Raw genomic sequence first — 834,839 nt, forward strand, 5'->3', positions numbered from 1 at the left:
CCAGATTTTTATCAAAACGCGACAGAATAAATTTAGTCAGATCTTAACCCTAAACCCTCAACAATGGTCGCAAAAAGAAGGCTTCTTAAAGCTATTGTCAAAATTTTATAATCAGACCTCTTATGTTATTGATCGTAGGGTTCGGCGAAATGACGATGGTTTCAATTTGAATCCGTTTAAGGATGGTGGAGACGATCAATTGGGGTTGACCTTGAATTTTAGAAATGCGTTGTTCTTCAACAGAGGGAAACAGCAGTATACGACTAGCTATACATTTGTTTCAACATCGAATGACAACTTATTATCGGTTGGGCTTCAGTCTTCAGAATTACAGAGTCATCAGTTGAAATTCAACCATAAAATATGGGAAAGTTGGTTGTTGAACTTCAACGGTGCCTTAGGCATTAATGAAAGCACCTCGCAGAACTTTCCAGGCAGAAATTTCAAATTGGATACGTATGAGTTTCAACCAAAAGTGTCGTATTTGTTGAATCCGCAAACAAGGTTTGACGCTTTTTATCAGTTTGGCAACAAGAATAACGCTTTGGGAGCGGAAGAATCCTTGGATCAACAAAAAGCCGGCCTGGCCTTTGCGTATGCGAATGCTGCGAAAATCTCAATTAATGGGGAATTCACCTTTATTCAAAATGAATTTTCAGGAAGTGCCTTTTCGCCAGTGGCCTATCAGATGTTGGAAGGTTTGCAGCCAGGTACAAATTTTACCTGGCAACTATTATTTCAAAAACGAATTACGAAGTATTTAGATGCCAACCTTTCCTATTTCGGAAGGAAGAGCGAAACCAGTAAGGCGGTTCATACAGGTAGTGTTCAGCTACGGGCATTCTTTTAAAATAAAAAAGCTCCCTAGAAAGGGAGCTTTTCAATTAGAAGATTCAAAAATATTATTGAACAATAATCTTCTCAACTTTTCCGAATTGGCTGTTTCCAACACGTACTAGGTACACGCCGCTGCTTACATACGACATATCTAAAGTATAGTTGAACGATCCGTTTTCTAGATCCTTACGATAGAAAACCAACTGTTGTCCCAATACATTATGAACGGTAACTTCTAGCTTGTCGATATCGCTTTGGGTCGTCAATGAAATATCAAAAATCTTTTGATCTGAACTTGAAATAATCAATTCACTGTCAGCCAAAGCATTTTCATTCACACCTAATTCTTCCACGATATTCACGCGATAATCTTCTGTTTCACCAAAAGTTGTCTCATCACAAGCATCTTCTGGCACTGCAGCGTTCCAGTTTGTTTTGGCACGCATTAAGTGTTCACCAAGAGTTGCTCCTGCAGGGATTACCGCATCGAATGTTTCGGTGTAGTTTCCACCGGCTTGACCGTTGGCAATTTCGTAATTATCTACAATCTTCTCATCGCTCGTAAATACGAAATCGTCGTTAAAGTCGATCCAAACCGTTACAAACTGGTCTCCATATTCGGTAGTTACAGTACATGGTACAGTAGTATCCTGTTGAAGGTCTGTAATCAGGTTTGTGAAGTCACCATAACCATCAGGCTCGCAATCTGAAGTGTTGCTGATAGTACCCAATTCAAATAAACGGATACCGTCACCTAGCGTACAGTCACTTTGAGGTTGACAGTTTGAATTCACTACAGTTTTGGTAGCCTCATCGTTTGTTTCATCAGAATCGCCTGCTAAATCTGTATATGCGGCGAAGTTATACGTTCCAAACGCCGATAAATCGGCTGTTTGGGTGAAGGTATAATCAACATCTGAGTTCCCTTCCAATGGACCTGCAACAGTTTCGGTAACTGGCGTTCCATCGTTAATGGTATAGCTTACATCGAAATCACTTTGAGGTTCACCTCCATAGTTATTGATGGTTACTGTAACCGTTTCAGAAGCCGTTAAGTTTTCACCTGAACTAGGAGAAAGGATACTGCTAACACCAATATCATTAGGTTCAAGGTAGGTAACCTCTTTGGTTGTGCTATCGTTTGTATTGTCTTCATCTGCTCCATAATCGGTTGATGAAGTAATAGAATACGTTTGACCTACTGTTGAAAGATCTGCTGTTGCTGTAAATGTATACGTAGCTGTTTCAGCAGAGTTAATGGTTCCTGTGAAGGTTTCAGTCACTACAGGACCACCGTCAACTTGATAAGTAACATCAAAGTTTGAAGCTGGATTCTGCCCATAGTTGAAAATGGTAATTTCTACTGTTTCAGCAGCACTTAGTGTACCTGTAACAGGTTGATCGATACTTACCACTCCAACATCATCGTTGAAATTTGGTGCAATTTGGAAAACTCCAACGACATCCTTACGACCACTGTTCATATATTCATTAATGAACCAGAATTCTTTGTCGTTTACTGGATCAAGGTCGATTTTGCTATAATCTCCGTAACGTAAACCTGGAATATTTGCATTACCTGAAGCAATAAGCTCTTCACCTACTGTCATGGTTCCTAGTGGATCGGCAGCATAGCGGCCTGTGTAATAAGAACTAACTCTAAAATCGGTTGGATTAGGCGTATCTGGACCAGCCATTCCTGAGTATCCCATACCGATATTTCCTTGAAGGTCCATCATCATACTTGCATGCCATGCATGTTTTCCATCAGGGGAAGTATAGGTTCCTTCCTGATAAATGCTCCATGGTTGTCCATCGCCAGCCTGACGAAGTTCTAACCAACGAACACCTGCGCGTTCTCCAGAAGTAGCATCTGTGTCTACAACAAAGTTGAAAACTGCAGAGTTATGGCTACCAAATTTTCTAAATTGTGCTTGGTTCATGATAGTTGCCTGTAGTGCATCAATCGGAATACCACCACCAGGCTGTGTCAAGTTTGAAAAGCTACCACCGTCGAAGACAGAAATAAATTCTGTCGTAACCAATTCTGTTGGACTAGAAACGGTAGAGTTTGATGGCGTATCCCAATCTACATCGATCGTCCATAGTTTCACATGATCTTCAGAAACACCACTCCATGCATCATCCTGTAGATAAACAATTGGAGCAGCTCCAGGAGCTGGGTGATTATCGTCTGTAATGTTTAGAGCTTGTGGGCTGTAAAATCCGTTTGTAGCAATTCCGGGTAGATCGAAAGTCAACACCTGAGCGGAAGGGTCTCCCGCTAGGAAAGCATCACGTTCCAACGCATACACTCGGTTGCTAGCGTTTGAAGTATTATCAGTAATATAATACCCATCGCTCCAAACAGATAGTTTTTGATAGTCATTGATAGTATTAATGGTATATGTATACCAACCATCATTTATTGGGTCTGGCCCATCGGAAACGGCCACTTGAGCACCACCTCCAAGGAAAGTGATAACCCATCGTTCCGCGAGGTTATCGTATGATACCGTCAAATCGCAACATCCTCCGCTAGGGAAAATTGCCGTTGGAGCGGTTTGAGGCACCAATTGGTTACCAGATTTATCATAAATTGTGAAACCAGTATTAAAAACTACAAATACATGGTCTGGTCCTACTGCCAATGAAGGGTCTGTAGGTTGTGAGTTTGACGCTGCAGCATCAAAAACAAGGGATGGTGATTTCGCTTGATACGCCTTTTCCAATTGATGTGGATTTGAGGCAAAGAAATCGTTTTCGGTTTGTTGATCTTTTCCAGGAACAACTACGTTTCTTGAGGAACGACCATCTTGCATTTCTGCTTTTTTGGTGGTTGCCGGAGGTAAATTCGTTCTGGAAGCAATTGATGGCACATGTTGGAAGTTGTCTACCGTCCCGATCTCTATGGGCTTATGCTGATCGGTTTCTTGAGCAGAAACTCCCAAAATCATGGCAAAGAGAAAAATAAAAGTAGAAAATCTAATTTTCATGAATGTTGGGTTTAAAATTAAAAGCCCTAAAAATAATGGATTGAAGAGCATTTAACAAGGCTTTTAGGAACTATTGACATTTATTAACTTATCGAAATTTAAACATGGAATACTAATGGTTGTCGAGCTCCAATGTAAGTGTTTGTCGAAGAATGATTTAAGTCATATAGATACTTGTTTTTATAAAATTACAAATAAATAGCCCGGCCAGATTGGCCGGGCTATTAACATCTAAACTATTTATCATTGTTATCTAACAATAATCTTTGAAGATTTTTGGAGCTCTCCTTCTCCTAATGAAACTAGATACGTTCCAGATGCCACATATGACATATCTAAATTGTAAGTATAACGGCCACCTTCATTAACAAGGTAATTAGAGGTTAGCAATTTACCATTAATATCATATACGGCTAAATGTAACTTGTCGTCATAAATAGTTCGTAATTGAATATCGAAATGCTTGTTATCGGCAGAAGAGATAATAAGTTCTGCGTTTTCAATTTGAAGATCTGCAATAGAGAGTTCTTCCTCATTTCGAACATTTTCTCCATAAATATCATTTTCTGAAAAAGCATCTGTACCCAAAGATGTACGGGTTTCTATTCTATAGGTTTGAAGCCCTGATAAATCTGCGGTTTCAGAGAATGTATATGTATCAACAGCACCCGGTGCCAATGAACCAGTATAGGTTTCTTCCACCAATGCTCCGCCATCTATAGAATAGCTTACCGGAATATTGCTCTGTGTAGCCGTACCGTAATTTTGGATTTCGACTGTGATTTCCTCAGCATCCGTTAGTTCACCTGTATTGGGTGTTAAATTTATAATTGCTACATCATTCGCTTCTGGAACAGCATGTTCGAATACGCCCACTACGTCACGACGTGTAGGATCGAAGTATTCTGCAATATGCCAAAACGTTTGGTCGTTAGTAGGATCTATACTCAAATGTACATAATCGGCCACTCGAGTCGTTGGGCTATTTCCACCCTGAGCAATTAGTTCTTCAGCAATAGTCATATCCCCAAGTGGATCATCAGCCAATCGCCCCGTATAACGAATAGAAAGACTTTCGGTACTGCTTAGACTACTATATCCAATCCCGATATTTCCGAAGATGTCCATTGCCATACTTCCTGAAAAAGCATGTCTTCCATCAGGAGCGGTATAGGTACCTTCTTGATGGATTGTCCATGGTTCTCCCTGCTCGGTCTGACGAAGTTCGTACCAACGAATTCCCGCTAATTCTCCACCAGTAGGATCGGTGTCAACTACAAAGTTCAATAATGCTGAATTATAACCATCAAACATTCTAAACTGTGCTTGATTCATTACCGTCGCTTGAAGTGCATCGATATCAGGTCCTGCAGGCTGATCTAAATTCGCGAAAGATCCGAAATCGAACACACTAATGAAATCGGTTGTCGGAATAATCTGTGCTGGGTTTGAAATTGTGGAATTACTCGGCGTATCCCAATCGACATTAATGGTCCAAATCTTTAAATGATCCTCGGAAACTCCGCCCCAAGCGTCATCCTGAAGATACACAAGTGGAAAGTTTCCTATTTCTGGCTCAGAACCTCCTGTTGCATTGAAGCCGTGTGGGCTATAGAATCCGTTAGTAGCAATTCCTGGAAGCGGGAATGCTAAAAATTGTGCCGGCTCACCTTTTGCCATTTTTTCGCGTTCGACAGCGAATACACGGTTCGAGGAGCCGATATTAGCTGTTACGTAGTACGCATCTGACCAAAGTGCAAATTTTGTATAATCTGGAAAAGCGCCTGTTCCAAAACCAGTGGTGTATACATACCATCCATCATTTACAGGATCTGGCCCTTGACAAACCGCGACGTTAAATCCGTTTGGATTGTTGTCGAATTCTGTGATTACAAAACGTCCTCTTGGTTCTCCTGGTTCATTTTCGATATAGGGGTCGAAGAAAATAATTGGGTCTCCGATAGCATTTCCTGGAAAAATGGTAGCAAGCGACGCTTCACCAGTTAATGGCGTTCCTGTTTTATCAAAAATTCGGAAAGCAGAATTCCAGCCGCCGATAAAATGATTCGGCCCTGCTGCTCCTGTCGGATCTGAAGGGGTTGCTTGAGAAATATCTGCTTCGAATGTTAATATTGGTGCTTTCCCAGTTCTGAAGGGAGGGTCTGTCTGAAGCGCACCATCGATACCACTAGAGCCTTTCCCTGGGACGATAGTATTACCTATTTTTCGTTTTGGCTTACCTTCCATCGGAGTATTATCTGCTTCAATAAAAGTGCCGTTTCGCATTTGTTCAGCAATACTAGGAACCACGTGCGGTGGTGCCATCAGCCCAGCATCTGTCGGACCTAAATTACTCGCATCTTGAGCAAAAGCAAAAGATCCTGCCATCATAAGAATGGCTGTGATTACGTAATTAATTTTCATTAGAAATAGTTTAGTTAATTTTTATTAAAGAGGGATAAAAATAAAACTTTAAAGTTCTCTTAACAATTATTAAGAGCTAAATTTCAGGAATTAACAAAATAGAAACGCCCACAGGATTAATAGGGTAATAGCCTGAGATAGAAAAAAAGCGGACCACTAGGGTCCGCTCTAAATTTATGAATGGAAAACAAATTGTTATTTTACCACAATTTTAGCTGATTGATACGTTTTACTTGCTTCATCTCCTATTTTAATTAGGTAAACTCCAGATGAAACATACGACATATCTAAATCGTAAACATAGCGATCTCCATCTTTCGATAGATTATTAAAGGCTAATGTTTGACCTAACATATTATAAACAGCTATAGACGCTGTACCATCGAAAGATGTTACTAACGAAATTTCAAACTGATTGTTTGGCAGTGAGGTAACAATTAATTCTCCTTCGGAAATCGTTGGATCCGGAGTAGATAGCACTCCCTCAATTACCACGGTATAATCCTGAACTTCTCCAAAAGCAAAATCGCTACAAGGATTGTTAATGTCGCCATCGGCAGAAGTATCAATCGCCTTCGCTCTCAAAACGTGAGAACCTAAAGCAGCCCCCACCGGAATTGTAAGAGTGAAATCCTCTAAAACACCTGCCTCCTGGAAGAATTCACCAGCAATAAGTTGTTCAGAAGCATCAAAAGTACCATTATCATCGAAGTCGATCCAAACAGAAAGCGCTTCAACGCCAGGTCCACCAGACCAATTCTGCTGTGCCTGTAAAGTATAGACATTCGAACCGCTTTCGTTGCTCAATTGTGTTGACAGATCTGTTCTATCAGAATATCCTTGAGGACTTCCCGCAGGCTCTGTATTACAACCACTTCCTCCGTCATCTGCATCAATAGTATTGAGGACAAACTTCTTTATACCATCAACATTACATCCTTGAGTAGCAGTAGGGATACAATAAATTAAACCATTCGTAACATCTTTGGTAGTTGCATCGTTGGTCGGATTAGAATCGCCAGGAAGATTGGTACGTGCCTCTATTGTATATGTCTGCCCGGCTGTAGATAAATCTGCAGTGGTAGAGAAAAGGTATGGTACCATTTCACCCGCGGCGATCGTTCCGCTATAAGTTTCCACAACAGGTGTCCCTGCATCAATTGTATATTGAACTTCGGGATCTGTAACATCATTACTACCAAAATTTCGTATCATAATGCTAACATCTTCTGCAGCAGTTAATGGCCCATCTACTGGTGTAGTAATTTCAGTAACCCCTATATCATCTGGTTGCGGCGGTGTAAGTGAAAAATTGGCCACCACATCACGACGTGTTGGATCAAATACCTCAGCGACGTGCCAGAATGAATCATCTACAGGGTCTACTGTTAAATGAGTATAATCTGCCAGTCGGTTAGACGGATTGTTACCTGTACTCTGGAAAATAAGTTCCTCAGAAACCGTCATAACGTTAAGCGGATCGCTAGCGAAACGTCCCGTATAATAAATGGCAACACGCTCAGTACTCGTTACCGTTGTATAGCCCATACCAATATCTCCATTGCTGTTCATGGCCATACTACCAGAAAATGCATTTTTATTGTTAACCGGTGAAACATAGGTTCCTTCTTGATGAATAGTCCAAGGTTGTCCATCTGCTGTTTGACGCAGCTCATACCACCGAATACCAGCTAACTCACCACCACCTGTATCCGTATCGATTACAAAGTTGAACACGGCGGAGTTATAAGTGCCAAAACGACGATATTGTGCTTGGTTCATAATAGTCGCCTGCAAGGCATCTTGATCGGGTCCAGCGGGTTGGGGTAAATTACTAAAGCTTCCACCATCGAATACCCCTATAAAATCTTCGGTAGTAATTTCCTGAGCCGCTGAAATCGTAGAATTCGCAATATTACTCCAATCTACTTCAGCGTTCCATATCTTAAGATGGTCATCACTTACTCCAGCCCAAGCATCATCTTGCATATAAACGATTGGTACAGGTGTGCCAGCAGGTGCTAACTGATCGTCTGTGGTATGAAAAGCCTGTGGGCTATAAAAACCAAATGTTGAGATTCCTGGTAATGGGAAGCCTACAAACTGCGCAGGGTCTCCGTTCAACATTTCATTTCGCTCCACGGCAAATACACGGTCACCATTCGCTCCATTATTTACATTGGCCGTAACCATATAAACATCTCCAAATACAGAAAATTTTGTGTAATCTGGAAATGCCCCAGTTCCGAAGCCAGTGGTATAGACATGCCATCCATCATTAACGGGGTCTGATCCTTGACAAACCGCAACGTTAAATCCGTTCGGATTATTATCGAATTCTGTGACTACGAAACGATCTGCTTCTGCATCATAAAAAACAATTGGGTCACCAATTGCATTTCCTGGAAACAGCGTTGCAAGAGAGGCTGCTGGCGTTAGCGGATTTCCATTTTTGTCGAATATTCGAAATGCGGTATTCCATGCCGCAACGTAATGGTTTGGGCCTGCCGCTCCCGTCGGATCTGAAGGGGTAGCCGTATTAGTCGTCGATAAAAAAGTTAGTGTTGGCGGCTGAACACGCTGCAATTCAGTTGCTTGCTGCTCCTGAAGTTTTTCGTCAATTTGACCTTCCTTTGGGAATCCTTTACCCGGCACCACTCTATTCCCGTGGCGGCCTTTAGGATGACCCATCTTATCGCTTGAGTCTTCCGCAAGCTTAAGGGTTCCATTTTGAATTTGTTCTGCAATACTAGGTACATAAACTGGACCCTCTAAGGTTCCACTTGATGTCGGTCCAAATTTATCTTGAGCCGAAAGTGATAAAGCGCCTAGAAAAAGCAGTGTTACTAAGTAATACTTCAACTTCATAGTAATTGATTTAAGTTAATTTCTTAAGGGAAACATAAAAATACAAGCAATTACTAAGAAAACAATGCGATATTTAAAGATTTTTATCACAACAAACCATTGACACCCAATATTTTTAAAAAGATTTGAACCCTAAAACAACCTCTCTTGACTTTCGCTGTTTTTGTTAAAATTCAGTAAATAAACAACACTTAAATGGCATATAATTTGTAATTTCAATCTTGAAAAACCATATCTTATGTTAGCAAAAGTTATATACCTATGCAGTTTCTTATTAATATTTGCCTGCAATAGCACTAAAAACATGAATGATTCTGAAACTTCCAGCGAGTCCGATTCAGTACAAATGACGGAAGACGGATATAGCAAAGCAACCATCATGGCAAACCGCTCCTCTGAGGGCTGTCCCTATATCATGGAAGTTGAAGGTTTATCCTATAAAATAGACCCTATCAATCTCGATGCTTCCTATAAGAAAGATGCAATGAAGGTATGGATAAAATTTACTGGCCTACGAATGGCAAATCGCTGTGAGGATGCCAATCCTGTAAGAATCGATGAAATCCAAACACGTTAAGCGATTTTTATGTCGTTAACCAAGACTGAAACGAAATGCTTTTCCGTAATCGCTGCGGAAGATCTTCTATAGCGATGCGCTCCTGTTCCATTGTATCCCTGTCTCGTAATGTTACCGTTCGATCTTCTTTGGTTTGATGATCCACTGTAATACAATACGGTGTACCAGCTGCATCCTGACGTCTATAACGACGTCCTACGGCATCCTTTTCATCATATAGCACGTTATAATCCCATTTCAGAAGCTCGACGATTTCCTCGGCTATCTCTGGAAGTCCGTCTTTCTTTAACAATGGAAAAATGGCTGCCTTTACGGGAGCTAAAATAGATGGTATCTTCATAACCGTACGCGTATTCCCATCTTCTAAGGTTTCTTCCTGTAGGGCATTGCTTAAAACCGCCAAGAACATTCGGTCTAACCCGATGGATGTTTCCACCACATAAGGAACGTAGCTTTCCTTTAATTCCGGATCGAAGAACTGCAGTTTCTTCCCTGAATGCTCTTCATGCGCTTTTAAGTCGAAGTCGGTTCTAGAGTGAATTCCCTCCAATTCCTTGAATCCAAACGGAAAATTAAATTCAATATCAGCTGCAGCGTTTGCGTAATGCGCTAACTTTTCATGGTCGTGGAAGCGATAATTCTCTTCACCCAACCCCAAAGAAAGGTGCCATTTTAAACGTGTTTCTTTCCAGTATTCGTACCACTTCAACTCCTCGCCAGGACGCACGAAAAATTGCATTTCCATCTGCTCGAATTCGCGCATGCGGAATATGAATTGACGTGCCACAATCTCATTACGGAAGGCCTTTCCTGTCTGGGCAATCCCGAAAGGAATTTTCATACGCCCAGTCTTTTGGACATTTAGAAAATTTACGAAAATCCCCTGGGCCGTTTCTGGACGTAAGTAAAGTTGTGTAGCACTATCGGCAGAGGCACCCAATTTGGTGCCAAACATAAGATTGAACTGTCGAACATCGGTCCACTCGCGACTACCACTGATAGGATCGGCAATTTCCAACTCCTCGATCAAAGCTTTCACATCTGCTAAATCTTCTGCTTCCAAAGAGCGCGCCATTCGTTGGAGAATTTCCTTTTGTTCGGTGCGGTATCGGACTACCCGTGGATGGGTAGTCACAAACTGTTCTTCATCAAAATCATCCCCAAAGCGCTTTTTGGCCTTTGCGATTTCCTTCTGTGCCTTTTGCTCAAGCTTTTCGGCATACTCCTCAATCAACACATCGGCACGGTATCGCTTTTTAGAATCCTTATTATCAATTAACGGATCATTAAAGGCATCGACGTGGCCAGAAGCTTTCCAAGTAGTAGGATGCATCAGGATAGAGGCATCAAGGCCTACAATATTTTGATGCATATACACCATACTTCGCCACCAATACTCACGGATGTTTTTCTTCAGTTCTACTCCATTCTGACCATAATCGTATACAGCACTAAGGCCATCATAGATTTCACTGGAGCCAAAAATATACCCATACTCCTTTGCATGGGATATCACATTCTTAAAATGATCGTCGTTGTTTGCCATAGGCACAAAAATAAAAAACCGCCACAACTTAAGCTGTAGCGGTTTTGGTTTTTTTAATTAGATTTTTATCGCAACTCCATTGTAGTTGTTGCTACTTGCGTACCGCCATCGAATACATTAATTATATAACGGCCTTCAATTAAATTATTTTCGGTTGCATCCACAAAAACACATACGTCCAATTCTTCATTTTCATAGAATACCGTTGTTTTCTTACTATAACTTAAGACCCCGTTTTCAAATTCGGTGGCCTCTTTCACACCCAATAGATTATTCTTCGGATTGATAACCTGTACGTAGATATCGCGATCGCCAGCTTTAGCAATTGGATTTGGTGCCAAGGTGAAGCAAGCGCGTAATTTATCGGCTCTGCTAGCCCGGCGCGTATCTACCACCTTTCCGCTGTTTCGAACAATTACTGCATCACCTTTTAAATCGATTGCATTTACAATAGATCCCTTTTTAATGGTTTCCGCCATTTCGGTATTTTGTTCGTTTACAGAGTCGACCACTTTACGTGTTTCCGTTAATACGGTAGTAGTACTATCACGCTCTATTGCTAAGCGCTCATTAACTGCTATTAAGCTATCCGCTCGTTTAAAAAGCATTTTTCGCTCTTCCTTCAAGCGCCCAATTTCTGCTCTATACCGATCTATCAATGCTGCATTTGCTTTTGCATCCTTTACCGAGTCTAATAACACCTCGATTCGTTCTCGCGCAGCCAAAAGATCTTTGTCTTTTAACTCGTTTTCTTGAATTACTTCATCATAATTTGCAATGAGCTCCTCGAGTTCATTTTCAATAGTTTCTTTCTGCTGCTCTAGGTTGCTTACCGTATCCTTACTATCGTTATACAGGGTTACGGTGTATACTGCTAAGGCAATTAACAATACCGATAACACCCCAATCAGGACCTTAAACTTTGTGCCGTTATTTTCCTCGCTCATAGTTGTTTAGGATAAATTGTTTTGAATATGCTAAATTAGTAAGTCGGTGAATAGCTTTTGTTTACAAAATGGTAAAAGTTTTTAAAAAATGTTAAATATACTATTTCCCAAGATATGCATAGGATGTTCCGAGCTGTTGGTGGGTAGGGAAGAAACCCTTTGCGCTAGCTGCCGAAATGCGTTATCATTAAGCTGTCACCATCGGCGCGATGATGAAGCCTTTAAACGTATCTTCTACGGAAGAATTCCATTACAAAATGCTACCGCATTGCTTCAGTTTCAAAAAAAAGGACTCACACAGCTCTTGCTTCATAAGTTGAAATATAAAAATCAAGAAAAGCTAAGTGCATTCTTTGGCGCCTGGCTAGGAGCCGAACTTTCAGAAATACCATCGTACCAAAATATCGATATGGTTATTCCTGTTCCCCTTCACAAAAAGCGGCTTCGTAAGCGTGGCTACAATCAAGTCACTGGGTTTGGAAAAGAAATTGCCAAAGCGCTACACACATCTTATCGAGATGACATTTTAGTAAAGAAGCGAAAAAACAACTCGCAGGTTTTCAAAAAGCGAAGTATGCGTTTTCAAGCAACACCCGTATTTTCTGTTGTTAACATATCTGAATTAGAGGACAAACATATATTGCTGGTAGACGATATTGTTACCACCGGAGCCACCTTGGAGAACTGCGCCCAACAATTGTTGCTATCGCCTACCACCCAACTTAGTGTAGCCACCATGGCCATTGCGTAGAAAGATTCTTTATTTTTGTCGGCATGAAGTTTCGTTTCCTATATACGATTGTCGGCCTATTATTAGTACTGTCCTTTGGTCGCTGTGCCAAAAGGGGAACTCCTACAGGAGGGATTCGCGACTCCATTCCCCCGATCATCGTTCGGAGTAATCCTGATAACTACACTACCAATTTCGATGCAGAGGAAGTTCGTATTACTTTCGACGAATTCATTAAACTTAAGAACCTTCAGCAAAATTTGATTATTTCTCCTCCGATGGAGAATTCACCTGAAATAACACCACTTACCACATCAAAATCGATTCGTATTCGATTTTTGGATACCCTGCGCGAAAATACCACCTACAGTATTAATTTTGGGGAAAGCATTGTAGATAACAATGAGGAAAATCCTTTTGAATATTATAAGTATGTATTTTCCACTGGAGACTATATTGATAGCTTAAAACTATCTGGAAAGGTTCGGGACGCACTCTTACCAAATCCTGAGATACCCGTTACCGTCATGCTTTACGAAAGGAATCAAGCTTTCAACGACTCAACGATTTTTAATGAAAAGCCTACTTACATCACCACCACTACCGATAGTTTGGGATCTTTTGAACTTACCAATTTAAAAGAAGGCGATTATTTGCTTTTAGCATTGAAAGAACAAAATAGTGACTATATCTTTCAACCGAAATCTGACAAAATCGCATTTGTTGAAGAAACCGTTACCTTACCTACAGATAGCAGCTATACACTTCAATTATTTAAGGAAATTCCAGACTACAAGGCTACCACTCCACGGCATCTGACCAAAAATCATATTGTGTTCGGATTCGAAAATTCGCAGCAAGCCACTTCACTTGAAGTTCTGAGTGAAGTTCCCGATACCTTCACCGCTGCTTCGTATTGGGATCGCGAAAAGGACACGCTTCATTATTGGTTTACTCCAGAAATCACAAAGGATTCGCTGGTATTCCTAGCATCCAATAATGAACAAACAGACACCTTAGTAACCCGAATTCGTGAATTGTTTAGCGATTCCCTAAAAATTGATGCCTTAAATGCTGGGCTAATGGTCCCAAAAGACACCTTTCGTTTACAGGCAAACACACCCATTACGGCAATAGATAATAGTAAAATTCAAATTTTAGTAAGCGATAGCATTCCTGTAAATACGTCTTCTCGAATCGATAACCAGTATAATATCATTGAAATAGCTTTTCGGAAAGAGTATGAAAAACAGTATAATGTAACTATTTTGCCTGAAGCTTTTACCGACTTCTTCGGCAAGTCGAACGACACACTCACCTATAAGATTCGCACACAAGCTGTTTCCGAATATGGAACGCTTACCCTGAACCTTACCAACACACAATCGTTTCCGCTACTCGTGCAATTGGTAAATTCGAAATTTAAGGTAGTTGCAGAAAAATATAGAGAAGAGAACACCCCCATACTTTTTGAAAATATTTCCCCTGGAAATTATTACGTCCGCCTTATCTACGACACCAACCAAAACAAACGATGGGATGCCGGCCGTTTCTTAAGCCGGACACAGCCAGAAAAAGTAGTATACTATCCTACGGTATTGGAAATTCGTGCGAATTGGAGTTTAAATGAAACGTTTAATCTAAATGAAAAGCGTCTCGGTCCTGTAGAAACCGCAACTGATCCCGAAGAGTAGCGATATGCTGCTTTTGAAGGGTGACAGTTTCGATGAATTCGCCTTCCCAATTTTTGGATATTCGTTCGCCTAACACATCGTACACCGCCGAATGACCTACATATTCATGGTCGTTTCCATCCTTACCAACACGATTTACTCCGATGCAGTAACTCATATTCTCGATGGCTCTAGCTTTCAACAGTGCATCCCAAGCGACCACACGCTTTGCTGGCCAATTAGCAACATAGAGCAATAGGTCGTAATCGTCCGTGTTTCGTGCCCACACCGGAAACCGAAGGTCATAGCAAACCAAAGGACAAATCTTCCACCCTTTATAATTGACTATTACACGTTTTTCGCCTGCACTATAGACCTTATGTTCACCCGCCAATGTGAAGGTGTGTTTTTTGTCATATGTTGAAAAAGATCCATCTGGAAACACAAAATAGAGCCTATTATAAAAATTTCCATCATCTTCAACAATTACACTTCCCGTTACCGCACAGTTAAATTCCTTCGCCTGTTGTTGCATCCACTTCATACTGGGTCCTTCTGTCGGTTCTGCCAATGCTTCTGCATGCATGGAAAACCCAGTTGGAAACATTTCCGGCAGTATGATAAGGTCGGTCTGCTCCTGAAGAGATGCTAGCGCCTTTGAAAACATCGTACGGTTTGCTTCAGGATTTTCCCAATGCAATTCTTTTTGAAGTAAGGTAACCGAAAGCTTTTCAGACATACAATCGTATCATTTTTTGGATTCGAGCAGCGACACAATATTTGAGAACCCCCTCATTTTCGCATGATCTGCAGCTGTGTTACCGCTATCGTCCGCTATGGAAGCATTTGCATGATGTTTTAACAACAAAGAGATGATATCCTCTTTGCCGAAGGTGGCCGCAAAAATTAGTGCAGTACTACCATTAAAATTTGTCTTATCAGGATTTGCGCCATGCTTCAATAATAGCGAGGCAAGGCCTTCGTGCCCCTTGAAAGAAACGCCCATCAAGGCGGTATTCCCAGAGGCATCTTGCGCATCGATATCCTGTGGATATTGAATGATGATTTCTGAAAGCCTTTCAAAGCCAAAATAACTGGCTAGCAATAAGGGCGTGAAACCTCTTTCATCGGTTTCCGATGCCAACGAAGGATTTTCGTCTAAAAGGCTGGTAACTTGCTTTTCATCGTTTTCACGAATGGCCGCAAAAAGTTCTTTTTTCATGTTTTAAAAGTAAGAAACTATCGGTAGAAAAAGGCCTCTTTTATCGTTCATTTAAGAATCCTATCGCTATATTTCTCGAAGAATAGCCGCTGCTTTTTTCAGGGTCTTTTCTTCTTTGGCGAAGCAAATACGCAATTGATTAAAATCCTGTTGGTTTTTGTTGAAGACCGAAGTAGGAATTGTCGCGATATTGAACTCTTTCGTAAGTCGTTCTGCAAATTCGGTATCCTTTTCTTCTGTGATGTCGCTATAGTTCAACAATTGAAAGTACGTTCCTTCGGAAGGTGTAAAGGAAAACCTTGATCCTTTAAGTTCCTGTAAGAAAAAATCACGTTTTTGTTGATAGAGTTTTGGCAATTCCTCGTAGTGTGAAGGTTGCTGCAAATAGGTCGCCAACGCCTTTTGAATAGGATGATTCACCGAAAACACATTAAACTGATGTACTTTTCGGAACTCTTCCATTAACGGCTTTGGCGCTAGGCAATATCCCATTTTCCAACCGGTATTATGAAAGGTCTTCCCAAACGAGGCAGTAATGAACGTACGTTTCGATAAGGCTTCAAAACGCGCCGCACTGTAATGCTGTCTGCCATCGAAGACGATGTGTTCGTAGACCTCATCGCTAAGGATTAGCAGATCGTGCTTTTCAGCTAGAGCTTCCAACTGTTTCATGTCTTCTTCCGACCAAACCGCCCCTGAAGGATTGTGAGGCGTATTTATAATTATCATTTTGGTTTTGGAATTAATGCTGTCTTCAACCTTGTTCCAATCAGGTCGATAGGCAGGTGGTTGCAGCTGAATGGGTTTCGGAATGCCGCCGAACAACGTTATGGTTGGCTCATAACAATCGTAAGCAGGTGCAAATAAAATCACCTCATCGCCCTTCTGTATCGAGGCAGCCAGGGCGGTAAAAATAGCTTGGGTTGCCCCTGCCGTTACCGTTATTTCATGGCCTGGATCATATCTTTTCTCATGAAGGGTATTCGTTTTATCTGAAATAGCCTGGCGAAGGCCTTTATCGCCCGGCATGGGTGCATACTGATTATGGCCAGCTTTCATTTGGTCTGCCACCAACTGGATTAATTCGGCGTCGCTTTCAAAGTCGGGAAACCCTTGCGATAAATTCAGCGCTCCGGTTTCGTGCGCCATTTTGCTCATAACGCTGAAAATACTATCGGTACTATTTGGAAGTTTGCTTTGTATCATAGCATGTCAATATAAAAAAAGCAATGCAGTTTTTAAAAAGTATAAAATAAGCTGAAATTCAGTATATTAGTATATTATTGCTCCCCCCAAATCTGACGGACGATGAAACTGTTAGCGTTTTTCATCCCTTTATTGGTATTTCTCCAATTCAAAGGAGCACAACCAGAAGCTACTGGCGGCAATGCAAATGTTTCCCTTCCCCAGGATTCTTATACAGAAGAATCCTTTCAGCGTTTAATTGATTCTTCCCGCACCCTACAGTTATCCGGCTCGTTTCAGGAGGCCTTAGATCTAGATGTCCTGATTTTGGATGAAGCGCTAGCAAGCCAAAATCCGTTATGGATTCATAAAGGATATCGTCGTATCGCCCATGATTATCTAGCGAACGATAATTTTGAACAGGCTCGTGAAGTCTTGGACAAATCGATGAAATATGCCAAACTTGCCAACAACACTTCGGCTAAAGGCTATGCTTGGCTAGATTATGGAAATTTCTTCATGCTAAAAGGCGCTTTAGAAAAAGGATTACAGAACACTGAAACGGCATTGCGGTTATTTGAAACAATAGAGGACTCGACCGCTCAGGCACAAGCACATGTAGCATTATTATCGATTGCTTCGGAGAAAGACAATCTTAACGATATGTATTTCCATCTCTTTCGCGCAAAACGGCTACATGAAAACGCTGCACCCGATGCACTGAAGGTTACATTAGATCAAAAGGCAGCAGATTATTATTATCGCCGTGGCGATTTGGAATCTTCTTTTAGCTATATGAAACTGGCTATCGAAACTGCCGAACAATTAGGTTTTTCAACATTGCTTCAACCGCTGTACGATACATACGGAAATAGGCTCTACGAAGCAGGCAGATTTCAGCAAGCTTATGATATTCTCCGGCAACATGAAAGACTGAAAGACAAACTATTCGAGCAGCAACGTCAGAAAATTAATCCCAACTTTTCAAATGAATTTCAATTAGCGGAATATAAGGAAGATATCGAAGCTGCCGAAACCCGAAGCAGATTACAGGCCGAAATTGTAGAGAATAAAAGTCGCCTTAATAATTTTCTATTTATGGTTTCCGGTTGCTTTTTGATCCTGCTGATCTTTTTATTGGTCTTGGTCAGGAATCGTAAGCGACTTATCCGCGAGTTAAAATTGCGAAACGCCAAATACCTTATAGCGAAGGAGCGTTCCGAAAAATTAGCAAAAACGAAGAGCAATTTCTTTTCAACAGTAAGTCACGAACTTCGAACCCCTTTATATGGAGTGATCGGGTTGAGCAGCATTCTCTTAGAAGACAAGAACCTTCAACAAGAGCATAAAGAAGATTTGGAATCCTTAAAGTTTTCTGCCGATTATCTATTGGCCTTGATAAACGATGTGCTTCAGATAAATAAAATAGATTCCAACAATGTTGAAGATGAGGATACCGTATTTGTACTACGAAACTTAATTCATTCTATCGCATCTTCCTTCGAATATATGCGACAGCAAAACAGGAACCTGTTTCACTTTCATATTGATGAAAGCATTCCTGCCCAGTTAAAGGGAAATGCCGTACGACTTTCACAAATTCTGATGAATCTTATCGGAAATGCCTGCAAGTTCACCGAAAAAGGTGATATCTACATCACAGTAGAAGTTTTGCGCCTTCAAGATGAAACTGTCGATCTTCAATTTTCGATTAAAGACACTGGTATCGGAATTTCAAAAGACAAACATCAGCATATTTTTGAGGAATTTTCTCAAGTTGATTCGCACAAATACACCTATCAAGGAACAGGCCTCGGATTACCAATTACACGAAAATTACTCTATCTATCGGGCTCGGAATTGAAACTAGAAAGTGAGCTTGGGAAAGGTGCAACGTTTTCATTCGATTTGACTTATGCAATAGTTTCGGAGGAGGAAATGAAGGCACATCATACTGAGATAGATGTTAGCAGCTTACGCGGAAAAACAGTATTAGTGGTGGAAGACAATAGAATTAACCAGACTGTTACCCGCAAACTACTTGAAAAATACGAAATGCAATGCCGGTTTGCCGAAAATGGCCGTGAAGCAGTAGCGCGTATGCAACAGCATTCCTATGATATTGTTTTAATGGATATCAATATGCCTGTAATGAACGGTATTGAAGCCACGAAGGAAATTCGGAAATTCGACACCACTACCCCTATCATTGCATTAACTGCAGTTGAAGTTGCCGAAATGCGAAAGGATATTTACGATAGTGGCATGGAAGATATTATCGTGAAGCCTTATGATCCTAAAAAATTTGTTCAAAAAATATTAAATCACCTTCGGAAAAACCCGAGTTCTATCCCTGAATCTTCTACTTCGGAAGAATAAACTAGTCACCATTTTGAATTCTGTAAAATTTAGGTTACCCTATTGTTTCGGGGAAGTTTCTTATTTTTGATACTTATTTTATACCATGCAACTATCGCAGATTGAACGTGTCGAAACAATCGACAAAAAAACATTTCTACAAGAGTATTTCAAGCCTCAAAAACCTGTCATCATCGAACGCTTTATCGAAGATTGGCCCGCCTATGAAAAATGGGATTTGGAATATATGCGAAAGATGGCTGGCGACAAGACAGTTCCGCTATACGACGATAGGCCGGTTACCCACGAGGAAGGCTTTAATCAGCCGCATGCCGAGATGAAAATGACGGAGTATATCGATCTGCTTCAGAAAGAGCCGACACGGTATCGTATTTTTCTTTGGAACGTATTAAAAGAAGTCCCAGAGCTTCAGAATGACTATAATTGGCCCGACTTTGGATTGAAACTTTTAAAAGGACTACCGATGTTGTTTTTCGGAGGCGAGGATAGTTATACCTTTATGCATTACGATATCGATTTGGCCAATATTTTTCACTTTCACTTTCATGGAAAGAAAAGGGTTATTCTATTTGACCAAAAGCAGAACGATTACCTCTATAAAATCCCGCACTCCTTAATCGTCCGTGAGGATATTGATTTCAACGATCCCGATTATGATAAATGGCCTGCCCTAAAGAAAGCCAAGGGGTTTGTGGGTGAATTGGAGCATGGCCAAGTATTATACATGCCGGAAGGCTATTGGCACTATATGCGTTACCTAACGCCAGGATTTTCCATGAGTCTTCGCGCTATACCTAGAAATCCAAAAAACCTAGCAAAAGCCGTTTACAATATAGTAGTAATGCGTCATTACGACAATCTTATGCGAAGGCTTCGCGGTCAGGAGTGGATCGACCAAAAGAATGAACGGGCTATTCGGCGCACACATAAGAAACTTGACCTCTTAACATAGACTTAATGTTAAATCTACATTAACAAAACACTGTTAATCAGTTAATTGTAGGTTTAATGTTACCTTAATGTTATGTAATTCTTTCGTGAATGTAAATTTTGTGTTATCTTTGGGGTGTACCCAATAAAAAGAAGATGATTATGAAAGCATTATTTATGGTAGCCGCATTGATATTTTCTGTATCAACCGTAATGGCTCAAGAAATTAAAGACACCTATGAGGTAAAGGGCGATGTTATTGAAGCAACTCTTTATCATGATAACGGAGTAGTAGCGCAAACAGGCTTCTACACAAAGGAAAACAAACTGCACGGCGAATGGATTAGTTATGACAATGAAGGAAATAAGACGGCCGTTGCTCAGTATGACAATGGAAAGAAAGTTGGCACTTGGATGTTTTACCAAGGAGAAACCAAAAAAGAAGTTACGTATAGCGATTCTAAAATCGCCGAGGTTACAACATGGAAAGTAAGCGATACGCGTGTTGTAAGTAATAAATAAGCTTTCTACCCAATAGAAAAAAACCCCGCGATTTCTCGCGGGGTTTTTTAGTGGCTTATATTCAAATAAATTAGTTATTCGTCCAACCTGCTCCCCAAGTAGCATAGTCAGTTCCAGTACCATTGCCGATTCCTGAAAGGAAGTCAGCTTGGTCGAAAGTATAACCAGTATCGTTTTTCACCAATACATCAACACTGTTGAAAGTTACATCAACTGCCTGAAGCACACCATCAAGAACACCTTGTCCTGTTGGGTTATCTCCTGTATCACCGTCTAGATCGAAACCTTCATTGAACGTATTGATTACAACGTTGCTGAAGATACCCTGAGTACCTGCACGTAGACGAATTGCTTCACTATCGGAAGCAGTTCCAGCATCACCAACGATTGTTACGTTCGTTACGTTAGGAGCAGAGAAGTATCCACCTTCATTAGAGAAATCAGTGTTGTACCCATCACATTCGAATGCTTTGTCATGGCTTGATCTGTGTTCGATATAAATATCAGTCAAGTTACCAGTATATCCTTCAGTCCAGTCGATTGAGTCATCTTCTGAACCTATAACCGATAAGTGGCTAGCGTTTACCGTTCCACCGAAGAATTCGAAACCATCATCAGAACCGATAAACACTTGTACATAATCGATTTCAGTCTCGTCACCTACAGCATAAAGTGATACACCGTTCAATTCTGAGTTCCCATCGATTGCACCACCTGCGTATTCAACACGAACATATTGCAGGCTTCCTGAATCATCGGACGGGTTGTTTCCACCGTATGAAAGACCTCCAACCTCAGTTGTAGAAGTATCTTCAGAACCATCCTCAGTTGAGTTGATTGGAGCATTTCCACAAATAATTAAACCTCCCCAGTCTCCAGTTCCAGGAGTAGATGCATTAGAGGTAAAAACAATAGGGTTGCTAGCATTTCCGTTGGCTACGATTCGAGCACCTTGTTGGATAGCGATATACGCATTAACCCCTACTGGCTGAGCCGCAACACGTGTTCCTGGAGCTACATTTAAAGTAGTACCTTCCGCCATAAGAACTGGACCTGTAACGATATAGTTTACACCAGCTTCTAAGTTTAGGCTTTCGGTATACACACCGCTCAAGAATACGTCTCCATCGCCGTCTCCACCGTTACCACCACTGTTGTTATTGGTAGTGTTAACACTATTATCTGTAATAATAATGTCTGCGGTGTCATCGCTTTCACATGCTGTGAAAAGCAAGGCACAAAGGCCTATAGTAAATAAAAATTTGGTTTTCATCATTTTTAAAGTTTAGAGTAAGTAATAAGCTTTTTTTGTTATAGTTTATATTTAAGGGTTAATCCTATGTTGATACCACGTTGGAACTCCAACAATGTCACATCGCCATCGGCGTTTACCAATCCGTAAGGCTCTAACAGTGGGCTTTCTTCCGCACCGGTATTTTCACGAATAAGGGTAACGTCTGGATTCAGGATATTTTTTACGCTAAGGTTAGCTTCAAAGTGCTCACCGATTTCATTTCGAAGAATGAAGTTTAAGGAAGGCACCGCTTTTTCAACGATATTACCCAAATCGCCGCTTCCTAAAGCATAAATACGATCAGAGAAATAAGAAACAGTAGCGGTTGCTTTCGGCTTGTAGCTTCCAAAAGTTGGACTAAAGTTTACATCTGCATTTGCGATAAATTCTGAAGCTCCTTGAAGTTCAGATTCGGTTCGGTCGCCAAAAGAAGTACCAAAGGTGAATCCATCTGCAGTTGAGATTGTCTTAAGATCCTGATTGGTGTTGTTATAGGCGAAGTTACCTCCAATAGAGAACAATGGGTTATCGTCTGCGTCCATCACAATATTCTTACGGAATTCTAATTCCGCTCCAAATACTTCAGCTTGATCTCCCGTTCGGAAAAAACGTTGTGTTCCCGTAGCATCTGTTGCTACTACTCGGTTAACCGGATCCTTAATAGTCTTCGCAAAAACACCAACCGCAATTAGTTCACTCGAACTTGGGAACCACTCATATTTAAGGTCAACATTTAGAATTTCAGAATAGGCAACCCCGGTTCCATCGGCTTTCCCCAACAAGTCTGGGTTACCGCCCACACGCTGTGTTACGCCTTCATACACGAAGTTTGCAACTTCCTTAAATTCTGGATAGGATGCTGTCTGACTTCCTGCCAAACGAATATTCATATCATCGTTAATTCCATACTTAATACTCAAGCTTGGAAACAATAGATTTTCCTGAACACTACGGAATCCTGTATCGGTTGGTACGGGGTTAATAACGTCATACACCACTTCCTGCGTCCAGTTTTCAAGTCGAAGCCCCGGCACGAAAAGGAATTTACCAACCGCAATATCTGCAGTTACCAATCCAGCATGAATGTCTAAGTTTCCTGTATAAGTATTCTCATATGGTTGCGGACGGTTGGTTAAAGGAATATATTGATCCAATCCTAGTGGCTGTCTTGCCACCTGAAGATTCCAAAGACCCGAACCATTAGGGATATTGATATTGGTTACGTCAAAGAAATCGTTTAGGTTATTCGGGTTGGTAACAGGATTTGCTTCCTTATCCAGGATTTCGTACCCATATCGCCAGTTGTTGAAGCGACGTTCTTTGGTTCTACCATTATATCCGAAGGTAAGATTTACCGCTTCAGAAATCTTATAGTTTAAGTTTAGATAGCTATTTAATTCATCGTCTTCAATACTCTGGAAATAGCGTTGATTATCGAAGGCTATGTTATCGTAGAAGATAGCATTTGTGTTAGGGTCGTCGTCTAAAAAGAATTGGTAGTTTTCAAGAGAAATACGTTTTCTGTCTGGTTCGTCGGCAAAAACTTTATTGAAGCCTACACCCCAATCCAATAGCCATTTATCATCTTCAAACTTGTGGGTACCATTCAATTGGTTTACAAAAATCATATCTTGGTTGAACTGAACGTTCATTTGGTAAAAACCACCATCAACACCTTCACCACTAAATCCGTCACGGTTGAAGCCTAATCCTTCATTTCCGTAATATCCAACTTGATCTGTTGAAGTATTGGAGAACAATGATGTGAACTTCAGCTTATGACCATCCTTATGGTTATAGATAATAGATCCTAGTGCCGACGTATTTGTGTCGTAATTGTACCAATCTACATTATTGAAACGAAGCTTTACGTCGTTGGTGAAGTCTACCGCTGGTCCTTCAAGAAATTCGTATCCATTTCCGAAGATAGCCGTTCCAAAGAAACTCAAGCGTTGGTTATCGTCGATATTAAAAGAGTAACCTCCTTCGATACTTCCATTGAAACCAACATTTCCTTCGGCTTTTTGAGGATCAACCCCATGCGATAAGATAACAGCAAAGGGATCGTTATCATATCGATTATAAAATCCGAAGTAACTTGGTCCTTCACTTCTTACGAAATCCTCTCCGATAGCATTTGTATTGAATCCGGAGTTGACAGAAACCGCAAAATATCCCGGACCATTATATTCCTTTGAAGTAATGTTTACATTTCCTGCGCTAAAATCGCCATAGAAATAACTATTGTAAGCTTTACTTACCGACACGTTTTCAATTACCTCACTAGGAAAAAGATCCAAATTGATGTTCTTCTTATTAACATCGTTAGAGGGAAGTGACAATCCATTCATAGTGGTATTCTGATAGCGATCGCCCAGACCTCGCACAAATACGTCGCTGCTTCCTTGTTGCTGCGATATCCCTGAAATTTGGGCAACAGCGGCAGCGGCATCGTCAACTCCTTTTCGCGATAACTCTTCGGCACCGATACTTTGAATAATAGTGGTCGCTTTCTTTTGCTCTAACAAGAGTGCTACTTCACTATCTCGTTTTGTCGTAGTTGTAATAACAACCTCATCCAGTGCAGCAGCGCTTGCTCCCAATGGGACATTCACGGTTGTAACCTTATTTGGTTCCACCGTTACATTATCAATCTCTGTAGTTTCATATCCAACGAAGCTAAACACCAGCGTATAGGTTCCAGGAGCGACGTTTTGAAGTTCATACAAACCATCAAAATCGGAAGTGGTACCTTTGGAAGTACCTTTTATTAAAACATTGGCAAATGGCAGTGGCTCATCGCCGCCTACATCTTTATCTGTAAGCTTTCCGACAATTGAACCTGTATCTTGAGCAGATAATACTGCTGTAAAACCGATGAAGAATAATATAAGTAGTTTTTTCATTTCCTTGTTAGAATTTCTTGGCGCAAAGAAACCGCCACTATGTAAACACCGTGTTAATTGCAGATTAAAGATTTGTCATAGTAAGGTTACCGAAATGTTAACACCCCGCCAATGCTGAAAACTTGGCTAAGAATGGTCAAAAATGCTATCTTGCAACGTAAATTTTTTAAGCTATGATGCAATGGGAACAGCTATTATCCTTGAAACGGATGGGCGATACCAAAAAACGCTTGCGAAGCGAGCAGGATGAAACAAGGCTAGGCTTCGAGGTAGATTACGATCGAATTATTTTCTCTGCACCGTTCCGAAGCCTACAGGATAAAACTCAGGTAATTCCATTGTCCAAAACATCATTTGTACACACACGCCTTACCCATAGCTTAGAAGTTTCTGTTGTGGGACGATCGCTCGGGCGGCAGGTTGGAAAAGCATTAGTTCAAAAACACCCTCACCTTCAATCTACCTACGGATATCGCTTCAATGATTTCGGTGCTATAGTTGCTGCGGCAGCATTGGCACATGATATTGGTAATCCACCTTTTGGTCATAGTGGTGAAAAAGCTATTGGCGATTATTTCAAGAACGGAAAGGGACAACGGTTTAAAGAGCAATTCTCTGATAAGGAATATGAAGATCTTGTATCGTTTGAAGGAAATGCGAACGGGTTTCGAATACTCACACAATCGAAACATGGGGTAACGGGCGGGCTTCGATTGTCGTATGCCACTCTTGGGGCATTTATGAAATATCCGAAGGAATCGCTTCCCAAGAAACCTTCCGCACATATTGCAGATAAAAAGTTTGGACTCTTTCAAAACGATGTTTTCTTTTTCCAGGAGGTTGCAACAGAACTCGGATTGCCTTCAAGAGGATCAAACGGGCAAGTTGCCTACGCAAGACATCCTTTAACGTATTTAGTTGAAGCCGCCGACGATATATGCTATACCATTATCGATTTTGAAGATGGTATCAATTTGGGATTGATTGAAGAAGATGTAGCCTTGGAGTATTTGCTTCAGCTGGTGAAAAACAAGTTAAAAACAGACACTTATAATAAGCTTAGCAGGACTTCCGATCGATTGGCGTATCTCCGATCATTGGCTATTAACACGTTAATCGCGGAAGCAGCACAAATTTTCATCCAATATGAAAAGGACATTTTAAATGGCATTTTCGCTACTGCCCTATTAGAAAAATCCAATTTTAAGGCACAGATCGACGACATTATAAAGATTAGTATTGAAAAAGTGTATCAGAGCACTGAAGTCGTAGACAAGGAAATTGTGGGGTACCGTATTTTATCGACCCTTCTAGATGCTTACACCTTGGCATCGGAACATCGTTGGCATGGTAATGAAAGTCATTATGACCGCTTGTTGCTAAAAGCTTTTCCCGAAATTGACAACCAAGCAACTACGTTATATGAAACGATAATGGAATGTTGCCAGTTCGTTTCACGATTGACTGATGGAAAAGTGCTACAATTGTATCGAAAAATACAAGGATCGCTTTAAAGCACGCTGATTTTAAAGGTTTTGCCTTTATTAATAGTATATGCCTTCAAAATTTAGTAATTTTAAAGGCTATTATAAACTAGTGTATTTCATTTAAAATTTGTCTATGAAAAAATTACTTTACGCTTTTATCCTTTTATTTGCGATGCATGCGACTGGACAGGACTATGAGGGAATCATTTCCTCATACCTGAACGACAATCGTTCGCAATTGCAGTTGCAAACCGAGGATATTTCCGATATCACCGTAAACTCCGACGCTTATTCCAAAAGCATGGATGTTACCAATGTATATGCTTCCCAGCAATATCAAGGCATTTCGATTTTCAATGCTGTTGGTAGTTTTGCTGTTAAGAATAATACTGTTGTGTACAGCAATATCAATAACTTTAAAAAAAATATTGCTACTAAAACCAACAGTACCAATCCATCGATTACGGCCGAAGTTGCCATCACAAAAGCAGCACAATCCTTAGGGCTAGCAAATCCTACAAATATTTCATTGTTAGAATCAATAGGGTCAAACAATTACGTTTACTCCAATGGTGCTATTTCAAGAAATGATATTCCTGTACAATTGGTATATACGACAGTAGGTGATGAATTAAGATTAGCGTGGGATTTAAGTATTTTCCTAACCGACATGAGTCATTATTACAGTGTCCGCATTGATGCCATGACAGGCGATATGCTCGATATTGCCGACTGGATTCATAATTGTAGTTTCGGCACAGCGCCACATTCTGGTCATAATAATCCCGAAAGTATTTTAATCGGCGATAGAAATCGAAATCAAGAAGGAGCTATCACAAATGGAGGTGCCTCTTATCGTGTTTTTCCTCATCCTTTCGAAAACCCAGATGAGACTGATGACCAATTGGTGGTGAGCCCTGAAAATCTTACTGCTTCACCATTCGGATGGCATGATACTAATGGCGCAACGGGTGCTGAATTCACATATACTCGAGGAAATAATGTAGATGCTCATGATGATATTGAAGGCGACAACAATATTGAACAAGGACCAGATGGTGGCTCAACATTGGAATTTGACTTCCCTTATGATTTGCCACAAGAACCCATAAACCACTTAGATGCTTCTATTGTAAACTTATTTTATTGGAATAACATTGCACATGATATTTCATATTTATACGGATTTGATGAGGCCAGTGGAAATTTCCAACAAAACAACTACGGCAATGGCGGAAGTCAAGGCGACTATGTATTTGCACAGGCTCAGGATGGTGCAGGAACTAATAATGCCGTGTTCGGCTCTCCTCCAGATGGAGATAATGGCGTAATGCAAATGTATTTATGGTCTGCTCCAGGCGATGTACTGGGAACTCTATTAACCATTAATAGCGGACCGTTAGCTGGTCAATATCTTGCTTTCGATTCTAATTTTAATGGTACAGAATTACCAACAACGCCTATTACCGAAGATTTAGCATTAATGGAGGATGATGATGCCGGCGCCTCCACAGATCCATACGATGGGTGTGATAATATTACAAATCCAGCAGATCTTAACGGAAAAATTGCCGTGGTGCGGAGAGGTGAATGCAACTTTACCGACAAGGTATCTTCTGCAGAAGCTGCAGGCGCAGTGGCAGTAATCGTTGTAAATAATACTCCAGGAGATCCTATACCCATGGGTGGAGCAGGCTCTGGAATTGGAATTCCTGCAGTAATGATTTACCAAGGACCAGGAGAAGATATAATTGCTTCTTTATTAGATGGCGATACTATCAATGCAACTTTAGTTGACGATGGCTCTGCGAGCGATCCATTTCAGAGAGATGGTGATTTAGATGCCGAAATTATCGTTCACGAGTACACTCACGGTATTTCTAATCGATTAACCGGTGGACGACTTTTAGCAGGTTGCTTACAAACATGTACGCAGCAAAGTGGTGGGAATTGTACTCGTTTCTCAGAGCAAATGGGAGAAGGATGGAGCGATTGGTTCGGAATGATGTTTACTATGCAGGCCAGTGATAATGCGGAGGATTTAAGAGGATTTGCCACATATTCCGTTGGACAAGGTGCAGCAGGGAATGGCCTACGTCCATATCCTTACACTACAGATACTACCTACAGTCCTCTTACCTATGGAGATATTGATAATGCGACGCTTTCCGTACCACACGGTGTAGGTTCTGTTTGGGCATCGATGCTTTGGGATCTTACATGGGCTCTCATTGATGAGTACGGATTCGATCCTGATATCTACAATGGTACGGGAGGAAATAATATTGCAATACAATTAGTAATGGATGGCATGAAGTTACAACCTTGTCAACCTGGTTTCGAAGATGGTCGTGACGCCATTTTAGAAGCGGATGAGTTACTTAACGGTGGTGCAAATAGATGTTTAATATGGGAAGTGTTTGCTGCGCGTGGATTAGGTGTTGATGCAGATCAGGGAAGTCCATTAGACCGGACGGATGGAACTGAAGGTTTCGAAATTCCTGAGGGAGAAAACTGTACACTTTCTGCGGATGATCGTTCTTCTTACGATAACAACTTTAGAGTATATCCAAATCCATCAAATGGAATTATTAATATTAAGTCGGTATTAGAAGTTGGTCAGGCAACCGTTTCTATCTATGATATGAATGGTCGTTCCGTTTACTCGGAAGTTCTAGACCTTAATCAAGTTGTTCAAATAAACGCTGGTAATTTATCAGCTGGGGTTTATGTTGTTCAAATTGATGGAACAAATTATACGCATACAGCGAAATTGCTAATGCGCTAATTGTATAATTTATTATGAAAAGAGAAAGCCGCTTTGTTCAAGCGGCTTTTTTTATTGTAGCAAGGCCATAATTTCTTGCTTTATTTTTTCTGAAGAAATTCCTGCCCAATCTTGTAGCTCCTGAACTGTTCCATGTTGTGGAAAAAGATCCGGAATTCCTAACACTCTAATAAAGCCCCTATATTTTTGGTCAACGCTATGTGCCTGAATTGCTTCCCCTACACCACCTTTTTTCACACCGTCTTCAACCGTAATTACCTTTTCAAAATTTTTGAATATCATATTCAGCATATCAGTATCCAAAGGTTTCACCGAAACCAAATCGAAATGAGCAACTCTATCACGGAACACTTCCCCCAATAAGCTTTCTTCTACATTCTTTTTCATGGTGCCAACAGAGATGATGGCTAATTCGGTTCCTTCTTTCAACTTTTGAATTTTTCCTATATCTATCTTGGAAAAAGGCAACTGCCAATCAACATTCCATCCTCGGCCCCGTGGATAGCGAATTGCTATCGGACCTTCGGTATAGTCCTGAACCGTATATAACATATTCCGAAGGGCAATTTCATCTCCTGGTGCAATGATTCTTAGATTGGGAATACCACGTAAAAATGCTATGTCGAAAATTCCGTGATGCGTAGCCCCATCGGCTCCTACCAATCCTGCTCTGTCCAAGCAAAATATAACCGGCAACTTCTGAAGGCAAACGTCATGGATTACTTGATCGTAAGCGCGCTGTAAAAAAGTTGAATAAATCGCACAATACACTCGATAACCTTGAGTGGCCATTCCAGCAGCCAGCGTAACCGCATGTTGTTCTGCAATGCCCACATCGAAGGCTCGCTTGGGAAAAGCCTCCATCATGTATTTTAGGGAACTTCCCGTAGGCATGGCGGGTGTAATACCAATTATCCTTTCATTCTTCTGCGCCAATTCCACCAAGGTCTTTCCAAACACATCTTGAAACTTCGGTGGCTGTTTTTCATTAGACTTCGGAAGAAGATCGCCTGTTTTTGCATCAAATCTTCCCGGAGCATGATAAGTGATTTGTTGTTCTTCAGCCTGCTTCAACCCTTTCCCTTTTTTAGTGATAACATGCAATACTTTAGGCCCATCTGTCTTCTTGAGTTTCGATAGCACATCGATCAGCTTATGAATGTCGTGGCCATCTATTGGTCCGGTATAGTCAAATTGCAAGGCTTCAAAGATATTTTCAGAATTCGGAACGTTTTCAACTGAGGTCTTTGACAAATATTCCTTTAGTGCTCCGACACTGGGGTCGATGCCAATGGCATTATCGTTTAAAATGACCAAAAGATTGGTACTGCTCACTCCCGCATGGTTCAAAGCTTCAAAAGCCATTCCGCTGGCAATAGATGCGTCGCCTACTACAGCAATGTGTTGCCTTTCTGTATTTCCCTGTAGCCGCGAAGCAATTGCCATTCCCAACGCAGCCGATATAGATGTACTGCTATGACCTGTTCCGAAAGTATCGTAGATAGATTCCTCGCGTTTGGGAAAACCACTTATGCCGTTCCATTGCCGATTGGTATGAAAAATATCCCTTCGCCCTGTCAGAATTTTATGGCCATAGGCTTGATGCCCTACATCCCATACCAACAAATCGTCAGGTGTGTTAAATACATAATGCAAGGCTAGGGTAAGTTCCACTACTCCTAAACTCGCCCCAAGATGACCTTCTTTGGTTGCGACAATATTAATGATGAAATCACGTAACTCCTTTGCCAATTCAGGTAACTGCTCGGCCGGGACCTTTCGCAGGTCTTTCGGATCGTGAATACTATCTAAAATCTTCTGTTGCACGCCGTAAAGATACTGTTTCAAAATCGTATTTTTGAGACTTCAAAGACTGAACTACTACCAATGATAAAGCCCTTTGATGATAACTATTTTATGAAACGTGCCTTGCAGGAAGCCGAGATCGCTTTCGAGAAGGGCGAGGTTCCTGTAGGAGCGGTGGTAGTAATCAATAATCAAATTATTGCAAGAGCGCATAATTTGACCGAAACCTTGAATGACGTTACGGCACACGCCGAAATGCAAGCTATCACGGCTGCTGCTAATTACCTAGGCGGAAAATATCTTCAAGATTGCACCTTGTATGTTACGCTCGAACCTTGCCAAATGTGTGCAGGTGCCTTATTTTGGAGTCAGATTTCTAAAATCGTGTATGGTGCACGCGATGAACAGCGCGGATGCATTGTAATGGGAACCTCCCTTCACCCTAAAACAAAAATGACAGGTGGTGTAATGGCCGAGGAGGCCTCGCAACTAGTGAAGCGATTCTTTATTGAACGTCGAAATCTTAATTAGCATCCTTCACTTTATGACATAAAAAATCCCCCAAGATTGGGGGATGGTTCTTTCTGATGGTTAGTAGTATATATACACTAGTGAATTACCCGAACTTGGGCAGCCACCATTCCTTTGCGACCTTCTTCTTCAACATATTCTACCTTATCACCTTCATTAAGGGCTTCCCCATTTAATCCGGTAACATGAACAAATATGTCCTTACCAGTTTCATCATTAGTGATAAAACCGTACCCTTTAGATTCATTAAAAAACTTAACTGTTCCTTCCATTGTAAATAAAAAAATAAATTAATAATGGGTAAAGGTACGGTATTTATTGGCTGAAATGTTAAAAAAGTGTAAAAAAATTTTGGAAGCGCCTGACCTATAAATCCTTTTCCTTGTTGTGGTTACGCATTTTATCAAGATTTTCCTTGGTCAACATATAGTCTTTGAAATTACGTTTTCGCCATCGGTGGTAGATAAATAAAGGCATCCAAACAAAAAATAATACAGCTATGGAAGCGCCAATACACAATTCGCCAGTAGAATAATCTTCAGCTCTTATATAAAAGCCAAATATGGCAGTTCCAACTATCAATAGAAATAAAATAATCAATACTGTTCTCATTGTCGTGTAAAATCAACTAGTTTCCGTCGGTATGCTGTCAATAATTTCGATTTGGAAATAAAGCCATGGTACCTTCCTTCTTTGATAACGGGTAGGTTCCAAGCACCGCTTTTTTCAAATTTTGCCATAATTTCATTCATGCTGTCTTGATTGTAAAATAGCAATGCTGGAGCATTTTCCATCAATTCCTTCGCCGTTATCTTATCGTATAGACTGGAATCGAACATTATCTTTCGTAAATCATTCAGAAAAATAACCCCTAGAAATTTATTTTCTTCATTTACTACAGGATACAAATTCCTATTCGAATTAGCGACTGCATGGGTTAATATGTCACCTAAAGGCATATCGGGGGGAACTGTCACAAAGTTATGCTCGATGATTTTATCGAACTCCAATAGCAACAATGCATTTCTATCGCGGTCGTAGGTTAACAAAGCATCCCTCATGGCCAATTCCCGGGTAAAGATACTGTGTTCCATAGTATTTTTTGAAATCATAAAGCTGATGGCTACCGTAATCATCAGCGGAACAAAAAGCGCATAGCCACCCGTAATTTCAGCAATTAGAAAAATAGCGGTTAAGGGGGCATTCACAACGCCCGCCATCAATCCTGCCATCCCGACCAAGGTGAAGTTTACTTCCGATACTTCAAAACCAAGACCGAGATTGTTCAGTACTTTTGCAAATACATTCCCTAAGGCACTTCCCATCACCATCGTAGGAATGATAACACCCCCTACCCCACCCGCGGCAAACGTAGTGGTCATGGCAATCGCCTTAAATATGGTGAAGCCTATCAACAGTGCGATTACAACCCATATTGAATCGGAATAGTCATCAAATGGAGTACTCCCCAATGCTTTTAAATGATTCCCTTCAAGCAAAGCTGTGGTGAAACTGATCCCTTCCCCGTAAAGCGGGGGAATAAAGTAGAGCAAGGCACCTATAGCAACACCTCCGACCATTAGTTTGGCTAACGGCGACTTCAACCGTTCGAAAATATCGTAAATGGCAAAGTAGCTTCTGGTGAAGTAGATGGATGCGATCCCCGTTCCCAATCCTAACGCAACATAAAACAAAGTATCGGAAATATGAAAGGATTTCAATACGGTAGCACTAAACAAAACCTCTTCACCTAAAAAGAAATAAGACGTTAACACAGAAGAAATGGAGGCTATCAATAATGGTAATAACGACGCAAATGTAAGGTCTAAGCTAAATACTTCCACAGCAAATACCACCGCCGCAATGGGCGATTTAAACATTGAGGCCATAGCGCCAGACGTTGCACAAGCAATTAAAAGTGTTCTTGTTTTCTTATCGACATGCAGAAAGCGCCCTAAATTAGAACTAAGAGAAGCCCCAGAGGTTATGGCAGGACCAAGTAACCCAACAGAACCACCAAATCCTACTGTTAACGGTGCTAAAATCAATGTACGATATAAGAGTCGAATGGAAACCAAGCCTTTTTGCCTGAATAGGGAATACAACAGCATTGGAATGGATCGCTTTATAAAATCTGGGGTTTCTGGTCGAAGCGGTTTTACGAATAAATATTTCTTCAACAGAAAAACAATGGCTAACCCAACAATAGGAATAACAAAATACAATCCATGTCGGGTTTCCAATACCACATGCTCGACAAAAGATTGAAGGGAAAATGTGATATTTTTTAGGGTTACCGCTAAAATACCCGCCAGCAACCCTACAATTGCACTAAGAAAAAAGACAAAGTTCTTTTGTGAAATATGGCGATAGCGCCACTTCAAAAATTTCGACACTATGGGTGCGGTATTCGCCATACGATAAAGATACCGATTAACTCAAAACCATTACACTGTATTTCGATTACGGTTGTGCCGTAACCTTCAAATGAAGCTCTTCCAACTGCTCTTCATCCAAAACAGCAGGCGCATCGATCATAACGTCGCGACCAGCGTTATTCTTCGGAAATGCGATAAAATCGCGAATCGTTTCCTGTCCGCCCAAAATAGCCACCAATCTATCCAAACCAAAAGCGATTCCCCCGTGCGGTGGCGCTCCGTATTGAAAGGCATCCATTAAAAAGCCAAACTGCGCTTTTGCCTCTTCCTTCGTGAACCCTAGATAATCGAACATTTTCGATTGAATTTCCTTATCGAAAATACGAATGGAACCACCACCAATTTCGTTTCCGTTTAGTACCAAATCGTAGGCATTCGCCTTAACGGCACCCGGATCGTTTTTTAACAACTCCATCTGACCCGGTTTTGGAGAGGTGAACGGGTGGTGCATGGCATGATATCGCTCGGTTTCCTCATCCCATTCCAATAAGGGAAAGTCGATAACCCAGAGCGGTGCAAATTCGTCAGATTTACGGAGACCAAGACGTGTAGCCATTTCCATTCTGAGCGCACTAAGTTGCGCTCTGGTTTGCGAAGCATCGCCAGAAAGCACACAGATTAAATCGCCTGCTTTGGCGCCGGTTTTTTTAGCCCATTTTGCTAGGTCTTCTTCATCGTAAAATTTGTCGACAGAAGATTTATACGAACCATCATCATTACAACGAACATAGACCATTCCCTTTGCTCCCACTTGAGGGCGTTTCACCCAATCGATCAGTTTATCGATATCCTTCCGACTGTATTCGTTTCCGCCAGGGATTGCAATTCCAACCACTAATTCGGCGCTGTTGAAAACATTGAAATCCTTGTGTTGGGCGACTTCATTCAATTCGCCGAACTCCATTCCGAAGCGAATGTCTGGCTTATCGTTTCCGTATTTCCGCATGGCTTCATCATACGTCATACGCGGAAATTCATCGACCGTAACACCGTTGATTTCCTTTAGAAGATGACGCGTAAGTCCTTCAAAGGTTTGCAGAATATCTTCTTGTTCTACAAACGCCATCTCGCAGTCGATTTGCGTAAACTCCGGTTGACGGTCGGCGCGTAGGTCTTCATCGCGGAAACACTTCACAATCTGGAAGTATTTGTCCATTCCACCCACCATCAACAATTGTTTAAAGGTTTGGGGTGACTGTGGAAGCGCATAAAACTGCCCTTCATTCATACGAGAAGGTACTATAAAGTCGCGAGCTCCTTCGGGTGTCGACTTAATAAGGTATGGTGTTTCCACTTCGATGAAATCCTTATCGGAAAGGTAGTTTCGAACGGCCATGGTAACTTTATGGCGAAACATTAGGTTATTTCGAACAGGGGCTCGACGGATATCCAGATAGCGATACTTCATTCGAAGATCCTCACCACCATCGGTTTCCTTTTCAATAGTGAAGGGAGGGGTAAGGGAAGCATTCAAGACTTCAATTTCAGAAACGAGAATTTCAATATCGCCGGTATTCATGTTGGGGTTTTTACTTTCCCGTTCGATAACGTCACCTTTCACCTGAATGACGAATTCGCGACCTAATCCTGAAGCGATTTCCATGACATCCTTAGACGTACGTTCTTCATCAAAAATAAGCTGCGTGATACCGTAGCGATCGCGTAAATCGACCCAAATCATAAATCCTTTGTCTCGAATTTTCTGTACCCATCCTGAAAGGGTTACGGTTTCACCGATATTTTCGGCTCTCAATTCACCATTGGTATGCGTTCTGTACCCCATAATTTTCTAGTGTTTAGTGGCTTTTGCAACGGGCGCAAAGATAGTAAGTTCCACGGGCAAAAGAAATGGTTTGAAATAAAAAGCGCCCCGATGGGAGCGCTTTTTCACTTTATGCATTCTTTTGTTCTAGCTTTTTCTGCTTTCGCTTTTCCTTCTTATTGGCAAACTTCACTTTTGCTCGGTTCACCAAATAGAACATTACAGGTACCACCACTAACGTAAGGAACGTCGCGAAGATCAATCCGAAGATTACCGTCCATGCCAATGGCCCCCAGAAAATCACGTTGTCACCTCCGATATAGATCGCAGGGTCGTAATCGGTAAACAAGCCGAAGAAGTCGATATTCAATCCAACGGCTAATGGAATCAATCCGAGTACGGTTGTGATAGCGGTAAGCAGTACCGGACGTAGACGCGATTTTCCTCCAGCTACGATTACTTCAAAGTATTGCTTTTTCGTAAGTAAACTATCGTACTCCATTTCTAAATCCTGTTTCTTTCTATCGATCAGGATCTGGGTATAATCTATAAGTACAATGGCGTTATTCACCACAATACCCGCTAAAGAAATAATTCCCATCATGGTCATGATGATTACGAAGTCCATTCCGAAAATTACCAATCCGAGGAATACTCCTACCAAACTCAAGACAATCGCCATTAAAATTATCAATGGCTTAGAAAGCGAGTTAAACTGTGCCACCAAAATGAGCAGAATTCCTCCCATCGCATAGAACAACGCCAACAATAGGAAACTCATATTTTCGGCTTGTTCTTCCTGTTCGCCTGTAAAGGAATACGAAATATCATCCGGCATCTCATAATTTTTGAGCTCCGACTTCAACTGATTTACGATTTCCGTTGGGTTATACCCACCCAAAACATTTGAATACAGCGTAATAACTCGTTTTAAATCCTTTCGCTTAATCGAACTAAAGGAAGCAGTGTTTTTCTTTTCAATAAGTGAGGAAATCGGAACTTGAATAAGCTGCCCCTGATTATTCCTAAAGGTAACCGGTTGGTTGAAAAGCGCGCTCTCGTCATATCGATATTCATCAGCAAAGCGAACATTTATTTCATAATCGTCGTCGCCTTCTTTGTAGGTTGAAATCTCTTCCCCATAAATAGCGCGTCGAATGGTTTGCCCAACAGCAGCGGTAGAAACTCCTAATCGCCCTGCCTTTTCGCGGTCTACCCGAATATCGAGTTCGCGTTTTGCCTTATTCACATCAATCTTCAGCTCCTCAATACCCGCAACCCCGAGGTTCTCGATATAATCGCGCATATCTTCAGCTTGGCGAAGCATTTCCTCATAATCTTCACCTTTCAATTCAATATTGATTGGATAGCCAACAGGAGGTCCTGCTGCGTCTTTTTCAACGATAACCGAAGCACCGGGGAAGCCTTTCACTGCATCGCGCACCTCAGCCAAAACCGTACTACTTTTCACTCCACGCCGATCCTGAAACTCACGCATGGATAGGGTAACTTTTCCTTTATGAGGCATTTCATTCGACTGTCCGCCGTCGGTCTGCGGGTTTCCAGCGCCTTCGCCTACCTGACTAATAGCCGATTCGACCATAAAATTGTAGCCATCTTCATCTTCATACTTCTCGATAGCCTTATAAATACGCTGCTCGATTTTCTTAGTGAGCTCGTTTGTTTTTTCAATATCCGTTCCCTGTGGATATTCGATATACGTGATAATTTGATTCGGTTCATTCTCTGGAAAGAACAATACATTAGGTTGGGCCACTCCCACTAAAACAAAAGACAGGAATAACATTCCTATGGTTCCAAAGAAAAACAGATATGCCTTTCTTCCTCGAAGTGCATACTTAAGCGTTCTTTCATAAAGGTTTTCCAACTTTTTAAGGGCCGTAAACTGAAAGTAATCGACTGCCCTAGAAAGGAAGTATTTATATACCCATAACATGATGGCTGAAAGAATGGCAAGGTTTCCAAACCCTCGTAGCCCAGCGACATCGAGAGAGAAACCAGCCACCAATAGGATAGCACCCACACCTGCAAGGATCAAGCTCCACCGTACCAGTTTTCGCTTCGTTAAGGATTCTTCCTCTGTTTGCATGAAACGAGAGGTTAGCATGGAATTGATAATTAATGCTACGAAAAGTGATGAACCTAGTACCACTGAAAGCGTAATCGGGAAGAATATCATAAACTTACCGATAAGTCCAGGCCATAACCCTAATGGGAAGAAAGCGGCCAAGGTCGTGGCTGTTGAAGCGATAATCGGCCAAGCGATTTCACCCATTCCTTGTTTGGCTGCCTTGTTTCGCGGCATACCTTCACTCATTAAGGTATATACGTTTTCTACTACTACAATTCCGTTATCCACCAGCATTCCAAGCCCCATCACCAAGCCGAACAACACCATAGTATTTAAGGTGAAGCCAAAACTCGATAGGATAAAGAGCGACATCAGCATCGATAAGGGGATTGCGAAACCAACGAATAGTGAGTTTCGAAATCCTAGGAAAAACATCAACACCAAGACTACCAAAATAACTCCAAAGATGATGTTATTCACCAAGTCGTCTACTTGATTTTGCGTTTTTATGGACTGGTCGTTCGATAGTGAAATATGCAAGCCCTCTGGTAAGTATTCTTCTTGCTCCACTTCAATAATTTCCTTGATCTGCTCTACGGCTTCGATCATATTCTTTCCGGCGCGTTTCTTCACATCAAGCATCACCACGGGTTCGCCATATTCTCGCGCGAAGGTGGTCGCATCTTTTTCCTTAAAGTTGATATCGGCAATATCTTTCAGAAAAATAATACCTCCATCGCGTTTCACGACGACGTTTTGCAGTTCCTGGGGATCATCGATTTCACCGATAATACGGATGTTCTTTTGCACACCATTACTGATCACATTTCCACCAGAAATAGTATTATTTTCGCCACGAACGGCATTCACGATATCGGTAAAGCTCACTTTTGAAGCCGTCATTTTATAAATGTCGACCGCAATCTCAACCTCCATATCCTCAGCTCCACGAATGGAAGCTTCCTTTATCTGCGGAAGCAATTCAATCTTATCCTGAAGATATTCGGCATAATCCTTCAACTGTTGCGTTGGATAATCGCCCGTAAGGTTAATGTTGAGAATTGGTTGTTCTTCGGAAAGGTTTAGATCGAAGACGTTCGGTTCCACCTTTGCGCCATTGTCCATCGTAGGCCAAGTAGTTTCGGCCTTTACCAAATCGACTTTATCCTTCACGCGCTGCTTTGCGGTCGGGATTTCGATATCTTCTTCAAACTCTACAATTACTATCGAATAATCCTGAAGTGTGGTAGAGGTAATTTCCTTTACTCCACCAATATCACTGAATTCTTCCTCCAACGGTTCGGTGATAAACTTTTCAACATCCTCTGCAGAGTTTCCTGGATTCACAGAACTTACATAGATCTTGGTTTCCACAATCTCTGGAAAGGATTCCCGAGGCATGGTATAATAGGCGAAAGCTCCCAAGAACATAATGATGGCGATAATTACATACACCGTCATCTTGTTATCGATGGCCCACGAGGATATTTTAAATTCTTTATAGGGATTCTTGCTCATCTCGTCCGCTTTTACTGATTTTGATAGCTAACCAACTGACCGTCGCGTAAGGATTTTGCACCTTCTACAATAACGGTATCGCCAGCTTTGATTCCACTTTTTACTTCAATTTGATTGCCGTAGTTCAAGCCCGTTTCTAAAATAACACGCTTTGCCGTTCCGGTACTGTCTGTTTTAGGAACATATAAATAGGCGATAGACTCTCCACGTGAGTTTTCCTGGAGGATATTCTCTGGAATGGTTATAGCGTCTTCCTGTGTATAGTCGTTCACCTTCACCGTAGCGATCATATTAGGTTTCACCAAGCCGTCCTTATTTGGAATTTCGATTTCAACATCGAAGGTTCGGTTGTCGGGATTGATATAATTTCCAACCTGACGAACCTTTCCGTCGAATTCCTCCCCAATGGCTGATAGGCGCACTTTCACCTCGGTACCTTTGTTGACGCTTTTCAAATAATTCTCTGGGATACTCGCCTTCACATACATATCGCTTAGGTTCACGATGCGAAGCACTTGCGATTGACCCGCACTTACTACCTGACCTTCTTCTGCGATTACATTATCCACTTCGCCACTAAAAGGCGCTTTAATGGTAGTTTTTGCTAATTGAGAACGTATTTGCTGAGCCGCTTTTTCAGCTGCTTCAAAATTAGTCTGCGCTTGAAGGTATTGGATTTCGGAGCCAATTTTCTGTTCCCACAACCGCTTTTGGCGCTCATAAGTCGTTTTAGCCAATGCTACCTGCGATTCCTGTTGGGCTAACTGACTTGAAAGGCCGCCGTCGTCGATTTTCGCCAAGATTTGCCCTTTACGAACCTTTTGCCCTTCATCTACATACACGTTCGTTAAAACGCCTGAGTATTCTGGAAAAAGAACGATGTTCTGGTCGGTTTCCACATCGCCCTGAACTTCTACAAAGTGCTTGAATAGTGTGTCCTGTACGGTTTCAACAGTGACTAATTGTGCAGCGCGTTTGTTTTCTTTCTTTTGAATATAGGTTGTTAGCTTATCCAATTCTTCGTTCAGCTGCTGCTGCTGTTCGTTGAGTTCGGCCCGTCTTTGTTTGATTGCCGAAAGGTCTCCCTGCTCGATCAAGCTATCGACAGAAGCGTTGTTGCCGCCATCGCCACAGGCTACCAATACTAGTGCGATGCTGAAAAAGGTTAAAAAGTATTTCATTACTGTTAGATTTTTGTTTCGGTTGATCATCTATGATTAATATCTATCTCTAAGGGTTTCCGATTCTATTCGCAAATCAGGTGTGTTCAGTAAGGTTTCCAACGCTGCTTTCCCGTTGATTACATCCAGCATGCTTTGAAAATACTGCTGTTGGGCATTGTATAATTGGGTTTGCGCCTGACGTAAATCGAAACTAGTGGAAATTCCTTCGGAAAACTTCGTCTGGTTTTTACGTTCGATACGTTCTGCCAAGGCTAAATTTTCCTTCGCATTTTCATATTTTTCAATAGCGAATTTGTAGTCGCTACGTGCTCTTGTAACATCTAGGCGCACATTTTGAACGGTTTGTTCCAAATCGGTTTCAGCTTGATCCAAGGCAATCTTTGCCCGTTGTGTTCGTGCACTTCGTTGAAGACTGCTGAAAATCGGAATACTCATATTCACCCCGAGCACGGACGATTGAAACCATTCTTGGTTATCGTTTAAGAAAGTGAAGGAATCGCTATTCCCCTGTGCCGCATAATTCAAAAAGCCTGATATGGTAGGAAGCGCCTTGCTCTTTTCCAGTTTTAATTCCAAATCGCGTTGCCTTGTTAGGTTATAAGCAATTTTATAATCGACGTTTTCTTCAATTGTTAAGGAATCTTCCAAAAATTCCAACGAAATATTTTGTTCCGCCAGATTATCCAAATCCTGTGTTAGCGTCACCGGTATATCGACAGTTAGTCCGAGCGCTACTTTAAACATTTGTCGGGCGATTATCTCGCTACGACGGGCATTGCTGAGTTGAGTTTCAATATCGAGCAAAGTAATTTCGAGTTGTTCGACACTCTCTTCTTCCGTTAGGCCATTCTCGAAAATCTTACGTGTTTCAAAGAGGTTATCCTCTAAATTCGCTTTGTTCTTTTCAAAGATGGCGACTAATTCTTCAGCCAACAGCACACTTCCGTAGGCATTAATGACGCCTTTTCGAACCTCTAAACGCGTTTTTTCATTGGAGTTTTCAGAAAAATCGAGAAACGCCTGGGCTGCTTGCAGTCCGACCAAATAACTTCCATCAAAAATCAATTGGTTTAAAGTAGCCACTGCATTCATATTCTGCTGGGTTCCAAAAACGACAGGCACAAAGGTTCCCGGAGGTCCTCCCGTAATTTCCGCGGGAAGCAGGGTTACGGGTTGTTTCAGGTTGTTTCGATACGAAATATCGGCGCTAATCTGCGGCAACCCCGTTGCCGTGGTTTCCCACTTCTGCTTTAGGGCCTTTGCAATATCGCGTCTGGCATTGATAGCTGTAAAGCTACTATCCAATGCGAATTCGACAGCTTCTTCAATCGTAAACGCGTACTGCTGCTGTTGCTGTGTTTGCGCCTGGGCGCTCGATAGGATAAAAAGCAAACTGATAACAGTTAGGATTCTAGTCATCGTGGTGAGTCTTTATGAATTTTTCCAATGTTTTTAGGCCTTCTTTGGTTACGATACCGCGAAGGTGGTATTCTAGATATTCTTCCATAAGTTCATGCTTCGGAAACAGTTCTAACGGGAATAAGGTATCGTCCTTGATACCATTGATCCCCATGAAATATACTCTTGACACAAACTCCACATTCAAGTCGTCGCGATACACCCCTTTTTCAATTCCCTTTTCAATATTCTGAACAGTACATTCGTGCATTTTTTCGAATTGCATGCCACGTAACATTTCGAATATATCGGGATAATATTTTTGTAATTGATATTGAGGAGAAGAGCGTTCATTTTTCAATTGGGTCAGTGCAAATTTCTTAATTTCGTAGAGTTCTTCAATGGGATTGTCGTATTGTTCTCGAATATGATCAATGCCACAGGTAATACTATGGTAAACACTAAGAACTGCCTCTTTCACCAGTTCCGTCTTATTCTTAAAATGGGCATATATCGTCTTTTTCGATATTCCCATAGCTTCCGCTATATCATCCATGGTTACGCTCTTAAAACCATAGTGGATAAACATGTCGGCCGCTTTTTGTGCAATCTTCTCTTTCATAATGGAGCGCAAATATACTATCAGGAAACTTACAATACAAAAAAAGTTTCCTAAGTTTTACAATTATTTAACAATGGGGTTCTTTATTTTAAGGTTGCGATTTGGTGGCAAGGTTGAAGTTCTTGTATTTTAGCGCAAAAATTGCCGATGGAACACCTATCCAAATATAGCGATGCGCTTCGAAAGCGATTGGAAGAAACAGTTGCGGTTCAGGAACCCGAACAACTGTACGAGCCTATTCGATATATTTTGAAATTGGGTGGAAAGCGACTACGACCAACCTTGACCCTATTAAGTTGTGATTTTTTTTCAGATGAATATGAAAAGGCCATGAATGCCGCTTTGGCCGTTGAACTATTTCACAACTTTTCGTTGATTCATGACGATATTATGGATGAGGCGCCCTTGCGAAGAGGAAAGGAAACCGTTCATGAACGCTGGGACCTCAACACCGGAATTCTTTCTGGCGATGCCATGTTGATATTAGCCTATCAGCTATTTGAATATTACGAACCTGCACTCTTTCAACAATTGGCTATTCTCTTCAGCAAAACAGCTATCCAAGTATGCGAGGGACAGCAATACGATATCGATTTTGAGAATCGTGATGATGTTACCCTTCTAGAATACTTGAAAATGATCGAATACAAAACGGCTGTCCTTATTGGTGCTGCCATGAAAATGGGAGCAATTGTAGCGGGCGCTTCCGAGAGCTGCAAAAAGAACATCTATGCTTTCGGTTTGAATTTGGGTATGGCATTTCAATTACAAGACGATTATCTGGATGCTTTCGGCGATCCTAAAACCTTCGGAAAACAAGTAGGTGGTGATATTATTTCAAATAAAAAAACCTATTTATACTTAAAAGCGTACGAAAATAGCAATCAGATGCAGGCCGATGAGCTCGACGGTTTATATAGCATTCACCCAAAAGATCCCAGCGACAAAATCGCTTCGGTAAAAATGATATTTCAGCATTCTGGAGCGGCAAAAGCCATTCAACAAGAAATAGAAACCTACACTGAAAAAGCAAATGAAGTATTGGAGGCTATCAATATTTCACCAGAAAACAAGCAAAAACTTAGGGAGTTCGGTGATTGGTTGATGAAGCGGAATGTGTAGTCTAAAAATAAACTCTTACAAACGGCCCCCAAGCACTAGCGTAGATATCATCTTCCTGCTTAAATAATACATTATATCGTGCCCCGACCGTTACAGTGCCGGTCCGAAATCCGGCACCGATGAAAAGCGCAGTATTCCAAAAATCATTTTCTTCCGTAACATCTAAGAACTCACTTTCTTGATTTACCCGCAATTGCTCCAGCTCGGCTGATAACTGAATTTCCCGAATAGGGTTAAAAAGCGTAATAATACTTCCACCATACATTGTAGACCGAAATGTGTCATCGGATTGATAGCTAAACAGCAACCCTGGACCAACGCTGAAATACGGATTTACATCATAAATAGCACTAGGCGCAATGGAACCCATAAAAAAACCATTTCCAAAAGCAAGCCCTAGTCCACCTCCAAATCGCACATTTTGCCAAAAATTTGTGGTTGACTGCTCCTGAGTTGCCTTTTGGGATTGGCAGGTAAAAACAACCACAAGTGTCAGAAAAAGAAATAAGCTGTAGGTGAGGCGTTTCATTTGGAAATATTTAAGAGTTTCGTACTATAAATATACAAACTGCGCTTCCGTTAGTTTCGGGATTTGTTGTAAATTTGCACTGTTTTATCAATATAGAACTTCTGTATCCCAATTATGGATAAATATTCTTTTCTAAACGCGGTGCATCCTTCGTACATCGCAGAACTTTACGATAAATATTTACAATTTCCTGATAGCGTAGAGCCAAGTTGGCGTGCTTTCTTCCAAGGATTCGACTTTGGAATTGAGAACGGCTCGCTTGAGGCACTTGGAATCGAAAATGGCGAATTAGAAGGCGCTATTCCCGAAAACTTCACCAAGGAATTTCAGGTTATTCAACTTATCGACGGCTACCGAACAAGAGGGCATTTGTTTACGAAAACAAACCCAGTTCGCGAACGCCGAAAGTACGCTCCTACATTAGAAATTGAAAATTTCGGACTTTCTCAAGAGGATTTAGATACTAAATTTCAAGCCGGCGAAGTTCTAGGGATTGGCGAAAGCACCCTGCAGGAGATATTGGACCACTTAAATAGTATTTACTGCGATAGCATTGGGATTGAGTATATGTACATTCGAAATCCCGACGAAATACAATGGATTCAGCGTAAACTGAATATTAACGATAATCAGCCGAAGTTCACCGCAGAACAGAAAAAACACATCCTGAAAAAACTTAACGAAGCGGTTGCTTTTGAAAGTTTTCTTCACACCAAATACGTCGGACAAAAACGGTTTTCATTGGAAGGTGGCGAAAGCCTGATTCCTGCACTTGATGCCTTAATTGAGAATGCAGCCGATCAAGGGGTTCAGGAATTTGTGATGGGTATGGCTCACCGTGGTCGTTTGAGTACGTTAACGAACATCTTCGGGAAAAGTGCCCAGGCCATTTTCAGTGAATTCGACGGAAAAGATTACGAGCAGGATATTTTTGATGGTGATGTAAAATATCACTTGGGATGGACGTGTAAACGAAAAACCGATTCGGGTAAGGAGATCAACCTTAATATTGCTCCAAACCCTTCACACCTTGAAACCGTTGGAGCAGTCGTTGAAGGTATCGCACGAGCAAAACAAGACGATCATCATAAAGAAAACCCTAGTAACGTTCTGCCAATTATCGTACATGGCGATGCCGCAATTGCCGGACAGGGAATTGCGTACGAAATTGTACAAATGGCACAACTTGATGGCTACAAAACTGGCGGAACCATTCACATTGTGGTTAACAATCAAGTAGGATTTACCACAAATTATTTGGATGGTCGTTCTAGTACCTACTGTACCGATGTTGGTAAAGTCACGCTTTCACCAGTACTTCATGTAAATGCCGATGATGCCGAAGCCGTCGTACATGCCATGCTCTTCGCACTGGATTTCAGAATGCAGTTTGAACGCGACGTCTTTATCGATTTACTTGGGTATCGTAAATATGGTCATAATGAAGGTGACGAACCGCGTTTCACCCAACCAAAATTATACAAGGCAATTTCAAAGCATCAAAATCCACGCGATATTTATGCTGAAAAACTCTATAAAGAAGGTGTAATTGAGGAAGGACATACTGAAAAGCTTGAAAAAGAATATAAAGCCAAGCTAGAAGAAGACTTGGAAGATTCTCGAAAGCAGGAAAAAACGAAGATTACGGCTATCATGCAGGAAGAATGGGAGGGCTTTACCTATGCTGAAGAAGATACCATGATGCAAGATGTAGATACCAAAGTTGATATGGATACGCTCTCGGAAGTTGCCAAAGCAATCACCCAACTTCCAGAGGACAAAAAATTCATGCGGAAAGTCTCTAAGCTTATAAATACGCGTAATAAAATGTTCTTTGAAGAGAATAAGCTCGATTGGGCAATGGGTGAATTATTAGCGTATGGAACGTTATTGGAAGAGGGCCACGACGTACGAATTACGGGACAAGATGTAGAGCGCGGAACGTTTTCACACCGACATGCCGTCATCAAAACGGAACAGAATGAAGAAGAAATCGTACTTCATAATCATATCACCGAAAAGCAAGGGCATTTTTACATTTATAACTCCCTGCTTTCGGAATACGGGGTCGTCGGCTTCGACTATGGGTATGCCATGGCAAGCCCAAGTACCCTAACAATTTGGGAAGCTCAGTTCGGCGATTTTAGCAATGGCGCCCAGATTATGATCGACCAGTACATTTCGGCAGCAGAGGATAAGTGGAAATTGCAGAACGGATTGGTCATGCTATTGCCGCATGGCTACGAAGGGCAAGGTGCCGAGCACTCCTCTGCACGTATGGAACGCTACCTTCAACTTTGTGCAAAGGATAATATGTTTGTAGCCGACTGTACAACACCCGCAAACTTCTACCACTTGTTACGTAGACAGATGAAGGTGAATTATAGGAAACCCCTCATAGTTTTCACTCCAAAAAGTCTACTCCGTCATCCAAAAGTTGTTTCCACCAAGGAAGAATTGGCTACTGGAAGCTTCCAGATGGTCATTGACGATGAAAGTGCGAAAGTTTCAAAAATCAAAACCTTGGTGTTTGTAACCGGAAAGTTTTATTACGATCTTTTAGAGATGCGCGAGGAAAATGAGCGCGATGATGTTGCGTTGGTTCGAGTAGAGCAACTTTTCCCTCTTCCGACTGAGAAGATGAAAGAGATTATGAAAAAATATAAAAATGCCAAGGATGTGGTTTGGGCCCAAGAAGAACCTAGAAATATGGGGGCTTGGTCGCATATCTTGATGCATTTTGACGAGGCACGTAACTTTAGAGTCTGTAGCCGAAGAATGTATGCCGCACCAGCGGCTGGTAGCGCAGTACGCTCGAAGAAACGACACCAACGCGTGATGGAAAGCGTATTCGACAGTAGTATTAACGAACAAGATTGACAATAGTTAGCGTACAAAGCTTTATAAGAAATAGAAAATCAAAAAAACTATGGCATTAGAGATGAAAGTCCCTTCACCGGGAGAATCCATTACCGAAGTAGAAATAGCAGAATGGCTGGTTGAAGATGGCGACTATGTTGAAAAAGACCAAGCGATTGCTGAAGTAGATAGCGATAAAGCAACTTTGGAGCTTCCTGCTGAAGCGAGCGGTATCATTACCCTTAAAGCCGAGGAAGGCGATGTAATTGGTGTGGGTGAAGTAGTTTGCCTTATCGATACCGAGGCTGAAAAGCCAGGCGGTGACGATACCAAAGAAACCGACACGTATGAAGATGCTGGCGACGAGAAAGGCGATGGCAACTCAGGTCCAGACTTAGACAAACAAAGCGCTGAAACCAAAGACGATAATAAAAAAGCCGATCAAAAAGATGAGAAGCCAAAGCAAGATAAAACCTATGCTACCGGCACCCCATCTCCTGCTGCCAAGAAAATAATGGACGAAAAGGGCGTGAAAGCGAAGGATGTAAAAGGCAGTGGTCGTGACGGACGAATTACCAAAGATGATGCGGTAAAGGCAAAACCTTCTATGGGAAGTCCGGGTAAAGGAAATCGTGGGTCGGAGCGCAAGAAACTTTCGATGTTGCGTCGTAAGGTAGCCGAGCGCTTGGTATCTGCCAAAAATGAAACCGCCATGTTAACAACTTTCAACGAAGTTGACATGAGCGCTATTTTCGAATTGCGCAAGCAGTACAAAGAACAATTTAAGGAGAAACATGGCGTTGGCTTAGGCTTTATGTCATTCTTCACCTTAGCGGTAGTTCGCGCCTTGGATTTATACCCTGATGTGAATTCGATGATCGACGGCGACTATAAAATTACGTATGATTATAAGGATATCTCCATTGCGGTTTCCGGACCAAAAGGATTGATGGTACCCGTTATCCGAAATGCTGAAAACCTGAGTTTTAGAGGCGTGGAAAGCGAAGTGAAGCGTTTAGCAATTCGTGCACGCGAAGGCGAAATTACCGTAGATGAAATGACCGGCGGAACGTTCACTATTTCAAATGGTGGTGTTTTTGGAAGCATGCTTTCAACCCCAATTATCAATCCGCCACAATCGGGAATCCTAGGGATGCACAATATTGTAGAACGCCCTATTGCGAAGGATGGCGCAATCGCTATCGCTCCTATTATGTATGTGGCACTATCGTACGATCATAGAATTATTGACGGACGTGAATCTGTAGGGTTTCTAGTAGCCATAAAAGAAGCACTGGAAAGTCCAACAGAATTATTGATGGATAATGATCCTGATAAGGCCTTGGAACTTTAACGATAACTTCAACAACAAAAAACCCGGCCAAAAAGCCGGGTTTTTTAATTTAGATAGTTAGTTGAAAACGTATCAAAACTTAAAAATTACGAAACAAAATAGTTTATTATGTTTAGCACAACGATGGCGACAACAGCAATGACTAAAATAGTCACAATCCAGTTTTTACGCTTTTCGCTTTTCTCCTTATCGCTCTCGTACGCCATAATTTTTTTCACTCTGTAAAAGTCAGATTTTTTTTACAGTTAAAAAATACGTAGATACACGTAATTTCGGATAAATTTAACGTTTAGAGCAGTTTATCGTGGTTTTCTTTTGCCCAAATAAGAAGACTGTTCGTCTTGGGTTCTAAGTTCAACTTGTTGATAATATTACTTCTGTGCTTTTCGACAGTTCGGTGTGAAATGAAAAGAAGTGACGCGATTTCCTTATTGGTTTTATCGTCGGCAATCAATTTTAGAATTTTCTTTTCAGATGGGGTTAAGCTGTTAAGATTAGAATCGGAAACAAAGATATTTCCGAGTTGTTCACGGATCTTGGGACTGAAATATGGCTCTCCGTCCGCTACATTGTGCAGGCAGGTTTCAATTTCCTCTAAAGCAAACTCCTTCAATACATATCCGAAGATATTTAGCTCCTGCGCCTTCATATAAAGTTCCTTTTCCTTATGAAGGGTAATCAATACGATTTTTGTGGTGATATTGTTTTCCTTGCACTTTTTCGCTATTTCAAGCCCCGACATATAGGGCATTTGAATATCCAAAATAGCAATTTCGGGATGCTCTTTTTCAATTAAACTAAAAGCATCGTTCCCATTATGGGCGCTTCCGATAATATTATACTCTTTTTCTAGTAAAAAGTCGTTTAAACCTTTTAAGAGAAGTGGATGGTCGTCTGCTGTAATAATCGATTGCTGCTTCATACTGGAAATTGAAATACCAAGGTGGTTCCGCTTCCCTTAGTGGATTTCACCTTCATTTGTCCGTTTAAGAACTTGGTGCGCTCCATTAACGTTTTAAGTCCTAGGGATTTCACATTTTGTAATTTAGCATTAAAATCGAAACCTACCCCATTATCCTTTATCGAAATTAACACATTTCCGCGAATTTTCTTCACTAAAACCTTCGTTGCTTCCGCATTTGCGTGTTTTATGATATTATTTAAACTCTCCTGAACGATACGGTAAATGTTTACTTCCTGTTCTTTGCTAAAGAGCCCATCGATATTTTCAATTTGGGATGAAACGAACAAACTGGTATTCTCATCAATTTGCGTAAGCGAATGTTCGATTGCTTTTGTAATTCCCATTTCCTGTAGCTGAAACGGGTGAAGATCGCGAGAAATCGTTCGAACCTCCTCTATAGCGGTATCTACCATAGACATGGTGGTTTCATCGCCATTCGCAACAATCTTATTTTTGATGAGCAACAACCGCTGTCCGAGTCCATCGTGTAAATCCTTACTGATTCTTCTTCGCTCTTGTTCTTGGGAAACTAAAAGCTCCTGACTAAACTTCTCCTGCAAATATTTATTGATACGAAGATGCCGCTGGTTTCTATACAGCAAGATAAGCCCAAAGGTTAGCACTAACGCCAAACTAGAGAAAAACACTATTTTTTTGAAGGATTCATTATCCTTTTCCAGTAGTTGAATATTGGTGTTCTTCTCCATCAATTCCTTCTCCTTCTTTTCGATTTCGTATAAGGATTGATAGTACGCCAATGAATTTGCCGCTGCTTTGTTATAGATAGAATCGCGAAGATCTAGATAGGCGTTTTTGTTTTCCAGACTTTTTTTGAAATTGCCACGATCCGCATAAATACCAGATAACAGTAAATGGGCATTCATTACCTCATCTTCATGGCCCACGTTTTCTGCATAGCGTAATTTCTCTTTTCCATGCTCCAAAGCTTTATTTAAAGATCCGATGGCCTGAAAATAACGTGCTTTTGCACCGTGGTAATTGCTAAGCGACGTGGGTTCGTAAGGAATTTTTGGCGCCCAAGCATCTAGCATTCTTATATGATCGCGCGCTTTTTGAAATTGATAGGCTTTGGTGTAATATTCGGCATACTTCGAATGGATGTTAACTCTGTTAACGTAGTCGGTTTCATCAGGATCTGTTTCATCCAATAAGTCCAATGCCATGCCCAAATACCGAAGCTCTTTATCGGTTGCACCTATTTTCGCATAATCTAATGCCTGGTTATAGTATTCTGTTACGAGGTAGCGCTGATTCTCAAGGTTTTTCAGGGTTTCGATTAACTTTTGCCGCTCTTTCTCAGCCTTTTCATAAAAACCACTTCTGCTGAACATGGTAATGATTCCCTGTCGTGCGGTGGTCATGTATTGATAATCCTTTAAATCTTCATAGATACGATAGGCAATTTCAAATTTTTCGCTTGCCTTTACGAACCTACCTAAATTGGAATTTGCCCTACCGCTAAACAAATAGGCGTCGGCTCTATGTACCGAATCGTTCACGGCAAAATTATCCAAGGCCTTATCGAAGTCTTCAATGGCAAGCTTTAAATCTATTTTTTCATTTGCGCGTCCGCGTTTCAGATATAAGCCACCTAACAAAAAACTATCCTTGATCTTATATTTATGTGCTAAGACACCATCTATAATCCGAACAGCTTTAATAGGGTCGTTTTCATAAGAGGATAGTGGTGCTTGAAGATTCATTGCTTTTTTGGCCGCCCACTCGATGCTGTCAATGGATTTTGCCATTTCAATATACTCGATACTGTAGGGTATAAAAACATCATACTCTCCCGCATAAAAACTTTTATCTAACAGAGAATCAATTACCTGAAGTTTTGTAAGTGTATCTTGCGACGCCTTTACCTTCTCCACTAGAGGCGCATTCTGCTGTGCTTCAGCAAGAACTGAAAGCAGCAGAAAAAAAAGGGAAAAAACGAAACATGATTTCTTCATAGAATGGCTCGGTCAAGCATGGGCTAAAATAGCCAAAAAATATGGTTACATAAAAAAGCTTTCGGCACCTTTTTTTATTTGAGGTATAAGCAATTACGGCCATAATCGATAACGGCGCGGCATTTTTTGAGAAGGTCACCTCCAATGATTCCGTTTACTGGTGTTTCTTCTGCTTCCGTGAGGGCATGATTGACATGTGAAAGGTCAAAGAGGACAAACTCCATTTTTCGGGTTTTCCAATCGTTCACCTGAAACGAATTGTTATGTGTAACCTTAGTATTCATATTGATAGCACCGGCACCGGCAGCTTTAATCTCACTATCGTGTGTTATCATTTCAAAATAATCGGCGGCGTCCATACCCACACAACTCGTTGAAGCACCTGTATCTAGTATAAACGATCCTTTGATGTCATTTATTTTCGCTTCAAATTTATAATGTCCAGTCACCAATTTTTTAAGGGGAATTCGGTAAAACCCTTTTTCTTCCAAAAAAGCACGTAGTTGCATTCTAATTTTTAGGTAAAGATAGCCAACTAATTTGAGTAGCTTTGCAGCTATGTTAACCGATACCCATACCCATCTTTACAGCGACGCCTTTGACAACGACCGAGAAGCCATGATTGAACGGGCGATTGCGGCCGGTGTAGCGCGTTTTTTCATCCCAGCCATCGATTCTTCCTACACCGAGGCTATGTACCGATTGGAAAAACAATTCCCAAATCGTATGTACTTGATGATGGGCCTTCACCCGACTTCAGTCAAGGACAATTTCGAAGAGGAACTAGCTCATGTTGAGGCGGAATTTGAAAAGCGTGATTTTTATGCGGTAGGTGAAATAGGCATCGACCTTCATTGGGACACTTCAACCTTAGCCATTCAGCAGCAGGCATTCAAACGGCAAATCCAATTGGCGAAGCGAAAGAAGCTTCCTATTGTCATTCACTGTAGAAAAGCATTCGAAGAAATCTTCGACGTATTGGAAACCGAAGCAGGCGACGATCTTTTTGGAATATTTCATTGTTTCACCGGAACACGTGAAGACGCCGAAAGAGCGCTTAGCTATAACATGAAATTAGGTATCGGGGGTGTTGTAACGTTCAAAAACGGCAAAATTGATAAGTTTCTTGATGAAGTTCCGATTTCAGAAATTGTACTCGAAACGGATGCTCCCTATCTAGCGCCAACTCCCTATCGCGGAAAGCGCAACGAAAGTGTATATATTACGGAAGTATGTAAGAAAGTTGCCGCTATCTATAATCTAAGTGAAGAAGAGGTAGCGCGAATTACCACGGAAAATTCAAAAGAAGTGTTCGGAATTTAAACGATTTCTATATGGCGAATACAGAGGCTAATATCTTACTAATCTATACCGGCGGAACCATTGGTATGATTAAGGATTTTGAAACAGGAGCATTAAAAAGCTTCAATTTTGACGATTTGCTGAAACATATTCCCGAATTGAAATTACTGGATTGCACCATTGAAACGACCAGTTTTGAACATCCCATCGATAGCTCCAATATGAATGCAAGGTATTGGGTGCAATTGGCAACTATTATTGAAGAGAAATATCAGGATTTCGACGGGTTTGTAGTATTGCACGGAAGCGATACGATGTCGTATACCGCATCGGCTTTGAGCTTTATGTTAGAGAATTTAACGAAACCTGTAATTTTTACTGGATCACAGCTTCCTATTGGTGACTTGCGTACCGATGCAAAGGAAAACTTGATTACCTCGATACAGTTGGCTGCATTACGTGAAAAGGGCCGTTCGAAGATTGCGGAGGTCTGTCTTTATTTTGAATACAAATTATATCGCGCCAACCGTACCACTAAAATCAATGCCGAGCATTTTGAAGCCTTTGCCTCCCTGAATTATCCTCCTTTAGCGGAAAGTGGCGTGCATCTTTACATTAACGATGACGCGCTGTACAGACCAAATCGCAGAAAACGATTTAAAGTTCATAAAAGCATGGCCTCGAACATCGTATTACTTAAAATGTTCCCGGGTATTGATATTGAAACCGTTAATCATATTTTATCCTATCCCCAGATAAAAGGGCTGATTATCGAAACCTACGGTAGTGGCAATGCTACTAACGAAGCATGGTTTATTGAGGCCCTTGAGCGACTGACCAAAAATAATATCCCTGTAATCAATGTTACGCAATGCTCTGGGGGCAGTGTCGTAATGGGATTGTACGAAACTAGCGTCCCATTAAAGAAGATCGGCGTTATTTCTGGAAAGGACATTACCACCGAGGCCGCGCTGGCAAAGTTGATGTATCTATTGGGGCAACATTTATCGCCGCATAGTTTTAAAACTATTTTTGAGACATCCCTACGTGGTGAAATGATTTAAATTTCCCGTTAAAAGTTTTATTGGAAGCTATTTTTTTTGTTATTTGCCACTCCTTTTAAAAATGCCTAATTCAGGTATATAATAGAGAGGTGGCCGAGCGGTCGAAGGCGCACGCCTGGAACGCGTGTATACGGTAACCCCGTATCGAGGGTTCGAATCCCTTCCTCTCTGCAAGATTAGTTATATTGTGGTGCTTCCGGCCACAGGTCGGAAGCCTAACTTTCTTTAACAATTTTATAACATGGCAGCTGGCTTTGGGATACCCTCGAATACAGCTTCCATGCAGCTAAATTCAATGCTTGCGAAAAATTTAAATATTGTAGAATACCATATTATTTTTATATCTTTAAACCTTTAACTAAAAACAAACTTTAAGACGATAGCAATGAGAAAACTATTTTCAATTTTGGCAATCGCCGCAATGGCCTTTGCGGGAACCATGAATGCAAACGCAAACGCCAATCAAAGCATGCCCAGTAATGTGCAGAGTCTAACGACGGCCGCTACCGTAACCTTTATTCAAGATGAAGAGGAAGCCGCTACCGATGACGAACCGCAAGGTTGGCACCAAGCCCTAAAACAACGCTTTATAGAAGGTGGCCCTGTATTTATGGGGATTGTACTTCTATGTCTTATCTTAGGATTGGCCATCGCAATTGAAAGAATTATTTATTTAAATCTTTCTACTACCAATACTCAAAAATTAGCTGACAACGTTCAGGACGCTTTGAATAGCGGAGGTATTGAAGCTGCTAAGGAAGTATGCCGAAATACAAAAGGACCTGTTGCTTCTATTTACTACCAGGGACTAGATCGTGCTGATGAAAGCATCGAAGCTGCTGAAAAAGCTGTAGTTGCTTATGGTGGTGTTCAAATGGGACAGCTAGAGAAAAATGTTTCTTGGGTATCGTTATTTATCGCCTTGGCTCCTATGCTTGGTTTCATGGGTACGGTAATCGGTATGATTGTTGCCTTTGATAAAATTCAAGCGGCTGGTGATATGAACCCATCATTGGTAGCAGGAGGTATTAAAGTAGCACTTCTTACAACCGTATTCGGTCTTATTGTTGCTATTATCCTTCAGATTTTCTACAACTATATCGTAGCAAAAATCGATAGTATCGTTAACAGCATGGAAGATGCATCTATCACACTTATCGATATGCTTGTAGATTATAAAAACCGGAAGTAACCTTAAAAACCAAGACCGTAATGGCATTACATAAAATTATAAGAATAGTAGCATGGCTTCTTGGAATAGCAGGTATTGTAACTCTTGCACTTATTATTTCAACTGGCGATGAGGCTATCAAAGCAGGCGAGGATGGCGTTGTAAATCCAATGACCTACGTCGCTTATATAACAGCTGCCTTAGTACTTGCATTTACAATAGTATTTGTATTGAAAGGAATTTTCAGCGGAGATTTAAAGAAAACACTTCTAGCAATCGGATCTTTCATAGTCATAGTGGCTATCGCCTATGGCTTATCGAATGGAGTAGAAACACAAATGCGTGATGGTGAAATGCTATCCGCTAGTGGTTCCCGATGGGTAGGCACCGGTTTACATACCTTTTACATCTTAGCCATATTGGCTATTGGTGCAATGGTATACAGCGGTGTAGTGAAAATGACAACTAGACGATAATATGGCAAGAAGAACAGCACCCGAGGTAAATGCTGGCTCCATGGCCGATATTGCCTTTTTGCTTCTCATCTTTTTCCTGGTTACTACAACTATCGAAAAGGATAAGGGAATCGCAAGGCAATTACCGCCAAAGGAAGACCTGCAGGATCCTCCCATTATAAAGCAAAAGAACCTCTTTATTGTAAGAGTGAACAAAGACGACCAATTATTGGTGGAAGACGAACTAATGGAGCTGGAAGATCTTCGTGAAGCCGCTATCGAGTTTTTAGATAATGGTGGCGCTCCACAGGGCAGCCCAGAGTATTGTAATTTCTGTCAGGGAGGACCTGATGGTGTCAGAAGTTCTGATTCCTCAGATAATCCTGAAAAAGCAGTTATTTCAGTGCAAAACGACCGATTAACATCGTATAAGATGTATATATCCGTTCAGAACGAATTGGTAGCAGCCTATAACTTCCTACGTAACCGAGAATCACAACGATTATTCGGTTGGAAATTTACGGAAGTAAAAGCAGCTATCGATGAAGGTAACTTCAATGGTAATGAAGACGATGCGCAAGAGAAACTCGAGCGTATTCAGGAAATGTTCCCACTTAAGTTATCGGAAGCGGAACCAAAAGGATCTGGAACCAATTAAAGCATAAACAATATGTCAAAATTTAAGAAAAAGAAAAGTGGGGATCTACCTGCCATTTCAACGGCTTCCCTACCGGATATTGTCTTCATGCTACTATTCTTCTTTATGGTTGTAACCGTATTGCGAGATAGCAACCTATTGGTTCAAAACACCCTTCCAAAGGCAGACCAATTGGAAAAGCTGAAGAAAGATCGTTCGGTATATATTTATGCAGGGAAACCGAGCTCTCGCTATCAAGATAAATATGGAAACCAAGGTAAAATTCAGATCGGGGATAAATTCACCGATATTACCAATGTCAAGTTTGCCTTAACAGAAGCCCGTGAAGGGCTTCGACCTGAGCTTCAGGATAAGGTAATGGTTGCCTTAAAAGTTGATGAGGAAACCAATACTGGTTTGGTATCCGATATCAAGCAAGAACTGCGGGATTTAAATATGTTGAAAATTATCTATATTACTTCTCCTGGAAATCCAGTAGAGAATTAATTAGATTTTATAGAATAACTGAAACGCCCTTTTTTTAAGGGCGTTTTTTTATGGATTACAGAGCAAAACGGTATCTTTAAATTTCAATGAATTCGTCCTTTCTTATCATATGCTTTTCACTTTTCAGCTTCGCTTCCTGGAGTCAAAACCAATTGCTCACAGCCGAAGATTCGTTGGGCTATAAATATCGAGAAGATCAATTTTATATAGGCATTACCTATAATATTCCTACCAATGTTCCATCGGGCGTAAATGCCCGAGGGCTTTCAGGAGGCATTCATTTCGGTTATTTACGCGATATGCCTCTCAACGAACGTCGTAATGTAGCATTGGCAGTTGGTGTAGGAATGACACTGGATCAGTATGGGCAGAATCTGTTTATTGGTGAAACCGAAGATGAGGAGACCATTTTCACCATTCTTACCAACGAAATCAACTTCGATCAAAATCGCTTTAGCACCGCAGCTGTTGAAGTCCCGCTAGAGTTCAGATGGCGTAGTTCTACGGCAACCACCTATCAGTTTTGGCGTATTTATGCGGGGGTACGAGCGGGATATACGTATTGGTACCGCTCCTATTTTCAACAACCCGGTAATGCGGTTAGTCAGACCGATATCCCAGAATTCAATCAGTTTCGTATGCGTGCTACTTTGAGTTTTGGTTACGGAAGCATTAACTTCTTTGCCTCCTACAGTCTTCAACCCTTCTTTGAAAATGCCGTTACAACCGATGGGCAAAACATCGATTTGCGCACCTTTCGTGCTGGCCTTATCTTTTATCTTTTATAGCCAAAAGTTTACCAATATCAATTGCGGAATCAATCCTATAAAGAAGCCTAATACCAATTCTATATTCGAATGGCTTTCGGTATGCAGTCGCGAGGATGCTACCCATCCATTAAAAAAGAAGAAAATACTAATCCACGCCAAGGTATTCACCTTAAAATGAATACTCAAAACTATTAGAAACATAGTTACTCCGGCTACTCCCATTTGATGTAGACTCACCTTTACCCGAAACAATACCAATAACAAAGCAGTAAGTGAAGAGAAGAGAATTCCTAAAAAGAAGTAATATAATTCGGGACTATCGTACGGATCGAAAACGGTTTTCAATATCACCCATATTAGAATACTTTGAAGCAATAGCGGCATCCTTCTTTCTTTGACATCCTCCAGATGCATAGAGGAAATTATCCGTAGATTTCGCAACAAGAAAAATAGGACTAGCGGTATTAAAAGCGTTAGGATTACCACTACGAATACCTTTGACTTCTCCAATTCGGGTTCTATGAAGCGTGGCGTTACTACATAATAGAGTAGCGTACCGATAATGGGCATCAAAAGTGGGTGTAGGATGTAGGCTCCAATTCTGAGGAATTGCGACATCAGATTTCTTTTCTAAGGCGAGCCACGGGAATATCAAGTTGTTCCCTGTACTTCGCAACAGTTCGTCTGGCAATGGGATATCCTTTCTCTTTCAAAACCTTCGCCAACTTATCGTCGGTTAGCGGCTTTCGCTTATCTTCATCGCGGACAGTAATCTCTAAGATTTTTTTAATTTCCCTAGTAGATACGTCTTCGCCTTGATCATTCTTCATACTCTCACTGAAAAATTCTTTTATCAGTTTCGTACCGTACGGCGTATCCACATACTTACTATTCGCCACACGCGAAACCGTCGAAATATCCATATCGATCTTATCGGCAATATCCTTTAAGATCATTGGTTTCAACTTACGTTCGTCGCCCGTCATAAAATAGTCTTCCTGATGATGCATAATCGCATTCATCGTTACGAATAGCGTTTGCTGTCGTTGCTTAATGGCTTCAATAAACCATTTCGCCGCATCGAGCTTCTGCTTGATAAACATAATAGCATCTTTTTGCTTCTTGCTTTTCTCCTTCGACTCTTTGTACCCTTTCAACATATTGGTATAATCTCTGGAAACATGAAGCTCTGGTGCATTTCGTCCGTTAAGGGTTAGGTCTAATTCGCCATCTGTAATACGTATGGTGAAATCGGGCACCACATGCTCTACGATCCGCGTATTGCTGGAATAAGAACCACCAGGCTTGGGATTTAAACCTTCTACTTCATGAATGGCATCGCGAAGTTGATCTTCGGTGATATCGAATTTCTGAAGTAATTTTTTATAATGTTTCTTGATAAATTGGTCGAACCCATTTTCTAGGATATCAATCGCCAAACTAACCGAGGGAGTATCCTCTCTTCGCTTTAACTGAATAAGCAAACACTCCTGAAGATCGCGGGCACCAACTCCTGCGGGATCCAAATCTTGAACCACTTGCAGTACCTTTTCTACCGTCTCTTCATCGGTATATACATTTTGGGTGAAGGCGAGATCGTCTACGATATCCTGAACTTCCCTTCGAATGTAGCCGCTTTCATCGACACTTCCCACTAGAAACTTCGCAATCTCAAGCTCGTCATCATCCAATCGATACGTGTTTAACTGTTGAAGGAGATGTTGGTTAAAAGACTTTCCTGAAGCATAGGGAATTTGCTTATCATCATCGTCTGCACTATAGTTGTTCGAAGATAATTTATAGCTAGGAATTTCATCATCACTTAAATAATCGTCTACATTTATTTCCTCCGCTTCAATGGTTTCATTCCCTTCATCATACTCATCTTCATATTCGCTGGAAAACTCATCTTCATACTCCGGCTCGTCCTTTCCGCCTTCCAACGCAGGATTCTCCTCCATTTCCTGAGAGATACGCTGCTCGAATGCCTGGGTCGGCAATTGGATCAGTTTCATTAACTGTATCTGCTGTGGTGATAACTTTTGAGATAATTTATATTTAAGCTGTTGTTTTAGCATACGGTTGGTTCTGCATCATAAAGTTATGAAAATCCTCTGTACATACATCGTGCCAGGGGACGTTTTAAGACTATCTTATGAGAAATGACGGGCGATAGCGAAGTAAAATGGGGCTATAATGATTCAGGTAAGTCGGGATAGGTATCGATATAGGCTAAAATATCATGAACGCAGCTATTAAGGTTCTTCTTCACCTCATGCTCCCAGAATCGGAAAATACGATATCCCTTTTGCTGTAGCATATGATTCACTTCACGATCGCGCTGCATATTCCGTTCAATCTTAGGAATCCAAAAGCGCCTATTCTTCTTAATGGTATCTTTTCGTTCATCCCAATTATAGCCGTGCCAAAAAGAACCATCTACGAAGATAGCCAGTTTGTATTTTTGGATGGAAATATCAGGCTTCCCTGGAAGCACCTTGGAATCGACACGGTAGCGAAGTCCCTTTGCCCATAATGCTTTTCGAAGCAATAATTCGGGTTTTGTGTTTCGCCCCCTAATCTTGCTCATAATTTTAGAGCGGTTCTTGGTAGTATAAAAACCTTCCTCTTCGCTAAAGCGGGGTACCTTTATGGGTTCTTCATCATACATTTTCAAATGAAAAAATACGCAATATCGCAGAGAAGTTCTCCCAAGACCATGTTAAGACCCCAATTCAGTAGTAGGATCCCAGAAGATGGTGTCGAAATTTTGAACGGTATTATCCTTCACTTCAATGCCTTCACTTTCCAACAGTTGTTGCATCAAATTCGTTCCTTGAAAGTGATGTTTTCCAGAAAGCATCCCGTTTCGATTTACTACGCGATGGGCTGGCACCTCATCGTTGTTTGCACTAGCGTTCATCGCCCAACCCACCATTCTAGCACTACCAGCTGCTCCCAAATAGCGTGCAATGGCTCCGTAACTCGTTACCCGACCGTACGGAATCTGCTTCGCTACTTCGTGTACTTTCTTAAAAAAACCTTCAGAGGCCATACCCCATGTCTTGTAAAATCTTGATCAATGTTATAACTGATATTGCCGCTGTAATTCCGCCTATGATAAAGTTCATATTTACGTTCAGTCGCTTACGGTCCTCCTTCTTTCTAAAAAACTGAATGTAGATGAAAAGTGTGGCGAAGGTGCCCAAACCAGATCCTAGAACAGCTGCCCAAAGTCCAGGCTGTTCAAATGTGAACCAACCGAAGCCAGCGAAAGTAATACTGATATAGACCCAATATGGAAGTGGCAACAAGTTTAGAAAAGCAATAAACATTCCTGAGAAAAAACGAGCTGCTTTTGTAGCCTGCATATCTTTTGGAACATTGCGCCTGGTATCTTTTGCGATGAAAAAGAAGTAGATAGTCAAACAAATAAAAATACCGAGTGCCACCTTTTGAAGCATATCGACATATTCAGGATGTCGATCTAGGTAGCGAGCGGCGATTAAAGCAACGAATGTTTGAATGATGACAGTAGTGCAAACACCTAAAGAGAACATCAGCGCCTTTCTACGCCCTTCTTTCATGCTAATCTTGGCTGCGTACATGTTCAACAAGCCTGGGGGAATAACCCCAATCATTGCTGCTACGAAGCCGATGAATAGATTTGAGACGCTCGCCATTGCGGATTTTCTAAGACCAATATAAGGATTTAAACTATCTTAGGTTGAATCGCGTATAGGTGATTTTCTTTCCCTCCTCTAAATATTGTTTTTCATAAAAGGTTTGAATCTCTCGAACGGCCTCTGGCGAATGTGGATTGCCATACACATCATGGTGTGCATATTCAATTTCGTATCCCATGCCTTGAAGTAATCCTAGGGTATAACCGTGCATAAATTCACTATCGGTTTTTAAGTGAATAGCTCCTTCTGGTTTTAAAATAGCCTTATAGCGATCTAAAAACTCTGGATTGGTCAATCGATGCTTGGTCCGTTTGTACTTTATTTGCGGATCCGGGAAGGTAATCCAAATGGCATCGACTTCATTTTTAGCAAAGCAATGTTCAATCAATTCAATTTGAATCCGAAGAAAACCAACATTTGTAAGTCCTTCCTCTAATGCTGTTTTAGCGCCTCTCCAAAAGCGAGCTCCTTTAATATCAATTCCCAAAAAGTTATTTTCAGGGTATTTGCGCGCTAGGTTCACCGAATACTCACCTTTTCCGCATCCTAACTCCAACACGATGGGATTTTCGTTCTTAAAGAATTTCTTCTGCCAATTCCCCTTCAATTGAAGTGCATCCTTAAATACTTCTTCGCGCGTCGGCTGGACTACATTCTTGAAGGTTTCATTTTCCCTAAAACGTTTTAATTTATTTTTGCTTCCCACAGTTCCCTAATCGTGATTTAATGTATTGATAAACTTTTGCAAAAGTACCAAAATTAGTGCAGCGTATTTTATCCGTATCTTTGTTTTATGGGTGCCCAGAAAACAATCCTCGTAGCCCCTCTGAACTGGGGTTTGGGGCATGCTACCCGATGTATCCCCATTATTAAAGCCCTGCAAAATGAAGGCTATGGCATCCGTTTGGCTTCCGACGGCGCAGCTTTATCATTGTTGAAGAAAGAATTCCCTACACTCCCTATTTATGAAATGCCATCCTATGATATCACCTATCCTCAAAGGGCTGAATGGTTTAAACTGAAGCTGCTCTTACAACTCCCCAAGGTGTGGAGTGCCGTCAAAAAAGAACGGAAAATGGTCGGAGAATGGATCAAGAATGGCGAAATTGACGGTATCATTAGTGATAACCGGCTTGGCGTCTCACATTCCGCTGTCCCATCCGCTTACATAACACATCAGTGCAGGGTTATCTCGGGAACAACTACCGCTATAAGTAGTTGGCTCCATAATCGATTTATTTCCAAATTCGATGAATGTTGGATCCCAGATTACGAAGGCCCTTTTACTTTGAGTGGTTCCATGGGACATCATGCAAAACTGTCAATTCCAAAAAAATATATCGGTCCGTTAAGCCGGTTTCAGCAACAAGCGCTTCATAAAAAATACGATGTACTTTGTCTAGTTTCAGGTCCTGAGCCACAGCGGACCCAATTCGAACAAAAATTACGGGAGACCTTCGCTTCTTCACCTAAAAAAATAGTACTCGTTCAAGGGGTTATGGAAGAAGAGCAGCGGTGGATAAAAAAAGGGAATATGTTTATTGTGAACTACATGACTTCCTCAGAATTGGAAAAAATGTTTAACAGCAGTGATGTTGTGGTTGCCCGCTCTGGTTATAGCACAATCATGGATATTGCTGCCTTAAGGAAAAAAGCCTATTTGGTCCCTACCCCTGGACAATATGAACAATTATATTTGGCCCGCCGATTAAAGGATAAGGGGATTTTCCCTTCTTGTCAGCAGTCTCATTTTACTGAAGACAAGCTACAGGAATTACCACTATTTAAAGGAATGGATAATATTGAGGAACCATTACCGCTAGCTAGGTTGTTTCGCCTTTTCGAGGGTAAAGGAAAACTCTGAACCAATTCCAAACTGACTTTCCACGTAGATTTTTTCGTTATGCGCTTCTAGGATGTGCTTTACAATGGCGAGTCCAAGTCCGCTACCGCCCTCTTTTCGTGAACCGCTTTTATCGACGCGATAGAACCGTTCGAAAAGTCTTGGAATGTTCTTTTCCTCGATTCCTTCACCATTATCAGTCACACGCACAATGACCTTGTTTTTAATAAGATCTTCGATGCTCACTTCGGTTGTACCACCTTTTTTGCCATATTTAATGGAATTGACAATAAGATTGGTAAGCACCTGTTGAATTCGTTCGCGATCGGCCTCGACGAAGATGCTATCGGAGTATTCTATATCGAAGGTGAGGGTAATTTTTTTCTTCGAAGCCTTCATTTCGAGCAGATCGAACACATTTTGTACTAATTCGATGATATTGAAGCGCTCTTTCTTCAGGTTAAGGTCGCCCACTTCCAACTTGGTTATCATATCGAGGTCCTTAACGATATAAATAAGTCGCTCCACGCCCTTACTTGCCCGTTGTAAATATTTTTTACGCACATTTTTATCGTCCAGTGCACCATCCAAAAGTGTGAGAATATAGCCTTGAACCGTAAAAAGCGGGGTTTTCAGTTCATGGGAAACATTTCCCATAAACTCTTTTCTGTAGTTTTCGCGAATCTTAAGGCTTTCGATCTCCAGCTTTTTGTTTTCGGCAAAGCGCTCTACTTCACGCGTGAGGCTTGCCATATCGGTGGTAATGTTCTGTCGGTTGAAGGTCGAGGCGTCTAGTAAGCGAACGTTATCATAGATTTTCTGTACTCTTCGATAGATAAACTTCTCAACCCTACGCTGAATTACGATAAAGGAAAAGATATAGCAGATCAGAAATACCAACGGAACATAAAGGTATGCTTGATAATCGATTACGAAAAGAAAACCGATGAACAGTGCCGTCACAAACAGCGACACATAGGCCGAAGTAAAGGCCGCAAAGCGATATGTCCGTTTAAAGTATTTGGCCAAGGCGAGTTTCGTTTAAGCTCGTAAAAGCGATAGTGCTAAACTACAAATTTATAGCCGACTCCCTTTACGGTCTTAAACTTTTCATTGCCAATTTTTTCGCGCAGCTTTCGAATATGGACGTCAATTGTTCTACCTCCGACAACGACCTCATTCCCCCAAACATTATCCAAAATATCCTCGCGTGTAAATACTTTGCCAGGTTTTGAGGCTAATAAGGCTAGCAGCTCAAATTCTTTTCGCGGTAGCACCATTTCTTCGCTACCCAATTTGATTTTATATTCTTCGCGGTTGATTACGAGATTTCCAAGCTTAATTTTATCGACTTGCTCTTCCTCATCCTTCAACCGGCGTAACAACGCCTTCACCTTACTGATGAGCACTTTTGGGCGAATGGGTTTGGTAATATAATCGTCGGCACCTGCATCGAAACCAGCCACCTGCGAATAATCCTCGCCACGTGCCGTTAAAAAAGTAATGACGGTTTGTGATAGTTCGGGAATCTTTCGGAGTTTTTCACACGCTTCGATACCATCCATTTCAGGCATCATTACATCGAGTATAATGAGGTGTGGAGTATGTTTTCTAGCTTTTTTTATGGCTTCTGAACCGTTTTCAGCAGTAATTACATCATACCCTTCAGTAGAAAGATTGTAACCTACAATTTCTAAAATATCGGGTTCATCGTCAACTAGGAGAATACGCGTATTTTTTTTCTTCATAACCTCTAAAACTGATTAACGTGTTAAAGATAGCATTTCTTCATTTGTATAGCTTAGGTGGGCTTGAATTGTTAACGATTGCATAACATAAAACCTACACGGCTAAAGACGACGTCGCCATCGTATTATCTTAACGTTATACTAATCTTAAAAGCTACGGTCCATAGCTCACTCACTCATATAAATATGTATATTTGCACCACTAAATTTTATAATTAAAAATGATGAAAAAAATTACATTTCTTGTAACGATGTTACTTTCTGGTATCATGATGGGACAGGTGGTAATCAACGAGCTTGATGCTGACCAAACCAGTACCGATACGGGAGAATTTATTGAATTAAAATCAGACAACCCAAATCAATCCTTAGATGGTTTCGTTGTCGTATTGTATAACGGTAGCGATGACCAAAGTTATGCTGCGTACGATCTTGACGGTTTTACCACCGATGCTAATGGATTCTTATTGTTAGCAAACGATGGTTTTCCAGGACAGGATATTTCTTTAGGCGCAGATAACGGTTTACAGAACGGTGCTGACGCTGTGGCAATTTATCAAGCAGACGCAACTGATTTCCCAGAAGATACTCCAGTTACCGACGTAAACCTTATCGATGCTATCGTATATGGTACAGGTGATGCAGACGATCCTGAATTGCTTGCTGGTCTAAACCAAACTATTCAGTATGATGAAGATGCAAATGGAAACAAAGACACAGAATCTATCCAACGTGATGATACCGATGGTTTCTGTGTTGGACTTCCAACTCCAGATGCTGAAAATATAGATTGTAATGCTGTTTGTCCGTTAAGCGTAGCAGTTGAAAGCGTTACGTGTGATGCTGAAACAACTGGAACTGATACATATACAACTGTTTTGAGCTTCACAGGTGGTAACACTGAAACATATACGATTACAGCTACTGAAGGAACTATTGGTGGTGACGATCCATCATCTGTAGCATCTGGTGTTATTACTATCACTGGCGTTGATGAAGGAACTGATTTCGATTATGAAATTACAAGTGCTCTTTGCAACATTACGAATACAATTGTAGCTCCAACATGCGAGCCTGCTACCGAAGTTGGTTCTATCGCTGCACTACGTGCTGGAACAATCGGTGAAAGCTATACTTTAACAAGCGAAGCTATTCTTACATTCCAACGTATGGAGCGCAACCAAAAGTGGATCGAAGATGCTACTGCTGCTATCTTAATCGATGACGCTGCAGGAACCATTACTACTTCGTATGCTATTGGAGACGGGATCTCAGGAATTTCAGGTCAGTTAGGAGAATTTGGAGGCGTACTTCAATTCGTTCCGGATGCAGATCCAGGAGCTGCTACCTCTACTGGAAACGCAGTAAATCCTCAAGTATTGGATATCGATACATATGTTAACAATTTTGAAGACTATGAATCTGAATTAATCGCATTTGCAAATGTTGCGTATCCAATCGCTGACGGTACGGTTACTTATGAAGAAGATATGAATTATGACGTTACCGGCGCGACTGGGACTGTAATTCACAGAACGAACTTTGACAGTAACGATTGCGACTACATCGGTGCTGTAATTCCTCAAGGAAATCTAGAAGGAATTATTGCCTTGGCTGGTGAGTTTAATGGAACCCCTCAGGTATACGTTCGAAACTCAACTGATATCGACGTAAGTCTTGCTGTTGGGAACAATAGCCTAGATACTTTTGCCATCTTCCCTAATCCTACAAACGGTAACACTATCAATATCGTTTCACAAAATACAGGAGAAAAGCAAGTAGTTATCTTCGACGTTCTTGGAAAGCGAGTAATGGAAGCTACTATCAACGAGCAAATGAATGTTAGCGCGTTGAACAGCGGTGTGTACATTGTAAAGATTTCGCAAGGAAACGCAACTGTAACAAAGAAATTAGTTGTGAAGTAAGCTACTTCCAATATAATTCTATAAGCCCTTGCACCTCGCAAGGGCTTTTTTATTTCTATTTTTGAGGTATGAATACGGAGCTTCCCTTTTCACCTGCAGCGATTTTTGAGATAGATTCTTCTGAAGCCTTTGAATCCAAAGCGCTACAGGTTTTTTACTATCAATATGAAGCGGTTTCAGTCTACCGACAATTTTGTGATTTACTGAAAAAAACTCCTGCTTCGGTAAATGCGCTGGACGAAATCCCGTTTCTACCTATCGAATTCTTTAAATCGCATACCATCCTTTCAGAAAATGCTACAGTAGACATCACCTTCAGTAGTAGTGGTACAACTGGACAGCAAACCAGCAAACATCATGTAGCCGACCTTCAACTTTATGAAAAATCTTTCACCAAAGGGTTCGAACATTTCTTCGGTCCAGTAGATGACCTAACGATATTAGCGCTTTTACCATCGTACCTCGAACGTGAGGGCTCCTCCCTGATTTATATGGTGGACGCGCTGCTTCAGCAAAGCAAAAGTGCCGAAAGCAATTTTTACCTCAACGATACCGATACGCTAATCGACACTCTCCTAAGCCTTGAAACAACAGGAAGAAAAACGTTATTGTTAGGCGTTTCTTTCGCACTATTGGATTTGGTTGAAAAGCATTCGCTTTCCCTTCAACATACGAAGGTGATGGAGACCGGGGGAATGAAAGGCAGACGAAAGGAACTGATTCGCGAAGCGCTTCACCAAGAATTGAAAAAGGGATTCACTGTCGATAAGGTTTATGGTGAATATGGAATGACCGAATTGCTTTCGCAGGCCTATTCGATGGGAGACGGCCGTTTTTCATGTCCGCCGTGGATGAAAATACTAATTCGCAATACTGAAGACCCCTTTCAACTTCTCACTAATAAAACTGGAGGCATTAATGTAATCGATTTGGCGAATATTCATTCCTGCAGCTTTATCGCTACCCAAGACTTAGGAAAAGCTTATCAAAATGGCACTTTTGAAGTGTTAGGCCGCTTCGACAATAGCGATGTTAGAGGTTGTAATTTGTTGGTATTATAATCTTTAAAATTTAACGTTTTTTAACGCTAAACCCTGTAAGTAACAGTAGGTTACACCGTCTTACTAAACACCTGAAAAACCCCCGATATCTTCAGGGTAGATTTTTCATAATTGGTTGGTTAGTTAGTGTTGAAAGCTCCTCAAACGAGGGGCTTTCTCCTTTATACTACCTTGATGATATAGTAATTTTTCTTACCACGCTGTAACAATATAAACTGCCCATTGATAAGATCTTTTTCGGTAATGCTATAATCTTCCGTTACTTTCTCTTTGTTTACCGAAATGGAGTTCTGCTTCAAGGCACGACGGGCTTCCCCATTCGATGCTAGGAAATTTGTCTCAGCAGATAGGGCAGCAATCATATCCAAGCCATCTTTCAATCGATTGGAAGCTATTTCCGCCTGCGGCACTCCTTCAAATACATCCAAAAATGTTTGCTCATTCAAGGTTTTCAGGTCTTCGGACGTCGATTTTCCAAAAAGAATATCAGATGCTTTTTGAGCATTTTCAACCGCTTCAGCACCGTGAACCGTTGTTGTAACTTCTTCAGCCAATCGTTTCTGAAGCAGCCTTGCATGCGGTGCTTCCTGATGTTCAGAGACGAGTGCTTCAATAGTTTCGCGATCTAAGAAGGTAAAAATCTTGATATATTTTTCAGCATCCTCGTCACTTGAGTTCAACCAATACTGATAGAATTTATATGGCGAGGTTCGATTTGCATCCAACCAAACATTTCCACCTTCACTTTTACCAAACTTGCTACCATCGCTTTTCGTAATAAGCGGACAGGTAAGCGCGAAGCCTTTTCCGTTTCCGATACGTCGAATAAGCTCCGTTCCCGTGGTAATATTTCCCCATTGGTCGCTTCCCCCCATTTGCAAGGTACACTCATGGTTGTTATACAGATGAAGAAAATCATATCCCTGCACCAATTGATAGGTAAACTCGGTAAAGCTCATTCCATCATTGCTATCGCCGGTCAATCGACTTTTCACAGAATCCTTTGCCATCATGTAATTGACGGTGATGTGCTTTCCTACGTCTCGGATAAATCCTAAAAAGGAAAACTCCTTCATCCAATCGTAATTATTCACCATCACCGCTTCATTATCGGCACCCGATGAAAAATCCAAAAATTGGGACAATTGATTTTTAACGCACTCTTGGTTATGCCGAAGGGTTTCCTCATCCAATAAATTGCGCTCCGATGACTTTCCAGACGGATCGCCGATCATTCCGGTAGCACCCCCTACCAAGGCGTATGGTTTATGGCCGCTTCGTTGGAAAAAAGATAATAACATAATCGGAACGAGGTTTCCGATATGGAGTGAATCCGCCGTTGGATCGAAGCCAACATAAGCCGAACGCATCTGTTCCATCAAGTGTTCTTCGGTTCCAGGCATCGCATCGTGAACCATACCACGCCATTGTAATTCCTCCACAAAGTTTTTTACTTCCAAGACTGCAATTTTTAAAGGGTTTGGGCAAAGATAGCGTGCTCTTTTAAAATTGAAAAGAATAGTTCAAAAAACCCTATTTTTACGGATATGATTGTAGTTACTGGCGGTACTGGCTTAGTGGGAAGTCACTTGCTGTATTCCCTAATTCAAAAACACGGAAAGGTACGTGCGCTACACCGAAAGGATAGCGATCTAGAAGCCGTTCGAAAGGTTTTCTCCTATTATTCTGAAAACGCCAATCTTCTATTTGATAAAATTGAATGGATACCTGCTAATATTCTCGATATTCCAGCTTTAACAGAAGCATTGGACGGTGCTACCTATGTATATCATGCTGCTGCGTATGTAAGTTTCGATCCAAGCAATTACAAAAAACTAAAAAAAGCGAATGTTGAAGGCACCGCGAATATCGTCAATATTTGTCTAGAGAAAGGTGTGAAGAAACTCTGTTATGTCAGTTCCGTGGCCACTCTGGGCGCTGCTATTGAAGGGGCGCTAATAACTGAGGAAACGCACTGGAATCCAGAAGAAAAAAATAGCGTGTACGCTATTACAAAATACGGGGCCGAAATGGAGGTATGGCGCGGAACCCAAGAAGGACTTCCAGCGGTAATCGTAAATCCGGGGGTGATTTTGGGTGAAGGGTTTTGGCATTCTAGCAGTGGCGTTATCGTAAAAATGGCCTCAAAAGGTATCTCACGATATCCCTCTGGTAGTGTTGGTATCGTAGATGTGAAAGATGTGGTTCGGGTTATGACGAGGCTAATGGAAAGCGACATTGTAAACAACAGTTATATTCTGGTTGCTGAGAATATGTCGTATAAAAAACTACTCACAAAACTTTCAAAAGCATTAGGACAGTCACCGCCTAAAAGGCAAATACCTTATTGGTTACTATCGCTAGTATCAACCTTGGATGGTGTTTCGGCTTTCCTTTTCGGCACTAAGAGAAGACTACCCAAAGCTACCGTACGATCTCTTTATACGAAAAGTTTTTATGATGCTTCTAAAAGCAAAACCGATGTAGACTTTGAGTATACTCCAGTAGGTTCAACTATTGAAAGGGTTGCTGCTCAGTTTTTAGAAGAATCGACTTCCTGAGCCTGCGCTGGTGGCACAAGACGAGGTTTGTTCGTAGTTGTATCCAGTTCCTCAGACACTTCGTTGACGCTATCTTTATTTTTTCCTCGATAATTTCTAATTAAGGAATCAATTTCAACCTTTTGGGTATTCAACCGCTCATGCACTTCATCGAACATCGCTTCATAGATATCTAATTGTGAAGAATAATATCTATTGCTTTCATCATATTGAATACTATCTATAGAAAAGCGTCTGTAAAGGATGGAGTCTAACTGAATTCCATACGCACGAATGGCCCGATTATCGACACTCCTCGCCGCATTGCTTAAATAAGATTCCACATAAATATCAATCATCTTCTCCCTTGGGATAAGATTTTCAGGCTTTTCGGGCCTTTCAATATTCTGGCATCCTATAGCAAATAGCGCACTTCCCAAAAAAAGAATTACTCGAGTCATCTATCGATTAAAAGTTAGGCGTTCTCCTCTACTTCGAATCGGAAATTTACCATTCTCATAGGCCAAATTCCCATTAATAAAGGTATGGGTAATCCTTGAGGCAAAAGTTGTGCCTTCAAAAGGTGACCAGCCGCATTTAAACAAAATATTCCCTTCATTAACCGTCCATGGACTCTGTGGATCTATTAAGACTAAATCGGCCTTATAGCCTTTTCGGATATAACCTCTGTCCTTAATTTCAAACAAAATAGCAGGGTTATGAGCGGTCTTTTGAACAAGGGTTTCCATGGAAATCTTTCCTTTTTTATGCATTTCCATCAAGGCAGGTAACGCATGCTGTACTAACGGTCCGCCCGAAGGTGCTTTCGTGTACGGATTGTTTTTCTCTTCCTTGGTATGCGGTGCGTGGTCGGTGGCAATCACATCGATACGATCGTCGTTAAGAGCTTTCCAAAGCCCCTCGCGATCCTTTTCGGCCTTTACTGCAGGATTCCATTTTATACGACTTCCTTTCTTTTCATAGTCTTTGTCTGTAAACCATAGATGATGAATGCAAACCTCTGCGGTAATTTTCTTTTCTGAAAGTGGAATTTTATTGGTGAATAGCTTCGTCTCTTTTGCCGTAGAGAGGTGAAAAACATGGAGACGCGCTCCTGTTTTCTTCGCTAATTCGATGGCTTTTGAAGAAGAGATGTAACAGGCATCTTCACTTCTGATGATAGGGTGAAGCGACATCGGAATATCGTCGCCATATTCTTCCGTATATTTTTTCAGATTCTTTCGAATCGTGTCTTCATCTTCGCAATGTGCTGAAATAAGCAGCTTCGTTTTACTGAAGATGTTTTCGATTGTTTTTGGATCATCGACCAGCATATTTCCGGTAGAAGAGCCCAAGAAAAGCTTTAGACCAGCAACCTTTTGGGGATCTACTTTTAAGATTTCATCCAGATTGTCGTTAGTGCCTCCAAACATGAAGCTATAGTTTGCCCAGGACGTTTTTTTAGCGATCGCAAATTTGTCTTCCAACAACTCGATAGTAGTTGCTTGTGGAACGGTATTCGGCATTTCGATAAACGAAGTAATACCCCCTGCAACCGCTGCTTTCGATTCGGTTTCTATAGTGGCTTTGTGGGTAAGTCCCGGCTCCCTAAAATGAACCTGATCGTCGATCATTCCAGGGATTAAATACTGACCATCGGCATCAATTACCTTCGTGTCGGCCGATTTCACACTTATATTCTCTGCAATTTCAGCGATTCTGTCGCCTTCAATACAGACATCACCCCTAAATTGGGTGCCTTCATTTACAATCATTGCATTTTTGATTAATATCGTCATCTAATCAAATTTCATTAAAATTATTTTTTCCAAAGATACTTTTCAGCTTCATCTTTAGTACTCCAAAAATAGCTTCCGAAATAATACCGCCGCTCATTTTGGATTCTCCTCTTGTTCTATCGGTAAAGATTACGGGGACTTCGGTGATTTTAAAGTTGGCTAAATACGCTTTGAACTTCATTTCAATCTGAAACGCATAGCCTACGAATTGTATTTTGTCAAGATTGATTTTTTCTAGCACCTTCCTCCTATAACATACAAAACCGGCAGTTGTATCATAAATATCCATTCCGGTAATAAGCCGAACATACTTGGATGCTACCCATGACATCAAGACTCGGCTCATAGGCCAATTTACAACATTCACACCTTTCACATAGCGCGACCCGATACTCATATCAGCCTCGTCTCGATGACAAGCATTAAACAACCGGATAAGATCGTTAGGATTATGCGAAAAATCGGCATCCATTTCAAAAACATAGTCATACTCTCTTGCCAATGCCCACTTGAAACCAGCGATATACGCCGTTCCCAACCCTGCCTTTTCTTTTCTATTCAGAAGGAAAAGCGTATCCTTATATTCGGTCTGCAGATTGCGAACCGTCTCTGCTGTGCCATCGGGAGAGTTATCGTCTACGACTAAGATATCGAAGCTGCGTTGTAAGGCAAAAACATTCCGCAATAATCGCGCAATGTTCTCATTTTCATTATAAGTGGGTATTACCACGACTGCCTTAGGCATAAACGCTCTTTTTGCGCAAATGTACCGCTTTTTTGCTCAATTTCGCGAGCAGAACCTATTCGAAAAATTGGCTTTATCTGCACAAATTATACCTGTATCTTTGTTGCAAAACCCAAGGCGTGCAGTACCTTCCAAGACAAGTAGAATCGCAAGATAGCATCATATTACTCTGCATGATGTTCTTTTTGCTTTTGGTAGTCGCCAAATTGTTTTATCCAAGACGGTTCCAAGAGTTTATTGCGTTGGCAGTAAATGATAAATATTTTTTGGTTCAGGGACGTGACGACAATTTATGGCATCCCTTCAACATACTATTGTTTCTGGCCCAATGGATATCGGTCTCTCTGTTTCTATATTTAATCGTTAGTAAATGGGCACCGGAACGTGTAGCAACATCTCCTTATGTACTGCTTCAAATAGCCACAGCTTATGCCGTATTTGTAATGGTAAAGGCGCTATTGGAAAAGATTATTGGCGATGTGTTTTCCATATCCAATATTATTAATCGATATCTCTATCAAAAACTGACCTTACGAAGTCTGATTGCCATTTTCTTATTTATAGGAAATCTTATTTTCTATTTTATTTGGTCACCAACAGTAACCGGAATTGTTCTTTTTTCAGCAACCACCCTAGTGCTGTTGGGTATTTCGCTGTTTTACAGTTATAAAGGAAATAGTAATATGATTTCCAACAATTTGTTTTATTTTATTTTGTATCTTTGCGCACTTGAAATTTCACCGTACCTCATCCTCTATAAAGTAGTGATTTAGAACGTATGGTGATGCCTAAAACCATGATGTATGAAAGTGAAAACTATTTTAGTTTCCCAACCCGAACCGAAGGTGGAAAACTCTCCTTATTTTGACTTAATTGAAAGACAAAAGGTAAAAATAGATTTCATACCCTTTATTCATGTCGAAGGGGTTTCAAGTAAGGAAGTAAGAACTCAAAAAGTCGATTTATCGAAGCATACGGCTATCATTCTCACCAGCCGAAATGCAGTAGATCATTTCTTCCGAATCGCCAAGGAAATGCGTTTTAACGTACCAGACTCGATGAAGTATTTTTGTCAGAGTGAAGCTGTGGCGTATTACCTCCAAAAATACGTCGTATACCGTAAGCGAAAGATATACGTAGGAAAGCGAACTTTTCAGGAATTGATTCCACTTATAAAAAAGTATAAAAACGAAAAGTTCCTATTGCCTTCCTCCGATAAGTTAAAGCCTATCGTACCTGAGTTACTTGATGAACTAAAAATTGAATGGAAGCAAGCAGTTTTTTATAGAACGGTTGTAAGCGACCTTTCCGACTTACGGGATGTGTATTATGACATTTTAGTGTTTTTTAGTCCGAGTGGTATCATCTCCTTATTGGAGAATTTCCCAGATTTCAAGCAAAACGATACACGCATAGCGGTATTTGGAAACACGACCGTAAAGGCTGCGACCGATAACGGATTGCGAGTGGACATTAAGGCACCTACGCCAGAAAATCCTTCTATGACTATGGCGTTGGAAAACTACATCAAACAGGTGAATAAGAAGTAGTTTCTTTTCTTAACTTAATAGCATAAAAAAAGCGGGCTGATAATCAGCCCGCTTTTTTTTATAAGTATTTAACTTTGATTATCCTTCCAAGGGAGCACCCGACATAATTTCGTCGTTCGCGTATTCTTCAAATTTCTTGAAGTTATCCTTGAATGAAGAAGCCAATTCCTTCGCCTGAATATCGTAGGCTTTTTTGTTTTTCCACGTTTCTTTCGGGTTCAATACTTCCGAAGGCACATTAGGAACCGACTGTGGTACGTTCAGTCCAAAAATCGGATGCTGTTCATAATTAGCATCTTCCAATTCGCCATTCAATGCAGCTGTAATCATAGCCCGCGTATACTTCAGTTTCATTCTGCTTCCTATACCGTGCGGACCACCTGTCCAACCCGTGTTTATCAACCATACATTTACACCAGATGCTTTCATCTTGGCACTTAACATTTCAGCGTATTTCGTTGGATGAAGCGGCATAAAAGGCGCTCCAAAGCACGCTGAGAAACTCGGTACGGGCTCGTCAATTCCTGCTTCTGTCCCAGCTACCTTCGCCGTATAACCACTGATAAAATGGTAGGCTGCCTGTCCTGGTGTTAGCTTTGAAATAGGAGGCAACACACCAAAAGCATCGGCAGTTAGGAAAAAGATGTTCTTAGGATTTTTTCCTATTGAAGGTTGCTGAATATTATTGATATGGTATATAGGATAGCTAACTCTGGTATTTTGTGTAATACTGGTATCGGCAAAATCTACTTCCCCATTTTCATCCATGATGACATTCTCTAGAATAGCACCAGGTTTAATAGCATTGTAGATATCTGGTTCATTTTCTTCTGAAAGGTTGATGACTTTTGCATAACAACCTCCTTCAAAGTTGAAGATCGTGTCTTCTGCAGTCCAACCGTGCTCATCGTCACCGATTAATTTACGATTAGGATCGGCGGAAAGTGTCGTTTTTCCCGTTCCTGAAAGTCCAAAAAAGATCGCGGTTTCACCATCCTCGCCAACATTTGCCGAGCAGTGCATTGGCAAGGTATTCTTATCTACCGGTAGTATAAAGTTCAATGCAGAGAAAATTCCCTTTTTTATTTCACCTGTATATCCCGTTCCACCGATAAGTGCAATTTTTTTGGCAAAGTTTAGAATTGCAAAATTATGTTTGCGCGTTCCATCTACTTCAGGATCGGCCATAAAGCCGGGTGCATTCACCACTAGCCATTCTGGATCGAACCCCTCCAATTCCTCTTCCGCGGGTCGTAAAAACATATTATGGGCAAACATATTGCTCCATGGATATTCATTAATTACACGAATGTTCAAACGGTAATTATCGTCGGCACAGGCATAACTGTCCCGTACGTAAATTTCTTTTTCCGATAAATAATCGGTTACCTTGTCATACAAATCATCGAACATTTTTGTGGGGAAAGGAATGTTGATGTTGCCCCACCATACCTTATCACGGGTAATATCGTCCTTTACAATAAAGCGGTCCTTGGGGGAACGACCGGTAAACTCGCCGGTATTCACCGCTAAAGCGCCACTGGAAGCTTCTTTGCCCTGGCCCTTTTGGATAGTTTCATTGTGGAGTTCTTGTGAGGAGAGTTGGTATTTTGCTTTCGCGTTTTTGATTCCGTATTTTTCTAACGAAATCGTTTTCGTAGTTTGGTTACTATCTACCATAACGTAGTTTAATTGTTGTGGACTGCAAAAATAAGAATTCTGAAACAGAAAGCCCTTAAAGCAAAGTCGTTTTGTTTTTACTTTAACGAATACAAGCCCCAAGCTAGCCGAAACCAGCCTATTATTAAGAGGCTACCTCCTATTGGGGTAATGGGGCCTAAGAATGAAACGGTAAAGGAGACTACATCCTGAAGTGCTAAAAGATAAATTGAACCAGAAAATAAGAGCACTCCTAGCAGAAATAATCGAAATACCCATTTTTGGGTTGCTTCTGAGATACCGGTAACCATTCCCAAAAACAATAAGGCGAAAACATGGTACATCTGATAACGAACGCCCGTTTCAAAACTGCTAACGGCAGTATCGTCTACCAGTTTTTTTAGTCCGTGTGCTCCAAAGGCGCCAATTATGACAGTAATCGCTCCTAAAATTGCTGCCGTGACGAGTATTTTTTTCTGAATTTGAGTCATAGGTTCCAAAGGCATTTTAGTATTTTCGTTTTCATAACAAACGACTACAAAATTACTAAATTCCATACATGCGAAATATTTTAATAATCGGCGCTGGGCGTTCGGCTAGTAGCTTGATTCACTATTTATTAGACAAGTCCGAAGCAGAAGAATTATTTCTAACCATCGGCGACATCAATCTTCAAAATGCACAAAAACTGAGTGGCGATCATCCCAATTCGAGAGCTATTATGCTCGATATCTTTAATGATCCGGAACGAAGGGAGGCTGTCGAAGCAGCCGACTTGGTAATTAGTATGTTACCAGCTCGATACCACATTAACGTGGCAAAAGATTGCTTGGAGTTCGGAAAGCATATGGTAACCGCTTCGTATGTAAGCGATGAAATGCAATCGTTGAATGCCAAGGCAACTTCCAAAGGACTGGTGTTTATGAATGAAATCGGCCTAGACCCTGGTATCGATCACATGAGTGCTATGCAAGTTATTGATAGAATTCGCGATAACGGTGGAAAAATGTTGTTGTTTGAATCCTTTACAGGTGGCTTGGTCGCTCCTGAAAGCGATGACAATCTCTGGCATTATAAATTTACTTGGAATCCACGAAATGTTGTCGTGGCTGGACAGGGAGGCGCTGCGGAATTCATTCAGGAAGGAACCTATAAATACATTCCCTACCATCGTTTGTTCAGAAGAACGGAATTTTTGGAAATTGAAGGACACGGTCGTTTTGAAGGCTACGCAAACCGAAATTCCTTAAAATATCGAAGCATTTATGGCTTGGAAGATGTTTTGACTTTATACCGTGGAACGATTCGTCGCGTAGGGTTCAGCAAAGCATGGAATATGTTTGTACAGCTTGGAATGACAGATGATGGCTACACTATCCCGGATTCTGAAAACTTAAGCTATCGCGAATTTGTAAATCTGTTTCTCCCCTATTCACCTACCGATTCGGTTGAACTCAAGATGCGCCATAACCTAAAGATCGACCAGGACGATTTGATGTGGGGGAAATTGGAAGAGCTCGATATCTTCAACCCAAACAAAAAAATCGGCATCAAGGATGCCACGCCTGCGCAAGCCCTTCAAAAAATTCTGGAGGACAAATGGACCTTGCAACCCGATGATAAGGACATGATTGTGATGTATCACAAATTTGGATACGAACTCGATGGTAAGAAAAAACAAATCGATAGCAATATGGTCATTATCGGAGAAGACCAAACACATACTGCGATGGCAAAAACCGTTGGACTTCCTGTTGCCATGGCTGCTTTAAAGATTTTAAATGAAGAAATTACGACCCCTGGGGTTCAGATTCCTATTTCGAAAGAAGTGTACGAGCCCATACTTGAAGAATTAAAGGGTCACGGTATTTCGTTTAAGGAGCATTTCACCGAATACCTGGGTTATAATCCTGATAATGTGCAGGGGTAAAACAATAAAAAAATGTCACGCTTCGACAGGCTCAGCGTGACATTTTCTATATTCTATTCAATAATTAATCTCTTCCGCCCAAAAAGATACTGACGAAATATAAAAGCGTCGCCAATGAACCAAGCGCGGCAACTACGTACGTACGTGCTGCCCATTTTAAGGCATCTTTGGCGCCGTCATGTTCTTGTTGGGTGACCATATTTTCTCTTTCTAACCAGGCTAATGCACGTTTACTGGCATCGAACTCCACTGGTAAAGTAATAAAGGCGAAAGCCGTCGTAACAGCGAATAGCAGGATTCCGATCAAGAAAATCGTATTTCCGATAGCACTTCCGGTGGCGAACAAAATAAGTCCCGCCATGATCACAAAGTTTGATAGCTTACTGGCCACACCTACCGCCGGTACGATGGCAGATCGCATTTTCAACCAACTGTAAGCCGTAGCATGCTGTACCGCGTGTCCAACCTCGTGGGCCGCTACCGCAGCCGCTGCAGCATTTCGCTCCATGTAGACAGGTTCACTTAGGTTGACGGTCTTTTTTGCCGGATTATAATGGTCGGTTAATTGACCTTGGGTCGAAATGACCTGCACATCGGTAATACCGTTGTCAGCTAACATTTTTTCAGCGATTTCCTTACCGCTCATTCCATTTTGCAAGTGTACTTTCGAGTACTTCTTAAACTTACTTTTCAACTTGTTGCTCACATACATGCTCACCAAAAAGATGATACCTGCGAGTATATAATATCCAATCATTTAATTATTTTTTTTATTTAGGTCTCGACTGCCTGTCCGCTTTCAGGTGGACGGTCGACTTCTATATTGAAGATCCAAAACAGTCATAAATTTTCAAACTAAAGATAGCAAACCCCGTGCAAGTTTTTTAATCGCCCGCCATTTTTGAGAAATTATTAAGAATTTAGTTGACTGAAGACTCTTTCTTATCCGACGATATTCACGATTTTACCTGGTACTACGATTACTCTTTTAGGCGTTCTGCCTTCCAAGTATTGTTCTGTTTTTTCGTGTGCCATTACGGCAGCTTCGATATCATCCTTGCTCATATCCAATGGTAATTCCATCGTAAAGCGCATTTTCCCGTTAAAGGAAATTGGATATTCCTTACTGCTTTCCACCAAATGCTTTTCTTCAAACTTCGGAAATGCCACTTTAGAAATACTGCCATTATGGCCCAACTTCTCCCAAAGCTCCTCGGCAATATGCGGAGCATAGGGTGATATGAGGATAGCCAAGGGTTCTAAAATTTCACGCTGATTACAATTCTGGGCTGAAAGTTCGTTCACTGCAATCATAAAAGTTGAAACAGAAGTATTGAAACTGAAGTTCTCGATATCTTCTTCTACCTTTTTAATCGTTTTATGAAGCGTTTTTAAACTTTCTTTATCTGCCGCGTCATCTGAAACCTGAAAGCTTCCGTTTTCACCACCGTGGTACAATTTCCACAGTTTTTTCAGAAAACTATGCACGCCCGTTATCCCAGCAGTATTCCATGGTTTCGCCTGTTCGATAGGTCCGAGGAACATTTCATACATACGAAGGGTATCAGCACCATATTGTTCGCAGATATCATCAGGATTTACGACGTTATACTTCGACTTCGACATTTTTTCGACTTCGCGAGTCACTTTGAAGGTCCCATCCTTTTCGGTAATGAATTCAGCATTGCTAAATTCTGAACGCCACTTTTTAAAACCCTCAATATCAAGCTCATTATTATTAATAACGTAAGATATATCTGAATAGCTATGTACCTGATTATTCATATTGATGTCTCTCACATTCTTTCTTTCCTTTATTCTTTTTAAATTCATTTGAATATAAGAAAAAGCGTCTTCAAATTCTTGAACCCCTGGTTTACTGAATTTATTATTTGCTTTTTCTGCCAAACTACTTGATACGAAAACTTCAAAAGGCTCTGTAGAAGAATTTTCATCTCGAACTACAGCTGAAACTTTTTGAACAAAGGCACTTTCACCCAAAATCATTCCTTGGTTGATCAGCTTCTTAAATGGTTCATCAACCGGAAGCACCTTTCGATCGTACAAGAATTTAGTCCAAAAGCGACTGTACAACAAGTGACCGGTAGCGTGTTCGCTTCCACCCAAATACAGATCGACATTCTGCCAGTACCGTAAGGCTTCTTCACCTGCTAACTGCTCTTCATTGTTAGGATCCATATAACGGAACAGATAACAGCTACTTCCCGCCCAACCCGGCATAGTATTCAACTCCAACGGAAACACCTTTTCATCATCTATCTTGCTATTCTCGACCACTTCATTCTTTTCGGTATCCCACGCCCATTTGTCGGCGCGGCCCAATGGTGGCTGACCGTCTTCCGTAGGAAGATAGGCCGAAACCTCGGGTAAGGTCAATGGAAGGTGCTTCGCATCGATCAATTGCGGCAATCCGTTTTTATAATAGACCGGGAAGGGTTCACCCCAATAACGCTGACGCGAAAACACGGCATCCCGTAGACGGTAATTAATTTTTCCTTTTCCAGCACCTTGTTGCTCCAAGGCTTCAATGGCTTTATTAACGGCTTCGTTATAGGATAGTCCGTTGAGGAAATCGCTATTCATTAACGGTGTGCTATCCTTATCAGCATAGGCTTCCTCGGAAATATCAACACCTTCAAAAATATCGGGAATCGGAATATCGAAATGCCTTGCAAAATCATGGTCACGCTGATCACCTGCCGGAACGGCCATTACAGCACCTGTTCCGTAGCTTGCCAACACGTAATCGCCAATCCAAATCGGAATCGGTTCCTTGGTGAAGGGATGTTCGGCGTAGGCGCCGGTAAACTCCCCTGAAATGGTCTTTACATCGGCCATACGCTCGCGCTCACTTCGCTTGGCGGTAGCCTCGACATAGGCTTCAATTTTTTCCTTTTGGGCATCGGTGGTAATTTTAGAAACCAGCGGATGTTCGGGCGCCAGGGTCATAAAGCTAACTCCGAAAATGGTATCGGGCCTTGTGGTAAACACTTCGATTGATGCATCATAATCCTTTACGTTGAAAGTGACGCTCGCGCCTTCGCTTCTACCGATCCAGTTGGTTTGGGAGTCCTTCAACGGCTGGGGCCAGTCGATTTTATCAAGTCCGTCCAACAAGCGTTGCGCATAAGCCGTAATGCGCATGCTCCATTGCTTCATCTTTTTACGAACCACAGGATGGCCGCCACGTTCGGAAACGCCATTTACAATTTCATCATTCGCCAAAACCGTTCCGAGGGCTGGACACCAGTTCACCTCTGTTTCAGCTAGATAAGTAAGTCTATATTGTAAAAGTATTTGTTGTTTTTCCTCTTCTGAAAAGCCGTTCCATTCTTCCGAAGAAAAATCAGATACTTCAGCATCGCAAGCGGCATTCACCGATGTATTGCCTTCCGAAGAAAAAATGGAAATCAATTCTGAAATCGGTCGCGCTTTATCGGCATTGTAATCGTACCAACTTTCGAAAAGCTGCATAAAAATCCATTGCGTCCACCGGTAATACTTCGGACTGCTTGTTCGCACCTCACGGTTCCAATCGAATGAAAATCCAATCGTATCCAGCTGCTGACGATAGCGCGCAATATTTTCCTTGGTCGTTTTTCGCGGATGCTGACCGGTTTGAATGGCATATTGCTCGGCTGGCAGCCCAAAGCTGTCGTATCCCATCGGGTGAAGCACATTAAACCCTTTGTGACGTTTGTATCGTGCATAGATGTCGCTAGCGATATATCCCAACGGGTGACCAACGTGAAGGCCTGCTCCCGAAGGATAGGGGAACATGTCTAACACATAATATTTCGGTTTTTCGCTTTCGTTCTGGGCAGCGAAGGTATTGTGCTCGGCCCAGTACTGTTGCCACTTCTTTTCTATGGAATTGAATTCGTATTTGCTCATGGGTGCCATTTGAAAGCGCAAATTTACAGCTATTGTGTGAAAGGGGAAAGGGAATTGGTTGTCAGTCGGTAGTCGGGAGTTTCGAAGAAGCAGAGAAACAAAGTATAAAAGATGCAAAGGAGCAAAAGGATATAGAATTAAGAATTATGAGTTATGAGTTGCAAAGGAGTAGAGAGACAAAGTATCAAAGAAGCAAAGAGTTAAGAGTATTGATGCGAAGCTATGAATAACCTTTGACTTCTACCGACAATTGACCAATGACTATCGACTATTATGAGTTCAGAGTTGCAAAGGAGCAGAGAAACAAAGTATCAAAGAGTATTGACGCTAATCTAAATTCAACAAATAACTATTAACCCCCTACAGCCAAAGGCCAACTGCCAACAGACTTGCTATTTGTGATTTGTGATTTGTGATTTGTGATTTAAGCTATAACAAATACAACTCGTTTAAAATAATCACCCCACCCGCTACGTTTCGAATAGGAATTGTATTTTTACGCATCAAATAATCCTTTATGGCCTCATCTTTTGAAAAGTATCAAAAACGCCGGTTGATCTCCTCGTATTTTTCGGTGGTGATCAGTATTTCGCTAGTCCTATTCCTGTTAGGATTACTCGGATTATTGGTGTTGAATACCAAAAAAGTGGCCGATCATTTTAAAGAGAAAATCGCATTGACGGTCTACTTAAAAGATACCGCCAAGCAAGTTGAAATCGAACAATTACAGCAAAGTCTAGCATTAGCAGAATACACAAAAACCGCAACTTTTATCAGTAAGGAACAGGCCGCCGAAGAGCATAGCGAAACTATAGGTGAAAACTTTATGGAGTTTTTGGGTGAAAACCCGCTTCAGAATAGCATCGATGTCTATTTGCTAGCCGATTATGTCTCTCCTGCCCAATTGGAGGAAATTACCAATGAAATTATGACCAAGGGCTTTGTTGATGAAGTGGTGTACGATAAACCCTTAATTGCCTTGTTGAACGACAACGTAAAAAAAATAAGCCTTTGGGTGCTCATCATCAGTAGTGTCTTTTTATTTATTGCCGTTTTACTCATAAACAGCTCCATCCGACTATCGGTGTATGCCAAACGATTTACCATCAAAACCATGCAGATGGTAGGCGCTACCAAGCGCTTTATTCGAAAGCCTTTTATCTGGAAGAGTATGAAGTTGGGAATGATTGGTGCCGTGGTTGCCCTAATTGGAATGGGACTGGTATTGTATTACTTGAACAAAAGTTTCCCCGAACTTCAACTATTGGAAGATCAACTATTACTCATCGGTTTGTTTGTTGGCGTATTCTTGATTGGAATTTTAATCTCTTGGTTAAGTACCTTTTTCGCTACTCAGCGCTTTCTCAACCTTCGTACCGACGAATTATACTATTAAACCCGTATCTTTGACCACAAAATAGCGCATTATGGGCGAACAGAAACGTAGAGAAGAAGCCAAAGAGAACCAGACGTTTATCTTCGAACGAAAGAACTATATCTTTATGCTTATCGGTATTGCCTTTATCGCATTGGGCTTCATTTTGATGATGGGAGGCGGAAGTGATGACCCAAATGTATTCAACCCAGAAATTTATAGCTGGCGACGTATTCGTTTAGCACCTGCCCTTATCTTGATTGGCTTCGGAATTGAGGTCTATGCTATTTTATTGAATCCCCATAAGAACAATTCATGAGTAGTTGGGACGCCATTTTATTGGGCATCATCCAAGGTTTCACTGAATTTCTTCCTGTGTCATCAAGCGGTCACTTAGAGTTGGGAAAAGCAATTCTTGGCGATACTTCTGTACCTGAAGAAAGTTTACTATTCACCGTCGTGCTTCACTTTGCAACCGCTTTGAGCACAATAGTGGTATTCCGAAAGGATATTGTTACCATCATTGGTGGTCTGCTTCAATTTAAGTGGAACGAGGAAACGCAATTCGTGTTTAAAATTGGGATTTCCATGCTTCCCGCAGCTATTATCGGTCTTCTATTTGAAGAACAATTGGAAGCCTTATTCGGGGGCGATGTCGCCTTTGTAGGAGCGATGCTTATCATTACCGCTATTCTTCTGTTCCTAGCCGACAGAAGTCGAAACACAGGAAAGCCCGTAACCTATTTTGATGCCTTTATTATAGGAGTTTCACAAGCAGTTGCCATGTTACCGGGTATTTCACGAAGCGGCGCTACCATTTCAACCTCCGTATTGTTAGGAAACGATAAGGGAAAAGCAGCACGTTTTTCGTTTTTGATGGTTGTTCCGCTAATCTTTGGAAAAATTGCAAAAGACATTCTTAGCGGTGATCTTTCTACCGAATCGACCAACTTCACTGTTTTAAGCTTAGGCTTTATCGCTGCCTTTATCTGTGGCCTAATTGCCTGTACATGGATGATTTCCCTGGTGAAGAAAAGCAAGCTTCGCTATTTCTCGATTTATTGCATAATTGTTGGACTTCTGGCGATCATCCTTAGTTTTGTGTAAATGGATGTAGAAGACTACAAAAACGGTCAGGTAATCTTAATCGACAAGCCCTTGGATTGGACTTCCTTTCAAGTGGTGAACAAAGTGAGATGGCTGATCAAAAAGAAGTTTGACCTGAAGAAAATCAAGGTCGGTCATGCCGGAACCCTAGATCCTCTTGCAACTGGATTACTGATTCTTTGTACGGGAAAATTCACCAAAAAAATTGAAACCTTCCAAGCACAGGAAAAAGAATATACCGGAACGATTACCTTGGGCGCTACGACGCCCAGCTACGACCTCGAAACGGAAATAGATGAGGAGTTCGATATTTCGGATATTTCAAAAGCTGACATTCATGAGGCTACCAAGCAGTTTTTAGGTGAAATAAAACAAAAACCACCTGTTTTTTCTGCGGTGAAGAAAGATGGCAAACGCCTGTACGAGTACGCCCGAAAAGGCAAAGAGGTAGAAGTTCCCACACGCATCGTGACGATTTCGGAATTCGAGATTACTGATATTGATGGTGCCGATGTTTTCTTTCGAGTGAAGTGTAGCAAAGGGACTTATATCCGTTCGTTAGCACATGATTTTGGTAAGGCATTGAATAACGGCGCGCATCTTTCAGCATTGCGACGGACAAAAATTGGCGATTTTTCAGTTGAAGACGCTACCACTATTGAAGTATTGGAACGTGAACTTCAGCGTTAAACCCACTACAAGATTTCGTTAAAAACACCCTGCAAACGTGTATTTTAGCCCAAAAATTCAGTTATTAGCATCGTGAATTTCAATTATTCATATCGCGCCTTCTTAATTACCAGTCTTCTTTTTGGTATTCTTTTCCTCGGACTATACAGTTTGAAGTTAGGCTCTGTCGACGTACCAGAGGAACCGAAATATGATGTTGAATACATCGCTGAAGAACTTCAACCAACACCTAAAGAAGAAATTGAAATGCCCGAAATGGCTCGGGTTGAAACCAATCGTGCCTACAACGAAGCGGAACGCTATATCTCCAATTTAGAAAGCCAGCGCGAAACTCCCGAAGAAACCACGGAAGAAAAGCTAAAGGCAATCGATGATGCCATTTCTTCTTCTAATAATTGGAATCCGCTAGGAAAAAATACAGCGAAACGAGAAAAACAAGAAGAAAAAAACAACGCTGCTAAGATGCCTGCAGCAGAAACTACAGCAGCCAAAGGAGCAAACCGGAATACTACTATCAGCTACCGATTGGTGGGACGGTCGGCTTTGGACTTGCCCAATCCCGTGTATACCTGTGAAGGTTTTGGAAAGGTTGTCATAAATATCAAAGTCGACGAACGTGGAAGAGTCATCAGCACCGATTATAACGAAAGCGCCTCTACCACTACCAATGGGTGTTTGATCGACAGCGCAAAGGAGTATGCTGTTCAGGCTATTTTTTCGACTAAAGCTGGGAAAAAACAACAGTTGGGAACCATTTCTTACAATTTTCCAGGACAGTATTAGTAGCAGAAGATTAATAGTTAATAGGATATCTTTAATAATCTACACCTCTCTAAACCTGCCCTCAAGTGGAGACTTTAAAGTTTCGTATCTTTTGAGAAAAAATTTATTATGGGTAAAATCCGGTGTTCATGGTGTGGCGACGATCCTTTGTACATAGCCTATCACGATAAGGAATGGGGCGTTCCGGTTCGGGACGATGCTACCTTATTCGAGTTTTTGGTGTTGGAAACCTTTCAAGCAGGTTTAAGTTGGATTACCATTCTTCGGAAACGGGAGAATTTTAGAAAGGCTTTCGATGATTTCAACTACAAAAAAATTGCTGGATATAGTGAAGACAAGCTTTCAGAATTGCTTCAAAATGAAGGTATCATTCGAAACAAGTTGAAGGTAAAATCCACCGTTACCAACGCGCAAAATTTCATGAAAATTCAAGAAGAATTTGGAAGTTTTAGCGCTTATATTTGGTCCTTTGTTGAAGGCAAACCGATTCAAAATTCGTTTGAGAGTATGAAAGAAGTGCCAGCAAATACTAAAGTCAGCGATGCCATAAGCAAGGATATGAAGAAGCGCGGTTTCAAATTTGTCGGAAGTACCGTAATTTATGCCCACATGCAAGCCACTGGTATGGTAAACGATCATATAACTGATTGTTTTCGCTACGAAGAAGTAAAAAAATTAACATGAAACAATTCATTATTCTTAGCATAATGCTGTTACCGATTCTCCTGCTCTCACAAGAAAAACAGGAAAAGGAAGAACGCGTAAAGGAACAGGATTTCCCTGTAGCAGCACTTTTATTTTTGGATACTGATTCTAATGACTATCGAAGACTTCGCTATTATTATGAAACCGATGGCGAACTTGAAAGCTACGAGGCGAAGTTTAAAAAGGATGGCGAATGGTTTAGTGTGGAGTTTAATACAGAAGGTCAACTTCAGGATATTGAAGTTACTACCGATTGGGAAGACCTTCCCAAATCCTTTCAGCAAAGCCTCGAAAACTATATGCAATCGAATTACGAGCGTTGGAAATTCGAGAAATTTCAACGTCAATTTTTACCACAAGAAAACAATACTGATTTATTGAAAAGTGTCCTTAGCAATCCATTGACCGTTTCACCTTTCAACATCGAGTTAATTGTGGCCACTAAAAACGATGGAAAACTTCAAAAATTCGAATTGTTGTTTACTTCCGAAGGACAATTTCTACAAAAACGAAAAGTGATACGTCGCTCCTATGGATTCCTATTATTCTAAACATTTTTATTGGGTTTTGGCGGTAACCTTCCTTCCTTTCCTGGCAATGGCTCAGGGCACTGCAGTCCTGTGGGAACCAGAGGCAGAACTCGACCTTGACCTCAGCAATCGTTGGTCGATGAACTTCGGAACCGATTACCGAGTAGGACTATCGGAACAACTCGGAGAAGCAGGGATTCAATATGTTCCTATCCATTTATCTTTTTCACAGAATACCACGTATGAAATAGGGTTCTATGGAAAGGTGAGTGCAGGTATTATGTACCGGTTTAATACTATTGGTCCGGTTGATGAAGCCAATGAATTGCGGACGCTTCAGCAATATAGTTACGGCAAGCAATACAACAGTATCCGCCTGGTACATAGAGTGCGAAGTGAACAGCGCATCAAAAGTACGGGAACGGCACATCGATTCCGCTATCGGCTATCGATTGATTTACCCTTGAACGGGGAACAATTGAATGCCAAGGAATTTTACTTTGCCGCAAGTGTGGAGAGTTTGTTGACAGTAGCTTCCAGAGACACACCTGAATGGGATCAGCGCATTACGGCAGGACTCGGACGTGAGCTTACAAGTAAGACACGGCTGCAACTTGACGTACAATATCGCTTCGATGACTACTTCAACGCAGGAGGTCAACGCGTCTTCTTTACGACCGGAGTGCAGTATTCGCTTTAATCAATTTCTGAAATAGAAGCGACTGTTTCTTTGGACCGGGAAGCTTTTAAGGCTTTCAACGTTTGTTTATACCGATATTGTAAGGTTTTATCGGTAACCTCTTCCGAAGCAAACAGTTTTTCGAACCATTTCTTGGCTTTGGCATATTCACTTTTGAAGTAATAAGCATTTGCCAATTCCTTGTAAATAAATGGAGTTCCATATCCTTCCTCTTCTACTTGTTCATAGACTTTTACCACGTCAACATGTTTATTGACATCGGTTTTGGAAATCGTAGTTTCTTGTGCAGAAATCGTCAGGGAGGCGAAGCCGAAACCGACTAACGCGAGGGCTTTTAGGGATTTCATAAATAGGGAATAAGGGGTTACAGCATGCTAATGTAAGAATTTTCTTGTTAATAATTGAAATTCAAACTCTTAAATGTTGCAACGGGTTTGTTACTTCTTCAAAAAAACAAAACCCGCGACAAAAATCTATCACGAGTTCTGTTAAAATTTAACCAAAAATGGATTACTTCACTAAAAGCTTTTTGGTTACAGATCCAAAGTTTCCTTTAAAAGTTACAAATAAAGTCCCTTGCCATGCGGCGTTCAAGGTAAGTGTTAGCGTTCCATTTGCTTCAACCTTTTCAGTAAAGAGTTGCTGACCTAAAATTGAATGCAGCGTAACTTCCAAAGGACCTTCTATATTGCCCAATTCAAAACGTACAACATCGGTTGCAGGATTTGGATACGGTCCAACGATATTTTGTGCGGCCCAATCGGAAGTTGCAAGTGATGCCACATTTATGGTCCAATACCCATCAGGAGCCACAATAGGTCGCGTCAAACTTTTTCCGGAATTGGCCTCTGCCCAAATGTAATATTCAACATCAACTTCCTCTGAGGGAAGGGTAAGGTCTGCTGTCCACATATCATCTCCTGCCGCGCTCATTGCAACTTCAGTATACTCCGTAGCACCTGTTTCACGCCAAAAAAGACTTGCTTGTGAAACTCCGCTGTTATGTCTAATCATTGCTTCTACGGGAATTGTGCTACCTGCATTGCCTTCCTCGATATCGTCATGAACAATCCATAATGGGTCGGCTACCCCAACCGTATGCGTTATACAGTGAATAGCGCCCAAGGAACCAATAAGAGGCTCTTCCGATTCATCCACGTCGATTCCAACAATATTATATCCTGGCAGCAATTCCTGTAGCTGTGCGATAGCTGGCCCATCTACCTCCGGACGGTAAATAGGTAATAATACTGTTCCGTTTACAAAAGTCATATTTGTATAGGTTCGATACCATCCTCCATTATCAGGATAGTTTCCGGAAGTGCTCGGTGGTGCCGGAATACGTTCAATTTGATACGGTTTCCCAAAAGCAGATTGAAAATTATCCAACACATACTGTATGTTTTCTTCAATTTGTGGCCCATCGGCAACGCCCTCGGGATATTCACTTACCAATAGTGTTTCTTCATCCAACAATTTCATGTGCATATCGATATGGTGAATTCCATCAAACGGAAGCGTTTCCATTTTGATGTAACGATCTAGCCCCATGTAGGCATTCATAATAGCATCGACTTCTACTTCAGTTTTGGAACTAACACCATACGGGTTTCCAGCTTCATTTTCTTCCAACACCAATTCTGAGGCAAAACCAGTTCCTAATCCATCGCTCATATAATTACCCCCAGTATTCACAAGATCATTTGTACCCGAATCCGTGCTGTAAAAAGGGATTCCAATATAACTTGCAATCGCAGATGGGATAACATCGTCGTCGGGACGTGGACGGTTGTAAATCCAATCTGTTATGGCACGCTGGCCTATATCGTTCTGATAAATGGTATTGGGACCATAATCGCGAATCCAAATGCTATTCGTTTCCTCATCCATAAAAATCACATTATCTAGGGAAACGCCATTCGAAGTTAGGTAATTAGAAACATTCGTTTCGTTCTCCGTAATTACGATAACCTTACACTCTTCCACACCTGCTGCAACTATTTGTCGTAAAATATTAGGATATCCTGGATTCCAACTTACCATAAGGTATTCGATTTCCTCCCACTCAGCTGCCGCCCGAACCGGCATGGATGGTGGTGGCGTTAAACGTGTACTGGTAAATTGATACTCTGAAACCAAGCCTTTTTCGGCGATGGTCATCCCCTTTGGCAAAACTTGAGGTTCTTGTGCCTGAAGGGCAAAAACGTTTACTAAAAAAACGAAAACTAGGGAATAGCGTAGGTATTGCATCATATTTCAAATTTGAGTCACGAAGATACAGTATTTCAACAAATCGCTGAAACTATAGCAATGCATTAACATTCAATGAATTGCATAAATTCCGCTCTTGGTATTTCCTTGGCGCCAAATCGTTCTAAATGTTGCGTATATACTTGACAGTCGATTAGTTTATAGCCTCGATTCAAAAGTTTTTCTACCCAAAAGCAAAAGCCGACCTTGGACGCATCGCTTACTTTTGTAAACATACTTTCACCACAAAAAATCTTTTTCTCAGGTAAATCGATGCCATACAATCCACCTACTAATTCATCATCTTTCCAAACTTCAATAGAAACCGCTATCCCTTTTTGGTGAAGAATTTCATATGCTGAAACCATCTCAGCGGTAATCCAAGTACCTTTTTGTCCTTTTCGCGTGATTTTGGCACATTGTTGAATTACTTCCGAAAAATTTTGATTGACTGTTATTTTGAAAACTCCGGAGCGAATTGTTTTCTGAAGTGTTTTTGAAATGTGAAGTTCATTTGGAACCAATACCATACGAGGGTCTGGACTCCACCAAAGGATTGGCTGGCCCTCTTCATACCATGGAAAGATGCCTGAATTGTAAGCTAATTTCAACCGTTCGAGCGACAAATCCCCACCAATAGCCAATAGGCCTTCTGCTGAAGCCGAGCGAACGGGTGGAAACCAAAGGTCATCATTCAATAGTACCATACATTACCAAAGTAATAAACCTGTGATAAATACCACAATCCCGATACACATCAGCAATAAGGTATACGGTAAAATCTCTCGTGCCTTTAGTTTTGTAATCCCTAATAATGGTAAGGCCCAGAAGGGTTGTAGCATGTTTGTAATCTGATCGCCATAGGCTAGTGCCATTATCATTTTAGGGATGGAAACGCCCAGTTTTAAGGCCGATTCGATGACGATTGGTCCTTGTACAGCCCATTGGCCACCACCACTTGGCACGAAGATATTTACCAAGCCTGCACTGAAAAAGGTAAAGATCGGCAAGGTAGTTTCTGTAGCTACCGAAACAAAGAAATCGGAAATCTGCACCACCATTCCACTTTCTCGCATGATTCCCATAATTCCAAAATACAAAGGAAATTGTATCAAAATGCCACTGGCTCCTGAGATTGCTTCCTCCACAGCTCGAAGGTAACTGGCAAAACTTCCATGAAGCAGTAGCCCCAAACCAAGCATAAAGAAATTCAACATATTTGGCGTAATTATGAAATTTGAAATATTATCGAAATACTGATACCCAAAGGCGACGAGTATCAACAATCCGAAAAACACCCCAACCCACTTAGAACGGTCGATTCGCTCGGCACCCTTTGCAGGTTGTTCTTCTTCAACTTCACCTGAATACAGCGGTAAATTGACGGGCGTAGTTGAAACCTTCTTCCCCATTAAAAAGAGAAAGCTAGGCAACAGCACCAATAAAATTCCAAAAAGCAACAGATTAAAACCGCTAAATATCGTTTCCGAAGAGGGAATTACCACCGGCAATTGCGCCACTAGTGAAGTATCCATTCCCTGCATCAGACTTGCCAAATGACCTGTTTCCGCAACTTTCAACGGAGCCGAGCCACTCATCCCGCCATGCCAAATCATCAATCCCACATAGCCGGCCGCACCCACTAAGGGATAGTTGATATTAAAATTACGCACCTGAGCTGCTTCCGCTACTTTTCGCGCCATAATGGCTCCGAAAATAAGTCCGAGTCCCCAATTAAAAAACGACACCAACATCGTGGTAACGCTCACCAACAATACAGCGTTGGAAGTATTCGAAACCCCTTTGGTTAAGGTATTGATAAGCCTTGTCATCGGTTTGCTAAGCACCAAAATATGGCCCAATACCAAAATCAGCATCATTTGATAGGCGAAGACCAACAGATCGTTATTCCAGATTCCGTTTTCCCACCATGAAAGTATGGCCAAGGCATGATTTTCTTCAGCTGGAGCGTCGGTAAAAAATAAGGCCAGTAACATGGTCACCAACGTAAGAATTACGGCAATGGCAAATGGAGAAGGTAAAAATCTTCGAAAGAGGGTTTCGATGGTCTGGGTGATCTTCATACAGCTAAAATAGAAAAAGCCTGTAGCATACTGCCACAGGCTTTCAAAAATAACTTTTTTGCATCCTTAGAACGGAAGGTCGTCGTGATCTTCTTCGTTGAAATCGTTCGCTGGCTCAAATGCATCGGCAGGCGGTACCGGTGGCATATCGTTGGAAACCGATTGGTCTATATTCTCGATCCGCCATCCTTGAATAGAGTTGAAATATTTAGTCTCTCCTTGCGGATTGGTCCATTCGCGTCCTCTAAGGTTAATTTGTATCTTCACATTCTGACCTACCTGAAAATTATTGAGCAAGTCTGTCTTGTCCTGCACAAATTCGATCATTAGGTGTTGTGGGTATTGTTCTTCTGTGGTTATGACCACTTCACGCTTACGGAATCCATTATTTCCGTAGGTTTTGGTCTCATCTATCATCTTGATTTTTCCCTGTACTTCCATGTTTCGCTGTCTATTATTTTAAAAGGGTTGAAATATACTAACTCGTATTGGCTCCCCCAACTGAGGGCCTATTATTTTATTCACAATTCTTTGGCAAGCAACAATTTCCATGCGTGTGAAATATTTCCCTCGCACAATAATTCTTGGGCTCTCGTATGAAGTTCTTCATCGCTCCCGGAAGCCATCACATACTGTTCGGTCTCTGAAGCGCTGTCGATAAAATGCTGGATCTCATCCCTTGTCGGAAGTCGTTCCACATTCCCTAACATCCCTAAATCGTTTCCGGTAAGCACCGAACTGTTTCGAATGGAGGCTGGCAACGCATCGATGCCCATCCCTAAGCTTCGCAACGGCTTGGGCACTTCAAACATACCGTCTTTGGCACGGCTATACCAATTTCCTCCCATTCGGGCAACGGCATCCAATTTTGCGGGATCGATAGTTCCCTTTTCATCTAAAATTGCTTCATCTATGTGCAACTTCACCACTTCGCAGATAACTAAATTTCCTGCACCACCTTCTTCACCCAAAGCGATGACCTCGTTCACCTTGCATTCAAACTGTGCGGGCGATTCTTTTACGCGTGGAGGTGTAACGACGTCCGATTTAACTTCCGTAAAACCAGCCTTGATAAATTCGTTTACACCTTTCGGATATTCGGTGGAGGAAAGCGACATCTGTTGTACCATGCTATGGGTAACAATATTGATAACGACCTCCTTGGTTTCCAAAACATTCTCCAAAGTATGCTTGGTGGTATTATCACGCACCCTACGTGCAGGTGAAAAAACCATGATAGGTGGATTCGCACTAAAGACATTGAAAAAACTATAGGGCGAAAGGTTTACGTTCCCTTCACCATCAACTGTACTGGCAAAGCAAATTGGCCGTGGTGCCACCGCTCCCAGCAAGTAACCATGCAGTTTTGGAGTGGGCAATTCTCTTGGATCCATTGTTTTCATATACACAAAGGTACCCAAACTAGCTGCCTCAAAAAAACGCGAAAAGGCAATAATTTCAGGAAAATTCCTTTAACTGTTATTAGTAGCAAAATGCTACATTTGACAAAAACACCTTCCTTTATGTTTAATAGATTGGCCTTTACCCGCTGGTTTTTTATTATTTCGGCCCTCGTTATCATTACGCTGATTATTTGGAACAGCTTTGCATTTTTCAATCAGTTGAAGGAGGACGAACGCAGCAAGATGAAGGTTTGGGCCGCAGCACAAGAAGAGTTGCAAAAGCTAAGCACTGCTGAAAATGCAGTGAGCGAGACCGCCTCGGCTGTCATTCAAAGTAATAATACCACTCCTATGATAAGTTATAGTCACCTTTCCGGCGACTATAACACTCGAAATATTCCAGATCAACAGATAGATACTCCTGAAAAACTACAGCAACTTATCGAACAGTTTACGACCGAATACAAGCCTATTGAAGTGCGGTATGAGGACGAATTACTTCAAACAATCTATTACGGAAATTCAGGCTTGATCAACAAATTGAAGTATTACCCTGCCGTTCTGATCCTAATTATTCTACTCATTTTTCTAGCGATTTACCTATTCTACCAAACTTCCAAAAGTGCAGAACAGAATAAACTTTGGGCCGGAATGGCAAAGGAAACCGCCCATCAAATCGGAACACCTTTATCATCGTTGGTGGGTTGGACTGAAATCTTGAAAAATGAGAAGGTCGATCCTGAGTATATAGTTGAAATGGAGAAAGACATCGATCGGCTTAAGACGATTACCGAACGTTTTTCGAAAGTGGGAAGTATTCCAGAACTGAAGCGAAAAGATCTAGTTGCTGAAACCAAAGCTGCGGTGGGTTATTTACAACGACGCAGCAGTAAACTGATTCGTTTTGAGCTTTTGCTCCCCGACGAACCCATTTATGTAGATTTAAACTCACAACTGTTAGGGTGGACAATTGAAAATCTGGTTAAGAACGGTATCGATGCCATGAAAGGAAAGGGCAGTATAACAGTAGCCATAGAGCAAACGTCGAAAAAGGCGCTCCTGAGGGTTAGTGATACTGGAAAAGGAATTTCCAAGAGGCATTATAAAAAGGTGTTTGCCCCCGGATATACCACCAAAAAACGCGGCTGGGGATTAGGGCTTTCGTTGGCAAAACGTATCATTGAAACCTATCATAATGGTCGTATCGGAGTATTAAAAAGCACGGTAGGGGAAGGAACGACAATTGAAATCCAATTACGAAAAAGCGATGGCTAAGGAAGTTGAGCATATTTTATTGAAAGCGGAATTAAACAACAACTGTCCTGAATGCTTCGCGACGGATGGATTGGAATTGACCTTTATGCAGAAAGAAAAACTGACGAAATGGTACCGAAAAGCTTCGCCAGAAATTGGCGAACAATTGATTTGCCATACATGTGGGACAACCCTGTACCCTATCCGGTGGACAGAAGATATTGAGCGCGTGTATCAATACCATAAGAAGCGGCTTCGACCCTTATCCTCGAAAATGCGGTTGCGGCTCTTTTCAAAGAAATAAACAAATTATGAAGGGGTTTCAATTAAAATCGACTATCGACTATATGTCCTATTGGAAAGACTATCCAAAAAATGCTCAAAAGCGGCTACAGCAGCTACGTAAAATAATTATTGAAACTGCCGAAAAATCGGAAGTGGTAGATACCATAGAGGAAACCCTAAAATGGGGCGAAGTAAGCTATGTAACTAAAAAAGGAAGTACGATCCGTCTCGATTGGAAGCAAAAAAACCCAGATAAAGTGGCGCTCTATTTTAATTGCAACACCAAACTCATTCCTACTTTTCGGATGGTGTTTCCAAAAACCTTCGATTATGAAGGTAGCAGAGCGATTGTATTATCCATGGACAAATCATTACCAAAAAAGGAGCTTAAAAGTTGTGTAAAAACGGCTTTGCAATATCATAAGGTGAAGCATCTTACCGATTTGGGGATGAACTAATCACCTAACTATATTACTTTATTATCTAAAAAATGGTCTCATGGGAAATCTCACTATACATCTAGCCAAGCACCTACGTGACATTCACTTCGGGGGCAATTGGACCGATGTAAACCTAAAAGACACGCTGGCTAATGTTTCAATTGAAGAAGCGCAGCAACAAGTAAACTCCTGCAATTCGATTCTTACGTTGGTGTATCATATGCAGTATTATATTGAAAAGATAACGCCTGTTTTCGAAGGAAGAGCGCTGCAAGCAAGCGACAAGGAGAGTTTCACCCATCCTACGATTATGTCAGAGGAAGAATGGAAAGCATTTCAAAGTACCATTTGGAAACGGGTTGAAACATTAGCAAATCATATTGAAGTTTTACCCGAAGCGGCATTATGGAAAGACTTCACCAATGCGAAATACGGTAATTATTATCGGAACATTCAAGGTATCATCGAACATTCCCACTATCACCTAGGCCAGATTGTACTTTTGAAAAAGATACTACGTTCGTAGCTTACTGAAGCTTTTGCCGAATCTCGGCCGCCAATTCCGCCATTTCATCATCCGTCATGGAAACCTTGGAGGAAAAATCCATATCATCCATACTGTTCAGTGGAATGAGATGTACATGAACATGTGGCACTTCCAATCCGATAACCGCCATTCCCACGCGATTACAGTCAACTGTTTTTTCAAGTGCCTTCGCCACTCTTCTGCTAAACTGCATGAGCTGTAGATACATATGTTCACCAAGGTCGAAAAGTTTATCTACCTCTTCCTTCGGAACACAAAGGGCATGCCCTTTCGCATTTGGGTTAATATCTAAAAAAGCGATGAAATTTTCGTCTTCCGCTACTTTATGGCAGGGAATATCACCATTTATAATTTTTGTAAAAATCGATGCCATACTTATTCGCGTGTTATTTCGAGTATTTCAAATTCCATCGTACCATTCGGTACTTTTATTTCAGCCGTATCGCCTACTTGCTTTCCAAGCAACCCTTTCCCGATCGGAGAATCGACCGAAATCTTACCGCTTTTTAAATCGGCTTCACTTTGGGCTACCAGTTTATATTTCATTTTTGCCCCGTTCGTTTTATTCTTAATAGTAACTGTGCTGTGCACCAAGACCTTTGAAGTATCTAACTGCGATTCGTCTATTAATCTGGCATTGGCCAAAACCTCTTCCAGTTTCGAAATACGCATTTCCAATAATCCCTGTGCTTCCTTAGCGGCGTCATATTCGGCATTCTCACTCAAATCGCCTTTATCTCGGGCTTCGGCTATCGCTTGGGAAGCCTTCGGACGCTCTACGTCCTTTAATTGATTTAATTCATCCCGAAGTTTCTTCAATCCTTCAGCAGTGTAATACGATACTTTGCTCATATCATCATCATTTTAATATACAAAAAGCACGTCCGACAACTGTGGGACGCACTAGCTCTTTCTTCCAACATCGTTGGGAATTAAAAAAATCCCATGCGGGACGGGATTTTTTATCTAATACAAATATACTAAAAAATTAGTTCTCGCGTATTTATAGTAGTTTTACACCCAAAATTTTGGCCATGAAAAAAGCTGCCCTGCTATTCCTATTTTGCGCACTACTATCGTGTAAAAACGACGATGACAATTTAAATGATAATCCGTATTTAACACAGCCCTTAATCAGTTTGGATCTAAACCTAAATTTACCGCAATACGATGCGCTCAATTTCCCAAGCAGCACGGTAGTGATTACAAGCCAAGGCATTCGCGGTATCATCGTATATAATGTGAACAACAGCCAATATCTTGCGTGGGAGTTATCAGATCCGAACCACATTCCCAACGATTGCTCTGCCATGGAAGTTGAATTTCCGTTTGCGGAATGTACCTGCGACGACGACAATCGATACGATATTACGACTGGACAACACGTCGATAATCCTGACTTATATCCTATGCAATTCTATCGCGCCGAACGTGTTGGGAACATAGTTCGGATTACTAATTAAAACTTGATCGTTGCCCCAATCAAATAATTGATGGTTGCCTGTGGATAGTAGCCAGCTCCTTCAAAAGTGGTTACGTTTCCTTCTCCATCTACATCGTCGAAGGTAAAGAAATAGCCATTCGACACATATTCTTCATTAAATACGTTGTTCAATAAGCCACTAAAAAGAATTTCATCTACCAACGGAGCAGTATCCCACCGATATACTACATTTAAATCTGTTACGGTAAAGCTATCCAAGATGGACGCTTCACTGTCGATATTACCCATATATTGTTCGCCTACGAACTTTGTAAGCAAGGCCGCTTCGAAGTTTCGGAACGGACGAAACGCCAACGCACTTGCCGCTACAATTTCAGGGGAATAGGAAATATTGGTATTTCCAAGACTCACCAATTCGCCATCGCGAGAAGTAACGAAATCCTTATTTTTATTGGTGCTCAACGCAATATTGGGTCGCCAGCTTAATGTTTCGGTAAAAGAAATATCCGCGTCGATTTCAATCCCCAATCGGTAGCTTTCACCACTAGTAGCACGAATAGGCGACCCCACATCGTCAATGGCTCCTGTTAAGACCAATTGGTTCGTGTAATCCATGTAATAGAGATTGGTATTCACCTTTGCTTTTTCTGAAGCGAAACGCCAGCCCAATTCATAATCGTCCAAGCGCTCGGCCGAAAAGATATCCTGTTCAAAATCGCTTCGTCTTGGTTCGCGATGCGCTCTTCCGAAAGACGCATAAAACTGGTTACTTTCATTCAAACGATACGTCAATCCCGCTTTTGGATTAAAAAACTCATATTTCTCTCGATCATTCAGTTCGATTAAATCGGAAGTAGTTCCCCTTGCTTCATAGTTTACAAAACGTCCCTGTAAATCTAAATACGCACTCCATTGGTCATCGATACGGTAGGTAGCCTTTGAAAAGACGGTAACTTCAGCTTTGTCACCGATTCCGAAGTAGTATCGGTCGCGGATTTCACTTCCACCCGCATTCTGGGCCCAAATAACTTCCCCATAGTGATCGCCATCATAGAAACTGTAGAATGCTCCTCCCGAAACATCAAATTGATTGTCTTTATAGTTCACATTCGCATTTACAGCGTAAAAGTCATTATCCAACCACCTACGGCGAATCAAATCGGTGGTATTGATCACTTCACCTCCTAGCTCTATCGGTTCAAAACCATAATAATCGAAGTCTTCATCTTCACGATATTGTTCGAAGTATCCTCTTCCGTAGGTATAATTCAACGAAACATTGCTACTCCAAAAGCGATTATATTTCTGGTTCCACACCACTTGAAAATGGTCCTGTGCATAATTATCGACTTCATTGTCATAAAATCTTACATTACCCTCTTCGTCAGTATAAAGGCCAGCAGGGTTAAAACGGCGATCTTCTTCCAAGGTTTCAGCATCGATTCCAAAGTATGCCTGATAGGTTTCTTCCCTACCACCAAAGGTTAACGCTTTTATGAGTGTATTCCCTTCCATATAGGCCGCTTGAAGAAAGTAAGACTTCAAATCCGACGTAGCACGATCGATATAGCCATCACTCTGAATGTTCGATAAACGGCCGGAAACTTCAAATTTATCGTTAATCAATCCCGTGCTAAAGCGAACATTATGCTTATGGGTGTTATACGAGCCAAAGGAATTGGTAAGTTCGCCAAAAGCTTCTTCCGAAACCTCATCGGTCAAGATATTCAAACTGGCACCAAAGGCACCGCTACCATTCGTGGAGGTTCCAACCCCTCGCTGTAGCTGAAGGTTTTGAACAGAGGACGCAAAATCGGGTAAATTCACCCAAAAGGTTCCCTGGCTTTCGGCATCGTTGTACGGAATTCCATTTAAGGTTACGTTTACACGCGAGGCATCGCTACCGCGCACCCGAATGTAGGTATAGCCCACCCCGGCACCAGCGTCACTTGTGGTAACGACTGACGGCAAATAATTTAATAAAATAGGTAAATCCTGTCCCAAATTGCGTTTCTCGATGGTTTCCCGATCGAGATTGCTGTGGGTAATGGGCGAGTCGGCATCTACACGGACTGCCTTGATAAGTACTTCCTCCAATGCTTCCACATCGGTAGAGTCTTGTTGTTGTTGCGCGTCTGGTTCTTGCGCATGGGCTGCTACTAAAGTTAATATTAGCGCAGCCGAAATAAATAACGATTTCATTCGTAAAGGTTTATACGAATAAAAGGGGTCATTATTCTCGGTTACTAAAAATGATTTGAACTGAAAAAGAGTCTTTTTCAGCTGTCCCTAAACAGCATTACCTGTTCTAGGTTCCATGGGTATAATCTCAGCTTTTCTAAATGTTGAAATCTGAATTCAGCATGGCAAAAGTGTACTTCTGCATTCTAAATTCTACATTCTAAATTTAAATAGGCACCCCTTTGAGATGTGCGCGCAAAGGTAACCAACAATATCACCTTACAAAAAGCCTTACTTCTATTTTTTTTACGAAAACCTTAATAGTTCGACCCTCTTCAACTGTGTATTTTTGAATATGGCGACGTTTAAAAATAGATTTACGCTAAAGGTAATCGCCAGCTATGTGGTGCTGGCCGCCATCGCTATGGGCGTAGGCTATGTATTGTATCAGGAATATCAACGCCTGAGTACTGCCGACACCAATACGATGAATGAGGAACGTTATTTCGAAACTGGTTCGCTTATCAATTTGGTGTATGAAACAGATAGTTTTTCGCGCCTTGCCTTGCTTACCTTGGAAGAAGACGATTTCGAGCAATATGTTTCGCTTCAGGATTCTTTACAACAGCAATTAGAACGGTTGAAGGAGTTATTGGTTTCTGATATTCAAGCGCAACAATTGGATAGTGTGCAGGAATTGTTGGTGGAGAAAAGAAGTAATATTGAACAGCTACGAGTGTTGAAGATTACCAATCGAGGGAATACTACCTTAGATGATTTATTGGAAGAATTCAAAAAATTGGACAATACCTTGGGTCGGCTTTCGGTTGAAACCTTCGTGCAAAATCCAGCACGGCTCAGCAATCGCGAACGCGCCTACTTTCAATCCTTGGTGGAACTGATAAACCGAAACAATCAAGCCGATACGGTTCAGGTAGATGCTACCGTAGTCGATTCCATGCTTACGGCTTCCCGTTATATCGTCAACCAAGCGAAACAAGCCGATTCGCGGGCACGTCGGTCGTTAGAGGAAAAAGAAAGTCAACTTATCGAAAATGACCTTCAACTGTCGGAGCAGTTACGAAGTTTGATTACCCAAATCGAGGCAGAAATCGTGGCTCAAAATGAATCCTTAGCATCTTCTCAAAAGGCTTCACAGGAGAAGACAGCTACGTTTTTAAAAATTGCGGCAATTATCAGTTTTCTGGTCGTTATTTTCTTCACTTATATTGTTTTAAGTGATTTCTTCCGCGCCGAACGATATAAAGAATCGCTCGCGGAGGAGAAAACCTATGCCGAATCGCTGTTGAAAAGCCGCGAACAGCTTATGGCAACAGTTAGTCACGACCTCAAAACACCCTTAAACACCATTGTAGGTTATAGCGAATTATTAGAACAGGGAAACCTCGACAAACGCAACAAACACTACGTTGGTCAGATCAGCGACAGCAGTCATTATATTACAAAATTGGTAAACGACCTTCTAGACTTCTCCAAATTGGAAGCCGGAAAACTGACGGTCGATGCTATCCCCTTTTCACTGGAAAATATGCTTCGGAAAATAGGCGAAGCCCATCAGGAACTGTTTAAGGAAAGTTCGGTCGCACTTCAGCTAAATATTTCAGAAGAAATTAAGGGCAACACCTATAAAAGCGATCCACTTCGGCTACAGCAAATTTTGAACAACCTGGTCGGGAATGCCTTTAAGTTTACCGAAACGGGAACAATTTCCCTTTCAGCAACAGTTGAAGCACTTGTAAAAGAAGAGGCTCACACCATTCAGATCTCCGTAAGCGATACCGGTCCAGGGATTCCGAGGGAGCGATTAGAGGATATTTTTAAGGAATTTACACAGATTGAGGATGAAAATAGCGTTAAAAAGGAAGGATACGGACTTGGGCTTGCCATTTCGAAAAAACTAGCAACGTTGTTGGGAGGATCATTAACCGTACAAAGTGAAGTCGGAAAAGGCACAACATTTTTGCTGCTCGTCACCTTACCCTTAACCGAGAATGGCATCGCACAACCTTCCCCTTCGAAATTGGCATCTGCCACCACCTTGAAAGCTATGATTTTTGACGATGACACTGCCATGTTGGACATGCTACAACGCTTGAATGAACAACTGAATATCAGCATAGAAACCTGTTCGGATGGTTCGAAATTCGATTTTGAAAAAGTGTCGAATCTGGATTTTATACTGACCGACATTCAGATGCCTGCGATGAGTGGGTATGAGGTGTTGGGTGAAGTGAAGAAGTGGGCAGACATTCCCGTGATAGCTATGACCGGCAATAGAAGTAATAACCGAACCCATTATCTGGAAAAAGGCTTTGCCGAAGTTTTGGAAAAACCCTTTGGGAAAGCACGCTATGTTGAAGCGCTTGAAACAGTATTAGGCGTTTCTTTCGCTCCCCACGATCCAGAAAAAGCTATTGCAGAAACAGAATCAACTACTCTTTTCGACTTAACCTTGTTGCTCAGTTATATGGGTGATGAAGCAGCGGTCCAACCAATTTTAAAAACCTTTATTTCAGAAGCCAAGCACGATTATAAAAATTTGGAAGCATCGGTCACAGCCGAAAAAATTGATGAAGCGAAACAGCATGCCCATAAAATGCTTACCATGACCCGACAGTTACAAGCAATACAGGTTGTCGAACAGTTGGAAGCCATCGAAGATGCGGAAACATCGGATATTGAATTTTATAAAAATCAAACCCAGAAACTCAAAAGGTCACTAGAAGAGCTCTTTTCAGCACTTGAACGGAATATGGACGAAATGTCTTAAGTGTCAATTTCGTATTGGGCAATTTTGTTGTAAAGTGTTTTTCGGGTAATGTTTAGCAATCTAGCTGCTTTCGATTTGTTGAAGTCGGCTTCCTTTAGGGCGTTTTCAATCAGTTTCTTTTCGTTGCTTTCCTTTGAAAAATCTTTTTGGATTGAAGATTTGGTATCGGAAAGCACTTCCTTTGGAATCGCTTCCAAGGATATCGTGTCGCCTTGGGTAAGCAAGACCGATCGCTTGATAACGTTGCGAAATTCGCGAAGATTCCCCGGCCATCGATAGCGCTCAAAAGCAGTTTTTACCTCTGGTGACAGACCGATTACATTTTTATCTAACGACGCATTCGCTTCATTTAAAAAATGCTCGGTAAATAGAAAAAGATCTTCTTGCCGTTCGCGTAGCGAAGGAATATGGACCGAAAATTCATTTAAACGGTGATATAGATCTTCACGAAATTCACCTTCCTCAACAGCTTTCAGTAAATCTTCATTAGTAGCTGAAAGAATGCGAACATCGACACTGATTTCCTTATTGCTTCCTACCGGTTTAATTTTTCGTTCTTGCAACGCACGAAGCAATTGTACCTGGTTTTCATAATTCAAGTTGCCTACCTCATCGAGAAATAAGGTTCCTCCATCGGCTGCTTCAAAGTGACCTATCTTATCGTTTACGGCTCCGGTGAAGCTTCCCTTAACATGACCAAAAAACTCACTGGCTGCAATTTCCTTGGGAATGGCACCACAATCCACCGCTATAAAAGGTTGTAGGGAACGCTTGCTAAACTGATGGATGGCCTTTGCCGCTACTTCCTTCCCCGTTCCGCTTTCCCCCTGAATAAGCACGCACATATCGGTAGGACCGACCAATTCCAAATACTGATTAAACTTTTTAGAGGCTTCACTAATACCTACTACAAAATCCTTTTTTACAGGCTTTGTTGAAGATACTGTCGTCTTTTCTGTTTCAGGTGGTGCGGAAGAAGCCGTGGATTTCTCAAAATCTTTCTGCAAGGCTTCTTCAATAACCATCAATAATTCCTCTGGTCGAAACGGTTTTGAAATATAGTCGATTGCTCCCTTTTTGATAGCTTCCACAGCCGTGGTCACATCGGCATGACCTGTCATTAGAATAACCGGTAGGTGTGGCGTTTCAGATTTACAGAAATCGAGGAGTTCAAGTCCGGAGCCATCGGGAAGTTTTAAATCGGTTATCAACGTGTCAAAAGAGTCTTCCTGAAGTAGTTTTTTGGCGTTTTCGGCATCCATAGCCGTTACCAATTCGTAGCCCTTGCGTTCGAGGTACGTGACTAGCATGGTACGAAACGCGACATCATCTTCAACAATTAAAAACTTCTGGGCCATGGCAATAGTGGTGAAGCACAAAAATACGGACTCATAGCCCCAACCCACTTTAAAATTTTCATAAAAAAAAGGGCGCCAATTGGCACCCTTCTTCCGAAGTATTAAATCAAAAATTACCGCAGCTTACTGCTTCTTCAACCACTCGCCTTTAGCGTTGGCATATACTGTTTTTTCGCCCATTTTTTCAGTGGCTAGGACAAGTTTATATTCTCCTTTTTCGTTTTTGTAAGCTTTCGATACTGTTGCTCCTTCAAAATCTTTTCCAACGGATTCCAATACTGGTTGTGGAAGTTCTGAAGCTTTGATTTCCTTGAAATCCTGAATGTCTTGCAATTCAGTGATTGCTTGATCTACTGTTTCGGCTTCTTGCTCTTGGGGAGTTGCTTGCGCAATTTTATCTTGAGCGTTTACTGCGGTTAGTGATCCTACTACTAGTGCGGATGCAAAAATTAACTTTTTCATAGTTTTCTTATTTTTTAAAATTTCTAATTAGGTTTGTTACTAATTGCTTAGATATAAGAAAAGAAAGTGCCAACACTTACGAAAGCCCCTAATAAACACATAATTAACTGTATTTTAGTGTTTTATGTCTTGTGATATATTCTAGGGATATCTAGAAATGTGTTACTTTTTAGGAAACAGTGTGTAACTATTACACAGAAGTTGGTGTTTATCGATCTAATTTGGGAGGCTTTCGATCTTTCTTTTTCATCGCTTGCTTCTTTTTCTCCCGTAAACGCTTCTCGATGGCCCGTCGTGGCTTTTTCGTTTTCTTCCGTTTCTTTTTGGGTTGAAGATGGTGTGAAATAAAATTGACAAGACGTTCGATAACCAGGGTTTTGTTGCGATGTTGACTACGGGTTTCCGAACACTCCATGTGAAGAGTACCGTCTGAGTCCAATTTATTCGATAAGCGGTGAAGCAACCGTTCCTTCTCTTTATCGCTAAGTGCTTGTGAAGTTTTAATATTGAAGGCTACCTTCACCTTTGAAGCCGTCTTATTGGCGTGTTGCCCACCTGGACCACCGCTTTTGACGGCTGTAAAATCGAATTCGGTAAGGAGTAAATCGGTATTCAAAACTTAGAGGTTGGGTTGGTGTTCACGATTCAATAGGTCATTTACCGTTTTAACCGGATTAAAGGTTTGAAGGGGTACTTCAACAAAAATAGTATTCCAGTATGCCATGCCACCATTCCACAGTCCCGGAAGTTCCATAGCCTTTAGTGGTTTTCCATTAAGCGACTTCTGACTGATAAAGCCCGCTTTGTTGTTTACGAAGTCCTCAAGATCGTATTTCTTTCCGGTATGGTCACGAACCCCACAAACAATATCAACCGGATTAAAATGCGTGGCTGTTTGAACTGTATTTTGTTGTGTTGCATTATCTAAATCGATTTGTGCTGTTTCCACTATCTGAAGGGTCGTACTACCATCAGAATCGATAACCCAAAAGGGGCCGCCACCGGGAGCACCGGTATTTTTTACCACTCCACAGACACGAATCGGTCTGTGTAGTTTTTTATAGAGCTCCTTTGGGGTATCGGGAATATCCTTACAATTAAGTTCGTTCCATAAAAATGCTTTTATATCGTTAATGGTTTCCTTGGAGACGGTACTTTCAGAAAGTGCCTTTAAATAGGTGAAGGTCTGTTGCTGCACTGAAAGAAGTTTACCCCCCAACATTTTTTTATAATGTGCGATATCCTCAACATACGGTTCTGCTACCACATTATCGATATTTTTGATAAACACCACGTCGGCGTCAACTTCATTCAAATTTTTAATCAATGCTCCATGACCACCGGGACGAAAAACCAAGTTGCCTTCTTCATCACGAAATGGTTCGTTCGTTGGAGTTGCAGCAATGGTATCGGTTGCCTTCTCCTGAAAGGAATAAGAGATATGAAATTCCGTTTTAGTTTTTTTCTCGACCCTATTTTTAATGTCATGAAACTCCTTTCGAAAGGCATTCAAATGCTCTTCAGAAAAAGTAAAATGTAAAAATGCCTTCCCTCTCGCAGCAGCATAGAACGCCGCTTCATATAATTGCTCCTCAAAAGCAGTAGCACTATATTTGGTGTATTTGTGAAAAGGAACCAAGCCTTTGGGCTTATCGGCATACTTTAGGCCTTTATCGGTTAATAAAGCCTTTGCATAATAAATAGCACGGGGGCCTTTCTGACTATTTTTATAGTCATCGTATTGCTGACGGATAACCCTTCTGACTTCATTGGTAAAGGGAAAATGCTTTAAGGAATCGAAAAAGGTCTTAGCTGCTTTGTTATCGGTTCGTTTACAATACTGCGCAAAGCTTTCATCCTCTGGATCGTATTCCGATAAAAACGTATGTAAAAATCGAAACATACGCGTGGCTGCTCCAGAGGCGGGTACAAATTTTACAAGTTCAAGTGTATCTTTCTTTTTTTCATATAACGAAACCAGTTTTTCTTCTTCTTTCTGCGATAGATGGGTAATTCCATTATCGATAGTAGCCGCTGTTATCACATGAGTAAAGGGTATTCCCTTTTCAAAGGTCTTTAGTTGTTGCTCGACCTGTAAGCGGCTAGAGCCGTGTTCTTCAATCTGTTTTAGGTCTTGGTCTGTTAGCATAGTTTGTTACCTCAATAATGTGTCGATGACCTGGGAAGCAGTTTGCATCCTGGCTTTTATTGTTCCTTTTAGAATGGTGTAGGGAAGTGAATAGTGCGACAACTCCTCTTCAAAAATACGAAACATTTCGACTCTATCATTAGGTCGATCCCTTAAAATATCAGGTGTCCAAGGCACATCGATATCAGTAAGAAAATAATGATGGTAATAATGATTTTCGACGGCTTCCAAAAGGTAGGACGGACAGCCTTCGTCATAGTAATAATTTGTGTACACCTTTAGCTCTCGAAGGTTGGTATCGCAAAACAAAAGTTTATCCGCTTTCAGTGTCTGCTTATTTTCTGCTTTCATCTGACCTTCCGCTATTGGCAGAATGTCTGTCCGACGGATGGTTTCTCCCTTCGCCTCCCACTTTTGCTCTAAATAGCTTCGCATAAATTCGGGTACCCAATTGGTATTATATTTTTCCGCCAGGGCTTCGGCCAAGGTGGTTTTTCCAGTAGATTCGGGCCCAAACAGCACTATTTTCAGGATGGTGCTAGGTCGTTGCGTAAGTTTTTCTTCCATGCTTTATATCCGTAAATAGCGATTATCGTAAATAATGCGTATTGAAAGGCTGTAAATAACAATCCTTTGTAAATGTAGAGCGGCACCGAAATCAGATCGCCAATAATCCAATACACCCAATTCTCCAACTTTTTTCGAGCCATGAGCCACATGCCAACGAAAAAGATGGCTGTGGTAATTGTATCGACATAAGCCGTCCAACTATCCCATTTATCAAATATTTGATATATCCCAAAAACGAAGAGGATGGTGGCGACAAATAATAATACCGATGTTCGTTTCTCCTTGGTGGTGGTTGTAGTAATGGGAGTAAAATGAACAGCATCAACTTTTCGGGTCCAAACATACCAACCGTAAATACTCATAGCAAAATAATACCCGTTTATGAGCATATCGCCCAACAGCCCATACACCGATAGAATGTATACAAATATGGCTGTACTGATTATTCCCGTTGGATACACCAAAATATTGTCCTGCTTGGAATACCAAACGCTTAGGAACCCGAACAGAACCCCTATCAGTTCAAGAATGATTAGATAGGTCGGGATACCATCGTACTGACTAAAAAACCAATCAAAAATGAGGCTCATAGTCGCTTCTATCGCTTTTTACAATTTTCATATACAGCAAGCCTCTATCTACGGCTTCGAGTGCTGATTTCATATGTGGCACTAGCACTTTCATTACTTCATCATAAGAGCCATATACCTGTGTGCTCAGCGGATTTTCCTTTACGGTAAGTCCAGAACCACGTAATTCCTTTATAAAATTGATGATGGCCGGTTCGTAATCATCTTGAATCGGCGTTAGGGTTAATTCAACTGAAATATCCATATATCTTCTGCTAATTTCTTCAAAGGTACTATTATAATTTCGTTGCTCAAGAGCTGCAACAGAAGCTAAAATGGCGCTGTTTTTGCAAGTACTTTCCCGAACCAAATCATTATCTTTAGCGCATGCGTATTCTGATAGCTGTATTTTTTATTTTTTTGGTGAATGCCTCGGCTTTGTCTCAAAATGAGGCCTTAGCCAAAAACTATTTTGAACAAGGTGAATATGAAAAAGCCTTGAGCATTTATGAAAAGCTTTACGAAGATACCCCAGGTCGTTTGGACTTCTTTCTTTCCCTTATTGAAAGTCATCAACAACTCGAACAATTTGAAGAAGCCGAAGCATTGTTGAAGTCGAAGTTACAAGGCGTTCGCCCAAATCCACAACTCTGGGTGCAGTTGGGTTATAACCATTCGCTTCAGCAACAAGATAGTCTGGCAAAACAATCCTACCAAAAAGCCATTGTAGCCGCAGAAGAAAATCCAAATTATGCCTATACCGTCGGAAGGGCTTTTTCCGATTATAGTTTATTGGAGGAGGCCGTTTCAGTATACACTAAGGCGATGCAAGCCGATCCTAGCAAGGACTATAATATCCAATTGGCACGACTATATGGTGAACAAGGACAATTGGATAAAATGTTTTCCAGCTATATCGATTTGATGCAGAGCAACCCTTCCTATCGTGCGGTAGCGCAACGGAATTTCAGTAGTTATATCACTGAAGACCCGCTAAACGAGGCCAATGAAGTACTTCGAAGAACGTTGCTTCAGCAACTACAGAACAATCCACAGTTGTTATACAATCAATTATTGAGTTGGTTGTTTGTTCAACAAAAAGAATATCGAAAAGCTTTCGCCCAAGAAAAAGCGATTTATAAAAGAAGTGAAGAGGAAACCCTTCGTGGCGTACTCGATCTTGCCCTCATTGCCATTTCGGAAGAAGCCTATGAGGATGCTGAAGAATTCGTTCAGTTTCTGATCGACAATAGTTATTCTCCTGAAGCAAAATTGCAGGGACATCAATATATGATGACCATTGCACTGAAAACGACACCACCCGAAGACTACCCAAAGCTCGAAAAAAGATTTGAGGAGTTATTGAATGAATACGGTCGCAATGCCAGCACCTATAAACTGCAAACCGACTATAACGAGTTTTTGGCCTTCAAGGCGGGAAAAAAGGAGCAGGCCATTCAAAATTTAAAGGATTTGTTGGCTACCAACCTCAACTCCTATCGCGAGGCCCATGTTAAAATGACCTTGGCTGATATTTTGGTATTTGATGAAAAGTTCAATCAGGCGCTTATTTATTATTCACAGATTCAAAGTAAGTTGGAAGGGAACGTCTTGGCGCAGGAAGCACGGTTTAAAGTGGCCAAAACCAGTTATTATAAAGGTGATTTTGAATGGGCGCAGGTACAATTGGACGTGCTGCGAAAATCGGCTTCCCAACTCATTGCCAACGATGCAATGCAACTAAGTTTGATGATTCGCGATAATTCTTTGGAAGACTCAACCCAAACCGCCCTAAAGAAATATGCGCGAGCCGACTTGTTAGCGCTTCAGAACAAAAATGAAGAGGCTATTACCTTATTAGACGATATCCTCATACAGAATAAAGGCGAGAAGATTGAGGACGAAGCGCTGTTAAAGCAAGCCAAGATTTATGAAGCCGTAAGCGATTATGAAAATGCCGAAGCCAACTATTTAAAGCTAATCGAGTTTTATAAAGATGATATTTTGGCCGATGATGCGTTTTTCTTGTTGGCAAAGCTGTACGAAGAAAAACTGGGGCTTCCCGAAAAGGCCAAAGAATATTACGAACAGATTATATTTTCCTACGCCGACAGTATCTATTTCGTTCAAGCCCGAAAACGCTATCGTTCGCTTCGTGGCGATGCGATTGAGTAGGGCTCGAAATTCTTCACTATATTGTCGCTATAAATTTTCGGTATGCGTGGTTTCAAAAAAATTGACTGGCTCAACCATTTTCTTGAGTTTATCGTAGTCATCATCGGAATCCTGTTGGCATTTCAACTAAACACCTGTTCAGAAGAAAAGGAACAGGCGAAGTTAATAGACCGTCACATTACTAATATCACAGAAGAGACGCGGTTCAACAAAACGAATCTAGAAAAAACCATAGCTGAGTCAAAACAACTGAAACAGACGGTGGATTCAATAATGACACTACTGGATTCGGATGGCCCACTATGGAATATCAATATGCTTAGCTTACAGGCACTTCGCCTAAACTATGCCTATTACAAACAAAATGCATATAATAGCTTAAAACAATCTGGAGACATTCGATTTATAGACGATTTGAACTTGCGCGACGACATTATCACACTCTATGAGTATTTCAATTGGGCAAGAGCTCTAGACGACGCCACCCGCGATACGTATCTGGATAATTTTCAACCGTATGTAATGAACAATTTCGACATGCGCCGCGCTACCCTTCAGGATCGAGAAAAATACCATAATCAGGTTTATAAGAATATCCTGACAAGCTATAGCTATATGATGCAATTTCGCTTACAGCGACAAGAAGAATTGCTGCAACGTATGACCGATTTTATTGAAAAGCACGGAAAGAATTCCTACTAAATAAAAAGAAGAAAAAACTATGTATATCTATAACGTAACGATTAATGTTGATGAAAGTGTTCACGACCAATGGCTTCTTTGGATGAAGGAAGAGCACATTCCTGCAATGTTGGATACGGGGAAGTTTAAAAAAGCCCTAATGACCAAGGTACAAGTGGAGGAAGAAATGGGTGGTATCACCTATTCCGTTCAATACAGAACCGATAGCAAGGCTACTCTTGAAAAATATTATCAAGAGGATGCGGATGAAATGCGTTCGCAGAGTGCCGCCTTTGAAGGAAAGTTCGTGGCCTTTAGAACCGAATTGGAAGTTATATGTGAACAATAAAAAAAGCCCGTCCGTTTCAGTGAAACTTGGGGCTTAATTCGAATGACATTGCTTGCTCCTCATCAAGAATGCCATACATTACTGATTGACAGCTAATATAGAAGTTAAATAAGTAATTTCTTACAAGAATTTGACGTAATTCAGTTTTAATCGATTAACTGCACGATTTGACGTTATTTTCTGATAATTAGCCGCTTATAACTTCCCCCTTCTTTCAGTACCTTTACTTTCAAAAGCATCACTTTATGTCAAAAAAGGTTCGCGCCAAAAAACATCTTGGTCAACATTTCCTTCACGATGAAAACATAGCGGAAAAAATTAGCGATACGCTTACGCTTGAAGGGTATAAACACATCATGGAAATCGGTCCCGGCATGGGTGTGCTTACCAAATATCTGATTCAAAAAGGTATGCCGGTAACCGCATTGGACGTAGATACGGAATCTATCGCTTATTTAGAAAAAGAGCTTCCGGCCATCAACCTCACCATCGAGGAAGCCGATTTCCTAAAAATCGATCTTTCTGATTTCTTCAATGGAGAACCCTTTGCCGTTACGGGTAATTTCCCCTACAACATCTCCTCCCAAATCGTATTTAAGGCCTTGGAAAATCGCGAGCGAATTCCTGAATTCACGGGTATGTTTCAAAAGGAAGTCGCCCAACGCATTTGTGAAACAGAGGGTTCAAAAACATATGGAATTCTTTCTGTATTAGTGCAAGCATTTTATGAAGCTGAATATTTATTTACGGTGAAGCCAGGTGTTTTTTCACCCCCTCCAAAAGTGGATAGCGGTGTCCTTCGCTTACGGCGGAAAGAAAATTATTTGCTTCCCTGTGATGAAGCTTTATTCTTTAAAGTGGTAAAAACAGGCTTTCAACAACGACGAAAAACGTTAAGGAATAGTTTAAAATCCTTCGAACTCTCCGATAAACTGAAAGAAGATACTATCTTTGGGCAACGCCCGGAACAACTATCGGTGGCGCAATTTATATCGCTCACCCAAAAGATAGAACAGCATGCCCTTTCAACTGACAAATGATTTTATCGAGCAAATAGAGCAGCTCATCACCAATCGTGATGGGAATGCCCTACGGGAAACCTTTGCCGAAATTCACTTCGCCGATGTGGCTGAAATTCTAGAAGAACTGAACTTCGAGGACGCCACCTATTTGGTGAAACTACTCGACAGTCAGACCACTAGTGAAGCGCTCATGGAGCTGGATGAAGACTTCCGTGAACGTATCCTGAGCAATCTTTCTCCGGAAGAAATCGCACAAGAGCTACAGGAAATGGATACCGATGATGCGGTAGACGTAATGGGCGAATTGGATGAAGAGGTGCAACAACAGGTAATCGGAAGCATTCAGGATACCGAGCATGCCGCCGATATCGTCGAAATGTTGAAGTACGACGAAGATACGGCCGGAGCCCTGATGGCGAAAGAATTAGTACGGGTAAAGGAAACTTGGACGGTTGCCGGCTGTGTTCGGGAAATGCGACGACAAGCTGAAAACGTGACGCGGGTTCATTCTATCTATGTTACCGATAAAGAAGGAAAACTGATCGGTCGGCTTTCACTAAAGGACTTGCTTACCGCAGCTGAAAAAACTAAGATAAGTGAAGTATTTATACCAAAAGTGGATTATGTTACCGTTCATACCGACAATGAAGAGGTAGCCCGTATCATGCAGAAGTACGATCTAGAAGCGATTCCTGTGGTAGATGAAGATGGTGTGCTGGTCGGACGTATTACCATCGACGATATTGTAGATTTTATCAAGGAAGAAGCCGAACGCGATTATCAGATGGCAGCCGGTATTTCTGAAGATGTTGAAGCGGATGATAGCATCTTTCAACTCACACGAGCACGTTTACCTTGGTTGGTACTCGGACTTTTCGGGGGATTGGGAAGCGTGTACATCATGCAAGGTTTTGATGAAGCACTCGCCAGCTTTCCGATTTTGTTCTTTTTTACGCCACTTATCGCTGCGATGGCAGGAAATGTGGGCGTACAATCCAGTGCGATTATCGTTCAGGGATTGGCAAACGACTCCCTACGTGGAAGCCTTTTCAATCGATTGATGAAAGAGGTTGGACTTGGTATGATTAATGGCTTAGCATTAGGATTTTTAGTGATTATTTTCGGTTTGGTCGTAGGCCAAGACCAAATGGTTAGCCTCACCATTGCAATTTCATTGCTGTCTGTCATTATCGTAGCCGCTCTGATTGGGACTTTTGTCCCCATTATTCTCGACAAACGCGGGATCGATCCCGCCATTGCTACCGGTCCTTTTATTACCACGAGCAACGATATCTTTGGAATCTTTCTGTTTTTCTACATCTCCAAATTAATGCTAGGGTTTTGATGATGATTTTTTCTGAAAAACTTGTAGTACCCAGTTCTGCCATCGATGAGAACGGACACGTTAATAACATCACCTATCTACAATGGTGTATCGATTTAGCTGAAAAGCATTGGTTTGCAAAAGCCCCAAAGGAATACACCGAAAACTATTTTTGGGTAGTGTTGAACCACTTCATCGAATACAAAAACCCTAGTTTTGAAGGTGAAGAACTGTTACTTGAAACCTGGGTAACCTCCGCCGAGGGCGTTAAGAGCGAACGGAACTATAAAATTTCCAGACCTTCAGACGGAAAAGTAATGGTAAATGCCAAAACCCTTTGGTGCTATGTCGAATTCGAATCGCAGAAGCCGTCACGGATTCCTACCGAAATTCAAGAATTATTCTTATAAGCAATAGGATATCAACAGTTTCACCCCTTATTCCTGTTGACAAAAACTCTTCATTTGCACCATTTCAACTTTCTAAAATGGTTACTTTTAATAGTGTTAAACTAGATTTTTCTTTACCGTGACCATACTTCACCTAGATAACAATCATCCCATTCTTCAGCAACGCCTTAAAGAAGCTGGTTTTACCAATGTTGAAGATTACACTTCTTCAAAAGAAGAAATTCAGAAAACCATTTCGAAATACGAAGGCATCATTATTCGAAGTCGCTTTAAAATCGATAAGGAATTTTTGGATGCCGCAAAGAAGTTGACATTTATTGGCCGTGTTGGGGCTGGACTAGAAAGTATCGACACCGTTTATGCCGAACGAAAGGGAATACAACTGTTCTCCGCTCCTGAAGGCAATCGCAATGCCGTAGGTGAACACGCTTTGGGTATGCTCCTATCTTTATTTAACAAGTTGAATAGCGCCGACAAGCAGGTAAAAAGCGGTCAATGGAATCGCGAGGAAAACCGAGGTACCGAGCTCGACGGAAAAACGGTTGGTATTATCGGATATGGAAATATGGGGAAGGCCTTCGCCAAAAAATTGAAAGGATTCGATTGTACGGTCCTTTGTTATGATATTAAAGAGGACGTTGGCGACCGAAACGGAACCCAGGTTTCGTTGAAAACGCTTCAGGAAATGGCCGATGTGGTCAGTTTGCATACCCCTTGGACGCCATTAACCGATAAAATGGTGAATAGCGATTTTATAAATGCTTTTTCAAAACCCTTTTGGTTTCTGAATACGGCTAGAGGAAGAAGTGTGGTTACGGCCGATTTGGTTTCAGCGTTGAAGGAAGGAAAGATTCTGGGTGCCGGTCTCGATGTGCTCGAATATGAGAAACTCTCCTTCGAATCGCTGTTTTCTGAAGAAATGCCTCCTGCATTTCAAGAATTGCTTGTTATGGAAAATGTCCTTCTTAGTCCACATGTGGCCGGTTGGACGATGGAAAGCAAGATAAAATTGGCAGAGACCATTGCCGAGAAAATTCTGGATACCTTTGGGGCATCATGAAAAAGACAATTTTCGTCTTCGGCATCCTTATCATAGCCCTGCTAAGCCTATTTCAGCTTAGTTCCTATTCCATAATGGCAGGCGATTTGTCTTCAGAAGTCTTCATTGCGATCACCGCCATTATCTTTTTGATACTAGGTTTTTGGCTTCAAAAAAGAAGAAAGGAGCGAACGATTCAACCCAAACCAGCACCTATCGATTCGGAAAAAATTAGCGAGTTGGGCATTACCGACCGCGAGCATGAAATTTTAGTAAAACTTTCAGAAGGACTCTCGAATAAGGAAATTGGCGAAACACTGTTTATTTCTGAAAGTACGGTTAAAACACATCTTTCCAACCTCTATTCTAAGTTAAATGTAAAACGGAGAACTCAAGCCCTACAGCAAGCAAAAAAGTTGCATATTTTGTAATTCCCACCTTCGTATGATGCGGTTTGGTACTTTCGTATGATAGGAAAATCAACCCATTCCGCTACTTTTGTTTGAAACAAATTGATTAAGACTATGAAACATACAGTAGTAAGATATGGGGTATACTCGCTGGTATTGGCAGCGATTCTTTTTCTGTTAGCCCTCACCTTAGGCGACGGTTTATCGTATCGTACTCAAGAAATTCTCGGGTATGCTACGATGACGGTTTCCTTACTTTTTGTCTTCTTCGGAATAAAACATTATCGTGATGAAGTAAGCGGAGGAACAGTTTCCTTTTGGAAAGCCTTTTCAATCGGAATCCTGATTTCTATGTTTGCAGGTATTGGGTTTGGGATCATCGACTATATTTATACAACCGTTATTAACCCAGATTTTATGATGGAATACGAAACTGCCATGCTGGCCGATATGAAAACAGAACTTTCTGCCGAAGAATTTGAAAAGCAAAAAGTTATACTTCAACAACAGATGAAAGCGTATGGTGGTTCTGGCTTTATGGCGGCTTTAATGTTCATTACCGTTGTATTAATCGGAATCATTATATCATTGCTTTCAGCAGTAATCCTTCAGAAAAAAGAACACTAATATGCAATACGACGTAGAAACAGTACAGGAATATCTAGACCAGATTCCGGAAGAACGTAAAGATTCGGTTCAGAAACTCAGAAAAACGGTCCAAGACAACCTTCCAAAAGGCTTTGAGGAAGGCATTCAGTACAAAATGATTGGCTTTTACGTGCCACACTCGAAGTATCCCGATGGGTACCACTGCGATCCAAAAGAACCGTTACCATTTGTTAGCATTGCTTCACAGAAAAATTTCATAGCTTTATATCATAGCGGTTTATATTCATTTCCAGATCTTTACGATTGGTTTGTGTCCGAATACCCCAAACACTGTAAGTATAAATTAGACATGGGAAAAAGCTGTGTCCGATTCAAGCGTGTGGATGATATTCCCTATAATCTGATTGGCGAACTATGCCAAAAAGTTACTGTCGACGAATGGATAGAGCGCTATGAGAATGCAATAAAGAAAAAATAAAATACGATGAACTTTCGATGGATTCTATTTGTATGGTGTTTGATCTGTTCAAACGGACTCAAGGCCCAAGAACTGTATTATGTAACAGAGGATAATAATTTTTACAGACTCGATCTTCAGGACTATTCATCAACCTTCCTATACGATATGGAAATAACCGGTATTGGGACGGTAGTGGACATAGCTTTCGATACGCAGGGAAACCTTTTCGCCATTACCAACTTTGATTTAATCCTACAAATAGATTTAGACAATCAGTCCTACGAAATTTTCTACACTGTCACTACACCCGGCACATTTCCAGGATTAGTAGCCAATGCCCAAGATGAACTGTTCTTCGGCGCTTGGTTTAGCGAGAAGCTTTACAAATTCAATCCCATAGACGAAACCGTCGAAGAATTGATTGAAGGCGTTCCCACTCCTGGAGATTTCACTTTCTATAAGGGAAATTTATTATTTCCGAATGCTAACGACAATTCTTTGGGAAGTTATAACGGTTCCGATATAAGTTTTGTGGGCTGTGCGCAAGGCCCATTGTTTTCGTTGGTGAATGTATTCACCGATTGCGACAATAACGAAATTTATGGTATCGACGACCAGAACAATCTGTATCGGTATGATGTTGGCACCAATGCACAAGAGCTTTTGACACAAGTAGATGCTCCGGGTATTATTTACGGTGCAGCTACAATGTCCGAAGCCTTTGCTTCCGATTGTCCGTTGGTGGAATTAAATCAGGTGAATTGCAGTTTAGGAACTGAAGCTATTAACAGCTATGACATTTCCGTTTATCCAAATCCTACCACTTCTGAAATATTTTTTCAACCCACTACTATTCCAGTAACAAAAGTAGTGTTGCGCGACCTTCAAGGAAGATTGATAATAGAAGACGTGGATGCGAAGAACAGTGTATCCCTGTCAACCTTAACATCGGGAATCTATTTTATGGAACTCTACATTCAAGATTTACCAAAACCTTTCATCCAAAAAATCATAAAACAATAAGCATGAAAAAACGAGTGACTGGCCTAGGCGGCTTTTTCTTTAAAACTGAAGATCCAAAGAAAATCAAGAATTGGTATCATAATCATTTAGGGCTTAACACCGATGATTATGGCTGTACCTTTTGGTGGAAGGATGAAGAAGGTAACAAATGTAGTACACAATGGAGTCCATTTCCGAAGGATACGAAGTATTTTCAACCCAGTGAAAAGCAATTTATGATGAATTTCCGGGTAGAAAATTTAAAGGAATTACTTGTAGTGTTGAAAGAGGAAGGCGTGACAGTCGTAGGTGAAATGGAAGAATATGAATATGGAAAATTCGGTTGGATTATTGACCCTGAAGGCAACAAAATCGAACTTTGGGAACCTGTAGACAGCGCTTTTCTGTAACCTGAGATGTTTTGGTTTTAAGATTTGTTTTATCTTAGTCGTCTAACCAAAAACCAATCCAATGCAAGACAATACAAACGAAGGCTACGATAGCACTAAAAAACGAATGGACGACACTTCCGATTCGTTTGAAAAAGAAGCCAAAAGTACTGCCAACGAATTCAAGGAAGGCTGGAATCAAGCCACCCATGGTGGTGAGAATAAGAAAATATTGGCTGGAATCTTGGCAATTGTATTAGGAGCTCTTGGCGTTCACAAATTTATCTTGGGCTATAATAAGGAAGGCATCATCTTATTGGTTGTTACGCTTATCGGTATTGTAACCTCCTGTTTTTTTGTAGGCGTTTTCCTTTATATGGCTACCGGAATTATTGGTCTTATTGAAGGTATCATCTATCTTACAAAAAGCGATGAAGAATTCTACCAAACGTATCAGGTTGGGCAAAAACCTTGGTTTTAAATAGGTTTTGGCGCATTTCGTGACGAATAGCTTTCTATAAAATGCTACATTTATAGAAAGCTATTTTTATGAAACCAGATTTTTCAAAGTTAAAAGCCCTCTACATAAATTGCACGTTAAAGAAATCACCAAGACAAAGTCACACTCGCGGGTTAATCGATGTATCCGCAACCATACTCGAAAATGAACATGTCGAATATGATGTAATTCGCTTGGTCGATCATATCATAGCTCCAGGCGTCTATCCTGATATGACCGAGCATGGTATCGACAAGGATGAATGGCCAACGCTTTGGAAAAAAGTACAGGCAGCAGATATTTTAATCATCGGAACCCCCATTTGGTTAGGTGAACGCTCTTCCGAAGCAACCAAACTTATCGAGCGTCTTTATGCTATGAGCGGAATGCAAAACGAAAAAGGACAGTATATCTTTTATGGCAAAGTCGGTGGCTGTATTGTAACGGGTAATGAAGATGGCGTAAAGCATTGTTCGATGGGGATCTTATATGCGCTACAGCATGTAGGATATAGCATTCCGCCTCAGGCCGATTGCGGCTGGATTGGCGAGATTGGACCTGGTCCGAGCTATTTAGATGAAGAAAGCGGTGCTAAAAACAATGCGTTTACCAATCGGAATACCACTTTTATGACCTATAATCTGCTTCACTTAGCGAAGCTTTTAAAGGAAAATAACTATTACCCTTCGTATGGTAATTCACGTTCGGCATGGGACGATGGCACGCGTTGGAATTTTGAAAATCCCGAATATCGCTGATTTTTAGCGGTCTCTTAAGACTTTAGCCGCTGTATTTATAAATTCTTTGGCTTTAATTCATAGCGTCTCTTACTATCTTATTAGTCAACTAATAAAGAAACTATGATATGAGCTCTAAGAAAAAGAATTTTGCACGCTTTGGATTGGCTACCAAAGGAATTGTTTATTTCATCATCGGGGGATTAACAGCCTTTGCTGCTTTTGGAGGCGGCGGACAAAAAGCTGGAAGCGATACCGCACTCGATTTTATCGCACAACAAGATTTTGGAAAAATACTATTGGTCCTAACCGGTTTAGGCTTATTGGGTTACCTTTTTTGGCGCTGGTACCAAGCCTTTGCAGATCCAAAAGGAGTAGGAACCGATACCAAGGGTATGGTAAAAAGAGTCAGCTATTTTGGTAGTGGTTTGTTTTACGGAGCACTTGCATATTCCGCAATTTCCCGGGGAACGGGCGGCAGTTCTTCATCGGGAAATAATAGTATGCTATCAAAAGCCTTAAATTCTGACTATGCTGTTACAATTGCGATAATTATTGGATTAGTATTACTCGGAAAAGCGATTTATGAAATATATCAAGCCTATTCTGGCAAATTCCGAGAGGAAGTAGACGAAGCCGATATTCCTCAGGAAGCGCATTCACTAATTATTAAATCAGGTAAGGTCGGATTAACATCACGTGGAATTATAGCGGGTATTATGGCCTTTTTGATGTTCCGGACGGCATTTAGTGGTGGCGCAGAAAAAGTGAGTAAAACCGATGCCTTCAGCTTTCTTCAAAATGAATTCGGAACGGTTGTGATGGGAATTATCGCAGCAGGCCTTGTTGCCTATGGTGTCTTTATGATTGTAAAAGCGAAATATAGCAGTTTGGCAGTATCATAATTACTCCTCTTCCTTACCGCCATTGGCGTATTTCTTTTCAAGCTCTGCCTGAAATTCCTCCATTACGGGTTTAACAGTACTTTCAGGCAAGTCGGCGATGCGTATATACATCAAGCCATCTACGGCATTGTTGAAAAGTGGATCTACATTGAAGGCTACTACCTTTGCATTCTGCTTTATGTACTTTTTGATGAGTACGGGAAGACGTAGGGATCCCGGTTCCACCTCATCGATTAGCTTATCAAATTTATTTAGGTCTGCTTCGGTTTCATCGAAGATGAAGTCCTTATCGGCATCCTTCAACTTTACCTTATATTCCTTTTTAGGATTGATGTATTGGGCAACATAGGGATCGTAATAATTCGATTTCATGAATTCTATCATCAAACTCTTACTGAAATCGGAGAATTTGTTGCTGATACTTACACCTCCAATCAAATAACGGTGTTCTGGATACCGCAATGTGGTATGTACGATTCCTTTCCAAAGGAGAAATAATGGCATCGGACGTTGTTGATATTCCGCGATAATAAAAGCACGTCCCATTTCGATACTCTTGCTCATCATAGGGTACAATTCGGGCTCAAAACGAAACAAATCCTGAAGGTAAAAACCATCGATGCCAAAGCGTTCAAAAATTTCCTTTCCAAGTCCCATACGATAGGCACCGGCAATTTTTTTCGCTTCATTATCCCATAAAAACATATGGCGATAATAGGTGTCGAACTTATCCAAATCGACCGACTCGTTCGTACCTTCACCAACTTCCCGGAAGGTTATCTCTCGCAAACGACCGATTTCCTGAAGGATATTCGGAATGTTCTCCGGATGTGCCAAGAACACTTCATAATTTTTACTTATCAGAAGTCGTTTCTCGTTTTCCCTAAGGGCTTCCACTTCATCTTCCATGGCTTCCACTGGAACCGCTCCAGCAATTTTTTTAGGTGCTTTTGGAATTTTCAGTGATTTGGGTAGCGTATCAATAAGTTTTTTCTTTTCAAATGGATTCGCTAGAACATACGTTTTTCTACGTAGAATATTGGTGAAATCGTCTAACGATTCATGTTCTTTTTGGTCGGCTACCGTAATCGGATTTCCAATTCTTACTTTGATAACCCGCTCTTTTTGGGTCAATAATTCTGAAGGCAACTTCGCCGTTCGAAGCACATCGCTCAACTTTGCCAGGCGATAGAACAGTTTGCTATTTTTTGCATGAAAATATATAGGAACAACAGGCACCTCGGCCTTCTTCACCAACTTCATGGCAGCTGGTTCCCATGGCCTGTCCACCACCAATTTGCCATCGCGATAGGTTGAAACTTCACCCGCTGGAAAAATCCCTAATGGTTTGCCCTCCCCTAAATGTGCCAATGCTTGTTTGAATCCCATAATGCTACTTTTGGCATCCTTTCGATCTTCAAAAGGATTCACCGGCATTACATACGGCTTTAACGGTTCGATTCGGTGTAACAGGAAATTTGCTATAATCTTAAAATCGGGTCGCTTTTCAAGTAACAACTTCAACAATAAAATACCATCAATCCCTCCTAGCGGATGGTTGCTTATGGTAATAAAAGGACCTGTTTTGGGAATTCGCCTTAAGTCCTCTTCTGGAATCTCAAACTTGATTTCAAACTCTTCCAACAAAGCATTGATAAAGGGAAGTTTTTCCAAATGCTTATTCCGATCGTAAATGTCATTCAAAGTCGAAATATTGAGCACTTTCATGAGTGTCCACCCTAAAGAAGTACCCAGAAAACCGAATTTATCGACCTTAATGGCCTTGGCAACTTCTTTAGCATTAACGAGTCCCATGTATTGGTTGGATTATTGGTTTGTTGAACGTGGCGTCTTCACAAATATAGGGAAACAAACGACTATTCTTTAACAATTAATTGGACGGTTTCGCGGCTTTCCTGCTTTAACAAGACTTCTTTTCCTTTCATCAACGTCTTAATTTCTGTCGGACTTGCATGGCGAACGGTATATAGGGTAACGCCCTCATTCCATTTCACCGCAAACGTGGAGCGGAGTTTTGTGAGCAACTGCTCTAGACGGTCGAACCTATTATCAACACAAACGGAAAAGCTGATGGCCGAGTTTTGGATAAGCTCCACTTTCATTCGGTATTGGTGCAACCATTTAAAGACATCACCGATGTTATCTTCCATCATAAAGCTAAAATCCAATGATGATAACGACAACAACACTTGATTTTTCTTCAAAATATAACACGGAATTTTAGGTCTCAGCGTAACGCCTTTTCCAACACAGGTTCCGGTTGCAGTAGGATTCTCGAAAGATCGCACATATAGCGGAATTTCCTTTCGCTGTAAGGGTTGAAGCGTTTTGGGGTGAATTACCGATGCTCCGTAAAATGCCAGTTCGATAGCTTCCCTGTAGGAAATATGCTCCAATAACTGTGTTTCGGTGAAGTACCTCGGATCAGCATTTAACACACCGGGTACATCCTTCCAAATAGTTACGCTATCGGCATCCAAACAATAGGCGAAGATTGCTGCAGTGTAATCACTTCCCTCTCGGCCTAGTGTAGTGGTGAAACTGTTCTTATGTTCTGCACCCAAAAAGCCTTGGGTTATAGTTATTCCTTTTTGTGAAACAGTGGCAGCAATATTGGTATGGGTAGTGTCCCAATCAACCTTTGCGTCCCTGTATTCGGAGTCGGTTACGATACAATCGCGCACATCTAACCAAGTATTGGAAATATCATTTTCCCTTAAAAAGATTGAAACGATGGTGCTGGAAAGCAACTCGCCATAAGACACTACCTGATCGTATACAAACGAATGGTTTTTCGACTTGGTAGTGCGAAGAAACCGTTTCATATCGTCGAACATCGTTGCTATCTCCTTAAAAATGGGATGCGAGCGATTTTCGAAAAGTTGATCTAATATAGAAAAATGATATTCATACACGGAAGCCATCGCTGCTTCGCTATCGGTTTTGTCGTCAAAATGATCGCGAACCACTACCTCCAAAGCATTGGTCATTTTCCCCATAGCGGAAATAACTACCAACAAATCTGGCTCCTGACAACTTTTTAAAACGGCTGCAACATTACGGACACCGGCAGCATCCTTCGTAGAAGCACCTCCGAACTTAAATACTTTCATCTGAAAAAATAATCTAGCAATTCATGAATTAGAGGTTCTCCACAAACTTGCGGATACCATCTTCGTCCATTTGTACGGTATACCATTGCTTCTGAAGCGCTGCACCAGTACTTTCGTAGAATTTGATCGCATTTTTGTTCCAATCGAGTACTATCCATTCTACTCGTTTCACACCGTGTTCCGCTCCTGCCTTAATAACTTCACTGTATAGGGCGATTCCAAGACCCTTTCCACGATACTCCTTTTTCACCATCAAGTCTTCCAAGTGAAGTGTTTTTCCCTTCCACGTACTAAATCGAAAATAGACCAAGGCCATTCCCACTACTTCCCCGCTTTCGGTTTCAGCAATAAAACAATCGAAAAGGGGTTCGTCGCCGAAGCCACCCTCTTCTAGTTCTTCCACGGAAATCTCTACCTCATGTTCGGCTTTTTCATAATCTGCAAGTTCTTTAATGAGGTGAAGAACAGCAGGCATGTCCTCTTTGGTACTTTTTCGAATCGTAAACTCCATCTTTTTAGTTTTAAATGAAAAATGCTTTGTACAAAAATATCGATATTTGTGCCGATTATACATCGATACCCACAAAAATGGCAAACACAAACAAAACCTTAGGCGAATTTATCATTGAAAATCAAGAGGAATTTAGATATTCCTCGGGAGAATTGTCCCGACTCATCAATTCCATCCGATTAGCCGCCAAGGTTGTAAATCATGAAGTGAACAAGGCAGGCTTGGTCGACATCCTAGGAGCCGCTGGTGAAACCAACATCCAAGGTGAAGACCAGCAAAAATTGGATGTCTATGCCAATGAAGCCTTCATCAAGACACTTACCAATCGCGAAATTGTTTGTGGTATTGCCAGTGAAGAGGAAGACGATTTCATCACCATTAAAGGTCGAAATGAAAAAAACGATAATAAATATATCGTTTTGATCGACCCCTTGGATGGTTCTTCCAATATCGACGTCAATGTTTCCGTAGGAACCATATTTTCTATCTATAGGAGGGTTACCCCATCTGGAACTCCAGTAACGATAGACGATTTTCTTCAACAAGGCAACCGACAGGTAGCAGCAGGTTATATCGTGTATGGAACCTCAACCATGATCGTTTATACCACAGGCCATGGCGTAAATGGCTTCACCCTAAACCCAGCCATCGGAACGTATTATCTGTCACATCCAAACATGAAATTTCCAGAAGATGGCCGTATCTATTCGGTGAATGAAGGAAACTATGTGCATTTCCCACAGGGCATTAAGGACTACATCAAATATTGCCAAAAAGAAGAGGGCGATCGTCCCTATACTTCGCGCTATATCGGGTCGTTGGTATCCGATTTTCACCGAAATATGATTAAAGGAGGTATCTATATCTATCCGAATACCGCAAAAGATCCGAATGGGAAGTTGCGCTTGTTATACGAATGCAATCCGATGGCCTTTTTAGCTGAACAGGCAGGCGGAAAAGCCAGTAACGGATTTGAAAGAATATTAGATATTCAACCTACCGAGCTACACCAACGCATTCCCTTTATCTGTGGAAGCAAGAACATGGTGCTAAAAGCCGAGGAATTTATGCAAAACGCATAAAAAAAGGCTTCTCGAAAGAAGAGAAGCCTATAATTTCTTTATTGGAATCGAATTAGCCGCGCTTGTTCAACAAATAGCGGTAATCTTCAAAATCCAATCCACCCTCGTAAATATCGATGGAACGTTCGATGAGTGTTTTTGCCAATTCAGCCGTATACCCCAATCCTATGGCGTACCGCTCGATCAAGAATCTTTCGTGATCATCGATTTCATGATCGGCAAAGATCATTTCAAACAAATCGTGCATACGCTCCAATCGCTTATCAGCAGAATTTGGAGGATTGATAGGATATTTCTTTGGATCTTTTAAGACCGCTTTATATTCCGACTCATCAACGCCCAATTTTTGGGCAAAGCGCTTCAACAAACGCTCTTCTTCTTCATTTATTTCGCCATCAATAGATGCGATATTGGCGATAGAAGCAAAATGACTCAAATTTCTTGAGTGCTCTCCGGATTCAAACAGATCGGTAAATGACATAATATTGATTTAGGCTACAAATATAGGCCTTGCTGAAAAAATTTCCGAAGAATCCTGTTGTTTCTTTTATGTCGAAAATCATTTTTTACATCCCAAGTTCGCGACCACTAAACTTTTCTTAATCCCTTAGGAGTTGCCTTGCAATCCCTTATTTTTATACTGCTACTGAATCAGCATTATGGCAAACCCCCTATTGGTATTTAATAATAAAGGAATTTACTGTGAACAGGCCGATGTCTACATCGATGCCTGGCGACCTGTTGATAAGTGCATCGTGACACACGGCCATGCGGATCATAGTCGCTGGGGCCATAAACAATACATTACACAGCATAACAACGTTCCGATTATCAAGCACCGTTTGGGCGATATTGAAGTTTCCGGTAAGGATTGGGGTGAAACCTTTACGATTAACGGGGTAACCTTTAGCCTGCATCCTGCAGGACATATCGTAGCTTCCTCTCAAGTTCGGGTCGAATATAAAGGTGAAGTTTGGGTCTTTACGGGCGATTATAAAACGGAAGATGATGGTATAGCCGAACCCTATGAACCAGTAAAATGCCACACGTTTATTACCGAATGTACCTTCGGTCTTCCGGCCTTCAAATGGGTGCCACAGGCTGAAGTGTTCTCCGACATTAATACATGGTGGGCCCAGAATAAAAGTGAAGGTAAAACCTCGGTGCTTTTTGGCTATAGCTTGGGAAAAGCCCAACGCTTACTGAAACACTTAGATACTTCCATAGGAAAAATTTACACCCATGGTGCCGTAGAGAACATGACAAACGTTCTACGTGAAAATTACGACTTCCCAGAAACCACGCGAATCACACGTGAAGTATCCAAACAAGACATTGCAGGCCATTTGATGGTGGCGCCACCAAGCGCTCATGGTGGTACTTGGATTCGCAAAATGGTTCCCTACGTGACGGCTAGTGCCAGTGGCTGGATGACCTTTCGTGGAGCGCGAAGAAGACGTGCCATAGACCGTGGTTTTGTATTAAGCGACCACGCCGATTGGGATGGGTTGTTAGATTCCATTAAAGCTACTGGGTGCGAAAAAGTGATTACCACACATGGATATACGGATATCTTTTCACGCTATTTACGGGAAGAATTAGGCTACGATGCCCGAACGGAAAAGACTCAATACGAAGAGGAAAATTCAGAAAGTTCTAAAGCTGAATCGGATGACTAAAAGGAATAATAATAATGAGTCAACTATTGCTAGGGAGGGGATGTCAAAATTTGCCAGCCTCATAAAAACCATCGACAGTACTAACAAAACGAACGTTAAAGTACAGGCATTAGCAGACTACTTCAAAACGGCAGAAGATGATGACAAACTTTGGACCATTGCCATTCTTTCCCATCGTCGTCCGAAACGCCCCGTAAATACAACTTTACTTCGTGAATGGGCTACCGAATTGAGCGGCATTCCGCTATGGCTCTTCGAAGAAAGTTATCATATCGTAGGCGATTTGGCTGAAACGATTGCGTTAATCTTACCAAAAACCGAATCTACCAGCAAAAAATCACTTTCGGAATACATTTCAGAAATAATCGAACTCCGAACACTTCCTGAAAATGAGAAAAAAGCATACCTACACGATAATTGGTTGAAACTAGATTATTACGAGCGATTTGTCTTCAACAAAATTATTACGGGTAGCTTTCGAATCGGGGTGAGTCAAAAACTGATGACCCGTGCGTTGGCAAAAGCGACCGATATCGATGAGGATATCTTAGCATATAAAATGATGGGCGACTGGACCCCCGAAAAAACCACCTATAACAAGCTCATTTTAGAGGAAAATGAAGAAGACTACCTCAGCAAACCCTATCCATTCTATCTGGCATATGCGGTGGAGGATGATTTTCAAGAGGAATTGGATGACATTTCAAACTGGAGCTTCGAACATAAATGGGATGGAATTCGAGCGCAAGTTATTGTACGAAATGATGAGGTCTTCGTTTGGTCGCGTGGTGAAGAGCTGGTTACCGACAAATACCCTGAATTTCAACGTTTTTTAAAAGAAATACCTAATGGAACTGTGCTCGATGGTGAAATTCTACCGTTTGTGGATGGCGAAATCGCAAATTTTCGGGAGTTACAGACACGCATCGGCCGAAAAAACCTGACGAAAAAATTATTGGAAAAAACGCCTGTTATTCTAACGGCTTATGATTTGTTGGAGTGGAAAGGTGAAGATATACGCGAAAAGCCGTTTTCAGAGCGAAGAGAGATTTTAGATGCACTCATTAGCAACTGTCCTTGCGATGAAATAGGCTTGTATTTAAGTGAAACCATGACTTTCAATTCTTGGGAAGCTGCTGCTGCTGAACGCGATCTTTCACGTGAAAAACGAAGTGAAGGCTTAATGCTGAAACGCCATGATTCTCCCTACCTAGTCGGACGAAAAAAAGGCGATTGGTGGAAGTGGAAGGTCGATCCTTTCACTATCGACGCCGTGCTTACCTATGCGATGCGTGGTCACGGTCGACGTGCCAACCTCTATACCGATTACACCTTCGGACTATGGGACGGAGAAGAATTAGTGACGTTTGCAAAGGCCTATTCCGGATTAACCGATAAGGAGTTTCGTCAGATTGACGCCTGGATCAAGAAAAATACATTAGAACGCTTCGGACCTGTACGAAGTGTAACACCCCATCACGTTTTCGAAATCGCTTTCGAGGGAATTGCCGAAAGTAGCAGACATAAAAGTGGCGTAGCGACCCGTTTTCCCAGAATGGTACGTTGGCGAAAGGATAAACCGATCGAAGAAGCGAACACCTTAGATGATCTTAAAGCGTTAATACCAAAATAATTTACCTACTACTCTCCTCTTGGCGAGTAGGGGTTTCCTGATACACAGGACGGGGGGACGGAGCAGGACGGGATGATAAAACTAGGTTGATATTGTGAAATTAGAAATCAGATAGATTATAAAAAATATAAATTTCCACCCTTCCGTCAGCCATTGGCTGACACCTTCCCTACTAGGGAAGGAGCTATATCCGGCCGCCTTTGCTCCCCTCCTGGCGAGGAGGGGTGTCCTGCCACGCAGGACGGGGTGGTCGAATAAGAAATAACTAACTTTAATAGGTGAAAAGAAGAATCCATAATCGAAAATATCTTGAACCGTATCGTAAGAATCTCAGAAATAACCTTACATCGGCCGAGGCCTTTCTATGGAACCATCTAAAGCAGTCGAAACTGGAAGGCCGAAAGTTTAGACGTCAACACAGCATTGAAAATTATATCGTTGATTTTTATTGTCCTTCAGAAAAGTTAATCATCGAATTAGACGGAGCGATTCACCTTAATTATACAGCGGCAGAAAAAGATCAAATCCGGCAAGAGCGACTAGAATTATTAGGCTTCAAAGTGCTACGGTTTGAGAATAAAATGGTTTTCGATTTTCTACCTTCAGTCCTTCAAGAAATCCAAGAAAATTTCACCCCAAATCCTACGTCTAACCAATGACCCAAACCGAACTTCTCGAGAAAGCCGAAACCTGGTTTGCCGACCAAGGCTGGAAATCTTTTCCATTTCAGCGAAAAACATGGAAGGCATTCTTACAAGGGAAGCACGGATTATTGAATGCGCCGACCGGTAGCGGTAAAACATATGCGCTCTGGATTCCGATTGTATTACAATACATCAAAGACAATCCCGAGTATAAGACCAAGCACGAAAAAGGATTAAAGGCTATTTGGATTACTCCGCTCCGCGCGCTATCAGTTGAAATTCAACAAGCTGCCCAACGCTTCGCGGATGAACTTGAAACGGGTCTAACCGTCGGCATTCGTACTGGAGACACCCCTCAAAAAGAGCGGGCGAAACAAAAGCGGAGCATGCCCGATTTGTTGGTTACCACCCCTGAAAGTTTAATGCTTCTCTTAGCCTCCAAAGGCTATAAAAAAATGTTTAAATCGCTTACTGCAGTGGTAGTAGACGAATGGCACGAACTCTTGGGAAGCAAACGCGGCGTACAAATGGAATTGGGGCTATCGCGACTCAAAACCATCAGTCCAGAGCTTCGTATCTGGGGTATTTCAGCTACCATTGGAAATCTGGAACAGGCGCAGGATGTATTGTTGGGAATGGACCCAGCCTTTCGTGAAAATTCTGTCTTGATTCGCGCCAAGCGGAAGCGAAAAATCAAGGTACAGTCTATTATTCCCAAAACCATGGAGAAGTTTCCATGGCGAGGACACCTTGGGCTGCATCTGTTGGATGAAATTATTCCCATCATCAAGAAGAGTAAGACAACTTTAGTCTTCACAAATACCCGCGGGCAGGCGGAGATTTGGTTTCAAAAAATATTGGATCGCTACCCAGAATTCGCCGGCGAAATTGCCATGCACCATGGAAGTATCGTTAAGGACACCCGTCTTTGGGTAGAACAGGCCATTCGAAATGAAACCTTAAAAGCGGTGGTAGCCACCTCAAGTTTGGATTTGGGGGTCGATTTCTCTCCAGTGGAAACGATTATCCAAATCGGCGGACCGAAAGGAATTGCAAAGTTTTTGCAACGTGCTGGACGAAGTAATCACCGACCGGGAGAAGCCTCTGTCATTTACTTTTTACCGACCCATGCCCTGGAATTGGTGGAAGCTTCCGCCCTAAAAAGAGCGGTTAAGGAAGAAGTGATGGAAGATCGTATTCCCTATCTCTTAAGCTTTGATGTGCTGATTCAGTATTTGGTAACCTTGGCGGTGAGTGAAGGCTTCAAACCTTCTAACATATTTCCTGAAATTCAAAATACGTTTTGCTTTCAAGGCATTACGGAGGACCAATGGCAATGGTGTTTAAATTTCATCACGTTGGGAAGTCAAAGCCTTCAAAGTTATGATGAATACAAGCGCGTTGAGGTTTCTTCGGAAGGCATCTTCAAAGTTGAAAGTCGAAAAATTGCCATGATGCATCGACTTTCCATTGGTACCATCGTAAGCGATTCGATGCTTTTGGTGAAATACGTCAGTGGTGGATTTATCGGAACCATTGAAGAGTATTTCGTTGGCAAGATGAAACCAGGCGACACTTTCGTATTTGCAGGACGAACCTTAGAGTTGGTCCGATTGCGAAATATGGTCGCCCAAGTTCGAAGATCGAAGAAAAAATCTTCAAAAATAGTGAGTTTTATGGGTGGGCGAATGACGCTCTCTTCACAAATGAGTGCAATTTTACGTGAAGAATTGCAAAGCGGTGGCGAATACAAACAAAACACCCCAGAATTGAAAGCACTTCACGAACTTTTTCACCGGCAGGAACAGGAAAGTATCGTACCCGCAGAGAATGAATTCCTGATTGAAACCTTCAAAACCCGTGAAGGATACCACGCATTGTTTTATCCTTTTGAAGGCCGCTTTGTTCATGAGGCGATGAGCAGTTTATTGGCATATCGCATTAGTTTACTTCAACCCATCACCTTTTCGCTAGCGTATAACGATTATGGCTTTGAACTCTTAAGCGATAAGCCGTTAGACATTCAACAGGTGGTTGATAACAATCTATTCACTACCGATTACCTATTCGATGATCTTCAAAAAAGCTTGAATAGTACTGAACTCGCTCGCAGAAAATTTCGAGATATTGCGGTTATTAGCGGAATGGTGTTTCAGGGATATCCGAACAAAATGGCAAAAACCAAACACCTTCAAAGCAGCAGTCAGTTACTATTCGATGTCTTTCGCGATTACGAACCCGATAATTTACTGTACCAGCAAGCCTTTCGAGAGACCTTTGAACACCAGCTTGAGGAAGGTCGATTACGGATGGCATTGGAACGTATCGCTACCCAGGAAATCGTTTGGAAGCAATGTGAAAAGTATACGCCTTTTAGCTTCCCCATTATAACCGATAGAATGCGCGAGAAGCTCTCTTCAGAAAAATTAAAGGATCGAATCAAACGAATGACCTTGCAAGGTGAAAAATAAAATCAGACCCGCAGGGCTTTGCTGAAAGTGAGACCCGCAGGGTTTAGAATACCCTGTGGGTCTAAAACTAAAGAAGATTCTCTGGGTCTAAAATTTTCCCGACCTTTGCAGTTCTTCGGCGATGCAACAGATTTCAATACACAATAACGAATTCCTTCTTCATCCAACGGGTACTGCCTATTGGAAGGATCAAGATATGCTATTAGTGGCCGATGTACACTTGGGGAAGGTTTCCCATTTCCGAAAACACGGTTCCGCTATTCCTGCACATGTTGCCTATCAAAATTTGGAGAAATTGACGGATGTCGTAAACGAACTTTCCCCTAAAACAGTCTGCTTTTTAGGCGATTTGTTTCATAGTGAATTGAATCAGGAATGGGACGATTTCACGAAATGGGCCGAATATACCGCAGCAACTATTATTTTAGTGGCAGGCAATCACGACATCATTGCACCAGATAAGTATTTGGCGCTGGGAATTCAGGTTGTTCCCTCTCTGGATATCGATGGGTTTTCCCTTACACATCACCCCATCGAACAAGAAAACTATTTCAACATTGCCGGCCATATTCATCCTGGGGTGCGATTGCAAGGATTAGCAAGACAAAGCGTGAAACTGCCATGCTTCTTCAAAAGTGAAAAGCAGCTTATTTTACCCGCTTTCGGAACTTTCACTGGAAAATATATCCTTAAACCTACCGAAACCGATGAAGTGTATGCCCTGGTGGAAGGGGAAGTGCTGCTGCTTCGTTAAGGAAATTGAAAAGCTTTTTGAAAACGGGTGCGCAATGGGTATCTTTAAAAGATGATGAAAAAAACCCTTCAGCTTGCGAATATTATCGCCTTTATCGCCACTATAATCGTGAATTATGCTTCCAATACAGGAGCCATCAATAACACTACTATCGGAGAAGTTTCCGCTAGCATGCAAAATTTATTTACGCCCGCTGGCTATGCATTTTCTATTTGGGGCGTTATTTATTTGTTATTGCTCGGCTTTATTATCTACCAAAGTCGGAGTCTTTTTACCAAGGTCCGTGACGATGCCTTCATTTTGAAAACGGGTTGGTGGTTTGTGCTCTCCTGCACCGCAAACATCCTTTGGGTCTTGTTTTGGCTGTATGGTTATTTCAGTTATTCCATCTTAGCAATTTTCGTCCTCCTTTTCTCATTGATAATGATCGTGATGCGAAACCGAATGGAGCTTTGGGACGGTCCTATATCTGTAATCGCATTTCTTTGGTGGCCGTTCGTGTTTTATAGCGGATGGGTAACCGTTGCCAGTATTGCTAATGTTTCGGCCTATTTAACCAGTATCGATTGGGACGGTTGGGGAATTTCTGAACCCACTTGGGCAATCATTATGCTGTTGGTTGCAGGAGTAATCAATCTTATCATTACTTGGACGCGTAATATGCGTGAATTTGCGCTCGTAGGTGTTTGGGCGGTTGTTGCCATCGCCGTTGCTAATTGGAATGAATATCAATCGGTTGCCTATACGGCCATTTTCGTAGCGGCAATACTATTTGTAAGCAGTAGTATTCATGCGTTCAAAAATAGAGATACCGCTCCGCATCTTAAATTGAAAGAGTTTTTAGAAAAAGATAGTAGATGATGTTTAGGATGTATGCCTTCTCGACTGCGCTCGAAGTGAAACGCTAAGCGTGGCTGAGATTCTTAAAGTCACACCATCCCCTTGATATCATTCCCCCAAGTCGGATAGGCGAAAATCATGGCTTTTAAGTGTTGGCACTCCAATTTTCCACACATCGCCAATACAAATAAATTGATCATTTCCCCTGCTTGGGATGAAATAATATGAGCGCCCAGAATTAGGTTGGTTTCCTTTTCCACTAACGTCTTATAGGCATACGTCTTTTCATTGATACGCTTGGCATTATACCAATCGGGAACACTTTTATATTCTATGGTGAAATGATACCCTTTACGCCTTGCTTCATCCTCCGTTAAGCCAATTGAGGCTAGCTGTGGAAGTGTAAAGACTACTGAAGGCACGGGCGGAAAGTTCATTTTATTCTTATTGCCCTTCCGTATGTTTTGTGAAACGATTCGGGCCTCTTGAGATGACGTAGGCGTTAACGGTAAACTTCCACTCGCCGATACATCGCCACAGGCATAAACCGAGGGATTCGTCGTATTTTGAAGATATTCATTCACGGAAACACCTGCTTTTTCAAATGCTACATTTCCTTTCTCCAAATCGAGCATATCGATAGAGGGCACTCGTCCAGCGGTATTGAACACTATTGCAGCGTCTACTGTTTCGGTCTTCCCATCCTTTTCAAACGAGACCCGATAATTCTTTTGAAGTTTTTCCACCGCCGAAACCTTCGCATTAAAGTGAAAGTCAATCCCCAATGCCTCTGAAGCTTCCGTGAGGTGGGAAACAACATCATGATCGAAAGGTGCCAAAGGTCGGTCGTCTGCTTCCACTACTGTGACTTTCGCTCCGCAGCGAGCCGCGATATGGGCAAATTCCATCCCGATATAGCCTGCGCCGACAAAAACGATACTTTTTGGCAATTCTTCAAGATCCAAGAAATCATCGCTTACCTTCAAGTATTCGCGACCGAGAATGGGCAATTCCATTGGTTTTTGACCTGTCGCAATCACAATTTTTTTTGCTTTAACCGTCTTTCCTTCCACCGAAAGGGTATTTTCATCCAAAAACTGTGGCGACTGATGGTACATCTCAATTCCTGCTTCCTTTAAATCACGTTCAGTAGCAGCTGGTACCGCTTCGGTAAACGTATTTTTAAAAGCTTGTAACTCCTCCCAATTGATTTCTGGTATTTCAGAAATTCCTTTTCCCTTCAATTCCTGAGCCCGTTGCCATGCTTCGGTTACGCCTACCAACACTTTCTTTGGGTCGCAGCCGCGATTAGCACAGGTTCCTCCAAATTCACGGTTATCGGCAATCGCTACTCGCATACCTTCGGCAGCGCAGTCGTAAGCGACACTTTTTCCGGCAGTTCCCGTTCCAATCACGAAAACATCAAACGATTCTATTCCCATATTTATATTGTTTTGACGATACCACCTTCCGCTCTAATACTTGCTCCGTTTGTAGCGGATGATAACGGACTGGCGAAATATACGATGGTATTGGCTACCTCTTCAGGTGTGGTAAACCGTTGAATAATCGATGTCGGCCTTCCCTCTGAAAAGAATTCCTCTTCTGCCTTTTCCTTGTCTTCTTCACTTTCAATATCCATCATATCCTTTACTCCGTTAGAAAGCGTTGGTCCCGGTAAAATTGAATTGACACGAACCTCTGTACCTTCGGTCAGTTCTGCAACCCCTCTGGCGACAGCTAACTGCGCCGTTTTGGTCATCCCATAATGAATCATTTCCGTGGGAATATTAAGTGCACTTTCAGAAGAGATAAATAAAACACGACCCCAATCCTGCTTCATCATTTTGGGCAGCAAGGCTCGTGTGAGTCGAACGCCACTTAAGACGTTTACTTCATATAATTCCTTCCATTCATCATCTGGAATATCGAAAAAATCCTTGTTTTCAAAAATGCCTACGTTGTTGATAAGGATATCGATGCTTCCTAATTTTTCAATCAGCGAATCGATTTCAGAAACGTTGGCAAAATCGCATGGTATTCCCGAAAAATCACCATTGGGAACTTCTTCTTTCAACTTTGAAAGCGCTTCATTTACTGAATCGTTACTTCTACCATTAATTATTACGGTGGCACCTTCTTCACCTAAGAGCTTCGCCGTAGCAAAACCAATACCTTTGGTCGATCCAGAGATAAAAGCTCTTTTATCCTTCAGTTGTAAATTCATTTGTCGTATTCTTTTTATTGATATCGAGTGCAATCGCATTCGAGTGTAAATTCTTAATCAGTAGGAATATGAAAATAGCATACACCATCTGGGTTCCAACAGCGCCCCAATCTTCACGAATACCAGATCCCAGAATAAGAAAAGCGATAAAAATGCCTAATCCTGCTGCTACTTTCCGTGTTTTCAGTCCCAAAAACAGTAAAAAGCCCAATATCACTTCAACAAAAGGAATCAAATAGGCAAATCCCAACGCAATAACTGTAGGTAACAAGGTTCCTTCAAAAGAACCTGCCACTCCTTCGGCAAACTGCGATAATTTGGGTAATCGTACGGCGCCATGAATAAAAAAATTAATTCCAATCGTAATTCTCGCAATGAAAAACGCGAGTTCATCATTCGTCAACTGCTGCATTCTTACTGTTTTCATCTAAATGTAACCAAGCCGCCTTCGATAGTCTGTTATTAAAATGATAAAGTTTAAAAAAGGCGTTTCACTACGTCCGGAAGATTTTATCTTTGCCGCCGATGAGCAAAACATTTGTGTCTACACTCTTCTCACAGTCCGCCCCAACAGCGGAACTGCAGAAAACTATTGTCGAAAATGAAGGAAACGCGCCTACCATCCATCTTTCCGGATTGGTCGGATCGTCGGTTTCACTGGTGTTGGCGGAGATTTTCAAAAATTCTGAACTTCCCTTTCTCTTTATTTTGAACGATAAGGAAGAAGCTGCATATCACTTAAACGACCTTGAAAATTTGTTGGGTGAAGACAACGTGCTGTTCTACCCTGGAAGTTACCGTAGACCCTACCAGATTGAAGAGACCGACAATGCAAATGTGTTGTTGCGAAGTGAAGTGTTGAACCGTATCAATTCGCGTCGAAAACCCGCTTGTATCGTTACCTATCCTGAAGCGCTGTTCGAAAAGGTAGTTACCCGAAAAGAGTTAGAAAAGAATACGCTAAAGTTGAAGGTTGGGGAGGAAGTAACCATCGATTTTGTAAATGAAGTTTTATTCGAATACAAATTCAAACGCACCGATTTTGTAACCGAACCAGGAGAATTCTCTGTTCGTGGCGGTATTCTGGATGTGTTTAGTTTTAGTCACGACGAGCCTTATAGAATCGAGTTTTTCGGCGATGAAGTGGACAGTATCCGAACCTTTGATGTGGAAACGCAGCTATCAGACCAGCAGTTGAAGAAAATTTCCATCATGCCAAATGTGGATGCCGCGTCGTCGGTGGAAACGCGCATGAGCTTTTTGAAGTATATCGCCCAAAAGACAGTGGTATTCCTAAAGAATGAAGAATTGCTCAGTAGCAGTATCGACAAGCTTTTCAAAAAAGCGATGGAAGCCTTCAACCAAGCATCCGGAGAAGTAAAGCGGGCAACACCACTCGAATTATTCTGTACTTCAGAAGAGTTAAAGGAACAGTTGGGTGAGTTTAGCACAGTATATCTGCAAAAGGACGCCTCGACTGCCAGTCCGTCCGACAGGCGGGCGCTCGGCGAGACAAAAAGGGTGTCTTTCAACACAAAACCACAACCTTCTTTCAACAAGCAGTTCAACTTGCTTATCGATAACCTGAATGAAAATGCTGAAGACGGCTACCGCAATTATATTTTCTGTAGTAGCGAACAACAGGCAAAACGATTTCACGATATTTTTGAAGATGCCGAACAGCATGTTTCACAGTTTGAAACCATCGTTTTTCCACTCTATCGAGGGTTTATCGACGATGACCAGAAAATTGTTTGCTATACCGATCACCAAATCTTTGAGCGCTACCATAAATTTCAACTGAAAAATGGCTACGCAAAGAAGCAAGCCATTACACTAAAGGAACTGACAAATCTAGAGGTTGGCGATTACGTAACCCATATCGATCATGGAATTGGAAAATTTGGCGGACTTCAAAAAATTGACGTAGAAGGAAAGCAACAGGAAGCAATCAAACTTATTTACGGTGAACGCGATATTCTGTACCTCAGCATCCATTCACTTCACAAAATCACCAAATACAATGGTAAGGAAGGGAAAGAACCGAAAATCTACAAACTTGGAAGCGCCGCTTGGAAAAAACTGAAGCAAAAGACCAAAAAGCGCGTCAAGGAAATTGCCTTCAACCTTATTGAACTCTATGCAAAACGTCGCTTAAAGAAAGGCTTCGCCTACGACCCCGATAGTTATTTGCAACATGAATTGGAATCGAGCTTTATGTTCGAGGATACGCCCGACCAAAGTTCGGCCACCGAAGATGTAAAACGCGATATGGAAAGTCAACAGCCGATGGACCGACTGGTTTGTGGCGATGTAGGCTTCGGAAAAACGGAAGTGGCGGTTCGTGCTGCGTTCAAGGCGGTCGATAATGGCAAACAAGTAGCGATATTGGTGCCCACTACTATTTTAGCCTTTCAACATTATAAAACCTTTAGTGAACGACTGTCCGAAATGCCCGTGAAAGTCGATTACCTTAATCGCTTCCGTTCGGCAAAGCAACGTCGGGAAGTATTGGATGGATTGAAGGACGGAACTTTGGATATCGTTATCGGTACCCATCAACTGACCAATAAATCGGTTTCGTTTAAAGATTTGGGCTTATTGATTATCGATGAAGAACAAAAATTCGGGGTTGCAGTAAAAGATAAGTTGAAGACTATCAAGGAAAATGTGGATACCCTAACGCTTACGGCAACGCCTATTCCGAGAACTTTACAATTTAGTTTAATGGCAGCGCGCGATTTAAGTGTTATTACTACGCCGCCACCGAACCGATATCCGGTAGAAACCCACGTGATTCGTTTTTCAGAGGAAACCATGCGCGATGCGATTCGTTATGAGATTTCTCGAGGCGGACAGGTATTCTTCGTCCATAACCGTATTGAAAACATCAAGGAAGTAGCGGGCATGTTGCAACGCCTGCTTCCGGATGCTAAAATTGGTATTGGTCACGGGCAAATGGAAGGAAAAAAACTGGAGCAATTGATGCTCGGATTCATGAATAACGAGTTCGATATCTTGGTATCGACTACCATTATTGAAAGTGGGTTGGATGTTCCGAATGCCAATACGATCTTTATCAACAATGCGAATAATTTTGGGTTGAGTGATTTGCACCAGATGCGTGGACGTGTAGGACGAAGCAACAAAAAGGCGTTCTGCTATTTTATTACGCCTCCCTATTCTGCTATGACTGAAGAAGCACGGAAACGGATTACCGCTTTGGAACAATTCACCGAATTGGGTAGCGGCCTCAACATCGCGATGAAAGATTTGGAGATTCGTGGTGCAGGTGATTTACTTGGTGGCGAACAAAGTGGCTTTATCAATGAAATCGGTTTTGAGACCTATCAGAAGATTTTGACGGAGGCCATCGACGAGTTGAAGGAAAAGGAATTCAAAGATCTTTACGCTGGTACCGAACACGAAAAGAAAACGTATTTACGGGAAACAGTCATTGATACCGATTTTGAGTTATTGTTCCCAGACGATTACGTGAACAACATCACCGAACGCTTGAACCTCTACCAAAAGTTGAATGGCTTAAAGACTGAAGAGGATCTACAAGCCTTTGAAAAAGAACTAATCGATCGTTTTGGAGAGTTGCCTGCTGAAGCCGAGGATTTGTTGAACAGCGTCCGCATCAAGTGGATTGCCATCAATATGGGATTGGAACGAGTAGTGATGAAAAAGAAAAAGCTGGTCGGATACTTCATCAGCGATCAGGAAAGCGGTTTCTATCAAAGTCCCGCTTTCACACAAGTATTGCAGTATGTTCAAAGTTACCCAAACAAAGTCACTATGAAAGAAAAGAAAACCCGAAACGGACTTCGACTGCTACTTACCTTCGACGCGATTACCAATGTCGATAAAGCATTAAAGGCGTTGGAACCTTTTCAGAAGTGATAAAACGCATTTGGAAAATGCTCTATTTGCTCAGTTTTCTCGTTTTTCAATACCGCAATGATATCAAAACGAACTTCCACGTCTAAACCGTTTGCGATAATGTATTCGTTAGCCGCCTTCACCAAAAGCTTGATTTTTGCCGGGGTGACAAAACTTTGGGGGTCGCCGAAATAGGAACTATTTCTCGTTTTCACTTCAACCATAACCACCACATCAATTTCACGTTGGGCAATAATGTCGATTTCCGCTTTTTGAAACCGAAAGTTACGTTCCAAGATTTCATAGCCTTCTCGAAGCAGAAATTGTACGGCTAATTTTTCACCCAACGCTCCCAATTCGTTATGAGATGCCATTTCAGAAGAAATTATGCTGGGGAATCTAAAAAGTCAAGGACACCGAGTTCTCGGTTACAGCTAAGGTACCATTTCTTCCCAAGATAAGCGCTCTATTGTCTTCAATATGACCCGCAGGAAAATTGAAACAAACGGGGTAATCGTATGCCGAGACCGCTTCCCTGATAATTTCTTCAGCCGTTTTTCCGAAGGGAATGGTATTGTCGTTCATATTGTTCATACCGCCCACAATCAATCCCCTCAAATTTTTTAGCATGCCGTTTCGCTTTAGGTTTTGCATCATGCGGTCGATATGGTATAAGTATTCATCTAAATCTTCAATAAAGAGAATCTTTCCATCGGTTTTGGGAGATGATGAACTACCGATAAGCGAATAAAGTACCGATAAATTTCCACCAATAAGTTCTCCTTCAGCTTCGCCTATTCGATTTTTGTTTTTTTCTTCAACGGTATAGGAAATAGAATATGGCTCATCGAAAAGCACCTTTTTTATACTAGCTAGGGTTTCTTTCGTTTTATGCTCCAACCCTAATGCAATTTGGGCGTGCAATGATTCAACACCCAAACCTTGAATATGGCAATGCAAAGCCGTAATATCGCTATAGCCAATAATCCATTTTGGATTATTTAGAAAGGAAGAAAAATCCAAGCTATCCAAAATGCGAACGGTTCCGTAACCGCCTTTGGCACACCAAATCGCTTTAACTTGAGGATGATCTAACATTTGTTGAAGATCTTTAGATCGAATTTCATCACTACCAGCAAATTGATTTTCTACCGGTCCGATAGAGGAACCTATTAAAATCCTTAGTCCGAGATTTTCCAGAAAGTCTATCGCATTAGAAAGTTCCTTTTCCTGAACCGAACGAGCCGTAGCAACCATTGCCACGGTATCGCCAGCTTGTAACTTGGGAGGTGTAACCATACAGTTGTTTTAGACGTCTAAAAATAAATAATTAAACCTTTGCGTTATAATCGTATCCAATACTTAAGCTAACTATTTTAAATTCAGTATTTTTAGTCTTTAGCCTCTGAAAACCATGCCTATGGAAACTAGTACAAACCTTTCCTGCAACACCTCAACCTTAGCACCTTATATTCCTGACACCGACAATCCCTGGAGCACCCAAAAGGTGGAACACACCTATAGAAGATTGGGGTTTGGAGCATCGCAAGACGATGTAGACGCCGCCTTGGCCTTATCGCCTTCCGATTTCATCGATCAATTGGTCGATACCGCTACCACTCTGCCTACTACACCTACACCGACTTGGGGATATTGGGCAGTTAGCGACTTCAACGATTTTGAAACAGAGAACAACCAGTTTGTTTTTGATTTTCGCATTCTTGCAGGAAATGAAACCCTTACTCAAAATGTAAGGGGCCGACTTGCCAGTTTTTGGTCGAACCATTTTGTAACGGAATTGGAAACCTATTTTTATGCGCCCTATCTTTTTCAGTATTACAGCAAGCTTCAGGAATTTTCCGTAGGAAATTTTCGCGAATTCGTTCGGGAAATCGGCCTAACGCCTGCCATGCTTCTGTATTTGAATGGGTTTGAAAATACCAATTTCAACCCCAATGAAAATTATGCTCGCGAACTGTTTGAGCTTTTTACTTTAGGTGAAGGCAACGGCTACACCGAAACCGATATTACGGAAACCGCTCGAGCGCTTACAGGTTATAATCATTGGGCAGAGCCAGGTGCTCCTATCACTTTTGATACCTCTACCTTTGACGATGGCAATAAGACAATCTTTGGGCAAACTGGAAATTGGAATTATAATGACGTAATCGATATCCTGTTTCAAGAACGCGGAGCGCAAGTTGCCTTTTTTATATGTGAAAAGTTATATCGCTTCTTTGTGAGTCCCTCTGTCGATGCCGACATCGAGCAAAACATCATTCAACCTTTGGCAGATACACTTCTTGCTAATGATTTTGAAATGGTTCCCATGCTGAAGCAATTGTTCAAAAGCGAACATTTTTTCGACGAAAAAGCCTTGGGCGTAATCGTGAAAAGTCCATTTGATGTCATCTTCAACTATATCAATGAGACCGGTTTCTTTTACGACAATACGGTCATGGAATCGGTGTTATATTATGCAGGCTTGATGGGACAGGAAATTTTTGATCCGCCCGATGTTTCAGGTTGGCAGCGCGATGAAACATGGATTAATACTTCAACCCTTACGGGACGATGGCAATTGATGGAAATCTATCACTTTTACCTCTTCGACCAAGGACTTGAAAACAATTTCCGAGATTTTGCTATCGACCTTACCAACAATAGTAACGACCCAGCCTATATTACTCAGGTTATCGTAGACTATTTGACGAGTAAGGGATTATGGACCGTTACCGATTATGATACCGCTACCGATATTTTTAAATGGGAAGTACCCCAAAATTATTATGACGAAGGACTCTGGAACCTGAATTGGGATTCTGCTCCATATCAGGTATTGCTGTTGCTGAATCATATCGCTAGAATGCCCGAATTTCAACTTAAATAAAGTGCTATGTGTAACGACCACCATTTTTCACCCAACAAAGCTAAACACGAAAAACACCATGATCGTGAACATACGCTCTGGAACCGACGATCTTTCCTTCAAGCCCTAGGTCTTGCAGGAACCGGAAGTATCATGTTGGCAGGAAGCAATATTACGGCAAATAGACCTTCACCGCTTTCGGTGGCGCTCTCGCAAAGCGAAAACGACCGAATTTTGGTCATTATTCGTCTAAAAGGTGGAAATGATGGGCTAAATACCATAGTTCCTATCTACGATTATGCTACCTATGCTAACTTACGACCTACGATTCGCCATCAAGAAAATGAGTTGATAAATCTAGATGCTGATTTTGGGATTCCTGATTATTTGACCGCTATGGAAACCATGTGGGGCGATGGAAAGATGAAGGTAGTGCACGGCGTAGGTTATCCGGAACAGAATCTTTCCCATTTTCGATCATCCGATATTTGGGCCTCGGCAGCCGATACCTACTTTGAACCAACCGGATGGTGGGGACGCTATTTTGAAGAGTTGTATCCAGATTATATCATCAATCCGCCTGAAACGCCGCCAGCAGTTCAAATAGGAAGTATTGGAAACCTCACCTTTGAAGGTACCGAATCCAGTTACGCTTTTGCGGTTGCAAATCCAGCGCAGCTTGCCAATGTAGCCGAGAATGGTACTATTCACGATGTTACGAACCTTCCAGAATGTGTGTACGGCGATAAACTGCTTTTTATGCGGGCCACCGCCAACACAACTTTTACCTATGCGGGTGTTATTAGCGATGCCTACGATTCGGCCACAAACGATGTTCCCTACTCCAATGCCGATCTTGCACAGCAATTGGCAATAGTCGCTAGAATGATTAAAGGTGGTTTAGGCACAAAAGTTTATATGGTTACCTTGGATGGTTTCGATACCCATGCGAATCAGTTAGCAGACCACCAAACATTGTTGACCGACCTTTCAGAATCGATAAATCATTTCTTTAACGATTTGGCTACTGCTGGCTATGATGATAAGGTTTTGGCCATGACAATTTCAGAGTTTGGAAGAAGGCCTTACGAGAATGGTTCTGATGGTACCGATCACGGGGCAGCTTCTCCCGTAATGCTGTTTGGGGAAGGATTGAATGGTAGTGGTTTCGTTGGCGAGCACCCCGATTTGAATGAATGGGATAACAATGATAATCTTATTCCTTCAACCGATTTCAGAAATGTTTACGCTTCGGTGCTCACGGATTGGTTCTGCTTAGATGCTTCAGTCATTGAAGATATGCTACTCAGTGACAGTTATGATGCGCTGCCTACCGGCATGTCGTGTGCGCCGCTTTCAAATGAATTATTTGGTACGGTTTCTAGATTCAAACATGTTCCTTTTTATCGCAACGAGAACTCCTATATCGAACTCACCTTACAAAACGGTGCTTTCGTGGAAGTGAAGCTTTTCGATATCATGGGCCGCGAGATCGGAATGCTGAAAAACGAATTGCTTTCGGCCGGTACCCACACCATTAATGTAAAAACGAGTGTGGGCACAAAACTTTCGTATGGCCATTATGTATATCAAATCAAAACAGGTGGTCAGCGCTACAGCAATAAAATCGTGATTCGTTAAAACTAATTGCTCTTTAGAAACGACACAGCTCTTTTTTCGGAATAATAGCGTGCATTGGTTTCATGAAACCCAACATGTCCGCCATATTTTGCATACTCAAAATATAGGCTTGAAGATTTCTCCGCTAAGGTGAAGGGGTAACTTTCTTCTGAAAGGAAAGAATCATTTTCTGCGTTCAATAGTAGGACAGGAATTGAAATATGCGGCAAAAATTGCCCAGAACTGCTTTTATCATAATAATCCGAAGCATCGGTAAAGCCATGCGCCGGTGCCGTATACAGATTATCGAAATCCAAGAGTGAACGAATTTGTTTTAGTTCAGCTTTTGTCATTTCCTCGGGGAAGTGATTCATTTTCTGCTTGTATTTCTTTCGCAGGTTTAGCAGAAAAGTAGATCGATAAATGATATTATGGAACGCCTCCAGTTGCTCCAATGTTTCTTTTAAATCTAAGGGCGTGGAAATCGCAACCGCTCGCTTGATTTCCTTAGGTACATCTCTTCGTTCTCCCAGATATTTCAACACCATATTCCCGCCTAGGCTAAATCCTATCAATCCAATAGAATCGTATGTATCCTTTCCCAAAAGATAGGTTATCACCGCTTCCAGATCTTCTGTTTTTCCCGCGTTATAGGATTCGTATCTAGTATTTGTTTCACCGCTACATCCTCTAAAATTGAACGCGCATGCATCCCAACCTGCCTCAACCAATGCCTTTGCTTGTCCCCGCATGTAGGTGCGCTGCGCATTACCCTCCAATCCGTGCAATAGAATCGCAATTTTTGTTGAAGGTTTATTGGAATACGAAAAATCGAGGTCCAAAAAATCGCCATCGGGTAAGGTTACTCGTTCCCGATGTTGCTCGACCTCAGGCTTCGGACGCAGTTTTGCGGAATATATGGTAGAAAAATGACCTGATTTAAATAATCCTTTTGGTCGATATGTAGATTGAATTAGTGGCATAGAAAACTTCAAAAGCCAAAATTATGTAAAAGGATTGGATACTTAGATACCGATTGGTATCTTTGTTGTATGCGAGATGCTGAAGCGACAAAAAATACCATTTTAGAGGAGAGTGCAAACCTCTTCAACACCCAAGGGTACAAGGCTACGTCGTTAAGTGATATCACTAAGGCGACAGGCTTTACCAAAGGAGCGATTTATCGTCATTTCAACAATAAGCAGGAGTTGGAAACGGCAGCGCTCAGTAGGTTATCGACTATTATGTTTGAAGAATTAGGGGCATCAATACGAGCCGCTAATACCTTCCGCGAAAAATTTGAAGCCGTGTTTTCCTATTTTGAAAACTATATGCATTCGCCTTTATATGAAGGGGGTTGCCCGCTAATGAACGTAGCGGTTGAAGCCGACGACAGCAATCCAATCTTACGCAGACAAGCCATGGTTATTTTAAAGGAGTTACGGCAGTCGGTAACCAAGCTTATCGAAAATGGAATTAAGAATGGTCAAGTGCTTCAGGATGTCGATAGTGCCTATTTTACAACTATCATCATCGGTTCCTTGGAAGGCGGTATTATGATGAGCCGTTTGGAACAAAATGAAAGCGCCATTCGACAGTCTGTTCAGCATTTAAGAAGCGTAGTCGATTCTATTTCAATAGAAAAAAGAAGTGAGATTGTATGAAGAAGATGATACCAAAAATATTAGGAAGCTATTTGAACCTTACCGCTCCGCTGTTTCCCAAGTTAAGTCGTGAGCATGCGTTCAAAATATTGTGTTATGTGAAGCGAACACCGCTATCGGAAGCCGGCAAACAATTTGTTGAAACAGCCGACACCCAGTTTCTGGAAGTACCAGATAGTCCCGTAGCCTTACATTCCTGGGGGCATGGCCCAAAAAATATTTTATTTCTGCATGGGTGGAAAAGCCACTCCAAACGCTGGCAACCCTATCTAGCAGAACTAAATCCAGAGGAATATACCCTTTACTCCATCGATGCACCGGCACATGGATTTTCACCTGGAAACCAATTAAACTTGGAAATGTATCGACAGGCAGTTGCATTGGCACTTGAGGAAATCGGAAGTATCGATTGCCTTATCGCGCATTCCTTGGGAAGTCTGGTAACGGCCTATACCTATCTAGAAAATCCTGAAATTGATGTAAAACGCTATGTTATCATGGGTGCACCTGAAGGAATGCAGTCTATTTTCGATTATTTTCAGGATTTACTGAGTCTTTCCGATAGAACTATGACAAACCTTCACAAAAAGATCGAACCTATTTTAAAGCTTCCTGCGGAAGCAATAACGATGAAAAATTTCTTTGAAATCGTTCAGGCTCCTACACTCGTAATTCATGAAAAGAGTGATATGGTAACGCCTTTTGCCCCAATTCAACAAGCCGTTCAAAACCAAGAAAATATTGAAACCTTCTTTACCGAGGGGCAAGACCATAATTTGACAGAAGAAGAAACCTTAACCAAAATATTCGACTACCTTACGTCGACCAAAATAAAAGAAAGCTATGTATCTGAAAGAATTTGAAATCCGATGGGACGATGTAGATGCCAATCGACATTTACACAATAGTGCCTATATCGATTATATGAGCCATACCCGAATGAGCTTTTTTAGCGATAAAGGCTTCGGACAACGACATTTGGCCGAAATGAACCTCGGGCCGGTAGCCCTGTATGAGCGTATGTATTACTTCAAGGAAGTATTTCCAGGAGCACCCATTCGTGTTTCCATCGAATTGAAAGGGCTGTCGGAAGAAGGTACCTTTTTCGAGTTTCGCCATAACTTCTACGACCAAAATGGTAAAAATGTGGGTCGCTGTGAAATGCTAGGCGCTTGGATCGATTTAAAAAAGCGCAAGCTAGTGCCACTTCCAGAAGAACTATTCGATTTTCTGGATCATATAGAGAAAACGGACGATTTTAAAACCTTGACAAAGGAAGATACCCGCAGACACGGGCAATTCCCAGAAGATCTATCGGAATAAGCCTTATTCTTCCGAATCGTAGAAAAACTGTTCCTTCACGATTTTACCGTCCTTCACTTGGTAGATGCCTATTTCAGCCATCTGACTACGCTGACCGCTAGGTTTATGGGTAGTATCCATTTCATGACGAACGCTAAACCAGTTATCGGCTACGATAGGACTGCTGGTCTTAGTGCTATGTACTTCGAAATTCTCTTCCCACCATTCCCCTTTTTTGGCCAGTTCGTCCATCCCGTTTGCAACGGGATTTTCTCCTCCCGGCTCAATACTGACGATATTCGGACTATACAATTCTTGGTAACAGCGTGCTTCTTGTCCGCTATTACACCATTCTACTAAGTTGTTGGCAATTTCTTGAGTTGTCATCTGATTGATTTTCAACTAAAAGTACGTAAAAAATCAATTCGATTTATAACAGAAGTATGATGAAAAGGTTAGGGTTTTTGTTGAAAGGTATAGCCTAAGATTTCCGTAAGCTGAACCGAATTCACCTCTTTGAATTTTTGGTCGGATCGCTCCGAACGGTATTGCGGTGGTTCGAGTGAAAGTTTCCTTGCCTTTTCGGTATAATAATCTTCTTTTGTTGGGTGAAGGGGGTGTACGGCATTGAAAATATGCCCGAAGGCATCTTTCATAATAATTGCCGTTAAAATATTCAAGCAGTCTTCCCGGTGAATAAGATTAACAGGAGCCTCGCCATTGGCCAAATCGGTCCGTCCTGCTAAAAATCGAACCGGCTGACGGCTTCCGCCGACCAAACCACCAAAGCGTACCACCGATGTTTCAAAAGCTTCCGCACGGAAAAAATCTTGCTCTACCTGAAGCAACTGTCGACCGTTTTCGGCCTCGGGCTGCGGGTTGTCCTTTTCAGTGACGCTTCCTTGGGCATCGCCATATACCGATGTGCTACTGATAAGAATAACTTTTGAAACACCCGCTTTTTCAATAGCTGAGCGATAGTGCGTCATCTTTTTCACAAAATCGGTACCTGAATTATGCCGTAATCCCGGGGGAATCATTATGATAAGAATATCGACATCTTCAAGAACGGCTCTCACTTCCCCTTCAACACCCTGCTCGGTAATCAAAAGTTTATACGCTACTATTCCTTTTTGTTGAAATTGCGCGGCTTTTTGGTTGCTACTAACCGAACCCTTCACTTTAAATCCTAATGTATTCAACCGACTATAAAGTGGCTTTCCCAACCATCCCAGTCCGGTAATTGAAATTGTGTTACTCATCTATTTTTCTTTCTTCCGAAGCGTATACGGAATCGTTTTGAATTAGTTGAAAGGAATCGGGGTTAAATTCTTCCTTCACCACAATGGCATCGGTAATGATAAACGGTTTTGGCATCATATCCTTAGGTCGCTTATTGATGCTAAACTGCGAATGATCCAATAAATCGAAAGAATAGGATAGCGTAGTGAAGGTCACGCCTGTTTCTGAAGCCGTAGAATACCTAACTTCTAGAGAATCGCGATCATCCATCCAATACCGCAATAACATATTGCTTTGTCTGCTACCAATGGCATATCCAGAACTATCGATAGGAACGGTTTTCCCATTAAATTGAAGCGTATTGAACTGAACTGAGGCATCGGCATACAAATTCAACTGATTGATCTTGCGTTCAGGGTAAAACGTAAGCTGAACGTTTCTTCGTCGGTTTACGATGGTATCCCGTTGTACTTTTAAAGACACCCCTTCAACCATTTTGATGGGAGCTTCAGCAGCATAGGTATATTGGGTATTATACTTACTTCCCGAAGCAGCCGTCACGTATTTTGATGCTTCCTCGGGTGCTTCACCCAAATAGCCTTTCGTCCAATCATCCAATAATTCATCGTAGGTAAGCCAATACGCTTTGCCTTCTGTTTCATCTAAATAGTACAACAAACTGTTAGGCTTTTGTCGTGTATCGTCGAAATCGCTATTAGCATGGGCTCCGATTAAAAAACCGATGGCTGCAATCAGACAGCCCGCTGCCAAGAATTTCTTCCATTGATAAGCTCCTAAGACAGGCAGCAACAATCCAAATAATAATACCGTAAACACTGCACTGATAAAAACATGGTCGGATCCCAATCCCACAGGGAAAAATTGAATCAATGGTGAAAAGATAAAAATGGCTGGCGCTGAAAGCAAGGCTAACAACAATAGATTTGGTCGATCCTGTTTTATGATAATCCAAAAAATGAGTAGTGCAAAATATACCGGAATAATAAAGTACGCGGCTCCTTTCAGAAAAAGAAAAACAGCCGTATTCACCAATAACCAAAGTACCAAAGGCGCCACGAATAATCCCGCCAATTGATGCTTCCGACCCCATTTTCGATATAACAAAAACATAATTGCATTGGTAAGCAGCACGAAGAAGGCGACATAAGAATGTCCGTTGTATTTAAAGCCATGTTGGACCTCAACGTATTGTGGGTAGAGATTTGTAATGAGCTCCCACCCAAAAAACGCCACTACCCCAGAGAGTATCAATCCAACCAACAAAATCAGAAATCCTTTTCCAACGTCTCGTCCTCGAATTTTTTCCTTTTGATAGCCATAATAGAAAATGATAAAAAACAACACTACTCCAACCAACAGCATTGGAAGAATATAGAGGAAAGGATAGTACACCATTCCGATGAAAGGCATATTGGTGTACACATAGTCTTGATCCGCCTTCAACTTTTTAAGGCTGGAATTCGAGAAATAATCTAACAATGCCATTAAGTAACTTCCTTGATGCGCCAATGTTTCGACATCCAGATTTTCTACGGTATCGTTGGCGGTATGGTAGTCGAAATGATCGTCGATAAAAGCAAAAAAGAAGCTATCGATATCGCCATCTTCACGAAAAACCGTAGAATCGGTATCGTTCGGCAGCATTTTGTAAACGCTATACATCAGGGAGGAAGCCACAGGGTAGGGAACATCGGCTTTGCTAAAAGCTTTGATCAGGTTTTTATTACCACCGTTGGTTTCCAAAATCATATTGCTGGGGCCACCACTTCCCCGGGCTTCAAAATTCAAAACAATTCCGACATTCTTTGCCCAACGATGTTCATTTACAAACAATCGGGCGCCATCGAGACCGATTTCCTCCGCATCCGAAAAGAGCACGATAATATCGTTCTCTGGGGTTTTTCCGCTTGCCTTGTAGGCGCGAAGGCTTTCTAAAATGGTTACGATGCCACTTCCGGCATCGCTGGCTCCTGGGGAAGGGACCAAGGCACTGTCATAATGCGACAGGAGCAATAAGGCACGTGAGTTTTCACTTCCTTCCCAACGCGCCACGATATTCACGGGCTTATCTAACCCTCGGGCATTCGGCCTATACACAAACCCTTCCTGGGTTTCAACTTCGAAGCCGAGGGCTTTCAGTTCATCGACTAATACGTCACGAACGCGGTCGTGTTCATCACTACCGTGATAATGCGGCTTGACAGCAATCTTTTCGAGCATTGAAAAAGCCCTCTCGGTAGAGAATGATTCTTCCGAAACATCTGAATCATCAACATTATGAGGCATCAACAATCGAAAGCTTAAGAAAATCAATAGTAATACAAGCAGAAAAGAGAGAAGCGGAAAGCGATTTTTCATTTGATCTTATTGTAGTTTTTAAATGTACAACTTTTTTGTCCGAAGTGGGTGCGTGAAACCTATATCAGGAAATTTCAGTATCTTTCTATAAACCAAAAACCTAACAGTATGGGCATTAAAAATTACATTGGAAAAAGGGCAAAGCCGAAGAAGGGCTCGACCGAAAATATTAAGGTCTCCGATTATATGAGTCGAAACCTAACCACCTTTCGCCCCGAGCAGACGGTCTTGGAAGTGATGAATACTTTAATTAAAAAGAAGATTTCTGGCGGACCCGTGGTGAATGGAAAAAATGAACTGGTTGGCATCATCAGTGAAGGCGACTGTATGAAACAGATCAGTAACAGTCGGTATTACAATCAGCCGATGGAAGATGTTCGGGTGGAAGATCACATGGTTAAGGAAGTTGAAACCATCGATGGCGAGATGAATGTCTTCGATGCCGCCGATAAGTTCCTAACCGCTAGACGACGCCGTTTCCCCATCGTCGAGAATGGAAAGTTGGTTGGGTTAATCAGTCAGAAGGATGTCTTGAAAGCTGCGCTACAATTGAAAGGGCACAGCTGGAAATAGTTTATAGGGTAAGTTCCGTTTTCACTAATAAATACCAATCCCCTTCCAACGGTAAATACCCTTGATCGTATACATAGTAATATACCGTTCCCGTTTTGGTAACGTATTGACTCGTAAAAAAAGAGAAATTAAAACCATGCTTTTGCAGCGTGGTTTTTTTGACCTTGGTCTTTTCTTTGGTATTAAGGGTTTCGAGAATCCTGTAATTCTTTCGCAGACGGTTGTTGATATTTCGGACAAGATTTTTATTGTCCTTGTTCAAGGCATTATTGAACGCGTTGCGGCAAGCATCGCTACAAAACTTTTTATCGGCTCTGCCGATTACTCTTTCGCCGCATTCTTCGCATTGTCTAGCCATGGCTTGTCATAATCAACATGACCCCAATTCTCGCCACTTTTGATTCTATAGAGCTGCATTTCGGAGATTCCGAACTGCTTTGCAATCATGCGCATGCGCGTCTTTCGATTGGGATCAAAAATTTTCTGCTTAATGAGCTTTACACGACCTGCGGTTAGCTTTGAATACTTTGGGTTTTTCAATGCCTTTTTCTTCGCTGCGATTACCGCTGGATTCTTTTTATTATGCTCGGTTAGCTCCTTTCGGTCCACATACATGAGGTTTTCAACCTTATTGTTTTTCTTGTCAAAATCCTTGTGGATGACATAAGGTTTATCTTCTTGTGGTTCCAAAAAGAGTTCTGCAACGGATCTGTGGATATAGATCAAATCCGTTTTGCCGTTTTCCTTAATAGTCGAAAAAACCTCGTAACCACTTAACGTATATGGATTTAGCAATTCACCTTCCGGATCATATTTATATCGCTTTACGCGACCATAATTTGAGATTTCGTAAATCTCATTACTACGCCAAGTGGGTTTGGAGAGTGATTTCCAAACTTCACCTTTCAAATTAATTATCATAAAACTGGGGAGTTTGGGGTAAAGATAGAAAATACAATCTAAACAACACCAATTATTCTGCTCTTGTATCCTGTTTTTTAGACACTTCGCTATTTATGTGGAAGCGATAGACAGCTTCAATTTTAACAAAAATACTACCGTTCATTTCTGGGTTAAGTCGCTGTCTTTCATCACCAAAACTAAATGCCGATAGCCCTAAGTCAATTTTTTCACCCGTTGCGTACACTTCATAGTTACTACTCGAATACCCTGCTTTGGCCCGTAATAACAAGCTTTTCTGTAAAGTATTGAACTGAAGGTAAGCCGAAAAATCCAAGGAACTGAAATCGACATACGTATCCGAATCTTCTTCTTCACCATACAATCGAAAACTTCTTCCGATTCCGAAGTAATCCACACCAACCGTCGTGCTTCCCAAACAATAATTGATATTTGCCGAAATAGGCAAAGAGAGGTCCATTTCGAACCTATTGTTCGGACTTTTATAATACGCACCGACGATTGGAGTGGAAAATAGCCCAAAAGCTTCTTCCGAAGCATATAGCCCAAAACGATATAGCAACTGTTCGCTTTTCTTCATTTTCAGCAAACCAAAACCACCGAAATAGATATCTTCTCCTTCAATTCTTTGGTAGTCGGAAGCCGCCTTCGGCAATAAAACGAGGGTGGTGCTCCACTTTTCCGACCAAGTAGAAGCCAATCCAACTTTCAATGTCGTACTATATAAGTTTGTATAATCCGCATCAGGGAAGAGTTGTAAATTATTTCTACTAAAAGACACCCCGGTAATCGCAGCATGATTATCGTTCAACACCACAGGAACGGTTATGTCGGCATCAAAAAATCGAACGTAGGTGCTTTCGGAAGTCCCTTCAAAACTATTATTGAAGGTTTGCCCATAGCCAATGGTAGCTAAATCGACATAGTCTTGTGAAAAGACCAAAAACGGAAAAATGCCAACTAGGGCGAAGAGGATATGTTTCAAAAATATCGGTTTTCGGCTAAAGATAGGTAATTAATAGAAGTATGTCGCTACCTCCTGTTTTATAGCAACAAAGCCTTATAATTGGCTGCGTTTCAGTATGGTTATTTTCAGCAAAATTGCGTACTTTCGCGCCAATCTTTGTAACAAGATATTGAATAATTGAAACCGTAAGGCGATGAGTACCAAATTTAAGGAATACAAGGGATTGGATCTCCCACAACTCGGAAAGGATATACGCAACTTTTGGAAAGAAGAGAACATCTTCGAAAAGAGTATTGAAATTCGTGAGGACAAGACGCCTTTTGTGTTCTTTGAAGGACCGCCTTCAGCAAACGGACTACCGGGTATTCACCACGTGATGGCGCGTACCATCAAGGATATTTTTTGTCGCTATAAAACCCAGAAAGGGTTTAAGGTAGAACGAAAAGCAGGATGGGATACCCACGGCCTGCCCATAGAATTAGGGGTTGAAAAGGAACTCGGCATCACCAAGGAAGATATCGGTAAAAAGATTTCTGTTGAAGCCTATAATGAAGCGTGCCGAAAAGCGGTCATGCGCTATACCGATGTATGGAATCGACTTACGGAAGATTATGGCTATTGGGTTGATATGGACGATCCCTACATCACCTACAAGTCGAAATACATGGAAACGGTTTGGTGGCTGTTGAAAGAGGTTTACAATAAAGGGCTGATGTATAAAGGCTATACCATTCAGCCATACTCTCCTAAAGCTGGAACGGGACTAAGCTCACACGAGCTAAACCAACCGGGCACCTATCAGGATGTTACCGATACTACGGCCGTTGCCCAATTTAAGGCAATTGCTGATACACTTCCCGATTTTCTTGCCGAAGAAAGCAACACCATCTATTTTTTGGCATGGACGACCACGCCATGGACCTTACCGAGTAATACGGCATTGACGGTTGGTCCGAAGATCGATTATGTATTGGTGAAAAGCTTCAATCAATATACTTTCGAACCGATTAATGTAATACTTGCCAAAAGTTTGGTTGAAAAACAATTTGGCGGGAAGTACGATAAAAAAGACAATGAAGAAGCCCTTGACGGCTACAAGCAGGGCGATAAAAAAATTCCTTATTATATCGTAAAAGAATTTAAGGGAAGCGATTTGGTTGGTATTCGATACGAACAACTATTACCATACGCCAAGCCGTATGGCAACCCAGAAAACGCTTTCCGCGTTATTGCGGGCGATTTCGTTACGACGGAAGATGGTACCGGAATTGTACACACCGCTCCAACCTTTGGTGCCGACGATGCCAAAGTAGCGAAGGAGGCGACACCAGAAGTCCCACCACTGTTGGTAAAAGATGAAAACGACAACTTAGTGCCTTTGGTCAACTTGCAAGGAAAGTTCCGACCAGAAATGGATGAGTTGGCTGGGAAGTATGTAAAAAATGAATACTATGCCGATGGCGAAGCACCCGAGAAATCTGTAGATGTTGAAATCGTCATAAAACTAAAGGAGGAAAACAAGGCCTTCCATGTTGAAAAATACGTTCACAGTTATCCAAATTGCTGGCGAACCGATAAGCCTATCTTGTATTATCCATTGGACTCATGGTTTATTAAGGCCACCGATTTTAAGGATCGCATGTTCGAATTGAATCAAACCATAAACTGGAAGCCTGCAGCTACGGGTGAAGGTCGCTTCGGAAATTGGCTTGCCAATGCCAACGACTGGAACCTTTCACGTTCGCGGTATTGGGGAATTCCACTTCCCATCTGGCGTACCGAAGACGGGAAAGAGGAAAAATGTATCGGCAGCGTTGAAGAGTTAAAGGCTGAAATGCAGAAAGCGGTTGAAGCCGGCGTAATGGAGAAAGACATTTTTGCGGATTTCAAAGTAGGTGATTTTTCAGAAGAGAATTATGAAACGGTCGATCTTCACAAAAATATTGTAGACGATATTATCCTGGTTTCCGATGGCGGTAAACCGATGAAGCGCGAAGCCGACCTTATCGATGTTTGGTTCGACAGTGGCAGTATGCCTTATGCCCAATGGCATTACCCCTTCGAGAATAAGGAAAAAGTTGAAAATACGTGGCGTAAAGCCGATTTTATCGCGGAAGGTGTCGATCAAACCCGTGGATGGTTCTATACCCTTCACGCCATTGCGACGATGATTTTTGATGATGTCGCGTATAAAAATGTCGTGAGTAACGGCTTGGTCTTGGATAAAAACGGCCAAAAGATGTCGAAACGATTGGGCAATGCTGTCGATCCCTTTGAAACCTTGGAAACCTATGGCCCGGATGCTACACGCTGGTATATGATTAGCAATGCGAATCCTTGGGACAATTTGAAATTTGACAGCGATGGAATTTCAGAAGTACGCAATAAGTTCTTCGGAACGCTTTACAATACCTATAGTTTCTTCAGCTTGTATGCGAATTTGGACGATTTCAATTATAGTGAAAAAGACATTGCTTTCGAGAAACGTCCAGAAATCGACAGATGGATTCTTTCAGAATTACATACGCTTATCAAAAAAGTGGATGCTTTTTACGCCGATTATGAGCCAACGAAGGCAACGCGCGCCATTTCAGAATTCGTACAGGAAAACCTCAGCAACTGGTTTGTTCGTCTGAGCAGAAGAAGATATTGGAAGGGAAGCTATAACGATGATAAGATATCGGCCTATCAAACCCTTTTTAGCTGTTTGGAAACCGTGGCACGACTGAGCGCTCCTGTAGCGCCCTTCTTTATGGATCGTTTGTATCAGGATTTGATGAAAGGAGTTGTAAAAGAAGAAAAAGAATCGGTTCACTTAAGCGACTTTCCTGTGGCGAATGAAGCATTTATCGACAAAACCTTGGAACGAAAAATGCAACGTGCACAAACAATAAGTAGTTTGGTCCTCTCGTTACGTCAGAAAGAGAAGATAAAGGTTCGTCAGCCGCTCCAAAAAATTATGATTCCAGTGTTGAATGATGACACACGTAAAGAAATTGAAGCGGTAGCCGATTTGATTAAATCGGAGGTTAATGTGAAGGAGATTGAGCTAATAGATGAAGGTTCCGGTATTTTGGTGAAGCAGATCAAGCCTGATTTTGCCAAATTGGGACCCCGTTTTGGAAAAGAGATGAAGCAGGTAGCAGGCACGATTGCTAGATTCGGTCAGGAAGAAATCGCTACCTTGGAAAAAGATGGGGAAATATCAGTTTCCATTAACGGAAAAAACGTTACATTGAGCCTCGATGACGTATTGATTAGTTCCCAGGATGTTGAAGGTTGGTTAGTTGCCAATACTGGCGGCGTAACGGTTGCTTTAGATGTTACCGTGACTCCAGAATTGAAAAAAGAAGGAATTGCAAGAGAGCTTGTCAATCGAATTCAAAACTTACGAAAAGACTCTGGGTTTGAAGTAACCGATCGCGTAGAAGTAACGCTTCAGGAAGATGCCGAATTGAAACCAGCGGTTACCGAAAACCTAACCTATATTAAAGAAGAAACATTAACGGCGATACTGAAGTTTGAAGACGCCGTACAAAACGGAACAGAAATTGCGTTTGACGGTATCGAGACCAAATTGAATATCAAAAAACATTAAGAATTAGTATTATGGCAGAAGATGTAAAAAACCGGTATAGCGATAAGGAACTGGAGGAATTCAGAACCCTTATCCAAGAAAAGATTGACAAGGCGAAGGCACAATTGGAATTGATTAAAAGTGCCTATAAAAATGACAGTAATAACGGAACCGATGACACCTCACCTACTTTTAAAGCTTTCGATGAAGGAAGTGAAGTTATGAGTAAGGAGGCGAATTCGCAATTGGCCATTCGTCAGGAGAAGTTTATCCGCGACCTTAAGAATGCTATTATCCGTATCGAGAACAAGACCTATGGAGTGTGTCGCGTAACTGGCAAATTGATCAATCCAGATCGTTTGCGCTTGGTTCCGCATGCTACGTTGAGCATCGAGGCTAAGAATATGCAAAAATAAATCTTCGCGCATCTCGCGAGATACAATCTTTGAATGAAATAGCCCCAATACCCTTGGGGCTTTGTTATGCTTAGAAACATTTTTCTTTATTTCTGTTTTATTGCACCCCTTATAGGTACTGCCCAGAAAGTTCTTCAAAAGGAATGGGATAGTCATGCTTATAAAGCAATAGAGATTGTATCGGACCAACTTTTTAGTGTGAAGGTAACCAATGGTGAAACGACCAAAATCAAGCTTTCGACCTATATCGCTGGTGAAACTTCAGAAAATGCTGTGGTACAGGTTTCAGATACATTGCTGAACCCTTCAGATACCAGAAAGACACTTCACATCACAACGGGATTCCCTAGTTTCTTTCACCCAAAGAACGATAAACTAGCTGCTCATAAAGTATTGGCGATGGAGATGGTATTGGAGGTCCCGAAAAAATATACTGTTCGTATTCAATCTAAAAAAGCGAATGTTTTGGCAACCGGCCACTATTCTAATTTCTCAACGTCGTTGGAAGAAGGACGCTGTGAACTACTGGATTTTTCAGGTAATGCGGAATTACAAAGCCTTACGGGAACGATTGAGGTCGTGGCCGAACAACGGGTTTCTGGCGAAGCTGTTTCAGAATATGGTGACGTTATTAATGAATTAAACAATAAAGGTCGCTGGCGAATTACAGCCGAAAGTCGCTTCGGAAATATTCACCTACGGTATACAGAATAATATGATTATTTTTGCGCGTCGCCTATTGAAAAATCGGTGCGCACTTTCAAAACTATTGCTGCATGAAATTGAATAAAGCCATTCTTCTGATCATCTTGGTCCTCTTAATCGACCAGATTTCAAAGATTTATATCAAGACCCATTTTGTATTGGGTGAGGAAGTCGAGGTGTTCGAATGGTTCCGTATCCTATTTGTGGAAAATGAAGGAATGGCCTGGGGCGCCAAAATCCCTGGGGAATACGGGAAATTAGCATTAACATTGTTCAGACTTGTAGCCATAGTGGGAATCGGGTATTGGCTTTGGGATTCCGTCCGAAAGCATGCTTCTCGCGTACTAATTGTTTCTATTGCCTTGATTTTCGCAGGTGCGATGGGGAATATCATCGATTCCGTTTTTTACGGAATTATCTTTGAGGACAGCCATCACCAAGTAGCGGCAATGTTCCCAGAAGCTGGTGGTTATGGCACGCTGTTTCACGGGAAGGTAGTCGACATGCTCTATTTTCCGCTGTGGAAAGGCTATTTGCCTGAATGGATTCCTTTTTGGGGAGGCGATTATTTCACTTTCTTTGAACCCGTCTTCAATATTGCGGATACTTCCATAAGCGTAGGGGTAGCATTATTGCTTATCTTCCACAAGAAGGCATTCCCTAGCGATAAAAAATCTGAAGACTAAGCACTTACCCTTTTAAAAAACAGGTTTTCAAATTGCATCAGATTAAGCGGCTTGATAAGGTAGTCGCTTACCAAACCATACGATTTCGCTTTATCGATTTCTGAAGCATCGTCGGATGAGCTTACTATATATAGCGATCCGGGTAATTCTGAGGCTGTTGTTACTTGAGAAAAGTTCTGTAAGAAATCCCAGCCGTTCATAACGGGCATATTAAGGTCGAGTAATATTAGCTCGGGAAAAACGGAAGCATCGCGATCTTCGTATAGTGCGGAAAAGTAGTCTAACGCTTCTTTGCCATTTCTAAAGATGAGGAGCTTTTCGCATAGTTTTTTAAGTTCTACAACCTTTTTGACCAGGTTTACATATACGTTATCGTCGTCGATAACGCATGCAAGCTTAACAGGAGGAGTCGTCATAAATTTTTGAGTTAGTAATATGTTGGTTAGTTAAAATTTTATTGTGAAGGTGGAACCTTTTTGAGGTTCGCTTTCCACCATTATCGTTCCTTTTAAAATCTCTATTTGGTTTTTAGTGATGAATAGGCCAACTCCTACAGCCTCTTCGTGGTCATGAAAGGTTTGATACATATTAAAAATTCGGTCGCCATATTTTTCAAGATCGATTCCGAGTCCATTGTCTTGCACTTTCAAAAATCTATCTTCACCTTCTGTATAGGTGAAAATGTTGATGGAGGGCACTCGATCTGGATGTTTATATTTTATGGCATTGGTAATGAGGTTCAAGAGAATGCTTTCCATATAGGCGGGGACATACGCTATTTCCTCTAGCTCAGAAAAATCGTAATAAATCTGAGCTTCACTTTTTATTATTTTTCTATTCAGGGAATGTAATACTTCTTGTAATATTTCTTCAAAACGGACTGTTTTTCTGCCATCTGTAGCTTTATTTTGAACAGAGGCTACTTCACTTAAATGACTAATAGTAGCATTCAGACCTTTTGAAATGTCATAGATACTTTGCATTAACTCTGCTTCTTCCTTTTCATCCTCAATCGACTTCAACAATTCTAATGTAAGTTGAAGATTACTGGCATGCGAGCGTAAATTGTGTGAAACAATGTGGGCAAAGTTGATAAGCCGTTTATTCTGCGATTCAACCAGTGAAAGTGAATTCTGAAGATCAAGTTGCTTCACCTTTTCAGCATTCATATCCTGAAACACCCCTCGAATACCGATTACTTCCTTTTTCTCATTAAAGATAGGATTGCCCGTAGCGCGTGCCCAAAATAGCTTTTGGTCGTAGGAAAGCATTTTCACGGTAGTACTAAAAGGGGTTCCGGTTGCGCATTGATTGTAAAGTTCAAACACTCTTTCGTGTTCTTCTGGGGCATAAAAACGCAAACCATCGTTAAGGGAAGGACGAAAGTTTTCAGGAACTTTCAAGATACGACGTCCCTCTTCATCCAAATAACTTTTCTTCGCCAAAAAATCGACCTTCCAACTACCCGCGGCGGTCAATTGGGCAAGTTCTTTATAATAAAAGTCGGAAAATGGGTCTTCCAATGCCGATTTCTTCATTCCTCTTTTGAGAATACTGCTATTGTTTCCTTTCACTGACAGTTGCATATACCACAAGTATTGGGACTCAAAAGATAGGGATTTTTTTCGATTGCATACTTAGATATTGGGCGCCAAGTAAATAAATGGGTCGAATGGCAGATTTCTTGCCACCCAAAACAATACGACAAGAATGGCAAAAGCTTTCACAAAACTGTTCTTATAAAATATAGAAACGCGATGTTTTGTATCCTTTACGTAATTATAAATGCGAAGTCCCAGTGCGTAAAGCAAAATAGGCAATGTAAGAAGTAAAAGCGCATTCATTTGGAAGGCTTGCCAGAATTCGCCATGAAGCAGCAGGTGAATGGCGCGTTGCGACCCACAGCCAGGACAATGTAAGCCTGTTAGACTATGAAAGGGACAGGAAGGAAAAAAAGAATACTCGAGTGGATTGAAGACCGAAAATAGCACCAGAAAGGCAACAGCCATCAATCCACCGACGAATATCCATATGGCCTTTTTAGTAACCACCACTCATAATGCCTCCTGCAACACCTATTCCAATAAGGATAAAATAAATCACCCAAACAGCAATGGCAGCCACGGCACTCCAAATAGCCCACTTTTTGGCTTCTTCAGATGCTTTCTGTGCTTCGTCGTAATGACCGGCAGCATAGTGCTCATTCACTTTTGTTGATTTTATAATTGAAACAATTCCAAGTGGCAAGCAACATAGTACCGTACTTAGAATGGCCCAAACCAAATGGTTATCGGGCTTTGGAGGTTGATTGGATAGATTTTCCATGGTTGATTGGTTTTTAGTTGATGGCTAAGATAGGATAGTATTTCTAAAAATGAAAGACTTTCTCGGGTGTGATGCAACTATGCAAGGGAACATCGGTACTCTCAAAGAAGATATTTTTCTCTGGCGGAAAAAAAGAAAGCCCTATAAATCTAGCATCCCTTTTACACTTTGAAAGGAAGCGGTCGTAGAAACCTTTTCCATAACCAATGCGATTGCCTTGCTCATCGTAGGCCAACAATGGAACAAAAATGACATCCAGTTGTTCTGCCGGTACCTCTATACCTGAAACCGGTTCTGGAATGCCCATATCGGTTATGGCAATTTTGGTGTTATCCTGAAGTAGGATATGGTCCATCTCACGATCTTCAAAACGTGCTTTCGGCACGACAATACTCTTATCCTTTCCGTGAAGAATCTGAAGCAAGTATTCGGTATTGACTTCTTTTTTGTTTGAAATGGGAAGAAATATATGATAATACTCCTTTTCCCAAAGGGGAAGGGTTAGCGCTTGGTTCGCTATTTTCAAGCTCAGTTCTTCTACTTCGTCATCGCTTAACGAGGCTCTTCGCATACGGTATTCTTTCCGAAGTGTCCGCTTATCCATTTGTCGCAGTTTCAGTTGAAATATGAAAAATCGCATCACCTTGGTGAACAATTGGTGCCTGATTCACATTTATAATATACCCTTCATTGGGTGCGATAACTTTATGGCGCATCGTGCCATACGGATCGGTGATGGTAGCCAAAAACTCTCCCTTTTCTACATGCTTGTTACAAGGTATCTTCACGTGAAGCAACCCGCTTCGCTGCGCACGGATCCATCGACTTTTTTCAATTACGACAGTTTCCGAAGTAGTTTCAGGCACTTCAAACTTACGTCGTAACATATCCAAATGATTCAAGATGCGCATGACACCCTCAACGCCGTGGGTTACAATGTCTTTATGACTTTCCAGTGACTTCCCACCTTCGTATAATAACACTGGAATGTTCTTTTGGTCGCAGGTGGCGCGATAGGAGTTTTTGATAAGGGATGAATAGACCGTGAACGGACTGTTGAAGATTTTTGCCAATTCCAAGGAACCTTCATCGTTCGGCTTTACCCGAACCTGGGGCGCATTAAAGCGACTAGCACCTCCCGTATGGAAATCGAGGCAATAGTCGGCATGCGGCAAAATACTTTTGGTGAAATGATAGGCTACGCGACTCGCTAAAGAGCCCGTTTTGGTTCCTGGAAACTTACGGTTCAGGTCCTTTCCATCAGGAAATTCGCGTTGGGTATTTAAAAATCCGAATATGTTAAGAATAGGGATGCAGATGATGGTTCCAATCTTGGGTCGATTGATTTTCTTGGCAATCAGTTGTCGAACGATTTCAACCCCATTAATTTCATCGCCATGAATCCCAGCCGTGATTAAAACTGTAGGTCCGGGCTTTTTGGCTCTTTCAATAATTACAGGAATTTCAACCTTGGTCGATGTATACAGCTTCGCAATGCTGAAATCGATTACCTTGCGTTCGCCAGGACCGATTTTTTGGTCGAGTATGATTAAATCTTCCTGTTCCGAAGCCATATGCTAAACGTTTTTCTCGATATACTTTATTATAATGGTTGCAATATCCTTCCCAGTTGCCTTTTCGATACCTTCCAAACCTGGTGAAGAATTCACTTCCAACACCAATGGGCCGCGGTCGCTTTGTAACATATCCACTCCCGCAATATCCAAGCCTAAAGCCTTGGCGGCTTTAATGGCTGCTATTTCCTCTTCATCGGAAAGCTGAATAACGGTTGCCGAACCACCCCTATGTAAATTCGAACGGAATTCACCATCTACTGCTTGTCGCTTCATCGCTCCGACGACATGACCATTAACAACGAACGCCCTAATATCTGCTCCTTTTGCTTCTTTTATATACTCTTGCACAATAACGCGGGCTTGCAGATTATTAAAGGCTTCGATTACCGATTCGGCTGCCTTTTTGGTTTCTGCTAAAATAACCCCTAAACCTTGCGTCCCTTCCAATAATTTGATGATGACTGGTGCACCACCTGCCTGCTCCACGATTTCCTTTACGTTTCGGGAATAATTTGTGAAAACAGTTTTTGGCATTCCAAGACCGGACCTGGATAAAATCTGGAGGCTTCGCAATTTATCACGAGAACGGACCAATGCCATCGATTCGGTGGTAGAAAACACTCGCATCATTTCAAACTGACGAACTACTGCCGTTCCATAAAAGGTTACCGAGGCACCGATTCTCGGAATAACGGCATCGGTCGGACTCAGCACTTTTCCCCTGTAATAGATACATGGGTTTTTCTTTTCGATAACAATATCGCATTTGGTATGGTTAATAACTTCCACCTCATGCTTGCGCTTCTTGGCAGCTTCAACCAGTCGTTTGGTTGAATATAGATTGGCATTTGCCGATAATATCTTGATGTTCATTATGCTTGTTTGCTTTTCATTTTATAGGATAGGTTCGTTCGGTTGCTATCCACCACAAATTTTTTGGTCAAGAAGTTTCGACCCAAAAGTACGGGGAATTTCATTGCTTTTCGATCGGTTAAGGTCAAGAAAATAGGATAGGTAGTATCGAACAATACGATTTCAGTTTCAATACGATACCGTTGTTCTACCTGTCCATTGCTACTTTTTACTTCCTTTTGATCAAAGTTTTCAAAAACAAATTCCTTTTGATGGTATAGTGGATGTTCGGGATCGAGGAAGCGACATTTCAGCAAATCATCTTCAATTTCCATGTCGTGACAATGAATAGAGGAGGTAAAAGCGCCCGTATCGACTTTAATGTCAATATTTTCCAATCCTAATACAGGAAAATCGGCTTTATCTATACGTCCGATTACAGGTTTTTTGTCTTTCATATTTCTTAAGATAGCAAAATCGGTTGCCAACCGGAAAAAGTAGAAATGTGTTTAGGAAAACTTTAAGACCCACGCGGTTTGTTGCGTTCAATATAGCCAATAATACTTTTGGAAACACTTCTTCCCGTAGTGGTTTCAATACCCTCCAAACCGGGAGTAGAATTTACTTCCAAAACCAATGGGCCACGTTCCGATTGCAATATATCTACACCGCATACTCCGAGTTTTAACGCCTTGGCCGCTCGAATAGCACTTCGTTCTTCATCGTGGCTTAGTTTAATTTCTGAAGAAGAACCACCGCGATGGAGATTAGACCGAAAATCGCCATCCTTGCTCTGCCGTTTCATCGCTGCTACCACAACACCATCTACAACAATAGCTCGTATATCGCAGCCGTTGCTTTCTTCAATATATTCCTGTATCACGAAACGCTGTCGACCTGTCAATAAAGTTTCGATAATGGGTAACGCTTTTTCGCGACTTTCAGCTAGAATGACACCGTGGCCGTGCGTACCCTCCAATACTTTTATGATGATAGGGCCAGACGGAAAGCGCTTTAATTGTAATTCATAATCGCTATAATCTACCAATGCCGTATTCGGAACCGCAACGTTTGCCGCCGCCAATACCTGAAACGAATGCCATTTATCGCGCGATTGCAAAATGCCATGTGCCTTTACCGTCGAAAACACGTCCATACTTTGAAAATGCCTAACGACATTAGCGCCATAAAATGTATGGGAAGCTCCAATTCTAGGGATAACCGCATGAAGATCGTCCACTACCTCATCCCGAAAATATAACTTTGGTTCCCCCTGCTCGACTGCTAGGGTGCAATGTTGCGGATCTAGCACTTCCATATTGTGGTTTCGCGCTTCCCCAGCTTTCAGCAAGCTTTGGGTTGAGTATAAGGAATAGCCCCGCGAGAGAATGGCGATGTTCATACTAAATTATTAGAAACACGAATGTAACGTAAATTTGGGGTGACTACAACCATGAGCCTCTTGGAAGAAATTATTTTTCACTATCCCTTGGAAGAAATAATGAAATAGAATGGAATACTGCTTCATCTAAATGCCCCATTTTGGATCTATCTTCTGTAATCAGATGAATGTGAAGGTAAGAGTCGTGATGGGTAAATATGCCTTGATGTTCGGTTGAAAAAAAGCCGAGCATCGTTACTTTTTTATTCTGAAGTTTATAGTTTGTTTGCCCTTGATGTGCTTCGGCAGGTGACGATACGGTGGTTCCCTTCGGAAGATTTTGGACGTGTATGGTTGCTGAAGTAACCGTTCCCTTCACCAAAAAGGGAAAAGGTCTATCGTTATCTTGGGAAACTTGATCGATAAATTTCTCTAATTGTTGAAGTGTTTGAACCGTGTCGGGAATTTTTACTTCTTCCCAATCGGAAATATACGAATGCACAAAAAAGGGCGCGGAAGCTTCTTCTGAAATTGAAACGGTCATGGTTGAATCTGATGTTACCTTGGAAACATAGGTTTCACTATCCAAGATCATGATCTCGCCCCTTAAATAACTCGACGGTCCCAGTCCGTACAATCCCTTTTTAGGTTGAAGTGTATCGAAGGCAATCGCAGGTCCCAATTTGCCTTTCCACATCACATCTTTCATGGCAGCGGTAGCAACGACCTCATAGGAACTTTTTTCGGCACCTTCTTTTTCTTTTGAATTACATGCCGATAGTAAAAAAAATATCAGACAACCATAAGTGAGTATATATTTCATCTTTATTCTGTTGCACGGTTTAGTTGAAACAAAAGTAATTCTTTGTCATCATTCGGAAGGTAAACAAGTCCCTTCAAAGTGAAACCAAGTTTTCCGAGCAAGCGTTGCGAGGCCCTGTTTTCTTCTGACGTATAAGCGTTCAAAACCGCAATATTGAAATTTGTAAAAGCAGCTTGTTTTAATCTATTGGCAGCTTCATACGCATAGCCTTTTCCTTCAAATTGAGGTAAAAAGGCATACCCAATATCGACGCCTTCAACACCTTCCCGATCGTACAGGCCACAAGTTCCTATTTTAACGCCATCGGTTTTTCGAATCACAGTATTATTGGCATAGCCCAGGCGCTTCAATTGTGGAAGCATTCGTTCTTCGATATAGCGTTTCGCGTCGTCTTCACTTTTAAGATTTCGATCTCCTATATACTGTAACCATTTAGGTGAATTCAATAGTTCAAAGATAAAGCTGGCGTCTTCTGTTGAAGTAGGTCGAAGCCATAAACGTTCGGTTTCAAATGTTTTGTAAGTCATTACTTTAATCAGTATATAAATCCTTAAAATTCGTCAAATTTTTTAAAAATGGTTTATCGGTCATGTTTGTTCCCTTTCCAAATTTCTTAAAAACAAATTGGGAACGCGGTATTTAGTTAGTCTTGTTCCTTGTCTTTATTATATTTCGTCGGTCCCAATTTGTAGATAAGCCAACCGAATCCGACCACCAAATGAACTACGATTAGAATGATGATTATTTTAGTTATAAGTGACATGAGTGTGTTATTTTTCAGAAAAGTAGCACTGAAATACCTATTTAAACAGGAGAAATGTCATACTTGTTTAATTTTAATTGAAATCGATTCATCCCTCTGTTCATAGCACTTCCCGCCATTTTTAAACAATTACAAACGTTTACAAATAACTTCAAACGAAAGTAAATGATTCCCAACCGATTAAAGCTTTTCCGCCGTCGCATCTTTGCCCTGTCGGATGATCTCATTCGATTTTGATCTTAACTGTTTAACCTGCCTGTTGTCATACAGGCCTAAAAAATCAAAAATTATGAACGCATTAAGAAACAAAGTACAGTTAATTGGACGCTTAGGGCAAGACCCAGAAATTGTAACCTTTAAGGATGGTAACAAAATGGCCAAATTCACCTTGGCTACAGACGACAGCTACAAGGACAAGAACGGCGAGAAGGTGGAACGCGCTTATTGGCATAATGTAATTGTACGTGGCGGTCTTACGAACGTGGTAGAAAACTATGTCACCAAAGGACAAGAAATTGCCGTTGAAGGCAAACTCACGAATCGCTCGTATGAGGACAAGGATGGCAACAAGCGCTACATCACCGAAATTCTTTGTAATGAGCTGTTGATGTTGAGTAAATAAGTGAGTATCATTTATAAATAGATAAAGCCTGGCCATTGCGCCGGGCTTTATTTTTTATATCCCACAAATTGAAAGATTCTCAAACCGTTCTTTCCGTTCCCACTCTGGAAGATCGAAGCTGGGACACCGTTTACAGCGCTTGTGCTCACCCTTTTTAAGGTATTTATCGCAACATTTCTTCTTAAGTCCCTTCTTCTCCTTCTTTTTCTTTCCCATCTACATTTCCCAATATATATCCATCAGAAAAACAAATCCTGTGCCAATCGGTACGTATTAGCGTGTGCCTCTACGATAATTTTTAATTCTTTAGAATAGCCTCCGCCCATACTTACTTGAACCGGCAACTTTCTATCACGAAGGGTTTCCAGCACAAACCGATCGCGCTCCTTGCAGCCTTCAACAGTACACGCCAATCGTCCCAACTTATCGGTTTCTAAAATATCAACGCCGCTTAAATAAAATACGAATTCTGGCTTCACTCTCTCAATGAGGTTGGGCAAGGTATCTTTTAATTTCTGAAGGTATTCTTCATCTCCAATGCCATCCGCCAACCCAATATCCAAATCGCTTTTTTCTTTTTTAAAGGGATAGTTTCCCGCCCCGTGCATGCTGAAGGTATATACAGACGGATCGTTTTCAAAAATCTTTGCGGTGCCATTCCCCTGATGAACATCCAAATCGATGATCAAGATTTGGGAAGCTAACGTATTCCTTTGTAAGTGTCGTGCCGCCACGGCTTGGTCGTTAAAGATGCAAAACCCTTCCCCATGACCGGCATACGCATGATGCGTTCCGCCCGCGATGTTCATGGCAATACCGTATTCCAGAGCATAATGACAGCCGTCGATGGTGCCTTGGGTGATGATGTGTTCTCGCTTCACCAACCCCTCCGATAGCGGAAAGCCTATTTTTCTTGCAGCACGTCTTTCAACCGAAAGGTTTCGTAGGTTTTCAACATATTCAGTATCATGTACAGCCAAAATATCTTCATCGGAAGGCATGTTGGGAGCAAAGAAATTATCTTCAGCACACGTTCCCTCATATAGCAGCTGCTGTGGAATCAGCTCATATTTCTCCATCGGAAACCGATGTCCTTCCGGTAAGGAATGTTTGTAGATAGGGCTGTGGGCTATTTTGAGCAATAATTACATTTTATACAAATAATAGTTCTTTTCTTTCTTATCAAAATACCCAAAATAGAGTTTATCTTGATGGAAGAATACATCTTCCGCTGTATCGTATTTTACCTCTTTTTTAAATTCTTTAATCCTTTCAAAAATATTGGCTTCTTCTTCTTTCTCAACATAATTATAATCCAAATCGAATCTTGTATTGAAGAAAGTTGATTTTGTGCTGTTATAAGAAGTATACGAATACCACACTGGATTGTAGGTAGGTATTGAGATGTTTCCGGCCGATACATTTGTATAAGTGCCCGCTCCACCAGGCATCATCATCATACCACCTCCACTTTGCACATTCTTATAACCCCCGATTGTAAAATAATATTCTCCATTATCCAAGTAACCCGTAACCCCAATTTTGCCCGAGGTCACCTTACGCAAAAACTTCGATGTTTCTTCCATTTCTCTTCTATTTACAAAGGGCAAAGCAGTTCTTCCTTCTTGTATTATGGGTGAATTTTTAATAGCAATAGGTTCATCCCTATCGATATAATACTCCTTGAAAACCGAACCATCAAAATCTTTAATTTGAATAACCATTTCATCCCTACTACTCCCCAATTGTATAATACGATCATCAAGAATAAATGAGTTAAAAGTTTCTAAGTCGTCCTTTTTCCCTTTGGGATAATCATATACCTTGGTTGTAAGCGTTAAAGAATTTAAATCTATAATGTGAAGACTAGTTTTCAATTCATCATCATTTTCCAATGTTAAATATAAAACGTCATCCTTTTGATAAAGTTTATTGGCATTTGCCGTCTGTTCAATTGCATTTGGAACCCGGTTCTCAATTTTTGTGACGTTAGATGATGCACTTCCAAATAAACCAACGGTAAAAAACCCACTATTCAATAGTTTTTGATCCTTTTGATCCACTTCAATCGGAAAACTTTTTACCACAGAAAACGTATTAGCTGCATCTAATTTTCGTAGCACAAACTTGTTTTCTTTAGTGGCAGTGATTAAATACAGATCATTATTGAACTGAAATGTTTCTAAGAATTTCTCTTTTCCAAAATCAAACTTCAATTCTTCGATAGAGGAGGACTTTGAATCGAAGTCAAAGGTTTGTACAGCATATTTTCTTTTATTATTGGTTGCCGCAACAACACGGTAGCTATTTCCTTTTACGCTATACCCAATTATATCCTTATACTTTCTGCGTATAACCTCCGACTCTAAAGATCCCTTTTTATTAAAATCTGAATCAAATAAATTTCCATGTGCCTCTCTGTTTTGCATAAGTACTAATGCGAGGTCTCCATTTTCTTCATTGGAAAAAGAGTAGCCTTCGCTATTTCCGTTCTCTGCATTATTTATTGTAAAAGCAAGAACTTCTTTTTGCGCATGTACTGTGATGCAAATTATTAAAAAGGACAATAAGGATATAAAGTGTTTCATTTTATAGACTAATAAGGGATTTTGTTTTGTGATTTTAATTTATCGCCGCTCCATTCTCAATATCCTCCCCATCAGGATTGACAAATCGAAGTTTTCCATCCGCTGTCTCGGTCATTAAAATCATTCCTTGGCTTTCAACGCCACGAAGTTTTCTTGGCGCTAGGTTTACAAGGACGGTTACTTTTTTACCGATAATTTCCTCTGGTGAAAAGCTTTCCGCAATTCCAGAAACAATAGTCCGGGTATCGATACCCGTATCGACCTTCAACACCAATAGGCGATCGGCCTTCGGCATTTTTTCGGCTTCTATAATGGTTCCGATACGCATATCGAGTTTGGTGAAATCGTCGAATTGAATGGTTTCCTTCTGCGGAACAATATTTTTCGCTATCTCCTTTTCTGCGGCGTTATCCATTTTAGTCTTTTTTAGTTTTTCCAATTGTTGTGAAATCGTCTCGTCTTCAATTTTACTGAAGAGCAAATCGGCCTTATTGATGGTATGGCCGGGAGGGAGTAAACTTACATCCCCTCCGACAGCACTTCCCTCCAGCGAAGGTGCTGCCACCTCCCCTTCAGAAGGGGAGGAACTAGTAATCGTATTCCAAGATAAGTTGTTGAAGGCATCGGAGTCGATGTTCAAAATCTGTTTTAGCTTAGTTGACGTAAACGGTAAAAACGGTTCACTTAAGACCGCTAAGGCTGTTGCTATCTGAAGTGCCGTAAACATCACAGTCTTCGTCCGTTCCTCATCGGTTTTGATGGTTTTCCACGGCTCTTCATCGGCTAAGTATTTGTTTCCTAATCGCGCAACATTCATCAGTTGTTGTTGGGCTTCGCGGAAGCGATACCGCTCAATACTACTAGCGATTACATCGGGATAGGCAGCCAGTTCCTTCAACGTTTGTACATCGATTCCAGCAAAATTTCCTGGAGTCGGTATTTCCCCATCATAATATTTATGGGTAAGCACGACCACGCGATTGATGAAGTTTCCGAAAATCGCCACCAGTTCATTATTGTTTCGCGCCTGAAAATCGGCCCACGTAAAATCATTATCCTTGGTTTCAGGAGCATTGGCCGTTAACACATAGCGCAACACATCCTGTTGGTTTGGAAACTCCTTCAAATATTCATGCAACCAAACTGCCCAATTTTTAGAAGTAGAGATTTTATTTCCCTCTAAATTCATGAACTCGTTGGCAGGCACATTGTCCGGTAGTACATAACTTCCTTCTGCCTTCAACATGCTTGGAAAAATGATACAGTGAAAAACAATATTATCCTTTCCGATAAAATGGAGCAATTTGGTGTCCTCATCCTTCCAATACTGTTCCCAATCCTTTCCTTCACGCTCAGCCCATTCCTTGGTCGAGGAGATATAACCTATCGGCGCATCGAACCAAACATACAGCACTTTCCCTTCGGCTCCTTCAACAGGGACGGGGATTCCCCAATCTAAATCGCGGGTTACCGCTCTCGGACGTAAGCCATCATCGATCCAGCTTTTGCACTGGCCGTATACATTCAATTTCCAATCTTTTTTATGGTCCTTCAGTATCCATTCCTTCAAAAACCCTTCATACTGATCCAACGGTAAAAACCAATGCTTGGTTTCTTTCAACACAGGAACATCACCGGTAATCGTACTCTTAGGATCTATTAGGTCAGTAGCATTGTGCGACGTTCCACAGCGTTCGCACTGATCGCCATAACTTTCTTCATATCCACATTTCGGACAGGTACCCACTACAAAACGATCCGCCAAAAACTGTTGGGCTTCCTCGTCATATAGTTGTTCGGTTACCTGTTCGGTAAAATGCCCTTCTTCATACATCTTCCTGAAAAAGTTTGAAGCCGTTTCGTGGTGTACAGGTGAAGAGGTACGTGAATAATTATCGAACGAAATTCCGAATTCCTCGAATGAATCCTTGATAAGGGTATGATACTTATCGATGATTTCCTGAGGGGAAACGCCCTCTTTCTTGGCGCGCATTGGAATGGCGACACCGTGTTCATCGCTGCCGCAGATAAAAGCGACATCCCGTTGTTGAAGCCGTTGATAACGCGCATAAATATCGGCGGGTACATACACGCCGGCCAAATGACCGATATGAATGGGTCCGTTCGTATACGGCAACGCTGCCGTAATGGTATATTGTGAAGGATTGGTTTTCATAAATTGTTTTGAAAGCTACAAAAATAGGGAAATTCGTCGCGTTTCCATTGTCATCTTATGGTGGATTAAAGGCATTTCAAATTTCGTATCTTTGCCATTCGAATCGAAGGCGCTATGCGCCTTTTCTAAATACTATCTATGATTCAATCCATGACCGGGTACGGCAAAAGTGTTTTGGAATTGCCAAACAAAAAAATCACCATCGAAATTCGCTCGCTAAACAGCAAGAATTTGGATGTGAACGCGAGAGTTCCTTCGGCCTATCGCGAAAAGGAATTAGACCTTCGGAAACAGATTTCTAATTCACTCCATCGCGGAAAAGTAGATTTCAATCTTTATATGGAATTTACGGGCGATTCGACCCCGACGGTTATCAATGAAGGTGCTGTAACAAGCTATATGAAGCAATTGGCGAAGATTCAGGATGGTCACCCCGTAGAATTGATGAAGATGGCGGTTCGTTTTCCCGATGCCTTGACGACGGAACGCGAGGAAATTGATGATGCAGAGTTTGAAAAAATTTCCAAGGCAGTTGATGACGCCCTTACCTCCATCAATGAATATAGAAGTGATGAAGGAAAAGCATTAGAAGCCGACTTCAAAAAGAGAGTCACAAATATCTCTTCACTTTTGGAAAAGGTAAGCGATATGGATTCCGATAGGATTGAAGATGTAAAGGAACGTCTTACGAAAGCCGTTAGCGATTTGAAGGAGTCGGTAGACGAGAACCGTTTCGAGCAGGAATTGGTGTATTATCTTGAAAAATACGACATTACCGAGGAAAAAGTCCGCTTGAAAAACCACCTTTCCTATTTTTCTGAAACCATGGAATCGCCAAAAAGCAACGGAAAAAAACTTGGTTTTATTTCTCAGGAAATCGGTCGTGAAATCAATACCATTGGTAGCAAGGCCAATTATGCTCCCATGCAGCAATTGGTTGTTCAGATGAAGGATGAATTGGAGAAAATTAAGGAGCAAGCCTTAAACGTATTGTAATGAAGGAGGGAAAATTATTTGTCTTTTCGGCCCCTTCCGGAAGTGGGAAAACCACCATCGTTCGGCATTTATTGGAGCAGGAACGCTTGAACCTGGAGTTCTCTATTTCTTGTACTTCCAGAGAACCACGCGGCGGCGAAGAGCATGGAAAAGATTACTATTTCATCAGTCTAAAGGATTTTAAACAGCATATCAAAAATGGCGATTTTCTTGAATGGGAAGAAGTATATCGCGATAATTTCTATGGTACGCTGAAGACTGAAGTGGAGCGCATTTGGGCGAAAGGAAAAAACGTGATTTTCGATATAGATGTGGCCGGTGGCTTGCGAATCAAGAAAAAATTTCCCGACCATACGCTGGCGGTGTTTGTAAAACCTCCGAGCGTTGATGAACTAAAGCGAAGATTGAAGAAACGACAGACCGAAAGCGACGAGCGTATCAATATGCGAATCGCGAAGGCTTCGGTTGAATTGGCCACGGCGCCACAATTCGATGTTATCATCAAAAATCACGATTTGCAAACAGCTTTGGCCGAGGCCGAAGAGTTAGTCGAAAACTTCATCAAAAACGGTCACAGTAGCGAAGAAGAATAGTATGCAGAAGAAAATCGGACTCTTTTTCGGAACCTTCAACCCTATTCATGTTGGTCATCTTACCATTGCCAACCATATGGCGGAGTACAGCGATTTAGATGAAATTTGGATGGTCGTTACACCCCACAATCCACACAAGAAAAAGAAAACCCTTTTAGAAGACCATCATCGATTGGCGATGGTTCGTATTGCCGTTGAGGATTATCCAAAACTAAAGGCGAGCAATATCGAATTCGATTTACCGCAACCGAACTATACAGTTAACACGCTAGCACACTTAGAGGAAAAATATCCGGAGCAACAGTTTTGTTTGATTATGGGGGAAGATAATTTGAAGAACCTTCACAAATGGAAGAACTATGAAGTGTTGGTAAATCGATATCCTTTATATGTCTATCCTAGGATATCCGAAGGCACCGTGCAACCACAGTTTAAGGAAAATGTGAGTATCACGAGGGTTGAGGCGCCCATCATGGAATTAAGCTCTACTTTCATCCGAAACGGTATCGCGGAAGGAAAAAATATCCGTCCCATGCTTCCTTGCGAGGTTTGGAAATATTTGGACGAGATGAACTTCTACAAATAAAAACCGCCCCACATCTGGCTTAACTTACTCCAGCGGGGGCGGTTTCAACTAACCAACCAAAAAATCGTTTATGCTTTTATGAGATTTTCAATCTCTTTGGCAACCTCGGCGTTGGATTTCCTCAGTTTACCTTCGTTGTTTTTATATTGAATAAAACCTCTTCCTCTAAAACGATATAAGGTTCCACTCGTGTTGTGAAATAACTCTATCGTGTTGTCATTCATAACGTAGAGTTCAAAATATTCATTGCCCAGATAATCATAATCCAATGTTAAATGTTTCAGGTAGGGCTCTCCGGCAATATCATCCACTTCATAAATACCACTATAATCCCAATACAGATAGTCAATATTCGTGCCATTGCCATCTCGTGAACTTCTGAAGTTACCATCCCCTTGCGCCGGTAAAAACTGAAGGAAATTCTCATAATCGAATTCATTTAACGCACCGTATTCACTCGTATAGATTTTTTCCCATGCTACGTATTCCTGTAGGAAATAATGAAGGTTTTCATAGAACAATTTATCATAGTCGAAGGTACTGCGCTGATATCCTACCAAAATATAGCGAAGCTTTTTGGACGGATAATAGAGTTCAATCGTAGTGTCGTTCAATTGCGTAACAATAAAGCGATGAAAGCCATCAATGTCGTGCGATATTTCAAGTACATCTTCGTAGGCATCGTAATACCCAACATCAATTCCAAAACCATACCCTTGATCGCCAATACCTACAAGGTTGTTATTCGCATGCAAAGTGCCGTTTCGAAATGACATGGTAAAGGCTTTTTGAACAAATGGAATGTAGCCATTTCCCGAAGACTGGTTGATGTCTACATACCATAATTCGTATGAAGACAATAGCTGACGCAACGTCAAGGTAGGAGTAGTATCAACATATTCGTCCTCTACAATTACTTCGGTATAACAAGAGGACAGCATAAAAAATGCAACAAACGGAATCAAAAATAGTTTTACAGTCTTCATAACGTCCGATTTTAGGGGTTACTGTAGTTAAGAAAACGAAAAACGTGCCACTTTTACAATAAGCTGAATATCAAATATTTAAAATTAGTAATTTAGGTTAATAGCTTTGACTTCCCTTAGTAATTCAATCTTCCGGCTTCTTCCCCTTAATATTTATGTATTTTTGATAGTGTTGAAATAATCTTTATGGAAGACAAACCAAAATTTGCGGTTTTCGGAGGCGGTAGCTGGGCTACAGCTATCGTAAAAATGCTATGTGAAAATCTAGAGGAAGTCGGTTGGTATATGCGAAGCGTATACGCGGTTGAACACATCAAAAAACAGGACCATAACCCGAATTACCTAAGCTCTGTCGAATTTAAGGTGAACCAACTGAAGCTCAGCAACGATATTGATGAGATGATCAACTATGCCGACTATTGTATTTTTGCGATTCCTTCGGCTTTTGTTGAAAAAGAACTTCAGAAAATATCCGTTTCCTTAGATGATAAAATCATCTTTTCTGCGATTAAGGGTATTGTACCTGAAAGCAGTTTAATCGTAGGGGATCATTTCAACACGCATTATGGTGTGCCTTTTCATAACATCGGCGTTATTTCCGGACCTTGTCACGCCGAAGAGGTCGCTCTAGAACGCTTGTCCTACCTTACCATTGCCTGTGCTGATGAAGATAAGGCAAAGTGCGTGGCCAAGCATCTTAGCAGCGATTATATTAAATGTACGACGAGTGATGATATCATCGGAACCGAATATGCTGCCATGTTGAAGAATATTTATGCTATCGCTGCCGGTATCGCACATGGGCTTGGTTATGGCGATAATTTCCAAAGCGTTTTGATGAGCAATGCCATTCGTGAAATGAAGCGTTATGTGAAGAAGGTGCATAAAATGAAGCGAAACATCAACGATTCCGCTTACCTAGGCGATTTATTGGTAACGGGCTACTCTGTTTTTAGTCGCAATAGAATGTTCGGTAATATGATCGGGAAAGGCTATACCGTAAAAAGCGCCCAGATGGAAATGAGCATGGTTGCGGAAGGCTATTATGCTACGAAAAGCGCTTATGAACTAAACAAGGCCAAAGGCAAGAAAAAGGCTAAAACACCTATCATTAATGCTGTGTACGATGTTTTGTATGATGGCAAAGACGCTAAAAAGATATTCCAGAAATTGACTGAAAAGTTAGATTAACGGGCAAGCACTCCTTCCTTTTCCATAACGGGAAGCGTAACCGCATTATCTTCAATAGCTGCGTTTGCGGGAATTTCAAATCGCTTATCGAATAGTTTTCCTTCCAAAAAGTAGGTTACGGTGAAGTAATTCGGAAGTTTCAGTACATTTACCTCCAAAAATTCAATCTTAGCAAAGCCTTTCGCAGGTAAGGTGGAAAGCGTTCGACGCATTGGGGCGGTCATTTTGGAATCATCGTACGCTTGAGAAACGATGATAACGGTTTCCAAAGGTTCCGAATTATTATTGATGATGTAAGCATTCCATTCATCAACCTTGAACTCTTCGTTGAATTCCTGAACTGCTGCAACATACACTTCCTTTACTTCAGGAATTTCGATATCCTTACGCATCTTAGTCGGTCTTCTTTTTCCACATAATCCAAACCCCTAGCAAGGCAAAGGCACAAATTACGAGAAAGATACTTCCGATAACGATTTCAAAAACGGCCACCACAAAAGTTAGATAACCCACAACCAACAGCGCCAATACTAAAAGCGCAATAATTAAATACTTTTTCATAATACGCTTTTAAACTGATCTAAGAATCGAATATCGTTTTCGCTTAACATTCGAATGTCCGGAATTTGATGCAATAGCAGTGCAATACGATCGATACCCATTCCAAAGGCGAAGCCAGAATATTCCTCGGGATCGATATCACAATTTTTCAATACATTGGGATCTACCATTCCACAGCCCATGATTTCAAGCCAGCCGGTACCCTTCGTCATTTTATAGTCGGTTTCCGTTTCCAACCCCCAGTATACATCTACTTCAGCACTTGGCTCCGTGAAGGGGAAATAGGACGGACGCAATCGGATCTTCGATTTTCCGAACATTTCAGTAGTAAAATATTGTAGGGTTTGCTTTAAATCGGCAAAACTCACGCCTTTGTCCACATACAATCCTTCCACTTGGTGAAAGAAGCAGTGCGAACGCGCTGAAATGGCTTCATTTCTATAAACACGCCCAGGTGAAATTGTACGGATAGGCGGTTTGTTATTCTCCATATACCGAACCTGAACCGTACTGGTATGAGTCCGCAATAAAAGATCAGGATCCTTTTGAACGAAAAAGGTATCTTGCATATCGCGTGCCGGGTGATACTCCGGAAGGTTAAGGGCCGTAAAGTTATGCCAGTCGTCTTCGATCTCTGGGCCTTCAGATACATTGAAACCGATGCGCGAAAAAATCTCTACAATCTTATTTCGAACTAAGGAAATCGGGTGACGCGACCCTAACGGAATCGGTTCTCCTGGTCTTGACAAATCGCCATACACACCTTTAGCTGTTTCCTTATCCTCTAAGGCTTGCTTCAACGTATCGACTTTTTCCTGAGCCGTTTGTTTCAGGGTATTCACCGCTTGGCCAAAATCCTTTTTCTGCTCGTTTGGAACGTTTTTAAATTCCGCGAAGAAGTTATTTAAAATACCCTTCTTCCCCAGATATTGAATACGGAATTGTTCCACTTCTTCTTTGGAAGTAGCCGTAAAGGCTTCCACCTTCGCAATATGGTCCTTGATCTTTTGTATCATAGCCTAAAACATTCAGGTGGGCAAAATTACGCATTTTCTTTTGAAAGCATTAGGCCGTATCGGTCTTTTGGAAAGCCAATCGTTCATCATCCAAAAACAAGTAACGCATCAAGAAAAAGACAGAAACCGCTCCGAACGAATGCCATAACCAATGGGTGCCCATCGGCAAAATGTCAAACTCATTATCTAGGGTTCTACAGCTTAGCGCCAAGGCAAATGCGACTACCGCCCACAGTATGTTCTGAGCGAATTTCCATTGATTTTGGTAACTGTAAATAATCAACGGCAATAGAAGCGCGACGGTTGTTGCTAAATACCCAATTGAAATCGTCGTTCCAGGAATCTGACGAACACCGTAGACAAATACTAAAATTCCTAAAGTGAACAACAGGCCTTTGGCTGTTGTATTGACTGACTTAAAAATAAAGTAGACTGAAACGGAAAATGTTAGCAATACAATCGGCACCCAGTCCAATAATAACCATATTTCCGCACTTCTAGTGGCGTGATAAATCGTTCCACCAACGAAGCATATAAATAGCACCGGTAAGGTATACGCTAAAAACTGATGTTTTTTATAATCGCGATATACTTTGAAGGCGAAGTAGAGGAAAATCGCTAAAAATAGAAAGTTGCTAAAGGTATTAAAGGGTTCTACTGGAAATCTGCCTTCCACCGTTTCCTTATAAATAGGACCACTGTCGCCAGGAAACTGCTGTAATAAATGGAAGGGTATCATTTACAGGATGACTTCTTTTTCTAGAAAGTAATGGACAATAGCTTCTTTCATCAATACGGACTGCTCTCCTGCCTTTAAAGGAGGTAGTTGCTCCAACATTTTATAATGCGGCCAGCCCTCTTCATCGATATAATCGAATTCGTAATACCCAAAAGGTTCCAGCAAACGGCAGATAGCGATATGCATCAAATTTACTTTATCATCCTTTCGGAAACGTCGGTGCAGTTGACCCAGTTCTTGAACTCCAATCAAGTAGATGATACCATCTAAATCCAATTCCTCTCCGTCGGCGAAGCGATTACTTAAAAAACGGACCAATTCGTCCCATCGTTGCCGCAACTGTTCATCTCTAGCCATGCAACAAAAATAGTTGTTCTAGTTCAATAAAACCATCCTTTCAACGATTGTAGTATCTTTATGCCAAAAGCATCGCAATGACCACCATCGACATTATACTTGGCGTGATTTTACTAATCGCATTCTATTTTGGATATAAGAAAGGACTTTTTGTAACCCTGGCATCTTTAATAGGACTCATCGCAGGTGTTTATGGCGCTATTCATTTTTCCCATATTGTTGGCAACTGGCTTTCGGAACGCTATGATTGGAGCATACAAACCACCAACATTGTTGCTTTTGCCGTTACCTTTCTCATCATTGTATTCGTAATATCGTTAGCAGGTAAATTCTTAACCAAGGTAGCCGATTTCGCTGCTCTAGGATTGGTGAACAAACTTCTAGGAGGCGTTTTCAGCATGCTGAAATATGCATTTATCGTAAGTGTTGTTTTTATGTTGGTCGATGCTTCCGATAGTTATCGAATGGTTTCGATGGAAGAACGGGAAACTTCAGTGCTCTATCCGCCAGTCGCTTCCTTGGCACCCTTAGTATTACCTCAAATTTTGGAAGAGGTAGACGATTTCAGAAACGATCCGCCTGAGGTGTTGGAAGAATACAAGCAATCGGATAACGATTCGCTTCCAAGTGAAGCAAGTGATAGTATCGGTGAAGAGTAATCACTCATAAAACGTACTGAAACTAAAAAAGCCTGGCGATATACCAGGCTTTTTTAGTAATGGAATACATCAAATTAGCGATCTATCCGTAACTCATCCTTTTTCTTTCTTTTGAAAAATTCAGCATAGCTTTGTGGATTTTTTTCCTCTCCACGTTCCGAAATCAAGGTTACATCGATATTTCTATCCTTCGCCTTGATTCTGAAATCATCAAAAACTTCGATAACATCATTATCCAAAAAGCGTGTTTTGGTCGTATCGATTTCCAACAACGTATTTTCTTCAAGCTTATCCAATTCCTTGATAATGGCACCTTTGTTAATAAAGGTAACTTCTTCAGCTAAGGTCATCTTAACAACGTCAACGTTATTTTCCTCCGACTTACGAATGTGAAGGAAGTGGCTGTTTTGGTAGTTTTTGATCAGTACTACCACAATTCCAACAGCTAGTCCAAGGCTAATACCGATTAGTAAATCGCCAAATACAATACCGATGATGGTAATAAAGAACGGAACATATTGTTTCCATCCCTTTTGGATCATTTCCTTGAATAAGGAAGGTTTTGCCAATTTATATCCTACCAAAAATAGGATTGCTGCCAATACTGAAAGTGGAATTAAGTTTAGAACAGTTGGAATAAGAATTACTGAAATCAGTAACAAGAATCCGTGCATGATCGCAGAGGCTTTTGTTTGTCCGCCCGACTGAATATTCGCCGAACTCCGTACAATTACCTGTGTTACTGGCAGCCCGCCGATTAAACCGGAAAGCATGTTACCAGTTCCCTGTGCGAACAGCTCTCTATTTGTTGGGGTAGTCCTTTTATGTGGATCGAGTTTATCTGTTGCTTCCACACAAAGTAATGTTTCCAAACTTGCTACCAATGCGATTGTGAAGGCAGTTACCCAAACCTGTGGATTTCCGATGATACTAAAATTTGGAAATGTAAACTGCCCTAAAAAAGAATCGACATCATCCGGCACCGGCACGGCGACCAAATGATCTTTCGAAATGGCGAGACTCTCGGAATCTTGCGTCAACAAGTAGAAAATAATACCTGCAGCAACAGCTACCAGCGGCCCTTGAATTAATTTAAAGATTTTGTATTTCTTGCTGAGTACTGCTTCCCATAAAATTAGGATAGCCATACCGATAATAGCAATTACGGTAGCTCCTGGGCTGATATTTCCAAAAATATTTCCAAGTTCAGAAAAGGTATTCTCTCCATCTACCTGTAAAAAGGCCCAATCGCCTTCAGGATCGGCATCGTAACCAAAGAAGTGAGGAATTTGCTTTAGGATAATGATAATTCCAATCCCGGTAAGCATTCCCTTAATTACAGAATTTGGAAAATAGTACCCAATAATTCCGGCTCGTAATACTCCAAACAGAATTTGAATAGCACCTCCCAATACCACGGCTACCAAAAAGTTTTCCCAACTTCCGAGTGTCGCTAAAGCGGCCAATACAATTGCTGTTAGACCGGCTGCTGGACCACTAACCCCTAAGCTAGAACCACTAATAGCTCCTACTACAATACCTCCGACAATACCGGCGATTAAACCAGAAAAAAGAGGCGCCCCACTTGCCAAGGCGATTCCCAAACACAAGGGAATAGCCACGAAAAATACGACTACCGAAGCAGGAAAGTCATTTTTAAAATTTTTGAACATATGTTACGTTTTTAAAATTCCTTTTATGTTTGGTTTAGTTATAGAATGTTACGCTTCCATCGGAAACGTCGTACATAGCGCCGACGATCTTAATCTCGCCGTTATCTTCCATTTCTTTTAGCAATGGACTCTGGCTACGCATGTTTTCCAATGTTTTCTCTACGTTCTTCTTTGAAACTGCATTTACGAAATCGAGGTTAGACGATGTTCGCTTATCCGCTTCTTTTGGTTCTTTCACGGCTTCAACTGCTGGTTTTATTTTGCTCACCAATGCAGTGATGTTTCCAAGCTCTACATCGTCGCAAGCGCCTTTCACTGCACCGCATGCCGTATGGCCCATTACCACAACCAATTTTGAGCCTGCTACCTTACAGGCGTACTCGATACTTCCTAATACGTCTTCATTGACGAAGTTTCCAGCAACCCGAGCGCTAAAAATATCACCAATCCCTTGGTCGAATACGATTTCAGCGGGCACGCGAGAATCGATACAACTCAATACCGCGGCGAACGGATATTGACCTCCTGTTGTTTCCTTTACCTGTTGGTTCAAGTCGCGGTCTGCTTGCTTCTTGCTAAGAAACCGTTGGTTTCCTTCTTTTAGACGTTCAATTCCTGCGCTAGGCGATATAGCCGATTGCGCTTGTTTGTCAAGTGCTTTCATAGTAAAATTTTAATAGTTAAAATGTATAACATTCCCCCGAAAGAGGAACTTGATATATAGTAAAATGAGAAGATAGCAGCCAATAGGACGCTATCGAATAAAATTCTTAGGATAGAAAAAATTCAGGAGGCGGAGAATGGGTTTCTGAGTATACCCACTGCCAAGTAGCGTTATAATAAAACCCTTCCTTTGCATCCAAATCCTCGGCAAATACTGCCGCAAAGGCATCTTCCGATTGCGAGTCTTTCTGCTTGGGCTCCACTTTATAGCTATCGGACGTTTCTTCTTCAGTCATTGAAAAGTAGGTGTTTACATCAACTTGAAGCTTTGCAAGCGTAAGCACGGCAGGTGCTGCTAGAAAGCTGCTGAAAATCACCAAAAAGAATATACTTTTCAATCGCATAGATCAGAAATTCCTGAAAAATTCAAAATTACGTTTTCAGTATGACAATCCTGTTAAGAGAATCTTAAAACCTAAAGGCGTTTCACGTCTGAAACGGGCATCCATCCATCTTTACCGTCCACTAATGAAATCCGAATCCAGTTTCCTTCCGACTCCAAAATTTGAACTTTTGTGCCTTCATGTAGTAAAAATGATGTGGAACTTCCCAAGTTCGGCTCGCTTTTAATTTCTGCTTCTTCTGCAAAGACAATCGCAGGAGTGTCTGAAGTCGTATCGCCATACACCGTATACGCCATACTAATCGCTACAATCGCAATTATTACTGAAACCAAAGAAGATGTAAAGAACAATCGTTTGCGACCGCTAGAGGCCGAAAACCAATACAGCAAAAAGAGTAAGGCAAATAGAAAAGTCATTATTACGGTAGCTATTGCCCAACCATTGAAGGTCATGATGCCTGAAATATTCTGGTACCATCTAGAAAAGACTGACTGTGGCAACGGTTCGATAGCATCGATACGCGCGTTTTCAGCAAAGGCTAAGTTGTTCCTTATATCGCTATCGTTTGGTGCCAATTGTAAGGCTTTTTCATAATAATAGATACTCGGCCCGATGTTATTCAACTTGTAATGTGCATTTCCTAGGTTATAGTATACTTCGGAAGAATGCTGGCCGTCATCCAAAATTTGCATCCAAGCATTTATGGCTTCTTGATACTGTCCATCCCGATAGCGTTCCTTGCCTTGTTCGAAGAAGGCTTGGTTTTGCGCAACTCCGAGGGTAAGACTTACTAGCGCCAAAACGAAAGCTAGAGCTGTCTTACGATATGATGTTCCAAAATGTTTCACTATACTGTTCATAGCTTACCTTTTGAATTGTTTATCTATTTCCGAAACTACCGTAGCGGCTTTATTATAATCTTCTTTCATGGTTTCTGAAGAAGCGGGTGTATACCTTGCAAATTCGCAACTCTTCAACAGACCGATAAATTTGTCGATCGTAGCTTTGTCTACATTGTTTTCGGCTAGCAGACTTTCAATTCGCTCTTTGCTGAACTCACTAGTTACGATATCCAGTTTTGCCTTCAAATAATTGTGAAGCGCCCGTTCCAAGGCATCATAAAAGGCTACTTTGTCTCCTAAGTTCCGCTTGGCTTCACTTAAATACTTTTTCGCCAATTTGTTGGCACGGCGTAAACGGTTTCCTTCCACATCGGCTAAACGTTCCTTGCGTTTTTTTCCGACAAACATCAAAATTGGAATCAATAAAAGGGGTGCTCCTACCAGCGACCAAAATAAGGTAGACTGAAAGAAACTATCTTGTTCAACCGAGGATAAGGAAGTGCTCGTTTTTATATACTTAAACTGATCTTCAGAAAGTGTCACGGGTTGCTTGGCGGTATTTTCATCGTTTGCTGAAGCGACCGGCGTAACAGGACCTTGCTCAACATTGATTACGATTTCATTTGAAGTCTTCGTTTTGTACGTTTCCGTCATCGGATCGAAAAAGGAAAACGTCAACGGTCGAATAGGATACTTCCCTTTGAATTGTGGTACTACCGTGTAGGTCTCTGTAATATCGCCTTCCATTCCCGAACGCGTCGTACGAACATTTTCGGAACGTTCTGGCTCATACACTTCAAGTGAGCTTGGTAGTTTTACCGAAGGCGGATCGAAGAGTTTCAAGTTTCCATTTCCTGAAACCGATACTTGAAGCTCCAGCGATTCCGTTGCATCCAACGTCTCTTTCGATGTTTTCACTTCAAAATCGAAATCGCCAACAGCACCAGCAAAATCGTCGGGGCGACCTTCCAGCGGTAATGGTTTCACATTAATCGTTCGTTTTCCTGCGGAAATCGTTTTATTTACTCGAGTCGTTAAGCGTCTTCCAAAGAAATCGCGACGATTGGATGGCACATCGATAGGAACATCTAACGTTAGCGGCTCAATTTCAAGTTCTCCTGTTTTCTGCGGATATAGTACGGTGGTACGAAGAATTACATAGCGATAGCTTTCACCTTTATACGTGCCATCATATACCTTATAATTTCCTCTTGTATCGATATTCTGACTCCAGAAATCGGCATACTTTGGTGAATCCAATTCGCGCCACTGACTGGTAATACTAACGTCGCGCGAAACATACATTTTGTAGGTTACCGTAATCGCCTCATTTAAATACGGATTGGTTTTGCTAATCTCAGCAACCAGATGCACGTTTTCACTTGCTACATAATCGGCATTGTTGCCATCTTGGGGCTTTTCTACCGCTTGGGTTACGGTCACTTTAATGGGTAAGCTCTTATACGTTTCTCCTTCAATCTCGATGGTTGCCTGCCCGATGGTAAAGGAGCCCTGTGCTTGGGGTGCTAGAAAATAGCTATAGGTCTTACTGTAGCTTCGCTTTCCATTGATATAGGAATTGCTGATGGCCTGGTTGGGACCGCCCACCACGCGAAACCCGTCAAAGTCCGGCGGATTGAAGTTATCGCCATCCTTGTTCATTTCAAAATCGATGCGCAGTCGCTCGTTAACTCCGAGCCGTTCTTTACTGACTTTCGCATCGAAGGTTACCTGTGCAAATCCCGAAAACCCGAGAAATAGCACAAGTATCAAAGAAAGAATTGATTTCAGCTTCATCATCGTTACCAATCTTTGTTCGACTTCACTTTTGCGCCTTTTTGTTTTTTAGCGTTGATTTTATCCTGAACTTTTTTCTCTTCATTATTCATCGCCTCTAACAGGCTCTTCACCTGCTGGGGAGATAGTTTTCCTGGAACAGGCTGTTGGGGCTGCTGCTGTTTGTCGCCTTCACCTTTGTTTTGATCTTTCGGCTGCCCTTGATCGTCTTCTTCATCGCCTTGCTTATTCTTGTCCTTCTGATCGCCTTCATCTTTGTTTTCCTTATCATCCCCTTGATCACCTTGGTTGTTATCCCCTTGGTTATCCTTATTTTCCTGATCTTTATTCTGATCTTGCTGATCTTTGTTGTCGTCGCCACCGCCACCTTGGGGAGGATTCTTTTCAAGCATTTCCTTTGCTAACGCCAAGTTATAGCGGGTTTCTTCATCGGTTGGGTTATTGCGAAGCGCATTTTTATACGCTTCCACCGCTTCCTGGTATTTTTTGTTGTTCATAAAGCCATTGCCGAGATTGTGGTAGGCTTTATGCTTTTCGGCCTTTGATTGTGCTACGGAAGCAGCCTGCTTAAAACGCTGGATGGCTTCATCGTTTTGGGCGCGGTTGTAATACGCCGTTCCAAGGTTATATTTTAACGTTTCACTCTTCGGATTTAAGGCAATAGCCTTTCGATAATCGGCTTCTGCCATCGGGAATTGTTCCTCGCGCAAGGCTTCTTGTGCTTCACGAGCGAATACATCGGCTTGCTTTAGCACTTTCTGTTGTTCCTTATCGAGTTCCTGCCCCCAAACTTGAGTAATTCCCAAGCATAGAACAAGCATCCATACACTTTTAAGAAAACCCGTTTTATTTATATCTGAGATCTTCATGCTACATACTTCAAATTACGACCGTTTATCACGTTCGCCGAAAAGGTTCAATCGTTTTACCCATTCGGTTTTTCGTTCCAATAGGAATACATCCAATACAAGCAAAAACAATGCCCCGCCTAAAAACCACTGAAATTGGTCTTTAAAATCGGTAAATTGTTTCGCTTCAAATTCCTTTTTATCCATTCCATTGAGGATAGCTGTCACATTGTCAACCACTTCCTGTGTATTGCTGCCATCGATATACTCACCATTGGCTTCTTCGGCAATTTCCTGAAGGGTTTCTTTTCCAAGCCGTGTGATGACCTGCTCGTTATTTTCGTCCCTTTTATAATATTGAAGAATACCGTTTCGCTTGATCGGAATCGGCCCTCCTTGTTCGGTCCCTACCCCAATTGTATAAATTTTAATGCCTTTTTCTGCAGCCTGTTCTGCTATTGAAGCCACATTGCCTTCATGGTCTTCTCCATCTGAAACAATGAAAAGTACTCTATTTACTTGTTCTTCATCGTTGTAATAGGTTTCCGCCATCTGAATGGCTTCGGTAATTGCCGTTCCTTGGCTGGAGACCATATCGGTATTCATACTCGTCAAGAAAAGCTTCGCCGAACCGAAATCGGTTGTAATAGGGACCTGTGGAAACGCACTTCCGGCGTAGCCGATAATCCCAATCCGATCGCCTGCAAGGCTATTGATTATTTGCGATACCAATTGCTTCGACTTTTCCAGTCGGTTGGGAGCGATATCTTCTGCCAACATACTTTTGGAAACATCCAAGGCGAAGACCACATCTACACCTTCGCGTTTTACGGTTTCAATCTTGGTTCCGATTTTGGGATTGACCAAGGCAAAACTCAAGCAAAAAATGGCTAAACAAAGGATAATAATTTTTAGCGTTGCTTTAAATACCGAACGGTTTGGTGCGAGCTTCTTCAACAATGGCCGATCGGAGAATCGCTTTTGAGCCTTTCGCTGCCATAGCAATACCGCAAAAAACAACAACAGCACCACTGGAATCGCCAGCAATACGTAAAAATAGATCGGTTGTTCTAATTGGTACATCTTATCTTTTCTTTATACAAATCCTTTGAATACGGTGTAGCGCAACAGTAGCTCCAGCCCTAATAATCCGAGCCCTAAAAATACCCACCAACGGAATTGCTCTTCGTAGTTGGTATAGCGAAATTCTTCGATATCGGTTCTTTCAAGCTTGTTGATTTCATCATAGATCTCATTCAACTTGGTTGTACTGGTGGCTCTAAAATATTGGCCTCCGGTGGTTTGTGCAATTTCCTCCAACAAGGTTTCATCTATTTCAACCTGAATACTATTATATTGAAACGTGCCATCTTGTTTTAATCCGATAGGCGACATGGCCATGCCGTTTGTTCCCAGTCCAATGGTATAAACCTTAATTCCAAATTCTACCGCGAGTTCACTGGCGATCTTCGGATCGATAAACCCACTGTTGTTCACTCCGTCGGTAAGCAGGATGATGACCTTACTCTTCGCCTTGCTTTCCTTTAATCTATTCACCGAGGTGGCCAATCCCATGCCAATAGCCGTTCCACCTTCAATAATCGTATTATACTTAATGCTTTTTAAAGACGACAACACGATGCTTTTGTCGCTGGTAAGGGGTGTTTTGGTGTAGCTTTCCCCTGCATATTCCACCAGTCCAATTCGGTCGTTCGGACGGTTATTGATAAATCGTCCAGCCACATTCTTCAACGCTTCCAATCGATTCGGCTTTAAGTCTCGTGCCAACATGCTAGCCGAGACATCAATTGCCATAACAATATCGATACCCTTGGTAGTTTTAGTCCGTGTGGTTTCATCAACATTACGCGGACGTGCAATGGCAACGATAAAGGCGGTAATAGCAAGCAAGCGAAGAATAAATAAAATCGGTTTCAGTCGTGCCAACCAGTTATTTTTGGTTTTAAACCCTTTGATGCTCGATATGGAAAGCGAAGCCGATTGCTGTTTTCGTTTCCAGAAATACCAGCCCATAAGCAATGGAAGCACCAAAAGCAGCCAAAAGAACTCGGGATGTACAAATTCGAACTGTTGCATCACTGAGTAACGGTTTGAGAGGAAGCCGGAACTTCCAGTTCAACTGAATTGAGGATACGCTCTTGAATGCCTTCAGCGTATTTACCATCGTCTTGATATACCAATAGTATTTGTTGTAGATAGCCCGGCTGTGCAAAAAGCAATAATTCGTAGTGACTATCGACATTTAATATTTTATCCTCGGAAACCTTGACATTCAGTTTTCCGAAGGCTTTTAGACCCGTAATCCCTTTTTGGGTTTCGAAGGCTTCGCGCTTTACCAACAGATTTGTTGCTCCGCGCTCTTCAAGTGTTTCCAAAGCGACATCCATCGCCTGTTCGAGTCCTACCTTTTGTTCCACTTGAAGTGATACCGTGCTTACCGAAATATAGAACGGTTCGGTTAGTGCTCCTGTTTCGAAAGTAGTACCCTTTCCGGTAGAATCAACCTTACGCACCAAAATTTCAGGAGTTTCGATAATAATCTGTGGACTGCCGTATTCACTTTTGTACCAACGACCTTCGGCCAACTCGCGCATTTCGTTTCCGAATACTTTATCACGCAGATTATCGAAGCCCGTCAGACTTCCATAAATGGCTCCAGCCAGCACAATAGCTACCAATACACCAACTCCAGCATAGATCCATTTTCTGCGTTGTCGCTTTCGTCGTTGTGCTTCTTGATATTCCAAATCGGCCTGCAGTTCTTCTTCCGTTGGTTCTGGAATGGCTTCTTCGGTTTCATTGATAATTTCCTCGATGCTTTTTCGATCGCTGATGGCTTGCCCTTCAGCTTGTTCCATTTTTGCGAACTTCACCAAGTCGGCGCGACGTAGAATTTCCTCTAGTTTTCGAAGGGTGTTGGTGTCGAAATCGAAATGACCAGCGTCCTTATGCATTTGCAGGCGGGAAATCAATTCACCGGTAGTAGCTTCCAACGCAATATCATCTACTTCACGGTCTAGGTAACGTTTCACGATTTCCGTAAGGTGTGAATAATATTCCTTCGATTTCCGTTCTTTCAGATACGGTGAATTGTCTAATTCATGAAGCGCTGTAATGGCTTCTTCATATGGTGGCAACTGCTGTTCTGCTTCTTCCTTTCGTTTCTTTCTTCTGAAATACCAAAACAAACCTGCGCCTATAATGAGCAAAGGCACCAACCACAGTAGCAATGCGATCCAATTGAAGGGAGGACGTTTAACTTCCATCGCTGGCTTAATGTCGAACATCCTCTGCTGTGTCGTATCCACAGGAACGTTTCGAACTTCAACCTGAAACGAATCGGTAACCAACGCTTTATCGTTATACATGACCCGCTGTGGCGGAATGGTATAGCTTCCGGAGTCGAATTGGGTCAGGCCATATTTCTTGATTAATCGATACTTCGCTTGTTCGAAGGTGGTGTCTATTTTATACGATTCGATGACCTCTAAGGGTGAAAAGGTCTGTCCGTCGGGAAAGACGATCAGATCTGTGGAATCGGCTACGACTTCCATGCTATATCGAATTTCTTCTCCTATGCGAATCGTGGTAGTGTCTAAAGAAGCAGTAACTTGCTGTGCAACTGAAGTTGTGTGAATTGCGCATAAAGCAACGATGAAAACCATGAGCTTCAGGTGAAGCAATCGGCTCCATTTCATAAATACTCTTTTATGTCGGTTTTGCACCATCTTACGCTCTTCGTTTAAAATATCCCAATAGCTTTTTCACGTAGCTTTCATCTACTCGGCAACTCAAGGCGCCCGCACCGCTTTTAGTGAAGCTCTCTTGAAAATAGTCCACTCGACCGCGATAGTACTTGTGGTATTCCTGTCGAACTTTTTTAGAACCCGTATTCACAAGCATTCGTTCACCCGTTTCTTCATCCCGCATCTGCACCATCCCGATATTCGGCATTTCGGCTTCACGTTTGTCGTACACTCGAATTCCGGTAACATCATGTTTGTTCGCCACAATTTTTAAAGTATCACGATAGTCATCAGCGATAAAGTCGGATAGGACGAAAAGAATCGCTTTTTTCTTAATCACGTTCGTCATATAGCGCAAGGCCTGTGCTACGTCCGTTTTTTTGCTTTGCGGTTCAAACTCCAGTAATTCACGAATAATTCGGAGTACGTGCGATTTTCCTTTTTTGGGTGGAATGAAGAGTTCAATTTCATCGGAAAAAAGGATCAATCCGATTTTGTCGTTATTCTGAAGTGCTGAAAATGCTAGCGTTGCAGCAATTTCCGTAATGATTTCATTCTTGAACTGGGCATCGGTACCGAAAAATTCCGAACCGCTGATATCGGCCATCAACATCATGGTCAGTTCCCGTTCCTCCTCAAATACCTTCACAAACGGTTCATTGTAACGAGCCGTAACGTTCCAATCGATATTTCGGACATCGTCGCCAAACTGATATTGACGTACTTCACTGAAGGTCATTCCACGTCCTTTGAACGTACTATGGTACTCGCCCCCAAACACATGATCGCTCAAGCGTCGGGTCTTGATCTCGATTTTTCGAACTTTTTTGAGTAACTCCTTGGTATCCATTCTTTTGTAGTCGATAGTCGTTTTTCAGTGGTCGTTGGCGTTCTTCAATAAATAAAACAACGGTGTACTGCTTAGGTAATGGTCCAGTGATTACGGTACTTCGATTACATTCACAATTTTGTTGATGATGTCTTCTGAAGAAATGTTCTCGGCTTCCGCTTCGTAGGTAATACCGATACGGTGACGCAACACATCGTGTACCACAGCGCGAACATCTTCTGGCACCACATACCCACGTCTTTTTATGAAGGCGTAGCATTTTGAAGCCAAGGCTAGGTTAATACTTCCCCTTGGCGAAGTTCCAAAACCGATTAAAGGCTTTAAGTCTTCAAGTTTATGTTGCTCTGGATTTCGCGTAGCGAAGATGATATCGAGTATGTATTTTTCGATTTTTTCGTCCATATACACTTCACGAACCGCGTTTTGTGCGCGCAGAATCTGATCGATCGTGACAACTGGATTCACCTGTTCAAAACCACCTTTAAGGTTTTGGCGCATGATAAGTTGTTCTTCCGAAAGCTGTGGATAATTGATAACCGTCTTCAACATAAAACGGTCTACCTGTGCTTCAGGTAATGGATAGGTTCCTTCTTGTTCGATTGGGTTTTGGGTTGCCATTACTAAGAAAGGCTTATCGAGTTTAAAGGTTTCTTCTCCAATGGTAACCTGCTTTTCCTGCATCGCCTCGAGCAAGGCCGACTGTACTTTCGCAGGCGCTCGGTTAATCTCATCGGCCAATACGAAATTTGCAAAAATAGGTCCTTTCTTAATGCTGAAATCGTTCACCTTCATATTGTAGATAAGGGTTCCGATAACATCCGCAGGAAGAAGGTCGGGCGTAAACTGGATTCGACTGAAACTTCCGTGTACCGCTTTTGATAGAGTATTAATGGCAAGGGTTTTTGCCAGACCAGGTACTCCTTCCAGTAGAATATGGCCCTGTCCTAACAAGCCAATCAACAATCGTTCGACCATTTTTTTCTGGCCTACGATTACTTTGTTCATTTCCATCGTCAAGATATCGACGAAGGCACTTTCCTTTTCAATTTTTTCATTCAAGGCACCGATGTCCAATTTGGAATCTGTTTGCTCCATAACACAATTATTTTCAGTATAACTAGCGGGATTTTCAACCGTGCAAATTGGGTATTTATACGAGAAAATCCTGTTAAATATAGGTTAAATTAGCCATCGTAAAGACGAGGCCATTTTCAAAACGTTTCAATAAAGCAAAGCTTCAAGAAGACAATTGCTATTGCCAGAACGATGGCAAAAATAAAATTTTTATAATTTCTTCTATAATGTTCTTGAAAACAGGTTTTCACAATAAAAAAAAGGATCGCAAGCGCGACCCTTTCCTTCACTATTTACTAACTAAATCTTATTTATCGAAATTGACAGTACCGAGTGCTGTGACTTCACCAATTGCAATTTCGACATCATTAAAAACTTCAATATTATCTGGAGCACCATATTCATTTTTTGTTATGATGGAAACTGTATACGTTCCTTTTTCAAAGCCATTAATGAAAAATTCGCCATTCGACTCTATAGTTCCAGTGACTGTTTCTGAACCATTCGTTGCCTTTATTTGAACATCGGCTGCCGGTTTTTCCGTAATCACGCTTCCTAAGATGGCCCCATCTGAAGGTGCTTCTTCCTTTTCAACTAACTCAAAATCTTTGGTACCATCAGTAGCTTCCGAATGATTTACCATGGCTATATCCTGTGCGCCAATGTCATTCGTATTTTCTTCTACCATTGAGGTTACCACTGCAGCCGGCAGTCCGATGAACAATAAGTATAATGAAATCTTCCAGATCATAATTTTCGTTATTTGTTTGATTCAAATTTACGGACAGATAGAAGGCAAACCATATTGCTTAACATTGATTAACAGCAGCTTTAACCAGCGATTAACTTAAAAACTTTAACAACAAAATCATTTCGGGGAATACAAAAAAAGCGGACGATTGTCCGCTTTTTAATTTCGAAAATTTTTTCTACCCTATAGCTCCAATTCAATCGTTTCGAGCGTCGTTTCGGCATTCGCATTTACCTCAACATCTGGAATTGTAATCGGAGGAAGATTTACTTCCTCTGCAATATTAATCGTTACATCATAGGTTCCAACGGGTAATGCCATTAGCGTAAATGTACCATCCGTATTCGTATACGAAGTTGCTTCGAAGGTCCCGTTTGTTGCAGTAACACTAGTTTGTACCACTCCTGCAGGTAAAATGATCCCGGTGATGCTACCCGTTCCTATAACTTGTTCGGCACGGATAACGGGTTTTAATGTATAACCACCGTTTCCTTGTTCTACGATAGAAGCATCTACATCGAAATCCAACACGACATCATAAACTTCTTCGTATTCTAGGTCCATATCTACGTTTACTTTCAACCCAGATTGTTGTGCACTAGGGGTCGCTAATGGATAGGTTTCGCCATCGACCACTATAGTGTTATCACCGCCTAAGATTAAACGAATTTGTTTGATGTTTCCAGCTTCCACTTCTCCATCAAATAATTCGGCCGTAACGCCACCCGTAAGTTCTAGCAGGTTATAGATACCAGCATTCACATTTCCAACGGAAATTTCATTCTCGTCGTCGCCATACTTCACTACAACATCTTCCACATCTACATACACCGCTTCATAGTCGCCAGGGGCATCCACCATTTGAACTGATAGCTGCGCCGTTCCATTGTTAGGATTATCATTTGGGTTCGAATCATCATCGCTACAAGAGTACACTACTACAGCCAAAAGCATTATTAACGCGAGATTTGTTACATTCTTAATCATATCAAGTATTTTTAGGTTTGCGATTTCAAACTTAGAAGCATGACAGCCTTGAAATTTGTTTCTTAACAGGAATTAACGCACATTTTAACGCACCTTAACGATATTCATTTTACTTAAAAACCACTTATGACAAAAACAGCATTCATTACGGGAGCTACTTCGGGAATAGGAAAAGCCACGGCAACACTCTTTGCTGAAAAAGGACTTCGACTCATTCTTTGTGGCCGTCGTGGAGAACGATTACAAAAGTTACAAGAAGCACTCTCACAACTGACGGACGTATATACATTATCATTCGATGTTCGGGATAAAGAAGCTGTCTTTTCCCAAATCGAAAATTTACCTGAAGCTTTCAATACTATTGATATCCTGATAAACAATGCCGGAAATGCCCATGGGCTGGACTCGATTCAAGATGGTGATACCAATGACTGGGATGCGATGTTGGATATTAATGTGAAGGGATTACTATATGTTAGTAAGGCGGTTTTGCCATCCATGTTGAAAAGGGAAAAGGGGCATATCCTACATATCGGATCGACGGCAGGGAAGGAAGTGTATCCTAAAGGAAATGTGTATTGTGCCAGCAAACATGCTGTGGACGCGCTAAATGAAGGGATGCGGTTAGACCTCAACGGAACGGGCATTAAGGTAAGTGCCGTCAATCCCGGCTTGGTACAGACGGAATTCAGTGAAGTTCGTTTTAAAGGGGATTCCAAAAGAGCGGAAAAGGTATATGAAGGGTATACTCCATTAAAACCTGAGGATGTAGCCGAAGTGATTTGGTTTACCGTTTCGCGTCCGCCACACGTTGTTCTCGCTGATGTAACTATGATGTGCTTAGACCAGGCATCGTCGACGGTGGTTAATAAGAATTGAAATTATTACTTATTTTCATTGTTATTTTTTATTTGAAGTATAAAAGACAATTAGGTAAGGATGGTTACCGAAGAAACAACTTATTAAACACCCCTCTACACCTGGCCATAGTCAGGTGTTTCTCCCCTCGAAGGGAGATATAAAATATCAACTAAATAGTGAATCAATATTCATGATCAACAAACGCCTTCTTATCAAAAACTTACTCGCGCATAACGATGAGAGTAGTTTCTATGACAAGAAGCGCAAGATCGATTTGGGTAGTAAGGAAGGAAAGGCGAAATTCCTAAAACATATCTGTGCGCTCAGCAATAGCAATCCGAAAAATAACAGCTTTATCGTGATTGGGGTTGAAGATGAAACAAATGAGATTAATGGAGTTGACTTTTTCGATGATAGCAAGATTCAGAATTTGGTGAACGCGTATCTTACCAACCCCCCTATTATCTCGTATGAAAATGTGATGTTTCCACACCTGCCCGCCGATAAGGTGGTTGGGCTTGTAACGATTCGTCCGAATGGGAAAATCACTTCCCTCCGCAAAAATATCTGGAAATATTGGGGTGGTTCTATCTTCTTGCGCGACGGCAGTATTTCGATGCCAAAAGATTTCGATATTGAAATTAGGGATGTCAATTCTGAAATCGTAAAATCGATTGAAAATCGAGCCAAGAATAATATTGAACATACCCTTGATGGGGTCATCGACTTTTTAAACAACCGTCACGATGAACTCGAATCGCATTATAAGGTTTTTAAGGAGCAGTTTGTGGTATGTTGGGCAGGCATTAAAAAGCAGGTAAAGGACAAGTCGTATTATTCGCGAGTGGACATTGAATTGATCAACGAACAGGTTCGTTTGTTTTATTCTGCTTTGGATGAAGTACGGATCGAGGTAACCGACGATTACTTCAAAACCGTTGAATATGTGAGTCTCGGTCTTACCGAACCGCAAAAATATTACCCGTTGGAAGAGGTTATTATTCACTTCCGCGAAAACGGTTCCTATATTATCGATTCAAAATTGATTTTTGAACCTCCTCGTTTTGATAAAAAATCGCTTCATCATATCTTTAACAGTAATAATGCGCTGATTGAAAAGTTGAAAAAAGATATTCCGCTTCACTCTTCAGAAGAAAAAGACCTTCGAAACCTTCCAGAAACCTATCTTATCTGTTATTTGAATGGTTTTGAAAAGGCGTTGGAAAAATTATACGACTCAAAAGTCTATCTAAAAAATGTGAACGGAGAGGTATACCAGGCCTATAAGGAAGCCACTCGAATTTTAAGGAAGGTGAGGTACAATTAAATTCACTACATTTAAAGTATCAACAATTTTGCTTTATGAAGATTTCACTATTCGCTATCATTTTTTCAATAGGATTTATATATCAAATGTCTTCGCAATGTGAAGTTGACCCTTATATTCAATCTGAATATAATTTGGGCGCGATTTTTTTAGCGATGCGGGAAATCTTGAGCGACCCCGCAGATCCGGATTATGATAACCCCTATCTTCCCGAAAGTAGAATTACTCCTTATTTGGAAAAGCTTTCAGCTATTTATGAAAACCCTGAGAACAGTGAAACCATCGATTCGCTTTTCAATGAATTCAAAATTAAGGTAAACCAAGAATATAATTTTCCAATTGGCTATAAACAAATTGTGTTTAGTGTTGCTACAGATTTGCCTTGGGTTGAAGATTTTAAAAATACGGGGGTTTCAGGAATACCGGAATTGGATGATTTAATGATGGAATATCAATTCTCGTTAGAGAGTTTTTTAGACTTGAGCGTATGTGAGTGTACCCATTTTCATATTGAAACGGATATCGCATTTTTAAATCTTTATGCTTTATTAGATGATTTTGAAGCAGTGGAAGATATAGATATTGTTGAGGTATCATTAGAAGATGCATTTGAAGCACGTACCAATTATGAGGGTATCCCGTTTTTGCTGAACGGTTGGGAATTAGAAGTTGCCGATATTCAAGTACAGGATAATATTTATCAATTCTCTGTCTATTCGGGAGATTGTTTAGCAGGCTGTATGTATCAAAAATCGTGGTATATTGAAGTATCGGAAGACTGTAATACAGTTACGTTGCTTTCCTCCCCAAGGTACGACGTATCCAATTTGGAGGTCTACCCCAATCCAGCCGGAAACCAATTGTATATTAAAGGAATTCCGCATTCGCATAATGTTTCTGCTACCATATTTTCTATCCAAGGTCAAGTCATTAAAACAATCCAAAATATAAGCAATGGCCTATCACTTTCAGATATAGCCGCTGGCGTATATTTCGTCAAACTAGAAATTGAAAACCAAAGTATCATTAAGAAAATTATTAAACAGTAACCAATGGGTATTTTCGACAAAATAAAAGAGAAGCTAAGTCATGAGTTTATCGATATAATCGAATGGCTCGACTATACCGACGACACCATTTGTCATCGGTTTGAGCGCTACCAAAATGAAATAAAGAACAATGCTAAACTCATCGTTCGTGAGGGACAAACCGCTGTGTTCTTAAATGAAGGTCAGTTGGCCGATGTCTTTGGGCCTGGAACGTATACACTCAATACCAAAAACCTTCCCATACTAACAACCCTAAAAGGTTGGAAGTACGGTTTTGATAGTCCATTTAAGGCGGAAGTGTATTTTGTGAATACCCACCTCTTCACCGATGAAAAGTGGGGTACTAAAAATCCGATTACGCTAAACGATGAGCGTTTCGGCTTAGTTGAAATCCGTGCCTTTGGAACGTATGCCTTTAAGATTAGTGATCCTGGAAAATTTATTATCGATATCGTAGGAACGGATAACAATTTCACCAATTATGAAATTAATGAGCACCTAAAAAGTTTGATCGCTACCCGTTTCACCGATACCGTTGGAGAGGCCAATCTTCCAATCGAATTGTACGCCGCGAACACCACGGAATTGTCCGATACCTGTCGCGAAGTGATGAAGCCGGAATTTCAGACAGTGGGAATTTCTCTGGAGAAATTCTATATTGAAAACGTTTCGATGCCGGAAGATTTGAAGAAGGAGATCTTCGAGTATAGCCGAATCGATAAATTGGATTTGGACAAACTGACCAAATTCAAAACCGCTAAAGCAATCGAAGCCGCCGCCCAAAATGAAGGTGGCACCGCAGGTGCAGGCATGGGAATGGGAATGGGCTTTGTGCTTGCCCAACAAATGGGCGGTATGATGCAACCTCAAATGCAGCAACAGCAGGCGATGCCGCAACAGCAAGCAGTTGGCGGACCACCACCCGTACCTCAAGCCGTACAATATTATTATGCGGTGGATGGGAACCAACGCGGACCGGTAGGCTTCGAACAACTTCGATCGCTGTTCGCCGGACGAACCGTAAATAAGGATACGCTCGTTTGGAAAGCAGGGATGCAAAGTTGGCAACCGCTACAAGAAGTAGAGGAACTAAAAGCCTTTTTAGGGGGTAATACCCCACCACCGTTACCGAATTCGTAATGTATTTACAATTAAACCTCACAGGTTTCAAAAACCTGTGAGGTTTCTTTCTACACCAACTTGGAAACTCCTGCTTCAAAAAAAACCGAACTCAAAAAATCCTGCGTCAATTGCGGGGCGGAACTGAAATATGCGCCTGGCACCACGGAATTGGAATGCGAATATTGTGGCTACACCCAAGAAATTCCAAAATCGGAAAGCAGTTTTGAAGAGCTGGAGCTTAAGCCATATCTCCAAGAATTAGGAAGACAATCGCATAGCGAAGAAATCATGATGCTGCAATGTAAAAATTGTGGTGCGAATCAGCATATCGAAGAAAACTATAAATCCTTGCATTGCGTCTATTGTGGTTCTCCACTTATTGTTGAAGATGCCCAAAAAGAATCATGGATTTTGCCAGGTGCGGTCTTACCCTTCAAAATTGATCAACAAGAGGCACATCAGATCTTTAAAAAATGGGTTAAGGGACTTTGGTTTGCGCCAAACGACCTTAAGAAAGCAGCGCTCGATCCGCAGTATACCAAAGGACTGTATGCGCCGTATTGGACCTTCGATGCGCAACTATATGCCGATTATACCGGTCAGCGTGGCGATTATTACTACGTCACCAAAACCGTCGGAAGTGGAAAAAATAGACGAACGGTTCGGGAGCGAAGAACGCGATGGACACCTGCATTTGGAAGTGTTTCGGGATTTGTAGATGATACATTGGTAAAAGCTTCCAAACAGCGCTCGGGTATCATTCCTTCAAAAGTGGCGCGGTGGAATCTTCAGGACCTAAAGCCTTTCAGCAGCGATTATCTCGCAGGGTTTGTCACCGAAAAATATACCATCACCCTTCAAGATGGGCATTTTGCTGCCACCGAACAGGCAAAACAGATTGCCGATGGTTGGGCACGACGTGATATTGGAGGCGATACGCAGCGCGTGACTTCCCTCGACATGAAACTTTCGGAAGAAACCTTCAAACATATCTTGCTCCCAGTATATATCAGCGCTTATAAATACAAGGGCAAACGTTACAATTTCTTCGTGAATGGACAAAGTGGTGTGCTTTCAGGAAAACGTCCGTATTCGTTCTGGAAAATATTCTTCACCGTATTGGGGGTATTGGCAGCCATTGCGGTTATTGTACTGTTACTAAACCGTTAAAGACCAGCGGAAACTTCAAATTATTTTGTTTCTTTTTTGAAGAAGAATTTTCGGTTTATGAGAACATTGGTAATAGGAGACATACACGGCGGACTACGCGGATTGAAACAGGTTTTTGAAAAAATGAACCTCAATGATGACGACCGCTTCATTTTTGTAGGCGATTATGTGGATGGTTGGAGTGAAAATGCCGAAACGGTTTCCTATTTAATAGAATTCTCCGAAACATATGAATGCATCTTTATTCGTGGGAATCATGATGAACTGGTCTACAAGTACCTGAAACATGGCGATAACAATCCCGTTTGGCTACAACACGGAGGCGAACTGACCCGTGAAAGCTACGACCGACTGTCTTCCGAAGAAAAAGAGCGACATATTCGCTGGTATGAAAATTTGATGAATTATTATATCGATGAAGATAATAGACTGTACTTACATGCCGGTTTCACCAACCAACATGGGCCACAGAATGAATACTACCCAAATATGGTGTATTGGGACCGAACCTTATGGGAAATGGTCTGTGCACTAAACCCTGATATTGCTAAAGATGATGATAAATATCCCAAGCGTTTATTGCTTTTCAACGAAGTGTTTATAGGCCACACACCCGTTACGCGTATTGGTCACGAAAAACCAGCAAATTTTGCAAACGTTTGGAATGTCGATACTGGTGCCGCTTTTAAAGGCGCTGTTTCTGTGATGGATGTAGAGACCAAGGAAGTGTGGCAAAGTGATCCGGTGCATACCTTATATCCTGACGAAAACGGTCGGAATTAAAAAGAAAAGACCCGCAGGGTTTCAAAAACCCTGTGGGTCTAAATAGTTATTGAATTTCGATTTATAAATCGAACTTAATACCCTGAGCCAACGGTAATTCAGTCGTATAATTAATCGTATTGGTTTGTCGACGCATATAGATTTTCCAAGCATCGCTTCCGCTTTCACGTCCGCCGCCGGTATCTTTTTCACCACCGAAGGCTCCACCAATTTCAGCACCAGAAGTTCCAATGTTTACATTTGCGATTCCACAGTCGCTTCCACCATGGCTCAAGAACTGCTCGGCTTCACGTAAATTATTCGTCATAATAGCTGAAGACAATCCTTGCTTTACACCATTTTGGATTTCGATGGCATTTCCAACGTCGCCGCTATACTTCAACAAATAGAGAATGGGTGCGAACGTTTCATGCTGTACAATTTGCATGTCATTTTTGGCTTCTGCGATAGCAGGTTTCACATAACAGCCACTTTCGTAGCCTTCACCTTCTAATACGCCACCTTCAACTATGACATTTCCACCTTGTTCCTTCACACTCTTTAAAGCATCTTGGTACATCTTCACCGCATCGGTATCGATAAGGGGTCCGACGTGGTTGTTTTCATCCAACGGATTTCCAATCTTAATTTGCTTATAGGCATCGGTTACGGCATCCTTCACCTTATCGTAAATATCTTCGTGTACAATCAATCGACGTGTAGAGGTACATCGCTGTCCGCAGGTTCCAACCGCGCCAAACACAGCTCCGATTACCGTCATTTTAATATCGGCATCGGGCGTAACGATGATGGCATTGTTTCCACCAAGTTCCAATAATGTTTTTCCAAGTCGTTCCCCTACTGTTTTTGCTACGATTTTCCCCATTCGGGTTGAACCGGTCGCAGAAATCAATGGAATTCTTGAATCGGTCGTCATATATTCACCCACACGGTAATCGCCATTGATCAAACAGGAGATTCCTTCTGGAAGTCCGTTTTCAGCAAACACACGTGCTGCGATTTTCTGACAGGCAATTCCGGTAAGTGGTGTTTTTTCTGAAGGTTTCCAGATACAAACATCGCCACATACCCACGCCAAAGCTGTATTCCAGCTCCAAACAGCTACTGGGAAGTTAAAGGCTGAGATAATCCCAACCACACCAAGTGGATGGTATTGTTCGTACATGCGGTGACCAGGACGTTCGCTGTGCATGGTTAGTCCGTGCAACTGACGAGAAAGACCTACGGCAAAATCGCAGATATCGATCATTTCCTGAACCTCGCCCAACCCTTCTTGGTAGCTTTTTCCCATTTCGTAGGAAACCAACTTCCCGAGCGGTTCTTTTAATCGGCGTAGCTCTTCATTAAACTGACGTACGATTTCACCACGCTGTGGAGCGGGAAGGGTACGCCACTTTTTAAAGGCTTCGGTAGCAGTAGTGATTACCTTTTCATAATCGTCTTTTGTAGTCGTGGTAACACTGGCAATCTTTTCACCATCTACGGGGGATATCGAATCGATGGCATCGCCACCTGCGAACCAATCGGTTCCGGTAGATGTTCCTTTATTGGTATCTTCAATACCTAATTGTTGCAACGCTTCCTCAATTCCAAAGCGCATTGTGGTTGCTGTACTCATAGTATTTTTTTGCTTTTTTGTTGCAGAATGAAATAGAACTGCGAAGGTACGGAATACCCCTAAGAATTAGAAATGAAAATAGAAGGTTGAAAATGAACCGTTTTCAGTGAATTTTAGTCGCTTGTGAAACGCTCATCGGTTTCCATCACTTCCCCACAATTATCGCAGGTGCGAAGTTCTTCAGAATTATAGAATTTTTTGAAATGGGGTAAAAAGTCTTTTTCGATATCTTCCAATTCAAAATAGACTTCATACAATTTATGGTTGCAATTTTCGCAAAACCAAAGGAGGCCGTCTGTGTAGCCTTCACCCGCACGTTTGCGCTCTACTACCAAGCCGATACTGTTTTCACCGCGCATGGGAGAATGTGGGACTTTGGCAGGATGTAGGTACATATCGCCAGGACCTAACTCCATTACTTTCTTTTCGCCATCTTCTTGAATGGCGACCTTTATGTGGCCTTCCAACTGGTAGAAGAGTTCTTCGGTTTCATTATAGTGATAATCCTTTCGAGCGTTTGGACCGGCCACGATCATGACGATATAATCGTCTGCCTCGGTATAAAGGTTTTTATTTCCTACCGGGGGTTTTAGTTTTTCCCGATTTTTTTCGATCCACTCGTTTAAGTTGAAAGGTTTCTGAATAGCCATAGCCGTATTATTATGGAGTTTCCATAAAAATACGGCAAATGCTTAAAACCGAAAAACGATTTGCGTAATTTACTTCTTATAGAAAAGTTGTGTGAAGTAGTAGCGACTGTCATCTTCGCTTTGCAATACACCAAACCCTAAATGTGTGAAGTCGCCTTCAATGTTTTTACGGTGATCTGGGCTGTTTAACCAAGCGGTTACTACTGCTTCGGCGGTTTGATAGCCGTAGGCAACATTTTCACTTACTCGAATAGCACCACGATCTTTCATGGCCTCTTTGCGCGTTTGAAAATTGTCATGATTGATGTCTTCAATAGAAATCATATACTTCGTATGATCTACCGCATAGGCAGAAGCATACTGCTGATCTCTTTTCAACGTCGAAAGACCTTGAGAAGTACGATGTGCGTTTACTAGGTCAAGAATCTCGTTGGCCATTGTCCAATCGGTTTCTTGGGCTAAATTGACATCAATTGTGTAATGAACGGTTTCTTCAACAACCGCTTCGTCTTTGGAGCACGATGCTACAGTAAATAGCAATACCATAGCAAGTAGGCTAGTTTTAATAAGTTTCATAAGTACGGGGGCATCAAATTTGGGGCATGATGCTGATTCAAATATAAAATAATTCTTACAAAAAACAACACTTAATCGAAATTAATGTGCATTTCATCGATGTTTTAAAGAAAATTGTATAAAATTTTCCTACAAATAATTGAAGCTGAACGCCCACAAACAGGGCATTTTGTGCTATCTTCGTGTATCAGAAATAATTAGTAAGACATGTTTAGAATTTTAACATTTATAACAGCCTTAACCCTACTTTTTGGTTGCCAGGAAACTCAAAAATCAACAGAAAATCAAGATAGTAGGTCGAATGAAAAACCAGAAGCACCCATCCAACAGGAATTTGCAATCGTTATCCACGGTGGTGCCGGTACCATCAAAAAGGAGCATATGAGCGATTCGCTGGAAACCGTTTACAACGCCAAACTTAAAGAGGCGATTACTACGGGTCATGACATTCTAAAAAACGGTGGAACTGCTTTGGAGGCCGTCACTGCAACGATCAACGTGATGGAGGACTCACCCCTGTTCAACGCTGGAAAAGGAGCTGTCTTCACCAATGAAGAAACCAACGAAATGGATGCTAGTATCATGGAAGGCGAATCATTAAATGCTGGAGCCGTTGCTGGGGTGACGCGTATCAAAAATCCTATAAATTTGGCGCTTGCCGTGATGGAAGACAGTCCACACGTGATGCTTAGCGGAAAAGGTGCTGAAACCTTCGCAAAAGGACAAGGGTTTGAACTCGTTGATCCATCCTATTTTTATACCGAAAATCGCTTCCAATCCTTACAGCGGATTAAGGAAAAGGAAAAGACAGAATTAGATCACGACGCAAAGGTTTCGGCTAGTTTCGATCCTTCTGCGAAAGACTATAAATTTGGAACCGTTGGTTGTGTGGCTTTAGACAAAAATGGCAATTTGGCAGCGGGTACCTCTACAGGAGGTATGACCAACAAACGATGGAACCGAATTGGCGATTCGCCCATAATTGGCGCAGGAACCTATGCTAATAATGCCACCTGCGGTGTTTCTTCAACGGGTTGGGGTGAATATTTCATTAGAGGAATGGTAGCGCACGATATTTCAGCAATGATAGAATATGGCGGCAAAACGCTTCAGGAGGCTTCGCAAACGGTAATTCAGGAAAAACTTTCAGCCTTAGGAGGCGATGGTGGTATCGTAGCATTAGACAAATACGGAAACGTTTCCATGGAATTCAATACGGAAGGCATGTACCGCGCCTATATGAACGACAAAGGTGAGCTAACCATCAAAATGTATAAGGACTAGTGACGGCTATCATCCAAAAGCTGAAATCGCAGCCTATTTCACTCTACAGCGTGTACGTAGTCGTATATCTTTCGGTTGGGTTTATAATGAACTATATCGGCATCACCTTCGAAATAGCGCGTTTCGAAAATTGGTGGCAAGTGGTCACCTGTTACGGACTTTACATGATTCCTGTTTCCGTTTGGTTATTGGGAAAACCCGTTTTTCGTCAATATGCGTATGGTTTGGTAGCCATGGGACTATTGGAATTCAGCGGTTATGCGCTTCAAACTTCTTACGTATATCCCAATAATATTTTAGTTGAATGGTTCGGCCCCTATACTTTTGCCTTGGTTATGGCTATGTTTTTCGCTGCTTATTTTCCGATTGGAAACTGGGTGGTAGAACGCATTCACGATCGACTCTTCCCAAATTCGTATTAAGTGAAACCGAAGCTTCCCTATTACGCCATTATTTTCACCAGTCTTCAAACCAAAAACATCGAAGGCTATAGTGAAATGGCTGCGACCATGGAGGAGCTAGCAAAGCAACAACCTGGCTATATCGGAATGGATTCGGCCAAAAGTGAATTAGGCATCACGGTTAGCTATTGGGATAGTTTAGATTCCATTAAACATTGGAAAGCCCACCTGGATCATCAAATTGCACAAGAAAAAGGTCGCAGGCAATGGTACAAATGGTATAACGTAAGGATTTGTAAAGTGGAACGCGAATATGAATTTTCTGTACCTTACTCTTTTCCCTTCCCTTCCCGTAACCGTTTGTAGAATTTATAGCCGAGCATTAATAGAATTGAAAATAGGATAATTCCCACCACGCCATAAATCCAGTTAATGGCATGCCGAAGCATCACCAAAAAGACCACTGCAAAAAGGATAATCGTAGCGCCTTCATTAAACAGTCGCATAAAATTGGACGAATGCTTCACCTCATCGCGCTGCAATTGTTTGAAGATTTGGTGGCATTTTAGATGGTAGAGTATCAATAAGAAAACGAAGCCCAATTTCACTTGCATCCAAGCATCGGTCAGATAAAAAGTGCGTTCCAAAATAAGCCATATGGCAAACCCGATAGCCAAGACTGCTGAAGGCCAAGTTATGATATACCATAGTCGCTTTGCCATTAGCTTCAGTTGGGTTCCCAAAATTTCCTTTTCGGGAGAAGGTTTTTCGGAAGCTTCAATTTGGTATACAAAGAGGCGAACGATGTAAAAAAGCCCTGCAAACCAAGTAATAACAAAGATTAGGTGTAGCGCCTTGACATAATTGTATTCCATCGTTTCAAAAGTACAAAATAAAAAACCTGTTTGTCTTTAGCACAAATAGTTTTATATATCAAAATACTTTTCTGGTCTATCTTTCGGTTCAAGAATTACCGCCTAAAAAATCTAATTCTACTACTTCATAATTCATCGAAAGTACCGTTACCAAAAATCTTTGGACACTATATAGCTAATTATTATTCTAGGGATAAAGAAAAACTACCATCTGTTATCTCTACGGTATCCTCATTGGTTGGATCGCCATATTGCCCTATAAAATTAAATGTTCCTTCAATAATCCCATTTACGGCATCGTAATTAGTAATTATGAATGTTCCACTGATAGCTCTATAACTCTCGTCTTCGTAACTACCTGGTGTATATATTGCTGAAACATATCCTTGAAGTTCAGATCCAGGTGCTCCGAAATTATAGGTGCCCTCCGAAATTGATACAGGAAATCTTATTGAAAAGTTTGGGTTCCCATTGTTGTTTATGATTGCAGGGACAAAATGATATATTGCGCTCCCTTCTCTAAAGTAAATTCTAGCGATTGGAACTACCGTCAGCGAATTGCCATTTATTTCCATGCTTAATGAATTACTGCTATTATTACCTAATTGTATCGTAAACGTACCATTTGTTATCGCTATGGTTGTATCCAGTTCTCCATTATCAATTTCGAGTATAGTATTAAAGAAACCCTCGATAATTCTTTCTTGAAGATTGTTGTTTGTTATGGTTAGTGTCCCACTAACAGGCGAAAAGCTTTGATAATCCCCCTCATCCAAATCCAATATATGAATGCCCACCCCAATACCATTTTCAGAATTCCCAAAATTATAGGTGCCTTCAGAAATGTCTTGAGGAAAAGACATTCCAAAATCCATTTCTTCGCCTCCCATTGAAAAAAAGGAATTAAAATAAACGTAAGGATCTTGAATATTTCGATGTACAACATCAGCGTTAAAAGGAGTTCCGTCTATAACACTTTTGAAAAGTTCTAATCCAAGCGAAACTTGGCTAAATGAACCATCGGTTACCTCTATTATTTCCGTTATTCCTTGATTGTTTAGGTCTTCCCTAATAGCCACAAAGCGAAACAGACCCGTTACCGTTTTATTTTCCAAATCTAGGTCGGTTATTGTCAGCTTCCCACTTCCGCCATATACATCAGATTCGAATGGATCACTATCGTTTACTGTAAGAGTAGCGCGCCCATTTACCGAATTATCCAATCCGAGTTCATAAGTGCCTTCCGCTACGGCATGTACACTAATCGAAATCCGTCTGCCTGTATCTTCATCTAAGGCTGTAATTGTAAATCGGGTTTGAGAAAGGGAAGCGGAGGTAGTAGTCGCGGACGATGAAAAATTCTCACCATTTATCATGGCAACCATTTCTCCTTGCTGGGCAACGGTGGGACCAGAATCATCTTCTGTGCAACATATTACCGAGAAAGCAGCAAGTACTAGGTAAAATAATCTAGCTATTTTTTTCATTTGAATTATTTAAACCTTATAAATATAGTAGAATTTTTATTCTCAAGCCGTTATAACTCTAAATCACTCGAATTACTAATTATAATCCGGTTATCATCACCTCATTTTTCCTCCTCAACGAATAGATAGTTCAAACGTTTATTAATAAAGCCCTTGTTGAAGGCGGTAACTTCCTCTGAAATCAGCCGATTAAATCTTTCCAGTTCGTCCTCTATTTTTCGTGTTAGTTCATTCTTCACCTGAATATCCTGATCAGTTGGTGGGAAATCGTCCATACTCACCAAACTATTTAAATGCGCGAGTTTGTTGGTCAGTCGAATCGGAAAGTTCAACGGATCCTGACCACTGCGGTTTTTAGTTTGATAGAGTGCTTTTTCGATGGTGGATAAGGAATCTGATAGTTTCTCGGCTTTTTCAACCAAATCGGCCACCGCTTCATTGTTCTTATACTGCTCTTGAAATGCTTGAAGTTGGCCATTGATGTTTCGAATCTTTTTGATGCTTTTATGGGCTTTATCGACTGTTTCATTGATGTCTGATATAAAATCATATTGCTGTTGCATTTCTGCTACGCTCGCTTCCGCATTTTCCTCTGGCAAAATAGTGAAGGTTTGCACCAATTCTTCACCTTCTACTTCTAAAACGACCTTATAGTTTCCGGGTACTGCCTGCGGCGCTTCGGTACTTGCCCACCACAGAATCATACCGTCTAGTCGCTCGGCACCTTCCCCGCGCATATCCCATGTATGGTAATTAGCACCTTTCTTCACTTCTAGTTTTTTGTCTTTTTTCCCTTTGGTTGAAAAGGTCTGAATCGTATCATTCTGCATCGTAACATAACTCAAGCGAATGGTTTCACCTTCCTTGGGCTCTTCTTTAAGGTTGAAATAGGTCATAACGCCGCTAGGGTGATTCGTTCCTGAAGTAAGCGAACCTTCCCTGCTACCACCGCCCATTCGGTAGGTGTCTTTGGGTTGAAACAGATAGTTCTCATTTTTCGAAGCGTTTGCCAATTGGTGAAGTACGCTGAGGTCATCAATAATCCAAAGGCTTCTCCCTTGGGTAGCGACAATCAAGTTGTTTTGCTTGATAGCTAAGTCGGTAATTGGTACAATAGGAAGATTAAGTTGAAATGGTTTCCAACTTGCACCATCGTTAAACGAAATGTACATGCCTGTTTCCGTTCCGGCGTACAACAGTCCTTTTTGTTTCGGATCTTCACGAAGCACACGGGTGAAGTGTTCGCTTTCGATTCCATCAGTAATCTTCTTCCAGGTTTTTCCGTAATCTGACGTTTTATACAAATACGGCGCAAAATCGCCTAGTTTATAACGTGTTCCTGCAATGTAAGCCGTTCCAGCATCGAATGCTGAAGGTTCTATACTATTGATCATTACCCATTCCGGCATTCCCTTGGGCGTTACATCTTCCCAGCTCTCGCCACCGTTTCGGGATATATGAACCAATCCATCGTCGCTTCCAGTCCACAGTAAACCAGGCGTTATCGGACTTTCAGCTGCGGCGAAAATGGTATTGTAATATTCCACTGAAGTATTGTCTTGCGTTATCGGTCCTCCCGATGATTTCTGCATCTCTGGAACATCTCGCGTTAAGTCTGGACTTATGGTCTCCCAGCTTTGCCCTTCATTGGTAGTCATGTGTAAATGATTGGAAGCTGTATAAAGTTTATCGGGATCATGGGGTGAAAAGAATATCGGGAAATTCCATTGAAAACGATACTTCATCGCTTCCGCACCATGCCCCATCGGATTATCGGGCCAAACCGAAATACTTCTGATGGTATTTTGCTCATGGTTATAGCGCGTTAGAAATCCGTCATAACTTCCTCCATACACTATCTCCGGATTTTCGGGATCTACCGCGATGTGTGCACTTTCGCCACCAGCGGTTGATTCCCAATCGTCTTCATCTATGTTCCAGTTTTCCGTTCTATGTGGAATACGTACCGTGCTATTATCCTGTTGGGCTGCATAAATACGATATGGAAAGGCATTATCGGTCGTAACCCTATAAAATTGTGAGGTGGGTTGGTTGTGATAGGTACTCCATGTTTCACCTCCGTCATAGGTCACTTGTGCCCCACCATCATCACCGATAATCATACGATCCGGATTTTCGGGAGCAATCCATAAATCGTGATGATCACCATGCGGCGCATTATAGGTGTCATAGGTTTTCCCTCCATCCGTGCTTTTATGGTAGCGAACATTCAACACATAGACGATGTCTTCATCCTCGGTATCTGCGTAAATTCGGGTGTAATACCAAGCCCGTTGACGAAGTTTCCGTTCGTCGTTCACCTGAATCCAGGTTTCACCACCATCATCGCTTCGATATACACCTCCATCGTCCTTATGTTCCACGATGGCCCACACACGTTCGCTGTTTACTGGTGAAACGGTAACGCCAATTATTCCTAAGGTATCTTTCGGAAATCCTTTATTTAGTGAGATTTCCGTCCAAGTTTCCCCGCTATCGGTACTTTTCCAAAGTGCGGAACCTTTGCCTCCGCTGCTTAGACTGTACGGTGTTCTTCGCACGTTCCAAGTGGAGGCATACAGAATTCTCGGATTATTGGGATCCATCACCAAATCGACGGCACCGGCATTTTCATTTGAAAATAATTTACGCTCCCATGTTTTTCCACCATCGGTGCTTTTGTAGACGCCGCGTTCCTTTGTTGGTTTATAAATATTGCCCAACACCGCTGCATAAACCGTATTGTAATCGTTTGGATGAACCGCAATTCTAGGAATATGTCGACTTTTTTCCAATCCTGCTGGCTGCCATGTTTTTCCAGCATCTTCGGTACGCCACATGCCATAGCCGGAGGAAACGTTTCCACGAACCGTCTTTTCACCTCCTCCTACATAAATTACATTTGGATCGCTTTCAGCTACTTCAATACTTCCAATACTTCCACCGAAATATCCATCCGAAATATTCTCCCATGTTCGTCCACCATTTAGTGTTTTCCAAACCCCACCGCCAGTAGCGCCAAAATAAAACAGATTTGGCTTATTCGGAACACCCGTAACGGCTGCACTTCTTCCACCACGAAACGGACCGATAAGCCGGTATTCCAAGGCGTCGTAGAGGGTTTCGTCATAGGTCTGGGCATACAAGGTGTCGGAACTAATGCTAAAACAAATTAAGAGTAATGATAATATAGAAAAACGGTTCATAAAGAAGGTATTTACGAAAGTAACGGTTAAATATACTTAAAAATGAAATGGTCTAGCGGAGTGTTTTTCGAACTTCTCTATTTAAATAATACCCTGTGACTACCGTAGACAATATATCTGCAATCGGGAAGGAGTACCAAACACCGTACACGCCGAAAAAACTAGGAAGAATAAGAATTAAAGGAATCAGGAAAAAGCCCTGTTTGGTTAAACTTAGTAAAAGTGCCGGGATGGCTTTTCCAATTGCCTGAAAATAGGAGGCCCCTATCAACTGCACCGCAATTACTGGTGTTGCGGCAAACACCCACCGTAAGGCATCTGGGGTACGCTCTAACAAGGTTTGGTTATTCGCCATAGTTTCGGCATCCAATCCCTCTCGACTACTAATAAAGACGGAAACGATTTCCGAAGGAAACAACATGATGAGAATAAAGATGAGAATTGCCAATCCACCCGCATACTTTATGGAGGTATTGATAGTTTCCCGAACCCGCTGATACTTTTCCGCTCCATAATTAAAGCCTGCAATAGGAAGGAATCCCTGGTTTACCCCGATTACCGGAAATAGTGCAAAAACCAACATACGATTAATAATCCCGTAACTCGCCACGTCCATGGCATCACCCGTACTAATAAGTACATTATTGATTAAAATAGTAAATATGCTTATCACTCCTTGACGCGCTAAGGTAACCGAACTCAAGCTGCTGATTTCACCAACGATTTTTTTCCGAAGTTTTAAGCAGTGATACGTAACACGAAGTTCACTTTTAAAAATGAAAAACCAGACGATAAAGGCGAAACAAATGGCGTAACTAACAAAGGTTGCCCATGCAGCCCCATACATTCCAAAGTCGAATACCTTTATAAGTACCCAGTCCATTACAATATTACCAATAGCCGGCAACATCATGGCATACATCGCAAACTTCGGCTTGCCTTCCGCACGAATGACGTTGTTTCCCATCATACACATGGCGAGCATAACAATTCCATACAGAACGATACGATAGTATAAAAGTGCTAAATCGATAAAAGATTCATCGGCTCCAAAGAATTTTATCAAATCGTTTTGGAAAATCAAACCGATGACAGCCAACAAACCTGATGTAAGAAATGTTAAGGTAATTTGATTACCAAAGACTTTCACTGCTTTCGAATCGTTGCCAGCACCCAATGCCCTGGAAAGAACAGAACTTCCTCCAATACCTACGGCCAAACCAATCGCTCCTATAAAAAAGGTAATAGGAATAACGACCGTAATGGCTGAAATAGCCAACGGACCAATCCATCGACCCACAAACACGGTATCAACGATCATGTTCAGCGACATGACCAAGATTCCGATAGAAGCTGGAACCGCCTGCTGAACGAGCAGTTTCGAAATTGGTTCGGTGCCTAAGCTGGCAGAGCGACTTTGTTTTGCCATTAGGCGATAGCTTTATCTGTATCTATGATACGCCATTCTTCAATATAATCAGCAAGCAATCGAGCGAAATCATCCCGATCATTTAAACATGGGATGGTCGTAAACTCTTTCCCTCCACTTTCATGGAAAATCTCCTCTCCTTCCATGGCGATTTCTTCCAACGTTTCCAAGCAGTCGCTGACAAAAGCAGGCGTAACAATCACCATTTTTTCGATGCCTGTTTTTCCGAGTCGTTCGATGGTGCGGTCGGTATACGGCTGTAACCATGGGTCGAAGCCCAATCGCGATTGAAAGGAAGTGGAGTAGGTATTGTCTTTTAGTTGAAGCTTTTCAGCTACCAATCGAGTGGTTTCATAGCACTGGTGACGATAACAAAATTGATGCGCGGGTGAATCGGTCACACAACATTGTTCATTTATCTTACAATGACCATTGGTTACATCGCTTTTACGAATATGCCGTTCTGGAACTCCATGATAGCTAAACAACAAATGATCATACTCTAAGCCTTCAAGTTTTTCAGCCATACTCTTTGCCAAAACTTCAATATAATCCTTGCGATGATAAAAGGCGGGAAGTGATGTTGTTTTCAGATTCGGAAAAAATTCTTCCTTCAATTCCTCCACCTTCACATTAATCGTTTCGGTCGTGGCCATAGCAAACTGAGGATATAAGGGAACTACGAGCATATCCTCAACACCTTGATCGATCAGCTCCTGCATCCCTTTCTTCAACGTCATGCTTCCATACCGCATGGCAAGTCCTACGGGAATCGTTACTTTCTGCTGTACTTTTTCCTGTAACCGCTCTGAGATTACAATTAGCGGCGAACCTTCATCCCACCAAATTTTTTGATAGGCAGCGGCCGATTTCTTTGGCCTTGTATTCAATACAATACCACGTACAATAAAACTGCGAAGCCAAAAGGGGACATCGATAACGCGTGGATCCATCAGGAATTCATCCAAGTATTTCTTGACATCCTTCGGATTGGTGCTATCGGGTGAACCAAGGTTGACGAGCAGAACTCCTTTTTTCATAGCTATTTCATTTCATTTTTGCGTAGACCTGCTGGGTTTCAAAAACCCGGCAGGTCTTTGAAGGCAAAAATACCGCTTTCCAAAGGAAGGGTAAAACAGCCACATGAAGTTATCATCAATTTAGGTATAGAGGCAAGCTATTTAGAAAGTGCCATCAAGTACTTTTTGGGGGTCGTGCCATATTTCTTTTTAAAAGCAGCAATAAAATGACTCGCCGTGCTGTAGCCTACTTTTAGTCCGACCTCATTCACATTATGGTCGCCTGTAGCCAATAACTGTCTTGCCACTTCCATTTTATAATCGAACAAAAAACTAAACACACTATCGCCATATACCTGCTTAAAACCTTCCTTCAATTTGTTTAAGGGCAATTGAATCTCTTCAGAAAGTTCCTGCAAAGTCGGGGGTTCGGCCATTCTAGCAATTATGATATCCTTAGCGCGCTTCAATTTGGCAACATTTTCCTCATCGGCGAGATACGGACATTGCTCTACGTCTACTTCACCTGTTTTATTGAAGTACAAACTCAACAACTCGTACGCCTTCGCCTGATAGTACAATGGTTTCACCATAGGGTGAAGATTGAAGTTCATCATTTGGTTCAACACAATCGCCATAGAAGGTGAAATAGCCGAATCCTTATAGTATTTCCGGCCTTTGTTTTCATCCTTTAAGAAAGTGATGAAATCTGCTTCGGTTGAAAAAAGCCTATGAAACTTTTCAATAGAGATCAAAAGCGAAACAGCCCAGGATTTTGGAAATAAGGTAAGGTTCAAAGGCAGCTCTTTCTCCGGATTGTATAATAACAAAGCGCTTTCCTCAGAAATGGGCAGTGCATAGTTTCCTTCATTAAATACGAAATTAGCAGACCCCTTTATGCAATAATGAAATTGTAGATAGGAAGCGCTTATCTCGCGCTTAAAAACTTGGTTCTCAGCACTGTCATTGTTAAATTTTAATACGTGAAACCCTTCAGAGACAACCAATTCCTCATAATAACCTTCAGCGACATTTTTTTCCTCCATGCGATAAAAATTCTTTGGGTTTATTTAGAATAATTCTAAACTAACACCCATTACTTCCATTCGTAGCCCTCAAAAATAGGGTGTTTTTATGACAAATGTCATTTTTATAGCCAATTTTACGGGTTTCGATACAATTCGTACCGCAAGCGTTATTTTTTAAAATAGATAGCCGTTACATTTGCGCCGTTAGGTATGACATCTGTGAACAATTCAAATAACTATTCTTTACAAGGGAATTTTTATGTTATCGGCTTGAACTACAAAAAGGCCGATGCACAAATACGTGGTCATTTTAGCGTCGATGCTTCAGCCCAAGAGCTAATCTTACTGCAAGCAAAGGCGGATGGTTTCGACTCCCTATCTATTATCTCTACCTGCAATCGTACCGAATTGTACGGCTTTGCCGAGCATCCATATCAGCTTATCAAATTGTTATGCGAATTCACGAAAGGAACGGTAGAAGAGTTCGAAAACGTATCCTATATCTATAAAAATAGAGAAGCGGTTTCCCACCTTTTCCGTGTTGGAACCGGTTTGGATAGTCAGATTTTAGGCGATTTTGAAATTATCAGTCAGTTACGAAACAGTTTCCGACAGTCCAAAAAGATTGGTTTATTAAACGCATTTATGGAACGCTTGGCCAATGCGGTCATTCAGGCCAGCAAGCGGATCAAAAATGAAACGGATATTTCCAGTGGAGCCACTTCGGTAAGTTTTGCTGCCGTTCAATACATTATGGCGCATGTTCCCTATGTTTCAAAGAAGAACATTCTGCTTTTTGGAACAGGAAAAATTGGTCGCAATACTTGTGAAAACCTCATCAAGCACACCCAGAACAAACATATTACCCTTATAAACCGTACCAAGGAACGCGCTGAGAAGGTGGCAGGTAAATTCAACTTGATCGTAAAGGACTATTCTGATATTCAAAGTGAAATTGCTCAAACCGATGTGTTGATCGTCGCCACCGGCGCACAACAGCCTACGATTTCAAAGGAATTATTATATCTGAAAAAGCCATTGCTTATTTTAGACCTATCTATTCCGAAGAATGTATCGGATGATGTGAAGGAATACGAACACGTTAGCTTGGTTCATTTAGATGAATTATCGGCAGTGACCAATCAGACCCTCTCGCAACGGGCCGAGCATCTTCCAATGGCAAAGGAGATTATCGCTGAAATTGAAGAAGAATTCAACACTTGGGCACAACACCGAAAGTTTGTACCAACCGTGAAGGCCTTAAAATCGAAACTTTCCGAAATTAAGGAAGGCGAAATCGATTATCACCGTAAAAAATTATCCGACTTCAACGAAGATCAGGCGGAAATCATTAGCAACCGCATTATTCAAAAAATTACGACCCAGGTTGTCAATCACCTGAAACAGGCCAACGGCAGCACCGAACTTCATTTAGAGATGTTGGAAAAAATGTTTCAATTAGAAACAGAAAAAAGTGAATAAAACTATCCGAATCGGCACTCGCGATAGCCAATTAGCGCTATGGCAAGCCAAAACCGTTCAATCCCAATTAGAAAATCACGGCTACAAAACCAAACTGGTTCCTGTAAAATCAACGGGCGATTTGGTATTGGACACACCTTTATATGAAATGGGCATCACGGGAATTTTCACCAAAACCCTCGATGTGGCCATGATTAAAGGTGACGTGGATATTGCCGTACATAGTATGAAGGATGTCCCTACGATGCTTCCCAAAGGAATTATTCAAACGGCGGTTTTAGAACGTGCCGCCACCGACGACATCTTAGCAACCAAAGGTGACATAGACTACGAAAAACCATGTACCATCGCGACGGGTAGCCTGCGGAGGAAAGCACAGTGGTTGCATCGCTATCCACATCACTCCGTTGTGGATTTAAGAGGAAATGTAAATACCCGACTTCAAAAATTACAGGATAACGATTGGCAGGGCGCCATTTTTGCCAAAGCAGGACTTGAAAGAATCGATGTACTTCCCGACACGTATGAAGCATTGGATTGGATGATTCCCGCCCCAGCACAAGGGGCTATGGTAGTGGTTGCGATGGAAAATGATACGTTTTCTGTTGAAGCCACGCAAAAGCTGAATGATTTAAAGACCGATATCTGTACGAAAATCGAACGCGATTTCTTACGAACCCTAGAGGGTGGTTGTACCGCTCCAATCGGTGCTTTGGCTGAAGTAGTGGGCAATTCTATTCAGTTTAGAGGTTGTTTGTTTTCATTGGACGGACAAACGAAGTTGGAGGCTGCAAAGGAGATTTCGATACCGAACCCGCAGGGTCTCGAGCACCCTGTGCGTTTAAGCGCTGGAAAAGATGCTGCTTTAGAACTATTGGAAAATGGTGGAGCGGAATTGATGGCCTCCATCAAAAGCGAAATGAACAAATAATCATGAAATCGGTTCTTTCTACTAAAAAACTAACCATCGCCCAGAAGGAATTGTTGCTCAATTCGGGACTGACCTTAGTAGAATATGATGCTATTGGCATAGAGCTGACAGATTTCGAAATGCCTTCCAATGTTACAAATGCCATTTTTAGCAGTCAGAATGCAGTGCGCGCGTTTTTACGTCACCCAAAACGATTAATATCCGAACTAACTCTTTTTTGTGTGGGACCCAAAACAGCCGCAACATTAGAGGACAATGGCTATTCTGTGTCAAAAATTGCCGAAAACAGTTCAAATTTGGCAGATTTCATTATAAAAAACCATAAAAATGATGCATTTCATTATTTCTGTGGAAATAAACGTCGCGACGAATTACCTTCGGCCCTTAAAAATGAAAATATTCGGTTTAAGGAAATAGAAACGTATAAAACGGTCATCCAAAACCGACGCTTTACCCGTACCTTTGATGCCATACTGTTTTATAGTCCGAGTGGTGTTGAAAGTTACGTTTCAGCCAACCTAGACCCACCGGGTGTTGAAAACCCAGCGGGTCTGCCAACCGCCATCTGTATCGGTCCGACCACCGCTTCAGCAGCAGAAAACTATTTTGGGAATGTGATTACTGCCAATAGCACTTCCGTAGAAAGTGTGATTGCGAAAGCAGCGAAATTTTTTAATAGCCAATAACCATATGATAAAAAACGATTTATTCTTACGAGCCCTAAAAGGTGAAACCGTTGAACGCCCACCCGTCTGGATGATGCGACAAGCAGGTCGGTACCTTCCAGAGTTTATGGAAATAAAGGCGAAATATGATTTCTTCACCCGTTGTCAAACCCCAGAATTAGCAAGTGAAATCACTGTTCAGCCTATCCGACGTTATGGTATGGATGCGGCGATTTTATTTAGTGATATTTTGGTGATTCCACAGGCGATGAACATCGACGTTCAAATGAAACCAGGCGTGGGCCCTTGGTTACCGGATCCTATTCGCAAGAAAGAAGATTTGGATCGCGTAATCGTTCCTGATATTCAGGATACATTGGGTTATGTGATGGATGCCATTGAAATGACAAAGGAAAAGTTGAATGATGAAATCCCACTTATCGGTTTCGCAGGCAGTCCATGGACCATCCTTTGTTATTGTGTGCAAGGACAAGGCTCGAAAAATTTCGATAAAGCGAAGCAGTTTTGCTTCACACAACCACAGGCTGCGCATGAGTTATTACAGAAGATTACCGATACCACCATTCTATATTTAAAGGAAAAGGTAGCCGCGGGCGTGAATGCCGTTCAGGTATTTGACAGTTGGGGAGGTATGCTATCGCCTACCGATTATCAAGAATTTAGTTGGAAATATATTCAACAAATAATTGATGCATTAAAAGATGAAGCTCCCGTAATTGCTTTTGGTAAAGGCTGTTGGTTTGCTTTGGAAGAAATGTCGAAAAGCGGTGCTGCTGCATTGGGTGTAGATTGGACGTGCTCGCCTCAAACCGCTAGAAAACTAACGGGTGGCAACATTACCCTTCAAGGGAACTTTGATCCTACACGTTTGTTTAGTCCGCCCAAGGAAATAAAACGAATGGTTACTGAAATGATCGATGCCTTCGGAAAGGATAAGTATATCGTGAACTTAGGGCATGGTATTTTACCTAATATTCCAATAGAAAATGCTGGCGCGTTCATTGAAGCCGTAAAGGAATACAAAGCGAACTCGTGAATCTTTGGGCACGCATTCGAAGTTTAAGCATCGGACAGCTTTGGCAGCTGTCCGTATTGTTTTTGAAGCATCCGTTATATATTTTTCCCACACTCCGTGCAACTAAACGCACCTTTGAAATCTGTCAAAACCTGTATGGGGATACGCATCATAAGAGCAACCGTGCCAATTCGTTTCGACATGCGCTATGGAATATATTAATCTGCCAAAAAACGTTCAAAATTTCCAAAAATGAGCAAAAAGCTGTCGTTTTTACCCAAAAAGTGACCGATTTATATGAAAAAGTAACTCAAAATGAAGTATTGGATGAAGCGATGGATCTGCACAATAATGAAATTGGAAGACGTCAGTTTTTAAAGAATTTCACTCAAAATGAAGCAGAAACGGTCGATTTACTTAAAAAAATGGCTAAAAATGCTCAAAAAGTATCAACAGTTACAGAAATGAAGAAATTTCGGGATAAATTGGTGTTTATTTCGAAAGAGTAAGCTATTTAATATCATTTTTAATGATAAAATCGATTTTTAATAGTATAAAAGCCTATGGCGGAACATTCAAACTGATTTCCAGACTTGGGTTATGGAAATACTTCGGCGTTCCCATGGCGATTAGCTTCCTTACCGCAGTATTAATAGGTTTTGCAACCTGGGGATGGAACGATAATATCGGTGGCTTCATCGTACGAATTTGGCTGTGGGAATGGGGCGCAGAAACCTTTCGAACGATTGGAAATGTACTCGGCGGACTTATCATCATCGCACTCGGATTGATTTTATATAAACACATTGTCATGGCGTTGAGTGCTCCATTTATGAGTCCCGTTTCTGAAAAGATTGAAGCTTATTTATCTGGTGAAAATCATTCACATCGCGAGACTACGAATATTTCGCAACTCTGGCGTGGCATTCGGATAAATGTTCGAAATCTATTGATGGAATTACTCTTAACGATTCCAATTTTGCTGCTTAGTTTAATTCCGATTGTGAATATTTTTACTTCGGTTCTGCTGTTTTTGGTACAAGCATACTATGCTGGATTTGGAAACATGGATTACACCTTGGAACGTCACTTCACCTACCGTGAAAGCGTTACTTTTGTAAAGAACCATCGTGGCACTGCCATCGCCAATGGAATTGTTTTTATGGCGATGCTATTAATTCCCGTAATTGGAATAATACTCGTCCTTCCGCTTTCTGTAACGGCAGCAAGTACGGAGACGTTGAAGTTGTTGAAAGACCCGCTGGGTCTAGAGCACCCTGCGGGTCTAAAAAAATAATATCATGGATATGTAAGGAAGACCCACAGGGTCTCAAGTACCCTGTGGGTCTATGAAGAAATAGCAATGCTATGTATTTAGAAAAACTGGAAAAAGACAAATATTATCATATCTACAATAGAGGTATCAACAAGGCAACTATTTTCAGTACGGATGCCAATAAATCCTATTTCCTAAAGCTTTATGGGAAATATATTGGTGAAAAAGTCTCAACTATCGCCTTTTGTCTGCTGGACAATCATTTTCACTTTTTAATAAAAGTGAATGAGGAAGGCGAATCGCTTTCCCGGGCATTTTCAAACTTCTTCAACGCATACGCGAAAGCTTATAATAAGCAAGAAAATAGAGTTGGGAGTTTGTTTCAACGAAATTTCAAAAGGAAAAAAGTTTCGGAAGAAGCCTACTTTCGTAAACTATTCATTTATATACATACTAATCCAGTTGAAAACATCCAAAAGTATCATTATTCCTCATTCCATTATTATCTAGGAGAAAAACAACCCTCTAATTTCAAACTAGAGAAAGAATATGCCCTTAAACTTTTTGATACTATTGAAAATATGAAATACAGTCACGAAAAAGCGAAACAAGACGATGATTTCACAGCTGTAGACCCACCGGGTTTTGAAAACCCAGCGGGTCTCAAAAACAAATTCGTCACCTACATACGAACCCTACAAGACACCATTACCCAAACCCTCGAAGAAATTGACGGCACTGCCCGTTTTCAGGAAGACCTTTGGGAACGTGCCGAAGGTGGTGGCGGCCGCACACGCGTCATCGAAAATGGAGCGGTATTCGAAAAAGGTGGTGTGAATATTTCCGAAGTGCACGGCGAACTTCCCGAAAGTATGCAGCAGTATTTCGGAGTGAAAGATGCTGATTTCTTTGCCTGTGGACTTAGTTTGGTGTTGCATCCTAAAAATCCGTTTGTTCCTACCGTACACGCCAATTGGCGCTATTTTGAAATGTATGATAAGAGTGGTGAAATCGTAGACCAATGGTTTGGTGGCGGACAGGATCTTACCCCCTATTATCTAGTTGAAGAAGACGCCAAGCATTTCCATTCGGTTTGTAAAAAAGCCTGTGATACACATGACAAGGATTTCTATCCGCTTTATAAGGAAAAGTGCGATACTTATTTCTGGAATGCCCATAGAGATGAAGCTCGAGGGATAGGTGGTTTATTTTTTGATTATTTAAAGGAAACCGAAGACAAAAGCATGCAGGATTGGTACGATTTCGTCACTGAAGTTGGCGATAGCTTTTTGGAGGCCTATGTACCTATAGTTGAAAAGAGAAAGAAATTAACCTATACTGAAGCGAATCGCGACTGGCAGGAAATTCGACGCGGTCGCTACGTGGAATTCAACCTCGTTCACGACAAGGGTACCCTTTTCGGCTTAAAGACCAACGGCCGTATTGAAAGTATATTAATGAGTCTTCCGCCTCACGTGCAATGGCGTTACGATCATCATCCAGAACCAGGAACCGAAGAAGCTAAACTGCTAGAAGTATTAAAAAATCCTAAAGAATGGGCATAATCGCTCAAATTCCTGCTTCGGCCGTCTAAAAACCTTATTTTTACAGCTTTAATTGCTACTAGTTCAAACATGAATAAAATCAAGATTATCAACAAATCGGAGCATCCGTTGCCTAGCTATGAAACGATAGCTTCCGCTGGGATGGATCTTCGGGCACAGGTATCGGAACCTTCAACCCTAAAACCACTCCAACGAGCCATTGTAAAAACCGGGCTTTTTATCGAACTCCCCATCGGTTATGAAGCACAGGTACGTCCGCGTAGCGGATTGGCAGCAAAAAAAGGAATTACCGTTCTAAATAGCCCAGGAACCATCGATGCCGATTATCGCGGTGAAATTGGTGTTATTTTGGTGAATCTTTCCAATGATGACTTCACAATTGAAAATGGTGAACGCATTGCTCAATTGGTGATTGCCAAGCATGAGCGCGCCGTTTGGGAAGAAGTAGACGAACTGGGTGAAACCTCACGAGGTGCCGGCGGTTTCGGAAGTACCGGAACAAAGTAAAACAAACCAAAAAAAAGAAAAAGATGAGAATTATTGTCCCAATGGCAGGTCGCGGCAGCAGACTTCGTCCACATACGCTTACCGTTCCTAAACCCCTTATTCCCGTCGCAGGGAAACCGATTGTACATCGATTGGTTACTGAAATTGCCAATATTTTGGAAGATGATATCGATGAGATCGCATTTATTTTAGGCGATCCAGCGTTTTTTGGCGACGATATCGTGGAAAGTCTTCAGGAATTAGCGAAGTCATTGAATGCAAAAGCTAGTATTTATCGTCAGTTAGAGCCCAAAGGAACCGGTCACGCCATTATGTGCGCCGAACCGTCCTTATCTGGACCCGCGGTTATTGCCTATGCCGATACCTTAATAAAAGCTGATTTCAATCTTGATAAAGAGGCCGATAGTGTTATTTGGACCAAAAAGGTGAAGCATCCAGAAGCCTATGGCGTGGTTAAATTGAATGATAAAGATGAAATCGTTGAGTTGGTTGAAAAGCCGCAGCAATTCGTAAGCGACCAAGCCGTTATTGGAATCTATTATTTTAAGGATGTTGACGTATTGAAAAAGGAACTTCAATATGTATTGGATAATGATATCATTCATGGAGGTGAATACCAGATTAATGACGGTATAAAACGTATGATGGCCGACGGAAGAATCTTTAAAACCGGTACGGTCGACGAATGGATGGACTGTGGAAATAAGGAAGTGACAGTCGAGACCAATAAAAAGATGTTGGATTTCCTATCGGAAGATGGGGAAGCGTTGGTTTCAACAAAAATCACCACTGAAAATTCAAAAATTATTGAGCCTTGTTTTATCGCAGACGGTGTAACACTGAAAAATAGTACCGTTGGGCCGCATGTTTCAATAGGGAAAGGCACAATAATTGAGGAAAGTAGCGTTAGCAATAGTATCATCCAGACAAATGCAACGGTAAAAAATGCGACCTTGGAGAATGCCATGATCGGAAATCATGCTACCTTCGATGGAAACTTTACCAATGTTAGCATTGGTGATTATAGCGAATTGAAGTAATAGTATTCAAATCTATATAAATGGAATAGCTCCTTCGCTTATAAAGGCCTACCTGCCGGGGAGGTGGGTTCTTCACTAAGTGAAAAACTCGGAGGGGAAGTAAAGGCAAATAAATAACCGCGAACAGCTCCTCACCCTGATAGGGGGAGGTGAATTTTTCGAAACGAAAAATTCGGATTGTAACTTAGAAATGAATTAAATAGACCTAACAGCTCCTCCCCTTTTGAAGGCCTGCCTGCCGGACAGGCGGGGGAGGTGGGTTTTTCACTAAGTGAAAAACTCGGAGGGGATGTAATATGAAGCAAAAAGCAACAAATATTCGGTTACTAAGCATCGGAATTCTTTTTTCCGTCACCACGCTCTTTGCCCAAACCCCAGAAGAACAACCTACCGACGATCTTGGAAATGTTAGCGATGCCTTTCAAGAGAATTTCTTTGAAGCCCTTAAACAAAAGGGCATCGAAAACTATGAATTAGCGTTAACTGCGCTTCGCAAAGCGGAAAAAGCAGCCGATGGCGATTCAGAATTGGAGGCAGTCGTTGCTTTCGAACGTGGAAAAAACTTAACGGAATTAAAACAATACGAGGAAGCGGAAGCGAGTTTTCAATCGGTATTGGACAAGGAAGGGGAACGTTTGGATGTGTTAGAAGCAATGTACGATCTCTACTACTTGGAAAGCGATTACGACAAAGCCATTCCATTGGTGCAAAAATTGATGGAGTTCGATGATGATTATAAGGAAGACCTTGCCAATCTCTATGCGCGAAACGAGCAATACGAAAAGGCCCTTCAAGTCCTAGACGAGTTAGATGAAACCTGGGGCGAAAGTGATTATCGCAATGCGCTACGAACGCAAATTTATCGCACCACTGGTAATGAGGAAGGCGCCATTCAACAATTAGAAGAACGACTCGCCGAAAATCCCAAAAGCGAACAGGATTACCTGAATCTAATTTATATGTATAGCGAACAAGGGAATTCGGAGAAAGCATTTCAAACCGCGAAAGAACTGTTGGTAAATCGCCCTGGTTCAAAGCAAGTACATGTTTCTTTGTATAAGTTTTATTTAGCTGAAAACAATATCGAAAAAGCCCTTTCTTCCATGGAAACGGTTTTTTCCGCAGAAAGTATTCCAACGCCGCAAAAGCATAAAGTGTTGGGCGATTTCATCGAATTTGTGAATGCAAATCCAGAATACCAGCCCCAATTGGAAAAAGCGGTTACGTATTTCGATACGGAAGAGGATGGTAAAATATTTGAACAGTTAGGCGATTTTTACGTCAGCCAAAATAAAAAGGAAAAAGCCCTACCATTTTACCAACAAGGATTGGAACGCGATGCCGATAATTTCAGTTTGTTGAAGAATACGATTCTGCTCTTGATCGATTTTGAAAAGTATGAAGAAGCAGAGGCCAAAAGTAGTGAAGGTTTGGATATTTTCCCCGCGCAACCGTTGCTGTACTTGCTGAACGGCGTTTCAAATATCGGTCTTAACAACCCCGATGCTGCCATTTCAAAATTGGAGGAAGGACTATCCTACTTATTCGATGACCCAAAGATGGAGCGCGATTTCTATCAACAACTATCAGAAGCCTACACCCTAAAAGGGGATAGCAATAAAGCAACCGAATTTAAAAACAAAGCCCAAAATCTTACAATTTCCAATTAACTATATGAAAGGAACCTGCATTGCCCTACTCTTGTCGCTCTTTTTACTTTCCGCTTGTGGTGGAGCCAAAGGCGTTGATGGTAATTCTATGAAAACCCTCTCGGCCGAGAAGGTAATCGATTATCATGATGCAGCGATGCCAGATTTCGAGACTTTAGCAGCCCGAATGCAAGTAGTATACGCCGACGATGACAGTCAGCAAAGTATTACGGTTAGCCTTCGTATGGAAAAAGACAAAACAATTTGGATTAAGGCTTCCATTCTTGGAATTACCATGGCCAAGGCACTTATCACCCCTACTTCGGTGCAATACTATGAATCGGTTGGCGGTACGTATTTCAATGGCGATTTTGCTTTGTTGAGTGAATGGTTGAATACCGACATTACTTTTGAAAAAGCGCAAGCCATCCTGTTAGGACAATCACTTTTCGCCCTAGATGGGAAAACCTATAAAAGCGAGGTCGTACAGATGAAGCATCAGTTACAGCCGAAACAGCAACCCATGGATTTTATACATTCATTATTGTTATATCCCAACTTTAAGATAGCTGCCGAAAGCCTCTCGCAACCTTCACAAAATAGATTGCTTACCCTTCGCTATGACGAATATCAACAATTGGAAGGTGGTTTCTACCCTACCTCCGTTCATTTACAGACAGCTGAAGGTGACGACAAAACAACCATCGACCTTACCTATAAAAAAATTGATGTGAATGCCTCGGTAGGATTCCCTTTCAACATTCCGAATGGGTACGACGAAATTCGACTTAAATGAAACTATCCTTAAAATATCGCTTCCTTCTAGTACTCGCACTTTGTGGTAGTATGGCTGTTTTTGGTCAGAGTGACAAGCAAAAGCAATTGGAAGAAAAACGGCAAGCTCTGCTTCAGGAAATCAAGCAGATCAATTCACTCCTTTTTAAAACGCGAAAGCAGGAAAAATCCGTTTTGACAGAAGTTGAAGATCTTGACCAGCGCATCAAAGCCACGGAGAATTTGATTCGGGTAACCAATCAACAAGCGAACTTATTAACGCGTGAAATAAACGGGAATCTCAACAAAATCGATCAGCTTCGTGACGAATTAGCGGAGCTGAAAAAGGATTATGCGGCTATGATCCGAAAATCATATAAAAGCAAGTCGCAACAAAGCCGGGTTATGTTTTTGCTTTCTTCTGAATCGTTTCTTCAGGCATACAAACGGCTTCAGTATATGAAGCAATATGCCAATCATCGTAAAAAACAAGGAGAAAGCATTCAACAAAAAACAGAGGAACTTCGTCAATTGAACGAAGAATTACTTCAACAGAAATCGAAAAAGGAATCCTTGATCGCTGAAAACCGGAAAACCAAAACGCAACTTGACCAAGAAAAAAAGAACCAACAACAGCTAATTGCTTCCCTTAAAAAAGATGAAGGAAAGTTTGCTACCCAAATTCGAAACAAACAAAAGGAAGCCGATGCCATCGACCGTCAGATTGAAGCGCTCATTCGAGCCGCCATTGCTAAATCGAATGAAGTCACTGGCAACACGCGTTCCGAACGAACCTCAACCTTCGCGCTAAACGCAGAGGCCAAGGAATTAGCAGCCAATTTTACGAGTAATAAAGGAAAATTACCGTGGCCGATTACAAAAGGTGGGGTAGTGATTAAAAGCTACGGAAAACAACGGCATCCACAACTTCCCAATGTAACAACCTTCAATAGTGGTGTAGAAATCGCCACGGAAAGCGGTGCCCAAGCAAGAGCGGTTTTTAACGGAGTTGTACTTGAGATCCAACAATTAAAAGGAGCCAATAAGGCGGTGTATATTCAGCATGGAGATTATATAACCGTATACAACAACCTAACCGATATTTTGGTGAAGAAGGGCGATAAGGTAACTACAAAACAGGCCTTGGGAACGGTTGTTAGTAACCGTACCTCAGGAAAGACCATCGTTAAATTCTTGATTTATAAAAACACCTCGCGTATGAATCCAGCCGATTGGATTTATCAGATGTAGGTTATTCGCTGAAAAGTGCTTTTAATTCGGTAGCATCTTTCGCCGCCATTTTTCCAGCTAATACCAAGCTCAGTTGTCGTCGACGCAACGCCGCATCGTAACGCTCCTGTTCGAGGTCGGTTTCAGGTTTCAATTCTGGAACGGGAACGGGAATTCCCATTTCATCAACCGCCACAAACGTATAAATACCTTCATTCGCCTTACTACGTCGACCACTTTCGCGATCTTCAATCCACACGTCCATATACACTTCCATAGAACTTTTAAAAGCTCTGGAAACAGCAGCTTCAACGGTTACCACACTTCCAGACGGAATCATTTTGTTGAAGGCTACGTGGTTTACGGAAGCGGTTACCACGATTCTTCTACTATGGCGTCTAGCAGCGATACTCGCAGCACGATCCATACGCGCCAACAATTCACCTCCAAACATATTTCCGATAGGATTTGTTTCCCCAGGAAGTACGATGTCGGTAATAACAGTTCTTGAATCAGCGGGCGATTTGGTTTCCATTTGCAAAATTTTTGGCAAAGGTACGGTGTCTTTTACCGATTAACGCTAAAGAAAAGATAAAATAAAGGTTATTTTGAGAGGTCTTTCACCAACAACCAAGCGTCTTTATTTTCTGTTTGCTTGATCTGACGTAAGGTGCGAAGCGCTTCCAATCGGTCTTCGTGACTACTGTACACAACTTGGTGTAATCCGTAGCGATTTTCACCTATCAATTTTGCTTTAAAGCCTTTCTCTTGAAGTTGGGATTGCTTCTTTTTGGCATTTTCAGCAACGCGAAACGCACCGGCTACGATATGATAGCGGCCTTGCTCCTTTTCAACCGTTATGGTAAGGGCAGGAAGCGGATTTTCCATGATGAAGGTCGCCTCTTGAATCTGTTTTTCGACCATGGTATTGGCCTTTTCACGCTCAGCCAAATTATAGGCTTCTACATTATTCTCATACAGCTTCATACCACCAAAGCCAGCTAGCGTAACGGCTAATAGTCCGATAGCGGCATACTTCAAATAAGGTTTGGATTCCCGTTTTTCGGGAGTGATGTATACCGGTGCCTTTTCTTCGATAGCTTCCGCTTGTTTCTTATATACTTCACGTGAAATAGGGAGCGAAACAAAAGGCGCCAATCCAAAAGAGGTTGCACTAAAGGTCTCATCGGTATGCGGCTTAAACTGAAGCGAGCGTTCTTCATTCAACTTAAAGGTTCCCAAATTGGGAAAGATAATAGGAGTTCCTTCGGAGAGTTTTAGCGAAAGATCGCCAACTGCATTTCGAATTTTTTGAAGTGCCAATTCGTAGCTGCAAGATTCAGCAGTAGCGATATAATTTGCCAATAAACCATCGTTGGTCTGCAACTGCCGATTAAAGGAAAGGGACTTTCCTGGTGGGTGCCACGTATGGCTTTCACCATCAATTTGAGCAGGCTTATAATGGGTTAGAAATGCTCCAAAACCCGGAACGATTACGCACTCATAGCGATAGAGTAAATCTTTGACGTGATTGGCTAGCTGCATGAAACAAACATAGATTTTTTTTTGTTAGCAGTCAATGCTGAAGGGTTTCATTTATCAACAAACTTATTTATCGTATTTTTGAAAGGACTTCCCCGGCGCATGTTTTCGTTTCATGCTTTCCGAACAAGAACTATTATATACACTTGCTCTACAGCGCATTCCGAACCTAGGTGATATTTCAGCAAAGAAGCTACTCCGCCATTTTGGTACTGCGGAAGGTATTTTTAAAGCGAAGAAAAGAGAACTTCTAAAAATTGATGGTATTGGTAGCCTAAAACTGAAATCGCTTTTTAACGCGCAATATCTTGATGAAGCCGAAGCGGAACTCCACTTCATTCAAAAAGAAAAGCTTCAATTTAGTTACTATCAGGATTCAAGCTATCCCGAACATTTAAAGCATTGTTTGGATGGGCCAATTCTCTTTTTTCATAAGGGAAACATCGACATCAAAAACAAGAAACTGCTGAGCATCGTTGGAACGCGAAAAGCTACCTCGGCCGGTATCGATTTCACCAAAAAACTGATTGAAGCCTTGGCACCGCTTGATATCGTTATTGTTTCTGGCTTTGCCTACGGTATTGATATTACCGCACACAAAGCTGCTATAGACCATAACCTTCAAACCATCGCCTGTTTGGCGCATGGCATGAATCAGATCTATCCAAAATCGCATAAAAAATACGTTCAGAAAATGGTGGAGCACGGCGGATTTATAACCGAATTTTGGAGCGATGATACTTTTGATAGGAACAATTTCCTGAGACGAAATAGAATTATCGCAGGTATTTCCCAAGCTACGGTCGTCATCGAATCGGCTGAAAAAGGCGGAAGTTTGGTCACTGCAGACATTGCACATTCCTACAACCGTGACGTATTCGCTGTTCCTGGCAGAACTACCGACAGTCAAAGTGTAGGCTGCAACACGTTGATAAAAATCCAAAAAGCGCAGCTGATCACTAGTGCCGCCGATATTTTGTTTCATTTGGGCTGGGAAGCCAAGAAACCTTCCCCTACAAATCAAATTTCCTTGTTTGTCGAACTTACCGAGCAAGAGCAGAAGGTCTACGACTTCCTAAAGGAAAAAGGAAAGGAGGAGATCGATACCATTTCACTTTCGTGTGATTTACCCACCTTCGTCTTAGCGCCCCTATTATTGAGTTTAGAACTAAAAGGAGTGGTACGGCCCTTGCCTGGAAAACAATTTGAGACGCTTTAATAGCCTACTTTTTCCCGAACACGCTGCAATACTTCGTCGGCGGTTTGCTTTGCTTTTTGCGCACCCACCTGAAGTGCTTCCTCTACTTTTTCAGGATTCTCTATAAAATGAATATAGCGCTCACGCTCCTTTTCGAAACGTTTGGTGATAGCTTCATACAAAGCCTGCTTCGCATGGCCGTAGCCGTATCCGCCAGCTTCATAGTTTTTACGCATCTCAGTGGTTTCTTCTTCTGAAGCAATGATCTTATATAAGGCGAAAACGTTACAGGTGTCAGGATTTTTTGGTTCCTCTAGTGGAGTGCTATCGGTTTCAATACCCATGATCTGTTTCCGAAGCTTTTTATCTGGTAGAAAAATATTGATGATGTTGTTTTTCGATTTGCTCATTTTTTCTCCATCCGTACCCGGAATCCATTGGGTATTTTCCTGAAGTTTTGCTTCTGGAAGGACAAAAGTGTCACCCATCTTTGCATGAAAACGAGCGGCTACGTCGCGCGTCATTTCAATATGTTGCAATTGGTCTTTTCCTACGGGAATAAATTCCGCATCGTACAATAAAATATCCGCTGCCATTAGCATGGGATAGGTAAAAAGTCCTGCGTTTACATCTTCCAACCGATCGGCTTTATCCTTAAATGAATGTGCAAGCGTTAACCGTTGATAGGGGAAAAAGCAACTAAGATACCAAGACAATTCAGTAACCTGTGGGATATCACTCTGTCGATAAAAAACGGTTTTCGTTATGTCCAATCCAAACGCCAACCAAGTCGAAGCCGTACTCAAGGTATTGTTTCGCAAGGTTTCAGCATCCTTAATCTGGGTAAGGGAATGCATATCGGCAATAAACAAATAAGATTCATTCTTCGGATCGTTTGCCATTTCGATAGCAGGAATAATGGCTCCCAAGATATTTCCTAAATGTGGAGTTCCGGTACTTTGAATGCCGGTCAGGATTCTGGACATAACACTAGAATTTTCAGCAAAGGTACTTTTTTTCAAATTTTGGTAGCCTACAAATCCTTACTTTTGGGGGCGATGATCGTTTTGCGCTACATTTTTGCTACCCTATATCGAATATGGTTTTACATATTGATTGCAGTGCCCATCATTATAATGTTCCCTATACTTATTATTAGCATTCTACGGGAATCGTGGTATCCCTTTTTCTTTCGCTTGGCAAGAATCTGGGCCAAGGTAATTCTCTTTGGAATGGGTTTTCTTCCTATTGTTCATCGTAAAACAAAATACGAAAAAGGCAAGAGTTATATGTTTGTAGCCAATCATACCTCAATGACCGACATTATGCTAATGCTATATGTTACTCGAAATCCATTTGTGTTTGTGGGGAAGAAAGAATTGGCCAAAATTCCGGTTTTTGGTTTCTTCTATAAGCGAACATGCATTTTGGTTGATCGTAAAAATCCTAAGAGCCGACGCGACGTTTTTATAAGTGCCCAGCGAAAACTTGAACAAGGCCTAAGTGTTTGTATTTTTCCTGAAGGCGGTGTCCCAGACGATTTATCGGTTATATTGGATGAATTCAAGGACGGTGCGTTTCGTTTGGCAATCGAGCATCAGATTCCGATTGCACCGATGACGTTTTACGATAACAAAAAGCGTTTTTCGTATTCTTTTTTTACGGGGACTCCCGGTAAGATGCGGGTTACAATTCATGAAACCATACCTACAGAAACGCTAGAGGTTGAAGACAAGCGACAATTGAAGCAACAGACACGGGAGGTTATTCTAAAAAATTTAGAGAGAGGTCTATAACAAAAAAACCGTCCTATGGCGTGGGACGGTTTTCCTGAATCTTGTTTGGCGTTACCCAAACGAACCAACTAAAAAACTAACCTAAAACGATAAGCTAAATCCGCTATACACACCTAAATAATAAGGTCTGTGACGTACCGAGTTATCGGTATACGGATTGAGCTGATACTTAAACATAGGCTCAATATTAAACTTAAACGTATTACTAAATCTATAGCTAAGACCAACACCTGCGTTGGTCGCAAAACTTACAGAATTCAAATTATTGGCTTCTCCAAGAACGGAACTAAATCCGCCATCTTCCACCGAAATTTCATTATCGCCCAAGAACAACGTGCTCATTCCTCCAATAAGGTGCACCCCAAAGTGTTTGTTTACCACTGCATATTTCAACTCCAACGGAACCTCATAGTATCGAATGTTCTGGAATAACTCCGCATTCCCCCCAGTTGATTTAGGTGTAACATTCGCAAAATCGCCACTTTGGTTAGCCATACTTAAAGCTCCCTTGTCGACTGGAATAATAACATCTCCAGTCTGTCTTGAACCGTAATCGATAGTTGTGGAAGAAAACGCTACAGGCCCCGTACCGAGATCAATTTCGCCAGTGGAATACCCTAATTCTACATTATTGATACCGGTCCGAACACTCAATCGATCGCTAATGTTGTAAGCAACTTGAACACCATAGCTGATGTTTACTTCACCCGTTTTGGAATTGTCGGCAAACATAGGGTCGATAGAAGATCCTTCACCGAAAGAACTGTAATACACGGGGGCAACATTTGGTGCTACTTCCCAGCGCTTGTTAGGTTTGTTCGACTTGGCAACTGCATCCTCGGTGTTCTTAGATTCTTCAATTGCATCGAAAATAGACTGCTTTTCAGATTCTTTCTTGGCGTCCGTCTCGGTTTCAGCAACGGCAGTTTCTACCTCGGTATTTTCACTGTTGGCTGCTTTTTCCTTTGGAAGTTGTGAATTTGGGTTGTTATCTTTTGTATTAGTGGTTTTTGTATCTGTAGCGGCAATAGTTTCTTTCGCATTTTCTATCTGATTCATCCCAAAGGTTTTATCCTTTTCACCTTTCTGGACCGTACGATTATCAGTTTGTGCCACGGAAGTGTTTTGCGAAGCGTTTTGAGCCTTTTTCCTTTCAGTAGAAGTTGAAACAGGTCTCGTCGTTTCCGAAGCGACTGCTTCATTATTGATGGAGGATTCATTCTCAGTTGTGTTTTCCGCATCCTTTTCTTCGGAAGCAACACCTTCTGAAGAATCTTTCTTTGAAGACGCCGGCTCGGTGACATTATCCTGTTTCTGTTCAACGGCATCCTGCTGCACTTCTTCAACTGAATCTGTATCCGACAAGGGTGAAGAAGTATCGTCCCACACCAATTTATCGCCAATCAAAAAGATAAGGGCGATAAGCGCAGCAACACCAGCGGCTTTCCACCATAGCGGAATCACCTTTCGGTCTTTCCTCTCAGCATCCAACTGCTGTTGGATATTGTTCCAGACCTCAGGCGATGGCTCCGGGGCATGGCCCTCGAAACCTTGCTTAAATACTTCGTCTATGTTTCTATTATCTTTCATATAGCGTTTCCTTTCGGAAACTAATTTTATGCATCTTTCTGTTGATAGGCTTCAATCTTCTCCTTTAATATGCTTCGCGCACGCGCTAGGTTAGATTTAGACGTGCCATCGCTAATTCCTAACAATTCGGCGATCTCTTTATGTGTATAGCCATCCAAAACATACATGGAAAACACTAATCGGTATCGCTCCGGAAGCTCTTGGATAATCTGTAACAAGAATTTCAACGGAACGTTATCAGTTTCAACGATTACCTCTTCTGGCTGTTCTAATTGTGCTTCATCCTTAATATCGTACACTTTCTGTTTGCGATATTTTTGAAGCACGGTGTTTACGGTGACCCGTTTTAGCCAACCTTCGAAGGAACCTTTTCCGGTATACTGACCTATCTTTTTAAAAATGGTAATGAACGCATCCTGGAGGTTGTCCTCGGCTTCCGTTTTGTTGGGTGAGTACCGCAAACAAATGGAAAATAACACTCCCGAAAACTGTTGGTACAATTGTGCCTGTGCTTTCCGGTCCTGCTCCTTGCATCGCTGTATTAGCTCCTCTAGGGTCATGTAGTGCCGTGATGGTTAATGGATTGCGTTACTTAATTGGTGCAATATCCTAAAAATAATCAGGCCCTACACAAGGTAGATGCCTGATTTTGAAAAGGGTTGCGTAGCAAATGTACTTATTCGCTAATTTCTTTGATGGATTCCTTGATTTTCTGCTCTAATTCCTCCATTAATTCGGGATTATCGAGCAAAAGTGTTTTTACGGCATCGCGCCCCTGACCTAGCTTTGTATCGTCATAGCTATACCACGATCCGCTTTTTTGAACGATGCCAAATTCTGCTCCCAAATCGATTACTTCACCCACCTTACTGATTCCGGTACCATACATAATATCGAATTCAGCGGTCTTAAACGGGGGTGCCACTTTGTTCTTAACGATCTTCACCCGCGTTTTATTACCACGGACTTCACTATTGGAATCTTTGATTTGAGTAGAACGACGAATATCAAGTCGAACAGAACAATAGAATTTCAGTGCGTTACCTCCGGTAGTCGTTTCCGGGTTTCCGAACATCACTCCGATTTTTTCACGTAACTGGTTGATGAATATCACCGTACAATTAGTCTTGCTAATAGAAGCTGTTAACTTTCGAAGTGCTTGCGACATCAATCGAGCATGTAATCCCATTTTACTATCGCCCATTTCGCCTTCAATCTCGCTTTTTGGTGTCAAGGCCGCTACGGAGTCGATAACGATAATGTCTATCGCACCACTTCGAATCAAATTATCAGTAATTTCAAGGGCTTGTTCCCCATTATCGGGTTGAGAGATAATCAGGTTTTCAATATCAACACCCAATTTTTGCGCATAGTAGCGGTCAAACGCATGTTCCGCATCGATAAAGGCAGCAATACCTCCCTTTCGCTGTGCCTCGGCAATAGCATGAAGGGTTAAGGTCGTTTTACCTGAAGATTCCGGTCCGTAAATTTCAACGATTCGACCTCTTGGATAACCGCCTACTCCTAAGGCAACATCCAGTCCGAGTGAACCGGTTGGAATAACCTCTACATCCTGAACGGCGCTATCGCCCATTTTCATTACGGTACCCTTTCCGTAGGTTTTATCTAATTTATCTAACGTCAGCTTTAATGCCTTCAGTTTTGCATCCTGTTCTTTGCTCATTTTTAGTCTGTTTTTCTTGAATTTTGGTAGTAGGCTAAGGTACTATTTCTTTGGGTTTACAACAATTGGAAAGTATGGTAAGTTTTGGATTTTATCCACAATACCACCTTTCTATTATTTCAATCAAAAATGCTTGACAAACAGCTCCTTTCTATTGAAAGTTACGATAAAGTAATTAATTTGAGAGTAAGAAATTAGAAGAGTATGTCGTAATTCACCAATTCGAGGAAAAATAGTACTTTTGCCGAACATTAAAACAACTATTCTTTTTCACTAAAACGTAGTATAGCATGCAACTGTACAACAAAATGAGTGCAAAGGAAAGGGCCGCCATGCTGGAAGAAGCCGGCGAAGATCGATTAACCCTTTCTTTTTATCAATATGCCAAGATCGGCAATCCTACTTTATTTCGAAATCACCTTTTTGTGGCTTGGGACGAATTGGACGTTCTCGGACGTATCTATGTTGCCCATGAAGGTATCAACGCACAACTTTCAGTGCCTGCCAAGAATTTCAAGAAATTCAAGAAGTTTTTGGATGGTATCTATTTCCTGAAAGGTGTTCGCCTGAACATCGCAATCGAGCAGGACATGATGTCGTTCCTTAAATTAAAAATCAAGGTCCGTTCAAAGATTTTAGCCGACGGCTTAAACGACGATACTTTCGATGTTACCAACAAAGGGGTTCATGTAAATGCCGAAGCCTTCAACAAATTGCTGGACGATCCGAACACGATCTTGGTCGATATGCGTAACCACTATGAAAGTGAAATCGGTCATTTTCAGGGAGCTATCACACCCGATGTAGATACTTTCCGTGATTCCTTGGATATTATTGAAGAAGACCTAAAAGATCACAAGGAAGACAAAAACCTTGTAATGTATTGTACGGGTGGTATTCGCTGTGAAAAAGCCAGTGCCTACTATAAGCACAAAGGGTTCAAAAAAGTATTTCAATTGGAAGGTGGTATTATTGAATATGCCCGTCAGGTGAAAGATCAGGAACTTGAAAACAAATTCCTGGGGAAGAACTTTGTCTTCGACCATCGACGCGGAGAGCGCATTTCTGATGAAATTATTTCGAAATGCCATCAATGTGGAAAACCTTGCGATACACATGTGAATTGTGCTAACGAGGCTTGCCATCTTTTATTTATTCAATGTGAAGAATGTGCTGCAAAAATGGAAAATTGCTGTAGCGATGACTGTGTGGAGGTAATTCATCTTCCCTATGAGGAACAGAAAAAACTACGTCGCGGAACGCATAACAGCAACAAGATTTTTAAAAAAGGCCGGTCTGAGAAATTAAAATTCAAGAATTAACTTTCCGAATTCTGAAATCATCATTCTTCATTCATCATTAATTATTGGTATCTTTACCATAGAAATCAATCATTGTTTAATCTTCGTCCCTTTTTCACCTTAAAAAGGGCTATATATATAAAATATGGGCTGTACCAGCTGTGCTAGTGGCGCCGACGGACAGCCAAAAGGCTGCAAGAACAACGGGACCTGCGGTACTGATGGCTGTAACAAATTAACGGTATTCGACTGGCTTTCCAATATGGCGCTTCCCGCGAATGTAGCACCGTTCAAAGCTGTGGAAGTGCGTTTCAAAAACGGTCGTAAGGAATTTTTCCAGAATGCGGAAAATCTTACGCTTTCTATCGGCGATACGATCGCTACCGAAGCATCGCCAGGTCACGATATTGGGGTGGTAACCCTAACAGGCGAACTGGTTCGGGTTCAAATGAAGAAAAAGAAAATACGTAAATCGGTGGAAGAACTTCCAAAAATCTACCGAAAAGCAAGTCAACGCGATATCGATATTTGGCAGAAATGCCGCGATAAGGAACAAGAGGTTCAAAAGCGGTCGCGCGAAATTGCTATGCGACTCGGACTTCAAATGAAAATTAGCGATATCGAGTATCAGGGCGATGGCTCCAAGGCAATTTTCTATTATACAGCCGACGATCGCGTAGATTTTCGACAACTAATAAAAGACCTTGCACGTGCTTTCAATACCCGTATTGAAATGAAGCAAGTTGGCTTCCGTCAGGAAGCGGCCCGTTTAGGGGGTATCGGTTCCTGTGGAAGAGAACTATGCTGTTCTACTTGGTTAACCGATTTCCGTTCGGTGTCTACCTCAGCGGCGCGCTATCAACAGCTTTCGCTAAATCCACTGAAATTAGCGGGACAATGTGGAAAGTTGAAATGTTGTCTCAATTATGAATTGGATACGTATTTGGAAGCACTAAAAGAGTTTCCAAAAACAGATATTAAGCTGAAGACGGATAAAGGTCTCGCTATTTGTCAAAAAATCGACATTTTCAAAGGGCTGTTGTGGTATAGCTACGTTGATGATGGTATGAACTGGCACCAGCTTTCGGCGGCCAATGCCAATAAGATCATCGCAATGAACAAGGATGGCAAAAAAGTTGCCAGCCTTGAAATGTTTGTTGATGATAGTCCGCAGGCGTCCACCGAATTGTTTAGCGATGTGGTCGGACAGGATAGTTTGACGCGCTTCGATACGCCAAAGAAAAACAAGCGAAAAAAACGACGTAACAAAAAAGGCAGAGGGCCTCGTAATAAGAACCGCAACCGAAAATCGAATAAGAATGCCTAGAGCGCTTTTGGTATTATTTTTGGGAATTCTAGTAACCGCCTGCGAACCTGATGGAGTAGCGAGTGGTACGAAAGCCATCGATGGAGCTTGGAGTAAAGATGAAATAGTAGAGTTTAAGGTTCCCCGATTGGATTCCGTTCAACCCTATGATGTTTTTTTAACGTTGCGAAATAACAATGATTACCCCTTCAATAATATCTTTTTAATCGTGGCGATGGAATTTCCCCATGGAAAGGTGGTCGCCGATACCTTGGAATATCGAATGGCAGCGCCCGATGGAAAATGGTTGGGAACGGGAATCGGTTCTGTGAAGGAGAGTAAGCTTTGGTATAAGGAAAATGTACGTTTTGCGGAAGAAGGCGATTATATCCTTCGCATCTCACAAGCGGTGCGCAATAACGGTCAGGTCCAAGGCGTTACAGAATTGAAGGGAATTACCGACGTTGGCTATCAAATTGAAAAAGCCTCACAATAAATTGCTATGGCGACAAAAAAGAAAAAAAAGACTACTAAAAAAGACAATGGGGTTTCCAAACATATCCGAACCTTTTGGAAATTGTTTGGCGCTTTCGTACTGTTAATCATCCTATTGTTTCTGTTGGCCTCTTGGGGTGTCTTCGGAAGCCTTCCGGATGAAACCAGCCTCGAGAACCCTGAAAAAAACCTAGCGACTGAAATTATTTCCAGCAATGGTGAAGTGTTGGGAAAATTCTATCGTGAAAACCGTACCCCAGTCACGTTTGAAGAACTTCCTGATCACCTGGTGAATGCACTTATCGCTACCGAAGATGCTCGTTTTTACGATCATTCAGGCATCGATGCCAAAGGAACCGTTCGTGCCGCAGTGTTTTTAGGAACCCGCGGTGGCGCCAGTACCATTTCGCAACAGTTGGCGAAACTGTTTTTTACCGAACAGGTGTCGCGTAACAAATTAGCACGTGGTCTTCAAAAAATCAAGGAATGGATTATCGCCACACGACTGGAACGTCGGTATACCAAGGAGGAAATTATTACCATGTACTTCAACGAGTATGATTTCCTAAACCAAGCAGTCGGAATCGAGTCGGCAGCCAATATTTATTTTGATAAGAATCCTTCAGATCTTACGACTGCCGAAAGCGCAATGTTGGTTGGAATGTTTAAGAACAGTTCACTTTACAATCCGCTTCGCAATAAAGAAGGCGTCAGAAACAGACGAAATGTGGTCTTGGCCCAAATGGCGAAATACGATTATATCACCGATGAGGTTAAGGATTCGCTTCAAGCGCTTCCGCTGGGCGTTACCTACACCCCACAAGGTCATAATGAAGGTATTGCGACGTATTTCCGTGAATATGTTCGGAATTACATGGCAGAGTGGATTGAGGAGAACCCGAAAAGCGATGGTTCCAAATGGAATATTTACAGCGATGGGTTGAAAGTCTATACGACCATCGATTCGAAAATGCAGGAATATGCCGAAGAAGCGGTCGATGAACATATGCGTAATCTTCAAAAGGAATTCGACAAACGGAACGAGGATAACAAAACGGCTCCTTTTCGGGACATAACTTCCGAAGAAATGAATAGCATCATGAATTCAGCCATGCGTCGAAGCGATCGTTGGCGCGAAATGAAGCGACAGGATAAATCTGAGGAGGAAATCATCGCAAGCTTTAAGAAAAAAACCGATATGCGCATCTTCACTTGGGGCGGCGTGAAGGATACGGTAATGACTCCGATGGATTCCATTCGCTACTACAAAAAATTCTTACGGGCATCGATGATGAGTATGACGCCTCAAACGGGTGAAGTTAAAGCCTGGGTTGGCGGTATCGACTATAAGCACTTCAAATATGATATGGTGAAGACCGGACAACGGCAAATTGGATCTACTTTCAAACCATTCGTATATGCCACGGCTATCGATCAAATGCATATGTCGCCCTGCGATACCCTTCCCGATACGCCTTATACGATCGAGGCAGGCAAATATGGACTTCTAAAACCATGGACACCTAGCAATTCTGGAAAAACAAAAGGTGGAATGCTATCGCTTAAGCAAGCCCTTGCGCAATCCATCAATACCATAACAGCGCGTTTGATAGACCGTGTTGGACCAAAACCCGTAATCGATTTGGTTAGCAAAATGGGCGTTGATGCATCCGATATTCCGGAGGCACCGTCGATTGCCCTAGGAACACCAGATGTTACCTTATATGAAATGGTAGGGGCTTACAGCGTTTTTGCAAATGAAGGCGTATACGTTAAACCAACGCTTATTCAGCGTATTGAGGACAAAAACGGTACGATTTTGTATCAAAATGTTCCTGAAACCAAGGATGTTATAAGCGATGAAACAGCCTATGTTACGGTGAAGCTTATGGAAGGTGTAGTCGCTTCAGGTTCGGGTAGTCGCCTTCGCGGTACTTGGCGTGGCGGTCATATGTATGAAGAGGTTATTACCGGCTATCCCTACGACTTCAAGAATCCGATTGCTGGCAAAACCGGTACGACACAGAATAACAGTGATGGTTGGTTTATGGGCATGGTCCCAAATCTTGTTACGGGAGTTTGGGTTGGTGGTGAAGACCGATCGGTTCACTTCAACAGTACGAGCTACGGACAAGGGGCTACGATGGCATTGCCAATTTGGGCGGTGTATATGAAGAAATGTTATGCCAACGAAGAGTTGAATGTTTCTAAGGAAGAATTTAAGCGTCCGAAGAAAATTTCAATTATAACCGATTGTTCAGAGTATAAGCCAGAGAATACGGGTGAAGAGGAAATACCTGAGGAATTCGATTTTTAAACGATATTGAAGTATAAAAAACCTGCCCAGTAGCCTATTGGGCAGGTTTTTTTATAGCCCTATTTTTCGTACTTTTCAGAAAAAATAAGATAGATGATTACAAAGACAGTTCCGAATGTTGAAGCTGCCTGTGAAGGGGTTGAAGATAACATGACCTTAATGTTGGGAGGTTTTGGGTTATGTGGTATTCCAGAGAACGCGATTTCACAATTGGTGAAACTAAACGTTAAAGATGTGACCTGTATTTCAAACAATGCTGGAGTTGATGATTTTGGTCTGGGATTACTGCTTCAAAAGAAACAAATCAAAAAGATGATTTCTTCCTATGTGGGGGAAAATGCAGAATTCGAACGGCAAATGCTAAGTGGCGAATTGGAAGTGGAACTTATTCCACAGGGAACCTTGGCACAACGCTGCCGAGCAGCCCAAAGTGGTATTCCTGCTTTTTACACACCCGCTGGTTATGGAACGGAAGTAGGCGAAGGAAAGGAATCGCGAGAGTTTGATGGTAAGATGCACCTATTGGAGCATGCCTTTGAAGCCGATTTTGCCTTTGTAAAAGCTTGGAAGGGCGATACCGCTGGAAATCTCATCTTTAAGGGAACGGCTCGTAATTTTAATCCGAATATGTGCGGTGCCGCAAATATAACGGTGGCTGAGGTGGAAGAACTAGTGCCTGCCGGCGAACTGGATCCGAATGATATCCATATTCCGGGGATCTTCGTACAGCGCATCTTTAAAGGCGAACGTTATGAGAAACGAATTGAACAACGAACGGTACGAGCTAAATAATTTGAAGATGTAGCAAGGTGAACGGAATGAAGAGTATGTCTGGTTGAGCGAAGTCGAAACCTACATAATATTCTAAGAGTTCTCGAATGCCTGGCCCTCCGGCAAGCGAGCAATCGAACCAACATGGCAAAATTTTTTAAGAATTAACTAATTAACCAATGGCCTTAAGTAAAGAACAAATTGCACAACGCATTGCAAAGGAAGTGAAGGATGGATACTATGTGAATCTAGGTATCGGTATACCCACACTGGTAGCAAACTTTGTGCGCGACGATATAGAAGTAGAATTCCAAAGTGAAAATGGCATCTTGGGAATGGGTCCTTTTCCTTTTGAAGGTGAAGAGGACGCCGACCTCATTAATGCGGGGAAGCAAACCATTACCGCGCTTCCTGGCGCTTCCTTTTTCGACTCAGCGACAAGCTTTTCCATGATTCGTGGTCAGCATGTAGATTTAACCATTCTAGGAGCGATGGAAGTCGCCCAAAATGGAAATATTGCCAATTGGAAAATCCCTGGAAAGATGGTGAAAGGTATGGGCGGCGCCATGGATTTGGTCGCTAGTGCCGAAAGAATTATCGTAGCCATGATGCATACCAATCGTGCTGGCGAATCGAAATTGCTGAAGGAATGTTCACTCCCACTTACTGGCGTTGAATGTGTCACAAAGATTGTCACCAATTTGGCCGTTCTTGAAATAAAGGATAATGCCTTTCATCTTATGGAACGAGCACCAGGCGTTTCGGTAGATGAAATCAAAGAAGCAACGGATGGTGACTTGGTTATAAATGGCGACATTCCCGAAATGGTGTTATAAAAGCATTACTATCCATAAATTAAACTATATAGCTGATGTTCATACATCGGCTTTTTTTATGTCTTATTGTAGGAAAATACTGTGAATAATTTGTTAATTGTTAAAATTTTATGCATTTAATCGAATTAATATGTTTTTAATCCGATTTATTGGAACATCTTTTTCATATTAGCAGTCCCAAATGAAACCAACTTACTTATGAAACATTTACTACGTTCTGTCCACAATACACTACACCTACTGAAAAACGTATTGTATGTGGCTAAAAAAGTGTTTTTGTTGATGTAATCCTACTACCCCCGCGTAGGAGGAAGAGTACATTACCCCCGAATCTTTCATGATTCACATAATTCCCCTGTTCTTTGTGAGGTTAGAACAGGGGTTTTTTATATCCCATTGGGAATGGCGCTGATAAGCTTCTTGGTGTAAGGGCTATTTGGATTTTCATAGATCTCATCGGCATCACCCAACTCCTCGATGCGACCTTGGTTCATGACCAATAATTGGTCCGACATATACTTCACTACCGCCAAATCGTGTGAAATGAAGATGTAGGTGAAGCCAAAATCCTTCTTTAACTCGTTCAATAAGTTCAATACTTGTGCTTGTACTGAAATGTCCAAAGCCGAAACCGATTCATCACAAACAATCAATTTCGGTTCCATAGCAATGGTTCTGGCAATGCCCACACGCTGTCGTTGTCCGCCAGATAATTCATGTGGATAACGGTTAAAAAAGCTCTTATCCAATCCGACCCGTTCCAGCAACTCGAGCACCTTTTGTTTTCGTTCTTTTTTTGAATTCCCAATACCGTGCACCTTCATCGGTTCTATGATAGCTTCACCGATAATAATTCTTGGATTGAGAGAGGAATACGGGTCCTGAAAGATTAACTGTATCTCTTTCCGAAGGGATCTAATTTCACTCGACTTCAATGTGGTTAGATCTTTCCCTTTATAGCGAATAGTTCCCGCAGTAGCCGTTTCTAATTGTAAAATGGTTTTTCCGAGCGTCGATTTTCCGCAGCCGCTCTCTCCAACAAGTCCTAGTGTTTCTCCTTCAAAAACCGCAAAACTAACATCATTCACCGCTTTTACCGTTTCTTTCTTTGAAAACAAACCGGCATTCGAATAGTATTCTTTTGAAACATTGATGACCTCCAATAACGGGGGCTTCGTATACAATTCGCGGTGACGCTTCGCTCGTTGTTGCGCGGTAACCTCAGACGCCTGAAAGCTACCCTCTGAAAGAGCAGCAATGGTTGGTAATGTTTTCAATCGTTTTCCTAACGTTGGTCGCGAAGCTAACAGTGCTTTGGTATATTCAGCTTTTGGATGCTTGAAAATATTCTGTACGGTATCCTCTTCAACCTTATCGCCTCTATACATCACCATAACTCGATCGGCAATTTCCGAGACCAGGTTCAAATCGTGCGAGATAAACAGCATGCTCATATTGGTTTCCTGTTGTAACTCCTTCAACAGTTGAAGAATTTCCTTTTGAACGGTAACGTCCAAGGCTGTGGTCGGTTCATCGGCTATTAATAATTTCGGCTTACAGGCGATGGCCATAGCAATCATTACGCGCTGCATTTGTCCCCCGCTGATTTGATGCGGATAACTTTTGAAGAGTTGCTTCGGACGTGGCAATTTCACCTTTTCAAAAAGGGAGAGTGTTTCTTTCTTCGCTTCCGATTTCGATAATTTCTTATGCCATTGAAGAATTTCAGCCACTTGATACCCACATTTCAATGAAGGATTTAAAGCGCTCATAGGTTCCTGAAAGATCATGGCGATATCATTTCCTCGAATCGTTCGATATTCTTTTTCAGGAGCTTGAAGAAGATCTTTGGAATCGAAGACGATTTCACCTTCAATATGAGCGGTTTTCTTCGGAAGCAGTCCCATAACTGCCAAAGAGGTGACCGATTTTCCCGAACCCGATTCTCCGACAATCCCTAAGATTTCATTTTTTGCTACAGTGAAGGAAACAGTATGAATCACTTCAACACGAGCATTTTTTTTTCCGAAGGAAATAGATACATCATTCACAGAAAGTAGCGGCTTGTTAGGCATGCTTCAAAGATACATTTAATCTTGATGAAACAGTATTATCACAAACGCTACCGTATAAAAGATAGTGTTGTTAATAACTATTTCGTTCAAACATCGAAAAAATTTTTAAATACGCAATTTTTTTCATTGTTTCGTATCGTTTTGTCAATATAAAAAGCTCTTCTCTGCGTTATTAGCAGTTTTATAGGCAAAATATTAGAATTCACTATTTATTAATTTAAACAAACCTGACAGTATGAAAATTACTTCTACCCTCAGAAGGTCGTTTATGCTCGGTGCTTTTGGAGTTGCCTCCTTTGTTGGTTTTTCGCAAACCGCACAGGAACAACAGCAAATCACTAGTCGCTACGACCAATCGAATCTGACTCGGCTACAGAACGAATTAACAGCCCAACAACAACAGCGCAAGCAACAGGCGCTTAACGAAGCCCAACAACGCGGCTTACAAACTACCGTCATACTTCCCGATGGCGGCTTTGCCGAACTGCAATATATTGCAGAGGATGGCAGCCCAATTTATTATCGAACGTTTAACGTAGATGCTGCAGAGAGCACACGTACCGACTATTTAAATAGTGGCGGCGGATTAGGCCTATCTCTTGACGGTCAGAATATGACTGCTTATGTATGGGATGGTGGCCACGCCCGCATTACCCACCAAGAATATGATGGCCCTGGTGGAAGCAATCGTGTTACCGTAGAAGATGCCTCTTCCGAAGGGGGTACACAATTAAATTACCATGCTGCTCACGTAACGGGAACGATTACCGCATCTGGAGTGCAGGCGCAAGCCAAAGGTATGGCGCCGCAATCTCGTGTTCGCGGTTATATGTGGAACAATGACAAATCGGAAGCCACTGCTGCCGCTTCCAGTGGTATGCTCTTATCGAACCATAGCTATGGATATCGTAGCGACTTGGTTCCTGATTATTATTTTGGAGCTTATATCACCGAATCACGCGATTGGGATCAAATTATGTACAACGCTCCCTACTACCTAATGGTCGTGGCTGGAGGAAATGACGGTAATAGCAATTATAACGGTGCTCCACTCGATGGGAATTCAGCCTACGATAAACTTACAGGACATTCCACTTCCAAGAACAACTTGGTGGTTGCAAATGCTCAAGATGCCAATATTGATGGCAACGGTAACTTAATTAGCGTGAACATCAGTAGTAGCAGTAGCGAAGGACCAACAGATGATTATCGAATCAAGCCTGATATAACAGGTAATGGTTCTGGTGTATATTCCACGTACGAATCTAGCAACTCTGCCTACGGTACTATTTCTGGTACTTCCATGGCTTCCCCAAACGTTACAGGAACATTATTACTGTTACAACAACATCATAACGACCTTAACGGTAGCTATATGAGAGCAGCTACGTTAAAAGGACTTGCCCTTCACACTGCCGATGATGCTGGACCAACGGGTCCCGATGCTGTATATGGCTGGGGATTGTTAAACGCGAAGCGTGCTGCTGAAGCCATTAGCGATGAAGGCACCTATTCACAAATTGATGAATTGACACTTTCGCCAGGACAGACCTACTCTATTCAGGTAGATGCCGATGGCGTGAACGATTTAATCGCTTCAATTTCTTGGACCGATCCTGCAGGAACCGCTACTACGGCAACCAATAGCAATACGGCCCGTCTGGTAAACGATTTGGATCTTCGTGTTTCTCAGGGAGGAACAACGTACTTTCCATATCGATTAACAGGGGTTACTACAAATGGGTTGGGCGACAACGATCGCGATCCTTTTGAGAGAGTTGCCGTGTCTGGTGCTTCTGGAACCTACACCGTAACAGTAACGCATAAAGGTTCGCTAACCAATGGAAGTCAGAATTATAGCCTAATTTTAACTGGAATTATTGCCGGTGGTGCTACCTGTACCGCTGTTACGCCTGGAAATGTAAATGTTTCAGGTGTTGGTTCAGATTCCGCCATCCTAAACTATGATGCAGTTTCTGGAGCTACGTACGATGTTCGCTATCGCGAAAGTGGTACCAGTTCTTGGACGGTTCAAAATGCAGTGGGTACATCCAGTACGATTAACGGCCTTACCCCTGAAACTAGCTACCAAGCGCAAGTGCGTAGTAAGTGTTCGGATGGATCGACCTCCAATTATTCTTCTTCGGTAAACTTTACCACTACGGAAGTACAATTGGTGTATTGCGATTCGCAAGGAAACAATGTGAACGATGAATACATCAGTCGGGTTCAATTGGAGAGCATCGATAACTCAAGCGGATCTGGAAATGGATATTCAGATTTTACGAATATCAGTACCGATCTTGCTCAGGGAGATTCCGTAACGATTACGGTAACTCCTACCTGGACCGGAACAGTTTATGCTGAAGGATATGCCGTATGGGTTGATTATAACCAAGATGGCGATTTTGATGATAGCGGCGAACAAGTTTGGACGCAATCGGCAACGACAGCGACCCCTGTTAGCGGAAGCTTTACCGTTTCATCTTCGGCTACAGCTGGAAATACGCGGATGCGTGTGTCGATGAAGTACAACGGTATTCCGACCGCTTGTGAAACCTTCACCTATGGTGAAGTTGAGGATTATACCGTAAACATTACAGGAGCAGGTGCCGATACCCAAGCACCTAGTACTCCAACAAACCTTTCCGCTTCAAACATTACCCAAACCACTGTCGATTTATCATGGAATGCCTCCACCGATAATGTAGGTGTTACGGGATACGATGTCTATCAAGATGGAAGTAACATTGGAACTGTGACGGGTACTTCAACACAGGTAACAGGGCTTACTGCCGATACTTCTTACTCCTTTACGGTTCGCGCGCGTGATGCTGCCGGAAATGTTTCAGGCGATAGTAATACAGCAAATGTTACGACCGATCCTGTTCCGGATACGCAAGCACCAACAGCTCCAGCTAGCTTGGTAGCTTCAAATATTACACAAACAACTGTCGATCTTTCCTGGAATGCGTCTTCAGATAATGTGGGTGTAACAGGTTATGAAGTTTTCCAAGGTGGTGCGAGTATCGGCACTACCGCGAATACGTCTGCTACCGTTACTGGGTTGACGGCTGGAACAAACTATTCGTTTTATGTTCGAGCGTTTGATGAAGCAGGAAACAATTCCGCTGCAAGTAATACCGTAAACGTAACTACTGAATCTGCCGGAGGTGGTGGAAGTGGCTGTACTGGGGGTGTTGCATTACCATACGGCGAAAGCTTTGAAAGCTCCTTTGGTGGATGGACGCAGTCTTCGGCCGATGATATCAATTGGACCCGCGATGCTAATGGTACGCCATCCAGCGGAACAGGACCTTCTAGTGCCGTAAATGGATCCTTCTATATTTATGTAGAAGCTTCCGGTAATGGAACTGGTTACCCAAATAAGCAAGCCATTATTACATCTCCGTGTTTCGACCTTAGTGGTGAAGCAGCAGCGTCCTTCAGCTTTAACTATCATATGTATGGAGCAAGCAATATGGGAAGTATTGCCGTTGAAGCCAGCGACGATAATGGTGCTTCTTGGGCAACCCTTTGGAGTGAAACTGGTAACCAAGGAAACCAATGGTTAAGCCAGTCGATTGACCTTGCTGCCTATGTCGGCGGAAATGTTCAACTTCGATTTAACCGAATTACGGGTAATACATGGCAAGCAGATATTGCTATTGATAACGTAAGTGTTTCTGCCGGTGGCGGTGGAGGAACCAATCCACCAACAGGCTATTGCGCTTCCAATGGTAACAATACCAACGATGAATACATTCAACGTGTACAAATTGGAAGTATCGACAATAGCACGGGTGCTTCTCCAGGTGGCTACGGTGATTATACTAACCTTTCGACCAACTTGAGTGGTACGAATACCATTACCATTACTCCTGAATGGACAGGTACTGTTTATAATGAAGGCTATGCCGTTTGGGTTGACTGGAACCGTGATGGTGATTTCAGTGATAGTGGTGAATTGGTTTTCTCACGTTCGGCGACATCTGCGACATCTGTTTCTGGAAGCTTTACGATTCCTGCAGGAGCATCACTGGGAGCGACCGTTATGCGCGTTTCAATGAAGTATAACGATATTCCTGACCCATGTGAAAGTTTCCAATGGGGTGAAGTAGAGGACTATGTTGTCGTAATTGGCGCTGGTACTAACAGTAGCAATAGCGAAGGCGACAATCCGATTACCTATGGTTCTGATGGAAATGGCAATGGAACATTGGCTATCTATCCTAACCCAGTGAAAGGAAACACTTTGAATATTAAAGTGCTTCAGGCGAAGCCTACCGATTATACCTTGTATAATATGTTAGGACAAGTAGTAGCCAAAGGAGCCTTTACCGAAACCTTGGATGTTTCGCAACTCCCTAGCGGCGCTTACATGCTTGAAATAAATGGCGATCAGAAATTTGTAGAGCGATTTATAAAAGAGTAGTGAAACACTGCTAACCAACCAATGAAGCCCCGTTTTGTTTGGAACGGGGCTTTTTTTATAAGGTAATCACCTCATTTTCCTCTAACAACGTTTCATTGCGAAGACGAAGAAATATCTGGGCAACCGTTAACGTATCCTTTTCGCAATATTCGATAATACGATCGATATCTTTATTTTCATAATACACATTTCTTACATCACTACCATCGATATCATCCTTGGGTGAAGGAATGCCTAACACATGCGCCATCAATTTCAACGAAGTGAAGGTCTTGAAATCGCCAAACTTCCAAAGTTCCAAGGTGTCGAGATGCGGGACTTCCCATGGTTTTTTTCCAAAAAGGTTCAATTTGAAGGGAAGGGATATTCCGTGAATAATCATTCGCCTTGCGATATAGGGAAAGTCAAACTCTTTTCCATTGTGGGCACATAATAAATGATGCGGCCTGTTGAAATGTGTTTCCAACAATACTTTGAAGTCTTTCAGGATTTTTACCTCATCGCCATGGAAAGAAGTCAATCGAAATTGCCGAACATCACCCTTCATCGTAAAATACCCCACTGAAATACAGATAATCTTACCGAACTCGGCCCAAATACCTGCACGTTCGTAAAAATCTTCAGGCATTATTTCATCCTTACGTTGATACGCTGTTTTTTGTGCGTATAGCTCTTGGGTTAATTCATTTAGTTCTGAAAAATGTTGGTGTTGGGGTACGGTTTCGATATCCAAGAAGAGGATATTATCTAACTTAAGTCGTCTTAACATAAAAATGGATCGAAATAGCGCTGGGGTGTTTTGTAAAGTTACAAATTAATTCGTATTGCTGTTTCTTCCCGTAATTTCGTTATTATTTAGCCTTTAATTTGGTCTAAAAATTCATTTCGTCTATAGCGTGAAACTGGGATTTGCTGGGTTCCTACAATGACGTAACCTTCTTTCAAATATTTTGAAATATAATTTAAATTGACCATATGAGATTTATGGACTTGAAAGAAGTCTTTGCCTTCAAATAATTTGACGAAATGACCGATATTTTGTGAACTAAGAATCGGCTTACGATCTTTTATGAAAATTTTAGTATAGCCATCAACTCCTTCACATCTTATGATGTGATTTAGCTCCAAAAACTCTAGACCTTCTTGAGTAGGAATTATTACTTTTCTGTCTTGGAATCTAGTTATTCGAAAATTATCAAGCAACTGTTGATTTCTATATTTTGCGTTTTTTTCTTCAATATTATCTAAGGCTTTACCAACAGTATCAATAAGCTCATCATTATCAATTGGTTTTACCAAATACCCTATAGCGCAATGCTGTATGGCTTCTATTGCATACTCATCAAACCCGGTAGCGAAAATTATTTCAAACGCTATGCGATCGAGTTGTTGAAGCATTTCAAATCCGTTCATCTCTGGCATTGCGACATCCAAAAAAACTAGATCAACCTCATTATTTTTTAAATAGGAAATTGCATTTTGTGGATTCTGAAATGTTTTCACCACTTTAATTTCCTTACAAAAGCGTTTAATTTTATGCTCCAAACTGGCGAGCGCCTTAGGCTCATCGTCAACTAATATCGTGTTTATTTTCATGAATCGTAATTAAGGTAACTATTACCCGGGTTCCCGATTTCCCATAGGTTTTAAGGTCCTCTATTGAATATGTGATGTTCCAGTCGTTGTTCTGTTGAAGCAATGTTAAACGTTCCTGCAACACCTCGGTACTATTGGATCGGTTTTTTCTGGTTCCATATTGTTGCATTTCTTTCGCCTTTTCAAGACCAATCCCATTATCTTGAATCGTTACCTTCAGTACATCCTTGTCGGGTTGGACAAATCGGATTTCAACTTTACCGGGACCGGATTTATGAAATATTCCGTGATTAATCGCATTCTCAATTATTGGCTGTAAAAGCATAGAGGGTATTGTAATAGTTTGAAGGTCGATAGTATCATCAATATAGATGGAATAGTTTAGTTTCTCTTCAAAGCGCAATTTTTCAATTTCCAAATAGTTGGTTATTAGCGCCACCTCTTCTGATAAGAGCAACGTTTGTTTCCTGGAAAATTCAAAAAACTGACGGATAAGTTTAGAAAAACGAGAGAGGTATTTTTCAGACAAGGCTACTTCATTTCGTTGTACAAAGTATTGAATCGCATTTAGGGAATTATGGACAAAATGTGGATTCATTTGTGACCGTAACGCTTGCAATTCCAAAGTTACCAATCGCTTCGCCCGCTCCGATTTTCGTTGTTCCCGACTTTTCGCAATATTATAGAGGTAAAAACCCGTAGTTCCTAGCAGTAATAAGGCTATGCAAATTCCAATTGTTTTTGCAAGGTCCGTTTGCCACCATTGCGGTATAATAGTAAGATATATACTTTTCGAATTCCAATTTTCATGCTGATCTATAGCTTTAACCTCTAAGGCATACTGTCCTGGTGCGAGTGAAGGAAAGGTTATTGTCTTAGAATGTGTTTTTTCGAATTCATTTTGGCTTGGAAGTAAACGATAGGAATAGTGTATGTTTTGTTGATTCGAGAAATTTATGGCCCCAAAAGATACCGATATATTAGAATGATTAGTAGATAGATACTGCAATGTATCTTTTGCTTCTTTAAAGTATAGCACTGGTTTTTTTGTATGAGCCGTACTTTTAAGGTCAATCGCTGATAGTCCTAAATCGGTTGCAGCGAACAATGTACTATCCTTGAGTGCCAAATCATTGATATTCCTATCTAACAATCCATCTGCTTGATAATAGGAGTGCACAATTTTAGATTTATTGGGTGAAGGATCAATTTTAAGTACTTTCACTCCTTTTTGGGTCGCCAACCATAAGAAGTTGCCCTTCAGCACCATATTGTTAACTGAAAGTCCTTGCGTAGCTGGAATACTATATAATTCTCCCCCTTCCAATACCTCAACACCAAATCCGTCGGTACCTAAATAAAGTTGGGTGTTTCGTTGAACGGATGAAAGGTATGGAATAGGCCTATTCTTATTGGCCTCCGAAATTTTAGAAACGGTATCGTCTTTTATTAAGTGGAGGCCATCGCTAGCCAAAATTAAAATACTATCATATACTACAGAAAATCTTACCCCTCCCTTCATTTTTTTAAGAGCCTGATATTTACCTGATGATTTTACAGTGCCCATTGCAATTAAATCATGAGTTAAAATATATTTCTTCTGATTGTTCGTTACAAAATCATGCATCGCTAATTTCGAGTCAGGAGATGATCTATAGAATTGCTTTTCTTCTTCAAAAACGAATTCTCTTGGAATAGGGTGCCGTTCGGCGTTACTACCTTCGGCTGCGAGCAAATAAAGGCCGTGTTCTTTGGTTTTTCGAATGTTATAAATATTGCCTTGGCCAATCAGCATTGTCGGTCTAAATGCACCTTTATCGTAATAATGGAGTGGCTCATTAAGTATTCCTGCATATAGGGTGTCGTCGAATATTTCAAGTTTCTGGACTTTTTTGTTTTGAAAATAGTACTTCGTATTCAAAATGTTTGAGGGAATCAATTGTACACCATTCGATAGACTGGCCATCCAAAGGTTACCATCTCGGTCTAGTATGGCGCGGTTATATTTTGATAGTGAAGGGAAATAAATTGTTGTATGCAATGTGAAGTCATGCCCATACACTTGAATACTGTCACCATTCTTCCATTGAATTTGACTGTCATTTGCCCAAACGAACTGTTTATGTCGGTTCAGTTTTCCCTTATAGGGTATGATACGGGTATTTGCTGTCTTTAAATTGACCAGTAGGAGTGATTCTTCTTGAATTCTCCAATAGGTATTGCCATACACCCCGAATGGATATTGAATGATTTTTCCGCTACTTGAAAAATTTTCAATCTTAATTTCATGATTTTTGACCGGTTGGCGATTCTCAGATATCGTATAAATTGAAAATCCAGACGTCTCTCTTTTAAGGATAAGCGTATCGCTAATAAAAAAAGCATCATCGTCATCGACCCCAAGCAGTCCATCAGTATGGTTGCTTTTCCATATTTGGTTTCTTAAAAAATGGGAGGTGCCTGAAATATAGTTTACAGTAGTATCTAAAACTGCCAATCCTCCAGGGCTAATGGTTTTATTATGCTCTATAGGAAAGCTATAAATACTATCATTTTCAATATATCCTTGACGATTGCTTTTTGCGGCATACCATATTTTACCATCAGGGGTGCTTTCAAGTTTCCACGTATCGTTATTGGGCAGTCCTTGCTGTACGGTAAAGGTAGAAAAGGAATCACCGTCATATTTAGTGATTCCTTTACTAGTGGCCATCCAGATAAATCCATCCTTATCTTGAACGATATCGTACACAGTATTGGATGGCAATCCATTTGTGGTAGAATAATAATACTGTTGTTGTCCATATACCATCATTGAAACCAGCAAGAACATCAATTTACCAAAATGCAGCATTTAGGAAAAGTAATTAAAAATTGGGAGCCGCTATATGTGAATGCTCTAAATTTATGCAATCAGATGCCAGTATGTCCTCCATAAAAATCAAACAATTATCATAACTATTTACATATACATGTTCTTCACGATAGCATCTTAAACAGCTTAAGGCTTCCACATTGAATACATATTCAGTTCCATTTAATTATTCAATAAGTAGTTTTAAAACTTGGCTTGGTCCTTCACCTAAAATCCGAACAAAATATACACCTGCCGAAAGCTTATGAACATTTATTTTACCATTGGAATATGGGCCTTTTTGTATTTCCCTACCTTCCATAGAATAGATAATATACGAGGTGATCTCCGATTCACTCTGTATGCTAACATAATTTGAAGCAGGGTTTGGATACAATACGATACTTGTTCTCGGATTTTCCTGATGGTCTGTACTCAACCCCACGCTTGTTCCCGTTCCTCTACAGCCGCAATCTTGGTCATAGTAGAAAAATTCTTGGTTACAAGGATTGTAACTAATAGCAATAGGACAGTCGGGGTTAACAAACGAAACAATACGTGTAATAATCCAATCACAGGCCATTATAGAATTGCTGCCTGGATCATCAGAAAAGCCAAATTGGTTTATCACCCCAGCAGTATTGACATCGGGTAATGTACCATTGGTAACGGCACCATTGTTCTCATGAAAATACATTCTTGCCCCACCAAATGTTGGGCCCGGCAACAAGGGGTCGCTAATAAATACATCTAGATCTCCATCGCAATCGGCATCGTATATTTCAGGGGTGTGATAGCTGCCACTATTATCTGGCAAAAAGGGGTTGGTAATGGTAGCTCCGTTATAGTTTTGTGACCCTGTTAGACCAAAATAAGGTGCAGTGCTGCTATTTAAATTTTCAAAGTAAGCAGTACCGTTAAGAGAACCTGTTTGATTACTAATCAAAATATCATGCAATCCGTCATTGTTCAGGTCTCCAACCGCTATTAAATCTTCTTCACTAAAACTATAGTCAGTGACGCCATTCACAAAAAGGGGCGCTGTGCTTGGGAATGTACCATTCCCATTATTTATAAACAACCATATTCCGGCTGTTCCCGCATTGTTAACTCCAGAAACTAGAATGTCGTTGAATCCATCACCTGTCCAATCTATTAATCGATAGCTATAAGAGTAAAAGTCAGGACCAAATGCGCTATACCCAGGAACACTATATGAGGGGGTGGTGCCAGGCCCTGCAATGTTTTCTAATATAAATAACTCGTCATTGGTTTTAGTATAAAGTATGTCTATGTCGCCATCATTGTCTACATCTCCATACTCCTTATCTTTTCCTGAGAAAGGATTTGTATTGAGTTCATTTTTAACCGTTGTAGAAAGCAGTGTAGGAGTAGCATTTGTAAAAGGGTCGAGTTGTAAGCATGCGGCCGTGTTGCTAAAGGTACCTGATGCGAAAGTTGGCAATCCTAATCTGGAGAGTGTACCTCCTGCGAGAACAATTGCGTTATTCGAAAAAGTAGCTGGATAAGTGGAGATATTTGTAATTTGAGCTAATCGATTCGTATTCATTTCAGCAGCATAAATACTCGATCCGTCTGGAGCTAGTTGTAAGGCACCGCCCCTGGCTCCCAAATTCGATCCTAATTGAATAGGAGCGGGTATGGATGAGATAGTACTTATATCATATTGCCATACTCTTTTCAAGAAGTAATCGGTAACAAATAAATAATTATCGTTAGGGGAGAATTCAATACCATAGGCACCTCCTGTGGTATCCGTAAGCGCACTAATGAAAGATGTGACAGTTCCCGAAGTAGGATTGAATGAATACAGATCAATTTCCCTACTGCAATACAATTGTGCAACAGCCAAAACAGTTCCGGCATTATTGAATTTAATTTGCCCACAATCATTGCCATCAGTACTACATTGCGTACCGTTCGGAGCAGGAGCATTGGCCTGGCTGGAAACAAATACATTTGGCGAACTAGAAACCCCTGAACAAGTTACACCCCAGGTATATAGCTCTGCAAAAGCTGTTGAAGAGTTTTCCTTAGTTGAAGTTACCCAAACATCCTGTCCATTTGAATGTAACGTTGCTGCAATTTTTTCAGAAGCCCCAGCAAGGAGTAAAGTTTCGGAGCCCTGGACTACGTCGCCTAAACCACCATTAAGACACATATCCACTTCATAATAATACAATCCGGGTGAATTCAGACGAGCACCAGCCGTAAAAATGTAATATAAATCTGGGTTACACGGATTGGCCACTACTAATGAGGAATGGGTACTGCTTGAATCTCCTTTAAGCCCTGTGCCATTTGGCATTACATTCGTTGTTCTATCGTAAACCGTTTGTCCATCGGTATAGAATAGTAAATTTCCGCCGGCATCCGCCACCGAGGAACAACCTTCCCCAGTATTTAGATTCCCAGTCGAAACTGTTAGTGGAGTAGAATTGAAATTTATATAAGTATTCTGCCCAAAAAACCAATGATTTTTTTCGTTTTGGGAATTGAGAATCGTTGTGCTAAATAATAGAATGCTAAATAAAAGAAGTTTGCTTTTCATCACTGACAGTCATTTGGTTAGAGTTTTTTCAAATGTGTTGATTTGAAAAGTGCTAAACAAGATTGAATTCATCAACAGACAAGTTGAAGCAAGTACTGGGTAATTTTAACACATAAACGGTGTCGTGCACTCACAAGTAAGAAGTTTCCGAGAAAAATCTATCCAAAAACCCTAGTCGAGTTTATATTTCTCAAGCATAGCATAGGTTTCGGCTATGTAGGTATAAAAATCGGAAGAAAAAGTACTCCCTTTTATTTTTTCGCCGCGATGATGTCCTAAACGAACGATTATTAAATCGTCTTCAGGGATGGTTATTACGTACTGCCCTAAAATTCCACGCATAACGAAGATTTCCTTCTCCATAAAATCGCTTAACCAGAAGCCATATCCGTATTGTGGACTTTCCTCAAAACGAGGTTTGATGCTCTTGGTTACAAACGTGGAGTCCAACAGTTGTTTTCCATTCCAATTACCATGATCCTTATACAATTTTCCAAAACGAGCAAAATCGCGAGCGTTGCTACCGATACAGCAATACGCCTTCACCAGTTTATGGTCGGCATCATCTACTTGCCAAATAGCTTCATTAGCAGCGCCCATCGGTTTCCAAAAGCTTTCCGATAAATAATCTGACAGCGGTTTCCCAACAGCTTTTTGAACCACCATGGCTAACAATTGTGTATTTCCACTAAGGTATTTAAATTTCTCTCCCGGTGTTTCTGTCACCTTCAACCCTAACATTGTTTCTGCAAGATCATCATCATAATAAGCACGTGCCGTAATACCGAACGGATTGGTGTAGGATTCATCCCAATTTAAACCACTCGCCATGGAGGATAAATCGCCAACGGATAGCCGGTCATCAAATTCTGGAAAGAAATCGGCGACTGGTTGCTCGAGGCTTTCAATATGTCCTTCTTGAACGGCCTTTCCAAGTAAGACAGAAACAATACTCTTCGCCATCGAAAACGAATTTGTTTTGGAATTGGCATCGAAGCCATCGTAGTATTCTTCAAACCAGACGCTATCGTTCTTAATAATCAAAAAGGCAATAGTGCCTAACTGATCGTTTGTTTCAGCCAACGCAGCAGTGACATTAGCTTTGTTATAGTCTTTATGCTTCGGCCACGGTTTCGGATTCGCGGCATTTGCGATGGTATCGGTTTCAAAATATTCAAAATCATCGATAAAGGCCGTGGTATGACCAGTCAGGTAAACAACTCGAATGCCTTTCCAGATATAGTTGTAGTCTAAAAGGTAAGAGAGAAGCACTGCTAGCAGTACAATTCCTAAAATCCAGCTAAAAAACTTTTTCATATGTATGAATCAAATAAAGTTCCTTGCATAACGGGGCTTTCATGCTCCAACAACCATTTCTTTCGGTGTAAACCACCCGCATAGCCGGTTAGGGAGCCATCGCTTCCAATGATACGGTGACAAGGAATGACAATTGCAATCGGGTTTTTACCATTGGCCGAAGCTGCCGCCCGTATCACTTTGGGGTCGCCCAATCGATTGGCTATTTCCTGATAGGAAACTGTTTTCCCATAGGAAACATTTTTCAATTCATTCCATACTTTTTGCTGAAAGGAAGTTCCTTTCGGTGCTAATGGCAAATTGAAGTTTTTCCGCCTACCATCGAAATAGGCTTCCAATTGTTGTATTGCAGTCTCCATCACATCATTCGAGGAATGCTCCTCGCCGGGCTTTTCAACAAATTGAATCGTTCTAATCGCCGCATCTTCAACAACTATTTTCAATATTCCGACGGGTGATTTTATGTATGAAATAGGCATATTCAAATGTACTTGAAATAGACTTTGATTCCACTTTTAATCAAATTTTAGGTGAAATATTTGATAATTAGAAGTTTATAACTAGTTTTACAGGCCCCAATTTTGACAACTAACCTATGAATGTAAAATCTCTCCTACCGATTTTATGTTTGTTTTACAGCTTCACTGCGTGGTCGCAGGACCCAACCACCGCACAAGTGGACAGTCTAGAAGTGCTGCTTAAACAAGCAAAAAAACATTATTACGATTACGATTATGGTGAAGCCATTCGGGACTGTTCCAAGATTCTGGAATTGGCAGAAAAAAATGGTCTAACGTATTATTCCTTTCGTGGGTACAACGAGCTAGGGCTTATCCATTATTCGGTGAAGGATACTGCCAAAGGACGATTTTACTATGAAAAAGCATTACAGGAAGCAGAAAGAAGCCAAGTAGATAGTCTATTGTCATGGGCCTATAACGATTTGGCCAATGTGTATTCAGAGGATATCCGAAATCAGGCAAAAGTTATCGCGATGTACGAAAAAGCCATCGCTATTAACAAACGTATTACCGACGATGATTATGAGAACCTCGTTCAATACATCAACCTTGCTTGGACCTATTTAGACGCAAAAAAACCAAAGAAGGCAGAATCCTATTTGGTTAGGGCTAAAGCACTTTCAAAACAAAAAAAACAACACGAGCTTTTAACGCTTAACCTAGACATTCTTTTTGCACGCTTCTACTATTATTCCTTCGATACTGCTGAAAAAGTTATTGAAGCATTCAAGAAAGCCGCTGAAACCGCGGTAGAAAAAAACTATTTAGAACAAGCTTCTACAGCTTACAAATACCTAGCAAAAGCTTATGAGCGCGATAGTAAGTTTGTTGCCGCCAACCAAAGTTTGCGAAAACAGGCTGAAATCGATAACCAATTACACCAGATTGAAAAGGAAACCCAATTATTGGAAGCCAGTGCCAAGTTCGATTTAGAACGGTATGAAGATGATTTGGCCGCCGCAGAAAGGGAAAAGGAATACGCAGCTGCTTTGGTCGATAAAACCGAATGGGCCACTAAAATCTTTATCGTTGCCTCTCTGGTTTTCCTTACGGCACTTATCCTTATCGTCATTTTAGCACGCAATAGAAAGCAATACATCAAACAGCTGCATGAGAAAAACGAACAGCTAACTGCTGCTAAAGTGAAGGCAGAGGAGCTTTCAAAATTGAAAACCCAATTTTTTTCCACCATTAGTCATGAGATTCGTACGCCTTTGTATGGTGTTATCGGACTCTCCTCTATTTTGTTGGAAGATCGCTCCTTATCGTCACATAGAGAAGAATTGACATCCCTCAAATTTTCGGCCGATTATCTCCTAGCGCTGATCAATGATGTATTATTGATGAACAAAATGGAATCGGGCAGTATCGAACTGGAAGAGAACCCTTTTTCACTCCGAACCCTAATTTCAAACATTACAAAATCGTTCGCTTTTGGTTTGGAACAAAATCATAACACGCTAGAGGTATCTGTAAGTGAAAATGTCCCTGACAAACTACTAGGCGATTCCATCCGATTGTCGCAAATATTGATGAATTTGGTCGGAAATGCGGTCAAATTCAATGAAAATGGTACCATTTGGATCGAAATTGAAAGTATTGGCGATGCCTCCGGTCGAGGTATACCCATTCAGTTTAGTGTGAAGGATGATGGCGTTGGTATTCCTGAAGACAAACAAGAAGCCATTTTTGAAGAATTCTCCCAAGGGGAAAGTCAGAACCTAAACTATCAAGGAACCGGCCTTGGACTACCGATTGTCAAAAAATTATTGGCCTTGTATAAAAGCTCGATTGCGTTGGAAAGTACCCCGGGAAAAGGTTCAACGTTCCGGTTTACCCTTCACTTAAAACAAGACCCGAATTATCAGCATACGATTTCAGAACAACTAGAAAATTCCGTTCGACCCTTGCATACCGAAGAAGGTGCACATATCTTGATTGTGGACGATAATAAAATCAATCAAAAAATCACGCAAAAAATCTTGGAATCGAAAGGGTTTACCTGTAGTTTGGCGGATGACGGAGCTATCGCAATCGATCTTTGTAAAAGCTATAACTATAATTTAATCCTTATGGATATCCATATGCCGGAAATTAATGGCTTGGATGCCACGAAAACAATTCGAAAATTCAATCAGACCACACCAATTGTTGCCCTAACAGCTGTTGAGGCAAATGAAATTAGAAATGAAATCGAATTGGTAGGAATGAACGATATCATTTTGAAACCGTATGATGTCTCGCAATTCTTAAATACGATTCTACGCAACCTTAATCGACTTCACACGACAAAAGCTATTTAGTTTTCAGGTGAAGAGCTGGTGTCGTCTTCTTCTGAAGTCTTTTTTACCTTAGCTTCGGGCTCTTGAAGTTTTATGCCCATACGTTTTGCGCGTCGCTCCCAGTTTTTACGGGCCTGCTTCTGCATATCCTCGATGGCATCGCTTTCGTCCATGATCTCCAACCCGAGAAGGGTCTCAATAATATCTTCCATGGTGACGATTCCCGTGGTGTTTCCAAATTCATCTACTACCAGTGCAATATGCGCTCGCTGATTGATAAACGTATCAAATAAGCTAGGAATTGGGGTGTTATCCTCGACAACGAAGATTTCACGTTTTAGGTCACTTAGCTGCTTTTCGCCACGATCTTCAACAATTTCCTCTAAAATATCATCGCGAAGCACGAAACCCGTAATATTATTCTGTTTCTCTTTATAAATTGGAATCCGCGAAAAGCGAAGATTTTTATGTTCTTCATGAAATTGAGTCAGCACCATTTCTTCGTCTTCACTCGTTACCACGGCATACGGCGTCATCACGTTTTTAGCCGTAACCGATTTAAAAATCAGTAGGTTTTTAATAACGGCGCTTTCACTTTCCTCGAAAACCCCTTCTTCCTCGGCGGCATCGGTAATCGCAATAAATTCTTCACGGCTCATCGTACTTACATGCGCACTTTTCCCTATCAATTTGGTGGTAAGCATCAAAAGCCATAGGATTCCAGTATACTTCAACGGAAAGATAATAATCTTTAAAAAGCGGGCGGTAAAGTTGCCTAGCGACTTCCAATAAGTAGCGCCGATGGTCTTCGGAATGATTTCAGAAACAATTAAAATCAAAACCGTCATAATAGCCGAAACAATTCCCACCATACCTCCGGAGGGCCATACTTTTTCGGCCTGAACCCCTACTAATATTGCACCTACGGTATGGGCAATAGTGTTAAGGGTAAGGATAGCGATTAACGGCCGATCGATATCTTTTTTGAAATTGGCTAAGGTAAGGGCATAGCTTTTCCCTTCCTGCCGCTTCATTTTAATATATGTTGGTGTAAAACTTAACAGCGCTGCTTCCAGAACTGAACATAGAAATGAAAAGAAAATGGAAATAAGCGCATAGAGTATCAGTAAGGTCATGCCGACGATAAAAGTTTCGACTAAATTAAAGATTTTAGTAAGAATACCATCAAAAGGGTTTGTTAATAGCAAAAAAGGGAGCATTTTATTTGCTCCCTTTGTTTTATGACACCTTGAGTTTATTCACCATCTTTTGCCATTCCTGGGCCCGATGCAAACAAACCTTCGCATCGATAAAGGGCGTGTCCTCTTCCCTTTCGTTGTATAGCAGTAGTTCATGATGCTCTTTTGGATTGTCTACATCCAGCTGAATGCATTCAATCTCGTTAGGTTTCGCATTTCGAACTGAGATTTCACAATTTTGAAGCTGCGTAAGATCCACCAACTTGAAATCGCTTTTTTTGTTCGAAACATTATTGTTGAAGAGCAATTGCTTTTTCTCTGCATCCAATCCCAGCGCAACATTTCCGATGATTTCAAGATTTGAGAACGTAAGCTGTTGCCCGTTTCCAAAGGATTTCATCCGTTTTAGGGTTTTCCGTTCGCTGCTAGAACCGTTTATAATTATATATATGATGGGAAGAAAGAATAATAAGGCGATTCCCAAGCCGATAAACATTGAATAGGTATCCATTGTCGTGATTTTTTAAGTTGAAATAATGAAATAGGGGATATCCGTTCCTAAAAGGGGATATCAAAAAACTAAAATGTCACGAAAGGAATTACCAAAAGGCGTGAAAGGGATACATACGAACCATCAGTCGATGTTGAATATCAAAGGCTCGACGTAACGAATAAGAATGGGTTGCCTCCTTTGAAGCAATCTTTGAAAGACGTATAGTTGTGAAGGAAACATTCGAAAACGGCAAAGGCTCAAACTCCAAACCTTCCGAAAGCTGCGGAGCCACTTCTTCAACTACCGCAACTGCCGTGAAATGCTGCTGCGAACTAAATTGGTCTTCATCGCTACTAGGAACTTTTGAAACCGGTAGTGCCCAACTGCTCTGAAAGACCGTAAGGGCAACGACCAGGATCGAAAAGAAAACCTTGAATGTTTGTGTTTGCTTCACCTAGCAAATGTAAGTGGGAATTACGATATGTGATGCTAAAAAAAGAATAATTTTCTACCAACCCGAATATGGTGGCGGTTCAATGCCGTTGAGGTTTAGGTAAACGATCAACTGCCCACGATGGTGGGTAACATGGTCCTGCAGTAGGTTTAAAATTTGAAGCTTACTTTTTGCACCGGCAAAGAAATCGACCGTTTTTAAAAATTCGGTTTCAGGTGTTTGCTGAAGTATGGTTGAAACACTATCGAACGAATCTTTAAGTTGGGAAATCAATATTTTTTTTGAAACCGTCTTTTCTGAAGTTTCTCTTTTATATTCTTTTTGGGTGAAGTAGGTGGTGCTTAACCATTCCATATTTCCCTTTATGTGAAGTAGTTGTTCCTGAAACGTCATTTGCCGTTCCGTTGGCTTAAAACTGAAGTGTTCTTCGGGCATAGCTTCCACAATGGCGATAAGATATTCCTTGGAGTGTTCCCACTTCTCTAAAAAAGCTTCTTTTACTGAAGCTTGCTGCGCAATGGCGACCATCGGTAGTAAAAACAAACAAAACAATGCCTTTTTCATAGGGTTACATGATTAGCTTCACCACATCCTTTGCAAAATAGCTGGCAATAATATCAGCACCTGCCCTTTTGATGGCGGTTACCTGCTCCATCATCACCGCATTATGGTCGAGCCATCCTTTTTCTGCTGCGGCCTTCAACATTGCATATTCACCACTAACCTGATACACCGCTACGGGCACATCAACCGCATTACGCACATCGCGGACAATATCTAAATAACAAAGGCCTGGCTTCACCATTACGATATCGGCGCCTTCCTGTACATCCATAAGTGTTTCACGAATGGCTTCCTTCCGATTGGCAGGGTCCATTTGGTAGGTTTGCTTATCCTTTGGAATATCCTGCTGATCGACCGGAGCACTGTCCAACGCATCGCGAAACGGACCATAAAAAGCAGACGCATACTTCGCGCTATAGCTCATAATTCCCGTATCATGGAAACCTTCATCCTCCAAAAGGCTTCGAATTTCAAAAATACGTCCGTCCATCATATCGCTGGGCGCTACGAAATCGGCCCCGGCCTTTGCGTGAGAAAGCGCCATTTCAGCAAGAATGGCATTGGTATCGTCGTTTACGATACTGCCTTCGGACACTATTCCGTCATGCCCATACACCGAATACGGGTCTAGGGCCACATCGGTCATAATCAGCATTTCAGGTACGGTTTCCTTCACTGTTTTGATAGCACGTTGCATCAACCCTTCAGTGTTTAAGGCTTCTGTTCCACTATTGTCCTTTAGGTTATCCGGTACTTTCACAAATAATAACACCGACTTCAATCCAAGGCTCCATAATTCCTTCACCTCTTTCTTCAGCAAATCCAAACTGTAGCGATAGTAGTTCGGCATGGAAGTGATTTCTTCCTTCACTCCAGAACCTTCCACTACAAAAAGTGGTACTAGAAAATCGTTGGGTGAAATATGGGTTTGTCGCACCAAGCTTCTAATGGCATCTGATTGTCGTAGTCTTCTATTTCGTCGTAGTGGATACATGTAGCTATTTTTTGAAGCATTATCGGCGTCGCAGTATTGATTGCAACGTCTTTCGTTCGCCTCGATATATGATATACAAAAATACCAATAATAACGGTGCTCCGAAGATAAGTCGACTATCAAAAGCATAAAATGATAACGCTGCGAACCCTATGGCCAATAATAGGTAGCCACCAATTGTTGCAATTTTGTACGGCACCGCATAATACCGTTGGCCATAAAAGTAGGAGAGCAGCATCATACTTCCGTAGGCTGCCAATGTTGCAATCGCTGAACCCAAGTAGCTTAAGATCGGAATTAGCAGAAAGTTTAGTCCGAGTGTTATCATGGCACCCACAACGGAAATAATCGCTCCGAAATGTGTCCGATCCGTGATCTTGTACCAGACCGATAGGTTATGGTAGATTCCCAGACAAAGATTGGCAAGAAGAATTATCGGAACGATGGAAAGCGCCTCCCAATACGCACTATCGGGTATTAGTATTTGTTTGAAAACATCAATAAATACAATTACGGTAAGAAGGATAAGGCTTCCAAAAATGCTGAAGTACTTGGTAATGGTTGCATAGGTTTGCTTGGCATTTTCGCTTCCGGCATGATTGAAAAAGAAGGGCTCTATTCCCAATCGAAATGCGGTGGCAAAAAGCGTCATAAAAACCCCTAATTTATAACAGGCCGCATACACTCCAACTTCCGATTCGGCGATGTGTGGTGGAAGTAAATATTTCAATAGTATTTTGTCAAACGCTTCATTGATTGAAAAGGCGATTCCCGCAATCAAAATCGGCATGGCATATCGTAGCATTCCTTTCCATAGTTTGGCATGAAAACCGATCCCAATTTTTTGATAAATGGGTAAGAGCATCAACAATGTTAGGCCGCTTGCAATGATGTTGGCGATGAATACATAAGCAACCTTTTGCTCGTTTAACCAAATGGAGCTCCAAAACGAATCGGGATTGGCTTCTGCCAGATGGGGCAACCAAAGAAAGAAAAATAGGTTGAACCCAAGATTGATGATGACATTCAATATTTTAATGATGGCATAGCGCATCGGTCGCTCATGAATCCGAAACCAAGCGAAAGGGATCACCGCCAAGGCGTCCAATGCCAAAATGATAAGACCATAGAGCACATATTCCGGCCGAAAGTCGAGCCATGCACCAATATTTTCAGAAAAAGGAAGTGTGAGTGCAAGAAACAGAATGGTTGTAACAAGCAGTGAAAATAAGGCTGTCTTTTGTACCGCAGCTTCCTCACCTGGATGTTTGTTTACGAATCGGAAAAAGGCAGTCTCCATTCCGTAGGAAAGCAGCACATTCCCTAAAATCAAAAACGCCATCAAAGACGCATAAACGCCGTATTGGGATGTTCCAAGTACAGAAACATACAAGGGCACTAAAATGATGCCTAACGCACGTGGCAATACGGTTGCCAGGCCATATATGGCTGTTTGTTTGAATAGTTTTTGGAAAATGCTCAAGCGAGATAATTTTTCGCTTCAAAAATAAGGATAATATTTCCTAGTTATCGTCTTTCGGCGCACCAGGATATGCCAAGGTTTCCTTTCGCTCTAGGGAAGCGACTTTATAATAGTGTTGCGTACCATTTTGGGTGAAAGAAATAACGGCTTGGTTATCCTCCAATTCGAAAGGAACTTTTTGTGGTGGGGTGTTCTGCGACTCTTTCACGGAATCGGCGTCCATTACCATATCCGACTTCGAATTCTTTTTGAAATGTGCTTCATAACGAATGCGATGTCTCGGTGACGTATTTAACGGTTGTGCCTTACCCTGAAAGTAAAGTTGCTGAAATACCACACCTTCTTCCACAGAAGCAAAGGTGATGTATACATCGGTTCCCGAACCACCTTCCGGAACACCTGCTACCCAATTCTGATAGTAGGCTTCACCGATTTCAAAAGGTGGATTTGACGTGAGTTCCATAGTGTTCTGACTGCTACCACAATTGGAAAAGCTAAGTAATACTAAGCTGATAAGTACAATGGTAATTTTATTTCGAAACATAACATTCTTTTTAGTGAAGATACATAAATTATATTCGATATGCGACGCCAAGAAATCCTGTTGGACCTTGAGCTGCGGTTACATTTAAGGTCACATTCTTTGCATCGAAATAAGGAATAAGCATACGGAACGACCAGTTCTCATTAAAATGATATTGGCCTCCAACCCCAATTGTGAAAATTGTCAAAGCACTGTTTTGGATTTGGTTTCGAGTGAAATCCTCAAATCCGAAGCCATAGCCCAGTTGTACAAATACATCGAACCGTTCTTTATTAAATGCATAATATTGAAGCGTTGGAATAATCCCATAACCGTTAGCGGTGACATCGTTATCATTTTTAAATACTGTGTTGTTAGAGGTGAAAAAACTGATTCCAGCTGAAAACTTGTTGGCAACAAAAAATTCTGAAGTCAATAAGCCAATGGCGCCAAGATTATTGGATCCTATAGTAGTGACAAGTGGCGCAGCCTGAACCGAAAGGGTAATATCACCTTTAGCATTTTGAGCGATTAGACTAGTGAATGAAAATGCAGTAATGCAAATGGCTGTTAAGAGATATTTCATATTTGAAAATGTTAGTTAGTGTGAAAGCTATAACAAAAAGCATTCCCAATTAAAAAAGCCTTTGAGGATTTCTCCCAAAAGGCTTTTTATACTTAAATAATATGGTTGTATTATCCTGCCAAGGCTTCGGCACCACCAACGATCTCTAGGATCTCTCCGGTAATGGCTGCCTGACGGGCTTTGTTGTATTCCAATGTAAGATCGGCTTTCAATTCCGCGGCGTTATCGGTTGCTTTGTGCATGGCGGTCATACGCGCACCATGTTCAGAGGCAACACTATCGCGAATCGCTTTAAACAATTGTGTTTTTAAGCTTTTTGGAATCAATTCCTTAACGATTTCAGCCTTATTTGGTTCAAAAATGTAATCGGCAGTAGCGTTTTGCACTTCTGTCTCGTCCATTTTCGGTGGCATAATCGGAAGAAACTGTTCGTTCATCACGATTTGTGTAGCGGCATTTTTAAACTTGTTGTATAACAATACGATCTTATCGTAAGAACCGTCATCAAATTTCTCCATCAACATTTCAGCGATAGCTGATACCGCATCAAACTGAAGATCGTCATAAATATCACTTTCATTTGCGATAACGTTTCCGCTTCGCTTCAACAAGTCGTTTGCCTTCTTTCCGATGGCAACATAATGCACCTCTTTTCCTGCAAAGGTTTCATTTGCCGTGCGTCGAGCTTCCTTGATGATATTACTATTAAAAGCTCCAGCCAATCCGCGGTTAGAGGTAATGGCTACGACAAGTACTTTGTTTACTTCGCGTTGCTCTGCAAACTTACTACCGCTATCGGCATCCAAGGTTGCGCTTAAGTTTTGAAGTAGTTCGGTAAGCTTATCGGCATACGGACGCATTGCAGTAATGGCATCCTGCGCCTTCTTCAACTTAGCAGCAGACACCATTTTCATGGCACTGGTAATCTGCATGGTTGATCCAACCGATGTGATTCTACTTCGTATTTCCTTTAAATTCGCCATCTTTTCAAGTTATGAGTTACGAGTTAAGAGTTAAGAATTCTTAATTATTGAAACAAGAATTCTAATTAACTCATCACACTTCTCTTTCAAATTGTCAGGAACCTCTCGACAAGTGGCCTCTATTAAGTCTAGCCAATATGCTGTTTCATCAGCTTCTTTTAGAGCAATTCCAAATTTATTTTTAAAATCTTTGGTGCTAACACCTCTTTGAGCTTCTCTTACATTAGCTCCGATGCTTGTACCACTTCTAATTAATTGTTTTGCTAGCTCAAATTCCTTATTCTCTTTCAGTATCCTAGCAAATTCAACTATTTTAACTGCGAATTCAAAGCTTTTGATCCGGATTGGACTGTTTTTCAAATCTCCCATCACTCATCACTCTGAACTCACAACTCTGAACTTATTTATATTTCGCTGAAAGATCTTTCGCTACTGCGGTTAGGGTATCGGTAACCTCATCGGTTAGTTTCCCAGCTTTCAACGTGTCTAGGGTGTCGCGATGCTTCGCATTCAACAATTCAAGATAATCTCTCTCAAATTCACGTACTTTCTCAACAGGTACGTCACGCAACAAGTTTTTAGAACCAGCATAAATAATGGCTACCTGATCTTCAACCGTAAATGGATCGTTTTGTGCCTGCTTAAGGATTTCAACGTTACGCTTCCCTTTTTCAATTACGTTCATCGTCGCTGCATCAAGGTCGGAACCGAATTTCGCAAACGCTTCCAATTCACGGAACTGCGCCTGGTCAAGCTTCAAGGTACCGGCAACTTTCTTCATCGACTTAATCTGCGCCGAACCACCTACACGAGATACCGAGATACCTACGTTAATCGCTGGACGAACACCAGAGTTAAACAAATCACTTTCCAAGAAAATCTGACCATCTGTAATCGAAATTACGTTGGTTGGAATATACGCGGAAACGTCACCTGCCTGTGTTTCAATAATCGGAAGGGCCGTAAGCGATCCTCCACCTTTCACAATACCTTTCAACGATTCTGGAAGGTCGTTCATCTTCGCTGCAATCTGGTCATCATTGATCACTTTTGCAGAACGCTCTAGTAAGCGAGAGTGAAGGTAGAAAACGTCACCTGGATATGCCTCACGTCCCGGTGGACGACGAAGCAACAGGGATACCTCACGATAGGCAACCGCTTGCTTAGAAAGGTCATCATATACGATTAATGCTGGACGTCCTGTATCACGGAAGTACTCACCAATAGCTGCTCCTGCGAAAGGCGCATATACCTGCATCGGTGCTGGATCACTGGCATTTGCCGCTACAATAGTCGTATAAGCCAATGCTCCGTTTTCTTCCAATACACGTGCGATGTTTGCTACGGTAGAGGCTTTCTGACCGATTGCAACGTAGATACAATAAACAGGCTCGCCTGCATCATAAAATTCTTTTTGGTTCAAAATGGTATCGATACAGACCGTTGTTTTACCCGTCTGACGGTCACCAATTACCAATTCCCGTTGGCCTCGACCTACTGGGATCATGGCATCGATAGACTTGATACCTGTTTGAAGTGGCTCATTTACCGGCTGACGGTAAATTACACCTGGTGCTTTACGCTCCAATGGCATTTCGTAGGTTTCACCTGCAATTGCTCCTTTACCATCGATAGGCTGTCCAAGAGTGTTAACCACACGTCCAGTAATTCCTTCACCTACCTTGATAGAGGCAATACGCTGTGTACGTTTTACGGTAGCACCTTCTAGGATTTCCTTTGAAGGTCCAAGTAATACAACCCCTACGTTATCTTCTTCCAAGTTAAGAACGATTCCTTCAAGGCCGTTCTCAAATTCTACCAATTCACCGTATTGTGCATTGGCCAAACCGTATACACGGGCAATACCGTCACCTACGGTCAACACGGTTCCTACTTCATCAAGTGAAGCGGATGCTTCAAAACCTGAAAGTTGTTCCTTTAAAATTGCTGAAACTTCAGCTGGTTTTACTTCTGCCATTTTTATTTAGGTTTGAGGTGTGCGGCTTTCGCCTTCACCCTAATTTAATGTGAATTCTCGTTTAATTCTATTCAACTTGTTTGCGATGCTAGCGTTATACTGTAAATCGCCAACACGCAGGATGAATCCACCGATGATGGATGCATCGACTGTATTATGAAGCGTAACGTTATCGCTTCCCGTCAATTCCTTTACTTTCGCTAAAACTTTCTTCTCGATATCGGAAGAAATAGGCACCGCGGTAACGACTTTTGCTACCTGAACGCCTTGGGCTTCATTGTATAGGTTAATGTAGCTTTTTGCTACTTCTCCGAGCAGGGCGGTACGTTCGTTCTTCACTAACAATTGAATCAAATTCTTAGTGGTATCGCTCTGGTTGCTGAAAATTTTCAACAAGGCCTGCTTTTTGTCGTCAGCCTTAATAATCGGGCTGTTCAACACATTGCGAAGCTCCTTGCTTTCTTCCAGTGTACCATGGATAGATTGCATATCGCCAAACAGCAAGTTTTCGGAATTCGATTCCGCTGCTTGCTGTAAAACTGCTTTCGCATATCTTTGTGCTGCTCTATTACTCATGGAATGCTTAGTTTAATTTGGCATCGTCCAACATGGAGTCTACCAATTGCAATTGCTCTTTCTCTGAAGAAAGTTCTTTCTTTACGACCTTCTCTGCAATTTGAACTGAAAGTTCGGCAACATGGCTTTTCAATTCTGCCATGGCCGCTTTCTTTTCGCTTTCGATAGCAGATTGCGCCTGTGTGATCATTTTATTCGCTTCCGCTTGTGCTTCTTCCTTGGCATCGGCAATCATTTTTGCCTTTACCTCGCGAGCTTCCTTCATCATCGTATCGCGCTCGGCACGTGCTTCTTTCAGCAACTTATCGTTGTCTGCCTGAAGGTTCTCCATCTCGCGACGCGCATCCTCTGCAGAGGCCAATGCATCCTTAATGCCTTGTTCGCGTTCGTTAACAGCGTTTAGGATGGGTCTCCATGCATACTTCCGTAGTAAGAAAAGCAACAACAGAAATAAGATAATTTGCCAGATAAACAAGCCAAAAGAAAAGTCGTTTACTAATTTTTCCATATCTATTAAATGAGTCCTTCTGGAATAAGGACGTTTATGCTTTGTTTAATTTTAACCTGCCGAGCCGAAACCCGGCAGGCTGTTTTGTAGCCGTTCGAAACAACCAACCGTTGCAACGAACGTCCGTTAGGATAGGTTATCCAGCGAAAATCGCGGCGAAACCAATACCTTCAATAAGGGCAGCAGCAATAAGCATGGCAGTTTGAATCTTACCGTATGCTTCAGGCTGACGAGCGATAGCTTCCATCGCTTTTCCACCGATCATACCGATACCGATACCAGCACCGATAACCGCTAAACCTGCTCCAATAATAGTTGGGATTTCCATAAAAAAATATTTAAAAATTAAACATTCAATAATTTGTTCTTACAAGTGCGATACTTCTCCTTCGTGCTCTTCTGCATGGTCGTGCGACTCGCTAGCGAAACCGAAATATAGGGCCGCCAACATGGTGAAGATATACGCTTGTAAGAGTGCCACCAATACCTCGATTAGGGAGATGGCAAAGGAAAGGCCGAACGATAACGGACCGCCGATCCAGCTTTTGAAAATAAATATCAGTCCGATCAAACTCATCAATACCACGTGACCCGCTGTCATGTTCGCATACAAACGAATCAAAAGGGCGAATGGCTTAATGAACATTCCCAAAATTTCAATTGGGACCAAAATGATATAGATAAAAATCTTACCGATCCAAGGCATTCCGTCGCCTAATGGATCAAAAATGTGTTTCCAGTAATCCTTGGTTCCAGTAAAATTGGTCAGTAGGAATACCAAGATCGCCAAGGCAGTGGTTACGGCAATGTTTCCGGTAACGTTCACCCCTAGTGGCGTAAGCCCAAACATATTCAAAAACCAAATAAAGAAAAAGATGGTTAATAGGAAGGGCATGTATCGTTTGTATTTCTCTTCACCGATATTCGCAATCGCAATATCGTCGCGGATATAGATTACGATAGGTTCAAAGAAACGACCGATTCCTGAGGCGATGCCTTCATTCTTACGATAGCTACTTGCTAGACCTCGGAATAAAAGCAACAATAGGATTCCCGTTACAATCATCATCACAACACTTTTGGTGATGGAAAAGTCTAACGGACGTGCGTTTGTAGGATGGTCGGGATGCTCAGGGTCATAGTTAAGTGTTCCTGATGCATCAGTTCTGTATATTTTACTGTGATAAAGCGTGTAGTAATTTCCGTTGGATTCTACCACTTCTTCTCCGTGATGAAATTCTGAAGACATAAAGGTATGCAACCCATCGTCCCAAATAATCACGGGAAGCGGAAAGCCTACGTGATGTTTTTCGCCGTCATCACCTGTATAAGAGAATAGATTGAAATCATGCGAATCCTGCAGGTGATGGTCTATATATTCCTTGATTTCGGTCTTTGTATCCTTTTTACCTTCTCCCTCGGGAGCTTCCTTAACGGTTGCCATCGCCGAAAATGTCATCGTAAAGGCAAAAAGGGCTAGTAATGTCTTGAGAGTCTTTCCTTGCATACCGAACATTGTAATAGTGTCCTTAAAAATCGGTGCAAAAATACGGTTATTCCCCTAAACCCAAAAACAAATTTCCCTGTTTTTTTAGACGGATTTTAAATCCCCTCTTCTGTCTTTTCTGAAGGGTCATACGATTGATTGTTAAGCTGTTTCGAAAGGAAGGTTACTTCCACGATCAAACACATGGCATAGGGCACGAAAAAAGTAACGAATTCGATGGTTTCCATGGTGTCATCGGCATTGTATGATGGATAGAAAAGCAGAAAGAAAAGCAGAAATTTTACACCGCTTCCTATCATAAAGATAAAGCCTGTTTGTGCCGAGGTACTAGACAACCGATATTGTAGTACCCCTACTAACAGTATTCCGAACACCACATTTACGATATACGCCAGCACTATTTTATGCTGAAATAAGGGTAATTCTAATAAAAACAATACGGTAAGGTGAACGCCAAAAGTAACGGCTAACACCAAAAGCATGATGCCTGAAAAGCGAATCGTTTGCTGCATCCTATTTATTCAAGCGATTGGTTTGCTGTACCACGAGGAAAAGTGAAATTCCGACACCCAATAAAGTGCCTACGATGACGAAGCCTTTATCGCCATCGTTATATTCGACGTCCAACCACTGCCCTCCTCTTACAAAAAGATAAATGATGACGCCCATTTCGATTGCGATGGCCGAAAGTACCGCCCAACGTTTCAGATTGTTGCCGTTATTGGCCATTACTTAAGTGGCTCGGCGGCCTTTTTAGCCCGTTGCTGACGGTCGAAGTGCGTTCCCTTAGAGGCCTCTTTTTCGACTGCAGTATCTGTGTTTTTAGGAAGGCTTTTCTCTGAACCTTTCATACGGCAAGATGCATTGAAGGTTGCACCCGGTTCGACGGCTAATTTACCGACGACCACTTCACCGTTAATGTTGGCAGTTGACTTCAATGTTAGTGTGCCCGAAATATCAAGCGTACCCTCAAAAGTGCCTTCTACATCTGCATTTTCGCAGGTTAAGGTACCATTGATCTTGCCCGTTTTACCCAGCACTACTTTTGAAGGTGTTTTTACATTACCTTCAATAGCACCATCAATTCGAAAAAAACCTTTAGAGGAAATATCGCCCTTAATAAAAGTTCCTTCGCTGATACGGTTCTGACCGGATCCGGTCGCTTCTTGTTCTGCTCTGTCTTTTTTGTCTGAAAACATAACGCGCTTATTTTTGGGGATTGTCAACTTCTTCCGTAGTCGATTCGCGATTTAAATAGTCCTCAAGGTTTTTATGCACTTGAATGATTTTGTAATTCTCGGAAGAAATCTCGAAAAATGGTTTGTTGATCTTGTATTTCTTGTTATCCTTCAACACCTCAGCGAAACCGCGTCCGCCCATTTTGGTGTTGAGGCCGTGAATTACTACCAACCTAGTTGAAGGATCGTAATAATCCACCGAAGTGCTCATATTGGTATAATTATAATCTGCAATGGCTTCATCCAACTTCTCCTTTAAGGCCTGCGCTTCCGCCTCATTTTCGATAGTGAAACGATAGGCTACGTTCCACTTCTCGCTCGCTTCATTTGGAATAAACTCCTTTTGCGCTAACTGTGGAAGGTTCTGCGCATAAATTTCCTCTGCCTGCTTCCCTTCTTTCGAACTTGGATAATTTAAGGCGACATAGTTTAACGCCTCCTTATAGGCTTCAAACCCTTTTTGGCGACCCAAGGCCGTTGCTTTTAGCATTTCGAACTTAGGCACCATGTCGGTACCATTATATAAGGTAATGTACTCATCACTTTTTGAGATTACCTTTTCGTACTCGGCTGCTTCGAATTTCTTGTACAACTGATTGTATTTATATTCAGGACTCGATTCATCATTCGCTAGAGCCGTATTCGGATTTCGAAGAATTTCCGCATAACGGGAATCGGCATGATTGGTCAGAATATCATTTTTATATTTCTCTGCCAAGGTAGGCTTATTGGTTTCTTCATAAATCTTGAACAGATTATATTTTGAAGGCAACACCAATCGTTCCTCTGGATTGAAGGTCAACAGTTTTTCCAAACGGTTGCTCGCCAATTCCGGTTCCTTGAATTTTTCCTTGTAGATAAGTCCGAGTTGGTAATACGCAAAGTTTCGATCTTTCGCCAGACTATCGATGACCGTTTGCTCGGTTGGAATTTTTTCCAAATATGTATCTGGGTTGAAGCGTGCATCTTCCGAAATAGGAACGCTTACCACTTCTTCTTCAGCTTCATCAATGCTAATGGTTTTCTTGCTGGAGCGACGCCAATTGTCTTCCAGCTTTCTATTACCCCATATATTCTTGAACTCCTGGAGTCCGTATGCAACGGTCGTAGGATTATAAAAATAGAAAGCTCCGCCTGGTTTATTCCTACCGCTGCTCTCCTTGGTATAGAACTCCTTATTTGCAATTGCTTGCTCCTCTTTTGCTTGAGCAATGGAATCTTCGATAGCCTGTTGGCGAAGTTCGTTAGTATATTCAACAAAATAAGCGCGTCGGTCGGCTTCACTCATTGCGGTAAGGCGAAGAATACTGTCATTTTTTATAGCTATATCCTCATATTTGATAACATCGTCTAAGTTTTCACGCTTTTTGGTGATGCGACGGTGCTCTCTCGTGTTTTCCGGAGTATTCATCAGGGTGCTGTCGTAGTATGCCCCTGCGTCCTTATACTCGGCATTGTCGAAATAAATTTCCGCTAAGGTCTTATAGTTTCGAGCCTGCAAGGTCTGATCGTTGGTAAAGGCAGCAATCGACTTGTTGTAATAGGTGATGGCCGTATCGATATTTTTGGTGTTTCGATAATACTCCCCAATCTGATTGTAGATTTTATCCAAAAACGGGCGGTTTTCACGATTTTCCTCCAATTCGCGAAGCAATTCCAAGAAAGCTACCTTGTCCTCATTATCGTAATCGAAATTTCGTGCTTTGGCGATATACGCATTAATCATGTACACGCGTGGCGACTTACGATTCAGTTCAATTACCTCATCAAACGCCATATTCGCACTATCGCGCAGTTCCAATCGATTGTATAATTGCCCTTTAATATACAGGTAGCGCCCTTTCAGTTCGTTGTCTTGAGCGTTCTCGGATGCCATTTTCATATATGGCAACGCCTCTGGCAAGGAATCGAGATTGATATAGGCCTGTGCCATGATAGCAGCAGCATCGGCGATAACTTCATCCTCTAGTTCTTCCTGTTCCTTTTCAAAAATTTCCTGAAGGTTTTCAAGCGCCACTTCCTCATTTCTCAATCGAATGTATGACTTCGCCTTCCAGATTTTCGCATTGTTGATATTGTTACTGGTAGGATAACGATCCAAAATAAAGTTGAAGGCATCTAATGCAGGAATAAAGCGTTGACTGTAATAGCGGGCTTTTCCTAAGAGCATGTAGGACTCATCGATCTGAGGATTATATTCCTTTCCATCGACATACACCGAATGCTTTTGGATGGCTTTGGCTGCTTTCTCTTCCGCACGATCAAACTTAGGATTACCTGAAGTACCAGGTGTTTGCGATGCCTCGTCGAGCTGGATACGCTCCACGGGCAGAATTTCCCAAAAATTATCGCGATAGGTTTGGGCCAATTCCTGTTTTCCTTCCTGAAAGGCAACTTGGCCGTTATACAATGCATTATATTCGGCGGTAACCGCGTGATAGTTGCGGCTCATAAAGGTGTTCTTTTTCCGTGAACACGCGGCAATGGCACCAACCACCAAAACGAAAAGTATACTTCTGTAAAAAACCTTCAATGTATTCTGAATTTTTGCTGTGCTATAGTAACTAAAAACCTGAGGTTTTAGTATGTATTGTCTAGATTAATGTGGTAAAAATAAGGTTCTTTTTGGGATTAGCGTGGAATTGCTTCTGAATTTACCTATAGAACAGGTTTGTAATGGAATAGAATTCGGAATAACAATGCTTCAAAAGAGCGGGAATCCTTATTTTTGCGACAAAAATTGAGCATATGTCCAAGTTCTATCCGCTTACCGTTTCGGATATCAAGCGCGAAACGCCTAATGCTGTTTCCATTTCCTTTGAAATACCCGAAAACCTACAAGACGAATTTCAGTTTAAGGCCGGTCAGTATATCACTATCAAACATGAGCTAAATGGCGAAGAGGTGCGTAGAGCGTATTCAATTTGCTGTGCTCCAAATACTGGTTCGCTGAAGGTTGGGGTGAAGAAGGTCGCAACCGGCACCTTTTCCGTATTTGCCAATGAAACCTTGCAGGTAGGCGACACGCTTCAAGTGATGCCTCCACAAGGACATTTTGTAATAGAACCCAATACTTCAACAAAAAGAGACTATGCCTTTTTTGCTGCGGGAAGCGGTATTACGCCCGTGCTTTCACTCATTACCACTATCCTAGAGAGCGAAACACAATCCAGGGTAGTATTGGCATACGGCAACCGAAACTTAGAAGAAACCATGTTTCATTCCGAATTGCTTCAACTATTGGAACAATACAGTGATCGATTCTATATTGAATTCATTTACAGTCGAAAGCAGGAAGGTAAGGCCATGTTCGGACGTATCGAGCGAAGTACAGTAAACTATTTGTTGAAGAACAAGTTTGGCGACCGGAAATTTGATGCTTTTTATCTTTGTGGCCCCGAACCGATGATCGACACTGTATCCTCGGTATTAAAGGAAAGTGGCTATAATGAAAAGCAAATCTTTTTCGAACTGTTTACAACTTCGGAAGAAGGACTTTTAACCGAAACCCATGATGGTATGACGCAAGTGACCGTAATTTTAGATGAAGAAACCGAAACGTTCAGTATGTCGCAAGAGACATCCGTATTGGAAGCAGCAATGAAAGCCGATTTAGATCCGCCCTATTCCTGCCAAGGTGGTATTTGCAGTACCTGTATCGCTCGGTTGAAGGAGGGGAAGGTAGAAATGCGCAAAAACCAAATCTTAACCGACGAGGAATTGGCCGAAGGCTTTATCCTTACGTGTCAGTCGCATCCTTCGACACCTACTATTATAGTGGACTATGACGATGTTTAGCAGAAGATAGGCTTCGACAAGCCTGCCTGCCGGCAGGCAGGCTCAGCCTGACACGTTTAGCCCATTTATTAAAGTAATTCCTTAATCTTTGAAAGGACTGTTTCTACGGAAATCGTTTCCATGGCTTTTTCATACCCTTGCGGCAGCTTATTTCCATAGACAGAAGTAGGGATTAACGGGAATTTCTTTCGATTGGCCAACAACTGATTTTCTTCAGGTTGATCAAAAGGCACGAAACCTGCGTAAGGATGGGTAACGCCCCAGAGCGTTAGTACCGGAATACCATACATAGCTGCTAAGTGGCCGTTTCCACTATCCATTGCCACCATAAGGTCGAGGTTTGAAATAAGCGCTAATTCTTCTTCAAAGGTGAGCTTATGCGCCATGTTCTGCACATTCTCCAAGCCTTTTGCCATAGTATCGAGTTTTTTTACCTCTTCTTCTCCGCCACCAAAGAGAAAAACGATGTATTCGTTCGAAGTATTTAGTTTTCGCACCACTTCCTCCATCATGAAAAAGGGATACTCTTTCCCTGAAAAGGCAGCAAATGGCGCAATACCAATAGCTTTTCGAGCCTCTTTCCCAATTAAGCTCTTCAGTCTTGGAGTGAGCGGCTGACGCGCAGGAAAAGAATGTTCATCTAATTCTATGGGCAGTCCCAATGCTTCAAAAACGTCGGCATAGCGCTGATGCGTGGTTTTTAACGGTTGAATATCCGCCCCTTGGGCTTGGGTAAGCGCACGTTTATCGGTTCGTCCCTTATCGATAGTTTCAACCGTAATACCGTTTAGCATAAAATAGCCGCTCAGCAATTTTGATCGGATGACATTATGAAGGTCGGCAACGGCCTGAATATTTCGGCTTTTCAATTCCTTCCCTAGTGAAAGGAGTCCGAAACCTTTATGTTTCCCGTACACCTCAGCTTCCACAAAATCGGTACGGGGTAAATCCTTGAAAAAGGGCTTAAAAAGTTTTTTGGATACGACGGTAAGCTTCAATTTTGGATAGGTTTCCTGAAGCACGCGTAGTACAGGTACCGTCATTGCTACATCTCCCATAGCAGAGAGTCTAATTACGGCAATATGTGAGTAATCGGCCATAGTGGCGCGAGGCTTATTTTTTGTCGCCGCGAAGAACAGGATTCAATTCTTGATCGTTGTACATCTTCATTTGTCTGTACACCTTCATATACTTTCTTCCGTGTGCGATATCTTCCAATAATTGATTGATAGCAGTACTTAAGTCAACACGCTGCTCCAATAACACATCCAATTTCGCTTTGCACTTCATTTGATGTTCTTGGGTAGCATCGGTTCGATTTGCTTCTTCATCCATATGATAGATTTTCAACGCTAAGATAGAGAGGCGGTCGATCCCCCATGCTGGACTTTCGGTATTGATAGTAGCGTCGGGCTTCACTTGAACATCCTTAAACTTATCGAGGAAATAGCTGTCGATATATTCTACCGTATCGGTACGGTCCTGATTGGAAGCGTCGATTTTCCGTTTTAGTTCCAAGGCTTCAACAGGATTGATATTGGGGTCACGAATCAAATCCTCATAGTGCCATTGTACCGTATCGATCCAACATTTGCGATATAATAAGTGCTCTAAAAGTTCTTCTTTTTTATTGTAGGGATTTTCGAATGGCTGATCGACACGATCTAGTTCGTGATACTTTTCAATAGCCTGTTGAAATATTTTGTTCGCAGAGTCGGTAAACATGGATTCTTTTTTTGCAAAGGTACCATATTTTCAGCGGAGATAGCATCGTAATATTTGAAAGCGTGCAACCTACAACCACCAAACAGTTATGGGCATCAAGAGCAGAAACCATACTATCGCTTCACGAATGAAGCCTTCGGGAATTCGTTCGATGTAGTTGGCGGTAATTACAGCCAGAAAAGGCATGGTGAAAAATAATTCTGCTCCCGTTTTTTCTGGCGCTGCCATCGCTGTGGCCAAAGCGATCACCAGTCCGCCCAACATCATAAAGGCATTGGGTTTTTCCTTCTTTGAAACATTAGCAATAACGAAAATATACCGAATACCCGTCCAGATTAATAATCCGAGTAACACTGCAGCCGGAATCAGCAAGCTGGAATCGTTATATGACGAAAAATTAAATCCGACAGCTTCCGGCCAATGTAAAAACCATAACAGTCGATCCTCGGCAAGGGCATACCAAGCGGTAGCCATCATAAAAATTGAAAAGAAGCCGATAAAGGGGATAAAGTAATCCTTTGCTGTGGTAAACGGACTTCGGATGATTTTAAAAAACAATAGGATCATAAATAGAATAGCGCCGAAATGAAATAAGGAGGCTACCGAAATCCAAAGGGCCGTATCGAATAGTTTTTTCTTTACGTCCTTCCCTGAGAAAACGCTAATCATGCGTCGGAAGGCTAATAATAGGAAAAGGACCGAAAATAATATACGGTTTGAATTAAAAATGGCGGGGACCGCCACCACAAAACAACAAAAGAGAAAAATGGCATAGGAGTTTGAAAAAGTAAGATGGTTCTTCCGTATGATGAAATCCAATACCAACACCATAAAGATACAAAGACCTATTGCCAATAGGTATTGAGGAATATTACCGATAGTGAACCACGCTGATTGCAACGGGATTGCACCAAAAAAATAGCCAACAATCAGAAATGCTCCCAAAAAGATGAAATGGATCGGTTTCGATTTTTCAAAAAAGTTTGCGAGCATTAGCCGGTATTTTTTCTATTTTTGCGCTATAAAGATACCTATATGGAGTGGAAAGATATATTTTACGGCATTCAAGATTTATTTGAAGACTTTCTTTTTATCCCTTACGATGCATTGCGTAGTTGGGAATTGGACAGCTGGTGGGGCGCCAACATCATGAGTTGGTTGTTTATGATCATCGGTTTTGTAGCCTTTGTATACTGGATGCGTAAGTTGAAGGATTTCAACGATAATAACGAAGAAGATCGCAGTCAGACCTCACATTCTTTCTTGGGATAATTACAGGTCGAACCCTAGATCTTTACGATAATACATCCTATCGAACGAGATTTTCTCTACGTTTCGGTAGGATTTTTTTAGTGCTTTTTCGTAATCGTCGCCAAAGGAGGTTACCGCTAAAACACGACCCCCACTCGTAACTGTTTTCCCTTCTTTCAAAGTAGTTCCGGCATGGAATACGATAACATCCTCTTCCATGGTATCCAATCCAGAAATTTCCTTGCCTTTTTCATAGCTCTCCGGATATCCTCCCGATACAGCCATTACCGTGGTTGCCGCTCTTGGGTCTATTTCAACTTCGACGGAGGCCAATTGTTGCTGGAAGGTCTTTTCAAGCAACACACCTAAATCACTTTTAATTCGTGGCAACACGACTTCGGTTTCAGGATCGCCCATACGCACATTGTATTCGATTACGTAGGGATCGTCATTTACCTTAATCAGTCCAATAAACACAAAGCCTTTATAGTCGATTTCCTCCTCTTTCAAACCACGGACGGTAGGTTTTACGATACGGTCTTCAATCTTCTTCATAAACGCTTCATCAACAAAAGGAACAGGTGAAATAGCGCCCATTCCGCCCGTATTCAATCCTGTGTCGCCTTCACCAATACGCTTATAATCCTTTGCAGTGGGTAGGATTTTGTATGAGTTCCCATCGGTTAGCACGAATACGCTGAGTTCGATACCATCCAAGAATTCTTCGATGACAACAGTTGCACTGGCATCGCCAAATTTGCCGCTTAGCATATTTTCAAGTTCTTGTTTGGCCTCTTCCAGATCATCGATAATCAATACTCCTTTTCCTGCTGCCAATCCATCCGCTTTTAACACATAGGGAGATTCTAAGGTTTCAAGAAATTCCTTTCCTGCTTCGATAGAATCTTCTTTAAAGCTTTCGTAGGCCGCCGTAGGAATGTCATAAAGCGCCATAAACTCTTTTGCTCGCTCCTTGCTGCCTTCGAGTAAGGCACCGCGTTTGGAAGGGCCGATAATGGCTACTTTATTCAGCTCGCTATCTTGTTTGAAGAAATCTACAATTCCATCCACCAATGGATTTTCAGGTCCAACCACCACCATTCCGATTTCATTTTCGAGCACACAGTTTTTTATAGCATCGAAATCGGTTACGGAAAGGGAAATATTGGTGGCGATTTTCGAAGTACCTGCATTTCCAGGTGCTACGAATAGTGAATCGCAGCGCTCGCTTTGGGCAAGTTTCCATGCAAAGGTATGTTCGCGGCCACCGGAGCCAAGGACTAGAATATTCATAATGGGAGGTTTTCTTTTTGCTTCACCAAAAATAATTGTTTGTACCTTGAAGCCCTAATTATTTATCGGTGAATTTGTTCGAGCTCACATTACGGTTTAAAGGTTTTCCCATAGGGAAGGCGAAGGCCCGTTTACGGGAAATTCAGCAGGTAGCAGAAGCCGACCGAGAACTCTTTCAACAGAAGTTGCGAGAAGATATTGTTCGGTATCACCAACGTGAGAATTCTTTTTATAAGGCATTTTCGAAAGATACGAATCCCGAAACCTGGGAGTCGCTTCCCATTATGACCAAAAAAAAGTTACAGCAACCCCTTGGCAATCGATTATCGCATGGTTTCAACGCAAAGAATGCCTATATCAACAAAACCTCGGGTTCTAGCGGCCATCCCTTTATTTTTGCAAAGGATCATTTCTGCCATGCGATGAGCTGGGCCGTTTTTATCGATCGCTATCGTTGGTATGGTTTGGATATGAATCGTGATTTACAGGCGCGGTTTTACGGTATTCCCTTGGATAAAAAAGGCTATTGGAAAGAGCGTTTAAAAGACCGATTGGGAAAGCGGTATCGATTTCCCGTTTTTGACCTATCGGAAGAAAAGCTTCAAGAGTTTGTCGGCCATTTTAAAAGGAAACCGTTTGTTTACCTAAATGGGTATACGAGTTCTATTGTTCTCTTTGGAAAATTTCTGAAAGAAAGGGGTATTGTACTAAAAACCGTTTGCCCTACCTTAAAGCTGTGTATTGTGACCAGCGAAATGTTATTTAAAGAAGATGAAAAGCTGTTAGAGGCAGTGTTAGGCGTTCCTGTGGTGAATGAATACGGTGCTAGTGAAGTGGGGATGATAGCATTTCGCAATAGTGAAGGTGAATTCCTGATTAACCATGACGATCTGTTTGTTGAAGTAGTCGATGAACAGGGAAAAACCGTCCCTAATGGCGAATCTGGCAGAATTGTTATTACCTCGCTTTTTAACCGAGCCCATCCGATGATTCGGTATGAAATTGGCGATATGGGAGTGTTAGCTGAAGAAAGCACTAGTTCGCGCCCTATCCTTTCAAAACTTATTGGAAGAACAAACGATATGGCTAGGTTACCAGACGGTAAGACAGTTCCTGGGCTAACATTTTTTTATGTCACTAAAAGTGTAATTGAGGACGATGGAAATGTAAAGGAGTTTGTGGTGGAACAACATGAAACGGCTCGCTTCGTGGTGTTGTATGTTTCTGAAACGGTAATCTCTTCGGAAAAGGAGCAACAGATAAAAAACGCCTTCGCAACATACGTGGGAGATCATCTTCGGATAGACTTTCAGAAAGTAACCATAATGGATCGGTCGAATCGCGGTAAGTTAAAGCAATTCATTTCGAAATTATAAGCGCTCGAATTGTTTGGGGCGCTCTATGAAGTATTCCCAAAAAAACCGTAACAAATATGCTGTTGATTTAAGTGTGCTAAAGCCTAGAAAGGAACGGTAGAACTGATAGTTATACGGAATGAGCTTCCACTTATTCGTACTCATAGAATCCCTTCTTAATCGGTAATACGCCAAATCTTCCTGCAATCCCAGTGCTGGATTTCCACTTCGTTCGATAGCTGTAAGCCAAACGGCCCAATCTTGGCGTTTTCGAAGGTTCGGTGCCAAGATTTTTCCTAATTTATCAGCATTATACATGCCTGTTAGGTTTCCAATATAGTTATTGGTCAGTTGCTTTTGATAGGTAAGTGTTGGAAGTGCCTTCACTCGTTTCAAAAACGATTTCCCCATTTCATCCATGTGGAGGTAGTTTGTGAATGAAACCATGCAGGCTTTCTCTTGCATAAATGAAAGTTGTTTCGCCAATTTTTCTGGATGCCATAGATCGTCGGCATCCAGAAAGGCAATAAAACTGCCATTAGCCATTTCGGTGGCTTTGTTGCGACAATAGGCAGCTCCTCTATTTTCAGTTTCAGTATGAAGTCGAATACGCGAATCTTCAGCAGCAAGCTTGGTTACAATAGCGTTGGATGCATCGGTGGAGGCATCATCTACGATACATGCTTCCCAATGTTTATAGGTTTGGCTTTGAAGGCTTTGGATAGTTGCCTCAATAAAGTGTTCAGCGTTATATAAGGGCGTAATAACTGATATTACAGGAGTGGCCTTCATCAGTATGCCTTTTTGTCCCCACGAAGTGCGTTATAAGCCGTTTGGAATACAATTTTTATATCTAAAAAAAGTGACCAATTCTCCAAATAGAAGATATCGTACTTCACGCGATTAATAATATCTGTTTCCGTTTCCACTTCACCTCTATATCCACTAACCTGTGCTAATCCTGTGATGCCTGGTTTGATAAAGTGACGAACCATAAATTTGTCAACCCTTCCTGCATACATATGGGTATGGCTAACCATGTGTGGACGAGGACCGACTACAGACATTTCACCTTTTAATACATTAATAAACTGTGGCATCTCGTCGATACTTGTCTTTCGTAGAATACGCCCTACTCTAGTAATCCGTTCATCACCTCTGCGAACTTGGTGAATATGTGCTTCAGGGTTTGGGCGCATAGAACGAAATTTATAGCAGAAAAACTCTTTATAATCCAGTCCGTTTCGCTTTTGCTTGAAAAATACAGGGCCTTTCGATTCTAATTTTATGATGATAGCCAACAATGGTGTTAACCAAGATAATAACCCAATAATTACCAATAGGGATAAAGTTACATCGAAACTTCTTTTAACGAACTTATTGAAGGGTTCGTCCATCGGAATTTTCCGAAGCGAAAGTATCGGCAAAACGCCGTAATAGGTAAAATCCAATTTTTTGCTATAGATCTCCTTATTATCCGGCAGGAATTTAAGCACTTTGAGGTTATTGTCGACATAATCGATAAGCTTTATTAGGTCTCGATTGTTGACTTCTGCTACGGAAGAATAAATTTCATCGATCGGATGTGCTTTAATGAATCGGATGCATTCATCTATAGAGACCTTATTAGGTCCTGTTAAATCGAATGTCCTCTTTAAGTGATAGCCGTATTCTGGATTATCGGAAAAAAACTTTCGGAGTTGGTCCGTTTTTTTATTAAGGCCTATAATAACTACATTTCTACGATTTCCCCCCATAAGCCCTCGATACTTCTTCAATAAAAAATAAACCGTGAACTTTATAATGGAAACCGCTATCATAACTATGATGATGTACCTTAGAATTGCCCATGGTAAGCGTTCAATGGTATTAAAGACTCCGAAAAATGCAAAAACAATTAAGGTGAATATGACAAATTGCTTAACAATAAGCGACATAATCTTAGCCACATGTGTAAAGCGATATATTTCGTAAAAATCAGATTTTAGGGAAAGAATAATCCATCCCGTGGTAATAAAGATGATATAATTCAGAAACTGAAGAGGTTCTTCGAAAAAATAGAAAGCAAAACCATGAATGATTCCTAAATCTACCAAATAGGAAAGCGGTCGTAAAAATCCCGAATATCGCCCACTTTTAAAAATCATTCGTACTATCTGATATGTTTTGAAAAATCTTTATGCTCACTTTTTTCCAATTCTTCTTTAGAAAGTGATTGGAAGTATTTATAGGTTTCTTCCATACCTTTCTCCCTAGAAACCTTGGGTTCCCAACCCATTACTTTTTTAGCAAGGTCGATATTGGGTTGTCGTTGTAAAGGATCATCTTTTGGAAGCGGTTTGAAGATAATCTTCTGATCGGTTCCGGTAAGTTTGATTATCTCTTTCGCAAAATCCAGTATTGAAATCTCATCTGGGTTTCCAATATTTACGGGATTGGAATAATCGCTCATTAACAAGCGGAACAATCCCTCCACCTGATCGTCGACATAGCAAAATGAGCGTGTCTGACTACCATCGCCAAAAACGGTGAGGTCTTCACCTCGGAGCGCTTGTCCTATGAATGCCGGAATTACACGACCATCGTTCAGGCGCATTCTAGGCCCATAGGTATTAAATATTCGCGCAATTCTCGTTTCCAATCCGTGAAAACGGTGATAGGCCATGGTCATACTTTCTTGAAATCGCTTTGCTTCATCATAAACACCTCTTGGTCCGATCGTATTAACATTACCGTAGTAATCCTCACTCTGCGGATGAACTAAAGGATCGCCATATACTTCAGAAGTAGAAGCAATTAAAATTCTAGCCTTTTTCTCTTTTGCAAGGCCTAATAAATTATGGGTGCCTAGAGAACCTACTTTCAAGGTTTGAATTGGGATTTTCAAATAATCGATGGGACTGGCTGGTGAAGCAAAATGTAAGATATAGTCGATGTTGCCAGCAACGTGTACAAATTTTGTTACATCGTGGTGATAGAAATGAAAGTCTTCTCGCTCGAAAAGATGTTGAATGTTCTTTAAATCCCCTGTAATCAAATTGTCCATGGCGATAACCTCGAAACCTTCATTCAAAAAGCGATCGCATAAATGCGATCCAAGGAAGCCAGCACCTCCTGTAATTAAAACCCTTTTTTTCATACTTTTTCTACTTTTTTCCTTCCGATGGAAACATATGTAAACCCTTCTTGGTCCATCTCATCAATATCATACAGATTTCTCCCGTCAAACACAACGGGATGATTCAAAAGCTCTTTTACCTTCGTTAGGTTTGGAGTTCGAAAAATACTCCACTCCGTACAGATTAAAAGTGCATCTGCATCTTCTAAGGCATCGTACATTGAATCGGCATAATACAGGACATCCCCAAATCTCTTTTCAATATTCTCCATGGCTTCGGGATCAAAAACCTTTAGCACGGCCCCTTTTTCAAGTAAGCCCTCCATCATGTCGATTGAGGGAGCTTCTCGAATATCATCCGTTTCAGGCTTAAAAGCCAACCCCCATACGGCAATTGTCTTATTAGAAAGGTCTTCCTTAAAGTAAGTAGAGATTTTTGGAAGAAGAATTGTTTTTTGCTCCGAATTAACTTGAATTACGGAATTGAGAATTTCAAAGGTATAGGAAACATCCTTGCCTGCCTTCTGAAGTGCTTTCACATCTTTTGGGAAACAAGATCCTCCGTATCCTATTCCAGGGAATAGGAATCGCTTTCCAATACGACTATCTGTTCCCATTCCAACGCGCACTTTATCTACATCGGCCCCAACTTTTTCGCAGTAGTTTGCGATTTCATTCATGAAGGTAATTTTGGTGGCCAAAAATGAGTTAGCTGCATATTTAGTGAGTTCCGCCGATTTTTCGTCCATGATCAAAATTGGATTTCCAGATCGCACATAAGGATTATAGAGCTTCTCCATAAGTTGGATAGCTTTTTTGCTACTCGAACCAATAACGATTCGCTCGGGTTTTAGAAAATCGTCGACTGCAAATCCTTCTCGAAGGAATTCAGGATTTGAAACCACGTCGAAGTCGCATTTCGCATGGGCGGCAATAACCTCTCTAACTTTATCGGCCGTTCCTACGGGAACAGTACTTTTATCGACAATCACCTTATAGCTTTCAATATTTTTACCGATATCGTGAGCAACTTTCAAAACGTATGAAAGATCTGCGCTTCCATCTTCACCTTCTGGAGTAGGAAGTGCCAGAAATAGTATTTCACCATGTTTTAGTCCCTCTTCAAAAGAAGTCGAAAAGGATAGGCGATTCGCCTTAATATTTCGATCGAATAGAACATCCAAATGAGGCTCATAGATGGGAACGATTCCCTTTCTCATTTTATCCACTTTTTCTTCGTCTATATCTATGCAGACTACCTCATTACCAGTTTCCGCAAGACAGGTGCCTGTAACTAAGCCAACATATCCAGTTCCTATAACTGTAATTTTCATGTCAAATTTTTGAATTATTGATTGGCAAATGTACGATTTACCGACCTTTTATTTTAATATTTATGGAATCGTATAATGCCAGCGCTATTATCATGATATACCCCACATAATAAGATCCAATCTGCCTATGAAATAAGTTTTCAAACATCAAAAAAACCATGAAGGTCAATAAGAGCGTCGTGGGATAAAAAAAGGCTCTGTTTCGAAAGAGCGCCGTAAGTAAAAACAATAGAAATAATAACGACCCAACTAATCCAAATGTCAAATAAATGTCTAAATACTGATTATGCGTATTGTATCGCTTTTCAACGAATAAAGCCTTTTTATCTGGTGGTGAAATAGTATCTTCATAGCACGCTACTAATTGGTTACTTGTCGCTTCAACCCCTAATCCAAATACCGATATTCCGTTGCTTTTGGCGATTTCGAGACCACAGCTCCAAGTAATTGTTCTAAGGCCCCATGTAAATGTATTTTGAAGGAATGTTGGATTCTCATTCTCTTGAGATGTTGGCGCCCTAGGTCCTTCCATGGCTTTCGTTAAGCCTGTGAGATAGACAGTTAAAACTATAATACCCATCGTTATAAGAATACCTCCTAACAACCATCGCTTCGGACTTTTATAGAGCAATCCAAACAAGAGAACCACAAAAAGGGTGACCAATGCGATTTTGGACACCACTAGCAACAAAAAAAGAAGGTTCAGAAAGATATTTGCTAAATGATATTTATTTTTTGGTTGAAACGATTTCTCTATAGATTTGAAAGAAATCAGAATACTTATCACGCAAATTAACCCTAAGTACAATCTATCGATGAGCAACGCTTCAATAAGCTTAGGAAAACTCATGGCCTCTATACCTCCACTTGTATTTATAACTATTGTGATATTAATGAGGGAAAACAAAATTGACCCTAATGCAGAGAAAATAATTCCATTTTCCACTTTTTCTGTATCTCTTACCGGTATATATAGTACGACAAGCCCAAGTACAATAAGTATCTTTTTTATAATGTTGAAATCTGCCATAAATTGATCCTTCATTATGGCATTTAGCAGTAAAAACACTACGAAGGCTACAAAAAGAAAGAACTGCGGCGTTTTGATTTTTTGGAAATCCGATTTTTGGACCACAAATGGGAATGTAGCGGCCATACCAATCATAAGCATATTTGGCAACGCACGAATGTAGTTGTCGAAAGGAAGGATTAAATACAGTAGTAAAAAGGCGTAGGGGTATATAGAAGAGAGAATGATTTTCATAGAAACAAGCTACTGCAGCTGATAGCTGGAAAGGTATGAAATATCCACATAAAACTTATGGTTTCTTGTTTTTTTGTATTTCCTCTAGATAGATTTTTTCCAGATTACCAATCGTATTTTCAATGTTGAATTCACTATTGAAACGTTGCAAAGAGGCATTTTCGAAACGTGTTCGGATACCCTCATCTTGCAATAAAGTCATTACCATATCTGAAAATGCATTCACATCTTCATTATGTATAACAAAGCCATTATAATCATCGCGGATTAAGTCACGATTTCCATCAGCATCCGTTACGACGCATGCCTTTCCTAGGGCTAGCGCTTCAATAATGGAGTATGGCAATCCTTCGTAGCGGGCGGTAGAGATATAAAGTTGTGATGCATGAATAATATGGAAGATATCCTGTCGGTCTGTCCATTCCAACAACGTAATATTGTTTTCCAGTCCTAAGGCATCAATCTTTGAGGTAACGCTTTCCAAGTTTGGAGCGTGAAAACCGACTCCCATGAGGACAAGATGTATACTCGGCTTTTTTTGCCGAAGTTTATCCATTACATCTATCATTAACTCTATGTTCTTTTGAAAAGAAGGCCGGCCGACAGAGCAGATGTATTCATCGGGCCATGTTTTTTCGATGGAAAGATCGGAGGCATGCTTTATCGGATTAATAGCGTTGTTAAAAAGGTATAGCCGTTCAGGTTTATACCCTACTTCATTTTTAGCTCTGTTTAATTCCGAGTTCGAACTGGCTAATATTGCATTGTTAAATCGGGAAAGACCTTTTTCAACCTGTAAGAACAGCGATCGTTTTATCCTATTTTGAGTACTAAGAAAAGAATATGCTTGTGGTGTATGAACCACTGGGATCTTTAGTTGCGCCCCAACAATTTTGGCAATTACGCCTCCTTTTGCGCTATGGGCATGAATCAGGTCCGGGTTTTCCTTTTTTACGTATGCTGCTACTTTCGAAATTGCCTTGACATCATGTAGAGGATTAACATCTCGAAAAATAGGCGCTTGATAGGCTTTAACACCTATTCCATTATTGTCCAAAAATGGCTTATCAGTATCATTGGTGCCATGAATTACGACCGATTCAAAAGCATCAGGATTTATATTTCCTAAAATAAGACGAAGCGAGACCTCTACACCACCTACCGCGTGTAAGATATGGACAATTTTAGTTTTCAAAATTGAATTTATTGATTGAAAGCAAAGATAAAAAACACCAAGCCTTTACAGACTAATTTTTCGGTAATTGATGTATGCCTTTCAAAACTTATCGAAAAACGGCTTGGTTGCTTATAAATCATTGTGAAGAAATCGTTCTACGGAAAGCTCGACTACAATGTCAGGTTTTAATTCGTCGACCATTTCTTGATTGTATTCATCCCGAAGAAAGATAGCCTCCTTGAAATGATAGGAAAAGAACTCGGAAAGAGGATGACTATATGAATCGCCGAAAAAAAGTATTCTTTTGTTTATACCATTTTCATTGGTATTACGAATAGCGAGCGGTGGTAGATTGCTTACATCCTCTTTTGTAAACATAATCGATTTATTCCTGAGTTCATACAAAGGCCGCTTCTCATGATATCCAGAGATGGAATCGACACCAAGAAGCCGTGTTAAATCTCCGAATCTTTGGTGGACATACCGAATATTGAACTGATTTTGTCGTAACGGTTCAATCCCGATTTCGGGATATGTTTCAAAAAAATGAACATAGGTATGGTAAGCTCCTGTATTATTCCAATGCGAATCCAATTTCAGATATAAATCTACCGAATCTTTAAGTTTTAGCAGATTTTCCTTCGGGTTGAAGAAAGCTATCCCTCTTTTGTCTAAAGCCCTTTCTATTTGTTCTGCCAATGACATACGATCAAGGATGCCGTCATGCATGGCGTCATTCATAAATTCGCTGTATATCTCATGTTTGTTAGGAAAATATCCGTAATAATATGCAATACCTTTATCGGCAAGTGCTTTTTTTCGTCTCACGATTGAATCTGCAAACCGGTTCAATTCTTTTTCACCCAATGTTTCTTTATGGACATAACTATTGTAGGCATCTTTTGTATTCAGAAAAAGAAAACCGTCTTTTCCATATTGAACCTTACTCGGATTGACTGATACTTTAAAAACTTCGGACTTAAGTAGGGAGTTAAGTTTTATTACATAATTACGGAAAGGAAAGTGGTCATTATAATACGCTTCAAATTCCTGGGAATACGTTTTATTGAAGGCGAAGTCGGGCGCCTCTGCTAAAATTCTGTTTTCTTTTGTTTTTCCTTCTTTCTTCAATACCAAAAATAGTACTGAAGGAACTATTAGAATGGAAGCGAAGATTCCAATAAAAAAATTTTGAATATTATCTTGTGTTACCATTCTTAGAATCTAAAATAAATAAAGGGGTTATAATTAGATTGCACTACCTCTAAAGCACTATATAGCAATAGACCTAAATGAAAAGAATAGCTAACCATACTTCGTACCTCTACGCGAGCCACTTTTTTTTGTAAATAATCAATGATTTTTTCTCTAATGGGAAAAGAAAAGAGTACCCCTGTAAGCAATATTAGTATTGAATAATTATTTATATAAAACAATGGATAACTATTGGCACCTTCACCCCCTGTAACCATTATTCCTAAAAAGTCTATGGCATACGACAGATTCTCTGCTCTAAAGAACACCCATCCGACGATTACTACCAGTAATAAATAGATATTTCGCAACCACTGAAATCCGTTTGGCAATGATATCGAATAGTTTCTCTCGAGTAACAAAAATATGCCGTGAAACAATCCCCAAACGATAAAACTCCAACTGGCTCCATGCCACAATCCAGTTATAAAAAAAACTAGTATCAAATTTGCGTATAGACGCATTTTTGAAACCCTATTCCCACCAAGAGGAATATAAAGATAGTCACGAAACCAAGTTGAAAGGGAGACATGCCATCGTCGCCAAAATTCTTGAATCGATTTCGATTTATAGGGATGCAAAAAGTTTTCTTTTATATGAAAACCGAACATTCGCCCTAACCCTATAGCCATATCGGAATATCCGGAAAAGTCGAAATAAATTTGAATTGTATAACAGAGTATTCCAACCCACGCCACTTTCATGCCTATTTCTTCTGTGGGCAAACCGAATACCGTATCGGCTATCAATGCAGCGGTATTGGCAATTACGACTTTTTTCGTTAAACCACGGATAAATTTCAGAATACCACTTACAAATAATTGTCTGCTAACGGTTCTACCTATAATTTCCTTATGAATATTTTCATATCGAACAATTGGTCCCGCAATTAGTTGGGGGAAAAGTGAAATATATAACCCCAGCCTAATGAGATTTTTTTGTGCAGGAACGGTTTTTCGATATACATCAATGAGGTATGAAATACTTTGAAATGTGTAGAATGATATACCTATTGGCAGTATAATGGATCCTTCAGTGATTGTGGCCTCTAATCCTATTATGGTTAAATTTTCTGCTATAAAATAGGCATACTTAAAGTAGATGAGAATTCCAAGATTAGCTATTATGCCTAAACTTAACGCTACTCTTGGTTTCATTTTGTTACTTCCATATATAAGACGGCCAAATACGTAATTCATGATAATTGAACCAATCATCAAAAAAACCAACATAGCCTCTCCCCAAGCATAAAATATCAGGCTGCTTATACAGAGAAAAATATTCTTTGCGGCAGTATTTTTCAACAAATTATACCCTATTAGTACAATAGGTAAGAACGCAAATAAGAACAGAAGTGAATTAAATAGCAAGCAACTCTTTTTTAAGTTTAAGGCGAAAGGACAAAAACATTATAAAACTACAAAAATAAAAGATGCCTTGTTGTAGTTCGAGGTAGCTTTCCGTCACCATAGAAAGTGCCATTACCAAGGTTATAAGCAGTGCAATTATATCTTTACTTTGAATGGATTTATAAATAAAAAATAAGAATACGGCACCTAGCCATAGTAGACCAAACATACCGTATTGTAGCATAACAGATAGGTATTGCGAATGGGCATTAAACGATTTATCCATATTGTATCCACGTTCCTTATAAACACTCGTAAGCTCGCTTTTTTCGGTACCCGCGCCATACCCAATTAGTGGTCTTTTTTGTACAAGGTATAGCGATGAAGACCACATTTTCTCCCGAAGGCTTATATTATGATATTCTTCTCCTATTTCGGAAACCTGGTCACCAGTAGTAATCCCTATCTTTTCAAGCGTGTCGAATAGTTTATCCCGAGCATAGCGACTTTGCTGAACAAATATAAATGCTAGTGCTAGCCCTACTAGGAAAATAAGCAATGAACGTAGGGTAAGAAACGATTTATAGTTCATCAAGAAATAAACACTTATTATCAACCCGAAAACGAGTAAACCGAGACGTACGCCAAAAAGAACAATTACTGTAAGAAACAGGAATGCAACGAATACCTTTACGTTTTTGTTAAAATTTCCAAATAGCACCAAGACTAATCCTGTATTAAGATACATGGCATCCTCGGGCATGTATTTATGGTACATTGAAGTCTGCACAAAATTATACCAATGACTAATTTCGTAATTAGCGATATAATTGTATCCTAACGAAATTAGGGATATGATACAGAATAAGATTAGGGAGCCAATGAAAATCTTTTGCGCTCGCAATAAAAGTTTCGCGCTAGGATTAACGAGCAAAAAAGCAATTGGTATCAAAAAAAATACGACAAGTTTCCCTATTTTTTTTTGGCTTTCATCCAATTGAGTAGAGTACAATAAGCTAATAAGCGCAAGTACAAAAAAGACCGTTAGAAAGAGACTGCCAGGATTCTTCGCAAAATGTTTAAAAAAGCTTGATTTTGTTGAAAAGAGCAACCCAAACAATAGCACTATCGCTAAGGCTATTGGAGCAAATATATCCAAGAATGGCAATACTGCAAAAAATAGCAAAAAGCTATACTCAGGAAGTTTGACTAGGAATGGGTTGGTGGTTCGTATCATTTTTCTTTTTTCTGTAATACACATAGAAACCATATACTAGCAAAAAGGCTAGGGTGAAATATAGTTTATAGAAATACCCCATTACAAAAGCATAAAGAATCCAATTAAAAAACTGATAGATAATTACGGAGATCACCCATCCTTTATGTATCATAAATTCTTTTAGTATCCACCCCATGAGTGCTAGAAAAACAATAGTCAAAAAAGTATGGAAGACTAGTGCTAGGGAAACCGGAAAAATTTTAAACAGAATTCCGGGATATGCATTAGTAAAATTATACCCTCCTTTTTGATTGGCATATAATACCATGTTCCTATCTTTAGCAAATTCGTCCATCATTAATCGCATACCGTATAATAAATCTGCAGGGTTAAATGATTTTGGTTCTTCATTTGATGCTACATAGCGATCGGTTGCACCCCATAAGAGATGGCCTTGTAGCCCAAAAATACGGTATAGCATAGCCTCATTGGGGTTGTATATCTTAATGTTGGCAAAAGGGTGCGTATCGTCGTACTTCTTATAGGTTACCGCATACATAATTCCAATTAGCGATGCCCCAACCAACATTAATACTACAAAGTAGCGTTTTACGTAGCTCTTTATATTACCGCGGTAGTAAAAGACTATTGGTAGCAGAAAGGAGAATGTTCCTTGCACTATCGGAGAAAATTTTTGGCCAATCATAAAGTTGTAACCGTAAAAAACCAATAGCATGAATAGGGAAAATTTCTTATAGCGCGTAAATAATATCCCCAGCGCAAAGGGAACAAACATGGCGGTATTTCCAAAAATACTATTAAGGAAGGGTAATTTTGAAGTAGACCAATAGTTAAAGCGATTGATGGTAGGATTGGTTAATGGAATTGGGGATAACAATGCGTTTAAGACTAATAATGCCATTGGAATAACTACCATTAAGATGAGAAGCGTATACTCAATGTTATGTCCCTTGTAATTTAATTTAACTACTGGAATTTTATACTTATTAAAGGTTTTGAAGGAAAGTGCAATCAGAATGAATGTGATAATAAAATATGACACACAAAGGATGGTAGCTCCTGTAAAAAAACTGAAACGCCCCTGTTCATTGATATAGACTCCCTCTTCTATGTAGATTAGGGAAGGAATAATGCTAAAGGCTTGAAAAAACAAAAGTCCATACAGAAATGATAACAGAAAGCTTTTCTTCACATAGTAGTAGGTGAAGTATATAAATAGGAATGCAAATATTAAATTGACGAATAAACCCATCTCTAATTTACGTTTTCCGACATAAAACTAAAGTTCAATTTTTTAAATAACGGTATCAATTCGTCGTTTTTCAAAGGATTGACAATAAATTGTACCTGCGATAAATTCTTTTCATAAAGTCGCGCACGAATATTAATAAGTGTGCTAGAGTCGAAGGCCGCAACGTACTTAGAACGCAGCGTTTCAAAATAAAGTGTTTCGGAGGTCATGGGCGTTCTCACTATTTCAAAAACCTTATCTGTCAATACAGAAGTAAAAAATGATTTAGGCAGCTGCTTTCCATTTCGGTGTGGTTTGTAGTATATCGTATTGAGTTCTGGATAAAATTCCTGTTTCCGTAACGTCTCAAGATAGGTTTTCAATGCTCTTTCAAAAAAAGCTTGTCCTAAAAGGTTTCCATACGATTCTTGACCAATTATATATAACGTATCGGAAAAATGCGCTACGGATATTTTCTCTACCGGAAGCTGTTCCGCATTCCTATCGATAAATGCAAATTCTGGAAAAGTAATATATTGCTTTTTCACATGATCATACCCCGCTCCAGACGAATGCCCAATATATCGTTTAAAATTTATTCCATAAAGCCGTGCTATGGCTTGCTTTAAAAAAAATTTAATAGAAGATATATTTTGAAGTGAGTGGTCGTAATAATTCAGAGTACCGTCCTCTACCACTATCGCTTTTCTTTCAGTGCCGAAACTAAAGAAAAGAAAATTACTCAACACATCTTCAATGTAAGAAGTATAGACGGTAACCGGCTCTGATTTCAGATCTGATATTTCTCCTATCATACCTTTATAGATTCGAATCTTATTTTTGATAGCTTCCACCTGATTAAGCTTAGATTTCGCCGTATTATTGAAAGAACAGGAAGCATTTACTATTCTGTCCCACATTGTTTCATCATAAGATACATCTGCACCCGCCATTAAAACGTAGGTGCCTTGTTCAATAAGCTCATGTCGAAGTAAGGTTTCGAAATTATTTACGTGGTGCTGTCCTAATGCTACAAAAATATGGTTCATGTTCAAATAGGTTGTTTAACGGCTCTTTTCCGTAACGCAAAGATGGCAATTCCCGTTACCAAAAATGCAATTCCAGCTCCAGTAATTCCGAAAAAATAACACAATGAATAAGTTGCGATTAGATTGATTCCACTGCCAATCAGAACGATTTCCAACAATTTTTTCTCACGATGTTTAATATAAAGATAGGAATGGTATAATAAAGATATATTCATTAAAAATGTTGCGATGTTCAATAAAACAATCAAATGCCAATACTCCATAAAGGAAGGTTTATTTTGCCACAGTAATACGGGATAGATAGCAATTAGTACTACGGCAAAGGCAATACCGGAATGAAGTACCAATAATCTTTTAAAGCGTTTTAACTTCCCTTCAAATTGAGTCGTTGTTGAACTTTCTATCAAATCTGGTAATTCGTAAGAAACTACAATAGTACTTACATAGATACCTATAACCATTGAAATGTTTGAGTAGAAAGAAAAAATACCGGCAGAAGCCTCTCCCAATAATCCTTCTACTATATAACGATTGGAATATTCTATTACTTTCAATGCAATCGTTGCCACATAGAAAATCATACTCACCTTTAATCCCTTCCACAACCAATCCTTTTTAAACGCTAAATTTGAAAACTCATTGAGAATTGCCTTTCCAAATATTAGGGCGGTTAACAGAATTGTTCCCACATTGAAGTACGCCCAGATTCCTAGGATATCGCCTAGGGATACCTGTTTTTTAAAAAATAGTATTAAGATAAGTACCATCGACGTCCAACCAGCTACTCGAATAAATAATAATGTATTGGCCGCCAAAACCTTTTTGAATGCTAACGATAATCTATATAACTCTTGATTAAAATGCTCTGTTATACATATCGTAAGGAGATAACCAGTGTATTGTGAAAAATAGTCGGTATTCTTAAAGGTAAAGTATCCTAGAAGGACGAAGATGAGGTACACCCCAAGGTAAAAACCAAAAGCGGTAAAAACCTTTGCTGAAGTATTTTCTTTTTTTAATAGAATATCCCGAATCGAAAAATTATAGAAATCGAAGCCTAATACAAAAATTGAAACTGTGATTGTAGTGGTGATAAGGGAATAAATTCCGTAGGTGCTTTCTATAAAATACTTTGAAAGATAGGTAAAGATCAAAAACTTTGCCCCCATGGCCGACATTCGAAAGAATAGCGAGCTAGCCTTATTAAGGGAAAGCGCCTGTTGTCGTGGTTGCATATGTTTTAGTGAATAATTTTTAACCCTATCTTAGAGCTTCTTTATCGTTTCTTCCAATAACCCATTTTCATCTAATATCCATTCCACAAATTCACGAAACACACCTTCGCCGCCTTTTTTAGCTAAAACGTGCTTAACGATTGACTGTATATATTTAGGGGCTGAGGCGGGTGATGCTGAGACACCCACTTTTTTCAACACTTCAATATCATTTAAATCATCGCCTATATAGGCAACATCATCTAATCGAATATTTAATTCGTCACAAATTGATTGTACTACTTGTAATTTGTTAGAAATTCCCTGAAACAAATAATCAACTTTGAGTTTGGCACCTCTGCGCGCTACGATTTCAGTTTTTTCGCCTGTAATAATACCTGTTGGAATATTGTGAAGTCGGCAAAAGAGAATTCCCGCACTATCATAAGTGTGGAACTTCTTCAATTCATTTCCCTGTTGGTCGTAATACATTCCTCCATCCGTCCAAACTCCGTCGATATCTGTTAAAACCAATTTTGGCAATGTTGGGCTACTATTTGACATACTTTGGATAGATTATTTCGTTTTTGGGAATAGCATTGGTTACCGTTTTACCTATAAGTTCAGATCTATCTATCCATTTTACTCCGTCGCCTGGACTTAAGAGGTGAATATCTTCTTCAGCAATAATGTCGCCAGGTGAAAGGTCCCTCTTTGTAGCTACGGAGCGTTCTAATTTTGTGCGTGCAGCTGCTACCCCCGGTTCTATGAACATTTCCTCTTTGCCCATCCATCGCTCGGCAATTCGGATATCGCGAACCATTCTTCGAACTCCCTCTGGCCCTAATGAACCTGCTTGGTCAGTTCCCTTCATACTACGATCGATGGTAACATGTTTCTCTACAATTTCAGCCCCCATTCCTATCGCTACTACTGGAGCAGAAATTCCAATGGTATGGTCGGAAAAACCGATAGTATAATCTGGATAATGCTTTTTAAGATAGGGTATCGTTTTTAAATTGAGATGATCGGGGTGCGTAGGATATTCTGAAACACAATGTAAGATTGAAATATTATGATGCCGCTTTGTAATTGTTTCTAGGGCTTCATCTAATTCTTTCTTGCTTGCCATCCCTGTCGATAGTATGATAGGAATTTCGGTTTCGGAGATCGCTTCTAATAGAGGAATATTTGTTAAGTCTCGACTTGCTACCTTCAAGAAATCGGGCTCAAAATATTTTAATAAGCTGGTACATCCTGGAGAACAAAGCGTTTCAACAAACTCCAATCCTAAACTCTTTGCATGCTTATATATCTCGAAATGCTCTTGATCCGACAACTCTAAATAGGCCCTGTGTTCTCCATATGTCTTTCCGAAACTATTTGGTGAATTATACGGATTGTTCATTTGACTGGCAGAAAGCTCTTCGTTCAAATCTCTTTTGGTAAGCTTTACTGCATTCATCGGATTTAAATCCAAATTGAATAAATTTTCCTGTACGGGTTTTGTAACCAGTTCTGTTATAAGCTTGGCGATATCGACAGAACCATTATGATTTTGTCCAATTTCTCCAATAATATAGGTTTCTTTCTTCATTTTAAATTTTTCTGCATTTCAAGATTCATAGTTCTTCTCCATTTTGGATACTTTGCAATCATTTCCACCAAGGGTTTGGTTTGAATAGGAATATTTTCTTTTTGGATTTCAGCATAGATTTCCTTCATCAAGTTGAAATCGTTAGCGGTATCTACAGTTAATCTTATATTGGAATGTTGCTCCACTTCGGGGTCAATTACTTCATAATGTATTTTAAATTCCTCAGGATGGGTATAGATAAAATTAGTAACATGTTCCCGATAAAGGGTATCATCCGTTTTTCGCCAAACGCACTTCAATGTTTCTTTCGTAACCGCTTCACCCCAAAATCCATATCCTGTTTTAATAGTTGGCAACCCATCACTAGTGGCATAACACCAATAGTCTACTGCTGCCAATTCGGAAGCCTTTATCATAAGTTCTAACCGCTGCATATCGAGCAATGGATTGTCGGCGCATATACGAATTACGTTATCGATGTCAAATGCTTCAGCGGCATTAATAAAACGATCCAAAACATCGTTTTCCGATCCACGATACAACATAACACCTTTTGATTCTGCTATATCAGCGATAGCGGTATCGTTTTCATTGGTCGTAGTAGCAACGATTATTGGGACGGACTCGAAATATGAAATCATGCGCTCGAGCAGCAATTCAAAAATACCTTTACCCTCATACAGCGGTCGTGTCATCTTTTGAGGCAAACGAGTAGACCCATTTCTCACTTGCATAATTATGCCACTCTTATTTACCATAATCAGTGTTTTTCGGCGATCGATTTCATTCCTTTGTATACATATCGCGCGAAGAAAACCATTGAGAAAAGAAATAGTAGCAGAATAGGAATTTTAATCTTATTGCTCAAACGAAAAGCTTCCGTATCAATCACATTATAATTAGCACTAACGACCTTAATAACAGCATCTTGGTCACGCTTCATTTTCTCCAGCTTCAATAATTGGTCTAGGAACTCTTGTTTGCGCGATAGCAACATGTCTAATCTACCATCATTTACATTAATCAATTGATCTACACCCGTACTTTCTCTAGTAGTAGCATTCACGATAGAATCTATTTGAGCCAATAGCTTTTCGTTTTCCACTATCTGTAGTTCAGTATTTTGTTGATATGCTTCTTTATACCGAATAAAATGATCGTTTTTGTTTAAATAATCAAATATTTTATTTGTAATAATATCTGATTTTTGACCAATAATCGTGAAGTTAAGTTTATGATACTTATAATTTTTACTTGTAGGAATACCTTCTAGAAATTCTTCTAGTTCCTGGTTCTGATATAAAATTCTAAAGGCCTCGATATATTCCTCAGATTTTGATAGAAAGTTGTATATATCAGGAATGGGTTCTGCTTCAATAGCTAAAAGGTCTCTGAAGTTTTGACCCATAATATCTTTTAGAAAAACCGAATCGTTTAGTATTATTTTACTGTTTAACTCATCGATAGATTCATAGAGATAATCAACGCTTTCAAAATTGGGGATAACAATAATAGTATTGTTATAGACATTTCTTTTACTTACATCTAAATAATACCCTACTCCAAACCCGATAATTAGAATCGCTACGCTTAGAATCCAATATTTTTTGAAAAATGCTATCACCAAAAAGATAGCTACTACGATACTCTTAAAAAAGTCGCCTACTTTTCGAAAGAGATATCCCAAGTCTACTTCCTCACTTGGATTATGTTCTGTATTATTCATACATATTTTATTTAAGGTCTTTATTCAATTTTTATAGTACTTGCAATACCGTTTGTAAAGCATCCTTCCAATCAACCATTTTAATTGAAAGCGCGTTTTGTATCTTTTCACAATTCAAGACACTGTAAACGGGCCGTTGCGCAAATGTAGGATAATGGTCGGTTTTATTTAACAAAATTTTATCTATTTGTCCAGTCGTTTCAAATATGGACTTAGCAAAGTCAAACCACGTGGCTTCCCCTTCATTACTATAGTGATACGTTCCATATCCATGGTCGTTGCTATCAATCGTTAGAAGTATTGCCTTCGCTAAATCGTTTGCATTCGTCGGGCATCCTGTTTGTTCTGTAGTGATGGTTAATTCCTTTTTTTCAGCCCCTAATCGTAACATCGATTTGAGAAAGTTATGACCGTATTGCGAATACAGCCATGACGTCCGAAAAATATAATGGCTCGGACAAGAGGCCCTCACATGCTCTTCACCCTGTAACTTAGAAGCCCCATAAATATTAATAGGTGCTGTCGCATCGCTCTCGCGATACGGACTTCCCTTTTTTCCATCAAAAACATAGTCAGTGGAAATATGAATCATGGTAACGTCATGTTCATTACAGGCATCGGCTACATTTCGCGCACCATCGGCATTCACTGAAAAAGCTACATCAGATTGCTTTTCCGCTTCTTCAACATTCGTATACGCTGCCGTATTGATACAATAATCGAAGTCATGAGTTTTGAAGTAAGCCTCTACTTCAGCGTATTTCGTAATATCCAATCCCGAACGGTCTTGAAAAACCATCATAAAGTTGGGAAACTCGGAAGCCGCATCACGAATACACGTGGCTAACTGACCCGATGCTCCTGTCACCAAAATTCGTTTCATTGTATCGCTTCCCGGAAAGTAGGTAATTGCAAGTCTTTTTTAGATAATTGTAACGTCTCATGTGGAAGATGCCAATCGAGCGATAAGGTTGCGTCATTATAAATAATTCCTCGCTCCGATTCCTTGTCGTAGTAGTTGTCACATTTATAAGCAAAAATCGATTCCTTGCTCAAGGTAACAAAGCCATGCGCAAATCCTTTAGGTACAAAAAGCTGTTCATGCTTTTCATCGTCAAGTATGATGGAGAAATGCTTACCGAAACTTTCACTTTCCTTTCGTACATCTACCACGATATCCAAAACTTTACCTTTTATTACACGTACCAACTTAGCTTGCGCCATTTCACCTACTTGAAAATGCAGCCCTCGCAACACACCATAGCCAGAAACCGACTGATTGTCCTGAACAAAATCAACATCCAAACCAGTAGCCTCCTTAAAGCGATTATGATTATAGGATTCGAAAAAAATACCGCGATCGTCTTCAAAAACCCGTGGCCTTACTATAAAACAGTCTTTTAGTGAAGTATCTATTCGTTCTAACATTAATCCAATTGCATTAAATGGGTCCCGTAGCCGCTTTTCAGTAAGGGTTTCGCCAATTTCCGTAGTTGCTGTTTTGAGATATAACCCATTTCGTAGGCCGCTTCTTCGATGGCGCCAATCTTAAGGCCTTGACGCTCCTCAATAACCTCCACAAACTGTGCTGCTTGCATCAGAGAGGCAAAGGTTCCGGTGTCTAGCCATGCCGTGCCTTTATCTAGAATACTCACGTGTAACTTCCCTCGTTTTAAGTATTCGTTGTTTACATCAGTTATTTCGAGTTCACCTCGAGCACTGGGTTTAATATTCGCAGCGATATCGACTACGTTATTATCGTAAAAGTAAATTCCTGGTACCGCGTAATTCGATTTGGGTTTTTTCGGCTTTTCCTCTATAGACAGTGCTTTGCCTTCTTCATCAAACGCTACCACACCATATCGTTCTGGGTCGTGAACATGGTAGGCATAGATAATGCCTCCATCAGGATCGTTATTCGATTGTAGCAATTCCTTTAACCCGCTTCCATAGAAAATATTGTCGCCCAAAATAAGCGCTACTTTATCGTTTCCTATAAAATCCTTTCCAATAATGAATGCTTCGGCCAAGCCATTGGGTTCTGCCTGTTCGGCATACTGAAATGAACAACCATAGCGCGATCCATCGCCGAGCAATTTTTCAAATAAGGGAAGATCCTCTGGGGTTGAAATAATTAAGATATCCTGAATCCCAGCATGCATCAAGGTTGAAAGCGGATAATAGATCATCGGTTTGTCATACACCGGCATCAATTGCTTGCTCACCGCCAAGGTTAAGGGGTGAAGTCGTGTGCCTGATCCGCCTGCTAAAATGATTCCTTTCATAATCGATCTTGGTTTTCCAAATACCATGTTACCGTCTTCCGAATACCACTCTCAAAGTTTTCCTCGGCCTTCCAGCCTAATTCCTGTTCAATCTTAGAAGCATCTATTGCATACCTGAAATCGTGTCCGGGACGATCCTTTACAAACGTAATCTGTTCTTTATACGATTGCTTCTTCGGTTTCAATTCATCCAAAAGCTCGCAAATCGTGTGAGCAATATACAGGTTTTCACGTTCATTACGACCGCCAACATTATAGGTTTCACCTACAATTCCCTTATCTAACGCCAGGTGAATACCACGGCAATGATCCTTCACATACAACCAATCGCGTACATTCTTTCCATCGCCATAAATAGGAATAGGTTCTCCTGAAATGGCTTTTCGGATAATGGTTGGAATCAGTTTTTCTTTATGTTGAAAAGGTCCGTAGTTGTTACTACAGTTCGTTGTTACCACCGGTAGCCCGTAGGTGTGAAAATAGCTTCTAACCAAAAAATCGGAAGATGCTTTTGAAGCACTGTACGGACTGTTGGGTGCGTATGGAGTCTTTTCGGTGAAAAGTCCTGTTTCTCCTAACGTTCCATATACCTCATCGGTTGAAATATGCAGAAAACGAGCATTTTTAAAGCTTTCCTTACTTTCATGTGGACCTTCCATCCAAGTACGATAGCCTTGTTGAAGTAGTGTGAAGGTTCCAACAATATTGGTCTCTACAAAGGCTTTCGGACCCGTAATACTATTATCGACATGGCTCTCGGCTGCAAAGTGGACTACTTTGTTGAATTGATGCTCCTCAAAAAGCGATTTCACCAATGCTTCATCACAGATATCGCCCTCGATAAAATGAAATCTTTTTTCGTTGGAAACCGCTTTCAAATTATCCAAATTTCCGGCATACGTCAACTTATCCAATACAAAAACCTCGGCATCGGTATTCTGTAGGAAGTAAATGACAAAGTTGGACCCAATAAATCCTGCCCCTCCGGTAATCAGTATATTATCGTTTTTCAAAATATTTTTTTAGATTATCCTAAAATCTGTTTTAACAGTTTTTGAGTGATTTTATAGGTCGGTTTCACGCCACTTGTACCCAATCCACCCGATGCTAATGTGCTACCCGTTTCCAATGGATTATCGGAAGCATAATATGCATATCGAACCTTCACATCCTTATTGATACTACCTCTAATTTCCGCGGCGGCCTGAATTGCTTTTTGGTAGTGCGCGCCTTCCATTTCCAATCCGATGACATTCCAGGTCGATTTGTGGAAAAATCGCAGCAAATCTCTGTTTTGAAGCGATGTTCCCAATACGGTAATCATGGTTCCTTCACAGATATTTAAATCGTCCTTTTCGAAATCCGCTTTCTTCAACTCGTTCTCGAATGGATAATTATCGGCGGTTCCTTCAAAAACATGGGCACTCGGAATCATCACATCGCCCTTTCCCCCTTCTAAAATACCTGCTTTTCCCATGATGGATACCGAATGTACATTCATCATCTGCTTTTGATCGTGAGCATCTCTATAGGGTTTCAACAATTCGTCCATCGTTTCGTAGGCCTGTTCACCAAAAGCATAGTCCATTACTACCAAAACCGGCGCTTCATTCTTTTCGCCCACAGTATTTCCTGTAAGATTTTTAATCACTTCCGCAGGAAATTTTGCACCATCAAAAACTTGAACATTGATATTTGTGCCACTTTCATCGGCTATGTAGATCATTCCATTGTCTAAAGCCAGTTTTTGCACTTTGTTTCGCAGCGCTCCATTTCCCGTGTTGCTTAGAGCTTCGAACAGTTCCATTTCCGACTTCTTCTTATGTTGTTTCCCCAAGGCATGTTGGGCAAAAAGTGTATTCATCACACTATGCATATTTGCACTAATGATGTGAAGTGGTCGTTGCAAAAGGCCATGCCCCGCCATTACCCCTTTAATATTACGTGCCCAGCGTTCCCCGTGAATATGGTGTCCTAGCCGTTCCCGAAGCACTGGGCTGAAAGTGATTATCCGTTTATCGTTATTGACAGCTTCAGCTATCGCAAGCTTTCCTAAATGATAGATGATGTTAAGGAAGCGGTGTGGATTCTTATCGGTTGCGAACTTTGAATATACAGCATTCACCTCTTCGAACGTTCGCCCTAAGAAGTTAGCCGTATGAGTTAAGGCGATTTCCTTCTCCTTTTGCGTCAATTTATCAATATTGGCAACAGCTGCTTCCAACTTTATCCAATCGCGAATAACAGAACCCTTTTCATTGATAAGTACCTGTTTCATTATTTTATGCGATTCGATAAAGAGAAACGTGAGGTGGGTAAGGATGTCGTAGATTTCAGAACGGCCGCGAGTGACCTCTATATTCATCTGTTCTGCATCAATACGGTAGCAATTTCGCCGTCTTTTCGAGGGAATGATGGCTTCAAAATGTGAATTCTTGTATCCTTCATCGCTAGTAAGGTTGATGTAGCGACATTCTTCGATTCCATTCGGCAAACGATCGATTACGTATAGCAATCCTTGAAGTTCAATCTTATCTTCAGATACGGATCCATAAATTTCTGGACGTAGCGTTAATAAAGCTTCCCGTAAGGTTTCTCCCGAAACACCCATCGGTTTATAGAAGCCACGGATAAATAAATGTCGCATGGTAATATACATGCGCTCGATAGCATTAGTGCTCTCCTGTGCCCGTGTTCGTTTATGGGAATGGTATACTAAACTCATGAATGCAAAGATACATTTATTTGAAGCGGTTCGATATTATCGAAGTTTTAAGAGTCCCTCTGCTATTTTACGGTCGTTAGAGAGACGCGGCACCTTATTTTGACCTCCTAATTTGCCTTGCGATTTCATATATTTTTGAAATGAATTTTTTGGAAGGGACGTTACTTTCAATGGCTGTAATATCTTCCCATCGATCAAATCGAAGTAATAGGAATTTTGCTGTTGCATCTCTTTGTCCAAGGTTTCAGAAACAGCTTTCATATCGGTAGGCACGCGCTCAAATTCTACTAACCATTCATGATAGGGCAATTCTCCTACGGTAGGGGATGTTTGGGGTGCTACAGTAAATTCTGAAATGGAAAAGTCGTGTTTTTCAAGCGCTTTTTGCATGGCGGCTTCTACTTCCTTTCCGATAACGTGTTCGCCAAAAGCTGAAATAAAGTGCTTAATTCTACCGGAAACGATTACTCTGTAGGGTGAAAGCGACGTAAATTGGACAGTATCGCCCACGTTGTATCCCCAAAGTCCAGCATCGGTAGAGATAATCATTACATAGTTGACTCCAATTTCAACATCTCCGATCGTAAGGCGTTTTGGTGTGGTGTCAAAAAATTCGTCTGCTTTAATAAACTCGTAAAAAATCCCTGAATTCAGTAATAGTAGCATTCCATTAGCGTCTTGTTTATCCTGAAAGGCGAAAAACCCTTCACTGGCGGGAAACAGCTCTATACTCGGTACTTTTCGTCCGATAAGGTTTTCAAATTTGGCACGATAGGGTTCAAAATTGACACCGCCATAGATGAACAGTTCAAAATTGGGAAAAAGATCACCCACAGCCTTTCCGGTAGTCGCTTTTAAGCGTTCGAAGTACATCTGCACCCAAGATGGAATCCCGCTTATGACCGTCATATTTTCATCTTTCGTTTCCGAAACGATGGCATCAACCTTAGCTTCCCAATCCGCGATACAATTGGTTTCCCAACTCGGCATTCTGTTTCGCTGTAGATAGCTAGGCACATAATGGGCTACAATACCTGATAAGCGTCCTGTCTTGATGCCGTTCTTTTCGCCCATTTCGGGACTGCCCTGAAGAAAGATCATTTTACCATCCACAAAATCGGCGTTCCCCGTTTCATTGATGTAACATAGAATAGCATTACGAGCAGCGCGAACATGATGCGGCATCGAATCTTTTGTAAGCGGTATATACTTGGCACCGCTTGTCGTTCCTGAAGTCTTGGCAAAATAAAGCGGTTTTCCCGGCCAGAGAATATCAGATTGCCCTCCAACCACTTTCATGATATAAGATTTCAGTTCCTCGTAGTCACGAACAGGAACTTTTTCCGCAAAATCGGCATAGGTTTTAATAGTTGAAAAGTCGTGATCCTTTCCGAATTCAGTGTATTTCGCTTTTTCAATGAGGGTTCTAAAAACCTTCTGTTGTGTTTTCTCAGGACTGCTGGCCCAACGATTGATTCGGTTAACGACGGCCTTGGCGAATATTTTAGCGGCTATTGACTTCGTGCTCATATTTAGTCGAAATCGATAAAGTTAGTTGGATTTAAGGGGTAACCGTCGCGCCAAAGCTCGAAATGAAGATGAGGTCCTGTACTCAATTCGCCTGTATTTCCAGTGGTGGCGATTACTTCACCCGCTTTGACCAACTCGCCCTGTTCTTTCGAAAGCTTTGAATTGTGCTTATAAACGGATAATAGGTTGTTACTATGTTCCAAAATTAGAACATAGCCCGTATCGGGAGTCCATCCCGCAAATACCACGGTACCATCGGCAGTGGCTTTTACAGGCGCATCCTTGATAGTTACGATATCGACGGCAAAATGCTTCTGGCGGGCGTCATATCCATCGCTGATATTTCCCTTTACAGGGGGAAACAACACTAAATCGGCTGGAGGTTCCGTGACTAACGGATTATACTTTTCTTCTTGTGCAACACGTTCCCGAAGTAAGGAATCTTGACTAGACGGTTCAAAATCGACAGGGGGGATAGAGCGGTTGGCCTCTTCAAGTATAGAATCTTTATTGAAATCGACCGTTTTAACGTCGCCTGTGAGCACTTTTCGTATCGAAGCAAGGTATTGTTCATTTACGTTAAGTTTCTGCTGTAGCGAGTCTGCTTTAAAGGTTAAATCGGTGGCACGCTTCTTCAAACGTGTAGAGGAATAGCCAGGAATATATTCTCGGAGTGGCGTGAAGGCGATAAGCAGGGTAGTGCCTGCAATTAGGAGCACTGCAGAAATAACTGTAAAAACAAAGACGTTTAAACGGTTTAACTTAAAAGAAAATCGTTCTTCGAAGGTATCTTCATTTAAAACAACCAAGCGATACTTGTGCAATAGTTTCCGCTTGATTTTTCTACTACGTTTTTCTTTTTCCGCCATCGTTTTTGCTTCGAAATACAAATATACAGGAATCCATTTCCCGTTGTAGCTAAACTTAACTCGAAAACGTTTTATCTAAGGAATTCTTGTTACCTTTGCCCCATAAATTATTTCAGCATGAACACGCTATTTATATTACCCTTAGCTATTGGCCCTTGGCAGATTGTATTGATTGTATTGGTAGTACTGCTATTATTTGGTGGCCGAAAAATTCCTGAACTCATGCGTGGGTTAGGAAGTGGGATCAAAGAGTTTAAGGATGCATCGAAAGATGAATCAAACGATAACAACAAAATTGAGGACAATAAATAGTCCTTTTTTAGAGTAGTAAATATGAAAAACGCCCGCTGTGACAGCGGGCGTTTTTGTTTCGTATAATTTGCGTTCTAATCGATCTGTGCCGACTTCAATATAGATTCCAATTCAAATTGTAAATCTCTTTTTTCAACAGAAGGAGCATAGGTGAAGCCTTCTAAAATTAGATAGCGATCGTTCTTCTCGTCGCGAACCGCATAGTTCACAAAAGGTCCTGCCATCCATTGTCCTTTTACTTCCCATGTTCCCTTGGTTTCATAAGCAAACTTATCATCGATAGTTGTGGTGAATAAATACGGAGCATACGCTGCCTCTGTGATGAATCGACCGTCATCTTCAACCGGAAGCAAACCGCCACCGATAGAGTCTCGCACTCTAATAATATCGCCAATTACCGCGCTATCCTTACCAATGGTATTTAAGGGTACTTCATAGACAAGGACATTGGTAGTCCCACTTTCTAATCGCTTCCGTAGCCAATAAAAATCTTCTCCCGAATGAGCTACTTTATATGCGGAAGGAACACTTAAGCGAACTCCAAAATAGTCTCGTAACGAATCTAATTTCATGGCTGAGATCTTCGTACGCTTCTGACGTTCCTTTATTTCAGACATCTTAAGCGATTCGATCATTTTTTCTTGCTTCATTTCAATAAGCTCGACAATATCTTCCTCTGTTTCCCCCGTGATAATAACACCTGTTTGGGGTCTAGCATATTCGTTCTTCGCAATTTTAACCGCATTTTTATCTCCTTTCTGAACCAACAGGAAAATTCTATTGTTTCGTGCAAAGCCAGTAAAAACTGATGGATCCATCTGATTCATGGAAAAGAGCGGTTCATCTTGTGGCAACCCGTCCGTGGGTGCCGCAAAGTATTCACGAATCGATTCGCCCACAGGCCCTTCCCAAAGCTCGTTGGATACCACTACCTGTAAATGATTGATATTTCCGACCGATTCAGGTTTGTAGGTCGTCTTCTTTCCGCTACCTTCATCGCAGGCTGTTAAGAATACTATTGAAATGAGAAATAGATAAAGAGGTTTCATAGGTTGGAGTTGATTTATCCTTTTTGGATCTTAAGTTTCATACCTGGTTTTAGCGATGTACCACTAATACCGTTCCATTTTTTCAAATTACTTACTGTAACACCCGGAAATTTTTGTGAAATACTCCACAGCGAATCCCCTTGCTTTACCGTATATAATCGTACATCGTCTGAGACCTTCTCGGTCTTTGCCTGCGAATTGTTACGCGCGATTGGCTTCCGTGGGTGAATCGTTAAACGTTGTCCTATTCGCAAGTTGTTGCTTCTAAGTCCGTTCCACCGCTTGATCTGACTAACGGTGACACCATATTTTTCAGCAATTTTACCGAGATAATCGCCGCTTCTAACACGATATCTAATCCGGTCGGGGTGCTCGAAAAGTTCTGGCAAAGGCTTTTCTCGTTCTGCTAGTTCATTCTTTGCATATTCATATATTGCTTCTTCATGACTTACGAAAACACCAACGGCGTCAATCGGCAATCGCAGCACGTATTCTTCATCTTCAATTTTTGGAATAATACCCAATCGATATGAGGGGTTCAGGTATTCCAATTCCGCTTTATCTAGATTGGTCACTTTAGAAATCTGATCGAACGTAATCATTTCCTTCACATGAATCGTATCGGTAGCAATAAATGGATATTTCGGACCATGACTCTTGAAACCGTGCTCTTCAGCATATTCAAAAATATACATGGTGGCTAAGAAGGCGGGTACATATCCTGCTGTTTCACGTGGAAGAAATTTTCGAATATTCCAATAATTTTTCTTCCCACCGGATCGTCGGATAGCCTTCGAAACATTCCCGGGACCACTGTTGTAGGCCGCTAAGGCCAAATCCCAATCGCCAAGACTGCTATAAAGGCTTTTTAAGTATTTTGAAGCGGCTTCTGTAGCCATAATGGGATCGGTACGTTCATCGACATAGGAATTCACGTCCAAGCCAAATATTTTTCCTGTACTAAACATAAATTGCCAAAGGCCGGTGGCACCGACTCGAGAGACGGCTCTCGGATCCAAAGCAGATTCAACTACGGCCAAATATTTCATTTCTAAAGGAAGGCCATGTTTGTCCAATTGCTCTTCAAACATCGGGAAGTAGTAATCGCTTAGCGCCATAAGACGGGCCATGGTTTCTCTGCGATTTTTGAGATATCCCTTAATGACACTTTCCAATGAAGGATTGTACTCCACATTAAAAGGTGTTCGGGCATTCAAGGCTTGTAAGCGCTGTTTTAGCACCTCTGTCGATAATTCATCATATTCGACGTCTTCAAAAGATTGGGATTGCACCATTCCGTACATTTCTTCAAATCGGCCAGAAGCGTACAATTGTGAAAGCCATAAGCTATCGATAGCTCTTGCGTGCGCCATGTCTTCCAAAGAAAAAATGGTGGTGTCTTTTAACTGTGTCGCTACAACTGTTTGGGGTAATTCAGATGCTATGGGTGTTACGGGTATACTATCTACAACCTGAATTGTTTTCTTGGTAAGAGTGTCCTTTTTCTTTGTCTTTTGGGCAAAGATGGGGATACTTATTGCTAAAGTAAGGGCACATGCCAGTAGGTTCTTCATGGTCTCAACACATATGAGATTATTATTAAATGCCTAAAATAGTGAAAATTGATTAGGCAGTATATATTCTGAAACGCAAGTGCGCAATAATTATTCCATCAACGCTTTTATACCTGGTAATGTTTTACCTTCCAACATTTCAAGCATCGCGCCACCACCCGTAGAAACATAGCTTACCTTATCGGTAAAATTAAATTTTTTCACGGCAGCAACGGAATCGCCTCCTCCTACCAATGAAAATGCACCGTTTGCCGTAGCTTCTGCAATAGCATTTCCGATGGCAATGGTTCCTTGGGCAAAGGGCTCCATTTCGAAAACGCCAGCAGGTCCGTTCCACAAAATAGTATTGGATTCCTTGATAACCCTAGCAAAATATTCATTGGTCCTTGGCCCGGTATCGAGCCCCATCCAGCCTTCTGGAATGGCATCGGCAGCACTATCGTCGGTAGTGGCAAATTCAGAAAAACTATCCGCAATAATCGCGTCGACGGGTAGATGGACTTCAACACCTTTCTTTTTAGCCATTTCAAGAATTTCCAACGCGAGTTCCTGCTTGTCGTCCTCTACTAAGGATCCGCCAACAGAACCTCCTTGGGCTTTTATAAACGTAAATGCCATTCCCCCACCGATAATGAGATGGTCGATAGGATCTAAGATGCTTTCCAGCACTGTTATTTTGGATGATACCTTTGCGCCACCAATAATTGCAGTAACAGGTGACTGGCCATCGGTAAGTACTTTTTTGACATTTTCAATTTCTGAAGCCAACAATAAGCCAAAACATTTATTTTCAGGGAAAAACTCAGCGATAACGGCTGTTGAGGCATGAGCTCTATGAGCCGTTCCAAAGGCATCGTTTACATAGTAATCGCCTAACTTCGAAAGTTTTTCGGCAAAAGCCTTATCGCCCCGTTTCTCTTCTTCATGATAACGTAAATTTTCCAATAGCAAGATTTCACCAGGTTGAAGCGATGCTACCTTTTCCTCCACTGTTTCTCCTACACAATCGTTAACAAAGTGAACCTGAACACCCAATATTTCCGTTGCAGCGTCCACTACGTGTTGCAAAGAAAACTCGTCTTCCCGGTCTTTGGGTCGTCCTAAATGCGACATCAAGATACAGCAGCCATCGTCTTCTAGGATGTTGATGATTGTTGGTTTGGCCGCTTCAATTCGAGTGGTATCGGTTACCTCCATGTCATCGTTCAACGGCACGTTAAAATCCACTCGAATCAATACTTTTTTTCCCTTGAAATTTATATCGGATACTGTTTTCATGTATGCTTGTTTAAGTTACAAATATAGGCTTTTTAGAAGCGGACGCAGAATCAAAAAAACTGTAGTTTTGCGTATGGATTTTTCAGATATTATCGGTCATAAGCATTTGGTTTCCCATTTGGAAACAACCATTGCCCAAGGTCGTATTCCCCATGCACAATTATTTATCGGTAGCACCGGAACGGGAATTCTACCCATGGCCCTTGCCTATGCCTGTAGTATTTTGAGTGAAGGTCATCAGAAGGACAGTTCAAAAACGCAAGAAGTCCGAAAACGCGTAGCGACCTTATCGCATCCTGATCTACATTTCGCCTTTCCCGTTAATAAAACAGAAACCGTCAAGGATAAAAAACCGGTTTCCTCCATGTTTATGGATGAATGGCGTGCCTTTGTTGCAACCAATCCGTATGCAACTTCTTTTGAATGGCTACAGCAATTGGGAATTGAAAACAAACAAGGTATCATGAGGGTTGAAGAAGCCTCTGAAATACTCAAAAAACTATCTTTAAAATCTTTTGAAGGTGGGTATAAGGTAATGATCATTTGGATGCCTGAAACCATGCACCGAGACGGCCTGAATAAAATTTTAAAATTGGTGGAAGAGCCGCCTGCGAAGACCGTTTTATTGTTTCTTACTGAAAATGAAGAGCAATTATTGACAACTATTCAATCGCGTTGCCAGAAATTAAATTTTCCCCCATTAGCGGAGGAAGATATCGCGCAAGCACTTATACATACAAAAGGCATTGCCGAAAACGAAGCTAAAAAATTTGCCCACAGAGCTGACGGTAATTTTAATAGAGCCTTGCATTTAGTTGCCGAAGATGGTGAAGACGTATTGTTTGAAGCCTGGTTTATTGAGTGGGTTCGAGCAGCATTTAGGGCGAAGGGAAATATTCAGGTATTAAATGAATTACTTCAATGGAGCGAAAAAATGGCAGGCACCGGAAGGGAAACCCAAAAAAAGTTTCTTGGTTATTGCGTTGAAACATTCCGTCAAGCATTATTGCTTCAATACGGTGCTCCACAGCTAACGTATTTTGAAGCTAAAGATTCCAAATTCTCTTTGGAAAAATTCGCTCCTTTCGTGCATCATAATAATATTTTTGAAATTGTGAAAGCACTTGAGGATACTTCATACCACATCGAACGGAACGGTAATGCTAAAATTTTATTTACCGATTTGTCGATTTCCCTTACGCGATTAATTCACACAAAACAGTGATATTATTATTTTTTATTGACCCTACCTGCAAAGATAAATTTTAACTATTACAAAGAAGCTGTTTTGGGGCTGTTTAAGAGGGTTTAATGGAAATGGACGGTGAGTTAGAGGCGAATTAGACGAAAACAACTTAATGCGGCTTATTTCGGCTTAATGTGACTTCTTAAAGACATAAATCAAGGAGGAATACTCTTTTGACTGCCATGCGGCTACATTTGACCGTAATCCTATCCAAAACGCCTTTAATGAAAACCAATTTCCAGTTTTATACTTTTCAGAAAGTAGACTGACATAAAACGAATCGAAAATCATGGGCTTTGTTTTGATAAGCTGAAATTTTTTTGCAAACAATTTTTTAAGGCTTTTTCTAGAAAAATGATGAAGGTGTCTAGGAACATCGTAAGCGGCCCAAAATTCTTTATAATATTTTGCATCGTAACTTCTGAAATTCGGAACGGCTACTATCAAAATACCATCTGGCTTCAAGAGCGCATAAAGTTTTTCAATTTGCGATTCTAAATTTGGGAGATGTTCCAATACATGCCACAATGTAATAACGTCAAATTTCTGATTCTCGATATTTTCCACATCATCTATAAGTCGTAATGACTTTTTCTCAGCTAATTGTCTCGCGTTTATATTCGGTTCGACCCCCGAAACGTTCCATCCCCTATTTCGAGCTTCCACCAAAAAATCGCCAGTCCCAGCTCCAATATCCAATATGTTTTTTGAGGATGATTTATTGTACGAATCAATCAGTTTGCACTTCGATTTTAGTGAATACTTTTTCACCAAATTGTATAGAAAAGAGTTAATACCTTTTTTTGAATCGGTATGCGATATGTATTCATCGCTCTTATAATAGTCACCTAACCTTTTTTCTTCTGGTTGCGGAAAAGTAATCAACATCTCATATTCCGGATCATATAAAAGCTCGAAAGATTCTCCGGAAACCAGAAAATCTTTCGTTTTTAAATAAGATTGTAATGACTCTTTTTCTATCATAGATTGGATAGTGTTCCACGTGGAACACTTCAAAATTTATCGGCCCATATAAACCAACATCACTGAGATATCATTTGGTGAAACTCCACTTATACGCGAAGCCTGTGAAACGGTTGCCGGACGGATTTCCTTTAGCTTTTCACGCGCTTCGAAAGAAAGCGACTTTAATTTTGAGTAATCAAAATTCTCGGGAATCTTTATCCCTTCCAGACGGTTCAACTTATCTGCATTATTCTTTTCCTTTTCGATATATCCAGAATATTTAATCTGAATCTCCGCTTGTTGCAACACTTCACTATCCAACTTTTGCTCCTGAATATACGCTTCCACATCAGGAATTTTGCGCATATCCTTCATGTCGATTTCGGGACGTTTAAACATTTTAAACATCTTATCGCTTTGAGAAACCTCCGCAGAATCCTTCTTCATTAAAATTGGATTGGCAACTTCAGGTGCCACACTGGTTTCCTTGAAAAATTCTACAAGGGCCTTTGAATCCTTTTGCTTTTCCTCCATACGTCGCATCCGTTTTTCGGAGGCTAGACCAATATCAAATGCTTTTGGTGTTAATCGCAAATCTGCATTATCCTGTCGTAATAGCGTTCTATATTCTGCACGTGATGTAAACATTCTATACGGCTCCTCCGTTCCCTTCGTAATTAAGTCATCAATCAAAACACCGATATAGGCTTCGTTTCTTTTTAAAATCAACGGCTCTTTCTCCTGAATTTTTAAACTGGCATTAATACCCGCCATCAATCCTTGCGAAGCAGCTTCCTCATAGCCTGTAGTACCATTAATTTGTCCAGCAAAATACAAACCGTCCACCAATTTAGTTTCCAACGTATGCTTCAATTGCGTAGGCGGAAAATAATCGTATTCAATGGCGTAGCCAGGACGGAAAAACTTCACATTCTGAAAACCATCACATTCTTTTAGTGCTTTAAATTGCACATCCTCTGGTAACGAAGTTGAAAAGCCATTTACGTAATATTCGACCGTATCCCAGCCCTCAGGTTCCACAAATAATTGGTGACGATCCTTATCCGCAAAACGATTAATCTTATCCTCAATGGAAGGACAATAACGCGGTCCAACACTTTGAATAGCTCCGTTAAACATCGGGGAACGATCAAACCCTTCCTTCAATAATTCATGCACCACCGAACTTGTATGGGACATATGACATGAACGTTGATTTGTAAGCGGCTTCGTTTCATCGGAAAAAGAAAACTTTTCCGGATCCTCATCGCCTGGCTGTGGAATCATCTTCGAAAAATCTAATGAACGACCATCCACTCGCGGCGGTGTTCCTGTCTTCATTCTACCGGAATCAAATCCAAGATTCACCAAATCGGCCGTAATCCCTGTCGCTGCTTTTTCACCAGCACGACCTCCTCCTAATTGCTTTTCACCTATATGAATCAACCCATTTAGAAAGGTTCCGTTTGTCAAAATAACTGTCCGCGCCCTTACGGTCAATCCCAGGGAAGTCTTTACACCTACAATTTTATTATTCTCTACAAGTATACCGGACACCATTTCCTGATAGAAATCCAAATTAGGCGTCCTCTCCAACATCAAACGCCACATTTCGGAAAAGCGCATTCGGTCGCTCTGTACCCTAGGGCTCCACATAGCGGGCCCCTTAGATTTATTCAACATTTTGAATTGGATAGCCGTCCTATCCGAAATGATACCACTATAACCACCCATAGCATCTATCTCACGAACAATCTGTCCTTTTGCTATTCCGCCCATAGCGGGATTACACGACATTTGTCCGATATTCTGTAAATTCATGGTAATTAATAGGGTTTTCGAACCCATATTTGCTGCGGCAGCCGCGGCCTCTGAACCAGCGTGACCAGCGCCAACAACAATAACATCATATTCCTTTTCAAACATACATTCAACTTAATGTTCCACGTGGAACAATTTACTTCTTCTTCATCTAAAATTTAAGCGTGCAAATATACTAAATAACTCATAATCAACAAGTTAAACATTATATAAATCTGAATATCAAGAGTTTAGGATAGAAATTTCTTCAAATAACGGTCCTCTAATGCTCGCATTTGTTCTTTTTCCTCTTTTGACGCATCTTCATGTTCGCATAAATGAAGTATTCCATGAATCATAACGCGACGCAGCTCAGCATCAAATGTCACCTTAAACGTTTCAGCATTCTCCTTTACTCTATCCACACTGATATAAATTTCACCATGCAATTCCTTTCCTAAAGAATAATCGAAAGTTATAATATCCGTATACGTATCGTGGTTGAGGAACTTTTCATTCAACTGTAGAAGATAATCGTCATCACAAAAAACATAGGTTAGGCCGCCTACCTGAAAGCCTTCTTCTTTAATCGTATTCGTTATCCACTTCACGAATGTGTCCTCATGCTGAAGATGAAAGTCGGTTTCGCTATAAAACTCAATCATTATCCTGTTTGAAATACGTTTGCACCTTCTGTTTAAATTGAGGCGTCAAAGGTAAAGCCTCACGATTCAAAATTTCGGTAGTATTGAAATATTTTTTAATGGTTTCATATGAAGGCTGCACTGTATTGATATAACGCTTTCGGTTGGTTTCAGATTCGCGCCGACTTTCCTGCCCCTGTTCAAAATCGGCTTCCTCCAATTTCAACAATTCATATTTTAGGTTCAACATTTGTTGAAGCGTTCGTTCATTGAAGCCTTTATCTAACAATTGCTGTTCAACCGATTCCATTTTCTTAAGTAAATCACCCCCACGCCCTTGAAGACCTTCCTTACTCAATCGATCTTGAAGTTGCTGTCGAAGTTGTTGTTGTTCCTTATAAATTTCATATAACTCACCGTTTAAATCTTCACCATTTTCACCATCCTGCTCACCATTACCTTTACCATTCTGACCAGATCCACTTTGGCCCTCACCAGACCGGCCATTTTCGCCATCCTGACCTTGCCCATCACCACCGTCGCCCTGCTGACCTTGTTGTCCTTCGCCTTGTTGACCACTACTGCCATTCTTCTTACCCATACCTTCTTCCATCTTCTTTTGCAGACTTTCTTGCTTTTCAATAATATCGGGCAATTGGAATCCTCTTCCTTGCCCCTGCCCTTGTCCCTGACCTTGGCCTTGACCCTGTCCAGAACCGGACGCCTGCATCTGCATCTGGTTTTGCATGCTCTTCAATAATTCGCTTAACAAAATCGCCAATTCATTCGCACCAGTAACACTGTATTGTTGATTCGCGATTCCCTGACGCATCTGATTCTCTGCAAGTCGTTCTAAGGACTTATCGATATTATACTGTACCTCGGTAAGGGCTTCGTTTATCGGAGCGCTAATCATCGGCTGTCGCAATGATAGGGCAAACAAGCTATCGTCTACGTGCTCAAAGTTTTGCTTTAATTCATTCTGAACTTTTAATCGTTTACCAAAAATCGGATTCCCATATTCCGTTTCTTTGAATTCTTCCATCAAATCTTCCTGTTCAAAAGAAAAAACCACCAGATTATCTAATATTTGACGTAGCATATCGACATCTTCATCTAAGGTTTCCATTTGGCCCTGCATCATTTGGGCTTGCATCTTTTTGCCCATCTGTTTCATTTTCTCGCCAGCCTTCTTCTGATTTTGTTTCGCCCCCTGTTTGTCCTGCTGCCCTAATTTTTGAGTGGCCTCCTGCTGCTCCTGTTTCACTTGCTCTTCACCCTTAGCATCCTTAGGGATATCCATAGGGTTCTTCAGCCCTTCATTTTCCTTTTGGAGTTGTTCCATCTCCTCTTGGTACTCCTCAAACTTCTTATTTAGCTCTTCTTGTTTCTCTTGCGTATTTTCATCCTCTGGCGACTCGGAAAGTTTTTCCTGTTCCTCGCCCATCTTATAGAGCTCGTCGGCCAACTTTTCGGCTTTCTTAGTAACGTAATAGCGCTTTGTGAGTTCGACTAATTGCTCTAGATTCTTTTCTTGATTCTTGTTTCGTTTTGAAAGATTCTCGAGTTTTTCCGTCAATTCTTCCTTTTGAATTTTTTCCTGAAGCTTTTGAAGTTCGTCTAATAGCTTTTCATTTTCCTCCAACTTTTGCTCATTCTCCTCCAAGCGTTCTTCCAATTGTTCTTTGAACGGATCCTTTTCTTCATTCTCGGGTTGAAATTTTTCCAAATTCTCCTTCATTTCCTTGGAGAACTTCTTCATCATTTCTTCCTGTTGCTGCTGTCGTTTGATGAAGTTTTCAAGTTTTTTCTTATCGTTCCAATTCAATTCCTTCTTTTCCTTTTGGGTTTTGGATAACTCCTGAAGCGTTTGTTGCTGTTTTTTCATTTCTTCCAAGGTCTTGTCCATTCCCTGAACCGTATTTTCCTGCTCCTTCAACTGCTCTTTTTCCAATTCTGAAGCAGTCAGGTTTCGAAAGGAAAAAACACTGCTTTTACTTGACTTTCCATTACGTAAACCATCGTTATCAAACACTTCGAAGTAATATTCATACACGACACCTTCTTCAAGTGGCAAGTCGGCAGGAAAGGCATACGTAAACTGGTCGACCGTTCCAGAACCAATAGTCAAGTTCTTTGAAGCCGCATTTTCGCGATTTTCAATGGGATAGTATACCAATCGCAACTTGCTCAATCCGTAATCGTCGCTTACCTGTCCTAAATGATACATCGCCTGAACAGCGGTACTATCCTTTTTCGATTGTACTTCAATCTTTGGATACGCATCCTTTATCACCTTGATATCGAACGCCAGATTTTCATACTCGCGTAATGCTTTATTGGAAGTCGTAATAGCATAGGGCAAAGAGGAAAATACGCGCTGTTGTAAATCGAAGGCATTTTCACCACCTGAAAAATTAAAAGTGCTATCCTGAGTGACCAATTGCACCTGCTCGGTATTTTTGGTTTTCACCTTCCATTGAATACGTGTACCTTCTGGAACCGTAGCATTTCCAGTACTTTGAAGCGTTTCATCCCGTTTTTGCGTATAGCTGGGATAGTCTAACACCATTTCAAAATTTTGAAGTGAAGGGGTTTTTATTACAGTAAGATTATAGGGACGTGACGTGACTTTTGGTCCTAACAATTGAAACGAAATATCTTCCATCGGCTGAGAAAACGTATACCGAAACTGTCCTGGCGCGGTTTGTTCCAAATAATATTGTTCTTCCCCGTACTGAATCTGGACATTCTCGGGCAACACAGTCCCTTGTGTTTGTACTTCAATGGTGAAGGGTTGATTTTCGATTGCCTGAAGACTATCATTGCGAACTACGAAAGAAAACGGTGCCGGTGGTTCATACGCAGTCTCGTAATTGACCACTCGTTCGTAACTGGTGGAAAACAAATCCTTTCCCCCCAACAAGCTGAATAGAATATATAGCACAACAGGAATGGCCGCATACTTCAGATACCGAAGGTTTGTCTTGAAGTTAATGGCAGATTGAAACGGAATGGGTTGCAGTTCGCCTGCTTTTTGGTCGATACTGGCCGCTAGAAGTTCACTTTCCCTTCTATTCCGATTTAGTTGAATAACGTTCAACAGCTTATCGCTTACTTCGGGGAAATGATTTCCGATAATATGTGATGCCTTTTCATGATCGATTCCTTTTTGAAGTTTGAAAAGCTTCAACAGTGGAAAAGCGATAAATCGTGCAAACAAAAGCAATTCGACTCCAATAAACAGCCAAAATAGAATCGTTCGTCCGGTGGTACTCAGCCAAAGAAAATGTTCAATTAATAAGGTTGCGAGAAAGTAGAGCAGCCCAATAGAAAAAAAGAGGATCACACCCTTGATTAATTCATTGGTGTAAAACTTTCGAATAAAGTGCTCCAGCTTGCGCTGAATTATATGGTATGTGCTCATACGGAGGCCAATCTCGGGTTATTTTCAGAACTTATAAAATTACAAATTATTATCTTGTTCTGTATAAACCCATAGCGCTCAAAAACCAGTCCAAAGTCACTGCCCATGAAAGACTTAAAATATCTTGCCGCCTATTCCATTCCTCTAATGGTATTAATTGGGTTAACACTCCGTGGTCCTTTGGCGTTCCTTACCCCAGTATTTGCTTTTGTATTCGTGCCCTTATTAGAGGTGTTATTGCCGATCCATTCCGGAAATTTAAATGAAGCAGAAGTAGCCGAAAAGTCGAAAAATCCGCTGTTTGACGCAATGCTGTACTTCAACCTGCCAATTGTATTTGGTGCGATTGGTTGGTTTTTATGGAGTGTTGCTCATATAGATTATTCAACTTCAGAATTGATAGGATTTGTCCTTTCCTTAGGCGTAATGTTAGGCAGCAACGGTATTAACGTTGCACACGAATTGGGTCACCGAAAAACGCGCTGGGAGAAAACACTAGGAAAAATATTATTGTTACCCGCACTTTACATGCATTTTTACATCGAGCATAACTTCGGCCATCATCAGCATGCTGCAACAGAGGAAGATCCTGCGACTGCCGCATTCAATCAGACGGTATATTCGTTTTGGATTACTTCAACCTTTCGCCAATATAAAAATGCATGGCGCATTCAACAACAGCTATTAAAAGTTGATAACACTAGCTTTTTCAGCATTCAGAACGATATGTTGTGGTACAGTGTATCACAATTAATATATCTCGGGGCCATCTTATGGATGTTTGGTGTAGTAGGGTTGTTGTTGGCTTTAGGAATTGCCATTGTGGGTGTTCTTCAACTTGAGACTGTTAACTACATTGAGCATTATGGGTTACTTCGACAAAAACGAAAAAGTGGTCGGTACGAACGTGTCCGCGAAATTCACTCTTGGAATAGCAATCATATTTTAGGACGGGTAATGCTATATGAACTGACTCGCCATAGCGATCATCATTATCGGGCACATAAAAAATATCAGCTATTGGACTGTCATGAAAGCAGTCCGCAGATGCCTTTTGGCTATCCCACTTCCATGGTCCTCTCGCTGTTTCCACCCCTGTGGTTTGCCATCATGAACAAGCGGATTCCCATCGAAATGCGCAAATAGAATTGTACCTTTGCAGGGCAACTAAAAATGGCTTTGCACTATGTCTGACAAAATTCGTGTACGATTCGCTCCCAGCCCAACCGGACCCTTGCATATTGGAGGGGTTCGAACGGCCTTGTTCAACTATCTTTTTGCTAAAAAACTAGGCGGTGATTTTATTCTTCGGATAGAAGATACCGACCAGAACCGATATGTGGAAGGAGCGGAAGATTATATCGTAGAAGCGCTTGACTGGTTGCAGATACCGTTCGATGAAGGCCCTGGGAAAGAAGGCGATGTCGGACCCTATCGTCAGAGTGAGCGCAAACATCTTTATCGAGAGTATGCCGATATGCTATTGGCATCTGGGAATGCGTATTATGCGTTCGATACTGCTGAAGCGTTGGAAAAACTTCGAAACGACTATGAAGCCAAGGGTGAAACCTTTAGTTACGATGCCAAGAATCGGGATTCGTTAAACAATTCCCTTGGCCTATCAGAGGATGAAATACAACAGAAATTGGATGCGGGTGAAGACTATGTGATTCGTTTTAAAATACCGGCCGGCGAAAGCTTGCAATTCCGCGATATGATTCGTGGTGGCATGCAAATCGATACCTCCATTCTGGATGACAAGGTGCTGTTTAAGAGCGATGGAATGCCTACCTATCACTTAGCCAATATTGTAGATGACCATTTGATGGCCATTACACATGTTATTCGTGGTGAAGAATGGTTGCCTTCCCTTGCGCTGCACATGCTATTGTACCGAGCGTTCGATTGGCAAGCTCCAAAATTTGCCCACTTACCGCTTATTTTGAAACCAGTTGGTAAAGGGAAATTGAGCAAACGCGATGGAGATAAAATGGGCTTTCCTGTCTTTCCTTTGGAATGGAAAACCGAAGATGGAAGCATCTATAACGGCTACAGAGAAGATGGATATTTACCGGAAGCCGTCGTCAATATGTTGGCCTTTTTGGGCTGGAATCCTGGAACGGAACAAGAGTTGTTTTCGTTAGAAGAATTGGTTAACGCTTTTTCTTTGGAACGCGTGAATAAAGCAGGCGCTCGATTCGATCCTGAAAAGACAAAGTGGTTTCAGCACCACTACTTACAAGAAATGGATGAAGGAGTCTTGACGGCCCAATTTAAAAAATATGTGGAGGCTAAAGGGTTTTCTACTGAAAATATGGAAGTAGGCGTACTCGTTTCTTTGCTGAAGGAGCGCGCTACTTTTATGGAAGACCTTTGGGAGCAAGGACACTTCTTCTTTGAAGCACCCACAAATTACGATGAAAAAGCAGCCAAAAAAGCGTTTAAGGACGATACTGCTGATATTCTAGCAAATGTGCGAGATATCGTGGAAAAAGTAGAAGATTTCTCTGCTGCGGAGCTATCAAAACAGGTAAAGGGCTGGATTGCCGATCAGGAAATCGGATTTGGAAAGGTGATGATGCCCCTTCGATTATCGTTAGTAGGTGAAATGAAAGGTCCGGATGTATTCGAGATTATGGCGCTTTTAGGAAAAAAGGAAGCAATTAACCGAATTCAGTCAGCTATCAACGTTATTAAGTCCTAAAAATAGAAGACAGCTGATACTGTAAGCAAACTGGCATGTCCTTCAAAATCGACGTCCTCTGATAATTCTTTATCGTTAAGACCCTTGAGGGTATTGGTTACACCGTATTGGTAATGCGCGCCCAATCTAAAATCTTCGAACCCGGCGGTGATGCCACCTAGTACATGAAAATTTACTTGGCTGATATCCTCAATTTCACTTGCGTTCAAGGTAGTATAGCCATCGATGATATACTCATCATAGCGATCGCTATCCAACTTCATCTTACCATTCACCTGAAGAATAGGCCCCACTTCAATACTCAAGTGATGCTTAATGATATTGATACTGGGGAGAAAATTTAATTGCACCCCTTGAATCGTATACCCCATTTTTTGAGAATCGGTTCCCACAAGATTATTTCCTGCGATGGAAAGCTTATGATTGTAGAAATTGATACCGTAAATGAGATCGAAATTGCCACGGAATGATCCGCGTGTTGTAAACCCAACCATAAATCCTGTTCCAGCCTCTGTTTTCAGCTCATCAGATTGGATGTCGAAAAAGGTAACGCCTCCATTTATTCCCAATCGATTGTACTCATCAAAGTTTCGTTGGGAGAAAACAGTTAGGCTGATTAAAGAGAATAATGTAACGAAAAATAGGTTTCTTGGACATATCATAGTGACGTAATAACGGTTCAAAAATACCTTTATTTTCGTATCTTCAACTGTTTTTAATCCTTAATCGCAACTTATCATGGGAGGTCTATTATTACTGATTCCATTTATTATCCTCGGATTCATCATCTTGATTTCTGGGGTATTCACGGTTCGTCAACAAACAGCAGCTATTATCGAGCGCTTTGGAAAATTCCAAAGTATCCGTCAATCGGGACTTCATTTTAAGATTCCGGTCTTCGACCGAATCCCTGGTCGCATCAACTTAAAAATTCAGCAATTGGATGTACTTGTAGAGACCAAAACAAAAGATGATGTGTTTGTACGATTGAAGATTTCCGTTCAGTTTCAAGTAATTCGAACCAAGATTTATGATGCCTTCTACAAGCTTCAAAGTCCGCAGGACCAAATTACCAGCTATGTGTTCGATGTAGTTCGTGCCGAGGTGCCGAAGATGAAATTGGATGATGTTTTTGAACGCAAGGATGACATCGCGATTGCGGTAAAAGCTGAATTGAACGATGCCATGTTGGAATATGGATATGACATTATTAAAACGCTTGTAACCGATATCGATCCTGATGTCCAGGTGAAGGCTGCCATGAACCGAATTAATGCCTCAGAACGTGAAAAAGTGGCGGCTGAATATGAAGCCGAGGCCGAACGTATTAAGATCGTAGCAAAGGCTCGGGCAGAGGCGGAAAGCAAGCGATTACAAGGACAGGGTATTGCCGATCAACGACGCGAGATTGCGCGTGGGTTGGAGGAAAGCGTGGATGTTTTGAACAATGTCGGCATTAATTCGCAAGAAGCTTCTGCATTGATTGTTGTAACGCAACATTATGATACATTACAAAGCATCGGGGAAGAAACCGATACAAATTTGATTTTGTTACCGAATTCACCTCAAGCTGGAAGCGATATGTTGAACAACATGATTGCATCGTTTGTAGCCAGCAACAAGATTGGTGAAGAAATGCGTAAGAAAAATGAGGCGAACAAACTTGGATCTAGTTCAAAACGCTCAAGTAGAAGAAAATCTTCATCTAGCGAAGATGATACGGATGTAACGTTTTAATCAAATCAGCTTTACACCTGAAATAAAAAAACGCCCGAATATAATTCTACTCGGGCGTTTTGTTTGGTTGGTAGCCGTATTTAGTCGTGAATGTCTTCTTTTTTAACTTTCTTCATCCCGATAAGCTTATCGACTGCTTTCAAGATAAACGCTTTTTTCGCAATAGAACCGATGATATTAGTCACAATTCCTAACGGACTAAGCGTTTCCTTCGTTTCATTCAACGTCAGTTTCACTTCTTCCTTATTGATTTGCGATTGCAGTTTTAAATAACGAAGATCGCGATCTATTTCATCAAAATTGGTATAGATTCTCATACTTCTGGATTTTCATGTTTCTGAATAACGGTTTCCGTTGCTTGCTCTTTCGGAGAATGTTCATCGTCATCGTCGAATACCTGCTTAGAAAACTTGATAAGCATATACTTTTCAATTTCCTTTCGTCCGAAAATTAATATGAGCAATAATACAACAAAGTAAAAACCTGCCACGATAAAATATCCTGCGGCTCTATTATCCATCGCCTCACCAATCCAAATGGCTACACCAATTGATAAAAAGGCAAGAACCATAAGTATAATACTTCCAATCACTAATAAATTTACCAGTGATATGGCGCCTTTCATAGAGGATTTAAAAAGGCGGAGTTTATAATACTCCGCCATGTTCTCTATATACTCTTGAGTCTTATCTGTGGCTTTTTGAATGTTCTCTGTAAGACTTCCAAATGCCATCTTATGAAGTTACTTTTTTCGCTTGTGTTTTTACTTGTGCTTCTTTTGTTTCTTTTTGAAGCTTAGCATTTTGCTTGCGAAGTGCTTCTAGCTTATCTTCCATTGCCAATAAGATATCATCAGCTTTATAGCTAGCAGAAGAAAGTGTTTCTTCTAACTTTGTTTCAAAGTTTAAACGCGCTTTTTGAGCTTTTTCATTAAGGTTGCTAGACGTCTCTTGAACCTGTTTGTTCAATTTCTTACGAGCTTTCTTAGCTTCCTTATCTAATTTAGCACGTGTTGTTGAACCTTTATCGGGAGCATAAAGAATTCCGATTCCTGCTCCGATTGCAGCACCTGTAAGTAGTGCTAATAATGTTTGTCCTGTGTTAGATGCCATGTTCAATATGGTTTTAGTTGTTAATTTCTGTTTGTCCTACAAAGTTAGTTTGAAAGCCTTCTTTTCGCTGTTAATAACCGGTTAATAGTTGATTTCCAAGCTATAAAATTATCTTAAAACGAAAATTGTTTTGCCAAATTCCCTTAAATAAAAAGGAAGGCCAATTAGCCTTCCCCCTATTAGTTGTTTTAAAGTGAATTGTTAGTCCTTCAACTTCGCCCAGGAATCGCGAAGCGGAACGGTTCTGTTGAAGATTACCGCTTCTGGTGAAGATTCTTTATCGATCACAAAATATCCTAACCGTTGAAACTGAACATTATCGCCTTCCTTCAAGTCTTTCACACTTGGTTCGGCTGCCGCACGAACAATTTGAAGGGAGTTCGGATTCAGGAATTCCATAAAATCCTTTTCCTTATCCCCATCGGGCGCTGGAACCGTAAACAATCGATCGTATAGTCGAACTTCCGCAGGAACGGCATGGGGTACAGAAACCCAATGTAATGTTCCTTTCACCTTACGCTGCGAAGCTTCGGTACCGCTTCCGCTTTTACTTTCAGGATCGTAGGTACACTGAATTTCAGTTATGTTCCCTTCACTGTCTTTAGTACAGCTTTCGGCCTTTATGATGTATGCATTTTTCAGGCGTACTTCCTTTCCGATTTTCAACCGGAAAAACTTGCGATTCGCCTCTTCACGAAAATCCTCCTTTTCAATATAAAGTTCTCTTGAAAAAGGTACTTCGCGATAGCCGGCGCTTTCATCTTCCTGATTATTTTCAGCCTCTAACCATTCCTCTTTCCCTTCAGGATAATTTGTTATGACCACTTTCACTGGATCCAGCACTGCCATGATCCTAGGTGCTTTTTTATTCAGATCTTCCCGAACATTGAATTCCAAATGGGAAACGTCAATCATATTCTCGCGTTTTCCAACACCAATGCTATCGGCAAAATTTCGAATGCTGTCGGGTGTGTACCCTCTTCTTCTTAAACCAGAAATAGTCGGCATTCGAGGATCGTCCCATCCGGTCACGACGCCTTCTTCCACCAACTTGGCCAATTTTCGTTTACTCACAACGGTATGGCTCAAGTTTCTGCGGGCAAACTCACGCTGTTTTGGACGTAATTTTTTATCGTCGTATAGTTGGTCTAAAAACCAATCATATAATTCACGATGTGGCAAAAACTCTAAGGTACATAGCGAATGGCTTACTTGTTCCAAATAATCGCTTTGTCCATGCGCCCAATCGTACATAGGATAGATTTTCCAATTACTTCCCGTACGGTGGTGTGCTTTGTTCACCACACGATACATCACTGGGTCTCGCATGAGCATGTTTCCTGAAGCCATGTCTATCTTGGCGCGCAATACATGTTCCCCTTCCTTCACTTCGCCATTCTTCATCTTTTCGAAAAGGGCGAGACTTTCTTCTACCGGTCTGTTTCGGAACGGACTTTCAATACCGGGTTCATTTGGCGTTCCTTTCTGTTCGGCAATTAAGATAGACGTCTGGGAATCCACATACGCCTTCCCATCTTTAATTAGCTGTACGGCCCAATCGTATAACTGTTGAAAATAGTCGGATGCGTAGCATTCTTCTGCCCATTCAAATCCGAGCCATTCGATGTCGCGCTTTATGGCATCTACGAATTCTTGTTCCTCCTTAGTAGGATTGGTATCGTCGAAACGAAGATTTACGGGTGCTTTATAGCGTTCGCCTAAACCGAAATTCAGGCAAATGGAAGAGGCATGACCGATATGCAAATACCCATTCGGTTCGGGTGGAAATCGAAATTTTAATTCCTCTTGTTTATAGCCTGCCTTTAGGTCGTCTTCAACAATATGTTCTATAAAATGTAAGGGTGCTTCTTCTTTTGCCATAGTGTTTTAAATAAGCGCAAATTTATCAAAAATAATACGGGAATTTCAGTGTAAAGCTACTGAAAACAAATCAATAGTGATGTGAATGTATGTGGCATTTCCATTATGGATAATCGACAGATGATTTCAAACCTTAAACCGTTCAAAAAGATTACAGTATCTTCGCAAAAAAAATACATAGTGTCTATCATAAAGCTTAAAAACATTCGGATTTTTGCCAATCATGGATGTTTAACAGAAGAAGAAAAAATAGGAAGCGATTATCTGGTGAATATCAAGGTATCCGCCGATTTATCGAAAGCTGCCAATACAGATAGTCTTTCCGATACCGTCGATTATGTTCACTTGAATAAAATCGTAAAACGTGAAATGGCCATTCGCTCCAAACTACTGGAACACGTAGGCCAACGCATTATCGATGCTGTTTTTGATGAAATCGATTTGGTGAAGGAGGTTCAGGTAACGGTAGCGAAGGTGAATCCACCGATTGGAGGAGATGTTGCCGAAGTAAGCGTTACAATGAGTGGAAAACGCTAAAAAGCGCTTCTTTTTTCCATTTTTATAGCATAAAACTTTATATTTGCCGTCTGCAAAGGGCATCGTGGCCGAGTGGCTAGGCAGAGGTCTGCAAAACCTTGTACAGCGGTTCGAATCCGCTCGATGCCTCTAAGATAATCCTCATGGGTTTAAAAACCTGTGAGGATTTTTTATATCTTGGGAATGTGACAAAAACTCTTTACTTTTTATTAATCTTGATTCCCTTTATCGGGTTTGGTCAGGATGAATCATTTGCTGGAACGTACGAAAGACATGTGGAGACTCCAGAGGGATCTATACTTCATTATACCTTAGAGCTTACTACCGATGGTAGCTTTACCTTTCACTTTTATCGAAACGTAAACACCGCGCCAAAGGAAGAAAACTACTACGGACGTGGCCGTTGGCAGGTAGATGATTATAAAACCATCTCATTTTACCAGGATTCAGAACGCGATTTCAATGAAAAACATACCAAAAAGTTTACTGGTGGAAAAGCGCGTAGTAATCGAAAGTCGCCTCGCTACAAAGGCCCACGGGAAGAAACCGAAACGCTGCGGTTGTTTGGAGGAGACATTATAGAACAGGGATTGGAATTGACGAAAGTCTCGGAATAGCAATATTGAAACCTCAGAGGTTTTTTTACTTACTCGGTTGGTTCTTCAACAGGCGGAATAGGTTTTTCTACCTTATGGCCTGGTTGCGGTATTCGTTCCAAACTCTCTTGAAACTGCTGTGGAAAAATGCCTTCCACCAATAGCAACACCCCAAATCCCGCAATCAATATACTAATCCATTTCTTCGTTTTTATTACGAATCGTGGTGTCATTCTACTTTTCAATCGCTTGGCAAGTGCTATTTTTAGCAAATCGGTACAGAAAAATACCACCAACACCGTAGTTAGGAATAAATAGACGCCATTTTCAGAGGTTGTGAGCGCATTTGCCATAATAATGGTACCAATCCATCCGGCGAGCACTCCGAAGTTCACAAAATTCAACAGAAAGCCTTTTAGAAATAGATTTCCAAGCTTCTTTTTCACTTCAACAGCATAATGTTCCCGAACAATCTTAAAAAAGGAACGATTGGTTCTTATATAAGAAATAACACCGTACGCTATCAACACCACACCGCCGAAAATCAATAAACTAGGATCGCCCTTCACTCTTTCGAGTAAGGCACTGGTACTGAAATAAGCTACTAAAATGAAGATAATATCCGCGAAGATCGCCCCCAGATCGAAGAACAAACCGGCTTTAAAACCTTTGGTGATGCTCGTTTCAATAAGGGTAAAAAAAACAGGTCCTACAGCAAACGCCAATAGAAACCCATAAAAGGCAGCATATCCGATACCGTCAAACATAGAAACGTAAAAATACGAATTCCCTGCTTACCCTTCAACCTCAGATCGACTTCCAATCATCGTAAAGTCCAAATGCTTGCGAACTAAATCGGCATTCTTCACGCGTACATACACTTCATCGCCTAATGTATATTTCGTATGAGTCCGCTGACCGACCACCGCATATTCCTCTTTATCAAATACATAATGGTCGTCGCTAAGATCGCTAAGTCTGACCATACCTTCACATTTGTTACTGATGATTTCAACATAGATTCCCCATTCGGTTACTCCAGAAATCACTCCTATAAATTCTTGGTCTTTATGATCCATCATATATTTCACCTGCATATACTTCACACTGTCGCGTTCCGCATTGGCAGCTAAATTCTCCATTTCACTACTATGGGCACATTTTTCCTCATAGTTTTCCTGATTGGCAGATTTACCACCATCGAGATATTTTTGTAGCAATCGATGCACCATTACATCGGGATATCGTCGGATGGGGGAAGTGAAATGCGTATAATAATTGAACGCCAAACCGTAGTGACCGATATTATGCGTGGTATAAATCGCTTTGCTCATACTTCGTATGGCAAGGGTATCGATCAGGTTTTGTTCTTTCTTTCCTTCCACATCTTTCAACAACTTATTCAGGCTTTTGGATGTAGAATTCCGATCGCGGGTATCCATTTTGTACCCAAAACGCTTAATAATATTTTCAAGCGCTGCGATTTTTTCATCATCCGGTTCGTCATGAACCCGATATACAAATGTTTTTTCCTTTTCTCCTTTCTTCGTTTTACCGATGAATTCGGCCACACTCCTATTTGCCAACAACATAAATTCCTCGATCAGCTTATTGGCATCCTTACTTTCCTTGAAGTAAACACCTTCCGGTTCGTTTTGCTCGTCCAATTTAAACTTCACTTCCACCTTATCGAAGGAAATAGCGCCGTGGCGCATCCTGTTCTTTCGAAGAATTTTAGCCAAGCGATCCATTTCCAAAACGGCTTCAGCAATTTTAGGGTCTACTTGATATTGCTTGCCCGTAAGTGAAATTTTAGCTGGAATTTCGTGTGGACTTGCTTTCGGATTTTCAATAATGTGTTGCGCTTCTTCATAGGCAAAACGCGCATCGCTATAGGTTACCGTTCTTCCAAACCATTGTTTTTGAACACGGGCCTTATCATCAATTTGAAAAACGGCAGAGAAGGTATATTTTTCTTCATTCGGACGAAGTGAACAGGCCTGATTGGAAAGAATCTCTGGTAACATCGGTACCACCCGATCGACCAAATACACAGAAGTGGCACGTTCGTAAGCTTCGTCATCCAAAATATTTCCTGGGGTAACGTAATGTGAAACATCCGCTATATGAACGCCTATTTCGTAATTGCCGTTTTCCATTTCCCGAAATGAAAGTGCATCGTCAAAATCCTTCGCATCCTTGGGATCGATAGTGAAGGTAAGTACATCGCGCATATCGCGTCGCTTCTTTATTTCCTTTTCCTGAATGCTGGTATCGATTTTATTCGCGTAATCTTCTACTTCCTTTGGAAATTCATACGGCAACCCGTATTGTGCCAAAATGGAATGTATCTCGGTATGGTGTTCGCCTGGGCTTCCCAGCACTTTTTTCACGCTTCCGATAGGCGAATCGGCACCTGCTGGCCAATCCTTTATTTCAACCAACACTTTTTCACCGCTTTTCGCTTCGCCAATATTTCCGATAGGTACGAAAATATCGGTGTACATATTGTAGTCCTTACATTCAACAAAGGCAAAGGTTTTATGGATATCGATAACCCCAACAAACTCGGTTCGCTTTCGCTGTAAGATATTGGTTACCTCACCTTCTGTCTTTCCTTTCTTTCTTCGCTTAAAGACATATACTTCGACAATATCGCCATTCAGGGCTTTGTTCAAATTTCGATTGGAAACAAAGATATCATCCTCCAATCCGTCTACTATGACATAGCCTTGACCGCGACTGGTAAGATCCATTTTTCCGGTAAAATAATCCTTTGATGGAACAATGGTATAGGTTCCCTTCTTAGGCTCTTCAATTTTACCACTTTCCTTGAGCTTCTTTAATTTTTTGGTAATCTGATTGCGACTGTTGGCATCGTCGACACCTAATTGATGAGCAATCTGTTTGTAGTTTTGCGGTTGCTTGGAATGCTTCCGAAGGATAGATAAAATCTTGTTGGTTAGGCCTTGTATTTGGGTATTTTTCTTTTTTCTCTTAAATCGTTTGGACATACATTGTTCTTATTACGCGCAAATGTAGTGTTTATAAAAGAATGCAGTAGTACGATTGGCAAACTTTTAGTACCTTGTTATAGGCTCGTAACCTACTCATTTCATTGTGATAACATACCCATAAATGGAGCATTTTAAAACCATTGCTATTTTTACTTTTCCAAGCGAGTACGCCGTTCTTCGACTGCTCTTGGAACAGCATGAGCTTCGTTTTGTGTTTCAGAATGAAACGATGATTGGCGTCCTTCCCTTTCATAGCAACGCCTTCGGCGGCATCAGACTCCGCGTACACCAGGACGACATCGAACAGGCGCAGAAACTGATCGACAGTTTGAACAATTCCGATCCACTTCGAATTGTTTAAACCATCCTTTCAACAGTTGTCAACATATATATAATCATCTTTCTTTTTTTATAAATTTTTTTAAATCTAAATGATGTCTATTATAGGTTGTTGAAAACCGTGAAAACTTTTCAGCGTTTTTTTTTGGATTTTGAGTTAGTAATAGTTGTTTGCAGTTTGTTAACATTCTCTTAATATTGAAAGCTACTGAGAATGATGCTTTTTCTACTTTTCTTCAACAGTTGTCAACAACATAAATTGACACCTTTTTTTTGATAAATTGACGTTCACTTCCCTGTTGAAAGTTTCAACATTGAGTCTGAAAACTCACTAAGAAATTCACCGGATATTTTATGGAATCTTCTTTAAAAATTTCCATATGAAGAATTGCCACCTTATTTCCAAATTTTTTTCTTGGAAAGAAATTAACACCTATCAACAGCCTTGTTAACTATTTTGAAACATCCTTTTCATTCGTGTATAAGTTGAACTACCCTTGTTTATTTCACCCTAACAAATACCTATCTTTGTAGAAAACCATTCTTATGAAACTATCCATCGGAAACGATCACGCCGGTACCGACTATAAAAATGCTATTGTCGAATATCTAGAAAGTGAAGGCCACGAAGTAACCAATCATGGAACCGATAGCTCCGACAGCGTCGATTACCCAGATTTTGTACATCCAGTAGCAGAAGATGTTGAAAATGGTACTGTTGATTTTGGTATTATTATCTGCGGAAGCGGAAATGGTGCTAACATGACTGCGAACAAACATCAAAAAGTACGATCGGCCTTGTGTTGGTCAAAAGAAGTTACAGCTTTGGCGCGTGAACATAATGACGCAAATGTATTGAGCATTCCAGCACGCTTCACCAGCGAACCTCAAGCTATTGAAATGGTCAAAACCTTTTTAGACACTGCTTTTGAGGGTGGTCGTCATGAGAGAAGGGTGAATAAAATTGCCTGCTCTTAATTTATGGAACACTCCCATGATCATTCACACGCCCATGATTTGAAAGGTCGGAATTTATTGATTTCGATTTTTCTGAATGTGGGCATCACCGTGGCGCAGGTAATTGGGGGATTGATATCAGGAAGTCTCTCGTTGCTTTCGGATGCGCTTCATAATTTTAACGATGTCCTTTCCTTGATCGTCAGTTATATTGCTGATAAATATTCTAAAAAGGAAGCTTCCTACGATAAAACCTTTGGCTACAAAAGGGCCGAGATTATTGCTGCTTTTGTAAATGCCGCCACTTTGTTGATCGTTGCGGTATATCTCATTTATGAAGCAATCGAGCGTTTTTTCAATCCACACGAAATCGAAAGCGGACTAGTTATTTGGTTAGCCTTGTTGGGTATTTTATTTAATGGATTTAGTGTATTGCTACTTCATAAATCGTCTAAGGAGAATATGAACATGCGATCGGCTTATCTTCACCTAATGACCGATATGGCAGCTTCGGTAGCGGTATTAGTAGGAGGTATTTTGATGCTGTATTTTGGTTGGTTTTGGGTAGACAGTGTCCTTACTGTTCTTATTGCTTTGTATCTTTTGATCATGGGCTTTGGTTTGTTGAAGAGTTCCTTCAATGTTTTAATGTTGTTCACTCCCGAGGAGATTAAACTGACGAAACTTCGGGATGTGGTGACTAAAAAACATCCGAAAATCAAGAATATTCATCATATCCACATATGGCAATTAAATGAAGAGGAAACACATTTGGAAGCACATATCGATTTTCATGAAGATATAAAGCTATCGGAATTTGATGCTATCTTGCATAGTGTTGAAGCCCAATTGCACGATGAATTTGGAATCAACCATGTAAATATTCAGCCAGAATATCGAAAGGATGATGATAAGGATATAATCGTTCAGGATTAATATGGAAATAGTTGTAAAAACATTCGATCAATTAGGAACAGACGAGCTGTACGATTTACTGCAGTTACGAAGTGAAGTATTTGTAGTAGAACAGGATTGCGTGTACCAAGATATCGATGGAAAGGATCGAAAGGCGCTACACGTTATCGGAACCAAGGAAGGAAAAGTAGTCGGCTACACCCGTTGTTTTGCTCCAGGCGATTATTTTGAAGAAGCCGCCATAGGAAGAGTTGTGGTGAAAATGAGTGAACGGAAATACGGCTACGGACACAATATCATGAAGGCTTCCATGCAGGCCATAAAAAAATACTACGGGACCGAAACAATTAAGCTTTCGGCCCAGCAGTATCTTTCAAAGTTTTACGAAGCACATGGCTTTCAAAAGGTTGGGGAAGGATACCTAGAAGATGGTATTCCCCACATTGCCATGGTTACAACTTAATAAAATTCTTCTCTAAGTTTATGTCCGCCAACATTTCACGCGTAAACTTATAATGGCCACGACGTGTAATAATTTTGAAGCGATGGTTTCGCATACGGGTCAACGCATCCAAAAACTTCCACTTAGATTTTAAAAGTTTCGGTTTTTCCGACTTTAAACTTACTTCGAAGTAATGTTTAATCCCGGCGCGCTCTGCCACGATATCAGGCGTTATCGAAATGTCGCTTCCTTTTTTGTTATACGATTTTGGGGTTTCATACCCTTCTACATCCGCCTTGATGTTTTCAAAGCCTTTCTTCTCTAAATAGGCTACGGATTCCTCTAAAACTGCTGTGCTTTCCTGTTTGTCTACTTGTACCATAACCAATAATATATAAAAAGTAACGGAAACAATGTTTTAAAGATTTGTTAAGATGTAATTTATATGATGTAAAACCCATTTCACTTTCCGAATTAAAAGAATAGGAACTTATGGAAATACATATATTACAAACACCCCTCTTTCATCTGCTCCCGTTTCCCGAACGGGACAAGCTCTCAAGGGAAGAAGAATAATAACCCTTCCCTTTGAAGGGAAGGCTAGGATGGGATGTTTTTTGTCTTTAAATTATAGTACTACAGATAAGCTATAACAAAAATAGGAAATCTACTTCGACTTCGATTTAACCGTTTTGTTGAAGGGAATGCCAAGCTGAACCCATAAATTTTCATCGTCGGTATGATCGGCCAAATCGACGCCATATTGAATTTTTTTAACATCCTCATACACGAAGGTTCCAAACAACCGATCCCAGATACTGAACATATTTCCATAGTTGCTATCGGTCCACGGCAGTTCGTAATGATGGTGAAATTTATGCATGTTAGGAGTGACGATGACATAACTCAATCCCTTATCCAATGCCAACGGAAGTGAAATATTCGCATGAGTCCAATAGGTGAAAAGGACGCTAAGAATTCGATAAAAAAGGTAAAAGGCAATCGGCATACCCATAATCACCACCGCGAGGATTGCGAAGGTTTCGCGAAGGACGAAGTCTAATGGGTGGTGACGTGTACCCGAAGTAACATCTACATTTTTATCACTATGGTGCACAATGTGAAGTCGCCACAACGGCGGCACTTTGTGAAGCAAATAGTGAACACCGTATTGTGCGATAAAATCCAATACGAGTAAGGAAAGCAACAATTCAACCCAAAGTGGCGCTTCAAAAAGATGTAGTAGTCCGAATTGCGTATCGTTCAACCATAGAAATACACCAGCTGTTAACAAACCAAACACCGCATTGATGATCATTACAAATACCAATAAACTAAGATTGACCTTTGCATGTTTCCATTTCTTATACTTCAGGGTTACTAGTGAATAATAGCCTTCCAATATCCAAAAAATAGCCAATACAAACACCACCCAACCGGCTTTCATCCATATGGGCATGGTTTCAAAAAAGTTGAGGAAGGCCTCCATTTTTGGTTTATTTCAAGATTTTACTGTAGCGATTCGAATCTTTCAACACAGATACTGCTTCCAAAATTTCAGGGTTGTGGGTGGTTTGATAGTCGTACAGACCGTCACGGTAGAAATAACGCTTCAATATTTCATCGGATAAAAGTGACTTAATCTTCACCTTTTCTTCTAGAATGCGTTTCTCTTTAGCGGTGTCTAAGGAAGCCATCAGTTGCTTGTAGCTACCTTGAATATCATCCTTTAAATCGTCATTTTCCGCTTTGCGAAGCGCTTCCTCCAATGCTTCTTCTGTTTCAGTTTCATATTCAAAGCCTTGCTGCTTTAAAAATTTCATAAAATCCTGAAAGTCGGCATCGGTCACTTCAAAATTCTCCCAAGAATCGTGGGTATGATTGTAGTAATATTTTGTAGCATAATCGAAAATAGCCTGATCCTTCAACAGGGCCGTAATAATCGGACTAAATTCAGCGGTTTCCAATTCGATATCCGGTAAGATTCCACCTCCGTCATATACCGTTCTCCCACCTTTGGTTTTAAAGGAATTGTATTCCTTCGCGTCTACACGAATAGGGTCTCCATTTTCATCTCGATTCCAATAGTCCAACGCCTGAATGCAACGTCCGCTTGGCGTATAGTAACGTGAAATGGTTACTTTCAGCTGCGTACCATAGGTCAATTTTTTAGGTCGCTGTACCAAGCCTTTTCCGAAGCTTCGAGCCCCTACAACCACAGCGCGATCCAAATCCTGAAGTCCACCGGAAACAATTTCACTGGCGGAAGCACTTCTTCCATTTATTAACACCACCAACGGAATTTCGGTATCGACGGGATCGTTTCGAGTGCGATAGGTTTTATTGTATTTTTCAACAGCCGATTTCGTTGTCGTAATCACTTCGCCTTTTGGCACGAAAAGGTTCACAATATTGATCGCTTCATTTAACAATCCACCTGGATTTCCACGTAAATCCAAAATAAGCTTATCGGCTCCTTGCGATTTAAGGTCTTCTAAGGCTGCCTTGGTTTCCTTGGTCGTTTTATGGTTGAACTTGCTTAGTACGATATAGCCAATATTATCATCCATCAACTTATAATACGGTACCGCATTCACATCTACCGCATCGCGCGTAATGGTTGCCGTATTCGTTTTCCCCTGACGTAGGTAGGTAACCTGTACGGTAGATCCTGGTGCTCCTTTTAGCAGTTCTCCTGCATCGTTTTCAAAATCGGCAATAGCTACGTTATCTATTTTAATCAGTTCGTCGCCCGCCTTTAATCCAGCTTTATCGGCAGGATAATCTTTATAGGGTTCGATAATAATGATCTTATCTTTTTCAGTTCGCGCCGAAGCACCGATTCCGGTATACACACCAGAATTGTTAATACGTGCATCTTCCACCTGCTGTTCATTCCAATACACCGTGTAGGGATCGAGATCGGCCAACATACCCTTAATTGCTTTATCCATGAGTTGTGAAGGCGTGGTTTCATCCACATAATTCATGTTCAGCTCCTTATAAAGCGTGGTGAAGATTTCAATCTGTTTAGCGATTTCAAAGAAATCGTTTTTAAAGGCCGTTGTCGTAAAAAAAATGGCAACAGCTATAATGGGAAGGAGAATTCTCTTTTTCATACTCAAGTTTCTATTGAAGCGAACGAAACAAACGTTCTTATATTATTGTTTCTTTTTGCGGCGCACAAACCAACGTACCACCAAAATAATGATAAAGGCGATAACGAACAAAGGCCATAAGTATAGCAGTCCGAGGAAGAATACCGAAACACCGTCCCAGCCACCTTTAAGGGCGTTCACTATTTTTTGGCCATAGGAAACGGTCACACCGGTTTCAGACGTTTCCTTATAGAATTCGATGGAAACGGTACTTATCGAAACACGATCCTGAAGGTACTGCAGGCGACCTTGTTTCGCTTCTATTTCTTCACGAATGGTTGCCAGTTCACGCTCAATTTCGAGCATTTCCTTGACGTTTTTAGCTTGTTTCAGTAATTCTAAATAGCGGTTTTCAAGTTCGCGTTTGGCTTTAAGACGCGCTTGGAGGTCGACAAATTCTTCGGTTACATCCTGGCGCGAGATATCTCTTCTATCGAAGTATTCGACACCTTCGGAAATACCGTCTATAAATTTTTGGAAGTTAGCTGTTGGAATACGAACCGTCATATTTCGGTATATCCGATTATAGCTTTTCCCTGCGTTGTCGTTGGCTACGAATCCTTCATATTGTTGTGTAAGTTGAAGAATGCGCGCATGTGTTTCCTCAGGTTTTTGGGTTGAAAAAGCGAGGTTAGCGGTTTTAATGATTTTCTGTTCCTGAACTTCTTTTGAAGCCGTGTATTCGGGTGTCAATTGTTCTCGAGCTATTTCTACTTCTTCAGTTAGGTAATCACCTTCAGCTTGCTCAAATGACGCATCGGAACTTGGTCCCTCTGCACAGGCTAGGGCGAATAAAAACAATAGAGCGCTAATGGTTTTCATTTTGCAGTCGTTTTAAAAGGGAATGCATGGCACGTTCGAGGGTTTCGTAATCGTGTTTCTTATTCCCGAGGTGTGTAAAGAACAACGCAAATTTCAGACCGTTATTGACAGCAAGCGTATGTTTTTGAAGTCGATACGCCTCCCGTAACTGCCTTTTTATTCGATTTCTATCTACGGCCAGTTTAAAATTTCGCTTGGGAACCGAGAATCCCGCTTGGTGGTTTTCCAATGTTTCAACAGGAAGATAGGTCACGCGAATGGGGAATTTTTTGAAGGTACGTCCTTCCACAAACAGACGGTCGATAATTTTTTTCGACTTCAATTTTTCTTCTTTTGGAAAGGAATGCTTCATAGGGTAAAGATAAAAAGAAAGACCTCGCTATTGGCTAGGAGGTCTTTCAACTTTTTTGATGGGAAAAATTATTCTGAATCCATTCCCCAGCTATTATTTTCTGGATTGATGTCGGCCATTCTATTAGTGGCATCGATCATCATGGTTTTTACGGTTTTGCCATTTGAAATCTCAAAATCGTAGGTTGGGTATGCCCAGGCCCAATCGGGTAGCACTGTCCATTTCATGTTTGGATATGGATTTGCTTTTTCAGCTCTTGCCATCTGCAACGGCATATGGAAAATTTCCTCCGAACCGTCTTCATAGGTTACATACAAATCGATTGGCATTGGCATGAGTCCGATACGCTCTAAGGTAATCGTAGTGGTATTTCCGGCGGTCTCAATACCCTTAATACCATAATCGATAGTGTTGGTGGTTTGGGTGAAATCGGTTAGGTACCAATCCAATTCAAAACCTGAAACCTTTTCCGCTACACGAATAAAATCGTTTGGTGTTGGGTGTTTGAAGGCCCACTCATCGAAATAACGATTGAGCGTTTTCTGAAGGTTTTCTTCTCCGATAACATACCCAAGTTGAGCCATAAACACGGCACCTTTGCTGTAGGCACTAATCCCGTAATTACGATTTGTGGCATAACGATCGGCATGGGTTGAAAGCGGCTGCTCCTGTCCACTCGTTGCTAAATAATTATAGCCTCGATACGAACCGCTAAACGGGTTTGGACTATTTTCATCCATTACCTCATTCATCGCTCTCGCAGAGATATAACTTGTAAAGCCTTCATCCATCCACTCATGTTTTGCTTCATTGGTAGCCAAAAGGAATTGGAACCAACTATGTGCGAGTTCGTGTGCTGTAACACCGACAAGGCTTCCAAATTTACGCTCTCCGGTAATTAAGGTACACATACCATATTCCATTCCGCCATCACCACCTTGAATCACGGAGTATTGCTTATAAGGATATTCCCCGATGTGTTCGTTGAAGAACTTCATCAGCTCTGCTGTTTTGGGTTGAAGGTTTTTCCAGTTTTCAATGATTTCTGGATTGTTTTTATAAAGAAAATGAAGGGTTACACCATTCGGTCCCTCATAGGTATCATGAATGTATTCATCATCGGCTGCCCAAGTGAAGTCATGTACATTTGGCGCTTTAAAGTGCCAGGTATACTTTCCGTTCTTTGGCTTCATATTTTTTAGCCCTTTGGGTCCGTAACCATGACCTACTTCCTCAGGGTTTTGAAGATAACCGGTACCCCCAACAGTATAATCGGCATCGATGGTCAATTTCACATCAAAATCGCCCCACACGCTATGGAATTCTCGTCCGATATACGGGTCGGCATGCCATCCTTGAAAATCGTATTCGGCCATTTTAGGATACCATTGTGTCATGGAAAGCGCTACCCCTTCTTCGTTATTGCGTCCACTACGTCTAATTTGAACAGGAACCTGTGCTTCCCATTCCATTTTAAACGTACTGCTTTCGCCTGGTTGAATCGGTTTGTTTAATGTCACTTCCAATACGGTACCGACCACTTCATATTCCAGTTTTTTTCCATCTTGGGTTAACTTTGATGGTTTGATGTATCCGATTTCAGAAGGTGAAAGTTTTGAAATGCGATCGCCTACGCGTCCGTCAGGATCGGCGATTGTTTTGGATCGTACGTCCATTTCACTTCCAGGTTGAAAAGCGTTGAAGTAAAGGTGATAAAAAACGCGGTCGAGTGTTTCCGGCGAATTATTTGTATATACTAGTTTTTGTTTTCCATCGTATTGGTAGGTTTCAACATCCATATCGATTTCCATCTCATAATCGACTTTCTGCTGCCAATACGAAGTATTGTTCTGGGCAACCATGGTAGTGGTTACCATAAGTGCCAAAAGAGTTTTAAGTACGTAATTCATAACCATTTCAGTTAAAAAAAGACCCGCCAAAAGGCAGGTCTTAAGAATTTAATATGTTTTTTAGTTTGCGCGCGACATCTTATCGGCCATGATCAATGCGTTGTATAGATTGACCATTTTTCCAGATTTCGAAACCTCGCCAAAAGGTTCTGTATTCGATTCGTCACCACCCAAAATAACGGTGTTTTTAGACGATAAACCAGAATCCATGATAATTTGCTTCACTTGAGGTGCCGAAAGATTTGGATATAGGGAACGAATGGTTGCTGCAACACCTGCAACTGCAGGAGAAGCCATAGACGTTCCTTGTAAGAATTCGTATGTGTCTAGGGGCGTAGTTGCCCAAATTTTCACACCCGGAGCGAACACGTCTACATTTGTTTTTCCATAATTGGAAAAGGAGGCTACCATTTCACTTCCGTAATCGTAGCTAAGGGCTCCGACGGTAAGAAAGTTATCTGAAATTTCAGCGCCAGTTCCCGATTGGTCGTTTGGATATACTTCACTTTCATCCAAATTAAGACCATCATTTCCTGCAGCGTTTACGATTAAAACATCTTTATCGGCTGCGTATCGAATGGCATCGCGAACCCATTCTGGATGTGGACTATAGTATTTTCCGAAGCTAGTATTTAAAACTTTAGCTCCATTATCAACCGCGTAGCGAATGGCAAGTGCGATATCCTTATCGTACTCATCGCCATCAGGTACGGCACGAAGCACCATAATTTCAACATTTTGGGCAACACCATCGATTCCGATACCATTATTGCGTTCTCCTGCAATAATACCGGCGACGTGGGTACCGTGACGCGCGTCTTCCTTCTTCACATCTGGTCCATCCACATCGTTATTTCCATAGTCGGTATCGGTGATATCATCTGGATCGTCACCTAAAACACTTCTAAAGTCTTTTTCAACATTGAAGTGTGTTGCCATACGACCTTCGAAGTATTCGATTCCACCCTCCAATTCTTCGATAACGCCGGGAACCGTGTCGGCGAAGTTCAACATTTGAGTAAGCATAGCGATTTGCTGTTGTTCTGCAGCCGTTGGATTTTCGATAGCCGCTAGTTCTTCAGCGTTATAATCTTCTTTTCCAAGTTTTGCACTCATGGCTTCATGTGCTGGTTTCAACTGAGCGATAATTTGCTCGTAACGAGCCTTATTACCCATGGCTTGTTGCTTTTCTTTTTCATACTCAGCCATCGCTTTTTGATACATTTCGAACTCTTCACGATTGGCAGCGCTGATGGAAGCTTCACTTTTGCCTTCATATTTAGGACCTAATTTCTTGATATAGCGAACAAACTCCATGTTTTCACCTACAATATCACCTAAAAAGTTCCATCCGTGGATATCATCTACATAGCCATTGTTATCATCATCTATATTGTTATTTGGAATCTCATCTTCATTTGTCCAAATAACATTTTTTAAATCTTCGTGTTCGATATCGACACCACTATCGATAACACCTACGATTACTGTCTGTCCCTTACGTGAGTTAAGAATTTCATTGTATGCTTTATCGGTACTCATACCTGGAATGGTATCCGTCATTAGGTCGGCAGCCGCCCAGCGCTCATATTGCGAATCGTTTAAGGGTGCCGTTTTTAATGGAACCGAATCGATATTTTCAATTGGCGTTGAAACAATTGGGGCTACGGAAGAGCCGCAACCAGCTAGTAAAACTGCAGCTGAAACTGCTAGAAAAGAAGTTTTTAAATAATTCATTTGTCGTTATTGATTAAATAATTCATCGAAGGTGAACACTTCATCTAAGCGAACCCCTTTATCTGTGTGTTTAACGGTAATTATATGATTGTGTGCGTCATGCTCTAAAAACAGATAGTATCCTTCATCGGCTGCGGTATTTAGAAATTTTTCCTTTTCCGGAAGCGTTAAAAGAGGACGTGTATCGTATCCAATCACAAACGGCAGCGGTAAATGTCCAGCCGTTGGAAGTAAATCGGCCATAAAGACCAATTTTTTACCTTGATAGTTAAGATGCGGGATCATTTGTTTATCGGTGTGACCATCTACAAACAAGATGCCGAAATCTAGAGGATTGATTTTTAAAAAATCATCATTAGGCGTATCGACAAATTTTAGCTGACCACTTTCCTCCATCGGGAGAATATTTTCCTTAAGAAAAGATGCTTTCTCTCTTCGGTTAGGTTCAGTAGCCCATTGCCAATGGTCCTTATTGCTCCAATAAGTTGCATTTTTGAAGGTGGTTTCGTAGCCTGTTCGGTCTTTATTCCATTGTACACTTCCGCCGCAATGGTCGAAGTGAAGGTGCGTCATAAAAACATCGGTAACATCATCGGGGTGAAATCCTTTCTTCTTTAAAGAACTTTCTAAGTCGTAATCGCCCCAACGATAGTAATAACCAAAGAACTTTTCGCTTTGCTTGTTTCCCATTCCCGTATCGATAAGAATTAGGCGATCGCCTTCTTCGATAAGCAGACAGCGCGCTGCCATATCGATCATATTGTTTTCATCGGCGGGATTGGTGCGCGACCATAAGGATTTGGGCACCACTCCAAACATTGCACCGCCATCTAACTTAAAATTTCCGGATTCGATAGGATATAATGTCATAGGTGTCGCAAATTACTAAAACTGCCCCATTTTTCGATACGTCTTAAGGGATTATTATGAAAAGCAATCATACGCATACCAGCGTATTAGTTTCTAGGTTGCGGTAAATGTTACACCGAAGTACCATAGATTTTGTTTCTGTTCTGGAACTGAAGGGCTCTTTCGATTTTGTTACTTATTTTTGAGGGAATCTAAATGTTTATATTTAACCAAACTTATTTTTCATGTTAGAACTGGCAGGGATTATCGTACTTGGTATTTTGGCGCAATGGGTAGCCTGGAAATTTAAAATCCCCGCCATTCTTCCGCTAATATTAATAGGTTTATTTGTTGGGCCTATTTCAACGTTACTTTCTGAAGATGGAAGTCAATGGATACAACCTATCTGGAATGGCGAAAAAGGATTGTTTCCCGGGGAAGGCCTTTTCTATTTTGTGTCGCTCGCTATTGGAATTATCCTTTTTGAAGGTGGACTAACACTACGAAGGGGTGAAATTTCCAAGGTAGGTCCAGTAATTGGAAAGCTTATCAGCCTTGGTTCGGCCGTAACCTTCATAGGAGCTGGTGTAGCCGCACATTACGTATTTGGATTAGATTGGCGTATTTCATTCTTGTTTGCTGCATTGATTATTGTAACCGGACCAACGGTCATAACGCCGATTCTTCGAAATATTCCGCTGAAGAAAGATGTTTCCGCCGTTTTGAAGTGGGAAGGTATCCTTATCGATCCTATCGGAGCTTTGGTAGCGGTATTGGTTTTCGAGTTTATCAGTGTAGAGGGCGATGCCGGTTTCACAAAGCAAGCGCTAGTTGAGTTCGGAAAGATTTTACTTATTGGGTTTTCCTTCGGAATAGCTGGAGGATACGCCTTGTATATCGCCATCAAGAAAAAATGGATTCCGCATTACCTTTTAAATGTAGTGGCGCTTTCTGTAGTCTTACTGATTTTTGTTGAAAGCGACCTCTTCGCCCATGAATCGGGACTGTTATCGGTAGTGGTTATGGGAATGTTTTTGGGAAATAGCGATCTGCCGAACTTAAAGGAATTGTTGTATTTCAAGGAATCCTTAAGTGTACTGCTTATTTCGATACTCTTTATTCTATTGGCGGCCAATATAGACTTACAGGACTTACTATTGGTCTATAATTGGAAGACGGCCATTTTGTTGGCCATTATCATTTTCTTCTTGCGGCCGTTGGGTGTCTTTTTAAGTACGGTAGGATCGACGTTGAAGACCAATGAAAAAATGTTTATCAGTTGGGTCGGACCTAGAGGTATCGTGGCAGCAGGTATCGCCTCTCTTTTTGGTACCAAATTGGTCAATCAAGGTGTTCCCGGAGCCGAATATATCACACCTCTTGTATTTGTTGTGGTATTGGTAACGGTATTGTTAAATGCCACCACGGCACGCTACTTTGCATCAATTGTTGGAGTTTTCTTGAAGTCGTCAGAAGGAATAGTAGTCATTGGCGCTTCAAAAGTTTCTAGATTGATCGGTACGTATCTGGAAAAAAATGGTCGCCATGTGGTATTGGTCGATACCAATCGTCTCAATATTGAAAAAGCAAAGGAACTTGGGCTTGAAGCTATTAATGCGAATATTTTCTCTGACGATTTAACCGACAATATCGAACTGAATGATGTTGGGTTCTTGTTGGCGATGACAGGAAACGATGAAATCAATAAGCAAGCCTTGACGCGTTTTGGTGATAGTTTGGGTGAAAATGGCTCCTATCGACTGATGAACAATCAAGAAATGAAAATTAAGGATAATGTCACGAATAAAAACTTGATCTCAAAAACCCACGATTACATAAAATTGACGGAAGTGGCACGCGAGTTTCCTTCCATACAGGAAATTTCGGTAGATACGCAGGAGAAGTTTCTGAAGCTATTGGGACATATTCAAAATGAATACAATGCCGTACCGCTGTTTTTAAAAGACGATACGAATGAAATATTTTTTATCGATAATCCAACGACCATGGAAGTTTCAGAAGGTTGTCAGTTAGTATACCTAGGTAAGCCAATCGACTTTGAAGATGTTGTTACAGCTACCAACGATACTGAAGAAGACATCGAATAATACGAAACATCAATCCTTTCCGTTAGTTCAATATGAAACTTCGATTTTTATCTTTCTGTATAGTAGTTGTTACAATCCTGTTTTCCTGTAGTGATGAGGAGAGTAGAAGCTGTACCTTTTGTAGCTCGGACCAAACCCCAGAATTCGAATTATGCCGTGAAGGAAACGGAAATGCCTCTGTGAATGGTGAGGATACCGGAACCGATTACGATGTGTACTTATCTGATCTTCAAGAGTCTGGTGTTAGTTGCGAGAATTAGTAACACTTTAGCATAAAATTAATCTATCGATATTTTTAATATTTTACATTAAATATGCATATTTGAAACTTTAACCGTAAAAATTTCAAGTATGAAGAATTTATTTTTTGTGTTTCTTTTAGTTCTTTCAGTTTCATTTACTGCATGTTCAGGAGATGACGATTCGAATGAGCCGAACTGTGAAGCACTTGCACAAGCCTCCGCTGATGCGGCTCAAGCATTTGGAGACGATCCTTCCACCGAAAATTGTGAGGAGTATCGCACTTCTCTTCAAGCAGCCTTGGACGCAGGGTGTTTCGAAGGTCAGAATGAAGCGCAAATTCAAGCAACACTTGATGCATTAGATTGTAGCAACTAATACCGTTGAAATAATAATGAGAAAAGGGAAGCGTATTTTACGCTTCCCTTTTTATTTTGATATTGGTATATGGTTTAACTTTTAGTCGTTCAGCTTTAGAACTGCCATAAAGGCTTCTTGTGGAATTTCAACATTTCCTACGGCACGCATTCGCTTCTTACCTTTTTTCTGTTTTTCAAGGAGCTTACGCTTACGGGAAATATCTCCACCGTAACATTTCGCCGTAACGTCTTTTCTCAAGGCTTTTACCGTTTCACGGGCAATAATTTTTGAACCAATGGCAGCTTGAATCGGGATATCGAACTGCTGACGCGGAATCAATTCTTTCAACTTTTCACACATCTTTTTTCCAATATCATAAGCGTTATCTCGGTGAAGCAGTGCCGATAATGCATCGACCGTATTTCCATTCAACAGTACATCTACTTTCACCAAATGCGATTCGCGCATTCCGATAGGAGAATAATCGAAGGAGGCGTAACCTCGTGAAACCGTTTTTAACCGATCATAAAAATCGAATACGATTTCCGCTAGCGGAAGATCGAAAGCTAATTCGACTCTTTCAGTAGTCAGATAAGTTTGATTTTTAATTTCCCCGCGCTTTTCAATACAAAGTGACATTACAGGTCCCACAAAATCTGACTTTGTAATAATGGTAGCATTGATATAGGGCTCTTCAACTCTATTCAACATGGAAGGCTCTGGTAAATCTGAAGGATTATTCACCAATATAACTTCATCGGGTTCGCTGTTTAGATAGGCGTGGTACGAAACGTTGGGAACGGTCGTAATCACGGTCATATCGAATTCGCGTTCCAATCGTTCCTGAATAATCTCTAAATGAAGCATTCCTAAGAAACCACAACGGAAACCGAAACCAAGTGCGGCAGAACTTTCTGGTTGAAATACCAAGGAAGCGTCATTAAGCTGAAGCTTTTCCATCGAGGCTCGCAGCTCTTCATAATCTTCGGTGTCTACTGGATAGATACCCGCAAATACCATAGGTTTTACGTCCTCGAAACCAGCAATCATATTGGTGGTAGGATTTTTGGCATCGGTAATGGTATCTCCCACTTTTACTTCACGCGCATCCTTGATGCCGGTAATAAGGTAGCCCACATCACCTGTTTTTATAACATCCTTTGGCTGCTGTTTTAACTTTAGCGTTCCTACCTCGTCGGCGTCATAACCTTTATTGGTAGCCATAAACTTAACGTGCTGCCCTTTGCGTATTTCTCCGTTCAAAACCCTAAAATAGGTTTCAACTCCTCGAAAAGGGTTGTATACCGAGTCGAAGATAAGGGCTTGTAGTGGTTCATCGGGATTTCCTTTTGGAGCAGGAATACGTTCGATGATGGCTTTCAGAATATCTTCGATTCCAAGCCCTGTTTTAGCGCTCGCAGGGATAACCTCTTCAGCATCGCAACCTAATAAATCGACTATATCATCGGTTACCTCTTCAGGATTTGCTGACGGGAGGTCAACTTTATTCAATACAGGAATAATTTCTAAGTCGTTTTCCAGCGCCAAGTATAAGTTTGAAATGGTCTGTGCCTGAATACTCTGCGCCGCATCTACTACTAATAAAGCGCCTTCACAAGCAGCAATACTGCGCGATACTTCATAGGAAAAGTCTACGTGTCCTGGGGTATCAATAAGGTTTAAGGTGTACGTTTCGCCTTCATAAACATAATTCATCTGTATAGCATGACTTTTAATCGTAATACCACGTTCACGCTCGAGATCCATGCTATCTAACAACTGTTCCTTTTTTTCACGGGCGGTTACCGTTGCTGTTGCATCAAGCAATCGATCGGCCAAGGTACTTTTACCGTGGTCGATATGGGCGATAATACAAAAATTTCGAATATTCTTCATAGTAACTTTTTCTACTCTAAACGGAGCAGTGTCCTTCTTTCAAAAATCCATCTTCCGTTCCGTCAATCCTCAATAATTTAGGTGGTTGACTTCCGTTGCAAATATAGCGTAAATAAATGCGATTGTATTATTTGTAAGTGATGATGGTTATATAATTTTTAGTATAAGCGAAAAATTCTACATATTTGTACAACGCTTTGAAATAAAGTGTATGTTTTTCGCTCCCCAATGCCGTTTGTAATAAACCTAACGTCCCCATGCGAAGATATCTTTTGCTTCTCGTCGTTGCCTTTATGGGCATATCCTCGTTTTCACAGGAATACGAAGTCTTTGGGGTGGTACATAAATCGGATGAAAATCCTCTTCCATTTGCATCTATACTAGTATATAAAGAAAACGAATCTGAACCATTTTTAGGTGTTACAACTGATGAGGAGGGGCAATTTGTGTTACAAGGCTTGCAGCAAGGAATTTATAAAATCGTATTTAGATATTTAGGCTTTCGTTCAGTTGAAAGGGATGTTTCGGTTCCTGAAACCTTGGATTTAGGCAGTATAGTTTTAAAAGAGGAGATTAAGAATCTTGATGAAACGGTCGTAAATGTTCGTCAGCCTAAAGTCAGGAAAGAGGCGGGCCGATTGGTTTTTGAAGTAGAAAACTCTTCGTTTTCAACGGGAAATACCTTCGACCTTTTGAAAAAAACACCAGGTGTACTTGTTATCGGCGAAAATATCCGGATTAAAAATAGACCCACTACAATTTACATTAATGGACGCCGTGTATACCTTTCTCCAAATGAAACAAATTCATTCTTACGAAATTTAGATGCCGCTATTATCAAATCGGTTGAGGTAATAACAAACCCTTCTGCTCAGTACGATTCGGATGCCAATACGATTCTTAATATCAATACCACCAAAGCATTAAGTCCAGGGTATAAGGGAGCTGTAAACGGAACCTATGAGCAAGGTATATTCCCGAAATATCAGTTCGGCACCAGCCACTTCTATAAGAACAATTGGCTTAACTTGTATGGAAGTTATAGCTTCAGTCCAAGAAAAGAGCAGAAAAAGGATGAGAATTACATTCGCTTTTTCAATCCTGACGGCACAACTAAAAGTTTTTGGGAAAGTGATTTTACGAGAATCACCCATAGCGATACCCACCAAGCGAATGCGTCTGCAGAATTTATGCTCGACGAGTCTAATTCCTTAGGGCTTTCAGCCTCTTTAGTATATGCTCCAGACAACACATTCGATAATTTTCAACGAAATGAGATATTCAGCGCCTCTAGAGAATTAGATTCGCTATTTCTCACAAATAGCGACGTACAAAAGGAACTCCAAAACCTTAACCTTCAAGCATCTTACCATCTCGATATTGGAGATAAGGGGGCGGCAATAGACGTTACAACCCAATATGTGGATTATTTTCACTCACAAGACCAACAATTGATGAGTGACTACTTTTCGCCAGATGGAACTTTTTTAAATCAAATTCGTTTTCATACCAATGCCGAACAGAATACACAGATTTTGACCGCCAAGGTAGATGGTGAAGTTTCCTTTTGGGGTGGGTCATTTATGGCCGGTTTAAAATATTCCGATATCGATACCGACAGTGGGCTCCGATTTTTCGATAATGCAAATAATAGTGAAGTCTTTGTGCCAATGCTTTCAGATGTATTTTTGTATTCTGAAAATATTGCAGCAGGTTACTTTACATTTGAAAAATCATGGTCCAAATGGGCCTTATCTCTTGGGCTACGCGGAGAATACACCGATATCGAGGGAGATTCGCAGGCATTAGGGGTGGTCAATACCCAACAATATTTTGAATTGTTTCCAACCCTTTCAGCTACATACAAAGCTGGTGACGACCACACTTTGGGAGCAGCCTACAAAAGATCTATTGAGCGTCCAAGATATGAAAGCTTAAACCCGTTTCGCTATTTCTTGAATGAGAACAACTTTAATCAGGGAAATCCCAATTTACTACCTTCCTTTGAGGATAAAATTAGTTTGAGCTATGGGTTTAAAAACAAATTTTTTATAGATGCCTATTTTCAAAAAATAGACAACGCATTGGAGTTGCTTACTTTTCAGGATAATGACGACATGAATTTACGGCAATTACATGCTAACTCCATTCAATTTCAGCAGTATAGTCTCGATTTTCAATATGTTTCCTATGTAACGAATTGGTGGTATTTAAGTGCTGTAACCTCTTTATTTCACCTAGAAAGTGAATTCTTCGCGCTGGAAAGTACTCCGTTAACGTATACGAACGAAACCTTTGGGTTTTATGGTCAATTATTTAGTAGACTAACACTTTCTAAGGATCGCAGTTGGACCTCCGACCTCTCGACAGTATATATTTCAAATTTTATCAGTGGCGCCACAGAATATAAGAATCAGTTTAACCTTTCATTCTCGGTTCGAAAATCGCTATGGAACGATCGAGGTAGTATTACCATAGGGGTCGATGATATTTTTAACACGAATAATGTCAGGGTACGTTCTCAATACTTTAATCAAGATAATTCCTATTTTGCCAGACCGGAGTCTCGCTTATTTAGAGTTGGCTTCACCTATTCCTTCGGAAATACTAGTTTAGAGAACACCAATCCAAACGTAAGTTCAGAAGAAGAAAATCGATTAAAATAATAGTAAAATGTGCAACCTACTTACTCCCAATTCAAAACAACTCAAATTTATATCATGAAAAAATTACTATTACTATTTTTAGTGACTTCATCTTCACTTATTACTTCTTGTTCGAACGATGATGACGCTAAGGAACAAACAACTACTCAAGCAACCTTACTCTTAAGAACAGCGCAGCAAGAACCTGTGGACGGTATTGTTGTATATGCATACGATGAAGATACGTGGCAGCTACTTGGAGATGATCCGATGTTTGCTGTTGGACAAGCCGCCTCCAATTCAGAGGGACAAGCAATTTTTGAAAGTTTGGACTATCCTACCGTTTTTAACGATATTAATAATTTTCAGAATACCTTCCGCTTTTCAGCACATTATCAGATTAACGGAAATCCAACCACGAAAGTGAAAGCAATAACTATTTCACAGGGCGACGATATTACTGAAACAATCATTTTGGATTAAGTTAGAAGCACATTTTACAAAGGGATACCCTTCTTGATAGTACAAGAGGGGTATTTTATTTCATACTAGGAATTAACACCGTAGAAATTTATTTAATTTTGCAGCATGGCGAAAATTGGATCAATAGATGTAGGAGCGTTTCCACTGTTGCTTGCTCCCATGGAGGATGTAAGCGACCCACCATTCCGTGCCCTATGTAAGGAACAAGGAGCCGATGTGGTGTATACCGAGTTTATCTCTTCGGAAGGACTTATTCGTGATGCTGCTAAAAGCGTCATGAAATTAGATATTTACGAAAAGGAACGACCTGTAGGCATTCAAATTTTCGGCGCAAACCTCGAATCGATGCTACAAAGTGTTGAAATCGTTGAAGCCAGCGGACCCGATATCATCGATATTAATTTTGGTTGTCCGGTGAAGAAGGTCGTCAGTAAAGGAGCCGGTGCCGGTATTTTAAAGGATATCGACCTAATGGTTTCCCTTACGGAAGCAATGGTAAAGCATACCAAATTACCCGTAACTGTAAAGACACGATTGGGCTGGGACCACGATAGTATTAAGATTGTAGAAGTAGCGGAAAGATTACAGGACGTAGGTTGCCAGGCAATTTCGATCCATGGAAGGACAAGGGCGCAGATGTATAAAGGTGATGCCGACTGGCGACCGATAGCTGAAGTAAAGAATAATCAGCGGATGCATATTCCCGTCTTTGGAAATGGCGACGTAAATACACCGGAACGTGCGGTGGAAATGCGTGACGAATATGGATTGGATGGCGCTATGATCGGACGAGCGAGTATTGGATATCCATGGTTTTTTAAAGAAGTGAAGCATTTTATAAAAACCGGAAAGCACCTTCCGCCACCTACCATGCAGGAAAGAGTGGATGCCGCTAGACGTCACCTTCAAATGTCGATCGACTGGAAAGGTGAAAAACTAGGCGTTTTGGAAACCCGACGCCATTATACCAACTATTTCAAAGGAATTCCACACTTTAAGGAGTATCGCATGAAGATGGTAACCAGCGATGATAGTGCTGATGTGTTTGCGGCCTTCGATGAGGTGTTGGAAAAATTTGGCGACCATCAATTCGCCTAAATCTATCGTATTAACTTTTTACGAACTCTACTAGACGCAATTTTTGAAGCGATGAAACCAAGAACGGTAATCGTTCCAAAAACAATTAAAACATTTGTGGCTTTTAATTTTACAGGATAAGGCAAGGAAGCGGTAATGTTCACGAATTCGAACTGAAGTTGTGCAAGCACCAATAATACCCCAATAAAAATTCCTAACACCCCACCCAAGGTAGTCATCAATGTTCCTTGAAGTAAAAAGATTCTTCGTATCTCGGGTAAAGTAGCCCCCAGATTGTATAGTGTTTTTATGTTCTTTCGCTTATCTAGAATCATCATAATGATAGATCCGATTACGTTGAAAAGCGCGATAATTAATACTAATGTGAAAATAAGATATACCGCAATATTTTCGGTATTCAACATTTTATAGAGTGCGTCATTTTGCTGAATCCGATTTAAAATTTCAATATTCGAGCCTAAGACCTTTTGAAGAGAGTTGCGGACATCATTTTCATCGGCACCTGCTTCCAGCTTAATGGAAACCGAAGAGTATTCGTTCTCTTCTAAGTTCAACAAATCGCGAGCGAGGTCAATTTCACTAAAGACATATTTTCCGTTTAAGTCTTCATTTACATCATAAATACCCGAAACCACCACATTTTGTTTGCTGAAGGCACTGGAAAGATCGGTTGCTAATATTTGCCCTTTACCAGGCTTTGGCACATACAGTTCCAAAAATGAATTATAATCCTGCATGCCCAAAGAAAGTTTGGCTGCAATATTATACCCCACGAACACTTCGTTTTTATCCTCGGCAAACCAACGACCGGCAAATAAAATACTATCGGAGGGATTCACATCATTGTAGCGATCATCCACTCCTTTTATAAAAGCAATATGGCTCTTTCCGTTGTACTGAAGAAAAACGCGCTCTTCAATAACTTTGGAATAAGCAACTATTCCGTCAATGTCGGCAAGATTCGATACCTGTTCCTCGCTTAATGATAGTGTTTTTCCCGATTGTGGCAGTACCTTTAAATCGCTATCGAAGACATTGGTAAATTGTAAGCTGAAATCCTTCAATCCAGAGAAACCGGATAAAACCACAAATAGTGCAAGTGCTCCTACAATAACACCCAACGCGGCGATGCTCGCAATAATATTAATGGCATTATTGGAGCTTTTGGTAAAAAGATACCGCTTGGCGATGTAGAGCGGAAAGTTCACCCTTAGGACTTTTTACGTTTGTCCAATAAGTCCGGATTGTCGATTGGGTTTTCCCCTTTTTTTACCGCTTTTTCGATGTTTTCGATGTACTCCATCGTATCATCGTTGTAAAAAATAAGGTCTGGCATCTTTCGTAATTGATGCTTCGTAAGCTGTGCGACCTCATGTTTAATCTTTGGAGTCAATTCTTTGAGCTCCTTGATAAGATCGTTTGCTTTTTGTGGAGGGAAAACGCTAACGTACGCCTTCGCAATCGACAGATCGGCAGTTACGGTTACCTTCGAGACTGTCAAAATTGTATTCAACTGCCCCGAGGATCGCAACAATTCCTGCAATACTTTGGCCAAATCGTTTTGTAAAACGCCTGCGATTTTCTTCTGTCTGTTACTTTCTGTCATATTGCAAAAATAGCATAATCCTATTTGTTATTTTTGAAACCGATAAAAAGAGTCGATACTATGTTAGATAAAATTGAACATCTTGGCATTGCCGTTACCGATATTGAAGCGGCAAATAAAGTATATACTGCGCTTTTAGGAGTTGAACCCTATAAGGAAGAAGTGGTTGAAAGCGAAGCGGTAACCACCTCTTTTTTCAAGTGTGGTGAAAGCAAAATAGAATTGCTGCAAGCGCAAAACCCCGATAGTGCGATCGCGAAATTCATAGAAAAAAGAGGAGAGGGAATCCATCATGTCGCTTTTTCCGTAACTAATATTGAAGCAGAGATCCAGCGATTGGAGAAAGAAGGGTTTCAAATATTGAATAAAATCCCAAAAAGAGGTGCCGATAACAAATTGGTAGCCTTCCTTCACCCAAAGTCATCCCACGGGGTGTTAGTCGAGCTTTGCCAGGAAATCGATGCAGGATAAGGCCTTGCCATAATTTAAGGTATTTTGTTTGCAGTATGTTTAAAACGTTTTACATTTGCAAACCGTCGGTCCCATAGCTCAGCTGGTTAGAGCACCTGACTCATAATCAGGGGGTCCTTGGTTCGAGCCCAAGTGGGACCACAAATATTTTTGAAGTATATTGCTTCGAATATTTTTTGACATGAAAGAAGTGGAGGGTAATTTTTAAAGTTCGTGAATCCCTTGATTTATATACTAAATTTTGGATTTTCACGTTTTTAATTGTTTGATAAAGAATAGTTTTCTTTGCTGTTAAAAAAAATTTAGTACATTAGCCACTTAATTATGCGACCCCAAATCGTAACATTAATAACCTTCGCACTCATTTTATTAAATGGTGCCACGTCTATGGGACAGTCTATGACAGACAATCAGTCCGGCCCCCCGCCACCTGATAGTCAGCGACTACCCCCACAAGGCCCTATTGACGATTTTATTCTTCCCGCCTTGTTCTTCGGAATTGTTTTAGGTATTTACTTTCTGTATAAAAACAGAAAAACTATAAATATCCGCTCATAAGGCGCTGCACGTATTTTCCAATTACATCAAATTCAAGATTAACAGTATCTCCTACACTTAAGTGTTTGAAATTCGTGTGCTCATAGGTATACGGAATAATCGCAACGCTAAACTCTCCATCCTTTGATCCAACTACCGTAAGACTAACACCGTTTACGGTAATAGAACCTTTTTCAACCGTAATGTTTTGCTTACTGCCTTTATAGATGAACGTAAATACCCAGCTCCCATCTTCCTCACGAATCTGCTTGCACGTAGCGACCTGGTCTACATGACCCTGTACCAAATGGCCGTCCAAACGCGCCCCATATTGCATGGCACGCTCTAAGTTAATAAGATCTCCTATATTCAGTCTTCCTAAATTCGATTTTTCCAGGGTTTCTTTAATGGCGGTAACCGTATAGGATGTGTCCTGTTGCGACGTAACGGTAAGGCAAACACCATTGTGCGAAACACTCTGGTCTATTTTCAATTCGCCAGCCATTTCACTACTAATGGTGAAATGTACATTGCTGCCTTCCTCTTCGCATTTGACTATCCTTCCAACAGCTTCAATTATTCCTGTAAACATGCTTATTTTGGTTACATTTGTGAAGCAAAAATAACCATTTAAAGACTATCGTAATGGGTAAGAAGGAAAGAACTATCGTCGGCATATCGGTAGGAGATCTAAACGGTATCGGAGGGGAAATCATCCTCAAGACATTTTCCGATACACGAATGTTGGATTTCTGTACGCCTATCATTTTTGCCTCCGTAAAATTGATGTCGCACTACAAGAAAGTTCTTAACCTTAATGTCAGCCTCCACGGTATCGATAGTCTCGATAAAATAGCCCATAAAAAAGTAAATGTCATCAATAGCTGGAAAGATCAGGTGGAGGTTTCCTTGGGCAAAGAAGATCCATCGCTTGGTAAATACGCTATTCAATCGTTTAAGGAAGCGGTAGAAGCTCTTAAAAACAAAAATATTGATGTCCTTGTCACAGCACCTATCCATAAATCGAATGTACAATCAGAATCCTTCAGTTTCCCTGGTCATACCGATTACTTGGCAAAGGAACTAAAGGGCGATAGTATGATGCTTATGATTTCGCGCGGACTAAAAGTGGGACTGCTCACCGATCATGTGGCTGTAAAAGACGTCGTTAAGAATATTACGCCTGAACTGATCGAAAAAAAACTAAATAGCCTTAACAATACCCTCAAACAGGACTTCGGTGTTCGCAAGCCTAAAATAGCAGTGCTGGGGATCAACCCTCACACCGGCGATAACGGGGTCATTGGCGATGAAGATGATACCGTGATGCGTCCAACGCTCGATAACTTACGAGACAAAGGAATGCTCGTGTTTGGTCCCTACGCCGCCGATAGTTTTTTCGGCTCCGGAAACCATGAAAATTTTGATGCCATTATCGCTTCCTACCACGACCAGGGACTTATTCCTTTTAAAACATTGGCATTTGGACGCGGGGTTAATTTTACTTCAGGATTGAATCGTGTACGTACCTCACCAGATCACGGAACCGCCTTCGATATTGCGGGAAAGAATAAAGCTAATTATGAATCGTTTAAAGAAGCGGTTTTCAGTGCCATTGCAATTTATAAGAAACGAAAGGAATACCGAAAACTGACCAAGAATCCGTTGGAAACCAATCAGAAAAGGCCAAATTCAAAAAAGAAAGGCTAAACCATTTTGGAATAAAATAATTTTTTATCTTTGCACCCGCCTTTCGATAAAGGAAGGTATGGGAAATTGGTGTGAGCATGAAGGAATTGAAAGAATTTACTATCCCCTTCGTGGGATTGAAAATTGGGGAGCACCGGTTCGATTACACAGTGAAATCCCCGTTCTTTGAACATTTTGAGTATGACGAGTTCAATGATGCCGATGTTTCGGTTGAACTATTATTGGTGAAGAAAGCCACGCTTCTGGAAATGGAGCTTAGTTTCGACGGAACGGTAAACGTGAACTGCGACCTAACAAATGAACCCTACGATCAGCCTATTGAAGGTACCTATCGTTTTGTGGTGAAGTTTGGTGAAGAAAACGGTAACGAGGATGAAGATATTATCATCTTACCACACGGCAGTCATGAAGTGAACTTTCAGCAACAGCTGTATGAATCTATCGTATTGGCCATTCCAGCCAAAAAAGTACACCCAGGGGTGGAAGATGGTTCCTTACAGAGCGACATACTGAAAAAACTAGAAGAATTAACACCCAAGTCGAATGACGAAAAAAGTTCTGACGACTCGGATGAAACAGATCCCAGATGGGACAAATTGAAAAACTTATTAACGGATAAATAACGATAGAGATGGCACATCCTAAAAGAAAAACCTCGAAAACAAGAAGGGACAAAAGGAGAACTCATTACAAAGCAACGGCTCCTACCATCGCTAAGGACCCTACCACGGGTGAAGCGCATTTGTTCCACCGTGCCCATTGGCATGAAGGAAAACTTTATTACCGCGGACAGGTAGTAGTAGATGCTACCGAAGAAGTGGAAGCATAGTATTTCTTAGAGAAACGATATTCAACTCTCACATTTTAGCAATGTGGGAGTTTTTTTATTTTTTTAACGCTTCAAATTGGCAAAAACGGAGTGTTTTCAACCTTTTTTTGTCGAAATTTTAGTAATTTTCATTTCCTTTGGGGCGTCGAAACGTCCACATTGAATATAATACGTTTTTATGAGTAAAATCACAGCAGCTATTACCGCTGTCGGGGGATATGTTCCAGACTATGTTCTTACCAATAAGAAGCTGGAGGAAATGGTCGATACCAATGATGAATGGATTACTACCCGAACCGGAATTAAAGAGCGCAGGATTTTAAAGGATTCAGATAAAGGAACATCTTATTTGGCTATTCAAGCTGCTAAGGAGTGTCTTAAAAAGAACAATACAGATCCAAAGGATATCGACCTTGTCATAATGTCCACAGCGACACCCGATATGCCCGTTGCGGCCACTGGCGTTTATGTTGCCTCCCAGATTGGAGCCATAAACGCTTTTTCATATGACCTTGTGGCTGCCTGTTCAAGTTTCCTATACGGGATGTCTACAGCAGCCAGCTATATCGAATCCGGTCGCTACAAAAAAGTATTGCTGATCGGTGCCGATAAAATGTCATCCATTATCGATTACGAAGACCGTGCTACCTGTATCATTTTTGGTGATGGAGGTGGAGCAGTATTGTTTGAACCTTCGGAAGAAGGCTATGGCGTACAGGACGAATTTTTGCGTTCCGATGGAATCGGTCGCCAAAGCTTAAAGATTGATGCCGGCGGTTCGTTGATGCCTGCCTCTGCTGAAACAGTTGCAAATAAGCAACACTTTGTATTTCAAGATGGAAAAACGGTCTTTAAGTTTGCCGTTTCCAATATGGCCGATGTTAGCGCCAAGATCATGCAACGCAATAACTTGTCTGCAGACGATGTAAATTGGTTAGTACCACATCAGGCGAACAAAAGAATTATCGATGCTACGGCCAAACGTATGGGCCTAGACGACGAAAAAGTTATGATGAATATTCATAAATATGGTAATACGACTTCAGCTACCCTGCCCCTTTGCTTGGTCGATTACGAATCCAAATTAAAAAAAGGGGACAACCTCGTATTCGCTTCCTTTGGAGGCGGATTTACATGGGGCGCCGTGTATGTAACATGGGCCTACGATTCAAAATAAATTCTAAGAAAACAGAAAACCGATCAATATGGAATTAAAGGAAATTCAAAACCTGATTAAATTCGTGGCGAAGTCCGGTGCCAGCGAAGTAAAGTTGGAAATGGATGATGTAAAAATCACCATCCGAACAGGTTCAGACGATAAGAAAGGCGAAACTACGTATATCCAACAAGTTCCCGCCATGCAAGCTGCTCAACCTGCCGCCGCACCACAACAACCGGCTGCACAGCCCGAGTCTAAACCAACCACTACGGAAAGTGCTGGAACCTCTGAAAGCGATGATTCCAAGTATATAACCGTGAAATCGCCCATCATTGGAACGTTCTACCGCAAACCTGCGCCAGAAAAGCCAGTGTTTATTGAAGTAGGCGATACCGTGAAGGAAGGTGACGTACTTTGTGTGATCGAAGCGATGAAACTCTTCAACGAAATTGAAAGCGAAGTATCCGGTAAGATCGTAAAGGTTTTGGTAGACGATGCTTCTCCAGTAGAATTCGACCAACCGCTGTTCTTGGTAGACCCTTCTTAAGTACTACCCTTTAACGCGAAAGCCGAAGGAATGTGTGAAGCATTCCTCGGAAATACTAATCGTTAAGATAGAAAGCTATGTTTAAAAAGATATTGATTGCCAATAGGGGAGAAATCGCACTTCGCGTTATTCGAACCTGCCGCGAGATGGGAATTAAGACTGTTGCGGTCTATTCCAAAGCAGATGAAGAAAGCCTCCACGTGCGTTTTGCCGATGAGGCTGTTTGTATTGGGCCTGCCCCAAGTAGTGAAAGCTATTTAAAAATGGCGAATATTATCGCCGCTGCTGAGATTACCAACGCCGATGCTATTCACCCGGGATATGGATTTCTTTCAGAGAATGCGAAATTCTCGAAAATATGTGAAGAACATAATATCAAATTTATAGGGGCCTCACCCGAAATGATCGAAAAGATGGGCGATAAGGCCACTGCAAAAGCCACTATGAAGGCTGCAGGGGTTCCTTGTGTACCAGGAAGCGAAGGCGTAATCCCCGATTTCGAAACATGTAAGAAAGTTGCGAAGGAAACAGGCTATCCTGTTATGCTAAAAGCTAGCGCCGGTGGCGGTGGTAAAGGAATGCGTGCCGTTTGGAAAGAAGAAGACCTTGAAGATGCCTGGGAATCGGCTCGTAAGGAAAGTAAAGCAGCCTTCGGAAACGACGATATGTATATGGAAAAGCTTATCGAAGAGCCTCGCCATATCGAAATCCAAATCGTTGGCGATAGCACAGGAAAAGCGTGTCACCTTAGTGAACGCGATTGCTCCATTCAGCGTCGACACCAGAAATTGACAGAAGAAACCCCAAGTCCGTTTATGACGAAAAAACTTCGTAAGGATATGGGTGAAGCGGCTGTTCAAGCTGCCGAATATATTAAATATGAAGGTGCCGGTACCGTTGAATTCTTAGTCGACAAACACCGCAACTTCTACTTTATGGAAATGAATACCCGTATTCAGGTGGAGCACCCGATTACGGAACAGGTAATCGATTTCGATTTGATCCGCGAACAGATTTTAGTGGCTGCGGGCGTACCGATTTCAGGAAAGAACTATACGCCAAACCTTCATTCTATCGAATGTCGAATCAATGCAGAAGATCCGTATAACAACTTCCGTCCGTCGCCAGGGAAGATTACAGTCTTACATGCTCCGGGAGGTCACGGCGTTCGCTTGGATACGCATGTGTACGCAGGATACAGTATTCCGCCAAACTATGACTCGATGATTGCTAAATTGATTACCACGGCACAAACACGTGATGAGGCTATCAATAAAATGAAGCGTGCATTAGATGAATTCGTAATCGAAGGAATCAAAACAACAATTCCGTTTCACCGTCAGTTGATGGACGATCCAGCATATGTAAAAGGCGATTATACCACTGCGTTTATGAATACCTTTCAAATGCAAGAACCAGAAGAAGAGTAATTAGTCTTCCTAAATCTTATAAAAAGCACCAAGATTGAGCAGATTCCTGTGAAATTGGTGCTTTTTCTTTATACTTTTCTACCTATGAACCTATCTTTTTGGGAACGACAAACCTGGTTACACGAAATCGACTACGCTATTGTTGGCAGCGGTATCGTGGGCCTAAATTGTGCGCTAGAACTTCGTAAACAACATCCGAACGCTAAGATTGTAATTTTTGAAAGAGGAATACTACCCAGCGGTGCCAGTACGAAAAATGCAGGTTTCGCCTGCTTTGGAAGTGTTTCGGAAATGCTGGATGACCTCAATTCGCATTCAGAGGAGGAAGTCATAGCATTGGTGAAGGAGCGCGTTTCGGGTCTTCAATTACTTCGGAATACCCTGGGCGATACAACTATCGATTACCAATGTCATGGTGGGTATGAAGTATTTTTGAAGAAGGATGCCACTTTGTTCGAGCAATGCAAACACCAAATGCCATATATCAATGAATTGATGAAGGAGGTGTTTGAAGATAAAGAACCTATCTTTTCATTGAAGAAAGATGATTTTGGTTTTCAGAATACACATGATCAATTGCTTTTTAATCGATTGGAAGGACAATTGGATACAGGGAAGATGATGCGCGCTTTGTTGAAGAAAGCTTCAGAAAATGATATTCTTATTTTGAATAGTTGTGAAGTTACCCGACTTCAACCCGTGGAAGGCACATTAACGATAAACGATACGGAAACCCTTCACCCCAAAAAAATATGCATTGCGACCAACGGTTTTGCAAAGCAGTTGTTTTCAGAAGAAGTGAAACCAGCGAGAGCACAGGTACTCATTAGCAAACCGATTCCCAATTTGGCAATCAAGGGAACATTTCACCTAGATAAAGGGTACTACTATTTCCGAAATATCGGCGATCGATTGTTATTTGGTGGAGGTCGAAATCTTGACTATAAAGGTGAAGAAACCACCGAAATGGCGCTAACTGAAACCATTCAACAGCAATTGGAACAGCTGTTGAAACATACGATACTACCGGAAATTCCGTTTGAAATAGAGCAACGCTGGAGCGGAATTATGGGAGTTGGCGACCAAAAGAAACCCATCCTAAAACAACTAGCACCCACCGTGTATTGTGGGGTGCGATTGGGAGGCATGGGCGTTGCCATCGGATCGGCAGTGGGAAAGAAATTAGCTGAATTGACCTCACCCTAATCAAACCAACATGCTAAAAAGGCTTTTCAAATTTTTATTTAAAACACTTTTATGGTTTTTATTATTGACGGTGTTATGGGTTATTGCCTACACCTTTGTACCCGTTCCCTACACTCCCTTGATGGCCATTAGAAGTTTTCAGGCCGAATCGGATCAATTTGAGACCAAACACGATTGGGTACCGCTTTCGGAAATATCGGTCAACCTTCAAAAAGCAGTGATTGCAGCCGAGGACCAGCAGTTTATTTCGCATGATGGCTTTGACTATAAAGCGATTGAAAAAGCCTACGCGGCGAATAGAAAAGGGAAGCGATTGCGAGGCGGAAGTACGATTTCACAACAAACCGCGAAGAACGTATTCCTCTGGCCTGAAAGAAGTTGGCTTCGAAAAGGATTGGAAGCCTATTTTACCGTTTTAATTGAATTTTTTTGGAGCAAGGAACGGATTCTGGAAGTATATTTGAACAGTATTGAAATGGGAAATGGAGTGTATGGAGCAGCGGCTGCTGCAAACCATTGGTTTGGGAAATCGGCCGCCAACCTTACCGCTTACGAAGCAGCCGCCATAGCAGCAATTTTGCCTAATCCAAGGAATTATAAAGCAGCGCCGGCGTCCACCTATATTCAACAACGAAAAAATTGGATTGTGAAACAAATGAATAATTACGGCGTCTTGCGGTTTACCAAAGAAGACGAAAAAGAATGAAAGCGAAAGAATTAAAATCAGCCTTATTACAAAAGTGCCAGGAAGCACTCGAAAAACGATACCACACTGTTAAGTCGCACATTAAGGATATCGAGGAATCCCTGTTGGAAGAATCGAAGAACACCTCTGGCGATAAGCATGAAACGGGCCGAGCCATGCTTCAAATTGAGCGGGAAAATGCTGGAAAACAACTTCAGGAAATCGAACGGGAACGAGATTTTTTAAAGCGCATCGATATCAATACCAATTCCGATTATGCACGTTTGGGTAGCTTGGCGCATACCGATAAGGCTACTTACTTTATCAGTAGTTCTATAGGTGCCGTACCCATTGGAAACACTACCTATTATTGCGTCGCATATTCCTCCCCTATAGGACAATTACTTTCTGGAAAGAAAAAAGGCGATTCCTTTAGCTTTCAAGATAAATCGTTCACTATTTCTTCCATACGATAACAATACTACTAAAGTCTTATTAAAGCCTGCGTTAAAGGCCGTTAAGGTGGATGCCAAAACCATGTGTTTCGGGTATTTTGAAAAAAAATAAATGAAAAATACAATGGAAAGAGTACTGGTTGTCGGTGCCAATGGAACCACCGGAAAGCAAATCGTAGATATTTTAGATCGCTATAGAAATTATCGTCCCGTGGCGATGGTTCGGCGAAAAGAACAAGAAAAGCAATTTACCGATCGAAACATCGAAACGCGATTGGCCGATCTTGAAAAGAATGTTAGCCATACGGTAACGGAAATCGATAAAATCGTATTTGCCGCAGGATCTGGAGGTGATACTTCAGAGGAAAAAACCGTTGCGGTCGACCAAAATGGAGCGATGAAATTAATCGATTTAGCAAGTATTGCTGGCATTAAGAAATTTGTAATGTTAAGTGCAATGGGTGCAGATAATCCTGAGCAAAATGAAGAATTACAGCATTATCTCGAGGCGAAAAAGAATGCCGATAATCATTTGCGCAATAGCGACATGGCGTATACGATTATTCGTCCTGGGATGCTAACAGATGATGAACGTACGGGAAGTATAAAGCTTTCGAAAAACCTGAATGAAAAAGGAAAAATAACCCGTGCCGATACTGCGGAAACATTGGTAGCAGCCCTTCACGATGATACATTACCTAATCAAACTGTAGAGATTTTGAATGGTGATACCGATATTGAAGAAGCGGTGAAATCGGTCGATTAATTCGTTGGTAGATATTGTTTGGGAATTGGATTTGCTTCCGATTCACCCACCCAATAAATATTGACAATCCACCAACGGTAATTGTCATATAACAATTGAATACTATTGATGCCCCTTGCAAAAGGGGTTTCTTCATTTTGGGAATTATAGGATTCGTACGTACTAAAGACATGCGTTAACGACCCAAATGTTTGTACTTCTCTATGAATTTCCTTTTCGAAAAAGCCGTTGGCTTGCAGATAAACACCTGCTTTCTCAATATACTCTTCGGGTGACCAATAATTAACATTAAAACTCTTTTCTTGATTCATGCCGGTAGGAATTAATTTGGCATTCTCTGTAAATAGATATTGAAAAAGTGCCCAATCTCGTTCTTCACCTTTTTCACCCGAAATAACACTATATAATGTTTCAATGGTGCTATCCAAGGTCTGAACCTTGTTGAAATATTTAGGAGTTTCCTGTGCTTGGCTAAAGGATATGAAGAACAGTAATGCGATTGCTGAAATAAATGTTTTCATACTTATGATTTTATTGAAAGATAAACTTTTTCTCCCTTTTTTAATAGTGAAGTGTGGTTGAAGAATACTTCCGAATTCTCAAATTTCGCTTGAATTAGATAATGCGTGCCTTTAAAATAACAATGTTGTACAATTACTTGCAAATCTGTATTTGAAGTACTCACCGATAATTGATGCGGTAATAGAATTTCAACTGCTCCATCTGGGGTTGAAAGTTTAGTGACCTCTCCAAAAAAACCGGCTTGATGTTCATTTTCTAATGTATTGAAAAGGGTAGAAGGTGAATCGTAGCGTTCCCCATATCCATTACGAAGCATCAAAATAGTATCGGCAAACATCAAGGCTTCCTCAGCGTCGTGGGTAGCCGTTATGCAACTAATATTGTTTTGTTTTAAGTAGTGAAACAATCTTCGTCTTAGGTCATTCTTCCGAAAGGTATCAATACTGCTGAAGGGTTCGTCCAATAATAGTATTTTCGGTGTTTTGGCCAATGCCTTCGCCAAGGCTACACCCTGCTTCTGTCCGCCGCTTAAGCTTTTCACCTTCGTTTTGCGATAGTCCTCCAAATCGACAACGGCTAACAACTCTGAAATAATGTTGTTTTCTTCCTCGGGATGATTGCGTGTGAGATGCTCAGCGATATTCTCTTCAACCGTAGTATAGGGCATCACATTTAACTCCTGGGCGACCAACTTCATAAAGTCTTCACCAGGTATAAGCGTGTTGTCAGGACCTAACAGTGGTTTTCCTTCGAAAATTATGTTACCTTTTTCCAACGGAAGTAAGCCATAGATAAGATGCAAGAGTGTCGACTTCCCGCAGCCGCTTTCACCCAACACAACCAAATGATCCCCTTGCTTCACCGAAAACTGTATATCGGTCAATACATTGGTGTCGTTCTTTGGATACGAAAAGGATGCAATGGATACTTCTAACATACTTATAAAAAAAGGTTGTCCAACACTACTTAGCACAGGACAACCTCCATATTTTTTGAATTCTGATTATTCTTTCACTTTACTGTTTACCTCGTCAGGCAATACTTCGTACCCCATGTTATATAAGGTGAAGGAGAAAATATCGGCATACTGCTCGATTGTTTTTGAAACTGGGGTTCCAGCACCGTGACCGGCTTCTGTTTCAATACGGATGAGTACAGGATCATCGCCTGCCTGCTTATCCTGAAGCTCGGCAGCATATTTGAAACTATGTGCAGGAACTACACGGTCATCATGATCGCCAGTGGTAATCAAGGTTGCAGGATATTGCGTATCCGCTTTTACATTATGTAGCGGTGAATATCCTTTTAAATAGTCAAACATTTCCTTACTGTCTTCCGCAGTACCATAGTCGTACGCCCAACCAGCACCTGCTGTAAACGTATGGTAGCGTAGCATATCCAACACCCCAACGGCTGGCAAGGCCACCGACATCAAATCGGGTCGTTGCGTCATGGTAGCGCCTACCAATAACCCTCCATTAGAACCGCCACGTACCGCTAAGTATTCGCGAGAGGTGTAGTTATTATCGATTAGGTATTCAGCTGCAGCAATAAAGTCGTCGAATACATTCTGCTTCTGCATCTTGGTTCCGGCTTTATGCCACTGCTTTCCGTATTCGCCACCCCCTCGAAGGTTTGGAACGGCATACACACCGCCTTGTTCCATCCATACCGCATTGGCGATGCTAAAAGAAGGGGTCAGGCTAATGTTGAAACCGCCATAGCCATAGAGAATTGTTGGGTTCTTGCCATTTAGTTCAATTCCTTTTTTATGGGTGATGATCATCGGTACTTTCGTTCCATCCTTGGAGGTATAAAATACCTGCTTGCTTTCATAGTTTTCAGGATTAAAGTCTATTTCAGGTTTGCGATATAATTCGCTTTTGCCCGATTCCACATTGTATTTATAGATGCTTCCAGGGGTTTTATAGTTGGTATAGCTATAATACAGTTCCTTTTCTTCTTTCTTGCTTCCGAAGCCACCAACACTACCCACACCTGGCAGTTCCACATCGCGCACGAGTTTTCCTTCATAATCGTACTGCTTCACCTTACTAACCGCATCTTCCATATATTCTGTAAAGAAATAGCCACCACCTGTTGAAGGCGTCAATACATTTTCGGTTTCAGGAATAAAATCCTCCCAATTTTCAGGAGTTGGATTAGCGGCATCTACCGTCACAATTTTTTTGTTCGGAGCGTTCAAATTTGTCACTAAAAAGAGTTTACTCCCTTCATTTTCGATAATATAGGTATCGCTATCGGTATGATCGAGGATGGTAACAAACTTACTATCAGGTTTATTTAGATCTTTAAGGAAAAGCTTATTCCCAGAAGTGGAGGTACTTGCCGTTACGAAAAGGTAGCGGTTGTCCTCGGTCACACCGCCATTTACATAGCGGTGCTTTTCAGCTTCGGTTCCACCAAAAACCAACTTATCTTCTTTTTGGGAAGTACCTAGTTTGTGATAATACAGTTTATGCTGATCGGTTTTAGCGGAAAGTTCACTTCCTTTTGGCTTATCGTAGCTGGAGTAGTAAAAGCCATCGTTTTCTTTCCACGAAAGGCCACTAAACTTGATATCGACCAAGGTATCTTCCACAATTTCCTTGTTTTCGATATTCATTACCAATACCTTTCGCCAGTCGCTCCCGCCTTCAGAAATACTATAGGCAGCCATTTTTCCATTGTCCGAAAAGCTTAAGCCTCCCAAGGAGATTGTTCCATCTTCGGAAAAGGTATTCGGATCTAAAAACACCTCAGCATTTTCGGGTCCTTCTTCGGTTTTGTAGCGATAGATGACATATTGATTTTGGAGCCCATCATTTTTATAGAAGTAAGAGTAGTCGCCTTCCTTAAACGGAGCACCAACTTTTTCATAGTTCCATAGCGTTGAAAGTCGCTCCTTCAGCTTATCGCGAAACGGGATGTTTTCCAAATAGCCAAAGGTGACCTTATTCTGGCGTTGTACCCAATCAGCTGTTTCTTCACTCATATCGTCTTCTAACCAACGATAGGGGTCTTGTACTTCGGTGCCGAAATAGGTATCGACCGTATCAACTTTTTTTGTTTCGGGGTAAGTTACCGCCATGCTGTCTTGTGGTTGCTTTTCTTCCTTACAGCCAACAAATGCCACTGCAAGTAGAATGGTAGTTAAAGTATATTTCATAGTTTCTGAAAATGAGGCATTAAAAGTACAAAATAGTTAGTAGTGTACTGTTAGAAATTTGTTACAACCCAAGACTGTTATTTTGCCTTAATATTGAAACAAGGGACGATAAGCCTTCCAATACTTATAGATAAGAATTACATTAATAACAGCGATAACCAACGCGCCTGCAATGTCTGAAAGGTCCAAAAACAGGTGAAACAGTAAAATGTTGAAGGCGATGGGAGCTAGTAAAATCAATGCGAAGGGTACCCATTTGTTAAAAATTAGCAGCAAACCAATAAAGGTTTCGAGTATTCCAACGACATATAAAACATAGCCGGTAGCTTGTAACGAAGACATAAATTGTTCGGCATCGGGGGGAAATTGAGGCATTTCCATAAAACCGATAAATTTATTGAGGCCAAAGACGAGGAGGGCTAATCCCAAGACAATACGTAAAATCTTAGTAAAAGTGGAGTTCATAAGCGGTTGGTTTAGTGTTACAACATAAATATAGCGAAAAATCTTGTTTTCCGACTACAAGTCGCTGAGGTTGAAACCTTCCCCTATTTCTATACCAACTTTTTATCGATAAGATATTCCGCGATCTGAATAGCATTGGTGGCTGCTCCCTTTCGAAGGTTGTCGCTTACGATCCACATATTTAAAGTGTTTGGCTGTGTTTCATCGCGGCGGATGCGTCCGACAAACACATCATCCTTTCCATGCGCATATATAGGCATAGGATACGTGTTTGTATCAGGATTATCCTGAACGGTAATGCCCGGGGTTTCATGAAGTAGTCGACGAACTTCTGTTAGGTCGAAATCGTTTTTAAACTCAACATTTACCGATTCGCTATGACCGCCAGCGGTCGGGATTCGAACAGCGGTTGCGGTGACTGAGAAACTTCGGTCGTCTAATATTTTTTGGGGTTCGCGGGCTAGTTTCATCTCTTCCTTGGTGTATCCATTCTCTTCAAATACATCGCAATGTGGAAGCGCATTTTTATGAATGGGATACGGATAGGCCATTTCGCCCTTTTCGCCTTTCATTTCATTTTCCAATTGCTGAACGGCTTTATTTCCCGTGCCAGAAACCGATTGATAGGTAGATACCACCACGCGTTTTATTTTATATTTCTGGTGAAGGGGTGCCAAGGCCATTACAAGCTGTATAGTCGAACAGTTTGGGTTGGCTATGATTTTATCTTCGGAAGTGAGGAGGTGTGCGTTAATTTCGGGAACGATCAGCTTTTTGGTTTCATCCATACGCCACGCTGAAGAATTGTCGATAACGGTCGTTCCTACGGCTGAAAACTTCGGCGCCCATTCCAAGGAAGTGCTTCCGCCTGCAGAAAAGATGGCGATATTTGGTTTCTTCGCAATGGCATCTTCCATCGAAATGATAGGGTATTCTTTTTCTTTAAAGAGAAGTGTTTTTCCAATCGATTTTTCGGAAGCGACCAGTAACAATTCATTCATGGGAAAATTTCGAGCTTCAAGTAGCTCTAACATTACCGATCCTACCATTCCGGTAGCGCCTACCACTGCAATTTTCATAGCATATATTTTTGAAGTTCAAAAATACGAGTTTGTTTGGGTTCTACTATTGAAGGACTAGCAAAAAAAAAGACCCTCCTTCGCTTTGGCTAAGGAGGGTTTAGTTACTAAAATACTACACAGTGTAGCGGTTCTCCCTTCGTGGGAACGTAAACTCTTATTTATTCTGCTTTTTCAACTCATCACGAATTTCGATAAGCAATTCCTCTTGGGTAGGACCTTTTGGCTTTTCTGGAGCTGGCTCTTTCGGCTTTTTCGTTTTATTGTAAGCCTTTACGATAATAAACAATACAAAGCCTACAATGACCAAATTGATAAGGGCATTGATCCATTTTCCATACATGATGGCGTTTTCGGGTTCAACGACTTCACCATCGGCGCCCACGACGGCTTCGTCAAGTACGATTTTCATATCGGCGAAATCCATACCACCTGCAAAATGCCCAACAATAGGCATCATGATATCATTTGTAAATCCGGAGACTACCATTCCGATGGCGCCCGCTAAAATGACGGCAACGGCGAGGTCGATAACGTTACCGGTCATGATAAATTCTTTAAATTCCTTTAGCATGTTGATTGGTTTAGTGAGTTACTAAAAACGAAAGTAGTAAAAATGGAAATAGTTTCCGAGAAAAATTCTATCTAAGGATGTCTATTTTCGGCAAATGACCCGTTTGATGCGCTGTGATACTGAAGTAATTAGCTCATATGAAATGGTGCCAGCTCCTTCTGCCAATTCATTCGCACGAGGATTTTCACCAAAAATAGTTACCACATCACCTTCTTTACAGCCAATGTCGGTAACATCTACCATAATCATGTCCATACAGGTATTGCCCAAAATCGGAGCCCGTTTGCCGTTGATGGTCACCCAACCATTTCCATTACCATAAATTCGCGCCATCCCATCGGCATGACCTAAGGGAAGGGTTGCCGAACGCATATCACGATCGGCAATATGACCGCGATTGTATCCAATGGATTCGCCTTTCTTCACCTTATGAATTTGTGAAATAACCGTCTTCAACGTTCCTACCGGGCGTAATTTTTTATCTGTTTCAGGAATATTTCCAAAACCATACAGTCCGATGCCCGTACGTACCATATCGTATTGTGCTTCGGGATAGTTAATAACGCCTGAGGTATTCAGTGTATGACGTAGGGGCGTATATCCTAAGTTTTCAATAAGGCGTTCAGAGCTTTCCTTAAAAAACTTCAATTGCTTTTCGGTAAATCGCTTTTCCTCTAAATCTTCACTAGCAGCCAAGTGTGAAAAAATAGATTTCACGGTAACCGCTTCACTTTTTGCCACTGTTTCCGAAATATAGTCGATATCGGTATCGATAAAACCCAAACGGTTCAGGCCAGTATTCAATTTAATATGAATGGGGTAAGCCTTAAAATTCTTTTCTTCACAAAAAGCAATAAAACTTTCCAACATGGTTCTGGAATAGATTGCCGGTTCCATACAACGCGCCGTAATCGTTTGGAAGGTAGGCGGAAGTGGGTGTAGTACCAAAATAGGGGTTTGAATTCCCGCGTCACGTAACACCTCACCTTCATACGGATAAGCAACGGCAAGATAGCCTACTCCTAAATTGACTAACTCTTTAGCGATTGCCGTACTATCGCTTCCGTAGGCAAAGGCTTTCACCACCCCCATCATCTTAGTTCCTTCATCTAAATGCGATTTTAGGTAGCGGTAGTTGTGCGCAAGGGCGTTTAAATCGATTTCCAAGGTGGTTTCACCAAAAGGGCAAGTATTCATTATGCCTGTTTTTTTGAGGGCAATTCTTCAGGATCCTGTACATCCATTTTTTTTACTTTTTCACGTAGCACCGCCTTATAATATGCGGCTCTGCTCAACGGTTCATATTCTTCGGTTTCCCCAAGTAATACCAAATCGTCGCTTTGTGCTTTTCGGTAGCTAAAATGCGCCAAATTTCCTGTGCGGGTACAGACCGCATGCACTTTGGTGACGTATTCGGCGGTTGCCATAAGAGCAGGCATGGGACCGAAGGGGTTTCCACGAAAATCCATATCCAAGCCCGCAACGATAACACGCATACCACGATTGGCAAGGTCGTTACAGACTTTTACGATTTCATCATCAAAAAACTGAGCTTCATCTATGCCTATAACATCGCAATCATCGGCCAAAATGGGGATATTGGCAGCGGCAGGAACCGGAGTAGAGCGAATTTCATTGCTGTCGTGCGATACTACTTTGTCTTCTTCGTAACGCGTATCGATAGCAGGCGTGAAAATCTCCACGCGCTGACGCGCAAACTGGGCGCGTTTCAGTCGGCGAATGAGCTCTTCGGTCTTACCCGAGAACATCGATCCGCAGATGACTTCAATCCATCCGAATTGTTCTTTTTGGTTAACGGTATTTTCGAGAAACATAGTAGGGCATTAGAATAAAAGGCAAACACTTGACGTTTCCATATAGGATGCGTAAATTTAACAAAACAAAAACGTAGCAGGAACGATACCCATAGAAAAGTTATGAAGAAGAAACTTCTTTCCGAAATTCAACAACTCGCACAACAATTACAGCAGCAATCGGTCAATCAAAATGTAACAAAACTGAAGGAAACCACAGCACGATTACATGAAAAATTGGTGGTGTTGGAATACCTTGAAAAGCAGATTACGGAAGAACAGGCTGAAGACCTACAGCAATCCTTCGATTCCAAAAGCTATCGGGAAGAGCATTGGTTCAAGGATCCAGAACCAGTACCGCAACCGGAACATGAACACGATCTGGTCGAGCCGTTAATGGAAAAAATCAAGGATTTGGTTGCCCAAATGCCAGAGGAATCGCAGCGGGTAGATGATCTGTTGGATGAAATTCTTCCTAAGAATCCATCAAAAGAAACGCCGACAGCAAAGCAGCAACAGCCAACAAAACATACGAAAAACGACATTGAGGAATTTGCTACTACCTATCAAACAATGCCAACCTTTGAGCGGAAGCAAAACACCCCTTCAAAACAGGAATCTTCAGAAAAAGAAGAGAAAAAGGAGTCAGCACAACCGACCAAGGTAGCCGAACGCGCCCATGAGCATCAACCGAAAAAGAAGTCGCTCAACGATTCAGCAAAAAGAGGGCTACAGATTGGCTTGAACGATCGACTGGCGTATATCAAGCATTTGTTCGATGGAAATGCCGACGATTATACCCGTGTGCTATCACAAATCAATACAAAGGACAGCTATAGCGAAGCCGAAACCTTCATCAAAGCACAGGTAAAGCCCGATTATAATCATTGGTTGGAAAAGGATGAATACGTCGACCGCTTTATGGGAGCCATCGAAAAAAGCTTTCAGTAGAAATCATGGGAAAATTATATGTGGTTCCTACGCCGATTGGTAATCTTCAGGATATGACCTTTCGTGCTGTTGAAGTGTTGAAGGAAGTGGATGTGATTCTTGCTGAAGATACACGTAACAGCGGTAAATTGCTGAAGCACTTCGAAATAGACACTCCCATGCTGTCCCATCACGCCCATAACGAGCATAAAACGGTAACCAAAATAGTAGAACGGTTGAAGGCGGGTGAAACCTTCGCCTTAATCAGTGATGCAGGTACACCGGCAATTAGTGATCCTGGTTTTTTGTTGACACGCGCTTGTGTGGAAGCTACTATTGAAGTGGAGTGCCTACCTGGGGCAACCGCATTTGTTCCGGCGCTGGTGAATAGTGGCTTGCCGAATGACAAATTTGTGTTTGAAGGTTTTTTACCGGTGAAGAAAGGGCGTCAGACGCGACTTACACTTTTAGCCGAAGAAGAGCGAACCATCATTTTCTACGAATCGCCCCATAAACTGTTGAAGACTTTGTCGCATTTTGAAGAATTCTTCGGAAGTGATCGAAAGATTTCCGTTTCCCGTGAAATCAGTAAACTACATGAAGAAACCGTAAGAGGAACTGTTGCTGAAGTAAAAGAGCATTTCGAAGCCCATGCGCCTAGAGGAGAGTTTGTGATGGTAGTGGAAGGGAAGAAATAATGAAACAACTGCTCTCCGAGATTCGTGATTGTACACTTTGTGAGAAACATCTCCCTTTAGGGCCAAGACCCATCATTGAAGCCTCCAAAAATTCCAAAATACTATTAATCAGCCAAGCGCCTGGACGGGTGGTACATGAATCGGGTGTAGCTTGGAAGGACCAAAGTGGAAAAAAGCTTCGGGAATGGTTGGGCGTAGATGAAGACACCTTTTACGATACGGAAAACTTTGCGATACTACCGATGGGGTTTTGTTATCCTGGTAAGGGAAAAACAGGCGATTTACCGCCACGACCTGAATGCGCACCGACCTGGCATGAGTTCGTGCTATCAAAATTAAAAAATGTAGAATTAAAAATTTTGATTGGTGCGTATTCCAATTCCTACTATTTGGATAACACGCATAAAAATCTCACCGAACGAGTGCGTCATTTTGAGACGTATTTGCCAGAATATTGGCCGTTACCACATCCCTCGCCTGTAAATCGATTTTGGCGTAGTAAAAACCCTTGGTTTGAACAGGAAGTGGTTCCAATACTTCAAAAAAGGATTCAGGAATTTATAGGTTAGCAGCGAGCATTTGAAACACGTGCTTATTTAAAAAAATTTATACGTATTATTTGAATTCTCTTATATTTGTATCAAATATGAGTGATGAACAGAAAATTGACATTGACAATCGAACAGGAGATTATCGAGAAAGCGAAACAGTATGCCAAGGATAAAAACCGGAGTCTTTCTGATATAATCGAGAATTATCTGAAAATGCTTACCAAAGAAGAACAAACCGACGGAAGAAAAGAAACCCTAAGCCCAATTGTTGCATCGCTGAGAGGCTCATTCAAAACATCCAAAAAGTTTGATTACAAAAAGGAACTCAGAAAGAGGGTCGAGGAAAAATACTCATAAATGGACCATGTATTTATAGACACCGATGTCATCTTGGATTTCTTTTTTGATAGAGTTCCTTTCGCTGAATTTGCAGCACAAGTGCTCAACAACTGTGAGGAGAAAAAGATAAGCGGATTTACGACACCTGTGGTTATCTCCAATGTATATTATATGCTGAGAAAAGTGGGAAAGCACGATATGGTGATTGAGAAGATCAAACAACTACTGACCATAATTGATATCACTTCCATGGATAAAAAAGTTGTCTTGAATGCATTGAATTCTAAATTTAAGGATTTTGAAGATGCACTTCAGAACTATTCGGCGGTAGAGAATGGATCGATTGACCTTATTTTAACGCGGAATATTAAGGATTATAAGAAAAGTAAACTTGCCGTAATGACACCTGAGACCTATTTGAAAATAAATGCCAATGGCTAACAACGTATAACGTATATATTATGAGTGATAGTCAAACAATTGAAAAGTTATACTCTACTTTAAAATCTCATTATTTAAAAATCAACAAATTTTAAATATGCTTCCCCTTATTCCAACCATGTTTTCCAAGGTATTTTTCACCGCTTTCCACCGCACCGTCTTCAATCGATGTTCCCATCGAATCGTTCCAGCGATTTAAATACCCAAAAAGCGAGATAACCCCCAACATTTCGACGATTTCACCTTCATTCCAATGCTCATGCAATCGTTTTTGGATATCTTCATTCACCGCATTCGGTACTTGACTGGCGGCAAGCGAAAAATCCAAGGCAGCGCGCTCGGCTTCACTAAAAGCATCATGGGTACGATATTCCCAGATATTATCGAGCTTTTCCTGTTCCGCTCCATAGCGCTCCGCAGCGCGAATGGCATGGGCCTGACAATACCGACAGCCCGTCGCATTACTGCTTACCCAGGCAATCATTCGCTTTAATGCTGAAGTCACTCGACCTTCATTGGCCATGACGGCCTTATTCAAATTGATAAACGCTTTGCTAATAGCAGGTCTGCGCTGCATGGTAAGGACACTGTTCGGACAAAAACCTAGCGTTTCATTGAAGAATTCGGCCAATTCCTTGGTTTCGGTATCGTGATCGGGAGGTAGAGGTGTTACTAAAGGCATAGGTATCGTTTTAGGTAACGATAAAAATAGCCAAAAAGAAGTAGCTTACATTATTCTCGTATCAGTTTCATAGTAGTTCCGGAAACATTCAAAAAATAGAGACCGGAGGCGAATGATGAGAGATCTAGCTGCTTTTTATTATTCTGAAAAACCCCCGTAGCTAAAAGCCTTCCGTTGCTATCCGTAAGTGAATAGATCAGATGCGAACGATCTTCTGATTCAATATGGAATATTCCACTAGACGGGTTTGGAAAAACTGTAAGTGAAGCAATACTATTCTCGGTTACTTCTAAAGGATTGTTGTTATATCGGGACAAAATAAATTCTGTTTGACCTTCATACCAAATTGTATTTCCGACGACTAAGAACTTTCCTGAATTTGTCAACATAGCATTATAATTCCCCAAGACTCCCGGAACGCCCGCAAATTGAAAGCTATTATCGATGGTTCCGTCACTAAAAAAACGACGGTAGAAAGGATAGGCGCCACCTTCCCAATCTACATCACCACTATTGGCAATAAACCGCTGGTTCCCTTGGACTACTGTAGCGGTATAGCCGTCCAAAACGCCATTTGTTCCAAAGCTAGCATCAAGGGTGCCGGAGCTATCGAACTTAAGCGTCTTTCTCACCATATTTTCAATATCCACATCCCAGTAGGAACATGAGACTAAAAATGTTTCGTCAAGAAAGGCTGGAGCTGAACAATAATTTTCCTGATTAACATCAATTTCCGTCTGACCATCGACACCGAATGATGTGTCCGGACTTCCATCGACAAGAAATTTTGCCAAATGCCATGATGTGCTTTCAGTTGTTTCGTGCTTATACGTTACGAAAAACGTTCCGTTTGTTAACGCCTCAATCCTTGCAGGGTACACATTTCCTGTATCGGTTAACGTTAGCGTTATCATTCCATTATCTCCGAAATCGAGGTCTGTATCACCGTTTGGCAAGAATCGTTTAACATTAATGAAAGTGTTGGGCGTGCTTGTAGTATAGATATAATCATTTTCATCTACTTTCAGAAAAATCTCATTCGTTACCGATAGAAATCCATCGACTCCAAAGGCAGTATCTAAGGTGCCATTTGGAAGTAGCCTCCCTATCTTTTGATTATTAGGGTTACCCCCAAAAACCAGTTTTCCGTTGCTTTGAAAAAAGAGCTTTTCAAAACTCGAATTAAACTCATTAATCAAAAACCCATCATCTCCAAAAGTGAAATCATAACTACCGTCTTCAACAAACATAAGTATGAAATGATCGGGATCGCTTGCATTAAAATTTACTCCAGAAACAGCAATTCTTCCATCTGGGGATGTTGCTGCGGAATAGAAAAATTCGTCATCAGGTGATAGTGTGGTATATAAAAATCCATTGTTCGCGAAAGTCGTATCATAACTTCCATCTTGCGCATATGCGAACCCCAATACCATAAAACAAGCAAAACACTCAAGTACTATCTTTTTCATCCTTATTATTTTAAAGCAACAAACTACAGGCGTTACTGCTAAAGGTACGTAATTATTAATAATAGAGTATCTACTAACGGCTACTTATAAAATAAAAGCAGCCTTCAGTTAATTCCGAAGGCCACTTTCAGCTAACACAAAAAAACTACTTACTTACAAAATAGGACTCGGTCCCAAATATTTGGGTGTTGTTGTTCGCCGTTCGTAAGGTTCAGCTCGGCGTTTAAGCGAACTTCAAATGCACAATTAGGCAAATTGCTTACATCATCAGCATCTACAATAGCATCATTCCCCGTATACTGTACTTGGCCATAGGCCTCTTCCCCTGGCGTCGGAAACTGGATCGGTTCAAAGTTGTGGGGACCGCCTTGACCGCTCATCGTTAACCATACACTACCTAAATTCGGATTGGCAGCCGTATAATTTACGCGTAATGAGTTTGTGATATTTGCACAGCTTCCACCATTGACCAATTCCTGAATGTCGAGGGTTGCGATTCCCAGTTCGTTGCTAGTGGCGCCTGGCGCCCACGTCCCACCTTGAGGTACGTTTTGGTACACGGTGTTAAAAATAGCCAAGGGTCTGGAGAATCCAGCGGCTACTTCACTGGCTGGATTGCCAACCTCTCTTTTTCGCATGCGTACGGCGAAATATCTGTTCTGTTCTAAAGGAGCCGAACTAGTACCTGGAACCAAGCCCGATTTATCCACATTTCCACCAGCAAGGTTTCGAGAAATCAATCGAATGAGTGCTCCGTTAAAGAAAATATCGAAGCCGGGACCATTGTACTGCGGCACTTGCAGCCAATTATTATTGAAATTGACACCAATTTGTCCCGCTGTTGGATGAATCGCATAGGTTTCATGCTCAATCGTTGGAAACAATTGCGTAATGCGTTCAGCAATTATGGTTGGTGCAATATCACCAGGCGCTACATCTGTCCATGATCCAATAGTGGAAACGTCGGTTGTGGGATCGGACACTTCAGCATATTGAAATTTATATTCCACTGGGTTACCATTCAGTTTTTGGGAAAGCGAGCCTCTCAATTCCAAGTTACTATAGAAGGCTTGTTCATTTAGATCGGCATTACTTTTTCCAGTGGTTCTACCCGTGGCTGGATCGATGTTCAAGACAGGATGGTACTTCCGGGCATATCCAATTTGATAAAAGGCTGCCGGCGGATCTAAGGTCGTTTCTGGCGCATCGTCTAAGCATAGGTGAACGCAGAGACAGTTTCCAACATTTTTTCGACTTGGTTTTTGGGCTTCGGAAGGTGATTCGGCATAGAATTCCTCTCCACCCACAGCAAATTTGAAATAGATATCCGGTCCGTTATCAAAACTGAATACCGGTGTGGTTTCAATATTGATGTAGGGTGAAAGGAACGTCTTTTTAAAATCGATAGAGCGATAATAAATACAGAATCGTCCCTGCGCATTAGTAACGGCACTTCCCAAACGGTCATCGGTGATGATGTCGTCGTCCATGGCAATAACCTCTATACCGACCAACGGTTGTTGCGACTCGCAGTTTAGCACCGTTCCGCAAATCACCCAAATATCGAGGCGTTGCAGAATGTAACACCAGATACGTCTAAGTATGGTTTGGTTATATGTAGCAATAAGTCCATCGTTGGTTTCCTTCCATTTGGGATGAACAATATCGATTAATACTTCAAAAGGTTTGAAGTTATTAGGCGTATCAGTATTTCCTTGTCCATAATCGACTACTTCTTTATAGAATAATACCAAGGCAATAGCACCGCCATCATAGTCTTTCCGGTCGCCATCGATTTCAAATTCGTAGTTGCCGTTACGATCGGTAGTGATTTCAGTTAAAAGCTGGCTTTTTCGAGCCTTAATGTCCTTTTCTTCATAAACCTTGGCCAATTCCTTGGGTTGCGCAGCGGTAAAAGCAGTCGCTGCGTTTTGGTCGTTTTCAATACGATACACGCGTAGCGTTGTATTTCGTAGCGGTTGCCGATGCCCATCGCAAATGTTGGCATAAAGCGTTCCTGTTACTGTGTACTTCATGTTGTTGGGTTTTAATTGTTGCGTTTCTGAATGGCTAAAGTACTATGGGCATATCGTAAAATACATAAGTAATAAACTGTAAATCAAACTATTGAACAACTGTTTTTAATAAGTGAAATGCTTTTTTGTTGAAAGTTGAATGCCCCTATTGGAAACGGGGCAGATACATTTTATTTTTGTACTTTTAAAAAGCACTTCCCGCTGTAAACCTTCCATTTCTTGGTATTCGTAATAATGATCTTTCAGGGTTTTTCTGAAGGAATGCTAAGATTGAAAAAGGTTGAAATCTCATAATTATGCGCTGGACCTTACGACCAAAACCTTCCGAAGACACCGTACAACAACTTGAAACCTCCCTAGGAGTACCTAAACTCGTAGCTACCTTATTGGCCCAACGCGGTATTGACTCCTTTGAAGAAGCAAAGGATTTTTTTAGACCTTCGCTCGAAAAGCTACATAATCCTTTTCTGATGAAGGATATGGATAAGGCCGTATCCCGTATAGAACAGGCCATTGAAAAGGATGAGAACATTTTGGTGTATGGCGACTATGATGTTGACGGAACCACTAGTGTCGCGCTAATGAGCTCCTATCTGCGAAGTTTTTATCCCAATGTGGCGACCTATATTCCCGATCGCTATGCCGAAGGTTATGGAGTGTCATTTCAAGGAATTGATTTTGCTGAAGACAATGGCTTTAGTTTGATTATTGCACTGGATTGTGGCGTAAAAGCCATCGATAAGGTTGCCTATGCAAAGGAAAAAGGAATCGATTTTATTATTTGCGATCACCACCGTCCCGGAAAAGAACTCCCTGATGCTATTGCGGTTTTGGATCCGAAACGTGAAGACTGCGACTATCTGTACAAAGAGCTTTGTGGATGTGGCGTTGGGTTTAAATTGATTCAGGCGCTGGCTTCTAAAAGGGGTCAGCAGATGGAAGATTTGGTACTGTATCTCGATTTAGTGGCGACGGCTATTGGGGCCGATATCGTTCCGATTACGGGTGAAAACAGAATCCTTGCCTATCACGGACTTCGAGTGCTGAATTCCAATCCAAGAACAGGATTCAAGGCTATTTTGAATCAGGTGAAAAAGGAAACCCTCACCATTACCGATGTCGTATTTATCATTGCGCCACGAATAAACGCGGCAGGGCGAATGAAGCATGGCAATCACGCCGTATCCTTGCTTACCGAAACAGATGTTGAAAAAGCAGCCGAATGGGCTGAAGAGATTGAACAATATAATACCGACAGAAGGGATGCCGATAAAATGATTACCCAAGAAGCCTTAGACCAAATTGTTGAAAATAAAGAAGAAGAGCGAATGAGTACAGTGGTGTATCACGAAACCTGGCATAAAGGTGTTATCGGGATTGTGGCCTCTCGTCTCACGGAAACCTATTACCGTCCGACCTTGGTGTTTACCAAAAGTGGCGATAAGCTGGCCGCTTCGGCAAGATCGGTGAAAGGCTTCGATGTGTATGAAGCCTTGGAAGGCTGCGCCGAGCATATCGAGCAGTTCGGAGGTCATACCTATGCCGCTGGACTGACCATGCTAGAAAAGGATTATGAAAACTTCAAAAATGCCTTTGAGAAGATTGTTTCAGAAACCATCAATCCGAAATTGTTAACACCTGAATTAATGATCGATGCCGAGCTGGAACTTTCGGAAGTTACCCCAAAACTTTATCGTATCCTGAAACAATTTGCGCCTTTCGGACCTGGAAATCACCGTCCCGTTTTTATGGCCCAAAATGTTCGCGATACCGGTTGGGGAAAATGCGTGGGAGAAGATAAAACGCATTTACGACTCACCCTTCAAAAAGGGAACTCGTTACCTTTTGCCGCCATCGGTTTCAATATGGCAGATAAGGAAGAAATTGCGTGTTCGGGAAAACCGTTTAAGGCAGCCTTCAACATCGATGAAAATGAATGGCAAGGAAATGTTTCGCTTCAGCTTCGGTTGAAGGATGTACGTGAATAATGAAATTTACTCCTCAAAGGTCTTCAACTGAAAAGATTTTCCATCAAAAACGCCATAGGTATATTGGTGAATCCAATCGCCTAGGTTGAAATAGGTACTGTTTTCACCTACTTGGATTTCCATGGGAAGGTGACGATGACCAAAAACAAAATAATCGAAATGTTCTTTCTCCAGTTTTCGCTTAGCATAAAGCGCTAACCATTCGTTTTCTTCACCTAAAAACTCCTTATCCTCTTCACCTGAAATCAACTTGTTCTTCACCGAAAGATATTGTGCAATCCGTACTCCTATGTCAGGATGTGCCCAACGAAACAACCATTTAAAAAAAGGATTGGTAAACACTTTTTTCATGCTTTTATAGCCTTTATCGCCAGGGCCTTTTCCATCACCATGGCCGATAAAAAACTTCGTATCGTTAAAGACAAAGGTTTTGGGTTCATGGTACACGGGAATGTTCAATTCGGTTTTAAAATAATCGTTCATCCATAGGTCGTGGTTACCGACAAAGAAGTGAATGGGGATTCCGCTATCGCTCAGTTCGGCAAGTTTTCCCAATACCCGTACAAAACCTTTAGGAACCACCTTTTTATATTCAAACCAAAAATCGAACAAATCGCCTAAGAGGAAAATAGCAGCGGCATCATCCTTTACCGTATCGAGCCAACGGACAAACTTTTTCTCCCGGGGAAGGCTTTCTTCGGCCGTGGGGGCGCCAAGGTGATTGTCGCTCGAGAAATAAATCTTTTTTCCTTCGGGAAGTTGCATAGGGTAAAGATAGCTAAAAATACAAGCGGAAGAAGTGCTTAGCCGTTATCGCTGGCAAACCATTCGGCATAACTACTGGCAGTTTCCTGAAGTTTTAGGGAATGAAGCGTAATGGTTTTCGGTAACCTGGCCTTGATTTTTTCGGCAAAATCGATGACCATCATTTCACTGGTAGGTTGGTAATCGACCAACAACACACTATGGCCACGATCCTTCAATTCATTCGCCAATTCAACATGGGGTGTGTTTTTGTTGAAGACGGTTGCATGATCGAATACATCAACGATTTCTTCCTTTACGATTTTCTTCAGATCGCCAAAATCGATTACCATCCCATACTTCACATTATCCGTATCTGAAATAGGAGTACCGATAACCGTTACCGAAAGCTTATAGCTGTGACCATGTACATTTCGGCATTTTCCATCGTAGCCATACAGGGCATGCCCGGTTTCAAAAGAAAACATTTTTGTGATACGAATCTTGCTCATACGGTTGTTTCAGGCCACAAAGATACAAGAAATGCAACGGATGAAAATTTTTCAAAAAGTAAAAAAACTTCGAAGTATATTTGCGCGCTTTTTAATAAAATGAATGAATACACAGGAGCTTTTTGAACAAGTGGATTTTGTTGAAAATCCGTTGTTTGAGAATATTATTGATGACCTAACGACGTCACAATACAGCATTGTCGATACCTTTTTCGAACAGGATGAGGTGTTGCAACTTCGAGAGGCACTGTTACAGCGACAAAGCGATTCGGCGTTTAAGAAAGCTGCTATTGGAAATAGGGTGAATGAAGAAATTGATCGCTCCATTCGCGGTGATTATATTTTTTGGTTGCGGGACGATAGTTTGAAGCCGGATGAAACGCTCTTTTTTGAAAGAATCAATGCTTTCGTCAGCTACCTGAATCGTACCTGCTTTATGGGCATCATGCATAAGGAGTTTCACTATGCTATTTATCCAAAAGGCACTTTTTATAAGCGGCATATCGATACATTTCAGAACGATGACCGAAGAAAATTATCGATTGTATTCTATTTGAACGATACCGATTGGACCACTGAAAATGGCGGACAGTTGGTGTTATATCCTGATGGTAAACCTGAAATATCCGTAGTTCCCATTCCCGGTCGCATGGTCATTTTTGAAAGTCAGATTTTGGAACATGAAGTTCTTGAAGTGAAGCAGGGCGAACGCCTTAGTATTACTGGCTGGCTAAAAACCCGTGGCGATTTTATGGGCTAACCGCTAATGGAGCATATTTTTTCCGGAATTTAATGAGAAGTGCCACTCCGCGATAACCAATCCATACCAATAGAGCGAGCCAAATACCCTGTAAGCCCCAACCTAGAATTTTTGAGGCGTAGAGTACAGGAATAAATCCGAATAGCGTAGCGCCAAGTAATACGTTTCGAAGGAATTTCATTTCTCCCAAGCCCTTAAAAACGGCATCCAAGGTGAAACCTAGGGCATTCAAGGGTTGACATACCAAGACTAGATAAAACATACCGTAGAACACATTCAGTACTTCGGGGTCTTTATTAAACATTCTTCCGATAGGTTGATAAAGTATAACACCAAGGACAATTAGTCCGAGTGCAACGAAAGCGTTATAGGTGCTTACTTTTTTGACGAGTTTTTTAAGGGTGACAAAATCTCGTGCGCCCAACAGTTTTCCACTCAAAATATTCCCAGCAGCACCGTAACCATCAAGAAAGAAGGCCGTAAAAAACCAAATATTGATAGCGATGGCATGTGCCGCGATGTACTCTTTTCCTAAGCCGGTTGCTTCACGAACAGCAAGAAGTAATGCAGCATTTAAGGCAAGCGTTCGGACAAATAGATGAAGGCTCATAGAAACCAGCCGTTTTATTTCAGGGTGAAGCGGAAAGGTCAAGCGAAGCGTGACCGTTGTTTTCTTCACCAAAAACCCAAAAGCCATCAATGCCATGACGCTTTGCGCAATTAAACTAGCATATGCAGCCCCTTTTAGGTTCATAGGCTCCCACCAGCCTTCAACGCCATACACCAGCATAAAGTCCAACAGAATGTTTAATCCAGCACCAATAGCGGCAATGACCATAGGCCAAAAGGTGTTTTGAAGGCCACGGAATAATCCAAAAATAGCAAAGGTGAACAGCGTTAATGGGAAGCCCCACACCCGAATGTTATAGTAATCAATACTAAATTGAAGGATGGTGCCTTCGGCGTTTAGCAGTCGGAAGATTTCTTCAATAAAAAAGTAAGTGCCCAGTAGTACAACCACACCGGCGGCAACATTGAAATAGATGGCCTGTGCTGGAAAACTATCTAGATCTTTCAGTTTCCCTGCCCCAAGATTCTGCGAAACGATGGCGGAAATAGCGCTACGTGTTTGTCCGAGTATCCAAATCAGCATCGATAAAAACGATCCAACGATTCCTACGGCCGCCAAGGATTCGGTACCGTATTCAGGAATGTTTCCCACCACGGCCGAATCGGTAATAGACAAGACAGGTTCTGCAATTCCCGCGATAATAGCAGGAATGGCTAATTGCTGTATGCGTGAAAAGGAAATATTTGTTGCCATAACGAGCAGGCAAAAATACGGATAACTGAGAGGTAAATTAGAGGGGTAAGCATAGCTTTTCCAAATAGCGACGTAATCCGAACCTATCTCGCTAAAGAATCAGTTCGTAACAATAGAAAGCGTGGTCGCTTTGGCGCGGGAAATAAACGGTTCCTGTGGGTCGATATCCCCTGGCTTTATAGAATTTTTGATTGCGTGTGTTTTGACTGAATGTGTCTAACCGCACTGAGATGCCGCCGTTCTCTTTTACAAAGGCTTCAGCAAAATCCATGAGTGTTTTTGCATGGCCTTTATGTTGAAATTGTGGGTGAATGGCGAGCCGATGGATGTAATAGTTATTACCATCTTTCGTTAGCCAGTTGATAGTATCATATTCCGAATCCTTATGGGTTGAAATGACGATACAGCCAATGATGGTATTCTCCTCCAAAAGAAGGTATAATTCGTTTCGTTCCACATCCTTTAGCAATGCTTCCCTTGAAGGATAGTGTTCGTCCCATTGATAAATACCTCTGGCAATCATATCGTTGGCACAGGCTTGGGTAAGTGTTAGTATTTTCTCAATTTCCGAGGGTTTGGCGTGTCGTATCATTAATATGCCCTACTTTTGCTTCAAAAATAAACAAACTGTTCCCATGAAAAATATTTTGGTACCGGTAGGTTCATCCGAAAATGCAGTCTCTAATCTTCAATATGCAATCGACTTGGCCCAGGAAATGGATGCCAATGTATATGTCGTTTCGGTTTTTCAGGAAATGAGTAAGGTTGGGGGGATGACGAAAGTGAATAAGATTCTGAAAGAGGATACCGAAAATCGTTTGGATGAAGTATTGGCGCAGGTAGATAAAAAGGACGTAACGGTGGTGGCACATCCTATAAAAGGAGGAATCGTTGAAGGAATCGAGCGCTTTAACAAGCATATTCCTGTCGATTTGGTGGTATTATCGCCACGCAGCAACAGTATTCGAGAAGAAGTGTATTTGGGCAATACCTCTGGAAAGTTGATGAAAACAACCAATATTCCAATTTTGGTCGTACCGGAGGGGATGAAATTTTCGCAACCGGCGACCATGTTGATGGCCTTTAAGAACGGTATTTTCAAAAAGAAAAAAACCTTGGAGCCCGTAATGCAATTCAGAAAGCATTTTGGAACCGAAATAAATGTGCTTCACGTCGAAACCCCTGAAAGTACCGAAGGGATGCTAGAAGTAAGTGAACGACTTCAGGACATTCAGAATAAATATCTACGGACCGAAAACGCAACCACTTTTCAGGCGGTATTGGAGCATTTTCAGAGTCATAATCCTGATATGTTGTGTGTTGTGCGACGAAAACGTGGGTTCTTCAAAAAGTTATGGGAGAAGAATGTAGTGTTGAAGAAAGAATTTCATACCACCAAGCCGTTGTTGGTATTGCAAGTGCAGGATTAAAAAAAAGCAAGACCCATTTCAGAATCTTGCTTTATCAGTGGAGCATATCGGAGTTCCTTCGACTGTTATCCTTCGCCAAGCTCAGGACAGCCGCTCAGGATAAACCCCGCCTGAACGGACGGGCAGGTTCTCCTCTGAAGCGTCATATCAAAAAAAGCAAGACCCATTTCAGAATCTTGCCTTATCAGTGGAGCATATCGGAGTTCCTTCGACTGTTATCCTTCGCCGAGCTCAGGACAGCCGCTCAGGACAAACCCCGCCTGAACGGACGGCAGGTTCTCCTCTGAAGCGTCATATCAAAAAAAGCAAGACTCTGTTCAGAATCCTGCTTTATCTGTGGAGCATATCGGAGTCGAACCGATGACCTTTTGGCTGCCAGCCAAACGCTCTAGCCAGCTGAGCTAATGCCCCGTCAACTGAGAAGGCGAAAATAATCAATTTTTTAGACGTACGCTATAAAAAAAGCCCGTGATACTATCACGAGCTCTTATTAATTAATTGGGAGATTTAGTAACATACTTCAAACATCATGGCCCAGTTATTTCCACCAATTGGAATACCTTGTCCCCAAGCGGTCTCTGAACCACCAGAAGAATTGCTCACTACTGCGTGTGCCGCTACGTAAGCACATTCGCCTTCATTTAGATTATCGGTTGTATAGGTAACCGTAGTTACTCCATTGTGAGTTCCTTTATATTCAAAATGTCCATTTTTAGGATTTCCACTACCCGTGGTAGGCAAATCGCTTAATTGCCCTACAAATAGATGGGTTTCGTCAATTACCCAATCTCCAATAGTTTCATAGGTAACCTCAACAGTTCCGTCCACTATACTAACGGTTACCGTACCCGCCTCTGTGTGCTGGCCCGCCATAAGCGGTGTTTCGTATAATACCTCATCACCTCCAGGTTGTTCTGTTATAAGGTTTAATTCTTGGATATCTTCAATTGTGGCTTCTTGGTCTGGGGAACAACCGATAAGGAAAAGGCTAAAAAGCAACAGCGTAATAATTGATTTCATAAGTAGATTTTTGGGAGTTAGCCTACTAATGTAGGAAAAATATTACATTTAATCGAAGAATATTAACACTTTATCGATATTTTGTTGAAAGACTTATTGTTTTAAAAAGGAAATGGAGTAATGAATAACTTCTTCAATGGCCTTTGAAATTTTTGTATCATTCCAAGGATGTTTGGTATTGAAAACATGGTTGGCATCCTCCACCAACATCAATTTGCTGTTAGGATTCCATCTGTGAAGTGCTTTTGCTTCCGATTGATCAACAGTGGGATCATCTTTTCCATGAATGATAAGTTGTGGAATTTTGAGGTTTTCAACGGCACGACGAATCGTCAATCGTTTTTCATTCGCTTCAAAATCTTTGTAGAATTGAAAGTGATGTGGCATCTGTTGTTTAGTACGACCGTTTTGGACGTATTTCACACCCGATTCTTTCCATTCCTGAAATTCTTCAGAACCAATGTTAAACCGAACCTTATAATCGCTAACGCCCGCCCAAGTGATCACTTTGTGAATGTCTTCATTTTCTTCAGCTTTGATCAGTACTATCCCACCGCCTCGGCTATGTCCGATTAACGAAATCTTCTCCATATCTATCGAGATCGGGAGCTCGTTTGCTGATACGCTATCAAGAACACGTTGCAAATCCTCTAATTCGAGACTATAATTATTTTCAGCGAACGCCTCTAAATCTGGAAAATCGATGGGTTCTTCCACCGTTCCACCATTATGTGAAAAATTGAATTTTAGAAATACAAAACCAGCCTCAGCAAAAGCTTCAGCGACTAAATGCCATGCCCCCCAATCCTTAAAGCCTTTATAGCCGTGACAAAAAATGACCAAGGGTTGAGGATTCTCTTTTTCAGTATAATAAAGGTCATATACAATCGGTTTTTTGCCATCGTGTTGCAGTACGGAATTCAATTCTTTTTTTATCATACAATTTCTTTTTCGGTGAAGGGAAGATTGGGATTCATTATCTCTTCAATTAGTTGAAATAAGATTTGCTCGAAGTCGGAGAATACATCGGTGTCGATTGTCGTATTTTTAGTCCTGCTTCTCAGTGAAGATTTTGTGGCGAAGGGAAGGAAACCGCTTCCAAGGTTTTTAAAAGAAATAACGCCTGCTTCAACCTCGGGGCTTGGTGCGATATCGTGTAGGACATACGCATACGCCAGTACCTGAAACGCTTTGCTGTATTTATAGTCTTCTTTCAACAATTCCCAGTCATGGATTTCCACTTCACCTTGAGAAACCGATCCCGTTTTATAATCGATGATACGTTTTTTACCGTCAAATTCATCGATACGGTCTACTTTACCCTTCAACCGCACGGGGAAGTCTAGTGAAGGGATATCGAGTGCAATGTCAAGGTTGCTTTCTACTGAAATGAGTCGAATGGAGTGTCCTTTTCGAAGTAAATCAATTTCACTATGAATAAAGTTTTCAATATAACGTTTGGCTACTTCGAAGATGATAAGATTCTTCCCTTTGTTGAAAGTTCCTTCCTTGAACGTATTTTGAAACTGATGTATAACCTCTTTTTCAATTTTATTGAAAAGCCCTTTTAATAGCGATTCGGTAAGTTCCGTTTTTTCAAATTGCTTGTACAATTGCTCTAGCGTGTCGTGGATGATCGTGCCCAATGTATTGGCAGCAACCGTTTCTTCGACCTCAACATTTTCCGAAACACGAAGGACACGCTCGTAATAGAAATCGATTGGATTCCGAATGTATGCGGTTAGGGCGGAAGGAGAGAAGCCTTTGGCGGCAATTTCCTTTAACCGTTCGATTACCTTAGGCGTTTTCTGAATAATTTTCAGTTCCGTATCTGGAATTTCAACCGTTGGCGCCACCACCGTATGTTGAAGATTGTGTGCTGGGGGATGATTGATTTCAAGTTGTAATAGGAATCGACTTTTCTCGCCTATGGAAACACCTTCCGAATAATTACTATAGAGGCACGTTACTTTTTTAGCACGATGTAGCATATGGTAAAAATGGTAGGCATAAATCGCGTCCTTTTCGGTATAGAGTGGTAATTCAAAGGTTTGTTTTAAATCGTAGGTAATAAAAGACGCATTCGACTTTCCTGTGGGAAGAATACCTTCATTTACCGAGGTTATGATAATGTTTTCGAAATCGAGCACCCGCGTTTCCAAGACACCCATGATCTGTAATCCATCGTAAGCATCTCCTTGCAGATCCAGACTAGTAGTTTGCGCCATTTCAATGAACAGTTGCTGAAGCTGTTTTATATTCTCGATGTGCTGATAGTTGGAGTTTAATGAAATGAGTTTTTCAAAAATTTTATAAAGCTCATATAGTACGATTCGCGTGATACGATCTCCACCTATTCTATCTTTTAGTGCAAACACTAGTGATTGGTAATTTGCTAATGCTTGTTTGGGTGATGACTCTTTTTGAAATAGAAGTGTTAGGAATTTATGGTCTTCTTGATTTGCCATTGAATACAACTCCTGAAGCGTTAGATGCGTTTTATTGTTGTGAACAATGGTATGCTGAATGGTCTCCGCACTATTTAGAAGCTTGTTGCCCATCGGATGTTGTAATATTGATAAGATATCTTTATAGTAAAAGGAATCTTCAGGCAGCGCATGAAGATGCAGTACCATTTCAAAAAAGACGTAGGCAGGAAAACCTCCGATAGGAACTCCCATTGTTACATTCACTGATGGAATGTTCTCCGGCAAAGAATGGAGAAGTGGTAGGAGTAATGCTTCGTCTCCTAGAACGATTGCAGTTTTCGAGAGTTCCTTTGTTGGGATTCCTTCCAATAATGAACCTATATATTTGGCTTGTCCGATATTTTTTGGAACCTCGACCAATGAAATATCTTTCGGTTTAGTATAGTGGTTCTCGATACCTTCAAAGGAATGTTGCTCATAATACTTCCAGTTCTTTCGATAGTTCCGAAGGAAATAGGAGGCGCTATGTGAAAAGTCCTGCATAAAGTATTCGTCTGTATCCCAATATACTTCTGCGTTGCCGTAATTCAGCAAGGTTTGAAAAATATGCTGCTCTGCTTTATTCAGCGCGTTGAAACCTATAAAGACATGTGGTGTTTCCTTGTTTCTTATTGAATAAGTATCGACGGCTTCTGCAGCTTTTCGATAAACTAATCCTTGATACCCAAACCCGTTATCTGTCAAATTTTTCTTAAGTACACTATATGTTTTATGAAGGTTATCGAAAAAGGCGAGATAGTTTTCGATAAGAGGTGTAGGTTCTTCATCCATGGTCCAACGCTCCAATGCCTTAATATTTCTGAGATAACTGAAGAATTTTTCTTGTGGCACTAAGTGCCTATCTATTTCGTTGAAATCGTTCAGTAGGGTGGTACCCCAATTGCTAAAACTTTCAAAGGCTTCTTTTTCTTCTTTCGAATCAGTTTGAAGATAGGCTTCATAGGCGTGAAAAAGAAGTTCTAGGTTGGGAAGTATGCTAAGACCTGAAAGTGTCTCGATGAATTCTTCAATACTGATAATTGTAGGGGCAAATGTAGTTTGATGCTGCGCTCTTTTGAGGTACTGTTTTAAAAAGCCACCAGCGCGTTTACTGGGAAGAATTAACACCAAATCGCCAAGCGAGGAATGCTTTTGTTGAAGTTTGGCTATGGTTTCCTCGAGGAATGTTTGCATTCCCTAAAAATAAAAAACGCCCTTGAATTTCAAGGGCGTTTTCTCAACTATTACGTTCGTGATTTACTGATCTTTTTTCAAAGAAATTTCAACACGACGGTTTTGTTGTCTTCCGGCAGCTGTATTGTTAGTAGCTACTGGTCTTTCTTCACCATATCCTTCAGAAGTCAAGCGGTTTGCTGGAATTCCGATAGTGGTCAAATAGTTCATTACAGAAGCAGCTCTTTCTTTAGAAAGCTTCATGTTATAAGAATCACTACCACGGCTATCCGTGTGACCTTCAATATGGAATGTAGTGTTAGGATATTCTTTCATGATATCAGCAATATTCTGAAGTGCCTCGTAAGACTCTTGACGAATTGAAGCTTTATCATAGTCGAACAAGATTGTCTTAGAGTACTCATTCAATTGGTTGATAACCTCAACAGTTACTTCAGGACATCCGTTGTTTGCAACAGTTCCAGCTACGTCAGGACATTGGTCGTCTTTGTCAAGTACACCGTCTCCATCGCTATCTGGCCATGGGCAACCGTTGTTTGCAGCAGGTCCAGCTTCGTTTGGACACTCATCTTCAGCATCAGTGATACCATCACCGTCAGCATCTGGACAACCATTCAATGCAGCTACACCAGCAACAGTAGGACACTCATCCTGAGGATCAGCAATGCCGTCACCGTCAGTATCAGGACATCCGTTAAACTCAGCAGTACCTGGAGTTTGAGGACATGCGTCATTACGATCTTCGATGCCATCACCATCGGTATCAGGACATCCATTAAACTCAGGAAGACCTGGTGTTTCTGGACATTCATCGTCTTGATCGTAGATACCATCACCGTCAGTATCTTTACCACCGAATTTAAATACAACACCGGCAGAGTGTTGGAAATGACGGATGCCATAAGAATCTTCGAAAGAGTGCTTATAAGTAGTCTGTAAGTTAACAGCTATATTTTCAGCCAACCAAATACGTAGACTTGCAAGACCGTTAGCAGTTCCAAATCCGATATCATCTACCCAAGTATAACCACCACCTATACCAAGAGATGGATCAAACCAGCCACCAGGCCCGTTAATTAAGTCACGGAAACTGTATTTGATTTCACCATCGGCTGCATAGTAAGAAAGATCGTCAACTTGCGCATCACCTAATTGATCAATTCTATTAATTGTACCTACTGCATTGAAAGTGAATCCGCTTCCAATATAGCGACCGATAGCAATTTTAGAAACTGAAGGAAGGATATTCCAGTGATCGTTTACGTTATAAAATTCTTCAAAGTAGTCGCCCCTAACTTGTAGGTTTTCTCCCCCTTGCATAATTCGAAGTGGTAATCTACCATCCTCCGTACCGGCTGGGAAAACGTCAACAGCGTTGACACCAACCTCAAAAGCCCAAGGGTTGTTTTCGTCTTGTGCATTCGCCACACCAACCGCTAAGAACAGGATTGCAATGGCCAATAAACTGTTAAGATGTTTCATATTCGATTGTTTAATTTTTAAGTGTTAATTAGAGCAAAAGTAAGTTGTTAAAATAAATAAACAAAGTCAAATCTATTAAAATTTTCCCAAACAGACAGCGCTTATCGCCTAAATTATCAAGGTTTTCAGTCTATCACGCTTAACTTTTTGCCCACTTTTATAAAGGCCTCAATGGCCTTATCTAAATGTTCTTTTTCATGTGCTGCGGAAAGCTGAACTCGAATACGTGCTTTCCCTTTTGGAACTACGGGATAGAAAAACCCTATAACATATATGCCCTCTTCCAATAACATATCTGCCATATCCTGAGAGAGTTTCGCGTCATAAAGCATTACGGGTACAATGGCAGAATCGCCATCAATGATGTCAAACCCGGCTTCATCCATCTTAGCCTTAAAATATCGTGTATTTTCCATTACCTTATCGCGTAATGCAGTATCGTTTTCCAACATGTCGAATACCTTAATAGAAGCACCAACGATCGCTGGAGCAAGAGAGTTAGAAAAAAGATAGGGGCGTGACCGCTGACGAAGCATTTCAATTATTTCCTTTTTACCAGTCGTATATCCTCCCATGGCACCTCCAAGGGCTTTTCCTAATGTTCCGGTTATAATGTCGATACGTCCCATTACGCCCTTTTCCTCTAGCGTGCCGCGTCCTGTCTCGCCTATAAAGCCTGTTGCGTGACATTCATCAATCATAACCAAAGCATCATGCTTATCTGCCAAGTCGCATATTTTATCCAAAGGCGCTACTAATCCGTCCATTGAGAAAACACCATCAGTTACAATCACCTTAAACCTAGCTCCTTCTTCATTAGCAGCGATAAGCTGCTTTTCCAAATCGTCCATATTTCCATTCTGATAGCGATAACGCCCCGCTTTGCATAAACGAACCCCATCAATAATGGAGGCGTGGTTCAGTGAATCGGAAATAATAGCATCCTCTTTCGTAAGCAATGGTTCAAAAACGCCACCATTCGCATCGAAACAGGCTGCATACAAAATAGTATCCTCTGTCTGATAGAAATCGGCTATTTTTTGTTCCAGTTCCTTATGAATATCCTGTGTTCCACAAATGAATCGAACCGAGGACATTCCAAATCCATGTGAGTCCAAGGTGTCTTTCGCGGCTTGAATTACATCTGGATGTGATGAAAGTCCTAAATAATTATTAGCGCAAAAATTAATAACTTCCTCACCGGTCGATATTTTGATGACCGCATCTTGTGGTGACGTAATAATCCTTTCTTTTTTGAAGAGACCATTGTCTTTAATTTCTTCTAATTCTTGTTGTAAATGTTGTTGTATTTTTCCGTACATCTTCGGTAATTTTTGTTAGTTTTCTTGTAGTGTGATTGAAGCTTCTTTACAATACAGCAAAATTTTTCTTTTTACGTGATACCCCATTTCCGAAAGTGCTTCAGCATACAAAGCTATTTGTCGGTTATGTGAAGCCTGGGGATCTCCTGTTTTATAATCGATTAGCGTTACCGTATTTCCTGAATGAATATTTATCCGGTCGGGACGTAATATATCACCACTTGCCGATAGTATATCACGTTCACATAACACCTCATCTTCACCTGTAAATAATGGAGCAAGATCTGGATGCGACACGATCGCGTTTGCTGTTTTTGAAAGAGCTTCTCGAGTTTCTTTTGGAAAAATACCCCTTTTTTCCAGCATAGCCAATTCTTTATCGACATCTTTCGATTCCTTAATAGTCGCCATAAAATCGTGCAAATAATTACCAGCAACAATCGATTTCTGTACTTCACTGTCCCACAGCAAGGCATCGGTTGCCACCAAGCTTAGGTTATGTTGTTGGGGGGAAACGCTATTATATAGGGGTATAAGTGAAGTAATGGCCGATTTATTTGCTTCCGTTATTTTTCTCGGCTGAAAAGAACCATATGCGTAAACTGATTCTTCTTTCCGCCATCTTCCATCTTTGGATAAAAAGCTGGCTAACAAATCGGGAAACGATTTGGGCATCCCCAAATTCTTTTCATTGGGTTTTTGCGTGAAAATATATAATTGATCAACAGCACGTGTCAATGTAACATATAACAAATTGATCTGATCCATCTCTAAGGTACTTCGCTTTTGCTCATACAGTACTTCACCTACTTCACCGAAATGTGCCACATCCTTATTAAAGTTGATCTGTAATTCTTTAAAACCGAATTCCTTTTTGTCTAATGGATACCAGATCTTCCCCTTTCGCTCATTGTATAAGTCTGTATCGGCAAAAGGATATAACACAATTGGAAATTCTAGTCCCTTTGCCTTATGAATGGTCATAAGCTGCACTGCATCCAAACTTGAAGAAGTGGCGATGCTGGCCTTTTCCTTTTTTTCTTCCCAATACTCTAAAAAGGCTTGTTTGGAAGCTTGTGGTTGTTGCTCAAAATCGTGAACCAGATCCATAAAACCGAAAAGATAGGCGTTTGAGGTTCCCGAGAGACCGACATTCCTAATAATATATTCGAAGGTTTCATATAAGGAGAACTGATGAATTTTTTCTGGTGAAATGGCAATGCCTAATTCTTCAAAAGTCGTCGTAGGCGATTGGCTTCTATCGAAAAAGGATAGTAGAAAATCGTGTTGTGACGCTTCAGGTTGAAGTTGTTCATAAAGAAAATCCAAGAAGCGAAGTAAGGCTACTTGATCCTTATCGTTTAGGCTCCACTGTAAAGCAGCCATCAGTCCCTGCACAATAGGAGAGGCAGAAAGCAATAACGTGTCTGGTGAAACTACCGGAGTTCCTTCCGTTGCTAATACTTCACCAATAGCGGCCCCATCCTTTTTCTTTCGTGTAATAATGCAAATATCCCGTTTCGAATAGCCTGCATCCAAGACCTTGGCTATTGTCTTCAGAATACGCGCTGCATATTCTTCCGTTTGGATGTCTTTAGTATCATTTTCAATGAAATTCAGTTCCACATAACCGTCTTTCAATGTATTGGATAGCTGACGGTTCCCTTCAATATATAATTGCGTATGCAGATCACTGGCAAAGACCTCTGAGGCGTACGTAAAAAGCGAATTGTTAAAATGCACAATCTCTTCCCGACTTCGCCAATTTCTGTCCAATTGCTTCACCTCCTTTGAAATCGGAAACGGGTTATGGTCGCCATATAGCGCCATGAACTGCTCTGGCCAACCACCGCGCCAACGATAAATGGACTGTTTAGCGTCGCCAACCAATAACAGCGAACCGGTCTGTCCAGCTGGATACTGCTGTGTAAGGGCGTTTCCTATCAGCGGTACCAAATTGTCCCATTGCATTTTTGAAGTATCCTGATGCTCATCGATAAAAAAATGCCGGTACTTTTCACCCATACGTTCATAGATAAATGGTGCGGGTTGATTTTTAATCTCCTTATGTATTAAGGTGTTGAAATCGGAAATCGGTAATAGGTTGCGTTCTTCCTTGATAGCATCGAACTCCTGTTGCACGAGCTGAATGACCGACAGTGGAATCAAGTTTTTTAATAGTGAACCGTATAGCTCGTATTTCCTGACGCGCTGCTGAATATCAAGATATTGTTGCAGAAGAAACGGATGCAACCCATCGATAGCGGCTGCTGTTGAAGCATCGGTATCTTTTTTATATAGGTTTTTCGAGCTGTCCTCTAGTTGCGATTGAAGCGTATTGGTATAAAGCCCTTTTAATTCTTTTGCCTGAACCTTTCGAAAGTGGTTGGGAAGCGTCTGACGAGGAAAGGCCGTTTCGTCAATCCCTTCGATTGAAATCTTATGAAGGGTTTCAGTCGCTAGTTGAACTATTTCAGCTTCTAATGCTTTTGATTGTTTTTGAAGTTTCGTTTTAAGTGAAAGAAAGTCACTAAGCTTATGTGCTCGTAGCGTTTCGATATGGCTGCGCTCGTTTTCATCTACAAGTAAATGTGCAGCTTCGGAAATATCACGTGAAATATCCCAGGATTTATCATCATCGGTTTTTTCCAACGCATATTGCAACAATACGTTGGTAATATCCGAATCTTCACCTGCCTTGCTTATCAACGCATCGGTTGCTTCCCGTAAAAGTAAATCTGTATCTAATGAAACTTCAAAATTGGAAGAGAGTTTCAGGTCGCGTGCGAATGTTCTAAGTAGTTGGTGGTTGAAGCGATCGATTGTTTCAACACTGAAATGTGAATAATGATGTAATAGGTGCTTCAGTATAGCTTGTGCTCGTTGTTGAAGGGTTTCGGGAGCCTCCCCCAATTCTGACGCAAGCGTAACCAACATCGGGTGTTTTTCGTTTTCGTTCGACACTGAAGCGAAATCGACTAATGTTGAAATGATACGCGCCTTCATTTCACCTACGGCTTTATTTGTGAATGTGATGGCCAAAAGGTATTTATAGTAACTCGGTTGTGACGAGCGAAGGATAGTACCTAGATATTCCTTTACAAGCGTATAGGTCTTGCCACTTCCTGCAGAAGCATTATATATGGTAAAAGGAATAGATTGCTGCACGCTAGTTTTTTCATAAAAGTACCAAAATACAGTCGCTTAGCAATTCATCATTGAAATTATCTATGAATGAATAAAAATCTTATAAATTTTATAACAGTAAATGGAGTGGGTATTGGCTATTTTTGAAGTAGTTAAACTGAAATAAAAACCAAAAAAACATAATAGATATGGCTTTTGAACTACCGAAATTACCCTACGCGCATGACGCGCTTGAACCGCACATCGATGAGCGAACCATGAAAATTCACCATGGTAAACATCATCAGGGGTATACCGATAAATTAAATAACGCAATCGAAGGAACCGATTTAGAAGGAAAGACTATTGAAAATATCCTATCAAATTTGGATATGGATAATACAGCTGTTCGAAATAATGGTGGAGGATTTTACAATCACCGTCTGTTTTGGGAAGTAATGACACCAAATGGTGGTGGAGAGCCTTCTGGCGACTTAGCTACGGCAATTAATAGTGCTTTCGGAAGTTATGCTGACTTCAAAGAGAAGTTTTCAACTGCTGCTAAAGGACAATTTGGATCTGGATGGGCGTGGCTTTGCGTTCATGATGGAGGTAAAGTTGAAGTATGCTCAACCCCAAATCAAGATAACCCATTAATGCCAGGTGTAGGATGTGGAGGAACACCAATTTTAGGAATAGATGTGTGGGAACATGCATACTATCTAAATTATCAAAACAAACGTCCAGATTATGTAAGTGCCTTCTTTGAGGTCATTAATTGGGATGAAGTATCGAAGCGATACGAGCAAAACAAATAATTTTCCCTACACTATTTAAATTAAAACCCGCTGATCAATCAGCGGGTTTTTCATTTTGATACCCTGTTCACATTTTAAAAACAGTACCCATAAAATCCTTATATCCACCCGTTGCACGAACGTTATATTGGAATTAATGTCCATGCGCCCGACTACCGCCTGCCTGTCGGCAGATAGGGCAGGCGGGCACTAGTTGCGCATGCGCTTGAATGCAGTTAGCGATGTGGGTAATAAAAAGGTTTGTATTTCTAAGGGGATTTCGAACGACTCACCACACTAAATTTTCAATAGTAAATGGGCAATCGGTCAAACGAGCGTTCAAGGGGGAGGGAAATGGTTCTCTATTTTCGGCAGTGTCTCAAAAAAGCTCACCACCCCGTTTTATTTGGGGAAATGCCTGCCTGCCGTAGGCACGGAAAAAAGGCGGAAGAGTGTTCGGGAGAGAGAGGATGAACGGTTTACTTTTCATAGCGTTGTCTTGAAGAACTCACCACACTAAATTTTCCACACTAAATGGGCAATCAGTAAACGGGCGTTCAAAGGTGAGAGAAACGGTTCGCTATTCTCGGCGGTGCCTTGAAGAACTCACCATATTAAATTTTCCATACTAAATGGGTAATCGGTAAACGAGCGTTCAAGGGAGAGGGAAACGGTTCGCTATTTTCGGCAGTGCCTCAAAAAGCGCACCACCCCGTTTGATTTGGGACGAATAAAAAAAGGCGAACGAGAGTTCACCTTTTTTTGCCCCAAATCTACCATGAACTTAACCTACTTATGCTATGGTATGGTTCAAATATAGAACAAGGATTTGATGATGTGCTAAACTTTTAGATGAATAACAATAATATTCGTTGAAAAACGCTATATATTTTGTCAAATACATATTTTTGAGATGATTTATAAACACGGATATATTTGGGAATAACTATAATTTAGCACTTTGTAATGTTACCTAAATGTAAATTTAACGTTAAGCAACGGTAAATTTTGTATCTTTGGTCATTACAACTCATTAAATGAATGAATTATGAAGAGAGATGAGCAGGTATATGAACTCAAAATAAAGTATACACCTATTCGCGCGAACGGGAAGAATCCTATTCGCAATAAAGTACGTAAAAAAACGAAGCGACTGTATGTTATAAGCACTCCCGATACAATTCAAGATAAAATCAAGGAATTGGAGTTTTCTTTTGAAAACTATGAACGCTGGGAGCGAAAATCAATAATCAGCCAGTGGTACCATAGTTTGAAGAACTTCGGAAAGCGATGTAACCGTACCTATTATACTGTATTACGCTCATAGTCATTGTGTAACGTAAAAGTAGTAAGAGGAGTTTCCGGTTTAAGGAAACTCTTTTCTTTTTCATAGTCTATATGCTCACCTGCTGCTAGGGTAAAAGTCAACTGTCCTAATGCTAAGATTGAATCAAGTCCATGCGCATTTAGTGCGTATGGACTTGAATGTGGTTCACTGTTCTAGACACTATCTCGAAAAGCTCACCACACTAAATTTTCCATACTAAATGGGCAATCGGTCAAACGAGCGTTGAAAGGTGTAGAGAAACGGTTCGCAATTCTCGACGCTGTCTCAAAAAGCTCACCACCCCGTATGATTTGGGAAATGCCTGCCTGTCGTAGGCATGGAAAAAGGGTGGACGAGTGTTCAAGGGGAAAGAAACGGTTCGCAATTCTCGACGCTGTCTCGAAAAGCTCACCACCCCATTTGATTTGGGGAAGATGCCTGCCTGCCGTAGGCATGGAAAAAAGATGGACTAGCGTTCGGAATAAAGGATAAACGGTTCACTGTTCTCGACGCTGTCTCGAAAAGCTCACCACCCCATGTGATTTTGGTCAAATGAAAAAAGGTGAACGAGTGTTCACCTTTTTTGCCCCAAATCTTACCATGAACTTAACCTACTTATGCTATGGTATGGTTCAAATATAGACGATATTTCGAAACGATTTTAAGGCTTTTCCTACTTTTAGACCAAGTGAAAAATAAAATCGTTCAAAAGCTTAAATGTTAAGGTTATTAAGAAAAATTTAACAAAATTTAATAAGCTCGCTCTGGATTTCCTTCGAAGAAATGTACGTAAGCCCGGTTTACCACTTTCTTACCGCCATTTGTTGGATAATCTCCAGTAAAGTACCAATCCCCTAAGTTTTTCGGGCACGCCTCATGAAGATCGTCAACCGTTTGGAAAATCAACTTTACTTTTGCATTAATACCTTGACCGCCGATAATTTCAGCAATTTTATCCGAAATCTCCTGATCGCTGAAAGGTGCATATAATTCCTTTACGTGATTGACGCGATCGCCTTCGGTTTTAGCAATTTCAGCTTTTGCCCTATGATATATTTCTTCGACAATATCGTAAGTACCTCTGTCTTTATGAAGTGCCAAGGCTGCTTGGAAGGCTACCAAATCCTCCAGCCGCGCCATATCGATTCCGTAGCAGTCGGGATAGCGAATTTGAGGAGCAGAGGATACCACTACGATTTGCTTCGGATTAAGACGATCCAACATTTTCAATATACTTTTCTTCAATGTTGTACCGCGAACAATACTATCATCAATAATTACCAAATTATCGCCAGGCTTCACCACACCATAGGTAACATCATAAACGTGCGCTACTAAATCGTCGCGACTACTATCTTCGGTAATAAAGGTGCGAAGCTTTACATCCTTAATCGCGATCTTTTCGGTTCTAATTTTATGTTCCTGAATCTGAAGCAATCGCTCGTTGGTAAGATTGCCTTCTTCCTTCAGAATGGCTTCATTTTTCTGCTTATTCAGCTCGTTTTGCGCAGCATCTAGCATTCCATAGAAGGAGGTTTCAGCAGTATTCGGAATAAAACTGAAAACGGTATTCTCTGTATCATAATCAATTGCCTTCAGCACGCGCGGCATTACCAATCGACCTAATTCTTTCCGCTCCTGATAAATTTCAGCATCGTTCCCGCGAGAGAAGTAGATTCGCTCGAACGAACAAGACTTGCGCTCCAATTCTTTTTGAATGCGTTTATGCGAGACATTGCCATCCTTCTGAATAATCAACGCATGACCCGGTTTAACCTCTTTGATTTCTTCAAAGGGAACATCAAAAACCGTTTGAATTGCAGGACGTTCCGATGCTACCACTACTATTTCATCATCTTTATAGAAATAGGCGGGTCGAATTCCTGCTGGATCGCGAAGTACAAAGGCATCTCCATGGCCAAGTAGTCCCGCCATGGCATACCCGCCATCCCAATCGCGTGCCGATTTCTTCAATATCTTAGAGACACTCAAATGCTCCACGATATAAGGAGAAGCTTCGCGCTTATTCATTCCTGCCTTCTTCGCTTTCTTATAAAGTTTACGCACCCCTTCATCCAGAAAGTGCCCAATTTTTTCCATTACCGTTATGGTATCAGCCTTTTCCTTGGGGTGCATGCCCAAGTCGATCAAATTGTTGAACTGCTCGGTCGTATTGGTCATATTAAAGTTCCCGGCAATGATCAAGTTCCGGTGCATCCAATTATTTTGACGAAGGAAAGGGTGGACGTTTTCAACAGAATTGATACCGAAGGTTCCGTAGCGAACGTGTCCCAAAAACAATTCGCCGATATAAGGGATGTTCTTCTTCTGAGCCGCAACATCGTCCTTGTATTCTGGATGTTCCTGAAAAGTCTGATTGATACGTTCGTTTATCTGCGCGAAAATATCCTGTATGGGTTGCGATTTATTAGAGCGTACGCGACTGATGTACCGTTCGCCTGGATCGACATCCAGTTTAATACTGGCAAAACCAGCACCATCCTGTCCACGGTTGTGCTGTTTCTCCATCATTAGGTACATTTTATTCACGCCATAAAAGGCCGTTCCATACTTTTCTTTATAGTATTCCAACGGCTTTAATAATCGGACCATGGCTATGCCACATTCATGTTTTAGTGCGTCGCTCATAATGAAAACGTTCCATCAAAAACGCCCCGACTAAGCAGGGCGAAAGGTTATGTAATTTCTATATCAAATTGTGTTAAGTCTTGGAATTGCTTCAAGCGCCGCTGAATCTCCTTTTTGGAAACATTTAGCAGTCGCTCCGTGCCGAATTTTTCAACACAGAAAGAAGCTAGGGCAGAACCGTAAATTATCGCATTCTTCATATTCTCGAAACTGTAGTCGCCTGTCTTCGCCAAATATCCGGTGAAGCCACCCGCAAAGGTATCGCCGGCACCTGTAGGGTCAAAGACTTCTTCCAACGGAAGGGCAGGAGCAAAAAATACTTCTTCTTCATGAAACAATAAGGCGCCATGTTCGCCTTTCTTAATGACCACATAATCAGGACCCATTTCCATGATTTCCTTAGCCGCTACTACTAAGGAGTACTCTCCTGTAAGCTGACGTGCTTCCTCATCATTAATAGTTACTACATTTACTTTCGAAATGACCTGTTTTAGTTCTGAAAGAGTGTTATCCATCCAAAAATTCATCGTATCTAATACGATAAGCTTCGGATTATTCATTTGTTCAATAACACCTATTTGGACCATAGGGTGAAGGTTTCCGAGCATGACTACTTCCGCATCGGCGTAATCAGAAGGTACTTTTGGGTTGAAATGTTCCAAGACATTTAATTCTGTTGCCAATGTATCCCTCGAGTTCATATCGTTGTGATACTTCCCGCTCCAAAAGAAGGTTTTCCCCTCTTCAACTATTTCAAGACCTTCTATGTCAAGGCCATTGTTTTCTAGCATGGCGATATAATCTTCTGGAAAATCGCCACCTACAATTGAAACGATAGCACCGTCTGCGTTGAATTTGGAAGCTGCCAAGCCAATATAGGTTGCGGCACCGCCCAAAATCTTATCGGTTTTACCAAAAGGGGTTTCAATAGCATCGAAAGCAACGGTTCCAACGATAACAAGTTTACTCATAGTAGGGTGTTAGAATGAGGGTGCAAATTTATGGAAAATAAATGGTATTAAAAGTGTCTTTAACAGCGCCTTTGGGCAGTAATGTTGCTATATCCTATTTCCTTCCAAAATCGGCAGGAATTTCTCCCCATGCCTTCGTTTCCCATTTAACAACAGTGGTGGTGTAGGTATGGGTCTTAAGCCATTGCTCGGCGCGGTCGACCAATTCGAAAATCGCTTTATTACGTTGGGTGCGTTTCAATTTAGTGTTGCATTTCTTCTTACGAACCCATCCCATGGCTATGCGTGAATCGCTATATAGAATCCGATCGCTCTTTTGCTTTTTTAAGAAAGCCAAACCGTGAACCAAGGCTAAAAACTCGCCAATATTATTGGTACCCTGTTGAAACGGTCCTTGGTGAAAAAGCTGCTTACCCGTTTGGGTATCGACCCCTCGATATTCAACTTTTCCTGGATTTCCACTACTGGCCGCGTCTACCGCAATGCTGAAAAGATTAGGCTCTCCAATCTTCGCACGCTGTGCTGCGGTAAGGGATTTCCCCTTTCTTTTGGAAGTCGATTTACCCTTGTAATCCTTATACTCCTTATTGTACGCTATCTTAGCTTCCTTTAAACTATCAAAACTCTTGTACTGCGCTCCTGAAACACCAGCGATAGCTTTCTTACATTCTGCCCATGTGTTGAATATCCCTGTCGGATTTCCAAACCATACCACATAATATTTTTGTTTTTTCTTAGCCATCCTTAGAAGTGTTTTGGTCTCTATCCTTTGAAGGAGGGTGGATGTCATCCTTGCGTGTGTGGGAATCGCTTCCCGAATGATCCAACAATAATTTTTCAATTATTTGTGGAAGATATTCATACTCCAACTCATGCACTTTCTGTGCCACTGTATCAGGGGTGTCTTTAGGTGAAAGGGACACTTTTTTCTGTGCAATGATAGCGCCTTCATCATAGGCTTCATTTACATAATGGATGGTGATTCCCGTTTCAGCTTCCTTATTTTCTACAACCGCTTTATGAACGTGTTTTCCATACATCCCTTTTCCCCCAAACTTAGGAAGTAAGGCAGGGTGAAGATTGATGACTTTATAAGGAAAGGCATTCAACAGTTTCGTTGGAAATATCCATAGAAATCCTGCGAGTACAATAAGATCAGGATTAATTTTCTGTAACGTCTTCAACACAAAATCAGTATCATATAATTGCTCTCTATTGAAGCATAAGGTTTTGATATTGTGTTTTTTAGCCTTTTCAAGTACCTTGGCACGTGGCTTGTTTGTGAGCACCATAGAAACCTCTACAATTTTGGACTGTTTGAAATATTGAATGATATTTTCAGCATTCGAACCGGTTCCGGATGCAAAGATTACAATTCGCTTCTCCATGTTGAGATTGAGAGGTTTTAGGAAGTAGTATAAAATAAATCACAAAAGTAAGGCAATAACAGGTTACTTCCCCTAAAAATTTGTTACATTGGTAAGCACATTTCAGTGCTAAAATGATGTTTTAAATTAAAAAATTTTATTTTTGCCACTTAATTAAATTCTAAAAAACTAAGATTATGTCAGACATTGCATCAAGAGTAAAAGCAATTATCGTGGACAAATTAGGCGTTGACGAAAACGAAGTTGTTAACGAGGCGAGCTTCACCAATGACCTTGGGGCCGACTCCCTTGATACCGTTGAGCTTATCATGGAATTCGAAAAAGAATTCGATATCCAAATTCCAGACGATCAAGCTGAAAATATTGCAACCGTAGGTCAAGCTATTTCCTACATCGAAGAAGCAAAAAAATAAAGCTACCCTTTATGAGTCTTAAGCGAGTTGTAGTTACTGGTCTTGGTGCCCTAACCCCCATTGGAAATACACTTCCCGAATATTGGGAAGGATTGAAAAATGGCAAAAGTGGCTGTGCACCTATTACCTATTTCGATACTGAAAAGTTCAAGACTAAATTCGCTTGCGAACTAAAGAATTATAACCCACAAGATCATTTTGACAGGAAAGAGGCCCGGAAACTGGACCGCTTTGCGCAATACGCCCTAGTTTCTTCTGATGAAGCCATTGCAGATGCAGGCATTAATCTGGATGAAGTAGACAAGTTTCGTGTTGGCGTTATTTGGGGTGCCGGAATCGGTGGCTTGGAGACCTTTCAAAATGAAGTGATCAATTTTGCAGAAGGGGATGGAACACCACGTTTCAACCCCTTCTTTATTCCTAAAATGATCGCAGATATCGCCCCTGGTAATATCTCGATCAAACATGGATTTATGGGCCTGAACTATACAACCGTTTCGGCCTGTGCCTCCTCTGCCAACGCTATGATCGATGCGCTTAACTATATTCGGTTAGGCCATTGCGATGTGATTGTAACAGGAGGAAGTGAAGCTGCCGTTACCCAGGCGGGAATGGGAGGCTTTAATGCCATGCATGCCCTTTCAACAAGGAATGATAGTCCTGAAACTGCTTCCCGACCTTTCGACGCTACACGCGATGGATTTGTGTTGGGTGAAGGTGCTGGAGCCTTAATTCTTGAAGAATACGAACACGCAAAGAAGCGTGGGGCTAAAATTTATGCAGAGGTTGTGGGTGGTGGAATGTCAAGTGACGCCCACCATATGACGGCACCGCATCCTGATGGAATTGGCGTGGAACGCGTGATGCTTAATTGCCTGAACGATGCCAATATGAAACCAGAGGATGTAGATGCTATCAACACGCACGGTACCTCAACACCTTTGGGCGATGTTGCCGAACTAAAGGCTATTACCAGCGTATTCGGGGAACATGCCAAAGATATTAATATCAACTCCACTAAGTCGATGACGGGTCACTTACTCGGAGCAGCTGGAGCCATCGAGGCTATTGCTTCCATTTTAGCGATGGAGAACAGTATGGTACCTCCAACGATTAACCACACGACGGTCGATGAGAACATCGATTCTTCCCTAAACCTTACCTTAAACAAGGCACAAGCTCGGGAAATTAAAGTAGCCATGAGCAATACCTTCGGGTTCGGAGGTCATAATGCCTGCGTGCTCTTTAAAAAATTAGAGGAATAACCCATGTAAATGGCATCTATTAAAGACATATTTCATCCTCGTTCCCATTCGGACGGGGATTTTTTTATGGCAATGCGAAGGATTCTTGGTTTTAAACCCAAGGACATCACGATTTATGAAGAGGCCTTCACCCATCGTTCCATGAATGAAAAGGACAAGAAAGGCATTCCACAGAACTATGAACGCTTAGAATTCTTGGGAGATGCCATGTTGGGTTCAGTCATTGCCGCACACCTTTTTAACGAAGTGCCCGATGGCGATGAAGGCTATCTAACCAAGATGAGAAGTAAGGTGGTGAGTCGGGAGCATTTAAATGAATTGGGCCGTGACTTAAATTTGATCAGTTTTCTAAAAACTTCAATTCCACTAACTCAGTTTGGAGGAAATATACATGGAAACGTTTTTGAAGCCTTGATCGGAGCGATTTATCTCGACCGTGGCTTCAAATATTGTGAGAAATTCATTCATAAACGTGTCATTCAGCCTTATGTGGATATCGAGCGATTGGAAGGAAAAGTCATCAGTTACAAAAGTCTCTTTATCGAATGGTGCCAAAAGAATAAAACCTCCTTTAAGTTCGATACTTTCGAAGACACAGGTGCCGATGAGGTAAAACACTTCGGTGTACGATTGTTGCTTTCGGGTGAAACAGTGGCGCGAGCACGAGCTACTTCGAAGAAAAAGGCGGAAGAAAGAGCTGCAAAACGAGCATATTACAAGTTTCAACAAGAAATAGATACGGAAAACGCCTAATACTTTTCAACCGAAAACGTTTTCGGTTTTATTTTTCATACAGAAATAACCCAAGCCTATAGGGGTTCTGCCACACAATCCGTATTTTTAGATGGAATAAGAATAGGTATGGGCTTACATAAACTGGTGCTGGATGATGATTTAGGTGAAACCTTTTCCTTGGTTGCTATCCACTGTAGTGTAGAAGCATATAAAATGGGCTTTCTGCTAAACAAATTCGCAAACCTGAACCTCACTAGAAGTCGATTGGACCTCGACTTTTCCAAAGATGGACTTGAAGTGATGTTTCCCTTGTTTCAATTTTACGACAGCAACCGATACATTCAGTACCATCTGGTAGCCAATATCTGTCAGTCCGTCACCGCCCGATTAGCGGCAAGTGGAGGCTTGTTTTCAGAGGAACGATCAGAACAGCAACAATTGCATTATTTGATGCCGGATTTCAAGAAAGTGGATTATTTTCTAAAGCTTTCTTCCGATGGAGATATGGTTCCCTTACGGAAACTGCTCTTGGAGATAAATGAAATACCTGCCGTTATATCGGCTTACCAAATTCAAGCAGAAAATTTAAAATACAAACAGAACTTAATCTTCGAATAGATGCCAGTACAAAAAAGAACCAAAATAGTAGCCACTTTAGGCCCTTCTACTTCAAAAAAAGCGGTCTTGCGCGATATGATAAAAGCAGGGGTCGATGTTTTTAGGGTTAATTTTTCCCATGCTGATTATGAGGATGTGAAGGAACGCATTAAAATGATTCGTGATTTAAGTGAAGAAATGGGGTATACGCCTGCTATTCTTGCCGATCTTCAAGGTCCGAAATTGCGCGTTGGCATGATGAAAGAGGAAGTAGTGGTAAGCAAAGGCGATAAAATTCAGTTTTGTACGGGAACCGAGTTTGAAGGCACTGCTGAAAGGGTCTATATGAACTACGACCAATTCCCGAAAGATGTGAACCCAGGTGAACGCATCCTCCTAGACGACGGTAAACTCATCTTTGAAGTACTCGAAACCAACAAAAAGGATACCGTTACAACCAAGGTTGTGCAAGGTGGTCCGCTGCGCTCGAAAAAGGGAGTTAATCTTCCGAACACCAATATTTCCTTACCAGCCTTAACACCAAAAGATAAAAAGGATGCCATTTTTGCTGTTAGCCAAGAAGTAGATTGGATAGCTCTATCATTTGTTCGACATGCAGGCGATTTAAAGGAATTACAGGCCATCATCGAAGCCCATAGCGAGTATAAAATTCCAATTATCGCCAAGATCGAAAAGCCAGAAGCGGTTAAGAATATCGACAAGATTGTAGCCTATTGCGATGGATTGATGGTAGCACGTGGCGATTTGGGTGTGGAAGTGCCCCCAGAAGAAGTTCCCTTAATCCAAAAGGAATTAGTGCTTACCGCCAAGCGCGCCAGAATTCCCGTTATTATTGCTACTCAGATGATGGAAACCATGATTCAATCGCTTACGCCAACGCGTGCCGAAGTGAATGACGTAGCCAATAGTGTCATGGATGGAGCTGATGCGGTAATGCTGAGCGGCGAGACTTCGGTTGGAAAATATCCGGTAGAAGTCATACGGACGATGGCCAATATATGCAAACGGGTAGAAAATTCAGCTCTGATTACAGTGCCCCATCATCCACCGCATGTTCGTACCAATCGTTATATCACCAAATCGGTTTGTTATCACGCTGCTATCATGGCCAATGAAATTGAAGCCAAAGCAATTTGTACACTCACCAACAGTGGATATACGGCGTTTCAAATTTCAGCATGGCGACCCGATGCTCATATTTTGGCCTTTACTTCCAACAAACGTATTCTGGCACGCCTGAATCTACTCTGGGGTGTGAAAGCGTTTCACTATGACAAATATGTTAGTACCGATGAAACGGTAGATGACGTTAACAAAATAGCTAGAAACCGTGGCTATGTAAAAAAAGGTGACTATCTCGTGAACCTTGCAGCCATGCCTATTGCCGATAAGGGAATGGTGAATACGTTACGGGTTTCGTTGGTGAAATAATCAAACTTTAATTCTCTCCGACTGCTAACACTTTTGAATTCTTTCGATGTAATGATAGTTATTAACCAAAACAATCATTATGAATCGAAATGTATATCTCTTATGTATGCTGCTGCTAATCAGCTTGGTTAGCATTGCACAAACTGCAACATTTATAGGAGGAGGATCCGACAATAAGTGGCGGACAGCACAGAACTGGGATACTGGAACCATTCCTGGGCCTTCTACAGATGTTATCCTTCCTGCGGGTTCCAGTTCTGAAATTTTCGGCTTTGTTACCACGCTTCAAGTTAATTCGATTACTATACAGGGAGATGCCCTGTTAACCGTTTCTGGGCTTTGGGGTATAAATGAAGCCTCAACCGTCGGTTCAAATGCAACGATTAACTGGAATGCGGGAACATTACATGGTCCTGGGACCCTACTTAACGAGGGTACTATTGCCCATGCAACGGTAAGTACGAAAACGGTTGAGGAAACTGCGACCATTCAAAACGAAGGCGATTATATACTCCCTGGCTCTTCTGGCGACTTTTTGATTGAAGGTTTATTCGAAAATACAGTAGATGGTACGCTCTTGGCTTCAGGTAACCCAAGACTTATTAACTCCACAACGTTCAACGGTATTTTTCTGAATTTTGGCCGTATTGAAACGACAACAGGCCTTAGTTTACTTATTACATTCGAAAATGAAGAAGGAATATTTGACATCCAATCTGGGACATGTATTATCAACGATCCGGATTCAAAATTGAATGGAGGTGAATATACGATTGCTGCCGGGGCTGAAATGCAATGGATTGGAGGGACAACCGAATTGTCGGGAACCCTTTCTGGAACCCTTATGGGACCCCTAAATTGGTTTGGGAATGTGATTGTACCCACCACTGCAATTATAAATTTTGATGGTGACGAAACCCTTCACTGGAAAGACAATACCCTTGGAGGCGGAGGAACCTTATTCCTTGATAGCCCACTGGCGCTTGACAATGGTACCGATGGCATTATTGAAACTACTACGTTAGAAAACCGAAGTGTAATTGAATTGAATAGTATGTTGCAAATAATAGATGGGACACTTTTAAATACTACTGAAGGAATTATAAACTTTAATACAAGCTCAAGTGTGAGCACCTCTGGTTCGGCAGCAACCCGCGAACTAGTGAATGAAGGACTTATTCTTAAGAATTCCTCTGGAATTACACCCATAAACAGCGTAACCTTTGAAAATGGAGGAACCCTGGATATCGCTGAAGGGACGGTTTCGGTTAATTCAACTCTAGGTTTTCAAAATAGACCGGAAGGAACTGTGAAAGGAACGGGAGCCCTTACCATTACCGCCAATACGCCCATGAGCAACGAAGGCACCTTCGCACCCGGTGCTTCGCCAGGAATATTAACCTTTAATGGCGATTTCGATAGTGAAGCTTCTGCAGTACTCCAGGTAGAGTTGGACGGACTTGAGCAAGGGGATGATTACGACTTACTTGAAATTACTGGTAATGCTGATTTCCAAGGAACTGTTGACGTACTTCTCGGTTTTGAGCCAGAAATTGATGATGAATTTATTGTGGCTACCACTACAGGTACCATAACGAATTGTGATTTACCTTCCACCGTTACAGGAAATTTCAACAATCTGGAGTATACCTTTACGGTGGAATGTAGAAATGATAATGAAGTGGTATTGACTGCCGAATCCTTCATTTTAGGAAATGCGGAAAATGAATTTTCAAATAGTGTTGAAGTTTATCCTAACCCAACATCAGATTGGCTTCATGTTACTTCCAAGAAGGGTGATGCCATCGATTCTATTTCAGTATTCAGTATTGAAGGAAAGCTTTTGAAAAATCAAACGTATTCATCTTCGATGGAAACTGTCAATATCAATATGCAAGCCCTTCCGAGTGGCATCTATTTTGTAACCATTTCTTCAAAAGAGAAACAAAGCACCAAACGCTTTATAAAGCAATAACAAAAAAACCCCTGCCAACAGCTACGGCAGGGGTTTTTTGCTTTTTCAAAGAAATCTATTCGGTCTTTTCTGTTTTTTCAAGAACCATGCTATCATCATTTTGTTGAATGGTGATAATATATGAATAGCCCTTCGCTTGGTAATCGTATTCAATTTTTTCTAAAGCGTCGTTGGTACGAAATACTTTTAAATCGCTAGTAGTAACATCCTTTGGTTTCTTCGTGTCGGCAACCGTTTCTTCTGGAGATCCCTTTGGTTCCGGAAAGGCAAAATGCTTTGGGATACCGTACAATTCCGTAGCGATAAAAAAGGCTTCATGCCAGCTCTTGGTCGGTAATTTCAAAGTCGAAGTATTCGTAGGGCTACTCGCTGTACCGCCGTTACTTTCAGAATACTCGACTTTTGAAAACTGCGCTTTCAATTCTTCAGCATATACCTTTGGTTTAATATCTTCCTCGGGCGGAAAAAACTTCGATAAATACCCATTAAAAGCGTAGCCAGTCTTATGGTTGAATTCCACTTCGTGCATGCCGCCTTTAATTCCGGCTACCGTCATGGTTTCCTTGGTTTCAGGGGTAACGATTTTCACTTTCGTACCATACGGCATAACGGCTAGTTTTTCACTGTTCAAATTACCGTGTTCTCGTAAACTCAAGCCACTGGGAGCCGTTACATATAAAAACTCGACCGTTTCCGTAGTTTCCTTTTCAACTACGGCCATGTCGTTTTCGGTGGATTGAACTTCGGTTTTTGATTTGTCGTCGTTGCAGGCGAAGAATGCTGTGGCAGCGACGGCTAAGACTAATACTCGGATTACTTTTCTCATGATGATAGCGTTTTAGGTTATTAATAAAATAAAGAAAAGTAACAGTGTGCCATAAGGTTTACGAATAGTTTAATACTTTGGAAATGTTGAAAAGCTAGAACTGCAACTTCAATTGTACATCGATACTATCATCGGCATCGGGCTGTTCTTTCTTTTCTTCGTTGTTTAGGTTCGATAAAGAAATTCCCAATAATCGAACCGATTCTTTCATTTTTTGCTGAAATAACAAATCTTTAACGTGTTCCATCAATAATTCTTTGCTAGAAATATAAAATGGTAACGTTTTGCTACGCGTTTGTTGTGTGAAATCGCTATACTTTATTTTTAGCGTGATGGTTCTTCCGGCCACCTTACTCTTTTGAAGTCGGCGTTCAACCTCTTCAGCGATATCCTGCAATCTCTCGAGCATAAAGATTTCTGATGAAATGTTCTCGGAGAAGGTTCGTTCAGCGGCCAACGATTTGCGGGTGCGTTCGGGCTTTACTTTGCTATGGTGAATGCCGCGCACAATGTTGAAGTAATGGGCGCCGCTTTTTCCGAAGTGTTCTTCAAGAAATTCAAGCGATTTTCCTTTCAGATCGGCACCGGTGAAGATGCCATGCCGATACATTTTTTCCTTGGTTACTTTTCCAACGCCATAGAATTTTTTGATATCCAATTCCTCTAAAAACGTTTGAACTTCCTCGGGTGGTACCGTTTTCTGTCCATTCGGTTTGTTGATATCGCTCGCCACTTTTGCAATAAACTTGTTGATGCTTATGCCTGCGGAAGCATTCAACCCCGTTCTTTTCTTAATTTCAGCACGAATTTCTTGGGCGATTAAAGTAGCGCTAGGATTCCCTTTTTTATTTTCGGTTACGTCTAGATAGGCTTCATCTAACGATAATGGTTCCACCAAATCGGTATATTCAAAAAAGACCTTTCGAATCTGCGCTGAAATCTCTCGATATCTGTCGAAGCGTGTTTTTACAAAGATGAGGTCGGGACAAAGCTTCTGTGCTAATCGACCGCTCATAGCCGATCGAACCCCGAATTTTCGTGCCTCATAACTAGCCGCGGAAACCACGCCCCGAGTGCTTCCACCCCCAACAGCGATGGGTTTTCCTACCAATTCAGGATTATCCAATTGTTCAACTGAGGCGTAAAACGCGTCCATATCGACATGAATAATCTTTCGGATGGGAATCGATTCCGGCATAGTACAAAATTACTACCTTTAAGCATAGGAAAAGAAAGTCGAATTCGTTTCAATTCAATTTAAAATGTCAAAAACCGCAATTCTCTTAGGAGCCACCGGACTAACCGGCTCGTATCTTCTTGAGCGACTGCTAAAAGATCCCGATTGCAGCAACATTATCATCTTTGGGAGATCTTCGGTGAACGTTTCCGACCCTAAGATTGAAGAGCATCTTATCGATATGTTCGAATTGGAGCAGCATGGTGAAACCTTTAAGGGTGATGTTGTGTTTTGTTGTATTGGAACCACAAAGGCCAAAACGCCCGATACGGAAACCTACCGAAAAATAGATTATGGCATTCCTGTAACCGCTGCCAAGCTTTCAAAAAAGAATGGGATCGAAAGGTTTATAGTGGTTTCAGCCCTTGGCGCTGATGTTGATAGTAGAATTTTCTATAATAAGGTGAAAGGCGAAATGGAACGCGACGTGCTTCAGCAAAACATTTCAAACACCTATATTCTGCAACCTTCATTAATTGGAGGAGAACGCGAAGAAAAACGAACGGGGGAGCGTATCGCAAAGTTTTTTGCGGGATTATTCGATTTCCTAATTCCGAAGAAATACAAAATGATTCACCCAAACAACATTGCGAATGCTATGCACTATTTGGCGAAAAACAACTTCGCCGAAAAAAGGGTATCTTCGGCTGATCTTCGCGATTTAGCGAAAAAACCATCCTAATTTGAACCGTTTTGCAGGAAATTGAGCGTAAATTTTTAGTGTTGAATACCGATTTTAAGGAACAGGCTTTTGCCTCTCGTCGGATTACCCAAGGCTTTCTAAATACCGATCCTGAACGGACAGTTCGGGTTCGAGTCAAGGGAAATGAAGGGTTTATCACGGTGAAAGGTATTGGAAACAAGTCGGGAACGACGCGTTTTGAATGGGAAAAGCAAATTACGGTCAAGGAAGCTAAAGCCTTGTTGGAGCTATGTGAAACGGAAATTATTGACAAAACCCGGTATGAAGTGAAGGCCGGAAACCATATTTTTGAGGTAGATGAATTTCATGGTGAAAATGAAGGCTTATTCGTAGCAGAAGTAGAGCTCTCAAAAGAAGATGAAACCATCGTTTCGCCAGATTGGTTGGGGGAAGAAGTAACTGGCGATTCAAAATATTACAACGCCCAATTAAGCAAAAAACCCTATTCCAAATGGAATGGGAGCAAGTAACTAATACCAAAACAATATGAAATACCTAATCCTTGTGTGCATAGGCAGTTTGATGTTCTTCGGAAGTTGTGAAGAGCGAATAAATTCGGGAGAAGCTACCTCTTCAACAACGAATATCGAGAGCACTGAAATAATGTCAACATCAGCTTCGGTAGAGGCTCAGAAAAAAGAATTGATGGACAGGGGCTATCAAATTTTCGATTATGTGGATGAAGCCTCAGGCGACACTATTTTAATGCAGCAATATTTTATCGCTTTTTTAAAACGTGGCACCCATCGCTCGCAAAACAAACAGGAAACCGACAGTCTCCAAAAGCTACATCTTGCACATCTCGGACGGATGTATGAAGAAGGCTATGCCGATATTTCGGGACCGTTTGGAGATGATGGTGATATACGTGGCATTACCATCTACAACGTTCCCACACAGAAAATGGCCGATAGTTTGGCCAATATGGACCCGATGGTGAAAGCAGGTAGGCTAGAGATTGAAATACATCCCTGGTGGGCCGCAAAAGGTTTTCCATTGCGTTGATTACGGAATGCTAATTTTATGGGGATGTGTGGCAATACCCCGCAAATTGTATATTATTAAGTGATTCAATAGTTCTTTTTTGGGATATTTTTCCTTTAAATCCCTCGACACAAGAACAGTGTCCATTTTAGAAAGGTACAGTTCACAAAAGAGATCAAGGTTTACTTCGGCGCGTATTTCACCATCTTTTTGCGCTTCTTCCAATAGGCCTTTTATCATATGGAATACAATTTCTTTCCGCTTTTCTTCATATTGACAATGCGCTTCGTGGTGATATTTTTTCATTTCGTGGAAAAAGGCGGGATCGTATTTTACCATTTGTTGAATTCCGTACCGATAGATAAGTACAAATTTTTCTAGGGCCGAAATATCCTTTTCAAGAATTCGATTTATTTTTTCAAAATGTCTATTGAAAATGAATTCTACGGTTTTGGCAAGTAATTCTTTTTTGCTTCTGAAATGTTGGTAAAGTGTCTTTTTTGAAATTTTCAGCGTTTCGCAAATATCCTCCACAGAAACACTTTTTGTTCCATAAAGCCGAAACTGTTCCTCGGCTGTTTCAATAATATGCTCTTTTACATCAATCATTATTCTTATTGCCAACCACCACCTAGTGCCAAGTATAGATTTACAACAGATTGCAGTTGATTGTTTTGTGCCGAAACTAATCCCAAACTCGAATTTAGGGCATTTTCGCGAGCCGTCAACACTTCCAGATAATTGGCAAGTCCGTTATCAAGCAGTTCTTCGGAATAATCGGTGGCGATGCTCAAGGCTTCGTATTCTTTTTGTCGTACTTCAATTTTTTCGGAAGCCGCCTCATACGAATATAAGGCATCGGAGACTTCCTTTGAAGCTGTTAAAAACGTCTGACGAAAATTGAGTCGTGCCTGTTCCTGTTGCGCTTGCGAAACTTCGTACTGTGTTTTAATCTGCCTACGGTTGAAAATAGGTTGCGCAAGGCCCCCTACAATCGTGGCAAAAAGTGAATTTGTGTCGAACAATTCTGTAATGTCCAAACTCTGTAATCCTCCGGTAGCTGTGAGCGTAAGCGAAGGATAGAAGTTGCTTCGGGCAACATTTGTCAATTCAAAAGTATTGATCAAATTGTATTCTGCAGCGATTATATCGGGACGATTTCGCAACAATTGAACCGGAACGCCTATAGGCAATTCACTGGTTATGATTTGTGCTTCCAACGTGCCGCGAGTAATTGTACCAAGCTCTGGCTCTTTTCCTAACAGAATGGACATGGTATTCTCCAAAATTTTTATGTCACGCTTTAAGTCGATTACCAATACCTGTGCGGTGTATAATTGTGCTTCAGTCTGTTTTACGGCTACTTCTGTTACCACACCGGCATCTTTTAATGCTTCTGTGGTTTCCAAACTGTTTTCTCGGTTTTCCACGGTTTCTTCCGTTACCCGAAGCTGTTCATCGAGTGCCAAGAGGTTGTAATATGCGGAAGCGATATCGGCAATCAACCTTGATTTTACGGCTTGGTGTGCAGCTACACTTTGTAAATAGGCAGCCTGTGTTGCACGTTTGTTACTTCGTATTTTGCCCCAAATATCGGCTTCCCAAGAAAGATTGGCACTTAGTTCATATTGATCAATAGAAGAAAACAATCCCCCAAATTGACTGTTTGACGACAATTCCTGATGTGTATATTGGGCGTTCGCGTTCACTGTTGGGAAATAGCCCACCTTGCCTTGTTTTGCATACGCTTCTGCGGCGATTATTTGCTGAAGCGCGACACGAATGTCGATGTTGTTTTCAAGGCCTTCTTCAATGTACTGTTTCAATTGCACATCAGTAAATAAATCTCGCCAAGAAACATCGGCCAAGGTTAAACTATCCTGTGGGAGATTGTCGGTGCGGTAATTGGCCTCATTCACAATTTCGGGACGCGAATATTCCTTTGCTACAAAGCAAGATTGCAGGCTAATTGCGACTATAGTGAATAAAATATATTTGAAATATCTTTTCATATCTATCAAAATATGCTTTTAGTTTTGAGTTTCTGCTTCTTTTGGAGTGCCTGAAATTTTATCCTGCAGCCATTGGAAGAAGATGTATAAAATAGGAATGACAAATACCCCTAGAATTGTACCTACCAATAAGCCTCCTACGGCTCCCGTACCAATGGCATTGTTTCCACGGGCACCGATTCCACTTGCGAAAACGAGCGGCAAAAGACCGATGATAAATGCAAAAGACGTCATTAAAATAGGCCGCAGACGAACTTTGGCACCTTCAAAAGCGGCTTCCATTCTTGAATAACCGGCCCTACGCCTTTGTAAGGCAAATTCCACAATCAAAATGGCATTTTTTGCTAATAGACCAATCAACATAATTAAGGCGATTTGGAAATAGATATTATTTTCCAATCCGGCGAATTTTGTGGTCATATACGCACCCATCACTCCAACAGGAAGTGATAGCAATACCGAAAGAGGGATTAAATAACTTTCATACTGAGCAGCCAGAATGAAATACACAAACAAAATACTCAACAAGAAAATAAAAGTGGTTTGATTACCGGCATTGATTTCCTCACGCGTCAATCCTGAATAGTCGATGGAGTAGTTTTGTGGCAAAGCAGTTTCGCTTACCTCTTGCACTGCCGTAATCGCATCTCCAGAAGAATACCCAGGAGCAGCGGCACCATTCACACTAGCGGAATTAAACAAGTTGAATCGCGTTACGGATTGGGGACCGTAAACACGTTCCAAAGTGATGAATTCGGTTATAGGCGCCATCGTTCCGTCGCCACTTCGCACGTATAGCGAATTCAAATCATCGGTTGTTGCACGGTCTTCTGGGAGAGCCTGCACATATACACGGTATTGTTTCCCGAAACGGGAGAAATCGGCCGCATAAATACTACCGATATATCCTTGCAATGTAGAAAGAATCGAGCTTACAGAAATTCCGGATTCTTTCGTCTTTGGAATGTTCACATCAATTTGGTACTGAGGATAATTTACATTGAATGATGTATTTGCATATTGAATTTCGGGACGTTGCATCAATGTCTGCAGATATTGTTGCGTTACTTCGTTCAAGTCGTTGAAACTACCGCCCGATCGATCCAATACTTCCAAATTGAAACCAGACGAAGCACTGAACCCAGGGATAGAGGGAGGTGAAAAGAAAAGCACATTCGCATCTGCAATGGTTGCACCCAGCCCAAAGAATTTTTGTGTTATGGCTTCTACCGATTTTGAATCGTCTTCACGTTCGCTCCAATTTTCCAATTTAGCAAATCCTAAAGCATAGTTGCTTCCTTGTCCATTCAAAATACTGAAACCATTGACTAAGGTAACGTTTTCAACACCTGGAACGTTTCGGAGCTTTAATTCCAGTTCCTTGGTAACTCCTACGGTACGATCCAAGGCCGCACCGGCAGGCAATTCAACATTAATGAAAACAATTCCGCGGTCTTCATCGGGAACGAATCCGGTAGGGGTTGTTTGTGAAGCCCAGAAAATGCCAACTGTTGCTAGAATTAAAACTAAAACCGTAATCCATTTGTGTTTGTAGAGAAACCCAAGAGACCTTACATAGCGGTTGGTAGCAGCTTTAAACCCGACATTGAATCCATCAAAAAATCTTCGAAGAAAATTTTTCTTTTTTTCTTTTTTGGTATGAGGTTTCAGAAAAAGGGCACTCATCGCTGGGCTGAGCGTTAAGGCATTTATTGCTGAAATGCCTATTGCGACCATTAGGGTTACACCAAATTGTTCATAAAAAACACCCGTGGGCCCTTGTATAAAGGTTACAGGAATAAATACCGCGCCCATTACCAAGGTAATGGAAATGATGGCACCCGTAATTTCGTCCATGGCGGAACGAGTAGCCGTAAGTGCGTTATTGGCGCCTTTTTCAAGTTTTGCGTGAACAGCTTCCACTACCACAATAGCATCATCTACTACAATACCGATGGCCAATACCAATGCGAAAAGTGTCAAGAGATTTATGGTATATCCAAATAAGTTAAGAAAAAAGAAAGTACCGATTATAGAAACCGGAACCGCAATGGCCGGAATCAAGGTCGATCTAAAGTCTTGAAGGAATAAAAATACCACTATAAATACCAAAAGGAAGGCTTCTACAAGGGTATAGAGTACGGTATCGATAGAGGCATTTAAAAATTCGTTGGTGTCGAAGTTTACTACATGCTTCACTCCTTTTGGAAAATTTTGGGAAAGCTCTTCAAATTTTTCATGTACTTCTTCAATGATTTCCTGTGCATTCGAGCCGGCGGTTTGGTAAATTGCCATATTTACCGCAGGGCTGCCGTTGGAAACGGAAACCACATTATATCCTTCCGCATCCAATTCAATGTCCGCGACATCCTTTAGTGTAAGATATTCTCCGTTGCCTAAGGCTTTTATCACAATATCTTCGTATTGGCTTTCTTCTTTATAACGTCCGGGATAGGTGAGGACATATTCAAAAGATTTGGCATTGTTTTGCCCCAAAGCTCCAGCAGCCGCTTCACGGCTTTGTTCATTAATGGCAGCGGTAACGTCAGTTGGAACTAGGTTGTATGCAGCTAATTTTTCAGGTTTTAGCCAAATACGCATGGCATAGGTTTTCGTGCCGAAAATCCGTACATCTCCCACCCCATCAATCCGTTTTAATTCTGGAAGGACATTAATATTTAGATAATTCTGAATGTAAGTGGCATCGTATTCATCGTTTTCAGATAAAACTGTGAGGAACATTAAGGCGCTTGTTTGCTGCTTTTGTGTAATTACTCCAGATTGTGTTACTTCAATAGGAAGCAGGGGGTTAGCCCGAGCAACACGATTTTGAACATTCACGGCAGCGATATCTGGATCCATTTCCTGATCAAAAAACACTTGAATGGTGGCGCGGCCGCTATTACTAGCCGTAGAGGTAAGATAGGTCATCCCCTCCACACCGTTTATTTGCTCTTCAATAGGGATAATTACACTCTCCAATACTGTTTGAGCATTTGCCCCTGGATAGTTGGCAGTTACTTGCACAGTGGGCGGGGCAATATCTGGATATTGGGTGGTAGGAAGCGTAGTAATGCCTAATACTCCCAAAATAACCAGTACGATGGAAACCACCGTAGAAAGTACCGGTCGTTCAATGAATACTTTTAACATAGTTCTTTATTTAAATGCCTGTTGTAAACTATTTGTGATGCTATCAAAAGAAGCGGGTTGTGGTACAATGGGTGTGTTGTTACGCAACTTTCCCACACCCTTTACAATAATTTTGTCTCCTTCTTGAATGCCTGATTGCACAATAATTAAATTATTGGCCCTGTCGATTACTTCAATAGGAGTGGCAACGGCAATGCTATCGCCCTGTACTCTATAGGTATAAATTTTGCCCTGCTGATCGTAGGTTGAAAATTCTGGAATTACAGTCGCATCTTCATATACGGTGGGAATTTTAATTTTCCCACTGTAACCATTAGAAAGTAAACGCTCTGGGTTGGGAAAAACAGCTCGAAATGATACTGTTCCTGTACCTACATTTACTTGTGAATTAATAGTTTCAATCGTGCCTTCATGCGGATAGGTTTCTCCATTGGCCAAAACCAATTCCACCTTTGGGAGGTTCTTAATTTTTGCATCCAAGCTTTCCCCTTCTGTATTTTGAATAAAATCCAGATATTCCTTTTCATTTAATGAAAAATACACATACACTTTACTAATATCAGAAACTGTCGTCAACGGCGTTTGCGAAGTTGGACTAACCAAAGCCCCCTCGCGAAGCGGGATTGCCCCCACATATCCATCTACAGGGCTTTTAATATTGGCATACCCAATATTTGCTGAAATACTGTTATAAGCGCTTCTTGCTTGTTCAAGTTGCGCTTTTGCAGTTTCTAATTGAACAGCACTAATTATATTTTTTTCTACCAAAGGCTTTAATTTGTCCACTTCCACTTGTGCAGCATTCACATTTGCTTTCGCAGCTGCGGCGTCTTGGCTTAAAGACTGGGTTTCCAGTTTAAAAAGCAATTGACCTTTGCGCACTTTTTGGCCTTCATCTACCAATACATCAGAAATGTATCCTGACACTTTCGCCCTAATTTCACTATTTACAATGCCTTCAATACTGGCAGGATAGGATTCATAGGCAGTCACTGTTTTTGTGGGAACCGTTACCACGGGAAAAGGTATTTTTTGTGGGCCCGTAGCAGCTTGTTCATTTTTTGAATCGCCACAGCTAGAGACTATAAGTGCCAAGCTGGATAAAGATATTAATATTGATTTTTTCATGTTCGGAAGGAGTTTAAGAAGTGTGATTTTTTTCAAATTCAGTTATCTTATCAATGGTTTCTTTCAAGTTTTGTTTTTGATTTTCTAAATAATCCAAGAATATATTCCCAATAGATTTGTTCTTTTTGAATTTATCTAGGTTATGCTCTTTGTTGAAACGGTCTATTTTTTTAATCACCTCAACTTTCTTGGTAACCTTGCGCAATTCATCTTCTAGCGAACCACGCAGATTGTGGTGGCCGTTGCGATAGTAACGTTTTCGCTCTCCAGATTTGGTATAGTACTCCAAATATCTGAGTTGGATAAGTAGGTTGAGACTTGTGGAAACCGAACTTTTGCTCGCTTGGGTTATCTGCATAATTTCATCAAAAGAATATCCTTCTTCTTTTGAGAGTAACGCAGTGGCAAAAATACGTGCCGCCAAAGGAGGTAGGTTCCCATATACTTCAAAATGAAGTCCTGTTTCCTCAATCAACTTCTTTTTTTCTTCGGAACAAATCGCCATAATTTTTTTTTAAACGGTACAAAAGTATATTTGGTTCGGAACATACCGAACCAATAAAATCTTAAATCATTGTTAATTTTTTTGTTTAGAGTTCGGATGTAGCTTGAACCCTAACCGTCTGTTGAAGTCGATTTCCTTCAGAATCAACTACTGTCAACACATGCGGACCGGGTTTGGGAAGAAGTGCGATTTCATGAAAAGTGGTTGTCGTATTAAGGAAGGTATCGTCCCAATACCAATACACAGAAGTTTCTGTATTTCGATGTGCTAGCTGGAAGATGGTTTCTTGGATATTTTCCTCAAAATTCTTTGCCAAAAGAATTGTTTCATTTTGCTTGGGAAAGATAAACTCCATCACTTTTTCTCCCTCCTTCAAACAATCACTCCGGTAGGGAGGAAGAGGCTTGTATTCAGGGTGAAGCGGAGCATAGTAATATTCCATAACTGGCGGAAGACTAAACCAGGATCGTTGTTTCATTTCTGCTAGGGAATAGCAAGAGGAATTCACGCGATACCCACCTGCAGTATCTGTAAAAACGGTATTATGGTAGGGACATGGTGCTGTTCGAATTCCTTTCTTCGGAATAAATTCTGAAATGGTTTCAATACAAGAAACACCAGCCAAATGACCACTTTCAGTACAAACCTTAGTTTCTACTAATTCATCGTAAGGCGTCGCAAACCAATCGGAAGCAGGCAGGGTTTGAAACACATCGAAAAGCACAGGGGCCGCTGCTTGGATGCCTGTTAGACCAGGGCGACCTTCACCATCGGCATTTCCCACCCACACGCCCACGGCATATCTCGCGGTGACGCCCACCGCCCATGCATCCTTAAATCCGAAGCTAGTTCCAGTTTTCCATGCTATGGGCTGCGAACTGCTAAAAAACTGCCAGTTTTCTTCTCCTTGCGGTCTATGAACTTCCCGTAAGGCTTCAAAGGTTTTGTAAATGGCGCCGGCATCAACAACGGGAGGAATTGTACTTTTTTCTTCTGAAAAAACATGATTATCTAACCTATAATGTGGTTTGTGAAAGTCGTCTTTTCTATACTCACTGGAAGTTTTGTTGAAATAATTTAACGTTGAAGCCATGCCGGCATAAGCCGAAGTGATTTCCCAGAGGGAGCTTTCCGCACCTCCTAAAATCATGGACAGTCCATAATGATTGGCCGGTTTGTCTATTTGCTGAAATTGCAGTTTTTCCAATTGCCTATGGAAGCGCTGTAAACCGTATTCGCGAAGCATACGGACCGCCGGAACATTCAGGGAACGCGATAAAGCTTCACTCGCTGGAACTGCTCCGTGATAGCGTTGATCGAAATTTTCTGGGCTATAGCCATTAATAACGGTAGGGACGTCGGCAACAAGCATATCCGGCAATAATTCACCACTATCCATCAACGAAGCAAAGAGGAATGGTTTTAAGACGCTTCCAGTGCTTCGCGGCTTATCGATGATATCCACAAACGGGTTGTTGTCTTTTGAAGTAGGGGCATTTCCGATATAGGCCAACACCTCCTTGGTTTCAACATCCAACACCAGCACCGCCATATTATGGATTTCGTTTTGCTTCAATTGCGAATGATGTTCGAACACCAAACGGTTTACCTTTTCCTGCAACTGCAAATCGATGGTACTCTTCAAACGTTGCCCGTTATATTCCTTTCGGACCTTTTCAGTGAAATGATACGCCATATCGGGTAACGGAACAGGTGTTCCGGGAAGTCGCTCGTCCAATGCCAACTCATAGGTATCTTCAGCAATGATTCCCTTTTCGAAAAGCTTCAACAATAAGGCATCCCGTTTTTTTCGGAAGATTGTTTCATTCTTCCCTGGATAGACGAGCGCGGGAGCATTCGGCAACACGGCCAAAGCAGCCGACTGTCCCCAACTGAGTTCGTTCGCGGGAATTCCAAAGTAGCGCCAAGCAGCGGTTTCCAACCCCACCACATTGCCACCAAAGGGCGCTTGTGAAGCATACAGCTGTAAAATTTCTTCCTTCGAATAACCTGCTTCCAAACGTGTAGCCTGAAATAGTTCGATTGCCTTTTCCCAATAGGTTCTATTTTCCTTTCGAGACAGACGAATGACTTGCTGCGTTAAAGTACTGCCACCACGACGTGTATCGGTGGTCATGTTTTGCCATAGGGCTTTGGTCATCGATACGGGATTAAATCCAGGATGCTGATAGAAGTATTCATCTTCAAAATAAAGCAAGCACTGCTCGAAACGGTACGGCACCGAATCGATTTTAGGAAACCGCCACTGACCGTCATCGGCAATTCGTGCTCCTAACAATTCGCCAGTTCTGCTTTCAACTACTGTGGAAGTAGGCGTGGTGAAAAGAGGCGATGGCAAACAGAACAACCAAAGCAATAGCAATAGCAAACCGCCACCAACCCAAAACCGGTATCGGTAGGTGAAGGAAGCGATATGTTCCATTGCTTTTTTCATTTTTACTGCTGAACCGTTATCCACTTCCCTTTGTTTCGGGCGTAATAGGTGTTATCGTACATGGCATCCACTTGTGCACCCGGCAAATAATAGGTGCCGAGATAGGAAGCATTCAGCTTGGCGGTAAAAGTCTTTGATTTTTTAGCCCTTAAATCGAAATAATACTGAACCCTATCGTCGCGAATATCCTTGTATCGTGCGTTTCCTTCCGCACCACCGCCCAATTCGGTGAAACTGGTGTTTACGATTTCCCAACCACTCGGGAAAATTTGGGTAAGGGCAACATTGTCGATATAACTGCCGCTTGTATTTGTAACAGTAATCTCAGCATTGATTTCGGTTCCCTGACGAAGGGTTGAAACGTCCATCGTTTTACCTTCCCCATCGAAATAACGAACCCGTAATTCAAGATTTCGTGCTTCGACCAACTCTTCTCCGAGAGGCAGTTTCCCTTGTTGCGATAGGGTAACGTATACGGTATTATCCTTTTTATTGGTGACTTCAACAGTATTGTTGCCCATTTGAATACCCAACTCCCGCAATGCAATGGCACGATCGGTTTTTAATTCTTCTGTTTTACCATTCTTTCGAAAGGTAACCGTCATTGCCTTACCACCATTTTTATTCACCATCCGTGCCATGGCCATCAAGCCGTAAGCGGTTTCTTGAGTGCTAAACCAACGTTGGGAGGAAAGTTCCTTCGCAAGTGAAAGCGCTAACTCACGCTGTTCAGGATCTTCCAAAATGACCATGGTTTCCAAGGCCATCGCTTTGTTCCGGAAAGGCGAGCCATAGGTATAGCGTTGATAGGGCTTTGGTTCGAAATAGATGTTTGCGGAAGAAGCTAAATCTTTGGCGACCGATGCTTTTCCTGCCAATGCATACGCAGCTGCCAAACGCCATTTCGCTTCGTTGTTAATATACTTTGATTCACGCAAGCGGTTCATTGCCGCTAGTTCGGGTTGACCCGCCAATGCCAAGGTGTAAAGGCGATAGGCTTGGGTATGACTGCTGTTATAAGACGTCTGACTGTTTCGCCATTCGCGGGCTGCTTTTTTCTGATACTGCAACCAATTGCTCAGGAAGGTAATCGGAAGAGCATAGCCTTTCTCTTTGGCTTCCAGCATAAAATGTCCAACATAGCTCGTACTCCAATCATCAACATATCGTTCGCCGGGCCAATAACTCATACCGCCGGATGTGTTTTGATAATTGCCCAATTTACGGATCGCCGCTTCCACATTTTTCTGAATCTCTTGTTTCTTATCATAGGTAATGTCGAAGACATCTGCCAAATACAGTTGCGGAAATGCTGCTGAAGTAGTTTGCTCCACACAGCCATGTGGATAGCGAATTAAGTATTCCATCCGTTTGTTGAAGTTCATCGGTGGCAAGGTTGAAAACTCCAAGCTGGCCGAGTTTGTTCCAGCCACGCCAAAGGTCTCAAAAGTGATCGTTTCCGATCCATTCTCCGTAAGCGTATAAGTTTTGGTACGTTGGGTGATGGGGTTTGGATTTTCCACGTCGATCTCCAATGCGTAGCGAGCGGTTTCACCACTTCCCGAAGCCATGACCTCAATGGTTTGGATGTCTTCACTTGGTAGTACTTCAAATTCAAAATTGACGATTTTTTCACCTATTTCGGAAAAGGAAATCGACTTGGTGGTGCCTTCCAAAGGTTTCAGGGCATCGCTCACTTTTAGATTGATTGAAGCATTCTTCACCTTCGATTCCATAGCAAAGACCGTTACTGGAATGGTAACCTTTTCACCGGGTGAAAGCTTTCGCGGAACCGAAGCCAATACCATTAGGGGTTTTCGAACAGGCGTTGTTTCTTCAACAGCACCATAGGCACCATCAGAGGCATTTCCAGCGACCACCATCGTCCGAACCGAACCGATATAGTTTGGCATTTGAATACGATGGGTAGCTTTTTTACCAGCATCTAGTTGAAAAGGGCCTAAATATTTCACCACGGGCTTAAAACGATCAGCTTTTTTGTTCTTTGCACCAGCCGCAGCATCGCCACCACCAATAGCGTAGATATTCGAAACACTTCCCGAATGCGCTCCGATAACATCATCAAAAATATCGAATGTCTTTACGCCCAACGCTTCACGGCTGTAGAAGGCTTCATGAATTTTAGGGGTTTGGAAACGTGTTAAATCGAGTAAGCCTTCATCTACTACCGCCAATGTATAGGTCATGGTGCGATTGTTTTTTTCTGAAACTGTTACTTTGAAAGATTCTTCTGGCTTCAACACGGTTGGCATATCGATAGTGGGGTGAAGGATGGTTTTCGGATTTTCTACCTTCAACGGAATAACACCGTACAATCGAATGGGATGATCGTTCATCGTTTGTTCGTGTGGTTGAAGCAATGAGATATTCACATAAATATTCGGTGCCATATCCTCCGTCAGTCGAACAGCTGCTTTTGTTTCTCCTTTGTTGGTTTCAATCCAATGCGTTGCCAACACTTCGGTACCATTTTCAATACTGATCAACGCACGTCCGTTACTGCTGGAAGGAAATGTGATAAAGGCCTCTTCACCTACTTTGTACGACTCCTTATCGGCTGAAAACACTAACATTTTCGAACTTTCCGCATCGCCATCGGTAGGCGCTTTCCACCAATTTCGATAGAAGTACGTCACCCGTCCCGTAGCATGCCCAGATGACTCGTCGACGACGCGAATTAGATAGCGACCGCCTTCTTCCTCGGGTATGTTGAGATTGAAGCTTCCTTTTCCTTGGGCATTGGTCGTGACGGTAATATTTTGAACCGGTCGATGCACGGTTGCGTTTTCATAGCGGCTTAGGTTATCCCTTCCACGATTCCACCACCAACGCCATTCGATTTTGAAAATTTTTACCTGTAGGGTCCGGTTAGCTGCTGCTTTTCCTTTTTCATCTACCGACACCACATCGAATTCGGTGTTTTGGTCGGTGTTGTACGAGCCATAGCGATGGGGTTCTGGAGAGCGTAGGCCAACAAAATGCGAATAGGGAGCTAAGTTCTTTGAAAACACATCTAGTGAAAAATCGCCTCCGCCTTCATACACCTTTGTCAAAAAGGTTGCCTGCAACATGCCCGGTGCTTTGTCGCTTAGTTGAAGTTGCTTCGAGAAGTCCAAGTTTCCGTCCGAAGATAGTTGCTGTTCCAATATTGGCAATTCCACTTCATCGAAGGTGCGAACCGGATCGGTGAAGTCGTATTTTGGCCAATCCTTAAAAGCGGTTTGGGTGCTTCGAAGGGTGACGTCCATTTCCATTTTAAGGTTCCGGGCTGGTGCGCCATGTAGCCACGTAGAAGAAGCATTTCCGGCAATCGGTTTTTTTGAGGAAAGCACTTCGTCATCAAAGTTCAGCTTAATTTTTAATCGATTTGGCTTTACGGTCGCGACGCGAAGCGTTTTGGTAAACTGCACGCCGCCTACCGAAACGGTTGCTAGGTAATTTCCCGTTGGTGAATTTTGGGTTGTTTTTAAAGGGAAATAGTAAAAATTGTTCTTGACTTGTGGTCCACTTTTCAAGACTTGCTTTTCGAGTAATTTGCCACGGGGATCGGTTAGGTGAAGCGTAACCGGATGGTTTTTGGGAAGCGGATTCGCCTTGTCGTTCAATACGAATGTAAGGTGAATGCTATCGCCGGGGCGATGCACGCCGCGTTCGGTATACAGAAAGCCTTTTAGTCCTTTTTGAAGTTCTTTTCCTGAGACGTCAAATTTGCTGAGCGAAAGGGCATTTCCATCGGCTAGTTTTGCATACGCATAGTTATCGCCTTTTTGCGCTACAGCAAACGATACGGTCTTTTCACTATCATAGAGCGTCATCCCTTCCGAATCGGTCGTAACCGTTTCAATAAGTTGTTGCTGATAGTTGTAGAGGCGAATCTTGGTGCCCCTTTCCGGCTTTGCCGAAAGCAGATTGGTGGTTGCAAAATGATAGCTGTTGTTCTTACCCTTTTTAACGATTAACCCAAGGTCGCTTCCCAATACATTGGTGGTGACAAAACGTTCTTGATTGTAGTAGGCCGGATGACAAGGATTGCCCTCTTCTTCCCAGTTATAGGTGTAATTTCGCCAGTTATAAAGCTCATTGTCCCAATATCGTTCTTCGCGTTCCTCCGCGGTGCCGTCGGCTTCACTTGAAGCCAATATTTCTTTTATGGAAGTTTCATTGCCACCACAGTCGTAAGCAATATATTCAGGTTTAAAGCTGAACTCAACCTGATACAGCGCGCCCGGTTCGGTTTTGAAGAATTCGGATAGGTTCAGACCATAGCCTTTCCAATCGCCATTGGTCTCTACCATGGCCTCGGATAAATCGATGGTTTTTTTGGCCACTCTTCGTCCGACGCGTTTCACATTATACCAATCGCTGTTGTTCAGGTCGGCACCCTGTAAAAACTGAAGCATATTATTTTCATAAATACGCACTACGCGAACGTCGACCGCCTTCAAATTGACTGCCTCGAAATAGATGGGCGTATTTTTGGAGTCAGGCAGAATCGTTCCCTTTGATAACAATCGAACGGCAGGTTTCATAGGTTCGAAGGAAATTAATTCACTGAACTCTTTCTTCAACCCAAATCCTTCAGCACTTTTTATGCTTTCAAATAATGTAAGTCGAACTTCACCTGAAATCCGATTTGAGGGATACACAAACAATACATTTCCATTTACTTCAAAGCGGAGGTCTTCTGTATTTTCCAGCGTTACCAGTCCGTTAAAATCCTGATCGGCCTGAAGTGGATCAGAAAAATTGATGGAGAGCGACGCCTGCGGACTATGGGTCGCGTTGAGATCGACCACCTTGAAATTGTCCCGTCCAGGAATCGGAAAGGTAGTTTCGCCCTTATTTTCTGAAGAAATAGGATCGCCGTTCCATTTCAGCTGAATCTCGGAATCTTCAACCTTTCGTTGAATGCTATCGATTGTAAATCCAAAATATCGAGCGTAGCCTTCTTCCGTTTCCATTGTAAGTGAAAGGTCTTCTCCATTTTGCGTTACCGAAAGCAATTTTTTGGCGTTTTCGAGGGAAATAAGATCGCTGGTCTCGATACTTCCGGTTACATATTGCCATTGCTTGCTGTACGATTGGAGGTTATCGAGTTGCACTTTGAAGGCTGGCGTGATGGTTTTAAACCGAAAGGTGTATGCACGGAATTCCTTTTCAACCGATTCGTAGAGTTTCTTTAGTTGAAGGGTGACGGTATATTCGGTGTCCGGTTGAAGGTATTCCTTTGGTTGAAAGAGCAGGGTGGTCGCATTTTCTACGACAAGCATTCCCTCGGTTTTCGGATGGATGTCGATATATTCTGAAGGAAGTTCTTGTGCTATTTCATATTGTAAAAGCGGTTGTGCCAAATCGATTCGGATGGGGTCGGCAATGCTCTTTATACCATAGGTATGGTGGGTGATGTAGTCTTTAAATTTGAAGAGGTTGTCGGTATCGTCTGTATCGGGCGAGTTGTCGCAGGAGGTGAAAAAAATGACGGTTAGCAGCAGGAAAAAACGGAACGTGGCTTTCATACGTTGATGGTTTTGAACATTATTAAAATTACTTAGAATGTTGGGAACCGCAACGACAAAATCGATTGAAGATCGAAATTTATCGCACGTACGTTGGGAGAGAGATGTGCTAGTATAACGGACATGTTCAGAATATTCGTATTTGTGCTTCTTAGTTTTAGCAAGAGTTTAACAGCTAGGGAGACAAGGGTCAAGGGCGGAAGAAATCAAAATATAAAAATGCTTTGGCGCAATAATTGCTATCTTTCTTCAAAAATTACACGTGGCCTTTTATACCAAGTCTCTTCGTAACAGGATTTTCTTCTCCATGATTTTATTGGTGTTGTTGGCCTCTATTCTTATTGCGGCTGTAACGGTATATCAATATCGGGAGGAAGCAAAGGATTATCATCGCGAGCGTTTACAGCGAAAGGAAGCCGCTATTCGGGAGAATATTCAGTATGTACTCGAAAAGACGACCTATCCGGTTGAAACTGGTAAAATTCCCCTCATATTTAAGGATGAAATCTATAAGATTAAGGAAATCCATAACCTTGAATTATACCTATACGATTTGGATGGTAATTTGTTGAAGTCGTCCAAAGCAAGCTTCATCAGGGATTCCACCATCCAAAAAATGCCGGACTATGCTTTACAGGCTATTCGCACGGCTCAAGACAAACGTTTCGTGGAAAAATTTGAAGAGGCCGGCCAAGATTATCAGTCGTCGTATTCCTATATCACCGACAATTATTTCAAGCCGTTGGCGATTCTGAATCTACCGTATATCGAGGACGATGATTTCATCAACAAAGAGATGAATGAATACCTTTCGCGTTTGGGAGCAGCCTATTTAGTGATGCTTATCGTGGCTATTGTATTGGCGTATTTCCTTTCAAAATATATTACGCGCTCCTTAAACGAGATTAGCGATAAGATTAATGAAACAAGACTCGATAAGAAAAATAAGCGCATCTATATTCAGAATACCACCGAGGAAATTGCGACAGTGGTAACTGCTTACAATAGTATGATCGACAAGCTAGAGAATAGTGCCGCAAAACTGGCGGCCAGTGAACGGGAAGCGGCGTGGCGCGAAATGGCGAAACAGGTGGCGCATGAAATCAAGAATCCGTTGACGCCTATGCGACTTACGGTACAGAGTTTTGAACGGAAGTTCGATAGAAACGATCCCGAGGTGGAAAGCAAATTGCGCGAGTACAGCAACACGCTTATTCAGCAAATCGATACCATGAGCAGTATTGCATCAGCCTTTTCAAATTATGCGAAAATGCCTGCGCAGCAAGATGAAACCTTGAATGTGGTAAAGATTACGAAATTGGCGTTGGACATTTTTAATGAATCGTATATCTATTTTCATTCTGAAGAGGATGAGATTATCGCCAAATTCGATCGTACACAATTGATACGTGTTATAACGAACCTTGTAAAAAACAGTATCCAAGCTATTGAACAGGCTGAAACTCCCGATCCACGGGTTGAAGTTTCTGTCGTGTCGGAATCGAAAATGGTTGCAGTCCTAGTGGCCGATAACGGTATCGGTATTGCAGAAGAGAATCTTGAAAAAGTCTTCGAACCTAAGTTTACGACAAAGTCTAGTGGTATGGGATTAGGGCTAGCGATGGTCAAAAATATTGTTGAAACCTATGGCGGTAGTATTAGCGTGAGCTCCGCAGCCGACAAAGGAACAGTCTTCACGGTACGCTTTCCAAAGTAGTTTCTGCCTTTAAATGCGTATTTTTGTAGCCAAAAGAAAAATTGAAACACTATGAGCTACAGCAACCTACTGTATAAAACAAATGATGGACTTGCTACGATTACCATCAATCGACCAAAAAAATTAAATGCTTTAAACCAGGAAACCATCGCTGAACTTCATAAGGCGTTCAAAAAAGCGGACGATGACGATGCGGTGAAAGTGATCATCGTTACCGGTTCTGGGGAAAAAGCTTTTGTTGCTGGAGCGGATATCAGCGAATTTGCCGATTATTCGGTGTCACAAGGACAAGAACTGTCCGCGAAAGGGCATGCCACACTCTTCGATTTTGTGGAACATCTATCTACTCCCGTTATCGCAGCCGTAAATGGTTTTGCCTTAGGTGGCGGACTGGAGTTAGCCATGGCAGCCCATTTCCGTACGGCAAGCGATACTGCCAAAATGGGATTACCTGAAGTATCCTTAGGCGTTATACCAGGCTATGGTGGAACCCAACGACTTCCAGAATTGGTAGGAAAGGGCCGTGCGATGGAAATGATCATGACGGCGGGAATGATTGATGCTACCCAAGCGCTACAGTACGGCTTGGTAAATCATGTAACCGAACTTGGCGAACTCATGGAGTTTACCGAAAAGATTGCCCGAAAAATAATGAAGAATTCTTCCGTTGCCATTGCTTCAGCAATCAATGCCATAAATGCTGGTTTCGAAGAAGGTGAAAACGGTTATGAAACCGAAATTACTGAGTTCGGGAAGTGTTTTGGGACGGCCGATTTTAAGGAAGGTACCAGTGCATTTTTAGAGAAACGGAAAGCTAATTTTCCTGGGCAATAATTGCTATTAGAATATTTTCAGGACATTGCGGAAGGACTTTAGTTTTGGTATTATCGCCTTACAATGCCTATTTTACAGGCTTTAAAAAATAATCGAAATTTAAAATGAAGTACACAATTCTGCTACTTATCTCGATAATTAGCACTGGTTTTCTATATGCACAAGAACCATCTATTATTCAAAGCAAAGTTTTTGAAGATGAGCATAAAACAACACTGCTTTTCGCTGAAGAAACTGTTAATGACAAGATCGTGGTTGTCCGAAACTTTCTATCACGTTATTCCAGACCTTTAGGATATTATGTGGAAACCTATGACAAGAATCTTGAACTTATCTCTAGAGGTGTTATTGAGGTAGATAAAAGCGATTTGCAAAAAATGTATTTGCGTGACGGCAAAATAGTTCTAATCGACTTTAGATACCTTAGAAAAGAAAAAAGTTATGCCTTTTATGCCATAACATCGCCTATTGATAATATCAGCTTTTCCGAAACCAAACTTCTCGAAGTAGATCGTTCACGAATAGATAAATACGACCATTTCGGGATTCGGAAAGAACCAGAATATAATATTCACGACTCTTTCTCCTTCGGAAGTGTAGTGGTGTCTGAAAACAAGCAGTATGTAGGTGTTAATCTATTTGTAAAAGAAGAGAAATCCAATTTATTGGAGATGTCGATTTTCAACGTAGACTTTAAGAACTTACATTCTCATACGTTGAATGTTACCAATGAAGATAGCTCTAGAAGCATTCCGGTATCAATTTCTAAATTTCATGAAGTGGAGATAGACGATCAAGGAAATGCTTTTGTCCTTACAAAAAGCTATAAAAAGGTGTTCGGCAGAGAAAGGAAAAATGACCTTCCGGATTATTCTTATAAATTGATCAAAGCTTCACCGGTTGGAAAAGCGGATATCCGTTTAGAATTAGAAGAAAAATTTGTGGCTCATATGAGTCTGGCAATTAAAAACGATCAAATTTTCTGTGTTGGTCTATATGCTGAAGACACCTCAAATAGCTTTAATCTGACGGGAAAGACCGGGATTATAAGATATGATTTGGATGCGAAATCATTTGAGATTATAAATAGCTCTACCACAAAATTCTCTTCAGATTTGATGGAAGATATCGCGCCAAAAAATAGAGATGTAGGAGGCAAAATAATCAATGCTATTACCGGTAGGGATAGTATGGATAAAGCGGGCGTATATGGTTATATCCCTAGGGATTTGACTGTTCTTTCAAACAATGATATTGTAATCGAATTGGAGCAATTCTTCATTACAATCGGAGATCGGAACATGTCTTTTTCCTGTTTTTACGGAGATATCATCTTATTACGATTAGGGAGCGATGGCGCCTTAACTATGGCAAGAGGTATCAAAAAATCAACGGCAACAAGCGATTGGGATGAAGTGCCATTAAATTCATTTGCGGGACTTCATAGGCCAGATGAGCATCACTTATTCTTTAACGCTAAAAGCGAAGAGCAGTTAGACGCTGGAAGAGTTGAATATGTGGACAATGATGATTTGGCACGTATTTATCATACTATAATTACAAAAGACGGAATAAAAAGTACGAATGCAATCTTTAATTCCTACATAAGGAATTGGAATTTTGAGTTTCATTTTGCAAAACAATTGAACAACAATACCCTATTAGTTGAAACCTCTAAGAATGGTTTCCCTCAATTATTCAAAATAATACTGGAATAATTCCAGATTAAAAAGGAAATAATCCTAATAAATGAATACCTTTGATCTTTCTTCAAAGGTATTTTTTATGTCCAATTCCCTTAAAGGCCGCGGAGCGCAGCAGCGTATTCATAATAGGTTTGATTCGCTTTCGCATGAGTTGCGGGACGATTTTTTGAATTACTGCGAAGCCGAGGGCGAAGAAGCGGATACTAACAAAACAAACTACTTAGAAGTATTTCCTAAGACCTTCGTGAATAAAGTGACGAGTCCCGACGTGGGAATGGGGTATTCTGCCAATCCATATCAAGGTTGCGAGCATGGTTGTGTGTATTGCTATGCCCGAAACAGTCATGAATATTGGGGGTATGGTGCCGGACTCGATTTTGAAAGGAATATTTTGGTGAAGAAAAACGCACCGGAATTATTGGAGGCGAAATTACGTTCGAAAAGTTGGGAAGGCGATACTATTGTGTTTTCTGGTAATACCGATTGCTATCAACCTATTGAGCGGAAACTTCAAATAACCCGAAAATGCTTGGAGGTAATGTTGAAGTGGAAGCATCCCACAGGTATCATCACAAAAAATGCGCTGGTACTTCGCGATTTGGATGTATTGAAGGAATTGGCACATTTGAATTGTGCAGCAGTGAATCTTTCCATCACTTCCCTTTCAGAGAAAACCCGGCGCTTACTCGAACCCAGAACCGCAACCATAAAACAACGGCTAAAGGCTGTTGAAACATTGTCGAGTAATGGCATCCCCGTTCGGGTGATGATGGCGCCAATAATTCCCTCGCTCAACAGCCACGAGATTTTGCCTTTGGTGAAGACCGTTGCCGATGCCGGTGCGCAGGATGTTAGCTTCACGGTGGTTCGATTAAACGGACAAATAGCAGAAATTTTTAGGGATTGGGCGTATAAAACCATTCCCGATCGCGCCGAGCGCATTCTGAATCAGATTGCGGAATGTCATGGTGGAAAGTTGTACGATAGTGAGTGGGGAAGACGTATAAAGGGTTCTGGAACCCTTGCCGAACAGCTGCATGAAACCATGGCGGTAGCCAAACGGAAGTACTTTTCAAAAATAGAAGGCTTTTCCATGAATACATCGCATTACCTTCAATTAAAAAATCCACAGATGAAGCTGTTTTAGTCACCGTTCACCGTTCCATTCCCCATAAAATTGTTCGAGATAGGTTTCCATAAAGGCATGCCGTTGTTCTGCCAGCCTTCTGCCTGTTTCGGTATTCATCCGATCTTTCAACAACATTAATTTTTCATAGAAATGATTGATCGTAGGAGCAGTCGATTTTTTATATTCTGAAGGCGTCATATCCAATTTGGGTGAAATGGAAGGATCGTACAGTTTTCGATTTTTATAGCCACCATAATTAAAGGTCCGTGCAATGCCAATGGCACCAAGCGCATCCAATCGATCGGCATCCTGAACGATTTCCAGTTCCTTCGATTGAAACGTACTTTCTTGATTTCCTCCCTTAAAGGAAACATAGCGAATGATATTTTCGATATGTTGAATGCTTGCTTCTGAAACATTCTCCGCCTCCAGAAAATGTCTGGCTTTTCTGGGGCCAACACTTTCGTGGCCTTCATAAAATTTACTGTCAGCGATGTCGTGAAGCAAGGCGCCAAGCAAGACGATGGCTTCATCAGCTTGCTCCTCCTGAAGAATACGTTTCGCATTTTTAAACACACGTTCGATGTGAAACCAATCATGCCCGCCTTCAGCAGTAGCCAATGCATCCTTTACAAAATTGATGGTATTTTCAATAAGGGAAGAATGCTTCATAATTAATTGAGGTCGATATGCGATTTTACCGTCGCTTCTACTTCGTTGATAAGGGCATCGGGTTCATATTCTGAAACCTTGAGCGAAGGATGTACGATAAAGATGAGGTGCGTTCCGATAGGAATGGGGAACATGCCAAAACGTTGCAATCGCCATGAGTGACTAATACTTACCGGCAAAACATGGGCATCGGGAGCGTTTTTAAATAAGGTCAGCAGCCCTTTTCGCTTAAAGGGTTTCGGTACGCCGTCGCGACTGCGTGTTCCTTCGGGAAAAATGACAACACTTCGTTTATGTTCCTGAATATACCGACCAATTTTTTGGATCTGTTGGGTTGCCTGTTGCGGGTTTTTACGGTCAATTAATACAGAACCACCATATTTCAGGTTATAGGAAATGGTTGGGATCTTTTTGCCCAATTCAATTTTTGAAATGAATTTAGGATGATACTTTCGAAGAAACCAAATGATGGGTGGAATGTCCCACATGCTTTGATGATTGCTTGCAATAATGATTGGAACATTGTTCGGAATGCTACTATGAACCCGAACATCGTAGGTAGTTCCTAGAACATGTAAGCTTCTAACAATAAGCAGATTAAACCAGTCGACACTATTTTTATGGGCTTGATAGCCGAAAACGCGTAAGCAAATACGTTGAATAGGATCAAAAAGCAGCAAGAAGAATCCGAAAAGGATATAAAATATCACCGAAAGCGGATAGCTCAATATTTTGGAAACGGTTTTCACAGTATATCAAAAGTAAAAAACCGTTCCCTAATTTCTAGGAAACGGTTCTGCTATTATTTATTTCGTTGGCCGACTAGCAATATTCGTCGTATGCCGCTTTCAGATTTTCGGAAATGGCTTCGGCCGGACGTCCCTCGATATGGTGACGTTCCAACATATGCACCAATTCGCCATCCTTGAACAATGCCATGGAAGGAGAGCTTGGTGGAAATGGTACCATTTGTGAACGTGCGGCATCTACAGCTTCACGGTCAACACCAGCAAAAACCGTCACTAGATTAGAAGGCGTTTTTGCATTCTGAAGGCTCATTCTTGCGCCTGGACGCGCATTTGCTGCAGCACAACCACAAACCGAGTTTACCACGACTAAGGTTGTTCCTTCTTTCTTTAAAGCTTCGTTTACATCGTCTGCTGTGAATAATTCTGAAAAACCGATGCTGGTTAAATCTTCACGCATTGGCTTTACTAATTCTGGTGGATACATAGCGTTATTTTTTATAATCGTTGTTGCAAATTTTTCTGATGCAAAGATACATATTTTAAAAACCAATAGGGTTGAAATCTCCTAAATACCAATTCCTAAGCAATCGGGAAATCGATATGGTTTTAGGGCGGTTTCAAGGAATCGCTTTATGTATATTTGCAGCAGTTTTTAAAAAAGGATACTATTTCAGAATGATTCGTTGGATTGGAGCTATAGTCGGATTTATGTACGGTCGCTTTTTCGGAGCGGTGGTCGGTTTCTTCTTGGGAAGTGTTCTCGACAATTTATTGGGCTCGAGACGAGGTAGTAGTTTTGGTGGAATGTTTCAACAGCAGCAATCGCAACGTGTGTCTCCAGCCGACTTCGAACTGAACCTACTCTCTTTGGCTTCTTTGGTTATTAAGGCCGATGGAAAGGTGAATGAAACCGAGCTTAACTATGTTCGGCAGTATTTTGTACAAGCCTATGGAAGGGAGCGGGCCAATGCCACGTTCAGGACGTTTAATGAAGTCATCAAAAAACGGGAAATAAACCTTGCCCGTATCTGTACCTATTTACGGCAACGGATGCGGTATGAATCGCGACTTCAGGTACTTCACTTCTTATTTAGTATTGCGAATGCCGATGGCCATGTAAGCGATCCTGAAGTGCGAAAAATTCGTGAAATTACTGGTTTTCTTCAAGTTAATGCGCGCGATTTTGAAAGCATTAAGGCGATGTTCTTCAAAAATCCTGACAGTGCCTACAAAATTTTGGAAATTGAACGTACGGCAACCGATTCTGAAGTAAAGGCCGCCTATCGAAAAATGGTAAAAAAATACCATCCGGATAAATTGCAGCATATGGATGAAGCCTATCGAAATGGGGCGGAAGAAAAGTTCCGAAAAGTTCAGGAAGCGTATGAACAGCTTCAAAAGGAGCGAAGATTCTAGGAAATAAGCTGCTCGAGAATATCCCCTACAAAATAGGCTACTACGGCTGCGATTGCTCCTAAGAGCAGGGTTTCGGCTATACTTTTCAGCATCTTTGATTGGGTAACCTTCGCCTTCAAAATACCGATACATAAAAATCCGATACCAGTTAGAACCGAAGTCCAAAGGAAAAGATCGAGCTGCAATTCGGAAAAATAATCCCACACATATAATAGGAGTGGTAATAACCCTATCAAAATAAAGGAAACATAAGTGCTAAACCCAATCCAGAAGGGTGATCGCTCTTCTTCAACCATATTCAATTCTTCTTTCATCATAACAGAGACCCAGCGGTCGCGATCTGCCGTGATGGTATCGACCACTTGTTGAAGTAATTCACCTTCAAACCCTTTCGCCGCATAGATTTCCTCGATTTCTTCCCGTTCTTTTTCCGGTAGGTTATCGACTTCCCAATATTCAATCTTTTTATGCTTTTCGTAACTGTCCTGCTGGGTTTTGGCGGATAAGTACGCACCAATCGACATCGATAAGCCGTCGGCTAATAGGTTTGCAAAACCGAGGATAATTATGATAGCGCTATCCAGCCCAGCTCCCACGGCACCTGCAACGACGGCAAAGGTGGTAACACTACCATCGATACCGCCGTATACAAATTCACCCAAATAATTCTCAAATCTTTTAGATAAGGAAAAAGACTTATGCAAGGTTGGCTCATGATGTTCCATTGCATAAAAATACACAGAAAAATCTATCATATTTAGGCAAGGCTAAAAAAATAATAATGGTTTGTATAAAAATAATTTTACCTTTGCCCTATGAATTCGTTAGCGGAAGAAAACTATTTAAAGGCGATTTACCATTTGCAGCGGGAGTTAAATGGTGATGTAAGCACAAATGCCATTGCCGATAGGATGGAGACAAAGCCTTCATCGGTCACCGATATGGTTCAAAAGTTGGGTGAAAAAGGACTGGTTTCCTACAAACGGTATAAAGGCACAACCCTTACAGATCAAGGGCAAAAGATAGCTGCCAATGTCATTCGAAAACACCGTCTGTGGGAGGTGTTTTTGGTTGAAAAACTCAAATTTCACTGGGATCAGGTGCACGATATTGCAGAGCAATTGGAGCATGTGCATTCCGAGGAATTGATCTCTCGCTTGGATAATTTTCTGGGCAACCCCGATTTCGATCCACATGGCGATCCTATCCCCGATAAACACGGGAAGATGAAGCGAACCGAGAAAAAATTGCTTTCCGAGCTTCAGAAAAACCAACAGGGCGTTTGTGTAGGGGTCAAGGAGTCGAGCGGCGAATTCCTTCAGTATTTAGACAAAAAGCAAATCAGTATCGGGACCAAAATCCGAGTTCTTGGAAAAGAATTTTTCGACGGTTCCATGGTGATTTTGGTCGGAAAGGATCAATTCTTTATTTCAAAAAAAATTGCAGAAAACTTATATGTACAAACCAGCTAACTTTTACCGAAGCTTATTTACGCTTTTAGGAACCTTCTTTTTCTTTGCTGAAAACAGCAAGGCTCAAGAAAATGATGATAGTATCGAGATGGTTACCGATAGGCCCGATGCTACAGAATCGGCATCCATAGTGCCGAAAGGGTTCCTTCAAGTTGAAACCGGTGGCTTTTATGAAAGTTTTGAAGAGAACGAATTTAGAACAGAAATATGGGGCTATAACACTACCCTCCTTCGCTATGGAGTGTTCGATAACCTCGAACTGCGTCTGGGGTGGAGCTTTGAAGAAACGCGCTTTTCTTCAAACGGCATGGAAGCCCCGAATGTACTTAGTGGATTTTCACCGCTTTTGGCGGGTGCAAAGGTGGCTATTGCTGAAGAGGACGGTTGGCTTCCGCAGATTGCGTTACTCGGGCATTTGTATCTTCCTTTCACCGCTTCCGACGATTATCGACCTGAAACCACTGGAACCGATTTTCGCTTTGCGTTTGCACACACCCTATCCGAAAAATCGAGTATCGGATATAATATCGGAGCCCAATGGTTCGAAGGGGTTGAAGGCGTCGCTTACATCTACACGCTGTCGTATGGGTACAGTGTTACCGAGAGGCTTGGGCTATATGCAGAGGTTTACGGAGATTTTCCCGAAAATGGAAAGGCAAATCATCTATGGGATGCCGGGGCCACCTATGCCATTAAAAACAACATTCAACTCGATGCTACTGTGGGTAGCAGCATCACAGAAGGACAAGATATTCTGCTAAGTGCAGGTATCAGTTTTAGACTTCCAAAGTAATTAGAAAATGAAAAAAATAACGATACTCTTACTCCTATTTACCATTTTCACCGGTTGTAAGAATGATACTTCCAAGGGTGAAAAACTGAACGTCGTCACCACCACGACCATGATCACCGATTTGGTCAAAAATATCGGTGGCGATGCCATTACGGTGAACGGATTAATGGGTGCTGGTGTAGATCCGCACCTGTATAAAGCAAGTGAAGGCGATGTGAACAAATTGTATCAGGCGGATGTGGTATTCTACAACGGACTTCATCTAGAAGGGAAGTTGGTAGAAGTATTCGAGAAAATGGAGAATTCAGGGAAGCGCCAAGTCCCTTTGGCAGAAGGATTGGATAAAAAGGGATTGATTGGCTCCGAATATTTTGCTTCTAGCTACGATCCGCACGTTTGGTTCAATATTGAATATTTCAAATTTTTTGCTGAAGAAACGGCGCGCGTTCTTTCGGAGGAGGCGCCAGAGCATGAGGAATTGTTTCAACAGAATAAAGAAGCGTACCTAAAGTCGCTAAATGAACTGGAAACTGAAATTACTAGCATTATTGAAGCCCTTCCGAAGGAAAAACGAATCTTGGTCACTGCCCATGATGCCTTCAACTATTTTGGTCAGGCGTACGATTTTGAAGTAGTAGGATTACAGGGTTTATCGACAGCGACTGAAGCTGGCGTTCAAGACGTTCAAAAAATGTCCGATTTCATTATTGAAAATGATATTAACGCCATTTTCGTAGAAAGTTCGGTTCCGAGGCGAACGATAGAAGCGCTTCAGGAAGCGGTGCTTTCAAAAAACCATGAAGTTCGAATCGGTGGTTCACTGTATAGCGATGCCCTTGGGAATCCCGATACTGAGGAAGGAACCTATATAGGGATGTTTCGCTATAACGTGAAAACCATCGTAACTGCACTGAAATGAAAGAGCAACAACCAGCCATACAGGTAGATGACCTCACCGTAGCCTATAATTATAAGCCGGTCTTATGGGATATCGACCTTACGGTACCGGAAGGGGTACTAATGGCAATCGTTGGGCCAAATGGTGCAGGAAAATCAACCCTGATCAAAGCCATTCTAGGAATTATTGACCCCATTGCGGGTAGTGTTGCTATTTATGGAAAACCCTACAAAGAGCAACGGAAACTGGTTGGATACGTACCGCAAAAGGGAAGTGTCGATTGGGACTTCCCCACGACCGCCGTCGATGTAGTGTTGATGGGAACCTATGGAAAACTGGGATGGATAAAACGACCTGGAAAAAAGGAAAAAAAGGAAGCTTTAGAAGCTTTGGAAAAAGTGGGAATGCTTTCTTTTAAAAACAGACAGATTAGTCAGTTGAGTGGCGGTCAGCAGCAACGCGTTTTCTTAGCAAGAGCCTTGGTTCAGGATGCAGCCATCTATTTTATGGATGAACCGTTTCAGGGCGTGGATGCCACTACTGAAATCGCAATCATCAATATTTTAAAGGAATTGCGCAAAGCGGGTAAGACAGTAGTCGTTGTGCATCACGATTTACAGACCGTTCCGGAATATTTCGATTGGGTCACTTTTTTGAATGTTAAGAAAATAGCCACGGGGCCAGTGAAGGATATTTTCAACGACGATAACCTCACGAAAACGTATGGGATTAATTATAAAGTGGCCATTAACAAATAACAAGAGTCAAATAGCAAATTCCAAAAAAGCTTATAGCCAATAGAATAATGACCATTCAAGAATATTTCGAGCTCGTCTTCACCGACTACACCTTGCGTACTATTACGTTGGGAACGGCGGTATTGGGAGCGATTTGTGGGATGTTGGGTAGTTTTGCGGTGTTGCGAAAGCAGAGTTTGTTGGGCGATGCGATTTCACATGCGGCCCTACCCGGTATTGCAATTGCTTTTTTGCTTACCGGAACCAAGGATAGTAATCTACTATTGATTGGCGCTTTGGTCAGTGGTCTGGTGGGAACCTATTGGATTCGGGGGATGATTTCAAAAACACACCTAAAGACGGATACCGCTTTGGGACTGATACTTTCCATCTTCTTTGGCTTCGGAATGCTGTTGCTCACTTTTATACAGAAGCAGCCCAATGCAAATCAGGCGGGGTTAGATAAATACCTTTTCGGTCAAGCCGCGACCTTGGTTGAAAGCGACGTGAGGCTGATGGTTATCGTTACGGCTATTTCGCTATTCATTTTACTGCTATTTTGGAAAGAGTTTAAAATACTATTGTTCGATGCGGAGTTTACCCAGACCTTGGGCTTCAACACCAAATTCATCGACATTCTTATTACCTTTTTTATTGTTTTGGCTATTGTGCTAGGGCTTCAAACCGTCGGAGTTGTATTGATGAGTGCCATGTTATTGGCACCGGCAGCTGCTGCGCGTCAGTGGACAAACAGCCTGGCGATGATGATTTTGCTTGCCGCTATTTTTGGAGCCTTTTCAGGAGTGGTGGGAACGGCAATAAGTGCAAGTCAGGATAATTTATCTACGGGACCGGTCATCGTTTTGGTCGCCGCGGTTTTTGTATTCTTTTCATTTGTGTTTTCACCTGGACGAGGCTTGCTGTTTCGCGAAATTCGGTTTCGACAGAATAGAAGGGATTTGGAGTTGAAGAAGACCTTGCAATTTATGTATAGCATTGCGAAGAATCATAAGGATATTTCACATCCGCATACAGTTCGTATCTTAAATGATTTTCGAGGCTTTACGAGAGGAACGCTTCGCAAATTGGAAAAGAAGAATTGGATTGAAATTCACGGCCAAAATTGGTCACTTACGACCAAAGGCTACGAAACCGCTGAAAATTTATATAACCAACAGAAGCCCCATGACTGAGCCACAAATTGAAATACAACTCATCGCCGCCGTGGTCGCTATTGCTTGTGCTATTCCAGGCGTATTCTTAGTACTTCGAAAAATGGCCTTGATCAGCGATGCTATCAGTCACTCGATTTTGCCAGGAATCGTTATCGGTTTTTTTATTACGCACGATCTAAATTCACCTTTATTAATCATATTGGCAGCTATTACGGGAATCTTGACGGTGGTGCTGGTGGAAGCAATCCAAAGTACAGGCTTGGTAAAGGAAGATACGGCCATTGGATTGGTATTTCCAGCTTTGTTCAGTGTTGGCGTGATCTTAATTGCGAAGAACGCTAACGATGTTCATTTGGATGTGGATGCGGTTTTGCTGGGTGAATTGGCCTTTGCACCTTTTGACCGATTACTGATTGACGGTATCGATTTTGGTCCGAAATCGCTTTGGGTGATGGGGGTCGTTCTGCTTATTAGCCTAGTCTTATTGTTTCTATTCTTCAAAGAACTGAAGGTAAGTACGTTCGACGCAGGTTTGTCTTCAGCATTAGGTATTTCACCTATCATTATGCATTACGGTTTGATGTCGGTTTCATCGATAACTATCGTTGGAGCTTTCGAAGCAGTTGGCGCTATTTTGGTCGTCGCGCTAATGATTGCACCTGCGGCAACAGCCTATTTATTGACGGAAGATTTGAAAAAAATGTTGGGGCTTTCGGTACTCTTCGGAGTAGTGGCAGCAATTTTGGGCTATTGGTCCGCACACTGGTTAGATGCTTCCATTTCGGGTTCTATGACGACTGTTCTTGGTATCATATTTCTATTGACCTACCTCTTTGCGCCACGCAAGGGATTGATTTCAGTATTGTACCGACAACGTCAACAACGGACGGAGGTTTCGTTAATAACGTTTTTGCTTCACCTAAACAATCACCAGGAAAAGGAAGAACGTCATATTAATCACCTGCAGGAACATATCAATTGGCAACGGGTACGCAGTAAAACGGTGGTCGATTTAGCCGAACGCAACAATATGATAACCATTGAAGAAGGAGTGGTTTCCCTTACTAAAAAGGGGTTGGAATTTACAGAACTAGCGCTAGAATATATTATTACCAACCGCGATGAGAAAATCGAACATATGAAAGACGATTTTTTTCTATTTCGAGGATGATTTCAGCAAAAGCCGTCATCTATTCGTATTTTGGCACTATATTTTCCTAAGCATATATAAAATTGAATTATGAAAGCTATTCTTTTCGTCTTTGCTCTATTCTTGCCATTCGTTGGTTTTTCCCAAGAAGAACAACCGATTACACCTCCTAAAATTGCCGTAAAAATTCCGTTGGGCAAAACAGTGGCTTTTGAAGGCGTCGCGATAACATTCAAAGAAGTGCTGGAAGATTCCCGCTGTCCTGAAAATGCTACTTGTGTATGGGAAGGTCGCGTTCGAGCCTTGGTTTCGATAGAGGAAGAAGGTGAAGAAGCAATTGAACAAGTTGTTATTTTTGGAAAAACGAAGTCAGGGGAAGAAAAGAATCACAAACTATATTCAAAAGGGAAAAGCGTTTTGAAAGCGATGAAAATCGATCCGTATCCTGTGATGGGGGTTTCCAAAGAAGATATTACTTATACGCTCTATGTATACATTGAAAGCATTGGTTAGTGACAACCACAATCACTTTTTCCACATTTGGTTTTACCGCCATCCAAAGTTCCGATAGGGGTGGTTTTGCGACTATCCACAATAGGATCGTAGATGAATTTCTTCAACAGAAATCCAACAGCCAAAGCAAAGGTTATAAACACTAAAATCGTTTGCATACTTCTTAATTTACGGTTACTTCAACATTTACAGTCTCATCAAATTCAAGTTTGTTTACCAATACATGGTACGTAATATTTGGAGCTATTTCGGTATCATCGGTCACAACGGTTACCGTTAGCGCAATACTTTCATCTTCACAATCTTGAATCATTTCATATGAAATACTGGCTACGCCATTCCCCAAAGCCTTCTTCCCAATGATTAAATCATAAGTATCAAAATCGATTTCAGGAGTACAACTTCCCGTTATCAAGGTATCAAACGTTTCCTGAGTCGAGATGATGGTAAAGTCCTCTTCTAAATCGATGTTCATTTGGAAGGGTGTATTTGTACAGCCATACTCTGCTTCCAAAGATGTAAATGCAAGTTCTATGTCGGTGCATTCCTCATCTTCCTTACAATTTGTAAGAAGTAAAAACAGGCTGCTTAATAATATGATTGACAATTTTTTCATCTTTCTTAAAGATACTAAATCATTTTAGGAATTGGTAGGCTGCCAAGGCTACTATATATGCAATTCCGCTCATCACAAACAATTGCCACATAGGCCATTTCCAACTATTGGTTTCTTTTTTTACAATCGCCAACGTACTCATACATTGCATGGCAAATGCATAAAACAATAACAGCGATACACCACTTGCAAAATTAAACAATGGCGTGCCTAAAACCGGATTGGTTTCGGCGGCCATTCTGTTTTTAATGGTTTCTTCCTCTTCACTACCCACGCTGTATATCGTAGCCAACGTTCCGACAAATACTTCGCGTGCTGCAAAAGAGCTTACAATAGCGATTCCTATTTTCCAATCGTAGCCCAATGGACGAACCGCTGGTTCAATCGCTTTTCCCATATAGCCTATATAGGAATTTTCCAATTTAAAGGAAGCTACTTTATTCTCGAATTCTGCTTCGGTAAGGGTTTCACCGGCCGTCTCGGTTCGTACGATTTCCTCGGCATTGTTGAAATCACCTGGCCCATACGATGCCAACACCCACAGTATAATAGATATGGCTAAAATGATCTTTCCGGCACCGACCACAAACGATTTCGTCTTCTCTACTACCGTAATCAGCACATTTTTGAAAAGCGGAACCTTATAATGAGGCATTTCGATAACGAAAAAGGTTTTGCTCCTTATCTTCATATATTTATCTAAGAGCCATGCAGAACCAATGGCGGCAGCAAAGCCCAGCATATACATAAACATCAAGGTAAGTCCCTGGAGGCTGAAAATTCCTAAAATTTCTTGTTCGGGAATCACCAGCGCGATGATAATCAGGTACACCGGTAGTCGGGCCGAACAGGTGGTAAAGGGAGTGACCAAAATCGTGATAAGCCGTTCTTTCCAGCTTTCGATATTTCGTGTCGCCATGATAGCAGGAATAGCACAGGCCGTTCCAGAAACCAAGGGCACGACGCTTTTTCCACTTAATCCGAAGCGTCGCATCACGCGATCCATCAGGAATACCACACGACTCATATAACCGCTTTCTTCCAATATTGAAATGAATAGGAACAGAAACGCGATCTGTGGAATAAAAATGACAATTCCACCCAATCCTGGAATGATTCCTTCAGCGATCAAATTGGTGAAGTCGCCCGGAGGCATCACATTTTTGGTCCATTCACTTAAAGAAGCAAAGGTGCTGTCTATAAAGTCCATCGGATAGCTACTCCAATCGAATATCGCCTGAAAAATGAGCAACAGAATTCCGAAGAAAATGACATACCCCCAAACCTTATGCATTAGGATACGGTCTAGTCGGCTCTGGAAGTCCTTCGCATTAGCCGTATCTATGGTAAGGGTCTCCTTCAATATGTTATTGATGAATTGATACCGCGCAATTGTTTCCTTCTGTTGAAGCCGTTTTAGATTGCTTTCACTCTCGGTCTGAAAACTGGCCACGCCCTTCAATTCATTTCGATCTAATTTTCCGAAATTGACGTCTTGGGTAATCACCAACCAAAGTTTATAAAGGTCCTGCTTGGGGAAAGCCGTTCGCAGTCGGTCGAAGTATTCCGGAGCAATGGAGGAAGCATTTAAACACGGCTTGGTTGAAAGCAAGTTGTAATCGGTAATCAACTCTTTCAAATAGCCGAAACCTTCATTTTTTCTAGAACTGACCAACGCAATTTTGGTCTCCAATTGTTTTTCGAGGGCTTCAATATCCAACGATATTGCCTTTCGCTTCATTCTATCGGCCATATTGATTGCTAGAACCGTAGGAATTCCCAAATCTTTTATTTGGGTGAAAAGGAGTAGATTTCGCTTTAAGTTCTCTACATCGGCGACTACCACTGCTACATCGGGATAATCCTTGTCGTTTTTGTTCAGCAGCAATTCTATGACCACATTTTCATCTACCGAAGAAGCATTCAAGCTATAGGTTCCAGGAAGATCGATAATATGGGCTTTCAGGCCACGATCCAGTTTGCAAACGCCTTGTTTCTTTTCAACCGTAATCCCAGGATAATTTCCAACCTTTTGGTTTAAACCAGTCAGACGGTTAAATACTGAGGTTTTACCGGTATTGGGATTTCCAATAAGGGCTACGTTAATCTGTCGGGCCATTTAGAGAAGTTCTATTTCGATATTGGCCGCAGTTTCCTTGCGAATGGCCAAGTGACTACCATTAATATTTATGTACAACGGATCCTGAAAGGGAGCGGTCTGCACCAACGCCACTTCATTTCCGGGCAAACAGCCCATCTCGAGAAGCTTCAGGGGAACGACTTCCACCGAAAATTCCTTGATAATGGCGCGTTGGCCTTTCTTAAGAGTCGCTATGGTAGGCATTGTGTTTATTTAGATTGATTTTAAACAATGCAAATGTAAGGGAAATTGCGCAGCTAGGAAAGGAAATCGGCACTTGCCAATAGTTTTAACACAGCAAGCTGATTATTATCACCTTATTCGGAAGCTTTCAATGTTTTAATATCGCGAAGAATCTGTTCAATCGACTCAGGATCTGTTCCGTCATAAAACCCGCGAATGCGTTTCTTTTTATCGACTAACACGAAGTTTTCGGTATGTACCAAATCGTATTTGTTGTAGGGAACATCCTTGGCAGCCAGATACGATTTTCGGGCTAGATCGTAGATCTGTTTTTTATCGCCTGTGACCAAATTCCATTTAGAATCATTTACGCCTTTTTCAATGGCATAACGCTTTAACTGAGCAACGGTGTCTATTTCGGGCGTTACGCTATGGGAAAGCAACAAAACGTCCTCATCGCCTTCAAGCTTCACCTGTAGTTTCGACATATGGTCGGTCATAACAGGACAGATGGTCTGACAAGTAGTGAAAAAGAAATCGGCGACATATATTTTTCCCTCGTAATTCTTTTCCGTAATCGTATCACCATTTTGGTTCACCAGTGAAAAATCGGATATGGTGTGGTATTTTTTAACGTATTGAACGGTGGTATCGACCAATTCAGAATTTACCTCTGAAGGTTGAAAAATGGGTAATTTTTTCTGTGGACTGAAAAACGTACTATCAGTATCGTAGATTTGATAAATGATGGTAACGATAATGGCAGAAAGCACCAATAGTACGACGCCAAAGAATTTATATTTGGCAAAAAATCGAAGCATCTCTCTTTTTACTACAAAAATAGCATGTTCCAGTCCAAATAGGAAGCCTTCGGTGTTAAAACAGATGGTTTAAATGGCAACCCAATAACCCTATTTTTTTTAGAGGGAGGAATAGGTTACTTTTGTGCCTCAATTTCAGAATATACTATGAGTCCATTCGCCGTTAAGGCCATACAGCTTTTATTGAGTTTGTCCCTACTGATCGTACTGCACGAGTTAGGGCATTTTATCCCTGCGAAATTATTCAAGACGCGGGTCGAAAAATTCTTTTTGTTTTTTGATGTGAAATTTGCCCTCTTCAAAAAGAAGATAGGGGAGACCGTTTATGGAATTGGTTGGTTGCCCTTGGGTGGCTATGTGAAGATTGCCGGAATGATCGACGAGAGCATGGATAAGGAACAGATGGCAAAACCGCCACAACCTTGGGAGTTTAGAAGCAAACCGGCTTGGCAACGGTTGATTATCATGGTCGGTGGAGTTACGGTGAATATTATCGTTGGAATTATCATCTACATCGGAATTTTCTATTATAACGGAAATACGGTTTTTTCGAGTGAAGACTTGCCAAATGGGTTTGCCGTTGCAGAGGAATTTCAGGAATATGGCTTTCGTGATGGCGACCAGATAGCGGCCGTAAATGGTGAGGAATTTCCGAACGTATTGCTTATCAACAAGCATTTATTTCTTCGTGATGTCAACTCTATTACGGTGAACCATAGCGACGGTTCTACCGAAACCATCGATATGCCAGAAGATATTGGAAGCTATATGTTCGATAACGATGTTATCCAGCCGTTTCAACCTATTAGGGTAGCGGTAATGGATACGGTTGTACCCGACTATCCAGCCTACGAAGCAGGCTTCAGAAGTGGCGATAAAATTGTTTCTATCGATGGGAAACCCATTCAATATTGGCATGAATTCAAGCGAACTGTAACGCAGGATACGACAGCTACCTATTCGTTTGTGGTGGAAAGAGACGGAACGATGGATACCCTAAGTGTTAGTCCGAACAAGGATGGTATAATCGGCGTAAACAACTTTGCTCGTGAACTAGGCGATGGTACACAAAAGCGCTATTCTTTTGGTGAAAGCATTACAGGTGGAATTTCTTACGGGTATAATGTACTCAAGGATTATGTAGCCCAATTTAAATATGTCTTTACAACTAAGGGCGCAACGCAAGTAGGTGGTTTTGGAGCAATAGGAAGTCTATTCCCCGATACTTGGAACTGGTTGAATTTCTGGGAAACGACGGCGCTTATTTCAATTATTTTGGCCTTTATGAATATATTGCCAATCCCTGCGTTGGATGGCGGTCATGTAATGTTCTTGTTATATGAAATGGTTTCAGGTCGTAAACCCGGTGAAAAATTTATGGAATATGCCCAAATGGTCGGCTTCTTCTTGCTAATCGCCTTGGTATTGTTCGCCAACGGAAACGATATCTATCGCTGGCTTTTTGAATAAGAACATTGAAGTGTAGTTGCTGAGTTAATCTATCCTTCTCTGTCACCCTGAGCTTGTCGAAGGGTCGAAGTCACCTTGGTATTGTTAGCTAAAAAAACCATAACCATTAAAACAAAAAAGCTTCAATTTTAGTTGAAGCTTTTTTTATTGATGACATTTTGAAAGTATCTCGATGATGGATAGTAAAGGGTCTTTTTGAAGTTACATTAAAACTGCTTTTCAATGCTTTGGACCATTTTTATTCAATTTATAACCTAATAAATCAATCATTTTATGAGATTACTTTTATTCTTTCTAACTGTATTTGTTGCTGTCACAGGCCTTTCGCAACAAGAATACACCTATTCTTCCAATAGTTTTTTCGTGAAGCTGAAGCCTGAATTTAATGAACGTGGGCTATCACCTGAAGCCAAATTCTCAACCAACCAATTCCGAACCATCCTGGAGGGTGTGGAAACAGAATCGATACGTTTAACAGGTAATCGCAAAAATGAGGATACCTATGTTTTTTACTTGAAGGAGGGGCAAGATCTTTCAACCGTTATCGATAAAATGAAAAATACCGATCGCTTTGAATATGTTGAACAAAATGTAGTGGGAATAGGTGGCGGACAAAAATTTGAAGTTCCAATTTCCATGAGTACGATCCCGAACGACGCTTTGTTTGGTCGACAGTGGGGTATGTACAACGATGGAACGTTCACGCTTTCGGATGCAGAAGAAGGAGTCGACATCGATATGGAGAATGCGTGGGATATCGAAACAGGTAGTAGCGATTTGGTAATCGCCGTATTGGATTCTGGCGTGAAATACGACCACCCCGAGCTAGCCGGAAGACTTTGGACAAATGAAGATGAGGTGATGGACGGCACCGATACCGATGGTAACGGATATATAGATGACGTGAATGGATGGAACTTTGCATACGGTACCAATGATGGAACGGATGATGTAGGCCATGGCACAAACATTATTGGATTGCTGGCAAGCAATAGCGATAATGGAACGGCTTACGCTGGAATCAACTGGAGCTGTAAGGTAATGAACGTTAAAATGCTGAATTCAGACAACGCATATTTGAGCGGTGCCTGGGCAGTAGATGCCATTTATTATGCTGTCGATAATGGTGCTGATATCATCAATATGTCGTGGGGTGGTGGTGCCTTTACACCCTTACAGGAGGCAATACAGTATGCAGCTTCCAATGGAGTGGTTTTAACGGCCTGTATGATGAATTTCGATAATGACACGCCGTTCTATCCCGCCGCGTACCCAGAAACAATAGCGGTAGGTGCTATCGACCCTGACGGCGATCGGTCCTCGCCTTTCTTTTGGAGTGCTACCAGTGGCAGTAACTACGGGCCTCATATCGATTTAATAGCGCCAGGGAACTATACCTACAATATTACACATACTTCAAATTCAAATTATAATGTTTATTGGGGTGGAACATCGCAAGCCGCTCCACACGCAGCCGGCGTCGCATCTTTACTATTGGCACAGAATCCATCCTTAACACCTTCCCAAGTTCGTGATGCTCTCAATAACACAGCCGATGATGAAACTGGAGATCCTTCCGAGGATACAGCAGGCTTCGATATTTACTATGGAAATGGTCGGTTGAATGCCTTTAAGGCATTGCAAGAGGTGTTGTCCACCCCGAGATATAATACATCAGATGTTACCGTATACCCTAATCCGGTAGCTACCTCAGGAAGAGTCTTTATTTATGATGATACGTTTAAGATAAAGGAAGTAAGTGTGACGGGACTGTTAGGAAATGAAATACTAAAAGCAGATGTGGTAGTGCAGGGAAATACATCTTACTTTGAAACGAATAATCTTTCGGCAGGACTTTATCTGCTAACCTTTTTAGATGCTGAAGGAAGCCGCATAGGCACTCAAAAGCTATTGGTTTCAAACTAGAGAAAAACGCGCCTTTTACTAAATTGGAATCAAGGTCGCAAAAAGTGTGTTTTTTGTTTTGGTGAAATCAAAAATTAGGTATATTTGCACCCGCCTACGCAATCATTAGGTTGTTTTGGCGGGTGTTTTCTTCGGAAAAACATTGTTTAAAAGACATAATCCTCCATAGCTCAGTTGGTTAGAGCACCTGACTGTTAATCAGGGTGTCGCTGGTTCGAGTCCAGCTGGAGGAGCGAAGCGACGACAGAGCCTCTTACGAAAGTGAGAGGCTTTTTTTCTTAGAAAAAATTGGACGAGAACCTGCCCGCCCGCAAAGGCGGGGTCTGTGCCGCACGAGATGCGGGAAGTCCAGCGAGACAATGAATGTGCTTTATGGAGTACTTAATTCGTAAGGCGAAGTGCTGACAGCGCTATCCAACACAAGAGGTCTTCATATTTAGAAGATTCTTAACACCGCTTCCCATCAAAAAGTAGTAATATGTTCAAAACTACTAATGTGAAGAAATTTCTGATACTTACTGGCTTAACGGTAACAATTGTCGGTCTTTCCGTCTGGTTCTTTTATTCCTTTAAGGCGAAGAACGAACACGACGCCAAACTTCAAACCTATTCCATAGAACAAAAATGGGAGCTTCCATCTGTCCTAGCCGAAGTATCCGGTCTTGCCTGGTATAAGGAGAATGTCATTATCTGTATTCAAGATGAAGAAGGGGTGCTTTTCTTCTACAATATTGAAACTTCCAAAATTGAAAAAGAAGTATCCTTCGCGGGCAGTGGCGATTATGAAGGACTTACGTTATTCGGTGATACGGTCTTCGTAACAACAAGCGATGGCGATATCTATGAAATTACCAATTTTACAGAAGCGGAACCTACTGTAAAACAATACGATACTCCTTTTTTCAAAAACAGCGATATCGAAAGCGTCGCGGCAGATAATAAGAACAATAGGCTTCTCCTAATTCCAAAAGGGAAAAGTCTACTAAAACAAGAAGAATATAAAGGGATTTATGCATTCGATGTTACGACCAAGAAAATGGATACGGTGCCGATTGTAAAACTCTACTTCAACGACCCTATTTTTGAGGATATTGACTTACTTGATGATGTACATTATCTCACGCCCTCGGAAATAGGCGTTCATCCCGAAACCAGAGAGCTGTACCTTTTAGAAACAGGGAGCCCTAAACTAATAGAGCTTACCAAGGATGGTGAATTTAAAAGAATTCATCACCTGAGTAGGGAAGATTTCTCACAACCGGAAGGACTTACCTTTTCACCCGATGGCACGATGTATATCTCTAATGAAGGCTCCGATGGTCCGCCCAATATTTTGAAAGTGCGTTTAAAAGAACCTACAGTTGATGAGTAAGCAAGACAACAAAAAATCCGATAAAAATCGCTTGCCCTTATACTTGTCAGGAGCCTTAATAATCGGACTTGTGGCGAGTTACTTTATCTTTCCATCGGTATCCGATTTTTTCGATGAAGCCTGGCAAGTGCTTACCAGTGGCGACGAACAACGGGTAAATGAATGGATAAGCGGATTTGGTTGGTTAGGTCCTATCGTTTTAGTACTAGCAATGGTCGCCCAAATGTTTCTAATCATTGTCCCCACCGTCGTGTTGATGGTGGTTTCCATCCTAGCATACGGTCCTATCTGGGGTAGTTTACTAGTGTTGGTGGCTGTTTTTGCAGCTTCTTCCGTGGGGTATGCCATAGGTAATTATTTCGGTGAAGCCCTAATAGAAAATGTAATCGGTCGGAAAACAGAATCAAAAATTGAGGATTTTCTGGAAAACTATGGCTTTTGGGCTATTGTAATTACTAGAATCAATCCATTTCTTTCGAACGATGCCATTAGTTTTGTAGCTGGTATTCTCGGGATGGGCTATTGGCGTTTTATCGCCGCCACCTTGGTTGGGATTGCTCCCCTGACATTCCTTATCGCGATTTTGGGTGAAACAACCGATAGCCTAAAAAACGGTCTGCTGTGGGGCTCTGGAATTAGTCTAGTTATTTTCTTGGCCTATGTGTATTGGGATAAAAAACGAAAGAAGTAATTTTAGTTTCCTTTAGGTCTCGTACCTGCTTGCCGGAAGGCAGGGTTCAATAAAATAGTTACAAACTACTTTGGCCCTATAGTTCAAGGGATAGAACGAAAGTTTCCTAAACTTTAAATCCAGGTTCGAGTCCTGGTAGGGTCACGAAGTGAGCGTGCCAGGCGAGAAGCCTGTGCCGAGCCCGTCGAGGTGAGTCCTGGTAGGGTCACGAAGTGAGCGTGCCAGGCGAGAAGCCCGTGCTATATTCAGATTTTCAGTCCTTTACCCCGTCTTCAATTAAATTTCATTTTCTATCTTTAGCATAGCAAACCAAAATCTTCAAGGGTATGGCGATACAAACCTATGAGGTCGGAACGACCTCTAACCCGATAAAAGTACAAGTGGAAGTTGGTATCGATGCCATCGCCCACACAACTATCTACATCATCAAGGGAAGTGATTGGAACCATGTCGTAGACTCGCTCGACGATGCCAACGGCGATGTTCCGCTTACACCCATTTCAACGGCGGTCGACTTGGTCGGAAAAACACTTTACGTTCAGATCACCCTAAATTTTGAAAATATCGATCCGCCAAATCGTGAGGCAGCTCTCGAAAATATGGTATTGTATTACACACTTACCGGTGGTCCCAATGGAGCAAGGGCATTTTCAAAAGTCGACAATACGTCAGTTGAAGATGGTTTTGAAATGGTGTATCTAGACAAACGAATCAAATTGATATGAGATATTTCATCGTCATCTTCCTAAGTATATTCACTATTACATCCGCTCAGACCGAATTCTCGTTGGAGGACTTGGAAATGCCGGAATCGCCTGCTTTTGTTTTGCTGGATGAAGCGCCGTCTATAATTACAAGACCTAATTCAAGTCAGGCACTTGCCCTTCATATACTACAGAATTTTGAAGGGTCGCTCTTTAACGATATCGCCGTCTCTTTTACGCCGTATTGGTTTATCAAGGATAAAGACAAAAATCCGCTTCGCTATTACGGTATCACTGCTGAAGGTGAACAAAATCCTTTTTCAAAACTGAATAAAGTAACCATTTCAGCAGCCTACAATAAAACGGACGATAGCATTACCAATGTAGCCCTAGGTGCACGCGTTACTTTGTTTGAACTAAAACGTCAATCGGATGTACTAGATTTGCAGACCGCCCATAACGAAGCAGTTGCCTACACAAAAATAGTGTCGAACCTTCGCATTGCCTTTCAACAGGAATCAGGAATGATACCGGGAGAGGATGGTTTCGATGAAGCATTTGCAGCCTATAAAACGGAAAAACTTCAAAATTTTGAACGCGATAGTATCACTATTTTGGATGTCCTACACCGAAAGCCCATGCTTGCCATAGATGCAGCTGTTGGCTATAACCACCGGTTTTCCGGCGATACGTTCAACAATGGTGAAACTGCACGTTTTGGGGCTTGGACTACCGCAGTCTTTTCCTCCTATTTAAATCCTTCCGCTTCCAAGAATTACCTAAATATTTATGCCTTTGCGAGATACCTTCATGATGAAACCTTGATGTCACCATTGCTAAACGATAATGAAGAGATCGAATCCTTCGATCTTGGCATTAAAGCCGAATTTGAATTCGAACGACTCACTTTTGGGTATGAATACATCAGTCGAAGTGGCGATGGCGATACGTATCGCTCGGCAGGTAACATCGGCTATCGGCTCTCCGATGCTTTATACCTTTCCGGAACTTTCGGGAATAATTTTGGTGAAACAGATGATCTAATCACCCTCTTCGGTATCCGTTGGGGCTTTTCAACCGATGGGCAACAGCTTCCGTTAGAAGATACCCTTCAGAACTAATCGTTTCGCTTCTTTAGGTTTTTGATGATTTCAGCCGTCATATCCGCCAACGAATATTCATGTTGCCATCCCCAATCGTTTCGTGCTTCAGAATCGTCGATACTACTCGGCCAGCTATCCGCGATTTCCTGTCGGAAATCGGGTTCATATTCAATAGAAAAATCAGGAATATGCACTTTGATGCTTTCTGCAATTTCCTCTGGAGCAAAGCTCATCGCACTGAGGTTATAGGCGCTGCGCACTTTAATTTTTTCAGCTGGCGCGTCCATTAAATCGACCGTCGCCCGAATAGCATCATCCATAAACATCATGGGTAAGGCTGTGCCTTCTTTCAAAAATGATACATAACGACCATGCTTTAAGGCCTTATGATAAATATCCACGGCATAATCGGTCGTACCACCACCTGGAGGCGTTTTATAACTAATCAACCCAGGATACCGTAAACTTCGAACATCTACGCCATACTTGCGATGGTAGTATTCGCACCAACGCTCACCAGTTTGTTTGCTTATACCATATACCGTAGTCGGTTCCATGATGGTTTGTTGAGGCGTATCATGTTTTGGGGTGCTAGGGCCAAATACAGCGATGCTGCTGGGCCAAAACAATTTTTCTATTTTTCCTTCTTTTGCTAGCTTCAGAACATTGAAAAGTGATGTCATATTTAGATTCCACGCTTTCATAGGGAACTTCTCCCCGGTAGCGGATAGCATGGCGGCCATCATATAGACATCGGTAATTTCGTATCGAATAACCACGTCTTCGATAGCCTCGGCATCCATGGCATCTACGATTTCAAAAGGTCCTGCTACCATCAAGTCATCGTCGCCTTCACGAATATCGCTTGCAATCACTTTGTGGGAACCATATTTATCTCGTAAATAACTACACAATTCGGTGCCTATTTGACCGCTGGCACCTATAATCAATATTCTTTTTTTCATAGCATTGGTAAAAGGGCGATAAAGATACTAATTCTATCATGCACTCCTTCAATATTGCTTCAGCATTGTAGTAGAAGCCTTATATTTGTAGTGTTCAAGGACGCAAGCATGAAAATACTCTTTATTGTCTCACTTTTATTCCTGGGAATACTCGTTTCTTGTGACGATCAGAATGAAACGGTCTCACAGGAAGCTACGGATATTGAAACACAGGAAATGAGTTTTACTACCGAAGCGTATTCCTTGCCAAAAGTTTCACCCTCCGTTCAGGAGTTAACCAGCGAATGGGGAGCGTTTGAAGATTTTGAAGCGGAAGTAAAGCGACTCCGAAATCCGACCCTCGCCGAACTAAGGGAAGAAAGCGACCGTTTGCTAACGCGAACCGATTCCCTTCAAAAGAAAATACCCGATACCTTATTTACCAAGCCCGTAGAAGCACGCGTTAGAGTCACCTTCACACGTGCAAAATTGTTGTATCAGGAAGCCTATAGAATTCCGCCAGATTCCGCTGCGGTACAAAATGCATTAAAGGAGATGTTCGATGCTGCCAGCCATTTAATCACTCAACTGAACGAAAAAATTCAAAAGGACGCTATAGATTTACAACGGGTTGAAAGTGAACAGGAAGAGATTAAAAAACAACGCAGAAAGCGCGATTCAATCCTTCAATTGGAAATACAGGATAATTCTGGTGGTTAACATGTAACATTTTCAATTTAAAAAGACTTATTAATACCTATTATACTAAACTAAAAACGATGAAACGAACACTTATTACAGCCGCATTTTCTTTTGGGGCCTTTGTTTTTGCTGTTTCCAGTTGTGGCGACAAAGACAAGGACATGGCGAAGGCCGAGAAAGAGGAGCGCGGTATTATTCTGTCCAATATGGACACCACAGTTGCACCAAGTGAAGATTTCTATTCGTACGTGAATGGAAATTGGATGAAGAACACTGAAATTCCTGAAGATGAAACCCGTTGGGGCGGCTTTAACGTGCTGCGGAAAACTACTGCAAAAGATGTATTGAACATCATGAATGCCGCTAAGGAAAGCGGAAAGTATGCAGACGATACGGATCAGGCGAAAGCATTGATGATCTTCGAATCGGAACTGGATACCGTTGCGCGGAATGAAGCGGGCATCAAGCCACTTCAGCCAGCATTGGATAAAATTGAGAGTATTTCTTCAGTAGAAGACTTCCAAAAAGTAATGACCGAAGATGCAGTTGAAATTTCACAGCCGTTTTTCGGAATAGCAGCCTTTTCAAATCCGAACAATAGTGCGATGAACGTCGCGTATATCACACCCGGTGGACTTGGACTGCCAGATCGTGATTACTATTTGAACGAGGATCCGAAATCAGTCGAAATTCGCGAAGAGTACGTAAACCACATTACACGAATGCTTCAGTCTTTGGGCGATTCGGAAGAAGAAGCACGTCAGCAAGCTGAAACCATCCTTGCCTTCGAAACGAAATTGGCCGAGCCTCGACTAGACAAGGTGGCCAGTCGCGATTTCAGAAACTTCAACAATCCGCGTTCTATGCAGGAGATCCAAAAAATGGTGCCTGCTATTTCTTGGGAAAAGGCTTTCGACGACCTTGGTGTTGAAAAGGAATTGGATACCGTAATGGCCATGCAGCCAAAATACATGAAGGAAGCACAAGATATCATGAGCAAAGGTGATATCGAAACCTGGAAAACCGTAATGCGTTGGCAGACCTTGAACGATGCAGCTGGAATGCTTTCTACTGAAATCGAAAAAGCAAATTGGGATTTCTACAGTAAATACCTTAATGGACTTGAAAAGCAAAAACCTGCCGATGAGCGTGCCTTGCAAACCGTAAACCGTAGTGTTGGTGAAGCCGTTGGACAGTTGTATGTAGATGAAATGTTTCCTCCCGAGGCAAAAGCAAAGGCGGAGAATATGATCGCTAATATTATTGACGCCTATAAAACGCGTATCCAAAACTTAGAATGGATGAGCGATAGCACGAAGACTAAAGCCATCCAAAAACTGGATAAGTTTACGGTTAAGATTGGCTATCCTGATAAATGGGAAGATTTTTCAGAATTAGGCGTGAAGTCGGGAAATAGCTATTATGAAAACATGATGGCGGTTAACGAATGGCAGCTTAAGGATAACCTTTCAAAAATCAACGAGCCGGTAGATCGTACCGAATGGGGCATGTCGCCACAAACGGTGAATGCTTATTTCAATCCGTTCAATAACGAAATCGTATTCCCAGCGGCTATTCTTCAACCACCATTCTACGATTACAAAGCTGATGAAGCCGTAAATTACGGTGGAATTGGAGCGGTAATTGGCCATGAAATTTCTCATGCCTTCGATGATAGCGGTTCTCGATTCGATTCTGACGGTAACCTTGTAAACTGGTGGAGCGACAAAGACTTGGAGGAATTTACCAAGCGTGGTGAAAAATTAGCTGAACAATACAGCAATATTGAAGTATTGGATAGCGTATTCATCAACGGTAAATTTACGTTGGGTGAAAACATCGGTGACCTTGGCGGCTTATTAGGAGCCTACGATGGTCTGCAGCGTTACTATGAAGAAAATGGACGTCCTGGAGAAATCGACGGATTAACGCCAGAACAGCGTTTCTTTATGAGCTGGGCAACCGTTTGGAGAACCAAGCAGCGTGATGAAGCGCTTCGCGAACAGATCAAAACCGATCCACACTCGCCAGGTCGTTACCGTGCTACGCAGCCTTTGGTCAATATCGATGCCTTCTATGAAGCATTTGATATTAAAGAAGGCGATCCTATGTACGTAGCTCCTGAAGACCGCGTACGTATTTGGTAAAAATCATGTAAATGAAAGGAAGAACCCACAGTGTTTACTGTGGGTTTTTTTGTATCCGTTTTCCACGAGGCTTCCGGGTGGAAAGAAAAACCCCAGTGAAAATCAAGGCTGCCGCTACGATGCGTAAGGGCGTCAGTTTATCGGCGCCAGCCAAAATCGCGATGAAGGCGGCCAACACCGGCTGCAAATAGATAAAGGCTCCAATGGTGGACGGACTAAGCTGTTTTAACGCATAAATATTGAAGAGATAGGTCAAAAAGGTGGTTCCAATCACTACAAAGGCCAACTGCCACACCGATGAATAGGAAAGCGATGCCCAATTCACCTCAGAAAATTGTGCAAATCCGACGGGCAGATTGATCAGCAAAGCGAATAGAAAGAAAAACTTCATCAACGTAATCGAACTGTATTTTGCGACGAGAGGCTTCACGATGATTAGGTATATAGAATAAGAAGCCGCATTCACGATAAACAGTAAATTTCCCAATGGAATGTTCGGTGCATTGGGTTGTTCCTGTATTCCAAAGAGAATCAAAACTAGGGCACCTGCCAAACCAATGGCTATTCCCAAGGCCTTGCGAACCGTAATTCTTTCTTTTAGAAAGAAAGCAGAAAGTACCAAAAGCAATACGGGCGATAATGTAATTACAACCGAACTGTTTATGGGAGTACTTAGCTGCAAGCCTTTAAAAAACATATTCATGTTCAATACCATACCGAAGATGGCACAGGCTACGATTCGAAGCCAATCCTTTTTGTCAACTTTTTCTGAAGGAAGGAAAAGCGAAATGAGCCAAAACAAAATAGCGGCTCCTCCTACCCGCAATAAAATAAAGCCAAACGGTCCGATGACATCTGGCATCAGGCCTTTGGCGATGGTATGATTGGCACCGTAAATAGCACTAGCGGCAAATGCTGCGAGTAAGGCCCATGCCCGTTGCCCCATGAGTTAGTTCGTTAAGGATTTTTTAGCGGCTTCGACCGTTTTTTTGCTATTTCCGATAAAGATTTCATCGTTGTTTACAATAACCGGTCGCTTTAAAAAAGTATAATGTTCCATCAGTAAATTCTTGAAATCCTCTTCCAACAATTCCTGATCTTTCAAGTTTCGTTCACGATATAAACGCGCTCTTTTGCTAAACAAGGCTTCATAGCTTCCTGATAAATTTTGCAATTCCTCTAATTCTTCACCCGAAATACCTTGCTCCTTGATATCCTGTTTTATAAAGGCATCGCCTAGTTCCAACTCATTCATAATGCGTTTGCAGGTATCGCACGTGCTTAAATAATATACTTTTTTCATGGTGAAATATTTAAGGGATTATTGATAGAAAGGGTTGCACTTCTGAAATTGGAATCTGTATTTCTATAGCACCTTCGGCATAGCTGGCAATATCGTAGGCGTTATAATGCAAAATGACATTATTTTTGGTGAAACCGATACTTTGTGGTAATTGAAAGGTGTCGTTTTCAAACCAAAATCCAGTGCTGTTTATACTTGCATCGGAAGGAATATCCTTTTCTTTTCTGAAGTATTCTTCTGCTACGCTAATGAAGCCAGCTTCATCTTCTAGCAGCGCTTCATTTGAAAGCAAAGTGCCTTCTGCTACATCGAAATTAGCAAATTGTACGGAGCCATATCCATGGGCGCCACCCGTGAATTTATATTGCTGTAGTTCTAAGCAAATCATATTTTCTGTATGCACTAAAGGTTCCACTGAAATTTCAGCAACATATTCAGCTGTAATATCGGGATAGTCATGCTTATGATCGCGATATGCTAAAACAAATTCTTCGGCTGCCTTTTCAATGGTAGTGGCGCGTGGATTGCTTTCTTCACCCAAAAACAACGATGCGATAATAAAATCCTGTATGCGCGTGTTGATGGCTTTATCTAGTTCGGTGTTTCCTTCGGCTTTTACAGCATTAATTGTGATTTCAGAACAAGGGTCATCGGTACAGATACCTAATTCGCTTTCCGTGAACTGCTCCTCTTGAAAGCTAATTTCAGGTGCGTCCGAACAGGCTGTAATTATGAGCAGTAGAAGAAAAACAAAACGAAGATTCATCGTCATGGTATGCGTATCGTTTTTAGGGGTTTCTGAAGTGAAACCGCTACCTTTGTGCTCAAAAGTAACAAGAATCGAAACGGCCTGTTCCAAAAATTATGGTAAAAGGCCGAAAAAATTGCAAATTCCTATGAAATTCAACACAAAAGCAATACATGGTGGTCAGCATGATATAGACCCAGCCTATGGTAGCGTAATGCCACCGATTTATCAAACAAGCACCTATAGCCAAAGTACTCCTGGTGGACATAAGGGATTCGAATATTCCCGTAGCGGAAATCCAACACGTGCCGCTTTGGAGCGTGCCTTAGCCAGTATTGAAAACGGCGAATTCGGACTTGCCTTCGGAAGTGGACTTGCGGCTATCGATGCTGTGATGAAATTGTTGAAACCGGGGGATGAAGTGGTTTCAACAAACGATTTATACGGAGGTACCTACCGTTTGTTTAGTACCATCTTTAAGGATTTCGGTATAAAGTTTCACTTCATCGGAATGGAAAATGCCGAAAATATTGAAGAGTATGTAAATGATAATACCAAACTCATCTGGGTAGAAACACCCACCAATCCGATGATGAACATTATCGATATCGAGGCATGCGCCAAGATTGCCAAAAAACACGATGTCCTATTGGCGGTCGATAATACTTTTGCGACGCCCTACCTACAACAGCCTTTAGATATGGGTGCCGATATTGTGATGCACTCTGCCACTAAATATTTGGGCGGTCATAGCGATGTGGTAATGGGCTCTTTGGTAGTGAAAGAGAAAAGCCTTGCCGAACGTTTGCTTTTTATCCAAAATGCGTCGGGAGCGGTCTGCGGTCCGCAGGATAGCTTTTTAGTACTTCGTGGCCTGAAAACATTGCATGTTCGTATGCAACGTCATTGCGAAAACGGAAAAATGGTTGCCGAGTACCTCAACAATCACCCTAAGATTGAAAAGGTTTATTGGCCAGGCCTTAGTTCACATCCAAACCATGATATTGCCAAGAAGCAGATGAAGGATTTCGGTGGAATGGTATCCTTTACTACAAAAGGAAACAACTACAAGGATGCGATTGCCATTGTCGAGCGATTGAAGGTATTCACTTTGGCGGAAAGCTTAGGAGGTGTTGAAAGCCTCGCGGGTCATCCGGCAAGTATGACGCATGCTAGTATTCCTAAGGAAGAACGTGAAAAAACGGGCGTTGTTGATAGTTTGATCCGATTGAGTGTCGGAATCGAGGACGGCGACGACCTAATAGAGGATTTAAAGCAAGCCATTGGCTAGTGAACAGTCAAAAAAAGAAAAGGCGGGAAATCCCCGCCTTTTTTAATGCTTTCATCTGGTTTTTAATCTAGATAATAGATGTAACCGATATTTAACCAGTACATCCAGTCGTTTGCTTTATTCTCAGGAACAGGAACTTCGCCATTATTGTCCAAACTAGGGTTTAGACCATCTACCCAATCGCTAAAATAGTATTGCCAGCGGCTGTCCAACATCAAATCGCTAAGAGGTGTTAGTTTATAGCGAATACCAACGCTCATGACGATCGACCACGTTGAATCCGGTTCCTGTTGGAAGGCATTCTCGTATTTTTGAGGTGTGGAAATAGGACTATTAAGATTTCCCAATTCCGAGTATACTTCAGGGTCATAGCTTACCCAATGGATACCAAAACTTGCAAAGGGTGCAATTTTGTAGGACCCTGCATCGAAGTCACGAATACTCAAGGGGAAATATTCCAATTGCGAACCAATATCGAAAACGGTAGTAGAACCTTTCATCGCTCGAAGCTGTTCGGCAAAATACGAGGTTTTATCAGGCGCCACCCATTCACCAAAATGTTCAAGACTGGTTTTATGGAAGTCGATTTCATTTCGAACCTTGAAGTGGTCGTTAAAGTAGGTATCACGAGTGTAGCAATTACAATCGGCGCGATAGGAGAAGTTTAGGTAATGAACAATTCCTACCCCAAAGCCCACATTTCCTTTATTAGTATCGAAGTCGTTTCGCTGCCCAAAATCAGAATATAAGGCAACGGGCCCAGTGATTATACCCAACTCGTGGGAGAATCCAAATTGACCGTAACTGTCTTTACCAGAAAGCAAAAGGAGGCAAAATACCATGAACAATAATCTGGTATTCATCGTATAACAGGTTTAGTTTGAGACAAAGCAAATATATGAAAACATATGAAACGCGGAAATATTAGCTTCATATTTCGCTTATTTATAAAAAATTAACGTCCATATCAGCCTATAACAATTATATTTGCACCCTAGTAACGAAAACGTTTTCATAAAAGTATTTGAAAGCTGCTAAATTCGTTGAATTACATAGTATTTTAGAAACATAATACGTTTTAAATCATAGTTTTACGTAGCCCTTTAACAGGGGCGCAAAAGTTTTGAACAGATGAAGCAAAGTATTAAAGATTTTATTGCTGAAGTAGAAAAAAATAATCCTAACGAGCCTGAATTTATGCAGGCGGTAACCGAAGTTGCCGAGACCGTTATCCCGTTTATCGAAAAGAATGAACGCTACCAAAACAAAATGTTATTGGAGCGAATGGTAGAACCGGAACGAACGATCTTGTTTCGTGTGCCATGGACCGATGATGAAGGAAATATTCAAGTGAATAAAGGATATCGTGTCGAGTTTAACTCTGCTATTGGGCCGTACAAAGGAGGATTGCGTTTTCACCCATCGGTTAACCTAAGCATCCTGAAATTTTTAGGGTTTGAACAAGTTTTTAAAAACAGCCTTACAACGCTTCCTATGGGTGGTGGTAAAGGAGGTTCTAACTTCAACCCAAAGGGAAAAAGCGACAATGAAATCATGCGTTTCTGTCAAAGCTTTATGACCGAACTGGCTAAGCATATAGGTCCTGATACCGATGTTCCTGCAGGTGATATTGGTGTTGGTGGACGCGAAATCGGATATATGTTCGGACAGTACAAGCGTCTGCGAAATGAATTTACCGGTGTACTTACCGGAAAGGGACTTTCTTACGGTGGCTCCTTGATCCGTCCTGAAGCTACAGGCTACGGAAATGTGTACTTTGCTAAAAACATGTTGGAAACACAAGGTGAAAGTTTCAAGGGAAAAACGATTGTTATTTCCGGTTCTGGAAACGTCGCCCAATATGCCGCTGAAAAAGCTACCGAGCTCGGTGGTAAAGTGGTTACTATGTCTGACTCTTCTGGTTATATATATGACGAAGAAGGCATCAATCAAGAGAAATTGGCCTTTATCATGGAGTTGAAGAATGAAAAGAGAGGCCGTATTAAGGAATATGTAGATAAGTACCCATCTGCGAAGTATCATGAAGGCGATCGTCCATGGGGCGAAAAATGTGATATTGCACTTCCTTGTGCCACTCAGAATGAGTTGAATGGGGAGGAAGCAAAAACACTGGTAGACAATGGATGTATGTGTGTGGGTGAAGGTGCCAATATGCCCTGTACTCCAGAAGCGATTGAAGTATTCCATAAAGCAAAAATTCTTTTCTCTCCAGGAAAAGCTTCCAACGCAGGTGGCGTGGCAACCTCTGGTTTAGAGATGTCGCAAAACTCCCTTCGTTTAAGCTGGACCGCGAAAGAAGTAGACGAAAAGCTTCACGGTATTATGAATGATATCCATGCCGCATGTGTTAAATATGGAAAAGATGGCGATGGATATGTAGACTACGTAAAAGGAGCTAACATTGCAGGCTTCGTAAAAGTAGCCGACGCAATGCTAGCACAAGGCGTGGTGTAAACGTCATTTTTTAAAGTTATATGAAAGACTGTTTCACATTTCTGAAGCAGTCTTTTTTATGGGCTTTCGGCAATAAATGTACCTTTGTGTGGTTATATTTTTCAATAAGTACGATTTGTATGAAATACATCTTTGGAATCTTTCTTTTTGCCATGTCGCTTTCAGTTGCTTCACAAAACTTTGAAGATAGTTGGACAGGTCATTTTTCGTACAATTCAGTGAGAAGTATAACGCAGGGAGACGACAGAGTATATGCCGCGAGTGAGAATGCGATCTTCAGTTACGACCTTTCCACACAAGAAATTGAAACTTTTTCATCGGTTACAGGGCTCGCAGGTGAAACGATTTCGACCATTTATTACAGTTCAAATTTCGATCTTTTATTGGTAGGATATGAAAGTGGCCTCATGCAGGTAATTGTTGAAGGAGAAGAAGATGTCCTGAATGTGGTGGATATTTTAGAAAAACAAAACATTCCACCCGATAAAAAGTTGATCAACCATTTCTATGAAAACGAAGACATCGTCTATATTTCAACAGATTATGGAATTTCTGAATACAATCTAGCTACGTTGGAATTCGGGGATACTTTTTTCATCGGACCCCTTGGAACTCAGATTGAAATCGCACAATCAACCATTAACCCTCCCTTCATTTATGCTGCTAGTAAATCGCAGGGAATTTTTCAGGCATCTACGATAGATGTGGATCTAATCGATTACCAAAACTGGACAAACCCTATTGGTGGAGGGTTTGTGGGGATACAGACCGTTGGAACACAAGTCTACGCCGCTCGTAATAACAGCGATGTTATTAGGGTAGCCTCGCAAGGGAGCGCTACAACAGTAGGTAATGTAGGGAGCCCGATTCAGGATTTTACGGCTACCAATTCGCTTTTAACAATTACGACCGCTACCAATATTAGAAGTTACGCCGATGATTTTTCCCTTCAGGCTTCCGTTTTTAATATCCCGGAATTTGACTATCAACTACAGTCGGGAATTGCCTTTGATGGTTCTTTTTATACAGGAACTGAAACCTTAGGCTTATTTATTATTCCCTTTGGAAGTAACCAACCTGAACAAATTCTACCCAATGGCCCATTATTTAACCGAGGCTTTACAATAGATGCTTCTCCCGGACAATTGTGGCTTGCGTATGGTGAAGTTACCGTAAGCTTTAATCCCACTCCCTTAACAAGAAGAGGAATAAGTAATCTCAGGGAAGGGGAATGGACCAATATACCATATGAAGATTTAATCGAAAATGTCGGGAATAAACCCGTTACCGATATTGTCAATATTGCTATTAACCCGAGCAATAGTAACGAAACCTTTATGAGCTCCTATCAATACGGGTTGCTTCAAATTGAGGACCAAACCCCAATTACGCTATTTGATGAAACAAATAGTCCGTTAGAAGAGGCTTTTGTTGGAAATGATAACGCCGGAATTCGATTGTACGGGTTAGCTTTTGACAATCAAGGAAATTTGTGGACGGTTCAATCGCGAACGAATGAAGCACTTATACGAAGGTCGCCAGAAGGACAGTTTCAGATTTTCGACATTGAGCAAATTAACCCTACCGATAATCAGGCGCTTACAGAAGTTGCCATAAGTAGGGAAGGCTATGTTTTTATAGGAACTAATGCAAAAGGCTTATCTGCTTTCAATCCAAGTAATAACAGCCTAAATACTATTGGAGAAGGGGAAGGGGAAGGGAATTTACCAAGTATTGATGTACGTGCGCTAGCCTTCGATAATAACAATCGACTTTGGATTGGAACATTGGAAGGTTTACGAGTTTTATTCAATGTAGGAGGCTTTTTTGAAGAGGATGCCGATGTAGAAGCACAGGCCATCATTATTTTGGAGGACGACGTAGCCCAAGAATTGTTATTTCAACAGTCGATTACCGATATTGAAGTAGACGGCTCCAACAATAAATGGATTTCAACGGCTACCTCAGGAGTTTTCTACCTTTCTTCCAACGGACAGGAAACCTTACTTCGGTTTACAGAAGACAATAGCCCGCTTCCTTCTAACAACGTTCAAGATATCGCCATCGATGATTTCACCGGTACGGTATATTTTGCCACAATTAATGGCCTCGTGGCCTATAATGGAACCTCGACAGCGCCAAGGGAAAACCTAGAGAATGTGTATGCTTTTCCCAATCCTGTAAGACCTAATTACGAAGGAAGTGTTACCATCGATGGACTTATGGCAAATAGTAATGTAAAAATTACAGACATAGAAGGAAACTTGGTTTTTGAGGAAACCAGTGAAGGAGGTAGTATTTTATGGGATACTACTGCATTTGGACGGTATAAGGTGCGATCAGGTGTCTATTTGGTGATGGTTACTTCTGAAGATGCATTCGAAACCACCGTCGCTAAAATCATGATTGTTCGATAATGATCGTTACGACACAGGCTATTGTTTTATCCAAACTGAAATATGGCGAGGCAGACCTGATTACCACTTGCCTTACTGAAAGCGATGGTGTTAAAACCTATTTACTTCGTGGCATCCTAAAGTCGAAGAAAGGAAAGTTGCGTAGCTCTTATTTTCAGCCGCTAACCCAACTCGAACTAATTGCCCAACATAAAAACAAAGGCAGCTTGGAATACATTCGCGAAGCGAAAGTTCTATATCCTTACAAAACACTGCATACAGATATTATAAAATCGACCTTAGTCATGTTTCTTTCTGAAGTGTTGAAAAACAGCATACAGGAGGAAATGCCGAACCCAACATTGTTTCAATATTTGAAATATGCCTTGGTATGGTTAGATGAGCATAATAAAATTGCCAACTTTCACAATCTCTTCTTGTTGAAGTTGTCACAATATTTAGGGTTCTCGCCAGATCCTTCAAACATCGAAGCTCCTTTCTTCAATTTGGAAGAAGGAAGCTTTCAGGAGCAGGACAGTCTTCAACCTTGCTATTCCGGAGAACGGGTGGAAGCCTTTAAAAAGCTTTTTCAATTATCGTTCGATGACCTTCATACCATCTCTATTCCGAAGAAAACAAGGACGGATATGCTTATCATGCTGTTGGAATACTATCAATTACACCTTCAAGGCTTCAAGCAACCCAAATCGCTTGAAGTGCTGCAGCAATTATTCGAATAACCTATGCTATCTTTTAACTAATGTACCTGAGCCAAAATGTGGCAGGTCGTTGTGCATCCGGCTTAATGATATCCTTTACAGATTTTTAATGCCAGTTCAGGCCTTTTTTCAACCCAAACTGGCATCGTAAATCTAGAAATTAATCGTTACCTTTCCTCGGATAAAAAATGGAGTTCCTGGTGTAAAATGAATCTCTTCTACAGGTTCGTCTTCAAATGAAAGTTGACTTTCCGTTGCAAATTGAGTTTCATTCCATTCCGTATCGAACAGGTTTTCGATGATAAACCCAAAGGTTACATTATCCCATGTATAATTTACATTCATATCGGTAACAAAATATCCCTCAGCCACAATACTATTATCCTCATTTGCAGGTCGGTCCTTGATGTAACGATAGTTTACTCCGCCAGAAAAATTGGAGAGGTTGTTCAATGTTACTCCTCCCGTGGAGGTGAAGTCTGGCGCTAATGGAATATAATCCTCTCCTTCTGGAGCTTCGGTACTTCGTGCATGCGTGTAGGTAAGATCATTATAAAGATACAGCCAATCAAAGGCTTCATACCGCAATCCAAAATCAACGCCTAAACGACGTGTCTTGCCGCTAGGCTCTACTATGCCAGCATCGCCTACATACACGAATTCTTGCTCTAGGAATAAATACCAGAGGGCTGTATTTGCAATCAATCGGTCGGTAATTTTATAAATACCACCTACATCGGCTCCGTAGGCCGCGGGTAAAATATCCTCCCCTTCATTCGCTACTACTACTCGAGTATCGTTGCTATGAAAGCCAATACCTGTTTTGGCGAATAGTTGTAAATCGCGATTTGGGCTATAGATAACGTTCAACTTCGGACTCGCAAAAAGCTTGCTTTCACTCCGATTGTCATATTCTTCTGGCAGTTTGTCTTCGTAATCGAATTTAAAGTAATCTAAGCGTAGCCCTGGGTTTACCTTAACATTCCCAAAGTCGAATTCAGTATTTAAAAACCCAAAGGCATTGATCTGGTCTACGTTCCCCAACGCCAATCGCTCTAGGATTTCATCGCGATTTTTGCTACGTGATAATTCAACACCATTGGCATCGTCATACCGAAAGCCACCCCCGGAGGTATACTCAAAATCGAAAGCATCTGCAGTAGTTTTTTTCGAATAAGCCGATCGGAAGCCAAACAAGTTTCGATCTTCCCGTTGTACAATTTGATCGCCATTTATGGGGTCTTCCAAAAAGAAGGTGAAATTTGAAAACAACTCAAAGTCATAATGCGAATAATACGCGGTTGTTTCCAATTTGCTATCTGGTGAAAGTGTTTTTCGGTGGTTGATGACCAAATTCGTTCTACTGGTAGTACCACCCTCAGTATCATCGATGGCGCCGAAACGGCTAATAAATCCAGTATCAACGGCCCGCTGTGGAATTTGTCCAGAAGCATCCCACTTGCTTTGAAAGTGCCCTGCCGTAACACTCATTTGTTGATTACCAGGCAATTCAAAATTATATTTCCCCATTAGATTAACACGATTGAAATTTTGCGGCGATTCAAACGGACCGTCGAAGGTATTCAGGGAAGCCGCTACATATGCATTACTGTTTTCGTTATCTAGAAGGTTGAACATCCCCACAGTTCGAAAGGAATCGAAATCGCCATATTCAACTGAAATAGAGCTATTCCGTAAGCGCTCCTTTCGCTTGAATGCGACATATCCTGCAGTGGTAAAATCGCCACGTTCGGCATAATAAGGACCTTTTCCAAATTCTATATTCTCAATGGTTTCTGGAATGATAAAGTGCAAGTCGCTATACCCTTGTCCGTGGGCATGCGAGACCATATTTACGGGCATATTATCGACCGATAGATTGATATCAGTTCCGTGGTCGATATCAAATCCGCGAAGAAAAATTTGCTCTGCTTTTCCACCTCCTGCATGCTGACCGATGATTAACCCGGGTACTTTCCGAAGAATCTCTTGAGAGGACTTCACTGGGTTTGTCTTGATGTCTACTTCAGTTATCTTACTTAAGGTGTTCACCTCAGGAGTAATAACGATTTGCTCTAAGCTTAACTCCGCCGGAGCAAGTGTAATTTCTATCGTTGATTCAAATGATTCTTCCGAAAGGGGAAGAATGACCGTTTCATATCCTAAATGCGAGATATAAAGTGTGTCGTTTTCCGAAGAGTTGGTTATGATAAATACGCCTTCGGCATTCGTATGGCTATGGGCCCCAGAATTTTTATTGAAAATAGCCACGTTTTCGATTGGGGTATTATTTTGGGTACGGATAATGCCTTCCACACTTTGAGCATGGATACTAATAGCGCATAATCCGAACATCCATAAAAGTAAAGTTTTCATGTTTTCATGGTTTTGGATTGATAGAAGAAGGGAGTTTCCCTTCGGTCGATATGATCAAACCATGAATCGGGGAGGAGGAACGGGGGTAGAACGATAGTGTTCATACCCTACCTCGTAGTAGTGCGAGGCAACGTGAAGATAAAAAGTAAATGATTCGGGTAAGTACTGCTTAAATTGAAGTAGATGCTTGTCGAATTCGAGTTTCGTTAGGTGTTTTGGTGAATCCTGCGTTTCATTTTCTCCTAATAAGGTGGAGAGGAATTGTAATACTTTATGATCGTGCGAATGTGAAATGTCATGCTCGTGATCATGCTCGTGATCTGAAGACGTTTTCGAAATAGTATGCGAAATGCTGTGAAATAAGGACGTTATCGGGGCATGGAGGGGGGCGAAAAGGTATAGTACCGTTAGCACTACTACTAACTGCTTCGTTGGAAAAAATGCTATTCGTTGTTCTTGCATACTATTTACACTACCATAAGTACGTATAAATCTAACTTTAGGTTTGAAATAGCGGTTGCTTTAACCCTACCTTAACATATTTTTCGTATGTTTTGAAGGCGTGAAAAAAGCCCACAACCGCTATCTTTGAATCATGGCCCAAGCTTCCGTACCACTTCAAATTTCAACCCTCCCAAATTCTCCCGGAGTGTATCAATACTATGATAAAAACGGGAAGCTATTATATGTTGGCAAAGCAAAAAACTTGAAAAAAAGGGTTTCTTCCTATTTCAACAAAACCCACGATAACGCCCGAACCCGATTATTGGTAAGGAAAATTAGGGACATCAAGCATATCGTGGTCGCCAATGAAACCGACGCTTTACTACTCGAGAATAACCTGATAAAAAAATACCAGCCTCGCTATAATGTGATGTTGAAGGACGACAAATCTTATCCTTGGATTTGTATTAAAAATGAACGCTTCCCACGTGTTTTTCCAACGCGACGTGTTATAAAGGATGGTTCGGAATATTACGGTCCTTATACCAGCATGAAAACGGTGCATACCTTGTTGGATTTGATTCGAGGTCTGTACCCACTGCGGACCTGTAACTACGATCTTTCAGAAGAGAAAATCCGAAATGGGAAATATAAGGTCTGTTTGGAATACCACCTTCATAACTGTGCCGGTCCGTGTGAAGGAATGCAAGCAGAAAGAGACTATCAAGAAAATATTGATGCTATTCGGAATATTATTAAAGGAAATTTCAAGGACTCGCTTTCGCGCTTCAAAAAACAAATGAAGCAACATGCGGCCGACCTTCAATTCGAGGATGCCCAACGCATCAAGGAAAAGATTGATGTACTGGAGAATTATCAGTCGAAAAGCACCGTTGTCAATCCGAAGATCAACAATGTGGATGTGTTCTCCATCGTTTCGGATGAAAGCTATGGCTATGTAAACTTTCTTCAGATTTCCTTCGGAAGCATCATTCGTTCGCACACCTTGGAGATCAAAAAGAAACTTCAGGAATCGGATAAGGAACTGTTGAAACTTGCGGTAGTTGAATTACGGCAGCGTTTCAATTCACAATCAAAGGAAATTTATCTTCCCTTCAAAATTGAAGTAGAGGAAGGGTTGAAGGTACATGTACCCAAACTAGGCGATAAAAAGAAGATTTTAGACCTTTCGCTTCGCAATGCGAAATACTATCGCATGGAGCGCTTCAAACAGGCGAAGATTGTCGATCCTGATCGACATGAAAACAGAATTATGGCGCAGATGAAGAAGGACCTTCGTCTTTCCGAGGAACCACGTCATATTGAATGCTTCGATAACAGTAATATCCAAGGAACCAATCCAGTTGCCGCCTGCGTGGTGTTTAAAAATGGGAAACCGAGTAAAAAGGACTATCGTAAATACAATATAAAGACTGTGGAAGGCCCAGACGATTTTGCAAGTATGGAAGAGGTGGTCTACCGTCGGTATAAAAGATTGTTGAATGAAGAGCAACCTTTGCCGCAACTTATCATCATAGATGGTGGAAAGGGACAACTGTCTTCTGCGTTGAAAAGTTTGGAGCGGTTGGAACTTAGAGGGAAAATCGCCATTGTTGGAATTGCCAAGCGTTTGGAAGAGTTGTTTTATCCAGATGATCCTGTTCCCTTGTATTTGGATAAGAAAAGTGAGACCTTGAAGATTATTCAGCAACTGCGAAATGAAGCCCATCGTTTTGGCATTACCTTCCATCGCGATAAGCGAAGCAAGCAAGCATTGAATACCGCATTGGAAACCATTCCTGGAATTGGCGAAAAAACGGTCGTTCAGTTGTTGAAGCATTTCAAAAGTACCAAACGAATCGAAAAAGCCAGTTTCGATGATTTGGCAAATGTCATCGGAGCTAGCCGAGCGAAAAAGATAATTACGTATTTTCAGAAGTAGAATAGAAGTGGAGGAGTCGATATGGCTATGAGTGTATAAGTGAAGCGTTAACAAACTAAAACATGAAAAAGTTTGGCTTTGAGAAGTTAAAGGTTTGGCAGAAATCTCGGAATTTGTCATATGAAGTATATACTATAACAGCTACTTTTCCAGAGGAAGAAAAGTTCGGATTGATAAGTCAGATGCGAAGAGCAGCTATTTCTATCTCTTCCAACATCGCTGAAGGAGTTAGTCGCAAATCTAAGAAAGAAGCAGCACGGTTTAGCGAAATAGCATATGGATCTGCAATGGAGCTAGTAAGTCAAAGTATCCTATCTTTAGATTTGGAATATATATCGAAAGAGGAATATGTGCTGTTAAGAAACAATATTTCAGAAATAACAGCGATGATACATGCCTTACGAAAATCACAACTAAAATAATAACCTTTAGACTCATAGACTCATAGACTGAATGAAATATTCCCTTCTAATAGTATTTCTTATGGTATCCAACCTTTTGGTGGCCCAATACCCCTCCCAAGACCAAGACGTGAAGGTGGGGCTGGTGCTCAGTGGTGGCGGTGCCAAGGGGTTGGCGCATATCGGCGCCTTGGAAATATTGGAAGAAGCCGGCGTTCGTATCGATTATATTGGCGGAACGAGTATGGGAGCGATAATCGGTGGGTTATACGCTTCAGGCTATTCGGCCAAGCAATTGGACTCTATTTTCAATGAGACAGATTTTACTACGCTGATTCAGGATGATATTCCGCGTAGCGCAAAAACCTTTTACGAGAAGGATGAATCGGAGAAATACGCTATTACACTTCCGTTCGATAGTTTCAAGATCGGGTTTCCCTCAGGGCTTTCCAAAGGGCAGAATGTATATAATCTTATTTCCAGACTTACGCTACATGTAAGTGACGTGGATGATTTCAGCAAATTACCAATTCCGTTCTTTTGTGTGGCTACGAATGTAGAATCGGGCAAGGAAGTGATTCTAAACGAGGGATATTTACCAAGAGCCATTACAGCGAGTGGTGCCCTGCCAAGTCTCTTTTCACCAGTAGCTATTAACGATACGATTTATATTGATGGTGGGGTGGTGAACAACTATCCCATAGATGAGGTTCGAGCTTTGGGTGCCGATATTGTAATTGGTGTGGATGTTCAAGATAGTTTGAAAACACGCGAAAGCTTGGAATCTGCATTCGATGTTTTAGTACAGGTGAATAATTACAGAACCATCGAGGATATGGTTGAAAAAAGAAAACGTACCGATATCTACATAAATCCGAATATCAAGGACTTCTCGGTGGTTTCTTTCGATGAAGGGAAGAAGATCATTGAATCTGGTAGGGAAGAGGCTCGTAGCGTATTAGATAAACTAAGAAGTATCGCATCGCAACAAAAGCAGGTGGATCGTCCGGATGTTGACTTTTTTCAGAAAAACAAAATCTACGTTAGTACTGTTGAGATTAATGGAAATGAAAAGTATACACGATCCTATGTGTTGGGGAAATTGAAATTGAAAACACCGGCCGAAATTTCAAATAAGCGTTTCTATGAAGGCGTAAACAATCTTTCTGCCACTGGAAACTTCCAAGATATCAATTATCGTTTAATGCAATTGGAGGATGGCACCTACAAGATTGTATTCAATCTAAGGGAAAACGACTCACAAATGACATTGCGTCTTGGAGCACATTACGACGATCTCTATCGAACAGCAGCCCTTATGAACGTCACTCGAAAGCGTGTCTTTACCAACAATGATATCGTTTCATTCGACTTTGTAGTTGGCGATAATATTCGGTATGATTTCAATTATTATATCGATAAGGGTTTTTATTGGAGTATTGGGTTACGCTCGCGATTCTTGTTCTTCGATAAGGATATTGCTGTCGACCTGATCAGTGATGAACTAGGCTTTTCGAACCAAACACAACTAAATGAAATAGAACTCGAATATGGCGATCTGACCAACCAATTGTATGTTGAAACCCTCTTCAGAAGAAACTTTTTGTTGGGAATTGGAGCCGAGCATAAATGGCTGAGGTTAGTGTCTGAAACCATCGGGATTGATGAAGATGAAAACCCCAGGACTGTTTTTGAAAACACCAATTATTTCAGCACCTACGGCTACTTGCGCTACGACACCTTCGACAACTCGTTTTTTCCAAAAAGTGGAATATTTTTCGATGGCGATTTTCACCTATATCTTTTTGCTGAAGGTTCCAATACGGATTTTGACCAATTCTCGATAGCACGGGCGAAAGCTGCTTATGCCCAATCGATAACATCCAAACTTTCTGCCGTCGTCGCTACACAAGGAGGCTTTACCATTGGAAACGATGCTACGCGAACATTGGATTTCTTTTTGGGTGGCTATGGCTATCGGAAGACCAACAACATTATGCCATTTTTCGGCTATGAGGCATTGAGCCTACGAGGGAATACCTATCTTAAATCTTCCCTGACATTCGATTACGAAATTTTCCGTAATAACCACGTGAACATAGCTGCTAATATTGCGAACATCGGCGACGATTTATTTGAAACGGGTCAATGGATAGATGGTATCGATTATTCCGGTTTTGCACTTGGCTATGGTATGGAAACATTCCTAGGTCCCTTAGAGTTGAAATACTCCTACTCTCCTGAACGTGATGAAGGCGAATGGTTCGTCACCGCAGGCTTCCGGTTTTAGCATTCCCTTACATAAATACCCGCCAAATTTTTACGATATTTGTGTAACAAACTCAGCTATTTATGCCTTTTTATCATAAGCTCGGGGAAATTCCCCATAAACGTCATACACAATTCCGAAAGCCGGATGGTAGCTTGTATTACGAACAACTATTCGGAACGATTGGCTTCGATGGTATGTCCTGCAATATGTACCACGTCCATCGTCCTACACAGGTGAAGGAGATTAGAAACCAATATAGCGTCGCTCCTAAAATTGCAAAGGCGAATAACATTCAATCGTATCGCTTTAAAGGTTTCGAGGTAGCGCCGGAAAAGGACTATCTTGAAAGTCGTAAAACGGTACTTACCAACAGCGATTGCAGCATAATTTTAGCAGCTCCGCAAGCGTCGCAAGACGACTATTTCTATAAAAATACCGATGCCGATGAAATGATTTTTGTGCATGAAGGCTCCGGAACGCTTCGGACCCATCTCGGAAATCTAAAATTTGAATATGGCGACTACTTGATTATTCCTCGGGGAATGATTTATAAAATGAAATTTGATACGAAGGATAATCGCTTGTTTATCGTGGAATCGCGTAGGCCGATTTACACTCCCAAGCGCTATCGTAACTGGTTCGGACAATTGTTGGAGCATTCTCCCTTTTGTGAACGCGATATTCGTCGACCAGAAGAGTTGGAAACCCATGATGAAAAAGGCGAGTTTCTAATAAAAGTGAAGAAAAAGGACGAGATTTTTGATATGATCTATGCTACCCATCCTTTCGATGTGGTTGGCTATGATGGTTACAATTATCCATACGCGTTTTCTATCCACGATTTTGAACCGATAACGGGACGGGTACATCAACCACCACCGGTACACCAAACGTTTGAAACCGATGCTTTTGTAGTCTGTAGTTTTGTGCCAAGAATTTATGACTATCATCCCGAAAGTATTCCAGCACCTTACAATCATAGTAATATCGATAGCGATGAAGTATTGTATTATGTGGATGGCGATTTCATGAGCCGAAACGATATCGATAAAGGACATATTTCCTTGCACCCAGCGGGGATACCGCATGGTCCGCATCCCGGTGCTACCGAAAGAAGTATCGGAAAGGTAAAAACCGACGAATTAGCTGTGATGGTGGATACGTTTAAACCACTACAAGTAACAGAAGACGCATTAAAACTGGCCGACGGCGATTATTATCGATCGTGGTTAGAGAATGAAGACTAAAAGAATTTATAAGAAACGACAACTTTATTAATAGAATAGAAAAATGAGTACAGATACCACTTCACAAAAACTAAAAAAGGTCGTGCCACAAGCGGAAGATTTTCTTCCTATTTTAGGTACCGACTTTGTCGAATTATATGTAGGAAATGCAAAACAAGCAGCCTACTACTACCAAACAGCTTGGGGCTTTCAACCCGTAGCTTATAGTGGCTTGGAAACAGGCAATAAGAACAGTGTTTCCTATGTGCTTCAACAAGGGAAAATTCGTTTAGTCCTTACCTCTGCGATGGGAGAGGGTGGCGATATTAATCGCCATATCGAAAAACACGGCGATGGTGTTAAAGTTGTAGCACTTTGGGTCGATGATGCTACCAAAAGTTTCGAGGAAACCACCAAGCGTGGCGCAGAACCCTATATGGAACCAACCACTCGTGAAGATAAAAATGGTAAGGTGGTGCTGTCGGGTATTCATACGTATGGTGAAACGGTTCACATATTTGTAGAGCGAAATGCATATGACGGTCCTTTTTTGCCGGGGTATCAACCCATCACGAAATCGTACAGGCCAGAACCGCTTGGGTTGAAGTATATCGACCATATGGTTGGGAATGTAGGATGGAACGAAATGAACAAATGGGTGGAATTCTATGCGAAGGTTATGGGCTTTGCGCAGTTGGTTTCTTTCGATGATAAAGATATTTCCACCGAATACACCGCCTTGATGAGTAAGGTGATGAGCAATGGAAATGGACGCATTAAATTTCCGATAAATGAACCTGCGGAAGGACGAAAAAAATCACAAATTGAAGAATACATCGACTTTTATAACGGTGCAGGTGTTCAGCACATCGCTGTTGCTACCGATAATATCATTGAAACCGTTACCCAGTTGCGCGATCGCGGTGTAGAATTCTTATATGTTCCAGACACCTATTACGATACCGTATTGGATCGTGTAGGTGAAATTGACGAGGATTTGGAGCCGTTAAAGGAATTAGGGGTCTTGATTGACCGTGATGATGAAGGCTATTTGCTTCAGATTTTTACCAAACCGGTGTTGGATAGACCCACCATGTTTTTTGAAATTATCCAGCGAAAAGGGGCGCAATCCTTTGGGAAAGGAAACTTTAAAGCACTTTTTGAAGCTATTGAACGCGAACAAGAATCGCGCGGAACATTGTAAATTTAATTTTTTGAAAATGAGAACTCCATCGGTTATCGGTGGAGTTTTTTTATTTTTGGAATAGATGTTGTAACCCTATTTCCAAAATCATGTCCCAATAGTATGAAACGCCTACTTCTTTTATCTCTTTTGTTACTATCCTTTTACGGGTTTGCTCAGGAGCGTGCCTATGGCGATGGCGAATGGTTTAAATTTAGGGTTCATTACGGCTTTGTAACAGCCGGATATGCTACTCTTGAGGTAGATAACACTAGTTTAAACGGGGTTCCTGTATTTCACGTAAAAGGGGAGGGCCGAACGGTCGGATTATCAAAATTATTTTTTGATGTTGAAGATTATTATCAATCGTATATCGATCAGGATACGGATTTACCCCATCGGTTTATTCGAAAAATCGATGAAGGTGGCCATACCAAGGATATTCAGATAGACTTCGATCATTCCACTGGGATTGCACTCGTGAATAATATTAAGCATGATAAGGTCGATGCAGTTTCGTTCCCTAAGGATGCACAAGATATGGTTTCTGCCTTCTATTATCTCCGGAATTATTTAGATGTTTCCGATATTGAAGAGGGCGATACAATCGATATGAATATGTTTTTTGATAAGGAAAACTATAAATTCCGTTTGAAGTTTCTTGGGCGTGATACCTTAGATACGAAATTTGGAAAAGTTCCTACCCTGAAATTTAGGCCGTATGTTCAAGCAGGAAGGGTTTTCAAGGAAAAGGAAAGCTTGACGGTTTGGGTTACTGACGACAAAAACAAAATGCCAATGCTTATAAAGGCAGATTTGGCGGTCGGTTCGCTAAAGGCAACCTTAACCGAGTTCAAAGGACTACAACATTCCTTCAAAATAATTATGGACTAATAGTATGGCGCTGGATTCCAAAACAGAAAAGCAAATAAAGGAACTTCAAGAGAAGTTTAAAAACTCAGGCCAAGATCTCAATGCATATTTAGAAGGTTTACTCTATGATCGTTATCTTACCTATTGGGATTATATCCATTTAGACACTCTTTTAAGTCTTCAAGTACCCCGAACACATTTTCCCGACGAAGAAATCTTTATCGGGTATCATCAGATTACCGAGCTCTATTTCAAGCTTATTATCCATGAAATAAAACAGGTGCTGGACGATAAGCTTCAACAGGCAGATTTCTTTCAGCAGAAGGCAGCCCGAATCAATCGGTACTTTAAGGTTTTGATCGACTCCTTCGATATTATGATTCGTGGCATGGAACGCGAGCAATTTTTGAAGTTTAGAATGAGTTTATTGCCCGCCAGCGGCTTTCAATCGGCACAATTCAGAATGATTGAAATTTATGCAACACCTTTGGAACATTTAGTCGATGCGTCTGTTCGGGAGGAATTCTCTTCAAAAGAGAGTATCGAGGACTTGTATGAGAATCTTTATTGGAAAAAAGGTGCTACCGATTTGGCTACTAAAGAAAAAACCCTTACCCTTAAACAGTTCGAATATAGGTATACACCGCGTTTTATACGGATTGCAAAGGAAGTTGAAGGCAATACGTTGTACCATAAATTCTTGCAATTACCTGAAACGGAACAAAAAAATGAGCGTCTAATAAAAGAATTACGAAATTTAGACGTTAACGTCAATGTAAACTGGCTACTAATGCATATGGGAGCTGCGTATCGGTATTTAAATAACGATCGCGGGAAGGAAATATCGGCAACAGGCGGTACCAATTGGAAGCAATTTCTACCACCTAGTTTTCAAAAAGTGCATTTTTTTCCTAATCTTTGGAGCCAAAATGAAAAAGAAAATTGGGGTCGCGAGTGGGTGACCCATACGTTTAACACTGAAAAACAGAAGTAACAATTTGAAAAGGATTTTTATGTTAGGGTTGTCTGTCGTACTTCTTGCGGCTTGCAACAGTGGAAATGAAGAGATAGCAAAAGTAATAGAGAAGAAGGAAACCGCCCCAAAGCTGGTCGAGGAATACGGCTATATACTTAACAATTTCAATGTGATACGCGATACGGTTCGCCCTGGCGATACCTTTGGCGATATTCTCAATGCTAATGGCGTACCACAGTCCAAAATTTTTGAAGTGGCAACTAAGTTCCAGGATACCTTCGATGTACGTCGGATGGTCGTTGGAAAACCTTATGTGTTGTTGAATGCCAAAGATACAACCAATACTACTCAAGTATTCATTTACGAAAAGAACAAGGTAGATTATGCCGTCGTCGATTTACGCGATGAGGTAAAATCGTTTACTTCAGAAAAGCCGGTTACCTATCGGGAACGTTCTGCTTCTGGAGTTATTACGAGCTCATTATCTGAAACGATGGCCGAACAGAATTTATCGCCCTACATGAGTGAACGATTGGCCAATATTTATGCTTGGACAGTCAATTTCTTTCACTTACAGGAAGGCGATCGCTTTAAGGTCGTGTATACGGAAAAGTTTATTAACGATTCGATACCGGCTGGGATTCATGAAATAAAGGCAGCACTTTTTGAGCATAGAGGTGCGCCTTTGTATGCTTTCAGTTATGAAACGCCCATGGACAGTGTAGGTAGAAGTGTTATCGATTTTTATGATGAAAATGCGGACAATCTTCGACGCGCCTTCTTGAAATCGCCAATCAAATTCAATTACCGTATATCATCCCGATATAATCTTAAGCGCCGTATCAAGTATTACGGGTATAAACTTCGTCCGCACAAAGGAACCGATTTCGCGGCACCATTGGGTACGCCGATTCTCGCAACGGCAGATGGTACCGTCACCAAATCGGAGCGTCGCGGCGGGAATGGAAACTACGTCAAAATTCGCCATAACAGCACTTTCGAAACCCAATACCTTCATATGAAGCAACGTAAGGTGAAGGTGGGCGATTACGTTCGTCAAGGAGAAGTTATTGGCTGGATTGGGATGACTGGTAATACGGGTGGTCCGCACGTTTGCTACCGTTTCTGGAAAAACGGAAAACAAGTAGATCCATTTAAGCAGGATTTACCTATGAGCAAGCCTATGGAAGAAGAACTTCGTCCGGCATACTTCAATTACATGATACCCCTAAAGGATCAATTGGATTGTATCCCCTATAAGGAAAACAATACCGAAGCCATACTCCTATAAGTCAAGATGTTGATAAGCTGTTAGCAAATAAAATACTTGTAGTCAGCATCTTACGATTTTCATAGTTACCTTAATTGGGTGTAAATTTCTTCACATTTTCTTAACCTTTGAAAAGAGGTTTAAAGAGGAGATGAGACGTAATTTTGCATCAAATTTTAACAAACTTCATAACTATGAAAAAACTATTACTCTTAGTATTTGTACTAGGTGCAACGTTCAGTATGTTTGGGCAAGGGGTAACGACTTCTGCCATAAACGGAAAGATAACGGATGCACAAGGCGAAGCGCTTCCTGGAGCCAACGTTGTGGCTGTCCACAATCCTTCAGGTACGCGTTACGGTGCTATCTCCGATTTCGACGGGTTTTATCGCATCGTTAACATGCGTGTGGGCGGTCCCTACACCATCACCATCACATTTGTTGGATATGAGGAATTCGTTCGCGAGAACGTGTATTTACAGCTAGGTGATTCTGAAGAGATAGATGCTACAATGGCAGAAACTGAAAATGCTTTAGATGAAGTCGTAATTACCGCTCAGTCTAATGGTGTGTTTGACTCTGGAAAAACGGGTGCTGAAACAAATGTTTCTACTAGAGAAATTCAAACGCTTCCTTCCGTTTCAAGAGGAATTGGAGATTTTGTTAGAAAAACGCCACAGGCATTGGTGGCTGAATCTGGAGCTATTTCCCTAGCAGGTCAGAATAACCGATACAACTCTATCTATTTGGACGGTACGGTTAATAATGATGTATTTGGATTAGCAGCTTCTGGAACAAACGGTGGACAAACGGGAGTGAATCCTTTGTCTGTAGATGCAATCGAATCCTTTCAGGTAAACCTTTCGCCTTTCGATGTTCGGCAATCTGGTTTCTCTGGAGGTGCTATTAACGCTATTACACGATCTGGTGACAACGAGTTGCAAGGATCAGCTTATTATTATTTGAGAAACGAAAGTTTAGCTGGAAAAACACCCGTTGATATCGATGCCGATAATCGTGAAAAATTAGATGAATTTACGGCACAGCTATACGGAGCTAGAATTGGAGGTCCTATCATAAAAGATAAACTGTTCTTCTTTGTAAACTACGAGCGACAAGAAGAAGAAACCCCGCAACCGTTTAATTTCGGACAATACACGGGCGACTCTAGTTTGGAAGAAATCAACGCGCTTCGACAAGGTCTTATAGATGTTTTTGGTTATAACCCTGGTGGTTTTGCAAATAACACTCGAATGTTAACTAGCGATAAATTTACAATTCGCTTAGATTATAATATCGATTCTAAAAACTCTATTACGGCGAAGCATAATTATGTAAATGCAGAACAAACTTCACCGAACTCATCTAGTTTCCGATCGATTAACTTTTTGAATAGCGGCGTATACTTCCCTTCAACTACGAACTCATCGACTGTAGAATGGAGCACTAGTAATGGGGATAACTTAGCGAACAATTTACGAATTGGTTATACTACCGTTGTCGACGACCGTGGTCCTTTAGGTGATCCATTTCCAGCGGTTACCATTCGTGATGGTATCGGCGAAATTAGCTTTGGTTCCGAGCCATTTTCAACAGCTAACTTGTTGGAGCAAGATGTGTTTACAGTAACCAATAACTTCTCTATCTTCTCTGGAGCACATAATATTACCATTGGAGCAAATTTTGAATACACAGATGTCTTGAACGTTTTCTTTGGTCAAAACTTTGGAGACTATACGTTTGATAGTCTTGCCGATTTTAATACATATTTGGACGGAATGCCAGGGAATGAAGTTCCTGCAGACGATTTCTTCTATAATTATTCCTTGATAGGAGGTACGGGCGATAGCAGTCAAGGTGCGGCAGAATTTACCTACACTCAATTAGGATTTTATGTACAGGATGAAGTTGATTTGACAGATGACGTAAAGGTTTCGGCTGGATTGCGTGTCGACATTCCGTATTTCGAGGATGGTGCGGTAAATGAAGACTTCAATACTCGAACCATTCCATTATTGGAGTCCTTTGGTAAGGATCTTCAGGGAGCCGAAGTTGGGAAGAAAATTCGAAGCTTACCCCATATCGCCCCGCGTCTTGGATTCAACTGGGACGTGAATGGTGAAAAGAAGACACAAGTAAGAGGTGGTCTTGGTATCTTTACCTCAAGGATTCCGTTGGTATGGCCTGGAGCAACTTACAACAACAACGGGTTAACGACTGGTTTCTCTGCAGGATTTCTACAAGACGATCCAGTATTCTTTAATCCTAATGTAGACGAACAGCCCGTAACCTCAGTTCCTGGTACCGGAGCGGTAGGTGGAAATGTTGATATATTTACACCTGATTTTAAGTTGCCGCAGACGATGAAATATAATATCGCAGTAGATCAAAAGCTTCCATTTTGGAATTTAATAGCTTCTGCAGATTTCTTGTACAACGACGTTATCACAAATGTCTTCTATGAGAACTTGAACATCCGACCAGCAGTGGGTACCTTGAACGGGGCCGATAACCGTCCGTATTATAACGATAGCAACCCAATCGATGATACTTATGGTCGTATTATCCTTGGTTCGAATACAGGACTGGGATACTCTTATAATGCGACATTCTCTATCACCAAGCCGTTCCAAAACGGATTCTCTGGCCAAGTGGCCTATACCTATGGTGAAGGTGAATATGTTTTTGAAGGGACCTCTTCGCAAAATAGCTCGCAATGGAGAAACTTGATAACTGTAAATGGTAAGAATGCAAATCCAAGAGCTACAAATTCACAGTTTGCAACAGGTCATAGAGTTTCTGCAAATGCTTTGTATGAAGTTGAATGGAATGATAATCTTAAAACCACTGTTGGATTGTTCTATAATGGTCAGGAAGGAAGTCCTTATAGCTTTACCTATAATGAAGGACGTGATCTTTTGAATGATGATTCTAGAGACAATGCCTTGATTTATATTCCTGCCAATGAATCTGAAATCAATTTGGTGCCTATTACCGATGGTGATGGAAACATCGTTGTTTCTGCCGAAGATCAATGGACAGCCTTAGATCAATTTATTGAAGGTAATGAATACCTCCGTGACCGTCGTGGTAAGTATGCCGAAAACAATGGAGCCAGAGGACCATGGAACCATATTATTGATTTGAAGTTCTTACAGGATTTTGCTCTAAACGTAGGGGGTAAAAAGCATACGCTTCAAGCATCATTGGATATCTTCAACTTTACCAACCTTATTAATAAGGAATGGGGAGTTCGGAAATTTATTCCAAGCCAAATAGGATTGATCACTACTGAATCAGATGGTCCCGATCCAGAATTCACTTTCGATCCTGCATTCCTTGATGGAATTGAGGAAATTGATGATAGCGGAATCCAATCTTCAAGATGGCAGATGCAAGTTGGGTTACGTTATATTTTCAACTAAAGAGAATTTAGAACTATTTTACAAAACCGCTCTTCTCTCGAGGAGCGGTTTTTTTATACCTGCTAAATCCAGCTATTTGGAAATTTTGTATCTTAGAAAAACATCAATAGATATCATCATGAAAGTATTTTCGATTTTTTTGGCAGTTTTACTGTTTTGTTCTTCTTGCAAAAGTGATGACGATGATGTTTCAGGTGAAGTGGATTTGGTGGGCACGTGGACTTTAATTGAAGTTTATGGTGATCCTGGTGATGGTAGCGGCTCTTTTGAATCGGTAACTTCCGACAAGAAATTGGTATTTCAATCAGACGGCACCATTACCTCTAATGGATTGATGTGCGACATGACCACTGATACCGCTACATCTTCAAGCGGAACTTATTCTGAAACTGAGTCAACATTCAATTCCGACGATTGTAATAATCCCGATTATAATTATCCGTTTGAAAGAAACGGAAATATTTTAATTGTCTCTTATCCTTGTATAGAAGCATGTCAAGCAAAGTATCGGAAGGAATAGTCTATTCTATAGATATTAGAATTGTATCACCGTTCTTTTATTAGAGAACGGTTTTTTTGTTGAATTCCCTACCTTTGAAATACTAAAAACACTACAAACTATGTATACAACCGTTCAATTTGTTCATTCTTGGTGGGCGTACCTCGTCCTTTTTATGTTGGTTATCGCTACTATTAATGGTATCGCTGGAATGGCAACCAAACGTGAATATGGTCCGAAAGATTTCAGGATTGCACTTTTCACCTTAATCGTTACCCATATTCAATTGCTCATAGGACTCGTACTTTATTTTATTTCGCCATTAGGGCTTTCGTCTATTACCAATAATGGAATGGGAACGGTAATGAAGGATTCCATGTTGCGATTATATGCTGTTGAACATCCATTAATAATGATTCTTACCATAGTATTTGTAACCATTGGATACTCGAGACATAAGAAAAAGCTAACCTCGCGTCCAAAATTCAAGGCGCTGGCTATTTTCTATGCGATAGGTTTGATCTTGATGCTAAGCAGAATTCCTTGGCAACAATGGTTCGATTAAAAAGATTGAAATAAAAAAAAGCGGTTCACATACGAACCGCTTTTTTTATACATAAAATCAGGTTTTAGTTAGACCTTATATGATGCAATGTTCTGCAAGCAATTACGTTTTAAGTGCTTGTAAGTTGTAATTTCTATTAATTCAAATCTTGATTCGTAATAGTTAGGGTATATTCAAAAGTATCCAAGCCACCATCATTTGATATTCTGTCGGTTAATACCCAACTATCATCATCAATTGGACTCATGGTGTAAACTTCGGTCATAACTTGATTAATTTCTCTAAACAACCTTATTTCGCTCAAGGAATTTGTGGGTCGAGGATTTCCGTTGATCATTTCATCTTGGAGGATGAGCGTTGAACTGTTGGAGCTAACCGATTTTGTGTCATCTAGTTCATTTCCGTCCTCATCTGAAGTGATAAATTCGATTTGAAGATCGAAGTCAGTTTTGTTGTCAATGATGAAATTTGAATATCCAAGATATTCTATTTCTATTATTGCGTCGTCGCTTTCATCACTACATGACGTAATCATAAATGTGACAATTAATAAACTCAAGAATGTTCTTACTTTTCTCATTTTCTTATTTTTAATCGTTACTTACAACTTCCTTTATAAGGTAAATATAAACTGGAAAGTGATCGCTATAACCTCCCGTAAATCCATTAACAAAACTTCGGTAGGGATACCCTTGGTAACGTCCCCTTGGATTCGCTAAGTAACTTTTGTTGTAAACACCCGCCTTATAAAAGCGATAGGTAGCGTAGTCCTTTTTCAGGAGTTCATGCGAAACAATCATCTGATCGAATAAGTTCCAGCTATCACGCCATGCTAAGGTCCCAATGCCTTTATCGTACATTTCCTCCATCGGATTGTACAATTCTTTTATATCGACATCATCTCTATTCTCCTTGGCTTCCAATACTTCCTTTACACTAGGACTCGTAGGATCGTCGTTTAGGTCGCCCATGGTAATGATCTTGGCATAGGGATCTTCACTAAAGAGCGAATCGATAATCTTCTTATTCAATTCTGCAGCGCGCATACGTTTCGGACGGCTACGAGCTTCACCACCACTTCTTGAAGGCCAGTGATTCACGATAACATGTATCTTTTCACCATCCAACATACCGCTTACCAATAACTGATCTCGGGTATAGACACGCTTCGTACGATCATCCTCATCGTAAATCATCAAAGGATACGCCTTATAATTTGTTGGAGTGAACAGTCGCTTTTGATATAGTAATGCCACATCGATGCCTCGTCGGTCGGGCGAATCGAACTGAATAATACCATAATTCTTATCAACCAAAGGCTCTTGGTTTACCAAATCGTCCAATACACGTCGGTTTTCGCTTTCACAAACCCCGAGAAGGGCAGGAGAAGTACCGGTAACATCGCTTCCGATTTCAGCGATTACCTTCGCCATATTCTTCAACTTAGCTTCGTAAATTTCTTTCGTCCAATGGTCCTTTCCTTCAGGCGTGCGGTCATCGTCAAATGTAACAGGATCATCCTCATAATCGAAGAGATTTTCCAAGTTATAAAAGGCAATTGTGTTCACCTTATATTGCTTTTCCTGTTGTGCATAAAGTGATACCGAAAGGCTAAAAATCAGTACTAGGGAAAGGATATTTCTTCCAATCATAAACATAGATTAAGTTATTGTAAAATGTTTTTCAAAAGCTGCGCCAAAAGTAGCTAATTCATTTAAAAAATGTAGTTTTGTGCCCCATTTATAACAATTATTTAATCTCTTACAAACCAATTACTTTTCGAATGAAACATTTCATTTTAACCTTGTGTGTTGGGCTGCTAGTGGCAACTTCTGCGTTTGCGCAACAAACGGTTGTAATGGGTAAGGTAGTAGATGCAAACTCTACCGAACCGATTCCAGACGTTGAATTGCGAATAGAAGATAGCCCATTTGATGCGACTTCCAATGCAAAAGGTGAATTTCGTATGGCCGATGCTGCCTTGCCATTAGGCGAGCAAGTATTGGTAATAACAAAATCAGGTTATACCACGCAACGCATGCCGATCGTGATTCAACAAGGACAAACCTTGAATATTGAATCGATCTTACTGGAACTCGACTTAAGTGAAGTAGAGGCCCAAATCGGGATTATCAGTCTTTCCGATAACGAACTAGATCAAGACGAAGGAACGGCGTACAATATTTCAGGATTGCTTCAGGCTTCAAGAGATGTATTCTTGAATGCTGCAGCCTTCGATTTTAGCGCAACCTTTTTCCGTCCCCGTGGACTCGACAATGCCAACGGTAAAGTACTTATCAATGGTATTGAAATGAATAAAATGTTCGATGGTCGTCCACAGTGGAGCAACTGGGGTGGATTGAACGATGCACAGCGAAACCGTGAATTCTCCATGGGCCTTCAACCAAACGATTATGCGTTTGGAGGTATTGCAGGTACCACGAACATCATTATGAGAGCGTCTCAATACCGTGAGGGTGGACGTGTATCGTATGCGGCGGCAAACAGAAGCTATAAAGGACGTATTATGGGATCGTATAACAGTGGTCTCGACCAAAATGGTTGGGCCTATTCTGTATTGGTGTCGCGTCGTTTTGGCGATGAAGGGTATATCGATGGAACCTTATACGATGCAAACTCCTTCTTTGCTTCAGTAGAGAAAAAACTAAGTGAAGCACACAGCCTTAACTTTACAGGATTTTATACACCTAACCGAAGAGGTCGTTCTACGGCTATTACGGAAGAGATGTACGATCTTAAAGGAAGAACTTATAACCCTAACTGGGGTTATCAGGATGGTGAAATTCGAAACAGCCGTACTCGTGAAATCGAGGAGCCTGTTTTAATGTTGAATCATTATTGGAATATTTCTGATAACACTCTTTTGAATACAAACGTAGCCTATCAATTTGGTAAGATTGGGAATACTCGAATCGATAACGGTGGTACACGATTGGTTACCAATGCGAATGGTGTTGAAGTATATGAAGGAGGTGCTCGAAACCCGTTCGGAAACTATTACCAACGACTGCCCAGCTATTTCCTTCAAGACGATAATCCTACGCCTTTGGACTATCAAAAAGCGTATTTGGCAGAGCAAGAATTTATTGCTGATGGTCAGTTGAATTGGAGAGAATTATATGCTGCCAACCTAGCCCTTCGAGAAAATGGCGGGAATTCGGTATACGCTATTCAGGAAGATCGTAACGACGATACGCAACTGAGCATTAACTCAATTTTTAATACCTCACTTACAGAAAACATCCTTTTAAACGGAAATGTTAGTTTCCGTACCTTGAAGAGTGAAAACTTTGCAGAATTGAAGGACCTTTTAGGTGGAACTGGCTATTTGGATGTGGATTTCTTTGCAGGCGACGATGCCGATGCACAGCAAGTGGAAGTAGGTGATGTTGCGCAAAGTGATTTAAACAATAGAAACAGAATTGCCGTTGAAGGCGATCGCTATAAGTATAACTATGAGCTTACGGCAAATGAACTATCAGGATTTGCGCAGGCACAGTTTAAATATAATCTAGTCGATTTCTACGGAGCGGCGATGGTTTCAAATACAACCTATCAGCGAAACGGTCTTTTCGAAAATGGAAACTTCCCTGGTGAGCGTTCTTTCGGAGAAAGTGAAGAGTTGAATTTTTCAAATTACGGTGTAAAAGCGGGTGCTACTTTTAAAGTAACAGGTCGTCACCTAATCGATTTGAATGCAGGATACCTTACAAAAGCGCCTACTTTGCGTAACTCATTCAGCAATGCACGTCAGAATAACGATGTTGTTATCGGATTGGATAGTGAAAAAATTACCAGTGCCGATCTTAGCTACATTTATCGTTCGCCTATCATTAAAGGACGCCTTACTGGTTTTTATACCAATATTAAGGACGCTACCGACATCGGATTCTACTTTACAGAGAATCTTGGTGGATTGGGTCTAGAACAGGATGCTTTCGTTCAGGAAGTAGTTACAGGTATTGAAACACGTAATATGGGCTTGGAACTTGGGGTTGAAGCGCAAGTAACGCCAACCGTGAAGTTAAAAGCTGCCGGTTCCTTGGCACAGTATTTATATGCGAACAACCCAAATTTATATTTAACAAGCGACGATTTTGATGGACCGTTAACCTTTGGCGATGGCACTACAAATCTTGAGAACTATCACGTTGCTAGCGGACCAGAACGTGCCTTCCAACTAGGCTTCGAATATCGCGATCCAGATTTCTGGTGGATTGGTGCTACCACCAATTACTTCAGTAATGCGTATCTTGATGTAAACAATCTGTCTCGTTCGGCAGCCTTTACAACCGACTTCGACGGTCAGCCAATTCCGGAATACGACGCCGAAGTTGCAAACGATTTATTGGCGCAGGAAGAGTTTGATGACTATATTCTTGTAAACGTAGTAGGAGGGAAGTCTTGGAAGATCAACGATTACTATGTTGGATTCTTTGCCACAATCAATAATGTTTTTGATGAAGACTACCGAACCGGTGGTTTCGAGCAAGGAAGAAAGTCGAATTACCGCGATGTATTGGAAGATCAATCCAATCCGAATGGTGCCGTATTCGGACCGCGTTATTTCTTTGGGTACGGTACAACCTATTATGTAAACCTATACGTACGATTCTAATAAAAACTGAATACCTTTAATAATCATATTACAATGAAAAAATTTAATCTGTATAATCTAACAATCCTGTTCCTGGTTGCAATGGTAACCTTCTCCTGTGTTCAGGATGATGAATTTGAAGTGCCCGATACCAATCCGGTCGATGTAAACATTGAGGGTAACGAGATCTCTATCGCCGATGTTCGCGATCTTCAGCAACAAGAAGAAACCAACAATGGGGAACCTATCCTTACATTTGAAGGAACCAACAACTATATTTCTGGATATGTAGTTTCTAGTGACGAAGCTGGAAACTTTTTTGAAGAATTGATTCTTCAGGATAGCCCAGAGAACCCAACCATCGGTATTCGTGTGGTAATCGATGAAAGTCCTTTATTTACAAGATATGAGTTAGGCCGCAGAGTTTTTGTGAAACTTGATGGCCTTACTGTTGGATACGATAGCGGTGTTCTAACGTTAGGAATCAACGAAGAAGGTGGTGTCGGATCTATTCCTGCTCCGTTGGAAGAAGACTTTTTGGTACGCAGTAGCGAAGTAGCTGAATTAGTACCTACCCAGAAGTCCGTTTCTTCTCTTTCACCAAGTGATGTGAACACATTGGTACAGGTTCAAAATGTACAATTCTCTGCCACTGCTTTAGGTAAAACATTGGCAGCAGAGCCAAGTGACGATTTTGATGGAGAGCGTTTGTTGGAAAGCTGTTCAGATGGTGAAACGTTACTTTTCAGTACAAGTACCTTTGCCGATTTCAAATCGGTTCAGGTTCCTGAAGGTTCAGGTACTATTACTGGAGTGTATTCCTTAAACTTCTTTGGCGATACTCCAATCATTTCAATCAATAGCATTGAGAATTTGAACTTAGACGGAGAGCGATGCGATGTTTCCCAAAGCTTGGAAATTACAACTACTATTGGCGAAATTCGCGATATGTACAACGGTAGTACTATGGTTTTCGCTCCAGGAAGTGAAACCGTTTTTGAAGGATACGTAGTTTCAAGTGATCAAGCTGGAAACTTCTTCAAGAATATCTTTATTCAAGATAGCCCAGTAAACCCAACAGCTGCTATTCAGATCTTAGCAGACGATAACGATTTGTTCCAAGCATATCCTCCAGGATCGAAAGTAATTGTGCGTGCAGACGGTCTTTATTTAGGAGAATCATTCGGTGTGTTGTCATTAGGATTCCCTGATGGTGACTTTATCGGTAGAATCGAGCAAGGTCAGGTAGGAAACTACGTTATCAATACTGGAGAGAATGCTACGATTGTTCCTACACCTGCAATGGTTGGTGCTAATGGACTTACAATTGAAGTAGAAGATAATGGTCAAACTACTGAAGTTCCAGCTCCAGAAGGCATCTTAGTAGATGTACAGAGCGTACAAGTGGTTCCAGGTGAAGTAGGACAAGCCTATGCATTCTATGCCGGTACAGATTCTGCAAACAGAACAGTTGAAAGCTGTATTACCGACAACACCATTATTTTACGTAATAGCGGATTTGCAGATTTTGCAAGCTTACCGTTCCCAACTGGACAAGGTAATATCGTTGCGGTTAACAGTGAATATAATGGGACACCACAGTTGGTAATTCGTGACGAAAACGACGTGAATCTTGATGGTGACCGTTGCGACCCAATTGAAGGTTTCTTCTTTGAGGATTTTGAAAGCTACTCCGATATCAATGGTTTGGAAGCTGCAGGTTGGACAAATGTAAATGTAAGTGGCGGAAGTACGGAGTGGTTAATCGGAAGTTTCGATAATAACAAATACGCTCAGATTTCAGGATTTAATTCTGGTGCCAGTGAAATTGATGTTTGGTTGGTAACGCCAGCGATTAACATGGATAGTACAGAGAATGAGAACCTGACGTTCGATGTTCAGACAAACTTTGATACTGGTGAAATTTTGACGTTGTATTATTCAACAGATTTTGCCGGCGATCCTACTACTGCCACATGGACACAATTGAATGTTAATATTCCTTCTGGTCCGTCTAGTGGTTTTGGAACCTTCCAAAACGTAGGAAATGTGGATGTATCGAACCTTTCGGGTGACGTATACTTCGGGTTCTTCTACGAAGGAAGCGATCCATCGGATACCACACGTTACCATGTAGATAACGTTTCAGTATTTCAGCAACAATAGGAATTCCACTTATAAATTTAAAAAAGCACCCTGTGATCAGGGTGCTTTTTTTATGGATTGACATTAACATGTCATCTGTGCTTAGAGTTAAATGACATGGGTTATAGTAAGTATTGCATTCCTTTAGTTCGGATAAATTTGTGTTTCTTTGAATACATTTCTGAGCAAATCTGATTAGCCTCTACTATGACTTTAAATCTACATTGGAAGAAAAAATTCTTTTCAAATCAGTATCGAATTTTTGAAAATGGCCATGAGGTTGGTGGCCTTAAAGATCAGCCTTTTTCCAATACAACTACTGCGGGATTAAAGGGTCAGAAATATACCTTTAAAACAACCGGATTCTTCAAAAGACATACTGAAGTTCTAGATGCTTCGAACAATGTCGTTGCAGAGATTGAATATGGAAACTGGATGCGAACAGCTTCCATTTCAATTAAAGGATATGTATACTCATGGAAATATGATAATACTTGGAATACGAAATGGAGTATCCAGAACGATAAGGGAACTGAAATTTACTATGCCGGTTCTTCAACAAAAGGAGAGATTAAGGCGAATGTAGAGGATGCCGTGCTCGTTTTAGCCGGGCTTTTTATTACCAACTATTACTGGCAGACTGCTGTGGCGGTAATGATTGCTATCATGATTCCAATCATGGTAAGTTAGCCCTAAATCCTGATTCAAGAAGCGATATTTTTTAAGAGAATGAAAATAAAAAAACCTGCTTAGGAAATGCCTAAGCAGGTTTTTATAAATCGGTGTTTTACGATTATTGCGCTACAATGATGAATTCAGAACGACGGTTTTCTAAGTGCTCTTCTTCTGTACAGTTCATACCACACGTATTGATAGGTCGCTGTTCTCCGAAGCCTTCACCGCTAATACGGTCTTTAGAAATTCCTTTCGAAATAACATATTGAACCGTAGATTGTGCACGGCGTTCCGATAGATTTTGGTTGTAACGGTCGCTACCGCGAATATCGGTATGACTTTCAACCTTAATCTTCATGTCTGGATATTTTTCCATCAACGTTACAAGCTTATCTAGTTCGAAAGCTGCCTGTGGACGGATATTACTCTTATCGAATTCGAAATAGATTGGGTTGAGTACCACTTTATCGTCTTCGATAATTTCTTCAATCGGACGAAGCGCGATAGTGGTATCTATTTCCGTATCACTTGCAGCGTCTACTTCGGTAGCGTTGCTTTCATAGTTGGAAAGACTTGCTTGTACAACATGATCCTGATCGCAGGCCGCTACAAATTCAGCCATACCGTTGGCATCGGTCGTTTTCGTAGCTAAGCGATTCTCTTTCGAGTCGTAAAGGGCTACTGTAGCACCCGATAGCGGTTGGTCGCTGTTACTATCTTTCACCATCACGTTAATCATTACTTCACAAAGCTTGTTGATACCGTAGATGTCATCGCTTCCCTTTCCGCCACTACGGTTAGAAGAAACATAACCTTCATTTGTATTCGAATCGTATCGAATAGCGAAATCGTCTTTAGGGCTATTGATGCCTTTCCCCATATTTTCTACATCTCCAAAACCGCTTCCGCTGGCTTCAGCATAGAAGACATCCAATCCACCTAACCCTAAGTGACCATCACTAGAGAAGTACAAGGTTCCGTTATCATCAACAAATGGGAATACCTCTTTTCCTTCCGTATTGATACCGCTTCCCAGATTTACTGGTTCGCCAAACGTTCCATCAGCTGAAACAGATACCTTATAAAGATCGGCGCCTCCCATTCCTCCTGGCATATCACTAGAGAAATATAAAGTGTTGCCATCTTTACTTAGCGCTGGATGACCGACAGAATATTCGTCGTTATTGAAAGGAGCAGATTGTATATCCTTCCACTCGCCACCTACCTTATCGGCGTAGAAAAGGTTGATTTGATTCACTCCGGCTGAGCTCTTATCGTAGTCGCCATCGTAGTAGTCGTTTCTATCGAAATACATGCGCTTGCCATCGGCTGAAATTACCGCATTACTTTCATGGTATTTAGTGTTCACATCACCTTCTACTAAATTTGCGTTCTTAACAGTATTTCCGACGATTTGTGCTTTGTATAAGTCTAAAAAGGGCTCTTCGTTCCAATTATAGGTTTTACGGCTGGTATTACGCCCTGAAGCAAAGTAGAAGTCGTTGTCGACCACGGTTCCTCCAAAATCGGAATACTTGCTGTTCAGATCTTTTAGGTTGGTTACGGTATACTTTTCACGACCTTCCATGATCATCGGAATATAATTCGGATTTTTCATGAACTCTTTCGCACGCGAATCGTTTGGCTTCATCTGTGCGAATTTCTTCATATACGAATTATACTCACTGAACTCTTGATTTGCTTTTAATACTTGTGCGTAGTTGTAGACGATTTCGGCGTCTGTTTCTGGCTTATCGACTACTCTCTTATAGTAGCGTTCGGCATTTTTAGTGTCGTTGATATAATAATAGCTATTCCCGAGTTGGGTATAGACATAATCGTCTGCCTTTCCTTTTTTAACCAATTTAAGATAGGCTTCGGCAGCATCGGTGTAAGCCAATTGTTCATAAAGTTCGTCGGCTTTTTCTGTCTGCTTGTTTTGTGCAACCAAGAGTGTTGTGCTCAAGGTTAATAAAACTATAGTGTAAAATTTTCTCATCTTGAATCTAACTTAAATTATAATTAAAAGAACCTTGGTGAACGTAACACACGCTCCTTGAAGAAGATATCGAAGGTAACGATAACTTCATGCGAAGAAGGGGCTACTTCTTGAATATCTGAAACGACTCTATCGTATGCATAGCCTACACGGATATTTGGTGTAACCTGAAACCCAACCAAACCACTAAACGAGTCATCTAAACGATAGGAAGCTCCTAATTCGAAGCGATCGTAGAAAAGGGCATTAAGGTTAGCATCGAACGATAAAGGTCCATCAAAACTTGATTTAACCATGGTAGATGGTTTCAACTTGAAGTTTTCGGAAAGTTGGAAAACATATCCAGCAGTAACAAAGTAATGTTGAATCTCCGCGCCATATTTGAGTCCATTTTCATCTAGGTGGACAGATTCCAAAAAGTTCGGTACCGAAGCGCCGACATAGAAATTGTCGTTGTATAGGAATAATCCAGCCCCCACGTTTGGATAGGTATTATTAATGTTCTCTGAAAAGAAAGGATCAGTTGGATCAATTAAGTCAACGTCAGTGAGCCCCACATCATGGAATGTTGCACCTGCCTTCACACCTAAAGCTAACTTGATGGTTTCGCTCATTTGGAGTGTATAGGAGAAATCGGCATACACATTAGTTTCTTTTACAGGGCCTAATTCATCCTTGATAGCCGAAAGTCCTAATCCAACATTGCTTCCAACTGGCGAATGTGCTGAGAAGGTTATGGTTTCAGGAGCTCCGTCAAGTCCCGACCACTGTCTTCTGTACAAACCAGTAATATTTAAGCTTTCCTTTGAGCCAGCATATGCAGGGTTGATAACACTCTGATTATACATATACTGAGTATACTGTGGGTCCTGCTGCGCAGACGCATCGTGAGCGAAGAGGATGCCAACAATAAAAATTACTAGAGGTATTTTTTTCATCGTATTCAAATTAATTATTCTCGTGATTGGTTTTGGTTTTTAATTCTCGTCTTGGTTAATATAAACCCAACCGGACTTCTCTGTGCCGTAAACTGGATCTTCACCATCAAAAAGTATTACATAATAATACGTTCCCGTTGGCATTTTTTTATTGTCCTTGGATTGTCCTCTCCATTCGTTAACATAATTACTTTTTTCGTAGACAAGTAGTCCATGTCGGTTATAGACAGTAAAACTCTCTATGCCTGTTCGATCAGCCAAAAATTCTAAATCGAACTTATCGTTTTGACCAGGAGAGCCGAACGGTGAAAGTCCTTGAGTTATAACGCAGTCTGCATTATCGTATAGCGAAATGGTAACGTCGTCTTCAGCTTGGCAAGATCCTTTCACCACCTGTACGGTATATTCCACAGAACCCACTTCCGTTGATATAAGGCTCACTTCTAATGTACTAGAGGTAGCATCAGGGATTAAAACTCCGTTTTCAAACCATTGATAGGTAGCATCCGAATCGTTTGAAGAAGCTTCAATTATAGTAGGAACGTTCGGACACGTTTGAAAATCATCCTGTTGAATCGTTACCTGAAGGTCTTGGTTAATTGAAAGTACTATTTCATCGCTAGCGGTACAACTACCAGCGGTTACATTCACTTGGTACGTTCCCGCGCCGAAGGCTTCTAATGACTGATTATTTTCATCTGTTAGCACAGTTCCGTCCAATACCCATTCGAAAGTAGCATTCTCAGGATCGATACCATTTACATCGGCGAATAGAATTTCAGCACTTTCAAAGCATGAGTCGAAATCGGCGCCTAAGGTTACCGAGAAGCTTCCCAATGTTAGCGTTATACTATCGGTTGCGACACATTCCCCGATGGTTACAGTTACCTCGTATACTCCGGGTTCCGTTGCTTCTAACGTAGCATCTTCTGCTCCATCGATAACAGTGCCATTTAAGGTCCATTCAAATTCTGCGACGGATACATCATAGTTTGATGGACTAGCATCTAAGACTACAGGGTCTAAAAAGCAGCTCTCTACATCATCGCCCAATTCTATTTCAATATCATTGGCTGGTGTAATGGTGATGGTATCGGTAGTAGAACAAATTCCTACTGTTACGGTTACTTCATACACGCCCGACTCGGTAACAGCAAGTGTAGGGTCTGTTTCACCTGAAATAATAGTTCCGTCTAACGTCCATTCAAATGAAGCATCTGCCACATCGTAATTGTCTGGTGTAGCATCCAATGTTACGGCTTGTACTAAACAGGATACGATTTCGTCTCCCAATTCGACAGCTATGTCGTTAGCGGCAGTTATAGTAATAGTATCTGTTGTTTCACAACTACCTACGGTTACAGTTACTTCATAGGTACCTTCTTGTTGAACAGAAAGCGTAGGGGCTGTTTCTCCTGCAATAATGTTTCCATCCAGTGTCCATTCAAACGAAGCGTCTGCCACATCATAATTTGTAGGGGAGGCATCAAGTAGTAAGGGATCTACTGCACAGGTTTCAATATCATCTCCTAGCTCTATATCGATATCATTTGATTGGTCGATTACAATAATATCTGAAGCTTGGCAATCGCCAACACTTACAATAACCTCATAGGTTCCTGCTTGAGTAGCATCTAAGGTTTGATTTGTTTCCCCGGTAATTTCAGTTCCATCTAAGAACCATTGAAAAGTGGCATCAGCAGGATCGTAAACGGTTAGGATGGCTGTAAGTATTTCGGGTGAAATAAAGCAACTACTGATATCGTCTCCGAGATCAGTTTCAAACGCTATTGGGGTTATTACGATTTCTTCAGTAGCGATACAGCCCTCGTTTTCTACAGTTACCACATAAGTACCTGTTTGTGTGGGCGTAATAGTTGGTCCTGTTTCCCCAGGAATTAGAACGCCATCCAAAAACCATTCATAAACAGCATCGGCAGGATCTACGTTAGTCGGACTAGCATCTATTTCAATTCCTTCTGAAGGTAGTAAGCAACTTTCGATATCCGAACCAAGATCAATTTCAGGAGTAATACTGAAGTTTACGATTACACTATCAGAAACACTACAATCTGCCGTACTGATTGTAATAGTATATTCACCTTCCTGATCCACGAGGATATTTGGATCGGTTGCACCAGGAATAGGAACTCCATTAAATGACCATTGAATATTCGCCTCTGAAATAGGAATGCCTGTAATTTCGGCCTCTAAGTTCACTTCTGTAACATCACATCCAACTACGGTCCCTAAAATATCGTTTGCAATATCAACATCGCCAATATTAAAGCTTCCCGCTTCTAAAAAGACAGCCATATCTAGGGCAGAATCAGTTTCATCGGCAACCACTAACTTGATGGTGTAAGGATTTCCTGGAACTACAGGGCCCATTGCTGTTAGTACAACTGTTTGCCCGTTGTAGTTTATTGGAGAATCTTCAGCGGGAATAGAATTGACTGTTGGATTTGCAACAGGCTGAAAATTATAACGATCAAAAAACTCTTCATTCACTGCTGGACATTGCCCGATAACTTCTGGTCGAATATTTGTTACTTCGATTGGAATATTGGTTCCAGGCAACACAGCTAGGTTTTGGACATTGCCTGTAACCTGATCGGTAAGTATAAAGGCAAAGGCATCTGAAAAAGTACATTCAAAACCCTCTTCATATTCTTCAGAGGCCATAATGAAATTAAAGCTTAATTCATCGATATTAGGCACAAAATCAAATTGCAAGATAGTCGCATCATTTGTATTTGTAGCAGTAGTATACGTCTCTAAATCTGTATCCCCTGGCCACCCAGGAGAAGTTGAGTTTATGGATGTATTGGGTCCTGGCGCATCGTTTACGTTTCCGGATGCTAACACGATTCCAGAAGCAAATGGAAAGTCGGTTCCATTAGCATCGAAAGCTGCTAGACCATTAACATTCCCAAAGTCGGTTCCGGTAATCGCAATATGATTTGATGTTGTAACACATGTATTGCTAATTAAAATATCGTCGACCAATTGCTGCGGTGTGAGACTGCCATCTACTGTTATCTGTGCAAACAGGCCACAGCTAGACAATAAGATTGCTGAAAGGAATAATAACCTTTTCATAATGGTTCGTATAGTTGGTTAGTTTAGTTTTCGTCTTGGTTTATATACACCCATCCAGATTTTTCAGTACCATATATTGGATCTTCACCGTCGAAAATGATAATATAGTAATAGGTGCTGGAAGGCATTTTGTTGCTATCCATTGACTGTCCACGCCATTCGTTCACGTAATCGTCCTTCTCATATACAATGCGTCCTTGTCTATTAAATACTCTAAAGCTTTCTATTCTTGTACGGTCGGCTAAAAAGGTTAGATCGAATACATCATTTTGACCTGGAGTACCCGTTGGTGAGAGTCCTTCAGGAATTATACAACCTGCATTATCATACAACATAATATCTATCTCGTCTTCCGCGAAACATCCACCAGTGCTTACTTGAACCGTGTAGGTAACGGCTCCTACTTGTCCTATTTCAAGACTTACGTCCAATGTGTTTGAGGTCTCTCCAACAATCTCGTCGCCATTTTCAAACCAAGTATAGGTGGCAGTCTCATCACTAGAAACGGCAGTGAGAGTAGTAACAATGTCGGGACATGTCTCAAAGCTATCTTGCTGAATGGCAACTTCAAGGTCTGAAGATTCAGTTACTGTTATACTATCTGTGCTAGAGCAATCGCCGGCGGTTACTGTAACGCCATAAGTGCCGGGATCTACTACTACCAATGTAGCATCCGTTTCCCCTACGATTACATCTCCATCCTTGGTCCATTCAAATATAACATCCGCTATGTCGTAGTTGGACGGCGTGGCATCTAGTATTACAGGTTCCTCAAAACAGGTGTTTATATCATCCCCTAGTTCAATCTCAGGATTTTCAAATAGTGTGATGGTTACGCTTTCAGTAACAGTACAATTTTCGAAGGTTACTTCTACCGTATAGGTTCCAGATTCAGTAACCGTAATGGTTTGGGTATCCTCGCCAGTGCTCCATTCAAATGTAACATCTGCGGGATCGACACCGTCCAACGTAGCGGTAATATCGTAGGATTCGTTACCACAAAACTCTTGATCGCCACCTAAATCGACAGTAAATAGGTTTTGCGCTGTTACGGTAACGTCATCTGTTACTTCCGTGATTTCCCCATTATCATCCTCATAAATAAGAGCAGCCGTATAAGTAGTGGTTTCCGTTGGACAAACATTTACGGTAAGATCGTTGCTAATAACTGTTCCAGCTTCATCTCTCCATTCAAAAACAGTTGTATTCGCTTGTGCACCATTCGGTACAAATCGCCACGTTTCACTTTCACCGGGAAGTACTTCCCATACACCAGTATTCCGTCCTGGTGGCACACTAAACTCAGTTAAATCATTTCCTTGAAGTCCTAAGGTTGCAAGGCCATCGTTCCAACCTGGGCAAACAGGTTTCTCAATGATATTAACTTCTACCACATTATATGTTTCATACAATACAATTTGTTGGGTGCTTGAAATATCGTTGCAAGAAAATTGTGGAATCGCATTAAAATTCAATACAAAAATTCTAAAAGGAGCCGTACCTGTTATAAAATAGTTGATTCTATCGGGAGCAGGATTTACACCCGGATCCATATCATGAAAGGCACCAAATATGGTGTTAAAAGGAAAGCTCGAGTTGTTGATAGGTAAAAGTTCACCCGGTTCAATACCCCAATCGTTAAAACCTCCCGCTAGCGATGTGTCAAAAGATATCTGCCCGTTCGCTCCTATAACCAATTCCGTATATTCATTTCCATAAAAATTGAAAGGAAAGGTAATGTCTATGGGCGCAGTCCATTGGTCATCAATAGTAAGGTTCGTCGGCGTACCACCATCAATGGGTGGCAAGTCACAAATTGGACCGTTAATTAGATAGGACGATGTCTCTCGGCCTGGGAAAGCAAAAATTTCAGCTTCCAAATCTGTACAGTTTTCATCACAATCTACAGTAACATCAGGACCTGCTTCTATAAATTCACAAGGACCTTCTTCAATACAGAACGATGTAATCGATTCACTTGTTACCACACAGTTTGGATCATCGTCGTTCGACACCTCGACAACTATATCGGTCTGAGGAATATAAGGACCTACCGTGTATGTTCCTGTTTCGGTGACCGTTTCGTTTGCGATGCCTTCATTATCTGTAATGGTATAAGAAGTACCGCTTCCTAAATCAGAGATGGTCACATCAATAAAAAACTGGTCATTATCACAATCTTCAGCTAATGCATACGATACGGTAGGGTTGATACACGAAGCACAAAAGACATCAAAGTCCCACGGCGTTTGGCCGCCAGAAACGCAGCTATTTGAAATATCAGAATTAATCTGAACGGTAATAATATCACCTGTCGAAGTATAGCTTAATCCAGCCAATTCACCACCATCACCATAAGGCGTTGCGGCATTCAGATCGGTTACACCGTCTGAGTCCAAGATAAGCAACTCGTCGAAGTTTTGTTCTACGGTTCCGGCGTTAAAAACAACCGTTAAAGGAAATCCAGTATCGCTTTGAAATTCAAACGCAGTAGTGTCATTTTCGTCATAACAATAAGTGTTATTAACGGGGCCGTCGGCGCAAACGATAGTCGTTTGAGCGAGACCCGAAACCATGGTAAGTAAGAATAGCAAAAATGTAAAGGATATTTTTGCTTGGAATGGTTTACTAAGTATGTGGGAAGAGGGTAGTTTTTTCTTCATTTACATGAAATTGTAAGGTTAATTAGTAGACTAAAATATAGAAAAAAACCATCATTTACATCCGCCGTATAATTTTTAGATGTATTGAGGGAAAATTCCGATAAAGGGTAAAGGTATCAATTTTTGACAGAGAACAAAGCAAAGATGGGAAAATGATCGCTAGCCCCCCTTAGGTAACGGGGTCCGGCATAGGTTCTAAAGGGATTTCCAAAGAATCGCCTATCCTTTTCTTGAAGGCTTGCGTCCTTATACACTTTTGCTTCTTTAAATTCGAAGGGATTTTCATAGGGTTTGAGAAAACTATGCGAAACTAATATCTGGTCAAAAAGATTCCACCTTCCTCTATGGGTAAGACTGCCCGAATAAGGAGTATGTAATGTTTCCATCGGATTATAAAAGGAATGCTCGCTCAACATCTGAATGCTTTCACTCTGTGGATCATCATTGAAATCGCCCATAATAAGGATTTGTGAATCGGAGTCTTTTGCTATTAATGTATCTGCGATTTCCAAAACGCGTTGCGCTGCAGCAATCCTTTTTTCATTCGTTTCCTCCGTGCCTGCTCTTCTAGAGGGCCAATGATTAATCAAAATACTAACAAATTGCCCTTTTAACATTCCGTCCACCTGAAGAATATCACGCGTATAATCGCGTTCGCCTACCTCATTGGTAACCCATAACGTATGTGCTTCAAATGCTTCAACCTCAAAAATATCCCTTCGGTACAATAATGCTACATCTATTCCACGCTCGTCGGGCGAATCGATATGAACATATTCATAGTTCGAATTCCGCAAGGCCTTAGACTGAACCAGCGCTTCTAAAACAGTTGCATTCTCTACCTCAGCAACCCCCACGATTGCTGGTGGAAAACCTGTTTCCTTCTTACCAATCTTTGAAATCGTCTTTCCGAGCGCTGCTACCTTTCGTTTGAAACGCTTCTCGTTCCATTTTTTCCTTCCGGTTGAAGTGAAATCGTCGTCCAACGTGTAAGGGTCGTCTTCGGTATCGAAGAGATTTTCCAGATTGTAGAAACCTATGGTATAGAGCGATGTGTCCGAAGGCATTCGAGTGAAGTTGCTGTTAAAGGGGTGTAAATTACGAAAAATGGGAGCAATCAGTTTTGTACCTTTGTGTTTATGCTTGAAAAGAATACTATAGAATACGAACGGACGGTCCTAATAGGACTCATTACCCGATATCAGGACGAGGAAAAATCGAAGGAGTATTTAGACGAACTCGAGTTTTTGGCCTATACAGCTGGGGGTGAAGTACTGAAGCGCTTTGTTCAAAAATTGGATATGCCCAATCCGAAAACCTTTATCGGAACGGGGAAAATGGACACCGTAAAGGAATATGTTGACGAACATGATGTGGGGACCGTAATCTTTGATGATGAACTTTCGCCTGCTCAACAAAAGAATATTGAAAAAATTCTGAAGTGTAAGATTATTGACCGTACGGGCTTGATTCTCGACATTTTCGCCCAGCGCGCTCAAACGAGTTATGCCCGAACACAGGTTGAATTGGCACAATACGAATATTTATTGCCGCGACTGGCGGGTATGTGGACGCACTTGGAACGACAACGTGGTGGTATCGGGATGCGGGGTCCTGGTGAAACCGAGATCGAGACTGACCGTCGTATCGTCCGCGATCGCATTTCCTTGCTGAAGAAGAAGCTTGAGAAAATCGATAAGCAGATGGAAGTGCAACGTGGGAACCGAGGTTCTTTGGTACGTGTTGCTTTAGTCGGATACACAAATGTTGGGAAAAGCACCTTGATGAACAGCTTGAGCAAAAGTGAAGTATTCGCTGAGAACAAATTGTTTGCGACTTTAGATACTACAGTGCGAAAGGTGGTGATCGGTAATCTGCCGTTTCTGTTAACAGATACGGTTGGATTTATAAGAAAGTTACCCACCCAATTGGTAGAGAGTTTTAAAAGTACGCTGGATGAGGTGCGTGAAGCCGATTTGCTGTTGCATGTAGTGGATATCAGCCATGGTTCGTTTGAAGATCATATTGCTTCGGTAAACCAAGTCTTGGATGAAATAGATTCGGCGGATAAGCCGACCATTATGGTCTTTAATAAAATCGATCAGTATAAACCTGAAACGATTGATGAAGACGATTTAACCACGGAAAGAACAACCGCTCATTATACCTTAAAAGAATGGAAGCAGACTTGGATGAACCGGGAAGAGAATGCCATCTTCATCTCTGCCCTTAACAAGGACAATTTTGAAGAGTTCCGAAAGTTGGTATATGAAAAAGTTCGGGAGATCCATGTAAATCGTTTTCCTTACAACAACTTCTTGTATCCAGAGAAGTATTTGGAGTATGAAGAATAAAGAAAGCCCGGAAGTTCCGGGCTTTTTTTTAATGGTAAATTATTCATTTCCTAGAATGGAAGGGTAAGTCAAATGACCACCCCGATTCGCTGGGCGAATCACCCCTCCTGTGAGGAGGGGATCTTTTTTATTTATTGAATCACAAGAGCGATTAAAATGCTCTAGTTCCTTCCTAGCCTGATAACTGTTGTAAGTCACGCGGCAGATGGAAGGATTAACTTAGAATTTGTATCCTACTCCAACACCTAGCGTTTCCCGAATCTGGAAGCCTTTAATTGCATTATCGTCATAAATAGCTTGGAAAGTCGCCGTAGCATTAATCCATTCGTTTACCTTCAACACTAAGTTCATGGTGTAATCTATATCTACGTTTTGTGGGTCTTCCAAATAGTTGGAATATAAGAGAAGGATGTTTTCCATCGTAATATTCTCCATCAAATCGAACTTCGCATAACCGTTTAGCGAAGCACCAAATTCGAAGCGCATGCTTTCACCTTCATCAACTCCAAAATAGTCACCATCGGTATAGCCAGGAACGGTTGTAAACATATCATCGACAAAAATAAGTCGGGCGGTAGCTGGAGCGAGGTTCACTTTAAGGTTGTCGCTTTCTTTCCACAGCATACCAGGACCGAATTGTAAATAGCCAGGCGACATAAAGTGTGTGGTCTCCGTACGGATATCGTTACCCGTTACCGGATCTTCAGAAAACTCATATCCTTTTGCAAATTGGGTTCTGAAATTCATAAAAAAGGAATAGAACCACTTGCTTTCGGCGATCTGTCTACCAACGATAGAGTTTAGTTCTAGTCGGTCGTTTGTTTTTCTACTGAATTCCTCATCACGAATCTTAGTGATACCATATTCAGCTAAAATTCGGTTATCCCAGGTAAGTTTACCTTTTCGATAGTTGAAATCGTAGGTAAGCGAACCGTTAACAGCATAATTGGAGGTTCCACCGCCTTGCCATTCCTTATTGAAAGCGGCTTGATTGAAAATAATGGAGATGTTTCCAGCTTTGGTCCAACCGTCTTTCGGTTTTTCTTCCTCTTCGGCATCCTGTGCAAAAACCGTTAGAGGAGCAGTACAAAGCAATACTGCAAATAGTAAATATTTCATAATAAGAAGGTTTAGTTGTGCAAAGGTAGTTTTTCTTCGAAAAGAGTACTTATTTTTTTCTTTTGAAAAGGGGTACGGCAGAACACGCTTCACCATACATAATGCTTCGTGCCACGGGCTGAAGCTTTTGCGCTAGCAATACGAAGGCGCTCTGTGGGACTGGCTTACGCGAACAACCTTTAATAATAACCGGCTTGTCCTGAAATTCAGAAAGGTCCATTCCGTTAATGATTTCAGTGAATAGTTGCGACTCCAATTCCTCCAATGATCCAACCACAACCTTTTTGGCCACTTTTGAAGCTTCCAGCGCCACAAACATATAGGCCCATCCGGGAACGATGGCATCGGTAGAACAATGTAATGCAATGAAACTATTTTGATACTGCTCCCAATTGAAATCCCTAATAGCCGTTCGAAAATCCTTTTCTTTCAGAACAATACCTTCTAAAAGCCATTGCGAAATATCTACTGTAACCCGTTCACCAGCCGGATAAAATTCTTCTAGATCGAAGGTGACAAGCTTACTATTCGCGACGCGATTAATGATTTCGTTTTCCATTTTTTCAAAGGTTCAAAGGTTCAAAGGTTCAAAGGTTCAAAGTATCAAAGGTTCAAAGGAGCAAAGAATCAGAGATTCAAAAATGTACAGCTTTTTATAGCATTCCTAATTCGAGTTTGGCTTCTTCACTCATCAAATCCTGGGACCATGGCGGATCGAAGGTCATTTCCACTTCAGCACTTTTAACCATTTTGATGCTTCGAACCTTGCTTTCTACTTCCGCAGGAAGGCTTTCCGCCACCGGACAGTTTGGAGTGGTTAGGGTCATTAAGATTTTCACTTCACGATCTTCATTTACAAAGACATCGTAAATAAGTCCCAATTCATAAATATCGACCGGTATTTCAGGATCATAAATGGTCTTCAACACCTTTACGATTTTTTCACCCAATTCTTTTGTATCTATTTGTTCGGTTGTACTCATATCAATTGTTTGCTTTAGCTTGGTAAGCGACTGCGTATAACTTCATTTGTTTGATCATTGAAACCAATCCATTGGCACGGGTAGGAGATAAGTGTTCTTTCAGGCCAATTTCATCAATAAAATCGGTATTGGCTTCTACAATAGCTTCAGGCGATTGGTTACTAAAGGCGCGAATTAAAATGGCGATGATACCTTTTGTAATAATAGCGTCGCTATCGGCGGTAAACACCACATTCTGATCATTCAATTCGGCATGCAACCAAACTTTACTTTGGCAGCCTTTTATAAGCTTATCATCCGTTTTGTGCTCAGGAGCAATTTCGGGTAGCGATTTTCCTAAATCGATCATATATTCATACCGCTCCATCCAATCGTCGAACATCGCGAACTCATCTACTAACTCCTGTTGCTTCTCCTGTATTGTCATTTTATTATTCTTCGTTTTGAGCTCTTTTCTTCGCCGAAAGCAGTACCGATTGGTCTGTTCCGTAAAGCGTAAGCGTTCCTTGATAAATACGATAGCTTCCCGTATTGTTAAGCGCTTCCAATAAGGCTTCTTCACGCTCCATCGTAGCCTTATCGCACATTTTCTTGGTCGTTGCCAATTCAGCGAAACTCAGATTCCCAGCGTTTAAGGTATAGTCGCCGAAGAAGGTATTGCAACCACCATTTCCGTTAATAGAGGTGTCCAGCGCATTAAAGGTTAGACTTTGCTTATTGGCCGGAACCTGATTGCCATCGATTGCGGTAACGTCATAGGTTCCCGAAAGTTGTACATTACCAACCACATCGGTTACATTTTGGGTGCTGTCGCAGGCCACAAAAAGGCCCGCCACCATCAGTACTAAAATAAGAGCTGTTTTTTTCATAATTTCAAGTTTTACTGCAACATATTCTTGGCTCGTTGCACAGCCGAAACCAGGGCATCTACTTCCGCTTTCGTGTTATAGAACGCGAAGGAAGCACGAACGGTTCCTGGAATTTTATAAAAGTCCATAATCGGTTGGGCACAGTGGTGTCCGGTACGGACAGCAATACCCAATTTATCGACAATAGTTCCGATATCGTAAGGATGAATTCCTTCAATATTGAAGGAAATAACCGATGTTTTTGCTTTACCTGTACCGTAAATTTTTAACCCCTCTATTTGTTGAAGCTGTTCGGTCGCATAGGTCAATAATTCAGTTTCATATTCTTCTATTGCTTCAAAACCGATATTGTTAAGATACGTAATAGCGGCGCCAAACGCAATCCCGCCTGCGATATTTGGTGTTCCCGCTTCGAACTTATGGGGCAAATCGGCATAGGTTGTCTTTTCAAAGGTAACTTCGGCAATCATTTCGCCTCCGCCTTGATAGGGAGGTAACTTCTTTCCCCATTCTTCTTTCATATACAATATGCCGACACCGGTGGGTCCACACATCTTGTGGGCAGAGGTGACGTAAAAATCGACATCCAATGCGTGTAAGTCTGGTTTTATATGCGAACATGCCTGTGCACCATCTATCAAAACGGCTGCTTCAAGGGCATGAGCTTTTTCAATAATTTCTTTGATAGGGTTGATGGTTCCCAACGCATTCGAAACATGATTCACAAAAACGAGCTTCGTTTTCTCTGAAAGCAAGGCTTCATATTCGTCTAGTATCAATTCACCTTCCTCATTCATTGGAATAACCCGAAGGGTAGCACCCGTGCGTTCGCATAACATTTGCCAAGGCACGATGTTGCTGTGATGTTCCATAGCGGACACCAAGATTTCATCTCCTTCTTTTAGTAATTTCGAAAATCCATTGGCCACCAAATTGATGCCTTGCGTTGTTCCTGCGGTGAAAATTATTTCATGAGCCTTTTCTGCATTGAAATGTTCACGAATGGTTTCCCGTGCTTGCTCATACGCATCGGTAGCTTCCTGCGAAAGGGTATGCACACCGCGGTGGATATTGGCGTTGTATCGTGAATAGTAATCGACGATACAATCGATAACAGCCTTAGGTTTTTGGGAAGTCGCCGCATTGTCGAGATACACCAAAGGTTTCCCGTTCACCTCGCGTTGAAGGATGGGAAAATCGTTTCGAATGGTGGTTACATCTAACATCTAGAAATCAAAATAAAGGTTTCCGTAGGGAATACTGCGTTAAAAATATGCTAACTACAGTGAAACAAAAACCCGCTTTTTTGTGAAAGCGGGCTTTATTTGAAATTCATTTTTCAATTACAACTGAAAGCCAACGCTTACCCCAATCTTTTCGGCGATAAGTTTGTTGATTCTGCGTTTCAGTTCCGGAATTTTCACGCTTTCCAACACATTGTTGGCAAACGCATACATCAGTAATGCCCGGGCTTCTTTTTGTGCGATACCGCGCGAACGAAGATAGAACAAGGCTTCTTCATCCAACTGACCAATCGTACAACCATGTGAGCACGCCACATCATCGGCAAAAATCTCCAATTGCGGTTTTGAGTTAATGGTCGCTTTATCGCTTATTAGAATATTGTTGTTTTGCTGAAAGGCGTCAATCTTTTGTGCAATGCTATCGACCAACACTTTTCCGTTGAAAACACCTGTGGAAGCATCGTCGAAAATGCCTTTGTAATCTTGGTGACTTTCACAATTCGGCTGGGTGTGATGTACCAGCGTATTATGGTCGACATGCTGTTTGTCTTCCAATATCGTAATCCCATTTAAGGTTGAATTACAACGTTCTCCTTTTTGGTAGAAGTTTAGGTTGTTGCGCGTTAGTTTTCCACCGAATGAGAAGGTATGCAGACGGCAATTGCTCTCGCGTTCCTGTGAAATATAAGTGCTATCGATTAGTGAAGCTGTTGAAACATCATTCTGGATTTTATAATAATCCACAAACGCGCGTTTTTCAGCAAACACCTCGGTTACGCTATTTGTAAATACAGGATTTTCAGAAAGGCTTTGATGACGCTCGATAATCTGAACGTGACTATTTTCACCTACAACCACTAAATTTCGAGGTTGCAGCAGGGCTGCCGATTCGGTGCCAGTTGAAAAGTTGATAATCTCAATCGGTTTTTCAACCTCCTTATGCTTTGGGATATGGATATAAGCACCTTCTTTCGCAAAAGCTGTATTTAGGGAGCTTAAGCTATCTTTTTTCGCCGCTTTGTTGAAGTAGGCTTCCAATACTGGTTTGTACTTCGGCTTAGCCAAGGCAGACGAAAGTAAGCATACATCGATGCTATCGTGCGTTGTTTCCGAAAGAAAAGAACTGTAAACGCCATCGATAAATACGATTTTGTAGGTGTCGACATCGTGTAGGAAGTAGTTCTTAACCTCACGAAACTCGATTGTTCTGTCCAAAGGTTTTGGAAAGATGCTATAGTCGGTTTTCAAGAGGCTTCTTAAGGAAGTATACTTCCATTCCTCGTCCTTTTTGGTCGGAAATCCTGTTGCCTCAAAATTTTTGATGGCGTCGTTCCGCATCGTATGAATAGGCGAGTCATCGGCCAAATTGTCTTCAAAGGCGAAATAAGAGGTTACTAATTTATCTTTTAAGCTCATAGGATGTTTTCAAAAATTCCACTTCAAACTTCATGCATGCAGTGCGTTTTACACCGCTTTCATTTCTTCTTTAATCCAGTCGTATCCTTTTTCTTCCAATTCGTAGGCTAAGCTCTTATCGCCCGACTTCACGATTTTTCCATCGACCAATACGTGAACGAAATCTGGTACGATATATTCCAATAATCGTTGGTAGTGGGTAATTACGATAATAGCGTTGTCTTTGCTTTTTAGCTTGTTTACACCATTTGCAACTACTTTTAGTGCATCGATATCGAGTCCAGAGTCGGTTTCATCCAAAATGGCCAATTTCGGTTCCATCATGGCAAGTTGAAATATTTCATTGCGCTTTTTCTCTCCACCTGAGAACCCTTCATTTAAGGAACGAGAAAGAAACTTGCGGTCTATTTCCAGCATATCGGCCTTTTCCTTGATTTTCTTCAACATTTCACCAGCGGGCATTTCCTTTAGCCCTTTTGCCTTACGGGTTTCGTTGATAGCCGTTTTGATGAAGTTGGTGACCGTTACCCCTGGAATTTCGACAGGGTATTGAAACGATAGGAATAACCCTTTGTGGGCGCGTTCCTCTGGATCCAATTCGGTGATGTCTTCACCCTCGAATTCCATTATTCCTTTATGGACTTCAAATTCTTCCTTTCCAGATATAACAGAAGCAAAGGTACTTTTACCAGAACCATTGGGTCCCATAATAGCATGAACCTCACCTGGTTTCACGTCGAGGTTAATACCTTTTAGAATATCTTTTTCTTCTACACCTGCGTGTAAGTTTTCAATATGCAGCATATCTTCTATCTAATTTTTCTTTTCTTCTATTTTTACGTCGGCCATTGTAGCCTTGTCCTGTATGCTTAGTACTTCTGTGATGGTGAGAATATCTTCCCAGCCATCGGTACCAGCTTCTTTCTTTTTGGTAGTTCCTTTTACAGTAACCATAACCATATCGTACGGATCTTTTTGAATGGCCGTAACCTCTTCAGCAAGATCTTTGGCAATTTCATTTAAAACTACTCCGTACACCTTATTGTTCTGCTGTAATACGGCGGCATCATCAACATAGATGAACTCACCAGTAAGCGTTTTTTCACCAGCTGGCGTGATTGTGACATCTGCAGCTGTTTTTTCAGATTGTGCTTTCGATTGCTCTTTACAACCTAGAAAGCAAAATGCGACAAAAGCTAAAAGAACTACTTTTTTCATTCTTACATGATTGTTTATCCAACAGAACCCTCTAGGGAGATTTCCAATAACTTTTGGGCCTCTACGGCAAATTCCATCGGTAATTTATTTAGCACTTCTTTACTGAAACCGTTCACGATAAGCGCAATTGCTTTTTCGGTATCGATACCGCGTTGGTTGCAATAAAATATTTGGTCTTCTCCAATTTTACTTGTCGTTGCCTCATGCTCAATTTGAGCTGTTTTGTTTTTGGCCTCGATATATGGAAAGGTATGGGCACCACATTTATTTCCCATTAAGAGGGAATCGCATTGCGAGAAGTTTCTAGCATTTTCAGCACGAGAATTCACCTGAACGAGACCGCGATAACTGTTTTGTGATTTCCCTGCGGAAATACCTTTCGAAATAATGGTACTCTTGGTGTTTTTTCCAAGATGAATCATTTTCGTACCCGTATCGGCTTGCTGATAGTTGTTGGTTACCGCAATACTGTAAAACTCCCCAATACTATTATCGCCTTTCAGGATACAGCTAGGATATTTCCAGGTTACGGCACTACCGGTTTCTACCTGCGTCCATGATATCTTAGCGTTCTTTTCGCATAAACCACGCTTGGTCACGAAGTTATAAACACCGCCTTTTCCATCTTTACCGCCGGGGAACCAGTTCTGAACCGTAGAATATTTAATTTCAGCACCATCTAGTGCGATAAGTTCTACAACGGCCGCGTGCAACTGATTTTCATCGCGCATAGGAGCGGTACAGCCTTCTAAATAACTAACATAGCTATCTTCATCGGCTACCACCAGGGTTCGCTCAAACTGTCCTGTTCCCGCTTGGTTAATTCGGAAATAGGTAGAAAGCTCCATCGGACATCGTACGCCCTTTGGAATATAACAGAAAGAGCCATCGCTAAAAACAGCACTATTTAGGGCTGCATAGAAGTTGTCTTTCTGCGGAACGACGGTTCCTATATATTTTTTAACGAGTTCTGGATGTTTTTTAATGGCTTCTGAAATAGAGCAGAAGATAATGCCCTTCTTAGCCAACGTATCCTTAAAGGTAGTCGCCACGGAAACAGAATCCATCACGATATCGACCGCTACACCTGCTAGTTTCTTTTGCTCTTCAATAGAAATTCCAAGTTTGTTGAAGGTATCCAGCAATTCTGGATCTACTTCGTCCAAACTGTCATATTTCGGTTTTTTATTGGGAGCGGAATAATAGGATATATTTTGGAAATCAGGTTTTTTATAATGAACGTTCGCCCATTCAGGCTCTATCATTTCCTGCCAATACCGAAATGACTCCAAACGCCATTCGGTCATCCATTCAGGTTCTTCCTTTTTCTTTGAAATCGCCCGAACAATATCTTCATTTAGGCCGACAGGAAAGGTGTCGCTCTCGATGTCGGTGTAAAAACCATACTCATATTCCTTGGTTTCTAACTCCTTCTTCAGATCATCTTCAGTATACTTGCTCATTCAGTACGTTTTAGTAATTGATACCAGTTCAATTGGGTGCTACAGCGAAAAACTTTCACCGCAACCACAGGTGCGATTAGCATTTGGGTTATTAAATACAAAGCCTTTTCCGTTCAGACCGCCACTATATTCAAGCGTGGTTCCTACTAGGTATAAAAAGCTTTTTTTATCTATCGCGATCTTTACTGGGGTGTCTTCAAAGACCTTATCGGTATCGCCAGAGGCATTATCGAATTTCAATTCATACGACAACCCTGAACAACCGCCGCTTTTCACCCCAACCCGAACAAAATCCTGCTCAACATTAAAGCCTTCTTCACTCATCAATTGGGCGAGCTTGGATTTTGCAGTGTCACTAACCTTTATCATAGATTGGAATCATTCAAAATTAGACTGCAAAAATACAATAAATAGCGCGTAACACCATAGTGACGAAGTATTATAAAACCTATTGAACAATAGATTTAAGCAATACTTAACAAAATTTTCTAAAAAGGTAAAAATGAAATGGTTAGTTCTAGTTCTGGAAATCTGGATTATTGATGAAAGAAGGGTCGGAAAGTGAGAGTAGAAAGGCCTTCAGGTCTTCTTTTTGTTCTGTAGTAAGTTGAACGCCGCCCTCGGCTACGGCCTTCATAAGCGGATCGATAGTTTCGGAATAGACCAGTCCTTCCGAATAATGATCGATAACTTCGTCCAGTGTTTCAAAACGTCCATCGTGCATATACGGAGCCGTGTAGGCTAGGTTTCGTAGTGAAGGAGAACGAAATTTTCCAAAATCCATCGGATCGCCCGTCACTAGACCACGACCACGGTCGTCGAAGGTTTCATCAAGGCCATTATTATGATACTGATTATCGGTCCAGAGCGGATTAAAGGGATTTCCATGGCAATGGAAGCAGTCGCCTCGGTCTTCATCCATAAAGATATCGAAGCCATTTAATTCACTTTCTGTAAGTTCCAATTCACCCAAAAGATACTTGTCGAAGCGCGAATTTCCGGAAACCATGGTCCGCATAAACTGAGCGATGGCTTTAGCCACTTGATCACGGTCGATACTAGACGTTCCAAAGGCTTTGGAGAACATTTCTGGATATTGGGGGTGTGCTGACAACTCGGCTACGGCATTTTCCCAGTCTTCGTGCATTTCAACAGGATTTGCGACCGGTTCTAATACTTGTTTTTCAAGTGTATTGGCGGCACCGTCCCAAAAGAAGTCATTTGTGTTCCAGGCCAGATTGAAAAGCGGCATTGAGTTGCGGATACCTTCTTCACCATCTATTCCAATACTCAATGTAGCATCGTCCGTAAAGGCATTAGCGGGTTTATGGCAACCGGCACAGGCGAGCGTATTATCTCCTGATAGTATGGGATCGAAAAAAAGTTTTTTACCAAGGGCAACCCCTTCCTCGGTCAACGGATTATCCGAAGGTATGCTGGGAGGATTGATTCTATCAAAAATAGGTGGTAACTCCAGGGTATAGGGTATGGGTTCGTAACCTGGTTCGTCTGGATTGGAATCGTCGGAACAGGAAACAAATAGTAAAACTGTCAATACTGCGATTGAAAGCACATACTTTTTCATACCATGCATTTTACAATTGTGATTTAAGTGTAGGGGATGAACCTTCGGCTCATCCCTTTGCTATTTAATTTTGGCTTATAGAAAACACGGATTGCGCATTCTCATGCATCATAATCTGCGCTTCATAATTTGGCATTAGTGGCGTGTCCAGTTCGTTTAAGTTCCACGTATTGGGGTTTTTAAACCATTCGGCTATGTTCATCTGAATGTTGATCGTCGTATCCCCATCAATGGTAATGGTTCCTAAATCGACTTCCACGAAATTCGACTCGAAAACACCTTCACTTACCCGCGCTGTGCCATTATGAAAATTAAATGGCTTCGGCTCGCTACTGTTTACGTTGTACATCCCATCAAATTGAAGGAAATGGTACCCGCCACCCAACATCGTGGGCCAGTTCCATGAAGCTGCATTAAGGTCAGCATAAGCACCATCCACATTGTCTTCATCATTAAAGCCGTATATCATGGAAACGGTGTAAGTTCCTTCTGGAACGGTTACTTGCGAATCAGACTGCATTGTAGAAGCATCGGATAGATCTATCAATTGATAGGTATTCAAAAGTGTATTTGAACCATCAGCGCTGCTTAATTGGAAGCGTGACAAAAGATATCGCAAACGAGCAATCTTCAATTCTTCACCATTTTCGTTGGTATAAACGGTATTGTCAATATCACTTGCCGTAACAGCTGTTCCGTCCCAATTCTGTGAGAATTGAAATTGAACCAAAGCACTCGAAGTGCTGTCGTCGTCGCTTTTGCAACTTGCAAGTACTGCGACGAATAGTAAAAGTAGGAATACTTTTTTCATAGGGGGTTTGCTTATAATAAAGTAGTTATTGGATTTTGATTAATAAAACGTCTTTCACACCACGAAATTGCGGTATGTCCATATCGTTGCTTTCGGTATTACCGACAACGATAATTTTATTGTCTTCCACTGGAATAGCGGCATCGCCGAAATCGAAGCTGGAGCCACCAAATGTCGCTTCATATTGAATGACTCCTTGTTCATCAATAATTAAGGTCCAGAGGTCGTTTTGGCCATTATTTCCTGAAACGTCTCCAGTCGTACTGCGAGTTGTTCCTGACAGCAAGTATTCTCCGTTGCCCATAGGTGTAATACTTCTTGCAGAATCGAATTGTTCCCCACCTAAATTACGCTTCCAAACAATATCGCCAGTAGTATTCACTTTCACAGCCCATAAATCGGCATTGCCTTTTGCGTTAGTTACATCTTGGTCGCTACTTCTAGCATCGCCGACCATGATATATCCACCTTCTGCATTTGCAATGGCGTAGCACACGTCGATTTCGGATCCACCATAGGACCGCGTCCATTGTTTTTCTCCGTTGGCATTTACTTTTACCAACCAATAATCGTAGCTTCCTTTATCGTCTGTGATATCGAAGTCGGTACTTTCTGAAGCGCCTGCCATCAAAAAGCCTCCATCTGGAGTTTGAATGGCGTCATAACTCCTGTCGTTATTCGTTCCTCCGAAATAATTTCGCCAGATTTTAGTACCGTTGGCATCCATCCGGATACCCCAATATTCGCCTACGCCATGTAAAGTACCTCGAGTATCATTCCCTTCACCATTACTTGCCGTAACATCTAGGAAACCTGTGGTGAAATACCCACCATCGGAAGTTTGCAGAACATTCAGGGCTTGATCGCTTCCTGGGTAGCCAAAGCTTTTTTCCCATTGAAGATTTCCGGTGCCGTCCAATTTTACGATCCAGTAGTCATGAAAACCGCTGTTTTCAGAAACATCGCCATCGTCGCTTCGGCTATAGCCAGATACGATATAGCCACCATCATTGGTTTTTTTTATACTGGTTGCTTTATCATCTGAACTTCCGCCATACACTTTATTCCAAAGTATAGTGCCTTCTTGCGAAACTTTTAAAACCCAATAATCGGAATCGGTAGTTGTTTTGCCATCAACATCTCCATCAGTACTTTCGGTTGTGCCCAACAGAATATAATTGCCATCATTGGCCATTACTACAGATACTGCTTCATCTAGGCCACTTCCACCAAAGGTTTTGATGTATTCTACAGTTCCGAATTCAGGATCCGGACTAGAATTATCATCTTTTTCACAAGAAAATAGGCTTACGAAAACACAGATTAGTGCTACGTAGCGCAGGGTAGGTAACATGAATTTCATAACGCTTATGGTTTTTACTTAATAATTAATCTTTTAGTGGTAGATCCGTTTATTTCAGTAAGGTACATTCCTGCTGAAAGGCTAGATACATCTAAATTAACAGTGTTATTATCAAAACTATTGTTTTGATAAACCGTTTGTCCAAGTACATTTAAAATACGAACACTAGTAATCGTTTCTTCTGCAGAAGCGATAGTAAGCTTACTATTCGTTGGGTTAGGATACATTGAAAACCCTTCTTTGGTAAGGGACGGGGTATCAAGTACCACAGGATCACGAACGAGAAGAAAGCCTCGGTTGATATCGCTAATTACGATATTCCCACTCTCAAAATAAGGATATAAGCTCCACACGCCTTCAAAGGAAGCAGAATTTGTTTCTGGATGTGAATCGAAAGAAGCCGCCTCAAAAATATTTTGATTTGCTATGTCGCTAATATCAATTACGCGTATTCCAGCAGTATAGTTTGCAAGATAGTAGTTATCTCCTTTTACATAGCCATTATGGTCGATAGCTGGAGTAGGGCCGAAATATTCAAAGTGAAACTGAGGATTGTCCAAATCTTCAAAATCGAAGATAATCGTACGAGAGTTGAAGCCAACAAACGATTCGTCCAATTCATCTCCTAATATAAAATAGCGCTGATCCTCGGTAAACCATCCTTGGTGGGTATAACCAACATTTGTATAGGAAATGGTAGAAATAGATTGCGGATTGTTTTTGTCGGTAATATCCACGATAGAAATTTCATTTTCGTTACTTCCAATCAAGATTTCTCTGTTGGTATAGTCGGAATCCGGCCCGTTATATGTAACTACTTGCGCATCGTGGCTATAGTCGTCCATAGAATATCCTCCAGCGAATGTTGGGTTTAGGGGATCCTGGATATTGATGAAATGGGGTCCCCCATTGAAAGTACTGGTTCCGACAGCATACGCAAATCCTGTATCTTCATTGATAACAATATTGTGCGCGTTTCCAAATTCATCGTAGTGGGCATCTTCAGTAAAGGTAACAGGTGCACTATTTACGTTACGCAAGCGCGTAAGATCAAAAACCTGCATTCCATGGCCACCTGCTTCACTTACAACGAAAGCGTAATTATTATAAACTTTTATATCGCGCCAAGTACTGTTTCCAGAGTGTGTTGGGAGTTTTCCTAGATAAATCGGATCGGTGGGTGTCGAAATATCGATAAATGCGGTACCGTTGTTCAAGCCAACGATTGCATACTCTATTTCAGTATCTGGATCTGTCCATCCCCAGGAATCATTACCCGAGCTGGCATCCAACGTATTTAAATTGATTTGCGATTGAAGCTGCAAGCCATCGCACGGATAGCCTGCGGATGTTCCACCTTCACAGGGGGACTGTGCTAGCATTGCCGTTGTAAAAAGACAAATTGCAGCGTGTAGAATTATTTTCATGAAGAGTTATTAAAAATTAAGATTGAGTTATAATATACGTTATCATAATATAACGAATTCAGTAGTAATATAGTATCTACCAATATAGTAAGTCGTGATAGACCTTGCAATATTACAAGTTATTATAGAAAATGTGCGATAAAAAGTTACATTTTCTATAGGATTGTTGAATTTTATATAGTGAAGGATGTGGTTCGAATAGGTTTCCTGTATTTTTGTGGAAAATTTAAAGAGCATGTTTGAAAATAAAGACGCTGAGAGAACTAGTATTTCCGATTTGGGTGAATTTGGCCTGATCGACCATCTAACCAAGCATTTTGAAATTAAAAATGAAGAAACGATATTAGGAATTGGCGACGATGCTGCTATTCTCCAGCCTGCAAATGATCAACAATTAGTGGTGACAACCGATATGTTGGTTGAAGGCGTGCATTTCGACCTTTCATATATGCCACTAAAACACTTGGGCTACAAGGCGGTAGTCGTGAATGTTAGCGATCTTTTCGCTATGAATGCTGAAGCCAAACAGATAACGGTTTCCATCGCAGTTTCAAACAGGTTTCCAGTGGAAGCCCTTGAAGAACTCTATGCCGGTATTACCACGGCTGCCAAAACCTATGGTGTAGATGTGGTGGGCGGCGATACGACCTCTTCAACCACAGGGCTGGTCATTAGTGTTACTGCCATCGGACTAGGTGCCAGCGATACTTTGGTGCGACGTTCTGGAGCGAAGGAAAATGACTTAATTGTGGTAACGGGCGATTTAGGGGGCGCCTATCTCGGCTTGCAGGTATTGGAACGAGAAAAAGAGGTTTTTAAGGTGAACCCGAAGTCGCAACCCGATTTGGAGCCGTATTCCTATTTAATTGAACGGCAATTAAAACCGGAGGCGCGAAAGGATATTCGTCCCTTATTGATGGAATTAGAAGTGAAGCCAACTTCAATGATTGACATTAGTGATGGCCTCTCTTCCGAATTGATACATATATGCAAAAGTTCACAGATGGGCTGTACACTCTATGAAGAGAAAATCCCCTTAGATCCTCAGGTGATTACCACTTGTGAAGAATTCGAATTGGATAGCACAACGATCGCCTTGTCAGGAGGTGAAGATTATGAACTGCTCTTCACCATCGATACGGCCGATTTCGACAAAATAAAGGGAAATCCACACCTTTCCGTGATTGGCCATATTAATGCTGAAAATGAAGGGATGCATCTGGTAACCCGAGCCAACACCAAAATTCCACTTAAGGCAAGAGGTTGGAATGCACTATCGGATGAAAAGTAGAAAATTAACTTGCGATACGCACGGGTTGTGATTTCCGTTGAAAGTAAGCTTGCTTTTTTCTGAAGAATTCAGCAAGCTTTTCATTTACTTGCTTATTCTTATTCGTCAACAATTCTGTGGTGCCCGAATATGTGTCAGTGATCTGTTTTCCGCAATTGCAACATTCATATTCATTGATATGGTGCGTGATGCGCTGCGACACTCGGTAACGGTGTCCGACAAGGCCACAATATGCGCCCTGCAAAGGATTCGTAGGTTTTTTGGGGAAGTTCATGGGTATCAGGAGTTTGCTTGTTAGTTAGGCTAATATATAAAAATTTCATAAATAATCGTTAAAACGCATAAAAATATCGATTAAATGCAAATTAATAACACTTCATTTTTGTTTTCTATCCATCCCATATGACCTCCATCTATTATTTTTAAAGGGGTTTTGCTCTCTTTTGCTAGTTCTTTTGAAAGTGTTAAAGAAATTAACGGGTCGCTCTTTCCGGCAATCCATAGTTTTTCATTCGAAAAGCGTCGTAGGGTTTCCGTTTGATCTTTCCGCTGCATCATGCCCCGTATGCACGCCTTGATTCCTTTCAATGGAAATGATAAGGCTTCGTTTTTTAAGCGTTCGATAATTTCTTCATAGTCATAAATCTTTTCCGATGGAAATAAATTCGCAATCGCCATACGGATAAAGGGAGCGGGATTTTCATCCAGCAATCGCAAGGCTCTATTTCGATTTACTAATCGCTCTTCCGAATCAGGGAGGGTGGTAGAATTCAACAGCAATAACCTTGAGATTCTTTCAGGATAGGCTTCGGCCATCGCCAACGCAACATAGCCACCCATGGAATGCCCTAAAATCGTGGCGGTAGAAATTTCACATTCATCCATTATATAAATCACTACCTCAGCCATTTCCTCCATCGTATGCACATGCCCAAACACATCACTTTTACCATGACCGGGTAAATCGATAGTAATTACGGTTTTCGTTTCTGAAAGGGAATCGACAAATTCATTCCAAATTGTTGAACTTTCTAAAAAGCCGTGCAGCAAAACAATCGCAGGGCCTTTTCCTGAAACGGTGTAATGAATGTCGCAATCGCGATAGGTGGAAATCATATTTTAGGTATCTTCAACCGCAAATATCTTGGAATGCGGCATACCAAACAAACCTTTATGACAGCCTTTGCGCTGTTTTCACTTTTCTTTGGGGCGGGTAACCTTATTTTGCCTCCATTTTTAGGGTTTCAAGCAAGTTCTGAATGGATCTGGGTAACATTCGGTTTTGCTATTTCGGCGGTTATCATTCCAATTTTGGCCATTTATGGTCATGCTAGACTTCAAGGAACGCTCACCGATTTCGCTAAAAAAATCTCACCATCCATAGCGTTGGTATATGCTGTTGCTATTTACTTGATTGCAATTTCGCTCCCATCTCCCAGAACAGCATCGGTTACTTACGAAATGGCCATCGCACCCTATTTCGAGCTGTCGTCGCTATGGTTTAGCTGCCTTTACTTTGCCTTGGTATTGCTATTCGCCCTAAACAGATCAAAGATTCTGGAACTGATTGGAAAATTTCTGACCCCAATCCTGGTCATATTATTGGTGATTATTATCGCTATCGGACTTTTTGCAGAACATTCGGCCTATAGCATCTCCCAAAGTGTGAGTCCCTTTACCGAAGGTATTTTGGAAGGCTACCAAACCTTTGATGCGATTGGAGGTGTGGTGGTTGGAGGTGTTATTGTTGTTTCCTTCGCTTTGCAAGGGAAATACGGTTACGAAGAAAAGAAAAAGATGATCGGTAAAGCTGGATTGTATGCTGGTTTCGGACTTTTTACCATCTATGCGGGACTGATTGCAATCGGTGCTTTTTATAGTGGCATGTTTACGGGTGAAACGAGAACCGAGCTTCTAACCTATTTGGGTATTGAGACCCTGGGAAATGTAGGGACTAGTTTTTTAGCGGTCGCGGTTGGACTAGCATGTTTTACCACCGCAGTTGGGATCGTAACCGGTACTGCCGATTTCTTCAAGGGGATACTGGGAAATTCGCGGCTAGTTTATAGTGTTACGGCTGTTTTGGGATGCGCTATCGGAATTGCAGTGGGCCAATTCAACGTTGCCTATATTATCGATATCGCCCTGCCAGCACTAATGATTATTTATCCGTTGACCATTATTCTAATTTTGCTGAATGCCATCCCACAGCAATTTGCTTCTCCGTTAGTATTCCGAATAGTGGCTCTGATAACGGTTCTATTCAGTCTTCCCGATTTTTTGGGATTTATAGTGGAGAGTGAAGCATTGACGTCAATTAGAAATACCATTCCACTCGGAAACCAAAATATGGGATGGGTGCTTCCAGCATTCCTGGCGTTTATACTAGCGAACCTTCTTCACAGAACGAAAAAGGCCCCATAAAAATGAGGCCTTATACTTTGAAAAAGTATTTACTTATGCATTCATGATCTCTTCGATCTCATCAGCTTCAATAGGAATATTTCGCATTAAGTTGAACGGTTCTCCTTCCTCTTGAATCACCACATCATCCTCCAATCGAATTCCGAAGCCTTCATCAGGAATGTAAATGCCCGGCTCAACCGTAAATACCTGATTGACCTGCATCGGCTCCCATAAAATTCCGTAGTCGTGGGTGTCCAAGCCAATATGGTGACTGGTCCCGTGCATAAAATATTTCTTATACGCTGGCCATTCCGGATCCTCGTTCTGAACATCAGCCGTATCCAATAAACCTAAGTCCAATAAAGCAGAGGTCATCATCTTCCCGACTTCCACGTGATATTCCTTCCATAGCGTGCCTGGCACTAACATTTTGGTAGCGTCATCCTTCACCTTATTTACGGCATTATACACCTCTTTTTGGCGCTTGGTAAACCGTCCGCTAACGGGAATGGTCCGCGACATATCACTGCTGTAATTAGCATATTCGGCACCCACATCCATTAAGATAAGGTCACCTTCTTTACATTGTTGATTGTTCTCCACATAGTGAAGCACATTTGCGTTGTTTCCACTGGCCACGATAGGTGTATAGGCGAATCCGCGTGATCGATTCCGAAGAAATTCGTGCATATATTCTGCTTCAATCTCGAATTCCCAAACACCGGCCTTCACAAAATTCAGGACTCTTTTGAAGCCTTTTTCCGTAATGTTACAGGCCGTTTGCATCAAATCGAGTTCGATCTCATCCTTTACCGAACGCAACCGCTGCAAAATAGGGTTGCTCTTCGCCCAACGATGGGCTGGGTATTGCTGCTTCGTCTTTTTGATGAAACGATCCTCGCGGGTTTCCGTTTCTACATTGGCGCGATAGTGTTCATTAGTGTTGAAGTATATCGTGCTGCACTGCGTCATCAGTTCAAAGAAAATCTTATCGAATTCTTTCAACCAGTATACCGTTCTGATACCGCTAACTTCAAAGGCTTTTTCCTTCGTCAGTTTTTCACCTTCCCAAACCGCAATATGCTCGTTGGTTTCGGTTAAGAACAATACCTCTCGATGCTTTTCTTCAACCGCATCCGGAAAAAGTAGCAACATGCTTGCATTCTGGTCGACCCCACTTAAATAGAAAAGATCGCGCGCCTGTTCAAATGGCATGGTGCTATCGGCACCGATAGGGTAAATGTCGTTACTGTTGAAAACCGCCAAGCTATTCGACTTCATCTGTTTCATGAAGTTTTTACGGTTTTTTACAAAAAGACTACTGTCTATAGGATGGTATTTCATTGCTTTTTATTCTTATTTCTACAAAATTACATGAAATTAAACCAAAGCCCATGACCGCTATTTAAAACTTTGCCGTAATTCTAAATTTCTTTTATATTGTTCTTTTTTCAAAGTAACCTCACTCTTTATGAAAGTTTTAGCGCTAGCAATCCATCTATTGCTTTCCATTTTTGTTTATGGACAAGTAGGGATAAATACGAACGACCCTCAAACCACTCTAGATGTCCAAGTTCCAAATCCTGCGACGCCGGATTCCTCTGCCGGAATTGGTTTTCCACAGGTAACCATATTGCCATCTTCAGGTAATAAGGCTGGACAAGTGGTATATCACACTATAGATGACGAGTTTTATTATTACGATGGAATAGCATGGTTCCCTTTAAAAGCTAATGTAGATGTTGTACAAGACTTGACGAGTCCAAACAATGGAGATGTTCTTTCTACTGCTGGATTAGTGGCTGAAATCAAGGATCTTTTTCCAAAAACCTGGGAGGAGAGAGATAATACTAATAGAAATTTTAGCAGTACGTGGGCAACAGGATTTACAACCCAAACGGTTACCATCAGGGATGGGTTCGATTGTAGATATAGGTATGAACTACCTTCACGCAATGATCAAACAAGTTGGGGAGGCGGTTATACATTAGTTCAAATCTCTGTGAATGGCGGTGCCTTTCAAGATGTGGTAGATATGGGATATCAACAATCCATGGTTAATGGCGGCGCAATTATTCATACGGCTACCAAAACTGTCTATTTCGATCGAGGTGCATTTGGAATTCCTGCCACTGGCGACTACACTATTCAAGTTAGGCTTCGTCATCGCTCATATTCTGGTACGCTAATGATTAATGGAAGTAGGGGAAGTTCTGCAAATGAATCTGCAAGTCTGCATGAATTTTCAGAAATTATAAGGGGATAACAGTAGGTGTAGAGTGCTTTTTATCCTTTCTGTTGAAGAAATCTTTCTTTATGTGTATTTTCATAGATTCAAAACTTGATTCTGATGAAACACATCCTCTCATTAACACTTCTGTTATTTTTTACCCTTATTTATGCCCAACAACCGGCAACTTCTACCGAAGCCATGCAACAGGCGCTTCAGCAAAAGGAGCAACTGTTGGAAACGTCACTCGTAAAAAACATTCCATTTAAAAACATCGGACCAACGGTCATGAGTGGACGGGTAACCGATTTCGCCGTAAATCCTGCCAATCCAACCGAATTTTTCGTCGGATATGCGAGTGGTGGTGTTTGGCATACCAACAATAACGGAACAACCTTCACCCCAATCCTCGATAACAGCCTTACCCAAAATGTGGGAAGCATCGCCATGGATTGGGAAAACAATATTTTATGGGTAGGTACAGGGGAAGTGAATGCCTCTCGCTCCAGTTATGCAGGCATCGGACTGTTGAAAAGTACCGATAGAGGTGAAACTTGGGAGAATGTGGGCTTAAATGATAGTCACCACATCAGCAAGATCCTTATCAACCCCAAAAATCCTGAAGAGGTAGTCGTCGGAGTGGTCGGACACCTATATTCCGAAAACACCGAAAGAGGCGTGTATAAAACCTTGGATGGTGGCCAGAGTTGGAATCGCACCTTATATGTTGATGGAGGCAGTGGGATTATTGAAATGGACCGCGATCCGAAGAACTTCAACATCATATATGCTTCTTCTTGGGATAAGGACCGAAAGGCATGGAATTTCCGTGGAAGTGGAGAAGGCAGTGCTATCTATAAAAGTACCGATGCAGGGAATACGTGGACAAAAGTTTCGGTAGATGGTAGCGGCTTTCCAGTTGGGGAAGGCGTTGGTCGTATCGGTTTGGCAGTAGTAGACGAAAACACCGTGTATGCCATTCATGATAATCAGGACCGTCGGGAAGAAGAAAATGAAGAGGATGAAAACGACGATCTGACGAAAGACGATTTTAAGGAAATGACGGTACAGCAATTTTTGGACTTGGACAACGATAAGTTGAAACAATTTCTTCGCAGAAATGGTTTTCAGGAGAAATATCGCCCGGAAAACGTGAAAAACATGGTGCGTGGCGGAACGGTGAAGCCCATCGATCTTGCAAAATACCTTGAGGATGCTAATAGCATGCTTTTCGATTCTCCCGTGATTGGGGCTGAAGTATACAAAAGCACAAACGGAGGCAAAACGTGGAGCAAGACGCACGAAGGCTATTTAGACGACCTGTATTATTCGTATGGATATTACTTCGGAAAAGTGCACGTAGACCCGAGCAACGCTCAGAAAATTTATATTTATGGAGTCCCAATCCTGAAGTCGGACGATGGTGGAAAAACCTTTGAAAGCATTAGCGCTGAAAACGTACATGCCGATCACCATGCGCTATGGATTAACCCAAATCGTTCAGGTCATTTAATAGATGGGAACGATGGAGGGGTAAATATTTCGTACGACGATGGTGAAAACTGGATCAAGAACAACGCTCCGGCCGTTGGACAGTTCTATACCGTGAATGTCGATAATGAAAAACCGTATAATGTTTATGGAGGCCTTCAGGACAATGGTGTTTGGGTAGGGGCGCATAACGCCGAAATGGATTTTTCGTGGCAGCAAAGCGGTCAGAATCCGTATAAAAGCATCATGGGTGGCGATGGTATGCAAGTGCAGATAGATAGTCGGAACAGCGACATCGTATATACCGGATTTCAGTTTGGGAACTATTATCGAATCAATCGTGAAACAGAAGAGACCACTTACATTCAACCAAAACATGAGTTGGGGGAAAGTCCGTATCGTTTCAACTGGCAAACACCGATATTGTTGAGTCCGCACAACCAAGACATCCTGTATTTAGGAGGTAATAAATTGATGCGCTCGATGAACCAAGGAACCGATTGGGAAGCTATTTCTGGCGATCTTACCCAAGGTGGAAAAAAAGGAAATGTCGCCTATGGAACTTTGACGAGCATCAGCGAATCACCCTTCAAATTTGGATTGCTGTATGCTGGAAGTGATGATGGAATGTTGCACGTATCTCAAAATGCAGGTGGAAATTGGGTGAATATTTCTAAAACCTTTCCAAACGACCTATGGGTCAGCCACGTGATAGCCTCACAGCATAAAAAAGAGCGTGTGTATGTTACGTTGAATGGGAATCGCTGGGACGATTTTAAGCCGTATGTATATGTAAGTGAAAATTATGGTCAGTCGTGGAAAGACATCAGAAGCAACTTACCAGCGTCTCCCGTGAATGTTATTAAGGAAGATCCTGCGAATGAAGATGTGTTGTATTTGGGAACCGATAACGGTGCTTATGTAAGCTGGGATCGTGGTGATAGCTGGCAGGCATTTTCTGAAGGCTTGCCGCGAGTGGCAGTACACGATTTGGTGGTTCAGGAGCGTGAAAAGGATTTGGTTTTGGGAACGCACGGACGCTCTTTTTACCTCGCCGATGTGGAATTGTTGCAAATGATGAAGCAAGGTGAAATGAATGCGCTGATCGTTTCAGAATTGAAGCCCATTTCACACTCACGTCGTTGGGGAGGCAGCTATAGTATGTGGTATGAAACCAACGAACCTTCGGTTGAGATGCAATTCTATTCCCCTTCAGCAGGAAAGGGAAGCCTTCAAATTGAAACGAAAGAGGGAAAAGTGCTTCAAAAAATGGAGCAGGAATTCGATAAAGGCATTAATGTGATGCACTATGATTTGACCGTATCCGAAAAAGGTGTTAAGACATTAGAGAAAAATGAAGTCAAAACTTCAAAGGCGCAAAACGAAAAGTATTATTTGCCAATAGGGGAATATGTTGCGAAGATTACGGTGGGCAACCAAGAGAAAACAATTCCGTTAGTGATTGAATAAAGTTTATAACAATTCTAAATAACAATACAAAGCCAGTCGATTGTTTGCCGAAAACAGTTCTGAGCCCTATTTTTGTAACTCAAAAATCTGAAACAAAACCTTATGGGAATGTTATCCGCCTCAATCGCCAAAAAAGTGGCGATGGCCCTTTCAGGCCTTTTTCTCGTCTTTTTCCTTGCTCAGCATTTTACCATTAATATCACGTCTGTAATCGACCCCGACACTTTCAACGAGTGGTCGCATTTTATGGGAACCAATCCGTTGGTGCAATTTGTATTGCAACCTATTTTGATTTTCGGAGTGGTATTTCACTTCATCATGGGAATCATTATCGAGTTGAAAAACAACAAAGCGCGTCAGAAAGGATATGCGAAATATGCTGGAAACAAGAACTCTTCTTGGGCATCCCGAAACATGATTATTTCTGGAGCCGTAGTGTTGGCCTTTCTTGGGCTTCACTTTTACGACTTTTGGGTTCCGGAAATGATCTATAAGTATGTTGAGGTGAATGAAGCGCTGGAAAGTCGCTATTACCCAGAATTGGTCCATAAGTTTGAAGACCCTATCCGAGTACTTATATATGTCGTTAGTTTCGTCTTATTGATGTTTCACTTATGGCACGGTTTCTCTTCTTCGTTTCAGACAATGGGATGGAACAATAAATTTTCAAAAGGATTACAAGGGTTCACAAAGGTATACGCCATCGCAATTCCTGCGGGCTTTATCTTTATCGCGCTATACCTTCACTTTAATCAACTTTCCCACTAAAAAGCAATAGCTATGTCAAATTTTAAAGCTCATATACCTACTGGACCGCTAAGCGAAAAGTGGACAAAACATAAGAACGAAATCAACCTGGTGAACCCAGCCAACAAACGTAACATCGATGTTATCGTCGTCGGAACGGGATTAGCCGGTGGAAGTGCTGCTGCAACCTTGGCAGAACTTGGCTATAATGTTAAGACATTCTGCTATCAGGATTCTCCACGTCGGGCACACTCTATTGCCGCCCAGGGAGGAATCAATGCAGCAAAAAACTATCAAGGCGATGGTGATTCTACCTACCGTCTCTTTTACGACACGATTAAAGGGGGCGATTACCGCTCTCGTGAAGGAAATGTATACCGTTTGGCTGAGGTGTCGGCAAATATTATCGACCAATGTGTGGCACAAGGCGTTCCTTTCGCTCGTGAATACGGAGGTCTCTTAGACAACCGCTCGTTTGGTGGGGTATTGGTTAGCCGTACGTTTTATGCGAAAGGGCAGACAGGACAGCAATTGTTGCTGGGAGCCTATTCAGCGATGAACCGCCAGATTAACCGTGGAAAGATTCAGCCATTTAACCGACATGAAATGTTGGACTTGGTCATCGTAGATGGCAAAGCTAGAGGCATTATTGCGCGCGATTTGGTAACGGGGAAGATTGAGCGTCACTCGGCTCACGCAGTTGTAGTGGCTTCTGGTGGCTACGGAAATGTATTCTACCTTTCTACCAATGCGATGGGAAGTAATGTAACGGCTGCCTGGAAAATCCATAAGCGCGGTGCCTACTTTGCAAATCCGTGCTTCACTCAAATTCACCCAACCTGTATTCCGGTTTCGGGCGACCACCAATCAAAACTTACCTTGATGTCGGAGTCGCTTCGTAACGATGGACGAATTTGGGTGCCGAAGAAAAAAGAAGATGCCGAGGCCATTCGCCAAGGAAAATTGAAGCCAACCGAACTTTCAGAAGACGAACGCGACTACTATTTGGAGCGTCGTTACCCATCTTTCGGTAACCTTGTACCCCGTGATGTTGCTTCACGTGCTGCCAAAGAGCGTTGCGATGCTGGTTTTGGGGTGAACAAAACTGGAGAGGCGGTATATCTCGATTTCGCTTCAGCCATCATGCGCTACGGAAAAGAGCAGGCTGCCATTGAAAAAATTGACAACCCTTCCGATGCCAAAATCAAAGAGTTAGGTAAAAAAGCAGTTGAAAACAAATACGGAAACCTCTTCCAAATGTACGAGCAGATTGTAGATGAGAATCCGTATGAAACACCGATGAAGATTTATCCAGCGGTACACTATACCATGGGAGGTGTTTGGGTAGATTACAACCTACAAACCACGATTCCAGGTTGCTATGCTGCCGGTGAAGCGAATTTTAGCGATCACGGTGCCAACCGACTTGGAGCGTCTGCCTTAATGCAAGGCTTGGCCGATGGCTATTTCGTATTGCCATATACTATTGGTGATTATTTGGCGGATGATATCCGAACGGGTAAAATTTCGACTGAAACACCCGAATTTGAAGAAGCAGAAAAGAATGTTCGTCAACGTCTTGAAAAACTGGCGAATAATAACGGAACAAAATCGGTTGACCATTTCCACAAGCGATTGGGAAAAATCATGTGGAACAAGGTCGGGATGTCGCGTAACGCACAGGGGTTGAAGGAAGCGATTTCTGAAATCAAGGAATTGCGTGAAGAATTTTGGAAAGATGTTCGCGTACCGGGCGATATGGACGAAATGAACCAAGAACTTGAAAAAGCAGGTCGCGTAGCCGATTTCTTAGAGTTGGGTGAATTGTTCGCAAAGGACGCCCTTCACCGTGAGGAAAGTTGTGGAGGTCACTTCCGTGAAGAATATCAAACCGAGGAAGGAGAGGCAAAACGTGACGATGAGAACTTTATGTACGTTGCGGCTTGGGAATACAAAGGAGAGCCTAGTGAAGCCGTATTGCATAAAGAAAACTTGGATTACGAAAATATCGAGGTGAAAACCCGAAGTTATAAATAATATTAAAGCGGAATTACTATGAAGCTTACACTTAAAATATGGCGACAAAAAAACGCCAGCGCAAAAGGTGCTTTTAAGAATTATAATGTTGAGGATGTCGATGGCGATATGTCCTTTTTGGAGATGTTGGATGTGCTAAATGCAGATCTAATCGATAAAGGAGAAGAGCCGGTAGAGTTCGATCATGACTGTCGTGAAGGAATCTGCGGAAGCTGTAACCTTCAGATTAACGGACGACCACACGGACCAAAACGTCATATTACCACCTGCCAACTGCATATGCGTAGTTTTAACGATGGCGATACGATAGTTATTGAACCATTCCGCGCAACTGCTTTTCCAGTCATCAAGGATTTGGTGGTAGATCGCAGTGCGTTCGACCGTATTCAGCAAGCAGGTGGTTATATTTCCGTGAATACTTCTGGAAATACCATCGATGCGAATTCTATTCCCGTTGAAAAGGAAAATGCAGACGAAGCCTTCAACTCAGCAACCTGTATTGGTTGTGGGGCTTGTGTTGCCGCATGTGTAAATGCAAGTGCGATGCTCTTCACTTCTGCAAAGGTGAGTCAGTTTGCCTTACTGCCACAAGGTGAAGTAGAAGCCAGCCGTCGTGTTATGAACATGGTAGAGCAAATGGATAAGGAAGGTTTTGGAGGCTGTAGCAATACTGGAGCCTGCTATATCGAATGTCCAAAGGATATTTCACTTGAAAATATTGCACGTATCAACCGCGAATATCTTAAAGCAAGTGTAGAAAGCTAATCTTAAAATTACATAATATAGAGAACCCAGCTAAAATGGCTGGGTTTTTTTATGTTGAAATCGCCTCGAAATTCCCTTATCAATCGATAGACGGAAACAATCGTAGACTTTTCTAATCCAAGCCATAAACTGTATATTTGCATTTAGAATGATTCTAAGTTGTAGCCCTATATGAAATTTTCCAAACAAGATATATCGAATGCCCTTGAAACCATCAGTATTGCTGGTGAAGGCAAAAATATGGTTGAAAGCGGCGCCGTTCGAAACATCGTAACGTTCGCAGATGAAGTGATCATCGATTTGGTGCTTTCCACGCCTGCCATGCATATTAAAAAGCGGGCAGAGGAAGACATCAAAAAGGCCATTGCTGAAAAGGTGTCCAAAGATGCTGAAGTAAAGGTCAATATCAAGGTAGAAGCGCCTTCCAAGAAAAATCCAAACCTTATCAAAGGGAAACCGATTCCTGGCATTCAGAATATTATCGCCGTTGCTTCCGGCAAAGGAGGCGTCGGGAAGTCTACCGTTACGGCAAATATGGCCGTAACGCTTTCAAAGATGGGCTTTAAGGTGGGTGTATTGGATGCCGATATTTATGGTCCATCCATCCCAATGATGTTCGATGTCTACAATGAAAAACCACTTTCGGTTCAAGTAGACGGCAAGAGCAAGATGAAGCCTATCGAAAATTATGGCGTCAAAGTGCTTTCCATTGGCTTTTTCACCAAACCCAACCAAGCGGTTATTTGGAGAGGTCCGATGGCAGCAAAAGCACTAAATCAGCTTATTTTTGATGCGGCTTGGGGCGAACTCGACTTCTTGTTGGTAGACCTTCCTCCGGGAACGGGCGATATTCACCTTAGTATTATGCAGTCCTTACCAATTACTGGTTCGGTGGTGGTAAGTACGCCACAGAATGTGGCCTTGGCCGATGCGCGAAAAGGAGTCGCTATGTTCCAACAGGAAAATATTCAGGTACCAGTGTTGGGAATCATTGAAAACATGGCGTATTTTACGCCTGCCGAATTGCCCGATAATAAATACTATATTTTCGGTCAGGAAGGTGCCAAGAATTTAGCGGAAGATTTGGATATTCCTTTCTTGGGTGAAATTCCATTAGTACAGGGTATCCGAGAAGCTGGTGATGTCGGTCGACCTGCAGCCATGCAAACGGCGACGCCAACCGAGGAGGCATTCGAGGAAGTGACCAAAAAGGTGGTCGAGGAAACGGTTCGAAGAAATGAAACCTTGCCTCCAACCGAAGCGATAAAAATAACCACTATGGCGGGTTGTAGTGCCGTCAAGAAATAATATGAGCAACACAGAATTACATACGAAAGTAGAAGCGGCCTTGGAAGAGATCCGACCGTTTCTGCAAAGCGATGGAGGCGATATTTCGTTGGTCTCTATCGATGAGGGCACCAAGGTAACCGTTCGGTTGGAAGGTGCCTGTGTAGGCTGTAGCGTAAACCAAATGACCTTAAAAAGCGGTGTGGAAATGACAATCAAAAAGCATGCGCCGCAAATTCAGGAAGTGGTAAACGTCGCCTAAATATGACTACGGTCATTTTCTGAAAATCAGGAGTGACCTACTTTTGATGAACACTGAAATAAAACCCTATTAATCAGGGATTTTTCTATGATACAAACAGATATTTTGATAATCGGTGCGGGCCCAACAGGGCTTTTTACCGTTTTTGAAGCCGGATTGTTAAAGTTAAAATGCCATTTAATCGATGCCCTGGCACAGCCCGGTGGCCAATGCGCCGAAATCTATCCCAAAAAGCCTATTTATGACATCCCTGCCTACCCTGAAATCCTTGCAGGCGATTTAGTGAAGAATTTAATGAAGCAAATCGAACCGTTTCAGCCAGGCTTTACCTTGGGAGAACGAGCCGAAACCATCGAAAAACAAGACGATGGATCGTTTATCGTAACCACCAATAAAGGAACAAAACACCAAGCGCCTGTAGTGGCCATCGCAGGTGGACTAGGAAGCTTCGAGCCAAGAAAACCCCCTATTACCAATATCGTCGATTTTGAAGATAAGGGCGTGGAATACGTAATTCGTGACCCGGAATTGTATCGCGATAAGGATGTAGTAATTGCCGGTGGAGGCGATTCTGCATTAGACTGGAGTATCTTCCTTGCCGATGTGGCGAATAGCGTGACCTTGGTACACCGAAGAAATGAATTCCGTGGAGCGCTAGACAGTGTTGAGAAGGTTCAGGAATTAAAAAATCTTGGAAAAATCGAATTGATCACTCCAGCTGAGGTTGTCGATATCAATGGTAACGAAAGCGTGGAAAGCGTTTCCATTAAGCGTGGTGCCGATGTCTTTAATCGTGAGTGCGATCACTTTGTACCGCTGTTCGGATTGGCACCAAAACTCGGCCCGATTGCCGATTGGGGACTTGAAATTGAAAAGAATGCCATTAAGGTGGATAATACCTTAGATTATCAGACCAATATTCCCGGAATCTATGCCATTGGCGACGTGAATACCTATCCAGGGAAATTGAAATTGATTTTATGTGGCTTTCATGAAGCGACCTTGATGTGCCAGAGTGCCTATCAGCGTATTTTCCCCGATAAACGCTATGTAATGAAGTATACGACTGTTGGAGGTGTAGAAGGGTTTGACGGATCTAAAAAAGAAGCTCCAAAGGCTGTTGTCAAGGCTATTAATTAAATCAATGAAACCATTGCGTGAGGCCTGCCTGCCGGCAGGCAGGGATAGATAGACACGCCCTAATAATCACTATGGAACAGGATATATCCATAACTATTATCGATCGCCAGGGAGTGGAGCATACGATTGATGCTCCTACCGACATGAACATGAATCTGATGGAGGTGGTACGTTCGTACGAATTGGCACCAGAAGGTACTATTGGTGTTTGCGGCGGAATGGCCATGTGTGCCTCCTGCCAATGTTATGTGTTGAGCGACCACGAATTACCTGAAATGGGCATGGACGAAGAGGCGATGTTGGCCGAGGCTTTTTATGTTGAAGACAACAGCAGGTTGGGATGTCAAATCCATATTTCTCCCGAGCTCGAGGGTTTAAAGGTGCAATTAGCGCCGGAAAGCTAATCAAACGAAGGCAACGCCATTTCGTACAATCGCTTCATAAACAAATGATATGCTACTTCTGAAGGATGTAATCCGTCGGACGCGACTAATTCGGGACGTTCTAGTCCTTGTTGTGTGATATCGGTAATGTTCAAAAAACGGACGCCTACTTTTTCCGAATAATCCTTGGCAAAAACATTGTATTCCCGTAGCTCCATTGAAATAGCTTCCGGAGTTGGCTCTTTTCCAAAAGGAGTATAAGAATAATCGGGTATGGAGAGCACGACAACATCCTCTTTAGTTCCGCCAGCATATTGAATCGCCTTATTCAGTAGGATAGGAAATTCCTTTTCATATAAGGTGAAGTCTTTTTGCTGATATTGATTGTTCACGCCAATTAATAAAGTAACGAAATCGTAGGTAGGAGCTAGCTCCTTAGTCGCCAATGCTGAAAGCAAGTCGCTGGTTGTCCATCCCGTTTTGGCAATGATTTTCAGATTGATGTTGGTATTATTTGTTTGTTGAAGCGAATCGACCAATTGATGCGAATAGGTACAGGTTTTGCACACGCTTTCGCCGATGGTGTAACTATCGCCCAACGCTAAATAAGAATAGGCAGCCTTTTTGGTTTCATTTTTAGTTGAAGGTGTCTGTTTGGTTGCAGAACAGGAGTATAGTAACCCGACGAATAATAAGAGTGCAATTTTTTTCATGTTGAACAGTGCGTTATAATCAATATTTTGTTATTCGGTTTTATAGGCTGAAAGGTGTTGCGGCCCTTCCAATAACACCCGCGTCACTTTCAACGTCCCATCTTCGGTGGTTGAAATATGCCATTTGATGAGTGAAATCTTTCCCTCCACAATTTCCAGTCCAGTGATACTTCTAGGATGCACACAACTTCCATCATTAAAATAGGCAATATCGCCTGGTTCCGGAAAGCGCGGACGATGGGTATGACCGGTAATCGTAAAGATATTATCGTTCGCGATAATCCATTTTTTGGTGCGTCGTTCTACCTTAATTAGTTCGCGGTAGTTTTTGGCCGGACTGGTGGGGTCGCCAATGCCAAAAATCTGTAATTGTCGCCACAATGCTCGCACCATAAAACGATTGAACCTCCAGCCGTGATAGTTCATCCAATCCGCTTGATGGCCATGTAGCATAAAAATCTCCTGACCGGTTTGGGAATGCTCTAAAACCAAGCCTTCACTAAACTCGATGCCGGGAAATAGAGGGTCATCATTGCCGGTAACTTTATTAAAATAGCTATAAAGGTTTTTTTCGACATACCGCTGATTCTTATATGCCATGTCATGATTACCGATGAGGCGGTACAATCGATTTTCAGCATAAAACAAGCGCATCAGTTCGAATACGTTATGGTGGGCTTCAAATACAGATTGAAAGGTTAGGTTCTCCCATAATTCGTCACCATCGCCTAGTTCACAATACGTAAACCCTTCTTTGTAGTAGTGCTGAAGCGCATGGAAATAGATATTCCGATTGTTTGCAAAATCGTCGGCAAAGCTATTATCCCCGCGATGACAATCGCTAAAAATGATAAATTTCGAACGATCGTCGAAGGATATCCGCCGCGCATTCTCGTAGGCTTTCGAAATTCTATGATGGGAGGCCATACCGAATCTTTCTCTAAAGATACGATATGGGAAATTCTTTAGGCCGGTTGCCGTTCTAAAATTTCACTCAGTACTCCTTCCCAAAGTTGCTCCCGTGCCTGAAGCGAAGCGATGACGGTTTGTTCCACTTCGTGCCATTTTCTGCCATCGTCTTGACAGAGTTGCTCGATCATAGCCAGGGCCATCGGACCATGCTCATCGCCATCCAATTCGATATGGCGATCGAAATAATATTTGAAATCGGCTAAGTCTTCCTCTGGAAAGTTCTGCTGAATATTCTTGATGATTTCTGAAAACATCTCTGGAATCAAGTCTTCACGTCCAAAGGTGAAGGCAGCCGCAATGTTGTGATTTTTTCCTTCTGAAATAGTGTTGAAGGTGAAGGTCAAGAAGTCCTTTGCAGCTTTCGGAAGCGAACTTTTCTGAATGGTTTTTTTGATATCGTTTCCTTCCAACTGTTGAAGAAACTTAGCAATGGTCGAAGTATCCGCACCTGCTTTTTCCATAGCATCTAGGTACATTTCAAAATGACTTTGACGTTCGCCAGCACGGTTGATATCGGTTTCCTCGGCCAACACGATTTCATTGATCAGGTAGCGCGTTTCCGGATTGCCTTTCGGCTTCCATGGTACCTTGGTACAGGTTAGGTTATTTTGAAGCGCTTTTAGCAGCGACATAAAATCCCATACGGCAAAAACATGGTATTCCATAAACAACCGAAGGTGCTCAGGTGTTTTGATTTCGGTATAGAGCGGGTGGTTTAGTAGGGTTTCGCGATAGGGTGCGACTTTCTTTTCAATTTGGGCAATCATAGCTTTTCTTGCAAAAATAAAAAGCCTCCAACGAATGGTGAAGGCTTCTTCAGATTTTAACCTAAAGTATTTTATTTAAAGGCATTAAGGCCTGTGATGTCAAGACCGGTAATCAATAAGTGAATGTCGTGTGTTCCTTCGTAGGTAATAACACTTTCCAAGTTCATGCTATGACGCATGATGCTATATTCACCGGTAATTCCCATTCCACCAAGAATCTGTCGCGCTTCCCGGGCAATGTTGATGGCCATATCGACATTGTTTCGCTTCGCCATGGAAATCTGTGCACTGGTCGCCTTCCCTTCGTTTCGAAGCACACCCAATCGCCACGCCATTAATTGCGCTTTGGTGATTTCCGTAATCATTTCGGCCAATTTCTTTTGTTGAAGTTGGTAGCCTCCAATTGGTTTTCCAAACTGAGAACGTTCCTTTGAATAGCGAAGCGCCGTATCGTAGCAGTCCATTGCAGCTCCAATCGCACCCCAAGCAATTCCGAATCGCGCAGAATCAAGGCACCCAAGCGGTGCACCAAGACCTGATTTACCTTCCAAAAGGTTTTCCTTTGGCACTTTTACATTGTCGAAAATCAATTCACCGGTAGCCGAAGCCCGAAGCGACCATTTATTGTGGGTTTCAGGAGTGGTGAAGCCTTCCATGCCACGTTCCACGATAAGGCCGTGAATACGTCCGCTTTCATCTTTCGCCCACACAACTGCAACCTGTGCAAAAGGAGCATTACTGATCCACATTTTAGCGCCATTTAAAAGATAGTGGTCGCCCTTATCCTTAAAGTTGGTCGTCATGCCCCCAGGATTACTTCCGTGGTCTGGTTCAGTAAGTCCGAAACAGCCCATCCATTCGCCGCTGGCCAATTTGGGTAGGTATTTTTTCCGTTGTTCCTCGTTTCCGTATTTCCAAATAGGATACATCACCAAGGATGACTGTACTGAAGCTGTAGAACGAACGCCACTATCGCCACGTTCAATTTCTTGCATGATAAGGCCGTAGCTAATTTGGTCTAGTCCAGCACCTCCGTATTCTTCAGGAATATAAGGTCCGAAGGCACCAATTTCTGCTAATCCGCCAATAATCTGATCGGGAAATTCCGCTTTTTGGGCGTATTCTTCAATAATAGGAGAAACGTCACGCTTCACCCAATCGCGGGCCGCATCGCGTACTAATTTATGCTCATCGGTGAGCAATTCATCTAAATTATAATAATCAGGAGCTTCGAATAAGTCTGGTTTCATTTGGAATCAGAATTTTAGGTATACAAAAGTATTAAAACGGAAATCCTTTCACCTACATTTTTAGGTAAAAATCTTTCACTAGGGCTTTGTATGCATCGGTATACTGATGGCGACTATGTTCTATAATAAGTGTTTCTTCTTCAATTTCTCCTTTTTCAAAAGAAAACTCTAGCATCACACGCTTTATGGCAGTCGAAGCGGTACCTTTCACATTACAGATCCGGGAAGGAAATAGACCTTTTGTTTCAGCTAATTTTATGAAAGATAATGCTTCTTTCTTCGGAAGAATAACAGAAAATAGTCCCCTATCAGAAAGGAGGGATGCTACGCCTTCAACTAAATGCGCAAAGGGGAGGGCATCGGCGAAACGCGCTTTATCGCGGGCTTCATCTTCCGTTTTATAATCTTCTGAATAGAACGGAGGGTTTGAAATGATCGAATCGTATTTGTCTTCTATCTCATCGGCAAACTCTTGAAGCGAGGCATGATAACAGAACAGTCGGTCGCCCCAGGGAGAATTTTCAAAATTTTCCACGCATTGTTCGTAGGCGTCATGATCTATTTCCAGTGCATCGATAAGCTCAGCATTCAATCGTTGTGCCATTTGAAGTGCAATGATGCCTGTTCCAGCACCGATATCCAAAATAGAATCAGGACGATGGTGAAGGGATGTCCATGCGCCCAATAGCACGCCGTCAGTTCCAATTTTCATCGCGCAGCGGTCCTGGGAAACGGTAAACTGTTTAAACCGAAAGGGTTTATTCATTATAGATAGATCTCCAAAAGGCCTTCTGGCAAGTTCAAAAGGATGTTTTTCTCATCGCGATCGACCGTATCGATAAAATCGTCGGTAATGGGTACCAGTACTTCCTTCCCTTTATAATCGATAATAAAAAGGGCTTGTGCCGTACTATCGTTTACCCCAGTAATCGTTCCGATGTTTCCATGGGTGACATCGCTTACCGTAAAGCCGATAATTTCGTGGTAGTAGAATTTATTTCCTGTTAGTTCAGGTAAGAGGTCCAACGGTAAATAGAGGTCGTGGTTTAGCAGTGGGTCCGCTGTCTCTTCGCTATCTATTTCTTCGAATTTAATGCGGAGCAATTGCGATTTGTGTAGCGATAATTCTTCAATAAAAAATGGAACCAAGTGTCCGCGTTGGTCCACGAACACTGATTCCATTTCCAAAAACTGTTCAGGGTCGTCGGTATCGAGTTTTACGAGTAACTCCCCCTTGAAGCTATATTTCTTAACGATTTTGCCTAGAAAGAAGCATTCTTCTTTACGCATATTCGTTGTTACGCTTCTGGTTCTTTCTTTTCTTCCGCTTTTGCCTCTTCCGCAGTTTCGGCATCCACTTCTTTGTCTACGTTAGCTTCTGGCTCGCCTTCTTCAGTAACGGCAGTGCCTTCGTAGTCTTCGTCTGGCTTCGCTTCCGCTTCAGCTTCGGCTTTTTCTGCTTCTTCAGCAGCTTTTGCCTCTTCCTCTGCAGCTTTCGCTTCGGCTACACGTTCGTCATTTTTCGCTTTTTCAGCAGCAAGGGCATCTGCCTTTGCCTGCTCTTCAGCACCAAGAACCTTATCGCGTTTGGTTTGAATTTTATTTTCCTTTTCTTCTAACCAAGCGTTGAATTTCTTCTCAGCTTCTTCCTCAGAGATAGCGCCCTTACGAACACCACCTGCCAAGTGATTTTTTAACATGGCTCCTTTATAAGAAAGGATCGCTCTAGCCGTATCAGTAGGCTGAGCACCATTTTGCAACCATGTAACGGCACCGTCAAGATCCAACTCGATATGAGCAGGATTTACGTTAGGATTGTAAACACCTAATTTTTCAAGATATTTACCATCTCTTTTCGCACGACTATCGGCCGCTACGATCCAATAAAAAGGTTTTCCCTTCTTACCGTGTCTTTGCAATCTAATTTTTACTGGCATAGTAATTAATTTTTGGGGTACCCGACCCCGGTTATAATTAGTTATGGAACCACTTCGGTTCGATAATGAGGGCGCAAAGATACTATTATTTTTGTTTGTTTTTCAACGGATTAAACTTTTTATTTTACATTTGTTGAGTAACCCCAAAATGCCCCTATCGGTATGAAACAGTTATTGTTAGCGTTTTTCGCCCTGTCCTTTCTTGTTGGATGTGAAGATGTCCAAGTGAACGATCCTGGCTTTCAAGGAAATTTGAATGATGAGTTATTTAAAGCCAACGATGCCCGCGTATTCCCCAATGAGGATGGAAGCGCCTTAATTCAGGGATATACCGATACCGAAACCATGACCCTACGTATTTCGGGGCAAGGTGAAGGTGTTTACCCGATCGGATCAAATAATACTAATTACGCCACTTTCGAAAATTTTGAAGGGTTTGTATATTCTACCATTCCAGAAGGTAACGGACAAATCGTAGTGTCTAGATGGGACGAAACCAACAAAATTGTGTCGGGTTCTTTTCGTTATACAGCCTATTTACCCAATATCGATACGCTTGCAGTGTCGCAAGGAACGTTCTTCGAAGTGCCATTGGTATTAGAAGAAGAGGAAGAGAACACCAATGCGGGTAATTTCTTTGCCCAAGTGGATGGCACTCCTTACAATCCTTTTATAGTAACTGCCGTTCAGATAAATGATTATATCCGTATCGATGGGGAAACAGCTTCTCGAAATATTCAATTACGAATTCCTGCGACCATCACCGCCGGCGAATATGCCATTGATGGTGAGGAATATCAAGCTTTTTATACTGCCAATGAAACTGAAGAACCTGCTTTGAGCGGAACTTTTATTATTCTGGAACACAATCCTGGACAGCGAGAAATCAAAGGTACTTTTAATTTTCAAACTGCATTCACGGACGTTACTGTGGGACAATTTAACGTTACCTACCAATAGGAAATCCAATTCTATTTCAGTTCGGTTAAACTCTGTTAAATCCTTTTAAGATTGGGTTAAAAACTTGTGTTACCCTAGTGTTTGCAGTATATTAAGTGATGTATTGAAGCGGTAACCAAGGAACTATTTCAATACTTCATTACTAATTAATCCTTGCTAATTTGAAAAATTTGAATGATGCAGTATACAGAGGAAATGTCGAAAAAATTAAACGAACTATTAGAGAAAAACTATGATGCCGAAAAAGGATATAAGAAAGCGGCAGAAGTAGTAGAAAATGATAAATTGAAGCAATTCTTCAACCAACAGGCGCAAAACCGATATGATTTTGGTCACGAACTGAAATCTGAAATCAGAAACTATGGCGAATCGCCCGACAAAGGTGGAAGTGCAACCGGAAGCCTTCACCGAACTTGGATGGACATAAAAAGTACCTTTACCTCGAACGACGAGGAAGCCATTCTTGAAGAAGTGAAAAAAGGCGAAAAAGCCGCTGCAGAGGAGTATCAGGAAGTGATTAATGATACAACTTTGCCACCAACGACACAGCAATTGCTAGCAAAGCAGAAGAATAGTGTAGAGGACGCAATACAAGGCGCCAAGAATTTTGAAACAATTGTTTCATAAGTATGATGAAATATGCAGACCACCTCCCTTAGTGGTGGTCAAACCCCACTTACCCAGTGGGGTTATTTTTTTGTTGATATTTTGTGAGGAAGTACCCTCAATTTTAGACCCGTCAATCGATGGGTTTTTCTATTTTTACACGAAGGGTTGCTTCGAGAGCCTCAGCAACCTTTTTGCTAAGGAATCTTTTCAAAACCAACACACTGCATGTACCTGATATTCGATACCGAGACCACCGGACTTCCTAAAAACTACAACGCGCCGGTTACCGATAGCGATAACTGGCCACGCTGTATTCAAATCGCTTGGCAGCTTCATGATGACATGGGGAATGTCATCGAACATCAGGACTATTTGGTGAAACCAGAAGGCTTTAACATTCCCTTCGATGCGGAAAAAATTCACGGCATCTCCACCGAATTGGCAGAACAACAGGGTGAATCGCTTGAAGTGGTGGCGCAAAAATTCACCGAAGCTCTTGCCAAGACTAAATTCGTCGTAGGTCAGAATATCGACTTCGATGTGAATATCATGGGGGCGGAATTTCACCGACTGGGAATTGAAAATCCATTACCCGAATTGCCGGTATTGGATACCTGTACCGAAACCACCGCACAACTGTGTCAGATTCCCGGCGGACGCGGTGGGAAATTTAAGCTTCCCACACTTACAGAGCTTCACGAGTTTTTGTTCAACGAACCCTTTGCCGAAGCTCACAACGCTACGGCCGACGTGGAGGCAACCACACGTTGCTTTTTGGAATTGGTACGACGAAATGTCTTCACCGCAGAAGAATTAGACGTTCAACCCGATTATTTCGAGCAGTTTTCGGAAGCGAATCCGAAGGAGATTGAGCTTATCGGACTCCAGCACATCAACCTTCAAAAGGCTTCTGAAAAAATCAGAAAAGAACTGGAGGCGCAACGCGATACCGAAGAAATTTCTTCCGAGGAAATTGCAGAGAATCTTGCTACGCTGGAGGAAACAGCCTTTGCACATCTTCACAACCATTCGCAGTTTTCGATCCTGCAGGCGACATCTTCCACCCAGGACCTCGTAAATGCTGCCATCAAAAATGAAATGCCAGCCGTTGCCCTTACCGACACTGGCAATATGATGGGTGCGTTTCACTTCACTAGAGCCGTAAATACCTATAACGCGGGCCTTTCGGAAGAGGAACAACATAAAGAACTAAAAGCGATTGTCGGGTGCGAATTCAACGTGTGTGAAAACCATCTCGACAAATCGAATAAGGATAACGGCTATCAGGTCGTCATGCTCGCCAAAAATAAAAACGGCTATCACAATCTCGCCAAAATGGCCAGTATCGCCTATACCAAAGGGTTCTACTACGTGCCGCGAATCGATAAGGAGGTCATTAAACAATACAAGGAAGATGTCATCGTCCTAACGGGAAGTCTCTATGGTGAAGTGCCTTCCAAAGTGCTGAACGTAGGTGAAAAACAAGCGGAAGAGGCCCTGCTGTGGTGGAAAGAAGAATTTGGCGATGACCTTTATATGGAAATCATGCGTCATGGTCAGGAAGATGAAGACCGTGTGAACCCAACCTTGATTTCCTTGGCAAAAAAGCATAAGGTGAAGCTGGTGGCCTGTAACAATACCTACTACATCCATAAGGAGAACGCCAATGCGCACGATATCTTGCTGTGTGTAAAGGATGGTGAAAAACAAGCAACACCCATTGGTCGCGGACGTGGCTATCGCTATGGGCTCCCAAACCAAGAATACTACTTCAAGACGCAGGAGGAGATGAAGGCCTTGTTTAAAGATCTTCCGGAAGCGATTACCAATATCGCGGAGGTGATTGATAAGATTGAATCCTTCTCCCTTGCACGCGATGTACTGCTGCCTAAATTTACCATTCCTGAGCAGTTTCAGGACGAGGCCGACAACGAAGATGGTGGCAAACGAGGTGAAAACGCCTATCTACGTCACCTAACCTACGAAGGCGCCAAAAGACGCTACAACGAGATTACCGAAGATATCAGCCAACGGCTCGATTTCGAATTGGACGTTATTGCCAATACCGGCTATCCCGGATATTTCCTAATCGTGCAGGATTTCATCGCCGAAGCCCGCAAAATGGATGTTTCCGTTGGGCCCGGTCGTGGTTCTGCAGCGGGGAGTGCGGTTGCGTATTGTTTGGGGATTACCAATATCGACCCGATTGAGTACGACCTACTTTTTGAGCGGTTTTTGAATCCAGACCGTGTAAGCATGCCCGATATCGATATCGATTTCGATGATGAAGGGCGAAGCCGGGTAATGGACTATGTAATCGAAAAATACGGTGCCAATCAGGTAGCGCAGATCATTACCTACGGAACCATGGCGGCCAAAAGTTCGATTCGTGATACCGCTCGAGTATTGGATTTGCCATTGAATGAAGCCGATCGTATTGCGAAGTTGGTCCCGAACATGACGAAACTGAACAAGATTTTTGGCTTAAGCGATCAGGAACTTCGTGGGAAATTCCGAAGTGACGAACTTCCGAAGGTAAACGAACTGCTGAACCTAAGTGAAGGCAGCGATCTTGAGGCCGAAACCATCAACCAAGCAAAGGTGTTGGAAGGTTCCGTTCGAAATACGGGAATCCACGCCTGTGGGGTCATCATCACGCCGGACGATATTACCAATTTCGTTCCTGTTTCCACTGCAAAGGACAGTGACCTTTACGTAACCCAGTTCGATAACTCGGTAGTGGAAAGTGCCGGGTTGTTGAAGATGGACTTCCTCGGACTCAAAACCTTGACGCTTATCAAGGATACGGTGAAAATCGTAAAGCATAAGCACAACATCGACCTCGATCCGGATTCGTTTCCGTTGGATGACGAAAAAACCTACGAACTCTTCCAAAGAGGGGAAACGGTTGGAATATTCCAGTACGAATCTGCGGGGATGCAGAAATACATGAAGGAGCTGAAACCGACGGTTTTTGCCGACCTGATTGCGATGAACGCGCTGTACCGTCCGGGTCCGATGGAATACATCCCAAGTTTTGTCCGTAGAAAGCATGGCGAAGAGGACATCAGCTACGACCTTCCGGCCATGGAGGAATACTTGGAGGAAACCTACGGAATTACGGTTTACCAAGAGCAGGTGATGCTACTATCGCAGAAGTTGGCGAATTTCACCAAAGGTGAAGCAGACGTCCTTCGAAAAGCGATGGGGAAAAAGCAAAAAGCGGTCTTGGACAAGATGAAGCCCAAGTTCATCGAGCAAGCCGAAAAGAACGGTCATCCCGCCGAAAAGCTCGAAAAAATCTGGAAAGATTGGGAAGCCTTTGCAAGTTATGCCTTTAATAAAAGTCACTCGACTTGCTACGCCTGGATCGCCTACCAAACGGCCTATCTAAAGGCACATTACCCTGCAGAATACATGGCGGCAGTGCTGTCGAACAACATGAACGACATTAAGCAAGTGACCTTCTTTATGGAGGAATGCAAGCGTATGGGCATCAAGGTACTCGGTCCCGACGTAAACGAATCCTTTTACAAGTTCACCGTAAACGATGAAGGTGCCATCCGCTTCGGAATGGGTGCCATTAAAGGTGTCGGTGGAAACGCGGTGGCTACCATCGTAGACGAACGCAAGGACGGAAAATATAAGTCCATTTTCGATTTGGCCAAGCGCATCGATTTACGGGCTGCCAATAAAAAAGCCTTTGAAAGCCTTGCCTTGGCAGGTGGTTTTGATAGTTTCGATACGCATCGGGCGCAATACATCCACGATGAGGGCGATGGCGTGATGTTTATTGAAAAGGTGCTGAAATACGCTTCCCGTTATCAGGAAACCCAGAATTCGGCGCAGGTTAGTCTGTTTGGCGAAGCCAGCGAAGTACAGATTCCCGAACCCGAGGTACCACCGTGTGAAGAGTGGGGTACCATGAAAAAACTGAAACTCGAAAAGGAAGTGGTCGGGATTTATATATCGGGTCATCCGTTGGACGACTTTAAGATCGAGATGCGCTATTTCACCAATTGTAAGGTATCAGACTTTAACCATTTGGAGGATTTCGTAAATCGTGAGCTTTGTTTTGGCGGCGTGGTAAGCGATGTGCAGCATCGTGAAAGCAAGGCCGGACGCGGTTGGGCCATTTTTACGGTAGAGGATTATGAAGACAGTTACGAGTTCAAGATTTTTGGCGAGGAGTATTTAAAGTTCCGTCATTTCTTGGTGCCCAATTCCTTTATCTACGGAAAGGTGTTTGTAAAGGAAGGTTGGGTAAACCGCGATACCGGCAAACGGGGCGAGCCACGTTTGCAGTACAACAGCATACAGCAGTTGCATGACGTGATGGAAGCCCAGGCAAAAAAGCTGACACTTCGGTTACCGATAGAGGAGTTACAGGAAGAACGCATTGAAACCCTCCGCAACCTCTTTACCGAACACAAGGGCGATCGGGTGGTTCATATGTTGGTATACGACCGTAAGGAAAAGGTAAAGTTGAACATGCCCAGCCGCAGCCAAAAGATCAATATCTGTAAGGAACTGTTGGATGCATTGGACGAGGAGCAGGTGTCGTTTAAGTTGAATTGATTATATAAACAATAGAGGTTGAAGAAACGTAAAACTATTGAAGTTGTAGCGGCAATAATTGAAAATGGCGATAAAATTCTTTGTGTACAACGCGGAGAAAATAAATTGACCTATATCTCTAAAAAGTTCGAATTTCCTGGCGGGAAGGTTGAAAAAGGTGAGACTTTAGAGTCTGCCTTATCAAGGGAATTGCAAGAAGAGCTTCAAATTGAACCTGATATTCAAAACTTATTTCTAACCGTTAAGCACAGTTATCCAGACTTTGATATTACGATGCACAGCTTTATTTGTAAAGCTAAGACAAGAAATATCAACCTAACAGAACACATTAATTCTGTATGGTTGAAAAAGGATGATTTAACAACATTGGACTGGGCGGCTGCGGATATACCGATAATTAATAAGCTAGCGCGATATGATTGAAGGAATATACGAAGAATTGGTTACCGAATTAATAAAATCAAAACTTGAAAGTGTCGATTCGGAAACATTCCACATAAAGGAAACTAAAGTTGATAAGGAGGAAGCGGCACTACTATTTTCAAAGCATATTGCTAATAGTATCAGATTAGCTTTTCAATCCATAAAGGGTTCTGATCAAATTGATAGGCAGATTGAAATTTCAAACAAAATTATTCGCTTATTAAGGGATGAACTTGACAATACTTCTTTCGATGAAGATTTAATAGCTACTGAGGGGAAAATGCTACATGCAGTTTTTTCAAAAATAGACTCACACTTTTCAGATTTAGATTTACATCTCAAAGAAATTACCCCATACACTAGATTAACGCACAGCGAACTATTTACGGGAGCTAATGCAGGTGTTTCATTGGGTAGCGAATTACAAAAAGAAATTCTTTCTGCAGATAGAATTGATTTGCTCGTTTCATTTATAAAATTCAAGGGGATTATAATTCTAGAACCACAATTTAAAGAGTTTATTGACCGTGGTGGTGAGCTAAGAGTAATTACTACCACATATATGGGTGCTTCTGATTATAAAGCCATTCAGCTACTTTCTAACCTTCCAAATACCACAGTTAAAATTTCCTATAATACTGGCAATGAAAGGTTACATGCTAAGGCATATCTTTTTTACAGAAAAACTGGGTTTCACACTGCTTATATAGGTTCTTCAAATTTTTCTAGATCTGCATTAACAGATGGATTGGAGTGGAATTTGAAAGTCACAACTAAGGAAGTTGGACATATTATAGATAAGTTTCAAAAAACATTCGAAACCTATTGGCAAAGCAATGATTTTGAAATTTTTAATGATGGGATTCACAGAGAACGCTTAATTAAAGAATTAAAAAGTGGAAAATTCAGAAAAGAATCGAATGCGTTTACCACATTTTTTGATTTAAAGCCTTACCCATATCAGAATGAAATCTTGGAAAAATTAGAAGTTGAACGAGGTGTTCATAACAGGTATAAAAATCTAATTGTTGCGGCAACTGGTACTGGCAAAACCGTAATTTCAGCCTTTGACTTTAAAAACTTTAAAAAAGAGAATCCTTCAGCGAAGCTTTTGTTCTTAGCACATAGAAAAGAGATATTAGAGAAATCAATGTCCACCTTTCAAGGGGTGCTTAAAGATAATAATTTCGGGGAGTTATGGGTTGACGGAATGGTGCCCGATCGTTTCGAAAACGTATTTGCATCTGTTCAAACTCTTAATAATAAAGTCGAGAAATTAGACCAATCACCAAGCTATTATGACTTTATAATTATTGATGAATGTCACCATCTGACAGCGAATAGTTACCGTGGCATTATAGAGTACTTCAATCCAAAAATATTACTTGGACTTACAGCAACTCCGGAAAGAATGGATGGTGGAGACATTCAGGAAGATTTTCATAATCGAATAGCAGCTGAAATTAGATTGCCTGAAGCTTTAAATAGGAAATTGTTGTCACCTTTTCAATATTTTGGAATTTCGGACAGTGTAGATCTTTCCAAGGCGAGATGGGAAAGAGGAAGATATGTGCCTTCTGAGTTAACAAAAATATATACGAAAAGTGATCGTCGGGTGGGTGAAATAATTCAAAGTTTAGAAAAATATACTAAGGATATAAATGAGGTTAAAACGCTAGGATTTTGTGTTTCTATCGAGCATGCACAATTTATGGCTCACAAGTTTACATTAGCTGGTTTAAAGGCCGACTATTTAACAAGTTCAAATAGTAAAAATCGAGACACCATTAGAAAATCATTAATGGATGGAACTATTAATTATCTATTTGTCGTTGATATTTTTAATGAAGGAGTCGATATTCCAGAAATAGATACCGTCCTTTTTCTTCGCCCAACAGAAAGCCTTACTATATTTCTGCAACAGTTGGGTAGGGGGCTAAGACTAGCAGATAACAAAGAATGTCTTACTGTTTTAGATTTCGTGGGTAATGTACGTCCAGAATATAATTTTGAAAATAAATTTAGGGCCTTAATTGGGAAAACCAATACCCCCATTAAGAAAGAAGTCGAAGACAGTTTTCCGCATTTGCCTTTAGGCTGTTCTATAGTTCTTGAGAAGAAAGCTAAGGAGTCTATTTTGAAAAATATCAGAAATGCAACTTCACTTTCAAGTAGTCAGCTGATTAATAAAATAAAAACGTTTAAACATCAAACTTCGTTGCCGCTAACATTGAGTAATTTCTTATCAATATATTCAATTAAGTTGCAAAATATCTATAAGCGTAATAGCTGGAATAGACTCTGTCAGTTAGCTGGTGAGGAAGTTGATTATTCATCTGAGGGCGAAAAGGCAATGGTTTCAATGATACTCAGAAAGTGGTTGGCATCTAACTCATTAAGTTATTTCAAATTTATTTTGAATCTCGCTAGAAATAACTTCCAAGTAAAAACTAGAACCTTTTCTGAGGAAGAAAGGTTGATGCTTCTAATGTTGCATTACGATTACTACGGTGAAGCTGGAGGTTCGGAAAATTTAGAAACCAGCATAACGTCAATTGGTAGGAATAGAACGGTGGTTCAAGAAATAGTTGAGGTATTGGAGATTCTTATAGATAGAATAGACTTTAAGGAATTAGAAGTTGACTTGCCATTTAAGCAACCATTGAAAGTTCATGCACGATATACTCGTGATCAGATTCTCGTTGCATTTCGAAAAAGTTCTTTTTCGAAAAAGTCTTCAAATAGGGAGGGAAGTGCGGTGAACAAAGACTTGAATACAGAACTATTGTTTATCAATTTAATTAAATCTGAAGAGAACTTTTCACCAACGACCATGTACGATGACTACGCCGTTACAAAAAATCTTTTTCATTGGCAAAGTCAGAACTCAGCTAGCCCAGAAACGGCCAAAGGTTTATCCTATATCAACCAAGACAAAAATGATAAAATTGTACTTTTATTTGTACGCGAAAAAGCGAAAGATGAATTCGGCAATACAATGGGCTATGTTTTTATAGGTAAAGCATTTATCCAGGATTATTCAGGAGCAAAACCGATGAATATTAATTGGAAACTTGAAGAACCAATGCCAAATTATCTTTGGAAAGAATCTGCAAAATTGGCGATCTAAAGACTTAAGTTTTCAACTAATCACATCAAAAACCCCTTCTCTACCTGTACCGGTGCGGGAATGTCGGTGTCGTTGATCATTTGGCGGAGGTCGATCTCTATGGCGCGGGCGATAGATGTTATCGGCACATCATTATAAGTGCCTTCGAACGGGTTTTCGGAGTAGTCGCCTATCATTTCCATTAAAAAGAACACCCAGATAATCACGGCCGATAGCAAAGAGCCGAATGCAACCAACAACAAACTGTGGGCACCGATAATGTCCAACATCCCAAACGGCACAAACGCACAGAAAATCAAACACAGCCAAAAGGCGGTAGACGCATATTGCCTTGGAAAGGGGAAGTTCTTGATGCGTTCCGATTTGCCTTGGTCTTCATAAAAGGTGGTGATGAGGGCATGGAATTCCATATGACGGAAGTCCTCGAAGTACTGCTTGTCGCGAAGCTGCTGTAACCGTTCCGACTGTATTTTCAGGATTTGCGTGGCCCGATTGGCACTTTCATGGATTTCAGAAATCTCGTGGTCGGGTAGGTAGGCCTTTAGTTCGGTTTCGAGGCTGGTGGTGTAGTTTTCGGTGACTTCAGAAGCAGTTGGGTTTTTACTACCGTTTCGGGAATGCTCCCACGGCTGTGCCCGACGCAATTGGTAGCGAAGGGCGGTCATCCATGCAATATGACGATAGAGCAATTCTTTTTTGATAGCGGGCGCATCAGCACCCTGTACGAAGGCTGAAACCGCTGCACCGAAGGTTCGGCTGTTGTTGACGATGCTTCCCCAGATTTTTCGCGCTTCCCAAGTACGGTCGTAAGAGCTATTGTTCTTAAAGCCCAAATAAAACGCCACCGCAATACCAATTACGCTAATCGGTTGCCACGGAATCTTAAAATAAAAGGGCAGAAAGTACACCGCCAAAAAGATGATGAGGGAGTATAGCAGTCCGATCAACAAGGGTTTTTTGGACCAGTCGAGGGTCATAAAAAACCCGTACTTGCGCTTGGTATACATATCGGTTGGTTTTCGTTTCTAAGATAGGGAATTTTTCAAGACGGAAACCCCGGCCAGGGATGGAGGCGGCATCCTCTTTTGCGTTGCCAGAATTGCTGGGTATTTTTAGACCTGCAGGGTAAAGGCGACCTGCTGGGTCTGGGGTACCCGGCAGGTCTAATTCGCTTTGCATTTCTTGCCCAAGCAAAAGAGATATAGCCGTGAGCCTGCCTGCCCTGTCTGCCGACAGGCAGGCGGCAGGCAGGCCCGGTGCTACGAAGCACACTCTGAAATTTATTGTGAAGGAGTGGGCGAAGGAGCAGGCCGCCCGATAATAAAAAGTAATATGCCCATATCCTAAACCAATGTTAAGCGTGCGATGAAAACTCGTATTTTTGACTACTTTTGTGCAATAATAAAATATAGAAACAATGGCTTTAGAAATAACTGACGAAACATTCGAAGAAACCGTATTGAAAAGCGACAAGCCTGTCTTGGTAGACTTTTGGGCTGCTTGGTGTGGTCCTTGCCGTATGGTAGGCCCCGTAATCGATGAAATTAGCAAGGATTATGAAGGAAAAGCGGTCGTAGGAAAGGTGGATGTAGATGCAAACCAAGAGTTTGCGGCGAAGTATGGCGTTCGAAACATTCCGACGGTGTTGGTTTTCAACAACGGTGAGTTGGTAGGGCGTCAGGTTGGCGTGGCACCGAAAAACGTGTATGCCGAGGCCATCGACGAGCTATTATAAGATATTTTGAAAAAGAAAAATTGATGGAAGGCTTAGCATATCGCTAGGCCTTTTGTTATTTTAGTGCCTGCCTAGTCTGGCGCCAATCATTTAATCAAAAACGCAATGGAGAAAGTATATAAAGTAAAGGACAAAATCGATAATCAGCTGCTCAAGCAGCGCAAGATATTTTTGTGGGGACAAGTAGACGACGACAGTGCCCAGCACGTGGTAGATCGTCTGTTGTACCTCGATTCGTTGAACAATGATGAAATTCAGTTGTACATCAATAGTCCGGGTGGTTATGTAACATCAGGATTTTCAATGTATGACACTATTAAATCGATTAAAAGTCCGGTAAGTACTATTTGTAGCGGATTGGCAGCTTCCATGGGAAGTATTTTGCTTTCCGCTGGAGAGAAGGGCCGACGCTTTATTCAGCCCCATGCGCGCGTGATGATTCACCAGCCAAGCGGTGGCGCCCGTGGTCCAGCCAGTGATATCGAAATCACCGCCCAAGAAATCCTAAAGACAAAGGAACTAAGTGCCAAGATCCTTGCCGATAATTGTGGTCAGGACTACGAAAAAGTGATGAAGGACTTCAACCGCGACCATTGGATGGATGCCGAGGAATCGGTGGAATATGGGATTGTGGATGGAATCTTATAAGAAATGATCTCGAAGGCCCCTCTCCTTTCAAGGAGAGGGGTTGGGGGAGAGGATGTAGATGTATTGAGATGTGAGTATTAGAGTATTGAGAGAAACTTCTCATTACTAATAGCTCACTACTCAAATCTAATTTCTGATGGAAATAAACAACCCTTCGACAGGCTCAGGGTGACAGCTCAGGGTGACTACCAAGACGCGTATATGGAAATTGACAAAGAAATAAACAACATCACAGGTTTCAACAACCTGGAACTGCTCGCTACCCAAGTGGTGGAAGGGTTTATTTCTGGTTTGCATAAAAGTCCGTTCCATGGATTTTCTGCTGAATTTGCCGAACATAAGATTTATAATCAAGGTGAAAGCACCAAGCATATCGATTGGAAGCTCTATGCCAAGACCGATAAGCTGTATACCAAGCGGTATGAGGAAGAAACGAATCTTCGCTGTCATTTGATCGTCGATAACAGCAGCTCGATGCACTATCCGAAGGTAAAACAGTTTACCAGCGATTCGCTCAATAAAATTGGTTTCTCTGTTTTGGCAAGTGCTGCGATTATGAAGTTGTTGAAACGTCAGCGTGACGCGGTAGGATTGAGCATTTATAGCGATACCTATGAGTTCTATGCCAATGAAAAGGGAAGTGAGCGTCACCACCAGATGTTATTAAACCACCTAAACGAAGCATTGCAGCAGAACAAGAAGGATGTTGCTACGAAAACGTATACCCATCTTCATTTAATCGCTGAAAAGTTGAAACGTCGGTCGCTAGTGTTTTTGTTTACCGACATGTTTCAGAGCGATATGGAGGAGGAGAAGTTGTTTGAGGCGCTTCAGCATTTGAAGTACAATAAACATGAAGTGGTATTGTTCCATACGTTTGATGCTGAAAAGGAATTGAATTTCGATTTTGGTAACCGACCGAAACGATTTGTAGATGTGGAAACTGGCGAACATGTGAACCTTTATGCCGATAACGTAAAAGAGGTGTACGAAGAAGCCGTAGCACAGTACTTTGATGACCTAAAAATGAAGTGTGGCCAATATCGCATTAAGTATGTGAAAGCTGATATTAATAAAGGTTTTCAGAAGATCTTGACCACCTATTTAATCGAACGTCAAAAGTTTGGCGGATAAGGAGGAGATTTTTTGATAAAAAGTTTTTGCCGAAATAAAAAGTAGCGTATATTTGCCACCGCTTATAAAAGCAAACGTTCTTATTATAGTGAACACAACGAATAAGTAACAATTGCATCTAAAATCGACTGTTGTCGATGTCCGAGTCAATCGGGTTTTGCAATTGTGTCTGAAAGGTCAGTTGCCTGCCCGGATGAACGGGTTCACCGTTCGGACGGGGTTAGAATATCCCGCTGTGGCGGGAGGGTCGCTGAGCCATAAGGCAAAGACACTGCTTGGGTCTTAATATAAAAGTGAAACAATTGCATCTAAAATCGACTGTTGTCGGTGTCCGAGTCAATCGGGTTTTGCAAATTGGTCTGGTAGTTCAGTTGGTTAGAATACCTGCCTGTCACGCAGGGGGTCGCGAGTTCGAGTCTCGTCCAGACCGCATACACACCTTTGCAAAAAGGTGTCTCATCTAAATTGATGGGATTCCGTAACGAGTGCGGAAATTAAGACGTTGTGTTGAGTCACTTAAATGTGGCTAGTGGTTTTCCTGATATCAATCAGGTACGCCAATGAGAAGCTTTTCCTACTATCTGCAGTGAGCAGATTATCTTGGAAGGGCTTTTTTTGTACCTGCCTCCGACGAGCCAACAGCGTTGGCGAGAGGAAGGCACTTTGACGAGCATTTATGCTACCCCAGCACCTGAAATCAGTCACTATCCATTGATTTTTTGGTTAGTAATGCAGACCACTTATATCTCATAAATTGTACTTTTATATAAATAAATGCCAAAACATGCTATTACTGTATAAATTAGACATACCTTTGCCCGCAGAATGAGTAGGGAATAATTTTAAAAAGTATAGTTTTTCCTTCCATATGTTTTACGGAATCAGCAAGAGTTTGTTGTCAATGAATCCGGAAATTACAAGTTAAGCAGTATAGTATTTTAGTACAGAATCTTTCACAGTACCTAGTAGTAGTCTCTTCCTTTTTTTTCCTTCATCCAATAGATTGTTTACAGCCTTGAGTAACGCACTCAAACCTGTCTGTGTATTTCTTAAAACACAAACAAAATCGATATGAATCTATTTTTCATATCACAATAATTAGTAACCCTAAAATAGGAACACCATGAAAAGAGGAACCGTAAAGTTTTTCAACAACACCAAAGGATTTGGTTTTATTCAACAAGAAGATTCTAACGAGGATATCTTCGTTCACCAGAGCGGACTAATCGATGAGATTCGTGAGGACGACGAGGTAACGTTTGAAACGACCCAAGGGAAGAAAGGTCTTAACGCAATCAATGTAGAATTGGCGTAAGGTTAATCCCAATTGGAAAAAGAAAAGCCATCATTCGATGGCTTTTTTTGTTTCTTATTCTATTCTGCGATAGTTCTCCGAATAGTATTTTTCCCCGTCATTGTCGTACGCGATCTGCCTAAAGGAGTTTTCATTTAGATCCAACTCGTATCGAAAGACCTGCGTAGTATCGGCAATCTGCATCATTCTATACGACGCATACTCCAAACGCTCTTCCAAAAAACCATCCTTCACGGTGTACGTTCCATATCCAAACCATTCCACCGAATCGTTCGGATTATAACGCGACCACATTACCTTGCTTTCACTATACATTTTTACCTGACGGGTACCGTGAATAGTATTGGTAGAATCGATGATCATTCCATTATCGTAAGTGTACTGATTCACCATTTCCCAAACCCCTTTTAAGGTCTGCTTTTGTTGAACGGGACGACTGCTGGCGGCTAGTAAGAAGGCGGCTAAAACTATTCCGAGTAAAGGGTAGAAAATCCGTTTCATAATGTTGATATTTAATACTGAAGTTCAGTTTGTTACGTACATATAAGGTACGAATTTTTTCAATATGAATGGAATATTAGCTCCTAGAACGATGTAGAACGTTCAACATAAATACCCTAAAAAAGAAAAGCCATCACAGATGTGATGACTTTTCGCCCCAAATTTGATCGGCCTGCAAAGATGCAGGTCAACCTACTTATGTGAACCAAAACTACGAAATTTTTCCTACCCCACCACTATAAAAATTAAAAATTAAACGAATTGAAGTATATATAACCAACTGATTTACTGTTAACTATAGCTATTTAAGATAAGTTTGACGTTCGCCTTAACATTTCGGCCGAAGTAAAGAGGGAAATATAGCCGTTAAAGTATTGCAAAGAATTCCCCTGACATACCGTAACACCTTATATTTACGGGCACAACACATGCCCATGGTTCGCTGGATAATTTTTATTGCAATTTATATAGTGGTAGATATCTATGCCTATCAAGCCTTTCGAACCCTCTCCAAAAGCAATTGGTTGCTATCGGCCTATATTTTGGTTTCGCTATTTCTGTTAGGAAGCCTTATCTATCAATTGGAGTTTAACGATTCTACCCGTACCATGACACCCGCTCGGATGTATGTGTTCGGCTTCTTCCTTGCCATTTTTGTGCCGAAACTATTGGTGGTATTGGTAATGGCGTTGGAAGATATAATTCGCCTCTTTGTAGGATTGTTCTCAAAATTTGGGGGGAATGAAGCCTCCTTTTATATGCCATCCCGAAGAACCTTCGTTAGCACTATAGCCCTTACCTTGGCAGCCATTCCCTTTGCATCTTTACTGTATGGAATGTACCGTGGAAAGTATAATTATCAAGTATTGAAATACGCCTTGGAGTTCGACGACCTACCCGAAGCCTTCGATGGCTATACGCTTACACAGATCAGTGATATCCATAGCGGAAGTTTCGATAATGAAGAAAAAGTGAAGTATGCCGTCAACTTGGTAAATGAACAAAAAAGCGATATGATTCTTTTTACGGGCGATTTGGTAAATAACCTCGCCAGTGAAATGGACAATTGGCAGTCGGTCTTTTCTGAATTGAACGCAACCGATGGTATCTATTCCGTACTAGGAAACCATGATTATGGCGATTATATCGAATGGTCTTCCCGCGAAGCACAGGCTGAAAACTTAGAACGCTTAAAAAACATGCAGCGTGATATGGGATGGGAGTTGTTGTTGAATGAAAACCGAACCATTTCAAAAAACGGGGAAACCATAAAATTGATCGGAGTTGAAAATTGGGGTGCCGGTGGCTTTAAAAAAGCAGGCGATTTAGAAAAAGCGTGTGAAGGGGTTGAAGAAACCGACTTTAAAATCCTGATGAGTCACGATCCGTCCCACTGGCAGGCGCAAGTGAAGGAGCACCCAAAAAATATTCAACTTACGCTTAGCGGACATACCCACGGTATGCAATTTGGAATTGAAATCCCAGGCCTTATAAAATGGAGTCCCGTTAAGTATCGCTATGAAAACTGGGCCGGACTGTATGAAGAACTCGGACGCTTTATCCACGTGAACAGAGGATTTGGCTATTTGGGCTATCCAGGTCGCGTCGGAATGTGGCCGGAAATTACGGTCCTAACCTTGAAAAAGAAACGCAATACTGCTTAATAACAGGGAAATACTATATTTGTATTAGCTTTGACTACTGAAAACGCTACACATATGTCAAAATTTGGCGAACTAATCGAAACCAAAATGCCCGTACTGCTAGACTTCTATGCAGAATGGGACGAAGCCTCAAAAGAAATGCATCCCGTCCTACGCGACGTAGCTGCTGCTTTGGGCGATAAGGCACGTGTTATTAAAATCGATGTCGATAAAAATCAGGAATTGGCGGAGGCACTTCGTATCAAAGGCCTTCCTACCTTTATGATCTATAAGAATGGCGAAATGAAATGGCGCCAAAGTGGCGAACAGGATGCCAACACCCTTATCGGTCTCGTCAAGGAATACGTGAAACAATAGGCCTCGACTGAAGGTTTAAATATTTCGTAATCTACGCGTAACCTAAAGCCCTATAGAATTTTCCAACTTGTCATATTGAAATTTGATCAATATGAAAAGTGCTCCCCTTCTTATAAGCATTCTGTTAGTCTTAATGTTGCTTTCATGCAATAAACGAAATTCAAAATATTCATCGGCTGCAACGTTCCCGACGTCAGTTTATAACGACACAAATGAAGATCAGGGTGAAATGTTAGCTCAAATGTATTGTGCTACCTGCCATCAGTACCCAGAGCCTTCATTGCTTGATAAAAATACCTGGAAGGAATTTATTCTCCCACGTATGGGGTATATGTATGGTATTTATAAGGATTCCACCGAGCGTGAAGCCTTGTTCGAACAAAATGAGGGTGGTGTAATCGTCCGTCAACGAAATCTCTTCCCGAAGCGACAGCGTATGCACGATACAATTTGGGAGGCTATTACCAATTTCTATCTCAAAAAGGCTCCGGAATCAATAACATCACCTAAAAAGAAGAATATCACTATGGATCTTTCGCAGTTTCAACCCATCTTTCCGCAGCAGAAAGTACCCATGCCTAGCAGCACCTTTGTCGAGTTTTCCGACCGAGGAACCTTATATTTGGGCGATGCCGCCACCAAGAGCTTTTCAGAGTTTTCAACCGATTTACAATTGTTGAATACCGGAAACGTTCAAGAAGGAGCGGTTTCATTATATGAGGGTGAAGATGATTTTTGGCTGACCGTTATGGGAAGTTTTTCACCTACCGATGCCCCTAAAGGATTTATTGCTACACTTCCGAAGAATAAAGGCGAAAGTAGTGTTCCCATCAAAGACCTGCAACGCCCCGTCCATAGCAGTTATGGCGATATTGATAACGATGGCGATACCGATGTTATCGTATGCGAATTTGGCAAATGGACAGGTGGACTTTCGCTTTTCAGAAATGTTGGGAACGGAATGTATTCAAAATCTACGTTGCTTCCCACACCTGGAGCTATTAAAGCGTATTTGAGAGATATGGATAGCGATGGCGATTTAGATGTGGTAGCACTTTTTGCTCAGGGAGACGAGGGCATCGATATCTTTTACAATTATGGTGAAGGACAGTTCGATCGGAAACGCGTGTTGAAGTTTCATCCATCCATGGGGTCTAGCTTTTTTGATCTTATCGATTATTACAACGACGGACATTTGGACATTCTGTATACTGCGGGCGACAATGCCGATTATGCTCCGGTAATGAAGCCTTGGCATGGGGTGTATGTGTATTTGAATGACGGGGAGAATACATTTTCAGAAGAACTCTTTCTTCATCTAAACGGTGCCTATAATGCCGTTGTAAACGATTTTGATGGTGATGGCGATAGTGATATTGCGGCTATTTCCTTTTTTCCAGATTGGCAGAACACCCCAGAGGAAGGTTTCGTCTATTTTAAAAATGAAGGCAATAGCTTTTCACAGCATACCTTTCCTGAAGTGAACAAAGGCCGATGGGTTGTGATGGATGCTTCCGATTATGATAAGGATGGCGATGTCGATTTAGTCTTAGGTTCACTCGCTTTTGAAGTCGTACCAAAAATGGGTTATGTCGAAAAATGGATCGAGGAGGGCATTCCGTTTGTAGTGCTTCAGAATACGCAATATTGAAAAAATGCTATTTAGAAGAGGTCTACATAAATCGTAAAATACGGTTCTTAACATTGCTTCAATCACTTTGGCACTTTTCATAAGCCGTTGTAAAACAAAAGACTTTTGAGAAACTTTCTAATAGACGCGCTACGCTTCATTTTATTGAAAAGTTAAAAATCCTACCACTTCGAAACGTTGCGCTAAAAGTTTCGTAACACGCCTAACATTCAGGTTAAGATTGCTTCACTTTCACACAAAAAAAACCTAACAACCGCATTCTAGCTTTGGGATACAAATTGTAAAACCAAACTTAGAAACAATGAAAACAAAATTACTGGCTATCTTTTCTCTAGCTGTATCGGCAATCGCGGTTGCCCAAAACGAATTTCCTTCCGTAGTCGTAGAAACCGACTGGGAAGCAACCGAAGTAGTAGTACCACCATCGCCTTTTCAATACCAAGTATTGTTTATAGGAAGTGAGGATATGGTACAAACAGGAATTAATGAAGAAGTTCCTGCAAAACAATGGCACGACTTTATCGGCTTTACGCCTTTAACAGCTGAAGACTGTGTGGACGATCCCAACGCCATTGGTTGGGCTTCTGTAAACCACGAAATGATTCTTTCCGATGATAAAATCGGAGATGGTGGTGGAATGACCGCTTTCCTTTTGGGAAGAAATCCATCGAATGACGAACTATATGTTATTCCTCAGACCTTAACCGATGGTCGTTCTGGCGATTTCTTCAACGTAGATTTCTCTGCGGTTGGTGAAACGGGAATGAACTGTGGCGGTATCAACTCTAACATCGATGGACGTATCTGGACGGCTGAAGAGTGGTTCCGTACGAATAACGAAAGTATCTATGATGGTGGAAACGGGGTTCGCGATACTACCGATTATACTATTAAGTATACCCAATTTGAAATGGCGAACTTCCAAACCATTCCAAAGTACCAGAACTTTAACTGGATGGTTGAAATCGATCCACGTGCTGCAAAGGCGGTTCGTAAGCAATACAACTGGGGACGTCAGCCGTTCGAAGGCGGTACCGTTGCTAACGATAACCAAACCGTTTATATGGGTGCCGATGCAACTCCTGGTTTCTTCACCAAATTCGTAGCCGATACGCCTGGCGATTTTACCGAAGGGACTACCTATGTGTATAAGCACGATGCTGGTGGCGATCCTTGGGTTGAAATCGATAACGAAGACTTCACCAAGATGTTGAATTTTGGAGATGAAGCAGTTTCAGCAGGTGCTACCATGTTCAACCGTTTGGAGTGGGTAACCATCGACAAGACCACAGGTAAAATTTATATGACCGAAACAGGTCGTGATAACCCTGCAGGTAGCTGGGAAGGTGAAGCAGCCGATGGTGCTGTTTACGCGCCACACCATATTCAGCGTGCTACCGATCAAGGAGTATCAGGCCCCGGCGATGCCGACTATTGGGATTACTATGGTCGTGTGTTGGAATACGATCCAGCTACTGGTGAAGTAAACATCTATGTTGAAGGCGGTCCGTATTTCGAAACGAGCCCAGCATTGGATGACTACCCAAACAAGCATCTTTCGAATCCTGATGGTCTAAATATGCTCTATGTGAATGTTGCAGGTGAAGACAAGCGCTATATGTTAATCAACGAGGATTTGAACGGAACTTCCTTCGGCCGTACGCCACTGGAGTATCCTAACGACCGTATGTGTGAAATGTACATCTTGGATATGGACGTAGAAAACCCTGGTATTGATGATTTAATCCGTCTTACCCAAACGCCACGTGGCGCTGAAATTACAGGAGCTTGTGCCACGACGGATGGAAAGTCAGTGTTGGTAAACTCTCAGCACCCTGATACTTCAAACCCATTCCCGTACAACAATTCCTTAACCTTCGCTATTACAGGATTTGACGATTCAGGTGCGATAGCTACCTTATCTGCTCCTGAATTCGATGAGGATGCAACGGGATTTGTGATCTATCCGAACCCAACAGAGCGTATCGTATACTTCAATCAAGTTTCTGATGTTGCACTTTATAATATTTCTGGTCAGCGTATCGCGGTGTACCGAAATGTAAAGTCTATCGATATTTCAGGACTTGCCACTGGAACCTACCTACTTCGTAATGGAGAAGGAGAGACCAAAAAACTTTTGATTAAGTAAAATATATCTTAAGTCAGTTTGTCTGTTCGAGCGCAGTCGAGAACTACCACAGGTATAATCATGCCAACAGGTTTCGACTGCGCTCAACCAGACATATTTAAAGTCATATACAGTATTATTTCCCATCATGCGAACCGATTCCCTTTTATTACTCTTCAGCCTATCCATTTGCGGTATTCTTATCTGGGCTAGCAAGCATTCAACGCCTTCTTCAACCTATACCGCCAAGGCTATTGGTCCTATAAACCAAAAATTTCAAAAAGAATTACAGGAATTCACCAACGAAACCGCAACCTTCAAGGAAGCGACAGTGTTGTATTCCAATCAGACCCTTTCAGAAGAAAAACTTCACCAAAAGTACCACCAGCTTCGTCAGGCTTTTAAGAAAATAGAATTTCTAGTAGAATATCTCGATAAGGAAGCGTTCGATAAAACCTTAAACGGTGCACCACTTCCCAAGCCGGAACCAAAGGTTAGCGACTTTGCCATTCTTCAACCTAAAGGCCTTCAGGTAATCGATGAATTGATGGCGGAACCTTCAGCGGATAATGAAGCACTGCTGGAAATGGCGAGCAAACTGAACCAAGACACCAAAAAAATATATGCTTTTCTAAAACCTCGGAAGATTACCGACCGGCAGTTTTTTGAAGCGTCACGTCAAGCGATCATCCGATTGATTACCTTGGGAATTACTGGGTTTGATACGCCGGGTACATTAAAAGGAGTAACAGATGCTTCAACGGTATTAAACACCCAAAAACAATACTTTACCTTTTATAAAAAGGAACTTTCAAATGTGGCGCGACCTGCATTGCTGACCGATATTCAAAATACAATTGAAAAAGGCCTTCAACAAACGGAAAAGGCAACCTTTGAAGATTTCAACCGCGTTACTTTTATTCAGCACATTGGAACCCCTATCTATAAAAACATTCGGGAAATTCACCGTGCGCTCGGGTATGAAACCATCGATGAGGTTTCCAAATATCCGCTAGCTGTAAACTATGAGGCCGAGCAGTTGTTCTCCAAGGATTTTTTGAATGATTTCTATTATGTGAGTATTCCGCAAGGCGATACATTCGATGACCTGGCTGCCTTGGGAAAATTACTGTTTTACGATCCCGTACTGTCGAACGATAACAAAATGTCATGCGCGAGCTGCCATAAGCCCGAGAAGGCCTTTACCGATGGACTGGCAACGAGCCTTTCCAATAATGGAAAGCCGCTGAAGCGAAATAGCATGACCTTAAATTACTCGGTTTATGCCTCTGGCTTTTTTCACGACTTACGGGCGAAGCGATTGGAAGACCAATTCGAGCATGTGGTGTTGAATCCAGAGGAATTCAATAGTGAATATCGCGCCATTATGGAAAAACTGAACGAAAGTGACACCTATCGGCAATTGTTTCAAAAGGCATTCCCAAATCAGCCAAATCCTATAAAATCACATACCATCGATTATGCCTTAACCACTTATGTAATGAAGTTGAATAGCTTCGATAGTAAGATCGATCAGTTTTTTCAAGGTGAAATTGAAGCCTTATCGGCTTCAGAAGAAAGAGGTTTCAACTTATTTGCAGGAAAGGCTGCCTGTGCAACCTGTCATTTTATCCCCACTTTTTCAGGCTTGGTGCCGCCGTTATATGTCGACACCGAATCTGAAGTCTTGGGCGTTCCCGATACTACCGAATCGCCTGCTATTGATGATGACCTAGGACGTGTAAATAATGGATCTACCCGTGAAGTAGCACCCTTTTATGCACATTCGTTTAAAACACCAACGCTTCGAAACATCAATAAGACCGGTCCTTATATGCACAACGGTGTTTTTAATACGTTGGAAGAGGTAATGGATTTCTATAATGAAGGTGGCGGTGCTGGGCGTGGTGCCGAGATACCACACCAAACCCTTGCAGCAGATGCGTTGGATTTAACAGAAGAAGAAATCAGCAATATTATAGCTTTTATGAAAGCGCTTTCGGATACGAGTGAAGTAACCCCTCCTGATAGTTTGCCGCGTGATTTTTCTGAAAAAAACATCAACAGTCGTAAGCTGTTGAAGTAATTATGGAATGGCATCGGGGTTTTGAACCGTAGTACGGAATAGATCCAATTTCGCCCGAAACCATTTGTTTTCCAAATCGATTTCCTTTAAACGGGCATCGATAAAGCGATTTTCTCGGGAAATGACTAAGAACAGTGAGCTTTCCCCCAAGTCGAATTTTCGGATTTCAGCCTCCCACAAGGTTTCGTAATTGGTCACGATATCTTGAATCACATCATACTGATCGCTATACGACTGTACCGCGGTAAACGCAGCATCCAATTTGTTGCGCAATTGAAGTTTTTCGTTTTCCAGTGTAAATTCGCCATCTTGTTCCTTCGCCTTGGCTAATTGAAGCGCACCGCGTTCTTTTCGAAGAAATATAGGAACACTCAGTTGTAAACCAGCCTTTAGGTTATCATTTATAAACGAATTGGCCACTTCGGGGGTGGTGGTCAAAAAGTTGTAGTAGGCCGATACGTCTGGCAACAATAAATTTCTTTTGAGGCGTGTATCCAACTGCAACTGATCCACCTTTCGCTGTACTGCTTGAATTTTAGGGTGATTGGTAATATCGATATCGTTCAACGCCAAACCGGACAATGCCAAAACGCGATCCATTTCCGAAGGTGCTACCGGAACGGGTGTAACGTCCTGCTGTAGTTCAACCGGAATGGTGTTGGAGAGCCAGAGATAGTTTGAAACTTCCAGGGCAGCCTTTCGATAGGCTAATCGAGCTGCCTCCAACGACAACTGCCTGTTTTGAAAGGTAATTTTGGCTTCCGTACTATCAATTGCGGCCATTTCACCAACTTCCGCTTGCTTCTTAATGCCTTGAAAGCGATCTTCAGCATTGGTTAAAAACGTTTCATATACCGATCGCTCTTTAAACGCTTGTAGCCAATCGATATAGGCAATAGCGGCATCGTGTAGGATGGCATTCACCAGAATATCGCGTTCGGCCTGTGTTTGTTGTATGAATAACTTTGCTTTGCGTACGGTTGCCATACGTTTCGTCAATAGAAATCCTTCTTTTAAGGAAAGGGAGACGCCAGCGCTATACAGACCGTCTTCAGGTACTACGTTCTGCGGATTTAAAAACTCCCCTGAGTTCTGTTCCCAAGAGGCTTTTAGTTCAATACCATACCACGTTGGAATCTTAAAACTTGTATTGAGGTTATCGTAATACTCAGTTCCTTTGAATTCCTTATTTTCATAGTCGACTTCCACCTTTGGATCGAATCCACCTCTTGCTTCCAGCAAAGAAGCTTCACTCATTTCCAATTGGAGGTTCGCCTGCTTCACCACGGGATGAAAGGCCTTTACTTGGGCCATATACTCTTCAAATCCTAACACCTTCTCTTGTGCTAGCAAAAACGTACTGCCCAGTAAAAAACTAACGAATATGTGAAAAAGCGTTCTCATTTCCCTATTTCTTTGCGGTTTCAGTGGTAGTTGGTGTATAGTAATTCGGTGGGAAGCCATTTAGCTGTCGCCACAATTCATACCAAATCGGTACATCCTCCAATAGCGCCAAGGTAAACGCGCCACTACCGATGCGAATATCCTCGGGCCATGGATGATCGTTAGGATCGGGCGATAACAACACACGGTATTTTCCATTGGTGGAGATATAATTTTCAATGGCAACCACTTTTCCACCATAGGTTCCGTAAGAAAGGTTCGGCCATCCGCTAAAGACAATGGCAGGCCACCCATCAAAACGCACCCGCATTTCTTCTCCTAAATGAATCAAGGGAATATCGATAGGATCTACAAAGGTCTCTACTGCCTTTTCGTATTGTGAAGGCATGATATTGACCAATTGCTCGCCTTCCTTGAAGGTTTCCCCCACACCAGAACGAATCGCTTTGTTGATATAGCCATTTTGCGGTGCTTTCACATAATAAAGACTGTTTCTGATTTCATAATTGCTGTAATCATTTTGCAACTTGCTTACCTGAGCTTCCGTATCGAACTGATTCGATTGGGCCGTAAACTTTTCACTCTGTGCCTTTGCAATTTTATCGGCATACTCGGCGCTAATTCTGCTAAGCTCCACCTGAGCATTTATCACATCATTTCTGCTCGATAGCAGTTTGTTCTCTTGTGAAACCAACTTGGCAGAGGTCTCCTGAAGTTTCAGTCGTTTTTGTTCTACATCGGTCAACGACTTCAAGCCTTCCTGCTGCAGCGTGTTGATTCGCTCGAACTGTCGCTCGGCAATCGTCTGGTTTGTTTTGGCTGCTTCTAGGTCGATGCTATCGCTCTTTACGTTCAATCGTGCTTGTTGTAGCTTATTCTTTGCTTGCTCCAACTTAAGGCGCTGCTCGGAAGAAAGCGCTGCGATTTGGTTTTCCAAGGCTTTCACCTTCTCCTTATACGATTCGACAGAAAGACTCTTCGAATTGATTTGCTCTCCCGTCCGTGCTACCAATTTTGGGTCGAAATATTGGTTCTGCACCTCCGAAATATGAAGGATGGTATCGCCTTTCTCCACAAAATCGCCTTCACGCACATACCATTTTTCGATTTTTCCTGGAATTGGCGACTGAATGGTCTGCGGACGCTGCTCTGGTGTTAAGGTCGTAAGCGTTCCCGTGCCTGTTACAGTCTGTGTCCATGGCAGGAACATGATAATTATAGCAACGATGGCAAATACCAATAGAAAGCGGTTGAAATGCTTATAATGGCGCTTGTGAAACACAATCTTTCCCGAGGCGAATTGCTTCAGGTCTAAATTGGGACGCGTAGGTAAATTTGAAATGTTTAACATCGTTATGCTTTTAAGGTTAAACGTCCGGCTTCCATGTAGGCATGGCTGTTACAATATTTCTTCCATAGAGCATTCTGACTTACGACGATTAGGCCCCACGGACGATCTGGGTGTGTGAGGTATTCGATGATGTCCTCTTGTTCATCGGGTGGTAGCTGCTCCAAAGGTTCGTTAAGGAGTAACAGCTTTGGATTGGTAACAATGCTACGTGCCAAAACGATTTTCTTGCTCACTGAAAAAGGGATTTTCTTGCCTTCAGGATATAACATACTGTTCAATCCTTTGGGCAGTTTTTTAATGAAATCGGATAGCCCCGTTGCTGCTATGGCATTTTCGACCATTTCCATTGAAATGGACGGGTCGCCAAAGGTGAGGTTTTCCAGAACAGTCCCTTCAAAAGGTGATTCTTCTGAAAGGGATTGACCGATACCAGCGCGATATTTATTGGGATGTATCCCTTGCATGGATTTTTCATTGACGAACATTTTTCCTTCTGAAGGAGCGATGATGCCTGATATAAGTTGAAGTAGGGTAGACTTACCCGATCCGCTAGGACCATTCAACAATAATCGTGAGTGTTTATCGAGCTGTAAATTGATGTCTTTCAGCAACACCTCGCCATTATCGTGCGCCCTGTAGATAACCTCTGACAGTTCTAGTTTAAATGGGCGGTCGGTTTCGAACGGATCGCTTCCTTCCTGAGGCTCCATTTCCTTGTCGACGACCACCCCAAGTTTTTCCAGGGAAGTAAGCAGGTCGTAAAAGGACTCCAATCGTAGGATAAGTTTTTCTACCGCACCGATGATCAGTAGGATAATGATTTCCGCCGCTACAAATTGTCCGATATTCATTTCTTGGTTTAATACCAAAATCCCTCCGATTAGCAATAAGCCTGCTGTTACCAAGACTTTAAAGGTGATTAGTTGGGCGAATTGAATGACAAGGACCTTAAAGTGACTTTCACGTGCTTCGAGATATTCCGTTACCAATTGATCGTTTTTGGAAAGTGCCCAAGATGTTTTTCCGGAAAGCTTAAAGCTGGTGACGGAACGCGCAATTTCCTGAAGCCAATGCGCAATACGATACTTTTGTGTGCTTTCCTCCAAACTCGTCCGCATTCCTTTCTTTCCCGTGAATTTGATGATGAGGTAAATGATAAGAACCAAGAGGACACCATATACGATAAAGAACGGGTGGTAAAGTGATAATAATAAGAGCCCGAAAATGATTTGAAGCAAGGAGGCTGGAAAATCCAGTAGGATTTTTGTTATTTCCTTTTGAACCGTTATTGTATCGAAAAAACGATTTGCCAACTCTGGTGGATAGAATTGCTTAAAAGCTTCCATCTTAATTTTTGGGAAGCGATAGGCGAATTCGAAAGAAGATCGTGTAAAGATTTTCTGTTGCACATTCTCGATGATTCGGAATTGCATGAGTTGAAGAACACCGACAAAGGCAACCCCTAAGGTAACGAGCACGACCAGCATAACCCATGAGGTACTTATTTCGGCGCCTTGAATGAGGTTGATGATGGCCTGAATTCCTAACGGAAGGGAAAGGCTGACCAATCCTGCGAAAATGGCATAGTAAATTATTTGGAGAACGTCTTTTCGATCCAGTTTCAAAAGATTTACGAGTCGTTTCCAGGGCGATAAGGGATCGTTATGCATGGGTTTCAAGATTTAGGGATGAAAACAACAAATCGGTAAAGAAGTCCTTTGGAGCAACGGTCTTACTGCAACTCGTCAAGGACGAAAAATGCTGCATTAGAAAATGTTGGTGCAACACCCCTTCGACGGTAGTGCTGGCAAGACTAGCTGCAAAACCATAGTCGGGTTGTGCTTCTAAAATCATATCCTTTACACGTCCGACCAATCGCTTGTAGATTGCAAAAAAGCCTTCTTTATTCTCTTTATCGACTTCCTTGGTGAGGTACGACTTCGAATATTCATTGATAACAATGGCATTTAAAGCTTTCTCGTCGATATGCGAGTAGGTAGAATCCTCTTTCACCTCTTCCGACAAAATATCGATGGCTTTTTTCAGCTTTTCTTTGGAATCGCTGATATTATTGGTAGCAAACACCAATCGATATTCCATCCATCCCCAATACCAAGAAGTTAGATAGAGCAGAAGTTTATGTTTGTTTTCGAAATAGCGATATATGGAGCTTTCGTTACTGCCAATGCGATCGCCCAGTTTTTTAAAGGTGAAGCATTCGAACCCCATATCGTCGATTAACGTGATGCTCTCTCCAACAATGCGCTTTCCCAAATCTGAAGTTTCTGGATCTTTGAGATACAACTTATCGTGCACCACCACCTTCAAGTTTTTAAGTAAATTTTGCATTTCCGAATATTTTAGACGCAAAAATAATAGTAATACTATCATATTTGCAAGTATTAACAATTTTTTAATGTTGAATGGATTGATAACCTTATTTTTGTGTGAAAAAGAAGCATGAAAATTGAAGAAGCTATTCCACAGCGACGCTCGGTATATCCACCGCAGTATTCCGATAAGGAGATAACAAGGGAAACCATTGAAACGATTTTAGAAGCTGCTAATTGGGCGCCTACGCACAGACGAACGGAGCCCTGGCGTTTTAAGGTGTTTCAGGGAAAAGCGAAACAGGAACTTGCTGAATTCTTACGAGAGGCCTATTTGAAGCATGAAAATGCGCCATCCACCTTTAAGGCAAAGCGCGTTGAGAGTAAAGTGCAACAAGCAGCCTGTGTCTTGGCTATCTGTATGCAGCGCGATCCCAAAGAGTCAGTTCCCGAATGGGAGGAAATTGCGGCTACTTCCATGGCGGTTCAAAACCTATGGCTTCGTGCAAGAAGTATTGGGATCGGTGGTTATTGGAGCACTCCTTTCCTAAAAGATCATATTGGCGATTATATTTCCTTGAAAGAAGGTGAAACGTGCTTAGGTTTTTTCTATATGGGATATGTTGAAGAATGGCCCGAAGGAAGTCGCGAGACTTCAATTGCAGACAAAACGGAGTTTATCTAGAATAGAAGGTCCCAGTTACCGATTAGTTTGTAAATAAAAAGCCCGAGATACACGACCGTTGCCAGGAACTTGATGAAGGTCGATGCCAGAAAACCTAAAAAGGATCCAAACGCAGCTTTCATCGCGAGTTTCTTTTCGGTCTTATTTACAATTAATTCACCCACCAAAGCGCCTACAAAGGCACCGATTAATATTCCAAACGGAACGGGAACAAACAATCCGACCAACAATCCGATAGTAGTACCCCAAGCACCCGCCTTACTACCACCAAATCGCTTGGTGCCCATGGCGGGAATGATATAGTCGAGAACGTAAAGCCCAATCGCTACGACTCCTGTAATAGTGATAAAAAGCCAATCGAACGGAAGGGAAGGAGCGAGATAGAGCAAGACCAATCCCAACCAACTAATGGGTGTTCCGGGTAACACCGGAAGGATGCTTCCCGCCATTCCGATAAGCATACATACGAATCCTAAAACCACCATTGCTATATCCATGTTTCAAAAATAGTACTCTAACCCAAACTTCAACACAAAATATTTCAACTAAATATTTAGTTAAACTAAAAAATTAGTTATATTTGGAACTATTGTTATTCATCTTGCTATGGGGAAAAGGTTCCATCCATTATACATACTGCTGCTGCTGCCTTTCTTGGTAGGCGCACAAACCTATATTGGTGAATTGCTTTATCGAGATTCGTTTCAATACATAAAGATTGAAGCTTCCGATAGCCTTGTTTCGATTAGCATGCCTTATATGGATGGAAGAAAATCTTATCCTACTTCCCAACGGCAACTTACCAGACCATTTCAGATAAAACGGGAAAATAGAACTTGGACTTTCAATTTAAAGGAGGAAGAAAACACCCTTTCAGGCACCATAAGCATTGGAAATATGGCGCAGCCTATAGTATTTCACAAACAAGCATCACCTATTGCGGCAGCTGACTTGTCAAAATTTGAAGGAATTTTTCGGGATGAAAACGGTACGAGAACAACCGTATATAAACGAAACGGATACCTTCACATGCTGTCGCCCTATTCTGGTAGAACGATGTCGCTGAAACCAATCGCTCCCAATACTTTTTGGACCGTTTCAGGTTGTATTTGGAAGTACGACGCAGCATCTTTAGCTTATACACGCATCGATCGAAACCAAAATAAAATTCAACTTACGAAATTGGGTACCATTCACGTTGAAGGGCAATGGATTCCTATACAAAACGACACCTTGTATGCGAAACTTTTCTTCCCACCTGATACCGGAAGTGTTCCCGCTTGTTTGGTGCTTCCCGGAGGTGGAGCTGTAGGCATGGACAATTATGAATATGAAGCGCGTTTTTTTGCAGCCAATGGCATGCTCGCCATGGTGTTCGATAAATCAGGTAACGGAAAATCGAAGGGACCGGGAAACTTTAACCGACAAACCTTTGAGGAAAAAAATGATCAGTATAAAGCGCTCTTTCAATACCTTCAACAACATCCTAGAAGTTTAAAAAACAAAGTGGGAGTCCATGGGCCGAGTGAAGGCGGCAGGTTGGCCCTTATGATGGCGAGCGACCTTCCCGAGATGGCTTTTGTAAATGCCACGGCGGCACCAATTATGACAATGCGGGAGGGACAATTATATGCGGTCGATCATTATCATCGCGCGCTCGGGGTTTCGGAAGCAGACAATAATGCTATCGCCGCGATTTGGAACGACTATTACGAAGGCATTATCAATGATAGTATTCCACCATCGGTTATCGATCGGGCCAATCAATTTCGAGGAAATCAGGACCGGTTGTTTCTCCCGCCGAATGCAACGGGAATTCCAATGTCGCCTTCAAAAGAAGACCTGCAGAATAAGCGGGTGGTTACCGATTTAAAAAATATTCAATGTCCGATCTTGCTTCAATACGGTGAAAACGACCAGCGTGTCGATGCTACGGCAAGTATCCGTACCTTTAAGGAACACGTTTCACCAAACATAAAAACCACCATCCTCCAATATCCACGGGCAAGCCATTCTTTTATGACCCCAGAATATGAAATCAGTTACGGGTATTTGGACGATAAACTCGCGTGGCTAAAGGAAATAGGAATTTTAAAATGATAACTATGAAAGCAATTGCAACAGTATTGATTGTTATTAGCACTACTATCGGCTTTTCACAAAGTGAAGTCGATAAGGAAGGTGTTAAAACGGCATGTATGAATTATTTGGAAGGATTTTATGAGGGCGATACCCTAAAGTTGAAAGAAAGCTTACAGCCTGAATTGTACAAATTTGGATTCTACAAAGGTCGAGATAGTGAAACCTACAATCAAGTTTCACCAATGACCTATGAAGGTGCAATAGCGTTTGCCAAAGGAGTGAAGGAAAAAGGAAATTATCCCAAACCCGATGCGCCCAAAGAAGTTGAAGTATTGGATATAGGTAATACCATTGCGGCTGCTAAGGTTACCGCGTGGTGGGGCATCGATTATCTCCTATTATCAAAACGTGAAGAGGGCTGGATGATTGAACAGGTGCTTTGGGAAGGGCCCTTGGAGCGTAAAAAGGCGAAAGGATGAGAACACTTTTGTTTTTACTATGTATGGCCGTTCCGCTATCACAACAAGCACAATCGGTAACCGATCAAGTGCTGGCACAAAATCGCGCCATGGAAACAGCCTATAATGCAGGAAACCTAACCAAGATAGCCGACTACTATACGAAGGATGGATTGGTTATTGGTCCCCAAAGCCAAGTGGAAGGCCACGAAGCTATCGTCAATTATTGGAAAGGTCTGGAAGGTCGCCATGTGGATTGGGAATTGGAAAATATCGAACTTTTGGAGTATGGCGAAGCGGTGGTGCAACGTGGTATTTCACATTTGCGGTATTATTACAATGAAGAAATCGTACAATCGGATGTTCGCTTCACGCTACTTTGGGTGAAAGAGGACGGCCAATGGAAAATTAAAATAGATCATTATACCCCTTTATAAATGAAACAACTTACTAAGGCAGAAGAAGACATTATGCAGGTGCTATGGGACTTGGAAGAGGCAAATGTGGCGTCGGTTATCGACCAGCTCCCAAAGCCGAAACCTGCTTATAATACGGTTTCGACAATAGTCCGGATTTTGGAGAACAAAGGCTTTGTCGACCACCGAAAGGAAGGTCGTGGCTATGTTTATTTTCCTATCATTCCGAGAACGGAGTATAGCAATCAGCGGCTGAATAATTTCGTTGAAGGCTACTTTCAAGGATCGTTCAAGAGCATGGTATCCTTTTTTATGAAGAAGAACGATATCAGTCTTCAGGAGTTGGAGGAAGTGCTTCAGGAAATCGAGAAAAACAACGAAAAATGATACACTATATCTTACAAACCATAGCATTTCAGCTACTGTTTTTGTTGCTATATGAAGTGTTTCTGAAACGGGAAACCTTCTTTCAGCAGAACAGGTGGTATTTGTTAGGAACGTCGGCCTTGAGTTTTGTACTTCCCTTGGTGAAGTTACCCGCCCTGCAAAGTGCCATACCTTCGCAATATCAAATTCAGTTGCCAGCAGTACTTCTGGGTGAACCATCGACCACGACTACTTCAACCCAGCTACCAGAGGTGTTAATGCAGTCGAATACTGAAATGATAGTAACCGTTTCCCAAATAGCAGTTTCACTATGGATCATCGGTATGATAGGTAGCATAATTTGGTTGGCATATAAAGGACTTAAACTACATCAGTATATAAAAAATAATCCTTCAGAAAACTACCACAATGCTACTGTGAAGATCGTGCCCGGGAAGCATGCGTTTTCGTTTCTTCACTATATATTTTTAGGCACTGAACTTTCTATCTCGCAGCGGGGAATCGCGCTTCAACATGAATATGTTCATATAAAACAAAGGCATTCATGGGATTTGCTCTACTTCGAAATCCTTCGAACGATATGCTGGTTTAATCCGTTGCTATATCTTTTTCAACAGCGCATTACTTCGGTACATGAATATTTGGCCGATAGTGCCATTACCAAAAACATTTCAAAAACATCGTATTGCAATGAATTGTTAGCATCTGTTTTTCAAACGTCTGCTATATCGTTCACCAATACTTTTTTTAATCATTCATCAACCCGCTTGAACGTTTTGAATAAATCATTTGTTTTTCAGAACGGACAGGTCAAAAAACGAATTCTTATGTTACACAGTAAACAATCAACAACAACAAAGCTTTGGAAGTATCTATTGGTGCTTCCCTTACTAGCAGGAATGCTAGTGTACACCTCATGCTCGCAGGAAGTGGAAAATGCTACAGATGAGAATCTTTCGCAGCAGATTTCGAATTTAAAAATGTCGCTTGAAAACAAAGAATCCCTGTCGCAAGAGGAAATGGCGCAATTTAAAGCCCTATTTTCTAAAGCCACCCAACTCTCAGGCGATTCCAATATAAAAGTTGAGTATACCGACGATAACTGGGATGAAAGCGATTCCCCCGTTCCGTTTACGGTCATCGAAAGGGTTCCTGTATTTCCAGGGTGTGAAGGCATGGAAAACGAAGCCGCCAAAAAATGTATGTCGCAGAAAATTGCATCACTCGTAGCCGAGAACTTCAACACCGATGTCTCTAAGGATTCAGATATAAACGGCAAGCAACGCATCTTTGTTCAATTTAAAATTGATGCGCAAGGAAACGTGGTCGACACCAAGGCGCGTGCCCCGCATCCCGAACTTGAAAAGGAGGCCCTTCGCGTAATCGAAATGCTGCCCCAAATGACACCGGGAGAACATAGAGGAAAGCAAGTAGCCGTCATCTATTCATTACCCATTATATTTGAAATATGAGGTTTGTATTAGTTGCAGTACTTCTTTTTTGTAAAATAGCCGAAGGACAAACACCTTCGGCTGTTTTTGATTTACGACAAGCTGATAGTCTTTTTGCCATTGGAGCCTACCAGGAAGCAATTGCTATTTATAAAGAAATAGAGGGTGCCGAAAAGCAGTTGGCCGAAGTCTACGCAACTATTGGAAACAAAACAAAAGCCAGAGCGTATTACAAAGCGTACATAATTAGTCATGACAACCATGTTCGGGAGCAATTTCAATATGCAAAGCTCAGTTATGAAATGGGCTATTTGACGGTTGCCGATTCGCTATTTCAATCACTTATCCAAGCACATCCTACCAATGCCACCTATCTATATTATAGCGGAATGCTTCAGGAAAACAGCAGCGATTCCTTAGCTACTGAAACGTATAAAAAAGTACTTCAACTAGCGCCTTTGCACACCGATGCCATGTACAAAGTGGCACGCTATACATTGCAGAAGCGTAATTTTAAGAAAGCGGATTCTATAGTATCAATCGGCTTGACGGTTGATCCTGAAAGTCGAAGGTTTCTTAATCTTTCGGCCTTACTTCACTTTCATACCGAACAATACGATGAAGCCATTTCCCTCTATCAAAACTTATTGGATAGGAACTATGATACCGTTCAGCTTCGGGAAAATCTAGCTGAATGTTATGTAGAAACCCTACAATTTGAAGCGGCAATCGATCAATACAACCATTTGGTGAAAGCCTATGGCGATGATAATGCGGAGTGGCATTATCAGTTAGGGTTGGCAAATATGTCGCTTCGGTACGATGACGTTGCCGAGAAGCATTTCAAACGTGCGCTGGTGTTACAGGATATACCCGTCGACTATCTGTATCTTAGCTTGGCAACGCTTTACAATAAACAAAAAAAGTATAAAGAAGCCTACCAAGCTTTTCAACAGGGGATAAAGGAGAATCCAGAAAATGAACTGGCAGTCTTTATGCTGGCTACAGCGGCCGATAATTATTTCAGTGATAAATCGCTTATAATTAAGCATTACCAAAATTATTTGGGGCAATTTGGCGATAAGGGGCGGTTTTCGGAACTATGCCAGAGAAGAATTCGAGATTTGAAGGAAGCAATTCATTTCGAGGGCAATTGATAACGCCTTAAATTTTTGTACTTTTCGCTTCCTTAACTAATTGGAATGCGAATTGTTTTCTACATGCTACTGACGAGCTTTTTCACTTCTTGTCAATACTTCGAAACGGAAAAAATTTCTTCGGAAACCATCGTAGAAGAAGAGTTGAAAACCATCGATTGGAAGGCTGTCGACCAATATCCGCTGTTCTCTGAATGCGAATCGTTTACCGATAAGTCGAAACAAAAGGAATGTTTTGAAAAGGCTCTCATTTCACATATCCAACCTGCACTAACTGGAAACGATGAGGTATCGATCCATAGCTTTTCCGATACGATTTTATTAAGACTCTCGATTTCCGATCAGGCAAGGATAGGGGTGCAATCCCTTGAGATTGATAGTTTGGTTGAAGCCGAACTTCCATCCCTTCGGAAGCGGTTGCTTGCCAAAATCGATTCCATTTCCTTAATCGCGCCAGCCTATAAAAGGGGCGTACCTGTTAAGACAGCTTTCTCCTTACCGATAATTTTAAAAACAGAAGATTCGTCTATAAGGTGAACTTATACCCCAAGGTGAAATCGACCGGAAACTCACCATTGCTATCCACGCCAAGTCCTACGATATCATTGTAGGTGAAGAACAAATAACCTTTTGCCAATTTGATATCGGCGCCAATTCCAAAGGTCGCTGGACTGTTGAAATCGCCTCCGGATACCTCTTCGGTAATCAATACGGCTGGTTCGTCATCCAGCGTATCGGGATCTAGATATGTAATTTCCTTTGTGGAATACGTATAGGCTACAAACTTCCCGTTTGCATACACATCAATCGCATCGGATTTGATAAATTTAAAGCGATAGTTTAATGAGGCCTGTGTGGCTGAAAACTTATATTCCTCATTTTCAAAAACATGCTCAAAACGAAATACTAACGCGTGCCGACGAAGATTCTCTTCTTCAAGAAGCTCAAGTTCAAAACCTACCGTAGGTAAATATATATTGTCTGGATTTTCACTGAAAATGGAATTGGTAATACCCGCCAATGGTCCTAATCGCCAGGTGACTGCCACTCCGGGATCGGAGGCTACAAATTCCGTTGAAACTTGACTGTTGTAGGTATTGAAAAACTCTCGCAGACTGGGCAGCGTCAATTTTAGATCTTCAGTAGATACGTTTCCATCATCAGTCGCTTTTTGTAAGACATCTTTATACTCCTCAGTATAGACACCATCAACTTTTTCGTTTTTCAATTCTGTGATAAACGCATCCTTCTGTAAAAAATAACGATAGGTGTCATTCTCGGTAGTCCAAAGTAAGGAAATTGGACCGTCTACTTCTTTATTGAGCGTTAAGGTTTCATTTCCAAAGGTGTAGGTTTCCTGACTAAAAGAAGTATATACCGTAGTAAAAATCAGGCAGAGTAAAAGCAGGGCACGTTTCATAACAGATTGGGTTTTATGCTGCTAAAGATAAAAAATTTATCGGGTTACAGGTCTTTTTTTATGGCTGCGTCCTTTCCAACTATAGCGTCCCGAAAAGGAAGAGAACACCACCCAAACGGTTATGAATGGATACATGAGAATGGAAAGCACTAACAGCACTTTCGAAGTATTTCCTTTGCCAAACCTTACTTCATTCATGCTTAGAAATATACTATCAATCACAGCTTTCACACCCCATAGCAAAAAAAATATTTCAATATTAGAAAATAGCCATCCGAAGAGTAGGTAGAAGTTTAGTAGAAAGACCAAAAAACCAATTCCCTTCGAGAGCCAAGACTTTTGTGCTGCTGTTTTGGAGGCCCAACGAATACGTTGTTGCACCAATGCTTGCCAGGTAGGTTCAGGATATGTCTCAACACTAGCATCTGTATGCATCACATAATTTACACGCTTTGGAAACTGTTGCGCCATTTTTTCCAATAGAAAAATATCGTCACCGCTGGCTAAATGGTCATTTCCTTGATAGCCGCCTACTTCATTAAATGCTTTTTTCTGAAAACACAGATTGGCACCATTGCAGAGAAAAGGGTTTTGCATTCCAAAACTTCCGGCACTAACCGACTGTAAACTGATGCCATCCCAATACTGAAATGCTTTTGCAAAGGTTTGTTGATACCGGTAGTGAACACTTCCACATAACATTACAGATGTATCTTGAAGAAGTTGATTGTTGAAATGCTGAAGCCACTGCTCAGGAACCGTACAATCGGCATCGGTAGTGATGATGTACTCAAATGTTGCATGCCGAATTCCTTTTGTCAGTGCATCTTTTTTGGGTGAATTTGAAAAACGTTCATTTTGAAGTAGGGTGAAGCGGAGTTCTTTGTTGTTTTGGTTTGAAATGATCTGTTGAAGAATGACTTCAGAAGTATCGGTAGAACCATCATTTATTAAAATCACCTCATACAAATGAGAAGGATAGGACAGCTGCTGAAGCGAACGGACTAGGGCTTCCAAATGTTCGGCTTCATTCCGAAAAGGGATTACAATTGAAAAGCGCGTCTGCGGAGGACGTTTCCCAATTGACCGCTGTTGAAACCTCCTTATGCCCAGTTGTAACCAGAGGAGCAGCAACATATATAGCACCAACATTAGAATTCCGATCCAACTCATGACGATGGAAGTCTAGTAGTAGTAACAAAATAAGAACCGATCAATGCTGGAAGGGCGAAATTCAACAGCCAAACGGACAATACGGTGGCAATAACGACAGTTGCTGGAATGGAAAGCAAGGAAAATAACCAGACCGCCACACTTCCACGAATGACGACATCGGCCAATACAAAACTTGGAACAATGGACACCAAGAGGTACATAGCGGTTAGGTAAGGCCATGTTTCAACAAAGGAGATATCGGCTCCAAAAAATTGTAACAGCAGATAGAATAGCGTTGCGAAACATGCGTAGCGCGCCACCGATAAGCCAAAGGTTTTCAGATGAAGCGACTGTGATAGTTGACTAGCCTTTCGCCATAGGAACTCAAGCGAATACCCTGATTTTCCCACTTCTTTCTTCCAAAGAGAAAAGGCAATCAACGCCAATCCGATAAGTACGGCACCAACGACCATCATTTCCTTCAAATTATAACTGAAATGGTTTTGAGACGATAGGAATATAAGTCCAACCGTTCCAAAGAGAAGCGTGGTAAAAAGTTGCCATCCGTTATGAATGGCGTTAAGGAACAGAATCTTCTTGCGTTCCGATTTCGTATAGAAAAAGACCTTTCCGGCATATTCTCCCAATCGGTTTGGTGTGGGTAGTGAAACCGTAAACGCAGCAAAAACCTGTTGCACGCTTTCGGTTACATTCAGCTTTCGAACGGTGGAGGCAAGCTGTTTCCATTTCACTATCTCGAAACACCAATTCCCGATGGTTAGCAATGTAAATACTACCAACCAACCTATATTTTTGAAGTTCAGTTGGATTAGGATCTGCTGCCAAATAGCTTTTTCGTATTGCTGTAGCTTCTGAAACAAATACCAAAAACAGGCGCCCAGCAAAAATAGCTTTAGGGCAGGCCACCAATATTGTGTAGCTTTGTGAACGAGCACCTTCATACCTACGAAGGTACGGAAAGTAAGGCGTATGGCTACTGAAAAAATCATTTTGGGAATCGATCCGGGAACGACCATCATGGGCTTCGGACTTATAAAAGTGGTCGGTAAGAAGATGGTTTTCATGCAGCTAAACGAGTTGAAACTTTCCAAACAGGACGATCACTATGTCCGATTAAAACAAATTTTCGAACGCACCATTCAGCTTATCGATACCCATCACCCCGATGAGATTGCCATTGAGGCACCCTTCTTTGGAAAGAACGTACAGTCCATGCTAAAATTAGGACGTGCCCAAGGGGTTGCCATGGCTGCTGGCTTGTCACGCCAAGTTCCGATTACGGAATATTCGCCTAAAAAAATTAAGATGGCCATCACCGGAAATGGAAATGCCAGCAAAGAGCAGGTGGCTAGAATGCTTCAAAGTACCTTGGGATTAAAAAAGCTTCCAAAGAATTTGGATAGTACCGACGGCCTCGCTGCTGCGGTCTGTCATTTTTACAATCAAGGGCGTATCGAAACGGGCAAAAGCTATTCCGGCTGGGCTGCTTTTGTAAAGCAAAATGAAGATCGCGTAGGGTAGATTCTACTACGAAATCATATCAAATCCGCAGTACGGCACCAGTACTTCTGGAATTTTAATGCCTTCTGGGGTTTGATAATTCTCCAAAATACCCGCCAATACTCTTGGTAATGCTAAAGCACTTCCGTTTAATGTATGCACTAAGCTGTTTTTGCCGTTTTCATCCTTATAGCGAAGCTTCAGTCGATTGGCTTGAAAGGTCTCAAAGTTTGATACAGAAGAAATTTCCAACCAGCGATCCTGAGCTGTAGAGAATACTTCAAAATCGTAGGTTAGGGCAGCAGTGAAACCAAGGTCGCCACCACACAGTCGTAATACGCGATACGGTAACTTCAACTCGCGAAGGATATTCTTCACATGTTCTACCATACTATCGAGCGCCGCGTAGCTATTTTCAGGTTTTTCAATCCGAACGATCTCCACCTTATCAAATTGGTGCAAGCGGTTTAGTCCGCGCACATGTGCTCCATAACTGCCCGCTTCCCTTCTAAAACAAGGGGTATAGCCGGTACAGGTTATAGGTAGTTCGTTCTGCATCAACAAATCGCCACGGAACATATTGGTAACGGGTACTTCCGCCGTTGGAATCAAGTATAAATCGTCGTTGCCAACATGGTACATCTGACCTTCCTTATCGGGTAACTGACCCGTACCAAAGCCGCTGGCTTCATTTACCAAATGCGGCACTTGATATTCGGTGTAGCCTGATTCCACATTCTTATCCAAGAAATAGGTAATCAAGGCACGTTGTAAACGAGCTCCTTTTCCTTTGTATACAGGAAAACCAGCGCCCGTAACCTTCACCCCAAGTTCAAAATCGATGAGATCATATTTTTTGGCTAATTCCCAATGCGGGAGGGAACCTTCATCCAAAGTAGGAATATCGCATTCTCTGGATACTTCTTCGTTGTCGTTTTCGTCGGTTCCAGCGGGAACGCTTTCGTGTGGAACATTGGGTATGTTGTACAACAATTTCTGAAGTTCTTCTTCAGCGTTATTGAGTTGCTCCTGAAGTGCTTTAGACTGCTCTTTTAGTTCGGTGGTTTTTTCACGAAGGGCATTGGCCTCCTCTTTTTTACCACTTTTGAAGAGCATTCCGATTTCCTTTGAAAATTTGTTGCTTTCCGCCAAGGTTTCATCCAATTTGGCCTGCGAGCTTCGACGTGTTTCGTCTACTTCCAATACCTTTTCCAATTCGGTTTTCGCATCGATGCCACGTTTTGAAAGTGCCTGAATGTATTGCTCCTTATGTTCGCGTATTTGGTGTACTTGCAACATGTTGTAAAGTGTTTTTTAGAAGCTGTAAAGGTAGAAAAATTCGACTTATTTTGAAGCTGACTTCTTATGATAATCTGAAGGAGAAGGTAAGATCCAATCGTGGTGTTCGAAGTGTTTCCATTTTTCTGCGGCTAAATCCACTTCGGGGTCGATATACGGGAAATACGGACCTCCGTTCACCTTCACCCGACTATCGACATAGATAGCCACATCGCGTCCTTCCGCCGCTTCCTTGGCTTCAATGCGTTGCACCAATTGCCATAGCATATCAGGTTTGGCCTTTACCGACCGGCGTTGCTTGGCTGTTAGCATCTTGCCATAATTGTAGCGTTTGCGTTCTCCAGTCGCTTTGTCTTCAACCCAAACAGTTAAAATACCCCCCTTACTTCGTAACATCATTCGCCAGCTGAGTCGATGACCTTCTTCCGTCCAAAGCACATCATCCACAAAAAACCAATGGCGCAGAGGTAAGGCGATTTGTATTGCGAAATAGACGCTAAAGACGCCGATAAGAAACGGTTTGTAATTGGGAACGATTACTTCGCCTTTGGTATATAAAGTTTTCTTCGGAAGAATACGTTTCTTCAGGGTTTCAGGGGTGAAGAAAAATAGGGCAAATGCAATACTCATATAGGGGAAAATCCCAATCAAAAATACAAAGGAGTTGAAAAGATGAAAAAACACGGAGATGATAAATCCTAACAGACGTGTTTTTCGCCATAACAACAACGGGACGATTAATAAATCGAAAAAGATGCCTACGTAGGTAATACACCAGTGCACCCAATTCAATTGTAGAAATTCACCGATGAGCCAGTAATCCTTCTTGCCTTTCATGAACAATTCGGCGATGGTGGTATCCAACCAATCGGGATAGAATTTCGCCACGGAAGCGTAGGTGTAGACAATCCAAATTTGGGCAATGACCACGACATAAACCCATCTCGCCATGGAGGGCGATTTTATGTTGGAATTGAACTTTGCATCTAAAGAAAACCATCTATTAGCAGGTAGAAAAACCATCAGCCAGCACAATAACATCATTAAATAATAATGGTTGTTGTAGGAGGATTTTTGCATGAGATACACACAGGTCCACATAATGGCATAGCACGCCATGCTAAAGCGATATTTATAACCGAGCATCACGAGCAAGCCAAAAACTCCCATTACCGCAAAGTAGATATACATGCCATTTCCCGGTAGGGGTTGCAGAAATTCAAAACCGATAAAGTTGAAGGTGAAATCGGGTTCCACGAGCGTTCGTCGTAACCATCCTGTAGCGATGGCGCCAAAGGCTTCAATTGCGATCAATGCTCCGAACACTACCCGCCAAAGGACGAGTCCGATATTATCGACCTGTTTGAATAAAAACCTATCCATTTTGTTCTAAATAATCACGGGCAAAAGCCTCATCTTGCTGAATCGCTTCTTTCAAGTCCTCTTTCGAGTCGAAGGTTTCTTCATCCCGAATATGGGTCAGGAATTCGAGCTTTAGGTTTTTCTCATATAAATCGCCATCAAAATCGAGGAAATAGGTCTCGATGGTTTTCTTCTTGCCACCAACTGTCGGATTGGTGCCGATACTTGTAATTCCGATGGTCTTTTCACCATTAATACTCGCCTGGGTCACGTACACGCCGTTTTGCGGTATGAGTTTATACGTTTCGCTAGGCTTTAGGTTGGCGGTCGGATAGTCAAGGGTTCGTCCGATCGCCTTTCCCTTCACCACTGTACCCGTTATCATATAGGGATAATTCAGGTATTTGTTAGCAGTGGTAATATCGCCGCTTTCGAGCGCTTTCCGGATCTTGGTGGAGCTAACGGCTACTTCATCCAATTCCTGGGCGTTGATTTCTTCAACTTGGAAACCGTAGGTTTCACCAAACTCCTTAAGGTCGTTAATGTCGGCGGTTCTATTTCTTCCGAAGCGGTGGTCGTAACCGATAATGATCTTTTTAGCTTTTAACTTATTCACCAGGAAATCGCGCACGTATTCTACAGCGGTTAAACGTGAAAACTGTTTGGTGAAGGGGTGAATAACGAGATGGTCCAAGCCGGTTTTGGAAAGAAGTTCTTTCTTTTCGTCCAAGGTGTTCAACAACTTAAGGTCGCTATTTTGTTGAAGCACCATTCTTGGGTGTGGAAAAAAGGTAAGCAACACCGAATCCAGATCGTTTGCCTGTGCCGTTTCCGCGAGGCGTTTTAGGATAGCGGTATGACCGATATGTACGCCGTCGAACGTTCCGATGGTCACTACGGATGAGCGTTCGTTTTGGTAGGCGGAAGCAGGTCGGTGTTCTTGCATGATTAGCTTCCGTTAAATTGGTTCATGGTATTGGCCATTCCTGCCAAGCCAAAGGATTCGATGGCTGCAGCCGCTTTCTTTAGGCGTTCCGGAAGTTTGGCTTCTTCTTCCTCGGACCATTCGCCCAATACATAATCTACTTGGCGCCCTTGGCTGAAATCGTCGCTTATTCCGAAGCGAAAGCGATTGTATTTGTTGGTCTGTAGTACGTTCTGGATGTCTTTTAGTCCGTTATGACCACCATCGCTACCTTTACCTTTAATGCGAATGGTTCCGAAGGGAAGGTTAAGATCGTCGGTAACCACCAATAGGTTTTCCAGTGGAATATTTTCCTTATCCAGCCAATAGCGAACAGCTTTGCCGCTAAGGTTCATAAAAGTGCTGGGTTTCAATAATAGAAAGCTTCGCCCTTTTTTCTTGTGAAGGGTAACATCGCCAAGTTTCGCTGTTTCCCACGTTAGATCGTTTTGTTCAGCGAGGTAATCGACGATTTTAAAACCGATGTTGTGACGGGTATTATGGTATTTAGGGCCAATGTTTCCAAGGCCTGCAATGAGGAATTTTTTCATAGGGTCGCTTTCTGAAAGGTAAGGGGTTTTGTTGGAACCGAAAAGCTTTTTAAAAAAGGACAGCATTCACGTTTTGTTTCAAACGTAAAAATAAAAAAACATCCCGACAGTGCGGGATGTTTTCTATACTTGAAAAGCGAAAAACGCTTATTCTTTTGAAGTATCTTCGGTCGCTTCTCCGCCTTCGGCTGCTCCTTCAGCACCTTCAGCTGCTCCCTCTTCACCTTCTACTCCTTCTTCATCTTCTTCTTCCTCGTCAACTTCGTCAACGATAGCAGTACGTGAAGTTCTTACTTGACAGATTACTGTCTTTTCTGGGTGAAGGAATTCGTATCCTTCTTTTTCGATATCCGAAAGTTTACGAACGTCACCGATTTTCATTTCAGTGATATCTACACCGATAAAATCGGGAAGATCCTTAGGCAAGGCACGTACTCGGAAACGACGGTTGATAATACGAAGTACACCACCGTTTTTCACACCACGAGCGTTACCAGAAACACGTACCGGAATGGTCATGCTTACAGGCTTGTCTTGGAACAACTGGTAGAAGTCGATGTGAAGGATCTCGTCTGTTACCGGGTGGAATTGGATATCCTGCAAGGCAGCATCCACTTTTCCGTCGTCGCCCATATCAATAACAACTGTGTGTACGTCTGGGGTGTAAATTAAGTTTTGAAACTCCGTTTTGTCTGCTGAAAAATGAAGTACATCATCCCCTCCGTAAACTACGCAAGGAACCTGTCCAGCATTACGTAAGGCTTTTGTTGCACGTTTGCCCACGCTTTCTCTTTTAGATCCGTTGATTGTAATTGATTTCATTTCAATATTTTAAATTAAAAAAATCGCTTCTTTTTGAAGCGGGTGCAAAGGTAGTCTTTTTTAGAAAATATGGAAAAGAAATGTTGGAATATGTAGTTATTAGTGAACGGTGAACGGTGATTGGTGAACAGTGAATGGTCAATACTATCCAGGGAAGCGTATAATTTTAAATTTCTTGACTCTTGACTCGTCCGCTCTAGACTCTGAATTCATAACTCTTAACTTATAAGCCTTACATTAAAAACTTGGAGCTAATCGACTTATTTTCATTTACGCTTACCATGACTTCAGCAAAGAGCTTAGCACACGTTAAAACCCTGATCTTCTCGCTTTCTTGCCGCAACGGAATGGAATCGGTTACGATAAGTTCTTCCAATTTTGAATTTTCGATTCGGTCGTACGCACTTCCGGAAAGAATTGGATGTGTACAAATAGCGCGCACACTCAAAGCACCGCGTTCCATCATCAGGTCGGCTGCTTTTGTGAGGGTTCCTGCTGTATCGACCATATCGTCGACAAGGACCACGTTCTTTCCTTGTACATCGCCAATTAATTCCATGTGAGAAATCACGTTTGCTTTTGCTCGTTGTTTATAACAGATTACAACGTCACTTTCCAACGCCTTGGAATAGGCATAGGCACGTTTCGACCCGCCCATATCGGGGGAAGCGATGGTAAGGTTGTCTAGGTTTAATTTTTTCAAATAAGGCAGAAAGATTGTAGAGGCGAATAGGTGGTCGACAGGTTTTTCAAAAAAGCCTTGAATCTGGTCGGCGTGAAGATCCATGGTAATAATTCGCGTGGCACCCGCTGTTTCCAACATCTTAGCAACTAATTTGGCGGCAATGGGAACACGCGGTTTGTCCTTTCTGTCCTGACGCGCCCAACCGAAATAGGGCAGTACTGCTGTAATGTGACGTGCACTGGCACGTTTAGCGGCATCGAGCATGAGAAGCATTTCCATAAGATGATCGCTGTTTGGAAATGTAGAGCCAATAATAAATACGCGACTTCCCCGAACAGACTCTTCGAAGGAGGGTTGGAATTCGCCATCGCTGTAGGTTGAGGTAATGATATTACCCAGTGGAATGCCAAAGGCTTCAGCTATATCGGCAGCGAGTTTTGTGCTTTGTTTACAAGGGAAAATCTTAGGCTCTGGAATTGGAACAGACATCAGGAGTTATTTTAATAATTGGCTGTTCGCAAAGGTAAACATTATCTTGGAACGCGGATTAGGAAAAACTGTTTTTGAAAAGCGTTTAATTTTATAAAAATTATGTATTTTTGCCGTCCCGAAATGCCTTGGTGGCGGAATTGGTAGACGCGCTGGATTCAAAATCCAGTTCTTTCGGGAGTGTGGGTTCGATTCCCACCCAAGGTACAATAAACCTCAAAAAAGGTTGAATTACGAGCGAGCTTCAAAAATGAAGCTCGCTTCTTTTTTGAAGTTATGCGAAGTGATTCTTTTTGAGGTTTTCACGCGGAGCGTGAAGGGAACTTTGGCAGCGCCAAAGAATCCCATCCCGATAATGTTTTTGCTAAGACTTCCTTTTTGTTTTTAAGGAATTCCTTTTTGAGATTTTCAAATGAAGGTGAAGATAACTTTGGCAACGCCATGAAGCCCAATTTTTATACTTATTTCTTGATGAATTTCTTCACACTTTTCTGTCCGTCGGAAACCACTTCTACCAAATACATGCCACTCGAAAGATGGGAAATATCCAATTGCCGTGAGTTGGTCGGGGCTACGACTTGCCTTCCTAAGGTAGTATAGATTGAAACCTTGACAGGTGTTTCCACTTTCAAATTAATGTATACTATATCAGTAGCTGGATTTGGATAAAGGGTGAAAACTGAAATTGATGGGTCGTCGTTCGACAAAGGGGGATTTTCACTAAAGCGAAGAATCGCACCATTATCGTAATACAATTCGAGATCTTCAATACTGTCCTCTGCGTCATAAATAATTCCGTATTGAATTTGCCCTTCCAAAGAAAGAATAGCGAAATACTCATTTTCAAATGTGGTATGACTTTCCGCTTCGCATGGTTGTGAATCGATACTAAGTGATTGAAAAACCAAGGTGTCGGTGGAATCGTCATATTGAAACGCGCCGTTATATGGATTACATGCAGCTGTCCCCTCAAATAGTAAGATGGAATTGTCCTCCGTATCTCCTTGAATCCATAATGAAGGGATAATTCCTGGAGAAATGCTGCCTACCGCAGTAGAATTTCCCTCACTATCTTCATAGCTTATTAGATACCACTGATTATAGATTGCGCCATTCTGGCCTAGCGCTATCGAGCCAAAGGATAAAAGAAGAACTAGTAAGTATAATTGTTTCATAAGATTCATTTTTTGATAAACTTCTTCACCGTTCGCTGCCCCTCCGAAACCACTTCTACCAAATACATACCGCTTAAAAGACCAGAGATATCCATCTCCTTATTTTCTTCCGTATTAGCAACAATTTGACCAGTTAGCGAATACACCACAATTCTTTCAACCTGTGCCGTTGATGATTCAATATGTATAATATTTTGGGCGGGAATCGGATATATCGATACGCTGCTATTCTCAAATTTCGAAACATCCATCAATGGTGCCGAATTATAGATCGCCACATCACCATTTGCATTAGTTACCTGGAGTGATTTAGTATCATCGGGGTTTTCTGTTATCGTAAAACCGAAAGACTGGTCGAAATAATCAAAATAAAAGTCGGCATGAGCTCCATACATTATGGTACAAGGCCCATCTGGTTGGTCAAAACAATGAGGCAAGGCGAGACAAGCGTAATTTGGGCCTAGTTCGAAACTCATGGGGGTTTCCGGCGGAAAGCTTGTTTGGATAGAACACCCTACGCTATCGTCCGTAGTTATTTCAAATGAAAATTCTGAACTTGGGTCAGTGATAAAAATGTCGGGGAACTGGTCATAGTTTTCAGGGAGATATATTGTTTCATCAACAATGACCTCATATAAATACCACTGTCCAAATATTTCAGGAGGAGCATCTTGTGCCTGAATATTTGTAAAGGCAAGGAGTATACTAAAAATGAAAAAGTATCTCATACGATTGGTTCATTGTTTTAGGATCTTTTTTGTGGTTTTCTTTCCATCTACCGTAATTTCTACAGTATATATTCCAGCAGGTAATGTCGAAACATCAATTTCTTTTAGTTGGTGACTTGTGTAAACATTTTGTCCAAGAACGTCATATATTGAAATACGTTCAACTGGGAACGCTACCTTACTTATATTGAGTAGATCTGTCGTCGGATTTGGGTATAAAGTGATTTGATCTAGAGTGACATCTGGATTGGAAAGCGCAGGATGATTCCTAAATGTCAAATCGAAACCAGGGGCAAGGCTTAATATCAATATTTTTTCATCTGTTTCAGGAAACAATAACGTGTACTCATAATCCTCATCTATCTCAAAATATCCAAAATAATCATTCTCTAAATCGATATGCGATTGTGGGGGATTAACACATGTTCCGCACAGGCATGGGCTAAACGTTTCCAGTAATAAGGTGTCATCGACCTCATTGTATATGAAATTACCTAAATAATCGTTACAAACTAATCCTTCAAACTCAAGTGTTTCATAGATTATTAAGGTGGGATTGATAGGTGGGTCTATATTAACAATTTCAACATATGGACCGAGATCGTATTCATAGCTATGTAAATACCATACGTCAAAAAGATCCTCCGGAAGGTCTTGCGCATAACTAATGGATGCAACTAGAAGGCCATAAAGTAGTAGAATTTTTCTCATACCTATTGAATAATAATTTTTTGGATAGAGGATATCCCATCACTGATAATCTCTACGAGATAATAGCCCGAAGGGAGTTTGGACACATCGACACTCTTTGGTTTCTCTTGCGAGAGCACTCTTTGCCCCAAAGCATTAAAAATTATAATTTTTTCGATTGGCATGTCTCCCGATTGCAGTTGAAAACTATTTGAAACGGGATTAGGATATATCGAAATCTTCTGTTTTGAATATGTTTCGTTAGTTAATTCGTAATTTCGATATACTGCCAAACCAAATAGGGGGGTATGGAAGCGAAGGACATGGCCTTGGTCAACTTCCTCCAGCGTATACCAAAATTCCCCCATTATAAATGGAAAATAGCTGTTTTCGAATGACGTATGGATCTGCACTTGGCAGTCAGCATCCGTAAAACTTCCTTCCAAGAATTTGAAATCAACGGTGCCTAGCAGTTCATAATCTCCTTCGAAACTATTACAGACACCTTCTCCCTGAATAGATAGATTTTCATCAATAACGATATAAGGGGAAATTTCGGGCTCAATGTCTGAAATCTCATAATAGGGGTCTTTATCACTTGCTTGAAAAGAATACAAATACCAAGTGTCATAAAGCTCCTCCGGAAGCTCTTGGGCAGAACCAATCACGCTAGTAAAACTCAACAGAACTGTTACGAGTAGTTTCATATCATATGTAAAAAATATATAGGGAGTATCTATAAAGATATGAAATTAGTGTGAGATTTTCTACTTTTACCGAAATCCTGAAATCCCCAAACCCTTATGACCGAATTTTGGTTTTATTTTAAACTGGGCCTGGAGCATGTCCTTGACTGGCAGGCCTACGACCATGTACTCTTTATCATCGTGCTTTGTGCCGCCTATACCTTTAATGCCTGGCGGAAACTATTGCTGCTCGTTACCCTATTCACCGTTGGCCACACCATCTCGTTGTTGCTAGCCAACTATGGAGTGGTTTCGGTCTCAAGTTATTGGATCGAATGTTTAATCCCTATTACCATTGCGATAACGGCTCTATTCAACCTGTTTACGGCAGGTAAGGAGAAAAAGGCAGAGAAACTGGGCTTGTTCTATATCGCCACACTATTTTTCGGACTCATTCATGGGTTCGGTTTTGCCGGATATTTCAATATGATTAGCGAGGATAACGATATTCTACATTTGCTAGAATTCGCTTTAGGTATTGAAGCCGCCCAAATTATCGTCGTCATACTTACGCTCATCCTTGGTTTTATCGTACAAACGCTCTTCCGCTTCAACAAACGCGATTGGGTGTTGGTCATCTCCTCGATTGTCATCGGCTTGGTCATTCCAATGCTTATCGATAACTGTTTCACCTAAAAAAATCAGAAAAAGAAATATTGCCAAAGTTGCATATAGCCTATTCACAGGAGATTAACATCGTTCGTTTTGTAAAGCTGTAACTTCGTGGTACTTTCGCTACTTATTTGATATGAAGGAAAGTAAACAACGTCAGTACGACATCGCCTATCTTCGCATGGCGACAGAATGGGGCAAATTGTCCTATTGTAAGCGAAAGCAGGTTGGCGCGCTTATTGTAAAGGATAAGATGATTATCAGCGATGGCTACAACGGAACGCCCAGCGGTTTTGAAAATATATGTGAAGATGAAGAAGGCCTTACCAAATGGTACGTCCTCCATGCCGAAGCCAATGCAATCCTTAAAGTGGCTTCTAGCACCCAATCGTGTAAAGGTGCTACTTTATACATCACGCTGTCACCCTGTAAGGAGTGTAGCAAACTGATACATCAGGCCGGAATTACCCGTTTGGTCTATAGTCGTGGCTATAAAGACGACAGCGGAATAAAATTTTTAGAGAAAGCAGGCGTTAGCATAATGCATATTCCAGAAGAAGCACTATAAATTTATGAAATACCATAAAAAATACCTCCCCCTAATTATCGGAACGGCGCTAGCCATAGGTATTTTTATGGGCTCCAAACTGAACTTCAAGGATACTACCGAAAAAATCTTCGCCACCAATAGTAAAAAGGATAAGCTAAATCGCTTAATCGATTATATCGATTACGAATATGTAGACCAAGTAAACACCGATAGCATCGTCGATGTAACCGTTAACGGCATCCTCGAAAACCTGGATCCGCATTCGGTATATATTCCTTCCGACCGCTATGCGGAAAGTGCCGATGATATGCGTGGGAATTTCGTCGGAATCGGGGTAAGCTACTATGTTTATAACGATACCATCGCCGTAATTCGTGCTATTGAAGGCGGCCCGGCAGCCCGTGCTGGAATTAAGGGTGGTGACCGTATTTTGTATGCAGATGGCAGACCGCTTTTTGGTGAAGACGCCATCCGTGATAGTATTACCGACTATCTGAAAGGTGAGAAGAACAGTAAAGTAAAGTTGAAGGTGCTGCGTCGTGGTGAAGACAAGCTGCTGGATTTCTCCTTTAGAAGAAAAGAAGTGCCGCTGGTAAGTGTCGATGCTGCCTATAAACTGACCCAAGATCTCGGATATATTAAGGTGAATCGTTTTTCTGAAACGACCTATGAGGAGTTTGATGAAGCCTTGGATGAATTGAAAGATGGAGGCATTAAGAGTTTGGTGCTCGATCTTCGCGATAATCCCGGAGGCTATATTTCAACCGCCGAGCGTATTGCTGATGAATTCCTAGAAGACGATAAATTGGTATTGATTACCAAAAACAAAAGCGGCGATATCAACAAAACCTACGCTACCCGAAAAGGCGATTTCGAGAAAGGAAAAATCTATGTGCTGATTAATGAAAACTCAGCCTCCGCTAGTGAAATTGTAGCTGGTGCGCTTCAGGATAACGATAAGGGGACGATTATCGGTCGACGGTCCTTCGGAAAAGGGTTAGTACAACGCGAAATGTCGCTTGGAGATGGTAGTGCTGTTCGACTAACCATTGCGCGCTATTACACGCCTACCGGACGTTCCATTCAGCGACCGTATGGAAATGGAAATGACGCTTATTATTCAGAATATGAAAAGCGCTATAAAAACGGAGAGCTGGAAAGCAAGGAAAATATTGAGGTAGCCGATTCGCTTCGCTTTGTTACACCCGGTGGAAAAGTAGTGTATGGCGGTGGTGGCATTATTCCCGATATCTTTGTTCCGAAAGATACAAGCGTGGAAAATGAAACCCTTCAATATGTTTCCAGAAGTGGTTTTATGAGCTATTTTATTTTTGAATTCTTGGAGGAAAACCGAGCGCAATTTAAGAATATGACCTTTGCTGAGTTTTACGACAACTACCAAATTCCTGAAGATTTGGCCGACCGCTTTATGGATTATGCGAAATTCAATGAATCGCACATCGAATTGGACGGCTACGAACAAAAATTGGATCGTGCCCTAAAAGCGAATATCGCACAACAATTGTTTGGCCCCAATGCGTTTGAGCATATTCTAAACGATGCCGACCCCATGCTTCGAAAGGTATACGATTTGGAATACCCTATCGAAACTGAAAACGAAAACGAAGGTTCAGAATAAACTACTTTGCTTTTTCTGTCTTCTCGCTGATACTTCGTGAAGCTTGCAAAATTCCCAATAAAACCAGAGCACAAGCACCTGCCAATACACAGATGGCGGCCACAGCACTATCGCCTTCAAAAAGGTGGTCGAAATCCAATTGCGTAGCGTTAAAAATAATGAGCCCCGCTGCTAAGGCCATTAGGATGTAGATGAAGATTTTCATGCTGCAAAATTACGTAAAAAGTTCCTGAATGTTCGAGGTGAAAAGTTTTACGGCGATGGCCAATAAAATCACTCCGAAAATCTTCTCGATAATCGCAATTCCGTTCTTCCCTAAGATATTCTGAAGCCGCGAAGAAGTCTTCAACACGATAAACACCACCACAATATTTATGATAATGGCTACAATGATGTTTTCCATTTCATATTCTGCTCGTAGCGAAAGCAAGGTCGTTAAGCTTCCAGGTCCGGCTACAATCGGAAAGGCAATAGGGAAAACGGTTGCCATATCTCTACCCCCTTCTTTCTCCTTAAAAAGCGTGACGCCCAAAATCATTTCCAACGCAATAAAGAATAGAATAAAGGCTCCCGCCACGGCAAATTCGTTCACATTAATACCGATAAGCTTCAGGATTTCTTCCCCTAGAAAAAGGAAAAACACCATTACGACAGCCGCGATAATAGAGGCTCTTCCACTTTTGATCTTCTTCGCTTTTTCGCGTAATGAGATAATGACTGGGATACTTCCGATGATGTCGATTACCGCAAATAAAACCATTGTTGCGGTCAAGATTTCCTTGGTGATAAAGTTCATAGCGTCACTTTTTTCAGCCGGCAAAAGTACTACATATCACCACTTTTTTGGTAGGGGTGTCATGTTAATTTATTGTCAATATTTTCAATTGAAAAATTGTGCTATCCTGTATCTTTGTCGGCATGTTTCAATTGGGAAAAACGATCGTTTCAGAAGACATCCTCGAAAAGGATTTTGTATGCAATCTTGCTGCCTGCAAGGGAGCATGCTGTATTGAAGGGGAAGCAGGAGCGCCGGTTTCAAAAGAAGAGACCGGCATACTTAAAAAGAACTACGAAGCCATCAAGCCTTTTCTGCGTAAGGAAGGAATTGAGGCGATTGAAGCACAGGGAGCCTTTATCAAAACCGATTTGGGCGAATTGGAAACCCCTTTGGTAAACGGCGAGGAATGTGCATACGTAACCTTCACCGAAACAGGAACGGCAAGTTGTGGCATTGAAGATGCCTTTAATGCTGGTGCGGTGGATTTCCGAAAGCCGGTCTCTTGTCATTTGTACCCCGTCCGCATTCAGGACTATAGCGAATTCGCTGCTGTGAATTATCATCGTTGGCCTATATGCGACGATGCCTGTGTGCTGGGGAAAGAGCTGCAGGTACCGATCTACAAATTCGTAAAGGATGCCCTTATCCGTAAGTTCGGTGAAAACTGGTATGCCGAGCTCGAAAAAGTAGCGGCAGATTATTAAAATCCTAATCTCTTTAAAACCACCTATTCGGGTAATTGGTTAATTGATTGGTTATCACTATCTTGGTGTCACCAATAAATCAATTAAATATTAAACCATGAAAAAAGCAATGCTTTTCGCAGCGGGTATTTTATTACTCATAGGCTGCAAGGATAATCCCGTAAGTGAAAAAATTAAAGAAACCAAGCAAAACGTTTCCAACACTTCGAATGTAGTGAAGGAGATGAATAAAATGGGCGACGATATCAAGGAGCTTCAGGAAATGGAGCCCTTAACGAATGAAGAACTCAAGGACTGGCTACCAGATGAAGTGGACGGTATGAAGCGAACCTCCTTTCGAGCGGGTCAAGTTTCGTATTTAAAAATGGGCTCTATTGAAGCCAAGTATGCAACGGAAGATAAAACCAAACAGTTTGAAATTAGCGTTATGGATGGCGCCGGACAAATGGGTGCGAGTGCCACGGCAGGAATTCGGATGATGCTATCGCAGGATTTTGAAGAGGAAGACGAATACAAAACACGTCGAACCGTAAAACATGACGGGCAAAAAGCAATCGAGGAATATCGCAAAGGAGATAACAATAGCGAAATTCAATATTTACACGACAACCGATTCTTTATCCGCGCTAAAGGAACAAATATGGATATAGAGGAAACCTGGGATGCTATCGAGGAGATGGATGTGGACGACTTAGGATAAAATAGCCGTAAACTTTATACTGAAACCGAAATTCTTTTTTAAGGATTTCGGTTTTATTTTTTTGTACACTTTTGATAACATTTTGGTTTGAAAGTTTCAAAATTGAAGCGTTGTGCAGACTTTTTTCAGTAGGTTAGATGAGTGGTTAAGATGCCGTGATACAATTTTTATTTTTGGTTCGTGATTGAAGAAGTAGGCTCTACTGAATTTATGTTAATATCAATAATATCAAGGTCTTGTAAAGATATTTCAGTTAACTGAAATACGTTGTTTTCACCTTCATGTTAAAAACTTTGTTGAAAACCAACAAGCGATTTTACGATTAAAAGTGAATTAAATCTTCATATTTGTTAGTCCCTAGTTTTTGTAAACTTTTTCACTTTTTAGCAACCAAAAATTTCATAAAAATGAGCGCTGTAGAACCCATCTTGCAAGAAAATAAAGACCGATTTGTAATCTTTCCAATTCAACATCACGACATATGGGATTGGTACAAAAAAAGTGAGGCGAGTTTCTGGACAGCCGAGGAAATTGATCTACACCAAGATTTAACCGACTGGAACGATAAGTTAAACGACGATGAAAAATACTTTATCAAACATATTCTGGCATTCTTTGCCGCAAGTGATGGTATCGTAAATGAAAACCTAGCTGAAAACTTCGTGAATGAAGTACAGTATAGTGAAGCCAAGTTTTTCTATGGTTTTCAGATTATGATGGAAAACATTCATAGTGAAACCTATTCGCTGCTTATCGATACCTATGTGAAGGATGAAAAGGAAAAGAACACTTTGTTTCAGGCCATCGAGAATTTTCCAGCCATTAAGAAAAAAGCCGATTGGGCATTGAAATGGATTGAAAGTCCGAGTTTCGCCGAGCGCTTAATGGCATTCGCTGCGGTAGAGGGAATTTTCTTCTCCGGTGCTTTCTGTTCTATCTTTTGGTTGAAGAAAAGAGGCCTAATGCCTGGACTGACGTTCAGTAACGAGTTGATTTCCCGTGATGAAGGCATGCACTGCGATTTTGCCGTACACCTTCACAACAACCACTTGGTGAACAAGGTTTCAAAAGAGCGCATTCGTGAAATCATCGTCGATGCATTGAATATTGAACGCGAGTTCATCACCGAATCCCTTCCGGTAAGCCTTATTGGAATGAATGCCAAATTGATGACGCAGTACTTGGAGTTCGTCACCGACCGTCTATTGGTTGAATTGGAATGCGAAAAGGAATACAATGCTACCAATCCGTTCGACTTTATGGATATGATTTCGCTTCAAGGAAAAACAAACTTCTTTGAAAAGCGCGTATCCGAATACCAAAAAGCCGGCGTGACCAACAAAGACAAGGATTCCAATAAAATTAGCTTCGACGCGGATTTTTAATCAGCCGACAATTTCAGCTTATTGCGTAAAGCATACCGCTTATAGCGTTCAAATACTAACCTCATTAAATAAAAACCTATGAATGTAGTCAAAAGAGACGGTCGCCAGGAACCCGTCATGTTCGATAAAATTACAGCCCGTGTCCGTAAACTGTGTTATGGCCTTAACGAATTGGTAGATCCCGTAAAAGTGGCCATGCGTGTTATTGAAGGGCTTTACGATGGCGTTACCACCAGCGAACTCGATAATTTAGCTGCCGAAACCGCTGCAACCATGACTACTTCGCATCCCGATTACGCACGATTGGCGGCGCGAATCTCTGTCTCCAACCTACATAAAAACACCAAGAAGACTTTTTCAGAGGTCATGACCGACCTGTATGAATACGTCAACCCTCGAACTGGAAACAAAGCACCGTTGCTTAGCGATGAGGTGTATGAAGTAATTCAAAAGCATGCCGATGAACTCGATAGCATGATCATCTACAATCGCGATTTTGGCTACGACTACTTCGGTTTTAAAACCTTGGAACGTTCTTATTTGTTAAAATTGAATGGGAAAATTGCAGAACGTCCACAGCACATGTTAATGCGCGTTTCGGTGGGTATTCACATGGACGATATCGCTTCGGTTAAGGAAACCTACGAATTGATGTCGAAGAAATACTTCACCCATGCTACGCCAACCCTTTTCAACAGTGGTACACCACGACCTCAGATGTCATCGTGCTTCCTGTTAACTATGAAGGATGATAGCATTGAAGGTATTTACGATACGCTGAAGCAAACTGCCCAGATTTCACAATCGGCGGGAGGTATCGGGCTTTCTATCCATAATGTTCGTGCCACCGGATCCTACATTGCCGGTACCAATGGTACTTCCAACGGAATTGTACCGATGCTCCGCGTATTCAACGATACGGCTCGCTATGTTGACCAGGGTGGAGGTAAGCGAAAAGGTTCGTTTGCAATTTATGTTGAACCATGGCATGCCGATATTTTCGACTTCCTCGATTTGAAGAAAAACCACGGAAAGGAAGAAATGCGCGCTCGCGATTTGTTTTATGCCATGTGGCTTCCAGATCTTTTTATGAAGCGCGTTCAGGAAGATGGGCAATGGACGTTGATGTGTCCACACGAATGCCCAGGTTTGTACGATACGCATAGCGAAGAATTTGAGGCGTTATACGAAAAGTACGAAGCGGAAAACAAAGGTCGTAAGACCATCAAGGCACGCGAGCTTTGGGAAAAAATCCTCGAATCGCAGATTGAAACCGGAACGCCATATATGTTGTATAAAGATGCTGCCAACCGAAAAAGCAATCAGCAGAATCTTGGGGTAATCCGTTCCTCTAACTTGTGTACGGAGATTTTGGAATACACTTCGGAAGATGAAGTAGCTGTTTGTAATCTGGCTTCCATCGCCTTACCGATGTTTGTGAAGAATGGCGAGTTCGACCATAAGGAATTGTTCCGAGTAACGAAGCGAGTAACCAAGAACCTGAATAAGGTCATCGACCGAAACTACTATCCTGTGAAAGAGGCCGAAAATTCGAATTTCCGTCACCGTCCGGTGGGACTTGGCATTCAAGGCTTGGCCGATGCTTTTATCATGCTTCGTATGCCGTTTACTAGCGATGAGGCGAAAAAGCTGAATCAGGATATTTTTGAAACGCTTTATTATGCTGCCGTAACCGCTTCCATGGAGGAGGCAAAAGCCGATGGACCATACCAGTCGTATGAAGGTTCGCCGATTTCCGAAGGGAAATTCCAACATAACCTGTGGGGTATCAAGGATGAAGAATTAAGCGGTCGATGGGATTGGGGAAAGCTGCGAAAGCAGGTTAAAAAACATGGGGTTCGGAACTCCTTGTTGGTAGCACCGATGCCTACGGCTTCCACCTCTCAGATTTTAGGAAATAACGAAGCTTTTGAACCGTATACTTCCAATATTTACACAAGACGTGTACTGTCCGGTGAATTCATCGTAGTGAACAAGCATTTGTTGGAGGATTTGGTTGAATTAGACCTTTGGAACGATGATGTGAAGGAAGAGATTATGCAGGCGAACGGCTCCATTCAGGATGTGGATGTCATTCCACAGGATTTGAAGGAATTATATAAAACTGTTTGGGAACTTAGTATGAAGGATATCATCGATATGTCGCGTCACCGTGGCTACTTTATCGACCAATCGCAATCGCTGAACCTATTTATGGAAAACGCAAACTACGCGAAGTTAACGTCTATGCATTTCTATGCCTGGAAGAATGGTTTGAAGACGGGTATGTACTACTTACGTACGAAGAGTGCGGTAGATGCCATTAAGTTCACCTTAAATAATGATAAAAAGAAACAGCCTGTAGCGGCTACCTCTTCAAGCGCTGCCGAAACGGAAGTTGAGGCGGTAAAAGCCGATACCAATAAGCCGTTAACGCCACAGGAATTGCGTGAGATGTTGGCCAAATCGCGTACGGCAGATGAAGATGATGATTGTTTAATGTGCGGTTCATAACCGACATTGTTTTTAGTGTTAATTTCAAAAAAAGGAGGATTTCGGTCTTCCTTTTTTGCGTAGAAAAAGTATCTTTCCGCTTTTCAACTACATATGGATACACTTCAACTAACCGAATCGACCTGTTCGGCATGTCAGGCTACCATGGAAGAAGGTCAAATTTTTTGTAACGACTGCGGCTACCCACAAAATGGTACGGAGGATCAAAAATCATCCTTTCATGCAAAACGGGTTATGAAACGGAGACAGGGTGACGAAGCTCAGAAACGAATACGTTTTGCCCGAAACAGCCTATATGTAATTGCCGGTTTTTCATTCCTCTACGGTCTGTTTCACTTCTTCGTGAACGATGATATGGCTACGCTAGTCAGCTCCGGCATCTTGGCTATTATCTATTTGGCCTTGGGATATTGGAGCCAGCAGAAGCCATTGATAGCGCTCGTATTGGGGCTATTGGTATATCTTACCTTAATTACGATTGGGGTTGTACTTGGGGGTGAGCCTATCTATCGCGGTATCATTATTAAGGTCATAATCATTGCCTATTTGGCAAAAGGCATCAATTCTGCTCTACAACTCAGAAATTTGAAGTAAATAGTGGAGCCCGAATTTACTTGCAAGCGTTGTGGCGGTCCATTAAAGGAAACCGATCGCTATTGTGGCGCCTGTGGGCGGCCGGCATCAATAAAAGCAGGGAATACGGATATGAGAAGCGTACAGCTGGTAATTGCTTTTTATATCACCTTTCTGGTATATGCCATGGTTTCATATTTTATATATGAAGAAAGCGTGACCTTGCTAAAAGAACTTCTACTTGAAGGCGTTTTTGTTTTACTTACCGTTGGCTTTTGCTTTTTCGATTTTCGAGGGATTGTCAGTTTGTATAGAATAACGACGATTCATTGGCGGAACCTCCTCTTCAGTTTGCTATTCCCTGTCTTCTCTGCCGTAGTGGTGTATTACGGAATGGATTGGCTAGACCAACTCTTGTTTCAGGAGGAATACAATGTGTTTTACGACTATATCGCGTACGATCATTCGTTCTTATGGGCATTCTTTTTTATATGCTTTATCGCGCCGGTATTCGAGGAGTTGGCCTTTCGTGGGTTTTTATTCAACCAGTTGAAGCATGTTGCCAACACAAATGTTACGATCATCGCCACGGCCTTTATTTTTGCCCTGGTTCACTTTTCCTTGCTTTCTATTTTATGGATTTTCCCTTTCGGCTTGGTATTGGGATATCTTCGTCACCGTTACAACACATTATGGTTAGGAATGATCGTGCATTTCATTCATAATTTCATCGTATTGCTTCTGGATTTCTACTATTTCGGGTTTGGCTGGGAAGATTTCCTGATATAAAAAATCCCTTTCTCATAGGAAAAAGGGATTTTCAAAACTAAAACTAGTGGTGCTTATTACACCTTTTTATAACTTCTGTAATACTCTTCCATCAAATTAGTTAGAGCAGTAACGAGATCTTTTGTTTCCAAAAGTAAACTGAAGTAGAGCGTTGTATTTTTTGGGCTCGATTCTTCATCTCTCGTACGTTCGATTTGCTTTTCAATCTTTTCTGAAACGAATTTGAAAAGCTCCGCTTTCTTCTCTAGGATCATGCTTACTTTTTCAATTTCACGATTCGAGAAAATCTCTTCGATTTCTTTCAGTAAGGACTCCAAGGAATTGTCGATTTCTTGAAGATCTTTGATCTGGTTGAAGCGAAGCGCTTTATGATTGTTGTTTACATGTTTGTAGCTTGCCTTCGCAATATATTCCAACGATTGGGTAACATCGGTTAGATATCCTAATACAATGATGTAGAAATTACTACCACGTACACTAGTTTCATCAAGATTCTTAATAAAATAGAAGATATGGCTTCGCAATTCTTCCACTTCATCATCCAATTTTTTCACACCTTTCTTGCTCTTTTTAAGCTTCTTGGTGTCCTGCTTTGCTAATCCACGAAGCATATCGGTATAAATCTTATTCGTGCGTTTCACCACATTTGCGATGGTATCGGCACTTTCCTCGATAATACCTTGCACGGTATTGCTTTCTGCTTTTTTAAGTTTATCTGGATTCGTAATAGCGCGATCACGATTCTTGTGAACGAAGAAGTTTCGAATTAAAAGAAGGATTGCCAGAAGCAATAACACGGGAATCATTACCCGACTGTTCCAATTGATAAGGAATGCCAAGGTTCCCGCCGCTACGAAAGCACTAAAGGCTGTAAAGAACCATCCTCCAATGACGTTTAGAACCCCTGCCACGCGATATACGGCACTTTCCCGTCCCCAAGCACGATCGGCAAGCGAGGTACCCATAGCGACCATAAAGGTTACGTAGGTTGTCGATAACGGTAGCTTCATGGACGTAGCGATAGAGATTAGCACCCCTGCAACCATTAGGTTAATGGATGCTCGAATCATATCGAAGGCCGGAAGCTCATATGACTTCGATTTAGTAGCCAAGGCTACAACCGGTTTTTCGAAGCGGGAATCTACCGTGTCTACAGTTTTATTTGGAAGCACAGTGCCAAAGAAAGCCGCAAGTCGAGTACTACCTTTAACAATAAGCCTTGAGAGCATATTGGGTTGAAACTTTTCATGGCCATCGCCCTGACGCGATAAACCAATTTCAGTATCTGCAACAGTTCGAGCCTTTTTTGAAAACCATAGCGTTAATACCATCACACCTCCGGCAATAAATAGCAATAAGGGTTCTGCAGGTACTTTTTGTGCTAATACATTCATCGAAAACTCTGACGCTCCCATGCCTGAAGCAATCCAGGCTTCATAGGAGTGATAGGCGGCCATCGGTACCCCGATAAAGTTTACCAAATCGTTCCCCGAAAACGCTAATGCAAGACCGAAGGTTCCCATACCAATTACGAAGATGAGAATACTCTTTTTGAATATTTTCATAAAGGCGAAAGAGAAGATCGTCCAAAACAGGAAACTTCCAATAATGATCATTAGTTCGTTTCCTTCCATAACATCTTTAAAGTCGCCGTAATACGGTGTTCCCTTAAGACCTTTCATAAAGATAAAATAGCCGATAGCGGCTAAAGCAATACCTCCGAAGATAGCACCGAAGTTTTTTATCTTTTCTTCATAGTGAAAGGTGAAGACAAGTCGTGAAAGCCATTGTACTAAAGCTCCCACAGTAAATGCAATTCCCACCGAGAGCAGTATGCCGAGTATAATTTCAGTGGCCTTGGCGGTATTGATATAGTTTGTAAGATCGGCCCACGTTTCGGTTTGCGACTGACCGATTTTGATCATCGACATCACCACGGCAGCCCCCAATAGTTCAAACACTATGGAAACAGTAGTAGAGGTTGGCAATCCTAGGGTGTTGAAGAAATCCAATAACAATATATCGGTTATCATTACCGCCATAAAAATGACCATGATTTCTTCAAAGTAAAATTGACCCGGAACGAATATTCCCTTTCGGGCAACCTCCATCATTCCGCTGGAAAACACGGCTCCGATAAAGATTCCCAAGCTAGCAATAATCATAATGCTTTTGAAGGAAATCGCCTTCGAACCAATCGCTGAATTCAAGAAGTTAACAGCATCGTTGCTAACGCCAACAACAAGATCGGCAATAGCAAGAACTGCTAAGGCGATAAGCATAAAAAGATAAAAGTTTTCCATGTTTAGTGTCTCTTAAAGTGGTGCAAATTTCTCAATTAAATAGAGCATCATTGTTACCAAATTGTTATGATAATTTTTAAAAATGAAGGTCGAAACCGATTCTAAATAGAATGTTGTCAGCCGCTCCATCACGGGTGCCATAGCTTATATCGCTCTGTACTTTCAGTTTATGGCCTACGATATATTTTGAAAGTCCTAGGGTGTATTGGTCTTCTGGTAAACGCCCTGTTTCCATATCATATTCAGAATGCGTGTACCGTCCCGCTACTTCGTAATTGTTTTTGAACAGATACCCTGCCTGAAGGTTAAGAGCATTTCCTGTTAATACCACATCGCCGGTTGGTGTGCCATCTTCTTCAACGGCGATTGGATTCTCTGCCGTTCTGTTGGCGTACTCTCCCATAAATGAAAACCCTTGGTACTTAAACATGGTATCAACAAAAAGTGTGGCTATGCCGGTTTGGTACAGACTTCCATCTTCCAAAAACATATAATCGCCTAGATTGCTTCTTGTCTTTACAGCATCGTCGTTATAATCGTAAGTGATACCCAGCATCCATTTCGGTCGATCTTCGCGAACTAAATCTACTTGGCTATAATCCCCTTTTTTAGCGAATATTCCGAAAGGTAACACTTCTAAACGACCTGTAAACTGCAATCCTCCCTGATTTCCTTCGGTGATATTTCGTCCCTCACCCTGTGAAATCGCAAACTTTTCCCGGATAACTATATCTTCAGTTAGGTTGAAATGATGCCTCAGTTGAATTCCCACATCACGGTCTATGTTATAGCGACTGTTTAGTAGGGAACGGTCTATTAGTTGAAGATTTCCAGAGGAGACTACCCGTTCTACGTTTCCAGGTAATTTGGTCTGACCTGCCCAAAGCTCGAAATTCTCGTAAAAGTTCCACATGATGACGGCGTCGAGAATAAATCGAGGTGTGTTTCTGTTGAATGGGTTTGAACCGGAAAGATCACGATTGGATAGGCCTAGCTCAATTTTGTACTTTAATGTTGGACTGTAGGCGAAACCGCTAAATTTTAAACGAGCCCGTCGTATTAATACATTGTGTTCGGGGCTACCATATTGATTACCGTCATGATCCCAAGAGGTATTGGACCGCATTTGAATCCTAGGCGCAAATTTTACACTCCAAGAGCTATCTTTAGCGATTAGATTCAACATTCCTTTTCCAAATGAAGTATTGGTCGTATCCTGTGAATAGGAGCAGACCGCCAACAATAATGCTGTGGCAAACAGCATTTTGCGTAGAAACATAGGTACAGAATTTTACAGTTTTTGTCGCTGCAAAGAACCGCTTTTCTGAAAAGACAAATGTTTCCTTAATGTTAAGCGTATGTTACAAAAAAAGGCTGCCCATCATGGGCAGCCCACACAGAATTACATCTAGTTGACAAAAACTGTAAGACATACCTGTGGAGGGTACAAAGATGGCGTATTCGCGTTGTGTGGGGGTAACCAAAAGATTATGGTATTGTTAAATGTGTAGAAAGGTAGCTTTATTTCTTAATGGATGCTGCTCTTTGGTACACCCAATCGAGTTCCCAGCCGCGGTAAATCAGGTAATCGGAAAGCTTCTTTCGCTTTTTCTGAAGATTGGTTTCCTGTTGTAATTGTGCCAAGCGCTTTTCTACCAATTCCTCAAAAGTGTTTCTATACGCTTCTTCCGAGATTTCTTGTAATGCTTTTTTGATGTTATAGGCTGAAATATCCCTAGCTTTTAGTTCGCGGGTGATGCGATATTTTCCCCACTTCTTGGTTTTGAACTTACCACGAGCGAAGGCTTTAGCAAAACGGGTTTCATTTAAGAAATCATGTTGCAATAAGTGAAGTAGCACCTGGTCGATCGCCTCGGGAATCATCCGCATTTGTTGAAGCTTTTGCGTCACTTCCTTGTGGCAACGCTCCCGATACGCACAATACTGCTCCAATCTTGCTTTGGCTTCGTCAACGGTATAAGTTTTATGGGTGTGGTAGTTCATGGGTGGGAAATGTACGGAAAATAGTTGGTAGTCGGTGGTCTGTAGTCGGTAGTGAGTAGTGAGCCTGCCTGTCGGCAGACAGGTAGTGAGTAGTGAGCGGTGAATAGAAAGCTTTAGGCTATAAGCTATAAGCTGTAGGCGATAGGCGATAGGCGGTAGGTGGTAGGGAGTAGGAAGTAGGTTGCTTGAATCGTCAATCTAAAATCTACAATTATAAATCTTAGCTCTTAGCGCTTGGCTCTTGACTCTTGGCTCTTGACTCTTGGCTCTTGACTCTTGATTGTAGTCGATAGTCAGTAGTCGTTGGTCTGTATTCTTTTTTCTCTTCTCTCTTCTCTTTGAATCTTTGAGCCTTTGCCACTCTGTTACTTTGCGTTTGATTCCGGGCAGGGATTGCAGCGGCATCCTTTTTTGGTGATTTCGAGAGCCTCAATCACCAAAAAAGATACAGCGGACCTGTCTGCCGGCAGGCAGGAAGCCCGGTGCTATGTGCTGTGGGCGACCTGCTGGGTTTCCGTGGGTTGGGTGGTGCAACCCGGCAGGTCTAGTGGGGGCGGAGCAGCCCGCCAAAAAAAATTCGAAAGTGATCGGTGAACCTGCCTAGCCGGCAGGCAGGCAGTGAACGGTGAAAAGAAGCTTTACGCTATTGGCTGAAGGTAATAGGAGGTAGGAAGTAGCCCGCCCGTACCGAACGCCGCTTGACTTCCTTTGGGTAGGTACGTTCGGGCGGGGGTATAGGGTGTAGTATTTTTTAGTCGATATTTCTAAAATCTACAATCGTAAATCTATTATCCAACGCATCACTCATAACTCATAACTCTGCATTCTTCATTCTGAACTCTGCATTCATAATTCTTTGCCACTTTGCTTCTTTGTTCCTAGAAAAAACCAACAAAAAAACCCTCCCGAAAAACTCGAAAGGGTTTTAATATGTTTCTCTTCATTGCTGAAGAAAAGGGTTATTTGATCATTTCCCCATTTTTGTCGAAGAAATGATATTCTAGGTACGTGTAAGCATCCCTTGGTTGAATTTTCACCCATTTTTTGTGCTCCATGAACCATTTGGTTCGCACAGATGGAAAACCTTTTATTAAAAAGGCCGCTATAAAAGGATGCGTGTTTAGCGTTATCTTTTTATAGTCTTTCTTGAAAAGCCGTTTCAGCTCCTCGGTAATTTTGTCAACGACCACTATGGGCGCCTCGATTTCTCCATCCTCACCTGTAGGAGCTTCCTCCCGGGTTTTGATGTTCATCTCTGGCCGTACGCGTTGTCTGGTAATTTGTACCAGTCCAAACTTACTTGGGGGTAGTATCTTGTGCTTGGCTCTATCGTCCTTCATTTCATCGCGAAGATGATTGTAGAGCTTTTTGCGGTTTCCGGCATGCCCCATATCGATGAAGTCTACCACGATTATACCTCCCATATCCCGTAGGCGTAGTTGGCGTGCCACTTCGGTGGCGGCGATCAAGTTCACTTCCAGGGCGGTTTCTTCTTGGCTTTTCGATTTGTTGCTACGGTTACCGCTGTTTACGTCAATGACGTGCATGGCTTCCGTATGCTCAACGACCAAGTAAGTACCTTTACTTCCCGATACGGTCTTTCCGAAGGAAGTTTTTATCTGGCGCTCGATTCCGTGTTTTTCGAACAGGGGAACCTTGCTGTTGTAATACTTGACAATGTTTTCTTTATCAGGTGCAATGGACTGCACATAATCTTTTATTTGAGTATAAAGGGCTTCATCATCGATATGAATGGCAGTGAAGTCGTCATTAAACACATCGCGAATGATAGAGGCGCCTCTATTTAACTCGCTTAGCACCTTGCTGGGGTGGTGCGCTCCCCGTAGCTTTTTACACATCGCTGTCCAGCGATCCATAAGATTTTGTAAATCTCTATCCAGTTCAGCTACTTTTTTGCCCTCTGCTACCGTTCGTATAATTACGCCGAATCCTTTCGGTTTTATACTGGTTACCAATCTTTTCAATCGGTCCTTTTCCTCCTTAGAGTTAATCTTTTGAGAAACGGAAACGCGATCTGAAAAGGGTACCAATACGATATATCGGCCTGCGATGGATAGCTCGCTGCTAATTCGCGGACCTTTTGTGGATATCGGTTCTTTTACGATCTGTACCAGAATAGATTGATTCGATTTTAAGGCATTATTGATAGTGCCGTTCTTGTCAATCTCTTTTTCAAAGGGAAAATTCTTTAAAGAATAGTCTTTAAGTTTACCTGTGCTTACACGTTTTACGAATTTCAAAAGGGAAGGAATCTTCGGTCCAAGGTCATGATAATGCAAAAATGCATCCTTTTCGTAGCCAACATTGACGAAGGCTGCGTTTAGACCAGGTACCGTTTTACGGATTTTAGCAAGAAATACATCGCCTACCGTAAAATTGTTATCTTCTTCCTCCTTGTGTAATTCGAGTAGTCTTCCATCTTTTAAAAGGGCAAAATCAACTTCTTGTGAACTGGATCTAATAAATAATTCGTAGCTCACGTTACATGATTTTAGTCCCGCATATTGCGGAATGGATTAAACTTTAATTTGTCACAGGATTTTAATATACCTGTAGAAATCGGCTATAACCTTAAGGTAAGAGGTGTCCGACTTCAAATTTCAAAGAGCGTAAAAGGAATTTCCTTAAACGAAAAAAGTAGTATGAAAACTACTTTTTCTTTTTGTGACGGTTCGCGCGTCTTCTTTTCTTACGCTTGTGCGTCGCTACCTTATGACGTTTTCTTTTTTTACCACTTGGCATATTGTCATCTGTTTTTAGAAATCCCGCCCCCGAGAGAGCGGGATAGGTTATTAATCTTTTTACTTAACTTCTACGTTGCTTTTAACGCCTTCTACAAATACTTTTGCAGGTTTGAAGGCTGGAATATTATGTGCTGGAATCTTGATCGTAGTGTTTTTAGAAATATTTCTTCCAGTTTTCTCAGCTCTTTTCTTAATAATAAAGCTTCCAAAACCACGAAGATATACATTATCGCCACTCTCAAGAGAATCTTTTACTGTTTCCATGAAGGTCTCAATAACTGCTTGTACATCAGCCTTTTCCATGCCTTCTTTTTCGGAAATTTTCGCTACAATATCTGCTTTCGTCATGATCTATTAAATTTAAGTTAGGTAGATATTAGGTTTATTTTTTTCAAGGGGGCAAATATACATATTTTATTACCAATTATTCAAAGTATAACCCACTAAATAATAATGGTATATATGGTATTTTTGCGCCATGCCCAATAATTACAAAAATATTGCCAAAAGCCTAATTAATTGGTACTTAATTCATAAACGGGATTTGCCATGGCGACAAACCAAAGATCCCTATCCGGTCTGGCTTTCTGAAGTGATCCTACAGCAAACTCGTGTAGCACAAGGGCTTCCGTATTATGAAACATTTTTAGAGGAATTCCCAACGGTTTCGCATCTTGCGGATGCTTCACAGGAAAAAGTACTCAAGCTCTGGCAGGGCCTTGGCTATTATTCCCGAGCTAGAAATCTTCATACCGCTGCCCAATATGTGTCGGAAGAACTTCAAGGAACCTTCCCTCCTAATTATAAAGAATTGTTAGCGCTAAAAGGAGTAGGCGACTATACCGCGAGCGCCATTGCTTCTATCTGTTATGAAGAACCGGTAGCGGTCGTCGATGGCAATGTATACCGCGTTCTTTCTCGTCTATTTGCCGATGCAACCCCTATCAATACGCCCAAAGGTGTCAAACGATTTAAGCAATTGGCTCAAGAGCTATTGGATGAAGAGCAGCCGGGAACCTTCAATCAAGCCATTATGGAATTTGGCGCACGACAATGTGTTCCCCAAAATCCGGATTGTGACAGCTGTGTGTTGAAAGATAGTTGCAGAGCGTTTCAACAGGATGCCGTAGGGGAATTTCCCGTAAAACTGAAGAAACAGAAAATCAAAAAGCGTTACTTCAACTATTTGGTGTTTCTTTCCGATGAAGGCGAAACCCTGCTTCAACAAAGAACCGGAAAGGGAATCTGGCAAAACCTATACGAATTTCCCCTGGTGGAGACGTCGAAAACTGTAAGCGGAAAAAGGCTTCAGAAAAATGAACAATTCCAAAGAATAACGGACGACTATGCTTCAATTGAAATAAATGAATTTCAGCAAAAAGAAATAGTTCATAAGCTTTCACATCAACATTTGTACGCAAAGTTTTGGATTGTTAGGGTTCCGAAGGTACACAACGGTATTTCAATAGAAAACATTCACGACTACCCAGTGCCAGTGCTCATTCAGAACTTTATAGAGGAATTTTCAGTCTTCAACAGCTAAATTTCAGTATATTTAAGGTACAAATCCTACCTTTGCCAAAGACACTTTTGATATGAATGGAACTTTAAATAAAGTAATGCTTATCGGCCACACCGGAGATGATGTGAAAATGCACTATTTTGATGGCGGTGGAAGCATCGGGCGTTTTCCGTTGGCCACGAATGAAACGTATACGAATAGAACCACCGGCGAACGGGTAACCAATACCGAGTGGCACAATATAGTGGTGCGCAATAAGGCCGCCGAAATCTGTGAAAAATACCTAAAAAAAGGCGATAAGGTCTATATTGAAGGTCGCCTGAAGACCCGGAAATGGCAGGACGACCAAGGTCGCGACCGTTATAGCACCGAGATTCAGTGCTCAGAGTTTACGTTCCTAACACCTAAGGGTGAAGAGGGTATGTCGGGACAAGGATCGTCTCAATCGCAAGCCTCGCAGCAACAGCGCTCACAGCAGCCACAATCGCAGCCACAATCGCAACCGATACATGATGAGGATGACGACGATCTGCCCTTCTAAGTTTAACCAATCGCTATACTTTTGGACCTAGAACCTCCGAGTTTATTGTTTATTGGATTAATGGGATACGTCGAGGCCATTAGGTTGGCAGTGCTCGTCGTATTGTTAGGGTGTTCGGCGCTTATTTCTGGAGCTGAAGTGGCATTCTTTTCGCTTACGGCAACCGATTTTAACAATGATGACAGTCAGACCCCGCTTTCAAAAAAGATGGAAGTGGTGCGAAAGCTGTTGGCCCGACCTAAAAAGTTGTTGGCGACCATCCTAGTTTCAAATAACCTGATCAATATTGCTATTGTGTTGCTTTTTGAAAACCTTAGCGATGTTTGGTTTCGGAATTTGGACTATTCCATCAATCTGCTTCTATTCCACATAAATTTGGTGCTGCTGCTCAAAATTGGAGTGGCGACCTTCTTAATATTGCTTTTTGGTGAAATTCTCCCAAAGATTTATGCCAACCGAAACAGAGTTTCTTTCGCGACTTTTATGGCATATCCAATCTTTGTACTGGACAAGCTATTTTCGCCCATAACCTTGCCGATGCGTTCCACTACCTTATATATACACGACCGTTTTGGAAAGCAGAAGACGCAGATTAGTGTCGACCAATTGTCGCAAGCTTTGGAACTGACCAATGAAGAGGATACTACGCACGAAGAACAAAAAATTCTACAAGGCATCGTCACCTTCGGAAATACCGATACCAAAGAAGTCATGAAACCTCGGATGGATATTTTTGCCTTAAATGAAGCACAACCGTTTTCCGAAATCATGCCGCAGATTATCGAAAATGGCTATTCGCGTATTCCGGTGTATAAGGACAATATGGACACCATAACTGGAGTTCTCTATGTGAAGGATTTGATGCCGCATATCGATTCGAAGGATTTGGATTGGGCACGCCTACAACGGGAAGCCTACTTCGTGCCGGAAAATAAGAAATTGGACGATTTGTTGAATGAGTTCAAGGAGATGAAGATGCACTTGGCTATTGTGGTGGATGAATATGGTGGGACGAGTGGATTGATTTCATTGGAAGATATTATTGAGGAAATTGTAGGGGAGATAAGTGATGAATTCGACGATGAAGATCTGATTTTTTCAAAGCTCGATGCCAATACTTTTGTGTTTGAAGGGAAAACGCCGATGAAGGATTTTTATAAGGTCATCGATGTTGAAGATCCAACCGTTTTTGAAAACGCTAGGGGAGAAGCCGAGACCTTGGCGGGCTTTTTGTTAGAAGTGAGTAAAGGTTTTCCGAAGAAGAACGAGGTGTTGAATTTTCATCAGTATGACTTCACGATTGAAGCCTTCGACAATAAACGAATCAAACAAATTAAGCTTTCCATTAAGCAATAATATGAAGCATCTTGTTGCCATACTTTTCGTAATTGCCCTTTTCACCGCCTGTGAAGATGAAGTCGTGGTGAAGCCATCCGCCCAGTTACGATTGGAATACGAAAAAGGACCCTATAATCGAATTTCGACCGATTGCCCCTATTCCTTTGAAATAAACAGTCAGGCAACGCTTCAGAAAAAAGGAGGGTGTAATATGAATGTGACGTATCCTGGCATGAAGGCGACATTGTATTTAACGTATCGTCCTATTCAGGGAAACAATCTCGACTCCTTGTTATACGATGCACAAAAACTGACCTACGACCACACTATTAAGGCGAATAGAATTCTAGAGCAACCACGAGTAGATAGCATCAATGATGTGTATGGAATGTTATACATGATCAACGGCGATGCCGCTACCCAGTCACAGTTCTATGTCACAGATAGCACCAAACACTTTTTGGTGGGTTCGGTCTATTTTGAAGCGGCGCCTAACTTCGATTCTATTTATCCTGCCGTTTCGTATTTACGGGAGGATGTGCGTACGATAATGGAAACACTGCGCTGGAAAGAGGAAACTCCCTAACACTTAACACCCTCTTAGCAGAATAATTAGGTAGATTTCCCGACCTTCGCGCTTTCTTTCAGCGTATGGATCGAATCCCTAAAAAATGGTTGTATCTAATTGGTCTCTCCCTAGTGTGGGGAAGTTCGTTTATCCTTATTAAAAAGGCGCTTATCGGACTTACGCCTTTTCAATTGGGTGCTTTGCGAATTATTTTTGCGGCCTTGTTTCTGTTTGCCTTCGGACTTCGAAAGGTGAAGGGGTTACGAACGCGGGAATGGAAATGGATCACGGTTTCAGCATTGCTCGGTACGTTTATACCTGCTTTTTTACTCGCCTTTGCTGAAACGGAGATCGATAGTTCGGTAGCTTCCATCTTAAACAGTACCACACCAATCATGGCGCTTATTCTTGGCGCAACGCTATTTGGAATACAGTCTAGTCGAAATCAACTAATCGGTGTTATCGTTGGCTTGATAGGAAGTGTATTGTTAATCTATGTTGGGAGTGAAGTAAATCCTGATCAGAATTATTGGTATGTGGGCTTGGTGTTAATGTGTTCCATCTGTTATGCCTTTAATGTGAACATCATTAAGCGTCACTTACAAGAAGTACCAGCTTTGGCGATTACGGTAGGTCATTTCATTGTTGGATTTGTACCAGCGATAATCGTGCTGCTTTCCTCTGGCTTCTTTTCCGAAGCTACATTCGAAAAGGAAAGCTTATTGCCTTCACTTGGCTATTTGCTGTTGCTTGCATTAATAGGAACAGCCATTGCAAAAACCTTTTTCAACAAGTTGGTACAGTTAAGCACCCCTGTTTTTGCCTCTTCCGTTACGTATATGATTCCGGTTGTTGCCTTGATTTGGGGATTGGTGGACGGTGAAAACTTCTCGGTCTTTCAGGCCTTGGCGGCCACCATCATTATCTTCGGGGTATATTTGGCGAATCGTAAAAAGAAATCAAAGAAAAATCCCCGTCAGCATAATCGTTGAAGTATAGGTGCTCTTCAACAGGTCTGCTAACAGGGATTTTAAGTATTAGTGGAATTCTTCGCTATTCGAAATCGGCGTCGCTTACGCCTTCATTTATTTTTACTTCCGTTACATTGAAATCCAACTGCTGAGGTCCAAACGATACCGTAATGGTATGGGGAACCTTGATGCCCTTAACCTCTTTATAATCGTTGTATAAAGTGGTTTGCGACATTTCTTGTTCACCTTGCTTCTGCACTTCAACCTCTTTCAGTTTTAAACCAGATTCCTTGCTGTAATAAGCTTTTGAACTTTCACTCATTTGGACGACATACATATCTTTTCCATCCATAGGCTCAATTCCTACTACTTTGGCATCGCCTACCGTCAGTTCATCAAAAGGAACGGCATTTTTCTTGGCTTTTTCAATTTGCTCTTCCGTAAACTCCATCTTTTGGCCTTGTGCCATGGTATATCCTTTTTCACCATCAAACACAACTTTTTGCATGGGAGTTCCTCCCATTGAAATAACCATTGAGGATTTGCCGGCAGTGGTGTTCTTAATTTCCATTCCAAGATTCATTCCTTGCATGCTGGCATTAGCCTTCATCATCATGCTATTTACATTCTTAACATTTTCCTTTCCGCCGATGGCTTTAAGATAATCGTTGAAGATTGTTTCTGCAGTCACACCTGCTTCTACTTTCTTATCGTAATCTGGAGCATCTACTGGATTTGCATAGGGGTCGAAATACTGAATAGGAATAGTCTTTCCCGTTAGCGGATTTGTGATATTCTGAAGCGATTTTAAAACTTCACTTCCTTTTCCAACTACGACAATGCGCAGATTCCCTTCCTTAAAATACTTATTAGCCACACGCTTCACATCTGCAGCGGTAACCGCATTGATATTTTTAAGATAGTTTGTCCAGAAATTGTTTGGAAGATCTTGGGTTTCAATCTGAAGGGCGTAGTTTGCAATCGTTTCCGGTCGCTCCAAGGCTAAAATAAAGTCACCCGTATACTTCGCCTTTGCATTCACCAAATCCTGTTGGGAAACCTCCTTGGTTCTAATCTCATTGATTTCTTTCAAAGATTCTACAATGGCACTGTCTGTTACGGCATTTCGAACGCTCGCAAAAGCTCTGAATCGCGTAACATCTTTATCGGCTCCGATAGAGCTGTAGGCTCCATATGTCCAGCCATTTTCTTCACGAAGGTTCATATTCAACATACCGTTAAAACCGCCTCCAAGAATTTTATTAGCAATTAGAACAGCGTGATAGTCAGGATGACTCATTTCAAGATTTACTACATTTTCAAGACTTAGTTCCGACTGTACCGCATTGGGCATGTCGATAAAGTTAATCTGAGTGTAGGGTACATCTTGAGGTTCTGTATAGCTGATGTTGGGCACCGTTGTTTTTTGCCAATCGGAAAAATGTTCGCGTACTAAACGTTCCACATTATTCATCTTCACATCGCCAACTACCACTAGGTATGCGTTGGCGGGAGAAAAGTAATCTCCGTAAAAACTTCTCACATCTGCCAACGTCAATTGTTCGGCTTTGTCGATAGAGGTAAATTCCCCTTTTGGATGTTGTGACCCATATAGCAAGGCAGAGTTTACGCGACTCGCAACGTTAGAAACACTTTTTTCTTGGCTTCTTAAATTTTCGATTAATCGCTCCTTTGCCTTATCGAATTCTTCACCCGTAAACAATGGATTTTTAACAGCATCGGCCATCATCTCCAAGATTCTTGGAAAGTATTTTGAAAGAGTGCTTGCAAAGGCGCTTTCGGAACCAAAACTGATATTTGCTCCTAAATAATCGATTTCCTCGTTAAATTCATCCTTTGGAATATTGGTGGTTCCATTTCCCATCATTTGGGAAACCAGATTTTCTACACCAGCCTTGCTTCCAGAGGCGTGCATGGGGTTGTCCAGCAATAATTGTACACGTACCCGAGGTAATTTATTGTTTTCTACTACCATGACCTGCATTCCGTTGGGTAAGGAGAAGGTCTGAGGTTTGGTAAGATTAATTTTTGGTGTCCGCCCTGGTTGGGGCTGTTTGCTACGGTCGATTTGCGCCACTGCTGAAGTAGCAACGAATAAACAAGCAAGTAATAGACTATATATATTTTTCATTTTTGAAATACGCTTTGAATATTATTGATTCTCTTTCGGTAAATACTCCAATCGAAGTCGTTGGTTTTCTTTCAGATATTTTTGGGCTACTTCACGAATTTCCTCTCGTGTAATGCTTCTGTAAATATCGATTTGCTCATTGATAAGGTCGGTATCGCCATATAAGGTGTGATAACGCGCTAATGAATTTGCAATCCCGGCAATAGTAGCATTGGAGTTTACAAAATTGTTCTCATAAATGTTCTGTAGCTTTTCAAATTCCTTTTCAGAAATAAGTTCTGTTTGCAATTTTTTGATCTCTTCATCTATTTCATCCGTCAGTGTTTGAAGCGATGTGTCGTTTAAGGGAAGCGCAAACGTAATGTAGGCGCCATAGTCCTCTTGACTTAAGTTGATAGCAGCCACTTGAAGCGCTTGCTTTTGCTCGTCGACTAATTTTTTATAGAGTCTAGAGCTTTTTCCATCGCTCAAAATAGTTGAAATCATATCCAGCACATAAGCATCTCGGTCCTTCATGGAAGGTGTTCGGTAGGCATGGATGATAGCCGGTACCTGAATGTTTGGATCGTAGTATTTTGCATCGATTTGCGAGGTGATAGGTTGCTCTTTCGCATCAGGATGCTTCACTTCTGCACCTTTTGGAATATCGCCAAAATAATTCTTGACCATCTTCTTTACCTGAGGCTTGCTAATATCTCCTGCAACTACCAAAGTAGCATTATTGGGAGCATAATATTTATCATTAAATGCTCGAAATTCCTCAAGTGTCGCTGCATCTAGGTGGTCCATTTCACCGATGGTGGTCCATCGATAGGGGTGATTGGTGAATAGATTTTCCTTCACCGCTTTAAGGATGTTTCCATAGGGTTGGTTGTCTACGCGAAGGCGCTTTTCTTCCTTTACCACTTCATTTTGGGTTTCAACACCAATTTCATTGATAATAGGGTGAAGCATGCGTTCACTTTCCATCCATAATCCTAATTCTACATTATTGGAAGGGAAAATTTCATAATAATAGGTACGGTCGTCTGTGGTATTCGCATTATTGCTTCCGCCGTTCGATGAAACGATTTCGAACCATTTACCGCGTTCGATATTTTGGGTTCCTTCAAATAATAGGTGTTCAAAGAAATGGGCAAAACCCGTACGTTCTGGGTTTTCGTTTTTTGCACCTACGTGGTACATTACCGAGGTGATAACTACCGGCACGGAATTGTCTTCATGCAAAATAACATGAAGGCCATTGTCTAGGGTGTATTCTTCAAATTCTACTTGTTGTGCCATCAAACCCATGCATGTAGCTAGGGTGATTGCTGCACTTAGAAAAAAGTGTTTCATGGTTTTTTCAATTTCTGGTTCACAAATTTTTATGCTATAAGATACGGATATTTCGAAAGGCAGACAACCTTATAATAAAGTGGTGTGCATTTCGAAACCCTTACTATTGTTTCGTTAGTAGAAAATAGGGTCAATTTGTTACAGATTTTCGAAGATAAAATAGGTTGGGTGCTAAGTCGAATTCAAAAGTTAACAAAGTGTTTAGAGGAAAAGTTGCTATCTTTAAGTAATTTTCGATTGAAAAATCCAACCACTATGTTTAAGACCTATTCACGATATGGCGTTATTATGGCCATTTTATTGATTGCTTATTTTCTGCTACTGAAGCTGTTCGGGCTTCATGAATATCCAGTTTTGAGTGCATTCAATGGTGTCATTTATGGCGGTGGAATACTATTGGCCATCAAGAAATACCGCAGCGGCAAGTCTAAGTTGAAATATCAGAAAGGATTTCAAGTGGGCTTTATGAGTGGCGCTTTGGCTACATTACTGTTCGTCGTTTTTATGGCCATCTATATTTATCAAATCGACAGCGAATTTGCCAATACTATCGTAGATGGATGGTCGCTCGATTTCGACAGCGGTAAACTGTTGCTTCTCATCACTGTTGTTTTTATGGGCTTTTCTACTTCCCTGGTGCTTACACTAGCCTTTATGCAATTGTTGAAGGAGTCTTGGAATACCCCTGAGGGTAAACGAAATACCATGTCTAATTAAGTGTAAAAAGCTTTTGCCAATTTCTTTTTTAGAATTATATTTGCACCCTCCTTTGCGAGAGCTGTAGTGAAATCGCTATTGTTCTGACGATAAAGGATAAGTAAAAAACAATAATTCCAAACGTAACGCTATGTATGCAATTGTAGAGATAGCAGGGCAGCAATTCAAAGTTGCGAAAGACCAAAAGGTATTTGTACACCGTTTGGCCAATGATGAAGGCGACAAGGTCGATTTCGACAGTGTGCTTTTAATTGGCGATGGTGACGATATTACCATTGGCGCCCCGGCTATAGACGGCGCTCTAGTAGGAGCAAAAGTCTTGCGTCACCTTAAAGGTGATAAGGTAATCGTCTTCAAAAAGAAGAGAAGAAAAGGATACCGAGTTAAAAAAGGACACAGACAAGCCCTTTCTGAAATCGTAATCGAGAGCATTACTGCTTCAGGTGCGACGAAGAAAGCGAAGAAAGAAGCTCCTAAGAAAGAAACTGCTAAAAAAGCTGAGCCTAAGAAAGAAGCTGCCAAGAAGGAAGCTCCAAAAAAGGAAACAGCAAAGAAAGCGGCTCCAAAAAAATCTGCTAAAGCAGACGACTTAAAGAAGATCGAAGGTGTAGGACCAAAAGCTGCTGAAGCTTTGGCAAACGCTGGATTCGAATCGTTCGCGAAAATCGCTAAAGCAGATCCTGCAAAGTTAAGCGAAGTGCTTAGCGAAGCGAGTTCTCGTTTGGCTCATTTGGTAACCGATACATGGCCTGAACAGGCTCAATTGGCAGCCGATGGCAAATGGGACGAATTGAAAGACCTTCAAGACAAACTTGACGGCGGAAGAAAATAATAACCTGTTTCGTAGTTAGTACGAAAGCTAAAATATAGAACTATGGCACATAAAAAAGGAGTAGGTAGTTCCAAGAACGGTAGAGAATCGGAATCGAAACGATTAGGCGTAAAGATCTATGGAGGTCAGAATGCCATCGCCGGGAACATTATCGTACGTCAACGTGGAATGGAGCACCACCCAGCTGAAAATGTATATGCCGGAAAGGATTATACATTGCACGCAAAAGTGGATGGTGTGGTAAAGTTCACTAAAAAGAAGAATAACAAATCGTATGTTTCAATCGTACCTAACGCTGAAGCATAAAAGTATTGTTGTTATCCTATATAAACCCTTGTCAGGAATTATTTCTGGCAAGGGTTTTTTTATGTCTTTGTTAGAGAAACCTTAAAGAAACGGTATCGCAGCAAAATAATTTGTACTTTTTCATAAGAACTTTTAAACCTTACAATTATGAAAAAATCTATTATTGCAGTGATGCTCGCAGCATCAATTATGAGTACAAGCTGTTTGGGATCCTTTAGCGCTTTCAACAACCTGAAAGATTGGAACATGGAAATCTCCGACAGTAAATTCGTAAACAACCTAGTCTTTTGGGCGCTTAATATTATCCCTGTCTACGGACTTTTCTACGCTGGTGATGTCTTAATTTTTAATGTAATTGAATTCTGGAGCGGTAGTAATCCTATTGCGATGACGGAAGGAGAGTATGAGACACAAATCGTAGAGCGTGATGGTAACAAATATGAAATGACCGCTACGAAAAACCGTATGATGGTGAAAGTGTTGGAAGGTGAAAACCAAGGAGAGCATTTTGATCTTGTATTTAAACCTTCAGAGAAGTCATGGAGTTTGGTGAAGCAAGATGGTGAAATAATCAAGTTGTCTAGTATAGAGGACGGTCTTGTAGTATACCATTTGCCAAATGGTGAGGATGTGAAATTAAATCCAACTATGTCCAGAGAAGAAGGACTTGCCCAAATCAATAAGGCAATCTATAAACAGGAAGACGGTATGATGGCAATCGGAAACTAGTTTCCGGTTGGTTTCAAATAAATAAAGAACGGACATCGGTAACACGGTGTCCGTTTCTTATGTTAAATAGGGTGTAGTATAGAAAATTGATTTTTTTAGTATTAGACAATAAAAAACCCCGCCGATGGGCAGGGTTTCTTTTCTTTCATCTATTGCTTAATAACGATAGTATTCTGGTTTGAAAGGTCCTTCAACCTCCACACCGATATATTTCGCCTGCTCTTCGGAAAGCTCAGTTAGTTCTACACCGATTTTTTCCAAGTGAAGCTTCGCTACTTTCTCATCCAAATGCTTCGGAAGCATATATACCTTGTTTTCATAGTTATCACTATTTTTCCAAAGCTCGATTTGCGCCAATGTCTGATTGGTAAAGCTATTACTCATCACAAAACTTGGATGGCCTGTAGCACAACCAAGGTTCACCAATCGACCTTCCGCCAATAGGATGATATCATTTCCATTTACGGTATACTTATCAACTTGTGGCTTGATTTCCACGTGGGTGTTGCCATGATTTTGCTTTAACCAAGCAACCGCAATCTCATTGTCGAAGTGACCGATGTTGCAAACGATGGTTTTATCTTTCATCGCTTCAAAATGCTCGCCACGAACGATATCTTTGTTCCCTGTGGTTGTAATAACGATATCTGCTTTTCCAACAACGGTTTCAAGCTTCTTCACTTCAAATCCGTCCATGGCAGCCTGTAGTGCACAAATCGGGTCGATTTCCGTTACGGTAACGATAGCGCCAGCACCTCTAAAAGAAGCTGCCGTTCCTTTTCCTACATCACCATACCCACATACTACTACGCGCTTTCCAGCCAACATTACATCGGTTGCACGACGAATCGCGTCAACAGCACTTTCGCGACAACCATATTTATTATCGAACTTACTTTTCGTAACACTATCGTTCACATTGATAGCGGGCATTACCAATGTACCGTTTTTCATGCGCTCATATAAACGATGAACACCTGTGGTTGTCTCTTCGGAAAGTCCTTTAATTCCTTGTGCCAACTCTGGATATTTATCGAATACCATATTGGTAAGGTCGCCACCATCATCCAAAATCATATTAAGTGGCTTGCGTTCTTCCCCAAAAAACAGGGTTTGTTCGATACACCAATTAAATTCCTCTTCGTTCATTCCTTTCCAAGCGTACACTGGAATTCCAGCATCTGCAATAGCGGCAGCGGCATGGTCTTGAGTTGAAAAGATATTACAAGAGCTCCAAGTAACCTCGGCTCCTAGTTCAACCAACGTTTCAATAAGAACCGCTGTTTGAACCGTCATGTGAAGACATCCGGCAATTCGAGCCCCTTTCAACGGTTGCTCGTTCTTGTATTCTTCACGTAATGACATCAGCCCGGGCATCTCGGCCTCCGCTAGTTCAATTTCTTTTCGTCCCCAATCCGCTAGGGAAATATCCTTCACCTTATACGCCGTATACGGCACAGTTTTCGTTGACATATTTCGTATCTTTGAGTTACAATTTTTTTCTTCGAAAGCTGAAAATCAGCTTCAACTTTCGAAGGGCAAAAATACAGAATATCCCTTAGATAGCGATGCCACTTTACAAAACAATAACAGTCAACCCTAACACTAAAGTCCTCATTTGGAAGATAGAAGAGTCGTATGAGAACCTTTCCGAAGGAATTTCACTTACAGACCACTGTCGGGAACGTGTGGAAGGAATGAAAAGTGACTTACATCGTCGCGGATTTATGAGTGTTCGGCACCTGTTGGCAGCCGCTGGTTATACCGATCACGACTTGTATTATGATGAAGTAGGCAAGCCCCATTTAACCGATGATAAGCACATAAGCATCACACATTCCTTTATCTTTTCGGGAATTATTATCAGCGATGCTGAAGTTGGGATCGATATCGAAAAGCAGCGTAATAAAATTCTAAAAATCGCCCATAAATTTACACCGATTAAGGAATATAGAACCTTAGCGAATGATGATGCCGTCATGCGAAAACTGACCATGGTTTGGGGCGCAAAGGAATCGTTGTATAAAAGCTTTGCGCGAAAAGGGGTGAGTTTCTTGGAACATATTGTAGTAAGCGATTTCGATATGGATATTTTGGAATCCTCTGCAGTGGTTACCTACGACGATAAGGAGGAAACGTACGATGTTTGGTTTCTCGAGTTCGAAGGCTTCACTTGTGCATACGCCCTAATACGAGAAGCGATTCCAGCCTAATGGATTTTCCGATATATCAAAAAGTGGTTGATAGTTGTTCCCAAGGGAATAAAATGCTCGCCATTCTAATTGATCCCGATAAATTTTCACCAGAAAACACAAACGCTTTCCTTCAGAAAATTCCAAAAGAAACAACCCATATTTTGGTAGGAGGAAGTACCGCTACCAATGGTCACACGGCAGAAACGGTAGCTGCGTTAAAACCTGAAACTTCCTTGCCGATTGTTTTGTTTCCAGGAAATCACACCCAGATTACGCCAACCGCCGATGCGATATTGTTTTTATCATTAGTGTCGGGTCGTAATCCAGAATATTTAGTGGGACAGCAATTGAAAGCGGTAGAAACCTTATCGACAACGAATTTGGAAGTTCTTCCGACAGGCTATATCTTAATTGATGGCGGTACGGAGTCTTCGGTGGCGCGCGTAAGTCAAACAAAACCGTTGCCGCAAGATGACGTACAAACTATTGTTACCACTGCTATGGCAGCACAATTTATGGGTAATAAACTGATTTATTTGGAAGCAGGAAGCGGAGCGGTTACTCCGGTGAAGGAAGAAATTATTCAAAAGGTAAAAGAAGTACTTCATATACCTTTAATAGTAGGAGGAGGAATCCGTAGCGAAACGCAAAAAAGAATCGCTTTTGAGGCAGGCGCCGATATGGTCGTAATGGGAACCGCTTTCGAAGAGTAACGCAAATAGTGAAAAATATGGAGTGTAAGAATTGTGGAGCAGCAACAATTGGAAACTATTGCCAAGAATGCGGTCAACGCACGAAACTTACGCGCGTAAGCTTTTCGGAAACTTTCGAGGATGCCGCCGATGCAATGTTTACAGTACAAGCACCTATTTGGCGCACGATAAAAATGTTGTTAGTGGCACCTGGTAGCATGCTTCGCGAGTATCTGGGAGGAAAGCGAAAAAGCTATTATAAACCGGTTGCATTTTTTATTCTTACAACAGCAGTCTACCTGTTGTTACGCAGTTTGATTGGGTTCGATCCGTTTCAGGATTCCAGTATTACAGTGGAAGGACAGGAGGTTTTAACCTTGAGCCAAGCACGCGAGTTTATGTTGCTCAACATCAATAAACTGCTGTTTTTCTTTGTAGCCACCTTGGCGCTTTTTATGAAGTTGTTTTTCTATAAAAGGTATGCGCTAGCCGAATACATTGCGGTATGCTTTTACCTCATAGGGATGTATACCATTATCACTACCTTGAATATGTTCTTCATACAATTCGTGAATTCCGAGTTGCAATATTTTGCCTTATTGCTGATGTGGGGCTACTTCATCTATGCAAGTATCTCCTTCTTTCAAAAACCCATCGTTTGGGTGCTTCTAAAGTCCATTCTTGTCTTCTTTTTGGCGCTTATAGGATATATGTTCCTAGCGTTTGGGTTATCCTATCTAATCGTCCGATATTTGTAGGGTGGCTGGTATTTATCTTCATATTCCCTTTTGCAAGCAAGCATGTCATTATTGCGACTTCCATTTCTCGACTTCCGTAAAGAAGAAGGGTGAAATGGTCAAAGCTATTTGTAGTGAACTAGTACTTCGGAAGAACGAGTTACAAGGAACGGTTCAAACCATCTATTTTGGTGGAGGAACCCCTTCATTGCTTTCTTCAGAAGAACTTACAATAATTTTTGAAACGATCTTTACCACTTTTGAAGTTTCCGATACGGCTGAAGTCACATTGGAAGCCAATCCAGATGATCTTTCTGAAGACGTTTTACAGCAATTAAGCGATAGTCCAATAAATCGACTTAGCATCGGGGTGCAGTCCTTTTTTGAAGAGGACCTGACGTTGATGAACCGCGCCCATAATGCTGAAGAAGCGTGGAAAAGTCTTCAATTGGCTAAACAATATTTTAGTAACATCAGTATCGACCTTATTTATGGAATTCCGGGGATGTCCACCGAACGGTGGCTTCTGAATATAGAAAAAGCACTATCGCTCGAAATTCCGCACCTTTCCTGTTATGCCTTGACAGTAGAGCCGAGGACGGCATTGGCACACTTCATAAAAAAAGGGATAGTGCCACCCGTGGAGGACGAAATTGCCCAGGAACACCACGCTTTGTTAGTAGAGAAAACCGAAGTGGCAGGCTATCGAAATTATGAATTCTCGAACTTTGGCAAGTCGGGCTTTCACTCCCAAAACAATACGGCTTATTGGGAAGGAACACCGTATCTGGGCATTGGGCCTTCTGCTCATAGTTTCGACGGAAATACACGAAGTTGGAACATCGCTAACAATTCAAAATATATTGGAGCTATAATGGAAGAAATACTTCCCATCGAGCGAGAAACCCTTTCCACTTTAGATAAGTACAATGAATATATCATGACGCGTTTGCGAACTGAAAAGGGGATCGCAATTCATGAAATCCGTGATGTTTTTGGGGAGCTGTATGCCGAATATGCAAAAGAACAAGCCAAGGAGCATTTGCAAAAAGGGTTGTTGGTCGAAAAGGAAAACCGAATAGTGGTGACAAAAAAGGGTAAATTTTTAAGCGATGGCATTGCAAGTAATCTTTTTAAGATCCTCTAGCGCAAATCTAGAATGGTATAAAAACGTATCTTTCCCCTATGAATGCAACCGTCAAAATTCAGCAGGAACTATATACAATCGATTTTTCCAAGCCTTTGGATATTTCACTTGCGCTCCGAAACGATAAAAGCAATCCGAATGCCTGGTATTTAGATGCTCCAATGATTGAACCGGTTCAGATAGATAATTATATAGCGAAGGTTAGCGAAGGTGCTTCTATCAATTTTAATACGATAACTTTCAACCCACATGCACATGGAACCCATACCGAATGTGTCGGCCATATTTCCGAGAAGGTGTATTCGGTCAATGAACAATTGCAGCGGTATTTTTTTACTGCTGAGGTGATCTCAGTCGCACCCGAACGATTGGGAGAAGACTATATCATTCCTGTAACAGAAATTCGAACCCTTTTAAAAGGAAAACATCCAGAAGCGGTTATTATTCGGACCTTGCCTAACACCTCCGACAAAAGGACGAAGCAATATTCGCATACCAATTGGCCGTATTTGGAAGAAGCTGCGGCACAATACCTTGCCGATCTTGGAGTCTTACATTTATTGATCGATTTACCATCTGTCGATAAGGAAAAAGATGAAGGAGCCTTACTTGCCCATAAAGCGTTTTGGCAGTTTCCGGAAGCCACGCGAATGCAGGCGACGATTACCGAATTTATTTATGTCGATAATTACATTCAAGATGGTTCTTACTTGTTGAACTTACAAGTGGCGCCCTTCGAAAATGATGCGGCACCAAGTCGCCCAGTACTGTATAAATTTGAATAAATGAAAACCTTACTAAACCTTGAAGAAGCAGCTGAATTTGCGCTAGGATTAGCATTATTCCTGCAATTGGAGTATGCCTGGTGGTGGTTCCCCGTGCTACTACTTGCACCTGATGTTGGTATGATTGGCTATCTAATAAATTCCAAGATTGGTGCTTTCACCTATAATCTTACCCATCATAAAGCCGTAGCCATCTCCTTTATACTTGTAGGACTGTTTGTTTTAACGGATATTTATACCGCTATCGGTGCCATTATGTTAGCACATTCGGCCATGGATAGGATTTTTGGGTATGGATTGAAGTATTCCGATCGCTTTCAACATACCCATCTAGGTGAAATAGGAAACAACTGATATGGATTTACTATTTATAGGGTTAGCATTTGGCGCAGTGTTGGCGTATTTTATCTTCGCTCGTTTTAGCAAGGGAAGAAAACGTGAACGCTTGCAATCGCAGTCGGTGGTACTAATGGAACGTATTCGAACAGTATGTAAGTTTATCACTGTTGAAGGCGACTTTTCTGAAATCTACCACTACGAAAACGTGAAGGATAAATGGTTGAACCTCATTCTGGGGAAGAAAAAAGCATTGGTGTTGATTGAAGCAAAGGCACATGTTGGGTTCGATCTTACAAAGATTAAGATGGAAGCCGATACCAAAGCGAAAACGATTATTCTGACGAACTTTCCGAAACCTGAATTGCTTACGGTCGAAACCGACTTTAAATATTACGATAAGCGTGAAGGTTGGGCCAATCCGTTTACATCTAGCGATCTTACCGAAATCAATCGTGAAGCCAAGCAGCATATCGTTGATAAAATTCCGAGTAGCGGATTGCTTCAAGAAGCCGAAACTCAAGCATTGGAAACCATTCAGCTTATGGAAAAATTGACGGAAACCATCAATTGGAAGTTGGACTATTCGGCCTTACATATCAATGTCGAGGAAAAACAAAAGCTTTCAGAGAAAAGTGAGAAATAAGCCAAATAAAATATCTCTCTCCTTGAGGATATCTAAGCCCTCCCTTCGAAGCCTTCCTGCCGTCAGGCACGGGAAGTATTTGGGAGCAATGTTAATGTTCTTTTTTTTCCTTTTAACCACACCATTTGTTCAAGCCCAAGACTTCGAAAGGGTGGATGCCGCTATTCAACTATACCCAGAAAAATTCGAGAATGCTGAGGAATTTTCCCGTTTAATCGGTCGCGATTTTGAAACCGATGCCGATAAGGTTCGCGCCATGTATAGCTGGATGGTTCGGAACATTGCGTACGATCCAGATGAATATAAAAAGTTCAATTATAACTTTAAAAGCTATCGCGAGCGGAACGAGAAGGAGCAGGCTACCAGAAAGAAAATTATTGCACGGACACTTCAGGAAGGTGTCGCCGTATGTGAAGGCTATGCGATGGTCTTTGAACGATTATGTGAATTGCAAGGAATCCCCAACTATTTGGTTCGTGGCGATACCAAAGCGAGTTTCAACGATATCGGTCGCCCTTTCAAAAACAATCATATGTGGAACGTAGCAACCATCGATGGACAACCCTATTTGTTTGATGTGACGTGGGGTGCAGGCAAGTATAACGGCAGGTTCATTCGCGATATCAGCTATTTCTGGTTTCAAACACCGCCGGAATTGTTTTTCAATTCGCATTATCCAGCTCAATATGAAGATGCATTTTTAAGTGAAGCGGTCAGTAGGGAGGAATTTTCAAATCGTCCGTTAATCATGCACAATTCAATTAGGCTAGAAAATATTGAAAAGCCCTCTTCAGGTATCATTTCCGATGAAGCAAGTAGCGGGCTGATCAAATTTCACATAAAAATGAAACCACCTAAAACCATTATTTACTCTTATGGCAACCAGAAAAAGGAGGTGTCAACAATACGAATGAAAAGTGATGAAATTTTTTTTGAAGTGCCTTTAGAACTGGGGGCCGAGTGGTTATTGCTATACTTTGATGAAAAACCTGTGTTAGGGTATCTATTGAAATAATATCGTATATTGAAGCTAATTAGCCGAAAGCGTTATAACTCCCTTTTTATATTTCAATTATGAAAATAAGAATATTAGCAGTTATGCTCTTCAGTTCCATTTGGATCGTTCGGGCACAACAAGAAATTTTATTCAATAATCCTTGGAGACTTCTTGACATGAGGATTGATGGGGAATTTATCAATGTGCCGTCAAATGATGAGGTTTCCATTGTTCCGTTAGAACTTTTAGAGCAACCAGAAGATAACTTCTCTTCAGAAGTATGTAATTGGATTGGTGGTAGTATGTCCTTCGATGTTTCCTCACTAATAATTTTAGAAGAACCAGTGGTTACTTTGATTGAATGCGCGAGTAGTGAAAATGAATTATTTGAATCGCAGTATTTTAATTTCTTTTTTGAAAATATTGGGGTAGAGCTCGAATATGAATTTACATGGGTTGATCCAATTATCGAGTCTAATGGGGGTGCCATACATTTGCAGATTGTTGCGCCAAATGGCGATTATGTGTACTATACCAACAATCTTTTAACGACCCAAGATCTAATTAAACCAGACTTTCATCTTTTTCCCAACCCATTCCACGACCGCATTACGATTTTACAGGAAAGAAATATTGAAATTATTTCGGTCTTGCTTTATGATGTAAATGGACGATTGCTTCACGATACTTTAGAATTAGAAAATCAACAAATTTTACTACCTTCATTGGAAAAAGGAATCTATTTTTTCCAAATTATCACAGTAGATGGAAGAATTAAAACAATTCCAATGATAAAAAAATAGTGGCTTGCATGAACGTTGAACAATTTCGTGACTACTGTATCGCGAAAAAGGGAGTGACCGAGTCTTTCCCTTTCGACAATGATACCTTGGTATTTAAGGTGATGAACAAAATGTTTGCGCTATTGGCATTGGAGAAAAACCCGCCTTTTGCAAACCTAAAATGCGACCCCGAACGGTCGGTCGGACTGCGAGAAGAATACGACGGACTCATCTATGGTGGCTATCACATGAACAAAACACTTTGGAATTTCGTCAGTATCGAACAAGTACCACACTCCCTAGTCACCGACCTAATCGACCATTCCTATGAGCTAATCGTAGCCAGCCTACCCAAAAAGACGCAAGCAGAACTCAACAACTTATAAGCCTCCCCTTTTGAAGGGGAGGTTTGGAGGGGATGTGATGCCTCCCCTTTTGAAATACCTCCGATGACTGAAGTATGAAAGGGAGGAGGTTATACCCTGAGGGCTGTTATTTCGAGTTCTTTTTTCGCACCTTTGTATTCTTATTCCAAATTACTATGAAGAAGGAGCCTCGGGCCTTTTATCAAACACAAATTGAAGAGCATACACAACGTTTACAGCAACTCAAAAAACAATTGGCGGTATCGAGTACCATTCGATTATTCGTCTTTTTAGCTGCCTGTCTTGGTATCTACCTCGTTTTCGGAAATACCGCTGCCATTTTGGGAATCGTTATTGTTGGCGCCATCCTTTTTATCATTTTGGTGAACCGACATAGCGGATTACAATATGAACGCGACCTTCAAAAAGCATTGATAGCGTTGAATGAAACCGAATTGGAAGTATTGCATCGGGCGTTTCACCATTTACCCGATGGTGCTGAATATAGCAATGACTCACATGCCTTTAGTCAGGATATCGATTTGTTCGGACGAGGTTCGTTCTTTCAATATTTAAATAGAACCGCCCTAAAAAGCGGCTCCGATTATCTGGCTACCTTGTTGAAGTCGAATGATACCGATGCGATACTTCTGAAACAAAAGGCCATTCAGGAGTTGGGTGAAAAAGCATCTTGGCGTCAAAATTTCTCGGCTGTTGGTAGTTTGGTGAAGACGGAGGTAAGTCCAAACCGTGTCATGAATTGGCTCTCGAACTATACCGCTTTCACACCCAGTTGGATTACATGGGTTTCGACTGTATTTTCCGTCCTTTCGGTAGCGGGAATTGCCGCTTATTTTCTTGGATTTCTTTCGGGTTATTGGGTAGTAGGTTGGTTTTTTCTCGGCCTCGCCATCAGCGGACGGTATGTAAAGCAAGTGAACAAGCTATCGCAGCATTCGTCAAAGATTCAGAGTACGTTCGAACAGTTTTATAAGCTCATTTCAGAAATAGAATCTGAATCCTTTTCTGCAACATTACTGCAACATAAAAAGGAACGAATTCTTCAGAAAAAAGAAAAGGCCTCTTCCACCCTGAAGCAATTCGCCAAACAATTGGATGCGCTCGATCAACGTAATAATATGCTGGTCGGAATATTCGCCAATGGCTTTCTGCTTCGGGACATACTTGTTTCCCACAGGATTGAAAATTGGATTATACGTCACGGCCAGCAGGTCGGCGACTGGTTCGAAGTAATTTCATTCTTCGATGCCTACAATAGCTTGGGTAATTACGCCTTCAACCATCAGGACCATAGCTTTCCGGAACTTTCAACTACCGTTCAACTACAGGCGAAAGGAGCCGGACATCCATTGTTGTTTCCTGAAACCATGGTTCGGAACGATTTCAATATAGCGGAAGAAGAATTCTTTATCGTTACGGGTGCAAACATGGCAGGAAAGAGTACCTTTTTACGGACGGTTTCACTCCTCATAGTAATGGGAAATGTCGGACTTCCCGTCTGTGCGAAATCGGCAACGTATAAACCAATTAAGTTGATTACCAGCATGCGAACGACCGATAGCTTAACCGACGACGAATCGTATTTTTTCAGTGAACTAAAACGATTGAAGTTTATCGTGGAACAGCTTAAAAACGAGCGCTATTTTATCATATTGGATGAAATCCTGAAGGGAACGAACAGCACCGACAAAGCTATTGGATCGCGAAAGTTTGTCGAAAAGTTGGTAGCGGGCAATTCGACCGGCATCATCGCAACGCATGATCTAAGTTTATGTGAAGTGGCCAATAGTTTGGACGAGGTGAAAAATTATTATTTTGGAGCAGAAATCATCGATGATGAATTACACTTCGATTACACCTTAAAAAAAGGAATCTGCCAGAATATGAACGCTTCTTTCTTGTTGAAAAAAATGAACATTGTCGATTAAATGGATTCACTTACACAAATCGTTTTAGGGGCTGCCGTCGGAGAAGCCGTGTTGGGGAAAAAGGTTGGTAATAAGACAGTGCTATATGGTGCCATCGCTGGAACCATTCCCGATTTGGATGTGCTCTCCCGTTATTTTGTTGATACGGTCACGGCCCTTGAAATACACCGGGGATTTACACATTCCATTGTTTTTTCAATTGTATTCGGACTCCTTTTTGGATGGCTTACGTCACTTTGGGAAAAACGTGCTTCTTGGAAGCAGTGGTCGTGGTTCTGGTTTTTATGTTTCGTTACCCACCCCTTACTCGATGCCCATACCACCTGGGGAACACAACTGTTTTGGCCGTTCGACCTCCGTTTGGCATATAAGAATATTTTCGTCATCGATCCGCTGTACACCTTGCCTTTCTTGGTATTTTTGGTCCTTACGATGTTTCAGAAACGGACGAGTGCCAAGCGACGAACTTTCAATAAACTTGGATTGATTGTAAGCAGTGCTTACTTGGCATTGACGTTGGTATTCAAATTTATTGCCTTTCAGAAGTTTGAAGAAGGATTGAAAAAGCAGGGTATTTCCTATTCCGAAATCGAAACACGGCCTAGTCCGATGAACACAATTCTCTGGTATGCCAATGTCATGACAGAAGATGCTATCCTGATGGGTGATTGGTCTTTTTTCGACAGTAAACCGATTACATTTTATCCGCATCCCAAAAATCACGAAGCTCTAGGAACGCTGAAAGATAAAAATAAAGTACAACGCTTGATTGCGATTTCCAATGGTTGGTACACCGCACAGCGGAAAGAAGAAGATGTTTACTTTAACGATTTGCGGTTTGGATTGTTGGGGGTGAATTCCGATGCGAAGAAATATGCCTTTAGCTATCTGTTGAAACCTACCGAATCGGGATTGGAGGTAGTAGAAGAGCCAAGAAACCGTGACGATGCTGCCCAATTGCTGGGCGATTTATGGGAACGGATAAAGGGAAACTAGGAGCTTTTTAGACCCACAGGGTATTCTAAACCCTGCGGGTCTCAAGCTGCGGAACGGTAAAGCGATAAAGAATTTAGAAGTAAGAATGCAGAATGACATAGGCGCAAAGTTGCAAAGGCGCAAAGAAGGAGAGAAAAGATGCGAAAGACAAAAAAATCTAATAGCTTACGGCCTAAAGCCTAAAGCGCACTCCGTGCTACCCACAACTCATATCCGCCACGATTTTCCATTTCCCATCAATCTTCTTGAAAATAATCATAAATACGCCATTGGCATCGCCTACCGTTCGTTTGAGATGATATTCGCCCATGACCCAATAGCTTTCTTCTGAAATCGGAGAGATATCATTTATAGTGAAGGTCAAGGTGCCGCTGTCATCCGCAGTGGGATACCCTTTTTTATAATTATCAAGCGTTTGTTGCCACCCTTTTGTCAACCCGCTTTTTCCATAGAATATTAAGGAATCGTTGTTCCAATAGCCCTGCATAAAACCTTCCAGATCGTGTTGGCTCCACGCTTTTTCTTGAGCTTTCATAACAGCAAGGATTGCTTTTTTGTCTTCTTCTAATTTCGATTGTCCAAAAGCGAAGGTGAGACATAGTAAAAACAGTAGCGGAAGAAATTTTTTCATGACTTTGGGTTTAGGTGAAGAAAGATACAACGATTTTGTAGCTTAGCGTAAAATTGTTGAAGATGAAGTCAATTACGGTGGTCACCGCCCGAAAATACGATACCCTTTCCGAAGCTACCCCTTATGTAGCGAATATTAAAAAGGAATATGAACTGTTGAAGGCTGCATTAGAAAAGCGAAGTGTGTCGGTAGAACGTACCTTTTGGGATAATCTGAATTACGATTGGTCGAAACCCGATGCAATCCTCATTCGAACCGTTTGGGATTATTTTGAACGCTACCGCGAGTTTGCCGATTGGATGGAGAATGTCAGTACACAAACCCAAATCATCAATCCTTTGCCTATAATGAAGTGGAATGGTCATAAGTTCTATTTGCGCGATTTAGAAAATAAAGGAGTTCAAATCGTACCGACGGTTTTTGTTGAAAGAGGAGGCGGACGGTCACTTCCGGACATCTGCAAGGACAAGGGATGGCAAAATGTGGTCATCAAGCCTGCGGTTTCCGCTGCTGCTTTTCATGCCCATAAGGTATTGAAAGATGAATTGGAATTGAAAGAACGAACGTTTCAATCATTGCTATTGGAACGCGATATGTTAGTACAGCCCTTTTTTGAAACCATCGAAACAAAGGGCGAAGCATCGCTGATGGTCTTCAATGGAAAATACACACATGCCGTATTGAAAAAGGCAAAATCAGGAGATTTCAGGGTGCAGGATGATTTCGGTGGAACCATACATTCGTATCAACCTTCAGAAAAGGAAATCGAATTTGCTGAGTTCGCTAATTCGCAGTGTCCAACGCCACCGGTGTATGGTAGGGTGGATATAGTATGGGACGAGCAGGACGATTGCTACCTTTCTGAAATGGAATTTCTCGATCCAGAGATTTGGCTACGCGAAAAACCCGAAACCGCTGAGGTATTGGCGGAGGGAATTGTTAAGACGTTATGATGTCTCTTCGAGTGTTCACCGAAAAACTTGAGACCCGCAGGGTTTTGAATACCCTGTGGGTCTAAGCTTATAAAACCTGCGAGGCTTAGGACACTAAAACTCCTCCTCAAACAAAATAGCGGGATCCGGACAAATATTTTTCCACACTTCCAATTCCGAACGGAAAGCGGTGCCATTAAAGTTGAAGGTGTTCCCCATCAAGTCGGTGATGACCTGAAAATGCAGATGCGGTACCCAATGGCCGTTTTCTGTTTCATCGCCTATGTAGCCTATCTTTTCACCCTGCTTCACCTTTTTCCCTTCTGGTGAAAGGGTAAGTGAATCTTTGCTCAAATGTCCATGGAGAGTATAAAATTGAAGATTGGCAAACGAATGCTTCAGGATAAGTAATGGACCATAGTCCTTGTGTTTTTCAATATCACTGCAGATAACAACTTCACCATCAAACGGACTGTGAAGCGGTGTTCTGGCCGGTACCCAAAAATCGGTGCCTAAATGAACATTTCTAAATTCGATTCCCTGGGGCGTTATGAGTTGATAGTTTGGGGTATCATAAAAAGACCGCTGTTGCAAATAGCCATTGGCCAAAAGTGCGGTTGGATGTTTCTTCTGAAAAGCATCAATACGAGCGCCGGCGGTTTCCAAATCTTCATGATTATCGCTACCCTCAAAAAAATCGCTACCCGCACTCATGTCCGGACTTGCAATTGAATCGAACGAAAGGGTTGGGAACATCACTTTCAATGAAACGCGATGTTTTTCTGCCCAAGATTCAAGATGTTTTCTAAGTAGGGTTCGCAAGAAGTATAATTTAGCCTTACAAGTTTAGAAAAACCCATTCAACTTACAAAGCACCAATCCTTAAGATATTTTTATAAAACGCTTTTTTGTTTTTTGTAGAAGGCATTGGCCTGTTGTTGCATCAGCTCTCGAGCAATTTTTCGTTTATAGTCGTACAATTCCTGCTCTTCCGCAATGTCGGCATACACTCTGTTGTTCACATCCTTATCGGTTGCTACCAACACATCGCGCTGGGTTTTCTGTTGCTGTACCCATGATTTTAAAGCGCTCTCTTGTTCCTCTAATTTTAAGTCGTAAGCGCCTTTCGGCGATAGCAATTTTGCCAAGATAGGAGATGTTTCAATTGCCAAGAACAATAGAAAAATAAAGAAAGACGGTAACCACGGTAGTTTGTCCAAGGCATTCACCCGTGCCATCAATCCATCGAAACCATCAATTACGGGCTGCGTTTCAGCAACTTTGGCTTGATATTCTGTTGAAAGGTCTGCAATCTGACCTTCAAGCACGGCAATTTTATCGGCATTGGTTTCCCGTAATTGTTGTAACGCAGCTAGTTCTGCATCATGTTTTTCGCGTTTTTCTTTATAAACAGGTCCTTTCCCAACGAGTTCAGTACCTTTTCTACCCTCCGCTTCTGCGATATAGGTTTCATACAGCGCGTTTACTTCTGCTTCCTTGTCTGTTACTTCTTGCTTTAAGACTTCAATTTCAGAATTTAATGCCTCCACTGTTGGGGTATATTGAAGGGCAAGCTGATCCTTGTTCTCTAGGGTCATGTCGTTTTTCTCTTCCAACAACACTTGATCGATTTCCTTTTCAAAAATCTTTAGTTCCAACGGTTTTGAGATCACGATTGCAATAATGATGGCCAATGCAATCCGTGGCGATGCTTGAAGCAATTCGTCGAAAACATTATCGCGTTTTTTGATGGTGGAAACGATAAAGCGGTCAAGGTTAAAGATTAGAAGCCCCCAAACCAGTCCGAAGAATACTGCTGTAAGAACAGTATCAAAAACGGTAAATAGCGCATAGGAAGCAGCGATGGTCGCCATGACAGCAGTGAAGAAAACCGTAGCGCCAATTCCTGCATATTTGGTGCGTTCTCCAGGAGAACAGTCATCTAAAATGGCGGTATCGGCACCCGAACAAAAGATAAAAAAGCGTTGTAGCATAGCGGTAGGTGTTTTGATTGATGAGGTTCTATAACGCAAAAATTTACAGATTGTTACATAAAAAACCCTCGAATAAATCGAGGGTTGGCAATAAATTGAAACAATTTTTTAGCAATTATTTAATCTTACGATTGGTCGTGGTAAATCGGTTTCCTCTACCTGAATTGAAATATTGTTGCCTTTTCGAACCATTTCTATGGCTTCTTCACTACTAATTTCATGAGGTCCCCAATAAAAGATAGCTCCTCTTTCCGCTAGCGATAGTAGTTGTTTGGCAGGATCGGGAGCGGGCAATGGTTCAGGTGATGGTGGTGGAGGTGGCGGATTTGGAATGTACCGATCGTTCGAGCCTTTTGGTTCAGCCGCCGGAGCAGGAGGTGCATCAGGTGCCTTTTCAGGTTTTGGGGGTGCTGGTGGTGGATCGGGAAGTAGGCTCATACCGCCTTTCATATGTGAAAATTTCGTCTTACGAAATTCAGCGTCCAACTTCTTTAGGAAATTTTGTGGAGTACTAGCAATAAGAATTGATGGCTCCGCAGCCGCATAATCTGCGGGCTTCCAGCTTTTGGTTACACGGTCGAGATCTTTTGTAAAGTTCTCTAAGGTAGTAGGTTTGCCATTTATTCTGATTTCGCTATTATTTACTGTGATGACCAAACTCCGCTTTTTATTTCGCGCAGCTCCCTCGGTAAATTCCTCTGCATAACCTACTTCCCAGGATATTTTGTTTTTGGGAAGGCATTCCGGAAAGGGTAGGGCGTTTTCTTTTTGGTCATCACTCATTTTGTGATAAATTGTTTCCAATGCCTTCAAATCTTCCCAACCTATTTTTCGATTTTCTATTGGGACAGCATTGTATTTTTTTGCAAGCCTGTTGAAAATTTCGAGTTGCTTAGAGCTGGCTTGTTCCTCACTTTTAGTGATATTTCCCAACGGACTCATTATCTCATCCATGTTAGCTCTAGACAACATGGTTTCTTGACTTTCAGAAGAAGTACAAACGCTCAAGCCTTTATATGAATCTAACCGCACCAATTCAGAAATCACACTCTTAGCAAAGGGAACATTTACGTCGGAAGCTAGGGTGACCGCTGTAGCTGAAAAGTTTTTGTTACGTACAAGGCTTTCTAATTCAGAAAGTTTTGAAACACCATTATTGATTACAAGTTCGTCATTGCTCTTAATTTCTATCGTTAATACCTCTGAATCATTGTTAACGATAGTAGTGGTTTCCGTTTCGACATATTCCTGTTTCGTTTCGCTAAAGCCATATAATAATAAGGCCACCAAAGGAATAAGCAATAGGCTCTTAATCCATGCGGCTCGTTTAGAAGTTTGTTTTTTCATAAGGGTGAATCTTTTTTTGATAGATGAATAATTAATGGCGTGTGCTAATTGCTGCACGTCGGATCTTGATGAAAAATCCAATAAAATCTTTTGGTAGGTGGCCGTTTCGGCGCCTTGTTTTAATACGGCGTCATCGGCTAGAAATTCATGGTTTAATCGAATACTTCCTTTGATGAAGTGGCACAACGGATTAAACCAAAATAGGATTTGAAATACTTCAATAAAGATAATATCCCAACTGTGCTTTTGATGAATATGGGCTTTTTCGTGAGTGAGCACTTCATCTGGGATGAGTCCAGCCTCGTAGGTCGATTTTTGACAGAAAATATAGTTGAAGAAGCTATGAGGGGTTGTCTTTTGGTAAAGCAAAACATATAAGATAGACGCTTTCTTCAAAACTGCATTATTCCTAATGGAACGTAGGATGCTCCATAGATTTCGACCAAACCGCAGACTGAAAAAGAGAACGCCAAGTAGGTATACCGATAGCAAGATATAGGGAAGATAATTTGTAGGGGTCGGTTCTGCAACGCTAATAGGTATTGCTCCGGTATAAGAGGTTGCCGGAACGCTGACCATTGGAGTAACTTCCACATATTCGGTAAACGTAACGAGCGGTATAATGGTGGCGGCAATCGCACTACCTAATAAAAAGAATCGCTTCAATACATGTAAGCTAGTGTTCTCAAGTACTACTTTGTAGAACAAGAATAAAATTGCCAAACAAGCGGCCGATTTCAATAAATAGAATAGCATACTAGGACTCTTTTAGTTGTTTGTCAATTATCTCGCGCAATTCTTGTAATTCTTCCTTACTCAAATCCGTTTCCTTTGTAAAAAATGAGGCGAACTGAGAAGCACTGTCGTTAAAAAAATGCTTGATCATGCCATTTACCTGTTTCGAGAAGTAATCGCGCTTTTTCACCAGCGCTACATACTCTCGCGACCTACCTTTCTGTTCATAGTCGACAAAACCTTTATCCTGCATACGTTTTAACAAGGTTGCTATGGTGGTAGGAGCTGGTTTTGGGTCGGGATAGGCGGCTAACAATTCTTTCATCTTGGCTGGCTGCTGCTTCCACAGCAGTTGCATCAATTGTTCTTCGGCGTTGGATAATGACATAAACTCTGTTTTGTTTCTACAAACATAGAATAAAATATTTAATTCTACAACTGTCGAATAATTAAAATATTCATTTTTCTTTTTTGAAATGCTCAAAAAAGTACCTTTGACGAAATTTTTAAGCCATGAGCCTAGAACAGACCCTTTTTGAACGTGCCAACAACAGTTGTGAACTCTGTGGAAACGGCGAGCACTTACAGGTTTTTCAGATTCCTGAATCTCCCATGGAAGGTGCCGATGCCCATATTTTGGTATGTGAAACCTGTGCAAATCAGATTGAAAATGAAGAAGCGCGCGACCCTAACCACTGGCGTTGTTTGAATGATAGCATGTGGAGTGCCGTTCCTGCTGTGAAGGTGATGTCGTGGCGCATGTTACAGCGATTAAAAAGTGAAGGCTGGCCACAGGACTTACTCGATATGATGTATATGGAAGAAGCGGAACTGGCGTGGGCAAAAGCCGCTGGCGATGGGGTCGAGGCTAAACAAGGCCTAGTGCATCGCGATAGCAACGGAAATATTCTTGAAGCCGGCGATTCTGTGATATTGATTAAGGATTTAAAAGTGAAGGGCTCGAGCATGGTGGCCAAGCAAGGCACAGCGGTGCGACGAATTTCCCTCGACCACGAAAATGAAAAGTATATTGAAGGAAAAGTGGAGGGCCAACAAATCGTTATTATCACCGATTACGTCAAAAAAATATAATGTTCTAAGTTAATTTGCTTACGAAAAGCCACCTATCAAAGGTGGCTTTTTTGTTGACATGATTTTCAATTCTGCAACCGTTTTGTGTTAGGGGTGGAAGCGGCATCCTCTTCGAGGCTCCAACGGAGCTGAGGAGAGATACAGCGGACGACCTGCCTGCCCTGTCTGCCGACAGGCAGGCGGCAGGCAGGCCCGACCCACGACTATATCGGCGTGGGGAACACCCAAGAAAAACTAAGACATTTTCGTAAAGTGATGATAAAACTGGGGAATGGTCTCAATCCCTTTTAAGTAGTTCCAGATGCCGAAATGTTCGTTAGGCGAGTGAATGGCATCGCTATCGAGACCGAAGCCCATCAAAATCGTCTTGCTTTTCAGTTCTTTTTCGAACAGCGCAACGATTGGGATACTTCCCCCGCTACGTTGTGGGATAGGTGTTTTTCCGAAAGTGTCCTCATAGGCTTTCGATGCCGCCTGATAGGCCGTATTGTCGATAGGCGTTACATACGCCTCGCCTCCGTGATGTGGTTTTACCTTAACGCGTACGCCTTTCGGAGCGATGCTTTCAAAATGGCTTTTGAACAGTTCGGTGATTTTGCGCCAATTCTGATGGGGCACCAATCGCATACTAATCTTGGCAAATGCCTTACTCGGAATAACAGTTTTGGCTCCTTCCCCAATATAGCCGCCCCAGATACCGTTGACGTCCAGGGTAGGTCGGATACTGTTTCGTTCGTTTGTGGTGAAGCCCTCTTCGCCATATACATCGTCGATATCCAATGCTTTTTTATAAGCTTCCTTATCGAAAGGCGCTTCCGCCATTTTAGCGCGTTCCTCGGTGCTCAATTCTTCAACGGTGTCGTAGAAGCCTGGGATGGTGATATGCTTGTTTTCGTCGTGAAGCGAAGCAATCATTTTGGTCAGGACATTAATCGGATTTGCCACGGCGCCGCCGTACAATCCACTATGCAGATCGCGGTTCGGTCCGGTAACTTCAACTTCCACGTAGCTTAGTCCGCGCAATCCCGTTGTAATGGAAGGTACATCCTTCGCAATCATTCCCGTATCGGAAATGAGAATCACATCGTTCGCAAGCTTATCTTGATTTCGGGTAACGAACCATTCGAGGCTTGGACTACCGACTTCCTCCTCACCTTCAATCATGAATTTAACATTGCAGGGAAGTTGGTCGGTTTTGGTCATATATTCCATCGCCTTCACGTGCATGTACATTTGACCCTTGTCGTCGCAAGCACCACGTGCGAAAATGGCACCGTCGGGATGCAGTTCCGTTTTTTCAATGACGGGATCGAAAGGAGGGCTGTTCCATAGGTCGAGCGGATCTGGGGGTTGTACATCGTAGTGACCATATACCAAAACGGTCGGAAGGGATGGGTCGATTATCTTTTCGCCATACACGATAGGGTATCCTGGTGTTTCACAGAGCTCGACCGAATCGCACCCGGCCTTTTCTAGACTTTCCTTAATTGCGTCGGCGGTACTAAGCACATCTTTCTTGTAGGCCGAATCGGCACTGATGCTCGGTATTTTTAGCAGTTCAATGAGTTCGTCTATAAATCGTTGTTTGTGTTCTTCTATATAAGGTTTCGCGCTTTTCATTGGGTTTGTTTTAGAGCTGAAATGCTAAAGGTAGCAAAACGGATTTTTCTTTAAAAAGATAGTTTGTAGAATTTAAAACTTGTTTATATTTGCACACCCTAAGCGGATGTGGTGGAACTGGTAGACACGCTAGACTTAGGATTTAACCTAAGAAAAAGTGTTAAAATATTTAAAATGCGGATGTGGTGGAACTGGTAGACACGTCAGACTTAGGATCTGATGCCGCGAGGTGTGCAGGTTCGATTCCTGTCATCCGCACAAAAGCCGAAGAGAAATCTTCGGCTTTTTCATTTTAAAAAATGGGATTTTCTTCACGATTTTTGACCTTGGGTACAACATAGGTACAACATTTTACCTTTTTTCAGAACTGAATTGGCTTTAGTACTATATCCATTCATTTGATAACAAATCCTATTTTCTGTATTGAGGATTAATAAATTTTAGGTTATCTCAACCTCTGTTCTTCGTTTGAGGGGTTTATTATCATACAATATACACGCAAGGTAAACTCGTAAAATACTTCCATCAAAAGACTACGGCATAAAGCCAACGCTTCTTCCCCTACTCATTTATTCCGTTTCCTTTTGAGCCAAGATTTTATCTTCCGTTTGGTTTCTGCTCAAATATTGTTTAATCAAAAATTTGAGTATTATGACAACAAAAGCGAGTACCAAAATGAAGCGCAGTAGAGCGAAATCTACTGCCAAGAAAGAAGTAAACGGAAAGAAATCCGAAGTACTTCAAATTCAGAACTTACCATTGGGTAAAATCAAGCCTGACCTTGAACAGCCCAGAAAAACTTTTAATGATGATGCCTTGCAGCAGCTTTCTGAGAGTATCGAAAAGCACGGTGTGTTGCAGCCAATCACGGTAAGGCAACTAAATGGCCATTATATCATCGTGATGGGCGAACGCCGATATCGTGCGAGCAAGCTTGCAGGAAAAAAGACCGTACCCTGTATCGTAAGAACTTATGAGAACAATGATGTTCTGGAAGTTCAAATCATCGAAAACCTGCAAAGACAGGATGTTGAACCGACCGAAGAAGCCGATGCGATTGCTTACCTAAGTGAGAAGTATTCACCTACCGAAATTGCGAAGCGATTGGGTAGAACGGATAACTTCATCAGACAGCGTTTGAAACTGGCCGGATTAATTGATGGTTTCAAGCATTTTGTACGCAATGGCGAAATGACCATTTCCTTGGGCGTAGGCGTGGCACTTTTTGAACCGGAAGAGCAACAGATGATGTTGGAAACGATGGGCGAGGATTTTAATGCACATCAGATAAACAGGATGATTAAAGACCAGACATACTATTTGGAAAAAGCATCTTTTGATGTAGCCGATAAAAAATTGGTCCCAAAAGCTGGGTCTTGTGTTGAATGTCCTTTCAATGCCGCAAATCAAGGCAATCTGTTCGGCGAAGGAAAGATGGTCTGTACGAAAGCAGCCTGTTTTGAAACGAAGAAAAGCAAATCGCTCTTGAACCTGATTGAAAAATCCAAGAAAGAGAATATCCTTCTAATTCCTGAAATACGACAGTATTGGGCAGATGACGAAAACAATAAGCTCATTATATCCCAATTGGTAAAGAACGGATTGAAAGTTTATTTACTGGACGATGTTGAAATTATAGAGAATCCGATTGAGCCAACAATCGAAGCTATTCAGAAAGAATATCAACATTACGATTATTCTGAAGATGAATTAAAGGCAGAATTGGATGAAGCAATGCAAAATTATAAAGAAGCATTGGAAAAATTCAGTTCAGCAAAAGAAGAAGGATTTAAAAACGGTATTGTGTTCCATCCCGATTCATTCCAGCACAAGGAAATTTTTGTAAAGATTGTTGAAAAATCAAAGAACGATTCTACGGAATATTCGGCACCATTGGCGAACAGAAAAATGGCAGATTGTACGCCTGAAGAACAAATCGTAAAAATTAACGAAAGGGAAATCCGTAAGAAGCAAATTGAGAATAACAAGCAGTTTGAAGAAGTGGTTCAGATGATTCGTGAAACGAAATACGTTGATACAAAGAAAACACTTTCAACAGATGAAATGGTGGCATTCTCGATATCGCTATTTGAGAACAATGTGGACTATATGAGCCAACAAAAGTATTTCTCAAAGTTCTTGGGCGACACTTTAAAGATGACCAAAGTTGAAATGGTCGAGAATTTCAAGAAGAAATTCAAAAAGGAAATCTTCCATAAGCTGATACGGTATATGCTCACGAAACAAGTTCATTTTGGCGAAAGCAATCACGTCAATAATCTGACAAACATTTCATTCTACAGCGCAATGCAAGGATATTACAAATCCAAGATTGCCGGCATAGAAAAGGAATATGCCGAAAAACGAGACAAGCGTGAAGCACGTTTGAAAGAGCGTATCACAGTTCTTGAAAAGCAAATTAAGGAACTCAACGATTAGCTTTTGTTGTTTGGAGAAGGGTCGGCATTCGTGCTGGCCCTTTTTCTTTTTTATGATAGTGTTTTGAAAGTTGGGTTCATAAGGAAGGGGTTATCAATCAATAGTTAGCGCAAAGGTAAACTCGTAAAATACACCCATCAAAAGACTACGGCATAAAGCCCACGCAACACCCTACGCTTATTTATTCCGTTTCCTTTTGAGCTGAGATTTTAGCTTCCGTTTGGGTACTGCTCAAATATTGTTTAACTAAAATTCAAAAACTATGTATTTACAAAATTTGCAACAGGATGAAATCTTTGTTCCATCAGAAATGAAATCCTTAAAAAGTCTGACACAGATGGAATCTCGAAGAGGGCTTGAAAATGCCATTATTTCAAATGGCAAAATCGTCAATGTGGTCTCGAACAGTTATGGCCATATTCCAAACCAACTGTTCTTCAAGAAAGCCGAGGAGATGTTAACCGATGCACAACTGAATTTCCACAAACGCACCATAAACAAGAATGATAGGTCGTTCATTACTGACTTTATTATCGATGACAAAAGCCAGTTTACTGTCAAGAACGATAAAGATTTGATACTTCCGATGCTTCGGTTCAAAAACTCGTATGACGGAAGTGAAAAGACCTCTGGTCACTTTGGGTTTTATAGAGAAGTGTGCTCAAATGGTCTGCACGTTTCACAGGCTGAAATCGAGTTTTCCATAAAGCACAGTAAGAACAATACGCACTTAATTATGCCGAGGTTGAACAATCTTTTCGATAAATTTCTGGACAACGAATTCTACACCATTACCAAGAAATTCGACAAGATGAAGGAATTTAAAATCATCGACACACAAGAATTTGTGAAAGCGATTCTTGACAGAACGAAATTGTTCAGATATGAATGTAGCGACAAGAATAGCGACCCTTCAAAAAAGTCTCGTGAGGTCATAGAAATCTTGAACTACGAAGCCTTGCTACTGAATGAAGAACCAAATCTGTGGTTAGGTTACAATGCATTCAATTCAGTACTTCATAACGTTTTGAAGAAAAGCTTCGGCCAACAAGAACGGTTAGATAAAAAGCTGTTTGATGAAGTCTATGCTATGGCATAAAGTTAATATAGGTTTGTCCAGTACCTCAAACTGGATTTTTTCTGCCTTACCATTTTGCAACACAGTTGCACCAAAATATTTTTATCTTTGCATTGTGAAAGTTGTAGCAATCATTTTATCGTTTTATTTCTTGGCACTCAATGTAGTGCCTTGTAGCGATGCAGCAAATAGTGCCGATGATACCCAAGTTGTTACGGTATTAGATATTGATGGCGACCACGACCAAGACTGTGAGTTATGCTCGCCTTTCTGTCAATGTCATTGCTGCCACGTTCATACCATAAATTTTGGACTTGCTGCTTTTGAGCCGCTACAGCCTGCTATTCCTCAAGAATTCTTTGTCCATTTTGATGACCTTGGCAAAGATATTCCCCATTCCCTTTTTCAGCCACCACAGGCATAATTCAGTTTTTTTAAAGGATAATTATATCCTTTTTTGACCAAATCCTGGTTCTCATACTAGATCCTTGGTCCTATTGATAGATTTTGTTAGGCACAAAATTATTATCAAGAATTTTAACTGAATTAAATTTTTATTTATATGATTAATAAGATAATCGCATTTTCCATTAATAATAAATTTATTATTGGACTACTTACCTTAGCGCTGATAGGGACGGGTATTTGGTCCATGATGACCGTCAACCTGGGATCGGTGCCAGATATTACTAACAATCAGGTTCAGGTGATCACCCAGTCGCCAAATCTTGCCACAGAAGATATTGAACAATTTGTAACCTATCCCGTAGAACTATCTATGGGTAATTTACCAGGCGTTACAGAAATAAGATCTATCTCACGCTTTGGCCTTTCCGTAGTTACTATCGTTTTTGAAGACGATATGGGAACCTATCTTCCTCGACAGCTGGTACAGGAAAAACTAAACGAACTGGGCGAATCTATCCCTGAAAAATTTGGAAGTCCATCTATGGGTCCCATCTCTACTGGTTTAGGTCAAATCTATGAATACACTATAAAGCCAGAGGAGGGTTTTGAAAACAAGTATTCGCCTATGGAACTGCGCACCGTGCAAGATTGGGTTATCAAACGACAACTCACATTACTGGAAGGCGTGGTAGAGGTCAACTCTTATGGAGGCAGTATTAAACAGTACGAGGTCACTGTTAACCCAGATAAGTTGAATAGTTTGGGTATTAGTATTTCACAAGTGTATGAGGCTCTCGCTCGGAACAATGTGAATACAGGCGGTGCTTACATAGAAAAAAATAAAATGTCAAATTTCATAAGAGGTGAAGGTCTTATTCGCTCTTTGGAAGACATTAAAGATATTTCGATTATTAACGAGGGCAACATTCCCGTAACTATTGGAGATGTTGCAACACGCGTCCATTTTGGGAATCAGGTACGTTATGGTGCTTTTACGCAAGACGGTAAGGAAGCCGTGGGAGGAATAATAATGATGCTAAAAGGTTCAAACCCTAATGCGGTTATTCAAAATGTTAAGAATCGTATGGCAGAAATTGAAAAATCCCTGCCAGAAGGTCTCACTATCGCCCCTATCATTGATCGTAGTGAGCTAATTGCCAGAACGACCGATACCGTTAAAACCAATTTACTGGAAGGCGCCCTAATCGTGATATTTGCCCTTGTTTTATTGTTGGGTAGTTTAAGAGGTGGCATCATAACGGCCACGACCATACCGTTGTCCTTGCTTTTTGCCTTTATATTAATGAAGCAATTTAATGTATGGGCAAACTTAATGAGCTTGGGCGCTATTGACTTTGGAATCATTATAGACGGTGCAGTGATTATCATCGAGGGAACCGTGTATGAAATACAAAAACGGATAAGATCTGGCAAGGTGAAATTCAATCAGGCTAAAATGGATGAAGTAGCCTATGATGCTGGGAGCACGATGATGAGTTCCGCATTTTTTGGACAGATTATAATTCTTATTGTATTCACGCCTATACTTTTTCTTACGGGGGTAGAAGGTAAAATGTTTAAGCCGATGGCGTACACTTTCGGTTTTGCCATGATAGGTGCTATTTTCTTATGCCTTACCTATGTCCCTATGATGTCTGCCCTATTTATGAAACCCATTCAGAATAAAAAGAACTGGTTTGGAAGGTTTGAACGCTGGCTGGAAAGGATAAGTGATAAGATAATTGGTGGAATACAAAGGGTATATATGCCTTTACTGAAAGGGGCATTAAAACTGAAGCTCATTGTTGTAGGTGCTGCTGCTGTTCTACTTGTATTAGCCGGTTTCCTTTTTTCCAGAATGGGAGGAGAATTTGTGCCTCAACTGGATGAAGGGGATATTGCAATGCAGGCTTTAATCAGACCAGGAAGTTCATTAACAGAGTCTATTGAAGTTTCCAAAAAAATAGAAAATATCCTTCTAGAAAATTTTCCTGAAATTAAAACAGCAACAGCAAGAATTGGAGTAGCGGACATCCCAACAGATCCAATGCCGATGGATATAGCAGATATGTACCTGATTCTTGAAAAAGATAAGGATAATTGGACAACCGCTGAAACTAAAGAAGGACTTATAGCGCAAATCAAGGAAAAACTCAATAAAGAACTTACTGGGGTAAACCTTGTGTTTACGCAACCTGTAGAATTAAGGTTCAACGAATTATTAGAGGGGGTTAGAGAAGATATTGCGGTTAAACTATATGGAGAGGACCTGGGGGTGTTGTCGGAAAAGGTACAGGAAATGGCCAGTATTATCCAAACCGTGCCTGGTGCAGGAGACGTAAACGCGGAGCGAACATCAGGCCTCCCACAAATGACCGTTAAATTTAACCGTGATAAAATTGCGCAATATGGACTGGATATCCAAAAAGCCAATGATTACATAAGTACAGCTTTTGCAGGAGGAACAGCCGGAGTCATTTTTGAAGGAGAAAAACGATTTGATCTGGTAGTAAGATTTGATGAAGATCATAGAAAGAATATTGATGATTTGCGTGGTATGTATATCGATCTTCCAGACGGAACTCAGGTGCCTATAAAAGAAATAGCAGATATTGAGTATGTTCCGGGGCCTATGCAAATTTCAAGAGATGATACCTACAGAAGAACCTATGTGGGTGTAAACGCCCGGGGAAGAGATGTAGAGTCTGTGGTGAACGACATTCAGCAAAAATTAGATGAGGAATTAGAATTGCCACCAGGTTATTATATTACTTATGGAGGGGAGTTCGAAAACCTTCAGAGTGCCAAAGACCGATTAGTGATTGTGGTACCGATAGCCTTATTCCTGATTTTCGTGCTTCTATATTTTGCCTTAAAATCTTTTTCCCAATCTATCATGATCTATATGGCGATACCATTGGCTGCTATCGGAGGTGTTTTTGCCCTTTGGTTAAGAGGTATGCCATTTAGCATTTCCGCAGGTGTAGGCTTCATTGTTCTGTTTGGTGTTGCAGTTTTAAACGGACTGGTACTAATAAATAGATTCAATTCTTTAAAAGAAGAAGGAGTAACCAGTATAAGAGATAGAATTTTTACAGGAACCAAAGAACGAATACGACCTATTATGTTAACAGCAACAACAGATATTTTCGGTTTTTTACCAATGGCATTTTCCACATCTGCCGGTGCAGAAGTTCAACAACCACTTGCTACAGTTGTTATAGGTGGTATGCTTACGGCTACCTTGCTTACGCTGGTGGTTCTTCCTGTCCTTTATACATTTGTAGAGAAGAGACGGGAGAAAAAGGAACAGAACAAGCTTGGTTCTTCCAATTCACGATCTTTAGCTACGATTTTGATAATTGGCTTTGTTTTAGGCGGAACCTTTTCTGTAAATGCACAATCTGATGCAATGTCATCTGAATATTCACAACAGGATTCTTTACAAACTATTAGTTTGCAAGAGGCTAAAGAAATGGCAATCCAAAACTTTCCACAATTAAAAGCTGCCCAACTTGAAATTGAAAGTGAGGAAGTATTGCGTAAAACCGCTTATGATTTTGGGAATACCCAAATCTTTACAGGAAAAGAAGAGGTAGGAAATGGTTCTGATGGGATCTATACCCAAATTGGTGTTCAACAACAAGGCATAGATGTTTTTGGAATAGCTCCCCGTTTGAAATTACAGAAAGAAAGGGTGGCACTTGCTGAAAATGCCTTAGAGCTATCTACTATTGAAATTGAACGTGAAGTAAGCAGGGCCTGGACATCTGTTTATACAACTAAAAAGGCGTATCAGGTATATAGAAAAATGGATTCAATTTTTGAAGATATTGAAAGGGCTGCAAGAATCCGGTATGAGACAGAAGCTACCTCTAAACTGGAATATCTTGCTACCTCCAACCAGGCGAACGAGGTTAAAATACAGCTGGAACAATCGTACCGAAATTACCTGAAATCAATACAGCGTTTAAACCTATGGTTTGTTAGTGATACGATTTATGATGTACCAGATTTGCCTGTTGAAACTTTAGACAAACCTTTAAACTTTCTGGTAGAGTCGCTTGAAAATCATCCGTTGCTACAGGTTTCGGAACAAAGGATAGATGTTGCCAAAGCGGTTACCAGAGAACGAAAATCTGAATTTTTGCCCAAATTTCAGGGTCAGTACGGTAGGCAGGAAATAGCCGGGCAATCGGGTTTCTTCCAATATCAAATAGGAATTCAAATTCCGCTGTTTTTTGGGCCGGAATTAGGCCGTACACAGGAAGCACAAGTAAATAGACAGATTGCAGAGCAAAACTTTTATCAGGATAAAATCGAACTGGAAACCGCCTATAAAAATATGCGTGAAGACTACATCAAATGGAGAAACTCATGGAATTATTATAGGGATGAAGCACTTCCGCTGGCCAAAGAGCAACAAGATGGATCAGTGCTGGCCTTTAAGGAAGGCGCTATCGATTATGTGACATTTCTCCAAAATATAAGAGATGCCATTAGAATCGAGGTAAATGCCTGGAGTGCTTTTAACGATTATCTCGACAGCCGTTACCAACTGGAATATTACCTTAAGAATTCAAATTAAAAATTAAAATAAGAAAATCGATATGAATACAAGATCAATAAATATTCTAATGCTTGCCTTAACGCTCAGCATATTCTTTGGATGTAAAGAAAATCCTGCGGCAGGGGAAGATGCTTCCAGTGAAACTGCAACTACTAATACCGAAGAAGGTGAAAATCACGGTGAGGAAGGAGATGAAGAAGAAGGAGGGATGCGTTCGGTACATCTTTCAGAAATGAAATTCAATAGTCTGGGGATTAAAGTAGATACCTTGCCTAAAAAAGCTTTGTCCGGTATTGTGGAAGCCAATGGCCAGTTAGAAGTGCCGCCACAATATGAAGCTACCGTTACGGCAATTTTAGGCGGTAATATAACTTCTATAAAGGTTATTGAGGGGGATAAGGTAAATAAAGGTCAGGTGTTGGCTTATCTTTCTCACCCAAATTTAACCAGAATGCAGTCTGATTATATTAATGCATATAGTAGGATGCAATTTTTGGAAAAGGAATTTGAAAGACAGAAACGTTTATATGAAGCAGAGGTAGGATCTGGAAAATCTTTTCAACAAACCCAATCAGATTACCAGTCTGTACAAGGTGAAGTGCGGGGGTATGAATCACAGTTACGGCAGTTAAACCTAAATGCTTCCCAGGTTAGAGACGGTGAATTATATGAATATATTCCGGTAGTAAGCCCAATTGGAGGTTATATTGAAAAAGTACTGGTACAGGTAGGACAATATGTAGACCCTCAGACCAGTATGTTTATGGTAGTTGATAATGAACATGTGCATGCCGATCTAATGGTTTTTGAAAAAGATATTTATAAGGTGAAAGAAGGCCAAAAGATTGCGTTTACACTGGAATCGGTTCCAGGCAGTAATTTAACCGGGGAAATTTATTCAGTGGGGAAACAATTTGAACAAAACCCCAAAGCGGTACATGTGCATGCAGAAATCGATAATAAAGAAGATTTTCTAATTCCGGGGATGTATATAAACGGAAAAATCAGGACCGGTGAAGAAGCTGTTCCTGCCTTACCGGAAGAAGCAATAATTGAAGAAGAAGGAAATCCCTACATCTTTACGGCCCAAAAACACCAGGAAGATGGTGAAACCGAATGGGAATTGAAACCAGTGCAGGTTAGAACGGGAATAAATGAAGATGGTTGGGTTGAAATTAAACTGCTGGAGCCTCTGCCTGAAGGTACGTTGGTTGCCTATAATAATGCCTATTATCTGGTTTCTGAAATGCAGAAAAGCCAGACTTCCCATGGTCATTAAATTAAAAAAATTAGATGGATGGACTCTCTGTTAAATGTTTGTCTTAATTAAAATTCCAGAGGGTTCATCCTTAATACTAAAATTAATATTACAGCAATGAAAGAAATAAAAGCATTTATAAAACCGAAACGAGTTCAAAAAGTGATAGAATCCCTTAGTGAAAGTGGATTCAAAAGTATGACGCTTTCCCAGGGGGAAGGTACCGGGGCTTTTAAAGCAAAAGGCGCATCACCTTCTTTAGATTTCCGTGTAACAGACAGTCCGGTTGTAAAGTTAGAACTGGTATGTCAAAACGAAGAAGCACAATCAGCAATAGATATTATCCTTGAGAATGCAAAAACAACTGAACCCGGTGACGGAATAATTTATCTTTCCGATATTGAAGATGCCTTCCAGATAAAAACCGGGGAATCCATAAAGCGTTACGACCCCTAAATACTTTTATAGCAAATGGAAAAAATAGTAAAAAAGTTGGAAAGCAAAGGCATCCGCCCTACGGCAATGCGCTTGATGACCTATAGACGGCTGGCACAACTGAATGTGGCCGTTAGCTTAGGCGACCTTGGAAAGGATTTCGAAAGCTCGGAAAGGAGTACGCTTTTCCGTACTATGAAGACATTTGAAGAAAAAGGAATCGTGCATCAAATTGAGGATGGCACCGGCATCATTAAATATGCCCTGTGCGAAGACAATTGTGAATGTGAGGTGGGAAACGACCTTCACTTACATTTTCATTGCAATAGTTGCGGGGAAACCGTGTGCCTTACAGAGCACAAAATCCCTCAGATAAACCTGCCCGAAGGCTATGTGGCAGAGGATATCAATCTGGTAGTAAAGGGAATATGTGAGAAATGTAGTGGCGTTTAATTTTATGAGATGACCAAAGCCGAAGAAACACTTAGAAACAACGGGATTAGACCTACCAAAATGAGATTATTTATTTATAAATATCTCAAAAGAAAGTTTTATGCTGTAACATTAAGGGAAATAGAAACGGCTTTCGTTAAAAAAAGTAAACATACACGAGATAGAACAACAATTTATCGGAGTATAAAATTATTTCAAAAGAAAGGGATTATACATCAAATTGATGACGGTACGGCTACCGCAAAATATGCATATTCTGATAAGAATTCGCTGGATCTACACTTACACCTTCACTGTATGAATTGCAGCAAAACCTTCTGTTTGCCCAATAAAGTTCCACAGGAAAATTTACCTGACAAATACGAAATAACCGAAGTAAATTTAGTTTTGAAGGGGGCATGTGTAAAATGCCAAAAAGCAAAGAAGCTAAAATATAACATAGACCAATCTGCTCATAAAAACTTAAAACAATGATACGAATCAAAAATGTCGAAAAAAGCAATTTGATATCCGCTTCAATAAGCGGTAAGATTACTAAAGAGGATATAGAGAAAATCCATCCTTTGATACATAATATTGTCAAAAATGGAAATAAGGTGAATTTCTTTTTTGAACTAGTTAACTTTAAGGGCTACGATCTCAAAGGCTTATGGGAAGATTTAAAAGTTGATACCGCCCATATTTCAGATTATGGAAAGATGGCCTTTGTGGGTGAAAAAGAATGGCAGGAATGGGCTGCTAAAGCCACTGATTTTTTTACAAGCTCGGAAGTTAAATATTTCGACTTTACCGAAAAGGAAGAAGCTAAAAGATGGATATTAAACCAATAGGGATATGAAAAAGCTACAACTAAAAATTCCGGTATTGCTACCTCAGGTGCCAAATGAAAAAGACACTTGTGTGCAAAGGCTCATTGCTGAATTAGAGGCCAAAGAGGGTCTTGAAAAAGTACATATAGTAGATGATCAGGAAGATACGGTGCCGCAACTGTGCTTTCATTATGATCCGGACATTATCTCTATTGACCGAATTCAATCTTTGGCGGAAAATGCCGGGGCAGAAATTACAGAAAAATATGGTCATCTTCTTTTAGAGGTTGAGGGGATTAGACATACAAGGCACGCTCGTTCCATCGAGAAAAGCCTTTTGGCAATCAATGGAGTTTTGGAAGTTTCCGTTTCAGGCTCTGGAATGGTACGACTTGAATTTGATAAAAAGCAAACGAATTTTGATGAAATAAGTAAACAAATTGAAAAAGAATACCTTCAGATTCAGCGGAGTTCTTCAAACGAAAATGATTACACCAAAGCATCCAAAAAACAGGAGCGTTCAAAGAAGGAAGATACTAAAGAACAAACTTCCACAGAGGGGCACGAGCACAAAGAGGGCGAGACCCACGAGGAAGGAGAAGGGCACGCCCACGGTGGGATTTTCGGTAAAAATACGGAGCTTATTTTTTCTATTATCTGCGGCGCCCTTCTCGGGATAGGTTTCGGACTTTCCTATGTTGCATCCATCCCAGATTGGGTCAGTCTTACTTTATACATAGGTGCTTACTTTTTTGGGGGTTACTTTACGGCAAAAGAGGCCATACAGACCGTTGCCAAAGGTGGTTTTGAAATCGATTTTTTAATGTTGGTGGCCGCCATAGGTGCCGCTGTTCTGGGAGAATGGGCCGAAGGTGCACTCTTGCTGTTCCTGTTCAGCCTTGGCCACGCCCTGGAACACTATGCAATGAACAAGGCCCGAAAGTCCATAGCGGCCCTTGCCGATCTCGCACCAAAAACAGCTTTGCTCAAAAAAGATGGCAAAACCGAAGAGGTGGGTATCGAAAAATTGGGTATAGGCGATATTATCGTGGTCAAGCCGAACAGTAAAATATCTGCCGATGGCGTTGTGGTCAACGGAAAAAGCAGTGTCAACCAAGCTCCGATTACCGGGGAAAGTGTACCGGTAGATAAAGTTCCCGTAGAAGATGTTGACAAGGATTATTCGGCGCAAGATGATATCAAGGATGAAAACCGCGTTTTTGCCGGAACGATCAATGGGAACAATACTTTGGAAATTAAAGTGATCAAAGCAGCCAAAGATTCAACGCTTTCCCGATTGGTGAAACTGGTTAACGAGGCCCAGACCCAAAAATCACCTACCCAGTTGCTCACCGATAAATTTGAAAAATATTTTGTGCCGTCCGTCCTTATTTTGGTCGGGATTCTTTTGTTCGCTTTTTTAGTTATTGACGAACCCTTTAGCGCGAGCTTTTACCGGGCAATGGCGGTACTGGTAGCTGCAAGTCCCTGTGCGTTGGCAATCTCGACCCCAAGTGCTGTATTGAGTGGAGTGGCCAGAGCTGCCCGTGGCGGGGTATTAATTAAAGGAGGGCGCCCTCTGGAGGACCTGGGGGTTATTACCGCCCTCGCCTTTGATAAAACCGGAACTCTAACGGAAGGAAAGCCAAAACTTACCCAAGTGGTGCCACTTGGAAATATATCTGAAAACGAACTTCTCAAAATAGCAGTAGCTGTGGAAAGTTTGAGTGATCACCCCCTGGCCAAAGCTGTAGTTCGTGATGGAAAAGAGCGTCTGGAAGGCGAGGAAATCCCAAATGCCTCTAATTTGGAGGCAGTTCTGGGTAAAGGGATTAAAGCATCGTTTGGCAATGATAAAATCTATATAGGTAACCTCGACCTGTACGAAGGGCTTGATGAGAGTACACCTTCCGAAAAAATAGCTACGAAAGTGCGTGGTCTTGAAGGTGGTGGAAATACAACAATGCTTATACGAAAAAATGAAGAATATATAGGCATCATTGCATTAATGGATACCCCTCGTGAAGCCGCCAAGGGAACCCTCAAAAAATTAAAAGAAATCGGCATTAAACGAATGATCATGCTTACCGGAGATAACCAGAAGGTAGCAGACGCTGTAGCAGAAGAAATAGGATTGACCGATGCCTGGGGGAGCCTATTGCCGGAAGAAAAAGTGGATGCTATAAAAGAATTAAAAGAAAAGGAATCCAAGGTGGCAATGGTGGGCGATGGCGTTAATGATGCCCCTGCCATGGCAAACAGCACTGTAGGCATAGCTATGGGTGCTGCGGGAAGTGATGTAGCCTTGGAAACGGCGGATATTGCGCTAATGGCCGATAAGTTGGAAACCCTGCCCTTTGCCATAGGCTTAAGCAGGAAGGCAAAGGCGATTATCAGGCAAAACCTTTGGGTTAGCCTTGGTATTGTGGCCCTGCTTATACCTTCAACCATATTCGGCTTGGCAAATATTGGAGTGGCTGTAGTAATCCATGAAGGTTCGACGCTTCTGGTGGTTTTTAATGCGTTAAGGCTTTTGGCTTATAAAAAAGATTAGATCCGGACTTAGACTGTTTTTCGAAAGAATATAAAATGACAAAAACGGAAAAAAAATTATCGTCAAAAGGGATACGTCCCACTGAAATGAGGTTGAAAATTCACAAATACCTCAATAGGAAGACCTATGCAGTAAGTTTAAACGAAATGCAAAAAGTCTTTATCGCTAAAAGCGAAAAAAACAAAACGGCAAACAGAACTACCTTTTATCGAAACCTAAAAACTTTTGAAGATAAAGGGCTAATTCATCAGATTAATGATGGGACAGGAGTGGCAAAATTTGCAATTTCCGATAAAAAGGCCAAAGGTAAATACGGTACAGATTTACATATGCATTTTCATTGTACCGTTTGCGGAAAAACTATTTGCTTGCCGGATAGAATATCGAAACAAAACTTGCCGGACGATTATGAAATAAACGATTTGAACCTGGTATTAAAAGGGGTATGTAAAAATTGTAGTAAAAAATAATAGGTGGGAGTACCTTAAAACTGAACCCTTGCGCCCCTGGTCAGCTTAAGGTTTCCCCCACCTTATTTAATTAAAAAATTTACGAATATGGAAAAATATGATGTAACAATTATAGGCTCTGGCCCTGGCGGGTATGTAAGCGCTATACGTTGCGCCCAATTAGGATTAAAAGTAGCCATTATTGAAAGGTACAGCACGCTTGGCGGCACCTGCCTTAACGTGGGCTGTATCCCGTCAAAAGCCTGGCTTGAAGCCTCTGAGCATTATTACAAACTCAAACATCAATTCGAAAAATTTGGAATTGATGTTAAAGAGGCCAATGTAGATATCCTAAAGATGAACCAAAGGGTTCAGGATGTGGTACAGGAAATCATCAATGGCGTTGACTATCTGATGAAAAAGAACAAGGTTTCCGTATATGAAGGTCACGGTACCATCAGGGATAAAAACACGATTGAGATTAAGGGCGAAGATAAAACGGAAACCATAGCAACCGATAAAATCATCATTGCCACAGGGTCCAAACCCGCTTCACTGCCCAATATTGAAATCGATAAAAAAAGGATAATCTCTTCCACCCAAGCCCTTGCCCTACAGGAAATTCCCGACCATTTATTGGTCGTTGGTGGAGGCGTTATCGGGGTTGAGATAGGTTCTGTTTTCGCCCGCCTGGGCTCTAAGGTGTCTATTGTGGAATATTTTGATAGCCTCATCGCCACTATGGATGGCGCACTGGGACATCAATTGCATCGTTCCCTAAGAAAACAGGGAATTGAGTTTTATTTGGAACATAAAGTGACCAATGCAACAGCAACGGACAACAAAGTTGAATTGAAAGCGGAAAACCTGTCCGATAAAAAAGAAATGAATTTAGAAGGCGACTATTGCCTTATGGCCATTGGCCGGAAACCGTACACCGCCAATTTAGGCCTTGAAAACATTGGCGTGGAAACCAATGAGAAAGGACAGGTAACGGTAAATGAGAACCTTGAAACCAATGTCAAGGGTGTATATGCCATTGGGGATGTAATCCGAGGGGCAATGCTTGCCCATAAAGCCAGTGAAGAGGGCGTTTTTGTAGCCGAAAGGATAGCAGATCAAAAGCCACATATCAATTATTCGCTTATTCCTAATATTGTTTATACCCAGCCCGAAGTGGCCGGGGTAGGCTTAACCGAAGAAGAATTGAAAGAAGCAGGAAGAAGTATTAAAACAGGCTCTTTTCCTTTTAAGGCCAACGCAAGGGCGAAAATAAGTATGGACACCGACGGCTTCATAAAAGTAATCGCAGATAAAGAAACTGATGAGATATTGGGAGTGCATATGATAGGGCCACGCATTGCAGACAGCTATACCGAAGCGGTGGTAGCGATGGAATTCAGGGCATCTGCCGAAGATGTTGCAAGGATGTCCCACGGGCACCCAACTTTTTCAGAAACCTTTAAAGAGGCCTGTCTGGCAGCCACCGAAGACAGAGCGTTGCATATTTAACGGCCTTAATTTAATTGTAAAATCGGATTAGGCAGTTTTTAATCATTTCATAAGACTTAAATCAGTTTGTATTAAGTTTAAGTTTATGGTCTAAAAAATAAAATAAATATTTTAAAAATGTAAAGAGCATGAGAACTATTCCGAAAGACAAAAACATCGATAGTAGTTTGACGCTACTTCGTGACGGCTATGAATTTATTCAGAAAAAGCGTCAAAAGCTTTGGTCCGATATTTTTAGAACCCGTTTGATGTTAAAGGAAACGATCTGCATGAGTGGAAAAGAAGCCGCGGAGGTTTTCTATGACACTGAAAAGTTTCAGCGAAAAGACGCTGCTCCTAAAAGAGTGCAAAAAACATTATTCCTCCAGAAGGGTGTCCAGACACTGAATAATTCAGCATACAGGCAAAGAAATGAAATGTCTATGTCTTTGATGAAACCGGATAGCCTGCGGGGGTTCCTAAAAATTCAAAAGAGCTACTGGGAAACATACATTGGTAAATGGGAGAAAGATGAAGAGCAAAAGTGCCTTTGCCGGAGTGGTTTCAGGCAGAAGAAGTAAACCTGCTGCTAAAAGGATTTTGTAACAATTGTATCCGGATAAAGGACAACTATTATAACGAATATTAAAAATAAAAAAAGAGATAATGGAGAAAACAACATTTAAGATAACCAAAATGGATTGCCCTTCGGAAGAGCAGATGATCCGGATGAAGTTGGAATCTTATGCTCAAGTGAAATATTTGGATTTTGATATTCCCAACAGGAAATTGGAAGTATATCATGTGGATGGCATTGAAGATATACAAACATCAATAGCCGGTTTAAACCTTGGCGATTCCTTAGAGGGAACCACAGAAGCCGAACCACCCGTAATGGAAGACCAATCCAAACAAAAAAGAATCCTTTGGTGGGTCTTGGGCATCAACTTTGGTTTTTTCGTTATCGAAATGACCACAGGTTGGATTTCCTCTTCTATGGGACTTGTGGCGGATTCGTTGGATATGCTGGCAGATTCCATCGTATATGCGCTAAGCCTATTCGCGGTAGGCGGTGCCATTTCAAGAAAAAAGAAGGTCGCAAAATTCAGCGGGTATTTTCAGATGGCATTGGCAACACTTGGTTTTGCAGAGGTATTAAGAAGGTTTTTTACCAGTAGTGAAACACCAATGTTCCAGTGGATGATTGTAGTTTCCATTTTAGCCCTACTGGGGAACCTTATTTCGCTTTGGTTGATAAACAAGGCTAAAAGTAAGGAGGCCCATATGCAGGCCAGTGCCATTTTTACGTCCAATGATATTATTGTAAACGGTGGGGTTATAGTGGCAGGGGTACTGGTCTATTTTCTGAATAGCAAATGGCCCGATTTGGTGATTGGCGGCATCGTCTTCACGTTTGTAATGCGGGGCGCCATAAGAATTTTAAAATTATCTAAATAATGCAAATATATGTTGCACAAGACGTTGGGAAACAATAGGAAATTATGAATAAAAGTAGTGTAGCATTATTGATTTTACTGTTGTTGGCAATAGACCAGACCATAAAGATTTATGTGAAGACCCATTTTTATTATGGCGAGGAGTACTACGTATTTGGCCTGGATTGGTTTCGCTTGCATTTTTTGGAAAATCCCGGAATGGCCTGGGGCTTTAAGTTTGGGGAGGGATATCTGGCCAAGCTTGTTTTGATCCTATTTCGGCTGGCCGCCATTGTTTGGGGGACTTTTTATATCAAAAAGATGATACGTGAAGGATATGCAAAGGTTTTTGTAATCTGTGCAGCATTTATATACGCAGGTGCATTGGGTAATTTGATTGACGGTGCATTTTACGGACTGATCTTTGAAAAAAGTGATCCGGCAGTACAAAACGTTGCAGAAATATTCCCGTCAGGGGGTGGATATGCTGGATTTTTAAATGGCAATGTCGTGGATATGTGGTTCCTTCCCATTATTGATACAAGGCTTCCGGAGTGGCTGCCATTTTGGGGAGGTAATCAATTTACTTTTTTTGACCCTGTATTTAATACCGCAGATGTCTGGATTAGCACGGGAGTGATTTTACTCCTGATCTTTCAAAGCCAACAAAAAAAAGACCAGAAAATATCGGAAAATAAAAAGTTGAAATATACTGAGGGTAACAGAAAAATTATAAACAACGATTAGTTATGAACGTTTGGCTTTGGGTAGTAGTATTGGGATTGGCAGCTTGGGCTGCCCATTGGGGTGCGGACCAACTCTTGACGCCTTTAAAGATGCTCCGTAAGCAATGGGGGCTTACAGCTTCTGCAGGAGCAGCTCTCCTTGCCATTGTGACCGCCAGCCCCGAGGTAGCTGTAAACGTTACCAGTGCAGCCCGGGGAGTATCGGAAATTGGTCTGGGCAACCTTTTGGGTTCCAATATAATTTCCATTCCGTTGATGGTTAGCATAGCCTATTTCGCTTCCAGAAAGCAATTTAAAAATAATAAGGAACACCAAAAACATCTGGATGCCAACCTACTGGCTCTGAACAAACGTTCTGTTTCGGTATTGTCCATCCCCTACCTGGCAATCATTGCTTTGGTAGCTATACTAACCCTTCCCAAAGCCTGGCGTGGATTACAACCCATCGATGGCTATATTATGCTGGCTGCCTATGCTGCTTTTTTAACGCATGCCATTATAAAAGGCAGGGAAAAGGGCGAAAAAGTAGAATGGGACAAAAAGAAAGTCTGGTTATCCGTGGCCGGGGCCCTGGCCATAGCTGTGGGTGCTTTTTTTATTGTTAAGGCAACAGAAAATATTGTTTCGGCCCTGAATATTTCTGAAATCGTTGGGGGATTGTTCATCACGGGTATAATGACCACCGCGCCTGAAATATTTAAGACCTGGAGCGTGGTGAAAGGAGGCGAAGTAACGGCAGGCACCACTAGTGTTATCGCAGATAATGCTGTTACGATGACGGTCGCCTTTTTCCCGTTGGCGCTGGTTACTACCCCTATCGAAGATTTCCAGTTGTTTTGGGTGAATCTTGCCTTCGTTGGACTGATGCCGCTTTTGTACTCCCTTTTTGTCCATCAAAGCAAGGAACTTCACGGTTTTAGCAGATGGCAGATATTCGCGTTCGATGCAGCCTATATCGTCTATCTATTGACAATGGTATTTTTTGTTCTAAAACTATTTTAAAATAAAACATATATGAAAAAGAAAAAACTAAATCTAAGAGACCTCAAGGATCCTTCAATTGAAAATAAGGTTTCATCACAACTGAGCATTAAGGAATACATCCCTTCCATATTCAGTTTTGTATTGCTTATAGTAGGTATTGCGGTTGATTATTTTGACGCCTTCCCATTTTTTAAAAGTTGGGTGCGAATCGTTTGGTATGCGGTAGCCTACATCCCCGTTGGTTTTCCTGTTATAAAAGAGGGATGGGAAAGTATCAAGGACGGTGATTTCTTTACCGAATTTTTCCTAATGTCCATCGCAACCCTGGGGGCGTTCGCCATTGGGGAATACCCTGAAGGCGTTGCGGTAATGCTTTTCTATGCCGTAGGTGAGCTCTTCCAAAACGCAGCTGTAAAACGAGCAAAGGGTAATATAAAGGCGCTGCTTGATGTACGCCCTAATGAGGCCGTGGTGTATCGAAACGGCGATTATGTTTCCGTCAATCCCGAGACCGTGGAAATTGGAGAAAAAATACAAGTGCGCGTAGGCGAAAAGATTCCTTTAGATGGCAAATTACTATCCGAAAAAGCATCGGTCAATACCGCAGCGATTACGGGGGAAAGCAAACCCGACACCATTGCCAAAGGAGACAAGGTTTTTGCCGGGAGCATCAATCTAGAAGGTGTTATAGAAGTGGAAACCACCAAAGAATTCAAGGACAGTTCCATTGCCCGTATTCTCGATATGGTACAAAATGCTACCGCAAGAAAATCAAAGACGGAACTGTTTATAAGGAAATTTGCACGCATCTATACTCCTATCGTAGTTTTTTTAGCGGTATGCTTAACGTTTTTACCTTATTTTTTTGTGGACGATTACGTGTTTCAGGATTGGTTATACCGAGCCTTGATTTTTCTGGTAATTTCTTGTCCCTGTGCATTGGTCATTTCCATTCCCCTAGGTTATTTCGGTGGATTGGGTGCCGCATCCCGTAACGGTATACTTTTCAAGGGCGCATCTTTTTTGGATGCAATGACCCAAGTGAATACGATAGTAATGGACAAAACCGGAACCGTTACCCACGGGGTCTTTAAAATAAAGGAAATTAAACCCATAACATTAGAAAAGGCAACGTTTATGAAGTACCTGATGGCGATGGAAGAACAATCCACACATCCCATTGCGAAGGCGATATTGGAATATAAAGCGGACGGTTCTGATTATGAGGCCACCAATGTTTCAGAGGTTGCCGGAAAAGGATTGAAAGGGATGGTCAACGGAAAAACAGTACTTGTAGGTAACAAAGCATTGATGACCTCAAACAGTATTGAAGTTCCTTCGGAAACAGATGGTATTGTAGAATCAATTGTTATGGTGTCTATTGACGGAAAATTTGAAGGTTATGTAACCATTGCAGATGAATTAAAGGATGATGCGCACCAAGCCATTAAAAAAATTCGAGATTCAGGAATTTCAAAAATCATAATGCTATCAGGTGATAAGGATTCAATAACTCAACAAGTTTCAAAAGAATTAAATATCGATTGGGCAAAAGGTGGGTTGTTACCTGAAGATAAACTGAATGAGGTTGAAAAGCTTAAAAAGCAACCTGAAACGAAAGTCGCATTTATCGGCGATGGCATTAACGATGCACCCGTATTGGCAGCGAGTGGTGTGGGTATTGCGATGGGCGGTTTAGGAAGCGATGTCGCCATTGAAACGGCAGATGTCATCATCCAGACCGACCACCCGAGCAAGATTGCAAGAGCTATTAAAATTGGTCGTTCAACCCGTAGGATTGTCTGGCAAAATATTGGGCTTGCCTTTGGGGTTAAGGTCATTGTACTAATTCTCGGTGCAGGTGGATTAGCGACAATGTGGGAAGCCGTTTTTGCTGATGTTGGTGTTGCTTTATTGGCTATTCTCAATGCTGTTCGATTGCAGAAAATGAAGTGGAACTAATTATTGTCCAAGTTATATTTTGATTTCAAGTCTTAAAACTCTAAAAATATACTCAAATTTCATTAGTTTTGTATTTGATGCAAAAACCAAATAAAATAGCGGCATTCTTCTTTTTAGGCTTATTTAGTCTAATGATGCTGCATCAGGTTCTTCCACATTTGCATCATCAGAACGAGGAAACGCATTCCCATTCAGATATTGCGCATACTGGCGAACACCATCATCACGATGACGGTTCTCACGGGAAAGAAGAATCCCCATACGGTTTCTTTGGATTCTTTATGGATATGCACGTTCATTCAACGGTGTCCAGCGATATTGTTGTACTTAAAAGGAATACTGTTGAGCAACAGACTACTGTAGATGACAATATTGTAAAAGCTGTATCTGATTTTCAAGAATTTTATGTCGTTGATAAAAGGCAAAACGCTAAGCCCCCAATTTATCAGCCACCCAGTTACTATTTCAATCCTTACCTCTCATCCCTCGATTTACGGGGCCCACCATCTTTAGGTTAATCGTTTAGGAATACCTACCGCTACGGAAGGAATCCTCTTGTACATTAAGATTAAAGCTAAAACTTCAAACAATGAATAAATACATCGTGTCCGCGATTTGCGGATGCCTGTTCTTTGCTAATGGTTTCTCACAGGATAAAAACATTGGGGAACTGCTTAACGAAATAGAACAGAACAACACAGAGTTGAAAGGCTATCAATCGTTCATTGAAAGCCAACAACTCGAAAACAAGAGCACCAATAATTTACCCGACCCACAGCTTTCAGGCTATTATTTGCCCTTTGGCGATAACGTATCGGGAAATTACACCGAATATGAAATATCGCAATCCTTCGAATTTCCGACGGTTTACGGTTCACGCAGTAAATGGAACGACTTAAAGGCGATACAACTGCAAACGTCCTATGCCAAAAAGCGGCAGGAAGTTTTATTGGAAGCAAAATCGGTATTGATTGAACTCGCTTTCCTTCGAAAGCAGAAAGCTATTGAATCCGAAAGGCGAACCCAGAGCAAACAGGTTTTCGACCAGGTTCAAGAGCTGTATGATAAGGAACAAGTCGGGATTTTGGATTTGAACAAGGCGAAAATCGCTTGGATTCAAGAGCAATTCGTTGTTCAACAGATTGAAAGCGAAATCCAAATTGTACTGTCCAACCTCAGAACATTGAATGGCGGGAATGCCATTGATGGTTTTACAGCAGGTATCGATTTGCCTATCGAGGTTGCCGAGGTCGAAACGCTTTGGCAAGAAAGATTAACCAGCGACCCTTCGTTACAAGGTTTAAAGGCAGCTGAAACGGCTTCGCTTCAAAAAGTAAAACTGGAAAAAAACAAGGTCTTGCCAAATTTGGCACTTGGTTACAATTATCAGGGTGTTAGCGGCAGTAATTTTTCGGGTTTTTACGGTGGTCTTTCCATTCCGTTGTGGAACAGCAAGAACAAAGTTAAAGCGGCCGAAGCCGATTATGAGTATCAGCAATCGAATACGCAAGTCATTACCGCTTCGCTCTATGCCCAATTTCAAGAAACATACAATCGATACGAATTGATGCTCGAAAAATACAATAAGTATCAAACCACAATGGGCAACTTAAACAGCGAACAACTGCTCTTTAAGGCATATATGTTGGGCGAATATTCGTTTATGGATTACTATGTAGAGCTTCAGTTTTACCGCAATGCATCAGACAGAATGTTGCAGATGGAAAAGGAAGTTAAATTATTACAGGCACAATTATTAAAACATCAATTATAAAATTTAAAACATACAACTATGAACATTTCAAAAACAATATTCGCAATAGCAATCGCATCAACTTTTCTGGTAACCTCTTGCAGGGAAACTAAAAAAGAGAGTACAGATGACCACGGTCACGAACACAATGAAGACGGAAGCCATATGCACGAGGAAGACATAGAACAGGAAGAATTTGAAGTAGGAAAAGATGCTATGTAAAAAAAGACCGAAACCCACAAACACGATGATGGGTCAGAACACCACGACCATTAAAAATCAAAAACATACGAAATATGAAATATATAATAATAGTGCTCGCCTTTTTGGCAATGTCCTGCAATGACACCGCAGAAGACGCACACGCACACAACGAAGATGGTAGTCACGTTGGCGAAGAAATTCCACGATTGAGCCATACTATCTGGACGGATAAAACAGAGCTCTTTGTTGAGTTTCCTGCGCTTATAGTGGGTAACGGCAGCAAATTCGCAGCCCACTTTACGGTTTTGGATAAACACCAACCCGTTCGGGAAGGTTCTGTAACGGTAAGTTTGATAAAAGATGGTAAAGGAATCAGAAATAAGGCAGATGCACCGTCATCACCAGGTATTTTTTCGCCTGCTATACAACCAAAAGAAGCTGGGAACTATCAATTGGTTTTTGAATTGACGACACCAGAGTATTCAGATAGAATTTCCATTGATGATGTAATGGTATATGCCACTACGGATGAGGCCATAAAAGCTTTGGGTAAGGAAGAAGACGATGGAAGTATTTCGTTCTTAAAGGAGCAGGCTTGGAAAATCGATTTTCAGACCGCACCTGTTGTTTCTGGTAAAATCTACGATGTCATCAACACATCAGGTGTTTGGATGCCATCGCCAGGTTCAACAAAGTCCTTGGCGGCAAAATCCAATGGTGTGGTGGATTTTAAAATGGATAACCTTACAGAAGGTACAGCGGTAAAACAAGGCCAGCTGTTAATGAGCTTGAACAGTCAAGGTTTAGCTTCGAACAATTTGAGTACGGATATCGCTTCCGCGAAAGCGAAATTCCAACAAGCCAAATCGGAATATGAACGGAAGAAAGAGCTATACGAGTCTAAAATTGTCCCAAAATCTGAATTTGAGAAAGTGGAAAGCAGTTTTGAGATAGCCAGAGCTAACTATCAATCCTTGGTATCCGGTGTTTCGGGCGGAAGCAAACAAATCCGCGCCCCTTTTGATGGGTTTATCAAATCCATAACCGTTTCAAATGGCGATTATGTAGCACAAGGCGTTGCGCTGGTAAGCGTTGGAACACATCAATCCAAGGTTTTAAAAACCCAATTGGCACCCGACTACGGACTTACGATGGACAATGCACAGGGCATTTGGTATCAGGATAATGACGGCCAATGGAAGGACGTAACCGATGCAGAGGGCAAAATCCTTTCTATTGGTAAAGACGTAGAACGTGAAAACCCATTGATTTCTGTTTTCGCACAAGTAAACGCAGAGGTCGAAATGCCTGAAGGTAGCTTAACGCCCGTACAGATTGCGATGGGAAATGCTACCCAAAACACAATGATTCCCGTGAATGCTCTTTTGGAGGACTATGGCAGCTATTCCGTTATCGTTCAGCTTTCGGGCGAAAGTTTTGAAAGACGACCTGTAAAGATTGGAAAACGCAATGGCGAAAATGTAGAGATACTGGAAGGTCTGCAAGTGGGCGAAGTGGTCGTGACAACGGGAGCGTATCAAGTTAAAATGGCTTCAATGTCCGGTTCTACACCGGCACACGGTCACGAACATTAAAAACGAAGAGAAATGTTAAATAAAATATTATCAATTTCACTTCAAAACAGATTGCTCATTCTATTGGGAGCGGTTGCATTGAGCGTGTTGGGCATCTATTATGCCCGTACGATGAACGTGGATGTATTCCCAGACCTAACGGCACCTACGGTAACCATTCTTACCGAAGCGCACGGAATGGAATCTGAAGAAGTCGAAAAATTAGTAACCTATCAATTGGAAACTGCCTTGAACGGTTCGCCCAACGTGAGACGAATCCGTTCGTCATCGGCAGCAGGTATTTCCATTGTTTGGGTAGAATTTGAATGGGGAACCGATATTTACCGTGCACGCCAAATTGTAAGCGAACGCATCCCAATGGTACGAGAGAACCTACCCGAAGGAATCGGTGCGCCTACAATGGCACCTATATCTTCCATTATGGGCGAAATAATGCTCTTGGGCGTGACATCGGATAGTCTTTCGCCAATGGAATTGCGAACCTTGTCCGACTGGACCATCAGGCCTCGTATAAAAGCCATTGGCGGTATTGCAAATGTGGTGGTCATTGGTGGAGATTACAAGCAGTACCAAGTATTTGCCAATCCCGAAAAGATGAAGTATTACGACGTAAGCCTATCAGAATTGGTAGAACACGTTAGGGAGGCTAACGAAAATGCCCCTGGCGGTATTATAAACCAATATGGCAATCAATACATCATTAAAGGAAGCGGTAGAGCCTATGTGCTGGAAGACTTGCAGGAAGCGGTTCTAAAGCAAGTAAACGGCCAGACCATAAAGATTAAGGATGTGGCCACGGTACAAGTAGGAGCTGCCGATAAAATTGGCGATGGCTCGTTAAACGCAAATCCCGCTGTGATTCTGACCATTTCTAAACAGCCCGATGTAAACACCTTGGAGCTGACAGACCGCTTGGATGAAGCGATTGCTGATTTAGAATCCTCATTGCCAAACGGGGTCAACATCAAAAGTCAAATCTTTAGACAATCCGATTTTATTGATGCTTCTATTAGTAATCTAAATATGACTCTTTTAGAAGGTGCATTTTTTGTAATGATTATCCTTTTCATCTTTCTGATGAACTGGAGAACTACCGTTATTTCCTTGCTGGCTATTCCTATTTCATTATTGGTTTCCATCATCATATTAAAATGGTTGGGTTACACCATAAATACAATGAGTTTGGGTGGTATGGCCATTGCTATAGGTGCGCTGGTAGATGATGCCATCATCGATGTGGAAAATGTGTATAAACGCTTGCGCGAAAATATCAGAAAACCGAAAACAGAGCGGGAATCGACCATAAAAGTAGTACGTGATGCTTCGGTAGAGATACGAAGTTCCATTATCATCGCTACCTTAATTATTATTGTATCATTTGTGCCCTTGTTCTTTTTAAGCGGAATGGAAGGTCGCTTGTTGCAACCGCTGGGAATAGCCTTTGTAACATCAGTATTGACCTCATTGGTAGTTGCCGTGACGGTCACGCCTATTCTGTGTTCCTATTTATTGAGCAATGAAAAGCTTTTGAACAAGCAGGCTGAAGGTACACGCGTGGAGCGATGGCTACAAAGACGGTATGGAGCTCTTTTGGAACGTGTAACCAGAATACCCAAAACCATTATAGGCGTAACCGTGATTGCCTTTCTGTTAAGTCTGTTGGTTGTCATACAATTAGGGCGGAGTTTTCTTCCTGAATTCAACGAAGGCTCTTTGGTAATTAGTGTTGTCGGTCCCCCGGGAATGTCTTTGGAAGAAAGCAACAAGACAGGTAAATTAATCGAGACTATACTATTGGATATGCCCGAAGTAGAGGTCGTTACCCGAAGACAAGGCCGTGCCGAACTGGACGAACACGCGCAAGGTGTCAATGCTTCTGAAATTGATGTGCCTTTTGTCCTTGAGGACAAAACAAAAGAAGAGTTCTTTGAGGAAGTCCGAAACAAATTGAGCGTTGCACCAGGTGTCAATATTACCTTGGGACAACCCATCGCCCACCGTATTGACCATATGCTTTCCGGAACACGCGCCAATATTGCCATCAAGATATTTGGTTCAGATTTACAACAACTATTTGAAGTAGGCAAAAGCGTGGAACAGAACATCAAGGACATTGATGGATTGGCAGATGTTGCGGTTGACCAACAAATTGAAGTACCGCAAATACGCATCAAACCCAAACGCCAGATTTTGTCGGCTTATGGAATGACGGTGGGTAATCTTATGGAACAAGTGGATATCGCTTTTGCGGGAGAAGAAGCGGGCGAGATTTATGAAGGACAGCAATATTTTGATTTGGTGGTCCGTTACGAAAAACCGTTTCGCGACAATATTGAGAACATCAATAAGACCTTGATCAGTTTACCGAATAGAGGACAGACCACGTTAGGCGAATTGGCTACGGTACAATCCGTGAGTAGTCCAAATACCATCAATCGGGAAGATGTGCAACGAAAGATTGTGGTAGCCGCCAATGTACAGGGCAGGGATTTGCGTGGTGCGGTAAACGAAATAAAGGAAGTTGTGGCCAATAACGTGAATATGCCAGAAGGCTACCGTGTGCAATATGGTGGACAGTTTGAAAGTGAATCCAAAGCATCACAGCTTCTCTTGATAACGGCCATCATCGCCATAGCTGTCATTTTCTTGTTATTGTATTATGAATTCAAGGACGTAAAACTGGCGTTCGTAGTGTTGATTAATTTACCTCTGGCATTAATTGGCGGCATCTTAATTGTCTATTTCACATCAGGCATCATCAGCATAGCTGCGACCATTGGATTTATTAGTCTTTTTGGGATAGCAACACGTAACGGTATTTTATTGGTTTCTCGTTATGAAGATTTGCGAAAAGAAGGAATCCAAGGATTTCAATTGATAAAAAAAGGTGCATTGGATAGATTGAATCCCATATTAATGACTGCCTTTACCACAGGTCTGGCTTTGATACCATTGGCCTTAAAAGGTGGCGAACCTGGTAGTGAGATACAAAGTCCTATGGCAGTTGTTATTTTAGGAGGATTGTTATCGGCTACTATTTTGAACTTGGTGGTAATTCCTTGTGTATATCAGTTGGTTCTGAAAAGGGAAAAATAGCAAACGAATTACAATTAAAAACCTTCTTACTATGGTAGGAAGGTTTTTTTATGCATTAATTTTATAATCCCACTCAGCACATTCCCCTACATTCCGTGAAAAGAGCTTCATTACAAAGGTCTTGGACACAATCCCCAATTTCAGTTTTCCATTCCGTTAACCCTTCCCGTCCCGAAACTTCGGGACTGGGAAGGAACACTACATTTCCGTACCAAAATCGTGAATTATTTCGCTTGAAACCCGTCTTATTTTTCACAAAGTCTATTTGTTTTTTAATTCAGTTATATTGTGTGAAAATTTAGCTTAAATGGAAAAACTAACGGAAAATAAAACCATTGAATTACTGATGCCTCATTTGGTTCAACAAGGCTATGAGATAGAGAGTTATTGCTTGGGCCAAACGAGAGGATATGATATTGTAGCTGTAAAGAATGGCCAAAAATTATTAATTGAGGTAAAAGGTGCAAAAGCACATAAGGATTTGCCTACGAAGCGACGAGATTATTTCAACTCTGGACAGATTAAAACTCATTTGGGTAAAGCAATTATTAAATGCTTAGAAACCAAAGTTGCGTTCCCAAATGCAAAAATTGCCATTGCACATCCTGAGGATGAACAAATAAGAAAAGCAATAGCCAGTATTATTCCAGAGCTCAATAAGATAGGTATACAACATTATTGGGTTAATGCTAATGGAACGGTAACCCTTGAAAAATAATTGATTTTGAATACAACAATGAATTCCAAATTATTTTCTTTATTTCATTTCTTGAATGAGAACAGATATCATAATAAAAGGGTCCAATCAAATTCTTATTACCGGTTTTTAGCGCCGTTCGATTCACTCGAAGATAAATTGTATTCAGTTCTTCATCACGTAGCGAATACACAAAGCCAACCTAAAATTGATTTACTCGCACCTTTTTTTCAGAAAGTATATTCGAATAAATCGCAGCTTCATAGTTTTAAGACATTCATCGATTTTCTAACAGATAAAAAAAATGGTGCCTATAATTATGAATCCCTTTACAATGGTATGTTGAGACAAAAAGGTTGGGGCAACAAAACATCTGCCTTATTTACCAAAACCATTTATCACTTACATAATGTTAAGTATGAATTTCAAAATTCAATATGGGACGATGCACCCAAACTCATAGACGTGAACGAGAAATTTTTCTTGCCAGTTGATGCTGTGATTGAAGCAATTTTCCATCGTATTGACCCAACAACTAAATGGAATTTCCATAAAATAAATAAACTGCTACTGCATAATTATTCTTCTGAAGAAATGGAAGTTTGGGATGACCTTTGGTTTTGGGGGTTTATAAATCAACGCGGTTCTGGTCTAACAAGAGAATTTGTTTGGAACGAATCCAAATATTGGGCATTACTTGAGACTGAAAAGAATAATGCTGTGATTGAAGAGATAAAATTGAAATCGTTGCAATTCCTTTCCATATTGAACCCAAAACAGTAACATATGTATTTGCTATTATCATATTCTAAGTTTGTCTGAATTTAGATAGATTTAATTTCCAATTATTACCACTTAATCTATATAGTGGCGAAAATTTGTTTTCAAATATTCGCCACTTTTTTGTATTTTTGGCAAAGTTTTGATTTTTAACTATGCCAAAGATTATTGAAAATAAACTGATACAAGCTTTCAAAGACCGTAGTTCTTTTGATAGGGATGCGCTATATAACTTCTATCTGGATTTCGAACCAGACCTAAAAGAAAGTACATTTAGTTGGCGAATTTATGACCTGAAGAAAAAGGACATAATTAAAACCATTGGTCGTGGACTTTATGTTATTTCCTATAAACCTAAATATAAACCTCTTCTATCTGATAGTGTGTTCAAAATAGCCCGTAAAACCAATGAGCGTTTTGAAGATATAAAATATGCCATTTGGGAAACCCAATGGCTCAATGAGTTTTCTCAGCACCAGACGTCAAATCAAATGATTGTCGTCGAAGTAGAAAAAGAGTTTGTAGACTCACTCTATTACTACCTAAATGATAATCTAAGAATGGATTTTTTCCTAAATCCAGATGAAAAGGAAATTCAATTCTATATTTCAGAAAGTAACGTGCCAGTTATCATTAAACGTTTGGTGACAAGGGCACCCATACAAAAAATAAAAAATAAAAAAGCGGTAGTGCCCATTGCAACACTTGAAAAGATTATGGTGGACCTGTTTGCAGATGAAAATCTGCTACATTTTTACCAAGGTTCTGAAATGGTAAACATTTACGAGAAAATAATTGATAGATATAGCATCAATTTTACAAAGTTGTTCAGCTATGCCAAGCGACGAAAAAAAGAACAGGAAATAAAGCAGTTTATAAGCAACAACATTCCAAATTTCTTAGAAGATATTAAATATGATTAATAACAAAAGTTTTGAAAAGGAATGGCTGAATGGCTTCCGTGCAAAAAAGGAACATAAGGGTATCGATGTAACTATATTGGAAAAAATGGTTCACGCACTATCATTACTCGAACATTTAAAAGTTTTAGGACTTGATTTTGTTTTCAAAGGTGGAACATCACTTGTGCTTTTGCTAAAAGAAGGGAACCGATTTTCTATTGATATCGATATTATTTCCAGCGTTGAGCGTGATAAATTAGAAGAAATTTTGGATGCAGTTGTAGCCAATTCACATTTCAAAAAGCACGTGCTTAATGAGCATAGAAGTTATAAGGAAGGTGTTCCAAAGGCACATTACACCTTTGAGTTCGAGTCGGTATATAATCCAAACGTTCCTGGAACCATTCTATTGGATATCCTTTTTGACAGTCCGCACTATCCAGAACTTATAGAATCGCCCATTGAAACACCTTGGCTGTCAATCGATGGAACTGCTACAACGATTACTACGCCTTCGGTAAACGCTATTTGTGGCGATAAGCTAACAGCTTTTGCACCAGATACCATAGGCATACCATACTACAAAGGCGACCAGTTATTTGCAATGGAAATCTGCAAGCAATTGTTCGACTTGGGAAAACTTTTTGAAAATATTACTGATGTAGCAATGGTAAAGAAAAGTTTTTCAGCTTTCGCGAAAGCAGAACTATCCTATCGAAGTTCAGACAAGGATTTTAGTAAAAGGAAACTCAATGAAAAGGATGTGCTATGGGATTCCATAAATACCTGTGCTATTATGGCAAGACGAGAACGTAACCCAACCGCTGAAAAGAAAAAGAAATTTGCAGATTTAAGCTCTGGCATACGAAGCTTTGGTAGCGCATTTTTAATGACAGGACATTTTAGGATTGAAGAAGCATTGGCAGCTTCGGCCAAAGTAGCCTATTTGAATGCTATTATTCTACAAAAAGAGGATGTTGAAATAGAATATTATGAGAATCAGGATACAAAGGAATTGGTTATTAAAAATCCAGATTGGGCCTTTTTGAACAGATTAAAACGCCAACCCGATAAATCTATATTTTATTATTGGTACAAGGTGGTAGAACTATTGTAAATTAATGTGAATGGAATTAAAGTATATTATAGAAATCTGTGTCGCTATCGACATCGCAATTTTGGGTATAGCATATCCTATTATCGTGGATAAAATATCCAATATAGGTCACAAGTTTTCATCAAACTATCTGGCTAATGCTTTTGAAAATGAATTTCCGCAGACAAAACTTTTTGGGATATTTCCCGGAAGGTCAAGAAGAATAACAGTATTTGAATGGGTTTTGTTCTTTACAATCGGCTCTTTTATATTCTTAATATTAGACCGTGAACCACTTTTTTGGAAGGATAGTTGGATGATGCAAAACTCAGCAAAACTTCTGACGCTATTCTTAACAGTATCATTGGTTGTCATTTTTATTATTTGGTTAGATAAGGTTTCGCTGTACAATGGCAAGTCCACACGTTTGCTTACCTATATAATTTCCGAATACCGAAAGCTAAAAAAAGGCCAAGATGGCAATTACCATTTCAAGATTATTAACGAACTGGCAATATTTGCCATTAGGACACAGGATAAAGGTTTAGAAGAAACATTGGTTAATTTCTACACGGAAGAATTCAATAATTACCGTGCTAACTTCATTAGACCAAGAGAGGAAGAAAAACCAGATGGATTTGAAAACTTTAAAGTTGAGTTTAATCACGAGTTCCACTATGGTATCAGGGAAATCATTAGAGAAGTTGCCAAAGGTAGAAATGAAGACTTACAAAGTCTCGAATATTTGTTGTAAGTGGCGTATGGTTAATGGGACAAGGTATTTTTGAAACACCCATCTCAAATGACACCTATAAAGAACTTTGGCGCAATGTTGTACTTATATCAAACAATCCCAAATTTGTAGGTAACTATTGGGGTACGGCACATCAATATTTTAATTTTGGATTGCAACGAGTCTATGGCACAGATTACAGTTTTGAGACTAAAAAATATGATAACCAGTCGTTAATAGATAAAAGAGACAACGAAAGAAAACGTTTTTTTGAGTTTCACTTGGCATTAGGAGGCTTATTGATATATCAGAAAAACTATGAAGCACTTAAAACGCTGTTTACATACACACAACACCAGCCACCTAAATATGTTCTGCTGCCTAATAATATGACCGAGATTTTTACGTGGTTCAGTAGCTTTAAAGACGAGTTTGGGAGAGGTTATTACCCTATTGATTTATCATACCCTTTCCCAGGATTGGATAATTTAGGGAACAGAAGGCGTGTTACATTCTACATCTGTCAGTATTTGACATTGCTTTTTCTAAGGCAGTTTAAATTGCCAAAATACAATACCTACGATAACTTCACAGGACAACCTACTTTACCACAAGCCGAAGTGTTAGAACTATTACGATGGCAAGAATCCATAAATTATTTCAGGTTTTGTTTAAAAAAGGTGTTGAAAGATGAAAATCTCTTAAATACAATATGATATGAAAAAGAAGGAGATAAAGAAGCTAAAAAAGAAGTCATCAAAATTTATTGATGTTCTCGAATCATCAATTGAAGAGGCTATTGAGGATGCAAGATTAAATGCGGATATTGACTACGAAAAAGAATGGGAATTCTATGAAAAATCTAAAGATGCGATTGTTGGAGCATTAGAAAAGTTTGATAGTATTCAAAATTCAAAGAAGGATTTTGAAGGAGAGCCTACTATTTCCTTCGGTGTAAATGGTACAATGAATTTATTTCAAAAATCTGCATTTACAACCGGAGATATTCCACATCTAAATGCAGACACGATATTATCACAGCAGATAGTTTACCAGAACATCAATTATTATATTCCCAATGCGTTTTTATCAGCTCGGAAAAAGAGGTATCTTCTTCGTAAAGAAGATTTGGTAAAAGGGATAGAAAAATTAGGTTTTGATGTGGACAGAGATATTATGGTAGCAATGAATCTTAATATATATGGTATCGATGATTTCCAGAACATTGAGGAACATATTACACGAGTTCCATCTACAGGACTCAAAAATGTACTATTCGTTCTACCGAAAGCCGATTTGCCTATCCTAAAACATAAAGAACTTGAGGATAGTGAACAAAAAGAACATCAATTGGGCATATTAGATGATGATAGAAAAATCTATGGTTCTTTAATCGACCTAACACAAGATGCCAATGCGAATCAAAGAGAAAAATGGAAAAATTCAAACATTGATTTTGCGACCGATTTAAAAGTGCAGCTAACTATAGCTTTTATTACTGAAGTTGTTTGGAAAGCCAATGCCAATGTAGTTCAAATTAATATTGAAACTTCATTAAAGGAACAAGGCATCGTAAATGAGCTGTCTGATATAGAGAAGTTGGTGCCAAAAAAGGAAACCAATGATTGAGTTCAGAAACCCTCATCATATAGAACCACCAAGCGTTTTGAGACAAATTCTATCTCATCCCGCAAATGACACAGAAGTTATTGAACTTGCAGTTTTTCAAGAACATCGTTACGCATTTTTCTATTGGAACAAATGGATGCAAGACAACAAACCTAAGAATCCACCTTGTTTGGTCTCATTGGATTGGCATCAGGATTTATGCTATCCGTGTGAAACAGAAAGAGAATGGCTTGATAAATTGGATTTGACAAGCGATGCAGAAGTCGCTTTGTTTTCTTGGGCCAAATTAGCTGGAAATAACGATGGGCATATTCTGTGTGCGGCATATCTTAACTTGATTGGCGATATTTATGTGCATTGTAGGCAAGAAATGGGACCAAATACTTGGCAAGATGAAGAATTGATAGACACCTATGGCAACAAACACACCATCAAAAAATTCAAAACTTATGAAGGTCTTCAAGATGCGCTTTTGAAGTCGTCAGAGTCGTCCGTATTTTTTGATATTGACTTGGATTTCTTTTCAGTAAATAACGGCCTGAGTGATGGCTCGTTCGAATTCACGTATCTTCAAGAAGAAGAAATAAGAACGATGTTGGATAAAGACCATCCGCTAATAAGTTGGATTTTTGAGCGCATAAAAGAGTTTACTATTGCAACAGAACCTGAACATTGTGGTGGGCTTTTAAAAAGCAACAAATTTCTTGACCTAATTAGTGACATTTATTTCAACCCAGAGTTGTTTGCCCCAAAATGCAATTGGAAATGGAAACCAAAGTATTAATAATCCACTCAGCACATTCCCCTGCATTCCACGCTCGCCTGCTGAAAAAGCAGGCAACCACTTCACTTCGGGAAAAGAGCTTCACTACAAAGGTCTTGGACACAATTCCCAATTTCAGCTTTCCATTCCGCTAACCCTTCCCGCTATGCTGGGAAGGAACACTACATTCCAGAGCCAAAATTGTGAATTAAGTCCGCTTTTCTAATCGGAAAGCCATCGCTTTGATTTTCTTGACAGGATTTTCGGCGCGGTCTTCTTGAGCCCTCACTCGAAAATCCTTAAAAACCAAACCGCTGTCTTACACATTTTAAGGGGTTTATAATGGATAAAGCCTTTGTTGTTTTTCGGGTCATCGAAAAACAGGCACGACATAACCAATTCTAACTTAACCACAGCTACTTATTTCGCTTAACTGTCGGTACGCTCAAACGCAACTGCGTTTAAAAGAATTGCTAATGCCCTTATGGAACTTGTCAAGACTATACAGAGTTTTAGTGAAAAATAAGGTTTCTACTTCCTTGAAAATCCAAGGATTTTTCTACGTCGCAAACACACCTGATTTATTCCCGAAAAGTCTTGACAAAACCCACTCTATCCATTGTGCGATGCACGAAAGAAAAGAACAAACACCCCTTAAAATTCAATTAGAACCAAATAGGGGATAATTATTAACCAAGTCTGTAAAAAAAGAACAGGCTTTAAAAACAATGCATTATGAGTACTATTAGAAATCACGTACAATTGATTGGAAACGTTGGTCAAGAGCCAACCATTACGAACCTTGAAAGCGGTAAGAAAGTTGCCCGCTTCTCACTCGCTACAAACGAGTATTACAAAGACAGTAAAGGCGAAAAGCAAACGGACACCAACTGGCATACCGTTGTAGCTTGGGGAAAGACTGCCGAAATTGTAGAGAACTATGTTGATAAAGGTAAAGAAGTAGGAATTACAGGGAAGCTAAAGACCCGAACCTACACCACCGATGATGGCAACCAACGCTATGTAACGGAAGTCGTTGCCGATGAAATCCTATTACTTGGAAGCAAAGGCGACAAGTAATCTTCAAAATTAAAGAGGGCGTTCCTCTGGAAAGTTGCGCCCTCTTTTTCATTATCCATTAATTAAAATTAGATAACAATGAAAGCACAAGTTAACGAAATAAAAATAAGCTACAAAGGGGAGTTAAAATCCTCTGAGTGGCAAAAAATAAGTAGTTCACAAGATGCGGCTGAACTGCTCTTTGAGGATTGGGATAAAGATACAATCGCCATACAGGAAACTTTCAAAGTTGTATTGTTGAATAACAGTAACAAAGTGAAAGGTGTCTATCAATTGTCACAAGGCGGAATTACAGGTACACTAATAGACCTTCGGATTTTATTTGCCGTCATTCTAAAATCCTTATCGGTAGCTATAATTCTAACGCATAATCACCCAAGCGGAAAATTGATGCCAAGTGAGGCAGATAAAAACCTTACAAGCAAAATAAAAAAGGCAGCACAATTATTCGATATTACCATTCTGGACCATTTGATATTTGCACCTGATGGGAATTATTATAGCTTTTCTGATAATGGACTTTTATAAATTAGAAAGCTATGATTTATTTGAATTTTACCGATTTGAGCGAGGAAACACAAGAGCGATTACTTGCCAATTCTAAGGAAGATGTAAAGGAAAAGTATGGTAAGGATATTATGGATTATGCAACCAAGCATAATACCAATTTGGATAAGATGCTTGATGAAGAAGCACTTCGGAATTTGTATTCGTATAAATACATTTTCAACATATAAATTTTAAGAAATTAAAAGTAAGCACCTCTAAAATTTAGAGGTGTTTTTGTATGCGATTAGTATATAATCAATAAAAAAACGTATCTTTATTTCGCTGAAATTTAGCATTCAAATTTAAGTAGGGTTATCCACTTTTCGACTTTCGCCGATAACCGTACACATCGAAAAATAACATATCGGAAAATCATTTTCCCTGAAAATGGCAATCGGCTTTTAGCCGGATTGTATGGATTTTTGTCACGCTTGCGCGTGACGAAAAGGAATAGCAAGAGGGTAACACGCTGCGCGATGTTTCGGATTCCTTTTCGTTTTTAATTACCTGATAATCAGTTAGTTAAATTTATTATATTTCTTGACAATCAACGATTTGCGACAAACGGGCTGGAAACGCCCATTTTTAGGGAAGATTTTGCAACAAATCGGCGAAATATGGATTCATTTACTGGAATTAGATTTAAAAAGGAAACTGCAAAACGCTTCCAAACTTTCTCACGCACTTACTTCAAATCGCATACCGAGGCAATGTCCACGATGCTCGATTTTTTCTTCTATAACGAAATATCGCCAAAGGAAAAATTAGGACCCACTGGACGTACCATTGAGGCTAAATTACTCAAAAGAATCAATGCGGTTATTGCCATAATGCGAGACGTAGAAAAGACACAAACCAAACCTACGGTGGCTATGATTCAGTCCCTTTTTGAGACCGAAGAACCCACCAAAAAACCGCTGATTGTAGAAAAGAAATATGCCGAAGAAAAGAAGGAAGTCCGCTTTCGCGAAAAGAAAAATCAAAGCAACCAACTCTAAACTTTCGAGCTATGTACATCACAATCACATCTCAAAAATTAGGCAACAATTATTCACAAAGTTCAGCTGATTTTGTAGGCTATTTGGAAAAGGAGAATCAAGGTTTGGAACAACACGAAATGGAACATTTTTTCAATCAATATGGCGATGAGATTTCCGCTGAAGAAGTGGTCAAAGAAATTGATGGAAATACCGCAAAATTGAAAAAGAAAGAACCCAAGTTTTATTCTATCACGGTTAGTCCTTCAAAATATGAATTGCGAAAACTTCAGAACAATAGTCAAGATTTAAAAACCTACACCCGTGAGCTGATGAAAGATTATGTTGCCAGTTTCAATAGGGAAATCAAAGGGCGACCTGTCAGTATCGACGACATAAAATACTATGCGAAAATTGAACATCAAAGAACGTTCAAGGGAACTGATTTTCAGATAAAAGAAAACCAACCCTACGCTACAAAAATACTTCAGCTGAAAACCGAAATCAGAAACATTCAAGAAGGACGAGCTGAAGGGAATTTTAAAAGGATGGAAAAGGAAATTGCCAAATTGGAACGCCAAGCACCACACCAGCAAAATGGAAAACGGATTGTCCAGGGAATGCAAAAAGATGGAAACCAAAGTCATATTCATATCATCGTGAGCAGGAAGGATGCTTCAAATTCGGTCAGTCTTTCCCCAGGAAGTAAACACAAAGCTTCCGAAGTTGAAATGCACGGCAAAAAGGTAAAGCGTGGTTTTGACAGAGATGCCTTTTTCGCGAAAGCGGAAAAAACGTTTGACAAAACTTTTGGCTACAAACGCAACTTTGCTGAGACCTACAAAGCAAGAAAGGATTTTATAAAGAATCCCAACCTGTATTTCGCTGCCTTGATGAAATTACCTGCAAATGAAAAGGCTTTGGCTTTCAAAATGACTACCAAAAGTGGCTTGCCAATTGTTCCAAGTATTCCAGTTAGTCAAGCACAAATTGCACTTCGGGTTTTCAAACGGTTAAGACGTGGTGCTGAAGTGGCCATCAAATCAAGTTCAATAGGAATTTAGCGTATGGAAATGGACAATCTCATAACAGTACTTTCAATTATTGGTGTGGCCAGTACTGTTTTCTATGCGATGTTTCGAGTGAGCAAGTATGCGCTTTTCTTGAATTTCGTAATGCTTTCGTGCTTGGTTTTCTATTTAACTGAAGGGAACGAATTAGTATCAATATTGCTGTATCTGGTGTGTCCTCTAATGCTAATTAATATAGGGTTCTATGTCTTTCTACATAAAACGGAAACCGTCCAGAATGGCGATAGCAAGTACCAAGTCAAATTTGCAACCACAAAGGGAAATTTCAAGTTGGATAACATCAAAAGGGGCGCATCCATAATAGGTTCTGCCGGAAGTGGAAAGACCGAAAGTGTCGTGTATGGCTTTTTAAAACACTTCTGGAAAGAGCACTTTTGTGGAATCATTCACGACTATAAAGATTTTGAACTGACCGAAATGGCGTATCCGCTTTTTAAGGATAGCGATATTCCGTTTAAGGTCATTTCCTTCGATAAAATAATCCACAGGGTAAATCCTATTGCGCCACGCTATTTAGAGAACGAGGAAAGCGTAAATGAGGTGTCCAGGGTACTTATTGAAAACCTCTTAGAGCAAAGGGAAGGTGGAACTACAGGAACAACAAAATTCTTTAACGATGCCGCTGAAGGATTGATTGGTGGATTAATTTGGAAACTAAAAACAACCTATCCACAATACTGCACACTTCCACATTTAATAGCCATATATCAAATGCTCGATACGGATAGCCTTATCCAGTTTTTGGAAACAAATACCACATCGAGAGCGATGGCAGATGCTTTTATTAGTGGTAAGGATTCAGACAGGCAGACCGCTGGTGTAAAAAGTACTTTGGCGAATGCGCTGAAACGAATCAGTACACAGCGGATTTTTATGACACTATCCGCAGACGAAGTCCCATTGAATATCAATAGCGAGGAAAATCCTGCAATTATTTCCGTGGTCAATAACCCAAAATATGAAACGTCTTATTCGCCCGTTATTGCAACCATAATACATACGATTACCAAGCAAATGAGCGTGCGCGGTCAAAGACCGTCTTTTCTTTTGATGGAAGAAGCGCCGACTATTCGCTTATTGAATATGCACCGAATTCCGGCAACGCTCAGAAGTTATGACATCGCTACTATTTATGTGATGCAGGACAAAATCCAAAATGATATGATGTATGGCGATAAGGCAAGTAAGGCTATTTTAAGCAATCTATCCTATCAGTTTTTTGGCAAGGTCAACGACCCAGATACTGCCAAATATTACGAGCGCTTTTTTGAAATCATCAAAGACCCAACGAAAAGCATCAGTCGTGGACATAACTTGGATTTTGATACACGAATCACAACAGGCGAAAAGGAAATCCCTAAAATTAGAGCAGATGTGTTCTTTAGATTGAAACAGGGCGAGTTTATTACCTATGCTGATGGAAAGGATAAGAAAGTGCAGTTTAAGTTATCAAGAATCCAAAGGCAGCTTCCTGAAGAATCGAAGCAGTTTTCTCAGGCTGATTTAGCAACTAATTTTACGAAGATATATAGAGATGTAAAAACGATATTTAGTTAACCAATTATGGTTATTATTGATAAATATTATGATTTCACTATTTTGATAGGATAATATAATTTTCTAAAATTGTTTGAATATGTTTATGCACAATAAGTATGAGGCTTTTAAATTGAATTATTTTTTTAAAATGATTTTAGTCAATTATCATTTTTTAAATAGGGGGTTTTTTAAGAAAAATGAGAAAACCAATAGCAACTAAAATAATGCTTCCTGAAATTAGAAATGGATAATAAAAACCACCGGTAACCAACCAAGTTCCTAAAATGGGACCTAAAATCTGACCAATACTGTTTGTTGAACTTTGTATTGAAATATTTCGACCTGTATTTGTTTTGGATAACAAGGATACCGCAGACAGCAAATTAGGTGTAACCATAGCACCACCAGCAGCAAACACCACAATTAAACCGTACACAACAAATTCATTTTTGAAAAAAGGAAAGACAATTAATGAAATTCCTGAGATGAATAACCCAAAGCCGATTTGCTTTTTAGTAGATAGAATCTTTTCCCCATAACTGGCAAATACAGGCTGCAAAACAGCCATTATTGAACCACACAGCATAAAACCAATACCAACCTGGTTGCTGTTAAACCCTAATTCGTCTTTACCGTAGATTGAAAAAACAGTTTCAAACAAGGTCACTACAAATTGGATGACAAATGATAGCGCCAATAGGACAAGGAAATATTGGCTGAACGAGAAGCGAAAAGTGAATTTTTGAATTGTAAATTTATGGACGCGAACTGAATTTTTTAACCATTTTACAACAATGACTAAAACAATAAAACCTAATAATGCAGCAAATAAAAAAGGTGTGGAAAATCGACCCAAATGTAGTTGACCAATTGCATACTCAAAATGAAGGTCTGATTGCGAAAGAAAGCCACCGATAACGGGTCCAAAAATAACCCCTGAACTAATGGCTACACCAGACCAGGCCATTATCTTCGTTCTACGTTTTTCTGAAGTAATATCACTTAAATATGCGTTGCTGACAGGAATAACTGATGAAGTAAATATGCCGCCAAAAATCCGAGCGATATATAGCATCGTTAGTGATGTTGCAAGCCCAGTTAGCAATTGCATTATTACAAAGCCAATCAAACCAATAATAATGACGGGTTTACGACCATATCTGTCAGATAACTTTCCCCAAACGACAACAAAAATTAATTGAAATAGTGGATAAATGCTGGTAAGCAGCCCAATATGGAAGTTGATTAAATCGGTGTCGAGATTGTCTTTTAAAGCTAATCTTTCGGTATAGTAGGGAAGGGTTGGCAATAAAATACCATAACCCAACATCACTACAAATAAACTCAACAGGATTAAAGATATCCTGTTGAGTTTTTCTTTTTTGTCCATTTATTTTTTACCGATTTTTCGCTTTAATAATTGCGCATTAATAGCTACTATAATAGTACTTAAGCTCATAAATACCGCACCAACCGCAGGACCTAAAACAAAACCTGAAGAATATAATACACCGGCTGCTAAAGGAATAGCCACGACATTATATCCTGTAGCCCAAATCAAATTCTGAATCATTTTATTGTAGGTGGCTTTCCCAAAGAGAATTAAATTGGCAATATCCTGTGGATTACTGTTGACCAGAATAATATCGGCAGTTTCAGCTGCTACATCTGTACCTGAGCCTACTGCAATTCCTACATCGGCTTTTGCGAGAGCGGGCGCATCATTAACACCATCACCCGTCATAGCTACAAAATCACCTTTGTTCTGTAACTCTTCTACAATTTCAACTTTTTGATGTGGCAATACCTCGGCGTAGTAACCATCCAATCCAAGTTTTTCACTCACAGCCTTAGCGGTTTTTTCATTATCGCCAGTTGCCATTAGAACTTTAATGTTATTCTTTTTAAATATTTTGATTGCCTCGGCAGATTCCGGTCTTATTTCATCAGCAAGCGCAATGTAACCTGCCAGTTTCCCATCAATTAATACAAACACGACAGTTTCAGCGGCATCACTATAAGCGTCTTTTGGGATGTCTATTTTTTCATCCCTTAAATAACCAGGACTAACCACTTTTACTTGCTTTCCTTCTACATTTGCCTCTACACCTTTACCAGTGATCGCATTAAAGTTTTCAGGTTTTGGAATGGTTATGTTATCTTCTTTTACTTTTTTAATAATCCCAACAGCTATTGGATGTTCAGAACTTTGTTCCAATGCACTTGAAAGTCTTAAAATTTCCTCTGTTGAATAAGTCTCGTTAACAGACTCGATTCGAGTGACACCAAAATCACCTTTGGTTAGTGTTCCTGTTTTATCAAAAAGCAAAGCTGAAATTTTTCTGGACTCTTCAAACGCAGTTCTATTTCGAATAAGCAATCCATTTTGAGCAGATACTGCCGTAGAAATCGCAACCACCAATGGAATAGCAAGCCCTAATGCGTGTGGACAAGCAATAACCATAACGGTAACCATTCTTTCTAAAGCATAGACAAACGGAAAGCCTAAAATCAACCATACTGCTAATGTTCCAAAACCAATAGCCAAAGCGATATAGGTTAGCCATTTTGCAGCTCTATCTGAAAGGTTTTGCATTTTAGATTTAGTTTTTTGCGCTTCTTCAACCATTTTGATAACCTTGTTGAGATAGCTGTCTTTTCCAGTATGTTCAACTTTTACTTTTAAGGTGCTATTGCCATTTACCGAACCACCAATAACCTTATCGCCTTCATCTTTTTTTACAGGTTTAGATTCGCCTGTGAGCATAGATTCATTTAGGTAACTGGTTCCGTCTACTATTATTCCGTCAGCTGGAACTTTTTCACCTGGTTTTACCAAAATCACATCATCCTTCAGTAAATCTTCGAGAGGGATGTCTTCTATGGTGTCACCTTTTACTCTGTGCGCTTCTGCAGGCATCATACTTACCAGTAACTGCAAGGCTTTTGATGCACCTAACACACTTTTCATTTCTATCCAATGACCAAGCAACATTATGGCTATAAGTGTTGATAGTTCCCAGAAAAAGTCTTCACCTCTTAAGCCAAATACAGTAGCTGTACTATAAAAATAAGCTACGGAAATTGCCATAGAAATCAAGGTCATCATTCCTGGTGCACCTTTTTTGACTTCAGACCAAAACCCTTTTAAAAATGGCCAACCACCATAAAAATATACAACAGTGGAAAGTGCAAAAAGGATGTATGGATTTCCTGGAAGTAAAAATTCATAACCAAAAAATTCTTGAATCATTGGTGAGAAGAACAATATGGGGATGGTAAGCACGAGTGTTACCCAAAACCGTTTTCTAAAGTCTGCAATCATCATTTTATGATGGTCGTGACCCATTTGACCGTGACCCGGATTGTGACCCGAATGGTCCCCACCTTTGTGGTTCATTTTAGAATGGTCTTCTTTTTTGTGTTTCATCTTCGAATGGTCCATTTTAGAATGGTCCATTTCTTCGTGATTGTGGTGTTCGTGATTTTCCATTATTGTCTTGTTTAAGTGTTATCGTAATTTTTTTCTCATAGCTTCCGAAATGTTTTCGGCATAGACGCCATAGGCATCTACCAAAAGTCCTTTAATCCCATTTTTTGATGAAATAGCATAAAGCACACTGTTATCGTCGGTACTGCTCATACCCTCAAAACGATGCATCTCGTCAACATTAAAATCTTCTGGGTGTATTTCAATTTTTAGTGAGGCACACTCCAAACATTCTGGTTTTAGGTTAAAATCATATGTATAGCCTTTTCCCTGTAAATCGTTTATTGCTTCTGAAAGTGTGTCGTAGTTGTTCATTTTCGTTCTATTTATAAGTCATTGTAAAATAACTATTATCTTCTTCTGTAAATTTCTGAAAGGTCAATAAACCATTCCCGTTTAATTTTTCGTTGACGGTATAGTTGAGTTGCTTAATGCGAATGCCCCACGCATAGGCCTTAATGTTAATTTTTGAATTAATATTATTTTCGCTATTATTAAATTTTCGGTCGTAAATTTTTATGGTACTTTTTGAGCCAAAAAAATTCAACAAGCCCGAATCAAAACTCATTTCCAATTCTATATCTTCAAGGTTGTCCAAATCGTAGAGCTCTTTAAATTTTTTAGAGGTGGTATTAATTTCGGTCTCCTTTGATTTTGGGTTTGAAAACGGAAAAGCCATTACCATTACACTTGCCTCATCAGGCTTACAGCGATAGGTTGTGGTGTATTTATCGGTCGATTTTTTGTCTTTATCAAACAATTCCGTAACCACCTTAATTTCATAGTATCCATTTTTCTCTATTGTTTTACCAGCTTCAAAAGTTTGTTTATTGAGAAAAGCACCTTTTTCATCAAAATTCTCACGAATGACCAATCTGCCTGAAATCTGCCCAATAAGCATTTCAGTTTGTCCAGTCATTGTGATGCTGAATAAAATAATCAGTACTATGAAGATTCGACTTCTCATATATGGCGCATTAATTTCTTTACCTCTTTTGCCAGTATATCGCTTAAATCTATGCCATTGGACGGATGCGGAATGGTATTGCAGGTCACTATCTTTTCTACTCCGGAATCCAACAAATCTTGATAGGCATTACCTGAAAAAACGGCGTGAATACCAACACATATAGGTGGTCTCATCCCTGCTTTTTTCAAATGCACCACGGTTTCAATCATCGTTCGCGCCGTAGAAATAATATCATCTACCAAAATAGGTGTAGCATCTTTATATTTATCCACATCGGGGACAGAGACTTCTACATCACGGTCACCGTGACGCACCTTTTGTAATACTGTAAATGGTGCTCCTGCATTTTTGGCGACTTCTGAAACCCATTGTTCACTTTCAGAATCGGGACCGATAAGTACTGGGTTTTCGATGTTTTCCTTTATCCAATCTGAAATAGCATCGGCAGCGTGAATTACTTTATTTGGAATTTGATACACTTCTCCTAATGAACTAATTCTGTGTAAGTGAGGGTCAACCGTGGTAATGCTATCGGCAAAACCTGAAATCAATTTTCCGAAGAAACCAGAAGTTACCCCTTCGCCTTCATTAAATACTTTGTCCTGCCTCATATATGCCAAATAGGGCGCTACCAAACAGGTGCACATTGCCCCTAATGATTTGGCAGTATGACTTAAAAAATAAAGGGGCAATAGTTTTTCGTCTGGTTCGTGCAAGGTGCATACCAGTACCACACATTTATCTTTAACATCAGATAAGATGCGTGTGTACGATTCCCCGTCAGGGAATTTACGCAAAATGGCTTTGCCCACTTCAGCATCCATTTTTGTAGCCATTAGTTCTGTGAGTTCTTCATTTCCGGGAAGACAGAATAATATTGTTTTCATAGTTTTTTAAATTATAGTTATGATGTCATTATGGTTGTTTTTATATTCCAGAGCATAGTTGAGTTCGCCTTTGGATTCAGCATATATGGTATATAACAATTGGTCTATTTCGATTTTTTCATTTAAATGGACATTCAAAAGAATCCCTGCCGATTTAGACTGCGGTGCGCCGGAAAGCTTGGCAAGTTTTGCGATTTTTCGGTTATCAATTCGTTGCAAAACGCCTGACTTTTCAGCTTTAATTTCAATTTTATAAGGTGCTAAAACTGGTTTTGAAAATTGACCTTGCGCCTTACAAATGGCTATGAATTTTTCATATGCTTTTCCAGATTTGAGAATTTCACGTGCGGTTTCCAGTCCCTTTCCTTTTTCTACTTTTCCAGAAAGTTCTAATAGTTCAGTAGCTAAAAGCAATGCTCTTTCTGTTAAGTCTTTAGGTGCATATTCCTCATTTTTCAAAACTTTTAATATATCTATGGCTTCTAATGTTGGACCGATACCCCTTCCAACAGGCTGCGTGCCATCCGTAACTACAACTTTTACATTCAACCCAACAGCAGTTCCAACAGTTTCCATATGATTTTTTAGTTTTTCTGCCATTTCGGTACTGCGAACCTTGGCGGTTTCTCCCACGGGAATATCAATGACCACGTGAGTGGAACCAGCTGCTGCTTTTTTAGAGAGTACCGAAGCAATGAGCTGCCCTTCACTATCAATATCCAAGGCTTTTTCAATTTTGATGAGCACATCATCCGCAGGACTTAATTGGGCTGTTCCGCCCCAAACAAAACAACCGCCTTCTTTTTCTACCACGGTCTTTATTTCTTCTAAAGAAAGCGTCACATTAGTCAGTACTTCCATAGTATCCGCTGTGCCTGCTGGCGAAGTGATGGCGCGTGAGGATGTTTTAGGCATTGTAAGTCCATACGCAGCGACAATAGCAACCACTAATGGGGTGGTTCTATTTCCAGGCAATCCGCCAATGCAATGTTTATCGACCACGATATCCTTGTTCCAGTTCAGTTGCTTTCCGGAAGCAATCATTGCTTTAGTAAGGTCACTTATTTCATCAATATCCATTCGGTCGCCAGCACAGGCAGTAATAAATGCCGAAAGGTGGATGTTGGAATAATCGCCTTCCACGATATCGGTTATGATGTTGTTATAGGCCTTATAATCCAGTTTTTTGTTATAGATTTTTGCCCTAACGTGGCTTAATGATTCTATAGGTTCTAAATGGGAAACATATAATGTATCGTTTTGGGACACATTGAGTTTTTTCGCAGCAGCATCTGATAGTCCGATTTCATTGGGCAACAGGATATCAGAATTCAAAACATTAAGACTTGCCACGATTGATGTACTTGCGTTGGATATTCTTATTCGGGTAAGTGCCTCAAACCCTTCTGAAATACAAACGTGGCAATCTTCGCGCATATACACTACATTCTCGTTTTGGGTATAGATGCCGAGGTGTTTGTATTTTAATATGTTTGAGTGTGTGTCCATATTTTTTTTGATTGTTGTGATTTATTCTATTTCTTCGATGGTGTATAATTGCGGAATTTCTGCATCCCACCCATAAGTTTCCTTGATGCCTTTTTGCAATGCCTCTGCACTCTCTTTTTCACCGTGTACAATGAAAATACGTTCAGGTTTGTTTTTTATATTGTCCATCCAGTCCATAAGCTCTGCGTGGTCTGCGTGTGCCGAAAGCCCTTCAATTTCCGCGACCTGCATTTTAAACGGCACCCATTTTCCATATACTTTTAGTTCTTTTTCACCTTCCAATAATTTTCTGCCACGAGTGCCTTCAGCTTGATAGCCTACAAAAAGTAAGGTGTTATTTGGATTTTGTGCCTGTGTTTCAAGATAGTTTAGCATTCTTCCGCCTGTGAGCATTCCGCTTCCTGCAATCACGATTTTGGGTTTGTTATCTGTTCTTAATTCCATTGTTTCACGATAGCTGCTAACAACCGTAAAGTGCGAGCACATTTCGTCACATTCATTGTCTTCCAATCTGTGCCAATCCCGAGTTCTATGAAACAGTTCCAATACGTTGGCACCCATCGGACTGTCCATAATCATTTGTACTCTGGGGATTTTCTTTTCTTTCAATAATTTCCAAAAGATGAGCATCATTAGCTGGGCACGTTCTACCGAAAAGCTTGGGACAAATAAGCTACCATCTCTGTTGATGGTATCATTTACTAATTTTTCAATATGTGGAAGTGCTTCTATTTCATCGGGATGAAACCTTCCACCATAAGTGGATTCAATGAAAAGCACATCCGCTTTTTTTGGTTTAAGGGGTGGATAGAGCAATAAATCATTGGTTCTACCAATGTCTCCTGAAAAGACAAAACGTTTTCCGTGCACATCCAACTCAATATAGGTTGCACCCAGAATATGTCCGTTGTATTGGAAGCGAGCCCTAATACCATCAAATAACAGAATCCATTGTGATTGTGGAATTCCTTTAAAGTGTGGGATAGTTTTTTCTACATCCTTTAAATCGTATAATGGTTCTGCGGGACTATGTTTGGAATAGCCTTCCTTATTGGCACGTTCGGCTTCTTGCTCCTGTATTTTTGCACTATCATTCAAAATGATTTTTGCAATGTCCAAAGTAGGATTCGTACCATAAATGGGACCATTGAAGCCTTGTTTTACCAATCTGGGCAGATAACCTGTATGGTCCATATGACCGTGGGTAAGCAAAACAGCATCAATATCACCTACATTAACAGGTGGGTACTCCCAGTTTTTAAGGCGTAATTCCTTTAACCCTTGGAAGAGGCCACAGTCTATAAGTATCTTTCTATCTCCTGTATCCACCAAATATTTTGAGCCAGTCACGGTGCCTGCCGCTCCCAAAAAGTGGATGTTTATTTTTTTGTTTTTCATCGTTATAGTATTTATTAATGTCCACCACAACAGGAAGGCGTATTTCCTTTGTCTTGGTTCGATTTGCTCAATTCCGCTATTTCGTTATATAGATTGCGGGAATCCTCTTTTATTACGAGTGCCAACTTCTTTACGGATTTAGGCTCGAAGTGTACCATACCCAATAATATTTCGAGGGCTTCTTCAAGTAGTTTAGAATCATCTTCCAATGCTTGGTAAAATGGCTCTAAATCTATACGGTTCTGTTCTTTCAGTTCTTCTGTTTTCATTTGTCCTATTTATTTAGATTAAAAATTTAAGTAGTGCTCTAATGAATTCCACATAATTCTCTTGAATCTTCGAGAACCTTTTTGTGTCTTTTTTTATCAATTCCTATTTTTTCCAAGAGCTTCGGACTTTCGTGAAGCTCTTTACAGAGTACGATGCCTTCATCTAATAATTTTGTTTTTTCAGCTTTAGTAAGCGTTGTTAAAGCGGTTAAGGGATGTAGCCCAGATTTATCTATTCTGTCCTTGAGACCATTTCCTCTTGGATAATCCCAACTGCTTAAAAGCATTCCAACACATTTCCCGTACTGAATGGCATCGGTTGTGAAACGCGTATTGGTGTACACAGCTCCTTTATGAAGTTTAGCCTCGTGACCTTTTTGGTGTTCCCATTGCTTTTCTACGTCCAAAAACCGTGAATGGATATATAATGGGATTTTTACATTACAAAACCTGCCTTGGTCGCTATGGTATTTGCATTCAATCATATAGTGTTTGTTTTCTTTTTGGGCGATAACATCAACTTCGTGCTGTACACAATTACCTTGAACAATAACTCCCACCTTTGTGCTAAAGCCTTCCATCTCTAAAATCTTACCGACAAATTTTTCAAAAGGAAATCCTGATGGCCCTAATTCCATTATCGCTTTTTTTAGCTTGTATTTTGAGGCACTTACGCGAGATTTACGCTTAAGCATTTTAAATGCCATCTGATAGATTTTTTTTGTGGTAATTCCATCATAGAGTTGGCCTTCGACTTGTTCAACTATTTGCTGAATTAATTCTTCGCTCGCTTGTGAACGCCTTAAGGAATTGATAAGCTTATCTACATCAAAGGCTACCACATCACCAGAATACTTCACTATGTTGATTGGATTTTTCATTTTTTAATATGTATGGTCATTACTGGAAGCACGGAATGATTTGTAACGCCTTCGGCAATACTTTTTGAAAATAGGCTCAAAAATCCCGTTTTTCCGTGAGTGCTCATTGCAATTAAATCTGCGGGCTGATGTTTTAAAAATGTATTGATGCCTGCTTCTACGGAAGACTCATTATGGACGCTCATTGAGAAGTTTTTTAGATTGGGGAATTTTTCAAGAAATTCCTTTACAGGATTTAAACCAAGCTCTATGCTATTAAAGTCAGTTTCTGTGTTTACTCGTAACAAATGGATTTTAGCATCGCATTTTTTGGCTATTGACAATACTTCTTGAAATGGATGCGTGACATCCTCTTCAAAAGAAGAAACAAATAGAATGTCCTTGAAGGGAAATGTGACATCCTCTTCTTTGACAACGATAATGGGCGCATTGGCTTTTCGAACTATTTTTTCAACATTACTGCCAGTAATTTCCCTAATGACACCTTTGGTTCCACTGCTGCCGGTAACGATGAAATCGTGATGGAAATGACCAGAATGTTCTAAAATATCTTTCTGTCCCGAATCAAATTGAAGAAAAGTTCGACATTTAAGACCTTCGTGCTCAGCCTTTTTTTCCAGTTCCCGCAATTTTGATTTAACGACTCCAATTTCCTTTAAAGTTTCGGGATACCTTTTTTCTTTTTGTTTATCCAGTTTTACCCAATCAACAGGGGTAGTCATTTGATGTAAAAAGTGTATCTCTGCATCGTATAGTTTGGCTATTTCGATACCAAGATTTGCTGCTTTAGTGCAGTTTTTCGAGAAATCGGTAGGTACGAGTATGTTTTTCATAATTTTAGTTTTATTGTTTTTCTTATTGGGCGGTATAGCCACCATCGATAACCAGTTCGGAACCGGTCATAAATTTGGATTCATCAGAGGCCAGATATACAACTCCGTACCCTATATCGTCAGGTTCTCCCAAATGACCAATTGGATGTAAACTTTCCAATTGTTTTTTGCCTTCTTCTACGTCACCTTGAGCCTTGAGAAAATTCTCTACCATTGGGGTCCAGATATAAGCAGGATGGATAGAATTGATACGGATGCCATAGCCTTGTTTAGCACAATGTAGGGCGGCAGATTTAGTGAAAATGGTAACACCGCCTTTACTTGCGTTATACGCAGGTAAATTGGGGTCACCGATAAGTCCTTCAATGGAAGAGAAGTTAATGATGGAACCACCTTCATCTGTTTTCCTCATACCTTTTATCCCATATTTGGTGCCTAAAAAAGTACCATTTAGGTTTATATCTATTAGGTTTTTCCAATCTTCAAGGGTTACATCTTCAACTGTTCCTCCGAGCCCTATTCCAGCAGAATTTGCTAAAATGTGTAATTTCCCATAAGTTTCAAGGGTAGTTTCAATAACGTTTTTCCATTCATCTTCTTTGGCAACATCTTGTTTAATGAATATGGCCTCACCACCGTCTTCTTTTATTTGTTGAACTACTTTTTTACCACCTTCTTCGTCTATATCTGACACGACTATTTTTGCTCCTTCTCGTGCCAATAGTTTAGCACTTGATTTTCCCAAACCAGATGCTCCTCCTGTGACAATGGCAACTTTATTTTTTACTCGTTTCATAATTTTAAACTTTAAGATTAAACGATTAATTATTAAGGTTTTTTTGTTCAGGGAATCTCATTTCCTGAAACTTTTCCTTTTTCAAAACAATCCAGATTATAGATTGTAGTTTCTGCAATATTGGTCAATGCTGTTTCGGTCAAAAAGGCTTGATGACTTGTAATTAGTACATTATTGAAAGTCATTAACCGTGCAATTACATCGTCCTGTAATATATCTTCGGAATGGTCTTCAAAAAACAACCCTTCTTCCTCCTCATACACATCGATGCCGAAATAGCCAATTTTTTTAGACTTTAAGCCTTCGATAACCGCTTTGGTGTCGACCAGTCCTCCACGACTTGTATTGATAAGCATTACCCCTTGTTTCATCAATGAAATATGCTTTGCATCAATCAAATGTTTAGTTGAAGCTGTAAGTGGAACGTGAAGACTTATGATATCGGACTGTTTGCAAATGGTCTCGCAATCTGTGTAGCGAACACCATATAAATTGATAAGGTTTTCATCTTCAACTATATCGTGTACAAGGATATTACAGCCAAAACCGTGTAGAATTTTAACCAATACAGCGCCTATTTTCCCTGTTCCTATTACACCTACAGTTTTTCCGTTTAAGTCGAAACCTGTAAGTCCGTTTAAAGAAAAATTTTGGTCGCGTACCCTATTGTGTGCTTTAATTATTTTTCGGTTTAGGGCTAAGATGAGTGCCAAAGTGTGTTCTGCAATAGCATACGGTGAATATGCTGGAACACGAGCTACTTTCATATTCATTTCAGCTACTTTTTCTAAATCAACGTGATTGAATCCTGCTGAACGTAGGGCGATATATTTAACACCAATCGCACTTAATTTTTCAAGGATATGCGCCGAGGCATCATCACCTGTAAATAGGCTAACGGCTTCAGAGCCTGTTGCGAGAATAGCTGTTTCTTGAGTTAAACGACTCTCAAGCAGCTTTAATTGATGCTTACCATCATTCGCTTTTACGAGATACGGCTCTTCAAACTTATGCGTGCTGAATACTGTTGTTTTCATTTCACTTTTTTTAATTTCCTAACTGTATTAAAATATATACTAACCCTACGATGACAACAGTTCCAAAAATTAGCATCACGAGTTTCCCGGTCTTTTTAGAACCTTTGAAATAGGTAATACCAAGTTTTACAATCATATTGCTTATGGTTGCTGTTATAATGACATTGGTGGCCAGCGTGAGTTTTTCTTCCAATGACCCAAATTTTGCCATACTAATAGTTATTGCATCCGTATCTGCCAATCCTGCAATTAGGGCTGAATAGTATAAACCGCTTTCGCCAAAAAATTGATTTCCATAAAAAACTGCAAACAGGATGACCACATAAATACCACCAAACCCAAGGGCGTTCCAAATATTGAGCGGATTACCCAGATTGATAGCTGTTTTTGTGACATCTGTATTCTTTTTGATGAATAAGAGTGCGCTTATCAAGCAGATAAGGGTAAGAATAGTAAATGGAATGACTAAATTTAAAAGTATGGCACTATTGAAAATATAGGCCAGAATCGCAAGTCTGGGAAACATAATTGCGGAAGCTATAATGATACCCGCAGCATATTCTTTTGAAAGTTCTGGCGATTCCTTACTTCGCGAAGCATATATCCAAGCTACTGCGGTACTTGAAATCAATCCGCCTAAAATAGCAGTGAGCAGAATACCACGTTTAGAACCTACATATTTTACAAGAAAGTAACCAATGAAATTCAGAAATGACACTATCACTATTATCGCTCCAATCTCAAAAGGGTTAAGTAATCCCTCTGGACCATAATCTTGATTTGGTAAGAAAGGCAAAATAAGAAGCGCAATAATTGAAAACTTAATAAAAGCAAAGAGCTCTTCAGAAGTAATATTCTTAATGAATGTATTAAAGGTCGTTTTCAATGATAACAGCGTAACCACGACTACTGCGGTCGCAACTGCTTCCTTATGCAAATGATTGGCAACCATAACACCCAAAATTAGCGTAGCGAACAAGGCCATATTGGTGGTAATACCAGTCATAATATGCTTTTGTACTATGGAAAGATGACTCAAAGACAGAAACAAAAGAAATGCTGCCGCAATGATAATGACCAACCAAGGTGTATAGGTTGTGGAAAGATTTCCCAATATAAAACCAATAATGGCAACAATTGGGAAGGTTCTTATACCTGCAAAGCCTTGTTCTTCCTTCAATTTATCATATTCACGTTCCAGCCCAAGAATAAGGCCAATGCCCAGACTGATGAGCAATCCAAGGATGAAAGGGTTGATATTTTTAAAGGCCTCTGTCATAACTACTTTTTATTGCTTGGTAGCATTAAAATCGCTAACTGTTTGATTCATTTCGTGTTATTTTTAAACTTTGACCGATGTGCTTTTCTTGGACGATATCTTTGACAATGTCTTAAAACCAATTCCTTCTTTTAACTTTAAATCTGATTTAGTTTCTTTAAGACCCACCTCCAAAGGGTAATTCTCAACAACTAAACGCGCCATTAAGTAGCACAAATTGGATTCTGCACCTTGATTTATATTAATATTATCTTCTTCGAGACCATCATAACAAGCGCCATTAACAGGATTGTACATAATTTGTTTGAGATGGTTATTGCCTAAAAACCAACTAAATGCGGTATGAAGCTGTTTGGCGTATTTCTTTTTATGGGTAACTCTATAAAACAGGTCTAATGAAAGAATGGTATAAGCCACCTCAATGGGTTGTTCACCATGAAAGGTACGTTTGTTTCTTTTGTGAAACCATCCGTCATTAGAAATGACTTTAATTTGCCCTTTCATAAAATATTGTGACAATAAAAAGTCAAAAGTAGTTTCGGCAACGTCCTTGTATTTTTTATTTTTTGTGATGAGCCATGCATATAAAAGTGCTTCTGGTAATATACTATTGGCATAGGTCAGGTAATCTTCAAACCATTCCCATTTTTTATCACTGGTAATATTAAAAATGCGCAAGAGCTCTTCGGCCAATGTATCTGCTAACTGATTATATTGGGTTTTAGGCTCATTTTCTTGATAATAATAAAGTCCTTTTAATATAAAGCCAATGGCTCGTGGGGAATTAAAATCTGCTACATTTTGTATGACGTTTTTAAAACAGTTTTCTGCTTTGGCTACTAAACTTTTTGGTAGGTTTTCCGTATCAGACAACACATAGCCAAGCGCCCAAATGGCTCTGCCATTGGAATCTTCCAGGTTCACTTGGGTATTCTGACCAGTAAATTGCTCTTCATAATCCACATAATTATAGAACAGTCCATCTTCCTGTTGGCAAAACACAATGAAATTCATATATATTTCAATGAGCCGCAAGACTTTGTCATTTCTTTTTTGCTTATAATACATAAGCATTGCTATTAGCGCCCTTGCATTATCATCAAGTGTATAACCAAAAAACGTATCCGGGACACTAAAATTTGAAAATTGAAGCATCCCAAAGTCAGTGGTCATATCTTCAATATGGTCTGTTCTTATGGGTGGCAAACTAAAATCCAAAGAATCATTGTGTTGCAAATAGTCCTGAAAAATATCGGAATAGGAAATGGCTACATTTTCCCAACTAAAAGCACGCATTTTAATGAAGGCATTTTTTCCCATTGATGTTGCTATGAACGGTTGTTCCAACAAATCGATAACAGCGTTACTAATTTCTATGGGATCTTCAAAATCATTCAATAGAATACCAGTACTGGGATCAAGACATTCTTTGGAATGGGGAATAGGTGTGGATATAACTGGGTTTCCGCAACTCATGGCGTAAGCAAAAGTACCACTAACTGCCTGGTTGGGGTCTTTAGATGAGAATAAGTAAACATCGGATAAGGATAGGTATTCCAACAGCCTGGTAAGTTCCAAATATTCGTTTATAAAAATGACATGGTCCTTAATGCCCAAGTTATCGACTATTTTTAAAAGCGTATCTCTATATGTTTCGCCTTCTCTCTTTAGTATTTCAGGATGTGTTTTGCCTAAAACCAGATAAACTGTGTTAGGGAATTTTTGGAGTATTTTTGGCAATGCACGGAGTGCTGTTTCTATATTTTTATTCTCACTTAATAAACCAAATGTGGATAGCACATTTTTATTTTGAAAGCCATATTTATTTTTAAGACGTTGTTTTTCTTTCCACAGCACAATATGGGTGCCATGGGGTATAATTGCTATTTTATTTGTATCTATTTGATAATCACTTTCTAGTATTTCTGCAGATTTGTTTGTGAGTACAATCAGTTTCTCGGAAAGATCATCCAACGCCTGCATTATTTTAGTTCTTTTTTTATCAGGATTGGGAAGAACCGTATGAAACACACAAGAGATTGGGATGTCTAACTTAAGAAGGAAAGCCACTAAATGGCTACCGTAGTCACCTCCAAACAGCCCAAACTCGTGTTGTACACAAACCATCCCAATATCGTCCCTTTCATTTAACTTACTAGCTACTTTGAAAAAGGAACTTAACTCTTGGGCATCTATTTTATATGTAACTTCTTCTGGATAACCATTAGCGTCGCAGCACTCATTTTCTAGTGCACACACCTCGATTTGCATTGTAGTACCAAAGCCTTTTTTTAGGGATGTAATTAAATCTTGTGAAAAAGTAGCAATTCCGCACTTGCGTGGAGGATATGAGCAAACGAATAAAATTTTATGATTTTTCATGATATAGCTGTTTTTTTTAATTCATTTAATAATGCTTTCAGGCTTACTTTGGCTACAGCCGTATGCTTGTCGGCCGCTCCATAATAGATATGGAGGTCGTCCCCGAACAGTGCGGTACCCGTTGGGAATACCACATGGTTTACCACGCCTTTCAGCTCCCATTCCTCTACCGGGGAAAAGAAGGGATAGGGCAATCGCCCAATTACTTTTATAGGGTCTTCAATATCCAGTAACGCAGCGGCGGCGTGATAGGTCTTTCCAACGTGGGTTTCACAAACTCCGTGGTAAATCATCAGCCAACCATCCTTTGTTTCTATGGGAGGGCATCCAGCACCGAGATAATTCACTTCAAAATCGTAGAACGGATCCATAAGGATATGATCGTGAAGGTTCTTTATATGAACTTCCCAAAATTCTTTGGTAAGGTTTTCCCACTTTTCAAATTGTACTATTTGTATTCCTGGCCATATACGATGGAGCATTACAAATTTACCGTTGATTTTTTTGGGGAATAAGACAATGTCCTTATCCCTCAGATACCTATATTTTTCATCTACCAATCCAATTTGTGCAAACAAGTTGTAGTAATAATAATACTTAGGATTCAATCTTTCCTGATTACAATGCTCCAAATGGTATTTATATTCATTGTAGGTAATGAACGGTGTGATTATCCCCTTTTTCTCAAAATGTTTCAGGTCTTTTGAAGTTGCCAAAGCACCCATGGCATTGATGCCGTCATAAGCTGTATAAGTTAAATAATAGATATCTTCAATTTTAACAATACGAGCATCTTCCACACCATGTTTTTCATAATCAAAATCACGAGTTATTAACGGGCTTGATTTCCTTTCTATTAGATCTAAATGCTCATTGGTTTTGGCATATCCAATGGTGGAGTAATTGCCATCTTCCACCGCACGGTAAAAGATATGCACCTCTTCACCTTCTTGAAATATTCCAGGGTTTAAAACCCCATTGCTCTCAAATTTCAATTTAGTGGGACTGAGCAGTATCCCTTTTTTCTCTATGGGTATTCTGGTATTAATTTGATGTGTATGTTCCATATTGTAATATTTATTTGGGGTCTTCCCTGTTGTATTTGTCCTTTAGCCTGACAATATCGTTTTCATCAAAATTTCCAAAAGAAATTTCAAGGATACTTACCGAAGAATCAGATGTTTTTATTTGATGTACGGTTTCCTTCGGGATAAAAAATTCGTCCCCTTTCCTGCCAACTTTTATTTTGTCGCCAATTACGAAACTTCCCGTTCCATCCATTACTCTCCAGAATTCCTCCCTGTTATGGTGAAACTGTAGGCTTAGCTCTTCGTTTGGATTGACCGTAAGTATTTTTACGGTGCTTATTTCATTATGGGTAAAGCGTTCAAAGTTTCCCCAAGGTCTTTCCTCTGTGTATGTTTTCATTTTTCTCGTTTTTGTTTACCAAATAGTTCTAAAAGTTCTTTCAACTCTTTATTTACTTCATGTTGTTTGACCACTTCTTCAAAAGAAGTAAAGTGCAATTGATTGTTTAAAATCCCAACCATTACATTATTTTCACTTTGTAAAAGTGATTTTACGGCTTCCACCCCAAGCCTAATACCCAACATCCTATCTAAAGCAGAGGGATTTCCACCTCGCTGTATGTGGCCAAGCTTTGTTATGCGTAAATCGACATTGGGATTGACTTCCTTTATTTTTGATGAAACAAGTTCGGCTCCTATTTCATCCCCTTCAGAAACCACGACAAGAAAAGCATCTTCGCTATCGTAATTTTTAACCTTATCCAATAGATAAATGAGGTCTTTGCCGCTCTCGGGAATTAAAATGGCATCTGCTCCCGTGGCAAGTCCTGAATGAATGGCAATGTAACCCGAATCCCTGCCCATTACTTCTACAATAAATACGCGGTTGTGAGATTCGGCTGTGTCTTTTATTTTATCAATATTTTCAATTGCTGTGTTTACTGCAGAATCAAAACCAAGGGTATAATCAGTGCCAGAAATATCGTTGTCAATAGTCCCGGGAATCCCTATGAATGGGATATCGCATATTTCTGAAAAAGCAAGTAATCCCTTAAATGTACCATCGCCACCTATGGCAATCAGGGCGTCTATTTTGTTTGCATTTAGGGTTTGCAGGGCTTTTTTTCGACCTTCCAGTTCGAGAAAACGTTTGCTTCGTGCGGTCTTTAGAATTGTGCCACCCTTTTGGGTCAGTTTTTGTAATTCGTGTGATTTAAATTGAACCAAGTCACCGTCTATCAATCCTTCATATCCTTTTCTAAAACCACTAACTTTTATACCAGTTGCTTCAGCCGTTTTTGCAATGGCGTACAAGGCTGAATTCATCCCTGGACTATCACCTCCAGAGGTAAATACACCTATATGTTTAATTTTATTAGTATTCATTTAAAATTGTTTTTTGTGATTTTTTATCTGAAACAGAAAAATCTTGGATGGTCTTCCATACAAATTCTGCTTCTTTTAGAAAGAACTGATGGTCTCCCCCTGTAGAGGTAACAGTTTTTACGTTTGTAAATTCTCTTGATAAGTCTATAGCATTTTTGAGCGGTGCAGTAGTGTCCTTTGCTCCGTGAATGAAAAGCACTTTTGTGTTTCTAATCTTTCTTGCAATCCCGTATAAATCTGTTTTTAGGATTATCCTCGTAAGCGAATAATAGTAGCTCTGCCAATGGTGTTTTTTTGCATCTTCATAAACATCATCCGTGAGGTTGTCAGGCTTGAATGCACGCGACATAAAAATGGGATGAATCATACAGATGTATTTAGAGAATCTGCTTGTTGATATTCTGTCCACAAAGGAATGTGAGGACATAATTTTTTTAAATTCATCTGCATCCTGATAAACAGGTATTCCAATAAAAATGCCTGCTTTGAGCCAATTTGAGTGTTTTTCCAATAGGGCCATTGAAATTATAGCGCCCATAGAATGACCGGCAACTATGGTTTTTCCATCATTGAATCCTTCTTTTTGCAAAACCAATTCTAAAGCTTTAAGTTGAACTGAAAGCGAATAATCACTTTGTGGTTTTGGCGAATCACCAAAACCCAAAAGGTCTATTAATAGCAAAGTGTGTGTTTTTGAAATGCTTTCTAAATTGCGTTTCCAATAATTCAATGACCCTGTCAAACCGTGCAGCAAAACGAGTTTGTTTTCACCCGCACCTATAATTTCATAATTTAAGAGTGTTTTGTCAGCATCATAAGCTGGGTGCTTAACAATCTTATAATGTTGGTATCCTGCTATAGCAACCACAGGAAAAATGAAAAATATGGATATGAGTAGTAATGTCATATTTTTAAAGTTTTATCATTAACCAATATTGGGGTTTTACCATAAAACCTATTAAAAACCATACAAGCTGTGAGGTCACCCGTTACGTTTACAGCAGTCCTGAACATTCCCAACAATCTTTCTACACCAATAATAATGATGATGCCTTCGGCTGGAATACCGACACTTCCCAAAACAGAAGCGAGTATCACCACACCACCTCCGGGAATGGCAGGTGTGCCGATTGAAGCAGCAACGATGGTTACGATGACCACAATAATATTGAGCAAACTCATTTCCAAGCCATAGGCTTGGGCTATGAATAGCGTAGTTATGGTTTGATAGAGTGCAGTGCCATCCATATTGACGGTTGCACCTATGGGAATAATAAAATTGCCAATGGTCTTGTCAACCTTCAATTCTTCTTCGGCTGTTTGAAGGGAAAGTGGCATCACGGCCGCAGAGCTTGTGGTTGAAAAGGCCAATAATTGAACGTCCCTTATTTTTTTTAGGAAATGCATAGGGTTTGCTTTTCCAAGAAGCACAATTAGCCCTAAATAGAAAATTACCAAAAGTAATAGACCGAGCAGGACGACACCAACATAATAGGTGAGACCGGAAAGAGAACTTAAACCAACACTAGAGGTAAGCTGCGCCATAAGACCGAAAACAGCAATAGGCACTAGAAGCATTGACCATTTCACTACTGTCATACAGACTTCCTGAATGGCACTTAGAAGCAGCTTTACTGGGCGCAGTAAGGCATTTTCTAGTGATAGCACAGCTACACCAATAATGATTGTGAAAATCACGATACTCAACATTTCACCGCTTACCATTGATGCCAAGGGGTTTTCGGGAAGCAGGTTTGAGATGGCATCAGGAATTGTTTCAATTCCGAAGGAAAGCTCGGGTTCATCAGTTGAAACTGCCATAATTTCATTATGCTCTTTTAGTGATTGTTGATGAAGAAAACGACCCGGTCTAAAAATTTGGGATAGTATCGTACCTATGCTAACCGAAACTATTGTTGTGCCCAAAAAATACAGTAAAACACCACCGCCAAGTTTTTTTAGACTATCCTTATCGTTGCTTACGATTCCTGTGATGATAGAAGCCACAATCAACGGAATCATAATCATTTGAACCAGTTTCAGAAATAGTACACCAGGCAATGCCAGCCAATTCCCCGCGATATCTGCGGTTTCTTTAGAAATCCATCCATTTTGTGGGCTTAACAACAAACCAAATCCGACACCTAAAAACAAAGCAATGATTACCTTAAGCCATAAGCGACTTTCTACCAGTTTGAGAAGGTAGTGGTTAAGTGATTTTAATGATTTTATCTCAGTGTCAAACATTCTGTTGATTATGCTATATTAATTTTATTATCCAGATACACTTCCTGAACAGATTGTAATATTTTCACGCCTTCACCGAAGGGCTTTTGAAATGCTTTCCTTCCCATTATCAGCCCAGAGCCGCCAGCCCTTTTATTGATAACGGCAGTTGTTAAAGCTTCAACCAAATCAGACTCACCTTTGGACCCACCTCCTGAGTTAATCAGTCCTATTTTACCCATATAGCAATTAGCAACTTGTAATCGGCAAAGGTCTATGGGATGGTCTGTGGTTAGGGTTTTATACATTTCACCATCATATTTTCCAAATCCTATCTCTTTGAAACCAAAATTATTGGTGGGTAATTTTTGTTTGATGATGTCTGCTTGAATAGTAACACCCAAATGGTTTGCCTGCCCAGTTACATCGGCAGCTGCGTGATAATCTTCCTTGTTGGTTTTAAATGCCTCGTTCCGTGTATAGCACCATAAGATGGTGGCCATTCCCAGATTATGGGCTTCTTCAAAAGCTTCAGCTATTTCTTTTAGCTGTCTGTTGCTTTCTGCTGAACCGAAATAAATCGTAGCTCCTACGGCAATTGCTCCCATATCCCAAGCGGTTTTTACATTACCAAAGAGCGTTTGGTCATATTTATTTGGATAGGTGAGTAACTCATTATGGTTAATCTTAACGATAAAAGGGATTTTATGGGCATACTTTCGAGCGTTCAAGCCCAATACTCCAAACGTAGATGCCACACCATTACAACCCGCTTCGATAGCAAGTTTTATAATGTTCTCAGGGTCAAAATAATCCGGGTTCTTGTAGAATGAAAAGGTTGCGCTATGCTCAATGCCTTGGTCTACTGGAAGAATACTCAAATAGCCTGTGCCACCAAGATTGCCGTGGTTGTATAATTGGTTAAGGCTTCTTATTACCTGTGGATTTCTGTTGCTATTGACAAATACTTTTTCAAGACTATTTTTACTTGGTGTCTGCAATTCATCTTTTGTGATTCTTTCACAAACGTGATTCAAGTAGAAATCAGCTTTGTCTCCTAAAAGCTCTGTGATATTTATATCTGTTTTCATTTAAAAGAGGATTAATGAATTCCTAAGCTTTCATTGGTTTTGGCGATGGATTTCCCCCCATCTGTTTCAATTCCAGTTAGTGCTCTAATAGCATCTATGGTTTCTGGGATAACAATAGCTTGGTTGTCTACCACGTAGGCATAAAAGAGTTCGTCTCCCTTTACTTTCAGCATATCTTCCCAAAGAGCAACTTCATACATATCGCCCCAAGGTCTTCCCATATCTAAGAACATTTCCTTGATGGTGTTGTTAGAAACCAAGCCTTGGTCATATCGAATTAGTTTAATACGACTTGAAGTTTTAAAGGCATTTAGCACTTCTTGCTTTGTCGACTGCTTTTTCAATTTCACATTCCAGTAGTGCATATGGCTTAAGGTTTGCGGTACTTTTACTGCTGCGGTGATGACATCCAATTCTGGGTCAACACTTTTAGCATCCGGACCTTGATGGCTTGGAATATCTTTTTCGGGAACCATCGTATTCATAATACCACCCAAATGACTTTCCCAAGGGTCTGTAGCTCTTCTTAAAAGTGTTCCTCTTGCATAATCCAATAAATTAGCTCTTTTTAAAGCGGTTAATGTTCTTAAAATAGACGTGGTATTGCAGGAAACAACCCTTGTCGCATTCAAGTTTATAGCAGATTGATAGTTGTTTTCCGCACTAAAGGAATGTCCTGTAGTTTCGTGTTTTTCGCCACCGTGCAAAATGAATTTTATAATCTGTTCTTTATAAATCGCTACATTTTGAGCAGCAATCTTTTTAGGCGTACAGTCCACAACAAGGTCTGATTTCTTTAAAAGTTCCTGCATATTGCCTTTAACAGAAATCCCTTGAGATTTCATATTATGAGCTGCATCTTGAGTTGCTGCGTATATGTCGTAATTCTTTCTTACTGCATTTTGAATACGCCAATCGCTGATGATATCGCAAACACCTGAAAGCTTCATATCGTCTTGTAGATTGATGGCATCGGCCACTCTTTTTCCAATGACTCCGTAACCTATAACTGCAATTTTTTTCATACGTTTTTAATTTTAAGTTTTTTAGTATTTTTTAAAAGTATAATTGAACCTATTGTGCCAGCAATTAAAGAAGCAAATAGGATGCTTACTTTTGCGGTATAAATAAATTCTTCGTTTGTAAATGCCAGTTCATTGATAAACAATGACATTGTAAACCCGATTCCTCCAAGAAAAGCGACTCCATATATTTGATTCCAATTAATAGCATCTGGTATTTTTGCCAATTTTAATGCAACAAGTAGTCTTGTAAAAGAAATAATGCCTAAAAATTTGCCAAAAACCAGGCCTGCGCCTATACCTAAACTAATTGGGCTGAGCAATACTTTACCCACTTCTCCGTGTAAATGTATGCCTGCATTGGCAAGTGCAAAAAGCGGCAGCACCACAAAACTTACAATAGGATTTAGCGATTTTTCTAATTTTTGGAGGGGAGTTTCGGCTTCTGAACTTGTGTTTTTGATTTCTTCCAATATTTCAAGTTGCTCGTTGGAAATAAGTGTTCCTTTTACGGGCTTAATCTTTATGAAACGTGTGTGTAGATTGCTTAAACGCTTTAGAAAAGTGTCCTCCTTAATTTTTACTCTTCCTGGAATCGCAAAAGCTGTAAGGATTCCTGCTATGGTAGGGTGAATGCCTGAAAAGAAGAAAGCTAACCAAACGCCACCTATCCCTATAATGGCATAAAACCACGTTTTCCTAATCCCCGCATAATTGCCTATGATTAAAAGACCAAAGAACAGTAATCCGTGAAATAAATCCATAATAGAAATACCAGAGGTGTAAAACAGCGCAATCACCAATACACCGCCTAAATCATCCACTACGGCAAGAGTTACTAAAAATACTCGTAGGGCTATGGGCAAACGTTTTCCGAACAAAGCCAAAATACCTAAGGAAAAAGCGATGTCTGTCGCCATCGGAATTCCCCAACCTTGAGATGCTTCACCAGTAGTGTTAAAGAGAAAATATAATAAGGCGGGAAAAACCATACCTCCTATGGCAGCACCGATAGGGAGTACGGCATTTTGAGGAGTCGATAGTTTCCCGCCCAAAATTTCACGTTTTAATTCCAAACCAACTTGTAGGAAAAACAATGCCATTAAGCCATCATTAATCCAAAGTAGAAGGGGCTCGGTGATTTCAAAACTACCTACTGTAAAGGAAATGTCCATTTTCATTAAGCTACGGTACATTTCTTGCCAAGGGGAATTTGCCCATACCATTGCTATGATAACGGTAATGAGAAGGAGAATACCTGTGTTATTCAGGCCTTTTGAAGTGACGCTAAATACGGTCTGTATTCCTCTATATGTTTTTTTCTCTAGCATTATTAGGTTATGTTTTTGACTTCTTCTTTATTGTCCTTTTTTCGTTTTGTTTGTGAATCTTTAGTTTTTGGTTTAAAATTCCTAATAATTAGGCGGTTGCTTTTTTCATATGTGAAATAGCTAACCGCCCAATTAAAACCAACCATCAATCTATTTCTAAATCCACTTATAGATAACAAGTGTACAATTGACCATAGCAACCAAGCGAAATAACCAGCAAATTTGAATTTGCCTAAATCGGCAACAGCCTTTCGTTTTCCTACTGTGGCCAATGAACCTTTGTCTTTGTATTCAAAAGGTTTTACGCCTTCATCCTTAATAATTTTCAATAATACATTACCTAAATATTTGCCTTGCTGGATTGCTGTTTGGGCTACTTGTGGATGCCCTTTGGGTGTGTCTGTAGTAATCATTGCCGCTATATCTCCCACGGCAAAAATATTTTTGTAGCCTTCTACCATTAAAAACGAGTCAGTTTTTAAGCGGTTACCCCAAACCAGGTGTTTTTCATCTATACCTTTGGGGAATTGTCCTTTTACACCTGCCGTCCAGATGAGGTTTCTTGCTAAAATTTTCTTTCCGCTTTTCGTAGTAACCTCTGAACCGTCATAATCACTTACCGACTCGTTGAATAGTACTTTTACATTTAAGTCTTTCAGATACTTTAAAGTTTTTGATGATGCTTTGTCTGACATTGTGCTTAACAACTCGTCAATAGCTTCTATCAAATAAATGTTCATTATGGAAGCAGGGTATTCTGGGTAATCCTTCGGTAGAATGTATTTGCAAAATTCAGCCAAAGCTCCTGCCATTTCTACACCAGCGGGACCACCTCCAACAATAACGAAATTTGTTAGGGAATCACGTTCATCATCATCGCAGGTAATGGCTGCTTGTTCTAAGTTTTGCAGCATCATATGGCGAATGTTGAGGGAATCACGAATATCCTTCATCCCTAAGCTGTTTTGGGCTACGGAATCCATTCCGAAAAAATTTGTGGTCGTACCCGTTGCCAATACGAGATAGTCGTAGTGGACTTTTCCTTTGGTAGTTGTTAATGTATTTGATGAGGGTTGAATTTCCTCGACTTCCGCCAAGCGGAACACTACATTTTTATATCCCTTAAATTGTTTTCTAAATGGAAACACAATGCTGTCTGGCTCCAAAGCACTCGTTGCCACTTGATAGAATAAAGGTTGAAATTGATGGAAGTTGTTTTTATTGAACAATACAACTTGTACTTCTTTGTGTTTCAATTTTTCTACCAATGCCAGACCAGCAAAACCACCACCAATGATAACTACGCGAGGTAGGTCAGAATCTGGAAGGCAGATATCATCCGTTACCTTGCAGGCAGATGACATTATTTTCTTATGTTGGTGGCTATCTTTCATTTGTTAGTTGTTCATATTTCATTCACCCTTCATCTTTACCTCTTGCAATAAGTACCGAGCACTTGGCGTGGGTGGCTAAATATTGGGAAACAGAGCCTAAAAGTAAGCGCGACAACGCACCTTGACCTTGAGAGCCCACTACGATTAAATCTGCTTTCCAATCCTCGGCTTTTTCGAGGATGGCACTTTTGGGTAGTCCGCTCACAACGATAGTAGTTATGTTAAGAGCTTCGTTTTTGCTCTTTAGAACATCGCTGGCTTCCGAAACAATTTTATTACCTATTGTTTTAGCACCACTTATGAAATCTTCGTAGTAGTTGTTCAAGCTTCCACCTGTGGCCATTAATTCTGGGCCAATCATAGTGGGAAACTCATATACATTTATAATGCAGATTTCAGCATATGATGGTAATATCATTTTATTGATTTCATCTACAGCAGCTTTGCTAAAGTCTGAACCGTCTACTGCCAATAGTATTTTCATAATTCGAATGTTTTAGTTGGTTAAAATTCCTTTCGGTTTTATAAGTTTTCTCCAATACAAGTGTTCATATAATCCAGACCAGTACATTCCAAAAGTGAAGGCGAACAGTAGTTCTTCTATGGGTACACCCAAGAAAAGAATATGGGTCAGGTTGTCAAGATTCCAGTACAGCTCCACATATTGAGGATAAAACGGAAGGATACTTCCGAAATAAATGAAGTACAGTACTGTAAACAAGATTCCTCCGACCCAAATCTTCTTATTTAAATCTGGACGGCAATAGAGTGTTGCCAAACCACCTATGAACAAAGCGATAATCCCACAATAAATGTGGTTGAGCGATGTAAATAGGGCAAGTATAAAAAAGACCAGCGCAGGCACAAAAAGTATATAAATATGTAGCTTATGTCGTTGGTGTCCACGCTCGCTCTGTGGTATTTCAACGAGGCTTCGCTTAAAAGTAAGGTTATAGAGTACCGTGCCAATCCCGCCAATAGCAAAAGAAAAGATAAGGCTTTCTATATCAAAACCTGTTTTTATAGCCAAATTGAACAGCGAAGGTGGAAACCAATATTCTGGAACAAACAAAGGTTCAGTTAAACCAAAAGGCATTGTTATAAGGCTCATTTTGAGCATCTCTTTTCTATGCCTTTTTTTTGACAAATAGATTGCCGCCCAAAGAGCGAGAATTATAAGTGACCATATAAACCAGACGTATTGCATAAACCTTACTGTTTTTTTATTTGAGCGTTATAAAAAGCAGCGATACAGGCACCGATTAGCCATCCCAAAATAAATGTTTGTACTATTCCTAATCCTGCTTCCCATAAGGGTACATCCATCCTAATAATGCTCGTGGTGTCTAAACCGTGCAATAGGCTGTTGAAAAAATCTATAGTGGCTTCTCGGCCTGCTGTTGCCATTACAATCATACAGCCCAAGTAAATTAACGCTCCGGTAAGCCCGAATGCGAATCCTAATTTCTTTACGTTTAATCGATACATAATTTTTAGTTTTAATTTAGTTGTCCGAGTTTATAATCTTTTTAGATTCTTCGAATTCTTCCTTGGATATTTCACCTTTTGCAAAGCGGTTTTTGAGAATATCGAGCGGGCTGTCCTTCTTAGTTTTTTGATAGGGAATATCTGTTGGGATAAAGAATATCCAAGCAATAAATATTATCCATATAATCCACCATATTAGGTGCATACCTCCAAAATGTCCGTCGTATAAATGCATAATTTTTGGTTTTAGTTGTTATTAATTTATTTCTGTAATTGTGTATCCGTTAAGTTTGCTGAGTTGCTTTTGTAATTCAGTAATTGAAAGTTTTTCTGTCATCGTGATAAACGTTGCGCCTTTTGGCGCCAGAAAAATTTCTGCCTTTTCGATATTGGGATGTTCTTCCAAAGTCTTCTTGACCCTTGCTACACATCCACCACAACTGATTCCGTTTATTTGAAATTTTTGCTTCATTGTGTTTTATTTATTAGTGATCTTGATGTCTTTTGTGTTCTTCTTTTGTGTTCTGTTCAGATTGATTGTTATTGCCATCCCGATGCTTACGATTATTGGATCTTCCGTGCCGATGTGAACCGTGGGGCATAAACAAATGGATACCGAACATAACGAGGATGAAAATGAACAGAGAAGAACTGCTTCCTATACCAAACGATGGTGCTAAAAAAATAAATAGCAACGGTAGTCCACATCCGATGACCATCCATATCCAGTGACTGTTTTTCATTGTGCTTTGCTTTATGGGTTAGAAATTAGTGATGTTCAGAATGATTGTTTTCTGTTTCATTGTTCATATACATCATATCCATTCCCTTATCTTTCATCATCATAGAACAGGATTCCATACAATCTTCACTCATCATTCCTTTTTCGTGCATCATTTTCATCATATTTCCCATCATTTTTCCATCGTCCATCATTCTGTTCATCATTGAATGCATCATTGTGCTATCCTTCATCATCATTTGCATACCCTGTCCATTCATCATAGAACCCATCATTTTTTTGTTGCCTTGCATCATTTTCATTGTTGCTGGATTTCCGTGCATACTTTTCATAAACTCGGCCATATATGCATCGTTCTCAACAATGCTATTAAAAACCTCTGTGCGCGTCTTAGGATTTTCCAGTAGTGCTTGCGTGTCTGTTTCTTGTTTGCAGCTGAATAAACTGAAAAGGCCAATTGCCAGTAAACCAATAAATAGTGTTCTCATTTTCTTTGTTATTTAATTAGACATAAATTTATTTTTAAACCCATTCCCAATAGCTAATTGGGTTATAGAGAGGGAATGGGTTATCAGCTATTAATCGGGCTGAATTTTTAAGTTTTTGTTTTAGTATAATATTTACTAATCGATTTTTTTGATTTGCCATTTAGAGTTGTTTCCTTTTACGGCGACCAAATTGGCCGAAATAAATTTTGATGTTATGGTTGGGGAACCACTATTTTTTATGTTCTGTGGCGAAACGTGTAAGGCCAGTTGTGTTAAGTGGTCAATCGTCGTTCCGGTTTTATCTATAACCACTTCAAAGTAATGATAGCTTACCACGTCCTTTTTGAAAATATCATTATAGCCAATGGTCTCTTTGTGTACCTTTAGTGCTATTGCCTTTTTGTTATTAAAATTGGTGGCGTTAAGAAATTGAGGTGCAATAACAGTTTCCCCTTCTTTATTTATATATCCATAATAGAGCACCCCATCCTTATGATGGGCAATCAAGCATCTATCGTCTTCAAAGATTGGGTAATTGGCGTTGTCTGTTTTGGTTACCACCAAATCATTTCGAAAATCAATGATTAATTTTCCTTCTTGGTCAATAAAACCCCATTCGTTCCCTTTTTTAATGGCGGCAACGCCATCGTTAAAAGGCGAGATGTAGTCTAAATTTTCTAAAGTTTGAGCTATTCCCAGATAAGGGATGAGCAGTAATGCGATGACAAATTTTTTCATTTTTGGTTTGATTTAATTTGTTAAAATTAATGACTGTTGCAGACCTTTATCTGCATAACTTTCATTGATATCTATATAATTTCATCATAGAAATTCCGTTTCCAATTTCCTGTGTTCTTGTAATCTGTCATACTCATTCCCACCACTTCCTTAAACTGTCTGGATAAATGATTTACGCTGCTATAGTCCAATAGGTAACCTATGTCAGAGAAGGAATGTTGTTTAAGTTGGATAAGTTCTTTAACCTTCTCTATCTTCAATTTGATGAAATACTTTTCAATGGTTGATTTTTCAATGGTTGAAAATAGTTTGCTCAGTGTCTTATAGTCACGATGCAATGCTGAGGCCAAGAGTTCTGAGGTCTTCACTTTCATATCCAATGGTAGTTCAACAAGTTGCTCGATTAGTAGAATTTTGATTCTTTCAACCAGCATCTCTTCTTCATTTTCTACAATTTTGAAACTATTTGTGTGAAGCACCCTTGTTACGTTGTCCGTTATAGCAGCTTCATTTAGGTTAGGTGCTTCTACCAATAACCTTCCTAGCTCTAATGAGAGTACAGTAATATCTAATTCTTGTAGTTCTTGTTTTATAACTTTAAGGCATCTGCTACAAACCATATTCTTAATCCAGAATTCTTTTGGTGAGCTCATTATAGTATTGGTGTTACTATTGAGTATTCGGCTCAATAGTTTGTAAGGTTTTAACCTTACTGGGTTAATTTGATAAATTGTGTTGTTGGGTAATGGATACAACAATGTTTAGCCAGAAGTTGTTCTTTGACTATAATAGAGGATACAGATTGATATGATCAATCTGCAAGTAAGAAAATCAAATTAAATATGTCTCGTGAAGAACCTGTATATCCTTAGACAACAAGGGCGGCCTATATTGTTCAAAAGGAATGATGTTTTTTTCAAGCCCTTCAAATAGATTGAGGTAAGTGTAAAAAAAGGTGTTAAGAAAGAGTATATCTTCATACTCAAGTTGGGTCTGAGCCTTTTTTATGGTGTCATCACCTGTTTTAATCAAAGTTTGGTTGCTGCAGCAATCTTTTTCTTGAAGAGAAGTACACTGTTTTGTGTTTAAATCTTTTTTTTGAGCCTTGTCTGCACATACTTTGGCTTTTCCAAAGAGTGCCATATCAACCAATTTATTGCAGCAAAAGTGCATATCTACTGTAAATGAAGCTGTGCTAAAAAATATAGTAGCTGCTAAAAAGAAGGCCAATATTTTGGTAAAAAAAGATTTCACGTAATAAAATTAATGATTTTATATCAAAAATTTAAAAAAAATGTTAAAAAATTAGTTTATGTTATTATTTTTTGATTTATCATAAACTTTAATTTTACGCTACGAATTTAAAATAATCGGTTTTCAAAAAATATGACTTTTGTCATCAAATAAAGATTACTTTAAAATCCGTAACCGACGGCAAAATTGATTCCAAAAGGATGACCGGGACGTAAACCTGCTGGTACGCGAGATACAGGATATTCTGAATTAAATAAGTTTATTATGTTTGTTGATAGCATAAAATTTTCATTTAAAAAATATTGAACAGATAAGTCAAAGATGAAATTAGAATCTACTTTGAAGTTTTCTGGAATTGGTCCAGAACCAGCCTTGGTTCTAAATGCACCTGTATAGCGCGTATTTAGGTTTACTTCAAATTTCTTATTCTGTAGCCCTAAGGTTGCATTTAATTGGTTTTTTGCAATGTATGGTATTTCATCCCCTTTGGTAACCACCCCATAGATATCTTCGTTACTGTCAAAACTGGTCAGGAATTCGGTATCGGTAAGCGTATAGGAAATCGATAGAGGAAGTTTAAATTTCTCTGATGTATTGTATAGCAAATTGTAATTAAGCAAAAGTTCAAGGCCACTTACTCGCACTTCACCTGCATTAAACTGGTCAAGGCTGCCTGTACCGCCTGTCGCGGCCAAATCACTTCCCAACAGATTTTGATAATCATTGTAGAACCCGACAAGTTCCCCTGAAAAACCTTTAAAGCCAAATCGAGAACCCAACTCATAATTAATACTTTCTTCTGCATTTTGTCCCGGTGTATTACTTGGTGGCGAAAACCCTTTATGTACCCCACCGAAGATCGATATATAGTTATTGAATCTGTAATTAGTACCTATGCCGGGAATCCATACATCTACTTTGTTCTCGCGAATAGCTAAATCCTGACCAGTTCTGTTTGGGTCGCTGGTGCCATAATCCGTTCGGGTAAGGGTTATATTTTCATAGCGCAAGCCAGGTGTTAATGTCAGGTTCTCAATTTTAAGGGTGTACAAGAGGTGCGCCGCCAATGCTTTTGCACTGCTTATACGATTAGCGTCAGTTCCTTTTTCAGCCACTGTGGTTTGTATTAATTCTTGGTTTTGAAATGCGTACCTGTCCACCCACTGAAATCTATCCTCGTCATCTTCGTGGTAGCGTAGACCCACTTCTAGGGTTTGTATCCAATCAGAACCCCATCGTAATTTGGCAATGGATTGAACACCATTTGAGGTGTATGTTCTGTTATTTGCTTTTATGCCCATAACATCGTCTTGGGTGTTTTCGTTTCCTAAAATGGTTTGGTATTCTAAGGGATAATCCTGTGGTGAGGACAGGATGTTACTAATGCTCACCCTTTCGCCTAAATTTACATCGTCCAATTTGTACCAATTGCGCTTGAATTTATTTAAGTAGCCGGTAGTATTTATATTTAACGAAGGGGATATTTGTATAAAATGGGTAAGTTGGTATTGTTGATGTTCGGCGTTCATTACATCTTCGGACGACGCCCTGTATCTTCTATAAGGGTTTTCTTCAAAATCTTCATCGGTCAATCCCAAGTAAGTTTCGTTTGCCTCTTCTTCAGAATATTGGATTTTAAATGTTAGTGACTGATACATTTTTGCATCTAAATTTGAGTTAACCCTAAACTTCGCCAAATAATCAGATTTATCAAATCCTGTATTGCCACCGCCATCTAAATCCTTAAAACCGTCTGAGCTGTAATTGAAATAATCCGTTACAAATCCAAAGTTTTGATAGCTATCACCAATGACTAATTGCGTGTTTCTTGAGCCATAATTCCCTGCGGCAATGGAAGCTCGTCCAGAAAATTCATCAGGAATTCGGGAAGAAATCATATTAATGGCACCGCCAGTGGTGTTGGGTCCATATTGAATTTGACTGCTTCCTTTCAAGATTTCGACGGCCTGCATACGCCCAATAGTTGGGAAATAATAGGCGGCAGGTGCGCTGTAGGGTGCTGGGGCAATGAGAACGCCATCTTCCATCAAATTTATTTTTGCACTACGCTCAGGCGATGTACCTCGCAAACTTATATTTGGACGTAGTCCAAAACCATCCTCTTCGTAAATATTAATTCCTGGAACCGTTTGTAATACCCTATTGATATTTGTATATGAAAATTTTTTTAAATCCTCTTCGGAAATATAGCTCGCAGAACCTGTTTTGTTTTTAATCTCAAATTTACTGCCCAGTATGGTGTTAGCGGATACAATCACTTCTTTTAGGCGTTCCGTCTTTTGTTGTATAGTATCCATTTTTTGAGGATTTGTTTGCGCCAATATATATGTAAACTGCAAGATAAATAGTAGGGAAAATAGAGTTCTCATTGGTAATAAAATTATTTAGAATGATTTTAAATAGAAGACAAATGTAATGTACTGGTTTTAAAAAACCAATCTTATTTAGAATAATTCTTAATAATATTTTTAAAGTTTTTTAAGCTCAATAACTTATCCCTAGAAAAAAATTATAACAATAAAAAACCCGAAACGTTATGCAAATTGTTTGTTAAATAAAAAGATTTTACTTAAAATTTTATACTTTTGTACAATTGATGAAGAAGATTTTTTTTAAAATAGCATCATTTTGTATGGCACTTTTAGTGTTATTCTCAACGTTTTCTTTTACGTTGGCAAGTCATTATTGCGGTGATGTTTTAGTTGATTCTTCATTGTTTGGAAAAGTAGAAACCTGCGGTATGGAAGTTCAAAAAACTTCTACTTCTTCTAATTGTGATATTATCAAGAAAAACTGCTGCAGTGATGAGCAATTGCTTTTAGAAGGTCAGGATACACTAAAAATTTCCTTCGAAAAACTGGATAAAGAACAGCAAGTATTTGTTGTAACATTTATCCAATCGTATTTAGATTTGTTTGAGTATGAAAACTCAGATAATGAAGCATTTATAGATTATTCCCCACCGCCCCTTATTAGGGACGTTCAAGTCCTAGACCAGACTTTCCTCATTTGATTTTTAAGTAATTAATTCTTACGTCCAACATTAATTTGTTTGGACTAAACTGCTTGTACCTTGTTTTTCAACAAGTATTGTTATTACTTAAAACTCATTTTTTTATGCTGAATAAGAGCATTAAATTTTTAATAGAAAATAAATTAGTAGCTGTATTGCTATTAGCCTTGTTTGTGGCTTGGGGCGTGGTAAACGCACCTTTTGAATGGAACACGGGCTCACTTCCCCGAAACCCCGTTGCCGTTGATGCCATACCTGATATTGGTGAAAACCAACAAATCGTATTTACGAAATGGGATGGACGTTCCCCTCAGGATATCGAAGACCAAATAACCTATCCATTAACAACCTCGCTACTTGGAATTCCGGGAGTTAAGACCATTCGTAGTTCTTCAATGTTTGGGTTTTCAAGTATCTACATCATATTTGAAGAAGATATTGAGTTTTACTGGAGCCGAAGCCGAATTCTTGAAAAACTAAATTCATTGCCAGCTGGGTTACTTCCTGAAGGTGTTAATCCTGCTTTAGGGCCAGATGCGACTGGTCTTGGGCAAATTTATTGGTACACACTCGAAGGTCGTGACGAAAATGGGAATGTGACTGGTGGTTGGGATTTGCAAGAATTAAGAAGCATCCAAGATTTCTATGTGAAATATGCGTTGTCATCTGCAAGCGGCGTTTCAGAAGTGGCTTCCATCGGTGGGTATGTGTTAGAATATCAAGTGGATGTAAATCCTGAATTGATGAGGCAATATAACATAGGCTTAAATGAGGTTGTAAAAGCAGTAAAGCAAAGTAATAAGGATGTTGGTGCACAAACACTCGAAATCAACCAAGCTGAATACCTCATAAGAGGGCTGGGGTATATAAAGAAGCTGTCCGACTTAGAAAATGCAGTAGTTACTTCAAAAGATTTTACATCCATCCGTATAAAGGATATTGCAAAAGTTACACACGGTCCCGCCACACGAAGGGGCATATTGGACAAAGAAGGAGCCGAGGTTGTTGGTGGTGTTGTAGTGGCTCGTTATGGGGCCAATCCTATGGAAGTCATCAACAATGTTAAAGAAAAAATAAACGAGTTAAGTTCTGGGCTTCCATCAAAAACATTAAGCGATGGGAGGACTTCGCAATTAACCATCGTACCCTTTTATGATAGAACAGAACTAATCCAAGAAACCTTGGGCACACTTGATGAAGCGCTCACCTTGGAAATTTTGATTACCATTTTTGTGATTATCATAATGGTCTTCAATTTAAGGGCTTCCGTATTGATTTCCGGATTATTGCCTGTTGCGGTTTTGATGGTCTTTATTTCTATGAAACTGTTCAATGTAGATGCAAATATTGTCGCTTTATCTGGTATTGCAATTGCTATTGGAACAATGGTCGATGTGGGCGTTATCCTTTCAGAAAATGTCTTGCGGCATATTGATGAAAATGAAGAAAAGCTACCTATGAATACGGTAGTCTATAATGCGACTGCCGAAGTTTCTGGTGCCATCTTAACTGCAGTAATGACTACCATTATAAGTTTCATTCCTGTATTTACTATGATCGGTGCCGAAGGGAAATTGTTTAGGCCATTGGCATTTACAAAAACGGCAGCACTCACCGCATCTCTTATTGTTGCCCTATTTTTAATTCCACCATTTGCGGCCTATTTATTCAAAAAGAGAAATTTAAAAACTTCTTTTAGTTATATGCTAAATGGAGCATTGATTGTTTTTGGCATTTTAGCTCTAATTTTTGGCTATCCCCTTGGGTTGATTTTAGTCGCTTTTGGTGTTGTTGGCTTCCTTTCACTAAAGGAAAAGATTACGTCAAAACGCGCCAACATCATCAATATGTTTGTTTCGGCTTTTGCTATCATATTCCTATTGGCGGAATATTGGAGACCACTGGGAGTAGATAGAAGTATCCTTATAAACTTAATCTTCGTTGGTCTTATCTGTTTTGGTCTTTTGGGTGTATTTACACTTTTTAGAAATTATTATGTTCGGATTTTAAATTGGGCATTGCGTAATAAGCTGTTATTTCTTTCGATACCAACTGCCATTGTAATTTTTGGAGTGATGATTATGCGTAATACTGGTAAAGAGTTTATGCCTTCACTCAATGAGGGTTCATTCCTGTTAATGCCCACTTCAATGCCACACGCAGGTGTGGAGGAAAATAAACGCGTCCTACAGCAACTCGATATGGCCGTTGCGAGCATTCCAGAAATTGAAACTGTAGTCGGTAAATCTGGGCGTACAGAATCAGCATTAGACCCTGCACCGTTATCGATGTATGAGAATGTTATTCAATATAAATCTGAATATATTTTAAATGAAAATCGCAAAAGACAACGCTTTAAGGTAAACGAAGACGGCTTATTTGTTTTAAAGGATGGCAGTTTAGTAACCAACCCTAATAGCGAAATTGAAGTAGAAGATGATGACTATAAAGCCTCAAAAATTACAGACCCATTCTCTGTGACAAGTTCACAGCTCATTCCAGATGACGATGGAGAGTACTTTAGAAATTGGCGACCTGAAATTGAATCGCCAGACGATATTTGGAAAGAAATCGTAAGGGTTACAAAGCTTCCAGGTGTTACTTCAGCACCAAAGCTACAACCCATAGAAACACGCTTGGTGATGCTACAGACTGGTATGCGAGCACCTATGGGCATTAAGGTGAAAGGACAGGATTTAAAAGAAATTGAGGCGTTTGGGGTACAATTGGAAGATATCTTAAAACAAGCAGAGGGTGTAAAGGATGAAGCAGTTTTTGCCGACCGTATTGTGGGGAAACCCTACCTACTTATAGATATTGACAGAGAACGACTTGCGCGCTATGGCATAACCATAGAGCAAGTACAGCAAGTTATACAGGTTTCTGTTGGTGGTATGGTGCTTTCACAAACAGTAGAAGGTAGGGAGCGCTATGGTATTCGTGTACGCTACCCAAGGGAATTACGCGCAAATCCAAACGATTTAAAAGATATTTATGTGCCTGTAGAAAAAGGAAGTCCGGTTCCGTTAAGTGAGTTGGTCACTATTAGATATGAGAAAGGGCCACAGGTTATAAAGAGTGAAGACACTTTTTTAGTAGGCTATGTCCTTTTTGATAAATTAGATGGTTTCGCCGAAGTAGATGTGGTGGAAAATGCCCAAGCCCTTATTCAAGAAAAAATTGACAATGGCGAATTGACCGTTCCAAAGGGTATCAATTATCAATTTACGGGAACGTATGAAAACCAATTAAGAGCCGAAAAAACGCTAAGTGTGGTCGTGCCCTTGGCATTAGCTATCATATTCCTGATTCTATATTTCCAGTTTCGTTCAGTAAGTACATCGCTAATGGTATTTACTGGTATTGCCGTAGCCTTTGCGGGTGGGTTCTTAATGATTTGGGGTTATGGACAGGATTGGTTCCTGAATTTTAGCTTTTTCGGAGAAAACCTGCGAGACCTGTTCCAAATGCACACAATAAACTTAAGTGTAGCTGTATGGGTTGGTTTTATCGCCCTGTTTGGTATTGCAACAGATGATGGTGTGGTGATGGCCACCTATCTCACTCAAACATTTCATAAAAACAAACCAACAGATAAATCTGGGATTAGAGCATCTGTAGTCGAAGCAGGGGAGAAACGAATTCGTCCCTGTTTGATGACGACCGCCACTACCATCCTCGCTTTACTTCCCGTATTAACATCAACAGGAAGAGGGAGTGATATAATGATTCCTATGGCTATCCCATCTTTTGGAGGGATGCTCATAGCGCTTGTGACCTTATTTGTAGTACCGGTTTTGTTTAGCTGGACAAAAGAATTTCAATTGAAAAGAACTATTAGATGAGATATATAATTGTAATAGCACTTGTTTTTATTGCTTTCGCGAAAGCTGATGCACAACAACTGGCATCCTATATTCAGGAAGCCGAAAATAACAGTCCAGAAATTCAAGCATTTGAGCTGCGTTACAATATCGCCGAAGAAAAAGTAAACGAAGCCGATTGGTTACCTAACACGCTTGTTAGCGCGGGTTATTTTGTAAGTGAACCCGAAACCAGAACAGGTGCACAACGTGCACGCTTTTCGGTATCACAAATGCTACCTTGGTTTGGCACCGTTACCGCAAGAGAAAATTATGCGAGTTCAATGGCAGATGCTCAATATGTGGATATTGTCATTGCGAAACGAAGGTTAGCACTATCAGTATCGCAATCCTATTACAAACTATATTCAATCAAGGCAAAACAACTTGTTTTGGATGAAAACATTCAGTTGTTGGAAACCTATGAGCGTTTGGCATTGACCTCTGTAGAAGTTGGAAATGCCTCGGCTGTTGATGTGCTGCGGTTACAGATTCGGCAAAACGAACTGGTGCAGCAAAAGGAAGTATTGGAACAAGATTACTTAGCAGAACAAACGGTATTTAATAATTTATTGAATCGCGACGAAACACTTGAAGTCCAAGTACCACAAGAGTTGACTATTCCTGATGAAGAACCATTGGTCTCTAATGAGAACCTCAAACTCAATCCAGAGCTTTTAAAATATGATAAGCTGTACGAATCTGTTGAGCAGTCAGAAGCATTAAACCAAAAGGAGAGTGCGCCAAACATAGGTTTTGGATTGGATTATGTTCCGGTTTCAGAGCGTCCCGATATGAATTTTTCCGATAACGGAAAGGATATCGTGATGCCAATGGTTTCAATCTCAATTCCAATTTTCAATAATAGGTACAAGTCAATTACCAAGCAAAATGAATTGAGACAGTTAGAGATTACATCGCAAAAAGAAGATAGGTTAAATAGACTTGAAACGCTTCTTGCACAGGCTCAGTACAACCGAAACAGTATGAAAATAAAGTTTAATGTTCAGCTGAAGAATTTACAACAGGCTAATGACGCAGAAGAAATATTGATAAAGAACTATGAGACAGGTACGATAGATTTCAATGACGTATTGGACGTTCAGGAACTTCAGTTGAAGTTTCAGATAAACCTAATTGAATCCATTAAAGGCTATTATACAGAGTATGCTATGGTTAATTATCTAAGTAGTTAAGAATTGAACGAAAAAAGATAAATGATTTAATCACAATGCATTATAGTAATATGAATTTAAAAACAGAGAACGATGATTAGAAAAATGACAATGATACTTGTGCTTCTCATTTCAACAAAGAGTATTGCACAATATGTAGCTAACAAGAGTGAAGAAAATATAGATAATTGGCCAGAACGAGTCTACGACCTTACCATTGACTACGAGACTGTAAATTTTACTGGTAAAGATGTCAAGGCTATGACCATTAATGGTGGTATCCCAGGACCTAATCTTGAGTTTAATGAAGGTGAGTTTGCCATTATTAATGTGACCAATAAAATGGATGAGGAAACATCTGTACATTGGCACGGTTTAATTCTTCCAAACTTTTACGACGGCGTGCCTTATCTAACTACACCACCAATTAAACCGGGTGAAACCCAACAATACAAATTCGCACTGAAACAATCAGGAACGTACTGGTATCATTCACATACAGGTCTACAAGAGCAAAGAGGTGTTTATGGCTCAATTCAAATCAATCCTAAAAAAACTGATTTAGAATATGACAAAGACTTGGTACTCGTCCTCTCAGATTGGATGGATGAAAACCCCAAGACACAACTTAGAAACTTAAAGCGTGGCAATGAGTGGTATCTTATAAAGAAAAACCAAGTACAAAGTTGGGACAAGGTTATTGCCAAGGGAGCTGTAGGTGCAAAATTAGAAATGATGTGGTACAGAATGCCCGATATGGCAATTTTAGATAATTATTATGATAAGTTTTTTATTAATGGAGGGGCAGAACAGAATTATCCCGATTTCAGTCCCGGCGAAAAGGTTAGAGTACGATTTATAAATGCCGCAGCTGCTTCTTACTTCTGGCTCACGTTCGGTGGTGAAGATCCAATGTTGGTTTCAGCAGATGGACTGGATGTTGTCCCCGTAAAGAAAAACAAAACACTAATTGGTGTTGCAGAAACCTATGACTTTATTGTAACCATCCCGGAAAGCGGAAAATTGGAAATACTTGCTACCTCACAAGATGGTTCTGGTCAGGCATCAGCTTATTTAGGAACCGGCAAAATTTTGAATGCGCCTAAAGTTCCAAAACCAGACTTGATAAAGCAAATGCAAGAAATGATGTCAATGGATATGAAAATGGGCGCACCTGCAGCCAAGTTCAATCCTTCAAAGAACGATTCCATTGAAAAGATGAAAAAATATGCGATGAAGATGGATGGAATGCAGATGGACGGAATGAATATGAAAGATGATAATATGCAGATGGATGGGATGCAGAAAGACAAAGATTCCACGAAAATGAAGCACGACGAAATGGCTCACGAAGATATGAAAATGGAAAGTGACAAAGGGCAAATGAACGGCGGAATGAAAATGGGCTATATCGTGCCGCAAGACAAGGTTATTGGCGACAATATGAAAACAGGAGGAAATCCAGAATTTAACTATAACTATTTAAAAGCACCAGGAAACACTGAGTTTGAAGATGGAAAACCTGTGCGTGAAATGCTTTTCAACCTAACGGGAAATATGAATCGCTACGTATGGTCTATCAACGGTGTTCCGCTTTCTGAAACCGATAAAATCAAAATCAATCAAGGCGAAGTGGTTCGTATAACCCTTAACAATATGACGATGATGCACCACCCTATGCACCTACACGGTCACTTTTTTAGGGTGCTTAATGAAAATGGCGAGCGTAGTCCGTTAAAGCATACTGTAAACGTTGCACCTATGCAGAAAGTGGTTATCGAATTTGATGCCGTTGAGTATGGCGATTGGTTTTTCCATTGCCACGTACTTTACCATATAAATAGTGGGATGGCGAGGGTCTTCAGCTATGATACACCACGGGATGAAAGATTAAAAGGCTATCCAATTACTAATTTGACTACAGAAGCAGACCATATGTGGACTTGGGGAGAAGTTACTGGCGCAAGCCATATGACAGAATTGTTTTATACAGCAACCAATATACGTAATCAGTTCATAGTAAGAGGAGAATATGGTTGGAATGAAAATTTAGAAGCAGAGTTTACATACGAGCGTTGGCTCAATAGTTACTTCAGGGTATTTGGTGGTGTAAATGTTGAAAATGAAGGCGAAGATAGTCTTGATGAGATTTCCACTACGGGTGTAGTCGGTGTGAGGTACCTACTTCCATTACTTATAGATTCCGATTTGAGAATAGATAATAAACTAAGACCAACAATCTCTTTCGCCACAGCAACAATGATATTTAGAAATGTAGCACTGTACGGTGAGTACGAATACCAAATGGACTTTGGTTGGGTTACAGATTTTGAGGAAGGAACTGATTTTAAAGAAGAAACTACTTGGCAAGTAGGTTTAGAGTTCGTTTTGAGTCGTGATTTCTCTTTGATGGGGAGCTATGACAACCGATTTGGAGCAGGTGGAGGATTATCGCTAAGATTTTAAGAAATGGCACAATACAAGAAAAATAGTTTGAGTTTAACCGGAGCGGTATCGCTTGGTACTGGTGTAATGATAGGTGCAGGAATATTTGCCTTATTAGGACAGGTAGCTGAGTTATCAGGGCAATGGTTTCCGTATGCATTTCTTGTAGGCGCTATCATTTCAGGATTTAGTGCATATACGTATGTGAAACTTTCCAATGCATATCCATCTGCTGGCGGTATTGCTACCTATCTAAAAAAGATATATGGTAAGGGTGCGGTAACAGCTTCTGGGGCGTTACTAATGGCACTTTCAATGGTCATTAATGAAAGTTTGGTAGCACGTACTTTTGGTTCGTACACGCTTCAATTATTCGATATAAATGACAATAGTGTTTGGGTGCCTATCCTTGGGGTAGTGCTGTTAATCGTTGCGTTTTTAATCAATATTTCTGGAAACAATATCATTGGCAAATCTTCCTTTGCAATGGCTATTTTAAAAATTGGAGGTATTGCAATTTTTGCCATTGGTGGATTATGGGCGGCAGGATTTTCATTTTCTGAAGTTGTCCCTTCAGAAAGTTTGACAGAATACCCTATTACCAATTATTTAGGAGCCTTGGCTCTTTCAATTTTAGCTTATAAGGGCTTTACTACAATCACAAATAGCGGTGAGGAAATCACCAATCCCAATAAAAATGTAGGACGTGCTATAATAATTTCACTTGTTATCTGTACCGTGGTATATCTACTTGTTGCATTCGCTGTTTCTTCTAATCTTACTATTGAAGAGATAATTAAAGCTAAGGACTATTCATTGGCCGAGGCATCAAGGCCTGCTTTCGGAAAGTACGGATTGTGGTTCACGGTGGGTATCGCAATCATAGCTACTATCTCAGGTGTGGTAGCAAGCATTTTTGCAGTGTCAAGGATGACTACAATGCTAACTCAGATGAATCTAATTCCCCATAAACATTTTGGGTTACCTGGTAAGTTGCAAAAACATATGCTCATTTACACCGTGGTATTGGCACTTACAATGACCATTCTTTTTGACCTTACAAGAATTGCCTCACTAGGTGCTATTTTCTATCTAATTATGGATATAGGAATTCATTGGGGCGTACTTAAAAATATGAGAAAAGAGATAAACGCCCGTGCCTCTATTCTATATACTGCTATATTATTGGATTGTATTGTTTTGGCCGCGTTCTTATTGATAAAGGCTTCTAGCGACCTACTGGTCGTAATTGTAGCTGCAATACTGATGGTGTTGATTTTTTTAGGCGAAAAATGGTTTCTAAAAAATAAAAGTGAAGAAAAAGAAAAATAGATAGACGATTTATAAATTTCAAAAAATAATAAAATGAAAACAACAGTAAAACTTTTAATGGTAATAGGAATATTAGGAACATTCGTTGGTTGCAAATCAACTTTCAATGCAAGTGAAACTATGCAGGTTGAAGAAAATAGATATGCTGTTTATGAAGAAATCATTTCAAACCCTGTTCAGTTTGCTGCATTCATAAGTGAGGCTCGAAAAAATGAAGAAGCCAAAATGATATTGATGAAATCCCATATGGAACAAATGGAATCTGGCAATATGAAAGTGATGATGCAGAAAAACCCTGAGATGAAAGAAAAAATGCAATCGCATATGCAAAAGATGATGGATGAAAACCCAGAAATGAAGGTGAAGATGCAAGAGAAGATGCTTAACAAAATGATGCAGAGCGAAAAAGGGAGAAAAATGCTTATGGAAAAAATTCACGGTAATGATGAAATGAAAAAAGAGATGAAAAAAAGAATGTCACAAATGATGGATGAGAACCCCGAAATGATGAAAGAAATGATGCAAAAGATGATGGAAAAAAATCCAGAAATGATGCAGAAAATGAAAGAAAAGATGAAGAATAAAGGGCAGTAAATTTCCGAAATCTATTGGCAATGAGAACAGTTTATTTAACAATTAAAAAGATATAGTTATGATGATGTGGTGGTGGATACTAATACCGATTGTTTTGATTTTAGCCATATTCCTGTTTAGAGGAGGAAGTTTGCGAAACTCTGGAAGTAAGGAAAATTCTATGGATATACTAGACAACCGTTTTGCAAAGGGCGAAATATCAAAAGAGGAATACGAAGAACAAAAACGAACGATTAACTCTAAAAACTAAGAAGATGAACTATTATTTCAATAAAACCCTGAATGAGGACTTTGACAAAGTAATGGAAAAGGTTACTGAGGAACTGAAAAAAGAAGGTTTCGGAATACTAACAGAAATCAATGTAAATGAAACGCTAAAGAAGAAACTTGATGTTGATTTCAGAAGATATCAAATCTTAGGTGCTTGCAATCCACCATTTGCTCATAAGGCTCTAGAAGCAGAAGATAAAATAGGTACGATGTTGCCTTGCAATGTTATAGTTCAACAAAAAAATGAAACTACAGTAGAGGTAGCGGCAATTAATCCGCTAGCATCGATGCAGGCAGTTGAGAATGAAAAATTAAATGATGTTGCCAATGAAATTACAGAGAGGCTCAAAAATGTTGTCAACCGATTGAAATAAAATATAGTATGGAAAATAGCGAGGACAAAAAACAAAGATTGCATAGTCAGAATTATACTGAGAGCCGAAACACATCTTACAGTATTGTTAGACGCTACGGTTCCATAACTTTTGATGAGGCACTAACACAGTTAAGAGATGTTTTAAAGGACAAAGGATTTGACATCATCGGAGAAATGGATGTTACGGACTATCTGAAGGACTATGACATCGATATGTCTCACCTAATAATTATGATGGTTTGTCATAAAGAAACGACTGCCAACTTACTGTCCAACGATATCCAAATGACCTCACTCGTGCCTTGTAAAATTAGCATCAAAGTAATCGAAGATGCTTCTTTAATCGAGGTTTCTATCGAAGACGTTGAGACAACTTGGGGCATCTCTGACAAATCCGAAATAGAAGAAATAGCAAAAAGCTTAGGACAAGATTTAAAAGAAATCTTAGACCATTTAGGTCCAAAACATTTTAAACTATAGATTAATAATTTAATTCAAAAACAATGAAAACACTATTTAAAACTTCAATTCTAACCCTTGCACTCATTGCAATTGTAAGCTGCAAGGAAAAACAAACCGTAGAAATTAACACCCCAGAAGAGGTGAAGGCGGCCAAGAAAAAAACTGCAGATATCGCAGACCAAGGTTTTATTGACGGAATGACGGGAAAAGTATGGCATAATTATCTTGAAATCAAAATGGCACTTGTAAGAGACGATGCAGAAAAGGCAAGATCCATAAGTAAGGATATGGCTGCCTCTTTTGAAGAGGAAAGGACGGAGCTGAAAAACTTAGCACAAGATATGGCCAATACCGATGACATTGAAGCCCTGAGAAAATTGTTCGCACAATTTACCGAAAAGGCTGGGCCAATGTTTGAAGATGCACTATCTGAAGGAACCATATACAAAAAATTCTGCCCAATGGCATTTAACAATGAAGGTGCCTATTGGTATGCTGATGTTAAAGAAATAACCAATCCCTATTTCGGAGATAAAATGTTGAAATGTGGGTCGGTAAAGAAAACTATTAATAAATAACCCTTAAATAAACAAAGATGAAAATGATTAGACGAAAATTAATTATACCCATAATCGCATTAGCTTTAGTTAGTGTTACTGCTTGTAAAGACGGAAATAAAAATGAACCGGCAGCACCAATGAGCAACGAGATGCATCAGGAAGATACAAATCACGATGATAATGACGGTCATCACGATGGTGCAGGTATGGATACGGCAATGAATGGACACGGTAACGCACAAGCGATTCTTAATGACTATTTCAATTTAAAGAATGCCTTAGTGGCAGACGATAATGGCAAAGCCAAAGGTTTGGGAGCAGCCCTCGCAACATCCTTAGGAAATTTTGACGCTTCACATTATACCGATGCCCAGCAATCCGAATTAAAGGATATTGTTGAGGATGCAGTTGAACACGCAGAACACATTTCAGAAAGTGATATAGCACATCAGCGAGAGCACTTTAAAGTTTTAAGTAAAGATTTAATAGATATGGTTGCTATAACAGGAACAGAGATGAAACTATATGAGCAGTTTTGCCCTATGTATGATGGCGGTACGGCGTGGTTAAGTACTAAAGAGGAAGTGCGTAATCCCTACTACGGTAGCAAAATGTTAACCTGTGGCAAAGTGCAGCGAGAAATCAACTAAATGAAAATAGTAAAAATCATAGCGATTGTTTTATTGGTGGTGTTTGTAGGTATTCAATTTATACCATCATCTCGTAACCAAAGTGATTCTGTACCCGAAACTGATTTTATGTTGGTTAATGATGTTCCAGAGAACATTCAAAACAAGTTACAGGTATCCTGCTATGATTGTCACAGTAATAATACGCAATACCCGTGGTATAACAAAGTTCAGCCTGTTGCTTGGTTTTTGGAAGACCATATTAAAGAAGGCAAGGCCGAACTGAATTTCAACGAATGGGATTCACTATCAACCCGAAGAAAGACCAGTAAGCTAAGGTCTATCATTAAACAGATTGAAAATGGCGAAATGCCTTTAGATTCTTATACCTTCATTCATAGAGACGCAAAGTTTTCAGAAGCAGAGGCAGAAGAAATAATCAATTGGGTAACACAATTAAAAAATAGCTTATAAATAATTAAAAAATAAAAAGATGAAAAAGTTAAAAATGAGTATAGCCACTATGTTATTGTTGGCAGTTTCTTTTATCAATGCACAGGAAAAGGAAAAAATGGAGATGGACCATAAAATGGACCACGGTAAAATGATGGATATGAACAGTGATGCAAAAGCAGAAGCAATTTTAAATGATTACTTCAGTCTAAAGAATGCCTTGGTGGCAGACGATACCAAAAAGGCAGCCCAAGAAGGTACAAAATTGGTAGCTTCTCTTAAAGCCTTTGATACCAGTAGCTATACCAAAGAACAGCAAGAAGAATTGGCCGATATTATAGAAGATGCTACAGAACACGCAGAACATATTGCTGAAAGTGCTATTGACCATCAAAGAGAGCATTTTAAAACATTGAGCAAAGATATAACGGATATGGTGGCGATTACAGGAACAAAGAACACACTGTACCAACAATTTTGCCCTATGTACGATAAGGGTAGTGCTTGGTTAAGTACAAACAACGAGATAAGAAACCCATATTACGGCAGTAGAATGCTTAAATGCGGCAAAGTACAAAAGACTATTCAGTAGATAATCCCTTCCCTAAGCATTTTTTGTTGTTCTGGTTTATTAGTTAACAGAATACATAAAATGTCCGGAATATCTTGAGTAGTCATTAAGTCCTGTCGTGGGAAGGAAAAATAGATGATGGTTAGTGTTAGTTCCTTCCCAGGTCAGGCAAAAATTTAAGTCCTAATAAGAGAGAGGGTGCATACTGTTTGGTTGGTTAATGAAACCCTTTCTCTTAATTAGGCACAACAGATTTTATGAAATAGAAAAGTTGATTTGGTTAGTAGCAGCCTGCACAAGGGAGAGGGATTAAACCCTTAAAATAATAACATCTCTCTTCCTATGTCAGGCAATTTAAAACTTTTGAAAAAGAGAAGTTTAGTGAAGAGTACTTGGTTTTGGGAGGTGAACATTTGAAATGGTTGATTGGTTAATACCAGTTTGCCTCTCATTATCAAGTATAAATTTAGGGTTTCAGCTTCATTAAAGAAAACTGAAAAATAAATAGGTAATGAAAGATTGTTGCAATACAGGTAATAGCAAAGCACAGATCAAAAACCCGTTAAAAAAGTGGTTCAATTATATCGTGTACGCTATCATAGCCAGCATAGTTCTTGGGACTTTGGTACTGCAACTAATTGGGTACTAATTAAAAACCGTAAGAGATGAAAACAAAACATTTTTTTTCAGCCATTTTGGTCATTGCCTTCTTAGGTAGTTTGACCAAAACCTTTGCCTTAAATGAAGAACGATATAGCCTTGATGCAACTGAATTATCGGCCAGCATAGCATCAGCTGTACAATCAGATTCCGTAAAAGCAGATTTTGATGCGTTTCCCAACCTACACCCTATGGTCGTACATTTTCCCATTGTACTATTGCTGTTAGCGGTGGTTTTACAATTGATACAGTTGTTTACCTTGAACCGGACAATGGATTGGGTCATCCTCTTAATGGTAGGGTCTGGGTTTATTGGGGCGTATGTCGCTGGAACATTTGTGCACCCGCATACAGAAGGACTTACCGAAATGGCAAAAAGCGTACTGGAACAACACGATAAATATGCCGATTGGACACTATGGTCAAGTGCCCTTGCAGCAGTTCTGAAAATAGTAAGCCTGTTTTGGGTCAAACTAAAGCGTGGTTTTGAAATAGCAGTTTTTGTAGTTATGGCCTTTTCGGCATATTCAGTTTCCGAAGCAGGACATTATGGTTCACAGTTGGTATATATAGAAGGAGTCGGTCCACAAGGAAATTATATTGAAACCGAAAGTGAAGAAGGTCACGAGGAAAGTGATGGGCATTCACATTAAACAAAGATTATGAGAAAAGGATTTATCATAACGAGCAACATATTGGTTTTGGCGGTAACAGCCATAATCATTTTATATCCATTGTTATGGTGGCTCGCATTGGTATTACTTCCTTTTTTGATTTTAGGACTATTCGATTTTTTTCAAAAATCAGATAACATTAGGCGTACCTATCCATTATTTGGCAGAATTACCAATTTTCTGGAAAAACAACGCCACGTTGTCCAAGAAACCGTTTTGCTTAATAGGACGGAAGGAAAGCCCTTTAACTGGATACAAAAAGAAATAGTCTATAAACGTGCTGCGAACGCTAATAAAAGTCAACCTTTTGGCACACAAATACCTTACGATGAAGTTGGTCGTGAATGGTTTACACATTCCATCTATCCGGCAAAAGAAGTCAACGATGATTTTAGAGTAATATTTGGAAGTTCCAAGTGCGACAAACCCTATTCTGCAAGTATTCTGAATCTTGCGGGAATGAGCTATGGCTCAATAAGCAAAAATGCGACCTTAGCCCTTAATGGTGGTGCCAAAATAGCTGGTTTTGCCCAGAATACGGGTGAAGGTGGCTTTACACCCTATCATCAACAATACGGTGCAGATATTATCTTTCAGTTTGGAACTGGATACTTTGGATGTCGTGATGCAGAAGGAAATTTTGATGCCAAAAAATTCGCCGACATCGCAACCAACGATGTAGTGAAAATGATTGAAATAAAAATTGCAGAAGGAGCCAAACCTGGGTTTGGTGCCATACTACCTGCAAAGAAAAACACAAAGGAAATCGCAAAATTCAGGGATGTTGAAAAGGGAACCGAAATTCTTTCGCCACCGCACCATTCGGCATTTGGAAACGATGAAGAAATGATTTCGTTTGTTGAAAAATTGAGAAAACTTTCCAATGGCAAACCAATTGGTATTAAACTATGTATTGGGCAAAAAGATGAATTTGAAAGAATGGTTCAATCTTTCGCTGAAAAGCAAAATTATCCAGACTTCATTGCCATTGACGGTGCCGAAGGAGGCACGGGCGCTGCCCATATGGAATCACTTCATTGGGCGGGTATGCCAATAAATGAAGCAATCCATTTTGCACATTCTATTTTAACAAAATACAAACTGCGTGATGAAATAAAATTGATGGCGGCCGGAAAAATTATATCTGCTTTTGACATCTATCGGATGCTTGCCCTTGGCGCAGATGCCTGCTATAGTGCCAGAGGAATGATGTTTGCCTTGGGGTGTGTGCAGTCCTTAAAATGCAATTTAGATACTTGTCCTACCGGCATAACCACAATGGTACCGTCAAGGGTAGCGTCATTAGTTGTGGAAGACAAGAAGACCAAAGTAGCCAATTACCATAAAAACACAATGGAAGCCTTTAAAGAGTTGCTGGGCTCAATGGGACTTGAAAATAGAATTGGCATACATAGAAAATACATTGTTAGACGTATAAGCGAAACCGAAACAAAGACATATGAAGAAATTTTTATAAAACCCTCAAAAAAATGAGTGACGAAAAGGACATAGAAACCACGGCTGCCTTTTATGGGCAACTTTTCAATAGTTCAAAGTACGTACTATTGGTAGTACTTATTGCTACAGTTATCGGGCTGTATGTCTTGCCTAATATTAATGCTACTTACGCAGTGATTATACTATTGGCCATAACACTAATAAAGATAGGATTTATCATAGCCTTATCCTTTAATCAATTGATGAAAATTATCGGACAGAGCCATTTGCTGAGCCACGTTTTAGTGTTATTCGGATTTTTAATTGTTCTGATTGTATTTTCATTTGCCATAGATTATGCGGCATTACATTTTTTTGATTCTACTCATTTTCAGATAAATAATAGTTCGGGAAATAACGGGCTGTTGGCATTTTTTGATATGTCCTATTTCAGTCTAATTACTTTCTCATCTGTAGGCTACGGAGATATAGTCCCAAAAACGGTTACAGCTAAAGCCTTGGTGGCACTTGAGGTGGCCCTCAGATTTTTTGTCCTTGTATTTGGTATCGCAAACGTGAATAGAATTCGAGTAAATAAATAACCCTTAATAACTAAAATTATGAAAACTCTAAAATTAACAACAATCCTAATGCTACTTACGTTTGCCACAGGCCAAATATTTAGTCAAAACGTAGATTTAGGCACCGAGAAAGAAGCTGTGCTAAAAGTAATGAAAACCTATAAAGATGCCCTGCAAAACCTGACGACTGAAGGTACCTTTGAGTTGTTTACAAAGGACTCGGAAGTTTTTGAATCTGGTGGTGTTGAGGGTTCCTATGCCCACTACATCGAACATCACTTAGGACCAGAATTAGGTCATTTCAAGAAATTTGAATTTTCAGATTATGTGATTGATGCAGAAGTAGACTTGCCCTACGCCTTTACTACCGAAACCTATATCTACACTATCGTTCTCAACCCCGATGATAAAGGCAATACCCGAACCATAAAGAAAAAAGGGGTGGTAACTTCTATCCTTAAGAAGATAGATGGGAAATGGAAAATAATTAAAACGCACTCTTCGTCAAGAAATACAAAGTAAAATTTTAACTGTGAGCGAATTCTTAAAACAATGGGGCGAAGCAGCCTATACGACTACCGGATTCTTCTGGATGGCACTCTGGGCTTTCATTTTGGGCTACATTATCAGTAGTATGATACAAATTTTTGTGACTGAAAAAAGGATGCAAAAAACAATGAACGAGAGTGAAGGTAAAAGTGTACTCTTAGGCACGTTTTTCGGTTTTATAAGCAGCTCGTGTAGTTTTTCGGCTTTAGCTAGTACAAAGTCCATCTTTAAAAAAGGTGCAAGCTTTGTGTCTTCCATTGCTTTTCTACTCGCATCGACCAATCTGGTTATTGAACTGGGTATTATCATTTCCATATTTTTGGGATGGCAGTTTGTAGTTGGCGAATACATAGGTGGAATTCTCTTAATTCTTATTTCGTGGATTTTAATACGAATAATCAATCCTAAAAAACTTATTGAAAAGGCGCGCAAGAATTTAGAGAACGAAGATGACGATGCGATGGATGATTCCAAGGAATGGAAAAAGCAGATACAAAAAGAAGATAGTTGGGCAAGGGTTGCCAAGAAATACAAGATGGAATGGCAGATGGTATGGAAAGACGTTACGGTTGGTTTTACCATTGCAGGAATCGTAGCAGCCTTTGTTCCCGATTCTTTCTTCCAAACACTATTTATCAATAGTGGTCAGGGTAATACAGACTTTACCTTTCTTGAAATATTGGAACATATCATTGTAGGACCTATTGCTGCATTTTTGACATTCATTGGGTCAATGGGTAATATTCCGTTGGCGGCATTGCTTTTTGGCAAAGGTGTAAGTTTTGCAGGCGTTATGGCTTTTATTTTTAGTGATTTGGTGGTCTTCCCTGTGCTACGCATCAACGCCAAGTATTATGGATGGAAAATGTCACTGTTCATTTTATTCTTACTGTTTACGGCATTAATCGGAACAGCTTTGGCTCTACATTACTCTTTTGACTTGTTGGGTATGTTGCCAGACCCATCACAAGTCAAAATACAGGACAAAGAGCATTTCAAAATAGATTATACTTTCTACTTGAATATGGCCTTCCTTGCAATTTCAGGGTATCTGATTTATTTGGGATTTTTCAAAAGAAAGGATGTAGAACACTCAATGAGCGAAATGGCACCGAAAAGTCCATTACTTGAAAGCATTTTAAAATATGCTGCCTATATCTGTTATATATGGTTGGCTGGTGGACTGATTGTAAAATTTTTCGTGAATTAAATTATAGATAAAGAGTAAAACAAAAACAATAATGGTCAACAGAAAAACAGCGAGATGGATTAGAAAGGCGCACCGCTACTTGGGTATCTTTTTAGGTATTCAGTTCTTGATGTGGACGATTAGCGGGATGTATTTCAGCTGGACGGACATTGACGAGATACACGGCGACCAATTTAAGAAAGAAGCACCTGTACAGACCTCATTTAATGATTTGCTCGGCACATCCCAACTCGCTACTAAAGAACCCGTCCAATCTTTGGAACTACTGGAAATAACAAATGAACCTTACTATTGGATTAATGAAGCACAGCTTTATAATGCGAAAACGGGACAAGGGAAAAATGGAATTACTAAAGAAGAGGCGCAACAAGTTGCAAATAGGTATATGTTGAACGATTTGGAAATAGCAAAAATTCAATTAGTCCATTCTGTAGGAGCACATCACGAATATCGCGGTCGCCCACTTCCAGTCTATGAAATTTCTTATGAGACACCACAAAACTTAAAAGCCTATGTGGCGGTTGAGAATGGCGCTTTTCAAACGGTGAGACATAGGGACTGGCGCTGGTTTGATTTTCTTTGGATGACCCATACAATGGATTATCAGGGAAGGGATAATTTCAACACGTTGCTATTAAGGGCATTTTCACTTTTGGGATTGATAACAGTCTTAAGTGGTTTTGTACTATGGTACATCAGTTCCCCATCAATCAGAAAATTAAAGAAGAAGCTTAAATAGATAATAACTTAAAAACCAAAAACAATGGATTCAAAAGAAAACACACACGACGGAATGAAGAAAAATACTTACGGAAAGTTTATGGCTATGCTTGGGCTTTCATTTATAGCAATGTACATCACAATGTACCTAAATACCTACGAATGGGACCACGTTTGGTTTAGCCTTACAAGATTTTATATGGTTTGCCTCGGTATAGCTGCAATGGCAGTAATTATGTTGTCATTAATGCTAAATATGTATAAGAACAAGAAAAAGAACATAGCTATTTATTTGGGGAGTTTAATACTTTTTGTGAGTGCATTGGGTCTGGTACGCGAACAAAAATCAACTGTAGGTGACGTTCTCTGGATGAAAGCAATGATTCCACACCACTCTATTGCAATCTTAACAAGTAAAAGAGCCGACATAAAAGACCCAGAAGCCAAAAAACTTGCTGAGGAAATCATAGAAGCACAGTTGCGTGAGATAGCACAAATGAAAAAGATTATTTACAGATTGGAAAACAAAAAAGAGGAATAGTACTTGCGCTATTTCTTTTAAAACTAATATTATGAAAAAGAATTTAATATTTATTGGCCTTGCCTTAGTAGTAGGGCTATTGGGAGGATGGCTCATATTTGGAGGGTCTGGAAATGATGAACAGGCGATAAAGGACTTGTCCGATATGTCAGATTCGCACGATCATTCAGGTGAAAGTGCTGAGCAGATGTGGACTTGCTCAATGCACCCACAAATTATGCAACCCGAACCTGGCGATTGCCCAATCTGCGGAATGGACCTCATTCCAGCTGAGGCTGGAGCAGACGGTCTGTCTGCGGATGAGATTAAGATGACCGAAAATGCAATGGCACTGGCTAACATACAAACGTCGGTCGTAGGACAAGGTCAGATGGATAGTGGCACATTAAAACTATCTGGAAAGATAAAGCCCAATGAAGAATCCAACGCTGTGCAGGTCACCTATTTTGGTGGAAGAATTGAAAACCTCTATGTTAATACTACAGGAGAACGTGTAGGTGCCGGACAGCGTTTGGCAACTATTTATTCACCTGAATTAGTTTCTGCCCAACAAGAATTACTCACGGCTGCATCCTTGAAGGAATCACAGCCAGCACTCTATAAAGCTGTGAGGAATAAACTAAAGCTTTGGAAACTTTCTGAAAAGCAAATTAATGCTATAGAGACCGCTGGAAAAGTACAAGAAAATTTCCCTGTTTATGCAACCGTTTCTGGGACAGTAACGCATAAAATGGTAGAAGAAGGTGACTATGTAAAACAAGGACAACCCTTGTATAAAATTGCCAACCTCAATACGGTCTGGGCAGAATTTGATGCCTATGAGAATCAGATTGCTTCCTTGAAAGTTGGTCAAACCATTAAAGTGACTACCAATGCGTATCGCAATGAAGTATTTGATGCAAAAGTTTCATTTATTGACCCTTTATTAAATTCTTCTACACGAACCGTCGTAGTTAGAGCGGTGCTAAATAATAAAAATGATTTGTTCAAACCAGGAATGTTCGTCGAGGGTAAAATTGAAGGTGCTCAAGAAAGCACTTTAAGGAAAATAACAGTTCCTGCTACAGCTGTGATGTGGACTGGTGAACGTTCTGTAGTTTATGTTAAAACTAATCCTAACGAAGCTATTTTTGAAATGAGAGAAGTCTTACTCGGTAATGCCAATGGAGACACCTATACCATAATTGAAGGTCTTCAAAATGGTGATGAAGTGGTAACTAATGGCACGTTTACAGTAGATGCTGCTGCACAATTACAAGGCAAAAAATCTATGATGAACACTGCTGGTGGCAAAACAATGACCGGTCACGAAGGGCATTTAGGTATGCAAGGAAACAATTCTGGAGATAGTAAGGAGAATGCTGACCATTCAGAAATGAAAGAAAGGATAGCTGTTTCAAACAAATTTCAAGGCCAGTTAAAACAGGTGTTTGAGGATTATATTCTTTTGAAAGATGCTCTGGTTAATGATGATGCCAAAAATGCACAGCAAGCAGGAAAACAAATAATACAATCCCTGAAAAATGTAGATATGAAGTTGTTGTCCGATGAAAAAGCACATAACCATTGGATGACAATTCAAAAGGAATTAAATACTTCGGCAAATGCTATTTCAAGTAATACGGATATTTCAAAACAAAGAGGGCATTTTAAGCATTTGTCTGCGCATATGATAAGTAGTGTACAGCTCTTTGGGGTCAATGAAAATGTTTATATCCAGTTTTGTCCAATGGCAGACAATAATAAGGGAGCGTACTGGATAAGTTTAGAGGAAGAAGTCCGTAACCCATATTATGGCGAAGCAATGTTAACCTGTGGTGAGGTTAGAGATACGTTAAAATAATCAGGGTTAGAGTTAATTGGTAAAAGCGGATTCTTCAGCCTTTAATATTTTAAAGAGGAGAAAGATGATGAGTGAAAGTAGAAGAAATAGAAGAAAAAACAAGAAAAATACATATAAACAGAAAAATCCGATTACAAAAAAAGATAAGGTTATCGGAATTTCAGCGATGATAGGATTATTTATTGCTGCTGTAATACTAATCATATATCTAAATTTAGATTTTATTAGGCATTTTTTCAACCTATGAATAATACCATCCACATAAAAAATATGGTCTGTCCGAGATGTATATCCGCAGTTTCCCAAATTTTGGTAGGATTGAACATTGATTACAAAGCTGTCAAGTTAGGAGAAGTAGAATTGGTTTCGATGCTCAATGAATTCGAAAAAAAATCTTTGCAAAAAAAGCTACAAAATGCAGGATTTAGTTTGATTGACGACCGTAAAAGTCAGCTTATCGAGCAAATGAAGAATTTGGTAATTGAGAAGATACATTATTCTAATGAAAAGACCGAATTAAAATGGGCAGATATTGTTACTGGCGAACTTAACTTGGATTATAAATATTTAAGTTCCCTATTCTCGTCTGTCGAAAGCATCACGTTTGAGCAATACATCATCAACCAAAAAATTGAACGTGTAAAACAACTTATTGTCTATGATGAATTAACCTTGAGTGAGATAGCTTTTCAATTACATTATAGTAGCGTTGCGTACTTAAGCAATCAATTCAAAAAAGTAACGGGAATGACACCTACGCAGTTTAAGAAATCTGTGGACAAAAACCGAAAATCATTGGATGAGATTTAAGGTTTTTTACCACTTTTAATGGAACATTTTAAATCAATAGATAATATAATGATTTACCAATAAATTGAATTAAGATATCAAAATGAAATTTGACAGAAAGAAACATTGGGAAACAGTTTACGAAACTAAAAATCCAGACCAGGTAAGTTGGACCCAAGAAATACCAAAAACTTCACTGGAGTTTATACGTTCGTTCAAACTAAATAAAGATGCAAGAATTATAGACATTGGTGGTGGCGACAGTAAACTGGTCGACTATTTACTTGAAGAAGAATATAAGAACATTACTGTACTTGATATTTCAGAAAAAGCAATTGCGAAAGCTAAAAAAAGACTGGGAGAAAAGGCGAGTAAAGTAAATTGGATTGTAAGCGACATTATCGAATTTGAACCTGACACATCTTTCGATGTTTGGCACGACAGGGCAACTTTTCATTTTCTTACAACTGATGACCAGATTAAAAAATATATTAAGATAGCGTCAAAATTTGTACGTGGTTATTTAATAATAGGAACCTTTTCACAAAATGGACCAAAAAAATGTAGCGGACTTGAAATAAAACAATACAATGAAGAGGAATTAACATCGGAATTAAAAAAAGGATTTGACAAAATTCGCTGTGTAACAGAGGGCCACACAACACCATTTAATACCATACAGAATTTTCTGTTTTGTAGTTTTAAAAGACAATTAACTGTAAAGCCAGCAATACCTTCACCCACAAGCTAAAAGAACAGATGCGCATTTTGGCAGTTTAAGTTTTTACAAAAACACAAATCAAAACAAAAGAAACATAATGACTAAAATTTATCTATCATTTCACATTTGTATTTTAGCATTTGCTTAAATAAGAAATAATTGTAACTTTGCCTTATGAAAAATAATTCTTGCATAAGACAACAGGCAGATATTGAACAGATAAACCGTTGTAAAAAGACAGTTTCAGAATTAAACGAAGCATTTGATTATTTAGCAAATGGACTTTCATTGGTTGGAAATAGTGTAAGGCTGAAAATTCTTTACCTACTCTTTGAGGAAAAAAGACTTTGCGTTTGTGATTTAAGCGACATTCTCGGAATGAACATTTCTGCCATCTCTCAACATTTGAGAAAAATGAAGGATAGAAATTTATTGGAAACCGATAGAGAAGCCCAAACCATTTTTTACTCACTAACCCCTGAATATTCAACATTGTTAAATCCGTTTTTTGAAATACTCGATAAAAACAAAGTTTTAGAAACGATATGAAACGTGAGAACAAATTAATTGGTGTAGGTTTACTTGCTGCTATTACTGCTTCATTATGTTGTATTACACCCGTTTTGGCTCTAATTGCAGGAACAAGCGGAATTGCTTCAACATTTTCGTGGATAGAACCTTTTAGACCTTATCTAATCGGGCTGACAATTTTAGTTCTTGGTTTTGCTTGGTATCAAAAACTAAAACCTCAAAAAGAAATTGACTGCGAATGTGAAACAGACGAAAAACCAAAATTTATACAATCAAAAAAGTTTTTAGGAATTGTAACTGTATTTGCATTTATTATGCTGGCATTTCCATATTATTCATCCATTTTTTATCCAGATAATAAAAAAGAAGTAGTCATTGTAAACCAATCAAATATTCAAACTGTAAACTTTAATGTTCAAGGAATGACTTGTGCTGGCTGTGAAGAAAGCATAAAACACGCTGTAAATGAATTGGACGGTATTATAAATGTAACCCCTTCGTATGAAAAGGGAAGTACCTTCGTAGAGTTTGATAAGTCTAAAACCTCTAAGATAGCTATTGAAAATGCAATTAATTCTACAGGTTATAAAGTGACTGGCAAAAAAGAAATAGAATGAAAACTATATTAAAATCAGAAATTACTTGTCCGAAATGTGGACACAAAAAAGAAGAAGAAATGCCGACGAACGCTTGTCAATTCTTTTACGAGTGCGAGAATTGCAAGACGGTTTTGAAACCTAATGAAGGGGATTGTTGTGTCTATTGTAGTTATGGCTCTGTAAAATGTCCTTCTATTCAAGAGAAAGAAAGTTGTAATAATTCCAGTTGTTGCTAAACAATATAATTTTCAAATTATGAAATCGGAAGAGCACAAATTACCCACTGATTTAATCTTGGATATTAAATCCAGATTAAAAACTTTGAGTGGTCAATTAAACGGCATTGTTAAAATGCTTGATGAAGGAAAGGACCCCGAACAAATAAACATACAGTTCAAATCCATTGATAAGGGGATTCAAAAAGCACATTACTTACTGCTGGATGAAGTCTATCGAAAAGCACTTGCTATTGGAATTGTAAAGGCCGTGGACTCTTGCCCAGGCAATTGTGGCAATGAAGATAAAATTGAATATTTAAAAAGTGAATTCCCTAACTTGGAATTATCTGATTTGACCAATCGCTTAAAAGAAATCCAAACCATTGAAACCAGATTAAAAGACTACAACGAAAAAAAAGATTAAAAAAAGTTTGGTGACCCCCTACCTCACGTTCTCATCTTTGTTCCATTATTAATTTAAACTTAAAATAAGATGAAACGACAAATCGAGATTTTTACAGCAGGTTGCCCAGTATGCGAGCCTGTGGTGCAATTAGTAAAAGAAACAGCAGGAAAGGACTGCGAAATCACACTTCATAATCTGTCTGAGCAATGCGAAAGTAAAATCTGTGTTTCAAAAATGAAGGAATATGGGGTTACAAGAGTTCCTGCCATTGCTGTTAACGGAAAACTATTGAATTGCTGTACCAACATCAAAATCACAAGAGATGATTTGGTAAATGCAGGCATAGGAAGCTGTTAGGTATGGCAATTACTAAATTAAACAAAAAAGCATCTATGGGGACTGCTGTATTTTCAGCAGTTTCCCTCAAACTATGCTGCTGGGGCCCTTTGCTACTTACAAGTGTAGTTGGTATTAGTGGGAGTTCTGTCTATTTTTCTTGGCTTATTGCATTGAAACCTTATCTATTGGCCATAGCATTTTTGTCATTGGGATTGGCTTTTTATCAAGTTTATAAAAAAAAGAAAGTGGACGATTGTGGCAACTGTGAAACTGATAAACCATCATTTTTTAAGTCGAAATTCTACTTGTGGTTGGTTACAGCGTTTGTTGTTACAATGACATTGGTTTCTTATTATCCACAAATATTTCACCCAACGGCCACAAAAGGAATTGTTGTAACAAACAATACACATATTCAAACTGTAAAGTTGAATGTTGAAGGGATGGTATGCTCTGGTTGTGAAGAAAATATCAATCATTCTGTAAACAAAATTAATGGGGTTACAAATGTAACTACGTCTTTCGAAAGAGGAACTTCAATTGTAGAATTTGATACCACTAAAACGAATGTCGATGAGATAAAAAAGGTCATTCAATCAAAAGGGTATTTGATTACAAATAGTAGAGACTGATAGACACGTATCCATTGCGGTGATAAAAGATAAATTAAAAACGACTTATCCAATAGGTTAGTAATAATTTGTGAAGAGAAAATTCTACAAATCATTCAGCATATTACGTAACACATTAAGGTCTTTTAATCCTGAAATTTGTATCATACAAATAAGAATGGGTTTATGGAGACAATCAGCATATTTGAAACCAAAGAAAAGAATACTAAAAAAGGAGTAAAGGAATCATTTCCGGTTACGGGAATGACCTGTGCCTCTTGTGCAGCGAGTGTTGAATCTGTATTAAAACATACCGAGGGAGTATTTGACGCAAACGTCAATTTCGCGAACAGTTCTGTTATGGTAGAGTATGATGAGGGGTTGAACCCTAATCAACTTCAAAACGCGCTTCGTGAGGTCGGTTACGATATTATAATTGATGCCGAAGACCCTTCGGAAGTACAGCAAGAACTTCAGCAAAAGCATTATCAGGACATAAAAAACCGTACCATCTGGTCGGCGATACTTACGCTACCCATTTTTGTGTTGGGAATGTTCTATATGCAATGGGAACAAGGCAAATGGATTTCATTGGTATTGGCCTTTCCAATTCTTTTTTGGTTTGGGCGCAGTTTTTTCATCAATGCCTTCAAGCAGGCCAAACACGGTAAAGCAAATATGGATACCTTGGTGGCGTTGAGTACCGGAATCGCCTTCCTCTTTAGTGTATTCAATACCTTTTTTCCTGAATTTTGGTTAAGTCGTGGCATCGAGCCTCACGTATATTACGAAGCGGCTACCGTGATTATCACCTTTATTTCCTTGGGGAAACTATTGGAAGAAAAGGCAAAATCAAATACCTCTTCAGCCATTAAAAAACTAATGGGGCTTCAGCCTAAAACCCTTAAAATTATTGAGAATGGGGAAGAGAGGGAAATCCCTATTTCATCCGTACAGGTTGGTCAGACCATTTTGGTACGTCCCGGAGAAAAAATTCCTGTTGATGGCGAAGTTTCCAAGGGAAGCTCTTATGTAGATGAAAGTATGATTACGGGAGAACCTGTTCCAGTTCAGAAATCCCAAGGGGAAAAGGTGTTCGCTGGTACCGTTAATCAAAAAGGAAGCTTTCAGTTTACCGCTGAAAAAGTGGGTGGGGAAACCCTGCTTTCCCAAATCATTAAAATGGTTCAGCAAGCGCAAGGGAGTAAGGCACCCGTTCAAAAACTGGTCGATAAGATTGCCGGTATATTTGTTCCTGTGGTATTGAGTATTTCCATTGTAACCTTCATTGTCTGGATGTCTGTAGGAGGCGATAATGCCTTTTCACAAGCCTTATTGACCTCTGTAGCCGTTTTGGTTATCGCTTGCCCCTGTGCCTTGGGCTTGGCAACGCCTACCGCCATAATGGTGGGTATCGGCAAAGGAGCTGAAAATAATATTTTGATAAAGGATGCCGAAAGTTTAGAGCTCGGCCATAAAGTGAATGCAGTAATCCTTGATAAAACGGGTACGATTACAGAAGGAAAACCATTGGTCACCGATATACTCTGGAAGGATAAGCTTAAAAATCAAAAGCAATACAAGGAAATTCTCTTGGCTATCGAAGCACAATCAGAACATCCTTTGGCAGAAGCCGTAGTCAATCATCTGAAAGGGGAAAACATTGAACAAGCAGAAATTACTTCCTTCGAAAGCATTACAGGAAAAGGAGTAAAGGCGCAATCAGAGAATGGTTCAAAATATTATGTGGGCAACCATAAACTAATGGTCGAAAAGAATATTCAAATTGATGCTTCTTTAATGCAAACGGCAGAAAGTCTCGAAGAGAAGGCAAAAACGGTCATATTCTTTGGTGGCGAAAATCAAGTGCTCGCGATACTCGCCATAGCGGACAAGATTAAAGAAACTTCAAAAAAAGCCATAGCTACGCTTCAAGAAAGAGGCATCGAAGTCTTTATGCTCACGGGAGATAACAATAAAACGGCTTCTGCCGTGGCACATCAGGTAGGAATAACAAATTATCAAGGCGAAGTAATGCCTTCGGACAAAGCGGCTTTTGTTGAAAAATTACAGACGGATGGAAAGATAGTAGCAATGGTTGGCGATGGTATCAACGATTCGCACGCATTGGCGCAAGCCAATGTAAGTATTGCAATGGGTAAAGGTTCGGATATAGCAATGGATGTAGCAAAAATGACCTTGATAACATCAGATTTGCAATCCATCCCAAAAGCATTGGAACTGTCAAAAAGAACCGTGTTGGGCATACGTCAGAACTTATTCTGGGCATTTATCTACAACATCATCGGTATTCCAATTGCAGCGGGAGTTTTGTATCCCGTAAATGGGTTTTTATTGGACCCGATGATTGCAGGTGCAGCAATGGCATTCAGTAGTGTATCCGTAGTTGCAAATAGCTTAAGATTGAAACGAGTAAAACTTTAATAACAAATAAATTCAATACAATGAAAACTTTAAAATTTAAAACAAATATCAATTGTGGTGGGTGTGTATCAAAAGTAACCCCTTTTTTAAACAAACAAGAAGGTGTAGAAAGTTGGGAAGTAGATACCTCTAATCCTGATAAAATCTTAACCATTGAAAGCGATGGTGCAACCGAAGAAGATGTAAAAACGGTTTTGCAAAAAGTGGGATTCAAGGCTGAACCTGTAGATTAATACGTTTTTTTAAGATGGTCTATATTTTAATTTCTGTTATGATTATTCTTTTTACTGTTCATTTTTATAGAAAAGCGAAACGTCATAGTGTAAAGCCATTTCCAGAGCATTGGCACAAATTATTAATGGACAATGTTCTGTTTTATAGAAATCTTTCAAACAATAGACAGCTAATTTTTCAGCAAAAAATAATGCAGTTTTTAAGTGAGGTCTATATCGATGGTGTGCAGCTTGAACTGGAAGAATTGGATAAGATTTTAATTGCGGCAAGTGCAGTAATACCTGTTTTTGGCTTCAAAGAATGGCATTACACCAATTTAAGCGGTATCCTTTTATATCCAGATTATTTTAATGAGGATATGCAATTTAGTAGTAAGGATAACGCACGGAATATTGGTGGAATAGTTGGGAATGGAAGGTTCGAGAAACAGATGATACTTTCCAAAAAAGCATTGTATCACGGCTTTAAAAATACAACGGATAAAAGTAATACTGGCATACACGAATTTGTGCACCTTATAGATAAGTTGGACGATAGAACAGACGGTGTGCCAGAGCGGCTAATGGAACATCAATATGCCATACCTTGGTTAAACTTAATCCATAAAGAAATGGAAGCGATAAATGATAACCACTCTGATATCAGAAAGTATGGAGGCACCAATCAAGCTGAATTCTTTGCTGTAGCTTCGGAATACTTTTTTGAACGTCCGGACTTGCTTAAAAAGAAACATCCTGAATTATACAGGATGTTGGTTAAATGTTTTAATCAGAAACTTATAGGTTCAATTGAAGTGTAGTACACCTTAAGAGGTACAGTTTGCTGTAGGACAATTCAAAAGTTAACAACGCTATCTAAAGCATCATCTGCTTCTTTATGGATAAAATTTGCCTGATAATTCAGTGTAGTTTTCAAGTCACTATGCCTATATAGTTTTTGTAACATTAAAGGATGAATAGAATCACCGGCAATATTGCCAAAAGTATGTCTGGCAATGTGCATTGTAATCTTCTTGTCAATTTTTGCTTTTTTGGCAATGGATTTTAAGTTATCGTTAAATTTTTTGGTTGCCGTTTTTCTTTTATTATAAATGTCTTTTGCATCATCCAGATTGGCCTTTTTCAATTCAGGAAAAACAAAATCGGTAGCGTGTTTTTTATCATCTCTGTAGAAATCTAAAATACTTAGAACCTTATCTGGAATTTTTAAGGACAGTAGTTTTGAGTTTTTATTCATTCTATAATGAAGCCTATTGTCGTATATGTCTGACCACTTTGTCCAGAGTACATCAGTAACCCGCATTCCTGCAAAATTGAAGCTAAATAGCCAAACATTTCTTGTATGAATTTCATTGTAGGTTAGATTATCTAAAGCTTCAATAGCTCTTACCTCAATAATATTCAACCCTATTTTTGTAGTCTCAGGAAACTTGATTTTAATTTTGTCACCACCGAAAGGATATAGTTCCCTACTGACTATTTTTAGCTTTATAGCTCTGTTGAATAATAAGCGGATTAGGACAAGTATATTCATTATTGAAGTCTCAGCTAGGCTGTGCTTAACCTTGAGGTATATCATCAATTTTTTAAGAAATCGTTCATCAATTTCTTGAAATGAAAGCTGTTTAGATTTGTGATATTTTACAATATAACTAATCAATGCGCTGTCCGTAGATAGACGGTTTAACTTTTCTGCAACTTCCAGTTCGTCCAGATGTTCTTGTGCCAGTTCAAAGAAAGTTGAGGAATTCCCTGAGGCATAAATTTCTTTTTTAATCTGGTTTGCTGAAGCATCTTTATATTCGGACTGTAAATCGATAAGTGCTTTATTGGCATCAGAAAGTTGTTGTGATAATAACTTGTTTAGGCTATCGGCATTTGAATTTGATTTTTTTACCCGAAGGTTTTTCTCGTCCCATTCCTCAATATCAATATAATGACCTACATATTGATAGGTGGAACGACGGTTTTTTGTAATTCGAATAGCCAACGGATATTGCCCCTTGGTGTTCGGTTTTTTGCGTAGAACTATTTTTGCATTTGATGACATAATTGACCTGTTTTGAGTACGAAAGTCAAATCAGGTACAACATAGGTACAACATTGTGTTTTTTGCTCAATTTTTGTTGTACACTTTCTATAAAGATACGTCTTTATTAGAACTTTTGGGTACAACATAGGTACAACAAATGCTGAATTCAACTGATATTAAATGACTTTAAAGAAAATGAAAAAACGATTAACTCATTGAAAATGAGTGTTTTTGTGTTTCTTTGGTGCAATATACGCTAGACTTAGGATCTAGTGCCGCAAGGCGTGGGGGTTCGACTCCCTTCATCCGCACAAAAAGCCTCTCTTTTCGAGAGGCTTTTTTGTTTGCTTAAGGTAAATCGAATGCCAGCGCGACAACCTGTCCCCTCACTCAAAATGTCCGCCTGACATTCCTAATCAAAATTTTTTTACATTTCAGGTGCAAAACGACCTTGCTTTATCGTTATAAACAGGATGTGGGCCGCAATTTATTTTTGAGGTATGGACGAATTATTTCAGGTATGCTTATACATAATTGATGCAATGGCAGGTTCTATTGGAATTAGCTATGAAGCTATGAACATTTGGTTATTTGTTATTGTACACCCCATATTTGCAGCATTATTTTTCTATTTGTTTCTTCGCTACCGAAAAAAATACAAGCGAATAAAATTTTCTCTCCCATAACAGCAGATCATTATCGTTTAAAAGTACATAAAGCTAATATACTTGCTAATTATCCGCATGTTCCTTTCCCTCCTCAATCTTCTCTTCAACCTCATGCTTTTCCTCAGTGTTCAACTCACCCTTTGTCTCTGGGCCTCTACCAGCTCTTAGATGAATTTCGTAATACATCGCAAAATGGTCACTGTCGAAGTTATTGCTACGGATCATCGTTTTCACAAACAAATCCTTGGTATGGAACAAGTGGTCGAGAGGGAACCGCATTAAGCGGTATCCCGCATGATAGGTAGGAAAGAAACCGCGTCCGATACGAGGGTCGATCATGGCGGTCATTTTTTTGAACAGTCGCGTCGTTCTACTCCAAACTACATCGTTCATATCGCCACACACCACCACTGGTTTTTTCATTTCACGAATCTTTTTACCTACCATCATCAACTCAGCATCGCGCTCCTTCGAGGTTTCATTTTCAGTCGGACTTGGTGGGGCAGGATGCAAACAGGCAAAGAATACATCTTGGGCTTCGGTTACGGGGCATTCGAATAAAATAGAAGGTATGTCGTCTTCAACATGATAATGAACCTCCAAATTCTTCAGGGCAATTTTGCTGTAAAGATGCATTCCGTAGTAATTATCCAACGGAATCTTGGTTGTATGAGGATAGGTTTCTTCTAATTCACTCAAACCCTCTTCCCATTTTAGGTCAGACTCCATCGTCAATACCATATCTGGATCGAATCGTTTTACTTCTGCAATAAACTTATCGTAGCTGTGGTTGTCCTGAAAAACATTACCGGCCAAGATGGAAACACAACCCCCGCTTTCAAAATCGGGTTTTCGCCTTGGATACAACTTGCTGTAGGGAAATACTTTTACAATTTGATAGATAAGGGTAACCAGCAATGCTGCCACCATTATATAGTCGGCTAAGTGCCACGGTTGTATTATGACGAAAAATAGTACGATTAGCAACAGCTGTATTCCAATGGTTTGCAACCGAACAAAATCAGGCATCCGATAGAACCAATGCGGATGCTCGGTTGCTGGCAGGTATGGCGTAACGATAAAAAATACGGTAAGGACGTATAATACGATTTCCATTCTTTAAAAGTACGGGGATTTTTTGACCTTGCTAGACCACACCCTTCAATTTGAGAAAAATTTAAGAGGAAACTTCACTTCAACCCTTAATCTTTTTAGGGAATTCATTGGGTACTGCAACATGAGTACGTATTTTTGGAAAAAATTCAATAAAATCATGAAAAAGAATACTTTTTTACTCCTTTTACTATTTATTGCGCCAGCTGTGTTATTGGCACAGACGTATACAACTCCCGATACTGGAGTCGTTTGGACACTCGATGATATCGCGAACGCGAGTCCGAGTACCATTACGGTTAGTGGCGACCAATACGAGTTGTTGGAAAATCTTGAAATTGCCGCTTCCGATACAGTAATTATCGATGAAGACCTAACCTTATCCATCGATGCCGATCTTTTGATTACGGTATTCGGAACATTTGAGGTTACGGCCGATGATGTTACCTTTACTGCAATCGACGAGGCAGCACCATACGAAGGATTTCGCTTCGAGGAATTCTCAGAAATCAATATCCAAAACAGTACCATTCAATTTGGGGGTGGATTGAGAGTGTTGACCGAAACCTTCACTATAAATAACTGTACGTTGACAAACAATGTAGAAGGTGCTGCTACCGGCGGAACCATTTCTCTTTCGCGTGGAGTACCACAAATCACGAATAATACGATAACTTTTAATCAGTTGCCTGCTATTTCATCGGGTGCCAATATTGAAGTTTCACCTTACATCTTCAACAATTATATTGAAGGGAATACACAAGAGAACAGCAACCGTCCGCAAATCAATTTGGGAATCACGAAAGTGAACGATTCACTAAAGATTATTCAAAACACGATTAAAGGCGATCCTGCCCTTGATCAAGTGGGGGGAATTGCCATTGCGAATTTCGTTGGTGGAAATATTCGAGCGATAATTGATGATAACGTTATTACCGACAACCGCTATGGAATTACCATGCTAGGGAATAATTCGTTCGCCTACATGCGTTTTAATGTGATTGAAGACAATAACACCCAAGGCGATCCTAACCTTGGTGGAAGCGGTATTAACCTTAATACATCTTCTGGCGGAATGGAAGTGATTGCGCAAGGAAATGAAATTCGCAGAAACCTATGGGGCATTACGCTACAAGGGGAAGCATCAATCAACTTGGGTGATGAAGTAAACAATTCTGGGGATAACATCTTTTCTGAAAATGAAAACAGTGGTCAAACCTTTGCTTTGTACAACAACACGCCAAATACGATTCAGGCGAAAAATAACTGTTGGAAAGAAAATGATGCCCCGAATTCTTTAGCCGATGCGGAAGAAGTAATTTTTCATCAACCCGACGATAGTTCTTTGGGTGAAGTAATTTTTGATCCAATTAGTTGTGCAGAGTTTTCTGTTGAAGATGAAATCTTCCAAGACTTTAGTTTCTATCCGAATCCTTCCAAAGGAACCATCAATTTCGATAATATGGTAGGCTTTGAAACGCTTTCCGTGTATGATATTACAGGGAAGAATGTATTTGAAGTAGCGGTCGTTAGTGGTGAAAATACGGTGAACCTTCCTGTAGCTGCAGGCGTTTACTTTATCCGTTTTGAAACGGATACCGAGGCGGCCATCCGAAAGTTGGTTGTTCGATAGAAAATTAATTTCAAATAAAAAAGCACGCCCTAATCTTGGCGTGCTTTTTTTATGCGGAAACCCTTTTAAAGCCGTACTTTTGCAGCGAATTTTAAACCCTATTGAATCGTGAAACTGGACGCAAATGCAAGGTTGGAATTATCGAAGGAGCAAATGAAGGAATATGGTTATTCCATCGTGGATGCCGTAGTAGACCATACGGCTACGCAAAATGACAAGAAACCGGTGGCATTGGCCTCTCGTTCCGAAATGGATAGGATGTTTCTGGAAGAAGCACCCGAAAAACCGTCCGATGCGCAGGAAGTATTAGATTTTGTACTTCAGAATGTAATGACGCAAAGCGCCATTGTTTCACATCCAAAATCGTTCTCCTTCGTTCCGGGACCAAGCAACTACGTCAGTGCCATGGCCGATACCCTGGCTACTGGTTTCAATATTTTTTCTGGAGGATGGGCCGCAAGTCCAGCCGCGGCAGAATTGGAAATCGTTACGCTTAACTGGTTGCTGAAAATCTTCGGCTTCCCACCAAAAAAGGGAGGCGGAATCTTTACCAGCGGAGGCTCGATGGCAAATTTAACGGCTATCGTAACGGCACGACGCATTAAGTGCGGAGACGATTTTAGCAAGGCGGTTATATATCTTTCCGATCAGGCGCATTCATCGAATATCAAGGCCATCCGAATTCTAGGGTTTAGAAAAGAACAAATTCGCATCATTCCCACCGACATAGAGTTCAAGTTTTCCATCAATAAGCTGAAAAATGCTATCGCAAAAGACAAGTTAGAAGGACTTCAACCTTTTTGCATGGTGGCAACGGCAGGTACCACGAACACAGGAACGGTCGATCCGCTTACCGAACTGTCTAAAATTTGTAAAAGTGAAGGGCTTTGGTTTCATATAGATGGTGCCTATGGTGGTGCTGCGATCTTAGCGAAAAATGGCAAGCAATTACTGAAAGGCATCGAAAAGGCCGATTCGTTGACGGTCGATCCACATAAGTGGTTCTTTCAACCCTATGAGATGGGCTGTTTGTTAGTCCGAAACAGCAAATGGCTGAAGAATACATTCACCGAAAAACCAGAATACCTGCGCGATGTAGAAGGAAATGAAAGTGAAATAAACTTTTACGACCACGGAGTTCAGCTTACCCGGCGTTTCCGAGCGTTGAAATTCTATATGAGCGTAAAGACTTTCGGACTAAAAGCCTTTCGCAAAGCGATTACCTACAATATTGAAATGGCAGAGCGCACCGAGGCCTTGCTTCGAAAAAGTGCGTATTGGGAAGTAATTTCTCCAGCGACCTTGGCAGTAATCAACTTTCGATACAATCCGATTAAGGAAAAGTTGGGTGAAAAAGAGCTCGATAAATTGAACCAATATATTTCCGAAAAGGTGGTCGGCTCTCGTGAAGCTTTATTAGTAACTACTGTTTTAAACGGCCAGATCGTACTTCGTATGTGTTTGATAAATCCGCGTACTACGATGGAACACGTAAAGGAAACCATCGATTTATGTGAAGGATTTGGCGCTGAAAAATTAAACTCGTGATATCGGCCGACGTCATAATCGTTGGCGGTGGTGCCGCGGGTTTTTTTACGGCTATTAATCTAGCAGAACAAAAACCGAATCTCAAAATCATCATTTTGGAGCGTGGGAAGGAAGTATTGACGAAGGTCAAAATTTCTGGAGGTGGACGCTGCAATGTTACTCATGCCGAATTTCTTCCGAAGGAATTGGTGGAACAGTATCCGCGTGGAAAAAAAGAGCTCTTAGGCCCGTTTCATACTTTTATGACGGGCGATACGGTGGGTTGGTTTGAAGAAAAGGGCATTCCGCTAAAAACCGAGGAAGACGGCCGTATGTTTCCCATAACAGATGATTCGCAAACTATTATCGATTGTTTTTTGAATGAAGCCAATCGTTTAGGGGTTGAGGTTTTGACTGGTCATTCGGTACAAGAGGTCACCTTTGACGATGAATATTGGCATATAGAAACAAAAGAAGAACAATTTGTAGCATCAGCGGTTGTTGTCGCCACAGGCAGCAATCCGAAGATATGGAAGCTGTTGAAACGGTTGGGACATACCATTATTTCACCCGTACCTTCCTTGTTTACCTTTAATATTCAAGATTCCCGAATTGAAGGTTTGGCAGGGGTTTCTACGCCAGCCACAATTCGAATAGAAGGACTATCAAATACGTCACTTGAAGCGGATGGTCCATTACTGATTACCCATTGGGGAATGAGCGGTCCCGCGATTCTAAAGCTTTCCGCATGGGGAGCAAGGGACTTGGCTGAGGTAAACTATCAATTTTTCATTAAGGTGAATTGGCTGATGGATGTTTCCGCAGCGGAATGTGCGGAAATGCTGAAGGAATTGAAACTATCGCTTGCCAAAAAACAAGTGACCACCCATCCACAATTCGACTTACCGAAACGGCTTTGGAAGCGGTTGGTAGCAGCTTCCAAAATTGAAAAGGAAGCGAATTGGGCGCATTTGTCGAATGCCGATATTTCAACATTGGCCCAACAACTTACCAATGCTACTTTTCAAGTAGAAGGAAAAAGCACCTTTAAGGAAGAGTTCGTCACTGCTGGTGGAGTCGATTTGGTGGAAGTCGATTTCAAGACCTTTGAAAGCAAAAAACATCGGAACTTATACTTGGCGGGAGAAGTGCTAAACATCGATGCGGTAACGGGAGGCTTTAATTTTCAGAATGCATGGACGGGGGGATTCATGGTAGCCAACGCAATTTCCGATAGACTTTAATACTTCCTTAAGGCAAATTCGCCTTCAAGTATAGTACCTTGTACCTATGAAAATGCTTTCCCTACTATTATTTTTTATTTCATTTGCTATGTTTTCCCAAAACCTCACCAAGCACCAATGGAACGACCGTTTATTGATCATAACCTCTGAAACCTTCGATAATGATCGTGCACAACGACAACTTATAATGTTGAAGAAGGAAATGTCAGGGTTGAAGGACCGAAAGTTGGTGATTTACCACGTAACACCTGAGGGGTATAAAACAAACTTCAATACTGAAGTTTCTGGTGAAAGTGAAATTGCCGTTGGAGAAGATTTTCAAATTACCCTAATCGGTTTGGACGGGGGTGAAAAATATCAATCGAATACGCCTGAACCCGCAAGCGTTTTCTTTTCAAAAATAGATAGCATGCCGATGCGAAAAGCTGAAATGCGTCAGAAGAACTGATGAATACCTACGTAGCCTTTTTAAGGGGAATCAATGTTGGGGGACAGAAGAAATTTTCGATGTCCGACCAAGAACGATTGTTTTCAGCCTTGGGCTATAATAATGTTCGGGCCTATCTCCAAACTGGAAATGTCGTTTTTCAAACACAAAAAACTTCAACAGAAGTCACTTCCGCAATACAAACTGCCATTTCGGAAAAATACGGTTGGGAGGTTCCTATCCTGATTAAAACCACTTCAGAAATAGCAGCTATTATCAAGCACTGTCCTTTTTCACAAGAAAAAAAAGAGAAAAGTTACTTCACCTTACTTCACGCCATTCCAAATTCCGTAGAAAGAACGGCTATTGCTTCGGAAGCTTCTAAAGAAGAAGAATTTATCATTGCAGAAACATGTATTTATTTCTTTCCCGAGAATGGCTATGGGCGCGCCAAATTCAACAACAATTATTTCGAGAAAAAGTTGAAAGTTGCTGCTACCACACGAAATTATAGAACGATGAAAAAGGTCTTGACATTACTTGAAGAAGTGTCAAATTAAACTTTTTTTGCGTCTCCACAGCCAAAAAAGAACGCCAATAACTACTAAAAGTATTCCTCCATAAAGAATCCAATTAGAATGATCTAACCTCATTTTTAGCGGTTCGGTATTACCCATTAAAATCAATCCTGCCCAATAGGGAGGTGCCTGAACACGTCCTTTAGCCTGTGAAAGGTATTCGAGCTTTGCCAACTGCAACGCTTTATTTTTAGGGACACCGTCGGCCAGATGATCGTAGAAAGCTGCAACGATGGCCGCACTCGACTTTTCGTCTACATTCCATAGGCTGGTTAGAATACTCTGACTGCCAGCATGGGTGAAGGCATGAGTTAAGGAAAGCATTCCCTCCCCAGGCTGATAAGAAGGCTTTCCCGTTTCACAAGCCGTTAATATGGCGAGTTCGGATGAAAGTTCGTAATTGTAAAGCTCGTAGGCATATAGAGAATTCTCTTCTGATACCGTTTCTGATGATTCGCCTTTGGCAAAAATTAGTCGCGAAAGCTCTGGACTTACATTATTGCTTTCCGCATGGGTGCCAATATGAATGATACTATGTTGGTCTGCTTCCGATAAAAATCGCATTTTGGAAGCGTCGTCGTTGAGGTAGGCAGTACCCCGAAACAATTTGCTGTATTTCTCCGCGACTTCACGAATGAACGGCTGCGGAAGTAATGTAAGATAGGTTTTGTCGATAGCGGTAGAATCCTTTTGTGCATTCTTATATCGTACCTTCATTTCAGCATCGAAGGTCGGAGCGAAGGCTACAAATCTTTCTTGAGGTACTTCGGCTGTACCGTTTTGCAACATATAAAGACTGGGTTCGTATGAAATGCAATGGTTGGCCAAGAGTCCTTTTGTAGCTAATTCCTTAAAAGAGGCTATCGGGGTTTTGGTTAGAAGATCGAAACTAAGGTTGAAGAGGGGACCGTCTGGCACAATAATGACCTCTTCTGTGGTAACTTTATCGGCAATTGGGCCCCAGAGCTGTTCGTATAAAATATACATTGGCTCTCGATACGCTTCCACAGTATTGGAATGCTGCTGTAGCGCTGCGATGGTTTCGGAAAGATTGTTCGTGGTGTGTTTTTGAAGCGTGCTGCTGTTGTTGGTAAGGACTAACGAATATAATTCATCTTCAACAAAAAGATATCGAACCAATGTCGTATTCGCTGGAATTTCATGTTTCCAATCGTTTTTCTCATGAAGAATGGATCCATATTTCAATGAAAAATAATCGGGATAGTCAGTTTTCAGGGTTTCGCGAAGTGTTTCCCATTCGTTGGAAGCTTTGATGAACATTGAAATCCCTTCTTCGGAAGAATTCTGTAGTGCGCTGGAAAGTTTAGCCTTGAGTTCTGATTCCTGTTGAAGAATGCTTGCTGGAAGCTTATCGGAAGGCTGATATTCCCGTAAGGCCAGTCGAGCTCGAATTCGGTTGTAGATACTCGATTCATGGTATTGAATCAGTTTTTCCAAATATTTTGAATCCTTCGATTTTTGATAGGCTTGAAGTTGTAGTTTTTTTGCAAAGTTGAAGAGGTCGGTGTTTTGTGAAATCAAAAAACGAACATCCTCGTAATTCTGTAAGAACGATTGCCGTAGTTGAAGTACTTCGAATGCATTGGTTAGCGAATTTGAAAGCTGGTTGATTTTGGAGAGGGTTATTGCGGGAAGCAAAGCATATTCAGATTGGGCATGGATTAAGATGGCCCGAGGCAATTGAAAGCTATTAAGTACAATATCGGGCGAGACATTTTGTTGCTGTTTTGGTACTTCAATCGCGTCGATTACTTCTTGTGAAAACGATTTTGCTTTCTCAAATTCTCCTAGTTGAAAATAGGTTTCCGCTACGGCCAAAATATAATGGAGGCCTTGTTGGGTTTTGTGAAACTCACTTTTTTTCGACGCTGAATATAATTCTTCTGCAGTGGCAATGGCCTTCTTTCGTTGGTTGTTTTTCGCATAGAAAACCGCCATGTTAGCAATTTCTGAGAGCAGGTCGTTATTGTAGTTTCCGCCTAGCGACTTTAAGAATAGTACGCGACCTTTTTCATAGGCCGGTCCGGCCTCTTTAGGGCGTTCTAAGGCTTCCAAAATGTTTCCGTAGGTGGTATAGGCAGATCCTTTCCAATATTCGGGAATGGCAGGGTTTTTATTGATTTGTTGCTGCACTTCTTCAACTAAATATAGCGCATTCTCTAAATCCCTGGTGTTTAACTTGGCCTGCGCAAGTAATATTTTTGAAATAATGACATTGGGGTCATTTGGATTTCGAGTTTTGAGCTTACGTTGATAAGAATACTCGATAAGCTCTTCCGCTTTGCGAAATTCACCAACAGCATTATGAAAAGCTCCTAGATTATCGATAGCAGCAAACTTGCTGGCTTCTGCTGCACTGATACGCTGTTCGTCCGTACCATTAACCATATAGTCATTCAAATCGTTGATGGCCTTTTGAGAATACGCTATCGCTTGTTGATTTTTACCCAATACATTGGAGACAACGGCCATATTCATCATAACAAGTGCGGGTCGGTAGTATTGGTTTTCGGGGGTGTTCTCGGTTTTCTTTAGAGCTTCCAAGGATTTTTGAAAATAATACTGACAGCTATCCATTTTGCCTTCCCGCCACATGACTCCCCCTAGGGCATTGTACACCTGTTGCAGCGATACATAATTCTTTTCTTTCCGCTTATTAAACGTTTCCAGACTCTTTTGATAATGGTTTTTTGAGGCTACATAATTACCCATACTGCTGGCATAGTATCCCAGATTATAGTGCATATCGTCCTCGGTAGGCGGTGCATTAGAGCTATCTTTTTTTGCAAATTGCAAGGCTTTTTCTACGGAAAGATAGGCAAGGTCGGGTCGTCCGGCATCGCTTTGTACCCATGCTAATTCTTTGTATGCATATTTTGAAGCGAAGGGGTCATTAAAGCTTAAAATGTAGGTTACCCATTTGTTGGTGCGTTCTAAGGCACGGTCCCAATCTTCTTGGTTAAGTGAAAAGCTTCCGATGAATTCGATATACTTGGCGATGCTATCAGCTTTTTCTTCTTTTTTGAATTTTGAAAGCTTTTGCGCAAGGTATGTATTTGCTTCTTTAATTTTCTTTGCCTGCACCAGTTCGGTCATTCTGGATACCCCTACTAGCGAATCATGTTGCCCCCAAAATATATAGGGAATCATAAATAGCATTAAGGTTAAGAAGCGTTTATTCATCTTTTAATTTGCGAATAGCGTTTAAGAGCGTTTGGTTTTTATCTGATGGATGCATCCCTAATAGTTGTATGGCTTCATTTAGCTTAGCAGCCTTTACTAAAGCGAGCGCTTTGTAATAGATGGCTTCCGAATAAAAGGTGGAAGTAGTTTTTTCAATAGTTGAGTTCAAATAGGGAAGTGCCAACGTTATTTCATCGGTGGCCATATGGGCCATTCCCATAAAGTAGCTCAGGGTGTCATTCTCAGGTTTTTCTTCGACCAACGGTTGCCATTTCGATAGGGCTTCTTCATAATTACCCTGCTTGTAGCTTACCATTCCGTCGTAAAATTCAAATTGAGAGGTAGCGCTCATAATTGTCGGTAAGCCGGGATCGGGAGAATAGTAGGTAGCATATAATTCTTCCCGTGGATTTGTTTTCGTAAACAACCATACGAGTGCAATAGCCAAAATGATGGAGGCTGCGGCAGCATATTTTATATAATTTTTCCCGCCCTGTGAAGTTGTTTTAATAGCAAGTTCATTATGGTAGTCATCTAACTTGGGCTTTAAAGCTGCGACTTCAATAGCATTTAGAAAAGCTTCTACCTCCGCAACTTGCGTAGCAAACTGTGCATCGGATTTAATCCTGCTTTCGAATTTAAGCGCTTCAGTTTCAGACAGCTCATTCGAAAGATACGCTTCGATTCGTTCGAAGGTTTCCTGGGATATTTCGGTTTTCTTTTTCATGATGGGGGGAGGTTTGTTAATTCGCGCAATCGTTCAATACATCTGTATTTTTTATTTCTAGCAGAAGCTTCGGTTATCTCGAATAGGGATGAAATATTTCGCATGCTTTGCTTTTCAAAATAAAATGCTTCCAAAAGACGTCGGCAGTCCTTTCCCAACTGGGAAAAGGCCTTTACAATAAGTTGTTGTTGTTTCTCTTTCGTGTGTTTTTCTTCTACCGTGTCCATGGCGTTTTCATCTTCATGTACATTAAGATAGTTGGTGTCTAATTGACGGGTCTTTCGATATTGAGAGGAGCGCAGTACATCCAACCATTTGTTTTTGGAAATTTGGAATAGGTATCCCTGAAGTGCTGTGTCGTTTTTAGGGACAAATTTTCCAACTTTCACATTTTTCCATACGGTTATAAAGGCTTCCTGATAAATATCCTTGGCCTGCGGTTTCGAGCCACTGTTTTGAAGCACGTATTTTTCTGTTTTGTAGTAGTTTTGGGTATAGAGCGAGCGCAACGTCTGTTCGTCGTTCCGCCTTACGGCCTCTATGAGTTGCGATTGTTTTGCTATATGTTTTACCTTCCCCATTGGTTGTAGCAGAGGAAGAAAGATACATAATTTTTAAAATCATTCCGTTATTGTTCAACTTCAAATTGTGTCCATTCCTTATCATACATGCGTTTATCGGTATTAGGGTTGTATAGGGTGTTATTTGTTCCAAAGTACGTGCCATCATTTGAAACCCAGTAGTGTTTTGTACCCATTGGAACACTATAATGCTCTCCAGTACCGTGATTTGCGATGGTAACGGTTTCGTTTATACCGCTAATGGTTTTACTGTGTCCGTGGCTATTCATATTACTTCTATTAAGGTATCCAGCATGACTGATATCGGAAATTTCACTGTAGGTTTTCCCGAGGTCGAGCGTTGCTTGACCACGTGCATTGATAGCTGCCAATCTTTTTCGATGCGCCGCATCACTAATATTTGCCCGTTGTAGTTCGCGCTGATTGAAGGCTGCTATCCATTGCGGGTTATACTTAGTATTTATAATGCCATATAAAAATGCTTTTTTGGCTTCTTCGAAATCGTCGGCTTTTGCTTGGATAAACTGACCGTAAAACATCCAATTGTTTCCAAGTGGTGAGCGATCGTCGGTAACATTTAAAACCGTTAAATAGTGCATTCCTTGCGGGTCTTTCCATTCCATCCCATACGCTTTAGTGGTTTTTTGGGTAGGGGCATATTGCCATAGTTGGTCCCGAAAGGCTTGGGTGGCGGCTGCTACTTTCGGAAGCTCGTAGGTGGATATGAGTGTTCGCTGAGTACGCTCGGCCGTGGGCATAAAGAATTCGTCGATTATTTGTTGAATTCCCATCGGATTGCGGTACTTATCGCTGTAGGGATTTGGCTGACCGCCATAAAAAAACTGCTGACCAAAAGATCCGCTAACTTTCAGTCCGTTTGGGCCCTCAAAAGTCCATTCGTTATTATTTTGGATTTGTCGCCAAGAAGCGGGAAAAGGTATTGTGCTAGATATCATGCCCGTTTTCTGATCGCGGTTTTCAAAATTTCGTAGTTTTTCCTGTGCTTCCATTTTCTTTTCTTTTGTTGAATTTTGAAAGGACTGTGTTGGTTCTAATGGCTCTCTGTAAGAGCTGTCGTCAACGTATTCCTCTTCTTTTCCGTAATAGGCCTCGTCTTCAAAAAAATCGTTCTCAGGATTTTCGTTTCCGAAGAAACATCCGCTGAAAAGCATTGCAAAGAGACTTAAACCAAATAGCTGTAAACCGTTCATAGTTGTAGGTGTTTTCTTCTCATCGGAAGAATTTCGGAATGTCATCATCACAACAGTAATTTTTTATAGCTCCGAAATCGAATTGCGTATCTTTGAGGCCTAAATTATTTGGATGACTGAAGATCAATTTCTGCCTACCGAAACCTATTCTTCTCAATTAGAGGGAAGTGTTTCCGTTCAATCCCCAAGTAACATCGCTTTGGTGAAATATTGGGGAAAATATGGCGATCAGCTACCGAAGAACGCTTCCATAAGCTTTACCCTCTCTAATTGTCGCACCAAAACAACCTTGAAATACAAGCCGAAAAGCAGCGAAAACGCTGTATTTGAAGTGTATTTGGATAAAACCCTCGCGCCAGATTTTAAACCGAAAATCGAGCAGTTTTTTGCTCGGATTGAACGGTATATACCACTTGTAAAAGAGTACGATTTTATCATCGAAACGACCAACAGCTTTCCGCATAGTAGCGGCATTGCTTCCTCCGCTAGCGGTATGAGTGCGCTAGCTATGTGTATGATGGAATTGGAACAAAAGCTTCTGTCGAAACCCATATCCAATGAAGATGCATTGCAAAAAGCTTCCTTTTTGGCTCGCCTCGGCTCCGGAAGTGCAGCGCGAAGCATCGAAGGGCCGCTAGTGGTTTGGGGAGAACATTCTAAGATTGAAGGGAGCTCCAATTTGGTGGGGACACAATATCCGTATGAAGTACACCCGTTTTTTCAAGATTATCAAGACACGATTCTGTTGGTTGAAACAGGCGAGAAGCAAGTGAGTAGCACCGTTGGTCATAATTTAATGCACGATCATCCATTTTCAGAACAGCGTTTTCAGCAAGCGAACGACAACCTTTCAAAATTGATTTCTATTTTGAAGGAAGGTACTATTGAAGCATTTATTAATATTGTTGAAAGTGAAGCGCTTTCACTCCATGCCATGATGATGACCTCGAATCCTTATTTCATTTTAATGAAACCCAATACCTTGGAAATCATCAATCGGATATGGAAATATCGTAGGGAAACGGGAAGCAACGTATGTTTTACCTTAGATGCGGGGGCAAACGTTCATGTTTTATATCCCAAAAAGGAAAAGGATACGGTTTTGGCATTTATCAAGGAAGAATTGGCAATCTTTTGTATGGACGGTTCATTTATTGAAGACCAAACCGGAATGGGAGCGACTTTGTTATAGTTATTCCACCAGTACCCGAATTGTTTTTACGCTACTGTCACCAATACGTAAGCTTGCGAAATAGCAGCCGCTATTCAAATCCGAAATTGTATAGGGTGTAGTTTCTGTCTTGATTGGAAGGCTCGAAATTTTTTGTCCCATAATGGTGTAAATAGCTACGGAAGCTTCACCAGGATTCTGAAGCAATTCCTCGGAATAATGAAATGTAATTGTTTCACTAGCGGGATTTGGGCTAACGGAAAAATCGTATGAAAGTGTTTCAAATTCTTCATCTGCCAACAAAATAGTAGAAACTTTCAACACAACTGAAGTAGCATTGCAAAATACATCAAAGATATATACATCGAAGGGGCCATAGGCGGCTTCAACCTGATTCGGCAGATTGCAATCAATATCGTTGGCGGTCAAAATTGTAAGCTCATCGTCCAGCGATAATTCACTGAGCATATTCACGCTAAAACTCCCAGCCAAGACCGGAAATCCAATAATATCAATGGAATCATAGTTGTTTATACCATCAACATCTATAGCGATCGTTGCGTCGGAAGGGAAATGGAAGTTGTTTACGAAATCCAAACTTCCAATGGCATCCATTCCACCCGGAATGATAGTTCCCGTATTGGTAAAGTTAGCGGTGATGTCGAAAGTACCATCTCCGATTAAGACCCCATCGCTATGATTATTGAAATCGGCGCCGATCGTAAGAAACAAAAGGGTTTGATTTTCCTCCACATGAATAGTTCCATGATTATTCATATCGAAAATCATATAAAAACTGTTGGACACACCAAGGTTTTGTTTCCAGATGGTACCATAATTGTTTACCGTGGCATCATGGCTTGAAACTTGGGTTAACCCGCCCGTACTTGCTACCTGTATGGTGGCGTCTTCTTCGTTGTTTAGGACCATTCCACTAGAAAGGTCAATTACCCCAGAATCCGTAATCTGAATTTCATTGTGATTGTTTAGGATGGTATTGCTTATTTCCTTCCCATCGCTTCCTTCGATTACAATAGTGCCAAAATTTTCGATCGTTCCGCCACCTTCAATAATTCCTGATTGAAAGGATATCGCAGCTCCTTCGGCTACTTCAAGTATATTTGTGTTTTCTAAGGTTCCACCCACCTCTAATTGGGCGTTCGGTTCGATAACAATAGTACCGCCGTTATTGTAAAGCGTGCCGGAGATTTCAATTTCGGCATTGGTCACGGTAACCTCTTCGGTTATAGTCAGAGAATTATCTATCACTAGCCTGGCTCCCTGTTCGATTACGATCGTTGCGCCATTATTGGCAGCAGAAATATCGACTTCAACGGCACCAGAGATAAGAATGTCGCTGCTCGCGTTAGGTACCGTCAATACATCCCAATTATCGGCATTGTTCCAGTCGGTATCGCCACCATTTCCGGTCCACGTATGTGTTTGGGCAATTCCTAATGAAGAAATTAAAAGAGACGTTAGAAGAAGGAAAGAACGTACCATATCGCGTTATTTGATATGGTAAGGTACTAAAAATGTGAATAATACGTCTTTTTGAGTGCTAATTTGTAAATCCTTTCACATTATAATGAGTTTATATATAGTATCTTTGCATCAATATCAATCATTTATCGCTAAATTGCTATCTTTAGTAGCGTTAATACTTTAGCTTATGCGCGGTCCCCTTTTCTACTCCAAAATCCTACTGTTCGGTGAATACGGAATCATCAAGGATTCCAAAGGACTCTCTATACCCTACAACTTTTATAAGGGAGCCCTTAAAATCGATGAACATAAGACCATTTCAACTAAAAAAAGCAACGATGCCTTAGGCCGATTTGCTGATTACCTGCAAAACCTTCAAGAGCAACAACCGGAGTTGGTCACGTTCGACTTAGATAGTTTAAAAGCCGATGTTGAAAAAGGCTTGTATTTCGATAGTAGTATTCCACAAGGCTATGGTGTGGGAAGTAGTGGTGCTTTAGTGGCGGCAATTTACGATCAATATGCCACCGATAAGATTACGGTACTCGAGAATTTAACGCGTGAAAAGCTACTTCAACTGAAGGCAATCTTTGCTGAAATGGAATCCTTTTTCCATGGGAAATCGTCTGGACTGGATCCGTTGAATAGCTACTTAAGCCTGCCGATTCTTATCAATTCCAAAGACAATATCGAACCTGCCGGGATACCATCGCAAACGGAGGAAGGCAAGGGCGCTGTGTTTTTATTGGATAGTGGTACTACGGGTGAAACCGCTCCGATGGTGCAGATCTTTATGGAAAACATGAAACAGGAGGGCTTTCGCAATATGTTGAAGGATCAATTTGTGAAGCATACCGATGCTTGTGTCCATGACTTTCTACATGGCGATGTAAAATCGCTTTTCGGAAATGTGAAGCAACTTTCAAAAGTGGTGCTCGATAACTTTAAGCCGATGATTCCTAAACAATTTCACACCTTATGGAAAAAGGGGATCGATACCAATGCCTATTACCTAAAACTTTGTGGTTCAGGTGGCGGTGGTTATATGCTTGGTTTCACTGAAGATATCGATAAGGCCCGCGAGGCATTAAAGGATTATAAATTGGAAGTGGTTTATAATTTTTAAATTAGCAGAATCATTCTACTCTTAAATTAACTATTATGGTAAGATATTTACTTACCACTGTATTGCTATGCCTTTCGCTACAGTGTTTTGCGCAACTTTCCTTTCAGGAAAATACAATTATTGATGATATAGGTAAACCAAATGGTCCGGCCTGTGTTCGAGCTTTCGACCTTAATGGTGACGGCTTTCCAGATGTTTTAACTGCGGAGAAAGATGGCGATAGAATTTGTTGGTATCAGAATCTTGGTGATGGAAGCGTTGGCCCACAGAGTATAATAACGGATATAACTGATGGTGCAGAATCGGTTCATGCAGATGATCTTGATGGTGATGGAGATTTGGATATAATATCTGCATCGGAATACGATAACAAAATTGCATGGTATGAAAATTTGGACGGTTTAGGCAGTTTTGGTGAACAGATTATTATTTCTGAAAATGCGCAGGGAGCTCAGGCGGTTTATACAGCCGATTTAAATGGTGACGGAGCAGTGGATATTCTTTCGGCCTCGGAAGATGATGATAAAGTGGCATGGTACGAAAATGAGGATGGACAAGGATCTTTTGGTTTAGAAAATATAATTTCTACAAATGCTGATAGAGTAAAAGATATTAAGTTGGCAGATTTTGATGGTGATGGTGATATGGATGTAATTTCTATTTCACGAAATGATGGTAAGCTCGCTTGGTATGAAAATATAGATGGAATGGGTAGCTTCGACAGTGAAAACATCATCAGTCTCGATTTTGGATTTGGAACTTCCGTCGTAGTAGGCGATTATGACGATGATGGTGATATGGATATTGTGGGCTCTGGGAGAAACCCGGGATTAATTTATGCTTTTGAGAATCTTGATGGATTAGGAGACTTTTCATTACCAATTGTAATTGATGATGAAGTTACTAGTTATTACGATGTAAAGTTAATCGATCTAGATGATGATACCGACCTTGATATATTGGTTGCTCAGCAATATGATGGAGGAGTTTTTTGGTATGAGAATTTGGATGGCCATGGAACCTATAACGAAGGGTCGTCGGTAGAAGTTAACGATTACACCGCAACTTCTGTTTCCGCAGCAGATATGGATGGGGACGGTGACAAAGATATTTTAAAGGTAGGTTGGGTTTCAGGAGAAGGTAGAGATGAAATTTTTTATCATGAAAATTTGAATGGCTTAGGGAATTTTGGAAGTCAAGAGGCGTTTGTAAATGTTGAAGGGGTAAATGAACCATTGCGAGGAAAGCTTGCGGATGTGGATGGCGATTTGGATTTAGATATAGTCATTTTGGAAGAAAATGGAGGTAAAGCAGTATGGTTTGAAAATACGGATGGTATGGGCACCTATTCCAATCCTATCGAAATATTGACTGAAGAAAACATGCCAATTTCTTTGGCCGTAGGAGATATTGATAGTGATTCCGATATTGACGTTGCAGTAGGATCTTTTGAATTAACAGGTGGCTTAAGTTGGATTGAGAATTTAGATGGTGAAGGTACTTTTGGATCTAAAAACTTAATGGCATTGAACAGGGTATATCCATCATTACAAATAGTAGATATTGATGCCGATGGCGATAATGATATTTTATATACTCATTATTTTGAGGACACAATAGGATGGTATGAGAACCTTGATGGGAATGGGACATTTGATGAGCCAATCATTATTGCTGATAACTTTTCCTTACCGGAAGATGCAATCGCTTCAGATATAGACGGTGATGGAGATCTTGATGTTGTCGCAGCATCTATTGATGGCGATAAGATAGTTTGGTTTGAAAATATGGATGGATTTGGATCCTTTAGCGGGGAAAATATCCTGCCGGGGATCATTGAATTTCCAAGATACGTAAATGCTGCCGATCTGGATGCTGATGGGGATAAAGACATCATATCAGGAGAGCTTTATAATAATAATATCGTATGGTATGAAAATCTTAATGGAGAAGGGTCATTTACTTCCCATACTATTATTGGGACCGGTTTCAATGCGGTTTCGTTATTAACAATTTATGATATTGACGATGATGGTGCATTGGATATTTTTGTTCACGGTAGTACAGACAATATCCTCCGATGGTTAAAAAATGATGGGGAAGGGAATTTTTCAGATCAGGAAATTGAAATATCAAAAGCGGATTATATTTCATCGGTAGAATTTGGAGATATCGATGATGATAATGATACAGATATTATGGTAAGTACATTGGTAGAAGACAAGATTATTTGGCTAGAAAATACTTCCAACCTAGGTGTTGCTTCATTTGGCCAAGAGCTTTTTAAAGTATATCCAAATCCTACATCAGAAGTTATCACTATTTCGGCTGCGAGTCCAATTAAAAACCTTAAACTTCTAAACCAAATAGGGCAATCGCTAAATGCTGAAACTGATATTTCTTCAGAATCTAACCAAAATTATAAGATTGACATGTCGCGCTTCGCGAATGGATTGTATTTTATCGAAGTTGAATTCATGGACGGAAAAACTGCTGGCGAGAAGATAATTAAAGAATAATAACCTACCTTTTACTTTAAATCGTAATCAATAGGAATTAACTATGCTAAGCCGAAAACAAAAGCATCTGTTGTTGAAGTTTTTCAGCTTGTTCTCTATTGTACGAGGCTACAACATTCTCATTATCGTTATCGCTCAGTACCTCACCTCGGTGTATATACTTGCACCTAATTTGCCAGTTCGTCACGTTATTTTCGATGTCAATCTTCTTATGATTGTTTTGGCGTCTTCGGCTGCAATTGCTTCTGGATACATTATTAATAGTTTTTACGATAGCGAAAAGGATCTTATTAATCGTCCAAGGAAGACGATGCTGGATCGATTGGTGAGTCAGCGAACAAAACTTTCTGGCTACTTTATCCTGAACTTCATTTCGGTGATTTTTGCTAGCTATGTTTCGTTTCGGGCGGTGATTTTCTTTTCGCTTTATATCTTCGGAATCTGGTTCTATTCACATAAGCTGAAGCGCTACCCCTTCGTAGGGAACTTTGTTGCCAGCACCTTGGCAGTCGTGCCTTTTTTTGCGGTTTTTATTTACTACCGGAATTTCGATATCGTAATATTTGTCCATGCTACCTTTTTGTTTCTACTGATCGCCATGCGTGAACTGGTGAAGGATCTGGAGAACCTAAAAGGCGATTTGGCACAGAACTACCATACCATTCCGGTGGTGTATGGCGAACATGTTTCGAAACGGATGTTGACATTACTCAGCGTATTGACCTTAATCCCGACGCTGCTGCTGATCTTCAATTTTGAAATTGGGTATATGACCTATTATTTCTTCGGAAGTATCGCCGCTCTAATTATCTTTTTAGTGATTCTTTGGAAATCGAAACGAAAACTTCACTATGTAGTGCTTCACAATATATTAAAGTTTATCATAGTTGTTGGGGTGTTCAGTATTGTATTAATCGATATCGATCTGTTGTTGAATCGGTTTATTTAGGCGTGAATGGTGAACGGTGAACGGTGATCAGTAAGCTGTAAGCTATACGCTATACGCGATAGGCTTTGGAATTTTATATTTGAATCTTTTTACTGTTTCTTTTTATCCCTACATCCTACACCCCTACATCCTACACCCCTACACCCCTACATCCAACACCCAATTTATAATCTCTAGTCTGTAGTCGATAGTTTTTAGAAGTTTCGCTCGAAGGTGGATGTGAAATTACAAAAAACTACAATCGTAAATCTAAACTCGTACATTATAGATGTAGGATGCAGGAATTTTAGTATTTCCTAATAATTCTCAGTTCTTAATTCTCAATTCTTAATTCTTTGCCTCTTTGAAACTTTGCTGCTTCTTATCAACTTATCACTATCTTTAAACCATGAAGAATTCCTCTCAACTTACCGTAGCATTGGCTCAAATTGCTCCTGTTTGGCTTGATCGGTCAAAGACCTTGGAAAAAGTGATTACACAGATTCAAGAAGCGAGTAAAAACGATGCCGATTTGATTGTTTTTGGTGAAGCCTTGGTACCAGGATATCCATTTTGGCTAGCCCTTACCGGAGGGGCAGAATGGAATACCAACATCAATAAAGAACTACATGCGCACTATGTGAAGCAGGCGGTTTGTATCGAGGAGGGCGACTTGGATGAGGTTTGTGCGGCGGCGAAAGAAAATGAAATTGCCATCTACCTTGGTATCATTGAACGACCACAGGATAGGGGAGGGCATAGCATTTATGCCTCTTTGGTTTATATTTCAAAAGAAGGAGCCATCGAATCGGTACATCGTAAACTGCAACCCACCTACGACGAGCGACTAACGTGGTCGCCCGGCGATGGGAACGGACTGCAAACGCATAAACTACCGCCATTTACCGTTGGCGGACTAAATTGTTGGGAGAATTGGATGCCGCTACCACGTGCTTCGCTTTATGCCCAAGGTGAAAACTTGCATGTTGCAGTGTGGCCGGGAAGCGATCATAACACTAAAGACATTACCCGTTTTATCGCGCGGGAATCAAGAAGCTATGTTGTTTCCGTTTCAGCGTTGATGAATATAGATGACTTTCCACAAGACACGCCCTACCTAGAAAAAATCCTTGAGAACGCTCCAAAAACGCTTGCCAACGGCGGAAGCTGTGTTGCCGGTCCAGATGGGGAATGGATTCTCGAACCGATTCTTAACAAATCTGGGAACTTCTACGTGACCCTGGACTTTGATCGCGTATTGGAAGAACGGCAAAATTTTGACCCCGTCGGCCATTACTCCAGACCCGATGTCACCAAGCTAACGGTTAATACCGAACGCCAGTCGACTGTAAAGTTTAAGAATGGTGAATAGTTGGCTTTACGCTGTAAGCAATAAGCGATAGGTTTTGATTTTTTTATTTGAGAATCTTTTACTGTTTCTTTTTTCTTTTATCCCTACACTCCAAAAGTCTTTGAAGTTATTTGTTAAAGGTTAATAGTACGAGAAAGAAAGCATTATATGTTGCGAAATCTACAACTCTAAACTCTCACATCTCACCCGTCCGAACGTACCTGCTCGAATGAGGTCATGCGAGCGTTCGGTACGGGCGGGCTACACCCTACATCCAGCCTCCAGCCTCCCAACAGTCTTTGCAGTTATTAGTTAAAGGTTAATCGTACGAAAAGGAATCCTTTGCAAATCGTGAAATCTTCAATCGTTTATGCGCAATCTACTGTAGTTTTCTCTTCTCTCTTTTCTATGTTCTTTATTCTCCTAACTCCTAACTCCTAACTCCTAACTCCTAACTCCTAACTCCCAACACCCAACACCCCCGCCCGAACATGCCTGCGACTAAAATCACATACGCGTTCGGTACGGGCGGGCTACACCCTACATCCAGCCTCCAGCCTCCCAAAAGTCTTTGAAGCTATTTGTTAAAGCTTAATAGTAGGAGAAAGAAAGCGTTATATGTTGCGAAAAGTACAATCGTTAATCTAAATTCTATACTCTCACTTCTCACCCGCCCGAACGTACCTGCTCGAATGAGGTCATGCGAGCGTTCGGTACGGGCGGGCTTCTCACTTCTCATAACTCATAACTCATAACTCTTGGCTCTTGGCTCTTGGCTCCATCGTAACTTTGAAACCTTGATTCTGAATTCATCATTCTTAATTCTTAATTCGCACAATTATCCTGTATCTTTGCATTTCAATAAATCGCCCAATTACAGGGCAGTAACCGTCAGTAAAACTGACATTATATTATGAGCAGACAAGACAGATCAGGAAAAGGAAAGGCTTCAGGACGTGGAGGGAACAATACCCGTAAAAGAAGCAGTGCAAGAGGAAATGCTCCTTTTAAAAAAGAAAATACCAATAAGCAAGCGGGTCGCCAGAACAAAGCGGGCAAGACCAACCATCAAAAAAATCCTGATGGCATTCGCTTAAATAAATACATCGCGAACAGTGGTATTTGCTCCCGTCGCGATGCCGATACCTATATCAAAACCGGCCTGGTAACCGTAAATGGTGAAGTGGTTACGCAAATGGGCCATAAGGTTCAGTTGGAAGACGATGTGCGCTTCGATGGTCGCCGAATCAATCCCGAACCAAATACCTATGTATTGCTGAACAAACCAAAAGGCGTGGCGACTACCACTAGCGATAATAAAGGGTTAACTGTTATGGATCTTATCAGCAATGCTACTTCAGCAAAAGTGAAGCCCATCGGTCGTTTAGGTCGGAACGCTACTGGATTGTTGCTGTTCACCAACGATGACGATTTGATGAAAAAACTCCATTCGAAAGGAATGCCGCGTTTGTTTCATATCGAATTGGATAAGAACCTAAAAGCAGATGATCTTCAGAAAATCAAGGAAGGGCTTACTGTCGATGGAAAAACAATCGAAGTAGAGGAAATCAGTTATGTTGACCATTCACCCAAAAAAGAAGTCGGTCTTAAGATTAAGAATATGGGGAATAGCGTTATTCGCGATATTTTCAACCACTTAAACTATGATGTGGTACGTGTAGACTGTGTAACCATCGCTCACCTAAACAAAAAAGATTTACCTCGCGGTCGCTGGAAGATTCTGACTAGGGAAGAGGTGAATTTGTTTAGTATGATGTAGTGGACGCTTTATGCCGTATGCTGTAAGCTATATGCAATAAGCGATTAGTATCTAAAATTCTAAGTTCCAAACTACAAACACTGTTGGCTGAGGCTCTCGAAGCCAACATTTTTATAGTCGTGAATGGTGAACCGTGAACAGTGAACCGTGGTGAATGGTTGGCTCTACGCTGTAAGCGATATGCTATAATCTTTATGCTATCAATGTTTTATGAAACTTCGAACAACTAACGCTGAATGCTAGTAATAGATAAATGGACTCAGTTTTCAAATAGAAAGCTCTGGATACCAAATCCAAAAAGCTAAATATTAAAAGTCGCATTGAACTCTGCTAGACTCCTAGACTTCTACACTCATCGACTTATTTTCACAATCCACAATTGTCAAATCTATAATCGTCAGTCTAGTATCTTAATCTGTTTTCTCTTTTCTATGTTCTTTATTCTCCTAACTCCTAACTCCTAACTCCTAACTCCTAACTCCTAACACCCAACACCCAATACCCCCGCCCGAACATGCCTGCGACTAAAATCACATACGCCTTCGGTAAGGGCGGGCAACACCCAACACCCCCGCCCGAACGTACCTGCGACTAAAATCACATACGCGTTCGGTACGGGCGGGCAACACCTAACACCTAATTCATAATCTCTAGTCCGTAATCGATAGTCTTTGTAGGTTTCACTCGAAGGTGGATGAGAAACTGCAAAAAGCTATAATCGTCAATCTAAAATCGTATATTCTAGATGCAGAATGCAGGAATTTTTAGTATTTCCTAATAATTCTCAATTCTTAATTCTTTGCTTCTTTGACTCTTTGCCCCTTTGTTTCTCTGCGAAATCAAATTCTTCCCAAAAAACATCGCCGTTTCAAAAAATAGCATACATTTGCCGCGATTTTAGCTGAACAAATTGAAATGTGTTTCTACGTTCGGGCTTTTGAAAGTTAGGAAGTCATCTTCAAAAGCAGGCCGCCAGGCGGTCGACCGAACCTTAAAGCTAGCTTCCGGTTTCTCAAGACGCATTCAAGGTCTTGCCCTTCTCTTCGAAGATTTTTCCGAGGTATACTACTTCATTTATCGATTACAGCCTATCCGTATCTGAAAAACAGGTTAAAATTTTGTTATACTGCTGCTTCCTCCATTGGAATAGCTGCAATCATTTTTATTTTTAACTACCAACCTATTTCATATAATGAATATTAAATACAAAGATCTAATCGATCAGACCTATTATTTTCCACAGGAAGAGTTCACCTTAAAAAATGATACGCTAGAATTTCATGATATCCATTTGATGGATCTGGTGAAGGAATATGGTGCTCCCTTAAAGTTCACCTATCTTCCAAAGATTTCAGAAAACATAAACCGGGCGAAAAAATGGTTTAACGATGCCATTGAAAAACACGATTACAAAGGCAACTACAACTATTGCTATTGTACCAAGAGCTCACACTTTAAGCATGTGCTGAATGAAGCCCTGAACAACGATATCCATATTGAAACCTCTTCGGCTTTCGATATCAATATTGTTGAAAATCTTAAAAAGGAAGGAAAAATCACCGATGAGACCTATGTTATCTGTAACGGTTTCAAACGGGAACAATATATTACCAATATCGGTCGGTTAATCAACAACGGTCATAAGAATTGCATTCCGATTATCGACAATTATGAAGAAATCGGGTTGCTTTCAGAAGAAATCGATGGCAACTTCGAAGTCGGTATTCGTATCGCTTCAGAGGAAGAACCGAAATTTGAATTCTATACATCACGGCTGGGAATAGGCTATCGAAATATCGTGCCTTTCTACCAAAAGCAAATCGAGGATAACGACCAGGTGAACCTTCGCATGCTTCACTTTTTTATCAATACAGGGATTCGCGATACCGCTTATTACTGGAACGAGCTGTTGAAGTGTTTAAAAGTATACATTCAACTTAAAAAGATTTGTCCGACCTTGGACAGTCTGAACATCGGAGGTGGCTTCCCTATCAAAAATTCCTTAGCATTTGAGTATGATTACACCTATATGGTCGATGAAATCGTCAACCAAATCAACGTTTCATGTAAAGAAGCCGGCGTCGATGTGCCGAATATCTTCACCGAGTTTGGTAGCTTCACCGTAGGTGAAAGCGGTGGCGCCATTTATGAAGTGCTTTACCAAAAGCAACAAAACGATCGCGAAAAGTGGAATATGATCAATTCATCATTCATCACTACACTACCCGATACTTGGGCTATTAGCAAACGCTTTATCATGCTGGCTATCAATCGATGGAACGATGAATACGAACGGGTGTTGTTGGGTGGATTAACTTGCGATAGTGATGATTATTATAATAGTGAACAGCATATGAACGCTATTTATTTACCGAAATTTAAAAAAGATAAGCCGCTTTATATTGGCTTTTTCAACACTGGAGCCTATCAGGAAACTATTGGTGGTTTCGGTGGACTACAACACTGCTTGATTCCGTCGCCCAAGCATGTGCTAATCGACAAAGACGAATCGGGAAACATAACCCACAGACTATTTTCAGAACAACAAACAAGCGAGCAATTGCTCAATATTTTAGGATATGGAAACTAAGACCTATGCCGGTATCCCGCAACAATATGCAGGACTGGACACAAGTAAAATTGTATTAATCCCAGTGCCGTACGATGGCACCAGCACATGGCAGAAAGGAGCCGACAAAGGACCACGTGCCTTTTTGGAAGCTTCCGCAAACATGGAACTGTACGACATCGAGACGGAGACTGAAGTGTATAAACAAGGTATTTACCTTGCTGAACCTATCACTACAAATGCTTCTCCTGAAGCTATGGTAGATGCGGTGCATAAAAAGACAAAGGAATACATCCTTCGGAATAAGTTCGTCACCGTCTTCGGCGGCGAGCACAGTATTTCAATTGGTACGATTCGTGCCTTCAATGAATGCTTCGACGATCTTACTGTTTTGCATATTGATGCGCACGCTGACCTTCGAAAGGAATATGAAGGTTCAAAATGCAATCATGCCTGTGCGGTGTATGAAGCGAGTCAGACCACGAATTTAATTCAAGTGGGAATACGTAGCATGGACGTTGCCGAAACGACCGTAATGGATTCAGATAAAACGTGGTTGGCACACGAAATGGCAGGCGATGAATATTGGATGGATAATGTAATTGAAGCCTTGGGCGATAACGTATTTATTACTTTCGATTTGGATGCTTTCGATCCTTCCATTATGCCGTCGACTGGTACCCCAGAGCCTGGTGGCTTGTTTTGGTATGAAACCATGGAGTTCTTAAAGCAGGTTTTTGCTGAAAAGAATGTGGTAGGCTTCGATATTGTGGAGCTTTGCCCAAATGAAAATGAAAAGTCATCCGATTTCCTTGCGGCGAAGCTGTATTACAAAATGTTGAGCTATAAGTTTGAAGGTGAAGAGGAAGATGATGCTTTTGAAAGCAACTTCCATGAGCCGAAAAAAGGAGTTTCAAAATTTAATGACGAAAAAGATGAGTACTAAAGGAGCGATTACCCAATTTATTGAAAAATACTACCTGCACTTTAATGCAGCCGCCCTCGTAGATGCCGCAAAGGGCTACGAGGAACAACTAAACGGTGGCGCAAAAATGTTGGTGTCCTTGGCGGGAGCCATGAGTACTGCGGAATTGGGGAAGATATTTGCTGAAATGATCCGTCAAGATAAGGTGCATATCATTTCCTGTACGGGTGCGAACTTAGAAGAAGATATTATGAACTTGGTGGCGCATTCACATTATAAAAGAGTGCCAAACTATCGTGATCTTACGCCGAAAGAGGAATGGGACTTATTGGAAAACGGCTTGAACCGTGTTACCGATACCTGTATTCCAGAGGAAGAGGCATTCCGTCGATTACAACAACATATAGTCAAGATTTGGAAAGATGCTGAAGCGAAAGGCGAACGCTATTTTCCACACGAATTTATGTATAAAATGCTGTTGAGTGGTGTGTTGGAAGAATACTATGAAATCGATATCAAGGATTCATGGATGTACGCCGCTGCTGAAAAGAACTTACCGATCGTGGTTCCAGGATGGGAAGACAGTACGATGGGGAATATTTTTGCCAGCTATGTGTTGAAAGGTGAATTGAAAGCGTCTACCATGAAAAGTGGCATCGAGTATATGACCTTCTTGGCCGATTGGTACACCGATAATTCCGAAAATGGAATCGGGTTCTTCCAAATCGGCGGTGGAATTGCAGGTGATTTCCCAATTTGCGTGGTACCGATGTTGTATCAGGATATGGAACGCACCGACACGCCGTTTTGGAGCTATTTCTGCCAGATTTCAGATTCTACCACTAGCTACGGAAGTTATTCAGGAGCGGTTCCAAATGAAAAAATCACCTGGGGAAAACTCGATATCGATACGCCGAAATTCATCATTGAAAGCGATGCTACCATCGTCGCTCCATTGATTTTCGCCTACCTTCTCGATATGTAACTCCTAATCATTTCAATGGAAAACAAAATCGAAAATATTGAATTATCGTATCTCACCCTCGACGATTATGAGGCGCTGAAACAAGCTACCTTGCAATCGTACGGTGGGATGCCCAATTCGTATTGGAAACTGGAGGAAATCGGTCGATTAATTACCCTTTTCCCCGAGGGTCAGGTGGTCATTAAAGTAGACGGTCAAATTGCGGGCTGTGCGCTTTCTATCATTGTCGATTTTGATAAGATTGAACACCAACATACCTACGACGATATTACAGCCGATCCCGATTTTAAGATTCACGATGCCAAGGGCGATGTGATGTATGGTATCGACGTTTTTATCAAGCCCGATTATCGCGGACTGCGATTAGGGAGACGTTTATACGATTATCGGAAGGAGTTGTGTGAAAAGTTGAATCTGAAGGGAATCGTTTTCGGTGGAAGAATTCCCAACTACCATAAATACGCGGGAGAACTTACCCCAAAACAGTATATCGATAAGGTTCGTCACAAAGAGATTGAAGATCCGGTCCTGAATTTCCAGATGTCCAACGATTTTCACCCGGTTCGTATTCTGAAGAATTATTTGGAAGGCGATACGGCTTCAGGTGAATTTGCAGTGTTGATGGAATGGGACAACATCTATTACACCAAACCGACCAAAAAACCATCGAGTGTTAAGAATGTCGTTCGCCTTGGATTGATTCAGTGGCAAATGCGACCCTATGATGGGTTGGAAGACCTGATGCACCAAGCCGAATATTTTATCGATAGTGTGGCGGGATATCGAAGTGATTTCGCCGTGTTTCCAGAGTTTTTTAATGCGCCTTTGATGGCCGATTTCAACCATTTAAGTGAAGCGGAAGCCATTCGGGAATTGGCGAAATACACCGAAGAAATCACGAATAGGATGGCACAACTGTCTATTTCGTATAACATCAACATCATTACCGGAAGTATGCCAGAGGTGGTGAATGATACCTTATATAATGTTGGGTATTTATGTCGCCGCGATGGTAGTACCGAGCGCTATGAAAAAATACATGTCACTCCCGATGAAGCCAAAGTTTGGGGGATGCAAAACGGCCATGAGTTGAAGACTTTCGATACCGATTGTGGTAAAATCGGAATCTTGATCTGCTACGATTCCGAATTTCCCGAATTGTCGCGCTTGTTGGCCGATGAAGGTATGGATATTCTCTTCGTTCCGTTTTTGACCGATACCCAAAATGGTTTCTCCAGAGTGAAGCTTTGTGCCCAGGCGCGCGCCATTGAAAACGAATGCTATGTGGCTATTGCGGGAAGCGTCGGAAACTTGCCAAAGGTTCATAATATGGACATTCAGTATGCGCAATCGGCGGTATTTACGCCCTGCGATTTCTCCTTTCCGAATAATGGCGTAAAAGCCGAAGCCACCGCAAATGCCGAAATGATCTTGGTTGCCGACGTGGATATCGACCTACTCCGGGAACTTCATAATTTTGGGGCCGTTAAAAATCTGAAAGACAGACGAAAGGATTTCTATATATTGGAAAGGGTTAAGAAATAAAAGCTTTGGCAATATTTTACTATTGCCAAAGCTAACAACTACTGTACCTTCTTCTTTCGTTTCTTGGGATAGATCATGAGACTAACCCCATATGAATCACCTTTTAATTGATATTCTCGTTCAATTAGCTCGTTGTTAGAGTTGTTTATGACCAGGTGTCCTTCTAGCATATTTTGTAGCCGATAATGGTAAAAAAAGTTTATGCGTGCCAAAAAATGGGGGGTGGCAAACTTTATACCTGTTTCTACTCCAAGTTTTCCGTAAACGCTACTTGGGCTCTGATGAGCTGCCGTAAGTTGGGTTTCATTGGGTCCAAAACCAATTTCTAAAACGGAAGGATAGGTATTTTGTCCAAGACCAAAAATTCCTTCAGCACCTAAGTAAAATGCAAATGTTCTTTTGTTTATTATAAAATAATTATATCCTAAGCTTAGCTCATACCTCAAATCATCAAATCCTGTGGAGGTATCTATGTAAACTATAAAGCTTCCAGCTGGAGCACCAGTATAGTTATCGGGTAACAAGACGAATTCTTTTTCTATAATACGGGTTAACCTTAATCCCGTTCTCAATAAAGAATTTTCCCATCGGTAAATATCGTAGTGTATTCCGATTGACGGTACAGACTGTTCAATATGTTCATAATGTAAGCCAAAAGGAAGTTGATCTATCTCAAACCCATACACCTTTTCAAAGCCTGCTGAAAAACTGAGTCTGGAATAACTATCTAGGATATTCTGGGCATTTCCGAAAGTGCTAAAACTTACTATGGAAATGATTGAAATGAGAATGGATGCTTTAGAAGGTATCCATTTTCGTGACCGGCCAATCAGGGTAAAGTACATGGCGCAATTCTGCTATTGCAGTAGGAAAAGTGAAGTAATGTGTAATTCATATCTATAATAACGGTATACGGTAAATGTATACTATTTTTCGTTTCCATAACTATCCGTAGATAGAATTTTAAAGAGTACTCAAGAAAATTTTATTTTCAAATTTGAATTCGGAAAAAACACTTCCCATACGGCAAACCCAATCACCACAACATACTCAAATGCCACCAACCACAAATTCTCATCAAACCCTTCTGTGCCATATGCGGTATAGCTTAGTACTACCATAAAGCTCCAGACCAAGGGGAAGCGATAGTTGGTGAAAAGACAAAGCAAAAGCGGTGTTGCGACATACCAAGGATGTACGGTGGTCGATAACAAAAAGTAGCCAAACACCGCGAACAGCATCGTCGTAGCAATGGAAGAGATTGAATTATTTCTTCTGAAAAGGGCCAAGGCCGCTACAAGCAAAATGGTAATGATTGGCAGAATCTTACCGACCGTTCCGATGATATTCCAGCCAACGACTTCAAACCCGATCCACCGAATGATATAATAGATACTCGCATTGAACTCAAACTTTTGAAACCACAGTGCAATAGTCGCGGAAAAGTGCTGCAGGAATTCAGCAGAAAGAAAGGGAAAAAAAGTGATACAAGCAGTGGCGATTGTTATTGTCCAAAAGGCAAACAGCTTTGTCAGGTCGAGCGCCCGCCTGCCGGCAGGCACGGCAGTGGAGACCTCTTTTTTCCTAAAATACTTCAACAACAGCGGCAAAAACAACAGCGGTAATAACTTCACCGAAATGGAAACCCCAAACAGCACCGCGGCCCAAAGCAATTTTTTCTTCTGAAGCAAATACAGCGACCACACCAAAAAGAATAGCATCACACTTTCAAAATGAAGATTGCCCGTCATTTCAATAATGATAAAAGGGTTTAGGAAATACCAGAAAATATGATGGGGGTTCATCTTTAAATTCCGTAACAGTTTCCTTCCGAAGTAAAGAATTCCGATATCGGCCAAAATGATGCTCAATCGTAAAACGATAACAGACCCGAACACGCTTTTCCCAGCCAGTAGTCCTGCCAATGCAAAAAACAATTGATTGACGGCTGGATAGTTACTGTAATGACTCGCATTTAAGGCTCCCATGCCTTCTACCAACACTTCAGCTTGGGCAATCGTTGCACCTTGTAGCGATTCCAACCCCTTCATAAAATTTTCGGGAGTGAACAGATACGGATTCACGCCCTGCGCCAACCAACGTCCATCCCATAAAAACCGATAAAAATCCTGCGAAAGATTGGGCAATGCTACAATAAATACCAACCGGAAGGCAATCCCGATTCCTGCTAAGACCCAAAAACTCCCCTTGGTTATCTGTTGAAGTTTGTACGCCAAAAAGAACAAGGCGCCATAGAGCATAATTAACTTAGGAAAATCGCTTCGCTCCAGGTTATAGGCAAATGCAAAATAAAAGGCAATGCTGCTCAATGCAAAGAGCAATGGAATGCGATACGCCTTTAAAAACTCGGTCATAGAACGAAGATACGAAAAGACCCGCGGGGTTTTACATTCTTAGACCCACAGGGTATTGGAAACCCTGCGGGTCTACGATCAAAAGTTAATCAACCCACTCCGCGATAAACAGGTTGGTGTCTCGTGTGCCACCATTATTTCGGTTGGAAGAGAACACCAAATACTTCCCGTTGTTCGAGAATACCGGGAAAGCATCAAAGGTTTCACCGTGGGTAACGCGCTCGATATTTTTGCCATCCAAGTCGATCATATAAAGATTGAACGGAAAGCCACGTTCGGCTTCAAAATTACTGGAGAATAAGATCTTTTCACCAGAAGGATGGAAGAACGGTGCCCAGTTCGCGTTTCCGAGGTTGGTCAACTGACGCATATCACTACCATCAGCATTGCAAATGAAAAGTTCCATTTCGGTCGGTTGTACCAAGCCATCGGCCAAGAGGTTTTTGTATTCCGTAATTTCCTTTTCGGTTTTCGGACGCGAAGCACGGAAGATCAATTTGCTGCCATCGGGCGAGAAAAAGGCACCGCCGTCGTAGCCTAGCTCATCGGTGATTTGCTTTACATCGGTACCATCTAAATTCATGGTGTACAACTCCAAATCGCCACTTCTATCGCTGGTAAATACAATTTTATCCCCTTTCGGACTTACCGTTGCTTCAGCATCATAGCCAGGTTCATCAGTAAGTTGGGCAGTAATGTTGCCATCCAAATCGGCTACGAAAATATCGAAGCTATCATATACTGGCCAAACGTATTTTCCATTTTTCCGAAGTGGCACCTCTGGACAGTTTTCATCGACTAAATGCGTACTTGCATATACAATATGTTTATTGTCAGGTAAAAAATAAGAACAGGTCGTTCTACCTTTTCCCGTACTGATCATCGGAGGTTGCGAATCCTTGAAGGTTTCATCGATATCCATCAAAAACATCTGGTCGCATTCTACGCCCCAACCATTATAATTACTTTGGAAAATAAGCTGCTTGTCGTCAAAACTCCAGTAGGCTTCAGCATTATCGCCCCCAAAGGTTACCTGACGGATATTTTTAAAATGCTTTTCCTCGGGATAGATCAAGGAGTCGTTATCCCATTCCATCGCAACGGAAGAAGTCTCTTTTGCTACGGTTTCTTCAACTGCAACAGACTCGTTGTCTTCTGTTTGGTTTTTACAACTAAAAATCAAAAGCGTCAGAAATAAGCCGATGTAATATTTCATTTTCCAGTATTTTTGTGCAAAAATAATGATATGCGACTATTTGCAACACTTTTTTTGTTTTTACTGTTCATTAGCTGTAAAGAAAAGCAGCAGGCGAAGCCAATTTCGATGAAGGAGGAAGTCACATTTTTAGCAGATGATAAGCTGTCTGGACGTGAAACCGGCACGGAAGGCGAGCAAAAAGCTGCCGACTATTTGGTGAAGCGTTTTACCGATATTGGTCTTTCTCCGAAGGGTGCGTCTGGCGTGTATACACAGACCTTCACGTTTAAACCGAGCAGCAATCCGCATGAGGAGGCGAAATTTACCAATGCTGAAGACAGCACAATTACCGGCACCAATGTAGTAGGCTATATCGATAATAAAGCGGAGAGTACTGTGGTTATCGGAGCGCATTACGATCACTTGGGAATGGGTGGTGAAGGTTCTCTCTATCGTGAAGGTGAAGCGGTTCATAACGGCGCCGACGACAATGCGAGTGGTGTGGCGGTGTTGTTGAAGTTGGCTGAAAATCTCGTTGAAGAAGATGCGCCAAAAAACAACAACTATCTGTTTATTGCTTTTTCAGGTGAAGAAATGGGATTATTAGGGTCGAACTATTATGTGAAGAATCCGACTATCGATACCAAGAAAGTTAGTTATATGATGAATATGGACATGGTAGGGCGTTTAAATGAAGAGAATACGCTCGCGGTACACGGCGTAGGAACGTCACCCGTTTTCAAGCAAACCTTATTTGCGAATAATGACCAAGGCTTAAACATCACTGAACACGAAAGTGGGGTTGGACCAAGCGACCATACCTCATTTTACTTAGCCGATATTCCTGTACTCCACTTTTTCACCGGTCAGCATGAGGACTATCATAAGCCAGGCGACGATGCCGAAAAGTTGAATTATGAAGGTATGCAAAAGGTCCAAAACTATATCTATAATATTATTTCAGACTTGGATGATAATGGTCAGTTAGCCTTTAAAAAGACCAAGAATGAAAGTGAAGCGGTTCCTGATTTTAAAGTAACCTTAGGGGTTGTACCCGATTATCTTTTCGATGGTGAAGGAATGCGAATTGATGGTGTAAGTGAAGACCGTCCAGCGCAGAAAGCGGGATTACAGAAAGGCGATATCGTAAAGAAGATGGGCGAACATGATGTAAATGACATGATGAGCTATATGAAGTCGCTTTCAAAATTTGAAAAAGGGCAAACGGCAACCGTCATGATCGAACGCGATGGCGAACTGATGGAAGTGGAGGTAACCTTTTAAGAAGGCAGTGTCTCGTTTCGTTGCGCTTCCAACTTTCGGAAATGTTCGGTCTCTTCTTCAGTCATCAAGCGTGATTTTATCAAGAATCGGATGCCTAAGGGGATTTCAACCGAAAAACTCGAACCACGACCTTTGGTGATATCAACTGTAAGATGGGTGTGTTTCCAATATTCATACTGGTCCTGATTCATATAGAACGGAACGCTGGCTACTTCACCTAACAGGATATCGCTTTCATCGATATAAAAATCTTCCTTTGATAGCAGCATAGGAGAGGAGCCATCGCAACAGCCACCGCTTTGGTGAAAGATCAATTCGCCATGTTGTTCTTTCATCTGTTCCACTATATCAAAAGCTTCTGGGGTAATGTCTACACGTGTCTTCTTCATAACAATTTAAATTTACAAAAAGGGCCGGAAAATACCGGCCCTGATAATCAATAGCAACTAGTTTCTAAAAGAATCCTAATTTGTTCTTATCATAAGAAATAAGCATATTCTTGGTCTGACGGTAATGGTCTAGCATCATCTTGTGGTTTTCACGTCCGATACCAGATTTCTTATAGCCACCAAAAGGTGCATGGGCAGGATACGCATGGTAATTATTTACCCACACACGGCCGGCCTTAACCTCACGGGAAATTTGATAGGCCTGGTGCATATCACGAGTCCAAACCCCTGCACCAAGTCCGTAGAGGGTATCATTGGCTATTTCAATGGCTTCTGCTTCATCCTTAAAGGAGGTGACACAAACTACTGGTCCAAAGATCTCTTCCTGGAACACCCGCATTTTGTTATTTCCTTTGAAGATGGTTGGTTGAATATAATACCCACCTTCTAAGCCTTCATTATATGCGCTATCGCCACCGGCCAAGACCTCACAGCCTTCTTCCTTCCCAATGTTGATATAGTTCAGTATCTTCTCATACTGATCATTTGAAGCCTGTGCGCCCATCATGGTTTCAGGGTCTAGGGGGTGACCAATTTTGATTGCTTTGGTTCGTTCCACCACTTTCTCCATAAATTCGTCGAAGATGCTTTCTTCAACCAAAATTCGTGACGGACAGGTACATACTTCCCCTTGGTTAAAGGCGAAAAGTACCGCTCCTTCAATGGCCTTGTCAAGGAATTCATCATCCTTATCCATAACGCTCTTGAAGAAGATATTTGGTGATTTTCCGCCTAGCTCCAAGGTTACGGGGATAATATTTTTGGATGCATATTGCATAATCAATTGTCCGGTGGTGGTTTCTCCGGTAAAGGCAATTTTCTTGATTCTTGGGCTTGAGGCTAATGGTTTTCCTGCTTCGAGACCGAAGCCATTTACAATGTTCAAGACTCCTTTTGGAACTACATCCTGGATCAGTTCGGCTAAGATCATGATGCCTACGGGAGTTTGCTCAGCAGGCTTTAATACCACGCAGTTTCCAGCGGCTAAGGCAGGCGCTAATTTCCAAGCAGCCATTAAGATAGGGAAGTTCCATGGAATGATTTGTCCGACCACGCCCAACGGTTCCCAAATATTCATGGAAACAGTGTTCGCATCCAATTCGCTTGCGGTACCTTCTTCAGCACGAATTACTCCCGCGAAATAGCGGAAATGGTCAACTGCTAGCGGAAGGTCGGCATTTGTCGTCTCACGGATTGGTTTTCCATTGTCCCATGTTTCGGCACGTGCTAATACTTCAATGTTATCTTCAATAATATCGGCGATCTTTAATAGGACATTGCTTCGTTCTGTAGCAGAAGTTTTATTCCAGCTTTCGGCGGCTTCCCAAGCAGCATCTAGCGCCTTATCGATGTCTTCCTTGGTAGAACGCGCTACTTTGGTAAAGGAATTGCCATCGACGGGAGAAATGCTTTCAAAATATTCTCCTTTTACGGGCGACACCCATTTTCCGCCAATAAAGTTATCGTAGGTGTCCTTAAACTTCGGCCTTTCGATAGCCGTTCCCGATTTTGTTTGTATATCACTCATAATCGTAAAATTTTAGGTTTAGAATTTGTAATTTTATAATTCTTATAAAGATATTTTAATGAATCGCTAATGAGTTGTACGATTCTATTCAAGAATGACACATTTCTATATTCTTGATTATCAATAAGAAAAAAGTAAGTATACTTGGGTATGAAACATTCGTTGGCAAAACATAGAGAGAGTCGTAAGATCTACACATTAGTAGAGAACCGTACTACGTATAATGCCGATTATTCGGAACTGAATGTCTTCGAGACCCATCAGGTGGCCAACAAGATTTCCCTTACGTTCGATTTTCCTGTTATTGCGAGTATGCTTACCGGAAAGAAGGTGATGCATTTAAAAGGAATGCCGGAATTCGACTTTTTACCTGGCGAATCGGTGGTGATGCCTTCTGGTGAAGAAATGGTTATTGATTTCCCCATCGCTTCGAAAGAAAATCCTACGCAATGCTTAGCGTTGGGCATCGATTCCGAAAAAATTAATGAAGTGGCCCTAAAGTTTAACGAACACGTTGCCATTGAAGAGGAGAATAGCGATTGGCGTTTGGAAGACGGGTTGCCTTCTCATTTGACCAATCAAGTTGAAGTGAACTATTTAATCGATCGGTTGGTGACTACTTTTACCAATAATGTTGGGTCAAAAGATGTATTAATCGATTTGATGATTCAGGAATTGATTGTACGATTGCTTCAGACCAAGGCGAAATATAGCATTTTGCACGGTTTGGATATGTTTAGCGACACACGTATCGGGACGGTAGTGAAGTATATTAAGGAGAATCTAACCGATAGAACCATCGATGTGGATACCTTGGCGGAAAAAGCCTATATGAGCACCTCCAACTTTCACAAGAAATTCAAGAATACCTTGGGCATCTCACCCATCGATTTCATGAATTCTGAGAAGATAAAATTCGCCAAAAAACTGATGAAGCGACATCGAAAGATGTTGATTTCAGAAGTGGCGTACAAATCGGGCTTTAATAATGTAAGTTACTTCAACCGACAATTCAAGAAATTGGAATTAATGACGCCACAACAGTTCAAACAATCCTTCCATAAAATTTAGTTGAAACATTGCTAAATATTTTCAGACTTTGAGAACTTTTGCAACGAAAATTAATTTTTTACCCGTTAGCGTTATAAAATAGCGTTAAAGTGTTAAGGAATTAGTTAAACTACTTATAAACAAAGGCGAGCTAGCTTTTGAACGGTAAAGAATTAATATCTTGCTACCATTCAAAAAGACATTGTTATGAAGATATTAATGTGTACATGTATTGTATTACTACCTTTATTATTGATTAGTTGCGGCCCAAAAGTAGCAACAGAAAATCCATCTGATGCCAATTTGGAGAACTATAATACATTTGCGTATTTACCAAATGCTGTAGAAATGGATGAATCGGTTACTAATGAGGAGCAGGTTAATAAAGAAATTATTACGACCATAAATGCAAATTTAAGACAGGCTGGTTTTCGCATGGATAGGGATACGCCCGATTTATTGGTTTTGGTAAGTGTTAAAGCCGATACAGAAGTGGCTACAGATACGAATCCCGTTTATGTCAATTACCCCTATCGACCAACAGTTTCAAAAATTAGCCCTTATTATGCGCGTTATTATTATCGAGATTATTCGGGATATTCAAATTTAGCAGGCTATGATACCGATACTTATACCTATAAGGAAGGTACATTAGTTGTGGATTTAGTAGATAAAAGAACAAAAGAAACAGTTTGGAAAGGTTTTACATCGGCAAGTATATATAACCGCAATACTACCGCAGCAATTGCCGACTTAGTTAATCAAATTTTTGATGAATACCCTATGAAGAGAAGATAGGATATCTCATTTATAGAAGTAGTCTACCCGGCCATATTTTGGTCGGGTTTTTATATGCGTGAAAAGATACTTTTGAAGAAGACAAAGCCGAAACCTATAAATAGCATTAGGTGAAATGGGAACAGTCCAAAATCGCCTCCTTGATCACCTACTATGAATGCTGAATACATTCCAAATCCGAAATAAAGCATCAATAACCCTTCTATTACTACATTTGGTGAAAGGTTGTTGCTGAGATATTTATTCCCGCGCCAGGATTCCTTTAAGGAACTGATGTTGAATTTCGGAGTTCTAATAAATTCACTCTTCTTCCCAAAATGACCTTCCAATACTGCAATACTATTATGTAGCGAAAAGCCCATTGCAATCGAAAAGAAGGTGACGAACATGGCACAATACTTCAAGAATTGAGTGAGTCCGCCGCCGTAGATATTTTTGTATGTAAACCAATAGCAAATGAAGAAAATGACGGTACTGATAACGAAAAAGCTCATCACAAAGAAGTACCATTTCAAGTGTTCGTATTCATTTTTGATATAGAGCATCGGAATGCTTAAAATTGCTACGATAAGGATGTTTAGGAACATCGTACTGTTCAATAAATGAAGCGTTCCGTGAACTTTTGTTTTAAAGGGAATTTCACGATTCGTCCAGACCCTTTTTAGCATTTTTCGAAAATTCTCTGCACCTCCCTTATTCCACCGAAATTGCTGCGAACGTGCCGCTGAAATCACCACGGGCAATTCGGCGGGGGTTTCGACATCTTCCAGGTACTTGAATTTCCATTTCTTCAATTGCGCTCGATAGCTAAGATCAAGGTCTTCGGTCAAAGTATCGCCTTCCCAATTCCCCGCATCCAATATGCATTCCTTTCGCCATACACCAGCGGTTCCGTTAAAATTGATAAAATGCCCTTTGCTGTTTCGTCCGACCTGCTCTAGGGTAAAATGCGCATCCAAAGCAAAGGCCTGAACCCTTGTTAAAAGGGAATATTTTCTATTTAAATGTCCCCAACGCGTTTGCACCACCCCAATTTCAGGATTTTTGAAGTGTGGAATGGTACGCTGCAACCAATTTTTCTTTGGAAGAAAATCGGCATCGAATATGGCAATGAATTCGCCTTTGGCACTTTTGAGCCCTTCTTTCAATGCACCGGCTTTAAAATTCACCCTATCTTTTCGTGAAATATGCTGAATATCCAATCCTGTAGCCTGAAGCTTTTCAATATGAGAAGCCGTCGTCTGAAAACTCTCGTCGGTGCTATCGTCCAATACCTGAATCTCAAGTTTATCCTTTGGATAGTCAAGCTGGGAAATATTGTCCAATAGACGCTCCATAACATATAGTTCGTTATAAACGGGAAGCTGAATGGTTACATGCGGGGTTTCACTTGGGTTGGATAGGTCGAAGACTTGGCCATTTGAGCTTATCTGACGCTTTGATCGTAGGTAATTGAAGAGAAGGTTCAGCTGTGTCAGCGCATACAGAAAGATAAGCAGTAGCGCGATGGTATAGGTTACAATGACGAAGGTCTCAAGAATCATTTCTTCAAACTGTATTTAAAAATCCAGCCTAAAATCTTTACGCCGGCAAAGATAGCACCTTTTATCGTTCCGGAAACTTTAGATTCGCCACCGCCGCGATTGCGATAATGGACTGGAACTTCCGAATAAGGGACATCCTTTTGTAACACCTTCAACTGCATTTCAACCGTCCATCCATAGGTTTTGTCCTCCATTTGTAACGATTGAAGGGTGTTATATCGTATTGCTCGAAAGGGGCCTAAGTCTGTAAACTTTGAATTGAAAAACAATTTCATTAAAAACGTAGCAAGCCAATTTCCAAACCGTTGTGGGAAGGTCATTGCCCCTTTTTCACGCAAATTCGGTACTCTGGCACCCACCACAAAATCTACTTTGTTTTCAACAATTGGAGCGACAATTTTTTCCATTTCCTCAGGGTGATCGCTATAGTCCGCATCTAGAAATACGACGATATCTGGTTGAGGGTTTTGTCGCGATAGGTAGTCAATACCTTTCAAACAGGCATATCCATATCCTTGTCGAGGTTCGGAAAGCACCGTAGCGCCAGCTTCCTTTGCGACCGTATATGTGGTATCGCTACTGTTATTGTTCACCACCACTATTTCTGAAATCATCGTAGGAATATCGCTGAGTACCGTACCGATGGTTTCCGCTTCGTTATGGGCTGGTATTATGACTTTAATGATGGATGCAGAAGCTTTCATTGCGGCTGCGAAGATACTGTTTTAAACCCACAGGATTTTCGAAAATCCCGCAGGGTTTAAAATACCCTGCGGGATTAAATAGAAAATTATCTTTTATTCACATAGGACATCAAGTCGACATCGTTTCCAAGCAAAACGTCGTTACCTTCAATGCGGCCTTCTCGCGGTCCGTTTTCAAGCTTTAGCACCCCTCTTGGACACACCGCCGAGCAAATGCCGCAGCCTACACAGGAGCTACGTACGATGTTTTCACCTTTTTGGGCATAGGCCTTTACATCGATTCCCATTTCACAATAGGTAGAACAATTTCCACAACTGATACACTGACCGCCGTTGGTCGTAATACGGAAGCGTGAAAAAAGCCGCTGCTGAAAACCAAGGATAGCGGCCATCGGGCAACCGAAGCGACACCAAACGCGACTCCCGAAGATAGGGTAGAAGCCAACGCCAATGACCCCACTAAACATAGCACCGATTAAAAAGCCGTACCACTGACGAAGCTTGTAGGCTTCAAAAAAGAATAGTTTTCCTGGTGAACTGAAATAGGTAAACAACAAAATCCCAATAACTATCACGAAATAACCGATTGCTCCATATTTGGCATCTTTCGCCAGTTGCTCTCTTCGGAAAAGCATCACCCAGCCAAAGACCAAGGTGAGGAGGATGATAACGCCCCAAACGAATTGCTCTTTTGTAACCCATGTGTCGTCGTAGAAAACCGTTTCGGTTCCATTTTCGATTGTAATTCGATCGGTTGCAGGTGAATCGATCAGAAACGTTGCACTTTGTCCATTCTTTGCTCGTTCAATCGCAACTTCATTTTCCAAGGCTGAAATGGTCTCGAAAGGAATGGTAATGCCTTCTCTGTTTTCGAGTGTTGGTGGTGGGGTTGAAGCATCTTCGTTCAAATAAAAAACTTGGGTCGCACCCGCTTTTTGTGCAGCGATGATTTTATCGTGCAGCGGTTTTCCTTCTAATTCTGAAAATACAACCGATTTATTTTCCAATTGGCTCCATTCTGAAATATTGGTCGATTCGTTATTCCGAAGATAATCGAACACTACGGCCGTAGTCATAACCACTACAAATACCACCACGCTATGCACAACCCAGCGTTCCACCTTCCAGGCCGACATACGTTTGTCGGATAAGTGTCGAAATGGATCGCCGGCTGTTTCCGCCAATCCTCCACAGCCACATACCCAGGAGCAATACCAGCGTTTTCCGTAGAAGTAGGTAAGGAGCGGCGTAATGACCAAAATGGAAAGCACTCCGAAGATAAGCATGATCAGACCAATGTCGCCAGCACTTAAAAACTCATTGATTTTATAACCTGCGAAAAGTTCGTAATTCAGCGGCCAAACGTTTTTTAAATCGTAGTACGGAAGGTTCAATCGAACCAAAAATTCAGGGATGAGAAACGCAAATGCCAATTGAAAGAACATTACCGAAATGGTACGGATGATTTCATATTTATTGTGACGGTATTTCCAAATGAACTTGAGTCCAAAGGCTAAAATAGCCAAGGTATAAAGCGTGCCATAGACAAACCACTGACTGGCCGGGCCACCATTAATCAAATAACTCAGCGGATCAAACAATGAAATAATGCCCCGATTATCGCCATCCTGTACCAATCCCAAATACTGTGGAAACCAATACAGCGCTACATAAAAGAGGGTTAGTAAGATACCCAACACCCAGGCCCAAAATCCGCGTGACGAAAGCGATTTGAAATATACCCCATCATTTTTGATGCCTTCATGCTTAGGGAGATAGGCGGCCGCACTAAACCAAATAGTCCCCACGGCAATGCTTCCCAGTGAAAGCCATAACCAAAGCGTTTTGTTCGGTAATTCAACATTGAATAGCGAGACCAATAAAATAGCTAATCCAATCAATCCGATAGCCGTCGCTACCTTTTGCTGGGTATTGATGGTCTTTGGCGGTTCGCCGGTAAGCGACATGTTTCTTTGGACAGTGCTCATATATTTTATATTTCGACCTCACAGATTTCAAAAACCTGTGAGGTTGTTTATATAATTACATTTTTTTCATTTTTATAAAACTCCTTCTGAATCTCCTTTTCAAAACGGCGGTAAAACTCAGGATCGAAGTTGGCGTGTTTCAAATGCTTTACAACATAATCGACATCGCGTTCTTCTCGCAGCCACATATCAAAAGTTTTATGCTTCATTCGTATTCCGAAGGTATTGATGCCCAAAAACTTCCTTGATTCAGTATGATAGGCGATGGTCACAAATTGTTTTTCATCTGCGCTCTTCCAATGAAACTGATTTTCAAAGTCCTTTCTACGCCTTGCAGGCTGCACCCAACCGTAGGTTTGATATTCGATGTCGAAAAATTTGGCAGAGTTGAACCACGGGCCAGGATTGTATTCCCACGGAGTGCCACAAATAGTCTGGGCGACAGTTTCTCCCATCATTCTACCCGTATACCACACCGCTTCGACAGGAGGTCGATTGCCAATCGGTTCACGCTGTTGCGCACAATCGCCAATAGCATATACGTTTTGAATATTTGTTTCTAATTTGCGATTTACCAACACCCCTTTGTCGGTTTCAATCTTGCTGTTTTGTAAGAAAGAAATAGCGGGTTTCACACCGGTAGCAATGCAAACCAAGTTGCATTCCAGGGTTTCGCCAGTAGTAATTTTCACCCCACGAACCCGTCCGTTTTCATCTCCTAAAATTTCATCGAGTTCGGTATTATGACGAAGATCCACATGATGTGATTCGATGTGTTGCGAGAGCAATTCGGCTTCAAACTTTGGAAGGGCACTCGTCCAAAAAGCGTTTTCACGGACTAAAAAAGTAACATCGATATCACGGGTTCGGAGCATTTCTGCCAATTCAACCCCAATTAGGCCGCCACCTATTATTACAGCTTTCGGACATTCTTGCTTATTCGGAGCATTCTTTTCAAGCGCTTCCAAGTCTTGCTTTGTGACTAGCCCTTGCACGCCTTCAAGTTCTAACCCTTTCCATCCGAAGGTCGCTGTGGTACTGCCACTGGCAATTATTAAGGTATCGTAGGAAAGTGTATCCCCTTCAGCAAAATGAAGCGTCTTTGCGGCGGTGTCCACGTTTTCAACATAGCCATTTTTAAGGTTGAAGTCGTTTTTCTCCCAAAAGTATTTCTCATACGGTTCGATATCCCACCAACGCATATGGCCCATATACACATACATTAGCGCTGTTCTTGAAAAGAAATAATCTGCCTCAGCAGAAATTAGCGTAATTTTTTTCTGGGATGAATCGGCTTGCTTTCGGATATGCCGAGCAGCGGTAACACCTGAAATACCATTTCCGATAATAACGATATGCTCCATGGTTAGTTGAAAAGTTGGAGGGTTGGTCGTAGGGAAAGATACGGAATTACAGATAGAAATTATTCACAGTAAAAAGTTAAACACAGCTTATAATATTTATTTTTTCACGTATTTTCAGGGTTGAAATGAAACGACTCCTATTCGCTTTACTATTCGTACACCTTTGTTTCGGTCAATCGGGAAAGATTAACGGCGTCAGTTTCGTCGCCCATCGTGACACGATTTCGGAAGTACATATTCAACCCATATTGAAGGTGAATGCCAATTATGCCGCCATCATGCCGTTCGGATTTATACGAGAGGAGGTCGACAGCAGCTTGATTCACTACAACACCCACCGACAATGGTATGGCGAAACCATTGAAGGTGCAGCGCAGTATATTCGAAAATTGAAGGAACAGGGTGTTTCCATAATGTTGAAACCCCAAATTTGGATTGGGCACGGAACCTTCACCGGGCATTATAAGATGAACTCAGAAGAAGGCTGGCAGGCTTTTGAAACCTCCTATCGTGATTTTATTCTGGATTTTGCAAAACTTGCTGAAAGGGAAAAGGTTGAAATTTTCTGTATCGGAACCGAATTGGAAGCCTTTGTGATGGCGCGACCTGAATTTTGGTCGATGATAATTTCTGAAATTAAATCAATTTATAAAGGAAAACTGACCTATGCCGCCAATTGGGATGAATACGCTGAAGTTCCTTTTTGGAAGGAATTGGACTATATTGGAATCGATGCGTATTTCCCGATTTCGGAAGCTATGACCCCTTCGGTTGCAGTAGCTAAAAAAGGATGGCAGCCTTGGAAACGGGAGCTACGAATGTTCTCTGAAGCGAAAGGAAAACGAATTCTTTTTACCGAATACGGCTATCGCAGTATGGATCATGCTGGAAAGCAACCCTGGCATAGTGGTCGGGAGGAGGAAAGTTTGAATATCACGGCTCAAGGAAATTTACTTACCGCTTTGTATGAAGAACTCTGGAACGAGCCGTGGATGGCAGGTGGTTTTTTATGGAAGTGGTTTGTCGATCACGATAGCGTGGGCGGACCGTTAAACAACCAATTTACGGTTCAGAACAAACCGACAGAATTGGTGGTGCAATATTATTATGCGAATTAGACCTCACAGGTTTCAAAAACCTGTGAGGTCTAAATAATTATCTATTCTTCTTCATCTCTTCCAAATAGTCCTTGGCGATGCTTATTTTTTGTTCTTCGGTAAAGATTTTTCCAGCTAACTGGAAAAAACTGTGTTCTTCATCTTCTAGGTGGTGCTCTACCTTATCGCATAATTGCTTCGCATAAGTCAGCCATGCGGGTGAATCCATATCGGTATCATCAATTTTTTCGATTAATTCATCCATTTCATGATGCTCGGCTATACCATGACGTGCCTGGTCCTGCATTTTATCGGTGTGGATTAACGGAGCGTAAAACGTGCGTTCTTCCGCGTCGGCGTGCACTTGTAATTCGTGCTTCAATTTTTCCCACATTTCCTTGCGGCCTTTGCTTTCACCAGAAGTGGAAGTAACAAGTCTGCATAATTCGCGTTGCTTGTCGTGGTCTTTTCGGATGGCTTCAAATATGTTCATAGTCTTTTTGTTTGATTAATCATCCCAAATTAGGGAGGAACAAAAAGACTTACTGTTTACAAAATCCTAAAATTTTGTAGTTTAAAAACATTCTATATTGCTTACGCTTCCTGTGGTTGCGCTGTGTGAAGTTCGGATAGCTTTTCCTTGCACTTTAGTCGGATATGTTTTGAATAATAGGCGTAGAGCTCATCGGCATCGGCACCCAACCATTTTTTCACATAAATCGTCCAGAAATGATATTGTACATACCAAACTCCGAGGGTTCGATACAGTCGTGCAGAGGAGGTCAACTTTTTATTGATAACGGTGAAGGTGTCACGCTCATACAATTCATTCAACAGAATGTTATCTTCGTATATGATATAACTTTCATCATACCCGCCAATCTCGTTGAAGAGTTCTTTTGTTATAAACTGACTCTGATCGCCGCCGCGACAAGCACGCCAGTTAAATTTCGTTAACCAACTTGCCAATCGCAACCACCAATGGTTACTATCGAACTGCATTCTAAAACAACCGGCTGGATTTTCTTTTTTCACTTCATCCAAAATCAACTGATCAAAATTTCTAGGAGGAAAAGAATCGGCATGTAGAAAATACAAGACATCACCGGTAGCATTTCTTGCGCCAGCATTCATCTGTTTGGCGCGACCTTTAGCCGATTTTACAAACCTCACAGGTTTTTGAAACCTGTGAGGTTTAAAACTCTTCACCTGTTCTTCGGTGTTATCATCACTTCCGCCATCCACTACTATTATTTCGGAAATGTTTTGAGGATTTGAATGGGAAGTAAGGTGTTTTAATAATGCTGATATGGTTTCAGCTTCATTAAGAACAGGAATGATAATGCTTAGCATAGGGTAAACTTACGGGAATCCTTCAGATTAATTGTTATGGTAGCCGATTATTGTTCGTTTAAATTCCAATCGTACTCCTTGTATTGAAGCTCAGCTTGAGGATTGATCTTCGTATTGCTATACTGATTAATAAACCCGATAACATTGGTTTCACCATCAACCTTATAATCCTTTTTATACCAATCGAAGATACGGCTCAACTTAGGAGAGTTGGCAGTAATGTCATTTTTATCACTGTTGATGAATTCTTTGGTTACCCTGTCTAATTGCTCGTTAATTTTTGAAGCCGTATAAGCTTCATTCAGCAATTTCGGACAGGAAATGGAAGCGCAATTTATAGCGAAGTGAATACGGGGTTCGTCCATTTTCCGAAGAATACCATTTTCAACACCACCGAGGGAAAGCTCACGTCCACCTACAGGAATAAAACCTTTGGTAAAGACTCCATCGATATCCTGAATGCTTTTTACAGGATAGTTCTGAAGAATCACATCCACCGTATAGGCATTGTACAAATTGATATAATAGGCCAACAATTCCTGTACGCTCCAGTCATCCGTTGGCTTTTGGCTCGACAACATTTGGAGGTATTGGTTCAATTGCTCACGATCGTTCATAAAGCCTTTGTAATCGACCATTCCTTCACTGTCTACATGCTTTTTCAAAAGTTTATCCCAAGTAGCATGATCAACATTCATCGCGCTGTTTGCAGTTGTGGAGGTCAATTCACCTTCAACTTTTTTGGTAGGCTGTCCTTGACTGCTAAAGCCAGCAGCTGAAAGAAGGTTACACGCCTGAAGATTCAAGCTAATAATTAATATGGAAAGTAGCTGTAATACGTATTTCATGATGTATGAATTATAAGTTTAGGTCGCCGACCTGTCCTCATTCCTTACATACGGGATATTATGGGGTTTGGTTTTTAGAGGATAAATTTCCTGACCCAAAAAGCCTTGTGGAAAGGTCTCATCGCCCTCAAAGCCCAATTCAATATCGCGACCGTCGTGTGGAATATGGTCGGTCTTGAAAAGATAGTCCCATACACTCAAACTAATCCCAAAGTTAACGCCGTATTGTGCGTGTTTTGGGAGAACTTTAGCATGATGCCAGATATGCATCTTCGGATTGTTGAAAATATAGCGCAACGGCCCGTAATCCCAACCGAGATTGGCGTGATTCAAATGCCCGATGGCCAAAGCCGAAAAATGTACGATTGCCACATCCTGAACTTCGAAACCACCGATTATGGCCAGCGGAATATATAACAACGATTTATACACCACGGGTTCCATCCAATGATAGCGAAGATGTGCTGCAAAGCCCATTTCCTTCACCGAATGGTGTACCTGGTGAAACTTCCATAAAAAAGGTACGCGATGTAATAACCGGTGGGTGTTCCATTGTACAAAATCGGAAATTAAGAAGAACACTAAAAGTCCTAGTCCGTAGGGAAGGGCATCAACATCGAGCAGTTCGAAATCGGATAGTTGCAAGCCTATCAATCCCAAAATATCGTTGAAGACTTCGGCAGCTGCGTTGGATAGAAAAATCAAGACGATGAGGTTCAGCAGAAAAAAGTTGAAAAACATATAAAACGTATCCAACCAAAAATCCTTTCTGAATACCTTCTGATTCTTTCGCCAGGGAAAAATCATTTCCAATACCCACACCAAAAGGCTTACGGCAATCAAGCCATAGAAATAGTTCTCCCAGTGAAAGCGGGTAATCTCATCCCATAAATAATGGAAATAACCCGTGTACGAATCCTTGAATATTTGAAAATACTTCTCCATAAAAAAACCTGTCCATCAGTCGTTGAACAGGTTTCAAAATTACGGTTTTTTGAAATTTGTTATAGTTGTTTGATCAGTTCACTGAAAAGCGTAATCATTTCCGGTTCGGCCTTGTTTGCCATGGTGATAATTTCCTGAATATTGACCGGCTGCAAATTGTCTGGGTCGCACTCGTCGGTTAATACGGAAACCGCCGCTACTGGAAGGTTCAAGTGGTTTGCTACGATCACTTCAGGTACAGTACTCATACCAACGGCATCGGCGCCAATGATTTTTAAGTATCGGTATTCGGCTCTGGTTTCTAATTGTGGTCCAACCACTGAAGCGTACACTCCTTTATGAAGATTTATATCGTTTTCAGAAGCGATTTTCTCTAGCAACATATTCATATCGCGATCGTAGGGAGCGCTCATGTCGACAAAGCGTTCGCCCATTTTCTCCACGCCACGGAAGGCGAGGGGAGAACCACCTTGCAGGTTGATATGATCATCGATAAGCATAATTTCACCTTTCTTAAAATCAAGATTTACCGCTCCGGCAGCGTTGCTTACCAAAAGTTTCTTCACGCCAAGCGCATGCATCACTCGAACTGGGAAGGTAACGTCGCGTAGCGTATAGCCTTCATAAACATGAAAACGACCCTGCATTAAAATGACCTTTTTGCCAGAAAGTGTCCCGAAGATCAATTTTCCATGGTGAAATTCGACGGTTGCCGTAGGAAAGTTCGGAATATGGTTATAGCTCATTTCACTTTGGATTTCCACTTCTTCCAATATCTTACCTAAACCTGTTCCCAAGATGATTCCAACCTCTGGTTCACCGAAGCCGCGATCTTTCAGAAAGGCGGCCGATTCGTCTATATATCGTTGCATGCTCATGTTTAAAATGTATTGTCTAAATGGTCGGGAAGCAAATGTTGTAATGCGTCTACATCCCGAATATCACTATAGTAATCGATGTCGTTCTTTTCTTCCAATTGAAACACTACTGCATCTTTCAAATCCTTCTCGGTATCCTTCAACACGGTGTCGTGTCCCCAGTTTTTGTTCTGAAACAGTTTTTCGTTTAGCTGTTTCATTCCCAATAAATAATAACCGCCATCCTTTGCGGGTCCTAGCGTATAATCATGGTCGTTTAATCCTTCAAAAGCAGCTTCAATATCCTTTTGTTGCAATTCGAAAATATCACTACCAACGATAATCAGTTTTTCATAGCCGGCTTCAAACAGTTCTTGAAACGCATTCTTCATCCGTTCGCCTAAATCGTTACCGCGCTGTAGTTTTTTTCTGAAGATTTCTTCATCCCAAAGATCGCCCGTATGTTTCTTTTCAGAATAGAACACATATTTATCGGTTTTGAGGTTTTTGGTGATATCGACCGTATGTTGAAGTAGAAATTTATACACGCGAAGGGCTGCTTCGTCACCGATGGTTACCGCCAATCGGGTTTTCACTTTTCCCAATTCTGGGTTTCGGGTGAAGATAATCAGCGCACTTTTGGAACTAGGATAATGAAAGTCTTCGGTACTGTCGTCGCAATTTGAATCTTTTGAAGAAAGTAGTCCCATACTATCGTTTTAAAATGATGTTACCGCGTTCCAGCCATTGGCTCCAATGCTTTGAAAAGCCATGGATATCTTCTGTTTCCTCGCCAGTTTCATCAACGACCGGAAAGTTGGCATTCATCCACTCAAAGATACCACCGTAGAGATTTTCTACCTGAGTATAGCCCGCTTTTTTCAGTTTTTCTGAAATCTGTTCCGAACGAATGCCGAGCGAACAGTACACCACGATACGAGTGTCGGAATTCGGCAATTGTTGAAGCATTTTTTCCTCATCAAAATTTGAAAAACCTATAAAAATTGAATTCGGAATATGACTTACCTGAAACTCCTCGGGTTCACGGGCATCCAAAATGGTGATGGAGTCATTCATCTGAAGCATGCGTAGCTCTGTTACCGAAATATACGGCACACTTCGGGTGTTGTAGCGGTCTAATATGTCTTGTAGCGATTGCTGCGAAAGGCAGTGAAAACTGCTTAGCACAAACAATAGTAAGAGCATCTTTTTCATAGCATTCATAAAAATACGGAAGTTAGGGCGTGATCGCAACTCCCTGTTGAGCTGTTTCGGTAGCGGGTAGGATTTCGGTATTGTCCCAAATTCCTGTGAGCAGCGTTTGGGCATATTCCTTCGGCAATTTCTCCTGAACCATCAACGCATGTGTAGTTTCATGATCATACTCCAATCGTTGGTGCGAATAGCGAATTCCTTCCGAAGTTGCCATTAAGGTGGCAAACCACACCTTAGGTGAACCATCATTGGCTGGCATTCCGATAACGCCAGGATTTAACCATAAGGTATTTTCTTTGTTTTGTGCAAAAGGCAAGCCACAATGTCCGGCGATGATTATGTCGCTACCAGTTTGGTTGAAAGTAGCTTCTTTTTCTTCCCAAGGGGTCGACTTAAAGATGAAATCGGAGACATGTTGGAAGGAGCCGTGTACAACCAAAACCTTTTGACCAGCATACCGAAAACTGATATGGTCTGGTAATTCTTGCAAAAACTGCATCGAATCTTCTGAAAGCTTCGATTTGGCGAAAGGATACCATTGCTGAGAAAAAGCATCACAACGGGAACCTTTTCTAAAGTCGCAGCCACAATCCTCGGCACCGTCACGCAATTGAATTTCCACATTGCCCAAAATACTTCTGGCACCCCAATTCTTAAAAAACTGTAGTGTTTCCTCGGGCTGCGCACAATAGCCGATGATATCGCCATTGCAGATACAGTTGGAAGGTGGAATATTGTTTTTTTCAGCATACGAGCGCAAGGCTCTTAAGGCCTGTAAATTGCTATACACCCCACCAAATAGTAGGATAGGGCCGTCTACTTCACCAATATCAATTATTTTTTTATCCATAGCGGAATCAAATATACAAGCATACAACATAGAATGCCCCAAATATTCACCCAAAGTAGATCGGCATGGGGACCAGAAGTGAATAAAAGGGAAGTGGGGAATGTTTCAAAAACCAATAAAAATCCAAAAAGCAATCCACATACAATGCTTAAATAAAAACTTATTTTAGGTGCCTTTTTCTCCCAAAAAAGAAAAACAGGCGTTAGTCCGATAACCATCGTCCCTGAAATGGTGGTAGCACTTAAAATCTCCGCATCCAAAAACACAGGGATGGTTCCCAAAATGGTAATAGCTACCATGGCAGCACGACCGAAGGTTAGATCTTTTCCCATCTTTAAATCGACTGCCAGCAATTTTGAAAAGGATGAAAAGGTCGAGTCCAAGGTGGAAGCTGCGGAAGTGATCATAATAAAATTAATGACCAGCAAAATTATAACTCCAAACGCCTTGCCGACTTCAACCGCAGCCTGTCCTTCCATTCCCTGTTGTTGGGCATATACACCAATCATACTAAAAAGGATGATACAAGCGGCTCCGATAACACTCGCCCAAAGGAAACTCTTTCGAGTGATCTTCGGACTGCTCAAAAATCCTCTGTCGGTCAATACCGGATCGTGAAACGGATAGCTAAAGGACTGAATTAAGGCTGCAAAGAACAAGTTTAACCCCATATCGAAGGCCCATTCTCCTGAAGTGGCGACATAGGAAGGGGTAAAATTGTCTTCCGAAAACAGCGCTCCCAATATTACGATTAACAATATGGAAAAGAGCACCATTTGTATGACATCCGTAAATATAGAGCTGCTCAATCCGCCTTTTAGCGAATAGGCCAAGGTAAGTGCCGTGAATACTAAAATCGCCCAATAATACGGCGTGCTGCCTAGATCGCCAAAATAGGTCCCAATAACCATCGTATTACTCCATACTTCATTAAATAGCCGAATGGCAATCAAAATAGAGAACAAGGCCATGGCACCTTTTCCATACCGTGTGGTTAGAAAGTCGTGGATGCTTTCAAACCCTCCTTTCGTCCGTAATTGATAGATAAGAATTCCCGCAACGGCAAAGCTAACATAGTATCCAGCATAGGCTACGCCGCCAACGATTCCAAAGGCTAATCCGAGGTTGGCAGCGTTGGTGATACTTTTGGCGAAAATCCAAGAAATGATCAAACTTCCTGTTAACCATAGGGCCGAAGGCGCCTTTTTGCGATGTGTGGCCTTAAAAAACTGACCGGGCGTCTTCGCTAAGGGTGACAGGAAAAATAATATCAAACTGGAAGCACCAATCAGGAGCCATTGCCAGAGGGTAATCGACATACTAATTCAAATTTTTATTCATCCCACCAAACGGGAACATTAATACTATTACCATTGGTTTGGGAAGCAGCTTGCTGGTAATTTTCGGCATTCAACGCCTCCTCTTCTGCTGGGTACGGCATTCGAATAGGAATAAGTCCATCATTCAAGCTTGCTGCTATTGGACGTAGTTCCGGAAATCCGGTACGCCGCCATTCGACCCACCCCTCATAACCATTGATGAGGTTCGCGATCCATTTTTGGGTAATGATTTGTTGAAGCGGTGTTGTTCCATTGGCTTCGAAAGCCGCTTGTCCGCTGAGGTAATCGCTCGGTAATTCCGTTTGCCAATAGTCAAATGCCAAGGTTACGCCTTGTTCATACAAGGTTTGGGCATCTGCAGAAATAAATCCTTTTTTGGCAGCTTCGGCTAAATAGAAAGCTACTTCCCAAGCCGTAAGAAAATTAGCATCTAAGGTTGAGGTATCTTCTCTGAACGCGGTTCCGGCTAAGGAATAATCTGCCAATTCAATAGAGGTTTGAGAGGCGTCAATTCCGTTAATTAAGCCATTGTACGCTTCCCCTGAAGCATTTTCAAACGGACGGAAAAATTCACCGATACGCGGATCGTTCAATCCTATCATAATGTCTTCCATGGTTTCGGAGAGCACAAAATTGTTGAAATCGCCGATGCGCAATTGTGCCAATCGGAAGCTATTCGGATCGGAATTCGTAAAATCGAAGGTCGCATTCTGTTCATTTGTATTGAAATAATTTCCTTCGGTATAAAGCTGTTGTAACTGCTGTGCAACATCTACTTCACCTGAAATCCGCATCAACGCTTTAATTTTTAAGGAATTTGCGAATGTAATCCATTGCTCCAAATCGCCATTGAAAAGTATATCGCCTTCCAAAGGAATGACGTCATCATAATTCTGAAGGGCAACGATTCCCTTATCCAGATTATCCATGATGCCACCTTCTGCCAAATATATATCCTCCTGTGAATCGTACGTTGGTGTGACCGTGCCTTCCACGCCATTAAACGCTTCAAAATAGGGAACGTCGCCGAAAAGGTCTGTCAATCCCGCTGCGAAATACGCTTTTAAAATCAACGCAGGACCTTCGTAAACAGCAAAGGTTTCATTGGTTCTGGCTTGGGTTAAAATAATTTCATTATCGCGTAAATTGGTATAGAAAATCGGCCAAGGATTTCCACCCAGTTGGGGCGATTTCAGCGCATGACGATCAAAAAGGTTGAAGTCAATCGCTGTCCGGTGTTGCGATAATAGGTCGCCGGCCACAAACCCCTCATAGCTCATTTCATCCCCAAAGTCGTAGATCACCTGACGAAGCAATAGGGATGGTTGCACCGAGTTCGGAGCGTTTGGATTGGTATTTATTTCTTCAAAATCGCTGGTACAGCTTGAAAAGCTGAGCAGCAATACACTGAAAATGCTATATAGAAATGTTTTCATAATGGTTGTATTAAAAGTTGATGCCTGCCTTAAATCCGATACTTCTGCTGGTCGCGTAGCTCATATCCTCCACGCCACTAACAAAACCTTCACCTTGAACGGCTAATTGTTCGGGGTCGAAATGCGGAATTTCGGAAATGGCGAAAATATTTCGACCAATGAGTGATAGACTGACCTCGCCTCCTTGTTGAAGGCCTAGAAAGCCGGCTTTCAACTGAAAGGTATAGCCAACCTGAAACTGGCGCAATTTTAAGTACGAGGCATCATAAATATTGTTTTCCTCATGGTTTCGGTCGTAAAACTGACGGTAATAGGTTTCTGCTGAAATAGCCGTCGTGTTAGGAACATATTCCGGGTTCTCGGCAGTGCCTACGTTTACAACGCCTTGCGGAATAATTCCCTCTTCGGGTCGGTTGGCCGTTTCGGCTAGCTGTCCGCCAACGGTTCCGAGCGCTCTGGTTCTAGATACCAATTCACCTCCTTGTCGCCAATCGAAAAGAAAGCTGAGGTTCCAGTTCTTGTATTGAAATTGATTGTTCCACCCCAACATGAAGTCTGGATTGTAGTTTCCAAGTTTCTGAAGTTCGTTGTTTGCAATATAGCTGCCGTTTTCATCTAAAATGAATTGACCATCGTCGGTTTTTAGATATCCCGTTCCGTAGATATCACCCACTTCACCGCCTTCTTCAACCTGAAACCAAACGGTTTGGTTGGCACTGTCGTAAATTCGGTTGTAGGCCAACGTTAATCGACCATCCGTTTGGGGCAGATCCTCTACAATTGCTTTACTCGTGCTGAAGTTGAAGGTTGTATTCCATTGAAACGTTTCACTTTGAACAGGCGTTGCACCTGCAATTAGTTCGATCCCTTGGGTTCGAACTTTTCCGCCATTGACCACTTGTTGGTTGTATCCAGATGAAATGGCGACAGGAAGTGAAATAATCTGATCTTCCGTCAATGCATTGTAATACGTAGCATCGAGTCGAAGGCGATCCTTCCAAAAGCGAATATCGGCCCCTACTTCAAAAGCGGTGGTCTGCTCTGGTTTCAGATTAGCGTTCGGAATGAAGTTTTGATCACTAAAGGTTGGTTGCCCCAAAAAGGGTGTTTGTGAAACGAAAGCCCCTGTGGTTTGATACGGAGCCGTATCGTTACCTACTTGTGCCACACTTCCCCTAAGTTTGAAAAAGGAGATTGTTTCTGGTAACTGAACCGCATTCGAAGCGACGAAGCTCAGGGAGGCAGAAGGGTAGAAAAACGAGGTGCCATCTACCGAAAAGGGTGTTGCCAAGGCACTCGACCAATCGTTTCGGGCGGTAAGGTCTAGGTACAAATAGTTTTGATAGCCTAATTTTACGAGTCCATACACCGAATTGATCCGCTTTTCCGCTTCATATTGAAACACTTCAATTGGGGAAGCAGCATTATTTAAATTGAAAATTCCTGGCTGCGCCAAATTAACGGTTTGTGATTGTTTGGTACTCGCTCTTTGATCCAGGCGATTCGCCCCAACCGACATGTCGAAACTGATATCGCCAAAAATATTGTTGTAATTCACCAATACATCGGTGTTCACTTCTCGGAACATCACATCGTGTTCGGCATAGCCTCCATTTTGAAAACGATTGCTGCTGTAGGCACGACGTAGCTTTCGGGTTTCGGTGGAATAGTCCATCCCGGTTCGAAGCGCAATGCTCAAATTATCGGTAATAAATTGCTTTGCTGAAAGGTTTCCAAACACTCTATCGCGGACAAAGCTGTTACGGTTTTCAAATAGGATGAAATACGGGTTATCGAAATAGGTATAGTTGAAGGAAAACTGCTGAATGTCTTCCAATCCCGGCTGCCAATAATCCTTTAGGCTTTCAATATTCAGGGAACGCGGTCCCCAGGCTACTAAGGAATAATTTACGTTTTCACTCCCGTATCCGTTTGATGGTCGGTTATCACTTTGCGAGTTCACGTAATTGATGGTAGCATTGAATTCCGTTTTGTCGGTGGGTTGAAAGTGAAGTCGTGCAGCGGCCGTTTGCCGATCCAGATTCACGCCTGGAATAATGCCATCGCTACGAAGATCGGTGAAGGACAATCGATAATTTCCCTTCCCGAAGTTGTCGGAAACCGCTACATTATTAATGGTGGTGATACCTGTTTCATAAAAATCCTTTAGGTTGTCGGGATGCGACACAAAGGGTGTTGGGGTAATGGGCAAGCCATCATACAAAGCAGTATCGCCACCGCGAACCACGGTACCGTTGGGTAGCGTAACCGGACTGTCGAATTGTGGAATTTGTAAGCCTACATCCAATCGCGGTCCCCAAGAATAGGTAATGACATCGTTAATGCCACCGCCAAGACCATCGACAAACTCGAATTGCCCTGAGTTTCCTTGTCCGTACCGGTTTTGAAATTCTGGAAGTTGAAAAGGGGTTTCGATAAATAAGCTGGTGTTGATGCTAATACCAAGTCCTTTGGAGGCACTCCCATCTTTGGTTTCGATAACGATTACCCCGTTGGAAGCTCTGGTTCCATACAGTGCTGCCGCGGTAGGCCCTTTTAAGACCGTAAGCGAAGCGATATCATCTGGGTTCACTTCCATGGCGCCATTTCCGAAATCGATTTCCTGAAAGCCTGCTGCCGCTTCGTTAGTGACGTTAAAAACCGTTTCGTTATTAATGGGTGTTCCATCTACGATAAATAATGGATTGTTGTTGGAAAACGAGCCTTCGCCGCGGATAGTGATTTTCGAGGTGGATCCAACGCCCGTTGCACCTTGAGAGATGGTAACACCCGCTAATTTTCCTGCAAGGTTATCCAAAAAGTTTACGGCCTTCACTTCGCTGATACCTTCTGAATCCAAACTCTGGACGGCATAGCCTAGTTCTTTTGTTTCGCGTTCGAGCCCGAGGGCGGTAACCACCACTTCATCTAAATTGGTGGTCGATTCTTCTAAATAAATTGAAAATTCGGTCTGGTCGCCAACCGTTATCGTTTGCGTCGTATAACCAATGGAGGAGATGGAAATTTGTGTTTCTGAGGTTGGTAATTCAAGAGAAAATGTTCCATCATCCCCTGTGGTCGTAGCGTTGCCGTCGTCGGCAATGACATTCGCAAAAGGAATGGTTTCCTCTGTGTTTGCGGAACGGACGGTTCCGGTAATTGTTATTTGTGAAAAGCCATAGGTAGTGCATAGCAATGCAATGGCAATATAAAATTGTTTCATAAAATGTAGTTGATGTTAGTAATTGACGCAATAGCGTTCTATGGAAACTATGTTTCGCATTCGTATTGCTTTGTCCTAGTTGAAGGACGATACGGATTACATCAACTGTGGTGAGCCCTTATTGTAAAGGGTATTTGTAAGAAGATAAGAGGTGAAGGAAATTGCTCTCGTAACAATATAATTTGCTACTGAAAACAGTTCTTCTAAGACTTTTTGAAGATTGTTTCGAATGCTTCTGAAAGCGTTTCGAATTTTTTTGGCATCCTGAAGCGCATCGATGTCGGTAAGGGTTTCAAGTTTATGGACTTGAATATCCTTTTGGGTGAAAAGATCGATCAGTTTGCTGCTTAGCCGCGCCGTTTGCCAAGGAAGTTTTAAAAATGAAGCAGGGTGGAAATGGGCCTTTTGAAGTCCCATCAAATAATAGCCACCATCGAAAGAGGGGCCTAACACCAAAGAAGTTTCCGTTAGTTTTTCAGCAGCTTCTGTAATATGACGCGTTTGTAAATGCGGCGTATCGTTACCGATGGTTATGATGTTCTCGAAACCACTATCGAATACCGTTTGAATAGCATTTACGTAGCGTTCACCAAAGGAGTTTCCCTTTTGTTGTTTTTCTGAAATATGAAAATAGGGAAGGCCACTGCCCTCCACTACCTGCAAGGTATGCGCATTGAGTTGCTCGAATAGTTCAGCCGATTTGAAGAAGCCTTTATCTTGGGCTTCCTTTTGAGCCGATTGGGCAAAGACGAGTATGGCGGTTTTTGGTTGGTGCATGGGTTTGAAACGCATTGCGTTTCCTTCTTATTTATTCAGCTACGGAACCTTGGCAGCTACTTCCTGCGCCGGCGGTACAGCCATAACAATGTTGTGAAATAATGATGTTTCGGTCGTTGAGTACATCCTCGTTATAATCTTTGATATGTTTAACCTTGCTTGCCACTTTTAGTCCGAGCATCTGGTTGAAGTCGCAATCGTACAACCATCCATCCCAACTGATGGATATAGTGTTGGTACACATTACGTTTTCGACGGCAGCTGGATTATAGGCATCAACCAATTGATACATATAGTCTTCGTAGTTTTCGGAAGCGATGAGATAATCTAAAAAGCGCGCAATCGGGAGGTTGGTTATGGCGAATAGATTGTGAAACTGTATGCCAAAGTCTTCCATCAAGGCTTTTTTGAAATCGTTTTCCATGCTTTGTTGGTTACTAGGAAGAAAAGCACCACTTGGATTGTACACTAAATCGAGTCGTAGATCGCTATCTGGCATTCCGTAGCCTACGGCGTTCAATTCCTGAAGCGCCTTGATACTTTTATCGAAAACACCGTCACCACGTTGTTTGTCCGTTTTCCCTCTTGTCCAGTGCGGCATACTGCTTACCACATGCACATTGTGTTTTTTGAAAAATTCGGGTAGGTCGTAATATTTTTTATTCGCTCGAATGATGGTAAGGTTACTCCGAACGATAAAATCCTTGATACCTGCTTTGCTGGCTTCTTCGACGAAGCGGCGGAAGTTTGGATTCATTTCGGGTGCACCACCGGTAAGGTCGAGGGTATGGGCGCCAGTGTTTTTGATAACATCCAGGCATTGTTCCATGGTTTCCCAGGTCATGATTTCCTTACGGTCGGGACCGGCATCCACGTGGCAGTGGCTACACACTTGGTTACACATATAGCCTACATTGATCTGAAGGATCTCGAGTTTTTTGGGTTTGAGCGGAAAGTTGCCCGTTTCTTGAATTTTTTCAGCGAATTTGGGCAGGTCTCCATTTTCGAAGATACCATTGGAAAGGAATTCCAATTGCTTATTGGCTTTGGCCAGTTCGCTATCTCGTTTATGTAGGGATTGTAACTTTTCTTTCTTCATAGGGTATTGTTTCTGTTTGCGTTAGGCCTGCCTGCCGGCAGGCAGGGGGTGAACGGTTTGTGTAAGCTCTCCCGCTTTGCGGGAAGCGAGTAGTGAACACCCGACCACGCCTTGGCGTGGTAACGCCCAAAAGACAGTGCTAACCGTCCAATTTATTTACTTTGTTCATCATCATGACACCGTGCACGAGGCTAGCGCCTCCTTTTATGGCGGCACCAGCGTGTATGGCTTCCATCATTTCGGCTTTGGTAACGCCGCGTTGCAACGCATCCTTGGTATAGGCATCGATGCAATACGGACATTGTTCGGTGTGGGCCACCGCAAGGGCGATGAGTGATTTTTCACGGGCGGTAAGGGCACCGTCCTCGAACACCTTTCCGTAATAATCAAAGAATTTTTCGCCGAGTTCCTCGCTCCATTCGGTAATGTCGCCGAATTTTCGGAGGTCTTTTGAATCGTAATAATTGGACATATCAGGTATTTGTAATAGGTACGAGAATCGCGCCTATTTGGTTTTAATAGCTGTAAATATAGACAAGTAGTCTTAGGAAAAGTGAAAAGCTTACGGAAATTATGCGTAAAGGGTGAACCGTGAACCGTGAACCGTGAACTGTGAACTGTGAACTGTGATTCGTGATTCGTGAGTGGTGAGAGATGAGTAGTGAGGAACAAAAGAGCAGAGAATTGAGAATAAAGAAAGAAGAGCAAGTTTTAAATCTCAAAAGTTCTTAGCCTATAGCTTACGGCTTATAGCATATAGCGTGATGAGTTCAGATTTATGATTTCGGATTTATCAATTTGAAGATTTGAAAATTGAAGCGTTCAGTAAATCGTGGAACTTGGAGCTTGGAACTTGGTTTTTTTCATAATGACTACCACTTACCACTTACAGCCTAAAGCATATAGCGTAAAGCTTACAGCCAGTGGGGCTGCCCCGCTAGTCAAAGGTATACGCAATCCCCGTCGTGAGATCGTATTGCGAATTGGGAATGCCAACGGCCGGGAAGGCATCATAAATAAAGGTGTAGCTCGTCTTGAAGGCAAAGTTGGTAAAGAGGTCGATTAACAATGACGACTGACTGGAAATTCGATAGTCGCTAAACTGTTCAACGTTAGGTTGGTAGTAGGTGGTGCTGACAATACTGATGGTTTCGGTGGGATAAATGCTAAAGGAAAAATAAGCGCTGCCACGAATATCCTTTTGGGTAGGCGTGATGCCATCGGCTACTTCCTCGTACTCATACATCACTAAGGTGCCGAGATAGAGTTTGTACTTTTCGGATGTCGTTAATTTAAAGCGCGGCCCCGTTCCAACCAATCCCCGGAAATCGATAAGGTTTACTTTATTGTATTGTCCTTGAACAAAGGCTTCCCAAGCAATCCGTGGGTGAAAGCGATAATTGTATCTTAAATGTGAAATGTAGCTGTTTTCGAAATCGTTGCCTTCAATCTTTTGGAAGGAAATATCATTTTTAAAAATCGCTAAATGCTTCTTCATCTTGTACTGAACATGTACGTTGCTCGATAAAGTGATGAAATCGTTGACGTTTCGCTTTAAGCTGAAGTTGGCTGAAGCCGAGCCTGAAAATCCGGAGGTATCGGTCACTTTCCGAAGCGATTCGGCATTAAGGATTTGTGCGTTGGAAGTGAAAAAGAAGACGGTTCCTAAGAACGCGATTAAGATGGCAAGTACCAATTTCCGATTCATACAATTGAAATTTTAACAAAACGAAGGTAGTAAAAGCTGAGTAGATGTCGAAAGAATGGGCGTTTTCCTACAGAGGTTGTTAAAGATATGTTTAATGTTTTTGAAGGTATTGTAACACTTATATATTTGGGAACATTTCAGCTATCTGAACTGTAGAATTTTAAAAAAAGAACTGCTATGGATATTGTACAGGAAGCAAAGCAATTTGAAGAAAATACAAGCGGATTTAAGTCCAAGAACGAACGTATAATCGCTTCGAAAAGAGCCAAAGAGTTGATCTTGGCTATTAACGAGCGTTACAAGAAAACCAAGGATGGTGCCTTGATGGATTTGATGAAGCGACTGACCGCCATTAAGCGCAAGGCTGAAAAACGGTTGAATACCCGTCCGCGTATCTAATCTTCCTTTTTAATTTCTTCCCATAAACTAGGGAAGAATCTCCGTTGCTGGTATTTTGGGTGAAGATACTTTTTCCATTCACTACCTCCGGTTGCGGTTTTATTTTCGCCCTTACTGTCTAGATAATGTCTGGCAGTGTTCAGGTGGACCATCGGCCATTCTACATTATATAATACATCGAATTTTAAAAGTGTTTCCCGTAAGGCTTCCGAAGGATCGGAAAGCGAGAGGAATTTCTCTTCGAGGGTATTGCCCTGCATTTTTATGGCTAGCGAAATGAAACTATCTAGATACTTATCTTCAAACTGACGCATGGTGAGTGTTTTTTCACCCGTTTTATGATTTTTTCCGGCATCGCGCCAATAGACATCATTAAAATATTCTTCAATCGATGGATTTTTGGGCAGTCGTTTTTTTCCAGCTTCATTCACTAGATTTTCCAATCGCGTACATTCCAATTCTATATACCGAAATTGGGCGCTTTGAAAACCACTGGCAGGGGTTAAGGTGCTTCGGAAAACATTATAGTCGTCATAGCTCATTCCCTTTCGCATGATATCAAAGCTTGTAATCAGCATTTGGGTATAGCGGTTGCAGCGTTCGATTTTATCGATCCACACTTCTTCTAGAACTTCCTCCATTTCGATCAGCTGGGTAATTTCATGTCGAATCATTTTCAGCAACAGTTCCGTTACCTGATGGTACATGATAAAAATGGCTTCGTCTTTAAAATCGGTTCGTGGTTTTTGGAGGGATAGGAGGGTTTCCACTTCAATATAATCCCAATAATTGATCGGTTTTGCCTGCAGCAATCCCTTTAGATACGTATTTGGGTTTTCACCTAAGGCTTCATATTTGTCTTCGAGTGCTTTTATTAGGTCTTCTTGTATGGCCATACCGAGTATTCTTGTTAGGAAGGTAAAGGTACGAGGAATTTGGGAGGGAATAAATAGTTTCGGAACCTCGATTCGTTTTCTGCTGGCGCATAAAAAAACGCTCCCAAAAAATCGGAAGCGTTTCTGTAGTCACCTCTCGCGATACTAAAACTTCTTAGAACGCCTTTGCAACCGCTCTTTTTGTCAATAGTTAAGGTACAAAAAGCTCGGTTGCTTGCCACCAGGGCGATTCCTGGAGGATTGTACAAACGCCATAAAATCAAAAAACCCGAACAGCTGTTCGGGTTTTTTGTGGTGCCTCCCGTCATTCCCGCCATTTGGCGGGACAGGCCTCGATTCGTTTTCTGCTGGCGCATAAAAAAAACGCTCCCGAAAATCGGAAGCGTTTCTGTAGTCACCTCTCGCAAGGCTCGTGGTGCCTCCAGGAATCGAACCAGGGACACACGGATTTTCAGTCCGTTGCTCTACCAACTGAGCTAAGGCACCAAGATTTTTATCTTTTTCCTTCGCAAAAGTACCTTCCGCTTAGGAGAGCGCAAATATAAGTACTATTTCGAATTCCCAAAACATAAAGATAAAAAAAATGGATACCCTTTTTCAATTTAATACAGCCTTAACACCTTGAGCCTACTTCATGTTGTACTTTTACCGCCCTATTAGCAGTTATGAACCTAATCATAGATGTAGGAAATACCCTGATAAAATTGGCCGTCTTCGAAAACGGCACCTTGCGTCAGCGCAAGACAGTCATCAAAGGCGATTTTCCAGAGGCGCTGGCTCAATTGGAACGGGAGTGTTCAAAAATTACACATTGTATCGTTGCCGCTACCGGCAAATTTGGGGATAGTCACCTCGAAAAACTGCAAAAGCGGTATAGCACGATAGTTCTTTCTTCAAAAACACCACTTCCGTTCAACAATGAATATAAAACACCTGACACATTAGGAGTCGATCGTATAGCGCTAATAGCAGCTGCGATGAATGCATATCCGTCGAAGAATGTTCTTGTTATCGATGCGGGAACATGTATTACCTACGATTTTATCTCATCGGATAGCGAGTATTTAGGAGGAGCCATTTCACCGGGATTGGAAATGCGTTATAAATCCTTACATACGTTTACGCACAAATTACCGATATTGGAAGCGACGGCTCCAAAGGGTTTAATTGGCGGAACTACCGCATCCTCAATCCATAGCGGAATAGTGTTTGGAATTATCGCGGAAATAGAGGGTATAATAAATCGATATATATCGAAATATTCCGATTTGGTAGTCGTCCTTACAGGTGGAGATGCACAATTTTTGCGAGATCGCTTAAAAAGTGACATCTTTGCGCACTCAAATTTCCTCTTGGAAGGATTAAATTACATACTTGACAATAACAAACATTGATGCTTAAGCGACTTACAGTAGTAATAACACTATTAATCGCGAGTTCGGCCCTGGCTCAACAGGGAACAGTTTCTCCTTACTCGTTTTACGGAATCGGTACCTTAAAATTTAAGGGTACTGCGGAAAATCGGATGATGGGAGGGCTTAGTACGTATTCCGATAGTATTCACCTTAATATCCAAAACCCAGCTGGGGTGGCAGGATTGCGATTGGTGAATTTTAGCTTGGGCGGAAGCCATAAATATGAGACGCAAGATTCTAATACAGAATCGCAGCAATCTTCTACTACCTCCTTAGATTATTTGGCTATCGGTATTCCGATGGGTAAATTCGGGGCGAGCTTTGGTCTTATCCCATATACTTCTGTCGGCTATCGATTGCAGACTGAAACCGAATCATCCTTGACCCAATACACTGGTTCTGGTGGATTGAATAGGATTTTCTTGGCTTTTGGCTATGAAGTAACACCGAAACTAAGCGTTGGTGTCGATGTGAATTACAACTTTGGTACAATAGAGAATAAGGCGGTCGATATTATCGATCAGGTTCAATTTGCTACAAGGGAAATCAACGAAAGCGAATTACTTGGGTTTAGTTATAATTTCGGAGCACAGTATAAAACAATGGTTTCCGAAAACCTTGAGCTATCAACTTCTATAAGTTATACCCCTGAAACAGACTTTACCTCGGAAAACAATCGTAGAATTGCTACTATTGTTATTAATAGTGCAGGAAATGAAGGTACGGTAGACGAGCGCGATATCAATGTGGGTAATACGGAGTTTACATTCCCTTCTCAGCTAACATTGGGTGCCGGAATCGGAGCACCTAAAAAATGGTTTGTTGGAGCGGAATATACCAATCAAAAAACTAGTAATTTTACAAACCGGACCTTTACGTTGGATAATGTGGAATTTAATGATGCCTCCAAATATAGAATTGGAGGATTCTATATCCCTAATTATAACGGATATGGCAGTTATTGGAAACGTGTGGTATATAGGGCTGGATTTCGCATGGAAGAAACCGGCATAACCTTGAATGGGCAAGACATTAACGAGTTTGGCATATCTTTTGGAGTAGGATTACCTGTCGGAAGGTTATTCTCCAATGTGAACCTCGGATTCGAGGTTGGTAGCCGCGGAACAAAGGATGCCGGGCTTATACAAGAGAATTTTTTCAATGCCTTCTTAAGTTTATCGCTTAACGATAAATGGTTCCAAAAAAGATATATTGATTAAACAGTAAACACTTAAACACTATGAAAACGAAAGCAATTGCACTTCTAGCCTTCTTGGCCTTGGCCGTAGTCGGTAAAGGGTACTCGCAAATGGATGATTGTAGAGTTCAACACTCGCTATTTGTGGAGCCTGCAAAAACAAAGAATTATGAGGCAGCACTTCCTCAATATAAAAAGCTGATAAAAGACTGCCCTGCATTTCACGTAACGACATATCAATATGCAGAAAAAATGTTTAAGCACTTTATCGATGAAGGTGACGAAAGTAAAGTGAATGATTTGATTCAGTCTTATAAACTACGTTTAAAGCACTTTCCTGGAAAAACAAAGGAGGGTGACGTAGTTGCTGATATTGCCAAATTAAAGTATGAGAATGGTATTGGTACAAAGCAAGAACAATTCAAAGCTTTTGATGAGGCCTTCACTAATTATGAAGAAGATTTTACAAGTCCAAAAGCATTATATGCCTACTTCTCACTTGCAGTTGAAATGTACGAGGAAGGAAATAAGGATATTCAAGAAGTATTCGACCTTTACGATGCTGTAATTGCTAAGATTGAGAAGGAAGAAAACAACCTAGCCTCCAAGCTTACCCAATATATGGACAAGCAAGATGCTGGCGCTAATCTTTCAAGCAAGGAAGAGCGTTATATGAAGGCGTACGAAAATAACTTGAAGGCCTATGGCCAGGTAAAGGGAAGTGTGAACGGTAAGTTGGGTATTCTAGCTGATTGCCCAAACCTTATTCCACTATACGAAAAGGATTTTGAAAACAAGAAAGATGACGTTAACTGGTTGAAGCGTGCAGCAGGGCGTCTAAGCGCGAAGGATTGTGAGACACCACTGTTCTTTAAATTGGTACAACAGCTTCATACATTGGAGCCATCTGCAAAGTCAGCATACTATTTAGGTAAATTGGCGGAGCGCGATGGTAAATCCAGCAAGGCTATGGAATATTTTAACCAAGCGGCTGAGTTGGAAACCAACCCTCGCGATAAGGCAAAAGTATATTATAGCCTAGCTGAAAACTTCCGTAGTAAAGGTAGCTTTAGTCAAGCGCGTTCGTTCTACAACAAAGTATTGGAGATAGAACCTTCGAACGGTCGTGTATATCTGAAACTTGCAGCTATGTACGCATCAAGTGCAAACAGTTGTGGTAGCACTCCTTTTGAAAAGCGTGCGATTAACTGGAAAGCTGCCGAGATGGCCGATAAGGCGGCCCGTGTAGATGCTTCGGTTGCCTCTAGCGCAAAAGCTGCAGCAAGTAGCTATAGAGCGCGTGCACCTCAGAAAAGTGATATCTTTAGTGAGGGTATGGCCGGTAAAACCATTACCTTCAACTGTTGGGTAGGAGGCAGTGTACGGGTTCCGAACCTATAAGCATGATCTTATATAAACATTTTAAAAGCGTAATGGTCCTTTTAGGGGCCGTTGCGCTTTTTTCATGTGAAGGCAACTATAAAAATGTTAAGCAATTGACGCAAAAAGACTATCAGCCGATTGCTATTTGGTCTGACGTAAATTTGAAATATACAGATTCGGGGAAGGTTGTAACAAACCTCATTTCGCCAGTGGTTCGCGACTATTCTAACCGCGGGTTTCCATATCAGGAATTTCCCGATGGCGTTGAGGTTCGTTTTTGGAACGACAAAGGTGAAAAAAGTACCGTTACTTCAGATTATGCCATTCGTTACGATGACACCGATTTGGTAGACCTTCGAAATAACGTCCGTGTTATTACTGCTGATAGTGTGGAACTGAACGCCGATCAATTGTACTGGGATCAAAAAAATAAATGGGTGTTTACCGATCAGCCGTATCGTATAAAATTTAAGGATGGATCCTTTAATGAAGGAGCGGTAGGGTTTGATTCCAACCAAGATTTTACTACCTTTTTATCGCGAAGAAATGAAGGAGTACAAATTGTAGATACCGAAAATAACGACAATGGGAAATAAGATATACCGACTTTTTGAATATGTTTACGTGGCAATGGCATTGTTCTCCATCTATTTGGTTTGGAGCAATTGGGAAACCAATCGAAGCCGCGCCTATATCTTTGCATTTTTCGCGGTAGTCGCTATCTTTATGTTTTTCTTTAAAAGACATTTCAGAAAAAAGATAGAAAACCGTTCCGATAAATAATATGGGAACTTCTTAACCTGGCCTTTGGACTACAGTATTTTAATTATCGTACTGATGCTAATCCTTTCCGCGTTCTTCTCGGGGATGGAAATAGCCTATGTTTCTTCCAATAAAATCCATATAGAGATTGAAAAGAAGCAAAATGACTTCTTGGCAAGAGTGCTTCAAAAGATAACTAGACGGCCTTCAAAGTTCATCGCTACCATGTTGGTGGGTAATAATATCGCTTTGGTGGTGTACGGTTTGTATATGGGTGATTTGCTTATGAAGTGGATCCCTCTCGAGGGCTTTTCCGGATTATTGATGCAAACGCTTATTTCAACTATCGTAATTTTGCTTACTGCCGAATTTCTTCCTAAAGTGTTTTTTCAGATTTATGCGAATAAATTGGTGAAGGTGTTTGCGGTGCCGGCCTATTTCTTTTATGTCATTTTCTCCTTTATTTCTGAATTTGTCATTTGGATCTCCGATATGGTGCTGAAACTGTTCTTCAAATCTGAAGGCGATACCGTTCAACTTAGTTTCAGCAAAATGGAACTAGGCAATTACATCAGCGAACAGATGGAAACGGTTGAAGTAGAGGATCAAATCGATAGCGAAATTCAAATTTTTCAAAATGCGCTGGACTTTTCTGAAGTGAAATCCAGAGAAGTCATGATTCCCCGTACAGAAGTCGTGGCAGTCGATATTAAAACAACTCCAAAAGAAGTAGTGTCGTTGTTCGTCGAAACGGGACTTTCGAAAATTTTGGTGTATAAGGAAAACATCGACGACATTCTAGGGTATATCCATTCCTTTGAACTGTTCAAAAAACCTGCTACCATCCGAAAAGTGCTGATGCCGGTCATCTTTGTACCCGAAACCATGTTGGCCAAAGATGTGCTGAATATCCTAACACGAAAACACAAGAGTGTGGCCGTGGTAATCGATGAGTACGGAGGGACCAGTGGAATTATGACCGTTGAGGATATCATCGAAGAACTTTTTGGTGAAATTGAAGATGAACACGATAGTGTTGCATTGGTGGAAGAAACCCTTGGCGACGATCGCTACCGCTTTTCTGCTCGCCATGAGGTCGATTACCTTAATGAAGCCTATAAGCTTGAACTCCCCGAACACGAAAATTATGAAACCTTAGGGGGTTTAATCGTCCATGAAACCGAAGGGATTCCTGAAATAGGCGAAACAGTTCGTGTGGAAGGGTTTCAGTTTACCATCATAGAAGCGACGAGCACTAAGATCGATTTGGTGGAAGTAACCCTCATCGATGAGGAGTAACCAAATGTAATTTCTGATTCCTTCTTTGTATCGCTAGGGTTTTCTATTTTTTTCTCTAGTACAATTTTTTAGGCAAACTTTTTCATAAATAAAGGTAAAATGGTATTTTCGCCCCTCTATAAATTTGATTGACAGATGGCAGTATTAAACAGTATTCGAAAACGAGGATTTTTCCTTATCCTAATAATTGCCTTGGCGCTTTTTGCCTTCATTCTGAGCGATATACTTACGCGCAGTGGGGGTTCTAATAAAGACCAAGATACGGTGGCTACCATAAATGGTACCGATATAAACCGTGTAGAGTTTATGCGACAGGTAGAAAATGCCGAGCGATCGCTAGGACCCAATGCACAAAGATCGCAAGCCATCAATATGGTTTGGGAGCGCGAATTGCGAAAAACGTTGTTGGAAGATCAGTTCGAGGAACTGGGTATTTCCGTAAGCAAAGAACAGGTAAATGAAGCGCTTCGTACGCGTTTGGCGAACGATCCCTCGTTTCAGAATGAAACAGGACAGTTCGATATGGGCATGGTGCAGATGTATGTCAATAATATCCAGAACAACCCTCAGTTGAAAGATCAATGGGATGCCTTCATGCAAAATATTCGTTCTAGCATTCTTCAACAAACCTATGTGAACCTCGTAAAAGGCGGAATGGTTTCTACCATAGCAGACGGTGAACAACAATATAAATTAGAAAACAATAAGGTAAGCTTTCAATATGTTCAAATACCATACACATCTATAGCAGATGAAGATGTAACGGTAAGTGAAAGCGAGATTAAGAATTATATCGAAAAACATCCTGCTCAATTTGAAGTAGATGCTCAAGCGGATATTCAGTATGTATATTTCGGTGAAGAAGCTTCACAGGAAGATATAGAAGCATCTCGTGAAGATATGCGAGCATTGCTTAACGAACGAGTGGAGTACAACGAGGTTAGTCAGATTAACGATACCATTCCTGGGTTTCAAAAAGCGACTAACATCGAAGAGTTTATAAATGCAAATTCCGATAGACCTTATACCGACCGCTGGTATTTCAACAAAGACCTACCTGCGGCACTTGCCGATACAGTGCCTTCTATGAATGAAGGGGCTATTTATGGGCCGTATCAGGTAGATAATACCTTAAATCTTACCAAAGTGATTGCGGTAGAGCAGTTACCCGATTCTGTACAATCCCGCCACATCCTAATCCGCTATCAAGGATTACAGACCGCTTCATCTGATGTTACTAGAACGAAGGAAGAAGCGGAGCAATTGGCCGATAGTTTGGCAACTGTATTGAAACGCGATGAGAGCAAGTTTGAAGCCTTGGCAACAGAATTCTCTCAAGATCCTGGAAGTGCAGCTAAAGGAGGTGATTTAGGCTACGTTGGGCCAGGCCGAATGGTGCCAGCCTTTAACGATTTTATTTTCGACAATGCTTCAGGTACCATCGATGTAGTAGAAACACAATTTGGATATCACGTAGCACAAGTTCAGGAAAAGAAAAACACGCAACGTGCCGTTAAGTTAGCGACCGTAACTAAGGAGATTGAACCTTCCGAAACGACCATTAATGATGTATTCTCAAAAGCTACAAACTTTGAGGTAGCGGTAAAGGATAAAGAATTCGAAACTGCTGCAGAAGAGCAAGGTGTGGTGGTACGTCCCGTCAACAAAATGGGAGAACTGGATGCCAATATTCCAGGGGTTGGAAATAACCGTCCTATCGTAAACTGGGCCTTTAATGAGGAGAGTGAAGTTGGCGATGTAAAACGATTCAATGTTACGGGTGGTTATGTTATCGCACAGCTTACCAGAAGAAGTGAAAAAGGCTTAATGAGTGTAACGGAAGCATCAGCAACGGTTACCCCTATTCTTCGAAATAAGAAGAAAGCTGAACAAATCCGAAACTCTGTTTCCGGAAGTACACTACAGGAAATAGCTAGCAGTCAAGGAGTGCAGGTACAATCCGCTACCGCCGTAACCATGGCAAGCCCAACTATCCCTGGCGCAGGTCGTGAACCAAAAGTGGTGGGTGCTGCCTTTGGAACTGCCGATGGACAAACTTCAGGATTTATTAATGGAAACAAAGGTGTTTATAAAGTGAAGGTGCTATCGAAAGAAATGGCGCCTGAAATGGACAACTATACGTCTTATGTAAATCAATTGAACCAAAAGGTAAGTCCGAGCTTGAATTCAAAAATCATCGAAGCGTTGAAAGCAAACGCCGATATTGAAGATAACAGAGCGAATTTCTATTAGAAATCTGAGCATACGTTTTATAGAAATCCCGCTTCAACAGCGGGATTTTTTTATTGTAGGTCTACTTCAAAATACTGCTTTTGAGTATCTTGTATCATATTCCTCACAAGAAATCGTATGAGAGCCGTATTCTTCCTAGTAAGTCTCCTGTTTTTCTTTGGTCAGACGATGAGTGGCCAAGAAACGGTGCGAATCGATTTCAAGCAAGTGCCTGCTATTTCCAATAAATGGATTTCCGCGATTGCACAAGACCAGCAGGGTTTTATTTGGATTGGCACACAGGACGGCTTAAATCGTTATGACGGTTATAGAATAGAACGCTTTAGAAGTGTACCTGGCGATGCCAACGCTATTCCAGCGAATTGGGTACGATCACTTGCAGTAGATTCAATCAGGCGAAATCTTTGGGTCGGTACCTTCGGAGGAGGAGCTTCTGTAATGCGATTGGACACTCTTGCCTATAAACATTTGATAAATTCCAAGCAATCAGATGTATCGGAACCGCTTATCTATGGCCTCGGTTTTTTTCGCGGAACCACTATTCTTCGAACCGACACCAATATTTACGCGATTGATACTGATACCTATGATTCCAAACTTTTGGTCGAAAATACGCGTTTACCCTTTGTTACCGACGGAAATACGCTATATGCCATAAAGGGAGAAACACTTTTGAAGTGGAAGGACATCTCTTCAGATACACCTGAAACGAACCGTCTATCGCGAACACCAGATTGGATAGCTTCCATACCGGAAAAAGGGTTACTTATGGGATTTTCAGATACCCTTCATATTAGAAATGGTGGACAAAGAACTTTTCTGCCATTACCAAAACCGTTCGAATCGGTCAGTAATGTGAAATATCCATGGGTGTATGGTAAAAATGGAAGTACTATATACTCCATTAATATTGAAAACCATCAAGTCTTCTCAATAAATACAAATCTTCCTGATGAAGACATCGCGATTCAAACAATGTATATCGATAGGGAGGGATTGTTATGGATTGGCACCAACAAAGGACTGTACGTTCAAAAAAAGTTTAATGCAGGCTTTAAAAATCATCAGATAGCAAAATTGCACGCCCGACGGTTGTTGGCACGTCACGACACCTTAGTGGTTGCTGGTAATAAAGGGTTGTTTGAAATAATCAAATCGGAGTATACCAGAATTGGACAGCAACGTTTTCTAAATGCTTTATTATTTGATGGAACTTCCTATTGGACTGGTGGGAATAATGGAAACATGTACCGCGATACAGGGGCTTCAGAAACCGAAAACCATAGGCTGCGCGCCAATTCAGGTAATATATATGGTATTGAATTGGACCGGAAGAATAGAATGTGGGTAGGTGCTTGGGATGCCGTGCACCTTTTGGATGAAAAAGGAGCTATTTTTCATAGTATCGCGTTGCCCTCCGAAGCGAGCGATTCAGAAGCTAAAATCATAAAGACCTTTTTGGATTCTAGGGATCGTCTATGGTTGATGACCCTAGCGCAGGGCGTGTATAAAATCGAAAACGTTTCCGATTTTGAACCAGGTAGCTTGCTTACTATTAAGAATTATCGATATGACTCCAATGAACCGATGGGACTCCCGTCAGACATCGTCATGTCTGGAACTGAAGATGCCGATGGGACAATTTGGGCATGTACGGATAATGGCTTGGCCTACTTAGATCCTACTTCAGATGCGTTTCGATTACTTTCAATAGACGGTAGGCCCTTTCTTAAGAAAGTGATGGCAGTTGAAGATGATCGTAGCGGTTACTTATGGATCTCTACCATAGACGATGGGCTATATCGATACCATAAACCCTCAGGCTATCTTCAGCACTATACGACAAACGACGGTCTTATTTCCAATGCCTTCCTTTTCGGTTCATCCTGTTTTATACCAGCCAAGAATACGATTGCTTTTGGTACCGATGAAGGAATACAGGAAGTTTTGCTCGATGAATTGTCGCGATCGGAACCTCTTGAGCCAGTCATGATTACCAGTTTTTCTGTTGTAGGAGACAATCCAACCGCTACCTTCCAGCCAATTAGTAGTCCATATTTGGAAACTGTTTCCTTAACCCATAAACAAAACGATTTTAATGTTAGCTTTTCAGGATTACAATTCGGTGAAGCAAATAAGCTGCTGTACCATTATCGCCTAGACGACGAGCCATGGCGAACTACCGATGTTCAAACCGCATACTTCACCAATGTGCCTTATGGAGCCCATAACTTAGAGGTAACGAGCTCGTATACCGGTCAGATAGATTCGGGAGCGTTCATAACACAACTTCCTATTTATATCAAACCCCCATGGTACCAAACAGTCTGGGCGTATGTGTTATATGCAGTCCTATTCCTTTCTATTCTTAGTTTTATTTATATCCTACTGCTACGACAGCGATTGGCAAAGGCAGAAGCGCAAAAGATTCAAGCTATAGATCATGTAAAATCAAAAATGTATGCGGATATTTCGCATGAATTCCGCACACCGCTTACCGTAATCGAAGGAGTAACCCAATCGCTATTGCGCGGACAAACATCTTCCGAAGCACAAAAACCTCTTCAAACCATTAAAAGAAACAGTCGCGGACTCCTTCATCTGGTAAACCAAATGCTTGACCTTACGTCGCTGGACAATCAACAAATGGAGGTACGGTATATCAATGCAGATATCTTGGCCTTCATCAAAAAATACGTCAATGGCTTCCGAACCTTTTCTGAAGCAAGAGATCAAACGCTTACTATCACTTCAGATATTGAAGAATTGTATATGGATTTTGACGTCGATAAGCTACAGAAAATCATTAACAACTTACTTTCCAATGCCATCAAGTTCACCCCTAAAAGTGGAAAAATAGAAGTATTCCTTTCCCAAGTAGAACAACACATCTTTCAAATGAAAATACAGGATTCAGGAAAGGGAATCGCCAAGGAAGAACTACCTAAAATCTTTGATCGTTATTATAAGACGTTCGATTTGGAGAGCAATCTGGGAAGTGGTATTGGAATGGCATTGACCAAAGAGCTCGTTCAATTACTGGGAGGTAGGATTACTGTTGAAAGTGAAGTAGATTCCGGCACTTGCTTTACGCTTCAACTACCGATACAACATTTAGCTGAAAAAGTGGAAGCGCCAAATGTAAGTGAGCCATTTGTAGAAGCGTATGAGAAGGGTGCAAGTGAAAAAGAAAATCTTTCAGAAGATGAAAGCGATAAGCCCACGCTGCTTATCGTAGAAGACCATTCCGATATTCGGGAATACCTAGGGAATTTGTTTCAACATGAGTATCGTATACTGAAAGCCTCGAATGGGCAGGAAGGATTGACGAAAGTGGGGCATGCGCAAGTCGATTTAATTATTAGCGATATCCGAATGCCGGTAATGGACGGTTTCGAGTTCTGTAAAGCCATTAAGGCACAGATGGAAACCTCTCATATTCCTTTTGTGATGGTAACGGCCAAAACAGCGACCAAATCACGCTTGCAAGGCTATGAATTAGGAATTGATGCCTATATCGAAAAACCCTTCAATGAAGCAGAATTGCAACTGATTCTTCAAAATTTATGGGAGAAAAAGCAACAACAAATAGCATATTACAGCAATCTGTTGGCGTTGAAAGATGTTGGGGAAGAAACAGGCGACTTCAACAGCCTGGACCTTCAATTTATAAAGGAAGTTCAGGAATTTGCCTTGGATCCGCAACAGAAATCGGGTGTTCAGCAACTGGTGAAACAATTGGCCATGAGCAGAACGCAGATTCATCGTAAGATTACGTCTCTTACCGATATGTCTATTACCCAATACATCAATCACGTTCGCATTGAAAAGGCCAAGCGATTGCTTTCTTCTTCCCCTAAAACCATAAGTGAAATAGCCTACGAATGCTGTTTCGAAGATCCACATTATTTCTCTAAAGTCTTTAAAAAAGAAACTGGAGAAACCCCCACTTCTTTTCGCGAAACCCAATAAATACAGCATATTTAGACTATTGAAACATACTTCCACCGCTTTGGAACAATACCCCCTTTCCCACTAGCATCCCTACGCTAGTTTAGCAGTACTGCTTTCGGGCAATTGCGAAATAATAACCTAAAAAAATTTTAATCATGAAAAATGCAATTACACTCTTGGTGGCTCTTATGCTTACAGGCGTCATTTGGGCTCAAGATATGTTTACACACATAGCAACGTCTGAGAACATCGTCAATAACCTAACGGTTATCGACCATCCGTCCTTAAATGATAATGAAGATGCCATCGTTATCATTACACACTATTGGAATCCCTTAGGTGGCGATGGAATTTATAACGATAACGTTACCGGGGTGTTTTATAATACATCGACCGATCGTTGGATCATCCTTAATCAGGATTTTAATAACGATATAGTGGAAGGTAGTGCTTATAATGTCTACGTAACCGACGATAGCGAAGGGACTATCCACATTGCTTCCCAAGAGAATGAGGGCCCAGGCCCGAATGTGACGCGAATCAATGATCCATTATTTAATGGAAATTCTGAGGGGTTGGCATTTATAACAAATTATTTCAATCCGAACGAAGTGTTTAACGATCATGTAACTGCAATGTATTACGACAACGTAACCAATCGACGTGGAATCTTTACGCAAGATGTAAATGCAATACCTGAGGACGCTGCTTTTTTTGCTGTCATTCAAGAATCGGGCGACTTTAACTTTAGACATGAAGCCACGGCTGGAAATACGGCAGGGAATTCTACCGAGATAAACCACCCGTTTTTAAATGATAACCCTGATGCTATGTTTGTTGTTTCTCATTATTGGGGTGGTTTGGGAGCTTCTTCAGAAATTATTTTGGATGCCGTGAAAGGGGTCTGGTACAATGAGGTTGAAGGTCGCTGGAATGTGTATACTGAAGATTTTACTGAAATTGAAGTGGGAACGGTGTTCGATCTATTGTTTCTCGATCCTTCCTTATCATCCAACCAAGCATCCCTTGCAACCGAAATTTTGGTGGCACCAAACCCAGTGCAGGAGGTAACGTATGTGTCACTTCCAGAGGGTCTTACTGTTGAAAATCTTCAAGTATTCGACGTGTTGGGGAAACAAGTAGTTTCTTTTACGCATGAAATTGTCTTTAATCAAAAGATTGCGGTGGATATGTCCGCTTTGGCAGGGGGAATGTACCTATTGAAAATAATAACCGATCAGGGAACCGTTACGCGAAAAGTGTTGAAGCCATAACGATAGGTTTATTTTTTCGTGAACCCCGGAAAGGGCCTGCTACCTCGGTTGTTTAGGCTCTTTCCCCTGAAAAAACGTGAAGGAAAGGCATTCTCATCCGAGGGGGATAGCGCAACGGAATGCCATTGGGGAGCTGCTATTGGCTTGTCTAAAATACAACTCCTCACTTCATGAAGAAGCCGCCAGAAACTGTTGGGACTGGTTGGCTTCTTTTTTATAGGATCATTTCGATAAAGGAAAGTTGGGTGGTATATCCTTTTTTATTGAAGTAGTCGCGGCCTTCCTTATTTCCCGTTGCCAAGATAAAATCGCCACCCCAGGCTCCAAGGCTTTTTAAGGTGAAGGGATAATCTGCGAATAATTGCTCTTTTACCGTTGGAAGTTGAATCATTTCTGAAACCGATTGTTCATGCTTTTGAAGCAGACGTTCGAATTCCAAAAGCGAACTACAAAACACTAAATCGCGACTAATCTTTCCGATGGCCTGAAGGGTTTCAGAATTTCCATCAAAGTAGTTGCGATACCTCGAAATCCCTTCCTTGCTATCCTGCTTCTGGTTTAGGTACACAAAGAATAATTCTTCTCGAAAATCCCAGGGCAAGACCACAGGTTCAATGATGGGAGGTGTCTCGGCATTGCTGTATAGAAAAGGTGTGGGTATTCGGGCTGCCGCAATATCGTATCCACTGCCTCCAAACGATTGTTGCAGCAATTCAAAAGCATTAACCTCGGCCCATTGTGCGATGTTGTTGATGAGGGTCGAAGACGTTCCCAATCCCCATTTTCGTGGGAAGGTTAGTTTGGTGTGAATTTCAAGTGAAGGGTTTCCCGATAGAAACGAGGGTTGAAGATTTTGCGCAGTTCGGAGAATACATACTAACGTTTGTTTTATATCCTTCGAAGCTGAATCAAGTGAAATATCCGCCAATTCTGAACTGTTGAAGGCGGTTTCAAACCATATCGCTCCATTTTCATCATAGCTTTTCCATACGATTCCTTGTTGTGAGCCTTCTCGTACTTCCAGCGACTGACCAAATTTCGTTGGGATGGCCAAGGCAGTGGCACCATCCAAAACGGCATATTCGCCACTGAGCAATAACTTTCCATTGCTATAGTAAGAGTGTTTCATCAATCCGCGCGAAGATTAGCGATAAAATCGGTTACGGCACTATGTGAAATTACCGCGTCCTGAAAATGCTTTTCGGCCTTTTCCTTTTCTTCTGTTGACGCATCCATCTGGTTCAAAATATTCATCAGGTGCATTTTCATATGGCCTTTTTGAATTCCGGTAGTGACCAACGATCGTAAGGCAGCAAAATTTTGAGCAAGTCCGGCAACGGCTACTATTTTCATCAATTCCTTGGCAGAAGGGTTCTGTAATATCTGAAGGGCCACCTTCACCATTGGATGTAGTGATGTTAATCCTCCAACGGTTCCCAAAGCCAACGGCACTTCAATTGAAAAATTGAAAACTCCATCTTTAACTGAAGCCGTGGTAAGACTTTCGTAATGTCCGTTTCGGGAAGCATAGGCGTGTACACCGGCTTCAACCGCTCTAAAATCATTCCCGGTGGCGACGATTACCGCGTCGATGCCGTTCATGATGCCTTTGTTATGGGTAACCGCTCGTCGCGTTTCGGTTTTGGCAATCTGTACGGCGCGAACAAAATCTTCAGCAAATTCGTCACCTTCAATATCACCTTGGCCTAATTCTGACACGGGACAACTCACAGATGCTTTCACCGTACATTCCGGTACATAGTTGGAAAGAATACTCATCACGACTTTTGGAAAACTGGTTTCCTCCTGAAAGGCTCCGTGTCGGTCGGCTTCTGCTTCGAAGGTCTGTGCAAATTGTTCCAAACAACTATTGATGAAGTTGGCACCCATGGCATCCAGCGTTTCGAACGTGCAATGCAATTGATAATAGCCTTCCAGCGCCTCCGTGCTGTCTATTAATTCAATATCGAGAACACCGCCACCACGTTTTTTCATATTGCGCTGTAGCTCCAATACACTATCCAACAATTGTGGCTTCACTTTTTGGAAGAAATGCTGCAATTCATCGGCATTGCCATAATAATTCATGTGAATCTGGCCGTTCTTGACGGTGGAAATCACTTCCGCATTAAAACCACCGCGTTGTAGCCAAAATTTGGCAGCATTGCTGGCAGCGGCTACCACCGAACTTTCCTCAATCACCATCGGAATAGCGTACAACGTATCGTTGATCAAGAAATTTGGAGCGATGCCGAAGGGAAGGTAATAGTTGGTAAGGGTATTCTCTATAAAATCGTCGTGTAACTGCTGCAAGCCTTCATTGGTATTCCAATACTGTTTCAGAATCGATATGGCATCAGGATGCTCTTCAAGATAATGAGTAGCAAGCCATTCAATTTTTTCGTTTTTGCTTTTTTTGGAAAATCCGGAAATCTTGGCACACATGAAAGGCGGAATTTGAGCCACAAATATACTATTTATAACGGAGTCCGATTGCCACAACTTGCTAACAAAACGGGTCTATTTAACAGAAATATGAGGCTACTTTCACGAAATTTTAGTAACATTGGCATATTAAAATTTTAACAGTTTTGAAACGAATCGCGTTTACTTCCCTTATTCTGCTTTTCATAGCAGCGTTTTCACCTTTAACAGCACAAAAAGATATTACCCTCGAAGAGATTTGGGGTGGTGAATTTAGAACAGAATACCTAGACGTACTCCGTTCCTTGAAAAATGGAACTCAGTATTCGGTATTGAATTACGACCGCTCGAAAAAAGCTTCTACAATCGATGTGTATGATTACAAAACCGGAAACAAGGTGGAAACATTGGTCAGTAGCGCCGATTTAGATGGCATCAATTACATCATTTCATATGAATTTGATGAAGCAGAAGAAAAGTTGATGCTTTCTACGCAACTTCAACAGATTTATCGTCGCTCAACATTGGGAACGTATTATATCTACGACTTAAAAAGCAAGAAACTGGAGCGTGTAGCCGATGTGCCGATCCAAGAGCCACATTTCACCAGAAAGGGCGATAAAGTAGCCTACGGATATGAGAACAATCTTTATATCAAGGATTTGGCTTCCGGTGAGGTGACACAAATCACTTCTGATGGTCAGAAAAACAGTATCATCAATGGTATTACCGATTGGGTGTATGAAGAAGAATTCGCCTTTGTTCGTGCTTTTGATTGGAACAAGAGCGGAACGAAGTTAGCCTATATCAAATTCGATGAGTCTGAGGTGCCTCGTTTTTCGATGGATGTATATGGTGAAGAACTCTATCCACAACAGCAAGTTTTCAAATATCCGAAAGCAGGCGATCCCAATGCAAAGGTTTCGCTTCATGTATATGATCTAGCCAGCGGGAATACTTCAAAAATAAATCTAGAAAACTACAACAGTTACTATATTCCGCGCATCAAATGGACGGAAGATAGCGATGTGTTGAGCGCACAACTCACGAATCGTCATCAAAACACAGTCGATTTAGTGTTTGTAAACGCAAAGGATAATTCAACAAAACTAGTGCTTCAGGAAAAGGACGATGCCTATGTCGACATTACCGATAACCTTACTTTCCTTAATGATAATAGCTTTATTTGGACCAGTGAAAAGAGTGGCTGGAACCATATTTATCATTATGACAAAAACGGAACCTTGGTCAATCAAGTAACCGACGGGCCATGGGAAGTGACCAACTACTATGGTTTCGACCAAAATACAGGTCGGGTGTATTACCAGAGTACCGAAAATGGAAGCATCAATCGCGATGTGTACTCTATTCTTCGATCTGGAAAGAATAAAGTACGGTTAAGTCAGCAGACCGGAACCAATGGAGCTGATTTTAGTGCCGATTTCACCTACTTCATCAATACCTTTCACAATACGGAAACACCCTATGTTTTCACCTTACGACAAGCAAAAACCGGAAAGGAAGTACGAAAGATTAAGGATAACAGCGCCTTGCTTCAGAAGTTGAACGGTTATAATATTTCACCCAAAGAATTCTCAACCATCAACATAAATGGGGAGGAGTTGAACATGTATATGATCAAGCCGTTGGATTTCGATCCAGAAAAAACGTACCCACTGTTTATGTACCAGTATTCTGGGCCAGGTTCTCAAAATGTAAAGAATAGCTGGAATGGCTCTAACGATTATTGGCATCAAATGTTGGCGCAACAAGGTTACATCGTGGCTTGTGTGGACGGAAGAGGGACAGGCTTGAAGGGGCGCGATTTCAAAAAAGTAACACAGAAGGAGCTAGGGAAATATGAGGTAGAAGACCAAACCGCTGCTGCCGAAAAATTAGCGCAGGAAACCTATATCGATGGCAATCGTATCGGCATCTGGGGTTGGAGCTATGGTGGCTTTATGTCGAGTAATTGTTTGTTCCAGTCGCCAGACACTTTCAGCTTGGCGATTGCGGTAGCTCCAGTGACGAGCTGGCGTTTTTACGATACGATTTACACCGAACGGTATATGACCACTCCTCAAGAGAACGCGAGTGGTTATGATGAAAATTCGCCTATTAACCATGTGGATGGTCTTGAGGGCGACTTTTTATTGGTGCATGGTAGTGCTGACGATAATGTGCATGTACAAAATACCATGCGCTTAATTGAAGCCTTGGTGCAGGCAGATAAGCAATTCGATTGGGCTATTTATCCCGATAAGAATCATGGAATCTATGGTGGTAACACCCGGCTGCATCTCTATAAGAAAATGACCAACTTTATTAAAAACAACCTATAAAACTCAATTTGATAGCATATGGCAAATGTATCTCAGTATAAAAAGCAAAAAGAGCTATTTGGCCATCCGGTAGGCCTCTACGTATTATTTTTCACTGAAATGTGGGAACGTTTCTCGTACTACGGGATGCGTGCTATTTTGGTATTATATCTAGTTGCCGAAACCTTGGGCGATAATCCTGGGTTGGGGTGGACGAATAATGAGGCTTTAGCGCTTTATGGATGGTACACGATGTTAGTGTACGTAGCATCTATTCCAGGGGGTTGGATTGCCGATAAATTTTTGGGTCAGAAAAAGTCAGTACTCTACGGAGGTATATTGTTGGTAGCCGGACATAGTATTTTGGCCATCGAACAAATGTGGGCCTTTTATACAGGTTTAGGACTCATTATCGCGGGTGTTGGAATGTTGAAGCCAAATATTTCTACGATGGTAGGAGGGCTTTATAAGCAAGGCGACATTCGTCGAGATAAAGGATTTACGATTTTCTACATCGGTATTAACGTTGGTGCCTTTCTTTCCAGTTTGATTGTTGGATATGTAGGTGAAGTATATGGCTGGCACTACGGATTTGGACTTGCCGGTATCGGTATGGCGCTAGGTTTACTGCAGTATGTATTGGGTCAGAAACATTTGAAATATGTTGGAAACAACACCAATACTTCAGAAGATGAAGAGGAAAAAGCGGCAATGAAACGTCCGCTTAATAAAGTTGAAAAAGACCGAATCGTCGTACTCTTTATTTCATTCCTGTTAGTGATTGTATTCTGGGGAGCTTTCGAGCAAGCTGGAGGATTAATGAATATCTATGCTTCTGAAAAGACCGATAGAATGTTGATGGGATGGGAAGTTCCCGCTTCGTGGTTCCAATCGCTAAATGCGATGTTTATCATCTTGTTAGGTACTGCGGTGGCTGGTTATTGGGCTCATAGGAAATTAAAAGGAAAGTTAGCGGGGTCGTTGTTTAAGATGTGTATCGGCCTGGTGATTATGGGAACCGGATTCTTCTTTATGTCCGCTGCTTCTGCTGAATTCAATTCTGAAGGAGCTTCGGCTATGTATTGGTTAGTGTTGGCATACTTGTTCCACACCGTAGGAGAACTATGCTTATCGCCAGTAGCCCTATCGTATATTACAAAACTAGCTCCGTTGAAGTATGCATCCCTGATGATGGGAGTGTATTTTGCGATGACAGGGTTCGGTAATAAACTTGCCGGTCTCTTAGGAGAATCGGCTTCAGAGTTTGGAGAATTTAGTGTGTTTACGGGAATAGCTGTTTTCTGTGTGGCATTCGGATTATTGGTGTTATTGTTCCGTAAGAAACTGGAAGCCTTGGCTCATGGTGCAGAGGATAATGAAAGAGAAATGCTCGAGCAAGAACCATATGAGCTTGCCGATCCAGACATTCGTCACGAAAACTAATTAACTTCATTTATCGCTTATGAATACAGATGTAGAAAACCTGTTTAAAGACAAGGTTATGGGCCATCCGGCCGGCCTTTTCGTATTGTTCTTTACCGAAATGTGGGAGCGCTTCTCTTTCTATGGAATGCGCGTACTCTTAGTTAACTTCCTGACCATGGCCGCGATTGGCTATAATCCAGGTTGGGAGTGGACCGCCACCAATGCGGGGGCACTTTTCGGAACCTATGCAGGATTGCTATATCTAACTCCTATCTTAGGTGGAATTATTGCCGATAAGCTTACAGGATACCGCGGTGCCGTGCTGATAGGTGCCATAATTATGACCCTTGGTCACGCCTCTATGGCCTTGGAAACGGAGGCATCGCTGTATATCGGATTAGGATTATTGGTTATCGGTACCGGTTTCTTTAAACCGAATATCACTTCGATCATTTCTGAAATGTATAAGAAAAACCCTGAAAAGAAGGATGGTGCCTATACCATTTTCTATATGGGGGTGAATGCCGGTGCGTTCTTCGGAATGATGCTTTGTGGCTATTTAGCAGAACGCGTGGGTTGGTCCTACGGATTTGGATTGGCAGGTGTTTTTATGTTATTGGGAACCCTTCAGTTTTGGTTGTCGAAGAACCTATTCGGTCAGATTGGAAGTAAACCTTCAAAAAAGCATGAGGTTGAAATCGCTCAGGGCTTAAATGAAACCGAGGAAGAAGAGGAAGACCTAACGGGCGATAAGGAGAAGTTAAACCCATTCACCATGTTGGATAAGGTTCTGATAGTTATTACATCAGCCATAGGTTTAGGGTATCTTATTAACGACCCGCTTTCAAAAATTGGAGATATAAACCTGTTCCCATATGAAGCCTTCGGCTTACCAGGTCAGATTGTCACAGTGCTTATTGGATTACTATTATTCCTGATATTGGTTATTAGACGAATTTCCCGCTACAGTAAGGTGGTCCGTGACCGAATGATAGCATTTGTCATTTTTGCCTTTTTTACCGTATTCTTCTGGATGTCGTTCGAGCAAGGAGCTTCTTCGCTTATTCTTTTTGCCCGCGACAATGTAGACCGTGTGCTAAGCGGAAATGCGGCCATTGCATTTAATATTGTAAACTTATTATTGACAGTAATTCCATTGGCTATTATTACTTGGGTATTGTACCTACTTTGGAAGCGAACCTACAGTAAAATTCCAGGGTCGAATATCGTATTGGTCATCTGCTTCCTCTTTATGTGGGGATTGGTAGGCTGGATGCTAAACCGCGATATGAGTACCACTGCGTATACCGTTTCCTATCAGGCGGTAGCTGTAGATGATGCTGAAAATGAAACAGGCGAAACAACCTATAAACCCGTAACCCTCGATTCGGAACTTTCGGATGATGCCCAAGTGGTAGATCTAACAACGACTATTGCTGAACCACTAACGTTTGCAGTTGGCGACGAACTTTTTATCATCAACAAGGATAACGAAGGTGCCAATTACGGCTACTTGGATGAAGAACGATTGGCAGGCGCAAAGGCGAATGCCTCGGAACTAGGAAGCGAAAGCAACGGGATTATCCGGGCTCAGGTAACCGAAATAAAGAGTAACGAAATTGAAATTACTGTGTCTTGGTTCAGTATCCTGAACTCCTTCTTTATCATTGCCTTTGCTTCATTCTTTTCTAAATGGTTTGAAAGTAAATACAATCCTTCTGCCGCCGCTAAATATGCACTAGGATTGATCATTATGGCGCTTGGTTTCGGACTCTTGGCCTATGGATCGTACGGCGTTACCGAAGGGGTGAAAGTAAGTATGATTTGGTTGGTATTTGCCTATTTATTCCATACCCTAGGAGAATTGTGTTTATCGCCCGTTGGACTTTCCTATGTATCTAAACTGGTACCAGGAAGAATGATTGCCCTAATGTTTGGAATGTGGTACTTGGCCATCGCCATTGGCAACAAATTGGCAGCTGTTTTCGGAGGTGAGATTGAAAATATAACGGAAGCCTATTCGCTTTCAACCTTTTTCTTGATCTTTACCATTGTTCCAGCTGCTGCGGGAATATTGGTGTTTGCATTAAATCCAGTGCTAAAAAGATTGATGCACGGTGTACGTTAACATTTCAAATACAACAAATTCAAATAAAAAACGTTCCCAAAGTGTGGAACGTTTTTTGTGTATAAAAGTTTCAATGTAAGAACGATATGAAAAAATTACTGCTACTAGCATTTTTGATAATTTCGACGGGAATTTCAGCTCAGGAAATTGAATGGATGTCAATGGATGAAGCCCTGGCGGCACAGAATGAAGAGCCAAAAAAGATTTTTATGGATGTGTATACTACTTGGTGTGGTCCCTGTAAAATGCTGGATCGAAATACCTTTAGCGACAAGAATGTGATCGCGTTTATCAATGAAAATTATTACCCGGTGAAATTTAATGCCGAAGGGACCGAGGAGATTACCTATCAGGATTTCACCTATACCAATCCTAATTATCGCGAAGGAAGAAAAGGTCGCAATGCTACACATTTCTTTGCCGATGCGTTGAAGCTACGAGGATATCCTAGTTTGGTATTCTTTCAGGAGAATGGAGATCTTATTCAGGCTATCCCAGGATATAAAACACCGCAGCAATTGGAAATCTATTTAAAGATGATTGCTAACGACGATTATAAAGAACTCACTACTATGGAAGCATGGGAAGAGTATCAAAAAAACTTTCAAAGCACGTTCTAGAGTAGGTTTTTAGTTAAGTGTTTCACTGCTCGAGAATGAAGGCTCCCTTGGTACCTGTATGGTAAAAGGGGAGCCTTTTAATTTCACATGTTTTCTCCCAACGTCTAACATAGGAATTGTAATTACTGCCGTCAGCTATAATGAGGTTCGGTTGGGTGGTAGCAATTACCTTTTCCAAATGAAGGTTCGGACTCTGGGTTAAGATCAACACATCAATTTTTTGGGAAGGGTGCACACTCGTGCTATCGATAACCAAAAAGGTTTTTTCCATGATTTTGAATACAGTTGGAATGTTGGACTGGTTTAACTTCTGTATGTTATTTTTCAAAGTGAAAGATTTAATGGGATATTTAATTTGAAGACTGTCCGAATTGCTTGCATACAGAGAGAGAATATCATCCGACTGAACCGCTAGGAGCGTTTCACGCGATTTTTGGAAGATGATAAAGCGTGTGGGTCGAATCGTATACGATTCATAAACCTTAATCCCAATGAAAACGGAAACTACTACTAAAACTGCATAAGTATTTGATGCTTTTCTTTTCTGAAGGAATAGCATTAGACTAAAAAGAGTTAGATAACTTACCACTACTATTCTAGTTGAAAAGGAAATATCTGTAATAAGAAATGTCTCTTGTCCTGCCACCCATCGAATAAAATCATTTATACCTCCCATGAATTTTGAAAAATAACTGGTGACGAGGGGTGGAGCACTGTTTAAAACGCTTAAGAGCACCATTAGAATTCCTAGTACCATCAATAGCCCTAGTATGGGCATCATGACTAAATTCGTTAGTAAAAATAGTAATGGAAGCTGGTGAAAGTAATACAAGCTCAACGGTAAAACACCAATTTGAGCGGTAATCGTTACTGTCGTAATCGCCCACAATTTTCGTAGGATTGTATATTTTGGAAACCAAATTCGGAACAAGGAAGGCTGCAACCAAACGATGGAAAACACCGCTGCGTAACTCAACTGGAATCCTACTTGAAACAACCAAAGCGGATTGATAAGCAACAAAATAAAAAAGGAAAGAAACAGTGTGTTCATGCTATTTGTGGGTCGATCCAGTTGCTGGGCAACCATGAAAAGTGAAAACATAGTGGCAGCTCTTGTAACCGATGGCGATAATCCGGCGAAGACCGCATATCCAAATAAGAGTAAGATTAATAACACTGCAGTCGTGACTTTACCCCATCGAAACCGTCGAATGGGTTTAAACAACCATTGAAGCCCAAAGGCCAGCATTCCCACATGCAAACCCGATACCGCTAAAATATGTACCGCTCCGGCAGCGGCATAAGCATTATAAAGTTCTTTTGATACCTCTCGCTTTTCGCCCAATACTAATGCTTGTAGAATGGCTCGTTCATCCTCAGGTAAATCCGTTCGCTTTAAAGCGATAACACAACGATTCCGAAGTTTTTCGGCCCAACCTTTTAAGCTTATTTGTCTCTCTGAATGCTTGATGATGAAGTTGTTTCCCAAGATCATCCGATGGTGTACGTTTAACGACCTCATATAAGCAGAATAGTCAAATTGGTCTGGATTCATCGGACTGGGAATGTCTTCCGTAGTGGCATAAGTAAGTAGGATAGCATCAACTTCGGGAGGATTGCTTACAGCTTCTTTTTTAAGTTGAAGCAGTATACGACCAGTTGTTGGGCGCTTGTCTGTTTCTGAAACTTCTGCGATATACTTCCAATAGTAACGGTCTGGCTTTAAGGTCTCCCGAATACGAAGCTTCGATAGGGTTGAAGAATCATTTTGTGTGAAATGTGAATAGTGGTGCGACGAGAATTGGGGCAACCGTAGTTGATAATTCCAATATCCTAAGCTTGTGAAGAAAAGTAAGGTGCAGATTCCGAAGAACGGTATGGCAGCATCTGTTTTCTTGCTTAATGGATACAGAAAGACAATACCTATAAAAAGAGCTATAACGAATAGCTCAATGGTAAACGGAAGAGGAAAATAATAGGCCAGTAATATTCCTGCCGTAACACACAACGAGAATTGTACGACCGCAAAATTGATAAACCTTACCCCACAGCTAAAAAGTATTGCGCTGGGGAACTTGTAAGAGTTCTATAAAATTATATGATTCGCCTCACTTCCACAAAGGCATTACGCCAGTAGCGTTCGTCTAACGAGGATACGATTACGCCTCTTGAAGTTGTTGAATGAATAAAATGAAGGGTACCGTTTCGCGCTTCAACTACCAAACCAACATGATTAATCCTTCTTCCTGTCTTACTGGTTTGAAAAAATAGCAGGTCACCTTCTGAAGCCTCTTTTAATGAGATTCGAAGGCCCTTCTTTGCCATATCCCTAGAGATCCTTGGCAAGGCTACCTTTTCTCTTTGAAAGCACGTGTACACTAGTCCAGAGCAATCCATCCCCCGCTTGTCCGTACCGCCAAACTTGTAGCGCGTTCCTTCAAAACTGCGAGCATGCGATATCACATTTCGAACGGTTTTATTACTTACTGCCGACGATTTTTCACCAATAATAGTTCTATCGGTAGGAGTTCTAGAGCTTCCACAGGAAGTAAGAAGTATTCCCATCAAAAAAAGTAGCAAAATAGGTTTTAGTGTTGCAATCGAAAAAGACGAAACGTTCACGGTTTTCATGAATTAAGATTTTTTGGAGGCAGTTGCTATAGGGTTATAGTCTAGGCATGTTTGAACCCAAAAGTTGAAATCATCAGGATTTTGATAGCCTTCTTCAGCGACGTAGCAGTATCCTTTCAACTGACGGTTCTTCATAATAACGGGTTCGAAGCCAACTTTATTGGACAGTTCCTCTAATCGGTCAGGATCGAAGCGGCACATCAAAGTATCGCCACTGATATTTATGCACATCTTCCCATTCACCATAAAAGCTAATCCGCCGAACATCCGCTTCTCCTCAATTTCAAGAGAAGGAACGTCCGCCAAATACTGTCGGACCCGGTTGGACAATTGTAGGTTATAGGCCATATTAGGTATTCTGCCCTAAAGCTATGAAAAAATCCTACTTCTTGGAAATTTCCTCATAAATCAGATTCGCAGTAGCAGCGCTAGCCCCTTTTCCGCCAAGCTTTTGTTCTAAATCGTAATAATCTAAAAACAACTTGGCACGTTGGTATTCGTCTAAAATCGTCTTCAGTTCTTCCTCTAGCCGATCGGCGGTAAAGTCGGTTTGGATTAACTCGGTTACCACTGGTTTATCGAGAATAAGGTTCACCAATGAAATATACTTCAGGTTAATAACGCGTTTGGCAATCTCATAGGAAATACGACTTCCCTTGTAACACACCACTTGCGGGACTTTGAACAAGGCTGTTTCGAGGGTTGCAGTTCCGGAAGTAACCAATGCTGCATGTGAAACACTCAGCAAATCATAGGTTTTATTTAGTAACAAATGCACGCGGTCTTTCTTCAAAAAGGGCTCATAAAAGCTAGCCTCTTGACTAGGCGCTCCCGCAATGACAAACTCAAAATCGGGAAATCGAGGGACCATTTCCAACATCACCGCCAACATTTTTGAAATTTCTTGTTTGCGGCTTCCCGGTAACAAGGCGATAATAGGCTTGTCGGTTAGGCCATGCTGCTTTCGAAAATCATCGGGATGTATCTGCTCCCGATCGTAAATGGCATCGATAAGCGGATGTCCAACAAAATGGACGGGATACTGATGCTTGTCTTCGTAAAATTTCTTTTCAAAGGGAAGAATAACGTACATCTCGTCAACATCACGCTTCACACTCTTAATGCGATTTTCCTTCCAGGCCCAAAGTTGGGGTGAAATATAATAATGTGTTGGAAACCCTTTTTTCTTTGCCCATTTCGCAATGCGAAGGTTGAAGCCAGGATAATCGATAAAGATGATGACATCGGGTTGAAACTGTTCGATGTCTTTTTTACAAAAGGAAATATTCTTTAAGATGGTCCGCAGGTTGAAGAGTACTTCCACAAATCCCATAAACGCAAGATCGCGATAATGCTTTACCAACGTAGCACCCGCGTCCTCCATCAAATCGCCACCCCAGCACCGAAATTCGGCATTGGGATCTTCCTTCTTCAAGGCTTTGATGAGGTTGGCTCCGTGCAAATCGCCCGAGGCTTCACCGGCAAGTAGGTAATATTTCATACGGCGGAAAATGTTGCGTTTCACAAAAATAGGGGATTCGCGCAAACAATTGCTATGCAACGAAAGAAGCTTCCGTTATATTTCCCTCGTCTTCAGTAAAAGAACCGCTACAAAAATTTCGAAATCAAGATCACTAAAGCGGCAAGTACAGTTGCCATCACGACACCTCTAGCACGGTACACTCGATTCTTCTTCAATAAAAGAAAAAAGGCAGCAAGGTTCAATAAAGCGCCTAGGGCAATGATATTCCCAAGTACATCCTGTTCGATGGCGACTTCCAGAGTGGTTTCAAAATCGTATTCAGAAAAGAAAAAGATATAAAGGTAGCTACCGATAAGGTTCGCTATTATACCAATACCGAAGCCAATTGCGATTTCTTTCGCCATGTTTTGTTTTACAGCTCCCATGTGTTCAAGAATTTAATGGCGTGATGTGCCGTTAAGTCGAACTGAACGGGAACCACCGAAACATATCCGTTAGCCAAAGCCCATTCGTCGGTATCCTCTCCCTTATCGCCATTGATAAATTCGCCAGTAAGCCAATAGTATTCGCGTCCCAAAGGATTTACGCGCTTATCAAAATTTTCCTCCCAGTGTGCATTTGCCTGTCTGCAAATCTTCATCCCCTTAATCTTGCTTTTCGGTAATTTGGGGAAGTTTACATTTAAGACTGTTCCTTTTGGTAGTCCATTCTCCAGACATTGTTCGGCTAATTGTTTCACATACTTTTTGGTGGGTTCAAAATTCGCTTCTAAGGAATAGTCCAAAAGAGAAAATCCAATAGCGGGTATTCCCAAGGTTCCGGCTTCCACGGCAGCACTCATAGTGCCGCTGTAAATGACATTAATCGAAGAATTACTGCCATGGTTAATACCACTTACGCACAGATCGGGTTTGCGTTTCAGGATTTCATTTACCGCTAACTTCACACAGTCGACAGGCGTTCCGCTACAGCTATATTCTTTTTGAGGTTCATCTTCATGTACTTTTACCGTATCGCAGTAAAGGGTGTCGTTAATAGTAATGGCATGTCCCATTCCGCTCTGCGGTGAATCGGGTGCGACGACGCATACATCGCCTATTTCATTCATCACTTTTATAAGGGTTCTGATGCCCGGAGCTGTAATGCCATCATCGTTGGTAACGAGGATAAGCGGTTTCTTTTTCGCCATGAAGTAAAATTTTGAACACAAAAGTACGATTTTCAAGTCGGTGACCGATAGAATTCACCTTCTAAAAGGAAATCCTAACATACTTTTCCAACCTACCGTTTGCGGTAGATTTTACATTGCCCGCCCGCTTCAATTTTTGTAATTTTGAAAGGTAATTCAGATAGCATGCGAAAAATTCAAATGGTTGACCTGAAAGGGCAATACCAACACATAAAAGAGCAAGTAGACCGATCGGTGCAGGAGGTGATTGAAAGCACGGCTTATATCAACGGACCAGAGGTCCATCAATTTCAAAAGGAATTAGAGGAATATTTAGGAGTGAAGCACGTCATTCCCTGTGCCAACGGGACCGATGCCTTGCAAGTAGCAATGATGGGATTGGGGTTGAAGCCAGGTGACGAAGTCATAACTGCCGATTTCACCTTCGCCGCTACTGTTGAAGTAATCGCTTTGCTTGGATTAACCCCGGTGCTAGTAGATGTAGATCCAATATCCTTCAATATCGATATTGAAGCTGTTGAAAAAGCTATTACGCCTAAATCGAAGGCGATAGTGCCGGTTCATTTGTTCGGACTTGCCGCACAGATGGATGAATTGATGGCATTGGCAGAAAAACATAATTTGTATGTCATTGAAGATAATGCCCAAGGAATTGGAGCTACCTATACTTCAAAAGATGGTACAAAAACCAAAACGGGAGCGATAGGGCATGTGGCCTCTACTTCCTTTTTCCCGTCCAAAAACTTAGGTTGTTATGGCGATGGCGGTGCAATTTTCACCAACGATGATGAGTTGGCGCATACCATCCGAGGAATCGTAAATCATGGTATGTACGAACGCTATCATCATGATGTGGTAGGTGTGAATTCGCGTCTCGATAGTATTCAGGCGGCAGTGCTTCGTGCCAAATTACCGCATTTAAATAATTACAATGCTGCCAGACGAAATGCAGCACGAAAATATACCGCAGCGTTTGCTGGAATAGAGAATATTATCACGCCGACTGGATTTTGTGATGCCGGAAATAGTATTTGCGATGTTTGCGATTGCCATGTATTTCATCAATATACCTTGCGGATTCTGGATGCCGATCGGGATGGGTTGGTAAAGCATTTAAATGAAAAGGGAATTCCGTGTGGGGTGTATTATCCGATTCCACTGCATCTTCAGAAAGCCTATCGCGATGATCGCTATGATGAAGCCAATTTTTCTGTGACCAATCGATTGGTAAAGGAGGTTATTTCGTTACCCATGCATACCGAATTGGACGATGTCCAAATCGACTTTATCACGAAAACTGTAATCGACTTTGTAACCAAAGCCTAATAGAGCTAAATATCAAGATGAAGAAAATATTAGTAACGGGTGGCCTAGGTTATATAGGATCTCATACTGTAGTAGCACTACAAAAGGCTGGGTACGAAACGATAATTGTAGATAACCTTTCAAATTCCTCGTTAAATGTTTTGGGAGGCATCGCAAGGATAACGAATGTATCGCCCACTTTTGAACGTTTGGACCTACGATATAAGGCCGAGGTAGTAGATTTTTTCAAACGACATTCCGACATTGAAGGTGTTATTCATTTCGCTGCCAGTAAAGCGGTTGGAGAAAGTGTAGAGAAGCCTCTGTATTACTACGAGAATAATATACATACTTTAGTGTACGTACTTCAAGAGTGTGTGGCACATGGAATCGAAAATATTATATTCAGTTCCTCTTGTACAGTGTACGGACAACCAGAAACACTCCCGATTACAGAAACTGCTCCGACTCAGGCGGCAGCATCACCCTATGGCAATACAAAACAGATTAGTGAAGAGATTTTGATTGATACTTGTGCTGTAGAGAATATGAATGCCATATCCTTGCGCTATTTCAACCCGATTGGAGCCCATAAATCTGCCGAAATAGGTGAGCTTCCTATAGGGGTTCCACAGAATTTAGTTCCCTATATAACGCAAACTGCCGCCGGAATTCGAGAAAAACTCTCGGTTTTTGGCGATGATTACGACACTCCCGATGGAAGTTGTATTCGCGATTATATCCACGTAATGGATTTGGCCGAAGCGCATGTAGTAGCCTTGGAGCGTTTACTGGATAACAAAAATGAAGAAAAGTACGAGATGTTTAATGTAGGCACGGGAAGGGGAAGCTCGGTCTTCGAAGTTATTGAAGCATTTGAGAAAGGTACAGGAGAAAACCTTGATTATTCGGTAGTAGATCGCCGCCCTGGTGATGTTACAGCGGTATATGCCGATACTTCGAAAGCGAATAAGGTCTTAGGGTGGAAAGCGAGGCGAACCATGGAGGAAGCGCTTGCTTCAGCGTGGAAATGGGAACAGAAAGTTCGCAATTCGTAAACTTCCTTTAACGGTGCTTTAACACTTCAAACTTGACTTACGGCATAAATCTTTGTTTCTTTGCACTTTAACCATAAAAAAGAAGTCATGCGACTGGTAACAGTAAAGCGAAAAACAAAGAAAGAGAAGCGGTTCAGTGAAAAAATGGGAATGTTTACCGCAAATGTAACCTATGTGAAAAAGCGATTTATGAGCATTCCGTATCGTACTGTTCACAAATACCGCGAAACCTATTACGGAAAAGTAAAAGATTGTGTAGACTGCCAAATTTCGGCTTAACTACATATAAACATACATAAAATCAAACCCGAAGTTGTAGCTTCGGGTTTTTCTTTTTATAAGGTGGCCTGATTAGCAGCCACGTTTCGATCGATTTTTCGCATTAAGCCTTGCAAGACTTTTCCGGGACCAACCTCAATAAATTCGGTACCACCGTCCTTGATCATATTCTGAATGCTCTGTGTCCACTTCACTGGAGCGGTAAGCTGAAAGATTAAGTTCTTTTGGATTTCCTCTGGACTTGTAACAGCAAAAGTGCTTACATTTTGATAAATAGGGCAAGAAGGTGTATCGAATTTTGTCGCTTCAATGGCAGCAGCCAATTCTTCACGAGCGGGCTCCATTAACGGACTGTGGAAGGCACCGCCAACGGGTAATACCAGGGCTCTTTTTGCTCCCGCTTCGGTTAAGGCTGCAACAGCACGGTTAATGGCATCCACTTCACCTGAAATTACTAACTGACCAGGGCAATTGTAATTAGCGGCTACAACGGTTCCCTCGACATCAGCACAAATCGCTTCCACCAAATGATCTTCCAACCCTAAAACGGCAGCCATCGTTGATGGTTGTGCTTCACACGCCTTTTGCATTGCCATGGCACGCTTGGAAACTAGTGTTAGTCCGTCTTCAAAAGCCATAGCACCATTGGCGACCAGCGCTGAAAATTCACCCAAAGAATGTCCAGCAACCATATCGGGAGTAAAGCTATCTCCTAAGCTTTCTGCTAGAATGGTTGAATGAAGAAAAATGGCAGGCTGTGTAACCTTGGTCTGTTTTAGCTCGTCATCAGATCCTTCAAACATGATTTTGGTAATATCGAAACCAAGAATATCATTGGCTCGTTCAAAACGTTCCTTTGCTTTTGGATTGGCATCGTAAAGATCCTTTCCCATACCAGAAAATTGAGCGCCTTGTCCTGGAAATATATATGCTTTCATAAGGTTGGTTTAGTGTTTCTAATGAACAAAAATACTAATAAAAAACCCCTTTTCGCGATTGAAAAGGAGAGGGGATTACATCTTTAATTTTCCTGATTCGCCGATGTCTTTTTCGTCGCCAGTAACTGCCGCCATCTGGAGTTTAAAGAACGTAACTAATTTATTGTCTTTATTGCTCCAATAAGCTCCTTCCTTCGGCTTTACCTTTATGGCTGTAAGGTTCGGATCTTCTGGACCTTCAAACCAAGCATTATCCTTATCATCATACAAGGAGGACAGTGTATTTTGGTCTGAAATAATTTCACCTTCACCATACACGCTCACAAATTCCATATCGCTTTTGTCATTATACAAAAGTTGGATTTCAGACGATTTCAACAAATCGGCATTGTGGTCACTCGTATTGGTGCTCAAAAACCAAATATTGCCTTCATCATCAATTTTCTTGGTATGCATCGGTACAGCGCTTAAGGGTGTCGTGCCCAAATTGGTCGCCATCATGGCTACATCACCAGAATCGACTAATTTTTTCAATTTTTTCTTTGCTTCGGTGTCATATAAATTCTTCGTACTCATATCCTTATTTTTAGAGGAAAGATAAGAGGAAATCGCGCGTTTTTGCGCCAAAGGAACGCTAAAGTATGTTGCGAGTTTGTTAAGGCTTATACGAATCGTTGCACGATGCTATTAACACGATCGTAATAGCCTTGTCCGAAAATGTTCAAATGGACCAGTAGATAGTATAATTGGTATAGTGGAATGCGCGCTTTCCAATCGTTTTCCAGCGGCCATTGCTCATGATACATCTCGAATACTTCCGAAGAGAAGCCCCCAAACAATTGCATCATGGCAAGGTCCATTTCGCGAGGAGCGAAAGCAACGGCAGGATCAATCAGTACAGGTTCACCTTTTTGATTTACCATATAGTTTCCACCCCATAAATCGCCATGCACTAATGCCGGATTTTCATCAGGAATCAGTTTCTCCACATTTTTATAAAACTGCTTTAAGCCAGAAAAGCTAAACCCATTATTTATCACCATTCGAAATTGAGGGATCATTCGTTGGTTTAAATAGAAATCGGCTGCTGTTCGTTCGGGGCAATTGTATTGTTTTAAACTTCCGATATAGTTATCATGATCCAATCCGAAGTGCGCTTGGGTTGTTTTGTGAAGGTTTACCAAATTTTCAGCAAATTGCGACCAAAACGAATCGCCTTTGACTCCTTCTTCTATATAGGTAAGCGTCAAATACGCAGCATCTTCAACAGTTCCTTTTGAGATTACGGAAGGAATGTGAAAGCTATTGCTGGATTTCAACAATTTCAATCCTTTAGCTTCAGCTTCAAACATGCCCGGAAATTTTGACGCACTGTTACATTTTACCACCAGTTGGCTGTCTTCACCCTGTAACAAATACACCTCGTTGATATCTCCACCTGACAATGGTTGTGCATTCACTGCATTCATTCCCGATTCGGTTGCGATATGTTTTAAGATTTCCGTAAGCATGATTTTGTTGAATTTTATTTTCGCACCCAGGTCTGATATGTGAATGCATACTGATGACGTTCATCCTTTTCGTGATGAACTTCCGCTGCTAGTTGCCAATCGGATGCTGGAATTTCAGGAAAATAGGTGTCCACGTCAAAGGTACCATGAACACGCGTCAGTTCGATTTTATCGGCTACTTCAATTCCTATTGTATAAATTTCACCACCGCCAATTATGAAGGGTTGTGCATCGCCTTCCGCTACTTTCAAGGCTTCGTCCATACTATGCACCACGACAGCACCTTCTTTTTTATAGTCTTTATTTCGGGTAATCACCACATGGGTTCTGTTGGGCAAAGGTTTCGGAAAGGATTCAAAGGTCTTTCGTCCCATGATGATATGGTGGCCAGTCGTTAATTGTTTAAAACGCTTAAAATCGTTTGGTAAGTGCCAAACCAAATCGTTGTCCTTGCCAAGACCGTTCTTCTCTCCAGCTGCAGCTATAATCGTAATCATTTGACGTCTGGGGGTAGCGGCGTGTTGTTGTCCTTTTTTTTTACTTCTTCTTTTTTGGGCAAGTTTAATTCTTGCTCGGTATCGACTTTCTGTTGCAATTCTGAAATTCGTTCGGCTTGTTTCGCTTTCAGTTTTTCCAACTGACGGTCTTCCCATTCCTTCCCCATAAACGTATTCATTACAAACACATTAAAAACATGGATAAGCAACATAAAGCCCCAGATAAGTACGACCCAAACCGACCAATTCGGAAAAATAAGTTCATGGCCTTTGTTTAGCAAAAGATCAAGGACCAATACCAATATGGAACCAGCCAAAAAGAAGATAAAATGACGCATTAAGGCTTTTTTCTGCTTGATGCGTCGCCGTGCGTATTCGTATTGTTCGCGTTGTTCTGCGTCCAATCGATCCGATTTCTTGGTTTTTGAAAACATAGTTGGTTACCTTTAGTATTTTGTAAAAATATTGAAATTAACGGCGACACCCATTCCCTTATGGAAGATTTTAAGATTCACTTTCCTGCAGTACAGCACCAAACCTATTTAAATACCCCTGCCTCGGGCTTACTTTCGGAGCCCTTACACGATTGGAGAAGAGAGCAGGATAAGAATTTCCTTTTGCAAGGTGCTAACTATGGAGCCATCCAGCAAATGCTACAAGAGGTGCGTACTAAGATTGCTGCATTCTTTTCTTCGGGTGAAGAAGCGGTTGCATTGGTTCCAAATTTTTCCTTCGGAATCAATACGGTGTTGGAAGGCCTGCCAAAAGGGCAAAAGGTCTTATTGTTGAAGGGCGATTATCCTTCGGTGAACTGGCCTGTGGAAACCCGCGATTTCGATGTTTGTTATGCTGAAGTTGATGAAACTATAGAAGAAAATATCGAAGTAGCTGTTGCGAAGCACCGTCCCGACGTGTTTTTATTCAGTATCACACAATGGCTATCAGGTATTACCATCGACTTAGAATTTTTAGCTCAGTTGAAGTCGGCCCATCCCAATTTGATGCTTATCGGCGATGGCACCCAGTTTTTAGGTACCCGCGATTTCAATTTTAGTGCTAGTCCGTTGGACGTACTGGGCGCTAGTGTTTATAAATGGTTGCTTTCCGGCTTTGGAAATGGATTTTTTATGGTGAAGGAAGAGGTGAAGGATCGATTGTTCCCAAAAACAATCGGGTTCAATAGTGCAGAAGGATTCGATAGTGAAGCGACCGATACACGTTTTATAAAGCATTTTGAACCCGGTCACCAGGATTTTATGAACTTTGGAACCTTCGGGAAATCCCTGGAACTTTGGGAGGATTGGGGAAAGAAAAGGTTATTGCAACAAATCGCTGATCTTTCAACTACAGCAAAGGAAAAATTTACCGAAAGAGGCTTGCTTTCAGCAGCTGTCGTAAATAGAAAGCAACATGCACCTTTCTTCAATCTAAAAGGCGATGAAAAGCTATTCAAAAAGCTACAGCAGGAAAATATAATCGCTTCACAGCGAGGAGGTGGTATACGGGTTGGATTTCACTTTTATAATAGTGAAGAAGATTTAGACCGATTGCTTTCGCTATTGTAATTAGTCTTCTACGGAGACCCCTTTCCAAAAAGCCACATAATTCTTGATATTTTCAGCCTTCGACTTAGGATCTGGATAGTACCAAGCGGCGTCAGGGTTCTGCTGACCGTTTACGAAAAGATTGTAATAAGAGGCTTCGCCTTTCCATGGACAGGTGGTATGACTGTCACTATCCTTAAAATAATCTTCATTGATACTATCTGGAGGAAAATAATGGTTGCCTTCCACTACGATGGTATCGTCGCTTTCGGCCAGCACGGTATGGTTCCAGATTGCTTTCATAATTATTTTTTTCGAATGCCTTGAGTGGTGAAAGAAAGTCCTTGCTGCCCAGCCGTTGAAATCATAACTGCTTCAAAGAATGGTTCTACCGTTCCTTTCCGAGTACTCCAGTCGAATAGGAAGTTGGCACCCGTTCCGCCATCTTCATCATCTTCATCTACTACGATCTCGATGGTTTCCATCGGCATCACGTAGACAGGCCCGTTAAGGTATTGTCGAATTCTTTCGCCATAGGTGTTATAATAATCGGCCTTATAAATGTAAAGGGTATCTTTCAAACTGATATTACGGATACTTACGGTAGCGGTAAGGTTGAAGGTGAAATTTTTGCTCTGCTGATAAATTTCTGAATAGACCGGTAAGTAGGTACTTCCCCTTGTCAGCAGACTATCCGTCGGAATATTCACGGCGGTCTTGTTCTCCCAACCATGGGAAAGGTCCTTGGCTTCCGAGGTGGTTTTCATCGGACCATCGCAACTGATTACTATTATGCCTAAAACGAAAAACAGGAAACCCTTCATATTATAAATAACAGTTTGGTGAAAATTACGCATTTATTCGCTTAAATACGTAGTTTTTGTAGTATCCTTTCGGATCGGTGTAAGACGTTTCGATATCCAATCCAGCCTCTCCAGCAAGCCATTCGACTACCTGATCGTCATATTTTTGTGAAATTTCGGTATGAATGGTTTCCCATGCATCGAATTTTACGGTAAGGTTTAGGGCTGCAATAGTGACTTCCATCGGTTTTTCGGCAACTAAAAAGCTCTTGGCAGTTCCCGACTCTGGGTTATAACTTTCCCAATGTCTAAAATCGTCGACAGGGAAATTTCCGTCGAGCTCTCTGTTGATACGATGTAGAATATTTTTGTTGAAGGTAGCGGTAATGCCGTGTGGATCGTTATATGCATTCAAGATGGTTTCCGGATCTTTTTTCTGATCGAAGCCCATAAATAACAAATCGCCTTCCCGCATGGAATCCTTCAACTTAGCAAGAAACTCTATGGCTCTTTTGTGAAGTAGGTTCCCAATATTGGAACCAAGTACCATAATCACTTTTTTGCGGGTGTTGTACTCCTGAACGCGTTCCAGTACTTCAAAGTATTCGCCTTTTTCACCTCGAACATCTACTTTAGGAAGTTCGTTTGATAATGTCTTCGTTAAGCTATCGATGGCATTTTGACTAATGTCGATAGGTCGATATACGAAGTTGAAATCGTTTTCACCTAAATACTTCAATAGTATCTTGGTCTTTTTGCCATCACCGGCACCAAGTTCAATCAAATCGAAGCCATGACCACTTCCTCTAAAGAATTCGGCGATCGCTTCGGTATGAAGGGAAAGAATGTCAAACTCGCAATCGGTAAGATAGTATTCCGGCATATTCATTATATCTTGGAACAGTTTGTCACCCTTTTCGTCATAAAAATATTTGGAATACAGATATTTTGGAAACTGTGTAAGCCCCTCAAAAACATCTTTTTTGAAGGCGGTATCCAAGGTTGGCTTGGTGGTATTATTCATTCGTTTACATTATTTGGCTAACCGAATGCCGGTAAATTGCCATTTTAGGTTGGTTTGAAAAAAATTACGGTAGGTAGGGCGTGTATGGTTTTTTGAAGTCGCGATAGAACCTCCACGCAATACCTTCTGGTTCACCATGAATTTACCATTATACTCTCCGATGGCTCCTTCCGGCTTTTTATAGTCAGGGTAGGGTAGGTAGGCACTTTCGGTCCATTCCCATCGCGTTCCCCATTCGAAGTGTTTTTGGGCAGCTTCCCATTCAAATTCGGTGGGTAACCGGCAGCCTTTCCATTGGGCATAGGCAAAAGCTTCATAATAGGAAATATGGGTTACTGGAGCATCTATATTTAATTCTTGTAACCCGCCGTAAGTGTAGTGGTGCCATTTTCCCTCTATCTTATGCCAATACATCGGTTTGGAAACGTCTTCATTTTTTACCCAATCCCAGGCTTCAGCATGCCAGTAATTGTGATTGGAATAGCCATCTGAATTCATGAATTCGAGGTAATCACCATTGGTCACCAGTTTGTTTGAAATTTCATAGTCGTGAAGAAACACTCTGTGTCGGCCCTCTTCATTGTCGTAGCAGAAATCATCACCTTCATGCCCGATTTCATAGATGCCCTCTTCCATTGAAATCCATTCTGCGGTATGCTTTTGAATTGGGTGCTCGTTTACTTCGTCATGATATTTCGGAAACAATGGATTATGACCCAAAATATATTTAAGGTCGGTCATCAATAGTTCTTGATGCTGTTTTTCATGATGAATCCCGATTAATAACACTTGTTGCAGTTCTGGTGAAAGCTCATTTTGATTGAGATATTCCTTCATTTCATTTGTAACATAGTGGCGGTAATCGTACACTTTTGCCACGCCCGGACGCGAGAGATTGCCACGGTCGGTACGGAGCACGCGTTTTCCAACGGCTTCGTAATAACTGTTGAAGACATAGGCAAAATCTTCATGGAACAATTTGTAATCTGGTTTATGAGGTTTTAGGATAAACTCCTCAAAAAACCAAGTGGTATGGCCAAGGTGCCATTTAGGGGGAGAAACATCGACGATGGGTTGCACCACATAGTCTTCAATTTCTAAGGGTTTGCAAATGCTTTCGGTATCTTGACGCGTTTCCAGAAAAAATGCTTGTAGGGTATCGGTATGAATCATAACAAAAAAGTGCTGGATTTTAGCCAACACTTTAAAGATACCAATTCTACTATTGAAAGGTGTTTAGGGAATGTTAAAGCCCTTAATTTTGAGAGGCTTTTCGTTCAGCGCGACGTCGTGCTTTTTTCTCAGCTTTAGTTTCTTCCACTTCAAAAACTATGGGAAGAGAATATATAACATTTACTGGTTCGCCCCGCTGTGTACCTGGTTTGGTGTCGGGCAGTAAGTTAACCACACGTTCCGCTTCTTCCTCTAGGGCTTTATGAGGTCCACGTGATATTATATCCGTAATTTTCCCTTTGGAATTTATCTTGAACTGTACATAAATACGCTGAACCCCGGGTGATAAGTCGAGCGTTTCGGCTAGATTTCGATTGAAGTGTTGCTTTATATGTTCCTGAACGCGTCTAGACATACATTCCTTCAATTGTTGGTTAGTTCCCAAACAGCCAGGATAGACAGGAACCTTTTCAATGACATTAAACCCCACGTTTTTAGGTGCTTCATATTCTTCATCCGTTATTTCAGTAACAGTAAATCCGTCGTCAGTAAGCTCGAATAATCTCTCGTAAGGGAATGGTGGAAATATGGGGTCTCCATTGGTGTTAGTAGTCGGACCTTCATGTGCAATTGGAATTTTTATGCCTTCTAGCGTTACCTTAACTAAGGCATTTGAAGATTCAACTTCTAAGAAGTAATATTCTGAATTTGAGTTGGCATTAAGTTCAGTAACAACAGAAAACTTCTTATTTTCTTCAAAAGATAATTGCTGGTTATTGAAATGGTTAACCAATATTTCGTCAATTTTATCCTGTAAGCAACCAATACGTTCCTTCGAGGAAGCGTTACAAACTTCATAATCGATATAGGATGTTTCAGAAAGATTATTTTGCGCTTGCGCAATACTAAGCCCGACGCAAAAAAATAAAATTACAAAAGGATACTGCATTCCTATTTTCCCGTTTTAAAAGTGATAGGGACAGTGTATTCAATGGCGCGAGGTTTTCCGCCCATCATGCCTGGTTTCGCCATTTGGGGAATTGACATAATATTGCGTTGCGCTTCTTTTTGAAGAACTTCGGTTCCACCTGAAACATTTTTAATAACAGGCTTACCGTTTTCGTCTATAATAAATGTTACAACTACTCTACCCTGAACATTGTTCTTATAGGCGTCTGCAGGATATTTAAAATTTTTAGCGATATGCTGTGCAAGCTTTTGCTTGAAACAGTTGTCGCGTTGCGGTGCGGAACCATTTTCGCAACCAGGCCAGATAGGCGCTAGTTCTTTCATGGTTAATTTGTTTTTTTGCATGTCGCCCCACTCTTCTTGGGCAACACCGGCAGTAGTGATAAGTAGGCTAAGGATGAAAATGAGTTTTTTCATAGTACGTTTTTGAATTAAATGGCCACAGCTGCTTTAATATGCGGATGCGGATTGTAATCTTTCAATGTAAAGTCATCAAAAGTGAAGCCAAATATATCGGTTACGTTTTTATTTAGCAACATTTTCGGTAATGGTCTTGGATCTCGCGATAACTGAAGCTCAACCTGTTCCATATGGTTATTGTAAATATGAACGTCACCAAAGGTGTGGATGAAATCGCCTGCTTCGAACCCACAGACCTGTGCCATCATCATGGTGAATAGTGCATACGAGGCAATATTAAAAGGAACGCCTAAAAAGACATCAGCGCTACGTTGGTATAATTGGCAAGATAATTTTCCGTCGGCTACGTAAAATTGAAAAAAGGCATGACAGGGTGGAAGCGCTGCCTTTCCATTGGCCACGTTTTCTGAAAAAGATTTTGAAGTATCTGGCATGACCGAAGGGTTCCAAGCACTGACCAACATTCTTCTGCTGTCCGGGTTTGTTTTGAGGGTTTTGATGATATCGGAAATCTGATCGATTTCCTCATCGTTCCAATTGCGCCATTGATGTCCATAGACAGGTCCGAGATCACCATTTTCATCAGCCCATTCATTCCAGATACGAACCCCATTCTCTTGTAGGTATGCAATATTTGTATCGCCTTTCAAAAACCATAACAATTCATGAATGATGGATTTTAGGTGAAGTTTTTTGGTAGTAACCAACGGAAATCCTTCACTTAAATCGAAACGCATTTGATAGCCAAAAACGCTTTTGGTTCCTGTTCCGGTTCGGTCTTTCTTTTCGGTGCCGTTTTCAAGAATATGCTTTAAGAGGTCGTGATACTGCTTCATCGTCAATTGGTTTAGTGGCTAAAAATATAAAATAGCTCCTTTCAGAAGACTAGGAACTAAATTCAGTTATCAATAGTTATTAACCGAATTTTTTTCATTCATCTAAAAAATTGATTTTTAGGATGCTAATGAGTAATTATTCTTACCTTGCAACTATGGCGATTGAACAAAAATATGCGACTCCTTATGGGGATTTGGAATGCTACGAGTGCTATGTTGTTTTTCATCTTAAAACCACTGAGGTAACTGTCGAACTTGCTAAGCATGTTTTGGGACTTAGCAACGACCACTACAAGGGACGGAAGTATGTTTTCATTTCTGAACGGGAGTTTGCTTCCAATGTTGATCCCGAAGCATATAAATTTGTCAACCCAAGACAAATGATCGGTCATGCCATCGTTTCTGAAGATGCGAATGTAAAGGCGGAGGCGGTTTCTGAAATGGAGTTGTTTAAGGGTACTGTAAGTTTCTTTCCCTCTGTTAAAGAGGCAGCAAATTGGGCTGAAACGGTTGTAAGACCGGCCTAACCAATCAACATGCCAGCAATTGTGGCTGTTAATAATGCCGCTACCGTACCTCCAATTAAAGCTTTAATTCCAAATTTGGCTAAAAGAACGCGTTTGCTCGGTGCCAATACGCCAATCCCACCTATTTGAATACCAATCGAAGCGAAGTTTGCAAAGCCACACAGTGCGTAAGTGGCAATTACTATCGATCGATAATTGATAATCGCGCCCGCTTGCTTCAGTTCACTTAGCGAGGCGTAAGCAAAAAATTCATTTAAGATTGTTTTCTCTCCCAACAACTGTCCTACCACGGTAATGTCCTCGGCGGGGACCCCGATTATCCAAGCGATAGGGGCAAAGAGGTTTCCTAGGATATATTGCATGGAGAGTCCGCTATACCGACCATCGGTGTTTTGGACGATCGTCTCATTAACTCCCAGAAGCGCACCAATACCGTCTTCTGTAATCCAGTTTAATACCGCCATGATAGCCGTAAATACTGTCTTGTCCTGAAATAGGTTGACCATTTTTTGGTTGTTTAAATGGTTAAAAATTCCAGTTTTTCTTTGTTCTTCCGGTATGATCTGTACCGAATGTTCTGTTTCAAGTGGGCGGACTCTGGCGTTGTCAGGTCCAGGCTCCAATGGGTTCTCAGGTTGTTGTATGTAAAGATAGCTTTTTTCGCGATTTTCCTTGCAAGGGAAGTGCTTTTGATGGTCTCCCTTAGCCCGTATTCATATTTCAGGGTTTTGTTTATCCGCTCGGCCACCGCGTTCTCATAGGGGTCGTACCGCTCGGTCATGCTCATGGTCAGCCCGTTGTCCTCCG

774 protein-coding genes, 10 tRNA genes and 1 pseudogene (1 of these 785 cut by a window edge) are annotated in these 834,839 nt (G+C 41.1%); 380 read left to right on the plus strand and 405 right to left on the minus strand.

Features of this window, described 5'->3' with window-relative positions:
• Positions 1-850: the end of a hypothetical protein gene (locus I4Q58_RS05280; RefSeq protein ID WP_203294560.1), read on the plus strand. Its footprint begins 2,588 nt before the window's first position; 850 of the gene's 3,438 nt are visible here — the last part of the coding sequence; the start codon falls outside the window, past its left edge; its stop codon occupies positions 848-850.
• Positions 851-902: 52 nt separating this feature from the next.
• Here I4Q58_RS05280 and I4Q58_RS05285 read toward each other — a convergent pair whose 3' ends face one another.
• The 3 genes from I4Q58_RS05285 to I4Q58_RS05295 all read right to left on the minus strand — a co-directional run bounded on the left by I4Q58_RS05285 (position 903) and on the right by I4Q58_RS05295 (position 9,125).
• A complete protein-coding gene (locus I4Q58_RS05285; RefSeq protein ID WP_203294562.1) occupies positions 903-3,833 on the minus strand; it encodes a GEVED domain-containing protein in 2,931 nt (976 codons plus the stop codon).
• Positions 3,834-4,082: 249 nt separating this feature from the next.
• Positions 4,083-6,257, minus strand: coding sequence for a T9SS type A sorting domain-containing protein (locus I4Q58_RS05290; RefSeq protein WP_203294564.1), 2,175 nt, complete (start codon positions 6,255-6,257; stop codon positions 4,083-4,085).
• A 195-nt stretch (positions 6,258-6,452) separates the two neighbouring features.
• Positions 6,453-9,125, minus strand: a complete 2,673-nt coding sequence (locus I4Q58_RS05295) for a GEVED domain-containing protein (protein WP_203294566.1) — start codon at positions 9,123-9,125, stop codon at positions 6,453-6,455.
• 304 nt (positions 9,126-9,429) lie between these two features.
• Between I4Q58_RS05295 and I4Q58_RS05300 the strand changes: the two genes are divergently transcribed.
• Positions 9,430-9,702 (plus strand): hypothetical protein, encoded by a 273-nt coding sequence (locus I4Q58_RS05300; RefSeq protein WP_203294568.1) that lies wholly within the window; start codon positions 9,430-9,432, stop codon positions 9,700-9,702.
• 7 nt (positions 9,703-9,709) lie between these two features.
• Here I4Q58_RS05300 and I4Q58_RS05305 read toward each other — a convergent pair whose 3' ends face one another.
• Both I4Q58_RS05305 and I4Q58_RS05310 read right to left on the minus strand, forming a co-directional pair.
• The gene (locus I4Q58_RS05305; RefSeq protein ID WP_203294570.1) at positions 9,710-11,248 is read right to left on the minus strand and encodes a glycine--tRNA ligase; all 1,539 of its coding nucleotides are present in this window, start codon (positions 11,246-11,248) and stop codon (positions 9,710-9,712) included.
• A gap of 65 nt (positions 11,249-11,313) precedes the next feature.
• Positions 11,314-12,195, minus strand: coding sequence for a coiled-coil domain-containing protein (locus I4Q58_RS05310; RefSeq protein WP_203294573.1), 882 nt, complete (start codon positions 12,193-12,195; stop codon positions 11,314-11,316).
• Between the two features lie 88 nt (positions 12,196-12,283).
• Here I4Q58_RS05310 and I4Q58_RS05315 point away from each other — a divergent pair, with 88 nt between their 5' ends.
• Both I4Q58_RS05315 and I4Q58_RS05320 read left to right on the plus strand, forming a co-directional pair.
• Entirely contained in the window at positions 12,284-12,946 is a 663-nt protein-coding gene (locus I4Q58_RS05315; protein WP_203294575.1) for a ComF family protein, read from the plus strand.
• A gap of 23 nt (positions 12,947-12,969) precedes the next feature.
• Entirely contained in the window at positions 12,970-14,619 is a 1,650-nt protein-coding gene (locus I4Q58_RS05320; RefSeq protein WP_203294578.1) for an Ig-like domain-containing protein, read from the plus strand.
• Here I4Q58_RS05320 and I4Q58_RS05325 read toward each other — a convergent pair.
• The 3 genes from I4Q58_RS05325 to I4Q58_RS05335 form a co-directional block, all read right to left on the minus strand.
• Positions 14,561-15,337 carry an amidohydrolase gene (locus I4Q58_RS05325; protein WP_203294580.1) on the minus strand — a complete coding sequence of 259 codons (777 nt, stop codon included), beginning with the start codon at positions 15,335-15,337 and terminating at the stop codon, positions 14,561-14,563. The two genes, I4Q58_RS05320 and I4Q58_RS05325, sit on opposite strands and share 59 nt — an antisense overlap.
• A 9-nt stretch (positions 15,338-15,346) precedes the next feature.
• On the minus strand, positions 15,347-15,820 hold the full coding sequence (locus tag I4Q58_RS05330) for an ankyrin repeat domain-containing protein (RefSeq protein ID WP_203294582.1): 474 nt from the start codon (positions 15,818-15,820) through the stop codon (positions 15,347-15,349).
• A 66-nt stretch (positions 15,821-15,886) separates the two neighbouring features.
• Entirely contained in the window at positions 15,887-17,026 is a 1,140-nt protein-coding gene (locus I4Q58_RS05335) for a methionine aminotransferase (RefSeq protein ID WP_203294585.1), read from the minus strand.
• Positions 17,027-17,128: 102 nt separating this feature from the next.
• Here I4Q58_RS05335 and I4Q58_RS05340 point away from each other — a divergent pair, with 102 nt between their 5' ends.
• The 3 genes from I4Q58_RS05340 to I4Q58_RS05350 all read left to right on the plus strand — a co-directional run bounded on the left by I4Q58_RS05340 (position 17,129) and on the right by I4Q58_RS05350 (position 20,836).
• On the plus strand, positions 17,129-19,384 hold the full coding sequence (locus I4Q58_RS05340) for a response regulator (protein ID WP_203294587.1): 2,256 nt from the start codon (positions 17,129-17,131) through the stop codon (positions 19,382-19,384).
• An 85-nt stretch (positions 19,385-19,469) separates the two neighbouring features.
• Positions 19,470-20,336 (plus strand): cupin-like domain-containing protein, encoded by an 867-nt coding sequence (locus tag I4Q58_RS05345; protein ID WP_203294589.1) that lies wholly within the window; start codon positions 19,470-19,472, stop codon positions 20,334-20,336.
• 140 nt (positions 20,337-20,476) lie between these two features.
• The gene (locus tag I4Q58_RS05350) at positions 20,477-20,836 is read left to right on the plus strand and encodes a toxin-antitoxin system YwqK family antitoxin (RefSeq protein WP_203294591.1); all 360 of its coding nucleotides are present in this window, start codon (positions 20,477-20,479) and stop codon (positions 20,834-20,836) included.
• A gap of 70 nt (positions 20,837-20,906) precedes the next feature.
• Here the strand turns inward: I4Q58_RS05350 and I4Q58_RS05355 are convergent, their stop codons facing one another.
• Entirely contained in the window at positions 20,907-22,112 is a 1,206-nt protein-coding gene (locus I4Q58_RS05355) for a multidrug transporter (protein ID WP_317194049.1), read from the minus strand.
• A 35-nt stretch (positions 22,113-22,147) separates the two neighbouring features.
• Complete coding sequence (locus I4Q58_RS05360) at positions 22,148-25,036, minus strand: TonB-dependent receptor (protein WP_203294593.1); 2,889 nt, start codon at positions 25,034-25,036, stop codon at positions 22,148-22,150.
• Positions 25,037-25,212: 176 nt separating this feature from the next.
• Here I4Q58_RS05360 and I4Q58_RS05365 point away from each other — a divergent pair, with 176 nt between their 5' ends.
• Entirely contained in the window at positions 25,213-26,550 is a 1,338-nt protein-coding gene (locus I4Q58_RS05365) for a deoxyguanosinetriphosphate triphosphohydrolase (protein ID WP_203295553.1), read from the plus strand.
• Between the two features lie 106 nt (positions 26,551-26,656).
• On the plus strand, positions 26,657-29,311 hold the full coding sequence (locus tag I4Q58_RS05370; protein WP_203294595.1) for a T9SS-dependent M36 family metallopeptidase: 2,655 nt from the start codon (positions 26,657-26,659) through the stop codon (positions 29,309-29,311).
• Positions 29,312-29,362: 51 nt separating this feature from the next.
• Here the strand turns inward: I4Q58_RS05370 and I4Q58_RS05375 are convergent, their stop codons facing one another.
• Complete coding sequence (locus I4Q58_RS05375; RefSeq protein WP_203295554.1) at positions 29,363-31,138, minus strand: 1-deoxy-D-xylulose-5-phosphate synthase; 1,776 nt, start codon at positions 31,136-31,138, stop codon at positions 29,363-29,365.
• Between the two features lie 60 nt (positions 31,139-31,198).
• Between I4Q58_RS05375 and I4Q58_RS05380 the strand changes: the two genes are divergently transcribed.
• Positions 31,199-31,648 (plus strand): nucleoside deaminase, encoded by a 450-nt coding sequence (locus I4Q58_RS05380; RefSeq protein ID WP_203294597.1) that lies wholly within the window; start codon positions 31,199-31,201, stop codon positions 31,646-31,648.
• Between the two features lie 77 nt (positions 31,649-31,725).
• Here the strand turns inward: I4Q58_RS05380 and I4Q58_RS05385 are convergent, their stop codons facing one another.
• The 8 genes from I4Q58_RS05385 to I4Q58_RS05420 all read right to left on the minus strand — a co-directional run bounded on the left by I4Q58_RS05385 (position 31,726) and on the right by I4Q58_RS05420 (position 42,662).
• Complete coding sequence (locus I4Q58_RS05385; protein WP_203294599.1) at positions 31,726-31,920, minus strand: cold-shock protein; 195 nt, start codon at positions 31,918-31,920, stop codon at positions 31,726-31,728.
• Between the two features lie 94 nt (positions 31,921-32,014).
• Complete coding sequence (locus tag I4Q58_RS05390) at positions 32,015-32,260, minus strand: hypothetical protein (protein WP_203294601.1); 246 nt, start codon at positions 32,258-32,260, stop codon at positions 32,015-32,017.
• Entirely contained in the window at positions 32,257-34,065 is a 1,809-nt protein-coding gene (locus I4Q58_RS05395) for a chloride channel protein (protein WP_203294603.1), read from the minus strand. The genes I4Q58_RS05390 and I4Q58_RS05395 overlap by 4 nt, the downstream gene beginning before the upstream one ends.
• Positions 34,066-34,111: 46 nt before the next feature.
• Positions 34,112-35,869: an aspartate--tRNA ligase gene (gene aspS / locus I4Q58_RS05400; protein WP_203294605.1), complete on the minus strand. Its 1,758-nt coding sequence runs from the start codon at positions 35,867-35,869 to the stop codon at positions 34,112-34,114.
• 109 nt (positions 35,870-35,978) lie between these two features.
• Positions 35,979-39,458 carry an efflux RND transporter permease subunit gene (locus I4Q58_RS05405; RefSeq protein ID WP_203294607.1) on the minus strand — a complete coding sequence of 1,160 codons (3,480 nt, stop codon included), beginning with the start codon at positions 39,456-39,458 and terminating at the stop codon, positions 35,979-35,981.
• Between the two features lie 11 nt (positions 39,459-39,469).
• Entirely contained in the window at positions 39,470-40,639 is a 1,170-nt protein-coding gene (locus I4Q58_RS05410; protein ID WP_203294609.1) for an efflux RND transporter periplasmic adaptor subunit, read from the minus strand.
• Positions 40,640-40,675: 36 nt separating this feature from the next.
• Positions 40,676-42,061 (minus strand): TolC family protein, encoded by a 1,386-nt coding sequence (locus tag I4Q58_RS05415; protein WP_203294611.1) that lies wholly within the window; start codon positions 42,059-42,061, stop codon positions 40,676-40,678.
• Positions 42,054-42,662, minus strand: coding sequence for a TetR/AcrR family transcriptional regulator (locus I4Q58_RS05420; RefSeq protein ID WP_203294613.1), 609 nt, complete (start codon positions 42,660-42,662; stop codon positions 42,054-42,056). Before I4Q58_RS05420 ends, I4Q58_RS05415 begins: the two co-directional genes overlap by 8 nt.
• 147 nt (positions 42,663-42,809) lie before the next feature.
• On the opposite strand from I4Q58_RS05420, the gene I4Q58_RS05425 reads away from it, so the two are divergent.
• Positions 42,810-43,784, plus strand: coding sequence for a polyprenyl synthetase family protein (locus I4Q58_RS05425; RefSeq protein WP_203294615.1), 975 nt, complete (start codon positions 42,810-42,812; stop codon positions 43,782-43,784).
• 1 nt (position 43,785) lies between these two features.
• On the opposite strand, the gene I4Q58_RS05430 is transcribed toward I4Q58_RS05425, so the two are convergent.
• Entirely contained in the window at positions 43,786-44,313 is a 528-nt protein-coding gene (locus I4Q58_RS05430; protein WP_203294617.1) for a hypothetical protein, read from the minus strand.
• Positions 44,314-44,427: 114 nt separating this feature from the next.
• On the opposite strand from I4Q58_RS05430, the gene I4Q58_RS05435 reads away from it, so the two are divergent.
• Positions 44,428-47,193 (plus strand): 2-oxoglutarate dehydrogenase E1 component, encoded by a 2,766-nt coding sequence (locus tag I4Q58_RS05435; RefSeq protein ID WP_203294619.1) that lies wholly within the window; start codon positions 44,428-44,430, stop codon positions 47,191-47,193.
• Positions 47,194-47,242: 49 nt separating this feature from the next.
• A complete protein-coding gene (gene odhB / locus I4Q58_RS05440) occupies positions 47,243-48,526 on the plus strand; it encodes a 2-oxoglutarate dehydrogenase complex dihydrolipoyllysine-residue succinyltransferase (protein WP_203294621.1) in 1,284 nt (427 codons plus the stop codon).
• A 289-nt stretch (positions 48,527-48,815) separates the two neighbouring features.
• On the opposite strand, the gene I4Q58_RS05445 is transcribed toward odhB, so the two are convergent.
• From I4Q58_RS05445 to I4Q58_RS05455, 3 genes are all read right to left on the minus strand, one after another.
• Complete coding sequence (locus I4Q58_RS05445) at positions 48,816-49,448, minus strand: response regulator (protein ID WP_203294623.1); 633 nt, start codon at positions 49,446-49,448, stop codon at positions 48,816-48,818.
• The gene (locus tag I4Q58_RS05450) at positions 49,445-51,466 is read right to left on the minus strand and encodes a tetratricopeptide repeat-containing sensor histidine kinase (RefSeq protein ID WP_203294625.1); all 2,022 of its coding nucleotides are present in this window, start codon (positions 51,464-51,466) and stop codon (positions 49,445-49,447) included. Before I4Q58_RS05450 ends, I4Q58_RS05445 begins: the two co-directional genes overlap by 4 nt.
• 74 nt (positions 51,467-51,540) lie before the next feature.
• On the minus strand, positions 51,541-51,975 hold the full coding sequence (locus I4Q58_RS05455; protein ID WP_203294627.1) for a retropepsin-like aspartic protease: 435 nt from the start codon (positions 51,973-51,975) through the stop codon (positions 51,541-51,543).
• Between the two features lie 49 nt (positions 51,976-52,024).
• On the opposite strand from I4Q58_RS05455, the gene I4Q58_RS05460 reads away from it, so the two are divergent.
• The 8 genes from I4Q58_RS05460 (at position 52,025) to I4Q58_RS05495 (ending at position 57,390) form a co-directional block, all read left to right on the plus strand.
• Entirely contained in the window at positions 52,025-52,789 is a 765-nt protein-coding gene (locus tag I4Q58_RS05460) for a TatD family hydrolase (RefSeq protein WP_203295555.1), read from the plus strand.
• Between the two features lie 11 nt (positions 52,790-52,800).
• Positions 52,801-53,832, plus strand: coding sequence for an asparaginase (locus tag I4Q58_RS05465; protein ID WP_203294629.1), 1,032 nt, complete (start codon positions 52,801-52,803; stop codon positions 53,830-53,832).
• Positions 53,833-53,915: 83 nt separating this feature from the next.
• Positions 53,916-54,003 (plus strand) — tRNA-Ser (locus I4Q58_RS05470).
• 214 nt (positions 54,004-54,217) lie between these two features.
• Positions 54,218-55,024 carry a MotA/TolQ/ExbB proton channel family protein gene (locus I4Q58_RS05475; protein WP_203294631.1) on the plus strand — a complete coding sequence of 269 codons (807 nt, stop codon included), beginning with the start codon at positions 54,218-54,220 and terminating at the stop codon, positions 55,022-55,024.
• A 20-nt stretch (positions 55,025-55,044) separates the two neighbouring features.
• The gene (locus I4Q58_RS05480; RefSeq protein ID WP_203294633.1) at positions 55,045-55,479 is read left to right on the plus strand and encodes a hypothetical protein; all 435 of its coding nucleotides are present in this window, start codon (positions 55,045-55,047) and stop codon (positions 55,477-55,479) included.
• Between the two features lies 1 nt (position 55,480).
• Positions 55,481-56,116: an ExbD/TolR family protein gene (locus I4Q58_RS05485; protein ID WP_203294635.1), complete on the plus strand. Its 636-nt coding sequence runs from the start codon at positions 55,481-55,483 to the stop codon at positions 56,114-56,116.
• 12 nt (positions 56,117-56,128) lie between these two features.
• Entirely contained in the window at positions 56,129-56,602 is a 474-nt protein-coding gene (locus I4Q58_RS05490) for an ExbD/TolR family protein (protein WP_203294637.1), read from the plus strand.
• A gap of 86 nt (positions 56,603-56,688) precedes the next feature.
• On the plus strand, positions 56,689-57,390 hold the full coding sequence (locus tag I4Q58_RS05495; RefSeq protein ID WP_203294639.1) for an outer membrane beta-barrel protein: 702 nt from the start codon (positions 56,689-56,691) through the stop codon (positions 57,388-57,390).
• Here the strand turns inward: I4Q58_RS05495 and I4Q58_RS05500 are convergent.
• The 6 genes from I4Q58_RS05500 to trmB all read right to left on the minus strand — a co-directional run bounded on the left by I4Q58_RS05500 (position 57,385) and on the right by trmB (position 61,764).
• Complete coding sequence (locus tag I4Q58_RS05500) at positions 57,385-57,990, minus strand: hypothetical protein (RefSeq protein ID WP_203294641.1); 606 nt, start codon at positions 57,988-57,990, stop codon at positions 57,385-57,387. The two genes, I4Q58_RS05495 and I4Q58_RS05500, sit on opposite strands and share 6 nt — an antisense overlap.
• Positions 57,990-59,450, minus strand: a complete 1,461-nt coding sequence (gene rpoN / locus I4Q58_RS05505) for an RNA polymerase factor sigma-54 (protein WP_203294643.1) — start codon at positions 59,448-59,450, stop codon at positions 57,990-57,992. The genes I4Q58_RS05500 and rpoN overlap by 1 nt, the downstream gene beginning before the upstream one ends.
• Positions 59,451-59,563: 113 nt before the next feature.
• Positions 59,564-60,043, minus strand: a complete 480-nt coding sequence (locus I4Q58_RS05510; protein WP_203295556.1) for a very short patch repair endonuclease — start codon at positions 60,041-60,043, stop codon at positions 59,564-59,566.
• A 51-nt stretch (positions 60,044-60,094) separates the two neighbouring features.
• Positions 60,095-60,427 (minus strand): MGMT family protein, encoded by a 333-nt coding sequence (locus I4Q58_RS05515; protein WP_203294645.1) that lies wholly within the window; start codon positions 60,425-60,427, stop codon positions 60,095-60,097.
• Positions 60,417-61,055 (minus strand): LysE family translocator, encoded by a 639-nt coding sequence (locus I4Q58_RS05520; RefSeq protein WP_236002846.1) that lies wholly within the window; start codon positions 61,053-61,055, stop codon positions 60,417-60,419. Before I4Q58_RS05520 ends, I4Q58_RS05515 begins: the two co-directional genes overlap by 11 nt.
• 34 nt (positions 61,056-61,089) lie before the next feature.
• Positions 61,090-61,764, minus strand: a complete 675-nt coding sequence (gene trmB, locus I4Q58_RS05525; protein ID WP_203294647.1) for a tRNA (guanosine(46)-N7)-methyltransferase TrmB — start codon at positions 61,762-61,764, stop codon at positions 61,090-61,092.
• Between the two features lie 87 nt (positions 61,765-61,851).
• Here trmB and I4Q58_RS05530 point away from each other — a divergent pair, with 87 nt between their 5' ends.
• Positions 61,852-62,922, plus strand: a complete 1,071-nt coding sequence (locus I4Q58_RS05530) for a glycosyltransferase (protein ID WP_203294649.1) — start codon at positions 61,852-61,854, stop codon at positions 62,920-62,922.
• On the opposite strand, the gene I4Q58_RS05535 is transcribed toward I4Q58_RS05530, so the two are convergent.
• Complete coding sequence (locus tag I4Q58_RS05535) at positions 62,878-63,930, minus strand: sensor histidine kinase (RefSeq protein WP_203294651.1); 1,053 nt, start codon at positions 63,928-63,930, stop codon at positions 62,878-62,880. The two genes, I4Q58_RS05530 and I4Q58_RS05535, sit on opposite strands and share 45 nt — an antisense overlap.
• Positions 63,931-63,965: 35 nt before the next feature.
• Positions 63,966-64,649 (minus strand): response regulator transcription factor, encoded by a 684-nt coding sequence (locus I4Q58_RS05540; protein ID WP_203294653.1) that lies wholly within the window; start codon positions 64,647-64,649, stop codon positions 63,966-63,968.
• 221 nt (positions 64,650-64,870) lie between these two features.
• On the opposite strand from I4Q58_RS05540, the gene I4Q58_RS05545 reads away from it, so the two are divergent.
• Positions 64,871-66,574: a T9SS type A sorting domain-containing protein gene (locus I4Q58_RS05545; RefSeq protein ID WP_203294655.1), complete on the plus strand. Its 1,704-nt coding sequence runs from the start codon at positions 64,871-64,873 to the stop codon at positions 66,572-66,574.
• A 68-nt stretch (positions 66,575-66,642) separates the two neighbouring features.
• The gene (locus I4Q58_RS05550; RefSeq protein WP_203294658.1) at positions 66,643-67,635 is read left to right on the plus strand and encodes a LuxE/PaaK family acyltransferase; all 993 of its coding nucleotides are present in this window, start codon (positions 66,643-66,645) and stop codon (positions 67,633-67,635) included.
• 161 nt (positions 67,636-67,796) lie between these two features.
• Here I4Q58_RS05550 and tyrS read toward each other — a convergent pair whose 3' ends face one another.
• Positions 67,797-69,095: a tyrosine--tRNA ligase gene (gene tyrS / locus I4Q58_RS05555; protein WP_203294660.1), complete on the minus strand. Its 1,299-nt coding sequence runs from the start codon at positions 69,093-69,095 to the stop codon at positions 67,797-67,799.
• Positions 69,096-69,182: 87 nt separating this feature from the next.
• Between tyrS and I4Q58_RS05560 the strand changes: the two genes are divergently transcribed.
• Positions 69,183-70,196, plus strand: coding sequence for an NAD-dependent epimerase/dehydratase family protein (locus I4Q58_RS05560; RefSeq protein ID WP_203294661.1), 1,014 nt, complete (start codon positions 69,183-69,185; stop codon positions 70,194-70,196).
• Here the strand turns inward: I4Q58_RS05560 and I4Q58_RS05565 are convergent.
• From I4Q58_RS05565 to I4Q58_RS05575, 3 genes are read right to left on the minus strand one after another with little or no spacing between them, the layout of a single operon-like run.
• The gene (locus I4Q58_RS05565) at positions 70,169-70,636 is read right to left on the minus strand and encodes a DUF4296 domain-containing protein (RefSeq protein WP_203294663.1); all 468 of its coding nucleotides are present in this window, start codon (positions 70,634-70,636) and stop codon (positions 70,169-70,171) included. The genes I4Q58_RS05560 and I4Q58_RS05565 overlap by 28 nt on opposite strands.
• On the minus strand, positions 70,637-71,974 hold the full coding sequence (locus I4Q58_RS05570; protein ID WP_203294665.1) for a dihydroorotase: 1,338 nt from the start codon (positions 71,972-71,974) through the stop codon (positions 70,637-70,639).
• 4 nt (positions 71,975-71,978) lie between these two features.
• Entirely contained in the window at positions 71,979-72,719 is a 741-nt protein-coding gene (locus I4Q58_RS05575; RefSeq protein ID WP_203294667.1) for a polyprenol monophosphomannose synthase, read from the minus strand.
• 119 nt (positions 72,720-72,838) lie between these two features.
• Between I4Q58_RS05575 and I4Q58_RS05580 the strand changes: the two genes are divergently transcribed.
• Positions 72,839-73,492 carry a DUF4271 domain-containing protein gene (locus I4Q58_RS05580; RefSeq protein ID WP_203294669.1) on the plus strand — a complete coding sequence of 218 codons (654 nt, stop codon included), beginning with the start codon at positions 72,839-72,841 and terminating at the stop codon, positions 73,490-73,492.
• 30 nt (positions 73,493-73,522) lie between these two features.
• On the plus strand, positions 73,523-74,269 hold the full coding sequence (locus I4Q58_RS05585) for a uroporphyrinogen-III synthase (protein WP_203294671.1): 747 nt from the start codon (positions 73,523-73,525) through the stop codon (positions 74,267-74,269).
• Between the two features lie 78 nt (positions 74,270-74,347).
• Here the strand turns inward: I4Q58_RS05585 and pckA are convergent, their stop codons facing one another.
• Both pckA and I4Q58_RS05595 read right to left on the minus strand, forming a co-directional pair.
• Positions 74,348-75,949, minus strand: coding sequence for a phosphoenolpyruvate carboxykinase (ATP) (gene pckA / locus I4Q58_RS05590; protein WP_203294673.1), 1,602 nt, complete (start codon positions 75,947-75,949; stop codon positions 74,348-74,350).
• Positions 75,950-76,026: 77 nt separating this feature from the next.
• Entirely contained in the window at positions 76,027-76,485 is a 459-nt protein-coding gene (locus I4Q58_RS05595; protein WP_394369323.1) for a DUF423 domain-containing protein, read from the minus strand.
• A 2-nt stretch (positions 76,486-76,487) separates the two neighbouring features.
• Here I4Q58_RS05595 and I4Q58_RS05600 point away from each other — a divergent pair, with 2 nt between their 5' ends.
• A complete protein-coding gene (locus tag I4Q58_RS05600; protein ID WP_203294675.1) occupies positions 76,488-77,858 on the plus strand; it encodes a saccharopine dehydrogenase family protein in 1,371 nt (456 codons plus the stop codon).
• A 64-nt stretch (positions 77,859-77,922) separates the two neighbouring features.
• On the opposite strand, the gene I4Q58_RS05605 is transcribed toward I4Q58_RS05600, so the two are convergent.
• Positions 77,923-78,615, minus strand: coding sequence for a zinc metallopeptidase (locus tag I4Q58_RS05605; protein WP_203294677.1), 693 nt, complete (start codon positions 78,613-78,615; stop codon positions 77,923-77,925).
• A gap of 185 nt (positions 78,616-78,800) precedes the next feature.
• Positions 78,801-81,773 carry a leucine--tRNA ligase gene (locus tag I4Q58_RS05610; RefSeq protein ID WP_203294679.1) on the minus strand — a complete coding sequence of 991 codons (2,973 nt, stop codon included), beginning with the start codon at positions 81,771-81,773 and terminating at the stop codon, positions 78,801-78,803.
• A gap of 517 nt (positions 81,774-82,290) precedes the next feature.
• Between I4Q58_RS05610 and I4Q58_RS05615 the strand changes: the two genes are divergently transcribed.
• From I4Q58_RS05615 to I4Q58_RS05650, 8 genes are all read left to right on the plus strand, one after another.
• Entirely contained in the window at positions 82,291-83,169 is an 879-nt protein-coding gene (locus I4Q58_RS05615) for a cell division protein FtsX (RefSeq protein ID WP_203294681.1), read from the plus strand.
• A 31-nt stretch (positions 83,170-83,200) separates the two neighbouring features.
• The gene (locus I4Q58_RS05620) at positions 83,201-83,467 is read left to right on the plus strand and encodes a DUF3098 domain-containing protein (RefSeq protein WP_203294683.1); all 267 of its coding nucleotides are present in this window, start codon (positions 83,201-83,203) and stop codon (positions 83,465-83,467) included.
• Positions 83,464-84,255, plus strand: coding sequence for an undecaprenyl-diphosphate phosphatase (locus I4Q58_RS05625; protein WP_203294685.1), 792 nt, complete (start codon positions 83,464-83,466; stop codon positions 84,253-84,255). The genes I4Q58_RS05620 and I4Q58_RS05625 overlap by 4 nt, the downstream gene beginning before the upstream one ends.
• Positions 84,256-84,945 (plus strand): tRNA pseudouridine(55) synthase TruB, encoded by a 690-nt coding sequence (gene truB, locus I4Q58_RS05630; RefSeq protein WP_203294687.1) that lies wholly within the window; start codon positions 84,256-84,258, stop codon positions 84,943-84,945.
• A gap of 72 nt (positions 84,946-85,017) precedes the next feature.
• The gene (locus I4Q58_RS05635) at positions 85,018-85,728 is read left to right on the plus strand and encodes a hypothetical protein (protein ID WP_203294689.1); all 711 of its coding nucleotides are present in this window, start codon (positions 85,018-85,020) and stop codon (positions 85,726-85,728) included.
• A 108-nt stretch (positions 85,729-85,836) separates the two neighbouring features.
• Positions 85,837-86,412, plus strand: a complete 576-nt coding sequence (locus I4Q58_RS05640) for a DNA-3-methyladenine glycosylase I (protein ID WP_203294691.1) — start codon at positions 85,837-85,839, stop codon at positions 86,410-86,412.
• Positions 86,409-86,984, plus strand: coding sequence for a hypothetical protein (locus tag I4Q58_RS05645; protein ID WP_203294693.1), 576 nt, complete (start codon positions 86,409-86,411; stop codon positions 86,982-86,984). Before I4Q58_RS05640 ends, I4Q58_RS05645 begins: the two co-directional genes overlap by 4 nt.
• Entirely contained in the window at positions 86,965-87,663 is a 699-nt protein-coding gene (locus I4Q58_RS05650) for a DUF2490 domain-containing protein (protein ID WP_203294695.1), read from the plus strand. Before I4Q58_RS05645 ends, I4Q58_RS05650 begins: the two co-directional genes overlap by 20 nt.
• Here I4Q58_RS05650 and I4Q58_RS05655 read toward each other — a convergent pair.
• From I4Q58_RS05655 to I4Q58_RS05680, 6 genes are all read right to left on the minus strand, one after another.
• On the minus strand, positions 87,660-88,010 hold the full coding sequence (locus tag I4Q58_RS05655) for a hypothetical protein (protein WP_203294697.1): 351 nt from the start codon (positions 88,008-88,010) through the stop codon (positions 87,660-87,662). The genes I4Q58_RS05650 and I4Q58_RS05655 overlap by 4 nt on opposite strands.
• A gap of 163 nt (positions 88,011-88,173) precedes the next feature.
• Complete coding sequence (locus I4Q58_RS05660; RefSeq protein WP_203294699.1) at positions 88,174-89,916, minus strand: agmatine deiminase family protein; 1,743 nt, start codon at positions 89,914-89,916, stop codon at positions 88,174-88,176.
• Between the two features lie 62 nt (positions 89,917-89,978).
• Positions 89,979-90,620 (minus strand): leucyl/phenylalanyl-tRNA--protein transferase, encoded by a 642-nt coding sequence (gene aat, locus I4Q58_RS05665; protein ID WP_203294701.1) that lies wholly within the window; start codon positions 90,618-90,620, stop codon positions 89,979-89,981.
• A gap of 3 nt (positions 90,621-90,623) precedes the next feature.
• Complete coding sequence (locus I4Q58_RS05670) at positions 90,624-91,997, minus strand: short-chain fatty acid transporter (RefSeq protein ID WP_203294703.1); 1,374 nt, start codon at positions 91,995-91,997, stop codon at positions 90,624-90,626.
• A gap of 66 nt (positions 91,998-92,063) precedes the next feature.
• The gene (locus I4Q58_RS05675) at positions 92,064-92,438 is read right to left on the minus strand and encodes a DUF3127 domain-containing protein (protein WP_203294704.1); all 375 of its coding nucleotides are present in this window, start codon (positions 92,436-92,438) and stop codon (positions 92,064-92,066) included.
• A gap of 80 nt (positions 92,439-92,518) precedes the next feature.
• Positions 92,519-93,400, minus strand: coding sequence for a flavin reductase family protein (locus I4Q58_RS05680; protein WP_203294706.1), 882 nt, complete (start codon positions 93,398-93,400; stop codon positions 92,519-92,521).
• A 120-nt stretch (positions 93,401-93,520) separates the two neighbouring features.
• On the opposite strand from I4Q58_RS05680, the gene I4Q58_RS05685 reads away from it, so the two are divergent.
• From I4Q58_RS05685 to I4Q58_RS05700, 4 genes are read left to right on the plus strand one after another with little or no spacing between them, the layout of a single operon-like run.
• Positions 93,521-94,675: a sensor histidine kinase gene (locus I4Q58_RS05685; RefSeq protein WP_203294708.1), complete on the plus strand. Its 1,155-nt coding sequence runs from the start codon at positions 93,521-93,523 to the stop codon at positions 94,673-94,675.
• Positions 94,668-94,958: a hypothetical protein gene (locus tag I4Q58_RS05690; RefSeq protein WP_203294710.1), complete on the plus strand. Its 291-nt coding sequence runs from the start codon at positions 94,668-94,670 to the stop codon at positions 94,956-94,958. Before I4Q58_RS05685 ends, I4Q58_RS05690 begins: the two co-directional genes overlap by 8 nt.
• Before the next feature lie 7 nt (positions 94,959-94,965).
• Positions 94,966-95,397 carry a DUF1801 domain-containing protein gene (locus I4Q58_RS05695; RefSeq protein WP_203294711.1) on the plus strand — a complete coding sequence of 144 codons (432 nt, stop codon included), beginning with the start codon at positions 94,966-94,968 and terminating at the stop codon, positions 95,395-95,397.
• A 40-nt stretch (positions 95,398-95,437) separates the two neighbouring features.
• The gene (locus tag I4Q58_RS05700; RefSeq protein WP_203294713.1) at positions 95,438-95,905 is read left to right on the plus strand and encodes a DUF1572 domain-containing protein; all 468 of its coding nucleotides are present in this window, start codon (positions 95,438-95,440) and stop codon (positions 95,903-95,905) included.
• Between the two features lies 1 nt (position 95,906).
• Here the strand turns inward: I4Q58_RS05700 and I4Q58_RS05705 are convergent, their stop codons facing one another.
• Positions 95,907-96,299, minus strand: coding sequence for an HIT family protein (locus I4Q58_RS05705; protein ID WP_203294715.1), 393 nt, complete (start codon positions 96,297-96,299; stop codon positions 95,907-95,909).
• A 2-nt stretch (positions 96,300-96,301) separates the two neighbouring features.
• Positions 96,302-96,778: a transcription elongation factor GreA gene (greA, locus tag I4Q58_RS05710; protein WP_203294717.1), complete on the minus strand. Its 477-nt coding sequence runs from the start codon at positions 96,776-96,778 to the stop codon at positions 96,302-96,304.
• A 182-nt stretch (positions 96,779-96,960) separates the two neighbouring features.
• Between greA and I4Q58_RS05715 the strand changes: the two genes are divergently transcribed.
• Positions 96,961-97,389 carry a Rieske (2Fe-2S) protein gene (locus I4Q58_RS05715; protein ID WP_203294719.1) on the plus strand — a complete coding sequence of 143 codons (429 nt, stop codon included), beginning with the start codon at positions 96,961-96,963 and terminating at the stop codon, positions 97,387-97,389.
• On the opposite strand, the gene I4Q58_RS05720 is transcribed toward I4Q58_RS05715, so the two are convergent.
• On the minus strand, positions 97,386-99,572 hold the full coding sequence (locus I4Q58_RS05720) for a TonB-dependent receptor (protein WP_203294721.1): 2,187 nt from the start codon (positions 99,570-99,572) through the stop codon (positions 97,386-97,388). The two genes, I4Q58_RS05715 and I4Q58_RS05720, sit on opposite strands and share 4 nt — an antisense overlap.
• Positions 99,573-99,906: 334 nt before the next feature.
• Between I4Q58_RS05720 and I4Q58_RS05725 the strand changes: the two genes are divergently transcribed.
• Positions 99,907-102,342, plus strand: coding sequence for an ATP-binding response regulator (locus I4Q58_RS05725; protein ID WP_203294722.1), 2,436 nt, complete (start codon positions 99,907-99,909; stop codon positions 102,340-102,342).
• Here the strand turns inward: I4Q58_RS05725 and I4Q58_RS05730 are convergent.
• From I4Q58_RS05730 to I4Q58_RS05760, 7 genes are all read right to left on the minus strand, one after another.
• The gene (locus I4Q58_RS05730; RefSeq protein ID WP_203294723.1) at positions 102,339-103,700 is read right to left on the minus strand and encodes a sigma-54-dependent transcriptional regulator; all 1,362 of its coding nucleotides are present in this window, start codon (positions 103,698-103,700) and stop codon (positions 102,339-102,341) included. The two genes, I4Q58_RS05725 and I4Q58_RS05730, sit on opposite strands and share 4 nt — an antisense overlap.
• 123 nt (positions 103,701-103,823) lie before the next feature.
• Positions 103,824-104,162 carry a hypothetical protein gene (locus I4Q58_RS05735; protein ID WP_203294724.1) on the minus strand — a complete coding sequence of 113 codons (339 nt, stop codon included), beginning with the start codon at positions 104,160-104,162 and terminating at the stop codon, positions 103,824-103,826.
• 208 nt (positions 104,163-104,370) lie between these two features.
• Positions 104,371-104,778 (minus strand): alternative ribosome rescue aminoacyl-tRNA hydrolase ArfB, encoded by a 408-nt coding sequence (gene arfB, locus I4Q58_RS05740; RefSeq protein ID WP_203294725.1) that lies wholly within the window; start codon positions 104,776-104,778, stop codon positions 104,371-104,373.
• Between the two features lie 3 nt (positions 104,779-104,781).
• Positions 104,782-106,311, minus strand: coding sequence for a DUF4301 family protein (locus tag I4Q58_RS05745; RefSeq protein ID WP_203294726.1), 1,530 nt, complete (start codon positions 106,309-106,311; stop codon positions 104,782-104,784).
• Between the two features lie 6 nt (positions 106,312-106,317).
• Complete coding sequence (locus I4Q58_RS05750) at positions 106,318-106,878, minus strand: AAA family ATPase (protein WP_203294727.1); 561 nt, start codon at positions 106,876-106,878, stop codon at positions 106,318-106,320.
• The gene (pnuC, locus tag I4Q58_RS05755; RefSeq protein WP_203294728.1) at positions 106,839-107,471 is read right to left on the minus strand and encodes a nicotinamide riboside transporter PnuC; all 633 of its coding nucleotides are present in this window, start codon (positions 107,469-107,471) and stop codon (positions 106,839-106,841) included. Before pnuC ends, I4Q58_RS05750 begins: the two co-directional genes overlap by 40 nt.
• Positions 107,455-107,715, minus strand: a complete 261-nt coding sequence (locus tag I4Q58_RS05760) for a thiamine-binding protein (RefSeq protein ID WP_203294729.1) — start codon at positions 107,713-107,715, stop codon at positions 107,455-107,457. Before I4Q58_RS05760 ends, pnuC begins: the two co-directional genes overlap by 17 nt.
• 122 nt (positions 107,716-107,837) lie before the next feature.
• Here I4Q58_RS05760 and I4Q58_RS05765 point away from each other — a divergent pair, with 122 nt between their 5' ends.
• The 15 genes from I4Q58_RS05765 to I4Q58_RS05835 all read left to right on the plus strand — a co-directional run bounded on the left by I4Q58_RS05765 (position 107,838) and on the right by I4Q58_RS05835 (position 119,461).
• Positions 107,838-109,625, plus strand: coding sequence for a tetratricopeptide repeat protein (locus tag I4Q58_RS05765; protein ID WP_203294730.1), 1,788 nt, complete (start codon positions 107,838-107,840; stop codon positions 109,623-109,625).
• Between the two features lie 42 nt (positions 109,626-109,667).
• Complete coding sequence (locus I4Q58_RS05770; RefSeq protein ID WP_203294731.1) at positions 109,668-110,327, plus strand: hypothetical protein; 660 nt, start codon at positions 109,668-109,670, stop codon at positions 110,325-110,327.
• A gap of 19 nt (positions 110,328-110,346) precedes the next feature.
• On the plus strand, positions 110,347-110,655 hold the full coding sequence (locus I4Q58_RS05775; protein WP_203294732.1) for a DUF4286 family protein: 309 nt from the start codon (positions 110,347-110,349) through the stop codon (positions 110,653-110,655).
• A 245-nt stretch (positions 110,656-110,900) separates the two neighbouring features.
• Complete coding sequence (gene rsmA, locus I4Q58_RS05780; protein WP_203294734.1) at positions 110,901-111,695, plus strand: 16S rRNA (adenine(1518)-N(6)/adenine(1519)-N(6))-dimethyltransferase RsmA; 795 nt, start codon at positions 110,901-110,903, stop codon at positions 111,693-111,695.
• Positions 111,673-113,022, plus strand: a complete 1,350-nt coding sequence (mgtE, locus tag I4Q58_RS05785) for a magnesium transporter (protein ID WP_203294736.1) — start codon at positions 111,673-111,675, stop codon at positions 113,020-113,022. The genes rsmA and mgtE overlap by 23 nt, the downstream gene beginning before the upstream one ends.
• Positions 113,022-113,411: an acyl-CoA thioesterase gene (locus tag I4Q58_RS05790; protein ID WP_236002847.1), complete on the plus strand. Its 390-nt coding sequence runs from the start codon at positions 113,022-113,024 to the stop codon at positions 113,409-113,411. The genes mgtE and I4Q58_RS05790 overlap by 1 nt, the downstream gene beginning before the upstream one ends.
• Positions 113,412-113,529: 118 nt before the next feature.
• Positions 113,530-114,471 (plus strand): 2-hydroxyacid dehydrogenase, encoded by a 942-nt coding sequence (locus I4Q58_RS05795; protein ID WP_203294740.1) that lies wholly within the window; start codon positions 113,530-113,532, stop codon positions 114,469-114,471.
• Entirely contained in the window at positions 114,468-114,881 is a 414-nt protein-coding gene (locus I4Q58_RS05800) for a response regulator transcription factor (RefSeq protein ID WP_203294742.1), read from the plus strand. Before I4Q58_RS05795 ends, I4Q58_RS05800 begins: the two co-directional genes overlap by 4 nt.
• 93 nt (positions 114,882-114,974) lie before the next feature.
• Positions 114,975-115,487, plus strand: coding sequence for a DUF4199 domain-containing protein (locus tag I4Q58_RS05805; RefSeq protein ID WP_203294745.1), 513 nt, complete (start codon positions 114,975-114,977; stop codon positions 115,485-115,487).
• 1 nt (position 115,488) lies between these two features.
• Positions 115,489-115,947 (plus strand): DUF1801 domain-containing protein, encoded by a 459-nt coding sequence (locus I4Q58_RS05810; protein WP_203294747.1) that lies wholly within the window; start codon positions 115,489-115,491, stop codon positions 115,945-115,947.
• 6 nt (positions 115,948-115,953) lie between these two features.
• Complete coding sequence (locus I4Q58_RS05815; RefSeq protein WP_203294749.1) at positions 115,954-116,952, plus strand: T9SS type A sorting domain-containing protein; 999 nt, start codon at positions 115,954-115,956, stop codon at positions 116,950-116,952.
• A gap of 2 nt (positions 116,953-116,954) precedes the next feature.
• Entirely contained in the window at positions 116,955-117,341 is a 387-nt protein-coding gene (locus I4Q58_RS05820; RefSeq protein WP_203294751.1) for a VOC family protein, read from the plus strand.
• A gap of 61 nt (positions 117,342-117,402) precedes the next feature.
• Complete coding sequence (locus I4Q58_RS05825; RefSeq protein WP_203294753.1) at positions 117,403-117,801, plus strand: TM2 domain-containing protein; 399 nt, start codon at positions 117,403-117,405, stop codon at positions 117,799-117,801.
• 68 nt (positions 117,802-117,869) lie between these two features.
• Positions 117,870-118,577 (plus strand): flavodoxin family protein, encoded by a 708-nt coding sequence (locus I4Q58_RS05830; RefSeq protein ID WP_203294755.1) that lies wholly within the window; start codon positions 117,870-117,872, stop codon positions 118,575-118,577.
• Between the two features lie 107 nt (positions 118,578-118,684).
• Positions 118,685-119,461 carry a DUF1206 domain-containing protein gene (locus I4Q58_RS05835; RefSeq protein WP_203294757.1) on the plus strand — a complete coding sequence of 259 codons (777 nt, stop codon included), beginning with the start codon at positions 118,685-118,687 and terminating at the stop codon, positions 119,459-119,461.
• Here I4Q58_RS05835 and I4Q58_RS05840 read toward each other — a convergent pair whose 3' ends face one another.
• From I4Q58_RS05840 to I4Q58_RS05850, 3 genes are all read right to left on the minus strand, one after another.
• Entirely contained in the window at positions 119,462-121,276 is a 1,815-nt protein-coding gene (locus I4Q58_RS05840; RefSeq protein ID WP_203294759.1) for a GNAT family N-acyltransferase, read from the minus strand. It lies immediately after the preceding gene.
• A 62-nt stretch (positions 121,277-121,338) separates the two neighbouring features.
• The gene (locus tag I4Q58_RS05845) at positions 121,339-122,595 is read right to left on the minus strand and encodes an aspartate kinase (RefSeq protein WP_203294761.1); all 1,257 of its coding nucleotides are present in this window, start codon (positions 122,593-122,595) and stop codon (positions 121,339-121,341) included.
• Positions 122,596-122,623: 28 nt separating this feature from the next.
• A complete protein-coding gene (locus tag I4Q58_RS05850) occupies positions 122,624-123,106 on the minus strand; it encodes a GNAT family N-acetyltransferase (protein WP_203294763.1) in 483 nt (160 codons plus the stop codon).
• Between the two features lie 77 nt (positions 123,107-123,183).
• On the opposite strand from I4Q58_RS05850, the gene fbp reads away from it, so the two are divergent.
• A complete protein-coding gene (fbp, locus tag I4Q58_RS05855) occupies positions 123,184-124,188 on the plus strand; it encodes a class 1 fructose-bisphosphatase (protein WP_203294765.1) in 1,005 nt (334 codons plus the stop codon).
• 52 nt (positions 124,189-124,240) lie between these two features.
• Here fbp and I4Q58_RS05860 read toward each other — a convergent pair whose 3' ends face one another.
• Positions 124,241-124,669 carry a tellurite resistance TerB family protein gene (locus I4Q58_RS05860; protein ID WP_203294768.1) on the minus strand — a complete coding sequence of 143 codons (429 nt, stop codon included), beginning with the start codon at positions 124,667-124,669 and terminating at the stop codon, positions 124,241-124,243.
• A 178-nt stretch (positions 124,670-124,847) separates the two neighbouring features.
• Here I4Q58_RS05860 and I4Q58_RS05865 point away from each other — a divergent pair, with 178 nt between their 5' ends.
• The 6 genes from I4Q58_RS05865 to I4Q58_RS05890 all read left to right on the plus strand — a co-directional run bounded on the left by I4Q58_RS05865 (position 124,848) and on the right by I4Q58_RS05890 (position 132,230).
• Positions 124,848-125,867, plus strand: coding sequence for a ligase-associated DNA damage response exonuclease (locus tag I4Q58_RS05865; RefSeq protein WP_203294770.1), 1,020 nt, complete (start codon positions 124,848-124,850; stop codon positions 125,865-125,867).
• A 40-nt stretch (positions 125,868-125,907) separates the two neighbouring features.
• Complete coding sequence (locus I4Q58_RS05870) at positions 125,908-127,500, plus strand: ATP-dependent DNA ligase (protein ID WP_203295559.1); 1,593 nt, start codon at positions 125,908-125,910, stop codon at positions 127,498-127,500.
• A 278-nt stretch (positions 127,501-127,778) separates the two neighbouring features.
• Entirely contained in the window at positions 127,779-128,159 is a 381-nt protein-coding gene (locus tag I4Q58_RS05875; RefSeq protein WP_203294772.1) for an endonuclease domain-containing protein, read from the plus strand.
• Positions 128,156-130,615 carry a ligase-associated DNA damage response DEXH box helicase gene (locus tag I4Q58_RS05880; protein ID WP_203294774.1) on the plus strand — a complete coding sequence of 820 codons (2,460 nt, stop codon included), beginning with the start codon at positions 128,156-128,158 and terminating at the stop codon, positions 130,613-130,615. Before I4Q58_RS05875 ends, I4Q58_RS05880 begins: the two co-directional genes overlap by 4 nt.
• Positions 130,616-130,736: 121 nt before the next feature.
• The gene (gene pdeM, locus I4Q58_RS05885; protein ID WP_203294776.1) at positions 130,737-131,369 is read left to right on the plus strand and encodes a ligase-associated DNA damage response endonuclease PdeM; all 633 of its coding nucleotides are present in this window, start codon (positions 130,737-130,739) and stop codon (positions 131,367-131,369) included.
• A 54-nt stretch (positions 131,370-131,423) separates the two neighbouring features.
• Positions 131,424-132,230, plus strand: coding sequence for a tryptophan-rich sensory protein (locus tag I4Q58_RS05890; RefSeq protein WP_203295560.1), 807 nt, complete (start codon positions 131,424-131,426; stop codon positions 132,228-132,230).
• Positions 132,231-132,298: 68 nt separating this feature from the next.
• Here I4Q58_RS05890 and I4Q58_RS05895 read toward each other — a convergent pair whose 3' ends face one another.
• From I4Q58_RS05895 to I4Q58_RS05905, 3 genes are read right to left on the minus strand one after another with little or no spacing between them, the layout of a single operon-like run.
• Positions 132,299-133,651 carry a dihydrolipoyl dehydrogenase family protein gene (locus I4Q58_RS05895; RefSeq protein ID WP_203294779.1) on the minus strand — a complete coding sequence of 451 codons (1,353 nt, stop codon included), beginning with the start codon at positions 133,649-133,651 and terminating at the stop codon, positions 132,299-132,301.
• A 2-nt stretch (positions 133,652-133,653) separates the two neighbouring features.
• Positions 133,654-134,436, minus strand: a complete 783-nt coding sequence (locus I4Q58_RS05900; protein WP_203294781.1) for an SDR family NAD(P)-dependent oxidoreductase — start codon at positions 134,434-134,436, stop codon at positions 133,654-133,656.
• On the minus strand, positions 134,414-134,863 hold the full coding sequence (locus I4Q58_RS05905) for a DoxX family membrane protein (RefSeq protein ID WP_236002848.1): 450 nt from the start codon (positions 134,861-134,863) through the stop codon (positions 134,414-134,416). Before I4Q58_RS05905 ends, I4Q58_RS05900 begins: the two co-directional genes overlap by 23 nt.
• A 98-nt stretch (positions 134,864-134,961) precedes the next feature.
• On the opposite strand from I4Q58_RS05905, the gene mfd reads away from it, so the two are divergent.
• Positions 134,962-138,342 (plus strand): transcription-repair coupling factor, encoded by a 3,381-nt coding sequence (gene mfd / locus I4Q58_RS05910; RefSeq protein WP_203294783.1) that lies wholly within the window; start codon positions 134,962-134,964, stop codon positions 138,340-138,342.
• Here the strand turns inward: mfd and I4Q58_RS05915 are convergent.
• Together I4Q58_RS05915 and I4Q58_RS05920 are read right to left on the minus strand one after the other, a co-directional pair.
• The gene (locus I4Q58_RS05915) at positions 138,333-138,695 is read right to left on the minus strand and encodes a YraN family protein (RefSeq protein WP_203294785.1); all 363 of its coding nucleotides are present in this window, start codon (positions 138,693-138,695) and stop codon (positions 138,333-138,335) included. The two genes, mfd and I4Q58_RS05915, sit on opposite strands and share 10 nt — an antisense overlap.
• A gap of 25 nt (positions 138,696-138,720) precedes the next feature.
• Positions 138,721-139,620, minus strand: coding sequence for a S66 peptidase family protein (locus I4Q58_RS05920; protein WP_203294787.1), 900 nt, complete (start codon positions 139,618-139,620; stop codon positions 138,721-138,723).
• Between the two features lie 121 nt (positions 139,621-139,741).
• Between I4Q58_RS05920 and I4Q58_RS05925 the strand changes: the two genes are divergently transcribed.
• Together I4Q58_RS05925 and I4Q58_RS05930 are read left to right on the plus strand one after the other, a co-directional pair.
• On the plus strand, positions 139,742-141,211 hold the full coding sequence (locus tag I4Q58_RS05925) for a DUF1800 domain-containing protein (RefSeq protein WP_203294789.1): 1,470 nt from the start codon (positions 139,742-139,744) through the stop codon (positions 141,209-141,211).
• Positions 141,212-141,217: 6 nt separating this feature from the next.
• Entirely contained in the window at positions 141,218-142,831 is a 1,614-nt protein-coding gene (locus tag I4Q58_RS05930) for a DUF1501 domain-containing protein (protein ID WP_203294791.1), read from the plus strand.
• A 2-nt stretch (positions 142,832-142,833) separates the two neighbouring features.
• Here I4Q58_RS05930 and I4Q58_RS05935 read toward each other — a convergent pair whose 3' ends face one another.
• On the minus strand, positions 142,834-143,793 hold the full coding sequence (locus I4Q58_RS05935; RefSeq protein WP_203294793.1) for a YheT family hydrolase: 960 nt from the start codon (positions 143,791-143,793) through the stop codon (positions 142,834-142,836).
• A 69-nt stretch (positions 143,794-143,862) separates the two neighbouring features.
• Here I4Q58_RS05935 and I4Q58_RS05940 point away from each other — a divergent pair, with 69 nt between their 5' ends.
• The 3 genes from I4Q58_RS05940 to I4Q58_RS05950 are packed head-to-tail and all read left to right on the plus strand — an operon-like array spanning position 143,863 to position 145,797.
• A complete protein-coding gene (locus I4Q58_RS05940) occupies positions 143,863-144,474 on the plus strand; it encodes a TetR/AcrR family transcriptional regulator (protein ID WP_203294795.1) in 612 nt (203 codons plus the stop codon).
• Entirely contained in the window at positions 144,471-145,337 is an 867-nt protein-coding gene (locus I4Q58_RS05945; RefSeq protein WP_203294797.1) for an alpha/beta fold hydrolase, read from the plus strand. The genes I4Q58_RS05940 and I4Q58_RS05945 overlap by 4 nt, the downstream gene beginning before the upstream one ends.
• The gene (locus tag I4Q58_RS05950) at positions 145,318-145,797 is read left to right on the plus strand and encodes an acyl-CoA thioesterase (protein ID WP_203294800.1); all 480 of its coding nucleotides are present in this window, start codon (positions 145,318-145,320) and stop codon (positions 145,795-145,797) included. The genes I4Q58_RS05945 and I4Q58_RS05950 overlap by 20 nt, the downstream gene beginning before the upstream one ends.
• Before the next feature lie 3 nt (positions 145,798-145,800).
• Here the strand turns inward: I4Q58_RS05950 and I4Q58_RS05955 are convergent, their stop codons facing one another.
• The 3 genes from I4Q58_RS05955 to I4Q58_RS05965 all read right to left on the minus strand — a co-directional run bounded on the left by I4Q58_RS05955 (position 145,801) and on the right by I4Q58_RS05965 (position 149,397).
• Positions 145,801-146,163: a nuclear transport factor 2 family protein gene (locus tag I4Q58_RS05955; protein ID WP_203294802.1), complete on the minus strand. Its 363-nt coding sequence runs from the start codon at positions 146,161-146,163 to the stop codon at positions 145,801-145,803.
• 68 nt (positions 146,164-146,231) lie between these two features.
• Positions 146,232-147,038, minus strand: coding sequence for an NAD(P)H-binding protein (locus I4Q58_RS05960; RefSeq protein WP_203294804.1), 807 nt, complete (start codon positions 147,036-147,038; stop codon positions 146,232-146,234).
• Positions 147,031-149,397, minus strand: coding sequence for a M20/M25/M40 family metallo-hydrolase (locus I4Q58_RS05965; protein ID WP_203294806.1), 2,367 nt, complete (start codon positions 149,395-149,397; stop codon positions 147,031-147,033). The genes I4Q58_RS05960 and I4Q58_RS05965 overlap by 8 nt, the downstream gene beginning before the upstream one ends.
• Before the next feature lie 108 nt (positions 149,398-149,505).
• On the opposite strand from I4Q58_RS05965, the gene I4Q58_RS05970 reads away from it, so the two are divergent.
• Positions 149,506-149,970 (plus strand): CBS domain-containing protein, encoded by a 465-nt coding sequence (locus tag I4Q58_RS05970; protein WP_203294808.1) that lies wholly within the window; start codon positions 149,506-149,508, stop codon positions 149,968-149,970.
• 1 nt (position 149,971) lies between these two features.
• Here I4Q58_RS05970 and I4Q58_RS05975 read toward each other — a convergent pair whose 3' ends face one another.
• Genes I4Q58_RS05975 through I4Q58_RS05985 form a run of 3 tightly spaced genes read right to left on the minus strand, consistent with a single transcriptional unit; the run spans position 149,972 to position 151,876 of the window.
• Positions 149,972-150,328 (minus strand): hypothetical protein, encoded by a 357-nt coding sequence (locus I4Q58_RS05975; protein WP_203294810.1) that lies wholly within the window; start codon positions 150,326-150,328, stop codon positions 149,972-149,974.
• The gene (locus I4Q58_RS05980; RefSeq protein WP_203294812.1) at positions 150,292-150,891 is read right to left on the minus strand and encodes an HNH endonuclease; all 600 of its coding nucleotides are present in this window, start codon (positions 150,889-150,891) and stop codon (positions 150,292-150,294) included. The genes I4Q58_RS05975 and I4Q58_RS05980 overlap by 37 nt, the downstream gene beginning before the upstream one ends.
• Before the next feature lie 52 nt (positions 150,892-150,943).
• A complete protein-coding gene (locus I4Q58_RS05985) occupies positions 150,944-151,876 on the minus strand; it encodes a hypothetical protein (RefSeq protein ID WP_203294813.1) in 933 nt (310 codons plus the stop codon).
• 175 nt (positions 151,877-152,051) lie between these two features.
• Here I4Q58_RS05985 and ileS point away from each other — a divergent pair, with 175 nt between their 5' ends.
• The 4 genes from ileS (at position 152,052) to I4Q58_RS06005 (ending at position 157,242) form a co-directional block, all read left to right on the plus strand.
• Complete coding sequence (gene ileS / locus I4Q58_RS05990; RefSeq protein ID WP_203294815.1) at positions 152,052-155,456, plus strand: isoleucine--tRNA ligase; 3,405 nt, start codon at positions 152,052-152,054, stop codon at positions 155,454-155,456.
• A gap of 11 nt (positions 155,457-155,467) precedes the next feature.
• Complete coding sequence (locus I4Q58_RS05995) at positions 155,468-155,851, plus strand: TraR/DksA family transcriptional regulator (RefSeq protein ID WP_203294817.1); 384 nt, start codon at positions 155,468-155,470, stop codon at positions 155,849-155,851.
• Between the two features lie 66 nt (positions 155,852-155,917).
• Positions 155,918-156,565 carry a hypothetical protein gene (locus I4Q58_RS06000; protein ID WP_203294819.1) on the plus strand — a complete coding sequence of 216 codons (648 nt, stop codon included), beginning with the start codon at positions 155,918-155,920 and terminating at the stop codon, positions 156,563-156,565.
• Positions 156,566-156,627: 62 nt separating this feature from the next.
• Entirely contained in the window at positions 156,628-157,242 is a 615-nt protein-coding gene (locus I4Q58_RS06005; RefSeq protein WP_203294820.1) for a lipoprotein signal peptidase, read from the plus strand.
• Here I4Q58_RS06005 and I4Q58_RS06010 read toward each other — a convergent pair.
• The 11 genes from I4Q58_RS06010 to I4Q58_RS06060 form a co-directional block, all read right to left on the minus strand.
• Complete coding sequence (locus I4Q58_RS06010; protein WP_203294822.1) at positions 157,239-157,658, minus strand: response regulator; 420 nt, start codon at positions 157,656-157,658, stop codon at positions 157,239-157,241. The two genes, I4Q58_RS06005 and I4Q58_RS06010, sit on opposite strands and share 4 nt — an antisense overlap.
• A 30-nt stretch (positions 157,659-157,688) precedes the next feature.
• On the minus strand, positions 157,689-158,828 hold the full coding sequence (locus I4Q58_RS06015) for a PAS domain-containing sensor histidine kinase (protein ID WP_203294824.1): 1,140 nt from the start codon (positions 158,826-158,828) through the stop codon (positions 157,689-157,691).
• A gap of 51 nt (positions 158,829-158,879) precedes the next feature.
• Positions 158,880-159,293 (minus strand): DUF2752 domain-containing protein, encoded by a 414-nt coding sequence (locus tag I4Q58_RS06020; RefSeq protein WP_203294825.1) that lies wholly within the window; start codon positions 159,291-159,293, stop codon positions 158,880-158,882.
• Positions 159,283-159,567 (minus strand): CD225/dispanin family protein, encoded by a 285-nt coding sequence (locus tag I4Q58_RS06025; RefSeq protein WP_203294828.1) that lies wholly within the window; start codon positions 159,565-159,567, stop codon positions 159,283-159,285. The genes I4Q58_RS06020 and I4Q58_RS06025 overlap by 11 nt, the downstream gene beginning before the upstream one ends.
• A gap of 43 nt (positions 159,568-159,610) precedes the next feature.
• Positions 159,611-160,171: a 5-formyltetrahydrofolate cyclo-ligase gene (locus I4Q58_RS06030; RefSeq protein WP_203294830.1), complete on the minus strand. Its 561-nt coding sequence runs from the start codon at positions 160,169-160,171 to the stop codon at positions 159,611-159,613.
• On the minus strand, positions 160,164-161,141 hold the full coding sequence (locus I4Q58_RS06035) for a succinylglutamate desuccinylase/aspartoacylase family protein (protein WP_203294832.1): 978 nt from the start codon (positions 161,139-161,141) through the stop codon (positions 160,164-160,166). The genes I4Q58_RS06030 and I4Q58_RS06035 overlap by 8 nt, the downstream gene beginning before the upstream one ends.
• A gap of 3 nt (positions 161,142-161,144) precedes the next feature.
• Entirely contained in the window at positions 161,145-162,017 is an 873-nt protein-coding gene (gene rimK, locus I4Q58_RS06040; protein WP_203294834.1) for a 30S ribosomal protein S6--L-glutamate ligase, read from the minus strand.
• The gene (locus I4Q58_RS06045) at positions 162,017-162,454 is read right to left on the minus strand and encodes an ATP-dependent zinc protease family protein (protein ID WP_203294836.1); all 438 of its coding nucleotides are present in this window, start codon (positions 162,452-162,454) and stop codon (positions 162,017-162,019) included. Before I4Q58_RS06045 ends, rimK begins: the two co-directional genes overlap by 1 nt.
• A 62-nt stretch (positions 162,455-162,516) precedes the next feature.
• The gene (locus tag I4Q58_RS06050; RefSeq protein WP_203294838.1) at positions 162,517-163,398 is read right to left on the minus strand and encodes an ATP-grasp domain-containing protein; all 882 of its coding nucleotides are present in this window, start codon (positions 163,396-163,398) and stop codon (positions 162,517-162,519) included.
• Between the two features lie 70 nt (positions 163,399-163,468).
• The gene (locus tag I4Q58_RS06055; RefSeq protein ID WP_236002849.1) at positions 163,469-164,200 is read right to left on the minus strand and encodes an acetolactate decarboxylase; all 732 of its coding nucleotides are present in this window, start codon (positions 164,198-164,200) and stop codon (positions 163,469-163,471) included.
• A gap of 2 nt (positions 164,201-164,202) precedes the next feature.
• Complete coding sequence (locus I4Q58_RS06060; RefSeq protein ID WP_203294839.1) at positions 164,203-164,727, minus strand: GNAT family N-acetyltransferase; 525 nt, start codon at positions 164,725-164,727, stop codon at positions 164,203-164,205.
• 525 nt (positions 164,728-165,252) lie between these two features.
• Here I4Q58_RS06060 and I4Q58_RS06065 point away from each other — a divergent pair.
• Positions 165,253-165,585: a single-stranded DNA-binding protein gene (locus I4Q58_RS06065; protein WP_203294841.1), complete on the plus strand. Its 333-nt coding sequence runs from the start codon at positions 165,253-165,255 to the stop codon at positions 165,583-165,585.
• A gap of 239 nt (positions 165,586-165,824) precedes the next feature.
• On the opposite strand, the gene I4Q58_RS06070 is transcribed toward I4Q58_RS06065, so the two are convergent.
• The 3 genes from I4Q58_RS06070 to metG are packed head-to-tail and all read right to left on the minus strand — an operon-like array spanning position 165,825 to position 170,349.
• Positions 165,825-166,727 carry a histone deacetylase family protein gene (locus I4Q58_RS06070; protein ID WP_203294843.1) on the minus strand — a complete coding sequence of 301 codons (903 nt, stop codon included), beginning with the start codon at positions 166,725-166,727 and terminating at the stop codon, positions 165,825-165,827.
• A 3-nt stretch (positions 166,728-166,730) separates the two neighbouring features.
• The gene (locus tag I4Q58_RS06075) at positions 166,731-168,173 is read right to left on the minus strand and encodes a hypothetical protein (protein WP_203294845.1); all 1,443 of its coding nucleotides are present in this window, start codon (positions 168,171-168,173) and stop codon (positions 166,731-166,733) included.
• A gap of 34 nt (positions 168,174-168,207) precedes the next feature.
• Complete coding sequence (metG, locus tag I4Q58_RS06080) at positions 168,208-170,349, minus strand: methionine--tRNA ligase (protein WP_203294848.1); 2,142 nt, start codon at positions 170,347-170,349, stop codon at positions 168,208-168,210.
• 138 nt (positions 170,350-170,487) lie between these two features.
• On the opposite strand from metG, the gene I4Q58_RS06085 reads away from it, so the two are divergent.
• From I4Q58_RS06085 to nadD, 3 genes are read left to right on the plus strand one after another with little or no spacing between them, the layout of a single operon-like run.
• Positions 170,488-171,345, plus strand: coding sequence for a YicC/YloC family endoribonuclease (locus tag I4Q58_RS06085; protein ID WP_203294850.1), 858 nt, complete (start codon positions 170,488-170,490; stop codon positions 171,343-171,345).
• Positions 171,345-171,938, plus strand: coding sequence for a guanylate kinase (gene gmk / locus I4Q58_RS06090; RefSeq protein ID WP_203294852.1), 594 nt, complete (start codon positions 171,345-171,347; stop codon positions 171,936-171,938). Before I4Q58_RS06085 ends, gmk begins: the two co-directional genes overlap by 1 nt.
• A gap of 1 nt (position 171,939) precedes the next feature.
• Complete coding sequence (gene nadD / locus I4Q58_RS06095; RefSeq protein ID WP_203294854.1) at positions 171,940-172,524, plus strand: nicotinate (nicotinamide) nucleotide adenylyltransferase; 585 nt, start codon at positions 171,940-171,942, stop codon at positions 172,522-172,524.
• 68 nt (positions 172,525-172,592) lie between these two features.
• Here nadD and I4Q58_RS06100 read toward each other — a convergent pair whose 3' ends face one another.
• A complete protein-coding gene (locus I4Q58_RS06100) occupies positions 172,593-173,510 on the minus strand; it encodes a nicotinic acid mononucleotide adenyltransferase (protein WP_203294856.1) in 918 nt (305 codons plus the stop codon).
• Between the two features lie 186 nt (positions 173,511-173,696).
• On the opposite strand from I4Q58_RS06100, the gene I4Q58_RS06105 reads away from it, so the two are divergent.
• A complete protein-coding gene (locus I4Q58_RS06105) occupies positions 173,697-174,701 on the plus strand; it encodes an NAD(P)H-dependent glycerol-3-phosphate dehydrogenase (RefSeq protein WP_203294858.1) in 1,005 nt (334 codons plus the stop codon).
• Here I4Q58_RS06105 and I4Q58_RS06110 read toward each other — a convergent pair.
• Genes I4Q58_RS06110 through I4Q58_RS06130 form a run of 5 tightly spaced genes read right to left on the minus strand, consistent with a single transcriptional unit; the run spans position 174,698 to position 177,374 of the window.
• Complete coding sequence (locus tag I4Q58_RS06110) at positions 174,698-175,093, minus strand: hypothetical protein (RefSeq protein WP_203294860.1); 396 nt, start codon at positions 175,091-175,093, stop codon at positions 174,698-174,700. The genes I4Q58_RS06105 and I4Q58_RS06110 overlap by 4 nt on opposite strands.
• A gap of 1 nt (position 175,094) precedes the next feature.
• Complete coding sequence (locus I4Q58_RS06115) at positions 175,095-175,262, minus strand: hypothetical protein (RefSeq protein ID WP_203294862.1); 168 nt, start codon at positions 175,260-175,262, stop codon at positions 175,095-175,097.
• On the minus strand, positions 175,259-176,278 hold the full coding sequence (gene pheS / locus I4Q58_RS06120) for a phenylalanine--tRNA ligase subunit alpha (RefSeq protein WP_203294864.1): 1,020 nt from the start codon (positions 176,276-176,278) through the stop codon (positions 175,259-175,261). Before pheS ends, I4Q58_RS06115 begins: the two co-directional genes overlap by 4 nt.
• A gap of 49 nt (positions 176,279-176,327) precedes the next feature.
• Positions 176,328-177,017 carry a hypothetical protein gene (locus tag I4Q58_RS06125; RefSeq protein WP_203294866.1) on the minus strand — a complete coding sequence of 230 codons (690 nt, stop codon included), beginning with the start codon at positions 177,015-177,017 and terminating at the stop codon, positions 176,328-176,330.
• Positions 177,018-177,374: a hypothetical protein gene (locus I4Q58_RS06130; RefSeq protein WP_203294868.1), complete on the minus strand. Its 357-nt coding sequence runs from the start codon at positions 177,372-177,374 to the stop codon at positions 177,018-177,020. It lies immediately after the preceding gene.
• 77 nt (positions 177,375-177,451) lie between these two features.
• Here I4Q58_RS06130 and I4Q58_RS06135 point away from each other — a divergent pair, with 77 nt between their 5' ends.
• Complete coding sequence (locus tag I4Q58_RS06135; protein ID WP_203294870.1) at positions 177,452-178,033, plus strand: CvpA family protein; 582 nt, start codon at positions 177,452-177,454, stop codon at positions 178,031-178,033.
• A 74-nt stretch (positions 178,034-178,107) separates the two neighbouring features.
• Here the strand turns inward: I4Q58_RS06135 and I4Q58_RS06140 are convergent, their stop codons facing one another.
• The 13 genes from I4Q58_RS06140 to I4Q58_RS06200 all read right to left on the minus strand — a co-directional run bounded on the left by I4Q58_RS06140 (position 178,108) and on the right by I4Q58_RS06200 (position 191,689).
• On the minus strand, positions 178,108-179,706 hold the full coding sequence (locus I4Q58_RS06140; RefSeq protein WP_203294872.1) for a SulP family inorganic anion transporter: 1,599 nt from the start codon (positions 179,704-179,706) through the stop codon (positions 178,108-178,110).
• A gap of 34 nt (positions 179,707-179,740) precedes the next feature.
• On the minus strand, positions 179,741-180,370 hold the full coding sequence (locus I4Q58_RS06145) for a carbonic anhydrase family protein (protein WP_203294874.1): 630 nt from the start codon (positions 180,368-180,370) through the stop codon (positions 179,741-179,743).
• A gap of 106 nt (positions 180,371-180,476) precedes the next feature.
• A complete protein-coding gene (locus I4Q58_RS06150; RefSeq protein WP_203294876.1) occupies positions 180,477-180,773 on the minus strand; it encodes a hypothetical protein in 297 nt (98 codons plus the stop codon).
• A gap of 71 nt (positions 180,774-180,844) precedes the next feature.
• The gene (locus tag I4Q58_RS06155; protein WP_203294878.1) at positions 180,845-181,633 is read right to left on the minus strand and encodes a tetratricopeptide repeat protein; all 789 of its coding nucleotides are present in this window, start codon (positions 181,631-181,633) and stop codon (positions 180,845-180,847) included.
• Positions 181,634-181,636: 3 nt separating this feature from the next.
• Positions 181,637-183,412 (minus strand): BatD family protein, encoded by a 1,776-nt coding sequence (locus I4Q58_RS06160; RefSeq protein ID WP_203295563.1) that lies wholly within the window; start codon positions 183,410-183,412, stop codon positions 181,637-181,639.
• A 5-nt stretch (positions 183,413-183,417) separates the two neighbouring features.
• Positions 183,418-184,281 (minus strand): tetratricopeptide repeat protein, encoded by an 864-nt coding sequence (locus tag I4Q58_RS06165; RefSeq protein ID WP_203294880.1) that lies wholly within the window; start codon positions 184,279-184,281, stop codon positions 183,418-183,420.
• Positions 184,282-184,296: 15 nt separating this feature from the next.
• Positions 184,297-185,343 carry a VWA domain-containing protein gene (locus tag I4Q58_RS06170; RefSeq protein ID WP_203294882.1) on the minus strand — a complete coding sequence of 349 codons (1,047 nt, stop codon included), beginning with the start codon at positions 185,341-185,343 and terminating at the stop codon, positions 184,297-184,299.
• 12 nt (positions 185,344-185,355) lie between these two features.
• Positions 185,356-186,360 (minus strand): vWA domain-containing protein, encoded by a 1,005-nt coding sequence (locus tag I4Q58_RS06175; protein ID WP_203294883.1) that lies wholly within the window; start codon positions 186,358-186,360, stop codon positions 185,356-185,358.
• Positions 186,357-187,979: a BatD family protein gene (locus tag I4Q58_RS06180; protein WP_203294885.1), complete on the minus strand. Its 1,623-nt coding sequence runs from the start codon at positions 187,977-187,979 to the stop codon at positions 186,357-186,359. Before I4Q58_RS06180 ends, I4Q58_RS06175 begins: the two co-directional genes overlap by 4 nt.
• A 31-nt stretch (positions 187,980-188,010) precedes the next feature.
• A complete protein-coding gene (locus tag I4Q58_RS06185; RefSeq protein WP_203294888.1) occupies positions 188,011-188,877 on the minus strand; it encodes a DUF58 domain-containing protein in 867 nt (288 codons plus the stop codon).
• 90 nt (positions 188,878-188,967) lie between these two features.
• Positions 188,968-189,972, minus strand: a complete 1,005-nt coding sequence (locus I4Q58_RS06190; protein WP_203294889.1) for an AAA family ATPase — start codon at positions 189,970-189,972, stop codon at positions 188,968-188,970.
• A gap of 286 nt (positions 189,973-190,258) precedes the next feature.
• Complete coding sequence (locus tag I4Q58_RS06195) at positions 190,259-190,702, minus strand: hypothetical protein (RefSeq protein ID WP_203294891.1); 444 nt, start codon at positions 190,700-190,702, stop codon at positions 190,259-190,261.
• Between the two features lie 183 nt (positions 190,703-190,885).
• A complete protein-coding gene (locus I4Q58_RS06200; RefSeq protein WP_203294893.1) occupies positions 190,886-191,689 on the minus strand; it encodes a DUF4382 domain-containing protein in 804 nt (267 codons plus the stop codon).
• A gap of 126 nt (positions 191,690-191,815) precedes the next feature.
• On the opposite strand from I4Q58_RS06200, the gene I4Q58_RS06205 reads away from it, so the two are divergent.
• The 6 genes from I4Q58_RS06205 to I4Q58_RS06230 all read left to right on the plus strand — a co-directional run bounded on the left by I4Q58_RS06205 (position 191,816) and on the right by I4Q58_RS06230 (position 198,001).
• Positions 191,816-192,568: an SDR family NAD(P)-dependent oxidoreductase gene (locus tag I4Q58_RS06205; protein ID WP_203294894.1), complete on the plus strand. Its 753-nt coding sequence runs from the start codon at positions 191,816-191,818 to the stop codon at positions 192,566-192,568.
• A 172-nt stretch (positions 192,569-192,740) separates the two neighbouring features.
• A complete protein-coding gene (locus I4Q58_RS06210; RefSeq protein ID WP_203294896.1) occupies positions 192,741-193,877 on the plus strand; it encodes an ATP-binding protein in 1,137 nt (378 codons plus the stop codon).
• 35 nt (positions 193,878-193,912) lie between these two features.
• Entirely contained in the window at positions 193,913-194,926 is a 1,014-nt protein-coding gene (locus I4Q58_RS06215) for a T9SS type A sorting domain-containing protein (RefSeq protein WP_203294898.1), read from the plus strand.
• Between the two features lie 3 nt (positions 194,927-194,929).
• Positions 194,930-196,066: an SPFH domain-containing protein gene (locus I4Q58_RS06220; RefSeq protein WP_203294900.1), complete on the plus strand. Its 1,137-nt coding sequence runs from the start codon at positions 194,930-194,932 to the stop codon at positions 196,064-196,066.
• A 60-nt stretch (positions 196,067-196,126) separates the two neighbouring features.
• A complete protein-coding gene (locus I4Q58_RS06225) occupies positions 196,127-197,218 on the plus strand; it encodes a DNA helicase PriA (RefSeq protein WP_203294903.1) in 1,092 nt (363 codons plus the stop codon).
• A gap of 57 nt (positions 197,219-197,275) precedes the next feature.
• Positions 197,276-198,001, plus strand: a complete 726-nt coding sequence (locus I4Q58_RS06230) for a metallophosphoesterase (protein WP_203294904.1) — start codon at positions 197,276-197,278, stop codon at positions 197,999-198,001.
• A 61-nt stretch (positions 198,002-198,062) separates the two neighbouring features.
• On the opposite strand, the gene amaB is transcribed toward I4Q58_RS06230, so the two are convergent.
• The 3 genes from amaB to I4Q58_RS06245 form a co-directional block, all read right to left on the minus strand.
• Positions 198,063-199,619 (minus strand): L-piperidine-6-carboxylate dehydrogenase, encoded by a 1,557-nt coding sequence (gene amaB, locus I4Q58_RS06235; RefSeq protein WP_203294906.1) that lies wholly within the window; start codon positions 199,617-199,619, stop codon positions 198,063-198,065.
• A 113-nt stretch (positions 199,620-199,732) separates the two neighbouring features.
• A complete protein-coding gene (locus tag I4Q58_RS06240) occupies positions 199,733-200,269 on the minus strand; it encodes a 3-hydroxyanthranilate 3,4-dioxygenase (protein ID WP_203294908.1) in 537 nt (178 codons plus the stop codon).
• Positions 200,270-200,338: 69 nt separating this feature from the next.
• On the minus strand, positions 200,339-200,845 hold the full coding sequence (locus tag I4Q58_RS06245; RefSeq protein WP_203294910.1) for a CAP domain-containing protein: 507 nt from the start codon (positions 200,843-200,845) through the stop codon (positions 200,339-200,341).
• 207 nt (positions 200,846-201,052) lie between these two features.
• Between I4Q58_RS06245 and I4Q58_RS06250 the strand changes: the two genes are divergently transcribed.
• Genes I4Q58_RS06250 through I4Q58_RS06260 form a run of 3 tightly spaced genes read left to right on the plus strand, consistent with a single transcriptional unit; the run spans position 201,053 to position 202,896 of the window.
• A complete protein-coding gene (locus I4Q58_RS06250; protein WP_203294912.1) occupies positions 201,053-202,129 on the plus strand; it encodes an isoaspartyl peptidase/L-asparaginase family protein in 1,077 nt (358 codons plus the stop codon).
• On the plus strand, positions 202,129-202,551 hold the full coding sequence (locus tag I4Q58_RS06255; RefSeq protein WP_203294914.1) for a hypothetical protein: 423 nt from the start codon (positions 202,129-202,131) through the stop codon (positions 202,549-202,551). Before I4Q58_RS06250 ends, I4Q58_RS06255 begins: the two co-directional genes overlap by 1 nt.
• Positions 202,552-202,896, plus strand: a complete 345-nt coding sequence (locus I4Q58_RS06260) for an antibiotic biosynthesis monooxygenase family protein (RefSeq protein ID WP_203294916.1) — start codon at positions 202,552-202,554, stop codon at positions 202,894-202,896. It abuts the gene before it with no gap.
• Here I4Q58_RS06260 and I4Q58_RS06265 read toward each other — a convergent pair.
• The 6 genes from I4Q58_RS06265 to I4Q58_RS06290 all read right to left on the minus strand — a co-directional run bounded on the left by I4Q58_RS06265 (position 202,860) and on the right by I4Q58_RS06290 (position 211,592).
• Complete coding sequence (locus I4Q58_RS06265; RefSeq protein ID WP_203294918.1) at positions 202,860-203,405, minus strand: CopD family protein; 546 nt, start codon at positions 203,403-203,405, stop codon at positions 202,860-202,862. The genes I4Q58_RS06260 and I4Q58_RS06265 overlap by 37 nt on opposite strands.
• 182 nt (positions 203,406-203,587) lie before the next feature.
• Entirely contained in the window at positions 203,588-204,892 is a 1,305-nt protein-coding gene (locus I4Q58_RS06270) for a DUF6252 family protein (RefSeq protein WP_203294920.1), read from the minus strand.
• A 101-nt stretch (positions 204,893-204,993) separates the two neighbouring features.
• Entirely contained in the window at positions 204,994-208,098 is a 3,105-nt protein-coding gene (locus I4Q58_RS06275) for a WD40/YVTN/BNR-like repeat-containing protein (protein ID WP_203294922.1), read from the minus strand.
• Positions 208,099-208,150: 52 nt separating this feature from the next.
• Positions 208,151-209,527, minus strand: coding sequence for an MATE family efflux transporter (locus I4Q58_RS06280; protein WP_203294925.1), 1,377 nt, complete (start codon positions 209,525-209,527; stop codon positions 208,151-208,153).
• The gene (gene hemH, locus I4Q58_RS06285; RefSeq protein WP_203294927.1) at positions 209,527-210,567 is read right to left on the minus strand and encodes a ferrochelatase; all 1,041 of its coding nucleotides are present in this window, start codon (positions 210,565-210,567) and stop codon (positions 209,527-209,529) included. The genes I4Q58_RS06280 and hemH overlap by 1 nt, the downstream gene beginning before the upstream one ends.
• Before the next feature lie 137 nt (positions 210,568-210,704).
• Positions 210,705-211,592: an AraC family transcriptional regulator gene (locus I4Q58_RS06290; RefSeq protein WP_203294929.1), complete on the minus strand. Its 888-nt coding sequence runs from the start codon at positions 211,590-211,592 to the stop codon at positions 210,705-210,707.
• A 192-nt stretch (positions 211,593-211,784) separates the two neighbouring features.
• On the opposite strand from I4Q58_RS06290, the gene hemA reads away from it, so the two are divergent.
• The 12 genes and pseudogenes from hemA to I4Q58_RS06350 all read left to right on the plus strand — a co-directional run bounded on the left by hemA (position 211,785) and on the right by I4Q58_RS06350 (position 223,750).
• Positions 211,785-213,056 (plus strand): glutamyl-tRNA reductase, encoded by a 1,272-nt coding sequence (gene hemA, locus I4Q58_RS06295; protein ID WP_203294931.1) that lies wholly within the window; start codon positions 211,785-211,787, stop codon positions 213,054-213,056.
• Positions 213,049-213,987: a hydroxymethylbilane synthase gene (gene hemC / locus I4Q58_RS06300; RefSeq protein ID WP_203294933.1), complete on the plus strand. Its 939-nt coding sequence runs from the start codon at positions 213,049-213,051 to the stop codon at positions 213,985-213,987. Before hemA ends, hemC begins: the two co-directional genes overlap by 8 nt.
• A gap of 2 nt (positions 213,988-213,989) precedes the next feature.
• Entirely contained in the window at positions 213,990-214,673 is a 684-nt protein-coding gene (locus tag I4Q58_RS06305) for a uroporphyrinogen-III synthase (RefSeq protein WP_203294935.1), read from the plus strand.
• A gap of 4 nt (positions 214,674-214,677) precedes the next feature.
• A complete protein-coding gene (gene hemE / locus I4Q58_RS06310) occupies positions 214,678-215,709 on the plus strand; it encodes a uroporphyrinogen decarboxylase (protein ID WP_203294937.1) in 1,032 nt (343 codons plus the stop codon).
• Positions 215,706-216,197: a DUF6973 domain-containing protein gene (locus tag I4Q58_RS06315; protein ID WP_203294939.1), complete on the plus strand. Its 492-nt coding sequence runs from the start codon at positions 215,706-215,708 to the stop codon at positions 216,195-216,197. The genes hemE and I4Q58_RS06315 overlap by 4 nt, the downstream gene beginning before the upstream one ends.
• 20 nt (positions 216,198-216,217) lie before the next feature.
• Positions 216,218-216,985: an EI24 domain-containing protein gene (locus tag I4Q58_RS06320; protein WP_203294941.1), complete on the plus strand. Its 768-nt coding sequence runs from the start codon at positions 216,218-216,220 to the stop codon at positions 216,983-216,985.
• 641 nt (positions 216,986-217,626) lie between these two features.
• Positions 217,627-218,529: pseudogene (gene hemF, locus I4Q58_RS15585) on the plus strand (oxygen-dependent coproporphyrinogen oxidase); the annotation flags it as partial.
• A 69-nt stretch (positions 218,530-218,598) separates the two neighbouring features.
• Entirely contained in the window at positions 218,599-219,036 is a 438-nt protein-coding gene (dut, locus tag I4Q58_RS06330) for a dUTP diphosphatase (RefSeq protein ID WP_203294945.1), read from the plus strand.
• A gap of 23 nt (positions 219,037-219,059) precedes the next feature.
• On the plus strand, positions 219,060-220,076 hold the full coding sequence (locus I4Q58_RS06335) for a sugar phosphate nucleotidyltransferase (RefSeq protein WP_203294947.1): 1,017 nt from the start codon (positions 219,060-219,062) through the stop codon (positions 220,074-220,076).
• 296 nt (positions 220,077-220,372) lie between these two features.
• Positions 220,373-221,746, plus strand: a complete 1,374-nt coding sequence (locus tag I4Q58_RS06340) for a tetratricopeptide repeat protein (RefSeq protein WP_203294949.1) — start codon at positions 220,373-220,375, stop codon at positions 221,744-221,746.
• Positions 221,747-221,750: 4 nt separating this feature from the next.
• Positions 221,751-222,521, plus strand: a complete 771-nt coding sequence (locus I4Q58_RS06345) for a DUF4292 domain-containing protein (RefSeq protein ID WP_203294951.1) — start codon at positions 221,751-221,753, stop codon at positions 222,519-222,521.
• The gene (locus I4Q58_RS06350; RefSeq protein ID WP_203294953.1) at positions 222,518-223,750 is read left to right on the plus strand and encodes a murein hydrolase activator EnvC family protein; all 1,233 of its coding nucleotides are present in this window, start codon (positions 222,518-222,520) and stop codon (positions 223,748-223,750) included. Before I4Q58_RS06345 ends, I4Q58_RS06350 begins: the two co-directional genes overlap by 4 nt.
• A 1-nt stretch (position 223,751) precedes the next feature.
• On the opposite strand, the gene I4Q58_RS06355 is transcribed toward I4Q58_RS06350, so the two are convergent.
• Both I4Q58_RS06355 and I4Q58_RS06360 read right to left on the minus strand, forming a co-directional pair.
• Complete coding sequence (locus I4Q58_RS06355) at positions 223,752-224,264, minus strand: acyl-CoA thioesterase (protein ID WP_203294955.1); 513 nt, start codon at positions 224,262-224,264, stop codon at positions 223,752-223,754.
• A 68-nt stretch (positions 224,265-224,332) separates the two neighbouring features.
• A complete protein-coding gene (locus tag I4Q58_RS06360) occupies positions 224,333-225,274 on the minus strand; it encodes an HU domain-containing protein (RefSeq protein ID WP_203294957.1) in 942 nt (313 codons plus the stop codon).
• Positions 225,275-225,386: 112 nt separating this feature from the next.
• Between I4Q58_RS06360 and dprA the strand changes: the two genes are divergently transcribed.
• Entirely contained in the window at positions 225,387-226,490 is a 1,104-nt protein-coding gene (dprA, locus tag I4Q58_RS06365) for a DNA-processing protein DprA (protein ID WP_203294959.1), read from the plus strand.
• Here dprA and trpS read toward each other — a convergent pair.
• Positions 226,487-227,455, minus strand: a complete 969-nt coding sequence (gene trpS, locus I4Q58_RS06370; RefSeq protein WP_203294961.1) for a tryptophan--tRNA ligase — start codon at positions 227,453-227,455, stop codon at positions 226,487-226,489. The two genes, dprA and trpS, sit on opposite strands and share 4 nt — an antisense overlap.
• Positions 227,456-227,527: 72 nt before the next feature.
• On the opposite strand from trpS, the gene I4Q58_RS06375 reads away from it, so the two are divergent.
• Positions 227,528-228,265 (plus strand): lysophospholipid acyltransferase family protein, encoded by a 738-nt coding sequence (locus I4Q58_RS06375; protein ID WP_203295564.1) that lies wholly within the window; start codon positions 227,528-227,530, stop codon positions 228,263-228,265.
• 81 nt (positions 228,266-228,346) lie between these two features.
• Here I4Q58_RS06375 and I4Q58_RS06380 read toward each other — a convergent pair whose 3' ends face one another.
• The 3 genes from I4Q58_RS06380 to recA all read right to left on the minus strand — a co-directional run bounded on the left by I4Q58_RS06380 (position 228,347) and on the right by recA (position 231,539).
• Positions 228,347-229,855 (minus strand): anti-sigma factor, encoded by a 1,509-nt coding sequence (locus I4Q58_RS06380; RefSeq protein WP_203294963.1) that lies wholly within the window; start codon positions 229,853-229,855, stop codon positions 228,347-228,349.
• Positions 229,856-229,881: 26 nt separating this feature from the next.
• A complete protein-coding gene (locus I4Q58_RS06385; RefSeq protein ID WP_203294965.1) occupies positions 229,882-230,415 on the minus strand; it encodes an RNA polymerase sigma factor in 534 nt (177 codons plus the stop codon).
• Positions 230,416-230,531: 116 nt separating this feature from the next.
• On the minus strand, positions 230,532-231,539 hold the full coding sequence (gene recA, locus I4Q58_RS06390) for a recombinase RecA (RefSeq protein ID WP_203294967.1): 1,008 nt from the start codon (positions 231,537-231,539) through the stop codon (positions 230,532-230,534).
• A gap of 290 nt (positions 231,540-231,829) precedes the next feature.
• On the opposite strand from recA, the gene trhO reads away from it, so the two are divergent.
• The 6 genes from trhO to I4Q58_RS06420 all read left to right on the plus strand — a co-directional run bounded on the left by trhO (position 231,830) and on the right by I4Q58_RS06420 (position 238,565).
• Positions 231,830-232,861 carry an oxygen-dependent tRNA uridine(34) hydroxylase TrhO gene (gene trhO / locus I4Q58_RS06395; RefSeq protein ID WP_203294969.1) on the plus strand — a complete coding sequence of 344 codons (1,032 nt, stop codon included), beginning with the start codon at positions 231,830-231,832 and terminating at the stop codon, positions 232,859-232,861.
• 124 nt (positions 232,862-232,985) lie between these two features.
• Complete coding sequence (locus I4Q58_RS06400; protein ID WP_203294971.1) at positions 232,986-234,167, plus strand: PSP1 domain-containing protein; 1,182 nt, start codon at positions 232,986-232,988, stop codon at positions 234,165-234,167.
• Entirely contained in the window at positions 234,160-234,642 is a 483-nt protein-coding gene (locus I4Q58_RS06405) for a gliding motility lipoprotein GldH (RefSeq protein WP_203294973.1), read from the plus strand. The genes I4Q58_RS06400 and I4Q58_RS06405 overlap by 8 nt, the downstream gene beginning before the upstream one ends.
• A 6-nt stretch (positions 234,643-234,648) precedes the next feature.
• Entirely contained in the window at positions 234,649-236,958 is a 2,310-nt protein-coding gene (locus I4Q58_RS06410) for a penicillin-binding protein 1A (protein WP_203294975.1), read from the plus strand.
• 93 nt (positions 236,959-237,051) lie between these two features.
• Complete coding sequence (locus I4Q58_RS06415) at positions 237,052-237,750, plus strand: CoA transferase subunit A (RefSeq protein WP_203294976.1); 699 nt, start codon at positions 237,052-237,054, stop codon at positions 237,748-237,750.
• Between the two features lie 158 nt (positions 237,751-237,908).
• Positions 237,909-238,565 carry a CoA transferase subunit B gene (locus I4Q58_RS06420; protein WP_203294978.1) on the plus strand — a complete coding sequence of 219 codons (657 nt, stop codon included), beginning with the start codon at positions 237,909-237,911 and terminating at the stop codon, positions 238,563-238,565.
• A gap of 386 nt (positions 238,566-238,951) precedes the next feature.
• On the opposite strand, the gene I4Q58_RS06425 is transcribed toward I4Q58_RS06420, so the two are convergent.
• Positions 238,952-240,640 carry an ABC transporter ATP-binding protein gene (locus tag I4Q58_RS06425; RefSeq protein ID WP_203294980.1) on the minus strand — a complete coding sequence of 563 codons (1,689 nt, stop codon included), beginning with the start codon at positions 240,638-240,640 and terminating at the stop codon, positions 238,952-238,954.
• A 235-nt stretch (positions 240,641-240,875) separates the two neighbouring features.
• Between I4Q58_RS06425 and I4Q58_RS06430 the strand changes: the two genes are divergently transcribed.
• The gene (locus I4Q58_RS06430; RefSeq protein WP_203294982.1) at positions 240,876-245,075 is read left to right on the plus strand and encodes a GEVED domain-containing protein; all 4,200 of its coding nucleotides are present in this window, start codon (positions 240,876-240,878) and stop codon (positions 245,073-245,075) included.
• A gap of 55 nt (positions 245,076-245,130) precedes the next feature.
• Here the strand turns inward: I4Q58_RS06430 and I4Q58_RS06435 are convergent, their stop codons facing one another.
• The 6 genes from I4Q58_RS06435 to I4Q58_RS06460 all read right to left on the minus strand — a co-directional run bounded on the left by I4Q58_RS06435 (position 245,131) and on the right by I4Q58_RS06460 (position 253,893).
• Positions 245,131-245,844, minus strand: a complete 714-nt coding sequence (locus I4Q58_RS06435; protein WP_203294984.1) for a 3'-5' exonuclease — start codon at positions 245,842-245,844, stop codon at positions 245,131-245,133.
• A gap of 86 nt (positions 245,845-245,930) precedes the next feature.
• The gene (locus I4Q58_RS06440; protein WP_203294986.1) at positions 245,931-246,671 is read right to left on the minus strand and encodes a LytR/AlgR family response regulator transcription factor; all 741 of its coding nucleotides are present in this window, start codon (positions 246,669-246,671) and stop codon (positions 245,931-245,933) included.
• Positions 246,646-249,525, minus strand: coding sequence for a sensor histidine kinase (locus tag I4Q58_RS06445; protein WP_203294988.1), 2,880 nt, complete (start codon positions 249,523-249,525; stop codon positions 246,646-246,648). The genes I4Q58_RS06440 and I4Q58_RS06445 overlap by 26 nt, the downstream gene beginning before the upstream one ends.
• Positions 249,526-249,712: 187 nt before the next feature.
• Positions 249,713-252,097, minus strand: coding sequence for a T9SS type A sorting domain-containing protein (locus I4Q58_RS06450; RefSeq protein ID WP_203294990.1), 2,385 nt, complete (start codon positions 252,095-252,097; stop codon positions 249,713-249,715).
• A gap of 171 nt (positions 252,098-252,268) precedes the next feature.
• The gene (locus I4Q58_RS06455; protein ID WP_203294992.1) at positions 252,269-253,414 is read right to left on the minus strand and encodes a serine hydrolase domain-containing protein; all 1,146 of its coding nucleotides are present in this window, start codon (positions 253,412-253,414) and stop codon (positions 252,269-252,271) included.
• Positions 253,411-253,893, minus strand: coding sequence for a methylated-DNA--[protein]-cysteine S-methyltransferase (locus tag I4Q58_RS06460; RefSeq protein ID WP_203294994.1), 483 nt, complete (start codon positions 253,891-253,893; stop codon positions 253,411-253,413). The genes I4Q58_RS06455 and I4Q58_RS06460 overlap by 4 nt, the downstream gene beginning before the upstream one ends.
• A 116-nt stretch (positions 253,894-254,009) precedes the next feature.
• On the opposite strand from I4Q58_RS06460, the gene I4Q58_RS06465 reads away from it, so the two are divergent.
• Entirely contained in the window at positions 254,010-256,238 is a 2,229-nt protein-coding gene (locus I4Q58_RS06465) for a tetratricopeptide repeat-containing hybrid sensor histidine kinase/response regulator (RefSeq protein ID WP_203294996.1), read from the plus strand.
• On the opposite strand, the gene I4Q58_RS06470 is transcribed toward I4Q58_RS06465, so the two are convergent.
• The 19 genes from I4Q58_RS06470 to porW all read right to left on the minus strand — a co-directional run bounded on the left by I4Q58_RS06470 (position 256,235) and on the right by porW (position 271,800).
• Complete coding sequence (locus I4Q58_RS06470; RefSeq protein WP_203295565.1) at positions 256,235-257,353, minus strand: CNNM domain-containing protein; 1,119 nt, start codon at positions 257,351-257,353, stop codon at positions 256,235-256,237. The genes I4Q58_RS06465 and I4Q58_RS06470 overlap by 4 nt on opposite strands.
• A gap of 103 nt (positions 257,354-257,456) precedes the next feature.
• Positions 257,457-257,927 (minus strand): hypothetical protein, encoded by a 471-nt coding sequence (locus I4Q58_RS06475; protein WP_203294998.1) that lies wholly within the window; start codon positions 257,925-257,927, stop codon positions 257,457-257,459.
• An 88-nt stretch (positions 257,928-258,015) separates the two neighbouring features.
• Positions 258,016-258,363 (minus strand): hypothetical protein, encoded by a 348-nt coding sequence (locus tag I4Q58_RS06480; RefSeq protein WP_203295000.1) that lies wholly within the window; start codon positions 258,361-258,363, stop codon positions 258,016-258,018.
• A 54-nt stretch (positions 258,364-258,417) separates the two neighbouring features.
• On the minus strand, positions 258,418-258,927 hold the full coding sequence (locus I4Q58_RS06485) for a DinB family protein (RefSeq protein ID WP_203295002.1): 510 nt from the start codon (positions 258,925-258,927) through the stop codon (positions 258,418-258,420).
• A 4-nt stretch (positions 258,928-258,931) separates the two neighbouring features.
• Entirely contained in the window at positions 258,932-259,921 is a 990-nt protein-coding gene (hemB, locus tag I4Q58_RS06490) for a porphobilinogen synthase (RefSeq protein ID WP_203295004.1), read from the minus strand.
• Positions 259,922-259,940: 19 nt separating this feature from the next.
• Positions 259,941-261,404 carry an oligosaccharide flippase family protein gene (locus I4Q58_RS06495; protein WP_203295006.1) on the minus strand — a complete coding sequence of 488 codons (1,464 nt, stop codon included), beginning with the start codon at positions 261,402-261,404 and terminating at the stop codon, positions 259,941-259,943.
• A 40-nt stretch (positions 261,405-261,444) separates the two neighbouring features.
• The gene (locus I4Q58_RS06500) at positions 261,445-261,948 is read right to left on the minus strand and encodes a hypothetical protein (protein WP_203295008.1); all 504 of its coding nucleotides are present in this window, start codon (positions 261,946-261,948) and stop codon (positions 261,445-261,447) included.
• A gap of 28 nt (positions 261,949-261,976) precedes the next feature.
• The gene (locus I4Q58_RS06505) at positions 261,977-262,513 is read right to left on the minus strand and encodes an outer membrane beta-barrel protein (protein WP_203295010.1); all 537 of its coding nucleotides are present in this window, start codon (positions 262,511-262,513) and stop codon (positions 261,977-261,979) included.
• A gap of 110 nt (positions 262,514-262,623) precedes the next feature.
• Positions 262,624-263,496 (minus strand): ATP synthase F1 subunit gamma, encoded by an 873-nt coding sequence (gene atpG, locus I4Q58_RS06510; protein WP_203295013.1) that lies wholly within the window; start codon positions 263,494-263,496, stop codon positions 262,624-262,626.
• A 30-nt stretch (positions 263,497-263,526) separates the two neighbouring features.
• Positions 263,527-263,865 (minus strand): four helix bundle protein, encoded by a 339-nt coding sequence (locus tag I4Q58_RS06515; RefSeq protein WP_203295015.1) that lies wholly within the window; start codon positions 263,863-263,865, stop codon positions 263,527-263,529.
• A gap of 31 nt (positions 263,866-263,896) precedes the next feature.
• On the minus strand, positions 263,897-265,474 hold the full coding sequence (gene atpA / locus I4Q58_RS06520; protein ID WP_203295017.1) for a F0F1 ATP synthase subunit alpha: 1,578 nt from the start codon (positions 265,472-265,474) through the stop codon (positions 263,897-263,899).
• A gap of 39 nt (positions 265,475-265,513) precedes the next feature.
• Positions 265,514-266,050, minus strand: coding sequence for an ATP synthase F1 subunit delta (atpH, locus tag I4Q58_RS06525; protein ID WP_203295019.1), 537 nt, complete (start codon positions 266,048-266,050; stop codon positions 265,514-265,516).
• 7 nt (positions 266,051-266,057) lie between these two features.
• Positions 266,058-266,558 (minus strand): F0F1 ATP synthase subunit B, encoded by a 501-nt coding sequence (locus tag I4Q58_RS06530; protein WP_203295021.1) that lies wholly within the window; start codon positions 266,556-266,558, stop codon positions 266,058-266,060.
• A 136-nt stretch (positions 266,559-266,694) separates the two neighbouring features.
• The gene (gene atpE, locus I4Q58_RS06535) at positions 266,695-266,886 is read right to left on the minus strand and encodes an ATP synthase F0 subunit C (protein WP_203295023.1); all 192 of its coding nucleotides are present in this window, start codon (positions 266,884-266,886) and stop codon (positions 266,695-266,697) included.
• A gap of 39 nt (positions 266,887-266,925) precedes the next feature.
• Complete coding sequence (atpB, locus tag I4Q58_RS06540; RefSeq protein WP_203295025.1) at positions 266,926-268,065, minus strand: F0F1 ATP synthase subunit A; 1,140 nt, start codon at positions 268,063-268,065, stop codon at positions 266,926-266,928.
• Positions 268,066-268,160: 95 nt separating this feature from the next.
• The gene (locus tag I4Q58_RS06545) at positions 268,161-268,577 is read right to left on the minus strand and encodes a hypothetical protein (RefSeq protein ID WP_203295027.1); all 417 of its coding nucleotides are present in this window, start codon (positions 268,575-268,577) and stop codon (positions 268,161-268,163) included.
• Between the two features lies 1 nt (position 268,578).
• Positions 268,579-268,794, minus strand: a complete 216-nt coding sequence (locus I4Q58_RS06550; RefSeq protein ID WP_203295029.1) for an AtpZ/AtpI family protein — start codon at positions 268,792-268,794, stop codon at positions 268,579-268,581.
• Entirely contained in the window at positions 268,794-269,264 is a 471-nt protein-coding gene (locus tag I4Q58_RS06555) for a bactofilin family protein (protein ID WP_203295031.1), read from the minus strand. The genes I4Q58_RS06550 and I4Q58_RS06555 overlap by 1 nt, the downstream gene beginning before the upstream one ends.
• A 7-nt stretch (positions 269,265-269,271) precedes the next feature.
• A complete protein-coding gene (gene porW, locus I4Q58_RS06560; protein WP_449564825.1) occupies positions 269,272-271,800 on the minus strand; it encodes a type IX secretion system periplasmic lipoprotein PorW/SprE in 2,529 nt (842 codons plus the stop codon).
• A gap of 251 nt (positions 271,801-272,051) precedes the next feature.
• On the opposite strand from porW, the gene I4Q58_RS06565 reads away from it, so the two are divergent.
• Positions 272,052-273,101, plus strand: coding sequence for a ferredoxin--NADP reductase (locus I4Q58_RS06565; RefSeq protein ID WP_203295034.1), 1,050 nt, complete (start codon positions 272,052-272,054; stop codon positions 273,099-273,101).
• A 68-nt stretch (positions 273,102-273,169) separates the two neighbouring features.
• Here I4Q58_RS06565 and I4Q58_RS06570 read toward each other — a convergent pair whose 3' ends face one another.
• The 3 genes from I4Q58_RS06570 to I4Q58_RS06580 form a co-directional block, all read right to left on the minus strand.
• Positions 273,170-274,201 carry a glycosyltransferase family 9 protein gene (locus I4Q58_RS06570; RefSeq protein ID WP_203295036.1) on the minus strand — a complete coding sequence of 344 codons (1,032 nt, stop codon included), beginning with the start codon at positions 274,199-274,201 and terminating at the stop codon, positions 273,170-273,172.
• A 13-nt stretch (positions 274,202-274,214) separates the two neighbouring features.
• Complete coding sequence (locus tag I4Q58_RS06575) at positions 274,215-274,826, minus strand: DUF4254 domain-containing protein (RefSeq protein WP_203295038.1); 612 nt, start codon at positions 274,824-274,826, stop codon at positions 274,215-274,217.
• Between the two features lie 69 nt (positions 274,827-274,895).
• Entirely contained in the window at positions 274,896-275,819 is a 924-nt protein-coding gene (locus tag I4Q58_RS06580; protein WP_203295039.1) for a DUF6427 family protein, read from the minus strand.
• Between the two features lie 42 nt (positions 275,820-275,861).
• Between I4Q58_RS06580 and I4Q58_RS06585 the strand changes: the two genes are divergently transcribed.
• Entirely contained in the window at positions 275,862-276,098 is a 237-nt protein-coding gene (locus I4Q58_RS06585; protein WP_203295041.1) for a DUF6341 family protein, read from the plus strand.
• On the opposite strand, the gene purD is transcribed toward I4Q58_RS06585, so the two are convergent.
• Entirely contained in the window at positions 276,099-277,370 is a 1,272-nt protein-coding gene (gene purD / locus I4Q58_RS06590; RefSeq protein WP_203295043.1) for a phosphoribosylamine--glycine ligase, read from the minus strand. It abuts the gene before it with no gap.
• Between the two features lie 68 nt (positions 277,371-277,438).
• Between purD and I4Q58_RS06595 the strand changes: the two genes are divergently transcribed.
• On the plus strand, positions 277,439-278,746 hold the full coding sequence (locus I4Q58_RS06595) for a phenylacetate--CoA ligase family protein (RefSeq protein WP_203295045.1): 1,308 nt from the start codon (positions 277,439-277,441) through the stop codon (positions 278,744-278,746).
• Here the strand turns inward: I4Q58_RS06595 and I4Q58_RS06600 are convergent.
• The 23 genes from I4Q58_RS06600 to I4Q58_RS06710 form a co-directional block, all read right to left on the minus strand.
• Entirely contained in the window at positions 278,741-279,517 is a 777-nt protein-coding gene (locus tag I4Q58_RS06600; RefSeq protein WP_203295047.1) for a glycosyltransferase family 2 protein, read from the minus strand. The genes I4Q58_RS06595 and I4Q58_RS06600 overlap by 6 nt on opposite strands.
• Entirely contained in the window at positions 279,517-280,872 is a 1,356-nt protein-coding gene (locus tag I4Q58_RS06605; RefSeq protein ID WP_203295049.1) for an undecaprenyl-phosphate glucose phosphotransferase, read from the minus strand. The genes I4Q58_RS06600 and I4Q58_RS06605 overlap by 1 nt, the downstream gene beginning before the upstream one ends.
• A gap of 5 nt (positions 280,873-280,877) precedes the next feature.
• The gene (locus tag I4Q58_RS06610) at positions 280,878-281,864 is read right to left on the minus strand and encodes a UDP-glucuronic acid decarboxylase family protein (protein ID WP_203295051.1); all 987 of its coding nucleotides are present in this window, start codon (positions 281,862-281,864) and stop codon (positions 280,878-280,880) included.
• Positions 281,861-283,177 carry a UDP-glucose dehydrogenase family protein gene (locus I4Q58_RS06615; protein WP_203295053.1) on the minus strand — a complete coding sequence of 439 codons (1,317 nt, stop codon included), beginning with the start codon at positions 283,175-283,177 and terminating at the stop codon, positions 281,861-281,863. The genes I4Q58_RS06610 and I4Q58_RS06615 overlap by 4 nt, the downstream gene beginning before the upstream one ends.
• A gap of 37 nt (positions 283,178-283,214) precedes the next feature.
• Positions 283,215-284,441 (minus strand): O-antigen ligase family protein, encoded by a 1,227-nt coding sequence (locus tag I4Q58_RS06620; protein WP_203295055.1) that lies wholly within the window; start codon positions 284,439-284,441, stop codon positions 283,215-283,217.
• A 55-nt stretch (positions 284,442-284,496) separates the two neighbouring features.
• Positions 284,497-285,636, minus strand: a complete 1,140-nt coding sequence (locus I4Q58_RS06625; protein ID WP_236002852.1) for a glycosyltransferase — start codon at positions 285,634-285,636, stop codon at positions 284,497-284,499.
• 111 nt (positions 285,637-285,747) lie between these two features.
• Complete coding sequence (locus tag I4Q58_RS06630) at positions 285,748-286,833, minus strand: alginate O-acetyltransferase AlgX-related protein (protein WP_203295057.1); 1,086 nt, start codon at positions 286,831-286,833, stop codon at positions 285,748-285,750.
• Between the two features lie 2 nt (positions 286,834-286,835).
• Positions 286,836-288,029: an MBOAT family O-acyltransferase gene (locus I4Q58_RS06635; protein WP_203295059.1), complete on the minus strand. Its 1,194-nt coding sequence runs from the start codon at positions 288,027-288,029 to the stop codon at positions 286,836-286,838.
• A 202-nt stretch (positions 288,030-288,231) separates the two neighbouring features.
• A complete protein-coding gene (locus I4Q58_RS06640; RefSeq protein ID WP_203295061.1) occupies positions 288,232-289,458 on the minus strand; it encodes an O-antigen ligase family protein in 1,227 nt (408 codons plus the stop codon).
• Complete coding sequence (locus tag I4Q58_RS06645) at positions 289,418-290,713, minus strand: DUF6418 domain-containing protein (RefSeq protein ID WP_203295063.1); 1,296 nt, start codon at positions 290,711-290,713, stop codon at positions 289,418-289,420. The genes I4Q58_RS06640 and I4Q58_RS06645 overlap by 41 nt, the downstream gene beginning before the upstream one ends.
• 2 nt (positions 290,714-290,715) lie before the next feature.
• Complete coding sequence (locus I4Q58_RS06650) at positions 290,716-291,741, minus strand: polysialyltransferase family glycosyltransferase (protein ID WP_203295065.1); 1,026 nt, start codon at positions 291,739-291,741, stop codon at positions 290,716-290,718.
• Positions 291,742-291,743: 2 nt separating this feature from the next.
• On the minus strand, positions 291,744-292,976 hold the full coding sequence (locus tag I4Q58_RS06655; RefSeq protein ID WP_203295067.1) for a lipopolysaccharide biosynthesis protein: 1,233 nt from the start codon (positions 292,974-292,976) through the stop codon (positions 291,744-291,746).
• A 30-nt stretch (positions 292,977-293,006) separates the two neighbouring features.
• Entirely contained in the window at positions 293,007-293,519 is a 513-nt protein-coding gene (locus tag I4Q58_RS06660; RefSeq protein ID WP_203295069.1) for a KdsC family phosphatase, read from the minus strand.
• Positions 293,509-294,552 carry an N-acetylneuraminate synthase family protein gene (locus tag I4Q58_RS06665; protein WP_203295071.1) on the minus strand — a complete coding sequence of 348 codons (1,044 nt, stop codon included), beginning with the start codon at positions 294,550-294,552 and terminating at the stop codon, positions 293,509-293,511. Before I4Q58_RS06665 ends, I4Q58_RS06660 begins: the two co-directional genes overlap by 11 nt.
• Positions 294,549-295,310, minus strand: a complete 762-nt coding sequence (locus I4Q58_RS06670; protein ID WP_203295073.1) for a cytidylyltransferase domain-containing protein — start codon at positions 295,308-295,310, stop codon at positions 294,549-294,551. Before I4Q58_RS06670 ends, I4Q58_RS06665 begins: the two co-directional genes overlap by 4 nt.
• Before the next feature lie 2 nt (positions 295,311-295,312).
• The gene (locus I4Q58_RS06675) at positions 295,313-296,278 is read right to left on the minus strand and encodes a hypothetical protein (RefSeq protein ID WP_203295075.1); all 966 of its coding nucleotides are present in this window, start codon (positions 296,276-296,278) and stop codon (positions 295,313-295,315) included.
• A 31-nt stretch (positions 296,279-296,309) separates the two neighbouring features.
• Entirely contained in the window at positions 296,310-297,161 is an 852-nt protein-coding gene (gene rfbD / locus I4Q58_RS06680) for a dTDP-4-dehydrorhamnose reductase (RefSeq protein WP_203295077.1), read from the minus strand.
• Positions 297,158-297,706, minus strand: coding sequence for a dTDP-4-dehydrorhamnose 3,5-epimerase (gene rfbC / locus I4Q58_RS06685; protein ID WP_203295079.1), 549 nt, complete (start codon positions 297,704-297,706; stop codon positions 297,158-297,160). Before rfbC ends, rfbD begins: the two co-directional genes overlap by 4 nt.
• A complete protein-coding gene (gene rfbA, locus I4Q58_RS06690) occupies positions 297,706-298,563 on the minus strand; it encodes a glucose-1-phosphate thymidylyltransferase RfbA (protein WP_203295081.1) in 858 nt (285 codons plus the stop codon). The genes rfbC and rfbA overlap by 1 nt, the downstream gene beginning before the upstream one ends.
• The gene (gene rfbB, locus I4Q58_RS06695) at positions 298,560-299,576 is read right to left on the minus strand and encodes a dTDP-glucose 4,6-dehydratase (RefSeq protein WP_203295083.1); all 1,017 of its coding nucleotides are present in this window, start codon (positions 299,574-299,576) and stop codon (positions 298,560-298,562) included. The genes rfbA and rfbB overlap by 4 nt, the downstream gene beginning before the upstream one ends.
• A 14-nt stretch (positions 299,577-299,590) precedes the next feature.
• On the minus strand, positions 299,591-301,288 hold the full coding sequence (locus I4Q58_RS06700) for a DUF6909 family protein (protein WP_203295085.1): 1,698 nt from the start codon (positions 301,286-301,288) through the stop codon (positions 299,591-299,593).
• Positions 301,289-301,324: 36 nt separating this feature from the next.
• Positions 301,325-302,818, minus strand: coding sequence for a GH3 auxin-responsive promoter family protein (locus tag I4Q58_RS06705; protein ID WP_203295087.1), 1,494 nt, complete (start codon positions 302,816-302,818; stop codon positions 301,325-301,327).
• Positions 302,819-302,820: 2 nt separating this feature from the next.
• Positions 302,821-303,687: a M23 family metallopeptidase gene (locus I4Q58_RS06710; RefSeq protein WP_203295089.1), complete on the minus strand. Its 867-nt coding sequence runs from the start codon at positions 303,685-303,687 to the stop codon at positions 302,821-302,823.
• A 117-nt stretch (positions 303,688-303,804) separates the two neighbouring features.
• Between I4Q58_RS06710 and tatA the strand changes: the two genes are divergently transcribed.
• Positions 303,805-303,999, plus strand: coding sequence for a twin-arginine translocase TatA/TatE family subunit (tatA, locus tag I4Q58_RS06715; protein ID WP_203295091.1), 195 nt, complete (start codon positions 303,805-303,807; stop codon positions 303,997-303,999).
• Between the two features lie 74 nt (positions 304,000-304,073).
• Here tatA and I4Q58_RS06720 read toward each other — a convergent pair whose 3' ends face one another.
• From I4Q58_RS06720 to I4Q58_RS06730, 3 genes are all read right to left on the minus strand, one after another.
• Positions 304,074-305,048, minus strand: coding sequence for a DUF4837 family protein (locus tag I4Q58_RS06720; protein WP_203295093.1), 975 nt, complete (start codon positions 305,046-305,048; stop codon positions 304,074-304,076).
• A gap of 14 nt (positions 305,049-305,062) precedes the next feature.
• On the minus strand, positions 305,063-306,622 hold the full coding sequence (locus tag I4Q58_RS06725) for a lytic transglycosylase domain-containing protein (protein ID WP_203295095.1): 1,560 nt from the start codon (positions 306,620-306,622) through the stop codon (positions 305,063-305,065).
• A gap of 90 nt (positions 306,623-306,712) precedes the next feature.
• Entirely contained in the window at positions 306,713-307,900 is a 1,188-nt protein-coding gene (locus I4Q58_RS06730) for a phosphoglycerate kinase (RefSeq protein WP_203295097.1), read from the minus strand.
• 73 nt (positions 307,901-307,973) lie between these two features.
• Here I4Q58_RS06730 and I4Q58_RS06735 point away from each other — a divergent pair, with 73 nt between their 5' ends.
• A complete protein-coding gene (locus I4Q58_RS06735; protein WP_203295099.1) occupies positions 307,974-309,125 on the plus strand; it encodes a DNA polymerase III subunit in 1,152 nt (383 codons plus the stop codon).
• A gap of 150 nt (positions 309,126-309,275) precedes the next feature.
• Here the strand turns inward: I4Q58_RS06735 and I4Q58_RS06740 are convergent, their stop codons facing one another.
• The 4 genes from I4Q58_RS06740 to I4Q58_RS06755 form a co-directional block, all read right to left on the minus strand.
• A complete protein-coding gene (locus tag I4Q58_RS06740; RefSeq protein WP_203295101.1) occupies positions 309,276-310,130 on the minus strand; it encodes a class I SAM-dependent methyltransferase in 855 nt (284 codons plus the stop codon).
• Between the two features lie 36 nt (positions 310,131-310,166).
• A complete protein-coding gene (gene mnmG, locus I4Q58_RS06745) occupies positions 310,167-312,038 on the minus strand; it encodes a tRNA uridine-5-carboxymethylaminomethyl(34) synthesis enzyme MnmG (protein WP_203295103.1) in 1,872 nt (623 codons plus the stop codon).
• Positions 312,039-312,163: 125 nt separating this feature from the next.
• Positions 312,164-312,577, minus strand: coding sequence for an rRNA maturation RNase YbeY (gene ybeY, locus I4Q58_RS06750; RefSeq protein WP_203295105.1), 414 nt, complete (start codon positions 312,575-312,577; stop codon positions 312,164-312,166).
• Entirely contained in the window at positions 312,570-315,983 is a 3,414-nt protein-coding gene (locus I4Q58_RS06755) for a DUF4175 family protein (protein WP_203295107.1), read from the minus strand. Before I4Q58_RS06755 ends, ybeY begins: the two co-directional genes overlap by 8 nt.
• Before the next feature lie 105 nt (positions 315,984-316,088).
• Between I4Q58_RS06755 and I4Q58_RS06760 the strand changes: the two genes are divergently transcribed.
• Together I4Q58_RS06760 and gltX are read left to right on the plus strand one after the other, a co-directional pair.
• Positions 316,089-317,129 (plus strand): alkane 1-monooxygenase, encoded by a 1,041-nt coding sequence (locus I4Q58_RS06760; RefSeq protein WP_203295109.1) that lies wholly within the window; start codon positions 316,089-316,091, stop codon positions 317,127-317,129.
• A gap of 40 nt (positions 317,130-317,169) precedes the next feature.
• Positions 317,170-318,687, plus strand: a complete 1,518-nt coding sequence (gene gltX / locus I4Q58_RS06765; protein ID WP_203295111.1) for a glutamate--tRNA ligase — start codon at positions 317,170-317,172, stop codon at positions 318,685-318,687.
• Here gltX and I4Q58_RS06770 read toward each other — a convergent pair.
• Entirely contained in the window at positions 318,684-319,349 is a 666-nt protein-coding gene (locus I4Q58_RS06770) for an outer membrane beta-barrel protein (protein ID WP_203295113.1), read from the minus strand. The genes gltX and I4Q58_RS06770 overlap by 4 nt on opposite strands.
• 76 nt (positions 319,350-319,425) lie before the next feature.
• On the opposite strand from I4Q58_RS06770, the gene I4Q58_RS06775 reads away from it, so the two are divergent.
• Positions 319,426-320,424 carry an SPFH domain-containing protein gene (locus I4Q58_RS06775; RefSeq protein ID WP_203295115.1) on the plus strand — a complete coding sequence of 333 codons (999 nt, stop codon included), beginning with the start codon at positions 319,426-319,428 and terminating at the stop codon, positions 320,422-320,424.
• Between the two features lie 80 nt (positions 320,425-320,504).
• Here I4Q58_RS06775 and I4Q58_RS06780 read toward each other — a convergent pair whose 3' ends face one another.
• The 4 genes from I4Q58_RS06780 to I4Q58_RS06795 form a co-directional block, all read right to left on the minus strand.
• Positions 320,505-320,741 (minus strand): DUF6327 family protein, encoded by a 237-nt coding sequence (locus I4Q58_RS06780; RefSeq protein WP_203295117.1) that lies wholly within the window; start codon positions 320,739-320,741, stop codon positions 320,505-320,507.
• Positions 320,738-321,157 carry a phage holin family protein gene (locus I4Q58_RS06785; protein WP_203295119.1) on the minus strand — a complete coding sequence of 140 codons (420 nt, stop codon included), beginning with the start codon at positions 321,155-321,157 and terminating at the stop codon, positions 320,738-320,740. The genes I4Q58_RS06780 and I4Q58_RS06785 overlap by 4 nt, the downstream gene beginning before the upstream one ends.
• Position 321,158: 1 nt before the next feature.
• Positions 321,159-321,536 (minus strand): YtxH domain-containing protein, encoded by a 378-nt coding sequence (locus I4Q58_RS06790; protein WP_203295121.1) that lies wholly within the window; start codon positions 321,534-321,536, stop codon positions 321,159-321,161.
• A 201-nt stretch (positions 321,537-321,737) separates the two neighbouring features.
• Positions 321,738-323,417 (minus strand): glutamine--tRNA ligase/YqeY domain fusion protein, encoded by a 1,680-nt coding sequence (locus I4Q58_RS06795; protein ID WP_203295123.1) that lies wholly within the window; start codon positions 323,415-323,417, stop codon positions 321,738-321,740.
• A gap of 81 nt (positions 323,418-323,498) precedes the next feature.
• On the opposite strand from I4Q58_RS06795, the gene folB reads away from it, so the two are divergent.
• From folB to I4Q58_RS06810, 3 genes are all read left to right on the plus strand, one after another.
• Positions 323,499-323,954, plus strand: coding sequence for a dihydroneopterin aldolase (gene folB / locus I4Q58_RS06800; protein ID WP_317194051.1), 456 nt, complete (start codon positions 323,499-323,501; stop codon positions 323,952-323,954).
• 58 nt (positions 323,955-324,012) lie between these two features.
• Positions 324,013-324,083: transfer RNA gene (locus I4Q58_RS06805), tRNA-Cys, on the plus strand.
• Positions 324,084-324,139: 56 nt separating this feature from the next.
• On the plus strand, positions 324,140-324,571 hold the full coding sequence (locus tag I4Q58_RS06810) for a hypothetical protein (RefSeq protein WP_203295125.1): 432 nt from the start codon (positions 324,140-324,142) through the stop codon (positions 324,569-324,571).
• Between the two features lie 29 nt (positions 324,572-324,600).
• Here the strand turns inward: I4Q58_RS06810 and I4Q58_RS06815 are convergent, their stop codons facing one another.
• Positions 324,601-325,317 (minus strand): LysE family translocator, encoded by a 717-nt coding sequence (locus tag I4Q58_RS06815; RefSeq protein ID WP_203295127.1) that lies wholly within the window; start codon positions 325,315-325,317, stop codon positions 324,601-324,603.
• A gap of 27 nt (positions 325,318-325,344) precedes the next feature.
• On the minus strand, positions 325,345-327,564 hold the full coding sequence (gene rnr / locus I4Q58_RS06820; protein ID WP_203295129.1) for a ribonuclease R: 2,220 nt from the start codon (positions 327,562-327,564) through the stop codon (positions 325,345-325,347).
• A 124-nt stretch (positions 327,565-327,688) separates the two neighbouring features.
• Here rnr and I4Q58_RS06825 point away from each other — a divergent pair, with 124 nt between their 5' ends.
• The 4 genes from I4Q58_RS06825 (at position 327,689) to I4Q58_RS06840 (ending at position 330,241) form a co-directional block, all read left to right on the plus strand.
• Positions 327,689-327,928 (plus strand): DUF2007 domain-containing protein, encoded by a 240-nt coding sequence (locus tag I4Q58_RS06825; RefSeq protein WP_203295132.1) that lies wholly within the window; start codon positions 327,689-327,691, stop codon positions 327,926-327,928.
• A gap of 524 nt (positions 327,929-328,452) precedes the next feature.
• Complete coding sequence (locus tag I4Q58_RS06830) at positions 328,453-328,884, plus strand: RpiB/LacA/LacB family sugar-phosphate isomerase (RefSeq protein WP_203295134.1); 432 nt, start codon at positions 328,453-328,455, stop codon at positions 328,882-328,884.
• 3 nt (positions 328,885-328,887) lie between these two features.
• A complete protein-coding gene (locus I4Q58_RS06835; RefSeq protein ID WP_203295136.1) occupies positions 328,888-329,799 on the plus strand; it encodes a cation diffusion facilitator family transporter in 912 nt (303 codons plus the stop codon).
• A 1-nt stretch (position 329,800) separates the two neighbouring features.
• Positions 329,801-330,241 (plus strand): GNAT family N-acetyltransferase, encoded by a 441-nt coding sequence (locus I4Q58_RS06840; RefSeq protein WP_203295137.1) that lies wholly within the window; start codon positions 329,801-329,803, stop codon positions 330,239-330,241.
• Here the strand turns inward: I4Q58_RS06840 and I4Q58_RS06845 are convergent.
• The 8 genes from I4Q58_RS06845 to I4Q58_RS06880 form a co-directional block, all read right to left on the minus strand.
• Positions 330,231-330,602 (minus strand): hypothetical protein, encoded by a 372-nt coding sequence (locus I4Q58_RS06845; RefSeq protein WP_203295139.1) that lies wholly within the window; start codon positions 330,600-330,602, stop codon positions 330,231-330,233. The two genes, I4Q58_RS06840 and I4Q58_RS06845, sit on opposite strands and share 11 nt — an antisense overlap.
• A 285-nt stretch (positions 330,603-330,887) precedes the next feature.
• On the minus strand, positions 330,888-331,709 hold the full coding sequence (locus tag I4Q58_RS06850) for a sterol desaturase family protein (protein ID WP_203295141.1): 822 nt from the start codon (positions 331,707-331,709) through the stop codon (positions 330,888-330,890).
• 7 nt (positions 331,710-331,716) lie between these two features.
• Positions 331,717-333,339 carry a S41 family peptidase gene (locus tag I4Q58_RS06855; RefSeq protein WP_203295143.1) on the minus strand — a complete coding sequence of 541 codons (1,623 nt, stop codon included), beginning with the start codon at positions 333,337-333,339 and terminating at the stop codon, positions 331,717-331,719.
• A gap of 42 nt (positions 333,340-333,381) precedes the next feature.
• Positions 333,382-334,200, minus strand: coding sequence for a DUF4349 domain-containing protein (locus I4Q58_RS06860; protein ID WP_203295145.1), 819 nt, complete (start codon positions 334,198-334,200; stop codon positions 333,382-333,384).
• On the minus strand, positions 334,187-334,552 hold the full coding sequence (gene rnpA / locus I4Q58_RS06865) for a ribonuclease P protein component (RefSeq protein ID WP_203295147.1): 366 nt from the start codon (positions 334,550-334,552) through the stop codon (positions 334,187-334,189). Before rnpA ends, I4Q58_RS06860 begins: the two co-directional genes overlap by 14 nt.
• A gap of 68 nt (positions 334,553-334,620) precedes the next feature.
• Positions 334,621-336,468: a M1 family metallopeptidase gene (locus tag I4Q58_RS06870; protein ID WP_203295568.1), complete on the minus strand. Its 1,848-nt coding sequence runs from the start codon at positions 336,466-336,468 to the stop codon at positions 334,621-334,623.
• 54 nt (positions 336,469-336,522) lie between these two features.
• Entirely contained in the window at positions 336,523-338,199 is a 1,677-nt protein-coding gene (locus I4Q58_RS06875) for a S8 family serine peptidase (protein ID WP_203295149.1), read from the minus strand.
• A gap of 6 nt (positions 338,200-338,205) precedes the next feature.
• Positions 338,206-339,069 (minus strand): MBL fold metallo-hydrolase, encoded by an 864-nt coding sequence (locus I4Q58_RS06880; protein WP_203295151.1) that lies wholly within the window; start codon positions 339,067-339,069, stop codon positions 338,206-338,208.
• A gap of 224 nt (positions 339,070-339,293) precedes the next feature.
• On the opposite strand from I4Q58_RS06880, the gene I4Q58_RS06885 reads away from it, so the two are divergent.
• From I4Q58_RS06885 to I4Q58_RS06895, 3 genes are all read left to right on the plus strand, one after another.
• Positions 339,294-341,156: a cation:proton antiporter gene (locus tag I4Q58_RS06885; RefSeq protein WP_203295153.1), complete on the plus strand. Its 1,863-nt coding sequence runs from the start codon at positions 339,294-339,296 to the stop codon at positions 341,154-341,156.
• Between the two features lie 32 nt (positions 341,157-341,188).
• Positions 341,189-341,416 (plus strand): hypothetical protein, encoded by a 228-nt coding sequence (locus tag I4Q58_RS06890; protein WP_203295155.1) that lies wholly within the window; start codon positions 341,189-341,191, stop codon positions 341,414-341,416.
• Positions 341,417-341,507: 91 nt separating this feature from the next.
• Positions 341,508-341,774 carry a hypothetical protein gene (locus I4Q58_RS06895; RefSeq protein WP_203295156.1) on the plus strand — a complete coding sequence of 89 codons (267 nt, stop codon included), beginning with the start codon at positions 341,508-341,510 and terminating at the stop codon, positions 341,772-341,774.
• Between the two features lie 81 nt (positions 341,775-341,855).
• On the opposite strand, the gene lepA is transcribed toward I4Q58_RS06895, so the two are convergent.
• Positions 341,856-343,652: a translation elongation factor 4 gene (gene lepA / locus I4Q58_RS06900; RefSeq protein WP_203295157.1), complete on the minus strand. Its 1,797-nt coding sequence runs from the start codon at positions 343,650-343,652 to the stop codon at positions 341,856-341,858.
• A gap of 257 nt (positions 343,653-343,909) precedes the next feature.
• On the opposite strand from lepA, the gene I4Q58_RS06905 reads away from it, so the two are divergent.
• From I4Q58_RS06905 to dusB, 3 genes are all read left to right on the plus strand, one after another.
• Entirely contained in the window at positions 343,910-346,318 is a 2,409-nt protein-coding gene (locus I4Q58_RS06905; RefSeq protein ID WP_203295158.1) for an outer membrane beta-barrel protein, read from the plus strand.
• Positions 346,319-346,372: 54 nt separating this feature from the next.
• The gene (locus I4Q58_RS06910; RefSeq protein ID WP_203295159.1) at positions 346,373-346,780 is read left to right on the plus strand and encodes a hypothetical protein; all 408 of its coding nucleotides are present in this window, start codon (positions 346,373-346,375) and stop codon (positions 346,778-346,780) included.
• 105 nt (positions 346,781-346,885) lie between these two features.
• The gene (gene dusB / locus I4Q58_RS06915; RefSeq protein ID WP_203295160.1) at positions 346,886-347,878 is read left to right on the plus strand and encodes a tRNA dihydrouridine synthase DusB; all 993 of its coding nucleotides are present in this window, start codon (positions 346,886-346,888) and stop codon (positions 347,876-347,878) included.
• A gap of 2 nt (positions 347,879-347,880) precedes the next feature.
• On the opposite strand, the gene I4Q58_RS06920 is transcribed toward dusB, so the two are convergent.
• Both I4Q58_RS06920 and I4Q58_RS06925 read right to left on the minus strand, forming a co-directional pair.
• A complete protein-coding gene (locus I4Q58_RS06920; RefSeq protein ID WP_203295161.1) occupies positions 347,881-349,086 on the minus strand; it encodes an ABC transporter permease in 1,206 nt (401 codons plus the stop codon).
• A gap of 2 nt (positions 349,087-349,088) precedes the next feature.
• Positions 349,089-349,484: a ribosome-binding factor A gene (locus tag I4Q58_RS06925; RefSeq protein ID WP_203295162.1), complete on the minus strand. Its 396-nt coding sequence runs from the start codon at positions 349,482-349,484 to the stop codon at positions 349,089-349,091.
• Positions 349,485-349,544: 60 nt separating this feature from the next.
• Here I4Q58_RS06925 and mce point away from each other — a divergent pair, with 60 nt between their 5' ends.
• Positions 349,545-349,955, plus strand: coding sequence for a methylmalonyl-CoA epimerase (gene mce, locus I4Q58_RS06930; RefSeq protein ID WP_203295163.1), 411 nt, complete (start codon positions 349,545-349,547; stop codon positions 349,953-349,955).
• A 67-nt stretch (positions 349,956-350,022) separates the two neighbouring features.
• Positions 350,023-350,096 (plus strand) — tRNA-Ile (locus I4Q58_RS06935).
• Between the two features lie 397 nt (positions 350,097-350,493).
• Here I4Q58_RS06935 and I4Q58_RS06940 read toward each other — a convergent pair.
• Positions 350,494-351,084 (minus strand): riboflavin synthase, encoded by a 591-nt coding sequence (locus I4Q58_RS06940; protein WP_203295164.1) that lies wholly within the window; start codon positions 351,082-351,084, stop codon positions 350,494-350,496.
• A 53-nt stretch (positions 351,085-351,137) separates the two neighbouring features.
• Here I4Q58_RS06940 and pdxA point away from each other — a divergent pair, with 53 nt between their 5' ends.
• The 10 genes from pdxA to I4Q58_RS06990 all read left to right on the plus strand — a co-directional run bounded on the left by pdxA (position 351,138) and on the right by I4Q58_RS06990 (position 359,279).
• On the plus strand, positions 351,138-352,202 hold the full coding sequence (gene pdxA, locus I4Q58_RS06945) for a 4-hydroxythreonine-4-phosphate dehydrogenase PdxA (RefSeq protein WP_203295165.1): 1,065 nt from the start codon (positions 351,138-351,140) through the stop codon (positions 352,200-352,202).
• 77 nt (positions 352,203-352,279) lie between these two features.
• On the plus strand, positions 352,280-352,825 hold the full coding sequence (locus I4Q58_RS06950; protein WP_203295166.1) for a YceD family protein: 546 nt from the start codon (positions 352,280-352,282) through the stop codon (positions 352,823-352,825).
• An 8-nt stretch (positions 352,826-352,833) separates the two neighbouring features.
• Positions 352,834-353,031 (plus strand): 50S ribosomal protein L32, encoded by a 198-nt coding sequence (rpmF, locus tag I4Q58_RS06955; RefSeq protein WP_203295167.1) that lies wholly within the window; start codon positions 352,834-352,836, stop codon positions 353,029-353,031.
• A 178-nt stretch (positions 353,032-353,209) separates the two neighbouring features.
• Positions 353,210-354,208: a beta-ketoacyl-ACP synthase III gene (locus tag I4Q58_RS06960; protein ID WP_203295168.1), complete on the plus strand. Its 999-nt coding sequence runs from the start codon at positions 353,210-353,212 to the stop codon at positions 354,206-354,208.
• A gap of 28 nt (positions 354,209-354,236) precedes the next feature.
• Positions 354,237-354,737, plus strand: coding sequence for an acetyl-CoA carboxylase biotin carboxyl carrier protein (accB, locus tag I4Q58_RS06965; protein WP_203295169.1), 501 nt, complete (start codon positions 354,237-354,239; stop codon positions 354,735-354,737).
• Positions 354,738-354,814: 77 nt separating this feature from the next.
• Entirely contained in the window at positions 354,815-356,167 is a 1,353-nt protein-coding gene (gene accC / locus I4Q58_RS06970) for an acetyl-CoA carboxylase biotin carboxylase subunit (protein ID WP_203295170.1), read from the plus strand.
• Positions 356,168-356,251: 84 nt separating this feature from the next.
• Positions 356,252-357,373, plus strand: a complete 1,122-nt coding sequence (locus tag I4Q58_RS06975; protein ID WP_203295171.1) for an NAD(P)/FAD-dependent oxidoreductase — start codon at positions 356,252-356,254, stop codon at positions 357,371-357,373.
• A gap of 10 nt (positions 357,374-357,383) precedes the next feature.
• Positions 357,384-358,079, plus strand: coding sequence for a monofunctional biosynthetic peptidoglycan transglycosylase (gene mtgA, locus I4Q58_RS06980; protein ID WP_203295172.1), 696 nt, complete (start codon positions 357,384-357,386; stop codon positions 358,077-358,079).
• A complete protein-coding gene (locus I4Q58_RS06985) occupies positions 358,076-358,534 on the plus strand; it encodes a 3-oxoacyl-ACP synthase (protein ID WP_203295173.1) in 459 nt (152 codons plus the stop codon). Before mtgA ends, I4Q58_RS06985 begins: the two co-directional genes overlap by 4 nt.
• 103 nt (positions 358,535-358,637) lie before the next feature.
• Entirely contained in the window at positions 358,638-359,279 is a 642-nt protein-coding gene (locus tag I4Q58_RS06990; protein ID WP_203295174.1) for an SDR family oxidoreductase, read from the plus strand.
• On the opposite strand, the gene I4Q58_RS06995 is transcribed toward I4Q58_RS06990, so the two are convergent.
• The 8 genes from I4Q58_RS06995 to I4Q58_RS07030 all read right to left on the minus strand — a co-directional run bounded on the left by I4Q58_RS06995 (position 359,276) and on the right by I4Q58_RS07030 (position 366,923).
• Positions 359,276-359,800: a hypothetical protein gene (locus I4Q58_RS06995; RefSeq protein ID WP_203295175.1), complete on the minus strand. Its 525-nt coding sequence runs from the start codon at positions 359,798-359,800 to the stop codon at positions 359,276-359,278. The genes I4Q58_RS06990 and I4Q58_RS06995 overlap by 4 nt on opposite strands.
• Before the next feature lie 2 nt (positions 359,801-359,802).
• Entirely contained in the window at positions 359,803-360,738 is a 936-nt protein-coding gene (locus I4Q58_RS07000) for an ABC transporter ATP-binding protein (RefSeq protein ID WP_203295176.1), read from the minus strand.
• 66 nt (positions 360,739-360,804) lie between these two features.
• On the minus strand, positions 360,805-362,970 hold the full coding sequence (locus I4Q58_RS07005) for a prolyl oligopeptidase family serine peptidase (RefSeq protein ID WP_203295177.1): 2,166 nt from the start codon (positions 362,968-362,970) through the stop codon (positions 360,805-360,807).
• Positions 362,971-363,057: 87 nt separating this feature from the next.
• The gene (locus I4Q58_RS07010; RefSeq protein WP_203295178.1) at positions 363,058-363,435 is read right to left on the minus strand and encodes a DoxX family membrane protein; all 378 of its coding nucleotides are present in this window, start codon (positions 363,433-363,435) and stop codon (positions 363,058-363,060) included.
• A gap of 89 nt (positions 363,436-363,524) precedes the next feature.
• Positions 363,525-364,514 (minus strand): aspartate-semialdehyde dehydrogenase, encoded by a 990-nt coding sequence (locus I4Q58_RS07015; protein ID WP_203295179.1) that lies wholly within the window; start codon positions 364,512-364,514, stop codon positions 363,525-363,527.
• A gap of 157 nt (positions 364,515-364,671) precedes the next feature.
• On the minus strand, positions 364,672-365,088 hold the full coding sequence (gene mscL, locus I4Q58_RS07020) for a large conductance mechanosensitive channel protein MscL (RefSeq protein WP_203295180.1): 417 nt from the start codon (positions 365,086-365,088) through the stop codon (positions 364,672-364,674).
• An 81-nt stretch (positions 365,089-365,169) separates the two neighbouring features.
• On the minus strand, positions 365,170-366,285 hold the full coding sequence (gene alr, locus I4Q58_RS07025; protein WP_203295181.1) for an alanine racemase: 1,116 nt from the start codon (positions 366,283-366,285) through the stop codon (positions 365,170-365,172).
• Positions 366,285-366,923 (minus strand): thymidine kinase, encoded by a 639-nt coding sequence (locus tag I4Q58_RS07030; protein WP_203295182.1) that lies wholly within the window; start codon positions 366,921-366,923, stop codon positions 366,285-366,287. The genes alr and I4Q58_RS07030 overlap by 1 nt, the downstream gene beginning before the upstream one ends.
• A 102-nt stretch (positions 366,924-367,025) precedes the next feature.
• Here I4Q58_RS07030 and I4Q58_RS07035 point away from each other — a divergent pair, with 102 nt between their 5' ends.
• From I4Q58_RS07035 to I4Q58_RS07055, 5 genes are all read left to right on the plus strand, one after another.
• Positions 367,026-367,853 carry a hypothetical protein gene (locus tag I4Q58_RS07035; RefSeq protein ID WP_203295183.1) on the plus strand — a complete coding sequence of 276 codons (828 nt, stop codon included), beginning with the start codon at positions 367,026-367,028 and terminating at the stop codon, positions 367,851-367,853.
• A 5-nt stretch (positions 367,854-367,858) separates the two neighbouring features.
• Entirely contained in the window at positions 367,859-368,530 is a 672-nt protein-coding gene (gene rsmI / locus I4Q58_RS07040; RefSeq protein ID WP_203295184.1) for a 16S rRNA (cytidine(1402)-2'-O)-methyltransferase, read from the plus strand.
• Complete coding sequence (locus tag I4Q58_RS07045) at positions 368,530-369,099, plus strand: uracil-DNA glycosylase family protein (protein ID WP_203295185.1); 570 nt, start codon at positions 368,530-368,532, stop codon at positions 369,097-369,099. The genes rsmI and I4Q58_RS07045 overlap by 1 nt, the downstream gene beginning before the upstream one ends.
• Before the next feature lie 84 nt (positions 369,100-369,183).
• A complete protein-coding gene (locus I4Q58_RS07050; protein ID WP_203295186.1) occupies positions 369,184-369,438 on the plus strand; it encodes a DUF6364 family protein in 255 nt (84 codons plus the stop codon).
• Positions 369,439-369,861 (plus strand): type II toxin-antitoxin system VapC family toxin, encoded by a 423-nt coding sequence (locus I4Q58_RS07055; protein WP_203295187.1) that lies wholly within the window; start codon positions 369,439-369,441, stop codon positions 369,859-369,861.
• Positions 369,862-369,952: 91 nt separating this feature from the next.
• On the opposite strand, the gene I4Q58_RS07060 is transcribed toward I4Q58_RS07055, so the two are convergent.
• The 3 genes from I4Q58_RS07060 to I4Q58_RS07070 form a co-directional block, all read right to left on the minus strand.
• Positions 369,953-370,543 carry a carboxymuconolactone decarboxylase family protein gene (locus tag I4Q58_RS07060; RefSeq protein WP_203295188.1) on the minus strand — a complete coding sequence of 197 codons (591 nt, stop codon included), beginning with the start codon at positions 370,541-370,543 and terminating at the stop codon, positions 369,953-369,955.
• A 50-nt stretch (positions 370,544-370,593) separates the two neighbouring features.
• Complete coding sequence (locus tag I4Q58_RS07065) at positions 370,594-372,015, minus strand: T9SS type A sorting domain-containing protein (protein WP_203295189.1); 1,422 nt, start codon at positions 372,013-372,015, stop codon at positions 370,594-370,596.
• 149 nt (positions 372,016-372,164) lie between these two features.
• Positions 372,165-374,051, minus strand: a complete 1,887-nt coding sequence (locus I4Q58_RS07070; RefSeq protein WP_203295190.1) for a hypothetical protein — start codon at positions 374,049-374,051, stop codon at positions 372,165-372,167.
• Between the two features lie 296 nt (positions 374,052-374,347).
• On the opposite strand from I4Q58_RS07070, the gene recJ reads away from it, so the two are divergent.
• On the plus strand, positions 374,348-376,039 hold the full coding sequence (recJ, locus tag I4Q58_RS07075) for a single-stranded-DNA-specific exonuclease RecJ (protein WP_203295191.1): 1,692 nt from the start codon (positions 374,348-374,350) through the stop codon (positions 376,037-376,039).
• A gap of 6 nt (positions 376,040-376,045) precedes the next feature.
• On the opposite strand, the gene I4Q58_RS07080 is transcribed toward recJ, so the two are convergent.
• Both I4Q58_RS07080 and I4Q58_RS07085 read right to left on the minus strand, forming a co-directional pair.
• A complete protein-coding gene (locus I4Q58_RS07080) occupies positions 376,046-376,804 on the minus strand; it encodes a UDP-2,3-diacylglucosamine diphosphatase (protein ID WP_203295192.1) in 759 nt (252 codons plus the stop codon).
• 38 nt (positions 376,805-376,842) lie between these two features.
• Positions 376,843-377,295, minus strand: a complete 453-nt coding sequence (locus I4Q58_RS07085) for a 6-pyruvoyl trahydropterin synthase family protein (RefSeq protein WP_203295193.1) — start codon at positions 377,293-377,295, stop codon at positions 376,843-376,845.
• A gap of 103 nt (positions 377,296-377,398) precedes the next feature.
• Here I4Q58_RS07085 and I4Q58_RS07090 point away from each other — a divergent pair, with 103 nt between their 5' ends.
• Positions 377,399-378,055: a 2OG-Fe(II) oxygenase gene (locus tag I4Q58_RS07090; RefSeq protein WP_203295194.1), complete on the plus strand. Its 657-nt coding sequence runs from the start codon at positions 377,399-377,401 to the stop codon at positions 378,053-378,055.
• Here I4Q58_RS07090 and I4Q58_RS07095 read toward each other — a convergent pair.
• Entirely contained in the window at positions 378,045-379,379 is a 1,335-nt protein-coding gene (locus I4Q58_RS07095; RefSeq protein WP_203295195.1) for an MATE family efflux transporter, read from the minus strand. The two genes, I4Q58_RS07090 and I4Q58_RS07095, sit on opposite strands and share 11 nt — an antisense overlap.
• A gap of 91 nt (positions 379,380-379,470) precedes the next feature.
• Positions 379,471-379,971: a GNAT family N-acetyltransferase gene (locus I4Q58_RS07100; RefSeq protein ID WP_203295196.1), complete on the minus strand. Its 501-nt coding sequence runs from the start codon at positions 379,969-379,971 to the stop codon at positions 379,471-379,473.
• 43 nt (positions 379,972-380,014) lie between these two features.
• On the opposite strand from I4Q58_RS07100, the gene I4Q58_RS07105 reads away from it, so the two are divergent.
• Positions 380,015-380,809: a universal stress protein gene (locus I4Q58_RS07105; RefSeq protein WP_203295197.1), complete on the plus strand. Its 795-nt coding sequence runs from the start codon at positions 380,015-380,017 to the stop codon at positions 380,807-380,809.
• Between the two features lie 337 nt (positions 380,810-381,146).
• Here the strand turns inward: I4Q58_RS07105 and I4Q58_RS07110 are convergent.
• The 7 genes from I4Q58_RS07110 to I4Q58_RS15725 form a co-directional block, all read right to left on the minus strand.
• Positions 381,147-381,220: transfer RNA gene (locus tag I4Q58_RS07110), tRNA-Ala, on the minus strand.
• 96 nt (positions 381,221-381,316) lie between these two features.
• Complete coding sequence (locus I4Q58_RS07115; protein ID WP_203295198.1) at positions 381,317-381,829, minus strand: putative periplasmic lipoprotein; 513 nt, start codon at positions 381,827-381,829, stop codon at positions 381,317-381,319.
• Positions 381,830-381,922: 93 nt separating this feature from the next.
• Positions 381,923-382,768: an alpha/beta hydrolase family protein gene (locus I4Q58_RS07120; RefSeq protein ID WP_203295199.1), complete on the minus strand. Its 846-nt coding sequence runs from the start codon at positions 382,766-382,768 to the stop codon at positions 381,923-381,925.
• Positions 382,765-385,491 carry a PD-(D/E)XK nuclease family protein gene (locus I4Q58_RS07125; RefSeq protein WP_203295200.1) on the minus strand — a complete coding sequence of 909 codons (2,727 nt, stop codon included), beginning with the start codon at positions 385,489-385,491 and terminating at the stop codon, positions 382,765-382,767. The genes I4Q58_RS07120 and I4Q58_RS07125 overlap by 4 nt, the downstream gene beginning before the upstream one ends.
• Before the next feature lie 63 nt (positions 385,492-385,554).
• A complete protein-coding gene (locus tag I4Q58_RS07130) occupies positions 385,555-386,973 on the minus strand; it encodes an OmpA family protein (RefSeq protein WP_203295201.1) in 1,419 nt (472 codons plus the stop codon).
• A gap of 125 nt (positions 386,974-387,098) precedes the next feature.
• Positions 387,099-388,295, minus strand: coding sequence for a glycine C-acetyltransferase (gene kbl / locus I4Q58_RS07135; protein WP_203295202.1), 1,197 nt, complete (start codon positions 388,293-388,295; stop codon positions 387,099-387,101).
• Positions 388,296-388,310: 15 nt separating this feature from the next.
• Positions 388,311-391,463 carry a UvrD-helicase domain-containing protein gene (locus tag I4Q58_RS15725; RefSeq protein WP_203295203.1) on the minus strand — a complete coding sequence of 1,051 codons (3,153 nt, stop codon included), beginning with the start codon at positions 391,461-391,463 and terminating at the stop codon, positions 388,311-388,313.
• 167 nt (positions 391,464-391,630) lie between these two features.
• Here I4Q58_RS15725 and I4Q58_RS07145 point away from each other — a divergent pair, with 167 nt between their 5' ends.
• The gene (locus tag I4Q58_RS07145; RefSeq protein ID WP_203295204.1) at positions 391,631-392,239 is read left to right on the plus strand and encodes a superoxide dismutase; all 609 of its coding nucleotides are present in this window, start codon (positions 391,631-391,633) and stop codon (positions 392,237-392,239) included.
• Positions 392,240-393,266: 1,027 nt separating this feature from the next.
• Positions 393,267-393,545, plus strand: a complete 279-nt coding sequence (locus I4Q58_RS07150; protein WP_203295205.1) for a hypothetical protein — start codon at positions 393,267-393,269, stop codon at positions 393,543-393,545.
• A 750-nt stretch (positions 393,546-394,295) separates the two neighbouring features.
• On the opposite strand, the gene I4Q58_RS07155 is transcribed toward I4Q58_RS07150, so the two are convergent.
• The 4 genes from I4Q58_RS07155 to purN all read right to left on the minus strand — a co-directional run bounded on the left by I4Q58_RS07155 (position 394,296) and on the right by purN (position 398,553).
• Positions 394,296-396,194, minus strand: a complete 1,899-nt coding sequence (locus tag I4Q58_RS07155; RefSeq protein WP_203295206.1) for an amidophosphoribosyltransferase — start codon at positions 396,192-396,194, stop codon at positions 394,296-394,298.
• Between the two features lie 47 nt (positions 396,195-396,241).
• Positions 396,242-397,165, minus strand: coding sequence for a PfkB family carbohydrate kinase (locus I4Q58_RS07160; RefSeq protein ID WP_203295207.1), 924 nt, complete (start codon positions 397,163-397,165; stop codon positions 396,242-396,244).
• A 94-nt stretch (positions 397,166-397,259) separates the two neighbouring features.
• Entirely contained in the window at positions 397,260-397,907 is a 648-nt protein-coding gene (locus tag I4Q58_RS07165) for a ribonuclease H1 domain-containing protein (RefSeq protein ID WP_203295208.1), read from the minus strand.
• A complete protein-coding gene (gene purN, locus I4Q58_RS07170) occupies positions 397,900-398,553 on the minus strand; it encodes a phosphoribosylglycinamide formyltransferase (protein WP_203295209.1) in 654 nt (217 codons plus the stop codon). The genes I4Q58_RS07165 and purN overlap by 8 nt, the downstream gene beginning before the upstream one ends.
• Before the next feature lie 176 nt (positions 398,554-398,729).
• Between purN and I4Q58_RS07175 the strand changes: the two genes are divergently transcribed.
• From I4Q58_RS07175 to I4Q58_RS07200, 6 genes are all read left to right on the plus strand, one after another.
• A complete protein-coding gene (locus I4Q58_RS07175; protein ID WP_093141106.1) occupies positions 398,730-398,966 on the plus strand; it encodes an acyl carrier protein in 237 nt (78 codons plus the stop codon).
• Between the two features lie 11 nt (positions 398,967-398,977).
• Positions 398,978-400,231 carry a beta-ketoacyl-ACP synthase II gene (gene fabF, locus I4Q58_RS07180; RefSeq protein WP_203295210.1) on the plus strand — a complete coding sequence of 418 codons (1,254 nt, stop codon included), beginning with the start codon at positions 398,978-398,980 and terminating at the stop codon, positions 400,229-400,231.
• 9 nt (positions 400,232-400,240) lie between these two features.
• Positions 400,241-400,984: a ribonuclease III gene (rnc, locus tag I4Q58_RS07185; RefSeq protein ID WP_203295211.1), complete on the plus strand. Its 744-nt coding sequence runs from the start codon at positions 400,241-400,243 to the stop codon at positions 400,982-400,984.
• Positions 400,985-401,092: 108 nt separating this feature from the next.
• A complete protein-coding gene (locus I4Q58_RS07190) occupies positions 401,093-401,584 on the plus strand; it encodes an IPExxxVDY family protein (protein WP_203295212.1) in 492 nt (163 codons plus the stop codon).
• Positions 401,585-403,015 carry a pyruvate kinase gene (gene pyk, locus I4Q58_RS07195; protein ID WP_203295213.1) on the plus strand — a complete coding sequence of 477 codons (1,431 nt, stop codon included), beginning with the start codon at positions 401,585-401,587 and terminating at the stop codon, positions 403,013-403,015. It abuts the gene before it with no gap.
• A 79-nt stretch (positions 403,016-403,094) separates the two neighbouring features.
• A complete protein-coding gene (locus I4Q58_RS07200; RefSeq protein ID WP_203295214.1) occupies positions 403,095-404,990 on the plus strand; it encodes a T9SS type A sorting domain-containing protein in 1,896 nt (631 codons plus the stop codon).
• A 55-nt stretch (positions 404,991-405,045) separates the two neighbouring features.
• Here the strand turns inward: I4Q58_RS07200 and I4Q58_RS07205 are convergent, their stop codons facing one another.
• Together I4Q58_RS07205 and dinB are read right to left on the minus strand one after the other, a co-directional pair.
• Positions 405,046-405,816 (minus strand): SH3 domain-containing protein, encoded by a 771-nt coding sequence (locus I4Q58_RS07205; protein ID WP_203295215.1) that lies wholly within the window; start codon positions 405,814-405,816, stop codon positions 405,046-405,048.
• A 94-nt stretch (positions 405,817-405,910) separates the two neighbouring features.
• On the minus strand, positions 405,911-407,014 hold the full coding sequence (gene dinB, locus I4Q58_RS07210) for a DNA polymerase IV (protein WP_203295216.1): 1,104 nt from the start codon (positions 407,012-407,014) through the stop codon (positions 405,911-405,913).
• Positions 407,015-407,078: 64 nt separating this feature from the next.
• Between dinB and I4Q58_RS07215 the strand changes: the two genes are divergently transcribed.
• From I4Q58_RS07215 to I4Q58_RS07225, 3 genes are read left to right on the plus strand one after another with little or no spacing between them, the layout of a single operon-like run.
• Positions 407,079-407,735, plus strand: coding sequence for an NAD(P)H-binding protein (locus tag I4Q58_RS07215; protein WP_203295217.1), 657 nt, complete (start codon positions 407,079-407,081; stop codon positions 407,733-407,735).
• Positions 407,736-407,746: 11 nt separating this feature from the next.
• Positions 407,747-408,226, plus strand: a complete 480-nt coding sequence (locus I4Q58_RS07220) for a CYTH domain-containing protein (RefSeq protein ID WP_203295218.1) — start codon at positions 407,747-407,749, stop codon at positions 408,224-408,226.
• Between the two features lie 16 nt (positions 408,227-408,242).
• Positions 408,243-408,761, plus strand: a complete 519-nt coding sequence (locus I4Q58_RS07225) for a YciI family protein (protein WP_203295219.1) — start codon at positions 408,243-408,245, stop codon at positions 408,759-408,761.
• Here the strand turns inward: I4Q58_RS07225 and I4Q58_RS07230 are convergent, their stop codons facing one another.
• From I4Q58_RS07230 to I4Q58_RS07260, 7 genes are all read right to left on the minus strand, one after another.
• The gene (locus tag I4Q58_RS07230) at positions 408,762-409,349 is read right to left on the minus strand and encodes a TetR/AcrR family transcriptional regulator (protein ID WP_203295220.1); all 588 of its coding nucleotides are present in this window, start codon (positions 409,347-409,349) and stop codon (positions 408,762-408,764) included.
• A gap of 5 nt (positions 409,350-409,354) precedes the next feature.
• Complete coding sequence (locus tag I4Q58_RS07235; RefSeq protein WP_203295221.1) at positions 409,355-410,752, minus strand: efflux transporter outer membrane subunit; 1,398 nt, start codon at positions 410,750-410,752, stop codon at positions 409,355-409,357.
• Positions 410,753-410,770: 18 nt separating this feature from the next.
• A complete protein-coding gene (locus tag I4Q58_RS07240) occupies positions 410,771-413,905 on the minus strand; it encodes an efflux RND transporter permease subunit (protein WP_203295222.1) in 3,135 nt (1,044 codons plus the stop codon).
• 6 nt (positions 413,906-413,911) lie between these two features.
• Positions 413,912-415,033, minus strand: coding sequence for an efflux RND transporter periplasmic adaptor subunit (locus I4Q58_RS07245; protein WP_203295223.1), 1,122 nt, complete (start codon positions 415,031-415,033; stop codon positions 413,912-413,914).
• A gap of 13 nt (positions 415,034-415,046) precedes the next feature.
• On the minus strand, positions 415,047-415,538 hold the full coding sequence (locus tag I4Q58_RS07250) for a GbsR/MarR family transcriptional regulator (protein ID WP_203295224.1): 492 nt from the start codon (positions 415,536-415,538) through the stop codon (positions 415,047-415,049).
• 85 nt (positions 415,539-415,623) lie between these two features.
• Entirely contained in the window at positions 415,624-417,993 is a 2,370-nt protein-coding gene (gene pbpC / locus I4Q58_RS07255; protein WP_236002854.1) for a penicillin-binding protein 1C, read from the minus strand.
• A gap of 2 nt (positions 417,994-417,995) precedes the next feature.
• Positions 417,996-423,530 (minus strand): alpha-2-macroglobulin family protein, encoded by a 5,535-nt coding sequence (locus I4Q58_RS07260; RefSeq protein ID WP_203295225.1) that lies wholly within the window; start codon positions 423,528-423,530, stop codon positions 417,996-417,998.
• A gap of 307 nt (positions 423,531-423,837) precedes the next feature.
• On the opposite strand from I4Q58_RS07260, the gene I4Q58_RS07265 reads away from it, so the two are divergent.
• The 4 genes from I4Q58_RS07265 (at position 423,838) to I4Q58_RS07280 (ending at position 428,934) form a co-directional block, all read left to right on the plus strand.
• The gene (locus I4Q58_RS07265; RefSeq protein WP_203295226.1) at positions 423,838-425,247 is read left to right on the plus strand and encodes a sensor histidine kinase; all 1,410 of its coding nucleotides are present in this window, start codon (positions 423,838-423,840) and stop codon (positions 425,245-425,247) included.
• 51 nt (positions 425,248-425,298) lie between these two features.
• Entirely contained in the window at positions 425,299-426,081 is a 783-nt protein-coding gene (locus tag I4Q58_RS07270) for an enoyl-CoA hydratase/isomerase family protein (RefSeq protein ID WP_203295227.1), read from the plus strand.
• Between the two features lie 104 nt (positions 426,082-426,185).
• Entirely contained in the window at positions 426,186-427,799 is a 1,614-nt protein-coding gene (locus I4Q58_RS07275) for a hypothetical protein (RefSeq protein ID WP_203295228.1), read from the plus strand.
• 31 nt (positions 427,800-427,830) lie between these two features.
• Positions 427,831-428,934: a PA0069 family radical SAM protein gene (locus I4Q58_RS07280; protein WP_394369326.1), complete on the plus strand. Its 1,104-nt coding sequence runs from the start codon at positions 427,831-427,833 to the stop codon at positions 428,932-428,934.
• On the opposite strand, the gene I4Q58_RS07285 is transcribed toward I4Q58_RS07280, so the two are convergent.
• The 3 genes from I4Q58_RS07285 to I4Q58_RS07295 form a co-directional block, all read right to left on the minus strand.
• Positions 428,935-429,588 carry an HD domain-containing protein gene (locus tag I4Q58_RS07285; RefSeq protein WP_203295229.1) on the minus strand — a complete coding sequence of 218 codons (654 nt, stop codon included), beginning with the start codon at positions 429,586-429,588 and terminating at the stop codon, positions 428,935-428,937.
• Between the two features lie 2 nt (positions 429,589-429,590).
• Positions 429,591-430,337, minus strand: coding sequence for a lysophospholipid acyltransferase family protein (locus I4Q58_RS07290; protein WP_203295230.1), 747 nt, complete (start codon positions 430,335-430,337; stop codon positions 429,591-429,593).
• Positions 430,338-430,410: 73 nt separating this feature from the next.
• On the minus strand, positions 430,411-430,821 hold the full coding sequence (locus I4Q58_RS07295) for a BrxA/BrxB family bacilliredoxin (protein WP_203295231.1): 411 nt from the start codon (positions 430,819-430,821) through the stop codon (positions 430,411-430,413).
• Between the two features lie 191 nt (positions 430,822-431,012).
• On the opposite strand from I4Q58_RS07295, the gene I4Q58_RS07300 reads away from it, so the two are divergent.
• The gene (locus I4Q58_RS07300; protein WP_203295571.1) at positions 431,013-431,753 is read left to right on the plus strand and encodes a TerB family tellurite resistance protein; all 741 of its coding nucleotides are present in this window, start codon (positions 431,013-431,015) and stop codon (positions 431,751-431,753) included.
• On the opposite strand, the gene I4Q58_RS07305 is transcribed toward I4Q58_RS07300, so the two are convergent.
• Complete coding sequence (locus I4Q58_RS07305; RefSeq protein ID WP_236002855.1) at positions 431,750-432,508, minus strand: VIT1/CCC1 transporter family protein; 759 nt, start codon at positions 432,506-432,508, stop codon at positions 431,750-431,752. The two genes, I4Q58_RS07300 and I4Q58_RS07305, sit on opposite strands and share 4 nt — an antisense overlap.
• A 60-nt stretch (positions 432,509-432,568) precedes the next feature.
• Between I4Q58_RS07305 and I4Q58_RS07310 the strand changes: the two genes are divergently transcribed.
• The 7 genes from I4Q58_RS07310 to I4Q58_RS07340 all read left to right on the plus strand — a co-directional run bounded on the left by I4Q58_RS07310 (position 432,569) and on the right by I4Q58_RS07340 (position 438,491).
• The gene (locus I4Q58_RS07310) at positions 432,569-433,225 is read left to right on the plus strand and encodes a metal-dependent transcriptional regulator (protein ID WP_203295232.1); all 657 of its coding nucleotides are present in this window, start codon (positions 432,569-432,571) and stop codon (positions 433,223-433,225) included.
• Entirely contained in the window at positions 433,209-434,018 is an 810-nt protein-coding gene (locus I4Q58_RS07315; RefSeq protein ID WP_203295233.1) for a transporter, read from the plus strand. Before I4Q58_RS07310 ends, I4Q58_RS07315 begins: the two co-directional genes overlap by 17 nt.
• A 7-nt stretch (positions 434,019-434,025) precedes the next feature.
• Positions 434,026-434,937, plus strand: coding sequence for a metal ABC transporter solute-binding protein, Zn/Mn family (locus tag I4Q58_RS07320; RefSeq protein ID WP_203295234.1), 912 nt, complete (start codon positions 434,026-434,028; stop codon positions 434,935-434,937).
• A complete protein-coding gene (locus I4Q58_RS07325; RefSeq protein WP_203295235.1) occupies positions 434,934-435,674 on the plus strand; it encodes a metal ABC transporter ATP-binding protein in 741 nt (246 codons plus the stop codon). Before I4Q58_RS07320 ends, I4Q58_RS07325 begins: the two co-directional genes overlap by 4 nt.
• Positions 435,675-435,721: 47 nt before the next feature.
• Positions 435,722-436,846 carry a metal ABC transporter permease gene (locus I4Q58_RS07330; protein WP_203295236.1) on the plus strand — a complete coding sequence of 375 codons (1,125 nt, stop codon included), beginning with the start codon at positions 435,722-435,724 and terminating at the stop codon, positions 436,844-436,846.
• Positions 436,839-437,999, plus strand: a complete 1,161-nt coding sequence (locus I4Q58_RS07335; RefSeq protein ID WP_203295237.1) for a metal ABC transporter permease — start codon at positions 436,839-436,841, stop codon at positions 437,997-437,999. The genes I4Q58_RS07330 and I4Q58_RS07335 overlap by 8 nt, the downstream gene beginning before the upstream one ends.
• A gap of 69 nt (positions 438,000-438,068) precedes the next feature.
• Positions 438,069-438,491 (plus strand): hypothetical protein, encoded by a 423-nt coding sequence (locus I4Q58_RS07340; protein WP_203295238.1) that lies wholly within the window; start codon positions 438,069-438,071, stop codon positions 438,489-438,491.
• On the opposite strand, the gene I4Q58_RS07345 is transcribed toward I4Q58_RS07340, so the two are convergent.
• From I4Q58_RS07345 to I4Q58_RS07365, 5 genes are all read right to left on the minus strand, one after another.
• Complete coding sequence (locus tag I4Q58_RS07345; protein ID WP_203295239.1) at positions 438,488-438,649, minus strand: hypothetical protein; 162 nt, start codon at positions 438,647-438,649, stop codon at positions 438,488-438,490. The two genes, I4Q58_RS07340 and I4Q58_RS07345, sit on opposite strands and share 4 nt — an antisense overlap.
• A 5-nt stretch (positions 438,650-438,654) precedes the next feature.
• A complete protein-coding gene (locus tag I4Q58_RS07350; RefSeq protein ID WP_203295240.1) occupies positions 438,655-439,107 on the minus strand; it encodes a hypothetical protein in 453 nt (150 codons plus the stop codon).
• Positions 439,108-439,126: 19 nt separating this feature from the next.
• A complete protein-coding gene (gene feoB, locus I4Q58_RS07355) occupies positions 439,127-441,226 on the minus strand; it encodes a ferrous iron transport protein B (RefSeq protein ID WP_203295241.1) in 2,100 nt (699 codons plus the stop codon).
• Positions 441,227-441,451, minus strand: coding sequence for a FeoA family protein (locus I4Q58_RS07360; RefSeq protein ID WP_203295242.1), 225 nt, complete (start codon positions 441,449-441,451; stop codon positions 441,227-441,229). It abuts the gene before it with no gap.
• 113 nt (positions 441,452-441,564) lie between these two features.
• Entirely contained in the window at positions 441,565-442,251 is a 687-nt protein-coding gene (locus I4Q58_RS07365; protein ID WP_203295243.1) for an SCO family protein, read from the minus strand.
• 147 nt (positions 442,252-442,398) lie between these two features.
• On the opposite strand from I4Q58_RS07365, the gene rseP reads away from it, so the two are divergent.
• The 8 genes from rseP to I4Q58_RS07405 all read left to right on the plus strand — a co-directional run bounded on the left by rseP (position 442,399) and on the right by I4Q58_RS07405 (position 449,535).
• Positions 442,399-443,721: an RIP metalloprotease RseP gene (gene rseP / locus I4Q58_RS07370; RefSeq protein WP_203295244.1), complete on the plus strand. Its 1,323-nt coding sequence runs from the start codon at positions 442,399-442,401 to the stop codon at positions 443,719-443,721.
• A gap of 273 nt (positions 443,722-443,994) precedes the next feature.
• Entirely contained in the window at positions 443,995-445,647 is a 1,653-nt protein-coding gene (locus I4Q58_RS07375) for a S8 family serine peptidase (protein WP_203295245.1), read from the plus strand.
• 159 nt (positions 445,648-445,806) lie between these two features.
• Positions 445,807-445,880, plus strand: a tRNA-Asn gene (locus I4Q58_RS07380).
• Positions 445,881-446,125: 245 nt separating this feature from the next.
• Positions 446,126-447,019 (plus strand): SdiA-regulated domain-containing protein, encoded by an 894-nt coding sequence (locus tag I4Q58_RS07385; protein ID WP_203295246.1) that lies wholly within the window; start codon positions 446,126-446,128, stop codon positions 447,017-447,019.
• Positions 447,012-447,710, plus strand: a complete 699-nt coding sequence (locus I4Q58_RS07390) for a TVP38/TMEM64 family protein (RefSeq protein WP_203295247.1) — start codon at positions 447,012-447,014, stop codon at positions 447,708-447,710. The genes I4Q58_RS07385 and I4Q58_RS07390 overlap by 8 nt, the downstream gene beginning before the upstream one ends.
• A gap of 72 nt (positions 447,711-447,782) precedes the next feature.
• Positions 447,783-447,854: transfer RNA gene (locus tag I4Q58_RS07395), tRNA-Arg, on the plus strand.
• Positions 447,855-448,036: 182 nt separating this feature from the next.
• Positions 448,037-448,435: a hypothetical protein gene (locus tag I4Q58_RS07400; RefSeq protein WP_203295248.1), complete on the plus strand. Its 399-nt coding sequence runs from the start codon at positions 448,037-448,039 to the stop codon at positions 448,433-448,435.
• Complete coding sequence (locus I4Q58_RS07405) at positions 448,432-449,535, plus strand: hypothetical protein (RefSeq protein ID WP_203295249.1); 1,104 nt, start codon at positions 448,432-448,434, stop codon at positions 449,533-449,535. The genes I4Q58_RS07400 and I4Q58_RS07405 overlap by 4 nt, the downstream gene beginning before the upstream one ends.
• On the opposite strand, the gene I4Q58_RS07410 is transcribed toward I4Q58_RS07405, so the two are convergent.
• Complete coding sequence (locus I4Q58_RS07410) at positions 449,532-450,482, minus strand: NAD-dependent epimerase/dehydratase family protein (protein WP_203295250.1); 951 nt, start codon at positions 450,480-450,482, stop codon at positions 449,532-449,534. The two genes, I4Q58_RS07405 and I4Q58_RS07410, sit on opposite strands and share 4 nt — an antisense overlap.
• A 108-nt stretch (positions 450,483-450,590) precedes the next feature.
• On the opposite strand from I4Q58_RS07410, the gene I4Q58_RS07415 reads away from it, so the two are divergent.
• Both I4Q58_RS07415 and I4Q58_RS07420 read left to right on the plus strand, forming a co-directional pair.
• The gene (locus I4Q58_RS07415; protein ID WP_203295251.1) at positions 450,591-451,181 is read left to right on the plus strand and encodes a hypothetical protein; all 591 of its coding nucleotides are present in this window, start codon (positions 450,591-450,593) and stop codon (positions 451,179-451,181) included.
• A gap of 59 nt (positions 451,182-451,240) precedes the next feature.
• Entirely contained in the window at positions 451,241-453,310 is a 2,070-nt protein-coding gene (locus I4Q58_RS07420) for a M13 family metallopeptidase (protein WP_203295252.1), read from the plus strand.
• A gap of 34 nt (positions 453,311-453,344) precedes the next feature.
• Here the strand turns inward: I4Q58_RS07420 and I4Q58_RS07425 are convergent, their stop codons facing one another.
• From I4Q58_RS07425 to I4Q58_RS07435, 3 genes are read right to left on the minus strand one after another with little or no spacing between them, the layout of a single operon-like run.
• Positions 453,345-454,256 (minus strand): DMT family transporter, encoded by a 912-nt coding sequence (locus tag I4Q58_RS07425; RefSeq protein WP_203295253.1) that lies wholly within the window; start codon positions 454,254-454,256, stop codon positions 453,345-453,347.
• Between the two features lie 3 nt (positions 454,257-454,259).
• Entirely contained in the window at positions 454,260-454,613 is a 354-nt protein-coding gene (locus I4Q58_RS07430; RefSeq protein ID WP_203295254.1) for an arsenate reductase family protein, read from the minus strand.
• Between the two features lie 10 nt (positions 454,614-454,623).
• Complete coding sequence (locus I4Q58_RS07435) at positions 454,624-455,472, minus strand: DUF3298 and DUF4163 domain-containing protein (RefSeq protein WP_203295255.1); 849 nt, start codon at positions 455,470-455,472, stop codon at positions 454,624-454,626.
• 37 nt (positions 455,473-455,509) lie between these two features.
• On the opposite strand from I4Q58_RS07435, the gene I4Q58_RS07440 reads away from it, so the two are divergent.
• The gene (locus tag I4Q58_RS07440; protein ID WP_203295256.1) at positions 455,510-456,652 is read left to right on the plus strand and encodes a cystathionine gamma-synthase; all 1,143 of its coding nucleotides are present in this window, start codon (positions 455,510-455,512) and stop codon (positions 456,650-456,652) included.
• A 62-nt stretch (positions 456,653-456,714) separates the two neighbouring features.
• On the opposite strand, the gene I4Q58_RS07445 is transcribed toward I4Q58_RS07440, so the two are convergent.
• Positions 456,715-457,515 carry a THC0290_0291 family protein gene (locus I4Q58_RS07445; protein ID WP_236002856.1) on the minus strand — a complete coding sequence of 267 codons (801 nt, stop codon included), beginning with the start codon at positions 457,513-457,515 and terminating at the stop codon, positions 456,715-456,717.
• A 268-nt stretch (positions 457,516-457,783) separates the two neighbouring features.
• On the opposite strand from I4Q58_RS07445, the gene gdhA reads away from it, so the two are divergent.
• The 3 genes from gdhA to recO all read left to right on the plus strand — a co-directional run bounded on the left by gdhA (position 457,784) and on the right by recO (position 462,263).
• Positions 457,784-459,127: an NADP-specific glutamate dehydrogenase gene (gdhA, locus tag I4Q58_RS07450; protein ID WP_203295257.1), complete on the plus strand. Its 1,344-nt coding sequence runs from the start codon at positions 457,784-457,786 to the stop codon at positions 459,125-459,127.
• Positions 459,128-459,246: 119 nt separating this feature from the next.
• On the plus strand, positions 459,247-461,544 hold the full coding sequence (porZ, locus tag I4Q58_RS07455) for a type IX secretion system anionic LPS delivery protein PorZ (RefSeq protein ID WP_203295258.1): 2,298 nt from the start codon (positions 459,247-459,249) through the stop codon (positions 461,542-461,544).
• Positions 461,544-462,263: a DNA repair protein RecO gene (gene recO / locus I4Q58_RS07460; RefSeq protein WP_203295259.1), complete on the plus strand. Its 720-nt coding sequence runs from the start codon at positions 461,544-461,546 to the stop codon at positions 462,261-462,263. The genes porZ and recO overlap by 1 nt, the downstream gene beginning before the upstream one ends.
• A 132-nt stretch (positions 462,264-462,395) precedes the next feature.
• Here recO and I4Q58_RS07465 read toward each other — a convergent pair whose 3' ends face one another.
• Positions 462,396-464,618, minus strand: coding sequence for a TonB-dependent receptor (locus tag I4Q58_RS07465; RefSeq protein WP_203295260.1), 2,223 nt, complete (start codon positions 464,616-464,618; stop codon positions 462,396-462,398).
• A 54-nt stretch (positions 464,619-464,672) separates the two neighbouring features.
• Entirely contained in the window at positions 464,673-465,080 is a 408-nt protein-coding gene (locus I4Q58_RS07470) for a hypothetical protein (protein WP_203295261.1), read from the minus strand.
• 133 nt (positions 465,081-465,213) lie between these two features.
• Here I4Q58_RS07470 and uvrC point away from each other — a divergent pair, with 133 nt between their 5' ends.
• From uvrC to I4Q58_RS07525, 11 genes are all read left to right on the plus strand, one after another.
• The gene (gene uvrC / locus I4Q58_RS07475) at positions 465,214-467,004 is read left to right on the plus strand and encodes an excinuclease ABC subunit UvrC (protein ID WP_203295262.1); all 1,791 of its coding nucleotides are present in this window, start codon (positions 465,214-465,216) and stop codon (positions 467,002-467,004) included.
• 62 nt (positions 467,005-467,066) lie between these two features.
• Positions 467,067-467,426: a four helix bundle protein gene (locus I4Q58_RS07480; RefSeq protein WP_203295263.1), complete on the plus strand. Its 360-nt coding sequence runs from the start codon at positions 467,067-467,069 to the stop codon at positions 467,424-467,426.
• Positions 467,427-467,457: 31 nt separating this feature from the next.
• Positions 467,458-469,695: a patatin-like phospholipase family protein gene (locus I4Q58_RS07485; RefSeq protein WP_203295264.1), complete on the plus strand. Its 2,238-nt coding sequence runs from the start codon at positions 467,458-467,460 to the stop codon at positions 469,693-469,695.
• A gap of 62 nt (positions 469,696-469,757) precedes the next feature.
• Positions 469,758-470,924, plus strand: coding sequence for a homogentisate 1,2-dioxygenase (locus tag I4Q58_RS07490; protein ID WP_203295265.1), 1,167 nt, complete (start codon positions 469,758-469,760; stop codon positions 470,922-470,924).
• Between the two features lie 43 nt (positions 470,925-470,967).
• On the plus strand, positions 470,968-472,107 hold the full coding sequence (gene hppD, locus I4Q58_RS07495) for a 4-hydroxyphenylpyruvate dioxygenase (RefSeq protein ID WP_203295266.1): 1,140 nt from the start codon (positions 470,968-470,970) through the stop codon (positions 472,105-472,107).
• A 102-nt stretch (positions 472,108-472,209) separates the two neighbouring features.
• Positions 472,210-472,980, plus strand: a complete 771-nt coding sequence (locus I4Q58_RS07500) for a DUF3108 domain-containing protein (protein WP_203295267.1) — start codon at positions 472,210-472,212, stop codon at positions 472,978-472,980.
• A 4-nt stretch (positions 472,981-472,984) separates the two neighbouring features.
• Entirely contained in the window at positions 472,985-473,953 is a 969-nt protein-coding gene (locus I4Q58_RS07505) for a tryptophan 2,3-dioxygenase family protein (protein WP_203295268.1), read from the plus strand.
• 4 nt (positions 473,954-473,957) lie between these two features.
• Positions 473,958-475,226, plus strand: coding sequence for a M23 family metallopeptidase (locus tag I4Q58_RS07510; RefSeq protein ID WP_236002857.1), 1,269 nt, complete (start codon positions 473,958-473,960; stop codon positions 475,224-475,226).
• 173 nt (positions 475,227-475,399) lie between these two features.
• A complete protein-coding gene (locus tag I4Q58_RS07515) occupies positions 475,400-478,630 on the plus strand; it encodes a TonB-dependent receptor (RefSeq protein WP_203295269.1) in 3,231 nt (1,076 codons plus the stop codon).
• Between the two features lie 118 nt (positions 478,631-478,748).
• Positions 478,749-479,150 carry a lipocalin family protein gene (locus tag I4Q58_RS07520; RefSeq protein ID WP_203295270.1) on the plus strand — a complete coding sequence of 134 codons (402 nt, stop codon included), beginning with the start codon at positions 478,749-478,751 and terminating at the stop codon, positions 479,148-479,150.
• 100 nt (positions 479,151-479,250) lie between these two features.
• Positions 479,251-479,694, plus strand: a complete 444-nt coding sequence (locus I4Q58_RS07525; RefSeq protein WP_203295271.1) for a hypothetical protein — start codon at positions 479,251-479,253, stop codon at positions 479,692-479,694.
• Between the two features lie 136 nt (positions 479,695-479,830).
• Here I4Q58_RS07525 and I4Q58_RS07530 read toward each other — a convergent pair whose 3' ends face one another.
• Together I4Q58_RS07530 and I4Q58_RS07535 are read right to left on the minus strand one after the other, a co-directional pair.
• A complete protein-coding gene (locus I4Q58_RS07530; RefSeq protein ID WP_203295272.1) occupies positions 479,831-480,274 on the minus strand; it encodes a hypothetical protein in 444 nt (147 codons plus the stop codon).
• A gap of 10 nt (positions 480,275-480,284) precedes the next feature.
• Positions 480,285-481,346 (minus strand): endonuclease/exonuclease/phosphatase family protein, encoded by a 1,062-nt coding sequence (locus I4Q58_RS07535; RefSeq protein WP_203295273.1) that lies wholly within the window; start codon positions 481,344-481,346, stop codon positions 480,285-480,287.
• A gap of 131 nt (positions 481,347-481,477) precedes the next feature.
• Between I4Q58_RS07535 and I4Q58_RS07540 the strand changes: the two genes are divergently transcribed.
• From I4Q58_RS07540 to I4Q58_RS07550, 3 genes are all read left to right on the plus strand, one after another.
• Positions 481,478-484,333, plus strand: coding sequence for a carboxypeptidase-like regulatory domain-containing protein (locus I4Q58_RS07540; RefSeq protein ID WP_203295274.1), 2,856 nt, complete (start codon positions 481,478-481,480; stop codon positions 484,331-484,333).
• A 33-nt stretch (positions 484,334-484,366) separates the two neighbouring features.
• Positions 484,367-486,478, plus strand: a complete 2,112-nt coding sequence (locus tag I4Q58_RS07545; RefSeq protein WP_203295275.1) for a DUF5689 domain-containing protein — start codon at positions 484,367-484,369, stop codon at positions 486,476-486,478.
• Positions 486,479-486,664: 186 nt separating this feature from the next.
• Positions 486,665-487,147: a hypothetical protein gene (locus tag I4Q58_RS07550; protein WP_203295276.1), complete on the plus strand. Its 483-nt coding sequence runs from the start codon at positions 486,665-486,667 to the stop codon at positions 487,145-487,147.
• Between the two features lie 103 nt (positions 487,148-487,250).
• Here the strand turns inward: I4Q58_RS07550 and I4Q58_RS15730 are convergent, their stop codons facing one another.
• From I4Q58_RS15730 to I4Q58_RS07575, 5 genes are all read right to left on the minus strand, one after another.
• On the minus strand, positions 487,251-489,098 hold the full coding sequence (locus tag I4Q58_RS15730; RefSeq protein ID WP_317194052.1) for an OmpA family protein: 1,848 nt from the start codon (positions 489,096-489,098) through the stop codon (positions 487,251-487,253).
• A gap of 56 nt (positions 489,099-489,154) precedes the next feature.
• Positions 489,155-490,069 carry a PorP/SprF family type IX secretion system membrane protein gene (locus I4Q58_RS07560; protein ID WP_203295278.1) on the minus strand — a complete coding sequence of 305 codons (915 nt, stop codon included), beginning with the start codon at positions 490,067-490,069 and terminating at the stop codon, positions 489,155-489,157.
• A gap of 39 nt (positions 490,070-490,108) precedes the next feature.
• Positions 490,109-493,171 carry a choice-of-anchor L domain-containing protein gene (locus I4Q58_RS07565; RefSeq protein ID WP_203295279.1) on the minus strand — a complete coding sequence of 1,021 codons (3,063 nt, stop codon included), beginning with the start codon at positions 493,169-493,171 and terminating at the stop codon, positions 490,109-490,111.
• Positions 493,172-493,194: 23 nt separating this feature from the next.
• Positions 493,195-495,834, minus strand: a complete 2,640-nt coding sequence (locus tag I4Q58_RS07570; protein ID WP_203295280.1) for a gliding motility-associated C-terminal domain-containing protein — start codon at positions 495,832-495,834, stop codon at positions 493,195-493,197.
• Positions 495,835-495,950: 116 nt separating this feature from the next.
• Positions 495,951-496,901 (minus strand): endonuclease/exonuclease/phosphatase family protein, encoded by a 951-nt coding sequence (locus I4Q58_RS07575; protein WP_203295281.1) that lies wholly within the window; start codon positions 496,899-496,901, stop codon positions 495,951-495,953.
• Positions 496,902-496,973: 72 nt separating this feature from the next.
• Between I4Q58_RS07575 and hflX the strand changes: the two genes are divergently transcribed.
• Positions 496,974-498,188 carry a GTPase HflX gene (gene hflX / locus I4Q58_RS07580; RefSeq protein ID WP_203295282.1) on the plus strand — a complete coding sequence of 405 codons (1,215 nt, stop codon included), beginning with the start codon at positions 496,974-496,976 and terminating at the stop codon, positions 498,186-498,188.
• Positions 498,189-498,407: 219 nt separating this feature from the next.
• On the opposite strand, the gene I4Q58_RS07585 is transcribed toward hflX, so the two are convergent.
• From I4Q58_RS07585 to I4Q58_RS07655, 15 genes are all read right to left on the minus strand, one after another.
• The gene (locus I4Q58_RS07585; protein WP_203295283.1) at positions 498,408-499,307 is read right to left on the minus strand and encodes a DUF3078 domain-containing protein; all 900 of its coding nucleotides are present in this window, start codon (positions 499,305-499,307) and stop codon (positions 498,408-498,410) included.
• Between the two features lie 49 nt (positions 499,308-499,356).
• The gene (locus I4Q58_RS07590; protein ID WP_203295284.1) at positions 499,357-499,866 is read right to left on the minus strand and encodes a DUF2480 family protein; all 510 of its coding nucleotides are present in this window, start codon (positions 499,864-499,866) and stop codon (positions 499,357-499,359) included.
• 94 nt (positions 499,867-499,960) lie between these two features.
• A complete protein-coding gene (locus tag I4Q58_RS07595) occupies positions 499,961-500,290 on the minus strand; it encodes an SUF system Fe-S cluster assembly protein (protein WP_203295285.1) in 330 nt (109 codons plus the stop codon).
• Position 500,291: 1 nt separating this feature from the next.
• Complete coding sequence (locus I4Q58_RS07600) at positions 500,292-500,717, minus strand: SufE family protein (protein WP_203295286.1); 426 nt, start codon at positions 500,715-500,717, stop codon at positions 500,292-500,294.
• Between the two features lie 4 nt (positions 500,718-500,721).
• Positions 500,722-501,159, minus strand: a complete 438-nt coding sequence (locus tag I4Q58_RS07605; RefSeq protein ID WP_203295287.1) for an META domain-containing protein — start codon at positions 501,157-501,159, stop codon at positions 500,722-500,724.
• 11 nt (positions 501,160-501,170) lie between these two features.
• Entirely contained in the window at positions 501,171-502,385 is a 1,215-nt protein-coding gene (locus tag I4Q58_RS07610) for an aminotransferase class V-fold PLP-dependent enzyme (RefSeq protein ID WP_203295288.1), read from the minus strand.
• Between the two features lie 117 nt (positions 502,386-502,502).
• Positions 502,503-503,819: a Fe-S cluster assembly protein SufD gene (gene sufD / locus I4Q58_RS07615; RefSeq protein WP_203295289.1), complete on the minus strand. Its 1,317-nt coding sequence runs from the start codon at positions 503,817-503,819 to the stop codon at positions 502,503-502,505.
• A gap of 48 nt (positions 503,820-503,867) precedes the next feature.
• Complete coding sequence (sufC, locus tag I4Q58_RS07620) at positions 503,868-504,623, minus strand: Fe-S cluster assembly ATPase SufC (RefSeq protein ID WP_203295290.1); 756 nt, start codon at positions 504,621-504,623, stop codon at positions 503,868-503,870.
• A 9-nt stretch (positions 504,624-504,632) separates the two neighbouring features.
• Entirely contained in the window at positions 504,633-505,037 is a 405-nt protein-coding gene (locus I4Q58_RS07625; RefSeq protein ID WP_203295291.1) for a hypothetical protein, read from the minus strand.
• 14 nt (positions 505,038-505,051) lie between these two features.
• Positions 505,052-506,500, minus strand: coding sequence for a Fe-S cluster assembly protein SufB (gene sufB / locus I4Q58_RS07630; protein WP_203295292.1), 1,449 nt, complete (start codon positions 506,498-506,500; stop codon positions 505,052-505,054).
• Positions 506,501-506,539: 39 nt separating this feature from the next.
• Positions 506,540-506,869: a HesB/IscA family protein gene (locus I4Q58_RS07635; RefSeq protein ID WP_203295293.1), complete on the minus strand. Its 330-nt coding sequence runs from the start codon at positions 506,867-506,869 to the stop codon at positions 506,540-506,542.
• 148 nt (positions 506,870-507,017) lie between these two features.
• Positions 507,018-508,085, minus strand: coding sequence for a cytochrome-c peroxidase (locus tag I4Q58_RS07640; protein ID WP_203295294.1), 1,068 nt, complete (start codon positions 508,083-508,085; stop codon positions 507,018-507,020).
• Positions 508,086-508,149: 64 nt separating this feature from the next.
• Positions 508,150-508,896, minus strand: a complete 747-nt coding sequence (locus I4Q58_RS07645; protein ID WP_203295295.1) for an MbnP family protein — start codon at positions 508,894-508,896, stop codon at positions 508,150-508,152.
• 25 nt (positions 508,897-508,921) lie between these two features.
• The gene (locus I4Q58_RS07650; protein WP_236002858.1) at positions 508,922-510,259 is read right to left on the minus strand and encodes a hypothetical protein; all 1,338 of its coding nucleotides are present in this window, start codon (positions 510,257-510,259) and stop codon (positions 508,922-508,924) included.
• A gap of 14 nt (positions 510,260-510,273) precedes the next feature.
• Positions 510,274-511,686, minus strand: coding sequence for a choice-of-anchor B family protein (locus I4Q58_RS07655; protein ID WP_203295296.1), 1,413 nt, complete (start codon positions 511,684-511,686; stop codon positions 510,274-510,276).
• A 235-nt stretch (positions 511,687-511,921) separates the two neighbouring features.
• Between I4Q58_RS07655 and thiL the strand changes: the two genes are divergently transcribed.
• Positions 511,922-512,977 carry a thiamine-phosphate kinase gene (gene thiL / locus I4Q58_RS07660; protein WP_203295297.1) on the plus strand — a complete coding sequence of 352 codons (1,056 nt, stop codon included), beginning with the start codon at positions 511,922-511,924 and terminating at the stop codon, positions 512,975-512,977.
• Positions 512,978-512,981: 4 nt separating this feature from the next.
• Here thiL and I4Q58_RS07665 read toward each other — a convergent pair whose 3' ends face one another.
• Together I4Q58_RS07665 and I4Q58_RS07670 are read right to left on the minus strand one after the other, a co-directional pair.
• A complete protein-coding gene (locus I4Q58_RS07665) occupies positions 512,982-513,251 on the minus strand; it encodes a hypothetical protein (RefSeq protein WP_203295298.1) in 270 nt (89 codons plus the stop codon).
• Positions 513,252-513,331: 80 nt separating this feature from the next.
• Positions 513,332-514,093, minus strand: a complete 762-nt coding sequence (locus I4Q58_RS07670; RefSeq protein ID WP_203295299.1) for an alpha/beta fold hydrolase — start codon at positions 514,091-514,093, stop codon at positions 513,332-513,334.
• On the opposite strand from I4Q58_RS07670, the gene brnQ reads away from it, so the two are divergent.
• On the plus strand, positions 514,061-515,401 hold the full coding sequence (brnQ, locus tag I4Q58_RS07675) for a branched-chain amino acid transport system II carrier protein (RefSeq protein WP_317194053.1): 1,341 nt from the start codon (positions 514,061-514,063) through the stop codon (positions 515,399-515,401). The genes I4Q58_RS07670 and brnQ overlap by 33 nt on opposite strands.
• 33 nt (positions 515,402-515,434) lie before the next feature.
• On the opposite strand, the gene I4Q58_RS07680 is transcribed toward brnQ, so the two are convergent.
• Positions 515,435-516,727: an aminopeptidase P family protein gene (locus tag I4Q58_RS07680; RefSeq protein ID WP_203295300.1), complete on the minus strand. Its 1,293-nt coding sequence runs from the start codon at positions 516,725-516,727 to the stop codon at positions 515,435-515,437.
• A 127-nt stretch (positions 516,728-516,854) separates the two neighbouring features.
• Here I4Q58_RS07680 and I4Q58_RS07685 point away from each other — a divergent pair, with 127 nt between their 5' ends.
• The 9 genes from I4Q58_RS07685 (at position 516,855) to I4Q58_RS07725 (ending at position 527,216) form a co-directional block, all read left to right on the plus strand.
• The gene (locus I4Q58_RS07685; protein WP_203295301.1) at positions 516,855-517,649 is read left to right on the plus strand and encodes a hypothetical protein; all 795 of its coding nucleotides are present in this window, start codon (positions 516,855-516,857) and stop codon (positions 517,647-517,649) included.
• 84 nt (positions 517,650-517,733) lie between these two features.
• The gene (locus I4Q58_RS07690; protein WP_203295302.1) at positions 517,734-520,574 is read left to right on the plus strand and encodes a WD40/YVTN/BNR-like repeat-containing protein; all 2,841 of its coding nucleotides are present in this window, start codon (positions 517,734-517,736) and stop codon (positions 520,572-520,574) included.
• 102 nt (positions 520,575-520,676) lie between these two features.
• A complete protein-coding gene (locus tag I4Q58_RS07695) occupies positions 520,677-521,342 on the plus strand; it encodes a succinate dehydrogenase cytochrome b subunit (RefSeq protein WP_203295303.1) in 666 nt (221 codons plus the stop codon).
• Between the two features lie 12 nt (positions 521,343-521,354).
• A complete protein-coding gene (locus I4Q58_RS07700; protein ID WP_203295304.1) occupies positions 521,355-523,358 on the plus strand; it encodes a fumarate reductase/succinate dehydrogenase flavoprotein subunit in 2,004 nt (667 codons plus the stop codon).
• A gap of 18 nt (positions 523,359-523,376) precedes the next feature.
• Positions 523,377-524,123, plus strand: coding sequence for a succinate dehydrogenase/fumarate reductase iron-sulfur subunit (locus I4Q58_RS07705; protein WP_203295305.1), 747 nt, complete (start codon positions 523,377-523,379; stop codon positions 524,121-524,123).
• 171 nt (positions 524,124-524,294) lie between these two features.
• Positions 524,295-525,431, plus strand: coding sequence for an Mrp/NBP35 family ATP-binding protein (locus tag I4Q58_RS07710; RefSeq protein ID WP_203295306.1), 1,137 nt, complete (start codon positions 524,295-524,297; stop codon positions 525,429-525,431).
• 1 nt (position 525,432) lies between these two features.
• On the plus strand, positions 525,433-525,672 hold the full coding sequence (locus tag I4Q58_RS07715; protein WP_203295307.1) for a NifU family protein: 240 nt from the start codon (positions 525,433-525,435) through the stop codon (positions 525,670-525,672).
• A gap of 87 nt (positions 525,673-525,759) precedes the next feature.
• Positions 525,760-526,812, plus strand: coding sequence for an NAD(P)/FAD-dependent oxidoreductase (locus I4Q58_RS07720; RefSeq protein ID WP_203295308.1), 1,053 nt, complete (start codon positions 525,760-525,762; stop codon positions 526,810-526,812).
• A 71-nt stretch (positions 526,813-526,883) separates the two neighbouring features.
• On the plus strand, positions 526,884-527,216 hold the full coding sequence (locus tag I4Q58_RS07725) for a 2Fe-2S iron-sulfur cluster-binding family protein (protein WP_203295309.1): 333 nt from the start codon (positions 526,884-526,886) through the stop codon (positions 527,214-527,216).
• On the opposite strand, the gene I4Q58_RS07730 is transcribed toward I4Q58_RS07725, so the two are convergent.
• The 7 genes from I4Q58_RS07730 to I4Q58_RS07760 form a co-directional block, all read right to left on the minus strand.
• Complete coding sequence (locus tag I4Q58_RS07730) at positions 527,213-527,908, minus strand: SGNH/GDSL hydrolase family protein (RefSeq protein ID WP_203295310.1); 696 nt, start codon at positions 527,906-527,908, stop codon at positions 527,213-527,215. The two genes, I4Q58_RS07725 and I4Q58_RS07730, sit on opposite strands and share 4 nt — an antisense overlap.
• Before the next feature lie 30 nt (positions 527,909-527,938).
• Positions 527,939-528,835: a metallophosphoesterase family protein gene (locus tag I4Q58_RS07735; RefSeq protein ID WP_203295311.1), complete on the minus strand. Its 897-nt coding sequence runs from the start codon at positions 528,833-528,835 to the stop codon at positions 527,939-527,941.
• A 38-nt stretch (positions 528,836-528,873) separates the two neighbouring features.
• Entirely contained in the window at positions 528,874-529,647 is a 774-nt protein-coding gene (locus I4Q58_RS07740) for a DUF3050 domain-containing protein (RefSeq protein ID WP_203295312.1), read from the minus strand.
• A gap of 71 nt (positions 529,648-529,718) precedes the next feature.
• Entirely contained in the window at positions 529,719-530,897 is a 1,179-nt protein-coding gene (locus I4Q58_RS07745; RefSeq protein ID WP_203295313.1) for an acyl-CoA dehydrogenase family protein, read from the minus strand.
• Positions 530,898-530,949: 52 nt separating this feature from the next.
• Positions 530,950-531,663 carry a tRNA1(Val) (adenine(37)-N6)-methyltransferase gene (locus I4Q58_RS07750; RefSeq protein ID WP_203295314.1) on the minus strand — a complete coding sequence of 238 codons (714 nt, stop codon included), beginning with the start codon at positions 531,661-531,663 and terminating at the stop codon, positions 530,950-530,952.
• Positions 531,663-532,187 carry a ribosome maturation factor RimM gene (gene rimM, locus I4Q58_RS07755; protein WP_203295315.1) on the minus strand — a complete coding sequence of 175 codons (525 nt, stop codon included), beginning with the start codon at positions 532,185-532,187 and terminating at the stop codon, positions 531,663-531,665. The genes I4Q58_RS07750 and rimM overlap by 1 nt, the downstream gene beginning before the upstream one ends.
• 8 nt (positions 532,188-532,195) lie before the next feature.
• Complete coding sequence (locus I4Q58_RS07760; RefSeq protein WP_203295316.1) at positions 532,196-532,834, minus strand: 30S ribosomal protein S16; 639 nt, start codon at positions 532,832-532,834, stop codon at positions 532,196-532,198.
• Positions 532,835-532,996: 162 nt separating this feature from the next.
• Between I4Q58_RS07760 and I4Q58_RS07765 the strand changes: the two genes are divergently transcribed.
• The 5 genes from I4Q58_RS07765 to I4Q58_RS07785 all read left to right on the plus strand — a co-directional run bounded on the left by I4Q58_RS07765 (position 532,997) and on the right by I4Q58_RS07785 (position 542,534).
• The gene (locus I4Q58_RS07765; RefSeq protein WP_203295317.1) at positions 532,997-533,794 is read left to right on the plus strand and encodes a DUF6252 family protein; all 798 of its coding nucleotides are present in this window, start codon (positions 532,997-532,999) and stop codon (positions 533,792-533,794) included.
• A 174-nt stretch (positions 533,795-533,968) separates the two neighbouring features.
• Positions 533,969-534,421: a ferritin-like domain-containing protein gene (locus tag I4Q58_RS07770; RefSeq protein WP_394369327.1), complete on the plus strand. Its 453-nt coding sequence runs from the start codon at positions 533,969-533,971 to the stop codon at positions 534,419-534,421.
• A 207-nt stretch (positions 534,422-534,628) separates the two neighbouring features.
• Positions 534,629-538,981 carry a DNA polymerase III subunit alpha gene (gene dnaE / locus I4Q58_RS07775; RefSeq protein ID WP_203295318.1) on the plus strand — a complete coding sequence of 1,451 codons (4,353 nt, stop codon included), beginning with the start codon at positions 534,629-534,631 and terminating at the stop codon, positions 538,979-538,981.
• An 18-nt stretch (positions 538,982-538,999) separates the two neighbouring features.
• Positions 539,000-539,404 carry a (deoxy)nucleoside triphosphate pyrophosphohydrolase gene (locus I4Q58_RS07780; protein WP_203295319.1) on the plus strand — a complete coding sequence of 135 codons (405 nt, stop codon included), beginning with the start codon at positions 539,000-539,002 and terminating at the stop codon, positions 539,402-539,404.
• Positions 539,397-542,534: a DUF3427 domain-containing protein gene (locus I4Q58_RS07785; RefSeq protein WP_203295320.1), complete on the plus strand. Its 3,138-nt coding sequence runs from the start codon at positions 539,397-539,399 to the stop codon at positions 542,532-542,534. The genes I4Q58_RS07780 and I4Q58_RS07785 overlap by 8 nt, the downstream gene beginning before the upstream one ends.
• 20 nt (positions 542,535-542,554) lie before the next feature.
• On the opposite strand, the gene I4Q58_RS07790 is transcribed toward I4Q58_RS07785, so the two are convergent.
• Positions 542,555-543,541 carry a bestrophin family protein gene (locus tag I4Q58_RS07790; protein WP_203295321.1) on the minus strand — a complete coding sequence of 329 codons (987 nt, stop codon included), beginning with the start codon at positions 543,539-543,541 and terminating at the stop codon, positions 542,555-542,557.
• Positions 543,542-543,951: 410 nt separating this feature from the next.
• On the opposite strand from I4Q58_RS07790, the gene trxA reads away from it, so the two are divergent.
• The 5 genes from trxA (at position 543,952) to I4Q58_RS07815 (ending at position 547,366) form a co-directional block, all read left to right on the plus strand.
• Complete coding sequence (trxA, locus tag I4Q58_RS07795; protein WP_203295322.1) at positions 543,952-544,269, plus strand: thioredoxin; 318 nt, start codon at positions 543,952-543,954, stop codon at positions 544,267-544,269.
• A 105-nt stretch (positions 544,270-544,374) separates the two neighbouring features.
• Positions 544,375-544,917, plus strand: coding sequence for a ClpP family protease (locus I4Q58_RS07800; protein WP_203295323.1), 543 nt, complete (start codon positions 544,375-544,377; stop codon positions 544,915-544,917).
• A gap of 201 nt (positions 544,918-545,118) precedes the next feature.
• Positions 545,119-546,051 (plus strand): DUF58 domain-containing protein, encoded by a 933-nt coding sequence (locus I4Q58_RS07805; protein ID WP_203295324.1) that lies wholly within the window; start codon positions 545,119-545,121, stop codon positions 546,049-546,051.
• A gap of 356 nt (positions 546,052-546,407) precedes the next feature.
• Positions 546,408-546,481 (plus strand) — tRNA-Asp (locus I4Q58_RS07810).
• A gap of 693 nt (positions 546,482-547,174) precedes the next feature.
• Complete coding sequence (locus I4Q58_RS07815; RefSeq protein ID WP_203295325.1) at positions 547,175-547,366, plus strand: cold-shock protein; 192 nt, start codon at positions 547,175-547,177, stop codon at positions 547,364-547,366.
• Between the two features lie 54 nt (positions 547,367-547,420).
• Here the strand turns inward: I4Q58_RS07815 and I4Q58_RS07820 are convergent, their stop codons facing one another.
• Complete coding sequence (locus tag I4Q58_RS07820; protein ID WP_203295326.1) at positions 547,421-547,867, minus strand: hypothetical protein; 447 nt, start codon at positions 547,865-547,867, stop codon at positions 547,421-547,423.
• Positions 547,868-548,301: 434 nt separating this feature from the next.
• On the opposite strand from I4Q58_RS07820, the gene I4Q58_RS07825 reads away from it, so the two are divergent.
• From I4Q58_RS07825 to I4Q58_RS07845, 5 genes are all read left to right on the plus strand, one after another.
• Positions 548,302-549,531 carry a metallophosphoesterase gene (locus tag I4Q58_RS07825; RefSeq protein ID WP_203295327.1) on the plus strand — a complete coding sequence of 410 codons (1,230 nt, stop codon included), beginning with the start codon at positions 548,302-548,304 and terminating at the stop codon, positions 549,529-549,531.
• A 54-nt stretch (positions 549,532-549,585) separates the two neighbouring features.
• The gene (locus tag I4Q58_RS07830) at positions 549,586-549,888 is read left to right on the plus strand and encodes a thioredoxin family protein (protein ID WP_203295328.1); all 303 of its coding nucleotides are present in this window, start codon (positions 549,586-549,588) and stop codon (positions 549,886-549,888) included.
• A gap of 91 nt (positions 549,889-549,979) precedes the next feature.
• Positions 549,980-551,539 carry an FG-GAP repeat domain-containing protein gene (locus I4Q58_RS07835; RefSeq protein WP_203295329.1) on the plus strand — a complete coding sequence of 520 codons (1,560 nt, stop codon included), beginning with the start codon at positions 549,980-549,982 and terminating at the stop codon, positions 551,537-551,539.
• Positions 551,540-551,840: 301 nt separating this feature from the next.
• Positions 551,841-553,688, plus strand: a complete 1,848-nt coding sequence (locus I4Q58_RS07840) for an alkaline phosphatase PhoX (RefSeq protein ID WP_203295330.1) — start codon at positions 551,841-551,843, stop codon at positions 553,686-553,688.
• 127 nt (positions 553,689-553,815) lie between these two features.
• A complete protein-coding gene (locus I4Q58_RS07845; RefSeq protein ID WP_203295331.1) occupies positions 553,816-555,753 on the plus strand; it encodes a cytochrome c peroxidase in 1,938 nt (645 codons plus the stop codon).
• On the opposite strand, the gene I4Q58_RS07850 is transcribed toward I4Q58_RS07845, so the two are convergent.
• From I4Q58_RS07850 to I4Q58_RS07865, 4 genes are read right to left on the minus strand one after another with little or no spacing between them, the layout of a single operon-like run.
• A complete protein-coding gene (locus tag I4Q58_RS07850; protein ID WP_203295332.1) occupies positions 555,754-557,157 on the minus strand; it encodes a TolC family protein in 1,404 nt (467 codons plus the stop codon). It abuts the gene before it with no gap.
• A gap of 4 nt (positions 557,158-557,161) precedes the next feature.
• Entirely contained in the window at positions 557,162-558,508 is a 1,347-nt protein-coding gene (locus I4Q58_RS07855; RefSeq protein WP_203295333.1) for an HlyD family secretion protein, read from the minus strand.
• Between the two features lie 2 nt (positions 558,509-558,510).
• Entirely contained in the window at positions 558,511-560,178 is a 1,668-nt protein-coding gene (locus I4Q58_RS07860; protein WP_203295334.1) for a peptidase domain-containing ABC transporter, read from the minus strand.
• Positions 560,171-560,857: a TetR/AcrR family transcriptional regulator gene (locus I4Q58_RS07865; protein WP_203295335.1), complete on the minus strand. Its 687-nt coding sequence runs from the start codon at positions 560,855-560,857 to the stop codon at positions 560,171-560,173. The genes I4Q58_RS07860 and I4Q58_RS07865 overlap by 8 nt, the downstream gene beginning before the upstream one ends.
• Before the next feature lie 111 nt (positions 560,858-560,968).
• On the opposite strand from I4Q58_RS07865, the gene I4Q58_RS07870 reads away from it, so the two are divergent.
• The gene (locus I4Q58_RS07870) at positions 560,969-561,523 is read left to right on the plus strand and encodes a nitroreductase family protein (protein ID WP_203295336.1); all 555 of its coding nucleotides are present in this window, start codon (positions 560,969-560,971) and stop codon (positions 561,521-561,523) included.
• Here the strand turns inward: I4Q58_RS07870 and I4Q58_RS07875 are convergent.
• The gene (locus tag I4Q58_RS07875) at positions 561,520-562,020 is read right to left on the minus strand and encodes a DUF456 domain-containing protein (protein WP_203295337.1); all 501 of its coding nucleotides are present in this window, start codon (positions 562,018-562,020) and stop codon (positions 561,520-561,522) included. The two genes, I4Q58_RS07870 and I4Q58_RS07875, sit on opposite strands and share 4 nt — an antisense overlap.
• 109 nt (positions 562,021-562,129) lie before the next feature.
• Here I4Q58_RS07875 and I4Q58_RS07880 point away from each other — a divergent pair, with 109 nt between their 5' ends.
• The 7 genes from I4Q58_RS07880 to I4Q58_RS07910 are packed head-to-tail and all read left to right on the plus strand — an operon-like array spanning position 562,130 to position 568,011.
• Positions 562,130-563,623 (plus strand): alpha/beta hydrolase family protein, encoded by a 1,494-nt coding sequence (locus I4Q58_RS07880; protein WP_203295338.1) that lies wholly within the window; start codon positions 562,130-562,132, stop codon positions 563,621-563,623.
• Positions 563,624-563,628: 5 nt separating this feature from the next.
• Positions 563,629-564,084 carry a nuclear transport factor 2 family protein gene (locus I4Q58_RS07885; RefSeq protein ID WP_203295339.1) on the plus strand — a complete coding sequence of 152 codons (456 nt, stop codon included), beginning with the start codon at positions 563,629-563,631 and terminating at the stop codon, positions 564,082-564,084.
• Positions 564,081-564,500, plus strand: a complete 420-nt coding sequence (locus I4Q58_RS07890; RefSeq protein WP_203295340.1) for a YybH family protein — start codon at positions 564,081-564,083, stop codon at positions 564,498-564,500. The genes I4Q58_RS07885 and I4Q58_RS07890 overlap by 4 nt, the downstream gene beginning before the upstream one ends.
• A complete protein-coding gene (locus tag I4Q58_RS07895; RefSeq protein ID WP_203295341.1) occupies positions 564,501-564,866 on the plus strand; it encodes a BlaI/MecI/CopY family transcriptional regulator in 366 nt (121 codons plus the stop codon).
• Entirely contained in the window at positions 564,863-566,338 is a 1,476-nt protein-coding gene (locus I4Q58_RS07900; RefSeq protein WP_203295342.1) for a M56 family metallopeptidase, read from the plus strand. The genes I4Q58_RS07895 and I4Q58_RS07900 overlap by 4 nt, the downstream gene beginning before the upstream one ends.
• Positions 566,335-567,474 carry a tetratricopeptide repeat protein gene (locus I4Q58_RS07905; RefSeq protein WP_203295343.1) on the plus strand — a complete coding sequence of 380 codons (1,140 nt, stop codon included), beginning with the start codon at positions 566,335-566,337 and terminating at the stop codon, positions 567,472-567,474. Before I4Q58_RS07900 ends, I4Q58_RS07905 begins: the two co-directional genes overlap by 4 nt.
• A gap of 45 nt (positions 567,475-567,519) precedes the next feature.
• Positions 567,520-568,011, plus strand: coding sequence for a hypothetical protein (locus I4Q58_RS07910; RefSeq protein ID WP_203295344.1), 492 nt, complete (start codon positions 567,520-567,522; stop codon positions 568,009-568,011).
• Here I4Q58_RS07910 and I4Q58_RS07915 read toward each other — a convergent pair.
• Genes I4Q58_RS07915 through I4Q58_RS07925 form a run of 3 tightly spaced genes read right to left on the minus strand, consistent with a single transcriptional unit; the run spans position 568,001 to position 571,059 of the window.
• A complete protein-coding gene (locus I4Q58_RS07915) occupies positions 568,001-568,894 on the minus strand; it encodes a hypothetical protein (RefSeq protein ID WP_203295345.1) in 894 nt (297 codons plus the stop codon). The genes I4Q58_RS07910 and I4Q58_RS07915 overlap by 11 nt on opposite strands.
• 36 nt (positions 568,895-568,930) lie before the next feature.
• Positions 568,931-570,067, minus strand: coding sequence for a glycosyltransferase family 2 protein (locus tag I4Q58_RS07920; protein WP_203295346.1), 1,137 nt, complete (start codon positions 570,065-570,067; stop codon positions 568,931-568,933).
• Positions 570,064-571,059 carry a lysylphosphatidylglycerol synthase domain-containing protein gene (locus tag I4Q58_RS07925; protein ID WP_203295347.1) on the minus strand — a complete coding sequence of 332 codons (996 nt, stop codon included), beginning with the start codon at positions 571,057-571,059 and terminating at the stop codon, positions 570,064-570,066. The genes I4Q58_RS07920 and I4Q58_RS07925 overlap by 4 nt, the downstream gene beginning before the upstream one ends.
• Between I4Q58_RS07925 and ruvC the strand changes: the two genes are divergently transcribed.
• Entirely contained in the window at positions 571,040-571,591 is a 552-nt protein-coding gene (gene ruvC, locus I4Q58_RS07930; RefSeq protein WP_203295348.1) for a crossover junction endodeoxyribonuclease RuvC, read from the plus strand. The genes I4Q58_RS07925 and ruvC overlap by 20 nt on opposite strands.
• Positions 571,592-571,597: 6 nt before the next feature.
• Here ruvC and serS read toward each other — a convergent pair whose 3' ends face one another.
• From serS to I4Q58_RS07960, 6 genes are all read right to left on the minus strand, one after another.
• Positions 571,598-572,869, minus strand: a complete 1,272-nt coding sequence (gene serS, locus I4Q58_RS07935; RefSeq protein WP_203295349.1) for a serine--tRNA ligase — start codon at positions 572,867-572,869, stop codon at positions 571,598-571,600.
• Positions 572,870-572,914: 45 nt separating this feature from the next.
• Positions 572,915-574,252 (minus strand): HTTM domain-containing protein, encoded by a 1,338-nt coding sequence (locus tag I4Q58_RS07940; protein ID WP_203295350.1) that lies wholly within the window; start codon positions 574,250-574,252, stop codon positions 572,915-572,917.
• Positions 574,245-575,177, minus strand: coding sequence for a bifunctional riboflavin kinase/FAD synthetase (locus tag I4Q58_RS07945; protein WP_203295351.1), 933 nt, complete (start codon positions 575,175-575,177; stop codon positions 574,245-574,247). The genes I4Q58_RS07940 and I4Q58_RS07945 overlap by 8 nt, the downstream gene beginning before the upstream one ends.
• A 2-nt stretch (positions 575,178-575,179) precedes the next feature.
• Complete coding sequence (gene pth / locus I4Q58_RS07950) at positions 575,180-575,812, minus strand: aminoacyl-tRNA hydrolase (RefSeq protein ID WP_203295352.1); 633 nt, start codon at positions 575,810-575,812, stop codon at positions 575,180-575,182.
• A gap of 81 nt (positions 575,813-575,893) precedes the next feature.
• Positions 575,894-576,568, minus strand: coding sequence for a 50S ribosomal protein L25/general stress protein Ctc (locus I4Q58_RS07955; protein WP_203295353.1), 675 nt, complete (start codon positions 576,566-576,568; stop codon positions 575,894-575,896).
• Positions 576,569-576,800: 232 nt separating this feature from the next.
• Positions 576,801-577,742 (minus strand): ribose-phosphate pyrophosphokinase, encoded by a 942-nt coding sequence (locus tag I4Q58_RS07960; protein ID WP_203295354.1) that lies wholly within the window; start codon positions 577,740-577,742, stop codon positions 576,801-576,803.
• Between the two features lie 125 nt (positions 577,743-577,867).
• Between I4Q58_RS07960 and I4Q58_RS07965 the strand changes: the two genes are divergently transcribed.
• A tRNA-Leu gene (locus I4Q58_RS07965) sits at positions 577,868-577,949 on the plus strand.
• A gap of 254 nt (positions 577,950-578,203) precedes the next feature.
• Here I4Q58_RS07965 and I4Q58_RS07970 read toward each other — a convergent pair.
• From I4Q58_RS07970 to I4Q58_RS07985, 4 genes are read right to left on the minus strand one after another with little or no spacing between them, the layout of a single operon-like run.
• Positions 578,204-578,917 carry a T9SS type A sorting domain-containing protein gene (locus tag I4Q58_RS07970; protein WP_203295355.1) on the minus strand — a complete coding sequence of 238 codons (714 nt, stop codon included), beginning with the start codon at positions 578,915-578,917 and terminating at the stop codon, positions 578,204-578,206.
• A gap of 5 nt (positions 578,918-578,922) precedes the next feature.
• Complete coding sequence (locus I4Q58_RS07975; protein WP_203295356.1) at positions 578,923-579,645, minus strand: T9SS type A sorting domain-containing protein; 723 nt, start codon at positions 579,643-579,645, stop codon at positions 578,923-578,925.
• Positions 579,646-579,654: 9 nt separating this feature from the next.
• A complete protein-coding gene (locus tag I4Q58_RS07980; RefSeq protein WP_203295357.1) occupies positions 579,655-580,356 on the minus strand; it encodes a T9SS type A sorting domain-containing protein in 702 nt (233 codons plus the stop codon).
• Positions 580,357-580,358: 2 nt separating this feature from the next.
• The gene (locus I4Q58_RS07985) at positions 580,359-581,042 is read right to left on the minus strand and encodes a T9SS type A sorting domain-containing protein (RefSeq protein ID WP_203295358.1); all 684 of its coding nucleotides are present in this window, start codon (positions 581,040-581,042) and stop codon (positions 580,359-580,361) included.
• Positions 581,043-581,138: 96 nt separating this feature from the next.
• Between I4Q58_RS07985 and I4Q58_RS07990 the strand changes: the two genes are divergently transcribed.
• From I4Q58_RS07990 to I4Q58_RS08000, 3 genes are all read left to right on the plus strand, one after another.
• Positions 581,139-581,717: a HupE/UreJ family protein gene (locus I4Q58_RS07990; protein WP_203295359.1), complete on the plus strand. Its 579-nt coding sequence runs from the start codon at positions 581,139-581,141 to the stop codon at positions 581,715-581,717.
• A 112-nt stretch (positions 581,718-581,829) separates the two neighbouring features.
• Positions 581,830-582,261 (plus strand): deoxycytidylate deaminase, encoded by a 432-nt coding sequence (locus I4Q58_RS07995; protein WP_203295360.1) that lies wholly within the window; start codon positions 581,830-581,832, stop codon positions 582,259-582,261.
• Between the two features lie 4 nt (positions 582,262-582,265).
• Complete coding sequence (locus tag I4Q58_RS08000) at positions 582,266-583,882, plus strand: S41 family peptidase (protein WP_203295361.1); 1,617 nt, start codon at positions 582,266-582,268, stop codon at positions 583,880-583,882.
• A gap of 1 nt (position 583,883) precedes the next feature.
• Here I4Q58_RS08000 and I4Q58_RS08005 read toward each other — a convergent pair whose 3' ends face one another.
• Both I4Q58_RS08005 and I4Q58_RS08010 read right to left on the minus strand, forming a co-directional pair.
• Positions 583,884-584,087, minus strand: a complete 204-nt coding sequence (locus tag I4Q58_RS08005; protein ID WP_203295362.1) for a hypothetical protein — start codon at positions 584,085-584,087, stop codon at positions 583,884-583,886.
• Positions 584,088-584,096: 9 nt separating this feature from the next.
• Positions 584,097-584,678 carry a MarC family protein gene (locus tag I4Q58_RS08010; RefSeq protein ID WP_203295363.1) on the minus strand — a complete coding sequence of 194 codons (582 nt, stop codon included), beginning with the start codon at positions 584,676-584,678 and terminating at the stop codon, positions 584,097-584,099.
• A gap of 122 nt (positions 584,679-584,800) precedes the next feature.
• Between I4Q58_RS08010 and I4Q58_RS08015 the strand changes: the two genes are divergently transcribed.
• The 6 genes from I4Q58_RS08015 to I4Q58_RS08040 all read left to right on the plus strand — a co-directional run bounded on the left by I4Q58_RS08015 (position 584,801) and on the right by I4Q58_RS08040 (position 591,325).
• On the plus strand, positions 584,801-585,364 hold the full coding sequence (locus tag I4Q58_RS08015) for a DUF3109 family protein (RefSeq protein WP_203295578.1): 564 nt from the start codon (positions 584,801-584,803) through the stop codon (positions 585,362-585,364).
• 97 nt (positions 585,365-585,461) lie between these two features.
• Entirely contained in the window at positions 585,462-586,064 is a 603-nt protein-coding gene (locus I4Q58_RS08020; RefSeq protein WP_203295364.1) for a putative periplasmic lipoprotein, read from the plus strand.
• Between the two features lie 407 nt (positions 586,065-586,471).
• Positions 586,472-587,449: a ribonucleotide-diphosphate reductase subunit beta gene (locus tag I4Q58_RS08025; protein ID WP_203295365.1), complete on the plus strand. Its 978-nt coding sequence runs from the start codon at positions 586,472-586,474 to the stop codon at positions 587,447-587,449.
• Between the two features lie 78 nt (positions 587,450-587,527).
• Entirely contained in the window at positions 587,528-589,963 is a 2,436-nt protein-coding gene (locus tag I4Q58_RS08030) for a ribonucleoside-diphosphate reductase subunit alpha (RefSeq protein ID WP_203295366.1), read from the plus strand.
• 93 nt (positions 589,964-590,056) lie between these two features.
• Positions 590,057-590,557, plus strand: a complete 501-nt coding sequence (locus I4Q58_RS08035; RefSeq protein ID WP_203295367.1) for a DUF1129 domain-containing protein — start codon at positions 590,057-590,059, stop codon at positions 590,555-590,557.
• Positions 590,558-590,668: 111 nt separating this feature from the next.
• Positions 590,669-591,325 (plus strand): CPBP family intramembrane glutamic endopeptidase, encoded by a 657-nt coding sequence (locus I4Q58_RS08040; RefSeq protein WP_203295368.1) that lies wholly within the window; start codon positions 590,669-590,671, stop codon positions 591,323-591,325.
• Between the two features lie 56 nt (positions 591,326-591,381).
• On the opposite strand, the gene I4Q58_RS08045 is transcribed toward I4Q58_RS08040, so the two are convergent.
• The 5 genes from I4Q58_RS08045 to I4Q58_RS08065 form a co-directional block, all read right to left on the minus strand.
• The gene (locus I4Q58_RS08045; RefSeq protein ID WP_203295369.1) at positions 591,382-593,628 is read right to left on the minus strand and encodes an inorganic phosphate transporter; all 2,247 of its coding nucleotides are present in this window, start codon (positions 593,626-593,628) and stop codon (positions 591,382-591,384) included.
• A 76-nt stretch (positions 593,629-593,704) separates the two neighbouring features.
• Positions 593,705-594,907 carry a porin gene (locus tag I4Q58_RS08050; protein ID WP_236002859.1) on the minus strand — a complete coding sequence of 401 codons (1,203 nt, stop codon included), beginning with the start codon at positions 594,905-594,907 and terminating at the stop codon, positions 593,705-593,707.
• A 242-nt stretch (positions 594,908-595,149) separates the two neighbouring features.
• Positions 595,150-595,632, minus strand: a complete 483-nt coding sequence (locus tag I4Q58_RS08055) for a regulatory protein RecX (protein ID WP_203295370.1) — start codon at positions 595,630-595,632, stop codon at positions 595,150-595,152.
• A gap of 959 nt (positions 595,633-596,591) precedes the next feature.
• Entirely contained in the window at positions 596,592-598,133 is a 1,542-nt protein-coding gene (locus I4Q58_RS08060) for an Rne/Rng family ribonuclease (protein WP_203295371.1), read from the minus strand.
• A gap of 321 nt (positions 598,134-598,454) precedes the next feature.
• Positions 598,455-598,745: an HU family DNA-binding protein gene (locus tag I4Q58_RS08065; protein ID WP_203295372.1), complete on the minus strand. Its 291-nt coding sequence runs from the start codon at positions 598,743-598,745 to the stop codon at positions 598,455-598,457.
• A 130-nt stretch (positions 598,746-598,875) separates the two neighbouring features.
• On the opposite strand from I4Q58_RS08065, the gene mutY reads away from it, so the two are divergent.
• The 5 genes from mutY to I4Q58_RS08090 all read left to right on the plus strand — a co-directional run bounded on the left by mutY (position 598,876) and on the right by I4Q58_RS08090 (position 603,358).
• Positions 598,876-599,940: an A/G-specific adenine glycosylase gene (gene mutY, locus I4Q58_RS08070; RefSeq protein ID WP_203295373.1), complete on the plus strand. Its 1,065-nt coding sequence runs from the start codon at positions 598,876-598,878 to the stop codon at positions 599,938-599,940.
• A gap of 52 nt (positions 599,941-599,992) precedes the next feature.
• A complete protein-coding gene (locus I4Q58_RS08075; RefSeq protein ID WP_203295374.1) occupies positions 599,993-600,460 on the plus strand; it encodes a single-stranded DNA-binding protein in 468 nt (155 codons plus the stop codon).
• 21 nt (positions 600,461-600,481) lie between these two features.
• Positions 600,482-601,816: a gliding motility-associated protein GldE gene (locus tag I4Q58_RS08080; RefSeq protein ID WP_236002860.1), complete on the plus strand. Its 1,335-nt coding sequence runs from the start codon at positions 600,482-600,484 to the stop codon at positions 601,814-601,816.
• A 1-nt stretch (position 601,817) separates the two neighbouring features.
• Positions 601,818-602,384 (plus strand): gliding motility lipoprotein GldD, encoded by a 567-nt coding sequence (gldD, locus tag I4Q58_RS08085; protein ID WP_203295375.1) that lies wholly within the window; start codon positions 601,818-601,820, stop codon positions 602,382-602,384.
• A 65-nt stretch (positions 602,385-602,449) separates the two neighbouring features.
• Positions 602,450-603,358, plus strand: a complete 909-nt coding sequence (locus tag I4Q58_RS08090; RefSeq protein WP_203295376.1) for a DMT family transporter — start codon at positions 602,450-602,452, stop codon at positions 603,356-603,358.
• 61 nt (positions 603,359-603,419) lie between these two features.
• Here the strand turns inward: I4Q58_RS08090 and I4Q58_RS08095 are convergent, their stop codons facing one another.
• Entirely contained in the window at positions 603,420-605,489 is a 2,070-nt protein-coding gene (locus tag I4Q58_RS08095; protein WP_203295377.1) for a M16 family metallopeptidase, read from the minus strand.
• 21 nt (positions 605,490-605,510) lie between these two features.
• Positions 605,511-606,827: a M16 family metallopeptidase gene (locus tag I4Q58_RS08100; protein ID WP_203295378.1), complete on the minus strand. Its 1,317-nt coding sequence runs from the start codon at positions 606,825-606,827 to the stop codon at positions 605,511-605,513.
• 255 nt (positions 606,828-607,082) lie between these two features.
• On the opposite strand from I4Q58_RS08100, the gene I4Q58_RS08105 reads away from it, so the two are divergent.
• From I4Q58_RS08105 to I4Q58_RS08120, 4 genes are all read left to right on the plus strand, one after another.
• Positions 607,083-607,544: a DUF4199 domain-containing protein gene (locus I4Q58_RS08105; protein WP_203295379.1), complete on the plus strand. Its 462-nt coding sequence runs from the start codon at positions 607,083-607,085 to the stop codon at positions 607,542-607,544.
• A gap of 130 nt (positions 607,545-607,674) precedes the next feature.
• Complete coding sequence (gene rplU / locus I4Q58_RS08110) at positions 607,675-608,376, plus strand: 50S ribosomal protein L21 (RefSeq protein ID WP_203295380.1); 702 nt, start codon at positions 607,675-607,677, stop codon at positions 608,374-608,376.
• Between the two features lie 42 nt (positions 608,377-608,418).
• Complete coding sequence (rpmA, locus tag I4Q58_RS08115) at positions 608,419-608,682, plus strand: 50S ribosomal protein L27 (protein WP_203295381.1); 264 nt, start codon at positions 608,419-608,421, stop codon at positions 608,680-608,682.
• 147 nt (positions 608,683-608,829) lie between these two features.
• The gene (locus I4Q58_RS08120) at positions 608,830-609,411 is read left to right on the plus strand and encodes a DUF3332 domain-containing protein (protein WP_203295382.1); all 582 of its coding nucleotides are present in this window, start codon (positions 608,830-608,832) and stop codon (positions 609,409-609,411) included.
• A gap of 156 nt (positions 609,412-609,567) precedes the next feature.
• Here the strand turns inward: I4Q58_RS08120 and ahcY are convergent, their stop codons facing one another.
• Complete coding sequence (ahcY, locus tag I4Q58_RS08125; protein ID WP_203295383.1) at positions 609,568-610,884, minus strand: adenosylhomocysteinase; 1,317 nt, start codon at positions 610,882-610,884, stop codon at positions 609,568-609,570.
• 95 nt (positions 610,885-610,979) lie between these two features.
• Between ahcY and I4Q58_RS08130 the strand changes: the two genes are divergently transcribed.
• The 12 genes from I4Q58_RS08130 to I4Q58_RS08185 all read left to right on the plus strand — a co-directional run bounded on the left by I4Q58_RS08130 (position 610,980) and on the right by I4Q58_RS08185 (position 621,038).
• Complete coding sequence (locus I4Q58_RS08130) at positions 610,980-611,624, plus strand: 4'-phosphopantetheinyl transferase family protein (RefSeq protein ID WP_203295384.1); 645 nt, start codon at positions 610,980-610,982, stop codon at positions 611,622-611,624.
• Positions 611,624-612,319 (plus strand): geranylgeranylglyceryl/heptaprenylglyceryl phosphate synthase, encoded by a 696-nt coding sequence (locus I4Q58_RS08135; RefSeq protein WP_203295385.1) that lies wholly within the window; start codon positions 611,624-611,626, stop codon positions 612,317-612,319. Before I4Q58_RS08130 ends, I4Q58_RS08135 begins: the two co-directional genes overlap by 1 nt.
• A 17-nt stretch (positions 612,320-612,336) precedes the next feature.
• Positions 612,337-613,056: a DUF3667 domain-containing protein gene (locus I4Q58_RS08140; protein ID WP_203295386.1), complete on the plus strand. Its 720-nt coding sequence runs from the start codon at positions 612,337-612,339 to the stop codon at positions 613,054-613,056.
• Between the two features lies 1 nt (position 613,057).
• Positions 613,058-614,182 carry a radical SAM family heme chaperone HemW gene (gene hemW, locus I4Q58_RS08145; RefSeq protein WP_203295387.1) on the plus strand — a complete coding sequence of 375 codons (1,125 nt, stop codon included), beginning with the start codon at positions 613,058-613,060 and terminating at the stop codon, positions 614,180-614,182.
• 38 nt (positions 614,183-614,220) lie between these two features.
• Complete coding sequence (locus I4Q58_RS08150) at positions 614,221-614,967, plus strand: cyclase family protein (RefSeq protein WP_203295388.1); 747 nt, start codon at positions 614,221-614,223, stop codon at positions 614,965-614,967.
• Entirely contained in the window at positions 614,968-615,321 is a 354-nt protein-coding gene (locus I4Q58_RS08155; protein ID WP_203295389.1) for a DUF4260 domain-containing protein, read from the plus strand.
• Position 615,322: 1 nt separating this feature from the next.
• Entirely contained in the window at positions 615,323-615,949 is a 627-nt protein-coding gene (locus tag I4Q58_RS08160; RefSeq protein WP_203295390.1) for a DUF4230 domain-containing protein, read from the plus strand.
• Between the two features lie 22 nt (positions 615,950-615,971).
• The gene (locus tag I4Q58_RS08165) at positions 615,972-616,964 is read left to right on the plus strand and encodes a transglutaminase domain-containing protein (RefSeq protein WP_203295391.1); all 993 of its coding nucleotides are present in this window, start codon (positions 615,972-615,974) and stop codon (positions 616,962-616,964) included.
• Positions 616,965-617,023: 59 nt separating this feature from the next.
• The gene (locus I4Q58_RS08170; RefSeq protein ID WP_203295392.1) at positions 617,024-617,749 is read left to right on the plus strand and encodes a T9SS type A sorting domain-containing protein; all 726 of its coding nucleotides are present in this window, start codon (positions 617,024-617,026) and stop codon (positions 617,747-617,749) included.
• Between the two features lie 8 nt (positions 617,750-617,757).
• A complete protein-coding gene (locus I4Q58_RS08175; RefSeq protein ID WP_203295393.1) occupies positions 617,758-618,114 on the plus strand; it encodes an MmcQ/YjbR family DNA-binding protein in 357 nt (118 codons plus the stop codon).
• A 155-nt stretch (positions 618,115-618,269) separates the two neighbouring features.
• The gene (locus I4Q58_RS08180; RefSeq protein ID WP_203295394.1) at positions 618,270-620,042 is read left to right on the plus strand and encodes a MutS-related protein; all 1,773 of its coding nucleotides are present in this window, start codon (positions 618,270-618,272) and stop codon (positions 620,040-620,042) included.
• Entirely contained in the window at positions 620,043-621,038 is a 996-nt protein-coding gene (locus I4Q58_RS08185) for a metal-dependent hydrolase (protein ID WP_203295395.1), read from the plus strand.
• Positions 621,039-621,234: 196 nt separating this feature from the next.
• Here I4Q58_RS08185 and I4Q58_RS08190 read toward each other — a convergent pair whose 3' ends face one another.
• Complete coding sequence (locus I4Q58_RS08190) at positions 621,235-621,669, minus strand: YybH family protein (protein WP_203295396.1); 435 nt, start codon at positions 621,667-621,669, stop codon at positions 621,235-621,237.
• 62 nt (positions 621,670-621,731) lie between these two features.
• Between I4Q58_RS08190 and I4Q58_RS08195 the strand changes: the two genes are divergently transcribed.
• Positions 621,732-622,622 (plus strand): ATP-grasp domain-containing protein, encoded by an 891-nt coding sequence (locus tag I4Q58_RS08195; protein WP_203295397.1) that lies wholly within the window; start codon positions 621,732-621,734, stop codon positions 622,620-622,622.
• A 93-nt stretch (positions 622,623-622,715) separates the two neighbouring features.
• Here I4Q58_RS08195 and I4Q58_RS08200 read toward each other — a convergent pair whose 3' ends face one another.
• The 4 genes from I4Q58_RS08200 to I4Q58_RS08215 all read right to left on the minus strand — a co-directional run bounded on the left by I4Q58_RS08200 (position 622,716) and on the right by I4Q58_RS08215 (position 627,065).
• A complete protein-coding gene (locus I4Q58_RS08200; RefSeq protein WP_203295398.1) occupies positions 622,716-623,423 on the minus strand; it encodes a peptidoglycan DD-metalloendopeptidase family protein in 708 nt (235 codons plus the stop codon).
• Positions 623,424-623,494: 71 nt separating this feature from the next.
• Positions 623,495-624,595: a DUF4407 domain-containing protein gene (locus I4Q58_RS08205; RefSeq protein WP_203295399.1), complete on the minus strand. Its 1,101-nt coding sequence runs from the start codon at positions 624,593-624,595 to the stop codon at positions 623,495-623,497.
• Positions 624,596-624,703: 108 nt separating this feature from the next.
• On the minus strand, positions 624,704-626,698 hold the full coding sequence (locus I4Q58_RS08210) for a M56 family metallopeptidase (RefSeq protein WP_203295400.1): 1,995 nt from the start codon (positions 626,696-626,698) through the stop codon (positions 624,704-624,706).
• A 1-nt stretch (position 626,699) separates the two neighbouring features.
• Positions 626,700-627,065, minus strand: a complete 366-nt coding sequence (locus tag I4Q58_RS08215; RefSeq protein ID WP_203295401.1) for a BlaI/MecI/CopY family transcriptional regulator — start codon at positions 627,063-627,065, stop codon at positions 626,700-626,702.
• A gap of 125 nt (positions 627,066-627,190) precedes the next feature.
• Here I4Q58_RS08215 and I4Q58_RS08220 point away from each other — a divergent pair, with 125 nt between their 5' ends.
• Positions 627,191-627,769, plus strand: coding sequence for a PhnA domain-containing protein (locus tag I4Q58_RS08220; RefSeq protein ID WP_203295402.1), 579 nt, complete (start codon positions 627,191-627,193; stop codon positions 627,767-627,769).
• A 234-nt stretch (positions 627,770-628,003) separates the two neighbouring features.
• Here I4Q58_RS08220 and I4Q58_RS08225 read toward each other — a convergent pair whose 3' ends face one another.
• Positions 628,004-629,389 carry a dipeptidase gene (locus tag I4Q58_RS08225; RefSeq protein ID WP_203295403.1) on the minus strand — a complete coding sequence of 462 codons (1,386 nt, stop codon included), beginning with the start codon at positions 629,387-629,389 and terminating at the stop codon, positions 628,004-628,006.
• Between the two features lie 176 nt (positions 629,390-629,565).
• Between I4Q58_RS08225 and I4Q58_RS08230 the strand changes: the two genes are divergently transcribed.
• From I4Q58_RS08230 to I4Q58_RS08410, 37 genes are all read left to right on the plus strand, one after another.
• Positions 629,566-629,647 (plus strand) — tRNA-Leu (locus I4Q58_RS08230).
• Between the two features lie 393 nt (positions 629,648-630,040).
• Positions 630,041-631,828: a ParB/RepB/Spo0J family partition protein gene (locus I4Q58_RS08235; protein WP_147864617.1), complete on the plus strand. Its 1,788-nt coding sequence runs from the start codon at positions 630,041-630,043 to the stop codon at positions 631,826-631,828.
• Between the two features lie 262 nt (positions 631,829-632,090).
• Positions 632,091-632,927: a DUF932 domain-containing protein gene (locus I4Q58_RS08240; protein ID WP_114492889.1), complete on the plus strand. Its 837-nt coding sequence runs from the start codon at positions 632,091-632,093 to the stop codon at positions 632,925-632,927.
• 94 nt (positions 632,928-633,021) lie between these two features.
• On the plus strand, positions 633,022-633,330 hold the full coding sequence (locus I4Q58_RS15610) for a DUF6660 family protein (RefSeq protein ID WP_317194055.1): 309 nt from the start codon (positions 633,022-633,024) through the stop codon (positions 633,328-633,330).
• Positions 633,331-633,468: 138 nt separating this feature from the next.
• Positions 633,469-637,902, plus strand: a complete 4,434-nt coding sequence (locus tag I4Q58_RS08250) for a CusA/CzcA family heavy metal efflux RND transporter (protein ID WP_203295405.1) — start codon at positions 633,469-633,471, stop codon at positions 637,900-637,902.
• Between the two features lie 22 nt (positions 637,903-637,924).
• Positions 637,925-639,163 carry an efflux RND transporter periplasmic adaptor subunit gene (locus I4Q58_RS08255; protein WP_011709080.1) on the plus strand — a complete coding sequence of 413 codons (1,239 nt, stop codon included), beginning with the start codon at positions 637,925-637,927 and terminating at the stop codon, positions 639,161-639,163.
• A 96-nt stretch (positions 639,164-639,259) separates the two neighbouring features.
• Positions 639,260-639,598 carry a P-II family nitrogen regulator gene (locus tag I4Q58_RS08260; RefSeq protein ID WP_008613762.1) on the plus strand — a complete coding sequence of 113 codons (339 nt, stop codon included), beginning with the start codon at positions 639,260-639,262 and terminating at the stop codon, positions 639,596-639,598.
• A gap of 15 nt (positions 639,599-639,613) precedes the next feature.
• Positions 639,614-640,030 carry a Fur family transcriptional regulator gene (locus tag I4Q58_RS08265; protein WP_027885450.1) on the plus strand — a complete coding sequence of 139 codons (417 nt, stop codon included), beginning with the start codon at positions 639,614-639,616 and terminating at the stop codon, positions 640,028-640,030.
• A 9-nt stretch (positions 640,031-640,039) separates the two neighbouring features.
• On the plus strand, positions 640,040-640,504 hold the full coding sequence (locus I4Q58_RS08270; RefSeq protein WP_051191359.1) for a Fur family transcriptional regulator: 465 nt from the start codon (positions 640,040-640,042) through the stop codon (positions 640,502-640,504).
• Entirely contained in the window at positions 640,501-640,860 is a 360-nt protein-coding gene (locus I4Q58_RS08275; RefSeq protein WP_027885449.1) for a SpoIIAA family protein, read from the plus strand. The genes I4Q58_RS08270 and I4Q58_RS08275 overlap by 4 nt, the downstream gene beginning before the upstream one ends.
• 4 nt (positions 640,861-640,864) lie before the next feature.
• Entirely contained in the window at positions 640,865-643,393 is a 2,529-nt protein-coding gene (locus I4Q58_RS08280) for a heavy metal translocating P-type ATPase (RefSeq protein WP_093026604.1), read from the plus strand.
• Positions 643,394-643,428: 35 nt separating this feature from the next.
• The gene (locus I4Q58_RS08285; protein WP_008613740.1) at positions 643,429-643,863 is read left to right on the plus strand and encodes a Fur family transcriptional regulator; all 435 of its coding nucleotides are present in this window, start codon (positions 643,429-643,431) and stop codon (positions 643,861-643,863) included.
• An 87-nt stretch (positions 643,864-643,950) separates the two neighbouring features.
• Positions 643,951-645,354 carry a dihydrolipoyl dehydrogenase gene (lpdA, locus tag I4Q58_RS08290; protein ID WP_203295406.1) on the plus strand — a complete coding sequence of 468 codons (1,404 nt, stop codon included), beginning with the start codon at positions 643,951-643,953 and terminating at the stop codon, positions 645,352-645,354.
• A gap of 128 nt (positions 645,355-645,482) precedes the next feature.
• Complete coding sequence (locus I4Q58_RS08295) at positions 645,483-645,914, plus strand: cytochrome P450 family protein (protein WP_027885443.1); 432 nt, start codon at positions 645,483-645,485, stop codon at positions 645,912-645,914.
• An 85-nt stretch (positions 645,915-645,999) separates the two neighbouring features.
• On the plus strand, positions 646,000-646,791 hold the full coding sequence (locus I4Q58_RS08300) for a cation diffusion facilitator family transporter (protein ID WP_027885442.1): 792 nt from the start codon (positions 646,000-646,002) through the stop codon (positions 646,789-646,791).
• Between the two features lie 44 nt (positions 646,792-646,835).
• On the plus strand, positions 646,836-647,516 hold the full coding sequence (locus I4Q58_RS08305; protein WP_009778866.1) for a lipoprotein signal peptidase: 681 nt from the start codon (positions 646,836-646,838) through the stop codon (positions 647,514-647,516).
• A 2-nt stretch (positions 647,517-647,518) separates the two neighbouring features.
• Complete coding sequence (locus tag I4Q58_RS08310; protein ID WP_009778867.1) at positions 647,519-648,517, plus strand: sodium:calcium antiporter; 999 nt, start codon at positions 647,519-647,521, stop codon at positions 648,515-648,517.
• 12 nt (positions 648,518-648,529) lie between these two features.
• Complete coding sequence (locus I4Q58_RS08315; RefSeq protein ID WP_203295407.1) at positions 648,530-650,461, plus strand: heavy metal translocating P-type ATPase; 1,932 nt, start codon at positions 648,530-648,532, stop codon at positions 650,459-650,461.
• 77 nt (positions 650,462-650,538) lie between these two features.
• A complete protein-coding gene (locus I4Q58_RS08320) occupies positions 650,539-650,979 on the plus strand; it encodes a hypothetical protein (RefSeq protein WP_203295581.1) in 441 nt (146 codons plus the stop codon).
• 71 nt (positions 650,980-651,050) lie between these two features.
• Positions 651,051-652,235, plus strand: coding sequence for a TolC family protein (locus I4Q58_RS08325; protein ID WP_203295408.1), 1,185 nt, complete (start codon positions 651,051-651,053; stop codon positions 652,233-652,235).
• An 18-nt stretch (positions 652,236-652,253) separates the two neighbouring features.
• Positions 652,254-652,436, plus strand: coding sequence for a hypothetical protein (locus I4Q58_RS08330; protein ID WP_203295409.1), 183 nt, complete (start codon positions 652,254-652,256; stop codon positions 652,434-652,436).
• 74 nt (positions 652,437-652,510) lie between these two features.
• Positions 652,511-654,013 (plus strand): efflux RND transporter periplasmic adaptor subunit, encoded by a 1,503-nt coding sequence (locus I4Q58_RS08335; RefSeq protein ID WP_203295410.1) that lies wholly within the window; start codon positions 652,511-652,513, stop codon positions 654,011-654,013.
• A gap of 12 nt (positions 654,014-654,025) precedes the next feature.
• Positions 654,026-657,109 (plus strand): efflux RND transporter permease subunit, encoded by a 3,084-nt coding sequence (locus I4Q58_RS08340; protein WP_203295411.1) that lies wholly within the window; start codon positions 654,026-654,028, stop codon positions 657,107-657,109.
• A gap of 307 nt (positions 657,110-657,416) precedes the next feature.
• Positions 657,417-657,827 carry a protein NO VEIN domain-containing protein gene (locus I4Q58_RS08345; RefSeq protein WP_203295412.1) on the plus strand — a complete coding sequence of 137 codons (411 nt, stop codon included), beginning with the start codon at positions 657,417-657,419 and terminating at the stop codon, positions 657,825-657,827.
• A 138-nt stretch (positions 657,828-657,965) separates the two neighbouring features.
• On the plus strand, positions 657,966-658,589 hold the full coding sequence (locus tag I4Q58_RS08350; protein ID WP_203295413.1) for a hypothetical protein: 624 nt from the start codon (positions 657,966-657,968) through the stop codon (positions 658,587-658,589).
• 152 nt (positions 658,590-658,741) lie between these two features.
• Complete coding sequence (locus I4Q58_RS08355) at positions 658,742-659,509, plus strand: DUF6577 family protein (protein WP_203295414.1); 768 nt, start codon at positions 658,742-658,744, stop codon at positions 659,507-659,509.
• Entirely contained in the window at positions 659,502-660,605 is a 1,104-nt protein-coding gene (locus I4Q58_RS08360) for a nucleotidyl transferase AbiEii/AbiGii toxin family protein (protein ID WP_203295415.1), read from the plus strand. The genes I4Q58_RS08355 and I4Q58_RS08360 overlap by 8 nt, the downstream gene beginning before the upstream one ends.
• 10 nt (positions 660,606-660,615) lie before the next feature.
• Positions 660,616-661,338 carry a hypothetical protein gene (locus I4Q58_RS08365; RefSeq protein ID WP_203295416.1) on the plus strand — a complete coding sequence of 241 codons (723 nt, stop codon included), beginning with the start codon at positions 660,616-660,618 and terminating at the stop codon, positions 661,336-661,338.
• 14 nt (positions 661,339-661,352) lie between these two features.
• Positions 661,353-662,033 carry a hypothetical protein gene (locus I4Q58_RS08370; RefSeq protein WP_203295417.1) on the plus strand — a complete coding sequence of 227 codons (681 nt, stop codon included), beginning with the start codon at positions 661,353-661,355 and terminating at the stop codon, positions 662,031-662,033.
• 1 nt (position 662,034) lies between these two features.
• A complete protein-coding gene (locus tag I4Q58_RS08375; protein WP_203295418.1) occupies positions 662,035-662,946 on the plus strand; it encodes a hypothetical protein in 912 nt (303 codons plus the stop codon).
• A complete protein-coding gene (locus I4Q58_RS08380) occupies positions 662,939-663,730 on the plus strand; it encodes a UPF0489 family protein (RefSeq protein ID WP_203295419.1) in 792 nt (263 codons plus the stop codon). The genes I4Q58_RS08375 and I4Q58_RS08380 overlap by 8 nt, the downstream gene beginning before the upstream one ends.
• 714 nt (positions 663,731-664,444) lie before the next feature.
• Positions 664,445-664,789, plus strand: coding sequence for a single-stranded DNA-binding protein (locus I4Q58_RS08385; RefSeq protein WP_203295420.1), 345 nt, complete (start codon positions 664,445-664,447; stop codon positions 664,787-664,789).
• 78 nt (positions 664,790-664,867) lie between these two features.
• Positions 664,868-665,317 carry a JAB domain-containing protein gene (locus tag I4Q58_RS08390; RefSeq protein ID WP_203295421.1) on the plus strand — a complete coding sequence of 150 codons (450 nt, stop codon included), beginning with the start codon at positions 664,868-664,870 and terminating at the stop codon, positions 665,315-665,317.
• Between the two features lie 11 nt (positions 665,318-665,328).
• Positions 665,329-665,526, plus strand: a complete 198-nt coding sequence (locus I4Q58_RS08395) for a hypothetical protein (RefSeq protein ID WP_203295422.1) — start codon at positions 665,329-665,331, stop codon at positions 665,524-665,526.
• Between the two features lie 429 nt (positions 665,527-665,955).
• On the plus strand, positions 665,956-666,336 hold the full coding sequence (locus tag I4Q58_RS08400; protein ID WP_133671624.1) for a BfmA/BtgA family mobilization protein: 381 nt from the start codon (positions 665,956-665,958) through the stop codon (positions 666,334-666,336).
• 11 nt (positions 666,337-666,347) lie between these two features.
• Positions 666,348-667,379 carry a MobB family relaxase gene (gene mobB, locus I4Q58_RS08405; RefSeq protein ID WP_203295423.1) on the plus strand — a complete coding sequence of 344 codons (1,032 nt, stop codon included), beginning with the start codon at positions 666,348-666,350 and terminating at the stop codon, positions 667,377-667,379.
• A 3-nt stretch (positions 667,380-667,382) separates the two neighbouring features.
• Positions 667,383-668,963 carry a type IV secretory system conjugative DNA transfer family protein gene (locus tag I4Q58_RS08410; protein ID WP_203295424.1) on the plus strand — a complete coding sequence of 527 codons (1,581 nt, stop codon included), beginning with the start codon at positions 667,383-667,385 and terminating at the stop codon, positions 668,961-668,963.
• 154 nt (positions 668,964-669,117) lie between these two features.
• On the opposite strand, the gene I4Q58_RS08415 is transcribed toward I4Q58_RS08410, so the two are convergent.
• From I4Q58_RS08415 to I4Q58_RS08575, 33 genes are all read right to left on the minus strand, one after another.
• Positions 669,118-670,335 carry an MFS transporter gene (locus I4Q58_RS08415; RefSeq protein ID WP_203295425.1) on the minus strand — a complete coding sequence of 406 codons (1,218 nt, stop codon included), beginning with the start codon at positions 670,333-670,335 and terminating at the stop codon, positions 669,118-669,120.
• Positions 670,336-672,438 carry a copper-translocating P-type ATPase gene (locus I4Q58_RS08420; RefSeq protein ID WP_203295426.1) on the minus strand — a complete coding sequence of 701 codons (2,103 nt, stop codon included), beginning with the start codon at positions 672,436-672,438 and terminating at the stop codon, positions 670,336-670,338.
• Positions 672,439-672,456: 18 nt separating this feature from the next.
• Entirely contained in the window at positions 672,457-672,750 is a 294-nt protein-coding gene (locus tag I4Q58_RS08425; protein WP_099543716.1) for a phosphoribosylpyrophosphate synthetase, read from the minus strand.
• A gap of 7 nt (positions 672,751-672,757) precedes the next feature.
• Positions 672,758-673,402, minus strand: a complete 645-nt coding sequence (locus I4Q58_RS08430; protein WP_203295427.1) for a hypothetical protein — start codon at positions 673,400-673,402, stop codon at positions 672,758-672,760.
• Positions 673,399-674,292 carry a ribose-phosphate pyrophosphokinase gene (locus tag I4Q58_RS08435; protein ID WP_009778879.1) on the minus strand — a complete coding sequence of 298 codons (894 nt, stop codon included), beginning with the start codon at positions 674,290-674,292 and terminating at the stop codon, positions 673,399-673,401. Before I4Q58_RS08435 ends, I4Q58_RS08430 begins: the two co-directional genes overlap by 4 nt.
• A 6-nt stretch (positions 674,293-674,298) precedes the next feature.
• Complete coding sequence (locus I4Q58_RS08440; RefSeq protein WP_203295428.1) at positions 674,299-675,801, minus strand: thymidine phosphorylase family protein; 1,503 nt, start codon at positions 675,799-675,801, stop codon at positions 674,299-674,301.
• Positions 675,802-675,822: 21 nt separating this feature from the next.
• Complete coding sequence (locus tag I4Q58_RS08445; protein ID WP_203295429.1) at positions 675,823-677,199, minus strand: MBL fold metallo-hydrolase RNA specificity domain-containing protein; 1,377 nt, start codon at positions 677,197-677,199, stop codon at positions 675,823-675,825.
• A gap of 14 nt (positions 677,200-677,213) precedes the next feature.
• A complete protein-coding gene (locus I4Q58_RS08450) occupies positions 677,214-677,468 on the minus strand; it encodes a hypothetical protein (RefSeq protein WP_009778882.1) in 255 nt (84 codons plus the stop codon).
• Positions 677,469-677,506: 38 nt separating this feature from the next.
• Complete coding sequence (locus tag I4Q58_RS08455) at positions 677,507-678,349, minus strand: ATP cone domain-containing protein (RefSeq protein ID WP_009778883.1); 843 nt, start codon at positions 678,347-678,349, stop codon at positions 677,507-677,509.
• Positions 678,346-679,182 (minus strand): universal stress protein, encoded by an 837-nt coding sequence (locus tag I4Q58_RS08460; RefSeq protein ID WP_203295430.1) that lies wholly within the window; start codon positions 679,180-679,182, stop codon positions 678,346-678,348. The genes I4Q58_RS08455 and I4Q58_RS08460 overlap by 4 nt, the downstream gene beginning before the upstream one ends.
• A 22-nt stretch (positions 679,183-679,204) precedes the next feature.
• The gene (locus I4Q58_RS08465; RefSeq protein WP_009778885.1) at positions 679,205-679,978 is read right to left on the minus strand and encodes an SDR family oxidoreductase; all 774 of its coding nucleotides are present in this window, start codon (positions 679,976-679,978) and stop codon (positions 679,205-679,207) included.
• A gap of 47 nt (positions 679,979-680,025) precedes the next feature.
• A complete protein-coding gene (locus tag I4Q58_RS08470) occupies positions 680,026-681,015 on the minus strand; it encodes a 2-hydroxyacid dehydrogenase (protein ID WP_203295431.1) in 990 nt (329 codons plus the stop codon).
• A 10-nt stretch (positions 681,016-681,025) separates the two neighbouring features.
• Positions 681,026-682,294, minus strand: a complete 1,269-nt coding sequence (locus I4Q58_RS08475; RefSeq protein ID WP_121344440.1) for an MgtC/SapB family protein — start codon at positions 682,292-682,294, stop codon at positions 681,026-681,028.
• 63 nt (positions 682,295-682,357) lie between these two features.
• Positions 682,358-684,676 carry a glycosyltransferase gene (locus I4Q58_RS08480; protein ID WP_203295432.1) on the minus strand — a complete coding sequence of 773 codons (2,319 nt, stop codon included), beginning with the start codon at positions 684,674-684,676 and terminating at the stop codon, positions 682,358-682,360.
• The gene (locus I4Q58_RS08485) at positions 684,673-685,743 is read right to left on the minus strand and encodes a glycoside hydrolase family 130 protein (RefSeq protein WP_203295433.1); all 1,071 of its coding nucleotides are present in this window, start codon (positions 685,741-685,743) and stop codon (positions 684,673-684,675) included. Before I4Q58_RS08485 ends, I4Q58_RS08480 begins: the two co-directional genes overlap by 4 nt.
• A gap of 10 nt (positions 685,744-685,753) precedes the next feature.
• Positions 685,754-686,104, minus strand: a complete 351-nt coding sequence (locus tag I4Q58_RS08490; protein WP_203295434.1) for a phosphomannose isomerase type II C-terminal cupin domain — start codon at positions 686,102-686,104, stop codon at positions 685,754-685,756.
• Entirely contained in the window at positions 686,101-687,090 is a 990-nt protein-coding gene (locus I4Q58_RS08495) for an ATP-dependent 6-phosphofructokinase (protein WP_203295435.1), read from the minus strand. Before I4Q58_RS08495 ends, I4Q58_RS08490 begins: the two co-directional genes overlap by 4 nt.
• Entirely contained in the window at positions 687,080-687,997 is a 918-nt protein-coding gene (locus tag I4Q58_RS08500; RefSeq protein ID WP_013072809.1) for an alpha/beta fold hydrolase, read from the minus strand. Before I4Q58_RS08500 ends, I4Q58_RS08495 begins: the two co-directional genes overlap by 11 nt.
• Positions 687,994-689,337, minus strand: coding sequence for a dicarboxylate/amino acid:cation symporter (locus tag I4Q58_RS08505; RefSeq protein ID WP_203295436.1), 1,344 nt, complete (start codon positions 689,335-689,337; stop codon positions 687,994-687,996). The genes I4Q58_RS08500 and I4Q58_RS08505 overlap by 4 nt, the downstream gene beginning before the upstream one ends.
• Positions 689,338-689,345: 8 nt before the next feature.
• Complete coding sequence (locus I4Q58_RS08510) at positions 689,346-690,407, minus strand: class I fructose-bisphosphate aldolase (RefSeq protein ID WP_203295437.1); 1,062 nt, start codon at positions 690,405-690,407, stop codon at positions 689,346-689,348.
• Between the two features lie 11 nt (positions 690,408-690,418).
• Entirely contained in the window at positions 690,419-691,432 is a 1,014-nt protein-coding gene (locus I4Q58_RS08515) for a type II glyceraldehyde-3-phosphate dehydrogenase (protein WP_203295438.1), read from the minus strand.
• The gene (gene nhaA, locus I4Q58_RS08520) at positions 691,429-692,760 is read right to left on the minus strand and encodes a Na+/H+ antiporter NhaA (protein ID WP_203295439.1); all 1,332 of its coding nucleotides are present in this window, start codon (positions 692,758-692,760) and stop codon (positions 691,429-691,431) included. The genes I4Q58_RS08515 and nhaA overlap by 4 nt, the downstream gene beginning before the upstream one ends.
• 2 nt (positions 692,761-692,762) lie before the next feature.
• Positions 692,763-694,154: an NAD(P)/FAD-dependent oxidoreductase gene (locus I4Q58_RS08525; RefSeq protein WP_203295440.1), complete on the minus strand. Its 1,392-nt coding sequence runs from the start codon at positions 694,152-694,154 to the stop codon at positions 692,763-692,765.
• Between the two features lie 22 nt (positions 694,155-694,176).
• Entirely contained in the window at positions 694,177-694,638 is a 462-nt protein-coding gene (locus I4Q58_RS08530) for a universal stress protein (RefSeq protein WP_203295441.1), read from the minus strand.
• Between the two features lie 12 nt (positions 694,639-694,650).
• Positions 694,651-695,265, minus strand: a complete 615-nt coding sequence (locus tag I4Q58_RS08535; RefSeq protein WP_236002862.1) for a lycopene cyclase domain-containing protein — start codon at positions 695,263-695,265, stop codon at positions 694,651-694,653.
• 101 nt (positions 695,266-695,366) lie between these two features.
• Positions 695,367-695,642: a DUF5676 family membrane protein gene (locus I4Q58_RS08540; protein ID WP_085767731.1), complete on the minus strand. Its 276-nt coding sequence runs from the start codon at positions 695,640-695,642 to the stop codon at positions 695,367-695,369.
• 16 nt (positions 695,643-695,658) lie between these two features.
• On the minus strand, positions 695,659-695,877 hold the full coding sequence (locus I4Q58_RS08545) for an SHOCT domain-containing protein (protein ID WP_085767732.1): 219 nt from the start codon (positions 695,875-695,877) through the stop codon (positions 695,659-695,661).
• Positions 695,878-695,898: 21 nt separating this feature from the next.
• Positions 695,899-696,114 (minus strand): heavy-metal-associated domain-containing protein, encoded by a 216-nt coding sequence (locus I4Q58_RS08550; protein ID WP_085767733.1) that lies wholly within the window; start codon positions 696,112-696,114, stop codon positions 695,899-695,901.
• Positions 696,115-696,410: 296 nt separating this feature from the next.
• Complete coding sequence (locus I4Q58_RS08555) at positions 696,411-696,872, minus strand: hypothetical protein (RefSeq protein WP_203295443.1); 462 nt, start codon at positions 696,870-696,872, stop codon at positions 696,411-696,413.
• A 135-nt stretch (positions 696,873-697,007) separates the two neighbouring features.
• Positions 697,008-697,610 (minus strand): WG repeat-containing protein, encoded by a 603-nt coding sequence (locus I4Q58_RS08560; RefSeq protein ID WP_203295444.1) that lies wholly within the window; start codon positions 697,608-697,610, stop codon positions 697,008-697,010.
• Positions 697,611-697,681: 71 nt separating this feature from the next.
• Entirely contained in the window at positions 697,682-698,263 is a 582-nt protein-coding gene (locus I4Q58_RS08565) for a helix-turn-helix domain-containing protein (RefSeq protein WP_085767737.1), read from the minus strand.
• A gap of 178 nt (positions 698,264-698,441) precedes the next feature.
• Entirely contained in the window at positions 698,442-698,864 is a 423-nt protein-coding gene (locus I4Q58_RS08570) for an HYC_CC_PP family protein (RefSeq protein WP_085767738.1), read from the minus strand.
• 161 nt (positions 698,865-699,025) lie between these two features.
• Positions 699,026-701,254, minus strand: coding sequence for a TonB-dependent receptor domain-containing protein (locus tag I4Q58_RS08575; protein WP_203295445.1), 2,229 nt, complete (start codon positions 701,252-701,254; stop codon positions 699,026-699,028).
• A 227-nt stretch (positions 701,255-701,481) separates the two neighbouring features.
• On the opposite strand from I4Q58_RS08575, the gene I4Q58_RS08580 reads away from it, so the two are divergent.
• The 32 genes from I4Q58_RS08580 to I4Q58_RS08730 all read left to right on the plus strand — a co-directional run bounded on the left by I4Q58_RS08580 (position 701,482) and on the right by I4Q58_RS08730 (position 730,535).
• Positions 701,482-701,898, plus strand: a complete 417-nt coding sequence (locus I4Q58_RS08580) for an HYC_CC_PP family protein (RefSeq protein WP_203295446.1) — start codon at positions 701,482-701,484, stop codon at positions 701,896-701,898.
• Positions 701,899-702,002: 104 nt separating this feature from the next.
• Positions 702,003-705,743: an efflux RND transporter permease subunit gene (locus I4Q58_RS08585; protein WP_203295447.1), complete on the plus strand. Its 3,741-nt coding sequence runs from the start codon at positions 702,003-702,005 to the stop codon at positions 705,741-705,743.
• Positions 705,740-706,957 (plus strand): TolC family protein, encoded by a 1,218-nt coding sequence (locus tag I4Q58_RS08590; protein ID WP_203295448.1) that lies wholly within the window; start codon positions 705,740-705,742, stop codon positions 706,955-706,957. The genes I4Q58_RS08585 and I4Q58_RS08590 overlap by 4 nt, the downstream gene beginning before the upstream one ends.
• A gap of 72 nt (positions 706,958-707,029) precedes the next feature.
• On the plus strand, positions 707,030-709,402 hold the full coding sequence (locus I4Q58_RS08595) for a multicopper oxidase domain-containing protein (protein ID WP_203295449.1): 2,373 nt from the start codon (positions 707,030-707,032) through the stop codon (positions 709,400-709,402).
• A 3-nt stretch (positions 709,403-709,405) separates the two neighbouring features.
• A complete protein-coding gene (locus I4Q58_RS08600; protein WP_203295450.1) occupies positions 709,406-710,713 on the plus strand; it encodes an APC family permease in 1,308 nt (435 codons plus the stop codon).
• Positions 710,714-710,746: 33 nt separating this feature from the next.
• Complete coding sequence (locus I4Q58_RS08605) at positions 710,747-711,307, plus strand: hypothetical protein (RefSeq protein WP_203295451.1); 561 nt, start codon at positions 710,747-710,749, stop codon at positions 711,305-711,307.
• Between the two features lie 58 nt (positions 711,308-711,365).
• A complete protein-coding gene (locus tag I4Q58_RS08610; RefSeq protein ID WP_085767745.1) occupies positions 711,366-711,557 on the plus strand; it encodes an SHOCT domain-containing protein in 192 nt (63 codons plus the stop codon).
• Positions 711,558-711,561: 4 nt separating this feature from the next.
• Positions 711,562-711,951 (plus strand): DUF302 domain-containing protein, encoded by a 390-nt coding sequence (locus tag I4Q58_RS08615; protein WP_085767746.1) that lies wholly within the window; start codon positions 711,562-711,564, stop codon positions 711,949-711,951.
• 8 nt (positions 711,952-711,959) lie between these two features.
• Complete coding sequence (locus I4Q58_RS08620) at positions 711,960-712,433, plus strand: DUF302 domain-containing protein (RefSeq protein ID WP_085767747.1); 474 nt, start codon at positions 711,960-711,962, stop codon at positions 712,431-712,433.
• Between the two features lie 23 nt (positions 712,434-712,456).
• On the plus strand, positions 712,457-712,993 hold the full coding sequence (locus I4Q58_RS08625) for a DUF3347 domain-containing protein (RefSeq protein ID WP_085767748.1): 537 nt from the start codon (positions 712,457-712,459) through the stop codon (positions 712,991-712,993).
• A gap of 17 nt (positions 712,994-713,010) precedes the next feature.
• Positions 713,011-713,625 (plus strand): DUF3347 domain-containing protein, encoded by a 615-nt coding sequence (locus I4Q58_RS08630; RefSeq protein WP_203295452.1) that lies wholly within the window; start codon positions 713,011-713,013, stop codon positions 713,623-713,625.
• The gene (locus I4Q58_RS08635) at positions 713,626-714,078 is read left to right on the plus strand and encodes a heme-binding domain-containing protein (protein WP_085767750.1); all 453 of its coding nucleotides are present in this window, start codon (positions 713,626-713,628) and stop codon (positions 714,076-714,078) included.
• A 19-nt stretch (positions 714,079-714,097) separates the two neighbouring features.
• Entirely contained in the window at positions 714,098-714,649 is a 552-nt protein-coding gene (locus I4Q58_RS08640) for a DUF3347 domain-containing protein (RefSeq protein WP_203295453.1), read from the plus strand.
• Between the two features lie 644 nt (positions 714,650-715,293).
• Positions 715,294-715,941: a DUF2231 domain-containing protein gene (locus I4Q58_RS08645; RefSeq protein ID WP_085767752.1), complete on the plus strand. Its 648-nt coding sequence runs from the start codon at positions 715,294-715,296 to the stop codon at positions 715,939-715,941.
• A 9-nt stretch (positions 715,942-715,950) separates the two neighbouring features.
• Positions 715,951-717,456, plus strand: a complete 1,506-nt coding sequence (locus I4Q58_RS08650) for an FMN-binding glutamate synthase family protein (protein ID WP_203295454.1) — start codon at positions 715,951-715,953, stop codon at positions 717,454-717,456.
• Complete coding sequence (locus I4Q58_RS08655) at positions 717,453-718,001, plus strand: ion channel (RefSeq protein WP_085767754.1); 549 nt, start codon at positions 717,453-717,455, stop codon at positions 717,999-718,001. Before I4Q58_RS08650 ends, I4Q58_RS08655 begins: the two co-directional genes overlap by 4 nt.
• A gap of 18 nt (positions 718,002-718,019) precedes the next feature.
• Positions 718,020-718,502, plus strand: coding sequence for a YybH family protein (locus I4Q58_RS08660; protein ID WP_085767755.1), 483 nt, complete (start codon positions 718,020-718,022; stop codon positions 718,500-718,502).
• Between the two features lie 10 nt (positions 718,503-718,512).
• The gene (locus I4Q58_RS08665) at positions 718,513-719,739 is read left to right on the plus strand and encodes a permease (protein ID WP_085767756.1); all 1,227 of its coding nucleotides are present in this window, start codon (positions 718,513-718,515) and stop codon (positions 719,737-719,739) included.
• A 31-nt stretch (positions 719,740-719,770) separates the two neighbouring features.
• Positions 719,771-720,478, plus strand: a complete 708-nt coding sequence (locus tag I4Q58_RS08670; RefSeq protein WP_203295455.1) for a PepSY domain-containing protein — start codon at positions 719,771-719,773, stop codon at positions 720,476-720,478.
• A gap of 24 nt (positions 720,479-720,502) precedes the next feature.
• A complete protein-coding gene (locus I4Q58_RS08675; RefSeq protein WP_085767758.1) occupies positions 720,503-721,000 on the plus strand; it encodes a DUF305 domain-containing protein in 498 nt (165 codons plus the stop codon).
• A gap of 31 nt (positions 721,001-721,031) precedes the next feature.
• Positions 721,032-722,843, plus strand: a complete 1,812-nt coding sequence (locus I4Q58_RS08680; RefSeq protein ID WP_085767759.1) for an efflux RND transporter periplasmic adaptor subunit — start codon at positions 721,032-721,034, stop codon at positions 722,841-722,843.
• 243 nt (positions 722,844-723,086) lie between these two features.
• Complete coding sequence (locus I4Q58_RS08685) at positions 723,087-723,653, plus strand: helix-turn-helix domain-containing protein (protein WP_085767760.1); 567 nt, start codon at positions 723,087-723,089, stop codon at positions 723,651-723,653.
• Between the two features lie 82 nt (positions 723,654-723,735).
• Positions 723,736-724,383, plus strand: a complete 648-nt coding sequence (locus I4Q58_RS08690; RefSeq protein ID WP_085767761.1) for a class I SAM-dependent methyltransferase — start codon at positions 723,736-723,738, stop codon at positions 724,381-724,383.
• 144 nt (positions 724,384-724,527) lie between these two features.
• Positions 724,528-724,902, plus strand: a complete 375-nt coding sequence (locus I4Q58_RS08695) for an ArsR/SmtB family transcription factor (protein ID WP_085767762.1) — start codon at positions 724,528-724,530, stop codon at positions 724,900-724,902.
• Positions 724,899-725,501 carry a mercuric transport protein MerTP gene (merTP, locus tag I4Q58_RS08700; protein ID WP_085767763.1) on the plus strand — a complete coding sequence of 201 codons (603 nt, stop codon included), beginning with the start codon at positions 724,899-724,901 and terminating at the stop codon, positions 725,499-725,501. The genes I4Q58_RS08695 and merTP (I4Q58_RS08700) overlap by 4 nt, the downstream gene beginning before the upstream one ends.
• Positions 725,498-725,719, plus strand: coding sequence for a GDCCVxC domain-containing (seleno)protein (locus I4Q58_RS15615; protein WP_085767764.1), 222 nt, complete (start codon positions 725,498-725,500; stop codon positions 725,717-725,719). The genes merTP (I4Q58_RS08700) and I4Q58_RS15615 overlap by 4 nt, the downstream gene beginning before the upstream one ends.
• A gap of 19 nt (positions 725,720-725,738) precedes the next feature.
• Positions 725,739-726,125, plus strand: coding sequence for a metal-sensing transcriptional repressor (locus tag I4Q58_RS08705; protein WP_085767765.1), 387 nt, complete (start codon positions 725,739-725,741; stop codon positions 726,123-726,125).
• Between the two features lie 69 nt (positions 726,126-726,194).
• Complete coding sequence (locus I4Q58_RS08710; RefSeq protein WP_027066246.1) at positions 726,195-726,464, plus strand: thioredoxin family protein; 270 nt, start codon at positions 726,195-726,197, stop codon at positions 726,462-726,464.
• 2 nt (positions 726,465-726,466) lie between these two features.
• Positions 726,467-727,078, plus strand: a complete 612-nt coding sequence (merTP, locus tag I4Q58_RS08715; RefSeq protein ID WP_203295456.1) for a mercuric transport protein MerTP — start codon at positions 726,467-726,469, stop codon at positions 727,076-727,078.
• Positions 727,079-727,243: 165 nt separating this feature from the next.
• A complete protein-coding gene (locus I4Q58_RS08720; protein WP_085767767.1) occupies positions 727,244-729,502 on the plus strand; it encodes a heavy metal translocating P-type ATPase in 2,259 nt (752 codons plus the stop codon).
• 20 nt (positions 729,503-729,522) lie between these two features.
• Positions 729,523-729,735 (plus strand): heavy-metal-associated domain-containing protein, encoded by a 213-nt coding sequence (locus tag I4Q58_RS08725; RefSeq protein ID WP_085767768.1) that lies wholly within the window; start codon positions 729,523-729,525, stop codon positions 729,733-729,735.
• Between the two features lie 14 nt (positions 729,736-729,749).
• Positions 729,750-730,535 carry a M90 family metallopeptidase gene (locus I4Q58_RS08730; protein WP_203295457.1) on the plus strand — a complete coding sequence of 262 codons (786 nt, stop codon included), beginning with the start codon at positions 729,750-729,752 and terminating at the stop codon, positions 730,533-730,535.
• 35 nt (positions 730,536-730,570) lie between these two features.
• On the opposite strand, the gene I4Q58_RS08735 is transcribed toward I4Q58_RS08730, so the two are convergent.
• The gene (locus tag I4Q58_RS08735) at positions 730,571-731,785 is read right to left on the minus strand and encodes a site-specific integrase (protein ID WP_203295458.1); all 1,215 of its coding nucleotides are present in this window, start codon (positions 731,783-731,785) and stop codon (positions 730,571-730,573) included.
• 713 nt (positions 731,786-732,498) lie between these two features.
• Positions 732,499-733,551, minus strand: coding sequence for an endonuclease/exonuclease/phosphatase family protein (locus I4Q58_RS08740; protein WP_203295459.1), 1,053 nt, complete (start codon positions 733,549-733,551; stop codon positions 732,499-732,501).
• Positions 733,552-733,708: 157 nt separating this feature from the next.
• Between I4Q58_RS08740 and I4Q58_RS08745 the strand changes: the two genes are divergently transcribed.
• The 5 genes from I4Q58_RS08745 to I4Q58_RS08765 all read left to right on the plus strand — a co-directional run bounded on the left by I4Q58_RS08745 (position 733,709) and on the right by I4Q58_RS08765 (position 738,939).
• On the plus strand, positions 733,709-735,181 hold the full coding sequence (locus I4Q58_RS08745) for a T9SS type A sorting domain-containing protein (protein WP_203295460.1): 1,473 nt from the start codon (positions 733,709-733,711) through the stop codon (positions 735,179-735,181).
• Positions 735,182-735,334: 153 nt separating this feature from the next.
• A complete protein-coding gene (locus I4Q58_RS08750) occupies positions 735,335-736,729 on the plus strand; it encodes a pyridoxal phosphate-dependent decarboxylase family protein (protein ID WP_203295583.1) in 1,395 nt (464 codons plus the stop codon).
• Positions 736,726-737,952, plus strand: a complete 1,227-nt coding sequence (locus I4Q58_RS08755) for a BaiN/RdsA family NAD(P)/FAD-dependent oxidoreductase (RefSeq protein ID WP_203295461.1) — start codon at positions 736,726-736,728, stop codon at positions 737,950-737,952. Before I4Q58_RS08750 ends, I4Q58_RS08755 begins: the two co-directional genes overlap by 4 nt.
• A 46-nt stretch (positions 737,953-737,998) precedes the next feature.
• Complete coding sequence (locus tag I4Q58_RS08760) at positions 737,999-738,400, plus strand: DUF4174 domain-containing protein (protein WP_203295462.1); 402 nt, start codon at positions 737,999-738,001, stop codon at positions 738,398-738,400.
• Positions 738,400-738,939 carry a DUF1697 domain-containing protein gene (locus I4Q58_RS08765; RefSeq protein WP_203295463.1) on the plus strand — a complete coding sequence of 180 codons (540 nt, stop codon included), beginning with the start codon at positions 738,400-738,402 and terminating at the stop codon, positions 738,937-738,939. The genes I4Q58_RS08760 and I4Q58_RS08765 overlap by 1 nt, the downstream gene beginning before the upstream one ends.
• Here I4Q58_RS08765 and I4Q58_RS08770 read toward each other — a convergent pair.
• Genes I4Q58_RS08770 through I4Q58_RS08785 form a run of 4 tightly spaced genes read right to left on the minus strand, consistent with a single transcriptional unit; the run spans position 738,931 to position 744,728 of the window.
• Positions 738,931-742,161, minus strand: a complete 3,231-nt coding sequence (locus tag I4Q58_RS08770; RefSeq protein WP_203295464.1) for a CHAT domain-containing protein — start codon at positions 742,159-742,161, stop codon at positions 738,931-738,933. The two genes, I4Q58_RS08765 and I4Q58_RS08770, sit on opposite strands and share 9 nt — an antisense overlap.
• A complete protein-coding gene (locus tag I4Q58_RS08775) occupies positions 742,154-742,888 on the minus strand; it encodes a tetratricopeptide repeat protein (protein WP_203295465.1) in 735 nt (244 codons plus the stop codon). Before I4Q58_RS08775 ends, I4Q58_RS08770 begins: the two co-directional genes overlap by 8 nt.
• The gene (locus tag I4Q58_RS08780) at positions 742,885-743,469 is read right to left on the minus strand and encodes an RNA polymerase sigma factor (RefSeq protein WP_203295466.1); all 585 of its coding nucleotides are present in this window, start codon (positions 743,467-743,469) and stop codon (positions 742,885-742,887) included. The genes I4Q58_RS08775 and I4Q58_RS08780 overlap by 4 nt, the downstream gene beginning before the upstream one ends.
• A gap of 47 nt (positions 743,470-743,516) precedes the next feature.
• Entirely contained in the window at positions 743,517-744,728 is a 1,212-nt protein-coding gene (locus I4Q58_RS08785; RefSeq protein ID WP_203295467.1) for a hypothetical protein, read from the minus strand.
• A gap of 64 nt (positions 744,729-744,792) precedes the next feature.
• Here I4Q58_RS08785 and I4Q58_RS08790 point away from each other — a divergent pair, with 64 nt between their 5' ends.
• On the plus strand, positions 744,793-745,872 hold the full coding sequence (locus tag I4Q58_RS08790) for a diphosphomevalonate/mevalonate 3,5-bisphosphate decarboxylase family protein (RefSeq protein WP_203295468.1): 1,080 nt from the start codon (positions 744,793-744,795) through the stop codon (positions 745,870-745,872).
• Here I4Q58_RS08790 and I4Q58_RS08795 read toward each other — a convergent pair whose 3' ends face one another.
• Positions 745,873-747,354, minus strand: coding sequence for a T9SS type A sorting domain-containing protein (locus tag I4Q58_RS08795; protein ID WP_203295469.1), 1,482 nt, complete (start codon positions 747,352-747,354; stop codon positions 745,873-745,875). It lies immediately after the preceding gene.
• A gap of 169 nt (positions 747,355-747,523) precedes the next feature.
• Here I4Q58_RS08795 and I4Q58_RS08800 point away from each other — a divergent pair, with 169 nt between their 5' ends.
• The 9 genes from I4Q58_RS08800 (at position 747,524) to I4Q58_RS08840 (ending at position 761,064) form a co-directional block, all read left to right on the plus strand.
• Positions 747,524-748,462 (plus strand): mevalonate kinase family protein, encoded by a 939-nt coding sequence (locus tag I4Q58_RS08800; protein WP_203295470.1) that lies wholly within the window; start codon positions 747,524-747,526, stop codon positions 748,460-748,462.
• A 35-nt stretch (positions 748,463-748,497) separates the two neighbouring features.
• On the plus strand, positions 748,498-750,981 hold the full coding sequence (locus I4Q58_RS08805) for an FG-GAP-like repeat-containing protein (RefSeq protein WP_203295471.1): 2,484 nt from the start codon (positions 748,498-748,500) through the stop codon (positions 750,979-750,981).
• 43 nt (positions 750,982-751,024) lie between these two features.
• Entirely contained in the window at positions 751,025-751,930 is a 906-nt protein-coding gene (locus I4Q58_RS08810; RefSeq protein ID WP_203295472.1) for a geranylgeranylglycerol-phosphate geranylgeranyltransferase, read from the plus strand.
• A gap of 388 nt (positions 751,931-752,318) precedes the next feature.
• Positions 752,319-753,281 (plus strand): carbon-nitrogen hydrolase family protein, encoded by a 963-nt coding sequence (locus tag I4Q58_RS08815; RefSeq protein ID WP_203295473.1) that lies wholly within the window; start codon positions 752,319-752,321, stop codon positions 753,279-753,281.
• A gap of 892 nt (positions 753,282-754,173) precedes the next feature.
• Positions 754,174-755,040, plus strand: coding sequence for a pseudouridine synthase (locus I4Q58_RS08820; protein WP_203295474.1), 867 nt, complete (start codon positions 754,174-754,176; stop codon positions 755,038-755,040).
• Positions 755,041-756,232: 1,192 nt separating this feature from the next.
• Entirely contained in the window at positions 756,233-757,630 is a 1,398-nt protein-coding gene (locus I4Q58_RS08825; RefSeq protein WP_203295475.1) for an arginine decarboxylase, read from the plus strand.
• Positions 757,620-758,555 carry an agmatinase gene (gene speB, locus I4Q58_RS08830; RefSeq protein ID WP_203295476.1) on the plus strand — a complete coding sequence of 312 codons (936 nt, stop codon included), beginning with the start codon at positions 757,620-757,622 and terminating at the stop codon, positions 758,553-758,555. Before I4Q58_RS08825 ends, speB begins: the two co-directional genes overlap by 11 nt.
• Complete coding sequence (locus tag I4Q58_RS08835) at positions 758,545-759,519, plus strand: deoxyhypusine synthase family protein (protein ID WP_203295584.1); 975 nt, start codon at positions 758,545-758,547, stop codon at positions 759,517-759,519. Before speB ends, I4Q58_RS08835 begins: the two co-directional genes overlap by 11 nt.
• A gap of 15 nt (positions 759,520-759,534) precedes the next feature.
• Positions 759,535-761,064 carry a carbon-nitrogen hydrolase family protein gene (locus I4Q58_RS08840; protein ID WP_203295477.1) on the plus strand — a complete coding sequence of 510 codons (1,530 nt, stop codon included), beginning with the start codon at positions 759,535-759,537 and terminating at the stop codon, positions 761,062-761,064.
• Between the two features lie 38 nt (positions 761,065-761,102).
• On the opposite strand, the gene I4Q58_RS08845 is transcribed toward I4Q58_RS08840, so the two are convergent.
• The 3 genes from I4Q58_RS08845 to I4Q58_RS08855 all read right to left on the minus strand — a co-directional run bounded on the left by I4Q58_RS08845 (position 761,103) and on the right by I4Q58_RS08855 (position 764,655).
• The gene (locus tag I4Q58_RS08845; RefSeq protein WP_203295478.1) at positions 761,103-761,909 is read right to left on the minus strand and encodes a hypothetical protein; all 807 of its coding nucleotides are present in this window, start codon (positions 761,907-761,909) and stop codon (positions 761,103-761,105) included.
• Positions 761,910-762,038: 129 nt separating this feature from the next.
• Positions 762,039-763,439, minus strand: a complete 1,401-nt coding sequence (locus tag I4Q58_RS08850) for a mannosyltransferase (RefSeq protein WP_203295479.1) — start codon at positions 763,437-763,439, stop codon at positions 762,039-762,041.
• Between the two features lie 85 nt (positions 763,440-763,524).
• Positions 763,525-764,655, minus strand: a complete 1,131-nt coding sequence (locus I4Q58_RS08855; protein WP_203295480.1) for a TolB family protein — start codon at positions 764,653-764,655, stop codon at positions 763,525-763,527.
• A gap of 30 nt (positions 764,656-764,685) precedes the next feature.
• On the opposite strand from I4Q58_RS08855, the gene I4Q58_RS08860 reads away from it, so the two are divergent.
• Entirely contained in the window at positions 764,686-765,921 is a 1,236-nt protein-coding gene (locus I4Q58_RS08860; RefSeq protein ID WP_203295481.1) for a M20/M25/M40 family metallo-hydrolase, read from the plus strand.
• On the opposite strand, the gene I4Q58_RS08865 is transcribed toward I4Q58_RS08860, so the two are convergent.
• Positions 765,918-766,310 carry a DUF779 domain-containing protein gene (locus tag I4Q58_RS08865; protein ID WP_203295482.1) on the minus strand — a complete coding sequence of 131 codons (393 nt, stop codon included), beginning with the start codon at positions 766,308-766,310 and terminating at the stop codon, positions 765,918-765,920. The two genes, I4Q58_RS08860 and I4Q58_RS08865, sit on opposite strands and share 4 nt — an antisense overlap.
• A gap of 64 nt (positions 766,311-766,374) precedes the next feature.
• Positions 766,375-767,898 carry an acetaldehyde dehydrogenase ExaC gene (exaC, locus tag I4Q58_RS08870; protein WP_203295483.1) on the minus strand — a complete coding sequence of 508 codons (1,524 nt, stop codon included), beginning with the start codon at positions 767,896-767,898 and terminating at the stop codon, positions 766,375-766,377.
• A gap of 150 nt (positions 767,899-768,048) precedes the next feature.
• Between exaC and I4Q58_RS08875 the strand changes: the two genes are divergently transcribed.
• The gene (locus tag I4Q58_RS08875) at positions 768,049-768,969 is read left to right on the plus strand and encodes an AraC family transcriptional regulator (protein ID WP_203295484.1); all 921 of its coding nucleotides are present in this window, start codon (positions 768,049-768,051) and stop codon (positions 768,967-768,969) included.
• 186 nt (positions 768,970-769,155) lie between these two features.
• Positions 769,156-769,746: a DUF4136 domain-containing protein gene (locus I4Q58_RS08880; RefSeq protein ID WP_203295485.1), complete on the plus strand. Its 591-nt coding sequence runs from the start codon at positions 769,156-769,158 to the stop codon at positions 769,744-769,746.
• Between the two features lie 50 nt (positions 769,747-769,796).
• On the opposite strand, the gene I4Q58_RS08885 is transcribed toward I4Q58_RS08880, so the two are convergent.
• The 4 genes from I4Q58_RS08885 to I4Q58_RS08900 all read right to left on the minus strand — a co-directional run bounded on the left by I4Q58_RS08885 (position 769,797) and on the right by I4Q58_RS08900 (position 775,346).
• On the minus strand, positions 769,797-771,290 hold the full coding sequence (locus I4Q58_RS08885; protein WP_203295486.1) for a cellulose synthase family protein: 1,494 nt from the start codon (positions 771,288-771,290) through the stop codon (positions 769,797-769,799).
• Entirely contained in the window at positions 771,287-771,994 is a 708-nt protein-coding gene (locus tag I4Q58_RS08890; RefSeq protein WP_203295487.1) for a glycosyltransferase family 2 protein, read from the minus strand. Before I4Q58_RS08890 ends, I4Q58_RS08885 begins: the two co-directional genes overlap by 4 nt.
• 86 nt (positions 771,995-772,080) lie before the next feature.
• A complete protein-coding gene (locus I4Q58_RS08895; protein ID WP_203295488.1) occupies positions 772,081-773,982 on the minus strand; it encodes a 4Fe-4S dicluster domain-containing protein in 1,902 nt (633 codons plus the stop codon).
• 47 nt (positions 773,983-774,029) lie between these two features.
• Positions 774,030-775,346, minus strand: coding sequence for an NAD(P)/FAD-dependent oxidoreductase (locus tag I4Q58_RS08900; RefSeq protein ID WP_203295489.1), 1,317 nt, complete (start codon positions 775,344-775,346; stop codon positions 774,030-774,032).
• Positions 775,347-775,471: 125 nt separating this feature from the next.
• Here I4Q58_RS08900 and I4Q58_RS08905 point away from each other — a divergent pair, with 125 nt between their 5' ends.
• Positions 775,472-776,464, plus strand: coding sequence for a glycoside hydrolase family 113 (locus tag I4Q58_RS08905; protein ID WP_203295490.1), 993 nt, complete (start codon positions 775,472-775,474; stop codon positions 776,462-776,464).
• Between the two features lie 37 nt (positions 776,465-776,501).
• On the opposite strand, the gene I4Q58_RS08910 is transcribed toward I4Q58_RS08905, so the two are convergent.
• From I4Q58_RS08910 to I4Q58_RS08980, 15 genes are all read right to left on the minus strand, one after another.
• The gene (locus I4Q58_RS08910; protein ID WP_203295491.1) at positions 776,502-776,936 is read right to left on the minus strand and encodes a hemerythrin domain-containing protein; all 435 of its coding nucleotides are present in this window, start codon (positions 776,934-776,936) and stop codon (positions 776,502-776,504) included.
• 101 nt (positions 776,937-777,037) lie between these two features.
• A complete protein-coding gene (locus I4Q58_RS08915; protein WP_203295492.1) occupies positions 777,038-777,796 on the minus strand; it encodes a TIGR04283 family arsenosugar biosynthesis glycosyltransferase in 759 nt (252 codons plus the stop codon).
• A gap of 47 nt (positions 777,797-777,843) precedes the next feature.
• Complete coding sequence (locus I4Q58_RS08920) at positions 777,844-778,644, minus strand: DUF547 domain-containing protein (protein ID WP_203295493.1); 801 nt, start codon at positions 778,642-778,644, stop codon at positions 777,844-777,846.
• Between the two features lie 18 nt (positions 778,645-778,662).
• Positions 778,663-779,589, minus strand: coding sequence for a sterol desaturase family protein (locus tag I4Q58_RS08925; RefSeq protein WP_203295494.1), 927 nt, complete (start codon positions 779,587-779,589; stop codon positions 778,663-778,665).
• A gap of 59 nt (positions 779,590-779,648) precedes the next feature.
• On the minus strand, positions 779,649-780,461 hold the full coding sequence (locus I4Q58_RS08930) for a purine-nucleoside phosphorylase (protein ID WP_203295495.1): 813 nt from the start codon (positions 780,459-780,461) through the stop codon (positions 779,649-779,651).
• An 8-nt stretch (positions 780,462-780,469) separates the two neighbouring features.
• Complete coding sequence (locus I4Q58_RS08935) at positions 780,470-781,156, minus strand: TIGR04282 family arsenosugar biosynthesis glycosyltransferase (RefSeq protein WP_203295496.1); 687 nt, start codon at positions 781,154-781,156, stop codon at positions 780,470-780,472.
• A 1-nt stretch (position 781,157) separates the two neighbouring features.
• Positions 781,158-781,661 (minus strand): rhodanese-like domain-containing protein, encoded by a 504-nt coding sequence (locus I4Q58_RS08940; protein WP_203295497.1) that lies wholly within the window; start codon positions 781,659-781,661, stop codon positions 781,158-781,160.
• Between the two features lie 22 nt (positions 781,662-781,683).
• The gene (locus I4Q58_RS08945) at positions 781,684-782,511 is read right to left on the minus strand and encodes a metallophosphoesterase family protein (protein ID WP_203295498.1); all 828 of its coding nucleotides are present in this window, start codon (positions 782,509-782,511) and stop codon (positions 781,684-781,686) included.
• Positions 782,496-783,830, minus strand: coding sequence for a sodium:solute symporter family transporter (locus tag I4Q58_RS08950; protein ID WP_203295499.1), 1,335 nt, complete (start codon positions 783,828-783,830; stop codon positions 782,496-782,498). Before I4Q58_RS08950 ends, I4Q58_RS08945 begins: the two co-directional genes overlap by 16 nt.
• 14 nt (positions 783,831-783,844) lie before the next feature.
• Positions 783,845-785,287 (minus strand): SusD/RagB family nutrient-binding outer membrane lipoprotein, encoded by a 1,443-nt coding sequence (locus I4Q58_RS08955; RefSeq protein ID WP_203295500.1) that lies wholly within the window; start codon positions 785,285-785,287, stop codon positions 783,845-783,847.
• A 10-nt stretch (positions 785,288-785,297) separates the two neighbouring features.
• On the minus strand, positions 785,298-788,510 hold the full coding sequence (locus I4Q58_RS08960; protein WP_203295501.1) for a SusC/RagA family TonB-linked outer membrane protein: 3,213 nt from the start codon (positions 788,508-788,510) through the stop codon (positions 785,298-785,300).
• Between the two features lie 96 nt (positions 788,511-788,606).
• Positions 788,607-789,287, minus strand: a complete 681-nt coding sequence (locus tag I4Q58_RS08965; protein ID WP_203295502.1) for a TIGR04282 family arsenosugar biosynthesis glycosyltransferase — start codon at positions 789,285-789,287, stop codon at positions 788,607-788,609.
• Between the two features lie 31 nt (positions 789,288-789,318).
• Positions 789,319-790,386 (minus strand): arsenosugar biosynthesis radical SAM (seleno)protein ArsS, encoded by a 1,068-nt coding sequence (gene arsS / locus I4Q58_RS08970; RefSeq protein WP_203295503.1) that lies wholly within the window; start codon positions 790,384-790,386, stop codon positions 789,319-789,321.
• Positions 790,387-790,525: 139 nt separating this feature from the next.
• Complete coding sequence (locus I4Q58_RS08975; protein ID WP_203295504.1) at positions 790,526-790,858, minus strand: arsenosugar biosynthesis-associated peroxidase-like protein; 333 nt, start codon at positions 790,856-790,858, stop codon at positions 790,526-790,528.
• A 465-nt stretch (positions 790,859-791,323) separates the two neighbouring features.
• Positions 791,324-792,094 carry a DUF481 domain-containing protein gene (locus I4Q58_RS08980; RefSeq protein WP_203295505.1) on the minus strand — a complete coding sequence of 257 codons (771 nt, stop codon included), beginning with the start codon at positions 792,092-792,094 and terminating at the stop codon, positions 791,324-791,326.
• Between the two features lie 177 nt (positions 792,095-792,271).
• Between I4Q58_RS08980 and I4Q58_RS08985 the strand changes: the two genes are divergently transcribed.
• Complete coding sequence (locus I4Q58_RS08985; RefSeq protein ID WP_203295506.1) at positions 792,272-792,493, plus strand: hypothetical protein; 222 nt, start codon at positions 792,272-792,274, stop codon at positions 792,491-792,493.
• Here the strand turns inward: I4Q58_RS08985 and I4Q58_RS08990 are convergent.
• Entirely contained in the window at positions 792,490-793,389 is a 900-nt protein-coding gene (locus I4Q58_RS08990; RefSeq protein ID WP_203295507.1) for a tryptophan 2,3-dioxygenase family protein, read from the minus strand. The genes I4Q58_RS08985 and I4Q58_RS08990 overlap by 4 nt on opposite strands.
• A gap of 413 nt (positions 793,390-793,802) precedes the next feature.
• A tRNA-Phe gene (locus tag I4Q58_RS08995) sits at positions 793,803-793,875 on the minus strand.
• 179 nt (positions 793,876-794,054) lie between these two features.
• On the opposite strand from I4Q58_RS08995, the gene I4Q58_RS09000 reads away from it, so the two are divergent.
• The 9 genes from I4Q58_RS09000 to I4Q58_RS09040 all read left to right on the plus strand — a co-directional run bounded on the left by I4Q58_RS09000 (position 794,055) and on the right by I4Q58_RS09040 (position 806,927).
• Positions 794,055-794,783 carry a type III pantothenate kinase gene (locus I4Q58_RS09000; protein ID WP_203295508.1) on the plus strand — a complete coding sequence of 243 codons (729 nt, stop codon included), beginning with the start codon at positions 794,055-794,057 and terminating at the stop codon, positions 794,781-794,783.
• Positions 794,783-796,024 carry an OmpP1/FadL family transporter gene (locus I4Q58_RS09005; protein WP_203295509.1) on the plus strand — a complete coding sequence of 414 codons (1,242 nt, stop codon included), beginning with the start codon at positions 794,783-794,785 and terminating at the stop codon, positions 796,022-796,024. The genes I4Q58_RS09000 and I4Q58_RS09005 overlap by 1 nt, the downstream gene beginning before the upstream one ends.
• Positions 796,025-796,044: 20 nt before the next feature.
• Positions 796,045-797,403 carry a tetratricopeptide repeat protein gene (locus tag I4Q58_RS09010; protein ID WP_203295510.1) on the plus strand — a complete coding sequence of 453 codons (1,359 nt, stop codon included), beginning with the start codon at positions 796,045-796,047 and terminating at the stop codon, positions 797,401-797,403.
• A gap of 2 nt (positions 797,404-797,405) precedes the next feature.
• Entirely contained in the window at positions 797,406-797,981 is a 576-nt protein-coding gene (gene lptC / locus I4Q58_RS09015) for an LPS export ABC transporter periplasmic protein LptC (RefSeq protein WP_203295511.1), read from the plus strand.
• On the plus strand, positions 797,971-798,168 hold the full coding sequence (locus tag I4Q58_RS09020) for a hypothetical protein (RefSeq protein WP_203295512.1): 198 nt from the start codon (positions 797,971-797,973) through the stop codon (positions 798,166-798,168). The genes lptC and I4Q58_RS09020 overlap by 11 nt, the downstream gene beginning before the upstream one ends.
• A gap of 24 nt (positions 798,169-798,192) precedes the next feature.
• On the plus strand, positions 798,193-799,446 hold the full coding sequence (locus I4Q58_RS09025; protein ID WP_203295513.1) for a hemolysin family protein: 1,254 nt from the start codon (positions 798,193-798,195) through the stop codon (positions 799,444-799,446).
• A gap of 135 nt (positions 799,447-799,581) precedes the next feature.
• Complete coding sequence (locus tag I4Q58_RS09030; RefSeq protein WP_203295514.1) at positions 799,582-801,699, plus strand: peptidylprolyl isomerase; 2,118 nt, start codon at positions 799,582-799,584, stop codon at positions 801,697-801,699.
• Between the two features lie 117 nt (positions 801,700-801,816).
• On the plus strand, positions 801,817-805,671 hold the full coding sequence (locus tag I4Q58_RS09035) for a hybrid sensor histidine kinase/response regulator transcription factor (protein WP_203295515.1): 3,855 nt from the start codon (positions 801,817-801,819) through the stop codon (positions 805,669-805,671).
• 137 nt (positions 805,672-805,808) lie between these two features.
• Positions 805,809-806,927, plus strand: coding sequence for a T9SS type A sorting domain-containing protein (locus tag I4Q58_RS09040; protein ID WP_203295516.1), 1,119 nt, complete (start codon positions 805,809-805,811; stop codon positions 806,925-806,927).
• Between the two features lie 214 nt (positions 806,928-807,141).
• Here I4Q58_RS09040 and I4Q58_RS09045 read toward each other — a convergent pair whose 3' ends face one another.
• Both I4Q58_RS09045 and I4Q58_RS09050 read right to left on the minus strand, forming a co-directional pair.
• On the minus strand, positions 807,142-808,056 hold the full coding sequence (locus tag I4Q58_RS09045) for a GYDIA family GHMP kinase (RefSeq protein WP_203295517.1): 915 nt from the start codon (positions 808,054-808,056) through the stop codon (positions 807,142-807,144).
• Positions 808,056-809,372 (minus strand): hydroxymethylglutaryl-CoA reductase, degradative, encoded by a 1,317-nt coding sequence (locus I4Q58_RS09050; RefSeq protein WP_203295518.1) that lies wholly within the window; start codon positions 809,370-809,372, stop codon positions 808,056-808,058. Before I4Q58_RS09050 ends, I4Q58_RS09045 begins: the two co-directional genes overlap by 1 nt.
• Before the next feature lie 146 nt (positions 809,373-809,518).
• On the opposite strand from I4Q58_RS09050, the gene I4Q58_RS09055 reads away from it, so the two are divergent.
• The 4 genes from I4Q58_RS09055 to I4Q58_RS09070 all read left to right on the plus strand — a co-directional run bounded on the left by I4Q58_RS09055 (position 809,519) and on the right by I4Q58_RS09070 (position 815,845).
• Positions 809,519-811,693: a S9 family peptidase gene (locus I4Q58_RS09055; RefSeq protein WP_203295519.1), complete on the plus strand. Its 2,175-nt coding sequence runs from the start codon at positions 809,519-809,521 to the stop codon at positions 811,691-811,693.
• Positions 811,694-811,711: 18 nt separating this feature from the next.
• On the plus strand, positions 811,712-813,115 hold the full coding sequence (locus tag I4Q58_RS09060) for a peptide MFS transporter (RefSeq protein WP_203295520.1): 1,404 nt from the start codon (positions 811,712-811,714) through the stop codon (positions 813,113-813,115).
• 19 nt (positions 813,116-813,134) lie between these two features.
• Positions 813,135-815,225: a peptide MFS transporter gene (locus I4Q58_RS09065; RefSeq protein WP_203295521.1), complete on the plus strand. Its 2,091-nt coding sequence runs from the start codon at positions 813,135-813,137 to the stop codon at positions 815,223-815,225.
• An 86-nt stretch (positions 815,226-815,311) separates the two neighbouring features.
• Positions 815,312-815,845, plus strand: a complete 534-nt coding sequence (locus I4Q58_RS09070) for a thioredoxin family protein (RefSeq protein WP_203295522.1) — start codon at positions 815,312-815,314, stop codon at positions 815,843-815,845.
• A gap of 22 nt (positions 815,846-815,867) precedes the next feature.
• Here I4Q58_RS09070 and I4Q58_RS09075 read toward each other — a convergent pair whose 3' ends face one another.
• The 6 genes from I4Q58_RS09075 to surE all read right to left on the minus strand — a co-directional run bounded on the left by I4Q58_RS09075 (position 815,868) and on the right by surE (position 821,148).
• The gene (locus I4Q58_RS09075) at positions 815,868-817,853 is read right to left on the minus strand and encodes a ComEC/Rec2 family competence protein (protein WP_203295523.1); all 1,986 of its coding nucleotides are present in this window, start codon (positions 817,851-817,853) and stop codon (positions 815,868-815,870) included.
• Between the two features lie 86 nt (positions 817,854-817,939).
• The gene (locus tag I4Q58_RS09080; protein ID WP_203295524.1) at positions 817,940-818,476 is read right to left on the minus strand and encodes a C40 family peptidase; all 537 of its coding nucleotides are present in this window, start codon (positions 818,474-818,476) and stop codon (positions 817,940-817,942) included.
• 3 nt (positions 818,477-818,479) lie between these two features.
• On the minus strand, positions 818,480-818,824 hold the full coding sequence (locus I4Q58_RS09085; protein WP_203295525.1) for a TfoX/Sxy family protein: 345 nt from the start codon (positions 818,822-818,824) through the stop codon (positions 818,480-818,482).
• 34 nt (positions 818,825-818,858) lie between these two features.
• Positions 818,859-819,977, minus strand: a complete 1,119-nt coding sequence (lpxB, locus tag I4Q58_RS09090) for a lipid-A-disaccharide synthase (RefSeq protein ID WP_203295526.1) — start codon at positions 819,975-819,977, stop codon at positions 818,859-818,861.
• A gap of 107 nt (positions 819,978-820,084) precedes the next feature.
• Positions 820,085-820,363 (minus strand): hypothetical protein, encoded by a 279-nt coding sequence (locus I4Q58_RS09095; RefSeq protein ID WP_203295527.1) that lies wholly within the window; start codon positions 820,361-820,363, stop codon positions 820,085-820,087.
• Positions 820,364-820,371: 8 nt separating this feature from the next.
• Positions 820,372-821,148 (minus strand): 5'/3'-nucleotidase SurE, encoded by a 777-nt coding sequence (gene surE, locus I4Q58_RS09100; RefSeq protein WP_203295528.1) that lies wholly within the window; start codon positions 821,146-821,148, stop codon positions 820,372-820,374.
• Positions 821,149-821,313: 165 nt separating this feature from the next.
• On the opposite strand from surE, the gene I4Q58_RS09105 reads away from it, so the two are divergent.
• From I4Q58_RS09105 to I4Q58_RS09115, 3 genes are all read left to right on the plus strand, one after another.
• On the plus strand, positions 821,314-822,474 hold the full coding sequence (locus tag I4Q58_RS09105) for a DegT/DnrJ/EryC1/StrS family aminotransferase (protein ID WP_203295529.1): 1,161 nt from the start codon (positions 821,314-821,316) through the stop codon (positions 822,472-822,474).
• Positions 822,475-822,491: 17 nt separating this feature from the next.
• Positions 822,492-823,511, plus strand: coding sequence for a UDP-glucose 4-epimerase GalE (galE, locus tag I4Q58_RS09110; protein ID WP_203295530.1), 1,020 nt, complete (start codon positions 822,492-822,494; stop codon positions 823,509-823,511).
• Between the two features lie 87 nt (positions 823,512-823,598).
• Positions 823,599-823,790 carry a hypothetical protein gene (locus tag I4Q58_RS09115; RefSeq protein WP_203295531.1) on the plus strand — a complete coding sequence of 64 codons (192 nt, stop codon included), beginning with the start codon at positions 823,599-823,601 and terminating at the stop codon, positions 823,788-823,790.
• A 56-nt stretch (positions 823,791-823,846) separates the two neighbouring features.
• On the opposite strand, the gene fabD is transcribed toward I4Q58_RS09115, so the two are convergent.
• The 5 genes from fabD to I4Q58_RS09140 all read right to left on the minus strand — a co-directional run bounded on the left by fabD (position 823,847) and on the right by I4Q58_RS09140 (position 827,170).
• Positions 823,847-824,728, minus strand: a complete 882-nt coding sequence (gene fabD / locus I4Q58_RS09120; RefSeq protein WP_203295532.1) for an ACP S-malonyltransferase — start codon at positions 824,726-824,728, stop codon at positions 823,847-823,849.
• A gap of 75 nt (positions 824,729-824,803) precedes the next feature.
• Entirely contained in the window at positions 824,804-825,304 is a 501-nt protein-coding gene (locus tag I4Q58_RS09125; RefSeq protein ID WP_203295533.1) for a pyridoxamine 5'-phosphate oxidase family protein, read from the minus strand.
• Positions 825,305-825,390: 86 nt separating this feature from the next.
• Positions 825,391-826,239, minus strand: a complete 849-nt coding sequence (locus I4Q58_RS09130) for a fructosamine kinase family protein (protein WP_203295534.1) — start codon at positions 826,237-826,239, stop codon at positions 825,391-825,393.
• A gap of 14 nt (positions 826,240-826,253) precedes the next feature.
• Positions 826,254-826,736, minus strand: coding sequence for a dihydrofolate reductase (locus I4Q58_RS09135; RefSeq protein ID WP_203295535.1), 483 nt, complete (start codon positions 826,734-826,736; stop codon positions 826,254-826,256).
• A complete protein-coding gene (locus I4Q58_RS09140) occupies positions 826,733-827,170 on the minus strand; it encodes a 2TM domain-containing protein (RefSeq protein ID WP_203295536.1) in 438 nt (145 codons plus the stop codon). The genes I4Q58_RS09135 and I4Q58_RS09140 overlap by 4 nt, the downstream gene beginning before the upstream one ends.
• A 60-nt stretch (positions 827,171-827,230) precedes the next feature.
• Here I4Q58_RS09140 and I4Q58_RS09145 point away from each other — a divergent pair, with 60 nt between their 5' ends.
• Positions 827,231-828,301 carry an aminotransferase class V-fold PLP-dependent enzyme gene (locus I4Q58_RS09145; protein ID WP_203295537.1) on the plus strand — a complete coding sequence of 357 codons (1,071 nt, stop codon included), beginning with the start codon at positions 827,231-827,233 and terminating at the stop codon, positions 828,299-828,301.
• Here the strand turns inward: I4Q58_RS09145 and I4Q58_RS09150 are convergent, their stop codons facing one another.
• The 7 genes from I4Q58_RS09150 to I4Q58_RS09180 form a co-directional block, all read right to left on the minus strand.
• On the minus strand, positions 828,302-828,583 hold the full coding sequence (locus I4Q58_RS09150) for a DUF427 domain-containing protein (RefSeq protein ID WP_203295538.1): 282 nt from the start codon (positions 828,581-828,583) through the stop codon (positions 828,302-828,304). It lies immediately after the preceding gene.
• A 2-nt stretch (positions 828,584-828,585) separates the two neighbouring features.
• Positions 828,586-829,047 (minus strand): DUF3124 domain-containing protein, encoded by a 462-nt coding sequence (locus tag I4Q58_RS09155; protein ID WP_236002864.1) that lies wholly within the window; start codon positions 829,045-829,047, stop codon positions 828,586-828,588.
• Positions 829,048-829,129: 82 nt separating this feature from the next.
• Entirely contained in the window at positions 829,130-830,107 is a 978-nt protein-coding gene (locus tag I4Q58_RS09160) for an L-histidine N(alpha)-methyltransferase (RefSeq protein ID WP_203295540.1), read from the minus strand.
• Positions 830,108-830,116: 9 nt separating this feature from the next.
• Positions 830,117-831,280 carry an ergothioneine biosynthesis protein EgtB gene (egtB, locus tag I4Q58_RS09165; protein ID WP_203295541.1) on the minus strand — a complete coding sequence of 388 codons (1,164 nt, stop codon included), beginning with the start codon at positions 831,278-831,280 and terminating at the stop codon, positions 830,117-830,119.
• 82 nt (positions 831,281-831,362) lie between these two features.
• Positions 831,363-832,229, minus strand: coding sequence for an energy transducer TonB (locus I4Q58_RS09170; RefSeq protein ID WP_203295542.1), 867 nt, complete (start codon positions 832,227-832,229; stop codon positions 831,363-831,365).
• A gap of 2 nt (positions 832,230-832,231) precedes the next feature.
• The gene (locus I4Q58_RS09175; RefSeq protein ID WP_203295543.1) at positions 832,232-832,666 is read right to left on the minus strand and encodes an energy transducer TonB; all 435 of its coding nucleotides are present in this window, start codon (positions 832,664-832,666) and stop codon (positions 832,232-832,234) included.
• A 14-nt stretch (positions 832,667-832,680) separates the two neighbouring features.
• A complete protein-coding gene (locus tag I4Q58_RS09180) occupies positions 832,681-833,505 on the minus strand; it encodes a thymidylate synthase (protein WP_203295544.1) in 825 nt (274 codons plus the stop codon).
• 155 nt (positions 833,506-833,660) lie between these two features.
• On the opposite strand from I4Q58_RS09180, the gene I4Q58_RS09185 reads away from it, so the two are divergent.
• Positions 833,661-834,032 carry a hypothetical protein gene (locus tag I4Q58_RS09185; RefSeq protein WP_203295545.1) on the plus strand — a complete coding sequence of 124 codons (372 nt, stop codon included), beginning with the start codon at positions 833,661-833,663 and terminating at the stop codon, positions 834,030-834,032.
• On the opposite strand, the gene I4Q58_RS09190 is transcribed toward I4Q58_RS09185, so the two are convergent.
• Together I4Q58_RS09190 and I4Q58_RS09195 are read right to left on the minus strand one after the other, a co-directional pair.
• Positions 834,029-834,538, minus strand: coding sequence for a nucleoside transporter C-terminal domain-containing protein (locus tag I4Q58_RS09190; protein WP_203295546.1), 510 nt, complete (start codon positions 834,536-834,538; stop codon positions 834,029-834,031). The genes I4Q58_RS09185 and I4Q58_RS09190 overlap by 4 nt on opposite strands.
• A gap of 11 nt (positions 834,539-834,549) precedes the next feature.
• Positions 834,550-834,839 (minus strand): integrase core domain-containing protein (locus I4Q58_RS09195; RefSeq protein WP_203295547.1); only part of this gene is annotated, 290 nt, incomplete at its 5' end.

It is taken from the genome of Luteirhabdus pelagi (assembly GCF_016827595.1).
Lineage (GTDB): Bacteria > Bacteroidota > Bacteroidia > Flavobacteriales > Flavobacteriaceae > Luteirhabdus > Luteirhabdus pelagi.

Coding starts and splice junctions, on each gene's coding strand:
- I4Q58_RS05285 (WP_203294562.1), bottom strand. CDS start 3,833: ATGAAAATTAGATTTTCTACTTTTATTTTTCTCTTTGCCATGATTTTG.
- I4Q58_RS05290 (WP_203294564.1), bottom strand. CDS start 6,257: ATGAAAATTAATTACGTAATCACAGCCATTCTTATGATGGCAGGATCT.
- I4Q58_RS05295 (WP_203294566.1), bottom strand. CDS start 9,125: ATGAAGTTGAAGTATTACTTAGTAACACTGCTTTTTCTAGGCGCTTTA.
- I4Q58_RS05300 (WP_203294568.1), top strand. CDS start 9,430: ATGAATGATTCTGAAACTTCCAGCGAGTCCGATTCAGTACAAATGACG.
- I4Q58_RS05305 (WP_203294570.1), bottom strand. CDS start 11,248: ATGGCAAACAACGACGATCATTTTAAGAATGTGATATCCCATGCAAAG.
- I4Q58_RS05310 (WP_203294573.1), bottom strand. CDS start 12,195: ATGAGCGAGGAAAATAACGGCACAAAGTTTAAGGTCCTGATTGGGGTG.
- I4Q58_RS05315 (WP_203294575.1), top strand. CDS start 12,284: ATGTTAAATATACTATTTCCCAAGATATGCATAGGATGTTCCGAGCTG.
- I4Q58_RS05320 (WP_203294578.1), top strand. CDS start 12,970: ATGAAGTTTCGTTTCCTATATACGATTGTCGGCCTATTATTAGTACTG.
- I4Q58_RS05325 (WP_203294580.1), bottom strand. CDS start 15,337: ATGTCTGAAAAGCTTTCGGTTACCTTACTTCAAAAAGAATTGCATTGG.
- I4Q58_RS05330 (WP_203294582.1), bottom strand. CDS start 15,820: ATGAAAAAAGAACTTTTTGCGGCCATTCGTGAAAACGATGAAAAGCAA.
- I4Q58_RS05335 (WP_203294585.1), bottom strand. CDS start 17,026: ATGATACAAAGCAAACTTCCAAATAGTACCGATAGTATTTTCAGCGTT.
- I4Q58_RS05340 (WP_203294587.1), top strand. CDS start 17,129: ATGAAACTGTTAGCGTTTTTCATCCCTTTATTGGTATTTCTCCAATTC.
- I4Q58_RS05345 (WP_203294589.1), top strand. CDS start 19,470: ATGCAACTATCGCAGATTGAACGTGTCGAAACAATCGACAAAAAAACA.
- I4Q58_RS05350 (WP_203294591.1), top strand. CDS start 20,477: ATGAAAGCATTATTTATGGTAGCCGCATTGATATTTTCTGTATCAACC.
- I4Q58_RS05355 (WP_317194049.1), bottom strand. CDS start 22,112: ATGATGAAAACCAAATTTTTATTTACTATAGGCCTTTGTGCCTTGCTT.
- I4Q58_RS05360 (WP_203294593.1), bottom strand. CDS start 25,036: ATGAAAAAACTACTTATATTATTCTTCATCGGTTTTACAGCAGTATTA.
- I4Q58_RS05365 (WP_203295553.1), top strand. CDS start 25,213: ATGCAATGGGAACAGCTATTATCCTTGAAACGGATGGGCGATACCAAA.
- I4Q58_RS05370 (WP_203294595.1), top strand. CDS start 26,657: ATGAAAAAATTACTTTACGCTTTTATCCTTTTATTTGCGATGCATGCG.
- I4Q58_RS05380 (WP_203294597.1), top strand. CDS start 31,199: ATGATAAAGCCCTTTGATGATAACTATTTTATGAAACGTGCCTTGCAG.
- I4Q58_RS05385 (WP_203294599.1), bottom strand. CDS start 31,920: ATGGAAGGAACAGTTAAGTTTTTTAATGAATCTAAAGGGTACGGTTTT.
- I4Q58_RS05390 (WP_203294601.1), bottom strand. CDS start 32,260: ATGAGAACAGTATTGATTATTTTATTTCTATTGATAGTTGGAACTGCC.
- I4Q58_RS05395 (WP_203294603.1), bottom strand. CDS start 34,065: ATGGCGAATACCGCACCCATAGTGTCGAAATTTTTGAAGTGGCGCTAT.
- aspS (WP_203294605.1), bottom strand. CDS start 35,869: ATGGGGTACAGAACGCATACCAATGGTGAATTGAGAGCCGAAAATATC.
- I4Q58_RS05405 (WP_203294607.1), bottom strand. CDS start 39,458: ATGAGCAAGAATCCCTATAAAGAATTTAAAATATCCTCGTGGGCCATC.
- I4Q58_RS05410 (WP_203294609.1), bottom strand. CDS start 40,639: ATGAAATACTTTTTAACCTTTTTCAGCATCGCACTAGTATTGGTAGCC.
- I4Q58_RS05415 (WP_203294611.1), bottom strand. CDS start 42,061: ATGACTAGAATCCTAACTGTTATCAGTTTGCTTTTTATCCTATCGAGC.
- I4Q58_RS05420 (WP_203294613.1), bottom strand. CDS start 42,662: ATGAAAGAGAAGATTGCACAAAAAGCGGCCGACATGTTTATCCACTAT.
- I4Q58_RS05425 (WP_203294615.1), top strand. CDS start 42,810: ATGGAACACCTATCCAAATATAGCGATGCGCTTCGAAAGCGATTGGAA.
- I4Q58_RS05430 (WP_203294617.1), bottom strand. CDS start 44,313: ATGAAACGCCTCACCTACAGCTTATTTCTTTTTCTGACACTTGTGGTT.
- I4Q58_RS05435 (WP_203294619.1), top strand. CDS start 44,428: ATGGATAAATATTCTTTTCTAAACGCGGTGCATCCTTCGTACATCGCA.
- odhB (WP_203294621.1), top strand. CDS start 47,243: ATGGCATTAGAGATGAAAGTCCCTTCACCGGGAGAATCCATTACCGAA.
- I4Q58_RS05445 (WP_203294623.1), bottom strand. CDS start 49,448: ATGAAGCAGCAATCGATTATTACAGCAGACGACCATCCACTTCTCTTA.
- I4Q58_RS05450 (WP_203294625.1), bottom strand. CDS start 51,466: ATGAAGAAATCATGTTTCGTTTTTTCCCTTTTTTTTCTGCTGCTTTCA.
- I4Q58_RS05455 (WP_203294627.1), bottom strand. CDS start 51,975: ATGCAACTACGTGCTTTTTTGGAAGAAAAAGGGTTTTACCGAATTCCC.
- I4Q58_RS05460 (WP_203295555.1), top strand. CDS start 52,025: ATGTTAACCGATACCCATACCCATCTTTACAGCGACGCCTTTGACAAC.
- I4Q58_RS05465 (WP_203294629.1), top strand. CDS start 52,801: ATGGCGAATACAGAGGCTAATATCTTACTAATCTATACCGGCGGAACC.
- I4Q58_RS05475 (WP_203294631.1), top strand. CDS start 54,218: ATGAGAAAACTATTTTCAATTTTGGCAATCGCCGCAATGGCCTTTGCG.
- I4Q58_RS05480 (WP_203294633.1), top strand. CDS start 55,045: ATGGCATTACATAAAATTATAAGAATAGTAGCATGGCTTCTTGGAATA.
- I4Q58_RS05485 (WP_203294635.1), top strand. CDS start 55,481: ATGGCAAGAAGAACAGCACCCGAGGTAAATGCTGGCTCCATGGCCGAT.
- I4Q58_RS05490 (WP_203294637.1), top strand. CDS start 56,129: ATGTCAAAATTTAAGAAAAAGAAAAGTGGGGATCTACCTGCCATTTCA.
- I4Q58_RS05495 (WP_203294639.1), top strand. CDS start 56,689: ATGAATTCGTCCTTTCTTATCATATGCTTTTCACTTTTCAGCTTCGCT.
- I4Q58_RS05500 (WP_203294641.1), bottom strand. CDS start 57,990: ATGTCGCAATTCCTCAGAATTGGAGCCTACATCCTACACCCACTTTTG.
- rpoN (WP_203294643.1), bottom strand. CDS start 59,450: ATGCTAAAACAACAGCTTAAATATAAATTATCTCAAAAGTTATCACCA.
- I4Q58_RS05510 (WP_203295556.1), bottom strand. CDS start 60,043: ATGTATGATGAAGAACCCATAAAGGTACCCCGCTTTAGCGAAGAGGAA.
- I4Q58_RS05515 (WP_203294645.1), bottom strand. CDS start 60,427: ATGGCCTCTGAAGGTTTTTTTAAGAAAGTACACGAAGTAGCGAAGCAG.
- I4Q58_RS05520 (WP_236002846.1), bottom strand. CDS start 61,055: ATGGCGAGCGTCTCAAATCTATTCATCGGCTTCGTAGCAGCAATGATT.
- I4Q58_RS05530 (WP_203294649.1), top strand. CDS start 61,852: ATGGGTGCCCAGAAAACAATCCTCGTAGCCCCTCTGAACTGGGGTTTG.
- I4Q58_RS05540 (WP_203294653.1), bottom strand. CDS start 64,649: ATGAAGAAAAAAAATACGCGTATTCTCCTAGTTGACGATGAACCCGAT.
- I4Q58_RS05545 (WP_203294655.1), top strand. CDS start 64,871: ATGATGAAAAAAATTACATTTCTTGTAACGATGTTACTTTCTGGTATC.
- I4Q58_RS05550 (WP_203294658.1), top strand. CDS start 66,643: ATGAATACGGAGCTTCCCTTTTCACCTGCAGCGATTTTTGAGATAGAT.
- I4Q58_RS05560 (WP_203294661.1), top strand. CDS start 69,183: ATGATTGTAGTTACTGGCGGTACTGGCTTAGTGGGAAGTCACTTGCTG.
- I4Q58_RS05565 (WP_203294663.1), bottom strand. CDS start 70,636: ATGACTCGAGTAATTCTTTTTTTGGGAAGTGCGCTATTTGCTATAGGA.
- I4Q58_RS05570 (WP_203294665.1), bottom strand. CDS start 71,974: ATGACGATATTAATCAAAAATGCAATGATTGTAAATGAAGGCACCCAA.
- I4Q58_RS05575 (WP_203294667.1), bottom strand. CDS start 72,719: ATGCCTAAGGCAGTCGTGGTAATACCCACTTATAATGAAAATGAGAAC.
- I4Q58_RS05585 (WP_203294671.1), top strand. CDS start 73,523: ATGAAAGTGAAAACTATTTTAGTTTCCCAACCCGAACCGAAGGTGGAA.
- pckA (WP_203294673.1), bottom strand. CDS start 75,949: ATGGTAGATAGTAACCAAACTACGAAAACGATTTCGTTAGAAAAATAC.
- I4Q58_RS05595 (WP_394369323.1), bottom strand. CDS start 76,485: ATGGAATTTAGTAATTTTGTAGTCGTTTGTTATGAAAACGAAAATACT.
- I4Q58_RS05600 (WP_203294675.1), top strand. CDS start 76,488: ATGCGAAATATTTTAATAATCGGCGCTGGGCGTTCGGCTAGTAGCTTG.
- I4Q58_RS05605 (WP_203294677.1), bottom strand. CDS start 78,615: ATGATTGGATATTATATACTCGCAGGTATCATCTTTTTGGTGAGCATG.
- I4Q58_RS05610 (WP_203294679.1), bottom strand. CDS start 81,773: ATGAGCAAATACGAATTCAATTCCATAGAAAAGAAGTGGCAACAGTAC.
- I4Q58_RS05615 (WP_203294681.1), top strand. CDS start 82,291: ATGGCCTCATCTTTTGAAAAGTATCAAAAACGCCGGTTGATCTCCTCG.
- I4Q58_RS05620 (WP_203294683.1), top strand. CDS start 83,201: ATGGGCGAACAGAAACGTAGAGAAGAAGCCAAAGAGAACCAGACGTTT.
- I4Q58_RS05625 (WP_203294685.1), top strand. CDS start 83,464: ATGAGTAGTTGGGACGCCATTTTATTGGGCATCATCCAAGGTTTCACT.
- truB (WP_203294687.1), top strand. CDS start 84,256: ATGGATGTAGAAGACTACAAAAACGGTCAGGTAATCTTAATCGACAAG.
- I4Q58_RS05640 (WP_203294691.1), top strand. CDS start 85,837: ATGGGTAAAATCCGGTGTTCATGGTGTGGCGACGATCCTTTGTACATA.
- I4Q58_RS05645 (WP_203294693.1), top strand. CDS start 86,409: ATGAAACAATTCATTATTCTTAGCATAATGCTGTTACCGATTCTCCTG.
- I4Q58_RS05650 (WP_203294695.1), top strand. CDS start 86,965: ATGGATTCCTATTATTCTAAACATTTTTATTGGGTTTTGGCGGTAACC.
- I4Q58_RS05655 (WP_203294697.1), bottom strand. CDS start 88,010: ATGAAATCCCTAAAAGCCCTCGCGTTAGTCGGTTTCGGCTTCGCCTCC.
- I4Q58_RS05660 (WP_203294699.1), bottom strand. CDS start 89,916: ATGATGCAATACCTACGCTATTCCCTAGTTTTCGTTTTTTTAGTAAAC.
- aat (WP_203294701.1), bottom strand. CDS start 90,620: ATGGTACTATTGAATGATGACCTTTGGTTTCCACCCGTTCGCTCGGCT.
- I4Q58_RS05670 (WP_203294703.1), bottom strand. CDS start 91,997: ATGAAGATCACCCAGACCATCGAAACCCTCTTTCGAAGATTTTTACCT.
- I4Q58_RS05675 (WP_203294704.1), bottom strand. CDS start 92,438: ATGGAAGTACAGGGAAAAATCAAGATGATAGATGAGACCAAAACCTAC.
- I4Q58_RS05680 (WP_203294706.1), bottom strand. CDS start 93,400: ATGAAAACAATGGATCCAAGAGAATTGCCCACTCCAAAACTGCATGGT.
- I4Q58_RS05685 (WP_203294708.1), top strand. CDS start 93,521: ATGTTTAATAGATTGGCCTTTACCCGCTGGTTTTTTATTATTTCGGCC.
- I4Q58_RS05690 (WP_203294710.1), top strand. CDS start 94,668: ATGGCTAAGGAAGTTGAGCATATTTTATTGAAAGCGGAATTAAACAAC.
- I4Q58_RS05695 (WP_203294711.1), top strand. CDS start 94,966: ATGAAGGGGTTTCAATTAAAATCGACTATCGACTATATGTCCTATTGG.
- I4Q58_RS05700 (WP_203294713.1), top strand. CDS start 95,438: ATGGGAAATCTCACTATACATCTAGCCAAGCACCTACGTGACATTCAC.
- I4Q58_RS05705 (WP_203294715.1), bottom strand. CDS start 96,299: ATGGCATCGATTTTTACAAAAATTATAAATGGTGATATTCCCTGCCAT.
- greA (WP_203294717.1), bottom strand. CDS start 96,778: ATGAGCAAAGTATCGTATTACACTGCTGAAGGATTGAAGAAACTTCGG.
- I4Q58_RS05715 (WP_203294719.1), top strand. CDS start 96,961: ATGAAAAAAGCTGCCCTGCTATTCCTATTTTGCGCACTACTATCGTGT.
- I4Q58_RS05720 (WP_203294721.1), bottom strand. CDS start 99,572: ATGAAATCGTTATTTATTTCGGCTGCGCTAATATTAACTTTAGTAGCA.
- I4Q58_RS05725 (WP_203294722.1), top strand. CDS start 99,907: ATGGCGACGTTTAAAAATAGATTTACGCTAAAGGTAATCGCCAGCTAT.
- I4Q58_RS05730 (WP_203294723.1), bottom strand. CDS start 103,700: ATGGCCCAGAAGTTTTTAATTGTTGAAGATGATGTCGCGTTTCGTACC.
- I4Q58_RS05735 (WP_203294724.1), bottom strand. CDS start 104,162: ATGAAAAAGTTAATTTTTGCATCCGCACTAGTAGTAGGATCACTAACC.
- I4Q58_RS05745 (WP_203294726.1), bottom strand. CDS start 106,311: ATGCTAACAGACCAAGACCTAAAACAGATTGAAGAACACGGCTCTAGC.
- I4Q58_RS05750 (WP_203294727.1), bottom strand. CDS start 106,878: ATGGAAGAAAAACTTACGCAACGACCTAGCACCATCCTGAAAATAGTG.
- pnuC (WP_203294728.1), bottom strand. CDS start 107,471: ATGAGCCTCATTTTTGATTGGTTTTTTAGTCAGTACGATGGTATCCCG.
- I4Q58_RS05760 (WP_203294729.1), bottom strand. CDS start 107,715: ATGGATATTTCAGTTGAATTAACCCTAACGCCGATTCAAGATGATTAC.
- I4Q58_RS05765 (WP_203294730.1), top strand. CDS start 107,838: ATGCGTATTCTGATAGCTGTATTTTTTATTTTTTTGGTGAATGCCTCG.
- I4Q58_RS05770 (WP_203294731.1), top strand. CDS start 109,668: ATGCGTGGTTTCAAAAAAATTGACTGGCTCAACCATTTTCTTGAGTTT.
- I4Q58_RS05775 (WP_203294732.1), top strand. CDS start 110,347: ATGTATATCTATAACGTAACGATTAATGTTGATGAAAGTGTTCACGAC.
- rsmA (WP_203294734.1), top strand. CDS start 110,901: ATGTCAAAAAAGGTTCGCGCCAAAAAACATCTTGGTCAACATTTCCTT.
- mgtE (WP_203294736.1), top strand. CDS start 111,673: ATGCCCTTTCAACTGACAAATGATTTTATCGAGCAAATAGAGCAGCTC.
- I4Q58_RS05790 (WP_236002847.1), top strand. CDS start 113,022: ATGATGATTTTTTCTGAAAAACTTGTAGTACCCAGTTCTGCCATCGAT.
- I4Q58_RS05800 (WP_203294742.1), top strand. CDS start 114,468: ATGAAAAAGACAATTTTCGTCTTCGGCATCCTTATCATAGCCCTGCTA.
- I4Q58_RS05805 (WP_203294745.1), top strand. CDS start 114,975: ATGAAACATACAGTAGTAAGATATGGGGTATACTCGCTGGTATTGGCA.
- I4Q58_RS05810 (WP_203294747.1), top strand. CDS start 115,489: ATGCAATACGACGTAGAAACAGTACAGGAATATCTAGACCAGATTCCG.
- I4Q58_RS05815 (WP_203294749.1), top strand. CDS start 115,954: ATGAACTTTCGATGGATTCTATTTGTATGGTGTTTGATCTGTTCAAAC.
- I4Q58_RS05820 (WP_203294751.1), top strand. CDS start 116,955: ATGAAAAAACGAGTGACTGGCCTAGGCGGCTTTTTCTTTAAAACTGAA.
- I4Q58_RS05825 (WP_203294753.1), top strand. CDS start 117,403: ATGCAAGACAATACAAACGAAGGCTACGATAGCACTAAAAAACGAATG.
- I4Q58_RS05830 (WP_203294755.1), top strand. CDS start 117,870: ATGAAACCAGATTTTTCAAAGTTAAAAGCCCTCTACATAAATTGCACG.
- I4Q58_RS05835 (WP_203294757.1), top strand. CDS start 118,685: ATGAGCTCTAAGAAAAAGAATTTTGCACGCTTTGGATTGGCTACCAAA.
- I4Q58_RS05840 (WP_203294759.1), bottom strand. CDS start 121,276: ATGGGACTCGTTAATGCTAAAGAAGTTGCCAAGGCCATTAAGGTCGAT.
- I4Q58_RS05845 (WP_203294761.1), bottom strand. CDS start 122,595: ATGAAAGTATTTAAGTTCGGAGGTGCTTCTACGAAGGATGCTGCCGGT.
- I4Q58_RS05850 (WP_203294763.1), bottom strand. CDS start 123,106: ATGGAGTTTACGATTCGAAAAAGTACCAAAGAGGACATGCCTGCTGTT.
- fbp (WP_203294765.1), top strand. CDS start 123,184: ATGGCAAACACAAACAAAACCTTAGGCGAATTTATCATTGAAAATCAA.
- I4Q58_RS05860 (WP_203294768.1), bottom strand. CDS start 124,669: ATGTCATTTACCGATCTGTTTGAATCCGGAGAGCACTCAAGAAATTTG.
- I4Q58_RS05865 (WP_203294770.1), top strand. CDS start 124,848: ATGGCAAACCCCCTATTGGTATTTAATAATAAAGGAATTTACTGTGAA.
- I4Q58_RS05870 (WP_203295559.1), top strand. CDS start 125,908: ATGTCAAAATTTGCCAGCCTCATAAAAACCATCGACAGTACTAACAAA.
- I4Q58_RS05880 (WP_203294774.1), top strand. CDS start 128,156: ATGACCCAAACCGAACTTCTCGAGAAAGCCGAAACCTGGTTTGCCGAC.
- pdeM (WP_203294776.1), top strand. CDS start 130,737: ATGCAACAGATTTCAATACACAATAACGAATTCCTTCTTCATCCAACG.
- I4Q58_RS05890 (WP_203295560.1), top strand. CDS start 131,424: ATGAAAAAAACCCTTCAGCTTGCGAATATTATCGCCTTTATCGCCACT.
- I4Q58_RS05895 (WP_203294779.1), bottom strand. CDS start 133,651: ATGGGAATAGAATCGTTTGATGTTTTCGTGATTGGAACGGGAACTGCC.
- I4Q58_RS05900 (WP_203294781.1), bottom strand. CDS start 134,436: ATGAATTTACAACTGAAGGATAAAAGAGCTTTTATCTCTGGATCGACC.
- I4Q58_RS05905 (WP_236002848.1), bottom strand. CDS start 134,863: ATGAAAACAGTAAGAATGCAGCAGTTGACGAATGATGAACTCGCGTTT.
- mfd (WP_203294783.1), top strand. CDS start 134,962: ATGAGCAAAACATTTGTGTCTACACTCTTCTCACAGTCCGCCCCAACA.
- I4Q58_RS05915 (WP_203294785.1), bottom strand. CDS start 138,695: ATGGCATCTCATAACGAATTGGGAGCGTTGGGTGAAAAATTAGCCGTA.
- I4Q58_RS05920 (WP_203294787.1), bottom strand. CDS start 139,620: ATGGTTACACCTCCCAAGTTACAAGCTGGCGATACCGTGGCAATGGTT.
- I4Q58_RS05925 (WP_203294789.1), top strand. CDS start 139,742: ATGGAAACTAGTACAAACCTTTCCTGCAACACCTCAACCTTAGCACCT.
- I4Q58_RS05930 (WP_203294791.1), top strand. CDS start 141,218: ATGTGTAACGACCACCATTTTTCACCCAACAAAGCTAAACACGAAAAA.
- I4Q58_RS05935 (WP_203294793.1), bottom strand. CDS start 143,793: ATGCCACTAATTCAATCTACATATCGACCAAAAGGATTATTTAAATCA.
- I4Q58_RS05940 (WP_203294795.1), top strand. CDS start 143,863: ATGCGAGATGCTGAAGCGACAAAAAATACCATTTTAGAGGAGAGTGCA.
- I4Q58_RS05945 (WP_203294797.1), top strand. CDS start 144,471: ATGAAGAAGATGATACCAAAAATATTAGGAAGCTATTTGAACCTTACC.
- I4Q58_RS05950 (WP_203294800.1), top strand. CDS start 145,318: ATGTATCTGAAAGAATTTGAAATCCGATGGGACGATGTAGATGCCAAT.
- I4Q58_RS05955 (WP_203294802.1), bottom strand. CDS start 146,163: ATGACAACTCAAGAAATTGCCAACAACTTAGTAGAATGGTGTAATAGC.
- I4Q58_RS05960 (WP_203294804.1), bottom strand. CDS start 147,038: ATGAGTAACACAATTTCAATTACCGGACTGGGATGGTTGGGAAAGCCA.
- I4Q58_RS05965 (WP_203294806.1), bottom strand. CDS start 149,397: ATGAAAAATCGCTTTCCGCTTCTCTCTTTTCTGCTTGTATTACTATTG.
- I4Q58_RS05970 (WP_203294808.1), top strand. CDS start 149,506: ATGGGCATTAAAAATTACATTGGAAAAAGGGCAAAGCCGAAGAAGGGC.
- I4Q58_RS05975 (WP_203294810.1), bottom strand. CDS start 150,328: ATGGCTAGACAATGCGAAGAATGCGGCGAAAGAGTAATCGGCAGAGCC.
- I4Q58_RS05980 (WP_203294812.1), bottom strand. CDS start 150,891: ATGATAATTAATTTGAAAGGTGAAGTTTGGAAATCACTCTCCAAACCC.
- ileS (WP_203294815.1), top strand. CDS start 152,052: ATGAGTACCAAATTTAAGGAATACAAGGGATTGGATCTCCCACAACTC.
- I4Q58_RS05995 (WP_203294817.1), top strand. CDS start 155,468: ATGGCAGAAGATGTAAAAAACCGGTATAGCGATAAGGAACTGGAGGAA.
- I4Q58_RS06000 (WP_203294819.1), top strand. CDS start 155,918: ATGCTTAGAAACATTTTTCTTTATTTCTGTTTTATTGCACCCCTTATA.
- I4Q58_RS06005 (WP_203294820.1), top strand. CDS start 156,628: ATGAAATTGAATAAAGCCATTCTTCTGATCATCTTGGTCCTCTTAATC.
- I4Q58_RS06010 (WP_203294822.1), bottom strand. CDS start 157,658: ATGACGACTCCTCCTGTTAAGCTTGCATGCGTTATCGACGACGATAAC.
- I4Q58_RS06015 (WP_203294824.1), bottom strand. CDS start 158,828: ATGCAACTGTCAGTGAAAGGAAACAATAGCAGTATTCTCAAAAGAGGA.
- I4Q58_RS06025 (WP_203294828.1), bottom strand. CDS start 159,567: ATGGAAAATCTATCCAATCAACCTCCAAAGCCCGATAACCATTTGGTT.
- I4Q58_RS06030 (WP_203294830.1), bottom strand. CDS start 160,171: ATGGATAAGCGGACACTTCGGAAAGAATACCGTATGCGAAGAGCCTCG.
- I4Q58_RS06035 (WP_203294832.1), bottom strand. CDS start 161,141: ATGGCTTCGGAACAGGAAGATTTAATCATACTCGACCAAAAAATCGGT.
- rimK (WP_203294834.1), bottom strand. CDS start 162,017: ATGAACATCAAGATATTATCGGCAAATGCCAATCTATATTCAACCAAA.
- I4Q58_RS06045 (WP_203294836.1), bottom strand. CDS start 162,454: ATGAAAGACAAAAAACCTGTAATCGGACGTATAGATAAAGCCGATTTT.
- I4Q58_RS06050 (WP_203294838.1), bottom strand. CDS start 163,398: ATGAACATCGCCATTCTCTCGCGGGGCTATTCCTTATACTCAACCCAA.
- I4Q58_RS06055 (WP_236002849.1), bottom strand. CDS start 164,200: ATGAAATATATACTCACTTATGGTTGTCTGATATTTTTTTTACTATCG.
- I4Q58_RS06060 (WP_203294839.1), bottom strand. CDS start 164,727: ATGACTTACAAAACATTTGAAACCGAACGTTTATGGCTTCGACCTACT.
- I4Q58_RS06065 (WP_203294841.1), top strand. CDS start 165,253: ATGAACGCATTAAGAAACAAAGTACAGTTAATTGGACGCTTAGGGCAA.
- I4Q58_RS06075 (WP_203294845.1), bottom strand. CDS start 168,173: ATGAAACACTTTATATCCTTATTGTCCTTTTTAATAATTTGCATCACA.
- metG (WP_203294848.1), bottom strand. CDS start 170,349: ATGAAAACCAATCCTTCACAATATACCATTACGGCAGCGTTGCCGTAT.
- I4Q58_RS06085 (WP_203294850.1), top strand. CDS start 170,488: ATGATTCAATCCATGACCGGGTACGGCAAAAGTGTTTTGGAATTGCCA.
- gmk (WP_203294852.1), top strand. CDS start 171,345: ATGAAGGAGGGAAAATTATTTGTCTTTTCGGCCCCTTCCGGAAGTGGG.
- nadD (WP_203294854.1), top strand. CDS start 171,940: ATGCAGAAGAAAATCGGACTCTTTTTCGGAACCTTCAACCCTATTCAT.
- I4Q58_RS06100 (WP_203294856.1), bottom strand. CDS start 173,510: ATGAAGACTGTAAAACTATTTTTGATTCCGTTTGTTGCATTTTTTATG.
- I4Q58_RS06105 (WP_203294858.1), top strand. CDS start 173,697: ATGGAAGACAAACCAAAATTTGCGGTTTTCGGAGGCGGTAGCTGGGCT.
- I4Q58_RS06110 (WP_203294860.1), bottom strand. CDS start 175,093: ATGCGTAAGGATATCGAAATTCCTGAAGTAAAGGAAGTGTATGTTGCA.
- I4Q58_RS06115 (WP_203294862.1), bottom strand. CDS start 175,262: ATGAAAAAGTATTTAATTATTGCGCTTTTAGTATTGGCGCTGTTGGTT.
- pheS (WP_203294864.1), bottom strand. CDS start 176,278: ATGATACAAAAGATCAAGGACCATATTGCGAAGGTGGAAGCCTTTACG.
- I4Q58_RS06125 (WP_203294866.1), bottom strand. CDS start 177,017: ATGATACCCTTCCATTTATTACAGCAGTTTCCTGGCGACAGTGGTCCT.
- I4Q58_RS06130 (WP_203294868.1), bottom strand. CDS start 177,374: ATGGCTAGAGATGAACAGTTGCGGCAACGATGGGACGAATTGGTCCGT.
- I4Q58_RS06135 (WP_203294870.1), top strand. CDS start 177,452: ATGACCACCATCGACATTATACTTGGCGTGATTTTACTAATCGCATTC.
- I4Q58_RS06140 (WP_203294872.1), bottom strand. CDS start 179,706: ATGTTCAAAAATTTTAAAAATGACTTTCCTGCTTCGGTAGTCGTATTT.
- I4Q58_RS06145 (WP_203294874.1), bottom strand. CDS start 180,370: ATGAAAGCACTTGACAAACAAGCGCAATCGGCTATATCGCCTAGCGCA.
- I4Q58_RS06150 (WP_203294876.1), bottom strand. CDS start 180,773: ATGCGATTGAAAAGTATATTCTTTTTGGTGATTTTCAGCAGCTTTCTA.
- I4Q58_RS06155 (WP_203294878.1), bottom strand. CDS start 181,633: ATGAACAGTATAGTGAAACATTTTGGAACATCATATCGTAAGACAGCT.
- I4Q58_RS06160 (WP_203295563.1), bottom strand. CDS start 183,412: ATGAAGCTGAAATCAATTCTTTCTTTGATACTTGTGCTATTTCTCGGG.
- I4Q58_RS06165 (WP_203294880.1), bottom strand. CDS start 184,281: ATGAAGATCTCAGATATAAATAAAACGGGTTTTCTTAAAAGTGTATGG.
- I4Q58_RS06170 (WP_203294882.1), bottom strand. CDS start 185,343: ATGTACCAATTAGAACAACCGATCTATTTTTACGTATTGCTGGCGATT.
- I4Q58_RS06180 (WP_203294885.1), bottom strand. CDS start 187,979: ATGAAATGGAGCCGATTGCTTCACCTGAAGCTCATGGTTTTCATCGTT.
- I4Q58_RS06185 (WP_203294888.1), bottom strand. CDS start 188,877: ATGGATACCAAGGAGTTACTCAAAAAAGTTCGAAAAATCGAGATCAAG.
- I4Q58_RS06190 (WP_203294889.1), bottom strand. CDS start 189,972: ATGGAGCAAACAGATTCCAAATTGGACATCGGTGCCTTGAATGAAAAA.
- I4Q58_RS06195 (WP_203294891.1), bottom strand. CDS start 190,702: ATGATCTGGAAGATTTCATTATACTTATTGTTCATCGGACTGCCGGCT.
- I4Q58_RS06200 (WP_203294893.1), bottom strand. CDS start 191,689: ATGATTAAGAATGTAACAAATCTCGCGTTAATAATGCTTTTGGCTGTA.
- I4Q58_RS06205 (WP_203294894.1), top strand. CDS start 191,816: ATGACAAAAACAGCATTCATTACGGGAGCTACTTCGGGAATAGGAAAA.
- I4Q58_RS06210 (WP_203294896.1), top strand. CDS start 192,741: ATGATCAACAAACGCCTTCTTATCAAAAACTTACTCGCGCATAACGAT.
- I4Q58_RS06215 (WP_203294898.1), top strand. CDS start 193,913: ATGAAGATTTCACTATTCGCTATCATTTTTTCAATAGGATTTATATAT.
- I4Q58_RS06220 (WP_203294900.1), top strand. CDS start 194,930: ATGGGTATTTTCGACAAAATAAAAGAGAAGCTAAGTCATGAGTTTATC.
- I4Q58_RS06230 (WP_203294904.1), top strand. CDS start 197,276: ATGAGAACATTGGTAATAGGAGACATACACGGCGGACTACGCGGATTG.
- amaB (WP_203294906.1), bottom strand. CDS start 199,619: ATGAGTACAGCAACCACAATGCGCTTTGGAATTGAGGAAGCGTTGCAA.
- I4Q58_RS06240 (WP_203294908.1), bottom strand. CDS start 200,269: ATGGCTATTCAGAAACCTTTCAACTTAAACGAGTGGATCGAAAAAAAT.
- I4Q58_RS06245 (WP_203294910.1), bottom strand. CDS start 200,845: ATGAAACTTATTAAAACTAGCCTACTTGCTATGGTATTGCTATTTACT.
- I4Q58_RS06250 (WP_203294912.1), top strand. CDS start 201,053: ATGTTTAGAATTTTAACATTTATAACAGCCTTAACCCTACTTTTTGGT.
- I4Q58_RS06265 (WP_203294918.1), bottom strand. CDS start 203,405: ATGGAATACAATTATGTCAAGGCGCTACACCTAATCTTTGTTATTACT.
- I4Q58_RS06270 (WP_203294920.1), bottom strand. CDS start 204,892: ATGAAAAAAATAGCTAGATTATTTTACCTAGTACTTGCTGCTTTCTCG.
- I4Q58_RS06275 (WP_203294922.1), bottom strand. CDS start 208,098: ATGAACCGTTTTTCTATATTATCATTACTCTTAATTTGTTTTAGCATT.
- I4Q58_RS06280 (WP_203294925.1), bottom strand. CDS start 209,527: ATGGCAAAACAAAGTCGCTCTGCCAGCTTAGGCACCGAACCAATTTCG.
- hemH (WP_203294927.1), bottom strand. CDS start 210,567: ATGAAAAAAGGAGTTCTGCTCGTCAACCTTGGTTCACCCGATAGCACC.
- I4Q58_RS06290 (WP_203294929.1), bottom strand. CDS start 211,592: ATGGAGGAAAAAAATGTCGCTGAAGGTTATTATGAGGAATTGGTTGTC.
- hemA (WP_203294931.1), top strand. CDS start 211,785: ATGACATCTGTGAACAATTCAAATAACTATTCTTTACAAGGGAATTTT.
- I4Q58_RS06305 (WP_203294935.1), top strand. CDS start 213,990: ATGAAATCGGTTCTTTCTACTAAAAAACTAACCATCGCCCAGAAGGAA.
- hemE (WP_203294937.1), top strand. CDS start 214,678: ATGATAAAAAACGATTTATTCTTACGAGCCCTAAAAGGTGAAACCGTT.
- I4Q58_RS06320 (WP_203294941.1), top strand. CDS start 216,218: ATGATAAAATCGATTTTTAATAGTATAAAAGCCTATGGCGGAACATTC.
- dut (WP_203294945.1), top strand. CDS start 218,599: ATGAATAAAATCAAGATTATCAACAAATCGGAGCATCCGTTGCCTAGC.
- I4Q58_RS06335 (WP_203294947.1), top strand. CDS start 219,060: ATGAGAATTATTGTCCCAATGGCAGGTCGCGGCAGCAGACTTCGTCCA.
- I4Q58_RS06340 (WP_203294949.1), top strand. CDS start 220,373: ATGAAGCAAAAAGCAACAAATATTCGGTTACTAAGCATCGGAATTCTT.
- I4Q58_RS06345 (WP_203294951.1), top strand. CDS start 221,751: ATGAAAGGAACCTGCATTGCCCTACTCTTGTCGCTCTTTTTACTTTCC.
- I4Q58_RS06350 (WP_203294953.1), top strand. CDS start 222,518: ATGAAACTATCCTTAAAATATCGCTTCCTTCTAGTACTCGCACTTTGT.
- I4Q58_RS06355 (WP_203294955.1), bottom strand. CDS start 224,264: ATGGAAACCAAATCGCCCGCTGATTCAAGAACTGTTATTACCGACATC.
- I4Q58_RS06360 (WP_203294957.1), bottom strand. CDS start 225,274: ATGCAGCTAGCCAATCACGTCAAAGATTTACTCTATCGCTATGAGTGC.
- dprA (WP_203294959.1), top strand. CDS start 225,387: ATGCTTTCCGAACAAGAACTATTATATACACTTGCTCTACAGCGCATT.
- trpS (WP_203294961.1), bottom strand. CDS start 227,455: ATGTCCAGAATCCTGACCGGCATTCAAAGTACCGGAACTCCACATTTA.
- I4Q58_RS06375 (WP_203295564.1), top strand. CDS start 227,528: ATGATCGTTTTGCGCTACATTTTTGCTACCCTATATCGAATATGGTTT.
- I4Q58_RS06380 (WP_203294963.1), bottom strand. CDS start 229,855: ATGAAAGATAATAGAAACATAGACGAAGTATTTAAGCAAGGTTTCGAG.
- I4Q58_RS06385 (WP_203294965.1), bottom strand. CDS start 230,415: ATGACCCTAGAGGAGCTAATACAGCGATGCAAGGAGCAGGACCGGAAA.
- recA (WP_203294967.1), bottom strand. CDS start 231,539: ATGAGCAAAGAACAGGATGCAAAACTGAAGGCATTAAAGCTGACGTTA.
- trhO (WP_203294969.1), top strand. CDS start 231,830: ATGCAACTGTACAACAAAATGAGTGCAAAGGAAAGGGCCGCCATGCTG.
- I4Q58_RS06400 (WP_203294971.1), top strand. CDS start 232,986: ATGGGCTGTACCAGCTGTGCTAGTGGCGCCGACGGACAGCCAAAAGGC.
- I4Q58_RS06405 (WP_203294973.1), top strand. CDS start 234,160: ATGCCTAGAGCGCTTTTGGTATTATTTTTGGGAATTCTAGTAACCGCC.
- I4Q58_RS06410 (WP_203294975.1), top strand. CDS start 234,649: ATGGCGACAAAAAAGAAAAAAAAGACTACTAAAAAAGACAATGGGGTT.
- I4Q58_RS06415 (WP_203294976.1), top strand. CDS start 237,052: ATGATTACAAAGACAGTTCCGAATGTTGAAGCTGCCTGTGAAGGGGTT.
- I4Q58_RS06420 (WP_203294978.1), top strand. CDS start 237,909: ATGGCCTTAAGTAAAGAACAAATTGCACAACGCATTGCAAAGGAAGTG.
- I4Q58_RS06425 (WP_203294980.1), bottom strand. CDS start 240,640: ATGCCTAACAAGCCGCTACTTTCTGTGAATGATGTATCTATTTCCTTC.
- I4Q58_RS06430 (WP_203294982.1), top strand. CDS start 240,876: ATGAAAATTACTTCTACCCTCAGAAGGTCGTTTATGCTCGGTGCTTTT.
- I4Q58_RS06435 (WP_203294984.1), bottom strand. CDS start 245,844: ATGTTAAGACGACTTAAGTTAGATAATATCCTCTTCTTGGATATCGAA.
- I4Q58_RS06440 (WP_203294986.1), bottom strand. CDS start 246,671: ATGAAAATAAACACGATATTAGTTGACGATGAGCCTAAGGCGCTCGCC.
- I4Q58_RS06445 (WP_203294988.1), bottom strand. CDS start 249,525: ATGCTGCATTTTGGTAAATTGATGTTCTTGCTGGTTTCAATGATGGTA.
- I4Q58_RS06450 (WP_203294990.1), bottom strand. CDS start 252,097: ATGAAAAGCAAACTTCTTTTATTTAGCATTCTATTATTTAGCACAACG.
- I4Q58_RS06455 (WP_203294992.1), bottom strand. CDS start 253,414: ATGAAAAAGTTTTTTAGCTGGATTTTAGGAATTGTACTGCTAGCAGTG.
- I4Q58_RS06460 (WP_203294994.1), bottom strand. CDS start 253,893: ATGCCTATTTCATACATAAAATCACCCGTCGGAATATTGAAAATAGTT.
- I4Q58_RS06465 (WP_203294996.1), top strand. CDS start 254,010: ATGAATGTAAAATCTCTCCTACCGATTTTATGTTTGTTTTACAGCTTC.
- I4Q58_RS06470 (WP_203295565.1), bottom strand. CDS start 257,353: ATGACCTTACTGATACTCTATGCGCTTATTTCCATTTTCTTTTCATTT.
- I4Q58_RS06475 (WP_203294998.1), bottom strand. CDS start 257,927: ATGGATACCTATTCAATGTTTATCGGCTTGGGAATCGCCTTATTATTC.
- I4Q58_RS06485 (WP_203295002.1), bottom strand. CDS start 258,927: ATGAAAAAGGCATTGTTTTGTTTGTTTTTACTACCGATGGTCGCCATT.
- hemB (WP_203295004.1), bottom strand. CDS start 259,921: ATGTATCCACTACGACGAAATAGAAGACTACGACAATCAGATGCCATT.
- I4Q58_RS06500 (WP_203295008.1), bottom strand. CDS start 261,948: ATGTTTCGAAATAAAATTACCATTGTACTTATCAGCTTAGTATTACTT.
- I4Q58_RS06505 (WP_203295010.1), bottom strand. CDS start 262,513: ATGAAATATCTCTTAACAGCCATTTGCATTACTGCATTTTCATTCACT.
- atpG (WP_203295013.1), bottom strand. CDS start 263,496: ATGGCGAATTTAAAGGAAATACGAAGTAGAATCACATCGGTTGGATCA.
- I4Q58_RS06515 (WP_203295015.1), bottom strand. CDS start 263,865: ATGGGAGATTTGAAAAACAGTCCAATCCGGATCAAAAGCTTTGAATTC.
- atpA (WP_203295017.1), bottom strand. CDS start 265,474: ATGGCAGAAGTAAAACCAGCTGAAGTTTCAGCAATTTTAAAGGAACAA.
- atpH (WP_203295019.1), bottom strand. CDS start 266,050: ATGAGTAATAGAGCAGCACAAAGATATGCGAAAGCAGTTTTACAGCAA.
- I4Q58_RS06530 (WP_203295021.1), bottom strand. CDS start 266,558: ATGGAAAAATTAGTAAACGACTTTTCTTTTGGCTTGTTTATCTGGCAA.
- atpE (WP_203295023.1), bottom strand. CDS start 266,886: ATGGAAATCCCAACTATTATTGGAGCAGGTTTAGCGGTTATCGGTGCT.
- atpB (WP_203295025.1), bottom strand. CDS start 268,065: ATGCAAGGAAAGACTCTCAAGACATTACTAGCCCTTTTTGCCTTTACG.
- I4Q58_RS06545 (WP_203295027.1), bottom strand. CDS start 268,577: ATGCAGCAAACGATTCGCTTTTCAGGCATCATGCTTTTGGTGTTAGCC.
- I4Q58_RS06550 (WP_203295029.1), bottom strand. CDS start 268,794: ATGGCCAATAACGGCAACAATCTGAAACGTTGGGCGGTACTTTCGGCC.
- I4Q58_RS06555 (WP_203295031.1), bottom strand. CDS start 269,264: ATGTTTTCAGACAAAAAAGACAGAGCAGAACAAGAAGCGACCGGATCC.
- I4Q58_RS06565 (WP_203295034.1), top strand. CDS start 272,052: ATGTCCAAGTTCTATCCGCTTACCGTTTCGGATATCAAGCGCGAAACG.
- I4Q58_RS06570 (WP_203295036.1), bottom strand. CDS start 274,201: ATGGCCGATTACTCACATATTGCCGTAATTAGACTCTCTGCTATGGGA.
- I4Q58_RS06575 (WP_203295038.1), bottom strand. CDS start 274,826: ATGTTTACCGACTCTGCGAACAAAATATTTCAACAGGCTATTGAAAAG.
- I4Q58_RS06580 (WP_203295039.1), bottom strand. CDS start 275,819: ATGCTCGCAAACTTTTTTGAAAAATCGAAACCGATCCATTTCATCTTT.
- I4Q58_RS06585 (WP_203295041.1), top strand. CDS start 275,862: ATGGAGTGGAAAGATATATTTTACGGCATTCAAGATTTATTTGAAGAC.
- purD (WP_203295043.1), bottom strand. CDS start 277,370: ATGAATATTCTAGTCCTTGGCTCCGGTGGCCGCGAACATACCTTTGCA.
- I4Q58_RS06600 (WP_203295047.1), bottom strand. CDS start 279,517: ATGAAGGCCACTCCTGTAATATCAGTTATTACGCCCTTATATAACGCT.
- I4Q58_RS06605 (WP_203295049.1), bottom strand. CDS start 280,872: ATGATTTTTAAAAGTGGGCGATATTCGGGATTTTTACGACCGCTTTCC.
- I4Q58_RS06610 (WP_203295051.1), bottom strand. CDS start 281,864: ATGAAAAAAAGGGTTTTAATTACAGGAGGTGCTGGCTTCCTTGGATCG.
- I4Q58_RS06615 (WP_203295053.1), bottom strand. CDS start 283,177: ATGAAAATTACAGTTATAGGAACTGGATATGTTGGCTTAGTTACAGGC.
- I4Q58_RS06620 (WP_203295055.1), bottom strand. CDS start 284,441: ATGAAAATCATTCTCTCTTCTATATACCCCTACGCCTTTTTACTACTG.
- I4Q58_RS06630 (WP_203295057.1), bottom strand. CDS start 286,833: ATGGTAACACAAGATAATATTCAAAATTTTTTTATTGGAATCTTCGCT.
- I4Q58_RS06635 (WP_203295059.1), bottom strand. CDS start 288,029: ATGAAACCAAGAGTAGCGTTAAGTTTAGGCATAATAGCTAATCTTGGA.
- I4Q58_RS06640 (WP_203295061.1), bottom strand. CDS start 289,458: ATGATACGAACCACCAACCCATTCCTAGTCAAACTTCCTGAGTATAGC.
- I4Q58_RS06645 (WP_203295063.1), bottom strand. CDS start 290,713: ATGGGTTTATTCGTCAATTTAATATTTGCATTCCTATTTATATACTTC.
- I4Q58_RS06650 (WP_203295065.1), bottom strand. CDS start 291,741: ATGAACCATATTTTTGTAGCATTAGGACAGCACCACGTAAATAATTTC.
- I4Q58_RS06655 (WP_203295067.1), bottom strand. CDS start 292,976: ATGCAACCACGACAACAGGCGCTTTCCCTTAATAAGGCTAGCTCGCTA.
- I4Q58_RS06660 (WP_203295069.1), bottom strand. CDS start 293,519: ATGTCAAATAGTAGCCCAACATTGCCAAAATTGGTTTTAACAGATATC.
- I4Q58_RS06665 (WP_203295071.1), bottom strand. CDS start 294,552: ATGAAGAAAGAAACCTATATTATTGGAGAAATTGGACAAAATCATAAT.
- I4Q58_RS06670 (WP_203295073.1), bottom strand. CDS start 295,310: ATGGTAAATAAGAGTGGCATAATTATGCAAGTGAGAAATGGGTCTACT.
- I4Q58_RS06675 (WP_203295075.1), bottom strand. CDS start 296,278: ATGAATAATACAGAACATAATCCAAGTGAGGAAGTAGACTTGGGATAT.
- rfbD (WP_203295077.1), bottom strand. CDS start 297,161: ATGAAACGAATTTTGGTGACAGGAGCATCGGGTCAGTTAGCCACGTGT.
- rfbC (WP_203295079.1), bottom strand. CDS start 297,706: ATGTTAGAACGAATAGATACTTCACTAAAAGACTGTTTTATAGTAAGG.
- rfbA (WP_203295081.1), bottom strand. CDS start 298,563: ATGAAAGGAATCATTTTAGCAGGCGGATCAGGCACACGACTTCACCCC.
- I4Q58_RS06700 (WP_203295085.1), bottom strand. CDS start 301,288: ATGAGTTTAGTATACCATTCCCATAAACGAACACGGGCACAGGAGAGC.
- I4Q58_RS06705 (WP_203295087.1), bottom strand. CDS start 302,818: ATGAGCACGAAGTCAATAGCCGCTAAAATATTCGCCAAGGCCGTCGTT.
- I4Q58_RS06710 (WP_203295089.1), bottom strand. CDS start 303,687: ATGGCGGAAAAAGAAAAACGTAGTAGAAAAATCAAGCGGAAACTATTG.
- tatA (WP_203295091.1), top strand. CDS start 303,805: ATGAACACGCTATTTATATTACCCTTAGCTATTGGCCCTTGGCAGATT.
- I4Q58_RS06720 (WP_203295093.1), bottom strand. CDS start 305,048: ATGAAACCTCTTTATCTATTTCTCATTTCAATAGTATTCTTAACAGCC.
- I4Q58_RS06725 (WP_203295095.1), bottom strand. CDS start 306,622: ATGAAGAACCTACTGGCATGTGCCCTTACTTTAGCAATAAGTATCCCC.
- I4Q58_RS06730 (WP_203295097.1), bottom strand. CDS start 307,900: ATGAAAACAGTATCCGATATAAATTTCAAGGGAAAAAAAGTATTGATT.
- I4Q58_RS06735 (WP_203295099.1), top strand. CDS start 307,974: ATGGATTTTTCAGATATTATCGGTCATAAGCATTTGGTTTCCCATTTG.
- I4Q58_RS06740 (WP_203295101.1), bottom strand. CDS start 310,130: ATGATAGAAAAAGAGTCATTACAATCTTATTTAAAAACGAAAGATTTT.
- mnmG (WP_203295103.1), bottom strand. CDS start 312,038: ATGTTTGAAAAGGAATATGATGTTATTGTTGTTGGCGCTGGTCACGCT.
- ybeY (WP_203295105.1), bottom strand. CDS start 312,577: ATGATTGAGTTTTATAGCGAAACCGACTTTCATCTTCAGCATGAGGAC.
- I4Q58_RS06755 (WP_203295107.1), bottom strand. CDS start 315,983: ATGAGCACATACCATATAATTCAGCGCAAGCTGGAGCACTTTATTCGA.
- I4Q58_RS06760 (WP_203295109.1), top strand. CDS start 316,089: ATGAAAGACTTAAAATATCTTGCCGCCTATTCCATTCCTCTAATGGTA.
- gltX (WP_203295111.1), top strand. CDS start 317,170: ATGTCTGACAAAATTCGTGTACGATTCGCTCCCAGCCCAACCGGACCC.
- I4Q58_RS06770 (WP_203295113.1), bottom strand. CDS start 319,349: ATGATATGTCCAAGAAACCTATTTTTCGTTACATTATTCTCTTTAATC.
- I4Q58_RS06775 (WP_203295115.1), top strand. CDS start 319,426: ATGGGAGGTCTATTATTACTGATTCCATTTATTATCCTCGGATTCATC.
- I4Q58_RS06780 (WP_203295117.1), bottom strand. CDS start 320,741: ATGAGAATCTATACCAATTTTGATGAAATAGATCGCGATCTTCGTTAT.
- I4Q58_RS06785 (WP_203295119.1), bottom strand. CDS start 321,157: ATGGCATTTGGAAGTCTTACAGAGAACATTCAAAAAGCCACAGATAAG.
- I4Q58_RS06790 (WP_203295121.1), bottom strand. CDS start 321,536: ATGGCATCTAACACAGGACAAACATTATTAGCACTACTTACAGGTGCT.
- I4Q58_RS06795 (WP_203295123.1), bottom strand. CDS start 323,417: ATGGCAAAAGAAGAAGCACCCTTACATTTTATAGAACATATTGTTGAA.
- I4Q58_RS06815 (WP_203295127.1), bottom strand. CDS start 325,317: ATGTTTGACGGTATCGGATATGCTGCCTTTTATGGGTTTCTATTGGCG.
- rnr (WP_203295129.1), bottom strand. CDS start 327,564: ATGTCCAAACGATTTAAGAGAAAAAAGAAAAATACCCAAATACAAGGC.
- I4Q58_RS06825 (WP_203295132.1), top strand. CDS start 327,689: ATGGAGCATTTTAAAACCATTGCTATTTTTACTTTTCCAAGCGAGTAC.
- I4Q58_RS06830 (WP_203295134.1), top strand. CDS start 328,453: ATGAAACTATCCATCGGAAACGATCACGCCGGTACCGACTATAAAAAT.
- I4Q58_RS06835 (WP_203295136.1), top strand. CDS start 328,888: ATGGAACACTCCCATGATCATTCACACGCCCATGATTTGAAAGGTCGG.
- I4Q58_RS06840 (WP_203295137.1), top strand. CDS start 329,801: ATGGAAATAGTTGTAAAAACATTCGATCAATTAGGAACAGACGAGCTG.
- I4Q58_RS06845 (WP_203295139.1), bottom strand. CDS start 330,602: ATGGTACAAGTAGACAAACAGGAAAGCACAGCAGTTTTAGAGGAATCC.
- I4Q58_RS06850 (WP_203295141.1), bottom strand. CDS start 331,709: ATGGAGGCCTTCCTCAACTTTTTTGAAACCATGCCCATATGGATGAAA.
- I4Q58_RS06855 (WP_203295143.1), bottom strand. CDS start 333,339: ATGAAAAAGAGAATTCTCCTTCCCATTATAGCTGTTGCCATTTTTTTT.
- I4Q58_RS06860 (WP_203295145.1), bottom strand. CDS start 334,200: ATGAAAACCATTAGCGCTCTATTGTTTTTATTCGCCCTAGCCTGTGCA.
- rnpA (WP_203295147.1), bottom strand. CDS start 334,552: ATGAAGCATTCCTTTCCAAAAGAAGAAAAATTGAAGTCGAAAAAAATT.
- I4Q58_RS06870 (WP_203295568.1), bottom strand. CDS start 336,468: ATGGTTATGAATTACGTACTTAAAACTCTTTTGGCACTTATGGTAACC.
- I4Q58_RS06875 (WP_203295149.1), bottom strand. CDS start 338,199: ATGAATTATTTAAAAACTTCTTTTCTAGCAGTTTCAGCTGCAGTTTTA.
- I4Q58_RS06880 (WP_203295151.1), bottom strand. CDS start 339,069: ATGACATTATATCCTATCGAATCCGGAAATTTTAAGTTAGATGGCGGT.
- I4Q58_RS06885 (WP_203295153.1), top strand. CDS start 339,294: ATGTTAGAACTGGCAGGGATTATCGTACTTGGTATTTTGGCGCAATGG.
- I4Q58_RS06890 (WP_203295155.1), top strand. CDS start 341,189: ATGAAACTTCGATTTTTATCTTTCTGTATAGTAGTTGTTACAATCCTG.
- I4Q58_RS06895 (WP_203295156.1), top strand. CDS start 341,508: ATGAAGAATTTATTTTTTGTGTTTCTTTTAGTTCTTTCAGTTTCATTT.
- lepA (WP_203295157.1), bottom strand. CDS start 343,652: ATGAAGAATATTCGAAATTTTTGTATTATCGCCCATATCGACCACGGT.
- I4Q58_RS06905 (WP_203295158.1), top strand. CDS start 343,910: ATGCGAAGATATCTTTTGCTTCTCGTCGTTGCCTTTATGGGCATATCC.
- I4Q58_RS06910 (WP_203295159.1), top strand. CDS start 346,373: ATGAAAAAATTACTATTACTATTTTTAGTGACTTCATCTTCACTTATT.
- dusB (WP_203295160.1), top strand. CDS start 346,886: ATGGCGAAAATTGGATCAATAGATGTAGGAGCGTTTCCACTGTTGCTT.
- I4Q58_RS06925 (WP_203295162.1), bottom strand. CDS start 349,484: ATGACAGAAAGTAACAGACAGAAGAAAATCGCAGGCGTTTTACAAAAC.
- mce (WP_203295163.1), top strand. CDS start 349,545: ATGTTAGATAAAATTGAACATCTTGGCATTGCCGTTACCGATATTGAA.
- I4Q58_RS06940 (WP_203295164.1), bottom strand. CDS start 351,084: ATGTTTACAGGAATAATTGAAGCTGTTGGAAGGATAGTCAAATGCGAA.
- pdxA (WP_203295165.1), top strand. CDS start 351,138: ATGGGTAAGAAGGAAAGAACTATCGTCGGCATATCGGTAGGAGATCTA.
- I4Q58_RS06950 (WP_203295166.1), top strand. CDS start 352,280: ATGAAGGAATTGAAAGAATTTACTATCCCCTTCGTGGGATTGAAAATT.
- rpmF (WP_203295167.1), top strand. CDS start 352,834: ATGGCACATCCTAAAAGAAAAACCTCGAAAACAAGAAGGGACAAAAGG.
- I4Q58_RS06960 (WP_203295168.1), top strand. CDS start 353,210: ATGAGTAAAATCACAGCAGCTATTACCGCTGTCGGGGGATATGTTCCA.
- accB (WP_203295169.1), top strand. CDS start 354,237: ATGGAATTAAAGGAAATTCAAAACCTGATTAAATTCGTGGCGAAGTCC.
- accC (WP_203295170.1), top strand. CDS start 354,815: ATGTTTAAAAAGATATTGATTGCCAATAGGGGAGAAATCGCACTTCGC.
- I4Q58_RS06975 (WP_203295171.1), top strand. CDS start 356,252: ATGAACCTATCTTTTTGGGAACGACAAACCTGGTTACACGAAATCGAC.
- mtgA (WP_203295172.1), top strand. CDS start 357,384: ATGCTAAAAAGGCTTTTCAAATTTTTATTTAAAACACTTTTATGGTTT.
- I4Q58_RS06985 (WP_203295173.1), top strand. CDS start 358,076: ATGAAAGCGAAAGAATTAAAATCAGCCTTATTACAAAAGTGCCAGGAA.
- I4Q58_RS06990 (WP_203295174.1), top strand. CDS start 358,638: ATGGAAAGAGTACTGGTTGTCGGTGCCAATGGAACCACCGGAAAGCAA.
- I4Q58_RS06995 (WP_203295175.1), bottom strand. CDS start 359,800: ATGAAAACATTTATTTCAGCAATCGCATTACTGTTCTTCATATCCTTT.
- I4Q58_RS07000 (WP_203295176.1), bottom strand. CDS start 360,738: ATGTTAGAAGTATCCATTGCATCCTTTTCGTATCCAAAGAACGACACC.
- I4Q58_RS07005 (WP_203295177.1), bottom strand. CDS start 362,970: ATGAAATATACTTTAACTACCATTCTACTTGCAGTGGCATTTGTTGGC.
- I4Q58_RS07010 (WP_203295178.1), bottom strand. CDS start 363,435: ATGAACTCCACTTTTACTAAGATTTTACGTATTGTCTTGGGATTAGCC.
- I4Q58_RS07015 (WP_203295179.1), bottom strand. CDS start 364,514: ATGAAAATTGCAGTGGTAGGCGCTACCGGAATGGTAGGATCGGTAATG.
- mscL (WP_203295180.1), bottom strand. CDS start 365,088: ATGCTAAAGGAATTTAAAGAATTTATCATGACCGGTAACGTTATCGAC.
- alr (WP_203295181.1), bottom strand. CDS start 366,285: ATGAATACTTGCCCTTTTGGTGAAACCACCTTGGAAATCGATTTAAAC.
- I4Q58_RS07030 (WP_203295182.1), bottom strand. CDS start 366,923: ATGTTTCTCGAAAATACCGTTAACCAAAAAGAACAATTCGGATGGATT.
- I4Q58_RS07035 (WP_203295183.1), top strand. CDS start 367,026: ATGAAGAAGAAACTTCTTTCCGAAATTCAACAACTCGCACAACAATTA.
- rsmI (WP_203295184.1), top strand. CDS start 367,859: ATGGGAAAATTATATGTGGTTCCTACGCCGATTGGTAATCTTCAGGAT.
- I4Q58_RS07045 (WP_203295185.1), top strand. CDS start 368,530: ATGAAACAACTGCTCTCCGAGATTCGTGATTGTACACTTTGTGAGAAA.
- I4Q58_RS07050 (WP_203295186.1), top strand. CDS start 369,184: ATGAACAGAAAATTGACATTGACAATCGAACAGGAGATTATCGAGAAA.
- I4Q58_RS07055 (WP_203295187.1), top strand. CDS start 369,439: ATGGACCATGTATTTATAGACACCGATGTCATCTTGGATTTCTTTTTT.
- I4Q58_RS07060 (WP_203295188.1), bottom strand. CDS start 370,543: ATGCCTTTAGTAACACCTCTACCTCCCGATCACGATACCGAAACCAAG.
- I4Q58_RS07065 (WP_203295189.1), bottom strand. CDS start 372,015: ATGAAAAAGATAGTACTTGAGTGTTTTGCTTGTTTTATGGTATTGGGG.
- I4Q58_RS07070 (WP_203295190.1), bottom strand. CDS start 374,051: ATGAAGTACACAGTAACAGGAACGCTTTATGCCAACATTTGCGATGGG.
- recJ (WP_203295191.1), top strand. CDS start 374,348: ATGCGCTGGACCTTACGACCAAAACCTTCCGAAGACACCGTACAACAA.
- I4Q58_RS07080 (WP_203295192.1), bottom strand. CDS start 376,804: ATGCAACTTCCCGAAGGAAAAAAGATTTATTTCTCGAGCGACAATCAC.
- I4Q58_RS07085 (WP_203295193.1), bottom strand. CDS start 377,295: ATGAGCAAGATTCGTATCACAAAAATGTTTTCTTTTGAAACCGGGCAT.
- I4Q58_RS07090 (WP_203295194.1), top strand. CDS start 377,399: ATGAATACACAGGAGCTTTTTGAACAAGTGGATTTTGTTGAAAATCCG.
- I4Q58_RS07095 (WP_203295195.1), bottom strand. CDS start 379,379: ATGGCAACAAATATTTCCTTTTCACGCATACAGCAATTAGCCATTCCT.
- I4Q58_RS07100 (WP_203295196.1), bottom strand. CDS start 379,971: ATGATACGACACGCCAAACCCTCGGAAATTGAGAAAATACTAACACTT.
- I4Q58_RS07105 (WP_203295197.1), top strand. CDS start 380,015: ATGAAAAATATTTTGGTACCGGTAGGTTCATCCGAAAATGCAGTCTCT.
- I4Q58_RS07115 (WP_203295198.1), bottom strand. CDS start 381,829: ATGAAATCAATTATTACGCTGTTGCTTTTTAGCCTTTTCCTTATCGGT.
- I4Q58_RS07120 (WP_203295199.1), bottom strand. CDS start 382,768: ATGATAAAAAAAGAATTGAATTCCGTACTGCAACACGATGGCAAAAAA.
- I4Q58_RS07125 (WP_203295200.1), bottom strand. CDS start 385,491: ATGCAAACATTCCTCGAGGAAACCATAGCCAAACTTCAACAAAAGCAT.
- I4Q58_RS07130 (WP_203295201.1), bottom strand. CDS start 386,973: ATGAAACATCTTAACAGTTTATTGGCCATTGCAATCCTGTTCTTAGCG.
- kbl (WP_203295202.1), bottom strand. CDS start 388,295: ATGTACGGAAAAATACAACAACATTTACAACAAGAATTAGAAGAAATT.
- I4Q58_RS07145 (WP_203295204.1), top strand. CDS start 391,631: ATGGCTTTTGAACTACCGAAATTACCCTACGCGCATGACGCGCTTGAA.
- I4Q58_RS07150 (WP_203295205.1), top strand. CDS start 393,267: ATGAAGAGAGATGAGCAGGTATATGAACTCAAAATAAAGTATACACCT.
- I4Q58_RS07155 (WP_203295206.1), bottom strand. CDS start 396,194: ATGAGCGACGCACTAAAACATGAATGTGGCATAGCCATGGTCCGATTA.
- I4Q58_RS07160 (WP_203295207.1), bottom strand. CDS start 397,165: ATGAGTAAACTTGTTATCGTTGGAACCGTTGCTTTCGATGCTATTGAA.
- I4Q58_RS07165 (WP_203295208.1), bottom strand. CDS start 397,907: ATGGCTAAGAAAAAACAAAAATATTATGTGGTATGGTTTGGAAATCCG.
- purN (WP_203295209.1), bottom strand. CDS start 398,553: ATGGAGAAGCGAATTGTAATCTTTGCATCCGGAACCGGTTCGAATGCT.
- I4Q58_RS07175 (WP_093141106.1), top strand. CDS start 398,730: ATGTCAGACATTGCATCAAGAGTAAAAGCAATTATCGTGGACAAATTA.
- fabF (WP_203295210.1), top strand. CDS start 398,978: ATGAGTCTTAAGCGAGTTGTAGTTACTGGTCTTGGTGCCCTAACCCCC.
- rnc (WP_203295211.1), top strand. CDS start 400,241: ATGGCATCTATTAAAGACATATTTCATCCTCGTTCCCATTCGGACGGG.
- I4Q58_RS07190 (WP_203295212.1), top strand. CDS start 401,093: ATGGGCTTACATAAACTGGTGCTGGATGATGATTTAGGTGAAACCTTT.
- pyk (WP_203295213.1), top strand. CDS start 401,585: ATGCCAGTACAAAAAAGAACCAAAATAGTAGCCACTTTAGGCCCTTCT.
- I4Q58_RS07200 (WP_203295214.1), top strand. CDS start 403,095: ATGAATCGAAATGTATATCTCTTATGTATGCTGCTGCTAATCAGCTTG.
- I4Q58_RS07205 (WP_203295215.1), bottom strand. CDS start 405,816: ATGAGAAAAGTAATCCGAGTATTAGTCTTAGCCGTCGCTGCCACAGCA.
- dinB (WP_203295216.1), bottom strand. CDS start 407,014: ATGCCGGAATCGATTCCCATCCGAAAGATTATTCATGTCGATATGGAC.
- I4Q58_RS07215 (WP_203295217.1), top strand. CDS start 407,079: ATGTCAAAAACCGCAATTCTCTTAGGAGCCACCGGACTAACCGGCTCG.
- I4Q58_RS07225 (WP_203295219.1), top strand. CDS start 408,243: ATGAAATACCTAATCCTTGTGTGCATAGGCAGTTTGATGTTCTTCGGA.
- I4Q58_RS07230 (WP_203295220.1), bottom strand. CDS start 409,349: ATGATTGATGTAAAAGAGCATATTATTGAAACAGCCGAGGAACAGTTT.
- I4Q58_RS07235 (WP_203295221.1), bottom strand. CDS start 410,752: ATGAAAAGATATTTCAAATATATTTTATTCACTATAGTCGCAATTAGC.
- I4Q58_RS07240 (WP_203295222.1), bottom strand. CDS start 413,905: ATGTTAAAAGTATTCATTGAACGACCGGTACTTTCTACGGTGGTTTCC.
- I4Q58_RS07245 (WP_203295223.1), bottom strand. CDS start 415,033: ATGAAAAAATCAATATTAATATCTTTATCCAGCTTGGCACTTATAGTC.
- I4Q58_RS07250 (WP_203295224.1), bottom strand. CDS start 415,538: ATGGCGATTTGTTCCGAAGAAAAAAAGAAGTTGATTGAGGAAACAGGA.
- pbpC (WP_236002854.1), bottom strand. CDS start 417,993: ATGAAAAAAGCAATGGAACATATCGCTTCCTTCACCTACCGATACCGG.
- I4Q58_RS07260 (WP_203295225.1), bottom strand. CDS start 423,530: ATGAAAGCCACGTTCCGTTTTTTCCTGCTGCTAACCGTCATTTTTTTC.
- I4Q58_RS07265 (WP_203295226.1), top strand. CDS start 423,838: ATGATTTTATTGGTGTTGTTGGCCTCTATTCTTATTGCGGCTGTAACG.
- I4Q58_RS07270 (WP_203295227.1), top strand. CDS start 425,299: ATGAGCTACAGCAACCTACTGTATAAAACAAATGATGGACTTGCTACG.
- I4Q58_RS07275 (WP_203295228.1), top strand. CDS start 426,186: ATGAAGTACACAATTCTGCTACTTATCTCGATAATTAGCACTGGTTTT.
- I4Q58_RS07280 (WP_394369326.1), top strand. CDS start 427,831: ATGAATACCTTTGATCTTTCTTCAAAGGTATTTTTTATGTCCAATTCC.
- I4Q58_RS07285 (WP_203295229.1), bottom strand. CDS start 429,588: ATGAAGCATTCTTCCCTTATTGAAAATACCATCAATTTTGTAAAGGAT.
- I4Q58_RS07295 (WP_203295231.1), bottom strand. CDS start 430,821: ATGTATCCACCAGAATTAGTAAAGCCAATGCGTGAAGATTTAACCAGC.
- I4Q58_RS07300 (WP_203295571.1), top strand. CDS start 431,013: ATGATTCGTTGGATTGGAGCTATAGTCGGATTTATGTACGGTCGCTTT.
- I4Q58_RS07305 (WP_236002855.1), bottom strand. CDS start 432,508: ATGATAGATTTTTCTGTGTATTTTTATGCAATGGAACATCATGAGCCA.
- I4Q58_RS07310 (WP_203295232.1), top strand. CDS start 432,569: ATGAATTCGTTAGCGGAAGAAAACTATTTAAAGGCGATTTACCATTTG.
- I4Q58_RS07315 (WP_203295233.1), top strand. CDS start 433,209: ATGTACAAACCAGCTAACTTTTACCGAAGCTTATTTACGCTTTTAGGA.
- I4Q58_RS07320 (WP_203295234.1), top strand. CDS start 434,026: ATGAAAAAAATAACGATACTCTTACTCCTATTTACCATTTTCACCGGT.
- I4Q58_RS07325 (WP_203295235.1), top strand. CDS start 434,934: ATGAAAGAGCAACAACCAGCCATACAGGTAGATGACCTCACCGTAGCC.
- I4Q58_RS07330 (WP_203295236.1), top strand. CDS start 435,722: ATGACCATTCAAGAATATTTCGAGCTCGTCTTCACCGACTACACCTTG.
- I4Q58_RS07335 (WP_203295237.1), top strand. CDS start 436,839: ATGACTGAGCCACAAATTGAAATACAACTCATCGCCGCCGTGGTCGCT.
- I4Q58_RS07340 (WP_203295238.1), top strand. CDS start 438,069: ATGAAAGCTATTCTTTTCGTCTTTGCTCTATTCTTGCCATTCGTTGGT.
- I4Q58_RS07345 (WP_203295239.1), bottom strand. CDS start 438,649: ATGCAAACGATTTTAGTGTTTATAACCTTTGCTTTGGCTGTTGGATTT.
- I4Q58_RS07350 (WP_203295240.1), bottom strand. CDS start 439,107: ATGAAAAAATTGTCAATCATATTATTAAGCAGCCTGTTTTTACTTCTT.
- feoB (WP_203295241.1), bottom strand. CDS start 441,226: ATGGCCCGACAGATTAACGTAGCCCTTATTGGAAATCCCAATACCGGT.
- I4Q58_RS07360 (WP_203295242.1), bottom strand. CDS start 441,451: ATGCCTACCATAGCGACTCTTAAGAAAGGCCAACGCGCCATTATCAAG.
- I4Q58_RS07365 (WP_203295243.1), bottom strand. CDS start 442,251: ATGCTTCGATTTTTTGCCAAATATAAATTCTTTGGCGTCGTACTATTG.
- rseP (WP_203295244.1), top strand. CDS start 442,399: ATGAGTCCATTCGCCGTTAAGGCCATACAGCTTTTATTGAGTTTGTCC.
- I4Q58_RS07375 (WP_203295245.1), top strand. CDS start 443,995: ATGAGATTACTTTTATTCTTTCTAACTGTATTTGTTGCTGTCACAGGC.
- I4Q58_RS07385 (WP_203295246.1), top strand. CDS start 446,126: ATGTTCAAAACTACTAATGTGAAGAAATTTCTGATACTTACTGGCTTA.
- I4Q58_RS07390 (WP_203295247.1), top strand. CDS start 447,012: ATGAGTAAGCAAGACAACAAAAAATCCGATAAAAATCGCTTGCCCTTA.
- I4Q58_RS07400 (WP_203295248.1), top strand. CDS start 448,037: ATGGCGATACAAACCTATGAGGTCGGAACGACCTCTAACCCGATAAAA.
- I4Q58_RS07405 (WP_203295249.1), top strand. CDS start 448,432: ATGAGATATTTCATCGTCATCTTCCTAAGTATATTCACTATTACATCC.
- I4Q58_RS07410 (WP_203295250.1), bottom strand. CDS start 450,482: ATGAAAAAAAGAATATTGATTATAGGTGCCAGCGGTCAAATAGGCACC.
- I4Q58_RS07415 (WP_203295251.1), top strand. CDS start 450,591: ATGAAAATACTCTTTATTGTCTCACTTTTATTCCTGGGAATACTCGTT.
- I4Q58_RS07420 (WP_203295252.1), top strand. CDS start 451,241: ATGAAACGAACACTTATTACAGCCGCATTTTCTTTTGGGGCCTTTGTT.
- I4Q58_RS07425 (WP_203295253.1), bottom strand. CDS start 454,256: ATGGGGCAACGGGCATGGGCCTTACTCGCAGCATTTGCCGCTAGTGCT.
- I4Q58_RS07430 (WP_203295254.1), bottom strand. CDS start 454,613: ATGAAAAAAGTATATTATTTAAGCACGTGCGATACCTGCAAACGCATT.
- I4Q58_RS07440 (WP_203295256.1), top strand. CDS start 455,510: ATGAAATTCAACACAAAAGCAATACATGGTGGTCAGCATGATATAGAC.
- I4Q58_RS07445 (WP_236002856.1), bottom strand. CDS start 457,515: ATGAATACCAGATTATTGTTCATGGTATTTTGCCTCCTTTTGCTTTCT.
- gdhA (WP_203295257.1), top strand. CDS start 457,784: ATGAAGCAAAGTATTAAAGATTTTATTGCTGAAGTAGAAAAAAATAAT.
- porZ (WP_203295258.1), top strand. CDS start 459,247: ATGAAATACATCTTTGGAATCTTTCTTTTTGCCATGTCGCTTTCAGTT.
- recO (WP_203295259.1), top strand. CDS start 461,544: ATGATCGTTACGACACAGGCTATTGTTTTATCCAAACTGAAATATGGC.
- I4Q58_RS07465 (WP_203295260.1), bottom strand. CDS start 464,618: ATGAAAACTTTACTTTTATGGATGTTCGGATTATGCGCTATTAGTATC.
- I4Q58_RS07470 (WP_203295261.1), bottom strand. CDS start 465,080: ATGCAAGAACAACGAATAGCATTTTTTCCAACGAAGCAGTTAGTAGTA.
- uvrC (WP_203295262.1), top strand. CDS start 465,214: ATGGCCCAAGCTTCCGTACCACTTCAAATTTCAACCCTCCCAAATTCT.
- I4Q58_RS07480 (WP_203295263.1), top strand. CDS start 467,067: ATGAAAAAGTTTGGCTTTGAGAAGTTAAAGGTTTGGCAGAAATCTCGG.
- I4Q58_RS07485 (WP_203295264.1), top strand. CDS start 467,458: ATGAAATATTCCCTTCTAATAGTATTTCTTATGGTATCCAACCTTTTG.
- I4Q58_RS07490 (WP_203295265.1), top strand. CDS start 469,758: ATGCCTTTTTATCATAAGCTCGGGGAAATTCCCCATAAACGTCATACA.
- hppD (WP_203295266.1), top strand. CDS start 470,968: ATGAGTACAGATACCACTTCACAAAAACTAAAAAAGGTCGTGCCACAA.
- I4Q58_RS07500 (WP_203295267.1), top strand. CDS start 472,210: ATGAAACGCCTACTTCTTTTATCTCTTTTGTTACTATCCTTTTACGGG.
- I4Q58_RS07505 (WP_203295268.1), top strand. CDS start 472,985: ATGGCGCTGGATTCCAAAACAGAAAAGCAAATAAAGGAACTTCAAGAG.
- I4Q58_RS07515 (WP_203295269.1), top strand. CDS start 475,400: ATGAAAAAACTATTACTCTTAGTATTTGTACTAGGTGCAACGTTCAGT.
- I4Q58_RS07520 (WP_203295270.1), top strand. CDS start 478,749: ATGAAAGTATTTTCGATTTTTTTGGCAGTTTTACTGTTTTGTTCTTCT.
- I4Q58_RS07525 (WP_203295271.1), top strand. CDS start 479,251: ATGTATACAACCGTTCAATTTGTTCATTCTTGGTGGGCGTACCTCGTC.
- I4Q58_RS07530 (WP_203295272.1), bottom strand. CDS start 480,274: ATGAGAAAAGTAAGAACATTCTTGAGTTTATTAATTGTCACATTTATG.
- I4Q58_RS07535 (WP_203295273.1), bottom strand. CDS start 481,346: ATGATTGGAAGAAATATCCTTTCCCTAGTACTGATTTTTAGCCTTTCG.
- I4Q58_RS07540 (WP_203295274.1), top strand. CDS start 481,478: ATGAAACATTTCATTTTAACCTTGTGTGTTGGGCTGCTAGTGGCAACT.
- I4Q58_RS07545 (WP_203295275.1), top strand. CDS start 484,367: ATGAAAAAATTTAATCTGTATAATCTAACAATCCTGTTCCTGGTTGCA.
- I4Q58_RS07550 (WP_203295276.1), top strand. CDS start 486,665: ATGACTTTAAATCTACATTGGAAGAAAAAATTCTTTTCAAATCAGTAT.
- I4Q58_RS07560 (WP_203295278.1), bottom strand. CDS start 490,069: ATGAAAAAAATACCTCTAGTAATTTTTATTGTTGGCATCCTCTTCGCT.
- I4Q58_RS07565 (WP_203295279.1), bottom strand. CDS start 493,171: ATGAAAAGGTTATTATTCCTTTCAGCAATCTTATTGTCTAGCTGTGGC.
- I4Q58_RS07570 (WP_203295280.1), bottom strand. CDS start 495,834: ATGAAGAAAAAACTACCCTCTTCCCACATACTTAGTAAACCATTCCAA.
- I4Q58_RS07575 (WP_203295281.1), bottom strand. CDS start 496,901: ATGCCTTCGGACACATCGCTCTATACCATAGGTTTCTACAATCTGGAA.
- hflX (WP_203295282.1), top strand. CDS start 496,974: ATGCTTGAAAAGAATACTATAGAATACGAACGGACGGTCCTAATAGGA.
- I4Q58_RS07585 (WP_203295283.1), bottom strand. CDS start 499,307: ATGAAATATTTACTATTTGCAGTATTGCTTTGTACTGCTCCTCTAACG.
- I4Q58_RS07590 (WP_203295284.1), bottom strand. CDS start 499,866: ATGGAAAACGAAATCATTAATCGCGTCGCGAATAGTAAGCTTGTCACC.
- I4Q58_RS07595 (WP_203295285.1), bottom strand. CDS start 500,290: ATGAGTACAACCGAACAAATAGATACAAAAGAATTGGGTGAAAAAATC.
- I4Q58_RS07600 (WP_203295286.1), bottom strand. CDS start 500,717: ATGACAATACAGGAGAAGCAACAGGAGTTAGTAGATGAGTTCGCGATG.
- I4Q58_RS07605 (WP_203295287.1), bottom strand. CDS start 501,159: ATGAAAAAAACAGCTCTTATTTTAGTACTGATGGTGGCGGGCCTTTTT.
- I4Q58_RS07610 (WP_203295288.1), bottom strand. CDS start 502,385: ATGTTAGATGTAACCACCATTCGAAACGATTTTCCCATCCTTCAACGC.
- sufD (WP_203295289.1), bottom strand. CDS start 503,819: ATGAGCTTAAAAGATAAATTAGTAACCTCTTATTTCGCCTTTGAAGAC.
- sufC (WP_203295290.1), bottom strand. CDS start 504,623: ATGCTGCATATTGAAAACTTACACGCAGGTGTAGAAGAAAAAGATATT.
- I4Q58_RS07625 (WP_203295291.1), bottom strand. CDS start 505,037: ATGAAAAAAGTAGTTCTTTTAGCTTTTGTCGCATTTTGCTTTCTAGGT.
- sufB (WP_203295292.1), bottom strand. CDS start 506,500: ATGAGCAAGTATACTGAAGATGATCTGAAGAAGGAGTTAGAAACCAAG.
- I4Q58_RS07635 (WP_203295293.1), bottom strand. CDS start 506,869: ATGATAAAGGTTAGTGACACTGCAAAATCCAAGCTCGCCCAATTGATG.
- I4Q58_RS07640 (WP_203295294.1), bottom strand. CDS start 508,085: ATGAAAAAGTATGTGCTTTCAATCGCAGTATTGACAGTTTTACTATTT.
- I4Q58_RS07645 (WP_203295295.1), bottom strand. CDS start 508,896: ATGAAAAAAGTATTCCTACTTTTACTATTCGTCGCAGTACTTGCAAGT.
- I4Q58_RS07650 (WP_236002858.1), bottom strand. CDS start 510,259: ATGAAATTCATGTTACCTACCCTGCGCTACGTAGCACTAATCTGTGTT.
- I4Q58_RS07655 (WP_203295296.1), bottom strand. CDS start 511,686: ATGAAAATAATTCTACACGCTGCAATTTGTCTTTTTACAACGGCAATG.
- thiL (WP_203295297.1), top strand. CDS start 511,922: ATGTTTGAAAATAAAGACGCTGAGAGAACTAGTATTTCCGATTTGGGT.
- I4Q58_RS07665 (WP_203295298.1), bottom strand. CDS start 513,251: ATGAACTTCCCCAAAAAACCTACGAATCCTTTGCAGGGCGCATATTGT.
- brnQ (WP_317194053.1), top strand. CDS start 514,061: ATGAATGTCGCAATCGCGATAGGTGGAAATCATATTTTAGGTATCTTC.
- I4Q58_RS07670 (WP_203295299.1), bottom strand. CDS start 514,093: ATGATTTCCACCTATCGCGATTGCGACATTCATTACACCGTTTCAGGA.
- I4Q58_RS07680 (WP_203295300.1), bottom strand. CDS start 516,727: ATGAAATACCATCCTATAGACAGTAGTCTTTTTGTAAAAAACCGTAAA.
- I4Q58_RS07685 (WP_203295301.1), top strand. CDS start 516,855: ATGAAAGTTTTAGCGCTAGCAATCCATCTATTGCTTTCCATTTTTGTT.
- I4Q58_RS07690 (WP_203295302.1), top strand. CDS start 517,734: ATGAAACACATCCTCTCATTAACACTTCTGTTATTTTTTACCCTTATT.
- I4Q58_RS07695 (WP_203295303.1), top strand. CDS start 520,677: ATGGGAATGTTATCCGCCTCAATCGCCAAAAAAGTGGCGATGGCCCTT.
- I4Q58_RS07700 (WP_203295304.1), top strand. CDS start 521,355: ATGTCAAATTTTAAAGCTCATATACCTACTGGACCGCTAAGCGAAAAG.
- I4Q58_RS07705 (WP_203295305.1), top strand. CDS start 523,377: ATGAAGCTTACACTTAAAATATGGCGACAAAAAAACGCCAGCGCAAAA.
- I4Q58_RS07710 (WP_203295306.1), top strand. CDS start 524,295: ATGAAATTTTCCAAACAAGATATATCGAATGCCCTTGAAACCATCAGT.
- I4Q58_RS07715 (WP_203295307.1), top strand. CDS start 525,433: ATGAGCAACACAGAATTACATACGAAAGTAGAAGCGGCCTTGGAAGAG.
- I4Q58_RS07720 (WP_203295308.1), top strand. CDS start 525,760: ATGATACAAACAGATATTTTGATAATCGGTGCGGGCCCAACAGGGCTT.
- I4Q58_RS07725 (WP_203295309.1), top strand. CDS start 526,884: ATGGAACAGGATATATCCATAACTATTATCGATCGCCAGGGAGTGGAG.
- I4Q58_RS07730 (WP_203295310.1), bottom strand. CDS start 527,908: ATGAAAAAAATTGCACTCTTATTATTCGTCGGGTTACTATACTCCTGT.
- I4Q58_RS07735 (WP_203295311.1), bottom strand. CDS start 528,835: ATGGCCTCCCATCATAGAATTTCGAAAGCCTACGAGAATGCGCGGCGG.
- I4Q58_RS07740 (WP_203295312.1), bottom strand. CDS start 529,647: ATGATTGCCCAAATTGAAAAGAAAGTCGCACCCTATCGCGAAACCCTA.
- I4Q58_RS07745 (WP_203295313.1), bottom strand. CDS start 530,897: ATGAAACCAGACTTATTCGAAGCTCCTGATTATTATAATTTAGATGAA.
- I4Q58_RS07750 (WP_203295314.1), bottom strand. CDS start 531,663: ATGAATAAACCCTTTCGGTTTAAACAGTTTACCGTTTCCCAGGACCGC.
- rimM (WP_203295315.1), bottom strand. CDS start 532,187: ATGCGTAAAGAAGAATGCTTCTTTCTAGGCAAAATCGTTAAGAAATAT.
- I4Q58_RS07760 (WP_203295316.1), bottom strand. CDS start 532,834: ATGCCAGTAAAAATTAGATTGCAAAGACACGGTAAGAAGGGAAAACCT.
- I4Q58_RS07765 (WP_203295317.1), top strand. CDS start 532,997: ATGAAACAGTTATTGTTAGCGTTTTTCGCCCTGTCCTTTCTTGTTGGA.
- I4Q58_RS07770 (WP_394369327.1), top strand. CDS start 533,969: ATGATGCAGTATACAGAGGAAATGTCGAAAAAATTAAACGAACTATTA.
- dnaE (WP_203295318.1), top strand. CDS start 534,629: ATGTACCTGATATTCGATACCGAGACCACCGGACTTCCTAAAAACTAC.
- I4Q58_RS07785 (WP_203295320.1), top strand. CDS start 539,397: ATGATTGAAGGAATATACGAAGAATTGGTTACCGAATTAATAAAATCA.
- I4Q58_RS07790 (WP_203295321.1), bottom strand. CDS start 543,541: ATGTATACCAAGCGCAAGTACGGGTTTTTTATGACCCTCGACTGGTCC.
- trxA (WP_203295322.1), top strand. CDS start 543,952: ATGGCTTTAGAAATAACTGACGAAACATTCGAAGAAACCGTATTGAAA.
- I4Q58_RS07800 (WP_203295323.1), top strand. CDS start 544,375: ATGGAGAAAGTATATAAAGTAAAGGACAAAATCGATAATCAGCTGCTC.
- I4Q58_RS07805 (WP_203295324.1), top strand. CDS start 545,119: ATGGAAATTGACAAAGAAATAAACAACATCACAGGTTTCAACAACCTG.
- I4Q58_RS07815 (WP_203295325.1), top strand. CDS start 547,175: ATGAAAAGAGGAACCGTAAAGTTTTTCAACAACACCAAAGGATTTGGT.
- I4Q58_RS07820 (WP_203295326.1), bottom strand. CDS start 547,867: ATGAAACGGATTTTCTACCCTTTACTCGGAATAGTTTTAGCCGCCTTC.
- I4Q58_RS07825 (WP_203295327.1), top strand. CDS start 548,302: ATGGTTCGCTGGATAATTTTTATTGCAATTTATATAGTGGTAGATATC.
- I4Q58_RS07830 (WP_203295328.1), top strand. CDS start 549,586: ATGTCAAAATTTGGCGAACTAATCGAAACCAAAATGCCCGTACTGCTA.
- I4Q58_RS07835 (WP_203295329.1), top strand. CDS start 549,980: ATGAAAAGTGCTCCCCTTCTTATAAGCATTCTGTTAGTCTTAATGTTG.
- I4Q58_RS07840 (WP_203295330.1), top strand. CDS start 551,841: ATGAAAACAAAATTACTGGCTATCTTTTCTCTAGCTGTATCGGCAATC.
- I4Q58_RS07845 (WP_203295331.1), top strand. CDS start 553,816: ATGCGAACCGATTCCCTTTTATTACTCTTCAGCCTATCCATTTGCGGT.
- I4Q58_RS07850 (WP_203295332.1), bottom strand. CDS start 557,157: ATGAGAACGCTTTTTCACATATTCGTTAGTTTTTTACTGGGCAGTACG.
- I4Q58_RS07855 (WP_203295333.1), bottom strand. CDS start 558,508: ATGTTAAACATTTCAAATTTACCTACGCGTCCCAATTTAGACCTGAAG.
- I4Q58_RS07860 (WP_203295334.1), bottom strand. CDS start 560,178: ATGCATAACGATCCCTTATCGCCCTGGAAACGACTCGTAAATCTTTTG.
- I4Q58_RS07865 (WP_203295335.1), bottom strand. CDS start 560,857: ATGCAAAATTTACTTAAAAACTTGAAGGTGGTGGTGCACGATAAGTTG.
- I4Q58_RS07870 (WP_203295336.1), top strand. CDS start 560,969: ATGAAAATTGAAGAAGCTATTCCACAGCGACGCTCGGTATATCCACCG.
- I4Q58_RS07875 (WP_203295337.1), bottom strand. CDS start 562,020: ATGGATATAGCAATGGTGGTTTTAGGATTCGTATGTATGCTTATCGGA.
- I4Q58_RS07880 (WP_203295338.1), top strand. CDS start 562,130: ATGGGGAAAAGGTTCCATCCATTATACATACTGCTGCTGCTGCCTTTC.
- I4Q58_RS07885 (WP_203295339.1), top strand. CDS start 563,629: ATGAAAGCAATTGCAACAGTATTGATTGTTATTAGCACTACTATCGGC.
- I4Q58_RS07890 (WP_203295340.1), top strand. CDS start 564,081: ATGAGAACACTTTTGTTTTTACTATGTATGGCCGTTCCGCTATCACAA.
- I4Q58_RS07895 (WP_203295341.1), top strand. CDS start 564,501: ATGAAACAACTTACTAAGGCAGAAGAAGACATTATGCAGGTGCTATGG.
- I4Q58_RS07900 (WP_203295342.1), top strand. CDS start 564,863: ATGATACACTATATCTTACAAACCATAGCATTTCAGCTACTGTTTTTG.
- I4Q58_RS07905 (WP_203295343.1), top strand. CDS start 566,335: ATGAGGTTTGTATTAGTTGCAGTACTTCTTTTTTGTAAAATAGCCGAA.
- I4Q58_RS07910 (WP_203295344.1), top strand. CDS start 567,520: ATGCGAATTGTTTTCTACATGCTACTGACGAGCTTTTTCACTTCTTGT.
- I4Q58_RS07915 (WP_203295345.1), bottom strand. CDS start 568,894: ATGAAACGTGCCCTGCTTTTACTCTGCCTGATTTTTACTACGGTATAT.
- I4Q58_RS07920 (WP_203295346.1), bottom strand. CDS start 570,067: ATGAGTTGGATCGGAATTCTAATGTTGGTGCTATATATGTTGCTGCTC.
- ruvC (WP_203295348.1), top strand. CDS start 571,040: ATGGCTACTGAAAAAATCATTTTGGGAATCGATCCGGGAACGACCATC.
- I4Q58_RS07925 (WP_203295347.1), bottom strand. CDS start 571,059: ATGATTTTTTCAGTAGCCATACGCCTTACTTTCCGTACCTTCGTAGGT.
- serS (WP_203295349.1), bottom strand. CDS start 572,869: ATGTTGCAAGTACACCAAATACGCGAACATAAGGAGCAATACATTCAG.
- I4Q58_RS07940 (WP_203295350.1), bottom strand. CDS start 574,252: ATGGATAGGTTTTTATTCAAACAGGTCGATAATATCGGACTCGTCCTT.
- I4Q58_RS07945 (WP_203295351.1), bottom strand. CDS start 575,177: ATGCAAGAACACCGACCTGCTTCCGCCTACCAAAACGAACGCTCATCC.
- pth (WP_203295352.1), bottom strand. CDS start 575,812: ATGCTGTCCTTTTTTAAAAAGCTTTTCGGTTCCAACAAAACCCCTTAC.
- I4Q58_RS07955 (WP_203295353.1), bottom strand. CDS start 576,568: ATGAAATCAATTACAATCAACGGATCTAAAAGAGAAAGCGTGGGCAAA.
- I4Q58_RS07960 (WP_203295354.1), bottom strand. CDS start 577,742: ATGTCTGTTCCAATTCCAGAGCCTAAGATTTTCCCTTGTAAACAAAGC.
- I4Q58_RS07970 (WP_203295355.1), bottom strand. CDS start 578,917: ATGAAACAATTATACTTACTAGTTCTTCTTTTATCCTTTGGCTCGATA.
- I4Q58_RS07975 (WP_203295356.1), bottom strand. CDS start 579,645: ATGAGATACTTTTTCATTTTTAGTATACTCCTTGCCTTTACAAATATT.
- I4Q58_RS07980 (WP_203295357.1), bottom strand. CDS start 580,356: ATGAGAAAAATTCTACTACTTTATGGCCTTCTAGTTGCATCCATTAGT.
- I4Q58_RS07985 (WP_203295358.1), bottom strand. CDS start 581,042: ATGAAACTACTCGTAACAGTTCTGTTGAGTTTTACTAGCGTGATTGGT.
- I4Q58_RS07990 (WP_203295359.1), top strand. CDS start 581,139: ATGACCGAATTTTGGTTTTATTTTAAACTGGGCCTGGAGCATGTCCTT.
- I4Q58_RS07995 (WP_203295360.1), top strand. CDS start 581,830: ATGAAGGAAAGTAAACAACGTCAGTACGACATCGCCTATCTTCGCATG.
- I4Q58_RS08000 (WP_203295361.1), top strand. CDS start 582,266: ATGAAATACCATAAAAAATACCTCCCCCTAATTATCGGAACGGCGCTA.
- I4Q58_RS08005 (WP_203295362.1), bottom strand. CDS start 584,087: ATGAAAATCTTCATCTACATCCTAATGGCCTTAGCAGCGGGGCTCATT.
- I4Q58_RS08010 (WP_203295363.1), bottom strand. CDS start 584,678: ATGAACTTTATCACCAAGGAAATCTTGACCGCAACAATGGTTTTATTT.
- I4Q58_RS08015 (WP_203295578.1), top strand. CDS start 584,801: ATGTTTCAATTGGGAAAAACGATCGTTTCAGAAGACATCCTCGAAAAG.
- I4Q58_RS08020 (WP_203295364.1), top strand. CDS start 585,462: ATGAAAAAAGCAATGCTTTTCGCAGCGGGTATTTTATTACTCATAGGC.
- I4Q58_RS08025 (WP_203295365.1), top strand. CDS start 586,472: ATGAGCGCTGTAGAACCCATCTTGCAAGAAAATAAAGACCGATTTGTA.
- I4Q58_RS08030 (WP_203295366.1), top strand. CDS start 587,528: ATGAATGTAGTCAAAAGAGACGGTCGCCAGGAACCCGTCATGTTCGAT.
- I4Q58_RS08035 (WP_203295367.1), top strand. CDS start 590,057: ATGGATACACTTCAACTAACCGAATCGACCTGTTCGGCATGTCAGGCT.
- I4Q58_RS08040 (WP_203295368.1), top strand. CDS start 590,669: ATGAGAAGCGTACAGCTGGTAATTGCTTTTTATATCACCTTTCTGGTA.
- I4Q58_RS08045 (WP_203295369.1), bottom strand. CDS start 593,628: ATGGAAAACTTTTATCTTTTTATGCTTATCGCCTTAGCAGTTCTTGCT.
- I4Q58_RS08050 (WP_236002859.1), bottom strand. CDS start 594,907: ATGTTTCTACGCAAAATGCTGTTTGCCACAGCATTATTGTTGGCGGTC.
- I4Q58_RS08055 (WP_203295370.1), bottom strand. CDS start 595,632: ATGAACTACCACACCCATAAAACTTATACCGTTGACGAAGCCAAAGCA.
- I4Q58_RS08065 (WP_203295372.1), bottom strand. CDS start 598,745: ATGACGAAAGCAGATATTGTAGCGAAAATTTCCGAAAAAGAAGGCATG.
- mutY (WP_203295373.1), top strand. CDS start 598,876: ATGCCCAATAATTACAAAAATATTGCCAAAAGCCTAATTAATTGGTAC.
- I4Q58_RS08075 (WP_203295374.1), top strand. CDS start 599,993: ATGAATGGAACTTTAAATAAAGTAATGCTTATCGGCCACACCGGAGAT.
- gldD (WP_203295375.1), top strand. CDS start 601,818: ATGAAGCATCTTGTTGCCATACTTTTCGTAATTGCCCTTTTCACCGCC.
- I4Q58_RS08090 (WP_203295376.1), top strand. CDS start 602,450: ATGGATCGAATCCCTAAAAAATGGTTGTATCTAATTGGTCTCTCCCTA.
- I4Q58_RS08095 (WP_203295377.1), bottom strand. CDS start 605,489: ATGAAAAATATATATAGTCTATTACTTGCTTGTTTATTCGTTGCTACT.
- I4Q58_RS08100 (WP_203295378.1), bottom strand. CDS start 606,827: ATGAAACACTTTTTTCTAAGTGCAGCAATCACCCTAGCTACATGCATG.
- I4Q58_RS08105 (WP_203295379.1), top strand. CDS start 607,083: ATGTTTAAGACCTATTCACGATATGGCGTTATTATGGCCATTTTATTG.
- rplU (WP_203295380.1), top strand. CDS start 607,675: ATGTATGCAATTGTAGAGATAGCAGGGCAGCAATTCAAAGTTGCGAAA.
- rpmA (WP_203295381.1), top strand. CDS start 608,419: ATGGCACATAAAAAAGGAGTAGGTAGTTCCAAGAACGGTAGAGAATCG.
- I4Q58_RS08120 (WP_203295382.1), top strand. CDS start 608,830: ATGAAAAAATCTATTATTGCAGTGATGCTCGCAGCATCAATTATGAGT.
- ahcY (WP_203295383.1), bottom strand. CDS start 610,884: ATGTCAACGAAAACTGTGCCGTATACGGCGTATAAGGTGAAGGATATT.
- I4Q58_RS08130 (WP_203295384.1), top strand. CDS start 610,980: ATGCCACTTTACAAAACAATAACAGTCAACCCTAACACTAAAGTCCTC.
- I4Q58_RS08135 (WP_203295385.1), top strand. CDS start 611,624: ATGGATTTTCCGATATATCAAAAAGTGGTTGATAGTTGTTCCCAAGGG.
- I4Q58_RS08140 (WP_203295386.1), top strand. CDS start 612,337: ATGGAGTGTAAGAATTGTGGAGCAGCAACAATTGGAAACTATTGCCAA.
- I4Q58_RS08150 (WP_203295388.1), top strand. CDS start 614,221: ATGAATGCAACCGTCAAAATTCAGCAGGAACTATATACAATCGATTTT.
- I4Q58_RS08155 (WP_203295389.1), top strand. CDS start 614,968: ATGAAAACCTTACTAAACCTTGAAGAAGCAGCTGAATTTGCGCTAGGA.
- I4Q58_RS08160 (WP_203295390.1), top strand. CDS start 615,323: ATGGATTTACTATTTATAGGGTTAGCATTTGGCGCAGTGTTGGCGTAT.
- I4Q58_RS08170 (WP_203295392.1), top strand. CDS start 617,024: ATGAAAATAAGAATATTAGCAGTTATGCTCTTCAGTTCCATTTGGATC.
- I4Q58_RS08175 (WP_203295393.1), top strand. CDS start 617,758: ATGAACGTTGAACAATTTCGTGACTACTGTATCGCGAAAAAGGGAGTG.
- I4Q58_RS08180 (WP_203295394.1), top strand. CDS start 618,270: ATGAAGAAGGAGCCTCGGGCCTTTTATCAAACACAAATTGAAGAGCAT.
- I4Q58_RS08185 (WP_203295395.1), top strand. CDS start 620,043: ATGGATTCACTTACACAAATCGTTTTAGGGGCTGCCGTCGGAGAAGCC.
- I4Q58_RS08190 (WP_203295396.1), bottom strand. CDS start 621,669: ATGAAAAAATTTCTTCCGCTACTGTTTTTACTATGTCTCACCTTCGCT.
- I4Q58_RS08195 (WP_203295397.1), top strand. CDS start 621,732: ATGAAGTCAATTACGGTGGTCACCGCCCGAAAATACGATACCCTTTCC.
- I4Q58_RS08205 (WP_203295399.1), bottom strand. CDS start 624,595: ATGCTACAACGCTTTTTTATCTTTTGTTCGGGTGCCGATACCGCCATT.
- I4Q58_RS08210 (WP_203295400.1), bottom strand. CDS start 626,698: ATGCTATTCTATTTATTGAAATCGGCCGCTTGTTTGGCAATTTTATTC.
- I4Q58_RS08215 (WP_203295401.1), bottom strand. CDS start 627,065: ATGTCATTATCCAACGCCGAAGAACAATTGATGCAACTGCTGTGGAAG.
- I4Q58_RS08220 (WP_203295402.1), top strand. CDS start 627,191: ATGAGCCTAGAACAGACCCTTTTTGAACGTGCCAACAACAGTTGTGAA.
- I4Q58_RS08225 (WP_203295403.1), bottom strand. CDS start 629,389: ATGAAAAGCGCGAAACCTTATATAGAAGAACACAAACAACGATTTATA.
- I4Q58_RS08235 (WP_147864617.1), top strand. CDS start 630,041: ATGACAACAAAAGCGAGTACCAAAATGAAGCGCAGTAGAGCGAAATCT.
- I4Q58_RS08240 (WP_114492889.1), top strand. CDS start 632,091: ATGTATTTACAAAATTTGCAACAGGATGAAATCTTTGTTCCATCAGAA.
- I4Q58_RS08250 (WP_203295405.1), top strand. CDS start 633,469: ATGATTAATAAGATAATCGCATTTTCCATTAATAATAAATTTATTATT.
- I4Q58_RS08255 (WP_011709080.1), top strand. CDS start 637,925: ATGAATACAAGATCAATAAATATTCTAATGCTTGCCTTAACGCTCAGC.
- I4Q58_RS08260 (WP_008613762.1), top strand. CDS start 639,260: ATGAAAGAAATAAAAGCATTTATAAAACCGAAACGAGTTCAAAAAGTG.
- I4Q58_RS08265 (WP_027885450.1), top strand. CDS start 639,614: ATGGAAAAAATAGTAAAAAAGTTGGAAAGCAAAGGCATCCGCCCTACG.
- I4Q58_RS08270 (WP_051191359.1), top strand. CDS start 640,040: ATGACCAAAGCCGAAGAAACACTTAGAAACAACGGGATTAGACCTACC.
- I4Q58_RS08275 (WP_027885449.1), top strand. CDS start 640,501: ATGATACGAATCAAAAATGTCGAAAAAAGCAATTTGATATCCGCTTCA.
- I4Q58_RS08280 (WP_093026604.1), top strand. CDS start 640,865: ATGAAAAAGCTACAACTAAAAATTCCGGTATTGCTACCTCAGGTGCCA.
- I4Q58_RS08285 (WP_008613740.1), top strand. CDS start 643,429: ATGACAAAAACGGAAAAAAAATTATCGTCAAAAGGGATACGTCCCACT.
- lpdA (WP_203295406.1), top strand. CDS start 643,951: ATGGAAAAATATGATGTAACAATTATAGGCTCTGGCCCTGGCGGGTAT.
- I4Q58_RS08295 (WP_027885443.1), top strand. CDS start 645,483: ATGAGAACTATTCCGAAAGACAAAAACATCGATAGTAGTTTGACGCTA.
- I4Q58_RS08300 (WP_027885442.1), top strand. CDS start 646,000: ATGGAGAAAACAACATTTAAGATAACCAAAATGGATTGCCCTTCGGAA.
- I4Q58_RS08305 (WP_009778866.1), top strand. CDS start 646,836: ATGAATAAAAGTAGTGTAGCATTATTGATTTTACTGTTGTTGGCAATA.
- I4Q58_RS08310 (WP_009778867.1), top strand. CDS start 647,519: ATGAACGTTTGGCTTTGGGTAGTAGTATTGGGATTGGCAGCTTGGGCT.
- I4Q58_RS08315 (WP_203295407.1), top strand. CDS start 648,530: ATGAAAAAGAAAAAACTAAATCTAAGAGACCTCAAGGATCCTTCAATT.
- I4Q58_RS08320 (WP_203295581.1), top strand. CDS start 650,539: ATGCAAAAACCAAATAAAATAGCGGCATTCTTCTTTTTAGGCTTATTT.
- I4Q58_RS08325 (WP_203295408.1), top strand. CDS start 651,051: ATGAATAAATACATCGTGTCCGCGATTTGCGGATGCCTGTTCTTTGCT.
- I4Q58_RS08330 (WP_203295409.1), top strand. CDS start 652,254: ATGAACATTTCAAAAACAATATTCGCAATAGCAATCGCATCAACTTTT.
- I4Q58_RS08335 (WP_203295410.1), top strand. CDS start 652,511: ATGAAATATATAATAATAGTGCTCGCCTTTTTGGCAATGTCCTGCAAT.
- I4Q58_RS08340 (WP_203295411.1), top strand. CDS start 654,026: ATGTTAAATAAAATATTATCAATTTCACTTCAAAACAGATTGCTCATT.
- I4Q58_RS08345 (WP_203295412.1), top strand. CDS start 657,417: ATGGAAAAACTAACGGAAAATAAAACCATTGAATTACTGATGCCTCAT.
- I4Q58_RS08355 (WP_203295414.1), top strand. CDS start 658,742: ATGCCAAAGATTATTGAAAATAAACTGATACAAGCTTTCAAAGACCGT.
- I4Q58_RS08360 (WP_203295415.1), top strand. CDS start 659,502: ATGATTAATAACAAAAGTTTTGAAAAGGAATGGCTGAATGGCTTCCGT.
- I4Q58_RS08365 (WP_203295416.1), top strand. CDS start 660,616: ATGGAATTAAAGTATATTATAGAAATCTGTGTCGCTATCGACATCGCA.
- I4Q58_RS08370 (WP_203295417.1), top strand. CDS start 661,353: ATGGGACAAGGTATTTTTGAAACACCCATCTCAAATGACACCTATAAA.
- I4Q58_RS08375 (WP_203295418.1), top strand. CDS start 662,035: ATGAAAAAGAAGGAGATAAAGAAGCTAAAAAAGAAGTCATCAAAATTT.
- I4Q58_RS08380 (WP_203295419.1), top strand. CDS start 662,939: ATGATTGAGTTCAGAAACCCTCATCATATAGAACCACCAAGCGTTTTG.
- I4Q58_RS08385 (WP_203295420.1), top strand. CDS start 664,445: ATGAGTACTATTAGAAATCACGTACAATTGATTGGAAACGTTGGTCAA.
- I4Q58_RS08390 (WP_203295421.1), top strand. CDS start 664,868: ATGAAAGCACAAGTTAACGAAATAAAAATAAGCTACAAAGGGGAGTTA.
- I4Q58_RS08395 (WP_203295422.1), top strand. CDS start 665,329: ATGATTTATTTGAATTTTACCGATTTGAGCGAGGAAACACAAGAGCGA.
- I4Q58_RS08400 (WP_133671624.1), top strand. CDS start 665,956: ATGGATTCATTTACTGGAATTAGATTTAAAAAGGAAACTGCAAAACGC.
- mobB (WP_203295423.1), top strand. CDS start 666,348: ATGTACATCACAATCACATCTCAAAAATTAGGCAACAATTATTCACAA.
- I4Q58_RS08410 (WP_203295424.1), top strand. CDS start 667,383: ATGGAAATGGACAATCTCATAACAGTACTTTCAATTATTGGTGTGGCC.
- I4Q58_RS08415 (WP_203295425.1), bottom strand. CDS start 670,335: ATGGACAAAAAAGAAAAACTCAACAGGATATCTTTAATCCTGTTGAGT.
- I4Q58_RS08420 (WP_203295426.1), bottom strand. CDS start 672,438: ATGGAAAATCACGAACACCACAATCACGAAGAAATGGACCATTCTAAA.
- I4Q58_RS08425 (WP_099543716.1), bottom strand. CDS start 672,750: ATGAACAACTACGACACACTTTCAGAAGCAATAAACGATTTACAGGGA.
- I4Q58_RS08430 (WP_203295427.1), bottom strand. CDS start 673,402: ATGAGAAGTCGAATCTTCATAGTACTGATTATTTTATTCAGCATCACA.
- I4Q58_RS08435 (WP_009778879.1), bottom strand. CDS start 674,292: ATGAAAACAATATTATTCTGTCTTCCCGGAAATGAAGAACTCACAGAA.
- I4Q58_RS08440 (WP_203295428.1), bottom strand. CDS start 675,801: ATGGACACACACTCAAACATATTAAAATACAAACACCTCGGCATCTAT.
- I4Q58_RS08445 (WP_203295429.1), bottom strand. CDS start 677,199: ATGAAAAACAAAAAAATAAACATCCACTTTTTGGGAGCGGCAGGCACC.
- I4Q58_RS08450 (WP_009778882.1), bottom strand. CDS start 677,468: ATGAAAACAGAAGAACTGAAAGAACAGAACCGTATAGATTTAGAGCCA.
- I4Q58_RS08455 (WP_009778883.1), bottom strand. CDS start 678,349: ATGAAAAATCCAATCAACATAGTGAAGTATTCTGGTGATGTGGTAGCC.
- I4Q58_RS08460 (WP_203295430.1), bottom strand. CDS start 679,182: ATGAAAAACATACTCGTACCTACCGATTTCTCGAAAAACTGCACTAAA.
- I4Q58_RS08465 (WP_009778885.1), bottom strand. CDS start 679,978: ATGAAACGAGTAAAAAATAAAGTTGCCATTGTCACAGGAGGAGCATCT.
- I4Q58_RS08470 (WP_203295431.1), bottom strand. CDS start 681,015: ATGAAAACAACAGTATTCAGCACGCATAAGTTTGAAGAGCCGTATCTC.
- I4Q58_RS08475 (WP_121344440.1), bottom strand. CDS start 682,294: ATGACAGAGGCCTTTAAAAATATCAACCCTTTCATCCTTGGATTGCTC.
- I4Q58_RS08480 (WP_203295432.1), bottom strand. CDS start 684,676: ATGAAAAATCATAAAATTTTATTCGTTTGCTCATATCCTCCACGCAAG.
- I4Q58_RS08485 (WP_203295433.1), bottom strand. CDS start 685,743: ATGGAACATACACATCAAATTAATACCAGAATACCCATAGAGAAAAAA.
- I4Q58_RS08490 (WP_203295434.1), bottom strand. CDS start 686,104: ATGAAAACATACACAGAGGAAAGACCTTGGGGAAACTTTGAACGCTTT.
- I4Q58_RS08495 (WP_203295435.1), bottom strand. CDS start 687,090: ATGAATACTAATAAAATTAAACATATAGGTGTATTTACCTCTGGAGGT.
- I4Q58_RS08500 (WP_013072809.1), bottom strand. CDS start 687,997: ATGACATTACTACTCATATCCATATTTTTCATTTTTCCTGTGGTTGCT.
- I4Q58_RS08505 (WP_203295436.1), bottom strand. CDS start 689,337: ATGTTTGACACTGAGATAAAATCATTAAAATCACTTAACCACTACCTT.
- I4Q58_RS08510 (WP_203295437.1), bottom strand. CDS start 690,407: ATGAAAACAGATATAAATATCACAGAGCTTTTAGGAGACAAAGCTGAT.
- I4Q58_RS08515 (WP_203295438.1), bottom strand. CDS start 691,432: ATGAAAAAAATTGCAGTTATAGGTTACGGAGTCATTGGAAAAAGAGTG.
- nhaA (WP_203295439.1), bottom strand. CDS start 692,760: ATGCTAGAGAAAAAAACATATAGAGGAATACAGACCGTATTTAGCGTC.
- I4Q58_RS08525 (WP_203295440.1), bottom strand. CDS start 694,154: ATGAAAGATAGCCACCAACATAAGAAAATAATGTCATCTGCCTGCAAG.
- I4Q58_RS08530 (WP_203295441.1), bottom strand. CDS start 694,638: ATGAAAATACTATTGGCAGTAGACGGTTCAGACTTTAGCAAAGCTGCT.
- I4Q58_RS08535 (WP_236002862.1), bottom strand. CDS start 695,265: ATGAGCCTTATAACAATGCCTTTTGGTTTAACTGAACCTTTGTTTGTT.
- I4Q58_RS08540 (WP_085767731.1), bottom strand. CDS start 695,642: ATGTATCGATTAAACGTAAAGAAATTAGGATTCGCATTCGGGCTTACC.
- I4Q58_RS08545 (WP_085767732.1), bottom strand. CDS start 695,877: ATGCATTTATACGACGGACATTTTGGAGGTATGCACCTAATATGGTGG.
- I4Q58_RS08550 (WP_085767733.1), bottom strand. CDS start 696,114: ATGAAGCAAAAATTTCAAATAAACGGAATCAGTTGTGGTGGATGTGTA.
- I4Q58_RS08555 (WP_203295443.1), bottom strand. CDS start 696,872: ATGAGAACACTATTTATTGGTTTACTGGCAATTGGCCTTTTCAGTTTA.
- I4Q58_RS08560 (WP_203295444.1), bottom strand. CDS start 697,610: ATGAAAAAATTTGTCATCGCATTACTGCTCATCCCTTATCTGGGAATA.
- I4Q58_RS08565 (WP_085767737.1), bottom strand. CDS start 698,263: ATGAGCTCACCAAAAGAATTCTGGATTAAGAATATGGTTTGTAGCAGA.
- I4Q58_RS08575 (WP_203295445.1), bottom strand. CDS start 701,254: ATGAGAACTCTATTTTCCCTACTATTTATCTTGCAGTTTACATATATA.
- I4Q58_RS08580 (WP_203295446.1), top strand. CDS start 701,482: ATGAAGAAGATTTTTTTTAAAATAGCATCATTTTGTATGGCACTTTTA.
- I4Q58_RS08585 (WP_203295447.1), top strand. CDS start 702,003: ATGCTGAATAAGAGCATTAAATTTTTAATAGAAAATAAATTAGTAGCT.
- I4Q58_RS08590 (WP_203295448.1), top strand. CDS start 705,740: ATGAGATATATAATTGTAATAGCACTTGTTTTTATTGCTTTCGCGAAA.
- I4Q58_RS08595 (WP_203295449.1), top strand. CDS start 707,030: ATGATTAGAAAAATGACAATGATACTTGTGCTTCTCATTTCAACAAAG.
- I4Q58_RS08600 (WP_203295450.1), top strand. CDS start 709,406: ATGGCACAATACAAGAAAAATAGTTTGAGTTTAACCGGAGCGGTATCG.
- I4Q58_RS08605 (WP_203295451.1), top strand. CDS start 710,747: ATGAAAACAACAGTAAAACTTTTAATGGTAATAGGAATATTAGGAACA.
- I4Q58_RS08610 (WP_085767745.1), top strand. CDS start 711,366: ATGATGATGTGGTGGTGGATACTAATACCGATTGTTTTGATTTTAGCC.
- I4Q58_RS08615 (WP_085767746.1), top strand. CDS start 711,562: ATGAACTATTATTTCAATAAAACCCTGAATGAGGACTTTGACAAAGTA.
- I4Q58_RS08620 (WP_085767747.1), top strand. CDS start 711,960: ATGGAAAATAGCGAGGACAAAAAACAAAGATTGCATAGTCAGAATTAT.
- I4Q58_RS08625 (WP_085767748.1), top strand. CDS start 712,457: ATGAAAACACTATTTAAAACTTCAATTCTAACCCTTGCACTCATTGCA.
- I4Q58_RS08630 (WP_203295452.1), top strand. CDS start 713,011: ATGAAAATGATTAGACGAAAATTAATTATACCCATAATCGCATTAGCT.
- I4Q58_RS08635 (WP_085767750.1), top strand. CDS start 713,626: ATGAAAATAGTAAAAATCATAGCGATTGTTTTATTGGTGGTGTTTGTA.
- I4Q58_RS08640 (WP_203295453.1), top strand. CDS start 714,098: ATGAAAAAGTTAAAAATGAGTATAGCCACTATGTTATTGTTGGCAGTT.
- I4Q58_RS08645 (WP_085767752.1), top strand. CDS start 715,294: ATGAAAACAAAACATTTTTTTTCAGCCATTTTGGTCATTGCCTTCTTA.
- I4Q58_RS08650 (WP_203295454.1), top strand. CDS start 715,951: ATGAGAAAAGGATTTATCATAACGAGCAACATATTGGTTTTGGCGGTA.
- I4Q58_RS08655 (WP_085767754.1), top strand. CDS start 717,453: ATGAGTGACGAAAAGGACATAGAAACCACGGCTGCCTTTTATGGGCAA.
- I4Q58_RS08660 (WP_085767755.1), top strand. CDS start 718,020: ATGAAAACTCTAAAATTAACAACAATCCTAATGCTACTTACGTTTGCC.
- I4Q58_RS08670 (WP_203295455.1), top strand. CDS start 719,771: ATGGTCAACAGAAAAACAGCGAGATGGATTAGAAAGGCGCACCGCTAC.
- I4Q58_RS08675 (WP_085767758.1), top strand. CDS start 720,503: ATGGATTCAAAAGAAAACACACACGACGGAATGAAGAAAAATACTTAC.
- I4Q58_RS08680 (WP_085767759.1), top strand. CDS start 721,032: ATGAAAAAGAATTTAATATTTATTGGCCTTGCCTTAGTAGTAGGGCTA.
- I4Q58_RS08685 (WP_085767760.1), top strand. CDS start 723,087: ATGAATAATACCATCCACATAAAAAATATGGTCTGTCCGAGATGTATA.
- I4Q58_RS08690 (WP_085767761.1), top strand. CDS start 723,736: ATGAAATTTGACAGAAAGAAACATTGGGAAACAGTTTACGAAACTAAA.
- I4Q58_RS08695 (WP_085767762.1), top strand. CDS start 724,528: ATGAAAAATAATTCTTGCATAAGACAACAGGCAGATATTGAACAGATA.
- merTP (WP_085767763.1), top strand. CDS start 724,899: ATGAAACGTGAGAACAAATTAATTGGTGTAGGTTTACTTGCTGCTATT.
- I4Q58_RS15615 (WP_085767764.1), top strand. CDS start 725,498: ATGAAAACTATATTAAAATCAGAAATTACTTGTCCGAAATGTGGACAC.
- I4Q58_RS08705 (WP_085767765.1), top strand. CDS start 725,739: ATGAAATCGGAAGAGCACAAATTACCCACTGATTTAATCTTGGATATT.
- I4Q58_RS08710 (WP_027066246.1), top strand. CDS start 726,195: ATGAAACGACAAATCGAGATTTTTACAGCAGGTTGCCCAGTATGCGAG.
- merTP (WP_203295456.1), top strand. CDS start 726,467: ATGGCAATTACTAAATTAAACAAAAAAGCATCTATGGGGACTGCTGTA.
- I4Q58_RS08720 (WP_085767767.1), top strand. CDS start 727,244: ATGGAGACAATCAGCATATTTGAAACCAAAGAAAAGAATACTAAAAAA.
- I4Q58_RS08725 (WP_085767768.1), top strand. CDS start 729,523: ATGAAAACTTTAAAATTTAAAACAAATATCAATTGTGGTGGGTGTGTA.
- I4Q58_RS08730 (WP_203295457.1), top strand. CDS start 729,750: ATGGTCTATATTTTAATTTCTGTTATGATTATTCTTTTTACTGTTCAT.
- I4Q58_RS08735 (WP_203295458.1), bottom strand. CDS start 731,785: ATGTCATCAAATGCAAAAATAGTTCTACGCAAAAAACCGAACACCAAG.
- I4Q58_RS08740 (WP_203295459.1), bottom strand. CDS start 733,551: ATGGAAATCGTATTATACGTCCTTACCGTATTTTTTATCGTTACGCCA.
- I4Q58_RS08745 (WP_203295460.1), top strand. CDS start 733,709: ATGAAAAAGAATACTTTTTTACTCCTTTTACTATTTATTGCGCCAGCT.
- I4Q58_RS08750 (WP_203295583.1), top strand. CDS start 735,335: ATGAAGGAATATGGTTATTCCATCGTGGATGCCGTAGTAGACCATACG.
- I4Q58_RS08760 (WP_203295462.1), top strand. CDS start 737,999: ATGAAAATGCTTTCCCTACTATTATTTTTTATTTCATTTGCTATGTTT.
- I4Q58_RS08765 (WP_203295463.1), top strand. CDS start 738,400: ATGAATACCTACGTAGCCTTTTTAAGGGGAATCAATGTTGGGGGACAG.
- I4Q58_RS08770 (WP_203295464.1), bottom strand. CDS start 742,161: ATGAATAAACGCTTCTTAACCTTAATGCTATTTATGATTCCCTATATA.
- I4Q58_RS08775 (WP_203295465.1), bottom strand. CDS start 742,888: ATGAAAAAGAAAACCGAAATATCCCAGGAAACCTTCGAACGAATCGAA.
- I4Q58_RS08780 (WP_203295466.1), bottom strand. CDS start 743,469: ATGGGGAAGGTAAAACATATAGCAAAACAATCGCAACTCATAGAGGCC.
- I4Q58_RS08785 (WP_203295467.1), bottom strand. CDS start 744,728: ATGATGACATTCCGAAATTCTTCCGATGAGAAGAAAACACCTACAACT.
- I4Q58_RS08790 (WP_203295468.1), top strand. CDS start 744,793: ATGACTGAAGATCAATTTCTGCCTACCGAAACCTATTCTTCTCAATTA.
- I4Q58_RS08795 (WP_203295469.1), bottom strand. CDS start 747,354: ATGGTACGTTCTTTCCTTCTTCTAACGTCTCTTTTAATTTCTTCATTA.
- I4Q58_RS08800 (WP_203295470.1), top strand. CDS start 747,524: ATGCGCGGTCCCCTTTTCTACTCCAAAATCCTACTGTTCGGTGAATAC.
- I4Q58_RS08805 (WP_203295471.1), top strand. CDS start 748,498: ATGGTAAGATATTTACTTACCACTGTATTGCTATGCCTTTCGCTACAG.
- I4Q58_RS08810 (WP_203295472.1), top strand. CDS start 751,025: ATGCTAAGCCGAAAACAAAAGCATCTGTTGTTGAAGTTTTTCAGCTTG.
- I4Q58_RS08815 (WP_203295473.1), top strand. CDS start 752,319: ATGAAGAATTCCTCTCAACTTACCGTAGCATTGGCTCAAATTGCTCCT.
- I4Q58_RS08820 (WP_203295474.1), top strand. CDS start 754,174: ATGAGCAGACAAGACAGATCAGGAAAAGGAAAGGCTTCAGGACGTGGA.
- I4Q58_RS08825 (WP_203295475.1), top strand. CDS start 756,233: ATGAATATTAAATACAAAGATCTAATCGATCAGACCTATTATTTTCCA.
- speB (WP_203295476.1), top strand. CDS start 757,620: ATGGAAACTAAGACCTATGCCGGTATCCCGCAACAATATGCAGGACTG.
- I4Q58_RS08835 (WP_203295584.1), top strand. CDS start 758,545: ATGAGTACTAAAGGAGCGATTACCCAATTTATTGAAAAATACTACCTG.
- I4Q58_RS08840 (WP_203295477.1), top strand. CDS start 759,535: ATGGAAAACAAAATCGAAAATATTGAATTATCGTATCTCACCCTCGAC.
- I4Q58_RS08845 (WP_203295478.1), bottom strand. CDS start 761,909: ATGTACTTTACCCTGATTGGCCGGTCACGAAAATGGATACCTTCTAAA.
- I4Q58_RS08850 (WP_203295479.1), bottom strand. CDS start 763,439: ATGACCGAGTTTTTAAAGGCGTATCGCATTCCATTGCTCTTTGCATTG.
- I4Q58_RS08855 (WP_203295480.1), bottom strand. CDS start 764,655: ATGAAATATTACATCGGCTTATTTCTGACGCTTTTGATTTTTAGTTGT.
- I4Q58_RS08860 (WP_203295481.1), top strand. CDS start 764,686: ATGCGACTATTTGCAACACTTTTTTTGTTTTTACTGTTCATTAGCTGT.
- I4Q58_RS08865 (WP_203295482.1), bottom strand. CDS start 766,310: ATGAAGAAGACACGTGTAGACATTACCCCAGAAGCTTTTGATATAGTG.
- exaC (WP_203295483.1), bottom strand. CDS start 767,898: ATGAGTGATATACAAACAAAATCGGGAACGGCTATCGAAAGGCCGAAG.
- I4Q58_RS08875 (WP_203295484.1), top strand. CDS start 768,049: ATGAAACATTCGTTGGCAAAACATAGAGAGAGTCGTAAGATCTACACA.
- I4Q58_RS08880 (WP_203295485.1), top strand. CDS start 769,156: ATGAAGATATTAATGTGTACATGTATTGTATTACTACCTTTATTATTG.
- I4Q58_RS08885 (WP_203295486.1), bottom strand. CDS start 771,290: ATGATTCTTGAGACCTTCGTCATTGTAACCTATACCATCGCGCTACTG.
- I4Q58_RS08890 (WP_203295487.1), bottom strand. CDS start 771,994: ATGAAAGCTTCTGCATCCATCATTAAAGTCATAATACCAGCCCATAAC.
- I4Q58_RS08895 (WP_203295488.1), bottom strand. CDS start 773,982: ATGAGCACTGTCCAAAGAAACATGTCGCTTACCGGCGAACCGCCAAAG.
- I4Q58_RS08900 (WP_203295489.1), bottom strand. CDS start 775,346: ATGGAGCATATCGTTATTATCGGAAATGGTATTTCAGGTGTTACCGCT.
- I4Q58_RS08905 (WP_203295490.1), top strand. CDS start 775,472: ATGAAACGACTCCTATTCGCTTTACTATTCGTACACCTTTGTTTCGGT.
- I4Q58_RS08910 (WP_203295491.1), bottom strand. CDS start 776,936: ATGAACATATTTGAAGCCATCCGAAAAGACCACGACAAGCAACGCGAA.
- I4Q58_RS08915 (WP_203295492.1), bottom strand. CDS start 777,796: ATGCTAAGCATTATCATTCCTGTTCTTAATGAAGCTGAAACCATATCA.
- I4Q58_RS08920 (WP_203295493.1), bottom strand. CDS start 778,644: ATGAAATACGTATTACAGCTACTTTCCATATTAATTATTAGCTTGAAT.
- I4Q58_RS08925 (WP_203295494.1), bottom strand. CDS start 779,589: ATGGAGAAGTATTTTCAAATATTCAAGGATTCGTACACGGGTTATTTC.
- I4Q58_RS08930 (WP_203295495.1), bottom strand. CDS start 780,461: ATGCAACGATATATAGACGAATCGGCCGCCTTTCTGAAAGATCGCGGC.
- I4Q58_RS08935 (WP_203295496.1), bottom strand. CDS start 781,156: ATGGGACTACTTTCTTCAAAAGATTCAAATTGCGACGACAGTACCGAA.
- I4Q58_RS08940 (WP_203295497.1), bottom strand. CDS start 781,661: ATGAAAAAGATGCTCTTACTATTGTTTGTGCTAAGCAGTTTTCACTGC.
- I4Q58_RS08945 (WP_203295498.1), bottom strand. CDS start 782,511: ATGGATAAAAAAATAATTGATATTGGTGAAGTAGACGGCCCTATCCTA.
- I4Q58_RS08950 (WP_203295499.1), bottom strand. CDS start 783,830: ATGTCGATTACCCTCTGGCAATGGCTCCTGATTGGTGCTTCCAGTTTG.
- I4Q58_RS08955 (WP_203295500.1), bottom strand. CDS start 785,287: ATGAAAACATTTCTATATAGCATTTTCAGTGTATTGCTGCTCAGCTTT.
- I4Q58_RS08960 (WP_203295501.1), bottom strand. CDS start 788,510: ATGAAACAATTTTATATTGCCATTGCATTGCTATGCACTACCTATGGC.
- I4Q58_RS08965 (WP_203295502.1), bottom strand. CDS start 789,287: ATGCACCAACCAAAAACCGCCATACTCGTCTTTGCCCAATCGGCTCAA.
- arsS (WP_203295503.1), bottom strand. CDS start 790,386: ATGAAGAAAGAAAAGTTACAATCCCTACATAAACGAGATAGCGAACTG.
- I4Q58_RS08975 (WP_203295504.1), bottom strand. CDS start 790,858: ATGTCCAATTATTACGATTCAAAAGACCTCCGAAAATTCGGCGACATT.
- I4Q58_RS08980 (WP_203295505.1), bottom strand. CDS start 792,094: ATGAATCGGAAATTGGTACTTGCCATCTTAATCGCGTTCTTAGGAACC.
- I4Q58_RS08985 (WP_203295506.1), top strand. CDS start 792,272: ATGGATATTGTACAGGAAGCAAAGCAATTTGAAGAAAATACAAGCGGA.
- I4Q58_RS08990 (WP_203295507.1), bottom strand. CDS start 793,389: ATGGCCATACAAGAAGACCTAATAAAAGCACTCGAAGACAAATATGAA.
- I4Q58_RS09000 (WP_203295508.1), top strand. CDS start 794,055: ATGAACCTAATCATAGATGTAGGAAATACCCTGATAAAATTGGCCGTC.
- I4Q58_RS09005 (WP_203295509.1), top strand. CDS start 794,783: ATGCTTAAGCGACTTACAGTAGTAATAACACTATTAATCGCGAGTTCG.
- I4Q58_RS09010 (WP_203295510.1), top strand. CDS start 796,045: ATGAAAACGAAAGCAATTGCACTTCTAGCCTTCTTGGCCTTGGCCGTA.
- lptC (WP_203295511.1), top strand. CDS start 797,406: ATGATCTTATATAAACATTTTAAAAGCGTAATGGTCCTTTTAGGGGCC.
- I4Q58_RS09020 (WP_203295512.1), top strand. CDS start 797,971: ATGGGAAATAAGATATACCGACTTTTTGAATATGTTTACGTGGCAATG.
- I4Q58_RS09030 (WP_203295514.1), top strand. CDS start 799,582: ATGGCAGTATTAAACAGTATTCGAAAACGAGGATTTTTCCTTATCCTA.
- I4Q58_RS09035 (WP_203295515.1), top strand. CDS start 801,817: ATGAGAGCCGTATTCTTCCTAGTAAGTCTCCTGTTTTTCTTTGGTCAG.
- I4Q58_RS09040 (WP_203295516.1), top strand. CDS start 805,809: ATGAAAAATGCAATTACACTCTTGGTGGCTCTTATGCTTACAGGCGTC.
- I4Q58_RS09045 (WP_203295517.1), bottom strand. CDS start 808,056: ATGAAACACTCTTACTATAGCAATGGAAAGTTATTGCTCAGTGGCGAA.
- I4Q58_RS09050 (WP_203295518.1), bottom strand. CDS start 809,372: ATGTGTGCCAAGATTTCCGGATTTTCCAAAAAAAGCAAAAACGAAAAA.
- I4Q58_RS09060 (WP_203295520.1), top strand. CDS start 811,712: ATGGCAAATGTATCTCAGTATAAAAAGCAAAAAGAGCTATTTGGCCAT.
- I4Q58_RS09065 (WP_203295521.1), top strand. CDS start 813,135: ATGAATACAGATGTAGAAAACCTGTTTAAAGACAAGGTTATGGGCCAT.
- I4Q58_RS09070 (WP_203295522.1), top strand. CDS start 815,312: ATGAAAAAATTACTGCTACTAGCATTTTTGATAATTTCGACGGGAATT.
- I4Q58_RS09080 (WP_203295524.1), bottom strand. CDS start 818,476: ATGAAAACCGTGAACGTTTCGTCTTTTTCGATTGCAACACTAAAACCT.
- I4Q58_RS09085 (WP_203295525.1), bottom strand. CDS start 818,824: ATGGCCTATAACCTACAATTGTCCAACCGGGTCCGACAGTATTTGGCG.
- lpxB (WP_203295526.1), bottom strand. CDS start 819,977: ATGAAATATTACCTACTTGCCGGTGAAGCCTCGGGCGATTTGCACGGA.
- I4Q58_RS09095 (WP_203295527.1), bottom strand. CDS start 820,363: ATGGCGAAAGAAATCGCAATTGGCTTCGGTATTGGTATAATAGCGAAC.
- surE (WP_203295528.1), bottom strand. CDS start 821,148: ATGGCGAAAAAGAAACCGCTTATCCTCGTTACCAACGATGATGGCATT.
- I4Q58_RS09105 (WP_203295529.1), top strand. CDS start 821,314: ATGCGAAAAATTCAAATGGTTGACCTGAAAGGGCAATACCAACACATA.
- galE (WP_203295530.1), top strand. CDS start 822,492: ATGAAGAAAATATTAGTAACGGGTGGCCTAGGTTATATAGGATCTCAT.
- I4Q58_RS09115 (WP_203295531.1), top strand. CDS start 823,599: ATGCGACTGGTAACAGTAAAGCGAAAAACAAAGAAAGAGAAGCGGTTC.
- fabD (WP_203295532.1), bottom strand. CDS start 824,728: ATGAAAGCATATATATTTCCAGGACAAGGCGCTCAATTTTCTGGTATG.
- I4Q58_RS09125 (WP_203295533.1), bottom strand. CDS start 825,304: ATGAGTACGAAGAATTTATATGACACCGAAGCAAAGAAAAAATTGAAA.
- I4Q58_RS09130 (WP_203295534.1), bottom strand. CDS start 826,239: ATGCTTACGGAAATCTTAAAACATATCGCAACCGAATCGGGAATGAAT.
- I4Q58_RS09135 (WP_203295535.1), bottom strand. CDS start 826,736: ATGATTACGATTATAGCTGCAGCTGGAGAGAAGAACGGTCTTGGCAAG.
- I4Q58_RS09140 (WP_203295536.1), bottom strand. CDS start 827,170: ATGTTTTCAAAAACCAAGAAATCGGATCGATTGGACGCAGAACAACGC.
- I4Q58_RS09145 (WP_203295537.1), top strand. CDS start 827,231: ATGGAAGATTTTAAGATTCACTTTCCTGCAGTACAGCACCAAACCTAT.
- I4Q58_RS09150 (WP_203295538.1), bottom strand. CDS start 828,583: ATGAAAGCAATCTGGAACCATACCGTGCTGGCCGAAAGCGACGATACC.
- I4Q58_RS09155 (WP_236002864.1), bottom strand. CDS start 829,047: ATGAAAACCACCTCGGAAGCCAAGGACCTTTCCCATGGTTGGGAGAAC.
- I4Q58_RS09160 (WP_203295540.1), bottom strand. CDS start 830,107: ATGAATAATACCACCAAGCCAACCTTGGATACCGCCTTCAAAAAAGAT.
- egtB (WP_203295541.1), bottom strand. CDS start 831,280: ATGATTCATACCGATACCCTACAAGCATTTTTTCTGGAAACGCGTCAA.
- I4Q58_RS09170 (WP_203295542.1), bottom strand. CDS start 832,229: ATGCAGTATCCTTTTGTAATTTTATTTTTTTGCGTCGGGCTTAGTATT.
- I4Q58_RS09175 (WP_203295543.1), bottom strand. CDS start 832,666: ATGAAAAAACTCATTTTCATCCTTAGCCTACTTATCACTACTGCCGGT.
- I4Q58_RS09180 (WP_203295544.1), bottom strand. CDS start 833,505: ATGAAGCAGTATCACGACCTCTTAAAGCATATTCTTGAAAACGGCACC.
- I4Q58_RS09185 (WP_203295545.1), top strand. CDS start 833,661: ATGGCGATTGAACAAAAATATGCGACTCCTTATGGGGATTTGGAATGC.
- I4Q58_RS09190 (WP_203295546.1), bottom strand. CDS start 834,538: ATGGTCAACCTATTTCAGGACAAGACAGTATTTACGGCTATCATGGCG.